At 57.4% G+C, this 922,746-nt stretch carries 775 protein-coding genes, 7 tRNA genes, 8 pseudogenes and 1 riboswitch (2 of these 791 running past the window's edge); of the genes and pseudogenes, 373 read left to right on the top strand and 417 right to left on the bottom strand.

Translation table 11 applies throughout. The annotated features are described in order from the left end of the window. The 5 genes from RBB76_RS16675 to RBB76_RS16655 form a co-directional block, all read left to right on the top strand. Positions 1–477: the end of a DUF1015 domain-containing protein gene (locus RBB76_RS16675; RefSeq protein WP_429629685.1), read on the top strand. 936 nt of this gene lie to the left of the window's left edge; only the last 477 of its 1,413 coding nucleotides appear in the window; its start codon lies off the left edge, out of view; the stop codon is at positions 475–477. Between the two features lie 234 nt (positions 478–711). Next, complete coding sequence (locus RBB76_RS16670) at positions 712–1,431, top strand: N-acetylmuramoyl-L-alanine amidase family protein (RefSeq protein WP_429629686.1); 720 nt, start codon at positions 712–714, stop codon at positions 1,429–1,431. After that, positions 1,428–2,096: a GerMN domain-containing protein gene (locus RBB76_RS16665; RefSeq protein WP_429629687.1), complete on the top strand. Its 669-nt coding sequence runs from the start codon at positions 1,428–1,430 to the stop codon at positions 2,094–2,096. The genes RBB76_RS16670 and RBB76_RS16665 overlap by 4 nt, the downstream gene beginning before the upstream one ends. A 19-nt stretch (positions 2,097–2,115) precedes the next feature. Next, entirely contained in the window at positions 2,116–2,973 is an 858-nt protein-coding gene (gene murI / locus RBB76_RS16660; RefSeq protein ID WP_429629688.1) for a glutamate racemase, read from the top strand. 55 nt (positions 2,974–3,028) lie between these two features. Beyond that, positions 3,029–3,406, top strand: a complete 378-nt coding sequence (locus RBB76_RS16655) for an EVE domain-containing protein (RefSeq protein WP_429629689.1) — start codon at positions 3,029–3,031, stop codon at positions 3,404–3,406. Here RBB76_RS16655 and RBB76_RS16650 read toward each other — a convergent pair. Continuing rightward, the gene (locus tag RBB76_RS16650; RefSeq protein WP_429629690.1) at positions 3,403–4,719 is read right to left on the bottom strand and encodes a Gfo/Idh/MocA family protein; all 1,317 of its coding nucleotides are present in this window, start codon (positions 4,717–4,719) and stop codon (positions 3,403–3,405) included. The two genes, RBB76_RS16655 and RBB76_RS16650, sit on opposite strands and share 4 nt — an antisense overlap. A gap of 160 nt (positions 4,720–4,879) precedes the next feature. Between RBB76_RS16650 and RBB76_RS16645 the strand changes: the two genes are divergently transcribed. Then, on the top strand, positions 4,880–5,641 hold the full coding sequence (locus tag RBB76_RS16645) for an enoyl-ACP reductase FabI (RefSeq protein ID WP_429629691.1): 762 nt from the start codon (positions 4,880–4,882) through the stop codon (positions 5,639–5,641). Positions 5,642–5,805: 164 nt separating this feature from the next. Further along, positions 5,806–6,315, top strand: a complete 510-nt coding sequence (locus RBB76_RS16640) for a DinB family protein (RefSeq protein ID WP_429629692.1) — start codon at positions 5,806–5,808, stop codon at positions 6,313–6,315. A gap of 22 nt (positions 6,316–6,337) precedes the next feature. Here the strand turns inward: RBB76_RS16640 and RBB76_RS16635 are convergent, their stop codons facing one another. Beyond that, positions 6,338–7,639 (bottom strand): amidohydrolase family protein, encoded by a 1,302-nt coding sequence (locus tag RBB76_RS16635; protein ID WP_429629693.1) that lies wholly within the window; start codon positions 7,637–7,639, stop codon positions 6,338–6,340. 124 nt (positions 7,640–7,763) lie between these two features. Here RBB76_RS16635 and RBB76_RS16630 point away from each other — a divergent pair, with 124 nt between their 5' ends. Next, positions 7,764–8,180: a DUF6582 domain-containing protein gene (locus RBB76_RS16630; RefSeq protein ID WP_429629694.1), complete on the top strand. Its 417-nt coding sequence runs from the start codon at positions 7,764–7,766 to the stop codon at positions 8,178–8,180. Between the two features lie 30 nt (positions 8,181–8,210). Further along, positions 8,211–9,614, top strand: coding sequence for an amidohydrolase family protein (locus tag RBB76_RS16625; RefSeq protein WP_429629695.1), 1,404 nt, complete (start codon positions 8,211–8,213; stop codon positions 9,612–9,614). Positions 9,615–9,752: 138 nt separating this feature from the next. Here the strand turns inward: RBB76_RS16625 and RBB76_RS16620 are convergent, their stop codons facing one another. Then, positions 9,753–11,570 (bottom strand): ABC-F family ATP-binding cassette domain-containing protein, encoded by a 1,818-nt coding sequence (locus RBB76_RS16620; protein WP_429629696.1) that lies wholly within the window; start codon positions 11,568–11,570, stop codon positions 9,753–9,755. A gap of 175 nt (positions 11,571–11,745) precedes the next feature. Here RBB76_RS16620 and RBB76_RS16615 point away from each other — a divergent pair, with 175 nt between their 5' ends. Continuing rightward, entirely contained in the window at positions 11,746–12,666 is a 921-nt protein-coding gene (locus RBB76_RS16615) for an acid phosphatase (RefSeq protein ID WP_429629697.1), read from the top strand. Positions 12,667–12,706: 40 nt separating this feature from the next. On the opposite strand, the gene RBB76_RS16610 is transcribed toward RBB76_RS16615, so the two are convergent. Next, entirely contained in the window at positions 12,707–13,015 is a 309-nt protein-coding gene (locus tag RBB76_RS16610) for a hypothetical protein (protein ID WP_353066830.1), read from the bottom strand. A 47-nt stretch (positions 13,016–13,062) separates the two neighbouring features. Beyond that, positions 13,063–14,715, bottom strand: a complete 1,653-nt coding sequence (bshC, locus tag RBB76_RS16605) for a bacillithiol biosynthesis cysteine-adding enzyme BshC (RefSeq protein ID WP_429629698.1) — start codon at positions 14,713–14,715, stop codon at positions 13,063–13,065. A gap of 119 nt (positions 14,716–14,834) precedes the next feature. On the opposite strand from bshC, the gene RBB76_RS16600 reads away from it, so the two are divergent. The 4 genes from RBB76_RS16600 (at position 14,835) to RBB76_RS16585 (ending at position 18,707) form a co-directional block, all read left to right on the top strand. Next, complete coding sequence (locus tag RBB76_RS16600; RefSeq protein WP_429629699.1) at positions 14,835–15,473, top strand: NUDIX hydrolase; 639 nt, start codon at positions 14,835–14,837, stop codon at positions 15,471–15,473. Between the two features lie 287 nt (positions 15,474–15,760). Beyond that, entirely contained in the window at positions 15,761–15,988 is a 228-nt protein-coding gene (locus RBB76_RS16595; RefSeq protein ID WP_429629700.1) for a cold-shock protein, read from the top strand. Positions 15,989–16,140: 152 nt separating this feature from the next. Then, positions 16,141–17,898 (top strand): DNA polymerase/3'-5' exonuclease PolX, encoded by a 1,758-nt coding sequence (gene polX / locus RBB76_RS16590; protein ID WP_429629701.1) that lies wholly within the window; start codon positions 16,141–16,143, stop codon positions 17,896–17,898. 71 nt (positions 17,899–17,969) lie between these two features. Next, entirely contained in the window at positions 17,970–18,707 is a 738-nt protein-coding gene (locus RBB76_RS16585; protein WP_429629702.1) for a hypothetical protein, read from the top strand. An 82-nt stretch (positions 18,708–18,789) separates the two neighbouring features. Here RBB76_RS16585 and RBB76_RS16580 read toward each other — a convergent pair whose 3' ends face one another. Further along, positions 18,790–19,395 carry a hypothetical protein gene (locus RBB76_RS16580; RefSeq protein ID WP_429629703.1) on the bottom strand — a complete coding sequence of 202 codons (606 nt, stop codon included), beginning with the start codon at positions 19,393–19,395 and terminating at the stop codon, positions 18,790–18,792. Between the two features lie 359 nt (positions 19,396–19,754). Here RBB76_RS16580 and RBB76_RS16575 point away from each other — a divergent pair, with 359 nt between their 5' ends. Then, positions 19,755–21,734, top strand: a complete 1,980-nt coding sequence (locus tag RBB76_RS16575; protein WP_429629704.1) for a winged helix-turn-helix domain-containing tetratricopeptide repeat protein — start codon at positions 19,755–19,757, stop codon at positions 21,732–21,734. Positions 21,735–21,799: 65 nt separating this feature from the next. Here RBB76_RS16575 and RBB76_RS16570 read toward each other — a convergent pair whose 3' ends face one another. Continuing rightward, a complete protein-coding gene (locus RBB76_RS16570) occupies positions 21,800–22,174 on the bottom strand; it encodes an RrF2 family transcriptional regulator (RefSeq protein ID WP_429629705.1) in 375 nt (124 codons plus the stop codon). A 90-nt stretch (positions 22,175–22,264) separates the two neighbouring features. Here RBB76_RS16570 and RBB76_RS16565 point away from each other — a divergent pair, with 90 nt between their 5' ends. Beyond that, complete coding sequence (locus tag RBB76_RS16565; RefSeq protein ID WP_429629706.1) at positions 22,265–23,059, top strand: TIGR00282 family metallophosphoesterase; 795 nt, start codon at positions 22,265–22,267, stop codon at positions 23,057–23,059. Between the two features lie 62 nt (positions 23,060–23,121). Here RBB76_RS16565 and RBB76_RS16560 read toward each other — a convergent pair whose 3' ends face one another. The 3 genes from RBB76_RS16560 to RBB76_RS16550 form a co-directional block, all read right to left on the bottom strand. Then, entirely contained in the window at positions 23,122–23,703 is a 582-nt protein-coding gene (locus RBB76_RS16560) for a DinB family protein (protein ID WP_429629707.1), read from the bottom strand. 127 nt (positions 23,704–23,830) lie between these two features. After that, positions 23,831–24,373, bottom strand: coding sequence for a DinB family protein (locus tag RBB76_RS16555; protein WP_429629708.1), 543 nt, complete (start codon positions 24,371–24,373; stop codon positions 23,831–23,833). A 59-nt stretch (positions 24,374–24,432) separates the two neighbouring features. Next, a complete protein-coding gene (locus RBB76_RS16550) occupies positions 24,433–24,954 on the bottom strand; it encodes a DUF427 domain-containing protein (protein WP_429629709.1) in 522 nt (173 codons plus the stop codon). Positions 24,955–25,039: 85 nt separating this feature from the next. Between RBB76_RS16550 and RBB76_RS16545 the strand changes: the two genes are divergently transcribed. Continuing rightward, positions 25,040–25,498 (top strand): hypothetical protein, encoded by a 459-nt coding sequence (locus RBB76_RS16545; protein WP_429629710.1) that lies wholly within the window; start codon positions 25,040–25,042, stop codon positions 25,496–25,498. 102 nt (positions 25,499–25,600) lie between these two features. Here RBB76_RS16545 and RBB76_RS16540 read toward each other — a convergent pair whose 3' ends face one another. Beyond that, entirely contained in the window at positions 25,601–26,146 is a 546-nt protein-coding gene (locus RBB76_RS16540; RefSeq protein WP_429629711.1) for an ester cyclase, read from the bottom strand. Positions 26,147–26,299: 153 nt separating this feature from the next. Between RBB76_RS16540 and RBB76_RS16535 the strand changes: the two genes are divergently transcribed. Next, complete coding sequence (locus RBB76_RS16535) at positions 26,300–27,502, top strand: cysteine desulfurase family protein (RefSeq protein ID WP_429629712.1); 1,203 nt, start codon at positions 26,300–26,302, stop codon at positions 27,500–27,502. Between the two features lie 195 nt (positions 27,503–27,697). On the opposite strand, the gene RBB76_RS16530 is transcribed toward RBB76_RS16535, so the two are convergent. Then, the gene (locus RBB76_RS16530) at positions 27,698–29,566 is read right to left on the bottom strand and encodes an APC family permease (RefSeq protein WP_429629713.1); all 1,869 of its coding nucleotides are present in this window, start codon (positions 29,564–29,566) and stop codon (positions 27,698–27,700) included. A gap of 152 nt (positions 29,567–29,718) precedes the next feature. Between RBB76_RS16530 and RBB76_RS16525 the strand changes: the two genes are divergently transcribed. Both RBB76_RS16525 and RBB76_RS16520 read left to right on the top strand, forming a co-directional pair. Next, positions 29,719–30,285, top strand: a complete 567-nt coding sequence (locus RBB76_RS16525; RefSeq protein ID WP_429629714.1) for a glutathione peroxidase — start codon at positions 29,719–29,721, stop codon at positions 30,283–30,285. Positions 30,286–30,398: 113 nt separating this feature from the next. Beyond that, positions 30,399–32,327 (top strand): M61 family peptidase, encoded by a 1,929-nt coding sequence (locus RBB76_RS16520; protein ID WP_429629715.1) that lies wholly within the window; start codon positions 30,399–30,401, stop codon positions 32,325–32,327. A 68-nt stretch (positions 32,328–32,395) separates the two neighbouring features. Here RBB76_RS16520 and RBB76_RS16515 read toward each other — a convergent pair whose 3' ends face one another. Next, the gene (locus RBB76_RS16515) at positions 32,396–33,289 is read right to left on the bottom strand and encodes an SDR family oxidoreductase (RefSeq protein ID WP_429629716.1); all 894 of its coding nucleotides are present in this window, start codon (positions 33,287–33,289) and stop codon (positions 32,396–32,398) included. A 162-nt stretch (positions 33,290–33,451) separates the two neighbouring features. On the opposite strand from RBB76_RS16515, the gene RBB76_RS16510 reads away from it, so the two are divergent. Beyond that, positions 33,452–34,210: a DUF4239 domain-containing protein gene (locus RBB76_RS16510; protein ID WP_429629717.1), complete on the top strand. Its 759-nt coding sequence runs from the start codon at positions 33,452–33,454 to the stop codon at positions 34,208–34,210. 18 nt (positions 34,211–34,228) lie between these two features. Here RBB76_RS16510 and RBB76_RS16505 read toward each other — a convergent pair whose 3' ends face one another. Both RBB76_RS16505 and RBB76_RS16500 read right to left on the bottom strand, forming a co-directional pair. Beyond that, a complete protein-coding gene (locus RBB76_RS16505) occupies positions 34,229–35,554 on the bottom strand; it encodes a protein kinase domain-containing protein (RefSeq protein ID WP_429629718.1) in 1,326 nt (441 codons plus the stop codon). A 154-nt stretch (positions 35,555–35,708) separates the two neighbouring features. Further along, positions 35,709–37,124 carry a serine hydrolase domain-containing protein gene (locus RBB76_RS16500; RefSeq protein ID WP_429629719.1) on the bottom strand — a complete coding sequence of 472 codons (1,416 nt, stop codon included), beginning with the start codon at positions 37,122–37,124 and terminating at the stop codon, positions 35,709–35,711. 105 nt (positions 37,125–37,229) lie between these two features. Here RBB76_RS16500 and RBB76_RS16495 point away from each other — a divergent pair, with 105 nt between their 5' ends. From RBB76_RS16495 to mnmA, 3 genes are all read left to right on the top strand, one after another. After that, a complete protein-coding gene (locus RBB76_RS16495; protein ID WP_429629720.1) occupies positions 37,230–40,550 on the top strand; it encodes a glycoside hydrolase family 38 C-terminal domain-containing protein in 3,321 nt (1,106 codons plus the stop codon). Between the two features lie 163 nt (positions 40,551–40,713). Beyond that, complete coding sequence (locus RBB76_RS16490; RefSeq protein ID WP_429629721.1) at positions 40,714–42,750, top strand: hypothetical protein; 2,037 nt, start codon at positions 40,714–40,716, stop codon at positions 42,748–42,750. A gap of 174 nt (positions 42,751–42,924) precedes the next feature. After that, positions 42,925–44,043 carry a tRNA 2-thiouridine(34) synthase MnmA gene (gene mnmA / locus RBB76_RS16485; protein ID WP_429629722.1) on the top strand — a complete coding sequence of 373 codons (1,119 nt, stop codon included), beginning with the start codon at positions 42,925–42,927 and terminating at the stop codon, positions 44,041–44,043. 228 nt (positions 44,044–44,271) lie between these two features. On the opposite strand, the gene RBB76_RS16480 is transcribed toward mnmA, so the two are convergent. Together RBB76_RS16480 and RBB76_RS16475 are read right to left on the bottom strand one after the other, a co-directional pair. After that, positions 44,272–44,838: a hypothetical protein gene (locus RBB76_RS16480; RefSeq protein ID WP_429629723.1), complete on the bottom strand. Its 567-nt coding sequence runs from the start codon at positions 44,836–44,838 to the stop codon at positions 44,272–44,274. A 102-nt stretch (positions 44,839–44,940) separates the two neighbouring features. Beyond that, positions 44,941–45,330 carry a YtxH domain-containing protein gene (locus RBB76_RS16475; RefSeq protein ID WP_429629724.1) on the bottom strand — a complete coding sequence of 130 codons (390 nt, stop codon included), beginning with the start codon at positions 45,328–45,330 and terminating at the stop codon, positions 44,941–44,943. A gap of 418 nt (positions 45,331–45,748) precedes the next feature. Here RBB76_RS16475 and RBB76_RS16470 point away from each other — a divergent pair, with 418 nt between their 5' ends. The 8 genes from RBB76_RS16470 to RBB76_RS16435 all read left to right on the top strand — a co-directional run bounded on the left by RBB76_RS16470 (position 45,749) and on the right by RBB76_RS16435 (position 56,310). Continuing rightward, on the top strand, positions 45,749–46,894 hold the full coding sequence (locus RBB76_RS16470; protein WP_429629725.1) for a BON domain-containing protein: 1,146 nt from the start codon (positions 45,749–45,751) through the stop codon (positions 46,892–46,894). Between the two features lie 162 nt (positions 46,895–47,056). After that, on the top strand, positions 47,057–48,853 hold the full coding sequence (locus RBB76_RS16465) for a glycoside hydrolase family 57 protein (protein WP_429629726.1): 1,797 nt from the start codon (positions 47,057–47,059) through the stop codon (positions 48,851–48,853). A 133-nt stretch (positions 48,854–48,986) separates the two neighbouring features. Further along, on the top strand, positions 48,987–50,543 hold the full coding sequence (locus RBB76_RS16460) for a dienelactone hydrolase family protein (protein ID WP_429629727.1): 1,557 nt from the start codon (positions 48,987–48,989) through the stop codon (positions 50,541–50,543). Between the two features lie 345 nt (positions 50,544–50,888). After that, the gene (locus RBB76_RS16455; protein WP_429629728.1) at positions 50,889–51,776 is read left to right on the top strand and encodes a hypothetical protein; all 888 of its coding nucleotides are present in this window, start codon (positions 50,889–50,891) and stop codon (positions 51,774–51,776) included. Then, a complete protein-coding gene (locus RBB76_RS16450; RefSeq protein ID WP_429629729.1) occupies positions 51,773–52,435 on the top strand; it encodes a class I SAM-dependent methyltransferase in 663 nt (220 codons plus the stop codon). The genes RBB76_RS16455 and RBB76_RS16450 overlap by 4 nt, the downstream gene beginning before the upstream one ends. A 66-nt stretch (positions 52,436–52,501) precedes the next feature. Then, positions 52,502–54,601, top strand: coding sequence for a M1 family metallopeptidase (locus tag RBB76_RS16445; RefSeq protein WP_429629730.1), 2,100 nt, complete (start codon positions 52,502–52,504; stop codon positions 54,599–54,601). A 7-nt stretch (positions 54,602–54,608) separates the two neighbouring features. Then, complete coding sequence (locus RBB76_RS16440) at positions 54,609–55,703, top strand: hypothetical protein (protein WP_429629731.1); 1,095 nt, start codon at positions 54,609–54,611, stop codon at positions 55,701–55,703. Between the two features lie 73 nt (positions 55,704–55,776). Beyond that, positions 55,777–56,310, top strand: coding sequence for a SixA phosphatase family protein (locus RBB76_RS16435; protein ID WP_429629732.1), 534 nt, complete (start codon positions 55,777–55,779; stop codon positions 56,308–56,310). On the opposite strand, the gene RBB76_RS16430 is transcribed toward RBB76_RS16435, so the two are convergent. Then, positions 56,262–57,824: a Ppx/GppA phosphatase family protein gene (locus tag RBB76_RS16430; RefSeq protein WP_429629733.1), complete on the bottom strand. Its 1,563-nt coding sequence runs from the start codon at positions 57,822–57,824 to the stop codon at positions 56,262–56,264. The genes RBB76_RS16435 and RBB76_RS16430 overlap by 49 nt on opposite strands. A 132-nt stretch (positions 57,825–57,956) precedes the next feature. On the opposite strand from RBB76_RS16430, the gene RBB76_RS16425 reads away from it, so the two are divergent. The 3 genes from RBB76_RS16425 (at position 57,957) to RBB76_RS16415 (ending at position 63,477) form a co-directional block, all read left to right on the top strand. Further along, complete coding sequence (locus RBB76_RS16425) at positions 57,957–60,170, top strand: ArnT family glycosyltransferase (RefSeq protein ID WP_429629734.1); 2,214 nt, start codon at positions 57,957–57,959, stop codon at positions 60,168–60,170. Positions 60,171–60,244: 74 nt separating this feature from the next. After that, the gene (locus tag RBB76_RS16420; RefSeq protein ID WP_429629735.1) at positions 60,245–62,224 is read left to right on the top strand and encodes an ArnT family glycosyltransferase; all 1,980 of its coding nucleotides are present in this window, start codon (positions 60,245–60,247) and stop codon (positions 62,222–62,224) included. A 77-nt stretch (positions 62,225–62,301) separates the two neighbouring features. Beyond that, a complete protein-coding gene (locus RBB76_RS16415; RefSeq protein WP_429629736.1) occupies positions 62,302–63,477 on the top strand; it encodes a glycosyltransferase in 1,176 nt (391 codons plus the stop codon). Between the two features lie 19 nt (positions 63,478–63,496). Here the strand turns inward: RBB76_RS16415 and RBB76_RS16410 are convergent, their stop codons facing one another. Next, positions 63,497–63,901, bottom strand: a complete 405-nt coding sequence (locus RBB76_RS16410) for a MerR family transcriptional regulator (RefSeq protein ID WP_429629737.1) — start codon at positions 63,899–63,901, stop codon at positions 63,497–63,499. Positions 63,902–64,019: 118 nt separating this feature from the next. Between RBB76_RS16410 and RBB76_RS16405 the strand changes: the two genes are divergently transcribed. Continuing rightward, entirely contained in the window at positions 64,020–65,057 is a 1,038-nt protein-coding gene (locus RBB76_RS16405) for an SDR family NAD(P)-dependent oxidoreductase (protein ID WP_429629738.1), read from the top strand. Between the two features lie 54 nt (positions 65,058–65,111). Here RBB76_RS16405 and RBB76_RS16400 read toward each other — a convergent pair whose 3' ends face one another. From RBB76_RS16400 to dnaK, 6 genes are all read right to left on the bottom strand, one after another. Beyond that, positions 65,112–65,915: a hypothetical protein gene (locus RBB76_RS16400; protein ID WP_429629739.1), complete on the bottom strand. Its 804-nt coding sequence runs from the start codon at positions 65,913–65,915 to the stop codon at positions 65,112–65,114. Positions 65,916–66,046: 131 nt separating this feature from the next. Next, the gene (locus RBB76_RS16395) at positions 66,047–67,294 is read right to left on the bottom strand and encodes a DnaJ C-terminal domain-containing protein (protein ID WP_429629740.1); all 1,248 of its coding nucleotides are present in this window, start codon (positions 67,292–67,294) and stop codon (positions 66,047–66,049) included. A gap of 49 nt (positions 67,295–67,343) precedes the next feature. Then, complete coding sequence (locus RBB76_RS16390; RefSeq protein ID WP_429629741.1) at positions 67,344–68,246, bottom strand: Fpg/Nei family DNA glycosylase; 903 nt, start codon at positions 68,244–68,246, stop codon at positions 67,344–67,346. Continuing rightward, the gene (locus tag RBB76_RS16385) at positions 68,239–68,913 is read right to left on the bottom strand and encodes a hypothetical protein (protein WP_429629742.1); all 675 of its coding nucleotides are present in this window, start codon (positions 68,911–68,913) and stop codon (positions 68,239–68,241) included. Before RBB76_RS16385 ends, RBB76_RS16390 begins: the two co-directional genes overlap by 8 nt. A gap of 161 nt (positions 68,914–69,074) precedes the next feature. Continuing rightward, positions 69,075–69,287: a hypothetical protein gene (locus RBB76_RS16380; RefSeq protein WP_183976635.1), complete on the bottom strand. Its 213-nt coding sequence runs from the start codon at positions 69,285–69,287 to the stop codon at positions 69,075–69,077. 179 nt (positions 69,288–69,466) lie between these two features. Beyond that, positions 69,467–71,383, bottom strand: a complete 1,917-nt coding sequence (gene dnaK / locus RBB76_RS16375; protein ID WP_429629743.1) for a molecular chaperone DnaK — start codon at positions 71,381–71,383, stop codon at positions 69,467–69,469. A 360-nt stretch (positions 71,384–71,743) separates the two neighbouring features. Here dnaK and RBB76_RS16370 point away from each other — a divergent pair, with 360 nt between their 5' ends. The 6 genes from RBB76_RS16370 (at position 71,744) to RBB76_RS16345 (ending at position 78,115) form a co-directional block, all read left to right on the top strand. Continuing rightward, positions 71,744–72,025 (top strand): hypothetical protein, encoded by a 282-nt coding sequence (locus RBB76_RS16370; protein ID WP_429629744.1) that lies wholly within the window; start codon positions 71,744–71,746, stop codon positions 72,023–72,025. 193 nt (positions 72,026–72,218) lie between these two features. Then, positions 72,219–73,805 (top strand): DHA2 family efflux MFS transporter permease subunit, encoded by a 1,587-nt coding sequence (locus RBB76_RS16365; RefSeq protein ID WP_429629745.1) that lies wholly within the window; start codon positions 72,219–72,221, stop codon positions 73,803–73,805. 65 nt (positions 73,806–73,870) lie between these two features. Then, positions 73,871–74,083 (top strand): hypothetical protein, encoded by a 213-nt coding sequence (locus RBB76_RS16360; protein ID WP_429629746.1) that lies wholly within the window; start codon positions 73,871–73,873, stop codon positions 74,081–74,083. A 37-nt stretch (positions 74,084–74,120) separates the two neighbouring features. Further along, positions 74,121–75,929 (top strand): 6-pyruvoyl-tetrahydropterin synthase-related protein, encoded by a 1,809-nt coding sequence (locus tag RBB76_RS16355; protein ID WP_429629747.1) that lies wholly within the window; start codon positions 74,121–74,123, stop codon positions 75,927–75,929. 72 nt (positions 75,930–76,001) lie between these two features. Then, positions 76,002–77,012 carry a polyprenyl synthetase family protein gene (locus RBB76_RS16350; protein ID WP_429629748.1) on the top strand — a complete coding sequence of 337 codons (1,011 nt, stop codon included), beginning with the start codon at positions 76,002–76,004 and terminating at the stop codon, positions 77,010–77,012. Positions 77,013–77,047: 35 nt separating this feature from the next. Continuing rightward, the gene (locus tag RBB76_RS16345) at positions 77,048–78,115 is read left to right on the top strand and encodes a cytochrome D1 domain-containing protein (RefSeq protein WP_429629749.1); all 1,068 of its coding nucleotides are present in this window, start codon (positions 77,048–77,050) and stop codon (positions 78,113–78,115) included. 50 nt (positions 78,116–78,165) lie between these two features. Here RBB76_RS16345 and RBB76_RS16340 read toward each other — a convergent pair whose 3' ends face one another. Next, the gene (locus RBB76_RS16340) at positions 78,166–78,396 is read right to left on the bottom strand and encodes a hypothetical protein (RefSeq protein ID WP_429629750.1); all 231 of its coding nucleotides are present in this window, start codon (positions 78,394–78,396) and stop codon (positions 78,166–78,168) included. A gap of 236 nt (positions 78,397–78,632) precedes the next feature. Here RBB76_RS16340 and RBB76_RS16335 point away from each other — a divergent pair, with 236 nt between their 5' ends. From RBB76_RS16335 to RBB76_RS16320, 4 genes are all read left to right on the top strand, one after another. Next, the gene (locus RBB76_RS16335) at positions 78,633–79,496 is read left to right on the top strand and encodes a twin-arginine translocation signal domain-containing protein (protein WP_429629751.1); all 864 of its coding nucleotides are present in this window, start codon (positions 78,633–78,635) and stop codon (positions 79,494–79,496) included. Between the two features lie 98 nt (positions 79,497–79,594). Next, the gene (locus RBB76_RS16330; RefSeq protein ID WP_429629752.1) at positions 79,595–79,966 is read left to right on the top strand and encodes a metal-sulfur cluster assembly factor; all 372 of its coding nucleotides are present in this window, start codon (positions 79,595–79,597) and stop codon (positions 79,964–79,966) included. A gap of 2 nt (positions 79,967–79,968) precedes the next feature. Continuing rightward, positions 79,969–80,745, top strand: a complete 777-nt coding sequence (locus tag RBB76_RS16325; RefSeq protein WP_429629753.1) for a class I SAM-dependent methyltransferase — start codon at positions 79,969–79,971, stop codon at positions 80,743–80,745. A gap of 151 nt (positions 80,746–80,896) precedes the next feature. Further along, a complete protein-coding gene (locus RBB76_RS16320; RefSeq protein WP_429629754.1) occupies positions 80,897–81,436 on the top strand; it encodes a GNAT family N-acetyltransferase in 540 nt (179 codons plus the stop codon). 60 nt (positions 81,437–81,496) lie between these two features. On the opposite strand, the gene RBB76_RS16315 is transcribed toward RBB76_RS16320, so the two are convergent. The 7 genes from RBB76_RS16315 to ftsZ all read right to left on the bottom strand — a co-directional run bounded on the left by RBB76_RS16315 (position 81,497) and on the right by ftsZ (position 90,562). Continuing rightward, on the bottom strand, positions 81,497–82,402 hold the full coding sequence (locus tag RBB76_RS16315; protein ID WP_429629755.1) for a ferritin-like domain-containing protein: 906 nt from the start codon (positions 82,400–82,402) through the stop codon (positions 81,497–81,499). A 326-nt stretch (positions 82,403–82,728) separates the two neighbouring features. Beyond that, positions 82,729–83,178, bottom strand: a complete 450-nt coding sequence (locus tag RBB76_RS16310) for a DUF4019 domain-containing protein (RefSeq protein WP_429629756.1) — start codon at positions 83,176–83,178, stop codon at positions 82,729–82,731. A gap of 101 nt (positions 83,179–83,279) precedes the next feature. Next, positions 83,280–83,735, bottom strand: a complete 456-nt coding sequence (tsaE, locus tag RBB76_RS16305; RefSeq protein WP_429629757.1) for a tRNA (adenosine(37)-N6)-threonylcarbamoyltransferase complex ATPase subunit type 1 TsaE — start codon at positions 83,733–83,735, stop codon at positions 83,280–83,282. A gap of 30 nt (positions 83,736–83,765) precedes the next feature. Next, entirely contained in the window at positions 83,766–85,544 is a 1,779-nt protein-coding gene (locus RBB76_RS16300; RefSeq protein ID WP_429629758.1) for an ArnT family glycosyltransferase, read from the bottom strand. A 100-nt stretch (positions 85,545–85,644) separates the two neighbouring features. Beyond that, positions 85,645–87,258 carry an NAD(P)H-hydrate dehydratase gene (locus RBB76_RS16295; RefSeq protein WP_429629759.1) on the bottom strand — a complete coding sequence of 538 codons (1,614 nt, stop codon included), beginning with the start codon at positions 87,256–87,258 and terminating at the stop codon, positions 85,645–85,647. A gap of 410 nt (positions 87,259–87,668) precedes the next feature. Then, on the bottom strand, positions 87,669–88,931 hold the full coding sequence (locus tag RBB76_RS16290) for a penicillin-binding transpeptidase domain-containing protein (RefSeq protein WP_429629760.1): 1,263 nt from the start codon (positions 88,929–88,931) through the stop codon (positions 87,669–87,671). Positions 88,932–89,080: 149 nt separating this feature from the next. After that, complete coding sequence (gene ftsZ / locus RBB76_RS16285; protein WP_429629761.1) at positions 89,081–90,562, bottom strand: cell division protein FtsZ; 1,482 nt, start codon at positions 90,560–90,562, stop codon at positions 89,081–89,083. Positions 90,563–90,695: 133 nt separating this feature from the next. Here ftsZ and RBB76_RS16280 point away from each other — a divergent pair, with 133 nt between their 5' ends. Further along, the gene (locus tag RBB76_RS16280) at positions 90,696–91,469 is read left to right on the top strand and encodes an alpha/beta fold hydrolase (protein WP_429629762.1); all 774 of its coding nucleotides are present in this window, start codon (positions 90,696–90,698) and stop codon (positions 91,467–91,469) included. 217 nt (positions 91,470–91,686) lie between these two features. Beyond that, positions 91,687–92,118 (top strand): GNAT family N-acetyltransferase, encoded by a 432-nt coding sequence (locus RBB76_RS16275; protein WP_429629763.1) that lies wholly within the window; start codon positions 91,687–91,689, stop codon positions 92,116–92,118. A gap of 153 nt (positions 92,119–92,271) precedes the next feature. Here the strand turns inward: RBB76_RS16275 and RBB76_RS16270 are convergent, their stop codons facing one another. The 8 genes from RBB76_RS16270 to murC form a co-directional block, all read right to left on the bottom strand. Further along, on the bottom strand, positions 92,272–92,754 hold the full coding sequence (locus tag RBB76_RS16270; RefSeq protein ID WP_429629764.1) for an SRPBCC family protein: 483 nt from the start codon (positions 92,752–92,754) through the stop codon (positions 92,272–92,274). Then, positions 92,744–93,253 (bottom strand): SRPBCC domain-containing protein, encoded by a 510-nt coding sequence (locus tag RBB76_RS16265; protein ID WP_429629765.1) that lies wholly within the window; start codon positions 93,251–93,253, stop codon positions 92,744–92,746. The genes RBB76_RS16270 and RBB76_RS16265 overlap by 11 nt, the downstream gene beginning before the upstream one ends. A 33-nt stretch (positions 93,254–93,286) precedes the next feature. Continuing rightward, positions 93,287–93,796, bottom strand: a complete 510-nt coding sequence (locus RBB76_RS16260; protein ID WP_429629766.1) for an SRPBCC family protein — start codon at positions 93,794–93,796, stop codon at positions 93,287–93,289. Beyond that, positions 93,756–94,127 (bottom strand): ArsR/SmtB family transcription factor, encoded by a 372-nt coding sequence (locus RBB76_RS16255; protein WP_353066696.1) that lies wholly within the window; start codon positions 94,125–94,127, stop codon positions 93,756–93,758. Before RBB76_RS16255 ends, RBB76_RS16260 begins: the two co-directional genes overlap by 41 nt. 100 nt (positions 94,128–94,227) lie before the next feature. Beyond that, a complete protein-coding gene (locus tag RBB76_RS16250; protein WP_429629767.1) occupies positions 94,228–96,039 on the bottom strand; it encodes a hypothetical protein in 1,812 nt (603 codons plus the stop codon). A 199-nt stretch (positions 96,040–96,238) separates the two neighbouring features. Further along, entirely contained in the window at positions 96,239–97,468 is a 1,230-nt protein-coding gene (gene ftsA, locus RBB76_RS16245; RefSeq protein WP_429629768.1) for a cell division protein FtsA, read from the bottom strand. Continuing rightward, complete coding sequence (locus RBB76_RS16240) at positions 97,465–98,766, bottom strand: cell division protein FtsQ/DivIB (protein ID WP_429629769.1); 1,302 nt, start codon at positions 98,764–98,766, stop codon at positions 97,465–97,467. The genes ftsA and RBB76_RS16240 overlap by 4 nt, the downstream gene beginning before the upstream one ends. A 132-nt stretch (positions 98,767–98,898) precedes the next feature. Further along, on the bottom strand, positions 98,899–100,299 hold the full coding sequence (gene murC / locus RBB76_RS16235; RefSeq protein WP_429629770.1) for a UDP-N-acetylmuramate--L-alanine ligase: 1,401 nt from the start codon (positions 100,297–100,299) through the stop codon (positions 98,899–98,901). A gap of 246 nt (positions 100,300–100,545) precedes the next feature. Between murC and RBB76_RS16230 the strand changes: the two genes are divergently transcribed. Both RBB76_RS16230 and RBB76_RS16225 read left to right on the top strand, forming a co-directional pair. Beyond that, the gene (locus RBB76_RS16230; RefSeq protein ID WP_429629771.1) at positions 100,546–101,604 is read left to right on the top strand and encodes an acetamidase/formamidase family protein; all 1,059 of its coding nucleotides are present in this window, start codon (positions 100,546–100,548) and stop codon (positions 101,602–101,604) included. A 218-nt stretch (positions 101,605–101,822) separates the two neighbouring features. Continuing rightward, positions 101,823–102,908: a YXWGXW repeat-containing protein gene (locus RBB76_RS16225; RefSeq protein WP_429629772.1), complete on the top strand. Its 1,086-nt coding sequence runs from the start codon at positions 101,823–101,825 to the stop codon at positions 102,906–102,908. Between the two features lie 78 nt (positions 102,909–102,986). On the opposite strand, the gene murG is transcribed toward RBB76_RS16225, so the two are convergent. The 12 genes from murG to RBB76_RS16165 all read right to left on the bottom strand — a co-directional run bounded on the left by murG (position 102,987) and on the right by RBB76_RS16165 (position 117,407). Continuing rightward, entirely contained in the window at positions 102,987–104,069 is a 1,083-nt protein-coding gene (murG, locus tag RBB76_RS16220) for an undecaprenyldiphospho-muramoylpentapeptide beta-N-acetylglucosaminyltransferase (RefSeq protein ID WP_429629773.1), read from the bottom strand. 159 nt (positions 104,070–104,228) lie between these two features. Next, the gene (gene ftsW / locus RBB76_RS16215; protein WP_429629774.1) at positions 104,229–105,320 is read right to left on the bottom strand and encodes a putative lipid II flippase FtsW; all 1,092 of its coding nucleotides are present in this window, start codon (positions 105,318–105,320) and stop codon (positions 104,229–104,231) included. A gap of 21 nt (positions 105,321–105,341) precedes the next feature. Next, positions 105,342–106,697 (bottom strand): UDP-N-acetylmuramoyl-L-alanine--D-glutamate ligase, encoded by a 1,356-nt coding sequence (gene murD / locus RBB76_RS16210; protein ID WP_429630316.1) that lies wholly within the window; start codon positions 106,695–106,697, stop codon positions 105,342–105,344. Positions 106,698–106,712: 15 nt separating this feature from the next. Beyond that, positions 106,713–107,849, bottom strand: a complete 1,137-nt coding sequence (gene mraY / locus RBB76_RS16205) for a phospho-N-acetylmuramoyl-pentapeptide-transferase (RefSeq protein ID WP_429629775.1) — start codon at positions 107,847–107,849, stop codon at positions 106,713–106,715. A gap of 140 nt (positions 107,850–107,989) precedes the next feature. After that, a complete protein-coding gene (locus tag RBB76_RS16200) occupies positions 107,990–108,640 on the bottom strand; it encodes a hypothetical protein (RefSeq protein WP_429629776.1) in 651 nt (216 codons plus the stop codon). A 62-nt stretch (positions 108,641–108,702) separates the two neighbouring features. Then, complete coding sequence (locus RBB76_RS16195) at positions 108,703–110,091, bottom strand: UDP-N-acetylmuramoyl-tripeptide--D-alanyl-D-alanine ligase (protein WP_429629777.1); 1,389 nt, start codon at positions 110,089–110,091, stop codon at positions 108,703–108,705. Further along, positions 110,088–111,581: a UDP-N-acetylmuramoyl-L-alanyl-D-glutamate--2,6-diaminopimelate ligase gene (locus RBB76_RS16190; RefSeq protein ID WP_429629778.1), complete on the bottom strand. Its 1,494-nt coding sequence runs from the start codon at positions 111,579–111,581 to the stop codon at positions 110,088–110,090. Before RBB76_RS16190 ends, RBB76_RS16195 begins: the two co-directional genes overlap by 4 nt. Positions 111,582–111,627: 46 nt before the next feature. Next, a complete protein-coding gene (locus tag RBB76_RS16185) occupies positions 111,628–113,949 on the bottom strand; it encodes a penicillin-binding protein (RefSeq protein ID WP_429629779.1) in 2,322 nt (773 codons plus the stop codon). A gap of 83 nt (positions 113,950–114,032) precedes the next feature. Then, positions 114,033–114,554 (bottom strand): cell division protein FtsL, encoded by a 522-nt coding sequence (ftsL, locus tag RBB76_RS16180; RefSeq protein WP_429629780.1) that lies wholly within the window; start codon positions 114,552–114,554, stop codon positions 114,033–114,035. Between the two features lie 216 nt (positions 114,555–114,770). Further along, positions 114,771–115,664, bottom strand: a complete 894-nt coding sequence (gene rsmH / locus RBB76_RS16175) for a 16S rRNA (cytosine(1402)-N(4))-methyltransferase RsmH (protein WP_429629781.1) — start codon at positions 115,662–115,664, stop codon at positions 114,771–114,773. 46 nt (positions 115,665–115,710) lie between these two features. Further along, positions 115,711–116,172, bottom strand: coding sequence for a division/cell wall cluster transcriptional repressor MraZ (locus RBB76_RS16170; RefSeq protein ID WP_183976249.1), 462 nt, complete (start codon positions 116,170–116,172; stop codon positions 115,711–115,713). A gap of 704 nt (positions 116,173–116,876) precedes the next feature. Continuing rightward, positions 116,877–117,407 (bottom strand): DUF2127 domain-containing protein, encoded by a 531-nt coding sequence (locus tag RBB76_RS16165; protein WP_433963441.1) that lies wholly within the window; start codon positions 117,405–117,407, stop codon positions 116,877–116,879. 258 nt (positions 117,408–117,665) lie between these two features. Here RBB76_RS16165 and RBB76_RS16160 point away from each other — a divergent pair, with 258 nt between their 5' ends. Both RBB76_RS16160 and RBB76_RS16155 read left to right on the top strand, forming a co-directional pair. Beyond that, positions 117,666–118,220, top strand: coding sequence for a fasciclin domain-containing protein (locus RBB76_RS16160; protein WP_429629783.1), 555 nt, complete (start codon positions 117,666–117,668; stop codon positions 118,218–118,220). 79 nt (positions 118,221–118,299) lie between these two features. Beyond that, positions 118,300–118,893, top strand: coding sequence for an SRPBCC family protein (locus RBB76_RS16155; RefSeq protein ID WP_429629784.1), 594 nt, complete (start codon positions 118,300–118,302; stop codon positions 118,891–118,893). 55 nt (positions 118,894–118,948) lie between these two features. Here RBB76_RS16155 and dxs read toward each other — a convergent pair whose 3' ends face one another. Next, positions 118,949–120,841: a 1-deoxy-D-xylulose-5-phosphate synthase gene (dxs, locus tag RBB76_RS16150; protein ID WP_429629785.1), complete on the bottom strand. Its 1,893-nt coding sequence runs from the start codon at positions 120,839–120,841 to the stop codon at positions 118,949–118,951. A gap of 347 nt (positions 120,842–121,188) precedes the next feature. Here dxs and RBB76_RS16145 point away from each other — a divergent pair, with 347 nt between their 5' ends. The 3 genes from RBB76_RS16145 to RBB76_RS16135 all read left to right on the top strand — a co-directional run bounded on the left by RBB76_RS16145 (position 121,189) and on the right by RBB76_RS16135 (position 125,979). Beyond that, positions 121,189–121,995: an ABC transporter ATP-binding protein gene (locus tag RBB76_RS16145; protein ID WP_429629786.1), complete on the top strand. Its 807-nt coding sequence runs from the start codon at positions 121,189–121,191 to the stop codon at positions 121,993–121,995. Then, positions 121,983–123,719 (top strand): hypothetical protein, encoded by a 1,737-nt coding sequence (locus tag RBB76_RS16140; protein WP_429629787.1) that lies wholly within the window; start codon positions 121,983–121,985, stop codon positions 123,717–123,719. Before RBB76_RS16145 ends, RBB76_RS16140 begins: the two co-directional genes overlap by 13 nt. Positions 123,720–123,852: 133 nt before the next feature. Continuing rightward, positions 123,853–125,979: a prolyl oligopeptidase family serine peptidase gene (locus tag RBB76_RS16135; RefSeq protein ID WP_429629788.1), complete on the top strand. Its 2,127-nt coding sequence runs from the start codon at positions 123,853–123,855 to the stop codon at positions 125,977–125,979. Between the two features lie 125 nt (positions 125,980–126,104). On the opposite strand, the gene pgeF is transcribed toward RBB76_RS16135, so the two are convergent. Beyond that, positions 126,105–126,956: a peptidoglycan editing factor PgeF gene (gene pgeF / locus RBB76_RS16130; RefSeq protein WP_429629789.1), complete on the bottom strand. Its 852-nt coding sequence runs from the start codon at positions 126,954–126,956 to the stop codon at positions 126,105–126,107. Between the two features lie 301 nt (positions 126,957–127,257). On the opposite strand from pgeF, the gene aroE reads away from it, so the two are divergent. After that, complete coding sequence (aroE, locus tag RBB76_RS16125) at positions 127,258–128,838, top strand: shikimate dehydrogenase (protein ID WP_429629790.1); 1,581 nt, start codon at positions 127,258–127,260, stop codon at positions 128,836–128,838. Between the two features lie 79 nt (positions 128,839–128,917). Here aroE and RBB76_RS16120 read toward each other — a convergent pair whose 3' ends face one another. From RBB76_RS16120 to hfq, 10 genes are all read right to left on the bottom strand, one after another. Continuing rightward, positions 128,918–129,433 carry a hypothetical protein gene (locus RBB76_RS16120; protein WP_429629791.1) on the bottom strand — a complete coding sequence of 172 codons (516 nt, stop codon included), beginning with the start codon at positions 129,431–129,433 and terminating at the stop codon, positions 128,918–128,920. A 723-nt stretch (positions 129,434–130,156) separates the two neighbouring features. Next, on the bottom strand, positions 130,157–130,591 hold the full coding sequence (gene atpC, locus RBB76_RS16115; RefSeq protein WP_429629792.1) for an ATP synthase F1 subunit epsilon: 435 nt from the start codon (positions 130,589–130,591) through the stop codon (positions 130,157–130,159). Between the two features lie 4 nt (positions 130,592–130,595). After that, positions 130,596–132,038, bottom strand: coding sequence for a F0F1 ATP synthase subunit beta (gene atpD / locus RBB76_RS16110; RefSeq protein ID WP_429629793.1), 1,443 nt, complete (start codon positions 132,036–132,038; stop codon positions 130,596–130,598). A 32-nt stretch (positions 132,039–132,070) separates the two neighbouring features. After that, positions 132,071–133,162 (bottom strand): F0F1 ATP synthase subunit gamma, encoded by a 1,092-nt coding sequence (locus RBB76_RS16105; protein WP_429629794.1) that lies wholly within the window; start codon positions 133,160–133,162, stop codon positions 132,071–132,073. Positions 133,163–133,165: 3 nt separating this feature from the next. Continuing rightward, entirely contained in the window at positions 133,166–134,713 is a 1,548-nt protein-coding gene (gene atpA / locus RBB76_RS16100) for a F0F1 ATP synthase subunit alpha (protein WP_429629795.1), read from the bottom strand. Between the two features lie 62 nt (positions 134,714–134,775). Continuing rightward, positions 134,776–135,315 (bottom strand): ATP synthase F1 subunit delta, encoded by a 540-nt coding sequence (gene atpH / locus RBB76_RS16095; RefSeq protein WP_429629796.1) that lies wholly within the window; start codon positions 135,313–135,315, stop codon positions 134,776–134,778. Further along, positions 135,315–136,037 (bottom strand): ATPase, encoded by a 723-nt coding sequence (locus RBB76_RS16090; RefSeq protein ID WP_429629797.1) that lies wholly within the window; start codon positions 136,035–136,037, stop codon positions 135,315–135,317. The genes atpH and RBB76_RS16090 overlap by 1 nt, the downstream gene beginning before the upstream one ends. Continuing rightward, complete coding sequence (locus RBB76_RS16085) at positions 136,034–136,501, bottom strand: hypothetical protein (RefSeq protein ID WP_429629798.1); 468 nt, start codon at positions 136,499–136,501, stop codon at positions 136,034–136,036. The genes RBB76_RS16090 and RBB76_RS16085 overlap by 4 nt, the downstream gene beginning before the upstream one ends. Before the next feature lie 368 nt (positions 136,502–136,869). Then, positions 136,870–138,318: a GTPase HflX gene (gene hflX, locus RBB76_RS16080; RefSeq protein ID WP_429629799.1), complete on the bottom strand. Its 1,449-nt coding sequence runs from the start codon at positions 138,316–138,318 to the stop codon at positions 136,870–136,872. Positions 138,319–138,321: 3 nt separating this feature from the next. After that, positions 138,322–138,645: an RNA chaperone Hfq gene (gene hfq, locus RBB76_RS16075; protein WP_183976218.1), complete on the bottom strand. Its 324-nt coding sequence runs from the start codon at positions 138,643–138,645 to the stop codon at positions 138,322–138,324. Positions 138,646–138,897: 252 nt separating this feature from the next. Here hfq and RBB76_RS16070 point away from each other — a divergent pair, with 252 nt between their 5' ends. Continuing rightward, the gene (locus tag RBB76_RS16070) at positions 138,898–140,064 is read left to right on the top strand and encodes a DegT/DnrJ/EryC1/StrS family aminotransferase (protein ID WP_429629800.1); all 1,167 of its coding nucleotides are present in this window, start codon (positions 138,898–138,900) and stop codon (positions 140,062–140,064) included. On the opposite strand, the gene RBB76_RS16065 is transcribed toward RBB76_RS16070, so the two are convergent. The 3 genes from RBB76_RS16065 to RBB76_RS16055 all read right to left on the bottom strand — a co-directional run bounded on the left by RBB76_RS16065 (position 140,055) and on the right by RBB76_RS16055 (position 143,422). Next, a complete protein-coding gene (locus RBB76_RS16065; RefSeq protein WP_429629801.1) occupies positions 140,055–140,843 on the bottom strand; it encodes a phosphotransferase enzyme family protein in 789 nt (262 codons plus the stop codon). The two genes, RBB76_RS16070 and RBB76_RS16065, sit on opposite strands and share 10 nt — an antisense overlap. Positions 140,844–140,883: 40 nt before the next feature. After that, complete coding sequence (locus RBB76_RS16060; protein WP_429629802.1) at positions 140,884–142,068, bottom strand: SH3 domain-containing protein; 1,185 nt, start codon at positions 142,066–142,068, stop codon at positions 140,884–140,886. Positions 142,069–142,255: 187 nt separating this feature from the next. Next, positions 142,256–143,422 carry a lactonase family protein gene (locus tag RBB76_RS16055; protein WP_429629803.1) on the bottom strand — a complete coding sequence of 389 codons (1,167 nt, stop codon included), beginning with the start codon at positions 143,420–143,422 and terminating at the stop codon, positions 142,256–142,258. Between the two features lie 239 nt (positions 143,423–143,661). On the opposite strand from RBB76_RS16055, the gene RBB76_RS16050 reads away from it, so the two are divergent. Then, positions 143,662–144,600 carry a M28 family peptidase gene (locus tag RBB76_RS16050; RefSeq protein WP_429629804.1) on the top strand — a complete coding sequence of 313 codons (939 nt, stop codon included), beginning with the start codon at positions 143,662–143,664 and terminating at the stop codon, positions 144,598–144,600. A gap of 69 nt (positions 144,601–144,669) precedes the next feature. On the opposite strand, the gene RBB76_RS16045 is transcribed toward RBB76_RS16050, so the two are convergent. From RBB76_RS16045 to nadA, 4 genes are all read right to left on the bottom strand, one after another. After that, positions 144,670–146,163 carry a catalase gene (locus RBB76_RS16045; RefSeq protein WP_429629805.1) on the bottom strand — a complete coding sequence of 498 codons (1,494 nt, stop codon included), beginning with the start codon at positions 146,161–146,163 and terminating at the stop codon, positions 144,670–144,672. A 202-nt stretch (positions 146,164–146,365) separates the two neighbouring features. After that, positions 146,366–146,608: a Fur family transcriptional regulator gene (locus RBB76_RS16040; protein ID WP_429629806.1), complete on the bottom strand. Its 243-nt coding sequence runs from the start codon at positions 146,606–146,608 to the stop codon at positions 146,366–146,368. 68 nt (positions 146,609–146,676) lie between these two features. Beyond that, positions 146,677–147,108: a DUF2203 domain-containing protein gene (locus RBB76_RS16035; RefSeq protein ID WP_429629807.1), complete on the bottom strand. Its 432-nt coding sequence runs from the start codon at positions 147,106–147,108 to the stop codon at positions 146,677–146,679. Further along, positions 147,105–148,259 carry a quinolinate synthase NadA gene (gene nadA / locus RBB76_RS16030; RefSeq protein ID WP_429629808.1) on the bottom strand — a complete coding sequence of 385 codons (1,155 nt, stop codon included), beginning with the start codon at positions 148,257–148,259 and terminating at the stop codon, positions 147,105–147,107. Before nadA ends, RBB76_RS16035 begins: the two co-directional genes overlap by 4 nt. A 345-nt stretch (positions 148,260–148,604) precedes the next feature. Between nadA and RBB76_RS16025 the strand changes: the two genes are divergently transcribed. From RBB76_RS16025 to RBB76_RS16015, 3 genes are all read left to right on the top strand, one after another. Further along, on the top strand, positions 148,605–149,126 hold the full coding sequence (locus RBB76_RS16025) for a twin-arginine translocase TatA/TatE family subunit (protein WP_429629809.1): 522 nt from the start codon (positions 148,605–148,607) through the stop codon (positions 149,124–149,126). Beyond that, entirely contained in the window at positions 149,119–149,907 is a 789-nt protein-coding gene (gene tatC / locus RBB76_RS16020) for a twin-arginine translocase subunit TatC (RefSeq protein WP_429629810.1), read from the top strand. The genes RBB76_RS16025 and tatC overlap by 8 nt, the downstream gene beginning before the upstream one ends. Positions 149,908–149,987: 80 nt before the next feature. After that, entirely contained in the window at positions 149,988–150,890 is a 903-nt protein-coding gene (locus tag RBB76_RS16015; protein ID WP_429630317.1) for a M28 family peptidase, read from the top strand. Between the two features lie 51 nt (positions 150,891–150,941). On the opposite strand, the gene RBB76_RS16010 is transcribed toward RBB76_RS16015, so the two are convergent. Further along, the gene (locus RBB76_RS16010) at positions 150,942–151,445 is read right to left on the bottom strand and encodes a DUF3761 domain-containing protein (RefSeq protein ID WP_429629811.1); all 504 of its coding nucleotides are present in this window, start codon (positions 151,443–151,445) and stop codon (positions 150,942–150,944) included. Positions 151,446–151,651: 206 nt separating this feature from the next. Here RBB76_RS16010 and RBB76_RS16005 point away from each other — a divergent pair, with 206 nt between their 5' ends. Both RBB76_RS16005 and RBB76_RS16000 read left to right on the top strand, forming a co-directional pair. Further along, positions 151,652–151,855 carry a hypothetical protein gene (locus RBB76_RS16005; RefSeq protein WP_183976194.1) on the top strand — a complete coding sequence of 68 codons (204 nt, stop codon included), beginning with the start codon at positions 151,652–151,654 and terminating at the stop codon, positions 151,853–151,855. Between the two features lie 141 nt (positions 151,856–151,996). Beyond that, positions 151,997–152,905 (top strand): TerC/Alx family metal homeostasis membrane protein, encoded by a 909-nt coding sequence (locus RBB76_RS16000; RefSeq protein ID WP_429629812.1) that lies wholly within the window; start codon positions 151,997–151,999, stop codon positions 152,903–152,905. A gap of 38 nt (positions 152,906–152,943) precedes the next feature. Here the strand turns inward: RBB76_RS16000 and RBB76_RS15995 are convergent, their stop codons facing one another. Both RBB76_RS15995 and nadB read right to left on the bottom strand, forming a co-directional pair. Then, positions 152,944–153,237, bottom strand: a complete 294-nt coding sequence (locus RBB76_RS15995; protein WP_429629813.1) for a hypothetical protein — start codon at positions 153,235–153,237, stop codon at positions 152,944–152,946. Beyond that, a complete protein-coding gene (nadB, locus tag RBB76_RS15990) occupies positions 153,221–154,792 on the bottom strand; it encodes an L-aspartate oxidase (RefSeq protein ID WP_429629814.1) in 1,572 nt (523 codons plus the stop codon). The genes RBB76_RS15995 and nadB overlap by 17 nt, the downstream gene beginning before the upstream one ends. Positions 154,793–154,956: 164 nt before the next feature. Here nadB and aroB point away from each other — a divergent pair, with 164 nt between their 5' ends. Genes aroB through ubiE form a run of 3 tightly spaced genes read left to right on the top strand, consistent with a single transcriptional unit; the run spans position 154,957 to position 157,471 of the window. Further along, a complete protein-coding gene (aroB, locus tag RBB76_RS15985) occupies positions 154,957–156,075 on the top strand; it encodes a 3-dehydroquinate synthase (protein WP_429629815.1) in 1,119 nt (372 codons plus the stop codon). Beyond that, positions 156,072–156,692, top strand: coding sequence for a hypothetical protein (locus RBB76_RS15980; RefSeq protein ID WP_429629816.1), 621 nt, complete (start codon positions 156,072–156,074; stop codon positions 156,690–156,692). The genes aroB and RBB76_RS15980 overlap by 4 nt, the downstream gene beginning before the upstream one ends. An 8-nt stretch (positions 156,693–156,700) precedes the next feature. Next, positions 156,701–157,471: a bifunctional demethylmenaquinone methyltransferase/2-methoxy-6-polyprenyl-1,4-benzoquinol methylase UbiE gene (ubiE, locus tag RBB76_RS15975; RefSeq protein ID WP_429629817.1), complete on the top strand. Its 771-nt coding sequence runs from the start codon at positions 156,701–156,703 to the stop codon at positions 157,469–157,471. Positions 157,472–157,475: 4 nt separating this feature from the next. On the opposite strand, the gene RBB76_RS15970 is transcribed toward ubiE, so the two are convergent. Further along, positions 157,476–157,970, bottom strand: coding sequence for a nuclear transport factor 2 family protein (locus RBB76_RS15970; protein ID WP_433963440.1), 495 nt, complete (start codon positions 157,968–157,970; stop codon positions 157,476–157,478). A 146-nt stretch (positions 157,971–158,116) separates the two neighbouring features. On the opposite strand from RBB76_RS15970, the gene RBB76_RS15965 reads away from it, so the two are divergent. The 7 genes from RBB76_RS15965 to RBB76_RS15935 all read left to right on the top strand — a co-directional run bounded on the left by RBB76_RS15965 (position 158,117) and on the right by RBB76_RS15935 (position 167,394). Beyond that, positions 158,117–159,472 carry an MFS transporter gene (locus RBB76_RS15965; RefSeq protein ID WP_429629819.1) on the top strand — a complete coding sequence of 452 codons (1,356 nt, stop codon included), beginning with the start codon at positions 158,117–158,119 and terminating at the stop codon, positions 159,470–159,472. 30 nt (positions 159,473–159,502) lie between these two features. Beyond that, positions 159,503–160,957 (top strand): cation diffusion facilitator family transporter, encoded by a 1,455-nt coding sequence (locus tag RBB76_RS15960; RefSeq protein ID WP_429629820.1) that lies wholly within the window; start codon positions 159,503–159,505, stop codon positions 160,955–160,957. A gap of 146 nt (positions 160,958–161,103) precedes the next feature. Beyond that, the gene (locus tag RBB76_RS15955) at positions 161,104–162,717 is read left to right on the top strand and encodes a Na+/H+ antiporter (RefSeq protein WP_429630319.1); all 1,614 of its coding nucleotides are present in this window, start codon (positions 161,104–161,106) and stop codon (positions 162,715–162,717) included. 58 nt (positions 162,718–162,775) lie between these two features. Then, positions 162,776–163,156: a hypothetical protein gene (locus RBB76_RS15950; RefSeq protein ID WP_429629821.1), complete on the top strand. Its 381-nt coding sequence runs from the start codon at positions 162,776–162,778 to the stop codon at positions 163,154–163,156. Between the two features lie 108 nt (positions 163,157–163,264). Then, positions 163,265–165,586 (top strand): TonB-dependent receptor, encoded by a 2,322-nt coding sequence (locus RBB76_RS15945; protein WP_429629822.1) that lies wholly within the window; start codon positions 163,265–163,267, stop codon positions 165,584–165,586. 174 nt (positions 165,587–165,760) lie between these two features. Continuing rightward, positions 165,761–166,597 (top strand): PASTA domain-containing protein, encoded by an 837-nt coding sequence (locus RBB76_RS15940; RefSeq protein ID WP_429629823.1) that lies wholly within the window; start codon positions 165,761–165,763, stop codon positions 166,595–166,597. A 29-nt stretch (positions 166,598–166,626) separates the two neighbouring features. Beyond that, positions 166,627–167,394: an SDR family NAD(P)-dependent oxidoreductase gene (locus tag RBB76_RS15935; RefSeq protein WP_429629824.1), complete on the top strand. Its 768-nt coding sequence runs from the start codon at positions 166,627–166,629 to the stop codon at positions 167,392–167,394. 15 nt (positions 167,395–167,409) lie between these two features. Here RBB76_RS15935 and RBB76_RS15930 read toward each other — a convergent pair whose 3' ends face one another. The 4 genes from RBB76_RS15930 to aroC form a co-directional block, all read right to left on the bottom strand. After that, positions 167,410–168,783, bottom strand: a complete 1,374-nt coding sequence (locus RBB76_RS15930) for a transcription antitermination factor NusB (RefSeq protein WP_429629825.1) — start codon at positions 168,781–168,783, stop codon at positions 167,410–167,412. Continuing rightward, complete coding sequence (fmt, locus tag RBB76_RS15925; protein WP_429629826.1) at positions 168,780–169,712, bottom strand: methionyl-tRNA formyltransferase; 933 nt, start codon at positions 169,710–169,712, stop codon at positions 168,780–168,782. The genes RBB76_RS15930 and fmt overlap by 4 nt, the downstream gene beginning before the upstream one ends. Before the next feature lie 192 nt (positions 169,713–169,904). Continuing rightward, positions 169,905–170,441: a peptide deformylase gene (gene def / locus RBB76_RS15920; RefSeq protein ID WP_429629827.1), complete on the bottom strand. Its 537-nt coding sequence runs from the start codon at positions 170,439–170,441 to the stop codon at positions 169,905–169,907. Then, the gene (gene aroC, locus RBB76_RS15915; RefSeq protein WP_429629828.1) at positions 170,442–171,617 is read right to left on the bottom strand and encodes a chorismate synthase; all 1,176 of its coding nucleotides are present in this window, start codon (positions 171,615–171,617) and stop codon (positions 170,442–170,444) included. A gap of 268 nt (positions 171,618–171,885) precedes the next feature. Here aroC and RBB76_RS15910 point away from each other — a divergent pair, with 268 nt between their 5' ends. The 5 genes from RBB76_RS15910 (at position 171,886) to RBB76_RS15890 (ending at position 176,265) form a co-directional block, all read left to right on the top strand. Then, positions 171,886–173,016: an alkene reductase gene (locus RBB76_RS15910; protein ID WP_429629829.1), complete on the top strand. Its 1,131-nt coding sequence runs from the start codon at positions 171,886–171,888 to the stop codon at positions 173,014–173,016. A gap of 85 nt (positions 173,017–173,101) precedes the next feature. Continuing rightward, positions 173,102–173,563, top strand: coding sequence for a hypothetical protein (locus RBB76_RS15905; RefSeq protein WP_429629830.1), 462 nt, complete (start codon positions 173,102–173,104; stop codon positions 173,561–173,563). Positions 173,564–173,770: 207 nt separating this feature from the next. Further along, entirely contained in the window at positions 173,771–175,111 is a 1,341-nt protein-coding gene (locus RBB76_RS15900) for an amidohydrolase family protein (RefSeq protein WP_429629831.1), read from the top strand. 284 nt (positions 175,112–175,395) lie between these two features. Then, positions 175,396–175,854, top strand: a complete 459-nt coding sequence (locus tag RBB76_RS15895; protein ID WP_429629832.1) for a MarR family winged helix-turn-helix transcriptional regulator — start codon at positions 175,396–175,398, stop codon at positions 175,852–175,854. Between the two features lie 15 nt (positions 175,855–175,869). Next, positions 175,870–176,265 carry a DUF1398 family protein gene (locus RBB76_RS15890; protein WP_429629833.1) on the top strand — a complete coding sequence of 132 codons (396 nt, stop codon included), beginning with the start codon at positions 175,870–175,872 and terminating at the stop codon, positions 176,263–176,265. Between the two features lie 276 nt (positions 176,266–176,541). Here RBB76_RS15890 and RBB76_RS15885 read toward each other — a convergent pair whose 3' ends face one another. Both RBB76_RS15885 and RBB76_RS15880 read right to left on the bottom strand, forming a co-directional pair. Further along, entirely contained in the window at positions 176,542–177,603 is a 1,062-nt protein-coding gene (locus RBB76_RS15885) for a 3'-5' exoribonuclease YhaM family protein (RefSeq protein WP_429629834.1), read from the bottom strand. A 6-nt stretch (positions 177,604–177,609) separates the two neighbouring features. Beyond that, a complete protein-coding gene (locus tag RBB76_RS15880) occupies positions 177,610–179,553 on the bottom strand; it encodes a peptidylprolyl isomerase (RefSeq protein WP_429629835.1) in 1,944 nt (647 codons plus the stop codon). A 277-nt stretch (positions 179,554–179,830) separates the two neighbouring features. Between RBB76_RS15880 and RBB76_RS15875 the strand changes: the two genes are divergently transcribed. After that, on the top strand, positions 179,831–181,444 hold the full coding sequence (locus tag RBB76_RS15875) for a S41 family peptidase (protein WP_429629836.1): 1,614 nt from the start codon (positions 179,831–179,833) through the stop codon (positions 181,442–181,444). A gap of 71 nt (positions 181,445–181,515) precedes the next feature. Here RBB76_RS15875 and RBB76_RS15870 read toward each other — a convergent pair. Next, a tRNA-Gly gene (locus RBB76_RS15870) sits at positions 181,516–181,590 on the bottom strand. A gap of 114 nt (positions 181,591–181,704) precedes the next feature. Here RBB76_RS15870 and dinB point away from each other — a divergent pair. The 10 genes from dinB to RBB76_RS15820 all read left to right on the top strand — a co-directional run bounded on the left by dinB (position 181,705) and on the right by RBB76_RS15820 (position 193,298). After that, complete coding sequence (dinB, locus tag RBB76_RS15865) at positions 181,705–182,772, top strand: DNA polymerase IV (protein WP_429629837.1); 1,068 nt, start codon at positions 181,705–181,707, stop codon at positions 182,770–182,772. Between the two features lie 274 nt (positions 182,773–183,046). Then, the gene (coxB, locus tag RBB76_RS15860) at positions 183,047–184,039 is read left to right on the top strand and encodes a cytochrome c oxidase subunit II (RefSeq protein WP_429629838.1); all 993 of its coding nucleotides are present in this window, start codon (positions 183,047–183,049) and stop codon (positions 184,037–184,039) included. Positions 184,040–184,063: 24 nt separating this feature from the next. After that, the gene (gene ctaD / locus RBB76_RS15855; RefSeq protein WP_429629839.1) at positions 184,064–185,746 is read left to right on the top strand and encodes a cytochrome c oxidase subunit I; all 1,683 of its coding nucleotides are present in this window, start codon (positions 184,064–184,066) and stop codon (positions 185,744–185,746) included. Continuing rightward, positions 185,747–186,358, top strand: a complete 612-nt coding sequence (locus RBB76_RS15850; protein ID WP_429629840.1) for a cytochrome c oxidase subunit 3 — start codon at positions 185,747–185,749, stop codon at positions 186,356–186,358. 21 nt (positions 186,359–186,379) lie between these two features. Further along, positions 186,380–187,240 carry a hypothetical protein gene (locus RBB76_RS15845; RefSeq protein WP_429629841.1) on the top strand — a complete coding sequence of 287 codons (861 nt, stop codon included), beginning with the start codon at positions 186,380–186,382 and terminating at the stop codon, positions 187,238–187,240. 10 nt (positions 187,241–187,250) lie between these two features. Continuing rightward, positions 187,251–188,006 carry a c-type cytochrome gene (locus RBB76_RS15840; RefSeq protein ID WP_429629842.1) on the top strand — a complete coding sequence of 252 codons (756 nt, stop codon included), beginning with the start codon at positions 187,251–187,253 and terminating at the stop codon, positions 188,004–188,006. Between the two features lie 42 nt (positions 188,007–188,048). Then, positions 188,049–188,738 carry a ubiquinol-cytochrome c reductase iron-sulfur subunit gene (locus tag RBB76_RS15835; RefSeq protein ID WP_429629843.1) on the top strand — a complete coding sequence of 230 codons (690 nt, stop codon included), beginning with the start codon at positions 188,049–188,051 and terminating at the stop codon, positions 188,736–188,738. Next, positions 188,726–190,222 carry a cytochrome b N-terminal domain-containing protein gene (locus RBB76_RS15830; RefSeq protein ID WP_429629844.1) on the top strand — a complete coding sequence of 499 codons (1,497 nt, stop codon included), beginning with the start codon at positions 188,726–188,728 and terminating at the stop codon, positions 190,220–190,222. The genes RBB76_RS15835 and RBB76_RS15830 overlap by 13 nt, the downstream gene beginning before the upstream one ends. Positions 190,223–190,352: 130 nt before the next feature. Continuing rightward, positions 190,353–191,183, top strand: a complete 831-nt coding sequence (locus RBB76_RS15825) for a cytochrome c oxidase assembly protein (RefSeq protein ID WP_429629845.1) — start codon at positions 190,353–190,355, stop codon at positions 191,181–191,183. 330 nt (positions 191,184–191,513) lie between these two features. After that, on the top strand, positions 191,514–193,298 hold the full coding sequence (locus RBB76_RS15820; protein WP_429629846.1) for a hypothetical protein: 1,785 nt from the start codon (positions 191,514–191,516) through the stop codon (positions 193,296–193,298). 105 nt (positions 193,299–193,403) lie between these two features. Here RBB76_RS15820 and RBB76_RS15815 read toward each other — a convergent pair whose 3' ends face one another. From RBB76_RS15815 to fbp, 4 genes are all read right to left on the bottom strand, one after another. After that, entirely contained in the window at positions 193,404–193,745 is a 342-nt protein-coding gene (locus RBB76_RS15815) for a hypothetical protein (protein WP_429629847.1), read from the bottom strand. 124 nt (positions 193,746–193,869) lie between these two features. Next, positions 193,870–193,945: transfer RNA gene (locus RBB76_RS15810), tRNA-Ala, on the bottom strand. A 121-nt stretch (positions 193,946–194,066) separates the two neighbouring features. After that, positions 194,067–194,330, bottom strand: coding sequence for a hypothetical protein (locus RBB76_RS15805; RefSeq protein WP_429629848.1), 264 nt, complete (start codon positions 194,328–194,330; stop codon positions 194,067–194,069). Beyond that, positions 194,327–195,343, bottom strand: a complete 1,017-nt coding sequence (fbp, locus tag RBB76_RS15800; RefSeq protein ID WP_429629849.1) for a class 1 fructose-bisphosphatase — start codon at positions 195,341–195,343, stop codon at positions 194,327–194,329. The genes RBB76_RS15805 and fbp overlap by 4 nt, the downstream gene beginning before the upstream one ends. 68 nt (positions 195,344–195,411) lie before the next feature. On the opposite strand from fbp, the gene RBB76_RS15795 reads away from it, so the two are divergent. After that, entirely contained in the window at positions 195,412–196,716 is a 1,305-nt protein-coding gene (locus tag RBB76_RS15795; protein ID WP_429629850.1) for a M24 family metallopeptidase, read from the top strand. A gap of 23 nt (positions 196,717–196,739) precedes the next feature. Here the strand turns inward: RBB76_RS15795 and RBB76_RS15790 are convergent, their stop codons facing one another. Beyond that, complete coding sequence (locus tag RBB76_RS15790; RefSeq protein ID WP_429629851.1) at positions 196,740–197,333, bottom strand: TetR/AcrR family transcriptional regulator; 594 nt, start codon at positions 197,331–197,333, stop codon at positions 196,740–196,742. Between the two features lie 130 nt (positions 197,334–197,463). Here RBB76_RS15790 and RBB76_RS15785 point away from each other — a divergent pair, with 130 nt between their 5' ends. Further along, positions 197,464–198,237: an SDR family oxidoreductase gene (locus tag RBB76_RS15785; protein WP_429629852.1), complete on the top strand. Its 774-nt coding sequence runs from the start codon at positions 197,464–197,466 to the stop codon at positions 198,235–198,237. Positions 198,238–198,300: 63 nt separating this feature from the next. Here RBB76_RS15785 and RBB76_RS15780 read toward each other — a convergent pair whose 3' ends face one another. The 3 genes from RBB76_RS15780 to RBB76_RS15770 all read right to left on the bottom strand — a co-directional run bounded on the left by RBB76_RS15780 (position 198,301) and on the right by RBB76_RS15770 (position 202,696). Next, entirely contained in the window at positions 198,301–200,214 is a 1,914-nt protein-coding gene (locus RBB76_RS15780; protein WP_429629853.1) for a CocE/NonD family hydrolase, read from the bottom strand. 115 nt (positions 200,215–200,329) lie between these two features. Continuing rightward, positions 200,330–200,761: a hypothetical protein gene (locus RBB76_RS15775; RefSeq protein ID WP_429629854.1), complete on the bottom strand. Its 432-nt coding sequence runs from the start codon at positions 200,759–200,761 to the stop codon at positions 200,330–200,332. Between the two features lie 48 nt (positions 200,762–200,809). Further along, a complete protein-coding gene (locus RBB76_RS15770; RefSeq protein ID WP_429629855.1) occupies positions 200,810–202,696 on the bottom strand; it encodes a M14 family metallopeptidase in 1,887 nt (628 codons plus the stop codon). A 113-nt stretch (positions 202,697–202,809) separates the two neighbouring features. Here RBB76_RS15770 and RBB76_RS15765 point away from each other — a divergent pair. Both RBB76_RS15765 and RBB76_RS15760 read left to right on the top strand, forming a co-directional pair. Beyond that, positions 202,810–202,962 (top strand): annotated as a pseudogene (locus RBB76_RS15765) (methyltransferase); the annotation flags it as partial. Between the two features lie 163 nt (positions 202,963–203,125). Continuing rightward, positions 203,126–203,479: an O-methyltransferase gene (locus tag RBB76_RS15760; RefSeq protein WP_429629856.1), complete on the top strand. Its 354-nt coding sequence runs from the start codon at positions 203,126–203,128 to the stop codon at positions 203,477–203,479. Positions 203,480–203,511: 32 nt separating this feature from the next. On the opposite strand, the gene ispF is transcribed toward RBB76_RS15760, so the two are convergent. Both ispF and ispD read right to left on the bottom strand, forming a co-directional pair. Continuing rightward, entirely contained in the window at positions 203,512–204,123 is a 612-nt protein-coding gene (gene ispF, locus RBB76_RS15755; RefSeq protein ID WP_429629857.1) for a 2-C-methyl-D-erythritol 2,4-cyclodiphosphate synthase, read from the bottom strand. A 56-nt stretch (positions 204,124–204,179) separates the two neighbouring features. Further along, positions 204,180–204,896, bottom strand: coding sequence for a 2-C-methyl-D-erythritol 4-phosphate cytidylyltransferase (gene ispD / locus RBB76_RS15750; protein ID WP_429629858.1), 717 nt, complete (start codon positions 204,894–204,896; stop codon positions 204,180–204,182). Positions 204,897–204,995: 99 nt separating this feature from the next. Between ispD and tilS the strand changes: the two genes are divergently transcribed. Both tilS and ftsH read left to right on the top strand, forming a co-directional pair. Next, entirely contained in the window at positions 204,996–206,054 is a 1,059-nt protein-coding gene (tilS, locus tag RBB76_RS15745) for a tRNA lysidine(34) synthetase TilS (protein WP_429629859.1), read from the top strand. Positions 206,055–206,413: 359 nt separating this feature from the next. Continuing rightward, on the top strand, positions 206,414–208,336 hold the full coding sequence (gene ftsH / locus RBB76_RS15740; protein ID WP_429629860.1) for an ATP-dependent zinc metalloprotease FtsH: 1,923 nt from the start codon (positions 206,414–206,416) through the stop codon (positions 208,334–208,336). A gap of 138 nt (positions 208,337–208,474) precedes the next feature. Here the strand turns inward: ftsH and RBB76_RS15735 are convergent, their stop codons facing one another. After that, positions 208,475–209,356 carry a manganese catalase family protein gene (locus RBB76_RS15735; RefSeq protein WP_429629861.1) on the bottom strand — a complete coding sequence of 294 codons (882 nt, stop codon included), beginning with the start codon at positions 209,354–209,356 and terminating at the stop codon, positions 208,475–208,477. A gap of 113 nt (positions 209,357–209,469) precedes the next feature. On the opposite strand from RBB76_RS15735, the gene RBB76_RS15730 reads away from it, so the two are divergent. The 3 genes from RBB76_RS15730 to holA all read left to right on the top strand — a co-directional run bounded on the left by RBB76_RS15730 (position 209,470) and on the right by holA (position 211,819). Beyond that, positions 209,470–209,835: a DUF4260 domain-containing protein gene (locus tag RBB76_RS15730; protein ID WP_429629862.1), complete on the top strand. Its 366-nt coding sequence runs from the start codon at positions 209,470–209,472 to the stop codon at positions 209,833–209,835. Between the two features lie 215 nt (positions 209,836–210,050). Then, positions 210,051–210,560 (top strand): LPS assembly lipoprotein LptE, encoded by a 510-nt coding sequence (gene lptE / locus RBB76_RS15725; protein ID WP_429629863.1) that lies wholly within the window; start codon positions 210,051–210,053, stop codon positions 210,558–210,560. Next, positions 210,560–211,819 (top strand): DNA polymerase III subunit delta, encoded by a 1,260-nt coding sequence (holA, locus tag RBB76_RS15720; RefSeq protein WP_429629864.1) that lies wholly within the window; start codon positions 210,560–210,562, stop codon positions 211,817–211,819. Before lptE ends, holA begins: the two co-directional genes overlap by 1 nt. Positions 211,820–211,905: 86 nt before the next feature. Here holA and RBB76_RS15715 read toward each other — a convergent pair whose 3' ends face one another. Further along, a complete protein-coding gene (locus RBB76_RS15715) occupies positions 211,906–212,469 on the bottom strand; it encodes a PEP-CTERM sorting domain-containing protein (protein WP_429629865.1) in 564 nt (187 codons plus the stop codon). A 287-nt stretch (positions 212,470–212,756) separates the two neighbouring features. Between RBB76_RS15715 and sseA the strand changes: the two genes are divergently transcribed. Next, positions 212,757–213,596 (top strand): 3-mercaptopyruvate sulfurtransferase, encoded by an 840-nt coding sequence (gene sseA, locus RBB76_RS15710; protein WP_429629866.1) that lies wholly within the window; start codon positions 212,757–212,759, stop codon positions 213,594–213,596. Positions 213,597–213,629: 33 nt separating this feature from the next. Further along, complete coding sequence (locus RBB76_RS15705; protein ID WP_429629867.1) at positions 213,630–214,529, top strand: Fpg/Nei family DNA glycosylase; 900 nt, start codon at positions 213,630–213,632, stop codon at positions 214,527–214,529. Positions 214,530–214,688: 159 nt separating this feature from the next. Here RBB76_RS15705 and RBB76_RS15700 read toward each other — a convergent pair whose 3' ends face one another. Continuing rightward, positions 214,689–214,970 carry a hypothetical protein gene (locus tag RBB76_RS15700; RefSeq protein WP_183976040.1) on the bottom strand — a complete coding sequence of 94 codons (282 nt, stop codon included), beginning with the start codon at positions 214,968–214,970 and terminating at the stop codon, positions 214,689–214,691. A gap of 114 nt (positions 214,971–215,084) precedes the next feature. Between RBB76_RS15700 and RBB76_RS15695 the strand changes: the two genes are divergently transcribed. Next, entirely contained in the window at positions 215,085–216,158 is a 1,074-nt protein-coding gene (locus tag RBB76_RS15695; protein ID WP_429629868.1) for an AI-2E family transporter, read from the top strand. Between the two features lie 637 nt (positions 216,159–216,795). On the opposite strand, the gene RBB76_RS15690 is transcribed toward RBB76_RS15695, so the two are convergent. The 4 genes from RBB76_RS15690 to RBB76_RS15675 all read right to left on the bottom strand — a co-directional run bounded on the left by RBB76_RS15690 (position 216,796) and on the right by RBB76_RS15675 (position 224,067). Then, positions 216,796–219,135: a Tex family protein gene (locus tag RBB76_RS15690; protein ID WP_429629869.1), complete on the bottom strand. Its 2,340-nt coding sequence runs from the start codon at positions 219,133–219,135 to the stop codon at positions 216,796–216,798. A 170-nt stretch (positions 219,136–219,305) separates the two neighbouring features. Then, positions 219,306–222,137 carry a DNA polymerase I gene (gene polA, locus RBB76_RS15685; RefSeq protein ID WP_429629870.1) on the bottom strand — a complete coding sequence of 944 codons (2,832 nt, stop codon included), beginning with the start codon at positions 222,135–222,137 and terminating at the stop codon, positions 219,306–219,308. A 76-nt stretch (positions 222,138–222,213) separates the two neighbouring features. Then, positions 222,214–223,308 (bottom strand): tRNA preQ1(34) S-adenosylmethionine ribosyltransferase-isomerase QueA, encoded by a 1,095-nt coding sequence (gene queA / locus RBB76_RS15680; RefSeq protein ID WP_429629871.1) that lies wholly within the window; start codon positions 223,306–223,308, stop codon positions 222,214–222,216. A gap of 108 nt (positions 223,309–223,416) precedes the next feature. Further along, positions 223,417–224,067, bottom strand: a complete 651-nt coding sequence (locus RBB76_RS15675; protein WP_429629872.1) for a lysophospholipid acyltransferase family protein — start codon at positions 224,065–224,067, stop codon at positions 223,417–223,419. Between the two features lie 136 nt (positions 224,068–224,203). Between RBB76_RS15675 and RBB76_RS15670 the strand changes: the two genes are divergently transcribed. Further along, positions 224,204–225,700, top strand: a complete 1,497-nt coding sequence (locus tag RBB76_RS15670; protein ID WP_429629873.1) for an outer membrane beta-barrel protein — start codon at positions 224,204–224,206, stop codon at positions 225,698–225,700. A 32-nt stretch (positions 225,701–225,732) separates the two neighbouring features. Here the strand turns inward: RBB76_RS15670 and RBB76_RS15665 are convergent, their stop codons facing one another. The 4 genes from RBB76_RS15665 to RBB76_RS15650 all read right to left on the bottom strand — a co-directional run bounded on the left by RBB76_RS15665 (position 225,733) and on the right by RBB76_RS15650 (position 229,717). Continuing rightward, positions 225,733–226,974: an ABC transporter permease gene (locus tag RBB76_RS15665; RefSeq protein ID WP_429629874.1), complete on the bottom strand. Its 1,242-nt coding sequence runs from the start codon at positions 226,972–226,974 to the stop codon at positions 225,733–225,735. Further along, positions 226,967–227,899, bottom strand: coding sequence for an ABC transporter ATP-binding protein (locus tag RBB76_RS15660; RefSeq protein WP_429629875.1), 933 nt, complete (start codon positions 227,897–227,899; stop codon positions 226,967–226,969). Before RBB76_RS15660 ends, RBB76_RS15665 begins: the two co-directional genes overlap by 8 nt. Positions 227,900–228,016: 117 nt before the next feature. Continuing rightward, the gene (locus RBB76_RS15655) at positions 228,017–228,415 is read right to left on the bottom strand and encodes an ester cyclase (RefSeq protein WP_429629876.1); all 399 of its coding nucleotides are present in this window, start codon (positions 228,413–228,415) and stop codon (positions 228,017–228,019) included. Positions 228,416–228,484: 69 nt separating this feature from the next. Next, positions 228,485–229,717: an MFS transporter gene (locus tag RBB76_RS15650; protein WP_429629877.1), complete on the bottom strand. Its 1,233-nt coding sequence runs from the start codon at positions 229,715–229,717 to the stop codon at positions 228,485–228,487. 100 nt (positions 229,718–229,817) lie between these two features. Here RBB76_RS15650 and recG point away from each other — a divergent pair, with 100 nt between their 5' ends. Continuing rightward, positions 229,818–232,202 carry an ATP-dependent DNA helicase RecG gene (gene recG, locus RBB76_RS15645; protein WP_429629878.1) on the top strand — a complete coding sequence of 795 codons (2,385 nt, stop codon included), beginning with the start codon at positions 229,818–229,820 and terminating at the stop codon, positions 232,200–232,202. Between the two features lie 53 nt (positions 232,203–232,255). On the opposite strand, the gene RBB76_RS15640 is transcribed toward recG, so the two are convergent. Further along, a complete protein-coding gene (locus RBB76_RS15640; protein ID WP_429629879.1) occupies positions 232,256–232,702 on the bottom strand; it encodes a response regulator in 447 nt (148 codons plus the stop codon). 658 nt (positions 232,703–233,360) lie between these two features. Then, complete coding sequence (locus tag RBB76_RS15635) at positions 233,361–234,335, bottom strand: PhzF family phenazine biosynthesis protein (protein ID WP_429629880.1); 975 nt, start codon at positions 234,333–234,335, stop codon at positions 233,361–233,363. 324 nt (positions 234,336–234,659) lie between these two features. Between RBB76_RS15635 and RBB76_RS15630 the strand changes: the two genes are divergently transcribed. Next, a complete protein-coding gene (locus RBB76_RS15630) occupies positions 234,660–235,316 on the top strand; it encodes a peroxiredoxin (RefSeq protein ID WP_429629881.1) in 657 nt (218 codons plus the stop codon). A 46-nt stretch (positions 235,317–235,362) separates the two neighbouring features. Continuing rightward, positions 235,363–235,438 (top strand) — tRNA-Cys (locus RBB76_RS15625). Between the two features lie 105 nt (positions 235,439–235,543). On the opposite strand, the gene RBB76_RS15620 is transcribed toward RBB76_RS15625, so the two are convergent. Continuing rightward, positions 235,544–235,678, bottom strand: coding sequence for a hypothetical protein (locus RBB76_RS15620; protein WP_429629882.1), 135 nt, complete (start codon positions 235,676–235,678; stop codon positions 235,544–235,546). A gap of 750 nt (positions 235,679–236,428) precedes the next feature. Further along, positions 236,429–237,466 (bottom strand): hypothetical protein, encoded by a 1,038-nt coding sequence (locus RBB76_RS15615; protein WP_429629883.1) that lies wholly within the window; start codon positions 237,464–237,466, stop codon positions 236,429–236,431. Between the two features lie 36 nt (positions 237,467–237,502). Between RBB76_RS15615 and RBB76_RS15610 the strand changes: the two genes are divergently transcribed. Continuing rightward, on the top strand, positions 237,503–238,621 hold the full coding sequence (locus RBB76_RS15610) for an acyltransferase family protein (RefSeq protein WP_433963439.1): 1,119 nt from the start codon (positions 237,503–237,505) through the stop codon (positions 238,619–238,621). 827 nt (positions 238,622–239,448) lie between these two features. Here RBB76_RS15610 and RBB76_RS15605 read toward each other — a convergent pair. Next, positions 239,449–239,694 carry a hypothetical protein gene (locus tag RBB76_RS15605; RefSeq protein ID WP_433963438.1) on the bottom strand — a complete coding sequence of 82 codons (246 nt, stop codon included), beginning with the start codon at positions 239,692–239,694 and terminating at the stop codon, positions 239,449–239,451. A gap of 460 nt (positions 239,695–240,154) precedes the next feature. Between RBB76_RS15605 and RBB76_RS15600 the strand changes: the two genes are divergently transcribed. Beyond that, positions 240,155–240,451, top strand: a complete 297-nt coding sequence (locus tag RBB76_RS15600; protein WP_429629884.1) for a hypothetical protein — start codon at positions 240,155–240,157, stop codon at positions 240,449–240,451. Positions 240,452–240,633: 182 nt separating this feature from the next. Next, positions 240,634–241,029, top strand: coding sequence for a 5'-3' exonuclease H3TH domain-containing protein (locus tag RBB76_RS15595; RefSeq protein WP_433963573.1), 396 nt, complete (start codon positions 240,634–240,636; stop codon positions 241,027–241,029). A 189-nt stretch (positions 241,030–241,218) separates the two neighbouring features. Here RBB76_RS15595 and RBB76_RS15590 read toward each other — a convergent pair whose 3' ends face one another. From RBB76_RS15590 to RBB76_RS15580, 3 genes are all read right to left on the bottom strand, one after another. Then, a complete protein-coding gene (locus tag RBB76_RS15590) occupies positions 241,219–241,446 on the bottom strand; it encodes a hypothetical protein (protein WP_429629885.1) in 228 nt (75 codons plus the stop codon). Positions 241,447–241,747: 301 nt separating this feature from the next. Next, a complete protein-coding gene (locus tag RBB76_RS15585; RefSeq protein ID WP_429629886.1) occupies positions 241,748–244,921 on the bottom strand; it encodes a protein kinase domain-containing protein in 3,174 nt (1,057 codons plus the stop codon). Continuing rightward, a complete protein-coding gene (locus RBB76_RS15580; protein WP_429629887.1) occupies positions 244,893–245,489 on the bottom strand; it encodes a sigma-70 family RNA polymerase sigma factor in 597 nt (198 codons plus the stop codon). Before RBB76_RS15580 ends, RBB76_RS15585 begins: the two co-directional genes overlap by 29 nt. A 359-nt stretch (positions 245,490–245,848) precedes the next feature. Between RBB76_RS15580 and RBB76_RS15575 the strand changes: the two genes are divergently transcribed. The 3 genes from RBB76_RS15575 to RBB76_RS15565 all read left to right on the top strand — a co-directional run bounded on the left by RBB76_RS15575 (position 245,849) and on the right by RBB76_RS15565 (position 247,366). After that, positions 245,849–246,535 (top strand): hypothetical protein, encoded by a 687-nt coding sequence (locus tag RBB76_RS15575; RefSeq protein ID WP_429629888.1) that lies wholly within the window; start codon positions 245,849–245,851, stop codon positions 246,533–246,535. 49 nt (positions 246,536–246,584) lie between these two features. Beyond that, positions 246,585–246,734: a hypothetical protein gene (locus tag RBB76_RS15570; RefSeq protein ID WP_429629889.1), complete on the top strand. Its 150-nt coding sequence runs from the start codon at positions 246,585–246,587 to the stop codon at positions 246,732–246,734. A 452-nt stretch (positions 246,735–247,186) separates the two neighbouring features. Continuing rightward, complete coding sequence (locus tag RBB76_RS15565; RefSeq protein WP_429629890.1) at positions 247,187–247,366, top strand: hypothetical protein; 180 nt, start codon at positions 247,187–247,189, stop codon at positions 247,364–247,366. Positions 247,367–247,540: 174 nt separating this feature from the next. Here RBB76_RS15565 and RBB76_RS15560 read toward each other — a convergent pair whose 3' ends face one another. Genes RBB76_RS15560 through RBB76_RS15550 form a run of 3 tightly spaced genes read right to left on the bottom strand, consistent with a single transcriptional unit; the run spans position 247,541 to position 250,094 of the window. After that, positions 247,541–248,356 carry a YsnF/AvaK domain-containing protein gene (locus RBB76_RS15560; protein WP_429629891.1) on the bottom strand — a complete coding sequence of 272 codons (816 nt, stop codon included), beginning with the start codon at positions 248,354–248,356 and terminating at the stop codon, positions 247,541–247,543. A gap of 42 nt (positions 248,357–248,398) precedes the next feature. Next, positions 248,399–248,839: a YsnF/AvaK domain-containing protein gene (locus RBB76_RS15555; RefSeq protein WP_429629892.1), complete on the bottom strand. Its 441-nt coding sequence runs from the start codon at positions 248,837–248,839 to the stop codon at positions 248,399–248,401. 46 nt (positions 248,840–248,885) lie between these two features. Continuing rightward, a complete protein-coding gene (locus RBB76_RS15550; RefSeq protein WP_429629893.1) occupies positions 248,886–250,094 on the bottom strand; it encodes an OmpA family protein in 1,209 nt (402 codons plus the stop codon). 426 nt (positions 250,095–250,520) lie between these two features. Here RBB76_RS15550 and RBB76_RS15545 point away from each other — a divergent pair, with 426 nt between their 5' ends. The 3 genes from RBB76_RS15545 (at position 250,521) to RBB76_RS15535 (ending at position 252,928) form a co-directional block, all read left to right on the top strand. Continuing rightward, positions 250,521–250,997: a DUF1348 family protein gene (locus RBB76_RS15545; RefSeq protein WP_429629894.1), complete on the top strand. Its 477-nt coding sequence runs from the start codon at positions 250,521–250,523 to the stop codon at positions 250,995–250,997. 78 nt (positions 250,998–251,075) lie between these two features. Next, entirely contained in the window at positions 251,076–251,540 is a 465-nt protein-coding gene (locus RBB76_RS15540; protein WP_429629895.1) for a DUF4126 domain-containing protein, read from the top strand. After that, a complete protein-coding gene (locus tag RBB76_RS15535; RefSeq protein WP_429629896.1) occupies positions 251,537–252,928 on the top strand; it encodes an FAD-containing oxidoreductase in 1,392 nt (463 codons plus the stop codon). Before RBB76_RS15540 ends, RBB76_RS15535 begins: the two co-directional genes overlap by 4 nt. Positions 252,929–253,092: 164 nt before the next feature. Here the strand turns inward: RBB76_RS15535 and RBB76_RS15530 are convergent, their stop codons facing one another. From RBB76_RS15530 to RBB76_RS15510, 5 genes are all read right to left on the bottom strand, one after another. Continuing rightward, complete coding sequence (locus RBB76_RS15530) at positions 253,093–254,121, bottom strand: tetratricopeptide repeat protein (RefSeq protein ID WP_433963572.1); 1,029 nt, start codon at positions 254,119–254,121, stop codon at positions 253,093–253,095. 41 nt (positions 254,122–254,162) lie between these two features. After that, positions 254,163–254,660, bottom strand: coding sequence for a hypothetical protein (locus tag RBB76_RS15525; protein ID WP_429629899.1), 498 nt, complete (start codon positions 254,658–254,660; stop codon positions 254,163–254,165). Between the two features lie 91 nt (positions 254,661–254,751). Beyond that, the gene (locus RBB76_RS15520; protein WP_429629901.1) at positions 254,752–257,052 is read right to left on the bottom strand and encodes a tetratricopeptide repeat protein; all 2,301 of its coding nucleotides are present in this window, start codon (positions 257,050–257,052) and stop codon (positions 254,752–254,754) included. A gap of 62 nt (positions 257,053–257,114) precedes the next feature. Further along, positions 257,115–259,031 (bottom strand): CRTAC1 family protein, encoded by a 1,917-nt coding sequence (locus tag RBB76_RS15515; RefSeq protein ID WP_429629903.1) that lies wholly within the window; start codon positions 259,029–259,031, stop codon positions 257,115–257,117. A 375-nt stretch (positions 259,032–259,406) separates the two neighbouring features. Beyond that, positions 259,407–260,693, bottom strand: coding sequence for an EamA family transporter (locus RBB76_RS15510; RefSeq protein ID WP_429629905.1), 1,287 nt, complete (start codon positions 260,691–260,693; stop codon positions 259,407–259,409). 310 nt (positions 260,694–261,003) lie between these two features. Between RBB76_RS15510 and RBB76_RS15505 the strand changes: the two genes are divergently transcribed. The 4 genes from RBB76_RS15505 to fdhD all read left to right on the top strand — a co-directional run bounded on the left by RBB76_RS15505 (position 261,004) and on the right by fdhD (position 266,434). Further along, positions 261,004–263,214: an alpha-N-acetylglucosaminidase gene (locus RBB76_RS15505; protein ID WP_429629907.1), complete on the top strand. Its 2,211-nt coding sequence runs from the start codon at positions 261,004–261,006 to the stop codon at positions 263,212–263,214. Between the two features lie 3 nt (positions 263,215–263,217). Beyond that, positions 263,218–264,405, top strand: a complete 1,188-nt coding sequence (locus RBB76_RS15500) for an acyltransferase family protein (RefSeq protein ID WP_429629909.1) — start codon at positions 263,218–263,220, stop codon at positions 264,403–264,405. A gap of 99 nt (positions 264,406–264,504) precedes the next feature. After that, positions 264,505–265,464, top strand: coding sequence for a carbohydrate kinase family protein (locus RBB76_RS15495; protein ID WP_429629911.1), 960 nt, complete (start codon positions 264,505–264,507; stop codon positions 265,462–265,464). A gap of 31 nt (positions 265,465–265,495) precedes the next feature. Continuing rightward, on the top strand, positions 265,496–266,434 hold the full coding sequence (gene fdhD / locus RBB76_RS15490) for a formate dehydrogenase accessory sulfurtransferase FdhD (RefSeq protein ID WP_429629913.1): 939 nt from the start codon (positions 265,496–265,498) through the stop codon (positions 266,432–266,434). A gap of 75 nt (positions 266,435–266,509) precedes the next feature. On the opposite strand, the gene RBB76_RS15485 is transcribed toward fdhD, so the two are convergent. The 3 genes from RBB76_RS15485 to RBB76_RS15475 are packed head-to-tail and all read right to left on the bottom strand — an operon-like array spanning position 266,510 to position 269,911. Beyond that, a complete protein-coding gene (locus RBB76_RS15485) occupies positions 266,510–268,105 on the bottom strand; it encodes a Do family serine endopeptidase (protein ID WP_429629915.1) in 1,596 nt (531 codons plus the stop codon). Between the two features lie 34 nt (positions 268,106–268,139). Beyond that, complete coding sequence (locus tag RBB76_RS15480) at positions 268,140–269,516, bottom strand: M56 family metallopeptidase (RefSeq protein ID WP_429629917.1); 1,377 nt, start codon at positions 269,514–269,516, stop codon at positions 268,140–268,142. Next, entirely contained in the window at positions 269,516–269,911 is a 396-nt protein-coding gene (locus RBB76_RS15475) for a BlaI/MecI/CopY family transcriptional regulator (protein ID WP_429629919.1), read from the bottom strand. The genes RBB76_RS15480 and RBB76_RS15475 overlap by 1 nt, the downstream gene beginning before the upstream one ends. A 174-nt stretch (positions 269,912–270,085) precedes the next feature. On the opposite strand from RBB76_RS15475, the gene RBB76_RS15470 reads away from it, so the two are divergent. From RBB76_RS15470 to RBB76_RS15450, 5 genes are all read left to right on the top strand, one after another. Then, a complete protein-coding gene (locus tag RBB76_RS15470) occupies positions 270,086–270,598 on the top strand; it encodes an SRPBCC family protein (protein ID WP_429629921.1) in 513 nt (170 codons plus the stop codon). After that, positions 270,595–271,554, top strand: coding sequence for a TIGR01777 family oxidoreductase (locus RBB76_RS15465; RefSeq protein ID WP_429629923.1), 960 nt, complete (start codon positions 270,595–270,597; stop codon positions 271,552–271,554). The genes RBB76_RS15470 and RBB76_RS15465 overlap by 4 nt, the downstream gene beginning before the upstream one ends. A gap of 31 nt (positions 271,555–271,585) precedes the next feature. Next, the gene (locus RBB76_RS15460) at positions 271,586–273,655 is read left to right on the top strand and encodes an EAL domain-containing protein (RefSeq protein ID WP_429629925.1); all 2,070 of its coding nucleotides are present in this window, start codon (positions 271,586–271,588) and stop codon (positions 273,653–273,655) included. A 230-nt stretch (positions 273,656–273,885) separates the two neighbouring features. Continuing rightward, a complete protein-coding gene (locus tag RBB76_RS15455) occupies positions 273,886–275,247 on the top strand; it encodes an ethanolamine ammonia-lyase subunit EutB (protein WP_429629927.1) in 1,362 nt (453 codons plus the stop codon). A gap of 62 nt (positions 275,248–275,309) precedes the next feature. Next, complete coding sequence (locus RBB76_RS15450; RefSeq protein WP_429629929.1) at positions 275,310–275,765, top strand: hypothetical protein; 456 nt, start codon at positions 275,310–275,312, stop codon at positions 275,763–275,765. 22 nt (positions 275,766–275,787) lie between these two features. Here RBB76_RS15450 and RBB76_RS15445 read toward each other — a convergent pair whose 3' ends face one another. After that, the gene (locus RBB76_RS15445; RefSeq protein ID WP_429629931.1) at positions 275,788–276,792 is read right to left on the bottom strand and encodes a phospholipase D-like domain-containing protein; all 1,005 of its coding nucleotides are present in this window, start codon (positions 276,790–276,792) and stop codon (positions 275,788–275,790) included. 87 nt (positions 276,793–276,879) lie between these two features. Then, complete coding sequence (locus RBB76_RS15440; RefSeq protein ID WP_429629933.1) at positions 276,880–278,685, bottom strand: ABC transporter ATP-binding protein; 1,806 nt, start codon at positions 278,683–278,685, stop codon at positions 276,880–276,882. Positions 278,686–278,899: 214 nt separating this feature from the next. Here RBB76_RS15440 and eutC point away from each other — a divergent pair, with 214 nt between their 5' ends. Next, positions 278,900–279,691 carry an ethanolamine ammonia-lyase subunit EutC gene (eutC, locus tag RBB76_RS15435; protein ID WP_429629935.1) on the top strand — a complete coding sequence of 264 codons (792 nt, stop codon included), beginning with the start codon at positions 278,900–278,902 and terminating at the stop codon, positions 279,689–279,691. 167 nt (positions 279,692–279,858) lie between these two features. Here the strand turns inward: eutC and RBB76_RS15430 are convergent, their stop codons facing one another. The 3 genes from RBB76_RS15430 to RBB76_RS15420 form a co-directional block, all read right to left on the bottom strand. Next, positions 279,859–283,785 (bottom strand): carboxypeptidase regulatory-like domain-containing protein, encoded by a 3,927-nt coding sequence (locus RBB76_RS15430; protein WP_429629937.1) that lies wholly within the window; start codon positions 283,783–283,785, stop codon positions 279,859–279,861. 356 nt (positions 283,786–284,141) lie between these two features. After that, positions 284,142–286,307: a peptidyl-dipeptidase Dcp gene (gene dcp / locus RBB76_RS15425; protein ID WP_429629939.1), complete on the bottom strand. Its 2,166-nt coding sequence runs from the start codon at positions 286,305–286,307 to the stop codon at positions 284,142–284,144. 196 nt (positions 286,308–286,503) lie between these two features. Continuing rightward, on the bottom strand, positions 286,504–287,724 hold the full coding sequence (locus RBB76_RS15420) for a cytochrome c3 family protein (RefSeq protein WP_429629941.1): 1,221 nt from the start codon (positions 287,722–287,724) through the stop codon (positions 286,504–286,506). Between the two features lie 82 nt (positions 287,725–287,806). On the opposite strand from RBB76_RS15420, the gene RBB76_RS15415 reads away from it, so the two are divergent. The 6 genes from RBB76_RS15415 (at position 287,807) to RBB76_RS15390 (ending at position 293,247) form a co-directional block, all read left to right on the top strand. Beyond that, a complete protein-coding gene (locus RBB76_RS15415; protein WP_429629943.1) occupies positions 287,807–288,319 on the top strand; it encodes a YidH family protein in 513 nt (170 codons plus the stop codon). A gap of 215 nt (positions 288,320–288,534) precedes the next feature. Next, positions 288,535–288,831 (top strand): DUF503 domain-containing protein, encoded by a 297-nt coding sequence (locus RBB76_RS15410; protein WP_429629944.1) that lies wholly within the window; start codon positions 288,535–288,537, stop codon positions 288,829–288,831. 99 nt (positions 288,832–288,930) lie between these two features. Continuing rightward, positions 288,931–289,341, top strand: a complete 411-nt coding sequence (gene rbfA / locus RBB76_RS15405) for a 30S ribosome-binding factor RbfA (protein WP_429629946.1) — start codon at positions 288,931–288,933, stop codon at positions 289,339–289,341. Continuing rightward, positions 289,338–290,336, top strand: coding sequence for a DHH family phosphoesterase (locus RBB76_RS15400; protein ID WP_429629948.1), 999 nt, complete (start codon positions 289,338–289,340; stop codon positions 290,334–290,336). The genes rbfA and RBB76_RS15400 overlap by 4 nt, the downstream gene beginning before the upstream one ends. A 27-nt stretch (positions 290,337–290,363) precedes the next feature. Further along, the gene (locus RBB76_RS15395; protein ID WP_429629950.1) at positions 290,364–292,196 is read left to right on the top strand and encodes an ArnT family glycosyltransferase; all 1,833 of its coding nucleotides are present in this window, start codon (positions 290,364–290,366) and stop codon (positions 292,194–292,196) included. Positions 292,197–292,257: 61 nt separating this feature from the next. Beyond that, positions 292,258–293,247, top strand: coding sequence for a GNAT family N-acetyltransferase (locus tag RBB76_RS15390; RefSeq protein WP_429629952.1), 990 nt, complete (start codon positions 292,258–292,260; stop codon positions 293,245–293,247). A 41-nt stretch (positions 293,248–293,288) separates the two neighbouring features. On the opposite strand, the gene RBB76_RS15385 is transcribed toward RBB76_RS15390, so the two are convergent. Both RBB76_RS15385 and guaB read right to left on the bottom strand, forming a co-directional pair. Next, positions 293,289–293,558, bottom strand: a complete 270-nt coding sequence (locus tag RBB76_RS15385; protein ID WP_429629953.1) for a DUF2277 domain-containing protein — start codon at positions 293,556–293,558, stop codon at positions 293,289–293,291. Between the two features lie 38 nt (positions 293,559–293,596). Further along, a complete protein-coding gene (gene guaB / locus RBB76_RS15380) occupies positions 293,597–295,123 on the bottom strand; it encodes an IMP dehydrogenase (protein WP_429629955.1) in 1,527 nt (508 codons plus the stop codon). Between the two features lie 362 nt (positions 295,124–295,485). On the opposite strand from guaB, the gene rimP reads away from it, so the two are divergent. The 9 genes from rimP (at position 295,486) to RBB76_RS15335 (ending at position 305,731) form a co-directional block, all read left to right on the top strand. Continuing rightward, positions 295,486–296,067: a ribosome maturation factor RimP gene (rimP, locus tag RBB76_RS15375; protein ID WP_429629957.1), complete on the top strand. Its 582-nt coding sequence runs from the start codon at positions 295,486–295,488 to the stop codon at positions 296,065–296,067. 92 nt (positions 296,068–296,159) lie between these two features. Continuing rightward, the gene (nusA, locus tag RBB76_RS15370; RefSeq protein ID WP_429629959.1) at positions 296,160–297,758 is read left to right on the top strand and encodes a transcription termination factor NusA; all 1,599 of its coding nucleotides are present in this window, start codon (positions 296,160–296,162) and stop codon (positions 297,756–297,758) included. Between the two features lie 136 nt (positions 297,759–297,894). Then, on the top strand, positions 297,895–301,086 hold the full coding sequence (infB, locus tag RBB76_RS15365) for a translation initiation factor IF-2 (protein ID WP_429629961.1): 3,192 nt from the start codon (positions 297,895–297,897) through the stop codon (positions 301,084–301,086). A gap of 575 nt (positions 301,087–301,661) precedes the next feature. Beyond that, positions 301,662–302,873, top strand: a complete 1,212-nt coding sequence (locus tag RBB76_RS15360; RefSeq protein WP_429629963.1) for a M24 family metallopeptidase — start codon at positions 301,662–301,664, stop codon at positions 302,871–302,873. A gap of 116 nt (positions 302,874–302,989) precedes the next feature. Then, a complete protein-coding gene (locus RBB76_RS15355) occupies positions 302,990–303,352 on the top strand; it encodes a DUF6677 family protein (RefSeq protein WP_433963437.1) in 363 nt (120 codons plus the stop codon). Next, positions 303,349–303,525, top strand: a complete 177-nt coding sequence (locus tag RBB76_RS15350) for a hypothetical protein (protein ID WP_353066339.1) — start codon at positions 303,349–303,351, stop codon at positions 303,523–303,525. The genes RBB76_RS15355 and RBB76_RS15350 overlap by 4 nt, the downstream gene beginning before the upstream one ends. Before the next feature lie 106 nt (positions 303,526–303,631). After that, positions 303,632–303,715, top strand: a tRNA-Leu gene (locus tag RBB76_RS15345). Positions 303,716–303,757: 42 nt separating this feature from the next. Further along, positions 303,758–304,075 (top strand): DUF3467 domain-containing protein, encoded by a 318-nt coding sequence (locus RBB76_RS15340; RefSeq protein WP_429629967.1) that lies wholly within the window; start codon positions 303,758–303,760, stop codon positions 304,073–304,075. A 3-nt stretch (positions 304,076–304,078) separates the two neighbouring features. Next, a complete protein-coding gene (locus RBB76_RS15335; protein WP_429629969.1) occupies positions 304,079–305,731 on the top strand; it encodes an ArnT family glycosyltransferase in 1,653 nt (550 codons plus the stop codon). A 343-nt stretch (positions 305,732–306,074) separates the two neighbouring features. On the opposite strand, the gene RBB76_RS15330 is transcribed toward RBB76_RS15335, so the two are convergent. Beyond that, positions 306,075–306,983: a LysR family transcriptional regulator gene (locus tag RBB76_RS15330; protein ID WP_429629971.1), complete on the bottom strand. Its 909-nt coding sequence runs from the start codon at positions 306,981–306,983 to the stop codon at positions 306,075–306,077. A 103-nt stretch (positions 306,984–307,086) separates the two neighbouring features. On the opposite strand from RBB76_RS15330, the gene mdcA reads away from it, so the two are divergent. The 13 genes from mdcA to RBB76_RS15265 all read left to right on the top strand — a co-directional run bounded on the left by mdcA (position 307,087) and on the right by RBB76_RS15265 (position 319,780). Further along, entirely contained in the window at positions 307,087–308,745 is a 1,659-nt protein-coding gene (mdcA, locus tag RBB76_RS15325) for a malonate decarboxylase subunit alpha (protein WP_429629973.1), read from the top strand. Next, positions 308,745–309,662 (top strand): triphosphoribosyl-dephospho-CoA synthase, encoded by a 918-nt coding sequence (locus RBB76_RS15320; protein ID WP_429629975.1) that lies wholly within the window; start codon positions 308,745–308,747, stop codon positions 309,660–309,662. Before mdcA ends, RBB76_RS15320 begins: the two co-directional genes overlap by 1 nt. Further along, positions 309,649–309,945, top strand: coding sequence for a malonate decarboxylase subunit delta (locus RBB76_RS15315; RefSeq protein ID WP_429629976.1), 297 nt, complete (start codon positions 309,649–309,651; stop codon positions 309,943–309,945). The genes RBB76_RS15320 and RBB76_RS15315 overlap by 14 nt, the downstream gene beginning before the upstream one ends. After that, a complete protein-coding gene (locus RBB76_RS15310) occupies positions 309,942–310,811 on the top strand; it encodes a biotin-independent malonate decarboxylase subunit beta (RefSeq protein WP_429629978.1) in 870 nt (289 codons plus the stop codon). The genes RBB76_RS15315 and RBB76_RS15310 overlap by 4 nt, the downstream gene beginning before the upstream one ends. Beyond that, positions 310,808–311,641 carry a biotin-independent malonate decarboxylase subunit gamma gene (mdcE, locus tag RBB76_RS15305; protein WP_429629980.1) on the top strand — a complete coding sequence of 278 codons (834 nt, stop codon included), beginning with the start codon at positions 310,808–310,810 and terminating at the stop codon, positions 311,639–311,641. The genes RBB76_RS15310 and mdcE overlap by 4 nt, the downstream gene beginning before the upstream one ends. A 9-nt stretch (positions 311,642–311,650) precedes the next feature. Beyond that, positions 311,651–312,598: an AEC family transporter gene (locus RBB76_RS15300; protein ID WP_429629982.1), complete on the top strand. Its 948-nt coding sequence runs from the start codon at positions 311,651–311,653 to the stop codon at positions 312,596–312,598. Positions 312,599–312,607: 9 nt separating this feature from the next. Continuing rightward, on the top strand, positions 312,608–313,246 hold the full coding sequence (locus RBB76_RS15295) for a malonate decarboxylase holo-ACP synthase (protein WP_429629984.1): 639 nt from the start codon (positions 312,608–312,610) through the stop codon (positions 313,244–313,246). Further along, positions 313,230–314,165, top strand: coding sequence for a malonate decarboxylase subunit epsilon (mdcH, locus tag RBB76_RS15290; RefSeq protein ID WP_429629986.1), 936 nt, complete (start codon positions 313,230–313,232; stop codon positions 314,163–314,165). The genes RBB76_RS15295 and mdcH overlap by 17 nt, the downstream gene beginning before the upstream one ends. 368 nt (positions 314,166–314,533) lie before the next feature. After that, on the top strand, positions 314,534–316,165 hold the full coding sequence (locus RBB76_RS15285) for a tetratricopeptide repeat protein (protein ID WP_429629988.1): 1,632 nt from the start codon (positions 314,534–314,536) through the stop codon (positions 316,163–316,165). Next, positions 316,162–317,475: an NfeD family protein gene (locus tag RBB76_RS15280; protein WP_429629990.1), complete on the top strand. Its 1,314-nt coding sequence runs from the start codon at positions 316,162–316,164 to the stop codon at positions 317,473–317,475. The genes RBB76_RS15285 and RBB76_RS15280 overlap by 4 nt, the downstream gene beginning before the upstream one ends. A gap of 77 nt (positions 317,476–317,552) precedes the next feature. Further along, positions 317,553–318,236, top strand: a complete 684-nt coding sequence (locus RBB76_RS15275) for an outer membrane beta-barrel protein (RefSeq protein WP_429629991.1) — start codon at positions 317,553–317,555, stop codon at positions 318,234–318,236. Positions 318,237–318,314: 78 nt separating this feature from the next. Further along, the gene (locus tag RBB76_RS15270; RefSeq protein WP_429629993.1) at positions 318,315–319,094 is read left to right on the top strand and encodes a slipin family protein; all 780 of its coding nucleotides are present in this window, start codon (positions 318,315–318,317) and stop codon (positions 319,092–319,094) included. A 2-nt stretch (positions 319,095–319,096) separates the two neighbouring features. Next, positions 319,097–319,780 (top strand): SPOR domain-containing protein, encoded by a 684-nt coding sequence (locus RBB76_RS15265; RefSeq protein ID WP_429629995.1) that lies wholly within the window; start codon positions 319,097–319,099, stop codon positions 319,778–319,780. Here the strand turns inward: RBB76_RS15265 and RBB76_RS15260 are convergent. From RBB76_RS15260 to RBB76_RS15225, 8 genes are all read right to left on the bottom strand, one after another. Next, entirely contained in the window at positions 319,759–320,493 is a 735-nt protein-coding gene (locus tag RBB76_RS15260) for a lysophospholipid acyltransferase family protein (protein WP_429629997.1), read from the bottom strand. The genes RBB76_RS15265 and RBB76_RS15260 overlap by 22 nt on opposite strands. Before the next feature lie 35 nt (positions 320,494–320,528). Further along, on the bottom strand, positions 320,529–321,962 hold the full coding sequence (gene mpl, locus RBB76_RS15255) for a UDP-N-acetylmuramate:L-alanyl-gamma-D-glutamyl-meso-diaminopimelate ligase (RefSeq protein WP_429629999.1): 1,434 nt from the start codon (positions 321,960–321,962) through the stop codon (positions 320,529–320,531). A gap of 16 nt (positions 321,963–321,978) precedes the next feature. Further along, positions 321,979–322,923 carry a S66 peptidase family protein gene (locus tag RBB76_RS15250; protein WP_429630001.1) on the bottom strand — a complete coding sequence of 315 codons (945 nt, stop codon included), beginning with the start codon at positions 322,921–322,923 and terminating at the stop codon, positions 321,979–321,981. Then, a complete protein-coding gene (dapF, locus tag RBB76_RS15245; RefSeq protein ID WP_429630003.1) occupies positions 322,920–323,723 on the bottom strand; it encodes a diaminopimelate epimerase in 804 nt (267 codons plus the stop codon). Before dapF ends, RBB76_RS15250 begins: the two co-directional genes overlap by 4 nt. A gap of 43 nt (positions 323,724–323,766) precedes the next feature. Beyond that, positions 323,767–325,386, bottom strand: a complete 1,620-nt coding sequence (locus tag RBB76_RS15240) for a glycosyltransferase family 39 protein (protein ID WP_429630005.1) — start codon at positions 325,384–325,386, stop codon at positions 323,767–323,769. A gap of 73 nt (positions 325,387–325,459) precedes the next feature. Next, entirely contained in the window at positions 325,460–326,404 is a 945-nt protein-coding gene (locus RBB76_RS15235) for a PfkB family carbohydrate kinase (RefSeq protein ID WP_429630007.1), read from the bottom strand. A gap of 67 nt (positions 326,405–326,471) precedes the next feature. Further along, positions 326,472–327,338, bottom strand: a complete 867-nt coding sequence (mtnP, locus tag RBB76_RS15230; RefSeq protein ID WP_429630009.1) for an S-methyl-5'-thioadenosine phosphorylase — start codon at positions 327,336–327,338, stop codon at positions 326,472–326,474. Between the two features lie 36 nt (positions 327,339–327,374). Continuing rightward, a complete protein-coding gene (locus tag RBB76_RS15225; RefSeq protein ID WP_429630011.1) occupies positions 327,375–328,946 on the bottom strand; it encodes a hypothetical protein in 1,572 nt (523 codons plus the stop codon). A gap of 58 nt (positions 328,947–329,004) precedes the next feature. On the opposite strand from RBB76_RS15225, the gene RBB76_RS15220 reads away from it, so the two are divergent. The 5 genes from RBB76_RS15220 to ribF are packed head-to-tail and all read left to right on the top strand — an operon-like array spanning position 329,005 to position 332,471. Continuing rightward, entirely contained in the window at positions 329,005–330,069 is a 1,065-nt protein-coding gene (locus tag RBB76_RS15220) for a YgfZ/GcvT domain-containing protein (protein ID WP_429630013.1), read from the top strand. A 2-nt stretch (positions 330,070–330,071) separates the two neighbouring features. Beyond that, entirely contained in the window at positions 330,072–330,689 is a 618-nt protein-coding gene (locus RBB76_RS15215) for a DUF1844 domain-containing protein (protein WP_429630014.1), read from the top strand. A 2-nt stretch (positions 330,690–330,691) separates the two neighbouring features. Further along, positions 330,692–331,228, top strand: a complete 537-nt coding sequence (locus RBB76_RS15210; RefSeq protein ID WP_433963436.1) for an MBL fold metallo-hydrolase — start codon at positions 330,692–330,694, stop codon at positions 331,226–331,228. Then, complete coding sequence (locus RBB76_RS15205; protein ID WP_433963571.1) at positions 331,111–331,491, top strand: MBL fold metallo-hydrolase; 381 nt, start codon at positions 331,111–331,113, stop codon at positions 331,489–331,491. The genes RBB76_RS15210 and RBB76_RS15205 overlap by 118 nt, the downstream gene beginning before the upstream one ends. After that, positions 331,491–332,471 (top strand): riboflavin biosynthesis protein RibF, encoded by a 981-nt coding sequence (gene ribF / locus RBB76_RS15200; RefSeq protein ID WP_429630016.1) that lies wholly within the window; start codon positions 331,491–331,493, stop codon positions 332,469–332,471. The genes RBB76_RS15205 and ribF overlap by 1 nt, the downstream gene beginning before the upstream one ends. Here ribF and RBB76_RS15195 read toward each other — a convergent pair. The 3 genes from RBB76_RS15195 to RBB76_RS15185 all read right to left on the bottom strand — a co-directional run bounded on the left by RBB76_RS15195 (position 332,422) and on the right by RBB76_RS15185 (position 336,573). Next, on the bottom strand, positions 332,422–335,037 hold the full coding sequence (locus tag RBB76_RS15195; RefSeq protein WP_429630018.1) for a PBP1A family penicillin-binding protein: 2,616 nt from the start codon (positions 335,035–335,037) through the stop codon (positions 332,422–332,424). The two genes, ribF and RBB76_RS15195, sit on opposite strands and share 50 nt — an antisense overlap. Positions 335,038–335,112: 75 nt before the next feature. Next, on the bottom strand, positions 335,113–336,348 hold the full coding sequence (locus RBB76_RS15190) for a S41 family peptidase (protein ID WP_429630020.1): 1,236 nt from the start codon (positions 336,346–336,348) through the stop codon (positions 335,113–335,115). Between the two features lie 148 nt (positions 336,349–336,496). Further along, positions 336,497–336,573 (bottom strand) — tRNA-Met (locus RBB76_RS15185). Between the two features lie 155 nt (positions 336,574–336,728). On the opposite strand from RBB76_RS15185, the gene kdsB reads away from it, so the two are divergent. Together kdsB and RBB76_RS15175 are read left to right on the top strand one after the other, a co-directional pair. Next, entirely contained in the window at positions 336,729–337,442 is a 714-nt protein-coding gene (gene kdsB, locus RBB76_RS15180) for a 3-deoxy-manno-octulosonate cytidylyltransferase (protein ID WP_429630327.1), read from the top strand. Positions 337,443–337,650: 208 nt separating this feature from the next. Further along, positions 337,651–338,001: a hypothetical protein gene (locus RBB76_RS15175; protein WP_429630022.1), complete on the top strand. Its 351-nt coding sequence runs from the start codon at positions 337,651–337,653 to the stop codon at positions 337,999–338,001. 361 nt (positions 338,002–338,362) lie between these two features. On the opposite strand, the gene RBB76_RS15170 is transcribed toward RBB76_RS15175, so the two are convergent. The 5 genes from RBB76_RS15170 to coaD all read right to left on the bottom strand — a co-directional run bounded on the left by RBB76_RS15170 (position 338,363) and on the right by coaD (position 343,509). Continuing rightward, the gene (locus RBB76_RS15170) at positions 338,363–339,028 is read right to left on the bottom strand and encodes an HAD-IA family hydrolase (RefSeq protein WP_429630024.1); all 666 of its coding nucleotides are present in this window, start codon (positions 339,026–339,028) and stop codon (positions 338,363–338,365) included. Beyond that, positions 339,025–340,476: a phosphoglucomutase/phosphomannomutase family protein gene (locus RBB76_RS15165; protein WP_429630026.1), complete on the bottom strand. Its 1,452-nt coding sequence runs from the start codon at positions 340,474–340,476 to the stop codon at positions 339,025–339,027. Before RBB76_RS15165 ends, RBB76_RS15170 begins: the two co-directional genes overlap by 4 nt. Before the next feature lie 54 nt (positions 340,477–340,530). Continuing rightward, entirely contained in the window at positions 340,531–341,697 is a 1,167-nt protein-coding gene (locus RBB76_RS15160) for a mannose-1-phosphate guanylyltransferase (RefSeq protein WP_429630028.1), read from the bottom strand. A 64-nt stretch (positions 341,698–341,761) separates the two neighbouring features. Further along, complete coding sequence (locus RBB76_RS15155; protein ID WP_429630030.1) at positions 341,762–342,958, bottom strand: pyridoxal phosphate-dependent aminotransferase; 1,197 nt, start codon at positions 342,956–342,958, stop codon at positions 341,762–341,764. A 56-nt stretch (positions 342,959–343,014) separates the two neighbouring features. Further along, positions 343,015–343,509: a pantetheine-phosphate adenylyltransferase gene (gene coaD / locus RBB76_RS15150; protein ID WP_429630032.1), complete on the bottom strand. Its 495-nt coding sequence runs from the start codon at positions 343,507–343,509 to the stop codon at positions 343,015–343,017. A gap of 127 nt (positions 343,510–343,636) precedes the next feature. Between coaD and RBB76_RS15145 the strand changes: the two genes are divergently transcribed. From RBB76_RS15145 to RBB76_RS15135, 3 genes are read left to right on the top strand one after another with little or no spacing between them, the layout of a single operon-like run. Further along, entirely contained in the window at positions 343,637–344,248 is a 612-nt protein-coding gene (locus tag RBB76_RS15145; protein WP_429630034.1) for an RNA polymerase sigma factor, read from the top strand. Continuing rightward, the gene (locus RBB76_RS15140) at positions 344,245–344,754 is read left to right on the top strand and encodes a hypothetical protein (protein WP_429630036.1); all 510 of its coding nucleotides are present in this window, start codon (positions 344,245–344,247) and stop codon (positions 344,752–344,754) included. Before RBB76_RS15145 ends, RBB76_RS15140 begins: the two co-directional genes overlap by 4 nt. 1 nt (position 344,755) lies before the next feature. Further along, positions 344,756–345,334, top strand: a complete 579-nt coding sequence (locus RBB76_RS15135; RefSeq protein WP_429630038.1) for a Spy/CpxP family protein refolding chaperone — start codon at positions 344,756–344,758, stop codon at positions 345,332–345,334. 397 nt (positions 345,335–345,731) lie between these two features. On the opposite strand, the gene recA is transcribed toward RBB76_RS15135, so the two are convergent. Next, on the bottom strand, positions 345,732–346,799 hold the full coding sequence (gene recA, locus RBB76_RS15130) for a recombinase RecA (protein ID WP_429630040.1): 1,068 nt from the start codon (positions 346,797–346,799) through the stop codon (positions 345,732–345,734). A 179-nt stretch (positions 346,800–346,978) separates the two neighbouring features. Between recA and RBB76_RS15125 the strand changes: the two genes are divergently transcribed. Further along, complete coding sequence (locus tag RBB76_RS15125; RefSeq protein ID WP_429630042.1) at positions 346,979–347,263, top strand: RcnB family protein; 285 nt, start codon at positions 346,979–346,981, stop codon at positions 347,261–347,263. A gap of 104 nt (positions 347,264–347,367) precedes the next feature. Here RBB76_RS15125 and RBB76_RS15120 read toward each other — a convergent pair whose 3' ends face one another. Then, a complete protein-coding gene (locus RBB76_RS15120) occupies positions 347,368–348,942 on the bottom strand; it encodes an FAD-dependent thymidylate synthase (RefSeq protein ID WP_429630044.1) in 1,575 nt (524 codons plus the stop codon). A gap of 74 nt (positions 348,943–349,016) precedes the next feature. Here RBB76_RS15120 and RBB76_RS15115 point away from each other — a divergent pair, with 74 nt between their 5' ends. The 7 genes from RBB76_RS15115 (at position 349,017) to RBB76_RS15085 (ending at position 358,185) form a co-directional block, all read left to right on the top strand. Further along, positions 349,017–349,778 carry a YqjF family protein gene (locus RBB76_RS15115; RefSeq protein ID WP_429630046.1) on the top strand — a complete coding sequence of 254 codons (762 nt, stop codon included), beginning with the start codon at positions 349,017–349,019 and terminating at the stop codon, positions 349,776–349,778. A 63-nt stretch (positions 349,779–349,841) separates the two neighbouring features. Continuing rightward, positions 349,842–350,588 (top strand): 3-oxoacyl-[acyl-carrier-protein] reductase, encoded by a 747-nt coding sequence (gene fabG / locus RBB76_RS15110; protein WP_429630048.1) that lies wholly within the window; start codon positions 349,842–349,844, stop codon positions 350,586–350,588. Between the two features lie 415 nt (positions 350,589–351,003). Then, a complete protein-coding gene (locus tag RBB76_RS15105) occupies positions 351,004–352,134 on the top strand; it encodes a hypothetical protein (RefSeq protein ID WP_429630050.1) in 1,131 nt (376 codons plus the stop codon). A 61-nt stretch (positions 352,135–352,195) separates the two neighbouring features. Beyond that, positions 352,196–352,981 carry a class I SAM-dependent methyltransferase gene (locus RBB76_RS15100; RefSeq protein WP_429630052.1) on the top strand — a complete coding sequence of 262 codons (786 nt, stop codon included), beginning with the start codon at positions 352,196–352,198 and terminating at the stop codon, positions 352,979–352,981. A 256-nt stretch (positions 352,982–353,237) separates the two neighbouring features. Continuing rightward, the gene (locus RBB76_RS15095; RefSeq protein WP_260698189.1) at positions 353,238–353,585 is read left to right on the top strand and encodes a helix-turn-helix domain-containing protein; all 348 of its coding nucleotides are present in this window, start codon (positions 353,238–353,240) and stop codon (positions 353,583–353,585) included. A 72-nt stretch (positions 353,586–353,657) separates the two neighbouring features. Beyond that, positions 353,658–354,125: a GAF domain-containing protein gene (locus RBB76_RS15090; RefSeq protein ID WP_433963435.1), complete on the top strand. Its 468-nt coding sequence runs from the start codon at positions 353,658–353,660 to the stop codon at positions 354,123–354,125. Between the two features lie 481 nt (positions 354,126–354,606). Beyond that, entirely contained in the window at positions 354,607–358,185 is a 3,579-nt protein-coding gene (locus tag RBB76_RS15085; RefSeq protein ID WP_429630054.1) for a carboxypeptidase regulatory-like domain-containing protein, read from the top strand. An 85-nt stretch (positions 358,186–358,270) separates the two neighbouring features. Here RBB76_RS15085 and RBB76_RS15080 read toward each other — a convergent pair whose 3' ends face one another. The 7 genes from RBB76_RS15080 to RBB76_RS15050 all read right to left on the bottom strand — a co-directional run bounded on the left by RBB76_RS15080 (position 358,271) and on the right by RBB76_RS15050 (position 363,520). Beyond that, on the bottom strand, positions 358,271–359,098 hold the full coding sequence (locus tag RBB76_RS15080; RefSeq protein WP_429630056.1) for a rhomboid family intramembrane serine protease: 828 nt from the start codon (positions 359,096–359,098) through the stop codon (positions 358,271–358,273). Between the two features lie 121 nt (positions 359,099–359,219). Continuing rightward, on the bottom strand, positions 359,220–359,684 hold the full coding sequence (locus tag RBB76_RS15075) for a hypothetical protein (RefSeq protein WP_429630058.1): 465 nt from the start codon (positions 359,682–359,684) through the stop codon (positions 359,220–359,222). A gap of 135 nt (positions 359,685–359,819) precedes the next feature. Then, the gene (locus tag RBB76_RS15070; protein WP_429630060.1) at positions 359,820–360,887 is read right to left on the bottom strand and encodes an MBL fold metallo-hydrolase; all 1,068 of its coding nucleotides are present in this window, start codon (positions 360,885–360,887) and stop codon (positions 359,820–359,822) included. Positions 360,888–360,958: 71 nt separating this feature from the next. Further along, positions 360,959–361,198 carry a hypothetical protein gene (locus RBB76_RS15065; protein ID WP_429630062.1) on the bottom strand — a complete coding sequence of 80 codons (240 nt, stop codon included), beginning with the start codon at positions 361,196–361,198 and terminating at the stop codon, positions 360,959–360,961. A gap of 20 nt (positions 361,199–361,218) precedes the next feature. Beyond that, a complete protein-coding gene (locus RBB76_RS15060; protein WP_429630064.1) occupies positions 361,219–361,674 on the bottom strand; it encodes a MaoC family dehydratase in 456 nt (151 codons plus the stop codon). 65 nt (positions 361,675–361,739) lie between these two features. Further along, the gene (locus tag RBB76_RS15055; protein ID WP_429630066.1) at positions 361,740–362,600 is read right to left on the bottom strand and encodes a 3-hydroxybutyryl-CoA dehydrogenase; all 861 of its coding nucleotides are present in this window, start codon (positions 362,598–362,600) and stop codon (positions 361,740–361,742) included. A gap of 77 nt (positions 362,601–362,677) precedes the next feature. Continuing rightward, a complete protein-coding gene (locus RBB76_RS15050) occupies positions 362,678–363,520 on the bottom strand; it encodes a PP2C family protein-serine/threonine phosphatase (protein WP_429630068.1) in 843 nt (280 codons plus the stop codon). Positions 363,521–363,620: 100 nt separating this feature from the next. On the opposite strand from RBB76_RS15050, the gene RBB76_RS15045 reads away from it, so the two are divergent. Then, positions 363,621–364,523, top strand: coding sequence for a DNA-methyltransferase (locus tag RBB76_RS15045; RefSeq protein ID WP_429630070.1), 903 nt, complete (start codon positions 363,621–363,623; stop codon positions 364,521–364,523). Here the strand turns inward: RBB76_RS15045 and RBB76_RS15040 are convergent. The 6 genes and pseudogenes from RBB76_RS15040 to RBB76_RS15015 form a co-directional block, all read right to left on the bottom strand. Further along, positions 364,483–365,028, bottom strand: a complete 546-nt coding sequence (locus tag RBB76_RS15040; RefSeq protein ID WP_429630072.1) for a hypothetical protein — start codon at positions 365,026–365,028, stop codon at positions 364,483–364,485. The two genes, RBB76_RS15045 and RBB76_RS15040, sit on opposite strands and share 41 nt — an antisense overlap. Before the next feature lie 176 nt (positions 365,029–365,204). Continuing rightward, complete coding sequence (locus RBB76_RS15035) at positions 365,205–365,753, bottom strand: hypothetical protein (protein WP_429630074.1); 549 nt, start codon at positions 365,751–365,753, stop codon at positions 365,205–365,207. Further along, positions 365,750–366,013: a hypothetical protein gene (locus RBB76_RS15030; RefSeq protein ID WP_429630076.1), complete on the bottom strand. Its 264-nt coding sequence runs from the start codon at positions 366,011–366,013 to the stop codon at positions 365,750–365,752. The genes RBB76_RS15035 and RBB76_RS15030 overlap by 4 nt, the downstream gene beginning before the upstream one ends. Before the next feature lie 79 nt (positions 366,014–366,092). Further along, a complete protein-coding gene (locus RBB76_RS15025) occupies positions 366,093–366,485 on the bottom strand; it encodes a metallophosphoesterase family protein (RefSeq protein WP_429630329.1) in 393 nt (130 codons plus the stop codon). Further along, positions 366,437–367,048: pseudogene (locus RBB76_RS15020) on the bottom strand (metallophosphoesterase family protein); the annotation flags it as partial. The gene RBB76_RS15025 and the pseudogene RBB76_RS15020, both read right to left, overlap by 49 nt. Before the next feature lie 102 nt (positions 367,049–367,150). Beyond that, positions 367,151–367,696 (bottom strand): PEP-CTERM sorting domain-containing protein, encoded by a 546-nt coding sequence (locus RBB76_RS15015; protein ID WP_429630077.1) that lies wholly within the window; start codon positions 367,694–367,696, stop codon positions 367,151–367,153. 135 nt (positions 367,697–367,831) lie between these two features. Here RBB76_RS15015 and RBB76_RS15010 point away from each other — a divergent pair, with 135 nt between their 5' ends. The 5 genes from RBB76_RS15010 (at position 367,832) to RBB76_RS14990 (ending at position 372,262) form a co-directional block, all read left to right on the top strand. Beyond that, complete coding sequence (locus RBB76_RS15010) at positions 367,832–368,293, top strand: vitamin K epoxide reductase family protein (RefSeq protein WP_429630079.1); 462 nt, start codon at positions 367,832–367,834, stop codon at positions 368,291–368,293. 114 nt (positions 368,294–368,407) lie between these two features. Continuing rightward, positions 368,408–368,806, top strand: a complete 399-nt coding sequence (locus tag RBB76_RS15005; protein WP_429630081.1) for a hypothetical protein — start codon at positions 368,408–368,410, stop codon at positions 368,804–368,806. 224 nt (positions 368,807–369,030) lie between these two features. Next, entirely contained in the window at positions 369,031–369,984 is a 954-nt protein-coding gene (locus RBB76_RS15000) for a radical SAM protein (RefSeq protein ID WP_429630083.1), read from the top strand. 311 nt (positions 369,985–370,295) lie between these two features. Continuing rightward, on the top strand, positions 370,296–371,798 hold the full coding sequence (locus RBB76_RS14995; RefSeq protein ID WP_429630331.1) for a glycosyltransferase: 1,503 nt from the start codon (positions 370,296–370,298) through the stop codon (positions 371,796–371,798). 83 nt (positions 371,799–371,881) lie between these two features. Beyond that, positions 371,882–372,262: a hypothetical protein gene (locus RBB76_RS14990; protein WP_429630085.1), complete on the top strand. Its 381-nt coding sequence runs from the start codon at positions 371,882–371,884 to the stop codon at positions 372,260–372,262. Positions 372,263–372,371: 109 nt separating this feature from the next. Here the strand turns inward: RBB76_RS14990 and RBB76_RS14985 are convergent, their stop codons facing one another. The 7 genes from RBB76_RS14985 to RBB76_RS14955 all read right to left on the bottom strand — a co-directional run bounded on the left by RBB76_RS14985 (position 372,372) and on the right by RBB76_RS14955 (position 384,270). Continuing rightward, the gene (locus RBB76_RS14985; RefSeq protein WP_429630087.1) at positions 372,372–373,364 is read right to left on the bottom strand and encodes a hypothetical protein; all 993 of its coding nucleotides are present in this window, start codon (positions 373,362–373,364) and stop codon (positions 372,372–372,374) included. Between the two features lie 268 nt (positions 373,365–373,632). Beyond that, positions 373,633–377,361 (bottom strand): Rne/Rng family ribonuclease, encoded by a 3,729-nt coding sequence (locus RBB76_RS14980; RefSeq protein ID WP_429630089.1) that lies wholly within the window; start codon positions 377,359–377,361, stop codon positions 373,633–373,635. 588 nt (positions 377,362–377,949) lie between these two features. Further along, positions 377,950–379,050, bottom strand: coding sequence for a rod shape-determining protein RodA (gene rodA, locus RBB76_RS14975; RefSeq protein ID WP_429630091.1), 1,101 nt, complete (start codon positions 379,048–379,050; stop codon positions 377,950–377,952). Positions 379,051–379,065: 15 nt separating this feature from the next. Further along, a complete protein-coding gene (mrdA, locus tag RBB76_RS14970; RefSeq protein WP_429630093.1) occupies positions 379,066–380,994 on the bottom strand; it encodes a penicillin-binding protein 2 in 1,929 nt (642 codons plus the stop codon). A gap of 81 nt (positions 380,995–381,075) precedes the next feature. Beyond that, positions 381,076–381,600, bottom strand: coding sequence for a rod shape-determining protein MreD (mreD, locus tag RBB76_RS14965; protein ID WP_429630095.1), 525 nt, complete (start codon positions 381,598–381,600; stop codon positions 381,076–381,078). A gap of 19 nt (positions 381,601–381,619) precedes the next feature. Next, entirely contained in the window at positions 381,620–382,915 is a 1,296-nt protein-coding gene (mreC, locus tag RBB76_RS14960) for a rod shape-determining protein MreC (RefSeq protein ID WP_429630097.1), read from the bottom strand. 194 nt (positions 382,916–383,109) lie between these two features. After that, the gene (locus tag RBB76_RS14955; RefSeq protein WP_429630099.1) at positions 383,110–384,270 is read right to left on the bottom strand and encodes an alpha/beta hydrolase-fold protein; all 1,161 of its coding nucleotides are present in this window, start codon (positions 384,268–384,270) and stop codon (positions 383,110–383,112) included. A gap of 60 nt (positions 384,271–384,330) precedes the next feature. Between RBB76_RS14955 and era the strand changes: the two genes are divergently transcribed. Next, positions 384,331–385,380: a GTPase Era gene (gene era / locus RBB76_RS14950; protein ID WP_429630101.1), complete on the top strand. Its 1,050-nt coding sequence runs from the start codon at positions 384,331–384,333 to the stop codon at positions 385,378–385,380. A 21-nt stretch (positions 385,381–385,401) separates the two neighbouring features. Here the strand turns inward: era and RBB76_RS14945 are convergent, their stop codons facing one another. The 3 genes from RBB76_RS14945 to ald form a co-directional block, all read right to left on the bottom strand. Then, positions 385,402–386,772 (bottom strand): sigma-54-dependent transcriptional regulator, encoded by a 1,371-nt coding sequence (locus tag RBB76_RS14945; protein ID WP_429630103.1) that lies wholly within the window; start codon positions 386,770–386,772, stop codon positions 385,402–385,404. Beyond that, positions 386,769–389,369: a sensor histidine kinase gene (locus RBB76_RS14940; RefSeq protein ID WP_429630105.1), complete on the bottom strand. Its 2,601-nt coding sequence runs from the start codon at positions 389,367–389,369 to the stop codon at positions 386,769–386,771. The genes RBB76_RS14945 and RBB76_RS14940 overlap by 4 nt, the downstream gene beginning before the upstream one ends. Positions 389,370–389,444: 75 nt before the next feature. After that, positions 389,445–390,557 (bottom strand): alanine dehydrogenase, encoded by a 1,113-nt coding sequence (ald, locus tag RBB76_RS14935; RefSeq protein WP_429630107.1) that lies wholly within the window; start codon positions 390,555–390,557, stop codon positions 389,445–389,447. Between the two features lie 324 nt (positions 390,558–390,881). Here ald and RBB76_RS14930 point away from each other — a divergent pair, with 324 nt between their 5' ends. Together RBB76_RS14930 and RBB76_RS14925 are read left to right on the top strand one after the other, a co-directional pair. Continuing rightward, positions 390,882–391,946 (top strand): rod shape-determining protein, encoded by a 1,065-nt coding sequence (locus RBB76_RS14930; protein ID WP_281376834.1) that lies wholly within the window; start codon positions 390,882–390,884, stop codon positions 391,944–391,946. A 342-nt stretch (positions 391,947–392,288) separates the two neighbouring features. After that, complete coding sequence (locus tag RBB76_RS14925) at positions 392,289–392,465, top strand: hypothetical protein (RefSeq protein ID WP_429630109.1); 177 nt, start codon at positions 392,289–392,291, stop codon at positions 392,463–392,465. A 192-nt stretch (positions 392,466–392,657) separates the two neighbouring features. On the opposite strand, the gene RBB76_RS14920 is transcribed toward RBB76_RS14925, so the two are convergent. From RBB76_RS14920 to RBB76_RS14905, 4 genes are all read right to left on the bottom strand, one after another. After that, positions 392,658–394,142, bottom strand: a complete 1,485-nt coding sequence (locus tag RBB76_RS14920; protein WP_429630111.1) for a hemolysin family protein — start codon at positions 394,140–394,142, stop codon at positions 392,658–392,660. After that, positions 394,139–394,801, bottom strand: a complete 663-nt coding sequence (gene ybeY / locus RBB76_RS14915) for an rRNA maturation RNase YbeY (RefSeq protein WP_429630113.1) — start codon at positions 394,799–394,801, stop codon at positions 394,139–394,141. The genes RBB76_RS14920 and ybeY overlap by 4 nt, the downstream gene beginning before the upstream one ends. Continuing rightward, positions 394,798–395,760, bottom strand: coding sequence for a glycoside hydrolase family 16 protein (locus RBB76_RS14910; protein WP_429630115.1), 963 nt, complete (start codon positions 395,758–395,760; stop codon positions 394,798–394,800). Before RBB76_RS14910 ends, ybeY begins: the two co-directional genes overlap by 4 nt. Before the next feature lie 79 nt (positions 395,761–395,839). Beyond that, positions 395,840–396,877, bottom strand: coding sequence for a PhoH family protein (locus RBB76_RS14905; protein ID WP_429630117.1), 1,038 nt, complete (start codon positions 396,875–396,877; stop codon positions 395,840–395,842). A 467-nt stretch (positions 396,878–397,344) separates the two neighbouring features. Between RBB76_RS14905 and rpsT the strand changes: the two genes are divergently transcribed. Further along, the gene (gene rpsT, locus RBB76_RS14900; protein ID WP_179585465.1) at positions 397,345–397,623 is read left to right on the top strand and encodes a 30S ribosomal protein S20; all 279 of its coding nucleotides are present in this window, start codon (positions 397,345–397,347) and stop codon (positions 397,621–397,623) included. 150 nt (positions 397,624–397,773) lie between these two features. Here the strand turns inward: rpsT and RBB76_RS14895 are convergent, their stop codons facing one another. Next, positions 397,774–399,537 (bottom strand): hypothetical protein, encoded by a 1,764-nt coding sequence (locus tag RBB76_RS14895; RefSeq protein ID WP_429630119.1) that lies wholly within the window; start codon positions 399,535–399,537, stop codon positions 397,774–397,776. A gap of 239 nt (positions 399,538–399,776) precedes the next feature. Here RBB76_RS14895 and RBB76_RS14890 point away from each other — a divergent pair, with 239 nt between their 5' ends. Continuing rightward, the gene (locus RBB76_RS14890) at positions 399,777–401,828 is read left to right on the top strand and encodes a M13 family metallopeptidase (RefSeq protein WP_433963434.1); all 2,052 of its coding nucleotides are present in this window, start codon (positions 399,777–399,779) and stop codon (positions 401,826–401,828) included. Positions 401,829–401,908: 80 nt separating this feature from the next. Beyond that, positions 401,909–402,823 carry a DMT family transporter gene (locus RBB76_RS14885; RefSeq protein ID WP_429630123.1) on the top strand — a complete coding sequence of 305 codons (915 nt, stop codon included), beginning with the start codon at positions 401,909–401,911 and terminating at the stop codon, positions 402,821–402,823. Between the two features lie 15 nt (positions 402,824–402,838). On the opposite strand, the gene RBB76_RS14880 is transcribed toward RBB76_RS14885, so the two are convergent. Beyond that, on the bottom strand, positions 402,839–404,224 hold the full coding sequence (locus RBB76_RS14880; RefSeq protein ID WP_429630125.1) for an MATE family efflux transporter: 1,386 nt from the start codon (positions 404,222–404,224) through the stop codon (positions 402,839–402,841). A gap of 740 nt (positions 404,225–404,964) precedes the next feature. Between RBB76_RS14880 and RBB76_RS14875 the strand changes: the two genes are divergently transcribed. The 3 genes from RBB76_RS14875 to RBB76_RS14865 all read left to right on the top strand — a co-directional run bounded on the left by RBB76_RS14875 (position 404,965) and on the right by RBB76_RS14865 (position 407,083). Further along, entirely contained in the window at positions 404,965–405,942 is a 978-nt protein-coding gene (locus RBB76_RS14875; protein ID WP_429630127.1) for a zinc-dependent alcohol dehydrogenase family protein, read from the top strand. Positions 405,943–406,001: 59 nt separating this feature from the next. After that, positions 406,002–406,364 (top strand): STAS domain-containing protein, encoded by a 363-nt coding sequence (locus RBB76_RS14870; RefSeq protein WP_429630129.1) that lies wholly within the window; start codon positions 406,002–406,004, stop codon positions 406,362–406,364. A gap of 155 nt (positions 406,365–406,519) precedes the next feature. Then, positions 406,520–407,083, top strand: a complete 564-nt coding sequence (locus RBB76_RS14865; RefSeq protein WP_429630131.1) for a hydrolase — start codon at positions 406,520–406,522, stop codon at positions 407,081–407,083. A gap of 66 nt (positions 407,084–407,149) precedes the next feature. On the opposite strand, the gene RBB76_RS14860 is transcribed toward RBB76_RS14865, so the two are convergent. Next, entirely contained in the window at positions 407,150–408,412 is a 1,263-nt protein-coding gene (locus RBB76_RS14860) for a threonine synthase (RefSeq protein ID WP_429630133.1), read from the bottom strand. A gap of 171 nt (positions 408,413–408,583) precedes the next feature. Continuing rightward, positions 408,584–408,949, bottom strand: coding sequence for a hypothetical protein (locus RBB76_RS14855; RefSeq protein WP_429630135.1), 366 nt, complete (start codon positions 408,947–408,949; stop codon positions 408,584–408,586). A 145-nt stretch (positions 408,950–409,094) separates the two neighbouring features. Here RBB76_RS14855 and RBB76_RS14850 point away from each other — a divergent pair, with 145 nt between their 5' ends. The 14 genes from RBB76_RS14850 to RBB76_RS14785 all read left to right on the top strand — a co-directional run bounded on the left by RBB76_RS14850 (position 409,095) and on the right by RBB76_RS14785 (position 423,092). After that, positions 409,095–410,072, top strand: a complete 978-nt coding sequence (locus RBB76_RS14850) for an HAD-IIB family hydrolase (protein WP_429630137.1) — start codon at positions 409,095–409,097, stop codon at positions 410,070–410,072. Positions 410,073–410,136: 64 nt separating this feature from the next. Next, complete coding sequence (locus RBB76_RS14845) at positions 410,137–410,841, top strand: lytic transglycosylase domain-containing protein (RefSeq protein WP_429630139.1); 705 nt, start codon at positions 410,137–410,139, stop codon at positions 410,839–410,841. 33 nt (positions 410,842–410,874) lie between these two features. After that, a complete protein-coding gene (locus RBB76_RS14840; protein ID WP_429630141.1) occupies positions 410,875–411,927 on the top strand; it encodes a lysylphosphatidylglycerol synthase transmembrane domain-containing protein in 1,053 nt (350 codons plus the stop codon). Between the two features lie 154 nt (positions 411,928–412,081). Then, positions 412,082–412,555, top strand: a complete 474-nt coding sequence (gene nrdR / locus RBB76_RS14835; RefSeq protein WP_183975733.1) for a transcriptional regulator NrdR — start codon at positions 412,082–412,084, stop codon at positions 412,553–412,555. Between the two features lie 3 nt (positions 412,556–412,558). Further along, positions 412,559–413,605, top strand: coding sequence for an isocitrate/isopropylmalate dehydrogenase family protein (locus RBB76_RS14830; protein WP_429630143.1), 1,047 nt, complete (start codon positions 412,559–412,561; stop codon positions 413,603–413,605). A 56-nt stretch (positions 413,606–413,661) separates the two neighbouring features. Further along, positions 413,662–414,465 carry a beta-sandwich domain-containing protein gene (locus RBB76_RS14825; RefSeq protein WP_429630145.1) on the top strand — a complete coding sequence of 268 codons (804 nt, stop codon included), beginning with the start codon at positions 413,662–413,664 and terminating at the stop codon, positions 414,463–414,465. Positions 414,466–414,510: 45 nt separating this feature from the next. Further along, positions 414,511–414,876, top strand: a complete 366-nt coding sequence (locus RBB76_RS14820; RefSeq protein WP_429630147.1) for a hypothetical protein — start codon at positions 414,511–414,513, stop codon at positions 414,874–414,876. A gap of 147 nt (positions 414,877–415,023) precedes the next feature. Next, positions 415,024–416,163, top strand: coding sequence for an aspartate-semialdehyde dehydrogenase (gene asd, locus RBB76_RS14815; protein WP_429630149.1), 1,140 nt, complete (start codon positions 415,024–415,026; stop codon positions 416,161–416,163). A 26-nt stretch (positions 416,164–416,189) separates the two neighbouring features. Then, the gene (gene lysC / locus RBB76_RS14810; RefSeq protein WP_429630150.1) at positions 416,190–417,593 is read left to right on the top strand and encodes a lysine-sensitive aspartokinase 3; all 1,404 of its coding nucleotides are present in this window, start codon (positions 416,190–416,192) and stop codon (positions 417,591–417,593) included. Between the two features lie 10 nt (positions 417,594–417,603). Further along, positions 417,604–418,290 (top strand): 4-hydroxy-tetrahydrodipicolinate reductase, encoded by a 687-nt coding sequence (gene dapB, locus RBB76_RS14805; protein ID WP_429630151.1) that lies wholly within the window; start codon positions 417,604–417,606, stop codon positions 418,288–418,290. 18 nt (positions 418,291–418,308) lie between these two features. Next, entirely contained in the window at positions 418,309–419,577 is a 1,269-nt protein-coding gene (locus RBB76_RS14800) for an aminopeptidase (protein ID WP_429630153.1), read from the top strand. Positions 419,578–419,901: 324 nt separating this feature from the next. After that, on the top strand, positions 419,902–421,149 hold the full coding sequence (locus RBB76_RS14795) for a pyridoxal phosphate-dependent aminotransferase (RefSeq protein WP_429630155.1): 1,248 nt from the start codon (positions 419,902–419,904) through the stop codon (positions 421,147–421,149). A gap of 121 nt (positions 421,150–421,270) precedes the next feature. Beyond that, entirely contained in the window at positions 421,271–422,191 is a 921-nt protein-coding gene (dapA, locus tag RBB76_RS14790) for a 4-hydroxy-tetrahydrodipicolinate synthase (RefSeq protein WP_429630157.1), read from the top strand. Positions 422,192–422,246: 55 nt separating this feature from the next. Continuing rightward, positions 422,247–423,092: a 2,3,4,5-tetrahydropyridine-2,6-dicarboxylate N-succinyltransferase gene (locus tag RBB76_RS14785; RefSeq protein ID WP_429630159.1), complete on the top strand. Its 846-nt coding sequence runs from the start codon at positions 422,247–422,249 to the stop codon at positions 423,090–423,092. A 127-nt stretch (positions 423,093–423,219) separates the two neighbouring features. On the opposite strand, the gene RBB76_RS14780 is transcribed toward RBB76_RS14785, so the two are convergent. After that, positions 423,220–424,605, bottom strand: a complete 1,386-nt coding sequence (locus tag RBB76_RS14780; protein ID WP_429630161.1) for a dihydrolipoyl dehydrogenase family protein — start codon at positions 424,603–424,605, stop codon at positions 423,220–423,222. 171 nt (positions 424,606–424,776) lie between these two features. Then, positions 424,777–425,388 carry a protoglobin domain-containing protein gene (locus RBB76_RS14775; RefSeq protein ID WP_429630163.1) on the bottom strand — a complete coding sequence of 204 codons (612 nt, stop codon included), beginning with the start codon at positions 425,386–425,388 and terminating at the stop codon, positions 424,777–424,779. A gap of 100 nt (positions 425,389–425,488) precedes the next feature. On the opposite strand from RBB76_RS14775, the gene RBB76_RS14770 reads away from it, so the two are divergent. The 5 genes from RBB76_RS14770 to RBB76_RS14750 all read left to right on the top strand — a co-directional run bounded on the left by RBB76_RS14770 (position 425,489) and on the right by RBB76_RS14750 (position 433,245). After that, positions 425,489–427,027 (top strand): carboxylesterase/lipase family protein, encoded by a 1,539-nt coding sequence (locus tag RBB76_RS14770; protein WP_429630165.1) that lies wholly within the window; start codon positions 425,489–425,491, stop codon positions 427,025–427,027. Positions 427,028–427,107: 80 nt separating this feature from the next. After that, complete coding sequence (gene rpiA, locus RBB76_RS14765; protein ID WP_429630167.1) at positions 427,108–427,881, top strand: ribose-5-phosphate isomerase RpiA; 774 nt, start codon at positions 427,108–427,110, stop codon at positions 427,879–427,881. A 144-nt stretch (positions 427,882–428,025) separates the two neighbouring features. After that, the gene (locus RBB76_RS14760; RefSeq protein WP_429630169.1) at positions 428,026–429,690 is read left to right on the top strand and encodes a ribonuclease J; all 1,665 of its coding nucleotides are present in this window, start codon (positions 428,026–428,028) and stop codon (positions 429,688–429,690) included. Between the two features lie 155 nt (positions 429,691–429,845). Further along, positions 429,846–432,107: a patatin-like phospholipase family protein gene (locus tag RBB76_RS14755; RefSeq protein ID WP_433963433.1), complete on the top strand. Its 2,262-nt coding sequence runs from the start codon at positions 429,846–429,848 to the stop codon at positions 432,105–432,107. 112 nt (positions 432,108–432,219) lie between these two features. Further along, positions 432,220–433,245 carry a threonine ammonia-lyase gene (locus RBB76_RS14750; protein ID WP_429630173.1) on the top strand — a complete coding sequence of 342 codons (1,026 nt, stop codon included), beginning with the start codon at positions 432,220–432,222 and terminating at the stop codon, positions 433,243–433,245. A gap of 96 nt (positions 433,246–433,341) precedes the next feature. Here the strand turns inward: RBB76_RS14750 and RBB76_RS14745 are convergent, their stop codons facing one another. Then, complete coding sequence (locus RBB76_RS14745) at positions 433,342–435,126, bottom strand: chloride channel protein (RefSeq protein ID WP_429630175.1); 1,785 nt, start codon at positions 435,124–435,126, stop codon at positions 433,342–433,344. Between the two features lie 6 nt (positions 435,127–435,132). After that, positions 435,133–436,317 carry a tetratricopeptide repeat protein gene (locus RBB76_RS14740; RefSeq protein ID WP_429630177.1) on the bottom strand — a complete coding sequence of 395 codons (1,185 nt, stop codon included), beginning with the start codon at positions 436,315–436,317 and terminating at the stop codon, positions 435,133–435,135. A 178-nt stretch (positions 436,318–436,495) separates the two neighbouring features. On the opposite strand from RBB76_RS14740, the gene RBB76_RS14735 reads away from it, so the two are divergent. Beyond that, positions 436,496–437,527 (top strand): hypothetical protein, encoded by a 1,032-nt coding sequence (locus tag RBB76_RS14735; RefSeq protein WP_429630179.1) that lies wholly within the window; start codon positions 436,496–436,498, stop codon positions 437,525–437,527. Positions 437,528–437,609: 82 nt separating this feature from the next. Then, on the top strand, positions 437,610–438,494 hold the full coding sequence (locus RBB76_RS14730) for an undecaprenyl-diphosphate phosphatase (protein WP_429630181.1): 885 nt from the start codon (positions 437,610–437,612) through the stop codon (positions 438,492–438,494). A gap of 116 nt (positions 438,495–438,610) precedes the next feature. Here the strand turns inward: RBB76_RS14730 and RBB76_RS14725 are convergent, their stop codons facing one another. Together RBB76_RS14725 and RBB76_RS14720 are read right to left on the bottom strand one after the other, a co-directional pair. After that, positions 438,611–438,970, bottom strand: coding sequence for a DoxX family protein (locus RBB76_RS14725; RefSeq protein WP_429630183.1), 360 nt, complete (start codon positions 438,968–438,970; stop codon positions 438,611–438,613). 114 nt (positions 438,971–439,084) lie between these two features. Further along, positions 439,085–439,549 (bottom strand): PA2169 family four-helix-bundle protein, encoded by a 465-nt coding sequence (locus RBB76_RS14720; protein ID WP_429630185.1) that lies wholly within the window; start codon positions 439,547–439,549, stop codon positions 439,085–439,087. 376 nt (positions 439,550–439,925) lie between these two features. On the opposite strand from RBB76_RS14720, the gene RBB76_RS14715 reads away from it, so the two are divergent. Then, complete coding sequence (locus RBB76_RS14715) at positions 439,926–442,601, top strand: DNA translocase FtsK (RefSeq protein ID WP_429630187.1); 2,676 nt, start codon at positions 439,926–439,928, stop codon at positions 442,599–442,601. A gap of 4 nt (positions 442,602–442,605) precedes the next feature. Here the strand turns inward: RBB76_RS14715 and RBB76_RS14710 are convergent, their stop codons facing one another. Both RBB76_RS14710 and RBB76_RS14705 read right to left on the bottom strand, forming a co-directional pair. Beyond that, entirely contained in the window at positions 442,606–443,910 is a 1,305-nt protein-coding gene (locus tag RBB76_RS14710) for a DUF3999 family protein (protein ID WP_429630189.1), read from the bottom strand. Then, the gene (locus tag RBB76_RS14705; protein ID WP_429630191.1) at positions 443,907–445,808 is read right to left on the bottom strand and encodes a DUF2339 domain-containing protein; all 1,902 of its coding nucleotides are present in this window, start codon (positions 445,806–445,808) and stop codon (positions 443,907–443,909) included. Before RBB76_RS14705 ends, RBB76_RS14710 begins: the two co-directional genes overlap by 4 nt. A gap of 85 nt (positions 445,809–445,893) precedes the next feature. Between RBB76_RS14705 and RBB76_RS14700 the strand changes: the two genes are divergently transcribed. Genes RBB76_RS14700 through RBB76_RS14690 form a run of 3 tightly spaced genes read left to right on the top strand, consistent with a single transcriptional unit; the run spans position 445,894 to position 448,400 of the window. Further along, positions 445,894–446,604 (top strand): Hpt domain-containing response regulator, encoded by a 711-nt coding sequence (locus RBB76_RS14700; protein WP_429630193.1) that lies wholly within the window; start codon positions 445,894–445,896, stop codon positions 446,602–446,604. 35 nt (positions 446,605–446,639) lie between these two features. After that, on the top strand, positions 446,640–447,347 hold the full coding sequence (locus RBB76_RS14695) for a response regulator (RefSeq protein ID WP_183975687.1): 708 nt from the start codon (positions 446,640–446,642) through the stop codon (positions 447,345–447,347). A gap of 42 nt (positions 447,348–447,389) precedes the next feature. Then, the gene (locus RBB76_RS14690; protein WP_429630195.1) at positions 447,390–448,400 is read left to right on the top strand and encodes a YpdA family putative bacillithiol disulfide reductase; all 1,011 of its coding nucleotides are present in this window, start codon (positions 447,390–447,392) and stop codon (positions 448,398–448,400) included. A gap of 13 nt (positions 448,401–448,413) precedes the next feature. On the opposite strand, the gene RBB76_RS14685 is transcribed toward RBB76_RS14690, so the two are convergent. The 3 genes from RBB76_RS14685 to RBB76_RS14675 all read right to left on the bottom strand — a co-directional run bounded on the left by RBB76_RS14685 (position 448,414) and on the right by RBB76_RS14675 (position 451,428). Beyond that, complete coding sequence (locus tag RBB76_RS14685; RefSeq protein ID WP_429630197.1) at positions 448,414–449,298, bottom strand: ABC transporter permease; 885 nt, start codon at positions 449,296–449,298, stop codon at positions 448,414–448,416. 33 nt (positions 449,299–449,331) lie between these two features. Further along, on the bottom strand, positions 449,332–450,273 hold the full coding sequence (locus tag RBB76_RS14680) for an ABC transporter ATP-binding protein (RefSeq protein WP_429630199.1): 942 nt from the start codon (positions 450,271–450,273) through the stop codon (positions 449,332–449,334). 117 nt (positions 450,274–450,390) lie between these two features. Continuing rightward, the gene (locus tag RBB76_RS14675) at positions 450,391–451,428 is read right to left on the bottom strand and encodes a zinc-dependent alcohol dehydrogenase family protein (RefSeq protein ID WP_429630201.1); all 1,038 of its coding nucleotides are present in this window, start codon (positions 451,426–451,428) and stop codon (positions 450,391–450,393) included. A 130-nt stretch (positions 451,429–451,558) separates the two neighbouring features. Here RBB76_RS14675 and RBB76_RS14670 point away from each other — a divergent pair, with 130 nt between their 5' ends. After that, a complete protein-coding gene (locus RBB76_RS14670; RefSeq protein ID WP_183976537.1) occupies positions 451,559–451,780 on the top strand; it encodes a hypothetical protein in 222 nt (73 codons plus the stop codon). 144 nt (positions 451,781–451,924) lie between these two features. On the opposite strand, the gene RBB76_RS14665 is transcribed toward RBB76_RS14670, so the two are convergent. Beyond that, positions 451,925–453,505, bottom strand: a complete 1,581-nt coding sequence (locus tag RBB76_RS14665) for an OmpA family protein (RefSeq protein WP_429630203.1) — start codon at positions 453,503–453,505, stop codon at positions 451,925–451,927. Positions 453,506–453,749: 244 nt separating this feature from the next. Further along, positions 453,750–454,487, bottom strand: a complete 738-nt coding sequence (locus RBB76_RS14660; protein WP_353066096.1) for a GvpL/GvpF family gas vesicle protein — start codon at positions 454,485–454,487, stop codon at positions 453,750–453,752. Positions 454,488–455,030: 543 nt separating this feature from the next. Between RBB76_RS14660 and RBB76_RS14655 the strand changes: the two genes are divergently transcribed. Continuing rightward, positions 455,031–456,227 (top strand): DUF481 domain-containing protein, encoded by a 1,197-nt coding sequence (locus tag RBB76_RS14655; RefSeq protein ID WP_429630205.1) that lies wholly within the window; start codon positions 455,031–455,033, stop codon positions 456,225–456,227. A 59-nt stretch (positions 456,228–456,286) separates the two neighbouring features. Here RBB76_RS14655 and RBB76_RS14650 read toward each other — a convergent pair whose 3' ends face one another. Beyond that, positions 456,287–456,844 carry a c-type cytochrome gene (locus RBB76_RS14650; RefSeq protein ID WP_429630207.1) on the bottom strand — a complete coding sequence of 186 codons (558 nt, stop codon included), beginning with the start codon at positions 456,842–456,844 and terminating at the stop codon, positions 456,287–456,289. Positions 456,845–456,985: 141 nt separating this feature from the next. Between RBB76_RS14650 and RBB76_RS14645 the strand changes: the two genes are divergently transcribed. The 3 genes from RBB76_RS14645 (at position 456,986) to RBB76_RS14635 (ending at position 460,144) form a co-directional block, all read left to right on the top strand. Next, positions 456,986–457,720 carry an outer membrane protein gene (locus RBB76_RS14645; RefSeq protein WP_353066090.1) on the top strand — a complete coding sequence of 245 codons (735 nt, stop codon included), beginning with the start codon at positions 456,986–456,988 and terminating at the stop codon, positions 457,718–457,720. Positions 457,721–457,882: 162 nt separating this feature from the next. Beyond that, a complete protein-coding gene (locus RBB76_RS14640; protein ID WP_429630209.1) occupies positions 457,883–459,406 on the top strand; it encodes a fumarate hydratase in 1,524 nt (507 codons plus the stop codon). An 84-nt stretch (positions 459,407–459,490) separates the two neighbouring features. Next, complete coding sequence (locus tag RBB76_RS14635; protein WP_429630211.1) at positions 459,491–460,144, top strand: TonB family protein; 654 nt, start codon at positions 459,491–459,493, stop codon at positions 460,142–460,144. A gap of 19 nt (positions 460,145–460,163) precedes the next feature. Here the strand turns inward: RBB76_RS14635 and RBB76_RS14630 are convergent, their stop codons facing one another. Together RBB76_RS14630 and pgsA are read right to left on the bottom strand one after the other, a co-directional pair. Then, positions 460,164–460,352, bottom strand: a complete 189-nt coding sequence (locus RBB76_RS14630) for a hypothetical protein (protein WP_429630212.1) — start codon at positions 460,350–460,352, stop codon at positions 460,164–460,166. A 249-nt stretch (positions 460,353–460,601) separates the two neighbouring features. Continuing rightward, complete coding sequence (gene pgsA, locus RBB76_RS14625) at positions 460,602–461,294, bottom strand: CDP-diacylglycerol--glycerol-3-phosphate 3-phosphatidyltransferase (RefSeq protein ID WP_429630214.1); 693 nt, start codon at positions 461,292–461,294, stop codon at positions 460,602–460,604. Between the two features lie 373 nt (positions 461,295–461,667). On the opposite strand from pgsA, the gene RBB76_RS14620 reads away from it, so the two are divergent. Further along, complete coding sequence (locus RBB76_RS14620; protein WP_429630216.1) at positions 461,668–464,373, top strand: FG-GAP-like repeat-containing protein; 2,706 nt, start codon at positions 461,668–461,670, stop codon at positions 464,371–464,373. An 85-nt stretch (positions 464,374–464,458) separates the two neighbouring features. Here the strand turns inward: RBB76_RS14620 and RBB76_RS14615 are convergent, their stop codons facing one another. Continuing rightward, on the bottom strand, positions 464,459–465,724 hold the full coding sequence (locus RBB76_RS14615) for a Glu/Leu/Phe/Val family dehydrogenase (protein WP_429630218.1): 1,266 nt from the start codon (positions 465,722–465,724) through the stop codon (positions 464,459–464,461). 230 nt (positions 465,725–465,954) lie between these two features. On the opposite strand from RBB76_RS14615, the gene trpE reads away from it, so the two are divergent. From trpE to RBB76_RS14575, 8 genes are all read left to right on the top strand, one after another. Next, positions 465,955–467,469 carry an anthranilate synthase component I gene (trpE, locus tag RBB76_RS14610; protein WP_429630220.1) on the top strand — a complete coding sequence of 505 codons (1,515 nt, stop codon included), beginning with the start codon at positions 465,955–465,957 and terminating at the stop codon, positions 467,467–467,469. A gap of 194 nt (positions 467,470–467,663) precedes the next feature. Continuing rightward, positions 467,664–469,280, top strand: coding sequence for an AsmA family protein (locus RBB76_RS14605; RefSeq protein ID WP_429630222.1), 1,617 nt, complete (start codon positions 467,664–467,666; stop codon positions 469,278–469,280). A gap of 75 nt (positions 469,281–469,355) precedes the next feature. After that, positions 469,356–469,943: an anthranilate synthase component II gene (locus RBB76_RS14600; protein ID WP_429630333.1), complete on the top strand. Its 588-nt coding sequence runs from the start codon at positions 469,356–469,358 to the stop codon at positions 469,941–469,943. A gap of 8 nt (positions 469,944–469,951) precedes the next feature. Next, positions 469,952–470,887 carry a nuclease gene (locus RBB76_RS14595; RefSeq protein WP_429630224.1) on the top strand — a complete coding sequence of 312 codons (936 nt, stop codon included), beginning with the start codon at positions 469,952–469,954 and terminating at the stop codon, positions 470,885–470,887. Positions 470,888–471,034: 147 nt separating this feature from the next. Beyond that, entirely contained in the window at positions 471,035–471,592 is a 558-nt protein-coding gene (gene efp / locus RBB76_RS14590; RefSeq protein WP_353066072.1) for an elongation factor P, read from the top strand. A gap of 101 nt (positions 471,593–471,693) precedes the next feature. Next, positions 471,694–471,975 carry an acylphosphatase gene (locus RBB76_RS14585; protein WP_429630226.1) on the top strand — a complete coding sequence of 94 codons (282 nt, stop codon included), beginning with the start codon at positions 471,694–471,696 and terminating at the stop codon, positions 471,973–471,975. Between the two features lie 6 nt (positions 471,976–471,981). Next, complete coding sequence (locus tag RBB76_RS14580; RefSeq protein ID WP_429630228.1) at positions 471,982–472,521, top strand: adenine phosphoribosyltransferase; 540 nt, start codon at positions 471,982–471,984, stop codon at positions 472,519–472,521. A gap of 83 nt (positions 472,522–472,604) precedes the next feature. Beyond that, on the top strand, positions 472,605–473,681 hold the full coding sequence (locus RBB76_RS14575; RefSeq protein ID WP_429630230.1) for an NAD(P)-dependent alcohol dehydrogenase: 1,077 nt from the start codon (positions 472,605–472,607) through the stop codon (positions 473,679–473,681). On the opposite strand, the gene RBB76_RS14570 is transcribed toward RBB76_RS14575, so the two are convergent. Beyond that, positions 473,678–474,883 carry a lactonase family protein gene (locus RBB76_RS14570; protein ID WP_429630232.1) on the bottom strand — a complete coding sequence of 402 codons (1,206 nt, stop codon included), beginning with the start codon at positions 474,881–474,883 and terminating at the stop codon, positions 473,678–473,680. The two genes, RBB76_RS14575 and RBB76_RS14570, sit on opposite strands and share 4 nt — an antisense overlap. A 19-nt stretch (positions 474,884–474,902) precedes the next feature. Continuing rightward, on the bottom strand, positions 474,903–475,334 hold the full coding sequence (locus RBB76_RS14565; protein ID WP_429630234.1) for a hypothetical protein: 432 nt from the start codon (positions 475,332–475,334) through the stop codon (positions 474,903–474,905). Between the two features lie 214 nt (positions 475,335–475,548). On the opposite strand from RBB76_RS14565, the gene RBB76_RS14560 reads away from it, so the two are divergent. Continuing rightward, a complete protein-coding gene (locus RBB76_RS14560; RefSeq protein WP_429630236.1) occupies positions 475,549–476,997 on the top strand; it encodes a diguanylate cyclase in 1,449 nt (482 codons plus the stop codon). Between the two features lie 71 nt (positions 476,998–477,068). Here RBB76_RS14560 and rplQ read toward each other — a convergent pair whose 3' ends face one another. From rplQ to rpsL, 37 genes and pseudogenes are all read right to left on the bottom strand, one after another. Continuing rightward, positions 477,069–477,548, bottom strand: a complete 480-nt coding sequence (rplQ, locus tag RBB76_RS14555) for a 50S ribosomal protein L17 (RefSeq protein ID WP_020715205.1) — start codon at positions 477,546–477,548, stop codon at positions 477,069–477,071. Positions 477,549–477,732: 184 nt separating this feature from the next. Further along, on the bottom strand, positions 477,733–478,836 hold the full coding sequence (locus tag RBB76_RS14550) for a DNA-directed RNA polymerase subunit alpha (protein WP_183815702.1): 1,104 nt from the start codon (positions 478,834–478,836) through the stop codon (positions 477,733–477,735). A 188-nt stretch (positions 478,837–479,024) separates the two neighbouring features. Next, positions 479,025–479,657, bottom strand: a complete 633-nt coding sequence (gene rpsD / locus RBB76_RS14545; protein WP_179585608.1) for a 30S ribosomal protein S4 — start codon at positions 479,655–479,657, stop codon at positions 479,025–479,027. A gap of 2 nt (positions 479,658–479,659) precedes the next feature. After that, positions 479,660–479,791 (bottom strand): hypothetical protein, encoded by a 132-nt coding sequence (locus tag RBB76_RS14540; protein ID WP_429630335.1) that lies wholly within the window; start codon positions 479,789–479,791, stop codon positions 479,660–479,662. Positions 479,792–479,801: 10 nt separating this feature from the next. Then, a pseudogene (locus RBB76_RS14535) lies at positions 479,802–479,897 on the bottom strand (DUF1272 domain-containing protein); the annotation flags it as partial. A 15-nt stretch (positions 479,898–479,912) separates the two neighbouring features. Beyond that, complete coding sequence (gene rpsK, locus RBB76_RS14530) at positions 479,913–480,335, bottom strand: 30S ribosomal protein S11 (protein WP_183975633.1); 423 nt, start codon at positions 480,333–480,335, stop codon at positions 479,913–479,915. 3 nt (positions 480,336–480,338) lie between these two features. After that, entirely contained in the window at positions 480,339–480,719 is a 381-nt protein-coding gene (gene rpsM / locus RBB76_RS14525) for a 30S ribosomal protein S13 (protein WP_353066053.1), read from the bottom strand. Between the two features lie 151 nt (positions 480,720–480,870). Next, positions 480,871–480,984 carry a 50S ribosomal protein L36 gene (gene rpmJ / locus RBB76_RS14520; protein WP_158790629.1) on the bottom strand — a complete coding sequence of 38 codons (114 nt, stop codon included), beginning with the start codon at positions 480,982–480,984 and terminating at the stop codon, positions 480,871–480,873. A gap of 179 nt (positions 480,985–481,163) precedes the next feature. After that, positions 481,164–481,382: a translation initiation factor IF-1 gene (gene infA / locus RBB76_RS14515; RefSeq protein ID WP_013581270.1), complete on the bottom strand. Its 219-nt coding sequence runs from the start codon at positions 481,380–481,382 to the stop codon at positions 481,164–481,166. 146 nt (positions 481,383–481,528) lie between these two features. Further along, on the bottom strand, positions 481,529–482,278 hold the full coding sequence (gene map / locus RBB76_RS14510) for a type I methionyl aminopeptidase (protein WP_429630241.1): 750 nt from the start codon (positions 482,276–482,278) through the stop codon (positions 481,529–481,531). A gap of 20 nt (positions 482,279–482,298) precedes the next feature. Beyond that, the gene (locus tag RBB76_RS14505; RefSeq protein ID WP_429630243.1) at positions 482,299–483,024 is read right to left on the bottom strand and encodes an adenylate kinase; all 726 of its coding nucleotides are present in this window, start codon (positions 483,022–483,024) and stop codon (positions 482,299–482,301) included. Positions 483,025–483,036: 12 nt separating this feature from the next. After that, positions 483,037–484,446 carry a preprotein translocase subunit SecY gene (gene secY, locus RBB76_RS14500; RefSeq protein WP_183975629.1) on the bottom strand — a complete coding sequence of 470 codons (1,410 nt, stop codon included), beginning with the start codon at positions 484,444–484,446 and terminating at the stop codon, positions 483,037–483,039. Between the two features lie 92 nt (positions 484,447–484,538). After that, positions 484,539–485,000, bottom strand: coding sequence for a 50S ribosomal protein L15 (gene rplO / locus RBB76_RS14495; protein ID WP_429630245.1), 462 nt, complete (start codon positions 484,998–485,000; stop codon positions 484,539–484,541). 99 nt (positions 485,001–485,099) lie between these two features. Then, positions 485,100–485,294 (bottom strand): 50S ribosomal protein L30, encoded by a 195-nt coding sequence (gene rpmD, locus RBB76_RS14490; RefSeq protein ID WP_158943424.1) that lies wholly within the window; start codon positions 485,292–485,294, stop codon positions 485,100–485,102. 40 nt (positions 485,295–485,334) lie between these two features. Continuing rightward, a complete protein-coding gene (gene rpsE, locus RBB76_RS14485) occupies positions 485,335–485,841 on the bottom strand; it encodes a 30S ribosomal protein S5 (protein WP_218884479.1) in 507 nt (168 codons plus the stop codon). Between the two features lie 50 nt (positions 485,842–485,891). Next, the gene (gene rplR / locus RBB76_RS14480; protein WP_179636966.1) at positions 485,892–486,257 is read right to left on the bottom strand and encodes a 50S ribosomal protein L18; all 366 of its coding nucleotides are present in this window, start codon (positions 486,255–486,257) and stop codon (positions 485,892–485,894) included. A 117-nt stretch (positions 486,258–486,374) separates the two neighbouring features. Continuing rightward, entirely contained in the window at positions 486,375–486,920 is a 546-nt protein-coding gene (rplF, locus tag RBB76_RS14475; protein WP_429630248.1) for a 50S ribosomal protein L6, read from the bottom strand. 113 nt (positions 486,921–487,033) lie between these two features. Beyond that, on the bottom strand, positions 487,034–487,432 hold the full coding sequence (gene rpsH, locus RBB76_RS14470; protein WP_183975624.1) for a 30S ribosomal protein S8: 399 nt from the start codon (positions 487,430–487,432) through the stop codon (positions 487,034–487,036). A 162-nt stretch (positions 487,433–487,594) separates the two neighbouring features. Then, a complete protein-coding gene (locus RBB76_RS14465; protein WP_020715220.1) occupies positions 487,595–487,780 on the bottom strand; it encodes a type Z 30S ribosomal protein S14 in 186 nt (61 codons plus the stop codon). A 61-nt stretch (positions 487,781–487,841) separates the two neighbouring features. Beyond that, positions 487,842–488,390, bottom strand: coding sequence for a 50S ribosomal protein L5 (gene rplE / locus RBB76_RS14460; RefSeq protein ID WP_429630251.1), 549 nt, complete (start codon positions 488,388–488,390; stop codon positions 487,842–487,844). A gap of 112 nt (positions 488,391–488,502) precedes the next feature. Continuing rightward, positions 488,503–488,832 (bottom strand): 50S ribosomal protein L24, encoded by a 330-nt coding sequence (gene rplX, locus RBB76_RS14455; RefSeq protein ID WP_260736988.1) that lies wholly within the window; start codon positions 488,830–488,832, stop codon positions 488,503–488,505. A 63-nt stretch (positions 488,833–488,895) separates the two neighbouring features. Continuing rightward, complete coding sequence (rplN, locus tag RBB76_RS14450; RefSeq protein ID WP_158790617.1) at positions 488,896–489,267, bottom strand: 50S ribosomal protein L14; 372 nt, start codon at positions 489,265–489,267, stop codon at positions 488,896–488,898. Positions 489,268–489,345: 78 nt separating this feature from the next. Further along, positions 489,346–489,690, bottom strand: coding sequence for a 30S ribosomal protein S17 (gene rpsQ / locus RBB76_RS14445; RefSeq protein WP_179636960.1), 345 nt, complete (start codon positions 489,688–489,690; stop codon positions 489,346–489,348). A 2-nt stretch (positions 489,691–489,692) separates the two neighbouring features. Further along, a complete protein-coding gene (gene rpmC, locus RBB76_RS14440) occupies positions 489,693–489,968 on the bottom strand; it encodes a 50S ribosomal protein L29 (protein WP_020715225.1) in 276 nt (91 codons plus the stop codon). A 40-nt stretch (positions 489,969–490,008) separates the two neighbouring features. Continuing rightward, the gene (gene rplP / locus RBB76_RS14435) at positions 490,009–490,443 is read right to left on the bottom strand and encodes a 50S ribosomal protein L16 (RefSeq protein ID WP_183768693.1); all 435 of its coding nucleotides are present in this window, start codon (positions 490,441–490,443) and stop codon (positions 490,009–490,011) included. 75 nt (positions 490,444–490,518) lie between these two features. Next, positions 490,519–491,193 (bottom strand): 30S ribosomal protein S3, encoded by a 675-nt coding sequence (rpsC, locus tag RBB76_RS14430; protein WP_158943402.1) that lies wholly within the window; start codon positions 491,191–491,193, stop codon positions 490,519–490,521. Between the two features lie 79 nt (positions 491,194–491,272). Beyond that, the gene (gene rplV, locus RBB76_RS14425) at positions 491,273–491,797 is read right to left on the bottom strand and encodes a 50S ribosomal protein L22 (RefSeq protein WP_429630256.1); all 525 of its coding nucleotides are present in this window, start codon (positions 491,795–491,797) and stop codon (positions 491,273–491,275) included. A gap of 90 nt (positions 491,798–491,887) precedes the next feature. Then, complete coding sequence (gene rpsS / locus RBB76_RS14420; RefSeq protein ID WP_020715229.1) at positions 491,888–492,175, bottom strand: 30S ribosomal protein S19; 288 nt, start codon at positions 492,173–492,175, stop codon at positions 491,888–491,890. Positions 492,176–492,271: 96 nt separating this feature from the next. Next, positions 492,272–493,096: a 50S ribosomal protein L2 gene (rplB, locus tag RBB76_RS14415; protein WP_183768682.1), complete on the bottom strand. Its 825-nt coding sequence runs from the start codon at positions 493,094–493,096 to the stop codon at positions 492,272–492,274. Between the two features lie 82 nt (positions 493,097–493,178). Then, complete coding sequence (locus RBB76_RS14410) at positions 493,179–493,472, bottom strand: 50S ribosomal protein L23 (RefSeq protein ID WP_183975620.1); 294 nt, start codon at positions 493,470–493,472, stop codon at positions 493,179–493,181. Continuing rightward, a complete protein-coding gene (gene rplD / locus RBB76_RS14405; protein ID WP_429630259.1) occupies positions 493,473–494,150 on the bottom strand; it encodes a 50S ribosomal protein L4 in 678 nt (225 codons plus the stop codon). 89 nt (positions 494,151–494,239) lie between these two features. Further along, entirely contained in the window at positions 494,240–494,977 is a 738-nt protein-coding gene (gene rplC, locus RBB76_RS14400; protein WP_429630261.1) for a 50S ribosomal protein L3, read from the bottom strand. Between the two features lie 95 nt (positions 494,978–495,072). Continuing rightward, positions 495,073–495,390, bottom strand: a complete 318-nt coding sequence (gene rpsJ / locus RBB76_RS14395; protein ID WP_013581294.1) for a 30S ribosomal protein S10 — start codon at positions 495,388–495,390, stop codon at positions 495,073–495,075. Positions 495,391–495,515: 125 nt separating this feature from the next. Next, positions 495,516–496,703 carry an elongation factor Tu gene (gene tuf / locus RBB76_RS14390; protein WP_429630263.1) on the bottom strand — a complete coding sequence of 396 codons (1,188 nt, stop codon included), beginning with the start codon at positions 496,701–496,703 and terminating at the stop codon, positions 495,516–495,518. Positions 496,704–496,767: 64 nt separating this feature from the next. Beyond that, positions 496,768–498,867, bottom strand: coding sequence for an elongation factor G (gene fusA / locus RBB76_RS14385; RefSeq protein WP_429630265.1), 2,100 nt, complete (start codon positions 498,865–498,867; stop codon positions 496,768–496,770). An 82-nt stretch (positions 498,868–498,949) separates the two neighbouring features. Beyond that, positions 498,950–499,420: a 30S ribosomal protein S7 gene (gene rpsG, locus RBB76_RS14380; RefSeq protein WP_158943903.1), complete on the bottom strand. Its 471-nt coding sequence runs from the start codon at positions 499,418–499,420 to the stop codon at positions 498,950–498,952. Positions 499,421–499,531: 111 nt separating this feature from the next. Beyond that, the gene (gene rpsL, locus RBB76_RS14375; RefSeq protein ID WP_123489299.1) at positions 499,532–499,918 is read right to left on the bottom strand and encodes a 30S ribosomal protein S12; all 387 of its coding nucleotides are present in this window, start codon (positions 499,916–499,918) and stop codon (positions 499,532–499,534) included. Between the two features lie 645 nt (positions 499,919–500,563). On the opposite strand from rpsL, the gene RBB76_RS14370 reads away from it, so the two are divergent. Together RBB76_RS14370 and RBB76_RS14365 are read left to right on the top strand one after the other, a co-directional pair. Beyond that, the gene (locus RBB76_RS14370) at positions 500,564–502,723 is read left to right on the top strand and encodes a S9 family peptidase (protein WP_429630268.1); all 2,160 of its coding nucleotides are present in this window, start codon (positions 500,564–500,566) and stop codon (positions 502,721–502,723) included. A 220-nt stretch (positions 502,724–502,943) separates the two neighbouring features. Further along, complete coding sequence (locus RBB76_RS14365) at positions 502,944–505,394, top strand: YncE family protein (protein ID WP_429630270.1); 2,451 nt, start codon at positions 502,944–502,946, stop codon at positions 505,392–505,394. A gap of 141 nt (positions 505,395–505,535) precedes the next feature. On the opposite strand, the gene nusB is transcribed toward RBB76_RS14365, so the two are convergent. Further along, positions 505,536–505,958 carry a transcription antitermination factor NusB gene (gene nusB, locus RBB76_RS14360; RefSeq protein WP_429630272.1) on the bottom strand — a complete coding sequence of 141 codons (423 nt, stop codon included), beginning with the start codon at positions 505,956–505,958 and terminating at the stop codon, positions 505,536–505,538. Then, positions 505,958–506,839: a 6,7-dimethyl-8-ribityllumazine synthase gene (ribH, locus tag RBB76_RS14355; protein ID WP_429630274.1), complete on the bottom strand. Its 882-nt coding sequence runs from the start codon at positions 506,837–506,839 to the stop codon at positions 505,958–505,960. The genes nusB and ribH overlap by 1 nt, the downstream gene beginning before the upstream one ends. 53 nt (positions 506,840–506,892) lie before the next feature. Between ribH and RBB76_RS14350 the strand changes: the two genes are divergently transcribed. The 3 genes from RBB76_RS14350 to mctP all read left to right on the top strand — a co-directional run bounded on the left by RBB76_RS14350 (position 506,893) and on the right by mctP (position 509,973). Then, on the top strand, positions 506,893–507,675 hold the full coding sequence (locus RBB76_RS14350) for an enoyl-CoA hydratase/isomerase family protein (protein WP_429630276.1): 783 nt from the start codon (positions 506,893–506,895) through the stop codon (positions 507,673–507,675). 74 nt (positions 507,676–507,749) lie between these two features. After that, complete coding sequence (locus tag RBB76_RS14345) at positions 507,750–508,358, top strand: hypothetical protein (protein ID WP_429630277.1); 609 nt, start codon at positions 507,750–507,752, stop codon at positions 508,356–508,358. Positions 508,359–508,461: 103 nt separating this feature from the next. Further along, a complete protein-coding gene (mctP, locus tag RBB76_RS14340; RefSeq protein ID WP_429630279.1) occupies positions 508,462–509,973 on the top strand; it encodes a monocarboxylate uptake permease MctP in 1,512 nt (503 codons plus the stop codon). Positions 509,974–510,036: 63 nt separating this feature from the next. On the opposite strand, the gene guaA is transcribed toward mctP, so the two are convergent. The 5 genes from guaA to leuS form a co-directional block, all read right to left on the bottom strand. Then, positions 510,037–511,608, bottom strand: a complete 1,572-nt coding sequence (gene guaA / locus RBB76_RS14335; protein WP_429630281.1) for a glutamine-hydrolyzing GMP synthase — start codon at positions 511,606–511,608, stop codon at positions 510,037–510,039. 57 nt (positions 511,609–511,665) lie between these two features. Then, a complete protein-coding gene (locus RBB76_RS14330; RefSeq protein ID WP_429630283.1) occupies positions 511,666–511,860 on the bottom strand; it encodes a hypothetical protein in 195 nt (64 codons plus the stop codon). 99 nt (positions 511,861–511,959) lie between these two features. Beyond that, complete coding sequence (locus RBB76_RS14325) at positions 511,960–512,130, bottom strand: hypothetical protein (protein ID WP_429630285.1); 171 nt, start codon at positions 512,128–512,130, stop codon at positions 511,960–511,962. A gap of 53 nt (positions 512,131–512,183) precedes the next feature. Further along, positions 512,184–513,134, bottom strand: coding sequence for a hypothetical protein (locus tag RBB76_RS14320; RefSeq protein WP_429630287.1), 951 nt, complete (start codon positions 513,132–513,134; stop codon positions 512,184–512,186). Then, positions 513,134–515,755: a leucine--tRNA ligase gene (gene leuS, locus RBB76_RS14315; RefSeq protein WP_433963432.1), complete on the bottom strand. Its 2,622-nt coding sequence runs from the start codon at positions 515,753–515,755 to the stop codon at positions 513,134–513,136. The genes RBB76_RS14320 and leuS overlap by 1 nt, the downstream gene beginning before the upstream one ends. A 149-nt stretch (positions 515,756–515,904) precedes the next feature. Between leuS and RBB76_RS14310 the strand changes: the two genes are divergently transcribed. Further along, a complete protein-coding gene (locus RBB76_RS14310) occupies positions 515,905–517,278 on the top strand; it encodes an FAD-binding protein (protein ID WP_429630291.1) in 1,374 nt (457 codons plus the stop codon). Between the two features lie 15 nt (positions 517,279–517,293). Here RBB76_RS14310 and RBB76_RS14305 read toward each other — a convergent pair whose 3' ends face one another. Next, entirely contained in the window at positions 517,294–518,178 is an 885-nt protein-coding gene (locus tag RBB76_RS14305; RefSeq protein ID WP_429630293.1) for a deoxyribonuclease IV, read from the bottom strand. 164 nt (positions 518,179–518,342) lie between these two features. On the opposite strand from RBB76_RS14305, the gene RBB76_RS14300 reads away from it, so the two are divergent. Beyond that, on the top strand, positions 518,343–518,783 hold the full coding sequence (locus RBB76_RS14300; protein ID WP_429630294.1) for a DUF6526 family protein: 441 nt from the start codon (positions 518,343–518,345) through the stop codon (positions 518,781–518,783). Between the two features lie 66 nt (positions 518,784–518,849). Here the strand turns inward: RBB76_RS14300 and RBB76_RS14295 are convergent, their stop codons facing one another. Both RBB76_RS14295 and RBB76_RS14290 read right to left on the bottom strand, forming a co-directional pair. After that, the gene (locus tag RBB76_RS14295; RefSeq protein WP_429630296.1) at positions 518,850–519,479 is read right to left on the bottom strand and encodes an NAD(P)-dependent oxidoreductase; all 630 of its coding nucleotides are present in this window, start codon (positions 519,477–519,479) and stop codon (positions 518,850–518,852) included. Positions 519,480–519,569: 90 nt separating this feature from the next. Then, positions 519,570–520,199: an FMN-dependent NADH-azoreductase gene (locus RBB76_RS14290; RefSeq protein WP_429630298.1), complete on the bottom strand. Its 630-nt coding sequence runs from the start codon at positions 520,197–520,199 to the stop codon at positions 519,570–519,572. A gap of 118 nt (positions 520,200–520,317) precedes the next feature. Here RBB76_RS14290 and RBB76_RS14285 point away from each other — a divergent pair, with 118 nt between their 5' ends. Next, positions 520,318–521,025, top strand: a complete 708-nt coding sequence (locus tag RBB76_RS14285; RefSeq protein WP_429630300.1) for a TetR/AcrR family transcriptional regulator — start codon at positions 520,318–520,320, stop codon at positions 521,023–521,025. Positions 521,026–521,029: 4 nt separating this feature from the next. On the opposite strand, the gene RBB76_RS14280 is transcribed toward RBB76_RS14285, so the two are convergent. Both RBB76_RS14280 and RBB76_RS14275 read right to left on the bottom strand, forming a co-directional pair. After that, positions 521,030–522,730 carry a DUF6600 domain-containing protein gene (locus RBB76_RS14280; protein WP_429630302.1) on the bottom strand — a complete coding sequence of 567 codons (1,701 nt, stop codon included), beginning with the start codon at positions 522,728–522,730 and terminating at the stop codon, positions 521,030–521,032. A 160-nt stretch (positions 522,731–522,890) separates the two neighbouring features. Further along, on the bottom strand, positions 522,891–523,316 hold the full coding sequence (locus tag RBB76_RS14275) for an organic hydroperoxide resistance protein (protein ID WP_429630304.1): 426 nt from the start codon (positions 523,314–523,316) through the stop codon (positions 522,891–522,893). Positions 523,317–523,785: 469 nt separating this feature from the next. Here RBB76_RS14275 and RBB76_RS14270 point away from each other — a divergent pair, with 469 nt between their 5' ends. Further along, positions 523,786–524,649, top strand: coding sequence for a hypothetical protein (locus RBB76_RS14270; protein WP_429630306.1), 864 nt, complete (start codon positions 523,786–523,788; stop codon positions 524,647–524,649). Positions 524,650–524,682: 33 nt separating this feature from the next. Then, positions 524,683–525,333 (top strand): hypothetical protein, encoded by a 651-nt coding sequence (locus tag RBB76_RS14265; protein ID WP_429630308.1) that lies wholly within the window; start codon positions 524,683–524,685, stop codon positions 525,331–525,333. A gap of 178 nt (positions 525,334–525,511) precedes the next feature. On the opposite strand, the gene RBB76_RS14260 is transcribed toward RBB76_RS14265, so the two are convergent. Together RBB76_RS14260 and RBB76_RS14255 are read right to left on the bottom strand one after the other, a co-directional pair. Continuing rightward, positions 525,512–526,273: a hypothetical protein gene (locus tag RBB76_RS14260; protein ID WP_433963431.1), complete on the bottom strand. Its 762-nt coding sequence runs from the start codon at positions 526,271–526,273 to the stop codon at positions 525,512–525,514. Positions 526,274–526,350: 77 nt separating this feature from the next. Beyond that, positions 526,351–527,511, bottom strand: coding sequence for an IS30 family transposase (locus RBB76_RS14255; protein WP_429634952.1), 1,161 nt, complete (start codon positions 527,509–527,511; stop codon positions 526,351–526,353). 239 nt (positions 527,512–527,750) lie between these two features. On the opposite strand from RBB76_RS14255, the gene RBB76_RS14250 reads away from it, so the two are divergent. The 3 genes from RBB76_RS14250 to RBB76_RS14240 all read left to right on the top strand — a co-directional run bounded on the left by RBB76_RS14250 (position 527,751) and on the right by RBB76_RS14240 (position 531,033). Next, on the top strand, positions 527,751–528,683 hold the full coding sequence (locus tag RBB76_RS14250) for an aldo/keto reductase (protein ID WP_429634520.1): 933 nt from the start codon (positions 527,751–527,753) through the stop codon (positions 528,681–528,683). A gap of 531 nt (positions 528,684–529,214) precedes the next feature. Continuing rightward, complete coding sequence (locus tag RBB76_RS14245; RefSeq protein ID WP_429634519.1) at positions 529,215–530,378, top strand: diflavin oxidoreductase; 1,164 nt, start codon at positions 529,215–529,217, stop codon at positions 530,376–530,378. An 82-nt stretch (positions 530,379–530,460) separates the two neighbouring features. Then, entirely contained in the window at positions 530,461–531,033 is a 573-nt protein-coding gene (locus RBB76_RS14240) for a TetR/AcrR family transcriptional regulator (protein ID WP_429634518.1), read from the top strand. Between the two features lie 13 nt (positions 531,034–531,046). Here the strand turns inward: RBB76_RS14240 and RBB76_RS14235 are convergent, their stop codons facing one another. From RBB76_RS14235 to RBB76_RS14215, 5 genes are all read right to left on the bottom strand, one after another. Then, positions 531,047–532,759 (bottom strand): VWA domain-containing protein, encoded by a 1,713-nt coding sequence (locus RBB76_RS14235; RefSeq protein ID WP_429634517.1) that lies wholly within the window; start codon positions 532,757–532,759, stop codon positions 531,047–531,049. Beyond that, positions 532,756–536,853, bottom strand: coding sequence for a cobaltochelatase subunit CobN (locus RBB76_RS14230; RefSeq protein WP_429634516.1), 4,098 nt, complete (start codon positions 536,851–536,853; stop codon positions 532,756–532,758). Before RBB76_RS14230 ends, RBB76_RS14235 begins: the two co-directional genes overlap by 4 nt. A gap of 372 nt (positions 536,854–537,225) precedes the next feature. Then, positions 537,226–537,417: riboswitch (cobalamin riboswitch) on the bottom strand. Between the two features lie 74 nt (positions 537,418–537,491). Then, a complete protein-coding gene (locus tag RBB76_RS14225; RefSeq protein WP_429634515.1) occupies positions 537,492–538,151 on the bottom strand; it encodes a 3-oxoacid CoA-transferase subunit B in 660 nt (219 codons plus the stop codon). After that, positions 538,148–538,852: a CoA transferase subunit A gene (locus tag RBB76_RS14220; RefSeq protein WP_429634514.1), complete on the bottom strand. Its 705-nt coding sequence runs from the start codon at positions 538,850–538,852 to the stop codon at positions 538,148–538,150. Before RBB76_RS14220 ends, RBB76_RS14225 begins: the two co-directional genes overlap by 4 nt. Positions 538,853–538,904: 52 nt before the next feature. Further along, a complete protein-coding gene (locus RBB76_RS14215) occupies positions 538,905–539,978 on the bottom strand; it encodes an aldose epimerase family protein (RefSeq protein ID WP_429634513.1) in 1,074 nt (357 codons plus the stop codon). 190 nt (positions 539,979–540,168) lie between these two features. On the opposite strand from RBB76_RS14215, the gene RBB76_RS14210 reads away from it, so the two are divergent. Continuing rightward, entirely contained in the window at positions 540,169–540,681 is a 513-nt protein-coding gene (locus RBB76_RS14210) for an N-acetyltransferase family protein (RefSeq protein WP_429634512.1), read from the top strand. A 19-nt stretch (positions 540,682–540,700) separates the two neighbouring features. Here the strand turns inward: RBB76_RS14210 and RBB76_RS14205 are convergent, their stop codons facing one another. The 3 genes from RBB76_RS14205 to RBB76_RS14195 form a co-directional block, all read right to left on the bottom strand. After that, positions 540,701–541,327, bottom strand: coding sequence for an HAD family hydrolase (locus tag RBB76_RS14205; protein ID WP_429634511.1), 627 nt, complete (start codon positions 541,325–541,327; stop codon positions 540,701–540,703). Positions 541,328–541,456: 129 nt separating this feature from the next. After that, positions 541,457–541,873, bottom strand: coding sequence for a nucleoside-diphosphate kinase (gene ndk, locus RBB76_RS14200; RefSeq protein WP_429634510.1), 417 nt, complete (start codon positions 541,871–541,873; stop codon positions 541,457–541,459). 84 nt (positions 541,874–541,957) lie between these two features. After that, positions 541,958–542,377 carry a hypothetical protein gene (locus RBB76_RS14195; RefSeq protein ID WP_429634509.1) on the bottom strand — a complete coding sequence of 140 codons (420 nt, stop codon included), beginning with the start codon at positions 542,375–542,377 and terminating at the stop codon, positions 541,958–541,960. A gap of 19 nt (positions 542,378–542,396) precedes the next feature. On the opposite strand from RBB76_RS14195, the gene RBB76_RS14190 reads away from it, so the two are divergent. Next, positions 542,397–543,173, top strand: coding sequence for a Nif3-like dinuclear metal center hexameric protein (locus RBB76_RS14190; RefSeq protein WP_429634508.1), 777 nt, complete (start codon positions 542,397–542,399; stop codon positions 543,171–543,173). Between the two features lie 21 nt (positions 543,174–543,194). Here the strand turns inward: RBB76_RS14190 and RBB76_RS14185 are convergent, their stop codons facing one another. From RBB76_RS14185 to RBB76_RS14170, 4 genes are all read right to left on the bottom strand, one after another. Beyond that, positions 543,195–547,607, bottom strand: a complete 4,413-nt coding sequence (locus RBB76_RS14185) for a DEAD/DEAH box helicase (RefSeq protein ID WP_429634507.1) — start codon at positions 547,605–547,607, stop codon at positions 543,195–543,197. Between the two features lie 50 nt (positions 547,608–547,657). After that, on the bottom strand, positions 547,658–548,239 hold the full coding sequence (locus tag RBB76_RS14180; RefSeq protein WP_429634506.1) for a KdsC family phosphatase: 582 nt from the start codon (positions 548,237–548,239) through the stop codon (positions 547,658–547,660). A gap of 92 nt (positions 548,240–548,331) precedes the next feature. Beyond that, positions 548,332–549,012 carry a hypothetical protein gene (locus RBB76_RS14175; RefSeq protein WP_429634505.1) on the bottom strand — a complete coding sequence of 227 codons (681 nt, stop codon included), beginning with the start codon at positions 549,010–549,012 and terminating at the stop codon, positions 548,332–548,334. 227 nt (positions 549,013–549,239) lie between these two features. After that, positions 549,240–549,443, bottom strand: coding sequence for a cold-shock protein (locus RBB76_RS14170; protein WP_020712649.1), 204 nt, complete (start codon positions 549,441–549,443; stop codon positions 549,240–549,242). A gap of 614 nt (positions 549,444–550,057) precedes the next feature. Between RBB76_RS14170 and RBB76_RS14165 the strand changes: the two genes are divergently transcribed. Together RBB76_RS14165 and RBB76_RS14160 are read left to right on the top strand one after the other, a co-directional pair. Next, the gene (locus RBB76_RS14165) at positions 550,058–551,416 is read left to right on the top strand and encodes a sugar porter family MFS transporter (RefSeq protein ID WP_429634504.1); all 1,359 of its coding nucleotides are present in this window, start codon (positions 550,058–550,060) and stop codon (positions 551,414–551,416) included. Positions 551,417–551,571: 155 nt separating this feature from the next. After that, positions 551,572–552,537 (top strand): sugar phosphate isomerase/epimerase family protein, encoded by a 966-nt coding sequence (locus RBB76_RS14160; protein WP_429634503.1) that lies wholly within the window; start codon positions 551,572–551,574, stop codon positions 552,535–552,537. 95 nt (positions 552,538–552,632) lie between these two features. On the opposite strand, the gene RBB76_RS14155 is transcribed toward RBB76_RS14160, so the two are convergent. The 3 genes from RBB76_RS14155 to RBB76_RS14145 are packed head-to-tail and all read right to left on the bottom strand — an operon-like array spanning position 552,633 to position 557,808. Then, a complete protein-coding gene (locus RBB76_RS14155; protein WP_429634523.1) occupies positions 552,633–553,880 on the bottom strand; it encodes a nucleoside permease in 1,248 nt (415 codons plus the stop codon). A 49-nt stretch (positions 553,881–553,929) separates the two neighbouring features. After that, positions 553,930–556,407 carry a c-type cytochrome gene (locus RBB76_RS14150; protein ID WP_429634502.1) on the bottom strand — a complete coding sequence of 826 codons (2,478 nt, stop codon included), beginning with the start codon at positions 556,405–556,407 and terminating at the stop codon, positions 553,930–553,932. 3 nt (positions 556,408–556,410) lie between these two features. Beyond that, the gene (locus RBB76_RS14145; protein ID WP_429634501.1) at positions 556,411–557,808 is read right to left on the bottom strand and encodes a multicopper oxidase family protein; all 1,398 of its coding nucleotides are present in this window, start codon (positions 557,806–557,808) and stop codon (positions 556,411–556,413) included. Between the two features lie 190 nt (positions 557,809–557,998). On the opposite strand from RBB76_RS14145, the gene RBB76_RS14140 reads away from it, so the two are divergent. Continuing rightward, entirely contained in the window at positions 557,999–559,429 is a 1,431-nt protein-coding gene (locus RBB76_RS14140; RefSeq protein WP_429634500.1) for a M20/M25/M40 family metallo-hydrolase, read from the top strand. Between the two features lie 10 nt (positions 559,430–559,439). Here the strand turns inward: RBB76_RS14140 and RBB76_RS14135 are convergent, their stop codons facing one another. Then, a complete protein-coding gene (locus RBB76_RS14135; protein ID WP_429634499.1) occupies positions 559,440–559,925 on the bottom strand; it encodes an Lrp/AsnC family transcriptional regulator in 486 nt (161 codons plus the stop codon). A 180-nt stretch (positions 559,926–560,105) separates the two neighbouring features. Between RBB76_RS14135 and hutH the strand changes: the two genes are divergently transcribed. From hutH to argE, 5 genes are read left to right on the top strand one after another with little or no spacing between them, the layout of a single operon-like run. After that, positions 560,106–561,617, top strand: coding sequence for a histidine ammonia-lyase (gene hutH / locus RBB76_RS14130; protein ID WP_429634498.1), 1,512 nt, complete (start codon positions 560,106–560,108; stop codon positions 561,615–561,617). Then, positions 561,614–563,293 (top strand): urocanate hydratase, encoded by a 1,680-nt coding sequence (gene hutU / locus RBB76_RS14125; RefSeq protein ID WP_429634497.1) that lies wholly within the window; start codon positions 561,614–561,616, stop codon positions 563,291–563,293. The genes hutH and hutU overlap by 4 nt, the downstream gene beginning before the upstream one ends. After that, on the top strand, positions 563,290–564,513 hold the full coding sequence (gene hutI, locus RBB76_RS14120; RefSeq protein WP_429634496.1) for an imidazolonepropionase: 1,224 nt from the start codon (positions 563,290–563,292) through the stop codon (positions 564,511–564,513). The genes hutU and hutI overlap by 4 nt, the downstream gene beginning before the upstream one ends. Beyond that, positions 564,510–565,916, top strand: a complete 1,407-nt coding sequence (locus RBB76_RS14115) for a formimidoylglutamate deiminase (protein ID WP_429634495.1) — start codon at positions 564,510–564,512, stop codon at positions 565,914–565,916. The genes hutI and RBB76_RS14115 overlap by 4 nt, the downstream gene beginning before the upstream one ends. Further along, positions 565,913–567,052 carry an acetylornithine deacetylase gene (argE, locus tag RBB76_RS14110; protein WP_429634494.1) on the top strand — a complete coding sequence of 380 codons (1,140 nt, stop codon included), beginning with the start codon at positions 565,913–565,915 and terminating at the stop codon, positions 567,050–567,052. The genes RBB76_RS14115 and argE overlap by 4 nt, the downstream gene beginning before the upstream one ends. 22 nt (positions 567,053–567,074) lie before the next feature. Here the strand turns inward: argE and RBB76_RS14105 are convergent, their stop codons facing one another. Then, positions 567,075–568,526, bottom strand: coding sequence for a glycoside hydrolase family 125 protein (locus tag RBB76_RS14105; protein ID WP_429634493.1), 1,452 nt, complete (start codon positions 568,524–568,526; stop codon positions 567,075–567,077). 234 nt (positions 568,527–568,760) lie between these two features. On the opposite strand from RBB76_RS14105, the gene RBB76_RS14100 reads away from it, so the two are divergent. Both RBB76_RS14100 and RBB76_RS14095 read left to right on the top strand, forming a co-directional pair. Beyond that, positions 568,761–571,109: a GH92 family glycosyl hydrolase gene (locus RBB76_RS14100; RefSeq protein WP_429634492.1), complete on the top strand. Its 2,349-nt coding sequence runs from the start codon at positions 568,761–568,763 to the stop codon at positions 571,107–571,109. Positions 571,110–571,157: 48 nt separating this feature from the next. After that, positions 571,158–572,192, top strand: a complete 1,035-nt coding sequence (locus RBB76_RS14095) for a glycosyl hydrolase family 18 protein (protein ID WP_429634491.1) — start codon at positions 571,158–571,160, stop codon at positions 572,190–572,192. 149 nt (positions 572,193–572,341) lie between these two features. Here the strand turns inward: RBB76_RS14095 and RBB76_RS14090 are convergent, their stop codons facing one another. From RBB76_RS14090 to RBB76_RS14060, 7 genes are all read right to left on the bottom strand, one after another. Next, entirely contained in the window at positions 572,342–573,781 is a 1,440-nt protein-coding gene (locus RBB76_RS14090; protein ID WP_429634490.1) for an efflux transporter outer membrane subunit, read from the bottom strand. Continuing rightward, positions 573,778–575,070 carry an efflux RND transporter periplasmic adaptor subunit gene (locus tag RBB76_RS14085; RefSeq protein WP_429634489.1) on the bottom strand — a complete coding sequence of 431 codons (1,293 nt, stop codon included), beginning with the start codon at positions 575,068–575,070 and terminating at the stop codon, positions 573,778–573,780. The genes RBB76_RS14090 and RBB76_RS14085 overlap by 4 nt, the downstream gene beginning before the upstream one ends. A gap of 62 nt (positions 575,071–575,132) precedes the next feature. Beyond that, positions 575,133–578,321, bottom strand: coding sequence for an efflux RND transporter permease subunit (locus tag RBB76_RS14080; protein WP_429634488.1), 3,189 nt, complete (start codon positions 578,319–578,321; stop codon positions 575,133–575,135). 139 nt (positions 578,322–578,460) lie between these two features. Next, positions 578,461–579,138: a TetR/AcrR family transcriptional regulator gene (locus RBB76_RS14075; protein ID WP_429634487.1), complete on the bottom strand. Its 678-nt coding sequence runs from the start codon at positions 579,136–579,138 to the stop codon at positions 578,461–578,463. Between the two features lie 276 nt (positions 579,139–579,414). Further along, entirely contained in the window at positions 579,415–580,329 is a 915-nt protein-coding gene (locus RBB76_RS14070) for a sugar phosphate isomerase/epimerase family protein (RefSeq protein WP_429634486.1), read from the bottom strand. A 479-nt stretch (positions 580,330–580,808) separates the two neighbouring features. After that, positions 580,809–582,287, bottom strand: coding sequence for a PLP-dependent aminotransferase family protein (locus RBB76_RS14065; protein ID WP_429634485.1), 1,479 nt, complete (start codon positions 582,285–582,287; stop codon positions 580,809–580,811). 18 nt (positions 582,288–582,305) lie between these two features. Next, positions 582,306–582,773 carry a hypothetical protein gene (locus RBB76_RS14060; protein ID WP_429634484.1) on the bottom strand — a complete coding sequence of 156 codons (468 nt, stop codon included), beginning with the start codon at positions 582,771–582,773 and terminating at the stop codon, positions 582,306–582,308. A gap of 488 nt (positions 582,774–583,261) precedes the next feature. Between RBB76_RS14060 and RBB76_RS14055 the strand changes: the two genes are divergently transcribed. Next, positions 583,262–583,951, top strand: a complete 690-nt coding sequence (locus RBB76_RS14055; RefSeq protein WP_429634483.1) for an STAS domain-containing protein — start codon at positions 583,262–583,264, stop codon at positions 583,949–583,951. Positions 583,952–584,054: 103 nt separating this feature from the next. Here the strand turns inward: RBB76_RS14055 and RBB76_RS14050 are convergent, their stop codons facing one another. Beyond that, the gene (locus tag RBB76_RS14050) at positions 584,055–585,194 is read right to left on the bottom strand and encodes a phosphatidylinositol-specific phospholipase C1-like protein (RefSeq protein ID WP_429634482.1); all 1,140 of its coding nucleotides are present in this window, start codon (positions 585,192–585,194) and stop codon (positions 584,055–584,057) included. 87 nt (positions 585,195–585,281) lie between these two features. After that, positions 585,282–588,782 carry a carboxypeptidase regulatory-like domain-containing protein gene (locus RBB76_RS14045; RefSeq protein ID WP_429634481.1) on the bottom strand — a complete coding sequence of 1,167 codons (3,501 nt, stop codon included), beginning with the start codon at positions 588,780–588,782 and terminating at the stop codon, positions 585,282–585,284. 272 nt (positions 588,783–589,054) lie between these two features. Between RBB76_RS14045 and RBB76_RS14040 the strand changes: the two genes are divergently transcribed. Next, positions 589,055–590,383, top strand: coding sequence for a hypothetical protein (locus RBB76_RS14040; RefSeq protein WP_429634480.1), 1,329 nt, complete (start codon positions 589,055–589,057; stop codon positions 590,381–590,383). Positions 590,384–590,391: 8 nt separating this feature from the next. Here the strand turns inward: RBB76_RS14040 and RBB76_RS14035 are convergent, their stop codons facing one another. From RBB76_RS14035 to RBB76_RS14025, 3 genes are read right to left on the bottom strand one after another with little or no spacing between them, the layout of a single operon-like run. Then, positions 590,392–591,150 (bottom strand): LytR/AlgR family response regulator transcription factor, encoded by a 759-nt coding sequence (locus RBB76_RS14035; RefSeq protein ID WP_429634479.1) that lies wholly within the window; start codon positions 591,148–591,150, stop codon positions 590,392–590,394. Then, positions 591,150–592,340, bottom strand: a complete 1,191-nt coding sequence (locus RBB76_RS14030; protein ID WP_429634478.1) for a sensor histidine kinase — start codon at positions 592,338–592,340, stop codon at positions 591,150–591,152. Before RBB76_RS14030 ends, RBB76_RS14035 begins: the two co-directional genes overlap by 1 nt. Before the next feature lie 23 nt (positions 592,341–592,363). Beyond that, complete coding sequence (locus tag RBB76_RS14025; RefSeq protein WP_429634477.1) at positions 592,364–593,503, bottom strand: tetratricopeptide repeat protein; 1,140 nt, start codon at positions 593,501–593,503, stop codon at positions 592,364–592,366. Between the two features lie 683 nt (positions 593,504–594,186). On the opposite strand from RBB76_RS14025, the gene RBB76_RS14020 reads away from it, so the two are divergent. The 3 genes from RBB76_RS14020 (at position 594,187) to RBB76_RS14010 (ending at position 600,762) form a co-directional block, all read left to right on the top strand. Continuing rightward, positions 594,187–597,681, top strand: a complete 3,495-nt coding sequence (locus RBB76_RS14020; protein WP_429634476.1) for a TonB-dependent receptor domain-containing protein — start codon at positions 594,187–594,189, stop codon at positions 597,679–597,681. Positions 597,682–598,060: 379 nt separating this feature from the next. Then, positions 598,061–599,428, top strand: coding sequence for a CHASE2 domain-containing protein (locus RBB76_RS14015; protein WP_429634475.1), 1,368 nt, complete (start codon positions 598,061–598,063; stop codon positions 599,426–599,428). After that, a complete protein-coding gene (locus RBB76_RS14010) occupies positions 599,425–600,762 on the top strand; it encodes a hypothetical protein (protein WP_429634474.1) in 1,338 nt (445 codons plus the stop codon). The genes RBB76_RS14015 and RBB76_RS14010 overlap by 4 nt, the downstream gene beginning before the upstream one ends. 107 nt (positions 600,763–600,869) lie before the next feature. Here RBB76_RS14010 and RBB76_RS14005 read toward each other — a convergent pair whose 3' ends face one another. From RBB76_RS14005 to msrB, 5 genes and pseudogenes are all read right to left on the bottom strand, one after another. Next, positions 600,870–601,643 (bottom strand): Gfo/Idh/MocA family protein, encoded by a 774-nt coding sequence (locus RBB76_RS14005; protein WP_429634522.1) that lies wholly within the window; start codon positions 601,641–601,643, stop codon positions 600,870–600,872. A 9-nt stretch (positions 601,644–601,652) separates the two neighbouring features. Beyond that, positions 601,653–602,024 (bottom strand): annotated as a pseudogene (locus RBB76_RS14000) (Gfo/Idh/MocA family protein); the annotation flags it as partial. Between the two features lie 122 nt (positions 602,025–602,146). Further along, positions 602,147–604,891 carry a TonB-dependent receptor gene (locus RBB76_RS13995; protein ID WP_429634473.1) on the bottom strand — a complete coding sequence of 915 codons (2,745 nt, stop codon included), beginning with the start codon at positions 604,889–604,891 and terminating at the stop codon, positions 602,147–602,149. 120 nt (positions 604,892–605,011) lie between these two features. Continuing rightward, positions 605,012–605,380, bottom strand: a complete 369-nt coding sequence (locus tag RBB76_RS13990) for a GAF domain-containing protein (RefSeq protein WP_429634521.1) — start codon at positions 605,378–605,380, stop codon at positions 605,012–605,014. 125 nt (positions 605,381–605,505) lie between these two features. Then, positions 605,506–606,105, bottom strand: coding sequence for a peptide-methionine (R)-S-oxide reductase MsrB (msrB, locus tag RBB76_RS13985; RefSeq protein WP_429634472.1), 600 nt, complete (start codon positions 606,103–606,105; stop codon positions 605,506–605,508). A 404-nt stretch (positions 606,106–606,509) separates the two neighbouring features. On the opposite strand from msrB, the gene RBB76_RS13980 reads away from it, so the two are divergent. Beyond that, positions 606,510–607,292: a hypothetical protein gene (locus RBB76_RS13980; RefSeq protein WP_429634471.1), complete on the top strand. Its 783-nt coding sequence runs from the start codon at positions 606,510–606,512 to the stop codon at positions 607,290–607,292. A 2-nt stretch (positions 607,293–607,294) separates the two neighbouring features. After that, a complete protein-coding gene (locus RBB76_RS13975) occupies positions 607,295–608,083 on the top strand; it encodes a tetratricopeptide repeat protein (protein ID WP_429634470.1) in 789 nt (262 codons plus the stop codon). 319 nt (positions 608,084–608,402) lie between these two features. Here the strand turns inward: RBB76_RS13975 and RBB76_RS13970 are convergent. Next, positions 608,403–608,462, bottom strand: a pseudogene (locus RBB76_RS13970) (hypothetical protein); the annotation flags it as partial. A 177-nt stretch (positions 608,463–608,639) separates the two neighbouring features. Continuing rightward, positions 608,640–608,993 (bottom strand): hypothetical protein, encoded by a 354-nt coding sequence (locus RBB76_RS13965; RefSeq protein ID WP_429634469.1) that lies wholly within the window; start codon positions 608,991–608,993, stop codon positions 608,640–608,642. Positions 608,994–609,340: 347 nt separating this feature from the next. Between RBB76_RS13965 and RBB76_RS13960 the strand changes: the two genes are divergently transcribed. Then, positions 609,341–611,977 (top strand): hypothetical protein, encoded by a 2,637-nt coding sequence (locus RBB76_RS13960; protein WP_429634468.1) that lies wholly within the window; start codon positions 609,341–609,343, stop codon positions 611,975–611,977. 45 nt (positions 611,978–612,022) lie between these two features. Here the strand turns inward: RBB76_RS13960 and RBB76_RS13955 are convergent, their stop codons facing one another. Further along, complete coding sequence (locus tag RBB76_RS13955) at positions 612,023–612,358, bottom strand: bactofilin family protein (protein WP_429634467.1); 336 nt, start codon at positions 612,356–612,358, stop codon at positions 612,023–612,025. A gap of 166 nt (positions 612,359–612,524) precedes the next feature. Continuing rightward, entirely contained in the window at positions 612,525–613,973 is a 1,449-nt protein-coding gene (locus RBB76_RS13950; protein WP_429634466.1) for a DHA2 family efflux MFS transporter permease subunit, read from the bottom strand. A gap of 111 nt (positions 613,974–614,084) precedes the next feature. Here RBB76_RS13950 and RBB76_RS13945 point away from each other — a divergent pair, with 111 nt between their 5' ends. Further along, positions 614,085–614,384 (top strand): DUF2934 domain-containing protein, encoded by a 300-nt coding sequence (locus tag RBB76_RS13945; RefSeq protein WP_429634465.1) that lies wholly within the window; start codon positions 614,085–614,087, stop codon positions 614,382–614,384. A gap of 602 nt (positions 614,385–614,986) precedes the next feature. Here RBB76_RS13945 and RBB76_RS13940 read toward each other — a convergent pair. After that, positions 614,987–618,187, bottom strand: coding sequence for a carboxypeptidase regulatory-like domain-containing protein (locus tag RBB76_RS13940; RefSeq protein WP_429634464.1), 3,201 nt, complete (start codon positions 618,185–618,187; stop codon positions 614,987–614,989). A gap of 641 nt (positions 618,188–618,828) precedes the next feature. On the opposite strand from RBB76_RS13940, the gene cysD reads away from it, so the two are divergent. The 5 genes from cysD to RBB76_RS13915 all read left to right on the top strand — a co-directional run bounded on the left by cysD (position 618,829) and on the right by RBB76_RS13915 (position 626,757). After that, complete coding sequence (gene cysD, locus RBB76_RS13935; RefSeq protein ID WP_429634463.1) at positions 618,829–619,794, top strand: sulfate adenylyltransferase subunit CysD; 966 nt, start codon at positions 618,829–618,831, stop codon at positions 619,792–619,794. Then, the gene (cysN, locus tag RBB76_RS13930) at positions 619,795–621,393 is read left to right on the top strand and encodes a sulfate adenylyltransferase subunit CysN (RefSeq protein ID WP_429634462.1); all 1,599 of its coding nucleotides are present in this window, start codon (positions 619,795–619,797) and stop codon (positions 621,391–621,393) included. Then, positions 621,383–622,072, top strand: coding sequence for a phosphoadenylyl-sulfate reductase (locus RBB76_RS13925; protein ID WP_429634461.1), 690 nt, complete (start codon positions 621,383–621,385; stop codon positions 622,070–622,072). Before cysN ends, RBB76_RS13925 begins: the two co-directional genes overlap by 11 nt. After that, positions 621,975–622,844 (top strand): sulfite exporter TauE/SafE family protein, encoded by an 870-nt coding sequence (locus RBB76_RS13920; RefSeq protein WP_429634460.1) that lies wholly within the window; start codon positions 621,975–621,977, stop codon positions 622,842–622,844. Before RBB76_RS13925 ends, RBB76_RS13920 begins: the two co-directional genes overlap by 98 nt. A gap of 1,141 nt (positions 622,845–623,985) precedes the next feature. Next, entirely contained in the window at positions 623,986–626,757 is a 2,772-nt protein-coding gene (locus RBB76_RS13915) for an FG-GAP-like repeat-containing protein (protein WP_429634459.1), read from the top strand. Between the two features lie 303 nt (positions 626,758–627,060). Here the strand turns inward: RBB76_RS13915 and RBB76_RS13910 are convergent, their stop codons facing one another. From RBB76_RS13910 to RBB76_RS13900, 3 genes are read right to left on the bottom strand one after another with little or no spacing between them, the layout of a single operon-like run. Further along, on the bottom strand, positions 627,061–627,642 hold the full coding sequence (locus tag RBB76_RS13910; RefSeq protein WP_433963430.1) for an anti-sigma factor: 582 nt from the start codon (positions 627,640–627,642) through the stop codon (positions 627,061–627,063). Next, positions 627,624–627,887, bottom strand: coding sequence for an anti-sigma factor family protein (locus tag RBB76_RS13905; protein WP_433963429.1), 264 nt, complete (start codon positions 627,885–627,887; stop codon positions 627,624–627,626). Before RBB76_RS13905 ends, RBB76_RS13910 begins: the two co-directional genes overlap by 19 nt. After that, positions 627,884–628,417 (bottom strand): RNA polymerase sigma factor, encoded by a 534-nt coding sequence (locus RBB76_RS13900; protein ID WP_429634457.1) that lies wholly within the window; start codon positions 628,415–628,417, stop codon positions 627,884–627,886. The genes RBB76_RS13905 and RBB76_RS13900 overlap by 4 nt, the downstream gene beginning before the upstream one ends. Positions 628,418–629,310: 893 nt before the next feature. Between RBB76_RS13900 and RBB76_RS13895 the strand changes: the two genes are divergently transcribed. Genes RBB76_RS13895 through RBB76_RS13885 form a run of 3 tightly spaced genes read left to right on the top strand, consistent with a single transcriptional unit; the run spans position 629,311 to position 631,535 of the window. After that, entirely contained in the window at positions 629,311–630,309 is a 999-nt protein-coding gene (locus RBB76_RS13895; RefSeq protein WP_429634456.1) for a metallophosphoesterase family protein, read from the top strand. Next, positions 630,309–631,070: a heme-binding domain-containing protein gene (locus RBB76_RS13890; protein WP_429634455.1), complete on the top strand. Its 762-nt coding sequence runs from the start codon at positions 630,309–630,311 to the stop codon at positions 631,068–631,070. The genes RBB76_RS13895 and RBB76_RS13890 overlap by 1 nt, the downstream gene beginning before the upstream one ends. Before the next feature lie 33 nt (positions 631,071–631,103). Beyond that, complete coding sequence (locus RBB76_RS13885; protein ID WP_429634454.1) at positions 631,104–631,535, top strand: hypothetical protein; 432 nt, start codon at positions 631,104–631,106, stop codon at positions 631,533–631,535. A gap of 473 nt (positions 631,536–632,008) precedes the next feature. Here RBB76_RS13885 and RBB76_RS13880 read toward each other — a convergent pair whose 3' ends face one another. Together RBB76_RS13880 and RBB76_RS13875 are read right to left on the bottom strand one after the other, a co-directional pair. Beyond that, positions 632,009–633,316 carry a tetratricopeptide repeat protein gene (locus RBB76_RS13880; protein WP_433963570.1) on the bottom strand — a complete coding sequence of 436 codons (1,308 nt, stop codon included), beginning with the start codon at positions 633,314–633,316 and terminating at the stop codon, positions 632,009–632,011. 318 nt (positions 633,317–633,634) lie between these two features. Beyond that, a pseudogene (locus tag RBB76_RS13875) lies at positions 633,635–633,937 on the bottom strand (winged helix-turn-helix domain-containing protein); the annotation flags it as partial. A gap of 517 nt (positions 633,938–634,454) precedes the next feature. Here RBB76_RS13875 and RBB76_RS13870 point away from each other — a divergent pair. Further along, positions 634,455–635,177, top strand: a complete 723-nt coding sequence (locus tag RBB76_RS13870; protein WP_429634452.1) for a sigma-70 family RNA polymerase sigma factor — start codon at positions 634,455–634,457, stop codon at positions 635,175–635,177. A gap of 99 nt (positions 635,178–635,276) precedes the next feature. On the opposite strand, the gene RBB76_RS13865 is transcribed toward RBB76_RS13870, so the two are convergent. Together RBB76_RS13865 and RBB76_RS13860 are read right to left on the bottom strand one after the other, a co-directional pair. Then, positions 635,277–636,161 carry a sensor histidine kinase gene (locus RBB76_RS13865; protein ID WP_429634451.1) on the bottom strand — a complete coding sequence of 295 codons (885 nt, stop codon included), beginning with the start codon at positions 636,159–636,161 and terminating at the stop codon, positions 635,277–635,279. Positions 636,162–636,874: 713 nt separating this feature from the next. Beyond that, positions 636,875–638,599, bottom strand: coding sequence for a TIGR03118 family protein (locus RBB76_RS13860; protein WP_433963428.1), 1,725 nt, complete (start codon positions 638,597–638,599; stop codon positions 636,875–636,877). A 576-nt stretch (positions 638,600–639,175) separates the two neighbouring features. Here RBB76_RS13860 and RBB76_RS13855 point away from each other — a divergent pair. Beyond that, positions 639,176–640,312 carry a di-heme oxidoredictase family protein gene (locus RBB76_RS13855; protein WP_429631168.1) on the top strand — a complete coding sequence of 379 codons (1,137 nt, stop codon included), beginning with the start codon at positions 639,176–639,178 and terminating at the stop codon, positions 640,310–640,312. Between the two features lie 304 nt (positions 640,313–640,616). Then, entirely contained in the window at positions 640,617–641,081 is a 465-nt protein-coding gene (locus tag RBB76_RS13850; protein ID WP_429631170.1) for a hypothetical protein, read from the top strand. A 224-nt stretch (positions 641,082–641,305) separates the two neighbouring features. On the opposite strand, the gene RBB76_RS13845 is transcribed toward RBB76_RS13850, so the two are convergent. Continuing rightward, entirely contained in the window at positions 641,306–642,382 is a 1,077-nt protein-coding gene (locus RBB76_RS13845; protein WP_429631172.1) for a hypothetical protein, read from the bottom strand. 1,811 nt (positions 642,383–644,193) lie between these two features. Between RBB76_RS13845 and RBB76_RS13840 the strand changes: the two genes are divergently transcribed. Beyond that, complete coding sequence (locus tag RBB76_RS13840) at positions 644,194–645,024, top strand: PD-(D/E)XK nuclease family protein (protein WP_433963427.1); 831 nt, start codon at positions 644,194–644,196, stop codon at positions 645,022–645,024. Between the two features lie 297 nt (positions 645,025–645,321). Here the strand turns inward: RBB76_RS13840 and RBB76_RS13835 are convergent. Beyond that, positions 645,322–645,411 (bottom strand) — tRNA-Ser (locus tag RBB76_RS13835). Positions 645,412–645,756: 345 nt separating this feature from the next. On the opposite strand from RBB76_RS13835, the gene RBB76_RS13830 reads away from it, so the two are divergent. After that, positions 645,757–647,220, top strand: a complete 1,464-nt coding sequence (locus RBB76_RS13830) for a hypothetical protein (protein ID WP_429631176.1) — start codon at positions 645,757–645,759, stop codon at positions 647,218–647,220. Positions 647,221–647,349: 129 nt separating this feature from the next. Then, positions 647,350–649,902, top strand: a complete 2,553-nt coding sequence (locus RBB76_RS13825) for a putative bifunctional diguanylate cyclase/phosphodiesterase (protein WP_433963426.1) — start codon at positions 647,350–647,352, stop codon at positions 649,900–649,902. A gap of 38 nt (positions 649,903–649,940) precedes the next feature. Here the strand turns inward: RBB76_RS13825 and RBB76_RS13820 are convergent, their stop codons facing one another. From RBB76_RS13820 to RBB76_RS13775, 10 genes are all read right to left on the bottom strand, one after another. Then, positions 649,941–651,323 carry a TolC family protein gene (locus tag RBB76_RS13820; protein ID WP_429631179.1) on the bottom strand — a complete coding sequence of 461 codons (1,383 nt, stop codon included), beginning with the start codon at positions 651,321–651,323 and terminating at the stop codon, positions 649,941–649,943. A 29-nt stretch (positions 651,324–651,352) separates the two neighbouring features. Then, positions 651,353–652,990 carry an MFS transporter gene (locus tag RBB76_RS13815; RefSeq protein WP_429631181.1) on the bottom strand — a complete coding sequence of 546 codons (1,638 nt, stop codon included), beginning with the start codon at positions 652,988–652,990 and terminating at the stop codon, positions 651,353–651,355. Next, on the bottom strand, positions 652,987–654,132 hold the full coding sequence (locus RBB76_RS13810) for an HlyD family secretion protein (RefSeq protein ID WP_429631183.1): 1,146 nt from the start codon (positions 654,130–654,132) through the stop codon (positions 652,987–652,989). The genes RBB76_RS13815 and RBB76_RS13810 overlap by 4 nt, the downstream gene beginning before the upstream one ends. A 44-nt stretch (positions 654,133–654,176) precedes the next feature. Beyond that, positions 654,177–654,611, bottom strand: a complete 435-nt coding sequence (locus RBB76_RS13805) for a universal stress protein (RefSeq protein WP_429631185.1) — start codon at positions 654,609–654,611, stop codon at positions 654,177–654,179. A 33-nt stretch (positions 654,612–654,644) separates the two neighbouring features. After that, entirely contained in the window at positions 654,645–655,067 is a 423-nt protein-coding gene (locus RBB76_RS13800; RefSeq protein WP_429631187.1) for a hypothetical protein, read from the bottom strand. Positions 655,068–656,923: 1,856 nt separating this feature from the next. Beyond that, the gene (locus RBB76_RS13795) at positions 656,924–658,240 is read right to left on the bottom strand and encodes a putative sugar O-methyltransferase (RefSeq protein ID WP_429631189.1); all 1,317 of its coding nucleotides are present in this window, start codon (positions 658,238–658,240) and stop codon (positions 656,924–656,926) included. 41 nt (positions 658,241–658,281) lie between these two features. Next, the gene (locus RBB76_RS13790; RefSeq protein WP_429631191.1) at positions 658,282–658,584 is read right to left on the bottom strand and encodes a c-type cytochrome; all 303 of its coding nucleotides are present in this window, start codon (positions 658,582–658,584) and stop codon (positions 658,282–658,284) included. After that, entirely contained in the window at positions 658,581–659,504 is a 924-nt protein-coding gene (locus RBB76_RS13785) for a hypothetical protein (protein WP_429631193.1), read from the bottom strand. The genes RBB76_RS13790 and RBB76_RS13785 overlap by 4 nt, the downstream gene beginning before the upstream one ends. 385 nt (positions 659,505–659,889) lie before the next feature. After that, complete coding sequence (locus RBB76_RS13780) at positions 659,890–661,734, bottom strand: glycosyltransferase 87 family protein (protein WP_433963569.1); 1,845 nt, start codon at positions 661,732–661,734, stop codon at positions 659,890–659,892. Between the two features lie 365 nt (positions 661,735–662,099). Further along, positions 662,100–663,296 (bottom strand): hypothetical protein, encoded by a 1,197-nt coding sequence (locus tag RBB76_RS13775; RefSeq protein WP_429631195.1) that lies wholly within the window; start codon positions 663,294–663,296, stop codon positions 662,100–662,102. Between the two features lie 218 nt (positions 663,297–663,514). On the opposite strand from RBB76_RS13775, the gene RBB76_RS13770 reads away from it, so the two are divergent. The 4 genes from RBB76_RS13770 to RBB76_RS13755 all read left to right on the top strand — a co-directional run bounded on the left by RBB76_RS13770 (position 663,515) and on the right by RBB76_RS13755 (position 668,060). Then, on the top strand, positions 663,515–664,369 hold the full coding sequence (locus tag RBB76_RS13770) for a tryptophan 2,3-dioxygenase (protein WP_429631197.1): 855 nt from the start codon (positions 663,515–663,517) through the stop codon (positions 664,367–664,369). Beyond that, entirely contained in the window at positions 664,366–665,568 is a 1,203-nt protein-coding gene (locus RBB76_RS13765; protein ID WP_429631199.1) for an aminotransferase class V-fold PLP-dependent enzyme, read from the top strand. The genes RBB76_RS13770 and RBB76_RS13765 overlap by 4 nt, the downstream gene beginning before the upstream one ends. Before the next feature lie 897 nt (positions 665,569–666,465). Next, the gene (locus tag RBB76_RS13760) at positions 666,466–667,335 is read left to right on the top strand and encodes a helix-turn-helix domain-containing protein (protein WP_429631201.1); all 870 of its coding nucleotides are present in this window, start codon (positions 666,466–666,468) and stop codon (positions 667,333–667,335) included. Positions 667,336–667,496: 161 nt separating this feature from the next. Then, positions 667,497–668,060, top strand: a complete 564-nt coding sequence (locus RBB76_RS13755) for a cupin domain-containing protein (protein ID WP_429631203.1) — start codon at positions 667,497–667,499, stop codon at positions 668,058–668,060. A gap of 344 nt (positions 668,061–668,404) precedes the next feature. Here the strand turns inward: RBB76_RS13755 and RBB76_RS13750 are convergent, their stop codons facing one another. Then, on the bottom strand, positions 668,405–668,794 hold the full coding sequence (locus RBB76_RS13750; RefSeq protein WP_429631205.1) for a DUF4188 domain-containing protein: 390 nt from the start codon (positions 668,792–668,794) through the stop codon (positions 668,405–668,407). 294 nt (positions 668,795–669,088) lie between these two features. Between RBB76_RS13750 and RBB76_RS13745 the strand changes: the two genes are divergently transcribed. The 3 genes from RBB76_RS13745 to RBB76_RS13735 all read left to right on the top strand — a co-directional run bounded on the left by RBB76_RS13745 (position 669,089) and on the right by RBB76_RS13735 (position 670,609). Continuing rightward, positions 669,089–669,289, top strand: coding sequence for a hypothetical protein (locus RBB76_RS13745; protein ID WP_429631207.1), 201 nt, complete (start codon positions 669,089–669,091; stop codon positions 669,287–669,289). A 156-nt stretch (positions 669,290–669,445) separates the two neighbouring features. Next, complete coding sequence (locus RBB76_RS13740; RefSeq protein WP_183978562.1) at positions 669,446–670,033, top strand: ferritin-like domain-containing protein; 588 nt, start codon at positions 669,446–669,448, stop codon at positions 670,031–670,033. Between the two features lie 282 nt (positions 670,034–670,315). Continuing rightward, entirely contained in the window at positions 670,316–670,609 is a 294-nt protein-coding gene (locus RBB76_RS13735) for a DUF1330 domain-containing protein (protein WP_429631209.1), read from the top strand. Between the two features lie 28 nt (positions 670,610–670,637). On the opposite strand, the gene RBB76_RS13730 is transcribed toward RBB76_RS13735, so the two are convergent. Further along, a complete protein-coding gene (locus tag RBB76_RS13730) occupies positions 670,638–671,201 on the bottom strand; it encodes a PEP-CTERM sorting domain-containing protein (RefSeq protein ID WP_429631211.1) in 564 nt (187 codons plus the stop codon). A 460-nt stretch (positions 671,202–671,661) separates the two neighbouring features. Here RBB76_RS13730 and RBB76_RS13725 point away from each other — a divergent pair, with 460 nt between their 5' ends. From RBB76_RS13725 to RBB76_RS13705, 5 genes are all read left to right on the top strand, one after another. After that, complete coding sequence (locus tag RBB76_RS13725; RefSeq protein ID WP_429631213.1) at positions 671,662–672,312, top strand: hypothetical protein; 651 nt, start codon at positions 671,662–671,664, stop codon at positions 672,310–672,312. A gap of 129 nt (positions 672,313–672,441) precedes the next feature. Then, positions 672,442–673,005 (top strand): sigma-70 family RNA polymerase sigma factor, encoded by a 564-nt coding sequence (locus RBB76_RS13720; RefSeq protein ID WP_429631215.1) that lies wholly within the window; start codon positions 672,442–672,444, stop codon positions 673,003–673,005. Continuing rightward, positions 673,002–673,880 (top strand): anti-sigma factor family protein, encoded by an 879-nt coding sequence (locus tag RBB76_RS13715; RefSeq protein WP_429631217.1) that lies wholly within the window; start codon positions 673,002–673,004, stop codon positions 673,878–673,880. Before RBB76_RS13720 ends, RBB76_RS13715 begins: the two co-directional genes overlap by 4 nt. A gap of 83 nt (positions 673,881–673,963) precedes the next feature. Continuing rightward, positions 673,964–675,019 carry an FAD:protein FMN transferase gene (locus RBB76_RS13710; RefSeq protein ID WP_429631219.1) on the top strand — a complete coding sequence of 352 codons (1,056 nt, stop codon included), beginning with the start codon at positions 673,964–673,966 and terminating at the stop codon, positions 675,017–675,019. A gap of 4 nt (positions 675,020–675,023) precedes the next feature. Beyond that, positions 675,024–676,247, top strand: coding sequence for a Gfo/Idh/MocA family protein (locus RBB76_RS13705; protein ID WP_429631221.1), 1,224 nt, complete (start codon positions 675,024–675,026; stop codon positions 676,245–676,247). A 16-nt stretch (positions 676,248–676,263) separates the two neighbouring features. On the opposite strand, the gene RBB76_RS13700 is transcribed toward RBB76_RS13705, so the two are convergent. The 6 genes from RBB76_RS13700 to RBB76_RS13675 all read right to left on the bottom strand — a co-directional run bounded on the left by RBB76_RS13700 (position 676,264) and on the right by RBB76_RS13675 (position 688,249). Beyond that, on the bottom strand, positions 676,264–677,796 hold the full coding sequence (locus tag RBB76_RS13700; protein WP_429631223.1) for a CehA/McbA family metallohydrolase: 1,533 nt from the start codon (positions 677,794–677,796) through the stop codon (positions 676,264–676,266). Positions 677,797–677,911: 115 nt separating this feature from the next. Then, positions 677,912–679,378: a hypothetical protein gene (locus tag RBB76_RS13695; protein WP_429631225.1), complete on the bottom strand. Its 1,467-nt coding sequence runs from the start codon at positions 679,376–679,378 to the stop codon at positions 677,912–677,914. A gap of 7 nt (positions 679,379–679,385) precedes the next feature. After that, complete coding sequence (locus RBB76_RS13690; RefSeq protein WP_429631227.1) at positions 679,386–679,979, bottom strand: RNA polymerase sigma factor; 594 nt, start codon at positions 679,977–679,979, stop codon at positions 679,386–679,388. A gap of 215 nt (positions 679,980–680,194) precedes the next feature. Further along, positions 680,195–683,824 (bottom strand): TonB-dependent receptor domain-containing protein, encoded by a 3,630-nt coding sequence (locus RBB76_RS13685; protein ID WP_429631229.1) that lies wholly within the window; start codon positions 683,822–683,824, stop codon positions 680,195–680,197. 244 nt (positions 683,825–684,068) lie between these two features. Next, positions 684,069–687,374, bottom strand: a complete 3,306-nt coding sequence (locus RBB76_RS13680; protein ID WP_429631231.1) for a TonB-dependent receptor — start codon at positions 687,372–687,374, stop codon at positions 684,069–684,071. Positions 687,375–687,835: 461 nt separating this feature from the next. Then, complete coding sequence (locus RBB76_RS13675) at positions 687,836–688,249, bottom strand: hypothetical protein (protein ID WP_429631233.1); 414 nt, start codon at positions 688,247–688,249, stop codon at positions 687,836–687,838. Between the two features lie 147 nt (positions 688,250–688,396). Here RBB76_RS13675 and RBB76_RS13670 point away from each other — a divergent pair, with 147 nt between their 5' ends. The 3 genes from RBB76_RS13670 (at position 688,397) to RBB76_RS13660 (ending at position 691,318) form a co-directional block, all read left to right on the top strand. Further along, positions 688,397–689,149 carry a DinB family protein gene (locus tag RBB76_RS13670; protein WP_429631235.1) on the top strand — a complete coding sequence of 251 codons (753 nt, stop codon included), beginning with the start codon at positions 688,397–688,399 and terminating at the stop codon, positions 689,147–689,149. Positions 689,150–689,182: 33 nt separating this feature from the next. Continuing rightward, complete coding sequence (locus RBB76_RS13665) at positions 689,183–689,587, top strand: STAS domain-containing protein (protein WP_429631237.1); 405 nt, start codon at positions 689,183–689,185, stop codon at positions 689,585–689,587. A gap of 435 nt (positions 689,588–690,022) precedes the next feature. Further along, on the top strand, positions 690,023–691,318 hold the full coding sequence (locus RBB76_RS13660) for a cupin domain-containing protein (RefSeq protein ID WP_429631239.1): 1,296 nt from the start codon (positions 690,023–690,025) through the stop codon (positions 691,316–691,318). A gap of 121 nt (positions 691,319–691,439) precedes the next feature. On the opposite strand, the gene RBB76_RS13655 is transcribed toward RBB76_RS13660, so the two are convergent. Continuing rightward, a complete protein-coding gene (locus RBB76_RS13655) occupies positions 691,440–694,970 on the bottom strand; it encodes a carboxypeptidase regulatory-like domain-containing protein (protein WP_429631241.1) in 3,531 nt (1,176 codons plus the stop codon). Between the two features lie 130 nt (positions 694,971–695,100). Here RBB76_RS13655 and RBB76_RS13650 point away from each other — a divergent pair, with 130 nt between their 5' ends. Then, positions 695,101–696,546 (top strand): sensor histidine kinase, encoded by a 1,446-nt coding sequence (locus tag RBB76_RS13650; RefSeq protein ID WP_429631243.1) that lies wholly within the window; start codon positions 695,101–695,103, stop codon positions 696,544–696,546. Beyond that, complete coding sequence (locus tag RBB76_RS13645; protein ID WP_429631245.1) at positions 696,543–697,238, top strand: response regulator transcription factor; 696 nt, start codon at positions 696,543–696,545, stop codon at positions 697,236–697,238. Before RBB76_RS13650 ends, RBB76_RS13645 begins: the two co-directional genes overlap by 4 nt. An 18-nt stretch (positions 697,239–697,256) precedes the next feature. Here the strand turns inward: RBB76_RS13645 and RBB76_RS13640 are convergent, their stop codons facing one another. Beyond that, positions 697,257–698,384, bottom strand: a complete 1,128-nt coding sequence (locus RBB76_RS13640) for an oxidoreductase (protein WP_429631247.1) — start codon at positions 698,382–698,384, stop codon at positions 697,257–697,259. A gap of 211 nt (positions 698,385–698,595) precedes the next feature. Between RBB76_RS13640 and RBB76_RS13635 the strand changes: the two genes are divergently transcribed. After that, entirely contained in the window at positions 698,596–701,733 is a 3,138-nt protein-coding gene (locus tag RBB76_RS13635; protein ID WP_429631249.1) for a chitobiase/beta-hexosaminidase C-terminal domain-containing protein, read from the top strand. Between the two features lie 35 nt (positions 701,734–701,768). Here the strand turns inward: RBB76_RS13635 and RBB76_RS13630 are convergent, their stop codons facing one another. From RBB76_RS13630 to RBB76_RS13610, 5 genes are all read right to left on the bottom strand, one after another. Then, positions 701,769–704,228: an ADOP family duplicated permease gene (locus tag RBB76_RS13630; RefSeq protein WP_429631251.1), complete on the bottom strand. Its 2,460-nt coding sequence runs from the start codon at positions 704,226–704,228 to the stop codon at positions 701,769–701,771. A gap of 380 nt (positions 704,229–704,608) precedes the next feature. Next, positions 704,609–707,911 (bottom strand): TonB-dependent receptor domain-containing protein, encoded by a 3,303-nt coding sequence (locus RBB76_RS13625; RefSeq protein WP_429631253.1) that lies wholly within the window; start codon positions 707,909–707,911, stop codon positions 704,609–704,611. Between the two features lie 600 nt (positions 707,912–708,511). Beyond that, complete coding sequence (locus RBB76_RS13620; protein ID WP_429631255.1) at positions 708,512–709,876, bottom strand: APC family permease; 1,365 nt, start codon at positions 709,874–709,876, stop codon at positions 708,512–708,514. A gap of 16 nt (positions 709,877–709,892) precedes the next feature. Then, entirely contained in the window at positions 709,893–712,244 is a 2,352-nt protein-coding gene (locus tag RBB76_RS13615; protein WP_429631257.1) for a D-tagatose-bisphosphate aldolase, class II, non-catalytic subunit, read from the bottom strand. Between the two features lie 32 nt (positions 712,245–712,276). Continuing rightward, entirely contained in the window at positions 712,277–714,739 is a 2,463-nt protein-coding gene (locus tag RBB76_RS13610; RefSeq protein WP_429631259.1) for a PKD domain-containing protein, read from the bottom strand. 722 nt (positions 714,740–715,461) lie between these two features. On the opposite strand from RBB76_RS13610, the gene RBB76_RS13605 reads away from it, so the two are divergent. Both RBB76_RS13605 and RBB76_RS13600 read left to right on the top strand, forming a co-directional pair. Then, a complete protein-coding gene (locus RBB76_RS13605; protein WP_429631261.1) occupies positions 715,462–716,580 on the top strand; it encodes an SIS domain-containing protein in 1,119 nt (372 codons plus the stop codon). A gap of 369 nt (positions 716,581–716,949) precedes the next feature. Beyond that, on the top strand, positions 716,950–717,750 hold the full coding sequence (locus RBB76_RS13600) for a glucosamine-6-phosphate deaminase (protein ID WP_429631263.1): 801 nt from the start codon (positions 716,950–716,952) through the stop codon (positions 717,748–717,750). An 11-nt stretch (positions 717,751–717,761) separates the two neighbouring features. Here the strand turns inward: RBB76_RS13600 and RBB76_RS13595 are convergent, their stop codons facing one another. Then, complete coding sequence (locus RBB76_RS13595; protein WP_429631265.1) at positions 717,762–718,838, bottom strand: LacI family DNA-binding transcriptional regulator; 1,077 nt, start codon at positions 718,836–718,838, stop codon at positions 717,762–717,764. A 481-nt stretch (positions 718,839–719,319) separates the two neighbouring features. Here RBB76_RS13595 and RBB76_RS13590 point away from each other — a divergent pair, with 481 nt between their 5' ends. The 3 genes from RBB76_RS13590 (at position 719,320) to RBB76_RS13580 (ending at position 724,066) form a co-directional block, all read left to right on the top strand. Continuing rightward, complete coding sequence (locus tag RBB76_RS13590; RefSeq protein WP_429631267.1) at positions 719,320–720,759, top strand: Gfo/Idh/MocA family protein; 1,440 nt, start codon at positions 719,320–719,322, stop codon at positions 720,757–720,759. Between the two features lie 9 nt (positions 720,760–720,768). After that, positions 720,769–722,091, top strand: a complete 1,323-nt coding sequence (locus RBB76_RS13585; protein WP_429631269.1) for an MFS transporter — start codon at positions 720,769–720,771, stop codon at positions 722,089–722,091. A gap of 130 nt (positions 722,092–722,221) precedes the next feature. Continuing rightward, positions 722,222–724,066 (top strand): hypothetical protein, encoded by a 1,845-nt coding sequence (locus RBB76_RS13580; RefSeq protein ID WP_429631271.1) that lies wholly within the window; start codon positions 722,222–722,224, stop codon positions 724,064–724,066. Positions 724,067–724,102: 36 nt separating this feature from the next. Here RBB76_RS13580 and RBB76_RS13575 read toward each other — a convergent pair whose 3' ends face one another. Then, entirely contained in the window at positions 724,103–725,473 is a 1,371-nt protein-coding gene (locus RBB76_RS13575) for a Gfo/Idh/MocA family protein (RefSeq protein ID WP_429631273.1), read from the bottom strand. A 660-nt stretch (positions 725,474–726,133) separates the two neighbouring features. On the opposite strand from RBB76_RS13575, the gene RBB76_RS13570 reads away from it, so the two are divergent. Beyond that, entirely contained in the window at positions 726,134–727,258 is a 1,125-nt protein-coding gene (locus RBB76_RS13570) for an acyltransferase family protein (RefSeq protein ID WP_429631275.1), read from the top strand. A gap of 124 nt (positions 727,259–727,382) precedes the next feature. On the opposite strand, the gene agaR is transcribed toward RBB76_RS13570, so the two are convergent. Then, a complete protein-coding gene (gene agaR, locus RBB76_RS13565) occupies positions 727,383–728,240 on the bottom strand; it encodes a transcriptional repressor AgaR (protein ID WP_429631277.1) in 858 nt (285 codons plus the stop codon). Positions 728,241–728,361: 121 nt separating this feature from the next. Beyond that, positions 728,362–728,543, bottom strand: a pseudogene (locus tag RBB76_RS13560) (IS481 family transposase); the annotation flags it as partial. A 34-nt stretch (positions 728,544–728,577) separates the two neighbouring features. On the opposite strand from RBB76_RS13560, the gene RBB76_RS13555 reads away from it, so the two are divergent. Then, positions 728,578–729,702, top strand: a complete 1,125-nt coding sequence (locus tag RBB76_RS13555) for an amidohydrolase family protein (RefSeq protein WP_429631279.1) — start codon at positions 728,578–728,580, stop codon at positions 729,700–729,702. A gap of 87 nt (positions 729,703–729,789) precedes the next feature. Here RBB76_RS13555 and RBB76_RS13550 read toward each other — a convergent pair whose 3' ends face one another. Together RBB76_RS13550 and RBB76_RS13545 are read right to left on the bottom strand one after the other, a co-directional pair. Next, positions 729,790–731,943 carry a hypothetical protein gene (locus RBB76_RS13550; RefSeq protein WP_429631281.1) on the bottom strand — a complete coding sequence of 718 codons (2,154 nt, stop codon included), beginning with the start codon at positions 731,941–731,943 and terminating at the stop codon, positions 729,790–729,792. 358 nt (positions 731,944–732,301) lie between these two features. Beyond that, the gene (locus RBB76_RS13545; protein ID WP_429631283.1) at positions 732,302–732,508 is read right to left on the bottom strand and encodes a hypothetical protein; all 207 of its coding nucleotides are present in this window, start codon (positions 732,506–732,508) and stop codon (positions 732,302–732,304) included. Between the two features lie 464 nt (positions 732,509–732,972). On the opposite strand from RBB76_RS13545, the gene RBB76_RS13540 reads away from it, so the two are divergent. After that, entirely contained in the window at positions 732,973–733,350 is a 378-nt protein-coding gene (locus tag RBB76_RS13540) for a tautomerase family protein (RefSeq protein ID WP_429631285.1), read from the top strand. A gap of 93 nt (positions 733,351–733,443) precedes the next feature. On the opposite strand, the gene RBB76_RS13535 is transcribed toward RBB76_RS13540, so the two are convergent. Together RBB76_RS13535 and RBB76_RS13530 are read right to left on the bottom strand one after the other, a co-directional pair. After that, positions 733,444–734,019: a PEP-CTERM sorting domain-containing protein gene (locus RBB76_RS13535; protein ID WP_429631287.1), complete on the bottom strand. Its 576-nt coding sequence runs from the start codon at positions 734,017–734,019 to the stop codon at positions 733,444–733,446. Between the two features lie 535 nt (positions 734,020–734,554). Then, positions 734,555–735,856 carry a nucleotide-binding protein gene (locus RBB76_RS13530; protein ID WP_429631289.1) on the bottom strand — a complete coding sequence of 434 codons (1,302 nt, stop codon included), beginning with the start codon at positions 735,854–735,856 and terminating at the stop codon, positions 734,555–734,557. A gap of 662 nt (positions 735,857–736,518) precedes the next feature. On the opposite strand from RBB76_RS13530, the gene RBB76_RS13525 reads away from it, so the two are divergent. Beyond that, positions 736,519–738,621, top strand: coding sequence for an alpha-galactosidase D (locus RBB76_RS13525; RefSeq protein WP_429631291.1), 2,103 nt, complete (start codon positions 736,519–736,521; stop codon positions 738,619–738,621). Positions 738,622–738,705: 84 nt separating this feature from the next. Here RBB76_RS13525 and RBB76_RS13520 read toward each other — a convergent pair whose 3' ends face one another. Next, positions 738,706–739,752, bottom strand: a complete 1,047-nt coding sequence (locus RBB76_RS13520; RefSeq protein WP_429631293.1) for a LacI family DNA-binding transcriptional regulator — start codon at positions 739,750–739,752, stop codon at positions 738,706–738,708. A 367-nt stretch (positions 739,753–740,119) separates the two neighbouring features. Between RBB76_RS13520 and RBB76_RS13515 the strand changes: the two genes are divergently transcribed. Continuing rightward, the gene (locus RBB76_RS13515; protein ID WP_429631295.1) at positions 740,120–742,129 is read left to right on the top strand and encodes a hypothetical protein; all 2,010 of its coding nucleotides are present in this window, start codon (positions 740,120–740,122) and stop codon (positions 742,127–742,129) included. An 83-nt stretch (positions 742,130–742,212) separates the two neighbouring features. Here the strand turns inward: RBB76_RS13515 and RBB76_RS13510 are convergent, their stop codons facing one another. The 4 genes from RBB76_RS13510 to RBB76_RS13495 all read right to left on the bottom strand — a co-directional run bounded on the left by RBB76_RS13510 (position 742,213) and on the right by RBB76_RS13495 (position 751,315). Continuing rightward, positions 742,213–742,926, bottom strand: coding sequence for an SGNH/GDSL hydrolase family protein (locus RBB76_RS13510; protein ID WP_429631297.1), 714 nt, complete (start codon positions 742,924–742,926; stop codon positions 742,213–742,215). A gap of 64 nt (positions 742,927–742,990) precedes the next feature. Next, on the bottom strand, positions 742,991–745,237 hold the full coding sequence (locus RBB76_RS13505; RefSeq protein ID WP_429631299.1) for an alpha-galactosidase: 2,247 nt from the start codon (positions 745,235–745,237) through the stop codon (positions 742,991–742,993). Positions 745,238–745,249: 12 nt separating this feature from the next. Further along, positions 745,250–747,679 carry a glycoside hydrolase family 95 protein gene (locus RBB76_RS13500; protein WP_429631301.1) on the bottom strand — a complete coding sequence of 810 codons (2,430 nt, stop codon included), beginning with the start codon at positions 747,677–747,679 and terminating at the stop codon, positions 745,250–745,252. A gap of 147 nt (positions 747,680–747,826) precedes the next feature. Beyond that, on the bottom strand, positions 747,827–751,315 hold the full coding sequence (locus tag RBB76_RS13495) for a carboxypeptidase regulatory-like domain-containing protein (protein ID WP_429631303.1): 3,489 nt from the start codon (positions 751,313–751,315) through the stop codon (positions 747,827–747,829). 427 nt (positions 751,316–751,742) lie between these two features. Here RBB76_RS13495 and RBB76_RS13490 point away from each other — a divergent pair, with 427 nt between their 5' ends. Beyond that, positions 751,743–753,350 carry a sodium:solute symporter family transporter gene (locus RBB76_RS13490; protein WP_429631305.1) on the top strand — a complete coding sequence of 536 codons (1,608 nt, stop codon included), beginning with the start codon at positions 751,743–751,745 and terminating at the stop codon, positions 753,348–753,350. Between the two features lie 49 nt (positions 753,351–753,399). Here RBB76_RS13490 and RBB76_RS13485 read toward each other — a convergent pair whose 3' ends face one another. Genes RBB76_RS13485 through RBB76_RS13470 form a run of 4 tightly spaced genes read right to left on the bottom strand, consistent with a single transcriptional unit; the run spans position 753,400 to position 757,196 of the window. Beyond that, positions 753,400–754,200: an IclR family transcriptional regulator gene (locus tag RBB76_RS13485; RefSeq protein ID WP_429631307.1), complete on the bottom strand. Its 801-nt coding sequence runs from the start codon at positions 754,198–754,200 to the stop codon at positions 753,400–753,402. Between the two features lie 48 nt (positions 754,201–754,248). Then, entirely contained in the window at positions 754,249–755,574 is a 1,326-nt protein-coding gene (locus RBB76_RS13480) for an enolase C-terminal domain-like protein (protein ID WP_429631309.1), read from the bottom strand. After that, entirely contained in the window at positions 755,571–756,320 is a 750-nt protein-coding gene (locus RBB76_RS13475; RefSeq protein WP_429631311.1) for an SDR family NAD(P)-dependent oxidoreductase, read from the bottom strand. The genes RBB76_RS13480 and RBB76_RS13475 overlap by 4 nt, the downstream gene beginning before the upstream one ends. Before the next feature lie 27 nt (positions 756,321–756,347). Further along, positions 756,348–757,196 carry a fumarylacetoacetate hydrolase family protein gene (locus tag RBB76_RS13470; protein WP_429631313.1) on the bottom strand — a complete coding sequence of 283 codons (849 nt, stop codon included), beginning with the start codon at positions 757,194–757,196 and terminating at the stop codon, positions 756,348–756,350. Positions 757,197–757,417: 221 nt separating this feature from the next. Between RBB76_RS13470 and RBB76_RS13465 the strand changes: the two genes are divergently transcribed. The 5 genes from RBB76_RS13465 (at position 757,418) to RBB76_RS13445 (ending at position 762,031) form a co-directional block, all read left to right on the top strand. Further along, positions 757,418–758,254 carry an amidohydrolase family protein gene (locus tag RBB76_RS13465; RefSeq protein WP_429631315.1) on the top strand — a complete coding sequence of 279 codons (837 nt, stop codon included), beginning with the start codon at positions 757,418–757,420 and terminating at the stop codon, positions 758,252–758,254. Further along, a complete protein-coding gene (fucP, locus tag RBB76_RS13460; RefSeq protein ID WP_429631317.1) occupies positions 758,254–759,558 on the top strand; it encodes an L-fucose:H+ symporter permease in 1,305 nt (434 codons plus the stop codon). Before RBB76_RS13465 ends, fucP begins: the two co-directional genes overlap by 1 nt. Next, a complete protein-coding gene (locus RBB76_RS13455) occupies positions 759,555–760,652 on the top strand; it encodes a Gfo/Idh/MocA family protein (protein ID WP_429631319.1) in 1,098 nt (365 codons plus the stop codon). The genes fucP and RBB76_RS13455 overlap by 4 nt, the downstream gene beginning before the upstream one ends. Beyond that, the gene (locus tag RBB76_RS13450; RefSeq protein ID WP_429631321.1) at positions 760,645–760,842 is read left to right on the top strand and encodes a hypothetical protein; all 198 of its coding nucleotides are present in this window, start codon (positions 760,645–760,647) and stop codon (positions 760,840–760,842) included. Before RBB76_RS13455 ends, RBB76_RS13450 begins: the two co-directional genes overlap by 8 nt. A 139-nt stretch (positions 760,843–760,981) precedes the next feature. Beyond that, entirely contained in the window at positions 760,982–762,031 is a 1,050-nt protein-coding gene (locus RBB76_RS13445; protein ID WP_429631322.1) for a phytoene/squalene synthase family protein, read from the top strand. Between the two features lie 272 nt (positions 762,032–762,303). On the opposite strand, the gene RBB76_RS13440 is transcribed toward RBB76_RS13445, so the two are convergent. The 7 genes from RBB76_RS13440 to RBB76_RS13410 all read right to left on the bottom strand — a co-directional run bounded on the left by RBB76_RS13440 (position 762,304) and on the right by RBB76_RS13410 (position 770,928). Further along, positions 762,304–762,750, bottom strand: a complete 447-nt coding sequence (locus RBB76_RS13440; RefSeq protein WP_429631323.1) for a VOC family protein — start codon at positions 762,748–762,750, stop codon at positions 762,304–762,306. An 804-nt stretch (positions 762,751–763,554) separates the two neighbouring features. Further along, positions 763,555–764,436 carry a response regulator gene (locus RBB76_RS13435; protein ID WP_429631325.1) on the bottom strand — a complete coding sequence of 294 codons (882 nt, stop codon included), beginning with the start codon at positions 764,434–764,436 and terminating at the stop codon, positions 763,555–763,557. A 477-nt stretch (positions 764,437–764,913) separates the two neighbouring features. After that, positions 764,914–765,861: a phytanoyl-CoA dioxygenase family protein gene (locus tag RBB76_RS13430; protein ID WP_429631326.1), complete on the bottom strand. Its 948-nt coding sequence runs from the start codon at positions 765,859–765,861 to the stop codon at positions 764,914–764,916. 101 nt (positions 765,862–765,962) lie between these two features. Then, positions 765,963–766,616 carry a DUF2306 domain-containing protein gene (locus tag RBB76_RS13425; protein WP_429631327.1) on the bottom strand — a complete coding sequence of 218 codons (654 nt, stop codon included), beginning with the start codon at positions 766,614–766,616 and terminating at the stop codon, positions 765,963–765,965. A gap of 102 nt (positions 766,617–766,718) precedes the next feature. Continuing rightward, positions 766,719–767,990, bottom strand: a complete 1,272-nt coding sequence (locus RBB76_RS13420) for a putative sugar O-methyltransferase (protein ID WP_429631329.1) — start codon at positions 767,988–767,990, stop codon at positions 766,719–766,721. A gap of 521 nt (positions 767,991–768,511) precedes the next feature. Further along, a complete protein-coding gene (locus RBB76_RS13415) occupies positions 768,512–769,579 on the bottom strand; it encodes a hypothetical protein (RefSeq protein WP_433963425.1) in 1,068 nt (355 codons plus the stop codon). Between the two features lie 1,046 nt (positions 769,580–770,625). Then, positions 770,626–770,928: a hypothetical protein gene (locus RBB76_RS13410; protein WP_429631333.1), complete on the bottom strand. Its 303-nt coding sequence runs from the start codon at positions 770,926–770,928 to the stop codon at positions 770,626–770,628. 991 nt (positions 770,929–771,919) lie between these two features. On the opposite strand from RBB76_RS13410, the gene RBB76_RS13405 reads away from it, so the two are divergent. Continuing rightward, positions 771,920–774,019: a glycosyltransferase 87 family protein gene (locus RBB76_RS13405; protein ID WP_429631335.1), complete on the top strand. Its 2,100-nt coding sequence runs from the start codon at positions 771,920–771,922 to the stop codon at positions 774,017–774,019. Between the two features lie 200 nt (positions 774,020–774,219). Here the strand turns inward: RBB76_RS13405 and RBB76_RS13400 are convergent, their stop codons facing one another. The 3 genes from RBB76_RS13400 to RBB76_RS13390 all read right to left on the bottom strand — a co-directional run bounded on the left by RBB76_RS13400 (position 774,220) and on the right by RBB76_RS13390 (position 779,908). Continuing rightward, on the bottom strand, positions 774,220–774,855 hold the full coding sequence (locus RBB76_RS13400) for a PEP-CTERM sorting domain-containing protein (RefSeq protein WP_429631337.1): 636 nt from the start codon (positions 774,853–774,855) through the stop codon (positions 774,220–774,222). A gap of 213 nt (positions 774,856–775,068) precedes the next feature. Next, the gene (locus RBB76_RS13395; protein ID WP_429631339.1) at positions 775,069–776,130 is read right to left on the bottom strand and encodes a DUF4062 domain-containing protein; all 1,062 of its coding nucleotides are present in this window, start codon (positions 776,128–776,130) and stop codon (positions 775,069–775,071) included. Between the two features lie 397 nt (positions 776,131–776,527). Continuing rightward, positions 776,528–779,908 (bottom strand): vitamin B12-dependent ribonucleotide reductase, encoded by a 3,381-nt coding sequence (locus RBB76_RS13390; RefSeq protein WP_429631340.1) that lies wholly within the window; start codon positions 779,906–779,908, stop codon positions 776,528–776,530. 583 nt (positions 779,909–780,491) lie between these two features. On the opposite strand from RBB76_RS13390, the gene RBB76_RS13385 reads away from it, so the two are divergent. After that, positions 780,492–781,952, top strand: a complete 1,461-nt coding sequence (locus tag RBB76_RS13385; protein WP_429631342.1) for a glycosyltransferase family 39 protein — start codon at positions 780,492–780,494, stop codon at positions 781,950–781,952. A gap of 93 nt (positions 781,953–782,045) precedes the next feature. Here the strand turns inward: RBB76_RS13385 and RBB76_RS13380 are convergent, their stop codons facing one another. Both RBB76_RS13380 and RBB76_RS13375 read right to left on the bottom strand, forming a co-directional pair. Further along, positions 782,046–782,546, bottom strand: a complete 501-nt coding sequence (locus RBB76_RS13380) for an HNH endonuclease (RefSeq protein ID WP_429631344.1) — start codon at positions 782,544–782,546, stop codon at positions 782,046–782,048. A gap of 74 nt (positions 782,547–782,620) precedes the next feature. After that, entirely contained in the window at positions 782,621–782,908 is a 288-nt protein-coding gene (locus RBB76_RS13375) for a Dabb family protein (RefSeq protein WP_429631346.1), read from the bottom strand. Positions 782,909–782,984: 76 nt separating this feature from the next. On the opposite strand from RBB76_RS13375, the gene RBB76_RS13370 reads away from it, so the two are divergent. Genes RBB76_RS13370 through RBB76_RS13360 form a run of 3 tightly spaced genes read left to right on the top strand, consistent with a single transcriptional unit; the run spans position 782,985 to position 785,194 of the window. After that, a complete protein-coding gene (locus RBB76_RS13370) occupies positions 782,985–783,605 on the top strand; it encodes a thioredoxin family protein (protein WP_429631348.1) in 621 nt (206 codons plus the stop codon). Between the two features lie 27 nt (positions 783,606–783,632). Beyond that, positions 783,633–784,283 carry a carbonic anhydrase gene (locus RBB76_RS13365; RefSeq protein WP_429631350.1) on the top strand — a complete coding sequence of 217 codons (651 nt, stop codon included), beginning with the start codon at positions 783,633–783,635 and terminating at the stop codon, positions 784,281–784,283. Then, positions 784,280–785,194 carry a bestrophin family protein gene (locus RBB76_RS13360; protein ID WP_429631352.1) on the top strand — a complete coding sequence of 305 codons (915 nt, stop codon included), beginning with the start codon at positions 784,280–784,282 and terminating at the stop codon, positions 785,192–785,194. Before RBB76_RS13365 ends, RBB76_RS13360 begins: the two co-directional genes overlap by 4 nt. Before the next feature lie 57 nt (positions 785,195–785,251). Here the strand turns inward: RBB76_RS13360 and RBB76_RS13355 are convergent, their stop codons facing one another. The 4 genes from RBB76_RS13355 to RBB76_RS13340 all read right to left on the bottom strand — a co-directional run bounded on the left by RBB76_RS13355 (position 785,252) and on the right by RBB76_RS13340 (position 788,649). Then, positions 785,252–785,512 carry a hypothetical protein gene (locus RBB76_RS13355; protein WP_429631354.1) on the bottom strand — a complete coding sequence of 87 codons (261 nt, stop codon included), beginning with the start codon at positions 785,510–785,512 and terminating at the stop codon, positions 785,252–785,254. A gap of 135 nt (positions 785,513–785,647) precedes the next feature. Then, positions 785,648–786,532, bottom strand: coding sequence for a magnesium transporter CorA family protein (locus RBB76_RS13350; protein ID WP_429631356.1), 885 nt, complete (start codon positions 786,530–786,532; stop codon positions 785,648–785,650). 262 nt (positions 786,533–786,794) lie between these two features. Then, positions 786,795–787,646 carry a JmjC domain-containing protein gene (locus RBB76_RS13345; RefSeq protein WP_429631358.1) on the bottom strand — a complete coding sequence of 284 codons (852 nt, stop codon included), beginning with the start codon at positions 787,644–787,646 and terminating at the stop codon, positions 786,795–786,797. Between the two features lie 214 nt (positions 787,647–787,860). After that, the gene (locus RBB76_RS13340) at positions 787,861–788,649 is read right to left on the bottom strand and encodes an ABC transporter ATP-binding protein (RefSeq protein ID WP_429631360.1); all 789 of its coding nucleotides are present in this window, start codon (positions 788,647–788,649) and stop codon (positions 787,861–787,863) included. Between the two features lie 57 nt (positions 788,650–788,706). On the opposite strand from RBB76_RS13340, the gene RBB76_RS13335 reads away from it, so the two are divergent. From RBB76_RS13335 to RBB76_RS13315, 5 genes are all read left to right on the top strand, one after another. After that, on the top strand, positions 788,707–789,279 hold the full coding sequence (locus tag RBB76_RS13335; protein WP_429631362.1) for a hypothetical protein: 573 nt from the start codon (positions 788,707–788,709) through the stop codon (positions 789,277–789,279). A gap of 554 nt (positions 789,280–789,833) precedes the next feature. After that, a complete protein-coding gene (locus RBB76_RS13330; RefSeq protein WP_429631364.1) occupies positions 789,834–791,384 on the top strand; it encodes a hypothetical protein in 1,551 nt (516 codons plus the stop codon). 76 nt (positions 791,385–791,460) lie between these two features. Further along, a complete protein-coding gene (locus tag RBB76_RS13325) occupies positions 791,461–791,871 on the top strand; it encodes a hypothetical protein (protein WP_429631366.1) in 411 nt (136 codons plus the stop codon). Continuing rightward, the gene (locus tag RBB76_RS13320; RefSeq protein WP_429631368.1) at positions 791,871–792,551 is read left to right on the top strand and encodes a C39 family peptidase; all 681 of its coding nucleotides are present in this window, start codon (positions 791,871–791,873) and stop codon (positions 792,549–792,551) included. Before RBB76_RS13325 ends, RBB76_RS13320 begins: the two co-directional genes overlap by 1 nt. 15 nt (positions 792,552–792,566) lie before the next feature. Next, a complete protein-coding gene (locus RBB76_RS13315; protein WP_429631370.1) occupies positions 792,567–793,847 on the top strand; it encodes a transporter in 1,281 nt (426 codons plus the stop codon). A 17-nt stretch (positions 793,848–793,864) separates the two neighbouring features. Here RBB76_RS13315 and RBB76_RS13310 read toward each other — a convergent pair whose 3' ends face one another. Next, positions 793,865–794,230 (bottom strand): hypothetical protein, encoded by a 366-nt coding sequence (locus tag RBB76_RS13310; protein ID WP_353063935.1) that lies wholly within the window; start codon positions 794,228–794,230, stop codon positions 793,865–793,867. 231 nt (positions 794,231–794,461) lie between these two features. Here RBB76_RS13310 and acpS point away from each other — a divergent pair, with 231 nt between their 5' ends. The 4 genes from acpS to RBB76_RS13290 all read left to right on the top strand — a co-directional run bounded on the left by acpS (position 794,462) and on the right by RBB76_RS13290 (position 799,255). Further along, positions 794,462–794,842, top strand: a complete 381-nt coding sequence (gene acpS / locus RBB76_RS13305) for a holo-ACP synthase (protein WP_429631372.1) — start codon at positions 794,462–794,464, stop codon at positions 794,840–794,842. A gap of 232 nt (positions 794,843–795,074) precedes the next feature. Continuing rightward, positions 795,075–796,160, top strand: a complete 1,086-nt coding sequence (locus RBB76_RS13300) for an MlaD family protein (RefSeq protein WP_429631374.1) — start codon at positions 795,075–795,077, stop codon at positions 796,158–796,160. Positions 796,161–796,555: 395 nt separating this feature from the next. Continuing rightward, a complete protein-coding gene (locus RBB76_RS13295; protein WP_429631376.1) occupies positions 796,556–797,794 on the top strand; it encodes a beta-propeller fold lactonase family protein in 1,239 nt (412 codons plus the stop codon). Between the two features lie 105 nt (positions 797,795–797,899). Next, entirely contained in the window at positions 797,900–799,255 is a 1,356-nt protein-coding gene (locus tag RBB76_RS13290) for a lactonase family protein (RefSeq protein WP_429631378.1), read from the top strand. Between the two features lie 120 nt (positions 799,256–799,375). Here the strand turns inward: RBB76_RS13290 and RBB76_RS13285 are convergent, their stop codons facing one another. Both RBB76_RS13285 and pyrH read right to left on the bottom strand, forming a co-directional pair. Continuing rightward, the gene (locus RBB76_RS13285) at positions 799,376–800,563 is read right to left on the bottom strand and encodes an acyltransferase family protein (RefSeq protein ID WP_429631380.1); all 1,188 of its coding nucleotides are present in this window, start codon (positions 800,561–800,563) and stop codon (positions 799,376–799,378) included. Positions 800,564–800,746: 183 nt separating this feature from the next. Next, positions 800,747–801,451: a UMP kinase gene (pyrH, locus tag RBB76_RS13280; RefSeq protein WP_429631382.1), complete on the bottom strand. Its 705-nt coding sequence runs from the start codon at positions 801,449–801,451 to the stop codon at positions 800,747–800,749. A gap of 189 nt (positions 801,452–801,640) precedes the next feature. On the opposite strand from pyrH, the gene RBB76_RS13275 reads away from it, so the two are divergent. The 3 genes from RBB76_RS13275 (at position 801,641) to RBB76_RS13265 (ending at position 804,474) form a co-directional block, all read left to right on the top strand. Further along, positions 801,641–802,105, top strand: a complete 465-nt coding sequence (locus RBB76_RS13275) for a hypothetical protein (RefSeq protein WP_429631384.1) — start codon at positions 801,641–801,643, stop codon at positions 802,103–802,105. Positions 802,106–802,815: 710 nt separating this feature from the next. Next, positions 802,816–803,748 (top strand): hypothetical protein, encoded by a 933-nt coding sequence (locus tag RBB76_RS13270; RefSeq protein ID WP_429631386.1) that lies wholly within the window; start codon positions 802,816–802,818, stop codon positions 803,746–803,748. Positions 803,749–804,006: 258 nt separating this feature from the next. Beyond that, positions 804,007–804,474 carry a hypothetical protein gene (locus RBB76_RS13265; RefSeq protein ID WP_429631388.1) on the top strand — a complete coding sequence of 156 codons (468 nt, stop codon included), beginning with the start codon at positions 804,007–804,009 and terminating at the stop codon, positions 804,472–804,474. 112 nt (positions 804,475–804,586) lie between these two features. Here RBB76_RS13265 and RBB76_RS13260 read toward each other — a convergent pair whose 3' ends face one another. The 6 genes from RBB76_RS13260 to RBB76_RS13235 all read right to left on the bottom strand — a co-directional run bounded on the left by RBB76_RS13260 (position 804,587) and on the right by RBB76_RS13235 (position 811,350). After that, positions 804,587–805,171 carry a beta-class carbonic anhydrase gene (locus RBB76_RS13260; RefSeq protein WP_429631390.1) on the bottom strand — a complete coding sequence of 195 codons (585 nt, stop codon included), beginning with the start codon at positions 805,169–805,171 and terminating at the stop codon, positions 804,587–804,589. A gap of 780 nt (positions 805,172–805,951) precedes the next feature. Continuing rightward, positions 805,952–806,614 (bottom strand): translation elongation factor Ts, encoded by a 663-nt coding sequence (locus RBB76_RS13255; protein ID WP_429631392.1) that lies wholly within the window; start codon positions 806,612–806,614, stop codon positions 805,952–805,954. A gap of 145 nt (positions 806,615–806,759) precedes the next feature. After that, positions 806,760–807,695 carry a 30S ribosomal protein S2 gene (rpsB, locus tag RBB76_RS13250; RefSeq protein ID WP_429631394.1) on the bottom strand — a complete coding sequence of 312 codons (936 nt, stop codon included), beginning with the start codon at positions 807,693–807,695 and terminating at the stop codon, positions 806,760–806,762. 217 nt (positions 807,696–807,912) lie between these two features. After that, positions 807,913–808,308, bottom strand: coding sequence for a 30S ribosomal protein S9 (gene rpsI / locus RBB76_RS13245; protein WP_353063949.1), 396 nt, complete (start codon positions 808,306–808,308; stop codon positions 807,913–807,915). A gap of 76 nt (positions 808,309–808,384) precedes the next feature. After that, positions 808,385–808,888 (bottom strand): 50S ribosomal protein L13, encoded by a 504-nt coding sequence (rplM, locus tag RBB76_RS13240; protein WP_429631396.1) that lies wholly within the window; start codon positions 808,886–808,888, stop codon positions 808,385–808,387. A 554-nt stretch (positions 808,889–809,442) separates the two neighbouring features. Further along, complete coding sequence (locus RBB76_RS13235; RefSeq protein WP_429631398.1) at positions 809,443–811,350, bottom strand: hypothetical protein; 1,908 nt, start codon at positions 811,348–811,350, stop codon at positions 809,443–809,445. A 265-nt stretch (positions 811,351–811,615) separates the two neighbouring features. On the opposite strand from RBB76_RS13235, the gene RBB76_RS13230 reads away from it, so the two are divergent. Next, positions 811,616–812,458 (top strand): energy transducer TonB, encoded by an 843-nt coding sequence (locus RBB76_RS13230; protein ID WP_429631400.1) that lies wholly within the window; start codon positions 811,616–811,618, stop codon positions 812,456–812,458. Here the strand turns inward: RBB76_RS13230 and RBB76_RS13225 are convergent. After that, the gene (locus tag RBB76_RS13225) at positions 812,433–813,626 is read right to left on the bottom strand and encodes an acyltransferase family protein (RefSeq protein ID WP_429631402.1); all 1,194 of its coding nucleotides are present in this window, start codon (positions 813,624–813,626) and stop codon (positions 812,433–812,435) included. The two genes, RBB76_RS13230 and RBB76_RS13225, sit on opposite strands and share 26 nt — an antisense overlap. Before the next feature lie 45 nt (positions 813,627–813,671). Then, positions 813,672–815,363 (bottom strand): hypothetical protein, encoded by a 1,692-nt coding sequence (locus tag RBB76_RS13220; protein WP_429631404.1) that lies wholly within the window; start codon positions 815,361–815,363, stop codon positions 813,672–813,674. A 180-nt stretch (positions 815,364–815,543) separates the two neighbouring features. Here RBB76_RS13220 and RBB76_RS13215 point away from each other — a divergent pair, with 180 nt between their 5' ends. After that, positions 815,544–816,563 (top strand): hypothetical protein, encoded by a 1,020-nt coding sequence (locus RBB76_RS13215; protein ID WP_429631406.1) that lies wholly within the window; start codon positions 815,544–815,546, stop codon positions 816,561–816,563. A 13-nt stretch (positions 816,564–816,576) separates the two neighbouring features. On the opposite strand, the gene RBB76_RS13210 is transcribed toward RBB76_RS13215, so the two are convergent. From RBB76_RS13210 to RBB76_RS13200, 3 genes are all read right to left on the bottom strand, one after another. Continuing rightward, positions 816,577–818,067 carry a hypothetical protein gene (locus RBB76_RS13210; RefSeq protein WP_429631407.1) on the bottom strand — a complete coding sequence of 497 codons (1,491 nt, stop codon included), beginning with the start codon at positions 818,065–818,067 and terminating at the stop codon, positions 816,577–816,579. Between the two features lie 111 nt (positions 818,068–818,178). Next, positions 818,179–819,270, bottom strand: coding sequence for an ABC transporter permease (locus RBB76_RS13205; protein WP_429631409.1), 1,092 nt, complete (start codon positions 819,268–819,270; stop codon positions 818,179–818,181). Between the two features lie 112 nt (positions 819,271–819,382). Continuing rightward, entirely contained in the window at positions 819,383–820,909 is a 1,527-nt protein-coding gene (locus RBB76_RS13200) for a hypothetical protein (RefSeq protein ID WP_429631411.1), read from the bottom strand. Between the two features lie 359 nt (positions 820,910–821,268). Between RBB76_RS13200 and RBB76_RS13195 the strand changes: the two genes are divergently transcribed. Beyond that, on the top strand, positions 821,269–821,685 hold the full coding sequence (locus RBB76_RS13195) for a helix-turn-helix domain-containing protein (protein ID WP_429631413.1): 417 nt from the start codon (positions 821,269–821,271) through the stop codon (positions 821,683–821,685). A gap of 49 nt (positions 821,686–821,734) precedes the next feature. Here the strand turns inward: RBB76_RS13195 and RBB76_RS13190 are convergent, their stop codons facing one another. Continuing rightward, the gene (locus RBB76_RS13190) at positions 821,735–822,871 is read right to left on the bottom strand and encodes an acyltransferase family protein (protein ID WP_429631415.1); all 1,137 of its coding nucleotides are present in this window, start codon (positions 822,869–822,871) and stop codon (positions 821,735–821,737) included. Positions 822,872–823,171: 300 nt separating this feature from the next. On the opposite strand from RBB76_RS13190, the gene metK reads away from it, so the two are divergent. Both metK and RBB76_RS13180 read left to right on the top strand, forming a co-directional pair. After that, positions 823,172–824,344: a methionine adenosyltransferase gene (gene metK / locus RBB76_RS13185; protein ID WP_429631417.1), complete on the top strand. Its 1,173-nt coding sequence runs from the start codon at positions 823,172–823,174 to the stop codon at positions 824,342–824,344. 148 nt (positions 824,345–824,492) lie between these two features. Further along, a complete protein-coding gene (locus tag RBB76_RS13180; protein ID WP_429631419.1) occupies positions 824,493–825,422 on the top strand; it encodes a transglutaminase-like domain-containing protein in 930 nt (309 codons plus the stop codon). On the opposite strand, the gene RBB76_RS13175 is transcribed toward RBB76_RS13180, so the two are convergent. Then, positions 825,404–825,922, bottom strand: a complete 519-nt coding sequence (locus RBB76_RS13175) for a DUF3455 domain-containing protein (protein ID WP_429631421.1) — start codon at positions 825,920–825,922, stop codon at positions 825,404–825,406. The genes RBB76_RS13180 and RBB76_RS13175 overlap by 19 nt on opposite strands. A gap of 135 nt (positions 825,923–826,057) precedes the next feature. Continuing rightward, on the bottom strand, positions 826,058–827,515 hold the full coding sequence (locus RBB76_RS13170; protein ID WP_429631423.1) for a C45 family autoproteolytic acyltransferase/hydolase: 1,458 nt from the start codon (positions 827,513–827,515) through the stop codon (positions 826,058–826,060). Between the two features lie 100 nt (positions 827,516–827,615). On the opposite strand from RBB76_RS13170, the gene RBB76_RS13165 reads away from it, so the two are divergent. From RBB76_RS13165 to ahcY, 4 genes are all read left to right on the top strand, one after another. Further along, positions 827,616–828,737, top strand: coding sequence for a bifunctional transcriptional activator/DNA repair enzyme AdaA (locus tag RBB76_RS13165; RefSeq protein WP_429631425.1), 1,122 nt, complete (start codon positions 827,616–827,618; stop codon positions 828,735–828,737). A 191-nt stretch (positions 828,738–828,928) separates the two neighbouring features. Continuing rightward, a complete protein-coding gene (locus RBB76_RS13160) occupies positions 828,929–829,216 on the top strand; it encodes a hypothetical protein (RefSeq protein ID WP_429631427.1) in 288 nt (95 codons plus the stop codon). Positions 829,217–829,291: 75 nt separating this feature from the next. Then, entirely contained in the window at positions 829,292–830,611 is a 1,320-nt protein-coding gene (locus RBB76_RS13155) for an MFS transporter (RefSeq protein WP_429631429.1), read from the top strand. Positions 830,612–830,826: 215 nt separating this feature from the next. Beyond that, positions 830,827–832,275 carry an adenosylhomocysteinase gene (gene ahcY / locus RBB76_RS13150; RefSeq protein WP_429631431.1) on the top strand — a complete coding sequence of 483 codons (1,449 nt, stop codon included), beginning with the start codon at positions 830,827–830,829 and terminating at the stop codon, positions 832,273–832,275. Between the two features lie 283 nt (positions 832,276–832,558). Here ahcY and RBB76_RS13145 read toward each other — a convergent pair whose 3' ends face one another. From RBB76_RS13145 to RBB76_RS13135, 3 genes are all read right to left on the bottom strand, one after another. Next, positions 832,559–833,296, bottom strand: a complete 738-nt coding sequence (locus RBB76_RS13145; RefSeq protein ID WP_429631433.1) for a DUF4397 domain-containing protein — start codon at positions 833,294–833,296, stop codon at positions 832,559–832,561. A gap of 235 nt (positions 833,297–833,531) precedes the next feature. Beyond that, on the bottom strand, positions 833,532–836,156 hold the full coding sequence (locus RBB76_RS13140) for a SpoIIE family protein phosphatase (protein WP_429631435.1): 2,625 nt from the start codon (positions 836,154–836,156) through the stop codon (positions 833,532–833,534). Between the two features lie 114 nt (positions 836,157–836,270). Beyond that, entirely contained in the window at positions 836,271–836,579 is a 309-nt protein-coding gene (locus RBB76_RS13135; protein WP_429631437.1) for a ComEA family DNA-binding protein, read from the bottom strand. Between the two features lie 66 nt (positions 836,580–836,645). Here RBB76_RS13135 and RBB76_RS13130 point away from each other — a divergent pair, with 66 nt between their 5' ends. The 9 genes from RBB76_RS13130 to hisF all read left to right on the top strand — a co-directional run bounded on the left by RBB76_RS13130 (position 836,646) and on the right by hisF (position 842,895). Next, a complete protein-coding gene (locus tag RBB76_RS13130) occupies positions 836,646–836,822 on the top strand; it encodes a hypothetical protein (protein ID WP_429631439.1) in 177 nt (58 codons plus the stop codon). An 85-nt stretch (positions 836,823–836,907) separates the two neighbouring features. After that, positions 836,908–837,249: a phosphoribosyl-AMP cyclohydrolase gene (gene hisI / locus RBB76_RS13125; RefSeq protein WP_429631441.1), complete on the top strand. Its 342-nt coding sequence runs from the start codon at positions 836,908–836,910 to the stop codon at positions 837,247–837,249. After that, complete coding sequence (gene hisG / locus RBB76_RS13120; protein ID WP_429631443.1) at positions 837,246–838,127, top strand: ATP phosphoribosyltransferase; 882 nt, start codon at positions 837,246–837,248, stop codon at positions 838,125–838,127. The genes hisI and hisG overlap by 4 nt, the downstream gene beginning before the upstream one ends. Before the next feature lie 40 nt (positions 838,128–838,167). Beyond that, positions 838,168–839,427: a histidinol dehydrogenase gene (gene hisD, locus RBB76_RS13115; protein WP_429631445.1), complete on the top strand. Its 1,260-nt coding sequence runs from the start codon at positions 838,168–838,170 to the stop codon at positions 839,425–839,427. Then, positions 839,424–840,578 (top strand): histidinol-phosphate transaminase, encoded by a 1,155-nt coding sequence (hisC, locus tag RBB76_RS13110; RefSeq protein ID WP_429631446.1) that lies wholly within the window; start codon positions 839,424–839,426, stop codon positions 840,576–840,578. The genes hisD and hisC overlap by 4 nt, the downstream gene beginning before the upstream one ends. Then, entirely contained in the window at positions 840,578–841,177 is a 600-nt protein-coding gene (hisB, locus tag RBB76_RS13105) for an imidazoleglycerol-phosphate dehydratase HisB (RefSeq protein WP_429631914.1), read from the top strand. Before hisC ends, hisB begins: the two co-directional genes overlap by 1 nt. A 44-nt stretch (positions 841,178–841,221) precedes the next feature. After that, a complete protein-coding gene (hisH, locus tag RBB76_RS13100; RefSeq protein ID WP_429631448.1) occupies positions 841,222–841,833 on the top strand; it encodes an imidazole glycerol phosphate synthase subunit HisH in 612 nt (203 codons plus the stop codon). Between the two features lie 3 nt (positions 841,834–841,836). Beyond that, positions 841,837–842,118: a biotin/lipoyl-containing protein gene (locus RBB76_RS13095; protein ID WP_429631450.1), complete on the top strand. Its 282-nt coding sequence runs from the start codon at positions 841,837–841,839 to the stop codon at positions 842,116–842,118. 3 nt (positions 842,119–842,121) lie between these two features. Further along, complete coding sequence (gene hisF, locus RBB76_RS13090) at positions 842,122–842,895, top strand: imidazole glycerol phosphate synthase subunit HisF (protein WP_429631452.1); 774 nt, start codon at positions 842,122–842,124, stop codon at positions 842,893–842,895. A gap of 119 nt (positions 842,896–843,014) precedes the next feature. Here the strand turns inward: hisF and RBB76_RS13085 are convergent, their stop codons facing one another. The 4 genes from RBB76_RS13085 to RBB76_RS13070 form a co-directional block, all read right to left on the bottom strand. Continuing rightward, positions 843,015–843,716 carry a HisA/HisF-related TIM barrel protein gene (locus RBB76_RS13085; RefSeq protein WP_429631454.1) on the bottom strand — a complete coding sequence of 234 codons (702 nt, stop codon included), beginning with the start codon at positions 843,714–843,716 and terminating at the stop codon, positions 843,015–843,017. A gap of 123 nt (positions 843,717–843,839) precedes the next feature. Continuing rightward, on the bottom strand, positions 843,840–844,838 hold the full coding sequence (locus tag RBB76_RS13080) for an aldo/keto reductase (RefSeq protein WP_429631456.1): 999 nt from the start codon (positions 844,836–844,838) through the stop codon (positions 843,840–843,842). 205 nt (positions 844,839–845,043) lie between these two features. Then, the gene (locus RBB76_RS13075; protein ID WP_429631458.1) at positions 845,044–845,334 is read right to left on the bottom strand and encodes a hypothetical protein; all 291 of its coding nucleotides are present in this window, start codon (positions 845,332–845,334) and stop codon (positions 845,044–845,046) included. 99 nt (positions 845,335–845,433) lie between these two features. Then, positions 845,434–846,471, bottom strand: coding sequence for a VWA domain-containing protein (locus RBB76_RS13070; protein ID WP_429631459.1), 1,038 nt, complete (start codon positions 846,469–846,471; stop codon positions 845,434–845,436). Positions 846,472–846,627: 156 nt separating this feature from the next. Between RBB76_RS13070 and RBB76_RS13065 the strand changes: the two genes are divergently transcribed. After that, positions 846,628–848,037 carry a VWA domain-containing protein gene (locus RBB76_RS13065; RefSeq protein WP_429631461.1) on the top strand — a complete coding sequence of 470 codons (1,410 nt, stop codon included), beginning with the start codon at positions 846,628–846,630 and terminating at the stop codon, positions 848,035–848,037. Between the two features lie 33 nt (positions 848,038–848,070). Then, the gene (locus RBB76_RS13060) at positions 848,071–848,961 is read left to right on the top strand and encodes an EamA family transporter (RefSeq protein ID WP_429631463.1); all 891 of its coding nucleotides are present in this window, start codon (positions 848,071–848,073) and stop codon (positions 848,959–848,961) included. A 143-nt stretch (positions 848,962–849,104) separates the two neighbouring features. Here the strand turns inward: RBB76_RS13060 and RBB76_RS13055 are convergent, their stop codons facing one another. Together RBB76_RS13055 and tatA are read right to left on the bottom strand one after the other, a co-directional pair. Continuing rightward, entirely contained in the window at positions 849,105–849,911 is an 807-nt protein-coding gene (locus RBB76_RS13055) for a polyphosphate kinase 2 family protein (RefSeq protein ID WP_429631465.1), read from the bottom strand. A 167-nt stretch (positions 849,912–850,078) separates the two neighbouring features. After that, a complete protein-coding gene (gene tatA / locus RBB76_RS13050) occupies positions 850,079–850,291 on the bottom strand; it encodes a twin-arginine translocase TatA/TatE family subunit (RefSeq protein WP_183977124.1) in 213 nt (70 codons plus the stop codon). Between the two features lie 171 nt (positions 850,292–850,462). Between tatA and RBB76_RS13045 the strand changes: the two genes are divergently transcribed. After that, complete coding sequence (locus tag RBB76_RS13045; protein ID WP_429631468.1) at positions 850,463–851,263, top strand: hypothetical protein; 801 nt, start codon at positions 850,463–850,465, stop codon at positions 851,261–851,263. Between the two features lie 88 nt (positions 851,264–851,351). Here RBB76_RS13045 and glgC read toward each other — a convergent pair whose 3' ends face one another. The 3 genes from glgC to RBB76_RS13030 form a co-directional block, all read right to left on the bottom strand. Next, the gene (glgC, locus tag RBB76_RS13040; RefSeq protein ID WP_429631916.1) at positions 851,352–852,668 is read right to left on the bottom strand and encodes a glucose-1-phosphate adenylyltransferase; all 1,317 of its coding nucleotides are present in this window, start codon (positions 852,666–852,668) and stop codon (positions 851,352–851,354) included. Between the two features lie 138 nt (positions 852,669–852,806). Then, a complete protein-coding gene (locus RBB76_RS13035; RefSeq protein ID WP_429631470.1) occupies positions 852,807–853,127 on the bottom strand; it encodes a hypothetical protein in 321 nt (106 codons plus the stop codon). A 164-nt stretch (positions 853,128–853,291) separates the two neighbouring features. After that, complete coding sequence (locus RBB76_RS13030; protein ID WP_429631472.1) at positions 853,292–853,444, bottom strand: hypothetical protein; 153 nt, start codon at positions 853,442–853,444, stop codon at positions 853,292–853,294. A gap of 132 nt (positions 853,445–853,576) precedes the next feature. Between RBB76_RS13030 and RBB76_RS13025 the strand changes: the two genes are divergently transcribed. The 10 genes from RBB76_RS13025 to RBB76_RS12980 all read left to right on the top strand — a co-directional run bounded on the left by RBB76_RS13025 (position 853,577) and on the right by RBB76_RS12980 (position 862,261). Continuing rightward, the gene (locus RBB76_RS13025; RefSeq protein ID WP_429631474.1) at positions 853,577–854,074 is read left to right on the top strand and encodes a hypothetical protein; all 498 of its coding nucleotides are present in this window, start codon (positions 853,577–853,579) and stop codon (positions 854,072–854,074) included. Positions 854,075–854,120: 46 nt separating this feature from the next. Further along, a complete protein-coding gene (locus RBB76_RS13020) occupies positions 854,121–855,743 on the top strand; it encodes an acyl-CoA mutase large subunit family protein (RefSeq protein ID WP_429631476.1) in 1,623 nt (540 codons plus the stop codon). A gap of 197 nt (positions 855,744–855,940) precedes the next feature. Continuing rightward, positions 855,941–856,393 (top strand): hypothetical protein, encoded by a 453-nt coding sequence (locus RBB76_RS13015; protein WP_429631478.1) that lies wholly within the window; start codon positions 855,941–855,943, stop codon positions 856,391–856,393. 94 nt (positions 856,394–856,487) lie between these two features. Next, complete coding sequence (locus RBB76_RS13010) at positions 856,488–857,045, top strand: hypothetical protein (RefSeq protein WP_429631480.1); 558 nt, start codon at positions 856,488–856,490, stop codon at positions 857,043–857,045. 101 nt (positions 857,046–857,146) lie between these two features. Continuing rightward, on the top strand, positions 857,147–858,283 hold the full coding sequence (gene gcvT, locus RBB76_RS13005; protein WP_429631482.1) for a glycine cleavage system aminomethyltransferase GcvT: 1,137 nt from the start codon (positions 857,147–857,149) through the stop codon (positions 858,281–858,283). Positions 858,284–858,338: 55 nt separating this feature from the next. Then, positions 858,339–858,728, top strand: a complete 390-nt coding sequence (gene gcvH, locus RBB76_RS13000) for a glycine cleavage system protein GcvH (RefSeq protein WP_429631483.1) — start codon at positions 858,339–858,341, stop codon at positions 858,726–858,728. Positions 858,729–858,731: 3 nt separating this feature from the next. Further along, positions 858,732–860,075 (top strand): aminomethyl-transferring glycine dehydrogenase subunit GcvPA, encoded by a 1,344-nt coding sequence (gene gcvPA, locus RBB76_RS12995; RefSeq protein ID WP_429631485.1) that lies wholly within the window; start codon positions 858,732–858,734, stop codon positions 860,073–860,075. 2 nt (positions 860,076–860,077) lie between these two features. Continuing rightward, positions 860,078–860,422 carry a hypothetical protein gene (locus RBB76_RS12990; RefSeq protein ID WP_429631487.1) on the top strand — a complete coding sequence of 115 codons (345 nt, stop codon included), beginning with the start codon at positions 860,078–860,080 and terminating at the stop codon, positions 860,420–860,422. 2 nt (positions 860,423–860,424) lie between these two features. Next, entirely contained in the window at positions 860,425–861,972 is a 1,548-nt protein-coding gene (gcvPB, locus tag RBB76_RS12985) for an aminomethyl-transferring glycine dehydrogenase subunit GcvPB (protein WP_429631489.1), read from the top strand. Position 861,973: 1 nt separating this feature from the next. Further along, positions 861,974–862,261 (top strand): hypothetical protein, encoded by a 288-nt coding sequence (locus tag RBB76_RS12980; protein ID WP_429631491.1) that lies wholly within the window; start codon positions 861,974–861,976, stop codon positions 862,259–862,261. A 48-nt stretch (positions 862,262–862,309) separates the two neighbouring features. Here RBB76_RS12980 and RBB76_RS12975 read toward each other — a convergent pair whose 3' ends face one another. Continuing rightward, positions 862,310–862,882 (bottom strand): DUF2911 domain-containing protein, encoded by a 573-nt coding sequence (locus RBB76_RS12975; RefSeq protein ID WP_429631493.1) that lies wholly within the window; start codon positions 862,880–862,882, stop codon positions 862,310–862,312. 124 nt (positions 862,883–863,006) lie between these two features. On the opposite strand from RBB76_RS12975, the gene RBB76_RS12970 reads away from it, so the two are divergent. Continuing rightward, a tRNA-Arg gene (locus RBB76_RS12970) sits at positions 863,007–863,083 on the top strand. Positions 863,084–863,205: 122 nt separating this feature from the next. Here the strand turns inward: RBB76_RS12970 and RBB76_RS12965 are convergent. The 12 genes and pseudogenes from RBB76_RS12965 to RBB76_RS12910 all read right to left on the bottom strand — a co-directional run bounded on the left by RBB76_RS12965 (position 863,206) and on the right by RBB76_RS12910 (position 880,387). After that, positions 863,206–863,751, bottom strand: a complete 546-nt coding sequence (locus RBB76_RS12965) for a hypothetical protein (RefSeq protein WP_429631494.1) — start codon at positions 863,749–863,751, stop codon at positions 863,206–863,208. Positions 863,752–864,080: 329 nt separating this feature from the next. Next, on the bottom strand, positions 864,081–867,593 hold the full coding sequence (locus tag RBB76_RS12960; protein ID WP_429631496.1) for a hypothetical protein: 3,513 nt from the start codon (positions 867,591–867,593) through the stop codon (positions 864,081–864,083). Between the two features lie 79 nt (positions 867,594–867,672). Continuing rightward, on the bottom strand, positions 867,673–867,822 hold the full coding sequence (locus RBB76_RS12955) for a hypothetical protein (protein ID WP_429631498.1): 150 nt from the start codon (positions 867,820–867,822) through the stop codon (positions 867,673–867,675). 161 nt (positions 867,823–867,983) lie between these two features. Beyond that, the gene (locus RBB76_RS12950; RefSeq protein WP_429631500.1) at positions 867,984–871,370 is read right to left on the bottom strand and encodes a carboxypeptidase regulatory-like domain-containing protein; all 3,387 of its coding nucleotides are present in this window, start codon (positions 871,368–871,370) and stop codon (positions 867,984–867,986) included. A gap of 272 nt (positions 871,371–871,642) precedes the next feature. Further along, a complete protein-coding gene (locus tag RBB76_RS12945) occupies positions 871,643–872,044 on the bottom strand; it encodes a DUF2237 family protein (RefSeq protein WP_429631502.1) in 402 nt (133 codons plus the stop codon). Between the two features lie 127 nt (positions 872,045–872,171). Further along, positions 872,172–873,113, bottom strand: coding sequence for an acyltransferase family protein (locus RBB76_RS12940; RefSeq protein WP_429631504.1), 942 nt, complete (start codon positions 873,111–873,113; stop codon positions 872,172–872,174). A 25-nt stretch (positions 873,114–873,138) separates the two neighbouring features. Continuing rightward, positions 873,139–873,300: pseudogene (locus tag RBB76_RS12935) on the bottom strand (hypothetical protein); the annotation flags it as partial. Between the two features lie 139 nt (positions 873,301–873,439). Then, a complete protein-coding gene (locus RBB76_RS12930) occupies positions 873,440–875,077 on the bottom strand; it encodes an ABC-F family ATP-binding cassette domain-containing protein (RefSeq protein ID WP_429631506.1) in 1,638 nt (545 codons plus the stop codon). Positions 875,078–875,196: 119 nt separating this feature from the next. Further along, a complete protein-coding gene (locus RBB76_RS12925) occupies positions 875,197–876,714 on the bottom strand; it encodes a hypothetical protein (RefSeq protein WP_429631508.1) in 1,518 nt (505 codons plus the stop codon). A 168-nt stretch (positions 876,715–876,882) separates the two neighbouring features. After that, positions 876,883–878,412 carry a DEAD/DEAH box helicase gene (locus RBB76_RS12920; protein ID WP_429631510.1) on the bottom strand — a complete coding sequence of 510 codons (1,530 nt, stop codon included), beginning with the start codon at positions 878,410–878,412 and terminating at the stop codon, positions 876,883–876,885. A gap of 359 nt (positions 878,413–878,771) precedes the next feature. Beyond that, a complete protein-coding gene (locus tag RBB76_RS12915) occupies positions 878,772–880,001 on the bottom strand; it encodes a hypothetical protein (protein ID WP_429631512.1) in 1,230 nt (409 codons plus the stop codon). A 14-nt stretch (positions 880,002–880,015) separates the two neighbouring features. Beyond that, the gene (locus tag RBB76_RS12910) at positions 880,016–880,387 is read right to left on the bottom strand and encodes a MarR family winged helix-turn-helix transcriptional regulator (RefSeq protein WP_433963568.1); all 372 of its coding nucleotides are present in this window, start codon (positions 880,385–880,387) and stop codon (positions 880,016–880,018) included. A gap of 453 nt (positions 880,388–880,840) precedes the next feature. Between RBB76_RS12910 and RBB76_RS12905 the strand changes: the two genes are divergently transcribed. After that, on the top strand, positions 880,841–883,354 hold the full coding sequence (locus RBB76_RS12905; RefSeq protein WP_429631514.1) for an ABC transporter permease: 2,514 nt from the start codon (positions 880,841–880,843) through the stop codon (positions 883,352–883,354). Positions 883,355–883,440: 86 nt separating this feature from the next. On the opposite strand, the gene msrA is transcribed toward RBB76_RS12905, so the two are convergent. Then, positions 883,441–883,917, bottom strand: a complete 477-nt coding sequence (msrA, locus tag RBB76_RS12900; protein WP_429631516.1) for a peptide-methionine (S)-S-oxide reductase MsrA — start codon at positions 883,915–883,917, stop codon at positions 883,441–883,443. A gap of 223 nt (positions 883,918–884,140) precedes the next feature. Further along, on the bottom strand, positions 884,141–885,094 hold the full coding sequence (locus RBB76_RS12895) for a pseudouridine synthase (RefSeq protein WP_429631518.1): 954 nt from the start codon (positions 885,092–885,094) through the stop codon (positions 884,141–884,143). 287 nt (positions 885,095–885,381) lie between these two features. Here RBB76_RS12895 and RBB76_RS12890 point away from each other — a divergent pair, with 287 nt between their 5' ends. Continuing rightward, the gene (locus RBB76_RS12890; RefSeq protein WP_429631520.1) at positions 885,382–885,996 is read left to right on the top strand and encodes a PEP-CTERM sorting domain-containing protein; all 615 of its coding nucleotides are present in this window, start codon (positions 885,382–885,384) and stop codon (positions 885,994–885,996) included. Positions 885,997–886,020: 24 nt separating this feature from the next. On the opposite strand, the gene RBB76_RS12885 is transcribed toward RBB76_RS12890, so the two are convergent. The 4 genes from RBB76_RS12885 to RBB76_RS12870 all read right to left on the bottom strand — a co-directional run bounded on the left by RBB76_RS12885 (position 886,021) and on the right by RBB76_RS12870 (position 890,029). After that, positions 886,021–886,626 carry a hypothetical protein gene (locus RBB76_RS12885; protein WP_429631521.1) on the bottom strand — a complete coding sequence of 202 codons (606 nt, stop codon included), beginning with the start codon at positions 886,624–886,626 and terminating at the stop codon, positions 886,021–886,023. A 135-nt stretch (positions 886,627–886,761) separates the two neighbouring features. Further along, positions 886,762–886,944, bottom strand: coding sequence for a hypothetical protein (locus RBB76_RS12880; protein WP_429631523.1), 183 nt, complete (start codon positions 886,942–886,944; stop codon positions 886,762–886,764). Further along, complete coding sequence (scpB, locus tag RBB76_RS12875; RefSeq protein WP_429631525.1) at positions 886,944–888,221, bottom strand: SMC-Scp complex subunit ScpB; 1,278 nt, start codon at positions 888,219–888,221, stop codon at positions 886,944–886,946. Before scpB ends, RBB76_RS12880 begins: the two co-directional genes overlap by 1 nt. 203 nt (positions 888,222–888,424) lie before the next feature. Further along, complete coding sequence (locus RBB76_RS12870) at positions 888,425–890,029, bottom strand: inorganic phosphate transporter (RefSeq protein WP_429631527.1); 1,605 nt, start codon at positions 890,027–890,029, stop codon at positions 888,425–888,427. 391 nt (positions 890,030–890,420) lie between these two features. On the opposite strand from RBB76_RS12870, the gene RBB76_RS12865 reads away from it, so the two are divergent. Next, positions 890,421–891,032, top strand: a complete 612-nt coding sequence (locus tag RBB76_RS12865) for a PEP-CTERM sorting domain-containing protein (protein WP_429631529.1) — start codon at positions 890,421–890,423, stop codon at positions 891,030–891,032. 7 nt (positions 891,033–891,039) lie between these two features. Here RBB76_RS12865 and RBB76_RS12860 read toward each other — a convergent pair whose 3' ends face one another. The 6 genes from RBB76_RS12860 to RBB76_RS12835 form a co-directional block, all read right to left on the bottom strand. Further along, entirely contained in the window at positions 891,040–892,071 is a 1,032-nt protein-coding gene (locus tag RBB76_RS12860; protein WP_429631531.1) for a segregation and condensation protein A, read from the bottom strand. Between the two features lie 4 nt (positions 892,072–892,075). Further along, complete coding sequence (gene trpS, locus RBB76_RS12855) at positions 892,076–893,185, bottom strand: tryptophan--tRNA ligase (protein WP_429631533.1); 1,110 nt, start codon at positions 893,183–893,185, stop codon at positions 892,076–892,078. Between the two features lie 295 nt (positions 893,186–893,480). Next, positions 893,481–894,182: a site-2 protease family protein gene (locus RBB76_RS12850; protein ID WP_429631534.1), complete on the bottom strand. Its 702-nt coding sequence runs from the start codon at positions 894,180–894,182 to the stop codon at positions 893,481–893,483. A 140-nt stretch (positions 894,183–894,322) separates the two neighbouring features. Then, on the bottom strand, positions 894,323–895,135 hold the full coding sequence (locus RBB76_RS12845) for an acyltransferase (protein WP_429631536.1): 813 nt from the start codon (positions 895,133–895,135) through the stop codon (positions 894,323–894,325). A 52-nt stretch (positions 895,136–895,187) separates the two neighbouring features. After that, positions 895,188–895,919 (bottom strand): SIMPL domain-containing protein, encoded by a 732-nt coding sequence (locus tag RBB76_RS12840; protein ID WP_429631538.1) that lies wholly within the window; start codon positions 895,917–895,919, stop codon positions 895,188–895,190. Continuing rightward, complete coding sequence (locus RBB76_RS12835) at positions 895,916–896,098, bottom strand: hypothetical protein (RefSeq protein ID WP_429631540.1); 183 nt, start codon at positions 896,096–896,098, stop codon at positions 895,916–895,918. The genes RBB76_RS12840 and RBB76_RS12835 overlap by 4 nt, the downstream gene beginning before the upstream one ends. A 140-nt stretch (positions 896,099–896,238) precedes the next feature. Here RBB76_RS12835 and RBB76_RS12830 point away from each other — a divergent pair, with 140 nt between their 5' ends. The 4 genes from RBB76_RS12830 to RBB76_RS12815 all read left to right on the top strand — a co-directional run bounded on the left by RBB76_RS12830 (position 896,239) and on the right by RBB76_RS12815 (position 899,667). Continuing rightward, positions 896,239–896,511 carry a hypothetical protein gene (locus RBB76_RS12830; RefSeq protein ID WP_429631542.1) on the top strand — a complete coding sequence of 91 codons (273 nt, stop codon included), beginning with the start codon at positions 896,239–896,241 and terminating at the stop codon, positions 896,509–896,511. 159 nt (positions 896,512–896,670) lie between these two features. Beyond that, entirely contained in the window at positions 896,671–896,955 is a 285-nt protein-coding gene (locus RBB76_RS12825; protein ID WP_429631544.1) for a hypothetical protein, read from the top strand. Positions 896,956–897,340: 385 nt separating this feature from the next. Next, complete coding sequence (gene moaA, locus RBB76_RS12820; protein ID WP_429631920.1) at positions 897,341–898,423, top strand: GTP 3',8-cyclase MoaA; 1,083 nt, start codon at positions 897,341–897,343, stop codon at positions 898,421–898,423. Between the two features lie 158 nt (positions 898,424–898,581). Next, a complete protein-coding gene (locus RBB76_RS12815) occupies positions 898,582–899,667 on the top strand; it encodes a diguanylate cyclase domain-containing protein (protein WP_429631546.1) in 1,086 nt (361 codons plus the stop codon). A 35-nt stretch (positions 899,668–899,702) separates the two neighbouring features. Here RBB76_RS12815 and RBB76_RS12810 read toward each other — a convergent pair whose 3' ends face one another. Continuing rightward, positions 899,703–900,761 (bottom strand): hypothetical protein, encoded by a 1,059-nt coding sequence (locus tag RBB76_RS12810; RefSeq protein WP_429631547.1) that lies wholly within the window; start codon positions 900,759–900,761, stop codon positions 899,703–899,705. A gap of 499 nt (positions 900,762–901,260) precedes the next feature. Between RBB76_RS12810 and RBB76_RS12805 the strand changes: the two genes are divergently transcribed. The 5 genes from RBB76_RS12805 (at position 901,261) to RBB76_RS12785 (ending at position 908,598) form a co-directional block, all read left to right on the top strand. Next, on the top strand, positions 901,261–901,854 hold the full coding sequence (locus tag RBB76_RS12805; RefSeq protein WP_429631549.1) for a TetR family transcriptional regulator C-terminal domain-containing protein: 594 nt from the start codon (positions 901,261–901,263) through the stop codon (positions 901,852–901,854). 112 nt (positions 901,855–901,966) lie between these two features. Next, positions 901,967–903,025 carry a VWA domain-containing protein gene (locus RBB76_RS12800; RefSeq protein WP_429631551.1) on the top strand — a complete coding sequence of 353 codons (1,059 nt, stop codon included), beginning with the start codon at positions 901,967–901,969 and terminating at the stop codon, positions 903,023–903,025. Positions 903,026–903,068: 43 nt separating this feature from the next. Further along, on the top strand, positions 903,069–904,901 hold the full coding sequence (locus RBB76_RS12795; RefSeq protein WP_429631553.1) for an alpha-amylase domain-containing protein: 1,833 nt from the start codon (positions 903,069–903,071) through the stop codon (positions 904,899–904,901). 123 nt (positions 904,902–905,024) lie between these two features. Then, positions 905,025–905,834 carry an SDR family NAD(P)-dependent oxidoreductase gene (locus RBB76_RS12790; protein WP_429631555.1) on the top strand — a complete coding sequence of 270 codons (810 nt, stop codon included), beginning with the start codon at positions 905,025–905,027 and terminating at the stop codon, positions 905,832–905,834. Positions 905,835–906,012: 178 nt separating this feature from the next. After that, positions 906,013–908,598 (top strand): hypothetical protein, encoded by a 2,586-nt coding sequence (locus RBB76_RS12785; RefSeq protein WP_429631557.1) that lies wholly within the window; start codon positions 906,013–906,015, stop codon positions 908,596–908,598. A 48-nt stretch (positions 908,599–908,646) separates the two neighbouring features. Here the strand turns inward: RBB76_RS12785 and RBB76_RS12780 are convergent, their stop codons facing one another. Then, positions 908,647–910,080 carry an acetyl ornithine aminotransferase family protein gene (locus RBB76_RS12780; RefSeq protein ID WP_429631559.1) on the bottom strand — a complete coding sequence of 478 codons (1,434 nt, stop codon included), beginning with the start codon at positions 910,078–910,080 and terminating at the stop codon, positions 908,647–908,649. Between the two features lie 447 nt (positions 910,081–910,527). Here RBB76_RS12780 and RBB76_RS12775 point away from each other — a divergent pair, with 447 nt between their 5' ends. Further along, positions 910,528–910,869 (top strand): PadR family transcriptional regulator, encoded by a 342-nt coding sequence (locus RBB76_RS12775; protein WP_429631561.1) that lies wholly within the window; start codon positions 910,528–910,530, stop codon positions 910,867–910,869. Next, the gene (locus RBB76_RS12770) at positions 910,866–913,529 is read left to right on the top strand and encodes an ADOP family duplicated permease (protein ID WP_429631563.1); all 2,664 of its coding nucleotides are present in this window, start codon (positions 910,866–910,868) and stop codon (positions 913,527–913,529) included. Before RBB76_RS12775 ends, RBB76_RS12770 begins: the two co-directional genes overlap by 4 nt. A gap of 62 nt (positions 913,530–913,591) precedes the next feature. On the opposite strand, the gene RBB76_RS12765 is transcribed toward RBB76_RS12770, so the two are convergent. Then, complete coding sequence (locus RBB76_RS12765; RefSeq protein WP_429631565.1) at positions 913,592–914,302, bottom strand: hypothetical protein; 711 nt, start codon at positions 914,300–914,302, stop codon at positions 913,592–913,594. 74 nt (positions 914,303–914,376) lie between these two features. Here RBB76_RS12765 and RBB76_RS12760 point away from each other — a divergent pair, with 74 nt between their 5' ends. Continuing rightward, positions 914,377–915,333, top strand: coding sequence for an EamA family transporter (locus RBB76_RS12760; protein ID WP_429631567.1), 957 nt, complete (start codon positions 914,377–914,379; stop codon positions 915,331–915,333). A gap of 86 nt (positions 915,334–915,419) precedes the next feature. Here RBB76_RS12760 and RBB76_RS12755 read toward each other — a convergent pair whose 3' ends face one another. The 4 genes from RBB76_RS12755 to tsaD form a co-directional block, all read right to left on the bottom strand. Beyond that, a complete protein-coding gene (locus RBB76_RS12755) occupies positions 915,420–917,036 on the bottom strand; it encodes a formate--tetrahydrofolate ligase (protein ID WP_429631569.1) in 1,617 nt (538 codons plus the stop codon). Between the two features lie 31 nt (positions 917,037–917,067). Beyond that, on the bottom strand, positions 917,068–917,817 hold the full coding sequence (locus RBB76_RS12750) for a hypothetical protein (RefSeq protein ID WP_429631571.1): 750 nt from the start codon (positions 917,815–917,817) through the stop codon (positions 917,068–917,070). Positions 917,818–917,836: 19 nt separating this feature from the next. Then, the gene (cysS, locus tag RBB76_RS12745) at positions 917,837–919,318 is read right to left on the bottom strand and encodes a cysteine--tRNA ligase (RefSeq protein WP_429631573.1); all 1,482 of its coding nucleotides are present in this window, start codon (positions 919,316–919,318) and stop codon (positions 917,837–917,839) included. A 107-nt stretch (positions 919,319–919,425) separates the two neighbouring features. Then, positions 919,426–920,613, bottom strand: a complete 1,188-nt coding sequence (gene tsaD / locus RBB76_RS12740; RefSeq protein WP_429631575.1) for a tRNA (adenosine(37)-N6)-threonylcarbamoyltransferase complex transferase subunit TsaD — start codon at positions 920,611–920,613, stop codon at positions 919,426–919,428. Between the two features lie 48 nt (positions 920,614–920,661). Between tsaD and RBB76_RS12735 the strand changes: the two genes are divergently transcribed. Further along, positions 920,662–922,062, top strand: coding sequence for a CCA tRNA nucleotidyltransferase (locus RBB76_RS12735; RefSeq protein ID WP_429631577.1), 1,401 nt, complete (start codon positions 920,662–920,664; stop codon positions 922,060–922,062). A gap of 175 nt (positions 922,063–922,237) precedes the next feature. Next, a protein-coding gene (fdhF, locus tag RBB76_RS12730) for a formate dehydrogenase subunit alpha (protein ID WP_429631579.1) crosses the window boundary here: on the top strand, positions 922,238–922,746 show its start. It continues 2,518 nt past the right edge of the window; 509 of the gene's 3,027 nt are visible here — the first part of the coding sequence; the start codon lies at positions 922,238–922,240; its stop codon lies off the right edge, out of view.

Raw genomic sequence — 922,746 nt, 5'->3', positions numbered from 1 at the left:
AGCTTCAGTTCGCCCGACTTCGTCACCAAAGCCAGCGCTTACTTCAACGTCAAAGAGCTAGACAGCCCCGCTCTAACCGCCCTCAACGCCACCCAAGGCACCGCCTTCCTCGCCGCAACCGGCGATGGCAACTACCTCCTCACCCCAAAACCCGACGTCATCGCACAAGCCCTCAAAGGCATCTCACCCCGCCAGGCTCAGCTCGACGTCGTCCAACTCCACTCCATCATCCTCGACAAGCTCCTCGGCCTCGATCAGGACACTATCACCCGCCTCGGCAACGTCCGCTATATCCGCGAGGCCTCCGAAGCCACAGCCCTGGTCACCAGCGGCGATGCGGACATCGCCTTCCTGATCAAACCCATCACCCTCGACCAGCTCCGCGACATCTCGCTCTCCGGCGACGTCATGCCCCAAAAATCCACCGACTTTTACCCCAAACTCCTCAGCGGCCTCGCCATCTACGCCCTCGACTAACTAACCCGCCTTACAAGACAGGAAATCCCTTTCAGAGGATGGTGTCGGGCGTTTTTCTCTCCGCGTGAAATCAGAAACCGTCATCTCAACCGAAGGCGCTCACAGTCTCATCGTGAGCGCCGCAGTGGAGAAACCCCCGAATTTCCCTTTAGTCTTCCCACGCATCACTTCTGACGGTAACCCACACATCCTTATCCGCCATTTACAATCAAACCCGCGACCACACACTATCCCTTGACTCTCCCCGCTAAGCCCATCGCCGCGCGCCTCCTACTCGCACTCCTGACGAGCCTCGCCACCCTTCCAGCCTCAGCCCAGCAACCCCTCCCACGCACCGTCATCTTCCTCGACCCAGCCCACGGCGGCTCAGATCCCGGGGCCCGGCTCTCCGACAATCTGCCCGAAAAGACCGTCACTCTCTCCTTTGCTGCCCGCCTCCGCTCCGTCCTCTCCGCCAGCGGATTTTCCGTCATCACCACCCGCGACTCCGACCCTTCAGCCGCCTTCACCACCGACCAGCGCGCCGAAATAGCCAACCACTCCCATCCCACCGCCTGCCTCATCCTCCACGCCACCGCCGGCGGCAACGGCATCCACATCATCACCTCCGACCTCGCCCCGCCCGACGACAACTACGCTGACACCCGCCACGCGATTCCCTGGGACACGGCCCAATCCGCCTCCATCCCCCAAAGCGTGGCCTTAGCCAACACCCTCGGCCTCGCTCTCCTTCACGCCAGGCTTCCCGTCCTGCTCACCCGCTCCTCCCTTCGCCCTCTCGACAACCTGACCTGCCCCGCCATCGCCATCGAGATCGCCCCCCTCACCCCCGACGACGGTGACACAACCCCCGTAAGCGACGCCAACTACCAGCAGCAAATAGCCCAGGCCATCGCCACCGGCCTCACCACCTGGCGCAGAAACCTCGGCGCGCCCGTCGGAGTCACGCGATGATCCCCCGCTACCAGCGCATCCTCTTCTGGAGCCTCTTCGCCGGCATCTTCCTTATGTCCGCCTTCCTGCTCCGCGGCTGCCAGCAGGCCCACAAACGCCTCGCCGCCCTCAACGACGCCACCCCCATCGCCGCCCCCACAGCCACCAGCACCGAGGACGTCACCCTCTACCTCGCCAACGACACCGACGCCTCCGTCACACCAACCACCGAATCCCTAGCCCTGCCCCAGGCCCCCACTCTCCGCGCCCGCACCCTGCTCGATCACCTCCTCTCTGCCTACTCTCTCCCCACCTCCAAACATCCGCTCCAAAGCGGCCTCGCAGTCGATGACGTCTTCCTGCTCAACGAACCAACCAACACACCGGACAGTCCCTCAACGAGTTCTTCCGAAACTACCTCGCCGCAGGCTAAACAGTTGGCCATCGTCAATCTCCGCGGCTCTTTCGTAGACAACCACCCCTCCGGCATTCAGGTCGAGGCCCTCACCCTGCAATCGATCATCGGAACGCTCCACGCCGCTCTTCCCGAGATCACCAGTATCCGTTTCCTCGTCGACGGCCAGCCTCACGACACCCTCGCCGGCCACGCCGACCTCCTCCGCACCTATCCCGCGGTTGACACCACCGTCCACCCGGCTCCGCCGACCGAAACTCCGCAGTTATAAACGAAAGCTATAAACAGCCATGATCGAAAGCCACTCAGCCCAGCCAAACACCGCAAAGTCCCTCACCATTGGCGTCTTCGACTCTGGCTTCGGCGGCCTCACCGTCCTCCGAGCGCTCCTCCCCCTCATCCCCGACGCCCACTACATCTTCCTCGGCGATACAGCGCGTCTACCCTACGGCTCCAAGTCGCGCGAGACCGTCGCTCGCTACGCCGTCTCCAGCGCAAAGTTCCTCCAAGCCCAGGGCGCCGACCTCCTCGTCATCGCTTGCAACACCGCCACTGCCCTCGCCCTACCAGACATCCAGCAAGCTCTTCCCATCCCAGTCATTGGAGTCGTCGAGCCCGGAGCCCACGCTGCCCTCACCACCTCAAGCTTCCCCGACGGCCCAAACCACGTCCTGGTCCTCGCCACCGTCGCCACGGTCCAATCCCACGCCTACACCCACGCCCTCAACGCCCTCGGCCTCGAAGCCAGTGAAAAAGCCTGCCCCCTCCTCGTCCCTCTCGTCGAAGAGGGCTGGACCAACCATCCCGTCACCGACGATGTCCTGAAGATATACCTCACCGAAGCCCTGGCCGCTGCCCCAGCAACTCGAACCCTTCTCCTCGGCTGCACCCACTATCCCCTCATCGAACCAGCCATCCACCGCACCCTCGACGCCATCGGCCACCCCCTCACCATCATCGACTCCGCCGACGCGGCCGCTCGCGCCACCGCCGCCCTCGTAGCCCAACAATTTCCCGATCGCTCCAGCGACGCCAAACCCACCTGCACCTTCTACGCCACCGACTCCATCGAAAAATTCCAGCGCCTCGGCTCTAACTTCCTAGGCCAGCCCGTCGCCGAAGTAAATCTTATCGACCTCGGGGGCTAAACTAGATCCGGCCACGCGCAAGTTATTGTTGACCTCAACGAAAAGAGACAAACAAATGGCATTCCTGCTAAAGACCGAACCGAACAAATACTCCTTCGACGACCTTCAGCGCGACGGCGAAACCACGTGGGACGGCATCTCGAATCCCCAAGCCTTGCTCTACCTCCGTGGCATGAAGAAGGGCGAACAACTCGTCATCTACCACTCCAACATCGGCAAAGCGGCCGTGGGCTTGGCGAAAGTAGTCTCCGTCGACGCCACCGATCCCAAAAACCCACAGGTCCGCATCAAGCCGGTCAAGCGCCTCAAAGCTGAGAAGACCCTCGCCGAGATGCGCACTGCTTCCGTCTTCAAAGACTCAATCCTCTTCCGCCAGTTCCGCCTCTCCGTCGTCCCGCTCACCGACGCGCAGTACGATTGGCTGACCACCTAGGCAGTCTTCAGAATCACCTTCTTCTCAAAGTAAGAAGCATTCGCCATGTGGCACGCCGCCGCCGCATGATGCCCAAACACCACATCCTCCACCACAGGCTTCCGCGACCTCACCGCATCGAAGAACGTAGCCAGATGCGGCCTCAACTCATCCCACGACGGCCCCTTCCACATCATCGTGTCATCCAGCGGATGCTCCGCAAGAAACGCATCATGCTCGGCGTGCCACTGCTTCTCATACTCCGCATGCATCGCCGCCGGAAACCCATTGATCCCATAAGCCGGCGAGCGATCCACGCCCAGCTCGGGAATCAACGTGACCGTATTGGTATTTGAGATCTCAATAACACCCTTCGGGCCCATAATCCGCGTCACCTCAGGTGTCTCCGTCCCCAGCGTCAGTCGCACCGTCACCGGCACATTGCCATACTCAAACGAGGTCACCATCAGGTCCGGCATATTCCGCCCATCCTTCCAGCGATAGATTCCCCCAATTGAATAAGCCCGATCCGGAATTGCATTGATCCCAGTTACAAATTGCATTCCCGTCAACAGATGCACCATCAGATCGCCCGCCATGCCCGTGCCGTACTCATGAAACGCACGCCACCGAGCAAACGCAATCGGGTCGAACGCCTTCTTAGGCGCAGTTCCCTGCCACGTCACCCAGTCCAGCGTCTCCGGCGACAGATCAAGCGGCGGCGGATACACCCACGCTCCACCAGGCGAGTTCCTCCCCAACTGCAACTCCACCTGATGCACCTCGCCAATCGCGCCCGAGTCGTACAGCTCCTTCGCCTTCGCAAACACCTTCGAGCTCACCCTCTGCGAGCCCACCTGCACAAAGTTCTTGCTTCCCTTCACCGCCGCAACCATCTCCTCGCCCTCGGGGATCGTGTGCGCCATCGGCTTCTCACAGTGCACATCCTTCCCCGCGCGAATCGCATCGACAGTCACCTGCTTATGCCAGTGATCCGGCACCGCTACAATCACCGCCTCAATATCCTTATCCTCCAAAATCTCCTGGTATCGCCGCGTCGTCTTGATGTTCGCCCCTGCGATCTCCTTCGCAAGCGTATGCCGCCCGTCATACAGATCACACGCCGCCACACACTGCGCCTGCGGCAGACTCACCGCGTTCCTAAGCAGCTGAGACCCCTGGATCCCCACGCCAATGCTCGCGAATCTCACCCGGTCCCCACTGGCCACCGGCTGCGCCTGCTCTTCCCCAAGCACCACCGCACCCGGCAAAACCGCCGACATCGCCAACCCGCTACCCGTCTGCAAAAACCGTCTCCGCGAAAACTCCGACATACCCTTGGTCTCCTTAGCTGCGAATCCAGCATAGACCACGACGCATCTTTCGCGTCACAGCAACTATATTTGTGCTCTTCGTTAGTCGCTCCCAACAGCGGAAACCACACCACGCTGATATCCTCAGTCTTGCGTAATTGAACAGGAGACATCCAACATCATGATTGACCTCAAAGGCAAAGTGGCCGTCGTCTTCGGCCTCGCCAACAAACGCAGCATCGCCTGGGGCATCGCCCAGAAGCTCTCCCAAGCCGGTGCCACCCTTGCCATCTGTTACCAGAACGAGCGCCTCCAGCGCGAAGCCGAAGAGCTCGCCGCCGACCTGCCCAACACCAAGACCTTCCGCTGCGACGTCTCCATCGACGCTGACATCGACAACGTCTTCGAGCAACTCAAATCCGCCTATGGAAAAATCGACATCCTCGTCCACTCCATCGGTTTCGCTCCCAACATCAAAAACAACGTCCTCAACACAGCCCGCGAAGACTTCCGCATCGCTCACGACATAAGCGTCTACTCTCTCATCGCGCTCGCTCGCGGCGCCGAACCTCTGATGGCCGAAGGAAGCTCCATCCTCACCCTCACCTACTACGGCGCAGAAAAAGTCTTCCCTAACTACAACATCATGGGAGTCGCGAAAGCCGGACTCGAAGCCGCCGTGCGCTATCTCGCCTCTGACCTCGGCGCAAAGAAGATCCGTGTCAACGCCATCTCCGCCGGCCCCATCAAGACTCTCGCCGCTCGCGGCATCAGCGACTTCACCAGCATCCTCACCGCAGTCGAACAGCGCGCCCCGCTCCACCGCAACGTCGACGCCCTGGAAGTCGGCAACGCAGCCATATTTCTTTCGAGCGATCTAGCCAGCGGCATCACCGGTGAAATCACCTTCGTAGACTGCGGCTTCAACGCCACCGGCCTCTAAAAAAATCGCCTATCCGCTCCCACCCTAAAACAACGGCATCTCGACCGAAGCAGCGGACACTCTTATCGTCCGCTGCGCAGGTGAGAGACCCAGCATTTCGCATTTATCTAATTCCGCAGCAACCCTCTTCGTATATCCTTCACTCCTAATTCAAAGGAGTGACTATGACCATCGCTGAAATTCTTCTCCAGGACTTCGACACCGAGGTCTCCAACACGCGCCGCACCCTTGAGCGTGTTCCCGAAGACAAAAACGACTGGAAATGTCATGACAAATCCATGCCCTTCGGCAGGCTCGCCATGCACTGCGCCACCCTCCTCATGTTCGGCCACTACATCCTCGAAGACGACGGCATGGACATGGCCAACTCAAAACGCCCTCATATGCCGCTCGTCTTCACCACACGCGACAACCTCCTGACACAGCTCGACGAAAGCTCCTCGAAGTGCCGCGCCTCACTTGCCGCCGCCACCGACGAACATCTCTCAAAACTCTGGAAGTTCTCCTACGGCGAACAAATCATCTCCCACAACCCGCGCTCCCAAGCCTTCCGCCAGATGTGCTTCGACCACCTCATCCACCACACCGCGCAGTTAGGCGTCTACCTCCGCCTCAACGACATCCCCGTCCCCGCACTCTACGGCCCATCCGCCGACGAGCAGTGGTCAGCCTGAGAGCAATCCCTCAGGCTGACCCTCAAGGCCGTTTGTAAACGACGCCATTCTTCATCACAAACACCACCTTCGTCGTCGCCGAGATATCCTGCAACGGGTCTCCCGACACGGCGATCACATCCGCAAGGTATCGAGCTTTCAACTCCCCAATCTGTCCCGCCCAACCCAACAGCCTCGCACCATTCAGCAGATCCGCCTGCAACACCGCCGCCGGCTTCATCCCAAACTCCACCATCAACTCCAACTCACGAGCCTGAGTTCCATGTGGAAACGGCCCCACGTCGCTCCCCACAGCCATCGGCACACCCGCCGCAAGCTGTTTCTTGAACTCGGCCGCATGATAATTCTGCTCATTACGATCCCACTCGGCACGCGCAGGAGTCGCCGCATGCTCCGCAAAGTACTCCGCAATCGCAAACGTCGGAACCGCATAAATTTGCTTCTCTTTCATCGCCTTCATCGTCGCGTCGTTCAACTGGTATGCATGATCCACCGAAGCAACCCCCGCGGCCACGGCAAACCCTGTCCCCGGCTCTCCCGTCGCATGAACAGCCACCCCACGTCCCGACCCCACACCACCACCCATCCGTTCAGCCTCCCTCACCGCAGCGGCAAGCTCGGCCTCGGTGTACTGATACGGCGTTTGAAACTCACTACCACGAAACGAATCCTTCCCCGTCTCATACACCTTCGTAAAATCCGCACCGCCCTTCCGTTGCTCCCGCATCACCTTCACAATCTCTTCGCTCGAGTCCGCATAGTCAGCATTCGAGAGCACCTTCTGTGCCGGGTTGTACCCAATCGCATCCTCATGCCCGCCCGTCAAATCAATTGCATTACAACTCACCCGCATCCGCGGCCCCGGAATCAACCCTGAATTGATCGCATTCCGAACCGCAACATCAGCGCACCCCGCGCCTTCGGTTCCCATATCGCGCTCAGCCGTAAACCCAGCCATCAGATCCGCCTTCGCCGCCCCCGCCGCGATCAAGGTCCTCTCCGGCACACTCTCCTGCACCGTCTGCAGATCCTCTGCCCCCGGATGCAAAAACAGGTGCACATGCGCGTCGATCAACCCCGGCATCAGCGTCGTGTCACCCAGATCAATGACCTCGGCCCCCGCAGGCCGCTCCACGTGCGTCCCCACCGCAACAATCTTCTCTCCCTCCACCAACACCTCACCCGGCGACACCGCCCTTCCCGCCGCCACATCCAGCATCCGCGCCGCATGCAACACCGTCACGTGCTTAGCCGCACCCACATCCTGCGCGGCGCAAGTCACTACCACCAACCCGACAACCATCCCACAAAAAAGTTTTTTCATAATCCCAGCAGCATACCGCGAAACTCTCAAAACGTGCCTCACAACGCCGAGCGCACCGCACAACATCCAAACTGCAGTGCTCAAGCGACTCTGCGAAACGCCGGAGCACACCTGGAGGACAATAATGAAAGCAACATGGAAACACCACGAGGACAACAAAGCCCTCGACGCTAAGGAGCGCAACGATCTTCCGGCCTCCGTCTACGCCTTTCCAGAAAAGCGCAAAGAGCCTCTCAACAACGCCTCTCACGTCCGCAACGCCATTGCCCGCTTCGACCAGGTCAAGGATGTCTCCGATCACGAGCGCGAACAGGCCTTCGCCAATATCAAAGCGGCGGCAAAACACTACGGTGTCGAAATGACCGAAACAGACTGGCATGATCTTGGCAAAAAGCCCCCACCGCCAACCCGAAACACAAAAAGTCAGCCTGACCTCAAGCTCGATAAGCAGCCTTCGAAGCTACAGCCGGATGCCCTATCTATATTTCGAGATGCGGACATCCGGCGAGCTACCCTTCTCCATTACACACTTTCCAATTGACTCGACAAGCCATCCACGCTAAACACAACCATGGCCTGTCATCTTCCAAAACTCACTTGCCGGACACTCGTCCTGCTCGCGATCATCAGCTATCCCGCCTTCGCCGCGAATCCCAAGCTCATCATCCGCAACGCGCGCATCATGACTATGGCCAGCAACCAGCGCGAACCCATCAACGGTTATCTCTCCATCTCGCCCGACGGCACAATCCTCGCCGTAGCCGCCGGCGAACCGTCCGCCAATCTCCACGCCGACAAGATCGTCGACGCACACGGCGACTACATGATTCCCGGTTTCATCTCCGCGCACAGCCATCTCTGGCAGGCAGCCTACCGCGGCCTCGCCGCCGACAAAACCCTCCCCGGCTGGATCGACGACCTCTACGGCAAACACGCCGCCCTCGCGTCGCCCGAAGACATGTACTGGTTCGCTCTCCTCGGCTCGCTCGACCACCTCGAACACGGCGTCACCACTGCCTACAACTTCACCTACGGCGGACGAGCCAAAACCGCCGACCTGAATAATCAATTCGAAGAGGCTCAATTCCGCGGCGCCGAAGAGTCCGGCATCCGCTTCGTTCACAGCTACGGTCCCGACCCCGTATCTCCTACCATCACCGTCGAGCAAGGACGCGCGCGCCTCAAAACCTTTCTCGACTGGACTGCCGCTCAACCACCCAACTCGCACTTTCTCGGCGTCATGATCAGCGGCATGACCGCCTTCAACAACACCTACCAACAGGCGGTCATGGAAGCAGCCATGATGAAAGAGTTTCATCTGGGCAATCAAACCCACTACATCGAAGCGCCCGACGACCAGGGCGAGCAACGCTCAAAGTTTCGCTGGATGGTGGACAGCGGTCTGCTCAACAACCAACTCATCTTCGGCCACTTCATCCACGTAGACGACGACATCCTTGAGCAGACCGCCAAAGCTGGCGCCTCCATGTCCTGGAACCCTCTCTCAAACGGACGCCTCGCCTCCGGCACCGCAGATATTCCGAAGTACCTCAAGATGGGCATTCGCGTTGGCATGGGCGTCGATGGCGAAGCCAGCGCCGACCTCGCCGACCCCTTCGAAAACATGCGCACCGGCCTCTACGCCATTCACGACAAGTACGAAGACGCCACCGTCATGAGTCCCTACCAGGTCCTCTGGCTACACACCATGGGCTCCGCCGACGTCCTCAACGTGAAAGATAAGCTAGGCTCACTCGAACCCGGTAAGTTCGCCGACTTTCTCCTCATCAATCCAAAACGTCTCGGCGTCTCGCTGGAAGACCCCTACGCGAACCTCGTCCTCATCGCATCGGAGCGCGACATCGACAGCGTCTACGTCGGCGGCGAGTTAGTGGTCGAGCACAATCAGCTCCTCCATCACGACCTCGACAAAGTCCAGTCCGAATCCGACCGCCGAGTCCTCGCCCAACACTAATAGGGGAGAGAAGAGATCTCTCTCCCGCGAAGATCACCTAAAGCCGGGTGCCCCATCTCTCGATTTTGAGATGTGGTCCCGCGCGAAAGCCCGACCGCTCTCTTTCGCTTACCACCTATATTCGCAATCGCGAAGTTCCTACCCAACCTTCTCCGTCAACTCAGCCCACCGCGCATACAGTTCATCCGCCGCCGACTGCGCCTCCTCCATCTCCGCCAGCGCCGCAGTCAGCTTCACAGCATCCACCGCCACCGTCGGATCTTCGATCATCTCTCGCGCCTTCTGCAAACGATCCTCAGCCGCCTCCACCGCAGCCTCGATCCCCGCATACTCCCGCGCCTCGAGATACGAAAGTTTCTTCTTCCCACCCGAAGCCCCATTCGAAACCGCAGCAGCAGGAGAGACCGCAACGCCGGTAGCCCCCGGAGCAATCGCCTCTTCCACCTTCACGCCCCGCCACTGCTCCCACTGCGAGTAATCCGCGAACATCTCCGAACCACCCCGCCCATCCAGCCCCAGCACAATCGTCGACACCCGATCCAACATGTAACGATCATGGGTCACTAATACCAACGCCCCGGTGTACTCGAGCAAACTCTCTTCAAGAATCTCCAGCGTCGCAATATCCAGATCATTCGTCGGCTCATCGAGCAGCAGCAAATCCGCTGGCTCCAACATCAGCTTCGCAATCAGCACCCGAGCCCGCTCTCCCCCGCTCAACCGCTCCACCGGCTGATTCAGCTGCTCACTCGTAAAGAGAAACTTCGTCGCATAACTAGCCACATGCACCACCCTGCCCTGATACACCACCGAATCCGAATCCGGAGCCAGCGCCCGCCGCAGCGTCACACCCTCCTCCAGCTCTCGCATCTGGCTGAAGTAGACAATTTTCAGCGAAGCCGCCTTCTTGATCGTCCCCTTCGAAGGCTCCAACTCCCCAGTCAACAGCCGCAGCAGTGTAGTCTTCCCGCTCCCATTCGGCCCCACCAACCCCACGCGCATCCCCGAAGTCACCAGAAAATTCAACCCCTCAACAATCTTCCGGTCCCCCAGCACAACCGAAACATCCTCCAACTCCACCAACCGCTTCGTCTGCCGATCCGTCGCCGAAAAATCAATCCCCGCGCTCGACGTCTGCACTCGCGAGTTGACCTCCTTCAACTGCCCAATCAAATCCTGCGCATTATCGATCCGCGCCTTCGCCTTCGTGCTCCTTGCCTTGGGCCCCCGCCGCAGCCAGTCCACCTCAATCTTCACGCGATTCTTCAGCGCATCCTGCAGCTTGCTCTGCGCCTCCATATACGCCTGCTTGCCCTCGATAAACTTCGAGTAAGTCCCCTTCACACGCAGCAGCCCTTCGGCATATACGCGGTTCAGCTCCACTATCTCTGTCGCAACATTCTCAAGAAAATAACGATCATGGCTGATAAGCACACAAGCAAAACTACCCTCATTCAGCAGCTCCTCCAGCCACGCAATCCCGGCTAAATCCAGATGGTTCGTCGGCTCATCCAGCAGCAGCACATCCGGATGCGTCACCACTGCCTCCGCAATCGCCAGCCGCTTCCTCCACCCTCCGCTCAGCCTCGCAGCCTCCGCATCCAGACTCGGAAAGCCCGTCCGACCACTCGTCTCCCGCAGCCGTCCCTCATGCTCCCCCTCAGCCACCTTCGCGCGCACCAGCGCCGCCTCCAGCACCTCGCGCACCGTAACCCCAGGCGCAAACACCGACTCCTGCTGCACATACCCCACCCGCGCCCGCTTCCGCACCGCAACATCGCCGGCATCAGCATCTTCATCACCCGCCAACACCTTCAGCAGCGTAGATTTCCCCGCGCCATTAGGCCCAATCAGGCCAATACGATCTCCATCACTCACAGTAAAGCTGATCTCACGAAACAAAGGCGTCGCGCCAAAGGCCTTAGTCAAACCCTGCGCATTTACGATTGGTGGCATTCCTTCAGTTTACCTTTTACCCCTCGCCATTCCTAATCGCACGAGCGCAATCGACATTGAGTCGGATTAGCCAGGATCGCTCTCCAAAGTCATTCGCAGATGAAAAAGACGCAAGCAATCGCTCACACACCATGTCCAAGTACCTTATGATGATTGCGTTAGTTGGAGGCTGCCCTTGAAGATCACTCTCTTTGCGACGTTGATGATTTCATCCTGCGTAACCTCTACGATTCAGTCCACAGCGCAGAGTGCGGGCCCCGTTCCGACGGGAGTTCCTGCCTCAGTCGCCACGGCACCCTCGGCTAGTTCGCAAACAAAATCCTATGGACTGATCTCGGTTCCGGAGCTTATGCCCGGCATCCTCGCCGGATACTTGCCGCCCCCGGCGTTGCCAAATAGTTTGGCTTTGGTTCCCCCCGCTCCCACGCCAGGCACCGCCGTCTATGCGCTGGACGAGGCTGTCAGCAAAGCCAACCTGGCCCTGCAAGGCTCTCCGCGTTGGCAGCAGGCAACCAGCGATGCGAACCTATCGTTCCCCCACGCAGCCGAAACTTTTTCCTGCGCCATGGGCATTCCGATCAACGACACCGAAACGCCACACCTCTACATGCTGCTCCGGCGATCCTTCACCGACGCTGCTCTCTCTACCTACGCCGCCAAGAATCACTACAACCGACCCCGTCCATTTATGGAAAATAATCATCCGACCTGCTCTCCAAACGACGAAGCGTTCCTCAGAAAAGATGGCTCCTACCCATCAGGACACACCACCATCGGATGGGCCTGGGCCCTCATTCTCACCGAGATCGCCCCTGGACAGACCGATGCAATCCTCGCGCGCGGACGTTCGTTCGGAGACAGTCGGCTAGTCTGCAACGTGCACTGGCAAAGTGACGTCAACGAGGGCAGAATCATGGGCGCAAGCACAGTCGCGAGACTGCACGCAGACCCTGCCTTCCTCGCTGACCTCGACGCAGCCAAAGCAGACTACGAAATCGCTCGCGCTAAAGAATTAAAACCCTCTCGTGACTGTGCCGCCGAAGCCGCTTCTCTCGCAACTCCGCCCGCGACAGAAACAAAGCCAACCGTACATTGATATCGACACGACCGCTATCCACACCGCACTGGCGTAACAACTAGTCCAAATCGAAATCCCGCAGCGGCCGATCCGTTAGCGGAGTCTCCTTCGCCTTCTTCACCGCCTCCGCAAACTTCTTCGCCATCACATCATCTTTGTTCTTCTGCGCATCCACGCTCTGCTGAAAGATCGAATCCCTCCGCGCATCCGCCTCGCGCAACGCCTTCGCTGCCTCGCCAAAGTCCTCAAACATCTTCTTCTTCGGAGCAGACTTATGCGCAATCACCGACCGTGTCACCGGATCCACCTTCAACATCCCCCCACAATCCGGACACATCACTTCAAACGGCTGATCGCTCAATCCCATTGCAACACCTCACCCACCCATTCTAAAGCGTGAGGCTAAACCATCCGCTACAGCCGCACCACCACATGCCCCGGACACTGATTCTCCGCCACCCCAACCAGCTTCTCCACCAAACTATCCCCATACCGCGCAACAAACCAAACCCCTGCAATCACACGCTCCTGCGGATGCTCCCCCGGAAAAACATTCAGCACGACCGCCTCTGCATGCTTCCGCAGACTGGCCTCCTTCTGCAACTCAAACGTAGCCGCCATCCGCCGCAGCCGACTCATCTGATACCGCATCTTCGAACCCGACACCTCCGCCGCCCGCCCCAGCGACGCATCCATCCCACCCAGATAATCCGTCAGCGCACTCAACTCCGTCTCCATTGCATTCCCTACCGCCGCCAGCTTGCGCTTCCCTTCAATCGGCATCGCACGCGCCCCCAGCCTCTGAGCCAGCGCCTCCGCCGTCGTCATCGCATCCGGCAGTTGCACCTCGTCCTTATCCATCACGGTTGCAACCGCCGGCTCGAGCAACGTCGCACTCAGTCTGGGCAACACCGGAGTGATCCGGCCCATTCCGAAGATCGCCTCATACAAAACCGCACTCTGCGCAAAGTAAGCAATCTCAGCCGGCCCACCAATATAGGCTGCAGTCGGCAGTAACGTATCCTGAAACACCGGCCGCAGCAGCGCATTCGGACTCAATCTCTCCGGTGCCGTCTCCAGAATCGCAATCAGCTCCGCCGTCGAATAACTCCGTCCTCCAGCCTTCCACACACCATCCGGGCTCCGTCGCAACGCCTCACGATCCCACACTCCGACTCCTTGCGGATCACTCAAAAGAAACAGAAGCGAAGCTCCGGCATTCACCAGGACCTGAGCGTGATATCCAGCAGCCTCGAGTTCCTTCGTACGCTTCAGCAAAGCCTCTTCAAGTTCAGCTGCATGTTCGATCGCATACCGAAGCGTATCTGCGCCAAGAGCATGAAAATCCCGCCCTGCGGCATCCATCACAATCAGTCCCTGCTCTTCAAACAGCCGTGTCATCAACCGTCCGAAGGCACTCCCCAAAGTAGGCCCGTGATCGTTCCCAGGCTGAGACCCATAACACTCACGAAGCAAATCACAGACAGGCGCATACCCCAGCAACTCACTCGCCTGCTCCAACAGTCCATCGATATGGCCCTCAAGCACCACGCCACCGGCAGGAACAGCATGATGAGGAAACTTCAAACCCATCGACAACTTCTCCACCGACGTCTTCGTCAGTAGCGAAACCTGGTCCACCTCTTCCAGATCATGATCCTCCGTCGCCATCCAGAACACCGGCACATGTTCAACACCGGTAGCCTTGGTCGCCTCCTTCGCCCGCGCCACCGCCGACGCAGCCTTCAGGATCGTCAACAGCGGCCCACCAAACAGCATCACCTGCTGCCCCGTCACCACCGCCCTTGCCCCAGCCCTCAGCTTCGCAATATTCGCCTTGACCGCGTCCCCCGCGCCAAACTCAACCGCCTGCTTTTCCAACAGATCCGCCAGCGCTTCGGCATCCTTCACCGGCTTGCCTCTTCCGACCCACTTCCCGGCAAACGGCTCCGCCCCAAACCACTTCCTCACTGCCGAATCGCCCGCGCTCTCCGCCATCGCAAGATAATCGCTATACAGTCGCGATACATGCGGCAACACCGTGATCGGATAACACTCAACGTTCATGCAGACCTATCCTCAATCTCTTCAACAGCGACGACCCTCAACCAGATGACACAAATTTTCCGCGCATTCGGTTGGATGCCCTTCACCCAAGTCTAGATGCAGGATGATACTTTAGCCTCATGGCCGCAAAAAGAAAGCAGATCAAACCCAGCGCCCTCCAGACCCAGGCCCCAAAAACCACCATCAAACCGACCTCGAAGTTCGCCAAGCCCAAACTCATCGCCTCGAAACTCTCCTACAAGGGCAAAGTCTTTTCTGTCTTCACCGATAAGCTCGAAGAGCCCGGCGGCTTCGTCAACACCCGCGACGTCATCCGCCACAACGGCTCCGTCGTCATCCTCGCCGTCGACGAGTCAAAGAACCCCGCCGACCCCGACATCATCCTTATCCGCCAATACCGCCATGCCGCCGGCCAGTTCCTCATCGAACTCCCCGCCGGACGCGTCGACGCCAACGAAGCCACCCTTGCCGCCGCCAAACGCGAGATGATCGAAGAGACCGGATACCGCGCCAAACGTTGGACCCTCCTCACCAAATACTTCGCCAGCCCCGGCTTCCTCGGTGAGTGGATGCAGATCTACCTAGCCCGCGATCTCCGCGAAGGGACTGCCACGCCCGAGCCCGACGAAAACATCGAGGTTTTCCGCCTCCCCCTCTCCGAAGCCCTCGCCCTCATCGCGGCCAACAAGATCCACGACGGCAAAACCCTCATCGGCCTCATGCTCTACGACTCGGCTCGTCGCTCCGGTCATCTCTAAGCGGGCACCTAAGTAACGCGCAGCGAGGTAACGCGTTCAGAGCGAAGCGGTTTTTAGTCCTGCTGCAAAAGTCCGCCTGAAGATGCCGCCCGCTGCAACGTCTGCTGCGCAACAAAGATGCTCGCAAGCAACCCACGCATATCCACAAATAACCAGACTGTCGTCGCCTCTTCCAGAAAACTCCCACAGCGGTGTTTGCGTCACACATCCAGTGGCGCAACCGCTGAAACGCTTTCACTTCCCGGTGCACCATTCGTGAGAAGACGCAAGAAAAGGGAGTCGCTAAAGTGGCACAATACAAAGGTACGGTTAAGTGGTTCAACAACGCAAAAGGCTACGGTTTCCTGGGCCGCGACGGTGGGGCCGATGTCTTCGTCCATTACAGTTCCATCCAGCGCGAGGGCTACAAGAGCCTCAAAGAAGGCGATGAAGTGGAGTTCGACATCATTCAGGGAAGCAAGGGTCCCCAGGCCGACCAGGTGGCGCGCCTCAAAGAAGCGAATCAGACTCAGTAGAGATTTTAGAGACACGATCCGACCTTCCAAGATCGCGGCAGTGGCTTGACGACCAGCCCTGCTCGGCACCCCCAGCCCCACTCCCCTCGCATGTTGCAGATTAATTTGTTGCATACTGACTCAGTGGCCGCAAAGGCCTCTGAAGCTTCGCTATGGACAATATCTCGATCGCCCGCCTCCTCGACGAAACCGCCTCCCTCCTCGAGATCGACTCCGCCGACCCGTTCCGCATCCGCTCTTACCGCCGCGCCGCCGAGGCAGTCGAGCAGCAAACCACCCAGCTCGCCACCATCGCCGACGACCCTAAGCAGCTCCTCGCCATCGCCGGCATCGGCAAAGGCATGCTCGCAAACATCCAGGCTCTCCTCACCACCGGCACCATGCCCCTCCGCGAAGAGCTCCTCCAAAAATACAAACCCACCATGCTCGAACTCCTCCGTCTCCCCGGCATGGGCCCCAAAACCGTAGCTCTCGTCTGGTCCTCCTGCCAGGTCTGCGACATAGACGGCCTTGAAGCCGCCGCCAAGGCCGGCCACCTCACCAAGCTCCCCCGCATGGGCGAAAAGTTCGTCACCAAGCTCCTCAAAGGCATCGAAGACCATCGCAAGAACTCCAGCCGCTTCCGCATCGACAAAGCCCAGCAACACGCCGACACCATCATTGCTCTCATCCGAGCCTTCCCCGGCATCGACGAGATCATCCCCGCCGGCTCCCTCCGCCGCGGCCGCGAGACCGTCGGCGACCTCGACCTCCTCGCCACCGGCCCCGCATGCGAACCCGACGTCGTCAGCGCCGCAGTCGAGCACGTCGCGTCCCTCCCCCTCATCGACAAGCTCATCGCCAAAGGCCAGAACAAAGTCTCCTTCACCCTCCGCAACAACCTCCAGGTCGACGTCCGCCTCCTTCCCCGCGCCAGCTACGGAGCAGCCCTCCAATACTTCACCGGTAGCAAGATGCACAACGTAGCCCTCCGCCAGCGCGCCATCAAACGCGGTCTCACCCTCAGCGAATACGCCCTCCTCCGCCTCGAAGACAACGTCATCGTAGCCGCCGCCAGCGAAGCCGAAATCTACAACGCCCTCGACCTCGACTACATCCCACCCGAGCTCCGCGAAAACGGCGGCGAACTCGAGGCCGCCGCAAACCACACACTCCCGCAACTCATCACGCTAGCCGACATTCGCGGCGACCTCCACATGCACACCGAAGCCACGGACGGCCGCGACACCATCCGCCAGATGGCCGAAGCCGCCCTCGCCCGCGGCCTCTCCTACATCGCCATCACCGACCACAGCAAAAACCTCGCCATGACCAATGGCCTCGACGACGCCCGCGCCCTCGCACACATCAAGCGCATCCGCGAAGTCGACGCCGAACTCCAGCAGGAGCTGAAAGGAAAGATCCGCATCCTCCCCGGCATCGAAGTCGACATCCTCGCCGACGGCGCCCTCGACCTCGACGACTCCACCCTTGCGCAAATGGACATCGTCGTAGCCAGCGTCCACTCCCACTTCAACCAACCCGCCGAAGAGATGACCGCCCGCGTCCTCCGCGCCCTAGAAAACCCACACGTCCGCATCCTCGGCCATCCCACAGGCCGCAAGGTACTCGGCCGCGAACCCTACGCCGTCAACGTAGACGTCATCCTCAAACAAGCCGCCAAACTAGGCGTAGCTGTCGAGCACAACGCCAGCCCCGCACGCGCCGACCTCAACGATCTCCACCTCCGCCTCGCCAAACAACACGGCTGCAAAATCGTCATCAACACCGACGCCCACGCCACCGAAGAACTCGACCAGATGCGTTACGGCATCACCCAACTTCGTCGCGCCTGGCTTACTCCCGCCGACATCCTCAACACCCAACCCACCGCCGAAGCGCTCCTCAAGCAACTCCGCCCCAAACCCTGAACCCAGGAAACCAACCCACTCTCCCACCGTATCTAACCTCAATCGAATCCTTGGAGCGACAGGAGGCTCAAGTGCGCAAATCCCTCAGCTACACCACCCTCGCGCTGATTCTTGCCGCCACCATCACCTCGCACGCCGCCCAGTCCGCCCAAAAATCCCAGTCCAGCCAGAACTCCCAATCCGAATCCATGGACTGCACCGACTCCGACAAACCCATCACCACGCACGACTACACCAGCATCCCCGGCGACATCCTCCAACCGCATCGCCTCGAACTCACACGCCCATTTGACTCAAACGCAAAGCTCAAGCTCCACGTCTGCCGCGCGAACCTGCGAATAAATATCGAGCCCGACGCCAAACAGATCAAACTCACCATCGTGCTGAACTCCGAATTAGCCAGCTACAACATCGCCAACTACATCCAGACCATCCGCGTCCAGCCCGACAAGGGCGTCATCCAACTCAACTTCCCCAAGGCTGCCCAGGCGTCAGTAACCGTCACCATGCCAATGGGGCAGAACTCCGACAACGAGATCAACCTCGGCTACGGCGACCTCGACTTCAACGCCACCGGCAGTGCAGGCCATCGAGAATTCAACGTCGGCATGGGCCACATGCAGCTCCTCCTCGATAAGGACAAGAGCTATGCCAACCTGAAAGTCAACGTAGGCCTCGGCACCCTCCACGACCACCGCCCCGGCGGCTCCGACGGCCACTTCACCGCCACAAAAGTTTATCCAGGCACAGGCGCAGGCTCACTCGAGATCAACGTAGGCATGGGCTCGCTCGACATCCGCAACGACTAAAGATCTTCGCGTTATCGAAATAAGCAGGCCCGGAAGTGATCTCTTCCAGGCCCATCTTTTGCACTTAGTTCACTACAGCCCGTCAATCGGCAGTGATACGTGTCGCGGCAATTGTCCCATCCGTCTCCGGGCCCTCTTTAACACCCGCGAGACTATACACTTGCATTTTGTAGTTTCCGGTGTAGGTTTTGCCGTCACGGGACACTGTGTCGGTTTCGTCCTGGATGAAGTAGTTGGTTGCTGTTGCTCCGGGTGTGGCGAAGATCCAGCCAATGTGGTGAGTGTGCACAGTTCGCGGAGCGATCGTCTTCCACGCTCCAAAGCAGATATCTCCTCCAACGGGCGCCAGCCATATGTTTTCAAACTCCGTTCCATCGCTGTGCCACTCCTTGAACGACACGGTGATCGGAGTGCTGGAGGCGACCGGCGTGTAGACGACCTGCCACAGTCCCACAATGGAGTCGCTGTAAACGCTGTCTGATTGTTCGTGTCCCGCCTGCGCCAATATCGGCAGTTTGATCGGGCCGCTGTAGCCCGAGCCCGACAGATTGGGACACGCGTTCGCAACTGTTGTGGCCAGCATGAACCCCGCGATTGCAACCAATGCGAACACGCCACGAGAAAACCGGCTCCCAAACGCCCTCTGACGCGCGATCCCTGTCTGCGTCTTCTTCATAATTCGATTCATTGTCCTTCTCCTTTTTCTCTGGCAGTGCCAGTTGTGTTTCGGCTAAACCACCACTGCATCCACTGCGAGGCAGAGATAGCAAACATTCAGTGAAGAAGCGACTCTCGGAACGACTGACTTCATCGCACCCTGTTCGCTCCTAGGCCGGGAGCTGACTCCGAACATTCGAGCCCGCAACTCAGTTCATCGCTCGTAGAAACCGCTTGCCAACGAGATACTCTGCAGCGCAGTTCGACACAATACAGAGGAGGTAAAGTCGAGGTAAAGCTGAGGTGAAGAAACAAGTCCTTGCAATCGAACAGGATGGAGCACCTTAACATCCGGCGCTGCTATACTCCCACCACAAGGAGTGACCTCCCTTGGCCGTCTCGGTCTACAAATTCGGTGATTTCAAACTGGATTGCGACCGCTTCGAACTGTACCGGGCCGGGCGCAGTCTCAAGCTGGAACGCAAGCCGATGGAGTTACTCGTCCTTTTAGCAACCAGAAACGGCAACCTCGTCACTCGAACCGAGATCGCCGAACATCTATGGGGTCGCGAAGTCTTCGTCGACACTGAACACGGAATCAACACCGCCATCCGCAAAATACGCGAGATCCTGAACGACGATCCCGTCCAATCCCGCTTTGTCCAGACCGTCACCGGCAAGGGCTACCGATTGATCGGATCCATCATCGAAGTCCCCGTCGAAGCCGTCACCTCGACCGCACAACAAAGCGACCAATCCTCATCGAGCAGGAACCGAAGGGTCGGCGACATCAACCCACCCCCGCCGCCAGCCGGCGCAGTCGCCATACAGGATCTCCCAACCCCCAACGAAGACCCCCCGCCACAGCCTCCAGCATCTCCCAGCAAAGACCAACCGCCCCCTTTTCGCAACTCACGTGTTCTCGTCTGGCTCCTGGGATCAGCCGTCCTGGTTCTTCTCATCCTTGCAGTCACTCTCGGCGCACGCATCCTGCGAAACCGTCTTCATCCCACAGCGCCCAAAATCACCTCCCTCGCTGTTCTCCCCCTCGACAACCTATCCGGCGATCCAGCTCAGAACTACTTCGCCGACGGCATGACCGACGAGCTCACCACCATGCTCGCCAAAAACTCGACCCTCCGCATTGTCTCCCGCACCTCCGTCATGCAATACAAGGGCGCCCACCGACCCCTCCCCGAGATAGCCCGCGAACTTGGCGTCGACGGCATCCTCGAAGGCTCGATTTCGCGCTCAGGCGACAACGTCCACATGACCATCCAACTCATCCAGGCCCCCACCGACACGCACCTCTGGGCCGAGAGTTACGATCGCAACGCCAACGACGTCGTCACGCTCCCGAATGAAGCCGCACAAGCAATCGCAAAACGGCTAGGCGGCGCCACTCTTCAACCCGCTTCCGCTCGATATGTAAATCCTGAAGCCCACGACGCCTACCTCCGCGGGCGCTATATCTGGTTTCAGGGCGACAACGAAGCAGCAGGCAAATACTTCCGAAGAGCAATCGAACTGCAACCGGACTACGCACCCGGCTGGGCTGGCCTTGCCACCTACTACGGTCAAGGCACCTTCTACGATCTCGACCCAAGAGTTGCCAATCCGAAGGCAAGCGAAGCAGCCAAAAAAGCAGTCGAACTCGATCCCTCGCTTCCCTGGGCTCACCTCGCACTTGGCGCATCCATGTTCTTTGATTGGAATTGGCCGCAGGCGGAGCAGGAGATCGAACGCGCGATTGAACTCAATCCCGACTTTGCCGAGCCCTATCACTTCCGCGCAAAGGTGTTAAACGCATTCGGCCGCAATAGCGAAGCCATCGAATCGGAAAAAAAAGCGATGGAACTCGATCCGTTTGAGCGACCCTTTGGCATGGCTCTAGCCTTGAACTTCTCGCGACAATACGACGCCGCAATCGACGACGTTCGTTCAAGATTGGAAGGGACGCCTCAGGACGCCATGCTTCACTGGATGCTCTGCGAAGCCTACCGCCGCAAAGGCGATCTAAAGCAGGCGGCAAAGGAGTGGGAGACAGGCATGCTGTTGTCAGGCAACAAAGAGGAGGCCGAGAACATCCGGCTTACGTATGAGAAGGGCGGCTATCAGGCTCTCCTCCTGCGACAGGTGGCCAACTTCAAAAAGCAGTCCGCAACACAATACGTCTCGCCTATGCAGTTTGCCCTTCAATACGCCCAGCTCGGCCGCCGCGATGAGACGCTCGCCTCGTTAGAGGAGGCGCGACAACAACATGCCCCCGACCTCCTCTGGGTCCAGAACGACCCCGCCTACGACTTCCTCCACTCCGACGAGCGCTATCGCGCCATCATCAAAGCAACCGGACTCCCGCCAAAATACTGACCGCCCCAACGCAGCAAAGCCCCGGCTTTTCACCGAGGCCAACCACAAAATCCAACTAGTCCGATCTATTTCTTCTTCAGCCGCTTCACCACACCAGCCAGCGAGTGCTCATTCATCGCCGCCACCGCATCGGCTCGCACCTTCTTAATCCAAGCGCTCACAGCCTTATCCTCAATACTCAACCAGTCCCCCGCCGACGCCTCAAACACATCGCCCAGCCCAATCTGCTTCGCCGCCACCTTCAGCTTCGCGCCCCCATGCGGCCCTTTCTTCTGTTCAATCAGCCCCGCCTTATGCAGCAGCAGAAAAGCCCTCCGCACCATCACGGCGCTCTCCTTTAGCTCCTCTGCAATTGCAGACGACGTATGCATTGCCTCCGGCTCACTCGCCAGCACCGCCAAAATTCGCACGCTCAACTGAAACCGTCCGCTCTGTGCCATGCAAAAAAACTACCACACCCAGCCGAGGATTCGATGACTCATCCTCACTCGTTACAATTTCTCCACCACACCAACATGTAAACTTCTTTAGTGAACATCCTTTTTGTCGGCGACGTCTTCGGATCCGCCGGTCGCCACATCGTCCGCGAACACCTCCCCCACGTCCTCGAAACCAACGAAGTCGATCTCCTCGTCATCAACGGAGAAAACGCCGCCGGCGGCTTCGGCATCACCCCCTCCATCGCAGAAGAGCTCTTCGATCTCGGCGCCCACGTCATCACCACCGGCAACCACATCTGGGACAAGCGCGAGATCTTCGAATACATGACCGTCCCCGCCGACTCCCACGTCCGCGGCCGCCGCGTCATCCGCCCCGCCAACTACGCCGTCGGTACTCCCGGCTTCGGCGTCTACGAGGGCGAACTCCCCACCGGCCAGGCCTACGCCGTCATGAACCTCCAGTGCCGCGTCTTCATGTCCTCCTGCGACGACCCCTTCCGCAAAGCCGACGAACTCCTCAGCAAGATCACCGCCAAGGTCATCCTCCTCGACCTCCACGGCGAAGCCACATCAGAAAAAGTGGCCCTCGGCTGGTATCTCGACGGCCGCATCACCGCTCTCCTCGGCACCCACACCCACATCCCCACCGCCGACGAGCGCATCCTCCCCAACGGCACCGCCTACCAAACCGACGTAGGCATGTCCGGCCCCTACGACTCCGTCATCGGCGTAGAAAAAGAGTTAGTCCTCGCCCGCTTCCTCACCGGCATGCCGGGCAAATTCGAGCCCGCCAAGGGCAACCCAAAGATGTGCGCCGCCCTCATCAACTGCGACGGAGCCACCGGCCGCGCCCACCACATCCAGCGCATCATGCTAGGCGAATAACCAGACACCCCAAAAAGAAAAGAGCAGCCGAAAAGGCTGCTCCTCTCAATCCATTCAAAAAGCTATTTCCTGCTGGCAGGCGGCACAATCCCATTCATCCGCAGATACTCCACCAGCTGCCCATAATGGTCAGAAGCGTGCGCCACTAACCCACCCGCCAGGCTCGCCCGCGTATTCGTCCCCTCCACGCTCTCAAACGCATTCTGCGGAGTCAGCGTCGCGAACGCCTTATGAGCAAACACGAAGGAAGCTTTCAGCGCCGCAACCGCCGCGTCCTTGTCCTTGATATTTGCCAGCGCCTTCACATCCACATCCGGCTTCATCGCGCCCACTTTGCCGCCATAGTAGTAATTCGCCGATGCAATATGCAGCACCATCTTGCGAAACGTGCTCACCGTGGCGTATTCGCTCCCCTGCCCCGGCACAAAGATCGCAGCGCTCGGCGCAAAGTCATACTTCTCAGCCGGCATCGCCTCGGCCAGCGGTACCATCTCGCCCTCAAAATCACTCAACATCCCATCGAAGCTCTTCGACGGCGCAATCATCGTCCCCGGTGCGATCTTCGGCCCTTTCGCATCCTGCGCCTGCATCCCTGTCGCGCAACAACAAGCCAGCGCCAACACTACAGCCATCCGCTTCATCATGTCATCTCTCCAAAAAATTCATAAACTCCCTGCGCGAAAGCGCAGAGCCGCGCTAAGCCTATCAGGTTTCATCCATCCTGATGTCACAAAGCACATCTCACACGCGACGATCACCATACAGCTGAATCTAAGAAGCAGGAAACGCCGGGTCAGCCTTGATCTCCTCAATCTGAAACGTATGCCGTGTGCTATGTTGTCCCAACACCACCAGCCACTGATAGCAGTCCAGATCTCCTAACGAGATATGAGGAAAGAAATGATCGCGCAACTTCGCCTCTGTCTGCGCAGCAAATGCAACTGTAACCGCCCTGGTCTTTTGTAACTCGGAAACTAACTCATTCCGATCCGGCCATCTCCCCGTCGGACGAACGACTTCCCGAGCAATCAATTTGTTACTCCGGCCATTCGCGATCCCGAGAACGAACGGCTCCTTCGCGCCAACCTCCGCCCTCTTCTCAGGCTCAGCAGCCCCCTCCAGAGTCTTAGCAATCGCCGACCGGATGAATCCTTCAAACACAATCAAGTGCTCGATGTTATCTGCAATCGACCATCGCTCCGGCGTCTCGCGAAAGCTCCACTGCTCCTCCGTCAATCCACCCACCAACCCCAACAGCCGCGCTTCACTCGATGCCAGTTGCTCCAACACAAGTCGCCGTTCCAGCTCGTCCATAGCTCCCCATCTACGCGATCCAATCTAAACAAGATCAGGATAAATTGGCGCTGCACCTCTTACCAGCCCAACGTCCCCGGAGCGCCCTTGAACGGCCCCTTCACCTGCGAACTGATCCACCCGCCATAAAAGTCCCCCGGCTGCGGCACAACACGCTCTCCGTCCACCCAGCACTCACCGACTCTGTTCGCATAGAAAGCCAGATAATCCTTCAACTCCAAATAACTCCTCGACGGATTCGCATAGCTCCAGGCCACTCCAATAGAGAGCGATCCACCCTCCCTCACCATCAGATCCCAATAGCTTGCAATGCCCTTGAACTCGCAGAACGTCCCACGTGCTCTGCTTGGACGCAGCAGCTGCATCGCCACATCCCCCGGCGGAAAGTAGTAAACCGGCGGATGACTCGTCTCGAGAATTCGCATCGCACGCGTGGTTTCCGCCACCACAACTCCCGCATGCACTACTCGCAAATGACGCCCGGTCGCCTCCAGCCGAGGCGGCCGCGGGTAGTCCCACGCTGACTCAACCCCACTCGCACCCTCTTCCATCCCGCCGTCAACATTCTCTCTTCGTTCCATCGCGCACTCTCAGATTCAACTGTAAACTCCAGCTAAGCCCGGTCCGATCACACTTGCGCCGTTCGCCCTCAGCAAGGAAGGTTCTGTGCACATCATCAAAAGTTCCGACAAACCTATCGACCGTATGGATCGCCTCGCCGACATGGCTCACTTCCCCGCTCTGGTCAACGCCGGCGCCACCGCAAACATCGTCATCACACTTCTAATCACATGGCAACTGGTCCCACGCTATCCGCAGACCTACGCACCCATCGTCTGGACAACGCTCGTACTCTGCATCAATCTCATGCCGGTCATCTTTCTACGCGCAGTCTCCTACAACAAATCCCCCACGCCAGCTCTGCGCAGCATGAGCCTCTTCAACGACCAGCACCGCTTCTCCGACTGGGTCTACCTCGCAGCCTCCGCCAATATGGCCTTCTGGATCCTCGTCTCATGGTCGATCTTCACAATCTCTTACACACCAACCACACTAGCCGCACTACTCGCCGTCGCATTCATCGTCACCTTCTCACCAGTACTCCTGCGCCCATTTCTACGATGAATCAACGCCGCGTTCTCGGCCGACTTGTCCAAATCTGCTGCAGTACAGTCTCTATTCACACCCAAACCGAATCCTTCGCAACGTCGCCTACCGATCCCACCATCAGATAGGCTTCCCTTCGCTCTCCCGCCAGCGCTCCATCAGGCCGTTGCTCGGCAAAGACTTATCCAGAACCTTGTAAGCGGTCTCCACACCAGCCACAGGCAGTCCGTGAGGATCGAGCAGGCCGAGCTGGACCAGAACCGAAGCCTGATCCCAATAAATATGTTCGTGCACTAGTTTGTCGCCTTCAAACTTGACGATCGCCACCGTCGGGACTTCCACCGCGCGACCGGTAGGAGCAATGCCTGGGAGCATCCAATCCATCGTTCTAGTGTGCGTGAAGTGAACAATAAACTCGTCTACGATCGTGTCACTCCCAACCGTACGACTTACCGGGGTCAAACGAAAGTCAGGCGGATTATCGGGAATGAAATGGTAGGCATAAAAGCGCTTGAGCTGATCATGGCCAACCCCACCGGTCATCGTAGGAATGTGATTGACGTATGGCTGCGAAACCATAGTAGCCATTGTCGCAGTCGCATCTCGCGTCTCGAACTCGCAGCGACAGTGTGCTTCCCAAAGAGCCACCAAATCAAACTGTGACATCGGACCGTCCCTCCTCGCTTGCAACTCCTTTTTGACAGCAAATTTATTCTCTACCGAAATCATCAAATCCGCGTGACAAACTTCCTCGCCGCCTCACGCTCCATCTTTTAGCAGCAAAGCCGCCTCCAGGCCGCCACACAGTAAAATAAAGCCATGCGCCGAATCTACATGGACGCGAACGCGACCACACCTCTGCTCCCCGAAGTCTTCGAAGCCATGCGTCCCTTCTTCCTCGAGCACTACGGCAACGCCAGCTCCATCCATCAGCAAGGCCAGTACGCCCGCGCCGCCGTCGACCACGCCCGCGACCAGATCGCCCACCTCCTCCACTGCCGCACCTCCGAGATCGTCTTCACCTCCGGTGGGACCGAAAGTGACAACCTCGCTCTCTTCGGCACACTCGAGAACGCCGCCGCACCAGCTCACTTCATCACCACCAGCATCGAGCACGACGCCGTTCTCCGCGCGGCCGAATCCCTCTCCAAAAAGAAGATAGAAGTCACCATCCTCCCCAGCACCCCGCAAGGCGTCATCGAGCCCACTGCCTTACTGGCCGCCATCCGCCCCGAGACCAAGCTCGTCAGCGTCATGTTCGCCAACAACGAAACCGGCGTCATCCAGCCCATCGCCGCGCTGGCCGCTATCGCCCACGCCTCTGGCGCCCTCTTCCACACCGACGCCGTTCAGGTCGTAGGCCGGCTCCCACTCGACCTCAGTCCCAAAGGCGCCCTCAAAGATGTAGACCTCCTCACCATCTCCGGCCACAAGATCTACGCCCCCAAGGGCATCGGCGCCCTCTTCGTCCGCCGTAACGTCCGCCTCGCCCCCATGCTCCACGGCGGCAGCCACGAGCGCCAGCGCCGCGCCGGAACCGAAAACGTAGCCGGCATCGTCGGCCTCGGCAAAGCCGCCGAGGTATCCAACACCTGGCTCGCGGAAGACAACGCCACAGATGGCCCCACCCACCTCGCCGCTCTTCGTGACCGCCTCGAACAAAGCATCCTGTCTCAAGTAGAAGAGTGCGGAGTCAACGGCGAAGGCGCCCCTCGCGTCTCCAACACCTCCAACCTCTACTTCGATCACATCGAAGCCGAAGCCCTGGTCATCGCCCTGGACCTCAAAGGCCTCTCCGTCAGCGGAGGCTCTGCCTGCCAATCCGGCGCCACCGAACCCTCCCACGTCCTCACCGCAATGGGCCTCTCTCCCGCCCGCGCCCGCGCCAGCATTCGCTTCTCTCTCTCCCGCCTCACCACCGCTGAAGAGATCGACGAAGCCCTCGCCCTCATACCCGCCGCCGTAGCCCGGCTCCGCGACCTCAGCCCCACCTGGAACAAACCCGCACTCATCCCTGCCTAACCCACCAAAGCAAAGCCGCCTCGCAAGAGGCGGCAGAGCACTGCTCAAAAATAAATTCCAAAAGCTTGGCGCATTTTTCATCGCCGAAAAACACGCGGCGAAACACCACGTTCCACCACGCATCTCACCACGAATTCACCATCAAAACACCACGTCAAAACAACCGTTTTTCTCAAAACCCTCAGCAAAACGGCGCTACAGGTACCAGGGAATATTAACCACCACAATCCGCTGATTCCCCTTCACCAACAGCAGCAACTTAAGCAACTGCACCCGCTGGTTATGCAGCGCATTCTCCCACCAATGCCGCACCACCAGCTCCGGCAGCAGCACAGCCACCTTCCGCCCGGGATTATCCTCCTCCAGCTTCAAGATGTAGTCCATCAGCGGGCTAATGATGAATCGATACGTCGAAGGAATCGTCACTAACTGCGGCTCCTGCAGCCCCTCCTTCTTGATCGGCGCCATCACAAGCTCTTCCCAGATATCCTCCAGGCTGCACTCCTCATCATCGGAGTGAATATGCACCACCTTGATCTCCTTCGAAAGCAATAGGCCAAATCGCATTGCCTTCTCCGTGATCCGGTCCCACCGAGCCATCGGAATCACTACGAGCGGCTCCTGTAGATTCACCAGGTTCAACGGTGCCAGATCCGCCATCTCGCGCTTTACCCGCGCGTAATGCCGCTTCACCACCCACATGATCCCGATCAACACCGGCACCAGCAGCGCCGTCACCCACGCGCCAGCACGGAACTTTGCCAGTAGCACCACGATCGTCGTGATTCCGGTCGCAACAGCACCGACACCATTCACAAACATGTGCCACCCGCGGCCCTTGTGCTTTTCCATCTTCATCCAGTGCACAACCATCCCCGCCTGCGAGAGCGTAAAAGCAAGAAATGCCCCAATCGCATACAGCGGAATCAGACGGTCTGTCACGCCACCAAACAGGATAAGAATCAGCGCAGTCAAACCAGTCAGCGCATAGATCCCATGGGAAAACAGAAGTCGCCGCCCGCGCAGAATAAACACATGCGGCAGATAGTCATGCAGCGCAATCGCGCGTGTCAGACGTGGAAAGTCCGCAAACGCCGTGTTCGCGCTCAACGCCAGCGCCAGCAACACGCTGCCCATCGTCAGGAAATAAAACCACCCTCGCCCGAAGACCGCAGTAACCAGCAAGCTCAAGAGGCTTTGGAAGTGAGCGGCATCTGGATCCATCGGCATAATCCGGTAAGCCTTTGCCAGGTACGCAATGCCGAACAGCAGCACCATCAGAATCCCAATAATCACCGTCAGCGTTCTCTGCGCCCGCTGCACTCTCGGCTCACCGAACGCCATCACCCCATTCGACACTGCCTCAACACCAGTCATCGCCGCGCAGCCGCTGGCAAACGCCTTCAGCAACATCCACGTACCCAACGTCCCCACAGTTGCCGGCAGCGCAGCAGGAATCGGTGCCATCGCCATCGGGTGTCCGCCCGCATGAACCGTCTTCCACAATCCAATGACGATCAACGCCAGCAGTGTGCCAACAAAAAGAAACGTCGGAATAATAAACGCCGTCCCCGTATCCTTCACCCCGCGCATGTTCACCAGCGCAAGAATCGCCAGAATGACCAGACAGATCAGCAGCGTGTGGGGTTGCAAACTTGGAACGGCCGAAGTCAGCGCCGTAACACCTGCCGAAATCCCCACCGCAGCCGTCAAAATATAGTCGATCATCAGCGCCGCCGCTGCCAGCAGCCCCGGTTTCTCTCCCAGGTTCTCCGATGCAACGGTATAGCTCCCACCGCCCCCCGGATACGCCGCAATCGTCTGCCGATAGCTGAAGTACACAATCGCCAGCAGAATCAGGATCGCCCCGATGATCCGCCAACCGTACTCCACACCGCCGATCCCCAAAGGAATCAGCAGCGTCATGGCCGCCTCAGGCCCATACGCCGCGCTCGTCAGCCCATCCAGGCCGAAGATAGGAATTCCCGCAGCGACACCAATGTGCTCTGCCCGCTCCTCACTCGTTGCAAGGGGCCTGCCAATAATTGAATCTGCAAGTGACATACGATTTAGATCCTACCGCCTCCGTCAACCCAATCCCTCGAAAAAGTCATAAAGAAGACGTAAAAGACCCTCACACGATATCGGCTCCAGTAGCCATTCCGGGAATCCCGGCCACACCTATAATCGACTCAATACAGCTTTCAGGAGAATCCATGTCCACCGCTGCTCTCTACGACATCCCCGTCCACAAAATCACCGGCGAAGGTACCTCGCTCGCCGACTATCGTGGCAAAGTCCTCCTCATCGTCAACGTAGCCTCCAAGTGCGGTCTCACCCCCCAGTACGACGCGCTCGAAAAAATCTACGCCCGCTTCAAAGACTCCGGCTTCGTCGTCTGCGGCTTCCCAGCCAACGACTTTGGCGGCCAGGAGCCCGGCTCCAACGAAGACATCCAGGCCTTCTGCCGCTCCACCTTCGGCGTCGACTTCCCCATGTTCTCCAAGATCACGGTCACCGGCCCCGACACCCATCCGCTCTACCAGTCCCTCATCGCCGCCGAACCCAAAGCCACCAGCCCCGGCCGCGAAGCCTTCCGTGAAAACCTCAACGGATTCCTCCAACAACACGGCACCACCACCAACCCCGAACCCGGCATCCTTTGGAACTTCGAAAAGTTCCTCATCGACCGCAACGGAAGAGTCGCAGTTCGCTTCTCCCCCGAAGTCCTTCCGGACGACCCCGCCGTCGTCGCCGCGATCGAATCCGCCCTCAACTCCTAATCCCGGAATACGGACGCATCCTGACCAAAAACAGCCTGCGTCCTTTCCTTCCTCGTATCCGTATTCAAGTAATATCTAAAATCCCTTCGCTTCGAGAGGAAAAGTCCCCGCTCATGATCAGCCGCACCTCCATCCTGCCTCTAGCTCTTTTAACCCTCGGGACTCCTGGCCTCCTCCAGGCCCAGCAGACCCCCATCCAGATCACCGCCGATCTCTCCGAAGCCCCCCGCAAGCTCTACCATGCCGAGATCGACATACCCGTCCAGCCCGGTCCCGTCTCTCTCACCACCCCCAAGTGGATCCCCGGCAACCACCGCCCCACCGGCCCCGTCGATGACATCACGGGCGTCGTCTTTACCGCCAACGGCAAAGTCCTCCCATGGCGCCGCGACGATGAAGACCTCTACGAGTTCCACGTAACCGTCCCTGCCGGCGTCACCACCCTCCACGCCCATCTCGACTGCATCGTCACCGCCCGCGTCAGCGACAAGCTCGCCGTCCTCGAGTGGGAAAAACTCCTCCTCTACCCCGCGAAGACCCCCGTAAAAGAGATCGCCATCCAGCCGTCAGTGAAGGTCCCCACAGGCTGGGGCATCGGCACGGCCCTCACTCCTACCGACGGCTACGATCCACAAAATCCTAAGGGCGGCCTCACCCACTTCGCCCCCACCACCGTCGAGCAGCTAGAAGACTCCCCCGTCATCACCGGCCAGTACTTCCACGAGTTCGCCCTCGCCCCCGAGGTCACGCCGAAGCACTACATCGACGTAGTCTCCGACTCGCCCGAAGACTCCAACCTCCGTCCCGCCCTCCTCGCCGAACTCAACAACCTCGTCCGCGAGACCGGAGCCGCCTACGACTCCCGCCACTACAACGTCTACCACTTCCTCCTTACGCTCTCTGATGTAGCAGGCGGCGAAGGCCTCGAGCACGGCCAGTCCTCCGACAACGGCGTCGGCGAAAAAGGCTTCTCTGACCCGATGCATCAACTCGCCGAAGCCGACCTCCTCTCCCACGAGTTCACCCACTCCTGGAACGGCAAGTACCGTCGCCCCTTCAACCTGTATCAGGACGACTTCGAGAAGATGCAGCAGGGCTCGCTCCTCTGGGTCTACGAAGGCATGACCCAGTACCTGGGCAACGTCCTCGCAGCCCGCTCCGGCCTCAAATCGCAGGAGCAATACCGCGAGATCCTCGCCCTCTCAGCCGCCAACCTCGACTACAGGCCAGGCCGCGAGTGGCGCAGCACAGAAGACACCGCCATCGCCGCCAGCATCCTCCGCGGCGGCAACCCCGCCTGGGCAAACTGGAAGCGCGGCCAGGACTACTACCAGGAGGGCGAACTCTTCTGGCTCGACGCCGACACCCTGATCCGTCAGAAGACGAACAACAAAAAATCCCTCACCGACTTCCTTCACATCTTCCTCGGCAAGGGAGGCAACACCGGCCCCCTCATCGTCACCTACAACCGTGACGAGCTCATCGCCGATCTCAACCAGGTCATGCCATACGACTGGGCCACCTTCATCCACGAACGCATCGACAATCTCAACCCCCACGCCGACCTCACCGGCATTGAACGCGGCGGCTACAAGCTCGTCTACACCGACAAGCCCTCGAAGTCCGAGCACACCATGGCTGAGTCCGGCAGCCGTCGCGGCAGCTCCGTCAATGTCTGGTACTCCCTCGGCTTCCGCGTCAGCAGCGACGGCGCCATCGCCGACGTTCGCTGGAACGGCCCCGCCGACAAGGCCAAATTCTTCCCCGGTCAGAAGATCATCGCCGTCAACGGCAACGTCTTCTCCGGAGACGCGCTCAAGACCGCAATCAAACAGGCAAAGGGAACCTCTGAGCCAATCCACTTCATCCTCCAAAGCAACGCATTCGTCACCACCGCTGACATCGACTATCACGACGGCGAACGCTACCCCACTCTCGTCCGTGTAGACGGCACACCCGCCTATCTCGACGACATTACAAAGCCCCTCGCCAAATCCGAACCCATCCCCGCCGAGAAGAAAGAAAACGAGACGAACCAATAATCACCAACTCAACAAAAGCGCCGCTCATAAAAGAGCGGCGCTTTTTTACTGCAACATGGCAAAGAGAGCTACGACACTTCCAACCCACCCGTAGCTCCATACACCTCTCCGGTCACATAACTCGCCTCCTGCGAAGCCAGCAGCACATACAACGGCGCCATCTCCACCGGCTGCCCCGGCCGTTTCATTGGCGTCTCTGAACCAAAATCCGGAATCTTCGCCGCCGGCTGTCCGCCACTGGTCTGCAACGGCGTCCACACTGGCCCCGGAGCCACGCAGTTCACGCGAATCCCGTCCTCTGCGACCTGCCGCGCCAATGCTCTGGTGAATGCAAGAATCGCCGCCTTCGTAGGAGCATAATCCAGCAGACTCGGACTGGGATGCGTCGCCTGGATCGACGCCGTCGTGATAATCGATCCACCGGCCGGCATCAACGGCAATGCTGCCTTGCACATCCAGAACAGAGCAAACACATTCACCCGGTACGTCTCTTCAAACACCTTCGTCGTCATGTCCGCGATCTTATCCACCGCATGCTGCCTACCCGCCACACAAGCAAGAATATCCAGCCCACCCAGCTTTTTGTGCGCCTCTTTCACCAGCTTCACGCAGAACTTCTCATCCTTCAGATCACCAGGCAGCGCAAACGCCTTCCTTCCTTCAGCCTCAATCAACGCGATCACCTCGCGCGCATCCGCCTCTTCGCTCGGCAGATAATTGATCGCCACATCCGCACCCTCCCTCGCAAATGCTATCGCCGCCGCACGGCCAATTCCCGAATCGCCACCCGTCACTAGGGCCTTCCGACCCGGTAGCCGTCCGCTCCCGCGATAGCTCGTCTCCCCATGATCGGCCTTGGGCGTCATCTTCTTATCCAGCCCCGGAACTGCTTGCGTCTGCTTCTTAAACTTCGGCCGTGGATACTGCTTCGTCGGATCCTGCAGCTTATAAAGATCGCTCATCGATTCACCAAACTCCTTCTCCTGAACTTCAATCTTCGGTTGGATGCAATCTGGCGAACCTGCGCGACTCCACATCGTCAACTCTAAAATTTTGCGGCGGAAACCGGTCAAACTTCGATAAGCTCTTGGAGACCATCACACTCGGAGACGATCAATCCTTTCATGCTGACTCTCACGCAAAACATAGTGATCCTCGTCGTCACAATGACCTGCTCCATGCTCTTCATGGCCCTGCTCAACCGTTTCTGGCCGCGCGAACGGCGCACGGCGCACAACGATCTCATCGGCTGGCAGCTCGGCATCCTTGGCACCACCTATGCGGTCATCCTCGGCTTCATGCTTTATACCGTCTGGACCAACTTCGGCGAAGCAAACGTCAACACTGACCTCGAAGCCAACTCATTGCGCAACGTCTATAACATTGCCCAGGGGCTTCCTGATCCCCAGCGCATTCTCCTCCAACAGCAGGCCCGCGCCTACGCCGACGCCGTCATCAGTTATGACTGGCCCGAGATGCATGGCGGCAAAATCCCCGAGGAAACCCATCTCCTCGACCATGACATGTGGAAGACCCTCACCTCCATCAAGGCTGCCACCCCCTCCGAACTCGTCGCCCAGGACCACGCAATGACCGAACTTAGCTCCCTCACCGAGCACCGGCGCACCCGTCTCATCCAGAGCGTCTACCGCCTGCCCACCATCCTCTGGGCTGTTCTTATCGTCGGAGGCCTCGTCACCATACTCTCGGCCTCCCTCTTCGGCGCCGCCAACCGAACCCTCCACATGGCTCAGGTCTTCTTCTTCACCCTGCTTATCACCCTTGTCCTACTCGCAATCGCCGACGTCAACCTGCCCTTCCGGGGCTGGGTTCACGTCAGCGACTTCGCTTTTCAACATGCAAGAAAAAATATGAACGACTAACGACCGAAAGCTACCGTTCTATCGACGATAGTTCTGCGCATAACTGTCGCGTGGCAGACCCTCCGCACGCCCCTTCTTCACCAGCGCAAAGGCCTGATCGCGGGTCATCGCTCCGCCGACAGTCACCAGATAGGGAGCATGCCCGCTGGGCGTAAACACCTCTGGCCGCAGATCCGGATGCTTCGCCGCAACGCTCGCCGCTTTCTGTTGAGCCAGCTTCTCCCCGTTGTAGGTAAATGCCACCACCCGCCACTGCCCCGCACCGTTCGTCGCTGTCGTCGCCGCTGCAGGCACAGATGCCTCCGGTTTCGCCACAGCAGGAACAGCAGCCACCGGCTCAGGCGCAGGAGTCTCCAGCGCTGGCGTCGGAGCAGACGCGCTCCCCTCTGTCGCAATCGCGGGCACAGAAGCATTCGCCTGCACCGCACCGGACTTCGCACGGCCATGCACAAAGAGCGCAACCACCGCCAGCAGCAGCATCGCTCCAACACCAATCGCCAGCCGCCGTCCTTCTATCCCGCGCGGCTCCTCCTCCACAGGAACCCGAACACGTTCCGACGGGTAAGACGGAAGCTCCTCCACTACGGTCTGCGCCACTATCCCCGCACCCGCCTCTTTCGTTACCACTGGCTTAGCTGTCACCGGACGAGCCTCCACCCGCACCGTATCCGGCCGTAGCGCTCTATGAATCTCCTCCAACCCCCACTCCCCGCTCATTCCCTTGGGGACGATCTCGTTGAACGGAGCAGCCAGCGGCATATACCGCTTCGCCGCTTCAAGCGTCTTGCTCTGCGTCAAGGCCTGCAGCAACACCACCGCATAATCGTGCACATCCCGGCTCTTCAGCTCGCGGCCCTCCTGCCCCTCCGGAGTCTCCCGGATGCAGTCGCTTCGCAGCTTGATCGCCTCCCCAACCGCAAGCACATTCGCCGGCTCAATATGTTCATGCACAAATCCATTCGAGTGCAGCGCCTCAAGCGCCGTCAGCAAACTCGTCGCAATCTGCTTCGTCTCTTCCGTCGTCAACCGCCGTTCCGCCACAATCTCACCCATGTTGGCGTCCACCGGCTCCATCACGGCATAAACCAACGCCGTCTCGTCCAGCGTCACCCGGCCAAACTGAATCAGCTTCACCAGATTGGGATGGTTCAGCACCTGAATCCCGCGCCACCGCACCAGGATCTCTTCATCATCAAAGTGAGATTCGATCAGCCGTATCACCGTCGGTCCACCCACCCCATCCGACGTCGAAAAGAAGGCGCTCCTGCCCTCAGGCCGTATCAGTTTTGTAAGCGGAAACGCTCCATCAATCGTTCTTCCTTCATATTCTGTCCACAGTTCCATGTCTGTTCTACCGTCCTAAGAATTAATTCAAGGAGAAGGCCGCAAAGGGCAAAGGAAACAAGAAAGGACGTGAGAAAAGCAGTCACAAGCAGCCAGACTCCTCGCACAACCACGACCTATTATCCTTCATCGTAACGCCCCCACTCAACGCACACTAACTTCCCGCTACATTTACCAGGTACTGCTCTAGCTTCCCGTCCGGCTCCTCATAGACTGTGACGCGCAACTTCCTCTCCGGGAAGCTCACCTCAAAGATCCGGAACGTCATTCCTCCGCGCAGTTCCTCAGCCAATTGCTTGAAACTCGTCGGGGCTCCAAGCGGCTTCAAGCTGCTCGAGAAGTCCGCCACCGCCTCATCCGTGAAATACGCATTACAAAGCTCCGTCAACTGCGTACGATCCAGCTTTCCACTCTGCAAGCCTGTAAAGATATCCAGCGCGCGCTTCTCTGCCGCAGCCGCTCCAGCCGAAGCCCCATCCCCACCAATCACCAGCGGACCAATCCTCTTCGCCAACGCCCCCGCAGCGCTCGATGCATCCTCATTCGTCAACACCGTCACCGACACCTTGTCATCGGGATACACAAGATTCTGCGACACAAACCCCGACACCTCTCCGCTGTGCGACACAAAGCGATGCCCATTCCACTCTCCCACCTGCACTCCCAACCCATAGTGTGTCACACTGCCATCCTTCAGCTTCACCTCGCGAAACATCTCGTCATAAGAAGCCTGTGACAGCAGGCTCCGATTCATCAAACTGATATCCCACAGCGCTAGATCGCTCGCCGGCATCGCCAACTCACCCGCAGCAAACATCCACCCCGCACCCTCCTGCGGAGCCGGACGCAGCGGCCCCAGTGCATGTTGGTAGTACCCCGTCGGATCAGTCGCCGGCAGCTTACTCGCATCCGAGTTCAACACTCCATTCATCTTCAGCGGCTTGAAGATCCGCTCCTGCAACTGATCGATCAACGGCTTGCCCGCAACAATCTCCGCAATCCGCCCCGCAATCACATAGTTCGTATTCGAGTACTGCCACTTCGTCCCCGGCTCGAAGTCCAGTGGCTTCTTCGCCCACACATCCAGAATGTGCTGTGGAGTCGCCGGCTGCATCATCGAGGTCATCACATAATCCTCGGGCCAAAAATCCTGGTACCCCGAAGTCATCGACAGCACCTGCCGCACCGTCACCTCATTCGCGCGCGTCAGCTCCGGCAGATACTTCCCCACCGGATCATCCAGCTTCACCTTCCCATCCTGCACCAGCATCAGGAGCAACGCCGCCGTAAACTGCTTGCTCACCGAACCGATCGAATACTGCATTCCCGGCTCCGCCAGCATTACCGGCTCCAGCCGAGCCTTCCCATACGCCTTCACAAACGCGACCTTCCCACCCTGCACCACCGCCACCGAAGCGCTCGGCACCCCGGTAGACTTCAACACATCAGCAGCCGCCTTATCAATCCCCTTCACCGCATCCGGCGCAAGCGTACTCTGCGCCAGCACCGTTCCAACCATTGAAAAACCCAACCCAAGGACAGCAGCAGAATACACTCGCAGATTGATCATGCACGAAAGACTAGCAGCACTTCTGAAACTCGTCAGCCTCAAATATTCTCTCCATCCAGGCACCCGGTTTTCTCCCGAAGCCTCATATTTTGCTACCCTTGGCTCATGCTCCTTCGCCGGCTTCCGCTCGCCCTCCTGCTCTCCTGTACCACGCTTCTGGCCCAATCCTTCACCCCCGTTCGCGAACAAAAAAACCTCTCCCCCGCCGCCATCGCCAAGCTCCACACCCTCGAAACCCTCAACGCCCTTCCCGCAGGCGAGTGGCACTTCCACGCCGGCGACGTCCCCCACGGCGAATCCCCCTCGCTCGACGACTCCTCCTGGCCACTCGTCGCTCCCAACTCCAAAGCCCCCCACGAAGCCGTCTGGTACCGCCGCGAGATCGAAGTCCCCAAGACCCTCAACGGATATGACCTCACCGGCGCCCGCATCTGGTTTCAGTTCCGCGCCGGAGCCAACGGCCCCATCCCCGAGATCATTTACTTCAACGGTCGACGCGTAGCCCTCGGCGACGACCTCGAACCCATCATCCTCTTTGAACCCGCCAAGCCCGGCGACAAGATCCTCGTAGCCGTCAAGCTCCTCCAGACCGTCGACGACAAAACCTTCTCCGGCATCAGTCTCCGCATCGAACCCAACCCCAGCGCAACCGGTGCCACAGCCCGCCCATCCCCCGATGACATCCGTATCCAGTGCATTACCGCGGCAAATCTCCTCCCCTCTCTCACGCCGCCGCGCAAAGACCTTCTGCCCAAAGTAGAAGAAGCCGTCGCAGCCATCGACACCAACGCGCTCGCCGCCGCAGACCAGGCCGCCTTCGACAAATCCCTCCGCCACGCGCAGGAGATCCTCACCACCCTGCACCCCGTTCTCTCTGAAGCCAAAATCGACCTCGCCGGAAACTCTCACATCGACGCCGCCTGGCTCTGGCCCAAGAGCGAAACCATCGACGTCGTCAAGCGCACCTTCACCACCGCGCTCCAACTCATGAACGAGTACCCCGACTACACCTTCTCGCAATCCGCCGCGCAGTACACCGAGTGGATGGCCGAAAAATACCCCGCGCTCAACGAACAGATCAAGCAGCGCGTCAAAGAGGGCCGTTGGGAGATCGTCGGCGGCATGTGGGTCGAACCCGACCTCAACCTGCCCGACGGCGAATCTCAGGTCCGCCAGCTCCTCCTCGGCCAGCGCCTCTTCAAGAAGGAGTATGACGTCGTCGCTCGCATCGGCTGGAACCCCGACTCCTTTGGCTACAACTGGCAGACACCCCAGATCTACAAACGGTCCGGCCTCGACTACTTCGTCACGCAGAAGATGCACTGGAACGACACCAACCAGCTTCCCTTCCGCCTCTTCTGGTGGGAGTCCCCCGACGGCAGCAAAGTCCTCACCTACTTCCCCACCGACTACGTTCACGACAACGTAAACCCAACCCGCATCTCCGCAGACTTCGCCGAATCCGCCGACCGCAACCCCGGCACCACCGAGATGCTAGACCTCTACGGCATCGGCGACCACGGCGGCGGCCCCACCCGCGCCATGCTAGACCAGGCCGACCACTGGATCGCCGCAGGCTCGAAAGACCACGACGCAGTCCCCACCATGCGCTACCACACCGCGCAGCAGTACTTCACCAACGTAGAAAAAAACCTCAACTCCAACTCCCCCACCTGGAACTACGACTCGATCGCCAAAGGCTACACCGCACCACCAGCGGCAAACGGCGCCCTCGGCATCCCCACCTGGAAAGACGAGCTCTACTTCGAATACCACCGCGGCGTCTACACCACACAAGCCGCGCACAAACGCAACATGCGCACCAGCGAAGTGGCAACCCTCGACGCAGAAAAGCTGGCTTCCTTAGCCTGGCTCAACGGCCAGCCCTACCCCAACCCCGAACTCACCGAGAACTGGAAAAAAATCACCTTCAACGGCTTCCACGACCTGGCCGCTGGCTCAGGCATCGCCATCATCTACAAAGACGCCCAACGCGAATACACCGAAGTCTTCAACGCCGACAAACTCATCACCGAAGCCTCTCTCAAAACACTGTCGGACCAAATCAATACATCGAACCAACCTGGCGAACCGATCCTGGTCACGAACACGCTTGCATGGCCGCGCAAAGAGACAATTCGAATCGATGTGCAGACCCCCGAAGTCGGAGAACTCACACTCACCGATGACACTGGCCGCAAGCTGCCCTACGAAGATCTACAAGAGGGACTCAACAATCGCGATCACACCGTACTCGCAACAGTTGACGTACCAGCTCTAGGCTATACGGTTCTGCACGCAACCGCTTCGTCAGCCAAGCAGCCGCGTGGCTACGAAACCGCGCCCTCCGACCTGACTCTCGCCAACGACAAACTCACCGTGACAATCGATCCCAAGACTGGCTGCATCACCCAGATCAGCGATCCGGCAGACAGCCACAAATATCTGGCGCCCAACTCCTGCGGCAACCAGCTACAAGCCTTCGCCGACACTCCGAAGCAGTACGACGCCTGGAACATCGACCCCGGCACCCTCGATAAAGCGCCGTCCATCATCGATCACGTCGACTCGATCCACGTCATCCGCTACAGCCCGCTCCGCAAGACCATCCAAATCTCGCGCCACTGGCAAAACTCCACCTTCATCCAAAACATCTCCCTTGACGCCGGATCCGACCACGTTGATATCTCCAACGACATCGACTGGCACGAATCCCATGTCCTCCTCAAAGCCGCCTTCCCACTAGCCGCCACCGCACCCAAAGCCACCTACGAGATCCCCTACGGTTCCATCGAGCGCCCCACCACCCGCAACAACTCCTGGGAGAAAGCCCAGTTCGAAGTTCCCGCCATGCGCTGGGCCGACCTCGGCGACGACAAGCAAGGCCTCTCCATCCTCAACGACTCAAAGTACGGCTACGACGCGGTCGGCAACACCCTCCGCATCACCCTCCTCCGCTCCCCCACCTGGCCTGACGCCAACGCCGACCGCGGCCACCAGCACTTCGTCTACTCCCTCTATCCCCACACCGGCACCTGGAAGCAAGCCGAGACCGTCCGTCGCGGCTATGAGCTCAACGACCCACTCAAAGCCACTCAGGTCTTCGCTCACACCGGTACCCTCCCCGCCGAACACTCCTGGGCCGCCGTCGAAAATCCCAACGTAACCCTAACCGCCATCAAAAAAGCTGAAGACTCCGACGCTCTAGTCTTCCGCATGTACGAGTGGGCCGGCACCGCATCGCAAGTCAAACTCCACATCCCTCCCGGCGCCACCTACGCCGTCGAATCCAACATGATGGAGAAGCCCGAAGGCGAACACCTCTCGCTCACCGGCGACGTCGTCACCGTCCCCATCAAGCCCTACGAGATCCTCACCCTGCAAGCCGTCTATCCCCACCAACCCGCCACGCCAAACAATCAGTAGCCTCTTCGTATCAACCTGCGCCGCAGTGAGTCTCCCCAACTGGAAACCCACTGCGGCTCATCTTTTTACAAAAAACCTGCCTAAAACAATAGCCTCGCGGCTATCCGAGCCACCCAGACTTCTGCCATACTTGAAATCATCACTACAAAATGAAGGCTTCCTCATGATGCACCGGGCTCTGCTCTGTATCTGCACCATAGCCGTTCTCATAAGCTTCAGCCGCGCTCAATCTTCACGCGAAAAGCAGGATCGCAGGCTCAACCCACAGGTCCCCCTCCAGGCCGAACTGCTCGCGTCCGTAGATGCTAACAAGCTCTCACTGGGAGCCCCGGTCTTCGCGAAGGCCCGGGTCGACTGGAATGACCCCTCCTGCCATCTCCGCACCGGTTCCGCCGTCAGCGGTCACATCGTCGCCATCGAGAAGCGGACAAAGCAAAGTAAAGGATCAAGCCTCGCCATCGCCTTCGACCACGCCGACTGTGACGGCCGCATCGCGCCCATTCAGTTCACTCTCTTTGCCATCATCGCCGCCCCGGAAGTTGATGAGGGAGCCCCACTCAGAGACTCCGCCACAAATCTCGGTGCTTCAAGCACGCAACCTCACATGTCCCTGGGCAGCGGTGGATCCTCAGCGCACGCCGCCACTCCCATAGCCAGCAAAGATGACATGAGCCTCAACGGAAAGTCCTCCGAGGACAATACCCCCAAAGTCATCCAGGCCGGACAGGTCATCGGCCTCAAGAAAGTTACACTGAGCGTAGGCACCGGCCCCGACGGCGCGTCCGTCCTTACCTCCCTAAAAGACAACATCCGTCTCGAAGGCGCCACCCAACTCGTGCTCATGCCTCGCGGCTCGGTCGCCCCTACACCCAAGCCATCCGTCGCGGAAAACTCCACGCCTCCCAACCTCACCGCAGCAGCCACACCGCCTCCGCCACCCGAACCCAAACCCACTCCTCTTCCGCCACCACCCCCACCCGAGATCGACGAGACCAGCATCTGCACCGCCCCCTGCACCCTCGTCCCCGACTCCACCGATCTCGCAGCAGTCCACGCCTCTCGTACCCTTTCCACCGCCGCCTTCGGTTTCGTTCCCCACGACACCCGCGAGTACTCCGCCTTCGACTACGAATCCACCCTCACCTACCTCGACGCCCAGAACCTTCTCTTCACCTACGACCCTCATAAGCTCCGCCAGCGCTTCCCCGCCGGCATCCGCACCGAATCCATGCGCACCGTTCGAGCCGTACTCCTCGACCCCGCCACGCTCAAGATAAAAAAGATGGTCGACTGGCAGATTCAAGGAGAAGCTCAGTTCATCTGGCACGCCGCGCCCGGCCAGATCCTCGTTCACCTCGGCCATCATCTGCGCCTTCTCGACGCCAACCTCAACGTCCTGCGCGAGGCCCCCGTCCCCGGCCAACTTGTCTTCGTCTCCGCATCTCCCTCAGGCAGCTACATCGCCGTTGGAATCCTGCATGAGCGCCATACCCCCACCATGCACCAGCAGCTCGCCGACGATCTCCACATCGATCCCGAAGAAGACATCGACGTTCAGCTCTTCGACCAAAACTTCGCCCTCCTGCTCACCACCCGTCAAAGCTCCTCGCTGCCCCCGCCCGTTCTCTCCGACGCCGGAGAGATTCGCGTCAACTCCATCGGTCACGACCGCTGGCGCATCCGCGAACTCCGATGGGACCACACCGAACACACCATCGCGAACATCAACTCCGTCTGCCATCCCAACATCTCCACCCCTCTGCCGGACTCCGTCTTCCTCGTCGGCTGCACCCAGTCGCCTCTTCAAAACTGGTATCGCCTCATTCGTCTCGACGGCCATCCCATGCTCAACGGTCACGGCTCCTCCGAAGAGATCGAGCAATCCTCCAGCAGCAGCAACGAGGACGACTTAGCCGTCCGTATTGTCCGCTGTCACACCTCCAAAGCACGCGGCGCCTACTTTCACAAGCAGGACCTGAAGGAACAAGAGGTCAGCGTCTACCGCGCCAACGACGGCAAGCGTCTCTTCTTCTCCACCAATCCCGCCGTCTCTCTCGCCGAGCAGTCCTTCGCCTTAGCCCCCGATGGCACGCAGCTCGCCATTCTCACCAGCGACAGCATCTCGCTCTACCCAATCGCCAACACTTCCCCGAAGATCGGAAAAGTCTCACAGGCAACTCACCCCACCGCCTCAAATTGAAATCGTTTCAACGGAGTGACACAAAGTCACACCGATCGCAATCTCTCTTCCGAGCCACGGCGAACGCGTTTTCCGCACATTGATATACTGAAAGAGTGCGTCAGAGGACGCGCGTCATCGCCATGTCTCTCACGCTATTTCAGCGAAGTCATCCCGCGGTGCCCCCGAACAATCATGCCCACTGAGCCCAACAACACGATTGCGGTTGCCATGTCCGGAGGAGTCGACTCCTCCGCCGTCGCCGCGCTCCTGCGCGCTCAGGGCCACGAGCTTGTCGGCCTCACCCTCCAGCTCTGGAATCAGCGACGCCTCGCCGGACACGAGGGCATGCCCGAAGCCGTCCAGGGCCGCTGCTGCTCCATCGACGATGTCTACGACGCTCGCCACGTAGCCGAGCAGCTCGACATCCCCTACTACGTCGTCAACCAGCAGGAGCGCTTCGAAGCCGACGTCGTCAAGCCATTCGTCAGCGAGTACCTCGCCGGTCGCACGCCAATCCCGTGCACCCTCTGCAACAACCACCTCAAGTTCGATCAGCTCCTCACCACCGCCCGCCAGATCGGCGCCGACCGCATCGCCACCGGCCACTACGCCCGCAACCGCTTCGACGAGACGCGCCAACGCTGGATCCTCTCCCGCCCCGAAGACAAGTCCAAGGACCAGACCTACTTCCTCTTCGGCCTCACGCAGGAGCAGCTCAGCCGCACGATCTTCCCCCTGGGCGAGATGCAGAAGCCCGCCGTCCGCCAGATGGCCGCCGACGCAGGCCTCGCCGTAGCCCAGAAGTCCGACTCGCAGGAGATCTGCTTCATCCCCGGCGGCGACTACAACACCTTCCTCAAGGCCTACCTCGACGAGCAGGGCGAAGATCTCCCCAACACCGCGGGCGAACTTGTCACCACCACCGGCGAAGTCATCGGCCACCACGAAGGCATTCAGAGCTTCACCGTCGGCCAGCGCAAGGGTCTCGGCATCACCAGCCCCAACCCGCTCTACGTCCTCGCCATCCACCCCGACTCGCACCAGGTCACCGTTGGCTCGGACGAAGATCTGCTCTCCCGCGACCTCTTCGCCAACCGCCTTAACTGGATCTCGATCCCCGAGCTGACCGAACCCATCCGCGTCAGCATCAAGATCCGCCATCGCCACACCCCGGCCATGGCCACGCTCACCCGCGTCGACGCCGAAACCGTCCACGCCCACTTCGACGAGCCGCAACGCGCCATCACCCCCGGCCAATCCGCCGTCTTCTATCAGGAAGACGAGGTAGTCGGAGGCGGCTGGATAACCTAGACTTCTCTTTGCTATTGCTATTGCTGTTGCCGTTGCTGTCGCTCTTTTGGTTGTCATCCCCGAAGGGGATCTGCGGTTGACTTTGCTGTTGCTGTTGCTCTTTTGGTTGTCATCCCCGAAGGGGATCTGCGGTTGCCTTTTCTTTGCTGTTGCTTTTTTGGTTGTCATCCCCGATGGGGATCTGCGGTTGACTTTGCTGTCCCGCTGACATCAAGAAACAAAAAGCTCTCACCAGCCCGGATCAGTATCCCGCGAGTTCCTGCCTGGCCCCTTCGCCCGACCCACCAAAACATCCAACCCCGCCTTCAACCCATTCACCAGACCATTAAACTCCCGAACCGGCATCTTGATCCCGCGCTGAACCGTCTCCGAGATATCGTTCGTCGTATTCAAAACCGAAGTCACCATTCCATCCACCCGGTCCAACTGCGCGCGTGTCTTCGAGTTCAAATCGCTCGCCGTCGCGTCAAACTCCATCGCCTTCGCACGAACCACATGACTTGTCTCAACCAGATTGTCGGTGATGATCTTTATCTTCGGAGTCGTCTCCTGAATGAACCCTTGAGAGTTATCCAGAACCGGCATCATCTTCGCCCGGATCTCTTCAAAGATCTCAATCCCGCGCTTCCTCGTCTTCGCTGCGCCGACAGCCATCGCAATCAAAGCGATCGCCTGCGCGATCAGCGCAACCGCCACCATTCCAACGAAGACCATCAACAGCCTCGAGTTCCCCGAAGAAAGCGAGTCCGAGTCCTGCAGCCACATACCCGACATCACGATCCGCATCGCTTCCATAAAGTCCCTCAATCCCTCAAGTTACGAGATAACAATCATAAGGCCCGGCCGCCAGCAAGCGTCGACCGGGCCTAGACTATCAGAAACAACGACTGAACCGTCTTACGAGTTGGATTCGCCCGTCGTGCTCACATACGCTTGTTTGCCCGCGTCGATCGCAGAAGATACCTTATCTGCCTGTTCCTGCACTAAGCCCTTCCCCTTCTCGACATACTGAGCCCACTGCGTCCGTCCCTTGTCGTAATACTCCTTGCCGCGATCGACATATTCGTTAACCTGCTCCTTACCCTGCTGCGCCAGAACAGCCGCACGATCCTGTGCCTGCTGGGCCAGTACAGCTGCCCGATCCTTGGCATCCAGAGCGCTCGCGACCAGATCCTCCCGCGTCTCTTTCCCGGCCTTTGGCGCATACAACACACCGACAAGGGCACCGATGCCCAATCCCGCCAGGAACCAACCCAATCCACTCACACTCTCGTCGTTATCTGACATTCTCATTCTCCTCTTTCAGGCTTTCGGAATCTGCCTTCCGCCTTTATATCTCAACTTCTTAGATTTCCAATCCATCAGATCTGAAATCCACTCCAAATGCTCACTCGCCGCAATTGCCCGGCGATCGCAACTCTGCTGTGTCTAGGAAGATGCCCTGCACTCCAATTAGGTTGCGCGCCAACCTCCACACTACGGTCGTTTGCCGCAAACCTCCTCTCCACCCGCTTTTCACGTTTGCCAAATGCAAGCTGATATCTTTCCTGAAACGCCTCGTCTAACACTCAACGACAAAGACCGTCCTCCGCGAAAACGTGCAAACCCGGTTCCTCGAAACTTCCGTCTGAGACGCCGCATCGGATACCTGTGCAGTGGTTTACAGTGTTCGCAGTGCGCTCCCTCGACGCACGAAAGGGGTTTCATGTACGCCAACCGCTCTCTCTCCGCCACACGCGCTCTTCTGAACATCGGCGCTCTCGCCATCGCACTCAGCTTCGCCGGATGCAAGAGCTCCGCACCCGCCGTCGCCACCGACGACGCCAGTCTGACCGCTGCCCTGCAAACCCGCCTCACCAACGATGACGCGCTCAAGTCCGAGCCCATCAACTCCTCCGTTCAAGACAAGGTCGCCACCCTCAACGGCACCGTCAGCAGCGAAGCAGCGCGCTCGCTCGCCGCCGCTGACGCCGCACAAGTCGCCGGCATCAAGACCGTAGTCAACAACCTCTCCGTGCAGGCTCCCGCGTCCATGACCGCCGCAGTCATCCCGCCGTCGCCTCCACCTCCGCCCCCCACACCAAAAAAAATCCCCACTCCTAAATCAGCACCAAAGCCGAAGCCAGCCCCAGTCGTCCAGGAGGCAGCACCCGTCGTACCGCCTCCCGCCCAGGTAGCCGCAGCCACCCCGCCACCACCGCCGCAGCAAGAACTCCCACCGCCGCCCCCACCCCCTCCACCCGTGCCGGAGTTCCGTAACATCACAGTTCCGCCCGACACCACCATCCCCATCCGCATCACCCAAACCCTCGACAGTGCCACCACACAACAAGGCGACACCTTCACCGGCACCGTCGCCACCGACATCATCCTCGATGACCTCGTCGTCATTCGTCAGGGCACCCCCGTCACAGGCCGTGTCTCCGCCGTGCAGGAAGCAGCCCACTACAAAGGCAGCTCGCTGCTCACCGTCGAACTCACCAGCATCAACCGCCGCGGCGAAAAACTCGCCATCACCACCGAACCCTACAGCGTCGAAGGCAAAGGCCGCGGCAAAAACACAGCCGAAAAAGTCGGTGGAGGAGCAGCCGTCGGTGCTATCCTCGGTGGCATCCTGGGCGGTGGCAAGGGAGCAGCGATCGGCGCAGCCGCAGGCGGCGGTGTCGGTGCCGGCGCAAACACCATCACCCGCGGCGAGCAGGTCCAGATCCCGTCCGAAAGCCTCATTCGCTTCCGTCTCACTAACTCCCTGGCTCTCAAAGTCCCCACAAAAAATACCGAGAGCACGACCAGCACGAGCCCGAACCCAGACCTGCAACAGCGGCCCGGAGACCAGCCGCCACAACAGTAAAGTTTTGCATCTCAACGTTTAGCACAGGAACGGCAGACCACTCAGGCTGCCGTCCCAACCCCTGAATCGCATCATCTTGATCCAGGACTAAACCAGGCTGCAGCCCGACGAAGATCCGTCACAAGACTGCCCTATCCAGTGTTTTTCCAGAGGTGTACCGTCTTGACGAAGGCATCGATCGACAATGCGTCTCGCCCAGCAGGGTTTCTCACCTTCACCCTGCACGCGCATCTTCCCTATGTCGTCAATCACGGCACGTGGCCCCATGGCCTCGAGTGGCTCCACGAAGCCGCCGCCGAAACCTACCTCCCCTTCCTCCGCGTCCTCAAAAATCTCGAGCGCGACAACATCCGTTTCAACTGCAACCTCAATCTCTCGCCCATCCTTCTCGAGCAGCTCTCTCACCCCGTCTTCCTCGCCGAGTTCCCCCGCTACCTCACCCGCAAAATCGTAGCCGCCCGCGAAGACGAAGCCTTCTTCCTTCAATCCGGCGACCACCATCTCGCCGAGACCGCCCGCTTCTGGCAGCGTTTCTTCTCGCAGGCGCTCGACGAATTCAACGGCTTCAATCGCGATCTAATCGCCGCCTTCCGTCACTTCAACGACACCGGCCTCATCGACATCATCACCTGCGGAGCCACCCACGGCTACATGCCCCTCCTCGGCACCGACGAGAGCATTCGCGCCCAGGTCCACACCGCCGTCGACACCCACATCCGCCACTTCGGCAAAGCTCCCCGCGGCATCTGGGCACCCGAATGCGGCTACCGCCCCGCCGGTATCTGGAGCCAACCCGTCCCCAACTCCGACGGCACCCCAACGCCCCCAGCCTTCCAGCGCATCGGCGTCGAACAAGCCCTCTCCGAAGCTGGCCTCGAGTTCTTCTTCGTCGACACTCATCTCGTCGAAGAGTCCCGGCACACCTCCTCGCCCTACGATCCACCCGGCGACGGTCTCCCCCATACTCCAGAAGAGGAGCGCGTCACCCACGAGCCCCACCGCTCCCTCTACCAGCCCTACTACGTCGACGGCCCCTCCGCCAAACAGCACGCCACCACCATCTTTCCCCGCGACCCCCACACCGGCCTCCAGGTCTGGTCCGGAGACACCGGCTACCCCGGCGACGGCGTCTACCTCGACTTCCACAAAAAACGCTGGCCCGGCGGTCATCGCTACTGGCGCGTCACCGGCTCCAAAGTCAGCATGGGAGACAAGCAGCCCTACTACCCTCAAGAGGCCGCCGAGCGCGTCAAAGCGCACGCCTCCCACTTCGTCCATCTCGTCTACGAGGCGCTCAAGTCCGGCTTCAACGACTCCATCCCTCCCATCCTCTGCTCTCCCTTCGACGCCGAACTCTTTGGCCACTGGTGGTTCGAGGGCTCCCTCTGGCTCGAAGCCGTCGCCCGCAACCTCCACGAGTACCAATCAGGAATTCAACTCATCACTTGCGCCGATTACCTCGACCAGTACCCCCGCGCCGGCTACATCGCCATGCAAGAGGGCTCGTGGGGAACCGAGGGCAACAACCAGGTCTGGCTCAACCCCGATACCAGTTGGACCTACACCCACATCTACCCCGCCGAAACCTACACCCGCGACGTCTGCACCGCTGGCCTCTGGCGCACCTCTGCCCTCGCCCTGCGCATCATGCAACAACTCTGCCGCGAGCTCCTTCTCCTCGAATCCTCCGACTGGCAGTTCCTCATCACCACCGGCGCCGCACGCGACTACGCCGAAATCCGCTTCCTCACTCACAACGATCAGTTCAACGAAATCAAAGCCATCTGGCAAACCTACGAATCGACCGGCGCGATCACCGAAGCCCAGCAAACCCGCCTCACCGAAATCGAACAACGCGACAGCATCTTCCCCGAAATCGATCCCGGCCTCTGGGCCACCGCCGCCAAAGAACCCGTCCCCACCACACCGCTCCCCCATCCAGTCGAAACCACGGCATAAACTGCAGCCCTCGTCACCACGATCACGATGCGGGAACAAACGAAACAGCGACGTCGTATCTAAAGGCCAGTTGAGGTAGCGTCGGCCTAAGCTGGACGAATGATCTCAACAATTTACTCTCCGGAGATCGTTCGTGCGCCTGACAGCCCTCCTATCTATCGCCTTGGCATTGATCTCAACGCCTCTCTGCTCGATGGCACAAACCAGTGGCCGCTTCACCCTGCAGGAGAAGCAAGGACCAAACGCGGTAGGCCTCAAGGTAGTCGAGCAATACGACTACTCCCGTACCTTCCAGCCCGCAATCGATGCGATGGGGAAACCCTCTCAAGGCGAGCGCGCCAGGCCCCTGCAAACTCTCATCTGGTACCCCGCAAAGAAAAGCGATGCGAAGCCGATGACGTTCGGTGACTACGTAGCTTTCCAGGCGACCGAGACGAGCTTCGACAACCCGAAGAACTTGACCGGCATGGAGGCAATGTTTATCGCTTCCATGAAGCCAGTCTTCCAGCAGCCCATGTGGGCAACACGCGACGCTGCCCTTGCGTCCGGAAAGTTCCCCGTCATCATCTATGCTCCAAGCTTCTCTTCAGTCTCGTGGGAGAATGTCGATCTTTGCGAATACCTTGCCAGCTACGGGTACGTCGTCATTGCGGCTCCGGGAATGGGCGTAACCCGTGAGTCGACTCACGATGTCGCAGGAACCAACGCACAGGCGCAAGACATCTCTTTCCTAATCGGCTTTGCCCGCACCCTGCCTGATACGGACCTCTCCGAAGTTGGAGTGGTGGGATTTAGTTGGGGAGGAATCGCCAACCTTTTCGCATCCGCACGAGACAATCGCATCGACGCCCTTGTAGCTCTCGATGGCAGCATGCGCTACTTCCCGGGAGTGGTCAAAGACGCAGGCGACGTTCATCCGGATCAGATGACCATCCCTCTGCTCTACTTCAAGGGCCAGGAGTCGTTAGAAGACGAAGCTCATCTCCACGACAGATTGAAGAGTGACGGTCCCAATGTGCTCAATGAATGGACACACGGCGATCTCGTCAGCGTACAGATGCTGGGGTTGTTCCATCCCGAATTCAGTTCAAAAGCTCAACGAAACGAACTCCTCTGGAAGTATGAGGCCTCTGGTCTACAGGAAGCCGACTATGACCGCCAGGACGGCGTCATCGGATACGCATGGATGGCCCGATACACCCGCGAATTTCTCGATGCTTACCTCAAGCATAATGGGCCGGCCCTGCAGTTCCTGAAGAACAAGCCTTCCGACAACGCCGTGCCCAAACATGTTCTCGCGGTGAACTTCCAACCCGCGAAGAGCATGCCGGCATCGTTCACCTCCCTGCGTGTTGAAGCGGCACGCCAGGGCTTTGATCACGTGGCCGACATCTATGCCGCGATTCAAAAAGACCAGCCCAACTTCAAAGTCGATGCCGACGACGTCGTATCGTGGGCCTACGACCTTCTCGCTGACAGGCACTTTCCTGAAGCCATCGACGTCATGAAGTTAGCCGTACAACTAGACCCCTCCAGCCGCGCGTACAGCAGCCTGGGCGAGATGTATGCGAAGGCCGGTCAAAAGCAGGCGGCTATCGACAACTACAAGACAGCACTCGAAAAAGATTCGAACAACATCATCGCGACGCAAGGTCTGGTGGAGATAGAAAGCGGCACGTCAGAGAAATGAAACGGGAAAGCTGATGCCAGGCAAAATCAGGCTTCCAAATCCCAAAAACCTGTCAAGCCCCCAACACCCGAAAACCCGCGCCAATCCAGCACATTCGCGTGGCGTATTAGTTTCTTACCAGCAGCTATAATGGATCAAGCACAGAGAAAGCCCCGGAAACTGCCGGGGTTTTCGACATTAACCCGTAACCCTTGTGATTGGACGAATTTAGCCGTAACCCATTTAGAATGAAGATTTTACAGAGACATATCAACTGTAAATAGTTGAATATAAAAGGCTTACGCCAGGGCAATAGGGGGGGTACCCCCCATGCATCAGACACTAAGAGAAAGGGATAGACTGCCAGTGGCCACAGCAACACAAACACCCCGCGGCGTCACTCTCAGTCATCAGACTACCTTCCCCAGACATCCCCTCACACTCTGGCATCTTCTCTCCCTCGATGCCCCCACAATAGCCGCCCTCTGGACCTGGTTCATCGCGTCCGCGAACCACCTCCATCTCCCCGCGGTCAGCATCGTAGCAATGTTCCTCGCCGTCTGGATGCTCTACGCTGCCGACCGTCTCCTCGACGCGCGCAACATCGACGCATCAAGCACCGGCGACCTCGAAGCACGCCACTACTTCCACAACTGGCACCGTAGCGCCTTCCTCACCGGCATCCTCGCCGCCTCCATTACCCTCGCAATTCTTCTCCCCCACCTTGACCCCCAAGCCATCCACCTCTACCTCATCCTCGGCGGTCTGCTCTTCGGTTATTTCATCCTCATCCACGCCACCAGCAGCGCTCATCGTCTCCCAAAGGAGATCGCCGTCGGTCTCTTCTTCGCCGCCGCCACCTTCATCCCCACCGTAGCCCGCCGTCCCGACCTCCGCATCGCTTTATTCCCACTCGCAGTCCTCTTCGCTACGGCATGCAGCCTCAACTGCCTCTTCATCTACACCTGGGAACACAGCTCCCTTGCGCCATCCGATCCCCCCGTACACCCAGCCACCCAACTGGCCCTCCACAAACTTCCGCTTCTCACCACCACCCTCATCTTCCTCAGCGCTGCCTTCTCCATACTCGACCGTCAGATTTCGTGGTCAATCCCATGCGCGATCACGGCCTCCACTCTCTTGCTGCTCCTCTTGCATCACCGCCGCCATCACACCGCGCGCCTCACCCTCCGAAGCCTCGCCGACCTAGCCCTCATCACACCGCTCCTTCTACTCCCTCTCCTTCCTCGATGATGCGCGGCCAACCCAACTTCGACCACATCGCACGCCCTTATCGCTGGCTCGAATACATCACCCTCGGCCGCGCCCTCGAGCAATGCCGCCTCCACTACCTGCCAAGCCTCCTCAATCGCAAGCGAGCCCTCGTCCTCGGCGACGGCGACGGCCGCTTTCTCGCCCAACTCCTCGCTCAAAATCCTCATCTCCACGCCGATGCGATCGACACCAGCGCAACCATGCTTCAACTCCTCCGCCATCGCTGCGAAGCCGTGGCCCCCAACGCATCCACACGCCTCAACACCCACCAATCCGACGCCCTCACCTGTCCGCTCGACCCGCCCTACGATCTCATCGTCACGCACTTCTTCCTCGATTGCCTCACCCAGCCCGACCTCGACACCCTCGTCAACCGCATCGTCCCAACTCTCTCCCCGCAAGCGATCTGGCTGGTCTCTGACTTCCAAATCCCAAACGGCCCCATGCGTCTTCCCGCGAAGCTCCTCGTCCGCGCTCTCTATCTAGCCTTCCGCATCCTCACCGGCCTCCGCACCACGCAACTCCCCGACCACGCCACGCCCCTCCAACAAGCCGGCCTAACCCGAATCGCCCACCGACACCGACTCTCCGGACTCCTCGTCACCGAACTCTGGCAACTGAAACAGGCCACTCAATGAACCCCATCGCTCCGGCAACACAAACTTTTTCCTCCTCAAACCCGCAACCCCACCTACAATCCCGTTATGCCGAGCACTCACCCGCTCCTCGCCGCCGCACTTCTTCTTCCGCTCACAGTCCACGCCCAAATAACGCCGCAGCCCAGCATCGCCACCAACTCCCCCGACGGCAAGCCACTCTCCACACGGGTCGTCGCCTACAACATCGACGCTAAACTCGACACCGGCAAAAAAACTCTCGACGCCACTGAAGTCCTCACCTACAAAAACCTCACAGGCCAGCCACTCAACACCATCCCCTTCCACCTCTACCTCAACGCCTTCCGTCCCCAATCGACCTTCAGCAGAGAAACCCACTTCACCGGTGGAGTCCGCGACACAGAGGAAGACAGCAGCTACCCGTCCGAAAAACTCGGCAGCATCACCATCTCGCACATCGAAGCCGACGGCTACGGCGACCTCACCTCAGCCATGCACTTTATCGCGCCAGACGATAACAACGCCGAAGACCACACCGTCACCGAGCTCAGCCTCCCTCACCCACTCGCACCCAACGACTCCATCACCTTCCGCCTCGCCTTCCACGACGTCTTCCCGCTATCAGTCGCCCGCAACGGCTACAAGCGTGACTTCATCATGGGCGGTCAGTGGTACCCGAAGCCCGGCGTCTTCTGGCACGGCGCCTGGAACTGTCACCAATATCACTCCACCACAGAGTTCTTCTCCGACTTCGCCACCTTCCGCGTCTCACTCACTCTCCCGCGCCGCTACGTCGTGGGCGCGAGTGGTGTCCCAACCGGCGAAGTCACCAACCCCGACAACACCAAGACCCTCAGCTTCTACGGAGAAGACATCGGAGACTTCGCCTGGGCCGCAAGCCCTAACTTCACCGTCACCGATGGGACCTACCTCTCCTCTCTAGGCCCGGTAAAGATCCACGTCCTCGCCCTCGCCGCCCATCCCAAGGCTGGCACCCGATACCTCGACGTCATGCAGAAGACCCTCGCACAGTACGACCATCGCTACGGTCCCTACCCCTACAAGATCATCACCGTCATCGACCCCGAACCCGGCTCCGAAATGGGAGGCATGGAATATCCCACCCTCTTCACCGGCGAAACTTCCTGGTTCGACCCGGCCTACATCACTGAAATAGCCACCGAACACGAGTTCGGCCACCAATACTGGTATGGGATGGTAGCCACCAACGAATTCGAAGATGCCTGGCTCGACGAAGGGATCAACTCCTATACCGAAACCACAGTCATGAACGCAATCTACGGCTCTCACACCTCCGTGTTCAATCGCTCCTACGCAAACGCCGGTGATACGGAGCAACGACAAGTCGAATACGCCACCAACCCTGACTTCGATCCTGTTACTCGTTGGGCTTTTAAATTTCGTGACGGTGCCTCATACGGCCAAATCACCTACGGTAAATCTGCAACGCTTCTCACCACACTCGAAGGCCTCATCGGCCGCGACACCATGGACGAAGCCATGCGCACTTACTTCTTCCGCTATCGCTTCACACATCCCACCACCGAAGACTTCCTCCGCACCATCGAAGAGGTCGCCATCAAAAACGGCCGCGCCACCGCGGTCGGAGGAACAGTCATCAATACGTCTACCCAGACGGCACAACCGAACTCTTCTCAGCTAATTCCGGATAAAAGCCTCGCCGCTCTCTTCAACGCACCAAGCACCTCTCAGGTTGTACCCATCTCGAGTCTCAGGCCCTTCTTCAACCAGGCTGTCTACGGAACCCAGGTCCTCGACTACACCGTCGACCAAGTATCCTCCGATCCCGTCCAGTGGTGGCTCCCCGAACCTAAAGACAAGAAGCAAATCCAATACCTCTCCACCGTTTACCTGCGTCGCAAAGGAGACTTCATTCTCCCCGTCACCGCAGAGATCATCTTCGACGACGGCACGCGCCTTCGCGAACACTGGGACGGAGTCGATCGTTGGACCAAGTTCACCTACACCCGCAACGCAAAGATTGTCTCCGTCGAAGTCGACCCAGACCATGTCGTCCTCCTCGACAAAGACTTCTTCAACAACAGCTACCTCACGACACCCAACAACGTCCCCGCTCGCAAACTCTCCAACATCTGGCTGAGTCTTCAGCAGCTTCTGGCCCAACTCTCCTCCTGGATCGTGTAAACCCATCATGCCCGAACGTCGCAACATCTTCCTTCACGGCCTCTCCCTCACTCTGCGCCGATTTCCCGCGGTTCTTTGGGCTTACGTCTTCAACCTGGGACTGGCTCTCATCTTTTCCATCCGCCTCCACGCCCAGTTCAGCTCCATCATGGGTCACTCCCTCGCCGCACAACGGCTCACAAACGGATTCGATCTCCCCACAGTAGCTAGTGCCTTGTTCCGCCTGCAGGACGGCCCCTCTGGCGGCAGCGCCGGAAGCTTTTCCGCCATCCCCTTGTACCTCCTGGTCTACTTCCTTCTAGTCCCCGGAACTCTCTTCTGCTACCAAACCAAAAGCCCCGCTCGACTCAGCACCCTCTTCCATCAGGGCCTGATCCACTTCTGGCGTTTTTTCCGGATTACCCTCCTCACCATCCTCACCTCCGCACTACTACTTGGCCCTCTCATCGTCATTCAGGGCAAATGGGCTGACCACGTCGACCGGCACGCTGTCGAACTTCACGCATTTTTCGCAACGCTCGTCGGCTACGTGGTTATCTTCCTGATCGCGTCTATCCTTCGTCTCTACTTCGATCTAGTCGAGGTCTACACGGTCCAGCTCGGCCTCCATCTCCGCTATAACGGCAAGCCTGACCGCCGCATCCGCCGCGCTCTCGCCCCCGCCTGGCGAACCCTCAGCGCACACTTTTCGCAAGCGTGGCCCGTATTCCTCTTTCTCACCATCCTCGGAGCGTCCGGCGTCATTCTCACCGCCCGCATCTCCATGCATATGCTCGCGCAGCCGAGAGTCTGGCCAACCTTCCTCCTCGTTCAGTTTGGCCTCTTTCTCCACTTGTTCACTCGCTTCTGGCAGCGTGGAGCCGAGACCTCTCTCGCCCTCCAGAACCCCATCTTCACCCCGTCGCCCCTGCCCATTCGTCCTGTCGTTGGCAAGGTAAACCCCGTCGATCCCCTGCACCCGAATCACCCGGTTCCAGTCCACCGGATCCCCTCACCCGACCTGCCCCTTGATCCGATCCCAAATCCCGAACCCGCCTCACCCTCGCTTAATGAACCAGACCCCGGAGTCTTCCACCACGACCCAAACGTACCACCGCAATAACTCAGCGCTCCGTCAGTACTTACGACCGGCGCTATGATCCACAAACGGCCGTGCGGTAATATGTTAATAGATTATGAATTTGTATATTCTTCGCCACGCCAGCGCTGGTCTTCGACGAACAAATCCCCTCCTCGACGTAAAGCGGCCTCTCGACAAAGAAGGGAAAAAGCACAGTCTCCAGCTTGCTTACGTGCTCAATGCATTGAATATACAGTTTGATCTCATCATCTCGAGCCCGCTCAAGCGCTCCCTTCAGACGGCCGCCATGATCGGCACCGAAACCGGTTACGAGGCTCCGATTCAGCAATCCGAAGCACTCGCCCCATCTGCGACCTTAAGAGACTTCCAAAAGCTCCTTCGCGAGATATCCAACCGCGAGAACGTCCTCGTGGTCGGCCATAACCCAAACCTCACCACCTTCTTAGGCTCGCTTCTAGTGCCGGCCTCAAGCCCTGAGGCCAAGATTCGCCTCCGCAAGGGCTCAATCGCGCGCGTGGTCCTCACCCGAGGTCCCGCTACGCTGCAAGCCTTGCTGGATCCCCGCACCGTTCGCGCCCTCTACGCCACTTCGACGAAGAGCTCGCGTCGAAAGATCTCTCGGAAATAAGCCGCCTCTTTCTTCAGCGACCAGGCCTCCAGCTCCGCGCCTCCACGTCCTGGCACAAGCTCGAGCAGCACACGCTTCGGATACACATGCGTCTTCATCTGGAGCACCGCACTGGCTCGGTCCTGGTTCAGCGCCACCGCTAGCCGAAGCAACACCACCGCCCGTGTCACGTTCGCGTGCTCTTCCACGGGAATCCACCGCATCGGCCGGTCCAGCGGATCGGGCCGGCTCTTCCCCATGTACCGGGCAACAGCGCTTACAATCATCCGCTGTTCCGGCGAAAATCCGAAGATCTCCGAGTTCGCAATGATGTATTGCGTATGACGGTAGTGTCCCTGGTGGTTCATGAACTTGCCGACATCCTGCATCATTGCCGCGGCTTCCAGCCACAGCCTGTACTCCTCCGGCAGCTCATGTACCCGCGCCAAGGCGTTGAACAACTCCACCACATGCTGCCTCACCGGCTCCACACGCCGCTGTTCGATTCCGTACCTCTCGCAAACCTCCAGCACGCCTGCCCATCGCTCGCTCTCGATCTTCTGGTGCACTGACGTTCGTAGATCGACCTCCGCCAGCATCTGCGCCAGCATCCCGTCGCGCAGCCCTAGCGGAGAATAGCGAAATCCCTTCAACCCCATCCGCTCCAGCAAACTTGCATACACCAGCGAGCCGCCGACGATAATCTCCGACCGCCGTGGCCCAATCCCCGGTACTGCTTCCCGCTCAGAATTGTTCATCTTCGCGAGCCGGTCCGCCAGCCTCCGCACATCGGGTGTGTCCGCAGTCAGCGCCCCAACGCGCTCCAGCCGCTTCTTTGCCAAAGTCTTATTCGCCGCCCTGCCCTTGCGGACATGCCCACTCGCCTCCGCCAGCGCCGACGCCGTGCCTGAGGTCGCAATCACCAACCCTACTCTCGGCGTCCCGAGCTTCTTCTCTGCCCGCTTCAACTCGCGATCAATGAACTGCTTCAAACGCGCGACATCTTCCTTCGCCGGAGGATCGCTCCGAAGAAACTCCTCCTTCAGCCGCACCGCTCCCAGCGGCATGCTTACCATCGACTTGATCCGGCCGCCATCGGAGAGCGTCACCTCGCAACTCCCGCCGCCCAGATCGATCAGCAGACATCGTCCTCGAGCCCCCACCTCATGCGTCACCACCCCGAGATGGATCAGCCGCCCTTCCTCAAGCCCCGAGATCACCTCGACGTTCCATCCTGTCGTCGCCTTCACCCACTCGGTAAACGCCGCTGCATTCCGCGCATCGCGCATCGCGCTCGTAGCCACCACGCGAACTTTATCCGCCACATGCAGCTGTACCGCCTTATGAAAACGCTTCAGCGCGCGAATCGTCGATGCCATCGCCTCAGGCGAGATCACTCCCGTCTGAAAAACACTCTCTCCCAGCCGCGTGACCTCACGGTCTTCGTGCAGCGTCTTCAATCGATGCATCTGGACGCTGGCAATCTTCAAGCGACACGAGTTCGATCCGATATCGATCGCGGCAAACGTAGGCATAGTTCTGGAGTCACCTCAGGAGCAAAATCCCACCACAAGCAGATTACATCCCGCTGGACGTTCTCAGAGCGGCGTACCGTCCCCAACAATCTTCCCTGCAAGCCATTTATGCTAGAAGAGCACAGCGAAAATATGATGAAAGACACACTCCTCGAAACAATTGCCGAACCTGAGGCGACGCTCGCCACCTGTAACCCGCGACGCTCCACGGCGCTGCTCGTCCTCGCCGGACTCTGGCTCATCATCTTTTTCGCCGCCCTCTTCTCTCCGCCCCTGCTCGACGACGCCGACGCCACCCACGCCAACGCCGCCCGCCATATGGCCCTCTCCGGCGATCTCGTCACCCTCCGCGTCAACGGCATCCGCTATCTCGAAAAAGCGCCGCTCCCCTACTGGCTGGGCGCCCTTAGCTTCCGTCTCTTCGGCTTCAACACCTTTGCCGCACATCTCCCACAGGCAATCGGCGTCTTTCTACTCGCACTCCTCGGTTATCACTGGGCCTTTCGCGCCTTCAACGCCCGCGCCGCTTTTTACACCGGCCTCGCAACCCTCACTACCGTCGGCGTCTTCCTCTTCACTCGTTACTACATTCCCGAAGTTCTCCTCTCTTTGTTCCTCTGCATAGCCCTCTACTGCCTGCTGCAAAGTCTCCTCCCCTCTGTAGATGCTGAGAAAAGAGCCGTCATCTCGACCGGAGCGCAGCGGAGTGTAGAGACCCCCGCATTTCTTTCCCCCACCGCCTACGCCTACGTCATGTGGACTGTCCTCGCCCTCGCTGTCCTCACCAAAGGCCTCGTAGCGCTCATCTTCTTCTCCGGCGCGGCCATTCTCTATCTCGCTTTAAGCGGCGAATACAAAAACTGGCGCAGCCTGAAACCCTTCACAGGCATTCTTCTCTTTCTCCTCATCGCGGCTCCCTGGCACATCCTCGCCGGCCTGCGCAACACCGGCGGCATGAACGGCCACGGCTTCTTCTGGTTCTACTTCATCAACGAGCACTTCCTCCGCTTCCTCGGCCGACGCTATCCGATGGACTACAACAAGCTCCCTAGCTCCCTCTTCTGGAGCCTCCATCTCGTCTGGCTCTTCCCCTGGTCGCTCTTCTGTGGAACCCTCATCCACCAGGCCTACACCGCCTTCCAGCGCTATCGCGCTTCCAATCCCGCACCCATCAACGAAGCAAGAACCTTCTACTGGCAGCCTTACGCTGTAGTCGTTGTCGGCCTTATCCTACAAAACGCCCTGAAGATTCCCTACCTCTTCACCGTCTTCGCGGCACTCGTCCTCTTCCTGCTCCACGGCCTCCGTCGCCGCCAATCAAACTCACCACCGGGCACCCCCCTCCTCCGCGTCAGCACGCTCGCCCAACGCAGCACCCTCCTTCTGACCCTCTTCGCCACACTGGTGCTCATGTTCTTCTCCCTCTCCACCAACCAGGAGTACTACACCTTCCCCGCTTACCTCGCGATCATCTTCCTCCTTGCCGTCTCCCTCACCCACGCCGAGCAAACCTTCCCCTTCGACCCCGCCTCTCGACGCTGGATCACCGTCGCCCACGCCACCTTCACCGTCCTCGGCGTGGCCATTGCCGTCACGCTGATCTACGGCCTCTGGAGCTCCCGCCACCTGCCCTTCGTTCCCGACATCGGCGATGTCCTCGCCCACCGCGGCGTAGGCAACTACACCCTCTCCATGTCCGGCATCTTCGACCTCACCGGTCCCAGCTTCGCGGCACTGCGTCTCCCTGCCGCGCTCGCCGCCGTAGCCTTCCTCACCGGCCCGGCCATCGCCTGGTTTCTCCGCTCGCAGCGGCGGCACCTCGCTTCCACCGTAACTGTCGCCCTCACCGCGACCACTTTCTTCATCGCAGCTCACATTGCCTTCGCACGCTTTGCCCCCATGCTCTCTTCCCGCAGCTTCGCCGACACCATTCAACAACTCGAAGCCAATCGCTCCATCGCCCCTGATACCGAAGTGCTCCTCTACGGCGATCAGTCCTACGGCTCCTCGATCGCCTTCTACCTCGGCCGACAGGTCTATCTCGTCAACGGCCGCTCCTCCTCCATGCTCTTCGGTGGAACCTTCCCTGACGCGCCGCCCATCTTCCTCACCTCGCAGGACCTGCTCACCGTCTGGGGCCACGGCGACCGCAAGCTTCTCTTCGTCCCTATGGAAAAACGAGAAATAGTCGACCAACTCCTCGGCAACAAAAAAGATCTTCTCTTCGAAAGTTCCGGCAAAGCCCTCTTCACCGACCGTCCCCTGGACAACTCAGGCAAACCCAAGGATCCCGATCCACCCACACTCTCCCTTAACCAACGTCTGACCAGACAGGACACACCCTGACCGGAACGACCTCGCACTCCATTGCAGTACCGGTTGATCTGCCAAAGCGCTCCCAGCTAAAGCCAGAGACCACCATGCAACCTGACCATCTCTACGAAGAAGCCCTAGAGCACGAGACCTCTCCCCAAAGCGCTACCCCGAGACGCCTTTGGAGTCCCGTCTCTCTCGTCATCATCTTCTGTCTCTGGCTCATCCTTCAGATCGGCGGCCTCTTCACCCCCGGCCTCCTCGACGACGTCGACTCCATCTACATCGAGATCGCTCGCGAGATGCTCCAGCGCCACGACTTCGTCACACCAACCATCGATGGCATTCGTTTCTTCGACAAGCCTCCCCTCATGTACTGGATGGCAGCCGGCTCGATGCATCTCTTTGGCATTCACGACTGGGCCGCTCGCCTCCCACTTGCCCTGGCCGTCCTTGCGCTGCTCCTATCGGTCTACGCCCTCGGCATCCGCCTCTTTGCAACAACCTCTCCCATCGATAAACCCGACCGCGGTGGCTTCTACGCCGCACTCGCCGTCGCCACCAGCATCGGCCCCTACCTCTACACCCGCTTCTACATCCCGGACATTCTCCTCGCCCTCTGGATGACCTTGGCGGTCCATCTCTTCCTCATCGCCCTCAATCGCCTTCAGCCAGATGGCACCTCTAACTTTCCCCAACAACACAGATCCGCACTTCTTCCTTGCCTCGCATTCGCCGCCGTCATGGCCGCAAATGTCCTGACAAAAGGTCTCATCGGACTTGTCTTTCCCATCGGCTTCGTCCTCCTCTACCTGGCCTTCACAAAGCAACTCCGTCTCCTCCTCAAACTCCATCTCATCCCTAGCACGTTAGTCTTCCTCGCTCTCGCAGCGCCTTGGCACATCCTCGCCGCCCTCCGCACTCCCGCAATCCCACTACCTGCCGGCTTCGGTCTCCCCGCCACCGGAGGCTGGGCCTGGTTCTATCTCTACAACGAGCACATCGCCCGCTTCCTCTCAAAACGCATCCCCCATGACTACGGCCAGACTCCCGTGCTTCTTTTCTGGCTCTATCTCGCCATCTGGGTCCTGCCCTGGACCGTCTTCCTTCCTGCAGCTATCGCCAATCACGTCCGAACCCTCCGCAACCACGCATCCAGCATTACAGCCAACACCTTGTCCATTGCCCGCGAGCACGAAGCCGCGCTCTCTCTCCTTCTATGGAGCATCCTCGTCATGGGCTTCTTCTCGCTCTCCAGCCGTCAGGAGTACTACTCCATTCCCGCGATACCGGCCTTGTGCCTCATGGCCGGCGGTCTCCTCGCACGCGCCGACCAATCCTCACGCTCCACACTCCACGACGCAGGAGCCACGGCCACCGAGAGCGCCCTCCACTGGCACGTCTATCTTCTCCTGCCCCTCACCACGATCATTGCCATCGTCTGCGGATATTTGGCAATGACGGCACCACGCCCCGCTCCCGGTGCCGATTTAGCCTCTCTACTCAACTCCAACCCGGACTTCTACAACCTCTCCCTCGGCCATCTCTTCGACCTCACTGACGACGCCATGGGAATCTTCCGTGGACCGCTTATCGCTGTCGCCCTCAGCATGCTCGGCGTCGGCCTAGGCAGCTACCTCCTGCGACGCCGCTCATTCACCTACGCTGCGAATCTCGTCCTCGCCGCTGCGATGACACTCACCCTTCTCGCCGCACACGAAGGCCTCGTCCGCTTCTATCCCATCCTTGGGTCGAAGTCCCTCGCCGCGGCCGTCAATCAGGACATCAGGCCCGGCGACCGCGTCATCATCGACGGTTGGCTCTCCTCCGGCTCATCCATCCTCTTCTACACCGGCCAACAGGCAGGCCTCGTCAACGGGCGCATCTACGGCCCGTGGTATGGCTCCTTCTGGCCTGATGCCCCACCCATCTTCGGAACCGACGACGGTCTCCGCCAAGCCTGGTCCGGCTCCCAGCGCATCTTCCTGCTCACCTTCAACAAGCAACGTGCCGCCGACCTTGCACGCTTCGCTCCGGTGCACCTGCTCGCCGCCGAAGGCGGTAAATTCATCCTCTCCAACCGCTGATCGCTCCTCCATCACCATCCCTGCAGCCCATCCTGCAGTGGCACAACCCAACACGAGCCGATATCCTTACAGAAGCCATGTCCCCCATCCTGCTCCTGATCGGCCGCGTTGCATTTGCCCTTGGCTTCTTCGGCATCGTGACCTCCGGAGTGTCTTTTCTTCTGGCCCTCATCGGCGGCCTGCGATTCCGCTCCCGGCGCAACGATCAAGGCAGCTACGCCCCTCCGGTAAGCATCCTCAAGCCCCTCCACGGCAAGGAATGGGGACTTGAGCAGAACCTCGAAAGCTTCTTCACCCTCAACCATCCCGAGTTTGAACTCATCTTCTGCGCGAGATCGCTCTCCGATCCAGGAATCATCTGTGCTCAAGAAGTAGCTCGGAGATTCCCATCCATTCCCGCGCGCTTCCTGGCCTCAGGCGAGCCACTCTGGCAAAATCCCAAGACCTTCTCCATGTCGCTACTCGTCGAAGCAGCACAGCACGAGACAATCCTCTTCTCCGACAGCGACGTTCGCGTCAGCCCCACATATCTCCACGACATCCTGCAACCTCTGGCTGACCCCACCGTCGGCTTGGTCACCTGTGTCTTTCGGGGAAAACCAGCAGCCACCACCTCGCTGCCCACCGCCCTCACACAAACCGTCGAGTTCTCCAGTGGCGTCCTGACCGCAAATCTGATCGAGGACATCAAATTCGGGCTCGGTCCCACGCTCCTCACCCGAAAAGCCCTGATCGACCAGATCGGCGGCCTCAAAGACATGGGAGATCTACTCGCCGACGACTTCTGGCTCGGCAACCGCATCGCGGAAAAAGGCTACAAGGTAGTACTCTCAACAGCCATCGTCGATCACTGCATCAACTATGGGAGCTACATGGCTGGCCTGCGTCACCAGATCAGCTGGGCGAAGAACACACGCTGCTCCCGTCCCGCCGGACACCTCGGCACCGGTCTCACCTACGCCATGCCCTTCGGTCTCCTCGGCTTTTTCTCCGGACTCGCCATCGGCAGACCCACCATCGGCTTCTGGCTTCTCGTTGCCGCAATCGCCAATCGCTGTCTTCAGGCCCTGCTCATCGGCTTCGCCATCATGCGCGACAGGCTATCGCTCACCTTCTTCTGGCTCTATCCCCTCTGCGATCTCCTCGGTTTCTACAGTTGGGCCGCCAGCTACTTTGGGCGAGAGATCATCTATCGCGGCGAACGCTATCGCATCAATCCCGGCGGCGTTCTCGTTCGATTAGGCCCTAGATAGTCACTTCAAGATAAACACTTCAGCCGGTCTTCTTATCCTTCCGTCCGGTTGGAATCACAACCTGACGACGAAACGGAACCAACCCAGCCCCCGGGGTCTGTTGTTGCTGCATTCGTGTCAACATCTCCGTCCGAACATAGTCGACAAACCCCTGCATCTGCCGATTCATCTCCTCCATCCGCTCCCGCATCTGCAGCACGATCGCAATCCCTGCGATATTCACGCCCAGATCTCGCGCCAGGTTCAAGATAAACTCCAGCCGCTCCAGGTCCTCATCGGTATAAAGACGCGTATTGCCTTCACTCCGCGACGGCCGCAGCAACCCCTCACGCTCATACAAACGCAACGTCTGCGGATGAATCTCGTACATCTCCGCCACCGACGAAATCATGTACGCGCCTTTGCTCTTCCGCTTTGTCGCCATAGTCCCAACCCCTGAAATCTAAACCCTGACCAGATGCCCTACCGAAGTCTAGCTCTTCTCAACATATGCAAGTCAACTTAACTTCACCATGCCCTGAATCAGCATCTCATCTAAAACTATGAAGACCGCCAGAGCCGCGCTTCACACCACAAAGATCATCGCCGGAGTTGCCGGAATCAGCGCCATCGCTGGAGTTGGCGCCGTCGCCGCTGCCCGCACCATACTGCGTCCCCCAAAGCGCCACCGCGGCCGTGTCGTACTCATCACCGGCGGCTCCCGCGGCCTGGGTCTCGCTCTCGCACATCGCTATGGACGTTCCGGAGCAAAACTCGTCTTGGTCTCCAGAGACTCCGACGAACTGACCCACGCCCGCGACACCCTCCTCACACACAAAGCCGTCAAGCATCCTGACGATATTCTCCTGCTCCCCGCCGATCTCACCGACGCCGAACAGGCAGCCACGCTCGTCGACTACGCCGTCGGCTTCTTCGGCCACATCGACATCCTCATCAACAACGCTGGCGTCATTGAAGTCGGTCCCGTTGAAGATCAACCTATAGAAGCCTACCAACGCGCTATGGCCACCAACTTCTTCGCTTCGCTCTACACCACCAACGCCGCTCTTCCGCACCTGCTCCAACGCAACCCCACCTACGGCCAAGCGTCTATCGTCAACATCGCCAGCATCGGCGGCAAATTCGCCATGCCTCACATGCTCCCTTACGTCGCCAGCAAGTTCGCCCTCGTTGGCTACTCCCAAGGCCTTCATGCCGAACTTCGCCACAAGGGCATCCGCGTCACCACCGTCTGCCCTGGCCTCATGCGCACCAAAGGAGAGGCTCACGCCCACTTCACCGGCCAGACTAAAAAAGAGGAGCGCTGGTTCAAACTCTCCGCCAAGACTCCCATCCTGGCCGCCTCAGCCAACCGCGCCGCCAACAAGATCTATCATGCCGTCATCGCAGGTCGCGCCGAGATCACCATCACCCCACAAGCCTGGCTCGCCGCTCGCGTTGCCGGTCTCGCTCCCGAAACCACCCAATACCTCGCCAGCCTCGTCAACGAATTTGTTCTCCCGGCCCCTTCCAGCCACAATCTATCGATCCCAGACCGCAGTAATTATCCATCTAGCGCGATATGGGTTCAGCGAACATAAACTTCAAAGCTCACCGGCGTGCGTACTTTAGCCTCCACTCCGCCTCCGTACGCCCTAATGAGTCAGACTAGCCTTGAGTGGTCTCCCCGCATTCTGAACTGATGCCCCTTCATGTCCATGCTGATCTGCAGCGACGATAGGTCTTGTTAACAGAACGTCATACTTTCCATAGTCGATCGTCACCTTTGCTTCCCCCCCAATTCGAACATGTGTCGTCGAAACATTCTTCGCCGGAACCCACACGTCCCCCCGTCGCATATACCAGGAGTCGAACGCAGCGCTGTCCAGCATCCACGAAGGGCTCCTCGCCGGCTCACCCATCACCCTCACCATCGCAAAGTCATCCATACTCACCCATACTTTTCCGCGATAAGCCACCTTGCTGTCAACCTTCGGCTCTACCTTCAAAATCCAGGTGTTCATTCCCTCCAACTGCTCACGGCCCAACAGCTGCACAGTGTATGTATCTGAGGAAAACATCGCACGTTGCCAGTCTGGTTTCTCCGACGTCTCTTCTTCCTTATCCACCAGCCGCCGCAAAACCTCCCTGCAAAGCAACTTCGACCCAGACTCCGAAAGCACCGTAAAGTTCTTTCGGCCGGGCGCCTGATACTCCGCTCGCACGACCATCTCTGCATGGTGCTTGCCGCCAGTACCGTCATACTCCAACTGATAGGTTCGGTCTGTCCTGTAGTGTTCTAGCGCCGCCTGACGCTCGTCGTTCTTCACCAGCATTCGCCTGACAATCTCCTCCGCAGTTGGAGTCGTCCGACTCTGTGCCTGCAACCACCCCGCGCAAGCAAAAATCATGGAGAACACGAGACCCGCAAACATCCGCGTCCGCGCCAGATGCCACATGGAATCACCTCCGAACTAGGGGGATTTCATCACGGTGCACAACATTCAGTGCAAATGAACCGTATAAGCTCAAACATTCTTGATGAACTTGGATGCAATGAAATGCCGAGCGGGGTGCAAAATCGGCAAACTTATGCGCGTTCAAATAAATCTTCGCGCGGATCCTCCGGATTCAACTTTGCCAATTCCCTCAGAATCTCCTTGCTCCGCTCATCATGCACCTTCGGCACGACAATCTTCACTTCCACAATCTGATCGCCACGCACACCCTCCCGCGAAGCCGAAGGCACTCCCTTCTCCCGCAGCCGAAGCTTCTGCCCCGTCTGTGTCCCTGGAGGAATCTTCAACTGCGTCCTCGCGCCGCCTTCATGGGTATCGATCGTGGGCACATCGATCTTCGCTCCCAGCGCGGCTTCGGTCATGGTAACCGGAACAGTTACATATATGTCATCCGCCGTCCTTGTAAATACCGGATGCGTCCCCGCCTTGATGATCAAAAACAGATCTCCCGCAGGACCGCCATTGGTCCCCGCGTTGCCCTTGCCGGCCAACCGAATCCTTTGACCATCTCGAGTTCCGGGCTTAATCCGAAACTCCAGCGGCTCCCGTTTCGTCACCACACCCTCGCCATCGCACGTTGGACACGAGTTCTGCACCTTCCCTGACCCACCGCACCGCGGGCACTGGATATTGAACTTCATCCGGCCGCCCATCTGCGTCACCTGTCCCGAACCATGGCACTCCGGACACTCCACGCTGCCGCCCGTCGTTGACTTGCCCTTGCACGTCGGACAGACCTCCTGCCGTTGAATCTCCAGCCGCGTCACACCACCCCGCACCGCCGTCCAGAAATCGACGTTCACCTGGTACTCAAGATCGGTCCCCGGCTGCGGCCCACGCGCGGCCTGTTTCCCCCCGTTGAACATCCCGCTGAAAATATCCTTGAAGCTCCCGCCAAACCCGCCGCCCGATTCCTGCTGCGCCGCGCGCCCGCTCTGGAAGTCCGAGAAATCGAACCCGCCAAAATCAAACGGAACCTCCTGCCCTGCGCCGCGGCCCGCACCAGGGCGTCCGCCTCCATAACCAGCAGCAGACCCGCCGCCATATCCGCCCCGCGCAGCCGCCTCCGCCGCAGCCGGATCGATATTGTCCGAGTAGAAGCCAAGCTGGTCGTAGATCTTCCGCTTCTTGTCGTCACTCAAAACATCGTTGGCTTCGGAGATCTCTTTGAACTTCTCCTCAGCCTTCTTGTCATTCGGATTCACGTCCGGGTGATACTTCCGCGCAGCCTTGCGAAACGCCTTGCGAATCTCCTCCGCCGTCGCCGTCTTCTTCACGCCCAGCGTGCCGTAATAGTCCTTCGTCTGTGTCGTCGCCATAATCTTCTTCCATTCTCATACCAATGCGCCTTACGCGCATCTCTAAACCTTACTCAACGTTCGATTCCTGCTCCGCCTGGCAGACCGGACACCAAAATAGATTCCGTCCCGCCATCACCTTCGTCAAAATCTTCGTCCCGCTGATAAAGCAGGGCCGGCCGTGCCGCCGATATACATAGTGCGCCTCTTCCTTCAGCACTGGCCCACTCTTGTGTGGCCGATCCTTCGGCTTCGTCGTCACAATCCTCCGGTCAACCATCCCGGCCTTCATCAATATGCCCGCCTCCTTCCATATCGACCGCAGCGTGCTCTCCGCTACCTCCTTCCCCGGAGTAAACGGGCTCAGCCGCGCCCGAAACAGTAGTTCCGCGCGAAAGATATTTCCCACTCCAGCCGCCACCGACTGATCCATCAGTAGCTCTCCAATCGCCTTCTTGCTCTTCGCAACTCGCGCAATCATCTTCTCCGGCCCATCTCCATTCAACGGATCGGGTCCCAGCCGCGCCAGCAGCGCATCCCACTTCTCCTGCGAATAGATCGAGCAGTCCATCGGCCCACGCAACTCCACCCACGCCACCTTCGACGATTCAATATGTCCAGTCCCGTCATCCTCCGAATACCAGGCATGCCGTTTGCTCACTCCGGGCACCGCTGGCCTCTTCACCGCGGCATCATTCCACATCCGCAGCCGCAGCGCACCACGCACCTCCGGCAGCGGCCCCGACCCCTCCGTAAAATCCCCCTGCAACCCAAGATGGACATGCAGAATCAGATCCTTCCCGAAGTCATATCCGAGATGCTTGCCCACAGCCAGAACCCGCTTCAGCTTTCGTCCATCAATCATCGACGAATCAGTAAACCGTCCCTGCGGCCCATCCACCCGAACGGTCTTCCCGGCAAACGCAGCCGAGTGCCTCTCGGCCCATCGATGAATCTCATTTCCCTCAGGCATCTTCCCTCAACCTCGTCGCAGTCACCTGCGTCTGATGTCGCCGCCGAACACGTCGCGGCCGTCCGCTCGTCTTCAACTCATACCGGTAGTGCTCGATAATCCGCTCCGGAGTCCACAGCGCCCAGTGCTCTCCCTTTTGCGTCTGCATCTTGTCCATCTGAATCTCGTCCATCTGCCGCATCATCTTCTGCAAATCCCGGTAGTGCTCCGTATAAGCACTCTCTTCACTCTCGATCAACCGCTGCATGTCGACATATACCGGCTGCGCCCATTCATAAAACGTATGCCACACGTCATACACATCCAGGTGGCCCTTCTTCACCAGCAATGACAGATGCTCATAAAAGTCCAGCACCTCGAACGCACTCACAGGCGGCTCTTCAAGCGTCCACTCCTTCAACTCGTCACCCTCCAGCCGAGACTCCGCCAGCCTCTGCCTGACCGAGACAAACTTCTCTGACAAAAAGAAGCTAAGCTGCTTCTCAAGATTCTCGACCGCCCGATAATCTCGCTCATGTCGCAGCTGCAACCCGGCATAAGAGATAGCACCGGCACTCGTAACCACCAAAGCAGCCGTTGCCACCGCCTGAACCGCCTCCCAATTCACCACCAGATGTCCTCCAGCCTCTTTTGATGCGTCCCGCAAGCTGCCGAAGGTTCTTCCCATCCAAAGGTCCCTCCCATCCAATAGCTGCCCACAAAACAGCAAGGACGACGGCCAACGCACTTGAAGTCGCGCCTGCCTTCGTCCTCACTCTCCTGCTTGTCTCGATCTCCTACGAGTACCAGAAAGCGCGCAAACTCCCACCTTCGCGCTTCATCAAAGCATTAGTTCCAGACCTGCCGCGCCTCAATCGCCTCGATCGAAAACATCTGATCAGGCTCCATCTGCTGCATCCGCTGAGCGAACTTCACCGCTTCTTCTTTGGTATCGAACATCATCCGGTTGTACAGCCGGCCTGCTCGAACCTGGTCGCACTTCCACATCGTCTCGGTCATGGTCTTCCCTCCAAGCAATCGATTGAGTTCCAGGTTCTCCATCCAAAACGTCTCTGCGTACTCATCTTCCCTGTTTCTTCTGCTCACCGCTACACACCTTTCTGGTGATAGACGCACTCTACACGTCTATCGCCGTAAGCCAGCCCGATAAAAAGGAGGGGCACCCCATCAGGAACGCCCCTCACCTTTATTACGTCAAAACCAGCCGCTACGGATTACACTTATTTCTTTTCATCGACGTCGACGTACTCAGCATCGATCACGCCTTCGTCCTTCTTCGGCTCTTCGTGCGTTTCCGTCGCACCTGTCGCACCATCGGTCGGTGCTGATGCCGCAGACGCCTTGTACATCGCCTCTGCAAGCTTGTGGCTCACAGTCGTTAGACGATCCTTCGCAGCATTCAGCTCACTTGCGCTCGGCGTTCCAGCCAAAGTCGTCTTCGCCTCAGCCAGAGCCGCCTCGACCTCGGTCTTATCCGACTCCTGAACCTTATCGCCCGCATCCTTCAACATCTTCTCGATGTTGTAGACCAACGAATCCAGTCCATTGCGAGCCTCGACCGCCTCCCGCTGCTCCTTGTCCTCAGCCGCATGAGCCTCGGCATCCTTCGCCATCCGCTCAACCTCTTCCTTGCTCAGGCCCGACGAGCTCGTGATCGTAATCTTCTGATCCTTGCCAGTCGCATTATCCTTCGCCGTTACATTCAGAATGCCGTTCGCATCGATGTCAAAAGTAACCTCGATCTGCGGCACGCCACGCGGAGCAGGAGGAATGCCAGCCAGCTTGAACTTGCCCAGCGTCCGGTTCTGCGCTGCCATCGGCCGTTCGCCCTGCAGCACATGCACTTCAACTTCAGTCTGCGAATCAGCCGCCGTAGAAAACGTCTCCGTCTTCTTCGTCGGAATCGTCGTGTTCCGGTTGATCATCGCCGTCGCCACACCGCCCATCGTCTCAATCGACAACGTCAGCGGAGTCACATCGAGCAGCAACAGATCCTTCACTTCACCAGCCAACACACCAGCCTGAACCGCCGCGCCAATCGCCACAACCTCATCCGGGTTCACACCCTTATGCGGCTCCTTGCCGAACAGCTCCTTCACCAACTGCTGAATCTTCGGCATACGAGTCTGTCCACCGACGAGAACCACCTCATCGATCTTGCTCGCATCCACGCCGGCATCCTTCATCGCCTGCTTCGACGGCCCAATCGACCGCTGCAACAGATCATCGACCAACGACTCCAGCTTCGCGCGAGTCAAGTTCCGAACAAGATGCTTCGGTCCGCTCGCATCCGCAGTAATAAACGGCAGATTGATCTCCGACTCCTGCGCCGTCGACAGTTCGATCTTGGCCTTCTCTGCAGCATCCTTCAACCGCTGCAGCGCCATCTCGTTGCCCTTCGCATGCAGATCAAGTCCGGTATCGGCCTTGAACTCAGCAATCAGCCAATCCACAATGCGCTGGTCAAGGTTGTCACCGCCAAGGTGTGTATCACCATTGGTCGACTTCACTTCAATGACGCCTTCGCCAACCTCAAGGATCGAAATATCGAACGTGCCGCCACCGAAGTCATAGACCGCAATCGTCTCGTCCTTCTTCTTGTCCAAACCATAAGCAAGCGCAGCCGCCGTCGGCTCGTTCACAATACGCTTCACATCAAGTCCGGCAATTTTGCCGGCGTCTTTCGTCGCCTGACGCTGAGCATCGTTGAAGTAAGCCGGAACCGTAATCACAGCCTCGGTCACCGAGGTCCCGAGATAGTCCTCCGCAGCCTTCTTCAGCTTCTGCAGAATCATCGCCGAGATCTCAGGCGGAGTGAACTCCTTGCCCTGCGCGCTCACCACAATGTTGTCGCCCTTCGCAACAACCTTGTACGGCACCATCTTCATCTCGTCGCCAACTTCATTCATGCGACGACCCATAAACCGCTTGATCGAATAAACCGTATTCTCCGGATTCGTAATCGCCTGGCGCTTGGCCACCTGGCCCACCAGCCGCTCGCCGCTCTTGGTAAACGCAACCACCGAAGGGGTCGTCCGGCCACCCTCTTCATTCGGGATCACCTTCGGCTCGCCGCCTTCCATCACCGCGACGCACGAGTTCGTCGTTCCCAAGTCAATTCCAATAATCTTCGCCATCCCACATCCCCATTCTGGGCTCGCAGCCCATCAACATTTTTGACATCCCAAGAGTCTCACCTTGAGTCACTTATTGTCAACTATTCTGATGTACCCGGCCACCTATTGGATTCAAAACCCTTACTCATTCTTCCAAATAGCTTTAGCCGCCGCTCAACCGTTACAAAAGAACCCAAATCTAACCCCAAAATCCTCCCGGTATGCCTCCAGTCCCGACTCCTACCCTCCGATAAACCAAACACGTGATTCGCCAAAGCACCCCGGCGACATCGCCCAATCGGTCACTCGAAGGTGTCATTGTCGCCCTTGATGCCCCCGGTTACGCTTCCTTCAATTAATGCATCACTTGGAGCTCTGCTCATGCCTTCCCTTACTGCACGCCGCACCGCACGCCGCCTCCTGAAAGTCGCTTCATTGGGCCTCGCAGGACTTCTCGCCGGTCTCCTCTCCGGCTGCAACGCCACCCCAGACTCCACCGATATCTCGACCACGACCTACACCTGGTCCACCCACCTTCCCAAGAGCCTCGACGCCGTCCAAGTTCCTCCACTCCGCCACTCCCCCTCCACGCGGAGGCTTCAGATGGGCTCTTATCACAACGTCTCCCAGTCGATGGGCCCGATGGGCCGCAACCCCTCCTAAAGCCCTCGACACCGAACCGGCAGACGAACGCCGGAAAACCACAACCAACCAAGCGCGGCAGGCTCCATCCAACGGGCCTGCCGCCTTTTTGCGTCGCTAACCGCACCGCCCAAACTTCGAATGCATCCATTACCTCCTTTTTTGCCTCTATTTAGAAGACAATCACTCCACCACAAGGATCCTTCCGGAGACCATGGCCTCGGCTGCGAGCGCACCACCCGATCAATCCGCCTCCGTGACCCAAGGCGTCAACCCCTGGCTGATCGCCGCATCGGTCATGCTCGCCACCTTCATGGAGGTGCTCGACACCGCCATCGCCTCGGTCGCCCTCCCCTACATTGCCGGCTCTCTCTCCGCTTCCAACGACGAAGCCACCTGGGTCCTGACCAGCTACCTCGTCGCCAACGCCATCGTTCTCCCCGCCAGCAACTGGTTCTCCCTCCGGTTCGGCCGCAAGCGCTTCCTCATGTCCTGCATCACGATCTTCACCATCGCGAGCTTCGCATGCGGAGCGGCACCCACCCTGGGCATCATGCTCCTCGCACGCGTCATTCAAGGCGCCGGTGGAGGCGCCCTCCAGCCCCTCTCCCAGGCCATCCTCCTCGAATCCTTCCCGCCCGCCAAGCGCGGAGCCGCCATGGCTGTCTTTGCCTTCGGAGTCGTCGTCGCCCCAGTCCTTGGTCCAACTCTCGGCGGCTGGCTCACCGACACCTACTCCTGGCGCTATGCCTTTTACATCAACATCCCGATCGGGATCCTCGCCCTGGTCATGATCAACAGGTTTGTCCACGACCCCGCCTACATCAAAAAAACCGTGGTCGCTGCCTTCGACCGCTACGGGTTTGGCGCACTCATTGTCTGGACCGGATGCCTTCAGGTCGTCCTCGACAAAGGTCAGGAGGATGACTGGTTCGGAGCTGTCTGGATCCGTTGGGCCGTCTTCTTCCTCGTCATCTCCTTTGTCTACTTCTGCTGGCACTGCTGGCGCGACAAAGATGCCATAGTCGATCTCAAAGTTCTCAAAGATCGCAACTTCCGAATCGGCTCCGTACTTATCTTCATGTTTGGCATCGGTATCTACTCCACCACCACGGTTCTTCCGCTCTTCTACCAGGAGTTACTTGGATACACCGCGTTCACTGCCGGCCTGGCCGTTGCTCCTCGCGGTATAGGGGCAGTCTGCGGCATGCCAATCATCGGTTTTCTCTCCAATAAGATCGATCCTCGTTATCTCCTCAGCTTCGGATTTATCACCTTCGGCCTCACGACGTTCTACTTCGGCAACGTCACCCTCGATATATCTCCAACAACTCTCCTATTGCCCATCTTCATCACAGGCTTTGGACTCAGCTTCATCTTCGTCCCTATCAGCACCGCCGCCTACGGCACGCTCGACAACAAGCAAATTGGCAACGCTAGCGGTCTCTTCAACCTGATGCGGAACATCGGCGGCTCCATAGGAATCTCCATCGCCCAAACCCTCCTTACCCGCCGCTCTGCTGTCCATCAAAATCTCATCCTCAACTCGGTCCCTCAGACTGGCCAGCAGTTTCAAAACAGCATGACCGCAACCCAACAGGCGCTCAGCGGTTATTACGGACAAAGTAACTCGCTGTCCCCTGCGCAGACCACGCTCTATCAACAACTCGGTCAGCAAGCCTCCCTCTGGTCGTTCGTAGACGTGTTTCGCTGGCTCTCGATCCTCTGCTTCCTATGCGTCTTCATCGTATGGACCTTCAAGAAGGTGAAACCAGGCAAAGCCCCCGAAGGCGCCCACTAAGTCGATCCAAAAAAGACGGCAACTTCTAGATTGCTTTGTGGTCTCAAATATCGGGGAGGATCTCCATGTCTACTACAACCCCGGCACTTCAGTCATGGGCTCGCTACTTCTTACGGCTGCTTTACATGCTTCCCGTCTACTTTGCCTTCAGAGCGGCTTGGGATTGGAGGAAACTTGCCCATGCGAGCGATCCGTGGTCTCAGGTCGCGGGTATCCTCCTGGAAGGCCTCGTCTTCACGCTGTGCTACTCCCTGCTTGTAAGAGATCGCGCCCGTTGAGACTTCAGCCGTCACCCCCTGCGATACTCTACTCAACATGCAGCGCGACCGGCTACCCTACCTTCTGATCCCTCTAGCCGCCTGCATCGCCATCCTCCCCCTCATCCTCCACGGCTGCTCCTGCGGCCACGACTTCGACTTCCATCTCCTCAACTGGATGGAAGCCGCCCGCCAGTTCACTCACGGCAACCTCCACCCCCACTGGGCCTACACCGCCGCCTGGAACGCTGGCGAACCCCGCTTCGTCTTCTACCCTCCACTCTCCTGGACACTCGGCGCGATCCTCACCCTCATCTTCCCGATCACAGCAACGCCCATCGTCTACACCTGGCTAGCCCTCACCGCCAGCGGCCTCGCGCTCCACCGTCTTGCCCGCGCCTTCGCTCCTCCCACCGCCGCTCTCATAGCTGCGATCCTCTACACGGTGAATCCCTACATGCTCTTCACCGCCTACGAGCGCACCGCCTATGCCGAACTCCTCGCCGCAGCCTTTATCCCGCTCCTCCTCCACGCCATTCTGCGCGAGCGCGTCACCATTCCTAGCATCGCCATCCCCATCGCTCTCCTCTGGCTCACCAACGCCCCCGCCGCCGTCATGAGTTGCTACGCCCTCGCTCTCCTCACCCTCATCCGCCTAGCCAAGCCCAGCAGCCTGCGCAGAGAAATCGCCATCAACACCATCGCAGGCACCATCCTCGGCCTAGCACTAGCCGCCTTCTACATCGTCCCCGCCGCCTACGAACGCCGTTACGTCCAGATCGCCATGGCCATCATCCCCAACATGCGCATCCAGGACAACTTCCTCTTCCACCACACCGGCGACCTCGCACACGATCAGGTTCTCCACACCGCATCCCTCCTTGCCATCATCCTCCTCACCTTGACCATCGTCGCCATCGCAATCGCCTTCACTCAATCCGGCAAAAAAAACACACCCACAAATCCCGCCGACCACTTTACAAACTTTGCCGACGACAACCCGTTGTCCCTTTCAAACCCGCTAAAAAAATCGGCATCTCGACCGGACCCTGAGCAAGCAAAGAGAGTCGAAGGGGAAGTGGAGAGACCCCCGCATTTCACTGGCATCACCATCACTCCTCCCGCGCCGCGCAACCTCAACATCTCCCTGGCCATCCTCACCGCAGCCATTGCCCTCCTCCTGACACCCCTCACCGCCATCATCTGGAACCACGCCCCCGAACTAGCCTTCCTCCAATTCCCCTGGCGTTTCCTCGCGATCCTCGCCGCCGTCTTCGGCCTATGCGCCGCCCTTGCGCTTACCCGCGTGCACCTCAGACCCCTCACCCGCACACTCATCGCAATCGTCATCGCCGCAACCCTGACCTACCCCGCCTACACCTTCTTCCACCAATCCTGTGATGAAGAAGACACCCCAACAGCCCGCCAAGCTCTCTTCCAATCCAACCAGGGCACCGATCCCACCGACGAGTACACCCCCACCACCGCGGACAACGACTCCCTCTCCCCAAAAGATCCCGCCTTCTGGCTCTCCCCCGATCCCAACGCCAAAGCCCCCACCAACACCCAACCCGGCCCCACTCCCCCTCACATCACAATCAACGCCCCCACCGCCGAAGACCTCATCCTCAATCTCCGCGACTACCCAAGCTGGCACATCACCCTCAACGGCTCACCCGACTCAACCCGCGACCAACGCGACGACGGCCTCATCGCCCTCCCCATCCCCGTCGGCCCATCCACCATCGAAATCACCTACACCCACACCCTCGACCAAACCATCGGCGACACGATCTCCCTCCTCGCTCTCGCAACTCTCTTCTTCCTCATCCGCCGCACATCTCAATCGCAAACCACCCTCTCCTAAACATCACGAACTCACGCACAGAAACCACCAACCCAAACGCACATCAATCAAGCTGATTTATCATCGAAGCCGATGCAACCCACGGTAAAAGATCTGCTTCTCTCCGGCGCTCAGCTCACCGATGCTGCCCTCGAACGCCTCCTGCCCGCAACCGACACGCTCCCTCACTCCATCCACCGCGCCATGCGTCACAGCACCTTCGCCGGCGGCAAGCGTCTCCGTCCCATCCTCTGCATGGAAGCCGCTCGCATGGTCGCAGGCACCGTAACCTATCCCGAAGGCATTGCCGACCTTGGCGCCGCGCTCGAGATGCTCCACACCTACTCGCTCATCCATGACGACCTCCCCGCCCTCGACAACGACGACCTCCGCCGCGGTCAGCCCACCGCCCACGTCGTCTTCGGCGAAGCCACCGCCATCCTCGCCGGCGATGCCCTCCAAACCCTCGCCTTCCAGACCATCGCGGGCCTTCCCATCTCCTCCCCTACCACCGTCGCCATCCTCCGCGATATCTCCCTCGCCATCGGCACCGGCGTTGGCCGCGTAGGCGACCTCGACACCAAGCTCCCCCCCGGCATGATCGGCGGCCAGGTCATGGACATCGAAGCCGAAGGCACCGCCCCCACTGCCGCACTCGTCGAAGCCATCCACCGCTCCAAGACCGGCGCTCTCATCACCACCAGCATCGTCTCCGGCGGCCTCTACGGCCTCAGCCTCCGCCACCGCTCCGCCAGCAGCAGCCACAGCAACGACGAACCCGAGTCCAAACCAAGCCGCGCCGCCTACTCCCCCTACGCCGACACCATCGCCCGCCTCCGCACCTTCGGCGAAAAAGCTGGCCTCGCCTTCCAAATCGTCGACGACGTCCTCGATATGACCCAAAGCTCCGAAGAGCTCGGCAAGACCGCCGGCAAAGACACCGCCACCACCAAAGCCACCTGGCCCGCCGTCTTCGGCATCGACCAATCCCTCCACGACGCCGAAGAGCTCATCGCAGACGCCTTCGCCGCCCTGGCCCCCTTCGGCGAAGCCGCAGCCCCACTCAAATCCCTCGCCCAATATCTGGTCGAACGCAAAAACTGACACCCACCCATGCGCAGACGGTAAACTCTCAGCCTATGAAGATTCTCCTCTTCACCGTCCGCGTACTCTCCTCGTCCATCGCCATCGCAATCATCTCCACCGCAAGCCTCTCCGCCTTCGCCCAATCCTCAGGCACCCTCCTCGTAGCCAATCAGACGGACCGCACCCTCTCCTTCATCGACCCCGTCACTGCCAAACAAACCTTCGCCCTCCAGGAAGATCGCATCACCGGCCACGAAGTCACGACCTCGCCCGACGGTCGCACCGCCTACCTCCCCATCTACGGGGACGCAGGCGTAGGCCGCCCCGGCACCGACGGCCACGAGATGCTCGTCATCGACGTCCCCACCCACAAGATCACCGCCACCGTCGACTTCGGCCACGGCGTCCGCCCCCACCTTCCCGTCTACGACACCCAACGCAATCTCCTCTACGTCTCCACCGAACTCGACGAAGCCATCACCGTCATCGACCCGAAGACTCTCAAAATTCTCTACAAGATTCCCACCGGCGCCGCCCAGTCCCACATGTTCGCTCTCTCGCACGACGGCCGCTTCGCCTACACCACCAACGTAGGCCCCGCCAGCGTCTCCGTCCTCGACCTCGACACCCACAAAACACTCGCGATCATTCCCGTCGGCGAGCCCGGAACCACACGTGTCCAGCGCATCTCCCTCAGCAACGACGACAAGCTCCTCTTCACCTCCGACTGGAACAACCCGCGCCTCGCCGTCGTCGACACCACAACCCGCAAACTCCAGACCTGGATTCCCCTCCCCGGCACCGGCTACGGCAGCGCATCCACGCACGACGGCCGCTATCTCATCCTCTGTCTCTCTAAAATAGCCAAGGTCGCAGTCATCGATCTCTCGAACTTCTCGATCGTCCGCACCATCGACGTCCCCAGCCAGCCCCAGGAAGTTCTCGTCCGCCCCGATGGCCTCGTCGCGTACGTCTCCTGCAACAAAGATCACAAAGTCGCCGCCATCGATCTAAAAACCTGGAAGGTCGAATCCCTCATCGACGCTGGAAACGATGCAGACGGCCTCGCCTGGTCAACCTGGTCAAACGCATCCTCGCCCAAATCCGCCGGCACTCACTAAATCCGCCGCGATCCAGAATGCATGTTGTACCTTTTGCGTACCGCAATGGACTACGCAGGATAACCCGCGTCCATCCACTCCTTGAACAGCGAAACACTTTCCGCTGACCACGGTTCACCCGGAGGCATCGACCCATCCGCCACCGTGCCGTAGACAAGGCTCGCATTAGCAGGCACACTCATCCACGCGAAATCATCAAGATCAATTCCACCAGGCTTCATGCATTCAATGTCCCCATCCCGAAATAGCGGGCGGATATCTTTCGCAAAGCTAATCGCCATTGTGCCTCCTTAACGAACCACGGATGATTTTTGGATTCTACGCTGACACAACACTTCGCAAAATCAATCTCCCTCTCCTCAACCTCTCCGAATTGACAAATCCATGACATCCACGCGGCGTACAGGTCGCGTACCCCATGCACCCGGAAAGTTCTCCGAGACCCCTGGGGCCCCCTTAAAAAACGAAGTAAACCGTGGACGAACTTTTCAGGAATTGAATCAGGAGATGTACCGCAATGAAAGCACTCAACGAAATCGAAGCCGTTCGTTCGCCAGAAGAAAGCCAGTCAGGATCCTCCCGACGATCGTTTCTCAAAGGCGCCGCCCTTACCGGAGCCGCAACCATCGCCTCTCTCGGCGCACTCTCCACCACAGTCTCAGCACAACAGCAGGAAGAGACAGAGAGCATGCAGTACGAGCGCGAACACCTGAAGAAAAGCGATCGCGACATCCTCATCGCCGCACAGATCGCCGAAGCACTCGCCGTCACCACCTACACCAACATCATCAACAGCTCTCCCTTCTTCAAAACAATCCCCGACGACGATCAGGGCTACCTCATCGGCGCACGTCAGGAGGAGATGTCCCACTATCTTCTCGAGCAGTCTGTCACCGACCAGTTCACGCCCTTTACACAGTTCTTCTATCCCAAAAAAATGTTCTCGGACGCTCAGACCACCCTCAACATTCTGGTCACTCTCGAGGACGCATTCATCGCAGCTTATCTAGTTGGCGTGCGCAACTTCTCCACGCGCAACCTGCGAGTCACTGCAGCCCGCATCATGGGCATCGAAAGCGACCACCGCACTCTGGCACGAGTCGTAGGTGGCGACGTGACCCCGCAGTTTGGCGGCCCCATCAAATCCATCACCGGCATCCAGGGAGTCGCAGAGAGTATCGCTCCCCCAAACAACAATGGCTACGAAAGAACCCTCTGCTGGACCTCAATCGACCAGGCCTTAACCGCGCTTACCCCCTTCGTAAACTTCAACGCTGCTAAAGCCGCAGGCTTTGACACCTCACAATCCTTCCCCTTCGAACCCTTCACCCCAACCCTGCCCAACCCGCTCGGAGACTTCATCTCCTTCAGCGGCTGCTGACAACTCTGCCAACGAGTGCCCACACCTCGAACCCAGAGGTGCGGGCATTCGTGCGCCTCTGACGCGTGCCGCACAGCTGTCCTCTATCATCAACACAGATGCTCACCGAGTCCGACATCCTCAAGGCCCTCCGCGACTGCTACGATCCCGTCCTCCCCTGCAACATCGTCGACCTCGGCCTCATCCACTCCGTCACCATCACCCGCGACCTCGAGGCCCCCGGCACCAACATCCCCGGCGTCCCGCAAAAGCACATCATCGAAATCGCCCTCACCCCCACCCAGACCGATGAATCTTCCCAAGCCCAACTCGTCGCTCAAATCACACACCGCCTCGCCGGCCTCGAAACCGTAAGCCGCACCACCATCACACTCCTCGAAACCCCCATCTGGACGCCACTCAACATCCCCCCAGCAGGCCGCAAAACTCTCGGCCTCGACGGCAACCCCAACCTGGTCCAGATCCGCTAACCATGCCCCCACGCAAATCCAAATCCGTACTGGTGATGCCTCCACCACCGCCGCCCCAGCATCCCTTCGACCAGATCCACGGCGTCGAAACCAGCGGCCTCATCGCCGCCGGCAACCTCACCACCGGTCACCCCAACGACGCCCACGTGACCGCCTACTACGGCGTCGCTCCCAGCATCCTCCGCACCCTCATCGATCTCTGGCGCGCCACCACCCCACCTCACCCCATCCACCACTACACCTTCGTCGACATCGGCGCCGGCAAAGGCCGCGCCATGCTCGTCGCCAGCGAACTCCCCTTCCATCAAGTCATCGGCATCGAACTCAATCCCACATTAGCCGACACCGCACAAACCAACCTCGAGCACTGGCGCGCCACCCACGCCGCCGACACCACCGCACCACCCCTGGCCCCAATCCGCCTCCTCGAGCAGGACGCCCTCACCTTCGACTTCCCCCGCACCCCCACGCTCGCCTTCCTCTTCCATCCCTTCGAAGCCCCCGTCCTCAAGCTCCTCCTCCGCCGCATCGAAGCGCAGTTCGCCCCACGCCGCGGCGCCCCCACCCCAGCCTTCGATCTCCTCTACGTCAACTCCGAGTGCCGCGCCGTCCTCGACCGCCACCCCGCCTTCACCCGTCTCTTCCTCGGCCCCGTAGCCATGTCCCCCGAAGACCACCTCGCCGACCTAGCCGCAATCGCCCAGCAAAAAGAATACGGCTCAACCGGCGACGAAGAATGCGCCATCTACCGCCTAACCGGCCGCGCCACCAAACCCTAGTCACACAAGCCAGCCGCGCACTCCAGGTGATACGCTGTTGCTGCCTATGATTGCCTGAACGAGCCAGCGAGCCACCTGCAACCGCCTCGGCGACCACCACCGACGCAATGCATTTCCATGCGCCAGCACACATATCGTTCAGGAGATTCAAATGCACCCCGCAACTCAAATTGCATCCAGCATCACCACTGCACGTCTCGAACTAGTAGCAATCACCCCTGAATCCCTCACCTCCGAACAAGCATCCGACGGCCGACTCGGCCAAATCCTAAACTGCCGCGTCACCTCCGAGTGGCCCCACGCCGACTGGGAGCCCCACGTCCTCCAACTCCTACAGCAGCGCTTCGCCGAAGACCCCACCGACATCGGCTGGCACCGCTACGTCCTCCTCCGCCCAACCAATAACCAACCCTCAACCCTCATCGGCTCCGTCGGTGGCTTCCGCTGGCCTGACGACCGCGAAGCCGCAGAGGTCGGCTACGCAATCCTCCCCGCGTTCCGTCTTCACGGCTACGCCATCGAAGCAGCAAAAGCAATGATCAACTGGATCGAATCGACCGGCGCCGTAAAAACAATCTTCGCCCACACCTTCCCGCACCTCACCGGATCCATTCGCATCCTCAACCAATGCGGCTTTACCTACGAAGGCCCAGGCAAAGAAGAAAGCACAATCCGCTATCGAAAACCGTAAACAAGGTGGGGCGCGGCAAAGCCGCACCCCACTTGCCATCCATCAACCAAATCCAAGCGATCAGTGTCCCGCAGGATAAGAAGGCTGCTCCGGCGGGCCGCCCGGGACATTCATCGACACATTTCCCGCATTCGTCACTGCGGTTTGCAGCGAGTACGCGGTCAACCCGTTCCCCGGAGCGAGAAACGGCGTCAGCGCGACAACCGCAGATCGCTTCCCGTTATAAACCGCAGTCAGCAGATCCGTGCGCTCGTAGTTCGTATTGTTGGCCGGGTTCTGATTCATCACAACCCTGCCCAGCACACGATGCTCCGCCTCCACTCCCATGATCGAGGCAGCCACCTGCGCAAAGTACTCCAGGTCCCTCGCGGTATAGACGTTTCCGTTCGCATCGCGCTCAATAACCAGACCGCCTCGCGTATCCGACGCCATCTGGGCAAACTCGATCGTAGCCATCAGGTAAGCCGCAATAAAAGTATTCTCCAGGCTATTCAGAACATCGATGAAGGCCGCAAGCGTATCGAACGTCCCCGTCGGGAAATAGAACGTCTGCACTGGATCTGTAGTCGAAGACGTCTTTGCGATCAGAGAGCGAAGCAGATCGGCATGTTGAATCTCTTCACTCAGCGCAGCGCGAAAGTAATCCACGTTGCCAACGTTCCCGGTAGACTCCACATGCTTAGCAGTCCCACCCGGCCCCGCCAGATTCGGATCCATGATTACCGTACCAACCAGACCGTTGTAGTAAAACGTAGTCGCAAGATCCTCGGCAATCAGCGCAGCCGTAAAGATCTCCTGCGCCGTGTCGCCACTCTGGTTATCAACACCTGGAGCCTGCGCGAGAAGAGGCGTGCCCGGAAGAAACGCCGCTGCCGTTGCAGACAGCCCGAACAGCCCGGCACGGGTGACAAACGAACGACGCGGCAACAAGCCCTTTACAGGCTCGACAAGACTTTTTCCATTCATGACTTTGGCCCTCCTGAGGCCGCAAAACCAGGTTGTTCATTTTGAAAGCTGGCCCGTGTGCTAACGCGATACGGAAGGAGGGTGGATTGCTTGAAAGGAAACTCTGGAAACAATCCTGAATCCTGACATCCGGTACTTTCAAAACGTCACCGGCGTCAACTTGGATGTCCACCAATTATGAATATTCGTGCCCTGGAACATTCAAGTAGCAAAATAGCGCACACCGAATCCTCGACACACGCACTCTCCCCATCGATGCGCGTGATCAAGACAATCCTGAGTTTGTCAGCAGCGCAGCATGTCACCCGCGCCATTAGCGCCAAGTGCTACTTGATGTAATACCCCGCCACCCGCCAAACCTTATCCTTCTCCCGGCTCATGATCACCGTCTCCTGAGCCGTAGCCTTATGTTCAAAGCTCGTCTCATACAAGATCACCACGTAATCCCCGTCCGGCACACCCGGCAGCAGCGTCGTATACGTCGCACTCTGTAGCTTGCGACTCTCAAGCTTTCCCAGCGGGTCCCGCACGTTCTTCATCGTCGACTCCCACTTCTCCATCGTCACCGCACCCCGCATCACCGCAGCCGCAGCCTTCCAGCTCTCGGCATACTTGCCCGCATCCATCATCGCCAGCCAGCTCTCAGCCTCGCGAACCGCGATCTGCTCCGCCGTCTGTTGCATCATCGGAGCGTGCTCCTGCGCAGCCAGGCCCACCGCACCCCGCACCATCATCACGACACAAACAACCACAGCCACCTTCGAAATGAGTCTCACGCAACTCCTCTCACGATCATCCAGACACGCCAATCCTAAGCGGTCTAACCTATCGAAGCCATCGAAATCATCAAGGCCACGAAGCCCTGCGCAGATAAGCTCTACCCCTTCACCCGCACATAGAACATCCGCTCATCCCCACCCGCATGTTCAATCAAAATCTCCCCATCCGCCCGCTCCACCACACTCGGAAACTTTTCGCCCCACTCCACCAGCACCAACGCATCCGGCTCCTCGGCCATCTCCTCCAGCCCCAGCGTCATCAACTCGCGCTCAGTCTCCAACCGGTAGAGATCCAGATGAAACAGCCGCACCTTCTTCCCCTTGTACTCATGCACCAGGGTGAACGTAGGACTCGTCACATCCTCCACCTCCGCTGCCCCCAACGCCGCCGCGATCCCCTTCACCAGCGTCGTCTTCCCCGCACCCAGGTCTCCCCGCAGCACAAACATCTTCGGCGCAGGCAGCAACATCTCCGCCACCCTCTCTCCCATCGCCAACGTCCCCGCCTCACTCCGCGTCTTGAATCGCTTCTTCTCCCGCAACTCCAAACTCACGTCGCTCTCCTCAACTCAGCTACCATCTTCTCATTGGACCGATTCCTGTTTCGTCCCCAACTTCTTTGGTCTCGCCATATCTACCAGACTCGAAGCGGCGTGCATATCGAAATGTCCGTCATAAACCAGCAGCCCACCATCCAAAATCGCCGTCGGCTTCAGTGCTTTGAACTGCGCATAAGGATTAGGCTGACCAAACGGCAGATCGACTCCCTCCAACTCGTCATCGCTGATCAGAACCGGACCATCGACTTCCGCAGGCACGTTCATCGGCACCGGAATCCACCACAGGTTCACCATCGTCGGAAGCGGCTTACAAGGCACGCCATAGTACCTCTCATCGGCAACTCCACTCGCCGTATACGCCATCCAGCACTCAGTCACATGCCGCTCACGCAGATAGTCCGCAGCCGTCTTCAACTGCTGTCCCCAATCCGAGTTCGAATCGCTCAACAGACGATGCACGTTCCTCTGCCCGCCCCACGCCTCATTCGCATAAGCAATATAGCCGGGGAAACTTCGCAACGAAGTCACTACCTGAAAGATAAACAGCACCCCAGCGACTGCAATCCACCTGCGATCGCGACTGATCAACACGCTCAACGCCGACGCGCCGACGAGATAAAGAAAAGGATAGATCGGCAGAATGTGACGAACCCCAATGTTCATATCCGAGCGCATCGCCAGCCCTAGAAACACAACAACCGGAGCTAGGAACAACAACCAACGCGATCGAACCGCAGGCTCGCGAAGACAAACAACAACCGCAACCACCAACAAAACAAGAAACGGAAGAGTCGATTTAATTAAAATCGCCGCCGGAAAATAAAGCCACGTTCCATGACGGCGCAGCGTCCCGAACAGATAACTGATATCCCGCTCTTCCGTAAGCTTTGTATTCGCAAGTCCCCAGATATAGGCCTCAGGAAGAACATGCGTTCGAGCCAGCATCTGCAGAGGTTTCGGGTTCGCAACGTGAGCATAGTCCTGCAGGTAGTTTTCGAGTGTTGGATTTTGCACCATGCCATCAGGCCGCGCTGCATAGCGAAATCCATAACAACTCCACAGCACTGCGAACGCAACACACACCGCAATCGCCAGCCCAACGCCTCTCTTCCAGGCCAGTCGCAAACTCCGACCCTCAAACCACCCAACCAGAACCATCAACCCCAGTGTCGGGACCAGAAACAATCCCGTGAACTTCGCCGCCCAGGCAAGACCCATGACAACACCGGTAAGCAGTAACCTCCAAACCGCCGGTCGCAACATGTATCGATACCACGCATACACAGCTGCGAAGACCAAAAATGTGATCGTCGCATCCGTCGTCACCAGCGCTCCGTGGGCAAGAAGCGTCGGATCAAAAACCAGAAACGCCAACGCGAGCAGTCCCGCAGTCGCGCCAAAGGTCTCTTGCCCAGCCAGAAAAACCAGCAACGCCAGCCCCACCGTGAACAAAGAGATCACAAGACGCCCGCGAAGTAAAAGTCCATTCGCATCATTCTTGAACAAAAACTCTTTGCCATCGAGAAACGCCTCCAACTGCGAACTGCGTCCCTGCTGTTCAGGCTCATACAAACTTAACGAAAGCAAAGGAAGAGCACCCGCCGCCTTCGCAAGCGGAGGAACCTCAGGATTCAATCCAAAATCCCGATGCTTCAGAATCGTGTATCCATCGAACAGGTGATGGCCCTCATCCCAGCTCATCGAGGATCTGATATTCACCCCAAGCAGTTGAAGAAAAAGAACGAGCAGCAACGACGCAACCATGGCCCCGCGCTGAATGATTCGCCGATGAGTTTGAATCACACGTTCCCCCAAATAGCGCCGAGTGCCGGCTCTCTTTGCTCTAACGCATCTCAAACGGCATCAGTTCCCGAATCGCCACTCGCTTTCACCTTAAGAAACCTTAACTTCGTAACCCGCTAATCCAAACAAACCCATCCGCATCCGCAACCCGATAGCGAAACGCATCCGACAGATATGTAACCGTATCGGTTGCAAGTACAGCATGCTCATCCATCGCGTGCGCCGCAAAGTCCGCGGCCAGCCCATGCAGATACACCGCCGTCTCCACAGCCCGCGCTACGTCCTTCGGAAACTGCGCCAGCATCGCCGCCACAATCCCAGTCAAAATATCCCCGCTTCCACCCTTCGCCATCGCCGGGTTCCCGCTCGTATTCACCGCAATCGAACCATCCGGATGCGCAATCAGCGTCCGCCATCCCTTCAGCACCAGTGTCAGCTTGTGCTTCGTCGCAAACCTCCGCGCCAAACCCACTCGGTCCGCTTCTACCTCTCGCACCGTCATCCCCGCCAGTCGTGCCATCTCCCCCGGATGCGGCGTCAGCACCATCACCCGCCCTTCGCCATTCAACAACTCCGTCTTCCCCGCGAATGCATTCAAAGCATCCGCATCGATCACGACAGGTACCGCTGTCTTCTCCACAATCTGCCGTGCAAACGCCGACGCATCCCCTTCGGTCGACAGCCCCGGCCCCACCGCCACCACGCTAATCTTCGCCACCAAGGCATCCAGCTTCGCCCCATCCAAATTTTTAAAAGACACCTCGCCTTTGGTCCCCTCTGCAAGCGGCACCATCATCAACTCGGGCGCGATCCGCGTCACCGAATCCAAAATGCTCTTCGGCACCGCCGCCGTCACCAACCCAGCCCCCGCCCGCAAACACGCCAGCGACGCCATCGCCGGTGCTCCCGCCTTTCCATAGCACCCACCCACAATCAGCACATGCCCAAACTTGCCCTTGTTCGAATTCACATCGCGCGGCCGCTCCGCCAGCACCTTCGACGCACCCGACCACGTAAGCCCACTCGCCGAAACCACAGCATCCTCCGGCGATCCGATCCCCGCAACCACCACCGGCCCGAACACGCCTCCGGTCCTTTCATTGCGCGTCAGATGCCCGAACACATGCGCCATCTTGGGCGCAGTAAACGACACCACCGCATCAGCCCGGAACGACCCCTCCGCCGTCTGCTCCGTCGAATTCGCATCCCACCCCGAAGGCAGATCCACCGCCACCACCGGCGTATCCAACTTCTCCACCATCTCCCGTAGCGACACCGCCAGGCCACGCAGCGGCGGCTTAAATCCTGTCCCTACCAGCGCATCCAGCAAAAGCTCCGCCTCGCCCAGCCTCTGCTCACAAGCATCCAACCCACTCTCATCTACCAACTCTTCCACCGAGACAGACGAAACCTCGTCCCTCAATCGCTTCAAAGCCCCCGCCGCCTCACCCTTCACCTCATCGATCCGCCCCAGCAGGACCACTCGCACCAGGCACCCAGCCTGAGCCAGTATCCGTGCCGCAACAAACCCATCCCCACCGTTATTCCCCTTCCCACACAGCACCACCACCTGCGACAAAGCCGGATACTTCCGCAAACAGAACTTCGCCACCGCCCCACCCGCCGCCTCCATCAACGCATCAAGCGAGACCCCAAACTCCTCCGCCGTCCACCGATCTACCGCCTGCATCTCTGTCGCCGTTAGAATCTTCATCCTCCCCTTCTACCCGATTCCCCCGCCGAAGCCAAGACACCCCAGACAAAGACGCACTCTTCAGCCGCAGCAGCATCGTGGGCTCAGATCTAAATTCCAACCCACCAACCATGTCTACGTCGCCGCCGCACCAGGCAAGTACATGTCAGAAGACCAGCACAAAGCCGTCAGGCAAGTGCAAGGCGTAGGCAAGACCGTGACGCGTTAGGCGACAACTCATTCCGGCGTCCAACGCCTCCTACATGCAATTCAAGTCATTCCATAATGAAAAAATGGGAAATTAAATGCCGAAACGTGGCACATTTTCAGCCGCGCAAAACTACGCTGCCATGCACCACGTCTCCACCACCAAAACACCACGCTGTTATCACATTCCCACCAGCGTTTTTACGCCATCCGAACCGTCAAACCTATTCAGAAGCACCAACAACACCACTGGTTTCAACCGTCGGCTTCTGCAGGAAATAATCTTTATCCCACAACGCCCGATAGAACTCCCCAGTCAGCTCAGCCGCCTTAGGCCCAAAGGTAGGTCGTCCACCTTCGAGGAAAAACACAGTAACAATGCGCCCCTTCGGTGTATCGGCAAACGACCCGAACCACCCAAATCGAGTGCCATTATTCGAGCAGGTTCCTGTCTTGCCCATCACCGGAAACTGGCTGAAGTTGGCCCTAAGCGAGCGCGCCGTTCCATATTGCACTGCGCCTTGCATACCCACCGAAATCTCAGGAATCAGCGGAGCAATATCCAGCACCCGCTTCACCTTAGGCTCAAATGTCGCCACATCCACGGCCGTCTCTGGATGTTGCAGATAATAAAGCGTCCCGCCATTCGCAATCGCCGAAACCAGTGCTCCCAGCTGCAGCGGAGTCATCGAAACGCTTTCGCCAAACGAGCACATACGCCCCACGCCGCCCAGCGAGGCAGGTAACACCTCATCTGGATATGTCCCTAGCTGTTCGCCCTGAATTTGATAGCCGGCCAGTTCGCCAAGCCCAAACTCATTGGCATAATGCTTCACTCGCTCAAACCCAAGCTGTCGCCCAAGCGTCTCAAAATAAAGGTTGTTCGAGTGTGCCAACGCCTCCGTCAGAGTGAGGTGATAATGGCCGCCCAGGTTCACCGGAGTGTCCTTGTTGACAATTCCCTCCTCGAGCGCCGCCAAAGCAACCGTCAGCTTGATCGTGGAACACGGCTCCGCTCCTCGCGATAGCGCCAACTTTTGGTTCACCATAGCCAGAATTCGTCCCGTCGAAGGATCAATCGCAATTGCCGTGCCGTTCATGTTGCCCAGCGCCTCAATAGCCGCCGCGCGAACCAACGGATCTTCGCCCTCTACGACATCACCCAAGGTCAGATTGTCTGCGTACGAGCTTGCCGAAAAATGCTCCTGGTACCGTGTCCGTCGCACCGCCAATGTAGGCCGCGCTCCATGTCGACGCCGTCCCGCAACCGTCGTAGTTGCAACAGCGTGGGGGATACCCTTAGCAGCCGTCCTCGAGTGCGAAGCCCCCGAATGAGCCTTCACAGATGTCGCAACACGCACCGTCCCAGCAGAGTGATGCTTCGTCTTGCTGGTAGTAGTCGTCGTCGTTGCGGCACTTGCACCCACTCCAGCACCTAACAGAAGGCCGAAGAGGAGCGCGCCAAAAACCTTCAGTGATCTCGACACAGGCGATCCCTCTTTTTGTTTCCTATTTATTTGACTGCAATCGAACTGCCATCGATCCATAATTCATCTTATAAAACACTAATAGAACACGATTTGTTGCGAAAGCGCCGTTCCCCATTCGTGCTACTCGCTAGAAATCAGTTGTACCACTAGTTCCCACGCCGCAAAAACGCTGGAATATCAAGCTCATCCGGCTCCGCAGCCGCCACCGCCGCACTCCCAAACGCCGGAACACGCACCGAAGACTCCCCCACCCCGTCCGCTACACTGCGGATATCCTCCTGTTGGACTCGCACCGGCGCAGAAAAGTGAGTCGCTTCTCTCGCCCGCTCCGTCTCTGCGGCCTTCTCCCCACGTACTCCAGAAGCTCGAAAGAAGTCATCATCAAACACCGACGCCGGCACCGGAACCAACTCCACCGCCGCATTTGACTCAATCTTCGCGATCGGCTCTTTCACTTCATCCGTCTCGCGCAACGGAAGCGCAACCTCCTTCACAGGCTCTGCCTCCATCTCACTCGCAAACCGCATCGTTGCCGGTCGCGGCGTCATCACGCGCGGCTGAATCGGCACATCGTACCGCATCGTAGGCAGCGTGGCCTCCGCCAGCATGCGCTCCCGCCGCTGCGGCATCTCCTGCTGCTTGAATCCAGTCGCGATCACAGTGATCTTCACCTCATCGCCCATCGATTCATCCTGCACCGCACCAAAGATGATGTTCGCATCCTCATGCGCAGCATTCTGAATAATGGTCGAAGCCTCGTTCACTTCGCTCAACTTCAGACTGCTCGACCCCGTTATGTTGATCAGTATTCCCCGCGCGCCATCGATCGCTCCCGCCTCCAGCAGCGGCGACGCCATCGCAGCCATCGCAGCCTCCACCGCACGATTCGCTCCGGAGCGGACACCGGTCCCCATCACCGCATAGCCCATCCCCGCCATCGTCGTCTTCACATCGGCAAAGTCGCGATTGATCACGCCAGGAATCGTAATGATGTCCGAGATTCCCTGCACGCCCTGCCGCAGCACATCATCCGCAATCCGGAAGCTCTCGAAAAATCCAGCATCCTTCGCCACTGCCAGCAGCTTCTCATTCGGAATCACAATCACGGTATCGACGGACTCCAGAAGCTCCTGCATCCCGCGTTCAGCCTGTTGCATCCGCCGCTTGCCTTCAAACGCGAATGGCCGCGTTACCACCGCCACCGTCAGCGCGCCCATCTCACTCGCCAGGCTCGCAATCACCGGAGCAGCACCAGTCCCCGTTCCACCGCCCAGTCCAGCCGTCACAAACACCATATCCGCGCCCTCAAGCGCTTCAATGATCTTGTCCGAATCCTCCAACGCCGCTCGCCGCCCCACATCCGGGTTCGCGCCCGCGCCTAGTCCGCTCGTCAACTTCACCCCAAGCTGCAGCTTCACGGGAGCATTCGAAACCTGCAGCGCCTGCACGTCTGTATTCGCCGCAATGAATTCCACGCCCACAACATTGGCCGCGATCATACGATTCACAGCATTATTCCCGCCGCCGCCCACGCCGATCACTTTGATCCTCGCGCCGTGCGGTATCTCATCGTGATAGTGAATGCGAAGATCGTTCGAATCGTTGGGCACATCGGGCAGATTGGACATTTCAGCAGGACTCCTTGAAGGTTGTTTAATTCTCCCATCTCCCTGCCAAACGCACGACCCCCGTTTTCCACTGCACGTACCACGCATGGTTCCAAACTTCACTAACTCAACTGACTTTTGATATCGTGCCCGCATGCAAAGGCGAGCCTTTCCCCGCGACGGCCTGCACCTCTCCTACCTCGACTCCGCCCTCAAAGCTCCCGCTCTCATCGCTCTCCACGCTCACACCATGGAAGCCGTCACCTTCGCGCCGCTAGCCGAAGCACTCGCGCCCGCGTGGCGCCTCATTGCACTCGACCAGCGCGGACACGGCTACTCCGACCACGCCCCCACCTACACCCGCGACGACTACCTCGGCGATCTCGATGCCCTCTACGACCACCTCCACCTAAGCGAGGCTGTTCTCCTCGGCAACTCTCTCGGCGGCGTCAACGCCTATCAGTTCGCCGCCCGTCATCCCCAAAAAGTTCGCGGCCTCATCATCGAAGACATCGGAGTCGAACTAAAGGATGTCCCCACCTTCATGCTCGCCTGGCAGGGCGAGTTCCCCACCCGTGAAGCCCTCGCCGACCTCATCGGCCCCAGATTCCTACCCTATCTCGAACCCTCCTTCCGCGAAACCCAAACCGGATGGAAACTCGCCTTCGATCCACTTGACATGGTGACCTCCGGCAAATGCCTCTTAGGCAATCACTGGAACGATTGGCTCGCCATCGACTGCCCCGCTCTCATCATCCGCGGACGCGACAGCCGAGTCACGACCGAATCCGAGTTCGAAGAGATGGCCACGCGACGGCCAAACACGCGCATCGAAACCCTCAACGGCAGTCATGTCCTTCACTTTGAAGACCCAGCCGCCTTCGAAGCCGCAACCAAAAACTTCCTCAGTCATCTTTCTAGCTCCTAACATCCGCTCCAACAACCCGAGGGCCGAATCTACTTCGCCGGAGACTATCTCTCTCACCTCGTAGGCTGCCAGGAGGGATCCATTCTCTCCGCTCACGACGCCATCGAACGCATCGCAAACACATCCACACCTGGCCATCCCCTCTGCCTTCGTTGCCCCTTTTCAGTTCAGAGCGTGTTCTTACAATCAGTCCATGATCCAAATTCAGAAGATCGTATTGCCAATAACAGGAATGGAGCAACTTCACACCGAGGCCAAAGAGCACGGATACGACTTCATCGACACCCTCGTCGATGAATGGGCCAACGGAGCGAATCGCTTCAATGCCCCCGGCGAGATTCTCTGCGGCCATCTCGAAGAGGGTCTTCTCGTAGCGGTCGGCGGCCTCACCATCGACCCCTTCACAACCGAGTCACACACTGGCCGCATCCGTCGCGTCTATGTCCGATCCGCATGGCGCAACAAAGGCATCGGCCGCGCCCTCGTCTCCGCCCTCATAGAAGAAGCCCGAAAAAACTTCCGCTGTGTCCGCTTACGTGCCGAAAACGCCAGCGCCGCACGCCTCTACGAAAGAATGGGCTTTACTCCCATCGACAACCCCGATGCAACCCACACCCTATCCTTCGAAGATCACGACCCTAGACGATGACATGATCCCATTCTTCTCATCGACCACGTCTCGACGCAGCCTCGCCGCTAAGCCCACAGCAAACAAAAGAGCCTCAAGTTCCTTCAAACGCGCACCCTCAGCACACGCTCAAAGAAAACTTGAAGCCCTTACAAATCGCCCTGACCAATCAAGCTAAAACAGCACAACCAGATCAACCAGCCGATCGATACTCTCGCACCAACCCTGCGACATGCCCGCAAGGTGCTTCGGAGGCGCGCCAGGCTTCATCTTCGTCACACGAGCAATCAGAGAGATCTCCGTTCCGCCAAGCACTTCCCTGAAGGTCACCGTATTCGTCACCTCGAACATCGGCTTCCCCTCCCCATCAATCGGCGCCGTCACAAAGACGAGCCGATGCGGCCGATCAATCGTCACAAACCGCCCAGTCATCGGAGACTCCACGCCCTCCGGCGATTGCATATTAATCAGCATCGCTCCACCGATGCGCGCATCCACCTCGCACACGGGATTCGTGAAGCCCTTCGGACCCCACCACTGCGCGAGATGTTTCTTCTCGATCCACGCCCGAAACACGACATCCGGCGAGGCTGCCACTCTGCGCGTCAGACAAACCTCCTGCAACCCCGCCTCCATGACCCCTCCTTCAACCGCCATACTCCACCTCGCGCAAAAACTGTTCCAACTTATCGAGGCTACTATTCCAGCCCTTCATATGCCCGTCTCGATCTTCCTGAGTTACGAAGAATGCCTGGTGGAAGTTCATCGTAGTTTTTCCACCGTGCTCTTCGAACGTCAGCGTAATCACGGTGTCGTGCTCAGGAAGACCCGAACCCACGTCCCAGTGAAACGTGAAGACAAGCCGCTCCGGCTCAACCACTTCCATGTATTCGCCGCCCTGCCACACATCTGCCGTCCGCCACTCGCCCGCGCTATCGGTGAAACCGTCGCTATGCAGACGATCCCTCCACTTACCACCCGCCCGCACATCCACCGTCAGGTCCAGCGCCTCAAACTGCCGTGGTCCAAACCATTGCTTCATATGTTCCGGATCGGTCCACGCCTTCCACACCAACTCACGTGGCGCGTCGAACACCCGCGTAATGTTCAGCTCATGCTGCGTCCTCACCTTCGGAGATACCGTCGCTGTTCCCATCGCCTTCCTCCTCGTGTTTTCCAACCTATGCGTCTATACCGCTGCGGTAGCCTCTGCCAAACGATGCGTCAAATAGCCCGCTAGCCGCTCAAGCGTCTGTTTACCGCCCTCAATCGAGCCGTAATCGCGCACATTCTGATCGCGAGCCTCAGCCGAATCAAAAACCGCGCGCATCGTGACCCGCGTGCCGCCTGCTTCATCTTCAAAGGTCGTTGTCTTTTCCATCTTCACCGGCGAGCCGCCTTTGAAACCGCCCGTCAACGTGTACACAAGCCGCTCATATTGCACTACGTCGACAAACACACTTTCGTTCGGATAATCGGTGCCATCAGGCCCATGCATTACCTGCTTCCACACACCGCCCGGCCTAACATCCATCTCTTCAATCGTGGTCGAAAATCCATTCGGCCCCCACCACTGCGCAACCTGCTTCGGATCGGTCCACGCCTCCCACACCATCTTGCGCGGCGCATCGAACACTCGCGACAACACAATCTCCCGTTCAGCGTCGCTTTTTACCGTTCCCATTATTCTTTCCGGCATCTCGCTTCTCCTTTATCTGTAGGGTCTTCAAGTACTCGTCCAATCGATCGAAACTCTCCTCCCAGAACCGGCGATACTCGTCCAGCCAGTCCGCAGCCTGCTTCAAAGGCTCCGCCTTCAGCTTGCAGGGCCGCCACTGCGCCTCCCGCCCGCGCGAGATCAACCCTGCCTTCTCCAGCACCTTCAGGTGCCGCGAGATCGCCGGCATGCTCATCTCGAACGGAGCGGCAATCTCCGTCACCGAGGTCTCTCCCAACGCCAGACGCGCAAGAATCGCTCTCCGCGTCGGATCCGCCAATGCTGCAAACGTCGCTGTAATCTGATCGTCCATTGTTATTAACAATTAAGTTAAATAACCATAACGTTAAATACAAAAACTGTAAACAGGTAGACGAGATTTTTTTATTTTTTGGGGAAAAGGTTAGTTGCGCTTACCTTTCAGTGCTCCCTTTACTTGTAACCTCAACGGGCTCCAAAAAACGTACCCAGGCCTGGCTCCCAGGAACGTGCTGCCATCCCGGTGACGAAACCTCAAACGGAATATCTGTCGCGACCACTGCAACCGCACCCTGCTCTCGAAACAACTCTAGAACCTGCTGCTGCGTCGAGGGATGATCAAAAAACAGATGCAGATCCCGCACCTGGCTCTGCGGATCGAACGCATCATTTCCAATCGCTGCCACAATATGCGACCTGGAAGCATAGGCCCACGTGCATGGGAAATCGTTCCTTGGCGCGACAGACGCCACCTTATCTCCCGCTTTCAAATTCATCTTCACCAGATACTCAGCGATGGCCCACTGCCCGCCGCTTTGCATATCAGTCCCCGCTACAGCCGACCGGATCGCCCCATGCAACCGCTCCGACGAGTTGAACAACGTCGCCGCAACCAAGAGCAGAACAGCACCAGTACGTATCAAGGAACGAACCGGCAGGCGATCCAGTGCGAAAAACGGCGCCATTCCAATCACGCAGAGAAATCCCGCCACGTACCTTCCTTCCATGTGAACCAAAAGATAAAACGAAAACCCAACAATCGAGGGCAAGTACACAATCCACGGATTCAAAGAGGGTGCTGCGTCGGCACGGGTCCTCATCTTAGCCACGAACGCAATGCAGAAGCAGACCATCACTGCCAAAGTAACGGGAAGAATCTCCTGAAACACGTACTTCAGATCGTGGAGATTGCCAACGAAGGCGCGAGCTAAATTTTTCAAACTGAATACCTGCCGATATCCCTCATACCAATACACCATATTGAACTGTGGCGGATAAGTAACATGGAATGGCTCGCCAAAAGCAAAGACCGGCGGATCGTTTCTGAGCATCCGTACTGGATGGATCGGCGATCCAAACTCCTGAGGACCTCCCTGCCATCCCATCCAGTGGCTCAGGTGATTCACATGAAATGCGAAATTCAACGCTCCCGCTTCACCCAGCGTGGGCCTGCCTAGGGCCCACGAAAGGCCCGCACCATACACAACAACGAAAAGCAAAAAAACACCCACCGCACGAAAAAACGGCGCGACGAGACGGCGACGTCCCTGCAACGCGACCATCATCCCAAAGAACACACCTGCCAGAGTCAGCATGATGGCCTTCGTCAGAAACCCCACACCCAGCAGTACTCCCAAGGCAACACTATTGCTTACGGTCGGCCGCGAAAAAACCTTCAGCGCGACTGTGGACGCAAAAAAGAAGATACAGGTCACCAGAAGATCGGGACCGATTGTGGAAACTCGACCCACTCCCGTCTGAACCGTGACAAAGATGCAGCCCGCGCAGATCACCAGAAACGGAGACAGTGGACTATCACGCTCTCGCAAAGGATCCCCTCGCAGAGACCTCGCCATCACACGCAGAAGCCATAAAAATCCAATCCACGCGACGAAGTAGATCGACAGATTCAACCAGAAAACCGCCGCAAGCTCTCCATGCGGAGTCGCGGGAAACCAGCGCCTCACCACCGAGATCAGCCAGGGATATCCGATACTCCATATCGGATTGAGCGCTATTCTCCAGTCCCCGGCCCGAATCATATTGGCAACGTCAAGGTAGGAGATATCGTCCCCAAACAACTCCGACTTGCCATATCGCCCTTCAAGAACTCCGGCAATCATCACAGCAGCGCCCACTAGCAACTGCGCCGTGTGGTGCAGGTTCCATCCAGCCGACGGAGCTGCTCTCTGCTGTTCGTCGCGATATTTTCGAATCCTCGCAAGCGCCAATGCCAACTTACCCATAGCTGGTTTCGTTGTTGCAGGGCCCGCGAACGGCTGCCATTTAATCGTTCAAAGCCGACCAGAAACCGGCTGGAAACAAGGCAGCAGACATGGTTGGATGCAGAAATTGTGATCGTGCTTGTCTGGAAAATTTCAGCCAAGGAGAATCGCTGAAGATAAAGCCTATCTATCCCACTCTTCAGGCCTTCACAGCACGGGCCTAAAAGCTCCCCGCAAAAATAGCCTTCAACTTCGCACGCAACCCCTGCTCTTCACTCGCACGCCGCACCTGCGTCCGATGCGTATAAAGCAGCATTCCAATCGCCGCCGCAAACTCCGGTACAGCCAGTTCCGCAGGCATGCGCGACAGCGGCACCGGATATCCAATCCGCGCCGGCACTCGTAGCAGACTCTCCGCATTATCCAGCAGCCCAGCCATATTCGCGCCACCGCCCGTCACCACGCAGCCCGCACCCAACGCCTCCAGCACTCCACCCTGTCGCAGATTATCCCGCAGCATCGTAAACAACTCACGTGCACGCGGCTCCAGAATCTCCGCCAAAAATCTCTGTCTCACCATCCGCGCCGGCTGCCCGCCAGAGAACGCAAGATTGCCACCCACTTCAATCTCATTCAACTGCGGCACTGCAGTCACCACGCAATGTCCATACAGCTTCTTCAGATACTCCGCTTCTTCCACCGTCACATGCAGACCAACCGCGAGGTCATTCGTAAAATGATCCCCGCCGATCGGCAGCACAGCCGTGTGCGCAATCGAGCCCTCAAAAAACACCGCCAACTCCGTGGTGCTCGAACCGATATCGGCCATGCAAACGCCCAGCTCCCGTTCATCGGCGCTCAACACCGCCTCCGCCGAGGCGATCCCCTCATACACCGTATCCAGCACCTCAAGCCCCGCCCGATTCGCGCACGTAATCACGCTCTGCGCCACGCCACCCGAGCAAGTCGATAGATGCAGATTCACCTCAAGCCTGTTCCCCACCATCCCCACCGGATCATGAATCCCCGGCTGGTCATCCAGAATGAACTCCTGCGGCAAAAGGTGCAGCACCTCGCGATCCGGAGGCAGCGCCACAGACCGCGCACGGTCCACCGCTGCACGAACCTCCTCCCGCGTAATCTCTCGCATCCGGCTTCCCATGCTGATGCCGCCGCGCGAGTTCACTCCACGCACATGCGTTCCGCCAATCCCCACAATCGCCGTCTCAATTCCAGCCTTCGTCACGCGCTCTGCCGTCAGCGCCGCACGATTGATCGCCTCCGCCGCAGGCCCAAGCTCTGCGATCAATCCCTTGCGCATGCCGCGCGACGGCTCCACCCCATGCCCGCGATACCGCAGCACCCCATCCTGCAGCTCCGCCACCAGCACGCAGCTCTTCGTGCTTCCCGCGTCCAGCACGGTGATCAGATTGTCCTGCTTCTGATTCATGGATGTGCCACCTGTGAAGGATGATACTGCGTTGTCGCCGCCGACGGCTTCGCAACAATTGGATGGTGCTTCACAACGACAACATGTTTCGCCTTCGGATCAGCCTTCTTCGTCTTCACCGAAGAAGCAGCCTCGTTCTTAGCGCTCAGATGCGCGGGAGCCTTCGTCGCAGGCTTTCCCTTCACCGCCGCTGCATGTGCAGCTGAAGCCTTCACCGCAGGCTTTGCAACCGGCTTAGCGACGTCGACTCCAGCATCTTGAGACGTCGCCGCAGTCACCTTCGAATTCGCCGCCATCACGGCCGCACCATCCTTCGAAGACGAATCAACCGGCACACCCGCGCCCGGCTGCATCTCAAGCACAACCTGCCGCTCATACCTCATATCCACCGACGAAAGCTTCGGATAGACCGTCCGCCACTCCGGCAGATGCTCCTCAAATCGCTTGTAGCGATCCAGAAAATCCACATCGCCAAAATGAACCAGAATCTCATTCGATTTATCCGGAATCAGCGCCTTCACATCTTCCGGATTCGACAGGTCCACCTCGCTCAACCCCTCCGAGATCTTCTCGCCAGACCCATCCAACTCCGTCGTGAACCGTTCGTAGATCTTCATCCTCGCCGCGCGCGTCGACAGCGGATCCTCCGCCACAATCCCCGTCACCACCGGAAACGAGTACCGCGCATCCGGTTTTGTCTCCGCCGGCATATCCAGCAGCACCCCGTTCGCATCCACCAAACCAATATGGCTTCCCTGCCGCACAAACGCCACCGGCGTCCTCTCCACAATCGACACCCGCATCCGGTTCGGCAACAACCGCATCACCGTCGCATGCGCCACCCAAGGCAGCCGTTCCATCTCCGCGCGTCTCTCCGCCAGCGACACCGTAAAGATGTTCCGCTCCACATCTCCCCCAAAGATGCTCAGCAGCTGCGCGCGCGTCACATGCGCATTGCCCTGAAACTCAATCGATGACGACGAAGGAATTACAAATCGCTCATCGTGCAACAGAAAACTTCTCGCCATCAAAAAACCACCCGCACAAAGCCCGAGCAGAACCAGCACCCCACATCCCGCAGCGATCCGTCCCCACTTCGTAGCAGGCATCCCGCGAAACCGCACTCGCAGTCCCGCCTTCCGCCGACCCACCGGAGCGTCGTCCTCCCAATAGGGATCGTCCGCGAAGTCTTCGCTCAAATCACGGCGCAGCTTCTTATCCGGCGAAACCGACACTCGCCGCGGACCACGCGAACCCCGAGTCTCCGAGGCATAGTTCTTCTCAGGCGCCTCTAGCACCGTTGTTCCACCCCGATAAACCGCATCGCTTTGTCGCACGCCTGAGCAAGGCCGCGAGAATCGCCATCCTGAGCATAACCCGCATAACCCCCACAAATCCCTGTGATCTTCGGCACGTACCCTTTCAGGAACTCACCCATTTGTGGCCAAAGCTTCCAGCAACGCCGACCCCGCCTGCGATACACTCCCCGCCCCAAGCGTCAGAATCACGTCGCCCTCCTTCGCCACCCGCACCAGCGCCGCCACCCCCTCCGCCACCGAAGCCGCATACTCCACCCGATCCCCACCCTTCGCGCGAATCGCCTTCACAAGCGCCTGCGCATCGACACCCTCAATCGGCTGCTCGCTCGCTGCATAAATATCGAGCACCTCGACCGAATCCGCGTCCTTGAAGGCCCCCGCAAACTCCGTCATCAAATCTCGAGTCCGAGTAAACCGGTGCGGTTGAAACAAAACATGCACCTTCGAGTACCCACAATCCCGAGCCGCCCGCAGCGTAGCCAAAATCTCCGTCGGATGATGACCATAATCATCCACCACCGTCACGCCGCGCACCTCACCCTTGATCTGAAACCTTCGATCCACCCCACGAAACGTCTCCAGCCCCGCCGCAATCTGGTCAGGCGCCACTCCCAGCTGCACTCCCACCGCCACCGCCGCCGTAGCGTTCAGCACGTTATGCCGCCCCGGAACATGCACCCGAAACTTCCCCAGCACCAACCCCTTATAGTTCACCGCCAAACACGAGTGGCAGTCTTCGTCCTTAGGCAGCACCTCCACCCGAAAGTCCGCATCGACACTCTCGCCATACGTATAGATCCTCCGCCTCACCCTCGGCAGCACAGTCCGCAACAGCGCATTATCCACACAAGCCGTAGTAGCCCCATAAAACGGCAACCGATCCATAAACTCGACAAACGCCCCCTCAACATCTTCCATATCGCGATAGCAATCCATATGCTCGCGATCCAGATTCGTCACCACAGCCAGCACCGGCGACAGCTTCAAAAAACTCCGGTCGCTCTCATCCGCCTCCGCCACAAGATACTGCGAGTTCCCCAGTCGCGCGTTCGACCCCAGCGCGTTCACGCGTCCTCCCACCACCACCGTAGGGTCGAGCCCCCCGCCTGCCAGCACCGCCGCCACCATACTCGTCGTCGTCGTCTTGCCATGCATACCGGCGACCGCAATCCCATACTTCAGCCGCATCAGCTCCGCCAGCATCTCTGCCCGCTGAATCACCGGAATCTTCCGCTCCCTAGCCTCCACTACCTCAGGATTGTCCTTCGCCACCGCCGAGCTGGTCACCACCACATCACTAGCCGCCGCATTCGACGCAACATGCCCCTCGAAGATCCGCGCCCCCATCCCCACCAGCCGATCCGTCACCGCGCTCCGCCGCAAGTCGCTCCCGGAGACCGAATACCCCATCGTCAGCAGAATCTCCGCGATCCCGCTCATCCCAATCCCGCCGATCCCGATAAAGTGAATCCGTTGCGAGGGCGCAAACAAAAAGTGTCCAGGCACAAACATGCTTTCGTAGTCTCTACTTTCAAAACACAATTAACCCAAATAACCGCGCACCACGCACTGATCTTTCAGATTACCAGCGTTCCCAGGCACAAGCGGAGAAGCACAACTCCGTCCCTCAGACCAACGGGAGGACCAAACCCATCGCCTATCAAACACGAGATATACAAGTCACGAAGTGACCGCGCCACGCGCAGTGGGCCCGTCCGGCAGGACAACTCAAAACGAACAGCGTGATATATAAAATCCATGCTCGCCAATCGAACGCGCCTCATCACTCTCTGCGCTGCCACACTACTCAACCTCACCGCGCCAGCGCAGCAAAACCACACCCTCCTGGCCACTCCCACCACCGTAGCCTGGGGCTTCTACTACGCCAAAGCCACGCCCGCCCTCACTATCCACTCCGGCGACACCGTCACCATCCAAACCCTCTCCACCTGCGGCTCCCCCGAGCGCCTCAAATCCCTCGGCATCCCCGCCTCCGACATTCCCACCTACGTCGACGACATCTACAACAAGGTCCCCACCTCCGAAAGAGGTCCTGGCGGCCACATTCTCACCGGCCCCGTCGCCCTCACCGAAGCCGAACCCGGCGACGTCCTCGAAGTCCGCATTCAAAAAATCAACATCGACGTCCCCTGGGCCTGCAACGGCTTCGGTGCCGGTCGCGGCTTCCTCCCCAACGACTTCCCCTACAGCCACACCCGCATCATCCCTCTCGACCGCGAAAAGATGATCGGCCACTTCGCCCCTGGCATCGACATCCCCCTCCATCCCTTCTTCGGCAGCATGGGCATCGCCCCACCCGAGTCCGCCGGCAAGTACAACTCAGCCCCACCCTGGATGCACGCCGGCAACATCGACAACAAAGAGATGGTCGCTGGCACCACGCTCTACATTCCCATCAACTCCAAGGGCGCCAACTTCGAAGTAGGCGACGGCCACGCCGGTCAGGGCAACGGCGAAGTCGACATCACCGCCCTAGAGACCCAACTAACCGGCACCTTCCAGTTCATCGTTCATAAAGATCAGCATCTCCTATGGCCCCGAGGCGAAACCCCCGCCGCCTACATCGCCATGGGCTTCGACGAGGACCTCAAAACCGCCACCGAGATGGCTGTCCGCAACATGATCACCTTCCTCTCCGAGCAGATCCCAAACCATCCCCATCTCACCCGCGACGACGCCTACGCCCTCATCTCCACCGCCTGCGACGTCGACATCACCCAATTGGTCGACACCAAAAGCGGCGTCCACGTCCTCTGCCCCAAAAACCTCTTCGTCGCCGCCCCAGCCACCCACTAACAAACGCGAAAATCCCGCCAAACTGGTACAACCATTCGTAACTAGACACCAAATCTGCATCATCACTATTTAGCAACAAATGCCAAATATTCGTGTCTAATCAACTGAGCACTTGACCCGGCGACCTCCAGCCGGGCTGGAACTCATCCTTGCTCTCCGCGAAGTCCGCGCCCGAACGCAACACCGGATAAACGAAGGCTGAGCAGGAAGGTAACGACATGACGTTCACCCGCCTCTTCAGAAACTCGCTCGGTGTAGCAACCTTAGCCGGATTCGCCCTGGCCATGCCGCTCCTCGCCCAGGTTCAGCCCTACAACCAAAACGATCAATACAGCTACCCCGCGGAGCAACAGGCCCAGCAGGACCCCCAATACGGCGGCCCGCCCAACGGTGCTCAGCAGGACAACACCTTCCCCCAGCAGTACGGAGCCCCCCAGCCCGGCGCCCCCCAGGGCATAGAGCAAGCCCCCCCGGCCATCCCCGACTACCAGCAGCCCCCAGCCCCCGGCGACGGCTACATCTGGACCCCCGGCTACTGGGCCTGGACCGCTGACGGCTACCAATGGATTCAGGGCGCTTGGGTCGCAGCTCCCTACACAGGAGCCCTCTGGACCCCAGGCTACTGGGGTTATAACGACGGCTACTTCTGGAACGCCGGCTACTGGGGCCCCTACGTCGGCTATTATGGCGGCATCAACTACGGCTTCGGCTACTTCGGCATAGGTTTCTATGGCGGATACTGGGGCGGCGGCCGCTTCTACTACAACCGCGCCTACTGCAACATCGGCCGCGGCTGGCATGGCGGCAACTTCTACAACCGCAGCTATAACGGATACTCCGGCCACCCAGGCGGAGCCAGCTTCACTCACGTAAACTCCGTCGCCTACCACGGCGGAACCTCAAACGCGTACCGCGGCTCCAGCATCAACGGCCGCAGCTTCGCCTCCAACGCAGGCCACACCAACCCAGGCTTCGGCAACAACAACGTAGCCCGCACCTCCTACAACGGAGCAGCCAACAACGGAGCATCCCGGAACTACGCTGGCGGCAATGCCTATAACGGAGCCTCCCGCAGCTACGCTGGCAACAGCGCCTACAGCGGAGCCTCCCACGGCTACGCGCAACCCGCACAGAGCCACGGCAGCAGCTACGCAGGTGGCGGTTACAGCGGTGGCGGCAGCAGCTATCACGGCAGCTCAGGTGGCGGAGCCTCCTACGGCGGTGGCGGCGGTGGATACCACGGCGGTGGAGGTGGTGGTGGTGGCGGCGGCTCACACGGTGGCGGAGGCGGAGGCCATCGCTAATACCAACCAATAAAATTCAAGGGCTGAGGACAAAATCCTCAGCCCTCTTTCTTTGCCACGAAAAACAAAGAGCATCCGTCACTTCGAAATCCCCACCACCATCTTCCCAATCTCCTCAACCGCGTTCGGATGCGCCAAGCCCCGAGCCCGCTCCCCCATCGCTGCCAGCCAATCCCCGTCTCGCAACATCCCCAGTAGCGCTGACAACAGCCGATCCTCAGTCAACTCCGATTCAACAATCAACTCCGCCGCCTCAGCCGCGACAAAGACATCTGCATTCTTCTTCTGGTGGTCATCCGCCGCCTGCGGAAACGGCACCAGCAGCGAAGCCTTGCCCGCCGCCGCCAGCTCTGCCATCGTGCTAGCCCCGCTCCTGCATAACATCAGATCAGCCTGAGCAAACTCCCCCACCATGTCGTCCAGATACGGCTGCACCCGCAACCGCGTCTCTGCCGCCAAACCAGCTTGCTCATACGATTCCCTGGTCGACACCTCATGCCGCCCACCCGTCTGGTGCACAATCTCCAGCTCAGGAATCGCCTCCAACAGCTTTGCAACAATCTTCGGCATCACTTCGTTCAACACCCTGGCACCCTGGCTCCCGCCAAACACCAGCAACCGCCGCGACGTCCCCGCGGCCTTCGGACCAACCTCGAGAAACTCTCGCCGCACCGGAATCCCTGTCACCTTAGCCCCGCGAAAGAACGACCGTGTTCCATCAAAGTTCACCGCAGCTGCAGTCACCCACTTCCCCACTATCCGATTCGCCAGCCCCGGCACCGCATTCGGCTCAAACGCCAGCGTAGGAACCCGCAACAGGATCGCCGCCATCATCGCCGGCCCCGAAGCATACCCACCTACCCCCACCACCACATCCGGTTTGAAGCTACGCGCCAACTCCACACACCGCAACACGCCCAGCGGCAGATCCGCAACCGTCCGCAGCTTCGTCACCACACTCACATTCTTCAGCTGCCCCACGCGAATCAACTCCAGCGGAAACCCCGCGGCTGGCACCAGCCGTGTCTCAAGCCCCCGTGCCGTCCCCACAAATCGCACCTCGGCCCCACGCGCATCGCGCAGCTCGCGGGCAATCGCCAGCGCCGGAATCACATGTCCGCCCGTACCACCACCAGCAATCAAAACTCGCAAAAAAGCCACCTCTCACTCCGACCAACAGGAGGACAAAAACCGATCATCCCACGCAAGAACGGTAGACACGTCACGAAGTGACCGCCCGAATCGGGGTCCCCGCAAACAGGTCTTCGTTTGCGGGGTGGCCAAGCGTAGCGGGCCCGTCCGGCAGGACAGCACTGCCACTCAATCAATCTCGCGGGTAATGTTCAACAGCACACCCATGCTGGCCAACGTAATAAAAATCGAAGTTCCCCCCGAAGAGATAAACGGCAGCGGAATCCCCTTCGTCGGCAGCAGCGCCAGCACCACGCTCATATTGAAGAAAGCCTGGATCAGAATCGCAGTCGTCAGCCCAAACGCCAAAAACCGAGCAAACGGATCGGTCGAAAGAAATGCCGCCCTCAACCCGCGATACCCCAGCGCCACAAACAACCCCACAATTAGCAAAGCTCCAATCAGCCCCAGCTCTTCACAGATATTCGCAAAGATAAAATCGGTCTGCACCTCAGGCAGATAGAACAGCTTCTGCCGCCCCTCCATCAACCCAAGCCCGCGAATGCCACCCGTTCCCACCGCGATCAGCGACTGAAGGATGTGAAACCCAGTCCCGCGAGGATCGGCCTCAGGATTCACAAACGCCAGCATTCGCGCCCGTCGAAACGCAACATGAAACAGCATGAAGTAGAGAACAGGGGCCGCCAATGCAGCACCAACTGCAAAGTACCTGGTCTTCGCCCCGGCCAGATACAGCATCAACGCCGTCACCGCCATGCACACCAGGCCGGTCCCAAGATCAGGTTCCTTCAAGATCAAAGCCGTAAACAACAGCGGCACCGCAACCGCACGCAGAATCGTCCCCTTCCAGTCATCCATCTGGTGGATTCGAGTCTGCAAGAAGTAAGCCAGAAACAACACCAGCACAGGCTTCGCCAACTCCGAAGCCTGTAAAGTCGTACCCGCAACACGGATCCATCGGTGCGCTCCATTCATACCAGGCATCACAAAGACGCACGCCAGCAGCAGCATCGTTACCGCAACTGCCGGAAAGACAACTCGGGGATTGTTATAGCGGCGGTAGTCCACGCGCATCAACCAAACCATCACCAGCAGGCCAAGCACCGCCCACTTCGCCTGATTCGCCACATAAGGATAAGGAGATCCCAAACTCGACTGCGCCATCACCGCCGACGCCGAAAACACCATCACCAGCCCAAATAGCACCAGCAGCAGCACCACTCCGAAGAGCCACTTGTCCACCCCAACTCTCTTCGCCATGCTTCACTTCCACTTCTTCTTCTAAATTAGTTCGTCTACCAGCTGCCGAAACACGCGGCCCCGATGCTCATAGTTCTCAAACTGGTCGAAGCTCGAGCAGGCAGGCGACAGCAGCACCACATCACCAGCGGCAGCAGCCTTGGCCGCCTCAGTCACCGCAGTCTGCATCGTTCCCGCTGCCACCATCTTCACGACTCCGTGAAGCTGACGCTCAATCTTTTCTGCAGCCGAACCAATCGTATAAACAGCCTTCACCCGCTCCTTCAGCAGCTCCGCCATCGTTCCGTAGTCCGAGTCCTTGTCTTTCCCACCAAGAATCAAGTGAATTCCCTTGCTGAACGAAGACACCGCCTTCATCGTCGCATCCACATTGGTCGCCTTCGAGTCGTTGTAGAACTCAACACCATTCAACTTCCTCACCAGCTCCAACCTATGCTCGACAGCTGTAAACGTCGCCACCGAAGCTCGAATACTCTCTGCCGAAACCTTCGCCAGCCGAGCCGCACAAACAGCTGCCAGCACATTCTCAATGTTGTGCGCACCCTTCAGGTGCACCTCCGAAACCGGCATGATCGGCTCGGTCACTCCACCTTCCTTCTCCACCCAGACAATCACGCCATCACGCACAAACGCGCCGCGTCGAACCGCCTTCGTCCCGCTGAACCAGAACACCTCGCTCTTCGCCCGCGCTGCACTCATCTGCGTCACGCGATCATCCCCATTCAACACCAGCGCATCACCAGCTCCTTGCCGCTCGAAGATCCGCTCCTTCGCCGCCACATACTTCTCGAAGCTTCCATGACGATCCAGGTGGTCTGGCGTAATGTTCAGAATCACCGCAATCCGCGGATGAAACTCCTCAATAGTCTCCAGTTGGAAGCTCGACACCTCCAGCACATTCACCGTCTCCGGCGTACTCTTCGCCACCAGATCGATCACCGGCAACCCAATGTTCCCGCCCACCTGCGTCGGCATCCCGGCATCACTCAGGATCTTCCCTACCAGCGTCGTGGTCGTGGTCTTCCCATTCGACCCGGTAATCGCCACCACTTCGCCTAAAAGATAGCGGCTAGCCAACTCCAACTCGCCAATTACAGTCAGCCCAAACGCCACCACCTGCTTCACCTCCGGCGTATCCATCGGCACACCAGGCGAAACCACAATCAGATCCTGCCTCCGAAACGTCAGAAGCCCATGCCCCCCCGACTCGACCATAATTCCAGCTTCCAACAATGCAGGAATCTCCTTCGCCAAAGCCACCGCACTCCGCGAATCGCTCACCGTCACCCGAGCCCCTTGCGCGCGCAGAAACATCGCCGCCGACAGGCCGGACTTCCCAAGTCCCACAACCAACACCCGCTTGTTCTTCAAATCCATCATGCCTTCACACTCTCATCGCAGCTTCAAAGTAGTCAACGCGAACAATGCAAATACCAGCGCCAGAATCCAGAATCGAGTAATCACCTTCGATTCGGACCACCCCATCAACTCAAAATGATGGTGCAGTGGGGCCATCTTAAAGATGCGTTTGCCGTTCCTTAACTTATAGCTGCCCACCTGAAGCATCACGCTCAACGCCTCAAGAATAAACACACCCCCAATAAACGGAAGCAAAAGCTCCTGCTTGATCACAACCGCCACAGTCCCGATCGCCCCACCCAACGCAAGACTTCCAACATCACCCATAAATATCTCCGCCGGATGGGCGTTGTACCAAAGGAATCCAATACTCGCCCCCACCATAGACCCGCAAAACACCGTCAATTCACTCACCATCGGCATCCGCTGCAGTTCCAGATAATCCGAAAACACAACGTGTCCACTCACATAGGTAAGCACCGTCAACGCCCCGGCCGCAATGATCGTACAACCGATCGCAAGCCCATCGAGCCCATCGGTCAAATTCACCGCATTGCTCGCCCCCGCGATCACGATCATCACAAAAATCACGAACGGTATAAACACCAACCAGTGCATATGCGGAACATGACCCATCCACTCCCACACCAGATCCGGCCGGAACCGCTTCGCAAACGGCACCATCAGCCGCGTCGAGTATCCCCCACGAATCTCCATCACAACCAACGCCGCAGCCACCGCAGCGCTGACAACAAATTGGAGGCCAAGCTTAGCCTTCGCCGTCAATCCCTGGTTCTCCCGGTGCACTACTTTTATATAGTCATCCGTAAATCCGATTGCCCCAAACGCAAGCGTAGACAACATCACCAGCCAAACATAGGGATTTGAAAGATCGGACCACATCAACGTTGGCACCAGGATCGAAATACAAATCAGCACCCCGCCCATCGTCGGCGTCCCGCTCTTCTTCTGATGTGACTGAGGTCCCTCTTCCCGAATGTACTGCCCGATCTGAAACTCGCGCAGTTTATCGATCACGTACGGGCCGATCAGTAGGCCGATCAGCAGCGCCGTAAGACTCGCAAACACCGTGCGAAACGTCAAATATCGAAAGATGCGAAACAGCCGAAAGTAGGGAAACAGCTTCTGATACAGCAACCAATAGAGCAAAACGTCTCCGCCTTTTACCCGCAGCTTTAGGCCCGTTTCTGTTGCGAGTCACGGCTATCTTAACAGCACCATGCTCCACGGTCTGTGGTTATCTCATCCCGCGAACCAACGCGAATGCCCACCGAATCGCAAAATCCGCGCTATAGCCCGTTCTCCAGCGCAAAACAGAGCGCATCTGCAGCCATCGCAAGCTCGTACGCCAGCTGAGCATCGTGATCAGAATCCTCCGCCTGCCGCAGCAACTCCACAGTCACCGGAAACAAATCCGTTCCTTTGCCGCGCTCAGCGTGCTCAATCTTCTCCAACCTGCGGTCCGCCTCCGCAATAAACTTCTCGAGCCACTCCGGCGATGGCGACGCAACCTTCTGCTTGTGCTTCTGCCTTGCAGAATAGAGCCCCGCTAGTGACAGATGCTCCGCTGCACGCAAAACCCCAATGGCCCGCAGCACAAACTTGTTTCCTTCTTCCCCCTCCGTGGCCTTGCGGTAGAGCTTGACGCCCCTCTCCAGAAGGTCCACCAGATCTTCCCCGGTGCCTTTTTCCATCAGCGAAATCACCACCGAAGCTCGCTGCATATGGTGAAACGCCGTCATAAGCCCATAGTCGGTGGCATAGACCACCCCCACTCCCGTCAATCTCTCTGCCGCTTGCTTCGCAGCTTTCTTCGGAGCGCCTTTCTTCGGAGCACTCTTCTTCGCAGTTTTTTTCGCAGCGTGTTTAATCGCCTTCTTCGCGTGCTTTTTTATCGCAGTCCTGGCTTCGTGCTTAACCAGTGCTCCCTTAGTCGACATAGTTCGCTCCATACGATCTCGTTTTCGCCATAATCACTCCGATGCCAATTCAACACGACACGTTATGTTCGAGCCGCCGCAAGCACCGTCAAAGTCTTCTCCAGCCGCACTCCCCGAGAAGCCTTCAACAACACTACGTCTCCTGGCCCCAGATTCGCAACCAACCACTCACCCGCCTCTTCCGGGCTGGTTACAAATAGCGCCTGCGCGCCCGCTGTTTGCGCGGCATCCACCAAATCCTGCGCTAGACCACGTACTCCGAGCACAAAGTCCACTCCGCTTTCCATCATCCGCGCACCGCAAGCCGCATGCAGCGATGCACCGTCCGAACCAAGCTCCAACATCTCCCCCGCAACAACAATATGTCTCTCCGCCGGAATCGCCATGGTCGCATCCACCATCGCATTCAACGCCGTTGGATTGGAGTTGTAGCAATCATTGATGAGCGTCGCCCCCCGCCACTCCAAAACTTCACCACGCTTGTCGCCCGCCCGCAGTTCACCCACTGCCTCGGCACAATCGCTAAGCTCCATCCCGCTTTGCAATCCGATCGCAATCGCAGCCAGAGCATTCGGGACATTGTGCCGCCCCAACATCTTCAACTGCACACTCGCACGCTGCCCCTTAGCCTCAACCGTAAACACCACGCCCTCCGCCCCCACCTCCGCGACGTTGACCGCTCTGACATTCGAGCCCTCTCCAAACCCATAAAACACTGCGCGCGCTCCCAGCCCACGACCAAACGCAGCCACATAAGCATCGTCGTAGTTCAAAACCGCAATGCCATCCTTAGGCAGCGCTTCAATCAACTCATACTTCGCCCGCGCAATTCCCGCAATCCCATCCGGAAAGAACTCCAGATGCACTGGCCCAACATTCGAAACGACAGCCCAATCCGGCTCTGCAATCTTTGCCAGCGCAGCAATCTCCCCCGCATGATTCATCCCCATCTCGATGACCGCGACCTCATGCTCTCGCTCCAGTTTCAGAAGCTGTAAAGGAAGGCCAAACGCATTGTTCAGGTTGCCAGCCGACTTCAGCACCTTGAACTTCGCGCTCAGAACCTGAGCCACGGCTTCTTTCGTAGTTGTCTTCCCCGCAGACCCCGTCACTCCAATCAGCTTGCCGCCCCACTCCCGCCGCACAGCGTGGGCCAGTTGTTGCAGTGCACGCAGCACGCAATCCTCGCCGTCCGATACCTGCAGCAGACGCTTCTCATCCACCTCCGCCGGCACCACCCACATATTGCTTACCACCGCTGCGACAGCCCCGTTTGCGAGCGCAGCCTGCACGTAGTCATGCCCATCCAACCGCTCGCCGCGAACCGCAAAAAACAATTCACCACCGCCAATCGTTCGCGAGTCGATCCCGTACCCCACCGCCTCCGCCGACGTGTCGAACTCGCCATCCGCATGAATCCAGTCAGCAATCTGCCCCAATGTAAGCTTCACCCGATCTCCTTCAATACTCCCGCCGCCACCGCAACATCATCGAACGGTACCGTCCCGTCCCGCAAAATCTGTATCTTTTCATGGCCCTTCCCAGCGAGCAGAACGATATCTCCCACCCGCGCTGCACGAATTGCGATCTCGATCGCCGCAGCCCGATCCTGCTCCACAATGCACTTCGTCGCCGTCTCCCGCACTCCAGCAAGCGCCTCTTCGATGATCGTCGTCGGATCTTCGCTTCGAGGATTATCGCTCGTCAGCACCACAAGATCACTTCCCTCCCCAGCCGCCCTGCCCATTCGCGGACGCTTCGTCTTATCCCGGTCCCCGCCGCACCCAAACAGCGTAATCACCTTGCCGCCGCGCTCCTTCACCAACTCTCGCGCCAGCGAAATCAAATTCCGCAAAGCGTCATCCGTATGAGCGTAGTCCACCACCACGGTCAGATTGTTTGATGAAGGCACCACCTCAAACCGGCCCGGCACCTGTGCTCCCGAAGCCGCTCCCGCGACAATCTCTTCCAACGTCAACCCTCGCGCCAATGCCGCACAGGACGCAGCCAGCAGGTTGTAGACATTGACTCGTCCCGTCAGCGAAGAGCGTACCGGTGCATCTCCATTCGGAGTCTTGAAGATAAATCGCGTCTCGCCCGCGTGCAGCGTGATCTCCTCCGCCCTGTAGTCTCCGCTCATTGGCTCAAGTCCGTACGTCATCAACTGAGATGCCCGATTCCCTACGATGAGGCGCTTTCCGTAAGGATCATCGCTATTGATCACCGCAACTCGCGGTGGCGGCGCACCAACACCCTCAAACACCCTGGCCTTTGCCGCGAAATACTTCTCCATTGTGCCGTGATAGTCCAGATGATCCTGAGTCAGGTTCGTGAACATCGCCACATCCACCGGCAGCCCCCAAACCCTCTCCTGCTCCAGCGCATGGGACGACATCTCCATCACGGCCTCTGTCGCTCCAACCCTCACGCCGTTCTCAAAAATTTCCAGCACATCCCGAGACTCAGGAGTGGTGTGTGGAGAAACACGCACTTCATCTCCAACATGTGTCTCAATCGTCCCGATCAACACACAAGTCCGTCCCACACTTCGCAGCATGGCTTCAAGCAGGAATGCAGTCGTCGTCTTACCGTTCGTCCCGGTCACTCCACTCAGCGCCAGATCACGTTCCGGGTGCCCCATCACCTCTGAGCTCACTTCTGCGAGCGCTCTCCGGCCTCGTCCCACCAGCGCCGCACCAACCTCGGCATGCTCTCGGCGCAGCTGCTCGTAAGCCAGGCGAGAATCCGTCACGACGGCGGCTGCCCCTTGTGCGATAGCAGCTTCTATATATCGATTCCCGTCTGTCGCATCGCCTCGCATCGCGACAAAAACACTCCCACGCCCCACTCGCCGAGAATCATATTCGACGCCAGAAACTTCGACGGAAGTGCAAAACCGTTCCTCCGCACTCAGCCCACCACAAACTGTCTCCCAATTCATAAAAGGATGCTAGTCGAGAACGCGGTCATCTCGCAGAACAAAACCATCATCGGCTGAACCGAACCACGATCTCAGTTCCGGCTCCAACCATCGTTCCAGCCGCCGGCACCTGCTCCCGTGCCAACCCGCTTCCCACCGCTTGCACGCGCAGACCCACCGCATCCGCTCTTTCCACAACCCCCCGCAGCCCCAGGCCATCAAACGAAGGCACAGGAACTCGCAGACTGGCGTCCACCACAACGGCACCCTTCTCTTTTGTCTCAACCGCCGGTGCAGCCTTCTGAGGCGCTAGTCGTGCAGTCTCCGCGCCTCTCGCTGCCTCATCTGTCCGAAACGCCGCAAGCACCTTCCCGGGAAGCAGATTCAGAATCCCCGGCGAATCTCCCGACGGCTTCGCCGTGCGAACAACCGGTTTTTCGTTAGCCGCAATATCCACAGCCGCTGCATTCGCAGGCGCACGCAACGGATCATCCGCCGGCAAATTATTTACATCGTCAAACATCGCGCTGAGGTCCGCCGTGCTATCGGCAGGAGAGTCATCGACAGCGTCCTTCTGCGCGATCTGCAACTCCTTCTTTGTCTTCAGTGGCTGATCGTGCGGCACCCCCAGATACTCCAACACCTGCTGCGCCACATCTGCAAACACCGGCGCACTCGCCGCTCCGCCATAGTGCGCCGCCTCCCCGCCAGCCGTCGGCGTATCGATCACCACCGCGATTGAAATCGCCGGATTGCTCACCGGCGCAAACCCCGCAAAGCTCGCCACCAGCTTCGTGTGCGAGTACGTGTGCGTCGCCACATCAATCTTCTGCGCAGTCCCTGTCTTGCCCGCAGAGCTATACCCATTCAACGCCGCCAGCTTACCTGTGCCCTCCGTCACAATCCCCTGCATCATCATGCGCATCTTGGCCGAGGTCATCTCCGAGATCACCCGATGCGCCCCATCCGGCAGCGTCGTCGGCAGCTGATTCGACGGCCGAAACGCCGCTGGCTTCAACCTCGCATCGCCCTTCATCTCATCGGTCGACTGCAGCAGCACATGCGGCGGCATGTACACCCCGCCATTCGCCAGCGCACTCACCATCGTCACCAACTGAACCGGCGTCACACCAACCTCCTGCCCGATCGCCATCGACAAAATACTCGTCGATCCCCACTTCTTCGGTGCTCTCAACAGCCCGCGTGTCTCGCTCGGCAGTTCAATCCCCGACCGGTCACCAAAACCAAATCCCCGCATGTAGCTATAAAACTTATTCGGCCCCAGCTTCAGCGCCATCTTCGCCGCGCCCACGTCGCTCGAGTGCTCCAGCGCATACTGCACCGTCACCACGCCAAAGTGATCGCTATGGTCGTCATGCAGCGTGCGGCCATACATCGTCATCGCCCCGTTCTGGCAATCCACCAGATCCGTCGGCTGCACGCCCGCTCCATCCAGCGCCGCCGAATACGTCACCAGCTTGAACGTCGACCCCGGCTCATACACATCGCTCACCGCCAGGTTCTGCAGCACGCTCGAATCCATGTGCTTCTGGTCGTTCGGATTGAACCGCGGCGAAATCGCCAGCGCCAGAATCTGCCCCGTGTGCGGATCCTGCACCACCACAGTCCCATGCAGCGCTCGCGTCTTCAACATCTGCGCATCCAGCGCACGCTCCGCCATGTACTGAATATTTGCATCAATCGACAACACCAGATTCTCACCCGGCATTGGCTGGCTCTCTTCACTCCCCAACACGTGCCGCTTCGCATCAAGCGCAGTCAACATATGCCCAGGCTCGCCATGCATATCTTCATCAAACTGCCGTTCCAACCCGCCCAGTCCTATGTCATCCGTGCCCACATATCCCAACACCTGCGCGGCCAAATCATTGTTCGGATAAAACCTCTTAAACTCCTTCTGAAAATAAACACCCTTCAAATTCAGCTCGCGCAGACGATCCGCGATACTCGGATCAACCTTTCTCGCCACCCACGCAAAGTTCCTCGAAGCGTTGAATCGCGCCAACATCTGCTGCTGCGACGTAAAGTTGTCCGTCGGGTCAGCGTGCACAATCTCAGCCAAGATCTCCGCCGCGCTCGCACGATTGTCCCCAAGCTCCGACGGCACCGCATACACGCTGTCCACCTGCACCGTCACCGCAAGCTCCCGCAGATTGCGGTCATACAACATACCCCGCCGCGGAGCCACTTCAAACGTTCTCTGCTGCTGCATCGCCGCCCGATGCACAAAGTCCGAGTGCCGCACCACCTGCAGCCATCCCAGCCGTACCGCAATCAGCGCCGTCCACGCGCAAAAAAACAGCGCCACATAGGCGAAACGGATCCTCCGTATCGGAGCGGTCAACGTCTGCCGTGGCGCCTTGTTCATCTCATCCCTGCTTCAAAGTTAGTTTACTTCCGAGCCCTCTTCGTCAGACTTTCTCTGCAAAGTCGAACCACCCGCTAATTGAATTACTGTGCAATCTGCATCGCAACAGTATTCGCCTGAGCCAGCACAGGAGCGTTCGGATCCCCACCCTCTGGCCTCACCACCTGCCCCGGCTGTGGCTCTCCCAGTCCAAGCTGCTTCGCAATCTTGTCGATCCGCCCCGGATCCGTCAACTGCGCCTCGGTCAAACGCAGTTGCCGATTCTCCTCCCGCAACTGCTCCACCTGCGCCTTCTGCGCCTCAACGTGGTAGCCAATCTCAATCGCCGAAAAGTGCTGCCACACATAAACCATCACCAGCACGAACAACACGCTCATCACCGCCGAAAACGTGCGCATCTCGCGCCGGCGCTCCGGGTCATCCGCCTTCACAATACGGCTGTTGTCGATGTGTTTCGTAAAGAAAACCTCAGGCGTCGGACCACGCCGCGCACGCCGTTGGTTCTCAAACATCTCGCGATTCCGCGCCGCCAGCGACTCCGCACGGCTCTGCGCCCGCGAACCCAACATCTCTAGCTGTTGTCCTGCCATCGCCGAAGCCGCCATCGTGTACCTCTTTCAAACCTCTCTCAAAACCATGAGCCCGAAATCTCTTGCCACTCTCCTCAACGTACGAACCGGGCCGGGATCGCTATTGGAGGAAGGGACTTTTTGTTGCAGAGTTGTCTTTCGCCTGAAAGAAGGTGGGACAACCCCGGCCCGATCACATGTTTTCTCTATATATAGACTGCACCATTTTCAGTGCAACAGAGAATCTCTTACCTAAATTTTTTCAGCCGCCCTCATCTTGGCACTGCGCGACCGCGGATTTCTCATCTGCTCTTGCTCTGCCGCCACAACCGGCTTCTTCGTCAAAACCTCAAATACCTTCGCGTCCTTTGCCGCCTTGAACGCGTCTTTTACCAGCCGGTCCTCCAAAGAGTGGAAGCTGATCAACACCAGCCTTCCTCCCGGCTTCAACAGAGACCCCGCGCTCTTCAGCAGCGATTGAATCTCTCCCAACTCGTTATTCACGCGAATCCGAAGTGCCTGAAAGGTTCTTGTAGCGGGATGAATCTTCTCGCCTTTCATTGGTGGGGCCTCGGCCGATACGATTCGAGCCAATTCTGCTGTAGTCGTAATCGGCCGGGCCCTAACAATGGCTCTGGCGATTCTCCGCGACCTCCTTTCCTCTCCGAATTCGTAAATCAGGTCGGCGAGTTCGTTTTCGTCTTCCTGATTTACCACTTGCTCGGCCGTCTCCCCGCTGCGCGTATCCATCCGCATATCTAACGGGCCATCCGTCCGAAAACTAAATCCTCTGTGCGCCTCGTCCAGCTGCAGGCTGCTCACGCCAAAATCAGCAAGCAATCCATCCAGGCTCCCCGGCTCAATCAGGCTCGAAGCCTCCGAAAACGCCCTCGGTTCAAACACCAGCTCCGGCATCTCGTCTCCTAGCTCAGCCCGCAAAACCTCAAGCCTTGCTTTAGCCTTTTCCATCGCCTCCGGGTCCCGGTCAAAGCCAATCAACTTGCCTTTGCCGCCCAGCCTCTTCGCTATCTCCGAAGAGTGCCCCGCCAGACCCAGCGTCGCGTCAACCACCACGCCGCCCGGCCGCACATTCAAGTACTCCAAAACTTCTTCTAAAAGAACCGGCACATGTTGCGGACTCTTCATCGTTCACCCGCCTTCTGTGCTGCCCCTGGGGGCCACCTTGCACCTGCTAAGCAACTGCCTTCGTCTTGTCTGCGAATGCCATCAGATCCGCATCCGTCAGCTCAACAGCTCCACTGGCCTTCTTCATCTCGGCATCGAACAGCTCTGCATTCACCACTTCCAACAACGTCTGCGACCCAAGAACATTGACCTCGCCCGTAACCTTCGCCAACTCCCGCAGCTTCTGCGGAATCAGAACCCGGCCCTGTGCGTCCATCTCAGCCATCTGCCCGTAAAAGTTCGTCACGTCCTGAAACTTCTTCCGAACCGGATCCATCGGGGACATCTTCGACAGCGACGCCTCGATCTGCTCCCACTCCTTCAGCGGATAAACCTGCGCCCGCTTCCCATCCATGCTCGTTATGTAGAACTGGGGTCCATACAGCTCATCCACACGGCGCTTGAACTCGGCAGGGAGTTTTAATCTCCCCTTCTCGTCAACCCGTGTTGGGTGATTTCCCCGAAACATAACGACCTCGATACCTTGTCCAACTCAAATCCGTTCAAAATCGCTCCGCGTCGTAGAATTTTGTGTGTCAGGAATCTAGTTTGGTCCACCAGACTCCAAAATCTTCTACTTGGCTCCACCCAAGCATCGCCGAGCCGCATCCCTCTGTAAAGAGTTAATTTGTGCAACTTCTGTGTATTTCCCGAAACGGGATGTGGAAAACTCAGCTATTGGGCAATCAAGAACGACACCTACTACAGGTAGTGTTTGTGTCGGTGGTTCATAACTCCTGAGTCACTTGCAAGCTCCGAATCCATCTGGTAAGCGAAATAAAAGCGAAAACGTTCCGACCAGGGCACATCAGTCGCGCCCACTAGGTCGTCATCCTGAGCGCAGTGAAGGATCTCTGTATCTGACTTCCTTTTTTTGCCGTGAAAATTGGAAACGAGCGAGCCAATTCGCTTGTCAAGCCCACATTTCATCTATCTCATTTATTAGCAACGAGATAGGCGTGGCGCATTAGTTATGCTCCAACTTCTATACTTATTAAGTGTAAAGAAAACAAACGCCTACGCTGACAGTTGAGGCCTTGCACGAGCTAACTCTTTTGTTTGGAAGAATTTGGAAATAAGCTGTTTAGAATGACGAATTTGGAGGTGTGTCTTACGGTTAAGCTGTTGAAAATAAGGAATTTACACGCACGTATGGGGGGGGGGGGGAGGGGTCTAACGCTTACCTAAAAAGTTCTTCCGGCGCAGCAGCCAAACCAAGTAGGCCAGCACAGCAAGATTGATCAGGAGCAGGCTCAAGCGAAACCAATCCGGCTTTCGAACCAGCTCAAAGAGTTCCCACGGCAGAAACGAGACCGTCAGGATCAACGTCAGGTATTCGGCCCAGACCTTTTCGAGAAGCAACCCGATACCCTCGGTAAGAGCCAGCGCAGAGTAACCGAACGTCCCCACACTGATCTGCCTCAACCGATGAGCATCGATGAGGTCTGCCTTGTGAAGCAGTAGCGCAACCAGGCGACTCTCCGGATCGAACCTCAATCGCAGAGCCAGCCGCGTCACCTCGTCGCCGACATCCTTGTGCAGCAGATGAACCGCGCCGGCACCGATACAGAAGAAGAAGATTGCCTTCGCCAGTTTGAAGAGCCCGATCAGCAGCAAGCCACGGTCATGCACACCGGCGGGGTGGTCTCCCACCTCCTGCGTCTGCACCAACCCGTCACTTGTCCTGCTCGCCACTTTTAACATAGGCTCCGACCTTCAGTTGACGAGCACTCGAGGGAATTGTCAACGCCACCTTCGTAGGATGCACAACTTCACATCATCAACATCTTCTCGCGATCAATTACGCACACACAACCGACCTCGCAACTCCGCTACTCTGGTTCGGTTTCACGAGCATGATGGGAATAGAACCAATCCAGTCCACGAAAGTGGACGTAGATGCTTATGAACGCCCCTGCAGGGTCGAGCTTCTAGAAACTGAGAACGAAAAGGATAACGAACATGAAGAAGTCTCTACTCGCCACCCTCGCAGTGGCCACTCTGGCCATCACCTCACTCAGCGCCCACGCCCAGAAGGACCCCGATGTAGGCGGCGCCGCGATGTATCCCACCAAAACCATCGTCGAGAACGCAGTCGACTCGCCGATCCACAAGACCCTCGTCGCTGCCGTCAAAGCCGGCGGCCTGGTCGACACCCTCAACAGCCCCGGCCCCTTCACCGTCTTCGCACCCACCGACGACGCCTTCGCGAAACTACCCGCCGGGACCGTTGACACCCTCGTCAAGCCCGAAAACAAAGACACACTCGACAAAATCCTCACCTACCACGTCGTAGCGGGCAAGATCAGCTCCAAAGAGCTCGCGAAGATGATTCAAAAGGGCGGCGGCAAAGCCACTCTCAAGACTGTTCAGGGCGAAGACCTCACCGCAACCATGTCAGGCGGCAACATCATGCTGACAGACGCCAAAGGCGGCATGGCCACCATCACTACAGCCGACGTCTTCCAGTCAAACGGTGTCATCCACGTCATCGACACCGTCCTCATGCCCAACTAAGTGTTTTCCTCCGGTAATCCTTCAAGGCGCCTCATCACGAGGCGCCTCTTTTTTCTAGTCACGCGAAAGATATTTCCATTTGCAATCTGTACCCCTCGCGCTTCTCCTCGCAACACGCTATAACCAACCCAGCATGCGCCACACATTTCAATCCGAACAGTGGCTCCCATATCCTGTTGACCGCGTCTTCGCCTTCTTCGCCAATCCCGAAAACCTCCCACGCCTCATGCCCCCCTGGCAGAAGACCCGCATCGAAAAGATCTCCCTCACACCGCCGCCTATCGCATTGCCCACACCTAGCAGCCTCACAGCCGGCGCAGGCACAAAACTCACAATCAGCTTCCGTCCCTTTCCCTACGCACCCGTACGAGTTTGCTGGAGCGCCAAAATATCCGAGTTCGTCTGGAACGACCACTTCTGCGACCAACAACTCCGCGGCCCCTTCGCATACTGGCACCACTGCCATTCCATCGAGCCACAAACGCGAACAGAAAATTCCACCCCATCGATCGCAGGCACTCTACTTCACGACAAAGTCGAATATGAGCCGCCGCTGGGAAAGTTAGGCAGCATCGCAAACAGCATCATCAACTGGCAACTTCAAAAGACCTTCGCATATCGCCACACCCGCACTCTGGAATTGTTGAGGTCTCTGTCGCCCTCCATCCCTTGACTATCGCCAACGAAAAAGGGCCGCATATTGCGGCTCCTTCGGTGAACACAAACCGCTAGGAATGCTTGGCCAGCACCTGCTCCATCATCTTGCTCAAGTAAGGTCTCGATTTCTCAAGAGCAGCTTCAGCCGTAAGACCATACTTCTCGCGCAAAGACTCGACCTTCCCATGCTCGATGAAAGCGTCAGGCCAACCAACTCTCACCACCGGCACCTGCAACTCAAGCTCATTCAGCGTCTCCATAACCGCCGAGCCAAACCCACCTGCGAGCACGTGGTCCTCTAACGTAATCACCAACCCACAACGCTTACCGAACTCCGAGACGCAATCGCGATCAATCGGCTTCGCAAACCGAGGATTGATCACCGCAGCAGAAAAACCTTCACGCTTCAACATCTCCGCCAAGCGTTCTGCCTCTGGCAGCATCGCACCCAGACCGAAGATCGCAATATCGCCTCCATCGTGAATCACCTCAGCCTTGCCGATCTCGATTGCCGTAGGACTCTCCTTCACAGGAGTGCCCGGACCGGTACCACGCGGATAGCGAATCGCGCTCGGCCCGTCATGCAGCATCGCCGTGTACATCATGTCCGACAGTTCATCTTCATCCTTGGGCACCATGTGAATGAGATTCGGAACGCTGCGCAGATAGCTAATATCGAAGAGTCCATGGTGAGTCGGTCCATCATCGCCGCTCAACCCACCACGATCCATGCAGAACACGACTGGCAAATTCTGCAGACAAACATCATGCACAATCTGATCAAAAGCCCGCTGTAAAAATGTTGAGTAGATTGCGCAAAAAGGCTTATACCCTTTTGTCGCCATGCCGGCTGCAAAGATCACCGCATGTTCCTCAGCAATTCCCACGTCGAAATATCGCTTCGGATGATGTGGCCGGAAGAGATCAAGCGCCGTCCCATTCGGCATCGCAGCCGTAATCGCAACAACCTTGTCGTTCGTGGTCGCCAGCTTGGTCAACGACTCGGCGAATATCTCCGAATAGGTCTTCTGTCCCGCAGCCTTTGTCTCTCCCGTCTGTGCGTCATACGGTCCAAGCCCGTGAAATTTCTTCTGCTTCTCAATCGCCGGTTGAAAGCCCCTGCCCTTCTGAGTAATCGCGTGCAGCACAACTGGCCGATTCTGCTGCTTTAGATACTTGAATGTCTCGATCAGCAATGGAAGATTATGTCCATCGAGCGGCCCGAAGTAGCTCAGTCCAAACTCCTCAAACAGCATGCCCGGCCCAATCAGTCCCTTCGCGGCCTCTTCTGCCTTACGCACCACATGCCGCGCCGTCTTGCCGCCAAACCGCTCCAGCAGATCTGCTGCCTTGTCATGCAGGCTCGAAACCGTTGGATTTGTCACAATCTTGTGGAAGTACTCCGCAATCGCTCCAACGTTCTTATCGATCGACCATGCATTGTCGTTCAACACCACAATCAATCGCTTCGTCTGCGCGGCGATATTGTTCAGCGCTTCAAACGAGATGCCATTCGTGAACGCAGCATCCCCAGCCAGCGCGACGATATGTTCTTTTCCGCCCGCCATGTCGCGGCCAACAGCCATCCCAAGCGCCGCGCTAAGGGCTGTTCCAGCGTGCCCTGCACCGTAGCTGTCATGCTCACTCTCGGTGCGCAGCATAAATCCGTTCAACCCACCCGGCTGCCGAATCGTATGGAATAGCTTCTCTCTTCCAGTCAGCAGCTTATGCACATAGGCCTGGTGGCTAACATCAAAGACAAAGCTATCCGCCGGCGTATCGAACACATAATGCATCGCGATGGTCAGTTCGACGACACCGAGGTTCGGGCCAATGTGTCCGCCTGTCTTGGCAACCCCGACAATCAGTCGCGCCCGAATCTCTTCTGCCAGCTGAGTCAGCTCCGCAATCGACAGCTTCTTCACATCAGCGGGAGAGTTAATCGTCTCAAGAATGTTGCTCATCAAAACCTGTTCTGCAGTCCCGCTCACCGAGCATCGCGTCCTGCCCAAAAACACAGTCACATCCTCAGCTCGGCTAAATGAAGTGACCCTTAAGTATAACAACCCCTGCATCCTCCATTCGTTGCACCTTTCACTTCAAGTTTTAGACATCCTCTCCCAACCGTCGTCATCCCGCGTAAGCTCTCAGGTTTACGAGTTCTCCAGAAAGCGAGAAAGCCCTTCCCGCTCAGATCGTTGGCCGTCGGTCCTCGAAAGGTTTGTGTGGCCTGATGGTCCATCCCCCTCCCTGTCAGGAACCTCCGGAATTTGCCTCACTCCCCCCAACCTCTGCGGTATGCTTCCCACACATGGTCCCCGCCGTCTCCACCACAGGCCTCACCCGTCGTTTCGGCGACTTCATCGCGGTTCAGGACGTCAACCTCACGGTCGCTCCCGGCCAGTTCTTTGGTTTCCTTGGCCCAAACGGAGCAGGCAAATCCACCACCATCAAGATGCTTACTGGCCTCCTCGCCCCGACATCCGGCTCCATCCAGATCCTTGGCCTCGACGCCATCGCGAACCCAATCGACGTCAAGCGCCAGATCGGCGTCGTCCCCGAAGGCCTGGCCCTCTTCGGCCGTCTTACTGCAGCGGAATACCTCCGCTTTGTAGGCCGCATGTACGGTCTCGACCAGGCCACCACCGCAACCCGCACCACCGAGCTCCTCGACTTCATGAGCCTCGCCGGCGAAACGAAAAAACTCATCACCGACTTCTCCCACGGCATGCAGAAAAAGCTCGCCCTGGCCGCAGCCGTCATCCACGGGCCCCGCATCCTCTTCCTCGACGAGCCATTTGAAGGCGTCGACGCCATCGCCTCTGGCACTCTCAAGGCCATGCTCCAAGGCATGATCGCCCGCGGCGCCACCATCTTCCTCACCTCTCACGTCCTCGAGATCGTCGAGCGTCTCTGCACCCACATCGCCATCATCGACCGAGGCCACCTCATCGCCAACGGGTCTCTTGAAGAACTCCGCGCGGGCGTTCAGGCGCGCAACCCCGAAGACAACGGCAGCAGCCATCAAACCCTCACCCTCGAACAAATCTTCCTTAGCATCGTCGGCAGCGATCATTCCGCAGCCCACCTCGAACAGGAGCTCTCATGGCTGGGCTGATTCAACCTCCGGCGCCACCACCCCTGATAGCCACTCACACCCACCCTTGGACCGCCGCCCAAAGCCGCGCTCAATTCCTCGCACTGGCCCAACTCCGCTGGTGCATCTTCCGCAACGCCTTCCGCCGCAAAGGGGGAGTTGGCGAAATCGTCGCTCGCGTCATCTTCTTCCCAGTCCTTGGCATCATCGCAATCGGTCCCATCGTCGGCGCAGGCTTCGCCGGCTATTACCTAGTCTTATCCGACAAGCTGAGCCTGCTTCCCGCTCTCACCTGGGCCATCTTCGCCCTCTGGCAACTCGTCGTCCTCAACATCTCCCCACCCAGCCTGAGTTTCGACATCAACACCATCATCCGTTTCCCCATTAGCTTCCCCCGCTACCTCACCGCACGACTCTTCTTCGGTCTGCTTTCTGCTTCGAATGTCATCGGCACTCTGGCTCTTATCGCTGCCGATATCGGTATGGCAATCGCCCGGCCACCACTTATTCCCTGGGCCACTCTCCTTCTCGCCATCTATGCCTTATCGAACATCTTTTTCACCCGAATGGTCCTCTCCTGGGTCGACCGTTGGCTCTCCACCCGTCGTGCCCGAGAGATTCTGACCGCCTTCATCCTCTTCGCCTCACTCGGCTTTCAATACATCAATCTCAACTACAACCCTGGCTTTCAAAACAACCGCCACCACGCCAATCATCTCCCATTCCTACTCAAGATCTTCCACCACATTGAACCAATCGCCGCATTGCTCCCTCCCGGACTAACAGCGACATCAATCGCCACCTTCGCACAAGGACGCGTCATCCACGCCCTCCTAACGCTCGTCGGCCTCGTTACTTTCAGCAGCCTCTTTCTGGCCGTCTACGCCGTACGCATGCATCGCGAGTTCCGCGGAGAAAATCTAAGTGAAACCACGAGGCAGCCTCAAACGGTCCGCCTTCCAAACACTCGCGCAGCAATCCCGCATCCCTCGACCTCGCAACTCACAAGCACGAGCGTCTTCGGTATCAGCCCTGCCATCGCCGCCTGCCTGCAAAAGGAGTTCCTCTATCTCCGCCGTAACACCAACCAACTCTACGGATTCATTGCTCCCATCTTCATGGTCTTCCTCTTTGCCAACCGCATCGGTACCAGCGGCCGCTTCGGCAGCTTCGTCTTCCCTGCCGCAGTCGCATACTCGGTCCTCGGCGTCTCCATCCTCTCGTACAACTGCCTGGGCATGGACGGCCCGGGAGTCCAGTTTTACTTTCTCTCCCCCACTCGCCTCCGCGATGTCTTTCTGGCAAAGAACATCATCGGGTTTCTTCTGAGCTTTATCGAACTCGTCCTGATCTTCATCGTCATCAGCCTCACAGCTAGCCCACCATCGCTTCTCATCTCCTTCGGTACCTTCTGCTGGCTTCTCTTCGCGATCTTCACCAATGGAGCGGTCGGCAATCTCCGTTCTCTCGCAGCCCCGAAAAAGATTGACCTCTCGAAGATCAACCGCAAGCAGACCTCTCAACTCAGCGCTCTCATCGCAGTTGGCATCGTGGCTGGCTGCTTCGGCATCGGCTACGGCGGCGTCCTCCTTGCTAACTCCTTCAACATCCCTTGGCTCATGGTTCCCTTCTTCCTCGTGCTGGCTGTCGTCGCATTCCTCTTCTACCTGCAAGTCCTCAACCGCATCGACACAATCGCCCTCAACCATCGCGAAGACCTTGCAGAAGAGCTCTGCAAAACCTAGACTCCGCTTCGCCGTCATCCCACAACTACAACCGAATCCTGCGCTACACTGAGCATCTCGACGAGGAGCCCCAAGCCTTGGCAAGCCAACGAGAACCCACCAAACGCCGCATTCACGAAGGGAAACAGACACGATGTTACTTAGAAGTAGCAAGACCGCAGTCGTTATCGCATTCGCATTCGCAACAACCCTGGGTTCTCTTCACGCCTCCGCGCAAAGCACGACTGAGCAGCCCGATAAATATCAGTGGCTCGAAGATGTGTCCGGCGAAAAAGCCATGGCCTGGGTCAACGAAGAAAATGCCCGTTCAGCGAAGGTTCTTCAGGCCGACCCACGCTTCGCCGTATTGGCCGAGACCGCGCTTAAGGTACTCGAATCTCCGACCCGACTTCCGACTCCCGATTTCCACGTGGGCGAGATCTACAACACATGGCAAGACGCCGAGCACGTCCGCGGCATCCTTCGTAAGACCTCTCTCGAGAGCTATCTGACATCGAAGCCTGATTGGCATACAGTCATCGACTACGACGCTCTCGCTGCCAAAGACAACCAGAAATGGGTGCAGAAAGGGCTCAACTGCCTCTATCCCGGCAACGGCCTCTGTCTCGTCTCGCTATCCGACGGAGGCGAAGACGCCGATACCCTCCGCGAGTTCGACCTCAAGACTGGAGATTTTGTAAAGAATGGGTTCGTTTTGCCCAAGTCCAAGCAGGATGTGACCTGGGTCGACAAAGACACTCTTCTGGTTGCCCGCAACTGGGGCGACGGAACAATGACCCAGTCCGGCTACCCTTTCGTCGTCAAACTGTGGAAGCGGGGCCAACCGCTCGATCAAGCCACTGAAGTCTACCGGGGCACGCCGACCGACGTGCAGGTCGCCCCATTTACGATCAACGATGGACAAGGGCACTCCGCAGTCGTCATCGATCGCGGAGTAAATTTCTTTGAGCGCGAAATCTCGTTCTACACCCCAGGTGGAACAAAAAAAATCTCCGTACCCGGAAAGTGCCAGCTTCACGGGATGCTTGACGGCCAAATTTTCGTCGAACTCAACGAAGACTGGAAGCCTAACGGCCTTTCCACGACATTCCCACAAGGCTCATTGATAGCGCTTGACCTCGAGGCCGTCACAAAAGATCCCGTCCACCTCAAGCCCACCGTCGTCTTCACGCCAACATCTCAAGAATTCTTTCAAGACGCGGCAACCACCAAAAGCCACCTGCTTATCACCACGCTCGACCACGTTCAAGGTCGCGCCTACATCTACACTCACGACAAAAACACCTGGACTCGTAAGAAGCTCGACATCCCCGACAATCTCAGTGTCGAGATCGCCTCTGCCAACAGCTCCGACGACAAATTCTTCGTCCAGACCACCGGCTTCCTCACGCCTTCCTCGCTCCTTCTGGGTGACGCTGCTTCAACTGGCCTGAAGTCGGCAAAGACTCTTCCCGCCCAGTTCGACACCTCCAACCTCATCGTCGAACAACTCGAAGCGACTTCCAAAGACGGAACCAAAGTCCCATACTTCCTCGTCCGCCACAAGGACATCAAGTACGACGGCTCGAATCCCACTGTGATGAACGCATATGGCGGATTTCAAGTCTCCATGACGCCTCTCTACAATCCCATCCTTGGCAAACTATGGCTTGAGCGAGGTGGTACCTTCGTCCTCGCAAATATACGTGGCGGCGGTGAGTTCGGCCCAGCCTGGCATGAAGCCGGTCTCAAAACCCATCGCGAGCGCATCTACGAAGACTTCACTGCAGTCGGTCAAGATCTCTTCACCCGCAAGATCACCTCGCCCCGTCGCCTCGGTATCGTCGGTGGCTCCAACGGCGGCCTCCTCATGGGCGTCGAGTTTACGCAACACCCCGAGATGTGGAATGCCGTCGTCATTCAGGTACCCCTGCTCGACATGCTCCGCTACGAACAGATTGCCGCAGGCGCTTCCTGGGTTGGAGAATACGGCACAGTCACCATCCCGGAGGAGCGAAAGTTCCTCGCCTCCATCTCCCCCTACAACCAGCTCAACCCCAACACAAACTACCCCGAGCCTCTCATCTTCACTACGACCAAGGATGACCGAGTAGGACCGGTCCACGCGCGCAAATTCGCCGCTCGCCTCGAAGAGTTTCACAAGCCCTTCTTTTACGACGAGATCATCGAAGGCGGTCACGCCCCCGGAGCCAACCTCAAAGAGCAGGCCAACACCCGCGCCGAACAGTACACCTACTTCACACGAAAACTGATGGATTAAGCATTCGTAAAGCAGCAGCTCGAGACCGTTGCGTTTTTGAAAAGATCAACGCAAATCAACTCGCGGACAAAAGAGGAGTCAGGGCGCTCAATCAAGAGCGTCCTGACTCTTTTTCCAGCGCGAAGCTACCCAGCCACACCCACAACGCTCAGCATTCTCCCCGCTACACCCTTCTCTCCACGATGCGAAAAATATTTCTGCTCCCCTCTGGCATCGACCTCGCAAGCCGTACACTCCCCCACCACGGTAATCCGCTCTTCTCCCACTCCGGCGTTCAAAAGCTGTCTGCGATTCGCTTCCCACAGATCCAAATAAATTTTGGCGTCATTCTCCTCAACCCCAACCCGAAAAAGATCTGCCGCATATGCAAACCGCTCGTGGAACTCGTTATGCACCTCCTTGCCGACCGAGTAGCAGCAAGCACCAATGCTCGGCCCAACCGCCGCCTCGAGATCCTCCACGCGTGACCCATACTCGTCCACCATCATTGCCACTCCGCGCTCCACGATCTGTGCCACCGTTCCCCGCCATCCCGCATGAAACGCCCCGACTGCTCTATTCTTCCCATCCACGACCAGCACCGGAACGCAGTCCGCCGTCCCCACCCCTAACAGCACTCCCGGAACGTTGGTAATCAGGCCATCTCCCTCCAGAGCTGCCTTTCCCTCCTCCGTGTGCAGCCTGCCTTCCAGCGCTCCATCCCCATCCCGAACTACTCTCACGATGTCCGAATGAATCTGCCGCACTCCCACCAGCACCGAACCACGTTTATCCACCAAATCACCATCAACAAACCGCACAAATCGCCGTCGATTTTCCACCACCGACGCCCTGTCATCCTCCTTAGTCCATCCCAGATTCAGCGATTTTCCCCCATAAACCGCCGAAATCCCTCCGCTCCGAGTGCTGAAACCATGCCGCAACCACCCAAACCTCTCCCACGCCCCATTTCGCACAGTTTCGATCTCTTCACTCACGCTAACTCCTTTACTTTTATAAACATCTGCGACATTCGCCTCGGTGTAATTTGCGCTGACAGTGTCGTTCACGATTTTTGCCCATATGCGTGTGTCCCATGTCTCCTCCAACTAACGACAAGTAACATTCTTCAAGATAAAGCGTCTACTTCTAGTGTCTTCGACCTGTCTCGCGCATCCAAAGAGACGAAAACCAAGTGACCGTGCAAGGACAGGAACTAAACTCCTTATATTTCAACAAAAATTTGCATCCTTCCCCGTGGGTCTGTAATATACCGCGATTGTAGACATGAGAGTGAATGTGCCCAGCGTAACCCCCCAATTTCTTCGTTCCCGTATCGGTAAAGTATGCGTCGCCATCATTGGCGCCACACCTGCCGAGATGCTTGAAAAAGCTACCGCTGTCGTCAAAGAGACGCCTTTTCTCGAGTTCCGCCTCGACTACCTGGAGAAGCCTCTGCTCGCACTGCCTAAGCTGAAACATTTCCTCAGCGACAACACCGCGGTCACTGCCATCGCAACCTGTCGTCGCGCGGCCAATGGCGGTAAATTCCCAGGCAATCTCGCCGCCGAGATGGAGATTCTCTCCAAGGCGGGAACCTCCGGTTTCCACATCGTTGATCTTGAGCTCGAATCGGCCGAGAGCCTGAAGAAAGGCGAACTTCAGAAGCTTCGTGAAACAGGCGTCGCCCTCATCATCAGCCATCACGACTTTACAGCCACCAAAGATCTTGACGGCATCTTCAAGCGCATCGAGCCCTTTCAGCCCGACTTCATCAAGATCGTGCCCACGGCCAAGAGTCTCACAGACAATGTCACCCTCATGCGCTTCATCGAACGCATGGACGATCACTCCAACATCGTTGGGATCTGTATGGGCGATGCAGGTATCATCTCCCGCGTCCTGGGACTCCGCGCCGGCAGCGCCTTTACCTTCGCCGCAGCAACAGCCGGCGAGGAGACTGGTCCCGGACAGATCGCTGCCCGCACACTGATCGAAACCTATCGCATCGATCAGGTCGACGCAGCCACGAAGGTCTACGGTGTCGCCGGCAACCCCATCCGTAGCTCGCTCTCGCCCATCATGATGAACACGGCCTTCCGCCGCGAGACCGTCAATGCCGTTTATCTTGCGCTTCAGGCAAACAAACTCGCCGACCTGCTCAAACTCGTTCACGAGATTCCCATTCAGGGCCTCAGCGTCACCATGCCGCTCAAGCAGGAGATCATGGCGCACCTCGAGAAGACTGACCCCCTTTCGGCCAAAATCGGTGCTTGCAACACGGTCCTTCGCCAGGACGGCAAGCTCTATGGCTTCAACACAGACGTCGCCGGAATCACCGGCCCCATTGAGAAGCGGATGTCCCTCCGCGGAACAAAGGCACTCGTTCTCGGTGCCGGCGGAGCCGCTCGCGCCGCCGTCTTCGGTATGCGCGATAAGGGAGCCGAGGTCTTCATCCTCAATCGGACCGCCGAGACGGCGCAGAAACTAGCCAAACAATCCGGTTCAAAGACAATCAAGAAAGATGCTCTATCCAAAACCACCTTCGACGTAATCGTCAATGCTACTCCGGTGGGTATGGCCGGCATCAAAAGCACGCCGATCCTCGAAGCCGCAGACCTCAACACTAAGCTGGTCTTCGACCTCGTCTACAACCCGCTCGAAACCCCATTACTCCGTCTCGCGCGGCAGCAGAGCATTCCCATCATCACCGGCATCGAGATGTTCGTTCAGCAGGGAGCTCGTCAGTTCGAAATCTTCACCGGCAAACCTGCTCCTGAAGAAGAGATGCTGCGCGTCGTCATCCATGCTCTGCGCCAACAGGCCGAGTCAGTCGCAGAGACTCCAGCGCCGGCTGCGAAGACGAAGAAAGCTTCCTGATCGATCGCCTTCAGCACAAGTCCGAAGACCGAGCCCGGAGCAATCCGGGCTCAGGTTTTAAATTTGAGGATTTCGCGAATCACGCGTCATAGCATCCATTCAGCACAGAAAAGGGTACCCGCAAGCTCAGACGATCGATCGCAGCCTGAACCAACTCCCTCACTTTGGACGGCGTGACGTCCAGAAACTTTGCCACCTCAACCTCGGAGGACCGCAGAACGAGCTTCAGCATAAATGCCAACCGCGGCAGATCAGGCAACTCGCCGAGGGTACTCGGCAAATACACAGCACCTGCTTCACTTCCTTTGCGTCCCAACCCAAGTCCCGCGATCGCCTGCGTAATAAGTGTCTCCCGGGCCTGGTTATATGCGAGCAACGGCATCGAGACATCGAACGGAATTGCGTCTAACTGCACCATCGTGCGTTGAATCGCCTCTTCGACCAGGCGGTGGTCCGCGACGAGATACCACGCCAGGGTCGCGAACTCGTCTAGATGTTCGAGAAATAGCAAATACCAAGCAACATTCTTTCCAGAGTTCGAGGAAGGTCCTGTCTTTCGTGAAGAACTATTCGGTGTTGTAAATGAAGTTGACATGATCACCTCTTGCCCTCCGTGAGGACCCTCTTATTAACCGGCGTGCCAAGCCGCATCAAGCCGCGCGCTGCCTCTCGGCTGGCGCTAGCCCGATCACCATTGCCTTGGACCTTGAAGCCGGTTCGCTGAGGCGTTCGAGCATCTCGTTGGTCGTATCTTCCACACGGGTATTTGGTCGGTGCAGCTTGCGGGTTCCCTTAGCGACAAGCCTGCACAACAGATATCGGTTTGACTCGCAAATGAGCGCATCGAAAATCAGCTCAGAACGCATCGGCAACTCCTTTGATAGTTGGCAATCAGTTACTTTTCTCGATCGCCCCAGGCTCATCGTAAGGTGGGCGCTTCTGCTTCTCTCGATAACGCCTCAGCGGAATGACGCGGCGTTCTGGCTTCACAACTGGCCCGGATCCGAAAAAGCCGGATCTCTTCCACAAAAAAGCTGAAGAAATCCTGGAATTGGGTCACGATGCACTTACTGCATCTCACTTGGGAATGTGATTCATCTTGTCCGAAATAAGCTTCTCGTTTCGTGGCTTTTTTGGGGAAAAGACAACATTTTGACAAATTGCACAAATTTGTCCGACACCATCGGGCCGCATCTCTATCGATGAGGTGTAGAACCACGCGGAAGCCTTCGGCGGAGGGAGAAAATCACTAAAAGTTTTCAGACGCGAAAAAGCCGCCCATACGGACGGCTTTCAACTTCCTGAGTAAAAAAACAGACTACGTGCTCTTGCCCTCAGCAGAGGCAATCTTCTCTTCCGCCTTCCGCGTAATAGCGTTAGCTTCGTCATATTTCTCGCCATCGTCGCCAGCTTCACGCCAGAGCTTCTCTCCCTCCTGAAGCTCCTTCTGGGCCTCAGAGACGTCGATCTCGTTGGGATGCAGCGCGGTCTCCGCCAGGATCGTCACCCGGTCAGGCAGCACCTCCACAAAACCCCACGCTACGAAAAACTTCTGATCGCCTGAGCTGCCACCATGGAGCCGCACTTCACCGGCACCAAGCTCTGCGAGCAGTGGCGCAGCACCATACAACGCCTCCAGATACCCTGACATCGAGGGCAGCTCTACCGCCTCCGCCGTCGCATCCAGCAGAACACGGTCCGGCGTTACCAGCCGAACCGCTAACAGCCCCGTATTGCTCGTCGTCTCTGCCATTGAGTTATGCCGTCTGCTTCATCTTCTCTGCGGCTGCAATCACGTCTTCGATGCCGCCCTTCAGATAGAAGGCCTGTTCCGGGATATCGTCGTGTTTGCCTTCGATAATCTCTTTGAAGCTACGAACCGTATCCGCAACCTTCACATAAGCGCCTGGGATACCGGTAAAGATCTCAGCCACATGGAACGGCTGTGACAGGAACCGCTGCACCTTACGCGCGCGCGCCACGGTAATCTTGTCTTCCTCCGAAAGCTCATCGATTCCCAGAATCGCGATGATGTCCTGCAGGTCTTTGTATCGCTGCAGAATCTTCTTTACGCCCTGCGCCACATCGTAGTGCTCCTGTCCGACAACACGCGGAGACAAAATACGTGAGGTTGAAGCAAGCGGATCGACGGCAGGATAGATACCCAGTTCCGACAACGGACGCGAAAGCACGGTTGTCGCATCCAGGTGAGCAAAGGTCGTCGCCGGCGCCGGGTCAGTCAAGTCGTCGGCGGGTACGTAAACAGCCTGCACAGAGGTGATCGAACCCCTCTTCGTCGAGGTAATCCGTTCCTGCAGCTCACCCATCTCGGTCGCAAGATTCGGTTGATAGCCCACAGCCGAAGGCATACGGCCAAGCAGTGTCGAAACTTCGGAACCAGCTTGCGTAAACCGGAAGATATTGTCGATGAATAGCAACGTATCCGCGCCCTCTTCATCACGGAAGTGCTCCGCCACCGTAAGGCCGGTCAGCGCCACACGGAGACGCGCCCCTGGCGGCTCAGTCATCTGTCCATAGACCAGCGTCGCTTTGCTCTTCGGCAGATCCTTCAAGTCAATAACGCCCGACTCCTGAAACTCCATCCACAGGTCGTTGCCTTCGCGGGTTCGTTCACCAACACCGGCAAATACCGAGAACCCTCCATGCTGACTGGCGACGTTGTTGATCAGCTCCTGAATGATGACGGTCTTGCCGACACCGGCCCCGCCGAACAGACCGATCTTACCGCCCTTCAAGAACGGCTGGATGAGGTCGATAACCTTGATCCCAGTCTCGAACATCTCTTCGCTGGTCGACTGCTCGTCAAATGCCGGTGCCTGCCGGTGAATCGGCATGTGTACCTTGGCGTTGACCGGACCAAGCTCGTCTACAGGCTCCCCAAGTACATTGAGCACGCGACCCAGAGTCTCGCGACCCACCGGCACCATAATGCCCGACCCGGTATCGATCGCCTTCATTCCGCGAACCATACCTTCTGTGGCGACCATCGCGATGCAACGCACACGACCTTCGCCAAGATGCTGCTGAACCTCGAGAACCACATCGAGCGGTGCAGGCACGTTGAAGCCCTCGCTGACGACGCGGATCGCCTGAAAGATGGGCGGCATGTGCGCTTCTTCGAATTGAACGTCAACGGCCGGTCCGCTGATCGAAATTACTCTTCCAATATTCTCTGCCATAGGTCTCTTTTCGTTATTGCAGCCGTCCGTTATTACAGAGCAGCCGCACCACTCACAATTTCAATAATTTCCTTAGTAATTGCTGCCTGCCGTACGCGGTTCATGGTGAGGCTCAGGCTGTCGATCAGGTCCCCTGCGTTCTTCGTCGCAGCATCGGTTGCCGTCATACGCGCCGCGTGCTCCGCGGCAGTGGACTCCAGCAGAGCGTGAAAGATCTGCGTGGTTACATAGCGCGGCATCAGATGCCGGAAGAGCGTCTCAGGCGACTGGTCGAAGATATAGTCAACATTGGCGGTGCCAAATTTCTTGGCCTCCTCCTCCATCTCGCTCGCCTCTGGCACATGAACGCTAATACCTTCAGACTCTGCTGCTCGGACGGCGGCATCGCGCTCCTCTTGGGTCGGCTCAACCGAAGACTCAACATTCTGAGCCCCTAGTTCAGCAATCGGCAGCAGCTTCTCCACGACAATCCGCTGCACGAGCACCGACTTGAACTCGTTATAGACGAGATAGACCGAGTCGATCTCTGACCTTTCATATCGTTCAATGATCGAATGCGCCACATCCGAAACGGCCTTGACGTCAGTCTTCGCCAGGAGATCCGGATGCTCTGCGGCGACCTCAATCTGCCCAGCACGATGACGGATCGTCTCGAAATGAGTCGCTAGATCGTTATCGTAGTGCTCTTCCGTCTTCTCGTAGTTTGCTGCGGGAAACTTTCTCTTGTAGAAGGCAATCGCCTTCTTGCCAATCGGCTCGAGATCGATGTTCTGGCCCCGCGCCACGCGCTTATCGATGAACTTCTGTGCCGCCTTGCCAACATTCGAGTTGAAGCCGCCAGCAAATCCCTTGTCGCCGGCTATTACAATGACGAGGACGTTCTTTTCTTCGCGTTCAATCAGGAGAGGATGAAGAATCTTCCCAGTGTGCTCGTTATAAATATCGGTGCGGCGCACCAGGGACTCCAGCACATTGATCAGCATCTGCGCGTAGGGCCGCGCCTGCATCGCATGCTCCTGCGCGCGTCGCAGCTTCGCCGCCGAAACCATCTTCATGGCCTTGGTGATCTGCCGCGTGTTCTTCACACTTCGGATGCGGCGCCGTAAATCGAGTACATTTGCCATGGTTTACTTGGCCGCAGCCGTCTCTTTCTGCTCCTTGCGATCCGCAAGGAAGTTTCCCTTGTACTCTTTGATCGCCGAGGTCAGGCGAGCTTTCAGATCGTCGTCCAAAGCTTTCTTCGTAGCGATATCGGTCAGGATCGCAGGCTGTGCGGACTCGAGGTAAGGATAGAAGCCATCTTCAAACGCTCGTAGATCGCTGACTTCCACGTCATCGAGAAGCCCGTTGACGCCAGCGAAGAGAATCGCAACCTGCTTCTCCGCTGTGAGCGGCTGGAACTGGGGTTGCTTCAACAACTCCGTCAGGCGCTGTCCGCGGTTGAGCTGTTGCTGCGTCACCTTGTCCAGATCCGAACCAAACTGCGAGAACGCAGCCAGCTCGCGATACTGTGCCAGATCAAGCTTCAAAGTGGCGCCTACCTGCTTGGTCGCCTTGATTGCAGCCGAAAAACCCACGCGCGACACAGAAAGACCAACGTTGACGGCAGGACGCACGCCCGAGTTGAACAAATCCGTCTCAAGGAAGATCTGACCATCTGTGATCGAGATCACGTTCGTCGGAATATAAGCCGAAACGTCGCCAGCTTGCGTCTCAATGATCGGCAAAGCTGTCAACGAACCGCCGCCCAGCTTATCCGAAACCTTCGACGAACGCTCGAGGAGACGCGAGTGGAGATAGAACACGTCACCGGGGTACGCTTCACGCCCAGGAGGACGACGAAGCAGCAGCGAAATCTCACGGTAGCTGGCAGCGTGCTTCGAAAGATCGTCGTAGATCACCAGCGCATGTTTACCGCTGTCACGGAAGTACTCCCCCATCGCGGTTGCGGCAAAGGGAGCAAGGTACTGCATCGGTGCCGGCTCTGAAGCGGTCGCAGCGACGACGATGGTATAAGCCATCGCGCCATGCTCTTCGAGTGTCTGCACCACCTGCGCAACCGAAGAACGCTTCTGCCCAACCGCGCAATAGATGCAAATCAGGTTGTTCTTGGCAGAGTTGATGATGGTGTCGAGGGCAATCGCAGTCTTGCCTGTCTGCCGGTCGCCGATCAACAGTTCACGCTGGCCGCGACCAATCGGAATCATCGTGTCGATCGCTTTGATGCCAGTGGCCATCGGCTCTCGCACCGACTGACGATCGATAACGCCAGGAGCAAGCCGCTCGACAGGCAGATACTTGTCCGTATTGATCGGCCCCTTATCATCGATCGGCTGACCCAACGCATTCACGACACGGCCGATCAGAGCCTCGCCTACCGGCACGGACATGATCTTGCCCGTTCGCTTCACCTGATCGCCTTCGCTGATCTCCGTGTAATCACCGAGCAGCACCGCGCCGACCTGATCTTCATCAAGGTTCATCGCGAGACCTGCAACACCATGCGGAAACTCAATCAGCTCGCCGGCCATCACTTTATCCAGGCCATGCACACGCGCAATTCCGTCGCCCAGCGAGATGACCGTTCCGACCTCATCCACCTGGATGCGCTGCTCGAAGTTCTCAATCTGCTGGCGAAGCAGTTCTGTAATCTCATCCGCCTTGATCTGTGCCATGTCTTCCTTCTACTCGATTCGTGTCAAATCTTGAAAAACTAGCGCCATTACCGGTTAGGGCTCTATGCGTTCACAAGCTTCTGCTTCAACTGCTGCAACTGTGCCCGGATTGACCCGTCATACACCGTGGAACCAAGGCGGACGACAGCCCCGCCGAGCAGCGTCGCATCCTCATGATAGGTAGCCCGAACCCGCCCTCCGGCGAGTTTCACAACCTGAGCCTCGAGTTCCGCACGGTCCTGGTCATTCAGCGGACGAGCACTCGTAATCTCCGCCTCCGCCACGTGGGCTTCCTTATCTGCGACGAGGTGATATTCACTCAAAATCTCGTTCAACTCACTAAGACGCTGATTTTGCATAATCACAGCGACAAAATTCCGGACTTGCGGAAACGCCCCGATACGCGCTGCAATCGCATCCAGCACCTTCAGCTTCTGCTCGTTCGCGATCGAAGGATTCATCAAAACTTCACGTAGATCATGGCTGCCACCCAGCGTCCCACTAAAATCAGCCAGCTGCTGTTCCGCCGCGGCGGCATTCAGATTGGCGGAAGCCGCGACCGCGGCAAACGCGTGAGCGTACCGCAAAGAAAGAACCGACATCAGTTTTGCCCTTTCTTCGAATCGTCACCTGCAAGCCGTTGAGCAAAACTCTGTACCAACAGCCGATCGGTCTCTGCGGTCACCACCAGCTTGCGTGCCGCCTGCTCAATGGCAAGCTCAGCTGCGTACTGCTGAATCTGACGCTGCGCCAATGCTGTCGCGGCTGCAATTTCTTGCTCCGCCGTCGCCACAATCTTCTGCTTTTCTTCTTCCACGCTGGCAGTAATGCGCTGCTCATCAAGAGCGGAATCCTTCTCTGCCTGGGCTCGCATTGCCGCAATCTGACCGTCCAGCTTGCTCAACCGATCTTCGACGCTTCGCAATCTGGCATTAGCATCTTCGGTCGCCGTACGAGCATCCACCAATTGTTTCTGGATCACCGTGCTTCGATTCCGGAACGTCTTGGGTAGGGTCTTCAAGAGGAACCAACCCACGAGCGCCGCCAGAACGACAAAGTTCGCAACCGTAAACCAAGTAGCTGCCTGCTCTGCGCTCAATCCAACCTTTGCACCCAACCCGCGAACGGCATCGGAATGAAGATACTTGTCATTCTCATCTTCTTCTTGCTTGCCCTGCTCCGACGAAAGGCTCTTGGACGCATCATGTTCGGCAACCGCCTTCGTAGCGTCCGCATCCTGCGCCCTCAGATGGCAGATAGGCAGGAACAACAAACTCGTTAGAATCGCGGCTGGCAGTAGCCTCTTCACAAAAGAAATCTTCACTGCGCAACCTCCGTGGCCCGCACATCGGCTGGAAGCAACGCATTGACAATCCGCGAACTCAACTCTTCGCTCACTCCTGCAATCTGGAGTCGCGCCTCATGCGCGCTCTGCTCAATCTCTTGCTTGGCTCCGCTCACGCGATCATGCATATGCTGACGCGCCTGGGCGAGCGCCGCTTCCCGCTCCGCGTTCCACTGCTTCAGCCTTTTATCTCGCATCTGAAATATCTCGGCCTTGGCGGCACGCAACTTTTCTTCGTAAGCCGCGGTCTCAGCCTCAGCCGCTGCAATCGCGCTCCGCGCCTGTTCGATCGCACCTGAAGTACGAGCACGCCGCTCAGCCAGCACACGATCCAATGGCCGTCGAACCAGCAATCCATAGGCCGCCACTAGCAAAATAAACAGAACAATAGTCGGCACAGAGCCGAGCACAAGTTCACCGAGTTGATTCAGTATCTGATCCATGAATGGGGTCGGCCGGGGCCGCTTGGAAGTCCTGTAGTGAGCGGTCTCACACCGCTACCGTGTTCCAGAACATACTGGCGCACGCGCTGCATGGGTAGTTCGAGGTACACCTAGTTTTAGCAAAGCGATTACAACAGTGTCAACCAAGTATCTGATGAATATCGCCCATGTTGAGCGATATTCGCGCATTCGCCTTAGCCCGGGCGCAGTGCAGATAATTTCATCTTCCCTTTGACTTCCTGAACCAAAGGACTAGACTTAGAAGTACCACCTGGACCCTAAGATCTGGGTCACATAGGTCGCGTGATTGGGGACACCACCTCCGCTCCCCCTCAGGCGGCCTATGCTAGTTAAGAGCCTCTTCTAGCTCAACGAACCTGTTCACGAAATCTCCTGAACCTGTTCAGCAACGAAGCCGGCCCCCGAGCCGTCACAAAGGCGAGATTTCCCTCAAAACGCTTCCCTTCGACGACAGCTCCAGCTTCCAGTGCAGCCAACACCGCACCCTCCGACTGAGGCAGACGAAACTGCATCTCAATCAGCGGATCCACCACCAGCGCCGCATCGATCGCTGCCAGCAAATGATCGAGCCCAAGCTTCTTTAGGCCAGACACGGCCACACTTCCCGGCGCCCCCATGGGCATAGCTTCGTGGTCCCCGACCAGGTCAATCTTGTTCAGCACCTCAATCACAGGTTTCTTCGAAACATCCAATTCGGCGAGCACTTTCTCAACCTGTGTCTTCTGTTCTTCCACCATCGGGCTCGAGGCGTCGCGAATATGCAGCAGAAGCTCCGCTCGCTCCACCTCCTCCAGCGTCGCCCGAAAGCTGGTCACCAGCGTATGCGGCAGGTTCCGAATAAATCCCACCGTATCGGAGAGCAAAATCTTTCTTCGCGAAGGAAGTGTCAACTGCCTCAGTTTCGGATCGAGCGTTGCAAACATCCGCGACGACTCCAGCACCCCCGCCTCGGTCAACGCATTGAAGAGCGTGCTCTTGCCCGCGTTGGTGTAGCCCACCAACGCAACCACCGGCACCGGCACCGCTTCTCTTCGCTGCCTCTGCTGCCGGCGAATCCGCCGCACCGACTCCAGCTGCTCCTTCACATGATCAATCCGCAGATTAATCTTCCGTCGATCCGTCTCCAGCTGCGTCTCACCCGGCCCGCGCGTACCGATACCGCCGCCCAACTGGGACATCGTCTTTCCGCGCCCAGCCAGCCGTGGCAATTGATACTCCAGCTGCGCCAACTCGACCTGCAGTTGGCCCTCCCGCGTCCGGGCATGTCTGGCAAAGATATCCAGAATCAACTGTGTTCGATCGATCACCCGGCACGGCAACTTAGCCTCCAGGTTCCGCAGCTGCGACGGCGAAAGATCATGATCGAACAGCACCAGATCCGCCCCCGTCGAGGCAATCACGCCCTCGATCTCCTCCAGCTTTCCGTGCCCCACCAGCGTCGCCGGATCGGGCTTCGGCCGCCGCTGTATCAGAGTGGCTGTTACTTCGGCACCCGCGCTCCTGGCAAGTTCTTCAAACTCAGCCAATGAAGCGTCAAAGTCGATGTCAGCCGCCTTCGGTACAGAAGAAAAATCCCCGCCGTCCAAGTCAGTCCTGGCCGAGACGGCCGCTGCAGTCTTTGCGAGCCTCGCCGCAGCCGTCAGCTTTCGCCGATTGCCGGTAAACTCCACAGCCACCAACACTGCACGTTCCACCTGCGACAGCCTGCCCCGCGCCTGGCGTGCCGCCTCATGCGCAGCGACCAGGCTGCGCTTCACGGGCTTCAGTTCATCGGTCTTCCCGCCTTCAGTTGTCAACGGCTAGCGGCCTTGAGTCCCTGTCGCCTCTTGCACCGGCGAACCAGCAGCAGGAGCCGAACCTACCGACGCCCGCAACTCTGGCTTCACGTCGCTCCGCACATCGCCATGTACTCCCGCGCGTCCACTCACAACAGTCGAGATCGCATGTTTGAAGATCAGTTGCTCCTGGCTGTTGTTCTCCAGCAGCACGGAGTATTTATCGAACGACCGAATCTTCCCCGTTAGCTTCACGCCACTTACCAGGTAAATCGTGATCGGACTCTTGTCTTTTCGCACTGTATTGAGAAAAGTGTCCTGAATGTTCTGTGCCGGCTTTGATTCCATGGGGCCGATCTCCTTTGTCCAAAAATGTTCATACTGCAATGAGCGTTCGCTGTGACCCATCGGCTTTAGAACAAAACTCAGCGCATCCAACGGCTAAGTCTAAAGCCAAGACTGTCAACAATACGAGCATCTACGGCAATAATCAACTTGCCTCGCCACATTGTAGAGACGAACGCAATACTCCGTTAGACGCATTGCAATGCAGAACGAAAGACTAGCGCTGTCCCCACAGCTACATACGAGCGATATACCATGGCAAATGTGACCATCCGTACCTCGCAACCCGTTCCAATGCTTGACTTCTCCCGCCAGTTCGCCATCCTCCGGCAGGAAATACTGGACTCCATCGAAGCTGTATGCGCCTCGCAGCACTTTATCCTCGGCCCCCAGGTCACCAGCTTCGAGCACGCCGCCGCGATCGCCTGCGGCGCCCCTCACGCCATCGGCTGCGCAAGCGGTACCGACGCCATCTGGCTCGCCTTGGCCGCTGCCAACGTCGGTCCTGGCGATGCCGTCATCACAACCCCCTTCAGCTTCTTCGCCACAGTCAGCGCGATCCTCCGTGCCGGCGCCACGCCTCTGCTTGCCGACATCGACTCCACCACCTTCAATCTATCCCCCGCATCAGTAGAAGAGCTCCTACGCACCAGCGCAGGCAAAAACGTCAGAGCGGTCCTCCCTGTTCACCTCTACGGACAATGTGCCGACTGGGACGCATTCAACGCATTGAAACAAAGGCACAACCTCCTCCTCATCGAAGATGCCGCCCAGGCCTTCGGCGCCACATGGAACGGAGTCCCCGCAGGAGCCCTTGGCGATGCCGCCGCCTTCAGCTTCTATCCCACAAAAAATCTAAGCGCCATGGGAGACGCCGGCCTCGTCACCACCACTTCCGCGGCGATCGACGACCACGCCCGCATCCTCCGCGCCCACGGCATGCGCCGCCGCTACTATCACGACGAGATCGGCTGGAACTCGCGCCTTGACTCCATCCAGGCCGCAGTCCTCGAGGTCAAACTCCGCTATCTGCCAAAGTGGAATCAGCAGCGCCGCGAACACGCACTCGTCTACGATCAACTCTTCCGCAAAGCCAATCTCACCGCCGACACTGTAAAGGAAGGAGTCGTCCTTCCCATCACCGACTCGCGCGCCGGACACGTCTTTCATCAATACGTCATCCGCGCTCCCCGCCGCGACGAACTCCGCAACTACCTGACCGAACAAAAAATCGGCAGCGAGATCTACTACCCTGTCCCCCTGCACCTGCAAACCAGCCTGGCTCACCTCGGCTACAAGCAGGGCGACTTCCCCATGAGCGAAGCCGCCTCCCACGAAGTTCTTGCACTTCCCATGTACCCTGAGCTGCGCGAAGACGAACAACAAACTGTAGTCGACGCCATCACAGCCTTCTACGCTTGACCGCGACAATCATCGTCAAAGCCCGCAAGCAACGCATCCTTCCAAATCTCCCGATGCCGCTCGACATAATCCGCAGCCTGCCTCCAATGACGACTGCCATCTCCCTCCGCATGGAGTCGCGCCCACGGTTGCTCACCAGTGATCGCAGCACGCTCACCCAATTCAAACATCGCTCTCGTTCGAGCGACCATCAGTCCAGGCAACTTCTCACGCTGCGATCGATCAAGCCCATATCCATCAATAAAACAGCGCAGCCGCAAGGCATCGGCAGCAGGGTCTCCGCCGTTGATCAAAGGCACAAAACTCTGCGCCGCATAAGCCACGTCCCACAGAACAGACCCCGGCCCGCTCCCATCCCAATCGATAAAGACCCACTGCTCTTCACCACGCACAAGATTCCACGGCGCAAGGTCATGGTGACAGATCAACTCCTCCGCGTCCGGCCTGATGACAACCTTCCATTGCGCACCGGCCGGAGGAACAAAACTCTTCGCAGCCGCGTGAAACTCCCGAATCAGTCGCCCCACGCGCCCCAACTCCTCATTCGTGTACGAGAAAGGCTCTTGCGTCGCTCCAGACACATACTCCAGTACATGACGGCCCTTCTCATCCCGGCCTAAAGTTCGCGGAGCCCCTCTAAACCCAACCTCGAAGAGATGTTCCAGAAGCGCTTCAACACTACTCGTCGCCTCTGTCGCAGGCTTGCGAACGGTCGCGCCGATGCGAACCACCGCCTCCGCCACGTTGCCACCGAATAGCCGCTCCTCCTGATCGCTCATAGTCACTTCGACTCACGCACGCAATCGATATCAGGCCGACCTACCGCTTCTTTTTTCCTTTGCCGCCCTTAGCCGCCGCGCCCTTCTTCTTATCCGACACAGGCTCCGGATGAGCCTCTCCCGGGGCAGTCGTTCCCGGCGGAAGCACCCGCCGCACCAGGTTGCTCTCCAGCCGATAGGTCTTCAGCACCGTCTTGCCCGGCACAATCGCTCCGGTCACCGGATTGGGAATCACCGGCCCTGCATCATCCGCCAGCACTCGATACGAGAACGTTGGAGCCGGCGTAGTAGCCGTTGGCGACTTTCCATAAGGATCGGTCGCCATCTTCACATCGACGGGCAAATATCCCTCGATATTCCTGTCGCGATATCCCGTCTCGTAACGATGCTTCTTCACGTTCCACGTAAATACGCGCACCTGATCGAAGTCATACGTCAACCCAGCCTTATACGGACTCAGTACCGTCACGTAGATCGGAATATTCTTGTCGTCCTGCCCGGCCTCTGGATCGTTCACCGTCGTCAGAACATACGATCCCACAATCCTCTGCCCCTCGGAGTACCGCGTAATCGCGTCGGGAGCGTCCACATCCATCATCCTGCTGTAGAGCCACCCGGTATCCCCCTTGGAATCTCGAACCAGCCACCAGTCCTCCATCGCCGGGGGCACAGGCACAGGCTCCTCCTGCGACGCTCCCGCAGCCGCAACACCCTTCGCGCCCTTCGCAACACCGCCATTTGCAGTCGTCGCCGTTGCAGCGGGAGGAGCAGCCTTAGCCACCCGCGTCCCCGGCGGCAAAGGCTTGGCTAGCGTCGCCCGCGCCAACAACTTCAGCTTCTCGCCCTCCGCCAGACGAAAGAATCTCTCCGTATCGCGACCAGGCTTGGCATGCATATAAACCTCATCCCGCACCACCGCAGAGGCGACCACCGGATCAGCCTTGTGATCCTGCTTCAACTTTTCAAACTCGTCGTAGACGTCCTGGGTCGCCACCACCTTCTCATCGATCCAACCCTGCTCCCCCTTGGCCGTCTGCACCTTCACAAATCGTCGCCCGCGATCAAGCACCTCAAGCCGATCGCCATTCTCCACCGTCGCCGTCCGGTTCGACACCGCTGCCACCCGGTCACGCAGAAACGTCTGCTTTGCCGTCACATACACGTACTGCGCTGGTGGCTTAGGCCGCAGCCGCGAGCAGCCACTCCCGCCCGCAATCAGCACCATCGAAACCGCTACGAAGCTGCAAACCCGCGAAAAGTACCGCACGAAATCGAATTGTCGAGAAGAAGAAACGATAGCCCTGAAACTCCGCGTCACAGCACAACACTATCTCCATACTAACGGCGGTCCCATCAAATCCATAACCCACGCACCAACTCCAACACCTGCGCCCCAGCCAGGAACGCAGGCGCTAATGCGTCAGCGCCACCGCGATAGCCCCTGCAGGATCGGTATCCGTATTGATGCTTGTAGCCGGATCCAGCTTGCCTGGAGTCGTAATATCGAAGCTATACATCGTCAGGTCGGGCCCGCCGCCAACCGCCGCCGCCAACAGATACTTGCCCGTCCTGTCGATCCCCAACGACTGCACCGATACCCCACTCATATACGGCGACCCGCTCAGCGGGTTCAAGGTCAATGCCGCCTGAGTTGTCCCCGGGGCAATCGTATACCCCGAGATCGTGCCGTCCGTACGATTTCCCGCGTACACATATGTCCCAGTACTATCCAGTATGACCGATTGCGTCCCGGTTCCTGCGGCGAACGGCGAACCCGTGACCGAATTCAGCGTCCCTCCCGACCCAATGATGTACACCGCAACTCCACCATTCGTCCCGCTCCGCGCAATGTACAAGTACGCAGTCTTCGGATCGACCGCCAAGGCATAGTCGCCCGTGGCCGGATTCGCGTTTGCCAGACTTTGGACCTGCGTGGCAAGGCCTGTCGTCGTGTTGAACGAAAACACTACATCCCCACCTGTACCAAGCGCAGCGAAAATCAACGTCGCATCCGGCGACACCTGCACCATCGACGGCTGCCAGGTCCCTGCCCCCGCATGAAGCGTGTACGTCGCAGGCGACTGCGCCTGAGCCGTCAACGCCCCCGTCGACGAGTTAATCTGGTAAATGTCCAACTGCTGCGTAAAGCTATCCAGCGCAATCAGCCACTGCCCGTCCGGTGAAACCGCCAGCGAAGCGGCAGTCACCGCATTCTGCTGAGCACCACCGCTCGGCGCGCTTAACGATCCGTCCGAGTTGATCAGATATAAGTTGATCGATGCCTGTGCCGCAATATAAAGAAATGCATCATTTGGAGTCACAACCTCAGCAAATGGTTGAGAACCAAGCGTGACCGGCGAGCTGTTCACCGCCTTCAGAGTTCCCGTACCAACAACGAATCCACCCACAGACTTCGTCGTCTGATTCAAGACGTACACCTGGTTCCCCGTCGCACCAGTTCCACCACCGCCATTATTGACTGGAGGAAAAAATCCCGTGCAGCCAGTAAAGACCGGCAAAATCATCACGGCACCCAATGCAACCGACCGCCGCAACCTTCCCCTTCGTTCCATCGCCACCAAACCCCTTTTCTCTATCTTCGCAGCAGACACAGCCAACACGGAATTAATTCATTGACCGTTCTTCTATAATTTCCGCAATGTATCTCTCCAAGCTTTTATATTCTCTGCCTTTAGCCGCAATCCTGTTCCTGACTCTTCCCTTCAAGTCTCAAGCGTCACAGGCTCACTCTTTCGACGCAGCAGCCAGGCAAACAGCATCTCCCTCCGCCACTCTGCAACAGGAAGTTCATGCCGATATGAACTTCCTCGCCGACGATGAACTACATGGCCGCGGCTCAGCCACACGCGACGAGCATATTGCGGCCCTCTTCGTTGCCTCTCAGCTCCAATCCCTCGGCCTCGAACCCGGAGGAGACAACGGCACCTTCCTCCAAAAGTCCGCCCTCCCCGACCCGCTTCCCGCAAGAACGCAGCAGCGCATCGCAAAATTCCAGGACGTCCCACGAAAAGAGACCTGGAACGCAATCGCCATCCTGCGCGGAACCACCTCTGCCAAAGAGGTCATCCTCCTCACCGCGCACCTCGATCATCTCGGCATCGGCCCCGCCAACACAGCCGGTGACACGAACTACAACGGAGCCGACGACGACGCATCCGGCACCACTGCCGTATTGACCCTGGCCCACATCCTCGCCACCGGCCCACGCCCCAGACGCACCATCGTCTTCGCACTCTTCGGCTCTGAAGAACTTGGCGGCTTCGGCAACCGAGCCTTCCTCGCGCACCCTCCAGTCCCCCTCGCCAGCATCGTCGCCAACCTCGAGTTCGAGATGATCGGCCGACCCGACCCTGCAGTCCCCGCAGGAACCCTCTGGCTCACCGGCTTCGACCGCTCGAACCTTGGCCCCGAACTGGCGAAACACGGTGCCCACCTGGTCAACGACCCTCATCCCAAAGAGAACTTCTTCCGCCGTTCCGACAACTACGCACTGGCTCAGCAAGGAATCATCGCTCAAACCGTCTCCAGCTACGGCCTGCACAAGGACTATCACCAACCGAGCGACGAGATCCGCACCATCGACTTCACCCACATGACCAACGCCATCGCCTCCATGGTCAATCCCATCCGCTGGCTCGCCGACTCCGACTGGAAACCAGAATGGAATCCAGGTCGCAAGCCTGAGGCCAATCCCACCGGCCCGCCGCCGATAGCTGCACACCCGCCCGTAAGCTGAACACAGTTTCAACGAACAAAAAGAGCGACCCACAAAGGGCCGCTCTTCTTACGTAACATCATCAGTTACTTATGCACCAACCAGCTCTTCCTTCTTCACAATATCCTCAATCCTGCGTCCAATAGCCTTGGCGACACCCTCACCGTACTTTGAATCGCACTTGTAGAAGTGGTTGATCTGCAGGTCCTGAATCCGCGTCTCAACCTGGCCCAGACTGGCGGCAATATTCCCGCACAGCCGCTCCTGCGCATCCGGCGTCATCAGACGGAACAGATTACCCGGCTGCGTGTAGTAGTCGCCATCATGCTCACGATGGTCGTACCTGCCCACAGTCGACGTGTTGTAGGTTACAGGACGCTCAAGATACTTCTTATCCTGCGTCGGACCGCCAAAGCTGTTCGGCTCGTAGTTCGGACCATTACCGCCGTTCTCACCGAAACGCATGCTGCCATCGCGGTTGTACGTGTTGTACGGACACTTTGGCTCATTGATCGGAAGCAGATTGTAGTTCACCCCGATGCGATACCGATGTGCATCCGGATAGCTGATCAGACGACCCTGCAGCATCTTGTCCGGCGAGAAGCCCATACCCGGAGCAACATTCTTCGGATCGAACGCCGCCTGCTCGACCTCAGCAAAGTAGTTCACCGGATTCCGGTTCAACTCCAGTTCGCCGATCTCGATCACAGGATAGTCCGCGTGAGGCCACACCTTCGTCAGGTCAAACGGATTGATGTGGTAGGTCTCCGCCTCAGCCTCCGGCATGATCTGGATCTGCACAGTCCACTTCGGAAAGTCACCCTTCTCGATCGAATGGAAGAGATCGCTCTGCGAGTGGTCCATGTCCACCGACTTCATGTGGTCAGCCTCTTCGCGAGTGAAGTTCTTAATCCCCTGCTTCGTCTTGAACTGATACTTCACATAGAACAACTCGTTCTTCGCATTGATCAGCGAAAACGTATGGCTGCCGTATCCATTCATATGGCGATAGCCATCTGGAGTGCCTCGGTCCGAGAACAGAATCGTCACCTGGTGCAGGCTCTCCGGCGAAAGCGACCAGAAATCCCACATCATCGTCGGCGACTTCAGGTTTGTCTCCGGATCACGCTTCTGCGTATGAATAAAATCCGAGAACTTCAAAGGATCGCGGATAAAAAACACCGGCGTATTGTTTCCCACCAGATCCCAGTTGCCCTCTTCCGTGTAAAACTTCAACGCAAACCCACGTGGATCGCGCTCAGAGTCCGCAGAGCCCTTCTCGCCGCCAACGGTCGACATGCGCAGGAACGTCGGAGTCTTCTTCCCCTTTTCAAACACCTTCGCCGTCGTGTACTTCGCCATGTCAGGATGGGTGCACGTAAACGTGCCATGCGCCGCCGAGCCCTTCGCATGAACCACACGCTCAGGCACACGCTCACGATTGAAGTGCGCCATCTTTTCAAACAGCAGATAATCTTCAAACACGATCGGCCCACGATTACCCACCGTAATGGAGTTTTGGTTATCGCCAACCGGTCGCCCGGCATCGGTAGTCATCTGCTTGCTCTTCAAGTCTTCTGCCATAGATCACCTCTACACTTGTTAAGAAACCGCCCTATACCTTTTGGCACTTCACATAAATACCAATTACATCCACTGCGTACCGCTCCACCAGGAATCAGCCAGGCAATCTGTCGTGCTTCGACACCAAACCGAGTTCTTTTTCTCCAATGTCGGTAAATCGCCTGACACTTGGAGCACACCATGCGGTGATGTGATTCATGATTCATCTCCACGCGCAGCCATGGTGCATGCTCACTTCGCGAAAGACGCCGCTCTCCACAAATAAATGTAGGTTTTTGTATACGGTCGCCAGCGAGATCGCCGGCACCTGCGCATAGACCTCTTCCGGACTCGGATGGCCATGCATCGTCTTCATCACTTCGTACAAGACCTGCCGTTGGTGCGTCACCGCGATGCCGTTCTTCGGGCAAACCTCACGAAACGACCTGGCCTCGTTCACCAACATGAGACAAGTATAAACAATAAAAATTATCGTTCGATAAGCTTAGTTATCCACAAGCAGCAACCCACCCGCTAGTTCAACCGCTCCGTCTTCCCAAATCTCGAATCCAAAGGCTTTCTCCCCGCGAACCCCTCTTCCTCGGTGTGCCAGTGGGTAATCGCCGGTTCGCCAAGCTTCCAGCAGAGCAGAACCGTCTTCCCATCCATCACGTAAGGAAAGTCCAGCAGCCCCTGCTCGAGATCCTTCACCTGCACCCCAATCGATTCGATCTCTGCCAGCGTATCGCTGCCCGACTGGACAGCCTTGTCGCGCTCTGCCCTGCGCCGTGCAGCAACACTCACGTCCACATGCATGCCGCCAGACAGAAAAATCCTGTGGCTCAACTGCTGCATCTCGTACTCGAGCTCCGCCGCCCGGATCTGTGCTTCCTGCGCTTTCCTTAGCAAAGCCTCTACTACCGGCAACAGCGTCTGTGCTTCGCCCAACGTAAACGTCTTGTTCAAACTCTGATCTCCAGCATCCTGTCGAGCGCTACACGCGCCCACTGCTTCACATCATCGTCCACCTTGATGCGATTCACAACCTTTCCCTCGACAAGATTCTCCAAAGCCCACGCCAGATGCTGAGGCGAAATCCGGTACATCGTTGTGCACAAACATCCAGAGTCATCGAGCGTAATCACCCGCTTGCCCAACGGTGCAAACCGCTTGGCCAAACGGTTGACCAGATGAATCTCCGTTCCCACGGCGAAGCTGGAACCCTCCGGAGCGCGCTCAATCGCCTGAATAATATGCTCCGTCGAACCCACGTCGTCCGCCTTCTGGCAAACCTCCCAGCGGCACTCCGGATGCACGATCACCTGCATTCCAGGCTCCTCCCGGCGCACGCGATCGACATGCTCCGGCAGAAACCTCTGATGCACCGAGCAGTGTCCCTTCCACAGAATCACCTTCGCCGCCTTCAATCGGTCCGGGCTCAACCCGCCGTTGATCTGATAAGGATCCCAGACCACCATCTCGCTCAACGAAATCCCCATCGCAAACGCAGTATTGCGCCCAAGGTGCTGATCAGGAAGAAACAAAATCTTGCTGCCGCGCGCGAACGCCCACTCAAACGCCCCGCGAGCATTCGATGAAGTGCAAACCAACCCGCCTCGCTCGCCGCAAAAGGCCTTGATCGCCGCAGCCGAATTCATATAGGTCAGCGGAATCAGCCCGCCCGCGCCTTCATCTGTCAGCCCTACACGCTCCAGCGAATCCCAGCAGTCTTCCACCTGCCCGATCTCCGCCATATCCGCCATCGAGCAGCCCGCATTCAAATCCGGCAGAATCACCTGCTGCCAGGGTCGCGCCAGAACATCCGCCGTCTCCGCCATAAAGTGCACGCCACAAAACAGCATGTACTTCGCGTCAGTCTCAGAGGCAACCTTCGAAAGCTTGTAGCTGTCACCAGTAAAGTCAGCGAACCGAATCACTTCATCCCGCTGATAGTGATGCCCCAGCAGAACCACATCGGTACCAAGCTTCTCCCGCGCCGCAGCGATCCGGGCATCCATCGTATGGTCTGGTTGCGCAAGGTAATTGTCTAAGGAACACGAATCTGCAACGTTCTCCGCCACGGCCTCAGCCGGTGCAATATCCAATAGTCCGTTCAAAGTACTCCGCCTTCAGTCTCACAAGGTCGTCTGGCAGCGGCTTCAGCCGATACCATCTTTCGCCTTCGAGACGGGGATGTTGAAAGCATGCACTGCTTGAGTTGCAGTGGATTCACCGTGCCGGCTCCTTCAAGCCGCCACCCAACCCACGGGGATGTTGCAACTCCTACCACTTCGCTACTCGCGACCAGTTCGATCGCTCGTTCACAATTAGACGCAATTCATATTCAGAGGATGCGTCTTTCTTCAAATCATCCTGCGGCCCTACACCAGAGATTTTATCAGCCTCAACGCGCTCCATCCATTTGTTCCGTCCACTCGTAAGCCGTATCATGGGACTGACTTATGCCTAGCTTTCAGGACAGCGCCGTCATCTTCTTCCTAGCCCTGCTTCTCTTCGGCCCGAAGAAGCTGCCCGAACTCGCCCGCCAACTCGGAAAACTCATGGCCGAGTTCCGTCGTGCCTCCAACGAATTCCGCATGCAGATGGAGGACGAGCTCCGCGTCGCCGACCAGGAAGAACAGCGCAAAAAGATCGCCGCCATGGAGGCCGCCGCACCCGTCACCCTTGCCATCTCCGCTGGAGAAAACACCATCGCACCCCCCACAGACTCCATGTCAGACGTCACTCCTGAACGGATCGCCCAGCTCACGCAGGAGCTGGTGGAAGACCACCCACATATGCCGCCTCCGGCCCCCTCGCCGCTTCCCATCGCCACCTCCGGCGACCTCAATCTCATGCCTCCGTCTACCGGCCTTCCCATCAGCAACTCGGCCCTCTCGCCCGTCCTCAACTCAATCCCCCACACGGCCGACTCCGAGTCACCCAATGAAGTAACCTCCAGCGAGGCCACCCACCATGGCTGATCTGGTCGACAGCGTACGCAGCGCAGTCAGCGACCGCGCCGAACTCCCCGGCATGAGCCTGATGGAGCACCTCACCGAGCTCCGCAAACGCCTCATCCATGCCACGGTTTATCTGCTGATCGGATTTGCCGTCGCCTACGCCTTTCACGAGCGCCTCTACGGATTCGTCCAGAAACCCCTCGACGACCTCCACATCGCCCTCAACTTCACCCATCCCACCGACGGCCTCAACCTCTACCTCAAGACCGCCCTGCTCGGTGGAGCGATCCTCGCATCTCCCTTCATCCTCTACCAGCTATGGCTCTTCATCTCGCCCGGCATGTATGCCAACGAGAAGCGTTACGTCGTCCCGTTCATGGCCGCAACCATTGGGCTCTTCCTCGCAGGAGCATGGTTCGGCTACCACTGGGTCCTTCCCGGCGCCATCAAAGTGCTCGTTCTCGACTTCGGCAAAAAATTCAATCCCATCCTCACCATCGAGGACTACACCCAGTTCTTCCTTGCCGTAATCCTCGGTCTGGGCATCTGCTTCGAACTGCCAATCCTCATATTTTTTCTCTCCCTCTTCGGCATCGTCGACGCCAAGTTCCTGCTCAAACACATTCGCTACGCTATCCTCGTAATCTTCCTCATCTCCGCCATCATCTGCCCCCTGCCCGACCCTTTCAGCATGATCCTCTTCGCCAGTCCCATGCTCGTGCTCTACTTTCTAGGAGTCGGTGTCGCATTCTTCGTTCACCCATCACGCCGCAAAGCCAAAGAGGCCAATAAAGCCGCATGATCCTTCCCGCGAATCGGCACCCCCAAAAGTATTTTTTTCTCCCATCACGGCATCCGCACCATCGATCCCTCATCTTGGCGGTGCTACTCCTTCTGCTGGCGCCAATCGTCCGCGCCCAAAAAACCGCCTCCACGCAGTTCAGCGGACAGGCCGCCTACACCCTCACCAAACAGCTCCTCGACGTAGCCCCCAAGCGCTTCAACGCCTCCCCCGGCCACGCCAAAGCCGAAGAGTTCCTCAAACAGCACTTCGCCCCCGAAGCCGCCAAGGGCAACTTCGTCACCGACACCTTCACCGCTACCACCCCCGCCGGTCTCCAGACGATGACGAACTACATCGTCAAATATCCTGGCAAAAAGGACGGCATCATCGTCCTCGTCAGCCACTACGAGACCAACTATCCCCTCCGCGATATCAACTTCTACGGAGCCAACGACGGTGCCGCCACCTCTGCCCTGCTTATCGAGATCGGCACCATCCTCCGCGCCCATCCCCCCGAGGGCTACTCCATCTGGCTCGTCTTCGACGACGGCGAAGAGGCAGTCAAAACCTGGTCTAACTCCGACTCCCTTTACGGCACCCGCCACCTCGCCGCCAAATGGTCGCAGGACGGCACCCTCACCAAAATCAAAGCCATCCTTGTCGCCGACATGATCGCCGACAAGGACCTCAACCTCGACTATGTAGAGAACTCTACCCCCTGGCTGCTCGATCTGCTCAAAGTCGCCGCCAAAAACACCGGCCACTCCGCCTCCATCTTCAAATACCGTGAGGCTGAAGAAGATGACCACCTACCCTTTGCGGCACGCGGCGTCCCCGTCCTCGATCTGATCGACGCCCACTACGGCCCCACCACCGACGCCATGCCCGACGGATACCACCACACCGACAAGGACACCATCGACAAGATCAGCGCCCACTCCCTCCAGATCTCCGGCGACATAGTCCTCGAGATGATCCGCTTAATCAACCAGCGCCCCTGAAGCCAGAGCATCGGCGACAGAGGCGCAAGGTAAATCCAGCGATCGGTTGAACTACTTGCTGCAGGCCTTCCCATGGTCAGGATGAGCGCCCTTGGCCTTTGCATCAGCCTCAGACATATAGGATCCGGCCTTGGTCTTCCCGTAGTAGTCCGACCCATAGCAGTGATAGACGTTACTCGACGTATTCACCCACACCAGGCCAGGACCGCCGCCCGCAGCCTGCGGAAGAGCCGCTGCCTTCTGTGAAGGTGACTGCTTTGCAGAAGAAGCCGGTGCCGTCGTCGCGGCAGGAGCCGGCGCAGTCGCTGCAGTCGTAGCCTTCGGAGCGGGAGCAGGAGCAGCCGCCGGTGCCGTAGCCGCCGCAGCCGGAGCGGCCGCATACCACTCCTTTACACCCTGGTGCCCACGGCAGGCGCCCTGCTTAGTCGCGGCCGTCGAGTAGGTTCCGTCCTTGCACATCCCCGTAGATCCCGCCGGTGGTGCCGCCTGGGCCATAGCCAGTTGAGTACCCACAAGCCCCGCCGCAACCGCCATCAAACAGTTCGCTATCTTCATAAACGCTCCCATTCCTTGGATTTAGAGGGCCCGAATACCGCCAAATCCTACCCCATTCGGCCTACCCTGTCATCAAAAACCGGATGAAAACCGACAATTCCCATCAAAACCAGATCCCATTGTGACCCAAACGAGTTACAAACTGCCGCATTCGAGGGATAGTACCTGGCTAATGCTCCCCCTAGTCTTGGCCGATAGGAGGGACCATGCAGACACCATCGTACGCAGACATACACAACCGTTACAGAGATCTAACCAACCGCACCGTTCGCCCAACCAACGCAACTGGTTTCCTCGAGAACCACCATGTGATCGATATTGCGCGCAGCCTGTTCCTGTCCTCCCTCATGTGGATGGCGCTCGCAGTTATCGTTTACACGGTCTACTCAATGGTCGCCGGCGCACGCTAGCTGGCAGCCTGAATCAGTGAAGCCGCAAGCTTCGACAGTCAACACCCTGTCGAACCTCCCCAACGGCTCCCCTCGTAGCACAGCTCCGCCGGGCCCCCTTACATACATTTCGCCGCTCCGCACTGTAGCATCCAAAGGGTGATGCTCGCAGCGACCCCAATCAGCCATTGGATAGGCTTTCACGTCTTCATTCTCGTCCTCCTCGGGGTCGAGCTTCTCTACGTTCGCTATCAGGGCCCCTCTAAAACGCAATCCACCTCCGTCGCTGCCACCATCCTCTGGGTCGCCGCTGCCCTTGCCTTTGGTCTCTTCGTCCTCCGCTCCATGGGAAGCCTGTCTGCCACCCAATACCTCGCAGGCTACGCCATCGAAGAGTCGCTCTCCGTCGACAATCTTTTCCTCTTTCTTCTCCTCTTCCGCCTCTTCAAAATCGAACCCGCCCACCAGCCCAAAGCCCTCTTCTGGGGCGTCCTAGGCGCCATCCTCATGCGCGGAGCCTTCATCTCCGCAGGCATAGGCCTCCTAACTCACTTCGAGTGGGTCAGCTACGTCTTTGCCGCCATTCTGCTTATCGCCGCCATTCGTCTGGTCCTGCCCAGCGCCCAAAAAGACGAGACCCACACCCCACGCTGGATCGCCTGGCTCGCCCGCCTCCACCCCGTCAGCCTTCGTCAGGACAAGTTCTTCGTCATCGAGAACGGCCAGCGCATGATCACAGTCCTCTTCCTGGCACTCATCGCCATCGAACTCACCGACGTCGTCTTCGCGCTCGACTCCATCCCCGCCGTCCTCTCGATCACCCGCCACCCCTTCCTCGCCTACACCTCAAACATCATGGCCGTCATGGGCCTACGCTCTCTCTACTTCCTACTGGCCCACCTGCTCGCCAAGCTGCGCTTCCTTCACTACGGCCTCGCCGCAGTCCTGGCCTTCGCCGCCTTCAAAATGCTCGCCGCCCACCACCTGGAGATCGGCCCGCTCACTTCACTCGCCACGATCCTAGTCATCCTGGGGACAACGATCGCCCTCTCGCTGTTTTCAAAAAAATAGCCTTCAATACCCACCAGAAAGAACTCCCACGTCGTCGCTTACGGCTCCAACTCGCGTCTGCTCCCCGACCGCAAAAGAAACACAAGCACCAGCACTGCGACGACCCCGCCCCCAAACAATCCAGCCATACCCGCCGCCAGCGAAGCAGGGCCGCCATGAAAGGCACCGTTCACCTTCACATCCGCGATCTTGTAATAAATCACCACTGCAACGACACAAAAGCTGATCATCGCCCCCGCAGCAGATACAACAAAACGTTGCAAACCCCGGTCACGCTTCACGCGGAAATCCCGCTCACTCCGAACTTCACTCACCTCAGGCAACAAACTCAAGCCTCCCCTGCTGCATCACCGAATGCTTCGCAACCTCACCCCGCAGCGGAAAATCATTCCGAAAGTGCGCCCCCCTGCTCTCTTCCCTACCCAACGCCGACGCCACGATCAGCTCAGCCACAACCTGCAAATTCCGTGCCTCCACCGCTCGCCGCGTCAAACCCTTCGGGAGTGCCTTACCCAACGCATCCAGCCCACGCTTCGCCAGCCGCAAACCGTCCGCATCCCTGAGCAGCCCAGCGTACTTCCACATCAACTCCCGCAGCTCTTTGATCCACTTCTCCGTCGCCGCATCCGAACTCACACCCGTATTCGAAGCCGCCGGTGCCACACCCAAGCCACCGTCCTCACGCACCGTCTCCGCAATCATCGTCTCTGCCGTCAATGCCCCAAACACCAACCCCTCCAGCAGCGAATTACTCGCCAGCCGATTCGCTCCATGCACCCCCGTGCAAGCCGCCTCACCCGCCGCATACAAACCCGGCAGCGATGTCCTCCCCTGCACATCCGTCCTCACCCCGCCCATCAAATAATGCGCCGCAGGCCGCACCGGAATCAGATCCCTCCCCAACTCCAGCCGATACTTCGTCAGAAACGACGAGATCCCCGGAAACCGCGCATGCAAATCTTTCTTCACATGCCGCATATCCAGATACACCGGCCCATCCATCCCCTCACGCGTAATCGCCCGCGCCACCACATCTCTCGGAGCCAGTTCCAGCAGCGGATGATACCGCTCCATAAACCGCTCCCCCTTCGCATTCACCAGATACGCACCCTCACCCCGCAACGCCTCACTCAGCAAAAACCTCGGAGCACCTGCTTCACTAAACGCCGTTGGATGAAACTGGTAAAACTCCATATCGCTCACCGCCGCACCCGCCCGATAAGCCATCGCAATCCCATCCCCCGTAGCAACCGCAGGATTCGTCGTATCGCTATAAACCTGCCCCGCCCCGCCACTCGCCAGTAAAACAGCCCCAGCCCGAACCACCCTCAGCCCACCCTCTCCATCAAGCAGCGTGGCCCCCACCACGCGTCCTCCTTCAACAATCAAATCCACACTCGTAGTCCACTCCATCAACTCAATCGTGCCCTTACCAAATCCACCCTCCCGCACATGCCGCAGCAGCGACACGGCAATCTCCTTCCCGGTAGCATCTCCATTCGCATGCAGAATCCGCGACAAGCTATGCGCCCCCTCGCGCGTCCGCATCAACTCACCCTCTTCCCCGTTCTTGTCCTTCGGATATCGATCGAACGCTGTCCCCCACTCCAATAGCTCCTCAACCCGCTGCGGCCCCTGCGAAACCAGCACCGCCGCAGCCTCGCGATTCACCAGCCCATCGCCTGCCGCCATCGTGTCTTCCAGATGCAGTGCGACATCCTCCTCCCCACCCATCGCCACCGCGATCCCACCCTGCGCGTAAGCCGTATTCGACTCTGCCAGCTCTTCCTTCGTCACCACCAGCACCGTGCCCGTCTCTGCCAACCGAATCGCTGCACTAAGCCCTGCAATACCTGCCCCAATAACCAGAAAATCAAACCGTTCCATACCTCAATGCTAGTTCATTAGCCGACCAACGGGAGGCCCGCGACTGTCGACCTCCCAACACAAGTTAAAAAGGCGTGCAAACGCCCGCTCCGCGCGCAGCGGGCCCGTCCGGCAGGACAAGATGACACGTTCTCCGAAATCACCTGCGATACGATAAACACACAGTGCCCGTCATCCCAGTCAACACGCCCTCCGCAAAGTACGACGTCACCATCGCCTCCGGCCTCCTTCGCACGCTCCATCCACGCCTGAGCAAGCTAATCCCCAGCAAACCCTACCGCCCCTTCATCGTCACCTCTCCCAACATCTGGGCCCTCTGGTCCAAGCCCTTCCTCGCCTCATTCAAAGAGCCTCCAACCGTCCTCTTCCACCCCGCGGGCGAGCGCCACAAGCGCATGTCGAGCGTCGAATCCCTCGCCCAGCAACTCGCCACCGCCGGGGCCGACCGCGACTCACTCCTCCTAGCCTTCGGTGGCGGCGTCATCGGCGACATCACCGGCTTCCTCGCCGCCATCTACATGCGCGGCATCCGCTACGTCCAAATCCCCACTACGCTCCTAGCGCAAGTCGACTCCTCCATCGGCGGCAAAACCGGCGTCAATCTCGCCGCAGGCAAAAATCTCATCGGCAGCTTCTACCACCCCCAGGCCGTCCTAGCCGACACCGACCTCCTCCGCACCCTGCCTCCAGCCGAGCTACGCGCCGGCCTCCAAGAATCCATCAAAGCCGGAATCATCTACGACGCCAAACTCTTCCGCTTCATGGAACAGAACCCCGCAGCCATCCTCAACACAAAGAAGAACGCCGACACCAAAGCCCTGACGAAGGTAGTAGCCGCATCCGTCCGCGTCAAAGCCGACGTAGTCAGCAAAGACGAAAAAGAGTCCGGCCTCCGCATGATCCTGAACTTCGGCCACACCATCGGCCACGCCATCGAAGCCGCCACTAACTACCAGCAGCTCCTCCACGGCGAAGCCGTAGCCTGGGGCTCGATCGCCGCGCTCAACGTAGCCATCGCACGCAAAACCATCAAGCCCAAAGACGCCGAGCGCATCACCAAACTCATCCTCCGCTACGGCCCGCTTCCCACCTTCAAAGCCACCGCAGAAAAACTAGTAACCCTAACCAGCCGAGACAAGAAAAACCGCAGCGGCATCCGCTCCTTCATCCTCCCCACCGCCATCGGCAAAGTACAAATCGTCCGCAACGTAACCGAGCCCGAACTCTTAGCCGCCACAAATCACATGCTCACCCTCATGCGCGGCCAAGAGCAAGCCATATGACGCCAACTCAGCAGCTTGAACTCGAAATTACGACGGCGGTCAGTGCGGGATTACGTGCACTCGGATTTGAGAAACAAAAGCACCGTTTTAGTAAGCGAATTGATAAAGATCGCTTAGGTTGGTGCGGATTAAATATCGCCAGGAAGAATATCAGTGGAATAGGGGTCAACCCGGTGGTTGGTTTGGCATTCGATCCCGTAGAGAACTTCATAAAGAAAATAATCCCAGAACACCGCGAAGGTACGTTTCGTTCCTCCATTGGGTACCTAATGCCGGAGCGGCGCTACTTGGAATGGGTGATTTCTCTTCATAGTCCTAACGATGTGGAGGCAAAGGCAAAGGAAATAGTCACCGCCGTCGCCCTATACGGCTTGCCGTTTATGAATCAATTCTCAAGTTTAGAAGCGGTCATAGAGGCGCAAGAGCAATTTCAATTCACAGACCGCGCGTCGGCGATAGATAGACTGCCAATCCTCTACAACCTGGCCGGAAGGCAGGAACAGGCAAATACTCTGCTACAGAAACGATCTATTGAACTTGCCGCTCGAGACGATTGGGCAGCAAGAGATCAAAAGAGACTTGTCGCAGCATTGATGAGCGGTAATTCTCCGAGGTAGTAACAGCAATGAACCAAGGTGTCCCCGAACACGAACGCTCCACCGGAGCCCGCCCCGCCGGCATCACTACCGAGCAAGCCGCCGCCACCTCCGTCCAGCAGATGTTCGACACCATCGCCCCAACCTACGACCGCGCCAACCACCTCCTCTCCGTCGGCATCGACCGCTACTGGTGGAACCGCACCGCCAAACTCTTCCGCCCAATCCTGCAACATCCCGAAGCCGTCGCTCTCGACCTCTGCTGCGGCACCGGCGACATGACCATGGCACTCTACCAGCACCGCCCGCACACCCCCGAAACCGCCCCAATCCTCGCCGTCGACTTCTCCCACCAGATGCTCTCCCGCGGCGCAGAGAAGTTCGCCCCCCACAACATCGTCCCCATCGAAGCCGACGCCCTCCACCTCCCCATCGCCGACGCCTCCATCGACCTCGTTACCTCCGCCTTCGGCTTCCGCAATCTCGCCAACTACGAAGAAGGCCTCGCCGAACTCCACCGCATCCTTCGCCCCGGCGGCCAGCTCGGCATCCTCGAAGCCAACCAGCCCGAAGGCCTCACCGGCGCACTCTACAATCTCTACTTCAAATCCATCCTCCCCCGGCTAGGCGGCCTCATCTCCGGCAAACGCGCAGCCTACAGCTATCTCCCCGCCTCAGTCGAACGCTTCCCCCGTCCCCCGCGCATGCTTCAACTCATGAAAACCGCCGGCTTCACCAACGCCACCTGGACCAGCTACACCTTCGGCACCGCCGGCCTCTACCACGCCACCAAACCCTGACGAACTATCGCATCGACACAGTCGAAGCCGGCGGAGCCGCAGGCACGCGGGTACTATGCATGAACACAATCTTCCAAACCCCACCCCGCCTCTCAAGAAACGCCGACTCAAGCCACTGTTGCGGCACCGTTCCAGACGCATCGGTCACGCCACCTTTATTCACATAAGCAATCCAAGCCGCATCTCCCATCACATGCACATCGGGCTCCGTAACATTCCACTCATACCGTCTGCCCTTCGCATGTTCCGCCTTAATCAAGGTCATGATCGCGTCCCCATCAAATCGCGCCCCCGCATCGTAGAGATAAAACCCAGGCCCCACCACCGCATGAAACTTCGCAAGATCATCCACAGCAGCCGCCGCAAAGATCTCCTTCACCGTATCGACAACCCGCGTCTGATCCGCACTCAGCGCTCTCTCTTGACCGCTGGAGCTTCTAACAGCAAAGGCAAGCACAATCGCCAGCACATTCGCAGCAAAAATACTTCGAACTCTCATCAACATCGAACCCTCCCGAATCTTTTATCCAATCACGCGACGATACAACAAGACCCGCACTCTCCATCATCATCTCCAGTGGTATATTCCCCTCAGTTCCCCAGCCCTCAATCGTACGTTCACCGGCCCAACCAGACGGAACTTCAATGGCATCCATTCCGCAGCAGACCATCGACGGCCCTCTAGTCTCAAATGATGCGGCCATCGGCGCATCCGCCATGCGCAAAGCGACCCGCCACCTGATCCCTCTCATCGCCCTCGGCTACGGCGCAGCCTACATCGACCGCGTCAACATCAGCTTTGCCTCTCTCCAGATGAACCGCGACCTCCACTTCAGCGCCACCGTCTACGGATTCGGCGCAGGCCTCTTCTTCCTCAGCTACGCCGCCTGCGAAATCCCCTCGAACCTCCTGCTCTATCGCTTCGGAGCCCGCCGCTGGCTCTCCCGCATCATGGTCACCTGGGGAATCATCGCCATCGCCATGCTCTTCGTCCGCACCCCATGGCAGTTCTACACCGCACGCTTCTTCCTGGGCGTCGCCGAAGCCGGATTCTTCCCCGGCGTCATCTTCTACCTCACGCAATGGTTCCCCCAGGAGCTTCGCGCCCGCGCCATCAGCCGCTTCTACATCTCACTCCCGCTCAGCTCCGTCGTCACAGGCCTCATCGCAGGCCCACTCCTCAACCTCGACGGCCACCTAGGCCTTCGCGGCTGGCAATGGCTCTTCCTCGTCGAAGGCATCCCCGCAATTCTCCTCGGCATAGTCTTCCTTTTCCTCCTCCCTGACGGCCCGCAGCAAGCCACGTGGCTCACCGAAGACGAACGCACCTGGATCATCCATCACGTCCGCAACGACCCATCCCTCGTCGGCGAGAACAGCCACGCCCTCGGCGCTGCCCTCCTCGACCCGCGCGTCTGGCAGGTCGGTATCTTCATGTTGTTGATGCTCGGCTCCTCCTACGCCTACACCTATGTCGCTCCCGACATCATCCAACGCGCAACCCACCTCAACACTTCAAAAGTCGGCTACATCATCGCCGCACTCAGTCTTCTCGGCGCAGCCTCCATGCTGCTCAACGCCATCTACTCCGACCGAGTCCAATGCCGCACGCCCGAAAGCAACTACCCACGCTACATGCACGTCATCCCATGGGCCTTTCTCATCTCCGCCGGCTTCTTCGCCTGCAGTCTCTCGACAAATCCAATCAGTGTCGTAGCCTCCATCGGCACGATCATCATCGCCTACAACGCCATGCAGGGACCCCTCTGGTCTCTCCCCGGAAGCTTCTTTCAAGGACGATCCGCCGCCGCAGGCATCGCGACGATGAACATGATCGGCATGATCGGCGGTTTCCTCGGACCCTACTTCGTCGGCTTCGCAAAAGACCTCACCGGCGACTATCAGCGTGGTCTCTTCTTTATGTGTCTCCCGATGCTCCTCGGCGCCGCCATCATGTTCTACCTCCGCGCCGAAACCCGTCGCCGTCTACTCAAAACCTAACCCCCTCCAAAACCCTGTACCATCTTCTTGATGAGTACAACGGCCCAGCCAGAACAAGCCGCAACCCCTCACAGCGAGAAGCGCTCCGCCGCGCTCTTCTCCGTCATCGCCGCCTTCGCCGTAACCTTGTTCAAACTCCTCACCGGCATCCTCACCGGCTCCCTCGGCATGCTCTCCGAAGCCGCCCACTCCGGCATCGACCTCATCGCCGCCGGCATCACCCTCTTCTCCGTCCAGGTCTCCGACCGCCCCGCCGACGCCGACCACGCCTACGGCCACGGCAAGATCGAAAGCCTTTCTGCCGCCATCGAATCCGTCCTCATGCTCGGCTCCTGCGTCTGGATCCTCACCGAAGCCATCCACCGCATCGCTCATCGAGAACATCTCGCACTCAAATTCTCCATCTGGCCCTTCCTCGCCCTCCTTCTCTCCATCACCGTCGACTACACCCGCTCCCGCAAGCTCCACCGCATCGCCGCCGAGACCCGAAGCGAAGCCCTCGAAGCCGATGCCATCCACTTCCGCACTGACATCTGGTCTTCCATCGCCGTCCTCATCGGCCTCGCCGCCAGCTTTATCGGCGAGCGCTACCAGATCTCCCAACTCGAACTGGCCGACCCCATCGCCGCCATCATCGTCGCCGGCATCATCCTCCACGTCACCTGGACCCTCGCCCGCCGCACCATCGACGCCCTCACCGACGCCACCCCCATCGAAACCCGCGCCCAGACCGACGACATGATGCGCGACGTAGCTGCCATCGACGGCGTCCTCTCCGTCGACCGCATCCGCACCCGCCGCTCCGGTCCTAACTACTTCGCCGATCTAACCCTCGGCCTCCCCCGCAATCTCACCTTCCAGCGCTCCGAGCAGATCACCATGGCCGCCACCGCCGCCGTCCGCCGCCATCTCCCGGGCGCCGACGTCGTCGTCCACTCCATCCCCACCGCCGACACCGCCGAAAGCCTCCACGACCGCATCCGCGCCGTCGCCGCCCGCTCCAACCTCGCCATCCACGACGTCAGCGTTCAGGAGTACAACCACACCCTCCACGTCGAGCAGCACCTCGAAGTCGACGAAAAGATGTCTCTCAGCGCCGCCCACGCGCTCGTCACCCAACTCGAATCAGAGATCCGCCGCGAAGTACCCGAGATCTCCACCATCCTCACCCACATCGAAAGCGAACCCGCAACCATCGAGCGCCCAGCCTCAGCCGAACGCGACCGCCAACTCGAAGTCCGTCTCCGCCGTTGCGCCCAGGCCTTCCCCGAGATCCTCGACATTCACGAAGTCTTCGTCACCCGCGCCCACAACAACGGCGCCGACCGCATCCAGGTCAACTGTCACTGCACTCTCCCCGACGATCTCCCCATGTCGCGCGTCCACGAGACCATCACCGCCCTCGAAAACGCCTTCAAAATAGACTGCCCCGAAGTCTCCCGCCTCCTCATCCATCCCGAGCCCGCCACCGACAACCGCCGCTAGTCTCCTTCACTCGCTGTCAATCGAAAACCCTCATCATAAACCTCTTCATCGGCAGCAGAGTTTGCGCGAGATAATACCTCCATGCCCTCCGCCTCTCTCAGCGCGCATATCCCACAGCACAACCGTCGGACCCGGGGTTGCGCTCTATGACGGGTGCTGGAGTACAGGCCGAAGAAGGTGTTTTCCTCCTGCTCCTCGTCTTCGTGGTCGTGTTCGCCGGCCTCGCCCGACAACTGAAAGTGCCCTATCCGATCCTGCTCGTCGTCGCTGGACTCATCTTGAGCTTCTTACCCGGCATGCCGCGCATCGGCTTGGATCCGAACCTGGTCTTTCTCGTCTTCCTTCCTCCACTGCTTTACTCGGCTGCATGGACTCTCTCCTGGCGAGAGTTCCAACGAAACTTCGTCAGCATTGCCATGCTCGCCGTCGGCCTCGTTCTCTTCACTATCTTCGGGCTTGCGTGGGCCGCAGGTTCTCTTCTCCCCGGATTCGATTGGAGATCAGGTGTCCTCCTCGGCGCCGTAGTTGCCGCTACAGACGCGATCGCAGCAACATCCATCGCGCGAAGAGTCGGACTTCCGCAGCGTATCGTCGATATCCTGGAAGCCGAAAGTCTCGTCAACGACGGCACCGGCCTTCTCGCCCTGCAATTCGGTTTGACTATCCTGCTCAACGGAAGAACGCCCTCCCTCATTGAAGGAATCGGCCAATTGGTCTTTCTTACTTGCGGAGGCGTAGCCGTCGGTCTGGCCATCGGAGCCATCATCGCGTGGTTCGAAAAGTGGGTTGACGACGGTCCCATTGAGATCGTCATCAGCATCCTCGCTTCCTACGGCGCCTACCTCCTTGGCACCCGTCTCCACGTCTCCGGGGTGATGGCTGTCATCGCATGCAGCATGTACATGAGCCGCAAAAGCCCGGAGTATATGTCCTCTCAGGTACGCCTGCAGGCCACCGCCGTCTGGGACGCACTCACCTTCATCCTCAACGGCATCGTCTTCGTTCTGATCGGACTCCAACTCCCTTATGTCATCGGGCAAATCGTCGGCATCCGCCATACCGTGCTGCTCGAGTACGGCATCGGATTTTCCGCGGCCATCATCGCACTCCGCATGGCCTGGGTCTTCGCCGAAACCTATCTCGCCTACGCCGTAAGGCGCTGGGTTCAAAAACTCCAACCAGACCCACCCCAACCACGACGCGTCTTCATCATCGGATGGGGAGGCATGCGCGGCGTACTCTCTCTCGCCGCCGCAGTGTCTCTTCCTTACATGCTCCCCGGAGGCAGGACTTTCTCTCAAAGGAGCATGATCATCTATCTTGCGTTCTGCCTCATCGTCGCGACTCTGATCGTCCAGGGACTTACGCTCCCTTGGTTGATTCGGATCATGGGCCTCTCCGACTCAGGGCGCTCAACTCAGGAAGAGCAGGAGGCTCGGCGTGTCCTGGCTACCGAGGCAATCATGCATCTGCATCGCGCACGGTCTAAGAATCGCGACACCTCCGCCATCTTTCAGGAGTTGATCGATCAATATCAACATCGTTTGGATGCCATTCCTCCGGAACGGGAACATACGGCGACAGGAAGGAACCTCGCTCAGCGAAACGAAGCCGTTCTCATTGCACTGCAAGCAGAGCGTGATGCACTCATCCGGCTGCGCAACGAAGACGAGATCGACGACGAAGTCCTGCGGACCCTGCAACGCGAGCTCGACCTGGCGGAGAGCCGGATGCATACCGGCTCGATGACCTTTCATTGATCAATATCCCGAACAAAGCCATGACATCCCGCCAACACTTCTCCGCTACAATGAAACCGTGCGACGCCTAATCGGTATCACGCTACTTCTCCTCTTCAGCGCACCGCTGATCTCGCCGCTGCTGGCTCTCACCGCCAGCACCGCAGCGAAGCTCCCGGCCTGTTGCAGACGGAACGGCGCACATCACTGCATGATGAACATGGACCAGACAGAGTCCTCCAGCTCGAATCACAACGTCTCGACGATCCCGCAAAAGTGCCCTTCCTACCCAGCGGCCGTCACCCAGATTCAGCACGGAGATCTCTCGTCCCACACTGCCTCCCTCATCTTTGCAGAGATCGTCAGCCACCCCTCCGTCACAACCCAGACCGAAGCCCGCGCCCGCGTAGCCTTCGATCGCTCCCGCCAAAAGCGCGGCCCTCCCTCCTACTCCCTCTAAGCGACCCGACCAGCAGCCGACATACCTCCCGCCATTCGCGAGAGCACGTCGTGCTGCCGTCCCGTTCCGCAGCTTCAACTCCGTCAGCACTCTGACGAGGAAAATCCCATGCGCAAGCTTGCTCTACTCTGTCTCCTGTCATTCCTCAGCGCCGTCACAGCTCGAGCCACCATCTTCAGCCAACTCCACGGCGTCGTCCACGACCCCCAGCACCGCCCCATCGCCAACGCCCACATCGAACTCCACGCCACCAACTCCGCTTTCACCAAATCCACCACCACCGCGCAGGACGGCTCCTTCACCATCCCATCCCTCCCCCTCGGCGACTACACCATCACCATCTCGCAACCCGGCTTCGACACAGCAAAACAAACCCTCACCCTAGCCTCCGACACCGCACCAATCCTCCACATCGAACTCCACCTCGGCACCGTCGAACAAACGACATCCGTCACCACCGACGCCAACACTGCCAACATCAACACCGTCACCCCAACCACTCTAGTCAGTCGCGAAGACATCACCCAAACCCCCGGCGCCGACCGCACCAACTCCCTCGCCATGATCACCGACTACGTCCCCGGCGCTTACATCACCCACGACATGCTTCACATGCGCGGCGGCCACCAGGTCTCCTGGCTCCTCGACGGCGTGCAAATCCCCAACACCAACATCGCCAGCAATCTCGGCGCGCAGATCGACCCCAAAGACATCGACTACATCGAGATCCAACGCGGCAGCTACACCTCCGACGTCGGCGACCGCACCTACGGAGTCTTCAACGTCGTCCCCCGCACCGGCTTCGAGCGCAACCGCCAGGCCGAGCTCATCCTCAGCGCAGGCAGCTTCCTCCAAACCAACGACCAACTCAACTTCGGTGACCACACAGAAAAGTTCGCCTACTACGCCAGCCTCAACGGCAACCGCAGCGACTACGGCCTCTCCCCACCCACAGGAGTCGTCATCCACGACGCCACCAACGGCTACGGCGGCTTCGCATCTCTGCTCTACAACCGCACCCCGAAAGACCAGCTCCGCCTCATCACCCAGCTCCGCGCCGACTACTTTCAGATCCCCTACGATCCCGACCCCAACAGCCCCGGCAACCAGCAGTTCCAATCCAGCGGACTCCGCGACGGCCAGCACGAAACCGACGCCGTCGCTGCCTTCTCCTGGCTTCACACCTTCAACCCCGCCACCGTCCTCCAGGTCTCGCCCTTCTTCCACTACAACCGCGCCGACTACGAATCCAACCCCAACGACATCCCCGTAGCCACCACCTCCGACCGCAGCTCCACCTACGCCGGAGCACAAGCCAACATCACCACCGAAATAGCCCGCAACACCATCCAGGCAGGCTTCTACTCCTTCGGCCAGCACGACAACTACCTCTTCGGCGCCATCTTCAACGACGGCAGCGGCACCGCTCCCTTCCTCACGCCCGACTCAGCCTCCGGCGGCGTCATCGAAGAGTTCATCTCCGACAACTACAAACCCACATCGTGGCTCACCCTCATCGCCGGCCTGCGCCAAACTCACTTCCAAGGCGAGTTCACCGAGAACTACACCGCACCACGCTTCGGCGTAGCCCTCCGCATTCCCAAACTCAACTGGGTCTTCCGCGGCTTCTACGGCCGCTTCTACCAACCCCCGCCTCTGCTCACCTTCGGCTGCTCTGCCACCTCCATCGCCGACGGCACCTGCAACCTCCAGAACTTCGCCCTCAGCTCCGGCACCAGCTTCGCCCCGCTCCACGGCGAACGCGACGAAGAGCATCAATTCGGCGTACAAATCCCCTACCGCGGCTGGCTCCTCGACGCCGACACCTTCAAAACCCGCGTCAACAACTTCCTCGACCACTCCAACATCGGCGACTCCAGCATCTACTTTCCCGTCACCGTCGACGGCGCCCTCATCCGCGCCTGGGAGCTCACCCTCCGCAGCCCACGCATCGGTCACGTCGGTCAGTTCCATCTCGCCTACTCCAACCAGATCGCCGAGCAGCGCGGCGCCATCACCGGCGGCCTCATCTGCTCTCCTCCCACCTCAGCCGAGTGCGACGTCGACCCCGGCTACACCGCCGTCGATCACGACCAGCGCAACACCCTCAACGTAGGCTTCAACGCCACCCTCCCCTGGCGCACCACCGCCTCCACCAACGTCTACTACGGCTCCGGCTTCACCAACGGCGGCTTCGACCCCAACGGCCCACCAGCGGACCCACGTTACCCCAACCCCTACCTTCCCCAACACACCACCTTCGATCTCTCGATCGGCAAAACCTTCACCGAAAAACTAACCGCCTCCATCACCGCCACCAACGTAGCCAACCGCCGAGTCCTCCTAGACAACAGCCTCACCTTCGGCGGCTTCCACTTCAACGACCCCCGAGAGATCTTCGGCGAACTACGCTACCGCTTCAAATATTGACACCGACCAACGGGAGGCCCAACGCACCTAAACCCAGAAAGAAAAGGTACACAAGTCACGAAGTGACCGCCCCACGCGAAGTGGGCCCGTCCGGCAGGACAGGCCCTCCTTTGCGCAATGACCAGTGCGTAGCACAGTCTCCAACCCACCCCTCCGCTATACTCTGAAAAAAGCATGACTCCCCTACTCCCCAGAAAAGTCACCCGAAGCATCAATCGCTTCTTCAACATCGTTCTGGGCGCACTCGCGATGCTCACCGTAGCCCTCGTCTCCGCCTTCATCACCATGCGTCTCGCCATTCACGGCCACGAGGTCAAAGTTCCCGACCTCACCAACCTCACCATCTCCGAAGCCAGCAAAAAAACCAGCTCCCTCGGCCTCGTCCTCACCCTCGAAAACCGCTTCTACTCCCCCAACACCCCACCCGGCCGCGTCCTCGCCCAATCCCCAGCCCCCGGCCTCACCGTCCGCCGCGACTGGCCCGTCCGCATCACCGAAAGTCTCGGCGCCCAACAAGTCGCCATCCCGGACCTCATCGGCCAATCCGAACGCACCGCCACCATCAACATCCGTCGCCTCGGCCTCGAACTCGGCACCGTCTCCCACATCGCCGCCCCCGGAGAACCCGGCGTCGTCATCGCTCAAACCCCCGCCCCCAACGCCGTTGGAGTCGACCGCCCACGCGTCAGCCTCCTCCTCAGCGACCCCGAACAGACCACCTCTCCTCAGGCCTTCGTCATGCCCTCCCTCGCCGGCCTCACCCTGGCCGGAGCCGCTGCCCGCGCCGCATCCTCCGGCCTCCACATCGCCAGCGCCGAAGACCTCAACCTCAGCTCAACCTCACCGGTCGCTCCCCTCACCGCCCAATCCCCACCCAGCGCAACTACCCTATCCTCCGCCGAACCGATCGCGCACCCCGTCTCCACCATCGGCACCGTCATCGCCCAAACCCCACCCGCCGGCCATCGCGTCGTCAAAGGCGACCCCGTCCACATCACCCTCACCGACTAACCTCAAAGCTCGCATCAAAGGTCCAGTCAATGTCGAACTTCGCCGCATACCCCAGCTTGAAAGACCGTGTCATCCTCATCACCGGCGGCGGCTCGGGTATCGGCGCATCCCTCGTCGAACACTTCGCCTCCCAACACGCAAAGGTCGCTTTTCTCGATATAGCAGAGCAGCCATCTCTCGAACTGGTCGAGCGCCTCGCCCCCCACAGCAAGCACCGCCCACTCTTCCTGCGCTGCGACCTGACCGACATCCTCGCCTTACAGTCCGCGATCGCACAAATCTCCCATGATCTCGGCGCACCTCAAGTCCTCGTTAACAACGCTGGCAGCGACGACCGCCACGACTTCGTCAACGTAACGCCGGAGTACTGGGACCAGAGAATAGCAGTCAACCTTCGACATCAATTCTTCGCCGCACAAGCGGTGGCCGAACAAATGAAAGCGGCCGGAAGCGGCTCCATCATCAACATGAGTTCGATCTCATGGATCATTCCAGGCCGCCAACTCCCCATCTACAACACCGCCAAGGCCGCCATCGTCGGCATGACGCGCTCCCTCGCGCACGATCTCGGACCTTCGGGAATCCGCGTCAACTGCGTTCAGCCCGGATCAATCCTCACTGATCGTCAACGCCGGCTATGGATGTCCCCGGAGTATGAGCAAGAGGTCCTTGACCGTCAATGCCTCAAACGCCATCTCCTTCCCGACGACGTCGCCCGCCTCGTTCTCTTCCTCGCGGCCGACGACAGCGAAGCGATCACTAATCAAAGTCACATCATCGACGGCGGTTGGATATAGTCAGCTAGGCAACTTCTAAGCCCGCTCCAAAATCACCGCATAAAATCCGTCCCCATCATGCACCCCAGGCAGCGTCCTGAGCGCTCCATCCCTCACCGCCGACCCCATCTCCCCACTCAACACCCCACGCTCCGCAAGCTCCGCCATCACTCCATCCACCGGCACTCGCACCACCCCCCCCGCACCAACAACCGCATCCACCACACCCTCACACTCCTCCGCCTCCAGCGAGCAAGTCGAATAAACCAGCCGTCCACCCGGAGCCAACCGCTTCAAAGCCCCCTTCAAAATCAGCCTCTGCCTCTCCGCCTGCCGCGCAAACTCCTCCACCTTCAACCGATGCCGAATCTCCGGATTCCCCGCCATCGTCCCAGTCCCCGAACAAGGCACATCACAAAGAATCAAATCAAACTCCCCATCCACGCCCTTAGCCTGCGCCGCATCGGCAACCGCAAACCCAACCCGCTCCGCATACGCATACCGCCTCAGCCGAGCCTCCGTCTGCGCCAGCCGCTTTGCACTCACATCACTCGCAACAATCTCCGCACCCCCCAGCCGCTTCGCCAAAACCAAAGTCTTCCCACCAGGAGCAGCACAGCAATCCCAAACCCGCTTCGCCCCCGGCATCGCCGCTGCAGCAATCTCCCCAACCAGCCGCGACCCATCATCCATCACCGGCCAATCCCCACCCCGCTCGGCGAACATCGCACCCTCTACTGGCTCGTGCTGATCCGCCTCGCAGATCTTCAACGCCACATCCCGCCCATAAGCCGCCACCCAACGCTCCACTATCCATCGCGGATGCCCCAGCCTCTCCGCAAACGCTGCCACGGACTCATGTATCCGCACCCCTGGCTTCTGCGCCGCCGCCAACTTTCGCAGCACCGCATTCACCATCCCCGTCGCGTGTGGCTCCCCCGCCGCGCGACACAACTCCACACTCTCACTCAAAGCCGCATGCGCAGGAATCCTCTCCAGATGCAGCAACTGAAACGCCCCCATCCGCAGCGCAATCGACACCGGCTCCGCCAGCCTCTGCTCCGGCCGCTGCAACAACCCACGCACCCGAGCATCCAGCGCGATCTGCCAACGCAGCACCCCCATCACCAGCGCCGTCGTCAGGTTCCTATCCTCGGGAGACAACCCATCCACCCGCGCCGAGTGCAACAACTCATCGCTGTGCCCCTTGTTCTCGCCCACCAGCTTCAAAATCTCAAAAGCCGCCAGCCGCGCAGGCGTAATCTTCGCCACCGACGCCTCAACCGAAGCCGTAGGCCCCGCAGACGCAGGCCTCTTCCGCACCGCACCAGCCTTACCCGCAACCACCTTCGCACCACCTGGTTTCACATGCTTCGGCTTTCCCACCCACACCTTCGATTTTTCCTTCATACTCCCAACCGTTCGCCGCTCTTCACCTGATACCCACGCAGAAACTCCGCTGCACTCATCCGTTTCTTGCCTTCCATCTGCACCTCAAGCAACTCCGCCACCGTCCCACCCCCGCACCCAACCAGCATCAGCTCACCATCCACCAACAGCTCCCCTTGAGCAACCGAGCGCGCACCGCAAACTCTCATCTTCGACACGATCAGCTTCTTCCCCCGCAGCGTCGTATGCGCACCCGGCCATGGCTGAAACCCTCTCCACCTGTCATAGATCTGTTTCGCCGTCCGAGAAAAATCCACCAGCCCATCCTCCCGCTTCAGAATCGGAGCCAGCGTAGCCAGCGAATGATACTGCACCTCCGGACAGATCGTCCCAGCCTCCAGTCTCTTCAGGGTCTCCACCATCAACTCTGCCCCCAGCGGAGCAAGACATCCATACACATCCACCGCGGTCTCCTCCTGCCCAACCGGGCACACCGCCGCCAGCAGCATATCCCCCGTATCGAGCCCCGCATCCAGCCGCATCGTCGTCACACCCGTCACCACTTCACCGCAAGCCACCGCCCACTGAATCGGCGCAGCCCCGCGATACTTCGGCAGCAGCGACCCATGCAGATTGATATTCCCAAACCGCGGCAGTTCCAACATCCATTGCGGAATAATCCGCCCATAAGCAACCACGAGAATCGCATCCGGCGCGATCCCTTCCAGCTGCGCGCGAAACTCTGCATTGTTCTTGATCTTCTCCGGCTGCACCACCGGCAAACCATGCTTCAGCGCTGCCTCTTTCACCGGAGGCACATTCACCTCCAGCCCGCGCCCCGCCGCACGATCCGGCTGCGTCACCACCAGCGCAACCTCGTGCCCCGCTGCAATCACCGCTTCAAGCGTCGGTACTGCGAACTCCGGCGTCCCACAAAAAACTAATTTCATTGATAATCCTCTGTCCTGCCGGACGGGCCTCCTGCGCGGAGGGCGGTCACTTCGTGACGCGTCTACCCTGTCTTGCCAAAGAAAATCTTACGCCGACCAACGGGAGGCCCACCACCTCACGCCCTGCCCCGACCGGTACACAAGCCACGAAGTGGCCGCCCCGCGCGCAGCGGGCCCGTCCGGCAGGACACATTACCACTCCCCGTTTTTAATCAGCTTCTTAATCTTTCGAATCACCAAATCCCGCTTCAACCGGCTCAGCCGATCAATAAACAGCACCCCGTCGAGATGATCGATCTCATGCTGCATAGCCCGCGCCAGCAACTCCGTCCCTTCAATCTCAAACCACTCCCCCGTCACATCCTGCGCCTTCACCTTCACCCACTCCGCGCGCGAAACCTTCTCGCGAATCTCCGGCAGACTCAGGCACCCCTCCTCCTCCACCTGCTTGCCCTCGCGCTCAACAATCTCCGGATTGATCAGAACAATCTTCTCCTCCGGATTCTTCTTGAAGCTCACATCAATCACCGTAATCCGCTGCGAGATCGCAATCTGCGGCGCCGCCAACCCAATCCCCTGCGCCGCATACATCGACTCGAACATCTCCTCGGTCAGCTTCTTCAGCTTCGCGTCAAACACCGTCACCGTCGCACCCGGCTTCGCCAACACCGGATCCGGCCACTTCACCACCTCATGAATCTTGCCCTTCGCACTCGCCTTAGTCGTCACTCAATACGCTCGAATCTGCTCACAATAGCCATTGAAATTTCGCTGCATCTCACGCAGCGAGTCACCGCCAAACTTCTCCACCACCAGCCGCGCCACTGTCAGCGCAACCATCGCCTCCGCCGCCACACCAGCCGCCGGAACCACGCAAACATCGCTACGCTCATACGCGGCCTTCACCGGCTCTCGCGTCTCAAAACTCACCGAACCCAGCGGCCGCCTCAACGTCGAGATCGGCTTCAAATACCCCCGCACCACCACATCCTCGCCATTCGAGATCCCACCCTCAACTCCGCCGGCATTATTCTGCTCCCGCGAAAACTTCGTAAACGCCTTATCCGAACCCTCATACCCAATCGCATCATGCACCGCCGAGCCCACCGACTCCGCCGCCGTCACTCCACGCCCCAGCTCCACCGCCTTCACCGCCTGCAGACTCATCACCGCCTGCGCCAACAAACCATCCAGCCGCTCATCCCAATTCGCATGCGTCCCCACACCAGGAGGCAGCCCATGCACCACCACCTCAAACACTCCACCCACCGTATCGCCAGTCCGCAACACTGCGTCCACCTCAGCCTTCATTGCCGCCTCAGCCTCCGCATCCACGCAATTCAGCAAAACCTCATCCTTCCCTTGCAGCGCCGCAATCTCCTCCCACGTCGCCGCCCGCCCAAGCTCCGCCTTCCCCACGCGAATCACATGACTCGCAACCTCGACACCCAAGGCACGCAACAACATCTTCGCCACCGCACCCGCAGCCACCCGCGCCGCACTCTCCCTCGCACTCGCCCTTTCCAACACATACCGAGCATCCGGAAAATCGTACTTCAAACTCCCCGCCAGATCCGCATGCCCAGGCCGCGGCGAAGCGACAGCTTTATGCTTCGTCGCATCCCCCGCCTCCACCGGCAGAATCTCCGTCCAGTTCTTCCAATCGTTATTCGCAATCACCATCGCAATCGGCGACCCGATCGTCTTCCCATGCCTCACGCCGCTCAAAATATGCGCCGAGTCCCGCTCGATCCGCATCCGTCCACCGCGGCCATACCCCTTCTGCCGCCGCCACATCTCCCTATCGATGAACTCCTGCTCCACAACCACACCCGCGGGCATCCCACTCACCATCGCCACCAGGCTCTCCCCGTGGCTCTCTCCCGCTGTCGAAAATCGCAACATCCCGTATCAATCCCTTCACTACCGCGCGGCAAACTTAAATTGTAACAACCCATCCGCGCTACCCTACGATTCCACTCAATGGCCTTCATGAATCTTCATGAATCCCCAAACCCGCCTCTTACAACTCAATAAAATTCCCGCGCCCAATGAATCCGACAGCCATCCCGCGTTCTCTAAGCCATACAGCAAGCCACAAGCAGTAACTCCATCTGAAGTCTCGCAAACGCATCTTCCCCTTCGCGCAAACCGCACTTCACAGGAGATCGTCATGGCAACTCAGACCCAGAAAGCTCTCTTCACTCCCGTCCAGATCGGTCCGCTCTCGCTCAAACATCGCGTCGTCATGGCGCCTCTCACGCGCTCCCGCTCCACTCAGCCCGGCGACATCCCCAACGCCCTCATGGCCGAATACTACGGTCAGCGCGCCTCCGACGGCGGCCTCATCATCACCGAAGCCACCACCATCTCCTCCACTGCTCGCGGCTGGTTCGGCGCCCCCGGCCTCTACTCCGACCAGCAGGTCGAAGGCTGGAAAAAAATCATCGCCGCCGTCCGCGCCAAAGGCGGCCACATCTTCGCCCAGCTCTGGCACACCGGCCGCTCCGCCCACATAGAAACCAGCGGCACCATGCCCGTCGCCCCCTCCGTCGATCCCTCCTACTGGGACGACGACTCCCACGTCGTCTCCGCGCCCAGCGGCTGGGTCAAACCCTCACCCCACCGCGCCCTCGACATCTCCGAAATCCCCGGCATCGTCGAGGACTACCGCAAAGCCGCCCAGCACGCCAAAGACGCAGGCTTCGACGGCGTAGAACTCCACGGTGGAAACGGGTACCTACTCGCCCAGTTCCTCGAAGACGGCAGCAACAAGCGCACCGACGCCTACGGCGGCTCCATCGAAAACCGCTCCCGCTTCTTCCTCGAAGCCCTCGAAGCCGTCACCTCCGTCTGGGGAGGCAACCGCACCGCCGCCCGCATCGCACCCGGCGGCACCTGGAACGGCATGCACGACAGCGACCCCGACGCGCTCTACGGCTACCTCGTCGATCAGCTCAACCGCTTCGACCTCGCCTACATCAACATCATCGAGCCACGCGTCAAAGGCAACATCGTCCTCGAAGAAGGTCAACAACCCACCGCCGCCATGCGACTGCGAAAGATCTTCAAGAACAAAATCATCGCCGCAGGAGGCTTCGAGCCCGACACCGCCGAAGAGGTCGTAGCCGCAGGACACGCAGACCTCGTAGCCTTCGGACGTCACTTCGTCTCCAACCCCGACCTGCCAAAACGCATCGAGCAGGATCTCCCGCTCACACCCTACAACCGCGACACCTTCTACACCTTCGACGCCCGCGGTTACACCGACTACCCCGTCTACGAGCAGCTGGTCCCCGCCTGATCGTCAGCATTCGGGCTGAAATCGCGCGCCAAAACACAACCAGCGCTTCTCCTTCGGAATCTAATCACCTGATCCAGGAGAATATATGTCTATATGCAAGTCGCTGGCTCTCTCGGCCCTCACAGTTGCTCTTGTGAGCAGTGTCTCCGTAGCACCCGCTCAGGTCTCCATCAGCATCGGAGCCGCCCCCATATGCCCCTACGGCTACTTTGATTACGCCCCATACCCCTGCGCCCCCTACGGTTACTACGGTCCCGACTGGTTCACCGGCGGAGTCTTCCTCGGTGCCGGCCCCTGGTATCACGGCCACGGCGGCTTCTACGGCCACGTCGACAACCGCTACGATCCTCGCCACGGATACGCAGGCCCGATGCCCGAGCGCGGAGCCCAGCCCTTCAACCACTTCCAGGCGAACGAAGCCCGCGACCCACAAGGCCACGTAGGCAACGCCGGCCACGAACCCACCAACGAACATGCCGCCGGATTCCAGGGCGGTGGTCACCCCGGCGGTGGCGGCGAACACGGCGGCGGCGGCGGTCACCACTAGAAGCTAACGAAACGAGAAGAAGGCGCCCCGAATCCATGAGCGGGGCGCCTTTCCGCGTCACAGGATGAATATCTGAGCCGACCAAAGGGAGGCCCTTGGCGAAGCCGGTATACACGTCACGAAGTGACCGCCGCCCGCGCAGGGCAAATCATAAGAATCGAATCGAAGCGAACGACCTCCTGCTCATAGAATCGAACTCACAACTTTATGAGCCGCAGCCGACGAACCCTCCTCGCGATACTGACTCTTTTCTTGGCCGCTTCTAGCCACGCATTCACACAACCGAGCAATCCCTCCATCGATCCCACCATCGCCGCGCAGATCGCCTCCATCCCCGCCATCGACAACCACGCCCACCCCATGCTGTCCCCGCCCGCCTACGCCACCGACCGCAACTTCGACGCACTCCCCGTCGACTCCATGGAGCCCTACACCGACCCCGCCGGCATGCGTCCCAACCTCCCCGCACTTCACGACGCATGGCAAGCCATCTTCAACTTCAACGGCCAGCCTCCTCTTGACTCCGCCGGCCAGGCGCAACTCGAAGCCGCACGAGAAAAAATCCGCCAACAACAAGCCGCCAACTACTCCACCTACATCCTCGACAAAACCAACATCGCCACTATGCTCGCCAACCGCGTATCCATGGGCACCGGTGTCCAGCCACCACGCTTTCGCTGGGTCCCCTACGTCGACGCCCTTCTCTTCCCGCTCGACAACTCAGCCCTCGCCGACGCCACCCCCGACCGCAAACAGTTCTTCCCCCTTGAAGACAAACTCCGCGCCCAATATCTCCAGCAGGCAGGTCTCAAGGCTCTCCCACCCACGCTCGATGCCTACCTCAAACAACTAGTCACTCCCATCCTCGAACAACAAAAGGCCAATGGGGCCGTCGCCGAAAAATTCGAGATCGCCTACCTGCGCTCCTTCGGCTTCGACGACGTCCCGCAAGCAGAAGCCGCCCACATCTACGCCACTCTCCTCCACACGCCACACCCAAACGAAGCCCAATACAAGCGCCTCCAGGACTTCCTCTTCCGCTACATCGCCACCGAGTGCGGCCGCCTCAACCTGCCCGTCCACCTCCACACCACCGCAGGCGGAGGAGGCTACTTCTCCATCGCAGGCGACAACCCACTCCTGCTCGAACCCCTCTTCAACGACCCACGCCTGCGCAAAACCAACTTCGTCCTCCTCCACGGCGGCTGGCCCTTCGTCCACGAGATAGGAGCCCTCCTCCAAAAGCCCAACGTCTACCTAGACCTCTCCCAACAATCGCTCATGATCCCCCCGCGCACCATGTCCGCGTGGCTCCGCGAGTGGCTCGAGCTCTACCCGGAAAAGATCCTCTACGCCACCGACGCCTACCCGTACTCCCCCTCGATGGGCTGGGAAGAGGCCGCCTACATCGCAAACCGAAATATCCGCCAGTCTCTCGGCATAGCCCTAACCGGCATGCTCCACGACAACGAAATCAGCCCCACGCGCGCCGCCGAACTAGCCCACATGGTCCTCCACAAAAACGCCGAATCCCTCTACAAGTTCTAAACATTCCCCCAATCGGCAGGCATCTGCTGTTGTCTTTGCCGTTGCCGTTGCCGTTGCTTGTCTTTTTGTTGTCATCCCGCAGGGATCTGCGGTTGCGGTTCCCGTTGCTTGTCCTTTTTGTTGTCATCCCGTAGGGATCTGCGGTTGCCGTTGCTTGTCCTTTTGGTTGTCATCCCGCAGGGATCTGCGGTTGCCGTTGCTTATCCCCAATCAGCAGCCGCCCAACCAAATTAGTTGACTAGGAAACTAATTTGGTTTATCTTCCTTTCATGAACAGAGAAACGTTGTCATCACCATCTGTCAGCGAGCTGAAAAGCCACACAGGTTTCTGGCTACGTTTCGTCTCCAATCACGTCTCCCACGCCTTCGCCCGAAAACTCCTAGACAGCGGAGTCACCGCAGCCGAATGGGTAGTCCTCCGCACCATCTACGACACAGACGAAACCACTCCCAGCACCCTCGCAGAGCAGACCGGCCTCACCCGCGGCGCCATCTCAAAGCTGATCGAGCGACTAGTCGTCAAAAAACTAGTCTCGCGAAAAGAGGGCAACGACGACCGCCGCTACCAGCGCATCGCCCTTACTGCCGCAGGCAGAAAACTCGTTCCAAAGCTCGCCGCCATCGCCGACAGCAACGACCAGGAGTTCTTCAATCCGCTTACAGCAAGAGAGCAGCAAACTCTCGTCGCAACCCTCCAGAAACTGGTACAGGCGCACGATCTGCACAAACTCCCAACCGAATAAATAAAGGAGAACCCCATGAATACCACCGTAATCCACCAGGTCCTCGCCGAATCCCAGGCAGGCAAACTCATCTTCCCCGAAGTCGTCCGCAGACTCTCCGAAGTCGGCGTCGAATCCTACCTCTGCGACCTCGCCACCGGAGCCGAGACCTTCTACATGTCCGACGGCACCACCCACGCCGAAAAAATGACCCTTCCACTCTCACCCATCGCGGAGCAGTTCTCCGCATCAGGCATCGTCGCCGCCATTCGCGGAGCCCAGTCGGACACAATCCGCTACCCGGAGTTCATGAAGCGCTCAGCCGCAGCAGGCATCATCGCCTACTGGGCCTTCCTGTCAGGCAAAAAAGTCATCTACTTCGGCCGCAAAGGCGAATCGCACACCGAGGAGTTCCCACGCCCAACGAACTAGACCAAGCAACCGAGCCAAAATAGCCAAGCCACAATCTCTAAGCCCACTCTCTTCGTAGCTCTATCAAAACGAGCCGAGTCAAAAAAAAACTTCAAAACCATGTCACATTTTTAGCAGCCGAAAACAGAACGGCGAAACACCACGTTCTCACCAGCAATCCACCACAAACTCACCACGATTTACCACCACCAAAAGACCCTAAAATCGCAAAACCCCCAGCAAAAACGCCACCCCACCACGTTCCATGTTTTTTCTGATTCAAATCAAAAAAAACACCTACTCGTCCTTCAAATACCCCTGCGTATTAAGCAGCGGCCGATCCATACTCCTCACCCAATCAGTTACCTCCCCGGCGCTCTTCCCACTCGCCACCGCCGCCGCAAACTCATTCCGCATCGCCTGCATCTTCGCCTCAAGATCATCCAAAGCACTCAAAAGAAGAGCCTCCGGCGTCATCGGCAGCTTCGGCGAACCAAACTCATACTTCCCGTGATGACTCAAAATCATATGCTCCACCAGCACCCGCAGCTTCTCCGGAAACGGCGCCAACTGCTGCACTTTCTCCCGCAACATCCCCTGCGCAATGCTGATATGCCCAATCATCTGCCCCTCCAGCGTATAGCTGAAGCTGGACCCCCACGATAGCTCGCGAATCTTGCCGATATCATGCAAAATCGCCCCTGTAACCAGCAGATCTGCATCCACCTCCGGATAAAACGGAGCAGTAGCCACACACACCCGCACCAGCGTCAACACATGCTCCAGCAGCCCACCAAGCCAAGCATGGTGCAGCCTCTTAGCCGCAGGAGCCGCTTTAAAAGCGGGCCCTATCTGCTCATCATCAAGGAACGCAAACACCAGCCGCCGCAGCTCCGAGTTTTTAAACGCAGAGACATACCCTCGCAACTCATCCCACATCTGCTCAACATCAAACTTCGTCGAAGGCTGAAAATCCTTCGGGTCAATCTCCGACTCCGCCGCCAGCCGCAGCTTCTTCAACGTGATCTGAAACTTCCCCTGATATTTGGAGATATCCCCCTGCACCTTGACGTAGCAGCCTTCATCACAGGTCGCAATCGCCTCGGTCACATCGTCCCACATGCGCGCCTCAAGCGATCCCGTCTTATCGCTCACAGTCAGCGCAAGGTATTGGCCACCCAGCTTCTTATCTCTCACCTGCATCGACGTCAGAACAAAGTAAGTCGTCACTGTCGCGTTATCGAACCGCGCCGCATCTTCAACAAAAAAATCTTTCATCCCAACCAGAATACCGCGCACCTCGACCAACCCACCCAGACAGAAACGCGAGGGCCGAAGCCCTCGCGTTGTGAACACCATCCCACCTTACTGCGGAGGCGGCGTCGGAGTAGGCGATCCAGGCGTAGCCGGAGGCTGTCCCGCATCTGGAGGGTTACTGGCCGGAGGCGCCGTCGCCGGAGGCAGCGTCGTCGTATCGCTGGCCTTCGGAGCAGGTGTGCCCGTTCCATGGACTCCTTCCAAAGGAGTCCCACGGTCAGGAGCCTTGGACGGCGTCTCCTGTAACGGTGCCTTCGGAACAGGAGTCTTATCCTGCAGCCGCTCCTTCGGCGCACCCTTCACCTTCTTCTTTTTCTTCTTCTTGGCCGTATCGCCGTTCAGCCCCAGCGGTGCAGCTTGAGTCTGCTGGGTCGCCTTCTCCTCTGCCGACGCAGGTGCTGGCGCGGCGGCGGCCTTCTCCTTGACCTTCTTCGCCTTTACCGCCTTTTTCTTGGCGTCGGTCTTCGCGCGGTCGCTATAGCGGGTCTTGCCAACCACAGGCGCCGTCGTCACCAGGGGATTCGCCCCAATATCGGAGCTTGACTCCTGCGCGCTAGCCTCTAAAGGTGCAATCGCCGTTCCTGGAGCAGCAGCCTGCGCTGGGGCGGACGACGCCGACGCCGCCCCGGAGCCCACATCGCTACCCGAAGCCGTCTCTTCCGGTCCGGCGGGCAATGAGTTCCGCGGGGCCTGTCCAAAACGGACCTTCTCTCTCTTCACCTTCTTTGGCTTGATCGGCTTTCCGTTCTTTGAGGTCGCTACAACCGCAGCCGGAGTTGCCACGGGAGCTGCAGTCGTCTTCGCAACCGTAGAGTACTTCGTACCTCGATCAAATCTCTTCTTCTGCTGAACCGTCTTCTTCTTCGCAACCGGCGGAGCGTAAGCCGTAAACACCGGTTTGGTCTGCTTTGCGCTCGCACCGGAGTCCACATATCCGGCGCGGATATCGATATAAGCCTCTTCCCGCAGCTTCGTCAGGTAGGCTCGCAGCGCAGGCTGTATCTGTTCCGAATACATCGCCTCCTGAATCTGCGGCTCGACATCCTTCAGCGGCGCCACACCCGGAGCAATATGGTCGGTGACCTTCAAAATCACAAATCCCTGCCGTGTTCGAATCGGCGCCGTCCACTCCCCAGCCTTCAGGCCGAACGTCTGGTCTTCCAGCACCTTCGCCAACGCCCCGCGCTTGTAAAGTCCCAGATCCCCGCCTTTGTCGGCTGTGGGTCCTCCTGAATACGCCTCGGCCAACTCCTCGAATTTGCCCCCCGCCTTCAGCTTCTCTTCAACACCTTCCGCCTTGGCCTTCGCCTGGGCAACTGCGGCATCGTCAGCATCAGCCGGCGTAGGAATCAAAATCTCGCTCAGCTTGATCTGCTCTGGCTGCGCAAACTCCTGCTTGTGTGCGTCGTAGTAGGCCTGTTCCTGCCCCTGCGTGATCTGCAGGTGACGACCCACCTCGTCCCGCACCACCTGCTGGGTAATCACGCTATCGCGGATACCCGCCTTGAAGTCCTCGAAGGAGACGCCCTGTTGCCGCGCAGCCTTCTCCAAATCCTCCAACGTATCCATGTGGTTCTGCTTGCGAATCTCGTCCAGCCGGCGAATTACATCGGCATCCGCGTTGATCCCAAGCTCCTTCCCTCGCGACAACAGCAGCTGCTTATCGATCATGTCGCGCAGCAGATTCTTCTGTCTGTCGGTCACATCAGCAGCACTCGCGCCCGCCTGACGGGCCTCTTCCGCAAGCTGTTGTTCTGCCCGCTCCACGTCGCTCCGGCTGATGATCTGGTCGTTCACATGCACGACCACATCCTCCACCACGGTTCCATTCGGCGTAATCGGCTGAGTAACGGGCAGCGTATACACGGGTTGCGGCGCGTTTGGTACGCTCAACGGGCTCTGGTACCGCGGCGCCTGTGCTTGCACCACTCCCGGCAGTGTCAGCAAACCTAGCCCACACACCACCGCAAACTGCGAAATTCTCAAGGTCATCGTCACTCGTATCTTTATCAACGTCCCAACATCAAAATCCCAGCCACATCCCGGGTTAGAACCCTCTTCGTCCAACACGTTCGCCCTGACTTTTTAGACTCAATTCAGGTTTGGACGGTATCCGTACCCAATTCTAACTGCCACGCCCGGAACAAGCGAATCCCTCTTTCGCGCACAGCCCTGGCTCACCCCAGGATGCTATACTCCGTCCAAGATAGGACGTCTGTCCCAGCGCATCTTTCAGCGCCGTCTCCACCTTTTGAGGTAACCCAAGCCCATGGCTCCCCGCACCCGCCGCGCACTCTTCTCCGCTACCGTTTTTCTCGCTACCTGCGCCGTCATCGGCTCCTTCATCAACCAGAAGGTAGCCGCCCAGTCAGCCAGCGATGAGTCCACTCTGCGCGACTCGCTCCACTCCTTCACCAACGTCTACTCTCTCGTCGAGCAGAACTACGCCGAGCCCCTCAATACCGACAAAACCGACAAGGCCATCTACGACGGCGCCATCCCCGGCATGCTCCACGTCCTCGATCCCCACTCGAACTTTTACGACCCCAAGGCCTTCGCTCAAATGCGCGAGGATCAGCACGGCAAGTACTACGGCGTCGGCATGACCATCCAGCCCCAGCCCACGGCCAACGGTAAAACCAAGATCGTCGTCCTCTATCCCTTCGAGGGAACACCCTCCTACAAGGCCGGCATTCGTCCCGGAGACGAGATTCTCACCGTCGACGGCAAATCCACCGAGGGTATGGACTCCGCCGCAGTCGCCACCCTCCTCAAAGGAGCACGCGGCACCCACGTCTCGGTCACAATGGTTCGCGAAGGCGCTGCCCGTCCTCTCGTCTTCGATCTCGTTCGCGACGAAATCCCCCGTCCATCAGTCGATCTGGCTTTCCTCATTAGTCCCGGCGTCGGCTACATCCACGTCTCCAGCTTCATCGAAACCACCAGCCACGAGGTCGGTGATGCCCTCGACAAGTTCGGCGATATCCACGGCCTCGTCCTCGATCTGCGCGGCAACCCCGGCGGCCTGCTCAATGAAGCCGTCAACATGTCCGACAAATTCCTGCAAAAGGGACAGATCGTCGTCTCCCAACGCGGTCGCGCCTTCCCTGACCAGGTCTATCGCGCAACTCGCGGCGAAGAGGGACCGAAGTTCCCCATCGTCGTTCTGGTCAATCGCAACACTGCCTCAGCAGCCGAAATCGTCTCCGGTGCCCTTCAGGATCACGACCGCGCTCTGATCGTCGGCGAAACCACCTTCGGTAAAGGCCTAGTCCAGACTGTATTTCAGATCACCGAGAACACCGGCCTCGCCCTCACCACCTATCACTACTACACGCCGTCAGGCCGCCTCATCCAGCGCAACTACGACCACGTCTCGCTCTACGACTACTACTACGTGCGCGACGACTCTGCCAAAGCGAAGGACAAGAGTAATCTCGAGGTCAAACTCACCGACTCTGGTCGCACCGTCTACGGCGGCGGCGGAATCACCCCCGATGAGAAGATCGACAACCTCAAGTCAAACCACTTCCAGGACAGTCTCCTCATCAAATACGCGTTCTTCAACTTCAGCAAGCACTACCTCGCCAGCCACACCGTCACCAAGGACTTCCAGGTTGACGACGCGGTCATGCAGCAGTTCAAGGCTTTCCTGAAGGACAACCAGATCGATTACACCGACTCGGATATCGCCGGCGTCAGCGATTGGATCAAGCAGAGCATCAAGAGCGAACTCTTCACCTCGCAGTTCGGACAGTTAGAAGGTCTCAAGGTTCGCGCCGAATGGGACCCCCAGATCGCCAAAGCGGTTACCTTCCTGCCCGAAGCCCAGACCCTGGAGGATCACTCGAAACTGGCGCAGAAGAACACCGCCAGCCGCTAGACTTCAACTCATCTTCAACAGAAAAGGCGTTCAAGCATATAGCTTGAACGCCTTTTTCTATGCTCAAATTCTGGAGCGGGAGACCGGGATCGAACCGGCGACATTCAGCTTGGGAAGCTGACGTTCTGCCACTGAACTACTCCCGCATCGAGTCCCATTATACGCAAAATAAAATCAGTCTGACGTTCAGTCGTCCGCGCTTACCATTGAGCCCTCGACGTCTTCGAGAGCGACTCCGAGGCCTATCATGGAGCTCGATCATGGTTCGCAAAATCGTTCACGTTGATATGGACGCGTTCTATGCCTCGGTCGAGCAGCGGGATGACCCAGGCCTGCGCGGTCGACCGGTGGTCGTCGCATGGCGCGGCAACCGCTCCGTGGTCTGTGCTGCCTCCTATGAGGCGCGACGCTTCGGTGTGCACTCTGCGATGCCCGCCACCCGCGCCGAACGGCTGTGTCCCGAAGCGATCTTCGTGCCTCCCGACTTCACCCGCTACCGCGCCGTCTCCCGAGCAGTCCGAGAGATCTTCCAACGACACACCGATCTGATCGAGCCGCTCTCCCTCGACGAAGCCTATCTGGACGTCACCGAAAACAAAACCGGCCTGCCCACGGCTACGCGAGTCGCCATCACCATCCGTCACCAGATTCGCGACGAACTGAACCTGACCGCATCCGCAGGCGTCGCGCAAAACAAATTCCTCGCCAAGATCGCCTCTGACTGGCGCAAACCGAACGGTCTCTTCGTCATTCAACCCGATGACGTCCAAACCTTCCTTCCCCCGCTCCGCGTCGCACGCATTCCCGGCGTCGGCAAAGTAACCGAAACCAGGCTGAAACAAATCGGCGTTCTGACAATCGCTGACCTGCAGGCTCTGGAATCAACCCAACTCGAAGCACAATTCGGTCGTTATGGAATACGCCTCTTCGAGCTAGCTCGCGGTATCGATCACAACAAGGTAGTTCCCGACCGGCCCACCAAATCGATCTCCGCCGAAGACACCTTTGAACGCGATATCCCGCTCTCAGAAACCGAAGAGTTGATCCGCCGCCTCGCTGAAAAGGTGTGGACGGCCTCCCGCAAAGACACCCGCGTGGCACGCACCGTGGTCCTTAAGCTGAAGACGAGCGCCTTCAACATTCTCACGCGCAGCCACACCCCTTCGATCCCACCGGGTTCGTGCGAAGAACTCACCGCGATTGCTCTCCTCCTGAGAGAGCGCATCACCCTCGAAACCGCCCAGCGGTTTCGTTTGGTCGGGGTGGGTCTCAGCAACTTTCGAGACGCGGAAAGCCTCCAACCGCCTCTGTTCGAGAACAGCGAATGACTTCTAAAATTTCTTTTATAAACCTGCCGCCATTTTGATGCCTCTTCCATCTAACGCGATGAAAGTAATAAACAAACAAAATGTTTGCTGGTTCCGATCAATATTGACTCGAGTGGTTTAATATCATTCCAGACCCTTGGCCTTAGTTATGCTCCTCCAACCTGTTGCGTATAGAGGTCCTACTGCCGTGTCTCTTTTCACCAGACGTTCGCCCGCAGACATCCGCAGAGCCAACTCGAGGTCTGCACGCATCTGGTGCAGTGCGATCGGCAGCATGTCTTTGATCGCGGGCACGGCTTCCGCACAATCTCCCACGAACATCTTCGATCCCGCCGGCACCCCGGCGCATACCGCCTTCGGCCTTTCGATGTTGGTACTTTCCATCACACTGGTCATCTTTCTCATTGTCGCCGGTCTGTTGCTCTATGCCCTCATCCGCTTCCGGCATCGGCCGACCGACTCCGACAGGGAACCCGCCCAGATCTACGGCAGCAATCAGATCGAGCTCTCCTGGACCGTCATTCCGATCCTCATCGTGGTCACGCTCTTCCTTACCACCACGCGCGTCATCCTTGTCACCGAAGCAATTCCCAAGCCTCCAAGCGCGATGGACGTAACCGTCATCGGCCATCAGTTCTGGTGGGAATATAACTACCCCAAACTCGGCGTCGTAACAGCCAACGAGCTGCACGTTCCCATCAGCGATCCGTCATCGCCAACGCCAACCTATCTGACGATGTCCTCGGCCGACGTCTCCCACAGCTTCTGGATACCGCGTCTCGCAGGCAAGATGGATCTGATTCCAAATCGCGTCAACACCATGTGGATCGATCCCCAGGCCACAGGCCTCTATCTCGGACAGTGCGCCCAATACTGCGGAACCCAGCACGCAAAGATGCTCCTCCGTGTCTACGCGCAAACCCCGCAAGACTTCGCCGCCTGGATCGAGCAGCAGAAGAAACCGGCCGTGCAGGACTTCCCTGGAAACGCCGCTGCTGCAGAGGGCCAGAGCGTCTTTATGAAGAACGCGTGCATCAACTGCCACGCCATCAAAGGAACAGTCGCCACCGGCCGCTTCGGACCTGACCTGACCCACCTCGCCAGCCGCGACACCATCGCCTCAGGACCGATCCCGAACACGCCCGAAAATATCAGGAAGTGGGTCGACGATCCAAACACCCTGAAACCCGGCTCATTGATGCCGGCAATGCATTTGAACGATCACGATCTCGACGTCATTACCGCTTATCTCACTCAGCTTCACTAACCCATTACCGGAAAGAAGCGAAGCATGACCACAACTCCTGTATTGGAAGCAGTCGACGAGACACTGGAGACTCAGGGTAAACCGCGTCTCAATGTCATCTACGAGTGGCTGACCACCGTCGATCATAAAAAAATCGGACTGATGTACATCTGCTACGCGCTCCTATTTCTGGTCGTCGGTGGCTTCGAAGCAGTCCTGATGCGGATTCAGCTCGCCATTCCCAACAATCACTTCGTATCGCCGCAGGTCTTCAACCAGCTCTTCACCATGCACGGCACCACCATGGTCTTCTTCATGGGAATGCCCATCCTCTTCGGCATGGGAAACTACCTCGTCCCCCTCATGATCGGCGCGCGCGACATGGCCTTCCCACGGCTGAACGCCTTCAGCTTCTGGGTCTCCGCCTTCGCTGGCTTCCTTCTTTACTTCAGCTACATCGGCGGTAGCGGCCTCTACGCCGCAGGCTCTGCGCCCGATGTCGGCTGGTTCGCCTACGCTCCTCTCACCTCAAAGGTCTTCTCACCGGGCCACAGCACCGATTACTGGACCCTCGCCGTCTTTCTCAGCGGCATAGGCAGCATCGGCACCGCACTCAACATCGTCACCACCATCCTCTGCATGCGCTGCAAGGGCATGAAGATGAGCCGTATGCCTCTGCTGCCCTGGCTCTACCTCGTCATGTCCGGCCTCGTCTTCGTCGCCGTCAGCCCGCTCACCGCCGCGCAGATCATGCTCACCTTCGATCGCTACCTCGGCGCACACTTCTTCGACACCCAGGCCGGCGGCTCCGCCATCCTGTGGATGCACTTCTTCTGGATCTTCGGCCACCCAGAGGTTTACGTACTCGTCCTTCCAGCCTTCGCCTTCGCCAACGAGATCATCCCCGTCTTCTCCCGCAAAGCCATGTTCGGATATCCCGCCATGGTTGCTGCCTCGGTCGCCATCGGCTTCATCAGCCTCAGCGTGTGGGCGCACCATATGTTCACCGCGGGCCTCGGTCCAGCCGGCAACACCTTCTTCGTCTTCGCCACCATGGTCATCTCAGTGCCAACCGGCATCAAGATCTTCAACTGGCTTGCAACAATATGGGGCGGCAAGATTATCTTCGCAGTTCCCATGATGTTCATGATCGGCTTTCTCTTTCAATTTCTCATTGCCGGCCTCACCGGCATTATGCTGTCTGCTGCCCCGTTCAATTGGCAGCTCAGCGCCTCCTACTTTGTCGTCGCTCACTTCCACTATGTTCTGGTTGGAGCGATCGTCTTCTCTCTCTTTGGGGCCTTCTACTACTGGTACCCAAAGGTCACCGGCAAGATGATGAACGACACGCTCGGCAAATGGCACTTCTGGCTCTTCCTTATCGGTTTTCACCTTACCTTCGACTTCATGCACGTTCCCGGCATCCTCGGCATGCCGCGACGTATCTACACCTACGAAGCTGGCCGTGGCTGGGATACGCTGAACTTCATCGTCGGCGTCGGAGCGATCTTCCAGGCCGCAGGCACCCTGGTTCTGGTCTACAACATGATCCACTCCTACTACAAAGGCAAAGAGGCCGGCCACGATCCGTGGGATGCCTGGACCCTTGAGTGGTCCGTGCCTTCTCCACCGCCATCCTACAACTTCGCCATCGAGCCAACCGTCAACAGCCGCCGGCCACTTTGGGATCTGAAGCACCCTGAAGATCCAGACACGGACTACGAATAAATGACAACCATCACGACAGCAAGCAGAATCCCAATCGATGGGCCCGTCGAAACTCCGTGGAAGCTGCCGTATCGCGGCAACGTCGGTATGGCCTGCCTCATCATCGCCGAGTCTGCGATCTTCATCATCTTTGTCGTCGCCTACATCTACTACATCGGCAAAAGCCTCAGCGGCCCAACCCCCGCGCAGGTACTCGAGCTTCCCATCTTCGGCACCATCTGTCTGCTCTCGAGCAGCATCTTCGTTCACCTTGCCGTCAGCTCTCTGCGCAAAGAGAACTACCGCGCCACAACGCTCCATCTCGCGATCACTGTCCTGCTGGGAACCATCTTTCTGGCCACCACCGCCAAAGAGTGGTATCACCTCATTCACGACGAAGGCCTCACCATCAAGACCAACCTCTTCGGCACCACCTACTACTCTCTGGTCGGCCTGCACGCAACCCACGTAGTAGTTGGCCTTCTCATGCTCTCTCTCACTCTCGCGTTTTCTCTCGCAGGTCGCGTCAAAGAAGAGCACTCGGAAAAACTCGAAGTCCTCTCCCTCTACTGGCACTTCGTCGACGCTGTCTGGGTCATCGTATTTCTCGTGGTCTACGTTTTAGGCAGATAACTTCAGCAAAGGAGGAGCACGATGCAGGAAGCACAGTCCACGCAAAGCCACGAACACGAGCACCGGTCCGACACCGTCATCCTCCCGGCACCAACACCCTGGCCCATGGTGCTCGCGCTCGGTCTGGCCCTGTTGATCACCGGCATGGTTACACATTGGGTTATCAGCCTCCTGGGACTGATCCTCACTCTGCGAGCCATCGTAGGCTGGTTCTTCGACATCTTCCCACACGAGCTTCACGTCGCCGTCCCCGTTCAAACCGGCGTCATGAAGATCTCGAGCACCCGTACCACCCGCGAGCAGCTGCCGATTGCCGCAGAACATCGCCAGATCCTTCCAGTCGAAACCTTCAGCGTCGTCTCCGGCATCAAGGGCGGCATCGTCGGCGGCATCGCCATGATCATTCCCGCTGCTCTCTTCGGCCTCATCAAATATCACAGCATCTGGTACGCGGTAAATCTCCTGGCGGCGGGTGGCTTCGTCAGCTGGGCATCTGCCAGCACTGCCTTCCTCTGCCAGTTTCACCTCGAAGGGCTCCTCGCGGCCACCGGCATTCACGCCTTCACCTCGGTGCTCATCGGTCTTCTCTACGGAGCCATGCTGCCGATGTTCCCCAGAAAGCCGATCCTCACCGCCGGCTTCGTCGCTCCACTCCTCTGGACTGGCATCCTCTACTCGGCCCTCGGAATCATCAGCCCTGTCCTCAACGCCCGCATCAACTGGCTGTGGTTTGTCATCTCGCAGATCGCCTTCGGCCTCGTCTGCGGCTTCATCGTCAATCTGCAGGTCAAGGTGCGCACTCCGCAGTTTCGATCTCTGCCGTTCGCCGTTCGCGCCGGAATTCACAGCGATGTACCTCTCACGAAAGACGAAGACCTATGAGCGAAAACAAATGAGATCAGCCCCTCACAGACTCGCAGTGTTCGGCGCCCTCATGCTATCGGCTGCCTGTATTGCCACCACCGGGTGCAGCCGCATCCACGGGCGCCCCGGACCAGGCCCCGAAGTCATTCGCCCCGACGAAGTTCTCGACTTCCCCACTCTCTACAAAGAGAACTGTGCGGCATGCCACGGAGCCAACGGCAAAAACGGCGCAGCCATCTCTCTCGCCAACCCCGTCTACCTCGCGATTGCCGGAGAACAGACCATCCAACAGACCGTCGCAAAAGGCGTCCCCGGTGGCCTGATGCCCGCCTTCGCCAAAAGCTCCGGCGGTTCCTTAACCGATCGCCAGGTCTCCATCATCGCCCAGGGCCTTCTCCAGCAATGGGGCACCCCAGATCTTCTCGCCGGAGCAAATCCGCCGCCCTACGCAGCCACGTTATCCCCTAACGCCGACCACGGCCAGCAGGCCTACACAGCAGCCTGCGCACGTTGCCACGGAGCAGACGGACAAGGCACAACGGGCGATCCTAAGACCGGCACCGGCAAACTCGGCTCGATCGTCAATCCGTCCTACCTCGCTCTCATCAGCAATCAGGATCTTCGCAGCATCACCATCGCCGGCCGTCCCGACGAAGGTATGCCCGACTGGCGCTCAGTCACTACCCAACCCCTCACCGACCAGCAGATCACCGATATCGTCGCCTGGCTCGCCTCGAAACGAATCGCCGAACCGGGCCAGCCGTATCACTCCTACCAACCATGAAAGACAAAGAGAGAATGACGTGCACCGCAGGAGCAGGAAGCCATGATACCCAGTGAACAGCTCCCACAAACCGATCACACCATGACCGAGCCCACTGCAGAACCGGTAAAAGACCCAAGCATCGCCGCAGGCCACTCGCGTCGCACCTTCCTCTTCAAGCTGGCCCTCATGGTCAACGGAGCAGTCGGCGTCGTGCTCGCCATCCCGATCGTCGGCTACCTCCTCGGCCCTGCACTGAAAAAGACCTCCGCCGACAACTCATGGATCAACCTCGGCCCACTGTCGAACTTTCCCGAAGGCGAGACTCGCCTCGTCAGCTATCGCAATCCCATCACCACCGATTGGGACGGCCAAACCGGCGACATCCCCGCGTGGGTCCGCCGCGTCTCCGGCGACACCTTCCAGGTATTCGCCATCAACTGCGCTCACCTCGGCTGCCCCGTCCGCTGGTTCGCTCAGTCCAAACTCTTCCTCTGCCCCTGCCACGGCGGCGCCTACTACGCCGACGGGGCCCGCGCATCAGGCCCGCCCGAACGCGGCCTCTTCGAGTACCAGCACAAAGTCTCGAACGGCACCCTCATGATCAGCGCAGGCAGAATGCCAACCCTCGCCAACGAAGCAAAGAACGTCACGCCTCTTACCCAGATCGATACAAAGATCAAAGGTAGCGCAGCAGCCAAACTCTCCGCGATCGACCAACCCCAGCCGAGGTGCAGCTCATGCCAGACCTAAAGCAACGAGGCCTCGAAGTCTACAACTGGTTCGAAGCCCGCCTTGGACTCGGCACTCCGCTCATCGAAGTAGCCGAGCACGAGGTCCCGGCCAACACCGCTAGTTGGTGGTACGTCTTCGGAAGCGCCGCGACCGTCATCTTCGTCCTCCAGGTCATGACCGGCATCCTGCTGGCGCTCGTCTACGCCCCAACCGCCAGCAACGCCTGGAACAGCCTCCAATTTCTGGACCATAACGTCCGGCTCGGCTGGTTCCTGCGCGCGATGCATGGCTGGGGCTCAGACTTCATGGTCGCCATAGTCCTCATCCACATGGTGCAGGTCTTCCTCTTCGGCGCCTATAAATTCCCCCGCGAACTTACCTGGATCATCGGCGTCTTTCTCCTGCTCCTAACTCTCGGCATGGCCTTCACCGGCCAGGTTCTGCGCTTCGATCAGGACGCCTACTGGGGCCTCGGCATCGGCGCCTCCATTCTCAGCCGCGTCCCGCTCATAGGCGGCCCACTCGTAGGTCTTATGCTCGGCGGCCCCATCATCGCCGGCAATACGCTCTCACGTTTCTTCGCCCTCCACGTCTTCGTCATCCCCGGCATCCTGATCGCCATGGTCGGCATGCACGTCTGGATGGTCCTGCGTCTCGGCATCAACGACTACCCCATGCCCGGCCGACTCGTCAGCAAAAAAACCTACCTCAACGACTATCACGAACTCGAAAAGAAAACCGGCATCCCCTTCGTCCCCGACGCCGCCTGGAAAGACGCCATCTTCGCCGCAGCCATCATGTGCGCCGTCATCGCATGCGCGCTCTGGTTCGGTCCCTTCGGGCCCTCCGGGCAGCCCGACCCCACCATCATCGAGACAGCCCCGAAGCCTGATTACTTCTTCCTCTGGCTCTACGCCGTTCTCGCATACCTCCCGCCTGCTCTCGAAACTCCCGTCCTCTTCATCATGCCGGTTATCGGCATCGCAGCTCTCATCCTGCTTCCACTTCTCTCAGGAGAAGGCGAGAAGCACGTCTCCCGCCGCCCTGCTGCCGTCCTCATCGTCAGCGTCGTGGCCGTCTCGCTCGGCGTCTTCACTCACCTCGGCACCTACACGCCGTGGAGTCCCATCATGAACGCCTGGACCAGCGATCCCATCCCTGTGGCTTACCTCCACAACCGCACTCCGCTCGAACGCGAAGGCGCAATCGTCCTTCAGAACAAGCAGTGCCGCAACTGCCACTCCATCGGCGGGGAAGGCGGCCTCCGCGGTCCCGCACTCGACACCGTCGCCGCCCACATGACCGAAGACCAGATCATCCGTCAGGTCCTGCAAGGCGGCGGCAACATGCCCGCCTATGGCAACGCCCTCAACCCCTCCGAGACCACCGCGCTCGTCAAATTCCTTACCACCCTGCACGGCCACGATCTCCAACCCGCCGTCGATGCTTCACGCCGCGTCGTCTCAGCCGCTGCAGCCACACCTCCAACCAATAACCAGTAGCTCAGCCACCAACAAAACCGACCCGAAGCGATTCACAGTCTCATCGTGAATCGCCTGGTCGAACGATCCCCTGTAATCTCAACCCGACCGCACACAGCACGCGTCCCCGCTTCGATCTATCCTTACCCTAATGTCTCCTGAATACCGGGCCATCTTCAACGACTGGTCCCCTCCGATCTTCCTCACGACGGCCCTGTTGCTCACCGCCATCCTCTACACGCGCGGTTGGTACGCCATCCGTAAGACAAGACCCGCGCTCTTCCCCACCTGGCGCCTCGTCACATTCAACCTCGGCATCGCCACCATCTGGGTCTCCATCGCCTCACCAATGGATGGCTTCGCCGACGCTCTCCTCAGCGCCCACATGGTCGAGCATCTCCTCCTGATGTCCTTCGTCCCGCCGCTTCTCCTCCTCGGCTACCCTCAGGTCCCTCTTCTCCGCGGCATCCCTCACGTCATCACCGTGCGTCTGCTAGCCCCATTCCTGCGCATGAAGTGGCTCCGCACCCTCGGCCACTTCCTCACCAAGCCGGTCGTCGCGTGGCTCGCAATGAACCTCACCTTCCTCGTCTGGCACATCCCCACCGCCTACGACTTCGCCCTCGAGCACGAACACTGGCACGAGTTCGAGCACATCTGCTTCCTCACCACATCGATCCTCTTCTGGTGGCCGCTCATCCGACCCTGGCCCACCACCTCCCGCTACCCCGGCTGGATCATGCTTCCTTACCTGGTCCTGGCGGACATCGTCAACACGGCCCTCTCCGCGTTCCTCGCCTTCTGCGACCGCCCCGTCTACACCTACTACCTCGAGCGTCCCAACCCCTTCCACATCGATCCAATCGCCGACCAGCGCGCAGGAGCCGTCATCATGTGGGTTCTGGGTTCGCTCATCTTCCTCGTTCCCGCAGTCTTCGTAACGTTCCGCCTTCTGCAGCAAGAAAAGACCCGCAGAGCATAGAACAGGCCCGCGCAGATGCGGCTACCCGCACGCTGAGAGCCTGGTCGGAGTGCCATTTATCTCTGCTATAGTCATAAAAACTCGAAGATCGGAAACGCCTCTACGAATTGCGCCTTCGAATGATCGTGTTAGCTTGCCTCCCCACCATGGTCACAACAACAACCGCAGCCGCCAGGTTTATTACCGCACATAAAACTTGTGCCACTCGTACGAACACAATCTGCCAATCTGGAAGTCCTGTGAGCCTTCGTCTCCAGGGATTGCAGAGAAATATACAGATCTCAAAACCGATCGCCGTCAGTACGACATGGCAGATCGAAGGGACAATGCATGGCAACTGGAACGGGTAGAGGTTGGTTTGCAGACGGCCGCGCAGATGCTCTATTTTGCAGCATATTCACCGTACTGGCCGTCCTGTCTACGAAACCCTTCACCGAAATCGGACTGATCGACGACTGGTCCTATCTCAGAACAGCATTTGTCTTCGCCAGGACAGGGCGCCTTGTCTACAACGGCTGGGCGACGGCGATGCTTGGATGGCAGATAGTTTGGGCCGACCCGTTTCTCAAGCTCTTCGGCTACTCCTTAACCGCCGCACGCATGTCGACCTTAGTCCTCTCCGCCATCTGTGTCTGGCTCGCACATTCCATCTTCCGACTCTCCGGCATCAACCGTCGCAACGCTAACTTCGGAGCCATGGCAGTTGGCCTCTCGCCAATCATCGCTCCATTCTCAGTTAGCTTCATGAGCGACACCTGCGGCTTCTTCGTCATTCTGCTCTGCATCTATCTGTGCCTCCGAGCCTATGTCGCAGTCAGCGATCGTGCCATGCTGGCGTGGCTCATTAGCGCAGGCATCGCCGGAACAATCGGTGGAACGGCCCGACAGATCGCCTGGTTATCCGTGCTCGTCTTGGTTCCAACCACTGCGTGGATGCTCCGTCGACGCCGCGGCGCTCTTTTCACCGGCGCTGCGCTATGGCTCATCGGTGCCGTATCGATTTATGCCTGCATGCAGTGGTTCAAGCACCAGCCATACTCCGTCCCCTATCCGCTCATCCAGGGACCAATCAATCTGCAGACCACTCGTCAGCTAATCGACCACACCTCTGCCCTGGCACTTTGTCTCGCGCTTCTAACTTTTCCCGTACTGGCGGCTTGGCTTAAAATGCTTCCGAGATTTCGAGCGGGGATCATTAGCCTTCTCACCTTGATCGCTCTCGTAGCTACAGATCTATTCCGATTCATCACCATTCATGATCTGGAAAAAGGTCTCATGCCATGGACAGGCTACATGGTAGACCGCCTGGGCGTTGTGGAGTTCCCCAACAACAGCCTCATTGGCGCCGCTCCCGCGACGTTCAATCACACGGGCCGGGTGATTGCATCATTTGTGGTAATCGCCGCCCTGGTAAATTTCTTCTACTGCATTCTCTTCCTCAAAGAAAACACAAACACCTCTGTCCCTCCCGCAGCCCTGTCATCGAAGACATTGCTCCATCTATTCGGCCCCTTCGCCGTGGCCTACATTCTGCTGCTTGCTATTCCAAGCGCCTGGGCCAACACTTACGATCGCTACCTCATGTCCCTCTTCGTTCTGACTCTTCTAGGTCTCCTGCGCCTCTATCAAGATCGTGTGTCTCCCCGCCTGCCTGCGTTGAGCTACGCGACGCTGGCGGCCTTCTCCATCTTCACAATCTTAGGCACTCACGACTGGTTCGCCATGCACAACGCACGCGTCGCGGCCATCGACACGCTCCACAAAGCAAACATCTCCTCGTCACAGTTTCAAGCCGGGTTTGAGTATGACGGATTCACCCAAATCGACAATGTCGGCACGGTGGTCGATCCTCGAGTAAAGCTTCCCGCCGGGATCGAGCTGCAATATGCTCCCCCTGGTCTTCCACCCGACTGCGCTAGACTCTTCGATCCTCTTACACCAAGCGTTCATCCGATCTATTTCCTTGCTTATCAAAAGGGGCCATGCGTGACGGATTCGCAGTTCGCACCCGTTCCGTACAGAACCTGGCTCCCACCCTTCCAACGCCAGATTCTCATCTTGAAGCTGCAGTCGCCCACTCAATCTGCTGACTTACTCACGCCACTCAGCGAATAGACAATCGCACAGAGACAAAAATCTCGGAATCGGAATGAATCGACGGTTTGGCGGCGTCACAACAAACTAAGAGGCTTCCTTCGCGGAAGAGCTTTCTTGCAACACCTACTGCAGCTTCTGTAGGGCCTCCACACGGACGATTTTGCACTCCACCTCTTTATTCTGTGGAGTCTTAATCTTTGCCTTGTTGCCGTCAATCTTGTATGTCACGTCTGTGCCAACCACAAAATCCGTTGCGTTCATAGATTTATTCGGGTCGGTCCGACAGGTATAACTCTTGCCCTTGGCCTCAAAAGCAAGATCATACCCCTGATGTTTGTGCTCTGTATCTTTGACTCCATAGGGTTGGAAATCCTTGAGAGTCGTCGTACCTTCGAGTTTCGTTCCGGCAAACGCAGACAGGCTCGTTACCAGGAGAAGGACAGCCGTTAAGGGACGCTTTTGCATGATTCACCTCGAAGACATTGTAAGCAGTTGTCATGAGAGATGAGAAAGCGGCTAGAGGACGCGAATAGGCCGTAGCAATTCCTCGCTATTGGCCACAGATCTTCTGATTTAAGAATTGATCCTATGGTGGAGCTGAGCGGGATCGAACCGCTGACCTCCTCGTTGCGAACGAGGCGCTCTCCCAACTGAGCTACAGCCCCCCACCAAACCCGCATCGCACACCGCTCTCGCAGGCACAACGCAGCCGAAACAACATCTCCGAGTGTATCAGCAACAACCCTTACGACTCAACCGCACGCGTCAATCCGAAAACATCCAACATCAATCGACCGACTCACCCACTCGCCCCGTCACCGTCGTACCCGCGGCCAGTGGCTTCTCCACTAAATGCCACACTTCACCCGCCTCCATCACCACTTCAAGCACTGGCACCACCAACTTAGCCCCACTGCGAGCTACCGCCTCCAGCACACCCACATCGCCGGCCCCAAACTCCGTCCTATCCAGCGCCATCTGCCATCGCTGCCGCCCCGCCACACGCGACTCCTCGCGAATGTCAATCACCTCTGCAACGAAGAATTTCACTTCCCCCCCGCCGGACTCACCGCCGCCACCAGCGCCTCCATCTCGCGCTTGCTCCCTACACAAAACGGCGTCCGCTGATGAATCCCCTCGGGCTTAATATCCAGGATCCTCCCAGCGCCACTGGTCGCCATCCCGCCCGCCTGCTCCGCGATAAACGCCAGCGGATTCGCCTCGTACAACAACCGCAGCTTGCCCTTCGGCTGCTTCAACGTTGGCGGATACAAAAACACTCCCCCCTTCAGCAGCGTCCGGTGAAAGTCCGCCACCAGGCTCCCGATATAGCGCGAGCTGTACTCCTTCTGCAATCCCCCTGTCCGCAGCATCTCCACATACCCGCGATACTCCTCCGGCCACCCCGCCGCATTCGCCTCGTTCACCGAGTAGTAGCTTCCCTGCTCTGGCATCTGCATCTTCTCGTTGCTCAACACAAACGCCCCAATCGTCGGATCGAGCGTAAACCCGTGCACTCCATTGCCGGTCGTATACACCAGCACCGTCGAAGGCCCATACACCACATACCCCGCCGCCACCTGCCGAAACCCCGGCTGCAAAATCGACTCCTCCAACGTCCCCAACTCCGCCGGCATCCTCCGCAGCACGCTGAAGATCGTTCCCACATTCACATTCACATCAATGTTGCTCGACCCATCCAGCGGATCGAACACGATAATGTACTTCCCGGTTTCGGCATCGCGATTGAACGTCACGGGCTGCTCATCCTCTTCACTCACCAGCGCAGCAACGCTATCCCTCAATCCCAAGCAATGCAGTAGCGCCTGATTCGCATACACATCCAGCTTTTGCTGCTGCTCCCCCTGCACATTCTCCGCGCCAAACGCGCCCAGCACATCGCTCAATCCCGCCGAGCGAATCTTCGCCTCGACCATCTTCGCAGCCAGCGTAATTCCACTCAGCAACCAGCTGAACGTCCCCGACGCCTCCCGCCCCGTCGCCTTCAGAGCAGCTTGCTGCTGCTGCAAAATGTGCTGCTGCACCGTCGTAATCATCGCCATCGATCAAATATCCTCACCACTAATCTTAGTTCACGCCCCGTCAACTCCCCCGTACACTATTCCCACCCATGCCCACACGCCGCCGCTTTCTCCTAGCCTCTGCCGCCGCCGCAGCCACTCCAACCCTTGCGCTCGCCGCCCAATCCTCCCAACCAGAAAAGCTACCACCTGCCATCGCAGCCCTCTCCAACCGCCGCGCCGAAGCCACCCCAATCACCCTCGCCGAGCGGGAGCAGCGCCTCGACCGCGCCCGCGCCCTCATGCACCAGAACAAGATCGACGCCATCGTCATCACCACCGGCACGTCCCTCACCTACTTCACCGGCCTACGCTGGGGTCAGTCCGAGCGCTTCTTCGCATGGACCCTTCCCGCCACCGGCGCACCTTTCGTCGTCTGCCCCGTCTTCGAAGAGGGCCGCGTACGCGAGCGCATGGAGGCCAAACCCGCCACCCTCCCCTCCGCCTCCACCACCCGCGTCTACACCTGGAACGAAGACGAAGACCCCTACCAGCTCCTCGCCAAAGCTCTCAAGGAATCCGGCCTCGCCACTGGAAAGATCGGCATCGAAGAGCGCACCCAATTCGTCTTCGCCGACGGCATCGCTCACGCCAGCCCCACTCTCACCACCACCAGCGCTACACCCATCACCTACGGCTGCCGCAGCATCAAAACCCCCGCCGAACTAGCCCTTATGCAGCTCGCCAACAACATCACCCTCTCTGTCTACAAAGCCTGCTACGAATCCGCACAACCCGGCATGACCAACCGCCAGTTCTCGCAACTCGTCGACACCGCTTACACCCGTTGCGGCGTCAGCGGCGACGCCAGCTGCCAGGTTGGCGAGTACTCCGCGCTCCCCCACGGCTCCCTTCAACCGCAGATCATCCGCGAAGGAGAGATCATCCTCATCGACGACGGCTGCACCGTCGAAGGCTATCAATCCGACATCTCCCGCACCTTCGTCCTCGGCGACCCCACCATCCCCAAACTCGACAAAGCCCGCAAGGTCTTCGACATCGTTCTCAAAGCCCAATCCGCCGCCCTCGCCGCCGCACGCCCCGGCGTCCAATGCCAGGCCATCGACGCCGCCGCTCGCGACCTCATCACCGCCGCCGGCTACGGCCCCGACTACAAACACTTCACCCACCGCGTCGGCCACGGCATCGGCATGGATGGCCACGAATGGCCCTACCTCGTTCGCGGCAACACCACCCCGCTCGCACCCGGCATGTGCTTCTCCGACGAACCAGGCATCTACCTCCCCGGCGAATTCGGCGTCCGCCTCGAAGATGACTGGCACCTAACCGAAGAAGGCGGCAAGTTGTTCACCCCACAAAGCCCATCCCTAGAACACCCCTTCGCCAAAGCCTGATCTCCAAAGCGACGCGAAAGCGGTCACACCAACCCCTTTCGCGCCTCTTTCAGGATCTCTTCCGCAAAAGCATCATCATCCACCGCCCGAGCCAGAACCATCGCACCAACCATCGACGACAGCGCCCGAATCGCATCCCCCCGCGCCGTTTTCTTCGAGCTCCACGGAAAGTGCAATGCCATCTTCTCCACCACCGCCTTCAGCCGCGCCGTGAATGGTCCTCGCACATGCGGCTCCTGCCGCACTTCTGCTGCAAGAGCAGCCATCGTGCATCCCGCACCGCACGCATCGCGATGAGCCACACTCAGATACTTCTTCACATACTCAGCCCAGCCTCTCGCAGAACCCTCCGTCGCGTCCAGTCCATCAAGCGTCGTCTGCATGCCGCGCAGCACGCTATCGGCCATCAATGCTTCTTTCGAATCGAAGTGGTTATAAAAAGGCCCATGCGTCAAACCCGTCGCCTTCATAATCTCGCTCACGCTCACGCCTGAAAATCCCCGCTCGCGAAATAGACGCGCCGCTTCATTCAAAATCCTCTCGTGCTTCTCCGCCGTCTCGGCCGCCGGATATCTCATCACATAAACCTCCAAATCCTCGCTCTTGACATTATTCATGATAAGCATCATGCTTACAAGTACAACATGCATGACAATCATCATGCATAGAAATATCAGCTCTGAGTCGCCACCAACTCAAACGACTCGTACTCAAAGTCAATGATCCCGAAGTAAGGAGAAGGAACCAATGAAACTCGCAGGAAAGAAAGCTCTCATCACAGGCGGTAACAGCGGCATCGGCCTCGCCACCGCTCAGCTCTTCATCAAGGAAGGCGCAGAAGTCGCCATCACAGGCCGAGACCAGAAGACCCTCGACGAAGCCGTCAAGCTGCTTGGCCCTAAAGCCAAAGCCTACCGCGCCGACGTTACCGACTCAGCCGCCCGCAAAGATCTCTTCGCCAGCATCGCGAAAGACTTCGGCCATCTCGACATCGTGTTCGCCAACGCAGGAATCGCCGGGCAGACCAAAACCGGCAGCACCGACGAAGCCGTCTTTGAAAACATTATTCGCATCAATCTCACCGGAGCCTTCTTCACCGTAGAAGCCGCCGTCCCCCTGCTCAACGATGGCGCCTCCATCATCTTCAACGGCTCCGTCATCGGCACTCTTGGCCAGCCCGGCTACGCCGCTTATGCCGCCAGCAAAGCTGGCCTGCGCGGCATGGCACGCTCCATCGCCGGTGACCTCGCCTCACGAAACATTCGCGTCAACGTCGTCGCCCCTGGGGCAACGGAAACCCCCATCTGGAGCCGCAACGAACGTTCCACCGAAGAGAGCGCGGAACTCGCAAAACGCATCTCCTCCACCATTCCCCTGGGCCGCTTCGGCAAAGTAGAAGAGCTCGCTAAAGCAATCCTCTTTCTCGCCTCCGACGACTCCTCCTACGTCAACGCTGTCGAGTTCTTCGTAGACGGCGGATCAGTAGGCACACCCTTCGGCGGACCAGCCTTCCGCGGCTAAACACCACGGGCGATCGCGAAGAACTCTCACGATCGCCCGTCAGCTTCATCGTTTCCTCTCAAATCAGTGCTGCGGCACCACCAGCACCTCAACGCCACTCGCCGCGCCAGCATTCCGATAAACGCTCTCGGTCGCCTTCACAAACTGCGCCGGCTTCGCAAACGGTATATCCACGAAAGTCTGCGGATTCCGATCGATCAACGGAAACCATGAGCTCTGCACCTGCACCATAATCCGGTGCCCCGCGCGGAAAGTGTGGTTAACATCCGGCATCTCCGAGTTCACCTCGACCATCTTCCCTGGCGTCAGCGCCGTAGGCTTCTCCCAGCTATCGCGAAACTTCGCGCGCATCGGCTCGCCCCGCACCAGCTGCTCATATCCACCCATCAAGACCGGAGCCGCTCCTAACACTCGCTTGCCAACGGCATCGGCAGGCGGATCGGGATAATCATTCGGATAGACATCGATCAGCTTCACCACAAAATCCGCATCCGTCCCGGTAGAAGCCACCTTCAACTTAGGTCGCACCGGCCCGGCAATCGTCACATCTTCAGTCAGCGGATCGGTCTCGTAGGTCAACACATCAGGCCTCCGCGAAGCGAACCGCTGATCGTCGTCCATATATCGTTGCGGCACGGTATCCGTTGTGTACCCCACAAACGGCACCGGATGCGCCGGATCACTCACATACTCATCCACCCCAGCGCTCTCCGTAGGAGCATCGAAGCTCAGCTTGCCACCATCATGAAAGTAAAGTGTCTTTGCAGCCGCCGACTTAGGTGGCCATGCATCATATTTCTTCCAGACATTGCTGCCCGTCTCAAACACATAAGCCTTCGGCAACACCCCGCCGTCATGCCCCTTCAGATAGTGTTCAAAAAACGGAAACTGAATCTGCTCCCTGAAAAACAGCGACGTCTTCGAATTGAAAGTCACATCCCCCAGCCGGTCACCGTCTGCCCGGGCCCAACCACCATGCGTCCAGGGTCCAACCACCAGCGTATTCACTGCCCCCGGATTGAACTCATCGATCGCATGAAACGTTTTGAACGGTCCCGAAAGATCCTCTGCGTCAAACCAACCGCCGACGGTCATCACCGCCGCATGAACATTCTTCATATGCACCGACAGATTGCGCTTCTTCCAGTAGTCGTCATACGTCGTATGCACAAGTTGGTCGTGAAATAAAAAGTTCGTCCCATCGAACCTCTTATCCAGATTCTCTGTTGGTCCCGCCTTCAAATAAAACTTGTAACTATCCGGCCCGCTGGGCTCCGAATACTCTCCCTTATCCGGCAACGTCGGATTCTTCTGCGGCTTGAAGAAAATATAGAACCCATAGTTGGCCGACAACATAAACGCGCCGCCATGGTACGCATCGTCGTTGAAGAACAGATCCGTCATCGGAGCCTGTGGGCTCGCCGCCTTGATCGCCGGGTGCGAATCGATAATGCTCGCCGACGTATAGAACCCCGGATAGCTGATCCCCGTAATCCCAACCTTGCCGTTGTTATTCTCCACATGCTTCAGCAGAAACTCGACCGTGTCGTACATATCCGTCGACTCATCTACGTCTTTGTTCGACTTCTTATCGTCGATATGCGAATTCATCTCCTGAAACACGCCTTCGCTCTCAAACCGTCCGCGCGCATCTCCACAGACGAAGATATAGCCCGACTCCAGAAGGTCCTCGCTCGGCCCCAGACGCTTCGGCATCTGATCTTCGCCATACGGCGCGCAGCTGTACGGCGTCCGCGTCATCAAAAACGGATACGGCCCCGGATCCTTGAACGCGCCAGCCAGTGGCGTATACACCGACACGAACAACTTCACCCCATCCCGCATCGGAATCCGGTATTCAAACTTTGCATAGTGTGACTTAATGAACTCCTCTTGACTCGACGCTGGAGCAGCCTGCCCAAGCATTCCTCGACCAACCGCCAACAGACAAAGCACCAGCACGATCTTGATTCTCATCAATCCCTCAAAAGAAAAAACAGAATAGAAAAAGTCTATAGTGACAACGCGACTTCTGACATACGATATTTCACGCCAGCCGCGTGGCCACCCAGGAGAAGCCTTGTCATTTCGGTCAAGGCATTCGATTGGCCGCCGACAGCGCCTCAAATGCAGTTCCCGAAGCGATCGTCGCAGCCGCACCGCTATCGGCCGACTTCCCTGCAGCAACCGCCGCCGTCTTGCGAAAGATTGTTGTCTCGGCCTCCGACTTGAACCATCGCGCCCCGCCGAAACCCACAATAATCGCGGTGCTCAGCTCAGACAACCTCAGCGCAACCGGCGGTGACGGCGTCATGTTCCCCGTCAGAGAAGATGTCTGCGTCGCAAGCCACGCACCAACGGCCGCAACCAACCCAACGATCACGACACCCATGTATCCAGGGCGAAAGATACCCTGTTCGATCGTCGGCAGGTGAAGCCCGGAGTCGCCGATGAACACATTCACGAAGCCGCCCACCGCTCCGCACACCGCAATAATCACAAGATCGATCACAAGATCGTGCATCGCTCACCTCGTTCCTGAAGGCCACCATCTTAGAACATCAACCAGCAATCACCGCGCCACCGGCACTCCCTCAAGACTCAGCAAACGCCCCACCGGATATTGCCCGACCCGGTTCGCTGCGAACCACTGCGTCCTGTCATAAAAAAACTCCAGCCTCGCATAAGCATTCCCCGCAAACGCCGGATCGCTCGCCACCTTCTTTTCAAACTCCGCCTTCAACTTCGGATCCTTCGCCATCATCTCTCGCGCCAGCGACTCCAACACATACGCCTCGCCGTACTCCTTCTGCTCAAAGATCGAATCGAAGAATCCCCACTGCAGCGCAGAGTCAGGCGCCGCCGGCTCCAGCCACTCCAGCGCCACCTTCGACAGCCTCTGATTCAGCCGCACCACCGCCGACCCCGCCGGAAAATTCATCTTCTCCCGCACCACCACGCAGCTCCCATACTTCCCCGGATCGTGCGACGCCTCACCATTAAATGTCGGATGCCGCCCCTCAAACGGAGGCTCCTGCCACGCCATCCCCGCACACTGGTACGTCTCTACATCCCCAGTCCACGCTGCCGTCGTGCGCTCCATCTCCACCTGGTGCGCAGCCAGCACATCAATCACCTTCGTCCACTGCACCGGAATAATGTAAGCAGCCGGCACCTTCGCATCCGCCGTCACCTTGAAGCCCTTTTGAAACGGCAGCGAAACATTCCACGGCTCATGCGAATACTCCACCCGCATCGCGCCTGAAACCGCACTCAACTCCCGCGTGTACTTGTAACCGCGAAACAAAAACGGTGTTGTCTCCCCACCCCAACCCAGCGCCAGCGGATACCGCACATTACCCAACGGATGAGCCCCCAGATCCTCCGCCTCTTTATCCGCCGCGGCATTCAACGCGATCACCTTATCCGCGTCGCGATTCATCAACTCCATCAGCCCCGCAAGAATCTCGTAGTTCCCCGTCACCCGAGTCTTGTAATCCTTCAACATATGTAACTCGACCAGCATTCCCGGCCGTCCTTCCAAAACCACATACCCTGTCGAAAACCGCGGCGGATCATCATTGAAACCCAGCCCATCCGCCGGATCTTTGTCATTCACCAGATTGATGTACGTCGGCGAAGCCAGATGCCCATGCGCATCCACGTACTTCTCCAGCGTTGGCGTCGCAACTTCATCCACCCACTTCGCCGTGCCGTTCGGCACATTCGGCCCATCGTCGATCGTGAACGTAACGTCGTACTGATAATCCGCCCCATCCGTCACATGGTCATCTACAAAAAAATCCGGCAGCCAGCGATGAAACATCGCCATGAACGCCCGCGTCTCTGGCGTATCCGCCTTCAGATAGTCGCGGTTCAAATTCAGGTTCGTTCCATTTCCCCGCCAACCCATCTCCGCCGGTCCATCCTGATTGATCCGGTTGTACGCACTCCTCCGCTCATGCCCATCCGCGTTGTAGATCGGAATAAACACAAACACCGCACGTTCCAACAAGCCAGCCTTCGTCTTCGCGATCACCATATCGCGCAACAGCGCAAGACAAGCATCCTTCCCGTCCATCTCCCCTGCATGAATCGAGTTCTGCACCAGAACGATCGGCCTCTTCGCCGCATGAATCGCCGCCGGATCGAACACCCCATCGCGCGAAACCACAACCACATCAAGCTCTCGCCCCTCGCCCGTCTTCCCAAACGGCTCGATCCGCACCTGCCCCGGCGCGGCCGCTTGCACGCGCTTCAAATAAGCCATCGTCTCCGCATAGTCCGGCGTCGTCGCATAGCAGGTCTTCTCCGCCGGCGTCAGCCACTCTGCATCGCCACCAGGAGAACAACTCGCAACCTTGCTAGCCCGTGGCTGCAAACTCGCATCGCTCACCGTTTGCCCCTTCGCCGCTCCACTCAAAACCAAAGCCGCCATCAAACCCAAACCGATTCGCATCCTGACTCCTCGTACTAACAACTCTCTACGAACACGCTAGCATCTCCACGAACCCAAGCCGACCTCAAAACGCAATTTGCCCACACAGCCACTCGCCCTTATCCTCACACCATATGAATCAGGATCTCTGGACCTCCGTCGAACGCTACCTCACAGACACTCTCGTTCATCCCGATCTAGCGCTCAACGAGGCAGTCGCGGCCAACACACACACCGGGCTTCCCGCCATCGACGTAGCCCCCAACGAGGGCAAACTCCTTCATCTGCTGGCGCGCATTCAGGGAGCGAGGCGAATTCTCGAAATCGGAACCCTCGGCGGATACGATCCAAAACACGCCAAAGTCGCCGCCGAAAACATCGAGCGCGCCGGCCTATCCGAGTTCGAGTGTGATGAGACGGCCGTAGGGCGGCAGAGCGCGGGCCAGCCAGATGGTGCTGTCACTCGTAGAGATCAGGGTCGGCAGCGCACTCGAATCCCTCGCCCGCCTCCACGCCGACATGACCGACCCCTTCGACCTCATCTTCCTCGACGCCGACAAGCCCAACAACCCCAACTATCTCGAATGGGCACTCAAACTCTCACGACCCGGCACCCTCATCATCGGAGACAACGTCATCCGCGAGGGCGCAATCCTCGACGCCGCCAGTACCGACGCCAGCGTCACCGGAACCCGAACTTTTCTCGAGCGCCTCGGCAACCATCCACGCCTCGACGCAACCGCGCTCCAGACCGTCGGCAGCAAAGGCTACGATGGATTCGCCCTCGCCATCGTCAAAAGCTAAGCGCGAGGTTTCTCTCAAACGGAAGAGCGCCGCTACGTCAGATCATCCGTATCGAACGGAGTTACCTTTCGCCCCAGCGCCGAAACGCTTCGCGTCTCACCCACCAGCGTCTTCACCACCACATCGATCTCATCCTCAGCCGTAGCAGCCATCACACCCACAGACTCCGGAATCCCCAGGCTCTCCAGCAGCACCGTCGCATGCGCTACTGCGACATGGTCCTGGTCCAATCCCTCCGGCGTCTTCGCCTTGATCCCCACCTCACCCGGCTTCACGCCCAGCAGCGTAGCCACGCTCTCCCGCAACTCCCCGGCAATCGGCACGATCTTCGGCTTCGCCATCACCAGCACCGTATCGATGTTCACAATCTTGTATCCCGCCGTCGCCACTTCTTCCAGGGCCGTTTGCAAAAACACGCTCGACGCAGCCCCCTTCCACCGCGGATCACTCGGCGGAAAGAACGTCCCGATATCCCCCGCGCTCACAGCACCCAGCAACGCGTCTGTAATCGCATGCAGCAACACATCTCCATCCGAGTGGCCAGCCAGCCCCTCTGGATGCTCAATCGCAAGCCCGCCAATCACCAGCGGCACACCTGCCTTGAACGCGTGCGAGTCATATCCGTAACCAATCCTCATGCCCATAAGCTATCTTCCCACGTTCTGCGAACTCGAGCGCCATCGCACCCAGCTGCAGATTCTCAAGCCTTCACCAACCCCAGATAAAACTCCGCCAGTTCAATATCCCCCGGCTGCGTAATCTTGAAGTTTCTCGCCGCGCCCTGCACCACGGCCACCTCAACTCCAGCCCGCTCCAGCAGACTCGCCTCATCGGTGCCCGAAAACCCATCCACCTCGGCCTCCGCAAACGCCGCCCGCAACAATCCGAACCGCGCACCCTGCGGCGTCTGCGCCTGCACAATGCGCTCCCTCGGAATCGTCGCCGTCACGATCGCCCCATCCGCCGTCCGCTCCACCTGCTTAATCGTATCCACCGCCGGCAACCCCACAATCGCCGCGCCATGCTTCACCACAGCATCGATCGTCCGTTCAATCGTCGCCGGGTCGATCAACGGCCTCACCGCATCATGCACCAGCACCACATCGTCCGCATCACAGTCCAGCGCAGCCAGTGCATTCGCCACAGAATGCTGCCGGTTATCCCCGCCCTCCACCATGTGCACGCGCGGCCCCAGCTTGTACTCCTCCATCTGCGCCTCTACCCGCTCGCGCTCATGCGCCCGCACCGCCAGGCAAACCGCATCCACTCTCGGCACCGCAAGAAACGCCCGCACCGACCGCACCAGCACCGGCACCCCTCCAATCTCAAGAAACTGTTTCGGCGCCGCCGTCGACGCACCACCCGCGGCCATCCGCGTCCCAATCCCTGCTGCCGGAAGAATCACAAATACTCGCATAACCTGCGAAGTATACAAGATGCTCGCAAACCTCTACGTGTTGTGGCCCACCCGCAACCACATCTCTGCTCGAAGTTTTCGACGGTAAGATGAAGTCGAATGACTGCCAAGCCCACCCTGCCTTTCGACCGCACACAAATCCAACCCGGCGACCGTCTTTCCGTAGCCATCTCCGGAGGCGCAGACTCCGTGGCCCTCCTCCTCACCCTCCACGCCGCACGCGAGTCCCTCGGCATCGGCCTCTCCGCCGCCCACGTCCACCACGGCCTACGCGGCGAAGAAGCCGACGCCGACCAGCGCTTCGTCGAAGACCTCTGCATCGCCCACGACATCCCCCTACATCTCCACCAAACCAGCGTCCCGCAACGCGTCTCCGAAACCCGAGCCGCTGGTGATCCCGAGACCATCGAAGAAGCCGCCCGCAATCTCCGCTACGACTTCTTCACCACCCTCCTCGCCTCCGGCCACGCCGACACCATCCTCACCGCCCACACCCTCGACGACCAAGCCGAAACCGTCCTCATGAAGCTCCTACGCGGAGCCTGGACCGAGGGCCTAAGCGCGATCCACCCAGTTATCGTTCAACAAAAAGGAAAGATCCTCCGCCCCTTCCTCAACACCCGCCGCGCCGACATCGAAGCCTACCTTACCCAACTCAACCAACCCTGGCGCACCGACTCCACCAACACCGACACCGCCTACACCCGCAACAAAATCCGCCACGAGCTCCTCCCCCAGCTCCGCACCTACAACCCAAACCTCGACCAAACCCTCGCCAACATGGCGGAGCTGGCCCGCGAAGAAGAGTCCCGCTGGCAATCAGAACTAACCCGCATCCTCCCCCAACTCCTCCTCCCCGGCAAACCCGTCCGAGGCGGTGGCCGAGCCGTCAGCACCACGCCAGGCCAATCCGCCGTCTCCATCGAACTCGACCGTCTCCGCACCCTCGACCCCGCCCTCCGCCGCCGAGTCCTCCGCGCCGCGGCCCGCCAACTCGGCGCCCGCCTCACCTTCGACGAAACCTCCCGCCTTCTGGCCCTCTGCGGTTCCCGCCCCGACCCGACCGTAGCCGCCCGCACCGGAACGGTCCTCCACCTGCCCAGCGGCCTGCGCGCCGACCGCTCCCCCCGCGAACTTCGCCTCTATCGCGACAAATAACTCCCCTCAAATCATCACCAACAAGCAAAGCACGCAATCCGCTCTCCACCCCATCCTCCCCGCTGACAAAATTCCACCAACCCAGCACGAACACCCCCAAACCACCCCAACCCCCATCACCCTAAAGTCACATCATTATTTCCCGCATCAAACCCCCGAATCGTTCCGTCAAGAGTAGAATCTAAATACTTGACCGAGGCAGGGTTTTTGCTGACAATCAGGAATATCCCACCAGCACAGAACCTTCCCTCAAAGCCGCCGTCTAACCGTTGTACGTCTTCGCTTGCGAAGACTCTGTCTGACAAGTGCCAGTCGATTTCGAGGCAGCTGCAGACTAGAAAAAAAATGAGGAAATTCGCTTGAACTCGACCGTCAAACAAATTCTGATCTGGGTCTTCATGATCACCTGCCTCGTGTTCCTATGGCAGGTTGTCGTCAAAACAACCGGCGGCACTCAGGAAAAGAACATCAGCCTCACCACCCTCCTCAACGATGCCGACCAGGGCAAGATCCAGGACGTCATCGTCAACGGTGCTGAGGTCACTGGACACTACCGCGACGACGCGAAGAATCTCTTCCACACCACCATCCCGGGCAACTACCCCGACATGTACAAGACGCTCCGCGATCACGGCGTCAACATCACCATCAAAGATCAGAGCCCCAACCAGTGGCTCAGCCTCCTGATCTCCATCGCGCCCTTCGCCCTTCTCCTGGGCCTCTGGTTCTTCCTCCTCCGCCAGATGCAGTCCGGCGGAAACAAGGCCATGAGCTTCGGCAAGTCGCGCGCTCGTCTGCTCTCCATGCAGCAGAAGAAAATCACCTTCAAGGATGTCGCAGGCGTCGATGAAGCCAAGGAAGAACTCAAGGAGATCATCGAGTTCCTCCGCGAAGCGCAGAAGTTCCAGCGCCTCGGCGGCCGCATCCCCAAGGGCGTTCTCCTCGTCGGACCTCCCGGCACAGGCAAGACCCTCCTCGCCCGCGCAGTAGCCGGCGAAGCCAACGTTCCCTTTTTCTCCATCTCCGGTTCTGACTTCGTGGAGATGTTCGTAGGCGTCGGCGCATCCCGCGTCCGCGACCTCTTCGAGCAGGGCAAGAAGAACGCCCCCTGCATCATCTTCATCGACGAGATCGACGCAGTAGGCCGTCACCGTGGCGCAGGCCTCGGCGGCGGACACGACGAGCGCGAGCAAACCCTCAACCAACTCCTCGTCGAGATGGACGGCTTCGAGTCCAACGACGGTGTCATTCTCGTCGCTGCGACCAACCGTCCCGACGTTCTCGATCCCGCTCTCCTCCGCCCCGGCCGCTTCGATCGTCGCGTCATCGTCGACCGTCCCGACATCCGTGGCCGCGAAGAAGTTCTCAAGGTCCACTCCAAGAAAGTCCCCATGGCCGAAGATGTGAACCTCAACATCCTCGCTCGCGGAACCCCGGGCTTCTCCGGCGCTGACCTAGCCAACATGGTCAACGAGGCTGCCCTCACCGCCGCCCGCTACAACAGAAAGTCAGTCCACATGTATGACTTCGAAGTAGCAAAGGACAAGGTCATGATGGGTGCCGAGCGCAAGTCCATGCTCCTCACCGACGAAGAGAAGCGCGTCACCGCCTATCACGAGGCCGGTCACACGCTCGTCTCCGCATTGCGCGAGCACTCTGACCCGCTCCACAAGGTCACCATCATCCCGCGCGGCATGGCTCTCGGCGTTACCGTCTACCTTCCCGAGGAAGACCAGCACACCGTCACCAAAGATTATCTCGAAACCCGCATGGCCACCCTCATGGGCGGACGTTGCGCAGAAGAGATCTTCCTCAAGCAGATGACCACCGGTGCCGGCAACGACATCGAGCGCGCCACCGAACTGGCCCGCAAGATGGTCTGCGAGTTCGGTATGTCCAAGATGGGTCCCATGACCTATGGCAAGAAGGAGCAGGAGGTCTTCCTTGGACGGGAGATCGGCCAGCACCGCGACTTCTCCGACGACACCGCCAAGCAGATCGACGCCGAGGTTCGCAGCTTCGTGGACGCCGGCTACAAATCGGCTTACACCATCCTCGAGTCGAACCAGGACATCATGCACCGCATGGCAGCAGCCCTGTTGGAGCGTGAGACCCTGGATGCCGCCGAGATCAAGCTGATCATCGAGGGCAAGGAGCTTCCCGCAGCCAAGTCCGCGCTCTCCGGCGTAGACCCAGGCAACGGTGGCGAAACCCAGAAGATCCTCAAGCCGGAAGGCGGACGCAAGCCCGGCTTCGGCGAAGGCCAACCAAGCCCCGCCTAACACGCATCAGCAACTAAACGGAAACAAAAATGGCAGCCGCTAAAGGCTGCCATTTCCTTTTCCGCAACACCAGCAAAGGCGCCGAAGGCGCGTCAGCCTCGATGGCAGATCGCGCCGTGCGCGCAGCACGCCGTTGCTTTACTCCCGAGTCCGCGAACTCCGGCTCGCTCCATGACCATTACTTCCAACGCCAGCAAGCTGCTTCCCAATGGCCTCATCCGCCACTGAGGTCGTGGCCTTCTGAGCCTCATCCTGCTTGCCCCGATCTTCGCCATTGATCTTACCGTCGATGTCGCCGACCGAAAGACCCTTGCCACCATTCATCTGCGACTCCACCGGATGCAGGCCAAACGAAGAGGTCCACGGCCCATGCATATCCGTCTCCCCCTCACTGCCATCACCCGTAGACCCGTTGAAGTACTCATCCACAATCCCGGGCGTGGGCTTCAGCAATCCTACCGAGAAAGGTGTCTTCTCGATACTATCCAGCGCCGCCTGAAACGCCTTCATATGCGTAATCTCCCGAGTCATCAGGAACTGCAGCGTATCGATCGATCCTGGATCGTCGGTATGGTCGATCAATCGCTCATACACAATCTTCGCCCGAGCCTCCGCCGCAATATTGCTCCTCAGATCCACATCAATCTCGCCGGTAATCTTCAGATAGTTCGCGGTCCACGCGTTCCCCATCGAATCGAACAACCCAACGCCGCCACCGCCTGCGATCGTCACCAGCGGATCAGCCTCCGCCGCCTCACGATTCGTCTTCAGTGGCGCAAGGTGCATCCGAATCAACGCACCAACAACCTCCAGATGGCTCAACTCCTCCGTCCCGATATCCAGCAGCAAATCTCTTCGCCCCAGATCGTCGACACAGTTCCATCCCTGAATTGTGTACTGCATCGCAGCGGCCAGCTCTCCGTTCGCGCCCCCAAACTGCTCCAACAACATATTGCCGAATCGGACATCCGGCTCCCCGATATTGACCGTATACATTAGCTTCTTTACGTGGTGATACATAGGAAGTCCTTAAAACCTGATTTGTCGTTCTTCCGTTCTGCGTACTGCCCGTATGATGCAATTCGTCCATCCCCGCACCACCGAATCCAAGGTGATCGCGTATAAAATCTCCTATGCTCACCCAGCCATCCATCCTCCTGCGAATCGAGGAAGCCGCCCTCCTCATCCTCCCCATCGTCGCCTACCAGCATCTCCACTACAGCTGGCCTCTCTTCGCCCTCCTCTTCCTCGCTCCCGACCTCTTCATGCTCGGCTACCTGGCCAACGTTCGCCTCGGAGCGGCAGCTTACAACCTCGTCCATACCCTGACCCTCCCCTTGATCTTGCTTCTAACCGGTTACATCAAGCACTGGCAGCTCCCCTCAGCGATCGCGCTCATCTGGGTCGCCCACATCGCCATCGATCGCCTCCTCGGCTTCGGACTCAAATACCCCACGTTCTTCAAAGACACTCACCTCCAGCGCATCCCCTCAAAATAAATTTCAAAACCGTGTCACATTTTTCTTGCCTCAAAACGCACCATCCAAAACACCACGTTCACCATGCATCCCACCACGTTCTCACCACCAAAACACCACGTTCTGCACACGTATTTCCCAAAAACCCCCAATAAAAACAACTCTTTTCCACCGTCCAACTTTTTTCCGCAGAAAAACCCCGCCACCGCAGCAATGCGACAATAGAAACAAGACGCATGCGCCTCCTGACCCCGATCCTTCTCCTCACGCTCGCCGGCTGTGGCTACCATCAGGCCGGCTCCGCGACCAACATCCCCGCCAGCGTCCGCACCCTCGCCGTCCCGGTCTTCACCACCAACGCGCAGGCCTTCCACACCGAGATGGCCTTCACCCAGGCCACCATCCGCGAGCTCAACACCCGCACCAAATACCGCATCCTCACCTCCGACTCCGACTCCGCCGACGCCACCCTCAAAGGCACCATCGTCTCCCAGACCGTCGCCCCCCTCACCTACGACGGCGCCACCGGCCAATCCTCCAGCTACCTCATCACCATCACCGCCAGAGTCCTCCTCACTGCCCACGACGGCCATGTCCTCTATCGCAACGACGGATTCGTTTACCACGAGCAGTACCAATCCACCCAGGACCTCAGCGGCTTCATCCAGGAAGATAACCACGCAGTCAACCGCGTCGCAAAAGACTTCGCCCAGGCCGTCGTAAGCGATATGCTGGAGTCGTTCTAATGGCCTCTCTCAAGTCCTTCGCCTCAGTCGACCGGTTCATTGCAGAGATCGCTTCCCCAGCTACCCTCCGATCCGCCTACGTCCTCCTCGGCGACGAGGTCTTCCTCTACGATCGTTGCCGCAAAGCCGTCCTCGCCACCCTCGCTCCCGAAGATACTCGCGACTTCTGCCTCCACGATCTTGACCTCGCCGAGACCAGCATCTTCGAAGTCCTGGACCGTGCCCAGACCCCATCCCTCATGGCGCCCTTCCAGGTCCTCTTCGTACGAAACCTCAAAACGCTCTACGGCCGCGGCAGCAAAAAAGAAGAGTTCGCCGCCATTGACGCCTACTTCCGCTCGCCCAACCCACAAGCTCTCATCCTCTTTGTCGCAGACCATCTCCGCATCCCCACCGACCTCCGCAAGATGGACTATCAAGACAAAGAGCGCTTCGAAAAAATCCGCGAGACACTAGGCGATTGGTGCGGCACCGTCGAACTCGCCCGCGTAGACGAAAACGACGCCATCAAGTGGGTCACCGCCTCCGCCGAATCCCGCTCTGTCCGCTTCGACGCCGACGCCGCCCGCGAACTGGTCGACGCCCTTGGCGCCGACATGATGCTCATCGCCAGTGAGTTCGAAAAACTCCTCCTCTACGTCTCAGCCCCGTCTCTCTCCAACCCAAATAATGAGCTTGTCATTTCGACCGGAGACGGCGCACCTGCCGTCGCAGTGGAGAAACCCGCTTCTCTAACCGCGCCCTCAGTCCAACCTCTGACCAAAAACCGCGTCACTCTCGGCGACGTAGAAACCATGGTCCTCGCCGCCAAGCAGCGCTCTCTCTACGAACTCACCGACGCCATCTCCGCCAAGGACCGCCCCCGCGCTCTTCTCCTCCTTCACGGCCTTCTCAACGCCTCCGACGGTGGAGAAGACGCCGCCATCGGCCACCTCTACATGCTCGCCCGCACCTTCCGCCAGATGCTCATCATCTCGGAAAAAAACGTACGCGACCCCCGAGCTATCTGGCAGGTCCTCTGGCAGGGCTTTCGCATGCCTCCCTTCGCCGCCGAAGACCTCATCAAGCAAGCCCGCCGCTACAAATCCCGCCGCGAACTCACCCGCGCCATCCGCCTCGTAGCCCGCGCCGACCTCGAACTCCGCAGCTCCCCCGCCAACAAACTCCTCGTCCTCGAGCGCCTCATCCTAGACCTCTCCACCGAACCCAAAGCCAACGCCTACGACCCGTCCCAACAATTCGCCATGGAACTGTCCTAGTAACTCTCGGAGGAGTCGCGTCGACCTGGACGAAAGAGGCCGGACTTCGCCGCCCGGCGCGTCACCATCATTTGGTCACGCAGAAACTAAGCAAACAATCTCTTGCGAACAACGCCCGCACCTGCAAGCATCCCGGTTCCCAGCAGAGCCAGCGTCGCAGGCTCTGGAGTCACTCCGGTTTGGCTTTGATTGGGAGCATAGGCAAGCACAGTCGTTTCGCTACCCGTGAAGTCCCCACCATCGAACTTGACGGTCAGCGTATCTCCCGCAAACGAAAAGTTCACACCTAGACCATTCGATATCATCGAAAAGCCAGTAAAGTCAGGGTCAGTGAACTTCATTACAAAGGAAGCCTGGCCTTCACCAAATCCCGTGTCCGAGAGAGTAAGGGTCGAGCCAGTAAAATTCGCGGTATCCAAATTAGCCGCGTCTCTATATCCAAACTCAGTCTCGGAGCCTATGGTCACCTTAGTCCCCGCATGGTTGCCAAAACCCGCAGGGACCCCTTCGTTTGCTGGGTCAAAGAAATTGATTGGAAACCCCTGGAATGCAAGAGATCCGGTGACCGATGTACCGATGCCGTCAGCGAGAACCCTGTGCGCAGATAGAGAAAGCACCCCCACCGCAAAGAGAGACAAAATTCTTTTCATGGTTTTACCTCGATAGAGTCGCGTCGAACGAGCTTCTAAAGGCAATTAGCCAGCCAAAGGAAATCCACTGCGATAACGTGGTACCCATCAGTGCAACTCGCTGCGTCGAAAAGGCGTTCATTCCTTCGGTCCTGTAGAGTTGCAACGCAATTAACGCTTGCTCTTATGCACACAGTTGCATGCAAATGTGCAAAGACATTCCGAGATAATCCCCCAACCGCTGACCCACATCCACATAGCCGGCCCCCCTCGCTCATTCCCACTCCGGCGCACAGTAATCTATCTCCATGAACCCTCTCGTCGCCCCCTCCTGGCTGGCCGCCCGCCTCGAAGACCCCTCGACCATCGTCCTCGACGCCACCCTCCCCCCCGTCGGCGTCACCCCGCCGGTCGACACCCGCGCCCACTATCTCCAGCACCACATCCCCGGCGCACTCTTCTTCGACATCGAAGAGCTCTCCGACCACGCCACATCACTCCCTCACATGCTCCCCACACCCGAGAACTTCTCCCGCAGCATGTCCGCCCTCGGCATCTCCGACACCAGCACCATCGTCATCTACGAGCAGCACGGCGTCTTTTCCGCCCCCCGCGCCTGGTGGATGCTCCGCACCTTCGGCGCCCAAAACGTCTACGTCCTCAACAGCAGCCTCCGCACATGGATAGACTCCGGCCTCCCCACCGAATCCGGCCCCGTCCACCGCGCTCCCGCTACCTTCCACGCCAACCTCAACCGCAACGCTGTAGCAGACCTCGCCCAACTCAAGGATCGACTCGCCCACCACCAGCAAGTCCTCGACGCCCGATCCGCCGCCCGCTTCAACGGCACAGCACCCGAGCCCCGCCCCGGCCTAAGCTCCGGCCACATGCCCGGCGCCACCAGCACGCCCTTCACCGACCTCGTAGAAGACGGCCACCTCAAGCCAGCCGAAAAACTCCGCGAATACTTCGCCGCCAAAAACGTAGACCTACATCAACCAATCACCACCACCTGCGGCTCCGGCGTCACCGCCGCAGTCATCGCCCTCAGCCTCGAAGTAGCCGGCGCACAAAACGTAACCCTATACGACGGCTCCTGGGCCGAGTACGCCCAACACCCCGACTCCGTCATAGAAAAAAGCAGCTAATCCCACCGCAATCGTTATCATCTCTCCAAACCCATGCCGGAACTTCCCGACATCACCGCCTACCTCTCCGCCCTCGCCCCGCGCATCGTAGGCCAGCCGCTAACCCACCTCCGCATCGCAAGCCCCTTCCTCCTCCGCACTGTCCAGCCCCGCATCGAAGAGACCGAAAACCACACCATCCGCGCCCTCCACCGCATCGGCAAACGCATCGTCTTCGAGTTCGACAACGGCCTCTGGCTCGTCCTTCACCTCATGATCGCCGGCCGCCTCCACTGGCGCCCCCTCGGAGCAAAACTCGGAGGCCGCAACAACCTCGCCGCCTTCGACTTCCCCAACGGCTCCCTCGTCCTCACCGAAGCAGGCTCCAAGCGCCGAGCCTCCCTCCATCTCTTCGCCAACGAAGCCGCCGCACAAGAAATAGACCCCGGAGGAATCGACGTCTTCGCCACCGACCTCGAAGGCTTCCGCACCGCCCTCACCGCCGAAAACCGCACCCTCAAGCGAGCCCTCACCGACCCACGCATCCTCTCGGGCATCGGCAACGCCTACTCCGACGAGATCCTCCACGCCGCCCAACTGTCACCTATCCTACAAACCGCGAAGCTCGATCCAGCCCAATGGCAACGCCTCTTCACCGCCACCCGCGAAACTCTCCAACTCTGGATCGACCGCCTCAACGCCGAAGCTGCCCAGGCCTTCCCCGAAAAAGTCACAGCCTTCCGCAAAGACATGGCCGTTCACGGTCGCTTCGGACAACCCTGCCCCACCTGCGGCCAGCCCATCCAGCGCATCCGCTACGCCGACAACGAGACCAACTACTGCGCCCAATGCCAGACCAACGGCAAAATCCTCGCCGACCGCAGTCTCTCCCGCCTCCTGGGCAAAGACTGGCCTCGCACACTCGACGAACTGGAAGCTCTAAAGAAACGCTGACCAACTGATCCGCTCCCATAGCTTTTGCTGTTGCCTGTTTTCTTGTTGTCATTCCGCAGCGCAGCGGAGGAATCTGCTGTTGTCTTCGCCCTTGCCTTTCTTGTTCTCATCCCCAAAGCGAATCTGCTGTTGCCGTCATCATTACCCTTCCCCACACAATCACACAGCCTCCGGCCCCCTCGGCCCCTTAGCCCGCCGCAACACAGTCATCGACACATAAGCCCCAATCCAAGACCCCACCGCAGCAAAGCAAACATACACCCAGTTCTTCGTATAACTGATCACCGCAAACGCCGACAACAGATACCAGACACTACTCCAGGTAGCCGCCGGCAACCGTCTCTGCGACGATACCGCCGCATTGAACATCACATAAACCGCATCCGTAGCCGCCGTAGACACCAACACGCCCACGGCAAGCCACGGTTCCAGATGCACCATAGGCCAAACCTCCTCCATCGATTCACGGAACAAAATCAACGATCGAGCACGTATTCTAGTCTCAACCCATAACAGACACGCATCGAACAAAGACCATCGGAGAGCACTCCCCACATGCAAGAAGGCCGAGAAGTCAGAAAAGACCGAGATGACCGAGAAGCCCCACCTTGGAGGCAGATCACCCTCTTCCTCCTTACCATCGTCATCCTGATCCTCTGCGCCTTCATCCTCCAGCCCTTCTTCACCGCCATCGTCGGAGCCATCGTCCTCGCCGTTGTCACCGAAGTCCCCTACAACTGGCTCTCCGCCCGCATTCCCAACCGCACCCTCTGCGCCACCGTCGCCCTCATCCTCGTCGTCCTCGCCGTCATCGTCCCCGGCTTCTTTCTCATGCAGGAGCTAAGTGAACATGCCCTCAAAGCCATCGTCTCTCTTCGCAACCCCAACGCGCAAAATCTCATCACCGACTACATCGGCAACCATCCCGCCCTCGCTAACCACATCGAAGCCTTCTCCGCCTCCATCGACGTCAACACCGCCGCCCGCACCACCGCTACCTATGTGGGCGGGAAAGCGGCAGTGATCCTCACAAACTCAATCCACTTCATCACCGAACTTGTCGTCATGCTCTTCCTTCTCTTCTTCCTCTTTCGCGACCGCCAGATCGCCCTCGTTGGCCTCCGCTCCCTCATCCCCCTCCGCGAAGACGAGACCGCGGAACTACTCAATCGCGTTGACGACACGATCTACGCCACCTTCCTCGGCCGCCTCGCCATCGCTCTCGTACAGGGAGTTCTCGCCGGTCTCGCCTTCTGGGTACTCGGCGTCCCCGGCGTTCTCCTCTGGGCCACCACCCTCACCGCCTTCGCCATGATTCCCGCCTTCGGCGCCTTCCTCGTCTGGGGCCCCATCGCCACCTACCTCGGCCTCAACGGCCATTGGGGCAAGGCTGCTCTTCTCGTCATCTGGGGTGGACTCATCGTCAGCACCATCGACAACATCCTCTACCCCATCCTCATCGGCGGCCACCTCCGCTCCCACACCGCCATCATTCTCATCACCATCCTCGGCGGCATCGCGGTCTTCGGCCCCCTCGGCATCATCCTCGGCCCGGTTATCTTCAGCATCGCCGCCAGCCTTCTCGACATCTGGCAGGCCCGCATCAACCAAACCCCAAGTCAAATCTAGGGATCTGCTGTAGTCCTTTCCTCCGCTGTTGCCTGTTTCTTTGTTGTCATTCCGCCTCGGTTGCCTGTTTTTTGTTGTCATTCCGCCTCGGTTGCCTGTTTTTTTTGTTGTCATTCCGTAGCGCAGCGGAGGAATCTGCTGTTGTCCTTGCATGTGCGTTTCTTGTGTCATCCCCCAAAGGGAATCTGCTGTTGTCTTTCCGCCCCAGTTGCCTGTTTTTTGTTGTCATTCCGCAGCGCAGCGGAGGAATCTGCTGGTGCATGTGCTTTCTTGTTGTCATTCCCAATGGGACCTGCTGCCGCCTTTTTGCCGCGAAAACATCCCACTTCTGCAAAATTCCCTGCAAAAACACATGTCAAGCCCCAAACTCACCAAAACCCGCGCCAATTGCGGGAATTAGCATTGCGCATCAGTTCCACACAATCCGCTAAACTAGAACTAGTGAACAGAGAAATGCCCCGCGAATCCGCGGGGCATTCGTTTTGTAACCGAAGATGAACATAACTCATTTGGAATGACGAATTTGCGGCTAACCCTTTTGTTAAGACGATTTTGCAAGCATTGACAGCCTGGAAACAACTGATTCAAAACCACTTAGACGCAGGCAATGGGGGGGGTACCCCCACCAAACGGAAGCCTAACGTCCCTTCCACTTGGAGGACAGCATCGCCAACTTGTCATCAAGAGAAACCGGAGCCTTCACCGGCTCGGGCGCAACCGTCTTCACGCGGACCTGCGTCTTCAACATCGGCCCTCCTTGCCCCTTCGCCGGAGCCTGCGAATTCGGTGCATGTTGCCGCGGCCCTCTAGGCCCCGCCTCATGCAGCGCCTTGATCGACAACGCAATACGCTTCGTCTTCGCATCGGCAGACAGCACCTTCACCTTCACGATCTGCCCCGCCTTCACCGCCTCAGACGGATCCTTAATGAACTTCACCGACAGCTCGCTGATATGTACCAGCCCATCCTGGTGCACCCCAATATCGACGAACGCACCAAACTTCGTCACATTCGTCACCACACCTTCAAGCACCATGTCCGGCATCACATCCGACAGCTCGCGAACGCTTTCGTTGAAGCTCGGCGCAACAAATTTATCGCGCGGATCCCGCCCCGGCTTCTTCAACTCCTCCAGGATGTCGTTCAGCGTAAAACTTCCTGCCGAAACCGCGCTCTTATCCACCTTCTCCAGCAACTGCGGACTCTTGATCAACTCCTCAACCGGAGCCTTCAGCGAAGCCGCAATCTGCTCCACAACCGCGTAAGACTCAGGATGAACCGCAGTCATATCCAGCGGATTCTCACCATCCCGAATCCGCAGAAATCCCGCAGCCTGCTCAAACGTCTTCGCCCCAATCCCAGGAACCTTCATCAACTGAGTCCGCGAGCGAAACCGTCCATGTTCATTCCGATAACTCACGATGTTCAGCGCCGTTCTCTCCGTCACACCCGAAACATACCGCAGCAAAGTCCACGACGAAGTATTCAGATCAACACCAACCCGATTCACACAACTCTCGATCACCGTCTCGAGCGACTGCTGCAACTGTCTCTGATCCACATCATGCTGATACTGACCAACACCAATCGACTTCGGATCAACCTTCACCAACTCCGACAGAGGATCCTGCAAGCGCCGCGCGATCGAGATCGCGCCACGCACCGTAAGATCCAGATCCGGAAACTCCTGCCTCGCCACATCCGAAGCCGAATAGATACTCGCTCCCGACTCGCTCACCGTCACCGAGAAGATGTTCTCCAGGCCGCGCTCACGCAGGAACTCTCGCACAAACGCATCCGTCTCCCGCGAAGCCGTTCCATTCCCAATAGCAATTGCCCGAACCTGGTGCTTCACCACCAGACCCTCGAGCGTCTTCGCCGCCGCCTCAGCAGCGCCCTTCGACGTATGCAGATACAGCACATCATTCGCCAGGAACTTACCGGTCTCATCCACCACCGCAACCTTGCATCCGGTCCTCTGTCCCGGATCAATCCCCAGCACCGAGATCGGCCCCGCCGGAGGAGCCAGCAACAGATGATGCAGATTATCTCGGAACACCTGGATCGCATCCAGATCCGAGCGCTTCTTCAACTCCAGCCGCAGCTCCCCCTGAATGGATGAGTTCAGCAGCCGCGACCAGCAATCCTCAATCGCCAACTCCAGCTGTGGCGTCCAATCACCCTGCTCCCGCAAAACTCCGCGCCGCAGCACATTCACCGCCCGTGCAGCCTCCAACTCAATCAAAAAATAAAGTACATTCTCACTCTCACCGCGACGAATCGCCAGCATTCGATGCGACGGAATCGTCTTCACCGGCTCGCGATACTCGTAGTACATCTTGAACTTCTCCTGCTCATCCACCGCATCCATCGCCTTGCGGCTCACCACCACACCTTCATCAAACATCAGCGCACGCGTCGCCTTTCGCAAGTCCGCACTCTCGCTGATCATCTCCGCCACGATGTGTCTCGCACCCTCAAGCGCTTCCTCCACCGAAGCAACGCCCTTCTCACCATCGACAAACCTGATCACCATCGCACTCAACGGTTCGTCAGAGATCTTCTGCTCCCACAGATACAGCGCCAGTGGCTCCAGTCCCTTCTCCCGAGCAACTGTCGCCTTCGTCCTTCGCTTCGGCCGGAAGGGCAGATACAGATCTTCCAGCTCACTCTTATCCAGAGTCGCCTCAATTCTCGCCTTCAAATCGTCCGTCAACTTGCCCTGCTCCGCAATCGAAGCAAGGATTGTCGCCCGCCGCACCTCGAGATCGCGAAAGTAAGCAACCTTTTCCTCGATATCACGAATCTGCACCTCATCGAGATTCCCCGTAGCCTCCTTGCGATACCGAGCGATGAAGGGAACGGTCCCACCCTCGTCCAGTAGCGTAATAACCGCGACCAGGCCTTGCATTGGAAGGTTGAGAGTTTGGGCGATATGCAACAGAACTGGAGGAGGGAGAGTGCGTGCGTCAGTCATATGCTTGTTTAGCAATCCTACCGCCAACAGCCTAGGAAAACTCGCTCTGACATCTTTCCACCTGCTGTCGACTACTGGATCCACACTCAATCGGCAGATGGTGCATAACGAAAGTATGGTCGGACAATTGCCAACGCGGTAGAAGTTCTCAACTAGCGTGTCGGAGCCCCCTATTTCATATCGCGCCAGTTTTTGCCGACGCCCACCTCAGCGACGATTGGAATCGAGAACTCAGCGACGTGTTCCATCTCTTGCTTAACAAGCAGCTGCAGTTCTTCGACTTCTTCAGGAACGACATCGAAGAGAAGCTCGTCGTGGACCTGCAGAGTCATCTGCGATTTGAGTTTACGATCGCGGATAAGCTGGTCAATTCTGAGCATCGCCAGTTTGATGAGGTCGGCGGCGGTACCTTGTAGCGGGGTATTGATTGCAGTCCGCTCCGCAAAGCCGCGCATGTTGGGATTGCGGGATTGAATATCAGGGATCGGTCGAATGCGGCCAAAATACGTTTTCACTGACTGATCTCGACGCACGCTTTCGAGCGTCTCCTTGATGAAGCGTTGAACGCCCTTGTAGCGGTCGAAATAAGTCTCGATGTATGTCTTCGCGGTCTTCTGGTCGATGTTAAGTTGTGCGGCCAGGCCGAATGGACTAATTCCGTATACGATGCCGAAGTTAACGGCCTTGGCCCGAGCGCGCATCTCTTTATCCATTGTGGCCATGTCGACGCCGAAGACCTCACTAGCGGTCAACGCGTGAATGTCTTTACCTGTGCGGTAAGCATCAAGGAGCAGAGGGTCCTGTGAGAAGTGTGCCATCAGGCGCAACTCAATCTGCGAGTAGTCGGCGGACATCAAAACATTGCCCGGAGCTGGGATAAACGCGGCGCGAATCTCCCGGCCGAGAGCTGTACGGATGGGGATGTTCTGCAGATTTGGGTTGGTACTCGAAAGGCGGCCAGTCGCTGTGCCTACTTGGTTGAAAGTAGTATGGATGCGCCCCACGCCATCGGTAAGCTGTGGCAAAGAATCGATATAGGTCGATTTCAGCTTCGCTAGTTGGCGATATTCGAGCACGAGCGCAGGAACCGCATGATGTTCTGCGAGCTCCTCAAGCACATCCTGAGCAGTAGAAACCACTTTGCCCTTGCCATACTTCATCGGTTTTGGAAGAAGCATCTTGTTGAAGAGGACATCGCCGAGTTGCTTAGGCGAGTTGATATTGAAACGATGGCCCGAATCTTTGTAAATGCGCTCCGCGAGATTATCTATATCCACAGCAAGTCGAGTCGACATCTCGCCGAGAACATCTGAATCGATCCGAACACCCGCCTGCTCCATGCGCAATAAAACAGGAACCAATGGAAGATCCATCGTCTCGTAGATGTGCGTGAGGTGAGCTGATTCGATCTGGCTCCGAAGAACATCGGAGAGGCGATGTACAGCATTGGCAGCTTCCGGCAGAAGATTTGCAATCTCGGCGTCACTGGGCGTCTTTGAAGGTCGGGATAAGGCACGGTCGGTAAAGCGAGCCGTGACATCAGGAAGAATGTGAGAGCCATGCGTCGGGTTGACGAGGTAGCTATAAAGCATCACATCATCGCGGACACCGGCCAAGACGGCTTGATGAGGTTCAAGTGCACGGAGTACGGCTTTGAGATCATGCACATGCTTCGGAAGCGTTGGGTCTTCAAGTGCCTCTTTTAGGCCTAGCGCTTGGAGCGATACGACCATCGCGGAGTCAACTGAGGTCGTAAGACCAATTTGTAGAGTGGTCGAAACGTTCGGCACGCGCTGGTTCTGCGGCTCCGGCTCCTGGGTTCCGAAGAGAGACATAGACTTGGACGGCTGCGGTTCGGGCTCGGCCTCTTCTTCCGCAGACACGTCCGCGGAAACTTCTTCTGCAAGAGCTCGGGCATCTTCAAAGACAGCTAGAGTCAACCCCCTGATTTTTCCAGAAAGATCGGCGGACCGGGAGTCCTCCAGCAAGTCGCTTATTTGATCTGATGTCGGTGACAAATTGTACGAGATGGGAACGTTTACGTTGGAGGGCGCCAGTTCCTTGAGCAGAGTTGTGAATTCAAGCTCCGAGAAGAGTTCGCGGCATGCTGCATTATCGGGTGCCTGGGTGAGCATATCGTCCAGGTCGTAATCGATAGGCACGCTCGTATGGATCGTAACGAGTTCTTTTGAAAGAAGAATGTTGTCGCGATTGTTTTGTAATGACTCCCGATACGTTTTGCGTTTCACCTGATCAGCGTGGTCGAGCGCGGCCTCGACGGTACCAAACTGTTGGATGAGTTCGACGGAACCTTTATCACCGATGCCGGGAGCGCCGGGAATATTGTCGATCGAATCACCGCGGAGCGCCATAACGTCAATCACACGCTCCGGCGGGACCCCGAGCGCAGCTTCAACGCCGCGAGGGTCAAGAATGAGATTGTCCTTGGTTGGATTGAGAATGAACACGTCGTCGTTGACGAGTTGCATCATATCTTTGTCCGAAGAAACGACATAGACTTTATGGCCCAGGGCAGAGAGCTTACAGGAAAGCGTTCCAATAACGTCGTCGGCCTCAAATCCCTCGTAACTAAGGATCGGGATGCGAAAAGCCTCAAGGGCGCGGCGAATGAAAGGAAGCTGTTGGGTAAGATCGGCGGGCATCTCAGTTCGATTGGCCTTGTAGCCGAGATAGTCGATCTCCTCGAACTGTTGGGTCTTGATGTTCAATTTCTTAACCGCCTTCATCTCGCGCGCGCGTTCGTCGCGAAAGACGGGACCAGAGAGGTCGTAGATGGCCGCAAGATAGTGTGGAGAAAAGTCTTTGCGTAATTTGTTGATCATGTTCACAAAGACATAGGTCGCTGCTGTGGGAATACCGGTCCGCGTGGACATCGGGCGCTGACGCTGCATTGCGTGATACGCGCGGAAGATAAAGGCCATGCTGTCAAGCAGGTAGATAGGAGGCTTGGCCGACGATGCGGTTGGATTTGATATCGACATGACTCGTTAGATGGTAGCGCGTACCGGCTGATAAGGCGCCGGCCGCTGCGATAGAGGGTGACAGTCGAGCCGCGCTCTAGAGAAGCAGCATGCAGTCGCCATAGCTGAAGAATCGGTACTTTTCCTGAATGGCATGTACATAGGCCGCCTTTATCAACTCTTTTCCGATCTGGCTTCCTGCAAAAGCGCTTACCAGCATAAGCAGAGTCGATTCTGGGAGATGGAAGTTTGTGAGCAGGCCGCCCACGATCTTGAACTTATGGCCCGGGCTGATGAAGATGCTCGTCTCTCCAGAGTGCGGCGTAAGAACATTCCCAGCGGATGTTAGGGCGCAATGTTCAAGTGTACGAGTCGTTGTGGTGCCAGCTGCAATGATTCGGCGGCCCTCCCCGACGGCTGTGTTGATGGCTGTAGCCGTAGCAGGAGGAAGCGTGTAGTGCTCGGAGTGGAGGCGGATGTCTTCGAGCTTTTTTGCGCGGACCGGCTGAAAGGTGCCGAGACCAACATGCAGGGTAATGGTCTCAATCTGGATACCATTTTGTTTGAGCTGAGCGATAATTTCTGGCGTAAAGTGCAGGCCCGCAGTCGGGGCAGCAGCGCTTCCGGAGTGTTGAGAGAACACCGTCTGGTAGCGATCGCGATCGGTCTCGCTATCCTCTCGATGAATATAGGGCGGCAGAGGCATGTGGCCTATTTTGTTGAGGACATCTAGAAAATCTGGGACTGGGGAGAAGCGAAGAGTGCGTTCACCGAACTCAGAGGCGGCGAGAACTTGGGCTTCCAGCAATGGTTTTGCTTCGTCAGGAGCGTGAAAGACGAGGCGTTCGCCGGGCTGGATTTTTTTGCTGGGGCGCACAAGTGCGGTCCATTCGTTGTCGGTAAGTTGCTGGGTTAATAGGACTTCGATGCGGCCTGAAGGGTCGGGCGAGCTCTGTTGGGTTTGCTGGCTGCGGGCGCGGGTGGCGTAGATGCGGGAGGGTAAAACACGGCTATCGTTGAGGATAAGCAGGTCGCCGGGTTGGAGGATTTGGGGTAAGTTGCGAAAATAATTGTCCTGGTAGCGGCCGGTGGCTCGGTCGAAGAGGAGCATGCGGCTGGAGCCGCGAATCTCCGGTGGGGACTGGGCTATCAGCTCTTCGGGCAGGTCGAAATGGAAGTCGGATACGAGCAATCTATGTCAATTTTAGCGGTGAAAACGTGGTGAGTTGTGTGGTGAAACGTGGTGACGAGATGGTGTTTTGCATGGTTGATTTCGTCTTCAAAAAATACGCCAACTTTTCTAACTTTTTTTTCGGAAATTATTCTTTCGAGCCTCTGCCAATTCGACAGAGCGATCGAGGGCGGCTTGAACGGCCGGCTCGTCGGCGGTGGTCAGGAGGGGCCAGCCTATGAAGACTCGGGAGAAGGGCTTTGGGATGAGGAAGCGGTCCCAGGAGCGAAGTTCCCAGGTGCGTTCGGGGAGCACATAGAAAGTTCCCACTTGACTGTCGACGAGCTGGGCTAGCTGGGTGACGCCGGGTTTGGCGACCATGGCGGGGCCTCGAGGGCCGTCGGCCGTGATCGCGCAGTAGTGGCCTGCCAGATAGGCGCGGTGCATGTTGCGCAGGCCAAGAGAGCCCGATCGCGAGCTTGAGCCGCGAATGGCTACGTAGCCGAGGCGCTCCACGGTGCGGGCAATAAGTTCGCCGTCGAAGCTGGGGCTGATGAGGATGGCGATGTTGTGGTTGCGGAAGTGCCAGGCGCTAGTGAGCAGGCAGCGATGCCAGAAGGCATAGACGGCCGGCGGGGGCGCGTCAAAGCCCAACGGCGCGCCGGGGTCGCGCACATCTTCGAAACGGAGGGTCATACCGAGTAGACGGATCGCTGCGCTCGCGAGGCGCGGGACGATGGCGAGGGCAAGCCTTTGCTTCAAGGTGTAGGTGGAGGCCACTTCGTCCAGTTTACCTGCGCGAGTGCTTGCCGAGTTATGGAAGAGATTCGTGTAATAAGCAGAAAGAACATTGCTCCCTTTACGATCAATTTACTGCGAACGTGATTTGATTCTCGTGTTCGCGAGAGGCCTGCCTATGCGCCGCTTCAATCAATTGCTTCTTCTCTCTCTTTTCGTTGCTCTGCTGTCCGGGCTTGTCGGGAACGCACAGACTGCGGTCGCCCCACCCTCAAACGCCGACGTTGAGGAACTAAAGCAGACAGTGCGTGACCTCGCTTTGCGGGTAAGTGCGCTCGAGGCGGAGTTACAGAAGCAACGATCTGTCGGAACAACAGAGATGGCGTCGCTGAGACCGGCGGTGCTAACGTCTGCTCCGGCCGCAGACATTCGCAGAAGTGTTGAGACGGTGTCCAGCAGCGGCGCGGCGCCAGTGCCGGTATCGGTGACAGCGAGTCCACAAGCTCCGGCAACGCAAAGTTCGCCTGCAGCGGCGATCCTGCCGACCCAGCTACCCGGGGGCGCCACGCTGAACTATGCCTTCGACGGGTATTACGGCTACGACTTCGAACATCCGGTCGGCCGCGTACTCTATCTGAGAGCCTACGACGTGCTGAGCAATGCGTTCAGCGTCAATCAGGCTGATGTGGTGTTCGCGCTTGACCCTGACGTCGCGAGTGGGCGACGGTATGGAGTTCGAGTGGATCTGCAGTTTGGACAGGCTACGTCGACCTTGCAGGGGAACCCGGCAAACGAACCGCGGCCGGAGATCTACCGAAACCTATTTCAGGCCTATGGGACTTATGTTGTTCCGTTAGGCAAGGGCCTCACCGTGGACTTTGGCAAGTGGTCAAGTTCGCTGGGCATCGAGGGGAACTACACGAAGGACCAGGTCAACTACTCGCGGTCATTCTTCTTCAACTACTTGCCTTTCTACCAGATGGGTCTTCGAACCAGCTTCAAGGTTAACGACAAACTTGCGCTGAACTACTGGGTGGTGAATGGTACGAATCAAACCGAGCCTACCAACTCGTTCAAAGACGAGCTGTTCGGATTTACCGCGCAGCCTACAAAGAAGATCTTGTGGAACGTGAACTATTACCTGGGTCAGGATCATCCTGATCGTCAACTGGCTACAAATTGCACGGCACCTGTACAGCCGGGGTTATGCTTCCAAGCGATTACCCCTGCGCCGGATGGGAAGACACACATCTTCGACAGCTATGTGACGTGGAACGCAACGCCGAAGCTGACGTTCTCGCTGGAGGGTGACTACGTTATTGAAAGGCAATGGGCGCATGCCGAGCCGGGTGAGTCTTCGGCACCATCCCATGTCGACGGTGGCGCAGCCTATGTTCGTTACCAACTGACGCCGAAGATGGCGTTGGGAGGCCGCACTGAGTATCTGTCGGATCGTGGCGGGTTGTTCAGTGGGACGACGCAGGCGTTGAAAGAGTTCACAGGAACCTATGAATACAAATTTGGCGAGGGCTTCCTGGCGCGCGCGGAGTATCGAAGGGACTGGAGCAATGTTCCGTACTTTTTGACGAACAAGCCTGGGGTGCTGTCAGCCGATCAGCCTACGATGACCGTCGGCATGGTGTGGTGGGTTGGAGGCAAGCAAGGAGCCTGGTGAGTTTTATTTTCACGACAATCTCGGGCGAAGTTCTAACTGTATTTGAGCCAGCGTAAAAGCTCGGGAAGGTTGGGCTTTTTGCCGTACATCAGAATCCCGACGCGATAGATGCGGCTGGCGACCCAGAGAATGCTGACGATGGTGAGGCTCATCAGAACGAAGGAGAGGCCAATCTGCCAGGGTGGAACGGTGGTGAGCGAGATGCGGAAGTTCATGAGCAAAGGGCTGCAGAATGGGATCAGTGACACGACCTGCGCGAGGGTTGAATCAGGGGCGCGAGTGATGACAAAGATCATCAGGAAGCAAAAGGCCAGAGGCAGGACGAGAAACATGTTCAATTGCTGCAACTCTTGTTCGGAGTTGGTAATTGCGCCCAGCGCGGCTGCGATGCTTGAGTAGACCAGAAATCCGAAGATGAAATAGATGACGAAGAAGAAGATCTGCGTGGCACTGATGGGAGCGTGGCCTCCGCCGATCAGGTTGGTCGCGAAGGGGGTTGCGCCGAGGGCGGCGGCAGCGAGCATCCATACTGCGATCTGAGTAAGGCCTACAGAGCCAACACCAAGAATCTTGCCGGCGAGCATCTCGTCGGGCTTGATGGTAGAAAGCATAACCTCGAAGACGCGGCTGGTCTTCTCTTCGATGATGGAGCGTGCCGTGTTCATGCCATAGAGCATGATGACCATGTACATGAGGAAGAAGAGGAGATAGGCGGCGCCGAAGGCAGTGCGGCTGTCTCCGGTTTTGCTCGTGTCGATGACAACTGGCGCCATGAGCGCGTCGATTTCGGAGGCCCCCATTCCCTGTCGGGTGAGGCCTTCGCGAGTGATGACGTTCTTGATGGCGGCCGAAAGATCGTCTTCGGTCGTGACGTCGCCTGCCGAGCGTGGGACGTAGGTAAAGCTCGGTCGCGTGTTGCCCTGCGAGGGCGGTGTAATCCAGAGATAGCCCGTAAGATCGCCGTGCTTGCTGGTCAGATTCTGATCGAGGGTGGCGCGAGTTGCGTCGCCGTTTGAGGTTGATGGGGCGAGGAGGTCGACCGTCATACTGCTGTTTTTCCCGGTCTGAAGCTCATGCTTGAGATCAGCCGCAAAGTTGGTATCGGACGAGATGATGGCGATGTGTGCGGAGGATTTTGTGCGCGATGCGAGATAGCCGCTGCCGAAGACAAAGCCACCCATGAGCAGCGGAATAAGGATGGTAGCGACAAGGAACGCCTTGGTGCGAATGCGCTCCAGATACTCGCGCCTGGCGATGAGCCAGATGTTATGCATTGACGTGAACTCCTGCAGGCTGCGAGGCCTGCGATGTTTCGGTTACCTTCTCGATGAAGATCTCTTCAAGCGTCGGCTCCATGACTTCGAAGCGAGTAACGCGGGCTTTGACGATTGCCGCGGCGAGGAGCGCCTGCGCGTCGGCGCCTTCCTTGAGACGGATCTCGGCGTGGCCACCGTAGTTCTTCGCTGAGTGGATGGTGGCGTGATTGAGGAAGGAGTCGTCGCCGGTGAAGTTGATGAGGACGCGGTTGACTGGATAGCGAGACTTGATCTCACGCATGGAGCCTGAGAGTACGAGATGGCTGTTGTGGATAAGGCAGATGTTATCGCAAAGCTTTTCGACCTGATCCATGCGGTGAGTGGAGAAGAGGATGGTGCGGCCTTGTTTGCGAAGGTCGACGAGGGTGTCCATGAGAAGGACGGCGTTGACCGGATCGAGGCCGCTGAATGGCTCGTCCATGATGATGAGCTCGGGCTCGTGGAGGAGGGTGGAGATGAACTGGATCTTTTGCTGCATGCCTTTGGAGAGCTCTTCGGTCTTCTTGTGGATCGCTTCCGTGATCTGCAGCTTTTCGCACCATACATGCGCGCGCTTCGAAGCAGTAGTGGCGTCGAGGCCGTGGAGCTGTCCGAGGAAGATGAGTTGATCCATCACCTTCATCTTTTTGTAGAGGCCGCGCTCTTCGGGCAGATACCCGACGCGCTTGAGGAGGCTGCGATGAAACGGCTGACCGAAGAGACTGATGTTTCCGGAGTCTGGGACCGTGATCCCGATGATCATGCGGATGGAGGAGGTTTTGCCTGAGCCGTTGGGGCCGAGGAGGCCGAACATGCTGCCGGGTTCGATGGTGAAGCTGAGGTCGGCTACGGCGATCTTGGTGTCGTAGGCTTTGCGGACATGTTGCAGTTCTACGATAGACATAGGTTCTCTTCTATGTTGAGTTTATCAGGCGATTCTGCAGGCGGGGCGCTAGTGTACGCAGCGACATTGGGCCTTCGTGGAGGCAAGCCCGTGAGAATCTGATTTGTGCAGGAATGATTATTCGAGCTGTTTGTACATCGTGGTGAAATCGAAGTTATTCCAGGACTCGACAATTTTTCCGTCTTTAACGCGGAACATCGTCATGCCATGGAACTTGATGGGCTTGCCTGTGGCGGCCTTGCCGGCGAGGGCTTCTCCGGTGTGCGTGCCGGTGACCAGGCAGCGTGCCGCGGTCCTGTCTCCGTCGATGATGGCTTCTTCCACGTTGATGTGGAGGTCCGGAAAGGCGGAACGGAATGATTTGTGGAAGGAGCGAAAGGCGGTCATTCCGTCCACCTCCCTTCCTTCGGGATGCGTGAGACCGTGGCCTATGCTGTGAGGAGACATCATCTCGTCGATGGCATCTTCGCGGCCTTTGTTCCAGACTTCTTCAAACCAGCGCTCTGCGAATGTCATTTGAGTTCTCCGCTCCCTCAAGGCGTTTTGCCACGCTCCAGAGGTGACGGAATTATAGGCCCTCTTTCGTTAGAGGACGGAGAGCTCTTCGGCTATTTGGGCGTCGCGGTGTTTGCGGTCTAATCTTGCCGAGATGAGCGCGAGCAGGAGGGTGAGAGACGTTACGAGAATGCTGGCGATCGGGAGTTGGCGGTAGGTGTAGCCGGCTGTGAGCATCATGCCACCGAGTGAGGCTCCGGTTGCGTTTCCGAAGTTGAAGGCTCCCTGATTGAGAGTGGAGGCTAGGTTGGGGGCCGCGGCGGCCTGGTCGACGATGCGGGATTGGAGGGGTGCTCCGGCGGCGAACTGAATGGCCCCCCAGAGGAGGATCATCGTGATGGCGGGAACGACGTGGGGTTCGGCGTAGTAGAGGGCGATGAGGGATGCAATGAGGGTCAGGAGTGCGCCGATGAGGAAGGTCATGGGGCGCCAGTCGCTGAGGGTGCCGCCGAGAAAGTTGCCGACGGTGATGCCGACTCCGAAGAGCAAAAGCGTAAGCGTTACCGTGTGGGGGGAGACCAGCGTGACGGCTTCGAGCGCGGGAGCAATGTAGGTCAAGACGCAGAAGAGCGAGGCGGAGGTGAGAACGCTCATGGCCAGAACCAGCAGAACCTGCGGCTTGCGGAGGACGCGGAACTCGTGGAGCAGGCCGCCGGAGCCTGCGGCTTGTTTGGGGACGAAGAAGAAGACCGCCGTAGCTGCGAGAAGGCCGATTGGGACGATGGCCCAGAAGGCGAATCTCCAGCCGTAAGCCTGACCTAGAGCCGTGCCGACGGGAACGCCGAGGACGTTGGCCAGGGTGAGGCCAGAGAACATCAACGCGATCGCCTGAGCGCGTTGGTTGCGGGGGACGAGACCTGCGGCGACGACACTGCCAATGCCGAAGAAAGCTCCGTGGCAGAGGGCGGTGAGGACGCGCGCCGCGAAGAGGAGGTTATAGGTGGGGGCGATGGCGCAGGCCAGGTTGCCGAGCGTGAAAACGCCCATGAGGAGGAGAAGCGCGAGCTTGCGCTCCAGACGGGCGGTGGCGATGGCTACGATGGGCGCGCCGACGGTGACAGAGAGCGCGTAGCCGGTGACGAGGACGCCCGCCTTGGGGATGCTGACGTGAAAGTCGTCGGCAAGGTTGGGCAGCAGACCCATGATGATGAATTCAGAGGTGCCGATGCCGAAGGCAGCTATGGCCAGCGCCATTAGAGGCGTATGCAGCAGGATGTTTTTGCGCTCTGCCGTCGTTTCTGGACTTGCTTCAAAGCCTCGCATTCTTTTATTCCAACATACCTCCTGTCAATGCGTGTCAAGACGAAGAAATTGTTGGAGTGTCCGGGATTTGATCGCGGCCGGTTCTTGGTAGCATCGGTCTGTGCTGGAACTTTCTACACCGATCAAATTTGTAAAGCTCGTGGGGGAGCGCATTGCCGTCGAGCTTGCCAAGCGCGGCGTTGAAACTGTAGAGGATCTGCTTTATCACCTGCCGTTTCGCTATGAGGACCGACTGAATCCGGTTCCGATGAGTGCTCTGCAGGCGGGGACGATGGCCTCCGTGATCGGCGAGGTCAGAGGATCGGTGCTGCTGCAAACGCGGAACATGCCGTTGTTCGAGATGACCGTGGGACAGGGGCTCAGCACGGTAAAGTGCATGTGGTTTCGCGGCACGTACCTACGGGATAAGTTTCATGTGGGGCAGATGGTAGCGCTGTATGGAAAGCTTGAACCTTCCCGAAGCAGCGCGGGCAAGTTCAAGATGATTCAGCCGCAGTTTGAGATCTTACCTTCCGGTGGCGGTGCAGATGCCGAGATACTCGAGGTCGGCCGGATCGTACCGGTCTATGAGTCACTGGGGGGAACCACGGCGTGGGGTGCGAAGCTGGGATCGAAGTGGCTGCGGCGCGTGATCTGGGCTCTCTTCGAGGAGCTTGAAAAGCAGGGGGGCAGCGAATCTCTTCGTCCGCTTGAAACGTTGCCGCAGGCGATGCGTGCAAGGCTTTCGTTTCCGGGCAGGCTGAAGGCCCTGAAGTCCGTACATTTTCCTGATGCTGGAACTCCGATGGTCGAGTTGATGTCCGCAACTACGCCAGGACATAGGCGGCTGATCTTCGAAGAGCTGTTTTACCTTGAGCTGGGCCTGGAGTTGAAGCGGCGGCGAATGCGAGAGCGCGAAGGGACCGCGTTTGTGACGAATGTGAAGGTGCGAGAAGCGATCAAACAGGTGCTTCCCTTCCACCCTACCGCCGCACAAAAGCGAGTGCTGGGCGAGATTGCCAGCGATATGCGCCGGCCTCAGCCAATGCGTCGATTGCTGCAGGGAGATGTGGGATCGGGCAAGACAATCGTTGCGATGCAGGCGGCGCTGGTCGCTATTGAGAATGGCTATCAGACGGCCCTGATGGCGCCGACAGAGATTCTGGCGACCCAACATTATCTTTCGGCCAGGAAGCTGCTGGGAGAAGTCCTGTCGCCGCGTACTGGAAAACCTTACCGCGTGACTCTCCTTACTGGATCGCTCGACGAGGCGACGAAGCGAGAGGCGCGCGGAAGAATCTTTCGCGGCGAGACCGATCTTGCAATCGGAACTCACGCACTGATCGAAGATAAAGTTGACTTCGACAATCTCGGTCTTGTGATCGTCGATGAGCAGCATCGTTTTGGCGTGCAACAGCGGTTTCGTTTAATGAAGAAGCCAGGAGCGCTCGATCCAGACGTACTCGTCATGACGGCGACGCCGATTCCCCGAACGCTTGCGCTGACACTGTACGGCGATCTCGATGCGAGTGTGATTGATGAACTGCCCCCTGGGCGTACTCCGATTGTGACGAGACGGACAACAGAGGAGCGGGCAGAGGACGTCTGGAGTTTCGTCCGCAAACAAGTCGAAGCTGGGCGCCAGGCCTATATCGTCTATCCGGTAATTGAAGGGGCAAAGGATGATCAACCGGAGTTGGACTTTCCGCAGGATCCTGAACCGGATGCGGGTGAGGCAAGCCTGAGGGTGGCAGCAGGTTCTTCCGCTGCGATGCGGAACGGCAGCGAAAAATTGAATGCAGGCAAGAAGACCAACGCTACAAAGTCGAAAAGTACGAAGACGAAGGCCGCAAAGCTATCGTCAAAGACGGAGAAGCTATTCGAGCCGAAGAAAGCACTTCGTGCCGCGACGGATATGTATGAGGAGTTGCGGCTGGGGCCACTAGGCGGACTTCGTCTTGGCCTGCTGCATGGACGCTTGAGCGCAGACGACAAGGACGTGACCATGCGCCGCTTTCAGCGCGGCGATCTGGACGTTGTGATTGCAACGACGGTTATTGAAGTAGGTGTGGATGTTCCGAATGCCTCGGTAATGGTGATCGAACATGCAGAGCGGTTCGGTTTGGCGCAGATGCATCAACTGCGAGGACGGGTTGGTCGTGGAGCGGCGAAGAGCTACTGCGTGTTGATGACAGGCGGCAGAGTGAGTGAGCAGGCCGAGGCTCGACTGGATGCGATGGTACGGACCCAGAATGGATTCGAACTTGCAGAGCTGGATCTTCAGCAGCGCGGACCCGGCGAGTTCTTTGGAACGCGCCAGGCTGGTATGCCGGAGTTTCGCGTTGCCAACCTGATACGCGACCGGGCCCTGCTTGAGTTGGCCAAAGTGGAAGCCGCGCGATTTGCATCAGAGCCGGACCCAGCCGTTTCGAGCGAAGAAAAAGATGCGGTGTGGGCGCGGCTCAAGATGCAGTGGCAGCGGAAGTACGGTTTAGTCGAAGCCTGAACCTCGCTCTGCTTGTGCAAGTTCTGACCATGCGCCCACGCACGAAAGAAACGTCAGCTTGCGGTGGCGTGGGTGAATGCGCCAAGTGACGCAGACTGCGAGGGGCCCGGGACAGCCTTTTTGGGTCCACGTTTGCGGGCTACCAGGACGCGGATTCTCTCGATCATCTCCGCCGGCGAAGAGGCTCCCTTCGGAAGAAAAACGTCGGCATGGAGAGCGCGATCGAAGGCATTGACGGTGCCGGAGACGATCATCGCGGGCAAGCCGGGATGAAGCTGTTTGGCGCGACGGACCAGTTCGTTGCCATCCATCTGCGGCATCAGGAGATCGCAAAGGATCAGATCCAGTGTGCCGGGAAGGTATTGATCGAGAACGGTCAGCGCCTCCTGCGCGCTGTGAGCGGCGACTACGCGGTAGCCACGGGTTTCGAGAAGGAAGGTGCGAACTGAGAGAATTTGTTCATTGTCATCTACACAGAGAATCGTCTTCTTGGGGCGCATGCAGTCTCGCTTCTGCCGGACGCCACCTTGTGGTGGCTCGCGGCTGATGAGCCAGCCTGACGCGTCTGCTGGTTTGCAGGCGCGCCGGTCTGGTGTTCAAAGGTGACCCGTGGTTCGGCCGGTGTGGCTCTTCGGCGCGTAGTGGGTCCGCTGCTCCGGAAGAGGAAGGACGAAATGAGCGAAAGCTCTCCCGTCTGCTCCACAAAGGGATCAGGGCCCATTGTCCAGCGAGCGTTAGCTGCCGAACCTCGGGGTGCGAGAGAGGCCGTGGGCCGACGCAGGTTGCCACGCGGCTCAGGAGCGCAGGAGGTCCCTCTGCTGCGAATACAGTGAGCGTCGATGCCAAAGATGCTGGCATCGAACTCACTGCGCGTGCAGACAGTCGGAGTGCGCTGGGGAGTCGCGACTGCGGAGCAGTCGGGCTTCTCTCAACTCAAATTGTCAGAAAACAGGCGAAAGCAATCATCTCCAACGACGCTTCATATTGCATGTAACGTCGTCGTCAACGCTTTCCAACAGTACGAATGAGTCGGTCACTTGGCAAGCGGCGAAGTTTGGGCGAAGACGTCAAATATTAGAGCTTGCACATCCACCGGTCGCGTAAAAAGGTGCGTATTCATTGAGGACTCATGATGCGCTCCTGTTGAAATCTGGTGCATCACGGCAGGAAAAGGCGTCCGCTTGCAACAGGAATGGTGCGTCCGCCGACGAACACTTTTGTCACGAGGTTGTCTTCGAGGGCCGCGCTGACATGAATGCGACTGGGGCGAAGCATCTCGATTCCCTGCTCGAGGATGATCTGCTGCCCGCTCGCGACGCGGCCGTGCCGCACGAGGTAGGCGATCGTGCAGCCTGAGGCAGAGCCGGTCGCAGGATCTTCGCCTGAATCGAACTGCATGCGCGCGTGCCATTGCGCTCCTGAGTTTGCATTAGCAGGAGTAATGCAGAAGAAAAACTTCGCGCCTACTCGGTCAAGAAATTGCCGAGAGTTTTGCGCGTTGATGCGGAGGCGGTTCGCAACCTCCATTGATCGCAAGGGCACGATGCAGAACGCCATCCCCGTGGAGACTATCTGCGCGGGCAGATTTGGATCGAGATCTTCGACGGGAAGATTGAGTGCGTTGGCTAAGGCTGCGCGCTCGTCGGAATTGTTGAGAGCCTCTCCGAAGGTAGGGTCGGTTTGCCGCATAGTGCCGAAGACGCCGATATCTCTGGGCTGCGGCGGCCGGAAGCGAACAGTGATTGGCCCGACACCAAGATCGAGTGTGATCTCCTCTGCGCCGCGGAAGACTGGATGATTCCAATAGAGCCAACTGGCGGTGCCCAGAGTTGGATGGCCAGCGAAAGGGACTTCTTCAGTAGTGAGGAAGATACGGACATGGACACCGCGTTCGCGTTCGATCTCCGGTGCGCGCGGGAGGATGAAGGTGGTTTCACTCAGGTTGGTCTCGCGAGCCAGCGCCTGCATCTCGTCGGAAGCGAGGCCGCGAGCGTCGGTGAAGATAGCGAGGGCGTTGCCTTCGAGCGGCCGTTCGGCGAAGACGTCCACCTGGGCAAAGTCGTAAGTGCGAGAGGCCGAAGTTTGGTATGGGGAAAGAGGCGCGGCGGCGAAACGCGGGTCGTCATTTGACATCGAAGCTCCTCGGAAGTATGGTTTGGAAAGACCGCAATGGGGGCAACCAACCCCATGCTAGCCTAGCTGGCAGCGGCACAAAACATTAGCCATGACGATGATGCCAAACACGACCACCACACTCTGCTGCTGCTGTTGCTGTAGCCCAGTGTGGGTGTGTGGATGAGCGGCTCGAAGCAAGCATCTTCGAGCAGCACAGAAACCCACCCAGAGCGAATGAGCCGGGTGGTTTTTTTACGTTTAGGACCAGTACCTGCATCGCATGCGGCAAGTAGTCAATTAGAGAATGACAGATTGGGAGAACCCCAAAGAAAGTGAATCGAGATGTCACTCCGTATCAACGATGTTGCTCCTGATTTCACTGCAGAAACAACCCATGGCACGATTCATTTCCATGAGTGGATCGCCGACAGTTGGGCAGTTCTCTTCTCGCACCCAAAGGACTTTACTCCGGTGTGCACGACCGAGCTTGGCGCAGTGGCAAATCTGGAGAGCGACTTTGCCAAACGTGGCGCCAAGGTCATCGGGCTTAGCGTGGATCCGGTCGGGAATCACCACAAGTGGGCAGCAGACATCGAAGAGATCGGGGGATCGAAGGTGAACTACCCGTTGATCGGCGATCCGGAGCTGAAGATTGCGAAGCTTTATGATATGCTCGCGGCCGACGCGGGCGAGACGTCCGAAGGTCGAACACCGGCCAACAATGCGCCGGTGCGGACGGTTTTTGTCATTGGACCGGATAAGAGGATCAAGCTCACGCTCGCTTATCCCATGACGACTGGGCGCAACTTCGATGAGATCATTCGTGTGCTCGACTCAATTCAGTTGACCACACAGCACAAGGTGGCAACGCCGGCAAACTGGAAGCAGGGCGATGACGTTATCATTACTGGAGCTGTCTCGAATGAGGACGCCGATAAGATCTTTCCCGGTTACAAAACGGTAAAGCCTTATCTACGGACAGTGGCACAACCGAAGTAGAGAAATACTTGCCTCGCCACGAAGCTTCGGAAGCGTGGCGAACAGGGCACCGATGGCGAAGTGGCTAACGCGCTGGTCTGCAAAACCAGTATTCATGGGTTCAAATCCCATTCGGTGCTCCAATAATCTCAACAGCTTAGAGAGCAATTCAAGCGCAGCACTGGCTACTGTAGCGGAAAATGTAGCGGCTGCCGCGCTTTTCTTGTGCTCCCCGCTCTGCTCCGCCGCTATTGAACGACATGAGACAGTTGCGGCGCTGTTCGCTCCGCATGGGCGATCTTGTGTTCGCCGACATACTTCTCCATCTTGTCCATCGCCTTTGACTGGTGCTCTTGCGTCGGGTGGGCGTAGCGGATAACCATATTGATCTTAGAGTGGCCTAGCATCGCTGCCAGCGTCACGGCCAGCCACGGTCAACCGTGAACTGGCATGTTTGCGAGCGATGTTCAATCACGCAATCAAGGGCGAAGTGCCTCTGAGAAATCCGATAAGCAAGACGGCGGCGAAGGTTTTGCGTGAGGACAACGAACAGACTCGAGTTCTCACCTATGATGAGCAAATTAGGTATCTCGAGAAGGCCACACCGATGCGAGATCCGACTTCTAGTTCTTTACGGCTTTGGTAGTTTTCACGCGCCCACTTCCGCCGTCTTTCTTTGTTCTTTTGATCCCGTTGGTGAAAGATATTTCGGCATTCAAAACAGCAAAATCGCGATCCCTTGGTACGCGCATAGAACCATTCAAGGTCGACTGGGCATCTCCGCACACGATCAATGAGACCGTCTCTGGCCAGCCCTAGATGCGATGCGAGAAAGAGACTATTTGAATGGAACCTGATTTCATACAAGCGAGAAAAGGGACAAAGCCACGTTTACACGTTATTGAAGCCCTCATGGGAGTGGAAGCCGCTAAAGGAAAGACAGAGAATCAAACAGAGACCGCGCGCGTTACGTGCCCAAACAGGCCCAGAGGTGTAGCAAAAATTGCTGTACCCAAGACGCTAGTCACGCAGTTTTTGCTATACCCCGCAGCAAACCTTGCTGATCTGTCTAAGTGCTTCTAAGAAGATGGATTTTGTCTTTCTTTGTTTAGCGACGAGTTGTCCGCAGGCATTCACCATAAAGCCTCGACCGAGCGGCTTAGTTCCATCTGTCCCAATCGATTCGGATGCAGCATATCGTTCATCTCAGCGGGCGTTCCGAACATGTACTTTCGGGTGTCGAAGAGTCGAACGTTAAGTCCGTCTGCGGAAAAGAGATTTACGTCGGCCTCGATATCTTCGATATATACCTGACAGGTCCCCTTAGGAAAGTTGCAGGGGTCTGTTGGATTTTGAATGTGAAACGGAATCGTTCCCACGAGCACAGTAGGAAGGCTGTTAGCAGAGGGTCCAGTCGGTGTACCGATGCCCACGACAGAAACTCCATTGGCGCCTGCGCTGGTCTGGGTGAATGTAACCACATGTTTCCCAGCGCGGACCGACGGCAAGCGGAGGAAACTGAGCGAGTTTGTAGTGTGTGCGGCGCTGGTTGCTATCCTCGGCGTAGTTTGCACGCTTCCTGTGCCCACAACAACCCCATCTACAGAGTAACTGTAGGTCGCGGGATTATCATCGTCGATCCTGGGCCACGCATAGATAGGACCGGCATAGGACGTAGTAATGGCAAAGCTAACGGTCGATCCTAGACCGCCCGTAGTCCAGGAATTCCAATTATTGGTCGTGTCTATCGCTCCTGGCCCTGTGGTTGTTACCCCTACCGTCCCGCCGGCCAGAACCTTAGATTCAGCTGGCAGTGCGAACCAAGAGATTGTGGCCTGATGACAGAGTTCAAACACGGCTTCATACGGGCCTACGCCCTTGAATGTGACGTCATTGGTACCGATCAACAAGCTGTAGGTTGGATGGGTAGCCAGCGTCGGACTATCCTGATTGGGAAAGATCTGCAGCGTCGGCACGTCGCACGCCTGGTTGGCGGAGAGCGCGTTGTTCGCCAGAGTCACGTGCTCGTACTTCGCTACGAGGTTGGGGTAAGATTGCGTAGCAGGATCGTCTAATGTGAAGCCGTGTGTAATCGAATCTCCATAGGCTCGGTACTGCGCCACCGATGTGGGTACGAAGGGCCACTCGACGCCGCATCCGGTTAAAATCAAAGATGCTAATGACAAAACGACGGTTCTAAGACGCGGGTGAGATTGAGCGATATCAAGATAAAAACTGTACCTACATTTCGCGGAATACAGGTGTTGCGTGGGTTGGCAGCGTGCATGGTCGTGATTCATCATTCCACCCAATCGTGGTCACAGAGTCTTGGTAAAGGAGTTTCCGCACCGACCTGGGAGGCCGGCGCTGCTGGTGTAGATATTTTCTTTGTCATCAGCGGATTCGTCATGGCGATTTCGACGATTGGAAGGGAGGATAAGACCCACCCTGCCGTCAGCTTTCTTGAACGAAGGCTGATCAGGATCTATCCGCTCTACTGGATCGTCTCGCTCGTTTATCTCCTAAAAGTGACGATAGTTCGGTGGTATCCGCGATTTGCGGGCACCGGCCAGCACGTTCAAACGCCATTAGGGTATATCGTATCGTCCTTTCTGCTCATTCCGTACAGGGATTCCCTCGGCCACATTCAGCCGCTACTAAATGTGGGATGGACTCTATCATTTGAGATGTTCTTTTATCTTCTGTTCGCGTTAGCGCTCGCTTTACGCGTTCGTGTGGCCTACTTCCTCACCCCGATCATGTCGATATTGGTAGTGGCGGGAACATTCCATGGAGCGCATTGGCCTGCGATCCTGCTGGTACTGACTGATCCCATGCTGCTGGAATTCCTTGCAGGTGTGTTGCTCGGACAACTCGTCATTCAAGGTGTTCGCTTGAACGTGGCAACTTCCGCGCTGCTCCTAATCGTCGCTCCGATGTTGTTTTTTTTCGCTCCACGGACCCCCATACGCGTCCTGCAATGGGGAGTTCCAGCTGCTCTGCTGGTTTCAGCATTTGTCATGCTGGAGGATCGTTTCGAGGGGCTCTGGCCGCGCTGGGCACTCCTGCTTGGGGATGCGTCCTATTCGCTCTACCTGTCGCATTTCCTGGTACTCATCGTACTGGCCAAAAGAATGGTGAAAATTTCAACCTTGACGTCGACGCACCTGAAAGGTGAGATTGCTTCAGTTTTGATTATGTCCTGCTGCGCAACCCTGGTTTCGATCGTACTGTATCGGGTAGTGGAACAACCAATAAACAGGAAGCTCCGCCGCTCTTTGCTGACCGAGAGCGAAACGCGACGAGTGATTTTGAAGGTGGCTTGAGTTCACTCTCTAGAGATGTTGAGATCATACCCAGTTTCGTTGACTCAAACTCCATGCCATCTTGGGGGGTTACGGCGATGGGTTCCACGGTGGCGCTGCGATCTGCAAATCCGAAAAGCCTACAGCCGAGATGGTTAAATCGGGCCTGTTCTGGTTCTGCAATGAAGGGGAGGCTGACGCGCATTTCACAGACGTGCAGTGGTGAGCAGACTATTGCGCTTGTTATTCCCAGATGCGCTGATTCTCTGCGGGTGGGTAGGGGATGATGGCATTTCGTCAGAGATACGCGCGCGCGTGGCTCGAGCCATAGGTGCTAACAGGCTGGAAAGCAGCTTTCAGCGTAACGAGTACAGGACCAACAACTGACGTTTCGCGTGGGCTGGCATACTAAGAAATGCTAAGGTGTGTGGGATCACAGCGAATGATTGGCTCCGCTGATAAACACCGAGAAAACAGTGGAGACTGCTCTGCTCAACACGTCGCCCGTGAGCTTGTGACTGGATGCGAACAACGCACTAAATCCCCATCTGCTTGCGATAGTTTTGTCCTAGGGCGACCTCATCACCGTCACAAATGGCTACAGCTGAAAGATATCTGCAAGCAAGGATAGAAAGGAGGAGAGACAACTAAAAGGAAACAGAGACGAGAAATCTCCTCATCCCAGAATTTCTGAAATGGCTGCGCCTAATCATCGATGGTCGCGGAATAGTCTGTTCGGCAGCCTGCGCTGAAGGGTGGCCTTCGTTCGGTCGGGACAAAAAAAATAAGCCTCCACCACCTGGGAAGATGATGGAGGCTGGGTGTTGCTATTGCTTACGCGTGCTGAGTCAGAACCCACCACGGCCATATCCGATGAATGCAACGGGACCCTTTGACACCAGGTAGGTGTACGGATCACGCGCAATCTGGAACCCACCAGCGTTACCAGTCACACTGCGGAGCGTGTAATAAGATTGAAAGTCACCGAAAGCCAGAGCCGTATGAGTGGCAAATGCTTGGGGCGAACTGATCCAGAGCCACAAGTAGCGCACCCAGAGCACCTGCACCACCAGATGCGTAAGAGGCGAAATCACGGTCATCGCATCTTTGAGGCTTCATTGGTTGGATGGAAAAATGTCCGCCACAAGGCGCAATTGGAACTTCTGTTCCTTTCACCATCCGGCCCCTCCATCCAGGAATTTGATGTTTGGCTGCAATGGGGATCACATTCGGAGTCGAATGAGCTGGCTTTGATGCCGCCATGTAAAAGAACCGGCACAGCTTCCTCTCGCGCTAATCGGCTGGTGCTCTCAATTAGCGATGTCTACTGAACTTGGGATGCTCACGGCATTCCTCCAAGACCGAGTATCAAACTGGGTTCTAAGGGATAGTGATGGCCAGGGCGATTTCGTTTCATACCGACGAGGTCCGTTTACGGTGTCCTGGTCGAGGCAGGTGATATGGCATTTGGTTCTCTAGCGATGGAGAAGATGACATGCGCGCCGTAACGATAACATCTGCCTAATGATTTCCTTATGGATTTAAGGGAGCGTTATGGAAGTGCATCTGATTGACGGGACTTACGAGCTCTTCAGGCATTTCTACGCCCTCCCATCCGCTAAAGACAGCGAAGGTCGCGAGGTGGCTGCCGTGCGTGGTGTCCTCGGTTCACTTTTAGGCATGATGCAGGCCGGTAAGACGTACATCGGGGTGGCGACAGACCATGTGATTGAATCCTTCCGGAAACAAATGTGGCCCGGATATAAGACCGGTGAGGGCGTAGACCCCGAGCTGCGATCTCAGTTCCCGCTGCTCGAAGAGACGCTGACCGCACTCGGAGTAGTGGTGTGAGCGATGGAAGAGTACGAGGCAGACGACGCGCTGGCCTCGGCAGCTTTCCTCGCACGAGAAGACAGTCGAGTTGAGCGTGTCGTCATCAGTACCCCGGATAAGATCTTGCTCAGTGCGTTCAGGGAACGCGGGTTGTTCAACTTGACCGCCGCAGACGTCTTGAACGGGATGAACAGGGAGTCATACAGAAGTTTGGAGTCAAACCGAACTCCATTCCCGACTACCTCGCCTTAGTTGGCGACACTGCAGACGGTTATCCTGGACTGGCGGGTTGGCGAACGAAGTCTGCAGCAACAGTCCTGTCGCGTTTTGGCAGATTGGAAGCAATTCCACCTGACGCAAAGGATTGGCGGATCAACGTCTCCAATCTAAAGAGCCTCTCCGATGTTTTCAACAGCAAGCGGGATCTGGCTTTTCTCTTCCGAGACCTTGCTACCCTTCGAACCGATCTCCCGCTTTTTGCAACTGTTGACGATCTGCTCTGGACCGGGCCGACGCCCGACTTTCCTCCAGTGGCCGATCGCCTTGACAAAGCTAAATTCTCGGCGAAGCGCGTTCCGCGTTCAGTAAGACGATAGACTGCGTCCCGCAACAGGGCTGTTGAAGGTTCCCCAGGGTTTGTGCCGAAAACTCAACGCCCGCTGGTTAGTCAGATTGACAATCAGTAGTTCTAAATCCAGTTACTTCTACGGTTCAGGTTGTGCGGGCGACCCGAAAGCGCATTGTGCTACCGGCAGCGCCCTGAAGGCCAAGGTAGTTGCACGTCCCTATGAATTTCTAGTTGCCGCATTAACCCTAAGTTTTGCTCGATGCGGCATCGCATTCAGCTTGTCGACGTGTGACTGCAGAAAAATGAGCATATTCGACTCCTCGTCAATCTTCTTCCTGATTTCCGCAAGATCCAGGCTCTCTTTTGGTCTGCATGCCGGCTCCAGTCCTTGGATGTCAGCCTCCTCTAGGCGCAAACGATAGATTTCGCGCTTCGCAGCATTCACACTACTTTCCCAACGTATTCATGGGTTCAAATCCCATTCGGTGCTCCATAATCGCCCCATAATTGCATACTTAATAAGTAGCAGGGTCCAATAATGGTCCCATAACAGAAGCTACCCTATTCTTTGAACATCTCTACGATCTTGGGATTGGCTGGCCGAACGGTTTCCAGCTTCGACTTCTCACGGCCATACTTCATCGTCAGGTCGGTGTTGTGTGCCGCATCTTCGCCTGCTGGACTTCAATGGACGTTCCCAGGTCGGCGGCCATCTGGCGATGCGTATGACGAAAATTGTGCCTGTCCTATCTCACGGATCCCAGATATTTGTCGAGCCAGTTGAGCGATTCCTTTATCATCTCAGTTCGCGGTATGTCGTGTGCCGTGTCGTAAACCACGCGGCGCTTTTGCTCTGGGGGCGTTCCTAGCAGACGGAACATGGGCTCTTGAGAGATTTTGGGCGGCCAGATGAAATCGAAACGGCCATTGAACATTAGAACAGGTGCCTTCACATGTGGAGCGAAGTTGACTTGATCCACCTCCGGCAATGGCTGTTGTAACCAGAGTCCTGGTGTTATGAGAATTAATGCCTTTAGGCGGGTTTCAACAGCGGGGAGGAGTCCCCCCATCGCTGCCCCCCAACTGTCACCCTCGTAGGCCAACGCGTTGGGATTGATATCCGGGCGTGTCTCAAGGTAGTCGACCGAGCGGCTAAGGTCCTTAGACCAAAAAATGACGTTGTCTCGATAAGTACTGCTGGTGTTTGGAAAGTAGATCGGCTTAAGTCCGCTGCCGCGTTCAAACGTCCCCTTGTAGATAGGGAATAGGACCGCTCGTCCACTTTTTATAATGAAATCGAAGTCTGAAAGATATTTCTGGACCCCTTCTGCGCTCGATCGCATGTGAGCGGCGGCAGCGCCGGGAAAGTACACGACGACTTGAAAAGGCAGTGACGCTCCTTTGGGCAGAAACAAATACGCGGTGACTCGCTCGCCGCCGTAAGCCGCGTCGAATGACACCTTTTCCACCCTCCAATCTTCAGCCTGTTCCACAGACTCCACCTTCGCATGCAACGGCGTCTTATCATAAGAATATTCGTTCTTGTATGCACGGAAGAGTTGATCGGAAACAGGTTTTTCTGAGCCGAACTCTCGCAATTGAACCGTGATCGGAGCGCCTGCTGCTTCGACGTCCTTACCAGTCGACTCATATTTCGCGCAACGAAAACCAAATCCTCGGGACCGCTCGAAGGGTGAACGAGCGTCGGGATAGTTGAACATATAAGTAGGTTCGTCCCAGGCGCCGCCCAGGATGTAACGCCGGCCCGACGTCGCTTCGTTCGCGCACCACTCCTTCGCGTTACCTGCCATATCGTAAGCGCCGCTCCAGCTCATGCCGTGGTAAGCGCCGACCGGCGAAGGCCCCTTGCCACTGAAGTTGCTGGCGGGTATCAGGCTGGAGCTGTCCGTCGGGGATGCAGCAGCCGCCCAGTGATAAATGGTCGGGAGCGACTTGCCTACAAACTCAGCATATGCTTCAGCCTCGAACCAGCTCACACCGGTGACAGGATATTCGCCTTCACCCTGCGGATATTCACCTCGTGTCCAGGTGGAAGGTCCTGGCCTGCTCGTTTTATCGACAAAGAGTTTCATCGCGTCGGCCCACGAAAGGACGCGTCCATCCTTTCGGAATTCGTGTTCCCAATACTCCTGCTTCTTGTAACCGCCCTGGTCCACAAAGCGTTTGAACTCGCGATTGGTGACCTCGAACTTATCGATCCAGTATTTTCCAACCCGGACTGGATGCAAGGCCTGAAAGCCTGCAATGCCTACAATCCCCCACTGGGCGAAATGGTCGCCGTCCGCAGATCCCTGGTCGAGCTCAACAGGAACCATTCCGCTGTGAGCCTGCACATCGCTATGCAGCGCCACCGTGACTGGGCCGGACGGGAAGGTAGCGCGTTCGAGCGCCATATAGCCGGGCAATTCGAATTTCCAACTCGAATCCACAGCAGGAAACCTCCCTTTCAAAATGGGCGAGAGGCCGGCAAATTCCCATTGGGCGTTCGGCGAGTTGTAGTTCCTGCGGTAGACCGACGCCCCCGGAGGGCTGGTGATGATGGAATCGGACCAGGAAATATCGGGCCAGAATCTGGCCAGGGTGGGATCAGCCGGAATGTATCGCTCGGCCTGAACAGCAAGTGCATAGGCTTTGCCAGGTTCACCCCGTTCGATGAGCTTGCCGATCTGCGGTAAGGCCTGCTCCCTGGCCCATCTGACTTTGGAATAGTGGTGAGTTCCCCAGGCAATTAAGCTTATGAATGCTATGAGGATAATCAGCGCGGGGATTGCGACGCGGGGCCGCCTACATTGCCGGAACAGCAATCTCGGATTAAGACCAATGGCAGGCGCTGAAATCAGTTCGGCGCAATTCTTGAGCTCTTGCTCAACCTCCATCATGCTTGCGTAACGATCTTCGGGGCGCTTGCGTAAACAGCAACGAATGATTCGGTCCAGTGCCTTCGGGACATCTTCATTCGGGGCATCTTCTGCGAGCGGGCTGGGCTCCTCCCGCTCGACTGCTATCAATGTTTCACTCGTGGGCTTACGCGGGAATGCTTTCTTTCCCGTGAACATCTCGTAGAGAACCGCGCCAAACGCAAATATGTCGCTACGGGCGTCCACCGGTTGACCGTGCAACTGCTCAGGAGACATGTACGGCAGCGTGCCAACCACCTGGGCGTCAGCGGTAAGGCCTGCCAGGTTCTCTTCCGCAGACAAGATGGGTCGTTCGTACTTTGCCAGCCCAAAATCGAGCAAAATTGCCCCGCTTTCGGTGAGCATGATGTTGCCCGGTTTAAGGTCGCGATGGACGATGCCTTTACGGTGTGCCGTGGCGAGTGCATCCGCAACCGCGATTGCGATCTTCAGGGCCTCGACCGTCGAGAGCCTGCCCTTCTGGATGCGCGCTGAAAGTGTCTCGCCATCCAGGTACTCCATCGCGATGAATGCTCTCGCGGCATCTTCCCCAAAGTCATACACCCTGCAAATGCTTGCGTGATTCAAGGCAGAAGCAGTTTTCGCTTCGCGCAGAAATTGCTGTAGCGAGTCCCTATCTTCCGCTAGTTCCTTTGGCAACAGTTTCAGCGCAACCATTCGGTCGAGCAGCAAGTCTTCGGCTTTGTAGACCTCACCCATACCTCCGGCAGCGATGAAACTGACGATGCGGAACCGCTTCGCTAACACTTCACCAGGGGTGAGTCGTTCCAGGGGATTTGCGGCAGCGCGCCGAGGGTCAACAAAGGCCGGGCTGGATAAGAAGCTGCCCAAACGAGCGTGCATGCCAAGCAGCCGGTCCACTTCAGCGCGGACCACTTCGTCGCGCTCGTTTTGTTCGAGAAAATAAGCCCGCTGCGCAGGGTTGCATTCGAGCGCACTCTGGTACAGGTCTTTAACGAGTTCCCACTGTTTTGCAGTCATCCCCATTGTCAGGCCTCAATTCGCCGTACAGCCAGACCTTCGCTACAGCCCAATCCCGCTTGACGGTGATCGGGGAGACGTTCAGAAAGCTGGAGGTTTCCTCGACGCTCAGGCCTCCAAAGAAGCGCAATTCAACGATGCGGCTTTGGCGCGGATCGAGCTTCGATAGACGGTCGAGAGCTTCGTCCAATCTCAAGAGATCTTCGGAGTGTTCCGGGGTAAAAGCCAATGCTTCTTCCAGGGGCAGAATCACCTGGGTTCCGCCACGTTTCTCCCGCAGGTGGCGGCGGGCATGGTCGATCAGAATGCGCCTCATCAGTTGGGCAGCAGTCCCATAGAACTGGGCGCGGTTCTGCCAGTGGGGAGAATGCTGGCCAACCAGTTTGAGATAAGCTTCATGAACAAGAGCTGTGGTCTGCAGGGTATGCCCCGACCGCTCGCGCCGCATGTACCCGCTGGCCAGCTTTTTAAGCTGGTCATAGACCAAAGGAACAAGCTTTTCCTGAGCGGCCTGGTTCCCATTCGCTACTTCGATTAGCAGGGCCGTCACGTCGGGTTCCTGGACCACGTCGCCACCCTCCCATCGTAGCCCGTTCAAAAAACAGCAATTATTGCAATTCTGATGGTCAGGATTTTATCTGCAATTCACGATCTTTGCACTTTCTCTCTTCCTGATGATCCCTCTTCCCTGCAGGCGTCGCGTTAATCAGCAAAGCCGCATCTTCAGGCACGACGGCAGCGCTGAAAAGGGACTATTCCAACAAACGGAACCACAGGGTCACGTACCAGGAAATGAGAGAACAACCGCCGAAGAGAAAAACCGCCCACTTACAGGTTCCGGCTGCGATTTTCGCAAATGGAGTGAAGACAAACAACCAGGCGCAGTGAGAACGACAACCGCGCCGCAAAAATCAGAGGGAGACGGACATGAAATCTACACTCAGGAAGAAGTTCGCACGTCTTTTGGTGCTGCTCGCTGTCGGAATTATCGCAGCGATAGGAGTCGCCCATGCAGATGGCTGGTGGGACGATTACGAACAACTGGCCCAAAAGACGGAACTGGAACAGCTTCATGCAACCTTTCATGCGTCAATCAGCGTGCACGATCCCGTGAGCGTCGATTCGCCTGCAGTGATAACTCAGCGAACCCGCGACATACTCGCGCTCTGGTCCAAAGACGCCGAACTCACCGTTATCGGCACTACTATCACGGCAGGAAATTACATTGGCAACGGCGATCCGGAGGATCCCGCAACTTGCCCTACACCCTCGGGCGACACCTCCGCCACCGGGAAGCAGGGCACGCTGTGCACGTTCTTCAAGTATGTTGCCGGCGGGTTGCAGCCAGCCAATAGGTGGGTGTCGCTTTCCCCGGTGTACAAAACGAAGTATGTTCCTGTAAAGGACGGTGACAGCCAATGGAAATCATCGGTGTATTTCGAATGTCATTACTTCGACGTGTCATTGGATCCGGCAACTGGCCAGCCGTCTTGGACGGCAAAGAGCCACGTATACCTTAGCGGTGAAGCCAAAAAGATCAACGGCAAGTGGTTGTTGACGAAGGTCAGTTCAGCTGCGGTTGGAATTCCGTTTCCTCAAAAGGCTGCCTTCTGAGCAAGGGATGCAGGGACAGCATACTTATCCCTGGAGGGATGCAATACGTATGCTGTCCCTGCGTCGCTTTTCAACGATGCCGGCTTCGGCGTCGATCGCGCGGGTGCTGCCTGCCTTCCTCTTCTCGATTCTGACGGTATTGCCGCCGCTACGGTGGCCGCGGATTCGGCGTGTATCGGTGATGGCGAGTCAACGCTGACACAGGGCATTATCTCGGCGGTGAATGAAACGGCATACAGACTCGGTGCCAGGGTTGGGGAGACAGCCCTTGATGCGGCGCGCATCGTAACGGATAAGACATGAACTGAGCAATCGCAGACGCGCCGACTCTGGATGCAGGAAGCGCTATCCCGAACTCTGGCGAGCTACTCCCTCCCAGAGCACCTCCTCCGCAACATTGCATCAGACAACAACCGTGACTGTAGCGTGGCCGGGAAACCATTCCGGCCTCAAAGACTGTTGGTGCGGTTCGTAGATTCGCTGGCTGTCACGCCGGAGGGAATACAAATGTAGTCCCCCCGCGGAAATTTCTTGCACCAAGTTGTATGCAACTTCTGTATGATAGCCAAAATTAACACTGCGTTGATGATGTATCTACATTCCTTGATTTTGCGGAATGGCCAACTCTCTTGGTTTGGAGCAGGTACCCCTATGGCAGATGAGTTGAAGAGCAGATTTATGAGAGCAAGGCTGGCCGCAATCGTCGAGCACGAACTACGCGAAGGCGGAAGCGAGGACGCACGTTCTCACGTTGCAATCGTTCCACGGTTGGGATACCTGGTGACGATCGGCAATGGAGACTCCACGACGATTCGGCTGGTCCAGGACTAAGGACCGAGTAGATCCTGTCGACGGGCGAAAGAGCGTGGAACCCGAGCTTTCGCTTGTGAAGAGTTGAGATCAGCTCGCCTTCAAAACGAAGGAGAAACAGCCGACATTAGAATGCGTGATTGGATCCCGCCCGGTGCCGGGATTTATCCGGTCCGGGCGGGCCATCTGCGAGGACTACGTCCTGGCTGCTGGTGGGTTCTTTCCCGGGACGCGTTCCACTTCGACCTGTTGACGCCGCACCGTATCGTGCACTGTCTCGACACGATCGGAGCCGGTCTTACCGACGACAACCTCTTCCGCAACACGCGCCGTCTTGGAGACGACAGCCTGTTCGGAGGTCTCCAGCACTTCGATCGTCTGATCGGACCAGTCGATATCCTTCACGTAGTCGGGGTCGCTGACAGCGCGACGAACAACTTCCGCATGCTCTTCGTGGAGGGTCACCTGTTTTTCGACAGGCGTCTCGGTAACGAAGCGTCGGATGCGCGTGGTTCCTTCTTCGATCAGGCGCTTACCGACTTCCAGGTGCTCTTCGGCGAGGCGAATCACCTCGTTCTTCCCTAGGTCCGAGGTGACGGGCTTGGTGGGCACCGCTGCAGCAACTGCAGCCGGAGCAGCAAGTGTTGCGGCGGAAGCCTTCGAGATAACGCCCGTATCGACGGCACGGTCGGTTACGTCGACCAGTTTGTGCTGGTTGAGGATCGCCATCGCTTTGGGAACATCTGCCTCCGCCGCTCGCAGAGTCAACACAACTCCGCCGGACTCAACTGCTTTTGCATAGACTGTCGCTTCGTGCTGTGCGATGTCGCTGCCAAACATGCGATGCCAAAGGCCAGGCTCGCGCAGGGCTTCGCCGGCTTTGGGGAGATCCGAGCCGCTAAGAATGCTGATGTCGCCATCAGAAAAGCCCGCATGCTGCAGATTCGTTTCGGCAGCTTGGGCATGTTCCGCTGTGTCAAATAAAGTCACGATCTTTTCGAAGTTGCTCATGAGTGTTTCCTTTCGCGGGTTAACTGCAACGGTTTGAGTCGCCTAATCGGGGACTTCAGAGTGTTCTATGGGAGTGCGGGAGACAAGGACTTCCTGCTTGCGCAGCGTCACCTGCTCTTGATGCCTTTCGGTCGTCTTGATGCGCCGAATATGCACCTCTTCCTTGAGCACCAGGCAGCGTTCCACTTTCAAAACTTCCTCAACGACAGGGATGATCGTTACCTCGCCTTCCTGGCGTATGGAAGGCATGGTGTCGATTGGTCGGTCGATCGGAACGTGTTCGACCTCCACCTTCTCGTGATTCAGCAGCTCATCGACCATCTGTTGATGGTCATGAGTGACTCGCGATACACGGACCCGTGCTGTTTCTACAACACGTTTGGCAACGGAGAACTGTTCTTCCAGGAGCGGGATGACGGTCTCCCGTTCGGCGTGCGCGGCTGTCGTGTCGGCCGCGCCCAATTTATCAAGGGACGGATTCATAAGTAGAACCTCGATGGGAGAGCAAGCGTCGAGTAACGCCTGCTCGCTACTTAGCGGTTACCAGTACGGAGATCCGCCGATTGAGTGCGCGGCCTTCTTCGGTAGAGTTGTCCCCGACTGGGTTGTGATCGCCATATCCCTTGGCAACCAGACGATTGGACGCAATCCCCATGGTCTCCAGCTGGGCAACCACGCTATTGGCGCGATCTTGAGAGAGCTTCTGGTTATGTGCGGCGTCACCGGTGTTATCGGTGTAGCCGCCGACGGTAAGGTGGACGTCGGGGCAAGCCTTGAGAGTCGCCGCGAAGTTGTTGAGTTGATCTGTCGACTGTGGCTGCAAAGTAGCCGAGTCCGTATCGAAGAGCAGTCGGTCAAAATCGACCCAGGAAGTTTTGTCGGGTTTGTGGGCGGGGTCTTCAATGAATGTGACCACCTTCGCCTCCATGCCACGCTCTGGAACCCGTATGACGCTTCCATCGCAAAGTTTGACATCGACCAACGAGCCTAGATCGACTCCATTGGAAGATGTGATTTTGGGAGGAACGGGAGCAACGACTGGCGCCGGCGTGGCAACCGCTACCGGCTCCGGGCGGGAGCGGAACCACCAATAGCCCAGCAGAAGCGCAGCCACCAACAGACCCAGCAACCAGGGCAAGAAAGAGCGGCTTTTTTCTACCTGTACTGCCTGTGCGATTACGGGGTTGACGTCTACTTTGTGCGTTGTCACGGCAGCCGGTCCCGTAGTGAATCCAACCGGCAGATGCCCCTGCAATGCGGCACTCTCCTTTTGCAGGAAGGCTGGAAGACTGCCCGCGTTCAAGCTGCCGTCGCGGAATTTGTTCCCAAGCAGGCTCAGAACCGTCGTACCGCCAAGCGACAGCAGAGTGGAAATTGCCGTTGAGCGCAGTCCCGTCTGACTGCTCAGTGCCTCGGTAATGGAGCCAAGTTTACCGCCGAAGACGCCGGAGAGCAATTGGTTTGCCCCAGAAAAAGAGGAGGAGTTTGGGTTGGTGAGAGCGTCATGCGAAAGCGCGGCGGTGGCAGCGTTTTCCGGAGTCGACGTCGCCAGTTGAACAATTTGGCCGATGAAACCCTTATCGTTAGACTTCTGTGCGAGACCACTGACTACAGCAGCAATGGATGATTGAAGGCCGCTGAGTACGGTTCGCTCTGACGCCCCGAATTGGCTGGCAATGCTCTGGACAGCCGAGGTGGGGAATAAATTCGAGAGGGATGAGAAGTAGGAATCTGGCATGGTTACTGCCTCCTCTAACTGAGAAAAGCTCGAGCCCGCAATCCAATTCCGCAACCGATACTAGACTATCGACATCAAAAAAGCGAACGCGGGAAGCCATCTTTTGAACTCTTTTTTTCAAAAGATATGCCGCATTTCATACGCTCAAAAACTCTAACTAAATAACGAGACATGGTTCTCAATAGTTTCACCGAGTTCTAGTTTGCACACTAAGAGATGCAAACGTAGAGCCCGGCTACTCGATACGTCCTCCAAATCGAAGGCCGTAACATTAGTTAGAAACAAGCTATCTAGGAGATCAACCACTTATAGGTTTACCGTCGCAACTTTCTTGATACGTTTGATAACTATTTCGTTGTCCGCCGTTGTTCTCACTTGTTCTCTTTCACAGAGAATTTACGACCCATAGCCAGAAGGAGTAAAGAAATGAGCAGTGAATCGAAAGTCGCCCTCGTCCCACCATTCACACAGGAGACGGCAATCCTTAAGGTGCGTAAGGCCGAAGACGGGTGGAACTCACGCAATCCGGAGCAGGTCGCCCTCGCCTATACTGTCGGCAGCAAGTGGCGCAATCGCTCGGAGTTTGTCACCGGACGAGAGCAGATCGTGCAGTTTCTCACTCGCAAATGGCAAAAAGAGTTGGACTATCGGCTCATCAAAGAGCTGTGGGCGTTTGGAGGCTCCCGCATTGCGGTGCGTTTCGCTTACGAGTCGCATGATGCAGCCGGACAATGGTTCCGCTCTTACGGAAATGAAAATTGGGAGTTCGACGAAGGCGGGATTATGCATCACCGCTACGCTTGTATTAACGACCTTCCAATTAAGGAGAGCGAGCGCCTCTTTCATTGGCCGCTCGGCCGCCGTCCAGACGACCACCCCGGCCTTACCGATCTAGGCTTGTAACGCTTCAAGCCTCGCGCAGTATCAGCAGCCGTGCTATGAAACTCAACAGATCAATACTTCCCCTCGACAGGAGCTTTCATGTTCATCATCGTGCTTGCGTTTTTGATCGGCATTGTCGCTGGTCTTCGTGCCTTGACCGCACCCGCGGCTGTAAGTTGGGCAGCTCGCCTTGGGCTTCTGCCGCTTCAAGGCACCTCTCTCGCATTTTTAGGTTATGCGGCTACCCCCTACATCTTTACATTGCTGGCTATCGGGGAGCTGATCAATGACAAGCTGCCGAAGACGCCCAGCCGCAAGGTACCTCCTCAATTCATCACCCGGATCATTACCGGCGCCTTTTCTGGAGCAGCCGTTGGAGCCGCCCGCCAATCGTTGATCATAGGCCTCGTCGCCGGCGCTGTCGGTGCGGTCGCGGGTACACTTGGGGGCGCGGCCGTACGCACGAAACTCGCTGAGATGTTTGGCAAAGACCTTCCTGCCGCTTTACTGGAAGATGCCGTAGCGATCATTCTTGCTATCGTAGTAGTCACGAGACTCGGATGAGACAGGACTTCGACGCAATTGTCATCGGTGCTGGACAGGCAGGACCTTCGTTAGCGGGCCGTCTCACACAGGCCGGCTGGACGGTCGCCCTGGTCGAGCGCAAGCTCTTCGGCGGAACCTGTGTGAACGTCGGATGCACACCAACCAAGGCAATGGTCGCTAGTGCACACGCAGCTCACATCGCACGGCGCGGCAGCGACTTCGGAGTAGTCCGCAAAGAACCGGTCGTCGTCGACATGAAACAAGTATTGGCTCGCAAGAACGCGATCGTAATGAAGTCTCGCACCGGCGTTGAAAATTGGCTGCGCGGCATGGAGCGATGCACCGTCTTTACAGGAGCAGCGCGCTTCGAGTCTCCCAACGAGATTCGCGTTGGCGACCAGGTCCTGTGCGCAAAAAACATCTTTCTCAACGTCGGTGCGAGGCCCGCTGTTCCGGATATGCCTGGCGTTCGGGAGGTCCCTTTTCTTACTAGCACGACCATCCTCGACCTTGACGAGCTTCCCAAACATCTCATCGTCGTGGGAGGCAGCTACGTCGGGCTTGAGTTCGCTCAGATGTACCGACGCTTCGGGTCTGAGGTAACCGTCGTCGAACGCAAGTCGCGACTCGTCCCCAACGAGGATGAAGACCTCTCTCTCGGTATCCAGGAGATCCTTCAATCCGAGGGGATTCAGCTTCGCCTCGACGCGAACTGTATCCGACTTGAGAACGAAGGCGGAGAAGTAGCGGTCGGTCTCGATTGCCTTGACGGTCACCCTCGGGTCGTCGGGTCGCGCATTCTTCTCGCCGTTGGAAGGTCGCCAAACACAGACGATCTCGGCCTGACAGCGGCTGGCGTCAAGACTGATATGCACGGATTTGTAACCGTAGACGACCAGCTCCAAACTTCTGTCCCAGGTATCTGGGCGCTCGGAGATTGCAACGGAAGAGGTGCCTTTACTCACACCTCGTACAACGACTTCGAGATCGTAGCGGACAACCTACTCGACAAAGCCTCTCGCCGCGTCAGTGACCGCATTCCTGTGAGTGCTCTTTACATCGATCCTCCGCTGGCACAGGTAGGCCTTACCGAAACCCAGGTGCGTCAGAGTGGACGCGCTGCCTTGATCGGAACTCGCCCGATGACGAAAATCGGACGCGCTGTAGAAAAGGGTGAAACGCAGGGCTTCATGAAAGTGTTGGTGGACGCAGAGAGCAAAAAGATTTTGGGCGCCGCCATTCTCGGAACAGGCGGAGACGAAGCCATTCACTGCATCTTGAGCACCATGTACGCGGGCGCCCCTTACACGACTCTCTCTCACGCCGTTCACATTCATCCCACGGTGTCGGAACTCATCCCCACTATGCTCCAATCGATAAAGCCGCTTGATACTCCCGCGAAGTAGGAGAGTCATGGCCACGCCTACAAATGAGCAGCTTGCGATTCGAATGAGCCGGTAGCTAAGGTTTCGTCACATAGTGAGAGCTTGTCCGCTACAACTGCGATCTTGAAGCTGGCCGACATCGCAATTCGTATCGTAAAGAAGTCTCCTGCTGTGAGAGACCGAAGCTATTTCGGATTTTCGACAGAGTTCTGAATGCTCTCTGCGCTTTTGTACTCGCGCGTGGCATCTTCTTTCCGGCCCAAAGCACGGTAAGCCTGACCCAGCAGCAGATGTGTGAGATGGTTATTTGAATCCATGCGCTCTGCACGCAACAGATAATTAACCGCAGTCAAAGCGTCATCTCGCTTCAATAGAACCTGCCCTAGCAGTATGTAGGGGCCAGTAGAATTCGGCTCCAGGAGGAGCGCACAGTTCAAAGCCTGCTGTGCATCTTCGTAGCGCAACGCTCGCAGGTAGGAATCACCCAGGCGCTCATAAACCTCTCCGTCCATAGGATTGATCTTTCGTTCGGCTTCAAACTCGACAACGGCTTCAGCTGCCTGCGACCGCGATAGTGCAAGCTGTCCCAGCAAGAGATGCGCCAAAGGTAATCTCGGTTCAAGTTCGAGAGCTTTGCGTGTCATCTGTTCCGACTCGACTGGGTAGTTGCGGCGGAGCAGCATACGTCCCATAAACAAATACGCTGCAGCCGAGTCAGCCGGGAGCTTGTACTGTTGAGCAAAGATGCGGCGCGCATCGTCATAACGATGGACGTCCAGGTAACAGACCGCCAAAACATAGGTTCCATCTGCGTTGTCGCTTGCTATCGGAGTATTCGCTCGTTCAAGAAGCGGAATTGCCGCCGTCGGCTGTCCCATCCGATAGAGCGTCACGCCACGCATCTGCGTTGCTTGCAGATCTTTGGGATCTTGTACGATCGCTTTTTCGAAGGCCGAATCTGCAGCCGCAAATTCATTGCGCTGGTAGTGAATCATCCCGCGCATACGCTCCACTCCCGCTGGTTCCGGCTGTTGAGTCGCCAAAGAATTTAACCGGGCCTCAGCTTCACTCAACTGTCCACGGGATATCAACCGCTGTGCTTCTTCCGTCGGACTCAAGCTAGTCTGCGTAGAGGGAGTCGCTGTAGGGGTGCCCAGATTCTGCTGAGCGCTCGCATGAACAATGTACGCACACCAAACAAGGCAAAGTTTCATCAGTTTGAGACGCTTACTGCCAGGAGCGATGAATGACATTTTTAGAAGAGCGCTCCCGCGACTTGTTCCGCCACGTTTCTCGCTTCGTCACCCAAGCCACTCGCGGTCGAACTTCGCTGCCCCGCCGTACTTCTCTTAAGATCGATGACGAAGGCTCGTTCCCTCACCCGACCGATGATCTCCTCCCCACCATTATTTTGGACACACTGGATGGCCTCATTGCCGACTGCCTTCAGCGGGACTGCAGTGCCCGTGCATCGAGCCAGGTACGTCGCAAAGTCTTTCGACGGGAGAGCCATCGTATGCACAGCGATCGTCAACGAAGAAACGCCAGAATGTTCCGTGCGTTTAAAGTCACACGTGGTGTCACCCTGTGGTGTGAGAGGAGTAACATTCGCCTGGACCTCTCCCCCCAAAACCCCGGCAGCCGTCGCTGAATTTAACCAGGGACACTGAACTTCTGCCAGACCTCGCAGCGGTGCGATAAATGTTCCGATGATCAGAGCAAAAATAGGCGTAATGAAACATCTATTACTCACGACTTCCTCTTAATCCTCATGCACTAAGAATGCACCTTATCGTAGAGTATTTTCCGAGCCCTCGACGCGAGAATGCTGCCAAACTTTGATCTTAGTGCTCTCCGCCGGCAACAACAGCCTCGCCATGCGGCGCGTCCCGATGTACATGCCAGGGCGAACTTTCGATCGAGATCTCCGGATGCTTGCGGAGAAAATCAAGCGAGTAAGTGGGAGCGCCAGGATCAACCTTTTTCGTGACGAACTTCGCGGATTGTTCCTTGGCCTTCTCCTTCATCCCGGCACGACGGTACAGCAGCGCGAGATTGTAATGCGCCGCCAGGTCGTCCGGGTCGATTGCCTGCAATGCCTCAAACTGCTCCATTGCCTCCTGAGGCTTGCGCTGTTGATAGTAAGAGATTCCAAGCTCACGACGAGCGTCCCGCGATTGAGGATATTGCGCCAAAACCTTCTTGAGATCTTCTACCTCAGCTTCGGAATTTCCTGCCCGTCGTTCCACTAACGCAAGGTAATAAAGAGCCCGCGCGTTATTGGGACTTAGCTCCAGAGCCTTTTCAAGACCTCCGCGAGCCGAAGCATATTTCTCCCATTCGATATTTGTCAGGCCAATATTGGTGTAGCCATCCGCATAGTCGGGCCGCAACTTAACGACCTGAGAAAAGGCCTGGATCGCATCGCTGTACTGCAACTGATCGAGATAGGAAATGCCAAGGTTATTCCAACGCATCCAATCAGCGTTATCCTTCGGATCGGGTGCGCTTACGGGATTCTCTCCAAGATTGAGTGTCCGGGATCGTGAAGCCAACTCAACAATTGGGTAGGCAACGTGATCCTCGCCGAAAACGTTATTGAGATAGCTCTGACGAAGATGTCGATAGTTAACCTTCGCAGTCATCGTTAGTGTTCCCTTCGCACCCGAAGGAACGCGAAACTCATAGCGAATGAGGGTAGACCTGCCGGCCTGAATGCTATTGTCATAAGCAACCGAATGGATCGTCCACACCTTGTGATTGTCGACGAACACTCCGTCCGTATTCACTGGACGGTTCGTAAAGCTGTGTGCCCGCTCGTCTAGCTTTCCATCTGGTTTGATGAAGCCGCTGTGGTAGATCTCCTTGCCATTCGAGTCGGTGACCACAAACTCCACCCAGGCCTCATACAGATCGCGCACCTCTGGAATCAGCGAATGACCGATGTTTTTGTTCTGAATGACCGCCATCGCCTGCACGACTTCGCCCGGTGCAAGAGTGAACGCGGTTGAACCCAGAGGTGCGATCAACTTGTCATCGTTCGCCTTACGAATTCCGAACAGATCGACATTCAGATAGTTTCCCGTCTTCAAAAATTCGACCGTCTTCTCAAGTTGCTCATCAAACCCATAGTAGAAAGGAACAGCGGTGTTGCCGGCGGTCCAACGGTGCGAGGCGAAGGTTCCGTTCTTTGCGCCGGGCTCCGGCAACGCATTCGACGCACGCTTCATGTGGCAACCCTGGCAGCTAGTGAAATCGGCTTGATAAAAAGTAAGCGGATTTCGCTGCGAGAACTTAGAGTTTTGCCACTCGTCATACGCCGTGAACGCACGAATCCACTTGTAGTCGTTGAGCGGATTTGGCAAGTTGGCCTTGTGGCAGGCGGAGCAAAACTCAGGCGTCCGGTAGAAGGTTTGCATCACAGCCTTCGAGTGCCGATCAAGGTGAGCCAAAATCTCTGAGTCAGGCACCAAGCCTGGGATGCGTGTGCCATTTTCGTCCACCAAAACGGCAGGTACACCCATTACATAGCCCCCGTTGCCAAGCGTCGACTGCAGCTTCTGCACCGAATGGCACGTAGTGCAAGTCAATCCATCCTGGTCGAATTTGCGATCCACGATCGAACTCTGCGTCAGTCCCCCACCCAGCACCGCAATCGGGTTGTGACAGCTATCGCAGTGGCGCGAGAACTCTATTCCCTTGGTCCTAATCAGGATATTGACGCTTGTACGATAAAACGGCGTTCGAAACGAGTTGGAATGTAACGACTGCCGCCACTGGTGGTACGCCTCTTTATGGCAGTGGCCACAGTAATCAGCGGTGGGAAACGCATCTGGCTCCAGAAAAGTGTCCCCAAGCACGGCGGCATTTCCCGGCGTCGAAATATTCCCTTTACCAAATGCAAAGTTGTACGTTTTACCAACCTTATCCGCATACTCTTTGCGAACTGCAGCTTCGTCGGTGATCTTTTGTTGCGTCTCGCTTTGATCCGAGTGCGCCTGAATCCGCGGAAGAAAGGCAAACACGCTTGCTGCCAGGAGCACGCAAACCAGAGCGACGTACGCCACCCTTACGACAGCGAGTCGCCGTCGATTGCCGACCACCCAATCCATCTGCGTCTTGGCCCACTTCGAAAACATCCGCATCGATCCCAGCTTTCCCTCCGTCAGCTTACGAACTAAGTAGGTGCGAAAGGATGATCGGCATTCTACTTATCCAGTGCACCCTTTGTCTGCTGATTTTTGTGGCCGGTTTCGCCCTTCCCGTCCGGCAGACCGGGCACAACACCCTTCCCCTCCTGAATCGTGAAAAATCGGTCAACCGATGGGATGGCTATTTGTTCCACCAATCCGCTAGGCCAATGAATTTCGACAGCATCCACCTTGGTCGCATCGCCAATCCCGAAGTGCGGTCGCTGATCGTTGGAAGACTCATAGCTGCCACCACTTAGCACGTCCGCACGTTGACGGATCCCGCCCGCCGTCAGGTAGATCGCAGCGCCCACAGCGTCTCGCGGACTCTTCGCCCCGCCGATCAGCCTCAATCCAACCCAATGGTGGTTGTCCGGATTGACATTCCTCATCAGCGAAGGCACGTGGTCCATCGAATTGATGACCACATCGATCTTTCCGTCGTTGAACAGGTCTCCGAACGCGGCTCCCCTTCCCGGAATCACCTCCGCCAATCCGCTTCCAATCACCGCAGGCATCACCTCAAACTTCGTTCCCTTATCGATGTTGTGGAACAGCAGAGGACGCTGCGCGTAGGAAGTTCCCCAGTCGTACTTATCCACCTGTGGATAGACATGTCCGTTGACCAGAAAAATATCCTTCCAGCCATCGTTGTCATAGTCGATAAATTCAGTCGCCCAGGTCAGAAAAGGATAAGTGACCTCCGCGATCCCCATCTCAGGACTTATCTCGGTGAATCCCTGATCTCCACCATTTCTAAACAGAGGTTTGTAATCATCAGAAAATGTTCCAGTGTAGAGATCGATCCATCCATTGTTAAGATAGTCACCAACCGCCAGGCCCATGCCGGCCTGATCGCGTCCCTGCTGGTTCAATGCGAAACCAGAATAGTAACTGGCATCTTCAAAAGTTCCATCTCCATTATTCATATAGAGATAGTTCGGCGAGGAATCGTCAGTAACTACGAGATCGACTTTGCCATCGTTATTGATATCTACAAACACCGACGTAAAGCCATAATAGCGAGCTTTATCTGACACGCCAGCCTTCTCACTCACATCGGTAAACGTCCCATCACCGTTGTTATGAAAGAGATGATCGCTCTCACCCTGTAACCCGCGCGGGCCGCACAAAGTATTCACCCCACGAAATTGGCAGTAGCTCATTCCAACAGCCTCCGTGCCCGGATCAGGCGGATGGCTGATGTCGTAATGAACATACCCGGGAACAAAGAGGTCGAGCCGACCGTCCCCGTCGTAGTCTCCAAACGTCGCTCCAGTAGACCAATTCCCCAGCGTTACTCCTGCCTTTTCCGCTACATCGGTGAACGTTCCGTCGTGATTGTTGTGATACAGCCGATTCTTACCAAAGTTGGAGACATAGATATCCGGCCAGCCATCGTTGTCGTAATCTCCCACCGCGACGCCATACCCCCAACGGTCGTTGGTGACTCCAGCTTTGGCAGAAACATCGGTAAACGTTCCATCGTGGTTGTTATGAAACAACGCTGCATGGGGAGGATCCGCCGTACCCTTCATCGCATCGTAGGTAGAGCCGTTCACCAGGTAGATATCGAGCCAGCCATCATTGTCATAGTCCAGTAAGGCGACACCCGACCCAGTCGTCTCCAGAATGTACTTCTTTTCCGGCGTCCCCATCACATGATGCCAACCAGTTAGACCAGCTTGTTTAGCAATATCTTTGAAGATCACTGGCCCGTCTTTAACAAATCCTCCAGCAGTGATCGGACGCAACTCCGAATCCTTCACCGCAGCGAATACGCCTGCCGTCGCAGATCCGCCCTTGGGCACAGTTGGGGCAGGCAGGTCCGGAGTCGGGCTTGGCTTATGTGTTTCCTGCGTCACCGCAAATGATCCTGCCAACACCTCACCCACCAACGCGCCCCAAAGAACTGTTTTTCGAAGATATTTCATAACGTCTTTTGTTCTCACCCTCTGCCTCAGAAACTAGATCGGAGTCGAAACGAGCCAAAACGCATGACCCGCAACTACCAATGTGCCCCGCGCGCTATCTTGTAAATCGCCTGCCCCAAAATCATCAGCTTTGTAATCGTTCGTGTCTATCTCTATTTCGTCCGTCTGGTGTTGTGTTGAAAACCTAAGCCGCAAACCTGCACGAGTGAAATCCTATTGGCACTCCAGTGTGCACCACGCGGTCATATCCCACATCAATCCAAAGATTGAGAACCAAACCATGGTTCGAAGCAACACCTACAAACGTCTTCAACTTCGGGCACGTCCCGTCAAGCACGCCAAGAGTGTCGTCGATCTAATCGCAAAAGTAAGCCATCAGTTGAATCGCGTCCTCCGCCAAAGGCTCCAGCCTCCAACCGCCAAACTCGTAATCAACACCGCACTCAGAATCGCGACCCAACGAAGGTCCAACGCCAGCGGCGGCACCACCGATCGAACTCCCAACGCGACAAAGACCGCAGTCGCAGTCAGAACAATAACGTAATCCCACCAGCGACGCCGCTCGTCTCTGCCGCTAAACTCGTCTCCAGCCTGCGCCATCATCGTTCGTTGATAGTCCAAACCGTATCGCCTGCACTCTCGCAGCACCGCCTCATTCGTTGAGCTTCCTTCCTTAGCCGAAGCCACCGCCGTGCTGATGGCCAGCGCTCCAAGGATCATGATCAAGGACCCTCCAATCACCATCCACCGATGCTGCCGGTCAGCCTTCGCCAGTTCGCCAAACACCAGCGCCCCCCACGCAAGCCCCCAAAGCTGATTGGTATTTGAAAGAGGAATCCCGCGCCCAATCCCCAGATACTTCGCCGCAAATTGCTGAAACAGGTCACCGATCACCCACACAAACCCACCCAGGAAGAGCCAGAACAACACTCCCGGCACACGCAACAGTTGGAATGCCGACGAGTGCACCCCTCCATCCAGAGCCAGCGTCAGCGCCAGCACCGTTCCCAACTCACCCACCGTAAACACCGTCACAAACGACAGCGGATTCATCCCGCTCAGATAAGCCTTGCGGTATGGAACATACATGGTCCCCCACATCAGACTCGCACCCAACGCCGCAACGATCCCCCGAACAGCATGGCTGCCAATCGCTCCACCGTGAATCGTGCTGAAACCGAGCAGCACCGCAGCAATCACGATCGCTATCGAGCCCAGCACAACCTTCGCAATATTCCTGCCGCTCGCGCCTTCCAACTCACGAAACAGCACGCGCCCCCAAAACAACCCAATCAGCGAGTTCGCATTCCACATCGGAAACGCCACCGCCAAACCCACATCCCGAATCGCGAACACAGTCAGAGTATTCGCCACTGCCCACAGCGCCCCAGCCAGCAGCGCCCACACAATCAGGTGTTTCCTCTCCGCCAAATCCTCAAAGACATACCCAGTGCCCTTCAGCAAAGTAGGAAAGGTCCATCGCGCGGTGAACACTCCCGCCACCATACACAGCGAGATCGCAAACGGCGAAAACCCTGCATTCACCAGCTTCGTTGGAGCCTCGGCCGCCCCCAACCAAACGCCTGCCGACAAACCGCAGACGACGCCCAAACCATGCAGCGACAAGCCGCTCTTTCGTGTCTTCTCTACCGCCAATGCCATTCAACTCCCTCGATGCTTCCCGTCAGACCGGCCGTACTCCACCGATTAATGCAACACCGCCAGCAAAACAATCCCCAACACAAGCACACACAGTGGAACCAGGAAATGGCTGTCGGTAGCAATCGTCTTTATCTCTTTAGCGAAATTCAAAACAACCTCCAATCACCTGTCCATACTAAGCGGTTCCATCAAGCGGAGCCCTGCATCCCTCTTACATCACTCAATAAACCAAGGAGCCCAACACTTCCGATTTCTTCCGTTCAAGAGCTTTCCAGAGCACTGTCCTCTAAATTTCGCTACATTGGTGTGCATGCTTCGGAAGCAGTTCTTCGCGATCCCGCTCCTCGCCGCCAGTCTGGTGACGGGATCCGCACGCGCTGAATCGCCTACCGCGCCTGCTCAAGCGGTCCTCCAGCGTCTCATGCCGAACCTCGCACCACAGTTTCAACTGGCTCTTATTCCGAAGCCCGACCGCAAAGATTACTTCCGCATCAGCGGCACCCAAGGCCACATCCGCGTCGAAGCAGCCACCCAACCCACTCTCCTATATGGCGTCAACTGGTATTTGAAGTACGTTGCGCATCTACAAATCTCCCCTAACGGCTCTCAACTTGGCCCTCCCAACCTCGCGCTCCCCGCGCCCGGCGCCCCTATCGAAAAGCAGGCCCTCTACCCATGGCGCTACGCCCTCAACGAGAACGTCGACGGCTACTCCGCACCCTACTGGGATCAGCAGCGCTGGCAACACGAGATCGACATCCTCGCCCTAAGCGGCACCAACGCCATCCTCATCGAGCGTGGCATGGACCTCGTCCTCTACCAAACCTTCCGCGACGCCGGCTACTCTGACCAGGCCATCCGCAACTGGATCGTCCAGCCCGCACATCAGAACTGGCAGCTCATGGGTAACATGTGTTGCTTCGAGGCTCCCGTCTCGATGAAACTCCTCGAGAAAAGGTCCCACTCCGCTCAGCAACTCATCGCGACACTACGCAGCCTCGGCATCACTCCCGTCCTCCCCGGCTACTACGGCATCGTCCCCGCCAACTTCGCCTCGCTTCACCCCGGCGCTCACGTCATCACGCAAGGAGACTGGAACGGATTCACCCGCCCAGGCTGGCTCGATCCACGCGACCCAAACTTCGACAAACTCGCAGCATCCTTCTATCGCCACCAACACGCTCTCTACGGCGACTCCGCAATCTACGATATGGAGATCTTCCAGGAAGGCGGCGCAGCCGGCGACGTCCCTGTCCCTGAAGCCGCAAAAAAAGTACAGCAAGCCCTCATGCGCGACCATCCCGACGCCCTGTGGATGCTCCTAGGCTGGCAGCAGAATCCAACTCAAGAACTTCTCTCCTCGCTCGACACGAGCCATGTCCTCATCGCAGAAATCGAACAGGGCCGCATCCCACGCGAAGATCGTGATCGCGAGTTCCGCGGCGCCTCCTGGCTCTACGGCGGCCTATGGGAGTTCGGAGGACGCACCACCATGGGAGCGCCACTCTACGACTACGCCGTTCGACTTCCCAAGATGGCGGCCCGACCCAACAGCCGCATCGTCGGCACCGCCATCTTCACCGAAGGCATGGACACCAACCCATTCGCCTTTGATCTCTATACAGAGATGGCCTGGCACGCCAATCCAGTCACCCTCACCGAGTGGGCAGACGCCTACGCAATCCGCCGCTACGGAGCCAACGATCCACACGCTCGAAGCGCCTGGCAGATCCTACTCAAAACCGCATACGGCTACCGAGCCGATGGCAATACACAACACGGCGAGCGCGACGCCTCACAGGACTCCATCTTCAACTCCCAACCCTCCTTGACCGCGACCCGTGCCGCCACATGGTCCCCGGACGTCCTGCGCTACGACCCAGCCGACTTCGCCCCCGCCCTCACCGAGCTTCTGCAAGTCGCCCCCGCACTCCGCTCCACCGAAACCTATCAGTACGATCTGGTAGACGTAGCCCGTCAGACCATGGCCAACGAAGCCCGTCGCCTCCTGCCGCTCATCAAGCAGGCCTACGACACCAAAGACAAGATCGCCTTCGCCAAACTCACGAAGGAGTGGCTCCACGACATGGAGCTACAGAACCAACTACTCCAAACCAGTCCATTCTTTCTCCTGGGCAGATGGCTCTCCTTCGTCCCACCGTGGGCCTCTTCGCCCGAAGAGCTTGACCGTCTCAACTACGACGCCCGCTCCATCCTCACAACTTGGGGCGACCGCAAAGCCAGCGAATACGGCCTTCACGAGTACGGCAATCGTGACTGGGCCGGCCTGACAAGCGATTACTACATGGTCCGCTGGCAGATGTACTTCGACTCCCTCTCCACCGCGCTCAACACCGGCGAAGCGCCGAAAACTATCGACTGGTATGCCTTCGGCGACCAGTGGAACCACAACCAGAAAACCTACGACGCTACTCCCCACGGCGATTCCTACGATGCCGCTCTTGCCATCGCGAATACACTTCATCTAGCTCCCAATCAACAATCCGAGGCGCACCAGTAAACTATGACAACGATGAGCGCACCCTCCGAAACGCCCTGGCCCTCCTTAACCGCCGCACGGCCCGCACGCCTCCTCTCGCTCGACTTCCTGCGCGGCCTCACCATCGCCTTCATGATCCTCGTCAACAACAACGGCGATGAACAACTGGCCTACTGGCCACTCAAGCACGCGGCCTGGAACGGCTTCACTCCAACCGACCTCGTCTTCCCCACCTTCCTCTTCCTCGTCGGCATCTCGACGGTCTTCTCCACTGCTTCGAGACTCGCACAAGGCGCCACGAAGCGATCACTCTTCTTCCACGTCCTGCGCCGCTCCATCACGCTCTACGTACTCGGTCTCCTTATCCATGGCTTCCCTTTCTTCAACCTCCACACCATGCGCTTTTACGGCGTACTTCCGCGCATCGCCATCTGTTACTTCATCATTGCCTCGCTCTACATCCTCAGTCCCGGCTGGCGTAGCAAAGCAGCTCTCGCGATCGGCGCTCTAGCCGCTTATTGGATCCTCATGCGCTTCGTACCCGTTCCCGGATACGGCGTCCCCACCCACGACATTCCCTTGCTCGATCGGGACGCGAACCTCACCGCATGGCTCGACCGCCAGTTATTCTCAGCTTCTCATCTCTACGAGCACACCCGTGACCCCGAGGGCCTTCTCAGCACGGTCCCCGCGCTGGCCACCGCTCTCTTCGGCGTCCTCACCGGCATCTGGTTGCGCACCCAGCGCACGCTCAACCAGAAAATAACGGGCATCGCTATCGCTGGCCTCAGCGGCATTCTCCTGGGCGGCCTCTGGAACATCACGTTCCCCATCAACAAAAAACTCTGGACCAGCTCCTACGCCCTCTTCGCCGCAGGCCTCAGCCTCTCCCTCCTCGCACTAAGCCTCTTCATCGTCGATCTACGACGGAAAACACCCGCCAAGCAAGATCACTCGGGCGTCCTCAAACCCTTCTTCATCTTCGGAACCAACGCCATCGTCGCCTATGCCTTCTCGGAGATGCTTGCGTCCGTCCTCTACAGCATTCACACGCATCCCGGCGTCACCCTGCAGCAATCAATCTTCCGCTCCATCAACCAAGCGATCCCGAATATACCCTTCGCCTCCTTGCTCTACGGGATTGCCTTCGTAGCCGTTTGCTGGCTCTTCGTCGCCGTACTCTACCGCCGCAAAATCTTTATCAAGATCTAACCCGCATGAAGCTCTCCAGCACAAAAAAACAATTCGCGCAGCGACAGCATCCCATGCTTCCGATATCGCGGACACCGCCATTCCATTTACAGTGAAAAGATGACGAAACCGTCAAAGGTCGATCTGGTAGGCGTCGGGCTCAACGCCACAGACACCGTCATCCCTCTCACTGACTACCCCTCCCGTGGGTCCAAAGTTGAGTACCGCACCGCAACCGTACTACCAGGCGGACAAGTCGCGTCCACAGTCGTTGCCTGTCAGCGCTGGGGTATGAGCACTCGATACGTAGGGAAGCTAGGCGATGACGCAGCCGCAGCGCTCCATCGCGAAGCCTTCGCTCATGCAGGTGTTGAGACACAACTCATCACAGCCGCAGGCGCCGCCAGCCCACAATCCTTAATCCTCGTCGATGCCGGCGGCGAGCGAACCGTCCTCTGCAGACGCGACGAGCGTCTCATCCTTCAGCCTGCCGATCTTAACCAAGAATGGATCATGAACGCTCGAGCCCTTCACGTCGACGGCCACGACACCGCCGCCGCAACTCTCGCAGCCACATGGGCCCGCGCCGCCGACATCCCGGTCATCGCCGACCTCGATGAACTCTATCCAGGCGTCGAAGAACTCATCGCAAACGTCGACTACCTCGTCGTAAGCAGAGACTTCCCACGCCGTCTCATGACCGAGCCCAACCTGAAAAAAGCGCTGCAAAAAATCCAACATCGCTACGGATGCGCTCTGGTAGCTGCCACACTGGGAGAAGAAGGCGTCGTAGCGTGGGACGGCAAGCAGCTTCACCACTCACCCGCCTACTGTGTCTCAGTAGTCGACACCACCGGAGCGGGCGATATCTTCCACGCCGGCTTCATCTACGGCCTCCTTCAAAATTGGCCTCTCGAACGACAACTCGACTTCGCCTGCGCCTCTGCCGCTCTGAACTGTACAGCCGTCGGAGCCAGAGGCGGTATTGCGCCACTCGACAAAATCGAAAACTTGATGGCAACAGGCACCCGGCACATCACAGCACATGCTTCTACCCTCCAGGCTGAATCATTTCGATAGCCACGGAACAAGACGAGGCGTCACACTGCACATGAACGGCTCTAATCGCACCTTCACACCGCAATCCAATCCCGAGACCAACCGAGCCACACACCAGGTTGCGATCGAAAAAGTCACCGGCCTCAACTCACACCACGCTGAAGACACACTCGCCGTCGAAGAACCCCTCGAAATTCAACTCGCCCACGGCCCACTCAACGCACGATCCCTAAAATCCATCTCCGTTACCATGCGCACTCCAGGCCACGACTTCGACCTGGCAGCAGGCTTTCTCATGACCGAGGGCGTGGTGCGCGACCCCAACGACATCGACCGGATCGTCTACGCCGCTGGCCGCATCAGTGAAGTTCCCACAACAAACCCAACACAAAGCTCGCTCCCCTATCAGCCCACCAAAAACATAGTCCGCGTCGAACTCGCACCCGAAGTCGTTGTCAGCCTCGCCAATCTTGAACGTAATTTCTACACCACCTCAAGCTGCGGCATCTGCGGCAAAGCCTCTCTTCTAGCGCTCCAAACGGTCTGCCCACCTCGCCGAAAAAACATCTTCAACATCGACACCGCGATTCTCTACAAACTGCCCGACAGCCTGCGCGAAGCTCAAAGCCTCTTCAATCGAACTGGAGGAATCCACGGCGCAGCTCTCTTCGACGCCACGGGCAATCTCCTCACGGCACGCGAAGATGTAGGCCGCCACAACGCTGTCGACAAGCTCCTCGGCGCCGAATTTCTCGCCGACCGCACTCCCCTCCGCAACGCATTGCTCCTACTCTCCGGCCGAGCCAGCTTCGAACTCCTCCAAAAAGCACTCATGGGTGGCGTTCCCATGGTCGTCGCCGTAGGCGCCCCCTCCAGCCTCGCCGTACAGGTCGCAAAAGACTTCGACATCACCCTCATCGGCTTCCTTCGCGACAATCACTTCAACATCTACCACGGCGCAGAACACATCCTCGGCCACGCCTCAAACTAAACGCCACATCTCTGACTAAGCACACAAAAAAAAGGGGCCGCTGCGATCATCTGCAGCGGCCCAAACGCTTGCGCACTACATACCGCTCTGGTTCCCCGAATCAGGATGAACCACGCGGTAACTTGCTCCGCCTCGCGACCAGACCAGAAGCAGCAAATCCTTCCCATCCGGATTCGCATGCGCCGCATTCACGAACTGCTCCGCCGAAGTCACCGGATGACGATCCACCTCAAGGATCACATCCCCAGGAGCAAGGCTCGCATCATCGGCCGGGCTGCCCGGGCGAACACTCTGAATCGCAACCCCCTGCACCTGCGAAGGAATATGCAACTGCTGCCGAACATCCGGTGTCAGCTCAGCCACAGCCAGCCCAAGCTTCGCTTTCTGCGGTGTCGCACTTTCACCATCGCTCGCTACTTCGGCCTCTTTGTGGAACTCGCCAACCTGAACCTTAACCGTCTGCTGCGAGCCGTTGCGAATGATTCCAAGATCAATCGAAGTCCCAGGAGTGTCCTCGCTCACCGCAACCTGCAATGCGCCGCCGTTCACGATCTTCTGTCCGTTCAATTCAACGATCACATCACCATTCTTCAATCCCGCACGCGCAGCAGGCGAGTCAGGCGTTACCTGCGCCACAATCGCACCGTTCGCATCCTTCAGGTTGAAGAAGCTTGCATTCTCAGGCGTCACATCGTTCATGCTGATCCCGAGATACCCATGATGCACAGCACCCGTCTTAATCAGCTGCTCCGCCGTCGTCCGCACAATCTGCGAAGGAATCGCAAACCCCGCACCGGCAAACGAACCACCATTCGAGATGATGAACGTATTGATTCCCACCAGCTCGCCACGCGCATTCACCAGCGGTCCGCCAGAGTTGCCCGGATTGATCGCAGCATCGGTCTGGATGTATCCACCCGGCTTCCGCGCATCATCGCGATAAGGATTCTGCCGATCCACTGCGCTGACAATTCCACGCGTTACCGAAAACTGAAAGTATCCGAACGGGCTGCCGAACGCCAGCACCGTCTGTCCTGGCTTCAGCTTGGTTGAATCGCCCCACGCAATGCTCGGCAGATCGTGTGCATCCACCTTGATCACCGCCAGATCAGTGAGGGGATCGCGACCCACCAGCTTCGCCTTCAACACTCGCCGGTCATGCAGCGTCACGCGCATCTCCACCGCACCATCGACCACGTGATTGTTCGTCACAATATAACCATCGGGCGAAATAATAATTCCGCTGCCGATCCCATGCTCAAGCTGCGGCTGCTGCGGACGCTGCTGTTGCATCATCCCCGGAGGCAGCTGCCCAAAGAACTGCTGAAGTCCAGGCGGCAGACTCTGGCCCTGCGGTCCCTGCTCCTGACCATCCTCCTGATCCTCGCCAACCTGATGCTCCGCCGAGCCACGAGAAGTGACCGCAACATTCACCACCGCAGGAGTAACCCGCGCCGCAACGGCCTCAACGGCATTATCCAGAGCAACCAGCGACGAAACACTGTTGTCATCCATCGGTGCGGGCGAAGAGATCGGTGACGAGACCATGGCCGCATGAACCCCATTGTGATGAACGAACATTCCAGCTGCCAACACGAGAGCCGCGGCAGCACCTGCAGGAACGGCAACCCGTCCCGCCTTACCTACTAATTTATTAGTTTCAAACGCCATGATCGATCCTCACAAACGGGTTGAACAGCTTTAGTTAAAGTTGAATGACCAGCCAGCCGCCCTCGGTAGGCACGGCTGCAAACGAAGAAGAAAACACTCGCTCACCCGACACTGTGAGCACCATCCTTGGCCGCGACGACTCCTCCCACGAGGTCAGCACCACCCATCGCTCCATCTGCTGGGGCTGTTGCACCGCGCGATCCTGCTTCACACGCATCAACGACGCTGCGTGCACCGGACGCCGCCGCTTAGCAGCTACCTGAGTCTTATGCTGCGGAATCTGCGCAGCCGTCCCGACTGGCATGGAAGCTTTCAACAAAGTCTGATGGGCAACGCCCACACCCGGAACAGCCGCCGCAGCACGATGAAATGCGACAGGTTCATATCCCGCACTATCGGCAGCAAAACTCTGCGCCTCTTCATGCACCGGCGCGGCTCCGTCAGAGAACGAAACAACCTGTGGCAAACGCGAAAGTTCCGCCGCGCCACCAACGAGCCCAAGCACAAGCAAACTCATCACAACACCTGCTTGCGTCCTGCTCATCCCTTCGCTCCGCCGCAAAATGCTGTGCACCCGCCGCACCAGCTCCGACTGCTTCTCCCACGCACCAAGCGAAAGCGCAGCCGCCCTGCGTCCCATCCTCTGCTCTGCAAGATTCGTCAGACACGTCGCATAAGCCTTCGGAGCCTTCGTAAATCGCAGCACCGCGTCATCACAAGCCAGCTCGCGCTCGAAGCACAGCCTCCGTTCAATCCACAACAGCGCCGGATTCAGCGGCACCAGTACAAGACTGATCTTCTGCAAAAGATTGATCCAATCATCGCCCCGCCGGAGATGTCCCATCTCATGCAGCACGATCTGTTCCAACTCACTCGTAGTAAGCCGCTCAAACATCGCTCGTGGAATCAAAATCCGCGGAGAAAAAAATCCGATCACGCTAGGCCGGTCCACATCCCCCGACGTGCATATGGTCGCCCTACGCCACCCCGCTGCAACCAACGCGAAATGCCAACTTGTGCTCATCTCAACCGCCGTCGCACGCTTCCATATCCCGCGCAGTTGCACCGCGCCGATCACCAGCTTCACAGCGCGCACCATCGAGACCGCCAGCCACAGCACCGCAATCGCAAGACTCCATCGCACATCTACCTGCACGAACGCGCCATGCGCTGACGCTTCGCCGTCCCCCCGCGGTCCATACGCATGCAACAGCGGCAGCAACGCAAGAACCGCAAATACCGCCGTCCAAACTGCAAACCGGATCGCAGCCGTCGTCTTCGGCATCAACCGCAAACAGATCCATACCGCAGCAGCTAACACAAGCCCTTGCCACAAGCCAGACACCACCGAGCCAGCCGCCACACGCGACAAACCTTCAACACCATGCAACAGGTTCAAGTCGATCCCCATTACAGTTCGTCTCCCGCGCGATCGTCCGCCGCTGCTGCAATCGCCTCTTTCAGCCGTTGCAACTCCTCCGCCGTCACCTCGTCATCCCCAAGCAGCGAAAGCAACAACTTCTCCCGCGAGTTGCCGAAGAACCGCTGCATCATATGACGAACCTCCGACCGGCCAGCCTCCTGCTCGGCAACGCAAGGACTGTAGAGAAACGCCCTGCCCTCCTGCCGGTGCCGTACATAGCCCTTCTGCTCCAAAATCCGGATCGTCGTAAGCACCGAGTTATACGCCAGCGCCTCCGGCATAGCCGCTACCAGCTCCCCCACAGCCGACTCGCCACGCGCCCACAAAATCTTCATGAGCCGTAACTCAGCCTCTGTCAACGTGATGGACTTTTTTGGCGGCATAACCTCTCAACCTTCCGGCTCCCTCAACCCGCGGGGAGACAGAATCTACTCACAGGAAAGACGAACAACTAATCGATTAGTTAGCGAAAAAAAATACCCTGAATCCGTGCCCTTCACCCACCCGCAAGCTCCCATACGAGACATTTACTCTAACTAAAGAGGGTTCCCGCCACGATGATTCGCATCGACGAGACCACGACGGTCGAAGCACCCATTCAACGCTGCTTCGACCTCTCCCGCAGCGTAGAAGTCCATCTCCTCAAAAACGTTCACTCCGGCGAACAGGCCCTCGCAATAAGTGGCCTCACCTCCGGCCTCCAGGGCCTCTCCGACCGCGTCACCTGGCGAGCCAAACACTTCGGCTTCTGGCACAACCTCACCAACGAAGTCACGGCCATCGAACCGCCTACCTACTTCCAGGTAACCATGAACAAAGGAATCTTCCGCTCCATGCAGGCCGACCACTACTTCCGCACGCTGCCCTCCGGCGCGACCGAGATGACCGACCACTTCCGAATAGCCTCTCCCCCTCCCATCCTTGGCCTCGTGGCCGAAAAACTCTTCCTCCGCCGATACATGCTCGCGCTCATTCGCGAGCGCAACGCCGTCATCAAGCAACTCGCCGAATCCTCAGACTGGAAGTTCTACCTCCCAAAAGAAGCAAAGGGCAAAACAAGACCATCATGAAGATCGTCATCCCCGGCGGCACCGGACAAGTAGGCCACGTCCTCGCCCGTCACTTTCACACTCAGGGCCACGACGTCATCGTCTTCAGCCGCACCCCACAACCCGCTCCGTGGCGCATCGTGCCATGGGATGGCCTCACCCTAGGCCCGTGGGTCGGAGAACTCGAGCAGAGCGACATCTGCATCAACCTCGCCGGCCGCAGCGTCAACTGTCGCTACACTCCCGCAAACCGTCGAGCCATCTTCGACTCCCGCATTCTCTCCACGAAAATTCTCGACGAAGCCATCGGCTCCCTGCATCACCCGCCCGCGATCTGGCTCAACGCCAGCACCGCCACCATCTATCGTCACTCGCTCGACCGCCCCATGGACGAGACCACCGGGGAGTACGGCGGCAACGAGCCCGGCGCGCCCGACACCTGGAACTTCTCCATCGACGTAGCCAAAGCCTGGGAGTCCGCCTTCTTCGCCACGCACACTCCCCAAACTCGCAAGGTCGCCCTCCGCAGTGCCATGACCTTCAGCCCCGATCCCGGCGGAGTCTTCGATGTCTTCCTAAGCCTCGTTCGCCACGGCCTCGGCGGCACCAACTACCCAGGCACTCAATTCGTCTCATGGATCCACGAGATCGACTTCATCCGCGCTATCGACTTCCTCATCGCCGCCCCAACTCTCTCCGGTCCAATAAATCTCGCCTCACCAAACCCCCTCCCGAACCGCGACTTCCTCCGCATCCTCCGCGAAGCCTGGGGCACTCGAATAGGTCTGCCCACAGCAACATGGATGCTCGAGATTGGTACCTTCCTCATGCGCACCGAATCCGAACTCGTCCTCAAAAGCCGCCAGGTCGTCCCCGGCCGTCTCCTCTCCGCTGGCTTCCGCTTCACCTTCCCCGACTGGCCCTCCGCCGCCCGGGATCTCGTCGCTCGCTGGAGAAGTCAAAAATTCCCTGTGTAACTTACATCCGGGCCGTAGTATCGTCGTTGCCATGGCTGCTGAAGACGCGAACGATCTGCGTAGAGCGCTCGAGAAGAACGAAATTATCCCGTACTTCCAACCGCTGGTGGAACTTCGAACGGGCCTCCTCAGCGGATTTGAAGTTCTCGCGCGTTGGCAGCACCCGGTCCGCGGCCTCATTCCTCCTACCGAGTTCATTCCATTAGCCGAAGACACCGGCCTCAACGGGCAACTCACCGGAAACCTCCTCCGATCGGTCTTCGCCTCCGCCAAAAACATCCCCGATCACCTCACCCTTTCGGTCAACATCTCCCTCACCCAGCTCACCGACTTCTCGCTCCCCAAACACATCGCCGCCGCCGCCGCCCAGGCCAGCTTTCCCCTCAACCGCCTTATCCTCGAGATCACCGAGAGCGCCCTCGCCAGCAACACCGAGCACGCCTACCGCATCGCCACCGAGCTCAAAGAACAAGGCTCTCGTCTCGCCCTCGACGACTTCGGAACCGGCTACTCCAGCCTCCGCCACCTCCAGTCCCTTCCCTTCGACGAGCTCAAAATCGACGCAAGCTTCGTCCGCTCAATGGGCCACACCCGCGACAGCCGCAAGATCGCCGCTGCCATCGTCGGTCTCGGCAACAGCCTCAGCCTCACTACCGTCGCCGAGGGCGTAGAAAATCAAACCATCGCCGACATGCTCCTATGGCTAGGCTGCGATCTCGGCCAGGGCTGGCTCTACGGCCGCGCCGTACCGCCCGAACAACTACCCGACGTCCTCGCCGCCAGAATGGAGCCGCCACCAGTCCCCGCCGAACACCGCTCGCCCATTGCCAACTCCACGCTCCCACTCCGCCTCGAAGCTCTCCCCACCCAGCGCCTCGCCCAGCTCAATGCCATCTACGATGGCGTCCCCGTCGGCCTCTGCTTCATCGACCGCAATCTCCGCTACGTCAGCGTCAACCGCCGTCTCGCCGAGATGCATCATCTCCCCGTCTCCGCCCACCTGGGCCGCTACGTCTCCGAGGTCATGCCTACCGTCTTCCCGCTCTGCGAACCCTACCTCCTCCGCGCTCTTAACGGAGAGGCCAGCAACAACCTGGAAATCTGCTATCCAGATCCCAACCCCCTCAACGAAAAACGCACCCATCTCATCTCCTTCCAACCCGCTCGCGACGAGGCCGACGAAGTCATCGGAGTCTCCGTCTCCGTTGTCGATATCACCCGACGCAAAAAAGCCGAGCAAGCCCTCGCCGAAAGCGAAGACCACTATCGCCACACCGTTGAACTCAACCCGCAGGTCCCCTGGACCGCCGATCCCGACGGCATGATCCTCGATGCCAGTCAGAGATGGGAGAGCCTCACCGGACTCACCATTCAGGAATCACTCGGTACCGGTTGGATTCGCGCTCTCCATCCCGACGACATCGCGCCTACTTCCCGCGCTTGGGAAGAAGCCCGCCACACCGGAGATCCCCTCGACGTCCTTTACCGAGTTCTCCGCGTCGATGGAACCTGGCGCTGGATGCGCGCACGCGCCGCCCCACGCCGCGGAAAAGATGGGGAAATTATCCGCTGGTACGGCACCGTTGAAGATGTCGATGATCAGAAGCAGGCAGAACAAGCCCTGCGTCAGAGCGAAGCTCGCCTTCAGGCAGTCTTCGACGCAGCCCCCATCGGAATCGTCATCGCCGACGCACCCGACGGTCGAGTCGTCATGAGCAACCCACGAGCCGAAGAGATCCTTCGCAGCTCGGCTGTATCCGCCACCGTCATCGATGACTACTGCAAAGAGTCGATCATGTCGATAGTCCCCGAAGCCATCGCAACAACCGCCCCCAACGCAAAGCCAAATGGCGATCACCCTCTCGCCAGCGCTCTCATGGGCGGAAAATCCATCGGCCCTACCGAGTACCTCCGCTTCCACAGCGACGGTTCAAGCGCCTGGATAAGCCTCACCGCCGCACCAGTGATCGACTCCGACGGCAAAGTCTCCGGCGGCGTCGTCGCCATTCAGGACATCGACGAAGACAAGCGCGAAATGCAGCGCCTCTCCGACCTCAACACCGTCCTGAAGATCAAACTCGAAACCACAAGAAGCAAGTAGTCCCCGCAGTCACCCCAACCCTCGGGCATTCTGACCGAAGCGAAGCAATTGCTTTTCTAGTTGTCATCCCCAAAGAGGATCCGCTGTTGCAGTTGCATTTTCTTGTTGTCATCCCCGAAGGGGATCTGCGGTTGCAGTTGCCTTCGCCGCTGGTGTTGTCCTGCACAAATCAAATACTCCGTAAAATCATGATCCTCTCCCTCGCCGCTAACCTGCTAGCGTAGTACCCAATGGCCCACGCCCACACCATAGCGAGCGTCCGTTACACCTTCAACTCTCTCGCCGATCTCCTCGCCAAAGCCACACCCGCTCGCTCCGGCGACGAGCTAGCAGGCATCGCCGCAACCTCCGCCCAGAAACGCGTCGCCGCACAAATGTCGCTCGCCGATCTCCCCCTCACCCACTTCCTAAACGAAGCTGTCATCCCCTACGAGACCGACGAAGTCACCCGTCTCATCCAGGACACCAGCCGAACTCCCGCGGCCACCGCCGCATTCGCCCCCCTCTCCAGCCTCACCGTAGGCGAACTCCGCGACCACCTCCTCTCCGACGCAGCCACCCCAGCCACGCTCGCAGCCCTCGCCCCCGGCCTCACCCCCGAAATAGCCGCCGCCGTCTCCAAACTCATGCGCCTCCAGGACCTCATCCTCGTAGCCCGAAAAATAAACGTCGTCACGAAATTCCGCACCACAGTAGGCCTACCCGGCCGCCTCTCCACCCGCCTCCAACCCAACCACCCAACAGACGACCCTGCGGGTATCGCCGCATCTATCCTCGACGGCCTGCTCCTCGGCTCGGGCGACGCCGTCATCGGCATCAACCCCGTCTCGGACAACGTAGCCGCCCTCACAACCCTTCTCCACCTCGTCGATCACATCCGCCGCCGCTACGAGATCCCCACCCAATCCTGTGTCCTCGCCCATCTCACCACCCAGATGCAGGCCATGAAGCAGGGCGCACCTCTCGATCTCCTCTTCCAATCCATCGGCGGCACCGAAGCCACCAACACCAGCTTCGGCATCAACCTCGCTCTCCTCGAAGAAGCCCATCAACAAGCCCGCAGTCTCAACCGCGCACCAGAAACCCCATCGCCCAACATCATGTACTTCGAGACCGGCCAGGGCAGCAGCCTAAGCGCGACAGCGCATCACGGTGTAGACCAGCAAACCCTCGAAGCCCGCGCCTACGCCGTGGCCCGCCACTTCAACCCCATGCTCGTCAACACCGTCGTAGGCTTCATCGGCCCCGAGTACCTCTACGACGGCAAACAAATCCTCCGCGCCGGCCTCGAAGACCACTTCTGCGGCAAACTCCTCGGCCTCCCCATGGGCTGCGACATCTGCTACACCAATCACGCCGAAGCCGACCAGGACGACATGGACGCACTCCTCACCATGCTCGGCGCCGCCGGCGTCAACTACATCATGGGTGTCCCCGGCGCAGACGACATCATGCTCAACTACCAGAGCACCTCCTTCCACGACGCCCTCTACCTCCGCCGCCTCCTCAACCTTCGCCCCGCCCCCGAGTTCGAAGCCTGGCTCCACACGCAAGCTCCCCACCGCCTCACCCTGCCCGCCATGCTTCCATAGCCGTCGAGCGTCAGCCCGGCATGCTATGGAACAAATCAAATTAAACTGACGTAACTTTCTCCGTGAATCCACTGAATAGCATGGAGATCATCACGCTCGCAGGCTTGTTGGCTGGAGCTTTGGACATCACCGCAACCTCTACCCTCATGTCGCTGCAAGGCATGCCACTCGAAAGACTATGGCAGGGCATAGCCAGTGGCGCTTTGGGCGCATCCGCGTTCAAAGGCGGCAAAAAAACTGCCGCTCTGGGCCTGTTCTTTCACTTCGCAATCGCATTCACCGTTGCCGCAATCTACTACGCGATAAGCCGCCAACTCCCGATCACCACCGAAAGACCGGTCCTCTGCGGCACACTTTACGGCGTAGTCGTTCATCTGGTCATGAGCCGCATCGTCGTCCCGCTCTCAGCAGCCCCCAAACGAGAGTTCTCCGCAAAAGCCTTCGTGATTCAACTGGTCATCCACATCTGCTTCGTCGGACTTCCAATCGCCCTGACAGTCGCTCACTTCACCCGCTAGAAACCCGCGCGACGCAACGAACTCAGCACTTCTTCCCACTCTTATGCGTTTCGAGCGCAAGATCCTCCGCCACATTCGGATCGTATTGCTCCAACTCCGCCAGCAGCCCAGCATCGCTCAAATCCAGCAGCTTCGAGTTCTCCCAGTCATGACGAACGGTCTTAAGTAACCGATCAACGATATGCTCGTCCCTCACCTCAATCGCCAACTCCCGCCTGCTGTCGAAGCTCCCCGGAGCAAGATTGATCGATCCAATAATCGCGCGCGTATCGTCAGCCAGCAACAACTTCGCGTGAAGCTTAATATGCCTCAACTTGTGGATCTTCACGCCAATATCTTCGAGCACCCTCAGCCCGCTCACGCCTTCAATCAACTTCTCTTTCTTCAGCTTGTGCGGAGGCCGCGCCATAATATGAATCTTCACCCCACGCTGGTTCGCCCTCACCAGGTGTTCAATAATCGTCGGATCCTGGTACCGCTCATTCTGCAGCCATAGCGAGTGCTTCGCCTCATCGATCAACTGCCCCAGCCGCTGCCTTCCATTCCCAATGCACCAGATCAAATGCGAGTGATCGCCTGCATTGAAGTGCTCCCTCTTCCAGTCCGCGTCGAAGCACTCCATTACCTCCTCGACCTCGTGCTTATGCGTCGTAACAATCGCATAATCCCGCGTCAGAGTCAGGTTCTTCGTCTCCCAGTTCAGCGACTCGACAAACGCAGTCTTATCATCGATCACCATCGACTTCTCATGCGTCAGATCGAAGCACGGATTGCTGTCCAGCACCTCAACTCCCGCATCAGTCAACGCAAGCCGCGACTCGTCATTCTCCTTCTCGCCGTCTCGCCTCTCCGGGTTCAGCATCACCCGCACCTTCACCCCACGCTGATGAGCGGCAACCACAGCCTGCAACAGATCAGGATCCGAAAACACAAACATCTTGATCCGGATCGAATCTTTCGCGCCATGGATGGCGTCCAGAATCGGCTTCGCAGAATCGTCCGGCAAAACAATCAAAGAGCGCGACATAATCCTCTTCCCTTAAACCCCTATTTCGAGAACTGGCGTTGATCTCTTTTACAGTCTCTCATCGCCCAAAGACAACTAGCCGTTCCTTTACGCCATCACCTTATCCAACCCGGCGTCGAACTGCGTACGATGCAGCGCCGCATAAATCCCATTCACCGCCATCAATTGCTCATGCGTTCCATTCTCCGCCACAACCCCTTCATTAATCACAATGATCTGATTCGCATCCCGGATCGTGCTCAATCGATGAGCAATCGCAATCACGGTCCGTCCCTCCATCAGCTTCTCCAGCGCATCGATCACCAGCTTCTCCGATTCGCTATCGAGCGCCGCCGTCGGCTCATCCAGCAGCAGAATCGGGCTATTCCGCACCATCACCCGCGCAATCCCAATCCTCTGCCTCTGCCCACCCGACAGCGTCGATCCCCGCTCCCCCACCATCGTCTCGTACCCCAGCGGCATCTTCGAAATGAACTCATCCGCATTCGCCATCTTCGCCGCCGCAATCACCTCTTCCTTCGTCGCCGCCGGCCGCCCAAACGCAATATTCTCTAAAATCGTCCCGCGAAACAGCACCGTATCCTGCAGCACGTATCCAATCTTGTCTCTCAGCGGCTTCAGTTTGTACTCGCGCACATCCTCGCCATCCATCTTTACGGACCCGGAATCGACATCATAAAACCGCGGGATCAAACTCACCACCGTCGATTTCCCGGCGCCCGTCGGCCCCACGATCCCTACAAACTGACCCGCCTCAATCTTGAAACTCACATCCGTCAAAATCAGATTCGCTGGGTCATATCCAAACGCGACGTGCTCAAACTCAATCGTCCCCTTCACCGCCTCCGGCGCCAACCCATCTTTCTTCTCCGGTATCACCGCATCCGTATCCAGAATCTCGCGAACCCGCTCTGCTCCAACTGCCGCCTGCGCCACCGCATTCGTGGTCGTCGCAAGATCCTTCACCGGTTTGAAGAACTTCGTCAGGTAAGCCAGATAAACCGTCAGCTCGCCCACCGTCATCGTCTTCTCAAGAATCAGCGCGGCTCCACGCCACAGCACCACCGCCGTGCACAACGACACCGTAATCGTCACCACCGGCGACAGCAATGCCTTCACACTCCTTGCCTTCAGCGCAGCGCTCACCGTCGCCTGGCTCACCAGTTGCAACTGCGCCTCTTCCGTCGCCTCCTGCCCAAACGCCTTCACCGCCTGTATCGACTCCAGCCCCTGCTGCACCACCGCGACAATCTCGCTCTGCTCTTTGCGAACCTCATGCGTCGCCTTCTTCACTGCCTTCTTAAATCTCGAAACAAACAGTAGCAAAAACGGCGTCACCCCCACGGCGATCAGCGTAAAGTCCCAGTTCAGCCAGAACATCAACCCCAGCATGCAGACAATCGTCAGCATATCGACCACAATATTCAACGTCGAAGACGAAGCAAACCCCTCAATCGTCTGAATATCCGCCGTAATCGTGCTCAGTATCGTTCCCGTCGCATGCGTGTTGTAGTACCCCAGCGAAAGCCGTTGCAGGTGCCCATACATCTTCATGCGCAGATCATGCGCCACCCACTGTCCCACGCTCTCGGTGTAATAGTTATCGATATAGGACGCCACCGCACCCAGCAGCGAAATCACCACGAACGCCATCGCCGCCAGCCCGGCCACATGCAGCCTCGACTCATGCGACCTCAAACCTTCATCCACCATTGGCCCAATCAGCCGATGCAGCCACGGCGTCATCTTGTGGTCGCCAATCACATTATCCAGAATGATCTTCAACGGCCACGGCGTCGCCAGGCTCATCACCGTCTCGACCAGCATGGCCAGAAAGATGCCCACCAGCGTGCCACGATAAGGTCGAATTAGACTTCCGATAAACCGCAACATAAGCAGGCCCTGTTCCCCCGAACAAATACTTCAGATCCCTACAACCCTCTCACCAAACGGTCCTTCAAGTAGAAATCAACAGCAACTTCCCCAACAAGCTTTCTTTCATAGCAGTCAACGCAGACCATCATCTTACTCGCACTCCACAAACACAACGCCACGCGCCACTTTTCCGTACACTGGCTCATCACGTTCATCGAACTCGCGACCAACTATGTCCGACAAGAAAATAAACGAGCCACAAACAGACCAGTCCGAAGCACCCGCCACCACCCCATCGTCCTCCCTTCGCAGCTACACGCCCGCCCGCATCGCCCTGCGCCGCACCGGCGTAAGTCTCGCCACCACAGAGATCCTCGACTTCCAGCTCGCCCACGCCCAGGCTCGCGACGCCGTCCACGCCACGCTCGACCCACAACACCTCACCCACCGCCTGCGCACGGAAATCCCGTCCCTCACCGGACCCATCCTCACCCTCGCCAGCGCCGCCCCCGACCGCGCCTCCTACCTCGGCCGCCCAGACCTCGGCCGCACCCTGGCCCCCGCCTCCGCCGCTCTCCTCCACCCGTCCCCGTGCGACATCCTCCTCGTCATCGCCGACGGCCTCTCCGCCACAGCCATCGACCGCCAGGCCATCCCCCTCCTCACCGCCCTCCTTCCCGCGCTGCCCCCAAGCCAAACCCTCGGCCCGCTCTGCATCGCCACCCAGGCACGCGTCGCCATCGCCGACCACATCGGCTCCATCCTCCACGCCCAACTCTCCATCGTTCTCATTGGCGAGCGCCCCGGCCTCAGCTCCCCAGACTCCCTCGGCGTCTACATCACCTGGAATCCCACTCCCGGCCGCACCGACGCCGACCGCAACTGCATCTCCAACATCCGCACCGCCGGCCTCGACTACACCACCGCCGCCGCCCGCATCGCCTTCTACTGCGCCGAAGCCCACCGCCTGCAACTCACCGGCACGGCCCTCAAAGAGATCACGCAACCCCAACTGAATCCCTAAAGGGTGTACTCCTCTCATCCCGACCAACGGGAGGGCCACAGCGGCAACTTCTACCAAGACAAGGTATACACGTCACGAAGTGACCGCCCCGCGCGCAGCGGGCTCGCGCAAGTTGGTAAGGCCGGGAACCAGCCGACCAGACAGCTCACTCCAAACAGAACTGAGAGTTAGAACAGGAACCGCAACGACATCTGTATCTGCCGTGGGCTCCCGATCGTATGCGTCACAGTCCCCAGCCCACTTGGGCAGTTGTAAAAGCTCGTATCACTCGGCGTGCTGGTGTTGCAGCCGGTAGGTAGAACCGGCGTTCCAGCCTGCGGAAAGCCGTTGTAATTAACGTTCTGTGCCACTTCATTGCCAGGCACGTCGAAGCTGCTTGTATTCGTGAGGTTATAAACATCAAACGTATAAGTGAGACTGTACCGCTCCGTGAACTTCGTCACCTTCATCAGCGACGCATCCGCACGTTTCTGGAAAGCCTGACGGAAGATATTCCGCTGACCAGTCGTAAAGTCCGTCTCATAGGGGTCAGACGTCGGAACAGCGCCGCTCAGTCCGCCAGCCTGCAATATTGGGATCGTAAAGCACGATGCCTTCAACGCATTCAGATTCGGATCGCCGTTCGGATTGAACGCCCCGGAGTGCCCTGTCTTCGCGTTCTTCGCCGTGCAGCCCGGAGCCAGCGGAACAATTGGATTCGTAATGCCATTACTGACGCCGTAGTAAATACTACCCACAGCTCCGCTGAAATCGATCACGCTATACGGCTGCCCGCTCTGCAGAATCGTGAGCCCCACCAACGACCAGCCATTCGCAAAATAGCCTTCGACCGTGTGGTTATGAACAAAGTCCGGAAGCCTATAAACGTAGTTGAAGTTGATCACATGCGTCCGGTCAAAGTCGGAAGAAGCATATCCATCGCGCAGGTTCAGCGGGTTGTTGCCGTTATAGAAAAGACCCAGGCCACTCTGTTCATCGAGCGCGTGCGAGTAGGTATAGGAAGCGGCGATCTGGAATCCATGACTCATCCGTTTCTCAACGTGCGCCGTCAGGGCATTGTAGGCATCCACACCCGCCGCCCGGTACGAGATCGATTCCGCCGCATAACCGATATAGGGAACGCGATGATCAATGTTGCCGCCCTCATAATCGAAGTCGTAACCAGTCCCATCAGGCAGCGTGGCTCCCCCAACGTTATAACCATACGAATACTTCTCACCATGGATATTGGCACTAGGGGAAGCGATTCCAGGCTGGTTGAACGGAACGGGAATCACCTGATGTCGCCCCAGATTGCCGACATAGCCCAGCGTGATCGCAAGGTCATTGCGTGGCTGCCATTGGATATCGAGCGTGTAGTTGAAGGTATAAGGAAGTTTATTCGCGCGATCGTAGACACCAAGCGAAATCGGCTGCCCACCATCGTTGATGCCCGCAATATTTGGCAGATAGTTCGTCAGGTCCGAGGACTGCGGATTCGTCGGCGGCGCATTCTGAACGTTCGTATAAGGGTTCGCCAGATTGCCCGTCGCAGCCGTAGGCGCAGACGTCGGCGGATTGATACCGCCTCCTCCACCGCACGTAGGAATGTAGTAGCTATATAAGCTCTGAACTGGGCACGACTGCGCCGTCACAAACGGAAGCTGTTGATTGACCCCAAAAGGGCCGCCAGTAACGGTTCCAATTGCGTAGCCCGGAGAGAAGTAGCTGAACAGTTCCCCGCGGTCGTAGTACATCCCGAAGCCCGAACGCACCACCACCTTGCCCCCGAACTTCTCCGGCTGCCACGCCGCGCCCAGTCGCGGACCAATCCCCCACTGCCGACCCGTCAGTGTGGTCGGGCTCACACCTGTGGTTCCGTTCTTGTTGTTGCTGGCAATGATGAACCCAGGATTGACGATCGTGTCCGACGCTTCGTTGTAGCTATAAAGCGTAGGGTCGAAGTTGAAGATCCGCCCGTTCTTCTCCGTCAGGCCGCCATTCCAGTCGTAGCGCAATCCCGCCGTAAGCGAAATCGTCGGCGTAACCTGAAACTTGTCCTGTACGTAGCTCCCCACCTGATTCGCCCGGTAGTATCGGCTCGCATCGCCCTGCAAAAACGAGCTGACATAAAACTGGGTCGAAGAGCTACCCGGCGTCACATACCCCTGCGCGTAAGCGCTCAGATCGTCCGTAGCCACCGTGCCCGCGTTCGTCCGATGGTCGATCGTATTGAGTTGCGTGTAGCTATAACTCGTCCCAAACGTAACTGTATGCTTGCCCAGCGTCCAGATCGCATTTCCAGACGGCTGCCACCGATTCTGGAAAGCTCCAGTATTAGGAGCCTGTCCTTCAGCGTTAGGTCCAATGTTCAAAATGCCCGAACTAACCAATCCATACTGCGCCTGAGCGCTGCCCAGCACATTCACAATCGACACACCGGGAAAATAACTCGATCCAAACTCATTGATCGAAACCGTCCCCAGCGAACCTCCCGGAATCGCATCCGGCCCAAATGGCTGCTCATTATCCACCCACGTCTTCTCTCGAATGAACCCCAAACTCTCCGTCGTACTCAGGTTCGACTTCACCAGATAAGTATTGATGATCGAAAAAACCTGCGCACCCGAGTCAAGATGTTCCGTAAATCCCGGCACACTCGAGTACGCATAAGGAGCAAGCGTAGGATCGTGTTGATAGAAATACTTCAGCGACAGCGTGTCTTTGCTATTGATGTTGTAGTCAAGATTAGCCACCGCCATATCAGCCTTGAAACGGCCTGTTCCCGGAAGGAAAGCATTGAACGGGTGAGCGGCAGACATGCTCGACGATCCCGTGTCATTCGGCACAAGCCATTTGCCCGGCTCACCCGGCAGCGACGGCGAGTTGAACAAAGCCAGCGCAGTCCGATCAATATTCGCAGCCGTAAGACTAGTCCCAAACGGACCATTGATCATGTTCGCAAAGCCAGCCGCATCGCGATTGGTATCCGACAGTCCAACCGGCACATTGATGAAGTTGTCCCCGATCTCCTGATCCGACACCTGCAGATGCTGGTACGACACAAAGCCGAACAACTTGTTCTTAATAATCGGACCACCAAAGGTCCCCCCGGCAATATACCGGTGCAGCTCAGGATTCTCATCCTTCGGATCATTCGCGAGCAGCGGATTATTCTTGAAGAAGAACGGCGCCGCGTTGATCCAGTTCGTTCCACGACGTGCATACGCCGTGCCATGATATGCATTAGTACCCGAAGCTGTATTCACATCGATGTGCGCACCCGAAGTAGAGCCCTGCTGCGCGTCATACATCGACGCGTTCACCCGAACCTCCTGGATCGTCTCCGGCGCCGGCGTAGGAATCGCATTGCCAATCGAAAGATAGACGGAAGCAACCGTCTGAATCACCCCCGCCCCACCCTGCGTAGTCGAGGCGCCCGTACTGTTGATCACTCGCTGCGACCCAACCTGGCTCGTACTCTTCCCATTGAAAAGACTGCTCGCATCCACACCGTTGATCGAGAAGCTATTACTCGTATCCCGCTGCCCATTCGCCCAGATCGGCAGATTCCCCAGGCCAGACTGAGCACCAGTACCACCCGACAGCTCCGCGTTCACACCCGGCGACAGAATCGCCAACCCCGTAAAACTCCCCGTAGGCTGCGGTATCGACTCGATCTGCGCCTTATCCAGAACATACCCATTCGTCGTGTCCACCGCGTTCATCAGCGGCACCGCGTCCACGCTCACCACCGTGTTCACCGCGCCCACGTTCAACTGAGCATTCACCGTCCCCGTTCGATCGCTCTGCACAGGAATCCCCTGCATCTTCTGCGACTGAAACCCTTCCTTCGTAAACGTCAGCGTATAAGTCCCAATCGGCAGATTCGCAAAATCATAAAATCCATTGCTTCCCGCCGTCTGAGTCCGAGTCAACCCCGTCTGATCCCCCACCACGGTCACCACTGTCCCCGGCAGAATTCCCCCCTGGGCATCGGTCACGGCGCCCGTCAGCCCGCCGAGCGTCTGCTGCCCAAACATGGGACACACCAGCAGCAGACACGCCATCTGGCACACAACGACGAAGAAGAAAGAACGGAAACACCGACTCATAATCTGGCTCCTAAAGTGCTGCAGCGTAGTACTTAAAAACACGTCTTCCTTTGCCTGAAAGGAGGCATTTGCAAAGACACAGGTGCAGCACGGCGAACCCGCGGTAGCAACGCCGAGGCAACTGCGAAACTTAAACTTCGGAACAGGTGAAATTCAGTTTGCTATGTGAACTTGGAATGAAAATGAGCATATCTGAAGTTGTCAAAATTGCGAAGAGAATTCGTCGTCTTCACGCAACTTCTCATCGACGCTCCGCAAACCACTTAAGCCACGCCGCCCACCCATAAGAAAAAGCCGCTTGCATCATCTACGCAAGCGGCTCATCCTCTACTTCGTCTGCTCGTCGCGGACGCAGCCTACTTCGCAGCCTTCACCAGCCCGCGATACTTCAGCATCGGCTCAACGTTCGGCGCGCTGCCTAGCCACGCCTCATACATCTTCGCCAGATCCTCCGTATTCCCACGCGACAGAACCATCTTCCGGAACCGGTCCCCATTCGCACGCGTCATCCCGCCATGATCCTGGAACCATTGGTACGCATCATCATCCAGCATCTCGCTCCAAAGATACGCATAGTATCCGGCCGCATATCCCCCGCCCCAGATATGCGAAAAGTAGCTCGACCGGTACCGTGGCGGAACATAGCTCAACGTAAATCCCTTCTTCGCCAGAGCAGCCTTTTCAAACGCATCCGGATCCTGCAACCCATCGCTCACCGGCAGCGTGTGCCACTGCATATCCAGTTCAGCCGCAGCCACAAGCTCCGTCAACAGATAACCCTGGTTGAAATCCGCAGCTTTCTTAATCTTCGTCGCCAGTTCCTCCGGCATCGCCGCGCCCGTCTTATAGTGCTTCGCATAGTGTGCGAACACCGCGGGATAAGTCGCCCAATGCTCATTGAACTGCGACGGAAACTCCACAAAGTCCCGCGGCACCGAAGTCCCCGACAAACTCGGATACTCCGTATCGGCCAGCATCCCATGCAGCGCATGTCCAAACTCGTGGAACATCGTAACCGCATCACTGAAGCTGATCAGCGCAGGCTCACCCGCCGCAGGCTTCGGCAGATTCGCAACGTTATAAATCACCGGTAGCCTGCCCATCAGCTTCGACTGGTCCACGAAGCTGCTCATCCACGCACCACCGTTCTTGTTATCGCGCTTGTAGTAGTCGCAATAGAACAACGCCAGCGGCTTCCCATCCCCGTCGAACACCTCGAATACCCGCACATCCGGATTCCACACCGGAATATCCTTCCGCTCCTTGAAGCTCAACCCATACAACTGCTCGGCTGCATAAAACACGCCATTCTCAAGCACATTGTTCAGCTCAAAGTAAGGCCGCACCTGAGCGTCGTCGATGTCGTACTTCGCCTTCCTCACCTGCTCGGAATAAAACTCCCAATCCCAGGGCTCAACCGAAAACCCACCCTTCTGAGCATCGATCACACCCTGAATATCCTTCGCCTCATCCGCCGCATTCGCCGTCGCAGGAGCCACCAGCGCATCCATAAACTTCAGCGCGTTATCCGGCGTCTTCGCCATCTGGTCTTCCAGCTTCCAGCCTGCGTAGGTGTCATGCCCCAGCAGTTTGCCCTTCTCCGCACGCAACTGCGCCAGCCTCGCAATCGTCGAACGTGTGTCATTCGCATCGCCGCGCTCAGTCCGCGTCCACGAGTTCTCAAATATCGCCTGCCGCGTACCCCTCACACTCAACGAAGAAAGAACGGGCTGCTGCGTCGTGTTCTGCAGCGGAAGCACATACCCATCCTTCTTCCGCTCCTTCGCCGCCGCCTCCGCCCCGCCCAAAGCTCCCGCCATCAGACCCGCAAGCGCCGCCTTATCCGTCGTCGCGTACGCCGCGTCCTTGGTCCCCGCCAGCACCTTGCTACGGAAGCCGTTCGACAACGTCGACTCTTCTTCATTCAGCTTCTTCAGCTTTTCTTTATCCGCCTCCGAAAGGTTCGCTCCGGCATGCACAAAATCCCTGTACCTCACCTCCACCAGCCGCAGCCCCTCCGGGCTCAGCTTCAGCGAGGCCCTCGCCTCGTACACCGCTGCCACACGGCGAAACAACTTCTCATTCAAATAAATCGCATCCCGGTGCGCTGCCAGCTTCGGAGCCAGCACCTCCTGCAGCTTCTCCAGCTCAGGATTCGTGTTCGCCCCCGTCACGCCATCGAACGCAGCCTGCGCCCGCTGAAACAGCTGCCCCGTCTTCTCCATCGCGACAATCGTATTCTCAAACGTAGGCGCAGCCGGATTATCCGCGATGGCTTGAATCTCCTTCAACTCCTCGGCCATCCCGGCTTCAATCGCCGGCTCGTAATCGCTGTCCTTAATCTTGTCGAAAGGTGGTGCCTCGAACGGCAGCGTACTCTTCGCATAAAACGGATTCGACGGACCAAACCCGGCATCCTTCGCGCTCATCGTCGCGCCCTGTGCACTACTCACACTCACCCCCAAAAACGCTCCGAGACTCATCGCCAAAGACACACGCCGCACCAAATCCGCTCGCCTCATCCATATCTCCATACTTCCTCAATCGCAATCCAAACCCAAATTGTAGAGGATTTCCCCTCCTCCAACATTCACAACTCCGCGTACTTCACAACCCTGCCACTGCCGTTGCATTTCTTGTTGTCGTCCCCGCAGGGGATCTGCGGTTGTTCTTGCCGTTGCATCTCCTACTGTCAACCAATCGACAAGCCCACAGCAACTAATTCGCCACCCGCCACGGAGAAGCACTCTTCCACCCACTCAACTCCTTCGTAGCCCAACCGGTCGATTTATCCGCATGACAAGAAGTACAAGGATTCGGAATCCCCGACTGCTCCGTCTCAATCGGAGTGATGAACCGGAACGTATGCGCGCTCACAGCGTTGTCCTTAATCGTCTGTTCAATCTTCGGCATATGGCACGCCACACACTCACTCCCTTTGCTCCCCGCCGCATGATGCGTATGCTCGCTCACCGTCCCCTTCAATCCCGCAGGATTGTCCTTCGTATGGCACGTAAGACAAACAGCATTCCCTCTCGCAATCAGGTTCGAAACATTCTCGTTACTGTGAACCTGATGACAGTCAAAGCATCGGATCTGCCGGTGATACATATTGCTCTGCACAAAATCATTTCCCTGCATCCTGTTCTTGTGCGCCGTCAGGTCCGCATACTGGAAGAAGTTCGTTACCCCCGGCTTCAACTCCTCCAGCCTCCAAAAATCCGCCAACCTCTCTCCCGGCACAAATCCAACCGGCCAATCAAAGTACTTCCCTCCAATCGGATTCGCAACCGGCCGCCCCTGACTGTGGCATTGAATACAGGTGTCATTCCCCCGCACGTAATCAAGCATCCCTGGATTCACAATGTTCTGCGTCGTCGGATGCGCCACATGTAAACTCCCCGGCCCATGGCACTTCTCGCACCCAACATTCCACTCCGTCACCTGCTTGGTGTCCACGTTGTAGTTCACCGAGTGACAGCCATCGCACGTCGGTCCCGTCGGACGGTCAAAGTTACTCGGCCCATAAAACGGCAGCCACCAGTCTGTCCCCGTCTCCGCGTGATACGGCAGCCACCGGCCCTTCTTCACATCCCACTGCGCCGGCTCCGGATAATAGTCATCTCCACGCTTGGTGAAAAACCTCTGCTTCCATCGGCTCCCATACACAAACGCCACATCCCCGATCCCAAACGTAACCAGCGGATCAGCATGACTGAAATCCGCCAGCACAGCCTCCGGATGCACCTTCGGATCCCGCACCACATTCGCCATTCGCGTCTGCTTCCAACTGTTGTACGTCGCAGTGTGGCAACTCTTACAACTCTCCGAGCCCACAAAATGAGCACCCGGCCCCTCCGCCCGAGCCGCATCCGGCAGCAACAACGCCGAACAGATCACCCAAAAGGCGATCAACCCAACGACCGCCCATCTCCTCAAGCAAGCCTCCACTTGTCGCCGATCCCAACCCCACATAGTTCTTCAATATAAGCAACCGACGTCCGCAAGTTGTCACAACCTCGTGTCGGCAAACGATCCCAAACAGCGCCTCACGCAGCACCAGCAAATCACCACAACTCGACCACAACCCACCACCAAAAAGCCACAACTCGCCACCCTCCGACGGCTGCCTTACAATCCCACCATGCCGACTCCACCCCAGCCAGCCGAACAGGACCCTCGCGTCTACTTCGCCGCCGAGCGAACCTTCCTCGCCTGGATCCGCACCGGCCTCGGCCTCATGGGAATCGGCTTCGCAGTCAGCCGCTTCGGCCTCTTCCTGCGCCAGATTTCCGCCGTCGAGTCCCACCTCCCCGCCCGCACCACTGGCCTCTCCCTCTGGTCCGGCGTCCTTCTGGTTGCACTCGGAGTCATCGTCAACCTCAGCGCCGTCTACCGCCACGTCCAGTTGATCCAGGAGCTAAGCTCCGGCACCTGGCGACCCGGACGCGTCTCCCGCGACGCCGTCGTCCTAGGCCTCCTGTTGGCCGCTGCCGGAGTAGCCATGGCCATCTACCTGATGCTCGTCCGCTGAAGATAAAGAGGGGGTACTTGACAAAAAGATCGCCACAAAACCATCAGGTATCGAGCAGCGCACACTCTGAACATCCGTCGTAAGCCGTTTACTTCCAATATTTTGCAGGCAACCCCTTTCGATGGAATATTTTACAGCCACAACCCTCCGTAGAGATAACAAAACAAAAGACTTCCCTGCAAAATACCCTAAGGAAGAGGGGGGGTACCAAGACCATGCCCGTAGCCAAACTCACCATCGAACTCGAAATTCCCCACGCCCAGTCCCTAAAAGACCGACGCCAGGTCTTACGCTCCATGAAGGATAAACTCCGCCACAGCTTCAACTTATCCATTGCGGAGCTGGACGACGGCATGGTCTGGAACCGCGCCACACTGGGAATCGCCGCCATCTCCTCCTCTACCAGCTATCTCACCGGCCAACTCCACCAGATCGACAACGCCGTCCACCGCATAGCCGCCGCCCTAAGTGCCGAAATCACTGACTCTTACGCCGAAATCCTCCCCGAATGACAGCGCAATCCACAAGAAATCCTGCCGAAATCATCCCCAAGCACTAGGTGGAACGGCCCATCTTTGATATCCTCAACCGTTCGCCCCAGTCAAAATCATATGCCCGAGCAGCGCGCCAGAACCTACCATCGCAACCGTGTCGCCAACACCTTCTCCGAAGAGATCGGAGCCATGCTCGAAGGAGAACTCTCCGATCCACGAATCGCCCCCAGCTACGTCACCGAAGTCGTCCTCGCACCCGGCGGCAAATCCGCCCGCATCTTCGTAGCCGTCCACGGTAACGAGGAGGAAGAAGCCTCCACCCTCGAAGGCCTCACCACCGCCCGGGCCTACATCCGCTCCCAACTCCGCGACCGCATGGGCGTACGCCACGTCCCAGAGCTGAGCTTCGCCATCGACCGGTCCGAGAAGATGACCGGACGCATGGACGAGCTTCTCGCCCGCACCCGCAAGCGTGAGCAGAAGCGGACCCTCTCCGAACCGGTCCCAGGGGCGCCTCCCAAATCATGACCCCTCAAGCACAGCTCCTCGAGCCTAAGCCCCACGTAGCCCGGATTGACGATCTGCTCACGATCTTCCGGTCCCATCCCCGCTTCCTCCTCGCCTCGCACACTCGCCCCGACGGTGACGCCATCGGCTCCGTCCTTGCCCTCGCCGAGGTGCTCGACCAACTCGGCTGTCAGGCCGACATCGTCTTCGCCGACCCCATCCCCTCCTCCTACACCACCCTCCCCAACATCGGCCGAATCCATCACACCCCCTCCGCGAACGATGTAGACCCCTCCGGCACCACCCCCGCCATCCTCCTCGAGTGCGACGGCATCGTCCGCACAGGCCTTCTCGGTCTCGAAGGCCGAACTCTCATTAACATCGACCACCACGCGAGCGGCCGACCCTTCGCCTCAGTGAATTGGATCGATGAGCACGCCTGCGCCGTTGCCGCCATGGTTTACCACATCGCCGTCTCTGCAAACGTCGAGATCACGCCCTCCATGGCAACATGCCTATACGCTGGCATCCTCTCTGACACCGGAACCTTCACCTACTCCAGCACGAACGCCGAAACCTTCGCTCTGGTCCATCATCTCGCCGCCTGCGGAGCCAATCCCAGCCAGATCGCTCGCGACATCTACCTCTCGAACCCCGCCAGCAAGATCCGCCTGCTCGGCATCGCCCTCTCCAATCTCCAGTGCGACGACGACCTTGCCTGGACCTGGGTCACCAGTGAAGATATGGACCGCATCGGCGCCATCGCAGAGGACTGCGAAGGGGTCGTCAACTATCTCATCAGCATCGCCGGGGTCGAATCAGCGGTCTTTCTCCGTGAGGTTCCCAACGCCGACCAGTTTCGACTCAGCATCCGCAGCAAAGGCAAGACCGACGTGGCCCAGATCGCCGAACTCTTCGGTGGCGGAGGCCATCGCAACGCCAGCGGATGCACCCTCGATGGCCCCCTCCCGGTCGCTCTCGAGCAGATCCTAACCCAGCTTCGGACAGGACTCTGATAGCCTTGTCTCGCTCCTCTTAGAAAAATGGACGATATCCAACAGCCCGCCGACTCCGGCGCAAGGAATGGCAGCGCCACTGCGATGTGGTTCCGGCAGTATCTTCAGCTACCCTCCGCCACAACGGTTCGCGAGTTTGTCATCCTCTTCGTCGTCACCATTTTTCTTCTGCTCTTCGGTCTGGTCCCCGTCTTCGGAGGCGATCAACTCGGCCTGGTCGGCGCGGACGAGCCACGATACGCCCAGGTAGCCCGCGAGATGCTCACGGCGCACTCCCAGGCCTGCCACGACGTCGACGCTAAGATGGTCCCCCGCAGCCTTCGCCTGGAAGACATTCGCAACTCGTTCCACTGCATAGCCGGCGGCACAGTCACCCCCATCCTCTACGGCAAGCCGTGGCTCGAAAAGCCCGCCCTCTACTACTGGCGCGCTATGAGCTTCTTCAAAGAGTTCGGCGTCTCCGACTGGACAGCACGTCTTCCCTCTTCCTCTGGAGCCCTTGCTCTTGTCGTACTCATCTTCCTCCACATGCGGCGCTTCCGGCCCGGCGGTCACCTCGACGCAGCCCTGATCACCGCCTCCTGCGTCGCAATCGTCAGCTTCGCCCGCGGCGCCTCCACCGACATGCAGCTCGCAGCGCCCTTCTGCATCGGTATGCTCGGCTGGTACGCCTGGTACGAAACCGGCAAAAAGTTCTGGCTCTTCGACCTTTACTTCTTCGGCGCAGCCGCCACGCTCGCCAAAGGCCCTGTCGCTCCCTTCCTCGCACTCTCAATCATTCTTCTATTTGCCGGACTTCGCCGCGAGTGGTCCCTCCTCCGCCGTACCATCTGGATCCCCGGCGTTGTGCTCTACCTGGTCATGGTTTTGCCCTGGTACATCGCCGTCCAAAAGCGTAACCCAACCTTCTACCGCCTCTTTTTTCTCGAACATAACCTAGAGCGCTTCGCCACCAACCGCTACCAGCACCACCAACCGTTCTGGTACTACGTCGCGATCGCCCTCATCGGCCTGATGCCCTGGACCGTCATGGCCATCCGAGCCCTGGTCGACTCCGTCGAAGTCTCCATCGCCGAATGGAAGGTCCGTCACAACCCGCAGCGTTACCTCGGACACACTCGCGCCGGAGACGCCTTTCCCGAATTTCTCGTCCTCTGGGCGATCTTCCCTATCGTCTTCTTCTCTTTCTCTGGCTCCAAGCTTCCCGGCTACATTCTCCCTTCTATTCCTCCAATCACCATTCTCACGGCCGACTACCTCAACCGAAGTCGCCGCACCGGTCTGCCACAATGGCTCATCTGGGCTCACGCCGCCACCTGCGGCCTTCTGGTCTTCGTCCTTGCCCTCGCTCCCCAGCACATGAAGTACGAGACTCTCGTACCCTCCGCGCAATGGCTGCTGATCGCGGGGGCCGCCGCCATTGCCTTCGGAGCCATCGTCTTCCTGACGATCCGTCGCTGGGGGATCCCGCAGGTATGCACCGTAACGTTGCTTCCGATCCTCGCGACCCTCGTCTTTCTCCTCGGCTTCTACGGCAAAGAGCTCGACATGAACTACTCTGCCCGGCCGCTCGCCCGCGAGATCCAACAGCAGGCGCCCGACGTGAAGCTCGTCGCCACCGACATAAAGCGCGACATGGACTACGGCCTCGCCTTCTATCGCAACCAGCCCATGATCCACTACAGCACCGACGGCGTTCCAAACGCGGAACACATCCTTGTCATCCGCGCCAGCGACGCCGGAGACCTCGATCGTTGGCTCACCGGACGCGTCTATAAGCCCTTATTCCTATACGAATCGCAGGGCATCGAAGTCTACCGCGTCTACGCCAACCCCCAGGCAACCACAATTCAACCCTGACCGGGTGCCCGACCTAACACTCACCCATCCCACGAAAATTCCTATAAGCTCGACGAAAGGTATGGCCGTCGCGACTCAACTCGAGATACTGGACCTTCGCCACTTCTCGGCGCGCCAGCTTCGTCCTCTGCTCGAAACCGAGTCGCGCGTCTGGGAGCAGCGCCTCCGCTGGAACTATCAAAGCTCCACCGAACTCCTCCTGCAATATCTCGACTCCCGCATCCTGCCCGGCTTTGTTGCGCTCGACCGCGGGCGCATCTGTGGTTTTACCTTCTGCGTCTACGAAGGCCAAAAAGCTGTAGTCGGTGATGCCTTCGCCGTCGGAAACGACACCGCGCAGATGCTCCAAACCACACAGACCCTGCTCCACCAGCTCCTGCAGCTCCTGCAACACTCTCCCGGAATCCATCGCATCGAGTCGCAGCTACTCCTCTACGACGCAGGCTCAATCAACGAAGCCTTTCTCGCCGCAGGTTTTTCCATGTATCCCCGCCTCTTCATGGAATACAACCTCGACAAGACTTCACATTCGCCTCAGGCGCGAAACGAACTTAATCTCCCACCCAACATCGATCTGCTGCGCTGGTCTACAGACCACTATCAGGCCGCAGCCGAACTCATCCATGAGTGTTATCTGGGCCACATCGACGCCCGCATCAACGATCAATACTGCTCCCTGCACGGCTCACTTCGCTTCCTGCATAACATCGTCCGATTCCCCGGCTGCGGCGTCTTTGAACCCGATGCCTCTTGGGTCCTCCGCGATCGCAGCAACGGTGCCCTCGTCGGAATGTTGTTATGTTCACGCGTAGCCAGTGATGTCGCCCACATCACCCAACTGTGCATCGCACCAGGCTGGCGCGGACACGGGCTTGGCCGAGCCGTGCTCGACTTCTGCTCCAACCATCTCGCCCGCGCCGGCTTTGCCGCCATCACATTGACAGTCACCGAGGCCAATCAGCAGGCTGTCAAGCTATACAAGACCCGTGGCTTCTTCATCCGTCATCGCTTCGACGCCATGGTCCTCGACCGAAACCACCCGACAACGTAAGCCTCATCGCCGAAGGCGTAATCACCAACAAGCAGACAGAATCAAACCGCAAATCTCTCCGCAGAGCGAGCCTTCTTCTTAGCCGCCTCTTCCTCTCGATCCTTCGGAGGCGCATTCGTCTCGAGCGAAGCCAGAAGCCGGCCCGAAATCAGCGATATCTCATCCACCGCGGACTGAAAAGCAACTTCATTCGCCTTCGACGGTTTGGTAAAACCGCTGATCTTTCTCACAAACTGGAGCGACGCATCGCGGATCTCGTCTTCCGTCACCGGCGGATCGAAGTTGAACAGGTTTTTGATATTCCTGCACATAAGCTCACCTCAAAGCACGGACGCCTCGCAGTCGAACCCTATTCCACGTGATAGTTCGGCGCCTCACGCGTGATGATCACATCATGAACATGGCTCTCTCGCAACCCGGCATTTGAAATCCGGATGAACCGCGCATTCGCCTGCAACTCCGCGATCGACCCGCACCCCAGATAACCCATCCCCGAGCGCAAACCGCCAACAAGCTGATACACCATCCCCTCAAGCGGTCCACGATGCGGCACGCGCCCCTCAATACCTTCCGGCACAAACTTCGCCAGCCGATTCGAGCCGCCGTTCTCACGAGCCGTCAGCGACGGACGCTCCGTGCTCGCAGCATCCTCCATATCGCCCTTGCCCTGAAAGTACCGCTCGCCAGACCCCTGCGCCATCGCCGACAGCGAACCCATCCCGCGATACGCCTTGAACGAACGCCCCTGATAAAGAATCGTCTCCCCAGGACTCTCGTCCACCCCAGCAAACAACGATCCCATCATCACCACACTCGCGCCCGCCGCAATCGCCTTCGTCACATCACCCGAGTATTTAATCCCGCCATCTGCAATAATCGGAATCCCCCGCTCCTGCCCCGCGCGAAACGCCTCCGAAATAGCCGTAATCTGCGGCATCCCAGCGCCCGTCACCATGCGCGTCGTGCAGATCGATCCCGGCCCAATCCCAACCTTCACCGCATCGGCTCCCGCATCCATCAGCGCAATCGCGCCGTCATACGTGGCGATATTTCCCGCAAGCAGATCAATCTGCGGAAACGCCTTCTTCACCGCAGCGACCGCTTCCAACACCCGCGAAGAGTGTCCATGCGCCGAGTCAATCGCCAGCGCATCCACCCTCGCCGCCACCAACGCCGCGGCCCGCTCCAGAAAATCCCCCGTAGCTCCAATCGCACCTGCAACCCGCAGTCGCCCCTGGCTGTCCTTCGACGCATTCGGATACTTCAACTTCTTCTGAATGTCTTTAACCGTAATCAAACCCTTCAGCTCGTACTCGTCATTGACCACCAGCAGCTTCTCGACGCGATGCTGATGCAGAATCTGCTCCGCCTGTTCCAGCGTCGTGCCTACAGGCACCGTAATCAGGTTCGCCTTCGTCATCACCGAATCAATCGTCAGGTCGGTCCGCGAAACAAACCGCAGATCGCGATTCGTCAAAATTCCCACCAGCTTCTTGTTCTTCGTCACCGGCACGCCAGAGATCTTGTACCGTCGCATCACCTCAAGGGCGTCCGCAATCGTCTGATCTGGCACCACGGTCACCGGGTCCACAATCATCCCGCTCTCCGACCGCTTCACCTTGTCGATCTCGCCCGCCTGCTGCTCAATCGTCAGATTCCGGTGCACCACACCCAAACCACCCTGCTGCGCCATCGCAATCGCCAGCCGGCCCTCGGTCACGGTATCCATCGCCGCCGACATCAGCGGAGTACTCAGCGTGATATTGCGTGTCAACTGAGTCTGCGTGCTCACCTGGGTCGGAACAACGTCGCTATAAGCAGGCACAAGGAGAACATCATCAAACGTAAGGGCTTCGGGTACGGGGGAGCTAATCATAATTTGTATAGGTTCCAATTGTTGATGGTTAAAGGCGAAAGGCTATGCGGCAGCAAGCCTGAATTTCGCGGAATTTCATTGATTGTAGAGTCGCATTCGACCCATAGCAAATTTAGATGGCCTAATTTCACTAAAGTTTCGCGGCCACTCCGCCTGCCGCCTCTGCCCGACCCAACAAGGCCATTGAATTACCGCAAAAGTAGATGTATCATCGGAGGTGCAGACGATTTTGTTCCGTCGTAAGAATGAGAGCCGTGACCGCACCGGTGATTTGACGGAAGAGATGAGTGGGCTAAAGCCCACTTTTTATTTGCTCTAAAGACGTTTGTGCACACGGGACCATTGCACCGGAAATAACGCTTATGGCAGTCCAGCTAGACCAAATTCGAGCAACAGCGGAGCGCGTCGCAGCCTCACACAACCTGGAACTCGTTGATGTGGAGTTTCAGGGCGGCGTCAAATTCCGCACCTTGCGCGTCTTTGTAGAAAAAAATGCGGTAGAACGGGCCAAACTCGCCGAACTCGCCGCCAGTGAAGCTGAATCGAATCTCCCGAAAGGTGTTCCGGTCGAACAACTCTCCGGGGTCACCCATGAGGATTGCGCTGTATTTGCACAGGATTTTGGCACCGTACTGGACGTAGAAGACCTGATCCCCGGGGCCGAGTACACCTTGGAGGTCTCCTCACCGGGACTAGAACGAAAGCTGTTCCGCCCCGAAGACTTTACCCGGTTTCAAGGCAGCCTGGTCAAACTCCAGACCTTTACGCCGGTGAATAAGAACAGGCAGTGGCAAGGCCGTCTGACCAAATTTTCAGACGGAGTACTTACGATCGACCTTTCTGCCGTCAAACAGAAGGGTAAAGCGAAGAAAGCTGTGACCGAGTCAACCGTCGACATCGCTTTAGCAAACGTCGAAAAGGCAAATCTGGTCGCGGAGATTTAGAAGCTGTTCTGTAGACAGTAGTTCTGAATGGTCACACCAACAAACAAGAAACAAACCCCGGGACCCCGGGGAAGAGCAAGGAAGAGTGAGCGATGGCAAGTGTTCTGTATCAATCGATTGAGACGTTAAGCCGCGATAAGGGAATCGAACCGGCCGTAGTGGTAGGCGCCGTCGAAGACGCCATCGCGCTCGCGACACGCAAGTACTACAAGACCCAGGAGAACATGCGCGCCGAGATGGACCGCGAAACCGGCGAGATCCGCGCCTACGTGTTCAAGACCGTTGTCGAGACCCCCGATCAGGTCGAAGACGACGTCAACCAGATGACCCTCGAACAGGCTCGCGAACTCGCGCCCGAAGTCGAAGTCGGCGGTGAACTGCGCTTCTATAAAGACACCACGCCCCTCGGTCGCATCGCGGCCCAGATGGCCAAGCAGGTTATCTTCCAGAAGGTCCGCGAAGCTGAGCGCGACACCGTTTTCAACGAGTACAACCACCGCGCGGGAGAAGTTCTCAACGCCACCGTCAAGCGCCTCGAACCCATGGACGTCATCTTCGATCTCGGCAAAGCCGAAGCCCGCATGCCCAAGCGCGAGCAGTCCCGCCTCGAGCAGTTCGCCGTCGGCGAGCGCGTCCGCGTGGTCCTGCTTCGCGTCGATCGCGCCGCCAAAGGCCCGCAGGTCATCGTCTCTCGTGCCGCCCCGGGTCTGGTTCAGAATCTCTTCCAGTCAGAAGTCCCCGAGATCTACGACGGCACCGTCAGCATCAAGGCCATCGCCCGCGAAGCCGGCGAACGCACCAAGATCGCCGTCATGAGCCGCGACAAAGATGTCGACCCGGTCGGCGCCTGCGTCGGCATGAAGGGCATGCGCGTCCAGTCCATCATCCGCGAGCTGCGCGGCGAAAAGATCGACATCATCGAGTACTCGGAGGAGATCACCACCTTCGCCGAAAAAGCCCTTCAGCCCGCCAAGGTCAGCCGCGTCTCCATCACCGACCTCGCCGACAAGCAGATCGAAGTCATCGTCGACGACACCCAGCTCTCTCTAGCCATCGGCAAAAAGGGCCAGAACGTCCGTCTCGCCGCCAAGCTCCTCCAGTGGAAGATCGACATCAAGAGCGAAGAGGAGAAGCGTCAAGAGGTCGAGAGCCAGATGCAGGCCATGAGCGGTGGTCCGACGACCCCGATCGAGCAGGTCTCCGAACTCGGCGAAGCCATCCTCGAGAAGCTCATCGCGGCCGGCATCACCACCGTCGAAGCACTCGCCGACATGACCCCAGAGCAGCTCGAAGAGGTCCCCGGCATCGGCGAAAAGACCGTCGAAAAGATCTCCGTCGCGGTTCGCCACTACTTTGGCCAGTACGAAGAAGGCGAAGAGCGTCCAGCCCCAGCCATCTCTGCAGCGTCCGAAACCGAAGTCTCAGAGCTATTGGAAGAAGGCTCCATGGAAAAGACACCCGAAGAGATTCTCGCTGCGGAAGCCGGTGTAGGCACCGCACATGAAGTCAACAACCTCTCCACCGAAGACATCGCCGACACCGAAGAAGCAGAATCGGCCAGCGATGCCTTCAGCGACAACGATGCACGAGAAGAACAAATCGAGTTGGATAACGACACCGTAGACACCCTGGTTGACGAAGCCCAGGAGAACTCCGATGAAGGTATCGACGATGGAAACGATCGTGGTTAGCCAGTACAACCACGCGCCACAGCATTCCCTGGATCGTGACGTCTCGAAATCCAGTGAGAGCACTTACAATAAAGACTCCTGCAACGATGAGGCTGCTATGAAGAGCTAACCGCGCAGGGCAAGCGAAAAGGGACGGATGAGCAAAGTTCGAATTAACGATCTGGCACGTGAACTGGAAGTAAAGAGCAGGCCTATTCTGGACGCCCTCGAAGCAATCGGCGTGTCTGGAAAGACCCATTCCAGCTCCATTGAAGCCGATCAGGCCGAAAAGGTCCGGGAATACTTCAAAAACGGCGGAAGAAGCGGTACCAGCCGGCAGCAGCAGCAGGCCGACAACAAGCCCAAGTTCGACCTCTCCAAGGTCTCTAAGCCCGGCGACGCACTCAAGGCCATCCTCGAGCGGAAACAAGCCGAGGCCACCGCGAAGGCCGCGCCACCGCCGCGCCCCACTGCCGTCGTTGCCGCTCCACCGGCAACCGCCGCCCCAGTCGCGGCCGCGCCGTCACGTGTCGTTGCAGCGCCAGCGCCTCCTTCTGCGCCGCCGGTCTCCTCAGCTGCGCAGTCTCAGGCAGCACCGCCGCCTCGCCGCATCGTGGTTCCTCTGCCTAGGCAGGGCGCAAACATTGTCGCTCCTGCCCCAGCTATCGCGAGCAGACTACCCGTCGGCCCCGTCATCGCGCGACCGCCAGCGACTGCTGCTCCTACCGCCGTCGCACCCACCGCTGAACACCCGGTCGGCGCCGCGTCCACAGCCGTGGTCTCTCCGCCAGTAACCAGGCCAGCGCCTCCGCCAACCACGCCGACTGAATCCGCGCCGGCGGCACCAAAGCCCCCGGTCCCGGCAATTCCGGCAGTGGAAGCCGCACCCGCTGCACCCGCCGTAGAAACCCCAGCCCCCGCAGCAGCGATCGAGCCTGAAACGGAAGCCGTACCCGCACCGCCGGCAACGCCTCCCGGCCCCCCCGCTCGTCGCGTCATCATGCCGCAGACCGGCCCACGCCCGATCTACACCGCACCTCCGGTCGCTCCCGGCACTCCACAGCGCGGTCGTCCCATCTTCGAACGTCCCCGTCCTCAGTCGCCCGGCGCTCCCGGCTCCCGTCCGATGTCCTCATCGGCTCCCGGCGCACGCCGTCCGATGCACCCCACCCGCACCTTCCCAGGCGGTCCCGGCGGCGCACCAGGCCGTCCCGGCTTCACTCCCGGCGCACGTCCGGGCTTCCCTGCTCGTCCCGGATTCGGTGCCCGCCCCGGCGGTGCCCCCGGCGGTGCTCCAGGTGTAATGCCGGGTCCTGGCGAAAAGCCGGGGATGCGCCCCGCAGCACGCCCCGCGTCACGCCGTGGCGGACAGCGCTACGAAAAGACCAAAGAAGGCCCCATGAAGGGCTTCCAGCCGCCACCACGTTTCGGCGGCGCTCAGGTCTCCCGCGAACCGGTGCCGATCACCCGCACCATCACGGTCACTGAAGGCATCAGCGTCAAGGATCTCGCCGAGAAGCTCGACGTTCGCGGCAAGGATCTCATCGCAACCCTCCTCATGAAGGGTGTCTTCGTCACCGTCAACCAGTCCCTCGAAGGCGAGCTGGTCAAAGACGTCGCCCGCCAGTTCGGCGCCGATGCCACCATCATCTCCGTCGAAGAGCAGCTCGAAAACGAGGCCATCGAAGGCTTCCTCGAAGACACCACCGGCATGGTCGAGGTCGTTCGCTCGCCCGTTGTCACTGTTATGGGCCACGTAGATCACGGTAAAACCTCGCTCCTCGACGCCATCCGATCCACCGACGTCGCAGGCGGCGAAGCCGGAGGCATCACTCAACACATCGGTGCCTACAAGGTCAAAATCACCAAGCCCGACTCTCCCGCCTTCGGTCGCGAGATCGTCTTCCTCGACACCCCTGGTCACGAAGCCTTCACCCGCATGCGTGCCCGCGGAGCCAAGGTCACCGACATCGTCGTCATCGTCGTCGCAGCAGACGACGGCGTCATGCCCCAAACCCTCGAGGCCATCGACCACGCCCGCGCCGCGAACGTGCCGATCATCGTCGCCGTCAACAAGATCGACAAGCCCGAGGCCAACCCCTCCAAGGTCATCCAGCAGCTCACCGCCCGCGGCCTTCAACCCTCCAACATGGGCGGCGACACCGAGTTCGTCGAAGTCTCCGCGAAGAAGCACATCAACCTCGACAAGCTCGAGGAGATGATCTGCCTCGTCGCCGACGTCAACGAACAGAAAGCCCAGCCCGACCGTCCCGCCGTCGGAACCGTCATCGAAGCCAAACTCGATCGTGGTCGCGGCGCCGTCGCCAGCATCCTCGTGCAGAACGGAACCCTCCGCACCGGAGACAGCTACATCGTCGGCAACACCTTCGGCAAGATCCGCGCCATGTTCGATGACCGCGGTCGTCCCATCACCGAAGCCGGTCCCTCCACCCCGGTCGAAATCCTCGGCCTCGAAGGCATGCCCGACGCAGGCGACACCTTCCTCGTCATGGCTGATCGCGACAAGGCCAAGGGCATCGCCCAATATCGCAAGATGAAGGAGCGCGAGGCACAACTCGCCAAGAGCTCCCGCGTCTCGCTCGAAGGCCTCGCCGAGCAGATCAAGCAGGCCGGCATGAAGGATCTCAACCTGATCCTCAAGGGCGACGTGCAAGGTTCGGTCGAGGTCCTCGCAGACTCGCTCCAGCGCATGTCCACCGAGAAGGTTCGCGTTCGCGTCCTTCACTCCGGCGTGGGCGCCATCACCGAGTCGGATGTGCTCCTAGCCTCCGCATCGAACGCCGTCGTCATCGGCTTCAACGTCCGGCCTGATCGCAAAGCCGGCGAAGTTGCCGAGCGCGAAAACGTTGAGATTCGTCTGCACTCGATCATCTATGAGCTGCAGGACGAGATCACCAAGGCGATGTACGGCCTCCTCGAACCTGTCTTCAAGGAGAACTACGCCGGCCGCGCCGAAGTGCTCAACGTCTTCAAGATCACGAAGGTCGGCCAGATCGCTGGCTGCCGCGTCACCGACGGTCTCATCAAACGCGATCAGCAGGTACGTCTCCTCCGCGAAGGCGCCGAAGTCTGGAAGGGCAAGATTGCCTCCCTCAAGCGCTTCAAGGACGATGTCTCCGAGGTCCGTCAGGGCGTCGAGTGCGGTATCGATCTCGCCGGCCACAAGGACATCCGTGTCGGCGACGTCATCGAGTCGTTCACCACCGAGACCCTCGCCGCCGAGCTTGGCCAGAACTCTGCCGCAGCCCGCAAAGCAGAGAAGGCCGAGAAGGAACGCGAAGCAGCCACCGCGGCCGCAGCCCACGCGGAAAACTCAGTCAACGCATAACCAATTCAATCAACCAAGAAACAGGCCGGGAGCAATCCCGGCCTCTTTATTTAAAATCACCCTCGCAGATTTTCAATCCCGTAGCACAGGTCTTAATCACGCGGGATATATCTACGCCTCAAAAATCGGCTCGCTGAAAGACTAAGACTCCACAGCCCTCAGCTTCTCCCCGTTCTTGACTTCTAGTAGCCAAGGCATTCGCCTTGTCCCCTTCTCCGCTTCAAGGTAGCCCAAACCTCTCACCTTTACGGCTCTTTTTGCTTCTAGGTAACCCAAGGCTTTAGCCTTGGGGCTCACAAGCATCCGCGCAGCGGCTTCCTCTCTGCCGAAGGCCGGAGCGAAGGCGCAGCCGCAGCGACTGATTCATTGCCTTTGCCGTTGTCTTTGCTCTCAGTAGTCACTCCGCTTTCCACAATCAAATCCTTGACACGCCTGATAACCTAAATTCATCAGAAGAAGCCCGGCCACCAGCCGGGCCTTCGCATTTAAGCCACGAAGACTTGACCAGTAAGTCCAGACTCATGTCTTCTGGTTTGAAGACTTTGCGCACTTTTCACCCAGGAGGGGGAGGTACCATGCCGGACACCATCACCGAGACCACGAGCGGCACCAAATTCGACCTCCACGCAATCCAGCAAGCCCTCCGAGAAAATAAAATCGACGGCTGGCTCTTCTACGATCACCACCACCGCGACCCCCTCGCCTACAGCATCCTCGGCCTCGACCCCAACGCCCACGTCACCCGCCGCTGGTTCTACCTCGTCCCCGCTCAGGGCGAGCCAAAAAAACTGGTCCATCGCATCGAAGCAGGTCGCCTCGACACGCTCCCCGGCACCAAGTCCGTCTACTCCTCCTGGCAGGAGCTGGAATCGCAACTCGAAACGCTCCTCACCGGCCAGAAGAGAATCGCAATGCAGTACTCTCCGCGCAACGCCATCATGTACGTCTCCATGGTGGACGCAGGCACCATCGAACTGCTCCGAAGTCTAGGCAAAGAGATTGTCACCTCAGCCGACCTGGTAAGCCACTTCGAAGCTGTTCTCACCGACGCACAACTCGCTACCCACTACGTCGCACAGAAACACATCGACGAGATCCTCTCTGCCGCATGGAGCGAGATCGGCACACGCGCACGATCCAATGGCACCGATGAGCACGCCATGGTGCAGTACCTGCAAGAGGCAATGGCGCGCACCGGCCTGGACTGGGAGCATGGCCCCAACGTCAGTGCCGGTCCCAACTCCGCCGACTCGCACTACGAACCCACCGCCGCCAACTCCCGCCCCATCCGCAAAGGCGACTTCGTCCTCATCGACATATGGGCCAAGCTCAAAGACAACCCATCCGCCGTCTGGTACGACATCACCTGGACCGGCGTTGTAGGCCGCGAACCCACCGAACGCGAGCAACTCATCTTCAACACCGTCCGCGATGCGCGCGATGCCTCCATCAAAGTCGTTCAGGACGCCTTCGCCACCAACCAACCCATCGCCGGCTGGAAGGCCGACGACGCCTCGCGCAACGTCATCCGTGCCGCAGGCTTCGCAGACTGGTTCACACACCGCACCGGCCACAACATCGGAACTGTCCTCCACGGCAACGGCGCACATCTCGACAATCTCGAGACCCACGACGAACGTCTCCTCCTGCCCAACACCTGCTTCTCCGTCGAGCCCGGCCTCTACTTCCCCGGCGAATTCGGCATCCGCAGCGAAATCGACATGATCGCCCGCAAAGGCAAGGCCGAGGTCACAGGCCGCATCCAAACCGAACTCGTGAGGATCTAGGTCCCGTTATGTCGGCCTTCTCAGGACCTCTGCTGGCGCCGCACAACCACCCTGTTATCATGAATAGAGCAATGGCCACCAACGTTTCAGCATCAACGCGCGCGCAAACTTCCTCCATGCCGACCATGGCGCTCATCGCAGGCTGGCTCATCCCCGGCGCTGGCCACCTCCTGCAGCGCAAATGGATTCGCGGCAGCCTCCTAATGGTCTCGATCGTTGCGATGTTCGCCATTGGCCTCGCGCTCAAAGGCAAGATCTACTCGCCCAATACCGGCGATCTGCTCGATATCCTTAACTTTGCCGGCGACCTCGGCAACGGCTTGCTCTACATCCTCGCCCGCATGCTCGATCTCGGCCAGGTCACGGTACAGGTTGCCACCGCCGACTACGGAACCAAATTCATGGTCGTCGCCGGCCTGCTCAATATCATCTCTGCCGTCGACGCACACTCGCTGGCCACCGGGAGGAAGCGCTCGTGACCATCTCTCACTTCGGAGCAGTCCTGCTCTTCTCCCTCTTCACCTCGATCGTCTTCGGCATTACCCAGCGCTCCGAGCCACGCATGATGATCCGCTTCGGAGCCTTCTGCTTCGTCCTCTTCGTCGGCGGCACCATCGCAGCCAGCTGGATCATGTGGCTGATCAAGCACTGATCGTTTCTCATGGCTGATAACGTTGCAAACAACACCCCTTTGCCATAGGCTGGTGGTGGCACTTTAGTTCTTCGCACACCATCATGGTGTCGCGCCCACGAAGAATGCGGGAGTGGCGAAATGGCAGACGCACTTGGTTTAGGTCCAAGCGGAGAAATCCGTGGGGGTTCGAGTCCCTTCTCCCGCACCAGATTCCAGTAATTGACAGCAATCCAACCCCGAAAGAGATTCGATGAGCCAGCAGAACCCCAATCAGCCGCAAGACAAGCAGCCCCAGCTCAAGCTCACCCACGCCGAAAACTACCGCGACGGCTACGCCAACAGCGTTCAAGTCCGCATGAGCGTATGGGACTTCTTCCTCGTCTTCGGCACCATGACCCAGGACATCCCCGACGAGTTAAACGTGAAGAACTTTCAGGGCATCTACCTCAGCCCCCAGCAGGCAAAGGCTCTCTGGAACGTGCTCGGCCACAATCTAGCACAGTACGAGCAGACGTTCGGCTCCATCACGCTCGAACAGCTCCCCCAGACCGAAGGCCCCATCAACTAAAGCGTGCAACCCCATCGCAGCATCGACGAAGACCGCCAGCAGCCGTTCGAGAATATTCCTCTCTGGATGCTCTATCCGCTCTTCTTCGTTGCGGTCTATCTCTCTCACTTCCGCCTCCTTCGTCTCCCCTACTTCTGGGACGAAGGAGGCTATTACATTCCCGCCGCGTGGGACTTCTTCCGCACCGGCACCCTCATCCCGCAGAGCACCATCACAAACGCTCACCCTCCGCTGCCGTCCATCCTTTTAGCAGGCTGGTGGCATCTCTCGGGATACGTCGTCAGCGGAACCCGCACGCTGGTCTGCATGGTTGCCGCGGCCGCTCTGCTGGGTGTCTACAAAATTGCAAAAGATCTCGCCAACTCCGCCGTAGCCGCAGTCACGGTCGTACTCACTGCCCTCTACCCAATCTGGTTTGCGCAAAGCACCCTAGCCCACGCTGACATCTTCGCCGCAGCATTTACCCTCTGGGGACTTAGTTTTTACTTCGAAGACGCAGATGCTGCAGTCCCACCCTCCGAGCCCGCGCTAAATCCGCTCTTCGCATCACTCATGTTTTCTCTAGCTGCACTCTCGAAAGAGACAGCAATCGTCACGCCCGCAGCTCTCGCGCTGTGGGAAGCAATTCTCTTCATAAAGAATCGAAGCGAACCTCTAGCCCGCAAACTCCGCTCAAGCTGGATCGTCGCTCTACTCGCCCCCGTCGTGCCACTCGCCGCGTGGTATGTGTATCACTATCACCGCACCGGCTTTGTCTTCGGCAATCCTGAGTTCCTTCGCTACAACGCCACCGCAAATCTGGACGCCTATCGCATCGTCCTTTGTCTCTGGCATCGCCTGCTACATCTGTTCGCGCACATGAACATGTTTGTTCCTGTGGTGTGCATGCTGGCTGCAGCCTTCGTCCCGGTCGCTGACTCGAATAAGCGCCTCCCCATTCCTCGGCAAGCGCTCTATGCGATCGGCGTCATCCTTCTCGCGAATTGGATCGCGTTCTCCATCCTCGGCGGCGCGCTTCTCACACGTTATCTCCTGCCGATGTATCCGCTCATCCTCCTCGTCTGCGTCAACACATGGCGTCGCCGCATCCCTCAGCGCTGGCTCGTCATCGCCATGCTCACCGCCGCAGCCTTCCTCTCTGCCATCTGGATCAACCCACCCTACGCCTTTGCCCCTGAGGACAATCTCACCTACCGCGACTTCGTCGTTCTGCACCAGCAGGCAGTTCGTTTTATCGACCTTCACTACCCCGACGCGACAGTCCTCACTGCCTGGCCTGCAACCTCCGAACTGAATCGCCCCGAACTCGGTTACACGAATCACCCCATCAAAACCACGCCGATCCTGAACTTCTCGCTTGAGCAGGTCCAGAGAGCCGCAACCGACCCTGGAAGCTACGACGTCGCCCTCATCTTCTCCACCAAATGGGCGCCTTTGGCAAAGCAGATCAATCTCGGCCGCCAAAACGAGTCAGCAGACACAAAGTACTTCGACTTCCATCGCGACCTCTCTCCTTCTGAAATCGCAACTCTGCTTCATGGCGAAGTCGTCTGGCAAGCACGCCGAAAAGGCGAGTGGGCCGCTGTTCTCCACTTCCCTCGTATCGTCGAAGCCACACTCTTTCCGCCGCAAAACCCGGGGATAGCTATACGCTAGAGAAAATTCAACCCCTGAGATAAAAACTGAACCAGCTCGGAACACCTCTCGGACGCTGCTGCCTGTTCGATGTGTCACGCTTCAGCGGGTGGCTGTCGCGCTCACGCAATTGTCGTTCTGATTGATCTCGGAAAATCGAAATGACGAGCAGAGAAAATGTTTAAGACGGACTGTCCAGAATTCTTCTTGCCGAAACCTGTTTTCAGAGAACTACGGAATGCCACTTGTCCGAGAAGACGGCTATTCGGCCAAGTAGATAAGTTCCAGTTCGCCGGCAACGCGGGAATTGGCGGCTTGACAGCCGTACGGTGTCTTAACACGAGGCGCTCGCGCCCCAACCCGTCTAACGCGTTAAAGGTTCCTTGAATGGGCCTAATTTTTCTAGAGAGAACGATCTGAAGTTGTCTACGACTGCCGTTCGAAATCGTTTACTCACGGCGATACCAATTTCAGACATCGGTATCCGGTCCAAAATCTCACAAGCGACGACAGAAGCGACACTATGTTTGACGGCCGATGCGGGCAGAATGGTAATACCCATGCGTGAATCGACAAGTGAGATCAGAGTTGGCATCTCTCCCGCGGTCTGGGAAACAGTGGGAACAATCCCGGCATCGCGAAGTATCCCGAAGATCAAATCATAGAAGCCAGGGGCATCGGTACGCTCATACATCACAAAGTCTTGACCCGCTAATTCACTGAGGCGCACTCGTTTTCTTTTTGCTAGTTTATGGGACGCGGGTACGACGAGTACGAAGGGTTCGCGATGCACTGTGACAACATCGAGAGCCGAGTTCTCACCAATCGGCAGACGAAGAAATCCAATGTCCAGCGACCCGGTCTCCAGCATCTGTACCTGCTCTGCCGTGAGAATATTGCGCAACGAGAACCCTACGTCAGGGTTTAACTCTCTATACTGACGAACGATACCGGGCACAATCTCCCTTCCCGCCGTTGAGATGAAGCCGATCCGCAACAATCCCAGTTTCCCGTTGGCAGCCAGCCTCGCCCTGCGAACCCCTTGCTCCAATTGCGACAGCGCCGCAGCGGCATCATCGCGAAAAGCGAAACCAGCAGCAGTGAGCGTTGTTTTGCGTCGGTTCCGCTCGAAGAGTCGAACCCCGACCTCCTCCTCAAGAGCTCGTATCTGAAGGCTTAAGGCTGGTTGGCTGAGATGAATCAACTGCGCAGTACGGCCGAAGTGCAGAGTCTCTGCTACAGAGAGAAACGACCGAATTTGACGAAATTCCATAACTCTTCTTATTGTCCAGACTAATCACTCTAATAAAAACATACAACAGTCCTAATCACACGAACAGGAGTCCAATGGGTGTGTGCGAGAAAGGAGAAGTTGAATGGGTGATCGAATCCTCACAGGACAGCGGACCTCGTGGACAACCAGACGGGACGAGAAGCGACGTCGGCTCGAGAGCGTTAAGCCATGGATGAGAGGTCCGGTTTTGGCGCAAAACAAGATGGTCGAGGCTCTCGAAACCGTGATCCAGAGCGGCGACCGGGTTGTCATGGAAGGCGACAATCAAAAGCAGGCGGATTTTCTTTCGCGTTCGCTCGCTAAGGTGGATCCAAAGAAGATTCACGATCTTCATCTCATCATTTCAAGCATCAGCCGTCCCGAACATCTGACGGTCTTTGAGCTGGGCATCGCGAAAAAGGTAGATTTCGCTTTTGCCGGTCCACAGAGCCTGCGGGTCGCGCAACTTCTCGAAGATGGTGTTCTTGAAATCGGCGCCATTCATACTTACGTCGAACTTTATGCCCGCTTACTCGTAGATCTTATCCCGAACGTGGTACTGGTTTGCGCGGAGCAGGCGGATCAGGACGGCAATCTGTTTACAGGACCCAACACCGAAGATACCCCCGTAATTGTCGAGGCCGCCGCCTTCCACGACGCGATTGTGATCGTGCAAGTCAACGAGATCGTCGATACCTTGCCAAGGGTCGACATCCCCGGTTCCTGGATCGATATCGTTGTAGAGGCCGACAAGCCATATGCGGTGGAACCCCTTTTCACCCGTGATCCCCGCCACATCACCGATCTTCAGATCCTGACCGCGATGATGGTCATCCGCGGCGTCTACGAGAGACATCACGTCCAGTCGCTCAATCATGGAATTGGTTTCGACACGGCTGCCATCGAACTTCTTCTCCCTACCTATGGAGAGTCTCTCGGTCTTCGCGGAAAGATATGCATGCACTTTGCGCTGAATCCGCACCCCACACTAATTCCGGCTATCGAGAGCGGATGGGTCCAGAGCGTTCACTCGTTCGGAAGCGAAGTCGGAATGAATGAATACATCCGTGCTCGCCCCGATATCTTCTTCACTGGCCGTGATGGCAGCCTGCGCTCTAACCGTGTTCTCTGTCAGCTTGCTGGTCAGTACGCCGTGGATGCCTTTATCGGAGCAACGCTTCAGATGGATGGCGATGCTAATTCCTCTACGGTGACGACCGGTCGACTTGCAGGCTTCGGGGGGGCGCCAAATATGGGGCACGATCCTCATGGACGTCGCCATTCATCACCAGCCTGGTTAGATCTCAAGACCAATGCAGATCCCACCCTCCCGGGACGCAAACTGGTGGTTCAGACGCTTGAAACTTTTGCAAAAGGTGGTGAGCCAGCCTTTGTCGAAACTTTGGATGCAGTCGAAGTTGGCAAGAAGGCAGGCATGCCCATCGCACCGATCATGATCTATGGCCAGGACGTCAGTCATGTTGTGACGGAAGAGGGAATAGCTTATCTGTACAAAACCGAAGGTATTCGAGAGCGACGCAGGGCTTTGGCTGCCGTTGCAGGGATCAGTCCTGTCGGTCTTAAGGCAAAGACCAATGAGACAGCCGATCTTCGTCATCGCGGCATCGTCGCCTTTCCTGAAGATATTGGAGTCCATCGCCTCCAAGCTAACCGATCCTTACTCGCGGCCAGAAGTATGGAAGATCTGGTCGCATGGTCTGGTGGCCTTTATCAGCCGCCGGCCAAGTTCCGGAGCTGGTAATGAGACAGCTAAGACCAATCACGAAATCGTTTCAGCAGCTCAACGCTTTGGGCCGCTCTGAGTGGCTTTCAGAACTCGCCTGGCAATCGTTGATTGCTGAAGCAGAGCTCACACCTAAACCGGGTCTGGTTGATGGTCGCGGGTCAGGATCGCACTCGGATCTCTCCCTCGACCTAATGAGGAGATCTGCGGACGCGATTGCCCCATACTTTACGCGGATGGCTTTGGCATCCGCCGAAGTTCCGATGAGTACCAATCTGCGTGCGGTTGTTGCTGGCGTTGGTAGAGAAGCCGAAGCGGCGATGCTTCGCGCGACTTCAGGCAGCAATGCGCACAAGGGTGCCATCTGGGTTCTAGGGCTGTTGGTTTGTGGTGCAAGTCTGAGTGAAAGTTCCCGTCCGGAGCTGGTGGCGGAGGCTGCAGGCGATCTGGCGCGTTTGCCCGATCGTGCAAGCCCGCAGGCGGTATCTCACGGCGATGTTGCCCTTCAACGATATGGGGCAACCGGCGCTCGTGGCGAAGCCTACGGGAATTTCCCGCACGTCGTCAATGTCGGGCTTCCTGCATTGAGGGCCGCTCGCAGGAACGGCAGAACAGAGCGCGACAGTCGGCTCGCGTCACTTCTTGCGATTATGTCGCTTCTCGAGGACACCTGTGTTCTGTATCGAGGGGGACCTGTGGCACAAAAGATCGTGCACGAGGGTGTCGCTCGTGTCATCAAGATTGGCGGCCCGGGAAGCCCAAAGGGAGATGCGGCTTTGATCGAACTCGGGCAAGAGCTTGTCAGTCTGCGCATCTCTCCCGGCGGCAGCGCCGATCTTCTCGCAGCCACGCTCTTTCTGGACGCTCTCGAACGCGGCCTTGAACTAATGGAAGAGGACAACAGTCTAGTGGAGGAAGACAATGGAAAATATTGAGTTCAACTATCCTGAGGCGAAACGCCTCATCACGAGGAGAGCGCACGTCGGTGTCGTGGGCTCAGGCGATATGGAGGTCCTTCTCGAACCGAATAATGAGGATGGATCCCGTGTCTTCATCACGACCAGCGTCAATGGCTTCGGTGATGCGTGGAAGGCGGTCTTCGATCGTTTCTTCTCGAAGTTCGATGGGGCAGTCCGTATCCACGTTAACGATGCCGGCGCTACACCCGGCAGTGTGTTGCTTCGTCTTGAACAGGCAGTGGAGGTGATTGAGCAATGAACGCGCCAACCCTCATTCCCGATTTCGTCAACCGTAAGAGTTTTATCGAGCTGGACGCTCGTGCCCGTGCCCAGAGTCTCTTCGATGAAGGTACCTGGAAGGAACTCGTCGGTCCGTTCGATCGCATCGAATCTCCATGGCTTGCCAAGCAAGGCATCGCTCCACAATCTGATGATGGCTGCATCGTGATCAAGGGAAAGATCGGCGCATCTCCAGCAGTCGCTATCGCCTTTGAAGGAGCCTTCCAAGGTGGCAGCGTCGGCGAAGTATCGGGCGCTAAGATGACCGCCGCCCTGGACCTCGCCACGAAGGATTCCGAGGCGGGGAGACCGACCGCTGCAGTTCTTTTGCTCGAAACAGGCGGTGTTCGCCTTCAGGAAGCGAACCTGGGTTTGGCAGCTGTTGCCGAGATTGTCTCTTCAGCTATTGCCCTTCGTCAGCATGCGCCGGTGATCACAATCATTGCAGGCACTGTCGGATGTTTCGGCGGCATGTCGCTTGTAGCCGGCGTATCCAGCTACACCATCATGACGCGCGAAGCCCGGCTTGGATTGAATGGTCCCGAGGTGATTGAGCAGGAGTCCGGTATCGATGAGTTTGACTCTTCCGATCGAGCGCTCATCTGGGCGATTCATGGTGGAGAACAACGCGTCGGCATGGGACTCGCTGATTCGCTCGTCGAAGATGATGCCGACAGGATAGGCGCGGCAGTTCGTGATTTTGTCCACAAAGGCTCACCGAAAGAGCACCGCACCGAGCAGGTGGAACTTTATCGCGCTCGAATTGCGGCGCTTGATACGTCCAGCCAGATTGATCCGGGAACATTGCGGCAGCAGTGGGCGAACCACAAAGGAGGTGTGCGATGAAGGAACAAGTTGGATTGCGCGGCAAAATATGGTTCAAAGCCCTGTCTGGAAGCGACACTCCGAGTCATGGTGATCCAAACTCCGTGCTGGCTACAACTGCGTCGGTTGGAGATGAGTCAGCCCTGTTCCTCTGCGTTGTACCTGACAAGGACGGCCGATTTCCTTGTGTCCGCGATGGGCAAGTTGGACTCGAAGAAGCTTTCGCCCTTGCAACCCATGTTCGAGCGGCTATCGCAGAAGATCGCGATAAACCTTGTGAAGCGAAGCGTCCTATCATCGCAATCGTTGACGTCAAGAGCCAGGCCTACGGGCGTCGCGAGGAGACGGCCGGCATCTTTTTCGCCGCGGCTGCGTCAGCCGATGCATACGCATCGGCAAGGATGGCGGGACATCCAGTTATTTCGTTGGTAGCCGGCCACGCGTTTAGCGGCGGATTTCTCACTCACGGCTACCAGGCCAATCGCATTCTGGCGTTCGATGATGCAGGGATTACGATTCATGCAATGCATAAAGAGGCTGCAGCCAGGATTACGAGAAGATCGGTTGCGGAGCTCGAAAAACTGGGACATGAGATCGCTCCGATGTCGTATGACGTCCGGGACTACGCCAAACTCGGTCTCCTTTTCAAGCTGTTGCACGCCGACGATCCAAAACATCCGACCTCGAATGAGGTTGCCGAAGTGAGGAAAGCAATCACTGAGGCGATTGCCGATGCACGCAGAGGCAAGCTCGATCTGAGTAACAGGTGGGAGTCAGACGCGGCAAAGACAATGCGGAAAGGCACCCTCGCGGTGCGGGCCGCTCTTGAAGCCCAGTGGTTCACCGAGTAAGAGGCGAAAATGACTCTGATTCTTCTAGATGCGTTGCTCCCTATCTTCGTGGGCCTGCTTTTGGGATATATAGCAGGCCGGCGCGGAGTCATGGACAACCTGAATGTTCGGAATCTAATCGTGCTCGTGATGGACTTCGCCATCCCATGTGCGCTGTTTTCCACGATTAGCAGCACATCCTGGCCTGTGCTCCGAGAACAATGGGAATCCGCAGTGATGATTGCTGTCGTATTTGTGGCCTTGTATGCAGCCAGCTATGTCTGGGCAAGAAAAAGTCTCAAGATGCCCATCTCCGATGCCTCTGTACTTGCACTGACCGTGGGCTTTCCAAACGCTGCGGCTATAGCTTTGCCGTTATTGACCACCGCGTATGGCCCGAGTTCAAGAGTCACAGCAGCCCTTTCAATTGCAGTCGGAGCTATCACGATCTCTCCTATGACCATTGCGTTGCTGGAGTCCGACAAACTGTCCGATGGAAAGGGCGTCTCACTTCAAGTGGTTGCGATCAAGTTTCTTCGGGCGTTCACTCGTCCTGTGGTGTGGGCTCCTATGTTGGCTTTGGTAAGTGTCTACTTCGGTTTACATTTGCCATCCTATGTCGATCGGTCCTTGACGATTCTTGGGAGTGCGGCATCAGGATCGGCTTTGATTCTTACCGGGGTCGTCGTCTCCTCCCAGAAATTTCGCTTTGACAGAAAAGTCGCCTGGACCACTGCTGCAATCGTCCTGATTCAGCCCTTGTTTGCTCTTGGCATTACTGAGCTCTTTCATATGAATCATGCTGAAATCCGTAACATCACGCTTATCAGCGCGATACCAGGCGGTTTCTTCGGTCTCGTCTTCGGAAAGAGCTTCAATTCAACTCCTGAGACCGCCAGCTCGGGGCTGATTGCTTCGTATTGCGTCGGGGCATTTTCCATGGCTGGCTGGATGTTCGTATTGGCGAAGCATCTGTGAGGGAATCCAATGGTCGGCACGCCGCATATCCACGATCTCCTTCTCCTCAGAGGAGAGTCGGCGGTCACCTCCACTGCGGGGGCGCCGTGCCCATACCTCAATCTCAACCAGCGTCCCTGGGTCGTTGTGCGGAGAGGCCGCATCGCAGATGGATCGATCCCCGTAGGAGTGCGTGGAACGCAAAGGCACGAACGCTGCGCAGGGTTCACAGGATTGAGTGAAGTGTTAGAGACGCGGCGGCCAGATCAGCTGCGGCTGATACTCGCAGAGGATTCACGCCGGCCACTACAGGCGTTCCGGAGCCTGTCCTATCTCGAGAGCCATCTCGCCGGACTGGATTTGACTTGGGGGCCGGGTGGGAGTGTGGGTTATGAACTAGCCTCAGAGATACCGGCTGTCCGCGCTGACAGTGATTTAGACTTCATACTTTCTGCGCCACAAAAACTCGACCTTACCGAGGCACAGGATTTGTGGCGCATGATCAGCAGTGCTCCGGGAAAGGTTGATGCATTGGTTGAGACACCGTTCTGTGGTTTTTCTTTAGAGGAGTTCGTGACCGCATCATCTCGTAAGATTCTGCTTCGCACGAGTGACGGCCGTATTCTCGGCTGTAATCCCTGGAACCTATCGAATGGGAAGGACAGCTAACTTGAATACCGCATTTTTGTTTCCGGGACAAGGAGCGCAGAAACCTGCAATGCTTCACGAACTCGTTGATGATCCGGTTGTCGAGTTGACGCTTGACGAAATCAGCGACGTGTTGAGAACAGATGTTCGTCTGTTGGACTCGCCTGAGGCTTTGAATTCCACAGTATCGGTTCAACTGGCTCTTCTAGCCTCCGGAGTCGCTACAGCTAGAGCTCTGCAGAGACGTGGCGTCACCTGTTGTGCAGTTGCAGGCTTATCTGTAGGCGCCTTTGCAGCAGCAGTCGTTGCCGAGGCGATCACATTAAAGGATGCGGTAGTCCTGGTTCGTTCCCGCGCAGAGAAGATGGAACGGCTATATCCGGTCGGATACGGCTTGGCTGCCATCGTCGGTCTCAACGAGCGACAGGTTACAGCCATTGTCGATTCGGTACATTCGGCCGCGACCCCGGTATTCGTGGGAAATATCAACGCACCAAGGCAGATTGTAGTTGCAGGCTCCGTAGCAGGGATGCAGAAGGTTTTAGAAGAGGCGCGCAGGCAGGGGGCCGGCAAAGCTGAGCTCCTGCACGTTTCAGTGCCGTCCCACTGTCCTCTACTTTCATCGGTTGCTGATGCACTTCGGCTCCAGCTAAGCTCTATGGAGCTGAAGGCGCCCAAATTTCCCTATATCGCGAATGTGAACGGACGAGCTGTGCGCTCCGCATCGGGAGTAGCGACGGATCTGGCGGACAACATCGCCCACGGGGTTCGCTGGCATGACGCCACAATAATCGCGGAGGAGTTGGGCTGTAATCTCTTCCTTGAAATGCCGCCAGGCCACACGTTGACGGATCTCGTGGAAGAAAACGTTCCCGGCGTTACCTCTTCTGTCGTCACAAAGGACCTGTTCAAACACGTTTTGCGACTCGCCGCCGCTTAAAGTCCTATGTGTAGACACAGGCTAGTACCCACTCTGGACGATTGGTACCGGAATGTCCTGGTGCTAAAAATTCAATCCACCTGGACGTACAACCGTCTTCTCGGAAGGGTGGAACTGAACTGTCTGATGAGTCACATCTCCGGCAACTTCGATCCTCCCTCAATACACTCATTGAACTTGTGTAGAAACCGATTCGGTGGGATCGGTAATGAAAAACGCGCTTCGGTCGTGATCGTCGGCAGAAGTTTCCCAGAATTGTCTCCAAGCCGGAAGAGTCGCGCCAGGTTCAGTCTTCATCGCGGGGGTGAATTTTCCCATCCCTATAGCTATCCCCCGCCGCAAAAGCCCTGACCCTCTATACTCATACTGTGACGAAGCGCCTTCCAGTTCGCTCGATCCTTCAACGGCCCTGGCTCCTCCCGCTGCTCCTGCTATGCAGCATCCCTGCAATCTCGCAGTCTTCAGAACCTTCTGAGACCGGCGGCCGCGTCGTCCTCGTCCTGCCCTTCGACAATCGCTCCGGCCAGGCAGCCTTGGCGTGGGTCGGCGACTCCTTTCCCGACACGCTCAATCAGCGCCTCTCCTCAGCCGGCTTCCTCACCATCACACGCGAAGACCGACAGTACGCGCTTGACCATCTCGGTCTCCCCGTCGACTTCAGGCCATCTCGCGCAACCACGATACGCATCGCACAAAATCTCGACGCCGACTTCGTTATCGTAGGCAGCTACAACGTCATAAATGGACGCATCTCCGTGCAGGCACAGGTGCTGCAGGTCAACCAGCTCAAGCTCTCCGCCCCGCTGCAGGATTCGAGCGAACTCAACCGGCTCTTCGACGTCGAAAATGCCATCGCGTGGAAGGTAGCGCGCCAGATCGATCCGCACTTCAACGTGGCTCAGCAGACTTTTCTTGCCGCGTCCGGTGGAGTCCAGCTCAGCGCCTTTGAGAACTACATTCGCGGCACCGATGCGCAAACCCCGCAGGAGAGAATCAAGCGCCTGCAAGCGGCCATCCTGGCCGATCCAAACTATCCCGCAGCGCTTCTCGCTCTCGGCAAAGCGCAATACACGGAGCGCGAATACGACCAGGCCGCAGCGACGCTTGCAAAGATCGCTCCAACCGATCGACGAGCGCTTGAGGCCAGCTTCTTTATCGGCCTGGCACGCTTCAACACCGCGAAGTACGCCGAGGCCGAATCTGCCTTCGCCTTCGTCGCCAGCCGGCTCCCTCTTCCCGAGGTGGTTAACAATCAGGCCGTCGCCTCCAGCCGCCAGGGCCACAACGCCATTCCGTTATTTCAACGCGCCTCGACCGCCGACCCTAACGACGCGGACTACCACTACAATCTGGCCGTCGCGATGTATCGTCAGGGTGACTTCGCAGGAGCCAAACGCGAGGTCGACCAGGCATTGAAACTCAAGCCAGCAGACACCGAGGCGGCGCAACTCAAGACCAGTATCACCGCGGGACGCACACCACCTCCCGCCAACGCCGCAGCCACCACCGAGGCAAACTCCGACTTCGATCCGCTCGAGCGCATTCGCCGCACCTACTCGGAAGCCTCCTTCAGGCAGGCGGCCTTTCAACTCGATCAGATGCGTGCGATGCGGCTGGCCACTTTGCCACCCGCTGAACAGGCGGCCGAGTACACCAAACAAGGTCACGAGTATCTAGCGCAGGGATTGGTTCCTGAAGCCGAGCAGGAGTTCCAAGCTGCAATCGCCGCCGATGCGTCCAGTGCAGAGGCGCACGCCGGCCTAGCCCAGGTGCGTGAGCGTAGCGGAAACTCAGCTGACGCCCGCGCAGAAGCGGAAAGCTCAATCAAACTCCACCCGAACGCCCCCGCCTACCTTGTTCTCGCCCGGCTCGATCTCCAGACCAACGACACAACCGCCTCGGCCGCCAATGTCAGCAAAGCACTCCAGCTCGAGCCGAAGGATACCGCCGCGCAAGGCATGCGGCAGGCCCTGCTGGCACGCGGACAGAGCTTGCAATGACTCGCGTCACCAGGTTCGCCCTCCTGCTGATGGCGATCTTCTGCGCTCTTCCAGCAACGCTTTTCGCCGCCTCTGACACTCCCGGCACCATCGTCAAACTCACGATCCACGACACCATCCAGCCCATCACCGCGGACTATCTTCAGCGCGGACTTCGCGAAGCCGCACGCATCCACGCCCAGGCAGTCCTGATCTCCATGGGCACACCCGGCGGTCTACTCGAATCCACCAGAGTCATGGTTCAGGCCATCGAGAACTCGCCCGTCCCAGTCATCATCTTCATCTCGCCAACCGGCAGCAGAGCAGGCTCCGCTGGCTTCTTCCTCCTCGAATCCGCCGACATCGCCGCCATGGCCCCAGGAACCAACGCCGGCGCGGCCCATCCCATCGTCGAAGGCACCAAGCTCGATCCCATCCTCAAACAAAAGATCGAGAACGACGCCGCAGCCTTCCTGCGCTCCTACACCTCACGCCGTGGCCGCAACGTCGAAGCCGCCGAAGACGCCGTCCGCAACTCGAAGTCCTACAGCGACGAAGAAGCCCTCAAACTAAAACTCATCGACCTTGTCTCACCCGACGACGACTCCCTCCTAAAAGCTCTCGATGGCCGCGAGATCCATCGCTTCGACGGCACCGCCCAAACCCTGCATCTCCAGGGGGCTACGATCGTCACCACCGCCCCCTCCCAGCGCGAACGCCTCCTCAGCAAACTCACCAACCCCGACATCGCCGTTCTCCTGATCGTCCTAGGCGGCCTCCTCATCTACCTGGAGTTCAACGTTCCCGGCACGGTCGTCCCGGGCTCCATCGGCACACTCTTCGTTCTCCTCGGTCTCTTCGGCCTGAATCTCCTCCCCGTCCGCCACACTGCCATCGTTCTCCTGATCGCAGCTGTCGTCATGATGCTCCTCGAAGCAAAGTTCAGCAGCCACGGCGTTCTCGCAATCGCAGGCATCGCATCACTCATCTTCGGGCTGGCCACCCTGGTCGACGGCCCCATCCCCGAACTCCGCGTCCATCTCGCGACAGCCCTGGGCGCAGGCCTTGGCTTTGGCACCATCTCCTTCGGTCTGGCCTGGATAGCCCTCCGCGCCCGCCGCAGCAAGGTCCTCACCGGCCCGCAAGCCATGATCGGCGGCACTGCCATCGTCCGCACCCCGCTCTGCCCCACCGGACAGGTGGAGATCCGCGGAGAGCTCTGGCAGGCGTCCCTGCGCGGCCCGGAATCACTCGCCGTCGGGTCTTTAGTCTCCGTCCGCGATCTGGATGGCCTCGTTCTCGTCGTCGAACCCGCGCAAAAGCCGGTTTGACGCGCCTCCGAGCCCCCATCCACCCCCACGCCAGAGTAGACTGAAAGGATAGAAGTTTTCGCTAAGGGAGTTCTTGCTTGATTTTGAATGTGTCACCCCAGTCCTGTGTTCGGAGTGTTTTATTTTGCCTGCTGCTCACCCTGGCAGGATCAACCGCCAAAGCTCAGGCCACCCAACAAAGCTCGGGTCTGGACCGTCAGCTCCAGCGTCTCGACATCGGAGTAGCCGCTTCCGCGATTATCAATAAAGACTCCAACGGAACCGTCCTCATCAATACTGTTCCAACCGCAGTCAACCTTCATCCGGGAAACACGGTAGGTCCGCTCGTCACGATTCGTTACACCGTCTCCCCCTACGTCGGCTTCGAGTTCAACTACGGGTATGCCCGCTACACGCAAACCTTCACTCCCTTCGGTGCTACGCCGGTAGGAGGAGTCCAACAAAACGCCTCCGAATACAGCTTTGGCTACGTCGTCCACCCCAAGCGTCAGTTCCACGGCGTCAATCCGTTCATCGGTGGAGGCGCCGGTACAACTGCCTTCCGACCCACACCCGGCGGCGGTGAAGGTCTGGCGCCCCAGGCTCGTGCGACTTACTACTACAACGTCGGAGGCGACTACATGCTGAACAAGCACTTCGGTGCACGTGCCGAGTTCCGCGAAACGTTCTTCAAGGCACCCGACTTCGAGACCAACTACCTGACCATCCAGAAGCACACTACCGAGTTCCAGCCGGGATTCGGCTTTTTCTACCGCTTCTAGCTAGCAACACGAGCCGCCGCTGCGCCTGCTTTACAATCGCAGCGGCGGCAGCAGTCTGGCCGACAGAGGTCCCACCCTATGATGTCTCTCCCACTTCTCTTTGCCATCGTCATCGTCGTTCTCTACCTGGCCAACTCCCTCAACATCCTTAAAGAGTACGAGCGAGGCGTTATCTTTCGCCTCGGCCGAGTCAAGCAGGCAGCCGCCGGACCGGGCCTCATCTGGATATTCCGCCCCCTCGATCAGATCGTTCGCGTCAGTCTCCGCCAGGAGGCGATGGAAGTCCCCCCGCAGGACGTCATCACCCGCGACAACGTCACCCTCAAGGTCAACGCCGTCATCACCCTCCGCGTCGTCGACCCCACCAAAGCAGTCATCGAAGTCGCCAACTACATCTATCAAACCTCGCAGTTCGCCCAAACCACCCTGCGCTCGGTCCTCGGCGAAGTCGACCTCGACGGTCTGCTCGCCCATCGCGAAGCCCTGAACATCCGTATCCAGACCATCATCGACGGCCACACCGCACCCTTCGGCGTCAAAGTCGTCTCCGTCGAAGTAAAGCAAGTCGATATGCCCGAGTCCATGCTCCGCGCCATGGCCAAGCAGGCCGAAGCCGAACGCGAACGCAGAGCGAAGATCATCCACGCCGAAGGCGAGTTCAACGCCGCCGCCAAGCTCGTCGAAGCCGCCCAACTCATGGCCACCCAGCCCATGACCCTCCAACTCCGCTACCTCCAGACCCTCACCGAGATAGGTGTCGAGAAAAATACCACCATCGTCTTTCCCCTTCCAATGGAGCTGATGAACCTGTTCAATAAGACACTGACGCCCGACCCGGCGCTGGAGAAGAAGGTCTGACCGTGAACAGCCGCTACCAGAACGACGACGACTTGCAGGATCTTCGCGACTCTCGCGGACAGGACCGTGAGATCTCGCTTGGCACCACCACTATCCTTGGTATCTTCTTCGCGCTCGCTCTACTCTGCGCGGTTTTCTTTGGCTTCGGATACTCCCTCGGCAAGCGTTCGACCCCGCCTGTCGTCAGCGCAGCGGAACTCCCCGCCGTAAGCTCGGAGTCCAGCGCCTCCAAGCCCGCGCCCGGAAGTCCCTCGACTCACGCCGCATCCGCTCTGCCTGCAACATCGTCCGATGATGCAGCCCCGACCACCATCGTCACGGACGCTTCAACAACATCCTCAGAAACTACCCAGCCCGCTCCCGCCCTCACCCGGGTCAAAGCCGTCGCCGCAGACTTTCGTACTGACCCTCCCACCAGGCCTGCCACTCTCAAGCCCGCAGCAGTCGCCTCCATCACCCCCGCCACACCGGGAGCACCTGTAGTCCAAGTAGCCGCCGTCTCACACCAGGAAGACGCCGACGTCCTCATCAAGGCTCTGAAGCACCGAGGTTACAACGTAGCCGTCCATCATGAGCCGCAGGACAAGCTGCTCCACGTCCAGATCGGGCCCTTTCCGACCAAAAAAGATGCCGATGCCATGAAACAGCGCCTTCAGACAGACGGCTACAACGCCATCGTCAAATAATCCGCCGGCTTCATCTCCGGCGGTAGCGCCTCTGCGATCGCGTTCCTGACCGCCCGCATTAGCTCCTCCCGCGTCGCATAATCCGACGGCTCGATCGCCGGCAGCAATCGAATCCGCGCCACCCCCGGCACAATCGCATTGCTTCCCTTCCGCATCATCGTCTGCGTACCCGAGACCGCGATAGGAACAATCGGCGCCTTCGTCTCCAGAGCCAGGAAAAAAGGTCCCTTCTTGAAGGCCGAAAGTCTTCCATCGAGAGAGCGCGTTCCCTCCGGATACACCAGGATATGCAACCCCGACCGAACCGCATCGACTGCAGCCGCCACACTGGCCTGCGCAGCATCGCGGCGGCTTCCACGCTCCACCGGTACAAACTTCGCCATCCGCATCGCCCTGCCCAGGATCGGAATGTTCATCAACTCCTTCTTCAATAGCACCGAGCTACGCCCAGGCAGAAGTGGAATCGTCACCGGAGGATCAAGGTTCGAGACATGATTGCTCATGAAGATGCAGCTGCGGCCAGGCGGAATATTTTCAAATCCACCGATGTCGATCTTTATTCCCGCCGCGCGCACGCCCGCATTCGTGATCCACATCGCAACCCGATAGAGCCGCGTGATATCCCCAACCAGCAGCGTGTAAGGAATTCCGATGATCCCTGCGATTGGACCGAGTGCGAGATAGACAAAGACGAGCTTGAGGGTCGCGAACATACCACCTTCAAGGATACCGTAAGAAACCGGCCGATCTACGCCCTCGTCGTTCGACCCGCAATCCCCTTCGGCAGCTTCCCGTAGATATTTCCGAACCCGCCATTCGAAAGGATCGCGACGACGTCTCCCTCTTGCAGCTGCGGCACAACTGCTTCGACGATCGCATCCGCATCGGCCAGCAAACTTGCAGGCACGCCCCTGCTAGTTAGAGCACTCACCACGTTCTCAGGGTGCAACCGCTCGTTCGCCGGAATGCTCTCGGATTTGAAGACAGAGGCCAGCACAACGCGATCCGCCAACGCCAGACTGTCCACCAGGTCGAGCTCGAACACATTCCGTCGCAACGTATTCGATCGTGGCTCGAGCACCGCCCAAAGTCGTCGGTTCGGATAAGACTCACGCAGCGCCCGCAGCGTCTCGCGAATCGCCGTGGGATGGTGCGCAAAATCATCAATAATCGTTACGCCACCGACAACAGCGCGAACCTCGAGCCGGCGCTTCACACTCTTGAACGTCGCCAACGCCTCGACAATCGCCTCCGTCGAAACCCCCTGCCCTGCCGCCAGAGCAGCAGCAGCCGTAGCATTCAGGGCATTATGCGCACCCGCCATCGGCAAGCTCAAATCGGCAAACGCAGCACCCGCACGCGTTACCGTCCAGCGAGTCAACGCCCCCTCATGCCGCAGGTCGGTAAGCCGCCAGTGTGATAAAGGATCGAAGCCATATCGCTCCACCGCACAGAAGGCCTTCTCGACACACTCGCTCACGTTCTCGCTGCCATCAAACGCAACGATCCGCCCCCGCCCTGGCACAAGATTCACCAGCCGCTTGAAAGCAGTCTTCACCGCCGGAAGGTCGGCATAGATATCCGCATGATCGAACTCCACGTGCGTCAAGATCAACGCATCCGGAAAATAATGAAGAAACTTCGGCCCCTTATCGAAGAACGCAGTATCGTACTCATCGCCCTCAAGCAAAAACGGCTTGGTCGGACGAACCTTGAAGCTGGTGCCAAAGTTCTCCGCGACTCCGCCAATCAGAAACGACGGCGCCAACGCAGGGGTTTGCCGCGACGCAACCTCATAGATCCAGGCCAACATGCTCGTTGTGGTCGTCTTGCCATGCGTTCCGGCAACCACCAGCGATTCGCGCCCCGGCAAGAACTCATCATGCAAAATCGCAGCCATCGAACAAAACGGAATCCGCGTATCCAAAACATACTCAAGCTCGACATTGCCGCGCGAGATCGCATTCCCAACCACAACCAGATCAGGCCTCGGCTTCAGATTGCTCTCTGCAAAAGGCTCATGAATTGGAATACCGAGCGATGCCAACAGATCGCTCATCGGCGGATAGGCCGCCGTATCGGAGCCCGTCACCCGATGCCCCTGAAGCTGTAGCATCCCGGCCAGCGACGCCATCGCCGTCCCGCAAATACCGATCAGATGGATATGTTTGGAATTTTGCATGTCGCGAGACTCCAGCCTAACCGCTCACCGCTGCTTCGAGAAGGTGCATCTGCGGATTCCTCGGCTCGGTCAAATCCAGACGCGCAGACACGCCGAGCGGCAGCGTGACGTTATACGTGCTTACATGCCCACACCGCAAGCCAATACCGATCGGACCGTCAAACTCACGAAGCGCATGAAGAATCGCTCGCTCGAGATACTCCGCCTCCCCAGGCGAAACATTTTGCCCCATATCCCCAAAGACAATCCCCGTCACCTTCTCAAGAATCCCCGCATAGCGAAGATGAAGCAGCATCCGATCCCATTGGTAAGCCTTAGTCCCAATGTCTTCGAGAAAAAGAATGCTTTCCTTCTCGATACGTGGCGCATACGGCGTCCCAAGCGCTTCCGCAATGATGGAAAGACATCCCCCCGTTACCATACCTTCCGCACGCCCCGCCCGCAGCACACGAAGCCCCTCCGCTTCCCCAAGCGACCACGCGCTATCGCCCGTCAAACTTTGCTGCCAACTCGGCAGATCCGCGCCATCGTCCCGTGAAAAATCGGCCGCCGCCATCGGACCATAAAAGGTAACAAGATTCGCTTCCCTATGTAGCCAGCAATGAAGAGAGGTGTGGTCGCTGTATCCGACAAACGGCTTGGGATTCGAACGAACCAACGCCGCATCAAGATAAGGAAGCAACTCCGCCGAACCCCAGCCACCACGCGTGCAGACGATCCCATCAACTTCAGGATTCGCGAATGCCGCATGAAAGTCGTGGAGACGATCCTCAAGCTTCCCCGCATAGTACAGTGGCCCACTATCCAATGCATGCGATCCAAGCACAGTCTTGTACCCTAGTCGCCGGAGATGCGCCACGCCGCGCTCGACCAACTCCGACTTGGTCGCACTCGCCAGCGACAAAATCGCAAGAGTCGCTCCCGGACGCAATCCGCGAGGTTTGATGTGTGGCGATGTCACAGTGCAGTGACCTCACCGCGGCAGACTATCTCCGCCGGCCCCGTCAGACGCATCACAGCATCGTTCGCAGGCCACACCGTACGCTGGGGTCCGCCTTCAGCAACAGCAGTCAATGCACGCTCCGCCCCACGTAACGCCATAGCCGCCGCAGACGAAGCACAAGTCCCCGTGCCGGACGAGGTAGTGGGCCCGCATCCCCGCTCAAAGATACGAAACCCAATCTCAGAGGGCGACACAACACGAACGAACTCCACGTTTGTCCCATGAGGAAAAAGGGGACTTACGCTGATCTGCGCCCCAAGCTCCTGCCAGCTCAGCCCATGCGCGCTAAAGTCTTCTTTGTCGACAAAGAGAACGAAGTGAGGGTTTCCAACATTCACCATCGCACCAGGGACCTCGCCAACGCCCGGCAGCACAATCGTGCGCTGCATCACACGCGGAATACCCATCTCGCTCTCGATCAGGTACAGCGGATCGTTCGCCTCAATCACATGACAAGTCCGAAGCCCGCCATGAGTCCCCAGCGCCACTTCCCTTCGCCCTTCGCTGCTGGCCAGCCACGCCGCCACGCAGCGCGTGCCGTTACCCGAAAGCTCTGCCTCGCTACCATCCGCATTGAAGAGCCGCAGAAAAAACTCACCGCCGGGCTTTCGCTCCAAAAATTCAATGCCATCCGCTCCAACGCTCGTAGTCCGCGCACAAAGCTTGCGTGCGAGTTCGGCATGACGACGCTGTGCCAATAGCTCCTCGATGATCAGAAAATCATTGCCACAAGCATGCGCTTTGATGAAGGGAATCATGTGCTCCTATTGTGCCTCAAGACTTATGGATAACCGGCGACTTTCACTTAGCCGGACCCGCATTCACCCGATCGGACCTATAAATACGTGCGCAAGGTTGACCTGTCGTGCACAGAATCGTCACCTCAGTAAGCCCTTCTGGATGCGCGGCAACAGCCTGGGCCACCGGATCCCCGGCAATCGCGACAACATAAACAGCATGCTCGGCAGGCGCAGCCAGCGCGGCCTGAAAACCGTCGCTGTCCCCTTCGTTGACTGTCATCCGAAGAGGAATCCCAGCATCCTGAAGCGCCCCGACGTGATCGGAGTTGTACATCAAGATCGTCGACCCGTACGGAAACCCGCCCAATTGACGCGCCAGCGCCGTCTCAAACCCGACGCGAGTCGTCGAATTGACCAGCGCCTCCTTCAGCACCAGCGGCGTGCGATACATCATCCCCACCGTATTGAGCGCGATCAGCAGAAGTGCAATTGGCTGCATCAGTCTCTTGGCCATCGGCTGCGTCTCACTCCATCGCCGCTCAATCCACTGCACCGCCAGAAATGCAAAGACCGCCAACGCAGGCAGCAACTCCATCCCGTAGCGCGAGTTGTAGTGAGAGTGTGGCCAAAGCTGCGGAATGAAGATTGGCACCGAACCATACGCAACCGAGTAGATATAAAAAGGCAGCGGCATCCACAGCAACAGCGACGACAGCACGAAGCGACGCCGGATTATCAAAATCAATCCGCCCACCGCAGCACCCATCAACACAAAGCCGGTCTCCCAAAACGCTGCGTCGACCTGTGCGGTGCGAGTGTAGAAGAGCAACGCCCATGCGGGATTGTGCCACCCGCGATGATGATGGCCATTGGGCGGCATCGTCTTCTTTTCGATGGCTGCCGCCGAATAAGGCCCACGCATAAAGTCCAGAGGATCATGAAAAAAATGTTGATTGTAAGCAAGCCAGCTAACGGGCCCCGCAAGCACCAGAAGCGTAAAAACAATAAAAGAAGAACCGACGCTACGCCACACCTCACGTTCACGCACCAAAGAGAACGTAACAACACACCAAACCGCAGCACCCAGAATCCAGCCGTCGTACCTGGTAAACACCGCAGCCAGAATGAAGATTCCGAGCAGAAGTAGACGGCTTCTAACCACACTCTGCTGAGAGTTCTTGATCGCAGAAACACACTCTACCGTCAGCAGCGTCGTCCAGATCAGAAGCATCAAGAACAGCGGCTCCGTCATCGCTGTCGTCGAAAGATAAAGCAGATTCGGATTCAGTGCGTAAAGAGCCGTTGCAGCAAGCGCCCAGCGAGGAATCATCATCCAACGCGCAAGCCGATAGATACCCGCAACGCTGGCGATATAGCAGATTAGCGAAGGCCATGCTCCTGCAAGCCCGTTCTGCCACCACTCCATCTTCTGAACAAATGGAAGCATCAGCAGATGCGGCAGCGGCAACCACACTCCCCCAAGCTGAACCAGTCCGGGGTTGTGCGAATCCAGAATGCGACGCGCAATTCCAAGATGTGCGACCGCATCGCCGTACAACAACAAATAGCCGTGCGAATAAGACAGAAGCAGCGCGATGAAAGACAACAGCACAGCAGCCAACGCGACAGGAAACGTCTCCTGCCGCGTCGCCGGTGTCACCGCTTCGGGGTCCAGCTTCACCGAGCCAGAATCAGCGACACGTCCTGCGAAGCCAGATGCCGCTGATCTGCCCGGTCGAGAAGCTCGAGACGATTTAGACGCCCGCATGTTCAAGGTGCGAGATCTCCAAAAAGAGCTTGAACCGTTCGTCAATCTCTTCGCGAGAGACATTCTGCAGACGCTCGGTTCCAAAACGCTCCACGGCAAACGAACCCATCACTCCGCCGTAAAACATCGCAGTACGAAGAACCGCCGGAGTCAACGCCGGCTGAGACGCTAGGTATCCATAGAAGCCGCCAGCGAAAGAATCGCCAGCACCCGTTGGATCGACGACCTCTGCGAGCGGAAGCGCAGGTGCCCGGAACGGACGCAACGCCTTGCCGCCACCTGGAAACGAACGGTCGCTGAAGAAAGCAGTCGCACCGTACTCGCCATGTTTGACGATGAGGGTCTTCGGCCCCATCGCAAGTACTTTATTGGCGGCAACAACCAAATTCCTTTCACCGGCCAGCATGCGCGCCTCGCCATCGTTAATCAGCAGTACATCCAACTCTCGCAGCACCTTAGCAAGATTTGCCGAATGATCGGCGATCCAATAATTCATCGTGTCGCCGCACACCATGCGAACCTTCGGCATCTGGCTACGCACACGCGCCTGCAGGACAGGGTCAATATTCGCCAGAAAAAGGTACTCGCTGTCTCTATACGCATCCGGAATCTTTGGCTCGAAAGTCTCGAACACATTCAGGTCGGTACCAAGCGTCTTGGCTTCATCCATATTTCCCGAATAGGACCCCGTCCAATGAAAACTAAGCCCCTCAGAGCGTTCGATACCTTTCGTATCAATGCCGCGACGAGTAAAGATCGCCTCGTGCTCAGCAGTGAAGTCTTTCCCAACCACACCAATGACGCGCACCGGGGTAAAGTAACTCGCAGCAAGTGAGAAATGCGTCGCCGCGCCGCCCAGGCAGTCCTTCACAGCGCCGTGAGGAGTTTCAATGCTATCGAATGCCACTGAACCTACAACTAGAATTGACATAGACTCCTTATGGATTACTTAATTAGTAACTGTTTTTGCTACATAAATAGTGGACACGCAAAAGTTCTTAGAGATATTTATCAATCAGCAACGAGAGCTTCTGCTTTGTCTCTTCTGGAATAGCCTTACGATCCGTGAGGATGGCATACTTCAACGCATCGACACAGGCACAGCCCTTCGTCGTCTCCGCTGCCATCGCCGCAACAGCTGCTCGCACTACCTTTGATGCGTTGTCTGCGTTCTGGTGCATCACCGCAACAATCTGATCCACGGTGACATCATCGTGGCCTTCACGCCAGCAATCGTAATCTGTGACCATCGCCACGGTGGCATAGCAAATCTCAGCTTCCCGAGCCAGCTTTGCCTCCTGCAGGTTGGTCATCCCAATTACATCCGCACCCCAGCTCCGATAAAGATTCGACTCGGCTCGCGTAGAGAACTGCGGCCCTTCCATACACACGTAAGTTCCACCGAGTTTGCCGACCACGCCAACAGTATCGCAAGCCTGTTTCAGCACATTGGCGAGAGCCGCGCAGACCGGATCGCCGAACGCGACGTGAGCGACGATGCCGTCGCCAAAAAACGTAGACGCCCGAGCAAAAGTGCGGTCGATAAACTGATCTGGAATCACAAAGTCCGTCGGCTTGTGCTCCTCTTTCAACGAGCCCACCGCCGAGACCGAAAGAATGCTATCGACCCCAAGCATCTTCATCGCGAAGATGTTCGCGCGAAAGTTCAACTCACTTGGCAGAATGCGATGGCCACGCCCGTGTCGAGCAAGAAACGCGACATTGCGGCCTTCAAGTTCACCCAACACAAATGCATCGGACGGCTCGCCGAATGGAGTCGTCACGCGCTCCTCGCGCACATTTGTAAGTCCGGGCATAGCGTACAGACCGCTGCCCCCGATAATTCCAATCTCTGCCTTCTTCAAAATGCTGTTGCTCCCTTTGCGAACGTCGTCCGGCTGTTACTTCGCCCCTCTGGAAGTATACCGTTGCAGGCTACTTTCACTCACCGCACCAAACGACGCCAGAATGTGTGACATCGAAAAAGCCGGTTCCGACAACGGTATGGCAGCCTGCTGCATCGGCCCCTCTGGCTGCACGCTTACGATCGTGTCGCGCAGCTTTCGTGCCAGCGCAAGGTTGAAACCCTCGCCGATAAATACGCCATCCCCCACCCGCGAGATCAAAACATCTCCCTCATTCGTGGAGTAAACAAGCTCGGTGTCATCGGTCTCATCCTTCTTCCGCTCCACCACGTTGGAATACTTCCTTGGAATCTGTGCAGCATAGACACGCAAGAATGACCGTGCCGAGTCCGTATTCTTCCAGCGCGAGTAATAGAGCAACCCAATAGACGCCGTCGACTCCTTCTCTGCCTCAGTCACAGCCGATTTGCGTTGCGCCGCATAGTAGACTCCGCCATTCCACTCCGGCGCAAGCGCAGTTGCAATCTCTCTCCCACCGAACAGCTCCGCAAGGATGCGAACATCCAGCTCCCCCATCACGCCAACGTCATATGGCGTGTACTCGGGATCAAGCAGCGGATGAATGTCCGGCAATCGAATCACCGGCACAGGTGCGTGAGCCATGTAAGCGTCCGGATGCATAATTTCGAAACTGGAGGAGGGCGGATTCGCAAGCACGCCGCCGAACGCAGCCTCTTTCCCTGCCTTCACCAGAATCGCCTGCTCAAAGCTCAGTCCCTCGCCATACGGAAACAGCAGAGACTCCTGCAGCAGCAACGGCGCCCGCGCCATCACAGGAGAGCAGCCAGTATCCGCCACCTGCTCCTTCAGCCGGTCGGCAAGATCCGGCGCATCGGCGATCGTCTTGCCCGAAGACCGCAGTGTGTAGTCGATGAAAACGGCCATCGCCTGTCCCTCGGCCACTGCGGTGCGCGCGGTGTCAGCCTCATCCACCTGCAGGTGATGATTATCTTCCTGCACATTGTGGGCGGTACTTTCCAGGCTCACGTCAGACCACTTCGTAAGATCAATCTTCTGATCCTGCAGTGCATGTGTCAGTTCATGCGCCAGGACAGGCTTCTGCTCGTCGGGCTCGATCCAGTCCAACAGGTTCACTGTCTTCGTCTTGTTGTCATAAAAACCAGCGATCTGCTCCGTCAGCAAAGACAGCAGAAACGATCGAAGATGAAAGTCGCGATCCAGCATCCCAAACTTCTTGAGCACAATCTCCGACCGCTCCATCCGTTTGGCGCCTTCATCCTCATCGAACTTCTCTTTCAGGTAACGATTCACCTGATCCCGTGAGATGAGTTTTCGTTTGACGGCATGTTCAATCGGCAATTTGGTGTCGCTGCTGACGAAGCCAAGAATCTCATCCACCGAGCGAAAAAGCTCCTTCGCCTGTTGCTTCGTCATAGGCTGCTGGCTGCCGGAAGGCCCACAATTCTCAGGTGCACTGGGAGTCGCCGTCTGCGCTCCGTAAGCTATAAAACTGGTCGACAACAGCGCAACACCCGCGACCAACCCAATCGAACTCCGGCTCCCGCCACAAAGCACACCCTGCAACATAACCCTCTCGATCCACCGCTATAATCAAGTGTACGCAAGTTTTATGCATCGTTCCTCCATGAGCTCGCCAGCACAATCCGACATCGCCGCTTCGCCAACCCCAGGCTCCGCCTCACAGCTTGCCGCACTCCTGCAGGACGTTGCCCTGTCGCACCTTCACAACATCGGATGGATTCGGGTCACCGGCGAAGATCGCGTCCGCTGGTTGAACGGCATGGTCACCAACTCGATCCAGGATTTGCACCCCGGTCAGGGCACCTACAACTTCTTCCTCAGCGTTCAAGGCCGTATCCAGGGCGACGCCACCATCTTCGCCAGCCATGAAGATCTACTCATGGAGACAAGCTCCGATCAGCTCACGGGCTTAATCACACTCCTCGACCGCTTCATCATCATGGACGATGTCGAGCTAACAGACATCAGCGACAAACGCTCCGGCCTACAGGTAATCGGTCCAAAAGCAGCCGCGCTCCTGCATCAGATCGGCCTCGCCGCCGATGATCTCGATACCCTTTCCACCCACACAATCCCCTGGAACAACGCCGAAGTGACCGTCATTCACGCGTACGGTCCCCTCGTGCCGCGATATGAAGTCTGGGCAAATCAGACGACCATCACCAAACTCGCCAGCGCCCTCGAAAGTGGCGGGGCAATCCTTTGCGAAGACGAAAGCCTCGAATGGCTCCGCATCCTCGAAGGAACTCCCCGGATCGGAACTGACATCCGCGACCGCGAGCTCCCCCAGGAAACCAACCAGACCCGCGCCCTGCACTTCGCCAAAGGCTGCTACCTCGGCCAGGAAATCGTCGAACGAATCCGTTCCCGCGGCAACGTCCACCGTACCTTCACCGGCCTCCGTCTCGACGGCGACCTCCCCGCCACCGGCGCGCCACTCGAAGCAGACGGCAAGCAGATCGGCGAGCTGACCAGCGTCGCTGCCATCCCCCTGCCCGGCGAGCCCCACCCTATTCATCTCGGACTAGGCTACATCCGCCGCGAAGCCCTGGATCGCAGCCTTCCCATCAACTACCCCGGTGGAGTCGCACAGCCGGTCTTGCTTCCCTTTTCTCCTTCTGCAGCCTCCGCAACACAGGCTGCATCTGAACCTTCTGAAAGAGTGTGATCATGCCTGAACAGAACAAACCCTTCGTTGTCACCGACCGTCGCAAGTTCACCATGGACGGCGAGTTGCGCCCCGACGCCGATCCTTCGCCAGAAAAAGAAGAGCGCGTGGTCACGTCGGCCGAACCCGCACCTGCAACACCGCCTCAAGCCGCTTCCCCTGCCACTCCTGAAGAGCCAGAACTCCCGCCAGCCCTAACCGCCGAGCAAACCGACCAGGCCAAACGCGCATACGAGATGACCGCTGACCGTCTCGACACCGCCATCCGCTCCGCCAATCCCGGCATGGACCACCCGCCCGCGATGAGCTTCGACCAACTCGTCCAATCCGTCTACATGACCTCCATCATGCAGCTCGGCGGCACCACGCAGGAAGGCCAGCAGCCTCAGGTCGACATCCTCGGAGCCCGCCAAAGCATCGACATGCTCTCCGTCCTCGAAGAGAAGACCAAAGGCAATCTCTCCATCGAAGAGACCCGCCTGCTCGAAAGCGCATTATTTGAGCTCCGCATGGCCTTCCTCGAAGTCACACAGGCGCTCGCCCGCTCCGCAGCCTCCAAGGCAGCACCCGGCGGCCCAGGTCGTCCCGGCCCCGTCGGCGGCCCCAGCATCGTCCGCTAACGATGGAGGCGACCCTCACCTTCCTCGGCACCGGCACCTCCATGGGTGTGCCGACTCTTGGCTGCGACTGCGCCGTCTGCACCTCCGCCGTCTCTCCCGACGGAGACCCCCGCAACCGCCGCACCCGTCCATCCATTCGACTCGACTACAACAACCACACCGTCCTCGTCGACACCGGCCCCGACTTCCACGCACAAGCCATTCGCGAAAATATCCGCCACGTCGACGCAGTCCTCTACACCCACGGGCACGCCGACCACGTCCTCGGATTCGACGACCTCCGCCCCCTCAGCTTCCGTCACAGCCATCACCTGCCTATCTACGCCGACGACCACACCGCAAAAACCCTGGAACGCATCTTCGAATACACCTTTCGCAAGAAGACCGCTATCCCACCAGCGCACGCGTCGAAGTCCATCGCATCGACCCGACTCCGGGCTCAGGCTTCGACCTCTTCGGAGCATGTTTTCGCAGAGTCCCTGTCACCCACGGCCGCGAGCAGATCACCGGCTACCGCTTCGGCAACGCAGCCTACCTAACCGACATGAGCGACATACCCGAAGAGAGCATCCCGCTGCTGCAGGATCTCGACGTCCTCATCCTCGACGCCCTCCGCCGCGACCCCCATCCCAGCCACTCGCATCTCGACAAATCCGTCGCACTCGTCAACCAACTGAAACCCCGCCGTGCCTTCTTTACCCACATGAGTCACGAGGTCGACCACAGCACCACCGAAGCCGAACTCCCACCCCACATCCGCCTCGCCTACGACGGACTCAAGATCACCTTCGAGATCGCCTGATGCAGATATTCCTCCAACTCGCAGACGTGCCATCAGACTTCGGCCCATCCATTGCCACCATCGGCAACTTCGACGGCGTTCACTGCGGACATCAGTGGGTCATCGCCGAAGTAGTAGCGCAGGCACGCTCTCTTGGCATCCGCTCAATAGCCATCACCTTCGACCCGCATCCTGCGCGAGTCATCCGCCCCGAATCGACCCAGCCTCTCATCACGCCACTTCCCCAAAAGCTGCAGCTGCTCGCAGAAACCGGCGTCGACGCGGTCCTCGTCATTCCCTTCACGAATGAGCTTTCCCGCATGACCGCCCGCACCTTCGCCACCGAAGTCCTCGAGCACACACTTCACGTCACCCAGCTGCATGAAGGCGAAAACTTCCGCTTCGGCTATCAGGCCGAGGCAGGCGTAGAAAGCCTCGAAGCTCTGGGCCGAGAACTCGGCTTTGGCGTGCGTGTCTATGCACCTCGTCATCTGCGCGGAGAAACCATCTCATCAAGTCGTGTCCGCCAGATGATCGCGGAAGGCGACATGAATCATGTTCGTGCTCTGCTCGGCCGCAGCTTCGCCATCTGCAGCACTCCCGCCTCGGGTCGCGGCTACGGCACACGCTACACCGTTCCCACCATCAACCTCGCTCCATACACTGAGCTGCTTCCCGCAAACGGCGTCTACATCACCACACTCACAGTGGGCGCTGGCGCCTCAAGCGAGACCTTCGACGCGGTGACCAACATAGGCAATCGCCCAACCTTCGGCGCCGATTCTTTCACCGTCGAATCGCACCTGCTCAACTTCCATACCATCGAACTCAACGAAGACACGCCACTCACACTGACGTTCCTGCGTCGGCTACGCGCAGAGATGCGCTGGCCAAATCCCGAAGCCCTCAAAGAGCAGATTGGCCGCGACGTAGCAAAGGCGAAACGTTACTTCAATATATGTCGGGCGGTGGGTTCGAAACTCCACTCCGCTCGTCCGTAGGCTTCTGAGATAACCCCATAGCAGCACGAGGTGGAACAGCAACCGCCTGCGGCGCAGGACGAGAAGCTTCAGGCACCTTCGGTCTCTGTTCCGCCGGCGCTGGCGGAGCGAACGTCGGAGTTGTTCGCGTAGGAACACTAGTCGCTCTCGGCACAGAATGAGATCCATCAGGCACCTTCGGCCTCTCTTCTGCAGACACCGGCACAGCAGCAGTCGGAGCGACATGCTTTGACCCCTCGCCGCGAGACGCATCAGGATTGTCCACCTGCTTCGGTACCAGCGGCTCTACCGGCTTGGCCGCATCCGCCACGCCGCTCAACGGCACCTCTAGCTTCTTCTTCGGTGCTCCCGCAGTCGGAAACGTCTCGTCCGGCTTATTCGCAATCGCCGCGCGCATAAAGTCCATCCACATCGGCAGCGCTGCTCGTGCGCCAGTCTCTTTCTCCCCCAGCGACTCGCGGTCGTCAAACCCAATCCACGTCCCACACGTAATCGACGGCGAAAATCCGATGAACCACGCATCCGTAAAGTCGTTCGTAGTTCCCGTTTTCCCGCCCAGAGGATGTTTCAACTGCGAAGCAGAAGCCGCAGTTCCCTGCCGTACAACCGCCTGCAGAAACTGCATCATCGTACGCGCAGTCTCCACCGAGATCACCTCGGATACCTGCGATGGCGTCGCATCCAGCGGCAACCCATCCGCCTGCGTCACCTTGCGAATGTATCGCGGTTCGATCCGAATGCCGTCGTTAGGAAAAACGCTGTACGCGCTTACCTGCTCGGCCAGCGTAATATCAGCCGAACCAATCGCAACCGGAAGAAACACTGGAATATTGCTCGTGATTCCAAAGTTGTGCGCCGTCTCAATCACCTTGCGAATTCCATACCGGTCCGCCAGCTTCAACGCCGGAATATTCCTCGACTCCGCAAACGCATTCAGCAGCGTCATCGCGCCCTTATAGTCCGCCTCGTAGTTGTGCGGAGTATAAGGCCCATTCGGCGTGGGAAACGTCGTAGGTCCATCGACAATAATGTCCGTAGGCTTCGCGCCTGCCTCAACCGCCGTCGTGTAAACATACGGCTTGAACGAAGAACCGACCTGCCGCTGCGCCTGGGTTGCGCGATTGAACTGCGACAGCGCAAAGTCCCGTCCCCCAACCATCGCCAGCACTTCACCGGTCGAGTTATCCAGCGCCATCATCGAAGCCTGCGCTCCCGAATCCTGCTCCAGCGAAGCCCGGAGCGTGCCATCAGCCGCGACGTTCTCCACCTTCACATAAACCACATCGCCCGAACGCAGGAAGCTATCGCCGTCGGGGTTCTGCGTCCACTTCCAGTCTTCAGGCGTCAGCACTACCTGTTGCGTACCCAGCTTTACCGTTACCTTCTTCGCGGAGACCGTCGTCACCACGCCATGGACGTAGCTTCCCTTCTCGATCGGCTGCGCCCAATCTGGATGACGATAGCTCGCAACATCCGCTCCATCGAGCACTATGTTCGGCAACTTTCCCTTCCACCCGCGCCGCCGCTCATAGGTCGCGGTGCCATCAAGGATCGCTTTATTCGCCACCTGCTGCAGATTCAGATCAAGCGTCGTATAAACGCGAAGCCCCGCGCCATGAACCTGCTCCACCCCGTACTGCTTCTCCAGTTGCCTCCGCACCTCTTCCACGAAATACGGCGCAACCGTATTCGCAGGAGCCTCAAGATGCAGCCCCAGCGGCGCCGCCTCCGCTGCCTCTGCCTGCCGCTTCGTGATCTTGCCATCAGCCAGCATCTCGCTCAGCACAAGATTCCTGCGCTTCATCGCACGATCCGGATATTTGATCGGAGAATAAGCCTCCGGCCCCTTCGGCAGCGCAGCCAATAGAGCGGCCTCCGGAAGCGTCAGTTCACGAACATGTTTGCTAAAGAAAAACTCTGACCCCGCCTCAAAACCATACGTCCCATGCCCCAGGTAAATCTGGTTCGCATATAACTCGAAGATCTGCTGCTTCGTAAATCGCCGCTCAATCTGCATCGACAGGAAGACCTCCTGCAGTTTGCGGCCATACGTCTTCTCCGAAGAGAGAAAAAGATTCCGTGCCAGCTGCATCGTCAGCGTCGACGCCCCCTGCGCCTTCCCGCTCGAATGCAGATCCCGGTACGCAGCCCCCACAGCGCGCACCAGGTTCACACCCCAGTTGCTCTCAAAACTCTTGTCTTCGATCGAGATGATCGCCTCTCGCAGAACAGGCGGAAACTCCGCATACGGCAGAACCACGCGACGCTCCAGCGCAAAGGAGCCGAACGCCTTCCCATGTACATCCAACAACTCGGTTGTAGTGTTCGGGTGGTATCGCGCCAGATCATCCATCTGCGGCAGATCGATCGAGTAGACCACCATCAGCCCACAAAGCGCGCCAAAGACAGCCGACAGCCCCAGCAGCACATAAAACGCTACTCGCCTCGCAATACGGCGACTCGGATAGTCCGGTCCGTGCAACGTGGCACGACGAAGCGCTCGTTGCCAGTCAGGTACTTCTTCAGGCGCCGGAGTCTTCGGATCGCGGCTGTGTAGGATCTGCACGCATCTTCACCTTAGCATGGCCAGACACAGCGTCATCCACCCAAAAAGTCGTATTCGCGACGCCCCAAAAGCGGCCTAAGCAGCCTTGCTCTTCAGCAGATCAAGAGCCTTCGTCAGCTGCTCATCCACCGTCACCGCAGGCTTCTGCAGCGGCGTCTGCTGCTGCTTCTCCGACGGAGTAGCCGTATCCTCTTCGGCCACAGCGTCTTCGGTATTCGAAGCCACCAGCACACCCGGCGTCACGCCGTCATCCTGCAGCTTCTTCCCCGACGGCGACTCATACTTCGCAATCGACAGAATCAGCGCCGCACCATCCGGCAGCTCAAACGTCTTCTGCTGAGCCCCTTCCCCAAACGTCTTCTCTCCTACCAGATCCGCCCGCTTGTTATCGAGCAGCGCCGCAGCCACCAGCTCCGCCGGCCCCGCCGTCCCACGATTCACCAGCACCACCACTGGCGCCGTCGAATTGATCGCCTTCGAAGGCTCCGCCGTAAACGTCTGCTTCGCAACCTTCTGCCCCTCCAGCATCGCGATCGTGCCGTCCTTCAGGAAGAAGTTCGCCAGCCGCGTCGCCTCCGGCATATCGCCCGCTGCAACGTCCCGCAGATCCAGCAGAATCTTCTTATTCCCCGCCTTCGGCATCGCCTTCAGCTTAGCTTCGATCTGCTGCACATGATCGTGATCCAGCACCCCAGGCTTCAAATAAAGAATCGACGCGTTCTCATACATCGTCTCCGCAACTGGCGGCGGCGGCGTCGACACCCGCGTCATCACAATCTTGTCCGGAGCAGCCTTCCGCGGCCGCACCACCGAAACCGTCAACTCGCTCCCCGGCTGGCCCTCCAGCAACAACTGAATCATCGCCAGCGAAATATCCCGCGTATCCTGCGGCCCAATCGCCTCGATAATGTCGCCGTCACTCAGATTCGCCTTGTCCGCCGGGCTTCCTGGCACCACCGAAACCACGGTCGCATACCCAAACCGCTTCGAAACATTGATCCCTACCTGCGCCTTGCCGCCCTTGTCTTCCTTGAACGCCTTATAGTCCTCAGGTGTCAGATAGCTCGAGTCCGCATCGAGCGACTCCAGCAGCCCACGCAGCGCGCCATTGGTCACTGCATTGATGTTCGGCTCTTCGACATAGTCCGTCTGAATATGCCGCAGCACTTCGCTATACACATTGATCTGCCGATAAGCCCCATCCTGCGGCTCACTCGCAGCGCTCACTGGGTTTGAGTTCACCCCCAAAAACACGGTGACCACAAGAACAACCGAAACAGCAAGCAACAGAATCTTCGAGATCTTAGGCATAGTTCAGTGCGACTCCAAAAGGGGGTGTTCCCGGCGCAATACCGGTTAGACGCATCCCGCAGGCAAAAGCTCCCCCGCAGGCGATACAACATAGACAAAATGATACTCTCGATCCATAGAGAGTGCGCCTGCAGTCGCTATAACACTTTGGTGGCGGTGGACAGAATCGAACTGTCGACCTACGGGTTATGAGTCCGTCGCTCTAACCATCTGAGCTACACCGCCGATGTGTGTAAGGGGTATGCCGGCACAAAACTCCTCTGTAGTCAGAGAGAACGATCGCCACGGCACAGCCATCTCCAATCATACTTGATTCCGGCCACAGCGAAAAGCCGACCGGCGAGAACCCTCAGCAGTTCGGCAACGACGGAAAGCCGACCATCCTCGGCGTAATCCCCGCCCGCCTGGCCTCCACGCGCCTGCCCCGCAAAGTACTCCGCACCATCGCCGGACGCCCCATGCTCGCCTGGGTGTACGACGCCGCCAGCGCCTGCCCCCAGCTCGACCGCGTCCTCATCGCCACCGACTCCGACGAGGTCACCGAGCTCTGCCACCTCAACCATTGGCCCGTCCAGCTCACCTCGCCCGACCTCCCCAGCGGCACCGACCGCGTCCACGCCGTCGCCCGCCACCACCACGCCGACATCTACGTCAACATCCAGGGCGACGAGCCCCTCCTCAAACCCGAGCACCTCACCGCCCTCCTCCGCCCCTTCACCCAGCAGCACGTGGAAGTCTCCACCCTCAAAGTCCTCTGCACGCCCGAAAACATCACCAACCCCAACGCCGTAAAAGTAGTCACCGCCACCGACGGCCGCGCCCTCTACTTCTCCCGGGCCACCATCCCATACGACCGTGACGGAGCCGCGCCTCAGTACTGGAAGCACATCGGCCTCTACGCCTACCGCAAGGCCACCCTCGAGCGCTTCCCCACCCTGCCCCCCAGCCTCCTCGAACAAACCGAGCGCCTCGAACAACTCCGTTTCCTCGAAAACAACATCCCCATCCACGTCGAGCCCACCGAACACGACACCATCGGAGTCGACACCGAAGAAGACCTCCATCGCGTCGAAGCCCTCCTCCTAAACCAATAGCCAATAACCAGTACCTTGCAATTGCTCAGATCCACCAGTCCGTCCGAACCAAAAAAGAAATTGTCATCTCGACCGAAGCAGGTCGCAGTCTTATCGCGAGATGCGAAGTGGAGAGACCCGCTGTTTCTTCTGTCCCGCTCAACAGATAAAAAATCACTCACCGCCGCTGCCAAAGCAGTAAACTAGTCTCCATTCAGGGAGCAGAAGCATGCTGCTCGAACTCGCCAAACCCGTAGCTCTTCTCCTCTGCCTCCTCTCCCTCTTCGCTGTCTTCCACACCATCTTCTTCACCCTCGAAGACCCCCAACTCCTCCTCCAGCCCCACCAGGCCATCCGCGACCGCATCATCGACTCCGCCCTCCTCCTCGCCCTCTCTGCCGGCATCTCCCTAATCGGCGCCTTCATCTTTCGCGAAGCCGAACCCTACCCCCACCCCTCCCTCTCCGCCACGCTGCCTTTGCAGCTCTTCTACTGGGCCACCGCCATCATGCTCCTCCTCTTCCCCCTCGCCTCGTTCCTCGAAACCCACTACATCTTCACTCCCACCATCCACTGGTAGACGTAAAATCTTGTCAAGCCCCAAAAACCCATAACCAGCTCTTAATCAGCGACATACGCGCGGCGTATGAGTTTCACTCAATTCGCTATACTTGACTCAGACTAGGAAAAGCCCCGGCAACCCCGGGGCTTTTTCGCGTCCAAAGGCAGACTCCAGCCATAACTCCTTTGGCTGGACGAATTTAGCCGTAGGCCTTTTGTAATGACGATTTTGCAAAGAACGATGTCCCGCAAGTAACTGATACAAAGCAACTTATACCAGGGCAATGGGGGGGGGGGGGGTACCCCTCACGGTCAGAGAAAGGAGCCCACGAATGTCGGTCAACAAAACCCACAATCCATCGACACGAACTCTCTCTGACTCAGGCCAGAGGATTGAATCGAAGCTCCAGCCCCTCTGCGACCACCGTCACCTTCACACCCTCAAGCGACCCCACAATCCACTCAGCTCCATCCAGGTCTTCGGCGGTGTGCGTCCCCACCACTCCAAGTACGCGGGAACCAGCCGCCAAACCGGCCCCTACACCCGAAGGCGCATCTTCCACCACCAAACAATCCTCTGGCCGCAATCCCAACAGCTCGGCACCACGCCGATAGGGCTCTGGATCCGGCTTGCCCCGCTCGACCATATCCGCGCTGATAATCCGCTCCGGAATCGGCAGCCCCGCCGCCTTCAGACGTCCCAGCAGCAGTCTCCTGGTCGCAGACGTCACAATCGCCCATCGCTCTACCGGCAGACTCTCGAGCAACGCCTTCACACCCGGCAGCACCACCAGGTCGGCCACATCGTCCATCTCCAGATCCTCGATGTACCGGAGACCCTCCTCCGCATCGATATCCGGGCGCAACGCCTTCACAATCTCAATCGCCCGCATCCCGTGCGGCACTTCGTAAATTTCCGCATTGGGAACCTCATAGTGCTCAGCCCACTGCCGCCAGCAACGCACCACCGATCCAATCGAGCTGACCAGCACCCCATCCATATCGAACAGAATGCCCTTCGCCTTCACGCGGATATCTTCGCTCAAGCGCCACGTCCCTGCAGCACAAACGTCTTCGCCGCCGCCAGCACCTGTTCCACAGACTCCACCGAGCAACTCTCGCAGTACACACGCAGCAGCGGTTCTGTTCCGGACGCGCGAAGCAGCAACCAAGTTTCGGCAGCATTGGGCTTGCCTGCACAGTCAGGATTCTCCAGAAAGAACTTGATCCCATCCAGCGTCTCGACCCGCAGCACCTTCAACCCCGCAAAGTCCGCCGCTCCCACCGAGTCCTTCAAAGCCTTCGCCCTTGCAATCGCCGACTGCTTCAACTCCTCATCGATATGCATATCGATGCGCCCATACTGGTGCTCGCCGAACTCCTCCTGCAACGCCGCGACAAGCTGGCCCAGCGTCTTCTTCTCATCCGCCATTACATTGGCCAGCAGAAGCGAGTTCAGCATTCCATCACGCTCCGGCAGATGCCGACTGATGCCAATGCCGCCCGACTCCTCGCCACCAATCAAAATCTCCTGCTCCAGCATCAGGTCGCAGACATACTTGAAGCCGATCCCGTGCTCATGCAGCCGCCGCCCATACTTCGCGCAGATCCGGTCCAGCATCTTCGTCGTGTTGAACGCGCGCGTCACATCGCCCGGCCACTTTTTGCGCTCCAATAGCCACTTCAAAATCACCGCAAAGATCTTGTGCGCATCCACCACGTTGCCATGCTCGTCCACCGCACCAATCCGGTCCGCATCGCCATCCGTGATCAAACCCGCATCGCACTTCTCCGCAACCACCACAATCTGCGACTCCCTGATGTGTGGCAGAATCGGCTCCGGATTGATCCCCGGAAACGCCGGATTGATCTCATTGCGAATCTCGACGAATGGGACACCCGCACGCGAAAAGATTCCCGCAACCACTCCACGGCCCGCGCCATACATGCAATCGATCAAAAACTTGTATCCGGAGGAACGAATCGCATCGAGATCGACAAACCGCGCAATCGCAGCAACGTAATCCGTGTTGAAATCGGCCGTCTCAATCGACGCAGGCTTCGCGGCCTTCACCAACGGCTTGTCCAGATAACTCTCGATCGCCGACATGATCGAAGGCTTGCCCGAGCCGCCATAACTGGCCTTGTACTTCACGCCGTTCCACTCGGCCGGATTATGGCTCGAGGTGATCATCACGCCGCCAGCAGCCTTACGCTCGCGCACCACATACGAAAGCGCCGGTGTCGGTGTAATATCCGCCGCCATAGCCACCGGGATACCCGCCCCGACGAGCACTTCGGCAACAACCTTCGCGAAAGAGTGCGAGCCGAACCGCGTATCGTAAGCGATACACACCCCGGCCCCCGCATCTTCCTTCGCTAAAACATAGTTCGCAATCGCAGCGGCCGCGACCCGTACATTCGCATACGTAAAATCATCCGCGATGATGCCCCGCCAACCGTCCGTGCCAAACTTTACAACTGTCTCCGCCATAGTCTGTTCAATTTTCCTGAATGAATTAATCAACGACGAAACGACGAGTCGAAACTAGATGAGATCTTCTCGCCCAGCACTCTTCAACTCCGCAACAACCTTTCCAACATCCTGCGATCGTTCACGAGTCGTAATCAGCAAGGCATCTTTCGTCTGAACCACAACAAGATTCGTCACGCCAACCAGCGCAATCACTTTCCCTGGCGCGTGAATGTAGTTCCCGCTCGAGTCGATCGAGATACAAAGCGGATCTTCGCCTTCGAAGACATTCACCAGCGAAACGTTCTCCGGCGGACAACCAGACGCATGCTCATGCAGCGCCGACCAGCAGCCGAGATCGTTCCACTCGAAATCCCCTGGAAGACTGTAGATCTCAGCGCCTGCTTCGCCCTTGGCCGAACGTGGTTCGAGCACCGCATAGTCAATGCTGATGTTGTCGCACTGCGGATAAACCTCAGCGAAGACGCGCTCGAACTCCTCCTCGGACACGCGATAAGCCGCAGCAATCCGCTCCAGCAGCGGAGCCATCGCAGGACAATGCTCGCGAATCGCGTTCGCCAAAGTCCGCGCACTCCAGAGGAAGATTCCGCCGTTCCACGAGTAGTTCCCCGAGGCGACAAACTGCTCCGCAAGCTCAGCGTTAGGCTTCTCGGTGAATCTCTTCACCCGACGAACCGCAACTCCTGGTACAGGAACCTGCGACGGCTCAACAACCTCGCCCAGTTCGATGTAGCCATAACCAGTCTCAGCGCGCGTCGGAGGAACCCCAAGAACGACGATCTTCTCCCCGCTCGCAGCAAGCGCAATCCCAGCGCGAATCACCTCCGCAAAGCGACCTATATTCTTCACCACATGATCGGATGGAAAGATCCCAATCACTGTCTCGGGTGAACTCGGTTCCAGCAGGAACGCAGCAAGAGCGCACGCAGGCGCAGTATTTCTGGCCGCAGGTTCGCTCAGGATATGCTCGCGAGGCACTTCAGGAAGTTGCTCAGCAATAAGGTCATCAAGGAGGCCGTTCGTAATCACCCACACTTCGGCAGGATCAACCACCGGAGTCAGACGCTCAACTGTCTGCTGAATCATGGTGCGCTCTCCATCCAGAGCCAACACCTGCTTCGCTCGCGCCTTTCGGCTACGAGGCCAGAACCGTGTTCCGCTGCCACCTGCAAGAATCACCGGAGCGAACTTCAGCCCCGTCTTACTGCCTTCAATGGGCATAAGCCTCCATCTTAGTGAAAAGACCGCACCGAGCAGCAGTGCGGTCCAGACGCAAGATCAACAGCTAACTCAACGTTGCGAGGTAGTCTCGCATTCGCTTTACGCCTTCATCCACAACATCGTGCGAAACGGCGTAGGAGAGCCGAATATGTTCCGAAGTGCCGAAAGCTTCTCCAGGCACGACAACAACATGCGCTTCGCTCAACAGCCGCGCCGCCAGATCAGATGCCGACGTGATACCGCTCTTGCCAAGGAACTTGCTGACATTTGGATACACATAGAAAGCTCCCTGCGGCACGGTGCAGGTAAGCCCCGGAATGGTCTTGAATCCAGCCAGAGTCTGATCACGCAGCTTGATGTAATCGGCGCGCATCTCCGTCACGCACTCCTGCGATCCGGTCAGCGCCGCAATCGAAGCTCGCTGCACCATACTGGCAGTGTTTGAAGTGCTCTGTGACTGCAGCTTGCTCATAGCCGTGATGATCGGCTTTGGACCAAGCGCAAACCCTGCTCTCCAACCCGTCATCGCATAGGTCTTTGAGAGCGAACCCAGTACAACGATGTGCTCCTTGCAGTCCGTGAAGGAGCCGCCACTGACAACTTCGCCCGTAAACGTCAGGTAGACGTAGCACTCATCGAGGAGAACGTAAATGCCGTGCTTGTGAGCCAGGCGTACGATAGCCTCGAGATCCTCGGGAGCGACCACAGCGCCAGAAGGATTCGATGGGGTGTTGAGGATGATCGCCTTGGTCTTAGGCGTGATCGCAGCCTCGATCATCTTTGCGGTGATGCGGAAGTTCTCTTCCTCTTTGCTCTCGACCAAAATAACCTTGCCACCGGCGTACTGAATGATGTCCTTGAAAGAGACCCAGTAAGGAACGGGAAGAATAACCTCATCGCCGTGATCGACCAGCACCTGAATGGCATTGAAGAGAGCCAGTTTGCCGCCGGTAGTGAAGACGCACTCGTCAGGAGTGTAGTTTGAGCCGAAGTCACATGCGTGGCGATCTACAACTGCCTTGCGAACCTCGGGAACACCAGCCACGTTCGTGTAGCGCGTGAAGTTCTTCTCGATTGCCTCGATGGCTGCGTCCTTGATATGGCGCGGGGTGGAGAAGTGAGGTTCTCCGGCACCGAAGTCGGCAAGATTCACGCCTTCTGACTTGAGCTTCAACGCTGCGGCTGTGATCGCCATGGTTGCGGAAACTTCGATGCGACCGATGCGGTCCGAAAATATCTTCGTAGCTGTTGCGGTGGTCATGTCTTTAGTTTGGCAGATTTGTCCACCGAGATAAAGGAGCAAGTCTTCTCATGGCATTAGAGCCGGTTTGGAACCTTGGCTTTAAGGCGCTCGACGACTAGCGGCGGCACCAACGCAGTGACGTCGCCACCAAGCTGAAAGACGCCCTTAATTAGCCTGGAACTGACGTAAGTGTACTTTTCTGCGGGCATCATGAAGAGCGTTTCAAGCTCAGGATCAAGCTTCCGGTTCATCATCGCCATCTGGAACTCATACTCGTAGTCACTGATGGCTCGAATGCCTCGCAGGACTGCCTTTGCGCCCTGTTGCCGGGCAAAGTCGACCAGAAGACCGTCGAATGTGGTAACTGAGACGTTGCCAAAGCTGCGGGTCGCCTCAGTGATCATCTCTTCGCGCTCTGGAACGGTGAACAGAGGCGTCCCTTTTTCGGAGTTGCGAAGGATCGCGACCACTAACTGATCCACAATCTTCGATCCTCGGGCAATCAGGTCGAGGTGCCCGTTAGTCAGTGGATCGAAGGTCCCGGGGTAAATCGCTTTTACGGTATGCATGCATGAGCAGCATACCTCGCTTTCTCGATAAAAAATAAATCCAGGCTTTTCTGTAGTCTTGCGGGTACCCTCAGGCGTCTCTTCCAATAGCCAAAACATTCGGCGGCAACACGGTCCCTGTTCCTTCATGCCATCACAAGCTCTCAGTTCCGATAGTCTCTCCACCGACCGGCAGACGCTCGTCGCACAACGAGCGCCGGCTACTCCGCTCGACGATATGGATTCGATCGTCGCTACCTATGAACAACGAATCTTCAGGTTCCACCTGGTCTCGATCAGGGATCGCGATGTAGCGCAAACTCTGACCCAGGACACGTTTGTTCGGGCATGGTCGGCGCGCAGCAGCTTCCGCGGCGATTGCTCGATATCAACATGGCTCATGCGCATTGCTCTGAACCTGGTTCGCGATCACACCCGTACCGACCGATTCAAGTTCTGGAAAAAAGTCTCGGATACCGCCGTCGATGTATCCGATATCTCAGCCCATGTTCCGCATCGCGACAGCTCGCTTGAATCGCGCCTGATCGCCAGCGAGCAGATGGCCCTGGTGTGGGAGAGTGTTGCGCAGCTCTCGGAGCGTCAGCGAAGCATCTTCCTTCTCCGGTTTCTGGAGGAGCTTGAACTCTCCGAGATCGCCAGCATCACCGGTTTGCCCATCAGCACCGTCAAGACACATCTTTACCGCGCCCTCGCGACCATTCGGGCTCGCCATAACGCTACTCTCAAGGACTCTCTATGAACCTCCACCTTACTCACGAGCAACTCTGCGATGTACTTCTCGCCGACTCGCCCCAACAGTCTGTCGGCGAACGCGACACCGATGTCGTCGAGCAGCATCTTCAGGCCTGCCTGATCTGTTCGGCGGAGTTGAAGAGCCTGCGCGATTCGCTCTCCCACTTCCGTGATGCCTCGGTCGCTTATTCCCGGCAGCAGTTCGCACAGAGCTATGCGCAGCGATCGTCGATTGCTCCTCCACACAGCTTGCTCTCGCAACCCCTTTACTGGGCGGCAGCGGCGGTAATCTTCGTCGCTGCTCTCTTTCCCATCACGTTGCACCGGCAATCTGTCGCTCGCGAAGCGGCCAAGACGGCTGCTGTGGCGGTTCAGACCGCTGAGTCGGATGAGGCTTTGCTCTCCGATATTGACCAGAAGGTTTCTGCCGATGTGCCTTCGCCGATGCAGCCGCTGGTTGACCCGACCGATGAGACTACTTCGACTTCTACTTCAGACCAAAGGACGAACTAATATGCGCCTGAAACCTGTACTTTCGATTGTTCTATTCGCGACTCTATCTGCAACTTTGTTGCCGGCACAGCCACCCGCAGGAGGTCCTCCGCAGCCGGGCGGAGGGATGGATCGCGGTCGCGGCGGCTGGGGAGGAGGCGATGGGATGCGTGGCGGTCTTCGCATCGGGCCTCCGGGAATCTGGTGGCATAACGCCGACCTGATCCAGAAGCTGGCTCTGACGCCGGACCAGCAGAAGAAGATGGATGACATCCTGCAGCAGAGCAGGCTGCAGTTGATCGATCTGAGAGCCAACGTCGAGAAGCAAGAGGTTCTGATGGAACCGATGCTGGCGGCGAACCCTCCGGATACGAACAAAATCCTGGCGCAGATCGATCAGGCAGCTCAGGCTCGCGCAGAGCTTGAAAAGGCGAACGCCAAGATGCTGCTGGGCATTCGCAATGTGCTGACGCCTGATCAGTGGACCAAACTTCAGGCCGAGCAGCGCGAACATCGCCGCATGAGGGGCGGCAGTAACGGTCCCGGTGGTCAAGGTGCGCCCCCTCCAGGTGGTCCGGGCGGTGGCGAGGGGATGGAGTAAACCTCCCCGGCGCCAGTTGGGGGTTGCACTTCTCGTCTGTGAAGGTACCCCCCCCCCCCGGTTACCCGCACATAAGCCACTTATTTTCAATAACTTACGGCCTATAGATTCGCCCAAATTAGTCATTCTAAAAGGCTTACGGCCAAATTCGTCCAAGCAAAGGGTTTATGGCCGTTTGCTGGCTTTATCGAATAAAAAGCCCCGAATAACTCGGGGCTTTTTTACTATGTTTCCAGTATAAATTGTTGGGCATAACTCATACGCCACGGATATGTGGTTTGTTTGCAGTTGTTTAGCGCTGAATGGGGCTTGACAGCTTTTTCCTGACAATTTGTCGGACGAAGAAACGCCGGCGATTCGGTCGCCGGCGTTTTCTTTGGTGATTTGATGCTTTTATTTACTTCTTGGCGCGGACAGCTTCCTTGGCCTGCACGGGACCGTCGGCGGGGACGGGGGGGACGTCGGCAGAGGCTACGCCTGAGATTCCGAGCTTCTTACGAAGTTCGGAGTCGACGCGGGCGAAGATGTCCTTGTTGTCCTTGAGGAAGGCGCGGACGTTTTCGCGGCCCTGGCCGATGCGCTCGCCCTGATAGCTGTACCAGGCTCCGCTCTTGTCGACGATGTTGTGGAGGACGGCGAGGTCGAGGACGTCGCCCTCGCGGGAGATGCCTTCGCCGTAGAGAATGTCGAATTCGGCATCACGAAAGGGAGCGGCAACCTTGTTCTTGACGATTTTGACCTTGGTGCGGGAGCCGACGACCGAGTCGCCGTCCTTGACTGCGCCGATGCGGCGGATGTCGATGCGGACGGACGAGTAGAACTTGAGCGCCTTGCCGCCGGTGGTGGTTTCGGGGTTGCCGAACATGACGCCGATCTTCTCGCGGATCTGGTTGATGAAGATGAGGCAGGTGCGGGACTTGGAGACCGTTCCGGTGAGCTTCCGAAGCGCCTGACTCATCAAACGTGCCTGGAGCCCCATGTGGGAGTCGCCCATCTCGCCGTCGAGTTCGGCCTTGGGGACGAGGGCTGCGACGGAGTCGACCACGAGGACGTCGATGGCATTCGAACGGACGAGGGCTTCGACGATCTCAAGGGCCTGCTCGCCGTAGTCGGGCTGGCTGACGAGCAGGTTGTCGATGTCTACGCCGAGCTTTGCGGCATACGCGGGGTCGAGGGCGTGTTCGGCGTCGACGAAGGCTGCGAGACCGCCGGACTTCTGGGCCTCGGCGATGATCTGGAGGGTGATGGTGGTTTTGCCCGAGGACTCAGGGCCAAAGATCTCGATGACGCGTCCACGGGGGACGCCGCCTACGCCGAGGGCTGCGTCGAAGGAGATGGAACCGGTAGAGATGACCGAGATCGGAACGACGTCTTTCGAGCCGAGCCGCATGATGGAACCTTTGCCAAACTGCTTTTCCAGCCCGGAAAGAGCCAGTTCTATTGCTTTGCTGCGGTCATCTGCCACGATATTTCGCTCCTGAGGGTGGGTGAGAGGGAGGTTGATGTTTCAATTTGGGATTCTAGCATTCAAAACAGGAAAAGCAAATAAAAGGCGAATACAACTTTGGTGCACTTTCGAACGTTTCTGTTCCTCAAAGGCAACATGATTTTGCCGGAGGGAATCGAATTTATTCAGGAGCGTACATGAGACTACTTCGCAAAGCTTTAGCCTTTTCAACTTTGGCCGCTACCCTTAGTGCGGGCCTCGCATTCGCTGAAGATCACTATGTTCGTCATGACGAATGGAAGAAGGGTGCCAAGATTCGTCACGAAGATTGGGATCGCGGCGAAAAAGTCGACTATCGTCACTACCATCTACAGGAACCGCCACGTGGCTACGAGTGGCGCCGGGTCGATGGGAACTACGTTCTTGCCGCAGCCGCTACAGGCGTGATCGCTACTGCGATTGTGGCTTCGACAATTCACTAGTCTCTAACTCTTAAAACGAATGTTATCGAAGAAACCCCATTGCGATTCATCTCGCGATGGGGTTTCTTATTTGCTTAGAGTTTTCGTCGACGCCTAGTTGCATGCTACCGACGCAACAGATCGATGGGTGCATTGACGTCTTCGATGCGGAAGTATTGCGCGAGTGATGGATGTTTGTGAGCGACGGCTTTGTACATCTCCCAGGCTACGCGGCGGTAGCTGAAATGGCCGGCGACGCCGGAACGGAGTTCGGAGATGTAGAGGGCTTCGGCGAAGTCCATCTTGAAGAGAGAGCGGCAACGAGTTGCCAGTGGGAGAAGATACTGCGCCGATTGCGCGGCCTCGGGAACGTCACTGTCGCGCAGGGTGCGGTAGGTGGCGTAGATGGCGGCGAGAGCTTCGCTGTAGACGGTGGCGAGGCCGGCTTCGGCGAGGGTGGGCTGGCCGGGGCAGATGGGCTCATCGTAGCCGTGAAGGTCGGTGTAGGGCTGGAGGAGCTGGACGCAACGGCGATGGCGGTGCATGTCGCGGAAGCCGCCAATGTCCATGAGGATGTCGAAGCGAAGACTGTGGCCTGAGGAGAAGCTGCGCAGGAGCTCGTCGTGACGGCCGCGATGTTTGGCGCCGAGTGAGACGATCTCACCGCGTTGATTGGCGCTGAGGGCGGCGACGTTGTGCCGGATCTGCCGGTAGGGGTAGTGGCAGTGGGGGTAGAGGAGCGAGGTGGCGAGCTCGACCTCGAGAGGCTCGTCGCCGTCGAGAAGATCGACCACGGGCGAAGGTTCGATGGGCTGAGTGCCCATGAGGACGCGGGCGGCGTGGGCCAGCTCGCTGCGGGTTTCTCGTTGGTAGTCGTTGGGGGCGGCGTATTTGACCAGCGTGGGCGCGGCTTTTACGGGACGCAGGAAGGCCTCGTGGGCGCGTCGGCCGCAGTCGGCGTCGAGGGAGGAGATCTCTTCGCATAGAACCTCGCCGGCTCCGTGCTGGACGTTCCAGGCAGGCTCCGAGGCAGCGGCGCGGAGTTTTTCGCCGAGTTCGCGTACCTCGGCGAAGTTGCTGGTGAGCAGGCGGGAGACCTGGGTTTCGAGCGTGCGGGCGTTTACGATCTGGCCGAGAGAGGTGTTCGTGGCAAGCGGCAGGACGTAGCGAGCGACGTCGAAGGCGCGGGCCTTGAGGGTGCGCTCGTAGGCGTCGGGCTTCATGGATTCGGGCTGCGGGATAGCGGCCTTGAGCGCGGTCAGCATGCCGGCGCTGATCTTGTCGTAGGTGGCGAAGAGTCGCCCGACGGCGGCGGTGAAGGTGGGGGTTTCGGGCCCGAGGTCTGGTGTGAACCAACCGGAGAGCCGGAAGTTTTGATAGCGAGTGGAACGCTCCTGGCCGTCCCAACGCTGCTCGTCGACGAGTTCGATGGCGGCGAGGAGGGAGAGACGCTCGATGGCGAAGGGGATGTGGGCGAGGTCGGCGATGGAGCGATGGCCGTAGGCGAAGTAGAAGGTGTTGAGGAACTGCTCGGCGCGCTGGGAGCTGATTTCGGCGAGGGACTCCTTCATGGTGAGGGAGGAGCGGGAGTACTTGGCCATGGCGTAGGCAAGAACTTCGGGGTCCGCGCCATGGATGGCGTAGACGTCGGTCTCGGTGGCGGGAGGAGGGAGGGAGGGGCTTTTCTGGCTGTCGGACATGGTGATGCTCAGGATACTTGATCCTGTCGAAGTGGATCTGCGAAGAGTGATTCAACCGCGACTATGCTGGAGAAATGGATGTTCTGAGCTCCGTCGAGCATCGGCCTTACGTATTGCCTGCCGGACAGTGGAGGATGGCACAGCGTTGGAACGATCTGCTGTTTGCGCATTGGCCGATTGCGGTGGAGGCGATGGCGAGGCTGCTGCCGGCGGGGCTTGAAGTGGACATCTTCGACGGATGGGCGTGGGTGGGTGTTGTTCCGTTCTGGATGGATCGGGTGCGGACACGTGCGTTGGGACAGAGGTGCGTCACCGTTCCGAGCACAGGGAAGTTTTGCGAGCTGAATCTGCGGACGTATGTGCGATCGCGGGTTACAGGGCTGCGCGGAGTGTATTTTTTTTCGCTCGATGCAGCGAGTGCGCTTGCTGTCGCGGGTGCGCGGGCGCTGTTTCATCTGCCATACTTTCCGGCCAGCATGCGGCGAGAGATTTCGGCGGATGGGTCGATCGAGTACAGAAGCAGAAGGCTGTTGACGAGGGAGAGCGTTCGGTTTGAAGCGAACTATCGCGGTTCGGGCGAGGTCGCGGGCCCGAGTGTCGACGGCACGTTGGAATATTTTTTGACGGAGCGATACTGCCTGTTTACTCCGCACGGAGGGAAGGTGCTGGTGGGGCATATTCATCACCTTCCGTGGCCGCTGGAGCGGGCTGAAGCGGAGATTCGCGTGAATGAGCTGCCTGCCGCGCACGGAATTACGCTGCCGGAACGTGCGCCAGTGCTGCACTTCGCGCGGGAGCTGCATGTGTATATCTGGTCGCTGCGGGAAGACCTATAGCATGGCTCGCGGAGTTCACAGCTGCGCTTCGTATAATGAGTGAGTTTGGGTTCGAGGAGGTTCATGAGCATTAACGCAGGTCGTATTGCATTGGTTACCGGGGCGTCTCAGGGAATTGGTCGCGCATGTGCGCTGGAGTTGGCGCGGGCTGGAGCGACGGTGGCGCTGGCGGCAAGAAATCTCGACAAGCTGGCGGGGGTTGCCGCGGAGATTACGGCTGCGGGCGGTAAGGCACATGCGTTTGCGTTGGATGTCGCGAACGAAGAGTCGATCAAGGAGTGTGCCAAGGCTGTGATCGCGCACTTCGGCGCCGTAAATATCCTGGTGAACAACGCCGGGATCACGCGAGACATTTTGTCGCTGCGGATGAAGCGGAAGGATTGGGACGATGTGCTGACGACGAACCTGACGGGCGCATTTCTGATGACGCAGGCGGTGATGTCGCAGATGGTAAAGGGCCGGTGGGGACGGATCATCAATGTGACCTCGGTGGTGGGACAGACGGGGCAGGCGGGGCAGGCGAACTATGCGGCTTCGAAGGCAGGGCTGATTGGGTTGACCAAGTCGCTGGCCCGGGAGCTGGCGAGCCGGACGATTACGGTGAATGCGGTGGCGCCTGGGTTTATCGAGACGGCGATGACAGAGGTGCTGACCGCGGATCAAAAGGCAATGAACGCGCAGTTCATTCCAATGGGTCGAGTCGGAACCGATGTCGAGGTCGCACATGCGGTTGCGTTTCTCGCGTCGGAAGAGGCAGGGTATATCACCGGTCACACGTTGGACGTAAATGGTGGCATGTACATGGGGTAACTGCTGCCGGGTTACCAGTTGGAGGAACTTTTTAATTCTCCGTCTCGTGGGTGACTTGCTGTAAAGTCTTTCTAGCACGTGATTTATGGTTTGGTTTTCGTGGTCGACGTCCGTCTTTCTCGCCCGTTCAGAGCTATTTTGGGATTACTTCTTGTAGACACAGGGGGTAGAACTTGAAAAACCCGCTCCAGAAACATTGCAGCAATCGATGAACTGGGAAGATCCGAATTGATGGATTTGGCGTATGTTTTTTTAGCCGCCACGTGACTCATCTGGCAAAAAAATTCTTTGTTTTCTTTTGCCCGTGACCGGCCTTTAGAGCTGGCGAGAAGCATCACAAGCAGCAGCACAGGAAAAAACCACCCGCATTATTTTCAGCGATCTTCGGTTCACTATGCTTTCGACCAGTCATGAAGTGAAGGAATTACTGGGGAACGATCTGGACACCGCGCACTTTTTCGTTCTACGCGGACGAGCCGCGATTCTGCGGATTCAGCCTGTGCTGGTGCGTCTGAGTTCTCTCTGCGAACAGACCGGGGCAATGGATTACCTGGAATACTTCCTTACTGGACATGACAACCTGAAGAAGATCCCCTATCTCGTGCTGGTAGGGAAGCGCTCGAATTTAAACCTGGCCGAACTCCGGGCCGAAGATTTGAAGGGCGCGGTCCTGGTCTATGAGTACAAAGTGCTCGGGATGCCGTCGCGCGTCTTCACGACGAGCGACTTCAATGGCAGTAGAGCTGTGATTGCACCGCCTGCCGAACGGACGAGGATCTCGGCGAGTGTGGGTCGCTACCTGATGGCGCATGGCGCGCAGGTTGTAATGCTCAGCTATGCAGGCGAAGGCAACGAGAAATGGTCAGAGTGCTTCGATGGCTCGGTGGGAGATAAGAAGCGTCTGTGGACGACACAGACACGCGAAGTTGGGGCAACGATCGTGCTGGAGAAGACGACCGATGAGACCCTGGCAGCGATGGGCAAGCACACGCGGCGCAATCTGAGGTACTACCGCCGAAAGGCCGAAGCGGAGTTGGGATGCACCTTCGAGGGCGATGTGAAGAGCGTGCTGAACAAGGCTCAGCTGATCGAATTGAACGCTGCCTCGACCCATCCTGTCTCAGAGGTCGTTCTCGAGAGGCGATACCGCACGATGAAGGAGTTGGACGGGCTGTTTTGCGTTGGCGTGAAGACGCCGCACGGCCAGTGGATGAGCCTGCTCGGGGGCAGAAGACATCACGGCGTCTCCGAGATTGACTGGCAGATGAATCGCGGAGGTCTCGAGAAGTACTCTGTGGGAACGGTGATTCGTGCCTACCTGATCGAACATGAGATTGAGATTGGAACGGACAGACTGTTCTTCGAGGGCGGAACACCACATTCGATGCGGAACGCATTTATCTCCGAGAAGGCAGTCGATATCGTGGTGGCGCAACGTTCGCTATTCGTCTCGCTGCTGCGCCGGTTAGCCCACTGGTCGCCGCCAAGAAATAACTTTCTGCTGCAGACGCTTGTCGATCCTGCACTACGGTGGGAGCTGCATTGAGTTTCTGCGAAGGGATGAAAGATGGGCGGGGCTTCGTTCCTGACGCAGACAAGATAAAGCAATGACGACACTCAACACGGCATGGTCAAAGCTGCGATGGTCGCTGGCTCAGCGTGGACTGCGTGGAACGATGCGCACCGCGCTGGGGCGGCTGCATCGCCAGGATAGAGCCCCAGGTGAGGAGAAGCCTCTGCTGCATCCGTTCGACCAGCGCTACGGCGTCGAGACGAGCGGGCTGATCGGTGGCGGCGACCTGCGCACGGGACATAAAAACGATGTGTTCAACACCGCGTACTACGGGATGGCTCCGTCGCGGTTTCGGCGGGTGATGGAGGACTGGATCGCGGACTCGGGCCATGCAGCGATCACTCAGTACAACTTTGTCGACCTGGGTTGCGGGAAGGGGCGCGCGGTCATGATGGCCTCGGAGTTTCAGTTTCGGCAGGCGATCGGTGTGGAACTGAACGCATCGCTCGCTAAAACCGCCGAGGCGAATCTTACCGTGTGGACCGGCGCAGGACGAGCGGCGTGTCCGGTGCAGATTCTTTGTCAGGATGCTACGGAGTTTTCGTTTCCCGAGGGACCTTGCCTGCTCTATCTCTTCAATCCATTTGCCGCGCCGGTGGTGAAGCGACTCATCGAGCGATTGGAGAGCGAATTTGCAGACCGGCCGGGTCTGCTGGACGTGATCTACTTCAACCCGGAGGCGGGCGAGGTGTTCGATGCCCACGCAGGCTTCAAGCTTCTGTGGACCGGGACTGTGGAAATGTCGGAGGAAGATGCAGCGGCCGACCACGTCGCTTCCCCGGACGACCTGTGCAGCGTTTACCGGTGGATTGGGGTATGACCTGCGTTACCTTGGCGCTAGTAACTGATCCAGTAATGATGGGCACGGTTCCAGATCGGTGCAGGGTTCAAGTAAGGCTTCAGGGTTTGGCTGGTAACTCCCTCTGCATGAACCTGGGATGGTTCAGGATTCACATGACCCCCCAAGATAGTCATTGACCAAGTCGTTGCGGGTGTTTACTTTGTGGCTAATGGCTGACATGCAAACTATCCCTGTAGATGTGGCGAACGAGTCGATTGAGGCTCTTTCGATCTCGATGAATATCGGTACGACAATTCGTGGATACCGGCTGCAAAAGGGCATGTCGCAGGGCGACATCGAGAAGCGAACCGGGCTTCTGCGCTGTTACCTCTCGCGCGTGGAGAACGGCCACACGGTGCCATCGCTGGAGACGCTGCAGAAGATTGCACGGGCTCTGGACCTGCAGCTCTCGGAGTTCTTCGCCGAGGAGGCGATGGCCAAGGAGATGTCGGGGCTGAACCTCGGCGAGGAGGAGATTCGATTCTTGACGCAGGTGCAGCGCTACTCGGCCCACTTGTCGGAGAGCGACCGAAGACTGCTGTTGGCCATGGTGCGGAAGTTCGCCCAGACGACGCTCAGCTAACCCAACTTCCCTTCCCCTCAATTTGCAGCGAAATACAACCCTCTTCCCTGACGAAGACCGGAGGATCGACTAGTGCCGGATAGCGAACTGCTGGATACGCTCAGGAGCATTACCGCCGAAAACTCAGACCGCGCGACCAAAGCGAAACGTATCGTGGATGCGATTCGGAAGGAAGGCTCCTGGCGCTGGGTGGGGATCTACGATGTCGACTTTCAGCGCGAGCTGGTGGTGAATATTGCGTGGAGTGGATACTCCGCCCCCTCTCATCCGGCGTTTCCGATTACGCAGGGTCTTACTTCGAGGGCGATCGCTGGAAGAAGAACCATCAACGTGGGGAATGTGGCCGATGACTCAGGCTACATGACTACGTTCGACAGTACCCGTGCGGAGATTATCGTTCCGATTCTCAGCCATGGCGATCGCGTGATCGGCACTCTTGATGTGGAGAGCGAACATCTGAACGCATTTGATGTGGAGGCGCAGGCGCTGCTCGAAGAGAGTGCGCGTGTGCTGGAAGAGTTCTGGGCCAAGGGCGAATGATCGGGCTGCGATAGAGCATCCATTCAGCAAAAAATCTGCGATTCTTGCGAACTCAACTCTGTCGCCGAACGTATGCACTGTATTCCGAGAAGTGAGGACGCAGGCGCCACGTTCGATGGATCGATTACCTTTTTGATGGCTCTCTCAATGTTGTTTTAGATTGACATCAGAAATTTTCGTTGTAGCGTATTCGTACCTCAACTTTTTAAAGTTTGTAAAATCATCGCGTTACGCGGGGCTTCGGGACTCAATGTTTCCGATCGGGCCACAACTTCTCGTCATTTGCGAGGAGCGGGACTGGCTATTCAAAATCGTTCCGTTCTTTATGGAATTTCGTTGTCTTGGTAGTGCCCTGCTCTATAAGCTGCAATCTTCCTCTCCACGAAAGAACCACCTTTAGCCGAAGTTATCGAAAGGGGTTGTGATGAAACGCATAATCAGGAACGGCCAGTGTCCGAACTTTATAGAAGGTTTGACGAATATGATTTCGCTCAAAACCTCATTTTTTGTTGTTGCCTTTGCTCTCGTGTTTGCCATCTGTCCAGCCATGTACGGCCAGGCCACCGGTAGTTTTTCCGGAAATGTCCACGATAAATCCGGATCGGCCATAGCGGAGGCTACGATCACGGTCACCGCAGAGGGCACCGGCCTGACTCGCGAAGCCAAGACGGATAGCGCAGGCCACTATATTGTTCCTTTGCTCCCTGTCGGCAACTACACAGTGCGTGTCGACTTCACCGGCTTCCAAAGCACCGAAGCGAAAGATCTCCGTCTCCAGGTTGACGAAGCCCGCGAACTTGATTTTTCCATCGTTCCTGCAACCGTGGTCTCTACCGTCACGGTCTCCGGTGACGCCGTGACCACCGAGACCACGAACCCTTCGCTCGGCCAGGTCATTACCGGGCAGCAGGTGTCGCAGCTTCCGTTGAACGGTCGTGACTTCGTCCAACTCGCCACGCTCACCGCCGGCGCTACGGCAGAGACCAACTCCGGCAGCTTCTTCACCTCTGGCACCGACAGCGAGGTGGCCGCGCGCGGTTCCTTCTCTCTGTCGGTCGGCGGTTCCCGGCCCAACAGCACCGATTGGCTCCTCGACGGAGTCGACAATAACGAGCTGACGGCGGGCGGAGTTGGCGTCCTCTCTTCGATCGACGATATCGCGGAATTCAAGGTGCTCACCTACAGCTACTCCGCGGAATACGGCACCCGCGCCGGCCCGACCGTGCTGGTCACAACCAAGTCGGGCACAAACAACTTCCACGGATCTCTCTTTGAGTTCGTGCGCAACACCGCCTTCGACGCGAAAGGCCCCTTTGCCACGACAACCCCGAAGTTCAATCTGAATCAATTTGGCGGCACTTTCGGTGGGCCCATCATCCACAACAAAACGTTTTTCTTCGTGGATGGCGAGCAGAAGTATCAGCGTCAAGGAATCACCTTCACAGGTTTCATTCCTTCACTGGCCATGCGCAAGGGCGACTTCTCGGCCGACCCCTTCGGTCAGCCTGTCTCAGGTTTAGCCATTGCGAACCCTAATATGGCCGGCTCATCCACCAACCCCGCAATGTACCCGAACGTCTACTTCCAATGCGACGGCAACGGCAATCCTATACCCGCGAACCCCGACGGAAGCCAGTCACAGGGAACCCCCTGCAACAAGATCCCTCAAAACCTGATCAACAGCGCGGGCCAGGGACTGCTCAATATCTATCCTGCGCCCAACGCCAACGGCAATGGCTTCAACTATGTTAACGAGCCCGTCCGCGTCCTGAACGAAACCAAATTCGATGTTCGAGTAGACCATTCGCTCACGACCAAGGACAACCTGTTTGGCCGCTTTAGCTACGACCAGGCATTCTCTTTTGCGCCGGGCGGTGCTCCCGGGCTTGCCGAAGCCAACGCCTTCGGCAGCAATGAAAACCTGATCAATCACGCACGCAATGCCGCCGTCGGCTGGAGCCACGTGTTTGCAGCCAACACACTCAACCAAGCCACCTTCGGGTACGACCGCATCTTCAACTACATTGACTCACAGGGTAACTTCACCTGCGGATCGGCCCTTCTGGGCATTCCCAACGCCAATACCGGCTGCTCGCCGGACGGTACCCCACTTGCCGGAGGCTCCTTCAGTCAAGGTGTGGTTTCTATCGAGCCCACCAGTGGATATTGGTCACTGGGCGATCGTGGCTACTCGCCATTTCAGGGCGGAACCAACATTTACTCCTTCAAAGACGATCTCGACCTGATCCGCGGTAAACACGATATTCACGTCGGCATCGATCTCCGTGCCAACCAGATGAATGTGGGTACAGAGGCCTTTGGATCCGGCTTTCTGCTCCCTGGTGCCACCGGAAACTTCACGGGGGGAGGGGAAGCCACCGGCAATCCCTTGGCAGACCTGCTGTTAGGTATTAGCGGAGGCGCCATCCACGACCAGACAACGAATGGCTCAATCACTGGCCGCCGGTGGAAGATCGTACGGCCCTTCGCCGAAGATGACTGGCGCCTGACTCCGTCCCTGACTGTCAACCTGGGTCTGGCGTGGGCCATTACAAGTCCGATCACCGAAGTCCATGACCGAATGGCGAACTACATCCCCTCGACCCGAGCGCTTCTCATCGCCGGACAAGACGGGGTGAGCCGATCGGCTGGCATCAATCGGTTCGGTGGCGCGTACGAACCCCGCGTAGGCTTCGCCTGGAAGGTTGCTGGCAGCGACAAGACCGTGCTCCGCGCCGGCTTCGGCATCTACCACGACTCTGTCTGGAGCCAGGGCGCGCAGGGTCTGTGGCAAAATCCACCCAACCTCGGCGAGACGGACCAATTCGCTGGGGCGGGCTGCGCCTTTGCGACTTCATTCTGCGCTCTTAACGGTCAGACACCTTCGGAACCCTTCTTCCTCTCCACCGGTTTTCCGATTCCGCCCTCGCCGGGGACTGTGGACAACTTCCAGGGCACGTTCTACTACCAGCCGCCCAACTTCCAGCCCGGCAGGGTTCATCAATACAACGTCAACGTAGAACGGCAGCTACCCGGCGATGTTCTTCTCACCGCTGGCTATGCTGGCGCGGTCGCCGGCCACATCTTGGTTAGCGGCAATGCCATCAACGTCAACAGCCCCTCTGCCTGCGGAGTCGACCCGACCTATACGATCGGCTGCCTGCCTGGCGGCGCACCCTACATCTTTCCCTTCCCCACCGAGAACTTTAACTCGATCATTCTCTTTGGCGATGTAGGCAAAACCCACTACAACTCGCTGCAGATCAAAGCAGAGACCAAAACGCCTAAGCACGGCCTTTACGCGCTGATCGCCTACACCTACTCGCGCACCTACGACAACGGTTTAAGCGACGGTCTGGGCTCGCTGTTAAGCGCGGTGTATTTCCCTCTGCCCAACTGGCAAAATCTTGATTGGAGCCTGTCGCAGATCAACCTGAATCACAGCTTCACGGCAAGCGTCATCTATGACCTGCCGTTCGGCAAGGGCAAGGCATTCGGAAGCACCTGGGGGCCTGTGACCGACAGCCTTCTCGGCAACTGGCAAGTCACGCTCATTGAAAGGATCTCCTCCGGGTTCCCGGTTCCTCTGATCGACAGCAGCAATCAGTCGGGCACCGCCTTCAATGAAGGCGGCAACAGCTTTAATCTCAACCGGCCCGACCAGGTTGCCGGCTGCGATACGCACGCAGCAAGCCACAGACTCTACCAGTGGATCAACCGTGCCTGCTTTACCGCCCCTCAGGCTCAACAATTTGATAACGCCGGCAATTTGGTCACCCCGGGCAAGCTCGGTAATGCCAGTCGTCTTCCCGTCGCAGGACCCGACTTCGTCAACTCGGACTTCTCACTCATCAAGCAATTCCGTTTACCTCGTGAGATGGGCTTGAACTTCCGCGCTGAATTCTTCAATCTCTTCAATCACCCGCAATACGCATCGCCAATCGCCGACATCAACTTCAATTCACCGGCTGCGGGCCAAGTGTCCCCCTTCTTCGGCACGGTAAATTCGATCGTCAACAATCCACGCTTAATACAACTTGCCCTCAAACTAACGTTTTGAGGTCTAGCCAGTCAGCGGAATACAGCGGGTCAGCAAGTCAGCGAGAAGTTCGCTAGCTTGCTGACCCGCTGGCTCGTTAAGCAACCTACCTAAGCTTGGTGATGAAGTACGCGAAGAGGAACAGCAGAAACGCGGCCGCGGCGAAGGTGATCTTCTGCCGCGCGAGGTAGCGGGCGCGACCGGAGGTCATGCGTGGCACCAGCGGCACACCCAGCGCCAATCCGCTGAGAAAGCCGCCGATATGAGCGTGATTATCAATGCGCACAATGCTGGTAAAGTTGGCGCCGATGCCGATGATCAGATTCAACACCGCGAACTGGATGACGGAGCGGCGAAGGCGATTGAGTTCGAACGCCGGAATCGGGAGCTTCTTGTTCGAAAGCAGCACAATCAGGATACCGGCGATGCCGAAGACAGCGCCCGATGCTCCTGCGCCGACTGAGCTGTAGTCCCGAAACACCACATTGGAGCACAGACCCAGCAGATTACCAGCGACACCGGTGATGACGTAGACAGCGATCAGGCCGAAGGGACCCAGCAACGGTTCGCCCAGCAGGCCAAGGTTCCACAGGCACCACATGTTGGTCGCAATGTGAATCAGGCCGACGTGAACGAAGGTAGCCGTCAGCAGCCGATACCACTGGCCATGCAGAATGAACTCGGTGTTTGTGGCGCCGAAGTAGAGCAGCTGGCCCGGAGTGGGGCTGCTGGGTGAGACGCCCCGAAAGATCATGTAGCAGAAGACGGCGATATTGATGCCCAGCAGAATGTAGGTGCCAGGCGTGGCGAGGAAGTTCCAGCCGCGCTCGCGAGAGTTCGGGCGCGACACCTCTCGCTCGTAGTCGGGGATCGGATGATCGTGCGTCGCGTCGGTATGCGGAGGAAGGACTTCGCCTTCAGGAGCGGGGGACATGGTTTCTCTACGCTATCAAATGCAGGGACACATCGGTGTCGTCAGCAGCGGAAAGCTAACGCGATTCTAAGAAGAGGAGCCGGAGTTCCGCCGCTAACAACTTAACAATTCATGGTTGTCTTCAGGCAGCGTTCTTAGTGAAACGGTCGCGAAGATCTGCGGGAATGCGTTCTTGAACGATGCCCCCGATGAAGCCGGGAAGCGGCGTCGCGATTGCAACCAAAACCCAGAGAAGCGTCGAGAAGACAAGGCCGGCGATCGCGACTGCCTGGAGCGAGACGGCGACTGCATGTGCCTGGTTAAGATGGACCCTGACGGTATTGATGTGGGTGGCAACCTCAACCCGATGAATGACGACTGCCGCCAGCAGGAAGGCCACAATCGACAGTGTACTGACGCTGATCAGCAGAACGTCGATGGTACGGGCAATGCGTTGGCGGCGACGGCAATGGGTGCAGTCGGACAGATGCTGATCGTAGTCCGTGCGCATGGCGGGGGAGAGACCAGAGATGTCATAGCGCCAACCGGAGAGGATATCCCCCACCACCTGATCGATGCAGCCGGAGGCATGGGTTCTGCGGTTCACTGGGAATGCTAACGCTGTTTTTTTCATCACTTTATAGTCACCATTCTACCCTGTTAGACATAGGGAAGGAAAGAAAGGATTCATCGAACAGTAACCGTAAAAGACACCCGGGGGTAAACATTGGTAACACAAGAGTTATAGGCAGATTGGATCAAGGGGAGCAGATTGCCCAGCTAAAAGAATTCGGTTACCAAGCAGAGTCGGCTGATCGCACAGAGCTTGCTCGGCCGCAAGCCGCGCCAGCTCAGGAGCGTTATTGGACTCGGAGAGGTGGCCGAGAACGATCCATGCGGCGCCACCGTCGTAGTCCTTCTGCAGAAACTCCGCAGTGGCATGATTCGACAAGTGGCCGACCCGCGACAGAACGCGCTGCTTAACCGACCACGGATACGGCCCGTCACGGAGCATCTCAAGGTCGTGGTTGGACTCAAGCAACAGAACATCGACGCGCTTCAGGGCGGATTTGACGTTCGGTGGCATATAGCCCAGGTCCGTTGCCAGTGCCATACGGATGCCTTCAGACTCGAAGACGAAGCCACAGGGGTCCGCCGCATCGTGCGGAATGGTGAAGGGTGTGATGTCGATATCGCCAATGGAGAACTGTGTGCCGGAGTGGAAGTACTCGACGGCAGGCAGATGAGTGGGATCGCTCTTCGCGACGTTTTTTTGTGCGGCGGCAGATTCGAGTTCAGGGCCGCAGAGCTCTTCGTCATCGGGATCGATGGGAAGCTCGAGAGGAGCGTTTGGGTCGTCTGAGCGGCTGAGCACGGCAGCCTCGGCGGAGATGCTTGCGATCGCCTCGGCCTGCGCGGCTAACTGTGCGGCGACGCCAGCGGTCGAAGTGCCTGCGGCTATCGTGGCGGCGCGGGCCTCCTTTTCGCGCTGTACATGATCGAGCCACTTGGCGTAGGTCATCGTGCTGCGAGGGGTGAGCATACGCACCCACGCGCGGTGGGTCGGCTCGGTAAAGAAGACAGGAATCTTGAGACGGCGAGCAAGGACAGCCAGGCCCGCTACGTGGTCCTGATGCTCATGCGTGATGAGAATGGCATCGAGTGCGGAAGGGTCTTCTCCGGCGATGGCCATGCGCTTCAGCAGCTCGCGGCAGGAGAGGCCGGCATCGACCAGAACGCGCGTCCGGGAGCTGGCGATGACGGTGCTATTGCCTTTGGAACCGGAGGCGAGCACTGTCATACGCATCATTCGCTAAGAATACGCCGTTTGGTTGTGAGTAAGTGGCCGAGGTAACCACATTGGTTCCTCCGGCTACAGCTTCAGGACGCCAATCGATGAACCGAAGCGATATCGGCGAGAAGCGTCGAATGGCCGCCGCTTCCTATCGGTACAAAGTTGCCGTCGGGACCCGGTTCGACCTTCAGGTAGAAGACGTCGGGGGTCTCTTCACCGTCGAAGACGAAGAGGATCTGAGCGAGGAACCGCTCGCCCTCGACGGTCTCCAGCGTAACCACGAGGTCGATGCTGGATTTGAGAAGAGCGAGATCTTCACTAGTCATTGAAATCGGCTCGTTCGCGGCTAGGTGGTCGGTCTGACAGGAGCGAGGAAGTTTACCGTCGAGCGCATGACCACCTGGTCGCGTTGGTTGAAGGCGAGTGTGCGGGTACGGACTACACCATACTCCTTGCGGGAGTTTGATTGGCGGACACCAACCACCTCGATCTCGGTGCGGAGCGAATCGCCGGGACGAACGGGTTCAGTCCAGCGCATCTCCTCAACGCCCGCGCCGATCATGCCGCCGGCAACCGTGATCGACTGAACGCGAAGGCGCATCACGATGGCGGCGGTAAGCCAGCCCGACGCTGCGAGGCCCTTGAAGAAGGAGTTTTCGCCGGCAGCCTCGTCCAGATGGAAGGGCTGCGGGTCGTATTTGGTGCCGAACTCTTTGATCTCTTCGGCAGTCACCTTAGCCTGGCCAATCGAATGGAACTTCTGGCCTACGTAAAAGTCTTCGTAATAAAACTCCTGCGGCATGTCCTCTCCCTCTTCTATTTATATCTTTTCAGTGTATCCCTGGAATCGCCGCGTCAGCCTGTGACCTACGCCGTGGGATAGGTGTAGAAGCCACGGCCCGATTTTCGCCCCAACCAGCCAGCGTCGACCATGCGAACCAGCAACGGACAGGGGTTGTACTTTGGACTGCCAAGCCCATCGGCGAGGACCCGCATGATGTCAGCGCAGACGTCGAGGCCGATGAAGTCAGCCAGGGTGAGCGGCCCCATGGGATGCGCCATGCCAAGCACGAAGACCTGATCGACAGCTTCAGCCGTGGCCACGCCCTCCATCACGGAGTAGATGGCCTCGTTGATCAGCGGCATCAACAGGCGGTTTGAGATAAATCCGGCAGCGTCATTCACCTCGACCGGAGTCTTGCCGAGCTGTTTGGAGAGCGCGTGAACGGCATCGAAGATGGCTTGTGAAGTCGCGAGGCCACGAATTACCTCGACGAGCTGCATCACGGGCACCGGATTGAAGAAGTGCATGCCGATGACGTTTTCAGGACGCTTCGTCACAGCGGCAAGCTTCGTGATGGAGATGGAACTGGTGTTCGTCGCAAGGATGGAGTCGGCCGGAAGGATGCGGTCGAGATCACGGAAGATCTCGGACTTGATGGCAAACTTTTCCGTCGCCGCCTCGATGGCGAAGCTGCAACTGCCAAGCGCTTCGCGGTCAAGAGTAGGAGTGATGCGCGCCCTCGCCTCGTCGGCCTGCTGCTGGCTGAGCTTGTTCTTCGTAACTTCGCGAGCAAGATTTTTTTCGATAGTAGCAAGCCCACGATCCAGAAACGGTTGCTGCAGGTCGTAGAGGATGACGTTGAAGCCGGAGCGGGCGCAGACGTGCGCGATGCCGTTGCCCATGGTGCCGGCGCCGAGAATTGCAATGCTTTTCAAATCGGACATAGAGGAGTTTCAGACGACTTCGCAGTGTAGCAGTTTGCGAGGGGTCTGCGAATTACGGGCGGTTAGTCGGGGGAAGATCAGGGTACGACAGCGACCAGCAGCACGGTGATGTTGTCATGGCCTCCGTTGCGATTTGCGATCGTGATGAGCTCCTCGCACGCCGTGGTGAGCGCGCCTTTGGTCTGCGGCTTGGGGATGGAGGCCAGAATCTCCACGATCTCTTCATCGCTGACCTCATGGGTCAGCCCGTCGGAGGCCAGCATGTAGACATCGTTCGGCTGTGGGCGGTGGCTCTGAATCTCGGCCTCAACGGTGGGCTGCGAACCGACCGCGCGTGTGATGAGGTTGCGCATGGGCGATCTCGCCGCCTGAGCCATGGTGATCTGCCCGGCGCGCAGTTGTTCTTCGACCAGCGAGTGATCAATGGTGAGCTGTTCGAGCTTGCCGCGCCTTTGCCGGTAGCAGCGGCTGTCGCCGACGTGGCCCAGCCAGAGCGTCGGAGGATCGGTAATGCGGGAGTTAATGTGGTTGGTCGGCGAGCGGCGGGCGGCGCTCGCCTTGCCATTTTCCCCGTTGACCACAGGGGTGTGCAGCAGGGAGACCAGAGTCGTTCCCATGCCGTTGAACTGTCGCGACTGGCGGGACTGCTGGTAGACAGCGTGATTTGCTGCCTGAATGGCCGCGTTGAGGCGAGCCTGCGGCTTCTGCATCTCTTCCCCGCTACTCGATTGTGGCCTGAGATTGGCCAAAAAAGTATCTGCAGCCAGATTGCTCGCGACCTCTCCCGCTGCCGCTCCGCCCATGCCGTCGCAGACGACGAACGCCCCAATCTCAGGCGCCGCAGCACAGGTATCTTCGTTACCATGGCGGACGCGGCCCCGGTGGGTCAGCATAGCGTAGATGAGGTGATTGGGAGACATAATCAAACCTGGCCGATGCAGCCAAGCCTTCGAAGAGAAAGATACACTTCGCAGCCGAAGAGACCAAGGGTACGTTAGTGTTAGGAGCGGAGACGATGGTATGAACCGGATCGTGCACGGAGACAATCTAAACATTTTGCAGGCGATGGCCGCCGAATCCATCGATCTGATCTACGTCGATCCCCCTTTCAATACAGGCAAACGGCAGGCCCGCAAGCAGATAAAGACCATCCGCGACGAGACTGGCGACCGCGTAGGATTCGGCGGTTTCCGCTACCGCACCGAAGTAGCGGAGCAGCAAAACGGCGGCCAAGGCTACGGCGACAGCTTCGACGACTTCCTCGGCTTCCTCCGACCCCGCCTGGTCGAAGCGCACCGAATCCTCTCCGCCACCGGCTCCCTCTTCTTCCACATCGATTACCGCGAGGTGCACTACTGCAAGGTCATGCTCGACGAGATCTTCGGGCGCGAGTGCTTCCAGAACGAGATCATCTGGGCCTACGACTACGGCGCTCGCGCCACCAAGCGCTGGCCTGCCAAGCACGACAACATCCTCTGGTACACCAGAGACCCGAAACAATACACCTTCAACCTGAACGAGAGCGACCGCATCCCTTACATGGCTCCCGGGCTGGTGGGCGCAAAAAAAGCAGCGCGAGGCAAGACACCGACCGACGTCTGGTGGCACACCATCGTCTCGCCCACAGGCAAAGAGAAGACGGGCTACGCCACACAAAAACCGTTGGGAATCCTGGAACGGATCGTGCGCGTCCACTCAAATGCCGGCGACACAGTGCTGGACTTCTTTGCCGGCAGTGGCACCACCGGCGCAGCCGCAGCGAAACATGGGCGCAGCTTCGTGATGATCGATGAGAGCACCACCGCACTAGCCGTGATGGAAAAACGACTCGCAGCCTTCAGCCCGCGGAGAGAGGACTCGCCACCCCCCGCGGCAAAGAAAGCTAAGCGGCGCGCGCCTGCTTCTCAGCGAAGTCGCCAATAATCGGCAGCTTGTACCACTCGCCCTTGCTGGCCTTCAGGATGATGAAGAGCCACACCAGGAAGAGGCCCAGGCCGATCACAAGATGAATCAACGAAAATAGCAGGACAATTCCGGGGATGAAGTGCATCGCCATCTCCCCGATCGTGATGAGCACCTGCAACACCGTCGCTGCAACGCATAGCCCAATCGACTGCCACGAGTGAAACTTCACCAGCGGCATCTTGTTGTAAGGTTCAAGCACCAGGAAGATGACCGCGGGAATGATCGTGAGGTAGGCGATCGCGGCGGCCGCATTCTCCGAGAGCCCGGTGCTGGTCGCAGCCGGCGGAGCCGTAGTGTACGCAGGGGGTACCGTCGAGTAGGCTGGCGGAACATTCGTGTAGTTCGGTGGAGGAGGCACGGTGGAACTCGCAGAAGCGCCGCCGGCCGCACCTAGGGGCGCACCGCAGCTGCTACAAAATGCACTTTGGGAGGAGACTTCGTTGTGGCAGACAGGACACTGCATGGCATCACTCCTGAGAGATGAAATAGCATCTGGGCGCAGAACACAGCTCAGCTCGAGACAGCTCTGGAATTTGGACCTCGTCTGAAGTGCTACCCAGCATACCCCCGAATCGGCAAGGTCTCACCCACTTTTTTCAAATCTCTGCGCGATTTGATACGGTCACACGTCGCTGATTACTAGTGTTCGTGCCTTTGCTCTGCTGCCAGGCAGTCCTCGATCGCCTTCTGCCACTCCGCCCCATTCCCTGCGTCACGCTTCCCCATAGCAATCACGTCTTCATTCGCGGCTGCATCCAGAGCGGTCCGAACATAGATCACCTCGACCTTCGTCGTCGACGGAGTGAGCGTGGAGAGGCGCACATCCACCGTCGAGACAAGCGCATCGGGGATAAACGACACGTACTGCATCCGTCCGCCTGCTGGATCGAAGACCGTATTGACCCACACGCTCTTGTGCGGACCGTGCTGCACCGTGAAGACGGCGCCCTCGATGTCCTGTGCCGGTTGAGGATGCAGAAACTCCGGATTCCAGTGCGGGCCCGCCCAGCATCGCTCCCCCTCCGGCCCGAAGAGTCCCGCTGCACGACCGAGCGGAGCGGGGACGACGAACTGAAAGCTGTTGCGGACATGCGCTGGCGAGGCTGCTGCCTGCGCGCTCGCAGCGGGTTGTCCCAAACCTGCCGCGCCTGTTGCAAGTGCGAAAGAAAGTAACTTCGTTGCGTTCATCTTCGCTCCTTCAATCGATGGCTGTCCGACGCACGCAGCGTCAGGCCATAGATGCCCTTCAGCTTTTCGATCTCCTTCAGCGTCTGGGGCGAGAACGGAGCCTTGCCCTCAAACGCGTGAAGCACGATTCCCTCCAGCAGATCGCCAAGACTCATGTCCTTCAACTCAGCGACAGCCTTCAATACCTTCAACAGCCGTTTCTCCATGCGGACGCCCGTCTGCATCCGCTCAATCTCAACCAGGTTCTTCGGTTCTGCCATATGTACCAATGTACCATGGTACCAAAATCGACGAAGAGAGGCGTAGCTCTGTCAAGTCCAGCAGGAGCAGGTGAATCTTCTAGGTATTTTGTGGTGCGACCGACTGGAAGCCCGAAGGCTCGTAGTGCGTGGTGAGCTTGTTGTTTGCGACCGTGACCACCGTAAATCCTTCGGGGGTGCCGAGACGTGTCCCATGCCACCAGTTACCGCAGACAGCTCCGCTGGTAATGTACGGGACGCCCTTCCACAGAACGGTCTCGTTGATGTGAGTATGGCCTTGCAGAACGCCAAGAACGTTGTGTCCGGCAAAGAGATCGAGACCTGATTCGCGTTGGCGACGCTCAGGCTGTGATGAGTCGGCGCGACGGTTTGTTCGGGTGTATACGCACCAAAGGCCGTGACCAGGGGAATGTGAACCGAGACGATGACCGGTGTCCCCGAAGGCAGCGCCGCGAGGTCGGCGGCGAGCCACTGGAGCTGAGCCGCATCGATCCGGCCTTCGTAGGCGCGGTCCGGCGTGATGCCGATCGAGTCCAGCACGATGAAGTGGTGGCCTTTGTGATCGAAGGAGTAGTACAGCTTGCCCAGGCGCTGCTCGAAGAGCTTCTTGCCGTAGAGCGGGTCGTCCTGCGCGATGCCGCTCGCGGGATAGATGCCGAGAACGTCGTGATTGCCAATCGTGTGATACACCTTCACGCCAAGATCCTGCTCGGTCTTGTCGTAAAGATCGAAGAGCGTCAGGGCACGCTGCTTGGGCACGGCGAGAGAGTCGAAGACGTGATCGCCGCCGTTGATGGCGAAGTCCGCTTTGACCGCACGGGCTTTCTTGAAGGCCATATCGGTGCCGACTACGCCGTTGAGCTCGGGCTGCAGATGCGCATCGGTGACGAAGAGGAAGGTAAATGGCTCCTGCACCTGCACGGATGGCGTGGCCGCGGATGGTACGGCCGCGGCGAGGAGAGACGGCGTGACTGATGCGGAGACGCCGGTGGCTCCGAGGAGCGTGAGGAAACGGCGGCGGCTAAGAGAGGTCATCACAAACCCATGATAATCCGGCCAATCACTCCATTGGATGAAGGCAGAGTACAGTAACAGCAAAAGCCACCCGAAGGTGGCTTTCTCTGGTGCTGCCCGTGATCAGATAGCCATGCGACGTCGGATGATCCCCACAGCTCCCAACAAACCTGTGCCCAGTAGAGCAAAGCTGCTCGGCTCTGGTGTGACGCCGGTGGATGTGACAGCGGTGAAAGTTCCGCTCGTCACAGGGTCATCGACATCTTTGGGTTCGACGAGAGCACTGACAAAGAAGCCGTTAGTAATGTCAGGGTCTGGGCAGTTGAATGCTTCCGTGCACAGCTCACCGCCCGTATAGCCGACCCACGTCCCTGCGGTTTCTAGGGCAATGTATTCGCTTAGAGTTCCGATCCGCTCGAACTCAATACCCTCGGGTAAAAATGACTGGAAGTTAACTGTGTTGTACACAGTGGAGTTGCCTCCCAGGACGTAGGTGAGGTCCGCTGCAGTCATGGTACCCGTTGTTTCATCAATCGTTATTGTTCCTGTAGCCGTCGCTCCACTTGCGAATTGACTATAGAGTTCGAAGGTTCCGAAGACATCGGCATGTGCAGTCAACGAACAGGCTGCGGCGAGAGACAAGGCGAGATAAACGTGCTTCCAACGCATAATAAGCTCCACAGTTGATTTGCGGGGAGGCGGCAAGAGTATCTCTTCTACATCCCCAGAGCAAGATGAAAGAGTTTGCATCTTATTGAATTAACATGGAATTCACCTTGCCTCGGGCGAAGTAAAATCAAAGTCATGAAGTATCTGATTGCCCTGCTGGCGGTTGCTGGAATCGTAGTCTCAACGATGGCGCTTCATGTCCACTACATGGACCCGGCTCTCGCGCCACCCTGTGCGGTCACCGAAAAGTTCGATTGCGGTGCCGTGAATCACAGTCGGTTCGCGGTCTTCCCTCCCCGCACCTTCGACGAAGATCCCAAGTCGGCAGGGTCGCATATTCCCGTTGCGATGCTCGGCATCGTTGGCTATGCAGCGATTGGCGTGCTCGCTCTCACGGGCCGCTGGTGGCTGGTCTTCGAGTTCGCCCAGATTGGGTTTCTCTTCGCGGCGTTTCTCAGTTATATCGAGGCGTACGTCCTCCAGAAGTGGTGTATCTACTGCCTATGGTCGCAGGGGATCGTGACGGCCATTTTGCTGGTTACGATTGTCGCGCTCGTGATGAGATGGCGGCAGGGTCGCGCGAGCCTGAATCCATAGAAACCTGAAAATGAAAATCCGTTATAAACCGGTAAAGGGGCGTTCGCGCTAGGATTAGGCATCTGGCTGGACTAGTGCCTTCATCAATTAAATGAGACAAACCAGGAGTACCGCATGTGGCCGAAGGTAATCGCACAGTTGTTCGAGCTACTCCCTCACATATCCCGCCTGTTGCCGTTGGCCGACAAGTTCTTCACGTCCAAGGCCGCCTCTGAGAAGGCGAACGAGGCGGCCTTGGTGGCCATGGCCGAGGGCGTTCGCGGCGACCTGGGGCAAGTCACCAAGGCGCACCTGGGCCTCTATCGCCAGTTGCAGGACCAGAGCGCCCAGATCACCGCAGTAGGCGAAGAGGTGAAGCGGGCGCGGGTTTCGATGGAGCAACACGAACATAGGATGGCGACGCTCGAGAAGGGCGTGGCATCGTTTGGCCTGTGGCTGAAGGCCGGGGTCTCGCTGCTGCTCATACTAGCGGTGGTGGTGATTATTCTGCTGGTTGAGTTGCTGCACCGGTAGGTTCGTCCGGGAGTCACGCGCCGGCTGAAAATAAAGTTCAAAAACGTGGCGTATTTTTCTGCTCCGAAAAAGTGACGGTTAAAACACCACGTTAGCCACGCAATTCACCACGTTCTCGCCACGTTTTCACCACAGCAAAACACCCCAAAAACGCAAAATCCCCCTATAATTAGGCGCTTTTCCCGCTCCAGATTTTTTTCTGCCAAAAAACGTAGAATTGAAGCATGGGAATTAGCCGTAACGAAGCTCTGGACTGCTTTCGCAGCGACGATTTGATTGGAATTGGAATGGAAGCCGACGCGGTACGCCGCCGGCTGCACCCCGAAGGTGTAGTAAGTTATGTTATCGACGGAAGAGTCACCTACACGGAATCCGCAACTGGCGCGGGTTTTGACCCACTCTGCGAGAAGATCTCCAACATCGTCGCAAGGGGCGGCCATGGCGTGATGCTGCAGGGCGACGTGACCCCGGCGCTCACAATCTCTTGGTTTCACGGGGTCTTTCGCAGCATCAAAAAGCGCTTCCCCGCCATCTGGCTGCACTCCCTATCGGCCAGCGAAATTCTATCCATTGCTGAACACTCAGGACTTACCGTGCCGGACACAATTGCCCGCCTGCGCGACGCCGGGCTCGACTCAATCCCCGGTGATGACGCGGATATTCTCGATGATGAGGTGCAACAGGGCACTCGCCAAAAGTGGACAACCGCGGATTGGCTTGCTGTCCACCGTGCCGCGCACAAGCTTGGCATCCAGACCACCGCGACGATGACCTTCGGCTGTGGCGAGACGATGGAACATCGCGTAAATCATTTGGAAGCAGTGCGCAGTTTGCAGGAGGAGACGAACGGCTTTGCCTCGTTCACACCATGGAGCTTTGCTCCAAAAGCCGCGTCAGTGCAGGGGTTCGAGGAGGCGACGGCTGTTGAGTATTTGAAGACGCTTGCGATCTCGCGCATGTTTCTCGATAACGTCCGAAACGTCCAATCGAATCTCGAGACGCAGGGTCTGAAGGTTCTGCAGGTTGGGTTACGATTCGGCGGCAACGACGTGGGCAGTGTAATGCTCGCTGAGGGCGCAAATGCCGCGACTGAGGAACAACTGCGGCAAGTAATTCGCGACGCAGGTTTCAAGCCGGTTCAGCGCGACACTGTTTATAGAACGATGTTTCTGAACTAGACGGGCTACCGCTGTCGCCTCGGAACAGTTACCGTGGGCCGGCCCGATGGGATTCTGATTGAGCCGCCTGAGTGCGTTTGAACCAGATTTCAAGCGGCGATTCGCGTAGAATCAGTTGGGTACCCGAACCCATTGGTGGAGCAACGATCCTGCACCTTTCTCTTCAATTATTGACGTCGCAACTCGGGTTGCTAGTTGGTCCAAAGGGCTTCGGTCACTATTGGAAGACGCACTACGCGGATAAGACGTTTGAGCATCTCTATCGATGGAATGCGTTCGATACGGCGCTGCTGATTCCCTACTTTATCGTCATGATTGTTCTGGCGTTCTACGGGATTCATCGCTATCAGCTGGTGTGGCTCTACTTCAGAAACAAGAAGAACGCGGCGAAGTGGAGTGAGCCACCGATGCGGTTCGCCGAAGGCCAGTTGCCATTCGTGACGATTCAACTGCCGATCTTCAATGAACAGTTTGTCATCGAACGGTTGATTGAGGCAGTGTGCAGACTCGATTATCCGCGAGACCGGTTTGAAGTTCAGGTGCTGGACGACTCCACCGATGAGACGACCGATGTGGCGCGGGATATCGTCGAGCGGTATGCTCGCGGGTTTGTCGGAATGGAACCGCAGCCGATTGTGTATCTGCATCGCAGCAACCGCCATGGGTATAAGGCGGGAGCGCTGGACAAGGGGCTCGACGTTGCGCGGGGCGAGTTTGTAGCAATCTTCGACGCGGATTTTGTACCGCCGCGGCAGTGGGTGATGCAGGTGATCCATCACTTCGCGCAGCCGGAGATTGGCATGGTGCAGACGCGCTGGACACACCTGAACAGGAACTACAGCTTTCTGACGCAGGTCGAGGCGATCCTGCTCGACGGACACTTTGTGCTCGAACATGGAGGCCGAAGCCGGGCCGGAGTCTTCTTTAATTTCAACGGTACCGCGGGGATGTGGCGCCGAGAGACGATCTCGACTGCCGGCGGGTGGCAGCACGACACGCTGACGGAAGATACCGATTTGAGCTACAGGGCGCAGTTGGCAGGATGGCAGTTCAAGTACCTACAGGATGTGGAGTGTCCGGCGGAGTTGCCGATCGAGATGACTGCGTTCAAGACGCAACAGGCGCGATGGGCCAAGGGGCTGATCCAGACGGGGAAAAAGATTTTGCCGCGAGTGCTCAAGAGCGATGCGCCATGGCATACGAAGCTCGAAGCCTGGTATCACCTGACGGCAAATATCAGTTACCCGCTGATGATCGTGCTGAGTGTATTGCTGATGCCGGCGATGATTATTCGTAGCTGGCAGGGCTACATTCAGATGCTGCTGATCGATTTTCCTTTGTTCATCGCGAGCACGATGTCGGTTTCGACGTTCTACATGGTGAGTCAGAAGGAGCTTTATCCGAAGAGCTGGTACAAATCTATCGTCTACGTCCCGTTTGTCATGGCGCTGGGTGGAGTGGGACTGACGATCACCAACACCAAGGCCGTGATGGAAGCGCTGCTTGGAGTAAAGAGCGCCTTTGCAAGGACGCCGAAGTATAGCGTGAAGAAGAAGGGCGAGAAGAGTCAGGCAAAGGTCTATCGCAAGCGATTGGGAGTCATTCCCTGGATTGAGATGGCGATTGGATGTTACTTTGCATGGACGGTTTACTACGCAATCTCGACGGAGAACTTCTTTACCGTGCCGTTCCTGGTGCTGTTTGTGTTCGGATACTGGTATACGGGCTTGCTGAGCCTGTTGCAGGGGCGGTTTGAACGGAGCCGCGATCCGGACCAGGAGATGCACGAGAAGCCGTATCCGGTGGGTATTTAGGAGAATCGGGCTGATAGACTTGCATTCTATGTCTCGAGAAAAGGCGCCACACGGAGCGCGGCGCAGGGGCCCGAAATAGACGCATGATTACCGGCAGTTTTCTTTTGCTTGCACTCGTTCTTGGGTATCTGGTGACGGTCGGACTGTCGATGGCAGCGACCTTTGGCATTACTGCGGCTTCGCCCGATCTAGTCGCGCGGGACCATCGGATCACGCAGAGATACAAGTTTCTCCAGGATGGAGTATGGCTTGTGTGCACGATGGTGGGAGCCTATGTGACGGCCCTGATTCTCGGAAGAGAACACTCTCCGTGGTTGGGAGCGGCGGCTTTGGTTATTGTTTTAGCCGGGGTGCTGTGGAGGAATGCCTGGGAGAGACGACAGCGTGGGATCGGACATCAGATCCTGATCAGTCTTGCAACAGTAGTCGGGGTGGGCGCGGGATTCTTCTTTCGACTTCATTAGTCATTCTTTGGCATAAGCATGGATGCGCCTTTAGGCCTACCCAGTTGAAGCACAAAAGAAGAGAGACCAATGGCCTCTCTTCTTTCTATATCCATCGTGGCAGACAAGGTTAGAAGCGAAGACCGAAGGTTATCGGAATGTAGCTTGTCCGTGCGCTGTTCTGAGGAAATACATTGAAGCCGTTGCCATTCGCGTCTCCCAAAGAGAAGTCTCTTTGTGAGTTAAAGGTGTAAACGTAGCGACCTTCCACGTACAAACGTGTTGAAGCGAAGCGGGAGACTTTATAAGTGAAACCAAGACCTGCATTCACACCGAAGGCATTGCTGGTGTACTTGTCGATGGTTGAGTTGGCGTTAAACTGGAAGCAGCCGAAGAAATCGCAAGCAGTACCGATTGTTGGAACGGTGAAGTTAGCTGTCTTATGATAAAAACCTGCTCCACCAATTACATAAGCGCCCTTAGTGTCCGAGGTGTAGTAGTTGACGATCGGATTGAGCGTGAACGACCAGTCATGACTGGTGCCGCCGAGCTGAGTGAGCGGATTGCCATTCTGATCAGTTGCCCCAAGAGCGTTATAGATTGCCAACAAATTGTTGAGGGTTGAAGTGTTGACTCCAAAGTTGTCATAGTCGAATTGGGCAATGACGCCGAAGGTCTTGTTGAAGTTGCGGCCTACGCCGGCCTGGAGCTTCCAACTGGTGTCGAGTGCGCCGTGCGTGGCGCCGGTGGGTAGGGTAAAGCCTCCGCCAACGAGAAAAGTGTATTTTGCGGAGCCATCAGAGTTGGTTCGGCTGTCGTTATAGTTTGGACGGCTGTAACGACGACGCGGTGGGGGTTGGGTCGCGTCGCTATTCAGGTTGAAGTCCAGTGCGTTGGCAGTCTCGGCGCTGCCGGTGCTGCTGCTGTAGCCCAGGTCGTCTGGGGCGGAAAGGTTGAGCGGTGCTGCGAGGCTCGTCTTAAGGTTGACTGGCGGCAGAGCTGCTGCAGTACCAGCAGACTGCTGCGCGTGAAGGCCCATGGTCCCTGCTGCGGCGAGAAAAGTAACGGCCGCGGTGTGGCCAAGAATTCGGTGTAGGCGATTCCCAGTGATCTTCGTTTGCATCTTTGTGTAGCTCCCTTGGTGCTGCGAGGTTCTTCATTGGCTTGAACCCAACTGTAACGCGCTTGTTGTGTATGACGCAGGAAATGTCGTTTTGGATGACAATCAGGACAGAGTTTTTACTTTGCGGCTTGGTGCAAGCTAATGAAGGAGGCATAGTTACGGGCATCCAAGAAGATTGGACGCCCGTAGTTTCTTGAGAGAATCTTGATCTATTTTCGGAGATTTTGTCATTGAGCTTTAGCCCAACTATGAACTCCGAAAGAATGATCTAGTGAATATCGAACTGCTCCGGGTGGAGGCTGGGGTCGGATTTGACGAGGATGGTTTTGCCGACCATCTCTTCCATCTCCTGAAGCCACTTCGTGCCTGGAGCCTTGAGTTGTTTGACGACATCGGGATTCACGCGAAGCATGACATCGCCGCGGTCGAGATGCTTCTGCATCTTGCGCATCTCGATGTAGATGTCGTTGCAGACGGTGACCGGCGACTTGACCATTCCAGTGCCGGTGCAGATGTTGCAGGTAGTGGATAGCGTGCGCTCGAGCGACTGTTTGACTCGCTTGCGGGTGATGGCAACCAGACCAAAGTCGTTGAACTGAAGAACCTTCGATGGAGCGCGATCATTCTTCAGCTCCTCTTCGAGCGCGGCCATAACCTTGTTGCGGTTCTTGCGCTCGTCCATGTCGATGAAGTCGATGATGATGATGCCGCCGAGGTCGCGCAGGCGAATCTGACGAACGATTTCAGGGATGGCATCGAGGTTTGTCTTGACGATGGTGTCTTCGAGGCGAGCGGTCTTGCCGACGAACTTGCCGGTGTTGATGTCGATCGCAACGAGGGCTTCAGTCTGGTTGATGACGATAGATCCACCGGATTTCAGCCACACCTTGGAACGCAGAGCTTTGTTGATCTCTTCAGTGATGCCGAACTGCTCGAAGAGCGGAGTCTCTTTGGTGTAGAGCTTGACGCGACGAATGAGCGACGGCTGGAAGCGCTGCAGGAAGCGCAGGACGCGCTCGTATTCGCTTTCGGTGTCGACCCAGATGGCGGAGAAGGTGTCGGTGACCTGATCGCGAAGGATGCGTTCGACGAGATTGAGGTCGTGGTAGATGAGGGCTGGGGACTTCGAGGATTCGGAGCGCTGCTTGATATCCGCCCAGAGATTGAGGAGGAAGCGGAGGTCGGAGCGGAGTTCCTCTTCGCTGGCTCCCGATGCAGCAGTGCGGACGATAAAGCCGCCGGCAGCCTCACCCTTTTCGCTGAGGAGAATCTCCTTGAGACGGCGACGCTCGCTATCGGAGTCGATCTTGCGAGAGACTCCGGTGTGGTTGACCGTAGGCATGAAGACGAGGAAGCGGCCAGGAAGCGCGATGTGCGATGTGATGCGTGCGCCCTTCTTGGCGATGGGCTCCTTAGCGATCTGAACGAGAATCTCCTGACCAGGCTTGAGCAGTTCGCTGATAGCGGGAAGGTTGGTTGACTGCATCGAGCTGCGGCCACCACGACGGTCACGGCCACCGTTATTGGCACGCTCGCGGTCGCCGGCCCCTCCGGTGTTGCGGGGACGATCGGTACGGTCTCCGCGATCACTGCGGCCATAACGGTCTCCGCGACGGCCATCCCGACGACCATCACGGCGGCCACGGCCACGATCCTGGTCGCGATTGCGGTCGGGCGATGCAGCGGCTGCGCCGGTCTGGGCCTGATCGAAGCCGTTGGAGGGTGATACTTCATCGCCCTCAACGATCTCTTCGTGGAGAACGTCTTCTTCGGTGTCGGATTCGTCGAGGTCTTCTTCGTCGTCCGTCTCCTCGAGATCGCCGATGAGAGGATCGTAGACCGCATCCTCTTCTTCGAGGTCGTCCTCCTCTTCTTCGTCTACGTTTCCAGAGCGGGTGATCTGGTCGATGGACATCTCGCGGAGCATGGTGCCGAGGTCGGCGGCGCCCTCGAGAGTCTCCTCTTCTTCAAAGTCGTCCATCTCTTCGATGGAGCTGGCGTGGAGGGTAGTGTTGAAGTCCTCCTCATCGAGGGTTTCCTCTTCGAACGAGCCGACGCCAGGTGCGAAGTGCTGCGGAGCAGCATCATCTGCGATGACGTAGTCGGCTGGATTTGCGATGGCTGTCTCGTGTTCAATCGGAGAGACCGTCTCAGTCGCATGTTCGGGAGTGAAGGAAGCGACTGGAGCTTCGGAGTGCATCTCGCCGGTGGCGTGAAGGGTGGTCAGTTCATGTGGTGCGGGGGCCGTTTCGCTTGGCTCAACGTGAGTTGGTGCAGGGGTCTGCCAGTCGAATGGTTCGTAGCTTGTGTGTGCGGGCTCGACTTCGAGTTGGGCAACTGACTCGCCGGGGCCGGGAGTGATACTGTGAGTTGCGCTGTGATCCTGAACTTGCGACTCGATGACGGTTTCCGACTGGACCTCTTCTGGCGCATCGAGGACGGGCGCGCTTTGGCGGTACTCGCTGGGAGCTGCGGGATCGATGCGATAAGAGGCGGAGGCGTCGGTCGGCTCGTATTCGGCTGGTTCGCCAAGAACCTCTGGCAGCGTCTCGTCCATGGGGATAGGATCGGCAGAGTCGGCGAGGGCAACCTCCGGCTGCTCTTCGATAACATCAGTGACACTGAATCCATCGGCATCATGAATGACTTCGGCGTGAGGCAGAGGGATCGCGGAGCTGTCATTGCGGGAGTCAGCGGTGGTTTCCTGTCGGTGCTCGGCGCGGGGCTCGTTACGACTTTCCTGGCGACGACGGCGAGAGAGAGTTTCACCGGGCAGAATAGCTCCGCCATCCCAGCCTTCAGGGATGCTGAACCCGGGAGCGGACGGGATGATTACGTTGGTCTCGACAGGTTTGGACACTGCAGCGACCGGCTCGTCTCCGCCCTTACGGTACTTGGAGAGAGATTCGCCGGGGAGAACGATGGGCTCGGATGCGGTGGCATCGAGTTCAGGGGCTTGACCGTAAGCGGGTGAATCGTCTACGCCGTAGAGCGCGGTCTTTGGGGCAAAGCCGCGAGGGATGCGGGGTTCGCGATCACGGCCACCACGATCGCCACGGTTGCCGCGGTCTCCACGATTTCGATCTCCCCGGTTGTTGCGGTCGCGACGGTCGTCTCTTCCGCGATTGCCGCGATCTGTATTTTCCTGAGAGGTGCCGACTGTTTCGACCGCGTTGTAGACAGGCGGGACTTGAGCCGGGGCGGTCGGAGTGGAGATAGGCGCCGCGGCTCCGTCGATGTCGAAAGACTCTTCGTCATAAGCGAATTCGTTCGGAGCGGTGCTCGGAGCTGCACCGGCGACGTTCGGAGATTCGTCGCGTTGACCTGGCCCACGGCCACGGCGACGGCCGCGACGGCCGCGCCAGCGGCGGCTGCCATCGGCACCGGGGGCGCCTTCACCAATATCGCCACCGTCGTTGCGGTCGGTCACGATGTTCTCTGTTGGCTGGTCTGGGGTGAAGAAGTCAGCGGCGGGGGTGCTGTAAGTGTCCTGGGGCGTTGTGGGCGCAAGGGGGTCGGCGGTAGGCTGACGATCACGGTTTCCGCTGCGGTCGCGACGGCCGCGTCCGCCACGGTTACGATCGCCACGGCCATTTCGGTCGCCGCGGTCGGTCCGCTCAGAAGAGCGGAGGCCGGAGTCAGTGGTCTGGTCTAAGCGGTCCGGGGGGCTTGAGACGGCGCCTTCGAGGACGGGAGAATTGCTGTTGCGACGGCCTTCGGACCGGCGGCCGGAGTCGCCGTTGGTGTCGAAGTCGGCCGAATCGCCGGCCTCTTCCATGAAGTCGGTGATGTAAAGGAAAGCGTCGCGCTCAAGGCCGATATCGACGAAGGACGACTGCATGCCCGGCAGAACGCGGGTGACTTTTCCGTTATAGATGGATCCGGCGAGGGTGTATTCGTTCTCGCGCTCGTAATAGATTTCGGTTAGTTCGTCATTTTCGACGATGGCGAGACGGGTCTCGTGGGGGGTACTGGAGATGTATATTTCTTTTGACATTCGCTGTGCTCTTTCTGCCCGACCTGTTTGAGGTTCGAGCGGCAGACGCGACAGAGAACAATCGAGAGTTGACCTGGCTTAGGGCCGGGTTTGGCTCACCGTGGGGCGGACAGATTACGGGCTGCGGAAGCGCGTGAACAGAACTCGACGGCCGGTGCGAGGTGAGAGTACAGCTCTGCCCTGGGCGCGCTCGCTGAGAGCGCGGATTGGGCGATACCGGGTAGATCGGGGACACGGGGGGATGCTTCTAGCAATTCGAGACATGCGGAGTTTGTGACCAAAACAACCTCAAAATCAGAGATTTGAGGCGGGGCCGTTCGCCATCCGGATGCAATCATTCCCTAAAACCTGTCCGGCCAACGGATCGATGTCTCTGGCTGGCCGGCCTTTTCTTCTAAAAAGTCTTTTGTTGCCGCTGACTGGCGACCGTGCGCCCGAGTAGCGGGGTACACTGAGCGGCATCTACAGCCGAACAGGTGTTGCTAACAGTATTGCACTAAAGCCGCTACAGCGGGAAATTTACCTAGCTGTAATATCGAGATTTGTTCGCTTTCGAGGATCTATTCAGTCAACAAAGCTCATGCGCATCTAGTTGACGAAGCGGCGCATGCGGATGTTCATGACGATTCCAAGCGATAGGAAGGTGAAGAGGACCGAGGAACCGCCGTAGCTCAGCAGGGGCAGGGGAATCCCTGTCACCGGCATGAGGCCGACGACCATCCCGACGTTAACGGCAATCTGGAAGACGATCACTGCGACCACCCCCATGATGATGAAGCTGCCGGGTAAGTCGGAGGCGGTCTGGGCGTTTTGAATGAGACGCATAAGAATGAGGAAGTATAAGAGCAAGACGCCGATGGCACCTACGAATCCGTGCTCTTCGCAGAACGCTGCGAAGATGAAGTCGGTATAGGGGATCGGAAGAAAATCGCCTTGAGTTTGAGTTCCCTTGTTGGCGCCTTTGCCCCAGATGCCGCCGGAGCCTACCGCAATGAGGGATTGGCGGATCTGATAGCCGGAGCCGCGTGGGTCGGAGTCGGGATTGATGAAGGCGTCGATACGTGCCTGCTGGTAGGGTTTGAGGTGTTTGCCGCTCTTCCAGGCAACGCCGCCGATCATGGCCAAAGCAAGCAGCACGAGACCGACCTGCTTGAAGCGGATACCTCCGAGGAAGAGGCCGCAGATCAGGATGGGCAGGTACGTCAGCGCGGTGCCCAAGTCCGGCTGCTTGAGCACTAGCGCCATTGGGACAATCACCATGGCGGCTGCCTTTCCGATGTCGCCCCAGGTTAGTTCCTTTCCGGCCAGCCCCCAGAAGTAGCGGGCGACGGCGACGATGAGGACTAACTTGACCCATTCTGAGGGCTGAAAGTGAATACCGCCGGGAAACTTGATCCAGCGGCGGCCGCCGAGGACTTTGGTGCCGACGACCAGGACCGCGATCAGGGATAGGATGCTGATGCCGTAGGCCCAGTGGACGATGTCGAGCATGCGGTGGTAGTCGATGAGCGAGACGATGAACATCAGGACCAAGCCGACAGCGAGGAACTGGATCTGCTTGTGATCGAAGCCGTGGAACTTGGTGTGGAGCGTTGCCGATTTGATCTCGAGGACAGAGATGAGCGAGAGCAGAAGCACGAATCCGAGAAGGACCCAGTCGAAGTCACGGTAGGAGGAGAGGCGGGGCATGTTGGCTGGTCCGTCCTATTCGGCGCTCGGCACGGTGGGAGTTGCGCTGGCGGTGGTCTCGGGCTTGGCAGGCTCGGGGGTGGTGGCGATGCGAATGTTGTTGTCGCGTTTGCGCTGCTTGTTGACGTAGGCATTGATGACCTGAGCAGCGAGCGGGGCGGAGGCTTCGGCTCCCCACCCGCCATGCTCGCACAGAACGGCAACGACGATGTCCGGATTGCGGCGCGGGGCCATGCCCACAAACCAGGCGTTAGCGCGCTCGGCTCCCTTGCCCAGGCTAGTGGCCCCAGCGCTGTGGCTGACAACCTGGGCGGTTCCGGTCTTGCCAGCGAAGTCGATACCCGACAGGTGGACAGCTGCGGCGGTGCCCGTGGTCGTGGTGGCTGCCATGGCGTCGGTGATGGTCTCCCAGTTGGCGGGGGTAATTGGGATGACGCGGTCGCCTGAGCCGGGGTAGCTGGCGAGGATGTTTTCCTCGATCTCTTGAGGAACCTCGTCAGGGAAGACGACATGCGGGCGCTTGAGGGCTCCGCCGGAGGCGATGCCGCCCAGAGCTCGGGCTAACTGTAGAGGCGTGACTGTGGTGGCGCCCTGGCCGATACCAACCGAGATGGTCTCGCCGGCGAACCACTTGTCATGGAAGTTCTTGAGCTTCCACTGGGTGGAGGGCATGGTACCGGCAGCCTCATCCGGCAAGTCGATGCCTGTCTTCTGCGAGAGCCCTACCGCGGTGGCATACCTGGCGATGGTGTCGATGCCGAGCTTTTCAGCCAGCGTGTAGTAGTAGGTGTCGCAGGACCACGGAATCGCGTGGTCGATATCGACCATGCCGTGATGTTTATCGCAGGCGAAGAAGTGCCCGTAGAACGTGGCGCCGCCGTTGCACACCACGCGCATAGTCTGGGCGACGTTCTCTTCGAGCCCGGCAAACGACATGATGATCTTGAAGGTGCTTCCCGGGGCGAGCTGTGCCTGGATGGTCTTGTTCAACAGGGGATGGTTAGGGTCAGTGATGACCTGATTCCAATAAGAGCGGGTGAGGCGGACGGAAAACTGGTTGGGATCGTAGGTAGGGCGCGAGACCATGGCAAGAATCTCGCCGGTGTGCGGATCCATGGCAACCAGCGCACCGTTCTTGCCCTCCATGGCTTTTTCAGCGACCATCTGGAGGTCGAGATCGATGGTGAGCTTGAGGTCCTTGCCTGGGACGGCGAGCTCCTGACCCAGGTGGCCGAGCTCTTTGCCGTGGCTGTTGACGATGACGTCGCGGCTGCCGTCTTTGCCCCGTAGCAATGCATCATAGGTCTGCTCGACGCCGGAGCGGCCGACGACGTCGCCGGGAGAGTAAAAAGCGTAGCGCGGATCGTCGAGCATCTGCTCGGAGACTTCGCCGACGTAGCCGATGAGATGGGCGGCGAATCCGTCACGAGGGTAGAGGCGGCGCTGTTCGTCGAGGGTTTCGAGTTCGGGAAGCTCGTCGCGGTGAGCGGCGATGAAGGCTTGTTCGTCGGGCGAGATGTCCTGCTTGAGGGGAATCGGCTGATAGTTCGGGGCGATCTGGTAGCGGCGCAGCGTGGACTGGATCTGCTCGATCGGAATGTGGAGGCCTTGAGCAATGAGAGGTAGGTCAGCGTCGAGATCTTTGACTTGTTCGCGCAGAAGGTAGCAGGAGACGGAGGGATAGTTGTCTACGAGCAGACGGCCTTCGCGGTCGAAGAGGCGGCCGCGGGGGGCCAGGATTGGGACTTTGCGGATACGGTTGGCCTCGGCCAGTGCGCGAAAGTTGTCAGCGCCGAGCACCTGAAGTCGCCAGAGTCCGGTGATCAGAATGATGAGGATGAATGCGACGATGTACTGAGCCGCGTGGAGCTTACCCGCAGAGACTTTTTCGGCTTTGCCGTTGGGGCCGACGTCGTTCGGGTCGATATGGTGAGTGAGTTCCATGCTATTTCAGTCTACGACTGGAGTTGATCATCCGGGTCTACCACTGTTGTGTTGTACGTTTTAGACGATTGGATTTGGGCTTTACTCGTTCCTCTTCGTGTTATCGAGCAGAAAAAAGATAGGGAGGGCAACCGCTGTGTTGATCGCAGCGCGAATGAGTTCGTGGCCCCAATAGATGTGGAAGTTGGTGAGTCCAAGGAGTCGCCGATTGATGAGGAAGAGCAGGAAGCTATTGATAAGAAAGAAGCCGAAGTTTATGAGGATGCGTGTCGTGAGATTTTCCACATCGATTTGAATACCGATGCTGGCCGCGATGTAACCGATGACAGACTTCGCCATACCGTTGACACCGATTGGCTGGGCAGTGAGGGCGTCCTGGAGGAGACCAATAGCTGCTCCGGTGAGGGTGCCGGCGACGGGATTGCGGCGCGAGACGGCAAAGAAGACGGTGATGATTAGAGGAAGGTCGAGGATGGCGAGGCGTGGAAAGGGCCTGGGCAGCAGCGCCTGCAGAAGGATGGCGCCCAGCGGCACCAACAGGGCGACAGCAGGGGGAAAGCTGTGCTGCTCTAGCTCTCGACGGGATGTGAAGCTGCGGGTGGCCATTTTTTATTTTGAGAAGCTGCTACGGCTGAGGGTTTGGTGGCTGGGTTGAGTCTGATGGGGGCTGAGGTTTGCGAGGCTTTGGTTGCGCGGGCTTCGGTGTGGCCGGTTGAGTTGTTGCGTCTGGAGTGCGAGTCTGGGGTATTGATGGATTGTTGGTTTCGGGAGCGCCGGGTTTGAGATCAGCAGCCGACGGGGTGGCTCCTGGCGAGTAACGGTCGGAGTGGATTGTTGGAAGTGGTTTCGGAATCACGCTGACCGGAGGCGTGGTGTTAGGGGGCGTTGTTGCAGCGCCGGCCTTAGCATCGGTGGCGTCGTCGTGGATGCTGGGCAGCCGATCAGCTACGATCTGCGCGGCGGAACGGGCAGCAGCTTCTGCGGCCTGCTGGTCTGCGAGTTGTTTAGCAGCGGCTTGGGTCTCGGCGGTGGCGACTCCAGCAGCAAGATCCTTCTGAGCCTGATCAGAAAGCGTGGTTTGAGTCCCGGTGATGACCAGAACCTCTTCGAGTTGGTTCAGATTAGCGGCGGAGCGAAGTTGGATGAGGGTGTAGGGCTGATGGTCGGGGTCAACTTTGATGGACTCGATGGTGCCGACGGGAAGGCCGCGCGGATAGACCTGATCGCCGCCAGAACTGAGAACCTGTTCCCCGGGTTTGATGCGATCGTCGGGGGTGAGGTTGTTGATAAGAATCTGGCCGGTGGTGCTACCGCGCAGGATGGCACGGATGCGCGTGGTGGCCAGGAGAACGCCGGCGCCTGAGGTCTGGTCGTTTATAAGAAGCACCTGAGAGGTGTGCGGGAAGACGTCGCGAATCTTTCCGACAATGCCGTCCGGGGTGATGACGGCCTGATCGGCCTTGAGGCCATCCTTTGCGCCTTTGTCGATATAGATGACGCGGGAGAGGTCGTTGCCGCTGGTGCCGATCACCTGGGCTGCAACAGTGTTTGAGACGTAGTGCTGTTGGAAGTCCAGCATAGCCTGCAGACGATGACCCTGCATGGCGTCTTCGGCGAACGAGGCCTGCTCCAGTCGGAGACGCGCGATCTGATCCTGAAGGTCGCGATTTTGTTGGCGAGTGTTACGGAGGTCAACGTAGTTGGACCATCCGTAGCGAACGGTGTGGCCGATGCCGTGGAAGAATCGCTCAAACGGAGTGACGATGGAGACGGCCCAGTAACGAATAAGCGTGACCCGGCTGCTGTCAGGGGCGCCCGATTCGACGGGGCGGCGAACCTGGACGGCGAGACCGATGGTCTGGGCTAGGAGGATGGCAACCAGGACCAGGACATTCTTGAAGCGTGTGAAGAAAGATTCCATGCGCTAGCACTGATTATCTGCGAAGTAATGCGCAGGCGGAGGTGGCGTGCTGGATGCGGAGTGCAACTTTTCCGTGACCCCGCACACATTCTTATTCACCAGAACGTTGTACTGGCAAGAGGCTCTAGTCCCGAATTGGCACTGTGAGGCATCCGCTCGCAATTCTGCCAACAATGCTGGGAGCATCCAAACAGCTATTTTTGCTGGAATAACAGCGGTGCGAAGTGGATCAGGTTGTCGCGCCAGACCATCCACGTGTGGTAGCCGGGCGTCTCGATTTGCTGGACTGGCATACTCTTACTTTTAAGAAAATCAATAAGTTTGCGATTGGGCTCGATAAGCGAGTCTTCGGTTCCACAGGCGACCCAGAGTAGGCGGAGGTTTGCAGCTTTGGGATCGAGCGACGCAAGTCTCTGGGTGTAGTCGAGGTTGTGAACGGCCGAACTGAATCCTCCGATCCACGCAAACTTATCCGGATGGGAGAGCCCGATCTCGAGGCTTTCGAGTCCGCCCATGGAGAGACCAGCGATGGCGCGGTCGTTTCGATCCTTCGAGACATGGTAGTCAGACTCGACGCGCGGGAGAACCTCGGTGAGCAGTGCTTTGGCAAACAGATCGGTGTTATGGTCGACGGCGGCTGGATCTTCCCATACATGGAACTGGTGAATGAAGGACATATCCCCGTAGCCGAGCGGCATGACGACCACCATAGGCTTGATCTTGCCTTGTGCAAGCAGATTGTCGAGGATCAGTTCGGCGCGCCCGACAGCCGTCCAGCCTGAGTCCGAGTCGCTCCACCCGTGAAGCAGATAGAGGACCGGATACGGCTGTGGAGCCTTCGGATCGTAGCCCGGCGGAGTATAGACGTAATAACGGCTCTGGTTTTGAGGCAGCCCAAGGACGGTATCCGTGGTGTACGTGTAGTGGTGCAGGATGCCGTGTGGGACGTTGGTCGTCTCCCAAAGTTGCGGGGTATCGCCAGATACAGTGAGTTCGTTTGCGATATCGACCAGATTGATCGTCGTGTCGGGATTGGCAGGGTCGAGGCGGAAATCACCGTTCGCTTCGAAGTGATAACCATAGATCTCTGGAGGGAGTGAGGGCGTCGTGACCTTCCAGACTCCGGTCTCATCCTTCTTCATCGGCAGCTTACTTGGTAGACCGCCGACGACGAGCTCAACCTTCGTGGCCGCGGCGTCCTTGTAGGCGAAGGTCACCGTACGGTCAGAATGGACCTCAATCGAAGAAAAAGGTTTGATGGCTTGAGCGGAGAGGAAAAGTGGTGCGGTCGCGGAGGATAGCAGGGCCAAACCTCGAACAATTCTGCGAGCAGTGCGCAGTTTGGTGGATTTCATACGAGCCAGTTTAGCCGAGGTTTGCGAATTGGGGCACTACAACAGCGCATAATAAAGGGAATGGCCTTCCGCTCCGGTTTCGTCTCTATCATCGGTCGCCCCAATGCGGGCAAATCTACCTTGCTCAATGCCCTGCTTGGGCAGAAACTTGCTATCGTCACGCATAAGCCGCAGACGACGCGCACACGGATCCATGGCGTGCTCGAAGTTCCGCTGAAGAAGAAGACCAAGGGCGACGCTGGGCATCCCGCTGCGCAGGTGGTACTGGTCGACACCCCGGGGATTCACAAGCCGGACACTCAGCTCGACAAACGCATGATGCAGGAGGTCCACGATGCGTTGGAGTCGCGCGACGCCGTTCTCTTTATCGTTGATGTGACACACCGTCTGCCGAAGGCTCCCGGTGCAGGAGACAGCGGGAAGGCAACCGGACGGATGGGAATGTCCGCTGCCGAAGATGACTTCGCGCTCTCCCTGATTAAGAAACTCGAATGCCCAGTGATTCTGGTGCTCAACAAGATGGACGCAATCCCGAAGAAAGACCTGCTTCCGCTGATAGCGCATTGGTCTACGCTCCATTCCTTTGCGGATGTGATTCCGATCTCGGCGCGAAAGAAGGAGGGGCTGGAGCTGCTGTTGGAGAAGGTCATCGGCCAACTCAAAGAGGGTCAGCGCTACTTCCCCAAGCATCAACTCACCGATCAGCCAGAGCGTTTCCTGGTCGCCGAACTGATTCGCGAGAAGATTTTGATGCTGACCGGCGAAGAGGTCCCGTATGCGACCGCGGTCGTCATTGAAAAGTTTGAAGAACCTGCCTCCATGAAGAAGATGAAGGACGGCAAGCTGCCTGTGACAAAGATCTCGGCGGCCATCTTCTGCGAGCGAACGGGCCAGAAGGCGATCCTGATCGGCAAGCAAGGCGAGATGCTGAAACGGATCGGCACTGCGGCGCGGAAAGATATCGAATCTCTGCTGGGCACGCGGGTGTTTCTCGAACTCTTTGTGAAGGTTCAGGAAGAGTGGCGCTCCAGCCGAGGCTTTGTCGAAGACCTCGACTGGCGGAGACAACTTGAAGAGATTGCGGCCAAGCAGGCTGCGGAAGAGAAATAAACGCGCGGAGTTGTTTCGGGTCTATTCCTTAACGCTGACGCCGAGTGCTTTCATCTTGCGATAGAGATGGCTACGCTCGAGGCCAAGACCTTCTGCGGCGCGGCTGACGTTGCCGTGGAACTCATCTAGCTTTTTCAGGATGTAGTCGCGTTCGTAGGCTTCGCGGGCCTGCAGAAGGCTGGTGAACTCTTCACGGCCATTGCTCTTACTAGCATCTCGGGCGGAGTCTCGGTAGACGAGCATGGGCAGATGTTTGCGTTCGATGCGCTGCGTCTTGGGATTGAGAATCAATACGCGCTCGACCAGATTGCGCAATTCGCGCACATTTCCGGGCCAGTGATATTGCTTTAGAGCGGCAAGGGCGTCGTCGGTCATTTCCACGTGAGGGCGTCCATACTCCGCACCAAATTGCTGCAGGAACTCTTTTACCAGCAGGGGAATGTCTTCCTTGCGGTCGCGCAGCGGTGGGACGAAGAACGGAATGACGTTGAGACGATAGAAGAGGTCCTCGCGGAAGTTGCCGCGTGCGATCTCTTCCTCAAGATCCTTATTGGTCGCGGCGATGACGCGGACATCGACGTGGACGGGATGGGAGGCGCCGACAGGAAGAAAGCGCTGCTCGTCCAATGCACGTAATACCTTGGCCTGTGTCTTGAGGCTCATGTCACCGACCTCGTCGAGAAAGAGGGTGCCACCGTCAGCTCTCTCGAAGGTACCGCGCTTTTCGGTGGGTCCGCCTGGGACCGCTCCGTGGCGATAGCCGAAGAGTTCGCTCTCGATGTAATCCTCGGGAATGGCGGCGCAGTTTAGCTCGACGAAAGGCCGATCTTTGCGCAGACTCTCGGCGTGCATGGCTCGACCGACGAGCTCTTTTCCTGCGCCGGATTCACCGTAGATCAAGACACGACCGTTGGTCGGCGCCATCAGCTTAATCTGTTGTCGCAGAGCCTTCATGGGAACAGAGTTCCCTGTGACCGTTCCTTTGGTGAGCTGGCGTGAGAACTCCTGATTGTCCTCGCGCATCTGGCGAGCCTTCATGGCGTTCTTGAGAACGATCAGGGTGCGATCAAGTGAGAGAGGTTTTTCCAGAAAGTCGTAGGCACCCAGTTTTGTGGCACGGACTGCGGCTTCGATGGTGCCGTGGCCACTAATGATTACGACTTCGGGGACGTTGGCCGACTCCATCTGACGGATTTCGGTGAGGGTGTCGAGGCCGTCACGGTCGGGCAGCCAGATGTCGAGAAGGACAACGTCGTAGGCAGCGTCGCGAAGAAGCTCCAGGGCTTCGCCGGCTGTGGCTGCGGTGGTGACCAGATAGTCTTCTTCTCGAAGGATGCTTTCGAGCGACTCGCGGATCTCGGCTTCGTCGTCAACGATGAGTACGTGATTCATTGTGGGCCTCTGGGGAGAGTGGAGGCAAAGTCGTCTTCGGCTTTGGTGCCGTTGGTTGCGGGAGAAGATTCGACTTCAACTTTCGAGTGATGGCCGTTTTGGGAAGGGGCATAGGCGCTGAAGATAGCTGGTGCCTCAGCGTCGCTGTCGGGTGAACTGGCTGGGCGAAGCTCGACGATAAACCTGGCTCCCGCCGGCTCATTCTTCTCCGCGCGGATAGTGCCCTGATGCTCCTGGATGATCTTTGCGGCAATTGCAAGGCCGAGTCCGGTACCGCGCTGCTTGGTGGAGAAGTACGGCAAGAAGAGGCGCTCTCGCATGTCGTCCGTAAGGCCGGAGCCGCTATCGGCGATGGTAAGTTCGACCATTCCGCTGTCCAGGAGGCAGGTGCTTATTTGCAGCTCTCGATAGAGGCTTTGCTGCATAGCCTCGGCGGCGTTGTCGATGAGATTACCGAGGGCGCGCTTCAAGGCCTCTGGGTCTGCCATAACGAGCGGCAGATCGGGGCTCATCTTACGGGAGATGCGAATCGTCTGCATGCGGCCAGCGAACAAAGCCAACGAGTTTTCGACGATCGTGTTGAGGTCTGCAGGCTTCGGGCGAGCCGTGGGGAACTCCGCAAGTGCGGCAAATTGGTCAACGAGTGAACGCATGCTCTCAACGGAAGAGGTGATGACCTCAGAACATCGGCGGATGACGGCGATGGAAGGTGGTTCTGCGCTGCTAGGTGGTATCGCGTCGGCGACAGCGCGGGCGAGGCGGTCGATGTGACGGCGAATTTGCTCGGCGCTGAGGCTGATTGGAGTAAGAGGATTCTTGATCTCGTGGGCTACACGCCGGGCCACTTCTTTCCATGCTGACTGCTTCTGCGCGCGTAGCAGTTCGGTCGCATTTTCAAGGACGATTACGTAGCCCTGATGCTCACGGCGCATGCGTTCGGAAGCCGCAGGCATCTCGAGCAAGGCAACCGTAGCGAGGAGATTCATGGTTCCGCCAAATCTGTCGCCCGAGGTTCTGGGAAAGCCTGTGATCTCAATCTCACTCGAGGCCGAACCCATTCGATGACTGCGTTTAATGAGGCGGTCAAGTACCTCGGAGACCTCAGGCGGAAAGACCTCTTCCATGACCAACCCATAAAAGGGCTGCTGGCCGCCCGGATCCATCATCTCGCTAAGAGCGCGGTTAGCGAGGACTATCCGTCGATCCGTATCGAGCGTCGCTACGCCATTGGGAATCGTCTCGAGCATCGTTTCGAGCTCTCCGCGTCGCGCCTCAAGCGCAGTGTTGGCGGCGCTGAGTTGTACGGTGGACTCTTCGACCGCGCGGCGGCTGCCCTCTAGATCGGCGGCCATGTGATTGAAGCTGCGTACGAGTTCCCCAAGCTCTTCGGTTGCACTCTCCTGCACGCGGTGGCCGTAGTCGCCTTGCGCAATAGCTTCCATCGCATCAGCAAGAGCCTCAACCGGCTTCGTCACTTGTTTTGAGAGATGAAGCGCCAACCAACATGAGGCGAACAGAGCAAGGCTCGTCATCATCAGCAGTAGGAGCATGTAGAGATCTCTGATCTGACGACGCTCGCTGTAGAGCACCCAATACGCGTCTGCTGCCTTACGCAGATTGGTCATGGTCGCAGCCATACCGAAGGGCATAGGCAGGCCTACGACAACGGTTTCGCCTTGTTTCAAAGTAGTGGCACCCAGTGCGTAGTCCGTGGCACCAAGCGAAAACACGGGCTGGTCGACGCGCTGGGCGGCGGTGAGGATTGCGGCGTCCGTGGGGTCAGTAGGGGCGTGAGCGCTCGCCTCCTCCGTGTCTGCGCCGGCCACCTGATCGGGAAGCCAGACCTTAACCTGCGCGGTCGCTCCAACACGCTGCGGCAGGTGAAACGAAGCGACGACCCGACTTTCGCGATAGACGATGGCAAAGCCGTTCTGCAGGGTAATTTCATGCTGTCGCAAAACCTCGGAGATCGCCTCACGGTTCAGATGAGAGGCAGAGGGTGCGACGGGACGAACAAGATCGTGCGGCGAACCGTGGGTCGAGCGACGGGGCTGGTTGCGACCCGACGCTCCTCGTGTGGCGGCCGATTCATGAACTGCGGGAGCAACCGCCGGTGGCGCGGGAAGGCTAGCGGCGATAGAATCCGCCTCGGCGCGAGCGTTCGCTGTCGTGTAATGCGCCAGTTCGAGGGCCATGTTGTTGCTGTCTTCACGCATGTCTGTGACAGGCTGCGTAAACCAGCGGTCTACGGCACGATTCATTAGCTGATAGCTGAATGCAAACATCGAAGCGATAGGAACCAGGCTGACCAGCACTGCGCCCCACAACATGCGGGTGCGCAAACGTGTACCCATCACCCGGCTGCGCTGGTCCGCATACAGCTTTAGCACGTTGCGAACCAGCAACAGCAGCACAGCGACGAAGAGAAGAAACGCCACAATCGACAGACCGGTGAAGATGACTGTCTGCTGGGTGCTCGCTGGTTTGGGGAGCTGGGTGTTAAAAGCGTTCAGAGTAGCAAGAGCCACGAAGAGGATGAGCAGGCACGCACCGAGAGCGACGATCCAAATCTTTCGCCGATTCGCAGTTGGTCCCATGGCCCGCTCCCCTCAGTCCCCACGATTATATGCGGCTGAGATCGGTTTTTCGTTCATTCCGCAAGAGACACGCGGCTAAACGAGCTTCGCTACCGCCTGCCAGTCGCGCTTTTGCGCCTGAGCGACTGCGCCGTAGGTCAATACACCGTTGAAGGTGTTGACGCCCTCTGCAATTCCCTTGTCTTCGCTGATGGCCGCGTTAGCCCCCAGACGCGCTAGTTTCAGCACGTAGGGGAAGGTTGCGTTGGTGAGCGCGAGGGTTGATGTGTTGGGTACAGCGGCTGGCATGTTCGTGACGCAGTAGTGAACCACACCATTTACCTCGTACGAGGGATTCGAGTGGGTCGTCGGGTGCGCGGTCTCGATACAGCCGCCCTGATCGATGGCGACGTCGACGATTACGGCGCCCTTCTTCATCTTCGCCACCATCGCTTTGGTGACAATTTTTGGGGCGGCCGCTCCGGGAATCAGGACGCCTCCAATGACGAGATCGGCATCGCGAACGGCGTGTTCGATGTTGTAGCTGTTCGAGGCGACGGTATGGAGGCGGCCACCGAAGATGTCATCCAGTTCGCGCAGGCGATTCAGGTTCAGATCGATCAGCGTGACCTTCGCGCCCATGCCGAGCGCGATCTTTGCAGCGTTCGTGCCCACGATACCCCCGCCGATGATGCAGACGTTGCCTGGGGGTACGCCTGGAACACCGCCCAGGAGGACTCCGCGGCCGCCATGCTCCTTCTCGAGATAGGCTGCGCCGACCTGGACGCTCATGCGGCCCGCGACTTCGCTCATGGGAGTCAGCAGCGGCAGGGTGCCGACGCGATCACGTACGGTTTCGTAGGCGATGCCTGTGACTTTCGACGTAAGCAGCGCGTCGGTCAGGTCGTTGAGCGGAGCCAGGTGGAGATAGGTGAATAGAACAAGGCCCTCGCGGAAGTGCTTGTACTCTTTCTCAACCGGCTCCTTGACTTTGACGACCATCTCGGCGAGCCGCCACACATCGTGAGCCGAGCCGACGATCTCGGCGCCTGCTGTCTGGTACTCGTCGTCGGGCATGGCCGACAATGCACCGGCGTCGTGCTCTACGAGAACTTTGTGTCCAGCTTCGACCAGTGCTTTGACGCCAGCTGGGGTTACTCCTACGCGGCTCTCGTGATCCTTCACTTCCTTGGGCACACCAATAATCATTCGTCTGTCTCCACATCGCTGAAGCTTAGTTGATTGTATCTATTCGCACTGGAAGGATGTCACAGGAGGATGAGAAAGCCTCTCGCAGACCGCGCACTCCATGACCGACCGCTGAAGATCCTCTTCTCGCGCTTGAGAGTACGACTCGGCTGTCATGTGAGAATTCTCATCTGTCTGTCGGTGTTCTGCTGCCGGTTGCTATGTGAACCAGAACGGGACTAACACAGAAGACGCATGCTAACTGGTTAGATTAGGTGCTGAAATACCGCTTGCTAAAGGAATACACTAGTGTGAGTCTCTTTTTAGGATCGATCGCAAACACCTATGTCTTCGAATAGTTTTCAGATGCGTTACTCCCGCATTCACAATATGCGGTCTCTTTTCAGCCTCTTTTCCAGCGACCTTGCTATCGACCTGGGCACGGCGAATACGCTTGTCTTCGCACACGGCAAAGGCATCATCGTCAACGAGCCTTCGATCATCGCGGTGAATAAGATCACCAACGAGGTTGAGGCTGTCGGCAAAGAAGCCAAGGAGATGCTTGGCCGCACACCGGGAAATATTGTCGCCATCAAACCGATGAAAGACGGCGTGATCGCCGACTTCCGTCACACCGAGAAGATGCTGAACTACTTTATCCAGAAGGCTCACAACCGGAAGATGATGGTGCATCCTCGCATCGTGATTGGCGTTCCGTCTGAGATCACTCAGGTTGAGAAGCGTGCCGTTATGGACTCGGCTTACCGGGCTAAGGCGTCTGAGGTTCACCTGGTCGAACAGGCCATGGTGGCCGCGATTGGCGCGGGTTTGCCGATTACCGAGCCGGGTGGAAACATGGTTGTCGATATCGGCGGCGGCACTACCGATATCGCGGTGATCTCGCTGGCCGGCATCGTCTACTCGCGTTCCGTGCGCATGGCCGGAAACCAGATGGACGAAGCCGTGATGACGTACCTGAAGCGGAAGTACAACCTTCTGATCGGCGAGCGGACTGCGGAGCAGATCAAGATCTCGCTTGGCTCGGCGTATCCGCTGGACAAGCCGATCTCGATGGAGGTCAAGGGACGCAATCTGATCGAGGGCGTGCCGAAAACCATCACGATTGAAGATTCCGAGATTCGCGAGGCGCTCTCGGAGTGCATTGCGACGATCATCAATGCGATTCGTGTCGCGCTTGAGCGGACTCCTCCTGAGCTTTCGGCTGATATTTCCGACCGTGGCATTGTGCTGACGGGCGGTGGGGCGCTGATCAAGAATCTGGATAAGCGGATTCGTGAAGAGACGGGGCTTCCTGTCTCAATTGCCGATGATCCGTTGGCCTCGGTGGTGCTGGGTACAGGCAAGATGCTGTCGGATTTCAAACTGCTTCGCAAGATCTCTATCGACTGATCTACTTTGGTTCTACTTTGGTTGAGGCCAGGGCTCCGGAGCTTTTCCGGGGCTTTTGCTTTTTCTGCCGGTGAGGGGTACCCCCCCCCCCGGTTGCCTTCGTGTAAGTGCTTTATTATTAGCGCTTTACAGGTGAGCGACCCTTGCAAATTCTTCATAGCAAATGGGTTACGGCTAAATTCGGCCAAACAAAGGATTTAGCGGAGTTTTCGTTTGCAAAAAGAATGGCCCGGGTGGAAACCCGGGTCTTTTTTATGAACTGTAATCAGTATATCGGATCGTTGATAACTGATACGCCACGCGGATGTTGTTGATGCGTAATGGATTAAGAGGTTTGGGGGCTTGACAGATGAGGAACAGCAGGTTTCCTTCGGGGATGACAACCAGAACGGCAACGGCAAGAACGACCGTAGCGGCAATAGCGGCAGGGCAACGGCAACCACAAGAACAACAACAACCGCAGATTCCTTCGCTCCGCTGCGGAATGACAACAATAAAACAGACAACGACCAACAATAAAACAGACAAAGGCCAACAATAAAAGAGACGAAGGTCAACGATAAAAACAGACAAAGACAATGATGCCAAAGCGCCGCTTTCTCCCCATACGCACAATGCAATCAGGGGTAGAGCCCACCAATTAATAGAGGACGGATGTTATTAGCAGCGGGTGGGAAATAGGCGACGGCATGGTTCGGTTGCGGTTTGCGGTTAGGCGGCGGGGAGGTTGGCGAGGCTGACTCGGATGCGATCGATGCGGCGGTCGGTGCTGGCCAGGACTTCGAGGCGGAGGCCGTCTTCTTCGACAACTTCGCCGGGGAGGGGGATGTGGCCGGCGATCTCGGAGACGAGGCCACCGAGGGTTGTGGATTCGTAGTGCTCGGGGAGACGGACGGCTGTGGGGTCGTCGCGGGTGTCGCGGGGCTCGCGAAGGTCTCTTGTGTCTTTGGCGTCGTCTGAGTCTTCCCTGCTGTCGCTCCAGTGAGCGGCTTCCGCTGATTCGAAGGCCTCGTCTTCGGGATCGTGGGGTTCGCTGTCTTCGGCGGGGCGTCCGTTGCGGTTCGGTTGTTCGAACTGATCGGCGAAGAGGTCGCGGAGGCGCGAGAGTTCGAAGGAGCCGGAGACGACGTAGGCGCCGTTGGGTTCGCGGATGGGTTCGTCGTCGGCTTCGGGTTCGTCGTGCTCGTCGGCGATGTTGCCTACGATGGCTTCGAGGAGATCTTCAATGGTGACTAGGCCTGCGACGCTGCCGTACTCGTCGATGACGATGCGCATGTGTTGTTTTTCGCGCTGCATCTCGCGGAGAAGTTCGGCTACTTTCTTTGTCTCAGGCACGAAGGCGGCCGGGCGTTGAATCTGCGCGACGGTGAGGGTGTTGGCTTCGGCGTCGAGGACCTTGAGGAGATCGTGGGCGAAGGCGATGCCGGTGACGTGATCGAGCGAGCCGTTGTAGACAGGGACGCGGGAGAAGGCGTGCTCGTTGATGGTGGCGGTGAACTCCTGCAGGGTGAGGGTGCCGGGGACGGAGAATATCTCGGGGCGAGGGGTCATGACCTCGAGGACGACTTTGTCGCCGAACTCTACGGCGGAGCGGACCAGCTCGCGATCGGACTCTTCGAGGATGCCTTCTTCTTCACCGGCTTCGAGGAGCGCGTCCATGGCTTCGGATGGGTGATCTTCTTCGGTGGTGTCTTCGGGTTCGGCGAGCGCCGCGATGGAGAGGAGGAGGCCGAGGAGGAGGGTGACGGGAAGGATGAGATAGAAGAGGGCCTGGAGGAAGGGAGTGATGTGCTTGATCCAAAGGCCGCGGGTGCGGGAGAAGAGGAGCTGGGGGAGGAGGCGGTCGAAGATGAGGATGAGGAGGATGAGCTCGAAGACCGCGCGGAGGATCTCGCCGGGGGTTGGAATGCGGGCGAGGGTTGGGATGAGCGTTGCGTGGGTGTAGAGGCGGAGGCCCGAGAGCAGGGCGAGGGTGGCGAGGGTGAGCTGACGAAGGACGGAGGCGGAGAGCGCGATGGACTCGCGGCCGAGGCGGAGGCGAGGTTCGACGACGCGCTCCCAGGAGTCGATGTTGTCCTGATACTCACGGGCTAGGAACTTGCCCATCTCGGAATAGATGCGGTCGACGTACGCGGCCAGCGCGAGGATGGCGAGGAGGAGGAGGAGGGCGATGGTGTAGGCGTAAGAGGAAGTCACTTTGCGCCTCGCTTGTTTTTAATCTTCGTGCCTTTGAGTTTTTTGGTGGTTCGGGCGGAATGCGGGGGTCTCTCCACTGCGGCGGCATCAAGCGCCGCCTTCGGCCGAGATGACGACTTTTTCGTGGGGGTTGAAGATGTTTTTGTTGAGCTGGGTTGCGATTTCTTCAAACTTGAAGAGTTGTCTTTGGCGGCGTGCGTCGTCGACTTTCGCGGGAGTGCGGTGGTGCGTTCGATGAGAGTGTTGGAGAGTTTGAGTTTGGTGCGGAGCGTGGCTTCGCGGGCGGCCATCTGTCCGTTGTCGGTTTCGTGATCGAGGCCGGAGAGGTGGAGGAGGCCGTGGAGGAGGAGGATTCTTACTTCGTCGCGCAGAGAGTGGCCGTAGGTGGCGGCCTGGCGGGCGGCGGTTTCGAGGGAGATGGCGAGGTCCCCGGCGTGGGTGTCGGCTATTTCGTCGGGCGTGGGGAAGCTGAGGACGTCGGTAGGCTTGTTTTTGCCGCGGAAAGATTTGTTGAGACGACGGAGGGTGGGGTCGTCGGCGAGCAGGACCTCGACCTGGCCTGTGAGGCCGACGGCAAGGCGAGCGCGGTTAAGGAAGCTCGTCAGGCCGGGGCGTGAGAGATTTTCCTTGAGGCTTGATGGTTGCTCGATGGTGATCATTGAAGGGGCTTCGGTGCTGCGGCCGTTACGAGGGGCTTTTGGGTGGACTCGGCTTGGCTGGATTTCGTGTTAGTTGGCTTGTAGACGCGGACATAGTCGACGAGCATCTGCTGGGGGAAGGGTGTGGTCTGGTCGGGATTGCCGGGCCAGTCGCCGCCAGTGGCGAGGTTGAAGAGGATGAAGAAGGGATGGTCGAAGGCCCAGTGAGTGTTGGGGGGAAGGTCGGCGGGAGTGCGGTGGGTGATGAGGTGGTCATCGACGAAGAACTTGATGTCGTTGGGGGCCCACTCGACGGAGTAGAGATGGAAGGCGGTGTTGACAGCTTCGCCCGAGGGGAGGGTGAAGCGCGCGGGAATGGCGCGGCCGCCGCTGTAGCCGGGGCCGTGAAGGGTGCTGTAGATCTGGGTGGGGTCTCCGATGTTCTCCATGACGTCGATCTCACCGCATTGTGGCCAGGGGTCGGAGTCGATATTGCTGCCGAGGAGCCAGAAGGCGGGCCAGATGCCTTTGCCGGTGGGAAGCTTCATGCGGGCTTCGAAGCGTCCGTAGGGCTCGGAGAAGAGGCCCTTGGTGAGAATGCGGGCGGAGGTGTAGGGCTGGGTGATGCCGTCGGGACCGGTGTGGGTTTCTTTGAGGGCGGTGATGATGAGGTGGCCGTCCTGCAGGTGGGCGTTGACGGGACGGTTGGTGTAGGACTCGAGCTCGTGGTTGCCGTAGCCACTGCCACCGATGTCGTAGGTCCACTTCGTGGGGTCGGGGGTTGCGCCGTTGGGGCCGTTGAACTCGTCGCTCCAGGTCAGGGTCCAACCTGATGGCGGTTGAGTCGGCTGGGCTTTGAGAACGGCGGCGAATCCGGTTAGGAGAGAGAGCGCGAGGCAGGCGCGTGTGAGGGTGCGCAACTGGCCGGGGCGGCGGTGCGTGGAGATGGAGGGAGTACTTGGAGGTTCGATGGTGGTCATCGCTTGGAAGCAGGTGGTGCTAAATGTCGCAGGGGGCTAAGTGCGCCCCCTGTCCTTGATTATCGCAGATTGCTTGTGTTCATTGAGGTTTTGGTATGGGTTTGGCAGCCTGGATGACGTTGGGGTCGGGCAGGGCAGTTTCGCCGATGGGGAGCGGAAGCTGCTGCTGGGCCTTGCCGTAGCTGTCGTAGGCCCGGACGATGCGCTGAACGAGCTGGTGGCGGACTACGTCGACGTCTTCGAAGTGGCAGAAGCGAATGCCTTCTACGCCGTCGAGGACGTGGAGAGCTTCGAGTAGGCCGGACTTCTTGGGGTTGGGCAGGTCAGTTTGGGTGAGGTCGCCGGTGATGACGGCCTTGGAGTTGTTGCCAAGACGGGTTACGAACATCTTCATCTGTTCCATGGTGGTGTTCTGGGCTTCGTCCATGATGATGAAGGCGTCGGAGAGGGTGCGGCCGCGCATGAAGGCGAGAGGGGCGACCTCGATGACGTTGGACTCGAGGAGCTTATCGACCTTGATGGGGTCGAGGAGGTCGTAGAGGGCGTCATAGAGGGGGCGGAGGTAGGGGTCGACTTTTTCCTGGAGGGAGCCGGGGAGGAAGCCGAGGCGTTCGCCGGCTTCGACTGCGGGACGGACCAGGATGATGCGGCTGACTTTTTTCGCCATGAGGGCGCTGACGGCCATGGCGACGGCGAGGTAGGTTTTTCCGGTGCCGGCGGGGCCGAGGCCGAAGGTCATGTCGTACTGCTCGATGGCTTCGACGTACTTGCGCTGGTTGGGCGAGCGTGGCTGAACCATGCGCTTGACGCCGGCAGAGCGCTGCTTGCCGGTCTCGACGAGTGATTTGAGGGTGATGGTGGGGTCGGCGACGACGAGTTTGAGCATGCCGTGGAGTTCGCCGTTGTGGAGATTGATGCCGGACTTTCGGAGGGTGTCGAAGTCGTTGAAGACTTGTTCGACGCGGGCAACGTTGGTGGCTTCGCCGGTAACGTGGATAGCGTCGGAGCGGAGATCGATCGTGACGTTGAGTTTGTCCTCGAGGATGCGGAGGTTTTCGTCGTGGGTCCCGTACAGGGGCTCAATGCCAGGCGTGATTTCCAGGGATTTTTTGATCAAGTAGTGTGCTGACCTCCGTCAGGGGGAGCTGGGTTGGGTGCATGGCCGGTTGACTTGGGAGTTTTAGGGGGGATGAGCGGGCACTGGCTGGTGGCGCATTTGCTGCGCCCTTTTACTGCGACCGGGATGGCGAAAGGTGCCAATCTAGTGTCGAAGATGGGCAAAGAGTAGAACGTCGTGGAGATGGCGTCAAGGGGCAAATGATGAATTGATTTTGAAGGAGAGCCGAGATGGGATCGTGGCACCAGCATTTTTATACGGATTGGATGCTTTTGGTGGGTTAGAAGCCGTATTTTCGGGTGAAAGACGGTTGACCGGAAGGCTGGGTTTCCGTAGACTTAGATATTGCAGGGAGTGCGGCAGGCTTGTTTAGCGCTGCTCAAGGCTGGACTGGAAGCAGAGTCGGCTGGCCTCTAGCCTGCATCCCATTTTCCCCTACAAATGTACGGGTTGAGAGAAGAGAGTTTATGGCAAATCATGTTTCGTCGTTGAAGCGCGCACGTCAGACCGTAGCCAAGACCGCGGTGAACCGCTCGAACAAGAGCAAGCTGCGCGGAACCCTGCGCCTTCTGCGCGAGTCGATCGCCAAGGGCGACCACGCCGCGGCCACCACCCAGTACCGTGAGACCGCGTCGATTCTGGACAAGAGCGTTCAGAAGGGCGTTCTGCATAAGAACACCGCGAGCCGCTACAAGAGCCGTCTGAATGCGCGTGTGAAGGCTGTTGCTCCGAAGAAGGCTGCTTAATTTTAGTTGCTTGCGCTGACGTTGTAGACGCGATCACAACAGCAGATCCCCTGCAGGGATGACAACAAGAAAGCAGAATTGTGAAAAGGGCTGGTTCGCGGGAGACCGCGGCCGGCCTTTTCTGTTTGTCGTGGACTATGCGCGCCGGTTCTATTGCGGCTGGTTTGGGTCTGCGGGTTTGTCTGAGGGTTTATCGGTTGGAAGGGTGTAGAGAGTGGGAGGCTTGCGGTGCGCCTCGGGGGCTGGGTCACCGGAAGACTGAGCAGTGCCGGTGGTTTGAGGGTTGTCTGCGGATTGTGCGGGAGCCTGGGCGGGTTGGCTGGAGGGTGGGGCGGCAGCTTGAGCGGGTTGGCCCGACGGTTTGGTGGTGACCTGATCGGGATGTTCGGCAGGTTCGGAGGCTGCCTGATCGAGGTCGTTGGAGGTCGGGGCGTTGGCGTGGGTCCGGGGTTGGGAGGTTTGGCCGGTGGAGTCGGGGGCCGCGTTGGGGGTGACTACGGCGTTGTCGGGCTGGGCTTCGGGTTGAACGGTGGAGTCTGCCTCTTCGTCAGAAAGGGTGGGCTGGTTGGCGAATTGAACCGGGAGATCGTTCGCGGGAGGGGCGGATGTCTGGGCTAGTTTGACCGCATTCTCCTCCTTGGAGGTGAGGGGCGGAAGACGATAGATCTCAATGGCGTCGGCGTGGATGAGCGCGAAGGAGAGGCCGTCGGGGGAGAGGGCGAAGTTTTGGCCTGCACGCTCGATGGGGGAGCAGTCGACGTGCAGGATCTGCTTGCCGCTGTCGGTTTGATAGACGACGACGGTTTGCGATGAGATCTCCTCCGGGACGATGGGCTGATCGGCTACCACGGAGTTGTGCAGGAGAACCCGGCTGAGGGCGAAGCGGCCGCTGGATGGCGCGTAGACGAGCGATGGAGCGATGAAGTCGCCGAACAGGCCTTGCTCCCACATCTCCTGGCCGCGCATGTTGAAGCCGCCCATAGCGCCAACGGTGTGGGCGTTACGGCAGCCGAAGACGATGAATTCGCTATGGCTGACGAAGAGGGGATAGGGGCGGCAGGTGGAGTCGAAGGGAGAGAGCTCGTCGACCTTGCCGGTGTAGGAGTGGAAGTCGAAGGCGTAGTGTTGACGACCCTGGTCGACGGTGTCGAGATAGCCGGCGACCGTGATGGGAGCTCCGCCGACGGCTCTCGATCGCGCGATACCGGCGTATTCGGCTTTGATGGGTGCGCCGGGCTCGGCGGGTGGTTGCAGACGATAGAAGTTGACTTGGACGACGGGGTGTTCGGGGGCCGGTTCGATGGGTGTGGGGCCGAAGAGGGGAGTCTTCGGTTTGGGTGGAGTGGGCGTTCGTTTGATGGTTTCCACAGTGAGCAGGTCGGCATCCGGGGACAGGATGACGGCGGCGATGCGTCGATTTTCGGTGGAGAGAAATGGCTGCTCAGCAAAGGCCTTGCCGCTGGAGAGGTTGGCGAGGGGAGCGAAGGTAGTGAGGGTATCGCGTATGCGCAGGAGGAAGTGACCGTGGCCAAGGCTCCACAGATACTGGCCGTGGTCGTGCGTGCGCCAAGTGGTGCGGGCGAGGGCGTGGCCGGAGGGGAGTTCGATCAGGACGGCGTCGATGGTGCGGTCCATGTCGTCCTCTGGCTCGTCGGGCAGCCGCGTGAGCAGGTGGCGAGCGCTGAAGGTGAGCAAAAGATGCTCGTTGTCGACGTAGTGGATGGTCAACATGGAGCTGCCTGCGAGGAGGAACTGCTGGGACAGGGCCTGGAATCCGAACTGGTCCAAGGGGAGGCGAAGAGAAGGCTCGGGGCCGCGGGCGGCGAAGAGGGTTGGAGCGAGGAAAAAAAGAAGAGCGCCCATGAGCGGGAGGCGGTGGCGAAACGTCGAAATGAGAGGTCTAGAAAACTTCATGGGAACCGTCATGGGAGTGGACGCGTATCTCTGCTCACCGAAAGCGCTCGAGTAATGGTTTCACAGACGCGCGAGCGTTGCCAATGTATGCAGGCGATGTTGCGCAAATAATGGCCCGACGTTGGATCGGTGATACAAAGGCTTCAGAAATTCTCCGAGAAAAGGAAGACGAAATGTTGAACGCATGGACTTTGGGAGTGCCTGGCAGAACGAGAGGACGGCTTGGACTGGGTGTATTGATGGCATCGGTAACGGCTGGAGCCTGGAGTGCGGGATTCGCACAGCAGATCAAGCTGGTGAACGACAGCGGCAAGCCAGCGGAGGTCTATTTGCCGATCCCGGGCTTCGATGCGACCTCGCTGGATGTTTCAGCAGATCCCTGCAATGACTTTTACAAGTTTGCCTGCGGGAAGTTTGCGGCGAACCATCCGATTCCGGCAGATCAAGCTGGCGTGGATCAGTTTTATGCGCTGTATAACGTGAATACTCAGTCGCTGAATGGGATTTTGAATAAGGCGGCTGCTGGCGGAGCGGGACGGTCGCCGGATGAGCAGAAGATTGGGGACTTCTACAAAGCGTGCATGGATACGGACGCGATCGAAGCCAAGGGAATTGCGCCGATTGAGCCTCTGCTGAGCGAGATTGATGCCGTGAAGAGCAAGGCTGAGCTGCCGCCGCTGATTGGGAAGCTGCAGCGGATCAGCGTGAACGCGTTCTTCGGGTATGGAGAACAGCAGGACTTCAAGGACGCCACGAAACAGATTGCGTTTGCGCAGCAGGGCGGCCTTGGGATGCCGGAGAAGGACTACTACCTGCGCACAGGAGCGAAGGACGTAGAGCTGCGAGAGCAATATGTCGCGCATGTGGCGAAGATGCTGGAGCTGGCGGGGAGTTCGCCGGAGAAGGCGAAGAAGGATGCGCAGGGAATCATGACGTTCGAGACAGCACTGGCAAAGGCTTCGCTGGGCGTGACCGACATGCGTGATCCGGAGAAGACTTACCATCTGCAACCGATTTCGACCTTCCAGACCACGATGCCGGGTTTCAAGTTCGACGAATTCCAGAGTGAGGTGCACTCGCCGAAGGTCACTGAGATTAACAACTCGACTCCGGACTTCTTTCCTGCACTGATGAAGGAGATCGATGCGACGAACCTGGAGACGCTGAAGGCGTACCTGCGATATCAGGTATTGACGACTTATGCGGGCAGATTGCCGAAGAGATTCGATGCGGAGAACTTTGATTTTTACGGACGCAAGTTGAATGGACAGCCGGAGCAGGCGGCTCGTTGGAAGCGCTGCTCGAGCTCGGTGAATGGCGCGCTGGGCGAGGCTTTGGGCAAGGTTTATGTGGAGCAGTACTTCGCTGGAGACAGTAAGGCGAAGATGACGGAGATGGTGGCTGATATCGAAGCGGCGATGGGACGGGATATCGACCAGCTCGAGTGGATGTCGGCTGCGACGAAGGTGCGTGCAAAGGAGAAGCTGCACGAAGTGACGAATAAGATCGGCTATCCGGACAAGTGGCGAGATTACTCCAAGCTGGAGATTAAGCCAGATGACGCGCTGGGGAATTCGCGACGTGCCGATGCATTTGAGAACGATCGGCAACTGGCGAAGATCGGGCAGCCTGTCAATATTTTTGAATGGGATATGACGCCACCGACGGTGAATGCGGACTATGACGATAGCCAGAATACGATCAACTTCCCTGCTGGAATACTGCAGCCTGCGTTCTACGATCCGAAGCAGGATGATGCGACGAACTACGGGCATATCGGCGCGGTGATTGGGCATGAGCTGACTCATGGTTTCGATGACGAGGGGAAGAAATTTGACGGCAAGGGCAACCTGAGCGACTGGTGGACGGCGGAGGACACGAAGAACTTCGTGGCTCGGACGGACTGCCTGGAGCAGGAGTATGGCAGCTTTGTCGCCGTTGACGATGTGAAGGTGAATGGCAAGCTGACGTTGGGCGAGAATACTGCGGACAATGGCGGCTTGCTGCTTGCTTATATGGCTTATCTCGATCGCGCGAAGAAGGAAGGTGTGGACCTGGCGGCGAAGAAGGATGGATACACCGCGCCGCAGCGGTTCTACATCGGCTATGCGCAGAACTGGTGCGAGAACGCGCGGCCGGAACAGACGCGGACGCAGGTGTTGACCGATCCTCATTCGCCGGATCACTTCCGCGCGAATGGCGCGATTGTGAATCAGCCTGGATTTGCGGCGGCGTTTGGCTGCAAGCAGGGGGCTCCGATGGTGCCGGTGAAGAGCTGCCGCGTCTGGTAAGCGGTTAGGTTCGGAAGTGCTGCGGGAGGGAGGCTTCGGCTTTCTCTCCCGTTCGCTTTTAAGTGTGCGAGAGTGGAAGGATGGCGGTTTTAGAGAAAAGACGGGCGCTGGGGTTCGGGGCGTGTGCGCTGGCTAGTTCGTTGTGGGGGTGCGGGTTTTTCTTCGGAAAGATTGCGCTGGCGGAGATGAGCTTCGCGCATATGGTGCTGTACCGCTTTCTGTTTGCGATGGTGGTGTTGTTGCCGCTGCTGGTGACGCATCGTCCGGGGTTGAATCGCCGGGAGTGGGGGGTGTTGCTGGTGGCTTCGTTTCTCGGGGTGCCGCTGCAGTTTTTGATTCAGTTTTATGCGCTGTCGATTACTACGGTGAGTCATGCTGCGTTGATGGTGGGGACGATGCCGGTGATTCTTGCGGTGGGGGCGGCAGTGTTTGCGCATGAGCGGATGGATGGGGTGGGGTGGGTGGCGCTGGCGGGTTCGACTGGCGGTGCGGCGCTGATCGCACTGGGTGGGCATGCGAAGGGCGGGGCGACGCTGGCTGGAGATTCGCTGGTGGTGGTTTCGCTGATGATTGCGTTGTTCTGGATTCTTTTCAATAAGCAGTTGATGGGGCGGCACTCGCATATTGTGGTGACGGCGTATGGGTTGCTGCTGGGGACCTTGATGCTGATGGTTTGGGTGCCGGTTCGTTATGGGATGCCGCCGGTGGCGGGGGTGTCGGTGAAGGCGTGGCTGGCGCTGGCGGGAAGTGGAGTTCTTTGTACGGCTACGACTACGTTGCTCTGGAACTGGGGGATGACGCAGGTTCCGGCGTCGCAGGCTGGGGTTTTGTTGAATATGGAGCCGTTGATTGGGAGTCTGCTGGGGGTGCTGGTGTTGGGGGAGCAGTTGGGGCCTAGCGCGTGGGTTGGTGGGGGGTTGATTCTTGCTTCGGCGGTTACGTTGACGACGCGGTCGAAGACCAGGGTGCCCGAGGATATGGCGTTGGCTGGTTGAGCGAGGTGCGTCGCGCTAGTTGTTGGTGGTAAGGGGCTCTTGGGTGAACTTCGACGCTTCGAGTTTTTTGGTGGTGTGTCTCCAGATGAGGGTGAGGGTGGTGCCCGCCACCATGAGACCGACGCATAGGCCCATCCAGAGACCGACGGCTCCGTAGTGCAGGTGGAAGCCGAAGAAGTAGCCGATGGGGAGACCGATGATCCAGTAGCCGATGATGTGGACGAGGAGCCCTGCGTGAGTGTTGCCTGCGCCGCGGAGGGAGCCGGTGGCGGTGATCTGGAGGCCGTCGAAGAATTGGAAGACGGCTGCGACGAGGAGTAGGGGAACGGCTGCGGTGATGACGCCGCTGTCGGTGGTGAAGCTGCTGGCGATGGCTCGGGGAAAGAGCAGCAGGACGGCGGAGAAGCAGGCCATGACGCACGCGCCGAGGAGGATTGCGGCCCAGCCGGCGGAGGCAGCTTCCTCGGGGGCTTTGCGCCCGATGCCCTGCCCTACCCGGACTGCTGCGGCGGCGGAGATGGCGAAGGGGACCATGAAGGTGAAGCTGGCGCAGTTGAGTGCGATCTCGTGTCCGGCAAGCGGGAGCCGGCCCAGGAAGCCGATGAGGAAGGTGACGGTGGCGAAGATGGAGATTTCGACAAAGATTTGAGCGCCGGCGGGGGCTCCGAGGAGGGCCAGACGATGGATGCGGCGGGGTTCGAAGTGGCGAGACATGCTGCGGAGGCCGTAGTGGTGGCGGCGCTCGATACGCCAGAGTGAGATGACCATGAAGAGTGCGAGATAGCAGCGGGAGAAGGAGGTGGACAGGCCGGAGCCGGTAACTCCCAGAGCGGGGATGTGGATGGGACCCCAGGAGTGTCCATAGATGAGGAGCCAGTTGCCGAAGACGTTGATGAGGTTTGCCGTGACCAGGGCGGCGGCGATGGGGCGGACGTGGTTGAAGGCCTGGAGGTAGCGGCGGAGGGTGAAGTAGAGGAAGAGTGCCGGTGTGCCGTAGTTGAGAGCGCCCAGGAAAGAGACCGAGCCAGTGATGACGGCGTGGTCGATGGGCAGGCGCATCATGAGGTTGGGAGCGCAGAAGACGATGAGGATGAGGGTGAGAGCGAGACCGGCGGCGAGGATGAGGCCGTGCAGGAGCCAGCGGTTGGCCTCGTCGAAGTGGCCGGCACCGTGGGACTGGGAGAGGTAGGTGTCCAGGCCGAGGAGGATGCCGGCGATGCCGAAGGCGATGGTGTTATAGAGGACCTGGCCCAGCGCGGCGGAGGAGATGGCGAGAGCGGGGTTGGCCATGTGTCCGACCATGACGGTGTCTACGATGCCCATGGACATCCAACCGAGTTCAGCGAGGATGAGCGGGAGGGCGAGCGTGAGCACGGGCCGGATTTGCTGGCGGATAGACATTTTGGTTTTGAGACCCCTCCCCCTCCCCCTTCGCGGGGTATTTTGTACGTAAGCTGTTTGCTATCTTGAAGATCGACGGGGACACTGCCTGCAAAATATTCATTGCAAAAGGGTTGCACCTAAAATACTTGTTTTGTGCAGGTTACGCGGCCCGGACGATGTCGTAAAAAACAGAGACCCCGGATTCGTGCCGGGGTCCTGTTTTACGTCTTTTACCAGTATAGCTGGTTGAGGGAAACTCATACGCCACGCGAATGTGCTTGTCTGGCGCGGGGATTCGTGGGTTTGGGGCTTGACAGCTTTTGGCTGAAGATAGTGTCGGGAAGGAAAAGCCGTCCCTCCCGAGGACGGCCCTTCTTTTAGATCCAGATGGCTTGCTGTACCTGGATAAGTCGTCAGTTGAAAGCTGCCTGTCATGCCTGCCAACCTAGTCCCGAACGAACGATGAGCCACGGGATGGCGGTTGTGGCAATTGGATTGCACTCGAAAGCGGTGCAATCAAAAGACCAATTCTCCCTTTGCTGTTTCCGGGCCGTTTCTATAGATTGACATCGAACCGTAACTATTTGTGTGCGTTATGTTGCAGTGAGTGTGGAGAGAGATTTTCCAGCTATCGGGACCCTTGTGTTTGCGTCCGACTGATAGAGACTCTGTGAGATTGAAGCAAGCCCGCCCATCGGTGATGTAACTGGCACCCACCAAGTCTTAACAAAATTTGCAATGAATGAGAGAGAAACGCTATGCGCGCTTATGTGGTCGAACGTCCTGATGCAGGTTTTACTCTGGTGGATCTTCCCTGCCCTGTTCCCTCCGCAGGTCAGGTGCTGGTGCGTGTACACGCGAGTTGCGTGAATCCGCTGGATACGAAGATTCGTGCGGGGAAGGCGCCTCATGCGAAGCAGCCGCTGCCTGCGGTGCTTGGTCTGGATATGGCCGGGATGGTCGAACAGGTGGGTTCGGGAGTGACGGCGTTCCGGCCGGGCGATGCGGTGTATGGCATGGTGGGCGGCGTGGGTGGACTGCAAGGGACGCTGGCTGAGTATGTGGTCGCGAATGAGGATCTGGTTGCTTTGAAGCCTGAGTCGCTTTCGATGCGCGAGGCTGCGGCGCTGCCATTGATTACGATCACGGCGTGGGAGGGGTTGGTCGATCACGCGAAGGTGCATGCGGGACAGAAGGTGCTGGTGCATGCGGGTGCGGGTGGAGTGGGGCATGTGGCGGTGCAGTTGGCGAAGGCACTTGGGGCAGATGTGTTCGCTACGGTTTCTGAGGAGAAGCGGAAGGTCGTTGAGGAGTTTGGCGTAACGGCGATCGACTATCGTGCGCTTTCAACGGACCAGTATGTGGAGAGGTATACGGGAGGTGCAGGGTTCGACGTGGTCTACGACACGGTGGGAGGCGCCACGATCGATGCTTCGTTTGTTGCGGTGAAGCGGTATACGGGCCATGTAGTGAGTTGCCTGGGATGGAGCACGCACTCGCTGGCTCCGCTATCGTTTCGTAGCGCGACGTACTCGGGGGTGTTTACCCTGACGCCGCTACTGACCGGGCTGGGGCAGGCGCATCACGGTGAGATTCTGAGCGAAGCGGCTGCGCTGGCAGAGGGCGACAAGCTGAGACCACTGATGAACGAACGACGGTTTACCGCGGCGGATCTTGGTGAAGCCTTTGCGGCGGTGGAGTCGGGAGCTGTGGGTAAGGTGGTGGTTGAGCTCTGACGTTTCCGGGGAGTGGCCTTCGCAGGATTTACACGGCTGTAATCTATGGCCGGGGAGGCTTGCCTACACTTTCAACTATGCTTGATCAACCTTTGACTCATAGTTTTGTGCCCGGAAAGAGCGAGGGGACGACGATCCTGAAGCTCGAGGGACCGCTGACCCTGTCTACGATCTTCGGGTTTCAGAACGAGTTTCGCAGCCATACGCCGCAGGTGATGATTGTGGATCTGAGCGAGAGTCCGTATATGGATTCGGCTGGGCTGGGGCTGTTGATGAACTACTACGTGTCGGCCGAAAGCCATGGACGGAAGCTGCTGCTGGCGGGGGCGAATGAGCGGATTTTGTCGCTGCTGGAGATGACGAAGGTGCATAAAGTTCTGAAGACCTTCCCCAATGTTGAGGCGGCTGAGGCTAGTCTGTAGCGTTCTATTTCGGATCTGCCTGTTCGGATCTGCTTTACCGACACTCACATCAATGGCAAGGACCATCGAGTCTGATCAAACTGTTTTTTGATTTGGGCTGAACGTCAGATCGCCTTTGGGCATCTCTTTCTCCAAGAGATACCAAGGAGGGCTTTGTGAGTGATTTCGTTCTTGACCCGAAGACAACCGCGCTGGTGCTGATCGATCTTGAGCATGGCATTACTGCGATGAAGCTGGCGCCGTATAGCTCGGCTGATGTGGTGAGCCGGGGCGCTGGGCTGGCGAAGACTTTTCGGCAGAAAGGCGCGACGGTTGTCTTTGTGAAGGTGCTGATTCCGGAGATGCTGCAGTTGCCTGTGGATGCGCCTTTGATGCATGGTACGCCTCCGCCTAATGCTACCGAGTTCGTTCCAGAGGCTGGCGTGCAGCCGGAAGATCTGGTGGTGAAGAAGCGGTCGTGGGGTGCGTTCCATGGGACAGATCTTGAGCAGCACCTGAGACGGCGCGGGATCAAGACGATTGTGATTGGCGGGATTGCTACAAACTTTGGGGTGGAGTCGACCGCGCGTGCGGCGTTCGATCATGGTTATGAGGTGGTGTTTGCGGAGGATGCGATGTCGAGCGTGAGCGCGGAGGTGCACGAGTTTCCGATTAAGAATGTTTTTCCGCGAATGGGACGGGTGCGTAGCGTGGAACAGATTGTGAAGGCTTTTGGGTAGGTAAGGGCTGGAGCAATGCGAAAGCCTGCACCTCTTATGAGGCGCAGGCTTTCTTATTTCCAGCGGCTATTGTGGGGTGATGATGCCGCCTACGGGCATGCTCTTGGGGAGGATGCCGGGGCGCTTGAGGTGCATGGCTTCGGCGGTCATATCGGTGTACTTGAGGCCGGCGCCGGTGTTGAAGAGAACGACCTTGTCGGTTGGCTTGAGGTCGCCGGTGGCGAGGAGAGCGTCGTAGGCTGCGGTGGCGGCTGCGCCTTCGGGGGAGAGGAAGATGCCTTCGTGTTTGGCGTAGTCGAGGATGCTGGCCAGGATCTGCTCGTCGGTGAAGGCGAGGGCTGCGCCGCCGGATTGGCGAACGATGTCGAGGATGATGGCGTCGCCGTAGGGTTTGGGCACGCGGAGGCCTGCGGCGAAGGTGGCGGCGTTCTGGAAGAACTCGCTGGCGGGCTTGCCTTCGTCGAAGGCTTTGGCTACGGGTGCGCAACCGCTGGCCTGGAGGGCGTACATCTTTGGGCGCTTGCTTCCCTTCTCGATCCAGCCTAGCTGCTCCATCTCTTCGAAGGCCTTCCACATGCCGATGAGGCCTACGCCGCCGCCGGTGGGATAGAAGACAGCGTCGGGATATTGCCAGCCTAGTTGTTCGACCAGTTCGTAGCCCATGGTTTTTTTGCCTTCTACGCGGAAGGGCTCCTTGAGGGTGGAGATGTCGAACCAGATCTGATTGGCCGGGGTGTTGGCGTCGCGCTGGGCCTTGATGTTTTCGGCGACCATGCGGGCGCAGTCGGAGATGAGGCCGTCGACCATGGTGACGTCGGCGCCGTAGATGATGCCTTCGAGGTAGTTGGCGAAGGGGACGTCCTGCGGCATGAAGATGTGGGCCTTGATGTCGGCGGCGGCGGCGTAGGCGGCGAGTGCTCCAGCGGCGTTGCCTGCGGAGGGGACGGCGAGATGCTGCAGGCCGTAGTGTTTCGCCATCGTGACGGCGAGGCCTAGGCCGCGTGCTTTGAAGGTGCCGGTGGGGTTGGCTCCCTCTTCCTTGATGTAGAGGCCGGGGTACCGCTTGCTGTGGAGCATGGGGGTCCAGCCTTCGCCGAGAGTGACGGGAGCGACGTCGGGCAGGACGCTGGAGTAGCGCCACATGCCGAGGCTTCTGGGAGAGGCGGCTGCGCGGGCGGCGATGTCTTCACGCTTTGCGGTCTGGCGGAGCTTGTCCATGTCGTAACGGACGTAGAGAGAGCCGGCGCAGAGGGGGCAGAGAGTTTGTGGAGTTTCGGCAGAGACGTGATGGTGGCAACGAGCGCACTCGAGCGAAGCAATAACGGCCATATATTAGATGCTACCGTAAAACCTTTCTGGTGGCCTTCCGGCCGGGACCGCTACGCGCGGCGCGGTCACTTCGTGACGGGTATACCCCTTCGGTCGGCGCTCCCGTTGGTCGCGTCAGGGCGAAGCCGGTTATACATGTCACGAAGTGACCGATGCCCGCGCAGGGCGTCCTTAGTGTCGTTTGAGCCAGCGACGGGACGAGAAGTCCGTCAAGATGCTGGCCGCGAGGAGCGCGACGCTGATGGCGAAGGCGCTGATGACCCAGTTGAGCTCCATGCGGCCCTTGAGCATGAACCTGTCGAGCAGGGCCAGGACGAGGACCAGCACCGCGGCTTCGGCAAAGAACGAAGAACAGCGCGGGGCTGCGATGGAGATGAAGTCCAAGAGCGGAGAGGGTTTTGCTTGGGACGGAGCTCCGCTGCCAGGCGGCACCAGCGCAATTCGATTGGAGGGCTGGTTGGAGGTTTGGGGAGAAGAATCTGGAATTTGTTGCGGTGAGACGCTCCCAAGGGAGGTTAGTACATTTTTGTGAAACATACACAAGCCTTTGTGGTGCCTGTTACCAGTGTGGCTTAGAGGCCCATGAATGTCACGTGAATTTCTCGTAAATGGCAGATATTGAATAGGTTATGGATACTTATACAGGGAAGATGAGAGAATATTCAGGGAAATTGAGGTGGGCATGCGTTTAATAGCAGTGGACATGGACGGAACGCTCGTTGGGCCGAATGGGCTGGTGAGCGAGCGAAATCTGGCCGCAATCAAGGCAGCAGAGCAGGCCGGGATGACGGTGGTGGTGGCTACCGGGCGGCGGCACCCGTATGCGATGCGTGTGCTGAGGGGGCTGGGTTTGCGGGAGGAGGACGCTCTGATCAGCTCGAACGGCGCGGTGACGCGGACGATTGGGGCGAAGTTGCTGGACAGGACGTTGCTGCCGTTGGAGACGGCGCGGTGGCTGTGTGGGCATGTGCAGGAGTTTCGCAATGCGCTGGTGGTGACCTTCGATAAGGTGACGGACGATGGCGAGGATGTGCGTGGGGCGCTGGTGGTGGAGCACCTGGCAGAGTTGAATACCAGCATCACCAAATGGGTGGCGGCGAATAAGCCATATATCGAATGCGTGGTGCCGATTGAAGATGCGCTGGAGGGGGAGGCGCCGATCTCGATGTTGTTGTGTGGAACGATCGAGCGGATGCGAAGGGCGGAGGCGAGGCTGTTGGAGCATCCAGGGGTGTCGGCTGTGGGGGTTTCGCCGCTTAGGAAGGACGAGGTGCGGCGGCTGGAGAATATTGGCCTGGCCCGGGGCGGGATTACTCCGCAGGAGCGGGCTGCGGGGGCGGAGGCGGCGCTGCATCGGACGGAGTATCCGGAGCGGGATTTGAGCATGGTGGATATTTTGCCGGCGGGCTGCAGTAAGGGGTCGGCGCTGCTGCGGTTGGCGGAGAAGCGAGGGGTGAAGGCAGAGGAGATCCTGGCGATTGGGGACAACTGGAATGATGTTTCGATGCTGGAGGTTGCGGGGCATGCGGTGTTGATGGGGAACGCTCCGGAGGATCTGAAGGCGTTGGCGGGGGACAGAGGGTGGAGGATGGGGCGGCGGCATTATGAGGATGGAGTGGCGGAGGTGATTGAGAGGATGCTGGGGGGCGGGCTTGGATGACCCGATCGTGGGAGTTCAAAGTTGGGTCGATGGTGGATCGGGGTGGTAGGCTTTGAAGGTGGCAATGTGGATTAAAGCGTTTGTGTTGAGCACGGTGATCGCGGCGGTGTGCCCGTTGGCGCGCGCGGCAGAGCACGTGACGCTGAAGAATGGATTTGAGCTGGATTGCGTTCGGCGAGAGGCGGTTGGGGATAAGGTCCGTCTCTATTTTGCGGAAAAGGCAGGGACTGCCGCGGGTTCGAACTATATGGATGTCGCGGCGGATTCGGTGGTTCGGGTGGAGATGGTCGCGGATCTGCCGGAGCCGGTGGCGGAGGTGAAGGCGCCGTCTGCTGTGACGCTGATGACCGTGCCTACGAAAGAGGAGATGCATGAGATGTTGGCACATGCGGGCGCGGCGCACAACATCGATGAGGATCTGTTGGCAAGCGTGGTGAGGGCTGAGAGTGGTGGGCAGGTAAGAGCAGTTTCAAGGACTGGCGCGCAGGGGCTGATGCAGCTGATGCCTGGGACCGCGAGTGCGATGGGTGTGGAAGATGCGTTTCGGCCGGAGCAGAATATCTCGGGCGGGACGGCGTATTTGGATTTGATGCTGACGCGGTATCACGACAATGTGGCGCTGGCGCTGGCGGCTTATAACGCTGGGCCGGGCGCGGTGGATAAATACCACGGGGTGCCTCCGTTTCGCGAGACTCGGGCGTATGTGGCGCGGGTGATTCGCGAGTTTAATCGCCGGAAGCAGATGGCGATGGTTGCCCAGGCACGATAAGACAGCACCAGCTACGGATCAAGAGAGAGATGGATGACCAAGCGTAACGCAGTGGTGTGGGGAGTCGGCGCGGTTGCGCTGGTGGTGCTGGTGTGGCTGTTTCGGACGAAAGTGCAGTTTGATTGGGCCAACTTCTGGCAGCAGCTTCGGTATGTGAGCGTGGGACACATCGTCGCTGGAATTGTGCTGATTTACGTTACATTTTTTCTGCGAGCGGTGCGGTGGTCGGTTTTTCTGTCGCCGACGAAGAAGGTCTCCCCTGCTTCCTTGCTGGGTTCGCAGTTTATTGGGTTCACTGCGGTGGCGTTGTTTGGGCGGCTGGCGGACTTCACTCGGCCGTACCTGGTGGCGCGACGGGTGAACCTGCCGTTGAGCTCGCAGATAGCGGTATGGACGATTGAACGCATGTTCGATCTGGGAGCGGCGGCGCTGATCTTTTCGGGGGCGCTGGCTTTCACTCCGAAGGGCCTGCCTCATCATGAGGTGTTTGTGAAGGCGGGCGTGTTGAGCATGGGAGCTACGCTTGCGATTGCGATCTTTGCGGGTGTGGTGAGGGCTGCGGGTGGCACCGTCGCTACGTTTGCGAGAAGGACGGTTGGGTTGGTTTCGAAGTCCGCTGGGGAGAGCATCGCTACGAAGATTATCGGGTTTCGCGATGGGCTGAATGCGTTGTCTTCGGCTCGGGACTTTGGTGTGGTGACACTGCTGTCGCTGACGATGTGGATGATGATTGGGTTTGCTTATCTGCAGACTGCGCACGCGTTTGTGCATACTCCTGAGCTGGCTGGGGTGACGTTTTCGCGGACGATGCTGTTGATGGCGGCCAGCATTGGTGGTTCGCTGCTGCAGCTTCCGATTATTGGGTGGTTTACTCAGATTGCGATTACCGCTGCGGCGATGCATACGTTTTTTGGTGCGCCGCTTGAGGCTGCTACCGCTTGTGGGGCTTTGTTGCTGGTGGTTACTTTTCTCTGCATTATTCCTACTGGGTTGATCTACTCGCGGGTGGAACATGTGAGTTTGAAGAAGGTTGCCCAAGAGAGTGAAGCGGCTGGGGCTGCGGTGGTTGAAGGGGATTTGGGGTAATTTTCTCGCGGCTTGTCCTGCCGGACGGGCCCACTGCGCGTGGAGCGGTCACTTCGTGACTTGTGTTCCTTTTCTGTGTGGGTGAAGTGGTTGCTGCCTCCCGTTGGTCGGCGGATGATCCGCTTGTTTGCGCTGATAGAATCGACTTATTCCGATGAAGTGCCCCTACTGTGGTTTTGCCCAGGACCGAGTTGTCGATTCACGCGAGAGCAAAGACGCGGATTCGATACGCCGGCGACGGGAGTGCGAAGGCTGTAACAAGCGATTTACGACGTATGAGCGGATCGACGAGATCCCCTACATGGTGGTGAAAAAAGATGGACGGCGGGAGAAGTTCGACCGGCAGAAGGTGCTGAGCGGGCTGCTGCATGCTTGCGAGAAAAGGCCTGTCGCTGCTGTGAATCTGGAGCGGATTGTGGATGAGACCGAGGCGTATGTGGTCGATTCCCCGGAGCGTGAGCGGACGACGAATGAGGTCGGTGAGTTGATTATGACGCGGCTGAAGGAGATCGATACCGTCGCGTATATTCGGTTCGCGAGTGTGTATCGGGACTTCAAGGATGTTCGCGAGTTCAAGGAAGAACTGGAAGAGTTGTTGAACGGGAAAGACCCAAAGAAAAGGCGGTAGTGGATGACGGCAGCGAAGAAGACGCACAGGATTACTTTGATTCCGGGCGATGGGATTGGGCCCGAGGTCTCTGGCGCGGTGGTGAAGATTCTGGAGGCAGCGGGTGCGGCGACGGGCTTGGCGTTTGACTGGCATCCGTATGACGCGGGAGCGAATGCGTTTGAGAAGACGGGTGAGTACATTCCGAAGGTGCTGTATGACTCGATCGAGAAGAATCGTGTGGCGTTGAAAGGGCCGGTGACGACGCCGGTTGGTGGGGGGTTCACTTCGATCAACGTAACGCTCCGGAAGAAGTTTGAGCTGTTTGCGAACTTTCGGCCGGTGAAGAATCTTCCTGGGCTGAAGACGAAGTACCCGGGACTCGATCTCGTGATTGTGCGCGAGAACATGGAAGATTTGTACGCCGGGTTGGAGCATGAGGTTGTGCCCGGAGTGGTGCAGGCGCTGAAGATTATTACCGAGAAGGGTTCGACGCGGATTGCTAAGTTTGCGTTTGATTATGCGCGGAAGCATGGGCGGAAGAAGATTCATGCGATCCATAAAGCGAACATCATGAAGTTGTCGGATGGTTTGTTTTTGCGCTGCTGCCAGACGGTGGCGAAAGAGTTTCCTGAGGTGGCGTATCACGAGCACATCGTGGATAACACTTGCATGCAGTTGGTGATGAATCCCTATCAGTACGACATTTTGCTTACTGAGAATTTGTATGGGGATATTCTCAGCGACCTTTGCAGCGCGTTTGTGGGCGGGCTTGGATTGGTTCCGGGAGCGAATCTTGGGACTGAGTGCGCGATCTTTGAAGCGGTGCACGGATCGGCTCCGGATATTGCTGGGAAGGATATGGCGAATCCGACTGCGTTGTTGCAGAGCGCGGTGCTGATGCTGCATCACATTGATGAGCCGGCGACGGCGGAGCGGGTGCAGGCAGGGCTGGAGCAGGTGTATCGCGAGGGGAAGACGCTGACGAAGGATGTTGGCGGCACCAGCGGGACGAAGGCATTTGCCGATGCGGTGGTGGCTGCGATGGAAGCTCCGGGGGCTGCGGCTTAGGCGTTTGCGTGGTGCGATTGTGGCAGTTTTCAAGGAAGAGATTTGAGCGAGGTGGTATGAGGCGGATTTGTGGTTGGTTGGTAGCTGGTGTGGTTGCGTGTGGCGTGATGAGTGGATGCAAGCCCAGCGACGCGGTGAAGCACAGCGGCGATAACACGGTGCCAGAGATGTCGAAGATAGCGCCGACACCTACGGTGCAACTCGATAAGGCGGCGTTGGGGATGGTGACGGGGACGATCCGTTTTGCTGGGAAAGCTCCGGAGCCGGTGAAGATCGATATGTCGATGGATCCGGTGTGCTCGATGACGGCTGCGGACAACTTTGCTGAGCAGTATGCGGTGAAGGACGGCAAGCTGGGGAATGTTTATGTGTATATCAAGAGCGGGCCTCCGGCTGCGATGTTGTCGGGCGGCCCGACGCCTGCGCCGGTAGTGCTCGACCAGGTGGGATGTAAATATGTGCCGCATGTGATTGCGGTGGTGCGGGGTGGGTCGGTGGAGTTTAGAAACTCGGACTCGACGATGCATAACATTCACACGATGCCGACTGTGGCTGGAAGTCAGCCGATTGATATTTCGCAGGGGCCAAAGGGTTCGCCGCAGGTGAAGCAGTTCAATCAGCCAGAGGTGATGATTCCGGTGAGGTGTAATAACCATCCCTGGATGAATGCGTTTATCAATGTTTCGGCTACGCCGTTTTTCGCGGTTACGGATGCGGATGGACATTTTGGAATCACTGGATTGCCGGCGGGGACGTATACTTTGGCGGCGGTGCACGAGAAGCTGGGCGAACAGACGATGACCGTGACGGTTGAGCCGAAGGGGACGACGAAGGCGGACTTCAGTTTTAGTGCGAAGTAGAAGTTGATCGCGTAACGAAGATCAAAGGACAGCTACGGAGGCAGGATGATTGCAGAGTTGGCGGTGTTGGCAGCACAGCATACGGCGCAGTTTACGGTTGATCTGGCGTTCGTGGTTCATGCGCTGCCGCTTTGGTTTCTGGTATTTGCTCTGTTTTTGCCTCGGCTCGCGATGGTCGTGGCGTGGTTTCAGGGTTTGCTGGGGCCGTTTCACTTCGATCTGACACCACCTCACTATTCGGGGGTGGTGCCACTTCTTTTCTGGTTGCTGCTGCCGCGTGCGCTGGTGTTGTATCTGATCTATCAGGATCAGGGGATTCATTTCTGGTTTTTGTTGCATCTGCTGGTGGCGTTGCTGGTGTGGGCTGGCGGTGGGCACCGGATGACGCGCTCGCGGCGGCGGGACAACTAGATAGTGTCCTGCCGGACGGGCCTCCTGCGCGGAGAGCGGTCACTTCGTGACTTCTATACTCTGTTTTGTTGGGTTAGTTGCTCGGGCCTTCCGTTGGTCGGCTCGTGGGTAAGTGACGGTGTTCGGTCCGCGAGTTATTCTTAGTGGATGGAACGACGCAGGGTTGGCATTCTTGGCGCGACCGGAATGGTCGGGCAGCGATTCATTCAACTTTTGAGCAATCACCCGTGGTTTGAGATTGCATGGCTGGCAGCGAGCGATCGCAGTGCCGGGAAGACGTATGCCGAGGCTTGCAAGTGGAAGCTCGAGACTCCACTGCCGAAGCGAATTGCGGCGATGACGCTGCAACCGAATGTTCCTGAGGGATCGGCGATTGAGCTGCCGAAGATCATTTTTGCGGCGCTCGATGCGGATATTGCACGAGAGTTGGAGCCGAAGTTTGCGGCGGCAGGTTGCGCGGTGATTTCGAACTCGAGCGCGTTTCGGATGACAGCGGATGTGCCGCTGGTGGTGCCGGAGGTGAATTCAGATCATCTTGCACTGCTGGAGACGCAGAGCTGGCGGAAGGACCATGGTGGGCGTGGTGGGTATATCGTCACGAATCCTAACTGCAGCGCGATTGGGCTGGTGCTGGCGTTGAAGCCTCTTGAAGAGAAGTTTGGGATTGAGAGCTTGTTTGTGTCGACGATGCAGGCGGTGAGCGGCGCGGGTTATCCGGGAGTGGCATCGCTCGACATTCTTGGGAACGTGGTTCCGTTTATCAAAAATGAAGAGGAGAAGCTGCAGGAGGAGGTCGGCAAGCTGCTGGGGGAACGGAAGGGCGCGAAGATTGAGTTGCTGGATGCGAAGGTAAGCGCGCATTGCAACCGTGTTGCGGTGGAGGATGGGCATACGGAGTGCGTGAGTATCAAGCTGAAGAAGAAGGCTACGCGGGAGGAGATAATTGCGGCTTGGAGTGAGTTTCTGCCGTTGCAGGGACAGCATCTGCCTACGGCTCCTGAGCAGCCGGTGGAGTATGACGAGGGAGTGGATCGGCCGCAGCCTCGTCTGGACAGGATGCGAGGACATGGAATGACGGCGACGGTGGGGCGGTTGCGCGAGTGCACTCTGCTGGATTGGAAGTTTGTGGTGCTGTCGCACAATACGATTCGCGGTGCGGCGGGAGCAGCGGTGTTGAACGCGGAGGTGCTGGCGTTGCTGGGTAAGTTGGATAAGTTGGGAGTTCCATTGCAGGCGGTTTCGGCGAAGGATGGGGATCAGCTCAAGGCTGCGGCGGTGACGGCTTGAGCGTAGCGCGGGAGAAGTTGGTTGTCATGAAGTTTGGGGGCACGTCGGTAGAAGACGCGCCGGCGATGAAACGGACGGCGGCTATCGTTCGCGGACGGCGGGAGAAGGGGCTGGAGGCTGTCGTTGTTGTGTCAGCGATGGCGAAGGTGACTGATCTGCTGCTGTCGGCTGCTGCGGCCGCGGGACGTGGGGATAAGGCTGGAGCACTGGCGATTGGGGCTCGGCTGCGACATCGGCATATCGATACATCGAGCATGTTGCTGGATGGACAGCGGTGTGTGCGGGTTCAGCAGGTGCTGCATCAGGAGTTCGATGCGCTGGATGATCTGCTGCGGGGAATTGCGGCGGTGGGGGAGTTGACGCCTCGCACGAACGACCTGGTGGTGAGCTTTGGGGAGCGGCTGTCGAGCAAGATGATGGCTGAGACACTCGAGCATCAGGGGTTGGAAGGCGCCCATGTGGATGCCCGGACCTGCATCATTACGGATGCGAGCTACGGCAAGGCGGTTCCGCAGGACGCTGCGATTGAAGCGAAGCTGGCGGAGATTGTGCTGCCGCTGGTTTTGGCCGGGAAGACGCCAGTGATGGGAGGATTTATTGGTTCGACTGCGGAGGGGGTTACGACCACGCTTGGACGCGGCGGCAGCGACTTCACTGCTTCGCTGGTAGGTGGCGGAATGCACGCGGGCGCGATCGAGATCTGGACGGACGTGAATGGAATTATGACGACCGATCCGCGGATCTGTCCGGATGCGCTGCGAGTGAAGACGATCAGCTTTGAAGAGGCTGCGGAGTTGGCTTACTTCGGCGCGAAAGTATTGCATCCGGCGACGATTCTGCCAGCGGTGCAGAAGAGTATTCCGGTGTGGGTGTTGAACTCGCGCAATGCGGAGAATGAAGGCACGAAGATTACCGCGATGGCGGCGAGGTGCGCGAGTCCGTTCAAGAGCATTGCGGCAAAGAAGCGATTGACGATTATTGATGTTGTTGCGAGCCGAATGCTGATGTCGCATGGATATTTGAAGGCGGTGTTCGACGTCTTCGATAAGTACAAGTGCGCGATCGATATGGTTTCGACGAGCGAGGTGAGTATCTCGTTGACCGTTGATAGCAATCAGCAGCTGCCGGAGATCTGTGCGGAGCTGGCGAAGATTGCGGATGTGAAGATGGAAGGACACAAGGCGCTAGTGTGTCTGGTGGGCGAGGATATTCGCGGACACAATGGCATTGCGGGGCAGGTTTTTTCAGCGATCAGCCATGTGAATGTGCGGATGATCTCGCAGGGTGCGAGCGAGATCAATATGAGCTTCATGATCGATGAAGAGGATGTGGAAGAGGCTGTGCGGAGTTTGCATAACCACTTTTTTGCGAACCCGGATGAGACGGTGTTCGATGTTGTGAATCGGGTTCAGCTTGAGGGTAAGGCTTAGGAAGGAACACATGCGGGTTCTGGTGTTGGGGATGGGCAAGACGGGCAAGCTGGTGGCATCGGTTGCGGCGGAACGTGGGCATAGCGTGAATGTGCTGGATGCGAAGGAGAATGCGGGAGCCTCGGCGCTGACGCCACCGTTTGTTTCGGGGTTCGATGTGGTGATTGATTTCACTACGCCTGAGGCGACGATTCAGAACATGCGGGCGTGCCTTGCTACGGGCGCGAAGATGGTGATTGGGACCACGGGGTGGTACGACAAGCTGAACGATATGCGCGGGCTGGCAGAGCGGAAGCAGGCTGGTCTGTTGTATGGGACCAACTTTTCTGTTGGCGTGCAGGTGATGTTTCGCCTGGCGAAGACGATGGGGGCTGATCTAAAGAAGGCTGGATATGCGTTCTCGATTGCAGAGACGCATCACGCAAGCAAGCTGGACTCGCCTTCGGGCACGGCGATCACTTTGTCGAAGGTGGTTGAGGCGGCGGCTGGTGTGTCGGAGGTGCCGGTGGAGGCGAGGCGCGAGGGAGATGTGATGGGCTTGCATACGCTGACTGCTACGAGCGATGCTGACAGGCTGGTGTTGACGCACGAAGCGTTTTCGCGGCGCGGGTTTGCAGAGGGGGCCGTGAGAGCAGCGGAGTGGTTGGCATCGCGCACAGGGTGCTTTGACTTTCAGGATATTTACACCGAGGTTTAGTTGTTGCAAGGAGATGTTATGAGCGTGATGGAAGCGGTTGCGAAGACAAAGTTTGCAGAACTGACGTTTGAAGAGAAGCTCGACCGGCTGGCCGAGGTTGCGGTGAAGGTTGGGCTGGGATTGAAGGCGGGGCAGGAGTTGATTATGTCCGCTCCGATTGAGGCGCTTCCTTTGGTGCGGCGAATTACGGAGCATGCCTATAAGGCGGGGGCGTTGCTGGTAAGTACTTTCTATTCGGATGATCCGAGTGTGTTGGCGCGATATGAGTATGGTGCAGATGCGAGCTTCGACTATGCACCGAAGTGGCTGCATGACGGGATTGCAGAGGGCTTCCGCAGTGGAGCGGCTCGGCTGGCAATTGCGGGGGCGAATCCGGCGCTTTTGGCGAAGCAGGATCCTGCGAAGGTGGCGCGGGCCAATGTTGCGGCGTCGAAGGCTGGAAAGCCGGCGATGGAGTTGATTACGCGGCATGAGATCAACTGGACGATCGTCGCTTGTGCGACGCCGGAGTGGGCGAAGCTGGTGTTTCCGGGGGAGCTTGAGCATATTGCCGTCGCGAAGTTGTGGGAGGCGATCTTCGTCGCGTCGCGGATTGCAGTGGATGACCCGGTGGCAGAGTGGAAGGAGCATGGAGCGCGCCTGAAGAAGCGCATGGATATGCTGAACGCGAAGAGGTTTTCTGCGCTGCACTTCAAAGGTCCAGGGACAGATTTGACAGTTGGTTTGGCGGATGACCATCTGTGGGCTGGCGGTGGGACGACTGCGGGGAATGGAGTGTATTGCCAGCCGAATATTCCTACCGAGGAGTGCTTTACGACGCCGCATAAGGACCGCGTGAATGGCACGGTGCGGGCCTCGAAGCCGCTGTCGCACCAGGGGACGCTGATTGAAAATATTGCGGTGCGGTTTGAAGGCGGGAAGATCGTTGAGGCTACGGCGACGGCTGGAGAGGATGTGCTGAACCGGTTGATCAGCACCGATGATGGCGCGCGACGGTTGGGTGAGGTAGCGCTGGTGCCGCACTCTTCGCCGATTGCGCAGAGCGGGGTGTTGTTCTGGAATACGCTGTTCGATGAGAACGCTGCGAGCCATATTGCACTGGGGCAGGCCTATTCGACGTGCTTGATCGGCGGCGAGAAGATGGATGCGGCGCAACTGGCGGCGTTGGGTGCGAATGCGAGCCTGATCCATGTCGACTGGATGATTGGGTCGGGTGAGATGGATGTGGATGGTGTGGCCGCGGATGGGACGGCTGAGCCGTTAATGCGCAGGGGCGAGTGGGTTTAGTTCGCAAGCGGGGCGCGGCTCGGCGTTGATTCGAATATGCGGGCCGCGTGACGTTCTCAAGGGTGGAAGAGCTGCGTGGTTCCTGGCTTTTCCACTGCGGCCGGAAGAATTTTTCTGGTATTTGCAGGAAATTCGCGGTAAATTGAAACTCAATCGGACGGCGGTCCGTCTACACCCCAAAGTTCCCAAAGAATAGTTGCTGCAAGGCGATTCGCTTTTGCAGGAAATATGTAGCAGATCCTCAGGATCCTCAGTTGGCCTCTTCCTTCTGTCGCCGTGGTGTCGCATCTCTACTAGTCGAAACTTTTTCGAGGAGAACTTTCTATGAATTCCGATATGACGCAAGGTGTCTCCCGCAGATCGTTTCTGCGTATCGTTGGCGCTGCTTCGGCGGCGGCGACTACGTTTCCGGCATTTGCCTCGATGACACCCCCTGCGGCGGCAGGGCAGACGGCGCGACGAAGCGGGACGCGCGGGATGCAGCCGCTTTCGGCCGACACGGTTGTGATCAGCTCGAATGAAAATCCTTTGGGGCCGGCGCAGTCCGCACTAACGGCGATATGTAGCATGGGCGCGCAAGGAGGCCGTTACCACTGGGATGAGTACATGAAGACGATTGATGTCTTCAATGGGCAGTTTGGGCTAAAGAAAGATTATTCGGCGTTGTTTCCTGGATCGAGCGGGCCGCTGGATCTGGCGTTGATGTCGAACATCGGTCCGGACAAGCCGCTGGTTTATGGAGATCCTAGCTACGAGCAAGGGCCGCGAGCGGCTGAGACGATGAAAGCACCGAAGTATCCGGTGCCGCTGACCGCCACGTATGCGCATGATGTGAAGGCGATGTTGAAGGCACATCCTTCGCCGGGCGCGTACTACATTGTGAATCCGAATAACCCGACAGGGACGATTACTCCCAAGGAAGACATCGTTTGGCTGGTGAACAACAAGCCGGCGGGTTCGGTTGTGATTATCGACGAGGCTTATACCCACTTTTCCGATAACGAATCCTGCATCGATCTGGTGACGCAGGATAAAGATGTAATTGTGATGCGGACTTTCTCGAAGATCTACGGCATGGCTGGGTTGCGTGCTGGGTTCGTAGTGGCAAGGCCGGATTTGATTGACCGGTTCAACAATGTGGGTGGGCCCAGCCAGAGCCTGGCAAGCGTCTCGATTGCGAGCGCTGCGGCTGCCCGCGCGAGTTTGCTGGATAAGGATCTGGTTCCTCTGCGCAAGAAGATCAATGCGGATGTTCGGACGGAGACGGTGGAGTTTCTGACGAAGCATGGCTATAAGGTGATTCCGGGATCGCAGGGCAATATGTTCATGGTGGATGTGAAACGTCCTGGTAAAGAGTTTCAGTCGGCCATGTTGAAAGAGAATGTTGCGGTTGGAAGGACGTGGTCGGCGATGCCGAACTATGTGCGGGTGACGGTGGGGACGAAGTCCGAGATGGCGAAGTTCCAGACGGCTTTTGTGAAGTGCATGGACATGCCCGCGGGAGCGGCGAATGGAGCGGCGGAGTTGCATGTGCCTGAGTTCCATGTGCCGTCGGAGCTCTATCGCGGCTAGTTGTTGTAAAAAGCGCTCGGCCTCGGCGAGAGATCGTCGGGGCTATTTTTTGGGTTGATTTCGACGCGAGGGCTGGGTGCGCTGAAATCAACATCGCTGACGGGGTAAACTTGCAGTCATTATGGAATTGATGGGTTGTGGAACGGCGCTGGTGACTCCCTTTCGCAGGGACGGCAGTGTGGATGAGCCTGCGCTGCATGCGCTGGTGACGTGGCAGATCGAGAGTGGAATCGACTTTCTTGTTCCGTGCGGGACGACGGGAGAAGCCTCGACACTGACTGAGGTGGAGTGGCTGCGGGCGATTGAGGTTGTGGTAGCTGCTGCGGCGGGGCGGGTTCCGGTGTTTGCGGGCTGCACGCACAACTCGACCCATGAAGCGGTGGCGCGGGTGCGAAAGGTGTCACAGGTGCATGGGTTGACGGGTGTCCTGAGTGCCAATCCTTACTACAACCGGCCTGGACAGGAAGGGCAGTATCAGCACTTCAAAGCGATCGCGGAGGCGACGGCGCTTCCGGTGCTGTTGTACAACATTCCTTCGCGGACAGGTGCGAATTTGGAGCCGGCGACGATGCTTCGGCTGGCGGAGTTGAAGAATGTTATTGGGGTGAAAGAGTCGAGCGGAAATATTGCGCAGATCACCGAGCTGCTGACGACCGCGCCGCGAAACTTCAAAGTATTTGCGGGAGATGATGGGCTGGCCCTGCCGGTACTGGCGTTGGGTGGTGCGGGGTTGGTGTCGGTGGCTTCGAACGTGATTCCGGGGCAGATGGCGCGGATGGTACGGGCGGCACTGGAGAACGACTGGGTAGATGCGCGGCGGATCAACCGGCAGTTTTTTCGGCTGATGCAGGCGCATTTTTGGGAGGCTAGTCCTGCTCCGGTGAAGGCGGTGCTGCATATGCTGGGGCGTGGGGAGAATGTGCTGCGGCTGCCGATGGTTCCGGTGTCTGATGCGACGCGGAGACGGCTGGAACGGATGATTGGTGAGTTGGGGATGCTGGTTGGTGTTCCGGCAACAGGGGAAGATCTGCGGATGTTTTAGGCTTCATCGCAATCGATTGATAGTTCACAGAAACGTGAAAGACGAGGAATAAGTTTTGAACGGAACGTTGCAGGAACGGATTGAGCATTGGTTTGCGCAGGGTGCGATAGCGGTTGGTGATGCTGAGGCGGAGGCAACTTTTCTTGAGCTGCGTGGGAAGTTGGAAGCGGGAGAGTTGAGAGCAGCGGAGCCCGATGCTTCGGTGCCGCTGGGATGGCGTGTAAATGGGTGGGTGAAGCGCGGGATTCTATTGGGGTTTCGCATTGGGACGATGGTGGAGATGGGCGGCGAGACGCTGCAGTTTATCGACCGGCATACATATCCGGTGCGGCGGTTTTCGGTGGCTGACGGAGTACGGGTGGTGCCGGGCGGCGTGAGTGTGCGGACTGGTGCTTATGTGGCGAAGGGGGTTGCGGTGATTCCGCCGGCGTACGTCAATGTTGGGGCGTATGTGGATGAAGGGACGATGGTGGATTCGCATGCGCTGGTGGGGAGCTGTGCGCAGGTTGGTCGACGCGTGCATTTGAGTGCAGCGGCCCAGATTGGTGGAGTGTTGGAGCCGGTGAATGCTTCCCCTGTGATTATTGAGGACGATTGTTTGATTGGCGGGAATACTGGTGTTTATGAGGGGACCGTGGTGCGGAAGCGCGCGGTGCTGGCGGCTGGTACAGTGTTGACGCGAGGGACGCCGGTGTACGACCTGGTGAAAGGCGAGATTTATAAGGCTACGGCGGAGATGCCGCTGGTGATTCCGGAGGGTGCGGTGGTGGTGCCGGGATCGAGAGCGGTTTCGAAGGGGAAGGGTGCGGAGTGGGGGTTGAGTTTGGCGGCTCCGGTGATTGTTAAATATCGGGACGAGAAGACTGAGCTTTCTTTGGTGTTAGAGGAGATTTTGCGTTAGTTATTGCGGGTCTTGTCCTGCCGGACGGGCCCACTGCGCGTGGGGCGGCCACTTCGTGGCGTGTGTACCTTTTTTGCGGTGATAAAGATTTGCAGTGGCCCTCCCGCTGGTCGGGATGGGCCTTTTTCTATGCTGGTCTTTTTGGGACCGTGTTGAAGAGATTGATGAAGCCTTCGGATAGCGTGGGGTGGACCAGGATGATGTTGTGCACCGCGGTGTAGGGTAGGTTGGCCGACATCGCTAGTTGAATGACGGGGAGGAGTTCGCCGGTGCCAGAGCCGAAGGCGGTGAAGCCGAGGATGTGATCGTCGGCGCCGATGAGGACCTTCATGAAGCCGCGGGTCTCGTCGAGGGTGCGGGTGCGAAGGGCGGCGGCCATGGGGATCTTGCCGAGGCGGTAGGCTGTTCCCTGCTTCTTTGCTTCATTTTCGGTGAGGCCTACATGGGAGAGTTCGGGGTCGGTGAAGGTGACGGAGGGGACCTGACGGTTCCTCGTCGTGCGGTTGGCGCCGGCGAGGTTGTCGCGGACGATGCGGAAGTCGTCGAAGGAGATGTGGGTGAAGTGGGGTGAGCCGGCGCAGTCGCCCATGGCCCAGACGCCGGGGGCGGTGGTCTCGAGCCGGTCGTTGACCTCGAAGTGGCCGGTGGGAGTGGTTTTAATGCCTACGACGTCGAGACCCATGTTTTGCGTGTTGGGCGTGCGGCCAGTGGCGACGAGGATGTGGGAGCCCTGCAGCTTCGCGCCATCGCTTAGGTGCACCGTCACGGATTTGCCGGAGACCCCTTCGACGCGGGTGATGTTGGCGCTGGTGACGATGTCGATGCCTTCGTCTTTGAAGAGTTGGTGGAGGCCTTCGGTGACGTCAGGATCTTCGCGGTGGACGAGGGTTGGGTTGCGCTCGATGATGGTGACGTTGGATCCGAAGCGGCGCATGGCCTGGGCGAGTTCGAGGCCGATGAAGCCTCCGCCGAGGACGAGTAGGTGCTCGGGGAGGACGGTGAGTTCGAGGAGTTCGATGTGGGTGAGGGGCGCGGATTCGACGAGGCCAGGGATGGGATCGATGGTGGCTCGGGAGCCGGTGTCGAGGAAGATGTGGTCGGAGCGGAGGGTGCGGGTGCCGCCGGCATTGAGGGCGACTTCGATGGTTTTGTCGGCGATGAAGCGCCCGAAGCCCATGACGATCTCGGCGTTGGATTTGGAGTAGTTGGCGAGGTGCATGTCACGGAGGCCGTCGATCATACGCTGGCGGCGGGCGCTGACGCCCTCCATGTCGACGTGCCATTTGCCGTGGACGATGCCGAACTCGGAGCCGCGCTGGAAGAAGGAGGCGACCTTGGCGGAGTGGATGACGTTTTTGCTGGGCAGGCAGGCTACGTTGGGGCAGGCTCCGCCGAGACGCTTGTCTTCGATGTTGGCGACCTTCTTGCCCTGGGAACCGAGATGCCAGGAGAGATATTTTCCGGCTTCTCCGCTGCCGATGATGAGTGCGTCGTACTGTTCGGGCGTGGACATTGGTGTCTCCGTGCTTTCGAGGATTGTGTGTTGCTTCGAGTTCGCCCTGCGCGGGCAGCGGTCACTTCGTGACTTGTATATCCCTTCGGTTGGCGCTCCCGTTGGTCGCGATCAGATGTTGTCCGCAGCTGTCACGAGGTGACCGCCGGTAGGACGTCTTCTTTCACTTTTTCACCATTCGTTTGGGGCCTGGTGGGCGTCGGTGTAAGGTTCAGCCCAGAGTGCCAACTGGAGTTGGATCGATTTACACCATGCCCGATGCATTCGATCCACTTCGTCGGCAGAATGATTCTTCGCGGCGAGATAAGGTTTGATGGTTTCGTTTATTACAGAGATGAAGCCGACGATGTCGCGGAGTGGGACGTAAGGAGTTGAACTGACTTTGTCGGTTTGGTTTTTCTTCAGCGCGGTGTGGCGAAGGGCTATCTCCTGTTGATAGTTGAGCCAATCCTGATCGTAGGGGCGGAGGCAGGTGTCGAGGATCCATTGCTGGAATCGCAGATTGCTCTTGGCGAGGTAGTCGGGTAGGGGTTCGTTCAGTGGAGAGCGTGAGTGTCGAGCGAGATTTGGAATTCCTGCGATGATTCCGCTGCGCCAGTGTTCTACGATCTGTTTGGTCTGGTCTGCGAGTACAGTGCCGGCTTGCTGGAGATAGCGCTGATCTTCTTCTGTGAAGCCCACGGTGACTTTCAGAGCTTCCAGCTGCTGCAGCGTGACAGGCGAGGTCGCGACTTCGGATGTTCCGTACGTGTAGCCATGAATTTGTTCGGCGACTTTCTGCATGGAGTTCTCTTCCCTTCTGTGGAAGTTCGGTCTATTTAGAGTGACATGGCTTACGAGACTTTAGGTTGAGGAGATGACAGCTAAAATAAAGCCGACCCCTATGATCACTCGTCGAAGCTTCCTGGTAAATGGTTCGTTGGCCGTATTTGCTTCCCGAACCAGCAGTCTCTTCGCGGCACCTGACGCCGCCTCCGTAGTCGTTCGCGCACCGAGCGGAGCACTGCGTGGGGAAATCGTAGACGGTGTCCGCGTCTTTCGTGGCGTTCCGTTCGCTGAACCGCCAGTGGGATCACTACGCTTTCTGCCTACAGCGAAGGTGAACCCGTGGAAGGGCGAACGTGATGCGACGAAGTTCTCCGCAGCGCCGATGCAGCGCAAACTGCTGACAGTACCGCACAGCGAAGATTGCCTCTACCTGAACATCTGGGCGCCTGAGGGTAGCGGGCCCTTCCCCGTCTTTGTCTGGATTCACGGCGGAGGTTTCACTGACGGCTACGCCTTTGAGCCCACGTATGACGGCACGGATTTTGCACGGGAAGGGATCATCAGCATCTCTGTCGAGTACCGTCTGGGCGTCTTTGGCTTTCTGGATTTCGAACCTATTCTCGGGGAGCAGTATGCAGGAACCGCGAACAATGGCCTGCATGACGTGATGACTGCGTTGTCGTGGATACAGGAGAATATCGGTGCTTTCGGTGGTGATCCGGCTCGCGTTACTGTCGGGGGAGAGTCGGCGGGTGCGAAGTTGACGGATATTTTGATGGGCATTCCCTCAGCTCAGCCACTGTTTCATCAGATGATCTCCGAGAGCGGAGGGGCTGAACGCGTGTGGGATCGTCCGACGAGCGCAGGGATCACAAGGGGTTTTGCAGATATCTGGCAGAAACAATCGGGCGATACCATCGCGAGTGTGAAGACGGCAGCGGGAGCAAGCTTGATCCAGGCTCAGCAGGAGTTCCTCGATACGTGGCCGCAGCACTTCCCATTGCGTGCTGAGATTGATGGGACTTTTATTCCACGTCCTCCTGTGGAGACGATTGCCGGCGGTTCGACTCGTGGCAAGAGACTGCTGATCGGCACGAATCGGGAAGAGAGCGCTATCTTCATTGGGCCACATCCGAAGAAAGATGCGACGGCGATGCAGCTCGGCAACACGAGTGTCGCGAAGTTTGATGCTGTCTATCAAAAATACAAAGAGATCTATCCGCAGCTGAGCGTCGAGCAGCGCCGCATTCGCGCTGTTACGGCGGAAGAGTATTGGGTTCCTTCTATCCGAGTCGCAGAGGCGCATCTGAAGGGTGGCGGACGCGCGTATGTGTACGAGTTGGAGTTCGCCGAGACGAGCGGTAAGTTTGCAGGCGACGCTTATCACTCGTTGGACGTCGGGATGGTTTGGAATCATCCGCATAGGCAGGTTGCAGATGCTGCATCTGAAGCTGCTTTGGGCAAGCAGATGCATGCGGCCTGGGCAGCGTTTATTCGCGGGGAAACTCCAGCGGCACCGGGGCTTCCTGCATGGCCGCAGTATGACGAACAAAACCGGTCGACGATGATCTTCGGCGCGAAGGCGAGCGCGGAAAGCAGGGTGGAACAAGGACCGCAAGCTGCGGAGCTCGCGCTATGGAAGGAAACGCTGTAAGACTCAATGGCTTACGGACCGGTCGCTGAGCAGGCAGGGGACCTGCTTCACTGGCTTCTTGCTGATTCGTTGGCGGTGTGGTGCAGATTTTTTCTGCTCGTGATATCAAGGAAGGCATGAGTTCTCCGGAGCAGGCAAATTCGACGGATGCAGCCAAACGCAGGGCTGCGGTGTGGGCTGCGTCGCAGGTTGAAGATGGAATGAAGGTGGGGTTGGGGACGGGCTCTACTTCGGCGCTGGTGATCGAAGAGGTGGGTCGAAGGGTTGCGGAAGGACTGCGGATTACGGCGATTGCTACCTCTGAGGCGTCGCAGAAGCAGGCGTTGGGTTTGAAGATTCCAATAAGTGACTTTGCGCATCTGCCGCAGCTCGATCTGACGATCGACGGGGCGGATGAGGTGCAGGAGGGGACGCTTTATCTGATCAAAGGCCACGGCGGAGCGCTGCTGCGGGAGAAGATTGTGGCGATCGCGAGTACAAAGCTGATAATCGCGGTTGACCCCAGGAAGCTGGTGAAGACGCTGGGGCAGGTGTTTACGCTGCCGGTGGAGATTGTGCCGTTTGGGTTTGAGACGACGATGAGGCGGCTGAAGGATCTGGGTTTTGATTGTGAGTTGCGGGTGAATGATGATGGCAAACCCTTTGTGACCGATGGGCAGCACTATATTGCGCACTGCAAACTGCCGCAGGTTGGGTTTGACGCGAAATTGGCGGCGGAGAAGTTGAAGGCGACGGTGGGCGTAGTGGAGCATGGGCTGTTTCTGGGGATGGCGAGCAAGGTGGTGATTGGCGGGCCGGAGGGGATTCAGGTGCTTGAGGCAGCGGAACCCGAGAATTGGTCTGAGGTTGAATAGAACGCGGAAAAGCAAAGGTGAAATACAAGGATCCTTCCCCATTCGACTACGCTCAGGGTCAGGATGACGAATCGGCTTAGGGAAACGCTGTGTATCTGTTGATTCACAGAGCGTTTCACGTTGCGGTGATAAGCTTAAGCATTGATGGCACAAGATAAACTGAAGTTGATTCCGCTGGGTGGCCTTGGCGAGTTCGGTATGAACTGCATGGCGATCCGCTGGCAGGATGACATTATTGTCATCGATGCTGGTCTGATGTTTCCTGAAGAAGAGTTGCTGGGTGTGGACATTGTTGTCCCGGATATCAGCTATTTGACTGAAAACCGCGAGAAGGTTCGCGCGATCCTTTTGACCCACGGGCATGAAGACCACATTGGCGGGCTGCCGTGGATTCTGTCTGAGCTGAACGTTCCTGTGTATGGGACGGAGTTCACGCTGGCGTATGTCGAGGGCAAGCTCGAAGAGCACAGGCTGCTGGATGACGCAGATTTGAACGAGATGATTCCCGGTAAGCGGCTGACGCTGGGACCGTTTTCGATCATGCCGATTCGGGTGACGCACTCGCTGGTGGACTGCGTGGCGCTGGCGATTCATACGCCGGTGGGTGTGGTGCTGCATACGGGCGACTTCAAGATCGATCTTTCACCGCCGGATAACAAACCGTTTGATTTGCATGCGTTTGCCGAGCTGGGCAAACAGGGCGTGCTGGCGTTGCTGCAGGACTCGACTAACGTAGACCGCAATGGGTATACGCCGAGCGAGCGAGCGGTAAGGCCGAAGCTGGATGAGATCTTTTCGCAGACGAAGAAGAAACTTTTCTTTAGCTGCTTCTCGTCTTCGATTCATCGGATTCGGCTGGCGATGGAGCTGGCGCATCAGCATGGGCGCAAGGTTGCGATTATTGGGCGGTCGCTCGATAACTCGACCGAGATTGCGCAGGATCTTGGGTATCTCGACGTGCCGCAGGGGCTGGTGATCAATCCGGGGCAGATTCGTGATTTTCCTGCGAATAAGTTGCTGATCATGATCAGCGGAACGCAGGGCGAGCCGATGAGCGCGCTGAGCCGGGCTGCGGTGAATAATCACAAGTTCGCGCACATCGATGCTGAAGATACGGTGCTGCTGAGCTCGCGGGTGATTCCGGGGAATGAGAAGTCGATCTATCGGATGATCGATCACCTGGAGCGGCGCGATGCGAAGGTGATTCATGACGATGGACAGTCGGGTTTGATCCACGTGAGCGGACATGGGAGCCAGGAGGAGCTGAGGTTAATGATCAACCTGGTGAGGCCGAAGTTCTTCATTCCGATACATGGAGACTATCGCCACTTGAAGCGTCATGCGGAGCTGGCGGGATCGATGGGCGTGGTGGAGAAGACGATTCTGCTGGAGGACGGCGACGTTCTGGAGTTGGATAAGGGCTCGGCGACGAAGACCGGGAAGGTTACGGTAGGTCGTGTGTGCATCGATTCGGGCGGGACTTCGACGGACGTTGTGGAAGACATTGTCATTCGCGACCGGAAGCATCTGAGCGAGGACGGGATTGTATTGCCGATCATCGCGATCAACAAGCGGACAGGTTTGCTTGAGAATCCTCCTGAGATTGTGATGCGGGGCATGGCGATTCCTGAGGAGGGCTTGATTGCTGAGGCTCGGCAGGTGGTGCAACGGACGCTAGAGGGATCTTCGTCGGAGGAGAAGGCCGATTACGGCGTGATCAAAGAGAAGATTCGTAATGATCTGAAGCGGTATATCCAGAAGAGCACGAGCCGGCGGCCTTTGATTATGCCGGTGATTCTCGAGATCTGACGGAGTCTGAGTGTTGCGAAAGAGCGCTCCTTGCGGGCGCTTTTTTGTGCGTTGATGCTGGTTAGGGTAGTGATTACCCCTGTCAGTTAGAGGCCCAGATTGGGCGGTGGGAATAGTAGGATCAGCGCGGATACGTAATTGCGAGCCGATCGAACATGGTCGTGCCGGCGAGCGGCTTTGTGGCCGCGCAAGGTGGCTTTATGTTGAGGATTGCTTTTTGCCGACGAGCATTTGCGGCGGTGTTGGTCGCGGCGATGTTGTCGGCTGGAGCAGCTGAGGCGCAGAAGCCGGTGATCGAGCCGCCGACGCGGCCCACGATCGGGCTGGTGCTGGAAGGCGGAGGGGCACTGGGGTTTGCGCATATTGGCGTGATTGAGTGGATGGAGGCGCACCACATTCCTGTGGACGATGTGGCTGGGACAAGCATGGGCGGGCTGATCGGTGGGCTGTATGCGTCGGGAAACAGTCCGCAGGAGATTGAGACGTTTGTTGGAGGGATTGACTGGGCGGCGGTGTTAAGTGGGCAGGTGCCGTTTCCGGCGTTGGGCTATCGGCGCAAAGAAGACAAGCTGGCGTTTCCGAACCGGCTCGACTTTGGTTTGAAGCATGGTTTTAGTTTTCCGAACGGGTTGAATTCGGGGTCGGGAGTGGGGATGCTGCTGGATCGGGAGATGCTTCCTTACTACGATTTGAAGGACTTTAATGATCTTCCAATTCCCTTCCGATGTGTGGCGACGGATATTTCGACGGGAACCGAGCATGTGTTCAAAGATGGATCGTTGGCGCAGGCGATGCGATCCACGATGTCGATTCCAGGAGTGTTCGCTCCGGTGGTGCATGGGGATCAGGTTTACTCGGATGGCGCTGCGGTGAACAATCTGCCGGTGAATGTGGCGCGCGACATGGGCGCCAAGATTGTGATTGCGGTGTACCTGGATACGGGGCCGGTCGATAAGGAGAGTTTCAATTCGCTGGTGGGGGTGGCTGGAAGAAATCTGTCCATCATGGTTTCGGCGAATGAGCTGAAGAGCATGAAGGACGCGAATATTCTGCTGAAGGCGGATGTGAGCAAGTTCACCTCGAGTGAGTTTGAGAAGAGTGCGGAGATTATTCCGCAGGGCGTGAAGGTTGCGGAGGAGCATGCGGCAGAGTTGGAAAAGTATGCTTTGAACGATGCTGACTGGCAGGCCTATGTGGCGCAGCGGGATGCTCGGCGCAGGACAAAGATTCCGGTGCCGGAGTTTGTGACCGTGTCTGGGCTGGAAGGGGCGCAGCGAGCCGAGGTTGCGAATGAGTTTTCGAAGTACGTGGGGAAGCCAATCGATTCACAGAAGATTGATAATACGATTGCGGACTTGCAGGGGACGCGAACTTACTCGAGCGTCAGCTACAACCTGATCGATGAGAACAATCAGACGGGGCTGCTGGTTCGACCGAGGTTGACGAATTACGGGCCGCCGTTTTTGAATGTCGGGCCGACGCTTGCGTCCAATGATTCGAATGATATTCAGCTTGGGTTGGGTGCGCGCGCAACGTTCTTTGGGCTGACGGGGCCGGGGTCTGAGGTGAGGCTGGATGCTTCGGTGGGGCAGGTGGCGGGCGCTTCCGGTGAGTTGTATCAGCCGCTGATTGTGGGCAAGCGGTACTTTGTTGCTCCGCGTGCGTATTACTCTCACACGATTGACTCGTTCTATTCGGGAAGCCAGGAACTCTCGCAGTACACCGAGACCCGGAATGGTTTTGGGTTCGATCTTGGGTATCGGTTTGGCTCGAAGGCCGAGTTGAGAGTGGGCGAAGACTACCAGTGGTATGGAGAAACGCTGCGAGTTGGGCAGCCGATTGAGCAGGTCTTTCACCTAACTCCGTTTGTGAGTAACGTGCGTTTTCAGTATCTGGGGCAGGATAATGTGCAGGTACCTACGAGAGGGACTGAGTTTTTGACGAAGTACGCCTACTCGACGCAGAGACCGTTTGGCGATGGTGGGTATTCGCAGTGGGATTCGAGAGTGGCGCACTTCCTCCCTGTGGGCCAGAAGGGGATTATCTTTGGCACGATGTCGGGAGGGACGAGCTTAGGCGCTACAAATCTGGGGCTTGCGGGATTTTCGCTCGGTGGCGCACTGCGGTTGAGTGCGTATGACCGCGGGGAGTTGCTGGGGAACGATTACTTTCTGGGGCAGACGGGTTATCTTTATCGGCTTGCGAAATTGAACCCGGTGATTGGGGAGTCGATTTACGCGGCAGGATTCTATGAGATTGGGAAGGTGTGGGGCGGGGCTGCAGGAACGCCGACTCTGCCGAACGATATCTCGGGCGCGATCGTGATCAAGACTCTGCTGGGGCCGTTTTATGGTGGGGCGAGTATCGGGGACAGCGATCACCGCAAGTGGTTCTTTGGCTTGGGGCGGGTGTTTTAGTGACTTTGTTCGAGGTGATTCGCCTTGTTTACCAAGTGCTCCCCTTCTACGTCCTGCGTGGCAGACGCTTATTATTATCCTTGCGGCAGGAGCTGTAAGGAGAGTCGGGCGGATGAGCGAGTTTGTGACGTTGGAGGAGATTCGGGCAGCGAAGGAGCGGATTGCCGGGGTGGCGGTGAGGACGCCGCTGTATCGGGTGGAGCGGGCTCGATTGCGGATGGGGAGATTTCCGGAACCGGAGTTTGATCTCTACATCAAGGCGGAGAGTGAGCAGCCGATTGGGAGCTTCAAACTGCGTGGGGCTTACAACATGGTGGCACAGTTGTCGCCTGAAGAGTTGCGGCGCGGGGTGATTACCTACTCGAGTGGCAACCATGCTCAAGGCGTGGCGTATGCGGCGCGGGCGCTGGGGGCGAAGGCCGTGATCGTGATGCCGGGGAACGCTCCGGAGGTAAAGAAGGCAGCTACGCGTGCGCTGGGCGCGGAGATTGTGGAGGTGGGACCGGCTTCGTCGGAGCGGAGACTGAAGGCGGAGGAGCTGGTGGCTAAGTTTGGGTACGCGATGATTCCGCCTTATGATGCTCCGCAGATTATCGCCGGACAGGCTACGTGTGGGTTGGAGATTGTGGAACAGTTGCCTGGCGTGGAGCTGGTGATTTCGCCGGTGAGCGGTGGCGGCTTGCTGAGTGGGACGGCTACTTCGGTGAAGCTGGCGGCGCAGGCTGGATTGCTGAGTGCCGGCGTGCAGGTTTGGGGCGCGGAGCCGGAGCTGGCGGCGGATGCGAAGGAGAGTTTTTATTCGAAGACGCTGGTGGAGTGGCCTGCGGCGAAGACTACGCGGACGATTGGGGATGGGTTGCGCACGCAGAGTATGGGAGTGCTGAACTTCGCTCACGTGATGCAGTTTGTGGATGGGATTGTGACCGTGTCGGAGGACGAGATACTGGCGGCGATGCGGGTGATGTTGAGTGCTACTAAGCTGGTGCCGGAGCCTAGTGGGGCGGTGACGCTGGCTGCGGCGCTGTTTCATACGGAGGAGTTGCCGAAGGTTCGGAAGGTCGCGGTGATTCTGAGTGGGGGGAACCTGGAGCCGGAGTTGCGGCGGCAGTTGGAGGGTGAGTTGGTCGCGAAGGCTTAGTCCTGCCGGACGGGCCCGCTGCGCGCGGGGCGGTCACTTCGTGACTCTTATACCTATCGTTAGTTTGCGATTCTTTGGTCCTCCCGTTGGTCGGGATCAATGCTGACTGTGTTTTTGGTAGCGGTTCAGGACTTCCTGTAGCGTGATTGTGCCTTCGAGAGAGCCCCGCATGGCGCGGTTGGTGACGGGGAGAAGCGGCCAGCGTTGGAAGTGCGGCAGGGCGCTTGAGAGAGGGAGATCCGGGAAGAGGACGGGAGTTCGTTCGGGGCCGAGATGTTCGGCTAGGGTGGCGTTTGGATCGATTTGGGATGCGGCGTCGTCTGTCGTCTTCCCCAGAGCTTCGAGCTCTTCTCTCTTTGCGGCGTACCAGAGGCCATCGAGGCAGTGGACGAGGATGACGGGGATGGATTCGAGGTCCTCGTACTGAGCGAGTGAGTTCAGCGTGTCGGCGATGGTTTCGCTGCCTTGAAGGATGGGGACGGTGACGGGCTGCATGGCGTCTTCCAGGTGGAGGTTGCTCTCTTCGCGGAGTTCTTCCATGGAAGGGAGGTCGAGGCCGTCCTGGTGGGTGAATTGCTCGAGGATGGGGACGGGCTGGAGGACGCGGGAGATGAGGTAGGCGATGGTGTTGGCGACGATGACAGGCAGGACGATGGAGTAGTTGCCGCTGACCTCTAGCACCATGAAGACGGAGGTGAGAGGGGCGCGAAGGAATGCGGCGAAGAGGACGCCCATTCCGACCAATGCGTAGGAGCCGATGGTGCCGGTGAGATGGGGGAAGTAGATTTTCTCGAAGGTGCCTACCGCGGCGCCGAGCATGGCTCCGATGAAGAGGGTGGGGGCGAACATTCCGCCCGGGGTGCCGCTTGAAAAGGAGAGTGTGGTGGCGATGATTTTGAAGAGCGCGAGGAGGAGGAGCATCTTCCAGGCGAACTGGGCGTGCATGGCCTGGTCGATAGCGTCGTAACCTGCTCCCATGACCTGGACTAGGCCGAAGTAGCCGATGGCTCCTACGAGGAGGCCGGCTGCGGCCGGCTGGAAGAGCTGCGACCACTGCGGCTGGCTGCGGAGTTTGGGACGGAGATAGCTAAGGCATCGCGCGAAGAGGAGGGAGGCAAAGCCGCCGGCGACTCCGAGGGCTGCGTAGGCGAGGAGCTCGCGTGAGTCGCGGAGATCGACGACCGGGATGCGGAACATCGGCTGCGTGCCCCAGAAGGAGCGGGCGACGACGACGCTGGCGATGGCAGAGAGGACGATGGAGCCGAGGACAGCGGCGCTCCATTGGCCGATGACTTCTTCGATGACGAAGAGGATGGCGGAGATGGGAGCGTTGAAGGCGGCGGCAAGTCCGGCGGCTGCTCCGATGGGAGCGAAGATGCGGAGGCGTTCTTTCGACATGCCGAAGCGACGACTGATGAGGGAGGCGACGCCGGCTCCGATCTGGAGCGAGGGGTCTTCGGGGCCGAGGGAGTGGCCGCTGCCGATGGCGAGGGCAGAGAGAAGAAACTTGCCGATGACGGTGCGGAAGGAGATGTAGCCGTTGTTGATGTAGAGGGCGGCCTTCGTCTGGTTGATTCCGCTGCCTCGGACATTGGGGAAGACGTAGCGAGTGAGAATGGCGATGACTAAGCCCGCGGCGGCGGGGATGTAGAGCAGGCGTGGCTGGTGCGGGTTGGGAGATGAGCCGAGGAGCAGGACGCTGAGCCACTCGATGGCCATGCGGAAGGAGACCACGAGCAGGCCGGAGATGACGCCGATGAAGATGGAGAGGACGAGGAAGATGCGCTCTTCGCGGCCGGGGGCGATGCTGGAGATCACATCCTCACGTAGGGTGGGAGCTGTGACTGGTTCGGTCTCTGCGATGGCTGGGTTGGCGTCCATCTTCGTTTAGGGCTCCATCGCTTTGGGGAATTTGGCGAGTTGCAGAAGGAGAGCGTCGTCTCCTGTGGGGGCGCCGCAGACCTTGCTGGTTTGGGTTTCGGTGTCGAAGACGAGCTGCATGGTTGCGTCCTGCTGGGATGGATCGTTGAGGAGAGTGGCGCGATTGCTTGCGGCGTCTTTGCTCGCCCATTTTGTGGTGAGGTCATGCAGGGGTGTTGCAATCCCGCTGGCGGAGGAGACCTGAGCGCTACAGTCGTCGAAGCGTTTCTTTGCTAAAGCGTGGGCTTGCAGAATGCGTGTGACTCGCTCGTTGTTTGGGAGCTTCTTCAGGGGCGCCAAGGCGAGGATGCGGGCCGAGTTGTCGAGCATCTCCTTGTCGCTGGGGGTGATTGTTTCCTGATTGGCGGTGTCGGCCTCGCGTTCGTGCATGGCCTGCTCCATGAGGCGGTGGGCATCGTCGAAGTGGCCAGAGTCGTATTCGAGTCGAGCGGCCGATTCGAGTGCTGCGGGGTTTTTCGGCTCCAGAGCGAGGACCTTGTGATAGTAGTTCAGGGCATCGCGTGGAGCGTTAGCTTGCTCGAGCAGCTGCGCGATGGTTAGGAAGAGGGGGACGTCATCGGGAGCATTGCCTGCGGCGACGAGGAGCTCGGTGCGGGCGTCGCCGAGTTCGTGCTGCGCGATGAGGTATTGGGCGAGTTCGAGGCGGACGTCGCGCCGCCGGAGAACGCCGTCTCCCTCCCAGGTGCCGTAGATCGCGGCACGATAGTAGTTAATGGCGGTCTGAACGTCGCTCTTCTTTGCGGCGAGGCGCGCCAGGCGCAGATTGATAAAGCCGTTGCCGGGTTCGGTCTCCCAGAGGCCGAGGAAGTAGTTGTAGGACTCTTCGGTGTGGCCGGCATCGCCGAGGGCCTGGGCGAGGAGAAGCTCGTAGGAGCGCTGGCCGGGGACATAGGAGAGTGCGGTGCGGAGGGCGACGATGGCCTGGTCGGGATGGCCGGAGTTGATGGCGGCCTGGCCTCGGGCGGACCAGCGCTGGCCAAGCTCCAGGCGATGGGATGCAAAGGATCGAAAGAGGAAGAAGGTGATGAGAAAGAGGACTACGGTGATGAGCACAAGACTGAGGAAGGTCAGGGAGTCGCGAAGGATCAACCTTCGCTTCAGGCTCGAAGAATCTTCGGTTTGCAGTGTCATAAAGCGAATGGGAGGAACTCTGTTAGCTCTCTCCAGTGTATGGATTTGATGCGTATAGGGATAGAGACGCCGTCTTCGGGGACTTGATGGCGATATTGATTCGTGACCGCGGGAGCAAAGTTTAGACTGGACGCTGTCTTGCTGCCCGGCAAATTATGGCGGCGTCTAAATGAGGTCTATGCAGATTTCTTCTATTCGGCGATGTGCGGCGTTGGGTGTTGGGGCGGTGATGCTGATGACGGGTGTCGCCGCGTTGGGACAGAAGAAGGGGAAGGGTCAGGACTATGATCGGACGGCAATCGCGACGGTGCTGCATGATGCGAATGTGTATGTCGCGTCCGATGCAGATGCGCAGAAGATCTCGCTCGTTACACCGGGCCACGAGATACAGGTTGTGGAACGCAGCGGGCCGTGGGTAAAGGTGTTTGCGAATACCGATATCAATGACGCTGCCAATGAGGATGACAGCAATAAGCCGATGTTTGGCGAAGATGCGAATGTAATGCCGGCGTCGGGGTGGATTCGGGACAAGGGGATTGTGGGGCCGGCCACGGCTGGTGGAGATGTGATTCTGTTTGGGTCGGCGGCAAACTTTGAGGATGAGGCGGAGCGGCCGCATGCGCCCAAGGGTGCGGCTGGCTCGGCTCATCTGCTTTATAAGCGGGTTGCGGAGTATTTTCCGAACTCTGCGCTGGCGGGCGAGGCGGCGTGGCGGGCGGCGGATATTCGATGGCAGCTGGATAAGTTGGACGTCAGCACGCTGCCGAGCGCGAAGGAGCAGGAGGCTTATCTGCGGCCGCAGATATATGAGGGTGAGTTGAAGAAGGTGATCAAGACGTACCCGGGGAGCGAGTTTGCGGCGCGTGCGGCGTTTGATCTGCTGGACAACAAGTTGTGCGGAGATTGGCAGGGGTTGCCGAAGTGTCCAGAGATGGAGACGGGGTTGTATGTGAAGTATGCACAGCAGTTCGCGGATGGGCCGAAGGCTGCGGAGGCGCTATATAACGCGGTGTATCGGCAGGGTGTTGTGGTGACGATGTACCTGGTGCAGGAGGATAGGAAGCGTTCTGATGAGGCGGCGAAGAGGATGCAGGCACTGGCGATGGATTTGAAGGGGCGGTATCCGAAGTCGGAGTTTGCGGCGCGGGGCGAGAGTCTTGCGTTCAGGGTGTCGCAGGGGATTCCGATCTATGGGAGCGACCGGGACTAGACGGTATCTTTCTCGGGACATTTGTAGCGAGACGCGCCGAGCGATTTACCGTTTACACATGCTGACGCTTTAGGATGGAGATATGTCGATTCTTCATGTCATCATCCTTGCCATTGTGCAGGGTCTTGCTGAGCTGTTGCCTGTATCCAGTTCCGCTCACGTTGTGGTTGCCGAAAAGCTGTTGGGGCTGGACCCGACAACGCCGCAAATGACCCTGCTACTGGTGATGCTGCATACGGGCACGATGTTCGCTGTGATTGTTTACTTCTGGAAGCAGTGGAAGAAGACCTATTTTTCGAGCGGAGATGCGTTCAAGCGGTTTTTGATCAGGTTGATCTGGGCTTCGTTGCTGACCGCCGTGATTGGTGAGGTCATCATCAAGGCGATTGAGAAGACGGCGTTCAAGGGAGCCTCGAAGGGGGAGATCGAGCTGCTGTTTGGACGGCTGGATCTGATTGCTCCGGCGTTGGCCGCGGCTGGGTTGCTGATTCTGCTCGCTGGACTGATGGAGAAGCGTCGCATGGGTGCGCATGAGCAGGTCTACGGCGACAGCGTAACGATGCGACAGGCGGGATGGATCGGTGCGATTCAAGGCCTGTGCCTGCCGTTCCGTGGATTTTCTCGCTCGGGAGCTACGATTTCGACGGGCATGCTGACGGGTGCCAGCAAGGAGCGGGCTGAGCGGTTCAGCTTTGCGCTGGCGGTGGTGCTGACGCCTCCTGCAATTGCGCGCGAAGCACTGCGTCTGGTGAAGGCTTCGCATGCGGCGCAGGCAGCGGGGACTACGATCGATCTGCACGGGAGCATGGTGATGGGGCTGCTTGGGGCCGTGTTTGCGTTTCTGGCTGGGCTGGTGGCGCTTCGGTGGTTGAGCAGCTGGCTGGAAGAGGGCCGGTGGTATCTCTTCGGAATCTATTGTTTGGTGGCATCGGTGGTGGTGTTTGGGCTGTACCACGCGGGGTATTGATTCGCCGTCTCGAACAACGCGTGAGTTTTGATGTGTTTGGTTCAATAGAAGAAGGCTTCGTGGATGGTTACTTTTCCATCTATGAAGCCTTTTTCGTTGAGGGCTGAAACATCAGGTTATGGCGTGCGGGTGTAAAGCCACGCCCAGACGATGAGAGGCAGTTGTAGAGGAATCCGCAGCAATTGCGCCCAGCTTTGACCCATGATGCCCGGGGCTGGCAGGTGGGCAGTCGCCATATAGATGTTGGCTGGCAGGACGGCAACGAGGAGGATTGTTAGTGCCCAGGCTGCGGCTTGGCGCGTCGGAGGGTAGAGAAGACCGAGGCCGCCGAGAATCTCCGCCGCTCCGCTGATGTAAACGATGGCGAGATGGGCAGGAAGCGATGGTGGGACGATTTTGAGGTAAGTAGCGGGAAAGAAGAAGTGGAGGCTGCCGGCGACGATGAAGAGAATGGCGAGGAGAATGCGGCCAATCATGCTGGATCACTTCCCTTTTGCTACATGTCTCGGCTGTTAGTCTTCCAATGCTCGCAAAAAAAAGCGGGCAGCGGGGATACCCCCTGCTGCCCGTCGTCGAGTGATACGCCCTGGTTACTTCGATACAACTGCGTCGCGATGGCTCTTGACGTAGTCATGTGAGGTGAGGATGTGTGCCTGCTGTTCGGCGACGAGTTGACGAACCGGTAGCGGGAGATCCTGGTTGAGCGCGTCGGCATAGGCCTTTTTGGCCTCGTCCTCGCCCTGCTCAGCGGTTTCGAGGAGAGTGTGGTCGCCGCCGCCGAGCTTGGCTTTGAGATCTCCCCATACGCGATGAATGGTACCGGCTGTGGTGCCGGATTCCTTGATGTCATGGACACCGTTTTGATGGAGGATCTCCTCGAGATCGCCGCGAAAGCTGGCGCGTTTGAGAGATTCGGCCAGGAAATAGCGCTTGAGAGTTTCGTCTTTGAGGTGCTCGCCGATGTCGGCAAAGCCCTTCTGGCTGTCAAGCAGGGTGCTGATAAGAGAGTTGAGTGACCGCTGCATTTCATGCTGCTTGCCTGAATCTGTTGCCATTATGAGGACCTCAATCCTGATGTGAATTTGTTCGGTTGGAGCAGGGTCCGTCGGCTGTGCGCGATTCTCCTCCGCCGACGGCAAGCAAGAGAAATCGCGAAAATCCCGCTCCCCTGCCAACCGGTTCTAAGGACCGCCGGGTGAAATTGACCCGGCGGTGAATATGGAGAGATAGATGCACGGTTGGGCTGCGGGTTTGTATGTGGATACCCGAAGCGAGGTTTTCCTACTTTTGTGTGGGGTATTGGGGAGGGTCTGGGATAATCGAAGGTGCTCTGGTGATTTGCGGGCTCGGTTTGTATCGGACGGCGCGTTGGGATTTTGCGCGCCGTGTCGAATGAGTCCGCGCGTCCCCTCTCACATGAAGGCTCCCCCAATGAAAACTCTGAGACTTGTTTCGACCCCGACGCGCAACCGCCGCCTGAATGAGATTCTCGGGATGGTCGTACTGGTGAGTGCGGGGCTGCTGCTGCTGGCGCTGGCCAGTTATACGCCGACTGATCCATCGTTCGACACCGTGGGACAGTATGTGAAGGGTCGGCCTGCGCATAACTGGACGGGGATGGTCGGGGCGTACCTGGCTGATGCGATGCTGCAGTTGATTGGTGTGGCTGCGTTCTTTCTTCCGCTGGTGCTGGGACGGTTGGGCGTTTGCTGGATGCGGTCGCGACCAGCGGGGTCGCCGCTGGCGAAGACGATCGGGTTGGGGATGTGGGTCGTGTTCGGGCCCGCAGCGATCGCACTGCTGCCGGGAGAGATGATGTGGCGTGGCTCTCTGCCGGTGGAAGGGACGACGGGCAGGCTGCTGGCGGACTTCATGGTGCACTATCTGAATCTGCCTGGGGCGGCGATTGTGCTGACACTGATGGTGGCGGTGTCGTTGTATCTCGCGACGACGTTTACGTTCAACACAGCGCGGGAGTGGGCGACGATCCGGTTTGGGTTTTTGCAGCGGCTGTGGGAGTGGTGGGTCGAGCGACGGAGCAGACGCGCTGGCGCGGAGGCCTCCTTTGAGGAGGCGTATGGGACAAAGCGCGAGCAGGCAGATGCGAAGGCGCGGCGTGCCCGGGAGCTTGCTGAAGATGCGGAGCGAAGGAGAGCACAGCCAGAGCCGGAGCCGACGACTCTGCTGGGCGGGCTATTTGGTTGGCTGAGCAGGAAGAAGCGGGTTGAGCCGATCTCGATTGTGCCTGAGGAGATTGCTGCGGGACATACTCCTTCGATCTTTGAGGCTATGCCGAGGACGCTAGTGGATGCTCCTCCGGTGACTGCATTTGGCACGGCTGCTGCGGCGGCGGCTCCGTTTGCGGAGGTGCTGGCGAAGGCGGCTGCGCCGGTGCATGCCATTGATGATGAGTCGAACTTTGGTGGCTTTGACCGCGAGGAAGATTGGCAGCAGCCAGCTGCGGCGAAGGCGGCTCCGATTCGTGCGGTGAAGAAGGTTGAGGAGGCTCGCACTTCGTTTGCTGCTCCTCCTGCTCCGGCTGCGATGACTCCGTTGGCACCATTGCCGGAGAGCATCTCGTTTGGCAAGCGAGCGGATGCGGACATCAAGCCGGTGACGATTGTGCCGAAGAGCGTGCGGGGGTATAAGTTACCTCCTTCGTCGCTGCTCTACAGAAGTGAGGAGCATGCTGTTGTTCGCGAGGACGCGTTGCGCGAAGAGGCGCGGGTGCTGGTAGAGAAGTCGGCTGAGTTTGGCGTTGATGGACAGGTAACGCAGATCAACCCTGGGCCGGTGGTAACGACATTTGAGTTCAAGCCTGAGGCTGGGGTGAAGGTCGCTCGGATTACGGGATTGGCCGACGACCTTTGTCTTGCGATGGCGGCGGAGTCGATTCTGATTGAACGGATGCCGGGGAAGAGCACGGTTGGCATTCAGGTGCCGAATCATGAGCGGGAGACGATCTGGCTACGCGATGTGGTCGAGTGTGAGAGCTTTGCGCAGAGCAAAAGCAGGTTGGCGATTGCTTTGGGGAAAGACATCAATGGGCGCATCGTTACTGCCGATCTGGCGAGTATGCCCCATGTGCTGATCGCGGGTTCTACGGGTTCGGGTAAGTCGGTGGCGATCAACGCGATGATTATGAGTGTGCTGTTCAAGAGCACGCCTGAGCAGGTTCGCATGATTCTCGTGGATCCGAAGCGCGTGGAGCTGGGGATGTACGAGGGGATCCCGCACCTGTTTACGCCGATTATTACGGAGGCGAAGCTGGCGGCGAATGCGCTGCGAAATGCCGTGCGTGAGATGGAGCGAAGGCTGAAGCTGTTGGCGGCGAACCATGTACGGAATATCGATCAGTTCAACAAGCTGTTCGATCATGGCAGCGAGTATTTGTTTGAAGATGTGAACCAGGAGCCGCTGCCTTACATCATCATCATCATCGATGAGCTGGCGGATCTGATGATGCTAGATCGGGCGAATGTCGAAGAGTCGATCACCCGCCTGGCGCAGATGGCTCGCGCGGTTGGGATTCATCTTGTGCTCGCGACGCAGCGGCCTTCGGTGGATGTCATCACCGGGCTGATTAAGGCGAATGTGCCGACACGTATGAGCTTCCGGTTGGCGACGAAGGTGGACTCACGAACGATCATCGATTCGAATGGTGCGGAAAGCCTGCTGGGACGAGGCGATATGCTTTATCTGCCGCCGGGGACTAGCCGTGTCCAGCGCGTGCACGCTCCGTTTGTGACTGAGAAAGAGATATCGGCGGTGACGGCGTTCTGGAAGGCGCAGGGCGAGGCCGAGTATGTGCATGGATTCCTCGAAGGGCCGAAGGAAGACAACCCCACCGGCAAGGATGGCGATGGGGGAGACGATGGGGACAATAACGATCCTATGTACGACGATGCAGTTCGGCTGGTGTTTGAGTTTGGTAAGGCAAGCACTTCCCTGCTGCAACGCAGGCTGCGGATTGGATATGGACGTGCGGCTCATCTGATCGACATGATGTACAACGATGGGCTGGTGGGGCCGGCCGATGGGTCGAAGCCGCGTGAGATTCTGAAGTCTCCGAACTGGATTAGCGAGGTCGACGCGGCTATTCGCTAGAGGGCTACGAGTGGTGATGTATGGTCTTCGATGAGCGGATAGCGACGATTGCGAGGATGCAGATCACGATGAGAAGCGCGATCCAGAGCAGGTGAGGATGGCGATCGGTGAGAGGGCGTGCGTCTGGGCGGTCCCGGTAAGCGGGATTGAGCTGCTCTGGGCCTAGCTTGGCGGCGCGAAACTCGCTGGATGGGGAGAAGAGGCGGGTGTAGTCGTACTGTGGTGCGGTGAGGGCAGCGTCTCCGTAGAAGAGAGTGAGAGGTTGGACGGAGTACGCGTCGAAACAGATCTTGCGTTGGCGTGTCTCGAGGCGGACGGTGGTGATGGGGAGCGGCGTATCGTCCCCGTTGTTTACAGCGACTTCGACTGTCGCATCGCTTTGCATGTTGGAGCCCAGCGTTGCGGGGACGCTGAGTTGTTCCTGACGAATCTCACGTCCTGCCTGGGTGAGATGAACGCGGAGGATCGTACCTGAGAGAGTTTCGCCGAGCGTGTCGGCTGGATTCGCTGTGGCGGTGGGGTGATCGGAGATGCTGACATCGCGGCTGAAGTTGGCTTTGAAGTTTGCGGCGAGAGCGAAGGAGACGCGTTCGATGGGAATGCGTTCCGGAAGCTTGAAGGTGGCTACGCTTTGGCGACCGCGTTGGGTGATGGAAGTAGCTTCGGCTGCTGTGGTGTAGAGAGACTGGGCTTCGCGGCTAGGGGGGACTGTGACGGACTGCACCAACTTTTGTAGCGCCTGGGGCGAAGTATCTAAGGTGTGCGTGCCGGTCGCCGGCGAGATGGCCAACTCGATGTGGAGATAAGGGAGGCTGGTCTCCTGCAGGTGAATGGTGGTGTTGCGGGAGAGGCGCTGCGAGGTGAGGTCGAAGAGAGTGAACTCTCCGAGGCTGGTTTGATTTGCATAGTTGGGGTCGCGGGTGCCGGAGACCGTGGCGGTAGCGATAAAGTCTCGTTCGGGAAGGTCGAGGGTGAGTTCGGTATAGGGGCGGTTTGGCATCTCCAGGTCGAAGACGATGTTGCGACCGCGAAGACCGAGATTGCGGATGGTGGCGGTGTCACTGTCGGGCTGCTGGGGTTCGCTTAACGTGATGGCGTAAGGGATTTCACGGTTGTCCTGATAGAGGCGGAGATCTTTGAGCGACGGGGCGGCGTGGGGGAAGAGGGCGGGATCGAGCACCGCGCAGTTTTGACCGGGACCGGCCAGCAGGGTGATGGTTCGCTGGTAGCGGAAATAGTGAGGATCGGCCGGCTCTGGAGTTGTGGTTGCCTGCCAGAGAAGGAGGGTCAGAAAAATCGCTGACTTCACCGATCGACTCCTTCCTGTGTCTGCGGTTCTCGGGCCGGGGTTGGAAGACGGAGGGCAAGCCAGTCTTTCTGATAGGCGAAGCTGATAGCCATCAATAAAGCTCCAAGGCCGAGGAAGCTGAGGACGCGATAGCCCTGGCTGAGATTGCGCAGATCATAGAGGAAGGTCTTGCCGATGGTGAAGACCAACAGAAGCAACGCTTGCCAGCGGACGAAAGCGGACCGTCTCCAGAAGCCGAGGGCCAGCAGGGCCGCTCCGTAGATCATGAGGAAGGCGGACATGGCGAGAGCTTTCTGGAGATCAGCCTCGGGGTTGGCTACAGAGACGCTCCATGCGGAGTCGAGCTCGCGGAGACACGATAGGATCGCGATGAAGTTGAAGGCTACTATGGAAGACCCTGCGATGAGCAGCCAGCTTGGGAAGGATCTCTCGTGATGCTCGTCGAGTTGAAGGGGGCGGTGCGCGACGAAAGCGGAGATACCGAGAGCGGCGAGGCCGAAGAGCGCAGTCGCGAAACGAAGATTGAAGAAGGCCGTGGCAATTCGTTCGTTGAGCCAGAAAGGTTCGACGAGGAGCCCGCAGACTCCTAGTGAGAGAGCGGCGGTCGCGAGACGACGAAGGATGCGTGAGGCCGTGAAGGTGGCGTCGTCTGATGTTGCGCTTGTGAGACGAGCCGCGACCCAGAGAAGAGCCGCGCCCTCAGCGAGCCAGCCCACGATGATCCAGCGGCCGCTGGCCTTGAGGGGAATGGCGATCGTGAGGAAGACGATAGCGAGGGAGAGATGGACGGCTGAGGTGACGCGAGGCTGGGGAGCGCGCATCAGGCTGAGATAGAGGGCGGCGAAGAGAACTGCGAGCCAGGGGAGGAGATCGTGATTGCCTGTGTCCTCCAGAACCGCGTAGAACGCCAGAGCAGCGAAGACGGCGTTGGCTAGTGGGAGAAGGATTTCGGTAATCGGAGAGGATGTTCGTTTTTCGTCTTGTGGGATGCGAATGGATGGAATCAGGAATGCGACGAAATATAGCGCGATGAAGATCGTTGTGGTGGCGAGCGGCTTTGGCGCGTTGTAGGTGCTGAACCATTCCACGTACCACCCGATGAAAAAGGCGACGGTCGCGGGAAAGGCTGCTAAGAGAAGGCGCGGCCAGGGTTTGAGACGGACGAGGCAGACTGTGGCGATATCGATGGCGAGGATGTAGGTGAAGAGAAAGACTTCATGGTTGCCGCCGGTAGAGAGGAGCAATGGGGTTGCGAAGGCTCCAACGAGGGCGTAGGCAGCGAGGATCTGGCTGTTTTGTGACCAGGCCATGTAGGCGTTCCATGCCGTGACCAGGATGATGGCTGGGAGAGCTACCGCGGCGGGCAGCAGATGGTAGAGCTGAAAGGCAGCCCAGAGCGAGAGATAAAGGGCTCCGCTGCCGATGGCCTTCAGTGAGAAGGAGAAGGCGTTGAAGCCTTGACGGCGAAAGCGCTCGGACCAAAGAACGACCGCTGCGCCTGCGGCGAGGCCGGCGAGAATGCGGCCAATGGGGCCAATCCAGTGGTTGTCGATGGCCCACTTGAGAAAAAGCGTGGTTGCGATCAGCAGTGCGACGATGCCGATGCGGCTGAAGAGTTGGGAGCCGATGCGATCTTCAAGCGAGCCGCTGGGCTTGTGGAGATTACGCGTGAAGTTCGGGGCGAGGCTTTCTGAGGATGGCCCCGTAGGGATGGGTGGAGGCGGATTAGAGAGTTTGCGTGCCTTGAAGGACGGGGTGGAGCGCAGTTCTGTCAGTTGTTGTTCCAGATTTTGAACGCGGAGGGACAGGGCGGCGAGGGTCGCGGCCATCTGGGCTTGCTCGGTGGGCTCCTTTGGGCGGTCCTGATGCTGCTCGTCCTGCATATCCTCCGAAGCCATGGCAACTACTTTACCGCTATCGCGTACGGGATTGGTACTGGAGTCTGTCAGTTGATACTCTTTGCGCTGAGGATAAGGGACAGGGATGACCGTTCGGATCTTGATTGTGGATGATGATGAGTTAAGCCGGGAGGTTCTTACGCTGTTGGCAGATGACGCCGGGTACGAAGTGGATGCAGCGGACTCGGGCCACGCGGCGCTGGCGTGTGTGCAGCGAGTGCGCCCGGGGGTGGTGTTGACTGATATACAGATGCCGGGGGTTTCGGGGGATGAACTCGCTTTGCAGCTGCGCGGTCTGTGTGGGGCTGGGACTTTGCTGTTGGCAATGAGTGGAAGCGAACTGGAGGAGGGCGTGGGGCGGGAGTTCGATGGGTTTCTGCTGAAGCCGTTTACGATGGAGACACTGACAGCGGCGATTGATGGTGGTTTAATTCGAGTGGTAGATGGACCGGCTGCCGCGGACGGTGTGGTGCTGGATGAGGGTGTGTACGCGAAGCTCGCGGGATCGATGAGGGGATCGCAGCTGCAAGAGTTGTATGCACTTTGCCGTAAGGATGCGGAGGCAAGGGTCGAAAGGATGCGGCTTGCGGCATCCGGGGGCGACGATGCCACGTATAGGAAGGAGGCCCATGCTCTCAAAGGCGGATGCGGCATGGTGGGAGCTGTTGAGCTGCAAAGACTTGCAACGTCAATGGAGGAGCGGGGTTTGCGTGATGACGATGTAGCTACGTTGGAGGAATTCGTGGTAGCGTCGGAACGGCTGCGGCGTATTCTGGTCGCACGCAAGAACAACTAAAGTCGGATCAACGAGTTGTCGGGAGATAATGCACGATGAAGGAATCGATAAAGAAATCTGACGATGCAGTTGTCGCAGCGACACCGATCCGTATCGTTGTTGCCGATGATCATCCAGTAGTGCGCTTCGGCGTGAAGAACATGCTGGAGAATGAAGTTGGCTTCGAGGTAGTAGGCGAGGCGGAAGATGGCGATGTAGCAATTACGCAAACGCTCGAGCTGGAGCCGGATATTCTGCTGCTCGATCTGCAGATGCCGCGCCTGCCTGGGCTCGAAGCGTTGCGCGCGATTATGAGCAAGTCGCCGCGCGTGAAGATCATCATGCTGACGAGCACGATTTCGACGCAGCAGATTATCGAAGCGCTACAGATCGGGGCTCGCGGGATTGTGCTGAAAGATGCTGTTGCGGGCGATCTTTCTCGCTCGCTGCGGGCGGTGCTTTCTGGTGACTACTGGATCGGCGGAGAGCGCGTTGCGAACCTTGTGGCGGCGCTGAACGAGCTGATGAAGAAGGCCGCGGCTGTGCCGGAGCGGAAGACTTATGGTTTGACGCCCAGGGAACTGGAGGTTGTGACCTGCATCGTGGAAGGCTGCAGCAATAAGGATGTGGCGAAGCAGTTCACGATCAGCGAAGAGACGGTAAAGCGGCATCTTTCGAATATCTTCGACAAGACCGGCGTCTCTACGCGGTTGGAGCTGGCCTTGTTTGCGATTGCTCATAAGCTTGTGGTGCTGGATAACTAGCACTGAGACTGGCTGGTCGCGAGGCTTCAGTAAAATGAAGGAATGAGCGACGGTGCAGATTCGAAGATCGTAGATTTGCTGGTAATTGGCGCGGGGCCGACGGGTATGGCTTGCGCGATTGAGGCGCAGCGAGCCGGTTTTACAGCGATGATGGTCGATAAAGGCTGCCTGTGTAACTCGCTGTTTCATTACCCGGCGCATATGACCTTCTTTACGACGCCGGAGCTGCTGGAGATCGGGGACATGCCCTTCTCCAGCCCGAACCAGAAGCCCAATCGCAGCGAAGCTCTTGAGTACTATCGCAAAGTCGCCGAGTTCTACCGGCTGGACGTTCGGCAGTATGAGAATGTCGAGCGGGTGGATGGTCGGGATGAGAACTTTACGGTTCATACGGTGGATCAGTTTGGACGAGCGATTCAACATCGTGCGCGGAAGCTGGTGATCGCAACCGGGTACTACGATTTGCCGAATTATCTTGGGATTCCGGGTGAAGATCTCAGCAAGGTGAAGCACTACTATCATGAGCCACATCCTTACTATGGTCTTGATGTGGTGATCATCGGAGGCAAGAACTCCGCGGCGATCGCTGCGCTTGATTTGTGGCGGCATGGTGCGAAGGTGACCCTGGTGCATCGGGGCAAGGAGATCTCAAAGAGCGTAAAGTACTGGATTTTGCCCGATATCAATAACCGGATCAAAAACGGTGAGGTGGACGCCTATTTTGATAGCGCCGTGACCAACATCACAGAAGATGACGTGACGATCGCCACTCGAAGAGGGAAGATAACGATCCCAAATCATTTTGTGTTCGCGCTGACGGGATATCATCCGGACTTCGATTTCATCGAACGGCTTGGAGTGAAGCTGGACAAGACGAATGACCGCTGCCCGGTGTGCAATCCCGCAACTCTCGAGAGTAATGTTCCGGGCATCTACGCGGCTGGGGTGATTGTGGCTGGAGAGCGGACGAGCGAAATCTTTATTGAAAATGGCCGGTTCCACGGGAAGTTGATCGCGGCAGATCTGCGGCGCAAGTTGGAAGCGGTAGCGTAAGGTATCTCGTGAGTTAGCCGATGACGCGGCGGAGAAATCCTCTGATCCCCAGCGTCGTTAGGAGGCATAGCGAGACCAGAAGCATGCCGACGATGATGTATGGGTTCATATGGGGTAGCGTTGGAGTGAGCGATGCGCGGAGGCCTTCGCTCATGTAGACGATGGGGTTGATAAGAACGCCGACCTGGAGCCAGCGGATGTGAGTCAGCGCGGCCCAGGGATAGTAGACACAGCCGAGGAACGTGATTGGGATGACGACTACGCCGAAGATGAGGCCGATCTGCTGCGGTTTGACGCTGGTGCCGATGGTGAGGCCGAGCGCACCGGCAGTGAGGCTGGCAAGGGCGACAATGAGGATGAGAAACGGCCAGCTGCTGACGTGAGTTGTTGGGTGGGTGGCCGGAACGTAGTAGGCCAGCGGGTAGACGATGCAGGCGGCGATGACGCTTTGCACGGCTGAGAAACAGATTTTTTCGATGGCTACGAACGGTACGGGCAACGGGCACATCACGCGGTCGTCGATCTCGCGGGTGATGCCGAACTCCTGCGCGAGAGGGAGGGCGACGGCAGCGATGCCAGAGAACATGATGGCGACGGCCATGAGGCCGGGAAGAAGAACGGTCGAAAAGGCGTTGCCGGCCATGGCTGCGGTGGGGTTCATTGCGGCGCCGGCGTTCATGTGCGGGATGACGTAGGTGAAGACAAAGAGAAAGAGCAGAGGATTCATGCAGACGCGAATGACGAAGGGGAAGAGTTCGCGGCGAAGAACGTGCAGATCTCGACGGAAGAGGCCGACGAAGGCGCGTGCGTATTGCGTCAGCTTCGAACTTTGAGCAGCTCGGATCGTCGGACGGTTCAGTGGCGTGCTGGTATTTGCGGCTTCTGCCAGTTGAGTCATAGATCTCTCTCGATTTCTCGATGCAGCCTTGAGCTATTCGCGGAGGTCGCGGCCGGTGAGACGGATGAAGACGGTCTCGAGGCTGGTTTCTGTGATGGTGAGGTCGCGGAGGCCGTAGGGGTCCGCTTCGCGGACGACGTCGGAGAGAAGGCCTTCGGTGCCGTGTGCGAGGACGCGAACGCCTTTGGCGGTGGGCTCTGCGCTGGCTACTCCGGCGAGTTGCTGAAGCTGTTGAACGAGGGTTGGGATATTGTCGTGGCTGCGTAGGTAGAGTTCATAGACCTTTTGCGCACCGACGGAACCCTTGAGCGCGGTCGGGGTGTCCTGGACGAGGATCTTGCCGTGATCGATGATGGCGACGCGGTCGCAGAGTTCGTCGGCCTCCTCCATGTAGTGGGTGGTGAGGACGACGGTGATCCCCTCTTCACGCAGATTACGAACGGCGTCCCACATGGCGATGCGGCTTTGCGGATCGAGGCCGGCGCTGGGCTCGTCTAAGAAGAGAACTTTGGGGTGGTGAGCGATGGCGCGAGCGATCTGGACGCGTTGAGCGAGACCGCCGGAGAGCTGAGCCGGGTAGGCGCCGGCGCGTTCTGTGAGGTGGAACTGAGCGAGGAGTTGGTTGGTGCGGTCGTCTGCCTCGGCACGGGAGAAACCGAAGTAGAGGCAGTGGAAGTTGATGTTTTCGAAGATGGTACAGGCTCGGTCGAGGGTGTTGTACTGCGGCACGACCCCGATGAAGCGACGGGCTACTGCGGGGGTTTGGACGACGTCGATTCCTGCGATGCGGACGCGGCCCGAGGTGGGCAGAGCGCGGGTGGTGCAGATGCTGATGGTGGTGGTTTTTCCGGCGCCGTTGGGGCCGAGAAGGCCGAAGAGTTCGCCCTCGCGGACGCTGAGATCGATGCCGTCGACGGCGACGACTCGCTGCTTGCCTTCGTAGATTTTCTGGAGGCCTTGGATCTCGACTATCACTGAGTTTCACTCCTGCGGCGCTTCTGCGATTATATGCAACGTGATGGCGCGATCCGGATCGTGCGGAGCTGACTATTTCGCATCGTCAATATGTTGCACTCAGAAATTGCCCTCCCCCTACTGTTGCGTCGTGATGCGGATGACGATTTTGCCGAAGTGAGAGGCGGATTCCATGTGTGCGAAGGCCTCGGCGGATTGGTTGAAATCGAAGACTTTGTCGACCACCGGATGCAGACGTGACTTTGCGATGGCTGCATTCATTTGTTCGAACATCGTGCGGGAGCCGACGTAGATGCCCTGCACGCGCAGTTGCTTGTGCAGGATGGGGGTAAGAGCGAGTGGGTCTGTGGTGGAACCGCCCGAGAGGATGCCTATCTGCGCGATGGTTCCACCGACGCGGGCTGCTCGTAGGGACTGTCCGAAGGTGCCGGCGCCGCCGACTTCAATGATGCGGTCTGCCCCTTTATTTGCAGTAGTCTCGGAAACCCATTTGGACCAGTCGGGGCGCTGTTTGTAGTTGCACCCTTCGTCGAGACCGAGAGAGCGGGCGCGGGATAATTTTTCTTCGCTGGAGGAGGTGCCGAGAATGCGGGCTCCGAGAAGCTTGCCGAATTGCAGCGCGAAGATGGAGACTCCGCCAGTGCCCTGAATGAGGATTGTTGCGTCAGGCTCAATTGGATTGGCGGGGTCTCCGGCGTGATGAAGTGCGTTCCACGCGGTGACGCCGGCGCAGGGCAGAGTCGAGGCTTCTTCATAGGACAAGTGTTCAGGAAAGCCAACGACTCCCTGTTCGTGAAGGAGAGCATATTCGGCGAGCATCCCGTCCACATCTCCGCCAAGTGCGTCCTTAGATTTTTCCGCGGTGGGAGGGCCGTCGAGCCAGCGCTGCATGAAGATGCCGCAGACTCGATCGCCGACTTTGACTCGAGTGACGCCTTCGCCGATGGCGACAACCTCTCCCGCTCCATCGGAACAGGGAATGCGGGGGAGGGCCATCTTCGGGTTATAGAGGCCTTTTACGACCATCAGGTCGCGGTAGTTAAGAGCGACAGCGTGAACTTTGATCAGGACGGTGCCGGGTGCTGTTTGCGGCGTCGGTAGATCGATTTGGCGGAGGTGGTCGATGCCGAATTGCTGGACGGGGTATGCGCGCATGGTTCCTCTGATGCATTTGTATGCTGATTGATTCGGAAGATACGGCAGGCTAGAGCGGCGAAACTATTTATATATTGATATATGACGGCGTAGAATGAACGTTATGTCGCGAGGATGGGAGAGTAAATCCGTGGAAGAACAGCAAAATCAGGCTGCCGCTCCGAAGCCTGTCACCGCAAATGATAATGCCGAGGTGGCAGAACGTAAACGAAAGCGACAGGCGCTGGAACTGCAACGGGAACGAATTCTTTCGGAGCGGACCTCAAGCCCGCACCGACGATCCGCTCTTACGGTTGCGCTTGCCGATATCGAAGAGAAGCTCTCTGAACTTGGTTGGTCAATCCACATGTAGAGTTTCGACTCCCGTGAGGAGTGGGTAAGCTGGTTCAGGAGCGACTGCGCGTGACATTGAGCGGCTTATTTGATTGTGGACATTTGGGGCTGGCAAAAAGAAGGGCCGCTACGAGCGGCCCTTCCTGGTTTGCGAGAAACAGGTTTACTGAGGAGTTGCCGGAGCTGGCGTGGCATCAGGGCTGCTTTGTTCTACTCCGATGGCGTCTCCCGAGACGACAAGGTTGACCCGGCGGTTTTGGGATCGGCCTTGTGCGGTCGCGTTGTCCGCTACAGGTTTGGCCTTGCCGTAACCAGTGGCGGTGATGTTATCCGGCTGTACTCCCTGTGTGACCAGAAAGTCGCGAACGGCGTCGGCGCGATTTTCAGAGAGCTTCTGGTTGTATGCATCGCTACCGACGCTGTCGGTATAACCCTCGACCTGGACCTTTAGACCGGGATAGGCTTGCAGGATGCCGGAGACCTTCGCCAGACTGATCTGCGTGTTGGGCTTGAGGGTGTAACGTCCTGTATCGAAGAGGACGTCGGACATGTTGACGATGAGGCCGCGGGCCGATTCGCTGGTGGCAAGGACGCTATTGAGTTGAGAACGCAGTTTCTCACGAACGGCGTTTGCGTCTGTTGCGCTCTTGTTGGCGGCGGCAGCGCGGGCCTGCGCTTCGGCAGCGGCGGCCTCGGCACGGGCACGGTCGGCGTCGGCTTCTGCCTGGGCGGCGCGGGCGCGTTCAGCCTCAAGTTGAGACTGCTGAGCTTGTAGCTGCGACTGCTGGGCCGCCGCCTCGGCGTCACGCTTGGCGTTGTCGGCGTTCAGCTGACGTTCGGCGGCCTGCTTGCGCAGAGTGACGAGACGGGCGTCTTCAGCACGCTGCACGGCCTGACGGGCGAAGGTTATCTCCAGCCTTCGATCGGCTTTTTTGTTCTGATCGATATCGGTGGCGTTGCGAAGATCCTGCTTGGCTTCAGCCATGATGTCAGGGGCATATTTGTCGGCCCCGGCCTCCTGTGCGATGCGGATGGCGTTGTTGGCCTGATAGAGCTCGAGCGGAGACTTTTCATTCCGGGTGATGGGATTGAGGTTCGAGGTAGAGCCTTCGGTCTGAGCGTAGGAGCCACGTGCCAGCAGAGAATAATGTGCGTTCACTTTTTCCAGGACGCCTGTGGTCTTGTCGTTGATGATCACGTTTTGCAGTACTACGACATCGCTTGGCTGGGTCACGGAGAAGTAGGGTTCTGCCGTGACGATCATTCCGAAAGACTGCAGGGCGGTTGTGACTTCGATGTTGTTCTTGTTGTTTGAGGGGAGAACCTCGCCCAGGTTGTTCGGGCGGCCGTCCGGAGTAATTGCCCAGAGGACGTAAGTTAGGTACTCGGGGCCGAAACCGTTGGCCGGAGTAAGGCCCTGGAATCGAGCTTCAATATGGATTCCGCCGCGTTCGCTTGTAACCTTCGCCTCGCCTTTGGCAAGCGGAAGAAGGGCTGTGCCCTTGAACGCGATATTGGTCGAACCGCTGCGGTGCAGGTAGTTAACAGCGTCGAGGTCGCGCTGGACTACCTTCACGCGATAAAGATAGATTCCATTGTCCCCTTTTTTGATCTCGTTTGAGTCCTGAGCGGGAGCCGTCTGGGCGGTGGGGTTTGGCTCCTGTGCGTGCAACGCCACCGATGTCGATCCACAAAGCCCGGCAAAAACCATTAGGGCAGTAAACAAGTTCTTGTTGCGATACATTCACGATCTCCTTGCCGTACACGAGCTTATGCGCAGGCGCGCGGAACTTTCCTCACGCTTGGCGGTTATATCATGCGATGCGGAGGACGGGGCAAAGGGTGTCCAGAGGGCTACTGCTTGAGATGGCGCTCCTTATATCTTGATGAACGATAAGATATTGAAAAAAATAGGCTTGCCGGGATGAGCGAAGAAAACGGGCCACCCTCATTGAATGTGGGTCGCCCGTCTTCTGAAGCAAGTTATTTTATGCGCTGTGCTGATGCTGCGGCGTGGTGCGATGCACGAAATGGTACGGGGGCCAGGGGCCAGAGAGCTGCATCCGGCAGTCTTTGAGCTCCAGCGTGGCGGAGGTGTACTTGTTCTGATAGCGCTCCACGGTCTTGTTGTCGATGAGGTGGGCGATGTCGAGAAGCATCTTGCCGGTATCCATTCGTTTGCAGGTGATCTCTTCAGCAAGCGGCAGGAACATGCGGTGCATCTGGATGGAGAGCGCGCGGGCCTTGGACTGACGCTCGCGTTGACGGCTGGCGCTCTCGCGCAGGCTGGTCAGATACTGCTGACCAACTGTCATATCGCGGGCTGAGTTGCCGGGGCAGATGTCGTCGACCAGAACTTTGAGATGCATTTCAGCTTTGCCGCGGAGACGCTCGACATTGGCTTGGAAGTGACGCTGATTGGAGCGAACGGAGCGGCGCAGGGCGTCGTCATCCTGAAAAGTCGTGCCAAAACGGAAGGGCAGAACGGTGGAAAGCTTGAAACAATCTGCGACAACGCGGGCGTGATCTTTGGCGGCCTGCTGGTCGAGCCGGGCGGTGTCTTCGGGGCTGTGTTCGGAGACGATGACCGCCAAGTCACTGGCAGGAAAGAGAAAAGTTTGATTACCGAAGAGCCCCGAGACGTTGGTCAGGGGCATCGGGCGGCGGTGGCGGCAAAGTTCTGGAAATGCTTGTCTCTCTGCGACGCAATACGCGTACCATGCCATAATTTATATCCTTCCGAGCGCGCTGAGGGGTCTAACTGCCCCATCAGGAAGTTGGTTATGTAACTCAAACCGATACGAAAATTTTGAGGGAACTCTTCATTTCAATAGGTTTCTTGGCCCTGAGAAGCGTGCGATTTACCGCAAACTCCGCCGAACCGAAACGGATAGTAAGCCTATTGGAGTACGATTGGCAACACTTTCTTCGCGGGAGAGATGCACTATTTTCTGTGCGGAGACTTCTCGCAATTTTTCACTTCGCCAGCTCCTACGAGAGGTCATACCAATTGGGCTGATCCGAAGGGACATAGATCGAGAAGCTTACAGTCCGCGATCTACTCTTCAGCTGAAGTTTTTTCGAGGCTGGACAGAACCGGCGTGGGGTTCGCCAGGAAGGCGGATCGGACGAAGTGATTGGTCTCGGAGCAGAATGTCGGTCTGGAAATGCCGACCGGACGCAACGCTTTTCAATGACACGAACAACCGGTTGCAATATTTACCTCGGAAGTTCCTCGACTTCCCCACGGGCTAGGCTATTTTTAACGGATGAGCCCAAACTACGAAATTCCCCCTGGCAGCAGGCGCGGTAAGTGGCACAGTCTGTTTGTCTTGAGCCTCATCACAGGCACCCTGTTTCACGTGGCACCGCAGGTATGGGCCCAGAGCCCTGCGGCCCAACCGAGTCCCGATGTCATTGTGTTTACCAATGGCGATCAGTTGACGGGAACCCTGGAGCGGGCGACTGGCAACTCTTTTGTATTTAAGAGCGATATAGTCGGCGAAATCACCGTAACCGCGGACAAGATCAAAGAGCTGCATACAGCCGGTAAGTTCGTGGCTTTGAAGAACGGGGAAGAGGTCACCCGTACCTCCAAGAAGCCAGCAACAATCAGCTATCAGGACAGTGTGATCTCCCTGTCGGATGATACTTCCTCCAGCACCGTCGAAACGGTTCCGGTGAAGGATCTGTCCGTTTTGATCGACGATGCGACTTACACCAAAGAGGTGACCGGAAACCCGGGAATCTTCCAAGACTGGACCGGAGGAGTGACCGGGGGAGTGACGTTGGTTGAAGGGACCAACTATGGAGAGACGTTCACTGCGGCGCTGAACCTGATACGGCTGGTCCCATCCGTCGCGTTTCTGCCGCCGCGGACCCGCGACACCGTCGACGTGCTGGAGACATATGGGAAGTTGACGCAGCCAGTAATTCCTCAGACGACGCCACCGACGCCTGACTCAGTAGCAAAGACCAATATCTTCCATGCAGATGCTGAGCACGATAAGTACTTCACGCCACGGCTCTATGGGTTGGTGGGGTTATCGTTTGATCACAACTTCGCACAAGGCCTGAATCTGCAGCAGATCTATGGCGCTGGTATTGGCTATACCGTGATCAAGACGCCGGTTCAGGAGTTTGACGTCAAGGCGGACGTTCATTATGAACGACAGAACTTCGTGCCGCCTAATACAAGCAACGATCTGATCGGATCGAGCTTTACCGAGCTCTATCATCGGACTTTGCCGCGGAAGATCCTATTCACGGAAAGCGGCACGTTCATACCGGCGTGGAATGATCTCAGCATCTATTCCGCTATCTTCGATGCTGGATTGGTGCTGCCCACCTACAAGCGATTCAGCCTCAATCTCGACCTGCAGGATAACTACTTGAGTAATCCTGCATTTGGATATAAGAACAACAGCTTCCAGTTCGTGACGGGTGTGACTTACACGCTGAAGTAGCGCGGCCTCATGAGAAACGGTCTCGGTGCGAGATGCCGAGACCGTTCCGTGAATAGGCGTTACGGAGTCGGCGAGTCGAGGATCTGGGTGACCGGACCCGGTAGTTCTTTATCGGCATTCTTGAGGAGCAGGCTGACCTGCCACATCTGCGTGTCGGAGAGTACGTGCTTGTAAGACGGCATGCCGGAAAGACGGATGCCGTTGGCCACCTTCCAATACGTCTCTCCGGGTTCGTCATCGCTGACGCCGACGACGTCGCTCTTCCCGTGCTTCTTCCAAAGCTGCGGCGCGGTGGGGAACATCGTCTTGGCGAACGCTACGTCGCGGCCGGGAGTGCCGTGACAGCTGGCACATTGAGCCCGATAGATGTGTGCTCCCGATTCGAAGACATCTTCGCTGATACCGAATGGAGCGGCTTTGGACTCGCGCTCGATGCGTGCGTCAAGAGGCAGCCGAACGATCTGCTTTTCGAAGGGGAGCGGTGCATCGGCCACGGCGACCGGCAGCGGGCCGAACTTGAGATAGGCAAAGAGCCCGAGCGCAACGGCGACAATTCCTAGCAGAAAACCGAGAAAGACCTTGCCAAAACCACCACCGCTGCTGCTTTTTTTCGCCATCTTGAGGAAACTCCTTCGGGGTGAGGGCCGCTTTGAGGCGCGGCGGATGTTCTAATAAGGGGATGGCCGCAGTTGGGTTTCCAGCCAGCAGGTCTTAAGTTCCACAATAGCAAAGCCAAGCTTGTGCAGGAGTAATCGTTGATGTTCGGTTTCAGGTCGAGTGTAAAGAAGGTGGCAGGATTGTTGCTGGCAGGATTGATGGCCAGCGGAGCGGTTGCTGTACAGGCACAGGTAACGCATAGAACGCGGCGGGAGTCGAGCGCCAATCGCAAGGCTCGCATAGCGAGGACGACTGCGGAGACTTACGACCATCGATATGAGGTCGCAGGCGGCGGCGGCTACATGCGATTCAAGTCCGGCTCATTGCTGCAGAGGAATAATGAGGTCACGTTTTGGATGACGGGAACCTACTTCCTCAATCCGAAGCTGGGCATTATCGGCGAAGTTCGCGGCGCGTATGGGAATGCGAAGATCGCGAATAACCTTGGCTCGCCCGTTACCCTTCCCTTCAATCCGCAGATCTCGCAGTATCCATTTCTGGGCGGAGTGGCGTACCGGGTGTACGCGAAAGAGAAGATTGCGGTGACCGTGACTGGCGAGGGCGGAGCAGCGCTGGGCAAGTTTGACGGTGACGCCAAGGGCTTTCAGTCAAAGGATATCGGAGTGTGGCAGGACGCAACCAAGCCCGCGTTCGCCCTGGGCGCCAACTTTGACTACAACTTCTATCCGAATATCGCGTTCCGGGTTTCTCCAACATACTTGGCGACATTCTTCCGGCTCGATCCGTTGGATCTGACGCATGGGCCGCAGAGCACGATCCAGAACAACTTTGGCGTCAATGTCGGCGTTGTGTATCGGTTCGGAAAGATCAAGTAAGAGGCGGCTGATTTTGAAACGGGTGCGGCGAGAGATCTCGCTGCACCCATTTTGTTTTGGGCTGACTTGATCTTGGGTCGTGGATTCACGTAGACCTTGGGGCCAGAGATGCTGGGGCGCAAGTAAAATGCTGTAGCGGAATCATCGTGGAGGCAGTTTGTAATGGCAACGATCAAGCAGGACGACTTTATCCGGAGTGTGGCGGATGCGCTGCAGTACATCAGCTTTTATCACCCGGTGGACTACATTACGAACCTGGCGCGGGCGTATGAGATGGAAGAGAGCCACGCCGCTAAGGATGCGATGGCGCAGATTCTGATCAACTCGCGCATGTGCGCCGAGGGTCATCGGCCAATCTGCCAGGACACGGGGATTGTTACGGCGTTTGTGAAGGTGGGGATGGATGTCCGCTGGGAGCCTGGCATTGGCGGCATGATGACGATGCAGGAGATGGTCGATGAAGGCGTGCGCGAAGCTTGGAGGAATGCTGACAACGTGTTGCGGCCGAGCATCCTTGAAGACCCGGCGTTTACGCGGAGAAATACTGGCGACAATACCCCGGCGATGGTGGTGGTGGAGTTGGTCGAAGGCGGGGATGTTGACGTAACGGTAGCGTCTAAGGGCGGAGGCTCGGAGGCGAAGAGCAAATTCGCGATGCTCAATCCGTCCGACTCGATTGTGGACTGGGTGCTGAAGACGGTGCCGACGATGGGTGCGGGTTGGTGCCCCCCAGGGATGCTCGGGATCGGAATTGGAGGGACTGCGGAGAAAGCGATGGTGATGGCGAAAGAGTCGCTGATGGATCCGATTGACATGCAGGAGTTGATCGCCCGGGGAGCAAAGACGAAGATCGAAGAGCTGAGGATTGAGCTGTATCACAAGGTCAATCGGTTGGGAATCGGCGCGCAGGGGCTGGGCGGCCTGACGACTGTGCTGGATGTGAAGATCATGGATTTTCCAACGCACGCGGCGAACCTGCCGGTCGCGATGATTCCAAACTGCGCGGCGACACGGCATCTCCACTTCAAGCTAGATGGAAGCGGGCCGGTGATGGTAGATCCGCCGAAGCTGGATGCTTGGCCGAAACTCGAATATGACGTACACACGGCGCGGCGAGTTGATCTGAACACTGTGACGCATGAGGACGTGAAGACGTGGAAGCCGGGCGAGGTGATTCTGCTCTCGGGCAAGCTGTTGACGGGGCGCGATGCTGCGCACAAGCGAATGACCGACATGCTAACGCGTGGCGAAAAGCTGCCCGTCGACTTCAAAAACCGATTTATCTACTACGTTGGGCCTGTCGAAGCAGTGCGTGACGAAGCCGTTGGGCCTGCTGGGCCGACGACGGCGACGCGCATGGACAAGTTCACACGGCAGATGCTGGCTGAGACCGGTTTGCTGGGCATGATCGGCAAAGCAGAGCGCGGACCTGCTGGAATCGACGCTATTCGCGAGTTCGAAGCCGTGTACCTGATTGCAATCGGCGGCGCGGCGTATCTGGTCTCGAAGGCGATCAAAAGCTCGAAGGTGCTGGCGTTCGCGGACCTCGGCATGGAAGCGATCTACGAGTTCGAAGTGCAGGATATGCCTGTGACCGTGGCCGTCGATAGCAAGGGAACCAGCGTGCATACGACTGGTCCAGAGGAGTGGTCGCGTAGAATTGCCGGAATTCCGATTCTGCAGTGATCGAATTGAAAGGCCTAATAAATGAGCGTTAGTCTTCGGGCAACTCCCTGCTTCTCTTTATTGGCGATTGCATCTCTGATATGCATGGCTTCACTGGTGAGCGCTCAACAAGCTGGGAAAGCTACCTCACCAGGCTTACAGGACGTTGGCGCTCAAGCAATCCAGGCGATGCTGAAGCAAATTCTTCTTGACCCAACGGTCGTCGTAGAAAAAACAGGCAAGCCCCTGCCGTCCAATGGAGCGTGGTCGGTGGGTAAAAACGCGCCCTCCTCCTGCCCCCAGACGACGAACGCCTGCGTGCGAATCATCTACCAGGTTCCGGAAGATGAAGTTTCCTGTAACTGGGTAGTGCAATTGACGGGCGACGGAACTGACGGCATTATTCTGGAGCAGAATAAAGATGCCACGCGCTATTTCCTGCGGAAACTCACTTCCAGTCAGGTTTCCGATATGGTTCTGACGCGAAAGCAGCCTACGTACCCTCCCCTCGCATCGGCCGCGCGTGTAAGTGGGTCAGTTGTTGTACGAGCGGTTGTTTCAAGTTCAGGAGCGGTCGAAAAAGCTCTCATAGTCAGTGGACCTGAGATGTTGCGGAGTAGCTCAATCGATGCGATGCACGGTTGGAGCTTCAAGCCGTTGATGGCTGGTACCGAGCCCGTGCGATTCGGAACAGACGTTACGTTTGACTATCGAACGATGGGTCCAGGATCTTCCAGCAAGGTTACGAGCAAGCCCTGATCGCTTCGAACCTAGAAAACTATCGCCGGATTGCGGCAATTTGTGGGTGCTTCTTGATTGACTGTTTTGCAGCCGTTTCTTTTTCCATGCGGCGCTGGGCAAGAAAGCGGCCGCAGGGTGGGCAGATAAAGTTCAGAAATGGCGCCCAGGCGAACAAGAGCGCGATGATGGCGACGGTGATGATTAGAGCAACGATTTCTTCAGACATGTGACTTCTCCAGGACCTCTCGCAAGAGGCGGCTTAGGGAATAAGAAGGCAGCGCTCCTCGCTCATGAGGAAGCCTGCAAAGCATCACAGTTGACTCGGATAGGTGTTGTTCGTTCGCTGGAGACGATTTCGATCCGAGAACAAGGCCCGGTCGTGCGTCGAGCGGAGAGCGCTCCGACACCAGCAGTATGCCACAGGCCCGAGATCCAGACCACATCAATTTTCGTTCAACTGCAACTCCTCCAGAACTTAGGAGATGCGGGAGGGATGCTCTGCTGGCGGCACCGGTTTGGGCTTACGGCTTAGGACGAAGCTGCGGCGCTTGCGGCGTTTGTCGGAGGCGTGGTCAATCTTCTTCCAGAAACCGATGAAGTAGTCGACCGCAGAGATGATCGAGACAATGGTCATCCAGTAGATGGCCGTGACGGCGATGAAGTGAACGCCGACGATGTACCCGCCCCAGTTCCAGTAGTCCCATCGGTGCGCGAGGATGGCCGCGACGACGGAGACGATCTGAATGACGGTCTTGAGCTTGCCGATCTCGCTGGCTTCGATTGTAAAGCCTTCAGCCGCGGCGATGCTGCGCAGGCCAGAGACCAGGAACTCGCGACCGATGACTAGGACCGCGATCCATGGTGGAACGACGCGGGGGTTATAGGCCACCAGAATAATGTAGGCGGCTGTGACCATGAGCTTGTCGGCCAGGGGGTCGAGAAGCATACCCATTGTGGTGATCTGTTTGCGTCGGCGTGCGAGGTAGCCGTCGAGGCCGTCGGTGATGCTGGCGAGGATGAAGACGATGCTGGCGATGATCTCCTGCTCGCCTCCGCGCAGGCCCATGGCGCCGTGACCACCGGTAAAGGGAAACGCGGGCGAGAGCATCCAGATGAGCAGCGGGACGCATGCGATACGGCTCATCGTGATGGAGTTCGGCAGATTCATCGAGAGGTTACGCGGCTTGCGGTAGAGGCACCGACAATAGCATTCTGCCACAGTAAGACGCGTGAAAGTGGGAAAGGCTCACGCTGGCTGAAGTTGCAGGGCGTGATGCCATGCAGAAACCCAGGCCGATGCTCCCGTCGGCATCTCTTTGTCACGATTCAGGTTGTCCAGCAGGGAGACAGACTTTCTTGAGAGATATCGGCGAGACGGTTGGAAGAGTTAGAGAAGTTCCTGACTCCCCGAGACAGGTCCAACGGCTCACCTAAGGCCGCCTACTTAGGAACGTGAGTTCCCCTGCATAACTCCTTTCCCCTCAGAGCGCCTCTACCTTCGCTCGAAGACGCCGATAGAGAAGACAGTTCGAGCGTGCGACATGCTGATCCGAAGTGTTCTGCCGAAGACAATCACCGTTTGCACTCTGAGCCTGTTGGCCATGGCTGCGATGGCCCAGCAGTTTCAACAGCCTTTGGTGATCTCGACCGGGAGCTGGCCATCCGGAGTTCTGGCAGCGGATTTGAACGGCGACGGCCGGACGGACCTGATCTATACCGACTACGGTGCTACCCCAACCGCATCGACAACTCATGTCTTGCTAAGTAACGGAGACGGAACCTTCGCGGCCGGCCAGTCGATCCCCACAGCGGGGGCGTCGATTGCTGTCGCAGACTTCAATCATGATGGGCATGCGGACCTGGCATGGGTGTGGGGTGCGGTTGGGCTTGGGAAAGCGTATCTTGCGCTGGGAAACGGCGATGGGACATTTGCACCCGCGCAGCAGCTTGGAACCTTCGCGATTTTAGGAACGAATGCACCTCTGTTCCGTTACGTGATGGGCGCGCAGCTGCACGATACGGGATTTATGGATCTGTTGGTGGAGGACGCTGCGAACCCTTCGTTGATCACATTGACGAGCGACGAAAGCGGAACTCTGGTGAGGATCGTCGGAACCGAGCTCCGGAGAGGTGTGGGGCCAATAGCTACTGCCGACTTGAACGGTGATGGTCACATCGACCTGGTCATTCAATCGGTCATAGCCGGGGAAGCAGATGTTTTTCTTGGATCGGCCGATGGACTGCTGAGAGCTGCAGGAGTTTACACGGGGTCGAGCGCGACGCAGAGCATGTTGCTGCATGACGTGGATGACGATGGGCATCCCGACCTTGTGTTGGAGGGCGTCGAAGGACAGATCGAGATCTTTCATGGAAACGCGGATGGAAGTTTTTCGACCCTACCGGAGGGCGGAAGTAGGAGCGCGGGCGCGACGACAGGTTTGGGAGGACATCTGATCGCGGTAACCGGTCCCTCAGGACAACACATCTTTTATACGGCGACTCCGGCAGGCATGAGCGTGTTGCTGGAGAAGAGTGATTTGGGTCTTGCGCTGGGTGGGATTTACAACGCGGGACCCGGGCGAGCGAGCTTTGCGGTTGGTGACTTTAACGGCGATGGCGTTCTCGATGTTGCAGTCGATTCGCCTGAAGGAATCGCGATTCTGCTTGGAGACGCGGATGGAGGTCTTGGAAGCTCACGCGCGTTTGCGGCAGGAAAACCTGCACTGAGCGGAGCTTTGGGAGAGTTCAGTGGTTCGAAGAATCTAGATGCAATCGTGAATGTGGCGGCAACGCAAGCGCTGCTGCTGCACGGGAATGGAGATGGAACGTTCGGTGCTGCTGCCACGCCAACGACTTCGAAAATGAGTGCAGCCCCAGTCCCTCAGATTGTGAATCTTCCGGGAGCGCCTCTTGTCGCGGGTCTTGTGCAGGTCGCATTGGTGACCGAAGATCTCGATGGGGATGGCAATCAGGATGTAATCGCGGCGTATGACAACACTGGCGCGGATCACGCTTATCCTACAGCGGCTGCGTCGAACGCGATTTATATCTGGTACGGCAATAGCGATGGGGGCTTCGACGATCCGGTTGTGACGACGCCGTCGCGAAACTTCTACCAGTTGGCCGTGGCGGATGTGAACGGCGATAGGCGTCCGGATCTGATCATGAGCGACGGATACGTGGTCAGTGTTCAGATTAATCTCGGCGGACGAGTCTTCGACAAAGAAAAGCACTTTCTGGCGGGAATGGGAATCAACTCCATCTCGGTGGGCGATGTAAACAAGGATGGATATGCGGATCTGGTGATTGCCAATGGCGGTACGGTGATCGCGAATACGGCGATCGGCAGCCTAACGACACCGGTGAACGGCGGTGTGACCACTGGTGGGATCACGGTGTTGTTGAACAGAATCAAGACAAAGGCTGTACCGGAGATCCCAACCACGGTACTCTTTACCCTTTCGACACCATCGACGATCTACTTCGGGCAAGTGGTGAGTGGGTCTGCATGGGTCGCCGCGAGTGATGGAAGTACGCCGACTGGAACGATCTCTTTTTTCGACGGCGCGGCGAATATTTGCACTATCGTCGTGACGCAGGCGGCAAGTTGCCCACCAGGTGCGGGTACCGGATTCGCCGTAGGGACACATACGCTGACGGCGGCGTACTCGGGCGATGCGACTCATCTGGGATCGATCTCATCACCTGTGACCGTGACGGTATTGCCGCTCGCGAAAACGACGGATAGATTCAGCATTTCGGTAACTGGTTCTTCGACCACAACAGTGGGCGGAACGGTAAACCTGCAAGTCGCAGTCGCCCCTCAGTGGGGATTCTTGCAGCCGGTGCAGCTGTCGTGCGGAGATCTACCTACAGAGGCGACCTGCACCTTTCAAACACAGACGATTTCGGGCAGCGGCGGGACGACAACGCTGCAACTGAACGTAATGCCTCCGAGATCATGCGCGGTCGCGGATTCTGAATCGACTTCGGCTCGCCTGCCGTTTGCGAGCATGATCCTCGCATCCTTCCTCGTCGTACTCATACCCGGTAACCCAAGACGGGCGATCAAGAGTTTGCTCATTGCGGTAGTTGCGATCCTGGGGATTGCTTCGCTGACGGGATGCACGACCTGCACGGACCTCGGGACGAAGCCTGGAAGTTATACGATTCGAGTCATTGGGACCGAGGCGGGACAGAGTGCGAGCATTGTGACGGCCAAAGTAAGGCTAACAATTAAAGAGTAGCCTCTCTGATCATCGAAGCAGCGATTACTAAAATAAAAAAGGCAGCCTTTTGAGCTGCCTCTTTTCTTGCGGCGGAATTTAGGAGTTAGGCGTAGATACCGCGCTGCTTGGTGGTGTAGGCTACGCGGTCGATTGCGAGCATATAGGCGGCGATGCGATTGTTGACTCCGTGGTTCTGCGCGTAGGTCACGACGTCGGTGAAGCTCTCGGTCATGATGTTGTCGAGGCGCTGGTTGACCTCGGCCTCCGTCCAGAAATATCCCATGCGATCCTGCACCCACTCGAAGTAACTGGTGGTAACGCCGCCAGCGTTGGCGAGAATATCCGGGATGATGAAGACGCGCTTGTCCGCGAGGATCTCGTCGGCGACCGTGGTGGTGGGGCCGTTAGCGCCTTCGCACAAGATCTTGCAGCGAATGCGATCTGCGTTTTTGCTGGTGATGACATTTTCGGTCGCTGCGGGAATGAGAATCTCGCAGTTAAACGTCAGGAGTTCGCGTTTGTCGGCGGCCTCGGCCTCGGTGAAGCCGTTGATGGTGCCGGCGTTCTTGCGGTGCTCGATCAGGGCCGGGATGTCGATTCCGTTTGGGTTGTAGAGTCCGCCGTCATACTCGGCGATGCCGATGATCGTGTAGCCCTTCTGTGCGAGCAGTTTGGCGGAGTTGGAGCCGACGTTGCCGAAGCCTTGAATGATGACGCGGCAGCCATCAATGGACATTCCGAGATGCTTCATCGCTTCGTCGCAGACAACAGAGACGCCACGGCCGGTAGCTTCCTTGCGACCGCGAGAGCCGCCGAGGTTGACAGGCTTACCGGTGACAACGGCATTGACGGTCTGACGCATGTGCATGGAGTAGGTGTCCATGATCCAGGCCATGGTCTGCTCGTCGGTGCCCATGTCCGGTGCGGGAACATCTTTTTCCGGTCCAATGAATTCGATGAGCTCAGCGGTGTAGCGGCGTGTCATGCGCTCGAGTTCACCCTGGGACATCTTTTTGGGGTCGCAGATGACGCCACCTTTGGCGCCTCCGAAGGGGATGTTGACGACGGCGCACTTCCAGGTCATCCAGGAGGCGAGGGCGCGAACTTCGTCGAGAGAGACGTCAGGGGAGTAGCGGATGCCGCCCTTTGCGGGGCCGCGGGCAACCGAGTGCTGAACACGATAGCCGGTGAAGACTTCGATAGAGCCGTCATCCATGCCGACGGGGATGTGAACGATGAGTTCGCGGGAGGGGTACCGAAGGACCTTCCAGATGCCTTGATCGAGGTTGAGTTTTTGTGCGGCAAAGTCGAACCGAGCGGCCTGGGCTTCCCAGGGATTAGTCTCCTGCTCGAGCGTAAGGGTCTGCATTTTTACTGTCCTTTGTTCTGTTGCTGGTATCAGCGATTCTCCGGCCATCATGTGCCTCCGCTAGAAGCAGGATACTGCTTGTGCCAGACCGGTCTGTGGCCAAACTCGAGGAGTATAGGCTCGCCGAACGACGATGTGCAATCGAACCAACGGGGGAGGAGCCGCCATCGTCAAGTGTATTCGGTCGTACATAAAACACGCATAAAGCTGCATTTATGATGGATGTAGCCATGCCTTCCTTTGACTCAAACTCCCTTCCCTCCGCTCGTGAATTTCTGAAATTAAGCCGTAAACACTCGCTGGTGCCCGTTTATCGGACAGTAACGGCAGACCTCGAGACTCCGGTTTCGGCATTTTTGCGTATTGCCTCGGAGGAGCCGGAGGCGTTTCTGCTTGAATCGGTCGAAGGTGGCGAGCATGTCGGTCGTTACACCTTTATCGGCATTCAGCCGTACAAAAAGATGACGGCTCGAGGAACTCACATTACGGTTCGCGAAGGACGGCGGGAGCGAGCCTTCGACGGAGATATCTTTGAAGAACTGAAGCGCGCTCTCAGCGGGCATACTCCGGCGCGACTTCCGGGGCTCCCTCCGTTTACGGCGGGTGCGGTTGGGTTCTTTGCTTACGACGTCGTGCGGCAGATTGAGAAGTTGCCCTCGCTGGCCAAAGATGAACTCGGAGTGCCGGATGCATGCCTGATGTTCTTTGACCAGGTGCTGGCCTTCGATCACGTGAAGAAGGAGATTCACCTGATCGTCACGGCTGACCTGACGCGAGAGTCTCGCGAAGGTGCCTACGAGCGAGCGGTGCGGCGGCTAAACAAGATGGAAAAACGCCTGGCGAATGCGCTGCCAATCCGAAAGAAGAAGCGGCCGGAAGGCAAGCTCAAAATAATGTCGAGAACTCCGAAGGCTACGTTTCTAAAAGCCGTAGAGAAGACGAAGGAGTACATCGCGTCAGGGGACGTGTTTCAGTGCGTCATCTCACAGCGGTTTGATTGTGTCCCTGAAGTCGATGCGTTCGAAATTTATCGGGCACTTCGCATCGTGAACCCTTCGCCCTACATGTATTTTTTGCGCTTTGGGCTAGAGGACAAGACCGCAAAGAAGTCGAGCCTGGCGCATATCGTGGGATCTTCGCCGGAGTTGCTTGTGCGCGTGCACGGGCGCGAGGTGGAGTATCGACCAATCGCGGGGACACGGCCGCGTGGTGCCGATGAGGCGGCGGACCGCGCAATGGAGGCTGATCTGCGCGCGGACGAGAAGGAGGTCGCCGAGCACATCATGCTGGTCGACCTGGGACGAAACGATGTGGGACGCGTGAGCGAGTTTGGATCGGTGAAGGTAAAGGACCTGATGTTCGTGGAACGCTATAGCCACGTCATGCATCTGGTGAGTTCGCTTGAAGGCACCCTCCGTTCGGAGTTGGGGGCGCTGGATGCGTTTCGCGCCTGCTTCCCTGCAGGAACGCTAAGCGGCGCACCGAAGATTCGAGCCATGGAGATCATCGAAGAGCTGGAGCCAGCACGGCGCGGAGTCTACGGCGGCAGCGTTCTCTATGCAGACTTCAGCGGGAATCTGGATTCCTGCATTGCAATTCGAACGCTGTTTATGAACGGCAAGCAAGGGCACTTTCAGGCGGGCGGGGGAATCGTGGCAGATTCGGTGCCGGAGAAAGAGTTTGAGGAATCCGTGAATAAGGCGCGGGCGGTGGTGAGGGCAATTGAGCGGGCGCGGGGAGTTTAGGGGCGATGCCTTTGACCATAGACTTGACCACGTCCATGGACTGACGCGACTCAAGCTTCTGACCACCCGAAGTTCGATTTGATCGAACCTCTCCGGCAAGATCGGGATTGTCTCTAACCTTTTCCTTCCCATCAAACCCTTCAGGCGAGGAAAGTCAGTGACAATTGGGTGGGGCTTTGCACTACGGAGGATTCATGAAGAAGTCGGTCAAGATCGTTCTAGCTACAGCTATAGCACTGCCAATAGTAGTAGCGGCGGCCATCCCCCTCTTCGTGAACGCCAACACGTTTCGTCCTACGATCGAGAAGCGGCTCAGCGCAGCCCTCTCCCGTAAGGTCACCCTGGGCGATCTAAGCCTCTCCCTCACGAAGGGCAGACTGGACGCGAACGATCTCGCCATAGCTGAAGATCCTAAGTTCGGTCAGACTTCGTTCTTCACCGCGAAACGACTGCACATCGGCGTTCAGATGAAGCCGCTGATCTTACACCACGAGCTGCAAATTCGAAGTTTCGAGGTCGATGCTCCCCAAATCCATCTGATCCGCGCTGAGGATGGAACCTGGAACTTCTCCACCCTCAGCCACGGCACAGACTCTCTGAACACTACGCGACCGACCGCTTTGCCAGATCTCCCGGTCGATCAGATCACCATCAAAGACGGCAACGCCAAGGTAGAAACGTTGCCTTTGCAGAAAAATCCCCAGGTCTACGACCATCTAGACGTCATGTTGGAGCACTTCTCATTAACCCAGGCCTTCCCCTTTACGGTGAGTGCCTCGCTGCCCGCCGACGGTAAGGTAGAAGTCTCCGGAACCGTCGGGCCTATCAATCCTCAAGACGCCGCCTTCACCAACTTCGACACACAGATCAAAATTCAGCATCTCGACCCTGTCACCGCCGGTTACGTCGAACAAGCGACCGGGATCTCCATGATCGGTGGTCTCGACGCGCACGTTGTCTCCGACGGCACAAATGTCACCAGCGACGGCAAGGTCCACGCTGAGCGGCTCATCCTCCTCAAGGGAGGCAAGGCCGCCCCATACCCTCTTGATCTCAGCTATCAGGTAGTCCACTCCCTCAAGAGCAACAGCGGCCAGGTCTCCGATCTCGTCTTCCAGACCGGCGCCATTGCAATTCACATCAAGGGCAACTATCAACTCACCGCAAACGTTCCAGTCTTCGACCTCAAGCTGCTCGCTCAAAGTGTCCCCATCGACGACCTGCAAGCCCTCATGCCCGCAGTCGGCGTAAAGCTCCCCAACGGTGCCACCCTCAAGGGCGGAACATTGTCCGCCGACTTCACCATCAAGGGCTCGCCAACAGATAACGTGATCGTTGGCTCCTATGAAATCAAAGATACAAAGTTGGTGGGCTATGACCTGGGCTCCAAGATCGCTGGTATCGCCGCTTTGGGTGGCATCAAAACTGGCGATACCACTGCCATCGATATCTCCCGGGCCAATGTGCGTATCACCAAATCAGGCAGCGAGAGCACGGAGATTTTTTCGGTCCTGCCTGCGCTTGGTGAGTCTACCGGTAGCGGCACGGTGTCACCCTCTGGTCAACTCAACTTCCACTTGATATCAAAGGTTACGAGCGCGAAAGGTCTAAATAAGGTCGGGGTAAATCTCCTCACAAAGCTGAACAGCACATCTGACGCAGCCAAACCTTCGACTGCCACTGGTATCCCCATCAGCATCACTGGTACAGCAGAAGACCCCGTCATCACCGCGGACGTGAACGGCCTGGTGAAGGGCAATGCCGCAACGCTTAAGAAGAAACTCTCGAAACTTTTTGGCAAGAAGCAATAGTTTGCTCAAGCTAACCCTACAAAGCGTCGAATTCGACAATTGCCCACTGCCTCGGGCGTAGAATTAAAGATTGCTATGGTCTTCGTTCTGGATAACTACGATTCGTTTACTTACAACCTGGTGCAGTACATGGGTGAGCTTGGCGCCGAGATGGTGATTCGGCGCAACGATGAGCTGACGCCAAAGGAGGTTGAGGCGTTGCGACCGGAGAGGATCTTGATCTCGCCGGGGCCTTGTACCCCGCAGGATGCAGGCATCAGCATAGAGTTGATCAAACACTTCGCTTCCTTGGCAGTGGCTGGCGGACCCAGGGTACCGATTCTCGGCGTTTGCCTGGGGCATCAGGCGATCGGCGCGGCGTTTGGCGGCAATGTTGTGCGCGCGCCCAAGCTGATGCACGGCAAGACCAGTGAGGTCGAGCACGACGGAAAGACCATCTTCAACGGCATTCCGTCTGCGATGACCTGCACGCGGTACCACTCGCTGATCGTGACCGACGAAGGACTACCAGATGAGTTGGAGGTCTCGGCGCGGACCGCTGATGGAGAGACGATCATGGCGCTCCGTCACCGCGAGCTTCCAATCGAAGGCGTGCAGTTTCACCCGGAGAGCGTGCTGACCATACACGGCAAACAAATCATTCAAAACTTCCTGAAGATGTAGGGTGGGCAATGATGGTGCGTCGGCTGATTCTTGTGTTCACAATCGGGTGTGGATTTGTGTGGGCGCAGCAGCCGATTGGCACGGTGGGTGTGCAGAACGCCAACATCGCTGGAGCGCTTGAGATAAACAACGGGCGCGCGATCCTGGTGGGCAATACGACCGTGACGGCGAGAGACCACACCGCTGAGATCGAGTTGAAACGTGGTGGAACGGTGCGCGTATGCGCCACGAGTGGGCTCCATCTGACCTCGGGACAAGGTGCCGCTGGGGCTCCTCCGCTAATGCTGGCGCTCGATCGGGGGGCTATCGAAATACAAATGGCAGCAACAACGCGGGATATGGTGATGACGCCAGACCTGCGGTTTACGATGCGCGGAGACGGGCCTCTCGATCTTCAACTCCGGGTAACGAAGAATGGCGACACTTGTGTTGAAAACCGTGGAGCCCAGGCGCCCGTACTCAACATTGCGGACCAGTTCGGTGAGTCGTCGTACGAACTGAAGGCGGGGCAGCATGTGCTGTTCGAACATGGCAGCCTCAAAGAGGTTGTCGATCACGAAAGCTCCTCGTGCGGGTGTCCTCCCGAGCCTGCGATGACAGTTGCCGATGCGCTGCTGAACCCCGGCACTGCGGGTGATGCGAAGACTGCGGCGGAACTGCACCCTTTTCCAGCCGCCATAAGCGCGGGGTTGGCTCCGGCACCGGTCCCCGAGGCGCCCGCCGGTGCATTGCACGAGCAGGTTTCCGCGACACTGAACTCCGGCGACAGTCCGGATAGCACCACGGAGCCGCCGGCTACTCCCGAGGCAAAGAGCGCGACAACGACCGCGACGGCAACTGCCCCTCAAAGCCCGACAGCGGCCAGCGCTCCAGCCGCAACCCCTCCTCGTCATGGTTTTGGACACGCAATTGGACGATTCTTCCGAAAACTCTTTGGGAGTTGATCGCCCGGCATTCGCGGTCTGACAGAGCGGAAAGCAAGCTCGCTGCGCTACAATTAAAAGGTTGTAGGCTTGCTGGCAGCTACCGCCGATGCCCACACCAAAAATTTCAGTACAGCTGAATTCAGCACAGATCAGGGGTTTTCTTTTATGTCGATTCCCGCAACGCAGATGCGCCCGGGCATGATTATCAAGTTCAAGGACGATCTTCACCTCGTTTTCTCGGTGGAGCACCGCACGCCCGGCAATCTTCGGGCCTTCATCCAAGCCAAACTTCGCAACGTACGCACCGGCGCAATGTTCGTCGAGCGTTTTCGCTCGCCGGACCCGATTGATCGCGTCATCGTTGACGAAGTGAAGATGGAGTTTTTGTACAACGACGGCGATGAGTATTACTTCATGGATGACAAATTCGAGCAGACGATGCTGAAGCGCGACACGCTGGGCGATGCCGTTGACTATCTGCTGCCCAATCTGTCGATCAACGTGAGCTTCCATGACGGCAAGGCTGTCGGCATTGAGCTTCCGGGCGTAGTCGAGATGACCGTGATGGAGACTGAGCCTGGCATCAAGTCGGCGACCGCGTCGTCGGTGACCAAACCTGCGAAGCTCGAAACAGGCCTGGTGGTGCAGGTGCCCCCCTTCATTAACGAAGGCGAAAAGATTCGCGTGGACACTGCAGAAGGCGCTTACATGAGCAGGGCGTAACAAGAACCTCTCTCTAGAAAAGGCGGAGTCACTGGCTCCGCCTTTTCTTTCGCCTCCTGCGCCTTGCGTGGGGGTATCTGCTCTGCGACACTGGAGGCTCCATGGTGTGCCATTACCTCGTAAAAGGTCGCGTGCAGGGAGTCGGATTTCGTTGGTTCGTCCACCAGGAGGCGGCGGAACTCGGACTGCGGGGATGGGTCCGAAACACAGATCAGGGTCACGTCGAGATCGTCGCGACGGGTAAACCTGAAGAGCTTGCCGCGTTGAAGGATGCGCTGCGGAAGGGTTCGCGCGGCAGCCGCGTCGATGCCGTAGAAGAACAGGAACTGGTCGAGAGCGAAGGCGCGCAGCTCGGACCATTTGAGATTGAAGGAGCCTGGTAAGGACTGATGACACTACCGATTAACTGCGAACCACTGAAGACCCTGATCCGCACTGTGCCCGATTTTCCGAAGCCTGGGATTCTTTTCTACGATATTACGACCGTGCTGAAAGATAAGGCAGGCTTCGCCACACTGATCGACGCCTTCGCGCAGTACTACATCGGAAAGGAGATCGATCTTGTGTTGGGAATCGAGGCGCGCGGATTTATCTTCGGACCAGCACTGGCCTATCGACTGAACGCCGGCTTCGTGCCCGTTCGCAAGCCGAAGAAGCTGCCTGCCCCGACCGCCCGCGTCACCTACGATCTCGAATATGGCACTGACGCCCTGGAGATTCATCTGGATGCGATCCAGCCGGGAGAGCGCGTCGTCATCGTGGACGATCTTCTGGCAACTGGCGGCACAATGCAGGCAACAGTTGAGCTCGTACGACAGTTGGGCGGTGAGATCGCAGGGCTTGGCTTTGCGATTGAGCTCGACTTCCTGAAGGGCCGCGATAAATTCCAACAGTATGACGTACTGAGCCTGTTGCACTACGACGAGTAATCCTGAATTAGCGATCGTCAGATCAACCGCTAGCGTCTTCGAGAAGAGCTAGTTTTTCAGTTCGGACTATAGAGGAGTCGACAATGAAATCACGTGGGTATGCCGTACACGATAAGAAGTCGCCACTAGTTCCTTTCAACTTTGAACGCTGCGAGCCCGGCGTGAGTGATGTTGTCGTCGAGATTGCCTACTCCGGCGTCTGCCACTCGGACATTCACCAGGCGCGGGATGAGTGGGGCGGGTCCATCTATCCAATGGTGCCAGGACACGAGATCGTCGGACATGTTACGGCTGTCGGTAGTGGCGTGAAAAAGTTCAAGGTGGGCGACCTTGCTGCTGTCGGAGTGATCGTCGACTCCTGCCGCGAATGCGAGAACTGCAAGGCGGACGAGCAGCAGTACTGCCTGAAGGGTGCGGTCGAAACCTACAACAAACGCGACTACTCAGGCCAGGTTACTTACGGTGGATACTCCAACAACATCGTCGTGCACGAGTACTACGTCCATAAAGTCTCTCCAAAGCTTAACCTTGCTGCAGTAGCTCCTCTGCTCTGCGCAGGGATTACAACCTACTCGCCGCTGCGCCATTGGAAGGTGGGAAAGAACAGCAAGGTCGGCGTCGTTGGCCTGGGCGGCCTTGGTCACATGGGTCTCAAGTTCGCTCATTCGTTTGGCGCGCACGTAGTCCAATTCACCACCTCCGAAAACAAAATCGAAGACGCGAAGAAACTGGGTGCCGACGAGGTAGTCGTGACGAAAGATGCTGCCGCCTTGGCCAAGCATACGGGCAGCTTCGACTTCATCCTCGACTGCGTCTCAGCGCCGCACGACGTCAATCAGTACCTGAATCTCTTGCGGTTGAACGGAACACTCTGTCTCGTTGGCCTTCCCGAAACCCCGTTGTCAGTCGCTCCATTCTCTGTAGTGGCCAATCGGCGCTCTCTCGCTGGATCAGGCATCGGCGGCATGAATCAAACCCAGGAGATGCTGGACTACTGCGCCGAGCACAACATCGTCTCCGACATTGAACTGACCTCAGTCGACAAGCTGAATGAAGCCTATGAACGGGTGCTGAAATCGGATGTGAAGTACCGATTCGTGATCGATATGGCGACGTTCGCCGAAGAGCTAACGGAACGCCACGCCTCTGTTTACTCCTAGGCAAAGAGAGTGAACAGAGGCGAGTCCAGGGAGAGGGTCTGCACCGGGCCAGAGAGCATCCCGGTTGCGGAATCACGACGAAAGACCGTCACGCTTGCGGAGTCCTGGTTCCCGCAGATGATCCACTGCGCTGTCGGATCCAGGGTGAAGTGCCGAGGAGTCTTGCCGCCACAGGAGATCCGCTGCACAAGTGTAAGGTCACCATTCTTCGTGCTGATCGAGAAAACAACTAGTGTGTTCTCCCCGCGGTTGCTGGCGTAGAGAAAATTGCCGTCAGGAGAGACGGCAAGTTCGGCGGCCGTGTTCTTGTCTGCGGGAAATTCCGGCGCGATGGTCTTGATCGAGAACGTGGAATTAACCAGAAGGCCTTGCGGCGTATTGCTGAAGCGCGTCGCAGTCCAGAGGCAGCGATCGATGCTGGAGTCCATCTCATTGATGCAGTAGACCCACCGGCCGTTAGGGTGGAAGACGACATGGCGAGGTCCTGAACCCGGACGCTCATTGGTGAACAGATGTGGATCGGAGAGTGTGCCAGTCTCCGGATGAATGTAAAAAACTGCGATATGGTCTGTGCCTAAATCGCAGACCAGGAGGAAGCGGTCATCCGGTGAGATGGTGGCGCAGTGGGGATGCGGATCCTGCTGGCGCGCAGAGTTCGGTCCAGGTTCTCCAAACTTTTGACGATCCTTAAAATCGAGGCGTTCTACCGGCTGACTCAGCGTGCCGTCGGCCTGAATTCGATAAGAAGAGATAGAGGAACCGGTGTAGTTAGCCACAAACGCAGCATGGCCGGTCGAGTCTACCGAGACATAAGCCGGCCCGGCACCGCCAGAGGGAACCTGGCCGATCTGACGAAGGTTGCAGGTTTTCGGTTCCAGCGCAAAGGTCGTAACGGTTGCGGCGGGATCGTTGATCGCATTGACCGCATAGAGCGAGCTGTGGCCTGAACCCGGAGGCGCTAACGCAAGAAAGGACGGCCGAGCTGTGGTGGCAGCCAGCTCTGGCGGACTTAGCTGGCCATGGGTTGAATCAAATGTTGACCGGTAGATGCCTTTGGACACCCCCTTGGTCGTGTCGGTTCCGAAGAAGACATAAACCGGGATCGGCGCGGCTTTCTTCTTGCGTGTAGGCCACGCCGCAAAAGCACGTGCGGACGCCGCAAAGGCAGGAAACAGGACAAGAAATCGGCGGCGCGAGAACATGGACCAAACCCCTGGGAGGTTATGCTGGTTCGCCTGGAAGATGAATGCCCATCTCGTCTTCGGCCCGAATATCCGGGTTGATGACAGGAAGGCTGGGAAGATTATCGGTGCGGCCAGCTTCTTTTACGACGGCGCTGGCGTGTTCGAGAACCTCATCGACCGTCATGGTGTACATCTCCCGGCCGTTGTCGTAACCGGACTTGACGGCGTGCTGCAGATACCGCCCGGCGACCTGAGCCGCGAGATAATCCGTAATGACGTAGCCGGTACGACGCTTCTGTTCGACCCACGCCAGGTTAGGCATAGAGATCCAGACGGGTCTGTCGTTGACGGCGAAGCGGATGTCGGTGGCGTCGGCATGCCGCGTCGCGATAGCCACCATAGTCCCCTTCCAAACGCAGTGAAGGTCTTCGCCGGTCCAGCGGTCGGTTACTTTGAAGTCTTCATACATGATTGTCTCTAGAGTAGTGCAGGGGGAAGGTATCAGCAAGGTAAGGGCCCAAAACGAGAAAATTTCCGGTCCGACCTCTAGATAAATCGATTATCTTTACCGTCTATTCCCACAATGGGAATAACATGCTGGGTTACTTTCGTAAGCACTTGAAATTGCTTCTGGCGTATGCAAGTCACCAAAGCTATCCTTATTTTTGATTTTACGGTGATAGATGACCCTGCGTCGAACAGAAGCTGAAGCCGCTAGTTTAAGGGCGATCTGGACACGTGATTTGTTGGACTCCCAGCCAGAGCTTGAATGTGGCGAACTTGTACGACTTGCTGCCTGCCTCTGCGGAACTCCAATTGGCCTGGTGACGCTGCTCGATGAGCGGCACCAATGGTTTCGTGCGTCTGACGATCTGAAGATGGGTGAGACACCACGAGAGGTAGCCTTCTGCGCGCATGCAGTCCGGCAGAATGGCCTCTTCATGGTGAACGACGCGCTGACGGATCCGCGGTTTTCGAGCAATCCTTTGGTGATGTGGGATCCAGCGATCCGTTTCTTCGCCGGAGTCGGATTGTATAACTCAGACGATGAGCCGATGGGAACCTTCTGTGTAGTTGATATGGCTCCCCGGATCCTGAGCGAAGACCAGATGGAAGCGCTCGAGATTCTGGGGCGGCAGATCAGTCTTCGTCTGGAAGCAGTAGTGCAGCGCAAAGCTCTGGAACAAGCGCTCGCGGAGAAAGAAAGAGCGAGCGCGGGACTGAAGGCAAGTGAAGAACTCTTTCGCGCGTTCATGAACGCGAGCCCGTTCCTAAGCTATATCAAGGACGCCGCTGGGCGATTGCTGTTTTACAACCGCAGCTTCGCTCAGAGGTTTGGCGTAAGCGAATACGCGTGGCTGGGACGCACCGACGAGCAGCTCTGGTCGAGAAAACTCACAAAATCAATGCGAACTCACGACCTCGAGGTCATGGCGGGCGGAAAGATGGTCGAGACCGAGGAGCATATCCGAAACTCAGACGGCTCGATCAGTTCGTTGCGATCTTTCAAGTTTCCTTGTCATGATTCTGCAGGAAACGTATTGCTGGCCGGAGTAGCGGTGGATGTATCGGAAGAGGTAGCTCATCACGCGGAGCTGGAACGTTACCACCGCGAACTCGAAGATGCCAATGATCAGCTGCGGAAGCTCGCCGTTACCGACGAACTGACCGGATTGCGTAACCGCAGATCCTTTGAAGAGCGCCTGGTGATGGAGTTCTCGTTAGCACGGCGGAGAAAGCGAGAGCTTTCGGTGTTGTTGATCGACGTCGACAACTTCAAAACGATCAACGACAGATGGGGCCACGCAGCCGGCGATGAAGTCCTGCGTCGCCTTGGCATGATCCTGCGAACGACGGTGCGGCTACCCGACTTGCCTGCACGGTATGGCGGCGAGGAGTTTGTGGTTCTGCTGCCGGAGAGCGGCGAAGAGAGCGCCATGGGACTCGCACGGCGCGTCATGCAGCGGGTCGCGACTGAGGACTGGGATAATGAACTGCTCACCATTAGCGTAGGAATGGCTTCAATGAACGAGTCGCTCGAGAACGGATTTCAGTTAGTCGAGCTCGCTGACGAGGCTCTTTACGCTGCAAAGCGCGCCGGGAAAAACCGTGTCATGGTACACAGCGGTTAGCTTCTTCTAGCATTGCGAAAGCAGAGAGGCGCACCCAGAAGGTGCGCCTCTCTGCTTTGATTTCGCTAACTTTATGCTTCTGCGTTCGGATCGCCGGCTTCGCCTTCGCCGCGCTCTTCCATCTGCTTGGCAAGCTCTTCGCGCTTCTTGGTGCGGGCTTCTGCGCGCTTCTGCGCTTTTTCGTTGAGCTCATGCTCGGCACCGAGGAGTTCGATGTAAGCCATCTCGGCGGCGTCACCCTTACGGGCTCCGAGGCGAGTGATGCGGAGGTAGCCACCCTGGCGTGCAGCGTAGCGCGGAGCCACGGTCGCAAAGAGACGGTCGACCGACTCGGGCGTCATCAGGTAAGCAGCTGCCTGACGACGAGCGTGAACGGTGCCGCGCTTGCCGAGGGTGATCATCTTCTCAATGAGAGGACGAGTGGCCTTGCACTTGGTGATGGTGGTCTCGACGCGGTCCATCAGGATGACGGAGGTGACGAGGTTGCGCAGCATGGCGCGGCGATGGCTGGTATTGCGGCCTAGTTTGTATCCTGCATTACGGTGACGCATCGATGATCTCCTTCGACTCGGCATTGGCCGTGAGTCGGTACTGCTTAGAATGTGTGCGTTCGGCCTAAGCCTTGCGCGGGTGAAGCGACCTCAAGTCAATCGTGAGGCCTGTTGCTACGCAACTTACGCTGCGTTTTCAACTAGAGACTGCGGCGGCAGAACGAATCTACCGCCGCAGCACTGGTTAGAAGTTCTCTGGTTCGCTGCCGACGAGGTCGAGGTCTTCGTCCTCATCTTCATCTTCGTCATCATCGTCATCAAAGTTGCCGAAGCTGGCGGCGAGTGTGGCTGCGGGCAGAACGGAGGTGGGTCCGGGCTGCGGGTTGCCGTTCTCGTCGATCTTCATCCCGAGGGACAGGCCCATCTGCGCGAGAATCTCTTTGATCTCATTCAGGGACTTGCGGCCGAAGTTCTTGGTCTTCAGCATCTCGGCTTCGGTCTTCTGAATGAGCTCGCCGATGGTGGCGATGTTGGCGTTCTTGAGGCAGTTGTAGCTGCGGACGGAGAGCTCAAGCTCTTCGACCGAGCGGTTGAGGTTCTCGTTGCGCAGGGCCGGACCATCGTGCAGACCGTCGTGACCAGCTTCCATCTCCTCTTCAAAGTTGATGAAGATGGTCATGTGATCCTTCAGCAGCTTCGCGGAAAGTCCGAGAGCGTCTGCGGGGAGCACGGTGCCGTTGGTCCAGATCTCAATCGTGAGCTTGTCGTAGTCGGTGATCTGACCGAGACGAGCTGCCTCGACGAGGTAGTTGACCTTGCGGACTGGCGAGTGAACCGAGTCCACCGGGATGAAGCCGAGGCCGAGGTCGCCGTCGAAGTTCTTATCCGCCGAGATGTAGCCACGGCCGCGCTTGAGGCGCATCTCCATGTCGATCTTGCCGCCTTCGGAGACGGTGCAGATGTAGACGTTCTTGTCGAGGATCTCGACGTCGCCATCAGCTTCGATCATGCCGGAGGTGATGACGCCAGCCTGATCGGCGCGGAGGTAGAGAGCCTTGGGGCCTTCGCCGGCAAGCTTGAACGGAATCTGCTTGAGGTTCAGGATGATGTCGGTCGCATCTTCGACAACGCCGGTGATGGACTGGAATTCGTGCAGGACACCTTCGATGCGAACGGCGGTGACGGCAGCGCCTTCGATCGAGGACAGAAGGGTGCGGCGAAGCGCGTTGCCAATGGTGGTACCGAATCCACGCTCAAAGGGCTGCGCGGAAAACTTGCCGTATTTTTCGGTTAGAGTTTCGGTGTCGACTGCGAGACGCTTGGGCTTTTGAAAACCTCTCCAAAGCATGTGTTTCTCCTTTTCCGGCTCATTCGCGATGCATTCTGCGAGATGGCGGGGTGTTTCTGTTACGAGTTAGGTTGTGGTTACAACGCCGGAGTGAGGTGTGATCCCCACCCCGGATAAAGTGTGTCAAAGTCCTCGAAAGAAGCCACTTAGGTCTGGACTTTGATCCAAAGCGAAAGTTAAGGGTGACTTTATTTCGAGTACAGTTCGACGATCAGCTGCTCGTTGACGGGCAGGTTGACGTCCTCGCGCTTCGGCAGAGCGATGACCTTGCCGGAGAGATTGTCGCGATTGATGTCGAGCCACTGAACCTGGTTCTGACCGGCGGCAAAGTTCTTCGCCTCTTCGAGCATGACCAGAGCCTTCGAACCCTCGCGGATCGCGATCTCATCGCCAACCTTCACCTGGAAGGAGGGAATGTTGACCTTGCGGCCGTTGACCTGAAGGTGACCGTGACGGACAACCTGACGGGCCTGGCGGCGGCTCATCGCGAAACCAAGACGGTAGGCTACGTTGTCGAGACGGGTCTCAAGCTGCTGGAGCAGAAGTTCGCCGGTGACGCCGGTTTTGTTCGAAGCCTTCTGGTAGTAAGCGCGGAACTGAGTCTCAAGGGTGAAGTAGATGCGCTTGGCCTTCTGCTTTTCGCGGAGCTGCAGACCGTAGCCGACAACCTTCTTGACCTTGCGGGACTGGCCGTGCTGGCCTGGGGGAAAGTTACGCTTCTCAACGGGGCATTTTTCAGAGAAGCACTTGGTTCCCTTGAGGAAGAGCTTGGTGCCGTCGCGGCGGCAAAGGCGGCAGACGGGTCCGGTATAACGTGCCATTTTTATAACTCCTGACTTCGGGTGACGATCGCTTTACGCGCGGGCAGCGCTTCTTCACGATCCAGTTGTTGTAACGTCTTGCCTGCGGCGGGGCCTGAGAACAAGCTCACCGCCGCAGTTGGGACAGATTGCATTCATAACCTGAGCGCATGTTGCACAGAAGCTGCACTCATAACTGCAGATGAAGGCTATTCCGTCTGCATTGAGAGCTGCATTGCAGCGCTCGCATTCGGACTTCATCAGAAGTGCCACAGATCAGACGCGGCGGCGCTTCGGCGGACGGCAACCGTTGTGCGGCATCGGCGTAACGTCGCGGATGCTGCGCACCTCGATGCCGGTGGTGGCGAGAGCGCGGATCGCGGACTCGCGGCCGGAGCCGGGACCCGAGACGCGCACATCGACCGAACGAACACCGTGGTCGCGGGCTGCGTTGGCTGCACCGACGGCGGCCTGCTGCGCGGCAAACGGGGTTCCCTTACGGGAGCCGCGGAAGCCAAGCGAACCGGACGACTTCCAGCTCAGCGTGTTGCCGATCTGGTCGGTAATGGTGACAATCGTGTTGTTGAACGAAGCCTGAATAAAGACGAGACCAAATGGAACGTTCTTCCGCTCGCGCTTCTTGAACTTCTTATTCTTGCCGGGCTTTGCTGCGCCCTTCGTATTCTGAGTCTTCGCCATGTCTTATTTCGTCGCTTTCTTCTTACCGGCAACGGTTCCCTTGCGTGGGCCTTTGCGGGTGCGAGCGTTGGTGTGGGTGCGCTGGCCACGGACAGGAAGGCTGCGGCGATGGCGGAGGCCACGGTAGGACTGAATTTCGATGAGGCGCTTGATGTTGAGCGAGATGTCCTTGCGGAGATCGCCTTCGATCTGGCCCTCAGCTTCGATAACCTGACGGATGCGGTTCAGCGCGTCTTCGTCGAGCGTGCCGACCTTCGCGAACGGATCGACATCCGCCTTCGCGAGGATCTTGGCGGCGCGAGAGTCGCCGATTCCAAAGATGTAGGTGAGACCGATGCGCGCCTGTTTGTTATTAGGGACATCGACTCCAGCAATACGTGCCATGGGGTTCCTTTTCGGTTGAGCTTCGTAGCTTCGCCACGAGTGCGGGGTTGTTTGTTTGCGGCGAGTCCGTCGGGTTCAACGCAAGCCTTGACTTCGGCTAACTAGCCCGACGGGGCCGGTAATGCTGGGTGTTGCAAAGACCTTTACGGTCTTAGCCCTGACGCTGCTTGTGCTTCGCGTTCTCGCAGATGACACGCACCACGCCGCGGCGGTGAATGACCTTGCACTTGTCACACATCTTCTTTACTGAGGCACGAACCTTCATTGTGATTCCCTTCTTTTATGCAACGTAAAACCCGACAAACGAGAGGACGCGTCTCGAGGAATTAAATTCCCTTTTGACAGACGACCTGAATGCCAGAGCCGAAGCCCTGACTTATCCCAAGTGCAAATGCGCTTGAGCAACCCATTGATGGAGACGGGATGGGCTCCCGTAGCCGTTGTCTACTTGTAGCGGTAGACAATGCGGCCGCGGTTGAGATCGTACGGACTGAGCTCAATCGCGACGCGGTCGCCGGGGAGGATGCGGATGAAGTTTTTGCGCATACGTCCGGAGACGTGTGCAAGGGCCTGGTGCTTGTTCTCAAGCTCGACCTTGAACATCGCATTCGGCAGGGTTTCGACAACCACCGCCATCACTTCAATTGCATCTTCCTTCGACAAACGATCTCCTTTGGAGGTGAAGAGGCTAACCCCTTATATCTCCACAACTTCTTCTATAAGTTGAGCGTTTTCCTCAACCAGAGTTACCGTGCGACACACTTGCGCACACCGCATCTCTTATAGTACCCCAAAACGGGTCTATTTTCCTAGCGGGTTAGCACTTGGGGGCCATCTTTCGTGATGGCGACCGTGTGCTCAAAGTGGGCGCTATAACTGCCATCAATGGTAACCGCCGTCCAGCCATCCTTCAAAACGCGTACTTCCGGCCCACCGGCGTTAATCATCGGTTCAATCGCGAGCACCATGCCAGCTTTCAAACGGGGCCCTTTGCCGGCGGCGCCAAAGTTCGGAACCTGCGGATCTTCATGCATAGCGCGCCCAATCCCATGCCCGACAAACTCCCGGACAACGCCAAAACCTTCTGCTTCACAGAGTTCCTGGACGGCGGCGGAGATATCGCCGAGGCGTCCGCCTACCTGACACTTCTCAATGGCCTTTTCGAGCGAGGCTTTCGTCACTTCGAGAAGCTTCGTCGTCTCTGCGCTGACCTTGCCGACAGGATAGGTCACAGCGGCGTCGGAGTAGTAGCCGTCGATAATGACCCCGCAGTCGATCGAAAGAATGTCGCCTTCAGAGAGAATTCGCTTGGCATTCGGCATGCCGTGAACCACTTCGTTATTGACCGAGGTGCACAGTGCGGCCGGAAAGCCGTGATATCCCTTGAACGCCGCAATCGCGCCCAGCTCTGCGATCTTCTTGACGGCAATCTCCTCGAGATCCATCGTCGAAGCGCCGGGGACGACGTGAGGCGCAATCGCGTTGTGGACCTGGCGAAGAGCTTTACCGGAGATCCGCATCTTCTCGATCTCCTGCGCCGTTTTGATCATGATAGCCATAGTGCAGTTCGTCTCGGGTGCTACTGGTTTGACGCTTTGCGAAGGCGGGTAAGCGCGGATTTGATTCCTGCGGTGACCTCTTCCACTGGACGATCCCCATCCACGATCTCGAAGCGCCCCTGCTTGCGATAGTGCTCCACCACCGGCGCCGTCTGCGCTTCGAAGGTCTTCATGCGCTCCGTGAAGACAGCTTCAGAGTCGTCTGGACGCTGGATGAGAGCCGAGCCATCAACATCACAGATGCCCGAGACCTTCGGAGGATTCGAGTAGATGTTGTAGATGCGGCCCGCAGGCGAAATTCTGCGCCCAGTGATGCGATGAAGCAACTGCTCGTACTCGACGACGATGCTGATCGCGACCACCGGTAGAGTATTGATATTCGTGGACAGCTGCGCATCAAGCCAGTTTGCTTGATTCAGGGTTCGCGGAAAGCCATCGAGAATAAAGCCACGGTGCGTGTCAGGCTGTTTCAGTCTGTCTGCGACCATCTGGTTCACAAGGTCATCGGAAACAAGTATGCCTTGATCTACGAGTGCCTTGGCAGCTTTGCCTAGCTCCGTCCCTTTAGTGATGTTGGCCCGAAGAATATCTCCAGTCGAGACTTGAGGGATGCCATAGGCAGCCATCAAAGCCTTCGCCTGCGTTCCTTTGCCCACGCCGGGCGCGCCTAAAAGGAGTACCGGCCCAGGCAGGAAGTTCTTGTCTGCCGGGGCCGTCTCGGGCTCAGATGCGATACTTGTCGTCAATGCGATAACTTCCTACCAGCTCTTGCGGCCACGGATGCGGCCACTCTTGGGAGTGAAGCCGTCATAGTGACGCATGATGAGCTGCGATTCGATCTGCTGAACAGTATCCATGGCCACGCCGACAACGATCAGCAGACTGGTACCGCCGAAGTAGAAGTTGACGCCAAGACCGTTGGTCATCCAGGTTGGCAGGCGGTCGAAGACCGAGCCGATAAGCCAGATGTGATTGAAGTGAATTCCGCTGATCAGAAGCTGCGGAATAATCGTGATGATGATCAGATAGAGCGCGCCGACGAGGGTAATGCGGGTCAGCACATCGTTGATGAAATCGGCGGTGCGCTTGCCGGGACGAATGCCTGGAATAAAGCCGCCATACTTGCGCATGTTATCGGCGATGTCGTCCGGACGGAACACGATCGAGATGTAGAAGTAAGCGAAGAAGATGATCGCAACCATCTGCAGTAACTCGTACCACGGCTCACCGGGTGCTAGAGCGCGCAGGATCGGACCAAAGAAGGAAGAGTCCTGCAGCGAATAGCCGAAGATGTGAGCGCCCGAGAAGAGCAGGGGAGCTGACAGAATCGAGCTCGCAAAGATGACCGGCATCACGCCGCCAGAGTTCACTTTGAGCGGAAGGTGGGTGGACTGGCCACCCATCATCTTGCGGCCAACGATACGCTTCGCGTACTGGACTGGGATACGACGCTCGGAACGCTCCACAAAAACGATGAAGGCTACTACCGCAATCATGCCGACAACCAGGAGAACAACCGCGATCGGTGTTAGCGCTCCCCATGCGTTGTCGCGAACCTTCTCATATAGATTCTCGATGCCCTTCGGCAGGCCCACAACGATACCGGCGAAGATTAGCAAGCTCATACCGTTGCCGATGCCGCGCTCGGTGATCTGCTCGCCCAGCCACATGATGAAGGCAGTACCTGAGGTGAGCGTGATGACGCAAAGAGGAATGAATGCCGCGCGGGAGATTGTAACCATCGACTGACCGGTACTCGTGTTAGTCAGTGTCAGAGCAATCGCAAACGACTGAACGATGCCAAGCAGAACGGTTACATAGCGTGTCCATTGCGTAATCTTGCGGCGGCCGAGTTCGCCTTCCTTCTGCAGCTTCGCAAGCGGCTCATAAATAACTGTGAGCAACTGGAAGATGATCGAAGCCGTAATGTACGGCATAATCCCGAGGGCAAAGACTGTGAGCTTCCGGAGGTTTCCACCCGAGAAGAGATCGACGAGACCGAGTGCCGATCCGGAGTTCTGATTGAAGAACTGCGCGAGCATATCGGCGTTGATACCGGGGGTAGGAATATGCGAGCCGAGGCGGTATACGGCCAGCATGCCAAGCGTGAAGAGCACACGCTTGCGGAGATCGGGAATTTTGAAGATGTTTGCGATTTTCTCGAACATCGGGTGCAGGAACCTCGGGGTAAAACTGGTGATCTGGTGAAACGGCGATGCGAGGGCGCACGCCCTCGCCTGCCAATCATTCTAAATGCTACTTAGCCGATGAGGATGGCCTTACCGCCGGCCTTTTCGATCGCTTCCTGCGCGGTCTTCGAAAACTTGTGGGCGTGAACCGTGACGGCAGTCTTGATCTCGCCGTTATTCAACACTTTGATCAAAGCGCCCTTCTTGCGGAGAAGACCAAGCTCGATGATCTTGTCGAGGGTGAACTCGGTGACATTCTCGGCGGCTACAATCTCGGCGACGCGATCGAGGCCAAGGACCTGGTACTCAACGCGGAAGATGTTGGTGAAGCCGCGCTTCGGCAGACGGCGGTGAAGCGGCATCTGGCCGCCTTCAAAACCACGCATCAGCGATGAACCCGAGCGGGAGCCCTGACCCTTGTGTCCACGGGTCGAGGTCTTACCCATGCCCGAACCCATACCGCGGCCGACACGCTTCTTGTTTTCATTCGCCTTCTTGGGGGCGCGGAGATTGGAGAGATTACGAATTGCCATTGTTTCCTCGCTTAACGCCGACGAAGCAGCTTCTGCTCTTCGCCGACTCGCATATGAATTTGCCCTGACGGGTTTGGTACGGTTGTGCCGGATCGACGATTAGTCGACGACGCGGACCAGATGGGGAACCTTTGCGACCATTCCACGAATGGATGGTGTATCTTCGCGCTCAACGATCTGGTTCAAACGGGTAAAGCCGAGGCCCTTGATGACGAGCTTGTGCTTGACCGGGGTGCAGATCTTGGAACGGAAGTACTGCAGCTTGATTTTGGCGATTGCGTTGGTGTCTGCCATGAGAGAGCTCCTTGAATCCTGTTGGAGCAGAGGCAAGAGCTTAGAGCTCTTCCACTGCCTTACCGCGCAGGGCGGCGACTTCAGCCTTGTTGCGAAGCTGGATAAGAGCGTCGAACGTAGCCTTGATGACGTTGTGTGGGTTCGCCGAGCCGAGGCTCTTGGTCAGCACGTTTTGCACGCCAGCAGCGGTCATCACAGCGCGAACCGTCTTACCGGCGATGACGCCCGTACCTTCAGGAGCTGGCTTCAGCATCACCTGTCCGGCGCCGAAGTGGCCCAGAACCTGGTGAGGGATCGTGCTCTCGGTTAGATTGACCTTGTGCAGATTCTTCTTGGCCGACTCGATCCCCTTGCGGATAGCCTGGGGAACTTCCTTGGCCTTACCCGAGCCGTAGCCGACCACGCCTTCCGCCGGATCGCCGATGACGACCAGCGCAGCGAAGGACATATTCTTACCGCCCTTAACGACCTTGGTGACGCGGTTGATCGAGACGACCTCGTCCTTCAGGTTGAGGCGGTTCGCATCGATTTTTTTCTTCATTGCCATAATGTCTTATCCAGCTTTCTGGCGGCCAATCGAGGCGCGCCGTGGGAACCTTAGAAATCGAGACCCGCTTCACGGGCAGCATCGGCGAGAGCCTTCACACGGCCGTGATAGAGATAGCCGCCGCGATCGAACACAATCTTCTTGATGCCCTTCTCTTTGGCGCGCTCGGCGATCAACTTGCCGACTTCAGCAGCCGCGGCGATGTTGCCACCGTACTTCTTCTCTTCGGTCTTCTTACCCATGGAAGAAGCAGAGGCGATGGTAACTCCGTTGAGATCGTCGATGAGCTGCGTGTAGATATGGTTGAGCGAGCGATAAACGTTGAGGCGCGGACGCTCGGCGGTACCGGACATCTTCTCGCGAATGCGGGTGTGAACACGCTGACGGATCACATTACGCTGACGTGGATTGATCATGATTGACTTTCCTTCCTAATAGCGTACTCAGAGTGCTGAGGACGTTCGGTTGTTGAATCCAATGTTGAGGGCTGCATGAGGAGTGAATCAATTGGCTCACTCCTCACGCAGCGCAGATTACTTCGCTCCGGTCTTACCGACCTTCTTCTTCAACTTCTCGCCGGTGTAGCGAACGCCCTTGTTCTTGTAAGGATCAGGCTTGCGGAGCGAGCGCATGTCAGCAGCAACCTGACCAACCTTCTGCCGGTCGATACCAGAGACGGTGAGGTGAGTTTGCTTGGGGTCGATCTCAACCGAGATGCCGGTAGGCAGGGGAAACTCGATGGGGTGAGAGTAGCCCAAGGTGAAGACCACCATGTTCTTACCCTTCAACTCCGCACGGTATCCGATACCGACGATGTCAATATCCTTGGTCCAGCCAGTGGTGACGCCGGTGACAGCGTTGAAGACCAGCGCGCGAGCGAGGCCATGAAACGCAGCCTGCTTGTCGGTCTGACGCTCGGTGAGCAAATGACCGTCTTTCTGGACGAGGGTGATGCCGCCAGGCAGCATCGCGCTAACCTTGCCCTTGGGGCCTTCGACCAGGACTGTGCTGCCGTTCTCGCTCACAGTGTACTTGACGCCGGCAGGTAGAGCGATCGGCTTCTTACCAATACGTGACATAACGAATCCCTTTAGTGGCTTGCGAGTCGCGATAGCATTCCATGCCGATCGTTCCACTGCAGCCGATAAAACTTTCTGTCTCGTCATCGAAGACAACGAGAGCTACTTCCGAACTACCAGACTTCGCAGAGGATCTCGCCGCCAACACCTTCGCGACGCGCCTGGCGACCGGTCATGACACCCTTGGGAGTGGTCATGATCGAGATACCAAGCCCACCCTGAACGCGGCGGATCTCGTCACGGCCGAGGTATACTCGGCAACCAGGACGGGACACACGCTGCAGATCGCGGATGACAGCCTCATTGTTCGGTCCATACTTCAAGTAAACGCGGAGAACTTTCATACCATTCTCTTCGGTCGGCTTGTAGTTCGCGATGTAGCCTTCCTCTTTGAGGATGCGGGCAATCTCGGCCTTGAGCTTGGATGCGGGGACGTCGAGCTTCTGGTGACGCGCACGGATGGAGTTACGGATGCGGGTCAAAAAGTCTGCTACTGGATCGGTGAGGTTCATTCATTCTCCTTCATCCCCCGTTCGCTCACGAGTGTCTCTCGCAAGAACCAGCGGGAATGTCTGTTTCGGGTAATACGTCCAGACTTCTGCACCATAAGCTCGCGCCCTGATGAGGTCTCTGGAGTAGGTGCGCGACTTAGGCCGCACACGAATTCTTTTATTCTACCAGCTCGACTTCACAACGCCCGGAATTTCTCCCTTGAGGGCGAGCGAACGGAAGCAGAGACGGCATACGCCGAACTTGCGAAGGAACGCGCGAGGACGACCGCAGAGCTGGCAGCGGTTGTGCTGGCGAGACTTGAACTTCGGTTTCCTTGCGTCTTTGACGCGCTTTGCTGTAGTTGCCATGTGTTTTGCTCTCTATCTTTAGTGCAAATCTGTTCGAGGCCCGTGGGCCTGGCTTCGTGAACTATGCTCCTACGCGGAAGGGCATACCAAAGCTCTTCAGCAGGGCGCGGGCACCGTTGTCATCCTTCGCCGTCGTGACGATGGTGACGTTCATACCCTTCAATTTGTCGACCTTGGCGTAGTCGATCTCAGCGAAGATCAGCTGATCGCGCAGACCAAGAGTGTAGTTGCCACGGCCGTCAAAGCTCTTCGACGAAACGCCACGGAAGTCGCGAACGCGGGGAAGAGCGATCGAGATGAGGCGGTCAAGAAACTCGTACATCGTGTCGCCGCGCAGGGTGACCATCGCACCAATCGGCATGCCCTCGCGCACCTTGAAGGCGGCGATGGACTTCTTGGCCTTGGTGGTCACAGGCTTCTGGCCGGCGATGGCGGCAAGATCGGCCACCAGGGGATCCATGATCTTGACGTTCTGGGTGGCTTCGCCGAGGCCCATGTTGATGACAATCTTCTCGAGCTTCGGGATCGCCATAGCGTTGGTGATGTTGAGCTCTTTGCCCAACGCCTGCTTGATCTCGCTCTCGTACTTCTGCTTCAGACGTGTTGCCATGATTTTTCTTCGCTTTCTCCACGATTTCCGGGTTGGGTTTTAGCCCGTGTACCGATGCGTGGGGTGAACCGTTGAACCAGGATTTGAACTTCTGCTACATGAACAAACTTGTTTACTTCTTCTTCTCAGCAATCGTTGCGCCGCTGGTCTTTGAGAAACGAACCTTCGTGTCACCCTCAAAACGCGAACCGATGCGGGTCTTCTTCCCATCGCCATCTAACAGCATCACGTTCGAGACGTGAATGGTGGACTCCTGCTCCGCGATACCGCCCTTGATATTCCGCTGGGGGTTCGGCTTCACGTGCTTCTTCACCATCATGACGCCCTCAACCAGGACGCGATTCTTTTCAGCGATGACACGAAGAACCCGGCCCTGCTTACCCTTGTCCTTGCCTGCGATTACTTCGACTTTGTCATTCCGCTTGATCTTGATGCCTGCCATAATTCTCTCTTTTCCTCGACAATCGTGAAACCACGGAGCCGGACTCCGTTATAAAAACGTTTGCTAGATGACTTCGGGTGCGAGCGAGACAATCTTGAGGAACTTCTTCTCGCGAAGCTCGCGGGCCACAGGTCCAAACACGCGGGTTCCGACTGGCTCGTTGGCATCATTGATGACGACAGCGGCGTTCTGGTCGAAACGGATGTACGTTCCGTCGCGGCGACGATACTCCTTGCGCGTACGGACGATCACAGCCTTGACGACCTTTCCCTTTTTGACGGTGCCATCGGGAGAGGCTTCCTTGACAGCTGCGGTGACGACGTCGCCGAGGCCTGCCTTCTTGCCGAGACCACCACCGAGGGGCAGGATTACCTGCAACTTGCGCGCGCCGGAGTTATCGGCTACGTCAAGCATTGTTCTCATTTGTACTGACATCGTTCTTCTCCTGGCAATCTACTGCGGTGACACGGCCGGGGCTCATGCCCCAGGCTTGAACTTGATAAACGCTAAAAGCTACTTGGCTTCGGCAGCGACAGCAGCCGCGGACTTCTCTTCCGCCAGCGCGAGCGACGAGCGGCGAACTATCTCCTCAAGCGACCAGCGCTTCAGCTTCGACAGAGGACGCGCCTCGCGGATGCGAACAACGTCGCCGACGCGTGCGGAGTTCTGCTCATCATGCGCGTAGAACTTCTTGTTCGACTTCATCACGCGCTTGTACTTGGGGTGCGCCTTGCGCATCTCGATCTCGACGACGATCGTCTTCTGCATCTTGGTCGAGACGACCAGACCTACCTTCTCATTGCGACGCGAGGTCTGAGCTTCGGGAGTTGCGGCTGCGGTGTTGGTTGTATCTGCCATGATTAGTCCTTCTTCGCTTTCTTGCGGGCGGTGCGAGTGCTCTTGGCCGGCGCAACGTTGGCGACGACGGGGTTAGCGGCCTTCTCGGCGGCCAGGGTGCGCTGCCGTTCGACGGTCTTAATGCGGGCGATGTCCAGCTTGAGCGTCCGCAGCTTCTTGATGCCTTCGTTATTTCCGAGGCTCTTCTGGAAGCGGATGCGGAAGAGCTGCTCGCCGGCCTTGGCCTGCTCGCTCTTGAGCTCTTCGTCACTGAGATTGCTAATCTTTTCGAATTCCATTGTCTTTTTCCTTCACTACTAAAAGCTACTTAGCCTGGTCTTACTTGGTAACGACCGTCGCCTTCACATCGTGGCGCTGTACGAAGCTGGTCTTGAGCGGAAGCTTGTGAGCCGCGAGACGCATCGCCTCTTTGGCGAGCTCAGGAGTAACGCCTTCCATCTCAAACAGGATGCGGCCCGGACGGACAACGCAGACCCAGTGATCCGGAGCGCCCTTACCTTTACCCATACGGGTTTCGGCGGGCTTCTTGGTGATCGGCTTGTCCGGGAACAGACGCAACCAGACCTTGCCGCCACGCTTGATGAAACGCGTCATCGCGATACGGCTGGCTTCGATCTGGCGGTCGGTAATATAACCGCACTCCATAACCTTCAGGCCGAAGTCGCCGAAGGAGAGATCGGAGCCGCGCCACGCTTTGCCCTTCATTCGTCCGCGCTGCTGCTTACGGAACTTGACCTTCTTTGGCATCAACATAAGAAAACCCTCTTCACTCTTTCAGGGATACGTTCAATACGCTCCCCGGAAACTCCGGCCAGGCCGGGAAAAAACTTAGCTTGCGAATGCGCCAGTCGTAACACCCTGGTCGCGACGCTTCTTCTGCTCGTAGATATCGCCGCGATAGACCCAGGTCTTGACGCCGATGATGCCGTAAGTGGTGTGCGCTTCGGCAAAACCGTAGTCGATGTCGGCACGCAGCGTGTGCAGCGGCAGACGACCTTGGAGGTACCACTCGGAGCGGGCGATCTCGTTTCCGTTCAGACGACCGGAGACGCGGACCTTGATGCCCTTGCAGCCGAAGCGGAGCGCCGAGTCAACCGACTTGCGCATCGCACGACGGAAGCTGACGCGCTTCTCGAGTTGCAACGCGATGTTCTCGGCAACCAGCTGAGCATCAAGCTCTGGCTTGTTGACCTCGAGAATGTCGATGAAGACCTCGCGGCTGGTGCGCTTCTGAATGTCGGCCTTGAGCTTGTCGATCTCGGCACCCTTGCGGCCGATGATGATGCCCGGACGCGCAGTGCGGATGATCAGGCGCAGCTTGTTGCCTGGGCGCTCGACTTCAACCGAGCTGACACCGGCAGCCTTCAGCTTCTCGCGCAGCTCAGCCTTCAGCTTGACGTCTTCGACCAGCAGCTTGTCATAGCCGCGTTCCACGAACCAGCGTGACTTCCACGGCTTGTTGATGCCGAGGCGCAACCCATACGGATGGACTTTCTGTCCCATAGCTTCCCTTTACTCCGTGCCCTCTCCGGTTGAGCCGGTGGGCGGTAGTGCAAAACTTTAAGTTTACAAGAAAACCGGCTTACTTCGCGGCCTTTTTCGCTGCTGGCTTCTTGGCAGCTGCCTTCTTGGCTGCGGGCTTCTTCGCCGTGGTCTTGGTGGCTGCCTTCTTGGTGCCCTTCTTCGCTGCTGGAGCCGGAGTTGCATCAGCAGCTGCGCTGATCGCAGTGGCCGACTTCTTCTCCGCAACCGTCACGATGATGTGTGCGAGTCTGCGCTGGTAGCGGAACGCACGGCCCATTGGGGCAGGGCGGATGCGCTTCATACGCGGACCTTCGTTCGCGATTGCGGTGCGGACGTAGAGATTATCGACATCCACATCAAGCCCCTGCTCCTGCGAGACGTAGGTCGCGTTCTGAATCGCTGAACGCAGAACCTTTTCGACCACGGGCGCCATGCGCTTGGTGCTGAAGTGAACGGTATTGAGCGCCTGCTCGACGCGAAGTCCCTTGATCAGATCAAGGACAAGCTTCGCCTTCTGCGGGCTGGTGCGCTGAAACTTAGCTTCTGCGCGGAACTCTCTGATTTTTTCTGCTGCCTTCGCCATAATCTTCGTCCTTCAAAACTTCTGCTTCGCTGCCCGTTATCCGTTGCCGCGGGCTCGCGGTCTTACCTAACTGCAAACGATCAGCCCGATTTATTTAGGCTTCGCGGAGGTCTCAGCGGCACGCGCGGAGTGGCCTTTGAAGGTGCGGGTTGCCGAAAACTCCCCAAGCTTGTGGCCCACCATGTTCTCCGTCACGTACACCGGAATGAACTTGCGGCCGTTGTGAACGGCAATGGTGTGACCGACGAAGTCCGGGTGAATCGTGGACCGGCGCGACCAGGTGCGCAGTACCTTCTTGTCGTTGACCTGGTTCATCCCCTCAATCTTCTTCATGAGGTGATCGTCGATGAAAGGACCTTTTTTCGCTGAACGTGACATTTTGCTAAGCTCCGACTTTCTTGTTGCGATGCTGGATACGACGAATCTCTTGCTTGCGAGACTTGGTGTTGCCCTTTACTGCGGAACTGCTAGTCCTTACTTCGTCCGACGCTTCACGATGAACACATCAGTCCGCTTGTTATTGCGGGTCTTGTATCCACGGGTAGGCTGGCCCCAAGGCGTAACTGGGTGACGGCCGCCCGAGGTCTTACCTTCTCCACCACCGTGCGGGTGGTCGACCGGGTTCATCGAAACACCACGGTTCGAGGGGCGAATACCCTTCCAGCGATTGCGTCCGGCTTTGCCGATGGTGACGTTCTCGTGGTCGGTGTTGCCAACCTGGCCGATGGTCGCCATGCACTCGACAAGAACCTTGCGGGTCTCGCCGGAGGGCAGCTTCAGAAGCGCGTAGTCGCCTTCCTTGGCAATCAGGTTGACCTGGGCGCCGGCCGAACGAGCCATCTGCGCACCCTTACCCGGACGAAGCTCGATGTTATGCACAATCGTTCCGGTCGGGATGAACTTCAAAGGCAGCGCGTTGCCGACGAGGATATCAGCCTCGGGGCCGCTCATGATCGACTGACCAACCGTGAGACCGATCGGCTGAATGATGTAGCGCTTCTCGCCGTCCGCGTAGTGGATCAGCGCGATGCGGGAGCTGCGGTTCGGATCGTACTCAACCGTTGCGACCGTACCGGGGATCCCGAACTTGTCGCGCTTGAAGTCGATGAGGCGCAGCTTCTGCTTGTGACCGCCACCGTGGTGACGCATCGTGAGGCCACCGTTGTTGTTGCGGCCGCCGGTGCGCTGCTTGACTCCAAGCAACGGCTTATGAGGCTTGTCTGTCGTAATGTCATCGTTGACAAGCTTCGTCGCGAAGCGGAGTGATGGGGTAATCGGTCGAAATGATTTGATCGGCATCGTCTTTATTCCCTTGCCCGCGCTGCTAATCGCTTAGCCGCGCTTCGGTCCTGAATTCTGTTGCTGCGAAACAAACTCGCGCTTAGAGACTGTTGAGATACTCCGGCATCTTCTCGCCATCCTTCAGGCGAACGTAAGCCTTCTTCCAATCGGGGCGAAAGCCGGCAAACTTGCCACGGCGACGCTCCTTGCCTTCAACGGTCGAGGTGCGAACACCAGTAACTTTGACCTTGAAGAGTGTTTCAACAGCCTGCTTGACTTCGGTCTTGGTGGCCTTCAGGGCGACTTCAAACACCAAAGTGTTCTGCGTCTCCTTGACGGTCATGCCCTTCTCGGTAATGAGGGGGCGGCGAATAACGGTATAGAGAGTTGGCATTTACGCAACCTCCTTCTGCGCGGCGGCTTTGCTGCGCTTCGATACAAACTTCTTGAGAGTCTCCTGAAGAGCCTCGATGGCATCCTTTGAGAACACAGCGTGCTCGTAGCGGAGCAGATCGTAAGGGTGAACCTCAGAGCTGAGAACCAACTCCACACCCTGCAGATTGCGCGAGCCGAGATAAAGCTTCTCATCAAGCTTGCGGCTGCTCTCAACCAGGAGGGTCGTCTTACCCGCTTCGAGCTTGTTCAGCGCGTTGCGGAAGAGTTTGGTCTTTGCCTCGGGTACCTCGAAGGAATCGACAACGGTGAACTTGCCGTCGTTGATCTTCGCGGAGATCGCGGAGCGAAGTGCCCCCATCAGCTTCTTCTGCGGGAAGGAATACTCGTAGCTACGCGGCTTCGGTCCATGGACCGTACCACCACCACGCCAGAGCGGAGTGCGAATCGAACCGACACGTGCACGCCCGGTTCCCTTCTGCTTCCAAAGCTTCTTACCCGCACCAGAGACCTGATTGCGGTTCTTAGTAGCTGCCGTTCCCTGCCGAAGAGCGGCACGGTAGTGCTTGACCGACTCCCAGAGGAGGCCGTCGTTGACCTCTGCCGCGAATACCTCGTCGACGAGTTCGAACTCTCCGACTTTGGCTCCAGCGAGATTTACTACGTTGATGTTTGCCATCGTTCTTCTCTCTTTGCGCTCGCCATCGATGCGGCGAGCAAAAACTTTGTTTGGTAAGCACTTGAATAACGTGCTTCTGTTTAAAACTTTTACTTCTTCTTCGGCGAAGCCTTCTTCGAAGCCTTCAACGCGTCCTTCGTGGCTTCTCCAGCAAACCCACGACGCTCACGCGGCGGAGCCTTAGCCTTCGAGATCAGCACGAAACCATCACGTGGGCCAGGTACTGCGCCTTCGACCAGCAGAAGGTTGTCATCAAGATCGATTCCACGAATACGCAGGTTGCGAACCGTGATCTGTGCATCGCCCATGTGGCCCGGCATACGCTGGCCAGGGAATACACGAGACGGGAACGAGGAAGCTCCGATCGAACCCTGCACCTGGAACATGTGACCGTGCGACTTGGGACCGCCACCAAATCCGTGACGACGGATAACACCAGCGAAACCGCGACCCTTGGAGGTTCCAATTACATCGACGAAACGCTCGTCGTTGAAGATGTCAACCAGAATGCGATCGCCAGCCTTGGCCGTTACCTTCTCTTCGCCTTCAGCAGTCTTCACCGCTTCGAGACCGACCTCGCGGATCATCCTGACCGGAGGCACATCCGACTTGGCAAAGTGACCAGTCATCGCCTTGTTGACCTTGGAGGCCTTGACGAAGTCGACGTAGCCGATCTGCGCGGCTTCATAACCATCCTTCGCAAGCGTCTTCAACTGAGTGATCACGCAAGGACCAGCCTTCAGTACGGTCACGGGGTGAATATCACCGCGCTCGTCGAAGATCTGCGTCATGCCGACTTTTTTTCCGAGAATTCCTACTACTGACATTGGAGCTTCCTTTCCTCATCATGCTGAACTTCAGCTCAGCACTGCCGGGTTAATACTTCTAAAGCGAAACCTCAAACACTTCGCCGAAAGATTCTTTACTTCTGAACCGTCTTGATCTCGACGTCCACGCCTGCAGGCAGATCCAGCTTCATCAACGCATCTACCGTCTGCTGGGTCGGCTCGAGGATGTCGATCAGTCGCTTGTGCGTCCTGATCTCAAAGGCCTCGCGCGACTTCTTATCGACGTGGGGCGAGCGAAGAACGCAGTACTTGTTCTTCATCGTCGGCAGCGGAATGGGACCCGCAACCTGAGCACCGGTGCGTTTTGCCGTCTCGACGATCTCGCCGGTCGACGTATCCAGCACGCGGTAGTCATATGCCTTCAAACGAATTCTGATTCTCTGTCCAGCCATTGTTTGTCTCTTTCACGCTACTCAAAGATCGTTTGGAGTAACTGCCGGCCATGAACTTCTGCACGTACCGGCAGCCCTCGATTTTCAAAACAGCAACAACTAAAAGACTCTGTGGTGCACGTTCTTTACTTGATGATCTCGCTGATGGTGCCAGCTCCGACGGTGCGTCCGCCTTCGCGGATAGCGAAGCGCAGACCCTTCTCCATCGCGACGGGCGTATGCAGCGTGATCTCCAGCTGGATGTTGTCGCCGGGCATGCACATCTCGGTGCCCGCAGGAAGCTTCGCCGAACCCGTCACGTCCGTCGTACGGAAGTAGAACTGGGGACGGTAGCCGTTGAAGAACGGAGTGTGACGTCCACCCTCTTCCTTCGAGAGCACGTAAACCTCGCCCTTGAAGTCGGTGTGGGGCTTGATCGAACCAGGCTTGGCCAACACCATCCCGCGCTCCACATCTTCCTTCGCAATACCGCGCAGCAGAAGCCCCGCGTTGTCGCCTGCCAGACCCTCGTCCAGCTGCTTCTTGAACATCTCAACGCCGGTGCAGACCGTTTTGCGGGTCTCGCGGAAGCCTACGATCTCGCAGTCCTCGCCAACCTTCACCTTGCCACGCTCGATACGGCCGGTCACCACAGTTCCACGGCCAGAGATCGAGAAGATATCTTCGATCGGCATCAGGAACGGCAGATCCACCGCACGCTCAGGCTGCGGAACATACTTGTCGACCGCATCCATCAACTCGTCGATCTTGGCTTCCCACTTGGCTTCGCCGTTGAGCGCGCCCAGGGCCGAACCACGGATGATCGGAGTGTCGTCGCCCGGGTAGTCGTACTTCGATAACAGCTCGCGAACCTCAAGCTCAACCAGCTCGATCAGCTCTTCGTCCTCAACCGCATCGCACTTGTTCAGGAACACGACGATGTAGGGAACGCCAACCTGGCGCGCCAACAGAACGTGCTCCTTGGTCTGGGGCATCGGACCGTCGGTCGCTGCAACCACCAGGATCGCGCCGTCCATCTGCGCTGCGCCGGTGATCATATTCTTGATGTAGTCCGCGTGACCCGGGCAGTCAACGTGCGCATAGTGACGGTTCGGGGTCTCGTACTCTACGTGCGAGGTCGCAATCGTAATACCGCGCTCGCGCTCTTCCGGTGCGTTGTCGATCGTATCGAACGAACGGAACTTGTTGTTCGGGTTGTGCTTGCTCAACACCTTCGTAATCGCCGCCGTCAGCGTCGTCTTGCCATGATCGATGTGCCCGATCGTCCCGATGTTTACGTGCGGCTTTGACCGGTCAAACTTTTCCTTGCCCATGACTCTCTCCGTGTTTCCTGTATCTCGTTGACTTCTAAATTCGTGCGAAGACTAGGCCTCGCGGTTACTTTGCGTTTGCTTCTTTGCCCTGCACCTTGGCAATGATCTCTTCCGAAACCGAGCGAGGCGCCTCTTCGTACTGCTTGAACTGCATCGAGTAGTTCGCGCGACCCTGCGTAGACGACCGCATATGCGTGGCGTAACCAAACATCGTGCTCAGCGGTACAGTGGCCTTGATCGCCTGCGTGCCACCAACCATCTCCATGCCTTCGATACGGCCGCGACGGCTGTTGAGGTCGCCGATGATCGTACCCATGTACTCCTCAGGAACAGTCACTTCGACCGACATCACCGGCTCCAGCAGAACCGGCTTCGCCTTGCGAGCGGCTTCCTTGAACGCCATCGAACCAGCGATCTTGAATGCCATTTCGTTCGAGTCGACATCGTGATAGCTACCGTCGTACAGCGAAACCTTGACGTCCACCATCTCGTAGCCAGCCAGAACACCGCGCTGCATCGCGTCCTGAATACCCTGGTCGATCGGCTTGATGTACTCCTTGGGAATCGCTCCTCCCTTGGTGTCGTTGCTGAACTCGTAGCCCTTGCCCGGTTCATTGGGCGAGATACGAATCTTCGCGTGGCCGTAGTTACCCGAACCACCCGTCTGACGGATGTACTTGCCTTCAGCTTCGGCGTTGGCTCGAATCGTCTCGCGGTAGTTCACCTGTGGCTTACCAACGTTGGCCTCGACCTTATACTCACGCATCATGCGGTCGACGATGATCTCAAGGTGCAGTTCGCCCATTCCGGCGATGATCGTCTGGCCCGAATCGATATCCGTGCGAACACGGAACGTAGGATCTTCCTGCGCGAGCTTGGCAAGCGCCATGCCCATCTTTTCCTGGTCAGCCTTCGTCTTCGGTTCCACAGCAACTTCAATAACCGGTGCCGGGAAGTCGATCGACTCAAGCACAACAGGGTGCTTGTCCGTGCAGATCGTGTCGCCCGTAACGAGATTCTTGAGACCAACCGCAGCGCAGATATCGCCCGCGAGGATCTCGGTAATCTCTTCCCGCTTGTTGGCGTGCATCTTCAACAGGCGGCCAATACGCTCCGTCTTGCCGGTACGCGGATTCAACACCGAATCACCAGTCTTCAACTGACCCGAGTAGACGCGGATGAAGATCAGCTGACCAACGAACGGGTCGGTCATGATCTTGAAGCCGAGCGCCGAGAACGGCTCGCTGTCATCAGCTTTGCGGATAACCTCTTCTTCCATATTGTCGGGGTTGTGACCGATCATGGGAGGAATATCGAGCGGGCTAGGCAGGTAATCGACAACTGCATCAAGCAACGTCTGAACGCCCTTGTTCTTGAAGGACGAACCGCAGAGCACCGGGAAGATGTTCATCGCGATGGTCGCCTTGCGGATGCCGGCCTTCAGCTGAGCTTCAGTCGGCTCCTGCCCTTCGAGATAAAGGTGCATAATCTCGTCATCAGAGTCAGAGACAGCCTCGATCAGGTACGCACGAGCAGCCTTCGCCTTGTCGAGCAGTTCGGCAGGAATCTCTTCCACCGAGTACTCAGCGCCCATGGTCTCGTCGTGCCAGTAGATCGCCTTCATCGTGACCAGGTCGACGACACCGAGAAACTTCGCCTCAGCTCCAATCTGAATATTGATCGGCACAGCGCGTGCGCCTAAACGATCAACAATCGTCGAAGTCGCGTAAACAGCGTCCGCACCGGCCTTGTCCATCTTGTTGATAAAGCAGATCCTGGGCACCTTGTACTTGTCGGCCTGACGCCAGACAGTCTCGGACTGAGGCTGCACACCGGCAACGGCGTCGAAGCAGGCAACCGCACCATCCAGCACGCGGAGCGAACGCTCCACCTCGGCCGTGAAGTCCACGTGGCCAGGCGTGTCAATGATGTTGATGCGGATGTTCTTCCAGGTGCAGGTCGTCGCGGCAGAAGTAATCGTAATTCCGCGCTCCTGCTCCTGCTCCATCCAGTCCATGGTCGCAGTTCCCTCGTGCACTTCTCCGATACGGTGCGTGATACCCGTATAGAAGAGAATGCGCTCGGTCGTCGTCGTCTTGCCGGCGTCGATGTGCGCCATGATACCGATGTTCCGGCAACGATTCAGAGGTGTAGTGCGTGCCACGATCTATCTCTCATCTGCGAGCATCTGCTCGCGGTAATAACTGCGTTGAACCTAAAATCCCAAGGACGCTGCTGGAGACCAACTACCAGCGGTAGTGCGCGAAAGCCTTGTTGGCTTCGGCCATACGGTGAACGTCTTCCTTCTTCTTCATCGCGGCGCCACGGCCGTTGGCAGCATCGAGCAGCTCAGCGGTGAGCTTCTCAACCATGCCCTTCTCGCCACGTGCGCGGCCATAAGTCACAAGCCAGCGAATAGCGAGCGAGGTGCGGCGCTCTGGCAGAACTTCGATCGGCACCTGGTAGTTCGCACCACCAACTCGGCGGCTCTTGACCTCGAGAAGCGGCTTGCAGTTCTCGATTGCCTTCTTGAACAGCTTGAGGGCTTCGTCGCCACCCTTCTGCTCAAGGTTGGTCATGGCGGTGTAGAAGATGCCCTGCGCGGTCGACTTCTTTCCGCCCCACATCATCGAGTTCACAAACTTCGTGACCAGGGTCGAGTTGTAGACCGGATCTGCAGCAACTTCACGCTTTGCGATGTAACCTTTTCTCGGCATTGCTTTCTCTTCTCGTCTTCCTTCAGGACCGTAGAACTCTCAAGCCCTGAACCTGATTGATGCGACCAGCCGATTTCACTCAGCCAGCCGGGTTGATCTCAAAACGACAAACTACTTCGCAGCAGCAGCCTTCGGACGCTTCGCGCCGTACTTCGAGCGGCTTTGCTTGCGGTTGGCTACGCCGACCGAGTCGAGCGTGCCGCGAACCACGTGATACCGAACGCCCGGCAGATCCTTCACACGGCCGCCGCGGATCAGCACAATCGAGTGCTCCTGCAGGTTGTGGCCGATGCCCGGGATGTAGGTCGTAACTTCGATCCCGTTGGTGAGGCGAACACGCGCAACCTTGCGAAGAGCCGAGTTCGGCTTCTTGGGGGTCTGAGTGTAAACGCGGGTGCAGACGCCACGGCGCTGGGGCGAACCCTGAAGCGCAGGACTGGCGGTCTTATAACGAGTGGGCGTGCGGCCCTGCTTGACGAGCTGATGGAACGTAGGCACTAGAACTCCTTGTTAATGCGCGCGAAACATGACAACCAAACTTATGTGAGACGCACAGGTAGGATTCAAGCCTCGCCTCCTGCGGTACAAGCCCCGTACACGCAAAAAAGTGAGAACGCTGAAGCGTCTCTGACGAAGATCTTCCCTGCTGCGTCTGTAAACCGGTACAACAAACCAGACGTAAACAGTCGACGGTGGCCGAGCGCCTTTCCTTAACTTTCAAAGGATGAGCCGACTCCGTTTCGCTGTCCCGGCCCGCATAGCCCATCCTGGGTGGAGGGTGTCGCAGGCACGATTGCGATAGGCCGCAGACGAACGACATTCAGATCCGATGAATCAAACGAGTCACTGACCGGGAATGTCCTGCGGTGAATCTCTTGTATCCAGTATAGCGCAATCATCCTCAACCCGTCTTGCGACAGGAAGCGAACCTAAGATCACGTGGGTTTTTCTCCACCCACCCGTGCGTCGAGCTTCCCCTACAACACGGTCCGGATACTCGCGGAACCTTTTTACAATATCAATATGACGGCGAAACGTCAAATTTTTCGCCGCTTTTCCGACCAAAAATCGGCAATTGCACAAGCTGGGATGCAGCCGCTGCCATCACGACAAAAGAGCACCCCTCCATGCTAGGCTTTTCGAATGGCTTTGGCAGATCTCCGCACGTGTTCCACCTCCTTCAAATTCATCGCCTTCACCGCGGTCCTTCTCCTTGGACCCATCTCCGCAGTACAAGCAGAGTCCGACGCATCTACCGCGAAAGATCCGCGGATCGGCTCGCTCATCGAGACACTCGGCAAAACGAAGATCCCTACCGACGTAGCTATCTCTCCCGACGGCTCGACCGTAGCCTGGTCCCTCCGGTCTCATGGAAACACTCAAATCCACCTGTCCGACGCAGTGAATCCTGATCCCTCCAAAGAGAAGATTGTGAGCACCGGATCAGGAGCAACCGGTTGCAGCAGCTCGGACCCGAAGTGGTCGCCCGACGGAGAATCGCTCGCGTTCGTCTCCGACTGCACCGCAAAAACCGACCAGCAGGGACAGGATCAGGTCTTCCTCTATTCGAAGAGCACCGGCGAATCCAAGCAACTAACTCATCTCACAGGCAACATCGACTCCCTCGCCTGGTCGCCAGACGGTAAGGCGATCGCCTTCCTCTTCGTCGAGAATGCTACCCGCAGCGCCGGCGCACTAGCCGCCATGAAGCCATGGTCCGGCGTCATCGGCGAAGACGGAGTCGAGGTGCAGCGAATCTACGCAGTAGACGTCGCTTCGGGCCTCGGAAACTGGATCTCGCCTAACCCTCAACTTCACGTATACGAGTTCAACTGGGCTCCAGACTCACGCAACATCGCATATATCGCTGCCGACTCGCCAGGCGAAAATAACTGGTGGGTTGCAAAACTCTATACGCAGAGCGTCGGTTTCATCGCCGCATGTGGCGAACACGAAAGCACCGACGATAAGGGCCAGCAAAGAAAGATAAAAATTTGCAAGGAAGACGGAGCGCCGATGGGAACTCCCTCCGTGCTTCTGGACACCACCAAAGTCTCCGGCTCGCTCCACAACCTCCAGATCGCCGTTCCCCGCTGGTCGCCCAACGGGAAGCAGATCGCCTTCATCGGCGGCCTTATGAGCGACCAGGGCTCAACGGGCGGCGATCTCTATCTGATCCCCTCCACTGGAGGCGAACCGAAGAACGTAACGCCGGGCCGCAATGCCTCTGTCGCCTTCTTTGGCTGGGCCGGCCCTGAGATCCTTGCCATTGCGGAGCACGTAGGCGGCAGCAGTCACCTCACCGCGATTGATCTCGCTACTGGCAAGGATATTCCGCAGGCCAGTGTCACATTTCCCGAGAGCATCGGTGCCGGCAATCTGGTCATGAGCGTGTCCCTTTCGCGCGAACATACCATCGCCATCATCCGCAGCTCGTTCGAGCGAGCACCGGAGGTATGGGCCGGCCCGCTTCATGACCTCAAGCAGATCACCCATCTCAACGACGATCTGAAGCCCGTCTGGGGCAAGACCGAGAACATCGAATGGACCAACGGAGACTTCAAAGTTCAGGGATGGCTGCTCTACCCTGCGAACTACGATCCTCAAAAGAAGTATCCGTTGCTCGTGGATGTTCACGGCGGACCTTCCGCAGCGGTTACCCCACGCTGGCCCGGCGTCGGCTACGGCGGCGTACCCTTCTCAGCGTTGGGATACTTCGTCTTCATGCCGAACCCCCGCGGAAGCTACGGCCAGGGTGAGAAGTTCACACAAGCCAACGTCAAGGACTTCGGCTACGGCGATCTGCACGACATCCTCGCCGGTATGGACGTCCTCGAAAAGCGCTTTCCCATCGACAAAAATCGTGAAGGCCTCACCGGCTGGAGCTACGGCGGCTTCATGACCATGTTCGGCGTCACCCAAACCAATCGCTTCCGGGCCGCAGTCGCAGGAGCAGGCATCAGCGACTGGAAGAGCTACTACGGCGAAAACTCCATTGACCAGTGGATGGTGCCATTCTTCGGGAAAACCGTCTATGACGATGCAGACGTCTACGCCAAGAGCTCGGCGATCGAATACATCAAGAAGGTCAAGACGCCAACCCTGGTTGTGGTCGGTGATCGCGACGGCGAGTGCCCCGCTCCGCAGAGCTTCGAGTTCTGGCATGCGCTGCGCGCCGAAGGCGTAAAGACGCAGTTGGTGATATACCCGAACGAGGGACACGGATTCCGCGATCCCGCACATCGAAGAGACGTTCTCGAGCGCGCTCTGAACTGGTTTGAAACAGAGATGCCCGCAAACTAGACGGTCCGTCTCCAAGCCTCGCTCCCTTCAACACTTTTTTTTGCTGAAGGGAGCGATCTTCCCACGATGCGAAATGATTGGTTGGATCGTCCAACCAGCGTTCACTCTTAGGCCCGGAAGATTTGCTTCCGGTCTGTGCAGCTTTTACACTATGGGTTCAGCTATCCAGCGGTTGCGGTGTGACCGTTCAGCTTGAGTTCTGGTTGGACGGGGAGGTTCAATGCGTCGGTTTCTCACGTTAGTTTTTCTTCTGCTTTTCACGATTCCTTTTGGTGTCTCAATCTCAGGCTGCTCCAAAAAATCAGCCACCGTCTTCTGCAACGGCGGAGACACCGGCCCTGCCGTAGGCCAGGTGTCGAACATCACGCTTCAACCAAAGATCTTCGGCGTCTCGCTGAACTTCTCGCAGATCAGTCAGGTTAGCGCACCGTCCGCAGTCGACTGCAAAGGGACAACCGTAACGGTGTCGAGCTACACCTACGCCACCTTCCTTCCGAACGGCCAGCCTGACATGACCATCGCCGATGTGCAGCCCACCACCGGCCGCCTCTGCGCAGGAACCTGGAACAGGAACACCGGCGGCGGCATCGCCGACTTCACAACCTGCAACCCCACCAACAAATCCGGCACCGTCTATGTCGTGGCAAATGGAGGCGGAGTCAGCAGCAACCCACTTCCCGTCTTTGTCCATCCCGTTGTCACCAATGTGACCCTCGGACCGCTATCGACAGACTGCGTCAACGATCCGGCCACCAACTGCAGCCCCGCCGCGTTTGACACGCAAGCCTCCACCTGCGCGCAAACCACCAACGGAAACGGCTGCTGCGCCGTACCGGTCCCGACAACCGCTACCGCCGCCGCCGAAAACGGTTGCGTCTCCCAATCCGTCACCAGCCAGCTGGCCGCCAGGGTGGTAGCCGGAAACGGCGCGAATATCAGTTGCCAGGTCGGCCATCTCTCCTACGCCCCGCAGACCGCTGCTATTGTCACCATCGACGAAAATGGCGTCGCCACAGCGCAGCAACCAGGTTCGACCGTCATCACGGCAAATATCTCGAACGCTGGAAGTTCCGCAGGATTCTTCTCCACCTGCCCTCCCATCTCGATCTCACTCACTGCACCCGTTGGAACCACACCTTCCACCAGCGTCACCGTCAATCCCAACAACGTTCAGCCGATCAACGTATTAGCGATAGACAAAAACAATACAATCCTCACCGGCCTCGCCCTCAACTTCGAATCCACGACTCCCACCACAATTCCAGCTGCTTCCGCAGCCTCGGTGACCCCCATCTTCCCCGGCGCCGCGGCCATTACTGCCGTCTGCCAGCCGCCCACTTGCAATCCTGCCCCGTTCAACCAGATTGGTCTCTTCGGCAACGGAAAAGCCATCACCTCGAATCCTGTTCTCGTCACAGCCCCAGGCACCAACAGCACCAATCTCTATATCGCCAGCACCAACTCGTTCTATCTGGTTCCGGTCGATTTCACGCAGCCTCAGCTTGGCAGCCCGGTTCGTCTCCCGTATCAGCCCAACTCCATGGTCATCAGTAACGACGGCAGCACGGTCTACATGGGAAGCTCCTTCGAGTTGATGACCTTCTCGGCCACGACAAACAGCTTAGGCGCTCAGGACACGACTGTACCCGGCTCTGTTCTCGCAATCTCACCCGACGGATCCACCCTCGTCATCACCGACCCGATTCGCCAGTTCGTCTACCTCTACAACACAACCGGGAGCATTCAAACCCAGTACGGCGGCGTTGGCACTCACGCCGTCTTTTCGCCCGACAGCACCACCGTCTATATCACCCTCGGCAACTACGACGCCTCGACCGGCGTCACCAACCCGAACAACCAACTCCTCGTTCACTCCACCTTCACCGGCTGGTATCAGACGCAAACAACGCTGCCCAACTCGACAACGCCGGTGAATACCAGCGATGTGGCGATTGGGGTTCCAAGCGTAGGCGCTTTCTTTGCCGGCAGCAACACCACGGCCCGCTCCTATTGCCCGGAGGCGACGATAGTTGGCTTGCCGGCCACCACCTCTTCGACCACGACCAACCTCTTCTACCCGGATGCCGCTGTGCTTGGCCCACAAACAGACCGAATCGCCACTACCGACGACGGTCAGCACGTCCTTGGCGCGACGGTCACGCCGAGCCCCACCTTTACCGACCTCTCGACCGCGCCCGGGCTGCCGAACAACGAATGCCCCGAAACCAACACGACGACCGGCCTCACCAAGCCGCAAACGTTTCCAACCAGCACCGCCTTCACTGGGCCACTGCCGGGCATAACAGCTACCGCAATCACAGGCGTCTTGCCCACCTCGGACTCGAAGATCGCCTTCATAACCTACCAGGGCAGCGGAGCCGTCGTGCCAACCTACACCCCGCAAGCCACCGGCGCCGGAACCCTTGGCAGCATCCCCCTCTCGACCGCACTCGGTACTCCCATCGCACCGGTCGCTGGCGTCGTGAGCGCCGACAACCAGACCTTCTTCGCTGGAACATCAGGTGACAATGCCGTCCACCTCATCACCAAACAGACCGACGGCACCTACAAGGACACCACCACTCCAATCGCGCCGAAGCTACCCGACGTGAACGGAAACATCGTCACACCAAATCTGCTCGTACAGAAGCCGCGCAAGGCAACTTCCTAGAATCAGGGTGCTCCCGTTGGTCGCAAGCTAAGATCCGCGCCGACCAACGGGAGGACCTAGCGTTTCATCCAGCCAAAACCGGTACACAAGTCACGAAGTGACCGCCGCCCGCGCAGGGCGCCCGTCCGGCAGGACACCGTCTCAGGCAAGCCGCGTCTTCAGCACATCCCGCGCAATCGCATCCAGAACGCCATTCAGAAAGTGAATCGACTCAGGCGCAGCAAACCGCCGTCCAATCTCCAGCGTCTCGTTGATGATGATCGCAGCAGGCGTATTGGGAAATCCCAACATCTCAGCGACCGCCGCACGCAGCAGATTCCGGTCAACCACCGGCATCCGCTCCAGACGCCAGTTCTGCGCATGCGCTTCAATCAGCTTATCGATCTCCTCATCGCGAGTCGTAGCGATGCGATAAAGATCCTCAGCAAATCCGCGCGTCTCGGCGTCCACATCTTCCACCGAAGCCCAGAAAAGCTTCTGTACCTGCTCAGGCGGCTGCTTGCCCAGGTCCCCCTGAAACAACATTTGCATCGTAAGCTCACGCGACTTCCGGCGGGTACCCATTATTTCTTCACCTGGCCGTTCTGCGCTGCGAGCTTACGCTGAATCGACACCATCTCAATCGCCGCACTGGCCGCCTCAAACCCTTTATTCCCTGCCTTGAGCCCAGCGCGGTCTAACGCCTGCTCCAGTGTTTCGCAAGTCAGCACCCCAAAAGCATGCGGAATCCCGGTATCCTGTTGCGACTGGCCAATCCCCCGCGCCACCTCGTTGTAAATCGCCTCGTAATGCGCCGTCTCGCCGCGAAGCAGGCACCCCAGCGTAATGATGGCATCAAACTTCTTCGACTCCGCCAGCGTCCGCGCGGCGTTCGGCACCTCCCACGCACCAGGAACCCGAACAACCTCAATGTCCGCCTTGGCAGCACCACTGCGATGCAGTGCATCCAGCGAGCCCTGCAGCAGCCTGTCGGTAATCACCGTATTCCACCGCGTCGTCACCACGGCAAAGCGCATATTCGCGGCGCTCAAGTCGCCCTCAATCGCCTCAGGCAAGCCATGAAGCGGATTCTCCGACTGCCAGAACCCAATCCTCAGCTCCGGACTAATCTGCACGCTGAAGAGTCTGCTGTTCCAATGCGTCAGCTCAGTGGCCGACAGAATATCCGCGATCTCCTCGCTGCGGTAGCTGGCGAGCAACCACTTTTCCACGAGCGAACGAATGTGATCCAGCTGCGTTGTCTCGACCAGCACAGGAGGCACCGCAGGCGCCCTTCCAGCGACAAACTCAAGGTTCCCAACAGGCGCCAGAAATGCTCTCCCGCGGCCCTGCGCATCCTGCCACCCCTTGCCCTCTTCAAAGCCAAGAGCAGAAAACAGGCTGGCGACACGGCCAAACTCACCCTCCGAGGCGATCGCGCTCACAAGCGTAATTCCCTTAATCATAGATTCGATTGTATCGTCTGGAGTGCGAAGCAAGCTTGCCCGAGGAGTGGTCTGTGAACTACGAAACACTGTTATGTGAGGTAAAGGATCAGATAGCGCGTGTCACGCTGAACCGCCCCAAGGTGCTCCACGCCCTGAACGCCCAGGTCTTCGACGAACTCGAAGCCGTCTTCACCACGCTCGCAACCGACCAAGCCGTGCGGGTCATCCTCCTCACCGGCTCCGGCGAAAAAGCCTTCGCAGCAGGCGCAGACATCAACGAACTAGCCGGCACTGACCCCATCGCAGGAGAGGCCAAAGCCCGCCGCGGCCAGGCCGTCTTTCGCCTCATCGAGACCTGCGGGAAGCCTGTCATCGCCTGCATCAACGGCTTCGCCCTCGGCGGCGGCTGCGAGCTCGCCATGGCCTGCACCATGCGCCTCGCCAGCGAAACGGCACGCCTCGGCCAGCCCGAAGTAAAGCTCGGCCTAATCCCCGGCTACGGTGGAAGCCAGCGCCTCCCTCGCCTCGTCGGTCAGCCAGCGGCGCTAAAACTCCTTCTCACCGGCGACATGATCGGCGCCGCCGAAGCGCTGCGAATCGGCCTGGTCGATGAAGTCCTCCCCGCCGACAAGCTCATGGAACGCGCCGAAGCCCTCGCCAAGACCATCGTCGGCATGGCACCGCTCGCCGTCTCCGGCTGCCTCGAAGCCGTCCGCGACGGAAGCGAAGTCAGCCTCGAAGAGGCCATCGACATGGAAGCAAAGATCTTCGGACGCCTCTACGCAACCGCCGACAAGCAGGAGGGCACCAAAGCCTTTCTGGAAAAACGCGCCCCCGTGTGGACAGGGCAATAAATCACCGGCCTTTGTCAGGAATTACAGGGAATTTTGCCCTTTTGATCGATGCGAGGGCTTGGTATGCTGTGATCGTGCCCAGACAGTTTTTATCAAGCCCCTCTCTATCCCGACCTTCGCTCTTAAGCCATTCGCTGCTTCGCTCCTCCCTGCCCTTATCCGCCCTCGCTCTCTCACTGGCTCTCACCGGCTGTTCTCGCCCCTCCATCCCCTCCATTCCCAACGTCTCTGAGGCCAACGCGCTCGCGGCCGAGCAGCAGCAGGAGACAGCCCTCGCCCGCCAGCAGATGGAGCTCATCCCCCCTCCCTCGAAGACCCGCTACATGGCCGTAAAGAGCCTCAATCTCTGGGAGAACCCATACATCACCGTGCAAGGCGGAATGGCGACCCTGCACGTCGTTGTCGCTGATGCCAACACCAGCAACCTCGGCGTCGGCGGTATGCTGCGACCCATCGGCGCACGCCGTCGCGATCTGAACGTACGCGTGTCCGACCTTCCCACCGCGCTCAATGCCATCCCCGAAGACTCCTGGCCTTATGGCCGCGTCATCGCAGTAGAAGAAGCCCACGAAGTCCCCGTGAGTGCCCGCCCGCAGGTTCGTCGCAACATGGAGAGCGTCATCAAAACCCTCAGCGACCTCGGCGTAGTCGTCTACGAGTGGAGCGACAACGGACGCAGTTGATCTCGCGAACTCGCCTACGCAAGCAGGTCTGATCTTCCATCCACGGTTGCGCTAAGATGCTCGTACCTTTGAGTGCGGCAAATCTTTAGAGCTGGGTGAACGATTGCAACTGCATACGACGGCACTGGTAGTCTTCTGTTTTTTCTTTCTCCTCGTAACCGTTGCCGGATTCTGGGCCGCACGCTGGCGAAGACCGAAGACAGGCATGGGCTCGCTCGAAGAATGGGGCCTAGCCGGCCGCAGCTTCGGTACCTGGATCACCTGGTTCCTCATCGGAGGCGACCTCTACACCGCCTACACCGTCATCGCGGTACCTGCAGCTCTCTACGGCGCAGGCGCAATGGGCTTCTTCGCAGTGCCCTACGCCGTCATCGCCTACCCCTACATGATGCTCGTCCTGCCGCGCCTCTGGATAGTATGCCACCGCCACGGTTACATAACCTTCGCGGACTTCGTCAACGGCCGTTACGGCAACCGCTGGCTCACCATCGCCATCGCGCTCACCGGCGTTCTCGCCCTCATGCCCTACATCGCCCTCCAGCTGGTCGGAATCCGCGTCGTCATCGGAGCAATGGGCATCCACGGCGAGTGGCCCCTCGCAGCGGCCTTCGTCATCCTCGCCGCCTACACCTACTCAAGCGGCCTGCGCGCCCCCGCCGTCATCGCCATCGTCAAGGACGTGATGCTCTACATCATGGTCCTCGCCGCTCTCATCTACATCCCCTACAAACTCGGCGGCTATGCGCACGTCTTCGAAATCGCCAATCAACTGCTGGCCCACCACACGCCAACCGCCACGATTCATCTGAAAGAGGGACAGTTTCTCGGCTACTCCACCCTCGCCATCGGCTCTGCCATAGCCCTCATGCTCTACCCCCACACGGCCACCGCAGTCCTAAGCGCGCAGAGCGCCAACGTAGTTCGCCGCAACGCCGCCATGCTGCCGGCCTACAGCTTTCTCCTCGGACTCATCGCCCTCCTCGGCTATCTCGCCCTTGCCGCAGGCGTCGTCACCAAGGACGCGAACATGGCCGTCCCACTGCTCTTCCTCAAAATGTTTCCGGAGTGGTTCGCCGGCTTCTGCCTAGCCGCGGTCGCCATCGGCGCTCTCGTGCCTGCAGCCATCATGTCCATCGCCGCCTCAAACCTCTTCACCCGCAACCTCTACGGAGCGCTGCTCAATCGCAAGATGCTCCCCGAAGAAGAGTCCCGCATGGCGAAGGTCGTCTCCCTCGTAGTCAAATTCGGCGCTCTGCTTTTTGTCCTCAAACTCCCCGCGCCCTACGCCATAGAGATGCAACTCCTCGGAGGAATTTGGATGGGCCAACTCTTCCCCTCGGTCGTAGTTGGCGTCTTCACACGCTGGTTCAATCCATGGGCTCTGCTGGTGGGCTGGGCCGCAGGCATGTCCAGCGGGACAGCCATGGCAGTGGCTTTGGGATTAAAGAGTTCGGTCTATCCCCTCCACCTCTTCGGAAGCACGTACCCCATGTACGCAGCCGTACCCGCGCTGCTCCTGAACCTGGCCGTCTCCACTGTGCTGACGCTTCTATTCCGCGGAATGAAATTTAACTCAGGAACCGACGTTACCGACGCTAAAGCCTACCTAGGCTAGAAAAGGTATACGAGTCACGAAGTGACCGCCCTCCGCGCAGGAGGCCCGTCCGGCAGGACGCCTCTACTCCCACTCAATCGTCCCCGGCGGCTTCGAAGTAATGTCATACACCACGCGATTGATCCCCCGCACCTCGCTCACAATCCTGCTAGAGATCGTCCTTAACACCTCATAAGGCAGCGGAGCCCAATCCGCCGTCATCCCATCCTCACTCTCCACCGCCCGCACCGCGCACGTATTCGCATACGTCCGCTGATCCCCCATCACCCCTACGCTCTTCACCGGCAGCAACACCGCAAAGCTCTGCCAAACCTTCCGATAAAGCCCCGCCTTCTTGATCTCATCCACCACAATCTGGTCGGCCTCCTGCAGAATCGCAACGCGCTCCGCCGTCACCTCACCCAGAATCCTCACCGCAAGTCCCGGCCCCGGAAAAGGCTGCCGCTCAATAATGTCCTCCGGCATCCCCAGGTCCCGTCCAATCCGCCGCACCTCATCTTTGAACAGATCCCGCAGCGGCTCAATCAACTTCAGCTTCATATCCGCAGGCAGTCCACCCACATTGTGGTGGCTCTTAATCGTATGGCTAGGTCCGTGCACACTCGACGACTCGATCACATCGGGATAAAGCGTTCCCTGCACAAGCCAGGCAATCTCCTCCCCAGCACTCGGCTGGCTATCTTTCTGGGCCTCAAAGATCTTCTTCGCCTCATCATCGAACACAGCAATAAACTCGTTCCCAATCACCTTCCGCTTCTGCTCCGGATCAGTCACCCCCGCCAGCTTCTCCAAAAACCGCTGCGAAGAATCCACAGCCACCACATTCAACCCCAGCTGCTCGCGCATCGTCGTCTGCACCTTCTGAAACTCATCCTTCCTCAGCACGCCATTGTTCACAAAGATGCAAGTCAGCCGATCCCCAATCGCACGCGCCACCAGCACCGCAGCCACGCTCGAATCCACTCCCCCACTCAACCCACAGATGGCATGTCCCGTCCCAACCTGCGCCCGCACCCGCTCTACCGTCGACTGAATAAAGTGCTCTGGCGTCCAATCCTGTTCTGCACCACAGATATCCAGACAAAAATTCTTCAACAGCTCCATCCCCTGCCGCGTATGCGCAACCTCAGGATGAAACTGCACCGCCCATATCCCTCTCGCCTCATCCGCAATCCCCGCCACCGCATTCGAAGTCTTCGCCGTCAGATGAAATCCTACCGGCAGTTCCTCCGCCTCGTCCCCATGCGACATCCACACATCGAGCGATCCCGGAAGCCCGCGAAACAGCGGCGTCTCCGCCACTACTGTCACCTCCGCATGCCCGTACTCACGCGCCGCCGCCCCAACCACCTTTCCACCAAGATGGTGCACGATGAACTGCAGCCCGTAGCAGATCCCAAGCACCGGCACGCCCATCGCAAGCACACCTGCATCCGCATCCGGAGCGTCCGCGTCATACACAGAGCACGGCCCGCCCGAAAGAATCACACCCTTCGGGTTGAGCTTCTTCACTTGCTCCAAGGGAGCTGTGCAAGGCAGTACGACCGAGAAAACATTGAACTCACGAATACGCCGCGCTATCAGCTGCGTATACTGCGACCCAAAATCCAGAATGACAATCGTTGAGGTATCCACCTACCTAGTGTAAATGCGGCAACGAAAGTCTTTCTCTACCAAAGCCCTGGCACAAATCTAGAAAAAATTCTGTCTGCGCCGATACGAGGAGTTCCGCTCGCGCGCACTCTCCATCCCACTCACCACCGCAATCCCCAACATGATCATGGCGAACGCAACAATGTACGACCCAGGAATATGACTTAGATAAGCGAGGTAGGACACAGCACCTATCAAAAGCAAATACGCACCACCATAGAAGGCAGAGGACATGATCTCGCTCCAGAGGGGAATCAGGGGCCCGTGCAAGATTAGGATGCCGTATTTCCCGCTCGCAGAGGAAAAACTTTAGTACTCGCCTGCGCTCGGCTACTAACCAGGATCTTTATGTCGCGTAGTCTGCACACCAGTAACGATCCCGACTCCCAGCATGATCACAGCAATCGCAACAATGTAGTGCTGCGGAATATGCATCAAGTGTGCGAGATAAGCCACACCCGCAATCAGAATCAAATATCCAACCGCGTAGATCCCAAATGACATAGTCGTTCTCCTGGCAAAAAATAGCCTATGGAGGTGTGATGCAAAATTTGCTTCTAACCCCGAGAAAAATATTCTGCGCCCTCGTAGGCTCGCCAAAGCTGCAAATAGGCCACCTGCCGCGCCACATGAAAGAAGTCAGATCCTAGAAAATAAAGGATCGTAACCCCTACCCACCACCAGAACAGAAACTCCGGCGTCGTCACACTCTCAAACGGCAGCGGAGTCGCCGAAAACACCATCGCCAATACAATCAACGCGATCTTCACGATCCCCATCACCAGATTGATCTCCACCAGCTTCGACTTCAGCGGCCCCAACCGAAACGCCGCCGTCAAACTTTCCCTCACGCCCAACCCCTTCAACATCGCCATCAACGGCGCCACCGACAACGCCCAGCTCACCACCGCCCACAGCGTAAACAACCCCAACGTCGCCACGATCACCAGAGAAAAATATCCCACAAGATTCGGCTCGCCACCCGCCGCATTGGGTCCAGTCACCGTCCACTCCGCTACCCGCTCCATACACCAGAACCACACCGCGAAGCTTCCCAGCAGCGCCAACACCCTCACCGCCTGCAACACAATCAGCGTCCCAACACGCGAATGCAGCCGTTCATCGGCCCGCCTCAACACCACCGTCCGACCCACCGCCGACACCACCACCCAAGTCACCACAAACAGCGGCGCCAGCCACAACGCCACACGCATCACCTGCGGCACCAGCAACGCCAGCGCTTTCGCCAATGTCTGTGCAGACCCCAGCGGATCCACCACCGTCATGCTCTTCAACGCCGCATAGTCCAACGGCGTAGCCTGCAAGATCTTCAGCCCCTCATACCGCAGCAACAACAGCGCAGGCACCCCATAAGCCCACCGCCAAAGCACCTCCAGCGCCGTCAGCGAAGGCCGCCGCCAGCACTCCGAGAGCGTATGCACAAACGACTGCGTCCCCCGAACCGTCCCCGCCGCAACCACCACTCCATCCTGCGGAATCTGCTCCACTACTTCACCACAAGATTCACAAGCTTACCCGGCACCACAATCACCTTCACTATAGTCTTCCCTTCAATCCGTGCGATCACCTTAGGATCAGCCAATGCCGCAGCCTTCACCGCAGCCTCATCGCTGTCCGCAGGGACCTTCACCACGGTCACCAGCTTCCCATTCACCTGCACCGGAATCTCAGCCTCATCCTCCCGCGCAAGTTCTTCATTCACTAATGGCCACTGCGTGCGGAACACCACTCCCTCGCCGCCAAGTTCCTCCCACATCTCCGCCGCAAAGAACGGCGCAAACGGAGCCAGCAACAATATCAAACTGCGAAACACCTCGGCCACGGCACCAGGAGAGAACTCCCCGGCGTCCATCGCCGCTTCATTCGCAGTAATCTCGTTCACCAGAATCATGATCGAAGAGATGGAAGTATTGAAGTGCCAGCGCCCATCGAAGTCATGCGTGACCTTCGCAATCGTCTGGTGCAACCGCCGCAACAACGCCTGATCCTTCGGTGCAGCATTACTTCCCTTCGCACGAGCAACACTCGAAAACTTCGTCGTCAGCCGGTACACCTTGCTCAAAAACCGCGAGATCCCCGCAACGCCTTCTTCCTGCCACTCCAGATCACGATCCGGGGGAGCCGCAAACAACGCATACATCCGAGTAGCATCCGCGCCATACCGCGAAATCATGTCATCCGGCGAAACCACGTTGCCCTTCGATTTCGACATCTTCGCGCCGTCTTTGATCACCATCCCCTGCGTGAACAAACGGGCCGCAGGCTCATCGTTCTTCACCAGTCCAAGATCCCGCATCACCTTCGTCCAGAATCGCGAGTAGATCAGATGCAGAATCGCATGCTCCACTCCGCCGATGTACTGATCGATCGGAAACCAGTAGTTCGCTTTATCCGTATCAAACGGCGCATTGGAATTTTTCGCATCCGCATAGCGGTAGAAGTACCAGCTCGAGTCCACGAACGTGTCCATCGTGTCCGTCTCCCTGCGCGCGGCACCGCCGCACTTCGGGCATTTCGCATTCACAAACTCCGGAATCCGCCCCAGCGGCGACCCGTTCGTCTGGGTAATATCCACCTGTTCCGGCAACAAGATCGGCAACTCGCTCTCAGCCACTGGCAGCGGCTCCTCCGGCGAGCACTTATCGCAATACACCATCGGAATCGGCGTACCCCAGTACCTCTGCCGGCTCACTCCCCAATCCTTCAAACGATACGTAACCGTAGGAGTACCAAATCCTTTTGCCTTCGCAAACGCAGCCATCTTCTCCTGCGCCTCAAGGCAGTTCTCCCCGGTCCATTCGCCGGAGTCGATCAACACCGCCTCATCTTCAGCCAGATAGGGAAGTTCACCCACCACAATACTGTCGTCATCCTGAGCGGAGCGAAGGATCCCTGTATTTTGGTTTTGGTCTTTCCTTCCGCCCGCAGGAGCAATCACTCGCCGCAGTGGCAGCCCGTACTTCTGCGCAAACTCAAAATCTCTCTCATCATGCGCCGGCACGCTCATAATCGCGCCCGTTCCATAGTCCGCCAGAATGTAGTTCGCCACCCAGATCGGCACCCGCTCGCCGTTGAACGGATTCACCGCAAACCGCCCGGTAAACACACCATGCTTTTCAATCGCACCCAGCGCATCCGACTCGCGAGCCACCTTCTGCTGCTCCAGCAACTCTTCAATCTGCACTCGCAGCGCGTCATCTTCCAGCGCAAACGCCTTCGACACCGCATGCTCCGGAGCAAGCTGCACCGACGTCGCCCCAAAGATCGTATCCACCCGCGTCGTGAACACCGTGATCTTCGCATCGCCATCCGCGACAGCGAAGTCTACATGCGCCCCTTCGCTCCGCCCGATCCAGTTCCGCTGCATCGTCCGGACCTTCTCCGGCCAACCCTCCAGCTTGTCGAGCCCGTCCAGCAATTCGTCCGCATACTTCGTAATCCGCAAAAACCACTGCGTCAGATCCCGCAACTCAACAACCGTATCCTCATGCCGCCAGCAGCGCCCGCCAATCACCTGCTCATTCGCCAGCACCGTGCAACATTCCGGACACCAGTTCACCTTGCTCTTCTTCCGATACGCCAGCCCCTTTTCGAACATCTTCAAAAAGAACCACTGGTTCCACCTGTAGTAATCCGGCAAACAAGTCGTCACCTCAGTGGACCAGTCGTAGCCATACCCCATCCGCTGCATCTGCTTCCGCATCGCAGCAATGTTCGAGAGCGTCCACTCCCGCGGCGGCACTCCATTCTTCAGCGCCGCATTCTCCGCCGGCAGCCCAAACGCATCCCACCCCATCGGGTGAAGCACGTTATACCCGCGCATCCACATATGCCGCGCCAGCGCATCGCCAATCGCATAGTTCCGCACATGCCCAATGTGCAGCGCGCCGCTCGGATACGGCAGCATCTCCAGGCAGTAGTACTTTGGCTTCCCCGAATCATGTGCGTCCGCCGCATAGAGCGTCTTATCCGCGTCCCACACGGCTTGCCACTTCGGCTCGATCTCAGCCGGGCTGTAGCGTTGCGGCTGATTCGACTCCGCAGCAGTAGAACTCTCAACAATGTTCGCGGTTTCACCGCCGATTTCGCTCATTCGTGTCTCAGGCATACTACTTCGATTGTAACTGTCTCGCCCCTCACAGAAACACGCTCAGGCAACGTACTTGCATTGTGCCTCTCAAATCCCTATAAAGACCTGACCGACAACCGAATGCGCTGGACCTTCTCTACACAACTCACCCACGGATCGAGTGCGACATGAATAAACGACAGTTCCTCAAAGGCACCGGCTCCATCCTCACCGGAACCATGCTCTCCCGTTTCGTCTCCGCCGCCGAACAAACGACCGAGCAGGCCGCCCACCAAAGCACACCACGAACCAACTGGGCCGGCAACCTCACCTTCCACACCGACACCCTCTACCAGCCCAAAACCGTCGAAGAGGTCCAGCACATCGTCAAAAGCTGCGACAAGCTCCGAGCCCTCGGCCGCGGCCACTCCTTCAACACCATCGCCGACAGCACCCACGCGCAAATCTCCCTCAAGCAGCTCGACTCCATCGACATCGACGCCAAAGCCCACACCGCCACCGTCGGCGCCGGCGTTACCTACGGCAAACTCGCCCCGATCATCGACGCCCAGGGCTTCGCCGTCCCAAACCTCGCCTCCCTCCCGCACGTCTCCGTCATCGGAGCCTGCGCCACCGCCACCCACGGCTCCGGCAGCAACAACGGCAACCTCGCCACCATCGTCTCCGGCCTCGAACTCGTCACCGCCGACGGCACTCTCCACACTCTCTCCCGCGCCAAAGACGGCGACCAGTTCCTCGGCCAGATCGTCAACCTCGGCGGCCTCGGCGTCGTCACCAAAACCACCCTCGACCTCCAACCCACCTTCCAGGTCGCGCAGGTCGTCTACGAAAACCTCTCCTTCTCACAACTCGAAAAGCATCTCGACGAAATCTTCCTCAGCGGCTACAGCGTCAGCCTCTTCACCATCTGGCAAAATCACCAGGCCAACCAGGTCTGGGTCAAACGCCGCCTCGATCCCGGCGCCACCTCCGTACCATTCGCCCCCGAGTTCTTCGGCGCAAAACAAGCCACGCAAAAACTCCACCCCGTCCCCGGCCACGCCGCCGAAAGCTGCACCGAACAACTCGGCGTCCCCGGCCCCTGGTACGAGCGCCTTCCCCACTTCAAGCTCAACTTCACTCCCAGCAGCGGCGCCGAAATCCAAACCGAGTACTTCGTCCCCCGCGAGCACGCCTACGAAGCCATCCTCGCCGTCGAGCAACTCCGCGACCGCATCACCCCACACCTCTACATCACAGAGCTCCGCACCATCGCCGCCGACAACCTCTGGCTCAGCATGGCCTACCAGCGACCCTCCCTCGCCATCCACTTCACCTGGAAGCCCGAGTGGGACGCCGTCCAACAAATCCTTCCTCTCATCGAAGAAAAACTCGCTCCCTTCAACCCCCGCCCCCACTGGGCCAAAGTCTTCACCCTTCCACCCGCAAAAATCCAGCACCAATACGACAAAATGCCCGAATACCAAGCCCTGCTCAAACACCACGACCCACAAGGCAAGTTCCGCAACCAGTTCCTCGACACCAATATCTTCAGTACCTGAAACGAAGCACCTGAACTACCCCGCAGCCAGCGTCCGCAACACCCCCACATTCCTCGCCTCATCCCCCGGAGCATCCACCGGCGTCTCCGCAATAAACGCCGCATGCGCAAACCGCTCATCATGCAGCAGTCGCCGGAATACCTCCGCCCCAATCGTCCCCTCACCAATATGTTCATGCCGGTCCAGCTTCGAGCCCATCGCCGCCTTCGCATCATTGCAGTGCCACACCTTTACATCGTCGAACCCCACCGTATCCCGCACCAGCAGCATCGTCTCCGTATATCCATCGGGGGACACAATGTCATATCCCGACACATGCACATGGCACGTATCCAGACAGACCCCCACCGGCGCACAAGCCTTCAGCCGCTCCACCAACTCCGCCACCTGCTCCAGCTTTCCACCCAGCGAAAACTCCGCCCCCGCCGTATTCTCAATCAAAATCCTGAAGTCCTTCCCCTGCCACGCCACCCCATCAATCGCCTTCTCAATCGACTCCGCCGCCAGTCTCAATCCTTCCTCCCGCGTCAGCCCCTTCCAACTCCCCGGATGCAGAACCAGATACTCCGCGCCCAGCGCCAGCGCCCGCTCCACCTCCCCGCGAAACGCCGCCACGCCATTCACGCGAACACTCTCCGTCTGACTGCAAAGATTTATCAGATAGCTCGCGTGGATCGCCACCGGCCCCACATCATGCTTCGCCCGTAGCTCCCGCATCTTCTTCGCATCCTCGGGCTTCACCGCTGCCGCTCGCCACTGTCGCGGGCTCGAAGAAAAAATCTGAAACGTATTCGCCCCCGCCGCTACTGCCCGCTCCACCGCGGTCCACGTTCCACCCGCCGTCCCCACATGCACGCCAACCCGCTTCTTTCCCGTCTTTGCGATCACTGAACTCTTCATCCCTCAAGGCTACCGCAAACGAACTTCATCCCGCGTCACAAGGCGTACAAGTCACGAAGTGACCGCGCCGCGCGCAGCGGGTCCGTCCGGCCGGACATCTTCTACCAGCGACCGAGGATGCTATGCTGGCCCCGGCCATTATTCTGTGCAACGAGGACGCCCCAATGCCCGCTCCGCAAAATCTTAAAAACCACACGCGCTTCCATCCGCCTTTTCACTTCGTCAACATTCCTCTACTGCTCCTCAATCTCATCTTCGCCATCTACATCACAGTTCACAACTGGCCCGCCTACCGGCACACTCATCTTTGGAACATCGTCATGGCTATCGTCTTCCTCCTGATGGCCGGCAACGCCCGCGAGTCAGCCATGAAGGCCCAGGACCGCGTCATCCGGCTCGAAGAGCGTCTCCGTCTCCACGCGCTGCTACCCGAAGCCGACCGCGCGCACATCAACGAGCTCACCGTCTCGCAGCTCATCGGCCTCCGCTTCGCCTCGGACGACGAACTCCCCGAGCTCGCCCACCGAGCCCTCACAAAAAACATGGATAAGAAGGCCATCAAAGAAGCCATCGTCAACTGGCGTGCCGATCACCATCGCATCTAGCCGTCTCATTAAAGAAAAGAGGCGGCCAATAATCGGCCGCCTCTCACAATCACGTTTCTTCGAATCTCAGTATCCCACCGAAAACGAAGCCCGTTCATGCGCCGGCTTCTCAATCTCGTCCACCAACGCAATCGCATAATCTGCAAAAGAGATCTTGCTCTCCCCTTTCGCGTCGGAGATCAGTTCCTTCGTCCCCAGCCGAAACTTTCCCGTTCGCTCTCCCGGCACGAAATACGCCGCTGGGCTCAGATACGTCCAGTTGATATCAGACTTCCGCAACACCGCCAGCGCGTTCTCATGCGCAGTCGCAATCGGCAGATACTCCGCCGGAAGATGTCCCGACTTGATCAGAGTCACACCAGGCGCAACCTCCAGCAATCCCGCACCGCCAACCACCAGCAGCCGTTTCGCGCCCGCCTTCTTCACCGCAGCAATCTCTCGCTCCGTCACGCCAACAAGCGCCTCTGTCTTGTCCGCAGGAGGAGCGTATGCGCTCACTACTGCGTCAGCGCCCGTCACGATAGCAGCGATCGAATTCACATCCGAAAGATCGTCCGCCTTTGCGGTCACTCCCGGTTCTGCCTTGATCGAATCCACCTTACGCGCCACCGCAGTCACTTTATGTCCGCGCCGAAGCAGCTCCTTCACAATCTCCTTACCAGAATTTCCTGTCGCTCCGTACACCACAACGTTCATCGCAACCTCCTGAGAAGCCTGAATTCGACTCGCTTCAAATCGTCAGATGCGGCCCGACACCCCGTCGAGCCGCACACATGTCGAAATTCCTTAGGCTGCCACAAACTGCGAGCGAATCGTCTCGAAGTGCGGCTGCAGGAACGTCGCACGATCCGTCTTGCCCTGCATCAGTGCAGACGCGCCGCCAGCCGACACGAAGGTCGTATCCGTCACACCCAGAAAACCAAACACATTACGCAGATAAGGTTCCACGTGATTGAACGAGGCCATCACGGTCCCCGCATCGTACACACCACCTGACGCAATCAGGAACGTACCTTTCTTCCCGATCAGCAAGCCCTTCGGCGTTCCGTCCGCGTAAGAAAACGTCTCGCCGACCCGTGCGATCTGGTCGATCCATAGCTTGAGGACCGCGGGCACACTAAAGTTGTGCATCGGTACACCAAAAACATACTCATCCGCCGCCCTCAATTCGGCAAGCAGCGTGTCCGAAAGCGCAAGCGCTTCTTTCTGCTCCGCGCTACGCGCATCCTTTGGCGTGTACGCAGACCCAACCCATGCCGCATCGATCGTCTTCAAATTGCTGGCGGCAAGGTCACGTGTAATCACCTTCCCGGTTGGGTTCGCCTTCTTCCAGTTCTCAACATATTCACTGGTCAAACCGCGAGAGATGGAGGTTTCAACAAATGGGCTCGAATTCACAACAAGTAGTGTGGGCATGGCAAGATCTCCTATACGACATCTGACGTTTAAACGACTATCGTCGATTCATGAAAACACGACATCTGTCGTTTAAACAAATAATGTCGTCAAATTCTAGTAAACTGGTATAAATCCAATGTCCGCGTCCGCCGCAAAACCCGCTCAAGGGATCACCGATAAGGACATTGCTGAAGCCGCAACCAAGGCCGACCATATGCCCACGGCACCCGCAACACTGGCCGAAATACCCGAACTCATGCCGGAGAGATCGTTGGATCCCCGTATCCTCCGAACCCGCAAACTGCTCCAGCAGGCTCTCGTCAAACTCATGGAAAAGAAGGAGTTCGACGCTATCTCCGTTCAGGACATAGCCGAAGAAGCCACCATCAACCGCGCCACCTTCTACGACCACTACCCAGACAAGTTCGCTCTGCTCGAGTGCACCGTAGGCTCCCGCTTCAACGAGTTGTTGGCCGAACGCGGAATCTCCTTCAACGGCTCCTGCACCTCAGCCCTCAAAGCATTCATCATCGGCGTCTGCGACTTCATCGCCTCCACTCAACTCCCCTGTTGCGAGCGGCCGGGACAGCTCGAACCCCACATGGAATCTGCCATCATCGCGGTCGTCCGCCGCATGCTCCTTGATGGCATCGAAAAACACCCCTCCAACCAGCCCATCACTCCCCAGATGATCGCGACCACCGCAAGCTGGGCAATCTACGGCGCAGCCAGGGAGTGGGCCCAAACCCCCAACCGCCCAAGTTCCACCGACATCGTCGAGACGATCCTCACCCTCGTCTCCCCTGTCCTCGCCCTGGCCGAAACCACACCGCCCGTCCACTAAGCTTCTACTTCGAAGATCCACCGTGGCCGCTGCTCCCCGACGACCCGCCGCTCCCAGAAGGCCCGCCGCTCGCCGACGAAGCGCCCAGGCTATGAGAAGCAGGCGATGACGCCGAAGATCCCCCATTCGACCCCGCCCGCGATGCAGAAGCATACGAGGTATTCCCACTCTGAATCGGCGCTCCCGCCCGCAAGGTAACCGGCCCGCCGTTCCCACCACGACTCGACGCCATAAACCCCGCAGAAGGCGCAGCAGCATAGACTGGCATATTCGCCGAGCCGTGCTGCTCCACATGGGTCGAAATCTTGTTCAAGCTTCCCAGCGACCCCCTCGGCACGCCCAACCCCGCCGAGTTCTTCTGGAACACGAAGTTCCCCGGCTTATCTTCTTTGGAGAAGACCATTGGCGTATTGTTCGCAAGCACCAGCGAACCCGCGCCCAAGGCCGGCGCCTGCGGCGACGCAGCACGCACGGGCGAGTGAACACCCGTTCCAACCAGCCCCGCTGCCCCTCCCCCCACGCTCGCAATATTGTTCAACCCATTGAACGCGCCACCCGGCTGCCATCCCCACCCATATCCTGGGAAGAACGACCACGTACCCGAGTGATACGGCAACCATCCCCACGGATACGGCGACACCCACGAATAACCCGCGCCCGGATACATCGCCCACACCCCATTGCAGTACGGATTCCATCCTGCGCCCACCAGATACGGCTGCCAGAAAGATCCAAACGCTCCACCATTGATAAAGTTCCCGTAGTAGTTCAGGTCGCTCAACCCATACGTAGCGCCCCCGGCCACCATCGCATTCGCCTGCGAGTAGCGCGCATGATAGTCGTTCGCCTCCTTATCCCACGCATCGTACGGCTCTTCCTCAATCTTCTTCGTAACAGCCACCTGCTCTCCACCCAGCGTCAGCGACTCCTTCTTCGTCAACAGCGTCGTCTCCGCCCCGTGCTTCACCTCCACATTTCCGTTGAAGACCGACACCACCGTCTTCCCGGCCTCCACCGTCATTCGCATATGCGTCGACGGCGAAACCGTCATCGTCTCATCTCCCGCCCGCACCACGAACTCATTCCCCTTCGTGCCCTGCAGGTTCACATACACCATCCCCCGCACCACCTCTATCGTCGAGGCCTTGGCTCCCGAGCTGCGCAACGCCAGCAGCGGAAACTCCACCAACGAGTTCGGCGCCACCCGCAGCGTACTGTTGTCCTCAAACTCCACCTCAGCGTATCCATCGGCGGTCCGAAGCCTATCGCCTTGAATAATCGGCATATTCGGCATCGTCTGTTCAAAGCCGTTGCCCGTCTTACGATCGAGCGAAAGCGTCCCCTTCACATCGCTCAGCCGCACAATCCTTACGTGCGAATCTCCCGGCCGCGCCCCATTGTCTACGGGCACGCTGGCCGCTGGCACATCAGCCGCCGATGTAGCGGCAGGGACACGAGCCGTCGTCACATCAGCCGTCGTCACTTCAGCAGTAGCCACCTGCGCAGTCGATGCAGAATCCGCATCTAACGGATTACCTGGCTCCCCGGCCGCGCCACTCTGAGCTCCCGCGGCCATCACTCCCGCCACCGAAAACGCCATCGCCAGAAACACTCGGTATCCGAATCCGATCTTCATCACCAGCCTCCCAACCAGAGCAGTTGCAACCTTCAGGTGCGGGCAGTATACGTCCGCCACTATTGCCATGGCTTCACCAAAACACAAATAGTTCCGGCCTTTTTTCGTGTAGAGGCCCCAGAAAAAAAATCGGCAGAGCAACACGCTGCCACGCCTCGACCGGTCGCCGTGGCTAAGTCATCAAAAAATGGCGTTTGCGGCCTCATTTAGGCTGAACCCGAAGGTTGTACTAACGGACAGTGACCGTAGTCGCCACGTCCACATTCCCCCGAATCGCATTCGAATAAGGACAAACCAGATGCGCGCGGTGTACGAAATCCTCTCCCGTCGCCTGGTCCACTCCGGCCAGCGTCACCGCCAGAGCCGCCGACAAGACAAAGTTCCCGTCCCCGTTGCGGCTGATGCCAACCTCAGCCACAACCTCGACCTCATCATCGGTGAAATGATGCCTGGCCTCTCGACTCACTCGCAGCAAAGCGTTCTCAAAGCAAGCCGCGTATCCTGCCGCAAACAACTGTTCAGGATTCGTGGCATCTCCGCTCCCACCCAGAGCCTTTGGCAGCGCCAGGCTGAGTTCAAGGAGCCCATCCTCACTCCGGATCGATCCATGACGGCCTCCCTTTGCAGTGACTTTCGTGGAATACAGCGGCGCCATATGTTTTTACCTCCTTGGAATTCGGCTATACCAGCGTACTTCCTACAGCGACTTATGAGGACTGATCGTTTCGAGAATTCAGATTTCGCATCTACTGCACTTATCCATTGCAGGAATGTTCGGTGGCATCAGGCTTTCTTGCATCATAGAAATTGGCAGACTGAAAGACCGCAATCCAACGCAAAAACTGTCGGCGTCCCTGTCGGATTCGTTCGTTTCGAATCGATAAAGTTGTCTCCCATCCCAACTGGAGGAACGAACGTGCGAAATCATAGGGAAAAGTTCTCAACCTCCCGCCTGTTCCGAAAACAACTGACCGTACTGGCCGCATGTTTCGCGACCTTGGGATTGTCTGGATGCTTGGTAGCCGGATACTCGAGCGGCGGCGGCTGGTTCATTTGGCCGGGGAGTCTAGGGATAATCGTGATCGTTCTGCTGATACTCTTTTTGCTAAGGCGCCGGTAGCGTTTTGGAGTTCACTTCGATCGATCAAAGATCCAGTCAGAAATTCCAACATTCAACATCGCCGCCTCTGAATCGAATCAGTTGGCTCTTTGGCGCGCTCTCGCTGCTGACGATCAGCCTGCCGGCCCAAGATCTAAACATAAATCCCACAAGACCAACGATCGCCAACAGTGCAGCCATCCAGAGCAAAGGCGTTGCACAGGTGGAGGTAGGCTATGATGCCTATCCCCAGAACCCGCCAGGCAATCAGCAGACGTTCGATACGTTGTTCACCTATTCTCTACTGCCCAGACTCAGGCTGGACTTCGACTGGTCTGCGTTTAATCATCAACAGCAGGACGGAATCATCACCAATGGAGTCGGAACCATTCAGATCGGCGGCAAGGTCGAGGCGAAGAAGGAGCAGTACCACAGGATCTCGCCGGGAATCGCATTGCAGTATGAGGCCGAGCTTCCAACTGCCTCGGCAAGCCCGCTTCAAGGCTACGGTCAACAAGCGATTCTGCTCGTCAACCACCACTATGGAAAAAACGGGGACGTCGACGTCATCGCAAACGGCTCGATAGTACAGTCTGACTGCCAAACGTCTACAGGCTGTCGGTACGGCGGACAACAATCATTCGCTCTCAGTTATCACATTCAGAAGGACACGCGTCTCTATGCCGAGGTCTTTGGTCAGAACACGTCACAATCTAACACCCCGCCAGGCACCTATGTTTTTAGTGGCTTCTATCACCAGTTCGGCGATTCCTTTGGCATCGACGGGGGCCTTCGCTTCGGCGTCAGCGATCACTCGTCAACAATCGGTACGACAATCGGGCTGATCTTCGGAAAGCGCCTTCAAAAGGACGCGTCCGCCAAGCAATAGATGGTCCTTGATGCTTCACGAAAGGTGCTCATAATGGCAGGACCAACAATTCGACACGAACCCCGCTGGCCCGCGCTCTCGGCTTTGTTTGCTGTGGGAGGATTACGGTTAGCAATCCCCAGCTTTCTCTCCTTTGGCCCCGACTGGCTCCTTCTCATTGTGCTTAGCTTTTTGATGATTCCGACCGTCCTCGCAAGACGCGGCGGAAATTTAAAGCTCAATCAACTATTCGGTTATGCCTTGAATGTGATTGTTACTGCTGACATGGCCTGGTCCTTGGGCTTACTAATCGCGACGTTGCCGACCCATAAGCTTCCTCCTCAAGTCCTTCTACGCTCGGCGGCGGCGTTATGGGTCACAAACATTCTTGTCTTTGCCTCCTGGTATTGGCGCTTGGACGCGGGTGGGCCAAACCAAAGGGATCTACGCGAGAGTCATACCGATGGAGCGTTCCTGTTTCCGCAGATGACGCTCAGTGCTGAGACAAGAACGGAGATGGGGGAGCAGTTCTGGCGACCGGGATTTGTGGACTACCTATTCGTCGCCTTCAACACGAGTACTGCATTCTCGCCGACCGACTGCCCGGTATTGTCCCGATGGGCCAAAGTGCTGATGATGATCCAATCTCTCATCTCCTTCACCACTGTCGCTCTGCTCGCGGCTAGAGCTGTGAACATACTTTAGTCTGCAACAAACGTCCTTCTCGTCAATTGAGGATGCTGATGTAAGCCGACTTCTCGCCACGAAATCCTCAGTTGCCGAAATCTCCGTTTTTGTGGCAGTTCGTCCACGACATCAAGACAGCATTAATTCCGAATTGCCGACGGACCCGTTCAGATTCGACTAAAGGCTCAGTCCGCGATCAGTAGATGTTTAAATCCTGAGGAATCCGAGCGTCTGGGGAGACCTGTTCGATGTTCATCACCATTTCTGTGGCAACGAGCTGCCGCAGCGCCCACAGGACTTCCGCACCACGCCGACTGCCGTTCTCAGTCGCGATAGCAGCGTAATTCCGCGCCAAGATGACTTCGGCGAGTCCTCCACATGTATCGCTGCCCGGCGGGAGTGTGCGTGCGAATGGTATTGACGCAAAGATCGCAGGAATGACTAGAAGAACCGATAGGCCGAGAATCGAGGCGACACTGAGCGGGATTCCCCAAAACGTCTTCATGCAACCGAGGATGGTTACAGGTCCGAACAAAGCAAGAAGAAGCGCCCAACGCGGATAGAGCAGCCCCGGTAATTCCAGCCCCAACTGATCTCGCATTTGTTGCCACCGCATCCGTCGATTTCTCCATGGCAACAATTTGCGCACAGGCGTCGCTGGACGGACGGTGCTTCGTGGGAAACCGAATTGCTGCAATGCTCGGCGCAGCCTGTAGAAGGTGATCGCAGTGAGGCACTTGTCGGCACTGGGATACTTCGTGAGTCTCCCGACGTCTGCGGCAAGGTCTCGGATAGTCCTCCCACAATGAGAGCGATAGTCACCAAGGTCGATTCCGAATGAACACTCAATCGCCTCGAACAGGTCCCAGGTATCCTCGCCCACAACCGGGTCTCGCTTGATGTCTGCATCGAGAAGAGTCATTGGCGTCGATCCTACACCCGCGGTCGGCTTCAGCAATTGATATCCGGAGACTGTCGCTGGAGATGACCGACAAACCGGAAGTGACTCCGTAGTACCTTGAAAGTCAGGCGGTCTCAACCGGTCGATGCAACACTGGCTTGCAGTTTACTCGCTGGCGTTTGAAAGCCCAAGGTCTCTCGCGGGCGTTGGTTTAGACGGAGCGCGATCTTGTTGAGATGGGCTTGAGTGTGGACGGACAAGTCGGTCTTCTTAGGGAAGTACTGTCTTAGCAGGCCGTTGGTATTTTCATTGGTTCCGCGCTGCCATGGACTCTGCGGGTCACAGAAGTAGACCTTTACATTTGTGTCCACCGTGAAGCTCTTGTGTTTGGCCATCTCCAGCCCTCGGTCCCAGGTCAACGAGCGCCGCAGAGTTGCGGGCAGTTTAAGCACGTGCTTGCTCAACGCGGCGACAACCGTCGCGGTATCTTTGCTGGGCACTTTGATGAGCATGACGAAGCGCGAGTGCCGTTCCACCAGGGTTGCGATATGAGTGTTTTGGCTGCCTGCAAGCAGGTCGCCTTCCCAGTGGCCGGGAACGGCGCGGTCTTCAACCTCTGCCGGTCTTTCGCTGATCGAGATAGCATCGACGATCTGACCGTGGGACTTTCCGCCAGCCCGAGCGTGCCGTGAACGACGGATCAGCCGCTTGGACCGGAGATGCTGAACCAGCTCTTTTTTCAGCACTCCACGGGCCTGGATGAATAAGCTGCGGTAGATGGTCTCGTGGGACACACGCATGCTCTCGTTGCTGGGATAATGGACCTTCAGCCATTTCGAAACCTGTTGCGGCGACCAGTCCAGGATCAGTTTACTGGCCACGATCATCCGCAGTTCCTCGTGGTTGGCAAGAAGACAGACCTTGGGTCGCAGAGCGGACTCCCATGCCTGACGATCGGCTTCACTGGCTCGATAGAGTGGACGCCCGCCATGACGTGCCACCTCACGGCTCACTGTCGACACAGGACGTTGCAATCCGCTGGCTATCTCCCGGATCGGCGAACCAGCTGCGATTCCTCGTGAGATCTCTTCCCGCTCGGACAAGGTCAGCGTTCGTGGTGAACGCCGACGCGGAGCAGGAGCGATCCCGCCGCGCTGCGTCAACAGGAACCGAATGGAACCATGCCCCTTACCGAAGGCTCGCCCAATGTCATGCAACGACTCGCCCGCCTTCCAGCGCCCCCACATCTCGATCCGCTGCTCCGTGGTAAGCCTGTTCCGTTTTCCTTGTGCCATAACCACCACCTTTAGAAATTGAATTCATATCAGATGGTGTTGCACCGACCGGTTGAGACCGCCCAGCTTTGCGGAAACTTGGTTGCATCGATCCCTAGAAACGCGTTTCTCCACGGACCGTGAGAGCGGCATTGGGGAAGAAGGCAAGGGGCGACGGAGGCATGGGCCGCCGCACCCTCTTGCTCCTTTAGCAGACCGATGGACCCGGGGTGTAAAACTGAACCTGGGTATAAGGAGAGATGATGCACATCAATAGCAGCAGAGTAGGTGCGACCAGCCGTCGAGCAGTTCTTAAGAGGGGCGCATTCGCTGCGGCGACGCTAGCCTTCAGCCGTTTGGGGTGGGCATCCCACGATCACCAGCCTGCCATACCGACGGTGCGGCTAGCCCATGGAGTCATGATGCCCATGCTTGGCTTTGGCACCTATGGACTGAAGGGTGATGTGTGCACGGAAAGTGTCGCAGACGCTATCACCGCAGGCTATCGACTGCTCGACACAGCCCACGTATACCAAAACGAAGAAGCGGTGGGTGCCGGCATCAAGAAAAGCGGAATCGACCGCAAGCATCTCTTCGTGACGACCAAGATTTGGGTCGATGACTCCGGTTACGAACCAGCAAAGAAAGCATTCCAAACGGCTCTCGACAAACTTCAGCTGGCGTACGTCGATCTTTATCTCATCCATCGGCCACGCGGAGATGTCAAAGGGTCGTGGCGTGCGATGGAAGAGCTCCATGCCGCCGGGAAGATCAGGGCGATCGGAGTGAGCAACTTCGATAGAGCCCAGTTCGCCAGCCTCATGACAGGTGCGAGCAAGAAGCCTGTCATCAATCAGGTGGAGACAAACCCTTTCCTCCAGGAAAAGGAAGAACTTGAGTCGTTGCGTGCAGATGGCGTACAGATGGAGGCTTGGGCTCCGTTTGCAGAAGGACGCAACGGGCTCTTTACCAACCCGGTGTTGGAGGAGATTGGCAAAAAGCACCGCAAGACCGTCGCACAGGTTGTTCTGCGCTGGCATTACCAAAGGGGAGTCGTCGCCATTCCGCGTTCGTCAAATCCTGAACATCGTCGAGAGAACCTCGCTATCTTCGATTTCGCGTTGACCGCAAACGATATGAACCAAATTGCCGCCCTCGACGAGAAGCGCAGCCAATTTCCTGAGTGGACCTAGTAGGTGGGGACACAACTGCCCGATTCGGACATTCGGGTTTCACCACAGACCGTGCGGATAAAATCCTGTCAAGCCCCAAACCGACGAAACCCCGCGCCAGACAAGGGGATTCGCGTGGCGCATTACCCCCACCCAATCCGATATACTTGGAACAAGCAAGAAACTGCAAGGGGAAATCTCTCCTTGCAGTTTTTTCATTTAATCCTCAACGGGTAGCAAGGAGCACGTAAATCGGAGGCTAACTCATTTCTTTCCAATATTTTGCAGGCAACTCATTTGCAATGAATATTTTACAGACACAACCCCTTCGCAAACCGATCAAAATAAAGGACATCGCTGCAAAATACCCCAAGGGGGGAGGGGGGAGGGGTCGGGAACAGAACGCACTCGAACGCCTCGGAAACGAGACGCAACGAAGCACCGCAAAATCACCACAACGCACCAGCGAAACACCATGAAAAGACCTCAAAAAGGACACAGTCTGCAAAACACTTTTGACCCAATGCGTTTTACGATAGAAGGATGACTGAAGTGGCAGATCAAGAACAGCAATCGACCGGACACGCATCCAAATACACCCGCAATAACCCCTTCCTCTCCACCGTGACCTACAACCGCCTCCTCACCGGCGAAGGCTCGGAGAAGGAGACCCGCCACGTAGAGCTCTCCATCGAAGAGGGCATGACCTACACCCCCGGAGACGCCGTCGGGATCATCCCCGAAAACCGCGCCATCGCCGTAGCAGAGGTCCTCGAAGCCCTCCACTTCACTGGCCGCGAGCGCGTCCTCGACCACTACAAGGTCGAAATCAGCCTCGAAGAGGCCCTCCGCACCCGCCTCGGCATCGGCAAGCTCGCCCGTGGCTCCGTAGGCCAGTACGCCAAGCTCGCCCCAAACATCGAAGGCCTCAAAAACCTCGTAGGCCCCGAAAACAAGGCCCGCGCCGAGGAGTACTGCTGGGGACGCGAGTTCGTCGACCTCGCCACCGACTTTCCCAGGGTCATCACCGACCCGCAGCAGCTCTTCAACGTCCTCCAGCGCCTCACCCCCCGCATGTACTCCATCGCCTCCAGCCAGGCCATGCACAAGGACACCGTCCAGACCACGGTCCGCGTCATCCGCTACGAGTCCCACGGCCGCGACCGGCAGGGGGTAGCCAGCGGCCACCTTGGCGACCGCGCCGGCGAAGGCACCACCATGCCCATCTTCCTCCACTCCAACAACAGCTTCCGCCTCCCCGAAGACACGACCAAACCAGTCATCATGATCGGCCCCGGCACCGGCATCGCCCCCTTCCGCGCCTTTCTCGAAGAGCGCCAGGCCACCGGCCAGACAGGCGATAACTGGCTCTTCTTCGGCGAACAGCGCGAAGCGATGGACTTTCTCTACAAAGACCAGTTCCAGGCCATGCACAAGGACGGCGTCCTTACCCGCCTCGACACCGCCTTCTCCCGCGACCAGGCCCGCAAGGTGTACGTTCAGGACCGCATGCAGGAGCGCTGCAAAGAACTCTATGAGTGGCTCGAGCGCGGAGCCTACTTCTACGTCTGCGGAGACGCCACCCGCATGGCCAAGGACGTAGAGACCGCCCTCCTCGACGTTATCGCGCGTGGCTCCAACGGCACCCTCGACCATGCAGCCGAGTACCTGGCAGCCATGAAAAAACAAAAGCGTTACCAGCGCGACGTCTACTAAAGCCCCGGCGGCGACGCGATCCGGCCTCCGGACGCGAGCGCCGCCTGAGGTTCAGTTCCGGCTCAACGAAAGAGGGTACCGTTTGGCCCGCCCGAGAAGTAGCGACAAACGAAAAGCGATCCTCTCCGCAGCAACGCAGATATTCGCAGAGCGCGGACTGAGCGCCCCCACCTCCGCCATCTCGAGCCTCGCCGGCGTAGCCGAAGGAACGCTCTTCACCTACTTTGCAAACAAAGTCGAGCTTCTCAATGTTCTCTACAGAGAGATCAAACTGGAACTCGCCGACGCGATGATGACCGGCTTCCCCCGAAACAAAAGCGTCCGTATCAAACTCCACCACATTTGGAACCGCTACACCACCTGGGGAGTCGCCCATCCTGAGCAACGCAGAGTACTCTCGCAGCTTCAACTCTCAGATACCCTCACTGCGGAGTCCAAAGAGGCGGGGTCGGCCCCTTTCGTCGAGATAGAGACGATGGCTCACGACGCCGTCAAACAACGCATTTTTCAAGACATCCCCCAAGAGTTCCTCTCAGCAACAATGGAAGCCTCAGCACAAACCACCATGGCATTCATGGCCACCCAGCCAGCCTCCGCAGAGAAATTTCAAGCCCTCGGGTTCGAGATGTTCTGGAGAGCTATCTCAAAGAAATAAATGCTTTTGTAAGCTATCGGCTGGCACCGTTTTTGAGAAGAATGGCAAAGTCATATCCCGCTTCAAGCTCTGCCAGGCTAATGCACTCCGCTTGCATCACGTCCGCAAGTTCCCTGGCCTTACCAAATGCATTCTCGCTTGACTCGGTATCGACCACGAGAGCCGGACACTGAATCTTGGTCGCCGCCTGCAACGCATCATGCCAGGCATCCTTGCCGCCATAGGGAACATTCGCACGGCCATCGGTAATCAACACTAAGAGCGTCTCGGAAGTCACGAATTGGCTGGCCAGTTCAAGAGCATGCGCGAGCGGAGTACGCCCCCCCGTCGGCAGATACTCCAAAGTGGCAGTCACGGCCCCCACATCGTTCGTAGGCTCAATCAGAACCTCTGCAGATTCTCCGCGAAATACAACGATTGCAACCTCGTCACGACGCCGTAGCGACCGCTCAATAAGACCAGCCACTGCCCCCTTAACCGCTCTCATCCGTTCCCGTGCGGCATGCGATCCGCTTGAATCGACAACAAATAAAAATCTCGATCTAACTAGTGGATCTCGCACTTTCTCGTATAAGTCTTGAAGACGCGGCGTCACCCGCCCCGTACGAACAACGGCTTCCAACACGGAGGAACGCGAATCAAGCTCCACGGGCTCTTCGCTTCTTCTGCTTCTGACAACGGGCCCCGGTGCCTTTCCGCTGCGCGCCTCTGTAGCTCCGCTTTTCCCATCATCCGCAGTCCAACGCAACTCGGGTGTTCTGACTGGCAGGGAAGTAAATCGTTGTTCAGTCACTTGATCGGTCTTTTCAGTCTCCGCCATCGACGATGATGTTTGGGGCGATGGCGAAGGAGGAGTCTTCGGAAGGGACGGCCTCTGAAACGAACGCGCTAGTCGATGCGCTAGGGCAAGCGGCAAGACGGTATCAACATGTTCTTTTGTAACCTCTTCGTCTCCTAGCAGAGCGGCCTGTGCACAGCTGGCCCGTGCAATGGCGAGATCTGCACGAAGAGACATAACTCCGTGCTCGCAAACAATCGTACTGATGTGGTCCAACATGCTGCTAGAACATCGCACGGCTTGGAGCGCCGCTTTCGCCGCCACTATCCGCTGTTGAAGGTTTGTCTGCTGTTCCATCCACCAACCCGCGAAAAGTGAAGGATCGGCGTCATAAACCATTCGTCGTTCAACGATCTCCCGTCTTTCGGGGGCGAATCCAGCCACAGCGATATCGGCAACAAGAGCAAACCTGTCGAGCAGCTGTGGCCGCAGCGATCCTTCTTCTGGATTCATGCTTCCCATCAAAACAAACCGCGCTTCCTGTACGGCGCTGAACCCTTCTCGTTCGACCGTGCTGATGCCCGTAGCGGCTACATCCAACAGCGCATCGGCAAGATGGTCAGGCAAAAGATTGACCTCGTCGATGTAAAGAACGCCGCCATTCGCTTCTGCTACCAGACCCGGTCGAAGTGCTGGCTCACCTTTCAACGTACTAGCCAAATCCATTCCGCCCAGAAGACGGTCCTCTGTAATGCCCATTGGAAGATTAACGAAGCGGCCAGGCTTAGGGAGCAACTCGGCGAGCCCTCGCGCAGCCGTGGTCTTTCCTGCGCCTTTGTCTCCACGCAACAATACCCCGAGTCGCCAATCCACAGCGGCAAGTAGCAGCGCCATTTTCATCTGTTCCTGGCCGACGATCGCCGTGAAAGGATAAGCCGGTCGGATCATACCGCGCTCCTTCTCGTCTCGCCACGTAGCTCCAGCAGGGCTTCGCTATCGAACAGAACTTCACGTAACGCTTCGAGCGTCTCCGGCTTCGGGTCTTCCCACAGTCCACGCTCATTTGCTTCGAGCAGACGTTCGGCAATCGCGTTCAACGCCCAAGGGTTTGATTGCTTTAGGAAGTTCTGGGTATCTACTTCGAGGGCATACACTTGGGCGAGCCCCTCATAAACAAAATCTGGAGCTACATGAGCGGTCGCGTCAAAGCCGAAGATGTAATCGACGGTCGCTGTCAGCTCCAGTCCACCCTTGTAACCGTGGCGCTTAATACTCTCGATCCATTTGGGGTTGACCACTCGTGAGCGATAGACACGCAATGCCTCTTCACGCAGGTCGCGCACACGCACAGCATCCGGCCGGGAGTTATCGCCAAAGTAAGCCTTCGGTTGTACCCCAGTGAGAGCTCGGATGGTCGCCACCATACCGCCGTGAAACTGAAAATAATCATCAGAATCAAATATGTCGTGTTCCCGGTTGTCCTGATTGTGCAGCGCGATTTGTACACTCTTTAATCGTTCCGCAAAGACATGTCGCGCATCAACGCCATTCGCCGCGTTGCCATACGCATAACCGCCCCATTCGAGAAACACCTGAGCGATATCTTCGTCACTCTTCCAGTGCCGTGTCTCTAACAACGCCTGAATACCCGCGCCGTACGTACCGGGTTTCGCTCCAAAGATTCTGTACCGCGCGGATGCTTCAGCTTCTTCAACACCCTGAGCCTTATTTTTTTCAAGGTCTCGTAGATAGTGTTTTTTGGGGAAATTCATCTCCAAAGGCTCGTCCTGCTGAATAACAAGCGAGACCGCATCGTCGATCATGTCAATCAGATGAGGAAACGCATCTCGAAAAAAGCCGCTGATGCGAAGAGTGATATCTATGCGCGGCCGCCCGAGCTTTTCCAGTGAAATCAAAGTCATTCCCTCAGGACGCCTCGACTGTTTATTCCAGATCGGCTGCACACCAAGTAGCGCCAAAACCTCGCTCACGTCGTCACCATGCGTACGCATTTGCGAGGTGCCCCACGCGCTGAGCCCAACCGTCTCGGGGTACTGATTTTCCTCCACGCGATATCGTTCAATCGCCTCGCGAGCAAGCTGCTGTCCCACCCGCCACGAAGCTTCAGAAGGAAGCGCCCGCGGGTCAACCGCGTAGAAGTTTCTTCCTGCGGGAAGTATGTGCGCCATCCCGCGTGTCGGCGCACCTGCCGGACCGGCTGGAACGTAGCGGCCTTCGAGAGCGTCGAGAACGTGCTCAACCTCTTCATTCGCCCGTTCCAGGTTTGGAACAATCTGCTGACAGGCGAACGTAAGAGCCGCTGTAATCTCTTCCGAAGCAGAGCCTACTATCGCACATTGCAACTCCTCGGACGCATCGACGCGAAAGCCAGTTTCTTCCAGCCTTGTGTAGAGATTCAACGCCATCCGATCCAGTACTTCGAGTACATCGGCATGCGTGTAACAAACAATCTCAGAGAGAGTGACCGCAACATCAAGCTTCTTCCCAGGTGCGTCGAGAAGTTCTTGGTAGTTGAATTGGAGATTGCGAGCGAGCGCATCCAGAAGACTGGGAGAGCCCACGTTCGCCAACCGAGTCATCGAGCGAAGCATCTCCGGAAGCGGAGGCATGTTACCGAGTATGTGCAGGCCATCACGAATCTGCGCCATGCCGAGCTCGCACAGATACCCATCAATGTCTTCGATCAGATGGGCGACCTCACTCCCGCTCATTTCTGCGAGGGTTACGGGTACCCCCTCTGGGGTGAGTTCGTCCTCCCAATCGTGTTTATGATCGCCATGATCGCGTGACAACATGTTTTTTAGATCGAGATCGGTGTTCAGGTTCGCATCCTGAATCAGCTCCCAAATCTGTTGCTGGATGAAAGGGAGCTTTGACGGGTCCAGCTTTTCTACCGCGTAGTACTCGTTCACCAATTGGTTCAAAGCTGCGAGGGGCCCGTAGGTCTCTGCACTAGTCATTGGCGGTGTCAAATGATCCACAATCACTGCATGACCTCTGCGCTTTGACTGACTACCTTCTCCGGGATCGTTGATGATGAACGGATAGACAAGCGGCATGTCTTCGATCAGCAAATCCGGGAAGCAGTCTCCCGACAAACCAACGGATTTTCCCGGCAACCATTCGAGCGTTCCGTGCTTCCCGACGTGCACGATGGCATCGGCGCCCCACCCGCCACCTTCCACCGAAGTCGCTAGCCACTGATAGAACGCCGTGTAATGATGCGTCGGTGGCAGATCAGGAGTGTGATAAATGGCGTCAGGGTTAAGCCCGTAGCCACGTGGCGGTTGAATCGCTATTAATGCGTTTTTCAGATGCATTGCCGCAAACAGGTAATCGTCAGTATCACTCCATGGTTCAAGGTCCATCGCGGCAATCTTCGTCGCGACCTCGCTCATGAGCTTCTTATCGATCTTCGGCGAAGAAGATCGCAGTGTATATCCGCGATCAGCAGGCTGCCCCCATAAATCGATCATCCGTTTCTTTGGGACATCAGGATAACGCTCGAAACGTTTCCGATACACTGCACGCGAATATCGGTGTGCGCTTTCCTCATTGAGGGGATGTGCTTCGTCATATGTCCCGCGCGAAAGAAGATCGTGAATCAGATCATCGGCCGACTTGGGAAGGTCTCCGATTGTGTAGCGGCGTCCCTTCATGGCTTGCAGCAAATTCAGCAAGCTCGCTGGCGAGTCGAGACCAACAGCATTCCCTACCTGCGCAGCCTTGGTCGATGAGTTTGTAAGAACAAACGCAATACGCTTATAAGCGTTGGGTAAGGTCTGGAGTCTCGCAAGCCGGGCGGCGATTCCCGCAACACGGTCTGCGCGCTCCTGGTGAGGAACATAGAGGTCACCGGATTGAGTGTTGGCCCGCTCCTTAAACGAAATCGGAACCGAGATGATGCGGCCATCAAACTCTGGAAGAGCTACGTTGATCGCAGTGTCCAGCGCATTCAGGCCACGCCGGGAGACCTCCCAGTTCCCTCTTGTCATCCCGCTAGGGATCGCCTGGATCACAGGAACTCCCAAGCGCTCCAGGATTGAAACGTTCTCGCCGGCGAGGGTCACATCGCCGGCGTTAATCTCTCCCAACGCAAATGACAACGTAGTGACAATGACATTGGCGCGTCCTTCAACCAGTCGGAGCGCTGCTGGAAAATCGTTATCCAGAGCCTTCATGCTAGACGTAAATATGCAGAGCGCGTTCAAGCCGTGCGAGTCCATAGCTTCAGCCAGAGCGTCAACGAAAGCAGTATTCCCGCTGAGAAGATGAGCGCGGTAGAAGAGAATAGCCGCGGTCGGCTTCGCCGGATCTGCACGTTGCAGCCAGTCTTTATACTCCGCATGCTCTAGATCCTGCATGTAAATGCCGTGCTCGGCTGGAGTCGTAGGTCTCTCGTAGCCATGCCCAGTTAAGAGCAGACGATCGGACAAATATTTTAAGCATTCCGTAAGATTGGATGTTCCACCACGTTCCAGATAAGTTGTCACCGACGCAACCACATCGGAATCGACAGTACTAGCACCGAGAAATTCGGGATTCATCTCGCCGACACCGCTCACCACGACGAGGAATCGGCTCTGCGTAACGCACATAGCACTAAGAAGCGGAAATCCAGCAACCGAACTCAATGGCCCGTGCAAACGCAATATGATAACGCGAGCACGCGCCAAAGCTCCGGTCAAGAGCGCCACCATCTGTTCCTCACTGCGCAGACTATTCAAGGAATACGGGAAGACATCGATGTCTCCAGGAAGTCTAAGGCGTGCGTTTTGAAGAGTCACCAGGTCGGTGTCCGCATGCGTCAGAAGGGCGATTGCCTGCACTTCTTCCTGTACTACAGTCTCAGCAGCGATCGAGACCGAAGCCGCGGGCCGCGCATCCCAATCGTAAAAATTAAAGACGTATTCAAGCAATTCCTCCGGAGGCTGCAAAAAGCGATCCGCCTCCAACATTGCATCGATGTATTCAAATATCTGTTTCACTTGCCAGGGAGTGTTGACGGAATGAAACCACACTGACCTGCCATCAAAAACCAGACATGCCACATTTGATAATACGCAAGGCCCGAGGCATCCCGCTTTCGTAAGATGGACCGTATTTCGCATCTTGCGGCGAGTCCACTCTTCCTTGTATGTTTCGGCGGGCACCTGTGCATAGCCGCGCTCGACCTTGCCGCAACAGCATCCGGAAAAACAATAGGAGAGATGCGCGCGCCGCTGCACAATGTTCACCGAGCGACCGTCTGCCCGCACTACACGTTGACGACGCATCTCACTCAAAGCTCACACCTCTTCCTGAAGCTAAGGCAACAGGTTCGATGAAAAGAGCTCCAAATGAGAAAACCGAATAAGAATGGCGATCATGCATCTTCTTGTTCTCCGCAGAAGTCTGCCGGTTACTCTCGGGTAGGTCTCCTGGCTTGGAGGAGGCAGGTGACCTGCACGCCGCTTTACCTTCCCCAGCCATTGGCCAAGTGGTACTTCAAGCAGCCATCCTCACTTACAGTGGCGGAACCGCGCCGGCTCTTCACCGGACTTCCCTGTTATGCCCTGATGGGCACCCGAGACAGATTTCGTTATACCACAACGAAATCGACGCGATGTCAGGCTCACGTCGGCATTGAAATTCACCGAAAGTAAATCCCGCACTATACTCATGCGTTGACGGTCATCACACGCAGATCTGGCGAAACAAGTAGCCTTGCCTCGGTCCGGGCTTGCACCTCAGCGGCGTCCATCCCATCGGCTACCTCAGTCAACACCAGCCCTTCGGCGCTTACGCGAATCCAACAAAGTTCAGTAACGATGTCATGGACCACGCGCTGTCCAGTCAGCGGGAGTGTGCACTCTTTCAAAATCCTCGATGCTCCATCCTTGGTCTGATGCTCCATCGCAACAATCACGCGACGCGCCCCCGCCACCAGATCCATCGCGCCTCCCATACCCTTCACCATCTTTCCCGGAATCGTCCAGTTTGCGAGGTTGCCATGCTCGTCTACCTGCATCGCTCCAAGAATGCTCATATCCATGTGTCCGCCGCGAATCATCGCAAACGACTCCTCGCTCCCGAAAAACGAACATCCTGGTAGTTCCGTCACTGGCTGTTTCCCTGCGTTGATAAGGTCGGGGTCAGCGCACTCATCGGTCGGGGGCCCGCCGACACCGAGCATTCCATTTTCCGACTGGAACATAACATCGATCCCCGCAGGAACGTATACAGCAATCATAGTCGGCAGTCCGATGCCAAGGTTCACATAAAAACCATCTCGAAACTCTCGCGCGATCCGCCGCGCAATCCGCTCTTTCCCTGTCACGCGGCACCGCCGGACTGGATGAACTTCGACTCAATCGGTTTACGATAAACGCTGCCGACCACAACTCGATTCACATAGATTCCAGGGGTAATGATGTGGTCCGGATCGAGCTCACCTGGTTCGACCAGTTCCTCGATTTCAGCGATCGTTAGCTTCGCGGCGGTCGCCATAACCGGATTGAAGTTTCTAGCGGTCTTCCGATAAACCAAATTACCCAATCGGTCACCCTTCCACGCTTTGATCAACGCAACGTCGGCGTTTAGTGAGTGCTCTAGCACGTAAGTCCGATCTCCGATTTTGCGCGTTTCTTTTCCTTCCGCCACCACTGTTCCCAATCCGGTCGGCACATAAAACGCCGGAACTCCGGCGCCACCCGCGCGAATTCGTTCAGCCAGCGTTCCCTGCGGAATCAGCGTAAGATCAAGCTCTTTCTTCAATACCAAGGCCTCCAGCCGTCGATTTTCGCCAACATAGCTTCCGATGTGTGAAGCAATCATCCCGGCCTCGAGCATCAGTCCCATACCGAAGCCGTCAACGCCCATATTGTTGCTTATCGTGTGTAGCCCGGTTACGCGGCGTTCTACTAGCGCGGCAATCAGATTCTCCGGAATCCCGCAAAGCCCGAAACCTCCAAGCATCACCGTCGCACCGGAAGCGATATCCGCGACTGCTTCATATGCAGTTTGGACAACTTTATTCATCGAAATAATTCCTAGGCTGCTGAGGAAAGAAGCCGCGTCGTTTTATAACCGCTTACTTTGCGTGAGTCGAGAAGGTGAAGGTAGTGGTGCTGTGCCGGACTTCGCCCGGCTTCAACTCGGTCGATGGAAAAGCTGGATGATTCGGCGAATCCGGAAAATGCTGAGTCTCCAGACAGAGCCCGGTGTTTTTCGCATGGCTTTCCTGCGAACTCCCATACGGCGTTCCATCAAGGGAGTTGCCCGTATAAAACTGCACCCCCGGCTCAGTCGTCGTCACGGTCAAAACGCGACCGCTCACAGGATCGTAAACTCGAGCTGCAGTCTTTACCTCTCCGTTCTTACCGCGGAGAACCCAATTATGGTCATATCCGCCGCCGATCTTCAGTTGTTCATTGTCATCGTGAATCCGGGTTCCGATCACAGTCGGCTTACGAAAATCGAATGGTGTACCCTCCACTGAAGCCAGTGTCCCCGTTGGAATCTGCCCCGAATCTACTGGTGTGTACTGATCAGCCGGAATCATCACCTCTTCATCAAGAATCGTGTTCTTCGCATCACCCGACAAATTGAAGTAAGAGTGATTGGTTAAATTGATAACAGTGTCTTTATCTGTAGAGGAACTGTAGTCGATGCGCAATGCACCGTGATGAACCGTGTATCGGACATGAACGGTGAGCGTCCCGGGGTAGCCCTGATCGCCGTCCTTACTTACCAATGTCATCTCGACTCCATCTGCGATGGCCCGCGCTTGCCAAACCATGCGGTCGAAGCCCACCGTGCCCCCATGCAACGAGTTGGCGCCATTATTCGTTGGAATCTGATATTGATGACCATCAAGAGAAAATCTTCCGAACGCAATGCGGTTGCCGTACCGCCCGACAATCGCGCCAAAGTACGTGGACTTATCCGCAACGTAGCCATCCAAAGAGCTATATCCCAACACTACATCGGCAATCTTTCCGTCGCGATCCGGCGTCTTGATCGAAACTACACGCGCCCCAAAGGTCGTAATGCGTGCCTCAATTCCTTCGCTCTTTAACGTATAGAGTTCGACTGCCGTACCGTCCGGTGTGGTCCCGAACGCACTTTTAGTTACCGAGCCATGTGCCGCCATTGCAGTTGTCATGCTAAGCAGCATAATCCTCAGCCATCTCATCGTCATTCTCCCCGTACACTTTCCCACCTGCGGGCGGTATTCGGCCTGTCCTGAAGCAGAATTTCGTCGCTTCGGCAACCCTCGCCACTATACGTGAACCACTGTCTATACGAAACAGCGATAACATTTAACGTCAAGAGTAATCGTAAGAAGGATGACCATGACCACGCAAAACCGGAGGCTTGAGTCAACTCGCACTTCACGCACAGAGTTCAGTCTCAGCATTCGGCAGGCGCAAATCTCAGATCAAGACGAGATCGCAAGAATGTGCGCGTTGCTGTGGCCAGAAACATCCATCGAAGAACACCGCGAAGAAATAGGTCGCCTGCTTACCTCCGGAATGTACGGCATTCTGCCAGCAACAATTCTTACCTGCTATCGCGAGGACGGGACCCTCAACGGTTTTCTTCAGGTAGGACTGCGTTCACACGCCGACGGCTGCGATCCGTCGCAACCCGTTGGCTTCATCGAAGGCTGGTTCGTTTACGAGCACTTCAGAGGTCAGGGTATCGGCACGGCCTTGATGCGTGCTGCGGAGAATTGGGCACGTGATCATGGTTGTAAAGAGATGGCTTCCGATACCTGGATCGACCACACAAGGTCACAGAAAGCCCATGAAGCTCTCGGCTTCGAAATAGTTGATCGATGCGTCAATTTCCGCAAACAGCTTTGAGCATTCCCTAGTCGATTGCTTAGGTAAGTACTAGAGACTTCTCCCGCTCCCACGGCTGCAATACCTTCACCGAAGCCATCCCAGCGGCCGTCGCTGCTTGAATTCCCATCTCCGTGTCTTCAAAAACCAGGCAGTCTTCCGGACTCACCCCAAGCCGCTTCGCTGCGATCAAAAAAGGCTCTGGATCGGGTTTGCTCCGTTCGTAATCCCCCGCACACACCAACGTTTCGAATTTGTCCAGAAGACCGAGCACCTCCAGCGAAGAGGTTACAGAATCCCTTGTACTACCTGATACCACTGCAAATGGGATTTGCCCGTGACTAGATTCGATATGTTCGAGTACTTCCGGCACCGCTTTCAACCCAGGAAGAATCTCGAAGTACAGTGCCTCCTTCCGCTTTGCCACTTCTTCCCCGGGCATCGCCAAGCCATCTCGCACATTCAGCGCGGAGATAATCTCGGATACCGGCATTCCACCCCACGCATAGAACGTCTGTTCTCCAAACTCACAGTTCCATTCCGCCAGAACCCTCTTCCACGCGATGTAATGTAGTGGCATCGAGTCAACAATTGTTCCATCGCAGTCGAATAGATAAGCCTTGAAAGGCCCCTTTGGCAACTTCAACTTCCGAGGCGCAGCTAACATCAATCTCTCCTTGCATCTCATCAGCGCCAAGAGCCAGACGCCCTCGCTCGCGAGAAAATCCAGGGCTTGATAGGCGACCAAGACTTAGATCGCACTATCGCCGCCGCTGAACATTGTGAATCAATCGATTTATTTCAGTTCGCAACCGGCAAAGAAGTACCCAATCTCAAACGCAGCTGTATCCTCAGCGTCTGAACCATGAATAGCATTCTCCCCAATCGACGATGCAAACTTCTTGCGAATCGTGCCCTCATCCGCCTGTGCCGGGTTGGTTGCACCCATCAACTTGCGCAGATCGGCAATCGCGTTATCCTTCTCGAGCACCATCGGAAAAATGGGGCCGCTCGACATAAACTCGGTCAGTTCGCCGAAGAACGGACGCGACGCGTGAACGTAATAGAAGCCTTCAGCCTGCGCCTTCGAAATCGAAAGCCGTTTGATCGAAACAATCTTAAACCCTGCCTTTTCAATCTCGGCCAGAATTGCCGCCGAGTAGCCCTTACGAACTGCGTCCGGCTTGATGATGCTAAATGTGCGTTGTGACAACGTATTTCTCCTAGGTGAGTCTCTATTACTTAGTGTAGAACAAGGCCAGCGAACCGCGCCTGTTCAAGCTTGACTGAAAACTTCTCACTGGAGCATGGATGAATGCGGATGTTCCAAAAGACAGCGTGGATATGGTTTCTGGGCTTCGCCGCGTGGCTTGCGGATGCGTTGCTCAGCCTGCGTCTGCATAACATCCTCCATGCGCGCCTGGCCCTCATGGTCGCTATTGTCTTCTTCACTGCCGGGCTCTTCTATCGCCGTCAAACTTAATCGGTCCGGCATGAACTCATCTTCGTTGCGGATCAAGACTATCGGATTGTCGTGCCGAAATCTGGCTGCCACAACATTCGACGACGCAAAGCCAATTGCTCGGCGATAGAATTGTCGGACGATCTCAGTTACTCCCACGATGATGCCGATGCGAATCCTTCTAACGTTGTTGATACTTCTTTCGATATCATCGCGCGCGCAAATACTCCGGGCGGGCGAGGCGATCAGTCTCATACAGCACCGCTACGCCGCAATGCCCCCACCCAACACAGTGGATACCCTTAAGGCGGGCGATCCGAATACACTCGTCACCGGTATCGCCACAACATTCCTCGACACGATGGAGGTTTTACGTGAGGCGGTCCGTCGTGGGGACAATTTGATTGTCACGCATGAGCCCACCTTCTATAACCACCTCGATGAGACGAAGTTCTTTACCGATGATCCGGTTTACAAAGAGAAGTTGGCGTTCATTGAACAACACCATCTGGTGGTGTTTCGGCTCCATGATGAGATTCATGCTGATACAACCGATCACATCTTAAAGGGGATGTACGAGGAACTCGGCTGGGATAAGTATCCGCATCCGTCTGGGGCCCGTGGACAATATTTTGTAACGATTCCTCGGGTGACACTGGCGGAGTTGTCCAGATCGCTGCAGTCTAAACTTCACATTCAAACACTGCGAGTCGAAGGAGATCCTAATCTTTCTATATCCCATGTGGCATTCCTTCCGGGATCCTCCGGATTAGAGAAGCAGGTTTACGCTCTGCGTCAGCCCGGGGTCGAAGTGTTGATCGCCGGTGAGGCAAGCGAATGGGAGACAGTCGAGTACGTTCGGGATGCCGTAGCGCAGGGTAGGCCTAAGGCGCTGATTTTGCTGGGACACCAGGTATCAGAGGAGCCTGGAATGGAGCGGTGCGCCAAAGATTTGCGGGAGTTGTTTCCTGGGACGCGAGTCGACCATATCGCGGCGGGACAGCCACTATGGAATCCAGACCATGGCCCTGTCACAAAGTCTCCGCAATGATCAGGATTGAGCCAGTACTCGTCAAGCGAACGTGAAGGGGAGATGAGATAGCCCCGACGGCGAGTTAGCTAGGCCGTGGCTGGAGAGCTCATCGATTTCCCGATTGCCCTTCTCTGCGTGTAGCTTGCCGTTGCAATAGAAAACCTGTCTGCCCGGAACGGCGGGGACACGATCGCCCGGTACGACGATACCGACCAGGTTCATTGGGTCGGCTGCGGCAACGGCAATAATTGCGCTGCATTCGCGTGTGCGTGTAGCGCGGAGAGATTCGACGGCCTCGGAAAGGGCATATTGCTCGCCGCCAAAGCCAGAGACGAATCGACCGCCTCTGACCTCGCCACGGGCCTCTAGGCGACGGAGCATATTGAGCAGATCGCGCCACTTGGGAGCGTTGGATTCACCGAGAAGCAGGTCGCGAAAAATAACGCCATAACGGCTGAGCAGTTGACGGGCGAAGGATTCAAGAGCGGTCTCGGTATGGCGGGCGATCTCGATTGCCGTCTGAGAGGTCTGAATTCCCTCGCGAAGCAATGACCATCTACCTACCGAGCTCCGCGCGGTTCGTTTGCCAAGGGCTTCGGTTGTCATGGATTTGCGGCGGGGATCCATGCAGGCGCGGAGTTGGTCGAAGCCGTCAGCAGCTACGACGCCTGCCGTTGCGAGCTCCCATAAAGCTTGCTGAGTTTGTTGCCGAGTGAGGTTAGCAATGCGCTGAATGTCGTTGGCAAAGCAGGCACCGCGTTGCTGGAGGAGTGTTCGGAGTTGTAGAGCTGTGGGACTGAGGGCAACGGCTAGCTTTTCTTCTTCAACACCCTGATCAGCGAGCGCGTATGGGAGCCAGTCCGCAGTCTCGCGGATGTAGAAGGTGATGGGCGCAGCATTGGTGGGTATAACTCGCCGCGGAGAGGAGCCGTCGCCTTTAGACCAAGCTGGATGAGGCGAGATCCGGCCCCAGCCCACGGCTCCTGAGAGACACAGCGAATCTAGCCAGCGGGGGTCGTAGTTGGCTACGCGGGAGGGAAGAAGGGTACGCTCCCACTCGATGGCAGGAGCTTCAAATCCCTCAAGTTGCCGCAGAGCTTCGAAGACGCCCTCTTCACCGGTGAGTTGAGTTTGGGGGGCTAGATGTTGCCAAGTGAGCAGCCAGCGCATAAAGACAACCGGAGGGACTGGCTCAATCTGCTTGCGGAGTGTGGCAACGGTTCGTCGGTGAATGCGTTGGAGAACGCGGCGTTCGCACCACTCAATATCGTGGTCTGTAGCTCCTCCGGCCGACTCTGCCGGCGCGGCATACTCAAACGTTCCGCGTATGAGAAGACCTTGCGTCTCCATACTGAGGAAGGCTTGGAAGATACCGGCAGGTTCGAGGTTTAGAGTGCGAGCGAGAGAGTTAGATGTCGTGGGTCCCGTAATCTGCAACCATCCCTGTACTACCTTTAGGAGGGTTTCTTCTTTTGTAACTGATTTTGGCCCATTATCGACTACCGTTCGCCACAAGGCGGCTACCCAAGGGAGTCGCTCGGTAGCGACCCAGACTTGGCTTCCGGCGCAGTCGATCCTATGCGCGCGACCTGTGCGAGCGAGGCGATCGTAAAAGAGGTGCCAGTCGCGGACATCGGCCGAGTCGAGTACGTGCAAGGGGAGAACTACCAGAGATTGCAGAAGGTCGTGGAGTTCGTGCTCGTCGCGGAGATCGGGCCATATCTCTTTGCGGATGGCGGCAATAGCGACAGGATCTACTTTGCCGGGTTGGTCCGGGTGGTTTCGGCCAAGTGAGGTGGCCCGAGCCCGACGTTCTTCGAGACCGGCTTCGTCTAGATAAGCGTAGGGATTAGCGTTGAGAAGTTCATGGGCAAACGGCGAGGGAGTTGGGGTATCGACCGCCAGGCAACGGATGGAGCCTTCTTTTATCGCGCGAAGAAGATCAATGAGCCCTTCAAGATCCATCGCTTCCTGGAGGACGTCCTGCATGACCTCGTTGACGAGTGGGTGATAGGGAATTTGGATGTCGCCGACAATCGTTTCGAAGCAGGCAGCAGCCTGAGGGAAAACAGAGGCCATGAGATCTTCAGAGCGGGTGCGCTGAATCTGTGGGGCTATGCGTTTGCCTTTTGAAAAGCGGAGTAGTTGTAGACTACGACCCGCAGCCCAACGCCAGCGGTTTTTGAAGATCGGGGAGGCTATGGACGCTTGTTCCAATAGCTCTTTGGCGGTGTGTTCGGTGAGGAACTGGAAGACGTCGGCAAGGGGGAAGCTGTGCTGTTCGGCGAGGGAGATGTTGATTCCGTTGTCGGTGGCAGCGGCCTGCAGCTCAAAGTTGAAGCCGCGGCAGAAGCGTTTGCGTAACGCGAGACCCCAGGCTTTGTTGATACGACCGCCAAAAGGAGCATGAAGAATGAGCTGCATGCCACCGCCATCATCGAAGAAGCGCTCTGCGATGATGATGGTTTTGGAGGGTACAGCACCAAGAGCAGCACGACCTGTGACGATGTACACGATGAGCTGTTGGGCTCCGCTGGCGCAGACGCCGCACTCCTGCATGAGCCAGGCGGTGGCGGCGGCGACTTCGGGTTGTGCGGGGGAGATATAACCTGGGGTGACGTTGGGAGTGAGCGCGGAAATCTGTTCGCGGAGCACACCGACACCGTCAGAGAGGATGGCCGTGCGCTGGGGGGCTTCGCCTTCCCAGAAAGGCAAACTAGGAGGGGCGCCATGGGCGTCTTCGACGAGGACGCGGCCGGTGGCTTCGACGCGCTGAATCCGCCAGCTGGAGGTGCCTAGAAGGATGATGTCGCCTGGACTGGAGTCGACCGCGAAGTGCTCGTCGAGAGTCGCGATCTGTACACCTTCGGGCTGGAGGATGACGCTGTAGAGAGCCGTGTCGGGAATCGCACCTCCGTTGGATATTGCGATCATGCGGGCGCCGCGGCGGGGATGGAGATGGTGCTGGACGCCATCACGAAGAAGATACGCTCCGTAGCGGCCGCGACTCGATTCGATGCCTTCAGTAAGAAGGGTAAGAAGTTCATCGAAGGCTTCGCGGGTGAGATTGCGGTACGGATAGGCACGGCGGAAGACGTCGAAGAGTGCGTCTTCTTCCCAGGATTCGGCCCCACAGGCAGCAACTATCTGCTGCATGAGGACGTCGGCGGGCTGAGGAGGAATTTGTAACTTATCCAGTTCTCCGGCGCGCATCTTTCTGACGAGGGCGGCTTGTTCGAGGAGATCATCACGGGTGGTGGCGAAGAAGCGGCCCTTCGGAATGGCTCCGCGCCAGTGACCGGCACGGCCGACTCGCTGCATGGCCACGGCTACTGCCCGTGTTGTGCTGATCTGGCAGACAAGGTCGATGTCGCCGATGTCGATGCCGAGTTCGAGGGACGCAGTGGCGATGAGAATTTGAATTTCACCATTCTTGAGACGCTGCTCGGCATCGAGGCGCAGGGTGCGAGAGAGCGAGCCGTGATGTGCGGCTACGTGCTCGGGACCAAGGCGCGCGGCGAGTTCGAAGGCGATCTTTTCGACGAGGCGGCGAGTGTTGACAAAGACCAGGGTTGAACGGTGATTCTGAGCGTAGGCGGCAAGCTTGTCGAAGATCTCGGTCCACATATTACTGTTGGTGACAGAGTTTAGCTCGTCGCTTGGAACTTCGATGGCAATGTCGAGCTCGCGACGTTGGCCGACTTGGACAATAGTCGCGGGCTTACGGTCTTCGTGGATGCCAGTTAGGAAGTTGGCAACGAGTTCAATAGGGTTTTGCGTGGCGGAGAGGCCGATCCTTTGGGGCGGAGTGGAGAGGCCGGTGAGGAACTGGCCTGGACTGAGGCAGTTTTCTCCAGTGACGAGGGCGTCTAGGCGCTCGAGTGTGAGGGCGAGGTGGGCACCGCGTTTGTCGTCCGCTACAGCGTGGATCTCGTCGACAATGACTGTGCGGACACGGCGTAGATTCTCTCTGCTCTTGCCGGCAGTGAGGAGGATATAAAGAGATTCGGGAGTAGTGACGAGGATGTGAGGTGGGTTGCGGAGCATGGCGGCACGCTCTTTGGGGAGGGTGTCGCCCGTGCGAACTCCTGTGCGGATCTCGGGGCAAAGATAGCCACGCTCCATTGCAAGTTGTTGAATCTCGGCTAGTGGTGCATCGAGATTTTTCTGAATGTCGTTGGAAAGGGCTTTGAGAGGACTAACGTAAACAACTTGAGTACAGGGTCCGAGTTGACCTGAGAGAGATTGTCGCAGGAGCTGGTCAATGCAGACCAAAAACGCTGCCAGAGTTTTTCCTGATCCAGTGGGTGCTGAGATAAGAGTGGCCTGGCCCGCGAGGATACTCGGCCAGCCGTGGGTCTGGGGTTCGGTGGAGCTGCCAAATTTGGAGAGAAACCACTCGGCGGTGACGGGATGCGCCCAAGCGAGTGATTGAGGGACTTCCCATGGCATTCGCTGATTGTATCTCGGTTTTGTTCGTTCTTTCTTCGCTGCATTATTATCTATATCTTGCTGGTGCCAACATCAGAGGCCGCCGCAACAGTGCTCGATTCGTCAAGGTATTGCTCGATTACTTTTTCTAGCGTTCCCTGGGCGGAGAGGATGAAGTCGATGGCATCCCGGGCGCCCCCAAACCCGCCGGGGTTCGGCGTGACGAAATGGGCTACGGATTTGACCTGCTGTCGGGCATTGGCTGTGGCGATGGCCAGTCCGCATTGGCGTAGTACTGGAAGGTCAACGATGTCATCGCCAACATAGGCTAGTTGGTCGATGGTGTAGCCGGTCTTCTCGAGGATCTCTCTAATGGCGAACATCTTGTGAGATTGGCCTTGGTAGATGAACTCCAGTTTAAGATCATTGGCTCGAATGGCGACAGTTTGGGATTGGCGCTTTGTGATGATGCCGATGCGAAGGCCGCCGAGGCGACCAAGCGAGATACCGAGTCCGTCGTGTGCGGAGAAACCTTTTGTTTCGACGCCGTGACCTTGAGAGTTTGGAATGACAAAGATCTGACCGTCGGTAAGGACTCCATCTACATCGAAGATGAGAACCTTTATATTTTTTGCGCGGGCTTCAGCAGTCATGGGACGATGATAGCCTTACGGCCACCAGCAAGATCCCATGTACCCGGGGGATGACGTTCCAGGAGACCCCAGAGGTGGTGCTCGGGTCATGGCTATTTCATGCTGTAGGGAAACTCGAATACCAGGCCTGCGATGGGCAGCACGATATTCACCAGCCGTGCGTGTTTGTCGCTCTCGAAGTAGACGCGACCGCGAGTTACTTCGTTGGGGGGTAGAGAGGTCGCTTGAAGAGGATGATCGCTTGCGGCCTTGTCCTCAGCTTGCTGTAAGGCCATCTTCTTTGCGTCTGAGTCAGCGTCTGAAACTGCGGGAGTCTGCGCTGGATCAGAGGGGGAGGATATGGAAGATTGTTGGGAGAGGAACGAGGACGCGATTGGGGGCGTGGGGGAGGTCTGATGTTGCGGGGCCGGGGTTGGCGTCGCGGGTAGATCCTTCAGGTCGCTTGGAGGGACGTAGAGGAGAATCTTCGGCTTGGGGGTAAGGACCTCGACGCGGAAGTCTTCGGGTGTGAGGCTTTGGGGCAGGACGGTGTTGTTGGCGATGCTGACGTCGGCGCGGGTGTAGGCGCCTTCATGAGATATGGCGACCATGACGGTGAAACGGGGAGTGGTGATGACTCTGTAGTTTCGGCCGTAGAGGCTCTTGCCGAAGCAGTTGGCGTTTGGCTGGCAGGTGATTACGTTGTCGGGGAGGATAGTTTTTTGGACGCTGGCGGCAAAAGTGAGGGTCGGGGCCAGGAAAAATAGGAGGGAGGCTTGCTGAAGGGGAGTCATGAGTAACCTCCTGCGTGGTCGCAGTGGAGGTAACTTAGCAGTTACCAAATAGGTACTGAATCACCCGAGAGTTGTATCGCGGTTGGTTTGGAGCAAGGCCGGTGTGGTGCTCAAAGTGCGAAGGGTCACAAGTCGACGCGTTGGCGTCTATTTGTAACCCTTCGGCACGTTTTGTTGGCGCGAGGCTGCGCTATCCGGTGGTGCAGCTTATCGCGGGAGATGTCGGATTAGGCGGGCTGGATGTTCGCAGCCTGCTTGCCCTTGGGGCCAGTAGTGATGTCAAACGTTACGCGTTGACCTTCCTGGAGAGACTTGAAGCCACTGGAGTTGATTGCAGAGTAATGCGCGAAGAGATCCTCTCCACCGTCTTCCGGGGTGATGAAGCCAAAACCTTTTGCGTCGTTGAACCACTTAACTGTTCCGTTTGCCATGATGCGTCCTACTTTCATAAGGCGATATTTCGCCATTAGCTATAAGGGTAGCAGGATGTGAGCGAATTTCAATCAATAACGTTACATGTTTCTTCCAAATCCGGCGGGAAACTTCTTCTAAAGAGTGATTTCGCCTCGGCTGGCCTTTTTTTGAACTTCGGTGGCTATACCCCTCCCCCCTCCCCTTGGGGGGTATTTTGCAAGCAAGTCGATTGGATACAACGGTTTAGCGGGGATAGGTGCTGCTAAAATATTGCATATAAAGTACTTACGTGCAAAATACTTGTTTTGTTTGGGTTATGGGATGCCGGACTTGTTCCGTGCCTGAGTTAAGAACACTTGAGGCTGGAAACAACGCGTGCATGGATGTGGCTGCTTGTGGTCCTTTCGTGGTGCGTTTGTGGTCCGTTGTGGACAGGTTAAGTTCGAAGGGCTGCCGCAGCTTTCGCCACAGGCAGCCCTTGGTTTTGATCTCTAATTTAATTGTAGCGAAGTGGGTATAACTCATACGCCAAATTTGATGAAGATTTTTTCGATTATTTTTCGGCGCTGAAAGTTTGGCCCAGGCTCTTAGTCGTTTTTGGGTTTTAGCGGCTAGGATAGGCATTGCGCTTATGACGACTACAAAATCGAGTTCCGTTTTTCTATTGGCAAAGAGCGCTATCACAGGTGCGCTTGGCGGTTTGCTGTTTGGCTTCGACACGGCTGTGATAGCGGGAATTACACATGCTCTGACGGATAAGTATCAACTTTCCCCGGCGAACCTTGGGTTTACGGTTTCGATTGCGCTTTGGGGAACGGTGATTGGGGCGATGACCAGTGGGTCCCTGGGCCAGAAGCTAGGCAGTCGGAAGGCGTTGCGGTGGATGGCGGTGTTGTATGTTGTCTCGGCGCTGGGGTGTGCACTGGCTGGAAGCTGGGGTATGTTTTTGTTCTTCCGTTTTCTTGGCGGGCTTGGAATTGGTGGTTCGTCGGTGTTGGGGCCCGTCTATATTGCAGAGCTTTCGCCGGCGAAGTGGCGGGGGCGGATGGTGGGTCTGTTTCAGATCAACGTGGTTGTGGGGATTTTGCTGGCGTATATGTCGAATGCGATTGTGGCGCATTTTGTGCAGGGTGGGATTCAGTGGCGGGTACAGATTGGAGTGGCGTTTGTTCCAGCGCTGCTCTTCCTGATTATGTTGCTGAGTGTGCCGCAGAGTTCGAGGTGGCTGATTACGCAGAATCGAATTGCAGAGGCTACGTTGACGCTGCAGCGGATGGGATCGCCTGACTCTGAGGCTGAGGTGCAGGAGATTATCGAGTCGATTCGTCAGGAGAGGCTGGAGTCGGCGACGAAGTTATTCTCTGCGCAGAACAGGTTGCCGATCTTTCTGGCGATTTCGATTGGGATGTTCAATCAACTGACGGGGATCAACGCGATTCTTTACTACCTGAACGATATCTTTGCGAGTGCCGGGTTCAGTCAGGTGTCGAGCGATCTGCAGGCGGTAGCGATTGGCGCGATGAACCTGGTGGCGACGCTGGCCGGTGTTTCGCTGATCGATAAAGTCGGGCGCAAGAAGCTGTTGCTGGTGGGTGCGGTTGGCTGTGGCGTGTGCCTTCTGGCGGCCGCAATGATCTTTCAGACTGCGTCTCATCAGCAATACCTGCTGGCGGTGTTGATTGCTTATATTGTCTTCTTTGCGTTCTCGCAGGGAGCGGTGATCTGGGTTTATATCAGCGAGGTGTTTTCGACGAGTGTTCGGTCGAAGGGGCAGAGCCTTGGCTCGTCGGCGCACTGGATTACGAATGCGTTGATTGCGAGTATCTTTCCGGTGCTGGCTCGATATTCGAAGTCGATTCCGTTCTTTTTCTTTGCAGCGATGATGGTGGTGCAGTTTTTGGTGGTGCTGTTGGTTTATCCGGAGACGAAGGGATTTACGTTGGAGTCGATGCAGAAGCATCTGCATGAGAAGGTGAAGCCGGTTCATTGATTGTTGGTTGTTTGAATGCGGATGCAAAAGCAGATCCCCTTCGGGGATGACAACTAGAGAAGCAACTACAACTGCAACCGCAGATCCCTTCGGGATGACAAACAAAAGAACTAGCAACTGCAAGAGCAACTACAACGACGAAAAGGGGATCATCGATGCGGTTAGGGTTGTTTACGCCGATATTCAATGGGTTGACACTGGATGCGTTGCTGGTGGAGTTGAAGAAATATCCGCAGATTGAAACGTTGGAGATTGGCACGGGGGGTTGGCCCGGGAACAGTCATCTCGATTTGGATGCGCTGCTCTCGAGTAAAGAGGCGGCGCGAGCGTATCGCTTGAAGCTGGAGGATGCGGGGCTTTCGATCAGCGCGCTGTCGTGCCATGGGAATCCGGTGCATCCGAAGAAAGAGATTGCTGGGCGAGATGATGAAGTGCTGCGGAAGACGGTGAAGTTGGCAGAGCAGATTCAGGTGCCTGTGGTGGTTACATTTTCTGGTTGCCCGGGTGGGTCGGCGCAGGATGTGACGCCGAACTGGATTACGGCGGCTTGGCCTCCGGAGTTTTCGGATGCGTTGGCTTGGCAGTGGGACGAGCGGCTGATTCCCTACTGGAGGGGTGCGGCTCAGTTTGCGAAGGACGCTGGGGTGAAGATTGCGCTTGAGGCTCATCCGGGATTTTGCGTGTACAACCCGGAGACTGTGTTGAAGCTTAGGGGAGCGGTGGGAGATTCGGTTGGAATCAATTTAGACCCTAGCCATCTTTGGTGGCAGGGGATCGATATTCCTACGGCGATTGCTGCGCTGGGTGTGGCTATCTTTCACTTTCATGCGAAGGATGTGGCGATCCATGGGGCTATGCGGGATATCAATGGCGTGCTCGATACGAAGAGCTATCGCGAGATGGCGAAGCGGTCGTGGTTGTTTCGGTCGGTTGGGTGGGGGCATGACGAGTTGGAGTGGAAGAGGATTGCTTCGGCGCTGCGGCTGGTTGGGTATGACTATGTGATGAGCATTGAGCATGAGGATGCTTTGGCTTCTACGCATGAGGGGCTGTCTTCGGCGATTTCGATGCTTTCGCGGGTGTTGTTGAAAGAGCCTCCTGTAGAGGCTTGGTGGGCTTAGAGGCGCGTGTCCTGCCGGACGGCCCACTGCGCGTGGGGCGGTCACTTCGTGACTTGTATACCGCTTTGCTTGATGCTCCCGTTGGTCGCTTCGAGTTAGAGCGGTGACTCGATTGGGATCGCTCCAGCGCTTTCGACTGCGGTGACTTGTGATCTTTCTTTGTCGGTGAAGGTGATCAGGAACAGAACCAGGACTGCCGCTGAGGCGGATGCGGCGACGATCCAGATGGATTGCCACTGGTGGATCGGTGTCCCGGTTGCTGATGTTGTCGTGTAGCGTTCAACCACTGCTCCTGAGAGCCATGAGCCTACGAACATGCCCGCTCCGTAGGTGATGAAGGTGATGAGGCCCTGTGCGGCTGCGCGGAGGGCTGCGGAGGCCTTGCGGTCGATGTAGATCTGGCCGGTGACAAAAAAGAAGTCGTAACAGATGCCGTGGAGGAGGATGCCGAGCCAGAACATCCAGACTTTGCTGTCCGCGTTGCCGTAGGCGAAGAGGAGATACCGTAGGACCCACGCGGACATGCCGGCGACGAGCATGTATTTGACGCCGAGGCGGCGGAAGAACCAGGGGATGAGAAGCATGCAGAAGAGCTCGGACATTTGGCCGCCGGTCATCTTGCCTGCGGCGTTGTGAACGCCTGATTCGTTGAGGAAGAGGTTGGTGAAGGCGTAGTAGAACTGCAGCGGAATGCAGATGAGGAAGGAAGCGATGGCGAAGACGGCCATGGAGCGCTCGCGAAGGAGAGCGATGGCTTCGCGGGGGAAGATGCTGGAGATGGAGAAGCGGCCTTCGCGGGCTAGGGGTGGCGTGTCGGGGAGGGTGAGGCAGTAGATCGCCATCAAGATGGAGAGAGCGGCAGCTAGTTGCAGGGGGCGTGCGGTTGCTTCGAGGCGGAGAGTGCCGACGAGGAGGCCGGCGGCGATCCAACCGGCAGTGCCGAGGACGCGGATGGGGCCGAACTCGAGTTTGGGGTCGGACATTTGGCGGAAGGCTAGCGAGTTGGTGAGGGCGAGGGTGGGCATGAAGCAGAGGCAGTAGAGAAGGAGGAGTGGGTAGATTTTGTTGAAGGCGATTTGTTGCGAGGCGAGGAAGAGGAGGATGGCGCCGAGGAGATGGAGGGCAGCGAGGACGCGTTGGGTGGCGAAGAGCTTGTCGGCGATGAGGCCGACGAAGAAGGGGGCGATCATGGCGCCGACGGCGGTGGTGCCCGCGGCTAGGCCGATCTGCTGGCCGGTGAAGTGGAGCGAGGAGGCGAGCCAGGTGCCGACGGTGACGTACCAGGCTCCCCAGATGAAGTACTCGAGGAACATCATTGCGCCGAGGCGTGTCCTGATCTGCATGTTCACGTTGGTGTGGTTCCCTTCTTTGCTGCTTGGTGCGCTGCTTGGATTAGGGTAACGCGAAGGCGACGTAGGCTGCTCCCTGCGGGCCTTTGGGGTTACGGGCGTTGCTGGTGGCGATGACGATGTATTGGTGGCCGTCGACCATGTACGTGGCGGGGGTGGCGTTGCCTGCGTAGGGGAGGTCGCCTTGCCAGAGGAGGGCGCCGGTGCGACTGTCGAAGGCGCGGATGGTGTGGTCGAAGTTGGTGGCGGCGATGAAGACGATGCCGCCGGCGGTGACGATGGGGCCACCGTAGTTTTCGGTGCCGGTGTTGGCGAGGCCTTTGGCGGCGAGTTCGGGATAGTTGCCGAGAGGGATCTTCCAGAGATATTTGCCGGTGTTGAGGTCGATGGCGTTGAGGGTGCCCCAGGGGGGCTGGACTGCGGGGTAGCCGTCGGGGTCGAGGAACTTGCGATAGCCGGTGAAGCGGTATTTGGCGAGGCCGCCGGGAGGGGCCAGGGCGGATTCGACTTCTTTTTTGGAGGAGTTGTTGGAGGTGACAGCGGCTTCGACCATGGGGGATGCACTGTCGCCAAGGAAGCGAAGGAGGGAGGCGGTGTCGGCGTCGGTGAGTTTGTGGAAGGACGGCATGCGGCCTTTGCCGTTGTGGATGTTGGCCAGGATTTGCTGGTCGGTTAGGCGGAGGCGGACACCGAGGAGGCCGGGGTAGTTGGAGGGTGCGCCGAGGAGGTCGTCGCCGTGGCAGATGGCGCAGTTTTTGTCGTAGATTTTGGCGCCGGCGATCTCGTTGCGGTTGGCGGATTTTGGGGCGGGGGTTGCTGCTGCGCCGGTGTCGCCGGTTTTTAGATATTCGAGGACGGCGGTGAGACGGGCGGCTTCGACGTTGGGGAAGGAGGGCATGCGGCCCTTGCCGTTGTGGATGATCTCGGTGATCTGGGCGTCGGAGAGACGCTTTTGCTCGTCGATGAGGGATGGGAAGGCTGGGGGATTGCCTTTGCGGTCGCCTCCGTGGCAGATGGAGCATTGGCTTTGGTAGACGTTGGCGCCGAGGCTGCCGCCTTGCTTGTTTTCGGTGAGGCCGCCGGTCCAGACGATGTCGTTGGCGTTGATGTAGATGACGCCGGTTTTGATGTCGACGGCTGAGCCACCCCACTCGGCGCCGCCGTCGAAGCCAGGGAAGACTACGGTTTGCTTGTCGACGGTAAAGGGAACGAAGATGCCGTTGCTGATGAAGGATTTGAACTGCTCGGCTGCCCATGCGTGCGCTTCGGGGGTGCGTGTGGTGAGCATGTCGGCGGTGAGGAGCTGGCGGGCGTAGGGTGCGGGAATCGATGGGACTGGTTGGGTGGGAGCGGCCTTTTCGCCGGGGGCGGTGGAGGCGGGGAATGGCTTTTCTTCAATGGGGAAGAGAGGTCGGCCTGTGGCGCGGTCGAAGAGGAAGAGATAGCCCTGCTTGGTGGTTTGGGCTATGGCGTCTACTTGTTTGCCGTGAGAGCGGACGGTGACGAGGGATGGAGGCGATGGGAAATCGCGGTCCCAGATGTCGTGGTGGACTCCCTGGAAGTGCCAGAGGCGTTGGCCGGTGTTGGCGTCGAGTGCGAGGAGAGTATTGGCGTAGAGATCGTCGCCGATGCGGTCTGCGCCGTAGAAGTCGTTGACTGCGGAACCGGTGGGGGCGTAGACGATGCCGCGTTTTTCATCGAGCGCCATGCCGGTCCAGTTGTTCGCGGCTCCGGTGATCTTCCATGCGTCTTTGGGCCATGTATCGTAGCCGGCTTCTCCGGGGTGAGGGACGGTGTGAAAGATCCAGCGCAGCTTGCCGGTGTGGACGTCGTAGGCGCGGATGTCGCCGCGGAGGGCGGGCTGCGTCTCCGGTGCGCGGAAGCCGACGATGATCATGTCTTTGTAGACGAGGCCGGGAGAGGTGAGAGCGGCAAAGGATTGTGTGACGTTTTCTTCGCCTAGATCTTTGCGGAGGTCGATTTTGCCGCCGTCACCGAAGCTGGAGATGAGTTTTCCAGTTGCGGGGTCGAGCGCGTAAAGATTGCTGAGTAGGCCAGCGAAGAGGATGCTTTGCGTTCCGTCGGTCCAGTAGCTGAGGCCGCGTGTGGGTTGGAGGCCGGGTGTGCCGGTGCTGAAGGTCCAGAGATTTTTCCCGGTGGCGGCGTCGAGCGCGATGACTTTTTGTGTGGGCGTGAAGCCGAAGAGAACTCGTCCGATGATAAGCGGATTGGTCTGGAGGCCGCCGGGCTCTTTGGTATCGAATTTCCACGCAACTTTAAGTTTGTGGACATTGGTGCGGTCGATCTGGTGGAGGGTGGAGTAACGATCGTCTGCGCTTTGTCCACCGTAGACTGGCCAGTCCGTCTGGGTCGCAGCGTGTTTCGCCTGTGCGGTTGCCGCGGGAACAGTGTGGCTTGGGTCGATGAGCGTCAATGCCAGGAGGCCCGCAATAAGAGCGGGGGCGCGCCTGTCTATGGCTCCCCCATGTGCTTGCGACTTCGTGCTTTTCGCTTGGCCCATGAGCTAGTCCGTGTACTTGATGATTTGCATGAAGCCGTAGTCCATGTGGAGTTGCTGATGGCAGTGGAGGAGCGAGTCGCCTGGATTGTCTGCAGTGAAGTCTACGGCGATGGTTTGGAGCGGCATTACGTTGACAGTGTCCTTGATTAGTCCGCTGAGATGTTGATCTTCGATGCGTGTGACTTCGAAGCTGTGGCGATGCAGGTGGATGGGATGCTGGTCGCCGCTGGCGTTGCGGAAGATCATGCGATAGCGCTTGCCGCGTTTGACTTTGAATGGTTTGACGTTGGGCCACGCATCGCCGTTGATGGTCCAAGTGTCGAATTGAGAGCCGTTGAGTGCGCCCGAATCGCGGAAGGTGAGGGTAAAGGTCTCCTCTGGGTCCGGGACTGGATTGTTGGCGGCGAAGCGGGTGTAGTCCCACTCTGCGGGCTGTGGGTCGCGCCATACCGGGTCGCCGGACTTGCCGGCGTACTCGATGACGACTCCCAAACCGATGTCGCGGCTCTCTTTCAACGTTGAGCCCAAGACCCAGACGCCGGGCGAGTTCATCTCGACGATCGCGTCTACACGCTCGGCAACGGCGAGGGACAAGACGTCAACGGCGGTGGGGTTCGGGACGGGGTTGCCGTCCATTGCGATGACGCGGAAGGTGTGGCCGGGAAGGGCGAGAACTACATTTTCGGTTGCGCTGGCGTTGAGGAGACGGAAGAGAACACGCTCTCCTTGTTTGACGCGAATGGGTTCGCCTGCGCCGAGCATGTGTGCGTTGATGGTGGCGTGGGTGTAACCGACGTCGGAGCCTGCGGTCTGCGGCATGTTTTGTGATTGAGCGCGCATGGTCTCGACCATGGGGACGAAGTGCGGGCCCCAGTGATGGATGGCGAGATTTATTTCTTTATCGTGACGCCCTGGGTCGGGTTCGCCGTCGATGAGGAGAAAGCCGAACTGGCCGGTGTAGGCTGCGAGGGAGAGATCTCCCATAGCCATGGCGTGGGTGTGATACCAGCGGGTGCCGGAGGGGTTCGGCGTCAGTTGATAGCGCAGCGTGGCTCCGGGGGCAATGAGTGGAGAGCCTTCTTCGACTGCGCCGTCGTTCAGCGAATCGGTGGTGAGGCCGTGCCAGTGGACCAGGTCTGGGGTTTTCGTGGCGTTGGTGACGTCGATGGTGATAGGCTTGCCTTTTTTCAGACGAAGCAAGGGGCCTGGGATTTGGCCGTTGTACGCCACGGTTGAAATCTGCACGCCGTGGCCGATGTCCAAGGTGCAGGGCTCGATGCGCAGGCGAAGTTCAGGGGTGTGGGGCGCAGGGGCTGAGGTCGGCAACGCTCGGCTGCTTCGTGGAACGATCGCGTTGGCCAGGGACGCGCCTGTTGCAACTAAAAAACTTCTCCGGTTCATTCGAACTCGCGACGTGCTGGGGATCGTTCTATCGTTGTCTAAAAGTAATAAGCGTCGAGAGGTGAGTTGTCCAGAGGATTGAATGTGTGACGACTACTGGACGCGAAGATCGTGCATGTTTTCAGGATTGCGGAGACCATTCGTGCGAATATTGGATCACTGCCCACATATTTATGAGAAGGATCGCTCCTTGAGATCAATCGCCGCTTGTCTGGTTTCCGTTGCTTTGACGTCGTCGCTGTTTGCCCAGTCCAATCAATTGCCTGCTGCCGATGAAGCGCTTGCTCGCGACATCTTTCAACAGCTGATTGAGACGAACACAACGGACTCAGTTGGGAGCACTACGATTGCGGCGGATGCGATGCGGAAGCGGTTGCTCGATGCTGGCTTTGCGGAGTCGGATGTGGTGGTGATGGGGCCGAATGACAGGAAGGGCAATATGGTGGCGCGATATCGCGGGCGTGCGGGTTCGACGCTGAAACCGGTGCTGATCATTGGGCATATCGATGTCGTCGAGGCGAAGCGTTCGGACTGGACGACTGATCCGTTTCAGTTCGTTGAGAAGGATGGGTACTTTTACGGGCGCGGGACGCAGGACATGAAAGATAGCGATGCGGCGGTGGTTGAGAGCTTTATCCGGATGAAGCGTGAGGGATTTGTTCCTGATCGCGACATCATTCTGGCTTTGACTGCGGATGAAGAGGGAGGCAAGTCGAACGGCGTGGATTGGCTGCTGAAGAATCATCGCGAACTTGTAGACGCAGGGTTTGCGCTGAATCCTGATGCGGGTGGGCCTGAGCTGGAGGAGGGCAGGGCTGTGAGCATGGGGGTTGAGGCGACGGAAAAACTTTATGCCGACTATCGTGTGAGTGCGACGAATCCGGGTGGGCATAGTTCCCTGCCGCGGCCTGACAATGCGATCTATCAGGTTGCAGATGCGTTGGGGCGCCTGGAGAAAGCGCAGTTTCCTCTGGAGACGAATGAGGTGACGCGGGCCTACTTCGCGAGTAGCGCGAAGACGAAAGATGGGCAGCTGGCGGAAGATCTGAAGGCTGTGTCGGGGGCGGTGCCGAATGCGGAGGCTGCGCAGCGGTTGTCGAAGGACGCGATCTATAACTCGCTGCTGCATACGACCTGCGTTGCGACGATGATGTCGGCTGGACACGCGCCGAATGCGTTACCGGGGAGCGCGGTGGCGAATGTGAATTGCCGCATATTTCCTGGGCATTCGCAAGAGGAGATTCGGCAGGAGCTGGTTCGGATCTTTGCCGATCCGACGCTGAAGGTGCAGTATGTCGACAATAGTGGCGAGGTGTTTGACAAAGGCTCCGATCGCAAGTCGATGGCGCCGCCTCCGCTGGATCCGGTGGTGTTTCGTCCGCTCGACGCTGTGGTGAAGACGATGTGGCCGGGTATTCCGGTGATTCCTGAGATGGAGACTGGCGCTTCCGACAGCGTGTACACGATGAATGCAGGGATTCCGAGTTATGGCTTCTCGGGTATGGGGGTGGACCGCGACGATGTTCGTGCGCATGGGCGGGATGAGCGTATTCGTGTTGTCGATTTTTATACTGGAGTGGAGTTCGAGTATTTGTATCTGAAGGCGCTTACTTCGGAATAATTTTTGACCGTTATTTTTTTCTGGGTCGAGAGGGGAAGCCGGCGTGCCTCAGGAGCCAGGCCTCTTGTTGCCGATGGACGGGTGTCGAGAGAACCATGCTGGTGGTGGGCATTCCGTAGGGGAGAAGACGTTCGATGAGAGGCTCGAGCTGGTCGATGGACGAGAGACGGACTTTGATGAGGAAGGCTTCTCCGCCTGTGATGTGATGGCACTCCTGCACAGCGTCGATGGTGGGGAGGAATTTTAGAAAAGGGCGGTAGTGGGTGTTGTCGCAGGTGAGGCGGATGAAGGCCATCACCGGGTAACCGAAGGCTTTTTCATCGAGCAGGGCGCGGTAGCCGAGGATGACTTTGTCGGCTTCGAGTTGGTGGATTCGTTCGGCCACGGCAGAGGGTGAAAGACCGACCTTGCGGCCGAGTTCTGCGTAAGAGACTCTGGCGTCCTCGGCGAGCATACGCACGATGTTGTAGTCGATGGGATCGAGATCCTGAGCCATGGGTATAGCCTCTTTGCTTGTAGCTGGATGACGCTACCGAGGTATCAAGTGTAATACGTTTTTAATTTGACGGATTGATCTGAATAGCGCTGCTGGTTTCAACGTTTCAACTGATTATTGCGCTGTTTTCCGCTTGTTTCACATGGCTTGGCTCGCCGTGAACCTCTATCCTTGCTGATTATGGTTGAACTAAATGGAAGATCGTTGACGATTGATGAAGTTGTTCGCGTTGCGCGAGGCGGCGAATCTGCGTCGATCTCGGGAAGTGCTTTGGGGCGGATGAAGATCTCGCGCGGCAAGGTGGAAGAGGCGCTTCGCGGCGACACCGCGGTTTATGCGCTGAACACTGGGGTTGGGCTGCTGGCGAATGTGCGGCTTGAGGCCGATGGTATTGAGCAGATGCAGTTGAATCTGGTGCGTTCGCACTGCTGTGGCGTGGGGGAGCCACTGCCTGAAGATGTTGTTCGGGCGATGATGCTCATCAGGGCAAACATTCTTGCGATGGGATTGTCGGGGATTCGGCCGGTGGTTGCGGAGAGGCTGTGTGACCTGCTGAACCACGGCATTACTCCGGTTGTGCCGATGCGTGGAAGCGTTGGCGCGAGTGGGGATCTGGCGCCGCTTGCGCATATGGCGCTGGTGTTGATTGGCGAGGGTGAGGCTTTTCTGGCGGGGGAGCGGAAGTCGGCTGCTGAGTGCTTGAAGCGTGTTGGGCTGGAGCCGCTGAAGCTGCAGGCGAAGGAAGGGATTTCGCTGCTGAACGGGACGCAGGCGATGTTGGCGATTGGGTGCTTGCAACTTCATGATCTGAATGAGTTGTTTCAGTCGGCACAGATTGCGGCGGCACTGACGCTGCAGGCGTTGCGTGGTACGGCGGCGGCGTATGATGAGCGGCTTCATGCGGCACGCCCGCATCCGGGGCAGGTTCAGAGCGCGGCTTCGCTTCGTGAGTTGCTTGCGGGATCGACGCGGCATCGGTCGAGTACGAGTGTTCAGGACGCTTATTGTTTGCGCTGTGTTCCGCAGGTGCATGGCGCGGTGTGGGATTCTTTGCGACAGGCGGAACGGGTCTTCGCGATTGAGCTGAATAGTGCGACGGACAATCCGTTGCTGCTTGAGGATGATTTTGTTTCGGGTGGTAACTTTCATGGAGCTCCGCTTGCGCTGGTTCTGGATCAGTTGGCGATTGCGATGTGCCAGCTGGCTGGGATCTCAGAACGTCGGACGGAGAGGCTGATGAACCCTAGTCTCAATGAAGGGCTCCCTGCGTTTCTCGCTACGAAGCCGGGAGTTGAGTCAGGATTGATGATGGCGCAGGTGACCTCTGCCGCGCTGGTCGCTGAAATGCGCGTTCTGGCTACGCCAGCCTCTGCGTGCTCGATCCCGACTAGCGGGAATCAGGAAGATTTTGTGAGTATGGGGATGACCGCTGCGCTGAAGCTGATGCAATCGGTGACGCACTGCCGGATGGTGTTGGCGATTGAATGGCTGACCGCTACGCGTGCGCTTGATCTTCGCGGAGATCGTTCCGTGTCGCCTATGCTGGATGCAGCTCGCAGTGCATTTCGGGTTGCGTGTCCCGAGTGGGAGGGAGATTGCGTGCTGTCTGGAATTATGGCTGATGCAGACGAGTTTCTTGCGAAGATCGAATGGGCGTCGACGCTGAATGTACCGGAGGTGGCGCACGCATGAGTGCCTATAGCCCGATTCGTGCACCACGCGGGAACACACGTACTGCGCAAGGCTGGATTCAGGAAGCTGCCAAACGCATGTTGATGAACAACCTCGATCCGGAGGTGGCAGAGAAGCCGGAGGAGTTGATTGTCTATGGTGGGCGTGGGAAGGCGGCTCGTAACTGGGAGGCTTACCATACGCTGGTCAGCACGCTTGATCGGCTGAAGAACCACGAGACGATGCTGGTGCAGTCGGGAAAAGCGGTGGCGGTGCTGGAGACGCACCCGCTGGCTCCTCGAGTGTTGATTGCTAATTCGAATCTGGTACCGCACTGGGCGAACTGGGACGAGTTCGACAAGCTGGATCGCGCTGGATTGATGATGTATGGGCAGATGACTGCGGGATCGTGGATCTACATTGGGACGCAGGGAATTCTTCAGGGAACTTACGAGACTTTCCTGGGAGCGGCGCAGAAGTATTTCAACGGATCCCTTAGAGGGACGATTACGCTCACTGCCGGTCTGGGCGGCATGGGAGGCGCTCAGCCGCTTGCAGTAAAGCTGGCGGGCGGTGTGAGTATTTGTATCGAAGTAGATGAGAGCCGGATTCAGCGACGCATCGCTACGCGTTATCTGGATGAGATGGCAAGTTCGCTCGAAGATGCGATTTCGCGAGCGACGGCGGCACGCAAAAAGGGTCGTGCGGTTTCGATTGGTCTGCTTGGGAATGCAGCAGCTATCTTGCCGCAGATTGTGCGGTCTGGATTTGTGCCCGATGTTGTTACAGATCAAACGAGCGCGCATGACCCGCTCTATGGCTACTGGCCGGTTGCCAGGGAGGATGAGGACCTAGCGTCGCAACGGAGCCGTGAACCGGAGCGCTATCTGGAGCGGGTGCGCGCGGATATTGCTCAGCACGTTCAGGCGATTCTGGAGTTGCAGCGGCGTGGCGCAGTTTGCTTCGACTACGGCAATAATCTGCGGGCGCAGGCCAAGATCGCTGGAGTGGCCGATGCTTTTGACTATCCGGGATTTGTTCCTGCGTTTATTCGTGATTCGTTTTGTGAGGGGCGAGGACCTTTTCGATGGGTTGCTCTGTCGGGCGATCCTGCCGATATTGCGGCCACCGATGCGGCTCTGCTCAAGCTCTTCCCAGACGATGCGCGGTTGAATCAATGGCTGCCTTGGGCTGGAGAGCATGTCGCCTATCAAGGGTTACCGGCGCGTATATGCTGGTTGGGCTACCGGGAACGCGATCAGGCTGGTTTGCTGTTCAACCAGATGGTGCGGGATGGTCGGCTGAAGGCGCCTATTGTGATTGGCCGAGATCATCTGGATGCGGGTTCGGTTGCGAGCCCGTACCGTGAGACGGAGGCGATGCTGGATGGTTCGGACGCTGTATCGGATTGGGCGCTGCTCAACTTTGCAACTGGGATTGCCAGCGGGGCCGGTTGGATGAGCTTTCATCATGGGGGCGGCGTTGGCATGGGATATAGTCAGCACGCTGGGCTGGTCGCTGTGGCTGATGGCAGCGAGGAAGCGGATCAACGATTGCGGCTGTGCCTTACGAACGATCCGGCTATGGGTGTGATTCGACATGCCGATGCTGGATATGAGAAGGCTCGCAGGGTTGCAGAGGAGCGCGGACTCGACATGCCGAGCGTTCACATCGCCAACAAAGCTGGGGCAAGATGAGCGAACTGCTCTTAACCGGGATCTCCCAGGTTGTGACTCCGTTTGGCGCTGGAGCGAAGCATGGGTCGGCGATGGGGCAACTGCGGACGATTCTGCAGGCAGCGATTGCTGTCGATGAGGGATTGATCTCCTGGATTGGAGCAGAGCGTGATTGGCATGGCAATGCTGAGTCGGTCGTCGATCTTGGAAATCGCGCGGTTGTTCCAGGACTCGTTGATCCCCACACTCATGCAGTATGGGCCGGTGACCGACTGGCCGACTTTGAGGCCCGAAGCGCTGGTGCGACCTACGAAGAGATTCTCGCGGCGGGTGGAGGGATCTGGCATACGATTCGTGAGACCGCTGAGAAAAACAGTGAAGAGATGGCAGCGCTGGCGTTGCCTCGTGTTCAGACGCTGCAGCGTTCAGGCGCTACAACGATCGAGGTGAAGTCGGGGTACGGGTACACGCTCGAAGCGGAGTTGCGGATGCTGGAGGCGATTCGCTTGCTGCAGCAACGGACTCAGAGTCAGTTGATACCTACGTTGCTGATCCACATCTGTCCTGCGGAGCGTGCTGAACGCGAGGCTTATCGCGAGATGGTTTGCGCTGAACTGATACCTGAGGTTGCTCGTCGCGGACTCGCTCGTACGGTGGACATCTTTGTTGAGCATCATGCATGGAGCGCTGCGGACGCGAGGATCGTACTGGGTTGCGCGAAGGCCGCTGGGTTGAGTATTAAGTTGCATACGGAGCAGTTTCAGAGGGTCGGCGGCCTGGAGATGGGACTGGAGATGGGCGCTTTGAGCGTCGATCATCTTGAGGTGTGCTCGCTCGATCAGTGCGGTCTGATCGCGAGGTCGAAGACGATTGCGACGATCCTTCCGGGGGTGAGTCTTCACCTGGGCCTTGCTGCTGCGCCGGGTCGGGCGTTGATCGATGCCGGGGCAGCGGTGGCTATCGGGACGGATTTGAATCCGGGCTCTAGTCCGCTCTTTTCTACGGCGGCTGCGATGGGGCTGGCGGTGAGGTTGAATGGACTGACCGCGGGGGAGGCGTTGAGCGCGTCGACGGTGAATGCGGCGGCGGCGCTTGGGTCGTCGAATGTCGGGCGGCTGGAGGTTGGGATGCAAGCGGATTTGCTTGTGCTTGAGAGCTCGGATTGGCGGGACCTGCCTTATACGATCGGACAGAGTGTGGTTCGCGAGGTCTGGGTTGCCGGACGAAAGCAGGCTGCATGAGTGTGTCTTATCAACCTGAACTCCTTTACGTCGATGGACGCTTTCGGAACGATTGCGAACTGGTTGTGGGGGATGACGGAAGAATCATTTTCGTTGGGCCGGTGGGGGCTAGGAAAGATGCAGAAGGTGTGGGCGTGTCTGATGTTCGGCGGTTGCCGGGTCTCGCACTCATGCCGGGGATGATCGATATTCATTCGCACTCGTTTCAGCGTGCGTTGAGAGGTAAGGCAGAGTCGAGGCGTCGAAGCGGACCTGACTTCTGGTCGTGGCGCAACATTATGTACCGTTGTGCACTTGCGCTGACGCCGGACGAGATCTACGACGTTGCGCGCATGGCGTTTCTCGAGATGACGCTTGCGGGGATTACGACGGTTGGGGAGTTTCACTATCTTCATCGCACTCCGAAGGGCGAAGCTTATGCCGATCCGAACCTGCTGGCGAAGCAGGTGATCCGTGCGGCCGAGAGCGTGGGGATACGGATTGTTCTGCTTCGGTGTGCGTATGTTCGTGCGGGCTTTGAGCTTCCGCCCGATGCAGGGCAGATACGTTTCATCGAACCCGATGCGGAGAAATTTTTGGTTGATTCAGAGGCGTTGCGGAGTGAGATTGCGAAGATGGAGGCGACTGTGAGCTTTGGGCTTGCACCGCATAGTGTGAGGGCAGTTCCGCGGGAATATTTGAAGACTATCTCGGCCTGGGCGCAGAAGCATGCGATGCCTTTGCATATGCATGTTGCCGAACAGCCTGCGGAGATTGAAGCTTGCGTCGCTGAGTATGGAGTGACGCCGTTTGAGTTTCTCGATGGGCTTGGGCTGATTACACCTGACTTCACTGCCATTCATGCGATCCATCTGCAGGCTGGTGAGATCGACCGAATGGGACGCGGGAAGATTACCGTTGGAGCGTGCCCTACGACCGAACGGAATCTCGGGGACGGGATTCTTGCCGCCGATGATTTGATCGATGCGGGTGTATCGATTGCGTTCGGGACGGATAGCCACACGCAGACGGATGCGCTGGAAAATGCTCGGGAGCTGGAATCCAATCTGCGACTGCGGCACCTGCAGCGTGCGGTTCTCGATGGCCGACAGGGGGAAGCTTTGCCGGCGCTTCTGTTCGACTTTGCGACTCGTGCCGGGGCGCGATCACTTCATGTGGAAGCTGGTGCGCTGGAGGTGGGGAAATTTGCGGACTTCTTTACAGTGGATCTCGCGGACTCTTCGATCGCGGGAAGTCTGTCTGACGAGCTGCTGACGAACATTGTGTTCAGTATGTCTCCGAGGGCTGTTTGCAATGTTGTCGTCGATGGCAAGATTGTCGTTGAAGAGAGGCGTCATGTGTTGGAGGGTGAGATCATCGAGGCGTTTCGACGAGTGCAGACGCGGTTAGGGACGGAGTTATGATTCTGCCCGGAACACTGCTTCGGGAGCTGGTGGCGATTCCCAGCGTCTCGAGTATGAGCAATCGGCCGGTGGCTGAATGGATTCAGAGGATATTCGAACCGCTTGGGTGGCATCATCGACTGTTTCGGTATGAGGATTCGGCTGGCGTGGAGAAGTTGAATCTTGTTGTGTCTCCGCAGCCGATGGACGACGGAAGGATCGATGCGGAGCTTGCGATTGTGTGTCATACCGATACGGTTCCTTTTAGCGCGGAGTGGGTAGAGGCAACGGAACTTCACGAAAAGGATGGGATGCTCCATGGGTGTGGGGCTTGCGATGTGAAGGGCTTTCTTGCGTGTATGCTGGCGGCGGCATCGGAGATCAAAACGGAAGAGTTGAAGAAGCGGTTGTGCCTGGTGTTTACCTCGGATGAGGAGGTGGGTTGCCGGGGAGCGCGGTACCTTCTTTCGTGCGATGCATTGCGCGCGAGATACGCGATCGTAGGAGAGCCTACGTCGCTTGTTCCGGCGCGTGCGGGCAAAGGCTATTGTCTTGCATCGATCAAGGTGATGGGAAGAGCCGCGCATAGTGCGTTTCCTGAGGCTGGGCGATCCGCGATCTTTGCTGCGGCTCGATTGCTGCAAGAGATTGAGGGGTTGGCGCAGGTGCTGATGCAGGATCGGAACGATGCATTTTTGCCGCCTTGGACGACCTTGAATGTTGGGGAAGTTCGCGGGGGGACGGCAAAGAATGTTGTGCCTGCGGAGTGTTCGTTTTTATTGGAGTGGAGGCCTGTTCCGACTCAGCGGCCGGAGGTTGTTCTTGAGCGGCTGCGAGAGATCATTGATCGAATGGAGACGGAGCAGGGCCTGGATGGGATTGAGATACAGGTTGAGGTCTTGAGGATGGATGAAGGGTTTGAGACCGGAGTTGATAGCGCTGTGATTCGTTCCGTTATGAGAGGATCCGACTCCGAAATCCAGACGATTGCCTTCGGGACCGAGGCTCCTTGGCTTGCTCGAATGGGAGCTGAGGCTGTGGTAGTTGGGCCGGGTTCGATGCTGACTGCGCATAGTCCGCGGGAGTGTGTTCCGATCGCTGAACTTGACGCATGTGTGACGATGCTGCGCCGGGCCATCGCAGAGATTTGTTGCTGAAGACGGAGCGTGGCCGGCGGAGTTATGATGGGCTGGCCTGAAGCAACGCGGGATGTGTCGTGGCCAGGTTTGCTATGAGTTCGCCGAATAGCGAGTTTGCCCAGGCGAACCAGCTTCTTGTGAACTTTGTGGCGTCGTTGCGATTGAAGCTCTCGTGCATGAAGCCTGATCCGGCGCTGGCGTGTTTCAGCATGGCGAGGGCGTGAGCGATCTCTTTGTCCGATTGGCTTGTAAGCGCGTAGGTGGTGATGGCCATGGGCCAGATCATGTCTTTGCCTTCGTGCGGACCGCCAATGCCCTCGCCTGCGCTTCCCCTAAAGAACCATGGATTGCGTTCACTCCAGACAAAGCTTCGGGTGCGGGCGTAGAGAGCCTGGTCGGGGGAGCTGTGAATGTATGGGAGCGCGAGAAGACTTGGGATGTTGGCGTCGTCCATCAGGAGTTGGCTGCCATAGCCGTCTACCTCGTAGGCCCAGATGGTGCCTTGGGGGGTCTGTGCCACGGCGTGTTGTTGGAGAGCCTTCGATACTTCGCTCGATAAGTCGGTGGCTTCGTTTGCGAGAGCTGAGTTGTGCAGAATCTCGTTGGCCATCTGGGCTAGATAGCCAAGGGTTGTGACTGCGAACAGATTCGAGGGGACGAGGAATGGGAAGGTGCAGGCGTCATCTGACGGCCGGAAGCCAGATGCGATGAGACCCACAGGCTGGACCGGCGCGCCGTACCCGTTGCAAGGTAATGTCTCGGTTGCGATCTTTGAGGTTCGCTGGAAGTGATAGGGCCCGAGGCCTTGCTTGCGCTGTTGAGTGCGCATTGTCTGGACCGCGAGCGTCATCGCGGAGCGCCAGGTCTCGTCAAACGGAGAGGTATCTCCTGTTGCGCGCCAGTATCCGTAAGAGAGGCGCATTGGGTAGCAGAGCGAGTCGAGTTCCCACTTTCGCTCGCCTACGCCGCGCTTCATGTCGGTTGCGTCGGTTCTGCTCCACTCGAGCGGAGGTGCGTCGAGGTCGGCCATGAAGGCGTTCGCGTAGGGGTCGATGAGGATGCACCTCGCCTGGCGACGAATGACGCCTTCGAGCATTTTGCGGAGTTCCGCGTCCTTTGCAGCCAGCGGGAGATAGGGCCACACCTGAGCGGAAGAATCGCGCAGCCACATCGCGGGAATGTCGCCTGTGATCACTGCGGTGTCCGGTTTGCCTTCGAAGGCGCCGAACTCGATGGTGGTATCGAGCGTGTTGGGGTAGCAGTTTTGAAAGAGCCACGCCAGTTCGGGGTCACCGATTTTACTGCTCATGTTTGTGAGGTAGGCTTCTACGGCTGTGCTGCGAAATTTTCTGTCCCGGAGGGAGGGGCGTTTGGAGGTGAATGAAGGTGGCGCAGTGGCTGCCAAAGCTGTCGAAGGCCGTAGGGTGAGGGATGCTGCGGCTCCTGCTGCCATTCGCAGCATCTCGCGGCGGCTGATTTCGTTGTGTGTCATCTTTTGATCGATTGGTTCCTGGATAATAGAGGTGATCGATACCTTGAGAGCGTGAAAAATTTGGCTTCACCTACTAATATTTCACGTGGATGACTTTTTGGTCGATAATCCGTCAATATTTTGATCATTACTACTCAATTCGGTTTAGTCTACGTCAATACACAGTATGGGTTGCGATGACAGAGGCGTCTGAGCGACTTCCATCTTTTGTAGTCGGTTATTCATGGAGCATCAGTGATTTCAAGAAGAACATTCCTCGGCGGCGTCTCGGCGGCCTGTGCGGTTAGTGCGACGGAGACAAGCGCATTCGGCAAGATCATTCACGGTTCCAAAGCCGCAGGTACCACGTTCGATGCGGCGTCGTTGGTTGATATCAGAATTGGAACCGGCGGGCATGGGCATACGTTTCCGGGAGCCACGGTGCCATTCGGTGCGGTTCAACTCAGTCCGGACACCTTCAACGATCAATGGGACTGGTGCTCGGGTTATCACATCTCCGACACTTCGATTATGGGCTTCAGCCACACGCACCTGAGCGGTACGGGTTGTGGCGATCTACTCGACTTTCTTGTGATGCCTGGGACCGGTGAGTCGAAGATTGTGCCTGGTCCGCGGAGTAATCCTGACGAGGGCTATAGGTCGCGGTTTGACCATGCGGACGAACATGCCGAGCCTGGCTTCTATTCTGTTCTGCTGAAGGATTACGGGATTCGCGCTGAATTGACTGCGACGGAGCGCACTGGATTGCATCGGTATAGCTTCCCGGTGGGAGCGGATGCTCCGAAGTCGGGTCATATTATCGTCGACCTCGAACATAGTTATGCCTATAACGGGCAGTCAGCCGTGGTCACGTCTTCGCTTGAGCGTACCGCACCGGATACGCTGGCTGGGGGGCGCACCACGAAGGCTTGGGGTGATGGACGGCAGATCTACTTCACGATGAAGTTTTCTCAACAGCCGACTCGGGTTGTGTTTTATCGGGAGGGGGTAGAGGTTCCGGATGGGACACAGCCTCTGACGGGCAAATCTCTAAAGTGCGTTCTGTTCTTTGATACGGCGAAGAATCCGGTGATTCTGGTGAAGACGGGAATCTCCGGAGTGAGCGCAGAGTCTGCAGCGAACAATCTGAAGGTTGAGCTTCCGGGATGGGACTTCGAAAAGGTTCGTCGCGTTGCACGCGAAAAGTGGAACCAACAACTCTCGCGCATCAGGATCAAAACGGAGAACGAGACGCATCAGCGGATTTTCTATGCGGCGCTGTACCACGCTTGCGTTGGGCCTTCGCTGTTCGATGATGTCGACGGGCGCTATCGGGGGATGGATAAGCAGATTCATCAACTACAGAGCGGACAACGAAACTATACTGCGTTTTCGCTGTGGGATACCTATCGCGCCGCCCACCCTCTGTATACGCTGATCGCGACCGACCGGGTGCCGGACTTTGCAAACGCTTTGATCCGCATGGCGGAAGAAAGTCCCGCCGGAATGCCGGTTTGGCCGCTGCAGGGTTGCGAGACCGGGACAATGACGGGCTATCACTCCGCGGCCGTGATTGCGGAGGCATGCAACAAAGGCATTGCGGGAGTGGACTATGAGCGCGCCTACAAGGTGATGATGAAACGTGCGATGGTGGATGACTATCGTGGTCTCGGTTATTACCGTTCGAAGGGCTACATCCCGTGCGATCTCGAAGAAGAGTCAGTCAGTAAGACGTTCGAGTATTGCTATGACGACTGGGCGATTGCGCACGTCGCGAAGAAGCTTGGCCGTGCGGACGATGCGACGATGCTGGTTGAGCGCTCGCGCAACTATCGCAACTACTACGACCGCTCGATAAACTTTGCGCGGCCTAAGCTGGCGAATGGGGAATGGGCTGGGCCCTTCGATCCAATCGAGATGGGAACGACGAAGAAGTGGCGCGACTTTACTGAGTCGAACTCATGGCAGACTACGTTTGGGATTCAGCATGACGCGGCGGGGTTGATTGAGATACTGGGTGGGCAGAAGCAGTTTCTCGTGAAGCTCGATGAGTTGTTCGATCAGCCTTCGACTCTGCCTGCAGATGCTCCGCCAGATATTGCGGGACTAGTGGGCCAGTATGCGCATGGCAACGAGCCATCGCATCATATTGCTTATCTTTATTCGTATGCGGGGCAGCCGCACAAGACACAGGCGCGCGTGCGCATGCTGATGGAGAAGATGTATGCCGCGCTTCCGGACGGGTTGCAGGGCAACGAAGATGTGGGCCAGATGTCGTCCTGGTACATTCTTAGTTCGCTGGGCTTTTATTCTGTTGACCCGGTGAGCGGCAACTACGTCTTCGGCACGCCGTTGTTCGATCAAGTGAGTGTTCAACTGGGCAACGGCAAGCAGCTTGAGATTGTCGCGCATCGCCACTCGGCGACTGATCAATACATTCAATCTGTGACCTTCAATGGAAGGCCTTACACGAAATCCTGGTTCAACCATCGGGATATTGTGAACGGGGCACGCATCGTCTTCGAGATGGGGGACAAGCCGAATCTTGCGTTTGGGTCCCAACCAGCGGACGTGCCGCCATCTTTGACCCTTGAGAGCGCCTAAGCCGCTCGATTTTATCAATCTTGTTTCAGCCCGTTTGATGAGGCCTTGATGACGAAACTTCTGCTCTGCCTTCTTTTTCTTGTGCCAGCGGTCTTCGCGCAGCCCAAGACGCTGTTCTATATGACTGACCATCCGGATTCGGTTCGCGACTTCATGGAGCATCAGACCAAGATCGATATCATCGTGCCGACGTGGTATGGCGTGGATGCGAATGGACTGGTGTATGGCGAGCCGGATCCGGCTGTGATACACGTTGTGAAGCAGCGGCACATCGCTTTGTTTCCCATCATCGCTATCTTCGATAAGACCGGCGTCCACTCGTTACTGACCAGCGATAAGGCGCAGACTGCGTTGATCGGATCGTTGATTTCTGAGTGCAAGCAGAATGGCTACGACGGCTTCCAGCTCGACTTCGAGGACATCTCGTGGACTGACCGTGATGCTCTTTCGGCTGCTGTGAAACGTATCGCCGACGCCATGCACCGGGAACGCCTGCAACTGCAGATCGCGGTAGTTCCTAACGCGCCTGGGCACCCGGGGCATAGCGCCTTCAGCAAATGGATCTTCGCGGATTGGCGTGGAGTGTTCGACCTGAAGGCGCTCAGTGACTCGGTTGATCTGATCTGCCTGATGACGTATGACCAACACACGCGATGGACTACACCTGGGCCAGTCGGGGGATGGGTATGGACCAATGAGAATCTTGACTATGCGTTGAAGGCAGTACCGAGGGAGAAGTTATCGCTTGGTATCGCACTCTATGGCTATCACTGGTATGCGGGTGACCCGGGGCTGAACGAGAAGGAACAGAAGCCAAATATCACGGCAGACTACATCAGCGCAGCCGACGTCCAGACGCTTCGCGATACCTACGACGGTCATGAACAGTGGGACCCAGTGGATCACTCGGCTTATTTCTTCTTTTATCGGGACCAGATGCGCGAGTGGATCTTCTACACCGAAAAACGCGGATTTGCCGATCGCTACAATCTGGCTAAGGAGCAGCGTCTACAGGGTATTTGTGCATGGGTTCTCGGTCAGGAAGACAATGCTATTTGGAGTGTCCTGCCAAAGCGGCAATAGTAATGAGCCAGGCATCGGTTAATTTCTACCGACACTTCCCTATCGCGTCGGCGATAGTCTAGATTTTCTTCCGACGAGGAGATTGATGTCGCTCTCTTCGTCGAAAGAAAACCGATTTCAGTGACGCTGCGGCTCGATGAACTGCGGCTCTAGTTCGGGGGGAGTTGTGCGGAGTTCCAGCCTCCGCCGAGGGCCATCTGCAGCTGGGTGCTTGCTACAATCCGCCGAGCAACCAAAGATGCGGCGGCTCTTTCATCCGTTAACTCGATGGTCTGATTCGTCAGCACTTCCAGGTAAGGGGCGAGTCCGCGCTTGTAGCGAAGAGTCGAGAGCTCTGTGCTCTTTTTCGCTGCGTCGACGGCTCTGTCCTGCACCGATGCCTCTTGTTCCAACACTCTCAAAGCCGAAAGTTGGTCTTCTACATCGCGAAAAGCTGAGAGCACCTGCTCGCGATAGAGAGCCGTGGCTTGCTCTCGCTGCGCTATTGATAAGTCCATCTGGGCTTTTCTGCGGCCGGCGTCGAAGAGAATCTCATTGACCGAGGGGCCGGCGTTCCATTGCGTGCTGTCTGAGTCGAAGAGCTTGCTGATTGTAGTGCTTTGCACGCCCCCGCCAGCACCAAGAAAGACGTTGGGGTAGTAGGCGGACTTTGCGACGCCGATCAGAGCATTCGCTGAGGCAACACGACGTTCTGCGGCCGCAACGTCCGGACGGCGCTGGAGCAGTTCCGATGGAACACCAGTGGGGATCGAAGGCGGGTTGCCGAGAATCGGATGCTCTGCAATGTGAAAGCCTGTTGCGGGTTCCCCTATGAGAACGGCGATCGCGTGTTCGAACTGTTCGCGCTGTACTCCAATATCGATGAGCTGAGCTCGAGTCTCTTCCAATTGCGCCTTCGCCTGCTGGACATCACTATCCGAGCTTAGCCCGCCTTTCAGGCGATCCTCTGTAAGCTGGAGTGCCTCGGTATAGGCATCGATCGTCGATCTTAGAAGTTGTATCTGAAGGTCGAGGCCCCGGATTTGAAAAAAGGTTACGGCGAGCAGGCCCTGGAGACTGAGCTGAGTGTTGGCTAGATCCGCAGATGTGGCTTGCGCATTGGCTGCGCTCGACTCAATTTGCCTACGAATGCCGCCCCAGAGATCCGGTTCCCAGGAGATGCTGAGCGGAATGAGAAAGTCCCAGTAGCTTGCGGCCGTGTTTACCGGTCTCAAAGGAGCATTGTTCGAGATTCGATTGCGCGATGCGCCGGCGCCGAGCGATACGGTGGGGTAGAGCGAAGAACGATTTTCTCGAACAAGATCGTGAGCCTGATCGTAGGCCTGGAGAGCGGCGGCGATGTTCTGGTTCGCAGTCGCGCATCGTTGCTCGAGATCGTTTAGTTCGTTGTCCTGATAGACTGCCCACCAAATTCCGCGGTCGACTCCGTCTGCGGGCTTCGCTGAGGCCCAGTCGCCGTTGTGGCCTTCGTCCGAGAAAGCAGGAGGGGCCGGCATGGTTGGAACCTTATAGTTTGGTCCAACTTTGCAACCACTTATCGCCATGGCGCCGAGCAGCGCACCAGGGACTAACAGATTGCGGACCTTCATCGCTTGCCCTCCGCAGCCTGATTCTGATTGTTGGGAGTAACGACGCGAACTTCTTCTCCGTCGGTCAGTGAATCAGGGGGATTTCCGACGATGGAATCTTCGGGCTTGAGGCCGGCTAGAACTTCGACTGTCGTCCCGTAGTCGCGACCGGGCATGATGCGCGCCATGTGCACGTGATGATTTGCATCGACGGTGGCAACCCGCAATCCATCCGGCTCCAGGATCAATGCGCTGACCGGCACTACCAAAACGGGCGCTTCGCTGGACACGTTGAGATGGACTTCGGTATAACTTCCCGGCAGCAGCGCGCCCGACCGATTGTCCACGTCTACTTCGGCGAGCAGAGTTCGCGTCGCAGGATCGACTGCGTCTGACGAACGCACCAGCTTACCTTCAAAGGTGCGGCCTGGGTATTGGGGCAGAGTCAACTTCGCGATCGTTCCATTCTTGGCATCCGGTGAATATATCTGCGGCACGTTGATGAATACGCGGAGAGTGCGGACAGCAGAGATATCGAATATCTCCTTGTTGGCCGAGCTTGCGCCGCCGGAGGTCGAGGTGCTCCCTGTCGCGGTGATGAGTTGTCCGATGTCGAGGTTACGTGCAGTAATCACACCATCAAATGGGGCTATGATGCGTTCAAAGGAGACCAGTTCCTCCAACCGCTGAACGTTCGCCTGTGCCGAAGCTACCTGAGTGTTTCTCGCTTCCAGTGCCTGGGCCGCAGTGTCGGTGTCCTGCTGCGAGACAGCATTGCGGCCTATCAGGTCGCTGTAGCGATCCGAAGTCACCTTTGCAATGCCTGCATTGCTCTTTGCCGTCGCGAGGTCTGCTTTTGCCGAGGCAAGCTCCTGATCCAGCTCCGGGGTTTCAATGACAGCAAGCAACTCGCCTTTGCGCACAGGCGTTCCGATGTCGTGATACCAGGCCTTTACATAGCCGGTTGTGCGGGCGTAGATCGGCGCCAGGGTGAAGGCCTGCATGTTGCCGGGAAGTACGATCTCGCGACCACCCTTCTGCATCACCGGCTTCTCCAGAGTCACAGGCGGAGCGGACGTGTTTTCGGTGTACGTCTTCAACTCAGCGCTTGCGTGTTTGCGGGAGACGATGCCAAAGACCGCGATGACCACAGCGACGACCAGCACGATCACGACGAGGGAGAGCAGTGATCTGCGCGAGATTTTCGGCGGTTCCTGTATTTTCTGTTGAGCATCGTGAGGAGCTGCTTGCTCTTTGGCTAAGCTTTGCTCTGGACTTGCTTTTGGTGTCGTCTGTTCGTCGGCGCTCATTGCCATCTCTCCAAATGCGCTATTGGCGCGGTGTTCAGTAGGTTTGAATGATCGTGGATCACTCATAATCCCTCTTCCGTATCTGCTCCGTCTTCCGAGTCTTTCACTACGAGAGCATCATTTCGATGCATGAACGCAAAGAAGACAGGAACGAAAGTCAGTGTTCCAAAGGTTGCCAGCAAAAGGCCACCGATGACTGCACGACCGAGCGGTGCGTTCTGTTCGCCTCCGTCGCCGAGTCCAAGAGCCATGGGAACCATGCCGATGATCATTGCGAGTGCCGTCATAATGACGGGACGGAACCGCGTGAAGCCGGCTGTGAGAGCGGCGTCCGTAGCGCTCAGTCCGAGGTCCATCTGCTCTTTTGCAAAACTGACCACCAGAATTGAGTTAGCTGTTGCAACCCCCACGCACATAATTGCGCCGGTGAGCGCAGGGACGCTGATGTGGGTATGGGTTAGAAAGAGCAACCACACGATTCCGGCCAAGGCGCCGGGGAGCGCCGCAATGATGATGAATGGGTCAAGCCAGCTTTGGAAGTTGACCACGATCAGCGCATAGACCAAGACGATCGAGAAGAGAAGTCCGTAGACCAGTCCGGTGAAAGATGTATGCATGGTCTGGATCTGTCCGCGAACATAGACCTCGGTTCCGCGAGGCAACGTACCTTTATGGTCTTTGACCATCTGTTCCACTTTGGTTGAAACGCTTGCGAGGTCTGTCCCTTCGACCGCACCATAGATATCGATGACGGGACGTGCGTTGTAGTGGCTTACGGTGCCTTGTTCCGCCGTTCTTCGAATTGAGGCGAGATTTCCGAGAATCTGAAATTGCTGTCCCGAGCCGTTCGTCGCGATCGGAAAGTTTTCGAGTTGTTGCAGACTTTGAACGTTATATTGAGGGGTCTGAACGGCGACGTTGTAACTAACGTGATTTTGAGGATTGAGGTAGAACGTTGGATTGGTCTGAAAGCTTCCACTGAGACTCGTAAGCACGCTGTTGGCCACATCTCGCTGGCTGTAGCCCACCTGTTGCGCACGAGTGCGATCGACATCAATGTTCCACGTAGGAAGGTTGAATGGCTGTTGAATTCGCAGGTCGGTGGTGCCGGGGATGTGGCTGATTTCCTGCATCATCTGTTCGGCCACGACTCGATTTTGCGCGAGCTGTTGACCCACTACCTGAATGTCAATCTGTGCCGGCAAACCGAAGTTCAGGATTTGGCTGACCATGTCCGTCGGCAGATAGTAGAACTCGGTTCCCGGAAACTGCTGGGTGAGCTTATCTCGCAGTTCGTGTGTATAGCCGGCTGTTGGATGATGCTTTTCATCAAGCGACACAAGGATATCTGCATCCGCGGTTCCGACCGGAGCGGAGTTCGAATAGGAGAGATTCAAGCCGGAGTATGGGATTCCGATGTTATCGATCACCGAAGTAAGTTCTGCAGCAGGGATCTCTTTGCGAATTACATCCTCGATGTGATCGCATAGTCGGGCAGTGTCTTCAATTCGTGTGCCAGTTTGCGCACGGACATGCAATTTGAATTGTCCCCCGTCGATCGACGGGAAAAAGTCTTGACCCAACCATGGGTAGAGGAGGACCAGAGAGGCGATCCAGAATCCAGCGATTGAAAAGAGAAATGCACCCCGATACTCAAGGCAGAAGCTTAGTAAACCGTGATACCAGGTGCGCAACTTTTCGAAGTATCGTTCAAAGATAAGCTGAAAGCGAACGAGTGGATTGCGGCTGACATGGGTTGCATGCGACTCTTCATGCGGCTTTAGCAGGTATTTTGCCATCGTCGGAACGATGGTTCTGGAGAGGAAGTAAGACGCGAGCATTGCGAATACTACTGCTTCGGCGAGTGGAACAAATAGATATCTCGCCACGCCGCCCAGGAAAAACATGGGGACAAAGACGATGCATATCGAGATCGTCGAGACGAAAGCCGGAACGGCAATTTGAGCAGCGCCATCGAGAATCGCCTGTTCGACTTCTTTTCCCTCCTCCAGATTTCGATTAATATTTTCAATTTCTACGGTTGCGTCATCGACAAGAATACCGACTGCCAGCGCGAGGCCGCCGAGGGTCATGATGTTAATCGTTTCGCCGAGCGCGGCGAGCATCAGCAAGGAACAGATTACGGACAGAGGGATGGAGACGGCGATAATGATGGTCGAGCGCCAGCTTCCGAGAAATATCAGGATCATTGCGGCCGTCAAGCAAGCGGCGATGAGGGCTTCGCGAACAACTCCGCTGATTGCTCCACGGACAAAGACGGATTGGTCAGCAATCGGCTGCATTCTAAGAGCTGGAGGCAACTGAGCTGCGATCAACGGAAGCTGGGCGCGCACGTCGGAGATAATTTGCAACGTCGAGGCGTTCCCGGTCTTTTGTATCGTCATCAACGCGGCACGTTGCCCGTCTACACGCACGATGTTCGTCTGCGGAGGAAAGCCGTCGCGAACATTTCCTATATCGCGGATATAAGTTGTTGATCCGTTTACCGTCTTAATAGGCAAATTGTTCAACGCCGCAATGGAACTCGGTGCACTGTTCGTCTCTACCTGGTAGTCGACGTGCCCCATCTTCATGTCGCCCGCCGGCAGAATAATGTTCTGCGTTGAGACGGTGTTCACGATATCTGAAGCGGAGAGTCCATAGGCCTGCAGCTTCTGCGTATCTACATCCACCTGTATCTGGCGCTGCTTGCCGCCGTAGGGAAATGGGGTGGAAGCGCCCTGGACGGTTGCCAGTTGGGTGCGAATGAAGTTGGCACCAAAGTCATAGAGCTGTTGTTCGCTCAGACCCTGGCCCGACAATCCGAGCTGCAAAATTGGGACACTCGAAGCGCTGTACTGAATGACCAGCGGCGGTTGCGTTCCTTGCGGATACTGACGAAGCGCTGTCTGCGCAATGGCTGTAACCTGCGCCACGGCCTGCGAGATATTTACAGACGGACGGAAGAAGATCTTTACGACAGAGACGCCACTCAGTGTTTGTGATTCGGTGTGTTCGATGTCGTTGACTACTGTCGTCAGGTTTCGTTCGAAGGGCAGCACGATGCGATCGCTTAGCTGCTCGGGCGAGAGTCCCGCGTAGTTCCATACGACGGATACGACCGGAATATCGATGTTCGGAAAGATATCGACCGGCGTGCGCAGCATGACCACGGGGCCGATGATGAACAGCAGTAGCGACAAGACGACAAAAGTGTAAGGTCTCCTAAGCGCGAGACGAACGATCCACATCAAAGCTCCTTGAGACGATACATTCTCGTGAACGACTGTAGCTTTGGCTCCACGAGAGTTGTTAACACAGACCGGCTAGTTGGCACCATACACAGAACCAAGCGTTTAGAAATCTGATGACGTCCAAGCGGTGCAGGACTCAAAGATGCGCCTTGCGGCGTTTTACGAGGCGCCTTGTCGTCTTCTTTTTCGCGGGTCTTTGATAGTCCAGCCGCCTCAAACCAATAAATACAGCCTCTACAATTGCCTCGGATTCCGAGTCATTCAACGAACCGTGGCCGGCGAGAAGTCGAAAGATTATTGGCCCATAAATCATGTCGAGAACGATGTCTCCGTCGACGGCACTCCGGATCTCGCCACGGTCTACGCCTCGCCGCCACATGATCTTCGCGGCATCTCTTCGAGCGTAGAGGAAACGCTCTCGAAATGATGCAAGAAACGCCGCATCACTCTGTCCTTCCGCAATAAACTGGCAAAAAAGTCTTCCTAGCGTAGACGTGTAGAAAGCGGTTAAAGACTTCAATTGCTGCGTAAAATCTTCTTTTGCAGATCCCGTATTCGGCATCGCAACCCGTTCTGTCATTCCAGCGAGATACGCGTCGAGGGCTACCATGCTCTTGTTGGGCCACCACTTATAGATCGTGGCCTTGCTAACCCCTGCCCGTCTCGCGATCGCATCAGCTGTCACTTTTCGCAGTGACTCGCGCTCCAACAACTGAAGCGTTGCTTTCAGGATGGCCGTTTTTGCCTCGAGACTGCGATGTCGGCCCCGCTTCTTTGGCTCATCCGCGTATTCGAGGTCTTGCTGTTGCCGCATGTGTGTACTCGCAGGTCGCACAAATGCCAGAATGTGCCAACACCTATGTGCTCTTCGATTCAAATCTACTGATCCGAGACTCAGAATCTTCCATAATTATAAACTAAACGTCTAGTATAGTAATACGACTACTAGACCTGGAGTGTCCGGTGGCTTTCGCGGACGAAACTCCAATCGCGGCTGTCCCCGTTCTCGTGGCAAAAAAGAACAGAAAGAGATTGCCATCTAGCGGTGCAGTCCCGCAGGGAGCGGTTGCGAGTTCGTCGTTATAGCTGCTTAGACGGTCAGATTTTTCATGTAGTCGGCGTCGATCTTGAGAGATTCCATTGGCGGGAGGTCAAACTCCTCCTGCTCAACAAAATAGTGTTTGATGTTTGCTCTCTTCGCCGCCTCAAAAACCGGGCGATAATCCAGGGTTCCTCGCCCCAACTCAGCAGCTGGAGGTGGTTCGAGCGTGGATGCCGGCTTCTCGACGTGCTTGAAATCCTTGACATGAAGCATTGAGATTCGAGAGGGATAGCGGTGCAGATAATCCACTGGATTGGCGCCACCCACGATGACCCATCCGCAGTCCATTTCGAAGGTGACAAGATCAGGATCGGTCAGGCGAACCATCTCGTCGAATGGGACAACCCCATCCTGTTTAGCAAACTCCATCGTATGGTTGTGATAACCGAACTTCATGCCGGCGGCCTTCAGTTTTTCTCCAAACTTGTTGAATTGATCAGCGTTCCAGCGATAGTCCTCAAGGGTGAAGGAGGTAATCTGCGTGCGATATGACGTGTCTTTCAGCCGTGATGGGTCTTTGATTCCCGGGAAGGCGCAGATGATGTACTGCACGCCAATCTCTTTGTTGAAAGCGACGATCTTGTCGAAGTCCTTGTTCAGACTTGTGTAGGGGTAGTGGGCGCTCACGCATTTCAGCCCCGCAGCCGACATCGCACTTTTGACTTGTTCGGCCGAGTGGTCAAAGTAGCCCGCCGTTTCAACTTCTTGATAGCCCAGGGCGCTGATCTGTTTGAGCGTTCCTTCGTAGTCTTTCGCCATCATCTCGCGAACGGAGTAGAGCTGAAGGCCGATCGGCAGACCAAAGGGCGATGCCATCAATCGATTACAGCGAAGGAGAGAGGAGCTGTAGACAGCTGCGGCGGTGGCAGACTGGATAAAGTTTCTACGTGTGTAACGATTCATCGGAGTCCTTTTTTCTGAAAGAAGCAAGGTTGGCCTAGCTCGTTCGCTGCTGAGCTGTCCAACCTATTCCTACTTCTGTTCGATTCGCAGCGCAGTTCGGCGGCGTTTACGACCAGCAACGACCACGGTACATCAATATTCGATTTTCGGGTATCGATTCGACCACTGGCAAAGTGGCACACAAGATCGACGGCCGGCCTCCGAGCCCACCCTGAGGTTCCGGCCGCGAGATAAGGTCACCGAAGACGTCTCGTTTCGCCGGCGAGGTCTAACGGCTCTTCCTTGAACAGAGCATCGTCACTGGCTCTGTTTCTTTTCTCCAAATGGAATTGCAATCCACAGGCTTCGGAACAATCAGAAGCCCGCTAGGTCCTGTCATCGAAGTTATGCAGGCGCGGGAGAGAATACCAGTGCCACCTGGTGAAAACTTTTTATAGCCAATGCCTAAAATCCGGTTCTGCAATCGGCGACAAACTCTGTTACGTGAGGAAGGCGCCTGCGAGGCGTTCTGCTGCGAGTGCCAGATCGCTCTCGTTGACTGCGGCAAAGGTGAAGACGAACTGCACGTGGCCCGGGCGGTGGAGCTCAGAAGAGGCGGGCCAATAAAGGCGTTCTACCCGGACCCCGGCGGCAACTGCGCGGTCGAAAGCATCTTGTTCCGAGAGTTCGATCTCGAAGTCGGCCAGGAAATGCATACCTGCATTGTCTCCATAGACCGTAACTTTTCGCCCGAAGTGCTTTTGCAATGATTCGACAAGCACCGCACGCCGGTTGCCGTAGATGATCCTCATCTTTCGGACGTAGGGTTCGAGATGGCCTTCGGTGAGGAAGTCGGTGAGGATGCGCTGGTCGATGGAAGAGCTTTGAAAGTCGCAGAGTAGCTTGGCTCCTGTGAACATGTTCTGGAAGCCGGGGGGGACAACGAGGTAGCCCAGCCGCAAGGTGGGGAATAACAGCTTGGAAAAAGTTCCCACGTAGAGTACGGGGGCATCCGGCACCATCCCCTGAATGGAGGGGAGGGGCCTTTCGTTGTACCGATACTCGCTATCGTAGTCGTCCTCCAAGATGAGTGCGCCGGTTTCCGTGGCCCATGCCAGTAGCTCCATGCGGCGGGAGATGGAGAGGGAGACGCCGCGTGGATATTGATGCGAAGGCGTGACATAGACGAGTTTTATCGCTTTGTCGCTGTGCTTTTTGAGCTGCGAGATTTGCATGCCGTTCCGGTCGACCGGGATCGGCAGCACGGTAGCTCCCTGGGAGGCGAAGATTCGTCCCGCGAAACGATACCCCGGAGCTTCCATCGCGGCGTAGTCCGATGGATCGAGGAAGATTCTTGCTGCAAAGTAAAGGGCCTGTTGCGATCCGCTGGTGATGATGATCTGACTGGGGTCGCATACGACGGCGCGTGACACACGCAGATACTGAGCCACGGCTATCTTGAGGTCGGTACTGCCGCTCCACTCCTGCGTGTATTGCAGAAGGCTCAGGGCACCCTCCTGCATGCGCCGAACCAGAAGCCGGGTCCAGAGCTTGATCGGAAAAGCGGCTACATCGGGTCCGTGGGAATCCAACCGAATGATCTCGGGTGGGACGGGTGGACGGAGTGGCGTGTCGAGGAGCTGGCCGTATCGGGAGAGTCGCTTGGGAACGTCGCTCTCGACTTGCGGAACGAGAGCGACGTTCGAATTGGTGGCATACATGTCCCATTCCGGAAGCCTGGTAGAGACAAAGGTTCCGGAGCCGCGCCGGGTCTCGAGATATCCCTCGGAGATGAGCCGCTCGTAACACTCGGTGACGGTAATTCGCGAGACACCAAGGGATGCGGCGAGAGCCCGGGAGGCAGGCAGTTTGGTGCCAGACTCAAACCGCCGCCCGATGATCCCGTCGCGCAGGCCATCGTAGATCTGGCGATAGAGAGCTATCGGGGAGACCGGATCGAGTTTGAGAGCTACTTCCATGGCACAACTTTACCTGTCTTACGTCCTTGGCTGAGAACTAGTTCCGTCGACTGCCAGGTCCCGGCCGGATTTGGTGCGGGCCAGGGTACGGACGATTGACGCGGCGGCGGGTTCGATCGTTACCGAGCGGGCGTTTGTGGAGGCGAGTTGGAGACCGTAGAGCAGCACGGCGGCGCGCTTCGAGTCGATGCGGTTGCGAGCGAGGGCAGCGACAAGGAGGGAGATAGAGACCTGGATGGACTCGACGTCTTCAAGGGGCGGGAGGTCGAGTTCGAGGGATAGGGCTTCGGGGAGATATTGGGTTGTTTCGGCGGCGGAGGCTGGTGGGTTGGCGCGGTTTGCGGATAGAACTGGTGCGGTTTCAACGAGATGTCTGTGGCGGCGGAGGAGGCGGGAGTGAAAGTAGCAGAAGGCAGAGAGGCGCAGGGAGGGTGACTTGCAGCGACGTCCGTTGGTTTTGATATGACGGCAGATGGCGGTTTCCATTTTTGGCTCCTGAAGTGCGGTTGGTACCCCCCTCCCCCACCCAGGGGTATTTTGGGGATAAGTGAAATGGATGCAATAGCTTAGCGGCAGGGTGTGCCGGTAAAATATTGCATCCATGAGGGTTACGGCTAAAATACTTGTTTTGTTGGAGTTAGAAAGAGGACGTTTCACTTCCCTTCTCATTGGCTTGGTGCATGATGTGGAGCGTTGGTGGTCCTTTCGTGGTGCGTTGGTGGTCCGTTGTGGACGTTAAATGCGAAGGGCTGCCGCAGCTTTCGCTGAAGGCAGCCCTTGGTTTTGATCTCTTATTTAATTGTAGCGAATTGGATATAACTCATACGCCAAATTCGGCGAAGATTTTTTGAATTATTTTCAGAGGCGTCTGAAGCCGCGGCGAGTCGGTGCGATGATGGGTGCACCACAGCTCCAGGTGATCTCTCTCAGTGGTGAGGGTGAGTTTCGCGAAGAACCTGGCTGACGAGGATTTCATGCTGCTAACTCTGGTGTCGCGTCACGTTGGGAAAGTCTATCTAATCCGATGCAAGGGCCGTATTGTCCTAGGCGAAGAGGCGAAGGCGCTGGAGGTGGCGCTGGAGGGTGGCGCGTGGGAGTTTTCGCAGCTGGTGGTGGAGTTGAGCGGAATAAGCCGGCTGGACAGTATTGGGCTGGGGCTTCTGATGCGTTACGCCGAACGGATGCGAAGACGCGGTGGGGACCTTCGGCTGGCTGCGCCGCCGCAGTTTCTTGTGGATCTGCTAAGGATGACGAAGGTATCGGCTTCTCTGGAGAGCTATGCGACGGAGGAGGAGGCGATCCAGTCTTACCTGAAGGAGCGGCCAGCGACGGCGGCGAAGAAGAGAGAGGGGCCACGGGTGCTTGTGGTGGATGAGTCGGCGGATCTTTGCGTATTTGTGAGAGCCGTGCTGACGCAACATGGCTACGATGTGAGATCGAGTTGCTCATTACGCGATGCGAAGACCCTGCTGCAGGTGGATGGCGTGGAGTACATTCTGGTGGGACCGAGTACACCGCATCTGTCGGCTGAGACAGTGGTGCAGACGCTGACGGCATTAGCGCCGAGGGCGAAGGCGTTGCAGCTTGACCCGGAGTTCAAGATCCGCGATGTGCAGGAGGCGAGCGATGCTTTGCTTCAGTTGTTTGCAGCTGATGGGGTCTAGAGATAATTTGTAACTTAATTTGTAACTCAATGCGAAAGCCCACATCTCAAGGTCGATGTGGGCTTTCGTTTTATGGTTTGACGATTTGCGGCTACCGTTTGTCTTAGTTACCGTTTGCAGAGTTTAGCGCGCTGTTTGAACATTCCGTCGGTGCGTTGACTGGATTGCAACGAGCGATGGCGTTGTCAGGCAGACTGACGGAGTAGCTGGTCCAGGTGGATGGCTCTGACGCTGGATAGTCTGTGCTGAGCAGTTGAGCGCCACTGGAGAGTGCAGTGTCGCGGCGAGTTGTGTCGCCGGTGCGAGCCTCTTTGGTATCGGCATCGGTTCGGGTGCGTACGAGGTAGCCTTTGCGGACCAGTGCGGCGATGGTCTCCTGGGTTCCGTCGTTCTCTTCGGTGAAGGCGCAGTCGGGTTGACCGGGTACGGCGTTGGTGAAGATAACGCGGCCGTGTAGCCCGTCATGTCCTTCGAGGTAGACCGGGCCTACGGGGCGCTGGTCCATTAAGAAGACGATTTTTCCGCGGGCTTTCTTGAGGGTGGGCCATTGATTCTGGAGCACGGCCTCTTCGAGAGTTTTGTGCTTTCCTCTGACCTGGTCGGGCGTGATGATTTCTTTCGATGAGAAGACCGAGCGAATCTCCGCGTCGAGCGCGTCGAATGTTGCTGAGGTGAACTTTTCGGTGGGAGCGGCGTGATATTTGTCTGGGAGATCACTTTGCTTGGTTTCGAGCAGGATGTAGATGGGGACGTGTTGCGGGTGAGCCTTGGACCAGGTGCGAACGATCTGAAGGCACGCGATGAAGGGCTGGCAGGTGCTGCGGTAGTCGAAGTCCTGAACGTGCATGACCTTGAAGCCGGGCTTGCTCATAAGACCCTGCGGATCGAAGTCGGGATCGGCAGGCAGGCCGGCTGCGGCAACAGTTGTGGGGCCGTTGGGGTGCGCGTAGAGACCACCCTTGGTGTCGGCGTAGATATCGAGCTCGATCTGGCGGATGCCTGAGTTGAGTTGTTGATCGAGAGGGCGATGGCGGTACTCGAACGCCTGATAGAGTCTGGGATTATTTTCGCTCAGGAGTTTGGATTCGCTAGGTGCAATTCCGGCGTGATAGCTGTTGTGAGAACCGATGACCTGAATCTGATTCATGCGGATGCTGTTGTCGGAAGGCGCCTGTGAGTGGGCTGCGGTTTGTGTTCCCAAGGTCAGGGCTGCGGCGCAGAGTAAGGTGTATCGAACGTTCATCAAAAGAGGATCTCCGAAGATGTTGTTTTGCAGAAGGTGTCTGGACGGGCAGATGGCTGCCGGTCCAGAGTTTTCCTAGGGAGGAAGTTAGAAGGCGAGACGAAGTGCGAGCTGCACCTGTCGTGAGGGATAGACGACCGCAGAGCTGTAAGCACCGAAGCTTGCACCGTCGGTGATTGCGCTGTCGGGATACTGGAAGTTCGTGGAGTTGAGGGCGTTGAAGGCTTCGACGCGAAACTCAAGTTTGCTGGTGTCGGACCAGAGGGGAATGGATTTGTGGAGTGCGAGATCCAACTGGGCGAAGGCAGGTCCACGCAGGCTGTTGCGTCCTGAGTTGCCGAAGTATTGGCTGGCGGTTGGGACGGTGACCTGACTTGAGACGAGCGTTCCGGTGAGTGTGCTGCTTCCCTTCTTCCAGCTCGATTTTGGCGCGTAGACCGCGTTCGGCGTGCTGACGAGATTTGGACGAACCGAGTAGGTGGCGCTGGCGCTGGAGACGACGACGCCGGAGTTTGGAGTGTAGGTGAGATTGATGGGAAGGCCGCTGGTGACGACGTTGATTGCTGAGAGTTGCCAGCCGCCTAAGGTTGCCTGCTGCCATGCGGGAGCACCCTGGCCGAACATTCTTCCTCTGCCGAAGGGAAGGTCGGCGATGACAGAGAGCGTGTCGTTGAAGGGCTGATCGTAGCTGGAGCGGCCGCGATCGGCTGCGGGGTTGTAGAGATTGACGACGGCTGAGTCGCCGCCAAAGGTTTCAAGATCGGCTGAAGCGTTGTTGGTCGCTCGGGACCAGGTGAAGGAGTTGATGAGGTAGATGCCGTTGCTGTAGCGACGCTCGAGTTTGGTTTGCAGCGAGTTGTAGATGAGGTAGCCCTGGGGAAGTGCGGTGAGGATGTTGGTGAAGTTCGCGATGGGGCGACGAGCTTGCTGCGAGAGACAGGTTGAGGCGATGGTGTCGCAGCTTACGGGCTCGGTGGAGCCCTGGTTGAAGTCGGCGAGGACGGGGACGTGTACGCCGTGGCTTCCGACGTAGGAGACTTCGAGGGTTGTGTCCTTCATCACTTCACGTTGGACGGTGAGATGGTAGGCCTGGACGTAGGCGGCCTCGAAGTTGCGGGGGATGTAGCGGGTTTGCGCAGCGAGGGTGGAGAAGTTTTGTGCGGAGGCGAAGTTGGTCTGGTATCCCGACTGCGTGGTGCGGAAGCAGGTGGCGGGATTTTGGGTGAGTGAGGTACAGAGTGGCTGTGTTGCGCCGGCGACAAGTGTGGGTGGGGTTTGGTTGATGGTTGCATCGACGATGTAGGGACCGTTGTAGCCGAGGGTGCTCTCGCCACCGAAGCGGAAGTAGTGCGCGTAACCGATTCCGTAGCCGCCGCGGACGACGGTCTTGGGATCGATCTGGTAGGCGAAGCCGAAGCGGGGCGCGAGATCTTTTTTGTCGAGATTGATGAGGGATCTGTTGTAGAGCGAGCCGCTGGAGGCCTGGACGAGCGTGTTGTTGGTAGGGTCGAAGTTGGCGAGGTGATTGTTCTGCTCCCAGTTCGGAGTTACTAGTTCGTAGCGGAGACCGAGGTTGAAGGTGAGTTTGTTGTTGAACTTGTAGTCGTCCTGTAGGTAGCCCATGTACCAGCGGCGCTCGTACTCGATGGTTGCGAGATTGTTCAGCTGATAGCTGTTGCGTGCGCCGAAGAGGAAGTCGGCGAGGTTGTAGGCCTGCTCGTGGAGGATGTCGGGGGTGGTGGGATTGGCTGGATTGGCGGCGGTTCCGTTGGCTGTGCCGGGAGTGTTGCGGCTGAACTGGCCAGCGTAGAAGTCTTCTCCGTCTTGAGGGTGGAAGTCGGAGATTGACTCGTTGAGGTAGCCGTACTCGAAGCCTACCTTGAAGCTGTTGCGACCTTTGAGAAAACCGTAGTTGACCTTGGGGTTGGCGAGGTAGGGACTGGTGAACTGCGGGTTCGTGGTTTGGCGGCCGAACTGCGAGAAGCCTGTAACGGCCTGGCTGTTGAGGCCTCCATTGACGCTGGGATCACTTGGAATGTTGGGGATGTTGAAGTCAGCGAGCAGATTGTCGGCGCCGATGTTGACGGGAGACTTGCCGCTTTGCGTCCAGGTGAGTCCGAGGCGAAGCTGCAGGATGGAGTTTGAGGTGGGGGTGAAGTTGTAGCCGCCGGCTATCTGGCGTGTGTAGGCGTAGAGGGTTCCGTTGCTGTTGCCGCCGGCGAGTCCTGGGATGTTGGGCGCAAGGAAGACGACCGACGAGCTTTGGCTGTAGCGCGCGAAGGCTGTTGATCGGGGGCTTATGTACGCGTCGACGCGGATGTCGCCCTTGTTGCCGTTGTTGGTGTTGGCTGGGGTGGAGGTGAAGTTCTGGCCGCCGGGAGCGACGTTGGTGTTGGGTGCGGCGTCTGCTTGAAGGATGCTTAACACTTCGGCTGCGAATGGGCTTTGGTCAGCGGCGGGAATGATGCCGTTTGAGTACCTCGCGCCGGTGATGGGATTGATCAGGGCGATGGGATTGCCGGCTGCGTCGGTGAAGATGCCCTTTGCCTGCGCAGCGGTGGGAACGACGGCGGTCTGGATGGTGCGATTGACTACTCGCAGACCTTCGTAGTCGGCGAAGAAGAACAGCTTGTCTTTCTTGATCGGGCCACCGAGGGTACCGCCAAACTGATTCTGTACCAGCGTTGGCTTTACGCCGGAGCCGATGAATGGTCCGTAGGCGTTCAGGTCGGTGTTGCGGAGATAGTCGTAGACGACTCCGTGGAAGTTGTTCGTGCCACTGCGAATTGTGGCGTTGATGATTGCGCCGCCGGCCCGGCCATACTCGGCGCTGTAGTTGTCGGTCTGTACTTTGAACTCCTGCACGGCGTCTGGCGAGGGGATGACGGCCTCGTTAGAGAAACCCTGGTTGGCAGTCTGGTAGGCGTTGTTGTCGATACCGTCGAGTTGAAAGTTGTTGGTCATGGAGTTCTGACCGTTGACGTTGTAGGAGGCGTCGCGGGGCGGAGCTGAGAGGGTTTCAAGGAGCGATTTGCGAACTCCCGGGACGAGGGTCGAGAGGTCGGCGTAGGAGCGTCCGTTGAGAGGGAGGGTGACCGCCTCGCGAGTCTGGATCGTCTCGCCGCGATCGCTGGTGTCGGTCTCGAGCAATGTCGCGGCACCTGATACTGTGACTGTCTGGTTGTCGGAGCCGACCTTCAAGGCGAGATCGACGCGCTGTCTTGCGCCTACGGTGACGACAAAGCGGTCGGTGTCCGATTTTTCGAAGCCGTTTGCCTGGACGGTGACGGTGTACTCGCCAGGCTGGACGTTCGTGAATTCGTAGTCGCCATTTGCGTCAGTCTGTCGGATACTCTGTACGCCCTTGGCCGGGCTCAGCAGAGTCACAGACGCCGAGCCGATGGCGGCTCCACTGGGATCCTTGACAGTGCCAAGCACGCTGGCTGAATCAAACTGTGCTTTTGCCGGAGCGGCCGTGAGAGCGAAGAGGGCCAATAGGACGGTGCACAATGTAACGACGTTTGACAGAGATTTGTGAGAAGAGACGGGCGGCCTTTGATTTTGAGTGGCAAGAATATTGCGAAACATGCGATTGGCTCCTCGGAGTGACACATCTGGCGTGGGCCTCATATGCCGATGACCCGAACTTTAGCCATGTCTCCGCGTTCTCAGGAGTCAATTCGCCGCAACACGAATGTTAAATGGCGCACGCCGAGTGTTTTGAGCGATTTACCCTGTATTTACAGGCACCGTGCGATCGCAATCCGCTCATCGATTTAACAGGGACCCCGCCCGTTTACCCTCTGGATTTTCGTTCACAGGATGTTCATCGGTTGCGTGTGTACTTGAGACTGCCTCTCATGCCGGAGCACGCTCTTCAAGTCGACACCGAGCCAGTAGTTGGAAGTGACCCACGTTGGGAGTTGGTGGAGCGCATCGTAGCGTCTCCGTCGTTTATCCGTTCGCCGCGTCTCTGCAGCCTGTTGATGCACCTCTGTGAGTTGGCACTTGCGGGAAGATCAGGCGAGATTAACGAGCAGAGCATCGGAGAAGCGCTCTTTGAACGAGCTCGCAATTACGACCCGTCGATCGACGGTATCGTGCGTTCGCACGCCAGCCGTCTTCGTCAGCGACTTGAGCAATATTTCAATGAAGAAGGCACCCACGAAACTATCCGGCTGACAATTCCGAAGGGAGGCTATACGCCCCTCTTTGAGGCCCACTCACAGCCACTGTTACAGAGTGAGAGCGTGCTCTCCCCTGCCCCGCCTGATTCTATCCAAGAGGTATCCGATGTTAGAACCAGTGCTGTAATTGCAAATACGTATCGTCGTCTCTTCTGGGCTACCAGTATTGCCTTGATTGTCGCTTGCAGTTTTATCGTGTTTCTACTGGTCCATGCACATTCTGCGCAATCGTCACCAGGCAGCGTAACGAAACACCCTCTCTGGAGCATGCTCTTCGGTGCGGATCACTCGACTCTGATTGTGGCTTCGGACACGGGACTTACGAGCCTGGAGACGTTCACTGGATCCAATGTGAGTCTGGCTGAATATTTGAGTGGAGATTATCGAACTCACGCCACTCCGCTCACCGGAACGACACCGGAGATTGCTGAGAAGATTGCGTCGAGGCGATATACCTCGATTGTCGATTTGGACATCGTGACGAAGCTCTTCCAAATTCCTGGCGTGCCAATCAACCGCATGCAACTTCGGTACGCGCGCGACCTTCGACCGAACGATCTAAAGGATGAACCGGTTATCCTGCTGGGTTCTGCAGAGGGCACTCCGTGGGTAGAGCTCTTCCAAGACAAGATGAACTTTGTGTTCGTTCATGATCATCAGAACCATCGGTTTGTCGTACTGAACCGTGTTCCTCACGGGAATGAACAAGCTCGCTACGAAGCGGATCTGACAGGTCCAGTTCATCGCGTGTACGGCGTGATTGCGCTAAGGCCAAACATGAAAGGTTCGGGAGATGTGCTGGTCCTTGAGGGGACCTCCATGGCAGGAACCGAATCGGCGGCGGACTTTGTCTTCGACGATTCGCGGTTGCTTCCTTTTCTTGCGACGATCAAACAGAAGAACGGTTCTCTTCCCTATTTCGAACTGCTTCTGAAGTCGAATAACATGAATGGAAGTGCTTCGGGATCTGAGATCCTCTCCTATCGCACGACTGCGCGGTAGATCTCTTCTCAACTACCGGCCATCCATTCGGTGATGCGAGCATGAAAGCTGCGGCTCATTGCGATTTTTTGACCATCCACCAACACAACCGTAAACTCTCCGCTGGGTTCGGTACGGACTTCTTTTAGATATTGCAAATTGACGATGGCCGATCGATGCACACGCAGGAACATCTGCGGATCGAGCTTCTCCTCGAGATGGCTCATCGTCTCGCGCAGCAGGTGTTTTTCGGCTCCGGTGCAGATTCGCGCATAGTTCTCTTCTGCTCCAATCCAACGGATGTCCGAGACGGGAAGAAACAGGATGCGGCCGCGAGATTTGAAGACGATGCGGGTTGTGTAGGCGGGAGGATTCTGGGGCCGGAGGTTGTTTCGCCCGGCATTTTGTTTTGCAGTGTAAATCTCTTCGTGGGCACGCTGTACCGCTGAGTGCAGACGCTCTGAGGTGAAAGGCTTGAGAAGATAATCGACTGCGTGTATTTCGAAGGCGCGCAATGCATACGAGTCGTATGCGGTCGTGAAGATGATGCGCGGCATGGCGGCGGGGTCACTACTAGCAGAGAGCTTGCCGATGATGTCGAACCCGTCCATGCCTGGCATGCGGATATCGAGAAAAAGTAAGTCGGGTTCTGTAGCGCGCACCAGGTCTATTGTTTCGGAAGCCGATGCGCCCTCACCAACAATTTCAATCTCGGGTTCGTCGCGAAGCAACTGGCGTAGTTTCTGCCTGGCCAGGACTTCGTCGTCCGCCAGGATGGCGCGGATCATTACGCACCGAACCTTGTAAGTGTCTCTGCGGGACTAGCAGAGAACTGGAGTGGGAAAGTTATGGTTACTTCGACCTGATCTGTTGCGACCTCGCGTATAGAAAATGTGTGTTGATCACCGTAGTGCAACTGGAGGCGGCTCTTAATGTTGGCAAGCCCAACACCTTGACCGTCGGAGACTTTTGGCGGACTCGAATTTAAACCCGCGCCGTTGTTGAGAACACTCAGCGTCAGTCGCGAATCTTCGCGAGTCGCCTCGATGTGGAGAAGGCCATTGCTGTCTAGTCGGGATAGGCCGTGTGTGTAGGCGTTCTCGATGAGTGGCTGGAGGATCATGGCAGGCACAAGAGCATCGTGCAACTCCGGATGTACCCATAGTTGCTGTTGTACACGGCCTGTGAATCTGCGCTCCTGCATCGCGAGATACATCTCCACAAACTCCATTTCGTCATTAAGACGAATGAACTGCACTTCGCCCCGCTCGAGGGTGATACGTAAGAGACTGCCGAGTTGTTCCAGCATTGTGTCGGCGGCGGCGATGTCGGTCCGCATGAGGCTGGAGATGCTGTTCATCGTGTTGAAGAGGAAATGTGGATTCAACTGCATGCGAAGAGCTGCGATTTGAGCCTGCGCCAGTTGAACCGACAGTTGAGCGGCGGCAGCTTCTTTTTCACGGAACTTCTGGTAGTAGCCTATGCCGCGAAACAGGGCAACTGCACACCAGAAGACGACCAGGTTGTCGATGAACTCCGCGTCCAGATGAAAGGCTAACCGGTGCCAGAAGGTCATGTGCGGCCGGTTGAGCGGGAGTTGCGGGAAGCAGGCGACCCAGATCATCTCTTCCACGACACTTGTAACTATGCTGAGCGGAAGTACTTGCGTGAAGATGCAGAAAGCGTTTGCCCTTTGAATCCAGGGTCCACACCATCTCCACAACAACCAGCAGAGGACGCCCCACAAAAAATATTGCACCCACCACGCTGCGAAAAGGATCCGTAGGCCGATGTGGTAGCTCCACAGGTGCACAGTGATCCATTCCTGCAGAGCGAACAGCGTGCCCAGCAAGACTGAGGCGCTCACAAAGATTGCAGGATGCATGAAGAATGGTTGGGAGCGTGTGCGACTTGTCGGCGAGAGCTTCAGCGAATCATCCTCAGCCTTCTTCCCTTGACGGATGGAATGGGAACGCAACCAGACATTCTAGTCCTATGTCGTCAAGAAGCTGGCACGTAGAGTAATTGGCCCGCGTGCAGACCAGCCGTCGAGACCGCAAGTGCTGATGCAGGAAAGCGTTGCCGCCTGTCGCCGTCTTTATAGATGAAGAGAAGGGGCGTGCTGTGTTGCCGAAACCAGGTATCTGCATTCGAATCGAGCGCGCCGATCTGTTGGTCGCCCAGCCTTTTTGTGAGAGCTGCGATGTCGTATTTAACTAGACTCGTCGCTTGCTCTCCGCCCTGCAGAATGGCCGTTCGGAAGTGGAGGTAGGCGGCTTTGCTGTCTGTGGGAACGCCCTTGCCATCGCGTGCCAGCGCGCCGAGCACCACGGAAGATCTCCAATAGCCTGCGTTCGCTGAGGTTTCGAGAAGGGAGGGTCCCTCCTGTGGGGAGGGTGCAAGCTCAGGATGGTTGACCAGGAGCAAGCCTAGCGAGTGAATCGCCGGAATATATCCAGCGTCGGCGGATTGGCGCAGAAGAGCCTCCGCTTTGCGAAGGTCGTGGGGGTGGTCTGCGTCCACCGAAAAGAGTGTGCCGAGGTTGTAGGCAGCGATAGGGTCGTGCAACTTCACTCCGGTTTGGTACCAGGTTTCAGCTACAGCCTTGTCCAGTTTCACGCCGATCCCGAAGTAGTATAGGTCGCCGAGATAGCTAGCGGCGACGCCTTCTCCCCTGTGTACCGCCTCCTGGAAAAGCTGCATGGCTAATTCCTCATCTTTGGCGACACCGAGGCCCCACACGTATACAACGCCGAGATTAACTTTGGCTCTGGTGAGGCCGGAAGCGGCGGCGAGTTGGTACCAGTGCAAGGCACGAGCATGGTCTACGGGAACACCTATACCAGCCTGATAGAAGAAGCCGATCTCATTTTCTGCTTCGGGATCTCCGGCTTCGGCGGCTTTTCGATACCAGTACGCGGCCTGCTTCGCATCCTGGGTTACTCCGTTACCTGTGAAGTAAGCCGCGGCCAGCTCAATTTGTTGAGAGGCGTAGCCCTTTTGAGCGTCTGCTTTTAGTTGAGTGATATCTGCCCCCTCTGCTGAAGCCAGATAATCTGCAAGTAGAGTTACGCCGATCGCGAGTAACAAGGCTCTTATCAGCTTTACGGAGATTAGAGGACGATGAGTAAGTCGAACCATGATTTCCTCCAGCTTGTGGGATCTCGTTGCGAAGCGGAATTGTAGTTATCGGTTCCGCTGAATTACCTTCTCGTAAATAAAGTCACTGGCCTCGGCTTAGGAGCTTACTGCGCAACCATACATCCGGAGTGCGTGGTGACAAACTGACATGTGACGGATAGCGGCGCGGAGTGACGAAGCTAGCGTAGCTCGGGAAGAACGAGCGTCTGCGATTAAGCAAATGCCGACACGGATAGTTCCGAATTCTTCACCAAACGGGAGACGTACGAGAGGTTGAGTGCTGGATAGCCTAATTGTTGCCGCCCCTCCGGGGGACGCCTAGCATCGGCCGGCGACGTCAGGCTCAGTGCGCGAGCTTAATCACCGTAGATCGACCTGCGGATTCTGCTGTTTGTCACATTCTGTGTGCTGCTCGTCACAACGCTGTTGTTGGCCGGAGAAGTGTCGGCACATAATGCACTGCACCGGGCTGCGGGTTGCGATTCTGCTTTCTTTGCATGACGATCCATGCTCCCGGAGAGTGCAGAACATCAAGCGGCACGAGTAGTCACTGCCATCGCTACGAGTGACTCGAGTGTGACTTGAAGTCAACGGGACGAGAGCCTTCAGGCTTTCCAGATGTCGATGATTCGAAGTCGGAACAGAAGGTCGCCTGCGCTTCAACACTTGAAGGGAGTCCAGCTATGCTCAGAAACATTTCAGTTCACGCGTCGATTCTTTTCGTCTTGTTTTTTCTACCTGTTTCTCTAACTCTGCTAACAGCACAGACCGATTCCGGCATTGTGTCGGGGTTAGCGGTCGATCAGAGCGGTGCCCTCGTCTCCGATGCGACGGTAACGCTTATTAATACAGGGACAAACGCTGAACGGACGGTGATTACGAATCACAGCGGTGAGTACACGTTCCCCCCTGTGGCTGCCGGTATTTATACGGTAAGGGCGGACGCTCCCGGGTTTCAGCGGTTCGAGGCGCGAGTCGAAGTGACTGTTGGTGGGCATGCAACAGTCCCGATAAAGTTTGCGCTCAGCGGTTCGCAACAGACCGTGACGGTGATCGATCAGGGTGGAACAACTATCAATACGCAGACTCAGGAAGTGTCGCAGATCGTGAGCAGTGTGCAGGTCTCGGAGTTACCGAGCCTCACTCGCAATCCTTACGATTTTGTTTCAATCTCAGGCAACATCAGCTCTGGAGACAAGGTAGCGCAGAGTGGCGCGACGAAAACTACCGGCGACCAAAACGACACGACGCGCGGCGTTGGCTACTCGCTTAATGGTCAACGGTCCAGCGGCACAGAGATACTGTTGGATGGAGTTGAGAATGTTGACTCGTACGTGACCGGGCCTGAGGTCACGGTGCCGATCGATGCGGTGCAGGAGTATCGCATTACGACCAGCAACTTTGAGCCACAGTACGGACGCGCGTCAGGCGGCGTCGTCAGCGTTGTTACGAAATCCGGGACCAATCGATTTCATGGGGGTGCGTGGGAGTTCAACCGCCTCGCGGCCTATACGGCCAATACAGTACAGAATGCGCAGAGTGGCGTGCCGAAGGGCGGATATACGCGAAATCAGTTTGGCTACGATGTTGGTGGACCGATCTTGAAAGATCGGCTGTTCTTTTTCCAGAGTACTGAGTGGGTGAGGGTGCGTAGCGCAGGCAATCAGATCTCGCTGGTGCCTACACCGCAGTTTCTGGCGGCATCCCATTCGGCGACGCAGGCTTTCTTCACGCAGTATGGATCTCCGGCTCCAGCTTTTACACAGACTTTGAGCAAGGACAACGTTGTGGCCTCGGGCGTAACTCCAACTCCGGGAGGTCCCTTTGATCTATTGCCTGGAAACACGCCGGTACTCGGAATAGCTCCGTTCGCTTCTCCTACGAATGCTGGAGGAGGCGATCCGCAGAACACGTACTACCTGATTGGACGTGTGGATTTCAACGCGACCCCGAAAACTCAGATGTACGGGCGGTATGTGTTTTACAACGAGCTCGATGAGACAGGTGCGATGTTCAGTACGCCGTACTCGCAATATAACGTTGGGGCTTCCGAGCGGGACAACGCCGCTCTGTTCGGCCTGACCCATGAGTTTTCCGGCTCCCTGGTGTCGAGCACGAAGTTGAGCTTTACTCGTCACACCTTAAATCAGCCGTTCGATACCTCGCAGCAAAACGCTCCTACCCTGTTTCTTTATAACAATGCGACGATTGGCGGGAATCTGGTCCAGTTTCCTGGCTTCTATAGCCAGTTTGAAGGCGAGGGAGGACTTCCGTCCGGGGGGCCACAGAATACTGTTCAGATCAGCCAGGATATTGATTGGACGAAGGGTCAACACTCGTTCAAGGCTGGTACTCAATTGCTCTACATCCAAAACAACATCACCTATGGGGCCTATGCGCAGGCAGTCGAGGGGATCGGTACAAGTGCTCCGACGGGCCTGGATAATTTTTTGAATGGGACACTTTCGATCTTTGAGGGCGCGGTTGATCCGCAAGGAGCGCTGCCTTGTGAACTGAACTACGTGACTGGCAATCTTATCCAGACGCCGCAATGCCAGATCACTCTACCCGCGTCGCAACCGAACTTTGCTCGTAGCGACCGGTTCAAAGACTGGGCGTTGTACGCGCAGGATGCATGGAAGATCACTCCGCGCTTCACGCTTAACTATGGTGTGCGCTACGAGTACTACGGGGTTCAGCACAATAATAAACAGGACCTCGATGCCAACTTCTACTACGGCCCAGGTGCGACGCTTCAAGCGCAGATTCGCAGTGGACAGGTGTTCACGGTTCCTAATAGTCCCATTGGTAAATTGTGGAATCCTCAGTACGGCACTGTTGGGCCTCGTGTCGGCTTTGCGTACGACATCAACGGTGATGGCAAGACAAGTCTGCGTGGCGGATATGGAATAGCTTACGAGAGGAATTTTGGAAACGTAACGTTCAATGTTATCCAGAACCCACCCAACTACGCTGTGGTCCAGATCACGACGCCCTCGCCTATAACGACGAACAACGCTGGCCCCATTGGCGGCTCCAGTGGAATGGTTCCGCTTCCACCGACGAGCTTGAGAAATGTAGATGAAAATATTCGCACAGCGGCAACGCAGTTCTACAGTCTGACCGTTGAAAGGCAACTTGCGAATAATGTCGTTGCCTCTATCGCTTATGTCGGTTCGCGAGGGACACATCTTTATGACGTGAAGGGCTACAACATGCTTGGTGCCGGGAACGTCTATCTCGGCGACCCTGTGCAGGACGCCAGCGGCAACTTCATTTACTCGCGGCTTAACAATCAATATGGGTCGATCAATAATCGTGGGAGCGAGGGGGATTCTTACTATAACGGCTTGAACATTGGTTTTCAGATGACGGATCTCGAGCGCACAGGACTCATCATCACAGCGAACTATACAGTCGCGCACTCTACTGACAATCTGAGCTCGACGTTCTCTGAGAGTAATAGCTCGGTCAACGGCATTGGGAATCTTGGTTATCTCGATCCGTTCAATCCTGGGCTGGACCATGGGGCATCTGACTTCGACATTCGACAACGATTCGTCCTTGCGCCGATCTACAGGACCCAGTGGTTTAAAAATGATCACTCCCTTGCCGGCAGAGTGCTGGGAGGATATGAGGTTACGGGTATTTACACGGTGCGCACTGGAACACCATTTACGGTCTCCGATAGCAGCAACTCACTGAATCGCAGCGCCGGGGTTGGCATACCTCGCTACACGCCTGGCACAACGATCTCGAAGTATAGTTTCACCAAAGCGATTGATAAGAATAGCTCGGGCGCAAACCTGTACGACCTTGTCTCTCTTCCTGCGGCTGTGAGCTACGGAAATCCTGCTCTGGGTGGGATATCCGACTTCGGGCCGTATCCCGCTGCGATGACACATCGGAATGCGTTCTCCGGGCCCGGCGCGTGGAACTTCGATCTTGCGGCAAGTAAGAGCCTGTTTGTCAGAGAAGGTATTGAGGTTGAGCTGAGAGCAGAAGGCTTTGATATCTTCAACCACCATAACCTTTACATTACTGAGTCGAATAACGACGTTGCCAACTACGGCTACGATGGCGCGACCATTCCTATCCAGGCAAAAAAAGGTGGCGTCAATGGCGGGGCGAACGATGAGCGTCGCTTTGGTCAGTTTGCGCTGAAGATTAAGTTTTAATGCGCTGCGTTGTTAGTCCGCTTGTCGCTATTTGGACGACATTAGAGAGCGGTCACTGCACTTCGCAGTGGCCGCCTTGCTTTTCCGATGCGTAATGGTAATGGGCGGCGTGGTGGTGGTGTTGCGCCGGCGACAGCTAAAAAGATATGCGGCAGTCGATAGCTCGCGCCCTGCGCCATACCCTCGTTTACGAATCGCTCACGGTGGCCTAGGATAAACTCACTTCGAAAAATCACTGGGCCCTGCACTCTCTTCACGACGGAGGCATTGTCTGGCCGATCAATCCTCAGAAGATCCGGTCGTTCCTCCCAAAGCACCGGAGAAAAATACTCCTCCAGCAAAGGGCAAAGACCCTGCCTGCAAGATTAACTGGGCAGTTTTGCGCCGGCCCTCAGTAATCAGCGTCTTCGTCCTGGTCGCACTTTGGAACATTTCCATCGCCACCGATTGGCCGGCTGGTTATCTTGAGGAAGAGGGCTTCTGGCGCGACACGATAGGAGGCCTTCACGATATCAACCTCCACCTACAGCTTCGCTTTTATCAGGTCCTCACCCGCCACCGTCCCGACCCTTTCCAGCCTGATCACGTGAGCCTCGTCTACATCGACGATGACACGCACTGGACGACTCTCTTCGGCGACCAGCCCACCAACCGCGCGTTCCTCGCCCGCGTTGTCAGAAACGCAGCGAATCCGGAGACCAAGGCAGACGTCATCGGCCTCGACGTCGAACTGCTTTCGCCGCGAAACTTCCCCGAAGGGACGGACGCCGGCTACCGCAACAAAGACAATGACGCGCTTCTCGGCGCGATCCAATATGCGTCCAGCAAAGGCGTCCCGGTCATCCTCGGCAATGTCTACGCAGTCGAGGACGGTCGTCGCATTGACCTTCCTAACATCTTCACGCAAGCAGACCTGCTCGCCTCCCCTCACCTCGACTGTGCGCGCGTCTCGTGTCCCGGCTTCGGCTACCTTAACCTACCCGAAGACAAACGAGAGATCCCGCTCATCACTACAATTCCGCCTGCAGATCCTCATCTCGCGCCCTACCTCGACTCCTTCGCCCTGACGGTTGCGCGCGCCTACCGTGGTCCGATCGAGGCAGCAAAATATCCCATTCTCAATCCGCGCGATCATCCCGACAACGCGCCGGTGTTTGGCACCTTCCTCCCCGAAACCCAAACGAAGAACCGCAAGGGTCTGCAGTCGACTGAAAAAGAGTTCCCGCAGATCTCTATCACCGGGCTGGCAAACGGCGATCTTCCGGCTATGCAGGCTTGTGCCAAACGCATCGTCCTGATCGGAGGACACTGGCACGAGCGCCAGGGTTATCTGGGTTGGGTCGACCAGCACCTCAGTCCTGCAGGTTACATCTCCGGCCTCGCACTCCACGCGAATTACATCGAGTCCCTTCTGCAACATAAGTTTACCCACGAACTCAACATCTGGATCAACGTGGCGCTCGACCTCTTCATTGGCCTCATCATCTATCTATGCTTCGAGGCTGCGTCCACCGGGTGGAGGATCGCAGTCCTGTTCATCGTCTTCTTCGTTCCTCTCATCGCTGCCTGGCTTTTCCTCGGCCTCGCCAACATCTACTTGGACTTTTTGCTGCCGATCGAGCTATATTTTTTGCATCTTCTCTACGAAGTCGTCGAGAAACACTTCTGCCTGAAGCGACACAAAACCAGTCAGAATGCAGTTACGTCCGGGCATGATTCACTCCCAGCAGCCGGAGGGAAACCGTGATGACGACATCCCGCACTACTGCTGTCCTATTTTTCGGCTCTGTCGTCTCGCTGGTTCTCCCCGCACGTTCACAGCAGACCAAGCCCGCCGCTTCAGCAACGCAAACCACCTCATCCGCTCAGCAATCCCAGAACACGGCAGTCCACGCGACCCGGGACAAACGCCAGATTCTCGTGAAGTCCGGCACGCTCTCTCTGCTTTCCAGCAGCGAGTCCGACCTCGTCACGGGAGACGCCGCGGGCCATCCCGTTACTCTCGCGTTCCTCTGTGACGAGCACACCAAAGAAGACAAGGCCTCCAAGGGCGACGCTGTCAATATCCTCTACGTCGCTAACGGCCACAGCAACCTCGCTCTCGTCATTCATCTCATTCAATCCTCCAGTGACACAAAGGGCGACCCCGGCGAGGTCGGCGGTGTCGCCCAAGCCGAGCCCACCAGAACCACTGGAAGTCCCAACGAGATCGGTGGCGTCGCCCGCGCCATCCCTCCTCCTGCCTACTCGCTCTCCGCCTCTGACGCTCAGTCTCTGCAAAAGAAGCTCGAAGGAGATTTCGGTCTTACTGTCGCTGACGGTGATACCAAGCCAGCTTACGGCCGTATCGTCACTCTGAAGAATCATGATCTCGCCGCTTCACTCTCGAGTGACATTACGCCCTGGAACATCTACGTCGACGGAGGCATCCAGACCGACCTCTATGGAACCACCACGACCACAACGACCGGGAGTTCTGCCTCCCTCGGAGGCTTATTCTCAGGGTTGACTCACAAACCTCCGTCAGAAGAGGCGTCCAAATACGTCTTCACCCCCGGCGACACGCTCGAAGTGGTTGATGTCGAAGTTGACGGCAATTCGGTCCTTCTTAAACTCGCCGCCGAACGCCCGGCACATGGTGTCTCCTCTGGTGGGTTCGGTGCAATCGCCTCAACCCAGCGGCGCGTCTATTCCACTCTTGCATTCCCCATTACCTCCAACGACACTCCACCCGCCTACACGGTCGAACAGCAGATCGCACAGTTCCTCGACCCCAAGTCACCCACCGTTTACAGCGCCGGCCAAAGCACTACAGTTGGCACTCAGACGCCAGCCGCCGCCAGTGCCGCGCCTGCGGCTGCTGCTCCGGCCGCGCCGGCAGCTGAACAAGGTGCACCGAGCGCACCGCCTCCAGCCGCACCGGCAGCTCCAGTAACCATCACCATTGGCCAGACTAAGAAGCAGGTCATCGAGGCTCTCGGCGAACCCCCGAAGATCGTCAAGCTGAACGGGCGGGAGATTTACATCTACAAGGACCTAAAGATTACCTTCGTCGAAGGCAAGGTCACCGACATCCAGTAGAGATGGATACATCGGCACCACCGGTAATGCGCTGGATACGGCATGCTAAATCACGCCGATGATATCCGGGAGTGCCGGATAGTCTTTTCATACGCGGCGTCGCGCACTTAAAAGCTGGCCGGTACGTCTACCCAGGTTTTGGAGCGGGCGGATCTGATCACAGCGTCGATGATGTGAGCTGAACGCAGCCCATCATTAAAAGTGGGCAGGCCCTCACGCACTTCTCCTCTGATGCTCGCATAGGTGTCAGCAACAAAGTTCTCAAAGCATTGTGCATAGCCTTGTGAATGTCCGGCAGGCAGCGTCGACAAACGGCGCTGCTCGGATGATCCATACGAGGGATCCCTTTGAAGTATCTCTGCGCTAGCTTCTCTTCCAAGCCAGATCGTTTCCGGGTTTTCCTGGTCAAATACTGCGGAACGACGCTCACCATCAAACTCAAACCAAAGCCGGTTCTTCCTGCCTGCTGAAACCTGGGAGATCAGGACGGACCCTAACACGCCGGAGTGCGTCTTGAAGATGACGGTGGCGGCATCTTCTGTATCCACCTTTCGCGTTTGACCAACATCGTTACTTTTCTGGAAACTAACTTCTGATTTGATGGGTCGTTCCGGCACGGTGATTGAAGTTGCAGCGGTGAGAGAGGCGATCCTCTCCCCGGTTACGAACTCCATCAAATCGCACCAATGCGAGCCGATATCGGCGAAGGCCCGAGACGGTCCTCCTGTTGCGCCGTCTACTCGCCAACTCGTCGCAAGTGGGGATAGAAGCCAATCCTGGAGATAGCTGCCATGGAGAAGTTGCCAACGGCCAAACTCGCCAGCGGTAACGCGCGAACGGATCTCACGAACGAGGGGGTGGAATCGGTAGACATAAGGCACAGTTGCGATCCGCTGCCGCTGATGGGCGAGTTCTGTGAGCCTTTGGGCAACTGAGATTGAGGTAGCAAGCGGCTTCTCGCAGATCACGTGTGCGTTCGCAGTAATTGCTGCTTCGACATGCTCCGCGTGCATTGCGTTGGGAGTGCAGACGTGGACAACATCCGGGGCAATCGTCGTAAGGTCAGCAGGTGTAAGTATCGGTTCCGTGTGCCAACGTCGAGCCATTTCGATTGAACGCTCCGGAGTAGACGCCATTGCACCGACCAATGTCGCTCCGCATAAGAGCGCGGACCGCCGATGGACCTCTCCTATCATTCCGGTTCCGAGAATCGCGATACGCAGGGGATTTGAACTGATGTTTTCTTCCGTGTTGTAAGTCACAGTGACTCCGTTTGGCGTTGGCTTTGACTGTAGCTTACTGGAGGCAAAAAGAACATAACCTCAGCATTTGCTGAGGTTATTGAGGGAGGGATTTCTATCCGTTCGGTCGAGTTCGACGTTCTTTAATTTTTCTTCCAGAGCGTAATTTTCAAACCGCCATAGATGTTTAACGGGGTTCCTGGGGCCTGGAAGGACGAGGAGCGAATAGGAATGGAGTCATTGTCCGAGCCGTAGGGTGTGCCAAACGGCTGCGCCACAAAGTGGTTGTTGTTATCGAAGGGGGTAGTTCCTAGTTGCGCTCCGGTGGAGTAGTGCTTGTCGAGGAGATTGTTCATCTGCACGAACAGTTGAACGTGATCAGTTGCCTGGTATCGCGCGCCAAAGCTGGCGATTCCGTACCCGGCTGATTTGCCTGGTCCCAGATAAAAAACTCCGTCGGGTTGGTCCAGGTTGTTTTCGTTACCACGCGCGAAGGAGGATCCAACCGCGAGAATATCCAGTTCCGCAGTCAACTTAGACGAAGGTCTGTATTGGCCATAGAGCTTGAATATGTTGCGCGGGACCTGTGGGATGAAGTCTCCAGGTACGATGTGGATGTTGTCGTCAATACCGGGTTGACCAGCTAACGCACTGTCGTTCGTGCTGTTGCTACCGCCATCGATGGTTTGGGGGCTTTGATAGGTAGCGTTGAGGAAGGTGTAGTTACTGCCTACACTCCAATGCAGCCAGTCTTCGGATATCTCCAATTCGATGCCATCCCGACGTGTCTTACCGAAATTGAGGAAATAGCCGAAGCCCGTTTGTTCAGACGCTACAAAAAGTAAGTCGTTGTAGTTCTGACCGAAGAAATAATCGGCGCTCCAGTGCAGCGAGAGACTCTCGTTACTACGGATGCCCACTTCGAAGGTCCGCGAGACAACCTGTTTCAGCGGAGGATCGCTCACCAGTGCGTTCGGTAAGTTGCAGGGCTCGGTCGGGTCGGCGCAGCCGAGCTCAATCGACGTTGGAGAACGGCTTGCCTCGCTGTAGTTGAAGTAGGCATTGAACAAACGGGAAGGCTTATAAGTGAAGCCGGCTGCGGGGTTGAAACGCTGAAATACATTGCTGCTGGTGAGATTACCGCGCGCTGCGGAAATCGGCAGATAATCCAGATTGTCGAGCGACGTGTGATTGTAGCGGGCAGAGAGGGTAAAGGCCCATGGGCCGTAGGTGAGGGTATCGGTGGCATATACGCTGGGTGTGTTTAGTGTGCCGTGCAGTAGCACCTGGCTATCTACGGGGTCTCCGTCAGAGAACGTCGTGCCATCCAGAAATATTGGGACGAGTGTAAAAGACACGTTATCGGCGTTAAGGTATCCGAGCTGCGTAAGCTGGTGGTAAGTCGAGGTACCGCGATCCCAACTGGCGCCGACCGCGAGCCGGTTATGTTTTGTCTTCCACGCGACCAGACCGGAGAGACCATAGCTGTTTTGTTTCTCCACGGTTCGCGTGATGACACCATTGCAAGTGGAGGACGGATCGCCGCCGGTGTCGTTTTGAAGCGTCTGAGCAAGGCAAAGCCAATAAGGAAATGGTTCGGTGGTTGCGTCGCCCGTGATTGGGAAGTTGGTGTATCCAGCGGCGGTGAGTGCGGCGATATCGTCGGGACCTAAATCGTAAAGGTCCTGACTGAACGAATCGTCGTTCAAGTCGCCATTGGAGCTGTCTGTGCGGACGTAACGATAGTATGCATTTGCAGAGAACGTCAGGTTTTCTGTCTGCGCGTGGGTGACGTTGAGGGTCAACGAGGGAGAATGGTCCCACGTCACATCGGGAATTGTATTGACATCGCTATAGTTGATATTCAGGAATCGGAAGTCTGAGGTTCCGTTGCCGGTCATCCAATTGTTGGCATAGGCTCCGCTTAGAAAGACACTCGTCTTCGCATCGACCCAGCCCACCTTGACGAAGGACTGCCGGATCTCGGAGGGCGAAAATTGCCGCCATCCATCTTCACGATATAGATTGCCAGCCAAATAATAGTTGAAGCCCTTAGGCAATACACCGCCGAGTTCTCCTTCACCGGCGCGTCTACCGAATTTACCGCCTGTGAGCTGTATGGATCCGCCCTGGGTGTTGAGGCCGTCCTTCGTCTGCACCGAGATCGCGCCGCCCAGTGTGTTTAGTCCGTAGACCGGATCGGAACCAGGAATCAATGCCATATCCCAGATGGCTACTTTGGGAATCAGATCCCACGCGACGATATCGCCGAAGGGTTGATTCTGGCGTACGCCGTCCAGGTAAACGGAGAGCCCTTCCGGCGTCCCCAATAGAGGAGAGGCAGTATAGCCACGATAATTAATATCCGGCTGATAGGGGTTGCCCGCATTCTCGTTGATGTAGACGCTGGTTAGCCGCTTATTCATGAGATCCGCGAGGTCGAGTGCGTTGCTGTCTTCAAGGTTTTTTGCGGTCAATGCTTGCACTGCGATCGGGATCTCGTCTACTGACTGGCTTGGCTGTCCGATCGGCGTCGCAGAGAAGACGGTGAGGCTACTCGACGCGCCCTGGATTAGAAGAGTAACCGCCTGCGAGACAGGCGTTGCAGAGGATACCTCGATGGTGACAGATCGGGGGACAAATCCAGCCCTTGAGATATCCAGGCGGTAGCGTCCAAATGTTAGACCGTCTAGAGAGTAGGCGCCCCGGGCGTCTGTTTGGAAGGTACGATTAGGACCCGGGCCGGCTATGCGACCGCTGGCTTGTAAAGCCGCGCCCGAAGGATCGTAGACCTGGAGCCGGATCTCGCCGGTGCTCTGCGCGTAGCTGGGCGTCGCCACGATCTGAGCCGCAAAGAGGAGAAAGCTTATCAAGACAAGGCGAATCAACTTGAATCGAGTACCGCAAAGCATAGTCGCACGAGACAAATATTGTGATTTGGGCACGCGTCTCCTGGATTCACTATCACTTTACTTCGGCAACATCGATGATGTTGGACGCACTTCGGCTTAGGAGTGCTTCTCTTCCATAAAACCACCGATGAGCCTGGCGCATTCTTCCAGGAAGGTTCGGTCGTCTGGCCCAAACGCACTGAGGTCATGGCTATCGATGTCGATCTCGCCAACGATCTCCTTTCGAACTCGAATCGGGACAACAATCTCTGACTTCGTTTCGATGGAGCAAGAGAGATAACGGGGATCGGCAGAGACATCCTCCACGATCACTGTCTTACCCTGGGCTACCGCAGCACCGCAGATGCCCTCTGTGACGGGGATGCGAACGTGGTCAGTCGGCGCCCCGTGGAATGGCCCCAGGACAAGAACATTTGCGTCGTTCGGATCCAGCATGTAGAAGCCAACCCAGTTGTAGGAGGGCAGTCGCGTCGCGATCAGGTGGACGGTGAACTCCTACAAAGCAAGAACATCGTCCGAGGTTGTGCTGAATCTCTCAGTCTCGCGGAGAATCTCTCGGAATGCTTGATGAGCCATGTCTCTATTGTCGCTCAAGCAGACTTTACGAACTGGAGCGCTACCGAGTTCATGCAGTACCTGAGCCCCGTCGGACGCGGCCCGTCATCGAAGACGTGGCCCAGATGCGCGTCGCAACGGGGGCACGAGACGGCGGTACGCTCCATTCCCAGTGAAGAATCGGAGTTCTCTTTGACATTCTCTTTGGCGATGGCCTGCCAGAAGCTAGGCCAGCCGGTCCCGGACTCAAACTTCGTCTCCGAACTGAAGTTCGGCGTTCCACAGCAGATGCAGTGATACACGCCCTTGTCGTGGTTGTCCCAGTATTTACCGCTATACGGCCGCTCGGTTCCCGCAAGCCGCGTGACAGCGTAGGCGTCGGGGGCGAGCTGCTGCTTCCACTCGGCATCCGGCTTAATGATGGTTTGAACCGTAACGACACCCTGGCGCTGTCCTGAATCAGAGAACTGGACGATCTTGATGTCTTTCGGCGTTTGATCCTTTGCCTCTACGGGCTGTGTCCTGTATCGCGAGTGGAGTATGACACCCACCGCAGCAGCTGCACTCGCGCCAAGGAAAACGCGGCGAGGGATCTTATTTCTATCTTTGTCTTGATAGTGAGTCTCTTCGGCCATAGCTCCTCCTGCTACTAGTTGGACGTACTGGATGACGGGACTGGTGACCCGAAGGTGAACGCGAAGGCCTGCACCCTGGGAGGGTGAATGGCAAAATCGGCAGAATGCATGGGCTCAAGATCGTGAGGACACCGCCTAAAAATGCTAAGACGAGTAAAACCATACGACTTCCAGCTCCCTGGATGAGACGCTACATCTATAAGGAAGTTACAGACTGTGGCCGGGATTGGAAGGCGGAATGATGACCCCTGAGAAGAGAACCGGGGCCATAACTCGAAGCCGCTCACATTACGGCAGAAGACTTCTTCCTAGAAATCGAGTCGCGTGGACTGCGAGAGCTGAACTCATATGCTAAAGCCAAACCTCGTTCCGCTAAACTAGAGATTGCCCTCACGGGAAGCCGCATGCCAGCCGAAATCATCCTCCAACAAACCCCGGACGACGCCGCCCTCATCGACAAACGCGAGAAGCTTGCCGCTGTCCGTACGACGCTCGCTGAACGCGAATCCGAGCTCGCCCAAATCCGCGCACAACTCAAGACCTTCGAAGGACGTTATGTCCGCCAGGTCGGCATCCTCTACGCCGAACTCGATGAGATCGAAGCCCGCATCGCTGAGCGCGAAGTCGACCTCTACGACTCCGAGTCCGCCCGGCGCCGAGCCGAGGAGACCCGCCAGCGCGCGCAGGAGACCCATGATGCCGCATTCGGCGAAGCCCGCGAAGCCGAGGAGTTCGACCCACCGCCCAGCCTCAAGACACTCTTCCGCGAGGTCGCCAAGCGCATCCACCCCGACTTCGCGCGTGATGACGCCGAGCAGAAGCATTTCACTCTGCTGATGGCGCGCGCCAATCAAGCCTATAGCCGCGGCGACACCGAAAGCCTGCAGCGTCTGCTTGACGATCACCGCGAAATCAATGCCTCCATCGCCGGCGAAGGCGCCGCCGCCGAGCTTCTTCGCATCACGCGTCAGATCCAGCACGCCAAGCGCGACATCGCCAATCTGGACGCCGAGCATCAGACGCTTCTCGCCAGCGAAATCGCACAACTGCACCTCGACGCCGAAGCCGCTGCCCGCGAACATCGCGATCTGCTGACCGAGCTCGCCACGAACATTCGCGAGCAGATCGCGGACGCCCAACGCCGCTTCGATCTGATCGACCGCCAGATCAGCGCGCACGGAAGGTAAAGATGGAAGATAAAGCCAAAGCCGGGCTGCAACACATCCCTACCGGCGGCGCTCTGTCGCTCCATTCCACGCGTTCGAGCATCATCGCCCGCGGCCGCCGCGACGCCGCCAACGTAGCCTCTAACCCGCACTACCGGCAGGCTGTTACTGACTACAATGCCCGCAACTTCAGCGAAGCTGCAGCTGGTTTCCAACTCGCCGCTGAGCAGGGACACGCTGAATCGCAATATCTCCTTAGCACGATGTACGACGCAGGTCAGGGTCTGCCGCAAGACGAGACGCAGGCCGCCTACTGGGAGCGTAAGGCCGCCGAGCAGGGCCATGCCTACGCGCAGGCCAACCTGAGCTTCCGCTACTACGCTGCCAATAACCTCCCTGAAGCTTTCGCATGGTGCCAGCGCGCTGCCCACAGTAATCTCGCGTGGGCGCAATACAATCTCGGTCTTATGTATCGCAAAGGGGAAGGGGTTCCGCAGAGCAACGCTGAAGCTGCGCACTGGTATCGTCTCGCCGCCGCTCAGAACTTTCCCGAAGCCCAGCAGAAGCTAGCTGACCTCTACTACACCGGCACGGGCGTCCCACTCAGCTACACGCAGGCCGCCGCATGGTATCGCAAGGCTGCCGATCACGGCAACGCCGAAGCCCAGTTCCAGCTCGGCCATCTCTACGCCATCGGCCAGGGCGTTGAGCACGACTACACCCAATCCCGCCATTGGATTCGTCAGGCGGCTGTCCAAGGCCACGAACAGGCGCTCCGCGAACTAAAGCGCCGCGAGTACCGTGACCCATAGCCCAAGCGATCAAGCGCCCGCAGACCTCGCATTTTTCCGTCTCACCGCGCACGTTTAACGTGCTTCCCCGAGAACTTAGCCTTATCCAGGCGGTCTGCCATGGGAGGAAAGGCTGTTGTTGGTCCCCTCCAAAGCAGCTCGTCAACGGTTGCAAAGAGGGGAAGATCGGTTCGAAGTGTAGCAAGGTCTCGGAAGAGAAAAGCGAGATGAGCTTAGTGTTAAAAACCTGGGAGAGGCTCTTCGAATTGGTGACGTTCACCTGCCAAGCCATGGCGTTAGGTGGGATTAATTCCAGTTTGCCAAAACGCGATAGGACCGCTGAAGCAGACTTTGCACCCCACCCTGGCAGTCCTGGATAACCGTCTGCTGTGTCGCCCACCAAGGCGAGGTAGTCAGGAATGGAGTTCGGTCTGACTCCAAACTTCTGTATGACTGCCTGTTCATCCCGCTCGAGACGCCTGCGTCGGTCAAGTTGAACAACTCTTGTCCCCTGAACGCACTGTGCCAGATCTTTATCCGGGGTACTGATGACTATTCGCTTAACCCGAATGTCTGCTTAAGCGAGGAAAGCTGCCGACGCCAGCGCGTCGTCGGCCTCATACTCTTCCATCGCCCACACCACCACTCCGAGCGCACGCAATGTCTCTTCCAGCAACGGGAACTGAGATAACAGCTCGGGGTCGACACCTTGCCCGGTCTTATATCCGGGCCACATTCGGTTTCGGAATGATTCAATCACATGGTCAGTCGCCACCCCGATGTACGTCTCATCGGCCTGCATCATGCTTAAAATTGAACCAAGAACGCCGCGCACCGCCGCTACTTCGCGGTCTTCGCTATCTCTAGCAGATGGCAGTGCATAGAAATGTCTGAAGAGCTCGTAGGTTCCATCAATCAGGTGTACTTCCATAAAGCTCCTTTTGACTCATAAGTAAGAGATGGTTTGCGAGTTAGATATCTCGCACAGAGCATGACCATCAACAGAGTGGATCAATCGTTCATTGCTTAGGCTATCTTCGGTTACTGTTCCTTTCAGTGGCTCAGCGTGCAGAGTAGGCTTCGCCACCATCGACCGACTCTAACCGTTCAAGGGTTGGCTGCCAACATGCAATCAATTGGCCGTTGAACTCGGAGTAGGTTGACAAGTATGGCACTTGAAATGCTGGCGGCCCTGAAGGCGGGCTATAGGACCCTTCAGTCGTCTTTGGTTCATGGCTACCGCAACCCGGCCTTGGCTCCTTCGCATCAGACAGATACATGAACATTTTGAAAGTCGCTGCATGCCTCGTTGTTATTTTCTTTGCAGCAGCTCTTCGAGCGGACGATAAGGCACGCTTCGACCTGGCCGGTCCTACGATTGACATTCGCGTTACGCGAGGGAGTTCGACTCTCCCCATTGCTCAGGTTCCCAACCTTCAGCCGGGCGACAGGATATGGATCAAAGCGGACCTACCGGCGAGCCAGTCTAATCACCTGATACTGATCGTTGCCTTTCTTCGTGGCACGACGAATGAGCCTCCCGATGATTGGTTCACCGAGATCGATACCTGGAACAAGAAAACAGTGGAGGGGACGACCGTCACTGTTCCTAATGAGGCGGAGGAAGCCCTTCTGTTTGTGGCTCCTGAAACTGGGGGGGATTTTAAGACGCTTCGCTCCGCTGTCAAAGGTAAGCCGGGGTTGTTCATACGCGCTGATGCCGATCTAAATGAAGCATCCTTTGAGCAGCAGCGCATCGAACGCTACCTCTCAGCAATGAAGAACCTGCCGCAGGACGATCAGAAGGCTATTCAGGACCACTCGGCGAAGTTAGCAACTACGCTCGCGCTCAAACCGAACGCCGACTGCTTCAAGCAGCCCGTCGATCAACAGGTTATTTGCCTCACCCAGTCTAGTGCTCCTGTGCTGCTGGATGATGGGCATGGGCAAAGCATCGCCGAAGCGATCTCCACTGGGCCTTCCTCTGACTTTATCAATGCTGCTTCCTATACACAGCCAGTTGGTGCGGGCCTATATTCTGCGTACGTCGGCGCAGTCGTTGATCTTGTTCACCTTGTCGGCATGCTACGCACGGCGCAGTATCAGTACATCCCGGGCCTGAGCTTTCCGCAGGGATCCGCGCTCAGTCTGAGGCTCAACGCGCCGCCTTCTTTTCACAAACCCGAATCGGTTATAGTCATTGGCTTGCCCGCCATTCAAAAGGCCAAGCTGCCGCCGCTTCGTCCTCATGATCCCAACCAAGTCGCGTGTTTACTGCAACCGAAGATGACGATCCCTCTGGAAGGCGCGCCTCTGGTTTTCTCGAGTAGCTTCGCGCACGGTCTCGTTCTGCACCTCAACCGGACCGGGGCGTCTACGGATCTGCCATTGGCTCCCGACGCGTTCGAAGGTGGACTTGTCGTGGCTAAAGAGGAGAAAAGTGATCCGCTGCACGACGCAAAAATTGGAGACGATAAGGCGCTATCGGCAAAGCCTGACACAAAGATCGGCGGGACGACCGATTTGACCATCACGGGAACGATCCGCGGCTATTGGGGTTTCGATTCCTTTGAAGGGCCAACAATCACACTCCAGCAGATTAAAGGCAAAGATTGGAAGATAGTCGACAACGCCCAGTTGCTCGCCGGACAGGACAATCACCTGACGGTTAAAGCTGACGGCAGCGCGTGCGTCGAGCACATTGCTCTGGCAAGCGATAAGGCGAAAGATGTAGACGTCTCCTTCAAGCCTGCCGCAGGCAACGATGCGAAAGACACGCTAGCTCTGGACGTCTCGCTGAAAACTGTTCAACCCGGCGGTTATTCGCTTGCTATCAAACAGTACGGCGACTCGGATAGAGATACCGTTCCGCTTACGGCATACACCGCAGGTATTCACCTCGATGCCATCAAAATCCACCGTGGCGACAAGACCGCGGTACTCACTGGCCGAGGGCTTAAGGATGTCGTCTCGGTCGAGATCGATAAACAGATCTTCACTCCAGGCGGCGAAGGTAACGACGACAACACGATGCATCTTCAGGCTGACTCTGGCGTCTCTCCCAGCGATGGTTCCGAAGCTAAAGCGAAGCTGAAAGACGGCCGCACGATGTCGGTCAAGATATCGACCGCAGCCGCGCGTCCGGAGTTGAAACTGATTTCATTCAAGGCCGCGCCTACTCCGAAGGATGGCACGTTGCCTGTCAATTTTGGCAACAAGGATGACATCCTGCTCGAGGGCAAGCTCATCTTCGTAGTGCAAACCAATGGAACTTTTCCACGCACACAGACCATTGAAGTCGCTACCGTCGACGGCTCGGTACACGCTACGCTCTCCCTTGCAACGAATAACCTCGTGCTACAGGACGATCATACGGCCGTTGCTACGCTGGAGCCCTTGAAAGCGTTCGGTCAATCAGCATTTGGCAAATTACAGATGCGTCCGGTTGCGGAAGACGGTACGCCCGGGAACTGGACGCCTCTTGGCGTTCTTGTCCGCGCGCCGCAGATCACGGCGATCCACTGCACCACTGCAGACGCCCCAACCTGCACTGTCGACGGCAGTAATTTGTTCCTTGTGCAGTCCTTTGACGCGGCAAAAGATTTTGCCAAACCTACCGACGTACCCACTGGCTTCGCGGAAAGTAATCTCGCCGTTCCAACGCCGGCTGACGGAGCAACGCTTTACCTCAAACTACGCGATGATCCAAACTCGGTCGCTACCGTCACGCTCCCCACACCTGTACAGAAACCAACGTCCTCTACACCATCCCCCTCTCAGGCTGCGGTACCATCTGAGGCACCCGCGGTTCAGGACAAAACAACCCCACCTTCATCTGAAGCTGCACCCGCGCCCAAACCTGATCCCTCGACAACTCCTCAGCCGACGACTGGCCCGCCTCGAGATCACAATTGATGCAACCATCTGCAAGACACTTCTGCCCACTGACTGGGAGGTGTCTTAGGAGCGGCGGACGTCGATATTTCCCTTGATGAACGCTCCATCCGCGATCGATATCCTCGATACGATTGCATCCCCACTCATTGATCCCTCACTTCTGATGTCGAGGTGATCGCTTGCCTGACAATTCCCGCGAACTTGTCCAAGCACCACAATTTCATTTGCTATCAGGATTGCTGACGTTTGGCCGCTTCGTCCTACAGTAATCGTCTGACCGGGAAGTTCAACGGAACCTTCGACACGACCATCGATATGCATAGCCTCCAAGCCCGTGACCTCTCCCTTAATCACTAGAGACTTGCCTATCAAGGTGCGATTTACATTTGCTTCCATCATCACTATTGCCTTCCTGAGTTAGAGTCCAATTCCGGCGTCTGCACGGCTGGTGATTTTCACAGTATCGGGACTATCCTCGGCTGGACATAACACTTTCGTGCTCGGATGGGAGCCTCGTTCAAACCGTCCGCACGGCTACAGTCATCATCCTTACCAACTGCCATCATTACCCGCCGGGGTGAAGGACTTTGTGCTGACTGACATCGTCGCCATCTCCGGTCTTCAGGCTGTGAAACACGATCGTCGAAACAATCGTCAATATTCCAAGAGAGATGAGCGCTTTATGAATGCCTTCGATCATCTCTGTTCGGTTGCTGTGCGTGCCGGGGACAAAGAATGCGGTCGCCAACCCTGCGGCAGCAACACCAAAGCTGATTGACATCTGTTGCATAGTGCTAGCTATAGAACTGGCGCTGCTAGTGTTCTGCTCTGAGATATCCGCATAAACGAGTGTATTCATGCTTGTGTACTGCAGCGATGTAAAGGCGCCGTAAAAGAAGGCCTGCAGGATAATCACCCAGACGGGCGTTCGGAGACCTATCGTGGCAAACGCCATGAGCAGAAGTCCGAGAACTAGAGTGTTCGAGATCAATACTCCGCGATATCCGACTCGTCTCAAAAGCCCCGGCATAATCGTCTTCATAGTCATGGCAGCTATCGCTTGAGGCATGACGAGCAGCCCGGATTCGATCGGAGTAAATCCGAGCCCCACCTGATAAAGCAGAGGCAGAAGGAACGGTACCCCGCCAATTCCGAGACGCGTGAAGAAACTGCCGCTCACCGCGGCTCTGAAAGTACGGATCGTAAATAGCTTCAGCTGTAACAGAGGAAACGCAAGGCTTTTGGCATGGAACCAGTAGCCTCCAAGCAGGATTACTGATAGCGCCAATAGTCCTGATATGTCTGGGGCGCTCAGCGTGTGCTCCCCGAAGATCTCCAGAACGTAGGAGAGTAACGCGACCCCAGAGCCAAACAGAATAAGTCCAACTACGTCGAGCGGATGAGATTGCTCTTCACGATAGTCTGGCAAATGAATGTAAACGAGGATAAGGCCAGCAATGCCAATCGGGATATTGAGAAAGAAGATGAATCGCCAGTGAAGATAGCCAACGATTAGACCTCCTGCAATAGGTCCGAGCATGGGAGCAACCAGAGCCGGGATAGAGACGAAACTCATCGTACGCAAGAGGTCCGCTTTGGCAAAAGTTCGCACGAGGGTAAGCCTACCGACAGGGACCATCATTGCGCCGCCGCAACCCTGCAGGATGCGACAAGCAACCAGCAGATGAATGTTGCCGGACAGGCCACAGAGAAGAGAGCCCAAAGTGAAAAGACCGATTGCCGATGCGAAAACGCGGCGGGTCCCGAACCGATCAGCCATCCACCCACTGATTGGGATAAATACAGCGAGGCTTAGGGTATAGCTGGCCAGCACCGCTTTCATGCTGAGCGGAGCCACGCCAAGGGCCGCGGAGATCGCCGGGACTGCGGTGTTCAGGATGGTTGTATCTAAGGACTCCATGAAAAACGCTACTGCCACGAGCCAAGGCAAGAGACGTTTAGACGCTGCGGACGGGTTCGCTACAGCAGACTGAGACGCCATCGTATTTTCCATTGCTAGGCTCTCCTCAAATCTGCTGCTAGTTGGATGCAAGAATGTCTCATCATCTTCTATCCTAGAGGTGGCCCATGCACGTCGGAGGCAACTACCAATCAGGAGAAGATCATGAGTGCACCTACTACGACCGAAAAAAAGCCGAAGAAGACAGCGAACAAGAAGACAGCGGACCTCAAGGAGCAATCTCCTTCGGCTACGGCGATCCGGACCAAAGACGCAGCCCCGAAGGCCGCGGCTGCAAAATCAAAAAGCGAAAAACCGTCGTCAAAATTGAAGCGTGAACCAAGTCACGAAGAGATCTCTTCGCTGGCTCATCAGTTTTTTGAGCAGCGTGGAAGGCAGCACGGATCTCATGAGCAGGATTGGCTACAGGCTGAACAGGCTTTAGCAACTCAAGATCAAGCTTGACGCTATATCGGGTTAGTCCACGATTAGTCCTCCCAATTCAACGGGAGGATTTCCCTTTGCGGAAGCTGGTTTCGTCAACTTCCGGCCAAGCCATTCGGGAACTCAAAACATTTCCGGGTACAAAGTTTGACGACCAGGTCGCTCGACCACCGAGGCTCTGGGTCTTTTCCGATCGATGTCTGGTTAGGACAGACCTCGATGCTCTCGAGCAAATCGGGAAGTTCCCCGCTGTCGATTCGAGGATAATTTTCACGCGAGCGGGGCTGAGGATTTCGCTGGGGACCAATCTCTGCGGCAGGACATCTGCAACCATGCGACACCTAACGTAGTCGACATGTCCTAAAGGGTAGGTGGCGGTGGACGCAGTCTGAAGCGAACCGCTCTCCGGCCGAATTCCCGTTAACAGGGATAAATACAGGGATCTTTCTAGGACTTCTGCTCAAGTTCCTGTGCCACGCGCCTATATTCTCTTGAGTAGCAGCGACTTACTCACCTCGGCTCTCATAGCGGACTGTATAAAACAGGGAATTAATTCTCGGGCATCAGGGAATTAAACATGACGATTGGGAAGATTCTGTCGAGAATTCGGCATCAATATGCGATCAAAATAGGATCTTCGCTCCCAGTTGAATCTGCCGGCTAGTGTTGGCTGTTGCAGAGATGACTCCCGGAGAGCCAAAGGTGGCAGCAGCGTTTTGATTGGCAATAGTGCCTTGGGTGGGTCCGGCGGAGTAAACAACTGCGTTGGGCAGCTGAAGGTTGGTGTGATTGAGAATGTTGAAGAACTCCGCGCGGAACTGAAGCTGCGTGCCTTCCTTGATCTGAGTGGACTTCAACAGGGAGAAGTCCCAGTCGGCAAAGCCGGGACCAGTCAGCGAGTCGCGACGAACGTCACCGACGAACCCCGCGGCCGGTGCGGAGAAAGCATTGGGGTTGAAATATAGTGCTGCGCGCTGAGCTGTGGTTCCGTGGGTGTAGAGTGGGCCGCTAAAGTTCGGGTTTATGTCGGGCCGCACGGGATTGCGCGTATCGCCCGAACCGGTTGGGTTGTACCCGAGCTGGGGTGAAAAGGGAAAACCGCTGAGGATGTTTGCGATGGAGGCGACGGACCAACCTGAGACAGCACGTCGAGTGAGCGCACCGGAGTTGTTAAAGTAGGCTTTTCCAGTACCAAAAGGAAGTTCATAGGTCGCATTGATGGCCACGGCGTTCCGGATGTCCGTGGCGGCTGGACCGTAGTCCAGATGCGGGAGCGCAGGGACAGCGACAAATGCTGGCGTGTTTGAGGAGACCGAAGTGTTCCACGCCGAACCGTCGTCGAGGTTTTTCGCCCAGGTGTAATTCCCACGGATTTGAAGGCCATGGGCGAGGTTATGACGCACATCCACGACCAGCGCGTTGTAGTTGCCGGAACCTCCTGACCACCAGGAAGTGGTGTTGGCTACAGCTGGGTTCGCCTTGATTGGAGCTGCCGGTGAGGCAGGTGTCCCAGAGGCTGGATAAAAGATGCGACCGTTGGGAAGCACAACATAGGCAGGCGCGTTCAGGTCTCCATTGAGGATCTGGTGATAACTATGTGAGCCTAGATAACCGATGGAGATCGACGTGGTCGGGGCTAATTGTTGCTCGATCTTTAGGTCGTAAGCAAGGAGCGCAGGCGTCGATATTCCCGTGTCGACGGTAGAAGGAGAGACAAGCCCGGTGCCGCTGGTCGGTTTGGCAACCGTTGTGCTGCTGTAAGAGTAGACGGTGTTGTAGGGCGCGGCCTGATCGAGACGATAGTCCAACGCGTCGAGCAGAGAGTGATGAAAACCCGCACCGCCCGTAATACTGGTTCGGCCATCGCCAAAGATATTCCATGCGAATCCGACGCGCGGCTCCGGCAGGAAGAGCGCCCGGTTGTTGGTAAGTGCATTGGAAAGGCCGCTGGTGGGATTGGTGCTTATCACATTGTTCACGAATGTGTAGACGCTAGCTCGGGACTGCGACTCACTCCAGCCGGTCGAAGACTCGCTACGTAAGCCGATGCGGGCTTCGAAGCGTGGCGAAATGCGCCAGGTATCTTCCAGAAAGCCGTTGACGAAAAGCGTCCGCCAACCGAGTTCTGTCGTATGGGGCGCATAGGTAAAGGTTTTGATCGAGCCCGCAAGGAATGTGCTGAGCGAGGCGAAGGAGGCCTGTCCGTACTGGTCTTGCGCGAGGTTGTCGTTGGACTGCAGGCGCTGTAGCCAGACGCCGCCCTGAATAGTGTGTTTGCCGATTGTGTAATACGCGTGATCATCAAAGGTGTAGAGGTTGCGTGTGATCGCGTTGTTGGAGCCAACGTTTGCTCCTGCACCTGTGATGGAGGAAGCCCCGTTAGAGGCCGTGGAGCCGGCGATGACAACCGCATAGGTAGGCACTCCTGTGCGCACACTCGGTGTGAGCGCCTGCACTTCAGGGGGGACATAGCCGTAGAAATAGAAGGTGGAGCGCGAGAATCCGACCCTGGCGACGTTTACTCCCCGTGTGAAAACATGCTGCTCCTGTGCGCTAAGCACTTGCTCACGCAAATTCTCATCCACATAAGAGTATGGATTTGAATTGGGCGAAGTGGCGTAGGAATCATCGACCGTGTAGATGGCGGAGACGTTGTCCTTCTGGTTCATGGTGTAGTCCAAGCGAGTGGTGCCGAAGTCCTCGCGAATGTGTTGCGGTGCCGTACCGATGTATGTGGCGATACCGCTGGCGACTCCGTTAGTGGTGATCTCTGGGCCATTTGCAACAGGCCACAGGTTTAGCAGTGGTTTGACGCTCGCAACAGCCTTGGCACGCGAGGCTGAATCCGGTACCAGCGCGACAATGGATTCACCAAGGTTCTGCCGGTAGCCTTCGTAGTTTGCGAAGAGAAAAAGCTTGTCTTTTCGAATCGGACCGCCAAGCGCGGCACCGAAGTTGTTACGCTGGAATTCTGGAATGCGGTTTCCATCGAAATAATTTCTGGCGTCGAAGAAGCTGTTGCGTGCGAACTCGAAGATCGAACCGTGGAGTCGGTTCGTCCCGCCGCTGGTGACGATCGAGATTTGTGCGCCATCGCGCTTGCCGTACTCGGCGGAGTAGGTGTCGCTGACGACGTTGAACTCGCGTATTCCGTCGATGCCAAGGAGTTGTCCCGACGTACCGCCAGGGGTGGTGTTGATGAGAGAGGCCCCGGTGTATTCGACCCCGTTGAGAAGAAAGAGATTGTCCTGGGGGCGCCGACCGGATACGGAGAACATGCTGCCGACCGAAGAGTTCGATGTGCCCACGCCACCGGAGCGCTGGTTCGTGTAGTTCACAGTACCCGGATTGAGCGTAAGGAGTTGGTCGTAGCTGCGGCCGTTGAGCGGGAGCTCCTTCACTTGACGCGAGTCGACCAAGCCGGATGTCTGCTGCGTCGAGATGTTGACCGCGCGTGGCGCATCTTCCACGTCCACAGTTTGTGTCACCGTTCCGACCGAGAACGCTACATCAACCTCGTTCACCTGGCCTACCGTGAGCGCAACGCCTGAGCGCTGCTGAGGGCCGAAGCCCTTCGCCTTGATGAGCACATTGTAGAGGCCGGCAGGCAGCGAGGGTGCGATGTAGCGGCCGTCCGTGCCGGTCGTTAGTGCGCGCTCTGCGCCAGTGTCAGTGTTGTGGATGACGACCTGAGCGCCACTAACATTTGCGCCGGAGGGGTCGGTGACGATACCGCCGATAGAGCCGCCGACGACTTGGGCATTGATCGCGATTGAGGACAGCACAAGAACTGAGGATAGAAGCGCATTAGACAGTCGAGACAAGGTGTTCCTCCGGAGAAGCAGAGCAGACAGCTCGATGCTGGAGCGAGATACTTAAGTGCGAGGGAAGAGTGCAGTGCGACCGACAGACGTCAACAACAGCGAATGGCTGTTGGGGTCATCGTGCCGAGGCTTCGCGGATTGTGTTCGATAAGCATGTTTCGTCGGAGTTTAAACGTCAAAAACCACGCAAGCAGTGTGCCTTTGCGTGGTCTTAGGACTATCCAGTTATTACTTCGCTCGATCTTTCGATCAGGGTAGAAGGTTTACGGGAGAGCTCTCACGACGCACAGGCTGTCATGTCGCAACAGATGCGACAGAGACAACAGGCGGTATGAGCGGAGAGCGTCATCACTGACATGAAGGTAGCGGTAGGGGAAATTCGTGTCAAGTAGGTGGGGGCGTATGCCTTGACAAATAACCCGCGGTCGTCCAGGCTAAGACAATGATCGCTTACGAGATCCTGACTGCCTGTTGTATCCGCCGCAATGCTTGTTGCGGTTTGGCGTGTCTCCGTGGGCGTGAGTGTTGTCGATAGACTTCTAAACATCGCAAAACTCTTTGACGCAAAGGCCCACGCACCGTTCCGGTGATGTGGGTTTCTCTTTTCAGCTCAAACAATCTTTCTAAGGCATCTTCCTGACATGCTTGCCCCTATCCATCCCGCATACCCGGCGACACCAACGCAGCGGGTTGAAACGCTCACCCCCGCGACTGGCTTGAGTCATCTTAAGCTGCTCGAGGCCGAGAGCATTCACATCTTCCGCGAAGTTGCCGCCGAGTTTCAGAAGCCAGTGATGCTGTACTCCATCGGTAAAGATTCTGCGGTCATGCTGCGGTTGGCGCAGAAAGCATTCTTTCCAGGGCCGATCCCGTTTCCCCTTCTCCATGTGGATACTGGCTACAAGTTCCACGAGATGATTGCGTTTCGCGACTCGATCGCACGCGAGCTTGGCCTCGACCTGCGTGTCTGGCGTAACGAGCAAGCGCTAGCTGACGGAGCCAACCCCGTCGCACTGGGCACGCAACGCTGCTGCGGATTGCTTAAAACGACAGCTTTGCTTGACGGCCTGAGCCACTATGGTTTCGATGCGGCCTTCGGCGGGGCTCGTCGCGACGAAGAAAAGTCACGAGCTAAGGAGCGGATATTCTCATTCCGAGATCGTGCCGGACAGTGGGATCCCAAGAACCAACGTCCAGAGGTGTGGAACCTCTACAACGCTCGCATCTCACCGGGTGAGAGCATCCGAGTCTTTCCGCTGTCTAATTGGACCGAGCTCGACATCTGGCATTACATCCTCCTAGAAGCGATACCAGTAGTGCCACTGTACTTCGCTAAGGAGCGGCGCATGATCGTGCGCGGCGACAGCCTGATCCCGGTCGAGCAGAGCTTCTTCGACAGCCTGCCTGGCGAAGAACAATGGGTACGGTCTCGTCTACGCTCACTCGGCTGCAGCCCGTGTACGGGAGCGATTCGCTCAAACGCCGATACCATTCCAAAGATCATCGCCGAGCTGGTGTCGTTCCGATCGTCAGAGCGTGCGAATCGGGTCATCGACCACGATACGGATGGATCGATGGAGATCAAGAAACGCGAGGGATATTTCTAGATGACTGCGCAGGAGGTTATCCCGCAGATCGAAGACACCGGCTTTGCTATCGAAGAGTTCCTAGCGGCGGAGGCAGCGAAGGATCTGCTGCGCTTCAGTACTGCAGGCAGTGTGGACGATGGAAAGTCGACGCTGATTGGGCGGCTTTTGTATGACTCGCGCAACGTCTATGAAGACCAAGTACGCGCAGTCACCGGCAAGCAGGTGAGCCTGCAGAAACCGACGATCGACTTTGCGTTGCTCACCGACGGACTTCGCGCAGAGCGCGAACAAGGCATCACGATCGATGTGGCATACCGATACTTCTCCACGCAGCGGCGCAAGTTCATCATCGCGGACACTCCTGGCCACGAGCAGTACACGCGCAACATGGCGACCGGCGCCTCCACGGCAGACCTCGCCATCATTCTGATCGACGCGCGCAAAGGCATCCTCACGCAATCGCGCCGCCATGCATACATTGCTTCGCTGCTCGGCACAAGGTACCTGGTTGCGGCGATCAATAAGATGGATCTTGTTGAGTTCTCGGAAGATGTCTACCACAAGATCACAGCCGAGTTGCAGATACTGGTCGAACAGGTTGGAGGCAGCGACCTCCTAACTATTCCAGTCAGCGCGCTTGAAGGCGACAACGTCGTCGACCGCTCCACGCGGATGTCTTGGTATGAAGGGCCCACGCTGCTTGAGCATCTCGAGTCCGTACCTGTAGAGACCGATATTGCGACACAGCCCTTCCGTATGCCCGTCCAACGCGTTATCCGCCCCGACCAAAATTACCGAGGCTTCGCTGGGCAGATCTCTGCAGGCACCATACGCAAGGGCGACCTTATCACCGTGCTGCCCTCAGGCCGCAGTAGCCGCGTTGCCTCCATCACCACCTTCGATGGCGATCTCGAAGAAGCCCGTGCCCCGCTCTCTATCGCGCTAACCCTCGAAGATGAGCTCGACATCAGCCGCGGCGATCTTCTGTCGGAGCCACAGCGCGCTCCGCAACAAGCGACCTCACTGAAAGCTTCGCTCGTATGGTTCGACAACCAACCACTGGAGACACATCGGCCATACCTGTTGAAGCACGGTACGTCTACGCGCAGTGCTCGCATCACGCGCGTTGTGCAGCGCACCAATGTGCACACGCTGGCTGAGGAGGCGGTGAGCACACTTGCCATGAATGACGTCGGCGTTGTTGAGGTCGAATTGACGATTCCGATCTTCTTCGATGCTTACACCGAAAACCGCGCGTCGGGCAGCTTCATCCTGATCGATCCGCAGTCCAACGCCACGTTGGCCGCGGGGATGATTCGAAGCTGCCTTTCAGGCGAGTTATCCAGACCGCGGCCGCGCGGGGTATTGCTTCTCGATCCGCACGGTAAAGTAATTTCGCGCGATGTGGAAGAGCGGCTGATAGCAGCAGGCGCGCAAGTGGTGAGAACTCGCATCCACGATGTAGTGATGCTCCACAGCTTGTTATCGCTGGATCTGGTGGTCCTCCTTGAAGAGGTTTTGCCGGTTGATGTGCTAGAGACTCTTGCCTCTGCGGGCATCCGCCCTATTGAGCCAGAGACCTACCAACCTCCAGAGGGAGAGTTTAATGGCGAATGAGTTGCCGTATGCATCGACAGAAGACAGGATCGCCACCGCACAAGCGCTGATCAGAGAGGAGATCGCCAAGCATCCGCGCGACCTCGTCCTCACAAATAGCTTTCAGGCCGAGGACATGGTTGTACTGCACATAGCACGACAGCTTGTGCCAGATCTGCCTGTGGTCTTTCTCGACACCGGCTATCACTTTGCCGAGATCTACGAGTATCGAGACCGTCTGGCGCGTGAGTGGAAGCTGAACCTGATCAACGTACTACCGGAGATCACCGTGGCAGAGCAGGAGTCGCAATTTGGCATCCTCAATCAGACAGACGCTGGTCGCTGTTGCGGCATCCGCAAGGTCAAGCCACTCTTCGGTGCATTGGAAAGCTATGCGTTGTGGTTTACCGGCCTACGTCGTGAGCAGGCAAAAAGCCGCGCCTCGCTGCGTGAGGTAGATAACTTCACGCTCCCCAGCGGCAAGACCATTCGTAAGATCAGTCCGTTGACCGAGTGGACCGCAAAGGATGTCTGGGCTTACGCAGGCCGCCATGAGATTCCGCTGATTGATCTCTATGACAAGGGCTACACGAGCATCGGCTGTGAACCCTGCACCAGCCTTCCCACCGACCCCAATGATCCCCGTTCAGGCCGGTGGGGCGGCCAGAAGCAGGAGTGCGGCATTCATCTTCAGCCGTAGCTATCGAAAGGCAGGCTTCATGGACTTCGTCATCGGGTTTCTGATCGCGGTGGTCATCGCGTTAACTGGCGTGGGAGCGGGTGTCATCACCGCTCCACTGCTCATCCTCTTTCTACATGTGCCTGTCGAGATAGCAGTCAGTACAGCGCTGGCGTACTCGGCGATCGTGAAGTTAATTGTCGTTCCGGTCCAAGTACTACGCCGCCAGATTGATTACCGTGTCCTCGGATTCATGTTGATCGGCGGATTGCCAGGCGTCATTATCGGCTCCATCGCGTTCAAGCACATTGCGATTCACGGCCCACGGTCAGTCCTTTACTTCACTCTGGGCGCCATCATTCTTTTCACATCTGGATGGCATATTTTTCGCCACTTCAAGTCTGCGGGAATTGCGCGTCCGGTCAAAGACCGCTCCCGGCTTATCGGAGCCATCATGTTTCCCATCGGTGCCGAGGTTGGGTTCTCCTCTTCCGGCGCGGGCGCGCTAGGCACGGTGGCTCTGCTCGGCATGACCGACCTCAGCGCAACGCGGGTCATTGGGACCGACCTCGCTTTCGGCCTCGCAATCGCGGTGGTCGGAACCGGCGTTCATATCATTGGCGGCCACTATGCTGGGCCGCTCCTACTACGCCTTGCTATCGGCGGCATTGTAGGAGGCATCGTCGGTACCAGTGCTGCTCCGAAAATTCCTAATCGCAATCTTCGGCTCGCGCTTTCTCTTTGGCTCACCGTGATTGGTGTCCAGTTCTGCTACCAAGCAGCGAGCAAATGAGTCTACGACATTAAGTTCATTCGATAGCTGTCTGCGCTGAAATCAAACCAGAACCTCAGTCACAAAGCGTATCCTATGAAGATTAGCGAGTTTCTTCGCATCTCGCCTTGAGCAGTCACTTCATTCACGCTTGACGAGCACCCTCCAAGTACGCAGCGGAAACACTGGAGCAGCTATGTTAAACAAAGGATCGGATGTAAGAAATCATCTTTCGAACGCTCATAAAGCACACCTGGTCACATCACCGTCAGAACGTTCCCGCGACGCCGATTTGAAATCCAAAGACTCCCGCCCAGACAGCGGGCGTACGAATCCCAGACCAATCGATGAGCGCCAGGAAGCTAATGAAGGAAGCCACACGCAATAGGGCATCCAACTTGCTCGTTTCTCAGCGCCCGGGAATCCATCCACTGAGTTCGTGAAAAAAGAAGCCAGCAGTCTACGCGACTGCTGGCTTTCCTCTGTCCGAAATGTTTCGGTGAGTGACTTGGCGATTTATCACTCACCGGGACAGTCTGCACGTCGTTTCTTCTTGGTCCGAAGGGATTCGTCTTTAGTAGTACTGATGTATCTGCTGCGACAACGCAAGTAACCGCAATACTTCCTTGCCTTACTACCACCCCACCCAGGGCGCTACCAACGGCAATAGCAAGCTGAAAGACGACAACCAGCAAAACCTGGCCTGCCTCTGGATATCGGGTGTTGCATAGAACATCCATGTTGCGAGAGTTATTGGAAGTGCGCCAAAGGCGGCCCCGAGGAGAACAGCAAATACCATAAGCCGGAGAAATGCCGAATCCAATGTCCGCGCCAAGGTACATCGCTGAAACGAGAACAAGAGAGACTCAAAGTAGAGCCTTTCTTGGACCTCCGTCGCTCAGCCCGTCATCGGCGAGGCCTGGCAGCCTGGACAGTAATCCTGCTGTTTTGTCGCTTGCAGAATGTTACGCTGCCACCGTGCCTCCAAGCTCCTCGGTGGGAGTTGGTCGATGACCTTGTCGCCGTGGATCACAATCAACCGTGCTTCCACGAATTCTTGGGCACATTCCTGAAAATCAACAGGAATGCCTGGAATAAATCTACGCAGACTTAGTTAACGAGTGCATTGACATCTGTCTGGTTCTTGATGGAGAGATCATTCATGCGTTTTCAGCGAACGTTGATTGGAGGCGGGGAGTTGCTGGGCCTCTTGCGCCCATTGTGGTGTTTCATTGCGGTAGTCTCTTTCGGCCAGGGTGTTGGACTGCTGCCTGCGTGGGCAGCGCCCAGCTCCACGATAACAACACTGTCCGTCACCTCCGGTGGAAACGCAGTGGCGACAGTTGCATCTGGTACTGTGGTCACTCTGACGGCAACCGTTATGGCCGGCGGCACGCCGGTTACGCCGGGCCAAGTCAACTTCTGCGATGCGACGGCCAAGTTCTGCACCGACATCCATCTGTTGGGCACGGCGCAGTTGACCGCCAACGGTACGGCGACGCTGAAATTCCGTCCTGGGGTTGGGAGTCACAGCTATAAGGCGGTTCTTGCCGAGCCGGCCGGCCTCGGGCCCAGTGCTTCGACCGCATCGTCGCTCACAGTGACGGCGTCGCAGGGAACGGGGCAACTGGCCACAACGACGTACCTCGAAGCCAGCGGGGTTCCGAACATCTACTCATTAACGGCGACAGTGCCGGGCAACGGAAATACTTTGCCGACGGGCATGGTGTCGTTTGTGGATGCAAGCAACGGGAACGCAGTGCTGGGGACGGCGGCGTTGACGAGTGAACCGGGCGCGGGCTTCGCGGGTTCCTCCCTTTTGGCTGTCTCCTCATCGAACAGCGGTAGTAACACTGTCTTGACCGCCGACTTCAATGGCGACGGAATCCCGGACCTCGTCATACTCGGAAACGACACCATCTCCGTGCTCCTGGGCAACGGTGACGGCACATTCACAGCAGCGCCCTATCCTTCGTCTGAATTGCCGGGCGCTATTGCGGTGGGAGATTTCAACGGAGATGGCATTCCCGATCTGGCCGTGGCGCCTGTCTTGGATGAGGGCAATAGTGAAGTGCTTTTGGGAAAAGGGGACGGGACCTTCACCATCGCGAAGGGGAGTTTTGGCATCGCCAACGGTACGAGCACGTCCAATTCCATTGCTGTTGGGGACTTCAACGGAGACGGCAATCTGGATGTAGTCGAGACCTGCGCCAGCGTCGATGACCAGCCATGCAACTTACTCCTGATTCAGTTCGGCAACGGAGACGGAACTTTTGTGCAGCCGTCCGGCATTCCCGGCATTCCCTTAGCTTTCTCCGGCTCCCAATCGGTAGCCGTGGGCGACTTCAATGGAGATGGCCAACCGGACTTGGCGGTGACAAACTCCGGCGCGAATGGCGTGAACGTCTTCCTGAATCATGAGGGCGGTCTTACTGCGGTGTCAGCAATCCCGGCAACGGGCGACAGCCCCTCATCGATTGCGACGGCAGACTTCAACGGAGATGGCAAGCTAGATTTAGCCGTGGCAAACTCCGGCAGCAACAATGTGACGATTCTGCTGGGCAACGGCGATGGGACCTTTACGGCTGCCGCGAGTCCGGCAACGGGTATGGCGCCCAATTCGCTTGCGTTCGGGGATTTCAACGGAGACGGCATTCCTGACCTGGCGGTGGCCAACGCCGGCAGCAGCAACGTGACGATTCTGTTGGGCAACGGCGATGGAACGTTTACGGCTGCCGCCGGCCCCGCGGCGGACACCGGCTCAACGTCAGTCGCCTCAGCAGACTTCAATGGAGACGGCAAGGAAGATCTTGTCGTGGCAAATTCACAAGATAACTCGGCAACTGCGCTTTTAGCGGAGACTGCGCTCGCAATTGCAACGGTAAACAATATTTCCCCCGTAGGCGTAGGCGCACATCTCGTCAAAGCGATCTATTCTGGCGATGTCAACTATGGCGGCAGTACCTCCGCCGATGTGTCGCTAACTGTGGTGTCGCCGGGCTTCACGCTAAGTAGTACTTCAGTTTCCGTCGTGGCTGGCGCCACCGGGACTTCGACTCTCACGATTACCCCCACGAACGGCTTTTCCGGAACGGTGACCCTGGATTGCGGCGGCGAAGGGTTTCAGGGCGGCGCAATCGACTTGCCCACCTGCTTATCCATCCCGCCGGTGACTATCTCGGGGAACGCCCCGGCGACTACGACGGTCAGTATCCAGACACAACCAGGAACAACCCCTGGGCAATACCAGCAGGGGGTGAATGCAGTCGATTCGAGCGGAGTTGCCATGGCCACCACCACAGTCGCCGTAACGGTGATTGCTCCCGCTCAAAGCTTTACGCTAACCAATACACCCGTCAGCATCGCCACCCCTGGCGCCAGCGGGACTTCGACGATCACGATCACGCCCAGCGGTGGTTTTTCGGCCCCGGTGGCGCTCTCCTGTACCGTAACCGGTCCGGCAACTGCGGTCGATCTGCCTACCTGCTCCGTCGCTGCGCCGCCGGCCATCACCTCAATAGCAGCTGTATCGGCGACGCTCACTGTCAACACCACGGCAGCGAGTAGTCCGTCCAACGCGACTGGCCAGGCAGCGACGGCTTTCCGCAAACAGCGCAACCGGCTGTTGGCGCTTGGTGGAGGCAACGCACTTGCGGCGTTCCTGTTCTTCGGATTGCCCTTACGCAGTCGCCGAACAAAGACCCTGGTTAGTCTGTTGCTGCTCGGTGCGTTCGCTGCAATAGTCATGGGATGCGGCGGAGCACAGAAGGCAGCCAATCCTGTCACGACACCAACCAATCCAGTCACGACGCCAACCAATCCTGTTCCGACGCCAGCCGATCCCGGCACGACTGTTGGGAGCTACATGGTCACCGTGACTGGTTCCAGCCGCGCCCTGACCGCGTCCACGACCGTTGCTGTCACTGTGAACTAAACGGTCACAGAGCCTCGAAGTCGGAAACTCCGGCAACGTCGCCGAGCATGATTTTGTAACCCCCATTTGACTGTGAGTTAGGGGGCACCAGGTGTCCGCTTGTTTTGGGTGGACGCCTTTTTGGTGTCTCTAATCATCCCGTGAAGACCAGGTCTCGAGTGAGGCGGCCAGCTCCCAGGGTAGAAGCTTCTTGATTGGGCTAACGGGACGATCGCCAGTCCTGAGATGCGACTTCATCGTAGTCCCATATGGTGCCACGGTACTCGAAGCGACCTTGAGGTACCGGATCTGCTGTTGAGGCAATTACGCGGGTTTTTGTATTTGAACTAGAACCGCTAAGAGGTTGTCGAGGTCGGCTGGGTTGACATCACTGACGGCGACGATGCGGAGATCTGGTGTGGAGGCGGTGTGGATGGTGAAGCCTGCGCGGGTGCTCGACAGAGTGGAGAGGGTTGAGTTGGTCGATCGTTGTATGAGGAAGATGGAGACCTCGTGTTTGTGGATGGTAAAGAGGAGCAGAGCCGCGGGCTGGCCGTTGAGGTAAGTGAGGTCCGCGCCTTTGAGAATCGTATCTGATGGTAGGACCGCGGTGTCGGGAAGATTGAAGCTGAAGGGCAGGCGGCCCTGGAACCAGGGTTTGACCGTGTGACGGTCGGAAGAGATGACCTGTGGAGTGGCTGCACTGGAGAGGGTGGCGAGGTGCTGGTCGAGGAGTTCGGCCTCAAGGGTATTGGTTTGATGAAGCTGACGCCAACTAAGGAGTGAGATGGTCAGCAGGATGGCTGCGGCGAGGGCTGCCCAAGCTGCGGGACGGATGAAGTAGATTCGAGCGGGCGTTTTCGTTTGCCGCTGCGGGTTTGTTTGGGTCAGAGGATTTGTCTGCAACTGCGCTTGAGAACGGAGTTGTGCGGCAAGGCGGCCAAGCGCTCCGGGGGCGGAGCGAAGCGTTGGCCAGCACGTGCGGTAGCGGCTTTGAGTTGCGTTGCGGAGAGGACACGCAGAGTGCAAGCGTGGCAAGTGGTTATGTGCTGCTCCGCTCCTTGGCGTTCGGCGGGTGAGAGTTCGCCGTCGATGAAGGCGTTGAGTGTGTACGAGTTGAGATGTTCGGTGATTTGAGGCTTTTCATTCATAGGGATTCCCCGAGCTGCGGCTGCAAAAGTTGGCGGAGGGTACTGCGGGCGCGCGAGAGGCGCGACATAACAGTGCCTATGGGGACGTCAAGGATGAGGGCGATGTCTTTGTACTTAATCTCATCAACCTCGCAGAGGAGCAGAACTTCGCGGAGTTGTGGGGCAAGCTGCTCGAGGGCGATGTGGAGAGCGGCCAGGTTGTCGAGACGGATGAGATTGTCTTCCGGAGTGGACCCGCCGGGGGTGTCGAGTTTTTCTGGATGGTCTTCGAGGAAAACGGTGCGGGAGGCGGCTATACCGGTGCGTGTGGTGAGGAAGGTGTTGCGAAGGATGCGGATGGTCCAGGCCTTGAAGTTGGTACCTGGTTGGAATGAATCGAAGGCCCCGAGGGCCTTTGAGAAGGTCTCTTGCACCAGATCTTCGGCCTCGGCTTGATCGTGGGTCAACCAGAAGGCGTGGTTGTAGAGCGACGGAAAGAGCGGGAGCGCAAGTTGTTCAAAGGTGTCTCCCCGATTGGTTTCAGAGAACATGGTGTCGGTATGCCTCAACCTGATTGGGGTTACGGTCTATGGTCCACGGAGCGGAACCGGACTTGGGGTTGTCCCAACGACGACCATGCTCTGCAGCTTTCTGGATCATTGCAGAGTCAGGCGCAGCCGATGGCCGGAGGCTCGAGATGCGGGAGGTATCTGCGGTTGCAGGGGCATGGTGTGAGAAGCACGATGGGAGATCAAGAATGTCGCCAAAACGCACGGCGGAGCCTCCGACTGAAGTCTGGCTTCACATACTTCCTAAACGGAGATGAGACAGATTTATTCCATGTTTTTTTGGGCTTTCTAAGAAGAATGTCAAACTCGGCGGTTATTCAATCAAAGAGGCGAAGATAAGCAAAGTTTCGAGCGGATAGCCGTTGTGCGGGCCCATCGGAGCTCAGGCGAGAAATTCAGTGGATGATAGTTGGCGACGCAATTGCCGTCGTTCCAGCCGCGAACCGCAGCACACCAAAGTTTGCTGCAAAGTTACCCTGCGATACACATCGGTGCCAGCATAGGTATGGTCTGACTTCGGGATCGCACGATCGACCTACGTAACAGTTCCACGCATACGTCAGCGGCTGTCCCGGGTCAGTCGAACGGCTACCGTTGAATGGCCGTCATGCCCGGCGTTCGCCGGCGAAGGTAAAGGCTCGGGATGTAAGCGTCTGCTTAAGGGTAGTCGAGCAACCGGCAAGGCGAGAGAAAGCCCAAGGATGGCAGCGACACGCGCGGTCAGACTTCTCGGCTGAACCGAAGTGTGTGGGTCGGATCTCTGTAACCAAATTGTTGCTGGATTATTCGGCGCGATTTCTTCTAGCGGGCAGGAATAAAAGTTTGCATTGCCAGTTTTAGACGATACAGGCAATCAAAATCAAATGGAGATTGATATGAATCAGTTCAAGGAAGACGAAGTAGTGCAGGAGAACGAAGGTGTTACGAAGTCCGTGGGCGATGGCATCGACCGGCGCAATTTTCTGGGGTGCATGGCGTGGGCCGGCACAGGGCTGCTGTGGTCGATGGTTGGCGGTGTGCCAACTTCGAAGGTGTTGGCGCAGACGATGAAGGGTGCTGGGACCGGAGTTGGGAAGGTAGAGGATTTTTCGTTCGTGCAAATCAGCGATTGCCACATCGGATTCAACAAGGGCGCAAACCCAGACGTGACCGGGACGCTGAAGAAGGCCATCGACAGGGCCAATGTTGTGCCTGCGGGCATGAAGGCACCTGATTTCATGCTTCACACCGGCGACATTACGCAGAATTCGAAAGCGGCGGAGTTTGATACTGCCTCGCAGGTCATTAAAGGCTTCAAGAACGAGGTGTTTTATGTGCCGGGGGAGCACGACTACATCGACGACGGTACTCAGTACAAGCAGCGTTTTGGCAAGGGCACCGTGGGCAATGGCTGGTACAGCTACAACCACAAGGGCGTTCACTTTGTGGGCCTGAACAACTGCGTACAAGTAGATGCGATGGGGAATATGGGCGAGGATCAATTGAAGTGGCTAAAGTCTGACCTGGCCGGGTTGAGTCACTCGACTCCGATCGTTGTTTTCGCCCATATTCCTTTGTGGATGGTCTATGAGAAATGGGGATGGGGCACGAAGGATGGAGAGCAGGCGCTGGCCATGCTGAAGCCCTTTGGTTCGGTGACGGTTCTGAATGGCCATATCCACCAGGTGGTGCAAAAGGTCGAAGGCAACGTGGCCTTCCACACGGCGATGGCGACGGCGTTTCCGCAGCCTGCACCGGGAGCAGCGCCCAATCCAGGGCCGATGATGGTTCCAGCGGGCAAGCTGGAGAGTGTGCTCGGAGTGACCAAGGTCAAGATGGTTCGAGGACGTAGCCATTTGGCTGTCGTCGATTCGACACTGGCGGAGACTGTCTAATGCGCCCGTGGATTGCTGCGGCATTGACCGTAGCCGTTGTAGTGGCCTTGGGGTACGTTCATCCGTTTGGGAATCCGCGTGTCGAGCCGGCGAAAGGACTCGGCACGCTGCTGGAGGGTGCGACTATGCCCGCAGACGCGAAGGCGGTACTTGTGAACAAGTGTGCGGACTGCCATTCGAGCGAGACTCGCTGGCCAGCGTATGCGCGGATCGCTCCAGGATCGTGGTTGATTGAGCGCGACATCGTTGAAGCGCGCAAGAAAATGGACCTCTCACACTGGGAGGAGATGCCGGCGGATAAGCAACAGATTTTGACTGCGAAGATCATCGAAGAGGCGAAGAGCGGGGACATGCCTCCGCTGCAGTATCGGTTGCTGCACTGGAACGCGCAGCTTTCCAAGACCGATGTGCAGGCACTATCGATGCTGGGCAAGAGTGCGAGTGGGAGCGAAGCGGCTCTTGCTGGGGATGGCGATGCTGTGCAAGGCAAGGCTGTGTTTGAGAAGCGTTGCACAGGGTGTCATGCGATGGCTGTTGATCGTGAGGGACCGAGGTTGGCAGGAGTCTATGGCAGAAAGGCCGGAAGCATCGGGGGATTTACATATTCCGCGGGCTTGAAGAATTCTGGCGTGACTTGGAACGATGCGACCCTGGAGAAGTGGTTGAGCGATCCCGATTTGATGGTTCCAGACAACAATATGAGCTTCAGCGTTCCGAAGGCAGAAGAGCGGAGGAACTTGATTGCTTACCTGAAGCAGTAGTGACAGGTTGACTAAAGGGCGCAAGGAGAGTGTATGTCAGATTGGTTGAACGAGGTAATTAGCGAGGATTTGATTGCCGTATACGAAGGTCATTATTGCACCGAGGATGCTGTAACATGGCTGCGGCAAAAGCCTCGGACAATCGGCGAGTTGCGGTCTGAGGAAATCGACTGGCTGCGGTGGATGGCTGCAAATACCAATAACCCAGAACTACTTGAAAAGCTGTCACAGGATTCTGATGCCGATGTTCGCATGTGGGTAGCGTGCAATCCGATGACACCTCAAACCGTACTCTGGAGGCTCGCCGAAGATACCGTTGTCTTTGTCCGCAGAGGAGTTGCTCAAAACCGTAACACGCCAGCGACCCTACTGATAAGACTGGCCGACGATCTCGACAGTAGAGTTCGGGCGTTGGTCTTCAGAAATTGCAGCAGGCAAACACCCCTTCTCTCTCTGATCTTTTAATTCAGCTTCTATAAGAGCGAAATAACGCTCATAGGTCCGTTGTTCTATTACTCTCAGACAATTCTGATGTGCATCCATGCGATCAGCCTCGAAGCGAGTTTGGAATTCGTTGATCAACTGAACTTCTGAGCGCAAGACGACGTTCGCGTTACGTTCTAAGCCTGCGCATGAGTAAAGCAAGCAATCAAAAAATAGCAGCAAAGTGCAAAAAACTCTGGATGCCCATTGGGAATCCCACAAGTAACTGCAGCCGTGCAGACTCTCCCTTGCTCTTGTTGGGATCTGGAGGATAGACATGGTTAGTTCCACGACAGCGGTGAGTGTCACTGTGAATTCAGCGTCCGAGCAAAATTGACGTAGATACACTCGGGCTCAGTGAGCAACTTGTCGGAGTGCGATGCGTCTTGTCTGAAGCCACTTACTTGGCCTTGCAGGCGCCTGTCGAACGGGAAGAATTTTCTGGCGATTATAATTTACAACGGAAGCCCAATATGACGCACAAGATCCTGGAAACGCGAGTCAGAACGCAATGGGTCAAAGCAGGGCCGCAGTAGGACGCCTGGATTGAATCGTTCTTCATAACCTTTTTCGAGCCATGTCATGGCTTGGTCTTTGTCGCCCAGGGCCGCATAGACCATGGCAATTTCCGCGGCGAGCGGATAGCCAGGAACCGAACTCCTTTTGAGATCGTTCAGAAGCTCCACCGCTTCAGCCTTTCTGTTCGTTGCGACGTAGGCGCGAGCCAGGTTGGCGGTGAATATCGGACTGTCTCCTGAGAGCCGGATCGATTTCTGCAGTTCTTCTATTGCTTCCGTATACATGTGCTTTGCCAGGTACCCCTGGGCGAGTTGATTGTGCGCAGCGGGAAAAGCAGGGTCCATATCAATGGTCTTACGGCTCTGCTGTATCGATTCGTCTGGAAAACGCGCAATAAGGAGAAGCTCGGCCAAATCAGAATTGATGTTAAGGGACAGTGGATCCAGATTTGCCGCCTTCCTCATTTCGGCGAGGGCGTCGTTGTTACGACCTAACAAGGCAAGGTGCCAGGCATACCAATGGTGTGCGGGTGCATACCCGGGATTGAGCTCTATCGCCCGGCGGAATTCACTTTCGGCCGCATCAAAGTTCCAGTCGTAGCCATCCAGGCAGAACGCGAGTGAATTGTGCGCTTCGCCGAGGGTGTCATCCAACTCCAGTGCCTTCAGCGCAGCGGCTTTTGCCTTCGGCACCGCCTCTTTGGTGGGCATCAGCGCATATTGCCAATCTCCCAATAGAGCAAACGTGTCTGCCAGTCCGCTGTAAGCCGCAGCGTAGTTTGGGTCTTTGGCTATGGCTTGGTTGAAGTAATCGACGGCTTTCTTCAAGCCATCCGCCGTCCGTTTGCTCCAAAAGTATCGCCCCTTGAGATAATCCTCGTAAGCTTCGGGGTCTATTTTCTTTACGCTTTTCAGCTCGGCTCGCTCCTGCGAAGTCACCTCTATCCGGATTTGTTCGGCGACAGCCCGCGCAACCTTGTTTTGGAGAGCCAAGGTATCGCTGAGGTTTCCCTCGTAGCTCTCCGCCCACAAATGTTTATCGGCCGGCACCTGGATCAGTTGAGCCGTAATTCGGACCTGCTCGCCGGATCGGAGCACTGAGCCCTCTAGGATCGCATCTACTTTCAACTTCCGCGCAATTTCCGGAAGGGGCGTGTGCGTTCCTTTGTACCTCATTACGGAGGTACGGGAGATGACCCGTAATGCCTTAATCTTTGCCAGGTCCGTAATCAACTCGTCGGTCATACCATCAGAAAAATAATCCTGCGAAGCATCGCCTGAGAGGTTGTCCAGCGGAAGCACTGCTATGGACCGAATCTCAGCGGACCGGCGTTCCAAGGAACGAAATAGCCAGACTGCGAGAATCGTCAAACTCAGAAGCACTACAAGCGCGGCTATTGCGCGATGTGACGGCGACCTCCAGCGTTTGTGCGCAACAGCGAGCGCGACAGGTTGGTCCTGAATCCCATGCTCAATCCCGGTCATATCCCCAGCCGCAGATTCAGGCGTTTTCGCGCGGGTCCCGGTATCCACAACCGATACTTCTGCAATGAACCGATATCCGCGTTTTGGAAGTGTCTCGATGTATCGGGGACTTTCAGCCGAGTCACCTAACGCATTTCGGAGCTTCGCAATGGCGATGTTGACAGCCTGGTCGAAATCACCAAAATTCTCGTCGGCCCAGATTCGATTCCGCAGCTCCTCCCTGGTCACAACTTCTCCAGGCCGCTCCAGCAACATCTCCAGCAGTTTCATAGGTTGCTGCTGCACTCGGATCTTCACACCCGCTTTGCGTATTTCGTTCGATGCGAGAGAAACCTCAAAAGTTCCGAACCGAACGACGGGCGTGTGCCGCAATGATTCCATCGCATTCAGGCCTCGCGCTGCAGACATTTTCGCAGACATCAGGCCAAAGAATATATACGTAGCCAACTCATTGATCAACATTGGTTTAGCGGGCAACAAACCGGATAGGTGAAGAAAAGCCCTAGTGAATTGCAGTTTGGCTTTCGATGCGTGAGATTCAGGCTATGACCGCTTTTCAAACTTAATAGGGAGGAAACAATGCGTTCTGAGTTAATTTTTGGCAGCGTGGCATACGTTTCAAATCGCTACTTACTGGCTATGCTTGCCTCGAAAGCAACCCGGAAATTACACAGGCCAAATGCTCGCATACAAGACACGGCGAATGATGCATTTGCCCACCTCGGTCGTATCAAGCCGATAGAGGGCGTGCCGCGGATCGGAAACTTGCAGCGGTTCCCTCGCGCTTCGCAGATTGAAACTCCTTTCCACCACGCATATTTGAAGCGATCCGTGGCTTGACCTTCCGTACATCAAGTTAGCCTGCAACCGGTTTTCAAACTGAATAGGAAGAAGACACATGAAGCGTATCGAAAGTAGCCCACACGGGGCGATCCCATTCGGGACTTTATCCTCACAGGACGATCCAACGCAGGGAGGGTTTGAAGAGTTGGCTATGCCCTTATCGCATTCCCTTTACAACTTCGCTCGCTGGCTCGCGCGCGATGGGCACGATGCCGAGGATCTCGTGCAAGAGACTTATCTAAAGGCTTTACGCAGTTTCGCATCGTTCGAGCCCGGTACTAACCTGCGGCTTTGGATGTTCAAGATCCTGAAGAATACTTTTCTGACGTCACGTTCAAAAAATCAACAACGCATGACCATTCCTTTGGACTCGGAAGTAAATCTCTGGGCGCAACCCGCGACGTTTGACACTCCTGAGTCACTGCTGATCGTTCATTTCGAAATCGATGCGATTCGAAACGCAATCGAACAACTGCCAGTGATCTATCGCGAAGTCATTCTGCTTGCTGATGTTGAGAATGCATCTTACCGGGAAATTGTCGAAATATTGTCGATCCCAATTGGAACTGTTATGTCGCGTCTTGCCAGGGCCAGGAAAATAGTACGCGAGTCACTTCCCAGCAACTTTTGTCCACCACTCGCGCGAGATTCGGCTCATCACATCGAACCGCAAGAGAAAGTGACTGCAGTTGCGGAAGCAACAAAAAGGACAGCGGTCTATGAGAGACGTGCCCATCGATCAGAACTTCCCTACACAAGAACTCAAGCTTCCGCATAACTTATCGGATTTGCAGATCGAATTTTGAGGAACTTCACAACGCCACAAAGGGCAGCTTTTGATGCGAATAGCACCTTTTGTCTCGACCCGAGTTCATGGCTATCTGGGGGCAAGATTCTCTAATGCATACTTCGAAAGATGTAGACCAAAGACCGTCCGCCCCGGACCGGACTCCTCCAGATCTACATATCCTCCATGCTCTTTTACGATGCAATCCACTAACGCGAGTCCAAGGCCGATTCCGTTGATTTTCTCGGTACTTACAAAAGGCTGAAAGAGAGTTTGTCGAATGGAAGCAGGTACTCCACGGCCACTATCGATCACACGAATATGAACGAGGCGCTGGTCCTCAGCAACCGTGACCTGGACTCTTCTCGGAGCAGGTCCGAGTCTCGCAGCCTGGCATGCATTGAGCAAGAGATTATAGACAGCACTACCAAGTTTTGTGCAATCCATCCAGCCTGCGACAGATTCCCCATCTTGAATCACAAGGTCCACATTTCGTGCATCGGGGTGAGCACGGACCATGCAAGCCGCGTGTTCAACCATTTTGTTCAGGGATGCCCAACGAGGATGCAGTGTTTGGCCTGTTTTCGAAAGCAGTAGAAGAGAATCGAGAATGCCGGTCATGTCCTGGATCACTGCATGTACATCCTGTAGAAGACTCTCGCGCTCCGTCTGAGTCGTGCTGGATTTACTCATGAATTCGACATTGCAATAAATGGCAGACAAATGATTGCGAAGATCATGTGAAACGGATTGAGCCATTTTCCCCGTGATAGCCAACGGCATGGATTTCTTACAGCCATTGCATATCTGACGCGAGGTGCTCATTTCATCCTCTAATAGAGCTTCCGAGACTGAGGGCCCCGGAATGATAGATTTTGACCGCATAGCGTTGACTTCCCTGAGACTGCCTGGAAGGATCGCCATTTCAGAGAGGCAGCTGGAGGTGGTGGAATTCCACTGATGTTTAGCTTTCACGAATCGATTCTCCTGGTGTGCAAACTACGGGAAGAAAGATTTATTCCCCACGGTACGGAATAAATTCGTTCCATGATCGTTCTCATTAAAGAGCAGAGAAAGCGGCGATCTCCTCAAAGACAGCCGATACGCGCCCAGTGCGACGTGAACCAGAGACTTGAAGATGGTCTGCAATTCTTCTGTCTTGCGCATCACCGAAGAAAACTCACACTAATCGTCGCAAATTGGGTTCGATTACCCCTTTGCAGGGAAGGCACACTTATGACACACGAAGAACTTCAGGCAAATCAAGAGTATATGTGGCGAGCGCTTTTCAGGGAGCAACGAACGACTCTCGCACTCGCAGTTGAAATGCTGTTACGTTGTCATCTGTCTCCACAACAGATCCTGACCAAAACAATGAGAGCTCTGGAAGGCTCGCAGCACGATTCGTGATTTTTGGGGCAGTACTCAGACTCCGTAGCCGTTAAAGTTCTCGCAGGCGGATCGCTACCCTATCCACGGGCAGGCAATGCGGCTTCGACCGACGCTGCGAAAGATGCTCGCCATTCGGCATCGTTTGAACCGTAGTAGCTCGAGGCTCACCTCCCGCAACCGACTAAGCTTTTCTTAGCCCCTGGCTCTGAATTACTATGCACAAACGTCTATAAACTCCCTCTCCAGCAAAGGCAAGGGCTGCCTCTAGGCAGCCCTTTGTTAGCGCGAAATTTAGGCTACTGCACAGTGAAGGTGACCGTGACGCTTTGTGTAATCGCCCCCGAGATTGCATTGACCGTAACCTGTGTCGAAGCGGGTGCCGCGGGAGTTGTACTAGCTGCCTGTTGCGGAGATGCTGACGAAGAGCAACCGGTGATTGCTGCCGTAGTCACCACCAGCAGGAGAGCAAAGAGAGATCCGCGTGCAAGGATCGATTTGCGTTTCAGACTGGCGAATGCAAGCAGACCAACCGGGCCGATGAAGGCTAGGGTGATCCCGGCCCGCGACTGGAACAAATTGACAGGATGATTGGAAGATCTGTTATAACCACCGCCAGTCGGTGGTGGAGCTGCTGTGGCTGCTGGAGCGATGGCTACCGTAACCGAGGTTGTTCCAGAGCCGGAAAGCGTGACCGACGGCTGACTGAAGGTGCAGGTGACCGAGGCGGGTGTGCAGGAAAAGGTCACAGGGCCTGTGAACCCGTTCGCTGCGGCGAGTGACAGCGTCACGTTCCCGGCCGTCTGCCCTGTAGCGACTGTAACCGAACTGGCGGACGCTTGAAGGGTGAAGTTGGCCGCTGCCGGCTGGGCGACCGCGATCGAGCCGAAGAGACCGCCCTTCTCTCCGTTGATACCGGCCGCGAAGTACAGGGTGTTGGGATCGCCCAACGTTGTGGTCTGGCCGCTGTTCTGTCCGAAGAATATCTCCCACAGGCCAATGTTCGCGATTGGCGTGCCCGCGCTTGTGTTCAACGAGCCGATGAGCGCAAACGTCTTGGGATCGAAAGCGTTGATCACGCCGTCTCCGAAGTTGCCGATCAGAAGGTCGCCACCGAAGCTACCAAAACCCGCGGGAGCAAGCGCCATCCCCCACGGCGCATTCAATACGCTTTGACTGGCGACTCGCGCGATGAAGTTTCCATTGTTGTCGAACTCATTGACATAGCCGAGACCTGCGCCCACGCTCTCACCAGTTGCGGCGTTGACCTGGGCATAGGTCACATAGACGTTTCCGCCGATGCTGTGGATACCAAAGGGCGAATAACCCGCGGGCAATGTCGGATCGGCAAAGCTACCCGTAAGAGCGTGCGCAGCAAAAGTGCTGTCGAAGACGTCTACGGTGCCTTGTCTGAAGTTAGCCGCAAGCAGGAACGTTCCAGTTGCGTTGGTGTCGAGCGCGATGTCTGTGTAAGAGGCCTTGGCGGAGTTATTGACCACCGTCACCGCTTGCGTCCCGCTGTTCACATTCCAGGCGGCGATCGTGCCGTCAAGGGTGCCGAAGAGGAACAAGGCCGATGTGCTGCCCGGAATGTCGAAGATTGCGTTGTTGCTGTTGTATACCGTGCCGCTCGGACTGCCTTGCGCCGGCGCGGGAGCTGCCGCCGGTATCGTGACCGAGGGCAGCAACGGTACCGCAGTGGCACCAGCGAGGGTGTCGACCGCCACCGAGCCACTGCCCGCTTTATCGATCCAAATGGCTGGACCGACTGAAACGCCCCAGGGATTGATCAATGTGGGATCGGTTACAGTTGCCTTTACTGTCGCACCGTCCGAGATGATGTTTGTCTGCACATACGTGCTGCTAGTTTGGGCTAAAGCCCCGATCGATAAAACCCCAGTGAGGGCGACGAGTACAACTGGGTAGAACCAGTTCTTCCCGGCTCTTGCGCTAAAAAAAACTGAAGCTCTCCGAAGCGTCGGGGAAGCGTCGTGGAAGTAGGACTTGAAATTACTGACTAACATAGTGATCTCCTCTGCAACATAAAACTGAGTAAGGTCACCGTTATTCCTAATGCTCCCTCAATAATTTGCACACTAAGCGCGACACATATCTGAAGCCAGACTTGTTCCCAAGAGTCCTAGGTGCGCTCCTTGATTCTCCAAGAAGGAGTAGGCCAACGGACTCTCTGCACTTCCGCCGCGCTCCATTCCCCGTTTTGCATTTTCCTCGGTTGTTCCGTCAGCTCCATTTCCTCCTTCACGTAAATTTTCTGCTCCGAGATGGGAATAATCTTTGCCCTACTCAGTTTGGATACAAACAGGCCTCTGACTTCAAGCCGGAGTTGTAGATCTTTCCGTCTCGGCTTTGTGGAGTTGAGGTCAACGGATCAGCCAGCTTACGTCCTGCACGTGCGTAGGCGACTGGTGTTTTTTGGAGGAACGCTCATGCTCATGACCCATTGGAGAAAGGTTCTCCTGTGTTCTTGCCTTTTCGCGATATCGATCGCGTTGGGTGCGGGACTCGTTAGAGTCGCAGCGAAGTCAGCAACTGAAGCCCCGGCAGGGTTTAACACACCCAGTTTCAATAGTGCACAAAGCGTGAGCAACGGAATCGTCGAGCCAGCAGGAGACACGTTTGCTCGGGATCAGCAGGTCTATGAGGAAAACGAGACGGTCGCGCAAGGGCTTGGACCTGTGTACAACGCAACCAGCTGCGTTACTTGTCATCAAAATCCGAATAGCGGGGCAGCCAGCCAGATCACGGAACTCCGGGTTGGTCACAATGATGAAAATGGCAATTTCGTAAACCCGACCATCTTTATCAACGACGGGAAAAACACGATCACCGGCAGGTCCATTGTCAACGATCGCGCTATCGGTCCGGAAGCCCAGGAGACCATACCTGCAACAGAAAACATCCGCACATTACGCGCTGCCCTCAACACCCTGGGGGATGGATTTGTGGAAGCCATCGACGACAAGACGCTGATCGCAATTGCCGAAGAACAACCGGAGTTGAGCGAAGGGAGAGTTCATGGCGAGGTTGTACAGGCCCCAATTTTTGAGGCTCCTGGACAGACCCGCGTGGGACGATTCGGCTGGAAAGACCAGCACAGTAGTTTGCTCTCTTTTATTGGCGATGCCTACCTCAATGAGATGGGAATCACTAACCGGCTGCGCCCTACGAATGTTACTACCGTCCTCAACACTACGACCGGCGTTGAAGATCAGCCAGATGATCTTGGGTTGGCTGACATCGACCACTTTGCTCAGTTCATACGCGGCACTATGGTTCCACCTCGAGACACGGTACTTGCCGCGACCCCCGCAGCTTTAAAAGGCCAGGAACTGTTCAGGCGGGTCGGTTGTGGTGTCTGCCATGTGCAATCCATCACCACAGCCCCTACAGGGACAGTTATCGATGGTGGTATGTTTACCGTTCCAGAGGAACTGGGGGATAAGATAATTCATCCTTTTGGCGATTTTTTGTTACATGACATAGGAACTGGAGATGGGATCGTCCAGGTTGGGCCCCAGGACACAGCCAACAAATTAAGAACTGCGCCACTTTGGGGATTACGCACAAAGGCCCGCTTCATGCACGACTTGGGGTCATTATCTATTGATAACGCTATCTCGCGTCACGATGGCGAAGCCCGCCAGCCCGCCAGACTTTTTAGAGAGTTGAGCCCCGAAGAAAAACAGGCGTTGATTACCTTCCTGAAAACACTGTGACTGTTGCGCTGCGAGCAGCACCCTGGTTGACTACGTGCGGACTCGCGTTCGCATCGGATCTCAGTAGTGGCCTGCGGTTCGAGTGCCTTCGTGGAGGATTCCAACCTCATCGCTTCGGTTGACTAGTGGCAACGGCTGACGCTGTCCTTTCATTTCGTATAGGCACGAAGGCCGTTTGTCCAAATTGATGGAAGTGCAGCAGAGATTTCTAGCTGATTTTTTACCTTCCGAAGGGAGCGAACGAGATGCGCGTCGGTTCAGAAAATCTATGCGTTTTTAGAATCGGCTGTTCGTTAGGAGCAAGATGCGATTCTTGTCCACCGCCATAGTTATAGCCATGCTCTCACTGACTTCTGCCTACGCTTCCGCCTCAGGCCAGGACGTCTCAAGCCTGGGTGACAGTGCAACCGCTCTCGCCGTGCTTTACGCTAAAGCGGATCAAGCTCCGCCGAGAGACAGATGCTTCCTCTATGCCGAGCTCGTGAGCCAGATGACGGATCTGGCCGGCAAGCAGCTCCACTCCGGTGAGTCCGGGCAGGCTTCGCAGACCCTCCAACTCGTGCGTCGATATGCCGAGAAGATTCATGAGGGCGTTACAGATGACAGCAAAAAGCTAAGAGATGCCGAGTTGCTCATGCGACGCGCTTCCTTTCGCCTCAAAGGCATTCTCAGCGCTGCTACGTATGAAGACCGACCGACTTTGGAAGTGACATTAAAGCAGTTGAATGAGGTTCAGTCAGAGCTCCTGATGCAGGTCTTTAAAAAGTAAAGTGCGGCTGAATCCACCTTTTTTCGAGCTGTGTGATCGTGCATTTCCTCCACGATGAATTCAGTCGAATGGAGCTGAGTGTCCAAATTCGACAGCGTCAGGCGTAGCTCGCAGGCGCCAAGAATGGCATAAAGCGCTGAGATGATCAATGTCTGAGGATAAGAAGTAAGAGTAAAATCCGTCGGCGAAGAGGGTCTCTAAGCCGACGGGTCGGGCTATAGCCGTTAGCGTCTGGCCGCATCTGCTGCAACAGCGAGCTCCTGCAGTGTTTTGAGGAACTTCGTGGTCTGACCGAAAAAGAGTCCATCAGCGGTGAAGCTTTCTATCGTAGCGACTGCGCCTCCAAATTTATCGGTTATAGGACGAATGACGGCGCAGTGGGGCAGGTTGGGGCTGATGAATTCGCAAGGGACTGGAAAGATCAGGTTTGGCTGAACCAAGTTGGGCGGAAGCAGCGGGGGACTGTTGAAGAAATCAGGGAACGTTAGGCCCCGATCCGTCACCGGAGCAACAGGGGCTTGTACTCCGTTGCCTGCGAAGTCGACCCACTCGAGAAAGTGAGCGATTTCGTCTCCTCCGATGCCAAGGGTGATCTCAAGCACCTCCGGATGTTTCACTTTTTGACTCAAGGCTGCGTACAGACTGGCGCCCCCTTGCTCAATGTATCCGAAGTGAAAGGCAGCTATATTCGCTATCACCTGAATGTGATTAGTATCCTTGAAATCAGCATTGGTGATGGGAATAGCGGTACGGTTATTGATGTTGATAGCTTGCGGAAACGTGGCGCCAAAGTCAGGATTGGTTGCACTGCGGTAGCGAACGAACCAGCTGGTGTCCACGTTGAGGTGCATAAGGTTCGTAAGGCGTCCGATGCCTGTTGACCCTGTAGCAGTGCTTCCCTGCAATGTACGAAACTCGTCCAGGTTGACCGGCTCGGCTCCCTTGGATTCCAAATAGCCGTTGAGGAAGGTAGCGTGACTCACTTCATCGAGTGTGTTGCTGCTGATGTACTGCGGACCGTCTCCATCGAGGTTCAAGAATGCAGCCTGGTAGCTATTCATTGGAGGAGCCGGGACTACCTCCAGAGGAAGTTGGTTCGGGGTGAGACCCCCCAGTTCTGCGTACTGTGTCCAAAGGTCCGACTCAAGCAGCTCTGCCGCTGCAAGAAATCGGAGGATAGCGATATCGCCCGCATCGAGCCTACTGTCTCCCACTCCAAATTGTGCATGGGCCGAAGTTCCATTTGCTAACAAACCGACGCCGACTGTAGCTGCGCCTCCTGTAAGAAGACCGCTCTTCATGAAAGAACGGCGGTCAACTGTACGCTTAGTATTGCTTCCTTGATTTTTCATCATTGTTACCCGTCCTGTTTCGTGTTTAGCCTTGTCTCTTTTGCGAACAAACCAGGACATGCGACGGAGCCTGATGCTTTAGGCGCGTCAGTACGTCGTTGGCGTGTCTTGTAAACGGCTGTTGGGCTTGTGCAACCGTCGGCAAAGTTGATGACGGTTCTAACGTGTCATAAATCCACGGGTGCGCATAAGTCGTGGGGTGTCCAATCCTCCTGTGTGCGCGAGTGCATGGGTGAATGGGACTGTTGATCACATGACACATGAGACGCGTTGCCAATCAAAACTGATGACCAAGCCCTTTATTCCGTTTTTTTTGAAGAAAGGCTTAAATTAGTTACTAAGAGCAAAAAACCATCACGCAATTTCTTTACACTCTCCAATCGCGGCGGATCAATCTCTATCGACGTGAACGGAAAAGAGGCAACAGGACCGCTGCAGGTCCCAACAACGTAGACTCCGCATCCCCCCTGACTTGGCATCAGCGGGCATCACTGTAACTTGGCTCCGAGGTTCTTTGAGATTCGCCTTAGCAAGGGGAAGAATGTTCTTATCGTCCACATCTTGACCGGCGGCAACATGAATTTGGCGTATTTTGACTTCAAACGGGATCACTGACGCAAGGGATGCGAATTGTTACATCTCAACTCAGCCGTTCCTTACACGGAGCCTTCGGGGAGTTTGCCGGCCTCCTCCCCACTCGTCTAAGTCCGCTTAATGCACCAGTATGGGAATCTCTCGCTTAATCAGTTCGATGATCGACGTGTAGCGAACTCGCTTTTCGGGACTGTCGGCCCTCTCGGCCAGCTCGGCTAGCTCAGCCACCGAGGGCTTTAAACGCAAAGGCAAATCGCGCCCAATAGTACTTCAAATCGTCATGCTCCCAGTCCGCATAGGTGGCTTCCCAGCTTCAACCTCCTTTAGCCTTGTTTGGAAACACTATCTCGAGCGGAGAGACGGCTTCGTCATAGGTTTGAAACCGGCAATCGACTGAAAAACGAAGGTGGCTAGAACTACTGAGTGTCGAACTATGCACCGTCAAGCTGTGGAAGAAGATAGCATCTCCTGCGTTGATCCTCCCACCTAGGCGCTCTTTGTGGCCCTCAGACTAGGCCAAGCCCTTCTGAGAGCCGCCCAAAGGCCCAGATCAGCCCCTTTTCTGGTTAGGTGGCGTCGAATGCCCCGTAAACGCTGACTGAGAGTATGGTCACCTATGGGTAACGATTGCCCCTGCAAACTGGTACTAACCTCACCAAACGAATTAGGGGGGTAATCGCCTTGAACCATGAGTGTTTACTGGGTTTCTGCGAACCTTGTATAGCTCATACAAACTACCCCAAACACCCCTAGATCGCCCTTTCACGGCGATAACAGCTGTCAGAGAAACACGGCCATACCGGGCTGAACCAAACGCAGCTTTGTAAGAAATCTCTCCCGCCCTCCGACTTGGAGAAACTTGCCCACACCCACGGAATGACGAGAGGTGTCAGCATCTCTGGAGATAGCGCTGAGCGAAAGAAAGGTAATTTTATGGGGATTTTTGTGAGATTCTGCCGTAGCTAATCGCTACTCCGAAACTTCACGAAGTAAATGGCGGTGGACGCAGTCTACAGCGAACCGCTCTCCAGCCGAATTCCCGTTAACAGGGATAAATACAGGGATGTTTTCAGAGTTTGTGCTCAAGTTCTTATGCCGCAGTGGCTATATTCTCCTGAGTAGCCGGGACTTACCACCTAGCCTTACGCAAACAAATAGAAGTTCGCATGCCTCGAATGCGCGAAGCGCTCCAGGAGATCCTAGCTGACAGGCAATTGCTCACAAGTCGAGGGTCAGTCGTGGCAGGTGCGTCCGTACCGCGCGGAGGTGACCATCAAAGGCGTGCTCTCTCGCCTGGTACTCATTTCGAAGTCAATTTACGTGACGCCGATCTCATGTGGAAGGGTCGGGTAGACATGCTCATCCTTTCGGAGGAGGGGTGCTCTATATCTGACATAAAGACTGGACAACCGGATGATAGCCATCAATTGCAATTGCAGATTTATGCTCTCTTGTGGAGTGGCGATTCAGATCTGAATCACCGCCAAACTCCTGTAATAAGCCTTCAAGTCGGCTATGGTGCAGGCGTTACAACCGTCGAAGTTCCGACCCGGGATGAGTCATCTGTTTTGAGAGCCGATCTGTTGATGCGTACGCTGCAGATCAGGCAAGAGCTTAGCCTTCCAATAGTGCCCGCAAAGCCCTGTTCCGCCAACTGCGGCTACTGCCAAGTGAAATTACTTTGCGACGACTTCTGGATAATTGCACCTACAATTGCTTCACCCGCCGATCGGTTTAGACATATAGAGTTGGTTCTCACTCGTCAGGAATCCGATTCCGTTTGGGTTGCGACCACAACTTCACTGGAAGCAGATTTCAAGAAAAGCGAAGTGTTCGTAAAGAGGCCGTCTGAGCGAGTCTCCTTTTGGGCCGAATTGAAACCTGGGTTCAAACTCCGCCTGACAGATGCCATGGTTACCTACGGACAACCAGACGCGAAGCCTCTCATTTCGATCACCGCAATAACTGAACCGCTACTCATCCCAGCGGAACCTTAGAGTTTTAGTTTGCCCGCTTCGAGAAATCAGTTCCGGATTGGATTTTCAAGAGTTTTTAACGCAGTGCAAACAGAGAACAAAGACGCAGAGACTTGATGGCGGCCTAACAGCCGTTTAAACCGGCGGTATCCTTTGGAGAAATATCTCCAAAGGTCGGAGAAGGAAGGAGAGTGAACCCACTCTCACTGACCTAAAGCTTTTTCTCCAGGGCGTTTCTAGATCCGAGTTCGCGAAAATGCCCCGGAACTGCCAGTTTCGGGGCTAAATTCTCTCGCATCTTATTAAGTCTAAAGGTACTGGCGGAAGAGGAGGGATTCGAACCCCCGATACCCTTTCAGGTACGCCAGTTTTCAAGACTGGAGCCATCAACCACTCGGCCACTCTTCCTGTTTGAAGTTTATTACGCAGCAGGGGAATGCGCAAAAGATATGATCCTCGCCGCTTCCTCGAAGCTACGGTCAGCAAGGGTCACTTCTTCTGCCATCCATGGAATCTATACTGTTAGATAGCCGCGCGTACACCGTTGCAAAAGAGAGTAACAACCGACACTTGCCTAGTTCAATTCCCAATCGAACGGAAGGACACTACGCGTCCTCGTTGTCGCATAGTGAGCCAAGAGCGGAATTCACGGGGCCCGAGCGTGGACTCGTGTGGCTGTTGCGAGTTTACGGCGCGATTTGTCTGACTTTCCTGATGATTGTTCCGAAGTATTTTCTGCCTGCAGAAGATGCAATGATTTTATTTGCATACAGCAGAAATCTTGCGGCTCATGGGGCCATCACTTTTTTTGCAAGCGGACCACATGCAGAAGGCGCGACAGATTTTGCGTGGATGGCGCTGGTCGCGGGAGCGATGCGGGTTGGACTCGATCCTTACTGGTTTTCGGCGGTGATCAATGTGGGTTCACTCCTCGGTCTGGCGATGGTGTTGTTGCGGCTGGGGGCCGTCCGAATTTCGATGCTGCGAGTGATGACGATCGCGGGATCGGCGGCGTTGTTTCCGCAGATCTTCGCAGCCGCTTCGGGTTTTGCAGTTCTTCCCGATGCACTCCTGCTCGCATTGCTGATTCTGCTGGTAACTGAGGGCCGCGTAACGTGGGCTTCGCTTGCTTCGCTGGCCCTCTGTCTTTTCAGGCCGGACGGAGTGGTATTTGCGCTGCCGTTGCTGGGTTACCTGGTGGTGTCTTCAAATGACCGGGTCAGATCGTTCGGGAAGGTGGCGGGAATTTTTCTCGCGCCGGGGATGCTTTACTTCGCGTGGCGAGTGCATTATTTTGGTGAAATTTTCCCACTGCCTTTTCTGGTGAAGTCGGATGCAGAACGTGTGCTCGGGCTAGTGGTCGCTCACTCGATGCACCTTAGCCTAAAGTACCTGCTCTTCGACACCGCTGTGCTGTTGCCGGGTATCATGGCTCGGGGCCTGCGGCCCAGGTATCTGTTTGTCAGTCTAATTGCGGTGCCCACTGCGTTCTACTGGATGATGCGCCTTGATCAGAATATTGGCGACCGCTTCTTCTTCTATCTGCCGCTGACGGCTGCTCTTCTGATTGCGCTGCATTGGGAGCAGACGACACTCTCATCACGCAGAATTTTGTTGGGAGTCGGAGTTGGTGCGTGGCTGCTTTTGATTGCAATGCCGTTCTATCGTGAGCTTCGTACTTTTCGTGATATGCAATTTAACGAAGCGAAGAGCATTGCGCAGGCGCTGAGCGAGATGCCCGAACACGGCACGATGATTACGACGGAGGCTGGTTTTCTGCCGTACTATTCGGGCTGGACGACCTATGATCCCTGGGGTTTGAACACTCCGGAGTTCGCCCATCGATTTATACAACCTGCAGATGTCGAGCGTTTGCGGGCGGATGTGATTGTTGCGCATCCCGATCAAGCGGAGAGCTGCCTCATCCAGCCTGGGTGGCAGTCGCACTATGGCAGCCGGACGTGGCCGAATTTGACTAGGAATCTTGTGATCGGCGCTCGCGATTCGCGGTATGAGTTATGGCTGATCTCTTATGGCTCTGAGTTTTATCGGCAGCGGAGGCGTTGGCATTATGGCGAGGGGGATCGCGAGTGCTGGTTTCTGCTGCGGGATTCGCCTCGCTACTCCGGGATCGCGGAAGCGCTTCGTCGGCATCATGGAGTTGCGCCCCCGGAGTCGATTCGTCTCGAGGAAGACCACGTTGCAATTCGCAACTAGTTGATGGCTGGGCAATCGCACCAAATCGGGGCGCCCGAGCGGCCTCCGCCTAACTTCGAGCTACCCCGGCTTACGGTATTGAAGATCGGGCCGATAAAGAAGCCAGGACTGTCTAACTTGGAGCCTTCCTTGCCTTCGCTGAATTACCAACTGGAATCACGGTCGCGGATTGGAAATCGGTTCTTTTACGCCCTGGTCGTACTTCAGGTGGCGATCTCGGTTGGCAGTCTGCTTGACTCGCACTCTTTGCGAAGTGCGGAATCGACGGTTCTGAAAGACAGGGCTGCGCTCACATCGTATCGGTCGCAACTTGACAGCCTCCAGAAGCTGATGGAGGGAGGGCATGCCGGAAGGGACGACTCGGGGACCCTGCGAGCATTGGCAACGACGCTGAGTCTTTCTTTACATGCGTTGGCGGAGACCGGTCCCCTGGACTTTGCGACACACTCGTCTGCTACCGCCCGGCAGGCGGAGGCGTTTCGACAATTAGCAACGAGGCCCGTTGTCGATTCAAGATGGACTGCTGACTACGATCGGGAACTGAAGGAAGTCGCTCAATCTCTGGAGCACGAGCGGGCTGCAACCAATACGGCGGAAGAAAAGTTTTTGAGTCAAGCACAGAAAATCCAAAAAATCCGCTTGTACGTTGAACGAATGGATGCCGCAACGCCCTTGCTTTTGTTGAGCACGATCTTATGCATGACATGGCTAAAGCGGGAGATGCGCCTGCAGGTCGCACACGGCATGAAGATTGAAGTCGAACTTCGGCAGGAGCGAAGTTCTCTCGAAAACCGCATCGAGGCGCGCACCGCGGAGTTGCAGTCCGAGGTCAAGGAGCGAATGCGGGTGGAACACTTGAACCGCGGGAGAAACCAGGTGTTGGAGATGCTCGCGCGTGACGAGCCCACAGAGGAGATCTTCCGAGTTCTGGTTGAGGTTCTTGCAAGACATCGCTCGACGTGGGCCTCCGCTCTTCATCTGCTCGAGGATGGAACTCTACATCTGAAGGCCTCGACGGACTTGCCAGAGAAGCTCGTCCGAAATTTACAACAACTATCATCTGGGATGGCCGGGGTGCCGGAGTTAGAGGCTCTCGGCAAGGACAAAGCGCTGATACTTTGTGACCTGGCTGCAGATCGCAAGCCGTGGACGGAACTGCTGCGCGCCAACGGTATTCAGTCATTGTGGTCGGCTCCGTTTTTTGGGCCGGACAAGAGTCCTCTCGGAACGCTCACAGTCTATACGCTCCTGCGATATGCTCCTTCATCGGCTGATTTGGAGCTTCTGGAGACGCACAGCCAGATGGCGGCGATGGTTCTCGAACGATGCCGTCTGCAGGACGAGTTGCGACGTCATGCCCACCACGACAGTCTGACTGGACTTCCCAACCGACTGCTTGGGCAGGAAAGGCTGGCTACTGCGATTCGCCGCGCTAAACGAAACGACGAATCGATAGCTGTGCTGTGGATCGATCTGAACAAGTTCAAACAGATTAACGATGTGCATGGGCACGCCGCAGGAGATTCGGTGCTCCGGCAGGTCGCTGAGCGGCTTTCGAAAAGACTGCGGGAGAGCGATACGGTCGCGCGAATGGGTGGCGATGAGTTTATGGTTGTGCTCGAGGATATACCGGGGCGTGCGGATGGACAGAGAGTAGCCCAGACCCTCCTCGATACTCTAAGACAGCCTGTAGCGTTTCAGGATCTGCAGCTGTCGATTACGGCGAGCATCGGGATAGCCCTCTTCCCCGACGATGGCGACTCCGCCGACGAACTTGAGCGTAATGCTGATCTGGCGATGTACGAAGCAAAGTTCGGCAATTATGGGACGCGCGCGTTCTCTTCGGTGCTAAACCAGGCTCTGATCGATCGTCGCGAACTCGAGCAAGAGATGGCTTCTGCACTGAAGCACGGCGGCTTCGAGCTACATTACCAACCACAGTGCGATCAAAGCGGCCGAGTGGCTGCTTTCGAGGCGTTGCTTCGATTTACTCATCCAACTCTTGGCGTAGTGCCTCCCTCACGCCTGGTTCCGATAGCCGAGGAGAGCGAGATGATCATCTCTCTTGGGACCTGGGTACTGCGAGAGGCGTGCCGGCAGAATCGGCAGTGGCAGGTTGAAGGCTATCCACCGGTACGTGTTGCGGTGAATATCTCGTCGATGCAGTTTGCTCGCGAGGATTTTGCGGATCGAGTTGCGGAGGTTCTCGAGGAGACCGGCCTCGCTCCTGAGTTTCTGGAGTTAGAACTGACAGAGAGTGTCGTGGTGAAAGATTTCACCGAATCTACCCGTCAGTTGCAGCGGCTGAAGCGGCTTGGCGTGAGTATCGCGATCGATGATTTTGGCACGGGGTACTCCTCGCTCAACTATCTGCATCGACTCCCGATCGATCGGTTAAAAATCGACCGCTCTTTCATCCAGGTGCTGAATACGCCGAACAGCACGCTACCTATCCTCGAGGCTATTATCTCAATGGCTAAGAATATGGAACTGGGGGTGGTGGGTGAAGGAGTGGAGACGGATGAGCAGATGGCGATGCTTTGTTTGAAAGGGTGCGATCTTTTACAGGGTTTCCTCTATTCACGGCCAGTTTCGGCCGATCGTGCTAAGTTTTTACTGCAGGCGGGACCTTTGTATGAGTCGATGCTGCGTGAGGATGCACTCGCTGTCGCCGCAGTATGAGCCGCTTTTCCGAGCCCCGAGTGCTTCTCCAAGAACAACTACTTTGGCATCTGGCCAATGGTGCGTTTGAGATCTCCTTGTGCGAGCGACAAGCCGAGGGTTGCTTCAAGCAGTGATGCGCGTGCGGAAACTGACTTCGCATGCGCTTCGGCACGGGCCGAAGCGAGAGCGGCGTTCTGCTCGAACTGACGATCTGAGAGACGGGAGGCTTCAACTCTTACGTCAAGGGATTCTTTGGCGACGCCTACCATCTGCTGAAGCTGCTGGACCTTGTCATACGCAGTCTCTACCTGCACGGTGATTTCATCTTCGAGTTTCTGCAGACTCAACTCAGCCTGAGCGAGTATGGTGTGGGCATCTTGGATTTGAGCGTTCCTGCGGCCGCCGTCGAAGAGATCGTAGCTGAAGGTGACACCGAAAGCTCCAAAGTTGTGCACGAGGAAGGAGATTCCACTCTGATAGTCGTAGTGCGCGAATGCCGTGACATCGGGAATGTAGGCGTCTTTCGCAGACGCCAGGGATGCCTTCGCTTTTATGACTGATTGTCGCGCGGCCAGAAGATCAGGATTGTTGGCCTCGGCTAGATGAAGACACTCTTCACGGGATGGGAGGATGAGCGGCTGTTCGTTGGCATCGGGCTCCAGATGCAGTTCGGTGTTCAGGGGAAGGCCGAGTAGATCGTTGAGAGAGAGCGTGAGGTCATGGAGGTGGAGTGTCTGCGTCAGAACGGCCTGCCGGGCGTCAAGGAGAGCTGCGTGGCTTTCGAGCGCTACGACCTCGAGCGAATGACCTCGCGTGACGTCGTCGGTGCTCTCCTGGAACTTCACTTCACCGGCAGCTACTTCTTCAGTAGCTGCGTCTCTCTTGAGTTGGGCGATCAGGATGTTGTAGTAAAGCTGACGTGCGTTGAGGGCTACTTCATCCTCGGCTTCAGAGAGCTTAGCCTTTGCGGTGTTTATGTCAGCGGTCGCAGCGCGATTGGCCTCGTGAACTTTGAGCAGTTGCGTGGTCGGCTGGTTGAGAGAGGTAATGCTCTGGTAGGACGTGAAAGTGCCCTGACTGAGGAAGAGCTTTTGCCCCGGGATGGGCCCGGTGGCCGCGGAGTTACCGAAGGCGCCCGCAGGAATGTCGACTCCTTCAACCTCGGTGACATGAAGGAGGGCGAAGTGGTTCGCAAGCTGCGGGTAGTAAGAAGCGCGGGCGATCTCTTTTTTATGCCTGCTGTCGTCCACGGACAACTGCGCGAGTTTGAGGCTGCGATTTTGCGCGAGAGCAAGATCGATTGCCTGAGAGAGCGTGAGAGTTCTAGAGGGATTGGCTTGCGCATGGACGGCTGTGCCTAAGACGAACGTGGCGATAGCCCCGAGCAGAAGATATGCGAGGAGTGGATGCGAAGAGCGATGGGTTTGACGGAAGCGCATAGGATATTTCCTGGAAGGATTTTGTTCGCTCATGCTGTTGGTGCAGGCGTTGCCACGACCTGTCTGTATTGTGTTGGGACATGTTCCATGCAAGCGATCACTACGAGGCAAAGTACTGCTGCCCATGCCACAAGGGTGAAGCTGTCGGTGATGGCGAGAGTGAACGCCTGCTGGCGAATTTGAAGACCGAGGATTTCTCCGGCCTGTCTCGAGGCTGTGGCCTTGTCGGTTGTGTGCTGGGCCATCGCAGCACCTAGACCAAGCAAGCGGCGGCGGGTAGAGGGTTCTCCAAGCTGAACGCCGAGACCGAGAATGTTCGAGTGAAACTGCTCGCGGACGGGGATAAAGTGCAGCATCAGAGCACTACCGATTTGTCCGCCGAGGAGACGGACAGTTTGAAAGAAGCCAGCGAAAGTAAGGGTGTCTATTGGGCGGGCAAGAGCGCCGGTGTTGATTAGCTCCAACACGATTGAACCGACCAGAGCGTTGAAGGCGAAGGCCAACCCTATGGCCAGGATGATCTGCGAGAAGATAAAGTTGCTGCCCGACCAGACCGAGGAGAGGTGAGCGTTGAGGATGCAGGCGATCGCAATGAGCGCGAAGCCGAAGGTAAGAATCAGTCTGGGATCGATTCGTCGGACCAACGACATGGCGAACAGGCTGATGAAGAGCTGCGGAAGCGCAACCCAAAGCAAAACTGGTCCGGTCTGGAGTGCGCGATATCCCTGCAAGGAGGCAAGGAAGTTGGGAATGATGATCACTGTGGTCAGTATGGAAAAGCGGAAGAAGATGAGTACTGCGCTGAGCAGAAGCGTGTTGCGCCGAAGAAGAAATTGAAAGTTGATCAGCGGGTTGGGTGTAGTCGAGTGCCGTTCGAGGGCGGCGAAAAGGAAAAAGGCGCCAGTGGCGAAGAGTGCCACGATGGTGCCAGAGTGCAGCCAGTCAAGTCGCTGGCCTTGATCAAGCGCAGTGAACACCAGAGCGAAGCCGAGACTGGCGTAGAGGAAGCTTCTCCAATTCGGTTTGGGCTGTCCTTCTTTTGATTTCGGCATCGGCTGCCAGGGAACACCGAAGTAGATGAGAACGACCATGGCAGGTGCGAGGAGGGCGCCCGTCCAGAAAATCCACCGCCACGAGAGGTGATCTATGTACCAGGCTTCGAGGCTGGTGCATATGTTGGTAGTGAAGACGATATCGATGGCGTACATCGCGATGCCAAGAAGCACATAGCGCATTGGAAGGTTGCGGAGAACGAAAGACAATGTGAGTGGATAAAACGTTCCGGCGGTAAGCCCCGCGCAGACGAGCAAAAAAAGCATGACGGGCAGGCTGGAGGCGAACGGAAGCGACAAGCTGATCAGGCCGAAGAGAGAGGCGCACGCGAGGAGGACGCGGCGCGGTCCCAACAACCCACCGAGATACACGGAGAAAGGGCCTATGAACATCGTGGACGCGGTGAAGGCAGTGCTGATCCAGGAGGCCTCGTCGACGCCTAGATGGAATGCGCCGCGGATGTCGGCGAGTCCAACACTGATCAGGCGTCCGGTGCCGGTCACAAGCATGGCACCTAGCAGGACGCCGAAAACGCCGAGCAAGGGATGAACTGTTTTTACCGCTGCTATAGGCTCTGCTGTGGACGTTGCAGAGGTCGCTTCCGCCGAGGTCACGATTGTGGCCCCCCTGAGCGGGTGTCCTTGCCCGAAGCGTGAACGGTTACGATGGCGGAGAAGCCGGGGCGGAGCCTATCTTTGAGCGGGTGGTCGGGGTCGAGGAGAATCTTCACCGGAATCCTCTGGACCACTTTTGTGTAGTTGCCCGTGGCGTTGTCGGGCGGCAGAAGAGCGAACTGGGATCCGCTTGCTGGAGCGATTTCGTCCACCTTGCCGTGGAGCGTTACGCCGGGAAAGGTATCAACGGTGATATCGGCAATGTCGCCTTTGCGGATGTTGGTGAGCTGAGTTTCCTTGTAGTTGGCCTGGACCCACACGTCTCCCTTGACGAGATCGATGATCTGTACGCCGGGCGCAACGAGTTGTCCTTCGAGGACGTGTCGCTCTCCCACTGAGCCTGCGGTGGGTGCAGCAATGCGGGTATAGCCCAGGTTGACATTGGCGACGACGATTGCTGCCTCCTTCGCCTGGATCTGCGCTCTGAACTCCGCGTCGTGGATATCGAGCGCCTGCCGCTGGCGCCGTTCGGCTTCAAGGAGACTGCGGCTGCTTGCGAGTGAGGCGATCGCGCGGTCGAGGTCTGCCTGTCGGCTGGCGAGTATTCCAGAGAATCGGTCTGCGTCCGCGACGGCAGATTCGATCTGTTGGCGGGTAGCGGCCTTTGAGGCGAGAAGCGCCTCCTGCCGCGTCCGCTCCTGAGTGGCACGCAGCGCCTCTGCCTGGGCGGAGGCGACGGCTGCCTTGGCCGCGTCGACGGTAGAGCTCGCCTGATTCACAAGAGCCTGGGAGTTCTGGATTTTGGCGTCCTCGACAAGCTTGGCAGCCTGATTATCAGCGAGCTGCGCTTTCGCACCTTCGAGCGCGGCTTGAGCTTCACCCAGGGTTGCGCGGTAGTCTTCGTCGTCCAATTGGACGAGTACCTGGCCCGGTGTGACCGGCTGGTAATCGTTGACGTCGACCCTGCGCACGGTGCCTGATATTCGTGTGCTGAGAGGTGTCATGTCGGCGCGGAGATATGCGTCGTCTGTTCGTTGCTCGGCATGTCCGCCCTGCCATGAAGTCCAGTTGTCCTTGATGACGAAAAAGATCAAGGCGGCAACAGCCAGTGTGACGATTGGAACGATGAGTCGCTTTATCATGTCGTTCTTGACTCCAAATGATGCTTGAGTTTCTGTGAGGGGCGCTAGTGCACGCCCAGTACGCTGCAAGGCGCTTCCTGCGCCAGTTCGTATACCGTGCTCCAGAGACGTGCAATGTAAAGGTCCCGTCGATGGAGGCCCAGGACCAGGAGATCGGACTTCTGTTCGCGCAGAAAATGGACGAGTGTTTCCACTTGATGACCTTCGATCAGGTGACTTGTCACTGCAAGACTGTGACCTTCGGCCAGGGTCGTGGCGTCCTCTTGAAGAGTCTGATAGAAGGCGCAGCGATCCTCGTGAAGAATATTTGGGAGCGAGGAATCGGCTGCCGCTGCATACGCAGCATAGACCGGGAGATCAGTCATGACGGTGACGATGTGAAGCTGGGCATTGAGGCTTTTCGCCAACTCCATACCTGACGCGAGTGCTCGCCTTGCCTCTGGCGACTCGTTGTAAGCGACGACGATCTTCTGAAACATGAAAAAGGCTCCCTACCCTGCCGTTTAGTTGCTTTATTCGTCCAAAAAGTCGCGGAATTCGTCTTGTGATTCGTCTTCGAGGCTGCGCGCAGCCCTAAGAACGGCTCCCTGAAGCTCCTCGTCGGTGAACGGCTCGACAATGACGTCGTATCCTCCCGACTCGAGCACGGACGACCAAAGCTGAAAACTGGCCGTGTGCGTATAGACCAGAAGGGCCGGACGCGGACTGAGCAGACAGATTTCATTCCAAAGTGTCCACCAGTCCAGCTTTTGCAGTGCTGCCGGCAAGACAACGACATGGATCAACTCCTCGTTGCGTACAAGTTGCGATAGATCTGACGTGCGAGAGACAAAGAGGAAGGCCGCGTGGAGGTCGGCCAATTGCCGTTGAAACTCAGTCTGCACGTGAGCCTGTCCGACGACGAGCACCCGGAGTTCGCTGTGTTTCTGTGTCACGCTTGAACCTCTTGCCTGGCACTTAGAGCATGGCAGAAAGAACACGAAATAGAAGCGTAAGGAACGGTGATCTCACGGTGATGTCGTTTGCGAAGGCGCTTTGAGCGTCTAGAATGTTTGTGTGATCCTCCGCTTAGCGACGGGAGGGAGAACGCTGGGAGGGACAGGTGCTACTTGAAGTCTGAAAAGGTTCGCACAGCCAACGATGGGCCCCTCTCCGACGAGGCGATTCGCGAGGAGTTGAAGCGGCTTCTTGAGAGCGCGATCTTCTCCCAATCGGATCGACTTGGACGTTTCCTCCGCTTCGCCGTCGAGCAAGTTTTAGAGGGGAATCAGGATGCGTTGAAAGAGTATGCGATTGGGACTGAAGTCTACGATCGCAAACCGCCTTATCATCCGAGTCGAGACTCCATTGTGCGCTCTGAGGCACGCCGTTTGCGAGCCAAGCTCAAGGAATACTACGAGGGCGAAGGCAAGCACGACCCCATCTTTATCTACTTTCGCCTTGGCAGCTATGCCCCAGTCTTTCGCTCGCGAGAGATGCTCGAACGCGAAGAAAAGACATCTGACGACAGTAACGGGGGAAGCGCGGCCAGCCCCGCAGGTACGGCGATCGCGGTGATTCCATTTGCAGCACCCTCCGGCAGCGAGTTTGCTTCCGCGGTTGCGCAGGGGATTACGGACGAACTGGTCCATCGACTGATGCGGGCCGAAGGATGCCGTGTCATTGCAATGAGTTCCATGATGCACCTCGGTGCGCAGACCGCTGACATCCCGCTTCTGGTCGACAAATTAGGTGTCCAGATCGTCTTTGAAGGAACAGTCCGTATTGAGAGCAACCGAATCCGCGTGACTGCGCGGATGGTTGATGCAGATGGCTTCCAAATGTGGTCGCAACAGTTTGAGGCAGAGGCCGAGCCGGAGGGATTGTTTCTTGTGCAGGAACAGATTGCTTCGGCCATGGTAAGTCGGGTCGCTCCGCGTTGCCCTATCACGCGGCTAATTCCGTCTTCAACCAATCCTGTGAATCTGAAGAGATACCCCGCCATTCTGGCGGCTGAGGCGCGGCTCGAGGAAGGAAGCGTGGCGGACGTCGAGGGCGCGCTAAAACGATTCGAGGCAATAGCAATCGCAGACCCCGAGTATGCCCGTCCCTACTGTGGAATAGCCCAATGTTGTTACTGGATGGCGCAACGAGGCGCGCCCGATTCCGCGAACTTTGTAGCGAGGGCAAAAGAGGCGGCCGAGCGTGCTATGGCTCTTGAGCCGTCGATGATCGAGGCGCACACCGCGTATGCCTGCGCGTTGGCGATGGATTGGCAGTGGTCGGAGGCGGAGGGTGAGTTCGAACGAGCGCTCACGCTGGGGTCGCACCAAGGAACCTATCGTCAATATTCGGCATTCTTGAGCGTACTCGGGAGGTACGACGAGGCGTGGTCCTATCTTCAGATTGCACAGCAACTGGATCCTTTTTCGTATCGCCAGAAAGTCTCCTACGCGAGATTTTTGTACGTGAGCCGGCTCTATGAGGAGGCGGTCGAACACTTTGCCAGGCCGTCATCCTATGGACCATTGCCGCTCGAGGTCTCCGCCTTGCGAGCACTCATCGAGGTACAACTAGGGCGCCATACAGAAGCCATGAAGTTGGCGCAGACATTGCAGCGAAACGTGGGGGGACAACCTTTTTTCCGGGGCCTAATCGCCGAGGTTGTCGCTCGGTGCGGCGAGATTGAGGTCGCGATCAAGATGATTGACGATCGTCGCCTCTTCGCACCCGAGACGCCGTTGAGCCACTTTCGGAGAGCTTCACTTGCGCTTGCAATTGGCGATCAAAAACGCGCAGGAAGGTATCTTAATCAGGCATTCGAAGAGAGAGAGGCAGAGCTTCCCTGGGCGGCGGTGGAACCGAGGTTCGACGAGATGCGCGAAAATGAAGAGTTTCGCGCCATCGTTGACGCGGTTGTAAGGTCCACGCCTAAAGCAGTTCGCGTGTAGACCTGTTCCAATATTGTTGCACGCGCTCCCAATGCGCTACCTGCACCCGAAACCTTCTGGCTGTGCCAGCCGGAGGCTCGTGTCTCCGACAGCTTGAATGAGTGATCTCTTTGATCAAAAAGATCTGAGATCGAGTCGTTGGTACGTTCCTTACCTATATAGAGAAAAAAATCTCTCGTCATGCGATCAATTTGCCTGAGATATTCGACCATCGCTTCAGAAGATATGTCCGACATTGCATGAGAGCTGAACGTCAGATCGACGCTGCCGGTAGGCATAGCATCCAGCTCGAATAAAGGTTGTAGCACCACATCGGCCTGAGAGATCGCGTCGGCTGTCAACGGACCCTCGCCATACAGCAAAAACTTTAGGTTTGGGAACGCTTTGATGAGGTAGTACGAAGTCAGTGCAATGCTTTCTGGGACATCGAAATCCAAATAAGTGACCGCGGGGCGATCGCGAAGCAAATAGTAAGCCATTCCCCCAAATCCGCCTCCGATCTCGGCTACGGTGGCGGCTTTTGAGCCGAGCAGGCTGTCTATCCGATGAGCACAATAGTGTGCGTACTCGGCTCCTACGTTTATATGTGTTCCCTCGATCAGCACACCAAAGGGATTGCCGACGCCAGGACCGGCAAGATCGCGCAATACAAAACGGTTTTGAGTCTGTGCTTTCCAGTAATCAAATCGATATAAGACATGACTTAGGTAAAAACGCCGATGAAAGTCTTTGATTGTCCCGCCAAAATAGGCTTTCGACATACCAAAAGGCACGCCTAGCAAACCTGATGAGCAAGGGTCACGAAAGAGGTTTCGGTACATCCTTCGGAGCGTACTAGTATCTCTGGTGAGCAGCGCCTGGGCTACAGGTCCCAAGCTTCCCTGCCGCACCTGCTGCCACCATTCCGAAGCTTTATATATCCTGGGCGCAAATTGCTGCTGTTTCACAGCTTTTATGTACGCCGCGCATATTCTTTCCAGTAACTCATCATCACCCTCGGAATCATCGAGGCGCGATCTGAATCCATCGGTCACATTTTGTAGATCATAACGAGGATCGCCGCTGAAGCGACGCGCGCCGTGATCTGCAAATCTCCACATGCTCCAGCGTGCCGCCAAAAAGTTTTTGGCAGTACTCACCGTCCGAAGAGGATGGCGCAGATGTTTGAGCTTTACCATTTAACCCTTTCCTCAAGGAGCGCTCATAGAAATCCTTAAGCCTACGGATTAAAGAAACGCAATAAGGCTTTTTCATCTTCGGCACTCAATCCTGCGCGTACTCGCATATGTCTCACTACCGTTCCGGAGATGCGAGGAGAAAAGCCCTGGGGAGCATTGTGGCAGCGCGAACAGTTCTGTTCGAAGACTACTTGTCCGTCTCTTTGGGCTGCGTTATGGACAACGTTGCTTTTTGTTTGTTGCTGTGAGTTAGCGGGTAAAGCGCTGCCTTCTTTTGCCTGCGAAAATACATGCGCCGTAGAAAGCAAGAGAAGAGAGAGGGAGATAGGTGCAAAAATCTTCATTTTGATTTACCTTTCCACGCCGGAAAGAGAAACCTATACACAACCCCGGTCTCCCAGATATTAAAGTCTCCAGTCGAAGAGAATTGGCGGGCGTATTGTGCGTTGATCCTCACCTCGTGCGGTAGATGGTAGTTGAGTCCAAAGTCAACTCTCTGCGTGTCTGCGGCTGGCAGAAAATCTGATGGGTCCGGACTGTTTCGAAAGGTTTGCTGCAGTCGGAATACCGGTTCCACCCGCCCGATCAAACTGTCACCGCCGTTAAACTGAGATAGTCGATAGTCGGTCTCAATCCAATAGCCTTGGGAGTGAGCCCCATGCGCATATTCGGAGCGGAGTTTCAGAGGAATTTTTGCCGGCTCCCACCAAAGATGAGCTCCATAAGCGTTGGATAATTGGGTTCCTTCGAGCGATCGGCCATAGGATGCGCCAACCTCCAGTCTTGCTTGCGGAAAGTAGGCGTATACCTGTCCGCCAGTCGAGCGCGATGACTGAAACTCCTTATTTGTGCTGCCTGCTGAGAAGTAGGCTGCATAGCTGATGGAAACTTTGTCCGTTGAGTACGCGTTACCCCTCAGCATCCCTCCTGTCCCGCTGCCACTGCCCATGGTGCCGATACCAAAGATCAATGGAGCATCCAGGCTGCTGATCCAAATTGGCGAAAGTCGTTCGTTGTAGGTTCCAAAGGGGGTGAGAAAGTATCCTCCGACGACGGTTATGTGCGGCGTGGCGATGTAGTCTGCCTGAAGGTACGACAATCCAAGAAATGTCGAATGGTCATACCCCTGACCGTTTCCCTGCGGAGAAAACGTCTCGAGAATATTCGCGCGTGACTCAACCAGCAAATGTTGACCGATTGGAGCCTCGAGCACCGGAACCGCAACAGGCTGATAAGACGTGTTACCAGCATTCGTATTTGTCAAGAAGCCGACGCCTCCTGATAGAAGAGGAACATCCTGAGCGACCAAAGCTGGCACGTTCCACAGCAGCCCCGCAAAGAGCAACGCCGCGCAAGCTGGTCGTCGGAGTATGCGATATCTCAAAGTCAATAAAGTACCCATGCTGTTTCAAAGCTATCGCGAGGCCTTTGCACGCGTGTCAGCCGATGGTCTGGACTCTGTCACTTATTTGTCAGCCTGGCTTCAACGAGAAAGTCGGCGTCACAATGGGGTTTCACTGTCGTGGAAGACAGGTGCGATCTTGGAGGATACTGTAGCCTTCGATGGGCGCGAGGATTGAATTAGACGAGGCCATACTCTCCCCGCACCACTTGCGAACCATCGACTCTTGCAGGCATTCATTTAACCTTCAATAGACGATTCGCCGTCTGCAAAGTGCAGAAAACCAGAGGGCTCTCGCGCAATCGCTCGCATAAATTAAAGTCTGCGAGTCCGCGGCCCAGGCGGGCTCGGTGCTGTTGCATGCTGCCTCGGTGAGCCTGCGTGTTTCCCCGCTGCGTAAATTGCGCAACCAGAGGTTCCAGGTTCCACCTTGCAGCTGGCTATATGTGAGCCAGCTACCGTTTGGAGAAACCGAAGGATACCTCGTCTCGCCCATTTCAAGAGATCGTATCCCTCCGTTTCGATCCGCGACGAATAAGCCCGGCCGATCTTTCGACACAGCTGAGAATATGAGTCCGCCTCCCGGTAAGAACGACATCTCAAGCACATCGAGTTCGGGCGGCGTCATTGGCTTGTCGATGTCGTCTGACCGATCTAAAGCGCGTCTCCAAATGCGCGCTCGACCATGGTCCTCGCGGAGGAACGCCAACCATCGACCGTCGAAGGATGCGACTGGAGATTCTGCCTGACGAATGGTGGTTCTTACTTCCGGCACAGAGACGATTTTAGATTCGTGTCCAGTTTGTTCTACCCATCGGTCACCATTCGCAGCGGCGATACCGAGCTCATCGTCTCCTGTGTTTCCAACTTTGGTGGCGTCGACTCCTTCGACTGCGACATGGTAGCCATTGTCCCGCATCGCCACAAACAAAGCCGCATCCTCTTCAACAGTTGGATGAACCGCCATAAACACTTCTTTTGGAATAGGGATCCTCCATTGATAGTCGACATAGAGAGTCTGTTGATGGCGGAGATTTGATGCGATGCTGAATATCAAAATTGTTCCGAGCGCCATTGACCTCGCGAGACGATCACGCGTTGCGTTTCTGTTTAGCTCCTGCCTGATCAAAGCCGCATAAGTGAAGACGCACAGCCGGATGATGACATAGAGTCTCGGCACTCCAAGCAGAGCGAACCACCCCTCCCCTCGATTATTCGCGCCTCCCACAAATCCTGCTAGCAGGTAGAGAGAGAATAGAATTGCAACCCAGAAGGGTTTCACCTCGTCCTGAAGCGATGCCCATAGCAACGACACAGGCAAGATGAGAAGAGTGAAGAGGTAGGATGTGGATGACGTCGAAACCGCAAGACTAAATATCAAAATCGCTGCCCACTCGAGACGGAGGTTGTGCGGAGATCTGTCATTCGGCATCGCAAAGACGAGGGCTGGTCCAATCAACGCCATCTGCAGGACCGGATGCAGCACCGCAAACAACCACGGAGCACTAATCGCTGGATGCTGGTTTAGCTGCGGCTCATAGATGAAAAGCCTGTGCAGGAGTGATGAGAGAGAGGCCGCTTGCAGGTTGTACGGATCCGAAGCTTCGCCGCGGAGTGCTGATGGCATCACCTGGAGAAGATAAGTGCGGTTTAACTCCCAACCAAAAACATAGATTGAAATAGCTCCGCTTACAAGAGCGCCTGCTACCCCACCCGCAAAGACCTTCAGATCTCGTTTTCTCAGGAAATAGAACAAATAGAGAATTGGAAAGATTTTTAGGCCCGCCGCAAGCCCAACTATCATGCCAGCGAAGAAACGCGTCCCGCAAACATAGAGCCAGCAGGCTAGCGTCAATAAGAACAGTAACAAAACATAATATTGCCCGAACAGGAAGTTTGATCGAAGCGGGAGACTTAATAGAGCTATGAGTGCTAGACGCCGCCAATGAAATCCGGTCAAACTTCGCGTAATTAATAGAGTTGCTACCAGAAGGATGATGTTAAGGATTAGCCATCGGTGCTTTGCACTTAATGCAGACTGCGAGGTAAGTGGATAAATGACAAGAGTTGAGAACAGAGTTAGTGGGGTCATCCCGACCATGCGCTGGTCTATGTCGCGGTGGTCTTTTTGACGCTGAAACCAGACCCAATCGTAGATGCGGGATGTATCGTATCTCTCATGGACAAGACTTGCTGTCAGATAGTAATTGGGAAAGTCGGTGTTCAGCGTATGCCATGCCTTCGGGAAGAGTGCGCACACCCATCTGGGCCGCCAAAAGCACAAGCAACATCCACTCGCTAACGAGAACCCATCGGGCCGACGGTTCAAGGAGACGTTCAACTTTGGAGGCCAATGAATATTCCAATCGACGTTCTCCGCTTGAACAGATCTTAAGATTCGGCGTTTAATTTTCTTGATAGCGGTCCACCGCTGAAGCCGGCTGCTTGGCTTTGCATTCACCGGTTCTGCTTATCGTCCAAGGGGAGCATCTTAATCTGAGGCGTCTTAACAGCTAGTGGTCGGTTACGCCCTCGCTTGTTGAACGCATCTCCTGCTAATGAAATCTGTAGCTCTTCGTCTTCCCTTTCAAGTTTGCCTAGTCGCCATGACTGATAAAACCCGTGAATCGAACAAAACTCAAGGCCATCGAAAAATCTATCTTCCCGAATAATACGGGCGATAAAAAACCTGTGACTGCCGATCCCACGGACAGACTTGATCTCAAGCTCCACGACTCGCGGTGCAAATTCAGGGACCGGAATACTAAATGCGGACGACATCTTTGTTGCGAAGGGAAGGTGGCTCCAGTCAATTGATTTCTTTGTGTGATTATTTGCGAGTTGGTACGCCAAGGCGCCTTGAGACACTGGAAGACTGCTCAATGCGATACGACCGGCTCGTTCTACAAGTCCACCCGCCAACCTTTCGCCTCTCAAAGCAAACCCCATATAGCCGTTACCCAAATCGCCAAGTATGTTCATGGGAAAGATGTTGCCGTTGGCGCTACTACCTACGCTCACAAGCATAATGGGATGAGGGCAGATGAAGATCACCATCCCTGCGCGCCTTTCGAGGAAAGACATCTTTATTCCTTTGGTGTTATCGCGCCTCCATTGCCGATATGCGTGAAGCAAATAGTGAGTGCAGAGACGCGCTCTTGACAGACAATAATTTCTCGAACTTCGAGCTTCGAACAAGATGAACTCTGATTCAGCTTCGGTAACGCTCGTCTGAGGTTTAAGCCCGATCTCTCCTAACACTCGCTTCTGTCCCGCTCGCTCACAAAATTGTAGTGATGGCCGGACCAAGTCTTTTTCGTTTGGTCTTTGGCCCGCATCAAACCCTACGCAGATAGTTAGTGGAGATGCACACACCATAGAATGACGACGGGTTACGTCGCGAGGTGCACCCGCCCCATGCAGCCACACGGTAATCTCTGTCTGCGGCTCTTCCAGTCCGAGCGTGAACTCTTGAGGAAGTAAGGTATTCCCGAAGGCGATTCTCTTGATCGCCATCCGGATTTTGTGCACTATCGACATACGATTTTTCCCGATGAGCGACGTTGTCTTAATTTCGTGGGTCGAGACGTTGGAAGCGGGCTTTCGACAGGAGATGCTGAAGGCATCGATGGCCGTGCCATCGGTGAGCACCATGTTCCGCGATCTAAATTATCGCCACGCCTATGGAAGTGTGTGTCACCGAGTAGTCTTAAGTCTGTCATTAGATTGTCACGCCCAACAAATCCGCCTATGAGCCGAGAAAGCGCAGCAGGGATTTCGGCCCGCACTGTATCAACGGGATATGAAATCGTGAGGCTCAGTTTGAACCAAATCGACCGCTGCCGCTGGAATAGTATTCTAGGTTGGTGAAGATGAATGACAAAAATCAACGCGCCGTCGAACCAGGCATTGTGAGCGACTTTTCCGAGAGACTCAGCTACTCTGGCTACCTCTCTCTTGATGGTCTGCTTGCGCAGCAGCGTCCGCTATCGCATCCTCCCCACCATGATGAAATGCTGTTTATCGTCCAGCACCAAGTTTCTGAACTGTGGATGAAACTCGTTATCCATGAGCTTGCCGCCGCGATCGACCATCTAGGCCACGACAGACTCGCTCCCTGCCTTAAGATTCTGTCGCGCGTGAAACTCATTCAGATGCAACTGTTCGAACAATGGGCTGTGTTGGAAACGCTGACACCGTCGGAATACATGGAGTTTCGCTCTGTCCTTGGAAGTGCCTCGGGGTTCCAGTCGTATCAGTATCGCAAACTGGAATTTCTGCTCGGCAATAAGAATCTTGACACCATAAAGGTGTTCGCACACGATGCAGCGATCTACGAGGATCTCAAGCGCACACTTGAATCTCCCAGCCTCTACGACGAGTTCTTGCGTTATCTTTCTCGCCGAGGCTATGGCATTCCGGACGAATGTCGCGAACGAAACTGGTCGGCGCCACGTGGTAGGAATGAATCTCTGGTGGCAGTATTTCGTGATATTTATCGCAACCCTAAACAGCACTGGGAAGCGTATGAGATGTGTGAAAAACTCGTCGACGTAGAAGAATACTTTCAACTCTGGCGTTTTCGTCATCTCAAAACGGTCGAGCGCATCATTGGCTTTCGCCAGGGTACGGGCGGCTCATCAGGTGTCGGCTTTCTGCGTCAGGCGCTTGAGCTTACCTTCTTCCCCGAACTTCTGGCTTCGCGAACCGAGGCACCGCGAGAATGAGTCTCGCCCGTACTATTGCATCCGTTGGAACCGGTGTTCTCACAGAAGATGAACTGCGGCTTCACGTTTTCCCACTCTTCTCGAAGACGCTCTCGGTACCGGGCATCTATCTGGCGAACCACTCGTTGGGCCGGCCGCTCGACCGGACTGAGGATGATCTTTCGGAAGGCTTTCGTCTCTGGCAGACCAGGCTCGGAGATGCCTGGGATCAGTGGCTCGAAGAGGAGCAAGGGCATCGTTCGCGTCTTGCGCAGCTCATTGGCGCTTCCAGGTTCGATTGTATTGTGCCGAAGACCTCGGCGGGACAGGGGCTGCGGGCTGTACTCAATGCTCTTCCGGGCGTGCCTCGTGTCGTCTCGACTACAGGGGAGTTCGACTCGATCGATGTGATTCTGAAGCAGTATGCCGCGGTGGGTAAGATCAACGTTCAGTTTGTCGCTTGCGAGGCGTCAGATGGCGGTATCGATCTTTCGAAATTGATGGAGAAGATCAGCGGCGGTTCGGATCTTGTGATCATTTCCCAGGTGATGTTTATGACCGGGCGGGTGGTGCCTCATCTTGAGCTTCTCTCAGAGCACTGCCATCAGGTCGGTGCCCGTCTGCTCGTTGATGCTTACCATTCTGTTGGAGTCTTTCCTGTCGACGTCACCTCCATGAATACCGATTTTATGATTGGCGGGAGTTACAAGTACCTCCGTGGGGGGCCTGGAGCGGCCTTCCTGTATGTGTCTCCGGATGCACTGTCGAGCGGTCTAAAGCCAATCGATATCGGCTGGTTCGCCAAAGACCACCCTTTTCTCTACGAACGGCCTGATCCGCCGCGCTTCGCTGGGGGCGGGAGCGCTTTCCTCGAGTCGACCCCTCCCGTTCTGACGTACTATCAGGCTCGCGCGGGTCAGGAGCTTACGCTTCAGCTTGGAGTCGACCGGATCAGAGCGTACAACCTGGATCGTCTCAGCCGTCTGAAACGGTATCTCTCGGACTTTGGCGTTCAGTCAGAGGGGGCGGACGAAGGGCACGGAGGGTTTTTGACGGTAGAAAACTCCGAAGCGGTGTCACTTTCTAAAGCACTTGAAGGCCGCGGTATCACGACGGACGCGCGTGGCCGATGGCTTAGGCTCTCACCCGATTACCTGACGCCTTATAGTGCTTTGCATGAAGTGGCAGCCGCTTTGGCGTCGATTCTCACAGGGAGTTAGGAGTACGGCTTGCGCCGTACCCGTTCTTAGTTCACCGGGTGGAACGTCACCAACACTGTGACGAAGATTACTCCGAAGAGGATCACCAGCAACGGCCACCAGCTATTCAACCAGGACGATTCACTTGACGAACTCATCTCAACAATTCTCCTTGACCACCTTCAAATCCTAACTGAGAACCGGCAAATCTTCTAAGCGGAGAGTGCTTCAGGTACCCCCCTCCCCCCTGGGGGTATTTTGCAAGGAAGTCTCTTGGATGCATGAGGTTAGAGACAGGTTGAGCCGCTAAAATATTGCATTCATGTGACTTACGCCTAAAATACTTGTTTTGAAGCAGTTAGGTGCCAGCTGAGGCGCTGCCCTCTTGGTGAAAGTGACGTGGTGTTTTGTGGTCCTTTCGTGGTGTGATCGTGGTTCGTTGTGGACGGGTTAAATGTGGAGGGCTGCCGCAGCTTTCGCCGTGGCAGCCCATGATTTTGATTTCTTATTTAATTGTAGCGAATCAGACATAACTCATACGCCAAACTTGGCGAAGATTTTCCTGATTATTTTGGTCAACAGCATTGGTGCTGGCTGAACTGATATGCCATCGCCCTCGAGCTTGCCGAAACCTGACTTCGCGGGAGTTCAGGTCGGAATACTTAGCACAACGGCGTTTCTCCTTACCAATCCTCGCGGGGCCTGGTTCAATGAGTGCATTGGCCTGATATCAACACTTGAGGACGACGTAAGCACATCGCTTCCGACAAGCCATCTTGTCATCACTAGTCTAATCCCTCATCAAATGTGTCAGTTTGAACGCTTGGTGTCAGAAACTTGCTCCAGTGATGTTGGAGTCTGACACAATAGCCGAGAATATCGTTTCTGTACTGAAACTTGCGCCGGAAGGGTTTGGCCATGCCTCTAAGCCAATTTTCGCGGCCCGCACGGTGCCTCGAGCCGTTCGTTCGCTTCTACGTCCAGCGCGACGTCCGGCTTGGTGGGGCAACAGTAGTTCATCCCGTTCCCGCTCGCCCCGCACCGATGATTGTGTTCGACTTCAACGATCCGACAAATGTGTTGCACTATGCGCAGAGTGAAGTTGAGAAGTCTCCCCGCGCCGTCGTGGTCGGACCCCAGACATATCGCCGGCTCGAGATGCAGTTACGTGGCGCACTCGATACGTTCGTAATCGGATTTCAGCCGGACGGGATATACCGTCTGTTCTCTGTCCCTACCAGCGAGCTGACGGACTTCGATTGTGAGGCACACTCCGTTCTGGGTAGTGTGATTACGAAATTAGGGGAGCGCCTTGGCAACGCCAGATCTTTCGCTGAGCGTGTGCAATTGGTTGAGGAAGTGCTACTGCCGCCGGCGCTCCGATCAGGCGACCAGGACGGCATTTCCGCTGCCGCGCATGGGATTATCCTTGCCGGCGGTCAAGCTCGAATCACCAATTTAGCCTCTGCGGCCGGATTGGGCATAAGGCAGTTTGAGCGAAGATTCTTGCGCCAGGTAGGAATGCGGCCCAAGCTATTTGCGAGGGTCGCCAGGTTTGAGGCCGCACTGGAATATAAGGCGCGTTTCGGCAAGAGATCGTGGGTTGATGTCGCTCATTCGTTCGGCTATCACGACCAGATGCACATGATCCACGACTTCGCTGAGTTCACCGGCGCTACTCCGTCGGACACCCTGAATCAACTGGAAAACGTCTATGTAGAACAGATCAAATCCTTGCGATCGGGCGGGGACCCTCCGTCCGGAGATCCTCTGCGGCTCGTTCTCTGACAGTCATGAGTTGAACTAACTCATACGGGAAGATCGTACGGGTAGATATTTACTCCTTGAAATGTCGTATTTCTACTATCTCGTGGATCGTGCCGCGGCTAGCCTCGGGTCAAGAAGTAGGGAGACCGAGTGATATGAAGCCGATAAACAGAAGGAAATTGTTGACATCAAGTGCCGCCGTTGTGGCGGCTTCCACGTTCTCGCTAGCAGAAGCGCAAAGTGGCCGCACTCCTGCTGCAGGCCCCTTTGCTGTTCGAGCGGGTGAGGGCCGCCCTGGCGGGCAATGGCTTGTCCACGGAGAAAAGGTCTTTACGACGAAGGTCTCAGGAGCAGACGTCGGCAAGACCTTCGCTATCATCGAGGTTCATACGCCGCCTGGCCTTGGGCCTGAACTGCACGTGCATCCCGCTCAGAATGAGTTGATCTTCGTGCTCAAGGGGAGCATCGGTTTGCAATGTGGTTCTGACCGCACCATTCTTCGAGCCGGCGATGCCTTCATGGCGCCTCTCAATGTTCCCCACGCTTATGTGACTCTAGGGACGGAGCCTGCGCACATGCTGCATCTCTTCAATCCAGCCGGGGACATGGAAGGGTTTTTCGCAGACTATGCCCCGCTTGTGAGCGTAGACGGGGAACCCGATCATCAGAAACTCGCAGAGGTCAGCGAGAAGCATGGAGTCAAGGTAGTGGGACCGCCACTCATGGCTTCGAGTTTCGCTTCGTAGAGTTCATCCAGAGACTTTGCTGCACCGCAACCCAAGACTGACTTCAGGGACGGTGCAGCTTCTCTTTCCAGACTATGAGTACCGAGAACGCTCTTCTCGTCAGTTGTCATCTCAATGAGCGCAAAATCGCCAATGCACTTATCGAGCCTGATTCGTATTGATAAGTCGGTTTCACGGTAGTAGCAATCCTCTGACGGCTGACGATCGTTCCCTGAAAACGGAGGTTCAGCAAGTTCGAATCTCTAGGGCACGCCTTCGGGGAGGATGAGATTGGGCAGCTTCGGCCTGCGATCAATCGACGGCGGAATACCTTGCGGTGGTTGGCGGCAAAACGTGCATTGGTTTTATGCGGGTGGGGGTGGCGGGGCCATGCGGGTGCGGGCGTCGCGCAGGTGGCCGGTGGCAGGTGTGTGGGTACCACCGGCCTGGGCGAGGCCGAAGCGGGGCATGTTGGCGTAGACGCACTCATACTGACCGGCGGCGACCCGGTAGGTTTCGTGCCAGATGCCTACGGTGCCGTCTCCTCCGATGTTCTGGTTGAAGGCCTTCCATGCGGGGAGGTGGGAGGCGTTGCGGGACTGAGCGTAGTCGACGAGGTGGTCGAAGGAGCGCCAGTATTGGGTGACCATGACGCCGGGAAAGTAGACGGAAGAGAATCCACCGAGGAAGCCTAGTTCGGGGTGGGCGTAGAGTTCGCTGAGCATGGGGCCCATGGCTTTGCGGTGGGAAGCCACTTGTTGACAGCCAGGAGACGGTTGATGCGAAGGCCTATAAGGAAGACGACGAAAGGACCGTCGATATGGGTGGTGAATCGGCCTGCATGGATGGTGGGCATTGGGTTGAAGCGTAACGCCGTTTCGGGGGACAGACGCCCATTGCTGATCGAAGGCCGGACGCCTTTTGTTGAATAGATGAACAAATCTGGGGGTGGCGTCGCCGGGTGCTGAAGTGGGTGGATAACGCGGCGAGATGCGGCGCCATCGTAGTGGTTGGGTGATCCGTTTCCCAGAAAAGGCAGTGAACAAACCATGGCAAAACAAGCGCATATGGATGCCGCGCGGCATCATAACGAAGCAGCAAGTCACCATCTCAACGCAGCCGAAAAGCACGACATGGGCAACCATGATGAGGCTCACAAACACTCCCAGAAGGCACATGAGTCGTCCACGGCGGCGCATGGCAAGTCAACAGATGCTCACACGAAGTCGGCATCGTCGGCTAAGAAATAGCTTAGAGCCAGAGGGGGCGCGGTCATTCCGCAGCCCTCTCGTTACTTAAATAAACCTTGTGAGATGGCCAACTTTGAAAAGGAACTGTGTCTCTCATAGGGTGATTCGCACGTGGCGCGAATGCCAGGAATCTATAGATCAACACAGGAGATTGACATGCCACTTAATGACGTTTTGCTGGATGAGTTGCGCGATATGTACAGCGCGGAAAATCAGTTAGTGAAGGCGCTTCCCAAGCTTGCCAAGGGAGCGAAGGACGCGAAGCTGAAGGAACTTTTCACGAAGCATTTAGAAGAGACCAAGGGCCAGGTGGAACGGTTGAAGCAGGTCTTCGAGCATCTGGGCGAGAAGCCTACCGGGGAGCACTGCAATGGAATGGAGGGCATCGTTGAAGAAGGAAAGGATGCTCTGGAGAAGGATGAAGAGGGAGCGTCATTCGATTGCGGTTTGATCGGCGCGGCGCTGAGGACCGAGCACTATGAGATCGCGGGATATCAGGCGACAATCGCGATGGCTAAGACGCTCGGGATGCAGGATGTGATTGATCTGCTGACGGAGAATTTGAATGAAGAGCTGGCGGCGGCGGCGAAGATCACCGAGGCTGCGCAGCCAATTCTTCTGGAGAGTTCGCAAGAGCCGGAGCATAAGAAGAAGGCTATGTCTGCGAAGGAGAAGACGTCTGCGCAGAAGAGCCGCGAAGATGAAAAGGCGGCTGCTCCTGGGTTGAGGAAGAAAGCTTCCTGATTCCACGGTTGAGCCAACATAACTTTGGACGGTGGTGGGATGAGACGGTGCCGAGAAGGCCTAGCTTGGTAGAGCATGGCGTTCTGTAAGCAACTTCTCATCCCGTCCTTTGCAGACATGCGAAGGAAACATGCGGAATCTCGTCAGTTCCCGGACGTTGGAACGCGTGCAAATGTCCTTCGACAAAATAGAGAACAAACTCTTCACTGATTTATTTGGTATCTCTGCGACTGAAGTCGCATCCAAACTCTGCGGTCATTGCATTCGAAAGAGGGTAGCGATATGAAGAAGGGTTATTGGGTGGTTGCGTATAGGACGGTTGGTGACGAGGCGACGATGAAGAGCTACGTGGCGTTGGCTGTAGCGGCATTGGGGCAGTTTGGGGCGCGCACGCTGGTGGCTCCGGGCGGCGCAGTTACGGCCCACGAGGCCGGGCTGAAGCAGATGACGGTGGTGGTTGAGTTTGATAGCTACGAGCAGGCGCTGGCGGCGTATGAGAGCGCGGATTATAAGAAGGCTCTGGTTGCGCTTGGGTCGGGCGTGGAGAGGGATTTTCGGATCGTCGAAGGAGTGTAGACCCGTCAGCGAATGTGCGCTCGAGGCATTATGGTTTCGTGGGGATAGGCCGGCCGCCTCGATGGAGGCGTGTTAAGGCGGCGCCGACGGTGCCGGTGGCGAGCAGGAGGAGGGTGGCGGGCTCGGGGACGGCGGGTGGATTTATTGGAGTTGTCTCCGGGGCGATGGTGAGGTGGTAGAAGTCGGGTCCCTTGATGGAGTTGGCCAGGTCGATCAGTTGGTAGGAGCCTGAGTTGATGGCTGCCGTGTCGAAGAGGTTGCCGGGCGTGCCGGTCTGCGAGATGAAGGAGATGAGTGGGGGGCCGGCGAGGGTGATGTCGTTGAAGGTAAGACTGTCGCCTGTGTTGCCGATGCCGGTGAAGAAGGTGACATCAAAGGTTTTGCTGCCGACTCCGTCGATGGTTCCCGCGGTGGTGAGGGTGGGCACGGTGACGAGGTGGAGGGAGATGGGAAAGGTGAACTGTTGCGGAAGGGTGAAGGTGTAAGTGCTGGAGTCGCCGGTGATGGTGAAGAGATCGGTGGTGTCGGCGTGGGCGGCGGGATGGATCAGGGCCGCGGCGAGCGGCAGGAGGGCCAACAGAGCTTTGCGCATGGAGGAGTTCCCTTCTCGAGTTCTGGTGAGTACAGGTTGCAGTCGATCCTGTTGGACGTCAAGTGAATTGTGACGTGGCTCAACAGTGCGGGGTTAAGAGAATGCTCGCCAAGCGCAAGATGGCGGCGCCGGTGCGGCCGGGGTGTTCCCCCTTAACTTGGTGATTTGCGACGGACGTGCTCCCGTAATCAGAAGTGGGGATAGAGCTCTCTCTGTTAATCGGGAATAAACGAACGGGAACGGTGTTCCGATCTTAACGGGCGCAAGAGACAGCACATACGATCAAGTGCGTCGCGCCGCAAATCATTTGGATTGAGGTACTGCTTTGACTCCCTATCTGAGTTCAGAAATGGACATCGCCCGTTTCGGCGTGTCTAACGATCATTTTCCGTCCCTAGATTCTCGAGGAGAAGGATCTCAGGATTCTTCTCAAGTTGAAATATCTGATATATCATGTTTCTTGAACAGCCTCTCCAACCAGACCGGCTCTCCGGTCTCGTTGCTGGGTGCTGAGAGGTCCATCTGTAGATTGCGTCTGGACCTGATCGAGATGCTGCGTCTCTCGTTGCACGCCGTGGACTATGCGACGAAAGGCTATGCTTTGGGCCTCGTTGAGTTTGCCTTGCAGTCCTCCGGTGGACGAAAGAAGCTGGAGTGCCTTCGTCACAGGATCATCGCGGCGAGCGATGAGTTGTGCGAAGGAGAACTCGACGATTCACAGCTGGATTTTGTCGAATCCGCGCGGACAATCTCTGCGGCCTTGTCGTCCACATGTCAGCAGGCAAATGAGATTTCTTCGCACACCGTTGCGCTCCTGGGCGTAGGTATACGTCCGAACTCGCGAGAGTTAGTCGAACTGGGTGAGCGGGCAAACCGTATGTTGCGACTGTGCATTGTGGCGTTTCTGAAACAGAAGGTTGAGTACGCCGAGGCCGTTCTGCGCGACATTGACGAGTGGAGACAGGGTCTTGAGGACAAACTCTCCGGGCAGAACTCCGGCGCATCGGGGACGAGAGACGTGAGCGAATGGGCGATCTCGGAGAGCTTGACGCGAATTATGGAAAATTTGCGCCTTATATCAGTAGGGTCCCTATTACCGTACCGCTCTTAGAAGGTTGGCGTTTAGCCTTCGCGGTACCGGTACGAGGGACGCTCCACACAGGGCGGTCCTGTGTGTACCCGAGAATTCATTTTTTTCGGGAATATTCGCGCAAGTCCGGTTTTGTAAAGGTAGTGAACTATGTCTTTGACCCCTGAGGGCTCACCTGTTGTAAAGGCTGCTGCTGGTATCGAATACATTGATGGATTGTTCAGCTATGCGCTTGTACTCACGCGTAATCGGAGTGAGGCAGAAGACCTGGTGCAAGAGACCTATGTTCGCGCCATACGGGCGATGGGAAGTCTACGCACTGGGAGCAACGTAAAGGGCTGGTTGTTTACGATCTTGCGGAACATTTGGTTCAATCAGTTACGGCATAGGCGCACCGCAAAAATTGTTCCGATGGATGGAGAGGAGAGCGCTATGGATATTGCAGAGACTGCAAAGGATCCTTATGCGTTCTATGTGAGTAAGGTGGAACATCAGCAAGTGCGCGAAGCAATTCAACAACTGCCAGCGGATTTTCGCGAGGTCATTTTGTTGCGTGAGTTCGAGGAGCTTTCCTATCAGGAGATTGCAACGATTTTGGATTGTCCCGCAGGAACGGTCATGTCGCGCCTTGCAAGGGCGCGCAATAAGTTGCGGACGTCACTTTCGACCGCTTTTAAGACCTCCAATTTCGCCAGGAAGGAGGTCATGGAATGAACACTGGCGATGAACATAGCTATGACATCTCACTCTATCTTGACAACGAATTAAGAGATCAGGAATTAGAAGATTTTCTCGCTCATCTTGCAGACTGCGCCGACTGTAAAAGTCAGCTTGAGGAAGAGCAGGCACTTGCGGATCTTCTGCATCGTTCGCGGCCCCTCTACAGAGCTTCTGCGGAGCTGCGTGCTCGCGTCACTGCAGCTCAGCATGTCTCGGTGACCGGGCATACACCGGAGCGTCTTCACGGGCGTGTGTTGCGGCTCTTGAAGCAATCAAGGGGGGCCAGCGAATTCAGGGCGTTCCCTTGGAGAGCGGTGGCTACAATTGCTTTCGTGTTTGTGTTGGGGATGGTATTCGTTCCAACTATCGCTCGGCATGCGCGTGCTGCTTCCTATGTGGATACGGCGTTGAGCACGCACCGAAGCTATCTTGACGGGAAACTTCCGCTCGAAATTAATTCGGAATCTCCAGAAGAGGTAACGGCATGGTTTTCAGGTAAGGTTCCCTTCGACTTCCGATTGCCGACATCTCGATTGTTGGCAAATGACCAACCTGCGTATCGACAGGTTGGCGCCAGAGTGGTGAACTATGGGGACAGTTACGCCGCTTTGGTCTCGTTCGCGATGAAGAACGACCGGATTAGCCTACTAGTTGCTTCGAGCAAATCCGCCGAGGCATATGGCGGGGAGGAGATCCTCTCACGCGGGCTAACCTTCCATTATCAAACGAAGGCGGGGTTCAATGTGATTACCTGGACCACGCATGGGCTCACCTACGCGCTGGTCTCAGAGTTGCACACTTCCGCTAGCCGGTCGTGCCTTGTCTGTCATCAGAACATGGCTGACAAAGGTGAGTTTCGCGAACCGTGAGTCCGGGGGGGGTCGGACTTCAAGATTTGCTTCGTCTTCTCTAGATGCGTTTCGACAGGTTCCGGGGATATTCTGTTTTGTAGATGCCCCGATTGATTCAGACATTACGCGCCGCAGCGATCCTGGCTGCATTCTCACTTTCAGCCACAGGCTCTGGTTTCACCCAAGAGAAACCTCTCGCGCTTTTCCATGACGTCCACCGCGCCATGGGATCGGAGTTCTCCATCGATCTGTATGCTCCGAATCAGGAGACGGCAGACCGGTGGATGCAGCTCTCCTTCGAGGAAGTTGATCGAATCGAAGCGCTCCTGAGCAACTATCAGCCAACGAGCGAGCTTTCACGTATCAGCCGTGAAGCCGGTACGCATCCGGTCACCACCGATCCCGAAACGTTCGACTTCCTCCAGACTGCATTGTCCTGGAGCAGTCGTTCGGACGGAGCCTTTGATATCACGGTTGGGCCTCTGATGCGGGCATGGGGATTCTTCTTCAATCACGGACGCATCCCGACGGAAGAGGAGTTGCTCGCTCTGAAGAAGCAGACGGGCTGGAGCAACATCCACCTCGATGCGTCGACTCGCACTGTCTCTTTCATCAATCATTCTTCGATGGAGCTCGATCCTGGTGGCATCGGCAAAGGCTACGCAGTTGATCGCGTCGTCGCGTTGTTACGTCAGCAACATGTATCCGCCGCGCTGATCTCGGCGGGAAGCAGTACCATCTATGCGATCGGCGCTCCTCCCGGATCGCAGGGGTGGCCGGTAAACGTTGCCGATCCTGCGCATGCCGGAAGGACTCTCAGCACAATTCTCCTTGTGGATACTTCTTTGTCCACGTCCGCCTGTACGGAAAAATTCTTCATCAAGGACGGCCATCGTTACTGCCATATCCTTGATCCACACACGATGCATCCTGTCGAGAACATGCTGCAGACCACTGTCGTCGCACCTTCCGCCACGGACAGCGACGCTTTATCCACGGCGACGTTCGTCATGGGTCCGGATGCGTCGGCGCGTCTGCTGCAATCCTGCCCGCAGACGGAGGCCGTGATCGTATCAGGCACTCCTGCCAGTCCGCGCTATCGGGCTATCCATTGGCCATATCCACTGCACGAAACAAAAAAGAAAAGAGAGTACTGACACGATGATGAACCGACGTCTTTTTGTTCAAGGTCTATCCGCGGCAACACTCGCAGCAAAGTCGATGACGTCCATTGCGGCGATGGACGTTGCCGACCCAGCTGCCCCTGCGCCTGTTCGCCTTGGAATAATAGGGCCCGGGAGTCGAGGCAAAGAGTTGATCCGCAATTTTCTGCGCGTACCCGGAGTGACCATCGTCGCGGCAGCAGATGTATACGCGCCACGCTTTCAAGAGCTCAACCAACTATGCGGATATACCGTTGCGTCGCACTCCGACTACCGCGCTCTGGTGGATCGCAAAGACCTTGACGCTATCGTCGTCGCGACACCGCTCAGCTTTCATGCGGAACACGTGATCGCGGCGCTCGAAACTGGACGCCACGTATACGGCGAGAAGACGATGGCCTTCACCGTGGCCGAAGTAAATGACGTTGTAAAAAAAGTTGACGCCGGCAAGCAGATTTTTCAAGTGGGCCATCAGTATCGCTACGCACCATGGATTCGTTCCGCCATCGACTATGTACAGCGTGGAGAGATCGGCGATGTGACCCATATCTATGGATACTGGCACCGCAATAACGATTGGCGCCGTCCGGTGCCTGATCCCTCTCTCGAACGCCTCATCAACTGGCGCCTCTACAACGAGTATTCGCTCGGGTTGTTGGCCGAGCTGGGCTCGCACCACATAGACATTGCAAACTGGGTCTTCGGTGAAACAGCGCAAGCCGCGTACGCGACCGGCAGCATCGCGGTCTACCACGATGGCCGAGAGAATGACGATAACGTGCAGGCAGTGCTGAGCTACTCCAATGGGCGGCGCTTCGTCTTCAGTTCGCTGACTGACAATGCCGAGGTGGGTAACCAGCTTTGGATCTACGGCACCAAGGGCAGCCTGAATCTCACGCTCGAAGACGCGGAGTTTTTTTACGAGCCGAAACGCGCTAGCCAACTCCCTTCAAAGCCTGGCGAGAAAGTGAAGGCCATCACTGCCGGGGCTTCTTATCGTCCGGCGGGGGAGATGCCGTACCGTGGTGCCGGCAAGCGTCTCGACATTCCCGTGACCGAAGATCCGACGACCACCGCTTGCCGAGCCTTCATCGAATGCATCCGTACAGGTCAAAAGCCCGTCGCTGACGCGCGTGTCGGGATGCGCTCAGCAGTATCGGTTATCACGGCGAATCAAGCGTTGAGTGCCAGACGGGAACTCGACGTTCCGGCGCCGATCTAAAGGTCTGCGGATGCGCCTAAAAGTTCAAGTAGATGGGATTTCCCAGGATCAATAGAGATCCTTCTGCTGATCGGATATTTACTCGAAGCCAGTGGCGCTTACCATCGCTTACATAGTCGAAACTGCGCATCTCTTCTGTTGTCTTTATCGGAGAAGCGTCGACGAGTGTCGTGAGATCACCATCGCGGATAATTTCGGGGTGGGCATTTTCGAGGCCGAGCATCCTGATGGTGAAGCGAACCTGTTGGCCTGTGGGGGAAGCCAGGAAGTCACCCATCGATGCGGTTGTTGTGCCGGCATTTGCGGAGAATTCGAGGGTGCGGTCTTGCGTTCCCTCGATGTCGATGAAGACGTGCCCGGCGCGGATGCCGTTCAGGATTGCCTCTTCCGTGAGGTTCGGAGCATAGACGACCGTGGTGGGATGTCCAACGGCTGAACGTATGCTGGGGCCATAGTCGGCATCGTGGTTGTCGCTGCCGCCAATTGCGGTGAGCCGAAAGCCCTTGTTCAGTTTGTCCTGCCAAAATGGGATGCCGGACCTGGGGCCGTCGAGCGAACCGCCGTTGATGGCTTCGATTGCGTTGATGCGGGTGAAGTCGGTGTCGGGGGCCGTCCAGCCGCAGCCCATGCAGGCAGCGCCAGATGGCGAACCTGGATGATTGAGAGAGATGATGCCGTGGACTTCCTGCACTTGATCGAGCAGTTTATTCACCGTGGGAACGTGAGGGCTGGTGAGTCTGAAATCTATGAAGGCGGTTGTTCCGAAGACATTGGCGTGTCCCTGAAATGTTGTGACTTCACGCCCGGGCATCAGCAGAAGCTTGTCGAAGTATGGTTGCAGTTCTCGCATGTCGTTGTATTGCGACATGGTGTTGTGATCGGTGATCGCGATGAAGTCGAGTTTTCGATTCGCTGCGTCCTCTACCGTCTTGTAGAGTGGGCACGGAACCTTTTCGCCGGATTGGCTCTTGCAGGAGCCATCGCTGTGCGCGTTGTGCATGTGCAGGTCTCCTCGATACCATGCGGCTCCTTCGCGCAGAGGCTTTTGGCTGAAGGTCGAGCCTTCGAGAGGATCGTTCAGGTGAGAGAAGTAGATCTTCGCTTCATATTCGGAGCGCACACCTTCTTCGATGTTTGGAACTCCAAGAATTAGCTTCCACTTTCCGGGAACAATCACGCCAGGGAGATAGGATGGCGTCGCGTCGGTCTCGGAGATGGTGAAGAAGCTTTTGTTGCCGCCGCTCCAGCCGCGGAACCGTTCGGTGTCGAAGACGCCTAGATCGAGATTGGTGTGTTTGTCATGTTCAGTATACGAGAACTCCACGGAGAGTCGAGTGACATCCTTGCCGACGGCGAAGGGTAGTTCGAGGTAGGTTTGACGATCGGCGTAGGTTACAGTTCCGCGTAGGACGAGGTCAGGTTTTTTCTGTTGAGCACGTCCCTTGGTGCTCGCGAAGGCGCAAAGGAGCAGAACGAAGACGGTGGTCAAGCGAAGGAGTCTGGATGAACCATGGCGCAGCGCTGACAGAACGATCACAATACTTGGCATCCAAAAATCTCCCTTGGCAACACTGAATTTTCGTTCCCTCTTTTGTGAAAGGGAACCGCGTGGCCCTGCATTGAAGACAGTAGGATCGAGTCCAAGTTGTCAACGCGGGATGAATTTATCTTTTCGACAGGAGGGAGCGGATGTGCTTTTGAGTATTTTCGAGGCTTGCTGTCTGTTTGGGCGCAGCGTTGACGAGCGATAGAACCGCCGCATCGAGCTGCCGGGCCTCGGAGTAGTTCAATGGCACGTTGGAGACGCGGCTTTGATCTGGCTCGAGTAAGGGCTCGAGCAGGTCAGACAATCGTGCAGTTGCCGCCAGGATGTCAACTCGTTCTTCTTCGATGAGAGGAGTGAGTGCGTGTGCGGAAGGACTGTTCTGAAAAGCAGTTCGACGCGCAATGAGCTGATCGCACAGGAATGCCTTTCCGACGATCGCTCGTGAGGCATCTGCTATCTCAGTGACTCGTTCGCCTCTTTCGTGAGAGTCGGGAATCAGCTGTTCGAGGGTCTTTTCAGCCAACGGCTGGCCTTCCCCGTTGCTTCCTCTCTTCGGCAGAACATCGGATCTTTTGAGATCGGTGCTCACTCCGGGCAGACTAGAGAATGCCTTTTCGAACTTGTCTCTTCGAGACTCGTCATCGATGAAACCTACGACGCGCACCTCAGCGCCTTTTCGAGTGATCGTAGCTTCCCATCCAGAGTCACCGCCCAGGGTGCGTAACAGGTTCCAGGCTTGAGCTTCAATTGCGTCTTCGGGTTGATCGATATGCTCGAGGCTCTCAGACTTGACCGACATGTCGGTCTGCGTGGCGGGCACGTAGACATGCCGCTCCGTGGGTTCGCTTTCAGTCACGGAGACTGATTCGAGCGCTGCAAACTCGAGTGTCAGTCCGACCGGGCGGTAGTCCGAGGAGCGAACCATTAAACTTGCGGAGCGAAGAAGACCCTCGTCGGTATCGGTCTTGACCGTCCAATACGGTTCCTGATGTAAGACAGAATCTCTGCGCTGTGAGAGCGAATCGTGCCACTGCCGATAGCTTCGCGCAGATAACATTCGCCGATCATCCCAATGTGTTTGAAGAAGCTGACCGTGCAGGCGGCCACATGGATCCGAACGCGAATCTCCTGGCTGCGACCAGGTTGCATCCGTCGTGAGGCAAGTCGTCGATCCGACGTTCATGCGGTATGAGTGCGGACTGGTGTCCGCGGTTTCCTGCGCCGTCTCCGCCCGTGAGAGGAGTTCGGCCGCGCTGACAGTTTGAATGTGGCGTGGCCACGCGTAGATCATGATGAGTGCGGTTGCGGCGATCGCGCCGCCAGCGATTCTGGCTGCAATTGTCTTTGCGGTGGTTTTCTTTGAAAAGGCTAGCGGCTTGGATTTGGCTTGCGTCTGCTTCGATTGAGCAGAGAGCTGGCTGTAGGCACCGAGTTCGCGAAGCAAAAGGCCGTGGCGCTCGGAGACGACGCGGCATCGAGGGCAGACTGCGATGTGTTCCGAAATAGTTCTCTGTTCGGCAGCGCTGGCGGTTCCGTTAAGAAATGAGAGGAGCGACGCTTTGGATGGATGGTGTTTGAAGGGCATTGAGTCTCTATCCTTGGCTCTCCGGAATCTGTTTTCGTAGTTTCCTGAGAGAACGGCGAACCACATCCATTGCGACCCCGTAGGACAAGTCTTTCTGACGAGCGATTTCTTTGTAACTCAGGCCTTCGGCAAACATCAATACGCACTCCCGCTCAAGCGGTCCGAGGCAGGATAAGACATGATGCATCCGGTTCTGTGATTCTTTCGCAATATATATCTGCTCCGCAGAAGGCGTCGCGTCCGGTGCAATATCGATCTGGGATTGGGAGTCAGGCTCTACGACACGGAGGGAGACTTTGCGGTGCTCAAGATGATTCAAAGCCAGATTGCGTAGGACGGTGCTTGTCCACCTGACAGCACTCTGAATGCGCCCGCCGCTTTTGACCTCTACGATCAGTTTCGCAAACGCTTCTTGAGTTAAGTCTTCGGCGAGGGCGCGATTTCGGACCAGGGCGAATGCCTGTCCGAACAAACTATGCCGACGAGAGTTGTAAAACTCCGCCACGTCCTCCAGAACGAGTACTCCTGAACTTTCTTCGGGAGGAAGACATTCCGTCCCTCTGGTGTAACCGCCTGGATGTTTCGTGGTTCCGGGTTCCATGAACGAAAGTATCTCTGCCAGTCTGGCGTAGTTCAGAACTACTGTGGGTTTGAAGAGCGATCGGAAGACTGCTGTCTCTATGCTAAATGGCGACTCAGAGCACGCTTCCCCTGGCCAACGCCGTTCACTGAAATTTAACTCACGAGGAAGAGAGCAAACGTGTCCCCGGGATCTTCTCCGAGGACACGTTTTCGTTATTGTCAGCCCGTAGCGTCTTAGAAGGAGAGCTTCAGGGCGAACTGCATGAGCCGCGGCGTGTTTCGCAACACTGTTATTGAGCTGAAGTTCTTGGGGTTGAGGTAGTTCAGATTTCCTGGCTGAGCGAACTGAGGGTTGTTGAGTGTGTTGAAGGATTCTGCGCGGAACTGCAGACTTGTTGTGTCGTGAATCTCGAAGTTCTTGAAGACCGAAGCATCGAGGTTATACCAGCTTGGACCGCGGGCCTGCTGTGGGCGTCCGCCTAATACGGAGTAGTCCAATTGGCCGATCTGGGTTGCAGCGGCCGGCTGAAGGAATGCGTTCGGATTCAGCCATTGGGTCGGGTTGCGAGAGGGAGCATAGAGACTTTGCCCTGTGGTGACAGGTGCGAAACAACCGAAGTCCGAAGTGGTCGCCGTGGCGCAGGGGATGGTCAAGGGTTGACCGCTCTGGTAGGTGTAGATGTAGTTGGTGCTCCAGCCTCCGATGACTGCGTCGGTGAAGCGATTCACGCTGCTGAAGAACTGTCTCTGACGTCCGATGGGCAGAGCATACGTTCCGGAGATGTGAGCCACATTGGTCGCGTCAGTATCGCAGAGACCGTAGTCACCTGAGATTCCGAAGCCGGGGAGCCATTGTGCTCTGTATGCCGATGTCGCCGTACCTTGTGTTCGCTGATTGCTGAAGCACTTGCTCCAGGTGTAGTTTGCGAGAAGCTGAAGACCGAAGCTGGTCTGGTGTTGGTAGGTCGTCTGCAATGAATTGTAGGAGCTGCCTGCGTTCGTCGTCTCGTAGATCGCGTTTGGAGCGAAGTTGGGAAACGGTACGAAGCTCTGGTTGCTGTTGGCGGCTGAGGGCAGTTGAGAGATGTTGGTGCCGACAGGAAGAATTTGAGAGGGCGAGTTGTTCGTTCCCAGAACGTCGAGGTGACGGCCTATCGTGCCGACATAGGCGATTTGGAAGGAATCGTGTTGAGTGAACTGATCCTGAGTCGTCAGATTGTACGTTTGGACGTACGGCGTTTGGTAGTTGAACTGACGGCCGTAGAGATTGATTCCTGCACCATTGACCTGGGTTGAATCGGAGAGGTTGATGGTTGTGAAGGTGTTTTCGATCGTTGCGGTCTGGCCATTGGAGAGTTGAAGGGGTGACTGAGAGTTCGGTGCGTTCTTCGTGATCGTGTAGATGAAGGGGTAGTTGGTTCCGAGGGTTCCGCCGTAGCCGAGGTTTCCAAGCGCACCGTAGGAGATGCCGTATCCTCCGCGGACGACGAAGTTGGGACTTACCCGATAAGCGAAGCCGAGTCTTGGCGCGAAGTTCGCCTTCTGCGCGTCTCCGAGGGTTTTGCTTGAGACGCAGTCGAGATTGATGTTGCTTACACTGAGTAAAGCATCGAACGTTGCGGAGCGTGGAACGTTGCAGCCCTGTTGTGAGATGAACAAAGTTCCGCTCGATCCATTTCCGCCTACGGGGACGAAGTTGGCCTGCCGTCCGTTTGTTTCTGCGTACGGCGTGAAGTAATCCCAACGCAGTCCGAGGTTGAGGGTGAGGGAGGGTGTGACGCGCCAGTCGTCCTGGAAGTATGCGGCAGTGTAGTAGCGGTGATATTGCGTGCCCGCGAAGTTAGAGCCGGATAGACTCTGAAGACCACCAACATTGTTGACACCGCCAACCGTGGAGGCAGTGGGCGTGAGCAGAATATCTGCGATTCCGTTGAGGCTTTGGTTCTGGTTGGGAATGTCGGTGAACTGGCCGTTGAAGGTAAACAAGCCACGTGGGGCCGGGGGTTGCATGATGTCCCCTTCGAGATCGTCGACCTGAACGCCGGTTTTGAAGGTGTGATGGCCGAGCTCCTTGGTGACGTTGTCGGTGAACTCGAGATCCCACACACTTTGAATTGTCGGTCGGTCATCCGTTGGGCCGAGTCCAGTGAAACCGCTGATGTTGAATGTTGGAAGGCCGCCGTTGCCGGCCACCTGGGGTATGCCCTGAATGCCATACTGTGCAGGGATTCCGTTGGTATTTTCGGTCGTCAGTCGTTGGTCTTTGTCGCTGTGGCCAAATCCCACGTGGAGCTCGTTGGACAACGTGGGCGTGAAGATGTGCGTATAGCCAGCAGCGAATGCGTAGGACGGAAACGAGTCGTTCTGATCGTTTTGCCCGGGCAACGCTCCTGGTGCAAACGCGGTGTAGTAGCTCTCGTCCCAGACTCCAAAGAGCGTGTCTCTAGAACCGAAGGTCTCATCGATGCGGAGGTCGAACGCGTTAATTGTTGTATTCGCCTTGGGGTTGTTGAGGAAGTTGTTTGCCAGCTTTCCGGACGCTGTGGCAGCGGGATATAAGCTGAGCAACTTCACGGCGTTGGGATCGAGACGGCTACCGGGAATCCGGTTCAGTTGTGCTGCCAACCCAGTGAAGTCTGTGATTCCAGCGACGCTGCCTCCGGCATAAAAGGGATCGCGCACGAAGATAGCGGCCTTGGTCGTGTTTTGCAGACCGGAGATAGGATCGACCTGCCCGGGCTGGACCTGACGGGTGGTGGCAGGGTCGAGCACCGTGCCATGCGCGAACTTTCTGCCCAAGCCGTCGCTGGAGTTTCCGCTGTTATAGGTGATGAGGTCCTGCAGATTGCTAAAGCCGCTGCTGTTCATGCCTGCGGTAGGAACAGTGCTGATTGCCTGTGCCGGGGTCACGATGCGCGTGCCCTGGTAGTCGAAGAAGAAGAAAGTCTTGTTTCTTCCATCGTAGAGCTTGGGAATGAGCACTGGCCCACCGACCGTTCCGCCAAACTGGTTCTGACGATACTCGGCCTTTGGCTTACCCTGCTGCTTGGAGAAGTAGTCGTTGGCGTTGAAGGCGTCGTTGCGGATGTACTCCCAGATATTGCCGTGAAGCTTATTGGTTCCGGAACGGATGACCGCGTTGATGACGCCGCCGGTAGAGTGTCCGAATTCTGCGTTGTAGTCGCCGGTCTGCAGTTTGAACTCCTGGATCGCGTCAGGAGGAGGAGTGATGGTGGCATCAGTTCCAACCGAGCTGCCACCGAAGAACTCAATGTTGTTATTGATGCCATTCAATCGGAAATCATTTTGGTACAACTGCACGCCGTTGACGGAGTAGAAGGCGTTCTCCGGGGTTCCGCCGTTCTGTCCGATCGGAGCTGTTGCTACGCCGGCTGCGAGTTGCCCCAAAGAGCCCCAGTTGCGCGTCTCAAGAGGCAGATCGTTGATGGTCTGATGGCCGATTGTCTGCCCGACCGATGCGTCTTCAGCTTGCAAGAGCGGCGACGCCGCAGTGACTGTAATCTGTTGCTGGACATTGCCAGGCGCCAGCGAGATATCAATTGCTGCTGTCTGCTGTACGTGGACCTCTACCCCGTGGACGATGCGTGTCTCGAATCCTGCGAGCGATGTCGTCATGGTGTAGGTGCCGGGATTGATTCCGGTGAAGGTGTAGGTGCCAGCAGATGTGGATTTTGCCTTGGAACTGATTCCGGTGAGGTCGTTCCTTAGCGTAATCACGGCGTCGGAGACAGTAGCACCGGATGGATCCTTGACGACGCCGGTGATTCCACCTGCATCAATTTGAGCGCGGGCTGGCTTTAGTCCGAAGACCACTACCAATAGAAGCCAGACAAGCGGCAACATGATTTTTCTTGTGCGCGGATGCATCATACTTTCCCCCTGAAAACTCTGTTGTAGAAAAACTATCGATTCCCTTTTGAGCGCACACGTCCGCGGGGACCTGAAAGCAGGTCCTGTGGGGACATAGACTTGCGCATTGCATAGCGCCCGCGGTTCTTCTCGATTTGTTGCGCTTACTGGGGAAGACAGGAGGAAGTGAAGGAATTTGTCAACGCAGGATGAATTGATTTTCTTGGCGGAAGACTAATCAAAACGAGACGCGCAACGCGAACTGCATCGTTCTCTGATCACCCGAGAGCGTGGTAATCTGTCCGGCAACTCCACTACTGAAATCGCTGTTGGGCTGACCGAAGAGCGGTGTGTTGGTCACGTTGAAGACCTCCCAACGAAACTCCAGATTCGTTCGGTCCATGGGGATCTCACGCAAGAGCGCCGCATCGAAGACGCTGGTATGAGGCCCCTGCAGCGTATTCCTTCCGAGATTTCCGATTGAACCGGGAGTGAGGAGGCTATAGCTGTCCGTAAAATTGGGTTCGTCAGTTCGGCAAGCCTGATTTTGGCTGGCATAGAACCAGCAGTCCACCTTCCCAACTACGTGAGGCTTGGCGATGACGTTGGGAACATTCGTCGCTGCGCCGTAGGCATCGATTGAGTTAGCGAGAGCGCTTCCGGCGTTCAGCTGGTAGGGGATTCCACTGTAGAAGGTGTAGACGCCCGAGGTGCGGAAATCTCCAAGAAGCCAGGCGAGCGGCCCTTGATGGAGAAGTGCCTTGCCGTGTCCGAAGGGCAGCTCATAGATGAAGTTGCCAGAGACCCGGAGGGGGACATTGAAATCACTGGGCCCGTACCAGGCAGCTAGATTTCGCCCGTTCGGCGCCGCTCCAGAGCTGGTCTCTAATTCTTCGGGAGTGTCGTCGAGGCTGCGCGAGTAGGTGAGACCTGCTCGCAAAGTGAGACCTTGCGAGGTCCTGCGCGATAGGCTGCCCTGGAGTCCGTTGTAGTTCCCATAACCGGCGGGAGTCGTGTATTCGATGTAGCCGAAGTCAGGATAGGGGGTTAGGTTGGTGGACTTGTTACCGATGATGAACGGCTGATTGTAGTCATAGATCAAGTCGAGGTGGGTGGATTTAGTTCCGACGTAATCTAGTTGCGCGGTCCAACGATCGCCGAAGTCTCTTTGCAGCCCGAAGCTCCACTGTTGCACTGTGGGGAATGGTGCATGCGGGTTCACAGCTCGAATGTGGAAGCCTTGCAGGTTGGTGTAATCGATCATGTTCGGATCGAGGAAGTTGGAGGGAAATCCCTGTCTCGCGACGAGAGCGGGAGTGCGTGAGGTAGCCGTGACCTGTCGATTGACTAAAAATGGCGGGTTCAGTGCCAACTCATCTTCGCTCCCGAAGCGCTCGAAGGATGTGTAGTAAATTCCGTATCCGCCACGAAGCACTGTGCGGCCACCCAACGAATAGGCGAAGCCAACTCTTGGACCAAAGTTCGCAGTGTTTGGGTTCACCAAGGCGCGGCTCGCCAGTGAACCGGGGTGCGCGAATACCAGTGATCCATTTCCATCGGGGTCGAAGTTTGCGATGCGGTTTCGTCCCTCAGTTGGTGGCGGAGCAAACTCGTACCGCAGTCCCAGATTCAACGTGAGCTGTGGCAGGATCCTCCAGTCATCCTGAAGAAAGCCGGCGGCCAGCCAGAGGCGCTGGTCGACCACATCACTATTGGTTAGTTGTACCTGGTTCGCCAGCCCAAGCAGACCATCAGCATATGCGAAGTTCGTGAAGGTCGATTCGAAATCGAGCGAGCCGCGTACAGCAGCTTCGTCCTGGAAGAGATTCCGCATTGGGGCCGACACGGCTACTCCGAAGTTGAGATTGTGTTTGGCTGCCGAGACGACGAGCGTGTCGTTGTATTGAAATTGCTGAGGAATCTGCTCCTTGGGGAGAAAGACGGGCGAACCGATAAAAGCATACGAGCTGCCGAATTTAACCAGGGGCAATCCTCCGCCCGCCGCGGGAACATTGGGTATCCCGGCGATGTAATCGCCTGCTGTCTGCGGGAGAGAAAATGGCAGTTGTTCACTCAATGCGCGGTCACGGATAAAGCCGAGGTGGAGATCGTTCAGAACTGATGGGCGGAAGATATGCGTCCAACCGATCACGAAGCTGTTGGAACTCAGTGAGAGGTGACCCCATGCAGAGTTGGTTGCTCCATCCGCCAGCCCACCCAGATAGCCCGGCACGATGCGGTTGCGGTTGGAGTAGTTGTAACGCGCGAAGATCACATTGTTGGGTGATGGCGTCCAGTCGGTGCGGGCGTCGTAACTCTCGTTGTCGTCCGTCGTGAGCGCGTTTCTTGCGTAGTTATTCAGATTGTTCTGACCTTGCGGGTGAGGAACATTGGGTAGCGGGAAGAGGGAGATTATCTTTTGAATTGCCGGATCGAGGTCTTCTTTGGGAATCTGGTTGTTCGGAAACGGCTGTCCAGTAGAGGGATTGACGATTGTGGGATAGGTCACGTCGACCGCTGCGGCGGTAGCGGGACTGAAGTCCCCTTCTCTTTCATTCGGGAGTGGAACGGTCGATGTGCGAGAGACACCTTCGCGGATCCGTGTTCCCTCATAGTTGAAAAAGTAAAACAGCTTGTCATGGAGGATCGGTCCACCGATGCTTGTCCCAAACTGATTGTGATTGTTCTCCGGTCTCCGGAACCCATATCGATTGGAAAAGAAATCGTTCGCGTCGAAGTAGCTGTTGCGGATGTACTCGTAGATCGCACCGTGAATTGTGTCCGTTCCACCCTTGGTGTTGATGGAAACGACCGCACCTGGACTCCGGCCATATTCGGAGGAATATGGATTCGTGATGACGTTGAACTGCTGAATCACGTCCACCGATGGATGTGCTGCTTCGGTGCTCAGTTCCTGGACATTCTCGGAGAAGGTGTTGTTGTCGACGCCGTCGAGAACGAAGTTATTCTGCAGCGAGTGGACGCCGTTGACGTTGAAATCGCCGGTGCGACCTGGGGCGCTGCTTCCTGCCTGCTCCGTATAACGACTGATCTGCACTCCGGGAACGGTGCGAAGCAGGTCATCCCAATTGCGAAGATAAAGCGGCGTGTTGGCGATTGTGTTCTGGTCGATGATAGTGCTGATCGACGCGTCATCGGGTGAGAGACCGTTGTCGCTTCTTTCATTGACTGTGATCGCCTGCTGGAACGTTTTGATTCGCAACGTAAAGTCGCGACGCGCTTTGCTGCCAACGCTCAGTTCGACGCTTTCGTCCGTCTTGACGAATCCTTCCCATTGCACAGCCACGGTGTAGCTGCCGATCGGCATGTTGGGTAACGTGTAATAGCCTGAATGATCTGTGACGGCCTCTCGGGAGTATCCGGTCAATCGATTGAGAGAACTGACGTGAATGCCGGCCATCGCAATTCCGGATGAGTCTGTAACGAGACCGCTGAGACTGGCTGTGTTGACCTGCCCCAAAACATTTCCGCAGTTGTAATAGAGAACAACAAACAGAGAAAAGAGACCGATGGCACGTCGCATGCATTTCCTGATGATGTTGCCCTCTCAACGAGCTGAGGTTATCGGGAACGAAGTTTCGCCGATTTCTTCTTGAAGGCTCAGAACCGCACAGGAAGAGATTGAGCTTGAGGATCGTGGATTTAAGACACACATTGATTGTGACGGAGGGGTGTCAATCTGGAGTAAATTTGGCGGCGCTGGGGAAAAGCGTGGGGATTGCAGATATTTTTTCTGGTGGGGTTCTGTGGGTTTTGTTGGGGGTTTGCGAAAAATGGGTGTTTGATCGTGGTTTTTTGATGGTGTGGATGTGGTGATTCGATGGTGCAACGTGGTGTTTTGGCAGTCACTTTTTAGGCTGCAAAAAATGCGCCAGGTTTTCTGGATTTATTTTTCGGGATTCGCGTTTGGGAAGACGGAGACGCTCCTCTGACGCGAGGAGGCCGGAGCGGGTGCGCGGCTATTCGCTCCGACCTGCTTTGGTTTTAGTTTTGTGGGTTGGCTGCGGGCTCGTCGTCGTGATGTCCGTGGTGGAAGATCTTGCCGACGCCGCGACCTGTGCCTTTGGCGATTTTGCCTGTGCCCTTGGCGGCGCCGACGCCTACGTCCTTTCCTGCGACGCCTGCTCCCTTGCCTACATTGCCGGCGGCGTCAACGGGGTGGAGTGTGACGAGGTCGCCGGCGCCTTTGCCGACGCCCTTGGCTGCGGCTCCGGTTCCCTTGGCGGTGTCTTTGCCGATGTCGCCAGCTCCGCTGCCTACATCGCCGCCGGGGCTACGGGGTTTGGGCTGTGTTTGAGTGGGCGTGGTTTGCGTGTTCTGGGCACGGACGCTCCGGGGGCCAGTCGCGAAGGCTACGGCGAGGAGCGCGATGGATAGAGTGGGAAATGCGTGACGCACGGATGAGCCCTCCTCTTCGGTTAGATGCTTCGGCGATGGGTTAGGAAGCGTGTTGTGCGACGGCGGGGACGGTTCGAGCTTCCTTAAATGCGGCTTGAAATGGAAAGAGCGTGTAAGCTTGGTGTCTCGTAAAAACAGGAGGTTTCGATGCACTATGCTTCCACGCGCCGGACGTTTCTTGCCAACTCGGCTTTAGGTGCCCTTGCAGCGGGTGTGCCGCTGTTTGGGCAGACTACTCAAACAGCGGCGCCGCAGTCTACGACCGCGACCCAGTCGCCTGCGCCGATTCCGCCGCCAGCCAAACGCACGCCGATGCCGCGCATGGCTCCGCCGTACGACAAGGCCACGATCAATATGATCGGGCGGCCGATCTCCGGGTATACGCCACAGATCGGGACGATGGTTTCGATGCTGACGTGGATGGAGACTGCGGTGCTGGGGCCGACTCGCGATCTTACGCAGGAGCAGCTTGATTATCTGTTCGATAAGAATGCCAACACGATTGGTGCGCTGATGCTTCACCTGGCGGCTACTGAGGTTCTCTATCAGAGGATTACGTTTGGGAACGAGAACTTCGATAAGCTTCCGGCGGACTATGAGGCTAAGTGGGGGCCCGCGATGAATCTTGGTGCGGCTGGGCGCGCAACGATCAAGGGGCATGACGTTGCTTACTATCAGGATGCGATTCGTGAGGCGCGGGAGAAGACTTTAGTTGAGTTTGCGAAGAAGGATGATGCATGGTTCACGACGGCTCTGAAGGAGCCTGGGTGGGGCGGTGGGCCGATAAACAACTTCTGTTACTGGTTTCACGTTTGCGAGCACATCTCGCACCACGCCGGCCAGATTGACTTTTTGATCAAGCGTCTGCCTGGGGCGAAGAATGACGACTCCGCCGGTTGAAGTCTAGAAGTTTCTTGATAGGTGACTAGCTCGATGGCGACTGCTCAGGTTTGGAAGAGTTCGAAGTTCACGATTGAACGCAGTCAAGGCAAGAAGGCAGGCACAGTCATCTTTCGGTTGTCAGGGCCGTTTACGGCGCGGGATATGCACGCTTCCCTTTCGCCGAATGTGCTGCGCAGTACGTTTGAAGCTGAGGAGGAGAGCGATCCGCAGGCTCTCCCTGGTCCACGTCACCATATTCTGGATTTAACGGAGGTTCCGTATATGGATTCCGCGGGGCTTGGGTTGATTGTCAGCCACTATGTCCGGTGCCAGGGCAGAGGAGTTCGGCTGGATATCGCTGGGATGAGTCCACGGGTACTTCAACTGTTTGAGATGACTAAGGTAGACAAGTTCTTTCCGAGGGTCGCTACGGTGGAAGAGGCAGATCGACAGTAAAGGCTTAGTTGCTGGCTCAAGTATTCGAGCTTTGCTCGAACGCTCTCTCATGCGATGGAGCGGCGTGAATAGGACATCGAGATTGAGTGGTAGGTAAGTACCCCTCGAAAGTGTGCTTGATTCGCATCTCCTGAGGGGGATGTGTGATCGCGTGTTCTGGGGGACACTGCGGTTGCCATCGCAAGAGCCATTGGCGCAAAGAAAACCAGATCCGTTAGAGACGAGTTTCTCGTTTCTGTAGGCTTGTGTTCCGACATCGGAGCAAACTCGTTCGCGCGAGCAGCGACGAAATGGTTTTACTAGCGCAGCAGAGACGGACGGCATGAGTACGCAATAGACGAGGGATATACGTTTCGCAGACTTCATAGATTTCGGATCTTGCGATGCTCGCCGTTATCGCTTCCTTCACCCAATTACGAAGACCAAGGAGAAGAGATGAACCCAAAGAACGAACTCATTCCAGCCGACTCACACGCCTCAACTGAGAACAACTTTGACTCCATCGCACAGGTATCGCGACGTGCCTTTATGACAACCGCGGCATTAGCGGGAGCAGGAGTGGCAACACTGACCGCTACAGCTCAGACGCGTGAGGAACTGTTGGCAGGGCGTCAGGGCGATTACGCCAGCGACCCTGGCCCGGCAAATCAGCCACTGATAGACGAGAACCCAAACTCGCACATGCCGCCTTTTACCGATCACGGAAATATGGGTCCGATATGGTATTCCTTCGACCTCGCGTCACGCAGGGTACAGAACGGTGGCTGGACCGATCAGGTGACGGTTCGCGAGTTGCCTACCAGCAAGAGTATTGCCGGGGTCAGTATGCGCCTTACTGCGAATTCGATTCGTGAACTGCACTGGCACACATCGGATGAATGGGCGATTGTACTTACCGGGACGACGCGCATCACCATTCTGCAACCGGACGGCAAGATGTATATCGATGACGTTGGGCCGGGCGATCTTTGGTACTTCCCTGCCGGATTTCCGCATTCCCTGCAGGGGATCGGGCCACAGGGCACTGAGTTTCTGCTGGTGTTCAATGACGGCGCATTTTCGGAGGCGGATACTTTTCTCATCTCGGAGTCTCTGGTTCACCTTCCGCCGGAGGTGATTCAAAAGAACATGGGCTGGTCGCGTGAGAGCTTCAACACGTTGCCGCAGACGCAACTTTATATCTTTGAGGGCACCCAACCGCCGTCGCTGGAGGAGCAGAAGCGAGCTTTGGGCGATAAGCTCGAGACGGTAAACAAATATACGTACAAGCTCAGCGAGCAGCGCCCGGATCCTGTGAGGGCCGGAGGGAGTGTCAAGATCATCGATGTCGATAAGTTTCCAGTGGCCAAGAAGCTGTGCGCCGCGCAGGTAACGCTGAAGCCGGGCGGCATGCGGGAGGTTCATTGGCATCCCCACTCTGACGAGTGGCAGTACTACATTCATGGCAAAGGGCGCATGACGATCGCCACCACTGGAGCCGCTGCGCGGACCATGGATTTTTCTGCGAACGATGTCGGCTTCGTGCCGATTATGGCTACCCATTACGTCGAGAACACGGGGACAGAAGATCTGGTCTTTCTTGAGATGTTAGCTGCCCCTCACTTCATTGACGTCTCGATGAACGCGTGGATCGCTGGCCTTCCGGACAACTTAGCTACAGCTCACACCAAACTACCGCTGAACGTCATACGGTCGGCTCCTCAAACAGCCCTTACGATTCTTCCGAAGTAGTTCTGTGTTTCAAGATGGCCGCTGATTCATCCGGATCGGCGGCCGCTTCGTTTACACCGATGATGTGAATGAAAGGGGGCGAGAAGGAAATCTCCTCGCCCTCTTAAAGCGGGTTTTCGAACTAGAAGTCGATTCTTAGCGCCGCCTGTCCCGTCCGATTTCCCGCGTTCTCGGCGGTTTGCGGTCCGGTCAGCTGACCGAACAGCGAATTGTCGATGGCCGTCACAGGCGGCGCAAAGTTGGTGTGGTTTAGAACGTTCGTGAAGGTTGTCTCGAAGCGCGCATGCACCCTCTCGGTGATGGCGAACTGTTTTGCCACTCCGAGGCTCACCGTGGCTGTCCCGGGTCCTTGAACGATTCCAACTCCTGCATTCCCGAAGCGACCTGCTCCTACGGGGGTCGCTTGGAAGGACAGGTTGTTGTAGGTCACAGCTCCGGCAGTACCCTTCGGCACCACATCCGGACGCAGCACAGCGCTACGATTGACAACGTTCGTGTTCGACTGATCGGCAGAGCCACTGATGCTGGGGGTGAGCCAGGGGCCAGTCTCAAGCAGCGTGACGGTTGTAAGATCCCAGCCACCGAGAAATAGATCCTTGGCTGTGCTGTTGCTCATGTACTGTCGCCCCTTGCCAAAAGGCAGCTGATACATTCCCGTGAGCAACATGCGGTTGCGCCGAGTGCCGGAGACATTGCCGAGGTTCTCTTTGATGTGGAAACGATCGGCAATGGGAAGTCCGTAATTGACCTCACCGGCGAACGCGCTCGGTGCGTCACCCTGATTGTCAGCCTCATTTTTTGCGTAGGTGTAGTTTGCATCCACGTAGAGCCCACGCTCCAAACGATGCGTCGCCTGCAACTCGAACGCGTGATAGTTTGCTTCACCTGCATTGAACGTACTGAGGAGCGTCGTCCAATTCTGATAGGGCGCGCGGGCGTCTACGAAAGCTCCGGCCGTTGCTCCGGTGTTGTATGGAATGGTGCTGGCGGGAATCTGGTTGAGATCCTCGGTGATGCTCAGCCTGTAGGTGTGCATGCCGACGTAGCTCGCACGAAGCGATGTTGCGTCTGTTAGCTGGCGCTCCACGGTCACGTTCCACTGGTTTGACTGGGGGTCGCGGAAGTTGGGATCAACGCCCTGGTCCAGTCCGCCGCCACCGAAGGTTGGGCCGCCGGAGGTGCTGGGAGCAGTATTCGGAAAGACGATCTGTGGCGTATTCGGTCCGGCGCTGTTGGAGTTGGAATACGTGTGCAGATTTGAGGTTGGGTTGCCGCTGTTGTTGAACGAAAGTGGTCCCAGGTTGGTCATCGTATAGATGCCAAATCCGGCACGCAACACGGTCTTGGTGTCGTTGAACGGACGATAGGCAATCGCGAGGCGCGGCTGGAAGTCTCCTTTATAGGTTTGGCGCAGACTTTGCGGCAATCCATCCTGGCTGGCCGTGATATAGCCGGTGCACGGCAGGCCGTGAACGGTTGAACCTGCAGCCGTGCCGGACGGGCACGCATTGAAGGACTGTTGGAAAGCAACATTGGAAGAGGTGATGTTCTGGCTGGCAAGGTATCCCGCCAAAGCATCAGGAACGACAATCGAGTTATTCCGTTGATCGAAGTTTGCAAGATTGCCGCCGTCCTCCTGGAAGCCTGGGAGGATCTGCCAGCGAAGACCGTAGCTGAGCGTCAACCGGCTGTTGACCTGGAATTCGTCCTGAGCAAAGAAACTATATTGCGTGGCGGTTCCTCCGACATCCGGGCTCGAGACAGCAAAGTAAAGTGTGGTTGGCGCGCCTTCAAGGAAGTCGCCAAAGGCGTTGCCCGTAAACTGATCGCCTGCGGCGTTTCCATAGGATGGTTGAAAGATGAAGGCTCCGAAATCGTCTGAGGCGAACTGTGGAGCAAAGCTCTCCAGGTCGAAGTACCGAACGCGACGGATATCGATTCCGCCCTTCACCGTGTGCCTGCCGAAGCTGTAAGTGAGGTTATCGCTGAACTGCGTCGTCTTTGACTGTGTGACACCTGCCTTGTCTCTGCCAATGACTGGAAACGGAGTGCCCGCGCTGAAGTTGAAGGTGGGGAATGCGTGAGTCAGCGGATGCTGACTGATATCGACACCTGTGAGATCCAACTGACTCAGCGCAGTGGAACCTTGAATCGGGAAGTCGACGCTGGTCGTAACGTTCGTGAAGCCATAGCGGAACTCATTCAGCAGCTTTGGGGTAATCGTGTAGGTGTGCGAGATCAGCAGGCTTCGATTGTGAATGGAATCCGAATCATCCGGTAGAAAGGGATTCGCGAAGTCGGTGGTGATGTTCTTGCGGCTAAAGCGCGCGTAGACCGATTGCTTGGAAGAGATCGTCTGGTCGACCCGGATGTCCGCACCGTCGGTGCTCGCAGGAGTGGCTTGAAAGTTTTGATAGTTGATGGCCTGCGTCTGGTTGAGGGCGCCTGCCACATTTGGCAAGGGATAATAGGCGAGCAGCGCCTTGGCTGTCTGGCTGATCTGGGTAGATGGAATCGTAGGACCACCTATATCGGAGAGGTTGCCGCTTCTGTCCGCGGCGGTCGGAACGACATATTGCTGGAATACTGCGGTGCTGCGCCGGTTGCCTTCATAGTCCGCAAAGAAAAACGTCTTGCTGTGCCCGTCGTACAAGTGTGGAATCACAATCGGCCCGCTCAACGAGAAGCCAAACGTATTGAACTTCTTGGGAGCTTTTCCGCTGGAGCCATACGGATCGGCGTCGAGCGCCTGGTTTTGCAGATACTCGAAGACACTTCCGTGATACTGGCTTGTCCCATTCTTGGTTGTAAATGTCACATCGCCAACCTGGGAAAACTCTGCACTGTTGTTGAATGCGGTCACTTTGACTGCGGCAATTCCTTCCTGAGATGGATAGGCGTCCTGCAGCGCTCCATTCTGCCGCACGTTGGCAGTTGAAATACCGTCGACGGAGAAATTCACCATCGAGGAGCTCGCTCCGCCGAGGGCGATATTGCCGGAACTATCTGTCTGAACGTTGGGAGATAAACCGAGTGCGCCGAGCGGACTTGTCGTGGTCGCACGGTTATTCAGAGGTAGCTGCGTCATTTCGATATTCGTCTTCGAATCGCTGATCGTTGCATTTTCCGTATTGATTTCGTCGGCTGCTCCCGATACCTCCACAGTTGTCGACTGTGCCGCCACGTTGAGTGTGGCGCCAAGTCTCAAGTCCTGTCGCGCTTCTACTGAAATTCCCGACACAACAGTATCGGCAAAGCCATCGCGATGAGCACGCAGCGTGTACTTGCCGGCCTTTACGTTCTCAAAGACGAAGGCACCTGAAGTATCTGTATCGACCGTTCGTTCTGTGTTTTCATCTGAGCTGCGCAGCACAATCTGCGCATCAGGAATGGCCGCTCCGCTTGCGTCCTGTACGTTGCCCCTGACGCTCCCAAACGTCGACTGAGCATGGGCCGACGACGCCTCAACCAACAACAAGCCGCACATAACTAGGAAGACGAGGTTGTATGAAACACGTCGCAGAAGGCTTCGTCCCTCCGACCTGTGAGTGTGCTGAACCTCGTTCTGCTGTTGAAGCGACACGACCGTATCCTCTGCAAGGGACGTGCGTGATGCTGTGTTTCGTGGAAGAAGGCCTCTAAGTAAGTTCATGTCGAATCACCTCATATGCCGGAAAAGACCGACACTTTCAGTGAACCGTGAACACCATTAGCAATGCATAAGCCTCTTCTTAACGGTTTGTTTATGCCTCAATCGCTATAGTTCCGGCAGGGGCGACCGAATGATTGCCAAACCAATTCAGGTGGTCCTACGCAGGATTGGCGGCGGCTGTGCCGCTGCAATGCTGTTGACGCTTCTCTCCTACCGCCTTCACTTTAATCTCTCCGCGGCAACCTCCATCCACCTCTTTCTGGTGGTGGTCATCGCGCTGCGCTGGGGTTTATTCGAGGCGAGCGTCGTTTCAATTCTGTCTGTTGCCTGCCTCGACTACTTCTTTACCCAGCCTCTGTTCCAGTTCTACATCACAGATTCGCACGACTGGATCGCTCTGCTGGTCTTTGAAGCAACGGCCCTGGTCGTCAGCAGCCTCTCCGATCGAGTGAGCCACCACGCTCGCGAGTTAGAGCGGCGCCAGACTCAACAGCAGAAGCTTTACGAACTCAGCCAGAATATTCTGCTCCTCAATCGGGACGCGGCGGTGGATCAGCAACTCGTTGATCTCATACGCTCCAGCCTGCGAGTGAAAGGGGTGGCCCTTTGGAACGCGTATGAGATGCATCAGTGGAAGAGTGGAGATTGTGATTTCTCCGATGACGTCGTGCGCTCCGCTTACTTTCTCGAAGCAAATGACGATGACTTGAACACAGGGGTTTCTCGGCGTGTGCTTCGACTAGGAACCCGGCCTATTGGATCCCTCTTCGTCTGCGGGCATTCGCTCGACTCAGCCTCGATCAATGCAGCCGCCTCGCTTGCCGCGGTTGCAATCGAAAGGGCACGCTCCTTCTCGACCGAAGCAAATGCAGAAGCAGCAAAACAAAGCGAGCAGCTACGCTCCGCCATATTGGACGGCCTGGCACATGCTTTCAAGAGTCCACTTACGACGATCAGAGCTTCGAGTTCGGGTCTGCTCGCGATGAATACGCTGTCGGGCACTGAAGAAAAGTTGGTTGGCTTGATTGATCGCCATGCGGGGCACCTTAGCGACCTCGCTAATCATCTGCTCCTTACCGCGAAGCTGGATAGCGGCGATCTAAAGGTCAAGCGCGAGCAAGTCGACGTGGCTCGGTTGATACACAGCACCGTTACGGAATCCTCACAGGAACTGGATGGGCACTCCATTGACATCCAGGTGAGTTCGGGGCACAACGCCGTTTATGGAGATGGAAAACTTCTTCAAATGGCTCTCTTCCAAGTGCTCGACAATGCTGCAAAGTATGGTCGTCCCAACTCTCAGGTGGCCATTGCGGTTCAGGAAGAAGAAGCGGAACTGGTCATCAGGATTAAGAACGAAGGTTCGTTTATTCCGGATGACGAAAAAGAGAAGGTATTTCAACGCTTTTATCGTTGCTCCGGGTCGGTGAAGACGATTTCCGGCACTGGGATCGGTCTCTCCGTGGTGAGGCGCATCGCTGAAGCGCATAGCGGGCGAACGTGGGTTGAAAGCGATCAAGTGAACGGGACAACGTTCGCAATCGCACTACCCCGCATGACAAAGGAGAAAGCGTGAATCTGAAAAGCAAGGTGCTCGTCGTGGAAGACGACGCAGGAATACGCCAAAGCCTGTTTGAAACATTGGGAGCGTTAGGATTTGCGGTCGGGGAGGCTCACAATGGGGAGGAGGCCCTCGTGCAACTGCGCATGGTCAGCTATGACGCGGTGCTGCTCGATATCAACATGCCGGGGATGGGGGGTAAGGATACGTGTCGAAGAATTTGCGAAACTTTTCCAGGACTGCCGATCATCATGCTCACTGTCCGTGACGATGAAGAGGATATCGTCGAGTCGCTGGACGCGGGGGCTTTTGACTATGTCACGAAGCCGTTTCAGATTCGTGAGCTCACCGCAAGGTTACGATCCGTCATCCGGCGTCGCGGCGTCCCAATGGGAGAACCAGATCTGATCAGCATCGTGGGCGACATCACGCTCGACCCCAATCGACGCCTCGTGGAGAAAAAGGGTGAACAGATTCACCTTGCTCCAAAAGAATACGAGACTCTCCGTTGTTTGATGGAGCATGCCGGCAGACCCGTCAGACACGAAAATCTGCTGCGATCCATCTGGGGACCAGCCTACGGCAACGAGCGCGAATATTTGCGAGTTGTCATCAATCAACTGCGAAAGAAAATTGAAAACGACCCTGCTCACCCAACTTATATCTTGACCGAGAGCCACATCGGCTATCGCTTCCGTGAAGAATAACTGACTGCGCAGCTATTCTCAGACAAGCGCGCTTGTGTCCCCGATCGGAGTTCCCGCAAAGGGCGATGTATGAGTTTGATTCCATGCGGCTAGTTCTTCCGGTGTTAAGGGAAGCGGTAAGACCTGACCGCGTTCGCCGGATCTAAACGAGGTTTCTAGTACAGCCATAACTGCAACTGCATCGATGCCGGAGATCGGCGGTTGTCGCTTGCCTAAGATCGCATCTCTGATTTCCGCATAGTAGATCTGCTGGTTTCCTACGAAGACTGGCAGTTTGGTTGTCGCTGGTGCATCGGCGCAATAAAGAACGCCGGGATCGGGATCGTAGCCGAAGCCTGGGTCCGTGGGGGACATTCCATTTTTTAGTTGTGTCTCCTGCACGTCCTGGCCGAACTTTGCCCAGCTTGCTTTAGTGCCGTGGAGGACGGAACGAGGACCACCACCGGAGACCAGCAGTGAGGCGTGAAGAATTACGCGCATGTGCTGATAGTTGAGTTGGACGTGGGCCCAGTCGTCGGTTTTGCCGCCTTCGCGAAGAGTGGCAAAGCTGGCGTTTACGGATTGCGGGAGGCCGAAGAGGTATAGGGCTTGATCGATGAGGTGCGGGCCGAGATCGAACCAGAGTCCGGCGCCAGGACCTGGATCTTCGCGCCAGCGCTGGCGAACGAGAGGCCGGTATCGATCCATGTGGGATTCGTAGTGGGTGACGGAACCGAGGACGCCAGTTTCGAGGATGGCTTTTGTAGCGAGGATTTCGGTGCCCCACCGTCGATTGTGAAATACGGAGATCAATCTTCCGTTGTCCTTAGCAATCTCAACGAGTGCGCGAGCTTCAGCGAGGGTAATAGTGAATGGCTTGTCTACTACGACGTCTTTGCCTGCGTGGAGGGCGGCGGCGGCCAACGGGTAGTGGCTTTCGTTGGGAGTAGCGATAACTACGAGATCTACGTCGGGGTGCGTTGCCGCTTCGGCAGCGGGACAGACGGTTAGGTTGGGGAGATCGTTATGCACAGCATCTGGCCTGCTTGATCCTACGATCGTTAGCACCAGACCTGGAACTGAGTTTATGAGTGGAGCGTGGAAGATTTTGCCTACGTAACCGTAGCCGATGAGTGCTACGCGGATAGTCGCCTGTTGTGAGGTCATCTTGTTGTTGGCTCGTGGAGAGTCTTATTAAAAGTAATCTATAGCGAGCCATAGGATGCGAGCTTGACTGCGCGTGGGGCTCGGCGGGCCATCTCATATACACTCTCTGCCCAGCGTTCTCTCGATTGACTTGCCCATGATAATGGTTTAGTTTCCTGACGACTGCTATGCTTTCACGTCGTGCGCTGCCGTTCGTGTCAGAGGAGTCCTCATGCCTGGAAAACGCCCTTTTGCTTCGAAGTCGTTGTCTGCCTTGTTGCTTGCATGTGTCCTTCCTGCGATGGCACAGACTGCTAACTACGCGGGGGTCGTCACCACGCTCAAGAGCGGACTGAATACTCTGCAGGGAGTGGCTGTAGATGCGAGCGGTAACATCTACCTCGCCGCTGGCTACCAGAGCACGATAGAAGAACTGGTGGCGGTGAACGGCAGCGTCCCCGTTAACCCCACGACGAGGAAGCTCGGCAGCGGATTTTCCCAACCGCACGGCGTGGCGGTGGACGCCAGAGGAAACGTCTATGTCGCAGATCTAGGCGATCAGAAGGTAAAGGAGATTCTCGCGGTCAATGGCAACGTTCCAGACGATGCAACCATCGTGACGCTCGGCAGCGGCTTCAGCGCACCTCATGGTGTCGCGGTGGACGCCAGCGGAAACGTATACGTCATCGACGCCAGCGAGAACACCGTGACTGAAATCGTCGCGGTCAACGGCACCATTCCTGCAAATCCGACGATGGTGGCACTTGGCAGTGGATTCAAGGGCGCTTATGGTTTAGCGGTCGATAGCAGTTCGAATGTCTATGTCGCCGACACCGGCAACAGTGCGGTTAAAGAGATCGTAGGCAATGCCAGCCCGAAGTCTCTCGGCAGCGGCTTCAGTCATCCGCAAAGCGTAGCGGTAGATGCCAGCGGAGACGTCTTTGTCGCGGATACCAACAACGGCGCGATTAAAGAGATCGTGGCAAACAGCGGCTCCGTCCTGACGATTGGGGGCGGGTTCTCTTTGCCCAAGGGAGTAGCGACCGACAGGTTCGGAAACGTCTACGTTGCGGATGCAGGCTCCAACAGCCTCGTGAAGATCGCGCTCAATCCGAATGTCTTCGGCTCGGTGGCTCTTGGCGCTACCGCGAACGCGACGCTCACCTTCCACTTCACCAGTAGCGGCTCTATCGTGGCGCCTGGCGTCTTTACTCGCGGCGCTACCGGGTTGGACTTTACCGACGCAGGTACCGGCACCTGTACGACTCAGGGGGACAGCCATGTCTACAACGCAGGTGACTCGTGCACGGTGGTCGTGAGCTTCAAACCACTCTACGCAGGCACACGCTTTGGTGCAGTGACCCTGAGCAATAGCTCCGGCGCCGTCATTGCGACGACCAACATCACCGGTGTAGGTGACGGGCCGCAGGTCGTCTTCCGTCCCGGAGTTAAGAGCACGGTAGGCAATATCAACGCCCACATGCCCATGTATCCCACCAAGGTTGAGCTCGACGGAAGCGGAGACGTCTTCTTCGTGGATGACAACGGACCAATCTATGAGATCCTCGCGGATCAAGGTCGTATCTCAAGCAATCCGACTATGCAGCAGCTGTATCTCTTTGGAAGTGTCTCGAACTTCGCCTTCGATGGCAGTGGGAACCTCTTCGTCGCCGCCATCGGCGTCATCTATGAGATCGTTGCGGTTAATGGAAGGATCCCAGCGAACCCGAACGTAGTCTTTGTAGCAAACGGGCCGAGTGCCAGTGCGGTTGCGGTAGACGGTGGCGGAAACGTTTACTTCTCTAACGGTGCCATTGTGCAGGAGATCATAGCGGTCAACGGTTCCTTTCCCCTGGGTCCGACACTTCCTACACCGGTGACATTGGCGACGATAGGATTCTCGGCTTCAGGAATGGCAGTCGATGGCAAAGGGAATATCTTCCTCGCCGATGCCGCCGACGGCCTGATCAAAGAGATCGTGGCGGTGAATGGCCAGATTCCAGCCAATCCAACAGTAATAACCGTGGGGAGTGGCTTCAAGGTTCCATACGACATCAAGGTAGACGGCGTGGGCAATCTTTACGTTGCCGATGAGGCCGCGGATGCGATCTATGAAATGGTTGCGGTAGACGGGACTGTTCCCGCCAGTCCCGCCATCCTGACGCTGGCTGATTCCAGCAGTGGATTGCTCACGCCCTTCGGTGTTGCCGTCGACTCGAGCAGGAACGTCTATGTCGCCGACTTTGTGCTCCCCAATCCGCCCTCTATAGGCGAAGTCTATAAGTTCGACTATGCCGATCCGCCGAGGCTTAGCTTCCTGCCAACCGCTCCGGGCCAGACCAGCAGCGACAGCCCGCAGGCTATAACCATCGCCAACGTTGGCAATGAGAACCTAAGCTTTTCGCTGCCGCAACAGGGGACCAATCCGAGCATCTCGCATCAATTCGCATTAGGCGGCAGCTCGACCTGTCCCTCGCTGACTACCCTGAGTGCGGCGCCGGCGATACTCGCGCCCGAAGGCTCCTGCACGGAACTGGTCAGCTTTGTACCTACCGGAACGGGTTCGATTCCTGGCTCACTTGTCTTCGTCGACAACGCGATTCCGGCGACGCAAACCGTAGTCCTGAGCGGAAATGTAGCGCCTACGCTGGCGGCGCCGGTACTCAGTCCGGCTGCGGGAACCTACAGCGTCGCGCAGACAGTGACTATGTCCGGTCCCGGCACGATCTATTACACGACCGATGGAACTGGACCCACCGTCAACTCGACTGTCTACACCGCTCCAATCATCGTCTCTGTGTCCGAGGTGGTGAAGGCGATTGCGATTGCTCCTGGATTCAAGAACTCGCCGGTGAGTGTGAACAGCTACCATCTGGTTCCGGCAGCCCCTGTCTTCAGCCCCGTGCAGGGCACCTACGGACCAGCCCCGTTTACGGTAACTCTCACGGACACCACGCCGGGAGTCTCCTACTTCTACACAATGGACGGCTCTGTACCGACGTCCGCTTCGATCCCGTACACGGGGCCGATCACCATAACTTCAACGCAGTTTCTGCGTGCAGTTGCAGTTGAAACTGGATACGGCAACAGCGCGGCGAGTTCCGCCAAATACATCTTTACAGCGCCGACCCCAGTGGTCAGTCCGGCTGGGCAAAACTTCACCGGCTCGATCGTGGTGACGATCACCGATGCGGACCCCACGGCGACGATCTACTACACATTCGCGGGCAACAAACCCGAGGTTACCTCCCTGCTCTACACAGGGCCCATTACCGTAACCCGGTCTGAAGATATCCAGGCAATAGCAGTTGTCCATAATGAAGCAGTGAGCGCGGTCGCAGGACAGGTCTACACCCTGGTCAAGAAATAACCGGAGGGCTCAGCCGCGCTGTCGAAATGAGTGAGTTACTCGGAACGTAGCGCTTCTACCGCATTCACTCTTGCTGCACGCGCCGCGGGCACAGCCGATGCAATTACGGCCGCACCCAGAATAACTACAGCCGAACCGACGAACGCAAGTGGGCCCGGCTGATGGATATCCGCTACGTATTTGGCGATTACGCGTGCCAGAGCAAAACCCACCACGATACCTGCGCCCACTCCGATGCCGGCCATCACCATGCCCTCTACGAGAACAGTGGTGAGAATGTTGCGCGGCAGAGCGCCCAAGGCCATGCGGATTCCGAACTCGCGCGTGCGCCAGCTCACAGAGAAAGCAAGAACGCCTGCTACGCCCACCACGGAGATTAAGAGTGCCACGGCGGCGAATCCGCCAAACACAATCGCGTTGAGGCGGTCGGGCGTCAGCACCTCCGCGCGAACGTCGCCGAGCGTGCTGGCCTTTTCCACGGGCTGGTCTGCGGACATTTCGCGAATGGTGCGTGAGATGGCCGGGACCAACGCGTAAGCATCCTGATGTGCGCGTACGAACAGGCGGCCGTTCCATCCTTGTTCTTGTTCGGTCGGCTCATAGATCGTCATGGCCGGTGACGGGATGATATTTTCATCGTCGAAGTCGGGCACCACGGCAATGATTCGCCTTGGCTCGGTGCTGACGCCGATAAACTTCATGACGCCGTCGGTCCACCACAGCGTACGGTTCACCGCGTCCTGTCCTGGATAGACCAGGTTTGCAAGGCTCTGACTGATGATGACTACGCGTTCGGAGCCGTCCTTGTCGCTGTCGTTGAAGTCGCGACCCTCGTGAATCGGCACTCCGAAGGTATCGAAGAATCCCGGCGATACCACACGGAACTTTCCGCGGAAATCCTGACCGTCTGAACGTTTGGCGCCTTGCGCGGCAAATTGAAAGCTGATGTTCAGGCCCCGATCGTCACGCCAGGGAGCAGTGAAACCCGAGGACACGTGCTCGACTCCCGGCAGCGCGCTGATGCGGCGTTGCACCTCGCGATAGAACTCATCCACCTGCTGGGGCGTCTTCCCGTACGACATGAGCGGAAGATTCAGCGCCAGAACGTTGGCCGAATCGAACGGCGGCCGCGTCTCCTCCAGCACCAGCAGAGTCTTCATCAGCACACACGCTCCGGCAAGCAGCAGGAATGAGGCTGCGATTTGCGTAACGGCAAAGATGCGGAGACGCTGGCTGCTGCCTCCGGCCACACGTGTTCCTCGGCCGGTAAGCCCACCTTGCGGCGCGTTTGGCGAGGGAAGCCGTGGAATGAACGCCAGGAAGACGGAGGCGATCAACGCCAGCCCAATCCCAAACCACACCAGACTGAAATCGAGGGTGAGCTCCTCGGCGCGCACTGAGAAGCGCGATGCATAACGTCCCAACACGGCCACCATCGGTATGGCGAGGGCTACGGACGCGAGCGCCCCGCTTCCGCATAGCACGAGGCTCTCGGCCAACAGAGAACGGCGCAGCACCGCAGTGCTTGCGCCCAGCGCCGAACGTATCGCCAGCTCTGGTTCGCGGCGCACCGTTCGCGCCAGCACCAGATTGGCAACGTTCGAGCTCGCAATCACGAAAAGCAGGCCCGAAGCCGCGAACAGTATCCACAAGATCGTATTGGCGCGCGAATTGATCTGCTGGTGGATGCGCGTCACGTCGATTTTGAAATGGTCCTCGGGCTTATACACTTCCGGATGTGCCGCCACCATCGCGCCGTATACGCTGCGCAGTTCGGCCCGCGCATTGTCGACACTCGCGCCGGGAGCCAGCCGCGCGAAGACTTCCGTCATGCGATGCTCGCGCCCCGTCACCATGGTGGCAGAAAGATGATGCGGGCTGGTGACGATATTTGCGATGATCTCCGTTGCCACCGGATAGGGAACGGATGGTTCGAGAACACCAACTATTGTTGCGTTGCGCGCGCCGGTGGCACTCTCCAGTCGCACAGCTTTTCCAATCACGCTGGGATCGGAGTGCAGCGACGTCTTCCAGAAGTGATAGGTCAGCACTACAGCTCCGGCGGCGTTCGAACCGTCATCGGCCGGAGTGAGCAGGCGTCCAAGCACCGGACGCAGGCCCATGACTTCGAAGTAGTGTCCATCCACCACGCCGGCTGGAATCTCGCGCGGCGTGCCTAGACCCACGATCGTAAAATCCAGCTCTGAAAATGTGCCCAGTTCGTTGATTGACTTCAGGCCGCTACCGATGTCCCGAATCTCGGGAATTGAAAACGCTGCATTCTCCTCGCCGATGCCCGGTGCGCTCTGGCGCAGATAAAGCAAATGATCTTCGTCGCGATTCGCCAGCGGACGCAGCAGCACGGCACGCACCACGCTGAAGATTGCAGCGTTGGCTCCGATACCCAACGCCAAAGTAAGGGCGACGGTAATCCACAGTGCAGGAACTCGCGCTAAAGAACGCACGGCAATTTTCAAATCGCGAAAAAATGACATCTCAGACCTCCATTCGGGCGATTTCCTCCGCCCGGATACCAACCAGGGTCTCCGGCAACTGGTCTTCGTCATCTATAGTCGCCGGGCACAGGGAAAATCGACAACAAAGTCAATTTTTTATTTGCAACTCCCTCAGCCGCCGAGGCGTGATGGATCTGCCTCGGCGCAGCAAAGTACCGACGCCGAGAAGCCGGTGGTGAGGAATACGAAGGTCGATGGTCCGGGAGTCGAGGAGGTGAACGAGGAGCGCTGCGGTTGCCTTATGGGGCTCGGCAGCCGAACTTCTGTAAGTGGTTCAGAAAAAAGGTGCCTGAGGAGATGCAGGAGGCGTTGTCGCCAATCTGCATTTCTCTCAGACACCTGGTTTCGTCAGAGGTTTGTTAGAACTTCAGTTTCAGCGCCATCTGCAGAATTCGAGGATCGCCGGCAGAGGAGATCTGACCGAAGTTGCTGTCTGTCAGTCCGAAGTCGGGATTCCCAAAATTCACATTGTTGAAGGCGTTGTAGAACTCCGCTCGAAATTCGTAGTTGACCCGTTCCCCTACCTTCCCGGTTTTGAGCAGTGCTAAGTCCGTGGTGAAAAGTCTGGGACCGCGCAGAGAATTCTTGCCTATGTTTCCGTAGGTGCCGATTGCATTGGGGACAAAATCCGCAGTGTTGAACCACTCGTTGATCAACGCAGCATGGGAGCGCCTGGTACTCAACTTGGTCTGCGAAATGTTTGCCACGGTGATGTCAGGACGGTCGTTGCCCATGGCGCTGAAGGAGTTATCATCCTCTGCGAATGAGGTAAACGGAAAACCTGATTGCCAGTTTGTGATGAAGCTCAGGTTCCATCCGTTGACCACCTGGTTCGTGATGCCTGTGACTGGAACATGGTGAAAGGCATAGATTCCCGACAATCTAAAGACGTTGGCAGCGTCACCGGCGTCTGGGCCGTAGTCAAGAGAACGGCCGCAGCCGCACGTATTGATGCCGCCGATTCCAAACAGATACTCCTGTCCATTGGGACCGAAGTTATTCAGTGCATGCGACCACGTATAGTTGGTTTGGAATGAGAGGCCATAGCTCAAGCGCTTCTCGACTTCAATCTGGCCGGCGTTGTAGTTACTGATCACTCCGGAGTTGATTGAACCGATAAAGCCGAAGTTCGGATAGAGACGACGTTGCTGAACATTATCCTCCGTCGACTGACCTGGAATGTAGACCGAGGGATTCAGTTGCAGCAGCCCTGACTCCTGATCTCCGGTACCACCTAGATGAGTTCCTTTATTTCCCACATATTCCAGACGCATGAACCAGTTGTTGGCAAACTGACGTTCGAGCGTGAGGTTATACGAGAGGATCTGGGGCAGCCGGAAGTGCCGATCGAAGATCTCTGTGAAGGATATGTCCTGAGGGAATGTTGCCGATGGGCCTGGATTGATTGGTCCGAAAGACCCTGGAAAAGGATTCGCTATACCCGCGGCGGAGTAAGGATTCGTAAAATTCGTGTTGGTGATATTCACGACCGGTGCAAAAGGAGGAATGCCGACCACATCTTCAAAGGCTACGCCGTTCGGGGCCTGATAGTAATACCCTATTCCACCACGGAGGCTTGTCTTGGCATCGGAGGTCAACTGATAGGCAAAGCCAAAGCGGGGGCCTACATTGCCGAAGTTGTTGTAGATCGAAGATTCCGGGCAGCCAGCATCGTGATTGCTTCCGCCGAAGATCAGACCAGCGGGTGAGTTGGGATAGCGCTGCGATTGCGCTCCAGGGACGAAACATCCTACGCGTCCCTCGCTATCCGCGTAAGGCGCGAAAGGATCCCAACGAATACCGGCGCTTACGGTAAGCCGTGAAGTCGCATGCCAGGTGTCCTGAAAGAAGGCGCTCCACTCGTTTCCGCTGAAGTCCAAATACAGCCCGCCTGCCTGCGTAAAGCTGGATGCAGCTCCAAGCAGAAAATCTGAAAGATTGTTTCCGCTCAAATTGCCACCAAAGCTGTAATTGCCGTCCGCCTGATAGCTATTTCCCATGGGCATGTGAATATGCGTCCATTCGCCGCCAACCTGGATCTCATTTTTGCCCTTGACGAGGCTGACGATTTCACGATCAGAAATCTGGCTGCTGTCCCAGGTTCCCGTGGCGGGTTGATCTCCTACGATGAACTCGCCAGATACATCAACGTTGAGCGTTGCCGGGAAATTGGTGGGTTGGGCAATATTCGCACCCGCATCCGCAATGCTGAAAGGCGCCGCCGACTGGGTCAGACCGGTCTTGCTGTTCCATCCGAAATAGCTATTGAGAACAATTGTGGGCGAGATCGTGTAGATGTCGACAACGCTGACGTTCTTCAGTCCCAGCTTCTGCGGGGTTTCTGAATTGCCTTCAAGAATGTTGCTTAGCGGCGGAATGATGATGGGGACGGTGTAGTTGAGTTGAAAATAGTGTCCGCTGAGATGATGCTTGCCAATGTTGAAGTCGATTTTGGCAAGGTACTCATCGGTATTCTGGATGGACGGGGCGCCGTTGTAAACCAAATAGTTTGGACCTAACTGCGGGGCGTTGGGAAGAGGAATGTGATTCAGCAAATAGAGCGCCGTCGGGTCAAACGCCGCCGGATTGATCTGGTTGTTGCTGTTGAACTGGTAAGGCGAATTCGGGTTGGGGTTCGTCAACACGGTGTCCGGGAGAAGTGCCGAGAAGTCTCCGTTGCGCTCGGCCTGGGTTGGCACCTGCGAATTGAGGCCATTGATAGCAGTGTTTTGGCGTGTGCCTTGGTAGGAGCCAAAATAAAACAGCTTGCCTTTCAAGATAGGTCCGCCGATGGTTCCTCCAAATTGATTTTGCTTCAACGGATTGGGAGAGGTCGCAAAGTAGTTCCTGGCATCCATTGCGTAGTTGCGCAGGTACTCAAAGACATCGCCGTGAATCTGGTCGGTTCCAGACTTGGTAACAACATTGGCGACACCGCCGGTGGCGTTTCCGTAAGCGGCGCTCATGTTATCGGTTTGCACATTGAATTCCTGCAGCGCGTCCGGACTGGGGAAGGGCAAATTGGCGTTGATGTAAAAGTCGTTGTAGTCCACGCCGTCCAACAGGTAGTAAACGCCGTTGGCACCGCCACCATTGACCTTTGCATATTGCTCGCCGGGAAGAATGCCCCCTTCACAACCAACGCCGCAGTTCTGCGCTGTCACATCCACTGCGCCGGGAACGAGAAAGACAAGCTGCTGGGCCTCGCGACCATTCATCGGCAAGCTCTCTATGCTCTTCTGACCGATAATGTGCGTGATCGCCGCATCGTCGGTGGTCACCTGGTTGGAGTTCGCGTCCACTGTGACTTGCTGGGTTATCGCCCCGATCGTCAGGACCACCTTCTGGCTGGCAGCCTGCCCCACAGCCAATCCAATTCCCTTTTGCACGTAGGTGTTGAAGCCAGCAACGCTAACGGTCAACTGGTAATCGCCAATGGGCAAACTGGGAAACAGGTACTCTCCTGCGTCCCCAGTTTTCACTTGCTGCTGATATCCAGTTCCTGTTTGTTCCACAGTCACCGATGCCCCTGGGACTGCCGCGCCGGAGTTGTCCTGAACCGTGCCACTCAGACGCGCCGTGGTGTATTGGCCAAATGCGGTAGTGGCCGCTAGCAAAAGAAACAATAGCGAAGAAAAGAGAACAGCTGGTTTGAACCGCATGTCGTTACAGAGCCGACACCCTGCATTTGGGCTTTCATCAATGGGTCTCATCCCTGCTGTCCCTCACTCATCTGAAGTATTTGGCCCAGTAAAAATACTAACTACTGCTCGCCCTTGCGAGGATCTAGATACACAATCTTTGTTTTCGTTAGATTGTGAAATGTTTCGATCATGTCTGTTCTTTTACGTTTGATCGGCTGTTAATGTCAAGAAGAAAAAACAGATTAATGATAGGGTGATTCGTTCCGGGGCTGGTGCGTTGCCACTGGCCCCATTGTTTCGGCGGGGTGGAGAAAAGCTGTGTCCCCGCTATTTGGCTGAGACCAGTGCGCTACCCAGCCTCCGGACAGCCGAGGTGTACCTGCTTCGATCTAGCCGGCATGCCGACAGGGTGGTGGCAACATCATCCACGCCTCCTATCCACGACAAAGATATTTCTATACATTTCGTTTTGTTGCGCATACGTTGCATCTTCGAAGGTGGAGCAATTCGAAACATGCGCGGAGGTGTATGCCAGGGAATTTATTGAGATGTGGTCTGCGTTAGGCGGATCCAGCTGGGAACGGTTGCCGGGACTGCTGAATTATGTGGCCGCGCTGATCAGTCGGAATTAGTGGGATCCGACCATTCCACCGCTGCGAGCGGCTTGTTTCCCTTCATCACAAAGTAGAGAAGCAGCCCAACTCCGACCCATGCGGCTCCCAGGAGCTTGGCGTCAAGATTGAGATTCAGCCAAATGAAGGTGCAAACGACCAAACCGCAAAGCGGCGACAATGCGGCGAAAGCTACCTTCTCCTGGGAACGGAATTTGTAATGAATAAGCGCAGCCGCGTTTACGCCAATGAACGCGATAAATGCGCCGAAGTTAAGCAGTTCCGCGCCCTTTTCAAAGGTCAACAGAAACGTACCGGCCAGCGTGACGGCGCCCAGCAGCAGCACGTTGTTGCGCGGGATTCTCGTCTTCGCATCTAGTACGCCAAAGAATCGCTTAGGCAGCGCATCGGTGCGTCCCATTCCATAGAGCAGACGCGCGGCGCCGAATTGCGCAGCGATACCTGAGCCCATATTGGCGATCAAGAGCGTCGCATTCAGTAATTGAAAAAGAAACTTGCCGCCGACGCGAAGGGCGACCTGCACGTACGCGGTGTCGACCATGGAGGCCGGGAATGGAATGCGTGCCGGCCAAGCAAGCTGCGCAAGGTACACTTCGATCGCGGACAGGACGCCAATGGCGAAGCAGGTGATGACCGTGGCCAACAAGATGTTACGCCGTGGGTTTTCGACTTCTTCTGACATCGTGGAGATACCATCGAAGCCGATATAGGTCAGAACCGCAATCGATGCGCCATGAAACAGGAGCCCGGGAGCGAAGGTAGCAGGATCGTAAAACGGCAGCAGCCATTGCCCACCGACGGGACGCGCCACCAGCGCAATGTAGCGTATGGCATACGCGATGAAGACCACTACGACAATGCTCATCCCCAACGCGAGCAGAGCATTCACGCGGCTTGATGTTTGCACGCCGCGCAGGTTCAGCCCGGTGAAGACCAGAACAAATGCAACGGCCCAGGCGGCATAAGGAATTTGGGGAAGAATATTCTGAGCCGCCGCGCTGCACCAAATGGCGCAGATGATGGGATTCAGCACGTAATCCATCAGCATGGACCAGCCCACCACATAGCCAGCCAGCGGGTGAATCTCCTTGCCGACATAGGTGTAAGCCGACCCGGCACTGGGATACACGCGAGCCATTCTGCCGTAACTCACAGCGGTAAACAGCATGGCCACCATCGCAATGAGGATAGTCGTCACCACGTGTCCCCGTGCGGCATTGCTGACCACACCGTAGATACTCATCGGCGCCGTGGGCTGAATGATGATGATGCCGTAAAGAATCAGGTGGCGAAGCTTGAGCGTGCGGCGGAGTCCAAGGGCCTCCCCGGATTGATCGACAGTTGTGTCCATACGGGTGGATCCTCGGTCATCCACGAAGCGCTAACCCACAAGCATCGGCGTAGCGCGCCAGAGATTCCCGTACCTTATCATGAATGATGGAGATTGGATCGTTGCTGATCGTCCCGGTACGAATCGCCTCTGCCTGCCGGGGAAGATATTGGCTAAGCAGAGGCAAGGGCGCGGGGTGTTCGCGAAGATTTTCGAGCAGAACTGCAAGGGCTTTGGATATCTCGGCGTTCGGCCAGTAGTAGCGAATCCGGTCGCTCAGGCTATAGACCCTGGCAATATGCTGCTGATGCTCATCGCCGTGATAGTAACCTTTCCAGTTTCCGGGAAGCTCAAGCATGACCTGCTCGATGATTGCCCGCAAGTTGGAGCGCCGTTCCTCGGCAATCCACTCTTCCTCAATGCGTGCCAGGCCGAAGATTGCTTCGCGCATTGCGAAGGTCAATTCAGGGCCGACTTTTAGAATGCCAAAGTGCCCACTCACAAGTTGGCGAAGCGACTCCGCCGTCTGATAATCCGTCGAGTGTGCCTCGAAGACAATTCCATCCTGCTGCAGAATGAATTCGCTGAGTTGCACGGCCTTGTCTGGCTGATAGTCCTCGACAGTGTCGTGGCCAAACTCAACGCCGGGCTGCACAACAACACCGATGATCCGATCCCAGGCGGACAGAAGGTTCCTTCGTTCGAAGGCCTGCCGGTGCACTTCCAGAGTCTCCCGCAGACTCTCCGTTGAGGTGACTTCGATTTCCATTTCATCCACTGCGCCGCCGGGAGTAGGCACCTCAGTTCCGATCACGTAGACCGGGCGAGCGGCGGAGTTGCGCGCTGCAGCTTCGGCAACTTCGCATAACCGTGCGGCACGTTCTGCAATCTCCTGTTGAGCAAGAGTCGTTGGATCATCGGCGCAGGCCATGCTGGCGTCCAAGTGAATCTTGCTGAACCCCGCGTCCACATACGCGGCAACCATGATGCAAGCTTTCTCCATGGCAACGCTGGCAGGCTCGTCCTTCCACGGGTTCGGGCCAAGATGGTCTCCGCCCAGGACGACTCGCTCAATGGGGAAATGCATCTCCTCGGCAATGGCATGAATGTAGTCTCGGAACTGCGCGGGGACCATGCCGGTGTAGCCTCCCTGCTGATTGACCTGGTTGCATGTTGCTTCAATGAGCAGCAAACTTCCATCGTGTGCGGCCTGCGCAAATGCCGCCTCCAGCACCAGGCGATTCGCAGTGCACACCGAGTAGATGCCTTTGCGTTTCCTTTCCCGGTTCTCCCGCAGCAGCTGACGCATCTCATCCACTGAATTGAGTGACGCTGGGGATTCTTCAGCGGCCGGTTTCGGTTCAGTCGCAACCCTCGAGACGGATAGAATCGCCGAATCGTACGGCACAAGCTTTTCCTGCTGCCAATGTTGTTGGAAAAAGCTTTCGCGGTAGGCTCTGTCAGAGAAGGCTTCCGTGCCGCCGGACCGCGTAACGGATAAGCCTCCGGTAAGATTTCCATAGGCGATACACGTTTCCAGCGGAGCCTTGCGAACCCATTTATGCAGGAAGCCAGCGTCAAACGTGTCGCCGGCGCCCACTGAATCTTTTACTTCCACTCGAAGCGAAGGCACGTCAATGCGTCGGCCCTCGAAGTACGCGGAGGCCCCCGCTGCTCCTCGCTTCACGACTAGCAACGGCACCTTCGCAGACATGCGTTCGGCGGCGGGTTCAGCCTTGGCCATCTTGGCCAGCTCGCTCTCCGTGCACAACAGCACGTCCACCAGAGGCAACACATCTTCAAGCACACCGGCCCACTTGTCTTCAGGGTCATCGTTCGTATCGAGAGAAGTTGTCAACCCGCTCCTCTTCATCTCTCTGAATAACTCCGGGATATCGGGTGATAACTTGCGATGCAGAAAGAGAGAGGATAAGTGAAAATGTTTGGCCGTTGCCAGATAGTCCAGATCCAGGTCTTCGATCCCCATCTCAAACATGGCGCCGGGGTATGTGAGTATCCGACGAGTCGTTGCGAAAGGAAGTATGACGGTGATGCCGGTATTACTTCCAGAGGCCGCCTGAACCACGTGATCCACCTGTACGCCAGCTTCCTGCAGCCAGCGGCAACACATCTGTCCCAACGCATCCCCGCCCACGCGCGAACTGAACGTAACCTTGCTGCCTAACAGCGCCAGGTTATGCGCGAGGATGGCCGAGGAACTACCGAGGGTAAGCGTAAAGCCGCTCGCCAGCACTTCCCTTTCCTCCGGCAGCTCGCGCGGCGCACCGTAGACAATCAGATCGGGATTCAGCTCTCCGACGATTGCAATGTCCGGTTGCTCCGAGGTGCCTTTCTGCAGGCTGGTTTCTACTACTTCGGTTGAGTTCATACTCTCCATCGTTCAAGATCCCGCACGAATGCCTACTGTTCACTAGGGCGCTTTTTATTCGCCGGCACAAACCGTGTGGGGATGGTGCCGGAGACCGAAACCGAAACTGTTTTGGAGTTCGCGACGGCATCGATTCCCATCGCGGTCACATGCACACTGTATGCTCCGGACTTGGTGTAGGTGTGTTGCACTTTCATCCCGTCTAATGTCACTCCATCGCCGAAATCCCAGTGGTATGTCAGCACTGGCTGGTCCGCAGACGTTCCCTCGGCGCTGAAATTAATCGTTTCTCCTGCTTTTGCTGAGGCCACCGCATGCACCTCAAACGCCGGGGGCGCAGGAGCAACAGCCTTGTCGATCAGTTTGTACATTCGGACTGAATGCGGAGGCTCGACAAGATTCATCTTTTCGGATGAAGCGTCGCAGCAGGGTTTATCGTCGAACACTTCCGTGATCTGATAGGCACCGGGCTCTTTCAAACCGAGAACCTTGAAATCTATGGAACGCGTGCGCTCCTCTTCTGTCCAATTGAAGATGGTAAGAATGGACTGGCGCTTATCCTCCTTCAGCAGAAAGACACTGGGCTGCTTGTCGGCCTGCTCATAGGTCAGCAGGTCGACGGGGAGGGACGAATGGCCGAGGCGAGCCATATTGATCAGGTCAGCATTTTTTACCAAAGCCAATCTCTCTGGGGAAGATCCGAGAGTAGGCAGATCGTCACCAAGCTCAAACATGCCTCCGGACACAGCGGCCAGCGCGATCGACACCTTTGCCTCGTCGTGCGTGAGAGGATGCCGGCCTCCGTGCCATGAGTGATCGTCGACCGTCTGGGAAGAGACAGTGAACGCATCCGGATCCGCGACAAAGAAATTGCGGTTCATATAGTAGCGTGCTGCGATGCCGGAAGCGGCATCACGGCTGGCATCGAATGTGTGCCCGGTATCCTGAGAGATGCGCCCCGCGTCGACGATCCCAACAGGATTGAGCATTGGACTGCCATCCTTATCCAGAACCGTGTCTTCTCCAACCGCGCTACGGATGATCTCAAGGCCAATCCGTTGCGCTTCCAAGGCAGTTGTATTCGGACGATAGTAGGCCCCTTCGACCGCCGTGTCATCCATGAAGTCCATCTTGATAAAACGAACACCCCAGTCGTGGAGCGTGCTGTATGTCTGCTTGAGATAGTTCTGCGCTCCCGGGTTGGTCGTATCGAGCACATACAGGGGATCGTTGTGGTCGGTTACATAACCAATATGAATCAACTCGCCCGCGGCGTTGTGCAGCAGCCAGTCCTTGTGGTTCTGATAAACCGACGCGCGGTCGGAGACTTCGAACGGGGCGGTCCAGAGGCCAAAGATGAGGCCATTGCGCCGTACCTCTCCGCCGATATATTCCAATCCACGCGGAAACAAGTTGACATCGGGTGTTGTGTACTCGCCGCGGGCGTATTGGTATCCTTCGTCGATCTGGTAGTAGATATACCCGCTGGGCTTCAGGTTCTCGCTGAGCCATTGCGCTGTCGTAACAGCGGCCCCCTGGTTGAGACCAAAGTAATACGCGGTCCAACTCCACCAGCCGATCGGCGTCGGCGTATTCACTCGAGCCTTGTGCAGCAATCCCGCCGCACGCCCATACTGCTCCAACTGTGCGTGGTAGTCGGACCCGACAGAGAACATGAGGCGCTCCGACGAAAGGCTATCTCCGGAGTGAACAGGAAGGCTCAGATTTACTTGCTCAGAGGCAGGCGATTGTTTGAGCGATTCGCCTTTCATGATTTCCGTTGTGCCCGTTGCCACTGCTTCATACGAGAGAATCTTCGTGCTGCCGCCAGCCGGTTGCTCTTTGAGATGGAAGATGGTTAGAAGCTGGTTGGACGTAAGCGCGCCAAGGAACAGGCTCTGGCCGCTGTCCCGGTTAAAGATGAGCTGGCTTTGCACGGCTCTGTGCATTCCGTGCGGGCCGTCGGCCAGATCGCGAATCGCGAGTTGAGGCCGATCCTCACTATAACTGTCCGACAGGATGCGGTCCGCCGACGTGGGACCATTCAGATTGATGACCGAACCGCCTTCAGCGTGCAGAGTGCGAATTGCCTGAACCGTGATGGTTTGGGTGGTGGTATTGACCACCTTGACTTCGATCTCGCCCCACGCCTGATCGTGATACAGCTTGAAAGTGCACAGCAGATCGGGCGCACCAGCAAGGCTGGTATGCGTCACCGTGAGTTGTGTTCCCGAACCGAATTCATCGTGAAAGTCCGACCGCGCCGTCTTATGCTGCGGGTACGCCGACGATTGCACGACACGGCCGTCTACGTCCGCTTCCACACCAGACCGCAGCACTGGATCGGGAATTCCAGGCCGCACGATGGAGTATGAACCGTCTGCGTTGATGCGTACCGACAACTCCTTCCCCTGGATCGCGGCCAATTCCCCTGGCCCGCTGTGATCGGTCGACGGCTCCTGCATGTTTGCATACGCCTGGCTTCCAAGAGCCATTGCGGCTACAAAAAGCAGCACGCACATTTTTCGGCTATTCCATTGGTTCACTCGAACTCCTTCGTTCTTCGCAGACAAAATACAAGGTGCGCCAGCATTGGCATTTGCCGGCATTGCGAACAGGGCTTCAAGGATGGAAGCCGCGAGCTCAACGCTCAACATCTCCAAGGACTATTAAATGAATAGCCAAGGCTCCTCTGCGCTCAAAGCTTTCATTGACAACTGCAGGAATTGACAGATCTAACGCGCCCATAAGCCTGGGTCGCACATCGGCCATTTTCATACCGTTTCAATTACGATCATATGTAACGTTTTCATGTTTCGCTATATTACGAATCGAATACTTTTGTGTCAATCGAGATTTTGCGGCTCCGTGGTATCGTGGGCCGATTCGCCATCCGGAAGGGAGGAGGAACGGCAGGATGAGTACTGCGACCTTCAACATATTTTTTGGACAAGCTCTTAGGGCACCCAAGCTCTCCTCCAGCACGACTGACTCTGCCGGCGGGAACCGGGTGGTCGAGCACGCAAACCTCCCGAATTGGCGACGGTCATTCCGCGCTAAGACTCGTCATTGTGGTTTCGAAAAGTACAAAGTGAAAGTATTGACGGTTGCACAATGCCCATATATTCTTACGTAAGGCTTCGACTTCGATTTATTTGCGCCAAAACACGATTTGCGGTGCTTTTGAAGTTGTCTCGAGCAAGGAATGGAGTTTTACATGGCAGAACTTTCCAGCGTGCACGTAGAGAACAACACCCACGGCACTCCCATATATACCCTCCCGGAGATTCTTCGACAGCCCCTCCTTTGGCCCACCACACTTGAACGCGTTCTCTTAGCATCCGAAATACTGCAACTGCCGGCCAAGCTTCGCAATGCAGGTATCCTTGTGACCGGAGCGGGAACGTCTGCTTACGCTGCCAGCGCGGTTGCGGCGGCCTGGCATAACGCGTCGGCCATTCCTACGACTGACTTCCTATTGGATTCGAATCGTCACCTGGAGAACGTGGGGGCAGTGATCTCACTGGCTCGGTCGGGGAACAGTCCAGAAAGCGCTGCTGTCGTGGAGCGAATTCGAGGGATGAGGCCAGACATTCTTCAGTTTGCCATTGTCTGCAATGAAGATGGAGCCTTGTCTCACTCGGGCCTGGATGGGCTCATTGTGCTTGATCCGCGGACGAATGACCAAAGCCTTGTGATGACCAGCGCGTTTTCCAATCTGGTTCTTGCCGGACTAGCTCTGGCGCAACCTGATTCTGTACCAGCAGCGGTGGAAGCTTTCAGCAAACGCGCAGCCGCTTTGTTGCCCGAAATCGATCGCGTCTGCCGGCTTGTGGCAGATCGCGTACGAGACCGGATCGTGATTTTGTCCTCCCCACCGTTGCTTGGCTGGGGCCGGGAAGCGGGACTCAAAACCCTGGAGATGACTGCCGGGGGCTTTCCTGTGGTCACCGAAACATACCTTGGGCTTCGTCACGGCCCTATGTCCTTTGTCAAACGAGATACGTTGGTGATGTGCCTGCCATCCAGCGATCCTGTCCGGCGCCGCTACGAAGTGGACCTCATTTATGAACTTCGCGCAAAAAAGATCGGATACCTGGTCGGAATCGCCGATCCCCACGAATTTGGGGATCTATTCGATGAAGTCATCCCCTCCATCGCTCCTGAAGCGGATGACGCTTTGCGTACGCCGTTTGAGATACTTGGCCCACAACTTCTCGGCTATCACCTGAGTTTGCGGATCGGGTTAAATCCCGATAACCCCAGCCCGGACGGGGTCATCAACCGGGTGGTTCAAGGTGTGAAAATCTATCACGAAGCATCTTCAGCAAGGTAGAAGTTCGCCGGTATCTGAACGCCGAGTCAATGCGTAGGTTGCCGCGCAAGGACTGAGGCCATCGGTCCGTTGGGGTTGCGCGAGAGAGCCGCCCGTTGATGCCCGATCCGGGCAGGTCTGTTCTCTAATACAAATATCCCCTATTCCCATACAGATTGCCGTCTCGTCTTCAGCGCCGAGACGGTTCATCCCGGCGCGAGAAAATTACCTCTAATATTTGAGAAAATTTTCTTGACAAGAATACTGCTCAGACGTATTCATGGTGAAGAGTCTCTCGACGTTCCCTTTATATCGGGATTCAGTGCCGGTCTAAGCCCGTGCGGTTCCATGACATCTCCCCTCACTTACTCACTCGCCAAGGAGTCAAGGTTGACTGAAACAAGTATCCCGGCAAAGTATTACCAGGTTGGAACGGCGACGGTCGAAGTTCATCCCAACCGTTACGCAGCCGGGGCAGCTGCTGCACGGGCGGCGAGCAAGGCGTTGATCGAGTTAGCGAATGCTCATAACTCGATAGGAGTTATATTTGCGACCGGGGCTTCGCAGTTCGAGATTCTCAATGAGCTCACGCGCCTTCCAGATATACCCTGGGATCAGATTCGCGGCTTTCATATGGATGAATATGTGGATCTGTCAGCGGATCATCCTGCCTCTTTCCGCCGCTATCTCCGCGAAAGATTGACGGGCAAGGTGCGGATGAAAGAGTTTTCTGAAATTGATGGAAGCGCGCCGGACCCGGAGCAGACCAGCCGGGACTATGCCGCCAAGCTTCGGCTCGCCGACCCGCAAGTATGCTTTCTCGGTATTGGAGAAAATGGCCACCTTGCCTTCAACGATCCCCCGGTGGCAGATTTCACCGATCCTCTCGACGCCAAGATTGTTGTGCTCGATGCCCTCTGCCGCCAGCAGCAAATGGCAGAGGGATGGTTTCCTAGCGTGGAGCAGGTTCCGGCTCGCGCGATAACACTTACGATTCCAACACTGCTGCGCGTTCCAAAACTGATCGTATCGGTTCCGGGTATACGCAAAGCAATGATTGTGCGCCGCGCCTTGGAAGAACCCATCTCCACGGAGTGCCCCGCTACGATCCTCCGCACTCATCCGGATGCGACAATATATTTAGATTTGGAATCGGCTAGCGAATTGGACGACGTGCTTCTCTCCGGATAATGACAGCGGTCCTAGCTCCTCGATTTGCGTGACGCGGCGACCGCTGGAATATTGGCGGAAGCGGAAATCGCCCGGCATGAGTCTCTCTTGATAAGTTCGGTGGGCAGAGTTGCCTGCTGCCGGGGTTGACCGGGATTGGCAATCCTGTTCAGCAGCAACTCCACCATCTGTTTGCCCAACTGCTCAGGAAACTCGCGGATCGTCGTCAACGCCGGGTACAACCAGGAACCAACGGTATCATCGCAACCTACGACGCTGATGTCGCCCGGAATCTCCAGGCCGCTATCGCGCAGCCCCTTGTACACACCATGTGCTGTTGGGTCATTCCCGGCAAAGATCGCAGTTACCTGTTCGCCTTTCGCCAGTAATGACTTTGTTCCGAGATAGCCGATATCGGTCTCGTCTTCTGAATCGATAGAGCTGTGGCGAGGCTGCAAATGCGCTTCTTCCATTGCGCGTCGATAGCCCTCGTAGCATCGGGCGAACCAGGGAAGACGAAGATTGCCCACGAACCAGATATGGCGGTGCCCCAGGCCTATGAGGTAGCGCGTCGCATCCAACCCACCCTGGATATCATCGGAGAAGACTACGTCGTAATTGGACTGCTCAACCTCTTCCATTAAGTTATTGCCGAAGACCACGAAAGGAACACCTTTTGAGGTGAGCAACTCGAGAAGGTTGGCGGAGTTTGTGCCCGCCAGAATCACTCCACGAACGATGTCGCGGCGTTGAACGACGTTCGGCAAGTGGAGATCCTTACCGGGGACATTTGCCGGGTAATTCAGCGATTGGAAGATCAACTCCCAGTTATGGGAAGCGCAGATCGCCTCAGCTCCAAGAATGACGCTGGAGTGAAATGCGTGGTGCTTGACCCGATTACTGAGGAGAATTGCCAGAGCCTTGGTTTTATTTCGCTGAGAAAAGTCGACATCAAGATCGGCCGCGGCCGCCAGCACGCTTTTGCGGATGCCAGCATCAACGGTGTGGCTCCCATTCAGAACCCGGGAAACGGTGGAAATACTTACCTGCGCTGCGGAAGCAATCTCTCGCAGGCCGAATTTTCTCTTCCTTGAAGCCGCGTCGGTCATGCGACTCTACGCCCCACGCCCCGGTCATTCCCGATCTCGTTCATGACTAAGATGACCCTTTCCCAAGTGCGCAAGAAACCTGCTCGCCGACTTGAGGCCAACAATACCAGATAATTTTCACGAAAAGCAAAGGGCCGGTGATTCTTACGTATACAGAACCTTGGCAGGATGGAGCGGTTTCTAAGAGGCTCTGCGCAGGCACTGATTGTATTGCTTCAGGTTCTGATGTTCTTCTCAGATGGAAAGAACTGGCTTCGAGCGCGACTCTTGCATTTTCTTCAACTCAGAGAATTTTCAATGGTATTCGGAAATTTCCCTTGCCTTCGAATATTTTCGTGTGCTAATGTCCGTTCATCAATACAGGGCGCACCGTGTACCCAAGTGGCTACGTTGATGAGATTGCGCTGCACAATTCAGACCCTTCCATTTCCTTTGAGATTTTCCGTACCACTCAAAGATCCAAAACCGGGAGTTGATTGCAATGGTTGAAAACGCAAGAAACGAAATCGATCGCCGCACGTTCGTGAAGCAGGCTGGAGTCACGATGCTGGCTGCCGGCATGAGTGCTCAATCCTATGCGCGCATTCTAGGCGCCAACGATCGCATTCGCCTGGGTCAACTCGGCTGCGGCGACCGGAGCCAGGGACATGTGCACATGGTTACGCTTGCCTCCAAGCAGATGCCCGTTGAAGTGGTTGCGGTTTGCGATCTGTGGAGCATGGCACGAGAACACCGCGCAGCCCAGGTGAAAAAGGCGTTCAATGTTGAACCGCGAAGCTTCAAGTACTCCGAAGAGATGCTGGCGTTGAAGGACCTTGACGGAGTGATGATTGCCACAGGCGACTTCCAGCATGCCAAGCTGTGTGCCGAAGTGGTGAAGGCCGGAAAGGATTGCTACGTTGAGAAGCCCTTTGCGAACGTACTCTCCGAGGCCATTGAGACACGCGACATCGTCAAGCAATCCAAACAAATTGTGCAGATGGGAACGCAGCATCGCAGCCAGCCCTATCCGCTTGCAGTAAGGGACATGATTCGTTCGGGGCGCATCGGAAAGATCGTACACGTTGAGCAGGAATGGAATGTCAATGAAGAGCGTTGGAGATTCACTCGGTCGGACACTGGCTATTCCAAAGAGATGCTGATGGACGTCAACATGGAGTGGAAGCAATGGCTCTATGGCCGGACATCGCATCTGAAAGAAGAAGATACGGATTGGAAGCGTTGGTTGCTGGGTAAGCCTGATCGTCCATTTGATCCCCATGTCTATCTTGAATTCAGACTGTATAAAGACTTTTCGTCGGGAATCTTCGATCAGTGGCTCAGCCATGGCTGCGACCTGGTGCATCTATGGACGGACGAGGCCTATCCGGAGAGCGTGGTTGCCAACGGCGGAATCTTCGCATGGAACGATGGGCGGGAAAATCCGGATACTGCAGTGACGGCAATCGTCTATCCGAAGGGCTTTCTCTACACGTACAAGACGGTCTTTGGGAACAGCTATCGCAGCTTTTCGCGGATTGATGGACGGGATGGCTCGATCGAGAATTACGGCGGCGAGGGCGCGTCGCTGTTTATGGTTACGCGCGAAGGGGGCAGGCAGGAGTTCGATCCATTCGACAGTGGGCCGACGTATAAGGGTCTTCCCATCGTTGGGCCCGCGAAAGACGGCGGAAAGATTGTCCAGGTTCCTGGAGCGCCGGCGCCGACCTCAGTGGGGCCGGACGATGATGACGTAGTTCATCTGGTGAACTGGCTGCAGTCGATGCAGACGCGGAGCCAGCCCAATGCCACCGTCGACCATGGATTCTCGCATTCGCTTGTCTGCATCATGGCGACGCAATCTTACTGGAGCGGCAAGAAGCTGTATTGGGATTCGAAGAACGAGCAAATTGTCGATCATCCGGTTGGAGCAGTGGGATAGCGAGATGCAATGAATGCTGAAGATGTGACAGTGGAGGTTGACGCGTCGCAGAAGCCGCGCGGCAAAGGGAACGTACGATGGTGGATTGTTTGGACGCTGTTCTTTTCGACGGTAACCAATTACATCAGCCGGCAGACGTTCTCTGTGCTGGCACCGCTGATCACGGCGCAATACCACTTGACGCATACCGACCTCTCCAAGATTCTTGGCGCGTTTCAGATCTCGTATGCTCTCACGTGGCTGCTTGGCGGCATCTTTCTTGACGCTGTGGGCACGCGACTCGGGCTTGCTCTTGCCGTTGTGTTCTGGTCGGTGATCAACATCCTCACTGGCTTCGCCAGCTCCGTCTTCGGCTTTGCGGCTTTTCGATTTCTACTCGGCATCGGCGAAGGGTTCAACTGGCCCGGAGCCAGCAAAACCGTCGCGGAGTGGTTTCCTAGCCAGGAACGCAGCCTTGCCGTGGCCATTTTCGATAGCGGCTCCAGTGTCGGCGGAGCTGTGGCTGCGCTGGCGATTCCTCTCATCGCATTGGCCTTTGGCTGGCGCTCCGCATTCCTTTTCTCCGGCGCTCTGGGCTTTGTCTGGCTGGCGGTCTGGTTGCGCGTCTACCATCCGTTAGACCGCCATCCAAGGGTCACGAAGGAGGAAGTGGCGCTCATCCGCGCGGGCCAGGACGCGCCTTCCACTTCTGCGGAACGCGGAGTGCAACGGTGGCTCACATTAGCGCGCAATCGTAACGTCTGGGGCATTGTGCTGGGGCGTGCACTCACTGATCCTATCTGGTGGTTCTATGTCTTTTGGCTTCCGCAATATCTAAGTGATGCACGCGGATTCAGCCTGCAGCGCATCGCCCTTTTTGCATGGATACCTTTTATCGCCGCCGATCTTGGCAACTTCACGGGAGGCTGGATTTCAGGCTACTGCATTCGCCGCGGGGTCTCGGTGCTGCGTGCCCGCACCTGGGTGTGCGTCGTCAGTTGCCTGCCGATTCTTGCGGGGATTCCTGCAGCCTCTGTACACAGCGTCTATTTTGCATTGGGGTTGATCTGTTTCGCACTGTGGGGCTACGCCAGTTGGTCGACCATGGGTCTGACTCTACCCTCCGATCTGTTTCCCCAGGACGTGGTGGCTACGGTAACCGGTGTAAGCGGGCTGGCAGCTGGGCTGGTGGGCGCGGTCTTCACATTTGCCGTCGGCATCCTGGTCGATCGCTTTTCTTATGCGCCAGCGTTTCTGGTTGCCGGTTTGATGCCGATTCTGGCAACTGCGTGCTTGTTGCTGCTGGTTCGCGCTCCAGCCAGCGCTTCCGGTCCGGTTGCGCTGAAGAGCTGACCGGGGTGCATGTGGGCACGACCTGTACGCTGCGCCTCCATGATCATGACGTTTGACATGAGATTGGGCTAACGCAACAGACTCGAATTGCTGATGGATTCATCCGAAGGTGAAGTATGGGAGTGACGTTATGAAACGAAAAGATCTGACCCGCATCCACTGCTGCGCACAAGCTGTACTTTGCCTCACTTGTTTTGCGTTACCCTCTGTGACTTCCGCCCAGGTGGATGTTCTTACGAATCACAATAACCGCGAGCGAACGGGCACGAATCTGCACGAGACGGTTCTTACGCCCGCCAACGTCAACGCAGCAAAGTTCGGCATGCTATTCAAGCGGGTAGTGGACGATCAGCTGTACGCACAGCCGTTGCTGGTGACCAACGTGAAGATAGGTGGCGGATGGCACGATGTCGTCTATGTAACGACTGTTAATAACAGCGTGTATGCCTTCGATGCGAACGATCCGAAAGCCATCGTCCCCTTCTGGCATGTCAACTTCGGAACGCCTGCCAACTTGAACGACGCGGACTTCGGCTGCACGGATATCAACGGCAACATGGGCATCATCGGCACCCCGGTGATCGATGAGAAAAAGACAACTCTTTACGTCGTCGCGCTGACGAAAGCAGGCGGCCAATTCAGCCAACGTCTCCATGCCCTGGACCTTGCCACCGGAGCTGACCTGGCCCATAGTCCCGTTTCCATCGCCGCTCATGGGTTTGATCCGCTGCTGCAAAACCAACGGCCGGCACTCTTCCTTTCCAGCGGCAATGTGTTTATCGGCTACGCTTCGCACTGCGACAAGGACCCGTATCATGGCTTCTTGATGAGCTACGACGCGGCCTCGCTCAGCCAGAACGGCGTGTTCAACACGTCGCCCGGAGGGAGCGAAGCGAGCATCTGGCAATCGGGCCAGGCGCCCGCAGTCGATGACAAGGGGAACATCTATTTCATCACTGGAAACGGCAGCTGGAACGGAACGACACAGTTCAGCGAGAGCTTCATCAAGCTCGATCCGCATCTGCATCTGCTGGACTGGTTCACACCCACCAACCATTTTGAATTGGACAAGAGCGACACCGATCTCAACTCCTCGGGAGCTGTCTTGATTCCCGGAACGCACCTGGTGATTGGCGGCGGAAAAGAGGGCGTGCTCTATGTCATCGACACCGAGCACTTTGGCCATTTGGGCGATGAGCACGCCGTGCAGCGCTTTCCCGCAACGAGTTCCCATCTGCATAGCATGGTCTATTGGAAGAGCGCCAAGAACGGCAACACTCTCTACCTCTGGGGCCAGCGGGACAGGGCTCGTGCCTATCGCTTTAACGGCAACAAGTTTGACGAGACGCCGTTCATGATTCGTCCGGACAAGAACGATGGCCATCCCGGAGCCATGCTTTCGCTCTCTGCCAACGGCGACAAGAATGGCATTCTGTGGGCCGCGATTCATGCCACCGGCGATTCATGGAACGAGTCACGCCCCGGCATTCTGCATGCCTACGATGCGGACGACATCAATCATGAGCTTTGGAATTCTCTCGAGAACCCGGCGCGCGACGACTGCAACAACTACTCCAAGATGTCTCCGCCCACAGTTGCCAATGGAAAAGTGTACCTAGCCAGTTTTGGCACGGCGAATGTTGGGACCGGACAGCTGTGCGTGTACGGATTGCTTCCCAACGGCTCTGCGCCGGATGCGCCGGCGAACTTACACGCCGCGCTCCAAGGCAGGTTCATCGGCCTCACATGGGGTCCAGTCGCACAGGCCACAACATACATCGTTGAGAGCTCGCAGGCAGGAGCGGCGCACATTATTGCGTCCGGGCTAACACGGCCAGAGTTTACTGAGCCGGCTGAAGATTTGGGAACAAAAACTTATTGGGTTCGCGCAGTCAACGCCAATGGTGAAAGCGTGCCTTCGGCGACTGCTACCGTTGACGTTGAGCAGGCGCCCCATCCAAGACACAAGCATTGAGAAAGCGCCGGCGAATCACCGGCGCTCTCCATCCGGTTACGCCTGGCTGGCGATGGGAGATATGTTTCGCTGCATCCACTTGCCTTGCGTGAAGTCCGGGAAATCAACCGGCGCACTGCCACGGCTTACGGAACTCACGCTGAGCGGTCCGACGGCAGACCAGGAAGCGGCATCATACACATCCATATCCGGCGGAAGACCCTCGCGCACGCATTGCAGCAGCCGGTAGAGCATGATGAAGTCCATACCGCCATGCCCACCCAGCTTTGCCGCGAGTTGGCCCTCTTTCACCCAAAGCGGATGCGCATATTGCTTCCATGACTCAATCGGCATATACGACTCGTCCTTGTTTTGGCCGTCAAGGTAAATGCGTGGCGGGTAGTCTTGAAAGATGCCTTTCGATCCGGCAATCAGGTTGATGCGATCGTAGGGATGCGGCGTGGCGACAGCATGCTTGACGGTGATGGTGAGGCCCTTCGCGGTCTTGATGAGCGACGTGTTCATGTCGCCAGCCACGTAGCGCTCTTCCTGGCGCGGATCGCCGGGATGCAGATGCTCCTTGCGGTATTGATCGAGGCCTCGCTGCGGCGAGCTCATCGAAACGATGTAGCCAAAACGATCGCCGCGCTGCATATTCATGTAGTTCGCTACCGGCCCAAGACCGTGGCTGGGATACAGGTTGCCGTCGCGCATGGTGTGTTCGGCTCGACGCCACAGGCCTTCCCCTTTGTCGGAAAACAGCTCTTCTCGAAGATCGTGGAGGTAAGCGCCTTCTCCGTAGAGAAGATCGCCAAACTTGCCGTCGCGAATCATGCGCAGAATCAGCGTCTCGTTATAACCGTAGCAGCAGTTCTCCAACATCATGCAGTGTTTGCGCGTCTGTTCCGATGTTTCGACGATCTTCCAGCATTCTGCGAGCGTGACCACGCCAGGCACTTCAATGCACACGTCCTTGCCGTGCTTCATGGCCGCAATCGCCATCTCAGCATGCCAACTCCAGGGAGTTGCAACCAGCACCAGGTCGATGTCATCTTTGGCAAGCATGGCTTCGAAGGCATACGGATCATCCGCAAAAATCTGGGGCTTGGCCTGCCCGGCCTTGACCACCAACGATGCGGCATGGTCGGCATGGTCGCGGACCAGGTCACACAACGCAACCACCTGGCCATCGGCTGCAAGCAGATTCTCCAGCAGGTCTATGCCGCGCCCCCCGGTGCCGATAAAAGCGACCCGCGGGTTTCGCTTGTCAAACGGTACGTCGATCATGGTCCCGGACGTGGTAGCTTCGTCCGCATTGGCGCGAGCTGAATTCATTGCGCCGAGCACAACGGCGCTGGCCGCGCCCATCTGCACGAACCTGCGTCTGCTCCACGATCCCGATCCAGGGTTCTGCTCGTCAGAATTCATTCCTTCATCTCGGTCCTGATTTTGGCAGGCTCGTCTTCAGGGGCTCTGCGTGATTCGGTGACACTGCGTAGCGTAGTGCGAAGGCAACAACCAGGGAGTGCAGACAGGGTACGGATCTGCGGAAACGCGGAGTCATTGAGGGTTGCGTGTTCAAATGCGTCAATCCGTAAGTATGCGGAAATATCGTAAGAATTCGCAAGCTGAGGTTGGACATGAGATTAGGGGATGAAGGTCGCTCATGTCAAGACATTCATTCACCCAGGCAAATTATGTAGTGGCAGCGTATCAACGCGTGCCCTCCCGCTCCGAGTCTCTCGCAACGATAACATTGTTATGAACTTACATAATTGCTGCCCACGGGTGACGGCTGATCTCGCATCCCGAATAATGCCAGGTCGAAGGGCGGGATACCGGCTCAGGTGAAAGTCCGGAAGCCCGGAATTCCGCAGTTGCGGAAAGAGTTCAACCCGTCACGTTTCATGCGGAGCGTCAAAAATAGAAATTGAATAGACCGCATTCGAAAGATAATGATACTTTTATATCGCTTCCCATATCGACAACCATCATCTGCCTGAGGATTTGCCCATGGGGGAAACTTCCGTGATTCAAGAGCAAAAAGTGCAGCGAAACATTGCGGTGGACGCCTACCGCGGCTTCGTCATGCTGCTGATGATGGCGGAAGTCCTTCAGTTTGCCCACGTAGCTCTATCGTTCCCCAACAGCTTGTTTTGGCGAATCCTGGCCTTCAACCAATCCCACGTCGAGTGGGTGGGCATGAGTCTCCATGACACGATCCAGCCTTCCTTTACCTTTCTTGTCGGAGTTGCCCTTCCCTACTCACTGCGAAGCCGACAGAAGAAAGGCACCTCTTTCGCGCGCATGCTCGGCCATACCATCTGGCGTAGTTTCCTGCTTATCGCACTGGGAATCTTCTTACGGTCCACACATAGCCCCATCACTTATTTCACCTTCGAAGACACCCTGACGCAGATTGGCCTCGGTTACACTTTTGCTTTTCTGTTGACGTTCGCTCGTCCGCGCTGGCAATGGACGGCATTGGCAGCGATCCTGTTCGGCTACTGGCTGGCATGGGCTCTTTATCCGGCGCCGGGTCCGAATTTCAACTACGCGGCGGTGGGTGTGCCGGACAACTGGCATCAACACTTGCTCACCGGTTTTGCAGCACACTGGAATATGAACAGCAACTTGGGCCAGGCTTTCGATGTCTGGTTCCTGAACTTGTTTCCCCGCACCAGTCCGTTTGTGTACAACGACGGCGGCTATCTTACCCTGAGCTTCATTCCGACACTGGCAACAATGCTGCTGGGGGTTGCTGCGGGACGCTGGTCGCTGGCGGCATCGCCGGCGATTCCGATGCGGAAGTTCCTGGTAGCAGGCGGCGCTTTCATGGCTGCCGGCCTGTTGTTCCACTTTGCCGGTGTTTGCCCCATCGTGAAGCGCGTCTGGACGCCTTCATGGACGCTGTTCAGCGGAGGCGTGTGCTTCTTCTATCTGGCTGCCTTTTCGTGGGTCATCGAAATCAAGAAGCAGCGTGGCCTTGCGTTCCCGCTTGTCGTGATCGGCATGAACTCCATCGCCGCGTATCTGATTGCTCACCTCTGTGAAGAATTTGTTGAGAGCAGCATCCGCATCAATCTAGGGGCAGGCTTTTTGAATATGCTGGGAAGCGATCAGGCGCCGATCGTTCTTGGAACTCTCACCCTGGGAATCTACTGGCTCATGCTGTTCTGGATGTATCGCAAGAAGCTTTTTATTCGAATCTAGCTAGATGTCGACACGAGCAAACGGGCATTCTGATTTCAGCAGCAACAATGCACGCTGAGTACAGACTGCCCGCTTCGGCGCTGTGGACACGCGACTGCGTCACGCCAGTATCCCAAAATACTGGCTAGACCAGTATGAGATTGCAGCCGATAGCCCGCAATTTTTCCTGGACCTCTTCCTCGAGGCTGGTGTTACTGATAACGGTGTCGATCTGTGAAAATAGCGCGATGCGCGACATGCTGCGCTTGGAAAACTTGCTGGAATCGGCCACCAGAATGATTTCGCGCGCAATGCGAATCATCGCCCGGTTCACCATCGTCTCTTCCAAGTTCGCTCCGCTTACACCGAAGTTGAGATCGCATCCTGCTCCGCTCAGAAAAAGCTTGTCGGCGGAGAATTGTTCGAACATTTGTTCCGCGAAGTGACCGCTGATGGACGCCGACTCACCGCGCACCGTTCCGCCCACAATGAAGACCTGCACATCGCGCGCATCCAGCAGCTCAGCGGCGATATTGACTCCGTTGGTAATCACCTGCAGACCCGGCTTCTTCTTGATCTGCCGAGCGATTTCCAGGGTCGTTGTGCCGGAATCCAGGATAATGGTCTCGCCGTCGTCAATCAGAGTGGCCGCCATCGCGCCGATGCGCCGCTTTTCGTCCGAGTGGGTCTTCAGGCGCTCGTGTACGGGCGACTCCCGCAGGATTGTTTCCGGAAGGACCGCTCCTCCGTGGGAGCGCAGCACGAGGCCACGCTGATGTAATTCGTTCAGATCGCTGCGGATGGTTACAGCCGACGTATTGAAACGGGTGGCCAGTCCATTGACCCGCACCCGGCCGGCGCTGCGGATGATCTGCAGGATCTGCGTCCGCCGCTCCTCGGCCATCATTCCGTCTAGCGGCATTTCCGCCGCCGATCCGCCGGTTGCCGGCTCCAGCGCCGATCCCTCGTCGGGATCATCCACTATCGGGCTATCTTTCATCATTGAACAACTCCGTGTTTTCGTACAATCGCGCCTTAAGACTAACCTAACTCGAGAGCAAAAGAATAAGAGGATGCTACCTGCAAAGCATGCGAGTAGGGAACTTGTCGGGGGTTGTGAGCTATAAGAAGAAAGATGCGGCCCGGATGTCGGCTCGTTCGAGGAGTTCAACGAAGGCGAACTTGGAGGTTCGGTCGATGGCGACGAAGAGATAGAGTCTGCCTTCCGCCGTACGCATCTCGGCCAGGTCGATATGGAAAAGCTAATCGGATAGCTGTTGAACTTCTTCCTCTTCGCTTGTACCCCTTATTATGCGATCTAACTCAATGAGGTAAATTTTGTGAAAACACTCGCGCTACCGTTGGCCTTGATGTTAATTGCTGGGAGACAGTCGTCCACGAAAAGCACTCCTGATGTTAGATCTACATCCGCACCGATAACGGGTGATTTCAATGATCAGGAGCTGTTGCAATTCACAGCGCTAGAACCCATTGATACTCACACTCATATCTACGAGAGCGATCCAGTGTTCTTTGCGATGCTGCAAAAGCTTCACTTACATATTTTAGACATTGTAGTCGTGGCCGATAACAATACCCCTGAGAGGAGAGATTTATCAAAAGAAAGCAAGGATGTCTTTGAAGTCGTTCACAACAGTAACGGCCATGCGGCCGCGTGTACAACATTCGATGCATACCGTTTCAATCAGAGCGACTTCGCGGCGGTTGCGATTCGCCAGCTTAACCAAAGTTTCGATGAGGGGGCCATCGCAGTAAAACTATGGAAGAACGTCGGTATGGAAATCAAGGATGCCAAAGGCAACTACATCCTTCCCGACGATCCCTCCCTTGAGCCTATCTATAAGGACATCGCTGCTCACGGCAAGACGCTGGTTACACATGTTGCAGATCCCGACACAGCGTGGTCTCCTCCAAATCCTACAGACCCTGACTTCTCCTACTTTGCGGACCATCCAGAGTGGTACATGTACAAGATCCCCCATTCCCCATCCAAGGAGACAATCCTTCAAGCACGCGATCATGTTCTTGAAAAAAATCCAGATCTTCGCATGGTTGGAGCCCACATTGGCAGTATGGAAGGAGATTTTAGCCAAGTGGCCCGGCATCTGGATCGCTATCCAAACTTTGCCGTAGATCTTGCCTCCCGCATACCTTATCTAATGATGCAACCCCGTGCCGATATGATCGCTTTCATAACTAAATATCAAGATCGATTGATCTACGGTACCGACGACACACTCAACCCGCAGGACAATGTTCATCAAATGGTAAGAAGATCCGAGTCCTCCTACGCGCGGGAATGGCGTTTCCTTGCAACCGATGATGCGTTGGATTTCCGTGGGCACAAGGTTGAAGGTCTAGCTTTGCCTGAGCCGGTGTTGCGGAAGCTATATCACGATAATGCGGTCCATTGGTTTCCCGGCATTCTTAGTAGCTCCCACTGAATTCCAAGAGCCACTCGACCGATAGCGAGATAGCTCCATCCACAATGAAGAAACAGCACAGCGTGCAGTGAGACTCAGTTGCGCACATTACTCACTGCTGCGGGTTGCGATGCATGAATGACTCGTTTCTCCTTTGCCATCGCGGTGATCCTCCTCCCGGCACACAGTGATGGGCGCCGAGGTTGCGCTGGGGTAGACCGGAAGCGGTGTTTGTGTTTCTCCGGGCGGTTCTGTTGGACTGCAGCACCTCGCGATCGAATTTCCCGAGTACACTGCCGTAATCGTGTTTGCGCCTTTCACAAGCTGCGACGCACTGATCGGCATACTTGCCTCAGATGTCGTAGCGCTGGTCGGCAGTAAGGTTTGCGTTGCCAGCAAGGTCGACCCAAGCATGTAGCTCACCGTACCGCTCGGCACACCGGCGCCGCCAGGAATGGCAGAGACCGTAGTAGTCAGAGTGGTCGAATGACCCGGCTTAAGAGTATCCGTCGTCGCAGTCAAATCCACTCTCAATTTGTTGTGAACGCTGGTTCCGGTGTTTTGGTAGGCACCTATGTCAATGCTCGAGCCTTTCGTCCGGCGATTACCAAGGAAGTCGGTGCTTCCATAAATAGAGTCGGGGGAACTGTCATGGGGATCACACCAGCCAACGCTGCACGACAGGCTGGTGCTGCCAGCTCCGACGGCCGGAGAAGTCGGGTGGATGTCAAAATTCGAAGGCGTGTCTCCCAGATCCACGAACTGCGGGTTCCTGTTCACGGAGTTTGCATCTTCCCCGCTGGTGCTTTGCCAGTTTGCAAAACTCGTGTAGGTGCTCACGCCAGCCCACGAGATTGACGTTCCTTCCACGTATCCCGCCTCTGAGTGGTAGAGGTTCCAATTGAGAGTGGCGGGCGGGGCAGGATACTCCGTGGAAGCTGGGGCGTAGCTGTTGATCCAGATATTGGGTGAGCCAGAATAGACAATGTTGTTTTCGAAATAATCTTCTTGGGCACTGCCTACCTGGTTCTGAATCTGGTAGTCGCCACTTGGCGTCCCTTCATCTGAGTTTCCTGGTTGGGCACCGTTGTCATAGAGAGTGTTGTTGACGAAGACATCGTGGTAGCTGCTGCCGCCTCCATTACTCCCACCGCCTTTTTTGGTCGCGGTCGCGTAACCGCCGATGGACATACCGCAGGAATTTGCCTTGTAGAACAGGTTGTTGCGTACTGTAGCGAACATGCCGTAACACGGAAGCTTGCCTCTGGCAGCGGTTCCAGTGTTGTTTGGGCCAGACCACTCAGTGCCAGTGGCCTGGCAGACCTGATTTTCGCTGGTTGTCTCGATGCCGTAGTCGACCTGGAAGATCACGTTTCTCTCGAACGTGACATATCCGCACCCGTCACAATAGAGTCCATCGGCGTCATATTCACGACCCTCGCTCGGATTCGCTATTCCGCTGATGTTATAGACCGTGTTCCCGCTGACCACACCATAACTAGCCTGGTCGTAACCGACGGGACCTGTGCCTTCGTATCCAATGATGTCGATGCCAATATTGTTATTGTCGTGAACGAGGTTGTTGGTGACTTTAAAATGGGTCACGTTCCCGTTTAGGGTCATCGATTCGCTATTCCCTGTCTTCAAGTTGTAGAGCTCGTTGCCACTGACAACCAACTCGGTAATGGGAGTCCGCGATGTGCCGTATGCAAACAACCCGCAAGCGTTGCCGCTCGTTGTAGTGGTCACAATGTTGTGGATCAAATTGTTTAGAATATGGATCCCCGTGCCCGAGCCCGTGATCCAGACGCCACACGGAACCCCATCGCCGCTCGTAGACAAATTGCGGAGTTCAAACCCACTGATGGTGATGTAGCTTAGGGCTCCCGAGATTGTGATGAGACCTTGCGTGCCCGCTACGATTAGGCCGGTACCGTCGATGATCGCCGTCTGTCCGGGATAGCTCTGGAATGTAATTGGCGCCTTCTCCGTTCCAGAATTCGGGAAGCTGACAGTCTCTGTGTAAACGCCCCCGAAGACGTACACTGTGGCGCCTGCCGTGGCTGAATTTGCCGCTTTCTGGATGGTTAACCAGGGGGCGCTGAGAGTTCCGGGATTGTTATCACTTCCGCTCGTGGACACATAGTAGGCGGCCCCGGTTTGTGCGCCAAGCGATACCGAAGCGAATAGAAACAGAATAAAAGAAGAGAGTATCCAAAACGGAGAGTGCCGGTGAGATCGGGAAGCTGTGTGGAATGTCATTTTGTGAAACTCCTTCTCCTCTACCTTTTCGCTTGGGCGCATCTTACGCCTCGCTTCCGAATGGCTGTCAAGGATGTTTTTTATCTTTCACATGGCAACCTAACTAATTGCGCGTAATTTCGTTTAATTTCATATAGATTATTTGCCCGGACCGGAGAGGTATGTGGGCCAGGAGTTAAGGGGCTTTGCTATTCGCTTGCAATGCGATGGAGGCGCTGGGATGCGGTTTACAGAGGTGGAAAGTTTCGAGTTCCGCTCGAATGCCTACATCGGAGTTGAGATACATAGCCTAGCGGTCGCCAATTGGGCGTGAATTTTGGGTGGGGTGGAAGGGGTTGAGCTTCGCCGAAAGGCCAATTTATGGGATGGAACGTGAGGCTTCCAATGCAATGGCCTGCTTGATGCTTGCAGCAATACCGCGATAGGTGCGCTGAATCTCTCGCAGGCGGAGCAGTTCGCCAGAGGTGTCGGGAGGATCGTTGGCGATCTGGTCCTCGATCGCCTGGATGTCTCGCACGACGGCCTCCAGCTCTTTTTCCAGCAATTCACGCGGTGATTGTGGCATGGTCTCCTGCGCTTTGTTCCCCTTCAGGGTACTGCGTTTTTCGTCGACCGGACGAACCCCGGGCGGAATTCGTCCCGAAGTTGTTGTGGGGAGACGAATATTTTTTTGTGGGTGGGGTTTGTGGTGTTTTGCAGGGGTTTTTGCGAAAAACGGGTGTTTGATCGTGGTTTTTTGGTGGTGTAGACGTGGTGGTTGGGTGGTGAAACGTGGTGTTTTTGCAGTCAGTTTTTTGGCTTCGAAAAATGCGCCACGGTTTCTGAGTTTATTTTTTGGGGTTCCCGTTTCGGGAATGCGATACGGCTCTCCCCGCTCATGCGATGAGAACTGCATGAATGGGGCACCCGGCCGTTTGCCGCTATCATAGAGCGGAACTGTCAGTCAGGCACGAAGTCCTGTCACCTGCTTCGGCTTGGAAGAGAAATCTGAATGTCTTTCAACCAATTCCGCACTCAGAGGAGACTATTATGCCGTTTGCTCGAATCGATCTGCTTAGAGGAAAGACTGCCGAGTATCGCGCCATTGTGGCTGACGTCGTATACCAGGGGATCGTCGATGTCCTGAAGGCTCCGGACGGCGACCGCTTCATCGTCATCGGCGAGCATTCCCCCGACAATTTAATCTACGACCCCAAATTCCTCGGGTGGAATCGATCGCCTGACTTCATGTTGATACAGGTGACCAGCACTGTCGGCAATAACAAGGATTCGAAGCTTGCTTTCTACCGATTTATAGCCGACGAACTGAAGAGCAGGCTAGCCGTGCGCCCCGATGACATCATGATCAACATGGTCTTTGTTGACCGCTCGGATTGGTCCTTCGGCAATGGAGAGCCGTGGGTTTAGCGGCTCGCTTCGCTTGGGTGCCCACTCGTGCAATGAAACTGCATGAATGGGCACCAGAGGTAGGGGTTGGATTCAGGTATGGGTCGCCCGCCGTTAACGGGTCATCCTGCGTTTGAGTGTGGTGATTCCTCCGAGGATTCCAGTTGCCATGAGGGCGAAGGTGGAGGGTTCGGGGACGGTTGGGTTGGAGAGCGGTTCGATGGTGAGGGTGCCGGGGATGGGTGGGTACTCTATGACAGGCTGGTACTCGCCGTTGAAGGTTCCAGTGAGAAAGGTGGGGGCGCTCACAGGGCCTGTGAAGAGAGCGGGGAGACCGGAGATCTGCAGGAAAGCTCGGGCCGGAGGGATGGGGGCGGACAAGTTTCCGTAGTAGGCGTAGGTGACGAAGGTGTCGGTGGGTGACTCCTCGTAGAAGTTGACGAGGTAGTAGTTGGATCCGGTGGGGGAGGTGCCGAGAACGGTGATGCAGTTCGAGGCTGGGCAGACTCCGAAGAGACCGTCCAAGTAGGAGGGCGGAGGGGATGCGGGGATGTCGATGACTGCGTCAGCTGGGACGAAGCCGGGTTTTGTGAAGTTGAAGGTTAGCTGGTCGATGGCGTCGGCGTGAGCGTTGAGGGGGATGGACAAGGCAGAGGCAAAGAGGGCAAGAGCGAAGAGAGCTTTGCGCATTAGGGTTCCCTTCTCGAATTGATGTGAGGTAAGGGTGCGCTCGCTTTTTGGGGGCGTCAAGTGAATTATGTGGGTGGAAGGGGGTTCGAGCTTCGCTCGAAGGCCCACATCTCAGGATCGAGATATGGGGCATCCAAGGTATAGGCTTGAGTTCATGGATCGGCCATCCGCCAATTGGTCACAACTGCGAAGACGACACAGGATGGTGTCGGTGGTGCTCGCCACAGCAGGTGGGTCTTGCACTGCGTGGATTGCTATTTGGGGCAGCGTTAAATTCTTTGTCTACCGATACCCGCATGACGGAATGAATGGTCTCGGCGCTTTATTTGTCGCCATCATTGCATTGCCCTTGTCCTGGGTTGTTTTGTACATGCTCTTGATGAGATGGCAGCATGTCAGGGCGTGGAGAAGACAACAAGGTATTTCTTGAACATCTTCAAAGCGTTCGAGCTTTGCTCGAATGCCCACATCTCAGAATCGAGATATGGGGCATCCGCGCTAGTGGTTATTCAGATGTGGGCGACCCGCCATTGGACTAACTTTTGCGCGTCACACGAATCTTCGCTCTCCCAAGTGCTAGAGGTAATTCTCGAACGTTTCCCTTGGTGGGTTTTCCACCCGTTGTGATTGCTGCGATGGCGAATTCTCCTGGACCCGAATTCACATTTCCGAAGTATGCTTTTAGCTTCCATCGGCCATTCGCGACAGTCAATCGTCCTTGCGGATACCAAATATCGTCGGCCAGAACAAAGACTTGCAGATCGTTCGCTTTGGCAACAGAGTTTCCAAAATTCACTGTGCCCTCAACGATGTGCTCGCGTTCGACAACCCCATCGTGGGGGGGATATTCAATCGTAATTTGTGGTGCGCCAATTGGATAAAGATGTTGCGAGCGTTTTAGCCAATCCGGCAATTCGTCACATACGCACATATGGCTCACCTTCATGCCAGGGCGGATGAGGATACCGGTAACGGCGTCGATTTTGCCAACATATGGTTTGAGCCGGTCAAGTTCTAAGACAATAGATTGATAGCGATCTTCCTCAAGGTGTGGAAGTCGAATCATGAATTCATTGCGAGGGTTACCCCAACCCTCTGAGTCATAGGAATCCGACATAGCCAACAGAACCTTCTCCGACTCCGCTCGAACCGACACGTAAAAGCGCCTGTCCGCCAAATTTGGCGCCGCTTTGAAGCGTACCGCACAAAAGCGCCCTCGCCATTCAAGGTTGTTATACCGTGGGAAAAGTATTCCGATGTTACCTTCAGTAATGATTTCAATACCTTCATGGTCAGCAATAGTGGCGGAAGCTTCAGTGCTCCCATATGTCCACCAGCCCGGTCCAATGGCAACTCGTTCATTCTCGCGATAAAGGCCAGGACGAGGAACAATCTGCGAGATGGCACTTCGAATTTGAGTACAAGCATCTTCTATCGCCTTGTCTGCATTTGTTAGTGCCAAGTTTTCATCAAACTCGGCCGGTGTGAATCCCGACAAGTCAGATAGCCATTTTAGAGATCTATCTTTCGCGCGAATAACGAGTGCGCGGTGAGATCCCAACCGCCCGCAGAACAGTCCATGTTCAAAAATGACATTATCGCGCGGACCGAACGAGTCGACGCCTCGACTTATAACCGCGTCGTCCTTCCCGAACACAAAGATCCCTAGATCGAATTTGTCGATTCCCGTCGTCAGTGTCTCAATCGTCGTATGAGATAACTTGAAAAAATCGTCTGTCCATACCTGACAATCAAGCACGTCTTTCAGATTGTGTCTTAGCGCATTTGCAACATTCAGGTTCTCCGAAGAACTGCCAATGAATGCATGGAGTTTCATTGTCTATCGATGCCTTTCATGAACGGTGAATCATACGTGCTCTGCTGAATTTGAAGACCGGACTGTGGGCACACTAACTTTGACTCAAAAGTGATCGCGTGCGCCCATCCTCCGCGACCTTGGCGAACGTATGCTTTCGATGAAAGTAAACGCCCGCATAGAATGAAAGTTCCGGCACATGCTAACGCCTTACGTGAAAGTATCACCATCTTTCGCTTGGAGGAAGAGCAAGGCGTTTCTCGTCAGCAGCTCGCTCGCTTGTCAGAATGATCGGTCTCAAGTGCCTGTTTGAAATTCAGGAGTGTTCAAAGCTTTGGCTGGTCCTCGGGATTGAGATTGGACTGTTCCGCCTTCTCTGAGTCGGGGTTATGGAGATGCGCGTGCCGCGGGCCGGCAAGTCGCTCTTGCGTCTTCGAATCACCGGGCGGTCGGCATTTCCACTTCGCCACGTCTTGAACAGCCGTGCAGGAAACGCGGCTTGACGCCGACGATCCATCTTTATTGAAAAGTTACTTGCCAAATCTTTGGGCACAGGAGTATTTTTCATTGGCGCAAGTTAACTCTCACTATTGAAAACCGAAAATGTGAGGGTCGGCGCATGCAACTACTCGCCATGGGAGACCCGAATGCTGAGAAAACCGCTTTCCTGGATGCAAACTATCGTGAAATCTCGCCTCTTACTTGCCACAACGCTCATAGCCTGCGCGACCGGAAGTCACGCGCAGGTGAATGGAGTGGGCCAACGACCGTATCTCGGCTGGAGCACCTACAGCCAACAGACAATCGCTCCCACGCAGACCTTCCTCACCCAGGACAGCATCATCGCGCAGTCCGATGCTTTGCGGAACTCCGGCCTGCAGCCGCACGGATACATTTACATCAACGTCGATGCGGGCTGGACCGGGGCCTCCGATGCGTATGGCCGTACGTTGTTCGACACCACACGCTTCCCCGACGTGGTCGCGATGATCCAGCATATTCATGCCAACGGACAGAAGTTCGGGATGTACCTGAACCCTGGTGTCGGCACCGATCAGGTCGCAGCCAATAAGCCTATTCTCGGAACTCCGTATCACCTGCAGGACATCATTGTGAAGCCGGCAACCATCGCGAACGCGTTCGGAGGAGGCGACAAGATCGACTACACCAAGCCGGGAGCGCAGGAGTACATCAACTCCGTTGTCGATCTCTACGCTTCGTGGGGTGCGGACTTTATCAAACTCGACGCTGTCACGCCGGGCTCGTATAACGACGACACCAGCATCGACAATCGTCCTGACGTAGCCGCATTTTCCAAGGCGATTGCGCAGAGCGGACGTCCGATCTGGCTGACGATATCGTGGGCGCTCGATCAGGATTACATCGCAGACTGGCAGGCGACCAGCAACGCACGGCGCATCGAAGGCGACGTAGAGTGCGAGGGAGATTGCCCCTTTCTGACGGAGTGGAATCGTATCCAAGTTCGCTTCCTCGATCTTCCGAGTTGGGAGTCGGCCGCGGGACCCACGCTGGGATGGAACGATCTGGATTCTCTTGAGATCGGTAACGACGCGACCGATGGCATCACGCCGCAGGAACAGCAGACGGCGATGAGCTTCTGGGCGATGGCTAACGCTCCGCTCTCGATTGGCGGGGATCTAACGAAGATGTCAGCGACAGGCAAGAAGATTCTCGGCAACGACGAGGTGATCGCGGTCGACCAGTCGGGCCATCCGGCGCAGCAGATTCGCGCAGGCTTTACGCCGATCTGGGCGTCGAATCTGGGCAATGGCGAGTATTACGTTGCTCTCTTCAACCTGAACTCGATTCCCACGCGGGTGAGCCTGCCGTGGAGCGATCTCGGCTTCGCCGCGACGCTTACCACGCGGGACCTATGGAGCCACACGGAGCTTGGGCCGTCGCTGCTTGAGTACTCGACCGTTGTGCCGGGTCATGGCGTGCGTTTGCTCAAGGTGCGCGGTGTGGTGAAGGTGCCTCCGGCCAAGTCCACCAGCTATGAGGCGTACCAGGCGACGCTCACCGGATCGGCCCAGGTTGCGGATTGTCCGCTGTGCTCGGAGGGCAAGAAGGTTGGTTACCTCGGCCTCGGCCCGAACAACAACGTTTTCTTCGACGATGTAAAGGTCGATCGCGATGGCGTCTACAACATGGAAGTTGATTCGGCTACGAACGGTACCCGCTCTTACATCATCAATGTCAATGGAGGCCCGGCAATCACGCTTAACTCAAGTGGTGGAAGCGGAGACATTCCCTCCAAGTTGACGATTCCGGTGAAGTTGAAAAAAGGCGACAACAGCATCGAGTTCGGAAATCCCATCAGCTATCCTCCCGATCTCGACCGTATTGTGATCAGTGGAAGCGGGACCGCGCCTTATCCTGAGGCGCAGACCTACGAAGCGGAGCTGGCAACGCTCAGCGGCTCTGCGAGCGCTGGGTTCAACGGCAACGCCTCCGGTCTGGCCAAGGCCGGAAACATCGGCGGAGGAGCAGGAAACAGCGTGACCTTCGCGGATGTCGAGGTGCCATCCGCTGGTACCTACAACCTTGAAATTGATTACTTCACGCAAGGGCCACGGTCGTTCTTCGTCACCGTAAACGATCAGCCGGCCAAAGAGCTCGACCTCAATGGATACAGCTTCGGCACGCCGACGAGCACTGTTATCCAGGTCCAGCTTGCGGCTGGCAAGAATCAGATCGTGTTCGATAACCCCTCGAACTACGCTCCTGATTTGGACGCAATCACCATTTCGCCACTTGTCTTCTAGTCGTTCGTCAACACTTCGGGCCTCTTCTTAGATAGAAGGGGCCTTTTTTGTTTGCATCGAGAGCAGTTTACTAGCGAGACTACTTCATTTTTTACGAAGTGGACGGCCTGTCGATTGACGAACGATAAGTTCAACGGGAATGTAGAGCTGCCTGCCAGAACCGTTTCGCCCGAGGCGGATCTCCTCTATGGCTCCGTGACAGCTTTGGGCGATAAGTTTGCGAGAAACGCTCATGGTTGTCAGACTCGGTGATACCAGATCATCCAGTTCGATGCCATCGAACCCGACGATAGAGACTTCATTTGGGACAGAGATGTTCAAGGTGCGTGCCGCCCGAAGAGCTCCCAGCGCAGTGAGATCATTGACTCCAATGACAGCGGTGGGCCTGTCCGCCAGGAGCATGAGGTTGCGTATCTCACGGTCTCCTCCGTCGGCACGATAGTTTCCATAGCGGACATACTCATGGCGGACCGTAATTCCGTGAATCTTGAGGGAGGCTTGAAAGGCCTCCAACCTCAACTTCGAGATCATGAGCCCCGGTGAACCGCCGATGAAAGCGATCTTTCGGTGCCCAAGGTCTTTCAAATAGCCGATCGCTTGCCTCATTCCTTCCTCATGCATCAAACTCACGTCACTGAAGCTAGGGCCGGTTCGGCGGCTATCAATGGCCACCGTTGGTACCTTGCGAAGCGTGAGCAATTGATACGGCTCCAGTTCGTCGAGCGATGGCAGAACGACGACGCCGTCGACAAGCCTCATGAGCAACTGGCGGACCGAAGTGAGAGCCCCACCAACACTGGCCTCTGCGTTCGCCAGCAGAACAACCTGTCCGTTGGCTGAGGCCAGCGCCTCAAATTCCCGAAGAAATTCGGAAAAGAACGGGTTTGTCAGGTCTGGAACGATGACGCCGATAGCATGACTCTGCCCATACTTTAATGTGCGCGCCGAGATGTTTGGGACGAAGTTAAGTTTCGCTACCGCGCGTCGTACCGCGAGCGCGGTCTCCTCTGTGACCAGCGAAGAGCCATCCAGGGCGCGCGAGACCGTGGCTACTGACACTCCCGCGTGGCCTGCAACATCACGCATCGTCGCAGGCTTTTTAGGACCTGACTTCTCGGCCTTCTGGCGCATGGATTCCGTCTCCGCGACTGCGAAATCTGTTGCTGAACTTCAAATCGCCACGATCAATCTCCCGCTCAGTCTACGCGATTGTCGAGAGCAACTAACGAAACGATCGGGCTAAGAACGCTTTGCGAAGTTGACACACTTCAAAGCACCGCTATATTGTGAGTTTGCATGTAACCGGATACATTTTGAAGTGTAAAACAGTCGTCAAGATGACTGACCTGATGCTTTGACTGCAACCTGGGAGGTTGCAGATCTCTTTTTGAGAGCCTTCATGCTTCTGAAGCTGAATCGAAGTTCCGCGGCACCATTCGTCTTCTCTCTTGTTCTAGCGTGCACGGTAACCAATTGCATTCGCGCGCAGGGCCCTACCGTGTCCGACGCGAAGGCTGTCGTAGTGAAGGTCGATTCCGCAACGGGAGAGATCACTCTGCGATGGCGGGACGGAAGCGAGCTACATGGGCTCACGTCAAATGTAACGCTGACCGACGGACGTCTGCTGACCACTGACACCTATACACGGCATAGGGTCATTAACGGCTCACATGAGATCACGGTCGAACATACTAAGCCTGGGCTGCCTACATTGACTCAGCATGTCTACATCCCAGCCGGAAAGCCGTGGGTAGAGATCCAAGCTGAACTGGATTCCTCGACCACCCCTGTTTCGACCAATCGCTTCGTGGCGGTGCGGGTACAGGGGGAAGGAGCACTCCAAGTCGCGCATGAGGACGCACTGCGTGTGCTCCACGTGCCGTATGACAATGACATGTGGTTTCGCTTCAATGCTGTAGCTCTACAGCAGCCCGACCAACACATCACAAGCAACGAGGTGACGACGATCTACGACAACACAAGCCGCCGCGGCTTTGTGTTCGGATCGTTGACCCACGATGTCTGGAAGACCTCGTTGACTGTGTATGCGCAGAACGGGTCGTTGAAAGACCTCGAGGTCTTCGGTGGTTTGCAGGGGCAACTCGGCGAACGGAGCGATACGCATGACTTTGTGGCTCATGGTGTTGTGAGCGGCATGAAGGTGCTGTCTCCCCGCGTGATGGTGGGAGAGTTCCGTGATTGGCGCAATGGCATGGAAGCTTACGGCAAACGGAACGCCGAACTGCATCCACCGCTCGCGTGGTCCGGCGCACGTCCATTGGGCTGGAATAGTTGGGCAGCCTACGCCGACAAGATCAACCGCCAACGTTACATCGGCTCTGCCCAGTTCGTCCATGACAAGCTGAGCCCTGAAGGATTCTCGCGGAAGGTGGTCTACATCAACTTCGATGCGTTTTGGTCCAGCCTGGACGGGGTAGCGCTCGAAGACGCAATGGCCACCGTGAAATCGATGAAGTCGAGCGACGGCACCGTTTTCGAACCCGGTATCTATTGGACGCCATTTGCTGCCTGGGGCGGCGATCTCGACGCGTTTGTCGAGGGAACGGATGGGAAGTACCGGTATCGCGACATTCTGCTTAAAGGACCTGACGGCACATTTTTGCCGACGGTCGACGGCGGCAGGCCTATCGATCCAACCGCACCTGGCACGCGACTGCGGACGCAGTTCTACATCGACATGCTTGCGAAGATGGGCTTTAAATATCTCAAGCTCGACTTTCTCAGCCACGGCGCATTGGAAGGCGTCCACGCTGATCCTGCGATCCAGACCGGAACCGAGGCTTACAACCTGGGCATGCAGGACGTCGTGAAGGCGAACGCAGGACGCATGTTCCTGAGCCTCTCCATTGCCCCACTGTTCCCCTCCGGCTATGGCAACGCGAGAAGACTCTCTTGCGATACGAAAGGTCACATCAGCGGTAAAGATCAATCGACGGAATATATGTTGAATGCGTTGACCTATGCCTGGTGGACGGACGAAAGTCTGTACCTCATCGACCCCGACCACATCCCATTAGGGACCAAGGCCGACGAGGGAGCACGCAATCTCGTGGAAGCTCAAAGCCGCCTTCTATCGACGATCATCAGCGGGGGCATGATTCTGGATAGTACGCGGCTGGCGGACGATCCCGACGGGCAAGCAATGGCACTGCAGGTGTACAACAATCGCGCCCTGATGAAGGTGGCCGATGAAGGGAAGGTCTTTCGCCCCGTGGAAGGCGACACGGGGGATGCTGCCGCGAAGATCTTCGCGCGACAATCCACTCGCGGCTACTACATCGCCGTCTTCAACTTCGACGACAAAGAGAAACACACCATCCAGGTGAATCTCGATCGCATTGATCCCAAATTCAAGGGCTCTGTTGCACGCGATGTCGCATCCGGTGTCTCCGCATCAATGTCAGGAAGTAACCTTGCCGTCGATCTGGCACCCTCCGAGTCGCGCCTGATCGAGGTATCCGGCTCAAGCGAGCGAACGACAAAGTGAGATACGTATGAAGGGCCAGTGGAACAGAGTTACATTCCCGTTCTGAGTTGTAAGGCACTAAACAAACTTCGTCGAACGCCGCCTCATCTTCGCAGTGCTGCACGAATCGTTTCGGCAGCCTGATCGCCCATGAGGGCTGCGCCTGAGGGCCCAAAATGCACTGTGTCCTCGTAGGTGTCCAGGTGCTTCATCATGAGTGAATGCTGGTCATCAATCGTGATTCCAAGCGAAGAGAACAACGCTTGTGCAATCTGGTTCCGCTCGTTGATTCGCTCATTCGTGGCGCCGTTGAAGGCGTTTATCTGCACGGGCGTGATCGTCGCCCAGACCAACGCATGGTGACTCGGAGCGATCTGCTCAACACTGTGGAGCAGATCGGGCAACGCAGTTTTGTACTGTGCCTCTGAGTAGTTCCAACCATGCATACCGTTGTTGAAGTGAATCACCCGGAAAGTGACATTCTCCATGGCTGCGAACTCCTCAATTTGTCGCGGAAGCCGCGGATCTCCCACTGAGGTGGACACGGCCATGAGATAGACATTCGCAGCCCCTTTCAGGTCCTTCGTGACTTCAGGAAAGTAGTTGCGTGTGATGGAATCTCCGAGCAGCAGCACGTTGGGAAGAGCCGGATCTGCGTGTGGTGGCCGCACCTCCCACGTCCACTCAATCTCCTCCGGAATGGAAGGCTGTTTCTGAGCCTTGCCGAGCAGCGTCGTGCAGGCGAGCAACGCGGCTATCGCGATGGAGCAGTAAAGAGGCTTGTGATTGGCATAGTGAGTCAGGCTGCGTAAACGCATGGACGCGTGCAAATTATTCTCCCGATGATTACCTGTTCTGAACCCAGCGCATGAGCGGTGATGATTACTTCGTTTGGGTCAAGGTGAATGCCAGCGCCTGAAAATCGCCGCGGAGTTTGAGACCAAGCCCATGATGCATCCAGTATGAGCCAGAAGCAGTGACGGGCGTTCCGTCGTCAACGTTTCCGGCGATCATGGATAGGGTGTAGGTTGCGTTCTCTTCGAGTCCGCGCAACTGCACGAGTGGAAATGGATAGAGCTCGCGGCTGGAATGAAGGAAGGCAAACGTGACAGCTTGTTTGCCATCTCGTGAGACGGTCTCCGTGACGGATTGCTCGCTGTTGTTCTCCGGAGCGATGAGCCGGTAGAGAGAACCGCGCTGGACCGTTTCACGAATGGATTTGTACGCAGCTACCATCGTCCGGGCCTGGTCCAGATCTTCGCGCGTCCATTTGTTCAGGTTGGCTCCGACGCCGAGCGCCCCCTGCATGGACGACAAGAAGCGATACTCGAGTGAGAGCGATCGACTGTTCACCCAGGTGGGTGAATCCGTGACCCAGGCGGCCATGACTCCGGGCGAGTACGCATAGGTGAAGCCGTTCTGGATAAACAGCCGGTCGTAAGCATCCGTGTTGTCCGAAGGCCAGACTTCATCGGTGTAGCGCATGACCCCGAGGTCAACGCGGCTGCCACCACCCGAGCAGGACTCGATCTCGACATTCGGATGCTTCTGTCGCAGCTCGACGAGGATGGAGTAGAAATTATTGGTGAAGTCGACGTAAACGTTCTTCTCGGAGTCGGGCGCAGCCGCGGGCCAACCGGGTTCGGACCAGTTACGGTTGTAGTCCCACTTGAGAAAGGCGATGTTATTCTCTGTTAGCAAATTGTCGAGAAAGCCATAGACATACGCCCGCACATCAGGCCGGGCGAGGTTGAGCACTAACTGGTTGCGCCCCTCCGTACGCGGACGCCCCGGAAAGTTCAATACCCAGTCGGGATGCTTGTGATAGAGATCGCTGTTTGGATTCACCATTTCAGGCTCAACCCACAGACCGAAATCCATGCCTAACGAGTGCACCTTATCGATGAGCGGCTTGAGACCATGGGGGAACTTTTGCTGGTTCACGTACCAGTCGCCGAGGCCGGAATGATCGTTCCTGCGTTCGCCGAACCATCCGTCATCCATCACAAAGCGCTCGACGCCGATGCTTGCCGCTTTTTCGGCGAGCGCCATCTGGCCAGCTTCATTTACGTCGAATCCAGTCGCTTCCCACGAGTTATAGACGACGGGTCGCAGCTTTGGCTTGGGATGACGGGGCAAGACGGAGTCGATTTCGTAACGATGCATCAGCCGGGATGCGCCCCCGATGCCGTGGCTAGAGTAGCCTCCATAGAAGTCGGGCGTGGTGAGTTTTTCGTGAGGCTTCAGCAGATAGGCGAAGTCGAAGGCATTCGGACCGCCGGTGACGCGTACTTGTTGGAGTTGATCCTGCTCCACAGATATCTGCCACGACCCGCTCCAACCGAGCGCCCCAAACCATACCTCACCTTGATCTTGATCACCTGCGCCTTCGCGGTCGATAGCAAACCACGGGTTGTTTTGTGCGCCGGTAGTGCCGCGGCGGCTCTCGAGCACGGTTTTACCCGGCTCTATATGCCTCTCCTGCACGTTCCACTCCCCTGCCCAGCGGCCGGTGAGATAGCGAAGCCGATAGTCTGTGCCACGTGGGAGATTCCAGGTGCCAGCTGCAATCTGCTCCACCGTGAACGGAACGCCGGTGCGATTCTCTATTGTCGCGGAGTGGCGAAGGATTCCCGTCTCTCCATCGGCCTGGTAGTTAAGCGTGACGTATACATCGCGTGAGATGTCTTTCATCACGATGGAGAGTGTATCTCCATCAATACGATTCGAGACGTATTTCAGTGCAAGATCTCGATTGCCATCAGGAAAGGTGATCTTCAGATCTGGGTCGACATAGAGTCCGCCTCCCCACCCTACATACTCCTGTGGAGTGACAGTAATGGGAAGTTCGAACGATGAAAGCTCCGGCATACTGTGTGCGGCGGCGAAATGATCACTTGCAGCGAGATGTCCGCCCCAGTACAAGTTCTGGAGCCCCTGCACTTCATTAATACCGAATACATAGGTGCTGTCGGCGGCATCGATGCGAAACACACCGGTGGTGGAATCGAACTGAATGGTCGCCGGGCTTGTTTGGGCGCTTACGTTGACGGTGAAACAACTAGACAAAGCCAGCACCAGAGCGGCAATACGTAGATGGAGAGCCGAAATGACCGTACAACACTGCATGAAGACAAACTCCTACGTTTGGGTGCGAGAGCCGGCAACGTCGGGCGCTTTGCCGAGAAAGCTCTGCGGTCGCAATCGGGCCTGCTGACCGGCTTGAAGATGAAGGTGAGTGACTTGGTCGCGATAGCGGATCGGGATTGACCCGCCTGCTCTCGCGCTGATGGTAGCGGAGCTAAGTTCGCCGTTGCGCCATTTCACGGCTACCAAGTAACTCCCTCGTGCGCAGAGGCCACGGAAGGATCCATTTCGCCACATTGCCGGCAACGCAGGCAGTAACTCGATCTCGCCTCCATGGGACTGCAAGAGCATCTCGGCAATCCCAGCGCTTCCAGCTGTATTGCCGTCAATCGCGAAGATATTCGAATCGGCTCCGGCTACGCCCGCACTGGAGTAGGTCATTAAATTGTCGTCCGCTGCCTTTGCGATAAGACCTACGAGATGCCGGTGAGCTTCTTCCCCCTTGAGTAATCGCGCGTAGTAGACCACCAGGTTCGCTCGGCCCCACTCGCTCTGCTCCCAGTGCGGCGCGCTCATTCGACGCTGGATGGTGACTTCTGCTGCACGGGCTAAGGCAGGAGTAGTGCGCGGCGAGATCTGATGTTCGGGATAGAGCCCCGTGAGATGAGAGGTGTGCCGATGGTTCGGTTCGGCGCCCTCAAAGTCTTCCATCCACTCCTGCAACTGGCCGTGCCGGCCGATCTGCAGCGGCGGCAGCTTCGCACGGGCTGCCTCTACCCTCGAGCGCAGATCGGGGTCGATCGATAACGTGGCGCAGGCCTCCGCGACCATGCTGAATAAGGCGTGGACGAATACGCGGTCGATCGTATTTCCCATCGATTCCGAGGCGTGTTGCCCGGACGGAGTGATGTACCAATTTTCTGGTGAGTCAGAAGGTCCAGTCACAAGCCAGCCATGCTTCGGCTCCTCCACCATGTAGGCGAGAAAGAACTCAGCCGCTTCACGGAGTACTGGGTACGCCCGGGCGCGGAGAAATTCTGTGTCACGTGTGAACTCGTAGTGTTGCCACATCTGCGTGGCGATCCAGAGGCCGGCTGTCACGACGATGCCCCATCCTGTGCCTCCCGGGGCGGTGTAGCCCCACGGATTGGTGACCGTATGCGCGACCCAGCCGGGTGAGCCGTACATCTCGCTTGCAGTCGTCTTCCCCGCAGAGGCAAGACCTTCAATGAGCCCGAACAGCGGAGCATGACACTCCGAAAGATTGCAGACCTCTGTGGGCCAGTAGTTTTGTTGAGTGTTGATGTCCAGATGGAAGTCGTCGGTCCACCCCATGCTGCTGGCTAGCCCATCATTCCAGATACCCTGCAGCGCAAGGGGGAGGACTGAGTCCGCGCGGGAACCTGCAATCGTAAGATAGCGGCCGTACTGGAAGAAGAGAGTAACAAGCTCAGGATCGTCACCGCCGTCCTCGAGCGCCTTACGTCGTGCATCTGTTGGCTGAAGCCGGGTGCTCTCGGAGCTGATGCCGAGGTCCAGCGACGTGCGGCGGTACAGTGGCCGATAGTCCTCAAGGTGCGCCTGGCGAAGTTGCGCGAACGACTTGGTGGAGGCTCTTCGCAGAGCCTCGCGCGAAATCTTCTCCGGATTGTCTCCGCGAAAGCTGCTCCCGGTAGCAAGCAGAATCGTTACAGCGTCCGCGCCGGCGACAGCGATGGCGTGGCTCATCGCGGACGTCGTGCCGCCGCGGGCAAGCACCTGGGCTCGAATCTCTATCGCTACCCCGTCTTGACCGCTGCTGTGCGTATGCTCGAAGCAGCTTCCTTTGAGTACTAAGGTGTCCTGGCCCTCTGTACTTGTCGTATTTGGAATCTCGCCCTGACTGAAGCTCATGCGAAAAGAGATTGCACCTCGTTGGCTGGCGGTCAGCTGTATTGCGATTACACCGTCAGCATGGGTTGCGAAGATTTCACGCGTATATTGAACGTCGCCACATTTAAAACGAACTGAAGCGATAGCGTCGTCCAGACTGAGCGATCGCTTGTACTCCACCGGCTGGTCAACGTGCTCGAATGCGAGTTGGAGATCCGGCAGCGGCAGGTTCGTACCGAAGTTCTTCATGCGTCCGGGGAGGTACTTACTGCATAGCGCCTGCGCTTCGTCGTACTTGCCTGCGAAGAAGAGCTCACGTATCTCGCGGATGTGCGGGAGCGCCCCTGGATTGACCTCACCTGTTGCGGGAGCGCCGGACCACGCTGTCGAATCAGATAACGCGATCCTCTCGTTTTGAATGTCGCCGAAGACCATGCCTCCAAGACGGCCGTTGCCGACAGGCAGCGCCTCAAGCCAGCGCCTTGCCGGCTGCTTGTACCAGAGTTCTTCAGCAATTGCCGTCGAGTTCTTTTCCGAAAGAGCGGCGGGGGTATGTTGCAGGGCAACCAGAGCCAGACTACCTTGCACGAAACTGCGTCTGTCGATATTCAACCAGCACTCCTCATCTGTTCGACTCCGCTTCATCCCAAAAGACGCCGATACCTCCGACTGGCGGAGGGCGAAAGGTTAGAAGGCAATAGACTCCGTAGAGACGCAGGAACCAGGAGGGCCGTACAGAGAACCGGCCCTCCTGACGAGTTAGAACGCGTACTTCAACGAGAGCTGAAGGAAGCGAGCATCAGGTGTGTTGTTCTGGAAAAACTTCGTTCCCGTGATCTGACCGGCTTGCGGTCCGATACCCTGGTTCGACGGATTTCCGTTCGTTGGATGGTTGAGCAGATTGAAGGCGTCGACGCGGAATTGCAATGATTGTTCGCGGAAAGTGGGGAAGGTCTTGAACAACGACATGTCCACACGCGAATAGCCGGGGCCGTAGATCTGGTTCGAGCGACCGCCGAGAAATGCGACAGCAGACGCGTAATCGGTGACGACGGTCGATCCCGTAATGAGGTTTCCGGGCAACGGATTTACGAAGGCACAGGGGTTGTACCAGTTTGTCCGTGTTTTGACCTCTGTCGGACAAGAAGTCAAGCTCGGATTATTGGTCGTGTTTGGAGTTCCGCCCCCCTTGAACGGATCACCGACGAGCAGGGCACGCGCGCTGCCACCGTTCGCAGTAGAGATGCTCGGCGACACAGTGAAGGGAGTGCCGGCTTGCACTGCAAAGACCAGGCTTGTGGACCAGCCGCCGACGGTATATTCCGCGAGACGGGAGTTGTTCAGAAACGCACGTCCCCTCCCGAACGGCAGTAGATAATTTCCGTTTAAGGTGAAGCGGTGACGAATGTCGTACGGCGAGTTCGTCCATTCCTGTCCGTACGGAATTAGCGCCATGTTGCGGTCGCCGACTGCGGTCGAAAGTCCGCCCGCGTCGCTTGTGTCATCGAGCGCGTGCGCATACGTGTACGTGGCAAGGAACGTCAGACCATGCGACGTACGCTTCTCCAGCTTGGTTTGTAGTGAGTTGTAGTTGCTGTCGCCGCCAAAGTGGATCGTTCCGATTCCGCTGAGGTCGGGGAACGGCTGGAACTGCTGCGTCGATACACCGGGAGCAAAGAGACCGCGTATCGTGTTGGGATCGTAGTAGGTCGAGAGGTGCCTGGACGAGTTGGCGACATAACTGACAGTCGCCGCAAGGTTCGGTGTGATGGACCGCTCCACCGTGAGGCTGTAGTTAATGGTGTAGGGCGTCTTAATGTTCGGATCGATACCGTGCAAACCGGGAAAGGACACAAAGTTCTGTAGTCCAACGCCGGTGGCTGCTACCAGACCATTCTCCAGCGAGATACCCTGCGACAACAGCGAGGGGCAGCTACCTAAAGAGCAGTCCGGCGTTGGGAGATTGGCTCCGTTCGCCCAGGGAAAGTTCGTTCCAAGATTGGTATTGCCCTGGCTCTGCAGGCCACCGTAGAAGAGTCCGAAGCCAGCGCGGACGACGGTCTTCTCATCAGTCCGGAACGAAGCACCCAGACGCGGCGCGAAGTTAAAGCTCTGTCCCGACGCCAGCCGATCATTGTCGTTGTACTGGAGCGATACGTGATCTTTGGCCAGAACGGCGAGGAACGGAGCACCGAGATCCTGATTGCGTGACCGGCTGGGAAGCTCATAGATGCCTGTTCCAGTCCCGATGCCCAGATTGCCTGTCGAGATGAAGTTCGCCTGGTTGCCTGCGTTCTCCTTGTATGGCTCATAGTGGTCATAGCGAAGGCCAAGGTTGAGCGTCAGCCGCGGCGTGACCTTCCAGTCATCCTGCAAATAGGCTGCGTTGTACCACTGCGAATCATTAATCGGAGGGCTATTCGCAATTGCGGCGGAGTTCATCTGCCCGAGCAGAAAGTCCGCCGGACCTGCGCCTGTCGTGATGGAACTCCCCACCTTGCCCGTGTACTGTCCGTTGAAATAGTACTGGCCAATCGGGTTCGGAGCATAGCGATCGAAGACACGAATCGATTGAAGCGACACTCCCGCCTTGAGGGAATGGTTTCCAATGGTGCGCGAGACGTTGTCCAGAATTTGATAGACGTTCTGGGCCTCGTCCTGTGTGCCAACCGAACCCCACTGGTTGATCTGGATCGGGCCATAGCCGAAGTAACCCAGAGGAATGCCACCCAAGCCGGGGCCGTTGTTGGGAATGCCACCTAGCCCAAGCGATGCCGCCAGAGAGTAGTCATTCGCGTTGGGTTGGTGGTATTGCGAGACAATCCAGTTGTAGCCAAAGCGAAACTCATTGACGAGGTTTGATGTGAAGGCATGGGACTCGCTAAGCATGAAGTTCTCAGCCAGATTGGTATCGTTCGCACCGCCGAAGCCGCCGCCATCCAGTATCGGACCAAGCGGTAGACCGTTCGTCTTGATCTCGTGTGCGTAGCTGAAACGCACGTAGGCCTGGTCCTTCGCGCTTATATTCCAGTCCAGCCGCTGATCCCATTGCACAGTGTTATCCGTCCGAGCGAGGTTCACGCGGTAGTTGTTGTAAGTCAGTCCCTGCACGCCGAGGTTCGGCTGTGGGTACAGGTTGATGATCTTCTGCGCAACGGGATCGATCTGGTTCGGGCAAAGCGCATTGTTGACACCGGCACAGGAAAGCGTAGTGGCGCCGCCTGAGTTCGGCGCATAGAGCTGAACCGGCACACCCTGGTTGTTAAGGCTGGGGTTCAGCAGTTCAGAGAAGTTACCGGTGCGCATCAACGCGGTTGGAACCGTGGTGGTGGTGGGTAAGGCTACCGAGATTCGGTTGGCCTCGACGTCGCCGAAGAAGAACAGATGATTCTTCCAGAAGGGCAGGCCGATTGTTCCGCCGAACTGGTTCTGGTGATAAGGCGAGATGGTGCTTGCGTCCCAGTCTTTCGAATCGAGATTGGTATTGCGGAGATACTCCCAAAGATCACCGTGGATGGCGTTAGTTCCCGACTTTATGCTGGCGTTCATCACGGCTCCGGCGGAGTGACCAAACTCAGCGCTGAAGTTGCTTGTCTGAATGCTGAACTCGGCGAGCGCATCCGGCGGCGGGCGCATCACAAAGCTCGAACCATTGAGGAAGTCAACCAGATTGGTGTTATTGTCGACACCATCCAGGACAAAGTTATTTTGCTCGGCGCGCTGGCCGTTCGCCACGAAGTCGCCCGTACCGCTACCACGGGTGCCTCCGAACGGAGGGGCGACGCCAGCTGTCAATTGCGCGATGTAGACCCAGTTGCGACCATTCAGCGGCGTGTTGTTGATCGTCTCGGTGCTGATGACCTGGCCTACCGCCGCATCCTGCGTCTCCAGGAGGGGGGCACCAGTGGTCACCGTGACCGTCTCGCTTGCGGCGCCCGCCTTTAGCTTCAGGTCGACATTCAGGCGCTGCTGTATGTCGACGTGCAGGTTCTCCTGCTTCGTGGTTGAAAACCCGGGAGCGGAGGCACTCAGTGTGTAGTCGCCTATCTTGATCGGAGAAAAGACGTAGACACCGCTCTCATTGGCCTGACGTTGCAGCGCCAATCCTGTCTCTGGGCTTGTAAGGGTGACCCTCGCATTTGGGATAGCCGCACCCGAAGAGTCCTGCACGACACCTGTGATCGCGCCCTGATCCACCTGGGCATGTACTAAACCGCATAGAGACAGTAGAAGGAGCAGCCATATCACAGGCCACGACCTCCCTATCAGAAGACGCTCTTTAAATTGTAGAGCCACGTTTTCGCCTCGCATAAGAATTGGCCTCCAGCATGCGCCGTCGATTTGCTACCTCGGCGCTTTGCTTCTGACTTCAGTAATTTCTGAGATCCCTGTCACTGAGGCGTTGATCGCCTCTCGAGACGTTTGAATTTCATGAGTAGACACTTTTAGACGACAAAATGAATCCGGTTACATTTCGACGAGAAAAATACAGAACCTTGATCTCGTTTGTCAATGAAAACTTAATAGCACAGGTGAAATTGTCACTAACCACTTGCAGCGCCACATCTTTAACTTCGCCTAAGGCTTCTGCTATTCTTCGCCGGAGGCAGATTGGTGCTTGAGGTGTGAAGCAATGTTGAGGTCAGCGTGCCGCGGGTTGATCGATATTGCGTCCATGCTCCAGTTTATAGATGCTCCAAACATACGAAGAGCTCGCGCCATCCTGGAACTGCTACTGCCCGGATATCTCATAGCATCGCTTCTGATCGGATGGGCCGCGAGGCGCAGATTTCTAGCAGCGAACTCTTATCCCAACGCGACTCGATCCTTGCCTTCGGGTATTGTTGTGCTCTCTTATATCGCAGCTAACTGTGGAGCATTCGAGGTCATTGCGCTCAGCGCCGTAGCAGCGCAGTACGGGGTAGTAGCGTTTCACTTCTATCTGATTGGGGCTATCCCAGCAATTCTGTTTTCGGCACTCCTATTTCTGCCACTCTACCGAACCCTTTCAATCCGGAGTATGCCGCAGCTCCTGGAGATTCGCTACGGGCCGCAGATGCGCCTCCTGAATGCTTGCGTTGTCGCCAGTTCCCTGCTCCTGCTCGCTGGCGTGTCGCTTTTCGCTGTCGCCCAATTTCTCGAGGTGGCGGCCGGTTGGAGCTTCGTCACCGGAGCCGCCACCACTGCTACTGTTGTGCTGGCTTATATCCTTTTAGGCGGACTCCGCGCGACTATCTACAACGAAATATTGCAGCTGTCCGTTGTGCTTGTCGGGCTTGTCCCTATCGGCTTTCTAAGTGTTCGGTACCTGCTGGCCAATACCAGAACGAATCACCTCGAACTTGGCCACCTTTGGATGGGTATTCCGACCGCGTCTGTGCGCAGCCCATTTGATGTTCTTGGGCTAACTGCGGGATTAGGCTTTGTCCTCGGGTTCGGATACTGGTGCACCGATTTCGTGCTGATGCAGCGCGCTTTCACTGCCCGGACGGAGTTAGCCGCACAACAGGTTCCTCTGTGGAGCGGGTTTGCGAAGCTCTTCTTTGCCCTGCTCGTCGTTTGTCCGGGATTGGTTGCAGCCCGTCTTTTTAATCAACTGGGCACCACGGCACGGTACGAACAGGCAATCCCGTTGCTCATGCAAAGCTCATACGGCCCCGTTATGCTGAGCATCGGATGCACCGCTCTTGCCGCCAGCCTCTTGTCAGGGGTTGCAGCTAACGTGGCGGCATTCGCTTCAATATGGACAGAGGACATCTATCGCACGCAGCTGCGTCCGGGCCGTCGCGAAGAGCACTACCTGTTCGTCAGCCGGTGCGCAATTGTCTTTGCTGCCACTCTCGCAGTATTCGATTCCTCCATCACGTTCTACTTCAGCTCCATCATGGAGCAGGTGCAGCTGATCTTTACCATCTTCGGCACCCCGCTCTGGGCGATTTTTCTGATTGGCATAGTCTCTCCCCGCATCACAACCCGCGGAGCTTTTGCCGGCTTCTTTGCTGGAATGAGCGCCTCGATATTGCACCTGACCCTTTCTGTCTCAGGCTTTCTGCGCTATGGAACGATGATGAGTGCCAGCTTTCATTCCGCCATATATGCTTTCCTGACAACCTGCTTTGTCGCAGTGTGCGTCAGCGTATCTGTACAGTCGGACCGCGAATCTGGAAATCGTTCTGCGCTGTGGTCAAAGTTGCAGTCAGATCACCGGGTGTATCGGTCCACGTGGGTACTCGCCACCATACTTATGGTCCTTTTGCTCGGACTCAACTGGGTTCTCCGCTAAAGACGTACTTGCGGTGAATAGCCTCGCCAAGCGCATCGTTTCGCAGTCTTCAAGCCGCCGGAGCTTTCCCGCCGATAGCATAAGTAATCTCCAGGCAAGCCTGCTTCAGGATCTTACTTGCGTCGGGAAGCCCTACCTTGGACTCGTTGTATTGAATGTAAGGAACTGTCAGAGCTCCGATTGCCGAGGCACGCTCATCGAAGATCGGGCAGCTGATATTTACAACACCGCGAACCAAGTAACTCGGTTGGGTCTCATGCCCTTGCCGGCGAATGCGGGAGAGATGTTTCTTGAGATCTTCGGGAACCTTCTTACCAGTGATGCTCTTCCATTCGGTGAGAGTGCGTTCAAGATCATCTTCTCTAAGGTGAGAAAGAATGACGTAACCAGACGCAGCCTCCATCAAGTCCACCGTCGAGCCGAGCTTAACGTAAAACCCGACTGGCGTCGGTGCATTCGCCTGCGCAAGAATCGTAACCTGGGCACCTTCAATGATGCCCATGTGACACGATTGATTCATTTGTTGTGTGACACGATGGATCACTGGCAGAGCCTCGGTGATCAATCGTTCCGTCGGTGGATGTTCTTGCACCAACGAGAAAAGTTTCAACGTGAGCGCATAACGATCGCCGTCACTTTGTGCGATGTATCCTCGCTTTTCCAGGCACACCAGCATGCGGAATATTTCAGACACGGTGCGATTGAGATGGCGCGAAATGTCGCTTTTGCTTAGGCCACTCGGCTGGTGAGCGAGCAGTTCAATGACATCCAGGCCCTTTTCCAGAGCTGGCGTAGCATAAGTATTCTTGGATGGTTTAGATGCAGTCTTAGCGATTTTTCCAGATGCCATATGAGAAGGGTCGAGAACGCACTCAGAATAGCAGACTCTTTTTGCAATCTATGCCAGGTGGCCAGCCAGCTCTTCTGACCAATAGGTTCCATGCGGAAACGCATACGTCTGTAGCGAGTCAGGTTTGATTTCGATGCTATAGCCTGGGGTCTCCGGCATATAGTATCGTCCCCGTCTTACATCGACCGGGGTCACAAAATGCTCGTGTAAGTGGTCGACAAATTCAATGACCCGCTCCTGCATCGTTCCTGAAACATACAGAAAGTCGAACGCTGAGAGATGCTGTACGTATTCGCAGAGCCCAACACCTCCCGCATGTGGACATACGGGAATGCCAAATTTCTTGGCCATCAGAATGATCGCTAGGTTCTCATTCACGCCCGCCACGCGGCAGCTATCGATCTGACAGACGTCGATCGCCTGCGCTTGCATCAACTGTTTGAACATCACCTTGTTGTGGCAATGCTCACCAGTCGCAATGCGTGTGGGCTTTGTCTCGCGGCGAATCCGCGCGTGCCCAAGAATATCGTCCGGACTGGTCGGTTCCTCCATCCACCAGGGTTGAAGCTCCTGCAACGCACGAATGCGTACGATGGACTCTTCCACTCCCCACTTCTGATTCGCATCAATCATCAAGCGATTGTCCCAACCGATCGCCTCTCGCACTATGCGGCCACGTCGAAGATCGTCTCCGGGCTCTCCTCCGACTTTCAATTTGAAGTAAGTCCATCCGTCAGCGAGTGCTTCTTGGGCAAGTCGGCGAATCTTCTCATCGCTAAACCCAAACCATCCCACGGATGTCGTATATGCCTGATAGCCCTCGGCGCGGAGCAACTTTAGACGATCCGGCATCGCCTGCTTCGCAGCGTAAAGAATCTCGAGTGCCTCATTTGGCGAAAGAGCATCGTCGATATAACGAAAGTCAATTGCAGATACGATCTGCGCTGGCGTCATATCAGCCAGCAATAACCAAAGCGGCTTTCCCTCTACCTTGGCGTAAAGATCCCACACCGCATTGATCAGAGCAGCAGCAGCCAGATGAATAACGCCCTTCTCTGGCCCAAGCCAACGGAACTGGCTATCTTCGAGCAGTTGACGCGAAAACGCTGCGAAGTTCTCCGTAATCTCGCTTAGACGGCGGCCAACGACGAAGCGCGAAAGATATTCGATCGCCATGACGCACAGTTCTGTTCCTCGTCCAAGCGTGAATGTGAGGCCATGTCCACAAAGATCGCTGTCCGTCTCCAGAATGCAATACGCAGCAGAATAGTCTGGATCTTTGTTTACTGCGTCGGAGCCGATGCTGTACTTCGAAGTAGGAAACCGAAGATCAATGGTGTGGACCTGAGTGATACGAGGATCGCTAACGTTCATGCCGCTGTCCACCCTCCATCGATTGCAACAACGGAACCGTTGATAAACCCGGCTTCTTCCGAACAGAGATAGCGCACCAGAGACGCCACATCCTCAGGAGTGCCCAGGCGTCCAATCGGTTGGCGAGACACGAGCTGCTCGCGAACCTTCTCTTTTTCGTGTGCGTGATACTTCTCCAGATAACCTTCGACGAATGGTGTCTGCACAGTTCCCGGAGCGACAGCATTTACCCGCATTTCCTTCGGGTAATCCACTGCAAGCTGCCGCGTCATTGCGAGCACCGCTCCCTTGCTGGCACAGTACGCAAAACGTTGCTTCACCCCTACCATTCCGGCGACCGATCCGATATTCACAATGCTCCCATGAGATTGCAAAATCAGAGGCAACATCGCCTGCGTTACCAGAAAGATGGAGTAGACATTCACCTTCATCAATCGGTCAAAATCCTGGTAGCTCACATCTGCAACGGTTCCCACATTACCGATACCGGCGTTGTTTACCAGAATGTCGAGCTTCGACAAGCTGGCAGCAGCGGCTTTCACGCTGACCTCATCGGTGACATCGATGTGCAGTGCTGTCCCCTGCTTTAACTGGCCGGCAAGCGACTTTGCCGCCTCTAAGTCCAGATCTGCAACCACCACTTCTGCACCAGCACGGTCCAGTTCGCGGCAGGTCGCAGCTCCAATGCCGCTTGCCCCGCCAGTTACCAACGCTGCTTTTTTGTTCAAACCGAATGCTTCTGCCACGTTGTCTCCTCCTCCTGTGGTGGTGGATTAAACCTCGGCTCGCGTCCTATTACGAAGCTCGCCTAGCCCTGCGATCGTAATCACCATCTCTTCTTTATCGCGCAGCCAACGCTGCGGAGTGCGTCCGAGGCCCACTCCCGGCGGGGTTCCTGTACTGATAATGTCGCCAGCCTCTAGTGGAGTGAGCGAAGAGATATGCTCAATGAGTTGAGGAATACGGAAGACCAAGTCCTTGGTATTGGAGTTCTGGAGCACCTCCCCGTCAATCGCAAGCCGGATATCGAGAGCATGGGGATCGGCAATCTCGTCTCGCGTAACCACTGCAGGTCCTAACGGGGTGAAGGTAGGAAAGCTCTTTCCAAGCGTCCACTGAGAGGTCGCAAGCTGCACGTCGCGCGCGCTGACGTCGTTCACAATCGTGTAGCCGAAGACATGTTGTTCCCAGTCACGCGCGGCAATACGATATCCAGGCCTGCCGATTACTACAGCAAGCTCTGCTTCATAATCAGGCTGCGCAGAGTTCTTTGGCAGAATCACCTCGGTATCCGGTCCTGTCACCGACGACGAGAGCTTCATAAAGACCGTCGGGACTTTCTGTACGGCCATCTTCGATTCAGCGGCGTGCTCCTGATAATTTAGGCCAACTGCAAAGATGCGAGGCGGCCGTGGGATAGGAGCTAACAGATGGATCTCGTCAAGTGCAAAGGAAGCCTTACTATTCGCGAGGCCGCGGATAGCCTTGAGTGCCTCTACATCGCCCTCAATCAACTCCAGCGTGCTGCGGAAGCCATATTCCGTGATGTCGTACACTTTTTCGGACTCAAGCACACCGGGCCGAGTCAGTTTGTTTCCTTGCGCAAACGTTACTACTTTCATGGGTTCCTCTAGTTCGATTCGATTGCTGCCGTCAGATCATCAGTACCGTTCGCAGGAAAGGGCTTTCAAACTACGGCGTTCTCGTTATATACAGCGAGGGCCAGAATAAGCAATATTATATGCGGAAAATTGTTTTTACTAGTAAATGATATTCTGACCTGCGCCTGAGTTAGTCCAAAGATCGAGGCGCTGAAACCTGGCACCTTAACGGAGTCATCACCTTGCGCATCGATAGTCATCACCATCTTTGGAGATACGACCCGGCCGAGTATGACTGGATCTCGGACGACATGTCAGGCCTCCGCCGCGACTTCCTGACTTCGGAGCTTCGCTCGCAGCTTAACGAGGCAAAAGTAGATGGAAGCGTCGCGGTCCAGGCACGCCAGAGCCTTGAAGAGACGAGATGGCTCCTCGAAATGGCGCAGGAGGCGCCTATCCTCGGCGTTATCGGATGGGCGCCGATTGCGGCAAAAGATTTCCCTGCGATTCTTGACGATCTAAGGCAGAATCCTCTGCTGAAGGGCTTGCGCCACGTCGTTCAGGCCGAGCCTTCTCAGTTTCTAACACGTGCTGACTTCCAGAGAGGAATTCATCATCTCGCAGGGACCGGCCTTGTCTACGATCTTCTTGTCTATGCCCATCAGCTCCCCGAGGTCATTGCGTTCGTCGATCAGTTTCCGGCTCATAGCTTCGCTCTCGACCACATGGGCAAACCTGCCATTGCGCAATATGAAATAGATCTCTGGAGTCGCAATGTCCGCGAACTTGCCCAACGACCGAACGTGACCTGCAAGGTATCTGGACTCGTCACCGAGGCGAACCCAGTAACGTGGACACCGGAGCTGCTGCGGCTTTATTTTGATGTGGTGCTTGAGAGCTTTGGCCCAGAGCGTTTGATGATTGGAACAGATTGGCCTGTTTGCACCGTGGCAAGCAGCTACTCGGAATGGTGGCATATTGTCGAAGGGTGGACTGCATCGCTCTCCCGTTCCGAACAGACCGCCATACTCGGGGAGACAGCAACTCGCGTCTATCGGCTTTCCGGGGTCGGTGCCTGATGCATCCCTCTCTGCCATTACCAAGCTCAAAGACCAACGAGACCTCGTCCTTTCTTCCAAAAGGCCTCCTGCGCCCCTTTGTTTTGGTTACGGGCCTCTTTTTTCTGTGGGGTGTCCCAAACAATCTGAATGACGTTCTCATCCGTCAGTTCATGAAGTCGTTCGCCATAAGCCGATTCCAAGCTGGGCTGGTGCAATCGGCCTTCTATCTAGGTTATTTTCTTCTAGCCCTGCCTGCTGGATTGCTGATCAAACGGTACGGTTATAAATTGGGCTTCCTTACCGGTCTCCTATGTTTCGGCCTGGGATGTATGCTCTTCTGGCCCGCGGCCATGACCAGCAGCTATGTCTTTTTTCTCAGCGCACTCTTCATCGTGGCAAGTGGCTTAGCTTTTCTCGAGACAGCAGCAAATCCTTTCATAGCGCAGCTAGGTCCAGACGCCAGCGCGGAGCGACGCCTGAATTTCTCGCAGGCTTTCAATCCAATCGGTGCTATCAGCGGCGTCCTCATTGGGACACGGTTTATCTTTTCCGGGATAGAGCTGACGCCAGCGCAAAAAGCATCAATGGTCAGCGCTGGCACGTACGTTGCATATCTCCATCACGAAACGCAGCGAGTCGTCACACCGTACTTAGTGCTCGGTGTCATCGTGCTGGTTTGGGCAACTTTGATTGCTGTCACCCAGTTTCCTCGCATTCCACGAGTGATTGAAGTTGCCGATCCGTCATCCGGTTCGTGGAAGCGATTGTTCCGGCATCGTCTGCTGCTCTACGCCGTCGTCGCGCAGTTTTTCTACGTGGGCGCGCAGGTTGGGACCTGGAGCTACTTCATCCCATACGCCCAGGAGTACACCCACGTCTCAGAGCGCATCGCCGGACTTCTATTGACTGGAACCCTTGTAGCCTTCGGTATCGGCAGGTTCGGCTCGGCTTACATCATGCAATGGCTGGCTCCCGCAAAACTAATGAGGGTCTATGCCATCCTGAACCTTCTGCTACTCTCTGTCGGCATCTTTGCGCCCGGTTGGTATGGCTTGCTGGCGGTTCTAATGACCAGCTTCTTTATGTCGATCATGTATCCGACCATTTTTGCCATTGGCATTCGCGATATGGGAGGAGAGACAAATCTCGCCGGATCACTGATTGTCATGGCCATCCTCGGTGGCGCGATCCTGACGCCAGTTATGGGACTCATCTCCGAATATTCTCACAGCATGGCTACTGCATATCTAGTCCCTGCCGTCTGCTATCTGGTAATTGCGGCGTTCTCATCACAGGTCCCCACTCCGGAGATTACCGCATGATCCGGGACTCAGTCCTCTCCGCGATTAGGGCGCACGCTTTGCCGCCAATGCCCAAACAAATGCGCCCTATCGTTATCATCGGAGCGGGAGGCATCGTTCGGTCCGCACATCTGCCTGCGTACGAAAAGGGCAAGTTCTCGGTCATAGGTTTGATGGATCAGAGTCTTGAACGAGCAGAGTTATTGGCTAAGAACCACGCGATCGGTCGCACCTTTAACACTATCGAAAGTGTGGTCCAGTTCGCTCCCAACGATGTCGTCTACGACATCGCCGTACCTGCCTCGCAACTCTCGCATATCCTCCCTCACATTCCTGATGGGTCTGCTGTCTTGATGCAGAAGCCTATGGGAGAGACAATTGAAGAGGCACGTATTATTCGCGATCTCTGCCGAGCCAAAAGCCTCACCGCCTCAGTCAACTTCTCCCTACGGTATTCCCCTAACAATCTGGCCGTATCAGCCTTGGCAAAGGCAGGTTTGCTAGGAGATCTCCATGATCTTCAGGTTCAAACCACTACCTATACGCCCTGGGACCTCTGGACCTTCCTTGCCACCGCCCCGAGAGTTGAGATTTTGTATCACAGCATTCACTACTTCGACTTGATTCGGTCCTGGCTGGGAAATCCAACCAGCGTCTACGCTAAAACCGTAAACAACCCTCACACGGCTAACCTGGCCGCGACCAAGACCATCGCAATCCTGGACTACGGCGACAACATACGGGTCTTCGTTGCAAGTAATCATCACCACAACTTTGGCCAGAAGCATCAGCACAGCTTCGTGCAGTGGGAAGGCACTCGTGGTGCGGCTCGCATCAGCATGGGCTTGAATCTGGACTACCCCATAGGGGTTCCCGATACTGCCGAGTTTGCCGAGCGGGGATGCACCGAGGACTGCTGGCAATCACTTCCAGTTGCAGGAGCTAACATTCCCGACGGGTTCATCGGGACGATGGGAGCTCTTCAGGCCTTCGTGGAAGGCTCAACCTCCAACCTGCCGACCCACTTCGAAGACGCATTCCAAACCATGGCGCTGGTGGAAGCGCTCTACCGCTCCAGCGCGCAAAACGGAGAAGTTCTCGAGCTTGATGACTGAGGCGGCCTGTATCGATTGCCGCCGTCTCCAAGTTTATGGGTGGCCGCCACTGCTTCGGTTTGGCATGTTCATTCACCTGAACGGGGCGACCTTCGAGCAACACAAATGGGGTGATGCGAAGACTTCACCAAAAATCTTCGCGCCCGGCCATCTCGTACGAACCAGTGGGCCGAAGCTGCACTATCAGTAAATATGGGCTACGGATGTCTGTCGACAAACATCATGACAACTTTTGTCTCTGGCCAACCGTCACAAAAAAGCCCTAGCGTATCGGCATCCGTTCAACTTGGTCTACCGGTAGAATGATGGAGGAACGACCATCGGAATCCATGCCTGATCCAGCTCGCGCCGTGCTTCTCGGCCCCCTCCTGAAAAGTGTTTCGCGATCGTTCTACATCACCATGCGCGTGCTCCCTGCAGGGATGCGCGATCCGATTGGCCTTGCTTATCTGCTAGCACGAGCCGCGGACACAATCGCCGATACCTCACTGATTGCTCCCGGACAGCGAATGGAACTGCTCTTGTCGCTTCGCAATCAAGTGAACGGCGCTCCCGATGAAGCGGCGCTCACGCGTATGGCGGCGGAGGTAGGCTCTCAACAAGCAGACTCGGACGAAAAGGTCCTGCTCGAGTCGCTTGGAGCGGCACTGACGGTGCTCTCCCAAATGAGTGAGTCCGATAGAGAAGCAGTGCGCGATATTGTATCCACTCTCACGAAAGGGATGGAGTTCGACCTGCATACTTTTCCCGATGAGTCGTCCGGGCGGATCGTTGCGCTTCGGGAGTTCTCCGAATTGGATCAATACACATACATGGTGGCCGGATGTGTTGGGGAATTCTGGACGAAGATGACCTACGCGCATGTGCCTGGTGCGTTCAGAGGCAACCCAGAGGTCGTGTTGAGTCGTGGCATTCGTTTCGGAAAAGCGCTGCAGATGACGAATGTTCTCAGAGACTGCGGCAAAGATTTGCGGATCGGACGCTGCTACCTGCCATCCACGATGCTTGATCAATTCGGCCTAAGCCCGCAAGACCTCCTGTTACCACAAACATCTCTGGCTGCACGACCGCTCTTATTCGAGCTCGTCGGAAAGACCCTCGATCACTTTCGCGAGGCGGTCGAATACACACTCTCCCTCCCAGCATTCGCGATACGGTTACGGTTGGCTTGTTTGTGGCCGGTTCTCATTGGGTTAGAGACCCTGTTGCTGCTCGTGTCCAACGATGAGTGGCTGGACCCGGCAAAGGTTTCAAAGATTCGGCGCGGCGACGTGTACCGAATCATTGCGTTCTCGGTGCCTCTGGTGGCATCCAACCGACTCCTGCGTCTCTGGATGGAGCGACGAATATCAGGAATCGAAGGTCATATAAGAAGCTGAAGCGTTCGCTCGAATGCCCAAGCATGAGACTGCATGAATGGGTCACCCGCCGAATATTTTTTCGTGGGTGGGTTTGTGGTGTTTTGCAAGGGTTTTTGCGAAAAAGCGGTGTTTGATCGTGGTTTTTTGGTGGTGTGGACGTGGTGGTTGGGTGGTGAAACGTGGTGTTTTAGCAGTCAGTTTTTTGGCTTCGAAAGATGCGCCATGGTTTCTGAGTTTATTTTTGGGGGTTCCCGTTTTGGGAATGCGAGACGTGTATGGGCCAGTCGGCGTCAACCGTACGTGAGGTCTGTGCTTTGACCGACCTCGATGAGGTAGCCGTCGGGGTCGCGGATGTAGCATCGGATCTCGCCGTATTTGGGCAGCGGCTCGGTGATGAACTCGGCTCCTCGGCTTTTCCATAACTCGTAGCATGCCTGGATATCGGCGACACGGAAGTTCAAGAAGCTGCTGATGTGATTCGGGTCGGGGACGCTGAGCGATACCGTCGGCTTGTCCTCTGTCGGGCCGCCACCTACGTTCACAATCATCCAGATATTCGCGAGTTGAAGGTACCCGGGCGCGTTGCCGTCGCCCAGGCTCAGAATGCGAGCGCCGAAGACCTTTTCGTAGTAACGAGCCGATCGCTCGATGTCCTTCACCGTGAGAAAGTGCGCGATGCTCATCCCGTCCTTCGGAGGCATCTCATAGCTCTTCTCTTCGATTTTCACGCTGGCCATTGGCGACTCCAATTCCGATGAACCCTGCTCACTTTCTGATTCCGGTTCCTTCGTATCGCTTACCCAGCCACAATTAAGCCTGACGAGGATAGGCCAATCAATTGGACCAAGGTATTGGGCTCCCCTTGGATTTAGTAGCGATTCGAGCTTTGCATGCCTTCGCGAGGAGTAAACTGTAAATGAGGTCGATCGACTGTCTCGGCGACGACTCAATGGCGCCCCGTTTTCGGTTTTCTGCGTTGAGTAGCCATTGTTGTCGCTATGAAGAAGAACCTGCATTTCACCCGCGAACTCAGCGTAATTTTAGCCTGAACGCCGCAAAGAACGTGGAGACTAACGTGCGCTCAGAACTCATCTTTCGTGCCAGGGAAACCGTCGATAACAAGTACAAGTTGTGTCAGACAGCTTCAAAGGCGACTCGCCGCCTCCACATCTCCGCGAGAAATACCACAGATACAATCAACGATGCTTTTTCACGAATAGCTGGTGGCGATGAGTCTTCTCTACCTGAGAATCCTATTCTTGCTTTGTCGTGACAAGAATAGTCGCGTTACGCAAGGCCCTTGTTGATCTGTACGCTGCCGATTGGCGGCTCCAATTTCGATAACCGTGCTCACCGGCTGATTCCGGTTCCGCGCTGGAGGCGAATGCCCACTCATGCGATGAAACTGCATGAAAGGGACACCCAAGGTACAGGCTGGAGTTCATGTATGGGTCCCGCCCGTGATTTGCGGTGCCAGACTGAACCTCTCTATGGTGAGAGGCTTATTGCATCATCGCGCGAGTGTCATGCACCGCTCCGGGCTAGGCAACTACGGGTAGAGCGTCAAGTTTTGACTCTGAAACATAGCTCGCCATTGCCTGAGCGAGTTGCGAGTCTACCTCGTCTGCTATCGCCATTACCCCCACCAAGACCAGACTGAAGTTCACTCTGTACAGATTGTTGTGCAAGGTCTGGAAGATGCTTACCTGCAACATTCGCGATTCTTCCACCATCATCGCTGCCGTATAGCCCTGCCTACGTCGGTCTAACCCGTGCTGAGCTGCCGCGGTGGACACTAGGGCACGCGTACCTAATGGTAGCGGGTAGCGAAGACGACAAACAAGGTCACTGAATAGGTCACGCAGGTGAGCAGCACGGTCTTTACGACCTAGAGGGACAGTAATGATGTCAGGCTCAAGTTCAACACGCAGAAGCCAATCACTGATTGTCGATTGTGTCTCCTCCTCAAGGATATCGGCAACGCTCGATATAACTCGCGCAGGAATTGTCCTCTGTTTCAGCCGTGCTCTAATGAGATCAACCAGCATAACTACTGCCATCGGTTTCACCAGAACATCATCCGCTTGTAGCAAAATTGCCTCCGCAGCCTCTTTCATCGCGGGATAGGAACTCAGGATGAGCGTCAAGGCCTTGGGATTGGCATGGCGCATAGCGCTAACGACCGTTAGCCCATCTCCCGGTCCAGGCATGTGCAGATCGCTTAGCAACACGTCGAATGTCTGAGAGCCTATAAGGCTGAGTGCGTCGTTGACATTCGCAGCTACAACGACTTGAAAGCCACTATTTTCAAGAATTGCACTAAGGGTTTCGCGGATGGTTTCGTCATCATCAACGAGCAATATCTTCGGGATTGCCAATATCTCATCATCTACGATAGGGTGCTCTATTTTCGCATTGGGCATTGCTCACCGTGGGCGTCCTACTCTATTTCCCACAGAATTAGACGCTGATGGTTCAGATTGAGTTGCTGGGGGGCACAAGATTGATACCGCAAACGATCCCGCCGCGCTGCGTCAACAGGAACCGAATAGAACCTTGCCCCTTGCCCAAGGCACACCCAATCTCATGCAATGACTCGCCAGCCTTCCAGCGCCGCCGCATCTCGATCCGCTGCTTAGTGGAAAGCCTGTTCCGTTTTCCTTGTGCCATAAACACCACCTTTAGAAAAAAGAATTCATATCAGATGGTGTTGCATTGACCGTTTGAGACCACCTCACTTTGGGGAACTACATTTCGTCAGGATAGGATGCTGGTGGTGGCGGAACGATCTTTTGACGAGCTCAAATGGGTGCTCGCGATGCTGCCTGTCGAAGGCGCTCTGGCGGTCTTTCGGAACTAGGCCGTTTGAATATCGCGCACGAGTATGAATCGACTTACACTCAACGCAAGCCCTGAGCTTCGAGCTGATCTACGATTCTGGCGTATCGCGCCCGCAGCCTCGGGTCCGCTTCCGTATCGGCCAACTTAGCTAGCGTTTCCCTGGATGGTTCGAACAGCAGCGGCATCCTCTTCCAGAAGTACTTCAACTCGTCCGACGGCCATCCGGCATAGATCGTCTCCCAAGACTTCTCGTTGCTGCTTCCCGGAAAGACAAAGTTCGCGGGATTTACCGAGCGGCGAGCGTCTTGAAACCTGCAATCCATCGAGATGCGCAGCTGAGTGGAGGTATTCGGCGTGGCCGCATGCACCGTCAGGCTATGAAAAATGAGTACGTCCCCGGCATAGATCGGGCCGCCCGCCCACTCGCCTCCGCGCGCCGTCTCCTTCGCAATGATGCCGGTTGTCGGATCGACACCTTGAAGACCGTAGACATGCGAGCCTTCCATAATTTGTAGCGGGCCCACTTCTACCGGGCAATCGTGCAGCGGCATCCACGCGGTAAAGGTCTCCGCATCGCCATCGAGCGAGCGATGATCCTGATGGGCATGAATAACCAGTCGATCGCAATTGGGAAAGATCAACCGGCCAATCGGTTTGGGATGTACCAACAGATCCCGTCCCACCAACAAATGCATCACCTGTCGCAATGCGGGATGGTGAGCAAACGCATGGAACGCCTGGAGGTTGAAGATCTGCTCATAGACCCGCTTGAATGCCGGGTCAGGATCACCACAGGCCGCACGCACATCGGAAATGCGTTCTTCGGGACTTCGGTCGGGCACCAACCAACCTGAGGCGGACACGATCCGCGTGATTTCTTCCACCATCCGGGTGACATCCTCTACAGGCAGCACGTTCCGGATCAACAGGTAACCCCACGCCTTCATCTCGTCCGGCAGAGAAAGCGACGACAATTGACTCGCACTGATCTCACGAAACGGCTTCATGAACTAAACACTCTCTCTTTGAAATTGAGTTTGGTCGATTATTTTTTGCTTGTTCTGTGAAACATCTTCTTTCTTGAAAGAGCAACGTCAGTCAAAGCGGTTCACGTGCGGCGGTGGAAGAGCTCGTGCCAGCTCAAGCCGATATCCGAGAGGAGAATCGCCATGAAGGTGACGAAGACGATCTCCAGCGAAAAGTTGGCGCCGGTGTGCGGGACCGCGAAGGGGAACTGCACCAGGACGCGGATGCCGATAAAGGTAAACGTGACAGCGTAGGAGCGCACCATCCATTGGCGGTGCTGCTGGATTTGCCGATTGCGCGCAGTGAGAAACGCGGCGACAGTGGTGACGATCCACGTGGAGGCCTGCAGGCCGCTCGCCAGAAGGAAGTACGGCATCATGTGGGGGATGCGGCGATTGTAGGCGAGGACGATCGCTAGCGGGGCGGCTATCAGCACGGAGATGACATAGACCCTGCCAAGCACGCGATGAAACTCTGGGCTGCGACGGCGGAGGCGGTTGGAGAACTGCGGTGGCCCGCTGAGTAACGCGAGAATGCCAGCTGCGATGTGGGGGAAGATGAGAAACGGTATGGTGCGGAAGTAGTTTCGCTCGGCGTGTTGACGGAGGAGGGGTACTTCGATGTGAAAGATGATGTAAAGAGCTGCCGTTGCCATCACGATCCAGAGCGCGGGCTTGAACAGCCGGCGCTGGTGGGAGAGTGTGGACGTTTGTTTCGGCACTAAGCTGACTGGCATTGCGATTCCTGAATGGAACGAAGGGGATGACTGCCTTTCGTTCGCGGCTTGACCAAGTTTACGGATTCGTTGCAAATAGGTTGTAGATTACGGTTTGAAGCCTCAGCTTGACGGGCGTCGCACCTGTGTCCTGTTCTGACCTGCTAGAGCCACTTCCTGCGAGGGCTCATGAGAGGGTAGTCGCCGGTAGCGTTGCTCAAATATCGTCGAAGCAGCAAGACCGGCTGCGCCTCCTACGCCTGCACCAGATATCTTGTGGCTGTGCCAGCCGGAGGAGCGAGTCTCGGCAAGCTGAAAAGATGTGTGCTCTCTAGCGATGAGTTCCGAGATGGATTCGCTGGTTGGTTTTTTGCCGATGCAGAAGAAGCTGTCGCAGGTTATCCGATCTATGTCCTTGAGGTACGCTTTCAGGGCTTCTACCGAGAGAGCGGACATGCCATCAGAGCTGAAGCTCAAGTCGATACTGGCAGCTGGCATCGCAGCAATCTCAAACGAAGGCATGAGGACGACATCAGCACGTGCGATGGCTTGGCCGGTCAGTTCTTCTTCGCCGTAAAGTAAGAACTCGAGACTTGGGAAAGCTTTGAGTAGGTAATACGAACTCAGTGCGATGCTCTCCGGCACATCGAAGTCGATGTAGGTAAGTTCAGGTCTCTCGCGAAGCAGGTAATACGCCATGCTGCCGTACCCGCCGCCGAATTCAACGACCGTGGCTGGACCCGCGGCGAGCATGCTATCGATTCTATGGGCACAATAGTGAGCGTACTCCGCGCCCACGTGAATGTGTGTGCCATCAATCTGGACCCCGAAGGGATTTCCGATTCCGGGTCCGTAGAGATCGCGAAGGGGAAAGCGGCCCTCTGTCTGCTCCTTCCAGTAATCGTAGCGATATAAGGCGTGGCTCAGGTAGAAGCGTCGGTGGAGATCTTTGATGTTGCCACCAAAGTACGCCTTCGCCAGCCCGAACGGCGCACCCAATAGACCGGAGGAGCAAGCGTCCCGGAAGAAATTGCGATACATCGCCCGTAAGGCCGGAATGTCTCGAGTGAGCAGTGCCTGTACGACCGGGCCAAGGCTCTGCTGCCGTATCTGCTCCCACCGGTGGGTCGGCCGGTAGGCCTCCGGTGCAGACTGCTGGCGTTCGTTCGCCTTACTGTAGGCAGCGCAGATTCGCTCAAGCAGTTCCGTGTCGTCGTCTGTCGCATCGATGCGAGAAGCAAATCCATCGGTCACGTTCTGTAGATCGTAGCGATGGTCCCCTTTGAAACGAAGCTCGCCGTGGTTCGCAAACTTCCACATCCCGAGCCATATCGTAAAGAGAGCCTTCGCCTTCTTCGCTGTTTGAATTGGATGAAGCAGGTATTTGGGTTTCACTCTTCACCCCTTTCTACAAGTTCCGACCTACCGATCTAGGAACCCACAAGATGTAAAGCTGTTCTAGGTAACGGGAGACATAACCGTGAACGGCAGCGGAAGAACGTCAGACTTGAGATTTAATGATCTACTTTGCCCTCATCGTTTGTCAGCAACGTAAAGAGGGTTTTGACGTGATTTGACAACTGTGTGACAAACAAAAGACAAGTTCCAGAGTCGTCGATAGGTCGCACCCGCGCGTGCGCTGTAGGTCCCAAATCCCGCGAAGATCCTTTGCCTCGAATTGCAGAGGAGATCACCGTGTTACTCAGTAACTTCAAGCCGTACTTCCATGACGCTTCCCCCTCGCTGTGAATAGCCTCAGTTCTTTTAGCGCAAAAGCCGGGAAGAACTGCTTCTACTCAGTTGTACTCGTCGCCCTCAGTGGATTTTTGTCGATCGCGGCCCTAGCACAAACTAACCGGACGTATGTGCAGACAAACCTGAGCCGTAGCCTATCTTCGTCACTTTCACTCGGGCGCTCACTTGACAGTGACACTCACCGCTGTCGTTGCCGTGATCGAACCGCTTACCCCAGTTACTGCGACGATATAGCTCCCGGGGGGCGTGCGAGAGTAACTTGTGCTGGAGATGATGGTGTTGCCTTGGTTGTGAGTGATGGCGCAGCCGGTGGAAGCTCCCACGCTGACAGCGACAACTGCGAGACTAAGCAGTGTTCTCCATTTTCGGCGGTGCGACAACGGAATGAATAAGATGGCTGCCATAGTCAAGCCGCCGATAACAAAGGAGGTTTGCTGAACGGGGTCGTGTAACTCTTGGGTAGATGTCGCAGTAGTGTTGATAAAGAGCGTGGCCGTCGTTGGTGCCGTTACCGAGATGGGCGGGGTGTCAAACCCGCAGGTGGGTGGGCTGACGACATCCGACGGACTAATTACAGTACACGTCAGTAGAACTCTTCCTTTAAAGCTTTCGTTCGGTATTACCGTAATGGTCGAAGTCGCAGGTACTCCGACTGACGCCACGCGAACGGCCGTGCTGGTTAGATCAAAGCTCTCCTGGACGCCAGACGCTGGCGCTGTGACTAAGTAAGTCCCAAGCGGCAGATCGCTGAAGGTAGAAGCGCCGGTTTCGTCGGCTCCTCCCATCGTAATAACCTTTTCGCCAATAAACCCTGGAAAAAATGACACCCTAAAATAGACTATGACATTGGTGCCAAAGGTTGTAGCGGAGGTGCCCATACCGTATACGGTGCATTGACTGTTGCTAAGGCTAGCAGCCGACCCTGCGATGATCGGAGAACCGTAAGTTGTGCCGGCATCGTTTACGAGGAAAATGTTACTCGTGTCGGGGTCATAACGCATCTTACATGCGTTTGCTGCTGATGTATTGTTGCGCGTGCTCTTGATATTCAGACCAACCGATTGAATGTGAGAGGTTGGGTCCGAATAGATCGTCGTGAAGGTCTGATCCGAGCCGCTACCGGAGGAAGGAGAGATAAATACGGAAGACACACTCGCAGTAACATCATAAGTCCCAACCTCTGTCTGGAAATTCATACCGCCAGCCTGATTGCGATTTTCCGCTAACATGAAAATCTGCTTCGGACCGCTGAATGATGCCGTGAAAGTTACGAAAATCTTAGCAGTCACGGCATTACTGGAAATAGTTATGGACGAAGAAGCACCTAACACGGTGCACTGAGAGTTGCTCACGGTTTGATCTGTTCCCGCGTCAGCTGTGGTTGCGAGGAATGATTTCCCTGTGTCCTGGGCCAACTGGATGATGCCTGAACTGACCATAAAGTTTACGACGCACCCATTTGCGGGCAACCCACTCTCAGTGTCCGGAGCTACGTTGTTCACGATTGCGATAGAAAGTGACTGTACATTCTGCACGCCGTTAGGGTCTGTGAATGTTGCGACGAATGCCTGCTCCGAACCACTGCCGGCCGAGGGCACCAGATTAGTGCTTTGGGCGTGCATAGTGATGGCTGCAGCGAATCCCATTAGTAGAACCGCCAGCATCTGTCTTGGCTTTGCAGCAGAACGGTACGATCGTCCGAATAGATCTTTGAGCATTCTCATGGGATATCCTCCAAACTTCGCCGACAGTGAGACACAGTTTGCCGACTTGCGATCCTTGTGGGCCGGCGGTGCCGTTAAGAAAGTTCTACCTCTTATCTCTATAGCCCAAATTCAAGCTTGTTGTTCCTTAGTTTGGGTGGATGATTGCGGACCGAAGAATCTAAGTGATTCAATTGTCTGACTAGGATGGTCATAATTCTTTACTGCGTTCTTTAGAACTAACGATCGGACTTGAATTTCCGGATCGGCGTTAAGTCGTATTAATAGATGCAGAGGTGTACTTCTGTTTTGAGCAACTCCTCTACGTACGAAAACGGTCGGATCTTTTGCGAGTGTCTCGAGAACTAATCGAGGGGTTACAGGGTTGCACGCTACTTACATACGAACATCGGTATCAGGATCCGTTGACAATTTTTCCAACATATCCTTGTCATGTATGTTGGCGGCATCCATCGCAGCCAGTATCGTTCCGCCAATCCGAGGTATGGTCTCCTTACAATTGAGTCAACCTCTTGTTACCGCTTCAGTAAGCGATTAGGTCTCGTCGCTCTTTAGCCTTGGAAACACTGAAACCCATGGCTTTGTCCGGAACCATCAAATCCGGATCGGTCAACCATTTCTTGCGCCCTTGTTAAATCCGATGTGACAGTCGCTGATTTCACAAACGAAAAATCCTCTACCTCCCCAACTCCGGTCCCAGCAAGCTTTATCGTCTGCGCCAACAGCTTCGAATTCGGCACACCGCCAACCATCGACCACAGCAGCCCTGTGTTGGCCCGCGCCATGCACCCCGCAAAACTGCGCCGGTCGATGCCATCGCCTACGGGCTTCGTAACACCTTCGTTCTCCTGCACCACTTCGTCTTCCTTGAACTAATTCAGATCAATTTCCATCTAATTTTTATTGCCCTGTATCGTCTAAAACTGGCAAGGCGAGCTTTTATTCCGGCCCGTTAGAAGAAATCGCGCGAAATAATTCAGCAGCAATTTGGTTACGCAGATGCGCCCACAAACTTCGGTTCAGCCGAGAAGTTTGACCGTGCGTGTCGCTGCCATTCTTGGTCTTTCTTTCGCCTTGCCGGTTGCTCGACCGCCCTTATCAGACGATCACATCCCGACCCCTTACTTTCGCAGCGAACGCCGGGCTCTCTAGTAATTTGCTGAAAAAGCATGGTTTGCATGAGGGCATCGCCTTAGCGGCGTCGTAACAGATCCGCATTTGCTCTCCGTTGAGGAACCGAGGCCGCTCAACGCACTGGATTCTCATCGCTCATAAACTAAAATTCTCCGGTCCCTGGCTTGCGGATCTTTGCCTGAAGTGCCTGCATGCAACTCAGCCCTTCTTGCTCGAGGCTTGGTTCGACCAGTACGAACGCGACATAGAATTAAATCTCGCCGCGAGCACCGGGTCGGATCTGGACCGCGTTCCCCTGGCTGGTGAGCGGAGCGAGCGACCGCCGGCTCTTGCCGACCACCACCGAGCATGGGATCCTGCTAGCACCAGGCGATTGCTTCGATGTGCCCTCGCATTTCCGCCGGGTCTTCGCCGTCGTCGGAGGCAATTTCTCCAAGGCGCTCGACCGTTTCGGTCATTCGTGAAGAGCTGGTCGGCGAAGATGGTGAGACGTGATGGATCTCGCCGAATGAACGATTGCCATCGGTGCGTCACCTTAGCGATGACAGCGAGAAAAGGGATCTTCCACCAGTATCACTAGGAGGGGGCTGGCTTCCGTGTTTATCTTTGGGGCATTGTGGAAGATCTCTCCCTCTCTTCTCCGACAATTCGACGATCATTGAATGACAAGACGCTGACAATTCCAATGAACGCGGCCGGCCATAATGTAGCATGGAAATTTTGCGAGATCGACGCGTCGCCTCGTGGATGGAGCGTTTCATTCTGCTGCTCGCGATTGCGTATCTCGGGATGCACACATGGCCACGCGCTTGGTCCAAGCTGAATACGGATTTTCCCAACTATTATCTAACGGCGCGCCTGGTTCATGAAGATTACGATACCGCCCGAATCTATGAATGGAGATGGTTCCAGAGAGAGAAAGATCATCGATCGATCGATGATCCGATCGTCGGGCTCATTCCAATTACTCCATTTTCCACATTGGTCATGTGGCCGATGAGTGAGATGCCCGCCCTCGCCGCCAAGCACGTGTGGATGCTCGTGAACTTGGCCCTTTTAGTTCCGCTCTGTTGGTTGTTGCGTTCGCTGACGGGTTTGTCCTATCAGCGTATCGGTCTCGTCTGCGCACTCAGTTTTCCGCTGCACCGCAATATGCTCTTCGGGCAGTTTTACTTATTTCTCCTTGTATTGATCGTCGCAGCTTGTTGGGCCTACCTCAAAGAATTCTACTTGCTCTCAGGTGCGCTAATCGCAATTGCCGCAGCCTGTAAGATATTTCCCGTCCTATTCCTCGCATTGTTCTTGCAACGGAGAAACTGGCGCGCTCTCGGATCGGCATTAGTCACCGGCACTGTGATCGCAGCTATATCCATCGCCGTTTTTGGCTGGAACGTTCATCGTACCTATCTGCATGAGATTCTGCCTTGGACGCTGCACGGCGAAGGCGGGTCCCCCTATGTCACTTCTGCGGCGTCCATATCGACAATCCTGCACTATCTGTTCCTCAACGAGCCGGAGTGGAATCCACATCCTTGGCATAACTCCCCTCTCGTTTATTCGGTCTTGCAGCCGGCTTTACAGATGCTGATGTTAGCCCCCGCTATTTTGCTGATCCGCAGGAAAGACCGGGTGCCGCGGCGGATCATTCTTGAATGGGTGGGATTGCTGGCCGCATCCCTTGCGATCTCCACCATGCCGGCCTCCTATCACTTCGTGCTGATGGTGTTTCCGGTGTGTGTGCTTAGTGCTCTGCTGATCGAGCGCCGGTCCGTCGGCTGGCTCATCGCTCTTCTAATTGGCTATCTGGGCATCGGATTTCCCATGCCCAGCCCCAACCACGTGATGGGACCGGCCATTTTACTTCGTGTTCCGCGACTCCCCCTCATGCTGGCCGTGCTCCTGGGGATTTACGCTCTTCTGTGGTCAGGCCGCAATGACAAGGAAGGACAGGACTGGACGCATTACGCTTGGGCAGGTTTCATGACCCTGGCTACGCTGTTCAGTATCCAGTCGACATTTCATCTTCAACGAGGGGTCCGCCAGGAGTATGCCTATCGGATTGCGCTTAAAACTCCCTCTCTGTTCGATGTTGATCCCGTCGTGTATGGCGCCGGAACACGCTATATTGGTTCCGCGTTTGAAGGTTATCGTCTGGTCACCGAAGGGGATTCGACAAGAATCGATTCCTCTGCCGGCGATGATCTCTCGTTCGCGGCCAGCACTCGGCAATTACTCGTTGAGAAGGCGCGCAATCAGGAATCCGCAATCGTCGATCCCCGGAATCCAGCAAAGACAATCCTCCAAGGAGGACGGAGCCCGATGTTTTCTGTCGACGGTAAGGAGCTCGCTTTTGTGCGCAACGATCATGGCAGGGGAAGGCTCATGGTCCAGGCTTCGCTTCAGTCCGACGGCTCGAACCAAGTCGCTCTTACGCCTCCTTCGATCAACGTCTACGAAGCCGCGTTTGCTTCGCGACGCGCGTATGCGGTTTCCGGTGTCGAGGACGGGGAACCTCCGCAAATTTATCTGACCGATCAAACCCACTCCAATACCCGACTCGATCTTGGCGAATCTCGCTACCCGGCCTTGTCGCCGGACGGTCGCTGGATGGCCTATAGCCATCTGGACGGCGGCATGTGGAACCTTTGGATCCGTGATCAGCAGACAGGCGCAGCGCGGCGCGTGGCGGACATTCCCTGCAATCAGATCGAGTCGTCCTGGGACAGCGACTCTAAAAGTTTGGTCTACGCCACCGACTGCGGCCGCAGCCTTTGGTTGACCGGGATTTCCCGACGCCGCGTAATTCCATGAGGGCTTGTCCACCGTCGGGCCGCCTCCTACGTTCACAATCATCCAGATATTCGCGAGTTGAAGGTACCCGGGCGCGTTGCCGTCGCCCAGGCTCAGGATGCGACCGCCGAAGACCTTTTCGTAGTAGCGAGCCGATCGCTCGATGTCCTTCACAGTGAGAAAATGCGCGATGTTCATGTGTAGGCCACCTGCCGGTTGTCTTAGGCGTTGACGGATCTGCGCCGGCGGAGCAATTGGCCAACCCCGAGGAGGCCGGTCGCGAGCAATACGAAGCTCGATGGCTCCGGGGTGTCGGAGGTGACGATGAGTGCTGCGATTCCGGTATCCGGCTCATAGGAAGTGAAGGTCACGCCAGCAAAGTCTGGTGGGCACGGGTACTGGTTGGGATCTCCGGGTAAGCTGCAGGTGTCGAAGTTGCTGTAGGCGATGCCGGGAAGGGGTCCTACCGAAGATTGAAAGGTATCGAAGGCAAGAGGAACATCGATGCCGAGTTCATCGTTCCCGTCGCCGATCAGGTACGAGCCGTTACTAAAGTTGTGAAAGACACAGGTGAGTATTGGCCCAGGCGCTGTGCCGAGGCTCTGGATCGTTACGGTTGATCCGGAGTCGAAGCAGACACCAAAGCTGTATGGGGTGCCACCACCGGAGTCCATCACCACCTGATTTACAACGTCTGCTGGTTGGGTTTCGGCGAAGGTCACTCGTTCGTTTGTAAATGGAGTGTTTCCGGCGAAGCCGGATGCGACGACAGAGACACTGAATGTAATTGTGTCCGCGTGGGCGGCGACGGGATAGGCCAAGGCGAGAGCGAAGAGGAGGAAGAGAGTCTTGCGCATGGAGGGTTCCCTCTCGAATTTTGAGTGAGATAAGGGTGCGCTCGCTTTTGGGGGGCGTCAAGTGAATTTATATGGAAGGGTTCGAGCTTCGCTCGAATGCCCACTCATGCGATGAGACTGCATGAATGGGGCACCGACGGTATGGCTTAAGTTCATGTATGGGCCACCTGCCCATCCGAGTTTTAGACTTGAGTCTATGTATGGTCGCCCGCCTTACGCTTTCTGAACTTCTTCGGAATCTTGCACCTTGATCTTCTTACTTGGTCTGCGCTTGACTGCATACAGCTCCACCAACTTCGTTTGTCCATATGGAGTGAGCGTCCAAGTTCGCTCTCCGAGCTTTTTATTCGCAGACCTGGCTATGAAGCCGAGGGCCTGGAGCTGTATTAAGACGGTTCGAATATCCTCCGGTACCGTTTTTATCTCAAGATCATAGAGTCCAGGGTGCTGTTCTCCTAAGCTACCCTTGATTTGCCTGGTCGCAGCTCTAGCTACCGCTTGCTCTACGGCAGATTCAGTCTCCTCTGCATCAACGGCCGCCAGCCCATATGTAGCAAGATCGTTCCAGCTCAATCGGGCGATTTGAGTTCCGGTGTAATTGTCGTGGCTTCTATCTTTGAATGAAACATCAAAAGCGACTTCGAGTATTTCTTTACCCTGCGCGAATTTCTCGGATCCAGCAGGTGGCCCCTGCGGCTGTTGACTCAATTTATCTCGTAGCGCCCGGTTTTCTTCTCTGAGACGACTAATCTCAGCAGATGTAAGTTCACCTGTCGCAACATCTGCCTTTACCCAACCTGACGCCGGATTGCTCTTGATTAGTTTCACTAAGCTTCGGCTTACAACTGAACCTAGATCGCTCGGAGAAGAGTAAAATCTGACAGTTTTCATTCTGGCCATGGTTCGAAAGTCTTCGAGAGCTTTCTTGCCGAGCTCCGTCTTCTCACACTTGCCGGACTGAATAGAATCCGGCGCGTTATGCAAAAAAGCGATGATCGGTTTGTTGGTTTCCACAGCGTACTCATACTCCATTTGGGTATAGCTCTTTCCTCCTGAACCAACGGAGCCGTAGCGCCCTGCTATCACTACGATGTAGTAATCACAGTCGTCAATAACTCTCTTTATCAGAGTCCACTGGTCGTCATTCGTGGCGGGAAACAATTCCATTCCGGAAGGCATACAGTCCAGCTCCAGAAGAGCCTGTATCACCTCGTGCCGTTCCTCTCGAAGGTCTTCATAAGTCGAGCTAACGAAGACTTGGTAGCGACGCTCCATTTTTGTGTCCTTCAGACTAGCGTGTTTAGTTCCCAAAGAATTGGTCAGTTGAGTTGCAGCGCCTTCTACCATATGAACCGCGGCCACAGAAAGGCCCCGAGATATTAGGGAATCTCGGGGCTCGTATTAGGAGGCCTTAAGCAGTTCGTGAGTCTCGATGTGATGTGCGGCGCGAACTAAAACGAATCGGGGGTGTGCACATCCCCGACAAGGCGGAAATCTCTTGCCGTAGACACATGTCACTTCATGCTCTTTGGCGTGATTTGGATCGTGAACGACCCTGTAAATGCCCGAGTGAGGAATATCTTGTCCCGGTTTAAAGACATCGCCGACGTTTGCCATGAGTGGTACCTCTCTGTTTGCTCATAGATATCTTGTTACATCGGATTCCGCTGTTTTAGCTGCAGCCGCTTGTGCTGCCGCAGGACATGCAGCGGTAGCAGGAGCCGCTGCGGGTCATGATGGCTCCGCAGGTGGCGCAGGAGGGTGAGTCGCCCATCTCGTACATGGACTTCATGGCGTCGGAGGCGTGGTAGATGCCGCGGTCTTCGAGGGACATGGGGTCGGGGGATTCGAGTCCGCTGCGGGCGCTGAGGTCGGGTGCGATTCCCTGCTGGGGTGGTGTGGTGGGGTGGGTGTGCTCGTGGCTGTCGTAAGTGCTAAAAGCAGATCCCTCCGCTCCGCTGCGGGATGACAACAAGGAAGACTGTGCGGGCTCCTGCTTGTGTTCCGCTGATGCGGCGAGGTTGGGGATGATGACGTTGCCGGGGGCGTTGACGGTGCCTTCGACGGGGATGCTGGTTGGGATGGCGGCTTGTCCCTGGGCCTGGCTCTGGTTTTGGGGGGTTAGGCCGGCGAAGAGGTCGAACTGGTGTCCGGAGAGGAAGCGGATCTGGATCCAGCGGAAGATGTAATCCATGATCGACTTGGCGTAGCCGATCTGCTCGTTGCCGGTCCAGCCGGAGGGCTCGAAGCGGGTGTGGGCGAACTTCTCGCAGAGGACACGGAGAGGAACGCCGTGCTGGAGGGCGAGGGAGACGGCGGTGGCGAAGGAGTCCATGAGTCCGGAGACGGTGGAGCCTTCCTTGGCCATGCGGATGAAGATTTCGCCGGGCTGGCCGTTGGGGTAGAGGCCGACGGTGATGTAGCCCTCGTGTCCGGCGAGGCCGAACTTGTGGGTGACGGAGGCGCGCTCGGCAGGGAGACGGTGGCGGACGGCGCGGGGCGGGGCCTGCGAGTCTGCGGCGTCGGAGTTCTGGAGAGCGGCTTCGGTGATCTGCTTGAGCTGGGTTTCGAGGCTGTGGATGCGGGTGTGGGCGGCGGTGGCGGTCTCCATGGCCTCGGTGAGCTGCTGACGGGCGGCGGCGCGGGCGGCTTCGACGGCCTCCTCGATTTCGATGGAGCCTGCGGCTACGGGGGCTACGGCGTTGGTGGCGCGGGTTCCCTTCTTGTCGGCGTCGGTTTGGGCGGTGACGTTGAGGGGCTGGGTTCCCTTGGAGTTGTCGCGGTAGATGGCTACGGCCTTGAGGCCCTGGCGCCAGCTCTCCATGTAGGCTTCGGCGATGTCGTCGACGGAGCAGTCCTGGGGGAGGTTGACGGTCTTGGAGATGGCTCCGGAGAGGAAGGGCTGGGTGGCGCCCATCATCTTGATGTGGCCCATGTAGGAGATGCTGCGGGTTCCCTTGGAGGGCTTGAAGGAGCAGTCGAAGACGGCGAGGTGCTCGGGCTTGATGGCGGGCGCGCCTTCGATGGTGCCGGTGGCGTCGATGTAGCTGACGATGGCGTTGACCTCGGACTCGGAGTAGCCGAGCTTGATGAGGGCTGAGGGGACGGTGTTGTTGACGATCTTGATCATGCCGCCGCCGACTAGCTTTTTGTATTTCACGAGGGCGAGGTCAGGCTCGATGCCGGTGGTGTCGCAGTCCATCATGAAGCCGATGGTGCCGGTGGGGGCGAGGACGGTGACCTGAGAGTTGCGGTAGCCGTGCTTTTCGCCGTGGGCGAGGGCGCCGTCCCAGGCGTGGCGGGAGGCTTCGATGAGCTGGTCGAGCTGGGGGACGAAGAAGGGCTCGGTGCTCTGTTTGGACTTGCCGATGTTGTTGACTTCGGCGCGGTGCATACGGACTACGTCGAGGAAGGGCTCGCGGTTGACGTAGAAGCCGGGGCAGGCTCCGCCGGCAATTTCGGCCTGCTGGGTGAGCGGGGTGGCTGCGCCGAGGGGTGGGCAGGTTTCGGCGATGCGGGAGGATTGCCAGTAAGCGTCGCCGCAGAGGATGGAGGTGAGGGTGGCGGCGAAGTCGCGGCCGGCGTCGGAGTCGTAGGGGAGACCGAAGGCCATGAGGAGCGCACCGAGGTTCGCGTAACCGAGGCCGAGGGGGCGGTAGTCGTGCGAGTTCTTCGAGATCATCTCGGTGGGGTAACCGGCGGAATCGACGATGATCTCCATGGCGGTGGTGACGATCTCGATGGCGTGGCGGTAGCTGGGGATGTCGAACTGGCCGCCGGGGGTGAGGAACTTCAGGAGATTGAAGGAGGCAAGGTTGCAGGCGGAGTCATCGAGGAACATATACTCCGAGCAGGGGTTGGAGGCGTTGATGCGACCGGTGTTCTTGCTGGTGTGCCAGCGGTTGATGGTGGAGTCGAACTGCATGCCGGGGTCGCCGCACTGCCAGGTGGCTTCGGCGATGTTGTGCATGAGGTCGCGGGCTTTGTACTCCTTGACGGGAGTGCGTTCTTTGACGGTGCGAGTGACGAAGGTGCCGTCGGACTCGACTGCGCGCATGAACTCGTCGGTGACGCGGACGGAGTTGTTGGCGTTCTGGAAGAAGATGGAGCTGTAGGCTTCGGAGTCGGGACCGCTGCCGTCGTAGCCAGCCTGCATGAGATGCCAGGCCTTCTGCTCTTCTTTTACTTTGCACTGGACGAAGTCTTCGATGTCGGGATGGTCGGCGTTGAGGATGACCATCTTGGCAGCGCGGCGGGTTTTGCCGCCGGATTTGATGACGCCGGCGAAGGCGTCGAAGCCACGCATGAAGGAGAGCGGGCCGGAGGCGGTGCCGCCGCCGGAGAGGGTCTCCATGGAGCCGCGGATGTTGGAGAGGTTGGAGCCAGCGCCTGAACCCCACTTGAAGAGCATGCCTTCGGTTTTGGCGAGGGTGAGGATGGAGTCGAGCGAATCCTGCACGGAGTTAATGAAGCAGGCGGAGCACTGGGGCTTGGTGTAGCCGGTGACGGAGAACTCGACCTTGCCGGTGGTGGCGTTCCAGTGCCAGTTCTGGGCGTCGGAGTTGGGTTCGAGGCGATCGCAGCCTACGTTGAACCAGACGGGCGAGTTGAAGGCTACCTTCTGGTTGAGGAGAAGGTGGGCGAGCTCGACGTAGAAGGTGTCGGCGTCAGCCTGGGAGGCGAAGTAGCCGCCTGCTATGCCCCAGTCGCGGATGGATTCGGCGACGCGGGTGATGAGGGCGCGGACGCCGGATTCGCGCTCGTCGGTTCCGTTGAGGCCGTGGAGGTACTTGCTGGCGACGATGTTGGTCGCGGTCATGGACCAGTCGGCGGGAACTTCGACGTTCTTCTGCTCGAAGATGGTCTTTCCCTTGAAGTCCTGGATGATGGCGTCGCGTAGCTCCCAGACGATCTCATCGTAGGGGGAGATGCCCGGCTTGGTGAAGTGGCGATCAAACGTCAGACCGGGGGTGCGCTGATTCTTGAAGCCGGCTGCTCCGGATGCGGTCTGGGCGGCGCCTTGTGTATGGGTCTGGTTGGGGATGGTGGCCATGGGGAGTACTCCTTCTAATTTGATGAAAAATCTGGGGTGCCGATGCTCCCGAAAGCGTTCGACCGGGAGGTAAAAACTAACGAGTAGAGCGCTGGTTGTGTATCCGGCGGGATGAACCGGCGGCGTTCTGAATCGTGAAATGTAAGGAACTTTGGCCTTGTTTTGCGTGGCTGCAGTCGTGAAAGTAACGCCCCCTATGGGGTGTGTCAAGTATAAAGCACAACATGTTGTGTTGGCTGTGCGAATACCCCTATTTACGCGGGGTTAATGTGTCAATTTGGTGAAAACCTTGGTTTTTGCTGTGGATTTTGCGAAATCAGCACGGCAGATGCGGATTTACTGATCCGTAATGGGACAGTTTTGAGGGTAGGCGCGAACGGGTTCGAAGGCAAGGCGCATGTGGTGTGGATGGGAGTGGAAATGTGGGAAAGACGACGGTTTCCGGATGGAGTTTCGGGACGGCAAATTGACTGTTTCTAGGGGAGACGTGAACTCGCGTGTAATGTGTTGCGTAGCGTTCGGCTGACGGGGGATTCTGGTGCAGACGGAGATTGGGTCGCGAAAAGAGACGCCAACAGAGACCTTGGCACTGATTGGAATCGCCCTGGCGGTGATGCTCATTCATCTGCTGACGAATGGCCGCTATGGATTTCATCGGGATGAGTTTCAGTTTTTGAGCGATGCGCGACACCTGGACTGGGGGTTCGTTGCCTATCCTCCGTTTACTCCATTTGTGGAGCGGGTGGGGTTGCAGTTGTTTGGGGTGTCGATGGTGGGGTTGCGGCTGTTTTCCGTCATTGCGCAGGCGGTGGCGATTGTGGCGACGGGGTTGATGGCCAGGGAGTTGGGTGGGGGACGGCTGGCACAGATTGTGGCGGCGCTGGCAGTGGCGACTTCGGGATTGCCGGTGTTCGAGGGAACGGAGTTTCAATACTCCTCGTTCGATTACTTGTGGTGGGTGTTGATCGCTTATTGCTTGATTCGGTTGTTGAAGACGGAGGATTCGCGATGGTGGCTGGCGATCGGCGTATTTGTCGGCATGGGACTGATGACCAAGTACTCGATTTTGTTTTTCATCGCGGGGATCCTGGGCGGGATGGTGTTGAGTTCGGGTCGGCGTTATTTCGCGAGTGGGTGGTTCTGGGGTGGCGTCGCGGTGGCGCTTGTGATCTTTGCGCCTAACTTTTTATGGCAGGTGCGGCATGGGTTTATCTCTATAGATTTTCTGCGGCATATCCATGCGCGGGACGTGAGGCTGGGGCGGGCGAATGGATTTTTGAAAGACCAGTTCGTGATCTGCGCGAATCTGGCTACGGCTCCTATATGGATCGCCGGGGTGGTTAATTTTCTGCGGAACGAACGATACCGGATGCTGGGGTGGATGTACCTTATCCCGTTTGCGCTGTTTTTCGTGGGTAAGGGGCGCGGGTACTATCTGGCGGCGGCTTATCCGATGCTGCTGGCGATGGGCGCCGTGGTTTGGGAGAGAAGGGTCGCTGGGCTTACGCGAGTGTGGCGGCGGGTTGTGCTGGGAGTGGCGTTTGCTGCGATGGCGGCTTATGGAGTCTTTGTTTATGCGGTTATCGTGCCACTGGCGGCGAATGGGCCACTAAAGCGGTTTGCGCTGAAGAACAACGGTGATCTGCGTGAGGAGCTTGGTTGGAAGGAGATGGTCGGTTTGGTGGCGGGGATTCGCGATTCCCTTCCCGCTGAACAACGCTCGAATGTTGGCGTGTTTACTGCGAACTATGGAGAGCAGGGCGCCCTGGAGATTCTGGGGCCTGCGTATGGTCTGCCGATGCCTATCAGCAGGACGAACTCGGCGTGGCTGCGGGGATATCCGGCGGTGCCGCCTACGACGCTGATTGTGCTTGGATTTTCGAAGACGACCGCGGATAAGGCGTTTACCGATTGCCGATTGGTGGGGCGTATCGATAATCCTGAGGGAGTGGATAACGAGGAACGGGATGGAAGTGTGTTTGTGTGCGGGCCGCCGCGGTTGCCCTGGCCTGAGTTTTGGAAGGAGTATCAGGCTTACGGGTGATGGTGGGTTGAAGGCGTTCGAGTCAGTACGAACGAATACAGGGATCCTTCCCTTCGGCTCCGCTCAGGGTCAGGATGACGACTTCTATAGGGGCTAGCTGATGACGGCTGTCTGTGGGCTAGCGGTGTGGGTGAGGCGCAGGCGCTTCCGGAGTTGGGCGGTGGCTTCGCGGTGGCAGAGGAGGCAGAGGGTGCGGAGGTTGTCGAGGTCGCACTGGCCGCCGCCTTCGGCGACTGGACGGATGTGGTCGGCGTCCCAGAGGCTGCGCCGGGCGGTGATGGATTTCATGCCGTAGAGGCGGAGGCCGGCGGCGCGAGCCGGGCCTCGGGCGCGCTTGAGGGCGTTGTAGGCGGCGACGGTGTCGATGGCGCAGACGGAGCAGATGCCGCGGTCGCGAGCGAGGACCTGATCGCGGAGGTAGCCGGGATCGGTGCGGAGACGCCACTGGTGAACGCAGTAGTCGCTGCAGAAGGTGCGACGGCGTTTGGCGAGGATTTCGAGTTCGCACCAACGGCAGAGGGGCAGATTGTTGGGACCGACGGGGAGAGCATGGCGCGTGGTGCGGCCGCCGGGGAGGGTGCGAGGGACGATCATGCTACTTCGAGGATAGGGTACGGGGAAGACCGGGGAAATTGTTGAGGTTGGTTCTGTTCCGCTTCCAGCGGGGGTCAGACTTCGAAGTCTACTTCCAGGGGTTCGATGAGGGGGACGAGCCAGGAAAGAAGTTGAAGGTGGACGGGATGGTTGTTGTAGGCGTCTAGCGAGTCGCGATCGGCAAACTTCATGACGCCTCCGAACTCGTAGCCCTGGGATCGGGGCGAGAAGTTGGCGCCTACGTTGGTTTCAAGGATGGCGGGGATCTGTAGATGGAGTTCGCTGATCTCGTCGTAGGCTCGCTCTTTTTGAGCTTCGGTGGTGTCGGGTTTCCAGCGGAAGCAGAAGGTGTGAATGATCATGCAGGTATAGTAATTTGGCCCGCGGTTCGTGATGTAACAAGAGTTGGCTATGATCGTTGAAGAAGTGGAGGGTGCAATGTCCAAGACACAGTCGGCGATGGTGGCACTGGGGAGTACGGCTCCGGCGTTTGAGCTGGTGGATGTGGTGAGCGGGAAGGCCGTGGGGCGGGATGATGTGTTCGCGACGGCTTCGGAGGATGCGCGGGCGGATGCGGCAAACTGCTCGGCGACGGGATGTCACGGAATGCTGGTGATGTTTCTTTGCGTGCACTGCCCCTATGTGAAGCATGTGGAAGAGGAGTTGGCGCGGATCGGGAGTGACTACGAGGGAAAGATTGCGATTGCGGCGATTTCGTCGAACGATGTGGAGGCTTATCCGCAGGACGCACCGGCGGAGATGAAGAAGCAGGCGGAACGGCTGGGATTTCGATTCCCTTATCTATATGACGAGACGCAGGAGGTGGCACGGGCTTATGACGCAGCCTGTACGCCGGATTTCTTTTTGTTCGATGCGGGAATGTCGCTGGTGTACCGGGGGCAGTTGGATGATAGCCGACCTCGAAGAGGCGATTCGGGCAACGATCTTCCTGTGACAGGAAAAGATCTGCGGGCTGCGATGGATGCGGTGATTGCGGGGAAACGGCCGGATCCGAATCAGCGGTTCGCGGTTGGATGCAATATTAAGTGGAAGCAATAGACTGACGGTTTGTGAGGGAGAGAGCTAATGGATGCTGTACTGGAAGAGCTGAAGGCAGGAGTTCGGCGGTTTCGGAGCGAGGTTTATCCGGAACATGAGCAGGCCTATGTGAAGGCGGCCAGCGTACCCCAGACACCGCACGCGCTGATTGTGACGTGCGCCGACTCGCGAATTGATCCTGAATTGATTACACAATCGCGGCCGGGAGATGTATTTGTAACACGAAATGTCGGGAACCTGGTGCCGGCTTATGGGGAGATGCTGGGCGGCGTGAGCGCGGTGATTGAATATGCCGTTTCGGCGCTGAAGGTACAGCACGTAGTGATATGCGGACACTCGGATTGCGGGGCGATGAAAGGGCTGCTGAACCCGGAGTCTCTCGAGAAGTTGCCGACAGTGAAGAGCTGGTTGACGAACGCACACGCCGCGTTGAGTGTGGCGAGCTCGCTGTCGGAGACCGACGAGAATAAGGAAGAGCGGCTTCGGCGGCTGACGGAGGAGAATGTGCTGCTGCAGATGCAGCATCTGCGGACGCATCCGTCGGTCGCGGGTGCGATGGCGCGTGAGGAACTGACGATCTCCGGGTGGGTGTATGACATCGGCAAGGGCGAGGTTCGGATCTCAGAGGATGGCGGCCGCGTGTTTGTGCCTGTGACGGTTGAGGGCAAGGGCGCATGATCGTTCCTCGCGGGCGACAGCTAAGAGCGATGCTGATGTACGTGGGTAAGCCGCTGCTGCTGCTGGTCATGTATGACCTGGCGGTGGTGGCGGCGTATAAGGTATTGCATTGGAACTGGGTGGCGCTGCCGCATATTCCGTTGTCACTGTTTGGGTCGGCGATCGGCATTATTGTTGCGTTTCGAAACCAGTCGGCTTATGCGCGATGGTGGGAGGCGCGCATTTTGTGGGGTTCGGTGGTGAACAATTCGCGGAGCTGGGCGCGGCAGGTAACAACGGGAATGTTTTCTCTGAAGGCCGATGAGGCTGCGGAGATGAAGCAGATGCAGCGGCGAATGGTTTATCTGCAGATTGCTTACGTGCATGCTCTTCGTCAGCACTTGAGAAAGCTGGAGCCATGGCCGGAGCTGGCACCGCTGCTCACGGAACAGGAGTTGGAGGCGTTGCGCGTCGAGAAAAATGTTCCGATGACGATCCAGGAGTGGATGGGTCAACTTCTGCTGGAGTGCCAGGTTCGGGAGTGGATCGACGCCCTGCAGTGGCGGGCGATGGATGAGAGCCTGAACGATTTGGCGGATGCGCAGGGCGGCGCGGAACGGATCAAAAACACGCCGATGCCGAAGGTGTATGACTACTTCCCGCAGCTATTTGTGCAGATCTACTGCATTCTGCTGCCATTGGCTCTGGTGACGAGCATGGGATGGACTACGCCGCTCGGTTCGACACTGGTTGGGTTTATTTTTCTGGCGCTGGATAAGATAGGACGCGATTTGGAAGATCCGTTCGAGAATTCGATCTTCGATGTGCCGCTAACTTCGATTACGACAACGATTGAGATCAATCTGCGGCAGTTACTGGGAGAGACTCAGCTGCCCCAGGCTACCGTGCCTGTGGATGGCGTGATGTGGTAGCTGCGTTCGATGTTCTGAATGGCCCCGGCTTGGCGCCGGGGCTTTTTGCGCTAGGAATCAAGCGTGAGTGGTGCCGTCGGACCCGTGGAGTTTTACGAGTTTGTTGTAGATGCCGAGGATGAGAAAAGGTGCGGCCCACTGGCCAACGAATAAGGACGTGTGCGGTTTTTTTGCGGCCTGGAAGCCCACAGAAACCGCCATCGAGCCGAGAGCCAGAGCGAGGTAGACGGTGGAGGGAACCTGTGCGGTGACTTTTTCAATAGCTGCGGTGAGTTGATCTTCCTGAACATCCCCTTGGCTTACGCGATAGTCGGTCATGAACGAATCTCCTTAGCGGCGTTGCCGCCTGTATCGAGAGATGCGCGAATAGGTGCGCGACGGGTCTGTCAGTTTTGTGAAGTTTTGCTGGGTCAACAGGCGTTTGGATTGCGTTGATGTAGTGGAGACGATTGCCTAAAGCCAATTCATTCTGCGGAGGAAGTAGAGAAGGAGTGCAGTGTGAAGAATGGTGATGCCGATGATCCATTCGGCTCCGTGAGGGGATTCTTCGAAGGGCAGACCTTTGAGGTTCATTCCGTAGATTCCGGAGATGGCGATCGCAGGTAGAGCGACGGTGCCGAGGATAGTAAGGACTTTGACGACCTCGTTGGTGCGATTGGAGACCGATGAGAGGTAGATGTCGAGAGTGTTGTTGAGAAGATCGCGCTGGGTTTCTACCGAGTCCAGAAGCCGCGCGACGTGATCGTAGGTGTCCCGCACGTAGGGCTGATTCTCAGCGTCGATGATGGTGTTGGGATCGCGCTGAAGATGGAGCGAGGCGTCACGGGTGTTGACGAGGACACGGCGAAGGTCGATAAGTTCGCGCTTGATGGCGAAGACGGATTGAAGGATCTCGGGGGAGGGATCGTCGAAGACTTTATCTTCGAGCTGGTCGATGCGATCGTCGAAGTGGTCGATGGCGGGAAAGTAAAGGTCGACGATGGTGTCGAGGATGAGGGAGACGAGTTTGGCGGGGTGCTCGTCGTCGCCATCGCGGCGGGCGCGGGCTAGAGCCTGCTCAGTAGTTGGGCAGGTGGGGTCTGAGATGGTGATGAGGAAGTCTTTGCCGGCAAAGATGTCGATGGGGGAGAACGAGGGCATCTGTTCGCCGGGGTTGTCGGGGTCAGGGATCAAGCGGACGGGTTTGAAGACGGCGAAGGTATAGGCGATGCCAGAGTCAACTTTGACGATTTCGTCATGAGTGCGGGCGTCTTCGAGATGGAGGGGATGAAGGTTGTATTGTTTCGCGAGTTCGTCGAGCTTGGGGTCGTTGGCGTCCTCGAGTTGATACCAGGGCATAGGGTTCCTTGTCTCGCTTGGTGATTCGACAGTGGGCCGGCTGCTTGCCTCATAGTACTGCGGTTTGCGTCCGGGGCTAAAGGACACGTCTTTATGAGCGGCGCCTCGCGTCCGTGCGAGCAATTCGACGGCTGCGGGAGAACGAACAGTGCCGCAATCATAGGGAAAAGTTTCAGCGCGGCGCCGTAGCCGGCGGTTTGCATGCGGGAGTTATATCACCCGTGATGTTGAAACCGCATCAAGCTGGTTGCAGAGAGAAATTTTATTTGGGTTGGAGGTTCTTTAGCTTCTTAGTGATGCTTCTGGCTCCGGAGAAGACGGCCATCTTGGTATTGTCGATGACCTTGCTTTTGCCGGGCGGCGTAGGGTTGATGCCGAGTTTGCGTAACTGGTGATTTACGCGGAAGAGATCCCGGTCAAATGCAATCGATTCGTAACCGATGCTGAGCGACATGGAGGAGGTGGGGCCGCTTTCGACCATGTGCGGGAAGTGCATGGGAATGTGAACGCCGGTTCCTGGCTCCATGTCGAAACGCATGGCGCGCGATCTGATCTCTTCGCGGAACGCGATCTCGTTTTTCGCCCAATACTTTTCGATATCGAGGTCTTTGAGAATTTCTTTGTCGCTTCCATCGAAGATGTAGATGGTTTTAGTGCCTTGAATCTGCAGGAGGAAGCTGTCTTCGCTGTCGATGTGATAGGGAGTGAATTCATTTGGAGACGTGAGGAAGAGAGTCTCCATGGGTGCGCGGTACTCTTTGCTGAGGTCGACATGCGTGAGCTCTGAAAGCTCTTGCGTCATGGTCTCGAGGACTTTGTCGTACCTGGGCTGAGTGTGAATGAAGCTGAGCTTCATCCGCATCCGGCTGAGATCGGAGTGACGAAAGGCCTCGACAAGGCTGGCCTTGTGATCCTCACTGCCCCATTCTCTGAATTTCCGGTCGAGATAGAAGAAGCCGGATTTGGTGCTGTCACGACTCCAGATTTCGGCGAGTTTTTCTACGGATTGAGTGGAGAAGAGATCGTTGGAGTCGAGGTTGTGGGAGAAGAGAAAGGGCTTTCGCCTGAAGTTATCTGAAAAATCTTTTTCTGGTTGGAAGTACGTGTAAGTCACAGGGCCCCCCGGCAGATCGCAAACTCGCTAATCTGGTTCGACAAGCGAATGGTACAGGGACGCAGTATCTACTTCAATTTTAAAGTGATTCGTCCTATGCGATTTGCGCAGTACTTTCGAGGGTTTTCGTGTAGGTAACCAGTTTGGTAGTTACCATTTTGATTTAGAATTCGTAACTACTTTTGGGAAGTATGGAGTGGTGGTCGTAAGGATGTTAACGCGTAACAGTCTCAATATGAGTGATTTCGCCATCGCGCATGTGGAGGATGCGATCCGCGATCTGGGCGGCCTCGGGGTTGTGGGTGATCATGAGGACGGTCTGGTTGAGCTCGCGGCTGGACTGGCGGAGCATCTTGAGCACGGCGTCGGAGTTTTTTGTGTCCAGGTTGCCTGTTGGCTCATCGGCAAGGACGATGGCAGGGCGGTTGATCAGGGCACGAGCGATGGCTACGCGTTGTTGCTCGCCGCCGGATAGCTCGTTGGGACGATGGTCGAGGCGGCCCTGGATGCCGAGCATCTCGGTAAGGTGCGTGAGGAGGGGACGGTCGAGCTCTCGCTTGGTGGTGGCGCCGAGGTTGGCGATGTCGTGGGCTATCTCGATGTTGCCCATCGCAGAGAGGGTGGGTAAGAGGTTGAAACGCTGGAAGATGAAACCAATCTTGGCACGGCGGGTGCGGGTGCGCTCGGCGTCGGTGAGGGTGGCGAAGTCGACGCCGTCGATGAGGACCGAGCCGGTCGTGGCTCCGGTGAGTCCACCGAGGATATAGAAGAGAGTGGATTTTCCGGAGCCTGAAGGGCCGACGATGGCAACGAATTCGCCTGGGGTGATGGCGAAGTTGACCCTTCGGAGAGCAGGCACCTCGAGCTTGCCGGAGCGATAGGTTTTGCCCAGATCGCGGGCGAGGATGACGGGCGTTGGGGCGGTGCCACCGGGCGTCGAGTGTAAAAGCGTTGTGGAGGAGGAGTCGGGCTGAGGGGACAACGTGGAAGAATGAGAAGACATGTATGTCTATGAAGTTTATCGCGAATGGGGTCGGGAGTGAGGCCAACGGAGCTTTTGATGTGGGGATTGGCAGGCTGGACGACCCTGGGATTATCTGGGGTTGGATTGTCGCGGTTGCGGGGCGAACAGCTTCGAGTGCGTCGTGGATTAGCGTGGTTGGCCGGAGTCTGGGCGATGTATCTCGTGGTGCTGTTAGGAGTTTCGCTGGTGCAGAAGCAGAAGGTACTGGCAGTCGGGCAGCCGCAATGTTTCGACGATATGTGTTTTACGGTGACCGGGGTAGAGGAAGTGAAAGGATTTTTGATTCACGATGAGCAGCGGCTTATTCGAGTGACAGTTCGGGTTACAAATCGGGGACGCATGGCAGAGAGTGATGGATTGATGCGGGCTTATCTGGTGGATGCGCAGGGGCGGCGATGGGAGGAGTCGACTGGAGTCAATGGAGTGGGGCTGACAGCAAAGGTAGCCGGAGGAGACTCGGTGTTGAGTCAGCCGGTGTTCAAGGTGGCGGGCGATGCCACGGGCTTGAGGCTGGTCTTGACGCATGGGTGGAAGCAGCCGGGCGTATTGGTGATTGGTGACTCTGATAGTCTGCTGCACCGGAAGACGGTCGTGGAACTTGGGCGCTGATCGAAGACTTGAGATAGAGGCGTTACAGCAGTGAACGGCGTTAAGTTACCGCAGGTCTATGCAAATGAATTACTGCAGTGGTATGTGCTGCGACCGAACTTTTCCCTTGAAAATTGCAAGTTGCTGCATGGTGAGAAAAAGCAATGCGAAATCTCCTGTGGAATGCGGGGAAAAACGTTGGCAGATGGATTGCATATATGGGAGTGTCGGAAGTCGGACGAATACTTCTGAAACGGGCTCTATCTGTCGTGCACTATATCAACGCAAGACAGAGATGACATTCATTAGTAATAACGGGCTTCACGCACGAACAACATTGAACGCGATTGGCTTGAACGAACAGTCTCATCGCATGCAGTCCTTCGCTTTTTACGTTTTGCGCTGGTTTCATTTCAGCTTGAGTTGAAGCCTTAATCCCAACATCCCGTGACGACCCAGCTGCGTCGATTCGCTTTCGGCGCGTTTGCAGTGTGGTGCGTCAAAAATTGTCCCCTACGCAGCCGGCCTTGCTGCGCAGACGGACGCGTTCGCCCAACAATGCCCAGGAGGCAGAAGTGAACAAATTAGCTTGCACTCTCGTTACCGCATCGGTTCTCGTCGGCGGCTCCGCCTTTGGCCAGAACAAGCCCAACCAATCGAACGACAAACATGCAAAGCAGGCAATGCGTGATAGCCAGATGGACAAAGTTACCGCCGCCGGAGAAGAGAACACTTCAATCGCGGCCAACAACTCAACCGTCACTGAAAGCAACTCAGGCGCGGTGAGTCTCGCTGGAAGCTCGTTGAATACTGCCGCCGGCATCAACATCGTGAACTCGACTGATAGCCTGGTCGCGAATGGCGTCAACGTTTATGACACCAGTGCTACTTCCGGCAAGGGATCCGATGTTGGGCAGGAAAACTCCATCTCTCAATCTGAAAATGCGACGGCAACACTGGGCAGCTACCACCGCGGAAAAAACAGCCAGCTGACGGTGAACAAGAGCTCGAACGTGAGCAAGATGAGCAGCTCCTCGGCGAGTCTTGACGCTGCGGAAAACAGCAGCACCACAAATAGCAAGGCTTATACCAACGACCTGTCCAAGACGAAGAGCTCGACGGACACGTTCGACAGCAGCAAGAGCTTTGCTCAGAATGCCAGTGCAAGCAAGAGTTCGTCGGCGACTGAGTCGGCTTCGGCTGCGGCGAATGCCAGCAAGTCCAGCGGCACGACCAACGCGTTCGCCACGAACGCTTCTTTGACGGCAGGTTCGACTCAGTCACTTGGCGCTACCCTGACCACAGCGGCGAACGCAGCAAAGAGCGCCAATGGCACCGCGAGCGGTGGTTTCACTGCGAACGGCGCATCGGCTGATCCCGGAGGGAGTGCTTCTACAGTTGGCAACTCGACTTCGAACAACACCTCTTCGAGTGGCGGAAGCAGCTCGGGAACGGTTGGCACCGCAGCTAACAACACCCGTGCAGCGAATGGTGGATCGTCGTTCAACGCGACCGGTAACGGTTCTGCCACAAACACGACCTCCTCAACCGACGCCGCCTCTCTCAACGGTGCTCTGAACGCCTCTTCCAACAAGACCCTCGCTGCAAACGGCGCAACGACAGACAACTTTGCAACCAATAAGTCGTCTTCGGAAGCCGCTCAAGAGAGTGAATCTGCTTCTGGCATGAAGGCTGAGCAGGCCAGCGAGGCGTCCAACGCAACGAGCACGAAAAGCATCAGCCTCGCCAAGAACTCTTCTCTAACTCACAATGTGTCTTCTTCCGATGACTTCGCTACCAGCGACGCCGCGAGCCTGACGACAAGTGCGTCTGACTCGAAGTCGTATTCGGCTGTGAAGAACACTGCCGTGACGAAGGACGTCGAGGGTGCTGTGACTCTCGCTGACGCCACTGCGACAAACATTGCAGTAGACGGATCGACCATTACCGACACCAATGCCTACAGCATTTCGCTTGCCGGTTCAGCAGAGGCGAACGCGAAGGCGATCAACATCGTAAATGCGGCCGGCGGCATGGTTGCGAATGGCGTGAACGTTGCGCACTCGACAGGCATGAATCCGGTTCCAACCTTGACTCAGGTCAACAGCATTTCGCAGTCTCACTAAAAACGACGACAGGACGGGGCTCCGCACTAGCGGTGGAGCTCCTGCCTGTGCTTTTACTCGGCTTCAAGGAGGATGTATGCGTCGTCTTTTTGTGATCGCGAGTCTTGCGCTGCTAACGACTGCAGGACTGGCCCAAAGCTCAACCAAGCATGCGGGCCAACCGCTGAACGACGCTGCCATGGATCGAGTCACGGCAGCGGGCGTTTCAGCGAGTTTGTCAAATGGAGTCGTGCAGTTTCAAGGATCGGCAGCGACTGCGAACGGCCTGGTGACAGGTGCGGGTACGTTGCAGGTGTTGACCGGGCCGCTGACCTCAACGACCAACATGGGCACGTTGACGTTGAACGGCAGCGCGCAACAGAATCTGAGTTCGCTAGTCAACATCAACGCGGTGAACTCTAACATTAATGTGCTGCTGAACCTGAACGTCAATCTGAACTCGACGGTTGGGTCTATCGTGCAGTCCAATCTGAACGGAAAACACTGATGAACTGCTTTCGGTCCATATTTTTTGCTGGATTGGTGAGCGTCGTTCTCTTCCCCGCCCCCGCACGCGGCCAGAGTCATGGCACAGCGACGGGGGTGCAGGGAAGCAAGAACATTCGAAGCCTGAAAGAGATTCGTGACGAGGGCGTGGTGAAGCAGCGCTGGGATGTGAGTTGCGGCGCTGCGGCGTTGAGCACGCTGCTTACTTACGACTTCAAAGACAATACGCCCGAGACTTCGATCGTGGTTTGGCTTTTGCATCGCGTGGACGCCGGCCGCGTGCGCGCACGCGGCGGATTTTCTCTGCTGGACTTGAAACACTTTGCCGAGGCTCGCGGATACCACGCTGAGGCTTTCAGCGGCATGTCTATCGAGGATCTGGCACTGGAAAAGACCTCCGTGATAACGCCGATCAGAGTGAAGGGCTTCGATCACTTTGTGGTGGTGAAAGGGATCTACGCCGGGCATGTGATTTTGGGCGATCCGGGCTTCGGCAATATGACGATGCGGGTGGATCGGTTCCAGGCGCTATGGAAGAACGGCATTGTGTTCGTTGTTCATCCACCGGACGACAGAATGATTGGGGAAAGAAATCTACCCGCTGCGGCTGGGCTGGTGCCGGATGAATCGTTGATCTCGCGCAAGATCGGGGTAGTGGCTCCGAGCAACTATTTGTACTGAGTGAAAGGTGAGTCAATGTTGCTGCGAAGATTTTTACCAGGCGTTGCGTTGATAGCGGTCGGCGCGGGACCGCTGCTGGCCCAGACCACACCCACTAAAGGGCAATCGCAGCCACAGGAGGTCGCCAAGGCCACGACCCCGGGGAAAGATCCAACGGAGCTGAAACTCCAGGAGGCCCTGCGAGAGCGCGATGCCATCATCCGCAATCTGTTGGAGCGAATGAATGAGTTGGAGTGGCGCGTCAATGGTGGATATACCACACCGCCCAGAGCGGATGAGCGTCCTACATTGCCGGCTGCTTCAAGCAGTCGCGTGATTAATTCAGTGGTGTCGACCTCGACCTACGACACCACGGAGCGCCAGGCGACGGAGGCCCTTGACCAGGCTCTGATTGTGCGTGGGGGATTGCTGCTACCTTCCGGGACGCTGGAGATCGATAATACGACCTCTTATTTCAGCGCCTCGTCGGACCATGTGACGGTCAATGGGTTTGCATTGCTGCCGGTGCTGGTGGTGGGCGACATCGCTTCAGAGCGTGTGCGGGAAGACTACCTGTTGCCGAATATGACAGCGAGACTCGGGCTACCGCATAAGTTCCAAGGTGAGTTCACGGTTCCTTACGGATATGAACTGATTCGGACGGTGGATGCCAACAATGTTCAGACGTCATCGAGCAGCTTTGGGCTGGGCGATATCGGTGCAGGGCTTTCACGACAGCTAACGACCGAACATGGAAAAGTTCCCGATATGCTGGCGAACGTTCGCTTCAAGTCAACGACGGGAAAAGATCCCTATAACCTGCAGAGCAGCCAGGTGGCGCTTGGAACCGGGTTCAATGCGATACAGGGAAATCTGACGTTGGCGAAGTCCAGCGACCCTGTGGTCTTCTTTGGCAATCTTTCCTATACGGCGAACTTGAAAGGCAATCATACTGTTTCGGCAAACGATCCGAACAACCCTGCGGCGACGATGGTAGGACACTTCAACCCAGGTGATGCAATTGGTTTCCAGTTAGGCTCTATTCTGGCGTTGAATCCGGAAGTGTCGATGACGGTGGGATGGGATCAACGATTTACGCGCAGCACCACGTTGAACGGAGTAGATATTCCGGCGTCGTACCTAGTGGAGGGTTCGCTGCGGCTGGGAACAAGCTATGTCTATGCGCCAGGGCGAACGATCGATCTCAGCTTTGGCGTCGGACTGACACCGGATACGCCGAATTTGCAGTTCTCGGTAGGAGTGCCATTCCGGCTGGGACTTTGGGGGCAGAAACCAAGGAAGCTAGACGTGCATTAGTCCTGATGCACGGGAGGTCATGCGCGGTCTCCGGCAGAGAGAAAGAGAGACTGAAGGGTGGCGTCTTCGAGGAAGCTGATCTCGAGACGTATAGTCACGATCTGGCCAAGGTCAGCTGGGGTGGTGAGGTTTTTTCTACAGGTGCAGAGGTGGGTGAAGCCGAGGTGCCCGGCGCGGGTGAGCTCGAGGCCCGAGGCGATGATGGATGCGTAGAGGTCGATAACGGCGCGGAGTTGAATCTCGACGCGGAACTCCATGGTGGTGGGAGAGAGGGTTTTGCGATTGAGTATCCAACCTCCGCAGTCTGCAAAGGCTGAGGTGAGCGAGGGCAGAATACCTTGGCGCTCTTCGTAGCTGAAGCCCTGAATATCAAGCGATTGCATGGGATGTTTGAGCCTCTGCCGATCGAAGTGTGCTTGCCGATAGCCTGTTCATCGGAAGGGGAGGGGGGAAGCGTGAGTCTTGGGTGGGGTACGGTGGTCATGTGAATTTTCGGATTTGATGATGTTGAAAAGAGATGACTTGGGATAGGGATTCGAGAATCTGATCCCTTCCTTGCGGTTTGCGTTCTGTTGGCTCGGCGAGTGTAGGAGGATAGTGTCAGCGAGGTTTCTATGGTGCTTGGAGTGGGGACGGATCTGATGGAGACGAAACGGATCGAAGTGAGCATCGAACGGTTCGGCGACAGGTTTTTGGAGCGGGTTTTCACTACAGGAGAGATCGCCTATTGCCTGCGTAAGAAGAAGAATGCGGCTGAGAGCTTTGCTGCTCGGTTTGCGGCGAAAGAGGCGGGGGCGAAGGCACTTGGAACAGGGATCAGCCGGGGAGTTACGTGGAAAGAACTTGAAGTCCGGCGCGAGGCGAGTGGCCGGCCTACGCTGCACTTGAGCGGGCGTGCTGCGGAGCTGGCGGGGGCGATGGGGGTGCGCAGGTTGCAACTAAGCCTGACCCATAGCCGCGAGTTGGCGATGGCCGTCGTGGTGGTGGAGGATTGAAGCTCAACAGGTTGTGGAAGTTGAAACCAATAGAAACCATTAGATCGCTTCGTGCATCCATTGGGGATCGAGTACTTTAACACGACGCGATCCCCTAAAGTTTTCTCGGGTCGATGGACGGGAGGGTAATGTATTCTCCTAGTTACTGACATCCTGATTGCGCTAGAGGTGGGAGGCGGCGGTGTGACGCCGTGTCGGTGGATTGCTGCATAAACGATTTTAAAGGAGAGCTATGCCCAGCCAGCAGGAGGTCCGATGGTCGCAGTTGAAGGTGGGCGTGATTGTACTGATTTCGACGATAGTGCTGGTGACGCTGTTGTTCCTGATGACGAGTTCGTCGGGGCTGGGAATTTTCTCGCATAAGTTGACAGTTACGACGTTCTTCGCGAACTCGGCCGGGCTGAAGACAGGGGCAGCGGTGAATCTGGAGGGCGTGACGATAGGGACAGTGAAGGCAGTAACGATCGATAATGCGCCCGAGCACAAGCTGACTCCGGTGAAGGTGGTGATGAAGATGAACGAAAAGTTCGCCACCAACCTGAAGAAAGACTCGAAGGCGTCGCTGTCGACGGTGGGAGTGCTGGGCGATACGGTAGTGGATATCAATAGCCAGTTTGCCGTCGGGCCACCATTACAGGACGGGGATGTATTGAAGACGCTGGAGACGCCCAGCTTGACCGATGTGGTGAAGGCGAGCCAGGGGACGATTGAGAGCCTGAATGTAATTCTGGCGAAGGCTAATGTCATCGTCGACAACATTCAGTCTGGGAAGGGCACCATTGGGCAGCTGATCAATAATCCTGATCTGATTAACAAGGTGAATAGTACTGTCGATCAACTGCAGAAGCTTACGAAGAATCTGAATGCTGGGCAAGGGTCGGTCGGCAAGTTGTTGACCGATGATTCGCTGTACAACCGGCTGAACGACACTGTTGCGAAGCTGGATAATATTGCGGATGGAATCAACACTGGCAAAGGGACTGCGGGCAAGCTCATCAAGGATGAGACCCTTTACAACAATTTGAACTCGGCTCTGGCTCACGCGAACTCGTTGCTGGCAGACGCGGATGCAGGCAAGGGCGGGTTGGGTTTGATGCTGAAGGATCCTAAGTTTCGCCAGGACCTGAGCAACACACTGACACAGGTGAATACGCTGGTGACTGGCGTAAATGATGGTCGGGGCACTCTTGGTAAGCTGGTGACCGATGATGCCGCCTACACAAACCTGAATAAGTTGTTAGAGGCGAGTACCGATCTGGTGAAGACGATTCGAAGCGATCCGAAGAAGTATCTGACGATTCACCTCAAGATCTTCTAGGAAATGTGCTGCGAGCATGAAGGGTTCGGGCTTTGGCCTGAGCCCTTTTTATTTGGGTGGGACACCAACCCTGCGATGCGTTGCCTTGTCTTGGCGGCATCAGCCGTTTTTGGGGGGCGTAATCATAGTTCGGCACACCGTCTTCTTGTTCATCTTTGGACAGGATCTGTTTTGTATGGCCGGGGAGTAGGCGGTAACCATGGCGTGGTGACTGGCCGCGAGAAGGATAGATCAGTCAGAATGAGCGCCATAAGTGGCACAAAGTCGCGACAGCTTCTACAATAAGCGAAGGAATCGTACCCTACAGAGTTGCTCGCGGCAAAAGGTGGACGGAAGACGTTCATTGGCGAGGATTAAGGAAGCGCATGAAGTTGAGCAGGATTGGCCGTGTATCAATGGCCTTGGTAGTGTCCGTAGCGATGGGTCTGGGCATGACGGCGTGCGGTGGCGGCACGATTGGGTTCATGTGGGTTCTTGGAACGCAGTACAACCAGATCGCAGGCTTCAAGATCGATGACTTCACGGGAAATCTGACGGCGATTCCTCACTCGCCGTTCACTTCTGGTGGGGCGAACCCGGTGTCGATCGTGGTGAAGCCGGGCGGCCGCTTCATTTATGTTGTCAACAGGGGCGGTGGGAATGGACCATCCGCGGGTTTGCCGTGCGGAACAGCTGGCAGCATCAGCGAGTTCAGCGTTGGCGGACAGGGCATATTGACCTTCCAGCAATGCTTCCAGAGCCAGGGGACTAACCCTGTATGGGCGGCTCACGATTCGACGGGAAATTTCCTGTATGTCTTGGACCAGCAGGCTCCGCCGCCGACCGGGACTGCGACCGACCCCAATCCCCCGGCCCCTTCTAATGGGGACATCACTGTATTCTCGATTGATCCAAATACAGGGCGGCTGACCCTGGTGCTGAATCAGCAGATCAAGGATCCGGTGACGGGTCTGCAGATTACTTACTTCCCTGTGGGGGGGACTCCAACGATGTTGGCTGTAGCTGGCTCGTGCGTGCTTACGCTGAACTCGGCCGACCAGACGGTCTCGCCCTACGCTGTAGGCACAGCGGGACAGTTGACGCTGACGACAACGCAGAAGTTCAACTCGGGAGCGGTGCGAGCGACGTCGATTATTACAGGCGGAAGCAACATCTATATCACCGATGCAGGCGCTCCCAATGCCAACAGCCCGGGACAAATTCTTCCCTTTACTGTCGGCGCCACCTCTTGTTCGTTGAACACGATTACAGGCGGAGCGGTTGGGAATGTCTCTCCGGCGGCAAATCCGGTTTACTCGCTGGTTGATAGCAAAAATAAATTTGTATATGTTGCGAATCAGTCGACGACCAATACAACAAATCCCAACAGCTCTATTTCAGCGTTCACTATTCAAACGACCGGACAGCTGCAGGAGTTGAACGATCCCGGGAACAACCCGTACACCGTGGGCGCGGGACCGGTTTGTATGGTGGAGGACCCCTCGTTTCAATATGTCTATACGTCAAATGGAGATGGGACGGTGACTGGCAAGCAGATCTCTACGACAGGCACGCTCTCTGATCTACGCCGAGGATCTACTTTCACGGCGACAGGACAAGCGACGTGCCTCGCAGTAAGCGGAAACGTAGACTAGCTGGCAGGACGGCAGCTGGAGAACCTTGGCAGGATGTCCATATGAATCCTGAGTATCGGGATAGCAGGAACGGGCGGAAACGATTTGCCCCGGAGTTAGGTAAGCATGAAGTGGAATAAGATGGGCCGCGGGACTGTGGCCTCGATTTTATCTTTTGCGTTGGTGAGCGTTACGGCATGCAGCCGTGATTACACGCTGGCGTATGTATATGTGACTACTGCAAAACCGCTAACGAGTTCTTCTCCGAACGGTGGGATTAATGCGTACGCGGTGGACTTCCAGATCGGTTCGCTAACGCCGCTGGCGGATTCACCGATACCGGCCGGCAGAAATCCTGTGACCCTTGTGGCTTCGCCGAACGGGTTGAATCTTTATGTCGTCAATCACGACGATTCGACCATCGGTGAGTATGCGATCGGGACCGATGGAAAGATTTACCTGCAGAACACCTACAACGTGACGGGCAGCAACGCTACCTCGATTGCAATGGATGCGGCAGGAGCATTTCTTTACGTCACATTCCAGTATCAGTTGGGGCCACAGGGACAGCAGCTGTACTCGACTGCCTCGCCTGGGCCAGGCGGTGTGACGATCTTCCCGATCAATAAGGACGGTTCGCTGGGAGCGGCCGTTGCAAATGCTACGATTGGAACGACGACCTCTCTCAACTATGTTCCGGTTGGCAATACGCCGGTTGGGATTGTGGTTAGCCGTCCTCGTTGTGAGCCAGCGGCTTCTTACAATGCGGGAAATCCGACCTGCACGTTGACGGACGGTTCGGGCTCGGGCCTCCAAACTGCATTTGTGTACGTTATCGATCAAGAGACACCGACGACACCGAAGGCTGCGTTGCTCGGGTTCTCCCAGAACATGTCGACTGGTGCGTTAACTCCTACGAACGGCACAACGATCACGACCGATGCTACGGGAAAGACAGTGGCGACTGGTTTTGGTGCGGGAACGACGCCGAGTGCCATTGCCGAAGACCCCTCATCTCGGTTCGTGTATGTCACGGATCAGGCTCAAAACGTGTTGTTTGGAAATACAACCAATGCGGATGGCTCGCTGACGCCGATGGTCAACAACCAGTTCCCGACAGGCATATTCCCAGTCGGAGTAACGGTCGATCCGCGGGGCAAGTTCCTGTATGTTGCGAACTTCTCGTCAGGCACAGTTGGCGCGTATACGATCGACCAAAACTCAGGGAATCCGACGGGGGCAGTTGGTTCCGCTTCGACGGCTACCGGAACAGGTCCGACGTGTGTGGCGATCGAGCCGGCTCTTGGCATTTATCTCTATACCTCGAATAACCTGGAGGGCGACGTCTCGGCGATGCAACTGGCTCCCCAAAATGGCACATTGAAGCAGGTGCAGAATACGCCATTCCCGTCGGGTGCATTGCCTACCTGTGCGGTGGCTGTAGCGAATGGTTCTCATCCGACACAGATCATCGTCGAGTAGATCCAGCCTGTTCTACGAAAAAGCCCCGCAACCGCGGGGCTTTTTGCTGGGCAATTGTTAGGATGGCCTCATTCGTGGACGGAACGCTTTGCGAACCTGCCCTTTTCGCGGAGATCTCGTTTAGGAAGAAGAAGAAGGCAAAAGGGGGCGGCCTTTGCGTGAGAATCGGCTAAGAATCGCCCGACGAGCAGGGGTTTCCACAAAGTGGAAGGTAGCCAGAGCAAGCAGGATGAGAATCCCATAGGAGAGCCACGGGTCGAAAGCGAGCAGGTGCAGACGCTCTGGTACGTGGTAGGTGTGGATTAATTGGAAGACATTGAAGTGGAGGAGGTAGAGGCAGTAGCTGCTTTCGCCGATCAGCAATAGTGGACGCCATGAGAAGACCGCCGAGATCGCATGAGGACCACTGAGGCCGAGCATCAGGGCTGCGAAGACCGGAGTCATCAGACCGCCGTGCATCAGGAGGTATGGCGTGCGAAGAACGAGGGTGTAAAAGAAGACTCCGACGAGCGTCAGGCTGACGCAGGAGAGCACCAGGCGTTGACGTGAGGTGATGGTCAGGGCGTGCTGGAGTTTTCCGAGAGTGACACCGATGAGGAAGGTGCAGACGTAGGGGAGTGGGGTGTACTTGAGAAATCGGATGAGTTGGGTGGAACTGTAACGGTCAACTGGGCCGACGATGTGATCCGGGTTGAGCAAGAGGTAGAGCGAGTGGGGGATTAAGCCGACGATCCAGAGCGCCATAAGGAGAAGGATCAATCGCGCCGGCTTTTTGGGCCACGGAAGGCGAATGAGCCAGGGGAAGGCGGCATAGAGGACGACTTCACTCGACAGGGTCCAGGCAACGGTGTTCCAGAAGGTAGCGACGGAGGGGCTCCAGCCCTGGAGGACAAGAGGGGTCATGATCATTCCCTGCCAGAACTCGAAGTGGGAGCGGGCGTGCCACTCGTCCTGCACCATGCGGAAGGAGATGAGGAGAACGAGCAGATAGACGGGGTAGAGGCGGGAGAAGCGGGCCAGCCAAAACTCACGCTTGACTAGGGTCTTCGCACGGTCGGCATAGTTGTACGTGAGCACGTAGCCAGAGATGAGGAAGAACACGCCAACGAAGACGTATCCATTGTTGATGATGGGGTAGAGGAAGCCGAGGTGCGGCGGCGTGAAGTGGAAGAGAATGATGAAGATGGCGAGCAGGGTGCGGATGCCTGTGAGAGCCGGCAGAGGCGGCTTTCGAGTAGTGGCGGCCGCCGGTGGTGGGACAGGAGTCTGCGGCTGCTCGATCTCTGGTTCCAAAAGGATTGGGTTCACACGTTCGTCCTGCTTCAATTGGATGCCGCTGGGCTCTACTGTCTAACGCTGTTTCCTAAGATTTGACGCGGGGAGTGGCGATTTAGATGACAAATTCGACGTCAGGCGAACAGGAGGCGGTAACGGCAAAGCAGATCTGCTCGCGAATGAGGAGTTGGAGGAACTTTGCCTGGGGCATCCGACTCAGGCTGTGACCAGGGAGCCGATCTTTTCGCCGCTGACGACGCGTACGATGTTGCCGGGCTCGCGCATGCTGAAGACCATCATAGGCATGTTGTTGTCACGACAGAGGGATACTGCAGTGGTGTCCATGACGCGGAGGTTCAGGCGAAGCATCTCGCTATAGGTGATCTGTTCGAATTTTGTGGCTTTATCGTCGACCTTGGGGTCGGCGGTGTAGATGCCGTCGACGGAGGTGGCCTTGAGCAGTATGTCGGCCTTGATCTCCATGGCGCGGAGGCTGGCGGCGGTGTCGGTGGAGAAGAATGGGTTCCCGGTGCCGGCGGCGAAGATGACGATGCGGTTCTTCTCGAGGTGGCGCATGGCGCGGCGCCGGATGTAGGGCTCGGCGACCTCGTGCATCTCGATGGCGGACATGACACGGCAGAAGAGGCCTAGCTTCTCGATGGCGTCCTGGAGGGCGATGGCGTTGATGACGGTGGAGAGCATGCCCATGTGGTCGGCGGCGACGCGGTCCATGTCGATGGCCTGCTGGGCAACGCCACGGAAGAAGTTGCCTCCGCCGACGACGATGCCTATCTCGCAGCCGAGGGCGTGAACGGCGGCTATTTCGGCGGCGATTTTGTGGATGAAGACGGCGTCGATACCAAAACCCTTACCTGCGGCCAGAGCTTCGCCTGAGATCTTGAGAAGGACTCTTTTGTACATGTCAGAACTAAGTATCGCATGGTGCGGTGGGGAGATGATTGGGCGATTAAATTCGTGGCCATAGACGGCTCGATGCAGAATTTGTTTACAACTTTGGAGGCACTTGTAACTATTGTGCACAACTTTGCGGGGTAAGGTGGGTATTGAAGGGTGCGGGCACGATACGACGCAGCCCAAGGAGAATGGTAGATGTTTAACAAAGTTCGTTTGATGATTTTGACCGCTAGTTTTGCAGTGGTAGCGGCGCCGATGACGGTGCAGGCAGGAGAGGTTCCGGGACCCCACCCGGCTTACCTGCATGCGCTGAGCGATCTGCGCGCGGCACGTCACTACCTGAACGATGGATGGGCTTGGGGTCCGGTGAAGCATGACGACAATGAGGCGATTCACCACATTGATGCTGCGATCAACATGATCAAAGACGCTTCGATCGATGATGGCAAGGGCTTGAATGATCCGTTCCACATCGATACGGGTTTGAGCCCGCATGATCGTTTCCGCAAGGCAAATGAACTGCTCGCAGCGGCGCATCGCGATCTGGAGCATGCGGAGGATGTACCGCAGGCGCGTCAGCTCCGGAATCGTGCAATTGGCGAGATCGACTACGCGCATACGATTGTCGACAATGCGAATCGGACGGCTCATTGGGAGTAGTTGCTGTTGATCGAAACAAAAGAGGGGAGCGATTACGCTCCCCTTTTTTGTTTGTCCTGATGTAGCCGATGAGAGAAGTTCGTGACATCTACTTTGCACCCTCCCCCCTCCCCCTTGAGGGTATTTTAGGAGGATGTCCTTTGGTTTGTTAGTGTTACAGCGGGTTAGTGTCTGCAAAATATTCATACCAAATGGGTTACGTGCAAAATACCTGTTTTCAATAGCTTGCGAGGGCAATAAATACCTTGGCTAAACCCAGCAGCTCACCAAAGGAACTCCAAAATCACTCGACCGATGGCGGCGAGTACATCCGTCAGATACCAAGTTGTATCTTCCTTCGGTGTCGTAAAGATCGTCTGAATATCCATGCCAGCCATGCTACCGCAGTCTAACCAGACAGTAGTGCTTTTGCGAAACCATGAAAGAGTAGAAGCCCCGGAAGAAATGCTCCGGGGCTTTTCTGTCTCTGAATCTATTTTAACTGATTCGACATAACTCATACGCCACGCGATTTTGCTGGATTGGCGCAGGGATTCGATCGTCGAGGGCTTGACAGGAATTGTGACGACAGTTGAGGGGACCAAAATTTGGCGGACCCGCAGCGTTAAAAACATGGAGGATTGGAACGGACGGGCTATGATAGTTCGGTCTTCAGCCACATCGTCCGCGGGCCCCTTTTTCTTGTGCCATTTTGATCTGGAGGAGATGCTATGTGTCGATCCCCGTGGTTCTTTAAGGGCTTTTGTTCGCTGATGTGCTTTGTTGTTGTATTTGCCTGTGTTTCGAGCGCGGGTGCGCAGAATCCGGACGCCCTTTCACCGTATTTTGAAGGCAAGCAGGTGACGGTGAAGATCGATATGCCGGCGACACAGAAGGGAGTGGATATTTATCCGAACCGGCAGCCTACGTTGGATGCGAAGAGTTATGGGGACCGGTTGAAGCAGTTTGGCGTGTCGTTGCAGAAGGGCGATACGACGATGGTCACCAAGGTGAAGGTGAACAAGGATAATGTCGAGTTTCAGCTTGGCGGTGGAGGGTACGGGACGGCAGGAGATAACACAGATACTTCCGTGCACTTTACGCCTGCGGACAAGAGCGACCGCGAGAAGGAGTTGGAGAATCAACTGAGCAATGAGACCGATCCCGACAGGCGGCGGTCGCTGCAGCGGGAGCTGGACAATGTGAGGAGGGATCGAGAGCGGCGCGATGCCTATAACCAGGCGAGAGCGCAGGACGATGCTGCAAGGAGGACGGATCAGATTGGCATGAAGCGGCAGCAAGGCGGATCTCGGTTCAACATCCGCGTGAATACGAAGGCAATGGGGGATTCGCTGACGCCTCAGGTGATTCAGGATGCCCTGGCGCAGTATGTGTCGTTTTCCGGTAATGCTGCGGGTGCTTCGGGTGGTGTGTATCCGAATGCCGGCGGTCCTGGAGGCCCGGGTGCGGATCAGGTGTCGGGATTGAAGAAGGGCATGACCAGAGAGCAGGTGGAGGCTATGTTTGGTCCGGCAGTAGAGGCACACGACCGAACCGAGAATGGAATGTCGATGACCTCATGCACGTATAAGAGCGCGGATGAGAAGGTTCAAGCGGACTTTGTGAATGGAGTGCTGGTGCAATACTCCGTTTCTTCACGTTGAGTCTTCCTGGAGTGAGTTGCGAGCACCATAGGACAGTTACTTAGGTCGCCAGCACCTTATCCGACCTCATCGCCTGCCGGGCCGATTTTTCGAGAGGGGACTTCCCCGCTGGGCAACATTGCATCTACCACTGCAGTGTCGCGTGGTATCTTCGCCCGGCTTCGGCGTACGAAAGGCCGCAGCGTGTAGAGGCGATGATCGACCTCATTGACGATGTGATCCTTCCCTCACCCTTGAAAGAAGTACTAGGAGATCAATATGGTTTTGAATATGCGATTTGCAGTTCTGGCAGCGGCTGTTCTGTTGGCAGGAACGGGGCCAGCGGTAAAGGCACAACAGCCTGCCGGGCCGCATCCGGCTTACCAGCATGCACTAAGCGATCTGCGCGCGGCGCGACGGTATCTGAACGAAGGGATGCCGGCATCTGTTCCGGTCAAGAGAGACGCAGACGCCGCAACGATGCACATCGATGCGGCAGTTGCCGACATCAAGCAGGCGTCAATTGAAGAGGACAAGACCCTGCATGATTCTTATCGTTTCGACCCGAACCTAAGTCCAAAAGACCGCTTCGATAAAGCCAATCAGCTGCTTCTGTCGGCGCACAAGGATCTAGAGAATGCAGAAGATCTGCCACAGGCGGCTCAGCTTCGAAATCGTGCAATTCATGATATCGATTACGCGCACACGATTGTCGATAATGCGCAGAAAGCCGGGCATTGGCAGTAGAAATCCGACAGTCTGAGAAACTTGCTATGGATTGAGATGAAGCCCGGACAGCGTCCGGGTTTCATTCGTTGATGGGGTGCTCTTGAGGGTGGTGGTAGTCTTCTTCGCGGGTTTATGAAACGGCGCGTCCGGCTGCGGTGGCGGAGGGTACGTCGATGAGTTTGCCGGATTTTACGTCGTAGATGTAGCCGTAGATGGGGATGTACTTTGGTACGAGTGGGCTGGTGCGGATGCGAGTTACGTCGGCGAGAACTGACTCGGCTTGATCCTTGATGGTGAGGAACTCGACGAACTCGGCTGCAGTGGAGCCTGGGCCTTTGCCTACGTCTTTGAAGCCTTCGGCGGTGAGGGCTGCGGTTTCTAAGCTGTTGGCGAGCAGGCCGCGGATGACTTCGTTGGTGAAGAACTGCATGCCGCAGTCGGTGTGGTGGATGACGAAGAACTCTTTGGTGCCGAGGAGTTTGTAGCTGATGACGAGGGAGCGTATCGCATCGTCCGAGGCGCGGCCGCCGGCGTTGCGAATGACGTGGGCGTCTCCTTCGGCGAGGCCTGCGTATTTGGCGGGGTCGAGGCGCGCGTCCATACAGGTGAGAATGGCGAATCCGCGGGCTGGCGGGAGGGCGAGGTTGGCCTTTTCGCCGAAGGTGGCGGCGTAGGATTGGTTGGCGGAGAGGACTTCGGTGAGGATCTTACTCATGGCGGGTGGTGTCTCCTGAGTGTGGTTTTTCGATGGTGGCTTGTGGTGAATTCGTGGTGGGATGATGGCGCGAATTACGCTTCTTCCTCGCGTTATAGATGCCCGCTGCGCGCGGGGCGGTCACTTCGTGACGGGTATACCCCTTCGGTTGGCGCTCCCGTTGGTCGCGATGAGGGTGAGGATGGTGAGAGAAAGACTGATGAGTTTGCGCATCGGTGTGGTCTCCGTAGGTTGTTCGTCGTTGACTGAAGATATCGGCGCTGGCGAGGCGAGATGAGAGCGCTTGTGGTTGCTCGACTGACGATTGATCTGGAGGGTTCTGTGGTGCCCTGAGGTGTCGTCAGCCTAGAGGCTGGACGGACAACAATAACGGGCTGCAGAGGCGAAGTGCATGGTTGGAGATTAGTGGAGGTGGGGGGTGACGTCAAGGGAGGTGGCGGCGGCAGCTTGCGCGGTGTGAGAGCATGGCTCACATGGGAACATGGCTGGCAAAGACGTTCGGCATTGCTTTGCTAACGTTTTTCGGCACGTATATCGCCTTTGTTATCTATTGTGTCGTGGGGTATACCTTTTCACCTAGAGCTGAGCCGGTCCCGGTTCTACTGTGGGGAATACCCGTGGGAGCAATGGGCGCACTTGTTGCAGTAATCGTTCGATTCGTTCTCAAGAATCCAGACTGATCCAACGTGAGCTAAACGTTGATTCCGCCTAATGAAGAATGAAACAACAAAGCCCGGGCTTGTTGGCCCGGGCTTTTTGTGTAGCGATGATGGTTACAGATTAAGAGGCGGCTTCTTCGGTGGTGGCTGCTTTGGCCTGGGCTACGGTCCAGTCGGGTGCGCCTACCTTGAAGCGGGCGAAGCGGCGGACGCTGATGTTCTCGCCGAGCTTGGCGACTTTGCTGGCGATGAGCTGGCCGATGGTCTGCGAGGCTTCCTTGATGAAGGGCTGGTCGAGGAGGCAGAACTCTTCGTAGAACTTGGCGAGCTTACCGGTGAGCATCTTCTCGATGATCTCGGCGGGCTTGCCGGAGGCTGCGGCCTGGGCGCGGTAGACATCCTTCTCGCGCTCGAGGTCGGCTTCGGTGACATCCTCGCGGCTGACGAAGCGCGGGTCGACGGCGGCGATGTGCATGGCGACGTCGCGGAGGAGTTCCTGGAAGTCGTCGGTGCGGGCTACGAAGTCGGACTCGCAGTTGAGCTCGAGGAGGACACCGATCTTTCCGCCGGCGTGGATGTAGGTTCCGACTGCGCCTTCGTTGGTGGTGCGGGTAGCCTTCTTGGCGGCCGAGGCCATGCCGCGTTTGCGGAGGACGACGAAGGCGGCTTCCATTTCACCCTTGGCTTCCTGAAGGGCCTTGAGGCAGTCGCCCATGGGGGCGCCGGACTTTTCACGGAGTTCTTTGACGAGTTTTGCGTCGATCTTTACGGCGGTTTCAGTCATGGTGAGTTTCCTTGGGAGTTGCGGTTTCTGCGAAAGGGGGCGCGGGCTGAATGCCCGCGCCCCCACCAAAATAACAAGAGGCGGTTACGGCACGGCTAATGCCCTGCCCTTTCCTTGTGGCGACCTCTCGGCACGAAGAGATGCGTTAGACGGCGGCCTGGGCGGAGATGGATTCGTTCTCTGCTTCGGGCTCGCTGGCGGCTGAGGGTGCCTTGCGGATGTTTCCGCCGAGAACTGCGGCGAGGTCGACGGTTTCGTCTTCGTCGGCGACAGCTTCTACGGGCTCGGCGGCGGCGTGGATCTCGCCGGGCTCGATCTCGCCATCTTCGCCGATGTACTCGGGGGAGACTGCGAGGGGCTGAACGTCAGCGGACTCGGTGGCGAAGGCCTTCTCGGAGACCATCTGGACGCCTTCGTAGGCGGAATCGGCGATCTTCGTGGTGAAGAGGCGGATGGCGCGGAGGGCGTCGTCGTTGCCGGGGATGACGTAGTCGACGACGGTGGGGTCGCAGTTGGTGTCTACTACGGCGACGACCGGGATGCCGAGTTTGCGGGCTTCGGCGACGGCGATGGCTTCATTGTTGGAGTCAACGATGAAGAGGGCGTCGGGAAGGCGCTTCATGGTCTTGATACCGGCGAGGTTGGTCGAGAGGTGCTTGCGCTCGCGCTCGAGCTTGATGACTTCCTTCTTGGTGAGGAGCTCGTAGCGGCCGTCGGTGGACATGTCGTCGAGTTCGGCGAGGCGCTTGACGGACTTCTGCACGGTGACCCAGTTGGTGAGGAGACCACCGAGCCAGCGGCTATTGATGTAGGGCATGCCGGCGCGGGTGGCTTCTTCGGCGATGGCGTCCTGCGCCTGGCGCTTGGTGCCGACGAAGAGGATGAGCTTGCCGGTGGCGGTGAGGTCGGTGACGAACTTCGAAGCCTCTTTGAACATCTTGAGGGTCTTCTGGAGGTCGATGATGTAAATGCCGTTGCGCTCGCCGAAGATGTACTCCTTCATCTTGGGGTTCCAGCGCTTGGTCTGATGCCCGAAGTGAACGCCAGCTTCGAGCAGTTCTTTCATAGTGATATTTGCCAATGTAGCTCCTTGGTTTAAGACAGCCGGACCGGTGCTCCGGTGCCTGGATTAATCCCGCGTACGGGAGATTTGACTCCTTGCCGCAAGGGTTTAAGCCTGCGGGTGATGCGACGGAGGAGATAAGAGCGAGAGCCCAAATCTCCTCCGGATAACATACGTCCCAGCTTTGAAGAGAGAGACAAAAGCAACAGCAAAGGACTTTGCTGTAAGGCTTTTTCTATCGCTTGCTGAACTGGAAGCGAGCGCGAGCGCCCTTCTGACCGTACTTCTTGCGCTCTTTACCACGCGAGTCGCGGGTAACGAGGCCTTCTGCCTTGAGCGCCTTGCGGAGCTCGGGGTTGAATTCCATGAGGGCGCGTGCGATGCCGAGCTTGACGGCGTCGGCCTGGCCCATGACGCCGCCACCCTTTACGGTGGTGATGACGTCGAAGGTCTCGCCGATGTCGGCGATGCCGAGCGACCGCTTGGCGGCGGCGCGCTGTTGAGCGGTGACGAAGTAGACGTCACACTCTTTTTTGTTGACGGTGAATTTGCCGCTGCCTGGACGCAGGAAGACGCGTGCGATCGAGGACTTGCGACGGCCGGTTCCGTAGTACTGAATCAGATCTGCCATGGTGCTCCTTGAACTTTTGAAAACCCGGGGCTGTTGCCCCAAACTTCGTTAGCTCCCGTAGATCGGGAGGGGACGCTTAGCCTTCGAGGGAGTGAGCCGGATGAGTCGGCACCATGACCTTGGAGGTGAGAACCTTGGGCGCGTTAGAGGCATGGAAGTCCATGGCAACGGGCTGCTGGGCGAGGTGGGGATGCTGGGCTCCCTTGTAGACCTTGAGCTTGGTGGCCATCTGGCGACCGAGCTTGGACTTGGGAAGCATGCCCTTGACGGCCTGCTCGACGATGGCTTCGGGGCGACGGGCAAGAAGCTTGATGAAGGACTCTTCGCGAAGACCACCGGGGAATCCGGTGTAGCGGCGGTAGAGCTTCTGGTCAGACTTGAGGCCGGTCAGCACGATCTTTTCGGCGTTGATGATCACGACGTGATCGCCCATATCGATGTAGGGGGTGTAGAGCGGGTTGGTCTTGCCGGCGAGGACGGAGGCGGCCTGTGTGGCGAGGCGGCCGAGGGTCTTACCGCTCGCATCGAGCAGGTACCATTTGCGCTTAATATCTTTGCCACTCGGAATGGTGGTAGGCATTGCTTGGGTTACTCCTTGTTTCTGCCGTCTTCAGTGTTCGGCTTGATGCATGAAGAAAGTGGTGCCGTTGATGGTTCGCTAATAGGAAAAGCTGAAAAAGCCCGAAAGAACGTTTGTTCCAGAGCAAGGCGGCGTGCGGGAAGGGAGAATGCTCTCCAAACACGCGGAATAAGCCGCTTGAACTGGGCTACGCACAAACCTATGCGATGGGTGCTTCAGGGGCGGCTATGTTGAAAGCTGCTCCCAGTGGATCCACCACGGATGCCTCACTGACCTGACTCGCCTGGGAACGGTAGTGACACAGACGTACAGACGCGAGACTGCGCGAGATTTAATCTTACTGGTGGCTTGGGGCGGCGTCAAGGATTGTTTGGTTTGTTTTAAGGGGCCTGCCGGCCGGGCCCGCTGCGCGCGGTGCGGTCACTTCGTGACGGGTATACCCCTTTGGGTGGCGCTCCCGTTGGTCGCGATAGGAGATATTTTTGCCGACCATCGGGATGCCCGGGCGGAGCCGGTATACATGTCACGAAGTGACCGCCGCCCGCGCAGGGCGTTTAGCGTTGCTCCGCTAGGTCAAGGACGTAGATTTGGCCATCATCGTATAGATGGCGGCGGGTCTGGGCTAGTTCGGCGTACTGCTGGTGGGAACGGAGGATGATGGCCTGTTCGCTGTGAATCCACTGGGTACGGCTGGGGTCGTGGAGAACTTTGACGGCTTCGTGGTCGAGATCGACGAAGTCGGCGTAGGAGCAGACGAGGTAGCGGAGGTTGTGGGCCAGGAGGTACTCGGCTAAGGCGTTGCCATCGCCGCGGGAGGGCCAGCCGGAGGGGAGGCTGGCGGCGCCGGGGTAGTCGGCGATGCTGATGGGGTTGGCGCGGTAGTCGAAGAGGAAGCTGTTGGTGACAGTGGCGAGGGCGCCTGCATCGGTGGGGATGGCGCGCTGGACGGCGGCGTATTCGGCGGCGACGCTGGCGGGGACGATGGGGGTGTCGCGGAGGCCGGCCTTGAGACCGATGGGGATCTGGTCGTACTCGTTGGTGAACTTGTTGCGCCAGGTGGTGATGGCGGTGTAGGCGATGAAGAGGAGGGTGATGGTTTGAAGGATGGGCCAGCGGCGGGAGCCGGGAAAGGTGTTGCGGCGGCGGCTGAAGACGATGTAGAGGAGCAGCATCGCGGGGATGATGCAGGGGTAGTTGTAGCGGCGGACCGAGTCTCCCCCGGTGCCGATGCCGACGAGTAAGGTGGCGCAGAGGGCGGCGGCGGAGAGGGAGAGAATGGCTTCGCCTTGTTCGTCGCGGTCGCCGAGGAACCACTCGAGGACGAGAAGGAGAGCGAGGGGGGCGCAGAAGGGGACGACCTTGTGCAGGATGATGGAGAGGCCGGCTCCGGAGGGTGCGGGGTAGAGGCCGTAGGTGCTGTATTGGTAGCCCTTGCCAAGTAACGGGTAAAACCAGGTGCCGGAGGTGGCGTGGCTGGCGATCATCCACGGAGCCATGACGATGAGGCAGGAGAGGGCGGCTAGGAGGAGGGTCTTTGCGCCTGAGGAGAGGCCACGTCGCCGCGCCTGAAAGAGAGCGAAGCAGGCGACGAAGATGACTCCGTGAGGGAGGTAGGTGGATTTGGTGGTGGCGATGACACCGGTGGTTGCGCCGAGGAGAAGAGCTTGGAGAGTTGGGTTGTCGGCGAGGAGTTTGCGACGGGCTGCGAGGTAGACGAGCGCGAAGAAGAGGGCGCTTGGCAGAAGTACGAAGGTGAGGTTGAAGACGAGCTGGGGTGTTGTGAAGACGAGAAAAGCGAATACGGCGCGTTGGGGTGGGGTGAGGTCGAACTCGGAGGCCAGAGCGAAGGCGAGGAAGGCGAGAAGAAGGAGGCCGAGGGCGCGGTCGGCCATCTGAACGTCGGTCAGGGGGAGGACGGCTAGGACGAGGGTCTGGAGGAAGTAGTTGCCGCCGATGCTGGACATGACGCGGCGCTCGCTGAAGGGATCGGCTGCGTAGTGGTGGAGCTGGAGCATCTTCGCGGGGGCGGCGAGGTAGAAGTTGTAGTCGTCGGAGGCTTGATAGGACTGGGTGTGTACAGTCGCGGCGATGCGGACCAGGAAGACGACGGCGGTGAGGATCAGGAGGAGCGGGACGAGGCTGGCGGCCCAGGAGGTTTTTTGGACTGGCGTGAGTGTGGTCGGTGTGTTGGTTTCGCTGAGCGTGATTCGCAGGAGGATCGCGGCGAGAAGGCCGAGGATGGTGATGGCTATCAAGATCGGGGCGGCGATCAGGTGCAGGAGATTGAGGCAGCCTCCGAGGAAGACGACGACTCCGAAGCCGCTGGTGGCGGCGAGTGTGATGGAAGGGCGACGGATGTTGCAGAGACGAAGGAGAAGGGCTCCGTAGCCAGCGATGGAGAGGAATAGGAGGGCGCACCAGATGAGGGCCTCAATGAAATGCAGCAGCGAAGCTGGGGTCATGCAACATCCTCGGTTTGTTGGCGGGAAGGGTTTCGGTGATGAGACAGAAGGGCCTCCGGAAGTCAGGCTTTCAGATTCTATAAGTAAGTTCTGTGTGGTCCTGTGGTTTTTTGAGACGGGGATGGTTGCTTATTCTGGTTATCTTGGTCAGGCAGTATGAAGGGATGAATTTCCTACTCAGATTACAGACACGCTGAACTGGCCGGGAGGCTTCAGTCGGGTCAATCATCCTAGGGAAGAGGTTTCGAGGACCTGGAGGACCTGTATGACGCATGGAAAGAAAGCGGCGATTGTTTTGGTTTGGATGATCGGGTGGGTTGCGGGGTTTGGGCAGTCGACGACGGGGACAGTCGCGGATGCGGAGATGACGGCGGCTTCTTTGTTGGTGGGAAGGGCGCTGTTTCTTCGTGGGTTTTATTTGAGCGATGAGTTGACGTATGACGCTGCGGGCAAGGTGCGGGGAGAGCCTAAGGTGGGTGATTGGACGCTGGCAGCGGTGAATGTTTTGAAGGTGGCGCGGAGAGGGACGGGCGAGATTGAGCTGGATGGGGTTCGCGCTGCGGCTCGATATAACCCGGAGAACCATGAGTTTGAGCGGCATGTGTTGAAGGACGAGACGATTCAGGTGGTGGTTGCTGACCCGGGAGACGCGACGAGGCTGGAGGCTGTGTTTGCAGAGATTTTTTCGGTTGGGATCGATCCGGAGATGCAGCAGGCGATGCCGGACTACTGGCGGCATTACTTCAACCCGGCGCTGGCGTGGCCGCAGAGTGCGTTGGATGGGCAGACTATTTATTCGATGGATGGGCCGGGGCAGCTGTCGAAGGATGTGATTGCGCCCAAGGTGGATCATCGGGTGGAGGCGAGGCTTGGCGATCCGGCGCTGCGAGACAAGGTGCAGGGATCGGTCGAGTTGCGGGTTGTGGTGGATGCGAATGGCGTGCCGCAGCGGGTTAAGGTTGCGCGACCGCTGGGGTATGGGCTGGATGCGAGTGCGGTGGAGGCAGTGGAGAAGTGGCGATTTGTGCCGGGAATGAAGGATGGACGAGCTGTGCCGACGGAGGTGGTGGTGGACCAGCAGTTTACTTTGGCGAGTCGGACGCAATAGGCAGCAGCGTAGCGGAGGGATGCGGTGTTGCGGGGGCGGTGAGGCGGCGGCCGAGGAGCATCGAGGGGCGCTCGATGAGGCGATAGAAGATCTCCGTGACGACCAGGCTGATGGCGAGATAGAGAAGCAGCAAAAGGTCGATGCGGAGCCGTCCGTAGAGGGTGTGGATGAGGGCGAAGAGAATCGTTCCGTGGATGAGGTAGAGGCTGTAGGAGCGTTCGCCGAGGTAGTGGATGGCGCGGCTGGTGAGGAAGCTGTGAAAGAAGCGGTTGTTGATCGCGAAGACGATGAACATGACGGCACCGACGGCGACTAACCAATCGAAGAGGTCCTGCGGAATGACGGTGCGCTGGAAGAGACTGCTGGCGTTTCCGAAGCAGTAGAGGCTCAGTGAGATCAGAGCGACGGCGGCAACCTGAAAGAGCGTGAGCCGTGCGTACCAGCGATTTACCGCATGGAGATTCTTCGCCAAGAGCGAACCGATGATGAAGAAGGCCGCGTAGTGAAGGGTGAGCATGGTGTCGACTGCGGTCACGCGGGTGCAGAGGTGCCAGACGCCGGAAAACAGATCGACGAGGGGAAAGCAGGCAGCAGAGAGAGCAGCCGCAATGAAGATGAGCCAGAGGGAACGAAGGCGGAGGACAGCGAGTGCGATCAGGGGGAAGACGAGAGAGATGCGCATCTCGTAGACGAGGGACCAGAAGGCAGTGTTGAACTGAGACCAGTCGTAGTTGCCGAGGAAGAGAATGTGCTGGATTACAAGAGGCGAGCTGACGGGTTGGGACCAGGTGCCGTTGATCCAGAAGTCGTCGGTGTGGAAGGGTGGAAGGTAGCGGTCGCCGAGGATGGCGAGGGCTAATGCTCCAAGGTAAGGGAGGTAGATGCGACAGACGCGCTTGAGGAGGAAGGGGCCGTAGTCGAGGCGGTTTTTTTTCTTGTATGGGAGGGTGAGGACGAATCCGCTGAGGAGAAAGAACAGGATGACGGCTTGATGTCCGGCGAAGAGGATTCGCAGGGGAGTGCGGAGCACCAGGTGCATGACTCTGTCGGGGAAGAGGCGCGAGAAGTGGTGGAGGACAACGGTGAGGGCGGCTACGCCACGCAGAGAGTCAAGCTCGTAGAAGCGCCGGGATTCGCCCTCCTGGCGTGGGTTTATCTCGCGATGCATGGTCACGCCAAGTATAGCTTGGACGATTGAGGGGAAGGCTGGGTTTTAGTGTTCGAGCTGGATGGGGCTGGGCTGCTGACCGAAGTTGGTCTGGAGGAGTCGGGGGATGGTGGGTTTGCGATGGCGGCGCGGGGGCGTGCCGGGGATGGCAGGGTCGAGGCGGTAGAGGATGAGCAGGTTGCGCTCGGGGTCGTCCATGGCCGGGAAGGCGGCGACGCGCTGGAGATGGTAGGTGGGAGCGAGGGCGTCCATCTTGTCGTCGTCGACCTGATTCCAGGCGACGTACCAGCCGGGGTGGTAGGCGCGGACGCGGACGGCGAGGTCCATGGTGCCGAAGTCGTCGCAGATGGAGGGCAGGCCGGTCATGAGGGAGAGGTTGGAGCCGCTGATGGAGAGGATGAGCGGGTTGTGGGTGTGGTCGGCGGTGACGATCTGACGGATTTCGGCGGCGGCGGTGGTGAAGGTGTAGTCAGGGGTGCGGACGTAGTGGAGTGTCTGGCGGGCGTCGGTGACGGTGAGGACGGCCAGGACGGCGACGATGCTGGCGGTGGCGAGACGCCGAAGAGGAGACAGGGGTTCGGAGTGAGGTTGCGGGTTGGTCCAGAGCGTCGAGAAGACGATGGGGATCAGCAGCGTGAGGGGGACTGCGAGGACGAGGTAGTAACGGGGCTGAAGGTTGTTGTGGTAGGCGAGGAAGGAAGCGTAGCCCGCGGCCCAGAGGAGCAGCGCGGGGATGAGTGGGTTGCGAAGGAGCCGGGGGTGGAGAAGGAGAGCGGAGAAGGCGGCGAGGAGAGCGAGAGGGTAGAGGATGTTGCCGATCCAGAGGCCATCGGTGATGGTGTCGCCGAGGACCGAGAGGGCGGTGGCAGGGGTGATGCCGGTGTAGCCGTTGGCGCTGAAGAGGTAGTGATAGTCGTCGAGAAAGTGGGGGCGGACGATGAGGGCGTAGTAGGCGATCCAGGTGACGGCAGCGAGAGTTCCGGCGGCGAGGGCGAGACGGAGAAACGGGCGAATGCGGTATTCGGCGCGGGCCCAGAGGATCCAGCCGATGGCGGGGAGGAGGAAGATGGCGGTGGTCTTGGTGAGGACCATGAGAGGGAGTAGAAGGCCGAGAGAGACGATGGGGATCGAGTGTCGGAGGCGGGTTCGCAGGGGAGCGGGCTCGATTCCCTGCTCCGGCGTCGCGTACGAGGCGGCGAGCAGGGCGAGGAGCGTGAGGAGGATGAGCAGGGGCTCGAGGATCGCCATGCGGGTGAAGACGTAGCAGAAGGGACTTACCGCGAGAAGGAGGACGGCGATGGCGGGGGCGAGAGTCTTGGCGGGTTTCTGGTCCGGGGTGTGTTCTGGGGTCGCTGCGAGATTTTGCCAGCGACGGAGCAGGAGGTAAGAGGCAGCGAGGATGAGGCCGAAGATGGCGACGGTGAGGCCGCGGGCGGCGGTGAGACTGACGCCGGTGAAGCGGAAGAGGGCGGCTTCGAGGAGAGGCCAGACGGGGAGGGCGGCGGCGGGGTTGAAGTCGCCGGGGACGTACCAATGGCCGCGCTGGAAGTGGCGGATGGCTCCGTCGCCGTACCAGCCTTCGTCGGTGTACTTGGCCCAATCCATCCAGGGGGAGTGGTTGGGGAAGTCGGCGCTGAGGTGGAAGGCGTGCAGGATGAGGAAGATGGCGGAGACGAGGAGGAGCGCAGCCTCGACAGTGCGAAGAATAGGAGACGAGATGGAGCCTGGCCGCTTCATTGTGTACGTAGGGTTAAACGCAAATTTGTCGTGAGAGTTTAGGGTATTACAGAATTAGTACGAAAGGATGCAAAGTGTTGCGCGGGGGGTTGGTAGTGGAGGCGCTCACTTGAGTGGCGGGTACTTGCTGGAATGCTATTCTCCTCTCAAACGACTAGTGGGAAAGCGAGACGAGAACGGATGATGCAGGGCCCAAAGAAGGTTGTCAGCGTTTTGCTGGCTCTTGTCGTTCTGTCCGCTGGTTACTTGGATTACTGGAGCTATAGTCAGACGTTCCATGCAGAGCCGGGTATCTGGATGGACGTGGTGACAGGCACGGCGAATGCGCCGAATCAATACCGGGTCGGCGTGATTGATACCGCTTACTTTTTGGCGCGGCATACGCACTTGGGGTTACGCCATACGTTGGCTGCGCTGGATGTAATTGCAGGTTTTGTTTCCGTGTTCACGCTGTTTTTTGTGCTGCGCCGATCAAAGATGTACCGCGAGGCAGGACTGGCCCAACAATGGTTTGGGGCGGCAGGGTTTTTGGTGCTGGTGCAGTTCTATCTGGCGTGGTTGCTTTGGTATCAACGGCCGGAGACTTTGCCTACTGCGGCAATTTTGGCGTTGACTCTGCTGTTGCTGGGTGTGCCTTTACGTGGCGGAGCGGTGACTGCTGTTGTGGGGTTTCTGGTGTTGGCAGCGATGCAGGGATTGGTTCGCGCTGACGTTGGGTTTGCGTTACATGCAGGCATTCTATTGGTTTGCATGACGTCATTGGGACGAGGGTTTGCATTGCCGCGAAGTGCGCAGGCGGTTACAAGTTTTGTGTCGGTGTTGCTTGTGCTGGGGATTCAGTTTTGGCTGATGCGCCGGGTATTTCCGCATGCCAGCTATGGCAGTACGCCGGTGTTCCAGCTGGTTTTGAATTTGCTCTCGATGTCCGGCTGGATTCCTTTTGTACTGTTTATGGGACCGTTCGCATGGACCATGTGGATGGTGGTGCGCCGACGGAGCGCGGCTGAGTCGGCCGGAGTGGCGATGCTGATGGGAGCGCTGATCTTTTTGGGGATGTGGGTGACGGTGGGCAGGATCAAGGAAGTCCGGATCTTTTTGCCGTTCGCGCTGGCGCTGGTTCCTCTGACGATCGAAATTGCGTTGCAACAGTTTCTTCCAACGACCGAGACTCAGAGCGGGACGCGCCTGCCAGTGGTGTAGGTACCCAGCAGTTTTATTGCAGAAGCGGCTGCAGTTCGAGTGGCGTCGGTGGAGGATCTTTGCAGATTTCGAGCGCTTCGGAACGTCGCACCAGGAGATAGTGCTGATCAGTTTTCTCCACCCTTCGGAAGGGATAAATTCCGCAGAGCTGCCAATCTTTGATTGGCAAGTAATGGCTGATGGTGTAAACCAACTCGGTGTGGAGGAACAGGAAGTCGGGATGCGTCGCAACGCAGCGGGTAAGCTGCTGGTCTACGGTGAGGCCAGCGTTGCTTCTGCCGTTGACCAGACCGGCCAGGTCGCAGATATCCGCGCGAGAGAAATAGCCGATTAGGCCTATGTCGAAGGCAACTCCTTGTTTGCCCTCGAGGGTCTCGAGATGATGGCTCTGAAAGCTGCGGACGAGAGTGGCGCGATCTGTCAGGAAGGGATACATCACCTTCGCTTCGAACGGCAGGGCAAGCAGAGCGAGAGCCAGGAAGCAGCAGGCCGGCCAGAGTACGGGACTTTTTGCTTCACTCTTGATCTGGAAATCCGTCAGCTCAAGACTGTTCCACAGGGCTGAGAAAAAGAACGACCAGACGAAGTATCGAGCTCCCTGAATCTGCTGTCCCCGAATCGCTGCGATTGAAAACAGGATGGGAAAGGTTAGGTTGGCGACCAGCGTGCGCGGTGAGAGCCGTGACGCGCGCAACAGCAAGTAGAGAGTCAACAGCCAGAAGGCGAAGATGCCGACTCCAAAGGAGAGACCTCCTGCGAGTACTTGTGTGGTGACGCCAAAAGCTGCCTGCCAGTGGGCGACGCCGTCGGACTTCGCCTTCGCTGTGTCGGGGAGCAGATGATGCATCTTGACGACGATGACGAGCATGGCCAGAAGGCCGCCGAGGAGCAGGTGACTCGAGCTGAGGATCGACTGGAGGCGACGGTTGAAGCTCGAGTCTGGAGCGAAGATTTGTTTCCACGCAATCAGGAGCGACGCGATCCCGCATACGAGGCTGAGTTCGATACGGAGGAAGACTGCAAGAAACCCTAGAACCGTGTAGGCAGCGTATCGAACGGGGGTGACAGAGGCGCCTTCCGATTCGCGAAAGGCGAGCCAGCAGATGAGAGCGACGAAGCAGAGGGCGATGCCGGTCTCCATGCCGTCGTCCAGCCAGCGAACAGAGGAAGGCGCAACGAGGAGGGTTATCACAATGAGCCCGAGGAGACGACCGAGCGACGACTCACGTGGAGTTGCGCGGAAGAAGAGTACGGCCAGGCCAACTAAGAGAATAACGTGAATGCAACTTGAGACCAGGCGCGGGAGATTTGGAGATGCTGAAAGCGGGCGGAGGAACGACAGGAGGTAGATGTAGAGGAGGCTCGATGCGCCGTAGTTGGGATGGACTCCGTCGTAGGTGACGAGGTGAGTGTGGAGAAGGTTGTCGGCGTAGCGAAGGTGAATGAATGCGTCATCCTGCACGCCTGCCCAGGAGATGCCGATCCAGACAAGGAGCCAAATCAAGAGGGCCAGGGCCGTCCAACTATATGCTCGATTGATCCATGCATTCACTTGTGCCACACCTCGCCCGGGTTCGTTTGAATTGCTGTCGCAATGAGTTGTCGACGTTTTTGCCTACTCGTAGGAGAGGGCGTCGATGGGATCTTTGCTGGCGGCTTTTAAGGCTGGGTAGAGTGCGCCCAGCAAGGCTCCGATAAAGGCTATGGCGGTCGCCTTCCAGACGTAGGGGACGTTGATGACGAAGTCGAGTGTGGGAAAACGGGCTTCGAGCGCCGCACTAAGGGCGAAGCTGGCTGCAATACCGATGACGATGCCGATGGTCGCGAGGACGCCGGTCTCGCGGAGGACGATGCCTACGATGTAAGACCGGGAGGCTCCCATGGATTTGAGGATGCCGATCTCGCGGGTGCGCTCCATGACGGCGGTGTACATGGATTGGAAGATGACGAGGAAGCCGATGATGACGGCGATGCCGATGACGACCTGAAGGCCGATGTTGAAGCCGGGGAGGCGGTCGGGCGAGATGGAGGAGAGGTACTCTTCGGCGGTGGCGACGTTGTAGGTGCTCATGCCGGGGGTGGCGAGGATGGCCTTGCGGACTTCGTCCTGGTACTTCGGCTGGTCTTCGGTACGGAGGTAGAACATGGTGGCTTTGCCCTCGGTGCCGGTGAGCGAACCCATGGTGTCGATGGGGACGAACTTGCGGCCGCCTTTGCCGTGGGCGACGATGCCGGAGATTCGGAACGGATGGTTGAGGATGCTGATGTGGTCGCCGACCTTTTTGCCGGCGGCGGCGTAGTCGTCGAGGATGACGTCGTCGGGGCCCTGGAAGGGGGTACCGGAGAGGAAGGTGAAGGGCAGGAGCGCGTCGAAGCTCTTGAAGTCGATGCCGTAGATGGTGTCGAGGGAGCTGTTGATCTGGACGTTGACGGGAGCGGAGACAACGACGTGGGGGATTTTGGCGAGGACGTCCGCGACCTTGATGGAGGCTCCGGCGGGGCTCATGCCGATGAGATTGCTGGCGGTATTGGGGCGGACGAACATGTCCATGCCGATGCCATTCTGGCGGGTCTTGAATCCATTGAGCTTGCCCATGAGGATCGCGGTGATGGAGAGGATCATGATGACCTCGATGGCGATGGCTAGGCAGCTGATGAGAGAGCGGAGGGGACGGTGGACCAGATTGCCGGCAACTAATTTATTCATTCTTGTACCAGTGTATGGGAATCGGCTCGGCGAAGGGATGGCTGGGTGCTTGACGAGACCGTCGGGCGATGCGGCTGCCTGGAGCGGTCATCGGGACGGTCATTTGGGAGACTCAAGGGGTCTGAGGCTGATCCGGCTTCGGCGGCTGGGGAAGGAGGAGGCGGCCAGCGATGCTTCGGATCGACCCTGTTCGGCGAAGCTCTACTCCTTCGGGGCCGATGAAGAGGGTTCCAAGTACCGGCATCATATATGCCCCGACGACTGCGGCGAAGATGATGCCAAAAGCGGTGTAGAAGCAGATGTAGATGAGACTTGGAAGATCGCCCTCAGGAGCCGCGTGCGCATAGAGAACCATGACCAGAAGCCCCCATGGAGTCTGACGGGTATCGCCGCAGAGAGAATCAAAGATGGTAAAGAGCAGAGTCCAAACGGCAGGGGCGAGAAGTAAGACTCCCGTCCAACCGAGCATATGGAATCCGGTTGCGGTCGAAGAGAAGGAGATTCCAGTGCTTTCGTCCTCCTCGCCCAACACGCCCACTTCGTGGGCCCAGATATTTCCGATCAGGATCTGGGGTTTGTCCTTCCAGATGAAGTGGGGAACAACGTTCTCGAAGGACACGACGATGGGGTAGGCGCCAAAGGTGCCGAATTGCGCTGTCCGATTGATGAGAGCGTCGTCGATCGAGAACATCTGGAGACGGTCGAAGAAACCCTGAGGGGTGTTGAAGTATCCGAGGACTCGCTCCTCGTACGCATCCTCCGAGCTCTCCAGGTATTGCTCGCGAACGTATCCCAAATTCGTGATGAGATTGAAGACGGTCGCATAGCTGGTGACTCCGCTTTCCTCTCGAAAGCTTCTTCCATATTGAGCGTAGGGAACGAGATATCGAAAGATGAAGATGATGGTGAGTATCGCACCTACGATCTGGGGACGACTGAGCTTATATCGTTGGGAGGCTGCGGTCAGGATCCATGCGGCAAATGGAGCAAACATTCCCTCTTTGGAGAACCCAAAGAGGCCGACCCAAAACATAAGAAAGCCAGCGAGGAGAGCGGGGAAGTTAATGCTCCGCCTGCCGCCGCTGCGACGGATGGTGTTGAGAGTCCCGAGGACGACCGCCATGGGAAAAAAGCGGTTGAGCTGGTTGAGGGCGCTCAGGACAGAGCCGCTTCCGGAGGGAAAAACGATGAAGGCGATACTAAGCAGAACTCCAGCGATGAGACAGCCGACAGTAGCTGTCTGCATCTTGGCGTCTGTAACCATCCTTCCCAGGAGGGCGCGCTTGGGAGCAATCCTTCGACTGAGATAGATTGCTACGACCATCATGCACATGCCCACGAGCAGGACTCTGATGGTGAGTTCAGGGGACAAAAGGTTGCTGTCTGCGGGCTCTCCGAGATAGGCCTTCATGCAGAGCCCGACGATGACGCCGAGCACTGAGTTGAAGAAGATGAAGGAACCTGTGGTCCGGGTGAACCCCCCAGCAACATTAAAGCCGTGTGTGGCGACGAGGATATAGAAAAAAGCCGTCAGGGCGAAGGTGGGGTGGGTACCCTGGGAGATCTGGATGAGGCAGAGTGTCAACGCGAAGAAGAAGGCGGGGACGATCGGAATTTTTTCGGGAAAGGGGAGACGCACTCGTTTTCTTTCTCAACCAGGGACTGGAACGGCTTCCGAAAGCCTGCGGGCACTGGGGGCGGAGCTTTGTGTTGGACCGCCAAAAGTCACGGATTCGCTCGATCGACGCTTCTATTGCGATGTTCTATTGCGATGATAGCGAGCGGAAGCGCGGATCGTCAAAGAAATACCCCTTAGGTGGAATGCGGGGGATAACCAGAGAGTAACGGATCTAACCGGCGTGGTTCCAATATGGTAAGCGGGACGCTTATCACCCAAAAGTGGCTTTGACTTTGACAAATCCCCCGGTCTATTCTTCGATGAATTAAGTTGGTGCGAGCTGGAAGCAGGTTCGTGCCGGTAACAGTTGGACGGAGCGAATGGAGCGATTCGGCGACGAGCTACGACGGGAACGCATGAGGCGCAAGGTCTCGATGGAGAGTATCTCCGAGGAGACTAAGATCTCGGTGCGTCACCTGGAGGCGCTTGAAGCCGGCGAGTATGACTCGTTGCCGGGAGGGGTGTTCCGAAAGGGCATTGTTCGCAGCTATCTAGCGGCGGTGGGATTGGAAGAGACGCCCTGGATCGAACGGTTCGAGGCGAGCCTGCGGGAGAGCGGCACTGAGAACGGGAATACCGACTGGACCGAGTTCGCAGAAAATGTCCGAAGGAACAGAAGCGGCGTCGAGCCGAAGCAGAACCTGCGATGGATGGGCGTCGGAACTATGGTGACGATGCTGGGAGTACTGGGCTGGGCTGTGTGGAAGTTCGCCCTTCACGGGCGTTTGATTCCATAAATCACGGGTCTTTGATGTGTCCCGAACAATTAAGACCTTGCTTCGCGCTCTAGCGCGCCTGAGGAATTCGTTCCTTCCAGCGCATGATGGGATTCTCAAAGTACCGCTTGGATAAGGTTGCGAGCAAAATGGCGACACCATTTGCTATGCAGAACCGGAATAGTAGAGCACTCGCATGGGTCAGGTAGCCGTCCCCGAAGATGCGGTCGTAGAAGATTTCGCAAAGCATGTGAATTAGGTAGAGTCCATAGCTTATTTCGCCAAAGAAAAGAAGAAATCCCAACCCTTTTTGAATCGGCTTCTTTCGATAGGCATAGAGCATCAGGATCAACAGCCCGCCGGTTAGGAACTCCAGCATCGAGTATCCAAGGCTTGCTCCGATGGCGTCCCCTTTGATCGTGCGACCCATATTCGACAGGACCAGCAGGATCAAGCCAGGAATGCAGACGCTGGCTGCGCCGATGTTGAGAAGTGCTCTAAGGGATATTCGCCGGGACCTGCAGAGGATGGCGATTGCGGCCCCCACCGCGAGATTGTCACCGATCATGAAGGTTTTGCTGAAGATGTCGGCCTTGGACAGTCCAATCACAACTCCTCGCAGGACAGGACAAAACAGAATCATCGCCAGACAGAGGATGAGCAAACCTTTTTTGTGAAGTTGGCGGTACAACCACGGCCACACGGCGTAGAACTGCTCTTCCACTGCCAACGACCACAAAACCGGGTAGATGGCGAAGGAGCCATGCAGCAACAGCCTTGGCCAGTTGGCTAGAAACAGAGCGCACACTGCTATGTAGCTCAGAGACGCAGTCCGTGTTACTGCCAGGATGATCAGAACTAAAAAATACGCAGGAAGGATACGCAAAGCGCGTCGAATATAGAAACGCGAATAGAAGTTTGGTTTTGCGACCGAGTCGATCAAATTTCCTGTAATTAGAAACCCGGAGAGAGTGAAAAATAGATTTACGCCGGTCCAGCCGAAGGCGGTGAGGTTGAATAGGGACTCGGCAAACCGGTTGTGCCATGGAAAAAGAGGCGCGCTGTAGAAGAAGCCATGAAAAAAGATCACGGTAAGGATTGCGGTACCACGGAGAAGGTCCACGCCGGGTATGTGCCGCGTAAGGACAGCACTCGCCTGATCTGGTCCAGAAACTGGACGTTCAGGTCGAACGAGCAACATCTCCATCAAGGCCTCCGCGCCACATCGTTACGTTTTTGACGGTTGATAGATGATAACGAACTCCCATGTGGCAGTAATACCCCGCTGCGGTACGTCGCGAGACTGCCTGATTTCATGAGGCTTATGGCTTGGGACGGCTGTAAGTCTATCTGCTGAACCGTTTAGTGCTGGATTCGACACTTCAGGGGCCGGGTCGAACGGGTGGCTGTCGAACTTTGGCATGGGGATAACTTCCTGCGTAAAATAGGGATGTCATATTCGAGAGTCAGCTTCGTGCAGTTCTAGATGTTTCCTGGAGGATATATTTTGTCAAAACGCGACCGTTTTCTGTTTACCAGTGAGTCAGTGACCGAGGGGCATCCGGATAAGATTGCGGATCAGATCTCCGATGCGATTCTGGACGCCTGCCTGGCGCAGGATCCCTATAGCCGCGTGGCGTGCGAGACGCTGACCTGCACGGGTCTGGTGGTGATCGCAGGCGAGATCACGACGAAGGCTTATGTCGATTTTCAGAGCCTGGTGCGTGGGACCGTTGCCGCGATTGGGTATGACAACGCGCTGTATGGGTTCGATTCGAATACCTGCGCGGTGATTTCGACGATCAATAAGCAGTCTGGCGATATCGCCATGGGTGTCGATACGGGCGGAGCCGGCGATCAGGGCATGATGTTCGGCTATGCGACGAACGAGACGCCGGAGCTGATGCCGACACCGATTTCGCTGGCGCACAAGCTGGCTTTCCGGCTGAGCGAGGTTCGCAAGAATGGCCTGATGGCGTATCTGCGGCCGGATGGCAAAAGCCAGGTGACGGTGGAGTACGACTCGAACCACAAGCCGAAGCGGGTGGATGCGGTTGTTATTTCGACCCAGCATGCCGAGAACGTCGGGAACGAAGAGCTGCGCGCGGATATTTTGAAGAACGTCATTCAGGCTGTGATTCCTGCGGAGCTGCTGGACCAGGATACGAAGTACCACATCAATCCGACGGGCCGGTTTGTGGTCGGCGGGCCGATGGGCGATACGGGTTTGACGGGACGCAAGATCATCGTCGATACGTATGGCGGTATGGGACGGCATGGCGGCGGCGCGTTCAGCGGTAAGGATTCGACGAAGGTGGACCGTTCGGCGGCGTATATGGCCCGGTATGTGGCGAAGAACATCGTTGCGGCTGGTCTGGCGGATCGTTGCGAGGTGCAGTTGGCCTACGCGATTGGTGTGGCAGAGCCGGTGAGCGTGCTGGTGGATACGTTTGGCACGGGCAAGGTTGATGAGACGAAGCTCGAAGAGCTGGTTCGGAAGAACTTCTCGCTGACGCCGAAGGGCATCATCGAGGGTCTCGATCTGCGCAAGCCGATCTTTAAGGCGACTGCTGCTTATGGGCACTTTGGCCGTAAGGGAGACAGCTTTACGTGGGAGAAGACCGACAAGGCTGCTGCGCTCGCGGAGCAGGCTGGGATCAAGCAAACCGCTTCGAAGTAAATCATTTTGTTTCGAATTTGAAAGTGGCGGGCCTTCGGGCCTGCCTTTTCTTTTTGTGGTGGGGATTTCGGGAGGACGGGTTAGACTGCTGGCTATCGCTTAATTGCATCCCACTTATGACCAACCCCTATTGAAAAGAGGGTTTTTGATGCTTGTTAAGTCCGAATACGATATTCAATTTCATCTTTCCATGCCTACGCCGATGATGGCGATGCTGCATCTGCATCCGTCGCTGGAGCCTCAGGTAAAGGCTGGCAACGAACTGAAGGTTGAGCGCATCGACCTCGAAACGAAGGCTGACATTCCGGTAACGGAGTACCACGATGTGTTTGGGAATCGGTGCACCCGGTTTATGGCACCGGTTGGGTCGATACGTTTGAGTGGGACCAGCGTGGTCGAGATGGAGGGGCTGGCGGACCCGATCAACGCCTATGCGAAACAGGTTCCGGTGGAGGAGCTGCCGTCGGAGGTGTTGCAGTATCTTTTGGCGAGCCGGTACTGCGAGGTGGATAAGTTTGGACCGATCTCGCAGGATCTCTTTGGATGGATGACGCCGGGATGGACCAAGGCTGTGGCGATTCGCGACTGGGTTCATGAGAAGGTGATGTTCAACTACAAGACGGCCAGGCCGACTAAGACTGCGATGGATGTTTATTCGGAGCGTATCGGCGTGTGCCGGGATTATCAGCATCTGGCGATTACGCTGTCGCGCTGCCAGAATATTCCGGCGCGCTATGTGACGGGGTATTTGGGGGATATTCGCTGGCCTTACAGTGGGCCGGGGGATTTTAGCGCCTGGTACGAGGTGTTTTTGGACGGGCGATGGATGACGATGGATGCGCGGCATAATGAACCGCGCATCGGGCGGGTGTTGATGGCTGCGGGACGGGATGCGGCGGATGTTGCGATTACAACTTCGTTCGGGAATACGATTTTGACGAACTTCTACGTGGACAGCTATGAGGTTCGCGAGGATGGAACGACGGTGCCCAGCCTACCGGGCACGATCGCGCAGGAGCCAATTGTGACTTCGGCGAATCGCGGCTCTGCGGGAGCGGTTCAGGGCTTGGCCGAGTAGAAGGTGTAAGTTGCGGAGTAGTCGACTCGGGTGGTTGCGGACAGATGTTGAGCGTCGCAGCCTGTCGTGGGTGCGATGCCTCCGTGGGTGTCGGAGCGGCGGATGAAGTCCACGCGCTTCATGAGGCCGGGGCCGGTAGTGCTGGTCGCTTTTAGGAGAAGCCAGGGAATCGCTCCGGAATCGGGCGATGCATTCTTTTGGAGGAGTTCGCCTTTGACGCTGCTGCCGTCGCGCGACCTCCAAGTGGGGCCAGCGCCATGAGAGCCCACGATCGCGTCGGAGTTGTCATAGAGGTTGGCATCGGGAGCTTTGAAGACCCACTGCGGACCGGAGCTAGTTTGTTCGCAAGCGTAGATCTGTACGCCTTTGCCGGCGACGGTGAAAATGGGATGCGCTGAGGGTGGGGCTTCGGTGGGATCTTGTGCGTGCGTGGCGAAAGGTGTGGCGAGGATGCAGAGGATGGCGAGGACTCGAGCGGCGGAAGGGTGCGGGATTCGCATGAGTAGAGTTTAGGGTAAAAGCGAAGGCGGGGAGCCTCCTCCACGATGACAAGATTGTAAAAGTACACGCCTGTAGAGGCGAAGTCCGAGACTCGTTGCGACGCCTTAACATTGACATACTGTGGAGCGACGACGTTATTCGGCGGCTGATTTGGTGGGATGTGCGGATGGTGTGGCGGCGGTGGTTGGCTTCTGAGAGGTCGCGAAGGTGCTCCATGGGCCGGCTTTCATGTCGTGGAGGACGGGTGCCTGCCAGTTGAACTCGGGATGCGCGGCGAGGAAGGGCGCTGCGATGAAGTCTTCGCCGCACGGGTGGCCCGCGCGGGCGGTGAAGCTCATGTGCTCGGCCATTGATGCGTCCATGACTTTACCGGTGACGGCTCCGCTGGGGGAGTAGGGGGGCGAGTCCCAGGCGGGTTCGGGATCTTTGGAGGCGTCTTCGTGGCCACAGAGGCTGCGGCGGGCAGCGACTACTTTGTGCTCGTAGCTGTCGTAGTGGTCGGAGAGGTACTGCTCGGCAAGGGCGGTGTCGAGTTGGCCGAGATGCTGCTGGACGAACTCTTCGGCGCGGACGTGGCGGGCGTTCATGGTGCTCTTCATGTCGTGGGTGTCGAAGCCAGGGGTGTCGTCGCGGATGAGGTCGGGGTTGACGGGGAAGTTTGCGCTGACGAAGTAGCCGGTGGTTTTGCGGGTGAGGGGAGTGTGCTTGAGGCCGAGTTCGAGGTAGGCGATCTCGTTGGTTTTGCGGTCACCGACGAGCCAGGAGTTGGCGTAGCCGCCGTTGTTGCCTTCGCGCATGAGGGCGACGAATTGGTCGATATTGTTGGCGTACTGCATGGCTTTGCGGGCTCGGATGAACTCGGGAATGCCGGAGGGGTTCCAGCCCTGGAACATGGGGAGGGTGGTTTCGGTGATCATGATGCCGGCGGAGTTTACGCCGAAGTCGTCGCCGCTGTGGATGAGCCCCGGGCTTCCGTCCATGAGGATGCGATTGCCTTTGGTAGGGACAATGTCGAAGACGGTGGTCCAGCGCTCGCCTTCCATGTAGGCGGACCAGTTGCTGTGGGCGATGACGATCTTGCCGTCTTTGGTGGCGGCGCCGGTGGCGATGAAGGCGCTGCAGCGGCCGGGTGCGACGAGAGCAGCGGGGCTGGCTTTGCCTTGCTGCTTCAGGAGCCAGGGGATGTAGTAGTCGGAGACCTCGAGGTGGGCGTTGAGGGCGACGATGTCGAGGATGTCGATGTTTTGGCCCGCGGCTTGAACGCCGTCGGCTATGCCCTGGAGTTCGGCAACGTATTCGGGCTCGATGCGGGGCATGATCTGGTTGTGTGCGATGGCGCGAAAGTAGGGCCAGGGCTTGCCCGCTTCGTGCGTGTTTTCAAGCTCGATGGTCTGGAGGTTGTCGGCGATTTGGGTGGCGAGGAGGTAGCCGTGCTGGAAGCCGATTTCGCTGGGCGTGCCCTCGAGATGGATGTAGGTCCAGCCATCTTTTTGGAAGGTGTAGGAGTTTTTCAGGCGTGGGTCTGACGTCTGGGCAAAGGCAGCAGTAGAGGCAAAAACGGCGAGGATACAGGCGGTGAGGCAGAGACGCATCCTGGGATCTCCTGTTATGGGTTGCGATGAGGATACATGATGCGAGTTTGGGTGAACGAAACGGAGTGTGGGGATTTTCGAGAGATGGGAGGATACTGGAATGATAGAGACGATATTGATGACGAGTGCGATGAAGAGCGATGTGGTGGTTCCGAGCTACTTTCCCGGGAAGCAGTGGCAGCAGGTACTGGGGAGGGATGCTGCTGCCGATGGGCAGTTTGTGTATGCCGTGAAGTCGACGAAGGTTTATTGCAAGCCTAGCTGTGCGAGCCGACGGCCTGCGCGGAAGAATGTGACCTTCTTCCCTACCCCGGCGCTGGCTGAGGCGGCTGGATATCGTGCTTGTTTGCGGTGTGAGCCTGACAGGGCTGAGGCGAAGGCGGATCCGCAGGCAGATGCGATTACGGCGGTGACGGAGTACTTGAAAGATCACGCGGAGGACCGAACGCGGCTGGCCGATGTGGCGAAGGCGACTGGAGTTGGACGGCTGACGATTTTGCGTGGGTTCAAGCGCGTGCTTGGTGTGAGTCCTGGGCAGTATGCGAAGGAGGCTCGGCTTGAGCGGTTCAAAAGCAAGGTGCGGGAGCCGAAGAAGGCGAAGGCTCCGATTACGGATGCGATCTATGAAGCGGGGTTTGGGTCGAGCAGCAGGTTGTATGAGAAGAGTCCGGCGAAACTTGGGATGACCCCGCGTGTGATGCGGGAGGGTGGGGCCGGGTTGCTGATTCGGTATTGCACTGCCGCTAGTCCGTTGGGGCGGATGCTGGTGGCGACGACGGATGTGGGGATCTGCTCGATTGCTTTTGGCAAGGATGATAAGGAATTAGTTGCCGGCTTGCGGGAGCAATTTTCCAAGGCGCAGCTCGTGGTGGCTAAGGGGAATACGGGGTGGCTTGCGGATGCGGTGGCGTTTGTGTCGAGCCAGTTGAGTGAGCATCCGCTGGCGGCTACGTTTCCGTTGGATGTGAGGGCGACGGCTTTTCAACAACGGGTTTGGAAGGCGCTGCAGGCGATTCCGCGGGGAGAGACGAGGAGCTACTCGGAGGTGGCGTTGCAGTTAGGTGCGCCGACCGCTTCGCGTGCAGTGGCGGGGGCATGCGGGGCGAATCCGGTTGCGATTGCTGTGCCTTGTCATCGTGTGGTGGGTAAGGGTGGGGAGTTGACTGGTTATCGATGGGGAGTGGAGCGGAAGCGACGGCTGCTGGAGGCTGAACGGGCGTGAGGTCTCGATCTGTTTATGGCTCAAGGAATGTTGTGTGTCTGCAACAGCTGAAATACAGGTTCCTCTACTTCGCTACGCTTCGGTCGGAATGACACCTTTAAGTAGATGCGCATGCAAACGCCAAGATAGTTAAGCGGCATGGTAGGCTGCGGAGTAAGTCTGCGACGATTGCGTGCGAGGATGGGTGATTCGTGAGTGCTGTGTTGAGTAAAGCGATACCTGACCGCGCAAAGAAGTGGCTGATAGCGAGTCTCGCCGTGCTGCTCTTTTCTCTGGTGCTTGTGTTGGGGGATATTGTCGCGGCGTTCGTCTACTTCGCCGACAAGACCGATCCTCTTTGGGTGACGTTATTAGGTGTTGCCGGCGTGTTGGGAGTTGCAGTGGGATTTGGTGGATTTTTTCTGCTGATGGCGATAGCGGGTTGGCGATCGTTTCGCGAAGCCCGGCGGGTGCAGGTGATTCCTCCTGTGCATGAGTAACGCCGCGCGATGAGTTGGAAGGCCAGATCAGTGATTAGGAATTCCTTTTCAAAGGTAAAAAGCTAAAGTAGAGGGATGATGGACGTGGCTGAGGCGCAGGTGGATGGGCGGGCGCTTTATTCGAAGATTACGTGGCGGCTAATTCCTTATATTTTTCTGCTTTACATCGTGGCGTATCTGGACCGGGTGAATGTGGGATTTGCTGCTTATGATTTACAGCGGGATCTTCACTTCAGCAACACGGTGTATGGGACCGGGGCGGGGATTTTTTTTCTTGGGTCGGTGCTGTTCGATCTGCCGAGCAACCTGATGCTGACGCGCGTGGGGGCGCGGATATGGATTGCGCGGATCATGATCTCCTGGGGCGTGATCTCGACTTGCATGATGTTCATGCATTCGAAGGAGTCGTTTTATGTGCTGCGGTTTTTACTGGGCGTGAGTGAAGCGGGATTTTTCCCGGGGATGATTATTTACCTGACGTATTGGTTTCCTACGCAGGAACGGGCTCGGGCGGTGGCGAAGTTTATGACGGCTACTTCGCTGGCTGGAGTGGTGGGTGGGCCGCTGTCGAGTTACTTGCTGAAGTTGGATGGCGTGGGCGGCTTGGCGGGGTGGCAGTGGCTGTTTGTTTCGGAGGGAATCCCTACTGTGCTGCTAGGGATTTCGGTGCTGTTTGTGTTGAAGGACGGGCCTGCGAAGGCGGGGTGGTTGCGGCCTGAGGAGCGCGTGTGGCTTGAGGGGGAGTTGCAGCGGGATAGGGAGCGGTTCGGTGCTTCGACGCACCATCGGCTGCTGGATGCATTTCGTCTGCCAGCGCTTTGGGTGTTGGCTGGCGTGTATTTTGTGAGCCAGGTGGGAGTTTATATTGTGAACCTCTGGATGCCGCTTATTCTTCAGAGCTTCTCGCATGGCGGCGAGAGGGATGCGATTTTGATCGCGCGGTATGCGACGTTTCCTTATCTGGCGGCGGCTGTGATGACGGTTGTGGTGGGATGGAGTTCGGATAGGCGGAATGAGCGGCGATGGCATATCGCTGGGTGCCTGATGTTGTCTGCGGTGGGATTTGCGTGGGCAGCGTGGGCGCATGCTTTGGTGGTTGCGTTGTGCGCGATGACGCTGGCGGCGATTGGGCTTTGGAGCATGATGGGGCCATTCTGGACGCTGACGACGAGTATGCTGAGCGGAACAGCGGCGGCGGGGGCTGTGGCGATTTTGCAGATGGTGGGTGGAGTGGGCGGATTTGCGGGGCCTTATATGACGGGGCGATTGCGGGATGCCACGCAGAGTTTTACCGGGGGACTTTATTTGATTAGCGCGATGGCGCTTGGCGCTGCATGTCTGGCGCTGGTGGTCAGGGGCAAAGAGAATAGGCCGGTTGCGGAGAGTGCTCTCTGAAGATTTTGTAACTGCTGATCTTGCTTATGGACACCTTGCGCCTTAACAGATGAACGTTATGCGGACCTTGAGAGAATCGGCGTACGGCATCTTGCTGAAAATAATGAAGAAGAGTTTGACCTGACCAACTGCTGCGACGCTTATTTCACCGGGGAATAATGGTTGCGATGGTATTCTGGGGTAAGTAAAAATTCTGCATTTTGAGGTTTCATACTATGGCGACAGCGACGATCGACAAGGCAGCGGGATCGGTGGATTACAAGGTTGCAGATATTTCTCTGGCGGATTTTGGCCGGAAGGAGATTGAGATCGCCGAGCAGGAGATGCCCGGCTTGATGTCGATCCGCAATAAGTACGCCGGGGGTAAGCCACTGGCTGGCGTTCGCGTGACGGGCTCGCTGCATATGACGATTCAGACAGCAGTGTTGATTGAGACGATGGTGGCGCTGGGCGCGAATGTGCGCTGGGCGAGCTGCAACATCTTCTCGACGCAGGACCACGCGGCGGCTGCGATTGCTGCAGCAGGCGTGCCGGTGTTCGCCTGGAAGGGCGAGACGCTGGAAGAGTTCTGGTGGTGCACGAATGAGTCGCTGAAGTTCCCTGATGGGAAGGGCGGACTGCTTGGGCCACAGCTTGTGATCGATGACGGCGGCGATGTAACGCTGTTGATCCACAAGGGTGTGGAGTTGGAGAAAGGCGATAAGTGGGTTGATTCGCCTTCAGGCTCGACCGAAGAAGATGTGATCAAGGCTCTGCTGAAGAAGGTACATGCGGAGCATCCGACGCGCTGGCAGGATGTGGCGAAAGAGTGGCGCGGTGTTTCGGAAGAGACTACGACCGGCGTTCACCGGCTCTACAAGATGCTGGAGAAGGGCACGCTGCTGGTTCCGGCGATCAACGTCAACGATTCGGTTACAAAATCGAAGTTCGACAACCTGTATGGCTGCCGCGAGTCGCTGGTAGACGGCATCAAGCGCGCGACCGACGTGATGATCGCGGGTAAGGTCGCCGTGGTTTGCGGGTATGGCGACGTGGGCAAGGGCTCGGCGGCTTCGCTGCGTGGGCTTGGAGCACGCGTCGTGGTGACGGAGATCGATCCGATCAATGCGCTACAGGCTGCGATGGAAGGCTACGAAGTTACGACGATTGAAGAGACGCTGGGCCGTGGCGATATCTATGTGACCTGCACGGGCAACGTTGACATCATCACGGTGGAGCACATGAAGCTGATGAAGGATCAGGCGATTGTGTGCAACATAGGCCACTTTGATAATGAGATTCAGATGGAGCCGCTGAACGCGCTGAAGGGCGTGAAGAAGCTGAACATCAAGCCTCAGGTGGACAAATACACGTTCGAGAGCGGCAACAGCATCTTTATTTTGGCTGAGGGCCGGCTGGTAAATCTGGGTTGCGCGACTGGGCATCCGAGCTTCGTGATGTCGAACAGCTTTGCGAACCAGACACTGGCGCAGCTTGACCTCTGGAAGAACAAAGATACGTACAAGATCGGAATCTACATTCTGCCGAAGAAGCTGGACGAAGAGGTTGCACGGTTGCACCTGGAGAAGATCGGCGTGAAGCTGACGACGCTCTCCAAGAAGCAGGCGGACTACCTGAGCGTTCCGGTGGAAGGACCTTACAAGGCGGATCACTACCGGTACTAAGCGTTAGATTCAAAACAAAAAGGCCGCTGAGGAGATCCTCGGCGGCCTTTTTGTTTTGCTGCATGTGAGAGAACCGAGCAGGTTAATTCACGGTTCCGTGTTTCAGTGCAAGCTTTAGTCTTGCTGTTACCGCTTACGAAGAGAATAAACACGCAGGTTTGGCAAGTGTTGTGGTAAATCGGGGAAGTATATTTTTTTGGAAAGGCGCGACTTTCGGGCGCTCTTCGGGTAGGCGCGCGCGTTTCGTGTCGGATTTAGCTTGGCGATGGGAGTGCGGGAAGAATCAGTTGGCGACGGGATCGAAGTCGCTGGCAGTGATGACCTGAAGGCCTGGTGTTGAGGGCAGCTGCTGGTCGATGAGGATGACCGTGTGGGCTGAGGTGGCGGAGTAGGTGACCTGGGGGCCGGTGTATGGTGCGGCTATGGCGCTGGAGGGGATGGTTCCGGTAGGCAACATGACAAAAGAGTAGGTGCCGGTGGGGATGTTGAGGTAGCCGGTATTGCCTCCGAAGGGGAGGTTGGTCACGAGGGGAGTGATGGTGGTGAGCTTCTGGCCGGCGGGGACGAGATAGACGTCGGTCGCGCCTACGCGCGTGGCCTGGTCGATGAAGCGGAGCGCGATGTCGCCTGAGGGAGCAGGCTGGCTCTGATCTGTGAGTGTGAGCTGCTGCATGTTCGCGGCGGCATTCCCGATGAGCACGGTGTATTGACCGGACGCGACGAAGTTCGGTTTGGATATAGAGAGAAGTTGTCTGGTTCCAGCGGTGTTAGCGGCGATTGTACCGCTGCCGGGCGAGATTGGAATGTACGAGGTGACGGTGCCGAAGCCTAGATTGTGGGCGAGTGGATTGGCGTCTTGATAGATGTCGAGTCTGGGCGCGTCGGGGGAGACGGTGACGACACGAACCTGGGACTGGGGAGCGCTGCTGACGATGGCGCCGCAGCCGGTGAGGATTGCGAGAGTCGCGGCTGCTGAAGCAACGCGAGCGGCGGAGCGGACGAGATGAATGAGATTGGACATAGACCGTCGACTCGGCGACATCAGGTTGATCCTGAGCTCCGCGCTGCATCAACTTTACTTGATTTAAGAACGTAGGCGGCGATGGAGTGGAAGAACGAAATGACTAATATGTGGGATTACTGCGAATCGGCAAGTTCAAGCTGGCGTAATTGTGATCGCGATGTGCCGCCGAGGTAGACGGCTACGCGCCGAGACGCCGTTTGTTAAACAAGTGTGACTGAAGACAAGATTCGGCTTACTGGACAGATGAGTGGTTGAAGGTGCAGACGAGGAGGGTCATGTCGTCGTGCTGTGGGGCGCCGGCAGTGAATTTGTCGGCAGCTTCGAAGATGCAGGTCAGGAGCTGATCGGCGGTGGTTTTGCAGTCAGGGCGGTCGAGGAGTTGCCGGGCTGTGACCAGCATGTGGTCCTCGCCCCACTCTTCGTCTTGGTGGTTCATGGCTTCGGAGATTCCGTCGGTGAATGCGATGAGCACGTCGCCGGGGTGAAGCTGGAGAGTCTCCTGAGCATAGGCGGCGTCGGAGAGCAGGCCGACCACGGTTCCTGTGGGCTTGAGTGGGATGGTTTCGGTGCCGCGGAGGACGTAGGGCGGATTGTGGCCAGCGTTGACGTAGGTGAGGAGATGGGTGAAGGGATCGTATTCGGCGTAGAAGAATGTGGCGTAGCGGCTGGAGGTGGAGGACTCGTAGACAATTTCGTTGACGCGGGAGATGAGAGTGCCCAGATCACCTTGGCGAAGGCCGGCGATGCTGCGAAGGCTCGCGCGGAGGCTCGCCATGACAAGGGACGCGGAGATGCCTTTGCCTGAGATGTCGCCGAGGGCGAGAGCGAGAGGGGCTTCGGTTGGAGAGGTTGAGGGAAGAAGGAAGAAGTCGTAGTAGTCGCCGCCGACTACCTGTGCCGGGCGGCAGAAGCCAGCGATATCGACGCCTGGGACTTGGGGACGGGTCTGGGGGAAGAGGTGCTCCTGAACCTCACGCGCGATCTCGAGTTCACGGGAGATGCGTTCGCGTTGAGTGACCTCGGTGGTGAGGTTTTCAAAGAGCTCAGCATTTTCAAGAGCGAGTCCGGTTTGGGAGGCGATGGTCTGGAGGAGCTGGCGGTCAGTTTTGGAATAGGGCTCCTCAGAGCTTTTGGGGCCGAGGGCGATGACACCAGCGAGACGAGTGCGTCCGGGTAGCGGGACGAGGAGTTCGGTGGAGAGGTCGTTGAGGGCGTTGCGTTCGGCATCGGTCGCATCGATGAGCCAGCTGGACGGGTCGTCGCGATAGACATTGGCGGGGGCTTTGGCGCGGCTGAGAGCCGTGATGGTGGTGGAGGCTGCAGGGAGGGAGAAGTATTGTGCCGCTCCGGGGACCATCGGCATGCCGGTGGCTAGCTGGAGATGATAGTTTTCGCCAGAGCGAAGGAAGACGGCGATGCGGTCGATGTGGAGAGTGGAACCGAGACGGCGCGTAATGGTTTCGAGGAGGGGGGCGACCTCGGTAAAGTTTCGGGCTTCGTCGGAGAGTTCGGAGAGAAGCTGCTCGGTGGAGTAGGCTTCGCGGAAGAAGCGCTGGTCGATCCACTGTTGGAGACGCTTGGAGAGGAGAAAGCGGAAGGCGAAGAAGATTGCGATGATGCAGAGTATTCGGATGATGTCGCTGCGTTGATGGTCTGGATGGCGGAAGAAATCATTGAGGGAGAAGGCCATCCAAATGGCAAGCACGACTCTCACGGTTGTGAGAGCTTCGCGGGCGAAGGCGTAGCGAGTTCCCTGGCGGATGATGATGCTGAGATCCATGGCACGCTGAACGACGACGACGTAGGCGAGGGAGAGAGGAAAGAGAAGAAGAATCACGAAGGCAGTGATGTCTACCCATTGTGGAATGTCCTGGCCGACATCGCTTCCCTTATAGAGAGAGTAGAGAAGCAGGAGGAAAAAAGGCGTCAGGCCAATGCACGTTCCGAAGTAAAGAATACGAAGGCGTCGGCGGGCATCTCCAGTGGCTTGTCTGATCTTCGGACCGAGATTGAAGAAGAACCACGTGACGGCGCAGAAACTCAGGACATTTTCAGCAACGTTGATGGGGTTGAGATAGGAAACCAGCCATTGAATGGCTGCGAAGTTCCACATCTCGCCGTAGAAGTAGAGGAGGTCTGTGAGGGAGAGGAGAAGAATTGGGATTGCTATGAGCCATTTGACCCACGGACGCTTGACGTCGAGTGGGGACCGCTCGGGAAAATAGATACCGAAGAACATGAGGCAGACTGGCATGGCGGTTTGGGCTGCCACATTCCAAAATAAGCAGATCGGAAGAAGGAACGATCCGACGATCTGGGTTGGATTGATAAAGAGGGCCTCGACGTAGCCGAGGATACCGAGAATCAACCACGCATTCGGATTCCTTGGACGGGCGAAGACTACCCAGAGGCCGATAAGGAGACAGACCAAAGGCAGAAGAGCGAACGTCGAACGGGCTGCGATCCCGAGAGGCGAAAGCTTTTGCGGTAGGACCGGCGCGAGACGGATGGTCGCCGATTGGATTGGCCCGTGAGCTCCACGGCTATACGTGACGGTCATCGGGTCGCCCGGCAAGAAGGCGCGAGTTTGGGCAAGGAGTACGTTGAGGCCGGTATACGGTTGGCCGTTGATCGTGAGGATGGTGTCGAACGGCTTGAGGCCCGCAGCAAGCGCCTCTTCGTGGAGGTTGGTCGTGGTCGCGAGGTGCAGGCCGCTTTCGAAGGGGGACCGTGCGATGGAGTCGCCGTGTGCCAAGAAATGGAAGCTCATACGTGCGCCACCGTACGCATGCAGGAGCGCAAGTGCGGCCACGATGGCGAGAAGAAAGTATTGGAGGCGTGCAGATCTCTGGGGCATAGGCCAGTTGGAGAGATGGTAGCAGCGGTTTGGAGATTTGGATGGGAGAAATGGCTTTAAATGGAGCGGGCATCCTCGTACGGATGCCCGTCCTGGTCGGGCGCAGTTTGGCGGTTATTTTTTGGGGTGGCTGGCGATGATCTGGTCTTTGATCTTGTTGTAAGTGGCCTGCGGGAGGATGCCTCGGGTAACGAGCTGATTTTTAGCGGTGTAGGGGCGGCCGTCGATGATTCGTTTCGAGTAGGCGTCTCCGATCCCGGGGAAAGCCTTGAGCTGGTCGGGGGTTGCGGTGTTGATGTCCAAGGGCGCGGCGGCTGCGGCTGCGGCTGGAGTGCCGGCTTTGGAGCCCTGAGCAACGGAGAATACAGGGATGACCGCGAACAGGAGCGCGGCGGCAAGGAATTTGTTACGAAGATTGAGCATCGTGTTCTCCTACTTTGGGCTGAATGCTTTACAGCGGAAGAGTACGAGAGTGTTCGGGCTGCGTCAATGAACAAGTTTGCGTCTGGCGGGCTGGAGGCGCGGGTATCGGGTCTGCGTAAGGTTGACTTCTCCGGGACTGCCCGCTACCCTGAAGGGGAGATGAGCAGACTGCACCTCCATCATGGCCATTCGCATCATCACGCAAAGAGCGTGTTGGCGGCTGTGTCCGGAGTGGCGAAGTAACGAACGCTTACTAAGGATTTCGAAAGGCCCGCTGACGCGCATACCGCGAGCGGGCCTTTTTCTTGCGTACATGGAGAGGACAGAGATGATCGACGTAGTGAAGATTGATTTTGCGAAGATGGATGGCCTCGTTCCGGGGATCGTTCAGGATGCGAAGACCGGCGAGATGCTCATGCTGGGCTTTTTGAATGAGGTGAGCTATGCGAAGACGCTCGAAAGCGGGTTTGTTACGTTCTGGAGCCGGACTCGGCAGAAGCTTTGGATGAAGGGCGAGACCAGCGGAAACCGGCTGAGAGTGATTGAAGCGTCAACCGATTGCGACAATGACGCGCTGCTATTCAAAGTTGAAGTCGAAGGTGACGGATTGGTTTGCCACGAAGGCACGGTGAGCTGCTTTACAAAAAAAATTGCGCTGGAGGCACGGTGAGCGAGACGAATCGATTGAAGCTTGGAATACCGAAGGGCAGTTTGCAGGACGCGACGATTGCGCTGTTTGAGCGGGCCGGATGGAGGATCTTCGCGAATGGCAGGAGCTACTTCCCCTCTGTCGATGATGCGGAGATTGAATGCATGCTGGTGCGAGCGCAGGAGATGGCGCGTTATGTGGAGCATGGAGCGCTCGATGCCGGACTAACGGGCAATGATTGGGTGCTGGAGAATGAGACCGATGTGGAGTATGTCACGAGTTTGACGTACTCGAAACAGAGCCGGCAGAAGGTGAAATGGGTGTTGGCGGTGCCGGAGGACTCGCCGTTCCAGAGGCCGGAGGATCTGGCGGGAAAGATTATTGCCACGGAGTTGGTTGAGTTTACGAAGCGATACTTTGCTGGGAAAAACATTCCGGTAACGGTGGAGTTCAGCTGGGGCGCGACGGAGGTAAAGCCGCCTATGCTGGCGGATGCGATTGTTGAGGTGACGGAGACGGGGTCGTCGCTGAGGGCGAATCGGTTGCGGATTATCGAGACACTGATGGAGAGCGAGACGCAGCTAATCGCGAACAAGAAAGCTTACAAAGATCCATGGAAACGGGAGAAGATCGAGAATATTTCATTGATGCTGAATGCGGCAATTGCAGCTCAGGGACGAGTCGGGTTGATGCTGAATGCGCGGAAGGTTGATCTGGATGGGATTATCGGGGTATTGCCTGCGTTAAACTCGCCGACTGTTTCGCAGCTGAGTGATCAGGAGTGGGTGGCTCTGAATACGATTCTGGATGAGGCTCTGGTGCGCGAGGTGATTCCGAAGCTGAAGGCCGCGGGAGCTACGGGCATTGTTGAGTATCCGTTGAGTAAGGTTGTGCTCTAGGAAGTTTTTGTTCTGCTGTCGAGTGTCTTTGGAGTTTTTGATGAAGCTGGTGAAGACTTATGGTCGCGGCAAGGCTGCCGCAGATGCATTGATCGAGTCGCTCGAACGGCGAGGTGCTGTGAACACGGCGCGCGTCGAACCGGCGGTGCGAGGCATTCTTGCGGGGGTAAAAAAGGACGGCGATCGAGCTTTACTGAGGTATGCAGCCGAGTTCGATGAGCTTGCGAAGGACCAGCTGTTGCTTGTGTCGCGTGATGAGATGAAATCCGCGTGGGATTCGACTGCGCCAGCATTGCAAGCGGCGATGATGGTGGCGCGCGCAAATATTCTTGCGTTCGCGGAAGCACAGATGCCGCAAGAGTGGACGATTTCACCCGTCGACGGAGTGAAGACGGGACAGATTGTGCGGCCTTTAGGAAGTGTTGGCTGTTATGTGCCGGGGGGACGTTATCCGCTGCCTTCGACGCTGCTGATGACGGTGACACCGGCACAGGTCGCTGGTGTGGAACGAATTGTGGTGTGTTCGCCGAAGCCCGCAAAAGAGACGATGGCTGCGGCATGGCTCGCAGGAGTAACGGAGTTTTATCGGGTGGGCGGGGCGCAGGCAATCGCGGCAATGGCTTATGGCACGGCTACCATTGAGCGCGTCGATAAGATTGTCGGGCCGGGAAATCTCTACGTGACCGCGGCAAAGACGCTGGTTGCGAATGACTGTGGCATAGATATGCCTGCAGGTCCAACCGAGATCGTTGTGACCAGCGAAACAGGGGATGCTGCCGGCATTGCGGCCGATTTGATTGCTCAGGCGGAACACGACCCGGAGACGTTGGCCGTGCTGATTACGAGTAAGGAGACCTTGGCGAGAGATGTTGCGGCAGAGGTGAAGTTGCGAGCGCGAGATAATAAGATCGCGAAGCAATCGCTGGCAGCGCAAGGATGTGTATTTGTAACTGCAACGGTACGCGAGGCTCGGGAGCTTACGAATCGCCTCGCGCCAGAGCATTTAACTGTCGATTCGGACGCGGATCTGAAGTGGATCCGAAACGCAGGATCGGTTTTTGTAGGCGAATACGCTCCGCAATCAATGGGAGACTACATCTCTGGACCAAATCACGTACTACCTACCGGGCGCGTGGGGCGGGTCCGCGGTGGATTGAGTGTGTCGGATTTTGTAAAGGTGATTACAGTTCAGCGGTACACGCGCGCGGGATTGAAGAAGATGGGGCCACATGCGGTCGCACTGGCTGAAGCTGAAGGTTTGAAGGGACATGCAGAGAGTGTGAGAGTGAGAATGCAATGAGTATTGCTACCAATTTTGTTACAGAAGCGAAGTCAGTACAGGCGCGTCGCGCTGTTCAGGAGATGCCGGAGTACCATCCGCCGCTGGCAGGACGGGATGCGTTGCGTCTGGACTTCAACGAGAACACGTTTGCACCCTCTCCTCGGGTAATGGAGAAATTGCTTGCGCAGACGGCCGAAAGACTCACGAAATATCCTGAAAGGGAGCCTGTAGAACGGATCGTCGCGGCCCATTTTGGATTGAGGCCGGAGGAGGTTTTACTGACCAATGGCGTCGATGAGGCGATTCACCTGATGTGCGTTACGTTTCTCGAAGAGAAGGACGAGGCGCTCATCGCTACTCCCTCATTTTTCATGTACGACGTAAGTATCAAGATGATGACCCCGCATCTGGTCAAGGTACAGTCAGACGCGACGCTGGGATTTCCGTTCGAACGTTTTATGGCGGCGATTACGGAGCGGACTAAGCTGATTATGGTCGCTTCGCCAAATAATCCAACAGGCGCGACGGTTAGCAGACAGCATTTATTGGCGATTGCGGCTGCGGCTCCACAGGCAGTGGTGATGGTGGATGAGGCTTATTACCACTTTGATGGAGAGTCGGTAATGGGCGATCTGGCGGCCGTGCCAAATTTGATCGTGGCGCGAACCTTCTCGAAGGCGTACGGACTGGCGAATTTGCGGATTGGCATGCTGGCGGGGAGTGCGGAACTATTGAAGTATGTGCGGAAGGTTAGCTCGCCTTATAACGTGAATGGGGTGGCGCTCGATTGCCTTCCTGCTGCGATTGAGGACGAGACTTGCCTGGCCTGGTATGTGGAACAGGTGAGGGTTGGACGTGAGCGGATGATGGGTGGATTAGCGGAGTTGGGCGTGCCTTACTTTCCTAGCCACGCGAACTTTGTGCTGATGAATATCGGGTCCAAACATAAAGAGCTTGTGCAAGCGATGCGGACGCATGGCGTACTGTTGCGAGACCGCTCGACCGACCCGGGTTGCGATGGATTTGTGCGTATCACGATTGGTGTTGAAGAGCATGTCACCAGAGGATTGGCTGCTCTGAAGGTTTGTCTCGATGAGATTGGCTGGAAGAGCCAACGTGAAGAACCAGCGCATGATCCAATCGAGGACGGGGCCAGGGAGTTCGAATGATGTCTAAGAGCGTGAGAACCGCAACGATCAAACGGAATACTACGGAGACGCAGATATCTTTGAAGCTCGGTGTCGATGGACAGGGCGTGTACAAAGTGTCGACGGGGATTCGCTTTTTTGATCATATGCTGGAGTTGTTTGCGCGCCATGGGGGATTCGATCTGACGCTGGCGTGTACGGGCGATTTGGATGTCGATCAGCACCATACAGTGGAAGATGTGGGAATCGCTCTAGGCGAGGCGTTTGGCAAAGCGCTGGGCGATAAGAAGGGCATCATGCGGGCCGGATACTTTGTGATGGCAATGGATGAGACGCTTGCCGTGGCTGCAGTGGATTTGAGCGGACGAGTTGCGTATGTTGTCGATGACAAGGTGAAAGTGCGACTGGTGGGCGATTTTCAGAGTGAGTTGCTCGCCGACTTCTTCGATGGCTTCGCGCGGGGGGCCAAGGCGAATGTGCACGTTAAGACGATGTACGGACGCAGTAACCATCACAAGATCGAGGCGATCTTCAAGGCGTTTGCGCGGGCGCTCCGCGGCGCTTGCTCTCGGGATGAGCGAATGAGGGAGATGCTCCCGAGTACCAAGGGATTGCTTTAGCCGAAATTTATTCTTCGTATGCTTGGGAAAGTAAGGCTGTTTGAATGATTGCGATCATCGACTATAAAGCGGGGAACCTGACCAGCGTTGTGAAGACTTTGAGCTACCTTGGCGCGCGAGAAATGGAAGTGACTCAGGACCCTGCGGTAGTGGCGGGAGCGGCGAAGGTAGTGTTACCTGGTGTTGGACATTTTCAGGCTACTTCTTTGCTTCTAGAGCTTGGGTTGACGGATGCGGTGCGGGAGAGTGTTGTGAAGGGCGCTTGGTTTCTTGGCATCTGCGTTGGATTGCAGTGGTTGTTTGAGGGTTCCACCGAGGCTCCAAGTATTGCTGGACTGGGCCACTTCAAAGGGACGTGCGAGCGATTCCCCGCTCTGTTTGACGGCGTAGAGTTGAAGTCACCGCATGTGGGATGGAATTCGTTGGAGAAGGTAAGAATGGATTCAAGGTTGATGCGCGGGGTAGAGAGTGGTGGGTTTGTTTACTACACTCATTCCTGGCGAGCTCCGGTGATACATGCAACTGCTGCGGTTACAGAATATGGAGGGGAGTTTTCGGGGGTGGTCGAGAAAGATAATGTGATGGGGGTACAGTTTCATCCTGAGAAGTCGAGCGTAGTGGGATTACAGGTTTTGAAGAACTTTCTGGAGTTGTAGATTATGCCATTCATGTATGAGTTGAAACTTGCAGCGGAAGAGCCTTCGTATACGTTTGTGCAGCAGTTGGTGCCAGCCGGGTCGCTTGTCGGAACGGGGCAAGCGGTTTGCACGCTGACCGATGGGGCGATGGAGTTTCATGTACCTGCCCCGAGGCAGGGTTTGCTGGTGGAGTGGTTTGTGGAGCATGGCGCGGTGATCGAGGATGGGGATTCGCTGGCTCGGGTTGTGTGTGAGGGGGAGCAGGTTGCGGTGGCTGATGCGGTTCCGCAGAGGTTGGGTTAGCCGATGCTGACGAAGCGGATCATCGCTTGTCTCGATGTGCGCGACGGGCGCGTGGTGAAAGGCGTGCAGTTCGTGGACATCGTCGACGCTGGCGATCCGGCGGCGTTGGCGCATCGTCATGCGGCTGCTGGAGCGGATGAGATTGTGCTGCTGGATATTACGGCGACGCATGAGGGTCGCGGAACACTGCTTGAGACGGTGAAGCGGACGGCTGCGGCGTTATTCGTGCCGTTTACGGTTGGTGGCGGGATTCGGAGTGCGGTGGACGCTGCTGCGGTGTTCGATGCAGGCGCAGATAAGGTGAGTATCAACTCCTCGGCGATTGCGAGGCCGGAGTTGATTGCGGAGATTGGTGGGAGCTTTGGTGCGCAGGCGGTGATTGTGGCGATCGATGCTCGTCGAATTGAAGGTCGTGGCGTGGAAGAGGCTGAAGTTTTTGTTAGTGGTGGTCGGAAGGCTACAGGGCGGCGGGTTTTGGATTGGGCTCGGGAGGCGGAGTCGCGTGGAGCCGGGGAGATTTTGCTGACTTCGATGGATACCGATGGGATGCGGGGTGGGTTCGATTGTGAGTTGACCGCGATGGTGAGCGGGGCGGTCCAGATTCCGGTGATCGCTTCGGGTGGAGCAGGGACTGCGGGGCACTTTGTGGAGGTGTTTGGAAGGGGTAGGGCGGATGCCGCGCTTGCAGCTAGTATCTTTCACTTTGGGGTGACGGACTCGCGGGAGTTGAAGGGGGAGTTGCAGCGGGCTGGGGTGAGCGTCCGACTGCCTTGTTAGTTATTTGAAAGATCTGTCCTGCCGGACGGGCCGCCTGCGCGGCGCGCGGTCACTTCGTGACTTGTGTACTGGTCCTGGTAAGGCGAATGCTTTGGTCCTCCCGTTGGTCGGGAAGGTTTCTATGCTTCCATTGCGCCCGAGTAGACGGCCATTCCAGCTACGGCGTCTACACCCATGGCGTCCAGGGCTTCTATTTCGCTGCGCTCTTTGATTCCTCCAGCTACGATGAGCTGTTTGGCAGTGCAGGCTCTGAGGATCGCGGCTACGTCTATGGGGAAGCCCTGCATCGTGCCTTCGGTGTCCACGTGGGTGTAGAGGAAGGCAGCGCAGTAGTCTTCGAGCCAGGTGATGGCTTCCTCGGGGGTGAGGTCGACGGAGTCTTTCCAGCCCTTGACGGCGACTCTTCCGGCCTTGGTGTCTACGCTGAAGACAAGTGCTTCTTCGCCGAGTTCGGACTTGAGGCCTTCGGCGAACTCGAGATAGATGAGCTTGTGGCGGCGGAGGTGGTCGGGTTCGGCTGGGCGGAAGAGGCTGGAGCCGTAGATGACTCGTTTCGCTCCGGCTTCGAGGAGAAGTTTGCCGTCTTCTGCGGTTTTTAGGCCGCCACCTACCTGGCAGGGCAGGCGCTTGGCGATCATCTCGATGAGGGCGCGATTGTTGCCTAGACGCATGGCGGCGTCGAGGTCGATCAGTTGGACCAGAGGGTATTTGGCGAAACGTTCGATCCAGTATTCAAAGTCGTCGAAGGCTAGTTTTAGCTTTTCGCCCTGGACTAGCTGGACGATGCGGCCTCCCATGAGGTCGATTGAGGGTATCAGCATTTGGTCTGCTTTCTCTTTTTTCTCTTTCTTTTTTCTGCTTGTCCTGCCGGACGGGCCCACTGCGCGTGGGGCGGTCACTTCGTGACTTGCGTACTCCTCCCGTTGGTCGGGAAAAGCTCTCTGTTAGCTGAAGCCCTGGACTGAGTGTGGGATGTACGGTTCTTCCAGCGAGGCGATTTCTTCTGGCGTGAGCTTGACGGAGAGGGCGGCTGCGGCGTCGGTCAGGTGGTTTGGCTTGGTGGCACCGACGATGGGGGCGGTGATGTAGGGCTTGCTGAACATCCATGCGAGGGCGACGGTGGCGTAGGGGATGCCGCGCTTGCGAGCGACCTCGCCGACACGATCGACTACTTTCTTGTCGGCATCTTCGGTCTTGGTGTAGATGGATTTAGAGAACTGGTCGGTTTCGTTGCGCTTGGTGTTCTCCGACTGCCAGGCGCGGGCGAGACGGCCTCGGGCAAGCGGGCTCCAGGGAATGACGCCGATTCCTTCGGCCTGGCAGAGGCCCATCATCTCGCGCTCTTCTTCGCGGTAGATGAGGTTGTAGTGGTTCTGCATGGAGATGAAGCGGGTCCAGCCGTGCAGGTCGGCGACGTAGAGGGCCTTCGCGAACTGCCAGGCATACATGGAGGAGGCTCCGATGTAACGAACCTTTCCGGCTTTTACGACGTCGTGGAGGGCCTCCATGGTCTCTTCGATGGGGGTTTCGTAGTCCCAGCGATGGATCTGGTAGAGGTCGACGTAGTCGGTGCCGAGGCGCTTGAGGCTCTGGTCCAGCTCGAAGAAGATCTGCTTGCGGGAAAGGCCCTTCGCGTTGGGGTCGTCGCGCATGGCGTTGAAGAGCTTGGTGGCGATGACGGTGTCTTCGCGTTTGGCGTTGGTTTTGAGGAAGCGGCCGAGGATCTCTTCGCTGGAGCCTACGGTGTAGATGTTGGCGGTGTCGAAGAAGTTGATGCCGAGATCGAGGGCCTGTTTGAAGAAGGGCTGGCTATCGGCTTCGTTGAGAGCCCAGGCGTGGCTGCCAGGGCGCAAAGGGCCGGCGGGTGGGACCCCGTAGGACATGCAGCCGAGGCTGAGGCATGAAACTTTCAGGCCGGTCTTGCCGAGATTGACATACTCCATGCTGACTCCTTGGATCGGAGGGGTACCCCCCTCCCCCCTGTGGGGTATTTTGGACGCAAAGTGCTTGTATTCAATGATTTACAGAGGGATGTGGTCTGCAAAATATTCAATACAAATGGGTTATGCGCAAAATACTTGTTATCAATTACTTACGTCTAGCTCTTCTTTTCTGCTTCTAGATTCAGTATAACGGTTGGGAGCTAACTCATATGCCACGCGGATGTCCTTGGTTTGTAAGGAGTTGAGTGGTTATGGGGCTTGACAAGTGATTTTTGGTAGAAACCGCGGGATAGAGCGAAGCGGAGGTAATGGATTCGCTCTTCTCTTCGTCGACCGTAGGGAACAGCAACGGCAACCGCAGATCCCCTCCGGGGATGACAACCAAAAGGACCTGCAACAGCAACGGCAACCGCAACCGCAGATCCCCTCCGGGGATGACAACCAAAGGGACTTGCAACAGCAACGGCAACCGCAGATCCCCTTCCGGGGATGACAACCAAAAGGACTTGCAACAGCAGCGGCAACCGCAACCGCAGATCCCCTTCGGGGACGACAACCAAAAAGACAGGCAACGGCTAGCTAGCAAAGGCAAGCGCTAGTCGTCTTTGCCTTGGGAGTCGGCGAGGGCGTAGTAGCCTTTGCGGGCCTGGATTTTTTGGCCGGGCTGGCAGGTGATGCTGAGGGTGCGGAAGGTGCCGTCAATTTTGGTGTTGGTGGGGGTGAAGCTGGCGAGGTACTGGGTGCGGAGCTCGTCCTGAATCTGGTCGAAGGCCTCTTGTAGCTTTTTGCCGTTGTTGCCCACGTTGATGACGCGGCCTCCGGTGTCGGTGGCGAGCTTCTGCATGTCGCGTTCGCCGGTGTCGGCGAGGTTGATGCCGAAGCCTCCGCCGTAAAAGCCTCGGTCGGAGAGGAGGATGACATAGACGATGGCGTTAGCCTTTTGCGCGGCTTCGGTGGCGGACTTCAAGGTTTCCTGGGAACCCTGGTCGCCTCCGTCGGTGAGCAGGACGAGGATCTTGCGGCCGGCCTCCTGGCGGAGTTTATCGTGGGCGGCGAGGTAGACGGCGTCGAAGAGGAGGGTACCGCGTGCGGTGCCGTTGCCGGTGACGGAGCCGGTGCCTGCGCCGGTGTTGATCTCGGCGGAATCGATGGAGCGTTTTATCTCGCGGGGGCTGTTGGTGTAGTCGGAGAGCAGGTTGACGTTAATGTCGAAGGAGATGAGGAAGGCTTCGTCTTTCGGGGTGAGGACGTCCTTGAGGAACTCGGCGCCGGACTGCTGCTCGAGAGGGAGGACGTTGCGCTGGCTGCCGCTGGTGTCGAGGAGGATGCCGATGGTGAGAGGGAGATTTTTCTCCTGGGTGAAGTTCTTGGTCTTCTGGGGGACTTTGTCTTCGAAGATGTTGCAGTCGTCTTTGTGGAGGTTGGTGATGAAACCGCTTTTGTCGCGGACAGAGAAGTAGACGTTGACGAGGTTGACGTTGACTTTGAGGGTCTGGGTGTCGCCGATATCGACGGGCTGGGGTTCGGCGGTGCTGGCGGGGGGCGGGCCGCCGGGCTCGGCTGCCTCCTGCGCGTGGAGGATGGGGGCGAGCGAGAGAGCGAGGGCGACGGCGGTGAGGCGGAGAGAGCGCATACCGTATTAGACGACGAAGTTGGAGGGGAGTCTTGGGAAAAATGTGAGTGGGGTTGAGGGGCCGGGGCGTGACGTTGGCTGGCGGGGAGGCGTCCAAGGAGGTGATCGACGCATAGGGATGGCGGCGGGGATGTTGCGCTGGTAGTCTGGTAGTTCGTGAAGCTTTGGGTTGTGAAGGCCCGGCTGGAAGGTATGGGGGATTTTCGCGTGGTTGTGGTCAGAAACAGTGTGTTGGCAGGGGCTTTGGCGTGCATGATGGCTGGACAGCCGGTGTTGTCGCTGGCGCAGCAGGATGCGCCGCAACAGCAGACGATCCCCGATGGGCCAAAACCACAGACGATTCCTGATGCTCCGAGCCCTCAGGGGCTTGGGGTGGGGCCGGTGACGCCGGGGGCTGGAACGACGCCGGATTCGAATGGAGATAATTCGACGCCTGCTGCGGAGGATGGAGCCGTTCCGAATAAATTGCCGGCGACGGCGGCGCAGAAGCAGGATGACGGGCCGCCGCCTGAGGTTGCGACGGGCGGGCAGGGACCTGACGCGTTTACGCTGCGGGTGCAGACGAACTTTGTGGAAGTGCCGTTTACCGTGAAAGACAGCAAGCAGCGGCTGGTGCCGGGGCTGACGTGGCGCGATGTGCGGGTGTATGAGAACAATCTGAGGCAGCAGTTGGCGCTGTTTACGGTAGATCCGTTTCCTCTGTCGGTGGCGCTGGTGATCGACCAGAGTATGACCTACGACAACATGACGAAGGTGAATAATTCTCTGGCTGCGTTGCAGGGAGCGTTTACGCCGTATGACGAGGTTTCGGTGTTTACGTATAACAACGGACCGAAGATGCAGACGGACTTTACCGGGGCACAGAGCGCACGGTTGACGGCTGTGTTGGACCGATCGAAGGCGCCGGGACGCGAGCCTCTTTACTACGACACGACAGGGCCTTTGGGACAGAACATCAGCATCAACGGGGGACAGGATAGCCATACGGATCCGAATACGAATGCGACGCATGGAACGAGCATTCTGGGGATTCAGAACGTTCCGCGGGATGTGCATACGCTGAACGATGCGATTCTGGCGGCGGCGACGTCGTTGGCGAAGACCAAGACGGGGCGGCGGCGGATTGTTTATGTGATCAGCGATGGCAAGGAGTATGGGAGCACAGCGAAGTTTTCGCAGGTGGTGAAGTACCTTAATACCAACAAGATTGCGGTGTATGGGACGCTGGTGGGAGATTCGTCGCTGCCGGTGATTGGATTTCTGGACCGGATGCACCTGCCGCTGACGATGCGGGACAATATTCTGCCTGCTTATGCGAGCGCTACAGGCGGAAACTTCGATGGCGAGTTCCGGCAGAAGGGGATCGAGACGAGCTTTGCGAAGATTGCGGAAGAGGTGCGGACGCAGTATACGGTCGGCTACTACACGCATGAGCCGTTTATCGATGGCAAGTACCGGACGCTGGAAGTGAAGGTGCTGAGGCCGAATCTGACGGTGCTCGCGAAGAAGGGATACTACCCGACGGCGGGCGATACACGGCCTGCGGGGATTGTGTCGGTCAAGTAAGGGCCGCGGCCGGCAAGGCCTGATCGGAATTTGATGGAGATGCTGGTGCACGGAAATGCGCTGATGGCGCTGGCCGCCGCAGTGCTGTGGGGCGGTGGGGATTTTTCGGGCGGCATGGGCGTGAAGCAGGCCGGCGGCTCGATGGGTGCGGCGCTGCGAGTGATTTTGCTGAGCCACTGCATGAGCTTTAGCGTGCTGGCGTTGGTTGCCTGGGTGCGGGGAGATGCATTTTTGCATGGGGCTGCGCTGGTTTGGGGGCTGGTGGCGGGGGTGACGGCGGGAGTGGCGCTGGCTTGCTTTTATATTGCGCTGTCACGGGGGGCGATGGGGGCTTCGGCGGCGCTGAGCGGGCTGCTGGCGGCGGCGATTCCTGCGGCGTTTTCGGCGAGTGAAGAGGGATCGCCGGGTGTGTTGCACGTGGTTGGGTTTTTGGTGGCGGGGATGGCGATCTGGCTGATTGCGGCGGGTGAGAACGCTGAGGCGAAGCCGGCGGACCGGAGTACGGTTTGGTTGGCGGTGATCGCGGGGGTGGGGTTCGGGATTTACTTTACAGCGCTGAAGCTGGCTGCGGCGAAGACGGGCGTGATCTGGCCTCTGGGGACGAGCAGGATTGGGAGTATGGCGGTGTGTTCGGTAATGCTGGGGTGGATTTCGTTGCGGGCGAAGAGGGGTGAGGTGAAGGTGAGAATGTCGCGGCCGATTGTGGTGTGGGCGATGGCTACGGCGCTGCTGGATACTTCGGGAAATCTGCTTTACGTTGCGGCGACACGGGCTGGGCGCTTGGATGTGGCGGCGGTGCTGGCTTCGCTTTATCCGGCGTCGACGATTCTGTTGGCGGCTTGGACGCTGAGAGAACGGCCTACGCGGCGGCAGGGGTGGGGGATGGCGGTGGCGGCGGCGGCTGTGGTGATGATTACGCTTTAGGGTGGGTCCCCGTGGTTGTGATAAGGCGACAGCAACCGCAGATCCCCTGCGGGGATGACAACAACAAAAGAACAGGCAACGGCAAGCGCAAGGCAACAGCAACGGCGAGATGACGGCTGTTGCGTTAGGGTGGTGGTGTGGGGCTAGAGCTTGATGGTGGAGGCGTCGAGGGTGGGGGCGGGGTATTTGAGCTTTAGGCTCTGGAGGGCTTCGACGATGATCGCGGAGATGGCGATGTTGCGGTACCACTTGTGGTCGGAAGGGATGACGAACCAGGGGGCGTGTTTGGGGCTGGTGTTGGAGAGGATGCGCTCGTAGGCGTCGGTGTACTGGGGCCAGAATTTGCGCTCGTGGAAGTCGGCCTCGGAGAGCTTCCAATGCTTTTGTTTGTCGTCGAGGCGGGATTGAAGGCGGCGGGTTTGTTCGTCGCGAGAGATGTGGAGGTAGAACTTCAGGATGAGGACGTCGTTGTCGACGAGCATGCTCTCGAACTGGTTGATGTCGTCGAGGCGGCGACGCATGACCTTGTCGGTGATGAGTCTGTGGACGCGTGGGGAGAGGACGTCTTCGTAGTGGGAGCGATTGAAGATGTTGATCATGCCGCGGGGCGGGACCTGGGCGTGGGCGCGCCAGAGGAAGTCGTGACGGGCTTCGAGCGGGGTGGGAACTTTGAAGGAGGCGACGTCGCAGCCTTGCGGGTTGATGCCGGAGAAGATGTGGCTGATGGTGCCATCTTTGCCGGCGGTGTCCATGCCCTGGAGGACGATGAGCAGAGCTTTGGTCTGACTGGCGTAGAAGACGTCCTGCAGGTCGGCGAGCTGCTTGCGATGCTTGACCAGGACTGCCGCTGCTGATTCTTCGGACTTGTACCCCGAGGTTTGCGAAGTCGACATCTTCGACAGCCGGACTTGCGCGTGCGGCTTGATGAGATAAGGGGATTTGATCTTCATGAGGGCGGCTTCCTGATTGAGTAGAGTTGGGCGATCTGACTGAAAACCCATGTCTCAGACTCGAGACATGGGCATCCGCATTTCTAACAGATTTCCGGGCTCTTCACCATCGGGACTCCGCTCCAAGCGGCCAGGTTGACTACCGGCATCCCGTTTTGTTGGGAGATCTACTTGACGGTCTCTTCGGGCTTGGGGGTGACGGCGTGCGTGGTATCGGCTGGCTTGTTGACCTCGTCGGTGACGCCCTTCATGCCATCTTTGAAGCCGCGGAGACCTTCGCCGAGGCCTTTGCCGAGCTCTGGCAGCTTTTTGCCGCCGAACAGGACCAGAACGACTACGGCAATGACGATGAGATGTGTCGGTGTAAATAGTTCGCCCATACTGTTTCTCCCTGCAGCCTGGCACATACCTCGACTGCCACCCACTATTGTCGCACAGGTGCAGTCTACTGAGAGATACGCGGCGGCGGTCGAGGCAGATGTTGGCTGAACGTTATATCTTGGTAACTGGAACAAGTGCGGGAGCAGATGCTGGAAGAGATTCGGAGACGGATGTTGCGATTGAAGACGAGTGGTGCTTGGAGAGTGACTGGGGCGCGGGAGACGGGAAGACGCGCAATGTTTGGGATGTTGGCAACGGGTTTGCTGATGACGGGCGCGACGATGAGCCGGGCACAGGCTACCTCGTCCTCTTCGGCGGTGGAGCAGGCAACGCAGCCGACGACGATACCGATCTCGCAGTCGAAGATCGCGCTGGCAGCGCCGGTGACCTACGACAACAAGTATGAGTTTTATGTCGGACTCAACTTCATGAACTTCCAGGCGGGCCAATCGCTGCCGAACCGGATGAATATGGGTGGCGCGGAGTTTCTGGCGACGTACTGGCTTCCCGGAGACCATTGGTTTACGAATCATGTGGGCATAGGCGCGCAGTATCGTGGCGAGGCCGGAACGACACCGGTGTTTGGGCAGGCCCAGGGACTTCCTTACAACCTGAGCCGTCCGCTGGTTTACATGAACATGGGAATGCTGGGAGCGCAGTACCGTGGTCCGAAGAATCAATATGTCGCGATCAACTACCACGCGTATGGCGGCGTATCGCATGGGACCTTTGACGACGACCTGAGGCCAGGACAGCCGGGGCAGCCTACGTTCTCGCAGATTACGGGGCTTTATACGAACCGGACCAAGCCGATTGCGGCGCTGGGCGGCAGCATCGATATCAACCGGTCTAAGAACTGGGCGCTTCGGCTTTCGCCGGATTTGATTCTGGAACACTTCGGGACTGAGACGCGCGAGTTCTTTGCGATCTCGGGTGGTGTGGTTTATCGGTTGGGGAAGCAGAAGAACTAACGTTTTCGTTGCGTTTGAAGAGAGAAGCGGGTCGCCTGATTGGCGGCCCGCTCTTGTTTTGTGGGTCGATGTTGTGGTGTTCCCTGCTCTACCAGGTGTTGCCTTGCTGGAGGAATTCGGGGGAGACGGGATTCTCGTAGACGGAGTAGTCGCGCGTGACGATGGTGAGTCCGCTTTGTGAGACGAAGTAGTTTTTCTTGTCTTCGTTGGGGTCGTAGCCGATGACGGTGCCGTCGGGGATGTGAACGTCGCGATCGATGATGGCGTGGCGGATGCGGCAGTGGCGACCGATGTTGACGTGGGCGAAGATGATGCTGGAGTCGACATCAGCGTAGGAGTTGACACGGACGTCCTGCGAGACGACGGAGTTGCGGACGACTGATCCGGATACGATGGTGCCGTTCGAGACGATGGAGTTGATGGCCATGCCGGTGCGGCCGGGTTCGCCGAAGACGAACTTGGCGGGCGGGTACTGGTAGGGGCGCGAGCGCATGGGCCAGGACTTGTCGTAAAGGTTGAAGGTGGGGGTGACGCCGGCGACGTCCATGTTGGCCTCGTAATAGGCCTCGAGGGTACCGACGTCGCGCCAATAGAGAGCCTTCTGCTTGTTCTCGTCGACGAAGTTGTAGGCGTGCATTTTGACGCGTCCGAGGATGTTCGGCAGGATGTCGTGGCCGAAATCGTGCTTGGAGTTGGGGTCTTCGGAGTCCTTGATGAGCTCGGGGAGCAGGATGTCGGTGTTGAAGATGTAGATGCCCATGGAGACGTCGACCATGTCGGGGTTGAAGGGCGAGCGAATCTTGGTCTCTTTCGGCTTTTCTTCGAAGCCGAGAACCTCTCCGTTGCGGGCGACTTCGACGACACCGAAGGAGGGGACCTCGTGGGGGGCGATGGGCAGGGTGGCGAGGGTGACGTCGGCGCCGGAGTCGACGTGCTGCTGCATCATGAGGGCGTAGTTCATCTTGTAGATGTGGTCGCCGGAGAGGATGAGGACGTGTTTTGGCTCTTCGGAGCCGATGGAGTAGATGTTCTGGTAGACGGCGTCGGCGGTGCCCTGGTACCAGCTCTTGGAGACGCGCTGCATGGGGGGCAGGATCTCGATGAACTCGCCCAGTTCGTTGGCGACGACGGTTCCCCAGCCTTCGCGGATGTGGCGGTTGAGCGAGAGGGCTTTGTACTGAGTGAGGATGTAGACGTGGCGCAGGTCGGAGTTGATGCAGTTGGAGAGGGTGATGTCGATGATGCGGTACTGGCCGGCGAAGGGGACGGCCGGCTTTGCGCGATCGCGGGTGAGGGGGAAGAGCCGTTCGCCAGCGCCGCCGGCAAGCAAAACACCAAGGGTATCTCTCATAGTCTTTCGAACTCCGACTTCTGCGTTGAGCGGCTTATCTTCATAGCACGTCAGTCAGATGCACAAAGCGACTCGCGTGTTACAGGGAAACGCGAGTCTAACACGGAGAGATTGACTTTGGAACGTAGAGGGCAGAGCGGAGGGGACGAGGCCCGGTTTCTGTGGCCTGGACCTCGTCAAGTGAGAGGCTGCTTAGACTTCGGGGCTGCCGGTTGAGTGGGTACTGTCGGTTGGTTCGTCTTCGGCGAGGCTGATGCGCAAGGACTTCAGAAAGTCTACGTCGTTTGAGGTGAATGGCCCCTCGATGCCTTCGTCGGCAGCTTCGGTGACCTCATCGGCTTCTGCCTCAACCTCGTTGAGACCGATAGTGGCCTCAAGCATGAGGAGGACATCAAAACCCTGTTCGCGGATGTTTTTGACGACGCCTGCTATATCCTCTGACTCCGAGACGGACTCGTGGATTGCTTCGCCAAGTTTCTGTATCAGGTTTTTGACCTTCTGATTCAATGCCACCTCCGGGCTTCCCTATGGTTCGAACTACTCCACGCATCGGGTATTCCCAGCGAAGGTGACCGGCGGGAACGGCATTGCGGGTATGTCGGCGTCACTGGTTAAAGAATACGCCCATGGAAGCGGAGGCTGCAACGGGATTTCTTTCACGGAGATGGGGATGGAGCCTAAGTGGTTTCCACTACAGTGGGATGGTCATCCCAAAAATTCTCTGGTCGATGAGCGAGAAGCTCTACGGGGAGAATGTGGCGGCATCCGAAGACCAGACAACCCGTGGCGGCGGCGCAGAGGTCGATGATTGTCCACAGTGTGCTCTTCATCGATTTGCTCCCTCCCTTTTTTGTTCTGATTCTGCGGCGCGGAAAAACGACGCATCGCGGAATGGAAATGAGGAAGAAAGTTGGGGATGATGTCTGCTTTCGTGTACGGGGTGGAACGGCTACACTCTGGGTATGGATTCGGTTCGGTTTGGACGTGCGCTGGGATTTGGGGCTCGTGCAGCGGCTAAGACGCTGGTGACCGCGGTGGATGCGGCGACGGCACCGAATCCTTCCGCGGCGCGGAAGACTGCGGATGGGCCAGGCGCGACGAGTGTGGCGGCTGAGTCGACCGCGGCTCGACTGGGACAGAAGGCTGCGCAGACGACGGCGCAGGTGGTGCTGACCGGGCAGGGGCTGAAGCGCGGCGGGAAGCGGTTTGGCGAGGCAGTGTGGGGGCCGTTTGTGAAGGCTTCCAATCAGCTTTGGTTGGAGCTGACGGGAGTTTTCTTTGGGATCTTCGCGGTGTCGGCTGCCAGTAGCGCGTGGAAGATGCGCGGGGGGCTGCATGAGACCGCGGGGAATCACGATGCTCATATGCATCTGCTGCTGGCCGTGGCCATGGCGGTGGTGTTTGGGTATTTTTGCGTCAGCAGCTTTGTGAAGTCGAGTCGCAGGGGCAGGCGCAGCTAGTTGTCGACGAGCCGGTGAGGTGGGCTGGCGGGTACACTTGTTCGGCATGTCTGAAGACACTAAAAACAAATCGGGGAAGCCTGAGACGAGTTCTGGAATTCCAGTGGAGCTTGTGTATCGGGCTGAGGATCTTGCGGGCTTCGACGCGGACGCAACGGTGGGCGAACCGGGGGAGTATCCGTTTACGCGGGGGATTCAGCCGACGATGTATCGCGGACGGCTGTGGACGATGCGCCAGTATGCGGGCATGGGCGACGCCGAGGAGTCGAATAAACGCTACAAGTTTTTGCTCGCGCACGGGACAAAGGGGCTGAGCGTGGCGTTCGATCTGCCGACGCAGATTGGGTACGATTCGGATTCGCCGCTGGCGCTGGGCGAGGTGGGGAAGGTTGGGGTTGCGATTGATTCGATCGAGGATATGCAGCGGCTGCTCGATGGGATTGAGCTGGATACGATCTCGACCTCGATGACGATCAATGCGACGGCTTCGATTTTGCTGGCGCTGTATGTTGCGGTGGCAAAGCGGACGGGCGCGCAGGTCGCGGGGCTGAACGGGACGATTCAAAACGATATTTTGAAGGAGTACATCGCGCGGGGGACTTACATCTATCCGGTGACGCATGCGATGCGGCTGGTGACCGATATCTTTGCGTGGGCGGCGAAGGAGGTGCCGGAGTGGAATACGATCTCGATCTCGGGTTACCACATGCGCGAGGCTGGATGCACGGCTGTGCAGGAGGTGGCGTTTACGCTTGCCGATGGGATGACGTACGTGCAGGCGGCGATTGATGCGGGACTTGATGTGGATTCGTTTGCGCCGCGGCTGAGCTTCTTCTTCAACTCGCATAACAACCTACTGGAGGAGGTGGCGAAGTTTCGCGCGGCGCGGAGGATGTGGGCGCGGATTATGCGGAAACACTTCGGCGCGAAGAAAGAGCGTAGCTGGATGCTGCGGTTTCATACGCAAACGGCAGGTTCGACGCTGACGGCGCAGCAGCCGGAGAACAATGTGGTTAGGACGACGCTGCAGGCACTTGCGGCGGTGCTGGGGGGAACGCAGAGTCTGCACACGAATGGGTTCGATGAGGCGTTGTCGTTGCCTACAGAGAATGCGGCGCGGATTGCTTTGCGGACACAGCAGATTCTGGCGCATGAGAGCGGTGTGGCGCAGACGGTCGATCCGCTGGCGGGGTCGTTTTATGTGGAGTCGCTGACCAACGAGATCGAGCGGCGGGCGGAGGAGTATCTGGCTACGATTGGCCGGTTCGATCTGGGCGGCAACTATGGGATGCTGCATGCGATTGAGCGGGGATATGTGCAGCGCGAGATACAGAATGCGGCGTATGGATATCAAAGGGCAGTGGATGCGAAGGAGGCCGTTGTCGTTGGGGTGAACGAGTTTGCCAGTGAGCAGGAGGTTGCCGTGCCGATTCAGCGGATCGATGAGGCGCTGGAGGGGCGTCAGGTGGAGAGGGTGAGGGCGATGCGTTTGCGGAGAGATAAAAATGCGCATGCAGAGGCACTGCGGAGGGTCGAAGATGCAGCTCGAGGCGGAGACAATCTGATGCCACAGATACTGCATGCGGTCGAGAGCTACGCGACGGTCGGGGAGATCGCGGATGCGATGCGGAAGGTGTTTGGGGAGTACCGGGAGACGGTTACGGTCTAGATTGCCGGAGGACTTCGTGCGGCGAAACATTTGATATTTGTTGTGCGTCTGATTGATTGCGCGGACAGGTGTTGTTTCGCGGTGATACGTCTTGCAGGAGAAGACACGATGATTCGGATTCGGTCGATTGCAGGCTTTGGCGTTGTTGCGGTTTGTCTGGACTTTTGGCTGCAGGTTTCGCGTTTGGCCAGGAACCTATGGTTCCCACTGCGGCGCCGGTGCCGCAGGCACTGATGAGAGCGAAGAAGATCTTCCTCTCGAATGCAGGCGCGGACAGCGGGCTGTTCCCTCACCCGTTCAGCGGCGATCCGGACAGGGCGTTCAACCAGTTTTATGCAGACGTCGTGAGCTGGGGGCGGTATCAGGTGGTCGCCACTCCAGCTGAGGCGGATCTTGTATTTGAGTTGCAACTTTCGGCTCCGAGTGGGCCCTCGAACGCGGATAAATCAAAGGGCGCGTCTGATCCGTTGCCGATGTTTCGTCTAGTGATCTATGACCGGCCGACGCACTATATTCTGTGGGCGTTGACGGAGTCGGTAGCTCCGGCGGAGAAACAGAAGGCGCATGATCACAACTTCGACGAGGCGCTGGCGAGCCTGGTGCTGGATGCGGGAAGACTGACGAAGTCGCTGCCTGGCGGAATGCATTGAGGCTAGTTTCAAGCGGCCTGGCAAAGTTTCACGGGATCATATCGACCTGATCGCTGCCTACGAGGTTGGTTCTGGTTCGCAGTAGACTTGTCGGATGATTCGTGGCGTGAAGGGAACTCTGAGCCGCACTCTGTTGCTCACGCTGATTGTGGTGAATGGACTTGTGGCCATCGCTGCTGGTGAAAGAATTCCCGAGGTCCATGGAACTTCGTTTGCAAACCAGGCTGTGAGTCTGCCGGAGGAGCTACAAAGCAAGGCTGCGGGAGTTCTGGTTCTTGGTTTCAGTCGCGGATCGCGAGATGCCGTGACGGGTTGGGCAAAAAAGATCGCTGGGGACTATCGGACTTCGGATGTAGTGGCGTACTACGAACTTCCGGTGGTGGCGTCGGTGCCCGGTTTATTGCGGGGGATGGTGTTGCGGTCGATCAAGTCGTCGATGCCGGAGAGGGCACAAAAGCGAGTTGTGCCGATTACGAACAACGAAGCGGTCTGGCGTACGTTAGTTCACTACGGGGAGGCGGAGGATGCTTATTTGCTGGTCGTCGATAGCCGTGGAGATGTTGTGTGGCAGACGCAGGGTCAACCGACCGATGCCTCCTATGCCGCGTTGAAGCAACAGGTTGAAGCGCTGAAGACGAAGAGTAGAAATTAGCTCGACTCTGCTCGCGAGTCCGCGAGTGGTTGAATGAGGCCGCTGGATGCTATCGTTTTAGGCAGGTCTCACACAAGCGATCAATAAAAGGATGTACCGGTATGACAGAGACAATGGCCCCACTTCGCAAAACAGCACTGAATGCAGTACACCGGGCGGCTAAGTCCAAGATGGTTGATTTCGGCGGATGGGATATGCCGGTGGATTGCTGCGGGCTGATCGCCGAACACATGGCGGTGCGGACTGCGGTGGGTGTGTTCGATGTGTCGCATATGGGCGACATTCAGCTGCGTGGGCCGGGGTCGCTCGCGGCGGTGCAGCATCTCTGCATGAACGATGCTTCGAAGCTGGCTGTGGGGCAGGCGCACTATTCGGCGATGCTGTATCCGAACGGGACTTTTGTTGACGATGTGGTGGTGCATAAGCTTTCGGATAACGACTACCTGATCGTGATCAACGCGGGCACGCGCGAGAAGGATGTTGAGTGGGTGCGGAGGACGATTGGACATATGCCGGGTGTGCATGTGAACGATTTCAGCGACTACTACACGCAGCTTGCGATCCAGGGGCCGAGAGCCGCGGAGACGTTGCAGAAGTTGACTTCGACGGATCTGAGCACGATCAAGAACTATTGGTTTACGTGGGGCCAAGTGTGCGGACTGTACAACGTGATGATCGCTCGCACGGGATATACCGGCGAGGATGGGTTTGAGATTTATATTCCCTCGGATGAGCCGACGAGCGCGCGAGTGTGGGGTGAAGTGCTCGAGGCGGGTGCGGAGTTCGGGATTCTGGCGTGTGGGCTGGGGGCGCGGAATACGCTGCGACTTGAGGCTGGAATGGCGCTGTATGGGCATGAGATTTCAGACACGATCAATGTGTTTGAGGCGGGGCTAGGGCGGTATGCGAAGCTCGACAAGCAGGAGTTTGTTGGGCGCAAGGCTCTGCTCGAGGTTCAGGCAGCGGGTGGGCCGGGGCGCAAGCTGGTGGGGCTGGAGATGATCGAGCGCGGGATTGGCCGCGATGGTTACGCAGTATTTTCGGTTGAAGGAAAGCGGCTCGGGGATATCACCAGTGGGTCGCCCTCGCCGTTTCTGAAGAAAAATATCGCGATGGCTTATGTTCCTGTGGATTACGCCGCGCTTGATGCCGAGGTTGCGGTGGAGATTCGCGGCCAGATGGTGAAGGCGAAGGTTGTTCCACTTCCCTTCTATAAAAGGGCTAAGAAATCCGCATAGCCTCAGCATCTACAATTGAATTACCAACCTATCTTTGGATTTCGGAGAACGATGAATGGCTTATCCTGCGGACTATCGCTATACGAAGGAACACGAGTGGATCAAAGTCGATGGCAACATTGGCACGGTCGGCATCACAGACTACGCGCAGAACTCGCTAGGCGATATTGTGTTTGTCGACCTTCCGAAGGTTGGCGATGCGGTTGAAGCGGCGAAGAGCTTCGGTTCGGTGGAGTCGGTGAAGGCGGTGTCTGATCTTTTTGCTCCGGTGTCGGGTAAGGTGACAGCGATCAATGAAGAGTTGAAGGACGCGCCCGAGAAGATCAATACGGATGCGAATACGACGTGGCTGCTGAAGATTGAGCTTGCGGACGCGAAGCAGGTGGACGGGCTTTTGACCGCAGCCGATTACGAAAAATTTACCAGCGAAGAGACTGGACACTAAGAGATGCGCTATTTGCCGAAGTCCCCCGTGGATCGCGAGGAGATGCTTGCCGAGATTGGCGTGGCATCGATCGACGATCTGTTTTCTACGATTCCAGCGGAGTTTCAACTGAAGCGCGATCTTGCGATTCCACGGCAGCATGGGGAGTCGGAGATTCTGGATCGCTTTCGCGAGTTTGCGGAGAATAATGCGGTTGGTTATTCGAGCTTTCTGGGCGCCGGGGTGTATCGGCACTATCGGCCGGTGATCATTGATTCGCTGGTGCAGCGCGGCGAGTTTCTGACCAGCTATACGCCGTATCAGCCGGAGATCTCGCAGGGAACGCTGCAGGCGATGTTCGAGTTTCAGACGATGATCTGCGAACTGACCGGGATGGAGATTGCGAACGCGTCGATGTATGACGGTTCGACCGGCGCTGCAGAGGCGATCATGATGGCGGTGCGCGTGACGGGCCGCGATGGTGCGGTGATTGCGCGGACGGTCCATCCAGAGTATCGCGAGGTGATTGCGACGTATGCGCAGCACCAGGAGATTCCAACTGTAGAAGTGGGTTATAGCTCGAACGGGCGCGTGGATCTTGCGGCGCTCGATGCGGCGATCACGAAGGATACGGCTTGCGTACTGATTCAGTCGCCGAACTTCTTTGGGACGATTGAAGATGTTGCGGCGATCGCGGAGATTGCTCATGCGAAGGGTGCGCTGCTGATTGTTTCGATCGCAGAGGCCGTTTCGCTGGGGATTGTGCGGCCGCCGGCGGAGGCGGATATTGTTTCGCTTGAGGCGCAGTCGTATGGCGTGGCGGTTGGATATGGTGGGCCTTACTGTGGCGTGATTGCTTGCAAGGAGAAGTTCTTGCGGCAGATGCCGGGAAGGCTGATCGGCGAGACGAAGGATAAGGATGGCAAGCGTGGATTTGTGCTGACGCTGTCTACTCGTGAGCAGCATATTCGGCGGGAGAAGGCGACTTCAAATATCTGTACGAATCAGGCGCTGGTTGCAATGATGACTACGATCTTCCTGAGCGTGTATGGCAAGCAGGGGATGAAGGAGCTGGCGGAGCAGAACCTTGCCAAGGCGGTTTATTTGAAGAGTGTGCTTGGTGCTTCCGCTGGCGCGAAGGTTTTGTTTGAAGGTGCGCCGCGGTTTCATGAGTTCGTGTTGCAGCTTCCAAAGAGCGCCGATGAGACGAATGCTGCGCTGCTTGGGCACAAGATCATCGGCGGGTTGCCGCTGGCGAAGTGGTATCCGGAGCTTGGTCCGAATGCGAGTTTGTGGTGTGCAACGGAGTTGACGACGCGGAAGCAGATGGATGCTGTCGCAGCGGCGCTCGCGGGCAAGAAGGCTTAGCGATGGATGTTTCGGCAATTGTTGGCGAGGAGCTGAAGGCGGTTGAGTTCGTTGAGGATTTTCTGCAGCTTCGGTTTGACGCTCCTTTGCTGACGTTCTACGCGTGGCCGCATGTTTTGTTTCCGGAGTTTTCGGTGGCTTATGGAGAGCCGGAGTATCGGAATGCACTGTGCGCGCAGATCAACGACAAGGTTGTGCAGGCGTCGCTCGAAGAAGGCGACGCGCTGACGATTGAGTTTGAGAATGGCACCGTGTTTGGGCTTTCTTTGCGGGAAGAAGATTTGGATGGACCGGAGTCGGGGAGCTACTCGGAGACAGGAAGCGCAGCGGATGCGCAGGAGTTTTAACTATGGCAGTTGAGAAGTTTGTAGGGACGCCGAAGAAGGCTACGACGCACACGAATCAGAATGAAGATTTGATGTTTGAGAAATCTTCGCCGGGGAAGAAGGCTTATCGGCTGGCGCAGCTGGATGTGCCGGCGGTGGATTCGGTTGCGCTGCTGGGCGATTCCGTGCGGACGGACCTGGGCGTGATGCCGGAGCTGAGCGAGATTGAGATCATTCGGCACTTCACGCGGCTTTCGACGTGGAACTACGCGATTGATTTGGGGATGTATCCGCTGGGTAGCTGCACGATGAAGTACAACCCTCGGGTGAATGAGGCCGTGGCGCGGCTGGAAGGGATTGCGGAGGCGCATCCTTATCAGCCGGAGTCGCTGTCGCAGGGCTGTCTGGGGATCATGAAGACGCTGTCCGAGGCGCTGATTGAGATTACGGGCATGGATGCGATTACGCTGCAGCCGGCGGCGGGCGCGCATGGCGAGTTTACGGGGATTTTGCTGGTTCGCGCGTATCACGAGAGCAAAGGAAATCCGCGGAAGAAGATTTTGATTCCGGATTCGGCGCACGGGACCAATCCTGCGACCGCTGCGGTGTGCGGATATGAGGTTGCCAATCTCAAGTCGAATGCTCAAGGCATGGTGGATGTGGCTGAGCTTGAGCGGATGGTCGATGAAGATACCGCAGCGCTGATGCTGACGAATCCTTCGACGATTGGTGTGTTCGAGAGCGACATTCATAAGATTGCGGACATTCTGCATGCGAAGGGTGCACTGCTTTACATGGACGGCGCGAATATGAATGCGCTGGTAGGCAAGACGCGGCCAGGTGATTTCGGTGTGGACGTGATGCATTTGAATCTGCATAAGACGTTTTCTACTCCGCATGGCGGAGGTGGTCCGGGGTCGGGGCCGGTGGCATGCAAGAAGATTCTGGAGCCATTTTTGCCAACGCCGATTGTGGTGACGAAAGCTGATGGGAAGCTGGGACTCGAGTACAACAGACCGCAGACCGTTGGTCGCGTGCGGATGTTCTATGGCAACTTTGGAATGTTTGTGCGCGCGCTGGCTTATATTCTGGCGAATGGGCCGGATGGATTGCGGCAGACGACTGAGGATGCCGTGCTGAACGCGAACTACATTCGTGCGAAGCTCGAGGGCACGTTTGACCTGCCGTACAAGACGCGGTCGCTGCATGAGGTTGTGTTTTCGGACAAGCTGCAGGCGCGCAACGGCGTGAAGACGGGCGATATGGGCAAACGCTTGATCGACTATGGCTTCCATGCGTATACCGTCTCGTTCCCGCTGGTGGTCAACGGCGCGATGATGATTGAGCCGACCGAGAGCGAGAGCCGTGAGGAGCTGGATCTGCTGATCGATGCGCTGAAGCAGATTGCGCGGGAGGCGGAGGAGAATCCTGAACTGGTGCAGACAGCTCCGCATACGACGCGGTTGCAGAGGCTGGATGAGACTACTGCGGCGAGGAAGCCGATTCTTCGCTGGAAGGCTCCTGCGGCGCCGGAGCCGGTGCTGGTCGATACTGCCGCGAAGGAGTGGTAGGTTGTCCGTCTTCTACGATCGGCAGGCGGAGCTTGAGAAGTATGAGTTCATGATGGGGGAGGCGCGCGGGCGGCTGGCGGTGACGCTGGACGTGCTGACCGATGCGCTGATCCTGGTGGGGCAGCATAGGGTTTACTGCGCCAGCACGCGAAACCCTGCTGTTCCCGCGCTCGATCTGCAGGCCGTGCTGATGAATCTCAACGGGGCGAAGGAGCTGATCTCGTCGGTGATGGAGCGATTGAGGCTGGAGCGAGAGGCGGCAGAGAGCCCTGCCGTGGAAGCCGAGTAGGAGGCGTCTTCGCTGGGTGGCTGCGAAGACGCCGTGATTCGGTGACGGCTACTGTGCCTGGACGCTGACGTACTCGTCGGTGGTGGCCCATTTGACATGGAGCTCGGTGGCGGCGCCGCTGGTGTGCTCGAAGGAGATGGACATGTTCTCCTGTGAGGACGGGAGAGTTTTGCTGGTCATGGGCGTGCGGCCCAGGTCCTGTGCCTCGGAGTATTCGGTTCCCCACTGGCCGGTCTGCTTGTTGACGATGAGTAGCCATTGGCTCGCGCTGGGCAGCGTGTAGATGGTGTAGGTGCCGGCGGGGACGCTGAGGGTGCCGATCTTCAGGTTGGTTGACGTGATGAGGGTGGTGGCGGGGTTGGCTCCGGTGCGCCAGACCTGGCCGTAGGGCACGATGGTGGTGCCGATGGCGCGGCCCTTGAGACGGGGGGAGTTGTAGTGGATGACGACCTGCTTGCCGTTGAGGCTGACCTCAGCGGTTGCCGGTGGGCTGGCGATGGGTTTGGCAGAGGATTGGGCGCCGTCCATTTTGACGCCTCCACCTTGTGCGATCGTCTGGAGAGGTGCTACGGCGGCTAGTAGGGTACAACAAGCGGCGATGGCGAAGGAGCGGAACTGCATTGGGAATCTCTCTTTCCTGGGTTCATTTGGCGTTGATGGGGATATGTTTCCGGGCTGGTGTTGATGCTCAACCGGGAGGCAGCGGCCTGTCAACCGAGGGCGTCGCGTGCTAGGCTAGAGGTATGCGCCCGTAGCTCAGCTGGATAGAGCGGCAGCCTCCGAAGCTGTAGGTCAGAAGTTCGAATCTTCTCGGGCGCACCATCCTCCCAACCTCCAAAGAAGCGGCCTGTAGTTTCCGATAACCAGACTTTGCGGGAACTACGGATTACTTCCGGTTTGCCGAATCGTTCGCCGGAAGCCTGTCGGTGCATAGAGCAAACGCGCTAGTCGGCTCCCTGAAGGTATAGCCATTTGCCCTTGCTGAAATAATGAATAATCGATGCCTTCTCGCAGATCCCAACATCGACGCCATCGTGGTCCAGTCGTGGGAGGGACTTCAATTCTTCCGGAGCATACGCCCGTGCATGATCGAGAATGTATTTCGGGGTTGCAACGTCGACCGTGGCTTCACATTTATCTACGTGGGGTGAAGGATCGAACGTCCCCTGGGAGATAATTTCCCCGTTCCACGCACCCTCCGTATTCGAATAAACGAGAACGTCCTGGATCTTGCGGGTAGGAATGTGGCAAACGACAGCGTAGTCAATAGAAGTGCCAGACCGGAAATGGCCGGTCGTATAGGCTGGGTTTTTAGTACCAACATCATCACCGTAGTATTTCGGAACGACGCATTGTCGATTAACAAGATCCCGGCGAACGCCCTCAGGCAGTTGCAGAATCGATTCCGGGTCTCTTTGCTTGGCGACCGGATTGAAGTCCTGTCCTAATGCCGAAACTGCGAACAGAGAGAGAACGACAAGACCACGCATACGAGCTTCCTCGCAGATCTCCCAAATGGAAATCTGCCTTCTCGCGTCATTTTCGCTCGACAGTAATTGGAAATCGACTTTTATTTTCCAACAGTCCAAATGAGGGGTTCTGGGCGGTCAGTCGGCAATACGGAAACAAATCCCGCGATCGACGATCCGAACTTGGTGAAGTGCACGAAAACGGGGTTGTCGGCAACTTCGAGTTTCATGACTGGAGTTGCACCCAATCGCATGAACAGCATCCAGGTTTTGAAATCGTCGCCTAAGGCGCCCATCCTCATTTCCCTCCCAAGAACGCCCTCTGCCTGCCAAGCTCGCTTTTTTCTCCCTTATTGGGATGGGAGGTAGCGCTTCATCCAGGAGATGACGGTTTCATCGGAGAGAGCAATGTGTTCGCCAAGGCGGCGATAACTTTCGAACTGCGATTCGGTAAAGAACTGGTTCAGGGTCGTGTCGTGTGGGAACTTCTTGTGCTCGCGACGGTAGTTAAGGATGTCTGGTGGCTCGTCTCCTGTGAGTGAGGCCTTGATGTAGAGGATGTGGCCGAACTGACTGGGATCGGAGTCCTCGGGATAGCGAATCGTGCCGTAGACGCAATGGATGGAGTTGGAAGGATATTCGCGGAAGGAAGAAAGCCCTTCGACGATGGGTTGCGGTTGCTGATGCGCAAACGTCGCTGTGAACCCTGGGGGATCGGTGGACAAGACTCGGCCGGTGAGGACGTACGGGATTTCCGGCGGCTTTTGCTGCGACAGGGCTTGGGCGGGGGGGGTAGGGGGATCAGTGGATACGCTTGCTGCCGCACCTGGGTGATCATGCCCAGTCTGCGTCGGAGGTGACACTATGGAGGAGGATGTCTGGTTCGAAACGGCTTGTTCAGCGGGCCGCTCTGGTGGAACAGGGGCAGTTTGATCGAGGGTGACTTCTATACCGAAGTCGAGGCGAGCCTTCCGGATTGCCATCCCAATACCTTCAAAAGTCAGGTTGGGGTCAGCTTCGCTGTCGGAGACGATGATAGTGCGACAGCGGCGGCGGAGGAGCTCATAGAGGCCCATGTTGTCGAAGTGGCCCCCGTCGGTGAGGTAGACGTAAGAGGTGGTGTCGTCCGACTGGCCGAAGAGCTCATTGACGAGCCGGAGGAGGCCAAAGCGAGGAGACGAGGGAAGCGTTCCTCGTTTGAGCGTGAATAATCGACTAAGACGGTCTGGCTTGCCGGATGGAGGAATGGGGTAAGGTGTAACCCGGCCAATGCGCCGGCGGCGAGGATTGCGGAGCCACCATCCGAGACGCACGTTGAAGACGGTGAGGAGAAATGAAAAGGCGGGGTTGGAGTGGTAGCCCATGTCGGGGCTGGCAGCAGCGCCGGAGATAGCACACGCGGTGGCGAGTGTGATGGATCCGGCGTCCTGATATACGAAACTGGGAGTGTCGACGAATCCGTTGAACTGGTTCCAGTGGTCGCGGGCGGATGTCCAGCCGACGTTATAGCCCGAGAAGATTGGCGTGAAGGAAAAGCTGGCGGCCTTGCGCTCCTGATAGGCGAGATCCTCGCCAGTGGTGAGATTGATGGCGGTACAGATTACGGGGAATGGACCCTTGTAGGTACCCACCACAGGATTTCCGTCTTTATCAAGGACGGGTTCACCCAGTTCGTCGAGAACTCGGTAACCGATGGGCAGGAGTTGATGCACGCGCAGATTGCGATCGCTGCGAGCGAAGCCTGTGAATAGATTTGGAACACGATGGAGATCGATCGCCCCACCATAACAGCGGGCGAGCCGGTCGCGATAGAAGGCGTGCATGGAGAAGTCGTTGATGTCAACACGCCAGCCAAAGAAAAGGGCTATCGCGAGACTGCCGAAGAAGAGGAGCAGGAAACGATGTTCCCGCTGGATGGAAGTGCCATTCGGTACAACGATGCTCCAAGAGACGTTATCAGAAAAGAGGAAAGCGACGATGAAGAAAAGTCCGAAAACAAATACAGTAGGCGCGATTTCGGAGAGCAATTCGAGGGCAAATCTGACGTATGGCGAGCCCGAGGTTTTGCCGCTTTCGGTGCGTTTGTCTCGTCCAGAGAGCACGCCGGCAATCGTAGTGGCAATCCATCCGAGCCAAACGGTATAACTGGCGCCTGAGTAATCGGATAGGAGACGCACGTAGTACGGACCAAGTAATGCCAATCCGTTGAGGGCGAACCAGCTTCCACCAATCATGAAGGAGACAGCACGAAGACGCGCAATCCACTCACCTTGTCCGGAGTTGGCTCTGTTGCCGACGATACCGAGGCCGGCTTCCATCAGCACAAACGGAACGGCCAGCAGGAGCGGGGGGAGCAGGGTTACGGCAAGCGATGGGATGAGTTCGCGCGGAACCCCGAAGCAGGCGACAAAGAAGAGAAGACGCACGCCATCCAGGAGCAGGTACGCAAACCCGATGCCCAGGATCCCGACTGCGGATACGATCTGGATGGGAATCTTGCCGGCACTGAACACGGACGAGAGAAGCAGGCCGCAGAGGCAGGCGAATAGGAGAATCGGGATGGAGGCTCCGGTGTTCAGTAAGCCATGCCATAGACCGAGGGGTCGCTCAGACCAGTGTTCGCTGAGACGAGAACCTGACACTGGCTGGCTAGAATCAATGACTACTTCGAGAGATTCGGCGTTAGGGGTCTGTTGTTGAAAGGAGCCCTTGTAGTGGAGGTGAGTTGGCTGCTCCACCTCGTGGAAGACAGCTTTTGCTGCGGAACTCGCGATACTGCCTTCGGGAATGATTGTTTCGTATATAGATGGGGCGACTAGAACTGCAGCGCCGAGCAAGCTGCCGCAGGCGAGCTTGATGAAGATGGGCCGGGGGCCAGGGGGGTCGAGGTGCGCGAGCCAGCGGCTCAGATAGCTCCCAAGGATGAGAAAGACAATGGCGAGCATCCAAGTGAGCAGAGGAAAAAGAGCAGGATGCGCGCCTACAAAGGTGAAAGGAATCGAGCCTATGTGAGGAAAAAGCAGAACGCAGGAGAGCGTTGATAGAAGAATGACGAGGTTGAGAGCCGTGTTCCGCATCCACGTTGCGGCTATGGTCCAGGTATCAAGGGAGACGAGACCTTTGCGGGGAGCGAGGTAGTTGGAATGTCGTCTTAGCCAGCGCAGAGGCTCTGGCTGCACGGTTGCGCGGTATCCGAGTGGGCTGACTTCGGGTTGATTTGGAATTGGGTCGAGCAGCCCTTCGACGGTTGAGGTGCTGCCGGCCTTGTAGATCCAGTTGGCAAGGAACTGATGGATGTAGCCTCCGCCGGAGACACTCGAAAGATAGTCGAGCTTACTGATGCGTCCGTGACGCGCGAGAGCCTGGAGGATGCCGAGATTAAAAGTAGCAGAGCGGATTCCGCCGCCTGAAAGACATAGCCCTGTTGCTGCGCGGCAGCGGGCCACATCGTACGGGTCAGGCTTGCCGTCCGGAGTCGTGGGGCAGTCGCTATTGTGCTTCGGAGGGGGCGTCGGCCAGTAGTTGAAGGCCTGAAGTTCGCGCTCAAGGAGCCATTTGCTTGGCGTGTACTGGGTGACTACAGCAAGTCGCGACTGGATATCCGGCCTGAGTTCGAGGGCTGCGGCAAGACTTTGGATGGAGCTGAGCCAGGCGACAGGCTGATCGGGACTTGGACCGAAGAGCTGATGGAGTTCGTCGTAGATCGAAGGCCCCACGTTGAGCGGGTCTTCAGACTCTTGAGCATCTTCGCGACGCGGCGAGCGAGGAGCGTCGGAGGCGGCGGTAGATGCAGGTCTGCTGAGGAGCAAGGGGAAGGTGACCTCGGCGAGACGCAAACAGTAGGACTGGTTCGAATCGAACATTCTAGGACTCCGCTTCGACAAGTTATCCGGGGGTACGCGGGAGTCTAACAGGTTGTGGCGTTGGGACCTAGAGTTCAACTCATGCGGGCGGCGATGTTTCGGCGATTTGTTTGTCGGGAGGGGTGTTGCAGTAGAGGCGGCGATAGAGAATCAAGATGGTTGCGGAGACGGCAATCGACAACAGAACTGCGGCGATGGCTTCGCAGGCCGACCGGAGTCCATTGCTCACAGGACTACTGAGGCTTCACCATCTAGGTCATTGAAAACTGGATGACATTCTCGGCACAAGGGTAGCACTACCGGCGAAGAATTCTATTTCGAGGGTCGCCGCAAAAATGAAGCGGCTCCGGATAAACCCCAGAGCCGCTTTTTGCTTGTGCTTTTGTCTGGTTAGAAGACGAACTTGCCCAGCAGTTGAATCTGGCGAGGGCCGTAGAGGATGTTGGAGGTGCTGGTTGGGGTTCCGAAGGATGGATTAAGAGCGAAGCAACCCGATCCAGGGATGGTGCAACTGGTGGGAGCTGTCGCAGTCGACGGCGCCGTGTAGTTGACGTAGGAGTTGTTGACCGAGAGGATGTTGCGGTGGTTGACGACGTTGAAGGCTTCGGCCGCTACTTCGATCGCCATGCCTTCATGCACCGGGAAGCTACGGGATACACGGGCGTCAAGATTATGGACGCCAGGGCCAGTAAAGCCATTACGGCGAGCGATCTCATCCGGAACGCGGGTTCCGGTGCCGGACGTTAGGACTGCGCCAGTAACGCCACCGTCACCGCCACCAAGTGCTGAGGAGATCGTTCCGTTGACGAAGCCCGTGACGGGGAAGCCGGTCTGAGCGGTGAAGGTGCCGGAGAGCTGCCAGCCGTTGGCCGCGTATGCAGCGTAGTGGTTGGCGATGGGTAACTTCGAGGTGGCGACGACGGAGGCGACGAAGCGGCCGCGCTGATCAAGGTCAGAACGGGCGTACTCGGCGCCGCGCCCCTGACGGTGGCCTTCAGCGAAGGGAATCAGAGGAGCGTCGGTACCGTTGAAGGTTCCGTTAGGTGCGCCTGACTGGCCGCCGTCCATGGTCTTGGCCCAGGTGTAGTTCGCGAGGACCTCGACTCCGTAGCTGATGGGCTTGCGAACGGAGATGGCCATCGAGTTGTACCAGCTGTTGACGTCTGACTCGCCGGTAAGGATGGAGCCTGTGGCGGTGGTGAGGCGCTTCGTGTAGATGGGAACGACGATGGGCGTAACGCTTCCAGCGTTCGAATAGTAGTAGGGACGATCGGAGATGACGCCGTTGACGGGGTCTACGTTTGTGTCTACGAAGATCGGCAGACGCATGCCACGGGTGCCGACGTAGCCGATAGAAAGAGTGGAGTGGAGCGGCAACTGCTGCTCGACAGCCAAGTCATAGGAGTGAGTGAAGGGGTTAAGGAAGTTCGGTGACGCACCACGAATGTTGAGGGTGGATGCGGGGAGGCCGGGATTAAAGGCCGGGGTGGGAGCTCCGGTGACCTGGTTGATAGGAGCCGGGCCGGGCGGCGTAAAGGCTGGGATGCCGCCTTGCGGCGCGTAGCTGTCATAGGTCGCGCCGGAGTTGCCGTTGAACTTGCGGTTGGGCCCACCGGTGGGAGCACCGGTGATGGCGCTGTAAGTTCCGCTGGGGCTGTAGGTGCGGGTGCTGAACTGCTGCTGATAGACGCCATTTTCGCGGCGGAGGGTGTACCAGGTGGAGTTGGAGGTGAGGCCGAAGAAGAGGCCATATCCGCCGCGGACGACGGTTCCCTCATGAGGACTCCATGCGAAGCCGATGCGCGGCGCGACCATGTGATAGTCGGTGTTGATGACCGAGGTGGCGTTGAAGGCCGGGACGCTGGTCATGTTCGGGCGGTCTGGCTGGGGGACTAGCTGAACGTCATAACGCGCGCCGAGCGAGAGCAGGAGCTTGGGAGTGACCTTCCAGTCGTCTTGTGCGAAGACGTCGAGATCCTTGTTCCAGAAGTCGTCGGCGCCGATGCCAGTGATGGGGTCCGTTGTCTGAGAGAAGGAGCTGTAGTGGCGGCCACCGTTGACCTGGTAGACGTCCTGGATCCAGTTGGCGAACTCCGCCTCGACAGTACCCGTGGAATAGGTGAAGCTTCCGTCGCCGCCGAAGAGATTGGCTATCTGTTCGTGAATGAGGTTGACGTCTACGCCGACCTTGACGGAGTGCTTGCCGAAGAGGGTGGAGTAGATGTCGGTGATCTGGATGCGGTGCTCGTCGGGGAAGGCTCCGCGCGGGAGGGCCGATGTTTCGCCATAGGCTGCGACGCCGACGGTGGAACTGCCGATGTTCAATGCGGGTCCACCGGAGTTGGTGGTGGCGGTCTCAAGATCGCGCGACCATTGGAAGTGAACCACGTTGGCCGAGTGCGAGGTGAGTGCGGTCTCAGCATTGGCTACGACGTAACGCTGATGGAAGTTGACGCTGCCGTTCTGCGTGACCGAGCCGTTGTTGACGGTGGTGGAGGTGTTGTAGCCATTGGGCTGCTTGAAGTTCTCGAAGAGGAAGCTGGCCGAGAGATGGGTCTTCGAGTTGAGCTGATAGTCCAGGCGCGGAAAGTAGATGTCCTGATTGACGTTGCGCGCGAAGGAGCCGAGGAGTTTGGTCTGAATGAAGTCAACCGCCTGTGCACACTGCGCGGGGCTGACACCGGTGATGGTGGTGGGGTAGATGTTTCCTGCATCGGACACATAGGTTGTGCCGCCGTCACAGAGATGAGTGAGGTTGGCCACGCTGGTGGTTGCGGTGTTGTAGGTGGAAAGGTACGTGATGGGATTGATCTTGCGATAGCCATCGTAGGTGAAGTGAAAGAAGAGCTTGTCCTTGAGGATGGGACCGCCAACCGAAGCGCCGAATTGATTTTGCGTCTTCACCGGCTGGTTGAGCAGGAAGGGATTGTGGGTGAGGTTTCCGTTGTATTTGTTGAGCGGGTCGAGGGCGTTCCAACCGGGAGTGCGGTAGTACTCGAAGACATCGCCGTGAAACTGATTGGTTCCGGACTTGGTGATGGCGTTGACGATGCCGCCGGCAGCTTGACCTAGCTCAGCGGAGTATCCGCTGACGCTGGACTGAAACTCCTGAATGGATTCGAGGGGGTAGACGTAGGGGGCACCGATGGAGCGGCCGCGCGCCTCGGAGAAGAAGGCCTGCTGGTTATTGGCGCCGTCGACGAGGTTGGTGTTGTAGAGGCCGGAGACACCGCGATAGCTGATGAGACCTGTGTTGCCATCGGGGGCGACGTTGGGTGTGGCGAGCACGAAGTTATCCCAGCGGCGACCATTAACCGGCAGATTCGAGATCAGAGTCTGGTCGATGGTCTGCGAGATCTGGTTTTTTTCCGTGTCGATGATCGGGGATTCGCTTGTCACCTCGACCTCGGTGGAGACAGACGCGGTAGGCAACGCCAGGTCGACGGTGAGGACCTGGCCGACCGTCAACACGAGATTCTTGCGGTCAAGCTTGCCGAAGCCGCTTCCGCTGACAATGACCTCGTAGTGGCCCGGCTGGAGGAAAGTTGCGAGGTATGAGCCGTCTGAGCCAGAGATGACGGTGTGGGAGACACCGGTGTCGACGTCAGTGACTACGACAGATGCGCCTGGAACAGCGGCACCGGAGGTGTCCGTAATGGTGCCCGCGATGTTGCCGGTTGCGGCGGTCTGGGCGGTGGCGGGATAGGTGAGAGAGACAAAGAGAACGGCTGCTGCAGCAGACGCGAGCAGGCCTTTACAGGCTAGAGGAAGTTTCATATTCGTACTGGCTCCTGAAAAACACCGATGAAAAAGACGGTGTGTAAAGGGTTAGCGGCTATTTGACTCTGGGTTTCGTATCTCCCAGGGACATTCGCGTGCAACCTCAAATGACTTTGTCGTAGTACTTAAACTGTCAGGCTTTGGGGAGTGGACTGTCAAGGGCTGTTGTAAAGGCCGCATGAATCGTGCGTTACAAAACGCCTTGTTCCTGAGCTGTTTACGGGCAGGCCGACTTATTTCGACGATGTTTGCGTGAGATGAAAAACGCTTTAATGGAGCTGGCTGGGGATGACAGCATACTGGATGAGCAGCTCAAAGGGAACGATCTTGAGGGTGTTCTCGTGGGTGGCTTCGAGGATGATGGGGCATGCGGCGCCAGCTTGCTGAACCTGAAGCCAGCGGGCGGCGCAGACACACCAGCGATCTCCGGGTTTGAGGCCAGCGAAGCCGAACTGCGGCATGGGGGTGCTGAGGTCGTTGCCGAGAGCTTTCGAGGCTTCGAGGAATGGCTCGTCTACGACGCAGCAGATGGTGTGGACTCCGTGATCATCGGGGCCGGTCTCGCAGCAGCCGGTACGGTAGAAGCCGGTCATGGGCTCGCAGCCGCAGATATCCAGCGGTTGGCCAAGGACGTTCTTGCCACGGTTTTTGATGGGTTCGACGGTGGGCATGTGACCAGACCTCTTGTCGTCCAGTATCCCATTTTTCGCGCAAGGTCGTGAGCGAGGTGATTGGATAGCGTTCTTATTGAGACGATCGTGCAATCGCAGGAAAGTTTGAGTTAGCCCGGGGTCGCTTCTATCGTTGCGGTAATGGATGAATCGACGGGGTTTTCAGATGGATCACTGATGGGACGGGACTGTCTTCTGCTTGCTTAGGCGTTCTGCCCATCTGCAGGAAGCGCTCTTCATAGAAGGTTCTTGAGAGCCATGCAATGAGGACGGAAAGCCCTCCGACGAGGAAGAAGCGAACAAAGGAGTCCTGCAAGATGTGGCGGAGAGATGCATTGTGGATTAGCGCGATGTTGCCGTCGTACTTGGTGAAGAGAAAGAAGTGGATAAGGTACAGCCCGTAGCTGATGTTCCCGAAGAAACGCAGAGGAGCGGTCCAGATGCTTGAAGCCAGCGGGCTTCGCAGGCCAAGGAGAAGAAGCAGGAGGCCGGTAAAAAAGAGGTTCCAAGGGACGGTTTGGAATGAATCGCCAACAACGTTTGTGCGGTGAAGGATACCGAAGGGATAGCCTATAGCAAATAGAGCAAGTGCCGCGAGGCAAAGCGCTGACCCGAGCTTGATGCCATTGCGGAGGGTGCCGTAGCTAGAGCGAGCAAACATAGCAGCTAAGACCCCAAGGGCAAGATTGTCTGCGATTAGATAGGTCGCGGTGTGACTCTCTCCAAGAGGGATGCGTCCGGTGGCATTGAGCCAGCGAAGAGAAGGTTCGAGGAAGCATAGTGCCAGCGAGATGATGAGCAGAGTCCGTGCGCTGACCTTGGCAACTACTACCGTCCAGATGAGATAGAACTGTTCTTCCACCGATAACGACCACAAAGGAGGATAGGGGACAAGATTGAAAAAATAACCGTAGTTTGTGAGGAACAAGAGAGACAACAAGGCTGACTTCACATGCAGCCAACTCGCAAAGAGAAGTATGAAAATCAACGCAAGGTACGCCGGCAGGATGCGAAGCACGCGACGAAGATAGAAATTGCGGTAGATAAGATGGCCGGCCTTTGGTATCAAGCAGTATCCCCGTGATGAGGAAGCCTGAGAGCACAAAGAAGAGATTGACTCCAAGCCAACCAACAACCGTGGTCTTGATAAAAAGGCTAGCCAGACGGTTCGAAGAGGTTGCACCCGACCAGTAGAGGCCATGATAAAAGAAGACAGCCAGGACGGCGCATCCTCTCAGAAGATCAAGCTCCGGCATGTGCTTCTGGAGAAGCGGAAGCTTTGCAGATTGGGCCACTTAATTCCTCTACAATGCGGTGACTGGCTAAAAAGCTAACACAATCATCTCACCTGCTTCTGAGTTTTCGTCGACCTAAGTGCCTCTCTCAAGCGCTGGACTATTTGGCGGCGATGGCTAGCTGTTGCTGATACTCCTCGTAGGGGCCCTTGTGGTCGGTAATGTGGAAGTCAGTGGGGCCACCTTCGAAGTGCCAGATGCGCGTGCCGGCTTCTTCGATGAGATCCTGGTCGTGAGTTACGAGGAACACCGTGCCTTCGTACTTCTGGATCGCCTGGTTGAGGGCGTTGATGCTCTCGAGATCCAAGTGGTTGGTGGGTTCGTCAAGGACGAGGACGTTGGGCTTCTGCAGCATGATCTTGCAGAAGAGGAGTCGGGCGGCTTCGCCTCCGGACAGAGCGTCGGTCTTCTTGAGACCCTCTTCCCCCTTGAAGAGCATCTGGCCGAGAATGCCGCGGATGTCTTCCTTTGTAGCCTGGGGATCGAACTGGTGTAGCCAGTCCGAGGCGGTCATTCCGAGTTGGATCGACCCTTTGTGGTCCTGCGCGAAGTAGCCAATGGAAACCTCGTGACCCCACTTGACGGTGCCTGAGTCGATTGAGACATCGGTCTCTTCGATGCCGGGGCCGTTGGCGAGAAGTGCTTTGAGGAGGGTGGTTTTGCCCTGCCCGTTGCGACCCATCAAGATGACTTTGTCTCCGCGAGTGACCGAAGCGGTGAAGTTGTTGATGACGTGCTCAGTCTTGCCGTCCTTCTGCGGATAGGTTTTGTTGACCTTCTCGAATTCGAGGACGTTTTTGCCGGAGGGCCGTTCCATCTTGAAGCTGATGAAGGGGCGCGCGATGTTGGAGCGAGCGAGTTCGCTGGTGGCGAGGCGCTCGACTTCTTTCTTGCGGGAGTTCACCTGCGAAGACCGTGTGCCGGCGGAGAAGCGGGCGATGAAGTCGTTGAGTTGGGCAATTTTCTTTTCGCGCTGCTCGTTCTGGCTCTCGATGCGGGTGCGGATGCTGGTCTTCTGGAAGACCATGTCATCGTAGCCGCCGTTGTAAGTGATGATCGTCTCGTAATCGATGTCGGCGATGTGGGTACAGACGTTATTCAGGAAGTGCCGGTCGTGCGAGATGGTGATGACAGTGCCGTTGTAGCGGGTGAGGAAGTCCTGGAGCCAGTGGATGGACTCGAGGTCGAGGTAGTTGGTGGGCTCGTCGAGGAGCAGCGCCTGCGGATTTCCGAACAGAGCCTGGGCGAGGAGGACGCGGACTTTTTGGCCACCCTGAAGCTCGGACATCTTGCGCTCGTGAAGCTCGTCAGGGATGTCGAGACCCTGCAGTAGGACGGCGGCGTTGGACTCGGCTTCGTAGCCGTCTTCGTCGCCGACGATGCCTTCGAGTTCGCCGAGGCGGGAGCCGTCTTCGTCGGTCATCTCGGGCTTGGCGTAGATGATCTCGCGCTCTTCAAGCGCGGCCCAGAGGGCCTTGTTGCCCATGATGACGGTATCGATGACGCGGTAGGCGTCGAAGGCGTACTGGTCCTGCGAGAGAACGCCAATCTTCTTGGGGCGAACGACGGTTCCCTTTTGAGGGTCGATCTCGCCGGTGAGGCACTTCATGAAGGTGGATTTACCGGCGCCGTTGGGACCGGTAAGGCCGTAGCGGCGGCCTGTGGTGAAGGTGACTGAAACATCCTCGAAGAGGAGCTTCGAGCCATAGCGCATAGTGACATTGGAAACTGAGATCATGGTATTACTTCCATTTTAGCTGGGGAATGTAGCAATTTTCGCGTTACAGGCGTGAATATTCGCCATAACCGCAAATACCTGTTTTTTAGATGTAAATTAACCATTTTCGATGCGAAGGACTAGCGCTCTGAGGCAGGTGGTTGAGTTGCTACGGGCTTTGAGCTGTCCGAATCGTGAACCAAAGATTGTGCGTCGCTGGCGCTGATGAGGCAGTAGTGACCGAAGATCTTGCCGCTTGCGCCACACTGCTCGGCTTTGAGGACCAGCTTGGTCGCGCCCTTGCTGAGGTCCCATGTGATGACTTCGCTGAGTTGCGAATTGCCGAACTTCTCGAGCATAGGCCACGCGTCGCGGTCCGTGAGGCCTCCGAGGTCGATAATATGTGCGGGCGACTCAAATGCGAGTATGCCGATGGGTTCGGCGGCGACCCGGTCAGTTCGGAGTAGATTGCTGGCCGCCAGTCGATGAAGAGGCCCGAGTTTCTCCCCTGAGAATCGATACTGGATGGCGCCTCCGATCCAGAGAGCTACTATCGCGAGAACCAGTGCGCTTTGAACGACAGGACTCGCCCGCTGCGCCGAACGCACGATCAGCGGCACGACGAGCACCCAAAGGCAGGCAAGATAGGGAGCAAAGTGACGATTCTGGGCCAGGGGAAAGAGATAGGAAAATGTAACGATCTGCAGCACAAATCCAACGATAGCAATCCGGAGCATCCATTTAAGTGTGTCGGGAGTGCCTTTCGCACGCGCAAAGAAAATTGCCACAGCAAGAGGGAGTGCGAGGAGCAGGATCTTCAGGGGGCCATCGAACAGCATGTGCGACGCAGCTCTGATGGCGAATAAGGTTCGAGCAATCGGGCTCAGATGGTTGAAGCGTTCGGCGACGATGTGGGTGTACGCGGTGGGCAGATAGTACAAGAGACGTGCGGTGCTCGACCAGGGCATGTAGGTACCGAACGTGCGTTTGGCGTAGAGCAGCCAGCCAATCTCGACAGCTCCGCTGAACAGGCCGATGAGGAAGAGGTCGCGGACCTCGCGTCTCGATCGCGACGCGAAGAGAGCCAGGATGATTGCGCAGGCGATGTAGATGCCGGATTCAAGCCTCGTGATTGCGAGAGTACTCGCAGAGACGATACCGACGAGCAGCCATGGGAGGGTGTGGGTTTGCGCACGAAGTTTTGCCAGAGCAAGGAGTAGACCTAGGATGCTTAGGACAGCCAGCCCAGTCTCCATCCCAAAGAAAAACCACACAGTGAAGAACCATGGGCCGCTGAGGAGGATAGCGGAGACGATGATTTCGACGTTGGAGAGCCGCGGTTGCAACTCTTCCCAAAGCAGCCCGATCGCGAGAGCGGCAAAGGTGCAGAGAAGAAGGCCAAGTACATTTGCCATGCCAACACTGACCGCAAGACCAGTAACTTTCGAAGCTGCGGCGAGTAAAAGAACGTAAGCCGGACTGCTGAAGCCGTAGGAGACTTCGCCAGCGTTGAATGCGAACAGACCGGAGGACGCAAGGTGACGCGCGTAGGTGAGAAAGATGTAGGCGTCGTCGATCTGCGGCCAGGACCAGATGAGAAGAAGCAAGAGGGAGAGCACAACCTGCGCCAGGACGAAACGCAGAAGCCGGTTAGTCATGGCGATGAATCTCTCCTGTACCAGATTACAAAGACTGCAAACTTTGGCTCTACTCAGCTTCGGCAAAACTACTATATCGTCGGTCGAAGGTGTTGGTTAAAAGACGAACGCTCCGTTCTGCGGCTGGTTGGCTGGCAGAGCGGAGCGTTTCGTGTCTGAGTGCCGGAGTTACTGGCCGCGTCGAGCTGGGCCGGAGCGGCTGCTGCCGGGGCGGCTGTTGCTGCTGGGTCGACCACCGGGGCCACGGCCACCAGAGCTGCGTCCGCCGGAGAAACCGCCGCCGCCGCTACGGCTACGGCTACGGAAGCCAGTCTTTTTGGCGCCGTAGTTGGCATTGGGCGTCGTCATCGGACTGACGGGATCGTTGCCCTTCCACGAGCGGGTTTCAAGCTGCATGAGGTCCTGTCCCTGAGCTGTTGTGTCGAGGGGTGCGTTGCGGACTTCCTTCTCAAGGTTCTTATCGGCCTCGCGCCACTCAAACTTTATCTTCAGTTCGCGCTCGAGCTTGCGGGCGTCGTGACGCTCCTGTGGCATGACAAAGGTGGTGGCGATGCCCTTCTTGCCTGCGCGGCCCGTACGGCCGATGCGGTGGACGAAGTCGTCCGAAGCATTGGGCAGGTCGTAGTTGACCACATGCGCGATGTCGTTGACGTCGATGCCGCGTGCGGCTACGTCCGTGGCGACGAGAACACGGTGACGGCCGTTCGCAAAGCCCTTGAGAGCGGCCGTACGCTGCGACTGGCTGCGATCGCCGTGGATAACGTCAGCGTCGTGGCCCAGCTTCTCGAGCTTCTTGCTGATGCGGTCGGCGCCATGCTTGGTGCGCGAGAAGACGAGGAACGTTCCCTCTTCCTGGCGCAGCATCTGGTCGAGCAGGCCGAGTTTCTGGTCCTGCATGACGGTGTAGACGCGGAGTTCGACGCGATCGCTGGGCTTGGAAGTCTGACCGATCTCGATGCGGACCGGCTCCTTGACGTAGTCGCGGACGATCTCGCGAATGTTGGCATCGAGCGTCGCGGAGTAGCACATGGTCTGGCGAGTCTTCGGCAATGCGCCGACGATGCGGCGGATGGCGGGAAGGAAGCCCATGTCGAGCATGCGATCGACTTCATCAAGCACGAGCATCTCAACGGCGTTGATGTTGATCTCGCGGCGGCGGAGGAAGTCTTCGAGGCGGCCAGGGGTCGCGACGACGAGACGAGGGCCGCGGTCCAACTGGTCGAGCTGATTGTTTTCGGAGAGACCGCCGCAGACGAGCACAGCGTCGTTCTTGGAGCCGGGAACAAGCTTCCAGTAGGCCTCGAGAACCTGCATCGCGAGTTCGCGGGTCGGCAGCAGAATGAGGGCGCGGATAGGACCGCGTTTGCCCTTGGTGCTTGGGACCGAGTTCGCGTCCATGCGCTCGATCATCGGGATGAGAAAGCTGAGGGTCTTGCCGGTGCCGGTTGAGGCGGTGGCGAGAATGTCTTTGCCTTCGAGAGCCGGCGGAATGGCCTTGGCCTGAACCGGGGTCGGCATCGTAAAGCCGGCGCTGGTGAGGCGGTTCTTCAGAGAGTCGGAGATGTTGAAGTCGGTGAAGCGAACATCTTCAACGAGGGGAAGGCCTGCGGGATTCGCGACGAAGGTGCTGGCCTGGGGGGTAGAGGTGTTCTGGTTCTGAGAGATATGGTCGTTCTGTTCTAGCGTTGCTGAGGTCAAGATTTTTCCTGTCTGGTGGCCCGAATGGAGTGGGCGTTGTAAAGCGGCATAGGTGTGCAGGGATGCCAGCACGGCATCATGGATTTCAGTTAGTCAGCATTGCTGTCGGATATCGAAGCGCTGCTGCTGCACGGCGAGACTCGTCCTGTGACGGGTCTTCCAGCCAGAGCAACCAGCGCGACTTCCAACGTGCGGGAAGGTATGCGGTGGGAAGAGGCGAATCGCAGTCTCTGGCCAAACTCCGAAGTCCATGAAGAGTCTTTGCCTGCGATGCCCGCACTCCTTTAGACCGGAGTACAAGATAACTATACCACAGTGGCCGTGCGATTGACGATTACCCTGTGCTAGTCGGTTCATCGTTACGGCGTAGCGCTTCCGGCAGGATGCTTACTGCTAAGACAGCTTTGCCTTACTCTCATCTTTACCTCTTCTGGGATCGGTTTTATGGGAGCAGGAGTCAAAATGGGGTTTGCTGCACTCGATACGATCTGAGCGTCGAGCTCTTCCAGCGTTGAAGGGCCAGGCAGGCCAATAAGTTTCATTCGTCGCAGCCATTCGGATCGGTAAGCTCGATCAAGAGCGATATCCGCTGGAAGCGGTTCAGCCAGCGATGATTTCTGAGGACCCAAATATAGAAAAGCATCTACATAACTTGCGACCGTCTTGGCAGGCGTGCTCGCGAATGCATCGCTGACGTTGCAATCCTCGTCTGTTGTAATCGGCGATTGAAGGATCGAGCTGAGGCTTAACGAGCCGATTCGGCTGTTCTTCGTTTGCAAGAGCGATGGTGAAGCTCCACCCGGAGCCTTCGCATCTACAAGCAGTTCGTCGCCGGTGCCATCATCTCCACCCTCAATTATCACGAAGGTCTTGCCAGGATAATCGCGCTCATACCTCGTTACGGCATCACCTTGTCCCGGGCCGCCTCCGTGCAGCAGATGAAAGACTCCGAAGAGCATCAGCGCTTTGCGGTGCTTGGAAAGCACCTCTCTTTCCATCACAGAAGCGATGCTTCCATCCCGGTCGAAAAACGGTTTCAGGTCCTCGTAGGAGCGAATCTTGCCCCAATCAATCGGTGGGTCTGCGGCAACGATTCTGAGGCGGCTTGCGGCAGGAAGGCTTTGATTGAGAGAGCGGACGAGCGGGTACAACTGCTCATAGAAGCCGGACTCTCCACACACTTGCTGGACCGTCGTGTCTCGCCAAACATGCTGGACATCGGCGAACGGTACGTCCTCGCCGGCAATGTACCGATCAAGAAGCGGCTGATAGCGCACATTACCGCACTCAACGACTATGTCGTTGACCACTCTCGGAAAGCGTGGGTCACGAATGAGAGACAGGATGAAGTCGTCGATATCTTTCTCACCGTGCGCTGCTGGCATCGCTACGACTTCAAACGTGTCGAAAGCTTTCAGGATTGCCGGGATCGCAGGTTCAGGGATCGTGCCCTGAGTGTCGCTGACAGGATGGCTGGCTGGGACCTGAGCCCTGCCAGGTCGTGACGTCAGTGGCATCAATGCAAGTGAGAGAAGGACGGCTCCGTAGCGGGCACTTCTCAACATGCGAGGAAAGAACTGCTCATCCATGGTTACTGCCTCCGTTATTGATTGTCACGATGCGGTTTCGAGCATTGATGTGTCGCAGCTTGAATACGCATTCCGAAAGACTCATCCGCAAGCGATTCAATGGCGAGGTCTAGTAGTTGGGACAGAGGGAATGGGAGATCGGCATCCAAACTGTTCGCTGCTGCGGTTACCGTCTCCCAACATGCCTGCAGATGCGGCAGCAGATCACATCCATAGCGCGTCATCTTGATCACTTTTTGCCTGCTATCTTCCAGGCTCACCTCTGAGACGAGAAGGCCCTCTCGGATCATGAGAGCTATGGTCTGCGTGGCAGCAGGCTGGGTAATTCCGGCCGTTTTAGCGATTTCCGTCACGCTGAGAGGACTGCGTGCCATAAGCGCCCTCATCACAGGGGTATACCGTGGCCGGTAATTCAAGCCTCTCCGGCTGTATTGCTCTGCGACTGCTCCGTCAAGAAGTTCGATGAGGTGCCGAAGTTGAGTACCTAAGCCGCGCTGCATACAACCGACACTATCAGTCCCATAAGTACTTATGCAATCGAGTTGATCTTGATCCTGCAAGGTGGCTTCTAACAAGTAATCTCACCGTTCTCGAAATGGGTTATAGGCAAGATTGGTTGCCAGACTTGTCAAATTCATCACTATCGTGAAGAGTGCCTCTAAGCTCGATGGATCGCGTCCGCAAATGAACAGGCGGTTCCGCAGATGAACAGCTGAAACCTCAGTCGAGTCCGCCAGTCTTTTATTTGTAAGGAGTTCGCCTGCATTAGATTGGCAGTGAAAGTGCAATCTCTGCTCTGCAACCAGAACCTCATCCGTGTTTGGGGTGAAAGGGCAGAGATGAACTCATTAATGCAGGACCTTCGCTTTTCGCTTCGCCAGATCCGCCGTTCGCCAGGGTTCATGGTGACAGCCGTGCTTACACTCGCGCTGGGCATTGGCGCGAATACGGCTATCTTCTCGCTGCTCGATCAGGCGCTGCTGCGCTCGCTGCCGGTGCGTGAGCCAGAGAAGCTGGTGACTCTGACTGGGACGGGGAAGGCCTGGGCAGGTCACTCGAGCGACCACGGCTCGGGGCCGGAGCAATCCTTTTCATACCCGATGTACAGGGATCTTCGCGACAAGGGAACGACTGTATTCGATGGGTTGATTGCGACCGCACCGGTTAATGTCGGAATCACGCGAAACAACGTCTCGGAGCTGATGGATGGAGAGATCGTCAGCGGGAACTACTTCAGCGTACTTGGCGTGAAGGCCGCGCAGGGACGGGTACTGACAGCGTCTGACGATACAGTGCCCGGAGGCAATCCAGTTGTGGTTCTGAGCTATCCCTACTGGCAGACACATATGGGGTCGGATGCGCATGTTGTGGGCGAGACGATTTCGATCAATGGGACGCCGTTCGAGATTGCAGGGGTGGCGGCGCCGGGATTTCAAAGCGCAGTGTGGGGGCAGGTGCCTAGTGTGTTCGTGCCTATGTCGATGCTCGAGCAGGCGATTCCGGGCCGAGGCAAGAGGTTGCAGGACCATACCGACCGATGGATGAACATCATCGGTCGACTAAAGCCGGGAGAGACGCCGCAACACGCGCAGATGGCGATCGCGCCGTTGTGGCATGCGTTGCGCGCGGAGGAGTTGAAGGCGCTCGGAACGAAGCCGCAGCGCTTCATTGACGAATACGTGACCAGAAGCCAGCTACTCGTTGCGGCCGGTTCACGGGGGCTGTCGTACAGCCGGGAGTCGCTGCAAAAGCCGCTATACGCGGTGATGGGGATGGCGTTTCTTGTGCTCCTGATTGCCGCGGTGAATGTGGCGAGTTTGCTGCTGGTGCGTTCTGCGGCGCGAGTGCGGGAGTTCTCGCTGCGATATGCGCTCGGAGCAAATGCGCGACGTGTTGTGCAGCAACTCTTACTCGAAGGCTTGCTGATCGGAATCGCTGGAGGTGCAGCCGGGTTGTTGATCGCGCGTCCATGTCTCCGTTTGCTGGTGCAGCGGCTAAGTACGGACGAGCCGAGCGCATTTTCTACAACGCTGGATGCGCGACTGCTCGCCTTCAATTTTGCGGTCGCTGTTGCGGTGAGTGTTCTGTTCAGCCTCGCGCCTGCAATGCAGTTGTTGAGACCTGACATCGTGAATTCGCTGAAGCAACAAACGACGACCGCGTCCGGAGGCACGCTGAACTTTCGGCGTCTGATCGTTTCGTTGCAAGTTGGCCTCAGCGTTTTGCTACTGGTGGGATCGGGCCTGTTTGTGCGAACGATGCAAAACCTTCGGCACGTCGATACCGGGATTAACACCTCGCATCTGATTACGTTTCACGTCGACCCTCAGCTCTCTGGCTACGCGAAGGAGAAGATCCCTGCATTGCACCAACAGATTCTGGACGCAATGACGACACTGCCTGGGGTGCAAGCTGTCGGCGCAACCACTGACCAGGAGCTTGGAGACATGGGGCACACCGGAGATGTCGCGGTGGCGGGCTATACGGCCCCTCCAGACGAAGACTTCCCGATCGAGATCCCCTACGTCAGTGCAAACTTCTTTCGCGCGATGCAGGAGCCGTTACTTGCCGGACGTAGCTTCACCGAAGACGACGATGCGACGCATCCGCTGGTAGGAGTTGTGAACGAGAGCTTCGCGAAGCACTACTTCACCAATCCCGCTGCAGCCGTGGGAAGGCGCGTCGTCGGTGGAGACGGCAAGCCAGGTGAATATATGACGATCATCGGCGTTACACGAGATGCGAAGCATGCGAATCTGCGTGACGCGGTAGTGCCGACACTGTTTTCGCCACTCAAACAGTGTAAGTTTGCGGGCCAACTCTATCTCTACCTTCGAACTTCAACACCGCCGGAGCAGAGCTTTGCGATGGTGCGGCAGGCGATGAAGCAGATCGACCCAGGCCTCGCGGTGGATGAACTACGAACGATGGACGAACAGATCGACACGACGCTGTCGAACGAACGAATGATTGAGCTGCTGGCGATTTCGTTTGGTCTACTGGCGACGATGCTCGCGGGAGTTGGCCTGTACGGGGTGCTTGCGTTCTCAACGGCGCAGCGCACACGCGAGATTGGCATTCGCATTGCACTCGGGTCTTCGCGACTGCGTGTATCGCGTCTGGTGCTGACCGATGTGCTGCGCTTGGCGGGAATTGGGATTGCGTTGGCGATTCCCTGCTCTGTGTTGCTGGCGCGTTTATTACGGAGTCAGCTCTTTGGAGTTTCGTCTGCAGACCCGCTCACGCTGGCCGGTGTGGTTTTGCTCATTGCCGTGGTCGCTGTGGTTGCGGCGATTGTGCCTGCGCGACGGGCGTCTTCAGTTGACCCAATAACTGCCCTGCGTGCGGAATAAGTTTCTGGCTCGCCAGAAAGAACGAAAAAAACGGCGACAACGAAACATGGAGTCGTTGTCGCCGTTTTCGATTGAGTTGAATAAGGTTAGATGTGGCAGCTCACCATGCCACGTTTTTCGAGATACTTCTGGTGATACTCTTCGGCCTTCCAAAAGGTTGTCGAAGGGACCACCTGGGTTGCAATGGGCTTGCGGTAAGAGCCCGCAGCACTAAGTTCTGCGATCTTAGCCCGGGCCTGGGCAAATTGTTCGTTGGTGTGGGTAAAGATGACGCTTCGGTATTGGGTGCCCCAATCCGGACCCTGGCGATTAACCTGAGTCGGATCGTGAAGTGCGAAGAAGGCGTCCAATAATGTTTCGTAGGAGACTCGGGATGGATCGAAGGTGACTTCGACGACCTCCGCATGGCCGGTGCGGTCCGTACAGACTTCTTTATACGTTGGATGTTCGAGTGTGCCGCCTTCGTATCCTACGGCTGTGTCGATAACACCTGTGATCTCACTGAAACGGGTCTCAACTCCCCAAAAACATCCTGCTCCAAATGTTGCTTTTTCGATTGCCACTCTACTGCTCCTTGACTACATCCTTGTTGCTCATGATTGGATGCTCCCGGGTTGCGATTGTCATCACCCGAAAGGTTAATAGCGCGAGTATTCTGAGCGTGCCGAGAGAGGTGTGTCAAGCGATCAAAAGTAGCAGAAGAACAGGGGTACCTAACACGTACTTCTATAGACGAAGGTTGTAGAAATATGATTACGAAAGAGTGAACGCCGCGTGGACGACAGGCTAATTCGGACGGCGGGGCCGGCTCGCAGACTTTGTTCCGGTAGGCTGTCGTCGTGGCTTTGAAAACTTCTTTTTCGCGGGCGACTTGAGTTGCGCGAACTCGGGCGTCTTCTTCTTTGGTACGACCTTCTTGCCCTTTGCTGCGCGGTCGAGCGCCATGACTTCACCCAGAGTGAGCTCGCGGAACTCGCCTGGAGGGACGTCGAGGCGCAACGCACCATAACCGATGCGACGAATCTTCTCGACGTGGTGGCCGATCTCTTCGAACATCTTTCTGATCTGGCGATTGCGCCCTTCGATGAGCGTGAGCTCGTACCAGGGATTATCGCCGCCGCGAACAAGCTCGATCTTTGCCGGTGAAGTAATGATGCGATCGCGACGCCCGCTGCGGATTTCGTCGAGACGGCCACGGTCGATCATGATCCCGCGGCGGATCTGGTCGAGGCCTGACGCAGGTGGAGTGCCGCTGATTTTTACTAAATAAGTTTTTTCCACTCCGGCCGCCGCCTTCGAGAGCGCATTGGCGAGGTTGCCGTCGTTGGTCATCAGGATAAGACCTTCGCTAAGGTAATCGAGGCGCCCCACGGGGTAGAGGCGAACGTTATCTCCGTGAGGGCCGGACTTCTGCTTCGCCATGAGCTGCATGACAGTGGGGCGCTTCTCGGGGTCGTCAAGCGTAGTGACGTAGCCGCGCGGCTTGTTGAGCATGTAATAGCGCTGTTGCTCGGGGCCGTGAAGGAGCTTGCCATCTACGCGGATGTGATCTTTGAGCGCGTCATGGCGTGTGCCCAACGTGTTGACGATGACGCCGTTGACCTGAACTCGGCCTTCAAGGATGATCTCCTCGGCCTTGCGGCGGCTGGCAATGCCTGCCTGCGCGAGGATCTTTTGGAGGCGGTCGCCTTTGGGTTCGTCGTTGGTGTCGGGCTTCGGAGCGGAGGGGGACTTCGTCATGGTGTTTCCGGCTTTCTGACTGCGGGGCTGCTCATCGCGGTCGATGTTGCTCCATAATTGTATCGTGTGTTGTTTGACGTTCGGGTAAGTTGTAAAGAAGCGGCACTTAGCATGTTGCACCCGTAGCACATGGTCTTTCGGCCTGGTTCGGTTTAGAATCGGCGCGAACTCAATTAATCCCGTGCTGAGACTCCAGGCCACGAGATAGGAAATCGTTCACGCATACGCTTTGACTCTGCGGCACTTGTCCTGGTGTCTGGTTCGCTCTTTTTCAAGGGGAGAAAAACATGACCAGATCACTCCGCGTCACCGCCATTCTGTTTGTGATGTTCCTCGCCAGCCGATTCGGTTCTTCAGAGACGATTACGTTTCTCGGGCAGGCAAACCCCTATCAAGCGGACCCGCTCTTTTCTCCTGTCGGGCCCCTGACGTTTTACGACTTCTACGTCACGGGCTTTACGGACCAGAACAACATGATCATTCCGGGGACTGAATATATCTACGCCGGTTACTATCCCTTCGAGCCTCCCCCCTATCCGTACTTTCTTCCCTATTCGCCCGACACTGCTGAGTTCTATTCAACCTCTGGAGCGACGTTCACGCTGAACACCATGAATCTTGAACTGGATCCCGGTATTGAGTTTTATGGATACAGAAAAGGCGTCCTGGTGGACGAGGGGAACACTGGAGGACCTTCCGATCCCATCACCGGGGACCCGATCCTGAACTGGACCAATATCGATGCGGTCGTCTTTCCTGATGTGGTGGATGAGGCGCAATCTCTCGTCATCAATAGCATTACGATCAACGAGAGCGTGGTGCCTGAACCTTCGAGTTTCATTCTGCTTGGCTCCGGTCTCGCAGGACTGATGGTGATGGCGCGTCGAAGGCTGTGGGCTTGAGCAGGAAGATGTCATCGTCCTGCACTACTCAGTGGCGTAGACGCGCACGATCAGGGAGATTTGATAGAGGACATACAGGGTAAGAAGGGTTAGCTGCGTTCGACGATTTTTTGTGATCATCGCGATGATGCAGAGGATGATGCTGGCGGTGATGCGTATCGGGTACTCGATGCCGAACGAGTGGAGGTAGGCGGAACCCTTAAGGCTGGTGTCGATAACGTCAGCGACAAAGGTAGCGGCAAGGAAGCCGAAGAACCACCGGCGACGCGAGAGGAAGTAATCTTCATAGCCCGTGTAATCCGCCAGATCCGATGGGAAGAGGAGTGTGCTGAGAAAGTAGAAGAGGATCGCGTAGAGAATGACGAAGAAGTAGATCTCGAAGGTCCACTGCTGGATCATGGAGAGGCGAAACTCCCACCACCAGAAGTGGATCATCGCGAGCAGAAGCGACGCTGCCCAGCCGAGATGCAGGATTGAGACTTTGTTGCGACGGGGGTGCTGAACAAACTGCGCGAAACCTTTGAGCAGGGTTGTGATGCAAAGGCCAACGATGATCGAGATGACGACTTTGACGTGGGAGTAGAGTTCGGGATTCGGTTGCGCAGGTATTGCGGTCATCAGAGCAGTCATGAAGTACCCGTGGCCGGATGGTGTGCGGCAGATCGGAGAGTCCCCATCGCGTGAACTCAGGTCCGGAAGAACCGCAAACAGCGTACCAGAGGCTTTGTGTTTGAGCGCTTCCGGTCCGGCTATTTTATTTATCCGCTAGAGCTTGTTTGTGTCGATGGCGCGGGTGCGCTGCATACCCTTTGGGGCTGGCTTGAGGGGAGCGTCGGGCAGATCCTCGGCATCGCCCTCGGGGGTGGCCACCGTGTCTGGCTCGTCGTCTTCCGGACTGTCGGGAGAATCCCGAGGATCGGGTTTCGGATCTAGATTCGAAGCGGTCATCAGCCCTCCTCGGATTCGTGCTGCTGATCCCTTTGAATCTCAGCGTCAAGCGCGGGGGAGTCCTCTCCATCCACGGGTTGGTCCGTGTCGTAGTTGGGGGCCAGCCCAGAGAGTCGCCCGTCGACGATGGCTTCGTCGGCTGTTGACTCGCCGCTGTCGCCGTCGGCTTGGGGCTCGGTCTCGTTCTTCTCGCGTTCGAGGTCGTTTGAGGTCTCGGGGGCGTGGTGTTCCATGGGTATTTCCTCCTGCTCGGCCAGCTCGCCGGCCATCTTCTCAAACTCTTCGATGCTTGGAAGCTCGTTGATGTCTTTGAGGCCGAAGCGGAGAAGGAAATCCCTGGTGGTTTTATAGAGGATGGGGCGTCCGATGACCTGTTTGCGGCCAGCCGTGGCGACCAGTTTGCGCGTCATCAGAGAGCCAAGGACTCCGCCCGAGTCGACTCCGCGTATTTCGGAGACTTCAGGGGCGGTAACGGGTTGCTTGTAGGCGACGACGGCGAGGGTCTCGAGGGCTTGGAGCGAGAGCTTCAGAGGCGGCTTGAGTGATTTGACGAAGCCCCGGACAGCGTCGTGGTACTCGGGCTTAGTGGCGAGACGGTAGCCGCCGGCCACCTCGCGGATCTCAAGGCCGCGGTCAGAGGTGGCGTAGTCAGCGATGAGCTGGTCGAGAATTCTGCGGAAATACTCGCGAAGACGCCGCTCTTTCTCTTTGGCCTCGCGTGCGAGCTTCTTCTCGTCCTTTTCTGCCGGTAGGTGCTCGCCGGCAGGCTGGCTCTCCTGATCCGCTTCGACGGACGGTTGCGAGGCCTCATGGGAAGACGTTTCTGTGGCGAGGTTATTGTGATCGGTCGGAGTATCCGGGTGGGCTTCGAGACGAACTTCGAGATCTTCGGCCGAGCTCATGGCGGCAGAGTCTGCAGCGTTGTGCTCGCGTATCGCCCGTGCATGGGCAGCTTCTTGCGCGGCCGCTTCATGGAGATGCCGGTCAAAGGATTCGGCATAATGGGCCTCGATCTCCTCCTCCGTCGGCGCCTCGGCGTTAGAACTGCCTCCATCGGTAACGCTCGAGAGCACTTCACTGTTGAGATCGTCCTCATCAACAGGGAGTGACGCGAGAGATGAGTCGGTGCCCTCCTCGAGCGCCAGGGAGTGCTGAGCTGCGTCAAGATGGTCAAGCTCGGCCTGGGCTTCATGGCCGAGGAGACCGGCGAGCTGGGCCAGCGTTACTGGTTCTTCTGAGGCGTAGATGACGGCTTCGATCTTTGCTTTAAGGCTCATAGTGTCGTTGGTGTACTTCTAAGCATACCAACGCTCGAGGTCATTGCTCTGACGACGTGGATAAGTCGCTGGAAAGGCTCGAGCCGCACGAAGCGCAAATGCTTCCCGGCTTCAAAAACGCTTCAAAGACGCCAAAATCAGCCGTCGCCAAAAGAGAAGGCCCGCTGAGTGCGGGCCAACCCCTTGTTGCATTCTTTGAAGAACTATTTTGCGACGGTATTGAAGAGCCAGAACAGGCAGCCTGACAGAATCGCCGCCACCGGCAGGGTGAAGACCCAGGCGAGCGCGATATCGCGGAGGGTAGACATCTGCAGACCGCTCTTATTCGCAGCCATGGTGCCAGCCACGCCCGACGAAAGCACATGCGTCGTACTCACAGGCAGGCCGTACTGATCGGCAGCGAGAATGGTCAGCATGGCAACCAGTTCAGCGGAGAGCCCCTGTGCGTACGTCAGGTGCGTCTTGCCGATCTTTTCGCCAACCGTAACGACGATGCGCTTCCAGCCGATCATCGTTCCGAGGCCAAGCGCGAGCGCAACCGCAACCTTCACCCAAGGAGGAATGAACTTGGTCGAGTTGTCCAGCATGCCTTTGTAGTTCTTGAGGACCTTCTGATCGGCATCGCTGACCTTGGGACCGTACTTCGGCATCAGGCGCAGCGTCTCGCTGGTCAGATACATCTGGTTGCGAACGTTGGCCTGCATGTTCGAAGGCACCGCGCCGAGAGAGCCGTACTGGGTAGCCTCGTTGCGGATGTCGCCAACCATCTCCTGCAGGGCAAGCATGGTGTGAGGCGAGAACTTATGGGTGCTGACGAACTCTTCAAGCTCCGGCCCGCTGTCCGCAACCGTGGTGTTGGGATCGAGGTAGTTGCCAACGGCACCGATAACCTGCTGAGAGACTGCAGCAAACGTCTGTACCTGGCTGGCGCCGACAGTGTGGTTAAGCGCATAGGCAGTGGGCACCGTGCCGACGAGGATGAGCATGATAAGACCCATGCCCTTCTGACCGTCGTTCGAGCCGTGGGCGAAGCTGACGCCGGTGCAGGTCAGCACGAGGAGAGCGCGGATATAGAACGGTGGTGGCGCTTTGCCTTCCGGTGCCGTGTAGAGGCGTGGGTCCTTGAGAAGCGCCTTGAACAAGAGGAAGACGAGGGCCGCGCAGCCGAAGCCAACCAAAGGCGAGATCAGGAGTGCTTTGAAGACCTTCGTGACCTGGTCCCAGTCAACGCCGCTTACGCCGCTGCTGCCATGCATCAACTGGTTCGCCACGCCGACACCGATGATCGAGCCGATCATCGTGTGAGAGCTCGACGCGGGAAGCCCCTTCCACCAGGTAGCGAGGTTCCATAGGATGGCTGCGATCAGCAACGCAAAGACCATCGCAAAGCCGGAGCCTTTGCTCACCTTCAAAATGAGTTCGACGGGAAGAAGCGAGATGATGGCAAACGCGACGGCACCGGAGCTGGTCAGCACGCCGATGAAGTTCCAGAGGCCGGACCACACGACTGCGACGTGCGGCTCGAGCGCGTGGGTGTAGATGACGGTGGCGACGGCGTTGGCGGTGTCGTGGAAGCCGTTGACGAACTCAAAGCCGAGCGCGATCAGAAGGGCGACCCCGAGTAGAAAATAGGGGAACCAGGAGCCCTCGTGGACGGGAAGAAGATCGGAGTACAAGCGGTTGGCAATATAGCCGAGGCCGCCGAGCAGCAGTATGCCAAAGATTATGCCGCCGATCTTGCCGGGCGACGATTTTCCCATCTTCTGGTCAAGTAATGAGCCGGTGGGGTGTATTACAGGAGTAGCCATATGATTTCGCCTAGATTCAAGATGAGTGCGTGAGCTGACGATAGGCCGGGAATGCGAATGGAGTGTTACAGATGTGTGAAACATATGCTTCTTTTGCTCGCGGAGGCCACTGGCCGGCCGAAGAGATAGATGGTGCTGCCGCCTAATGAGTGATTGTTTGCAATGATTTGCAATGGAGCCGCTTTTGAGAGCGAGAGTTGGGTTCCGCTCCAAAAGCGAGTTCATCAGTACGCCGGTAGTTGTAACGGACAGGCCAGGCTGAGCACCATTCCTTCGAAACGGTGACAGGCCAGCTTTTAGTGGGGTCCGTCCCTACAGCTTCGCTACAACTATTGTTCGTCGCGGTGAGCAGAGTCCGGTACTATAATTCAGCTTCTCGGGGGGTCTTTCTATGAACATCACTGCACAGCGGTTGAGCGCCTTGGTAGCGCTCCTGGCAGGCGCCCTTTTTCTCGGCCCGAAAGCGGCCCACGCGGATACCTACACGATCTTGGATCTCGGAACTGCCAATGGCCGGAACATCTACGGCTTGGACAAGGCCGGCGATGTCGTAGTGACTCAAAGCTTCGGATGCGGCTTTGCGAGCTTCACTTGTTACGTGACCTACGACGATGGCGTGGCTGGAACTCCTTCCTCGTCGGCACCCGATCTCGTCTACGATGACGGAACCCCCTGTAGCGCGACCCCGACCGGATTCAGTGCCTTCAAGGCAGTCTGCAACAAAGGCTTCGCTGGATTGGGCACGGCCTATAACGCCAACGGCGATCCGAACGGAGTCTACGCTGGAGCCGAAGGGGACTTTTCGTTCCTGCACGGTGGTTCGGCGGACCAGGCCTTTATGAATTCAACCGGCGACTTTGCCTTTGCCGACGGCGTGAATGAGGAGATATACGAGGCAATCGATACTTCGGTGTCGCCGATTCCCGAGCCCGCCAGCTTCCTGCTGGTAGGAACCGGTCTGGTCTGGTTCACGACTGCGGTTCGCCGCAGGGCAAGGCGTTAAAGCTCACCTAGCGCCAATCGTCGCGAGCCTGTGCCTGATCGGTCAGGACCTGATCGAAGTTTTCGGTCTTCTTGATCAGAATGTCGCCCTGCAGAACCGGTTGGTGCAGTAAAACAGCCTGCAGCCGCACAAGCTCCAACATCGCGAGAAACATGCAGATCAGCGCTCGCTCCGTATGGGTGTTATGGAGCAGGCGCTTCAGGCTGACAGGCTTGTCTTCCATCAGCAAACGGCGTTTGACGTAGTCGATCATCTGCGCGACCGTGACGGACTCTTCGTCGACGTTGAGGATGGGCCGCTCGCGAAGGCGAATGAGGATGTCCTGAAAGACGCGAACGAGATCGACCGTATCGGCTGCGATCTCACGGTCCTCATCGAGGGTGGGAGCACCCGCTTCGCCGATATCGCGGCGGAAGTTCTTCAAGCCTGAGTTGGTCCACGTGGCTTCTTCGATCTGTTGCTTCTGGAGAAGCATCTGCGCGGCAGCTTTGAAGCGCTCGTGCTCGAGGAGACGCTCGACCAGCTCGCGGCGTGGGTCCTCTGGATCACCACTGAGAACGTCGGAGGGATCGCGTGGCAGCAACGTCTTCGACTTGATATGGATCAGCAGCGAAGCCATGTAGATGAACTCGCCGGCTGCGTCGACGTCGACCTGCTTGAGATGGTGGGTGTACTCGAGGAACTGGCTGGTGATGCGCGCGATGGGAATGTCGTAGATGTCGATATTCTGCTTGCGGATCAGGTCGAGCAGAAGGTCGAGAGGGCCGTCATAGACCTGGCCTACCGTCACCGAAAAAGGAGACTGCGACGCCTCTTCTTTCTCTTTGTCCTTCGCTGGACGCTTTGGTTCTGGCGATGGCGGCACAGGCGGATGTTGCAGCGCGAAGGGTTCGTTGGCACCGGGAGTGATCTCGTCCGGCGAAGCAGCGTCTTCGGAGACTGCGCCTTGAGAGACTGCATCCTCAGACGCTTCGACAGGATGCTCGTCGGGTCTGGGCTCGTCGGCGGCGAATTCGGGAGGGAGGGTTTCGTCGGGCATGTCGTTACTCGAGGCCGATGGCCTGGCGAACGTGCTGGAGCGTCTGGATCGCACGGTGACGGGCGCGGGCAGAGCCGTCCCAGAGGATGGCATCGACCTGGCCGGGGTCGGCCTCAAGGGCACGGCGGCGCTCCTGGATGGGGGCGATCTCGCGAACGATGGCGTCGGCAAGCCAGCCCTTGCACTCGATGCAGCCGATGCCTGCGGTCGTGCAACCCTGACGAACCTCCTGCTGCTTCTCTTCGGTGGAGAAGACCTTGTGGAGGTCGAAGACGGGGCAGATGTCGGGGTTGCCGACGTCGGTGCGGCGGATACGCGCCGGATCGGTGACCATGGTCTTGAGCTTGGCGCGAAGGTCGGCCTCGGGCTCAGAGAGCATGATGGTGTTGCCGTAGCTCTTCGACATCTTGCGCCCATCGAGCCCGGGGAGTTTGGGCGAAGGCGTGAGCAGAACTTTGGGTTCGGGCAGAATGCCGGTTATCACGCTGTTGGCGGAGAGCTCTGCAGTGAGGATCTCCTTGTCGGAGTGGTCTTCGCGCGCCTTCTCGATGGCCGGAGTCGGCTGCGAGCAGTAGAGGGAGTTGAAGCGGCGAGCGACCTCGCGTGTGAGCTCGACGTGAGCGACCTGATCCTGACCCACGGGGACGTAGTCGGGCTGGTAGAGGAGGATGTCGGCCGATTGAAGGAGGGGATAGCCGAGGAAGCCGTAGGTGTTCAGGTCCTTCTCGCGGAGCTGCTCCTGCTGGTCCTTATACGTGGGGACGCGCTCAAGCCAGGGCAGCGGCGTAAACATGCTGAACAGCGTGAAGAGCTCGGCATGCTGAGGAACGTGCGACTGGATGAAGACCGTGCAGACCTCCGGATCGAGCCCGGCAGAGAGAAAGTCGAGGGCCACATCGCGGATACTCTCGCGGAGGGAGGTTGGGTCGGCGTAATCGGTCGTCAGAGCGTGAAGGTCGGCGATGAAGAAGTAGCAATCGTACTCGTGCTGGAGCTTGACCCAGTTGTAGAGCGCGCCCATGTAATTGCCGAGGTGAAGTCGGCCGGTGGGTCGCATGCCGCTAAGGACGCGGGGACGTAAGGAGGTCAGGGTGCCGTTGGTGTTTTCTGTCATTGCGATCAAATGCAAGGGTAAATGATTGGGACAGACTATGGTTGGGCACGCTCCAAGGATTAGCCGCAACGGTCAAAAGGAGTTGGCAGAAAAAAAGTTCAAAAAGTTGGCGTATTTTTCGGCTCTTAAAAAACGACTGTCAAAACACCACGTTTACCACGCATCCCACCACGTTCTCACCAGCAAAAAACCATCCCCAACCACCCACTTTTTCCAAAAACCCCCTCAAAAACTCAAGAAACTGCGCAAATTCCCGTCCGCCAGCCTCACGAATTTTTTTTGCAAAAAGAGGGCGCTACAACGTGAACAGAATGTGGTTGAAGGTGTTCAGCAAAGGAGTAAAGAAGACGCTGAAGATAAAGCTGCCACCCACCAGAAACAGGATGATCATGCCGAACATCCCAACGCGGTCATAAACCTGAAGGGCCCGATACGGCAGAAAATGCCGCAAAACGTGGCTTCCATCAAGCGGCGGGATCGGGATCAGGTTGAAGACGAAGAGAAGCAGATTGATCAGAATGACGAAATAAAGAAAGAGCGCGATGGGAAAGAGGGCAGGCAGGTTGTCAGTGGCGATTCCAGGAATGTGCGAAGCCAGTGCCATAGCCGTTCCAATCGCGATAACACCGCCAGGAACCAGGTGTTTCATGAGTATCAGCAAAATGAGCGCGACTGTAGCAGATAGCAGGTTGCTGGCCGGACCCGCGAGAGTGACGAGGATATCGTCCCGCCTGTAGTTCTTGAAGTTGCGGGCGGTAACAGGCGTCGGCTTCGCCCAGCCGATGAGCGGCCAGTGATAGACGAGAGCCAGCAGCGGCATGAGGACAGATCCGAACGGATCAAGATGCTTGAGCGGGTTGAGGGTGACACGGCCAAGCATCTTCGCAGTGGGATCGCCGAGACGCCAGGCGGTCCAGGCGTGCGCGGACTCATGGATGCTGAAGGCCAGGACCAGAACGACGACCTGAAAGACGATAAGGACAACTTCCTGATTCATACAGGTCCAAGTCTACTGAAGTTCGCGTGAGGAGAACGTAAAGATGGAGTGATCGCGTTCGGCCACCTCTCGCGATGCACTGCGAGAGGTGGTCGGAATAACGTTCGCAATGGCAAGCTTGGGCCCAATCAGCCTGATTTTTAGAGAGTCTCTGCCGCTAGTTGGCCGGCTTGTTTGCGGATCTTTGCCTTGGCTGGGATCCCTACCGAGACGGTCTCCTGAGGGACGGGTTTGGTGGCCAGGCCCATGGCACCGAGCATGGCATCTTCGCCGATGTTGGCTCCGGCGAGGACGGTAGCGTGGTAGGTGATGCGAGCACGAGGGCCAAGCTCCGTCACCTTGTTCGTGATGTTGGACTGGTTATTAATGTCATGGGTGTGCGAGTAGACATTGGCGTAGTCGGAGACGCTGGTGCCTTCATGCAGGATGATCTCGCCGCGATCGTCGAGCAGGACGTTCTTGTGGATGGTGCACGAGTCTTCGATGGTGAGGTTGTACCCGTAAGTGAACTCAACGTTGTGGAAGATTTTGACGTGCTTGCCGAGGTGGCGGAAGATGTGGCGGCCCAGCATGCACCGGAAGCGGAAGCCAAGCCAGTGATTGAGGCCGAGGGGAGAGCGGTCGAACATCTGCCAGAACCAGATGAGCGGCTTGCGGATGGCGTACTGCTCAACGTCGACGTCGCCGTAGTACTCGGGTTCGAGGGTGATATTGCGGGGGTCGAAGCTCTCGGAGAGACAGTACATGGCGAGTTCGCTGTTGAGAACAGCCTTGATGTGGCCGCCGTGGGGCCGTCCGAAGTAGATCTGGTAGAGCTCGTCGCGGACAATTTCGGAGCGTCGCTCGGGAGACTGCTGGCGGGTGAACTCGTCGTTGAGCTTGGCCAGCCAGCGGCGGTACAGGGCCTCAGCTTCGGGAGTGGGTTTAAGTTCGCGGTAAGTGTGAATTGGCATGATTCCCTCGCTGTCTTTCGTCCGGTTGCGGACTGGCGAAACTTTGGTGCGCCTATTCTATGGCGAAGACGGCATAGACGGTGGCGGTTTTTTCGATCCGGCGGGGATTGATGGCGAGAGGTTCTACCTTTTGCGCCGTACGAGCTGCAGGCATGGCCCGCATGACGACCGGACTCGGAGGTTCGGCCTGGGTCTCGTTGCTGGCGTAAAGGAGTGCTCCGAGGTTTGTGTTGAGGCTTTTGGCCATCTCGGCGGCCACCGTACGGGCGCGCTGGAGTGCTTTGGAGGCCGCTTCGGACTGTGAAGAGTTTTCGTCCTTGAGGCTCCAGTCTATTTGGCCGGATTGGTTGGCGCCGGCCTTCACTGCGACGTCGAGGACCTTGGCTGCGTCGTCGGCATTGGTACGGACGGTCCAGCTTTGCGTGACTTGAAACTTGCGCTGGGCCTTTTCGGCTGGCGTTAGTTTGTCGATCTGATACTCCTGCACCGGGGAGACGTTCTGGTTTTCGCTCTCGATGGAGTCGTTTGGAACACCGGCTGTCGTCAGTGCCTTGATGATGGCATTCGAGGTGTGGGAGCCGGCGGCGTAGGCGGAGTCGCTGTCCGGGCCATAGGCGATGAAGCCGATGTGGAGGGTCGCGATATCGGCGAGAACAATCACCTTATCGGTCGCGGTAATTGCAATCGTGCGGTTTTCTTTGCTGACTTGAATCGTCTGTGCTGGTGCCATCATGGCGAGAAAGGTAGCACAGAGGAGAAACGGAGCGAGGCGGAGGACTTTCATTGATCTTCTCCTGAGAAGTTGAGTAAGTCGGCGAGGGTGCGTTTGTGCTTCGGCTTGGCGGCCAGCTTTTGTTTGGGATCGGGCAGGACGCGCTCTGCTGGTGGGGTGCCGACGCGTTCGCGGGCGTTAGCTTTCACGGCCTTGATTTTAGAAAAGAGCTGTTTTTTGGGCTTGCTCATCTGGTTTCCTTCCCGCCTCGATTCTGGGCTCAGGCCCCATGCGTGATTATGCATGACTCTTGCTTGTGAGGGGACTTCTCAGGCAGGATTGCAGAGGAGATTCGACTGGCTGGATCGTCGAAGACCAGATGAGGTGCTGGATGGAAGAGCGGGATTTTTTTGATGAGCGGGCGGAACAGCGAACTCATGTGATGACCTGTCCCCACTGTGGACAGCAGGGGGAGTACCAGATCGAGTGGGTGGTGCGGCGGAAGAAGGCTCACCTGCCGCGGGGTGCGGACGATCGCGACCGGGCTCGTTTTGCCAAGGCTCAGAGCTACATGGTTCGGCGCGATGACCCGATGGGCTGCAAGAATGTCCGATGCCGCAAGCGCTTCGACGTGGTGGGAATTCAATCGGTAGCGTTTATTTAGCTATTTAGCCTGACAGTTAGAGTCTGATTTGGATCGCTGAAAAAGACTTTTCCCTGTCGTCTCGGTCGATCCGGGCCAGCTGTGATTTAATACGAAAGTGACGCGTAGGTCAGCGTCTGAGTGAATTTGAATAGGAAAGACCCGGAGACCAAGAACGCAATGGCGAATACACTGCTTCCAATCGAAGAACGCAATTTAACGCCGGACGAGGTGGAACTTCTGGATAAGCGGCGTCGTCGCGGCCAACTCTTTCTGGTGCTTTGCTTTCAGAGCCTGATCGTGGCTACCCTGCTGACTTTGTGGAGCGGGCAGGATCTGACATTGTCGCCAGGCTGGGCTCATCCGGTTGTCTACTGGAATGCGATCACTCTCACCGCTGCACTGGTCTTTGGCATCGTCGGAATTCGGCTGAAGCGCGGCAGCAACGAGTTCATCAGCTACTAAGCTTTCGAAAGTTCAGAACGCACAGGCCATCTGTGCCACATGGCCTGTGCGCAATAAAAACGCTGTCTTCAAGGGCAGAGTTGCTGATATCCTGCGCCTTGAAAGATTGCGGCCGCTGAAACTGTTCCTTTACTGCGCTTTCGTAGATGTGACCCGGTCGTCGAGTTGTGCTGCGGCTGAAGCCGTGTTCCGGGAGGATTCACCGAGCACCACAACAAAACTTTGCATTACGAAGGAACTAACGCACGATGGGTATGGCTTGAATACAGTCGTCTCGTCGACAACTGATTCTGTCAGAAATTTTCGTGATATTGGTTCGCTGGCTGAGTGATTGCATCTAAAGAATGTATAGAAATGAAGTAGATGGCACTGGGTACGTCTCTTGATGATTGGCCATGGAAATACCGCGATTCTGGAGCCGGAAGAGCAGGCTTTTCAGGTTCAGGGCAGACTGCGAGATAAGTTTGGCAGGTCCATTACCGATCTGCGCGTCTCAGTGACTGACCGCTGTAACTACAAGTGCGTCTATTGCCGGACAGGAAACGAAGGAGCTCAGTACACCGAGCTTTCGATTGAAGATTACCTGAGAATGGTGCGCGTCTTTGTCTCGCTGGGAGTGGAAAAGGTGAGACTGACCGGAGGCGAGCCGCTGCTGCGCTCAGGTCTAGTCAGTATGCTTCGTGAGCTGGCTGAGATGCGAACGGCGTTTATGCCAGACGGAAGCTTCGCCGGAGGCAACGGCGCACCGCTGGATATCGCGTTGACCACAAACGGACATCTGCTGGAGGGATTGGCCCAACCGCTCAAGGACGCGGGGTTGAATCGCGTGACTGTAAGCATGGATGCGGTGGATGCAGAGACGTTCAGTGCGATCACCCGCGTGCCGCGAAGTTACGAAAAGGTGCTGGCGGGAATTCGTAAGGCGCGGGCCGTGGGACTGGGACCAGTCAAGGTGAACTGTGTGTTGCTTCGCGGGTTCAACGATGGACAGATTGAACAATTCGCGGAGTTCTCTCGGCAAGAGGGTGTCATCGTGCGGTTCATCGAGTGGATGCCGCTCGAGGAGGATCGAAGCTGGAAGAGAGAGTCAGTCGTATCGATGGACGAGATCGTAGAGCGGTTGAATGCGTACCGTCCGTTGGTGGAGCTGGCACCACATGCGGCCAGCGAAACGGCGAAACGATTCACCTTTGACGATGGCTTGGGGGAGATAGGGATTATCGCGCCAGTGTCGCGTCCATTTTGCGGCCACTGCAGCCGAGTGAGGTTGACCTCGGACGGAAAGATACGGACTTGTCTGTTCTCGCAGAGCGACCACGACTTGTATGGTGAGATGCTGCGAGGCGGAACGGACGAGGAATTAGCTGCGTATATCCGCAAGACCGTAATGCGCAAAGAAGCACGTCATCACATTGGTGAGCCCGGTTTTGAAAAGCCATCGCGCAGCATGGTTCATATCGGCGGATGAGTCATGCCGTCGCGGAGTGTATCTGTCGTCGACTTTATTGAATTATTAGGAGAGCTGTGAGACGCTGATATCTGAAATGTGCAAGAAAATGCACATTTGTGAATGAGGGCCAGAGATTGAAGGACAGGCGGCAGTTTGAAGTGATCGAAAGTCGTCAAATGGATCACCTTCGAGTGTTCCATGACGTTGCGCGCGCGCTGACTTCGAGCCTCGAACTGGAAGAGATTCTAGGAGCCATTATGAACAAGATGGCCCAATTCTTCGGGCCTGAGCGCTGGTCGCTGCTGATGGTGGACGAAAAATCGGGCGAACTGTATTACGCGATCGCGGTGGGAGAGAACGCGGAGAGCCTGAAGGGTTTGCGTGTACCTCTCGGCGAGGGAGTGGCGGGTTGGGTGGCAGCAACCGGAAATCCACTGGTGGTGCCGGATGTCGCGCTTGATCCGCACTGGTCCGCGTTTGCGAATAAACATCCTGACCTGAAGATTCAATCCATAGCATGCGTTCCTGTGCGGTCTGGGAATAAGACCTTGGGCGTGATTCAACTGCTCAATAGCAAGCTCGATCTGTTGTCGGAGCATTCGATCTCGTTTCTGCGGATTCTGTGCGACTACGCGGCAATCGCGATTCAGAATGCCCGATCAATGACGCTGATTCAGGAGTTGACGATCACGGACGACGTGACAGGACTCTTCAATGCCCGCCACCTGTACACCATGCTGGAGCAGGAGGTAGCGCGGGGGCAGGTGTTTAGTTTGATGTTCGTCGATCTGGACCACTTCAAATCGGTGAATGATACCCACGGCCACCTGATCGGAAGTCGTTTGCTGGCGGAGATTGGCGGGTTGATGAGACGCAGCCTCGGACCAAACAACGCGGCTTTTCGCTACGGCGGGGACGAGTTTGTTGCACTACTGCCAGGGATGGGGAAGGCGGCGGCAAGCGGGACCACGATGGCTCTGTGTGCGGACCTGAGGGGGGCGCGCTTTCTGGAGGGTGCGGGTCTTTCGCTCAGTCTCTCGGGAAGCTTTGGGCTGGCGACGTACCCGGAGGACGGAAATACGATTCAAACCATCCTGCGTGCCGCGGACACGATGATGTATGAGGCCAAAGTGACCCGGGACAACGTCGCGGTGGCTGGTAAGGGCATGATGGGACGCGCTGAGGCCACGAGATCCATCGATGGTTCGCGGCGGGCGGTTTCGGAGATGTTTCTCGAGCGCGATTCGGTGCCCCGCAGTTAGTCATTTATCTCTTCAAATTTCAATCTGGTGGCCGGTTAGTTGGGGGTGTGGCGTTCGAGCGTGACTCCGCGGCGGGGTTCGGGCTTGAGGACGTCGCGATTTTCGGGGGAGACGGGGTGGACGCCGAAGTCCCAAACACCGAGATTGACCGCTTTGTCTGAGAGAACCTCCATCAGGGCAAACTCGCCAAAGTCGAGGGGCTCTTTGGGGGTTATTTTGAGCCAGTGCCCCCCGGGTAGGAGCTCGGAGGTGGTCTCGATCACATCCTCCTGGTGATGTCCGCCGCCGAGGAGGCCGATGCGGAAGCTGGCGATGACACGGGCGCCCCGGCGCACGTCAGCGCGGACGATGACGTATCGGCTGTTGGGCGAGCCTCCGGTGGGGTCGTTCTCGGCTCGGCTGGTGGCGCCGTGGGTGTCGACCGTGAGGGGCGTGCCGGCGGTGTTGCCGACTGACTCGTCGCCGATGCGGAGGTAGAGAACGGGGTCCTTGATGTGGAGCTGGATTGGCGAGGATTCGCCTTTGAGTTCGACGATCTGGTGGCTCGCGCTGAGCGGATTGACGGCGGCCTTGAGGAGGTTGTGGCCGGTGTTTCGATTGAGGTCGCTGTCGGTTTGGGCCAGGGGAACCAGTTCCGGGGTTCCCCGGTAGGTGTCGAGGGCGAGGGTGCTGTCCTCTTCGGGAAGGCGGAGATCTTTGGCCACCTCGGGGGTGAGGGCAGCGCGGTCGGCTTCTTCTTTGAGCAGTTCTGGGTCAATGGCGGGGGGCTGGGGGTTCTCGGCGTTGGGGGTGGGCTGGGAGTGCTGGCGGTCCCAGCGCTTGGTGGCGTCGAGGTCTACGAGGGAGAGGGGGATCTCCTCTTCGGCTCCGCCGCGCTCGGCGCTGATGTAGTGGACGACGTCGCCGACGACGCGGTAGCTCATGATGACCTGGTAGCTGCCGTCCTTGAGGATGAGGCGGGTGCGGTGCGGGGCTGAGTTGTCAGGCTGGAGAGCGGTGGTGTGTTGTGGCAAAGCGTGGAGAGATTGTGTCGCGCTGATGGTGGCGGCGAGGAGAATTGCGGCGAGTTTTGGGTGGTGCTTTGGATAAACCATCTTGGTGAGTCCACAGTTTAGACGCACTTCGTGTTTGTACGCGCTGGGTAACCCTCCCCCCCTCCCGGGGTGGGGTATTTTGCAGCGAAGTCTCTTCTTTTGTTTGGCTTGCGGGATGCCCGTGTCCGCAAAATATTCCATCGAAAGGGCTTACGCACAAAATACTTAGAATGAAGGAGTTGCAAGCTGCAAAGACGACGAAGCCCCGGCATCTTTCGCCGAGGCTTGTCGTCTGTATTCATTATACCGGGTGGGTTGGGGTAGATATGCCACGCGAATCTGCCCGTCTGGCGCGGGTTTTGACCGGTTGAGGGCTTGACAGGTTTTTCGGGCGCCTTCGAGACGTTGGAAAGGCAACGTTTTAGATCGCAAGAGGTAGCGGCCCGAAATGCAACCGCATATCCCTTCGGGATGACAAACAAAAAGGACAATCAACAGCACGAACAGATTCTGGAGGGAATTTGACTCGTCTAGACGACCAGTCTATTATTGATTGGTTATGAGCTCTACTCCTTCAACTCGCGATCATCTGCTGGCGGTTGGTTTGGAGCGGCTTCGTTCGACCGGGTATACCGCTACCGGGGTGAAGGAGGTGCTTGACCTTGCGAATGTGCCCAAGGGTTCTTTCTACCACTACTTCCCGAGCAAGGAGGAGTTTGCTGTAGAGGTTTTTCGGCTCTATGCCGGTGGTGAAATGGAGCGGGCGGCTAAGGTTTTTGGGGATCGCAAGGTGGCTCCATTGAAGCGGCTGCGACGATACTTCGAGGAGTTGATCTCCGTCTACGGGCAGCGCGGGGAGATCAGCGGATGCCTGGTGGGCAGCCTGAGCCTGGAGGTGGCGGACCACAGCCCGAGGTTGAGGTCTGAACTGCAGGACGTGTACAAGGGCTGGCAGCAGAGTATCGCGGATGTGTTGCGCGAGGCGGTCCAACAGGGCGATCTGGCGAAGTCAACGCGGCCGGATGCTCTGGCGGAGTTTCTGCTGAACAGCTATGAAGGAGCGCTGGTGCGAATGAAAGCGGAGAAGAGCGACAGGCCGCTTGAGAACTTTCTTCATTTTTCGTTTGACGTGCTGCTGAAGAAACAGAGTTAAGCGGGTGGGCGTTTCTCACATCTATGCAATGGGGATCGCTGAGTGACTCCGCATTTTATTGTTAGTTAGCTTCTTATTCCAATGGGCCGCGGACTCGTCTAACGAAGACACGATGAAGCTAACGCTCCGCAAATTCGCTGCTTTCGTTGGTGTTTGGAGTTGCGCTGCGTTTGCGCAGACGACGCTGCATACGACGACGACGCTGGTGGTTGTGCCGACGTTGGTGCAGACTCCGGATAAAGATCTTGTGTACTCGCTTCGGGCGGAGGATTTTGTCCTGACGGACAATGGGATTCCGCAGAAGGTGACGCTGGAGGAGGAGACGAAGCGGCCGCTCTCGCTGGTCGTGCTGATGCAGACGGGTGGGGATGCGCGTGGGCAGTTCCCTAGCTATGCGCATCTCGACACAATGATTGCGGAGTTGCTGGGCGAGGCTCCGAACGAGGTGTCGATTGTGAACTTCGACAGCCAGCCGGAGGCGGCTTCTCCTTTTACTACGAACGTGGCGGAATGGGGTTATGCCATCGATCATCCTGATAATGGAGATCGAGGAGCCGCGATCTTCGACAGCCTGGCGTACGGACTTAATCTGCTTCAGAAGCGGCCTGAGGGTAATCGCCGCGCGATTTTGTTGCTAAGCCAGGAACATGATGTGGGGAGCAAGACTCCGCTGAAGGAGGTTGTGCGGGAGGTGGGTGAGACCAACACTGCGATTTACAGCGTCACGTTTTCGGCGGAGAAGACGGCGTTGCGACAGGAGTTCAAGGAGCCGGGGCCGTCCAATAAACCGATTACAGTTGGGAATGTGACGCCGCCTACAGTTGGAACTTACCCAAAGGGCGGAGATACGGGAAGCCCCGCGGAGTTGAAAGCGTACTTCAACCTGAGCGAGCCTCTGCGTTTGATCCTCGGGGCTATGAGCAAGAATACGTCGGCAGAGGTTGCGACTTTGTCTGGTGGCGAGTGGAGCGGCTTTGATAATGCGCAAGAGCTGACGCAGGACCTTGGTGTTTTGACGAATCATCTTCACAATAGCTATGTCTTGAGTTTTACGCCGACCTCTTCGGAGCCGGGGTTGCATACGATCAAGGTGCGGCTGGCTCATCATCCGGAGCTGCTGGTGTCGGCGCGGAGCAACTATTGGGCCTCGGAGCGATCGGTTCAGAGATGATCAGGCGTTGAGATAGGCGGGTCTGAACTTTCAGGAGCGACTCATGAGCAATCCTTGGAATGGCAAGGCTGTGCTGGAGGTGTTCTGGTGGAACTGCTGGAACACCAACTATCCGCATGATTGGTACACGTTTGTCGCGAAGCTTGCGCCGCGAATCGCTGCTATGGGATTCGACGGGATATGGACGCCTCCGCCGTGTAAAGACAGACCGACCGACAACACTGCTCCCGCGTCGAACGAGATGGGCTATACCCCCTTCGACTACTACGATCTGGGGCTGAAGAATCAGATTCGCTCTGTCTACACACGCTTTGGGGATCAGGACTCTTTTCTGCGGCTGGTCGCGGTGGCACATGCAAACGGTCTTGAAGTTTATCCGGATATTGTGCTGGATCATTGCGCCAGCGGTGACCTTGATCCTTCTTCGCCGTTTGAGGGTACAGCGTCGGAGGCTTATACGTTGATTCAACCCAAGGGATTCGCGGGAGCGGGGACCGGGCGATGGCCGCGCAACTGGCTGGACTTTCATGCGAATCCGCAGCACTGGAATGGAACGGGAGATTGGGTGGCCAGTAATGGCGGACCCGATTTCTGTTATCAGGGACGATGCACAGACTCCGGCGCCGGAGATCAAAACTGCGCTGCTCGCGCCAATGCGCGCGCGTGGCTTACATGGTTTGTTAAGCAGACGGGCGTTGATGGTTTTCGGTTCGACGATGTGAAGGGCTTTCCGCCGGAGGTGGTTGAGGATCTGCTGTACAACGCGATGGGGAGTGGTCTGGAATATTTTAGTGTGGGCGAGTACGTGACCGGCGCTACTTCCGATGTGGATGCGTGGGCCGGTGCGACGTTGAACCGCTCGGGAACCTTCGATTATCCGCTTCGCTTTGCGCTGGCGAATCTGGTGGCGCAGAATGGCTACTCCGATGTGGGCAATCTGCCGAGCCAGCAGCAGCAGAACCGCTTGAAGACGGTGCCGTTCGTGAACAACCATGACAACTACGACGGCCAGGTGGGGAACTGGATGGACGCGGACAATCCGCGAACGCAACTGGCATACGCCGTTGCGATCACCGTCGACGGAAGTCCGCAGTTTTTTTATGCGGATCTGTTTCGCAATGTCGCGCCGTGGGTGAACGGCACGACGGCTGATGCGATTCCGTCTCGGCCGTGGGTTGAAAACCTGGTGTGGTGCCATCAGAAACTTGCGTTCAAGAGCGGCGACTACTTTGTGCGTTACCAGCAGTCGCAGCAACTGCTGATCCTGGAGCGAGGGGCGCGTGCGGTCGTGGCGATCAATAATGACGGGAGCGCGTGGCACGATGCGTGGATCTCTACGGCGTTTGCTCCTGGCACGCAGCTGCACGACTATAGCGGCTCACGACCGGACGACATCTGGACGAACCAGGATGCCTGTGTACAGATTGCTGTGCCTCCACTCTCTTATTCGATATGGGGGCCGGCGGGTGTGACTGGAGGGTTCTCCCCTGGTGCGCGGCGCACGGTGCAGCAGTTCGAGATGGATGACGATCTGGGAGATAGCGATGCTGCAAGCCTCGCCTACGGCGGAAAGATTATTCCTGGTACGTTTCGTTCGGGGGGCGCGATATGGCCCGCGGCCACGACACGGGTCAACGTCAGCGTCTACTCGGATGCATCGCAGCAGATCGACCTGCAGGTGGTGCGGGCCGGGGCGACCCTTGTGCTGCAACAGAGCGGAGCCTCTACAGCCAACGTTCCACTGACCGCTAGTTTTATGGTCGCGGAGGAAGGCAGACACGTGGTGCAGGCGAAGCTCTCGAGGGCGGCGGCGGTGCCGGCTCGAATCTATATCAAGGTTGACTATCAGGGCCCGGCGACTTCGACGCTTTTTTAGTGGCGGGTTTATGGAAGATCGATTCTTCTTAGTGGATTATTTTTTTGAATCGACTAACCAACCGGTCTACTCTAAGAAGTGGATCGATTTCTGGTCCTCACTTTCGCGGTATGGAGGATTTTTATGACTACTTCAGCTTCACTCAAAGGCACTGCTCTTATCACTGGCGCATCGACAGGGATCGGTGCAGTTTATGCGGATCGTCTGGCGCGGCGCGGCTATGACCTGATCCTGGTGGCTCGCAATGGCGACAAGCTTAAGGAGCTTGCGGCTTCGCTTAGTTCGGCGACTGGGCGTGCGGTCGATGTGTTGGCTGCGGACCTTACGAACAAGGCCGATCTGCGCAAGGTGGAGGAGCGGTTGCGGTCGGATGAGTCGATTACGACGCTGGTGAATAATGCAGGCTTCGGCGGAACGACTTCGCTAGTGGACTCGAAGATCGATGAGCTTGAGAACATGATCGAGCTGAACGTGACGGCGCTGACGCGGCTGAGCTATGCAGTGCTGCCGGGATTTCTTGCGAGAAGCAAAGGCGCGATCATCAATATTTCGTCGGTCGTGGCGGTGGCTCCTGAGATGCTGAACGGCGTGTACAGCGGGACGAAGGCGTATGTCCTGAATCTAACTCAGTCGCTGCATAAAGAGGTTAGTGGTAAGGGGATTCAGGTGCAGGCGGTGCTGCCGGGTGCGACGGCTTCGGAGTTCTGGGACCGCGCGGGCATTGGCGGACATCAGAATCTTCCGGAGCAGATTGTGATGAGCTCGGAGGATATGGTGGACGCTTCGCTCGTTGGATTCGATCGCGGAGAGCTGGTTACGATTCCTGCGCTGCCGGATGTGGGGGATTGGGAGAAGTTCAATGCGGCTCGCGTGGCGCTGGGGCCGAACCTTTCGCATAAGAATGCGGCGAAGCGGTATGGGGTGAGTGCGTAAGAGCAGATCGTGCGTTCCTCCGCTGCAGACGACGCGGCGGGGGAACGCGGAATCTGAAAATGATTGGGATTAGTTGATGCAATCCATGGCGGAAGTGCGGTCGTTTAACGTAAGTTGAATGGGAAGGACACATGCGGGCGCGTGGCGTGTGCGTTTCTCGGACGACCGGAGTCGCTACATGGGTGTTTCTTCAAAGGCACTGGCCTGGTGCTGGAGTTCCCTGCTTTGCCTGGGGCTGGTGTCGTGTGGCAGCGGGTCGCATTCTGCAACAGGGGATGGGGCCGGCCTAACTCCGGCGGCGGATTTCTCTTTGTCCGCTACGCCTTCGAGCCTGACGCTGATGGCGGGTAGTGTGGGACAACAGCTAAGCGTGAGTGCTGCTCCGATAAATGGCTTTACGGGGATAGTGTCGGTTGCGGTTACGGGACCTGCGGGTGTGACCGTGCAGCCGGCTACGCTGAGCCTGACTCCGGGGACGGCTCAGAGTGTGAGTGTAAGTGCCGGGGCGAACGCGGTTGCAGGCGGCGGCACTTTGACGCTTACGGGAACATCGGGAACATTGAGCCACTCGATTGCGGTGTCTGAGTCTGTTGTGGCGGCGGCAGCGGGGGATTTTTCGTTGAACGTTGCACCGAGTGCACTCACCGTGGTGGCGGGCGGTGCGGGACAGACGCTTAGCGTGAACGCGGTTTCGACGAACTCGTTTGCGGCGCCGGTGTCGGTTGCGATTACGGGGCTGCCTGCGGGTGTGACGGCCCAACCGGCGACGCTGACGCTAACTCCGGGGACGCCGCAGAGCGTGAGTCTGAGTGCCAATGCGAACGCGGTTGCCGGTAGCGGCATGTTGACGCTTACGGGAGTGTCGGGAGCGCTGAGCCACTCCGCTACGGTTGCTTTGACGGTCTCTGTGCCTCAGCCTGACTACACGTTGGCGCTTTCGCCGGCTTCGCTGAATGTTGTGGCGGGTACGACCAGTGCGCCGGTGAGTGTCACGGTGAGTGGGGTCAACTCGTTCAGTGGCACGGTGTCAGTTGCGATAACGGGTTTGCCGAGTGGGGTCACTGCGAGTCCGTCGACCTTGACGCTGACTCCTGGGGTGGCGCAGAGTGCCACGCTGACGGTGCCGCTGTTGACGGCGGCGGGTTCGTCTACGGTGAGCTTTACGGGGACTGCCGGCAGTCTGGTTCATTCCTCATCGCTCGCGTTGACGGTGCAGGCTGCGCCGACAGCCAATGCGCCCGACGTGACGACTTACCACTACGACGTTGCGCGCGATGGGCTGAATGCGAGAGAGACGATTCTGACTCCTGCGAATGTGAACTCGACGCAGTTCGGGAAGATTGGATTCTATGCAGTGGACTCGAAGGTGGATGGCGAACCGCTCTATCTTGCGAATGTGCCGATCGGAGGCCAGTATCACAACGTTTTGTACGTTGTGACCGAACATGACAGCGTGTATGCGTTCGATGCGGATAGCGGTTCGCAGATCTGGAAGACGTCGATCATCGGAAGCGGAGAGACGACGAGCGACGATCACGGATGTGGGCAGATTTCTCCAGAGATCGGGATTACTTCAACGCCGGTGATTGACCGTGGGCTGGGGCCAAACGGCACTCTGTTTACGGTTGGGATGACGAAGGACGCGAGTAAGAACTATCACCAGCGGTTGCATGCGCTTGATGTCGTGACGGGAGCGGAGGTCAGCGGCAGTCCAACGGAGATTGTAGCGAGTTATCCGGGAGCTGGGGATAACAGCCAGAACGGAAACGTAGTGTTCAACCCGGCGCAGTATGCCGAGCGGGCGGGACTGCTGCTGTTGAATGGAATTATCTATACCGCATGGACGTCGCATTGCGACGCCGGGCTCTACACCGGGTGGGTGATCGCGTATAGCGAGACGAGTCTGCAGCAGACGCAGGTGTTGAACGTAACACCGAATGGGAACGACGGTTCGATCTGGATGAGTGGAGATGGATTGGGCGCGGACAGCAACGGGAATATCTATTTTCTCGATGCAAACGGCATCTTCGATACGACGTTTGATGCGAACGGGTTCCCGGCACAAGGCGACTACGGCAATGGGATGATCAAGCTGTCGACGAACGGGAAACTCGCAGTGGCGGACTACTTTCAGACGTACAACACGACCAACGAGTCGATAGAGGACGGCGATTTGGGATCGGGCGGCGAGCTGCTTCTGCCGGATCAGACGGACTCGAATGGTTTTGTGCATCATCTGATTGTGGGTGCGGGCAAGGATCGGAATATCTATCTCGCCGACCGTGACAATATGGGCAAGTACAACCCGGCCACGGCAAGCCCACAGGACAACAACATCTACCAGTTGGTGACGGGACAGCTGGGTGGCCAGGTGTATTCCACTCCGGCCTACTTCAATGGTGCTCTTTACTATGGCGCGGTAAATGATTCACTGAAGGCCTTTCCGCTGACGAATGCGATGCTGACAACGTATTCGAGCCAGTCGTCGACGAAGTTTCCTTATCCTGGAACGACTCCGGGGATCTCGGCGAATGGAACACAGAACGGGATCGTCTGGGCGTTGGAGTCGAGCACGGGCAGTGCTGGGGTATTGCATGCTTTTGATGCAACGAATCTGGCGAACGAGCTCTACAACAGTGGGCAGGCCGCGAATGGACGCGATAGTTTCGGCACGGGAAACAAGTTCATTACGCCGATGATTGTGAACGGCAAAGTGTATGTGGGGACGCAAACCGGCGTAGCTGTGTTTGGATTGTTGCAATAGAAAAGGCCTCGACTTATGCGTCGAGGCCTTTTCTGTTTCAGGGTTTGTTTATTTTGCGGCGAGGGTGATGCACTCTTCGAGGATGTCGAGTGCGATGTTGGCTTCGTGCTCGTTGACGATGAGCGGGGGACAGAGGCGGATGGTAGTTTCGCCGCAGCCGAGGATCAGGAGGCCGCGCTCGAAGGCGAGATCGACGACCTTGTCGCGCATGGGGCCGACGGGCGTGCGGGACTGTTTATCTTTTACGAGTTCGACGCCGATCATGAGGCCGCGACCGCGAACGTCTCCGACGGTGGGATGTTTGGCTACCCAGGGACGAAGGCGAGAGAGCATCTTTTCGCCAACGGTTGCGGCGTTCTGGAGGCCTTCGCGCTCGAGGATGTCCATCGTGGCGAGAGCGGCTGCGATGCAGATTGGGTTGCCGCCGAAGGTGCTGGCGTGGGAGCCGGGGACCCAGTCCATGACGTCAGCCTTTGCCATGCAGATGCCTAGAGGCATGCCGGATGCGATGCCCTTTGCGATGCAGACGATGTCGGGGTGGACGCCGGAGTGCTCGATGGCCCACCACTTCCCTGTTCGTGCGGCACCGGACTGGACCTCGTCGGCGATGAGGAGGATGCCGTGGCGGTCGCAGATGCGGCGAATCTCCTGGAGGAAGTTGTCAGGTGCTACGACGTAGCCGCCTTCGCCCTGGATGGGCTCGAGGATAATGGCGGCGACCTCTTCGGGCGGGAGGATTGTCTTGAAGAGCTTCTCTTCGATGTAGCGGGCGCAGCCGAGGGCGAAGGCCGCTTCTTCCTGCGGGCCGCCGCTACAACCACGATAGGCGTAGGGGTAACGGACATGATGGACGCCAGGGACAAAGGGGGCGAAGCGGCGCTTCTGCTGAGGTTTGGAGCCTGTGAGCGAGAGTGCGCCCATAGTGCGGCCGTGGAAGGCGCCGAAGAAGCTGATGATGTTCTGGCGGCCGGTATGGTAGCGGGCGAGCTTCATGGCGCACTCGACGGCCTCGGCGCCAGAGTTGCCGTAGTAGAACTTGTGTGGGCCGGGCATGGGCGCGATGGCTGAGAGACGCTCGGCGAAGGTGGTCATGTTTTCGTAGTAGAAGTCGGTGCCGGACATGTGGATGAGCTCGGCGGCCTGATCCTGGATGGCCTTTACGACTTCGGGGTGGCAGTGGCCCGTGGAGTTGACGGCGATGCCGGCGGCGAAGTCGATGAACTCATTGCCGTCGACGTCGGTGACGCGGATACCACGGCCGGACTTTGCAACCATCGGGTAGCTGCGGGTGTAGCTGGGGGAGATGAGGCGGTCGTCGTCGGCGACGATTTTGGTCGCTTTGGGGCCGGGGAGGGCGGTCTTGAGCTTGGGGCCGAACTCGGCGTAGTGCTTCGAGCGGATGGCCTCTCCGGCGGCGTGAGTGACTCCTTGCGCGGAGTTCTGCTTCAGGTCTTCGAGGGTCTTTTCAGTGAGGGTGGTCATGCGAATCTCTCCTTGGGGCAGCGGTGCGTTTGGTCTGACCGTTCGTGCTCGTACCGGCTCCGGATGAGGGACGGCGGCGCTCTGTGGTTGCAGAGAGAACGGTTTTGCGCTGGTGGCGGGGTCTTCGCCGGCTGTTTGGGTGTTCGAGCTTAGTCGCCGGCGAAGAGACTAGGTCGCGTGAGACTGGGCAGAACGCGGAGGTGCCGACGCGGCATCTGGTGTCGCATGGAGCGGCACTGGGAGGCTGCGCTGCGGCTTGTCCGGGCTGTGGATGACAGCGATTTCATTGGGATTCTGCCTTTGGCGGTGAGTATACCTCATCGAGACAACGCCAGGACACCGGCGATTTCATATTGCAGGTTGGTCAGGTACGTTTGGAGTGGCGAAAAACTCTCCTTGACAGCTTAGGGAAGCCGGTCTAGTCTCCTAATCATCTTAGGGGGCAACTTGACCGGCCAAGCGCAACTCCTTCCGGGAACACTCGATCTTCTTATTTTGCGTGCGGTGTCTCTTGGGCCGTTGCATGGGTACGGTGTGCTTCTGCGGATTGAGCAGATCTCAGGCGGCGCTCTGCTGATTGAACAAGGGGCGTTGTATCCAGGTTTGTTTCGGCTGTTGCGGCAGGGGCTGCTGAAGGCGGACTGGGGCACGTCGGAGAATAACCGGCGCGCGAAGTTTTATGAATTGACGGCCGCGGGCCAGAAACGACTGCGGGAAGAAACGGCCAGTTGGAATCGGCTCGCGACGGCTATTGCGAGCGCACTCGCTGTGCAACCGGAGGAATCATGAGACTCTTCGACTCTCTTCGCTCGTTTGCATCCTCTCTGTTCCATCGCAATGCGATCGACCGCGACGTGGAGGAGGAGCTTCGTTCGCACATTCAGCATCGCGCTGATGATCTTGAGCGTTCGGGGCTGTCGCGTGCTGAAGCTGAGCGGCGTGCGCGCATTGAGTTTGGAGGTTATCAGCGTTTCAAAGAAGAGTCGCGCGAAGCTCTTGGGGTGCATTTTGGCGAGAGCTTTCTTCAGGACCTGCGCTTCTGTTTGCGCGGGATGGCGAAGAAGCCGGGCTTTACTATGGTCGCAGTGTTGACGCTGGCGTTGGCCATTGGCGCGAATTCGGTGGTCTTTGGAGTGTTGAATGCGTTCATTCTGCGGCCGTTGAATGTGCCACACGCGGAGAGCCTCTACGGACTGTGGCGCCTGTCGAGCAACGATATGGCGACGTCTTATCCGGACTATCTCGATCTGCGTGACCGCAACCGGACGTTTGAGAGTCTCATTGCTTATAACGTCACGCAGGCTGGGCTGGACACGGGTAGCGATCCGTCACGCGCGTGGGTGGACGAGGCCAGCGGAAACTACTTCGATGCGCTGGGCCTGCAGCCGTATCTGGGCCGGGTCTTTCACAGCTCCGATGAACGTGGCCCGAACAGCGCTCCGTATATTGTGCTGACGCATGCTTTCTGGCATACGCATTTTCAGGACGATCCTGGTGTGATTGGTCGGGTCGTGAGATTGAACAAACATCCGTTCACGATCATTGGGGTGGCGCCGCCTGAGTTCCACGGCACGCTGATGTTTTTCAATCCGGATTTTTTTGTGCCGATTGTGGACCATCAGTGGATCGATGTGAACGACATGAACGCGCGGGGAGACCGTTGGGTCTTCATGACGTTGGGACATCTGAAGGCAGGAGTGACTCCGGCACAGGCCATTGCCGATTTGAATTCGGTTGGAGCTTATCTTGAGAGGACGTATCCCAAAGACGATCCCAAGATGAGCTTTAAACTGGCGCGTCCGAGCCTGTATGGCGATTTCATTGGCCGACCGGTGCGGACATTTATGACGGGGTTGATGCTGTTGGCGGGATTGATTCTGCTGGCGGCTTGTGCCAACCTCGGGAGCCTGTTTGCCGCTCGCGCTGCAGACCGGTCGCGAGAGGTTGCTCTGCGGCTTGCGCTGGGGTCGAGCCGCAAACGCATTCTGCGTGGCCTCTTTACTGAAGCGTTACTCATTGCGCTCATGGGCGGGGCAGTTGGACTTGCGGGCAGCGTGGTGCTGTTGCATGCATTGAGCGTGTGGCAGCCGATCTCTCGATGGCCTCTTCATATGTCGGTGAACCCGGATGCGAAGGTGTATGCGGTTGCTTTGCTGCTGGCTTTAGCGAGCGGGCTCTTGTTCGGGGCGGTGCCGGTGAGGCAGGTGCTCCAGACCAATCCGTACGAGGTGATGAAGGGGAGCGTGGCCGGGACAAAGCGCGGCAGGTTTGGGCTGCGGATGACTTTCCAGGATGTACTGCTCGTGGTGCAGATTGCAATCTGCGCTGTGTTGGTCACCTCGTCCATTGTTGCGGTGCGCGGATTGGCGAACTCGCTCCACAATAACTTTGGCTTTGAGTTGCAAAACACGACGCTGGTCGAGACGGATTTGAATATGGCAGGGTACCTCGGTGACAAAGTGCCCCCGATGCAGAAGCGCATGATCGATGGGATTGCGGCGATTCCGGGTGTCGAAACGGTGGGATTGGCCGATCAGATACCGCTGGGTGATACGCAACCGGATTCGAATGTCTTCACCGACAATACGTCAGACCTCAGAGAGTCGAACGCGGCGACGGATGCCATCATGTTCAAGGTCTCTCCTGAGTACTTTCAGGCAGCGGGGACGGCTCTTGTGTCTGGCAGGCCATTTACGTGGCAGGAGGACAAGGACAAGCCACGCGTCGCGGTGGTGAATCGAGTGTTTGCGCAAAAGATCTTCGGTTCGGAGGCAAAGGCCATGGGCGCATACTTCAAGATGCCGGATGGAGCGCGCGTTCAGGTCGTAGGGATTGCGGAAGATGGAAAGTATGCGAGCCTCACCGAAGATCCGCGGCCTGCGATGTTTCTTCCGATTCTGCAATGGCCTTCCAACTCGGCCTACCTCGTGGTGCGCTCGAGCCGCGATCCGGAGCAGTTAGGGCCAGCCATTCGGAGCACGCTTCGAAATATGGATTCAGGGCTGCCGGTATACATTCAAACTCGGTTCAAGGCGCTGGATGCCTATTTGTTTGGTCCGCGCATGGCGACGATCTCGCTGGGTGTGCTGGGCGTAATGGGCGCGATTCTTTCCGTTGTTGGGATCTTCGGCATGGCTTCCTACTCGGTGAGCAAGCGCCTGAGGGAGTTCGGGATTCGCATTGCGCTGGGAGCACAACGGAGAGAGCTTTTGCAGACGGCGTTGGGACGCGCAGGCAAATTGCTGGCGATTGGCTCAGGGGCGGGATTGCTGCTGGGTTTGGCTGCGGGGAAGGTGTTGGCTTTTATTGTGTCTCAGGCTACGCCGTGGGATCCGATTGTTCTTGGCGGGGTTGTGCTGACGATGCTGCTGCTCGGCTTGCTGGCTGGCTGGGTTCCGGCACGGCGTGCGCTGTCCACCGATCCATTGATGCTCCTTCGCGAGGAGTGAGCAAGCAAGATACAGTCCGGTGCTGACGACTGCTTTGCTGGCGAGGGAATCGTTCGCCGATGTTAGCGGATGACGCTGCCGGGAACGATGGGCTGGGGAGTGTCGTTGTCGAACTGAAGGCTGAACGCGAAGAGAAGATGGTAGAGATCGCTGTGCAGGGTGGTGAAGTCGAAGCAGAGAACATGGCGCGTTGGGTCGACCGGGTCGGACTTCTTCTTTGCTTTGACGGGAACGTTGCCGAGGAAGCAGGCCTTGGCGGCATAGGTCGTCTGGGGGATTTTGCCGGCTGCCTGTGGCATGGGAACTGAAGCGAGAACGATGGCGGCGGGGTGGCCGTCGATGGTGTAACGGGTGGCTTCCTGGGTGACGGTGGGCTCACCGTATTGCTTGAGCTGACGGATGATCTGCTCGCGGATGAAAGGGCCGAGCGTCGTGGCGCCGCGAAGAACGTTGGGGCAGGTGTTGTCGATGGTGGAGAGGACGAAGGAGGAGGTGTCGACCGGAGTGACGGAGTTGGCGAAGAAGGTGGAGCGGGCGCACTTCGGGGTCGCGGTAGTGGTGGAGCTGGTGGAGGCCGGTGAGGTGTTCTGGGCGACGCTTGCGGGGTCTGGCTCGAAGCGGCCTGGATAGAAGTAGGTGATGTTCAGATCCGGGTCGTGGAAGCTCCGCGGAAGATTGGGATTTGTCTGGGCGGAGGACTGGTCGGGAGTTTGAGAGAACGCCGAGACACAGACGAGAAGAAGGACAAGTAAGGCCGCAGGACGAAGCACCATCTCCTTATCGTAGCACCGGGAGGGCTTTGAATGCAGGGGGCAGAGGCAGTCGGCAGGCGCGATACCATTGGGGAATGCCCGCAAAATCTGCACCAACCCGAACACGGATTTTGCTGTCGTTTGCGTGCGTGTATCTCTTCTGGGGATCGACGTATCTGGCGATGCGATACGGGGTGGAGGTGCTGCCGCCGTTTGTGCTGGGGAGTTTGCGGTTTTTAATGGCGGGCGTGCTGATGCTGGCTGGCGCTGCTGCACTGCGGATGAAGGTGTGGCCGAGCCGGCAGGAGTTGGTGCGGTTGGTGGTGATCGGCGTCCTGATGCTAGGGTGCGGAAATACGTCGGTGATCTGGTCAGAGCAGTATCTGCCGACTGGGTTGGCAGCGCTGATCGTGGCGGTGATTCCGTTGTATGCGGCTTTGATAGAGATTTTTTTGCCCAGAGGAGAAGGGCTGCGAGTGAAGGGTTGGATCGGCGTTTGCATGGGGTTCGCCGGACTTGTATTTCTGTTGTGGCCTGGGCTGCGGGAGGGGCTGCGCGGTGACTCGCGGCAGATTATCGCGGCAGCGGTGTTGCTGAGCGGGGCACTGTGCTGGACGAGCGCGTCGGTGATCTCGCGGCGGTCGACGTTTCGGCTGGGAGGGTTTGTGGTTGCGGGATGGGAGATGCTGTTTGGCGGTGTGTTCAATGTGTTGATGATGCTTGCGACGAAGGGATATCACGGGGCGCAGTGGGGACTGCAGGCGTGGGCGTCGACGTTGTATCTGGTGACCTTCGGATCGATTCTGACCTATAGTGCTTACGTTTATCTGCTGAAGCATGTCGCGGTGTCGAAGGTGGCGACGTATGCGTATGTGAATCCTGTGATCGCTGTGATTCTTGGGGTGATTTTTCTGAAGGAGCGCTTCGTTGTTGTGGAGTACATCGGCATGGCTGCGATTCTGGTGGCGGTGTTCTTAGTGACCAGCTCGAAGATGAAGAGTGGAGCGCCGACGGTGGTGGATGAGGATGTCGCTGCTGGGCTGGAGGCTTAGTCTTTTTTGTTAACGGCATGTCCTGCCGGACGGGCTCACTGCGCGTGAGGCGGTCACTTCGTGACGTGTATACCCTTTCTCGTTGCTTAGGACATGCCGGTGATTTCGCCTGCGGCATCGACGTCGATATCCATCGCGCGGGAAGCTTTGGGCAGGCCGGGCATGAGCATCATGGAGCCTGAGATGACGACGAGAAAGCCTGCGCCTGCGGAAAGAACGACGTCGGTGATGTGAAGGGTCCAGCCGGTGGGCGCGCCCATCCGCTTGGGATCGTCGGTGAGCGAGTACTGCGTCTTGGCGATGCAGACGGGGAGTTCGCCGTAGCCCCATTTGGTGAAGCGTGCGAGTTTTTCTTCCGCTTGAGGCGTGAGTTCAACGTTGGCCGCGCCGTAAACTTTTTGTGCGACTGCAGTGATCTTTTCGAGCGAAGAGGCGCTTGAGGTGTAGGTGCTGGTGGGTGCGACGTTGGGGTTGGCGGCGATGACGCTGACAACTTTTTCGGCGAGGGCGGCGGCGCCTGCTCCGCCTTTGGCGAAGGCTTCGGAGAGCGCGAAGGCTGCGCCCTGGGCTTCGCAGTACTTCTCGAGGAACGTCAACTCTTCGTCGGTGTCTCTGGGGAAGCGGTTGATGGCGACGATGGCAGGAAGGTTGAAGCCGCGCACGATGGCGATGTGTTTTTTCAGATTTTCGAATCCCGCTTCGAGATCGCCTGCGCCCTGATTGCGAACGGATTGAACAGTAGTGACGAGGACCGCGGCGGAGGGCTTGATGCCGGACGACGGCATCACGATGTCGAGGTATTTTTCGAAGCCGAGGTCGGAGGCGAAGCCTGTCTCGTTGACGACGTAGTCTGCGAGGCGGAGGCCCATCTGCTGCGAGATGACGGAGCTGGTGCCGTGAGCGATGTTGGCGAATGGGCCGCAGTGAACCAGCGCTGGCGTGCCTTCGGTGGTTTGAACGAGATTCGGCAGGATGGCTTCGCTGAGGAGAGCCATCATGGGACCCGTGGCTTTGAGGTCTTTGGCGAGAACGGGTTTGCCGGAGCGGGTTTGGCCGATGACGATGCGGGCGAGACGTTTGCGCAGATCTTCGCGGCTGTCGGCGAGGGTCATGATGGCCATGATCTCGCTGGCGGCGGTGATGAGGAAACCGGTGTGGCGATTGGCTCCGTCGCGCTTGCCTCCCGCCTGCACAATGATGTGGCGAAGGGCACGGTCATTCATGTCGAGCGCGCGGGGCCAGGTGATGGCGTGGGGGTCTAGATCGAGTTCGTTCCCGTGGAAGAGATGCGAGTCGATGAGCGCGGCGAGGAGGTTGTGCGCGGAGGTGATGGCGTGAAAGTCGCCGTGGAAGTGGAGGTTGATTTTTTCGGCGGGCTCGACCTGCGAACGGCCGCCGCCTGCTGCTCCGCCCTTCATGCCGAAGACGGGGCCGAGAGACGGCTCGCGCGAGGTGATGATGGCCTTCTTGCCGATCTTTTCCAGGCCCTGCACGAGACCGATGGAGGTGACGGTTTTGCCTTCGCCGGAGAGAGTGGGCGTGGTGGCGGTGACTAGGATGAGCTTGCCGCGTAAGGGGAAGGCGGGATCGTCGAGGAAGTCGAGGGTGAGCTTGGCGCCGTAGCGGCCGAGGCGTTCGACGTACTTTTCGGGCAGCGCGAGTTTTTCGACGATGGCTTCGATGGGAAGAAGATCTTTGGTCATGGGCCTCAGCGGTGGTTACGGTTAGAGGAAGCTATGGGGCCGCGGTACCCATGGGGAGAGGGTAGAGCGGTGCAGCTTCGGCGCGACCGAAGCGGACTGTAGTTTTGGTGATGCGATTGAGCGTGTCGATGTTGTTCGAAGAAAAGTACCAGACCAGAAGATGACTGTTCCAGTTGGTGGAGATGCCCATGGCGTAGAGCGACTGGGGGACGGCGGGATTTGTAGAGTCTGCGGGTTGCATGGGTTGTGCCTGACCTTGTGCGGCAGCCATGTGAACCTTCTGCCAGCCGACGTTGTACCAGGAGGGCTGCGCGATGGACTTCATGCCGGGGACCTTGATGACGATCTCGGCGAGGTCGGAGAGAAGCGTGGTGCTGCTGCTCTCGTGCTCGGCGTTGAGGCAGTCGATGTCGAGTTCGGCTAAGAGGATCGATGCGGTAATTGCGGGCTTGACGGTGACGCGGGTGGTGCCGTCTTCGGCGGGCTGAGTCTCAGTCGTCTGCGCGGGGCCGGACTGCGGAAGTTCGAGCAGAAGTGCGGGGCGGAGGCAGTGAGTCTCGGCGGCGAGCTTGGGGTTGTCGACGTTGAACAGGGTGAGATGGCCGTCGTGGAGGACTTTTTCGGGATCGCCCTTGACGAGATCCGAGGGGTAGAAGAGGCGGAGTTTGAGGGGTTCGCTCTCCCAGCCGGTCGTATCGGCTGTGGGTGTCTGCGCCGCTGCGGTGAGGGACAGGGCCGCGAGAACGAGCGTGGCTACGAGAGTGCGGGGTGCGAAGGTCATCGATTCCACTCCGGCGAACTTATTTTCTCTTCCAGCGGACGCCATCTTTTGAGTCTTCGATTAGGATGCCCTTTTGAAGCAGGTCGTTGCGGATGGCGTCGGCGCGGGCGAAGTTGCGTGTCTTTTTGGCTTGAGTACGTTCGGCGACGAGGGCGTCGATGTCGGCGTCGGAGAAGGAGAGCGTTGCGACGAGTTCGGGCGCGGCTTCGTCGAGGCGGCCTTCGGCTTCGGCCCAGGCGAGCGCGGCGCGAGTGATGGCTGCGTCCTTGTCTTCGAGAACAGCGAAGACACCGTCGAAGAGTTCAAGAACTCCAAGGATTTCTGTCGCGTTTTCGCTGCGTAGCATGCCAGTGTCGGCTGCGGTGTTGGCGGCGCGAACGAGATCGAAGATGGCAGCGCGGGCTTCGGCGGTATTCAGGTCGTTCGCGAGCGCTAGGGTGTACGCCATACTCGCCTCGCCTGTGAGCAGCGAGAGAGCCTGATCGCATCCTTGCGGGAAGCCGCCCTTCAACATGCGCTGGTGAAAGGTGCGCAGGCGATCGATGGCGTTGGTGGATTCGATGAGGCTGTCGAAGGTGAAGTTCATCTGGTGGCGGTAGGGCACGGAGATGAGCAGGAAGCGGATGGCGGAGGCGCGATAGCCTTTGAGGAGCAGGTCGCGAAGGGTGTAGAAGTTGCCCTCGGACTTCGACATCTTCTTGCCTTCGACGAGCAGGAAGCGGACGTGCATCCAGTGGCGGACGAAGGGTTTGCCGGAGGCTGATTCAGACTGGGCGATCTCGTTCTCGTGGTGCGGGAACATGAGGTCTTCGCCGCCGGCGTGGAGGTCGATGTCGTCGCCGAGGAACTTGGTGGCCATGGCCGAACACTCGATGTGCCAGCCGGGACGGCCGGTGCCCAGCGTGGTGTCCCAGGATTGCTCGCCGGGTTTTACGGCCTTCCAAAGGGCGAAGTCGCGGGCGGCGTCCTTCTCGTACTCGTCGATGTCGACGCGGGCGCCGTCTTCGATGCCGTCAAAGTCTTTTTTGGAGAGCTTGCCGTACTCGGGGAAGCGCGCGATGCGGAAGTACCAGGAGCCGTCTTCGGCTTTGTAGGCGATGTCCTTGGCGGCGAGCTGCTCGATGAGCGAGACCATGTCGGGGATGCAGGCGGTGGCGTGGGAGATGTACTCAGGACGCTCGATGGCGAGTGCGTCGAGGTCTTCGAAGAAGGCGCGCTCGAACTTTTCGGTGTACTGGGCGATGGGGACGCCGGCGGCGCCAGCATTGCGGATGATCTTGTCGTCGACGTCGGTGATGTTCATGACGTGCTGGACTGGGATGCCCTGCTGGCGGATGACGCGGCGGAGCACGTCGACATGGAGGAAGGTGCGGAAGTTACCGATGTGGCCGTAGTCGTAGACGGTGGGGCCGCAGCAGTACATTCGCAGAGCTTTTTGGTCGACGGGGGTGAGGGTTTCAATCTTTCCGCCGAGGGTGTTGAAGAGTTCTATGGTTGCCACGTGCTCTAGTATCCTGCCGCAGCCGGCGCGTGGCGCGGTGCAGACTGCTCTCGCTTGAGGTTCCCTGATGATTTTAGCTGATATCGGGGGCATTGGGCTGGGTGGGGCTACTGCTGGCCGAGGCGGAGCTGGGGGGTGGCTCCGAGGTCCTCTGAGGCGAAGTTTTGCGCGAGGAGCTTAGGCCAGGCAGCGGCGGCGATCATGGCGGCGTTGTCGGTGGAGAGAGCGAGCGAGGGGAAGGCGATGGGGAGGTTGCGGCGGTCGGCTTCGGCCTGGAGGCGACGGCGTAGCTCGCGGTTGGCGGCTACTCCGCCGGAGACGACGATGCTGTGCGCGCCGAGGGCTTCGGCGGCGGCGAAGGTCTGGCGCTGGAGATTGCCAACGACGGCGTATTGGAAGGAGGCGATCAGGTCGAGGGTCTGCTGGTCGCAGAGTTCGATGACGGCTCCGGATTTTGGCGTCAGGGTCGGGTCGGCTGCGAGTGCGGCGCGGCGGGATTCGATACTGTGGCGCATATTGTGGGTTTCGACGTAGCGGAGGACGGCGGTTTTGATGCCGCTGAAGGAGAAATCAAAGTGGGGGCCTTCGGTGTTTGCGGGGGCTTTTTTATTGGTGATGCCGGGGCGGGGAGCGCGGTGTTTGATCTCGGCGAAGGTGAAGGGGACGGCGCGGGTGTTGCCGTGGGGTGCGAGCGCGTCGATCCATGGTCCGCCCGGGTAGCCCAGGCCGAGGAGCTTGGCGACCTTGTCGTAGGCCTCGCCGGCGGCGTCATCGACGGTGCGCCCAACGTTGCGGTAGGTCCAGGTTTCGCTTCCCTGCTGGTGGGTTGCTAGATAGAGGTGGGTGTGGCCACCGGAGACGACGAGCGCGAGAAGAGGTAGTTCCAGCGGGGATTCGGAGCGTTCGCGTGTCTCCATGAGGACGGCGTGGATGTGGCCTTCGAGGTGGTTGACGGAGATGAGGGGCTTATCGAGGCCGAGGGTTAGGGCTTTTGCGTAGGTGATGCCGACAAGGAGCGCGCCGGCGAGGCCTGGGCCTTCCGTGACGGCTACGGCGTCGAGGTCGGCGAAGGTAACGTTAGCGCGGGACATGGCCTCGCGGACGACGGGGACGATGTTGCGAAGGTGTTCGCGGGAGGCGAGTTCGGGGACGACGCCACCGTAGTTGGCGTGGAGCGACATCTGTGAGGCGACGACGTTGGAGAGAGCTTCGCTTCCTGCACGGACGACAGCGGCTGCGGTCTCGTCACAGGAGCTTTCGATTCCAAGGATTAGGCCGCTCGTTTTGCCAGTCATTGAACCGCTCTGGGGGCTTTCGGGCATCTCTCTATCATAGGGGAAGGCATGAAGGACCCGTGGAAGGACAATTCGAGGTACGAGGCAGCGCGAGAGATCGTGGTGGCGCTGCATGCCGCGGGGCATAAGGCTTACTTCGCGGGCGGATGTGTGCGCGATCTGCTGCTTGGGGTTGAGGCGAAGGACTTCGATGTTGCGACGAGCGCGACGCCGGATGTGGTGATGGAGATGTTCGCGAAGACGTACTCGGTGGGGGCGCACTTTGGGGTGGTGCTGGTTTGTACGCCGGATGGAGACGGCGAGGTTACCACTGAAGTAGCTACCTTTCGGCACGACGGGGCATACAGCGATGGGAGACGGCCGGATGCGGTGCGGTTTTCGACTGATCCACGCGAGGATGTTCAGCGGCGCGACTTCACGATCAATGGAATGCTGTTCGATCCGCTGGCGGACTCACATGAAGCGGCGATTCTGGACTTTGTTGGCGGACGCGAGGATCTGACGAATCACCTGGTGCGAACGATCGGCGTTGCGAAAGATCGTTTTACCGAAGACAAGCTGCGGATGCTGCGGGCGGTGCGGTTTGCGTCACGGCTGGAGTTTGAGATTGACGCTCAGACTGCGGAGGCGATTAAGGCGCTTGCTACGGAGATTACGCAGGTGAGCCTTGAACGGATTCGCGATGAACTGACGCTGATGTTGACGGAAGGGCATGCGCGGCGAGCGTTCGAGATGTTGGATGAGCTGGGGTTGTTGCAGCATATTTTGCCCGAGGCCGTGAAGATGCGCGGAGTGGAGCAGCCGCCGCAGTTTCATCCCGAGGGCGATGTGTGGGTGCACACGATGTTGCTGCTGGAGAAGCTGAAGCCTGGCTCGTCACCCGCATTGGCATGGGGAGCGCTGCTGCATGATATCGGCAAACCTACTACATTTCGGCCGCCTGATCCTAAGAAGCCGGGAGATCGTATTCGCTTCGATGGGCATGTGGAGGTGGGAGTGCGCATGGCGGAGACGATTCTTGGACGACTGCGTTTTTCGAATGAGGAGACCGAACAGATCATTGCGCTGGTGAAGAATCACATGCGCTTCGGGGACGTTCTGCAGATGAAAGAGTCGACGCTGAAGCGGTTTTTGCGGCTGCCAAAGTTTGACGAACATCTTGCGTTGCACTGGTTGGATTGCATGTCGGCGCATGGGGATTTGAAGCTTTATGAGTTTGCTAAGGAGAGATACGAGGCTGCGCCGGTGGAGGAGATGCGGCCAAAGCTGCTGGTGACGGGCCGGGATCTGATTGCTGCGGGATATCGGCCGAGTCCGCAGTTTAAGGAGATGCTGGAGGCAGCGGAGGACGCGCAACTCGAGGGCTTGGCTACTACCACCGCAGAGGGTTTGGCGGTCGTGAAGGCACGTTGGGGCGGGCCGCGTGACGCGCAGGATCTCAGTCAATAAGTTGTCTGGCGGCACCTGAGAAGATTTCAGCCGAGCCAAGTTGGATGCGACAAGAACGCTTTCTGGATGTGTTTGTGTCATGAATTTGTCATCGCGAATTCGGGTGTAATGTTGAGAGAGATGGAATGGTCAGACGGAGCATCGCCGCTATTCCGCTTTGCATCTTAGAGGGCCTGTGGCTACTACGAAATCACTGCTGAATACCCATGCCGAGTTCACCCCGAATACTCAATTGACCATTGATGGACTGCAGGTGCCTGGCCGCTCCGGGGAGCTGCTGATCGACCTGCTGAATCGGCGTACCGCCGTAGGTACGCAGAAGCCTGTGCCGCAGGTTTGCTATGTAAAGCAGATGGGGCCCATTGAGAGCTGCGACACCTGCATGGTGAAGGTGAACGGCGAGTTGGTGCGGGCGTGCTCGACCAAAGTGTCTGGGGGAATGAAGGTCGAGACCTTTGGCGAAGCCGTCGACATTGCGCAGCGCGAGGCGTTCGATCGCATCCTCGAGAACCATATGCTTTACTGCACGGTGTGCGATAACAACAACCAGAACTGCACGATCCACAACACGACTGCAGTACTTGATGTGAAGCACCAGCACCGCGAGTTCAAGCACAAGCCGTATGAGAAGGACATGTCGAATCCGTTCTATCGCTACGATCCGGACCAATGCATTCTTTGCGG

This window comes from Tunturiibacter psychrotolerans, from assembly GCF_051013365.1.
Classification (GTDB): Bacteria; Acidobacteriota; Terriglobia; order Terriglobales; family Acidobacteriaceae; genus Edaphobacter; species Edaphobacter psychrotolerans_A.
This window is presented reverse-complemented; position numbering and strand designations above follow the sequence as displayed.

Excerpts from the sequence above, each read along its gene's own strand:
- RBB76_RS16665 (WP_429629687.1), top strand. The coding sequence starts at position 1,428 with ATGATCCCCCGCTACCAGCGCATCCTCTTCTGGAGCCTCTTCGCCGGC.
- murI (WP_429629688.1), top strand. The coding sequence starts at position 2,116 with ATGATCGAAAGCCACTCAGCCCAGCCAAACACCGCAAAGTCCCTCACC.
- RBB76_RS16655 (WP_429629689.1), top strand. The coding sequence starts at position 3,029 with ATGGCATTCCTGCTAAAGACCGAACCGAACAAATACTCCTTCGACGAC.
- RBB76_RS16650 (WP_429629690.1), bottom strand. The coding sequence starts at position 4,719 with ATGTCGGAGTTTTCGCGGAGACGGTTTTTGCAGACGGGTAGCGGGTTG.
- RBB76_RS16645 (WP_429629691.1), top strand. The coding sequence starts at position 4,880 with ATGATTGACCTCAAAGGCAAAGTGGCCGTCGTCTTCGGCCTCGCCAAC.
- RBB76_RS16640 (WP_429629692.1), top strand. The coding sequence starts at position 5,806 with ATGACCATCGCTGAAATTCTTCTCCAGGACTTCGACACCGAGGTCTCC.
- RBB76_RS16635 (WP_429629693.1), bottom strand. The coding sequence starts at position 7,639 with ATGAAAAAACTTTTTTGTGGGATGGTTGTCGGGTTGGTGGTAGTGACT.
- RBB76_RS16630 (WP_429629694.1), top strand. The coding sequence starts at position 7,764 with ATGAAAGCAACATGGAAACACCACGAGGACAACAAAGCCCTCGACGCT.
- RBB76_RS16625 (WP_429629695.1), top strand. The coding sequence starts at position 8,211 with ATGGCCTGTCATCTTCCAAAACTCACTTGCCGGACACTCGTCCTGCTC.
- RBB76_RS16620 (WP_429629696.1), bottom strand. The coding sequence starts at position 11,570 with ATGCCACCAATCGTAAATGCGCAGGGTTTGACTAAGGCCTTTGGCGCG.
- RBB76_RS16610 (WP_353066830.1), bottom strand. The coding sequence starts at position 13,015 with ATGGGATTGAGCGATCAGCCGTTTGAAGTGATGTGTCCGGATTGTGGG.
- bshC (WP_429629698.1), bottom strand. The coding sequence starts at position 14,715 with ATGAACGTTGAGTGTTATCCGATCACGGTGTTGCCGCATGTATCGCGA.
- RBB76_RS16600 (WP_429629699.1), top strand. The coding sequence starts at position 14,835 with ATGGCCGCAAAAAGAAAGCAGATCAAACCCAGCGCCCTCCAGACCCAG.
- polX (WP_429629701.1), top strand. The coding sequence starts at position 16,141 with ATGGACAATATCTCGATCGCCCGCCTCCTCGACGAAACCGCCTCCCTC.
- RBB76_RS16580 (WP_429629703.1), bottom strand. The coding sequence starts at position 19,395 with ATGAATCGAATTATGAAGAAGACGCAGACAGGGATCGCGCGTCAGAGG.
- RBB76_RS16570 (WP_429629705.1), bottom strand. The coding sequence starts at position 22,174 with ATGGCACAGAGCGGACGGTTTCAGTTGAGCGTGCGAATTTTGGCGGTG.
- RBB76_RS16560 (WP_429629707.1), bottom strand. The coding sequence starts at position 23,703 with ATGATGAAGCGGATGGCTGTAGTGTTGGCGCTGGCTTGTTGTTGCGCG.
- RBB76_RS16555 (WP_429629708.1), bottom strand. The coding sequence starts at position 24,373 with ATGGACGAGCTGGAACGGCGACTTGTGTTGGAGCAACTGGCATCGAGT.
- RBB76_RS16550 (WP_429629709.1), bottom strand. The coding sequence starts at position 24,954 with ATGGAACGAAGAGAGAATGTTGACGGCGGGATGGAAGAGGGTGCGAGT.
- RBB76_RS16540 (WP_429629711.1), bottom strand. The coding sequence starts at position 26,146 with ATGTCACAGTTTGATTTGGTGGCTCTTTGGGAAGCACACTGTCGCTGC.
- RBB76_RS16535 (WP_429629712.1), top strand. The coding sequence starts at position 26,300 with ATGCGCCGAATCTACATGGACGCGAACGCGACCACACCTCTGCTCCCC.
- RBB76_RS16530 (WP_429629713.1), bottom strand. The coding sequence starts at position 29,566 with ATGTCACTTGCAGATTCAATTATTGGCAGGCCCCTTGCAACGAGTGAG.
- RBB76_RS16525 (WP_429629714.1), top strand. The coding sequence starts at position 29,719 with ATGTCCACCGCTGCTCTCTACGACATCCCCGTCCACAAAATCACCGGC.
- RBB76_RS16520 (WP_429629715.1), top strand. The coding sequence starts at position 30,399 with ATGATCAGCCGCACCTCCATCCTGCCTCTAGCTCTTTTAACCCTCGGG.
- RBB76_RS16515 (WP_429629716.1), bottom strand. The coding sequence starts at position 33,289 with ATGAGCGATCTTTATAAGCTGCAGGATCCGACGAAGCAGTATCCACGG.
- RBB76_RS16510 (WP_429629717.1), top strand. The coding sequence starts at position 33,452 with ATGCTGACTCTCACGCAAAACATAGTGATCCTCGTCGTCACAATGACC.
- RBB76_RS16505 (WP_429629718.1), bottom strand. The coding sequence starts at position 35,554 with ATGGAACTGTGGACAGAATATGAAGGAAGAACGATTGATGGAGCGTTT.
- RBB76_RS16500 (WP_429629719.1), bottom strand. The coding sequence starts at position 37,124 with ATGATCAATCTGCGAGTGTATTCTGCTGCTGTCCTTGGGTTGGGTTTT.
- RBB76_RS16495 (WP_429629720.1), top strand. The coding sequence starts at position 37,230 with ATGCTCCTTCGCCGGCTTCCGCTCGCCCTCCTGCTCTCCTGTACCACG.
- RBB76_RS16490 (WP_429629721.1), top strand. The coding sequence starts at position 40,714 with ATGATGCACCGGGCTCTGCTCTGTATCTGCACCATAGCCGTTCTCATA.
- mnmA (WP_429629722.1), top strand. The coding sequence starts at position 42,925 with ATGCCCACTGAGCCCAACAACACGATTGCGGTTGCCATGTCCGGAGGA.
- RBB76_RS16480 (WP_429629723.1), bottom strand. The coding sequence starts at position 44,838 with ATGGAAGCGATGCGGATCGTGATGTCGGGTATGTGGCTGCAGGACTCG.
- RBB76_RS16475 (WP_429629724.1), bottom strand. The coding sequence starts at position 45,330 with ATGTCAGATAACGACGAGAGTGTGAGTGGATTGGGTTGGTTCCTGGCG.
- RBB76_RS16470 (WP_429629725.1), top strand. The coding sequence starts at position 45,749 with ATGTACGCCAACCGCTCTCTCTCCGCCACACGCGCTCTTCTGAACATC.
- RBB76_RS16450 (WP_429629729.1), top strand. The coding sequence starts at position 51,773 with ATGATGCGCGGCCAACCCAACTTCGACCACATCGCACGCCCTTATCGC.
- RBB76_RS16445 (WP_429629730.1), top strand. The coding sequence starts at position 52,502 with ATGCCGAGCACTCACCCGCTCCTCGCCGCCGCACTTCTTCTTCCGCTC.
- RBB76_RS16440 (WP_429629731.1), top strand. The coding sequence starts at position 54,609 with ATGCCCGAACGTCGCAACATCTTCCTTCACGGCCTCTCCCTCACTCTG.
- RBB76_RS16435 (WP_429629732.1), top strand. The coding sequence starts at position 55,777 with ATGAATTTGTATATTCTTCGCCACGCCAGCGCTGGTCTTCGACGAACA.
- RBB76_RS16430 (WP_429629733.1), bottom strand. The coding sequence starts at position 57,824 with ATGCCTACGTTTGCCGCGATCGATATCGGATCGAACTCGTGTCGCTTG.
- RBB76_RS16425 (WP_429629734.1), top strand. The coding sequence starts at position 57,957 with ATGATGAAAGACACACTCCTCGAAACAATTGCCGAACCTGAGGCGACG.
- RBB76_RS16420 (WP_429629735.1), top strand. The coding sequence starts at position 60,245 with ATGCAACCTGACCATCTCTACGAAGAAGCCCTAGAGCACGAGACCTCT.
- RBB76_RS16415 (WP_429629736.1), top strand. The coding sequence starts at position 62,302 with ATGTCCCCCATCCTGCTCCTGATCGGCCGCGTTGCATTTGCCCTTGGC.
- RBB76_RS16410 (WP_429629737.1), bottom strand. The coding sequence starts at position 63,901 with ATGGCGACAAAGCGGAAGAGCAAAGGCGCGTACATGATTTCGTCGGTG.
- RBB76_RS16405 (WP_429629738.1), top strand. The coding sequence starts at position 64,020 with ATGAAGACCGCCAGAGCCGCGCTTCACACCACAAAGATCATCGCCGGA.
- RBB76_RS16400 (WP_429629739.1), bottom strand. The coding sequence starts at position 65,915 with ATGTGGCATCTGGCGCGGACGCGGATGTTTGCGGGTCTCGTGTTCTCC.
- RBB76_RS16395 (WP_429629740.1), bottom strand. The coding sequence starts at position 67,294 with ATGGCGACGACACAGACGAAGGACTATTACGGCACGCTGGGCGTGAAG.
- RBB76_RS16390 (WP_429629741.1), bottom strand. The coding sequence starts at position 68,246 with ATGCCTGAGGGAAATGAGATTCATCGATGGGCCGAGAGGCACTCGGCT.
- RBB76_RS16385 (WP_429629742.1), bottom strand. The coding sequence starts at position 68,913 with ATGGGAAGAACCTTCGGCAGCTTGCGGGACGCATCAAAAGAGGCTGGA.
- RBB76_RS16380 (WP_183976635.1), bottom strand. The coding sequence starts at position 69,287 with ATGGAGAACCTGGAACTCAATCGATTGCTTGGAGGGAAGACCATGACC.
- dnaK (WP_429629743.1), bottom strand. The coding sequence starts at position 71,383 with ATGGCGAAGATTATTGGAATTGACTTGGGAACGACGAACTCGTGCGTC.
- RBB76_RS16370 (WP_429629744.1), top strand. The coding sequence starts at position 71,744 with ATGCCTTCCCTTACTGCACGCCGCACCGCACGCCGCCTCCTGAAAGTC.
- RBB76_RS16365 (WP_429629745.1), top strand. The coding sequence starts at position 72,219 with ATGGCCTCGGCTGCGAGCGCACCACCCGATCAATCCGCCTCCGTGACC.
- RBB76_RS16360 (WP_429629746.1), top strand. The coding sequence starts at position 73,871 with ATGTCTACTACAACCCCGGCACTTCAGTCATGGGCTCGCTACTTCTTA.
- RBB76_RS16355 (WP_429629747.1), top strand. The coding sequence starts at position 74,121 with ATGCAGCGCGACCGGCTACCCTACCTTCTGATCCCTCTAGCCGCCTGC.
- RBB76_RS16350 (WP_429629748.1), top strand. The coding sequence starts at position 76,002 with ATGCAACCCACGGTAAAAGATCTGCTTCTCTCCGGCGCTCAGCTCACC.
- RBB76_RS16345 (WP_429629749.1), top strand. The coding sequence starts at position 77,048 with ATGAAGATTCTCCTCTTCACCGTCCGCGTACTCTCCTCGTCCATCGCC.
- RBB76_RS16340 (WP_429629750.1), bottom strand. The coding sequence starts at position 78,396 with ATGGCGATTAGCTTTGCGAAAGATATCCGCCCGCTATTTCGGGATGGG.
- RBB76_RS16335 (WP_429629751.1), top strand. The coding sequence starts at position 78,633 with ATGAAAGCACTCAACGAAATCGAAGCCGTTCGTTCGCCAGAAGAAAGC.
- RBB76_RS16330 (WP_429629752.1), top strand. The coding sequence starts at position 79,595 with ATGCTCACCGAGTCCGACATCCTCAAGGCCCTCCGCGACTGCTACGAT.
- RBB76_RS16325 (WP_429629753.1), top strand. The coding sequence starts at position 79,969 with ATGCCCCCACGCAAATCCAAATCCGTACTGGTGATGCCTCCACCACCG.
- RBB76_RS16320 (WP_429629754.1), top strand. The coding sequence starts at position 80,897 with ATGCACCCCGCAACTCAAATTGCATCCAGCATCACCACTGCACGTCTC.
- RBB76_RS16315 (WP_429629755.1), bottom strand. The coding sequence starts at position 82,402 with ATGAATGGAAAAAGTCTTGTCGAGCCTGTAAAGGGCTTGTTGCCGCGT.
- RBB76_RS16295 (WP_429629759.1), bottom strand. The coding sequence starts at position 87,258 with ATGAAGATTCTAACGGCGACAGAGATGCAGGCGGTAGATCGGTGGACG.
- ftsZ (WP_429629761.1), bottom strand. The coding sequence starts at position 90,562 with ATGTCCAATCTGCCCGATGTGCCCAACGATTCGAACGATCTTCGCATT.
- RBB76_RS16280 (WP_429629762.1), top strand. The coding sequence starts at position 90,696 with ATGCAAAGGCGAGCCTTTCCCCGCGACGGCCTGCACCTCTCCTACCTC.
- RBB76_RS16270 (WP_429629764.1), bottom strand. The coding sequence starts at position 92,754 with ATGGCGGTTGAAGGAGGGGTCATGGAGGCGGGGTTGCAGGAGGTTTGT.
- RBB76_RS16265 (WP_429629765.1), bottom strand. The coding sequence starts at position 93,253 with ATGGGAACAGCGACGGTATCTCCGAAGGTGAGGACGCAGCATGAGCTG.
- RBB76_RS16260 (WP_429629766.1), bottom strand. The coding sequence starts at position 93,796 with ATGCCGGAAAGAATAATGGGAACGGTAAAAAGCGACGCTGAACGGGAG.
- RBB76_RS16255 (WP_353066696.1), bottom strand. The coding sequence starts at position 94,127 with ATGGACGATCAGATTACAGCGACGTTTGCAGCATTGGCGGATCCGACG.
- RBB76_RS16250 (WP_429629767.1), bottom strand. The coding sequence starts at position 96,039 with ATGGGTAAGTTGGCATTGGCGCTTGCGAGGATTCGAAAATATCGCGAC.
- ftsA (WP_429629768.1), bottom strand. The coding sequence starts at position 97,468 with ATGAATCAGAAGCAGGACAATCTGATCACCGTGCTGGACGCGGGAAGC.
- murC (WP_429629770.1), bottom strand. The coding sequence starts at position 100,299 with ATGTTTGTGCCTGGACACTTTTTGTTTGCGCCCTCGCAACGGATTCAC.
- RBB76_RS16230 (WP_429629771.1), top strand. The coding sequence starts at position 100,546 with ATGCTCGCCAATCGAACGCGCCTCATCACTCTCTGCGCTGCCACACTA.
- RBB76_RS16225 (WP_429629772.1), top strand. The coding sequence starts at position 101,823 with ATGACGTTCACCCGCCTCTTCAGAAACTCGCTCGGTGTAGCAACCTTA.
- ftsW (WP_429629774.1), bottom strand. The coding sequence starts at position 105,320 with ATGGCGAAGAGAGTTGGGGTGGACAAGTGGCTCTTCGGAGTGGTGCTG.
- murD (WP_429630316.1), bottom strand. The coding sequence starts at position 106,697 with ATGGATTTGAAGAACAAGCGGGTGTTGGTTGTGGGACTTGGGAAGTCC.
- RBB76_RS16200 (WP_429629776.1), bottom strand. The coding sequence starts at position 108,640 with ATGTCGACTAAGGGAGCACTGGTTAAGCACGAAGCCAGGACTGCGATA.
- RBB76_RS16190 (WP_429629778.1), bottom strand. The coding sequence starts at position 111,581 with ATGAATTGGGAGACAGTTTGTGGTGGGCTGAGTGCGGAGGAACGGTTT.
- RBB76_RS16185 (WP_429629779.1), bottom strand. The coding sequence starts at position 113,949 with ATGAACAAGGCGCCACGGCAGACGTTGACCGCTCCGATACGGAGGATC.
- ftsL (WP_429629780.1), bottom strand. The coding sequence starts at position 114,554 with ATGGCGGCTTCGGCGATGGCAGGACAACAGCTAGAGATGTTGGGTTCG.
- rsmH (WP_429629781.1), bottom strand. The coding sequence starts at position 115,664 with ATGAAGAGTCCGCAACATGTGCCGGTTCTTTTAGAAGAAGTTTTGGAG.
- RBB76_RS16170 (WP_183976249.1), bottom strand. The coding sequence starts at position 116,172 with ATGTTTCGGGGAAATCACCCAACACGGGTTGACGAGAAGGGGAGATTA.
- RBB76_RS16165 (WP_433963441.1), bottom strand. The coding sequence starts at position 117,407 with ATGTTAAAAGTGGCGAGCAGGACAAGTGACGGGTTGGTGCAGACGCAG.
- RBB76_RS16160 (WP_429629783.1), top strand. The coding sequence starts at position 117,666 with ATGAAGAAGTCTCTACTCGCCACCCTCGCAGTGGCCACTCTGGCCATC.
- dxs (WP_429629785.1), bottom strand. The coding sequence starts at position 120,841 with ATGAGCAACATTCTTGAGACGATTAACTCTCCCGCTGATGTGAAGAAG.
- RBB76_RS16145 (WP_429629786.1), top strand. The coding sequence starts at position 121,189 with ATGGTCCCCGCCGTCTCCACCACAGGCCTCACCCGTCGTTTCGGCGAC.
- RBB76_RS16140 (WP_429629787.1), top strand. The coding sequence starts at position 121,983 with ATGGCTGGGCTGATTCAACCTCCGGCGCCACCACCCCTGATAGCCACT.
- RBB76_RS16135 (WP_429629788.1), top strand. The coding sequence starts at position 123,853 with ATGTTACTTAGAAGTAGCAAGACCGCAGTCGTTATCGCATTCGCATTC.
- RBB76_RS16120 (WP_429629791.1), bottom strand. The coding sequence starts at position 129,433 with ATGTCAACTTCATTTACAACACCGAATAGTTCTTCACGAAAGACAGGA.
- atpC (WP_429629792.1), bottom strand. The coding sequence starts at position 130,591 with ATGGCAGAGACGACGAGCAATACGGGGCTGTTAGCGGTTCGGCTGGTA.
- atpD (WP_429629793.1), bottom strand. The coding sequence starts at position 132,038 with ATGGCAGAGAATATTGGAAGAGTAATTTCGATCAGCGGACCGGCCGTT.
- RBB76_RS16105 (WP_429629794.1), bottom strand. The coding sequence starts at position 133,162 with ATGGCAAATGTACTCGATTTACGGCGCCGCATCCGAAGTGTGAAGAAC.
- atpA (WP_429629795.1), bottom strand. The coding sequence starts at position 134,713 with ATGGCACAGATCAAGGCGGATGAGATTACAGAACTGCTTCGCCAGCAG.
- atpH (WP_429629796.1), bottom strand. The coding sequence starts at position 135,315 with ATGTCGGTTCTTTCTTTGCGGTACGCTCACGCGTTTGCCGCGGTCGCG.
- RBB76_RS16085 (WP_429629798.1), bottom strand. The coding sequence starts at position 136,501 with ATGGATCAGATACTGAATCAACTCGGTGAACTTGTGCTCGGCTCTGTG.
- hfq (WP_183976218.1), bottom strand. The coding sequence starts at position 138,645 with ATGGAATCAAAGCCGGCACAGAACATTCAGGACACTTTTCTCAATACA.
- RBB76_RS16070 (WP_429629800.1), top strand. The coding sequence starts at position 138,898 with ATGGCAAATGTGACCATCCGTACCTCGCAACCCGTTCCAATGCTTGAC.
- RBB76_RS16065 (WP_429629801.1), bottom strand. The coding sequence starts at position 140,843 with ATGAGCGATCAGGAGGAGCGGCTATTCGGTGGCAACGTGGCGGAGGCG.
- RBB76_RS16060 (WP_429629802.1), bottom strand. The coding sequence starts at position 142,068 with ATGGTGCTGATTGCGGGCGGGAGTGGCTGCTCGCGGCTGCGGCCTAAG.
- RBB76_RS16050 (WP_429629804.1), top strand. The coding sequence starts at position 143,662 with ATGAACTTCCTCGCCGACGATGAACTACATGGCCGCGGCTCAGCCACA.
- RBB76_RS16045 (WP_429629805.1), bottom strand. The coding sequence starts at position 146,163 with ATGGCAGAAGACTTGAAGAGCAAGCAGATGACTACCGATGCCGGGCGA.
- RBB76_RS16040 (WP_429629806.1), bottom strand. The coding sequence starts at position 146,608 with ATGTTGGTGAACGAGGCCAGGTCGTTTCGTGAGGTTTGCCCGAAGAAC.
- RBB76_RS16025 (WP_429629809.1), top strand. The coding sequence starts at position 148,605 with ATGCCTAGCTTTCAGGACAGCGCCGTCATCTTCTTCCTAGCCCTGCTT.
- tatC (WP_429629810.1), top strand. The coding sequence starts at position 149,119 with ATGGCTGATCTGGTCGACAGCGTACGCAGCGCAGTCAGCGACCGCGCC.
- RBB76_RS16010 (WP_429629811.1), bottom strand. The coding sequence starts at position 151,445 with ATGAAGATAGCGAACTGTTTGATGGCGGTTGCGGCGGGGCTTGTGGGT.
- RBB76_RS16005 (WP_183976194.1), top strand. The coding sequence starts at position 151,652 with ATGCAGACACCATCGTACGCAGACATACACAACCGTTACAGAGATCTA.
- RBB76_RS16000 (WP_429629812.1), top strand. The coding sequence starts at position 151,997 with ATGCTCGCAGCGACCCCAATCAGCCATTGGATAGGCTTTCACGTCTTC.
- nadB (WP_429629814.1), bottom strand. The coding sequence starts at position 154,792 with ATGGAACGGTTTGATTTTCTGGTTATTGGGGCAGGTATTGCAGGGCTT.
- RBB76_RS15980 (WP_429629816.1), top strand. The coding sequence starts at position 156,072 with ATGACGCCAACTCAGCAGCTTGAACTCGAAATTACGACGGCGGTCAGT.
- ubiE (WP_429629817.1), top strand. The coding sequence starts at position 156,701 with ATGAACCAAGGTGTCCCCGAACACGAACGCTCCACCGGAGCCCGCCCC.
- RBB76_RS15970 (WP_433963440.1), bottom strand. The coding sequence starts at position 157,970 with ATGAGAGTTCGAAGTATTTTTGCTGCGAATGTGCTGGCGATTGTGCTT.
- RBB76_RS15965 (WP_429629819.1), top strand. The coding sequence starts at position 158,117 with ATGGCATCCATTCCGCAGCAGACCATCGACGGCCCTCTAGTCTCAAAT.
- RBB76_RS15960 (WP_429629820.1), top strand. The coding sequence starts at position 159,503 with ATGAGTACAACGGCCCAGCCAGAACAAGCCGCAACCCCTCACAGCGAG.
- RBB76_RS15955 (WP_429630319.1), top strand. The coding sequence starts at position 161,104 with ATGACGGGTGCTGGAGTACAGGCCGAAGAAGGTGTTTTCCTCCTGCTC.
- RBB76_RS15945 (WP_429629822.1), top strand. The coding sequence starts at position 163,265 with ATGCGCAAGCTTGCTCTACTCTGTCTCCTGTCATTCCTCAGCGCCGTC.
- RBB76_RS15940 (WP_429629823.1), top strand. The coding sequence starts at position 165,761 with ATGACTCCCCTACTCCCCAGAAAAGTCACCCGAAGCATCAATCGCTTC.
- RBB76_RS15935 (WP_429629824.1), top strand. The coding sequence starts at position 166,627 with ATGTCGAACTTCGCCGCATACCCCAGCTTGAAAGACCGTGTCATCCTC.
- RBB76_RS15930 (WP_429629825.1), bottom strand. The coding sequence starts at position 168,783 with ATGAAGGAAAAATCGAAGGTGTGGGTGGGAAAGCCGAAGCATGTGAAA.
- fmt (WP_429629826.1), bottom strand. The coding sequence starts at position 169,712 with ATGAAATTAGTTTTTTGTGGGACGCCGGAGTTCGCAGTACCGACGCTT.
- aroC (WP_429629828.1), bottom strand. The coding sequence starts at position 171,617 with ATGTTGCGATTTTCGACAGCGGGAGAGAGCCACGGGGAGAGCCTGGTG.
- RBB76_RS15910 (WP_429629829.1), top strand. The coding sequence starts at position 171,886 with ATGGCAACTCAGACCCAGAAAGCTCTCTTCACTCCCGTCCAGATCGGT.
- RBB76_RS15905 (WP_429629830.1), top strand. The coding sequence starts at position 173,102 with ATGTCTATATGCAAGTCGCTGGCTCTCTCGGCCCTCACAGTTGCTCTT.
- RBB76_RS15900 (WP_429629831.1), top strand. The coding sequence starts at position 173,771 with ATGAGCCGCAGCCGACGAACCCTCCTCGCGATACTGACTCTTTTCTTG.
- RBB76_RS15890 (WP_429629833.1), top strand. The coding sequence starts at position 175,870 with ATGAATACCACCGTAATCCACCAGGTCCTCGCCGAATCCCAGGCAGGC.
- RBB76_RS15885 (WP_429629834.1), bottom strand. The coding sequence starts at position 177,603 with ATGGTGTTCACAACGCGAGGGCTTCGGCCCTCGCGTTTCTGTCTGGGT.
- RBB76_RS15880 (WP_429629835.1), bottom strand. The coding sequence starts at position 179,553 with ATGACCTTGAGAATTTCGCAGTTTGCGGTGGTGTGTGGGCTAGGTTTG.
- RBB76_RS15875 (WP_429629836.1), top strand. The coding sequence starts at position 179,831 with ATGGCTCCCCGCACCCGCCGCGCACTCTTCTCCGCTACCGTTTTTCTC.
- dinB (WP_429629837.1), top strand. The coding sequence starts at position 181,705 with ATGGTTCGCAAAATCGTTCACGTTGATATGGACGCGTTCTATGCCTCG.
- coxB (WP_429629838.1), top strand. The coding sequence starts at position 183,047 with ATGTCTTTGATCGCGGGCACGGCTTCCGCACAATCTCCCACGAACATC.
- ctaD (WP_429629839.1), top strand. The coding sequence starts at position 184,064 with ATGACCACAACTCCTGTATTGGAAGCAGTCGACGAGACACTGGAGACT.
- RBB76_RS15850 (WP_429629840.1), top strand. The coding sequence starts at position 185,747 with ATGACAACCATCACGACAGCAAGCAGAATCCCAATCGATGGGCCCGTC.
- RBB76_RS15845 (WP_429629841.1), top strand. The coding sequence starts at position 186,380 with ATGCAGGAAGCACAGTCCACGCAAAGCCACGAACACGAGCACCGGTCC.
- RBB76_RS15840 (WP_429629842.1), top strand. The coding sequence starts at position 187,251 with ATGAGATCAGCCCCTCACAGACTCGCAGTGTTCGGCGCCCTCATGCTA.
- RBB76_RS15835 (WP_429629843.1), top strand. The coding sequence starts at position 188,049 with ATGATACCCAGTGAACAGCTCCCACAAACCGATCACACCATGACCGAG.
- RBB76_RS15830 (WP_429629844.1), top strand. The coding sequence starts at position 188,726 with ATGCCAGACCTAAAGCAACGAGGCCTCGAAGTCTACAACTGGTTCGAA.
- RBB76_RS15825 (WP_429629845.1), top strand. The coding sequence starts at position 190,353 with ATGTCTCCTGAATACCGGGCCATCTTCAACGACTGGTCCCCTCCGATC.
- RBB76_RS15820 (WP_429629846.1), top strand. The coding sequence starts at position 191,514 with ATGGCAACTGGAACGGGTAGAGGTTGGTTTGCAGACGGCCGCGCAGAT.
- RBB76_RS15815 (WP_429629847.1), bottom strand. The coding sequence starts at position 193,745 with ATGCAAAAGCGTCCCTTAACGGCTGTCCTTCTCCTGGTAACGAGCCTG.
- fbp (WP_429629849.1), bottom strand. The coding sequence starts at position 195,343 with ATGGCGATGATTACGACGGTGCAGCAGCACATTTTGCAGCAGCAGCAA.
- RBB76_RS15795 (WP_429629850.1), top strand. The coding sequence starts at position 195,412 with ATGCCCACACGCCGCCGCTTTCTCCTAGCCTCTGCCGCCGCCGCAGCC.
- RBB76_RS15790 (WP_429629851.1), bottom strand. The coding sequence starts at position 197,333 with ATGAATAATGTCAAGAGCGAGGATTTGGAGGTTTATGTGATGAGATAT.
- RBB76_RS15785 (WP_429629852.1), top strand. The coding sequence starts at position 197,464 with ATGAAACTCGCAGGAAAGAAAGCTCTCATCACAGGCGGTAACAGCGGC.
- RBB76_RS15780 (WP_429629853.1), bottom strand. The coding sequence starts at position 200,214 with ATGAGAATCAAGATCGTGCTGGTGCTTTGTCTGTTGGCGGTTGGTCGA.
- RBB76_RS15775 (WP_429629854.1), bottom strand. The coding sequence starts at position 200,761 with ATGCACGATCTTGTGATCGATCTTGTGATTATTGCGGTGTGCGGAGCG.
- RBB76_RS15770 (WP_429629855.1), bottom strand. The coding sequence starts at position 202,696 with ATGCGAATCGGTTTGGGTTTGATGGCGGCTTTGGTTTTGAGTGGAGCG.
- RBB76_RS15760 (WP_429629856.1), top strand. The coding sequence starts at position 203,126 with ATGGTGCTGTCACTCGTAGAGATCAGGGTCGGCAGCGCACTCGAATCC.
- ispF (WP_429629857.1), bottom strand. The coding sequence starts at position 204,123 with ATGGGCATGAGGATTGGTTACGGATATGACTCGCACGCGTTCAAGGCA.
- ispD (WP_429629858.1), bottom strand. The coding sequence starts at position 204,896 with ATGCGAGTATTTGTGATTCTTCCGGCAGCAGGGATTGGGACGCGGATG.
- tilS (WP_429629859.1), top strand. The coding sequence starts at position 204,996 with ATGACTGCCAAGCCCACCCTGCCTTTCGACCGCACACAAATCCAACCC.
- RBB76_RS15735 (WP_429629861.1), bottom strand. The coding sequence starts at position 209,356 with ATGTATCACCACGTAAAGAAGCTAATGTATACGGTCAATATCGGGGAG.
- RBB76_RS15730 (WP_429629862.1), top strand. The coding sequence starts at position 209,470 with ATGCTCACCCAGCCATCCATCCTCCTGCGAATCGAGGAAGCCGCCCTC.
- lptE (WP_429629863.1), top strand. The coding sequence starts at position 210,051 with ATGCGCCTCCTGACCCCGATCCTTCTCCTCACGCTCGCCGGCTGTGGC.
- holA (WP_429629864.1), top strand. The coding sequence starts at position 210,560 with ATGGCCTCTCTCAAGTCCTTCGCCTCAGTCGACCGGTTCATTGCAGAG.
- RBB76_RS15715 (WP_429629865.1), bottom strand. The coding sequence starts at position 212,469 with ATGAAAAGAATTTTGTCTCTCTTTGCGGTGGGGGTGCTTTCTCTATCT.
- sseA (WP_429629866.1), top strand. The coding sequence starts at position 212,757 with ATGAACCCTCTCGTCGCCCCCTCCTGGCTGGCCGCCCGCCTCGAAGAC.
- RBB76_RS15705 (WP_429629867.1), top strand. The coding sequence starts at position 213,630 with ATGCCGGAACTTCCCGACATCACCGCCTACCTCTCCGCCCTCGCCCCG.
- RBB76_RS15700 (WP_183976040.1), bottom strand. The coding sequence starts at position 214,970 with ATGGTGCATCTGGAACCGTGGCTTGCCGTGGGCGTGTTGGTGTCTACG.
- RBB76_RS15695 (WP_429629868.1), top strand. The coding sequence starts at position 215,085 with ATGCAAGAAGGCCGAGAAGTCAGAAAAGACCGAGATGACCGAGAAGCC.
- RBB76_RS15690 (WP_429629869.1), bottom strand. The coding sequence starts at position 219,135 with ATGACTGACGCACGCACTCTCCCTCCTCCAGTTCTGTTGCATATCGCC.
- polA (WP_429629870.1), bottom strand. The coding sequence starts at position 222,137 with ATGTCGATATCAAATCCAACCGCATCGTCGGCCAAGCCTCCTATCTAC.
- RBB76_RS15670 (WP_429629873.1), top strand. The coding sequence starts at position 224,204 with ATGCGCCGCTTCAATCAATTGCTTCTTCTCTCTCTTTTCGTTGCTCTG.
- RBB76_RS15665 (WP_429629874.1), bottom strand. The coding sequence starts at position 226,974 with ATGCATAACATCTGGCTCATCGCCAGGCGCGAGTATCTGGAGCGCATT.
- RBB76_RS15660 (WP_429629875.1), bottom strand. The coding sequence starts at position 227,899 with ATGTCTATCGTAGAACTGCAACATGTCCGCAAAGCCTACGACACCAAG.
- RBB76_RS15655 (WP_429629876.1), bottom strand. The coding sequence starts at position 228,415 with ATGACATTCGCAGAGCGCTGGTTTGAAGAAGTCTGGAACAAAGGCCGC.
- RBB76_RS15650 (WP_429629877.1), bottom strand. The coding sequence starts at position 229,717 with ATGCGAGGCTTTGAAGCAAGTCCAGAAACGACGGCAGAGCGCAAAAAC.
- RBB76_RS15640 (WP_429629879.1), bottom strand. The coding sequence starts at position 232,702 with ATGCGCCCCAAGAAGACGATTCTCTGTGTAGATGACAATGAACAAATT.
- RBB76_RS15635 (WP_429629880.1), bottom strand. The coding sequence starts at position 234,335 with ATGTCAAATGACGACCCGCGTTTCGCCGCCGCGCCTCTTTCCCCATAC.
- RBB76_RS15630 (WP_429629881.1), top strand. The coding sequence starts at position 234,660 with ATGTCACTCCGTATCAACGATGTTGCTCCTGATTTCACTGCAGAAACA.
- RBB76_RS15620 (WP_429629882.1), bottom strand. The coding sequence starts at position 235,678 with ATGGTTATCCGCTACGCCCACCCGACGCAAGAGCACCAGTCAAAGGCG.
- RBB76_RS15600 (WP_429629884.1), top strand. The coding sequence starts at position 240,155 with ATGGAAGTGCATCTGATTGACGGGACTTACGAGCTCTTCAGGCATTTC.
- RBB76_RS15585 (WP_429629886.1), bottom strand. The coding sequence starts at position 244,921 with ATGACTGCAAAACAGTGGGAACTCGTTAAAGACCTGTACCAGAGTGCG.
- RBB76_RS15575 (WP_429629888.1), top strand. The coding sequence starts at position 245,849 with ATGAAATCTACACTCAGGAAGAAGTTCGCACGTCTTTTGGTGCTGCTC.
- RBB76_RS15570 (WP_429629889.1), top strand. The coding sequence starts at position 246,585 with ATGCTGTCCCTGCGTCGCTTTTCAACGATGCCGGCTTCGGCGTCGATC.
- RBB76_RS15565 (WP_429629890.1), top strand. The coding sequence starts at position 247,187 with ATGGCAGATGAGTTGAAGAGCAGATTTATGAGAGCAAGGCTGGCCGCA.
- RBB76_RS15560 (WP_429629891.1), bottom strand. The coding sequence starts at position 248,356 with ATGAGCAACTTCGAAAAGATCGTGACTTTATTTGACACAGCGGAACAT.
- RBB76_RS15555 (WP_429629892.1), bottom strand. The coding sequence starts at position 248,839 with ATGAATCCGTCCCTTGATAAATTGGGCGCGGCCGACACGACAGCCGCG.
- RBB76_RS15550 (WP_429629893.1), bottom strand. The coding sequence starts at position 250,094 with ATGCCAGATTCCTACTTCTCATCCCTCTCGAATTTATTCCCCACCTCG.
- RBB76_RS15545 (WP_429629894.1), top strand. The coding sequence starts at position 250,521 with ATGAGCAGTGAATCGAAAGTCGCCCTCGTCCCACCATTCACACAGGAG.
- RBB76_RS15540 (WP_429629895.1), top strand. The coding sequence starts at position 251,076 with ATGTTCATCATCGTGCTTGCGTTTTTGATCGGCATTGTCGCTGGTCTT.
- RBB76_RS15535 (WP_429629896.1), top strand. The coding sequence starts at position 251,537 with ATGAGACAGGACTTCGACGCAATTGTCATCGGTGCTGGACAGGCAGGA.
- RBB76_RS15530 (WP_433963572.1), bottom strand. The coding sequence starts at position 254,121 with ATGAAACTTTGCCTTGTTTGGTGTGCGTACATTGTTCATGCGAGCGCT.
- RBB76_RS15520 (WP_429629901.1), bottom strand. The coding sequence starts at position 257,052 with ATGCGGATGTTTTCGAAGTGGGCCAAGACGCAGATGGATTGGGTGGTC.
- RBB76_RS15515 (WP_429629903.1), bottom strand. The coding sequence starts at position 259,031 with ATGAAATATCTTCGAAAAACAGTTCTTTGGGGCGCGTTGGTGGGTGAG.
- RBB76_RS15510 (WP_429629905.1), bottom strand. The coding sequence starts at position 260,693 with ATGGCATTGGCGGTAGAGAAGACACGAAAGAGCGGCTTGTCGCTGCAT.
- RBB76_RS15505 (WP_429629907.1), top strand. The coding sequence starts at position 261,004 with ATGCTTCGGAAGCAGTTCTTCGCGATCCCGCTCCTCGCCGCCAGTCTG.
- RBB76_RS15500 (WP_429629909.1), top strand. The coding sequence starts at position 263,218 with ATGACAACGATGAGCGCACCCTCCGAAACGCCCTGGCCCTCCTTAACC.
- RBB76_RS15495 (WP_429629911.1), top strand. The coding sequence starts at position 264,505 with ATGACGAAACCGTCAAAGGTCGATCTGGTAGGCGTCGGGCTCAACGCC.
- fdhD (WP_429629913.1), top strand. The coding sequence starts at position 265,496 with ATGAACGGCTCTAATCGCACCTTCACACCGCAATCCAATCCCGAGACC.
- RBB76_RS15485 (WP_429629915.1), bottom strand. The coding sequence starts at position 268,105 with ATGGCGTTTGAAACTAATAAATTAGTAGGTAAGGCGGGACGGGTTGCC.
- RBB76_RS15480 (WP_429629917.1), bottom strand. The coding sequence starts at position 269,516 with ATGGGGATCGACTTGAACCTGTTGCATGGTGTTGAAGGTTTGTCGCGT.
- RBB76_RS15475 (WP_429629919.1), bottom strand. The coding sequence starts at position 269,911 with ATGCCGCCAAAAAAGTCCATCACGTTGACAGAGGCTGAGTTACGGCTC.
- RBB76_RS15470 (WP_429629921.1), top strand. The coding sequence starts at position 270,086 with ATGATTCGCATCGACGAGACCACGACGGTCGAAGCACCCATTCAACGC.
- RBB76_RS15465 (WP_429629923.1), top strand. The coding sequence starts at position 270,595 with ATGAAGATCGTCATCCCCGGCGGCACCGGACAAGTAGGCCACGTCCTC.
- RBB76_RS15460 (WP_429629925.1), top strand. The coding sequence starts at position 271,586 with ATGGCTGCTGAAGACGCGAACGATCTGCGTAGAGCGCTCGAGAAGAAC.
- RBB76_RS15455 (WP_429629927.1), top strand. The coding sequence starts at position 273,886 with ATGGCCCACGCCCACACCATAGCGAGCGTCCGTTACACCTTCAACTCT.
- RBB76_RS15445 (WP_429629931.1), bottom strand. The coding sequence starts at position 276,792 with ATGTCGCGCTCTTTGATTGTTTTGCCGGACGATTCTGCGAAGCCGATT.
- RBB76_RS15440 (WP_429629933.1), bottom strand. The coding sequence starts at position 278,685 with ATGTTGCGGTTTATCGGAAGTCTAATTCGACCTTATCGTGGCACGCTG.
- eutC (WP_429629935.1), top strand. The coding sequence starts at position 278,900 with ATGTCCGACAAGAAAATAAACGAGCCACAAACAGACCAGTCCGAAGCA.
- RBB76_RS15430 (WP_429629937.1), bottom strand. The coding sequence starts at position 283,785 with ATGAGTCGGTGTTTCCGTTCTTTCTTCTTCGTCGTTGTGTGCCAGATG.
- dcp (WP_429629939.1), bottom strand. The coding sequence starts at position 286,307 with ATGAGGCGAGCGGATTTGGTGCGGCGTGTGTCTTTGGCGATGAGTCTC.
- RBB76_RS15410 (WP_429629944.1), top strand. The coding sequence starts at position 288,535 with ATGCCCGTAGCCAAACTCACCATCGAACTCGAAATTCCCCACGCCCAG.
- rbfA (WP_429629946.1), top strand. The coding sequence starts at position 288,931 with ATGCCCGAGCAGCGCGCCAGAACCTACCATCGCAACCGTGTCGCCAAC.
- RBB76_RS15400 (WP_429629948.1), top strand. The coding sequence starts at position 289,338 with ATGACCCCTCAAGCACAGCTCCTCGAGCCTAAGCCCCACGTAGCCCGG.
- RBB76_RS15395 (WP_429629950.1), top strand. The coding sequence starts at position 290,364 with ATGGACGATATCCAACAGCCCGCCGACTCCGGCGCAAGGAATGGCAGC.
- RBB76_RS15390 (WP_429629952.1), top strand. The coding sequence starts at position 292,258 with ATGGCCGTCGCGACTCAACTCGAGATACTGGACCTTCGCCACTTCTCG.
- RBB76_RS15385 (WP_429629953.1), bottom strand. The coding sequence starts at position 293,558 with ATGTGCAGGAATATCAAAAACCTGTTCAACTTCGATCCGCCGGTGACG.
- guaB (WP_429629955.1), bottom strand. The coding sequence starts at position 295,123 with ATGATTAGCTCCCCCGTACCCGAAGCCCTTACGTTTGATGATGTTCTC.
- rimP (WP_429629957.1), top strand. The coding sequence starts at position 295,486 with ATGGCAGTCCAGCTAGACCAAATTCGAGCAACAGCGGAGCGCGTCGCA.
- nusA (WP_429629959.1), top strand. The coding sequence starts at position 296,160 with ATGGCAAGTGTTCTGTATCAATCGATTGAGACGTTAAGCCGCGATAAG.
- infB (WP_429629961.1), top strand. The coding sequence starts at position 297,895 with ATGAGCAAAGTTCGAATTAACGATCTGGCACGTGAACTGGAAGTAAAG.
- RBB76_RS15360 (WP_429629963.1), top strand. The coding sequence starts at position 301,662 with ATGCCGGACACCATCACCGAGACCACGAGCGGCACCAAATTCGACCTC.
- RBB76_RS15355 (WP_433963437.1), top strand. The coding sequence starts at position 302,990 with ATGCCGACCATGGCGCTCATCGCAGGCTGGCTCATCCCCGGCGCTGGC.
- RBB76_RS15340 (WP_429629967.1), top strand. The coding sequence starts at position 303,758 with ATGAGCCAGCAGAACCCCAATCAGCCGCAAGACAAGCAGCCCCAGCTC.
- RBB76_RS15330 (WP_429629971.1), bottom strand. The coding sequence starts at position 306,983 with ATGGAATTTCGTCAAATTCGGTCGTTTCTCTCTGTAGCAGAGACTCTG.
- mdcA (WP_429629973.1), top strand. The coding sequence starts at position 307,087 with ATGGGTGATCGAATCCTCACAGGACAGCGGACCTCGTGGACAACCAGA.
- RBB76_RS15320 (WP_429629975.1), top strand. The coding sequence starts at position 308,745 with ATGAGACAGCTAAGACCAATCACGAAATCGTTTCAGCAGCTCAACGCT.
- RBB76_RS15315 (WP_429629976.1), top strand. The coding sequence starts at position 309,649 with ATGGAAAATATTGAGTTCAACTATCCTGAGGCGAAACGCCTCATCACG.
- RBB76_RS15310 (WP_429629978.1), top strand. The coding sequence starts at position 309,942 with ATGAACGCGCCAACCCTCATTCCCGATTTCGTCAACCGTAAGAGTTTT.
- mdcE (WP_429629980.1), top strand. The coding sequence starts at position 310,808 with ATGAAGGAACAAGTTGGATTGCGCGGCAAAATATGGTTCAAAGCCCTG.
- RBB76_RS15300 (WP_429629982.1), top strand. The coding sequence starts at position 311,651 with ATGACTCTGATTCTTCTAGATGCGTTGCTCCCTATCTTCGTGGGCCTG.
- RBB76_RS15295 (WP_429629984.1), top strand. The coding sequence starts at position 312,608 with ATGGTCGGCACGCCGCATATCCACGATCTCCTTCTCCTCAGAGGAGAG.
- mdcH (WP_429629986.1), top strand. The coding sequence starts at position 313,230 with ATGGGAAGGACAGCTAACTTGAATACCGCATTTTTGTTTCCGGGACAA.
- RBB76_RS15280 (WP_429629990.1), top strand. The coding sequence starts at position 316,162 with ATGACTCGCGTCACCAGGTTCGCCCTCCTGCTGATGGCGATCTTCTGC.
- RBB76_RS15270 (WP_429629993.1), top strand. The coding sequence starts at position 318,315 with ATGATGTCTCTCCCACTTCTCTTTGCCATCGTCATCGTCGTTCTCTAC.
- RBB76_RS15260 (WP_429629997.1), bottom strand. The coding sequence starts at position 320,493 with ATGTTCGCGACCCTCAAGCTCGTCTTTGTCTATCTCGCACTCGGTCCA.
- mpl (WP_429629999.1), bottom strand. The coding sequence starts at position 321,962 with ATGCAAAATTCCAAACATATCCATCTGATCGGTATTTGCGGGACGGCG.
- dapF (WP_429630003.1), bottom strand. The coding sequence starts at position 323,723 with ATGATTCCCTTCATCAAAGCGCATGCTTGTGGCAATGATTTTCTGATC.
- RBB76_RS15235 (WP_429630007.1), bottom strand. The coding sequence starts at position 326,404 with ATGTCAATTCTAGTTGTAGGTTCAGTGGCATTCGATAGCATTGAAACT.
- RBB76_RS15225 (WP_429630011.1), bottom strand. The coding sequence starts at position 328,946 with ATGTTGCAGGGTGTGCTTTGTGGCGGGAGCCGGAGTTCGATTGGGTTG.
- RBB76_RS15220 (WP_429630013.1), top strand. The coding sequence starts at position 329,005 with ATGAGCTCGCCAGCACAATCCGACATCGCCGCTTCGCCAACCCCAGGC.
- RBB76_RS15215 (WP_429630014.1), top strand. The coding sequence starts at position 330,072 with ATGCCTGAACAGAACAAACCCTTCGTTGTCACCGACCGTCGCAAGTTC.
- RBB76_RS15210 (WP_433963436.1), top strand. The coding sequence starts at position 330,692 with ATGGAGGCGACCCTCACCTTCCTCGGCACCGGCACCTCCATGGGTGTG.
- ribF (WP_429630016.1), top strand. The coding sequence starts at position 331,491 with ATGCAGATATTCCTCCAACTCGCAGACGTGCCATCAGACTTCGGCCCA.
- RBB76_RS15190 (WP_429630020.1), bottom strand. The coding sequence starts at position 336,348 with ATGCCTAAGATCTCGAAGATTCTGTTGCTTGCTGTTTCGGTTGTTCTT.
- RBB76_RS15175 (WP_429630022.1), top strand. The coding sequence starts at position 337,651 with ATGCTGCTCGAACTCGCCAAACCCGTAGCTCTTCTCCTCTGCCTCCTC.
- RBB76_RS15165 (WP_429630026.1), bottom strand. The coding sequence starts at position 340,476 with ATGGCGGAGACAGTTGTAAAGTTTGGCACGGACGGTTGGCGGGGCATC.
- RBB76_RS15160 (WP_429630028.1), bottom strand. The coding sequence starts at position 341,697 with ATGCCCATTGAAGGCAGTAAGACGGGGCTGAAGTTCGCTCCGGTGATT.
- RBB76_RS15155 (WP_429630030.1), bottom strand. The coding sequence starts at position 342,958 with ATGACCACCGCAACAGCTACGAAGATATTTTCGGACCGCATCGGTCGC.
- coaD (WP_429630032.1), bottom strand. The coding sequence starts at position 343,509 with ATGCATACCGTAAAAGCGATTTACCCCGGGACCTTCGATCCACTGACT.
- RBB76_RS15145 (WP_429630034.1), top strand. The coding sequence starts at position 343,637 with ATGCCATCACAAGCTCTCAGTTCCGATAGTCTCTCCACCGACCGGCAG.
- RBB76_RS15140 (WP_429630036.1), top strand. The coding sequence starts at position 344,245 with ATGAACCTCCACCTTACTCACGAGCAACTCTGCGATGTACTTCTCGCC.
- RBB76_RS15135 (WP_429630038.1), top strand. The coding sequence starts at position 344,756 with ATGCGCCTGAAACCTGTACTTTCGATTGTTCTATTCGCGACTCTATCT.
- RBB76_RS15125 (WP_429630042.1), top strand. The coding sequence starts at position 346,979 with ATGAGACTACTTCGCAAAGCTTTAGCCTTTTCAACTTTGGCCGCTACC.
- RBB76_RS15120 (WP_429630044.1), bottom strand. The coding sequence starts at position 348,942 with ATGTCCGACAGCCAGAAAAGCCCCTCCCTCCCTCCTCCCGCCACCGAG.
- RBB76_RS15115 (WP_429630046.1), top strand. The coding sequence starts at position 349,017 with ATGGATGTTCTGAGCTCCGTCGAGCATCGGCCTTACGTATTGCCTGCC.
- fabG (WP_429630048.1), top strand. The coding sequence starts at position 349,842 with ATGAGCATTAACGCAGGTCGTATTGCATTGGTTACCGGGGCGTCTCAG.
- RBB76_RS15100 (WP_429630052.1), top strand. The coding sequence starts at position 352,196 with ATGACGACACTCAACACGGCATGGTCAAAGCTGCGATGGTCGCTGGCT.
- RBB76_RS15095 (WP_260698189.1), top strand. The coding sequence starts at position 353,238 with ATGAATATCGGTACGACAATTCGTGGATACCGGCTGCAAAAGGGCATG.
- RBB76_RS15085 (WP_429630054.1), top strand. The coding sequence starts at position 354,607 with ATGATTTCGCTCAAAACCTCATTTTTTGTTGTTGCCTTTGCTCTCGTG.
- RBB76_RS15080 (WP_429630056.1), bottom strand. The coding sequence starts at position 359,098 with ATGTCCCCCGCTCCTGAAGGCGAAGTCCTTCCTCCGCATACCGACGCG.
- RBB76_RS15070 (WP_429630060.1), bottom strand. The coding sequence starts at position 360,887 with ATGATGCGTATGACAGTGCTCGCCTCCGGTTCCAAAGGCAATAGCACC.
- RBB76_RS15065 (WP_429630062.1), bottom strand. The coding sequence starts at position 361,198 with ATGACTAGTGAAGATCTCGCTCTTCTCAAATCCAGCATCGACCTCGTG.
- RBB76_RS15060 (WP_429630064.1), bottom strand. The coding sequence starts at position 361,674 with ATGCCGCAGGAGTTTTATTACGAAGACTTTTACGTAGGCCAGAAGTTC.
- RBB76_RS15055 (WP_429630066.1), bottom strand. The coding sequence starts at position 362,600 with ATGTCCGATTTGAAAAGCATTGCAATTCTCGGCGCCGGCACCATGGGC.
- RBB76_RS15050 (WP_429630068.1), bottom strand. The coding sequence starts at position 363,520 with ATGTCTCCCAATCACCTCATCTACGCTATGCTGACCCACCGGGGCCGC.
- RBB76_RS15045 (WP_429630070.1), top strand. The coding sequence starts at position 363,621 with ATGAACCGGATCGTGCACGGAGACAATCTAAACATTTTGCAGGCGATG.
- RBB76_RS15040 (WP_429630072.1), bottom strand. The coding sequence starts at position 365,028 with ATGCAGTGTCCTGTCTGCCACAACGAAGTCTCCTCCCAAAGTGCATTT.
- RBB76_RS15035 (WP_429630074.1), bottom strand. The coding sequence starts at position 365,753 with ATGAACGCAACGAAGTTACTTTCTTTCGCACTTGCAACAGGCGCGGCA.
- RBB76_RS15030 (WP_429630076.1), bottom strand. The coding sequence starts at position 366,013 with ATGGCAGAACCGAAGAACCTGGTTGAGATTGAGCGGATGCAGACGGGC.
- RBB76_RS15015 (WP_429630077.1), bottom strand. The coding sequence starts at position 367,696 with ATGCGTTGGAAGCACGTTTATCTCGCCTTGTCTCTCGCCGCAGCCTGT.
- RBB76_RS15010 (WP_429630079.1), top strand. The coding sequence starts at position 367,832 with ATGAAGTATCTGATTGCCCTGCTGGCGGTTGCTGGAATCGTAGTCTCA.
- RBB76_RS15005 (WP_429630081.1), top strand. The coding sequence starts at position 368,408 with ATGTGGCCGAAGGTAATCGCACAGTTGTTCGAGCTACTCCCTCACATA.
- RBB76_RS15000 (WP_429630083.1), top strand. The coding sequence starts at position 369,031 with ATGGGAATTAGCCGTAACGAAGCTCTGGACTGCTTTCGCAGCGACGAT.
- RBB76_RS14995 (WP_429630331.1), top strand. The coding sequence starts at position 370,296 with ATGATTGTTCTGGCGTTCTACGGGATTCATCGCTATCAGCTGGTGTGG.
- RBB76_RS14990 (WP_429630085.1), top strand. The coding sequence starts at position 371,882 with ATGATTACCGGCAGTTTTCTTTTGCTTGCACTCGTTCTTGGGTATCTG.
- RBB76_RS14985 (WP_429630087.1), bottom strand. The coding sequence starts at position 373,364 with ATGCAAACGAAGATCACTGGGAATCGCCTACACCGAATTCTTGGCCAC.
- RBB76_RS14980 (WP_429630089.1), bottom strand. The coding sequence starts at position 377,361 with ATGTCAAAAGAAATATACATCTCCAGTACCCCCCACGAGACCCGTCTC.
- rodA (WP_429630091.1), bottom strand. The coding sequence starts at position 379,050 with ATGCCCCGCCTCTCCTCCTACCGTGACTTCGACTGGGTCCTTCTCGGA.
- mrdA (WP_429630093.1), bottom strand. The coding sequence starts at position 380,994 with ATGGAACTCACTCACCATATCGACCCGAACGACGTCGGCCCCAACGGC.
- mreD (WP_429630095.1), bottom strand. The coding sequence starts at position 381,600 with ATGGCCACCCGCAGCTTCACATCCCGTCGAGAGCTAGAGCAGCACAGC.
- mreC (WP_429630097.1), bottom strand. The coding sequence starts at position 382,915 with ATGGAATCTTTCTTCACACGCTTCAAGAATGTCCTGGTCCTGGTTGCC.
- RBB76_RS14955 (WP_429630099.1), bottom strand. The coding sequence starts at position 384,270 with ATGAAATCCACCAAACTGCGCACTGCTCGCAGAATTGTTCGAGGTTTG.
- era (WP_429630101.1), top strand. The coding sequence starts at position 384,331 with ATGGCCTTCCGCTCCGGTTTCGTCTCTATCATCGGTCGCCCCAATGCG.
- RBB76_RS14945 (WP_429630103.1), bottom strand. The coding sequence starts at position 386,772 with ATGAATCACGTACTCATCGTTGACGACGAAGCCGAGATCCGCGAGTCG.
- RBB76_RS14940 (WP_429630105.1), bottom strand. The coding sequence starts at position 389,369 with ATGGGACCAACTGCGAATCGGCGAAAGATTTGGATCGTCGCTCTCGGT.
- ald (WP_429630107.1), bottom strand. The coding sequence starts at position 390,557 with ATGATTATTGGTGTGCCCAAGGAAGTGAAGGATCACGAGAGCCGCGTA.
- RBB76_RS14930 (WP_281376834.1), top strand. The coding sequence starts at position 390,882 with ATGTCTTCGAATAGTTTTCAGATGCGTTACTCCCGCATTCACAATATG.
- ybeY (WP_429630113.1), bottom strand. The coding sequence starts at position 394,801 with ATGATCACCATCGAGCAACCATCAAGCCTCAAGGAAAATCTCTCACGC.
- RBB76_RS14910 (WP_429630115.1), bottom strand. The coding sequence starts at position 395,760 with ATGACCACCATCGAACCTCCAAGTACTCCCTCCATCTCCACGCACCGC.
- rpsT (WP_179585465.1), top strand. The coding sequence starts at position 397,345 with ATGGCAAATCATGTTTCGTCGTTGAAGCGCGCACGTCAGACCGTAGCC.
- RBB76_RS14895 (WP_429630119.1), bottom strand. The coding sequence starts at position 399,537 with ATGAAGTTTTCTAGACCTCTCATTTCGACGTTTCGCCACCGCCTCCCG.
- RBB76_RS14890 (WP_433963434.1), top strand. The coding sequence starts at position 399,777 with ATGGCATCGGTAACGGCTGGAGCCTGGAGTGCGGGATTCGCACAGCAG.
- RBB76_RS14885 (WP_429630123.1), top strand. The coding sequence starts at position 401,909 with ATGGCGGTTTTAGAGAAAAGACGGGCGCTGGGGTTCGGGGCGTGTGCG.
- RBB76_RS14880 (WP_429630125.1), bottom strand. The coding sequence starts at position 404,224 with ATGTCTATCCGCCAGCAAATCCGGCCCGTGCTCACGCTCGCCCTCCCG.
- RBB76_RS14875 (WP_429630127.1), top strand. The coding sequence starts at position 404,965 with ATGCGCGCTTATGTGGTCGAACGTCCTGATGCAGGTTTTACTCTGGTG.
- RBB76_RS14860 (WP_429630133.1), bottom strand. The coding sequence starts at position 408,412 with ATGGCCGTTATTGCTTCGCTCGAGTGCGCTCGTTGCCACCATCACGTC.
- RBB76_RS14855 (WP_429630135.1), bottom strand. The coding sequence starts at position 408,949 with ATGTTTCACAAAAATGTACTAACCTCCCTTGGGAGCGTCTCACCGCAA.
- RBB76_RS14850 (WP_429630137.1), top strand. The coding sequence starts at position 409,095 with ATGCGTTTAATAGCAGTGGACATGGACGGAACGCTCGTTGGGCCGAAT.
- RBB76_RS14845 (WP_429630139.1), top strand. The coding sequence starts at position 410,137 with ATGTGGATTAAAGCGTTTGTGTTGAGCACGGTGATCGCGGCGGTGTGC.
- RBB76_RS14840 (WP_429630141.1), top strand. The coding sequence starts at position 410,875 with ATGACCAAGCGTAACGCAGTGGTGTGGGGAGTCGGCGCGGTTGCGCTG.
- nrdR (WP_183975733.1), top strand. The coding sequence starts at position 412,082 with ATGAAGTGCCCCTACTGTGGTTTTGCCCAGGACCGAGTTGTCGATTCA.
- RBB76_RS14830 (WP_429630143.1), top strand. The coding sequence starts at position 412,559 with ATGACGGCAGCGAAGAAGACGCACAGGATTACTTTGATTCCGGGCGAT.
- RBB76_RS14825 (WP_429630145.1), top strand. The coding sequence starts at position 413,662 with ATGAGGCGGATTTGTGGTTGGTTGGTAGCTGGTGTGGTTGCGTGTGGC.
- RBB76_RS14820 (WP_429630147.1), top strand. The coding sequence starts at position 414,511 with ATGATTGCAGAGTTGGCGGTGTTGGCAGCACAGCATACGGCGCAGTTT.
- asd (WP_429630149.1), top strand. The coding sequence starts at position 415,024 with ATGGAACGACGCAGGGTTGGCATTCTTGGCGCGACCGGAATGGTCGGG.
- lysC (WP_429630150.1), top strand. The coding sequence starts at position 416,190 with ATGAAGTTTGGGGGCACGTCGGTAGAAGACGCGCCGGCGATGAAACGG.
- dapB (WP_429630151.1), top strand. The coding sequence starts at position 417,604 with ATGCGGGTTCTGGTGTTGGGGATGGGCAAGACGGGCAAGCTGGTGGCA.
- RBB76_RS14800 (WP_429630153.1), top strand. The coding sequence starts at position 418,309 with ATGAGCGTGATGGAAGCGGTTGCGAAGACAAAGTTTGCAGAACTGACG.
- RBB76_RS14795 (WP_429630155.1), top strand. The coding sequence starts at position 419,902 with ATGAATTCCGATATGACGCAAGGTGTCTCCCGCAGATCGTTTCTGCGT.
- dapA (WP_429630157.1), top strand. The coding sequence starts at position 421,271 with ATGGAATTGATGGGTTGTGGAACGGCGCTGGTGACTCCCTTTCGCAGG.
- RBB76_RS14780 (WP_429630161.1), bottom strand. The coding sequence starts at position 424,605 with ATGTCCACGCCCGAACAGTACGACGCACTCATCATCGGCAGCGGAGAA.
- RBB76_RS14775 (WP_429630163.1), bottom strand. The coding sequence starts at position 425,388 with ATGCAGAAAGTCGCCGAACAAATTCATGGCTACACGTACGGAACATCC.
- RBB76_RS14770 (WP_429630165.1), top strand. The coding sequence starts at position 425,489 with ATGATCACTCGTCGAAGCTTCCTGGTAAATGGTTCGTTGGCCGTATTT.
- RBB76_RS14760 (WP_429630169.1), top strand. The coding sequence starts at position 428,026 with ATGGCACAAGATAAACTGAAGTTGATTCCGCTGGGTGGCCTTGGCGAG.
- RBB76_RS14755 (WP_433963433.1), top strand. The coding sequence starts at position 429,846 with ATGGTCGTGCCGGCGAGCGGCTTTGTGGCCGCGCAAGGTGGCTTTATG.
- RBB76_RS14750 (WP_429630173.1), top strand. The coding sequence starts at position 432,220 with ATGAGCGAGTTTGTGACGTTGGAGGAGATTCGGGCAGCGAAGGAGCGG.
- RBB76_RS14745 (WP_429630175.1), bottom strand. The coding sequence starts at position 435,126 with ATGGACGCCAACCCAGCCATCGCAGAGACCGAACCAGTCACAGCTCCC.
- RBB76_RS14740 (WP_429630177.1), bottom strand. The coding sequence starts at position 436,317 with ATGACACTGCAAACCGAAGATTCTTCGAGCCTGAAGCGAAGGTTGATC.
- RBB76_RS14735 (WP_429630179.1), top strand. The coding sequence starts at position 436,496 with ATGCAGATTTCTTCTATTCGGCGATGTGCGGCGTTGGGTGTTGGGGCG.
- RBB76_RS14730 (WP_429630181.1), top strand. The coding sequence starts at position 437,610 with ATGTCGATTCTTCATGTCATCATCCTTGCCATTGTGCAGGGTCTTGCT.
- RBB76_RS14725 (WP_429630183.1), bottom strand. The coding sequence starts at position 438,970 with ATGATTGGCCGCATTCTCCTCGCCATTCTCTTCATCGTCGCCGGCAGC.
- RBB76_RS14720 (WP_429630185.1), bottom strand. The coding sequence starts at position 439,549 with ATGGCAACAGATTCAGGCAAGCAGCATGAAATGCAGCGGTCACTCAAC.
- RBB76_RS14715 (WP_429630187.1), top strand. The coding sequence starts at position 439,926 with ATGAAAACTCTGAGACTTGTTTCGACCCCGACGCGCAACCGCCGCCTG.
- RBB76_RS14705 (WP_429630191.1), bottom strand. The coding sequence starts at position 445,808 with ATGGCTTCGGAGGATATGCAGGACGAGCAGCATCAGGACCGCCCAAAG.
- RBB76_RS14700 (WP_429630193.1), top strand. The coding sequence starts at position 445,894 with ATGACCGTTCGGATCTTGATTGTGGATGATGATGAGTTAAGCCGGGAG.
- RBB76_RS14695 (WP_183975687.1), top strand. The coding sequence starts at position 446,640 with ATGAAGGAATCGATAAAGAAATCTGACGATGCAGTTGTCGCAGCGACA.
- RBB76_RS14690 (WP_429630195.1), top strand. The coding sequence starts at position 447,390 with ATGAGCGACGGTGCAGATTCGAAGATCGTAGATTTGCTGGTAATTGGC.
- RBB76_RS14685 (WP_429630197.1), bottom strand. The coding sequence starts at position 449,298 with ATGACTCAACTGGCAGAAGCCGCAAATACCAGCACGCCACTGAACCGT.
- RBB76_RS14675 (WP_429630201.1), bottom strand. The coding sequence starts at position 451,428 with ATGCGCGCATACCCCGTCCAGCAATTCGGCATCGACCACCTCCGCCAA.
- RBB76_RS14665 (WP_429630203.1), bottom strand. The coding sequence starts at position 453,505 with ATGTATCGCAACAAGAACTTGTTTACTGCCCTAATGGTTTTTGCCGGG.
- RBB76_RS14660 (WP_353066096.1), bottom strand. The coding sequence starts at position 454,487 with ATGGCATGGTACGCGTATTGCGTCGCAGAGAGACAAGCATTTCCAGAA.
- RBB76_RS14655 (WP_429630205.1), top strand. The coding sequence starts at position 455,031 with ATGAGCCCAAACTACGAAATTCCCCCTGGCAGCAGGCGCGGTAAGTGG.
- RBB76_RS14650 (WP_429630207.1), bottom strand. The coding sequence starts at position 456,844 with ATGGCGAAAAAAAGCAGCAGCGGTGGTGGTTTTGGCAAGGTCTTTCTC.
- RBB76_RS14645 (WP_353066090.1), top strand. The coding sequence starts at position 456,986 with ATGTTCGGTTTCAGGTCGAGTGTAAAGAAGGTGGCAGGATTGTTGCTG.
- RBB76_RS14640 (WP_429630209.1), top strand. The coding sequence starts at position 457,883 with ATGGCAACGATCAAGCAGGACGACTTTATCCGGAGTGTGGCGGATGCG.
- RBB76_RS14635 (WP_429630211.1), top strand. The coding sequence starts at position 459,491 with ATGGCTTCACTGGTGAGCGCTCAACAAGCTGGGAAAGCTACCTCACCA.
- RBB76_RS14630 (WP_429630212.1), bottom strand. The coding sequence starts at position 460,352 with ATGTCTGAAGAAATCGTTGCTCTAATCATCACCGTCGCCATCATCGCG.
- pgsA (WP_429630214.1), bottom strand. The coding sequence starts at position 461,294 with ATGAATCTGCCGAACTCCATCACGATGAGCCGTATCGCATGCGTCCCG.
- RBB76_RS14620 (WP_429630216.1), top strand. The coding sequence starts at position 461,668 with ATGCTGATCCGAAGTGTTCTGCCGAAGACAATCACCGTTTGCACTCTG.
- RBB76_RS14615 (WP_429630218.1), bottom strand. The coding sequence starts at position 465,724 with ATGCAGACCCTTACGCTCGAGCAGGAGACTAATCCCTGGGAAGCCCAG.
- trpE (WP_429630220.1), top strand. The coding sequence starts at position 465,955 with ATGCCTTCCTTTGACTCAAACTCCCTTCCCTCCGCTCGTGAATTTCTG.
- RBB76_RS14605 (WP_429630222.1), top strand. The coding sequence starts at position 467,664 with ATGAAGAAGTCGGTCAAGATCGTTCTAGCTACAGCTATAGCACTGCCA.
- RBB76_RS14600 (WP_429630333.1), top strand. The coding sequence starts at position 469,356 with ATGGTCTTCGTTCTGGATAACTACGATTCGTTTACTTACAACCTGGTG.
- RBB76_RS14595 (WP_429630224.1), top strand. The coding sequence starts at position 469,952 with ATGATGGTGCGTCGGCTGATTCTTGTGTTCACAATCGGGTGTGGATTT.
- efp (WP_353066072.1), top strand. The coding sequence starts at position 471,035 with ATGTCGATTCCCGCAACGCAGATGCGCCCGGGCATGATTATCAAGTTC.
- RBB76_RS14585 (WP_429630226.1), top strand. The coding sequence starts at position 471,694 with ATGGTGTGCCATTACCTCGTAAAAGGTCGCGTGCAGGGAGTCGGATTT.
- RBB76_RS14580 (WP_429630228.1), top strand. The coding sequence starts at position 471,982 with ATGACACTACCGATTAACTGCGAACCACTGAAGACCCTGATCCGCACT.
- RBB76_RS14575 (WP_429630230.1), top strand. The coding sequence starts at position 472,605 with ATGAAATCACGTGGGTATGCCGTACACGATAAGAAGTCGCCACTAGTT.
- RBB76_RS14570 (WP_429630232.1), bottom strand. The coding sequence starts at position 474,883 with ATGTTCTCGCGCCGCCGATTTCTTGTCCTGTTTCCTGCCTTTGCGGCG.
- RBB76_RS14565 (WP_429630234.1), bottom strand. The coding sequence starts at position 475,334 with ATGTATGAAGACTTCAAAGTAACCGACCGCTGGACCGGCGAAGACCTT.
- RBB76_RS14560 (WP_429630236.1), top strand. The coding sequence starts at position 475,549 with ATGACCCTGCGTCGAACAGAAGCTGAAGCCGCTAGTTTAAGGGCGATC.
- rplQ (WP_020715205.1), bottom strand. The coding sequence starts at position 477,548 with ATGCGTCACCGTAATGCAGGATACAAACTAGGCCGCAATACCAGCCAT.
- RBB76_RS14550 (WP_183815702.1), bottom strand. The coding sequence starts at position 478,836 with ATGCTTTGGAGAGGTTTTCAAAAGCCCAAGCGTCTCGCAGTCGACACC.
- rpsD (WP_179585608.1), bottom strand. The coding sequence starts at position 479,657 with ATGGCACGTTATACCGGACCCGTCTGCCGCCTTTGCCGCCGCGACGGC.
- RBB76_RS14540 (WP_429630335.1), bottom strand. The coding sequence starts at position 479,791 with ATGCAATCTGTCCCAACTGCGGCGGTGAGCTTGTTCTCAGGCCCCGCC.
- rpsK (WP_183975633.1), bottom strand. The coding sequence starts at position 480,335 with ATGGCGAAGACTCAGAATACGAAGGGCGCAGCAAAGCCCGGCAAGAAT.
- rpsM (WP_353066053.1), bottom strand. The coding sequence starts at position 480,719 with ATGGCACGTATTGCTGGAGTCGATGTCCCTAATAACAAACAGGCGCGC.
- rpmJ (WP_158790629.1), bottom strand. The coding sequence starts at position 480,984 with ATGAAGGTTCGTGCCTCAGTAAAGAAGATGTGTGACAAGTGCAAGGTC.
- map (WP_429630241.1), bottom strand. The coding sequence starts at position 482,278 with ATGGCTATCATGATCAAAACGGCGCAGGAGATCGAGAAGATGCGGATC.
- secY (WP_183975629.1), bottom strand. The coding sequence starts at position 484,446 with ATGTTCGAGAAAATCGCAAACATCTTCAAAATTCCCGATCTCCGCAAG.
- rplO (WP_429630245.1), bottom strand. The coding sequence starts at position 485,000 with ATGGCAATTCGTAATCTCTCCAATCTCCGCGCCCCCAAGAAGGCGAAT.
- rpmD (WP_158943424.1), bottom strand. The coding sequence starts at position 485,294 with ATGGCAGACACCAACGCAATCGCCAAAATCAAGCTGCAGTACTTCCGT.
- rpsE (WP_218884479.1), bottom strand. The coding sequence starts at position 485,841 with ATGGCAATGAAGAAAAAAATCGATGCGAACCGCCTCAACCTGAAGGAC.
- rplR (WP_179636966.1), bottom strand. The coding sequence starts at position 486,257 with ATGATCAATCCACGTCAGCGTAATGTGATCCGTCAGCGTGTTCACACC.
- rplF (WP_429630248.1), bottom strand. The coding sequence starts at position 486,920 with ATGTCACGTATTGGTAAGAAGCCGATCGCTCTACCTGCCGGCGTCAAG.
- rpsH (WP_183975624.1), bottom strand. The coding sequence starts at position 487,432 with ATGAACCTCACCGATCCAGTAGCAGACTTTTTGACCCGCATCCGTAAC.
- RBB76_RS14465 (WP_020715220.1), bottom strand. The coding sequence starts at position 487,780 with ATGGCAACTACAGCAAAGCGCGTCAAAGACGCAAGGAAACCGAAGTTC.
- rplE (WP_429630251.1), bottom strand. The coding sequence starts at position 488,390 with ATGGCAACACGTCTGAAGCAGAAGTACGAGAGCGAGATCAAGCAGGCG.
- rplX (WP_260736988.1), bottom strand. The coding sequence starts at position 488,832 with ATGGCAGGCATCAAGATCAAGCGGAATGACAAAGTCGAAGTAATCGCA.
- rplN (WP_158790617.1), bottom strand. The coding sequence starts at position 489,267 with ATGTCAGTACAAATGAGAACAATGCTTGACGTAGCCGATAACTCCGGC.
- rpsQ (WP_179636960.1), bottom strand. The coding sequence starts at position 489,690 with ATGGCAGATACAACCAACACCGCAGCCGCAACTCCCGAAGCTCAGACC.
- rpmC (WP_020715225.1), bottom strand. The coding sequence starts at position 489,968 with ATGGAATTCGAAAAGATTAGCAATCTCAGTGACGAAGAGCTCAAGAGC.
- rplP (WP_183768693.1), bottom strand. The coding sequence starts at position 490,443 with ATGTTGATGCCAAAGAAGGTCAAGTTCCGTAAGCAGCAGCGCGGACGA.
- rpsC (WP_158943402.1), bottom strand. The coding sequence starts at position 491,193 with ATGGGACAGAAAGTCCATCCGTATGGGTTGCGCCTCGGCATCAACAAG.
- rplV (WP_429630256.1), bottom strand. The coding sequence starts at position 491,797 with ATGGCGAAGGCAGCAGAAAAAATCAGAGAGTTCCGCGCAGAAGCTAAG.
- rpsS (WP_020715229.1), bottom strand. The coding sequence starts at position 492,175 with ATGTCACGTTCAGCGAAAAAAGGTCCTTTCATCGACGATCACCTCATG.
- rplB (WP_183768682.1), bottom strand. The coding sequence starts at position 493,096 with ATGCCGATCAAATCATTTCGACCGATTACCCCATCACTCCGCTTCGCG.
- RBB76_RS14410 (WP_183975620.1), bottom strand. The coding sequence starts at position 493,472 with ATGCCAACTCTCTATACCGTTATTCGCCGCCCCCTCATTACCGAGAAG.
- rplD (WP_429630259.1), bottom strand. The coding sequence starts at position 494,150 with ATGGCAAACATCAACGTAGTAAATCTCGCTGGAGCCAAAGTCGGAGAG.
- rplC (WP_429630261.1), bottom strand. The coding sequence starts at position 494,977 with ATGTCAGTAGTAGGAATTCTCGGAAAAAAAGTCGGCATGACGCAGATC.
- rpsJ (WP_013581294.1), bottom strand. The coding sequence starts at position 495,390 with ATGGCTGGACAGAGAATCAGAATTCGTTTGAAGGCATATGACTACCGC.
- tuf (WP_429630263.1), bottom strand. The coding sequence starts at position 496,703 with ATGGGCAAGGAAAAGTTTGACCGGTCAAAGCCGCACGTAAACATCGGG.
- rpsG (WP_158943903.1), bottom strand. The coding sequence starts at position 499,420 with ATGCCGAGAAAAGGTTACATCGCAAAGCGTGAAGTTGCTGCAGATCCG.
- RBB76_RS14370 (WP_429630268.1), top strand. The coding sequence starts at position 500,564 with ATGGCTTTGGCAGATCTCCGCACGTGTTCCACCTCCTTCAAATTCATC.
- RBB76_RS14365 (WP_429630270.1), top strand. The coding sequence starts at position 502,944 with ATGCGTCGGTTTCTCACGTTAGTTTTTCTTCTGCTTTTCACGATTCCT.
- nusB (WP_429630272.1), bottom strand. The coding sequence starts at position 505,958 with ATGGGTACCCGCCGGAAGTCGCGTGAGCTTACGATGCAAATGTTGTTT.
- ribH (WP_429630274.1), bottom strand. The coding sequence starts at position 506,839 with ATGATTAAGGGAATTACGCTTGTGAGCGCGATCGCCTCGGAGGGTGAG.
- RBB76_RS14330 (WP_429630283.1), bottom strand. The coding sequence starts at position 511,860 with ATGTCCTCTGCCTTCTATGGTGGTGCGTATTTGCTTTTGATAGGTGCT.
- RBB76_RS14325 (WP_429630285.1), bottom strand. The coding sequence starts at position 512,130 with ATGTCATTTGGGATCTACGCGGTTGGATATTTGATTCTGATTGCGGGT.
- leuS (WP_433963432.1), bottom strand. The coding sequence starts at position 515,755 with ATGCCTGAGACACGAATGAGCGAAATCGGCGGTGAAACCGCGAACATT.
- RBB76_RS14310 (WP_429630291.1), top strand. The coding sequence starts at position 515,905 with ATGAATAAACGACAGTTCCTCAAAGGCACCGGCTCCATCCTCACCGGA.
- RBB76_RS14305 (WP_429630293.1), bottom strand. The coding sequence starts at position 518,178 with ATGAAGAGTTCAGTGATCGCAAAGACGGGAAAGAAGCGGGTTGGCGTG.
- RBB76_RS14300 (WP_429630294.1), top strand. The coding sequence starts at position 518,343 with ATGCCCGCTCCGCAAAATCTTAAAAACCACACGCGCTTCCATCCGCCT.
- RBB76_RS14295 (WP_429630296.1), bottom strand. The coding sequence starts at position 519,479 with ATGAACGTTGTGGTGTACGGAGCGACAGGAAATTCTGGTAAGGAGATT.
- RBB76_RS14290 (WP_429630298.1), bottom strand. The coding sequence starts at position 520,199 with ATGCCCACACTACTTGTTGTGAATTCGAGCCCATTTGTTGAAACCTCC.
- RBB76_RS14285 (WP_429630300.1), top strand. The coding sequence starts at position 520,318 with ATGTCCGCGTCCGCCGCAAAACCCGCTCAAGGGATCACCGATAAGGAC.
- RBB76_RS14280 (WP_429630302.1), bottom strand. The coding sequence starts at position 522,730 with ATGGCAATAGTGGCGGACGTATACTGCCCGCACCTGAAGGTTGCAACT.
- RBB76_RS14275 (WP_429630304.1), bottom strand. The coding sequence starts at position 523,316 with ATGGCGCCGCTGTATTCCACGAAAGTCACTGCAAAGGGAGGCCGTCAT.
- RBB76_RS14265 (WP_429630308.1), top strand. The coding sequence starts at position 524,683 with ATGGCAGGACCAACAATTCGACACGAACCCCGCTGGCCCGCGCTCTCG.
- RBB76_RS14255 (WP_429634952.1), bottom strand. The coding sequence starts at position 527,511 with ATGGCACAAGGAAAACGGAACAGGCTTACCACGGAGCAGCGGATCGAG.
- RBB76_RS14250 (WP_429634520.1), top strand. The coding sequence starts at position 527,751 with ATGATGCACATCAATAGCAGCAGAGTAGGTGCGACCAGCCGTCGAGCA.
- RBB76_RS14235 (WP_429634517.1), bottom strand. The coding sequence starts at position 532,759 with ATGATCCGACCGGCTTATCCTTTCACGGCGATCGTCGGCCAGGAACAG.
- RBB76_RS14220 (WP_429634514.1), bottom strand. The coding sequence starts at position 538,852 with ATGAATAAAGTTGTCCAAACTGCATATGAAGCAGTCGCGGATATCGCT.
- RBB76_RS14215 (WP_429634513.1), bottom strand. The coding sequence starts at position 539,978 with ATGACAACTGCAATGGCGGCACATGGCTCGGTAACTAAAAGTGCGTTC.
- RBB76_RS14210 (WP_429634512.1), top strand. The coding sequence starts at position 540,169 with ATGACCACGCAAAACCGGAGGCTTGAGTCAACTCGCACTTCACGCACA.
- RBB76_RS14205 (WP_429634511.1), bottom strand. The coding sequence starts at position 541,327 with ATGTTAGCTGCGCCTCGGAAGTTGAAGTTGCCAAAGGGGCCTTTCAAG.
- RBB76_RS14195 (WP_429634509.1), bottom strand. The coding sequence starts at position 542,377 with ATGAGACTGATCGCCTCGCCCGCCCGGAGTATTTGCGCGCGCGATGAT.
- RBB76_RS14190 (WP_429634508.1), top strand. The coding sequence starts at position 542,397 with ATGCCCCCACCCAACACAGTGGATACCCTTAAGGCGGGCGATCCGAAT.
- RBB76_RS14185 (WP_429634507.1), bottom strand. The coding sequence starts at position 547,607 with ATGCCATGGGAAGTCCCTCAATCACTCGCTTGGGCGCATCCCGTCACC.
- RBB76_RS14180 (WP_429634506.1), bottom strand. The coding sequence starts at position 548,239 with ATGACTGCTGAAGCCCGCGCAAAAAATATAAAGGTTCTCATCTTCGAT.
- RBB76_RS14175 (WP_429634505.1), bottom strand. The coding sequence starts at position 549,012 with ATGACTCCCCTTCAGCAAGCCTCCCTCCTATTTTTCCTGGCCCCGACC.
- RBB76_RS14170 (WP_020712649.1), bottom strand. The coding sequence starts at position 549,443 with ATGGCAAACGGAACAGTTAAGTGGTTCAACGACGCAAAAGGTTTTGGC.
- RBB76_RS14165 (WP_429634504.1), top strand. The coding sequence starts at position 550,058 with ATGACGACTACAAAATCGAGTTCCGTTTTTCTATTGGCAAAGAGCGCT.
- RBB76_RS14160 (WP_429634503.1), top strand. The coding sequence starts at position 551,572 with ATGCGGTTAGGGTTGTTTACGCCGATATTCAATGGGTTGACACTGGAT.
- RBB76_RS14155 (WP_429634523.1), bottom strand. The coding sequence starts at position 553,880 with ATGCAGATCAGGACACGCCTCGGCGCAATGATGTTCCTCGAGTACTTC.
- RBB76_RS14150 (WP_429634502.1), bottom strand. The coding sequence starts at position 556,407 with ATGGGCCAAGCGAAAAGCACGAAGTCGCAAGCACATGGGGGAGCCATA.
- RBB76_RS14145 (WP_429634501.1), bottom strand. The coding sequence starts at position 557,808 with ATGAACCGGAGAAGTTTTTTAGTTGCAACAGGCGCGTCCCTGGCCAAC.
- RBB76_RS14135 (WP_429634499.1), bottom strand. The coding sequence starts at position 559,925 with ATGGCTCAGGATCTCGATCCCATCGACTACAACATCGTGCGTATGCTC.
- hutH (WP_429634498.1), top strand. The coding sequence starts at position 560,106 with ATGGTTGAACTAAATGGAAGATCGTTGACGATTGATGAAGTTGTTCGC.
- hutU (WP_429634497.1), top strand. The coding sequence starts at position 561,614 with ATGAGTGCCTATAGCCCGATTCGTGCACCACGCGGGAACACACGTACT.
- hutI (WP_429634496.1), top strand. The coding sequence starts at position 563,290 with ATGAGCGAACTGCTCTTAACCGGGATCTCCCAGGTTGTGACTCCGTTT.
- RBB76_RS14115 (WP_429634495.1), top strand. The coding sequence starts at position 564,510 with ATGAGTGTGTCTTATCAACCTGAACTCCTTTACGTCGATGGACGCTTT.
- argE (WP_429634494.1), top strand. The coding sequence starts at position 565,913 with ATGATTCTGCCCGGAACACTGCTTCGGGAGCTGGTGGCGATTCCCAGC.
- RBB76_RS14105 (WP_429634493.1), bottom strand. The coding sequence starts at position 568,526 with ATGACACACAACGAAATCAGCCGCCGCGAGATGCTGCGAATGGCAGCA.
- RBB76_RS14095 (WP_429634491.1), top strand. The coding sequence starts at position 571,158 with ATGACGAAACTTCTGCTCTGCCTTCTTTTTCTTGTGCCAGCGGTCTTC.
- RBB76_RS14090 (WP_429634490.1), bottom strand. The coding sequence starts at position 573,781 with ATGAAGGTCCGCAATCTGTTAGTCCCTGGTGCGCTGCTCGGCGCCATG.
- RBB76_RS14085 (WP_429634489.1), bottom strand. The coding sequence starts at position 575,070 with ATGAGCGCCGACGAACAGACGACACCAAAAGCAAGTCCAGAGCAAAGC.
- RBB76_RS14080 (WP_429634488.1), bottom strand. The coding sequence starts at position 578,321 with ATGTGGATCGTTCGTCTCGCGCTTAGGAGACCTTACACTTTTGTCGTC.
- RBB76_RS14075 (WP_429634487.1), bottom strand. The coding sequence starts at position 579,138 with ATGCGGCAACAGCAAGACCTCGAATACGCGGATGAGCCAAAGAAGCGG.
- RBB76_RS14070 (WP_429634486.1), bottom strand. The coding sequence starts at position 580,329 with ATGAATCGTTACACACGTAGAAACTTTATCCAGTCTGCCACCGCCGCA.
- RBB76_RS14065 (WP_429634485.1), bottom strand. The coding sequence starts at position 582,287 with ATGGAAGTAGCTCTCAAACTCGATCCGGTCTCCCCGATAGCTCTCTAT.
- RBB76_RS14060 (WP_429634484.1), bottom strand. The coding sequence starts at position 582,773 with ATGGAAACCGCCATCTGCCGTCATATCAAAACCAACGGACGTCGCTGC.
- RBB76_RS14055 (WP_429634483.1), top strand. The coding sequence starts at position 583,262 with ATGCTGCTAACTCTGGTGTCGCGTCACGTTGGGAAAGTCTATCTAATC.
- RBB76_RS14050 (WP_429634482.1), bottom strand. The coding sequence starts at position 585,194 with ATGAACGTTCGATACACCTTACTCTGCGCCGCAGCCCTGACCTTGGGA.
- RBB76_RS14045 (WP_429634481.1), bottom strand. The coding sequence starts at position 588,782 with ATGTTTCGCAATATTCTTGCCACTCAAAATCAAAGGCCGCCCGTCTCT.
- RBB76_RS14040 (WP_429634480.1), top strand. The coding sequence starts at position 589,055 with ATGCCGGAGCACGCTCTTCAAGTCGACACCGAGCCAGTAGTTGGAAGT.
- RBB76_RS14035 (WP_429634479.1), bottom strand. The coding sequence starts at position 591,150 with ATGATCCGCGCCATCCTGGCGGACGACGAAGTCCTGGCCAGGCAGAAA.
- RBB76_RS14025 (WP_429634477.1), bottom strand. The coding sequence starts at position 593,503 with ATGGTTCGACTTACTCATCGTCCTCTAATCTCCGTAAAGCTGATAAGA.
- RBB76_RS14020 (WP_429634476.1), top strand. The coding sequence starts at position 594,187 with ATGCTCAGAAACATTTCAGTTCACGCGTCGATTCTTTTCGTCTTGTTT.
- msrB (WP_429634472.1), bottom strand. The coding sequence starts at position 606,105 with ATGGCCGAAGAGACTCACTATCAAGACAAAGATAGAAATAAGATCCCT.
- RBB76_RS13980 (WP_429634471.1), top strand. The coding sequence starts at position 606,510 with ATGCCAGCCGAAATCATCCTCCAACAAACCCCGGACGACGCCGCCCTC.
- RBB76_RS13975 (WP_429634470.1), top strand. The coding sequence starts at position 607,295 with ATGGAAGATAAAGCCAAAGCCGGGCTGCAACACATCCCTACCGGCGGC.
- RBB76_RS13965 (WP_429634469.1), bottom strand. The coding sequence starts at position 608,993 with ATGGAAGTACACCTGATTGATGGAACCTACGAGCTCTTCAGACATTTC.
- RBB76_RS13960 (WP_429634468.1), top strand. The coding sequence starts at position 609,341 with ATGAACATTTTGAAAGTCGCTGCATGCCTCGTTGTTATTTTCTTTGCA.
- RBB76_RS13955 (WP_429634467.1), bottom strand. The coding sequence starts at position 612,358 with ATGATGGAAGCAAATGTAAATCGCACCTTGATAGGCAAGTCTCTAGTG.
- RBB76_RS13950 (WP_429634466.1), bottom strand. The coding sequence starts at position 613,973 with ATGGAAAATACGATGGCGTCTCAGTCTGCTGTAGCGAACCCGTCCGCA.
- RBB76_RS13945 (WP_429634465.1), top strand. The coding sequence starts at position 614,085 with ATGAGTGCACCTACTACGACCGAAAAAAAGCCGAAGAAGACAGCGAAC.
- cysD (WP_429634463.1), top strand. The coding sequence starts at position 618,829 with ATGCTTGCCCCTATCCATCCCGCATACCCGGCGACACCAACGCAGCGG.
- cysN (WP_429634462.1), top strand. The coding sequence starts at position 619,795 with ATGACTGCGCAGGAGGTTATCCCGCAGATCGAAGACACCGGCTTTGCT.
- RBB76_RS13925 (WP_429634461.1), top strand. The coding sequence starts at position 621,383 with ATGGCGAATGAGTTGCCGTATGCATCGACAGAAGACAGGATCGCCACC.
- RBB76_RS13915 (WP_429634459.1), top strand. The coding sequence starts at position 623,986 with ATGCGTTTTCAGCGAACGTTGATTGGAGGCGGGGAGTTGCTGGGCCTC.
- RBB76_RS13905 (WP_433963429.1), bottom strand. The coding sequence starts at position 627,887 with ATGAATGAAAAGCCTCAAATCACCGAACATCTCAACTCGTACACACTC.
- RBB76_RS13900 (WP_429634457.1), bottom strand. The coding sequence starts at position 628,417 with ATGTTCTCTGAAACCAATCGGGGAGACACCTTTGAACAACTTGCGCTC.
- RBB76_RS13895 (WP_429634456.1), top strand. The coding sequence starts at position 629,311 with ATGAATCAGTTCAAGGAAGACGAAGTAGTGCAGGAGAACGAAGGTGTT.
- RBB76_RS13890 (WP_429634455.1), top strand. The coding sequence starts at position 630,309 with ATGCGCCCGTGGATTGCTGCGGCATTGACCGTAGCCGTTGTAGTGGCC.
- RBB76_RS13885 (WP_429634454.1), top strand. The coding sequence starts at position 631,104 with ATGTCAGATTGGTTGAACGAGGTAATTAGCGAGGATTTGATTGCCGTA.
- RBB76_RS13880 (WP_433963570.1), bottom strand. The coding sequence starts at position 633,316 with ATGACCGACGAGTTGATTACGGACCTGGCAAAGATTAAGGCATTACGG.
- RBB76_RS13870 (WP_429634452.1), top strand. The coding sequence starts at position 634,455 with ATGAAGCGTATCGAAAGTAGCCCACACGGGGCGATCCCATTCGGGACT.
- RBB76_RS13860 (WP_433963428.1), bottom strand. The coding sequence starts at position 638,599 with ATGTTAGTCAGTAATTTCAAGTCCTACTTCCACGACGCTTCCCCGACG.
- RBB76_RS13850 (WP_429631170.1), top strand. The coding sequence starts at position 640,617 with ATGCGATTCTTGTCCACCGCCATAGTTATAGCCATGCTCTCACTGACT.
- RBB76_RS13845 (WP_429631172.1), bottom strand. The coding sequence starts at position 642,382 with ATGAAGAGCGGTCTTCTTACAGGAGGCGCAGCTACAGTCGGCGTCGGT.
- RBB76_RS13840 (WP_433963427.1), top strand. The coding sequence starts at position 644,194 with ATGCCTCGAATGCGCGAAGCGCTCCAGGAGATCCTAGCTGACAGGCAA.
- RBB76_RS13830 (WP_429631176.1), top strand. The coding sequence starts at position 645,757 with ATGATTTTATTTGCATACAGCAGAAATCTTGCGGCTCATGGGGCCATC.
- RBB76_RS13820 (WP_429631179.1), bottom strand. The coding sequence starts at position 651,323 with ATGCGCTTCCGTCAAACCCATCGCTCTTCGCATCCACTCCTCGCATAT.
- RBB76_RS13810 (WP_429631183.1), bottom strand. The coding sequence starts at position 654,132 with ATGATAAAGCGACTCATCGTTCCAATCGTCACACTGGCTGTTGCCGCC.
- RBB76_RS13805 (WP_429631185.1), bottom strand. The coding sequence starts at position 654,611 with ATGTTTCAGAAGATCGTCGTCGCTTACAACGAGTCGCCAGAGGCAAGG.
- RBB76_RS13795 (WP_429631189.1), bottom strand. The coding sequence starts at position 658,240 with ATGGTAAAGCTCAAACATCTGCGCCATCCTCTTCGGACGGTGAGTACT.
- RBB76_RS13790 (WP_429631191.1), bottom strand. The coding sequence starts at position 658,584 with ATGAAGATTTTTGCACCTATCTCCCTCTCTCTTCTCTTGCTTTCTACG.
- RBB76_RS13780 (WP_433963569.1), bottom strand. The coding sequence starts at position 661,734 with ATGACCCCACTAACTCTGTTCTCAACTCTTGTCATTTATCCACTTACC.
- RBB76_RS13775 (WP_429631195.1), bottom strand. The coding sequence starts at position 663,296 with ATGGTGCTCACCGATGGCACGGCCATCGATGCCTTCAGCATCTCCTGT.
- RBB76_RS13770 (WP_429631197.1), top strand. The coding sequence starts at position 663,515 with ATGAATGACAAAAATCAACGCGCCGTCGAACCAGGCATTGTGAGCGAC.
- RBB76_RS13765 (WP_429631199.1), top strand. The coding sequence starts at position 664,366 with ATGAGTCTCGCCCGTACTATTGCATCCGTTGGAACCGGTGTTCTCACA.
- RBB76_RS13760 (WP_429631201.1), top strand. The coding sequence starts at position 666,466 with ATGCCTCTAAGCCAATTTTCGCGGCCCGCACGGTGCCTCGAGCCGTTC.
- RBB76_RS13745 (WP_429631207.1), top strand. The coding sequence starts at position 669,089 with ATGGCAAAACAAGCGCATATGGATGCCGCGCGGCATCATAACGAAGCA.
- RBB76_RS13740 (WP_183978562.1), top strand. The coding sequence starts at position 669,446 with ATGCCACTTAATGACGTTTTGCTGGATGAGTTGCGCGATATGTACAGC.
- RBB76_RS13735 (WP_429631209.1), top strand. The coding sequence starts at position 670,316 with ATGAAGAAGGGTTATTGGGTGGTTGCGTATAGGACGGTTGGTGACGAG.
- RBB76_RS13730 (WP_429631211.1), bottom strand. The coding sequence starts at position 671,201 with ATGCGCAAAGCTCTGTTGGCCCTCCTGCCGCTCGCCGCGGCCCTGATC.
- RBB76_RS13720 (WP_429631215.1), top strand. The coding sequence starts at position 672,442 with ATGTCTTTGACCCCTGAGGGCTCACCTGTTGTAAAGGCTGCTGCTGGT.
- RBB76_RS13715 (WP_429631217.1), top strand. The coding sequence starts at position 673,002 with ATGAACACTGGCGATGAACATAGCTATGACATCTCACTCTATCTTGAC.
- RBB76_RS13710 (WP_429631219.1), top strand. The coding sequence starts at position 673,964 with ATGCCCCGATTGATTCAGACATTACGCGCCGCAGCGATCCTGGCTGCA.
- RBB76_RS13705 (WP_429631221.1), top strand. The coding sequence starts at position 675,024 with ATGATGAACCGACGTCTTTTTGTTCAAGGTCTATCCGCGGCAACACTC.
- RBB76_RS13700 (WP_429631223.1), bottom strand. The coding sequence starts at position 677,796 with ATGCCAAGTATTGTGATCGTTCTGTCAGCGCTGCGCCATGGTTCATCC.
- RBB76_RS13695 (WP_429631225.1), bottom strand. The coding sequence starts at position 679,378 with ATGCCCTTCAAACACCATCCATCCAAAGCGTCGCTCCTCTCATTTCTT.
- RBB76_RS13690 (WP_429631227.1), bottom strand. The coding sequence starts at position 679,979 with ATGGAACCCGGAACCACGAAACATCCAGGCGGTTACACCAGAGGGACG.
- RBB76_RS13685 (WP_429631229.1), bottom strand. The coding sequence starts at position 683,824 with ATGTTGCCGCTTGTCTGGCTTCTATTGGTAGTGGTCTTCGGACTAAAG.
- RBB76_RS13680 (WP_429631231.1), bottom strand. The coding sequence starts at position 687,374 with ATGCGACGTGCCATCGGTCTCTTTTCTCTGTTTGTTGTTCTCTATTAC.
- RBB76_RS13670 (WP_429631235.1), top strand. The coding sequence starts at position 688,397 with ATGCACTATGCTTCCACGCGCCGGACGTTTCTTGCCAACTCGGCTTTA.
- RBB76_RS13665 (WP_429631237.1), top strand. The coding sequence starts at position 689,183 with ATGGCGACTGCTCAGGTTTGGAAGAGTTCGAAGTTCACGATTGAACGC.
- RBB76_RS13660 (WP_429631239.1), top strand. The coding sequence starts at position 690,023 with ATGAACCCAAAGAACGAACTCATTCCAGCCGACTCACACGCCTCAACT.
- RBB76_RS13655 (WP_429631241.1), bottom strand. The coding sequence starts at position 694,970 with ATGAACTTACTTAGAGGCCTTCTTCCACGAAACACAGCATCACGCACG.
- RBB76_RS13650 (WP_429631243.1), top strand. The coding sequence starts at position 695,101 with ATGATTGCCAAACCAATTCAGGTGGTCCTACGCAGGATTGGCGGCGGC.
- RBB76_RS13640 (WP_429631247.1), bottom strand. The coding sequence starts at position 698,384 with ATGACCTCACAACAGGCGACTATCCGCGTAGCACTCATCGGCTACGGT.
- RBB76_RS13635 (WP_429631249.1), top strand. The coding sequence starts at position 698,596 with ATGCCTGGAAAACGCCCTTTTGCTTCGAAGTCGTTGTCTGCCTTGTTG.
- RBB76_RS13630 (WP_429631251.1), bottom strand. The coding sequence starts at position 704,228 with ATGTCATTTTTTCGCGATTTGAAAATTGCCGTGCGTTCTTTAGCGCGA.
- RBB76_RS13625 (WP_429631253.1), bottom strand. The coding sequence starts at position 707,911 with ATGCGGTTCAAACCAGCTGTTCTCTTTTCTTCGCTATTGTTTCTTTTG.
- RBB76_RS13620 (WP_429631255.1), bottom strand. The coding sequence starts at position 709,876 with ATGGACACAACTGTCGATCAATCCGGGGAGGCCCTTGGACTCCGCCGC.
- RBB76_RS13615 (WP_429631257.1), bottom strand. The coding sequence starts at position 712,244 with ATGAACTCAACCGAAGTAGTAGAAACCAGCCTGCAGAAAGGCACCTCG.
- RBB76_RS13610 (WP_429631259.1), bottom strand. The coding sequence starts at position 714,739 with ATGGCTCTTGGAAGCCAGGCGTATGCAAACATGCAGGAGCCGTCGACC.
- RBB76_RS13605 (WP_429631261.1), top strand. The coding sequence starts at position 715,462 with ATGGCAGAACTTTCCAGCGTGCACGTAGAGAACAACACCCACGGCACT.
- RBB76_RS13595 (WP_429631265.1), bottom strand. The coding sequence starts at position 718,838 with ATGACCGACGCGGCTTCAAGGAAGAGAAAATTCGGCCTGCGAGAGATT.
- RBB76_RS13590 (WP_429631267.1), top strand. The coding sequence starts at position 719,320 with ATGGTTGAAAACGCAAGAAACGAAATCGATCGCCGCACGTTCGTGAAG.
- RBB76_RS13585 (WP_429631269.1), top strand. The coding sequence starts at position 720,769 with ATGAATGCTGAAGATGTGACAGTGGAGGTTGACGCGTCGCAGAAGCCG.
- RBB76_RS13580 (WP_429631271.1), top strand. The coding sequence starts at position 722,222 with ATGAAACGAAAAGATCTGACCCGCATCCACTGCTGCGCACAAGCTGTA.
- RBB76_RS13575 (WP_429631273.1), bottom strand. The coding sequence starts at position 725,473 with ATGAATTCTGACGAGCAGAACCCTGGATCGGGATCGTGGAGCAGACGC.
- RBB76_RS13570 (WP_429631275.1), top strand. The coding sequence starts at position 726,134 with ATGCTGCTGATGATGGCGGAAGTCCTTCAGTTTGCCCACGTAGCTCTA.
- agaR (WP_429631277.1), bottom strand. The coding sequence starts at position 728,240 with ATGATGAAAGATAGCCCGATAGTGGATGATCCCGACGAGGGATCGGCG.
- RBB76_RS13550 (WP_429631281.1), bottom strand. The coding sequence starts at position 731,943 with ATGACATTCCACACAGCTTCCCGATCTCACCGGCACTCTCCGTTTTGG.
- RBB76_RS13545 (WP_429631283.1), bottom strand. The coding sequence starts at position 732,508 with ATGCCACAATCACCGCGTGAATTGCTGGAAAAAGAGCTGGAGGCCGTC.
- RBB76_RS13540 (WP_429631285.1), top strand. The coding sequence starts at position 732,973 with ATGCCGTTTGCTCGAATCGATCTGCTTAGAGGAAAGACTGCCGAGTAT.
- RBB76_RS13535 (WP_429631287.1), bottom strand. The coding sequence starts at position 734,019 with ATGCGCAAAGCTCTCTTCGCTCTTGCCCTCTTTGCCTCTGCCTTGTCC.
- RBB76_RS13530 (WP_429631289.1), bottom strand. The coding sequence starts at position 735,856 with ATGAAACTCCATGCATTCATTGGCAGTTCTTCGGAGAACCTGAATGTT.
- RBB76_RS13520 (WP_429631293.1), bottom strand. The coding sequence starts at position 739,752 with ATGCGCCAGAAGGCCGAGAAGTCAGGTCCTAAAAAGCCTGCGACGATG.
- RBB76_RS13510 (WP_429631297.1), bottom strand. The coding sequence starts at position 742,926 with ATGCGTTTACGCAGCCTGACTCACTATGCCAATCACAAGCCTCTTTAC.
- RBB76_RS13505 (WP_429631299.1), bottom strand. The coding sequence starts at position 745,237 with ATGCAGTGTTGTACGGTCATTTCGGCTCTCCATCTACGTATTGCCGCT.
- RBB76_RS13490 (WP_429631305.1), top strand. The coding sequence starts at position 751,743 with ATGCTCCAGTTTATAGATGCTCCAAACATACGAAGAGCTCGCGCCATC.
- RBB76_RS13485 (WP_429631307.1), bottom strand. The coding sequence starts at position 754,200 with ATGGCATCTGGAAAAATCGCTAAGACTGCATCTAAACCATCCAAGAAT.
- RBB76_RS13480 (WP_429631309.1), bottom strand. The coding sequence starts at position 755,574 with ATGAACGTTAGCGATCCTCGTATCACTCAGGTCCACACCATTGATCTT.
- RBB76_RS13470 (WP_429631313.1), bottom strand. The coding sequence starts at position 757,196 with ATGAAAGTAGTAACGTTTGCGCAAGGAAACAAACTGACTCGGCCCGGT.
- fucP (WP_429631317.1), top strand. The coding sequence starts at position 758,254 with ATGCATCCCTCTCTGCCATTACCAAGCTCAAAGACCAACGAGACCTCG.
- RBB76_RS13455 (WP_429631319.1), top strand. The coding sequence starts at position 759,555 with ATGATCCGGGACTCAGTCCTCTCCGCGATTAGGGCGCACGCTTTGCCG.
- RBB76_RS13450 (WP_429631321.1), top strand. The coding sequence starts at position 760,645 with ATGACTGAGGCGGCCTGTATCGATTGCCGCCGTCTCCAAGTTTATGGG.
- RBB76_RS13445 (WP_429631322.1), top strand. The coding sequence starts at position 760,982 with ATGCCTGATCCAGCTCGCGCCGTGCTTCTCGGCCCCCTCCTGAAAAGT.
- RBB76_RS13440 (WP_429631323.1), bottom strand. The coding sequence starts at position 762,750 with ATGGCCAGCGTGAAAATCGAAGAGAAGAGCTATGAGATGCCTCCGAAG.
- RBB76_RS13435 (WP_429631325.1), bottom strand. The coding sequence starts at position 764,436 with ATGCCCAATGCGAAAATAGAGCACCCTATCGTAGATGATGAGATATTG.
- RBB76_RS13430 (WP_429631326.1), bottom strand. The coding sequence starts at position 765,861 with ATGAAGCCGTTTCGTGAGATCAGTGCGAGTCAATTGTCGTCGCTTTCT.
- RBB76_RS13425 (WP_429631327.1), bottom strand. The coding sequence starts at position 766,616 with ATGCCAGTCAGCTTAGTGCCGAAACAAACGTCCACACTCTCCCACCAG.
- RBB76_RS13415 (WP_433963425.1), bottom strand. The coding sequence starts at position 769,579 with ATGTTAGCGGAAAATCGCAATCAGGCTGGCGGTATGAATTTCCAGACA.
- RBB76_RS13405 (WP_429631335.1), top strand. The coding sequence starts at position 771,920 with ATGGAAATTTTGCGAGATCGACGCGTCGCCTCGTGGATGGAGCGTTTC.
- RBB76_RS13400 (WP_429631337.1), bottom strand. The coding sequence starts at position 774,855 with ATGCGCAAGACTCTCTTCCTCCTCTTCGCTCTCGCCTTGGCCTATCCC.
- RBB76_RS13395 (WP_429631339.1), bottom strand. The coding sequence starts at position 776,130 with ATGGAGCGTCGCTACCAAGTCTTCGTTAGCTCGACTTATGAAGACCTT.
- RBB76_RS13390 (WP_429631340.1), bottom strand. The coding sequence starts at position 779,908 with ATGGCCACCATCCCCAACCAGACCCATACACAAGGCGCCGCCCAGACC.
- RBB76_RS13380 (WP_429631344.1), bottom strand. The coding sequence starts at position 782,546 with ATGATCGTCCCTCGCACCCTCCCCGGCGGCCGCACCACGCGCCATGCT.
- RBB76_RS13375 (WP_429631346.1), bottom strand. The coding sequence starts at position 782,908 with ATGATCATTCACACCTTCTGCTTCCGCTGGAAACCCGACACCACCGAA.
- RBB76_RS13370 (WP_429631348.1), top strand. The coding sequence starts at position 782,985 with ATGTCCAAGACACAGTCGGCGATGGTGGCACTGGGGAGTACGGCTCCG.
- RBB76_RS13365 (WP_429631350.1), top strand. The coding sequence starts at position 783,633 with ATGGATGCTGTACTGGAAGAGCTGAAGGCAGGAGTTCGGCGGTTTCGG.
- RBB76_RS13360 (WP_429631352.1), top strand. The coding sequence starts at position 784,280 with ATGATCGTTCCTCGCGGGCGACAGCTAAGAGCGATGCTGATGTACGTG.
- RBB76_RS13355 (WP_429631354.1), bottom strand. The coding sequence starts at position 785,512 with ATGACCGACTATCGCGTAAGCCAAGGGGATGTTCAGGAAGATCAACTC.
- RBB76_RS13350 (WP_429631356.1), bottom strand. The coding sequence starts at position 786,532 with ATGCCCTGGTATCAACTCGAGGACGCCAACGACCCCAAGCTCGACGAA.
- RBB76_RS13340 (WP_429631360.1), bottom strand. The coding sequence starts at position 788,649 with ATGTCTTCTCATTCTTCCACGTTGTCCCCTCAGCCCGACTCCTCCTCC.
- RBB76_RS13335 (WP_429631362.1), top strand. The coding sequence starts at position 788,707 with ATGTGGGGATTGGCAGGCTGGACGACCCTGGGATTATCTGGGGTTGGA.
- RBB76_RS13325 (WP_429631366.1), top strand. The coding sequence starts at position 791,461 with ATGCGTCGTCTTTTTGTGATCGCGAGTCTTGCGCTGCTAACGACTGCA.
- RBB76_RS13320 (WP_429631368.1), top strand. The coding sequence starts at position 791,871 with ATGAACTGCTTTCGGTCCATATTTTTTGCTGGATTGGTGAGCGTCGTT.
- RBB76_RS13315 (WP_429631370.1), top strand. The coding sequence starts at position 792,567 with ATGTTGCTGCGAAGATTTTTACCAGGCGTTGCGTTGATAGCGGTCGGC.
- RBB76_RS13310 (WP_353063935.1), bottom strand. The coding sequence starts at position 794,230 with ATGCAATCGCTTGATATTCAGGGCTTCAGCTACGAAGAGCGCCAAGGT.
- acpS (WP_429631372.1), top strand. The coding sequence starts at position 794,462 with ATGGTGCTTGGAGTGGGGACGGATCTGATGGAGACGAAACGGATCGAA.
- RBB76_RS13300 (WP_429631374.1), top strand. The coding sequence starts at position 795,075 with ATGCCCAGCCAGCAGGAGGTCCGATGGTCGCAGTTGAAGGTGGGCGTG.
- RBB76_RS13295 (WP_429631376.1), top strand. The coding sequence starts at position 796,556 with ATGGCCTTGGTAGTGTCCGTAGCGATGGGTCTGGGCATGACGGCGTGC.
- RBB76_RS13290 (WP_429631378.1), top strand. The coding sequence starts at position 797,900 with ATGAAGTGGAATAAGATGGGCCGCGGGACTGTGGCCTCGATTTTATCT.
- pyrH (WP_429631382.1), bottom strand. The coding sequence starts at position 801,451 with ATGTACAAAAGAGTCCTTCTCAAGATCTCAGGCGAAGCTCTGGCCGCA.
- RBB76_RS13275 (WP_429631384.1), top strand. The coding sequence starts at position 801,641 with ATGTTTAACAAAGTTCGTTTGATGATTTTGACCGCTAGTTTTGCAGTG.
- RBB76_RS13270 (WP_429631386.1), top strand. The coding sequence starts at position 802,816 with ATGTGTCGATCCCCGTGGTTCTTTAAGGGCTTTTGTTCGCTGATGTGC.
- RBB76_RS13265 (WP_429631388.1), top strand. The coding sequence starts at position 804,007 with ATGGTTTTGAATATGCGATTTGCAGTTCTGGCAGCGGCTGTTCTGTTG.
- RBB76_RS13260 (WP_429631390.1), bottom strand. The coding sequence starts at position 805,171 with ATGAGTAAGATCCTCACCGAAGTCCTCTCCGCCAACCAATCCTACGCC.
- RBB76_RS13255 (WP_429631392.1), bottom strand. The coding sequence starts at position 806,614 with ATGACTGAAACCGCCGTAAAGATCGACGCAAAACTCGTCAAAGAACTC.
- rpsI (WP_353063949.1), bottom strand. The coding sequence starts at position 808,308 with ATGGCAGATCTGATTCAGTACTACGGAACCGGCCGTCGCAAGTCCTCG.
- rplM (WP_429631396.1), bottom strand. The coding sequence starts at position 808,888 with ATGCCTACCACCATTCCGAGTGGCAAAGATATTAAGCGCAAATGGTAC.
- RBB76_RS13235 (WP_429631398.1), bottom strand. The coding sequence starts at position 811,350 with ATGACCCCAGCTTCGCTGCTGCATTTCATTGAGGCCCTCATCTGGTGC.
- RBB76_RS13230 (WP_429631400.1), top strand. The coding sequence starts at position 811,616 with ATGACGCATGGAAAGAAAGCGGCGATTGTTTTGGTTTGGATGATCGGG.
- RBB76_RS13225 (WP_429631402.1), bottom strand. The coding sequence starts at position 813,626 with ATGCATCGCGAGATAAACCCACGCCAGGAGGGCGAATCCCGGCGCTTC.
- RBB76_RS13220 (WP_429631404.1), bottom strand. The coding sequence starts at position 815,363 with ATGAAGCGGCCAGGCTCCATCTCGTCTCCTATTCTTCGCACTGTCGAG.
- RBB76_RS13215 (WP_429631406.1), top strand. The coding sequence starts at position 815,544 with ATGATGCAGGGCCCAAAGAAGGTTGTCAGCGTTTTGCTGGCTCTTGTC.
- RBB76_RS13205 (WP_429631409.1), bottom strand. The coding sequence starts at position 819,270 with ATGAATAAATTAGTTGCCGGCAATCTGGTCCACCGTCCCCTCCGCTCT.
- RBB76_RS13195 (WP_429631413.1), top strand. The coding sequence starts at position 821,269 with ATGGAGCGATTCGGCGACGAGCTACGACGGGAACGCATGAGGCGCAAG.
- RBB76_RS13190 (WP_429631415.1), bottom strand. The coding sequence starts at position 822,871 with ATGGAGATGTTGCTCGTTCGACCTGAACGTCCAGTTTCTGGACCAGAT.
- RBB76_RS13180 (WP_429631419.1), top strand. The coding sequence starts at position 824,493 with ATGCTTGTTAAGTCCGAATACGATATTCAATTTCATCTTTCCATGCCT.
- RBB76_RS13175 (WP_429631421.1), bottom strand. The coding sequence starts at position 825,922 with ATGCGAATCCCGCACCCTTCCGCCGCTCGAGTCCTCGCCATCCTCTGC.
- RBB76_RS13170 (WP_429631423.1), bottom strand. The coding sequence starts at position 827,515 with ATGCGTCTCTGCCTCACCGCCTGTATCCTCGCCGTTTTTGCCTCTACT.
- RBB76_RS13165 (WP_429631425.1), top strand. The coding sequence starts at position 827,616 with ATGATAGAGACGATATTGATGACGAGTGCGATGAAGAGCGATGTGGTG.
- RBB76_RS13155 (WP_429631429.1), top strand. The coding sequence starts at position 829,292 with ATGATGGACGTGGCTGAGGCGCAGGTGGATGGGCGGGCGCTTTATTCG.
- ahcY (WP_429631431.1), top strand. The coding sequence starts at position 830,827 with ATGGCGACAGCGACGATCGACAAGGCAGCGGGATCGGTGGATTACAAG.
- RBB76_RS13145 (WP_429631433.1), bottom strand. The coding sequence starts at position 833,296 with ATGTCCAATCTCATTCATCTCGTCCGCTCCGCCGCTCGCGTTGCTTCA.
- RBB76_RS13140 (WP_429631435.1), bottom strand. The coding sequence starts at position 836,156 with ATGCCCCAGAGATCTGCACGCCTCCAATACTTTCTTCTCGCCATCGTG.
- RBB76_RS13135 (WP_429631437.1), bottom strand. The coding sequence starts at position 836,579 with ATGCTCAATCTTCGTAACAAATTCCTTGCCGCCGCGCTCCTGTTCGCG.
- RBB76_RS13130 (WP_429631439.1), top strand. The coding sequence starts at position 836,646 with ATGAACAAGTTTGCGTCTGGCGGGCTGGAGGCGCGGGTATCGGGTCTG.
- hisI (WP_429631441.1), top strand. The coding sequence starts at position 836,908 with ATGATCGACGTAGTGAAGATTGATTTTGCGAAGATGGATGGCCTCGTT.
- hisD (WP_429631445.1), top strand. The coding sequence starts at position 838,168 with ATGAAGCTGGTGAAGACTTATGGTCGCGGCAAGGCTGCCGCAGATGCA.
- hisC (WP_429631446.1), top strand. The coding sequence starts at position 839,424 with ATGAGTATTGCTACCAATTTTGTTACAGAAGCGAAGTCAGTACAGGCG.
- hisB (WP_429631914.1), top strand. The coding sequence starts at position 840,578 with ATGTCTAAGAGCGTGAGAACCGCAACGATCAAACGGAATACTACGGAG.
- hisH (WP_429631448.1), top strand. The coding sequence starts at position 841,222 with ATGATTGCGATCATCGACTATAAAGCGGGGAACCTGACCAGCGTTGTG.
- RBB76_RS13095 (WP_429631450.1), top strand. The coding sequence starts at position 841,837 with ATGCCATTCATGTATGAGTTGAAACTTGCAGCGGAAGAGCCTTCGTAT.
- hisF (WP_429631452.1), top strand. The coding sequence starts at position 842,122 with ATGCTGACGAAGCGGATCATCGCTTGTCTCGATGTGCGCGACGGGCGC.
- RBB76_RS13085 (WP_429631454.1), bottom strand. The coding sequence starts at position 843,716 with ATGCTGATACCCTCAATCGACCTCATGGGAGGCCGCATCGTCCAGCTA.
- RBB76_RS13080 (WP_429631456.1), bottom strand. The coding sequence starts at position 844,838 with ATGGAGTATGTCAATCTCGGCAAGACCGGCCTGAAAGTTTCATGCCTC.
- RBB76_RS13070 (WP_429631459.1), bottom strand. The coding sequence starts at position 846,471 with ATGCGCTCTCTCCGCCTCACCGCCGTCGCCCTCGCTCTCTCGCTCGCC.
- RBB76_RS13060 (WP_429631463.1), top strand. The coding sequence starts at position 848,071 with ATGGAGATGCTGGTGCACGGAAATGCGCTGATGGCGCTGGCCGCCGCA.
- RBB76_RS13055 (WP_429631465.1), bottom strand. The coding sequence starts at position 849,911 with ATGAAGATCAAATCCCCTTATCTCATCAAGCCGCACGCGCAAGTCCGG.
- tatA (WP_183977124.1), bottom strand. The coding sequence starts at position 850,291 with ATGGGCGAACTATTTACACCGACACATCTCATCGTCATTGCCGTAGTC.
- RBB76_RS13045 (WP_429631468.1), top strand. The coding sequence starts at position 850,463 with ATGTTGCGATTGAAGACGAGTGGTGCTTGGAGAGTGACTGGGGCGCGG.
- RBB76_RS13030 (WP_429631472.1), bottom strand. The coding sequence starts at position 853,444 with ATGAAGAGCACACTGTGGACAATCATCGACCTCTGCGCCGCCGCCACG.
- RBB76_RS13025 (WP_429631474.1), top strand. The coding sequence starts at position 853,577 with ATGGATTCGGTTCGGTTTGGACGTGCGCTGGGATTTGGGGCTCGTGCA.
- RBB76_RS13020 (WP_429631476.1), top strand. The coding sequence starts at position 854,121 with ATGTCTGAAGACACTAAAAACAAATCGGGGAAGCCTGAGACGAGTTCT.
- RBB76_RS13015 (WP_429631478.1), top strand. The coding sequence starts at position 855,941 with ATGGTTCCCACTGCGGCGCCGGTGCCGCAGGCACTGATGAGAGCGAAG.
- RBB76_RS13010 (WP_429631480.1), top strand. The coding sequence starts at position 856,488 with ATGATTCGTGGCGTGAAGGGAACTCTGAGCCGCACTCTGTTGCTCACG.
- gcvT (WP_429631482.1), top strand. The coding sequence starts at position 857,147 with ATGACAGAGACAATGGCCCCACTTCGCAAAACAGCACTGAATGCAGTA.
- gcvH (WP_429631483.1), top strand. The coding sequence starts at position 858,339 with ATGGCTTATCCTGCGGACTATCGCTATACGAAGGAACACGAGTGGATC.
- gcvPA (WP_429631485.1), top strand. The coding sequence starts at position 858,732 with ATGCGCTATTTGCCGAAGTCCCCCGTGGATCGCGAGGAGATGCTTGCC.
- RBB76_RS12990 (WP_429631487.1), top strand. The coding sequence starts at position 860,078 with ATGGATGTTTCGGCAATTGTTGGCGAGGAGCTGAAGGCGGTTGAGTTC.
- gcvPB (WP_429631489.1), top strand. The coding sequence starts at position 860,425 with ATGGCAGTTGAGAAGTTTGTAGGGACGCCGAAGAAGGCTACGACGCAC.
- RBB76_RS12975 (WP_429631493.1), bottom strand. The coding sequence starts at position 862,882 with ATGCAGTTCCGCTCCTTCGCCATCGCCGCTTGTTGTACCCTACTAGCC.
- RBB76_RS12965 (WP_429631494.1), bottom strand. The coding sequence starts at position 863,751 with ATGCGTGGTCTTGTCGTTCTCTCTCTGTTCGCAGTTTCGGCATTAGGA.
- RBB76_RS12960 (WP_429631496.1), bottom strand. The coding sequence starts at position 867,593 with ATGTTCGATTCGAACCAGTCCTACTGTTTGCGTCTCGCCGAGGTCACC.
- RBB76_RS12950 (WP_429631500.1), bottom strand. The coding sequence starts at position 871,370 with ATGAAACTTCCTCTAGCCTGTAAAGGCCTGCTCGCGTCTGCTGCAGCA.
- RBB76_RS12945 (WP_429631502.1), bottom strand. The coding sequence starts at position 872,044 with ATGCCCACCGTCGAACCCATCAAAAACCGTGGCAAGAACGTCCTTGGC.
- RBB76_RS12930 (WP_429631506.1), bottom strand. The coding sequence starts at position 875,077 with ATGATCTCAGTTTCCAATGTCACTATGCGCTATGGCTCGAAGCTCCTC.
- RBB76_RS12925 (WP_429631508.1), bottom strand. The coding sequence starts at position 876,714 with ATGACTAACCGGCTTCTGCGTTTCGTCCTGGCGCAGGTTGTGCTCTCC.
- RBB76_RS12915 (WP_429631512.1), bottom strand. The coding sequence starts at position 880,001 with ATGGATGAGCAGTTCTTTCCTCGCATGTTGAGAAGTGCCCGCTACGGA.
- RBB76_RS12910 (WP_433963568.1), bottom strand. The coding sequence starts at position 880,387 with ATGAGGGCGCTTATGGCACGCAGTCCTCTCAGCGTGACGGAAATCGCT.
- RBB76_RS12905 (WP_429631514.1), top strand. The coding sequence starts at position 880,841 with ATGAACTCATTAATGCAGGACCTTCGCTTTTCGCTTCGCCAGATCCGC.
- RBB76_RS12895 (WP_429631518.1), bottom strand. The coding sequence starts at position 885,094 with ATGACGAAGTCCCCCTCCGCTCCGAAGCCCGACACCAACGACGAACCC.
- RBB76_RS12890 (WP_429631520.1), top strand. The coding sequence starts at position 885,382 with ATGACCAGATCACTCCGCGTCACCGCCATTCTGTTTGTGATGTTCCTC.
- RBB76_RS12885 (WP_429631521.1), bottom strand. The coding sequence starts at position 886,626 with ATGACTGCTCTGATGACCGCAATACCTGCGCAACCGAATCCCGAACTC.
- RBB76_RS12880 (WP_429631523.1), bottom strand. The coding sequence starts at position 886,944 with ATGACCGCTTCGAATCTAGATCCGAAACCCGATCCTCGGGATTCTCCC.
- scpB (WP_429631525.1), bottom strand. The coding sequence starts at position 888,221 with ATGAGCCTTAAAGCAAAGATCGAAGCCGTCATCTACGCCTCAGAAGAA.
- RBB76_RS12870 (WP_429631527.1), bottom strand. The coding sequence starts at position 890,029 with ATGGCTACTCCTGTAATACACCCCACCGGCTCATTACTTGACCAGAAG.
- RBB76_RS12865 (WP_429631529.1), top strand. The coding sequence starts at position 890,421 with ATGAACATCACTGCACAGCGGTTGAGCGCCTTGGTAGCGCTCCTGGCA.
- RBB76_RS12860 (WP_429631531.1), bottom strand. The coding sequence starts at position 892,071 with ATGCCCGACGAAACCCTCCCTCCCGAATTCGCCGCCGACGAGCCCAGA.
- trpS (WP_429631533.1), bottom strand. The coding sequence starts at position 893,185 with ATGACAGAAAACACCAACGGCACCCTGACCTCCTTACGTCCCCGCGTC.
- RBB76_RS12850 (WP_429631534.1), bottom strand. The coding sequence starts at position 894,182 with ATGAATCAGGAAGTTGTCCTTATCGTCTTTCAGGTCGTCGTTCTGGTC.
- RBB76_RS12845 (WP_429631536.1), bottom strand. The coding sequence starts at position 895,135 with ATGCCAATTCACACTTACCGCGAACTTAAACCCACTCCCGAAGCTGAG.
- RBB76_RS12840 (WP_429631538.1), bottom strand. The coding sequence starts at position 895,919 with ATGAAAGTCCTCCGCCTCGCTCCGTTTCTCCTCTGTGCTACCTTTCTC.
- RBB76_RS12835 (WP_429631540.1), bottom strand. The coding sequence starts at position 896,098 with ATGAGCAAGCCCAAAAAACAGCTCTTTTCTAAAATCAAGGCCGTGAAA.
- RBB76_RS12830 (WP_429631542.1), top strand. The coding sequence starts at position 896,239 with ATGGAAGAGCGGGATTTTTTTGATGAGCGGGCGGAACAGCGAACTCAT.
- RBB76_RS12825 (WP_429631544.1), top strand. The coding sequence starts at position 896,671 with ATGGCGAATACACTGCTTCCAATCGAAGAACGCAATTTAACGCCGGAC.
- moaA (WP_429631920.1), top strand. The coding sequence starts at position 897,341 with ATGATTGGCCATGGAAATACCGCGATTCTGGAGCCGGAAGAGCAGGCT.
- RBB76_RS12815 (WP_429631546.1), top strand. The coding sequence starts at position 898,582 with ATGGATCACCTTCGAGTGTTCCATGACGTTGCGCGCGCGCTGACTTCG.
- RBB76_RS12810 (WP_429631547.1), bottom strand. The coding sequence starts at position 900,761 with ATGGTTTATCCAAAGCACCACCCAAAACTCGCCGCAATTCTCCTCGCC.
- RBB76_RS12805 (WP_429631549.1), top strand. The coding sequence starts at position 901,261 with ATGAGCTCTACTCCTTCAACTCGCGATCATCTGCTGGCGGTTGGTTTG.
- RBB76_RS12800 (WP_429631551.1), top strand. The coding sequence starts at position 901,967 with ATGAAGCTAACGCTCCGCAAATTCGCTGCTTTCGTTGGTGTTTGGAGT.
- RBB76_RS12795 (WP_429631553.1), top strand. The coding sequence starts at position 903,069 with ATGAGCAATCCTTGGAATGGCAAGGCTGTGCTGGAGGTGTTCTGGTGG.
- RBB76_RS12790 (WP_429631555.1), top strand. The coding sequence starts at position 905,025 with ATGACTACTTCAGCTTCACTCAAAGGCACTGCTCTTATCACTGGCGCA.
- RBB76_RS12785 (WP_429631557.1), top strand. The coding sequence starts at position 906,013 with ATGGGTGTTTCTTCAAAGGCACTGGCCTGGTGCTGGAGTTCCCTGCTT.
- RBB76_RS12780 (WP_429631559.1), bottom strand. The coding sequence starts at position 910,080 with ATGACCACCCTCACTGAAAAGACCCTCGAAGACCTGAAGCAGAACTCC.
- RBB76_RS12770 (WP_429631563.1), top strand. The coding sequence starts at position 910,866 with ATGAGACTCTTCGACTCTCTTCGCTCGTTTGCATCCTCTCTGTTCCAT.
- RBB76_RS12765 (WP_429631565.1), bottom strand. The coding sequence starts at position 914,302 with ATGGTGCTTCGTCCTGCGGCCTTACTTGTCCTTCTTCTCGTCTGTGTC.
- RBB76_RS12760 (WP_429631567.1), top strand. The coding sequence starts at position 914,377 with ATGCCCGCAAAATCTGCACCAACCCGAACACGGATTTTGCTGTCGTTT.
- RBB76_RS12755 (WP_429631569.1), bottom strand. The coding sequence starts at position 917,036 with ATGACCAAAGATCTTCTTCCCATCGAAGCCATCGTCGAAAAACTCGCG.
- RBB76_RS12750 (WP_429631571.1), bottom strand. The coding sequence starts at position 917,817 with ATGACCTTCGCACCCCGCACTCTCGTAGCCACGCTCGTTCTCGCGGCC.
- tsaD (WP_429631575.1), bottom strand. The coding sequence starts at position 920,613 with ATGACTGGCAAAACGAGCGGCCTAATCCTTGGAATCGAAAGCTCCTGT.
- RBB76_RS12735 (WP_429631577.1), top strand. The coding sequence starts at position 920,662 with ATGAAGGACCCGTGGAAGGACAATTCGAGGTACGAGGCAGCGCGAGAG.